The organism is Paenibacillus sp. FSL R5-0519, assembly GCF_037974275.1.
Taxonomy (GTDB): Bacteria; Bacillota; Bacilli; order Paenibacillales; family Paenibacillaceae; genus Paenibacillus.
Genome location: NZ_CP150234.1, coordinates 3,862,229 through 4,784,974, shown reverse-complemented (window position 1 = coordinate 4,784,974; position 922,746 = coordinate 3,862,229). Strand labels below are relative to the sequence as shown.

At 46.0% G+C, this 922,746-nt stretch carries 846 protein-coding genes, 4 tRNA genes, 1 other RNA gene, 3 pseudogenes and 3 riboswitches (2 of these 857 only partly in view); of the genes and pseudogenes, 692 read left to right on the top strand and 162 right to left on the bottom strand.

Going from position 1 to position 922,746, the window contains the following annotated elements; all coding sequences use genetic code 11:
- Together MKY73_RS21460 and MKY73_RS21455 are read left to right on the top strand one after the other, a co-directional pair.
- Window positions 1-45: the end of an NUDIX domain-containing protein gene (locus MKY73_RS21460; protein WP_339303359.1), read on the top strand. The gene continues 480 nt to the left of window position 1, outside the view; 45 of the gene's 525 nt are visible here — the last part of the coding sequence; the start codon falls outside the window, past its left edge; it ends in the stop codon at window positions 43-45.
- Window positions 35-703 carry a DUF3298 domain-containing protein gene (locus tag MKY73_RS21455; protein WP_339303358.1) on the top strand — a complete coding sequence of 223 codons (669 nt, stop codon included), beginning with the start codon at window positions 35-37 and terminating at the stop codon, window positions 701-703. Before MKY73_RS21460 ends, MKY73_RS21455 begins: the two co-directional genes overlap by 11 nt.
- Window positions 704-814: 111 nt before the next feature.
- On the opposite strand, the gene MKY73_RS21450 is transcribed toward MKY73_RS21455, so the two are convergent.
- Window positions 815-1,975, bottom strand: coding sequence for a glycosyltransferase family 1 protein (locus MKY73_RS21450; RefSeq protein ID WP_339303357.1), 1,161 nt, complete (start codon window positions 1,973-1,975; stop codon window positions 815-817).
- Between the two features lie 209 nt (window positions 1,976-2,184).
- Here MKY73_RS21450 and MKY73_RS21445 point away from each other — a divergent pair, with 209 nt between their 5' ends.
- The gene (locus MKY73_RS21445; protein ID WP_339303356.1) at window positions 2,185-2,754 is read left to right on the top strand and encodes a hypothetical protein; all 570 of its coding nucleotides are present in this window, start codon (window positions 2,185-2,187) and stop codon (window positions 2,752-2,754) included.
- A gap of 28 nt (window positions 2,755-2,782) precedes the next feature.
- A complete protein-coding gene (locus MKY73_RS21440) occupies window positions 2,783-3,067 on the top strand; it encodes a hypothetical protein (RefSeq protein WP_339303355.1) in 285 nt (94 codons plus the stop codon).
- Between the two features lie 79 nt (window positions 3,068-3,146).
- Here the strand turns inward: MKY73_RS21440 and MKY73_RS21435 are convergent, their stop codons facing one another.
- The gene (locus MKY73_RS21435) at window positions 3,147-3,920 is read right to left on the bottom strand and encodes a sporulation protein (protein WP_339240684.1); all 774 of its coding nucleotides are present in this window, start codon (window positions 3,918-3,920) and stop codon (window positions 3,147-3,149) included.
- A 184-nt stretch (window positions 3,921-4,104) separates the two neighbouring features.
- Here MKY73_RS21435 and MKY73_RS21430 point away from each other — a divergent pair, with 184 nt between their 5' ends.
- From MKY73_RS21430 to MKY73_RS21330, 21 genes are all read left to right on the top strand, one after another.
- Complete coding sequence (locus tag MKY73_RS21430; RefSeq protein ID WP_339303353.1) at window positions 4,105-4,545, top strand: cupin domain-containing protein; 441 nt, start codon at window positions 4,105-4,107, stop codon at window positions 4,543-4,545.
- 19 nt (window positions 4,546-4,564) lie between these two features.
- On the top strand, window positions 4,565-5,113 hold the full coding sequence (locus tag MKY73_RS21425; RefSeq protein ID WP_339303352.1) for a hypothetical protein: 549 nt from the start codon (window positions 4,565-4,567) through the stop codon (window positions 5,111-5,113).
- The gene (locus MKY73_RS21420) at window positions 5,113-5,652 is read left to right on the top strand and encodes a GNAT family N-acetyltransferase (RefSeq protein WP_339303351.1); all 540 of its coding nucleotides are present in this window, start codon (window positions 5,113-5,115) and stop codon (window positions 5,650-5,652) included. The genes MKY73_RS21425 and MKY73_RS21420 overlap by 1 nt, the downstream gene beginning before the upstream one ends.
- A 48-nt stretch (window positions 5,653-5,700) precedes the next feature.
- The gene (locus tag MKY73_RS21415; RefSeq protein WP_339303350.1) at window positions 5,701-6,225 is read left to right on the top strand and encodes a YfiT family bacillithiol transferase; all 525 of its coding nucleotides are present in this window, start codon (window positions 5,701-5,703) and stop codon (window positions 6,223-6,225) included.
- Window positions 6,226-6,260: 35 nt separating this feature from the next.
- Entirely contained in the window at window positions 6,261-6,776 is a 516-nt protein-coding gene (locus MKY73_RS21410) for a GNAT family N-acetyltransferase (protein ID WP_339303349.1), read from the top strand.
- A 30-nt stretch (window positions 6,777-6,806) separates the two neighbouring features.
- A riboswitch (ZMP/ZTP riboswitch) is annotated at window positions 6,807-6,888 on the top strand.
- Between the two features lie 156 nt (window positions 6,889-7,044).
- Window positions 7,045-7,521, top strand: a complete 477-nt coding sequence (locus tag MKY73_RS21405) for a GNAT family N-acetyltransferase (RefSeq protein ID WP_339303348.1) — start codon at window positions 7,045-7,047, stop codon at window positions 7,519-7,521.
- Window positions 7,522-7,658: 137 nt separating this feature from the next.
- Window positions 7,659-8,042, top strand: a complete 384-nt coding sequence (locus MKY73_RS21400; protein WP_339303347.1) for a VOC family protein — start codon at window positions 7,659-7,661, stop codon at window positions 8,040-8,042.
- Between the two features lie 218 nt (window positions 8,043-8,260).
- Complete coding sequence (locus MKY73_RS21395) at window positions 8,261-8,980, top strand: class I SAM-dependent methyltransferase (RefSeq protein ID WP_339303346.1); 720 nt, start codon at window positions 8,261-8,263, stop codon at window positions 8,978-8,980.
- Between the two features lie 69 nt (window positions 8,981-9,049).
- Window positions 9,050-9,775 (top strand): SDR family NAD(P)-dependent oxidoreductase, encoded by a 726-nt coding sequence (locus MKY73_RS21390; RefSeq protein ID WP_339303345.1) that lies wholly within the window; start codon window positions 9,050-9,052, stop codon window positions 9,773-9,775.
- A 25-nt stretch (window positions 9,776-9,800) separates the two neighbouring features.
- Window positions 9,801-10,490 carry a response regulator transcription factor gene (locus MKY73_RS21385; protein WP_339303344.1) on the top strand — a complete coding sequence of 230 codons (690 nt, stop codon included), beginning with the start codon at window positions 9,801-9,803 and terminating at the stop codon, window positions 10,488-10,490.
- Window positions 10,487-11,491 carry a sensor histidine kinase gene (locus MKY73_RS21380; RefSeq protein ID WP_339303343.1) on the top strand — a complete coding sequence of 335 codons (1,005 nt, stop codon included), beginning with the start codon at window positions 10,487-10,489 and terminating at the stop codon, window positions 11,489-11,491. The genes MKY73_RS21385 and MKY73_RS21380 overlap by 4 nt, the downstream gene beginning before the upstream one ends.
- 116 nt (window positions 11,492-11,607) lie before the next feature.
- A complete protein-coding gene (locus MKY73_RS21375; RefSeq protein WP_339259915.1) occupies window positions 11,608-12,363 on the top strand; it encodes an ABC transporter ATP-binding protein in 756 nt (251 codons plus the stop codon).
- A complete protein-coding gene (locus MKY73_RS21370; RefSeq protein ID WP_339303342.1) occupies window positions 12,360-14,285 on the top strand; it encodes an ABC transporter permease in 1,926 nt (641 codons plus the stop codon). Before MKY73_RS21375 ends, MKY73_RS21370 begins: the two co-directional genes overlap by 4 nt.
- A 195-nt stretch (window positions 14,286-14,480) precedes the next feature.
- Window positions 14,481-15,020 (top strand): CDP-diacylglycerol--glycerol-3-phosphate 3-phosphatidyltransferase, encoded by a 540-nt coding sequence (gene pgsA, locus MKY73_RS21365; RefSeq protein WP_339303341.1) that lies wholly within the window; start codon window positions 14,481-14,483, stop codon window positions 15,018-15,020.
- 190 nt (window positions 15,021-15,210) lie between these two features.
- Window positions 15,211-17,880: a LuxR C-terminal-related transcriptional regulator gene (locus tag MKY73_RS21360; protein ID WP_339303340.1), complete on the top strand. Its 2,670-nt coding sequence runs from the start codon at window positions 15,211-15,213 to the stop codon at window positions 17,878-17,880.
- Between the two features lie 135 nt (window positions 17,881-18,015).
- Window positions 18,016-20,088 (top strand): S-layer homology domain-containing protein, encoded by a 2,073-nt coding sequence (locus tag MKY73_RS21355; RefSeq protein ID WP_339303339.1) that lies wholly within the window; start codon window positions 18,016-18,018, stop codon window positions 20,086-20,088.
- A 156-nt stretch (window positions 20,089-20,244) separates the two neighbouring features.
- Window positions 20,245-20,670: a GNAT family N-acetyltransferase gene (locus tag MKY73_RS21350; RefSeq protein ID WP_339303338.1), complete on the top strand. Its 426-nt coding sequence runs from the start codon at window positions 20,245-20,247 to the stop codon at window positions 20,668-20,670.
- Between the two features lie 40 nt (window positions 20,671-20,710).
- A complete protein-coding gene (locus MKY73_RS21345) occupies window positions 20,711-21,145 on the top strand; it encodes a GNAT family N-acetyltransferase (RefSeq protein WP_339303337.1) in 435 nt (144 codons plus the stop codon).
- 108 nt (window positions 21,146-21,253) lie between these two features.
- Window positions 21,254-21,676, top strand: coding sequence for a hypothetical protein (locus MKY73_RS21340; RefSeq protein WP_339303336.1), 423 nt, complete (start codon window positions 21,254-21,256; stop codon window positions 21,674-21,676).
- Window positions 21,677-21,854: 178 nt separating this feature from the next.
- Window positions 21,855-23,075 carry an RtcB family protein gene (locus tag MKY73_RS21335; RefSeq protein ID WP_339303335.1) on the top strand — a complete coding sequence of 407 codons (1,221 nt, stop codon included), beginning with the start codon at window positions 21,855-21,857 and terminating at the stop codon, window positions 23,073-23,075.
- A gap of 50 nt (window positions 23,076-23,125) precedes the next feature.
- Window positions 23,126-24,304, top strand: a complete 1,179-nt coding sequence (locus MKY73_RS21330) for a DUF4272 domain-containing protein (RefSeq protein WP_339303334.1) — start codon at window positions 23,126-23,128, stop codon at window positions 24,302-24,304.
- Window positions 24,305-24,454: 150 nt separating this feature from the next.
- Here MKY73_RS21330 and MKY73_RS21325 read toward each other — a convergent pair whose 3' ends face one another.
- Window positions 24,455-25,495, bottom strand: coding sequence for a LacI family DNA-binding transcriptional regulator (locus tag MKY73_RS21325; protein ID WP_339303333.1), 1,041 nt, complete (start codon window positions 25,493-25,495; stop codon window positions 24,455-24,457).
- A gap of 528 nt (window positions 25,496-26,023) precedes the next feature.
- Here MKY73_RS21325 and MKY73_RS21320 point away from each other — a divergent pair.
- From MKY73_RS21320 to MKY73_RS21280, 9 genes are all read left to right on the top strand, one after another.
- Window positions 26,024-27,403, top strand: a complete 1,380-nt coding sequence (locus tag MKY73_RS21320) for an extracellular solute-binding protein (RefSeq protein WP_339308680.1) — start codon at window positions 26,024-26,026, stop codon at window positions 27,401-27,403.
- A gap of 125 nt (window positions 27,404-27,528) precedes the next feature.
- On the top strand, window positions 27,529-30,453 hold the full coding sequence (locus tag MKY73_RS21315) for an extracellular solute-binding protein (RefSeq protein WP_339303332.1): 2,925 nt from the start codon (window positions 27,529-27,531) through the stop codon (window positions 30,451-30,453).
- A gap of 75 nt (window positions 30,454-30,528) precedes the next feature.
- On the top strand, window positions 30,529-31,440 hold the full coding sequence (locus MKY73_RS21310) for a sugar ABC transporter permease (RefSeq protein WP_091032984.1): 912 nt from the start codon (window positions 30,529-30,531) through the stop codon (window positions 31,438-31,440).
- Window positions 31,441-31,443: 3 nt separating this feature from the next.
- Window positions 31,444-32,307, top strand: coding sequence for a carbohydrate ABC transporter permease (locus MKY73_RS21305; protein WP_017689719.1), 864 nt, complete (start codon window positions 31,444-31,446; stop codon window positions 32,305-32,307).
- Between the two features lie 11 nt (window positions 32,308-32,318).
- A complete protein-coding gene (locus MKY73_RS21300; RefSeq protein WP_339303331.1) occupies window positions 32,319-33,785 on the top strand; it encodes an NHL repeat-containing protein in 1,467 nt (488 codons plus the stop codon).
- Window positions 33,766-34,386: a YIP1 family protein gene (locus tag MKY73_RS21295; RefSeq protein WP_339303330.1), complete on the top strand. Its 621-nt coding sequence runs from the start codon at window positions 33,766-33,768 to the stop codon at window positions 34,384-34,386. Before MKY73_RS21300 ends, MKY73_RS21295 begins: the two co-directional genes overlap by 20 nt.
- Before the next feature lie 14 nt (window positions 34,387-34,400).
- Window positions 34,401-36,986 (top strand): DUF5696 domain-containing protein, encoded by a 2,586-nt coding sequence (locus MKY73_RS21290; protein WP_339303329.1) that lies wholly within the window; start codon window positions 34,401-34,403, stop codon window positions 36,984-36,986.
- Complete coding sequence (locus MKY73_RS21285; RefSeq protein ID WP_339303328.1) at window positions 36,983-37,882, top strand: sugar ABC transporter permease; 900 nt, start codon at window positions 36,983-36,985, stop codon at window positions 37,880-37,882. Before MKY73_RS21290 ends, MKY73_RS21285 begins: the two co-directional genes overlap by 4 nt.
- Window positions 37,883-37,910: 28 nt before the next feature.
- A complete protein-coding gene (locus MKY73_RS21280; RefSeq protein WP_339303327.1) occupies window positions 37,911-38,921 on the top strand; it encodes a carbohydrate ABC transporter permease in 1,011 nt (336 codons plus the stop codon).
- Window positions 38,922-39,059: 138 nt separating this feature from the next.
- Here the strand turns inward: MKY73_RS21280 and MKY73_RS21275 are convergent, their stop codons facing one another.
- Complete coding sequence (locus MKY73_RS21275) at window positions 39,060-39,326, bottom strand: hypothetical protein (RefSeq protein WP_339240728.1); 267 nt, start codon at window positions 39,324-39,326, stop codon at window positions 39,060-39,062.
- Between the two features lie 107 nt (window positions 39,327-39,433).
- On the opposite strand from MKY73_RS21275, the gene MKY73_RS21270 reads away from it, so the two are divergent.
- Window positions 39,434-39,976 (top strand): hypothetical protein, encoded by a 543-nt coding sequence (locus tag MKY73_RS21270; protein WP_339303326.1) that lies wholly within the window; start codon window positions 39,434-39,436, stop codon window positions 39,974-39,976.
- 109 nt (window positions 39,977-40,085) lie between these two features.
- Entirely contained in the window at window positions 40,086-40,694 is a 609-nt protein-coding gene (locus MKY73_RS21265; protein WP_339303325.1) for a DUF1349 domain-containing protein, read from the top strand.
- Window positions 40,695-40,721: 27 nt separating this feature from the next.
- On the opposite strand, the gene MKY73_RS21260 is transcribed toward MKY73_RS21265, so the two are convergent.
- From MKY73_RS21260 to MKY73_RS21250, 3 genes are all read right to left on the bottom strand, one after another.
- Complete coding sequence (locus MKY73_RS21260; RefSeq protein ID WP_339303324.1) at window positions 40,722-41,828, bottom strand: MFS transporter; 1,107 nt, start codon at window positions 41,826-41,828, stop codon at window positions 40,722-40,724.
- A gap of 89 nt (window positions 41,829-41,917) precedes the next feature.
- On the bottom strand, window positions 41,918-42,448 hold the full coding sequence (locus MKY73_RS21255) for a TetR/AcrR family transcriptional regulator (RefSeq protein ID WP_339303323.1): 531 nt from the start codon (window positions 42,446-42,448) through the stop codon (window positions 41,918-41,920).
- A gap of 78 nt (window positions 42,449-42,526) precedes the next feature.
- Window positions 42,527-43,297 (bottom strand): DeoR/GlpR family DNA-binding transcription regulator, encoded by a 771-nt coding sequence (locus tag MKY73_RS21250; RefSeq protein ID WP_339303322.1) that lies wholly within the window; start codon window positions 43,295-43,297, stop codon window positions 42,527-42,529.
- A 360-nt stretch (window positions 43,298-43,657) separates the two neighbouring features.
- Here MKY73_RS21250 and MKY73_RS21245 point away from each other — a divergent pair, with 360 nt between their 5' ends.
- The 4 genes from MKY73_RS21245 to MKY73_RS21230 all read left to right on the top strand — a co-directional run bounded on the left by MKY73_RS21245 (window position 43,658) and on the right by MKY73_RS21230 (window position 47,169).
- Complete coding sequence (locus MKY73_RS21245; protein WP_339303321.1) at window positions 43,658-44,623, top strand: metallophosphoesterase family protein; 966 nt, start codon at window positions 43,658-43,660, stop codon at window positions 44,621-44,623.
- Window positions 44,624-44,665: 42 nt separating this feature from the next.
- Entirely contained in the window at window positions 44,666-45,523 is an 858-nt protein-coding gene (locus MKY73_RS21240; RefSeq protein ID WP_339303320.1) for an EamA family transporter, read from the top strand.
- A gap of 309 nt (window positions 45,524-45,832) precedes the next feature.
- Entirely contained in the window at window positions 45,833-46,384 is a 552-nt protein-coding gene (locus MKY73_RS21235) for a nucleotidyltransferase family protein (protein WP_339303319.1), read from the top strand.
- Window positions 46,385-46,434: 50 nt separating this feature from the next.
- A complete protein-coding gene (locus MKY73_RS21230) occupies window positions 46,435-47,169 on the top strand; it encodes a YdcF family protein (protein ID WP_339303318.1) in 735 nt (244 codons plus the stop codon).
- Window positions 47,170-47,247: 78 nt separating this feature from the next.
- Here the strand turns inward: MKY73_RS21230 and MKY73_RS21225 are convergent, their stop codons facing one another.
- Together MKY73_RS21225 and MKY73_RS21220 are read right to left on the bottom strand one after the other, a co-directional pair.
- Window positions 47,248-48,627 (bottom strand): M56 family metallopeptidase, encoded by a 1,380-nt coding sequence (locus tag MKY73_RS21225; protein ID WP_339303316.1) that lies wholly within the window; start codon window positions 48,625-48,627, stop codon window positions 47,248-47,250.
- 9 nt (window positions 48,628-48,636) lie between these two features.
- Window positions 48,637-49,011: a BlaI/MecI/CopY family transcriptional regulator gene (locus MKY73_RS21220; RefSeq protein ID WP_339303314.1), complete on the bottom strand. Its 375-nt coding sequence runs from the start codon at window positions 49,009-49,011 to the stop codon at window positions 48,637-48,639.
- Window positions 49,012-49,178: 167 nt separating this feature from the next.
- Between MKY73_RS21220 and MKY73_RS21215 the strand changes: the two genes are divergently transcribed.
- The 17 genes from MKY73_RS21215 to MKY73_RS21135 all read left to right on the top strand — a co-directional run bounded on the left by MKY73_RS21215 (window position 49,179) and on the right by MKY73_RS21135 (window position 63,212).
- Complete coding sequence (locus MKY73_RS21215; RefSeq protein WP_339303313.1) at window positions 49,179-49,700, top strand: hypothetical protein; 522 nt, start codon at window positions 49,179-49,181, stop codon at window positions 49,698-49,700.
- 117 nt (window positions 49,701-49,817) lie between these two features.
- Entirely contained in the window at window positions 49,818-50,708 is an 891-nt protein-coding gene (locus tag MKY73_RS21210; RefSeq protein WP_339303312.1) for a TIGR01777 family oxidoreductase, read from the top strand.
- A 563-nt stretch (window positions 50,709-51,271) separates the two neighbouring features.
- Window positions 51,272-52,273 (top strand): beta-ketoacyl-ACP synthase III, encoded by a 1,002-nt coding sequence (locus MKY73_RS21205; protein ID WP_339303311.1) that lies wholly within the window; start codon window positions 51,272-51,274, stop codon window positions 52,271-52,273.
- Window positions 52,263-53,555: an ATP-grasp domain-containing protein gene (locus MKY73_RS21200; RefSeq protein WP_339303310.1), complete on the top strand. Its 1,293-nt coding sequence runs from the start codon at window positions 52,263-52,265 to the stop codon at window positions 53,553-53,555. The genes MKY73_RS21205 and MKY73_RS21200 overlap by 11 nt, the downstream gene beginning before the upstream one ends.
- Window positions 53,552-54,547 carry an SDR family NAD(P)-dependent oxidoreductase gene (locus MKY73_RS21195; protein WP_339303308.1) on the top strand — a complete coding sequence of 332 codons (996 nt, stop codon included), beginning with the start codon at window positions 53,552-53,554 and terminating at the stop codon, window positions 54,545-54,547. The genes MKY73_RS21200 and MKY73_RS21195 overlap by 4 nt, the downstream gene beginning before the upstream one ends.
- The gene (locus tag MKY73_RS21190) at window positions 54,541-55,401 is read left to right on the top strand and encodes an MBL fold metallo-hydrolase (RefSeq protein WP_339303307.1); all 861 of its coding nucleotides are present in this window, start codon (window positions 54,541-54,543) and stop codon (window positions 55,399-55,401) included. Before MKY73_RS21195 ends, MKY73_RS21190 begins: the two co-directional genes overlap by 7 nt.
- On the top strand, window positions 55,398-56,714 hold the full coding sequence (locus MKY73_RS21185) for a F390 synthetase-related protein (RefSeq protein ID WP_339303306.1): 1,317 nt from the start codon (window positions 55,398-55,400) through the stop codon (window positions 56,712-56,714). Before MKY73_RS21190 ends, MKY73_RS21185 begins: the two co-directional genes overlap by 4 nt.
- A 37-nt stretch (window positions 56,715-56,751) precedes the next feature.
- Window positions 56,752-57,693, top strand: coding sequence for an SDR family oxidoreductase (locus tag MKY73_RS21180; RefSeq protein ID WP_339303305.1), 942 nt, complete (start codon window positions 56,752-56,754; stop codon window positions 57,691-57,693).
- A 214-nt stretch (window positions 57,694-57,907) separates the two neighbouring features.
- On the top strand, window positions 57,908-58,489 hold the full coding sequence (locus MKY73_RS21175) for a DJ-1/PfpI family protein (RefSeq protein WP_339303304.1): 582 nt from the start codon (window positions 57,908-57,910) through the stop codon (window positions 58,487-58,489).
- Window positions 58,486-59,019, top strand: a complete 534-nt coding sequence (locus tag MKY73_RS21170) for a GNAT family N-acetyltransferase (protein ID WP_339303303.1) — start codon at window positions 58,486-58,488, stop codon at window positions 59,017-59,019. Before MKY73_RS21175 ends, MKY73_RS21170 begins: the two co-directional genes overlap by 4 nt.
- A gap of 40 nt (window positions 59,020-59,059) precedes the next feature.
- Window positions 59,060-59,941: a serine/threonine protein kinase gene (locus tag MKY73_RS21165; protein WP_339303302.1), complete on the top strand. Its 882-nt coding sequence runs from the start codon at window positions 59,060-59,062 to the stop codon at window positions 59,939-59,941.
- A gap of 92 nt (window positions 59,942-60,033) precedes the next feature.
- Window positions 60,034-60,405, top strand: a complete 372-nt coding sequence (locus tag MKY73_RS21160) for a hypothetical protein (protein ID WP_339303301.1) — start codon at window positions 60,034-60,036, stop codon at window positions 60,403-60,405.
- 2 nt (window positions 60,406-60,407) lie between these two features.
- Window positions 60,408-61,127 carry a GNAT family N-acetyltransferase gene (locus tag MKY73_RS21155; protein ID WP_339303300.1) on the top strand — a complete coding sequence of 240 codons (720 nt, stop codon included), beginning with the start codon at window positions 60,408-60,410 and terminating at the stop codon, window positions 61,125-61,127.
- Complete coding sequence (locus MKY73_RS21150; RefSeq protein WP_339303299.1) at window positions 61,124-61,351, top strand: hypothetical protein; 228 nt, start codon at window positions 61,124-61,126, stop codon at window positions 61,349-61,351. Before MKY73_RS21155 ends, MKY73_RS21150 begins: the two co-directional genes overlap by 4 nt.
- Entirely contained in the window at window positions 61,348-61,734 is a 387-nt protein-coding gene (locus tag MKY73_RS21145) for a hypothetical protein (protein ID WP_339303298.1), read from the top strand. Before MKY73_RS21150 ends, MKY73_RS21145 begins: the two co-directional genes overlap by 4 nt.
- A gap of 119 nt (window positions 61,735-61,853) precedes the next feature.
- Window positions 61,854-62,636, top strand: a complete 783-nt coding sequence (gene murI / locus MKY73_RS21140) for a glutamate racemase (protein ID WP_339303297.1) — start codon at window positions 61,854-61,856, stop codon at window positions 62,634-62,636.
- Between the two features lie 24 nt (window positions 62,637-62,660).
- On the top strand, window positions 62,661-63,212 hold the full coding sequence (locus tag MKY73_RS21135) for a histidine phosphatase family protein (protein WP_339303296.1): 552 nt from the start codon (window positions 62,661-62,663) through the stop codon (window positions 63,210-63,212).
- Window positions 63,213-63,281: 69 nt separating this feature from the next.
- Here MKY73_RS21135 and MKY73_RS21130 read toward each other — a convergent pair whose 3' ends face one another.
- Together MKY73_RS21130 and coaA are read right to left on the bottom strand one after the other, a co-directional pair.
- The gene (locus MKY73_RS21130; RefSeq protein WP_307538348.1) at window positions 63,282-63,644 is read right to left on the bottom strand and encodes a DUF423 domain-containing protein; all 363 of its coding nucleotides are present in this window, start codon (window positions 63,642-63,644) and stop codon (window positions 63,282-63,284) included.
- A 66-nt stretch (window positions 63,645-63,710) separates the two neighbouring features.
- Window positions 63,711-64,640, bottom strand: a complete 930-nt coding sequence (coaA, locus tag MKY73_RS21125; RefSeq protein WP_339303295.1) for a type I pantothenate kinase — start codon at window positions 64,638-64,640, stop codon at window positions 63,711-63,713.
- 195 nt (window positions 64,641-64,835) lie between these two features.
- On the opposite strand from coaA, the gene MKY73_RS21120 reads away from it, so the two are divergent.
- From MKY73_RS21120 to odhB, 7 genes are all read left to right on the top strand, one after another.
- Window positions 64,836-65,627 carry a DUF3891 family protein gene (locus tag MKY73_RS21120; RefSeq protein WP_339303294.1) on the top strand — a complete coding sequence of 264 codons (792 nt, stop codon included), beginning with the start codon at window positions 64,836-64,838 and terminating at the stop codon, window positions 65,625-65,627.
- Window positions 65,628-65,809: 182 nt separating this feature from the next.
- Window positions 65,810-66,319 (top strand): 8-oxo-dGTP diphosphatase, encoded by a 510-nt coding sequence (locus MKY73_RS21115; protein WP_339303293.1) that lies wholly within the window; start codon window positions 65,810-65,812, stop codon window positions 66,317-66,319.
- 26 nt (window positions 66,320-66,345) lie between these two features.
- The gene (locus MKY73_RS21110; protein WP_339303292.1) at window positions 66,346-66,711 is read left to right on the top strand and encodes a nuclear transport factor 2 family protein; all 366 of its coding nucleotides are present in this window, start codon (window positions 66,346-66,348) and stop codon (window positions 66,709-66,711) included.
- Between the two features lie 241 nt (window positions 66,712-66,952).
- Window positions 66,953-67,450: a GNAT family N-acetyltransferase gene (locus tag MKY73_RS21105; protein ID WP_339240779.1), complete on the top strand. Its 498-nt coding sequence runs from the start codon at window positions 66,953-66,955 to the stop codon at window positions 67,448-67,450.
- Entirely contained in the window at window positions 67,451-67,885 is a 435-nt protein-coding gene (locus MKY73_RS21100; protein ID WP_339303291.1) for an NUDIX domain-containing protein, read from the top strand.
- A 633-nt stretch (window positions 67,886-68,518) separates the two neighbouring features.
- Complete coding sequence (locus tag MKY73_RS21095; protein WP_339240783.1) at window positions 68,519-71,392, top strand: 2-oxoglutarate dehydrogenase E1 component; 2,874 nt, start codon at window positions 68,519-68,521, stop codon at window positions 71,390-71,392.
- Window positions 71,393-71,397: 5 nt separating this feature from the next.
- Window positions 71,398-72,675, top strand: a complete 1,278-nt coding sequence (gene odhB / locus MKY73_RS21090) for a 2-oxoglutarate dehydrogenase complex dihydrolipoyllysine-residue succinyltransferase (RefSeq protein WP_339303290.1) — start codon at window positions 71,398-71,400, stop codon at window positions 72,673-72,675.
- A gap of 132 nt (window positions 72,676-72,807) precedes the next feature.
- Here the strand turns inward: odhB and MKY73_RS21085 are convergent, their stop codons facing one another.
- From MKY73_RS21085 to MKY73_RS21070, 4 genes are all read right to left on the bottom strand, one after another.
- Window positions 72,808-73,788, bottom strand: coding sequence for an alpha/beta hydrolase (locus tag MKY73_RS21085; RefSeq protein WP_339303289.1), 981 nt, complete (start codon window positions 73,786-73,788; stop codon window positions 72,808-72,810).
- A gap of 41 nt (window positions 73,789-73,829) precedes the next feature.
- Window positions 73,830-74,807 (bottom strand): type I phosphomannose isomerase catalytic subunit, encoded by a 978-nt coding sequence (locus tag MKY73_RS21080; protein ID WP_339303288.1) that lies wholly within the window; start codon window positions 74,805-74,807, stop codon window positions 73,830-73,832.
- A 189-nt stretch (window positions 74,808-74,996) separates the two neighbouring features.
- On the bottom strand, window positions 74,997-75,581 hold the full coding sequence (locus MKY73_RS21075; protein ID WP_339303287.1) for a class I SAM-dependent methyltransferase: 585 nt from the start codon (window positions 75,579-75,581) through the stop codon (window positions 74,997-74,999).
- Entirely contained in the window at window positions 75,582-76,535 is a 954-nt protein-coding gene (locus tag MKY73_RS21070) for a TIGR01212 family radical SAM protein (protein WP_339303286.1), read from the bottom strand.
- A gap of 317 nt (window positions 76,536-76,852) precedes the next feature.
- On the opposite strand from MKY73_RS21070, the gene MKY73_RS21065 reads away from it, so the two are divergent.
- Complete coding sequence (locus tag MKY73_RS21065; protein ID WP_036610190.1) at window positions 76,853-77,053, top strand: hypothetical protein; 201 nt, start codon at window positions 76,853-76,855, stop codon at window positions 77,051-77,053.
- Window positions 77,054-77,205: 152 nt separating this feature from the next.
- On the top strand, window positions 77,206-77,961 hold the full coding sequence (gene trmB, locus MKY73_RS21060; RefSeq protein WP_339303285.1) for a tRNA (guanosine(46)-N7)-methyltransferase TrmB: 756 nt from the start codon (window positions 77,206-77,208) through the stop codon (window positions 77,959-77,961).
- A gap of 129 nt (window positions 77,962-78,090) precedes the next feature.
- Here trmB and MKY73_RS21055 read toward each other — a convergent pair whose 3' ends face one another.
- Window positions 78,091-80,343, bottom strand: coding sequence for a helix-turn-helix domain-containing protein (locus MKY73_RS21055; RefSeq protein WP_339303284.1), 2,253 nt, complete (start codon window positions 80,341-80,343; stop codon window positions 78,091-78,093).
- Between the two features lie 409 nt (window positions 80,344-80,752).
- Between MKY73_RS21055 and MKY73_RS21050 the strand changes: the two genes are divergently transcribed.
- The 3 genes from MKY73_RS21050 to MKY73_RS21040 all read left to right on the top strand — a co-directional run bounded on the left by MKY73_RS21050 (window position 80,753) and on the right by MKY73_RS21040 (window position 84,272).
- On the top strand, window positions 80,753-81,658 hold the full coding sequence (locus MKY73_RS21050; RefSeq protein ID WP_339303283.1) for an ABC transporter permease subunit: 906 nt from the start codon (window positions 80,753-80,755) through the stop codon (window positions 81,656-81,658).
- 30 nt (window positions 81,659-81,688) lie between these two features.
- The gene (locus tag MKY73_RS21045) at window positions 81,689-82,618 is read left to right on the top strand and encodes a carbohydrate ABC transporter permease (RefSeq protein ID WP_081745926.1); all 930 of its coding nucleotides are present in this window, start codon (window positions 81,689-81,691) and stop codon (window positions 82,616-82,618) included.
- A 106-nt stretch (window positions 82,619-82,724) separates the two neighbouring features.
- Complete coding sequence (locus MKY73_RS21040) at window positions 82,725-84,272, top strand: extracellular solute-binding protein (RefSeq protein ID WP_339240796.1); 1,548 nt, start codon at window positions 82,725-82,727, stop codon at window positions 84,270-84,272.
- Window positions 84,273-84,412: 140 nt separating this feature from the next.
- Here the strand turns inward: MKY73_RS21040 and MKY73_RS21035 are convergent, their stop codons facing one another.
- Window positions 84,413-85,564, bottom strand: a complete 1,152-nt coding sequence (locus tag MKY73_RS21035; RefSeq protein ID WP_339303282.1) for a glycosyltransferase — start codon at window positions 85,562-85,564, stop codon at window positions 84,413-84,415.
- Window positions 85,565-85,614: 50 nt separating this feature from the next.
- Window positions 85,615-86,142, bottom strand: a complete 528-nt coding sequence (locus MKY73_RS21030) for a phosphatase PAP2 family protein (protein WP_169478872.1) — start codon at window positions 86,140-86,142, stop codon at window positions 85,615-85,617.
- Window positions 86,143-86,851: 709 nt separating this feature from the next.
- Between MKY73_RS21030 and MKY73_RS21025 the strand changes: the two genes are divergently transcribed.
- The 9 genes from MKY73_RS21025 to MKY73_RS20985 all read left to right on the top strand — a co-directional run bounded on the left by MKY73_RS21025 (window position 86,852) and on the right by MKY73_RS20985 (window position 95,592).
- On the top strand, window positions 86,852-88,090 hold the full coding sequence (locus MKY73_RS21025) for a glycosyltransferase family 2 protein (RefSeq protein WP_339303281.1): 1,239 nt from the start codon (window positions 86,852-86,854) through the stop codon (window positions 88,088-88,090).
- 344 nt (window positions 88,091-88,434) lie between these two features.
- Entirely contained in the window at window positions 88,435-88,929 is a 495-nt protein-coding gene (gene infC / locus MKY73_RS21020) for a translation initiation factor IF-3 (RefSeq protein ID WP_062833422.1), read from the top strand.
- 24 nt (window positions 88,930-88,953) lie between these two features.
- Window positions 88,954-89,157, top strand: coding sequence for a 50S ribosomal protein L35 (gene rpmI, locus MKY73_RS21015; protein WP_017689665.1), 204 nt, complete (start codon window positions 88,954-88,956; stop codon window positions 89,155-89,157).
- 88 nt (window positions 89,158-89,245) lie between these two features.
- Entirely contained in the window at window positions 89,246-89,605 is a 360-nt protein-coding gene (gene rplT / locus MKY73_RS21010; RefSeq protein WP_017689664.1) for a 50S ribosomal protein L20, read from the top strand.
- Between the two features lie 582 nt (window positions 89,606-90,187).
- Window positions 90,188-91,228, top strand: coding sequence for a BMP family ABC transporter substrate-binding protein (locus MKY73_RS21005; protein WP_339303280.1), 1,041 nt, complete (start codon window positions 90,188-90,190; stop codon window positions 91,226-91,228).
- 183 nt (window positions 91,229-91,411) lie between these two features.
- On the top strand, window positions 91,412-92,950 hold the full coding sequence (locus MKY73_RS21000) for an ABC transporter ATP-binding protein (RefSeq protein WP_124115488.1): 1,539 nt from the start codon (window positions 91,412-91,414) through the stop codon (window positions 92,948-92,950).
- Window positions 92,943-94,022 carry an ABC transporter permease gene (locus MKY73_RS20995; protein ID WP_278296090.1) on the top strand — a complete coding sequence of 360 codons (1,080 nt, stop codon included), beginning with the start codon at window positions 92,943-92,945 and terminating at the stop codon, window positions 94,020-94,022. The genes MKY73_RS21000 and MKY73_RS20995 overlap by 8 nt, the downstream gene beginning before the upstream one ends.
- Window positions 94,023-94,985 (top strand): ABC transporter permease, encoded by a 963-nt coding sequence (locus tag MKY73_RS20990; protein ID WP_339303279.1) that lies wholly within the window; start codon window positions 94,023-94,025, stop codon window positions 94,983-94,985.
- 217 nt (window positions 94,986-95,202) lie between these two features.
- Window positions 95,203-95,592: a hypothetical protein gene (locus tag MKY73_RS20985; RefSeq protein WP_339260004.1), complete on the top strand. Its 390-nt coding sequence runs from the start codon at window positions 95,203-95,205 to the stop codon at window positions 95,590-95,592.
- 6 nt (window positions 95,593-95,598) lie between these two features.
- Here the strand turns inward: MKY73_RS20985 and MKY73_RS20980 are convergent, their stop codons facing one another.
- The gene (locus MKY73_RS20980) at window positions 95,599-96,045 is read right to left on the bottom strand and encodes a GNAT family N-acetyltransferase (RefSeq protein ID WP_339240811.1); all 447 of its coding nucleotides are present in this window, start codon (window positions 96,043-96,045) and stop codon (window positions 95,599-95,601) included.
- Between the two features lie 600 nt (window positions 96,046-96,645).
- On the opposite strand from MKY73_RS20980, the gene ilvB reads away from it, so the two are divergent.
- From ilvB to MKY73_RS20960, 4 genes are all read left to right on the top strand, one after another.
- A complete protein-coding gene (ilvB, locus tag MKY73_RS20975; RefSeq protein WP_339240813.1) occupies window positions 96,646-98,397 on the top strand; it encodes a biosynthetic-type acetolactate synthase large subunit in 1,752 nt (583 codons plus the stop codon).
- Complete coding sequence (gene ilvN, locus MKY73_RS20970) at window positions 98,394-98,876, top strand: acetolactate synthase small subunit (RefSeq protein WP_339240815.1); 483 nt, start codon at window positions 98,394-98,396, stop codon at window positions 98,874-98,876. Before ilvB ends, ilvN begins: the two co-directional genes overlap by 4 nt.
- Before the next feature lie 261 nt (window positions 98,877-99,137).
- Window positions 99,138-100,130, top strand: a complete 993-nt coding sequence (gene ilvC, locus MKY73_RS20965) for a ketol-acid reductoisomerase (protein ID WP_278296085.1) — start codon at window positions 99,138-99,140, stop codon at window positions 100,128-100,130.
- 139 nt (window positions 100,131-100,269) lie between these two features.
- Window positions 100,270-101,811, top strand: coding sequence for a 2-isopropylmalate synthase (locus MKY73_RS20960; protein ID WP_339303278.1), 1,542 nt, complete (start codon window positions 100,270-100,272; stop codon window positions 101,809-101,811).
- Between the two features lie 225 nt (window positions 101,812-102,036).
- On the opposite strand, the gene MKY73_RS20955 is transcribed toward MKY73_RS20960, so the two are convergent.
- Window positions 102,037-103,017 carry an aldo/keto reductase gene (locus MKY73_RS20955; protein WP_339303277.1) on the bottom strand — a complete coding sequence of 327 codons (981 nt, stop codon included), beginning with the start codon at window positions 103,015-103,017 and terminating at the stop codon, window positions 102,037-102,039.
- Between the two features lie 234 nt (window positions 103,018-103,251).
- Here MKY73_RS20955 and leuB point away from each other — a divergent pair, with 234 nt between their 5' ends.
- The 14 genes from leuB to MKY73_RS20885 all read left to right on the top strand — a co-directional run bounded on the left by leuB (window position 103,252) and on the right by MKY73_RS20885 (window position 123,964).
- Window positions 103,252-104,337 (top strand): 3-isopropylmalate dehydrogenase, encoded by a 1,086-nt coding sequence (gene leuB, locus MKY73_RS20950; protein WP_339240821.1) that lies wholly within the window; start codon window positions 103,252-103,254, stop codon window positions 104,335-104,337.
- A gap of 278 nt (window positions 104,338-104,615) precedes the next feature.
- A complete protein-coding gene (locus MKY73_RS20945; protein ID WP_091032840.1) occupies window positions 104,616-105,155 on the top strand; it encodes a peroxiredoxin in 540 nt (179 codons plus the stop codon).
- 356 nt (window positions 105,156-105,511) lie between these two features.
- On the top strand, window positions 105,512-105,928 hold the full coding sequence (locus MKY73_RS20940) for a hypothetical protein (RefSeq protein ID WP_017689649.1): 417 nt from the start codon (window positions 105,512-105,514) through the stop codon (window positions 105,926-105,928).
- A 448-nt stretch (window positions 105,929-106,376) separates the two neighbouring features.
- The gene (locus MKY73_RS20935; RefSeq protein ID WP_150364819.1) at window positions 106,377-107,483 is read left to right on the top strand and encodes a PAS domain-containing sensor histidine kinase; all 1,107 of its coding nucleotides are present in this window, start codon (window positions 106,377-106,379) and stop codon (window positions 107,481-107,483) included.
- 121 nt (window positions 107,484-107,604) lie between these two features.
- Window positions 107,605-108,570 (top strand): MoxR family ATPase, encoded by a 966-nt coding sequence (locus tag MKY73_RS20930; RefSeq protein ID WP_339303276.1) that lies wholly within the window; start codon window positions 107,605-107,607, stop codon window positions 108,568-108,570.
- Window positions 108,571-108,574: 4 nt separating this feature from the next.
- A complete protein-coding gene (locus MKY73_RS20925; RefSeq protein WP_339303275.1) occupies window positions 108,575-109,690 on the top strand; it encodes a DUF58 domain-containing protein in 1,116 nt (371 codons plus the stop codon).
- Window positions 109,687-111,000, top strand: a complete 1,314-nt coding sequence (locus MKY73_RS20920; RefSeq protein WP_339303274.1) for a DUF4129 domain-containing protein — start codon at window positions 109,687-109,689, stop codon at window positions 110,998-111,000. Before MKY73_RS20925 ends, MKY73_RS20920 begins: the two co-directional genes overlap by 4 nt.
- Before the next feature lie 83 nt (window positions 111,001-111,083).
- Window positions 111,084-112,040, top strand: coding sequence for an aldolase catalytic domain-containing protein (locus tag MKY73_RS20915; RefSeq protein ID WP_339198382.1), 957 nt, complete (start codon window positions 111,084-111,086; stop codon window positions 112,038-112,040).
- A gap of 289 nt (window positions 112,041-112,329) precedes the next feature.
- Complete coding sequence (locus MKY73_RS20910) at window positions 112,330-114,456, top strand: EAL domain-containing protein (protein ID WP_339303273.1); 2,127 nt, start codon at window positions 112,330-112,332, stop codon at window positions 114,454-114,456.
- Window positions 114,457-114,617: 161 nt separating this feature from the next.
- A tRNA-Gly gene (locus MKY73_RS20905) sits at window positions 114,618-114,688 on the top strand.
- 516 nt (window positions 114,689-115,204) lie between these two features.
- A complete protein-coding gene (gene abc-f, locus MKY73_RS20900) occupies window positions 115,205-117,097 on the top strand; it encodes an ABC-F type ribosomal protection protein (RefSeq protein ID WP_339303272.1) in 1,893 nt (630 codons plus the stop codon).
- Between the two features lie 414 nt (window positions 117,098-117,511).
- Window positions 117,512-118,546 (top strand): phenylalanine--tRNA ligase subunit alpha, encoded by a 1,035-nt coding sequence (gene pheS / locus MKY73_RS20895; RefSeq protein ID WP_047842255.1) that lies wholly within the window; start codon window positions 117,512-117,514, stop codon window positions 118,544-118,546.
- Window positions 118,547-118,630: 84 nt separating this feature from the next.
- Window positions 118,631-121,084 (top strand): phenylalanine--tRNA ligase subunit beta, encoded by a 2,454-nt coding sequence (gene pheT, locus MKY73_RS20890; RefSeq protein ID WP_339303270.1) that lies wholly within the window; start codon window positions 118,631-118,633, stop codon window positions 121,082-121,084.
- Window positions 121,085-121,222: 138 nt separating this feature from the next.
- Window positions 121,223-123,964 carry a hypothetical protein gene (locus MKY73_RS20885; RefSeq protein ID WP_339303269.1) on the top strand — a complete coding sequence of 914 codons (2,742 nt, stop codon included), beginning with the start codon at window positions 121,223-121,225 and terminating at the stop codon, window positions 123,962-123,964.
- Window positions 123,965-124,068: 104 nt separating this feature from the next.
- Here the strand turns inward: MKY73_RS20885 and MKY73_RS20880 are convergent, their stop codons facing one another.
- Both MKY73_RS20880 and MKY73_RS20875 read right to left on the bottom strand, forming a co-directional pair.
- A complete protein-coding gene (locus MKY73_RS20880) occupies window positions 124,069-124,455 on the bottom strand; it encodes a cytochrome C oxidase subunit II (RefSeq protein ID WP_339308678.1) in 387 nt (128 codons plus the stop codon).
- A 220-nt stretch (window positions 124,456-124,675) separates the two neighbouring features.
- Window positions 124,676-125,035, bottom strand: coding sequence for a phage holin family protein (locus MKY73_RS20875; RefSeq protein WP_017689637.1), 360 nt, complete (start codon window positions 125,033-125,035; stop codon window positions 124,676-124,678).
- A 187-nt stretch (window positions 125,036-125,222) separates the two neighbouring features.
- Between MKY73_RS20875 and MKY73_RS20870 the strand changes: the two genes are divergently transcribed.
- The 4 genes from MKY73_RS20870 to MKY73_RS20855 all read left to right on the top strand — a co-directional run bounded on the left by MKY73_RS20870 (window position 125,223) and on the right by MKY73_RS20855 (window position 130,112).
- Window positions 125,223-127,589 carry an endonuclease MutS2 gene (locus MKY73_RS20870; RefSeq protein WP_339303268.1) on the top strand — a complete coding sequence of 789 codons (2,367 nt, stop codon included), beginning with the start codon at window positions 125,223-125,225 and terminating at the stop codon, window positions 127,587-127,589.
- A gap of 71 nt (window positions 127,590-127,660) precedes the next feature.
- On the top strand, window positions 127,661-128,080 hold the full coding sequence (locus MKY73_RS20865) for a DUF350 domain-containing protein (RefSeq protein WP_339303267.1): 420 nt from the start codon (window positions 127,661-127,663) through the stop codon (window positions 128,078-128,080).
- Window positions 128,081-128,200: 120 nt separating this feature from the next.
- Window positions 128,201-128,767 (top strand): hypothetical protein, encoded by a 567-nt coding sequence (locus tag MKY73_RS20860; RefSeq protein ID WP_339240836.1) that lies wholly within the window; start codon window positions 128,201-128,203, stop codon window positions 128,765-128,767.
- 130 nt (window positions 128,768-128,897) lie between these two features.
- On the top strand, window positions 128,898-130,112 hold the full coding sequence (locus MKY73_RS20855; protein ID WP_339303265.1) for an MFS transporter: 1,215 nt from the start codon (window positions 128,898-128,900) through the stop codon (window positions 130,110-130,112).
- Between the two features lie 86 nt (window positions 130,113-130,198).
- Here the strand turns inward: MKY73_RS20855 and MKY73_RS20850 are convergent, their stop codons facing one another.
- Window positions 130,199-131,419 (bottom strand): FAD-dependent oxidoreductase, encoded by a 1,221-nt coding sequence (locus MKY73_RS20850; protein ID WP_339303264.1) that lies wholly within the window; start codon window positions 131,417-131,419, stop codon window positions 130,199-130,201.
- A gap of 97 nt (window positions 131,420-131,516) precedes the next feature.
- Between MKY73_RS20850 and MKY73_RS20845 the strand changes: the two genes are divergently transcribed.
- The 7 genes from MKY73_RS20845 (at window position 131,517) to MKY73_RS20815 (ending at window position 135,776) form a co-directional block, all read left to right on the top strand.
- Complete coding sequence (locus MKY73_RS20845) at window positions 131,517-131,750, top strand: hypothetical protein (protein ID WP_339303263.1); 234 nt, start codon at window positions 131,517-131,519, stop codon at window positions 131,748-131,750.
- A gap of 35 nt (window positions 131,751-131,785) precedes the next feature.
- Entirely contained in the window at window positions 131,786-132,181 is a 396-nt protein-coding gene (locus tag MKY73_RS20840) for a spore coat protein (RefSeq protein WP_339303261.1), read from the top strand.
- Window positions 132,182-132,341: 160 nt separating this feature from the next.
- Entirely contained in the window at window positions 132,342-132,842 is a 501-nt protein-coding gene (locus tag MKY73_RS20835) for an Lrp/AsnC family transcriptional regulator (protein WP_024628343.1), read from the top strand.
- A 13-nt stretch (window positions 132,843-132,855) separates the two neighbouring features.
- Window positions 132,856-134,064: an aminotransferase class I/II-fold pyridoxal phosphate-dependent enzyme gene (locus tag MKY73_RS20830; RefSeq protein WP_339260031.1), complete on the top strand. Its 1,209-nt coding sequence runs from the start codon at window positions 132,856-132,858 to the stop codon at window positions 134,062-134,064.
- 143 nt (window positions 134,065-134,207) lie between these two features.
- Window positions 134,208-134,474: an aspartyl-phosphate phosphatase Spo0E family protein gene (locus tag MKY73_RS20825; RefSeq protein ID WP_091014723.1), complete on the top strand. Its 267-nt coding sequence runs from the start codon at window positions 134,208-134,210 to the stop codon at window positions 134,472-134,474.
- 170 nt (window positions 134,475-134,644) lie between these two features.
- On the top strand, window positions 134,645-135,196 hold the full coding sequence (locus tag MKY73_RS20820; RefSeq protein WP_339303259.1) for a hypothetical protein: 552 nt from the start codon (window positions 134,645-134,647) through the stop codon (window positions 135,194-135,196).
- 37 nt (window positions 135,197-135,233) lie between these two features.
- On the top strand, window positions 135,234-135,776 hold the full coding sequence (locus MKY73_RS20815) for a bifunctional adenosylcobinamide kinase/adenosylcobinamide-phosphate guanylyltransferase (protein ID WP_339240845.1): 543 nt from the start codon (window positions 135,234-135,236) through the stop codon (window positions 135,774-135,776).
- Window positions 135,777-135,858: 82 nt separating this feature from the next.
- Here MKY73_RS20815 and MKY73_RS20810 read toward each other — a convergent pair whose 3' ends face one another.
- The gene (locus MKY73_RS20810) at window positions 135,859-136,470 is read right to left on the bottom strand and encodes a DedA family protein (protein WP_339303257.1); all 612 of its coding nucleotides are present in this window, start codon (window positions 136,468-136,470) and stop codon (window positions 135,859-135,861) included.
- 150 nt (window positions 136,471-136,620) lie between these two features.
- On the opposite strand from MKY73_RS20810, the gene MKY73_RS20805 reads away from it, so the two are divergent.
- The 8 genes from MKY73_RS20805 (at window position 136,621) to MKY73_RS20770 (ending at window position 143,967) form a co-directional block, all read left to right on the top strand.
- Window positions 136,621-137,196 carry a cob(I)yrinic acid a,c-diamide adenosyltransferase gene (locus MKY73_RS20805; protein WP_339260035.1) on the top strand — a complete coding sequence of 192 codons (576 nt, stop codon included), beginning with the start codon at window positions 136,621-136,623 and terminating at the stop codon, window positions 137,194-137,196.
- On the top strand, window positions 137,193-138,176 hold the full coding sequence (locus tag MKY73_RS20800; protein WP_339303255.1) for an RluA family pseudouridine synthase: 984 nt from the start codon (window positions 137,193-137,195) through the stop codon (window positions 138,174-138,176). Before MKY73_RS20805 ends, MKY73_RS20800 begins: the two co-directional genes overlap by 4 nt.
- A 431-nt stretch (window positions 138,177-138,607) precedes the next feature.
- The gene (locus MKY73_RS20795; protein ID WP_339303253.1) at window positions 138,608-138,973 is read left to right on the top strand and encodes an arsenate reductase family protein; all 366 of its coding nucleotides are present in this window, start codon (window positions 138,608-138,610) and stop codon (window positions 138,971-138,973) included.
- A 138-nt stretch (window positions 138,974-139,111) separates the two neighbouring features.
- Window positions 139,112-140,005, top strand: a complete 894-nt coding sequence (locus MKY73_RS20790) for a 5'-3' exonuclease H3TH domain-containing protein (RefSeq protein ID WP_339240852.1) — start codon at window positions 139,112-139,114, stop codon at window positions 140,003-140,005.
- Window positions 140,006-140,010: 5 nt separating this feature from the next.
- Window positions 140,011-141,117, top strand: coding sequence for a phosphodiester glycosidase family protein (locus MKY73_RS20785; protein WP_339303252.1), 1,107 nt, complete (start codon window positions 140,011-140,013; stop codon window positions 141,115-141,117).
- Window positions 141,118-141,147: 30 nt separating this feature from the next.
- Window positions 141,148-141,834, top strand: coding sequence for an MOSC domain-containing protein (locus MKY73_RS20780; RefSeq protein ID WP_339303251.1), 687 nt, complete (start codon window positions 141,148-141,150; stop codon window positions 141,832-141,834).
- A 76-nt stretch (window positions 141,835-141,910) separates the two neighbouring features.
- Window positions 141,911-142,789, top strand: coding sequence for an ROK family protein (locus tag MKY73_RS20775; protein ID WP_017689617.1), 879 nt, complete (start codon window positions 141,911-141,913; stop codon window positions 142,787-142,789).
- A 176-nt stretch (window positions 142,790-142,965) separates the two neighbouring features.
- A complete protein-coding gene (locus MKY73_RS20770) occupies window positions 142,966-143,967 on the top strand; it encodes an HRDC domain-containing protein (protein WP_339303250.1) in 1,002 nt (333 codons plus the stop codon).
- Between the two features lie 70 nt (window positions 143,968-144,037).
- Here MKY73_RS20770 and corA read toward each other — a convergent pair whose 3' ends face one another.
- A complete protein-coding gene (gene corA, locus MKY73_RS20765) occupies window positions 144,038-144,973 on the bottom strand; it encodes a magnesium/cobalt transporter CorA (protein WP_062833460.1) in 936 nt (311 codons plus the stop codon).
- 451 nt (window positions 144,974-145,424) lie between these two features.
- A riboswitch (SAM riboswitch) is annotated at window positions 145,425-145,548 on the top strand.
- A 234-nt stretch (window positions 145,549-145,782) separates the two neighbouring features.
- On the opposite strand from corA, the gene metA reads away from it, so the two are divergent.
- From metA to MKY73_RS20735, 6 genes are all read left to right on the top strand, one after another.
- Entirely contained in the window at window positions 145,783-146,700 is a 918-nt protein-coding gene (metA, locus tag MKY73_RS20760) for a homoserine O-succinyltransferase (protein ID WP_339260044.1), read from the top strand.
- 24 nt (window positions 146,701-146,724) lie between these two features.
- Window positions 146,725-147,912: an aminotransferase class I/II-fold pyridoxal phosphate-dependent enzyme gene (locus MKY73_RS20755; protein ID WP_339303249.1), complete on the top strand. Its 1,188-nt coding sequence runs from the start codon at window positions 146,725-146,727 to the stop codon at window positions 147,910-147,912.
- Window positions 147,909-149,081, top strand: coding sequence for an aminotransferase class I/II-fold pyridoxal phosphate-dependent enzyme (locus MKY73_RS20750; RefSeq protein ID WP_339240860.1), 1,173 nt, complete (start codon window positions 147,909-147,911; stop codon window positions 149,079-149,081). The genes MKY73_RS20755 and MKY73_RS20750 overlap by 4 nt, the downstream gene beginning before the upstream one ends.
- Before the next feature lie 241 nt (window positions 149,082-149,322).
- A complete protein-coding gene (mqnC, locus tag MKY73_RS20745) occupies window positions 149,323-150,459 on the top strand; it encodes a cyclic dehypoxanthinyl futalosine synthase (RefSeq protein ID WP_339303248.1) in 1,137 nt (378 codons plus the stop codon).
- A 228-nt stretch (window positions 150,460-150,687) separates the two neighbouring features.
- On the top strand, window positions 150,688-151,626 hold the full coding sequence (locus tag MKY73_RS20740) for an aldo/keto reductase (RefSeq protein ID WP_339303247.1): 939 nt from the start codon (window positions 150,688-150,690) through the stop codon (window positions 151,624-151,626).
- 36 nt (window positions 151,627-151,662) lie between these two features.
- The gene (locus MKY73_RS20735; protein ID WP_339308677.1) at window positions 151,663-152,676 is read left to right on the top strand and encodes a zinc-binding alcohol dehydrogenase family protein; all 1,014 of its coding nucleotides are present in this window, start codon (window positions 151,663-151,665) and stop codon (window positions 152,674-152,676) included.
- 263 nt (window positions 152,677-152,939) lie between these two features.
- On the opposite strand, the gene MKY73_RS20730 is transcribed toward MKY73_RS20735, so the two are convergent.
- From MKY73_RS20730 to MKY73_RS20715, 4 genes are all read right to left on the bottom strand, one after another.
- Window positions 152,940-153,845, bottom strand: coding sequence for a YitT family protein (locus tag MKY73_RS20730; protein WP_339303246.1), 906 nt, complete (start codon window positions 153,843-153,845; stop codon window positions 152,940-152,942).
- A 112-nt stretch (window positions 153,846-153,957) separates the two neighbouring features.
- On the bottom strand, window positions 153,958-155,196 hold the full coding sequence (locus MKY73_RS20725; RefSeq protein ID WP_339303245.1) for a cation:proton antiporter: 1,239 nt from the start codon (window positions 155,194-155,196) through the stop codon (window positions 153,958-153,960).
- Between the two features lie 4 nt (window positions 155,197-155,200).
- Window positions 155,201-155,695, bottom strand: a complete 495-nt coding sequence (locus MKY73_RS20720; RefSeq protein ID WP_091032736.1) for a cation:proton antiporter regulatory subunit — start codon at window positions 155,693-155,695, stop codon at window positions 155,201-155,203.
- Window positions 155,696-155,998: 303 nt separating this feature from the next.
- Window positions 155,999-156,403: a hypothetical protein gene (locus MKY73_RS20715; protein WP_339303244.1), complete on the bottom strand. Its 405-nt coding sequence runs from the start codon at window positions 156,401-156,403 to the stop codon at window positions 155,999-156,001.
- Window positions 156,404-156,574: 171 nt separating this feature from the next.
- On the opposite strand from MKY73_RS20715, the gene MKY73_RS20710 reads away from it, so the two are divergent.
- From MKY73_RS20710 to MKY73_RS20635, 16 genes are all read left to right on the top strand, one after another.
- A complete protein-coding gene (locus MKY73_RS20710; protein ID WP_339240871.1) occupies window positions 156,575-157,528 on the top strand; it encodes a putative sporulation protein YtxC in 954 nt (317 codons plus the stop codon).
- A gap of 414 nt (window positions 157,529-157,942) precedes the next feature.
- Window positions 157,943-159,880 carry a threonine--tRNA ligase gene (thrS, locus tag MKY73_RS20705; RefSeq protein ID WP_339303243.1) on the top strand — a complete coding sequence of 646 codons (1,938 nt, stop codon included), beginning with the start codon at window positions 157,943-157,945 and terminating at the stop codon, window positions 159,878-159,880.
- Between the two features lie 177 nt (window positions 159,881-160,057).
- A complete protein-coding gene (locus MKY73_RS20700; RefSeq protein ID WP_339303242.1) occupies window positions 160,058-160,840 on the top strand; it encodes a 3D domain-containing protein in 783 nt (260 codons plus the stop codon).
- 111 nt (window positions 160,841-160,951) lie between these two features.
- Entirely contained in the window at window positions 160,952-161,167 is a 216-nt protein-coding gene (locus tag MKY73_RS20695; RefSeq protein ID WP_339240876.1) for a hypothetical protein, read from the top strand.
- A gap of 197 nt (window positions 161,168-161,364) precedes the next feature.
- Window positions 161,365-162,393 (top strand): cell wall-active antibiotics response protein LiaF, encoded by a 1,029-nt coding sequence (liaF, locus tag MKY73_RS20690; RefSeq protein ID WP_339260054.1) that lies wholly within the window; start codon window positions 161,365-161,367, stop codon window positions 162,391-162,393.
- Between the two features lie 3 nt (window positions 162,394-162,396).
- Entirely contained in the window at window positions 162,397-163,422 is a 1,026-nt protein-coding gene (locus tag MKY73_RS20685) for a sensor histidine kinase (protein ID WP_339303241.1), read from the top strand.
- A gap of 17 nt (window positions 163,423-163,439) precedes the next feature.
- Window positions 163,440-164,102: a response regulator transcription factor gene (locus MKY73_RS20680; protein ID WP_339240881.1), complete on the top strand. Its 663-nt coding sequence runs from the start codon at window positions 163,440-163,442 to the stop codon at window positions 164,100-164,102.
- Window positions 164,103-164,250: 148 nt separating this feature from the next.
- Window positions 164,251-165,918, top strand: coding sequence for a trypsin-like peptidase domain-containing protein (locus tag MKY73_RS20675; protein WP_339240882.1), 1,668 nt, complete (start codon window positions 164,251-164,253; stop codon window positions 165,916-165,918).
- Window positions 165,919-166,092: 174 nt separating this feature from the next.
- Window positions 166,093-166,782: a response regulator transcription factor gene (locus MKY73_RS20670; protein ID WP_339240884.1), complete on the top strand. Its 690-nt coding sequence runs from the start codon at window positions 166,093-166,095 to the stop codon at window positions 166,780-166,782.
- A 1-nt stretch (window position 166,783) separates the two neighbouring features.
- Window positions 166,784-168,244, top strand: coding sequence for a HAMP domain-containing sensor histidine kinase (locus MKY73_RS20665; protein WP_339303240.1), 1,461 nt, complete (start codon window positions 166,784-166,786; stop codon window positions 168,242-168,244).
- Window positions 168,245-168,311: 67 nt separating this feature from the next.
- On the top strand, window positions 168,312-169,265 hold the full coding sequence (locus tag MKY73_RS20660) for a 4-hydroxy-3-methylbut-2-enyl diphosphate reductase (RefSeq protein ID WP_339240888.1): 954 nt from the start codon (window positions 168,312-168,314) through the stop codon (window positions 169,263-169,265).
- 283 nt (window positions 169,266-169,548) lie between these two features.
- Complete coding sequence (aroF, locus tag MKY73_RS20655) at window positions 169,549-170,613, top strand: 3-deoxy-7-phosphoheptulonate synthase (protein ID WP_339303239.1); 1,065 nt, start codon at window positions 169,549-169,551, stop codon at window positions 170,611-170,613.
- 410 nt (window positions 170,614-171,023) lie between these two features.
- Window positions 171,024-172,448, top strand: coding sequence for a type I glutamate--ammonia ligase (glnA, locus tag MKY73_RS20650; RefSeq protein ID WP_074094318.1), 1,425 nt, complete (start codon window positions 171,024-171,026; stop codon window positions 172,446-172,448).
- A 239-nt stretch (window positions 172,449-172,687) separates the two neighbouring features.
- The gene (gene serC / locus MKY73_RS20645) at window positions 172,688-173,776 is read left to right on the top strand and encodes a 3-phosphoserine/phosphohydroxythreonine transaminase (protein ID WP_339240891.1); all 1,089 of its coding nucleotides are present in this window, start codon (window positions 172,688-172,690) and stop codon (window positions 173,774-173,776) included.
- A 138-nt stretch (window positions 173,777-173,914) separates the two neighbouring features.
- Entirely contained in the window at window positions 173,915-174,382 is a 468-nt protein-coding gene (gene trmL, locus MKY73_RS20640; protein WP_339303238.1) for a tRNA (uridine(34)/cytosine(34)/5-carboxymethylaminomethyluridine(34)-2'-O)-methyltransferase TrmL, read from the top strand.
- A gap of 167 nt (window positions 174,383-174,549) precedes the next feature.
- Window positions 174,550-174,804: an AbrB/MazE/SpoVT family DNA-binding domain-containing protein gene (locus MKY73_RS20635; protein ID WP_036610032.1), complete on the top strand. Its 255-nt coding sequence runs from the start codon at window positions 174,550-174,552 to the stop codon at window positions 174,802-174,804.
- Window positions 174,805-174,903: 99 nt separating this feature from the next.
- On the opposite strand, the gene MKY73_RS20630 is transcribed toward MKY73_RS20635, so the two are convergent.
- Complete coding sequence (locus tag MKY73_RS20630; RefSeq protein WP_339303237.1) at window positions 174,904-175,821, bottom strand: serine hydrolase; 918 nt, start codon at window positions 175,819-175,821, stop codon at window positions 174,904-174,906.
- Window positions 175,822-176,293: 472 nt separating this feature from the next.
- Between MKY73_RS20630 and MKY73_RS20625 the strand changes: the two genes are divergently transcribed.
- The 6 genes from MKY73_RS20625 to MKY73_RS20600 all read left to right on the top strand — a co-directional run bounded on the left by MKY73_RS20625 (window position 176,294) and on the right by MKY73_RS20600 (window position 183,956).
- A complete protein-coding gene (locus tag MKY73_RS20625) occupies window positions 176,294-177,058 on the top strand; it encodes an alpha/beta fold hydrolase (protein WP_339303236.1) in 765 nt (254 codons plus the stop codon).
- Window positions 177,059-177,069: 11 nt separating this feature from the next.
- Entirely contained in the window at window positions 177,070-178,029 is a 960-nt protein-coding gene (locus MKY73_RS20620; protein ID WP_017689585.1) for an ABC transporter permease subunit, read from the top strand.
- A gap of 18 nt (window positions 178,030-178,047) precedes the next feature.
- Entirely contained in the window at window positions 178,048-178,950 is a 903-nt protein-coding gene (locus MKY73_RS20615) for a carbohydrate ABC transporter permease (RefSeq protein ID WP_339303235.1), read from the top strand.
- A 54-nt stretch (window positions 178,951-179,004) separates the two neighbouring features.
- On the top strand, window positions 179,005-180,600 hold the full coding sequence (locus MKY73_RS20610; protein WP_339303234.1) for an ABC transporter substrate-binding protein: 1,596 nt from the start codon (window positions 179,005-179,007) through the stop codon (window positions 180,598-180,600).
- A gap of 96 nt (window positions 180,601-180,696) precedes the next feature.
- The gene (gene bglX / locus MKY73_RS20605; protein WP_339303233.1) at window positions 180,697-182,862 is read left to right on the top strand and encodes a beta-glucosidase BglX; all 2,166 of its coding nucleotides are present in this window, start codon (window positions 180,697-180,699) and stop codon (window positions 182,860-182,862) included.
- A gap of 77 nt (window positions 182,863-182,939) precedes the next feature.
- A complete protein-coding gene (locus tag MKY73_RS20600; RefSeq protein ID WP_339303232.1) occupies window positions 182,940-183,956 on the top strand; it encodes a LacI family DNA-binding transcriptional regulator in 1,017 nt (338 codons plus the stop codon).
- Between the two features lie 338 nt (window positions 183,957-184,294).
- Here the strand turns inward: MKY73_RS20600 and MKY73_RS20595 are convergent, their stop codons facing one another.
- Window positions 184,295-185,359 (bottom strand): phosphodiester glycosidase family protein, encoded by a 1,065-nt coding sequence (locus MKY73_RS20595; protein ID WP_339240898.1) that lies wholly within the window; start codon window positions 185,357-185,359, stop codon window positions 184,295-184,297.
- On the bottom strand, window positions 185,356-185,766 hold the full coding sequence (locus MKY73_RS20590) for a hypothetical protein (protein ID WP_339240899.1): 411 nt from the start codon (window positions 185,764-185,766) through the stop codon (window positions 185,356-185,358). Before MKY73_RS20590 ends, MKY73_RS20595 begins: the two co-directional genes overlap by 4 nt.
- Before the next feature lie 439 nt (window positions 185,767-186,205).
- On the opposite strand from MKY73_RS20590, the gene MKY73_RS20585 reads away from it, so the two are divergent.
- From MKY73_RS20585 to MKY73_RS20575, 3 genes are all read left to right on the top strand, one after another.
- The gene (locus MKY73_RS20585) at window positions 186,206-186,862 is read left to right on the top strand and encodes a response regulator transcription factor (protein WP_339240900.1); all 657 of its coding nucleotides are present in this window, start codon (window positions 186,206-186,208) and stop codon (window positions 186,860-186,862) included.
- Between the two features lie 136 nt (window positions 186,863-186,998).
- Entirely contained in the window at window positions 186,999-188,222 is a 1,224-nt protein-coding gene (locus MKY73_RS20580) for a PLP-dependent aminotransferase family protein (protein WP_339303231.1), read from the top strand.
- A 188-nt stretch (window positions 188,223-188,410) separates the two neighbouring features.
- Window positions 188,411-189,037 carry an FMN-dependent NADH-azoreductase gene (locus MKY73_RS20575; RefSeq protein WP_169478771.1) on the top strand — a complete coding sequence of 209 codons (627 nt, stop codon included), beginning with the start codon at window positions 188,411-188,413 and terminating at the stop codon, window positions 189,035-189,037.
- Between the two features lie 107 nt (window positions 189,038-189,144).
- On the opposite strand, the gene MKY73_RS20570 is transcribed toward MKY73_RS20575, so the two are convergent.
- Complete coding sequence (locus MKY73_RS20570) at window positions 189,145-189,990, bottom strand: DUF2161 family putative PD-(D/E)XK-type phosphodiesterase (protein ID WP_339303230.1); 846 nt, start codon at window positions 189,988-189,990, stop codon at window positions 189,145-189,147.
- 359 nt (window positions 189,991-190,349) lie between these two features.
- Here MKY73_RS20570 and MKY73_RS20565 point away from each other — a divergent pair, with 359 nt between their 5' ends.
- The 8 genes from MKY73_RS20565 (at window position 190,350) to MKY73_RS20530 (ending at window position 201,614) form a co-directional block, all read left to right on the top strand.
- Window positions 190,350-192,245 (top strand): PrkA family serine protein kinase, encoded by a 1,896-nt coding sequence (locus tag MKY73_RS20565; RefSeq protein ID WP_339260066.1) that lies wholly within the window; start codon window positions 190,350-190,352, stop codon window positions 192,243-192,245.
- A gap of 241 nt (window positions 192,246-192,486) precedes the next feature.
- Window positions 192,487-193,494, top strand: coding sequence for a globin-coupled sensor protein (locus tag MKY73_RS20560; protein ID WP_339260068.1), 1,008 nt, complete (start codon window positions 192,487-192,489; stop codon window positions 193,492-193,494).
- Between the two features lie 129 nt (window positions 193,495-193,623).
- Window positions 193,624-194,628 (top strand): LacI family DNA-binding transcriptional regulator, encoded by a 1,005-nt coding sequence (locus MKY73_RS20555; RefSeq protein WP_339240906.1) that lies wholly within the window; start codon window positions 193,624-193,626, stop codon window positions 194,626-194,628.
- Between the two features lie 240 nt (window positions 194,629-194,868).
- On the top strand, window positions 194,869-197,691 hold the full coding sequence (locus MKY73_RS20550; RefSeq protein ID WP_339303229.1) for an endo-1,4-beta-xylanase: 2,823 nt from the start codon (window positions 194,869-194,871) through the stop codon (window positions 197,689-197,691).
- Between the two features lie 265 nt (window positions 197,692-197,956).
- Window positions 197,957-200,437 carry an EAL domain-containing protein gene (locus MKY73_RS20545; RefSeq protein WP_339303228.1) on the top strand — a complete coding sequence of 827 codons (2,481 nt, stop codon included), beginning with the start codon at window positions 197,957-197,959 and terminating at the stop codon, window positions 200,435-200,437.
- Window positions 200,438-200,686: 249 nt separating this feature from the next.
- A complete protein-coding gene (locus MKY73_RS20540; protein WP_339308806.1) occupies window positions 200,687-201,088 on the top strand; it encodes a hypothetical protein in 402 nt (133 codons plus the stop codon).
- Window positions 201,018-201,269: a restriction endonuclease gene (locus tag MKY73_RS20535; protein ID WP_339308675.1), complete on the top strand. Its 252-nt coding sequence runs from the start codon at window positions 201,018-201,020 to the stop codon at window positions 201,267-201,269. Before MKY73_RS20540 ends, MKY73_RS20535 begins: the two co-directional genes overlap by 71 nt.
- Before the next feature lie 111 nt (window positions 201,270-201,380).
- Entirely contained in the window at window positions 201,381-201,614 is a 234-nt protein-coding gene (locus tag MKY73_RS20530; RefSeq protein WP_339303227.1) for a hypothetical protein, read from the top strand.
- Between the two features lie 271 nt (window positions 201,615-201,885).
- On the opposite strand, the gene MKY73_RS20525 is transcribed toward MKY73_RS20530, so the two are convergent.
- Both MKY73_RS20525 and yhbH read right to left on the bottom strand, forming a co-directional pair.
- Window positions 201,886-203,322, bottom strand: a complete 1,437-nt coding sequence (locus MKY73_RS20525) for a SpoVR family protein (protein WP_339303226.1) — start codon at window positions 203,320-203,322, stop codon at window positions 201,886-201,888.
- The gene (yhbH, locus tag MKY73_RS20520; protein WP_036609998.1) at window positions 203,319-204,488 is read right to left on the bottom strand and encodes a sporulation protein YhbH; all 1,170 of its coding nucleotides are present in this window, start codon (window positions 204,486-204,488) and stop codon (window positions 203,319-203,321) included. Before yhbH ends, MKY73_RS20525 begins: the two co-directional genes overlap by 4 nt.
- Window positions 204,489-204,795: 307 nt before the next feature.
- Between yhbH and MKY73_RS20515 the strand changes: the two genes are divergently transcribed.
- The 9 genes from MKY73_RS20515 (at window position 204,796) to MKY73_RS20475 (ending at window position 214,803) form a co-directional block, all read left to right on the top strand.
- Window positions 204,796-206,121, top strand: coding sequence for an MFS transporter (locus tag MKY73_RS20515; RefSeq protein ID WP_339303225.1), 1,326 nt, complete (start codon window positions 204,796-204,798; stop codon window positions 206,119-206,121).
- Window positions 206,122-206,554: 433 nt separating this feature from the next.
- The gene (locus tag MKY73_RS20510) at window positions 206,555-207,823 is read left to right on the top strand and encodes a sulfotransferase (protein ID WP_339303224.1); all 1,269 of its coding nucleotides are present in this window, start codon (window positions 206,555-206,557) and stop codon (window positions 207,821-207,823) included.
- Window positions 207,820-209,751, top strand: coding sequence for an asparagine synthase-related protein (locus MKY73_RS20505; RefSeq protein ID WP_339303223.1), 1,932 nt, complete (start codon window positions 207,820-207,822; stop codon window positions 209,749-209,751). The genes MKY73_RS20510 and MKY73_RS20505 overlap by 4 nt, the downstream gene beginning before the upstream one ends.
- A gap of 29 nt (window positions 209,752-209,780) precedes the next feature.
- Window positions 209,781-209,918, top strand: a complete 138-nt coding sequence (locus tag MKY73_RS20500) for a paeninodin family lasso peptide (RefSeq protein WP_339240916.1) — start codon at window positions 209,781-209,783, stop codon at window positions 209,916-209,918.
- Between the two features lie 151 nt (window positions 209,919-210,069).
- Window positions 210,070-211,014, top strand: a complete 945-nt coding sequence (locus MKY73_RS20495) for an aldolase (protein ID WP_339240918.1) — start codon at window positions 210,070-210,072, stop codon at window positions 211,012-211,014.
- Entirely contained in the window at window positions 211,014-211,313 is a 300-nt protein-coding gene (locus MKY73_RS20490) for a lasso peptide biosynthesis PqqD family chaperone (RefSeq protein WP_339260080.1), read from the top strand. Before MKY73_RS20495 ends, MKY73_RS20490 begins: the two co-directional genes overlap by 1 nt.
- Before the next feature lie 4 nt (window positions 211,314-211,317).
- Entirely contained in the window at window positions 211,318-211,800 is a 483-nt protein-coding gene (locus tag MKY73_RS20485; protein ID WP_339261358.1) for a lasso peptide biosynthesis B2 protein, read from the top strand.
- A complete protein-coding gene (locus tag MKY73_RS20480) occupies window positions 211,790-212,986 on the top strand; it encodes a nucleotidyltransferase family protein (RefSeq protein WP_339303222.1) in 1,197 nt (398 codons plus the stop codon). The genes MKY73_RS20485 and MKY73_RS20480 overlap by 11 nt, the downstream gene beginning before the upstream one ends.
- Window positions 212,986-214,803: an ABC transporter ATP-binding protein gene (locus tag MKY73_RS20475; protein WP_339308674.1), complete on the top strand. Its 1,818-nt coding sequence runs from the start codon at window positions 212,986-212,988 to the stop codon at window positions 214,801-214,803. Before MKY73_RS20480 ends, MKY73_RS20475 begins: the two co-directional genes overlap by 1 nt.
- A gap of 114 nt (window positions 214,804-214,917) precedes the next feature.
- On the opposite strand, the gene cysC is transcribed toward MKY73_RS20475, so the two are convergent.
- Window positions 214,918-215,556: an adenylyl-sulfate kinase gene (gene cysC / locus MKY73_RS20470; protein ID WP_339303221.1), complete on the bottom strand. Its 639-nt coding sequence runs from the start codon at window positions 215,554-215,556 to the stop codon at window positions 214,918-214,920.
- 207 nt (window positions 215,557-215,763) lie between these two features.
- On the opposite strand from cysC, the gene MKY73_RS20465 reads away from it, so the two are divergent.
- Together MKY73_RS20465 and pdaA are read left to right on the top strand one after the other, a co-directional pair.
- Window positions 215,764-216,174: a hypothetical protein gene (locus MKY73_RS20465; protein ID WP_339240925.1), complete on the top strand. Its 411-nt coding sequence runs from the start codon at window positions 215,764-215,766 to the stop codon at window positions 216,172-216,174.
- Between the two features lie 96 nt (window positions 216,175-216,270).
- Window positions 216,271-217,050: a delta-lactam-biosynthetic de-N-acetylase gene (gene pdaA / locus MKY73_RS20460; protein ID WP_339303220.1), complete on the top strand. Its 780-nt coding sequence runs from the start codon at window positions 216,271-216,273 to the stop codon at window positions 217,048-217,050.
- 204 nt (window positions 217,051-217,254) lie between these two features.
- Here pdaA and MKY73_RS20455 read toward each other — a convergent pair whose 3' ends face one another.
- Together MKY73_RS20455 and MKY73_RS20450 are read right to left on the bottom strand one after the other, a co-directional pair.
- A complete protein-coding gene (locus MKY73_RS20455; protein WP_339303219.1) occupies window positions 217,255-218,103 on the bottom strand; it encodes a DegV family protein in 849 nt (282 codons plus the stop codon).
- Between the two features lie 105 nt (window positions 218,104-218,208).
- Window positions 218,209-218,679 (bottom strand): hypothetical protein, encoded by a 471-nt coding sequence (locus tag MKY73_RS20450; RefSeq protein ID WP_339303218.1) that lies wholly within the window; start codon window positions 218,677-218,679, stop codon window positions 218,209-218,211.
- Between the two features lie 330 nt (window positions 218,680-219,009).
- On the opposite strand from MKY73_RS20450, the gene MKY73_RS20445 reads away from it, so the two are divergent.
- Window positions 219,010-219,396: a DUF423 domain-containing protein gene (locus tag MKY73_RS20445; protein ID WP_091032639.1), complete on the top strand. Its 387-nt coding sequence runs from the start codon at window positions 219,010-219,012 to the stop codon at window positions 219,394-219,396.
- A 121-nt stretch (window positions 219,397-219,517) separates the two neighbouring features.
- On the opposite strand, the gene MKY73_RS20440 is transcribed toward MKY73_RS20445, so the two are convergent.
- Complete coding sequence (locus MKY73_RS20440) at window positions 219,518-220,096, bottom strand: hypothetical protein (RefSeq protein ID WP_339303217.1); 579 nt, start codon at window positions 220,094-220,096, stop codon at window positions 219,518-219,520.
- A gap of 461 nt (window positions 220,097-220,557) precedes the next feature.
- Here MKY73_RS20440 and MKY73_RS20435 point away from each other — a divergent pair, with 461 nt between their 5' ends.
- The 14 genes from MKY73_RS20435 (at window position 220,558) to MKY73_RS20370 (ending at window position 238,267) form a co-directional block, all read left to right on the top strand.
- A complete protein-coding gene (locus MKY73_RS20435; protein ID WP_339303216.1) occupies window positions 220,558-223,086 on the top strand; it encodes a hypothetical protein in 2,529 nt (842 codons plus the stop codon).
- On the top strand, window positions 223,083-223,841 hold the full coding sequence (locus MKY73_RS20430; protein WP_339303215.1) for a hypothetical protein: 759 nt from the start codon (window positions 223,083-223,085) through the stop codon (window positions 223,839-223,841). The genes MKY73_RS20435 and MKY73_RS20430 overlap by 4 nt, the downstream gene beginning before the upstream one ends.
- A gap of 194 nt (window positions 223,842-224,035) precedes the next feature.
- Complete coding sequence (locus tag MKY73_RS20425) at window positions 224,036-224,746, top strand: hypothetical protein (protein WP_339303214.1); 711 nt, start codon at window positions 224,036-224,038, stop codon at window positions 224,744-224,746.
- 20 nt (window positions 224,747-224,766) lie between these two features.
- Window positions 224,767-225,309 carry a hypothetical protein gene (locus tag MKY73_RS20420; RefSeq protein ID WP_339240935.1) on the top strand — a complete coding sequence of 181 codons (543 nt, stop codon included), beginning with the start codon at window positions 224,767-224,769 and terminating at the stop codon, window positions 225,307-225,309.
- 65 nt (window positions 225,310-225,374) lie between these two features.
- A complete protein-coding gene (locus tag MKY73_RS20415) occupies window positions 225,375-225,995 on the top strand; it encodes a hypothetical protein (protein WP_339303213.1) in 621 nt (206 codons plus the stop codon).
- A 33-nt stretch (window positions 225,996-226,028) separates the two neighbouring features.
- The gene (locus MKY73_RS20410) at window positions 226,029-226,601 is read left to right on the top strand and encodes a hypothetical protein (protein WP_339303212.1); all 573 of its coding nucleotides are present in this window, start codon (window positions 226,029-226,031) and stop codon (window positions 226,599-226,601) included.
- Between the two features lie 4 nt (window positions 226,602-226,605).
- Window positions 226,606-227,307 carry a hypothetical protein gene (locus tag MKY73_RS20405; protein ID WP_339303211.1) on the top strand — a complete coding sequence of 234 codons (702 nt, stop codon included), beginning with the start codon at window positions 226,606-226,608 and terminating at the stop codon, window positions 227,305-227,307.
- A gap of 3 nt (window positions 227,308-227,310) precedes the next feature.
- Window positions 227,311-230,778 carry a hypothetical protein gene (locus MKY73_RS20400; RefSeq protein ID WP_339303210.1) on the top strand — a complete coding sequence of 1,156 codons (3,468 nt, stop codon included), beginning with the start codon at window positions 227,311-227,313 and terminating at the stop codon, window positions 230,776-230,778.
- 64 nt (window positions 230,779-230,842) lie between these two features.
- Window positions 230,843-232,003 (top strand): hypothetical protein, encoded by a 1,161-nt coding sequence (locus tag MKY73_RS20395; RefSeq protein ID WP_339303209.1) that lies wholly within the window; start codon window positions 230,843-230,845, stop codon window positions 232,001-232,003.
- Window positions 232,004-232,062: 59 nt separating this feature from the next.
- Window positions 232,063-233,190, top strand: coding sequence for a hypothetical protein (locus MKY73_RS20390; RefSeq protein ID WP_339303208.1), 1,128 nt, complete (start codon window positions 232,063-232,065; stop codon window positions 233,188-233,190).
- Between the two features lie 483 nt (window positions 233,191-233,673).
- Window positions 233,674-235,269, top strand: a complete 1,596-nt coding sequence (locus tag MKY73_RS20385) for a hypothetical protein (protein ID WP_339303207.1) — start codon at window positions 233,674-233,676, stop codon at window positions 235,267-235,269.
- A 23-nt stretch (window positions 235,270-235,292) separates the two neighbouring features.
- Window positions 235,293-237,239 (top strand): DNRLRE domain-containing protein, encoded by a 1,947-nt coding sequence (locus tag MKY73_RS20380; RefSeq protein ID WP_339303206.1) that lies wholly within the window; start codon window positions 235,293-235,295, stop codon window positions 237,237-237,239.
- Between the two features lie 146 nt (window positions 237,240-237,385).
- The gene (locus MKY73_RS20375; RefSeq protein WP_339240945.1) at window positions 237,386-237,646 is read left to right on the top strand and encodes a hypothetical protein; all 261 of its coding nucleotides are present in this window, start codon (window positions 237,386-237,388) and stop codon (window positions 237,644-237,646) included.
- Window positions 237,647-237,964: 318 nt separating this feature from the next.
- Complete coding sequence (locus MKY73_RS20370) at window positions 237,965-238,267, top strand: DUF1805 domain-containing protein (protein ID WP_017689545.1); 303 nt, start codon at window positions 237,965-237,967, stop codon at window positions 238,265-238,267.
- 118 nt (window positions 238,268-238,385) lie between these two features.
- Here MKY73_RS20370 and mtnA read toward each other — a convergent pair whose 3' ends face one another.
- Entirely contained in the window at window positions 238,386-239,459 is a 1,074-nt protein-coding gene (gene mtnA, locus MKY73_RS20365) for an S-methyl-5-thioribose-1-phosphate isomerase (RefSeq protein WP_339303205.1), read from the bottom strand.
- Window positions 239,460-239,483: 24 nt separating this feature from the next.
- Window positions 239,484-240,701, bottom strand: a complete 1,218-nt coding sequence (gene mtnK / locus MKY73_RS20360; RefSeq protein ID WP_339303204.1) for an S-methyl-5-thioribose kinase — start codon at window positions 240,699-240,701, stop codon at window positions 239,484-239,486.
- Window positions 240,702-240,999: 298 nt separating this feature from the next.
- On the opposite strand from mtnK, the gene MKY73_RS20355 reads away from it, so the two are divergent.
- The 9 genes from MKY73_RS20355 to MKY73_RS20315 all read left to right on the top strand — a co-directional run bounded on the left by MKY73_RS20355 (window position 241,000) and on the right by MKY73_RS20315 (window position 249,033).
- Entirely contained in the window at window positions 241,000-241,461 is a 462-nt protein-coding gene (locus tag MKY73_RS20355) for a Dps family protein (RefSeq protein WP_095359041.1), read from the top strand.
- 124 nt (window positions 241,462-241,585) lie between these two features.
- Complete coding sequence (locus MKY73_RS20350; RefSeq protein ID WP_339240951.1) at window positions 241,586-242,161, top strand: DUF1802 family protein; 576 nt, start codon at window positions 241,586-241,588, stop codon at window positions 242,159-242,161.
- Between the two features lie 370 nt (window positions 242,162-242,531).
- Window positions 242,532-243,314 carry a Fe-S cluster assembly ATPase SufC gene (sufC, locus tag MKY73_RS20345; RefSeq protein WP_062833524.1) on the top strand — a complete coding sequence of 261 codons (783 nt, stop codon included), beginning with the start codon at window positions 242,532-242,534 and terminating at the stop codon, window positions 243,312-243,314.
- A 25-nt stretch (window positions 243,315-243,339) separates the two neighbouring features.
- Window positions 243,340-244,644 (top strand): Fe-S cluster assembly protein SufD, encoded by a 1,305-nt coding sequence (gene sufD / locus MKY73_RS20340; RefSeq protein ID WP_339303203.1) that lies wholly within the window; start codon window positions 243,340-243,342, stop codon window positions 244,642-244,644.
- Window positions 244,641-245,861 (top strand): cysteine desulfurase, encoded by a 1,221-nt coding sequence (locus MKY73_RS20335; RefSeq protein ID WP_339303202.1) that lies wholly within the window; start codon window positions 244,641-244,643, stop codon window positions 245,859-245,861. Before sufD ends, MKY73_RS20335 begins: the two co-directional genes overlap by 4 nt.
- On the top strand, window positions 245,851-246,282 hold the full coding sequence (gene sufU, locus MKY73_RS20330; RefSeq protein ID WP_017689537.1) for a Fe-S cluster assembly sulfur transfer protein SufU: 432 nt from the start codon (window positions 245,851-245,853) through the stop codon (window positions 246,280-246,282). The genes MKY73_RS20335 and sufU overlap by 11 nt, the downstream gene beginning before the upstream one ends.
- Before the next feature lie 20 nt (window positions 246,283-246,302).
- Window positions 246,303-247,700, top strand: coding sequence for a Fe-S cluster assembly protein SufB (sufB, locus tag MKY73_RS20325; protein WP_339240954.1), 1,398 nt, complete (start codon window positions 246,303-246,305; stop codon window positions 247,698-247,700).
- Between the two features lie 315 nt (window positions 247,701-248,015).
- On the top strand, window positions 248,016-248,726 hold the full coding sequence (locus tag MKY73_RS20320) for a M23 family metallopeptidase (RefSeq protein WP_339303201.1): 711 nt from the start codon (window positions 248,016-248,018) through the stop codon (window positions 248,724-248,726).
- Window positions 248,727-248,892: 166 nt separating this feature from the next.
- A complete protein-coding gene (locus MKY73_RS20315; RefSeq protein ID WP_017689533.1) occupies window positions 248,893-249,033 on the top strand; it encodes a hypothetical protein in 141 nt (46 codons plus the stop codon).
- 136 nt (window positions 249,034-249,169) lie between these two features.
- Here the strand turns inward: MKY73_RS20315 and MKY73_RS20310 are convergent, their stop codons facing one another.
- Complete coding sequence (locus MKY73_RS20310) at window positions 249,170-250,219, bottom strand: HD-GYP domain-containing protein (protein ID WP_339303199.1); 1,050 nt, start codon at window positions 250,217-250,219, stop codon at window positions 249,170-249,172.
- Window positions 250,220-250,344: 125 nt separating this feature from the next.
- Window positions 250,345-251,088, bottom strand: a complete 744-nt coding sequence (locus tag MKY73_RS20305; RefSeq protein WP_339303198.1) for a molybdenum cofactor biosynthesis protein MoaE — start codon at window positions 251,086-251,088, stop codon at window positions 250,345-250,347.
- A gap of 120 nt (window positions 251,089-251,208) precedes the next feature.
- Between MKY73_RS20305 and MKY73_RS20300 the strand changes: the two genes are divergently transcribed.
- The 7 genes from MKY73_RS20300 (at window position 251,209) to MKY73_RS20270 (ending at window position 257,928) form a co-directional block, all read left to right on the top strand.
- The gene (locus tag MKY73_RS20300) at window positions 251,209-252,639 is read left to right on the top strand and encodes a 5'-nucleotidase C-terminal domain-containing protein (protein WP_339303197.1); all 1,431 of its coding nucleotides are present in this window, start codon (window positions 251,209-251,211) and stop codon (window positions 252,637-252,639) included.
- A gap of 72 nt (window positions 252,640-252,711) precedes the next feature.
- On the top strand, window positions 252,712-253,833 hold the full coding sequence (locus tag MKY73_RS20295; protein WP_339260103.1) for an HD-GYP domain-containing protein: 1,122 nt from the start codon (window positions 252,712-252,714) through the stop codon (window positions 253,831-253,833).
- 220 nt (window positions 253,834-254,053) lie between these two features.
- The gene (gene yfkAB / locus MKY73_RS20290; RefSeq protein ID WP_339303196.1) at window positions 254,054-255,190 is read left to right on the top strand and encodes a radical SAM/CxCxxxxC motif protein YfkAB; all 1,137 of its coding nucleotides are present in this window, start codon (window positions 254,054-254,056) and stop codon (window positions 255,188-255,190) included.
- Between the two features lie 46 nt (window positions 255,191-255,236).
- Window positions 255,237-256,592 carry a hemolysin family protein gene (locus MKY73_RS20285; protein WP_339303195.1) on the top strand — a complete coding sequence of 452 codons (1,356 nt, stop codon included), beginning with the start codon at window positions 255,237-255,239 and terminating at the stop codon, window positions 256,590-256,592.
- 167 nt (window positions 256,593-256,759) lie between these two features.
- Window positions 256,760-256,999 carry a spore coat associated protein CotJA gene (locus MKY73_RS20280; RefSeq protein WP_091014608.1) on the top strand — a complete coding sequence of 80 codons (240 nt, stop codon included), beginning with the start codon at window positions 256,760-256,762 and terminating at the stop codon, window positions 256,997-256,999.
- Window positions 256,989-257,264 carry a spore coat protein CotJB gene (locus MKY73_RS20275; RefSeq protein WP_091014607.1) on the top strand — a complete coding sequence of 92 codons (276 nt, stop codon included), beginning with the start codon at window positions 256,989-256,991 and terminating at the stop codon, window positions 257,262-257,264. Before MKY73_RS20280 ends, MKY73_RS20275 begins: the two co-directional genes overlap by 11 nt.
- A 94-nt stretch (window positions 257,265-257,358) precedes the next feature.
- Window positions 257,359-257,928: a manganese catalase family protein gene (locus tag MKY73_RS20270; RefSeq protein ID WP_278295975.1), complete on the top strand. Its 570-nt coding sequence runs from the start codon at window positions 257,359-257,361 to the stop codon at window positions 257,926-257,928.
- A gap of 191 nt (window positions 257,929-258,119) precedes the next feature.
- Here MKY73_RS20270 and MKY73_RS20265 read toward each other — a convergent pair whose 3' ends face one another.
- From MKY73_RS20265 to MKY73_RS20245, 5 genes are all read right to left on the bottom strand, one after another.
- Complete coding sequence (locus MKY73_RS20265) at window positions 258,120-259,184, bottom strand: hypothetical protein (protein ID WP_339303194.1); 1,065 nt, start codon at window positions 259,182-259,184, stop codon at window positions 258,120-258,122.
- 302 nt (window positions 259,185-259,486) lie between these two features.
- Window positions 259,487-260,479, bottom strand: a complete 993-nt coding sequence (locus MKY73_RS20260) for a 3-oxoacyl-[acyl-carrier-protein] synthase III C-terminal domain-containing protein (RefSeq protein WP_339303193.1) — start codon at window positions 260,477-260,479, stop codon at window positions 259,487-259,489.
- A gap of 54 nt (window positions 260,480-260,533) precedes the next feature.
- Window positions 260,534-260,884 (bottom strand): hypothetical protein, encoded by a 351-nt coding sequence (locus tag MKY73_RS20255; RefSeq protein ID WP_339260110.1) that lies wholly within the window; start codon window positions 260,882-260,884, stop codon window positions 260,534-260,536.
- Between the two features lie 187 nt (window positions 260,885-261,071).
- Window positions 261,072-261,440, bottom strand: coding sequence for a carboxymuconolactone decarboxylase family protein (locus MKY73_RS20250; RefSeq protein WP_278295971.1), 369 nt, complete (start codon window positions 261,438-261,440; stop codon window positions 261,072-261,074).
- 12 nt (window positions 261,441-261,452) lie between these two features.
- Window positions 261,453-263,084: a thiamine pyrophosphate-binding protein gene (locus tag MKY73_RS20245; protein WP_339303192.1), complete on the bottom strand. Its 1,632-nt coding sequence runs from the start codon at window positions 263,082-263,084 to the stop codon at window positions 261,453-261,455.
- Between the two features lie 412 nt (window positions 263,085-263,496).
- Between MKY73_RS20245 and MKY73_RS20240 the strand changes: the two genes are divergently transcribed.
- Both MKY73_RS20240 and MKY73_RS20235 read left to right on the top strand, forming a co-directional pair.
- Complete coding sequence (locus MKY73_RS20240) at window positions 263,497-264,465, top strand: Gfo/Idh/MocA family oxidoreductase (RefSeq protein WP_339303191.1); 969 nt, start codon at window positions 263,497-263,499, stop codon at window positions 264,463-264,465.
- A gap of 110 nt (window positions 264,466-264,575) precedes the next feature.
- Window positions 264,576-265,025 carry a hypothetical protein gene (locus MKY73_RS20235; protein WP_339303190.1) on the top strand — a complete coding sequence of 150 codons (450 nt, stop codon included), beginning with the start codon at window positions 264,576-264,578 and terminating at the stop codon, window positions 265,023-265,025.
- A 153-nt stretch (window positions 265,026-265,178) separates the two neighbouring features.
- Here the strand turns inward: MKY73_RS20235 and MKY73_RS20230 are convergent, their stop codons facing one another.
- Window positions 265,179-266,897, bottom strand: a complete 1,719-nt coding sequence (locus tag MKY73_RS20230; protein ID WP_339303189.1) for a methyl-accepting chemotaxis protein — start codon at window positions 266,895-266,897, stop codon at window positions 265,179-265,181.
- 294 nt (window positions 266,898-267,191) lie between these two features.
- Between MKY73_RS20230 and MKY73_RS20225 the strand changes: the two genes are divergently transcribed.
- A complete protein-coding gene (locus MKY73_RS20225) occupies window positions 267,192-267,878 on the top strand; it encodes an HAD hydrolase-like protein (protein WP_339260119.1) in 687 nt (228 codons plus the stop codon).
- A 92-nt stretch (window positions 267,879-267,970) separates the two neighbouring features.
- Here the strand turns inward: MKY73_RS20225 and MKY73_RS20220 are convergent, their stop codons facing one another.
- The 5 genes from MKY73_RS20220 to MKY73_RS20200 are packed head-to-tail and all read right to left on the bottom strand — an operon-like array spanning window position 267,971 to window position 274,315.
- Window positions 267,971-269,149 (bottom strand): YheC/YheD family protein, encoded by a 1,179-nt coding sequence (locus MKY73_RS20220; RefSeq protein WP_339303187.1) that lies wholly within the window; start codon window positions 269,147-269,149, stop codon window positions 267,971-267,973.
- 35 nt (window positions 269,150-269,184) lie between these two features.
- Complete coding sequence (locus tag MKY73_RS20215; protein WP_339303186.1) at window positions 269,185-270,291, bottom strand: YheC/YheD family protein; 1,107 nt, start codon at window positions 270,289-270,291, stop codon at window positions 269,185-269,187.
- Window positions 270,291-271,664: a YheC/YheD family protein gene (locus MKY73_RS20210; protein ID WP_339240983.1), complete on the bottom strand. Its 1,374-nt coding sequence runs from the start codon at window positions 271,662-271,664 to the stop codon at window positions 270,291-270,293. The genes MKY73_RS20215 and MKY73_RS20210 overlap by 1 nt, the downstream gene beginning before the upstream one ends.
- A 60-nt stretch (window positions 271,665-271,724) precedes the next feature.
- Window positions 271,725-272,915 carry a YheC/YheD family protein gene (locus tag MKY73_RS20205; RefSeq protein ID WP_339303185.1) on the bottom strand — a complete coding sequence of 397 codons (1,191 nt, stop codon included), beginning with the start codon at window positions 272,913-272,915 and terminating at the stop codon, window positions 271,725-271,727.
- Between the two features lie 32 nt (window positions 272,916-272,947).
- Entirely contained in the window at window positions 272,948-274,315 is a 1,368-nt protein-coding gene (locus MKY73_RS20200; protein ID WP_339240986.1) for a YheC/YheD family protein, read from the bottom strand.
- Window positions 274,316-274,552: 237 nt separating this feature from the next.
- Between MKY73_RS20200 and MKY73_RS20195 the strand changes: the two genes are divergently transcribed.
- From MKY73_RS20195 to MKY73_RS20185, 3 genes are all read left to right on the top strand, one after another.
- Window positions 274,553-274,900 (top strand): YlbF family regulator, encoded by a 348-nt coding sequence (locus MKY73_RS20195; protein WP_036609862.1) that lies wholly within the window; start codon window positions 274,553-274,555, stop codon window positions 274,898-274,900.
- A 150-nt stretch (window positions 274,901-275,050) separates the two neighbouring features.
- Window positions 275,051-275,335 carry a hypothetical protein gene (locus tag MKY73_RS20190; protein WP_085981456.1) on the top strand — a complete coding sequence of 95 codons (285 nt, stop codon included), beginning with the start codon at window positions 275,051-275,053 and terminating at the stop codon, window positions 275,333-275,335.
- Between the two features lie 212 nt (window positions 275,336-275,547).
- Window positions 275,548-276,882, top strand: a complete 1,335-nt coding sequence (locus MKY73_RS20185; protein ID WP_339303184.1) for a DRTGG domain-containing protein — start codon at window positions 275,548-275,550, stop codon at window positions 276,880-276,882.
- Window positions 276,883-277,027: 145 nt separating this feature from the next.
- Here the strand turns inward: MKY73_RS20185 and MKY73_RS20180 are convergent, their stop codons facing one another.
- The 3 genes from MKY73_RS20180 to MKY73_RS20170 all read right to left on the bottom strand — a co-directional run bounded on the left by MKY73_RS20180 (window position 277,028) and on the right by MKY73_RS20170 (window position 278,291).
- Window positions 277,028-277,369, bottom strand: coding sequence for a YtpI family protein (locus MKY73_RS20180; RefSeq protein ID WP_339260124.1), 342 nt, complete (start codon window positions 277,367-277,369; stop codon window positions 277,028-277,030).
- 82 nt (window positions 277,370-277,451) lie between these two features.
- The gene (locus MKY73_RS20175) at window positions 277,452-277,940 is read right to left on the bottom strand and encodes a hypothetical protein (RefSeq protein WP_036609856.1); all 489 of its coding nucleotides are present in this window, start codon (window positions 277,938-277,940) and stop codon (window positions 277,452-277,454) included.
- A 21-nt stretch (window positions 277,941-277,961) separates the two neighbouring features.
- A complete protein-coding gene (locus MKY73_RS20170; protein ID WP_026081169.1) occupies window positions 277,962-278,291 on the bottom strand; it encodes a YtrH family sporulation protein in 330 nt (109 codons plus the stop codon).
- A gap of 266 nt (window positions 278,292-278,557) precedes the next feature.
- On the opposite strand from MKY73_RS20170, the gene MKY73_RS20165 reads away from it, so the two are divergent.
- From MKY73_RS20165 to MKY73_RS20130, 8 genes are all read left to right on the top strand, one after another.
- On the top strand, window positions 278,558-282,550 hold the full coding sequence (locus MKY73_RS20165; protein WP_339303183.1) for a DNA polymerase III subunit alpha: 3,993 nt from the start codon (window positions 278,558-278,560) through the stop codon (window positions 282,548-282,550).
- Between the two features lie 209 nt (window positions 282,551-282,759).
- A complete protein-coding gene (locus tag MKY73_RS20160) occupies window positions 282,760-283,251 on the top strand; it encodes a phosphatidylglycerophosphatase A (protein ID WP_339240994.1) in 492 nt (163 codons plus the stop codon).
- A gap of 284 nt (window positions 283,252-283,535) precedes the next feature.
- Window positions 283,536-283,724, top strand: a complete 189-nt coding sequence (locus MKY73_RS20155; RefSeq protein ID WP_339240996.1) for a glutamate decarboxylase — start codon at window positions 283,536-283,538, stop codon at window positions 283,722-283,724.
- Between the two features lie 406 nt (window positions 283,725-284,130).
- Window positions 284,131-285,024: an acetyl-CoA carboxylase, carboxyltransferase subunit beta gene (gene accD, locus MKY73_RS20150; protein ID WP_339240998.1), complete on the top strand. Its 894-nt coding sequence runs from the start codon at window positions 284,131-284,133 to the stop codon at window positions 285,022-285,024.
- The gene (locus tag MKY73_RS20145) at window positions 285,025-286,056 is read left to right on the top strand and encodes an acetyl-CoA carboxylase carboxyltransferase subunit alpha (RefSeq protein ID WP_339303182.1); all 1,032 of its coding nucleotides are present in this window, start codon (window positions 285,025-285,027) and stop codon (window positions 286,054-286,056) included.
- Between the two features lie 105 nt (window positions 286,057-286,161).
- Window positions 286,162-287,589, top strand: coding sequence for a pyruvate kinase (gene pyk, locus MKY73_RS20140; protein ID WP_062833547.1), 1,428 nt, complete (start codon window positions 286,162-286,164; stop codon window positions 287,587-287,589).
- A gap of 131 nt (window positions 287,590-287,720) precedes the next feature.
- The gene (locus MKY73_RS20135; RefSeq protein ID WP_339241003.1) at window positions 287,721-288,227 is read left to right on the top strand and encodes a thioesterase family protein; all 507 of its coding nucleotides are present in this window, start codon (window positions 287,721-287,723) and stop codon (window positions 288,225-288,227) included.
- 7 nt (window positions 288,228-288,234) lie between these two features.
- Entirely contained in the window at window positions 288,235-288,633 is a 399-nt protein-coding gene (locus tag MKY73_RS20130) for an FxsA family protein (RefSeq protein ID WP_076209101.1), read from the top strand.
- 102 nt (window positions 288,634-288,735) lie between these two features.
- On the opposite strand, the gene ytvI is transcribed toward MKY73_RS20130, so the two are convergent.
- Window positions 288,736-289,854 carry a sporulation integral membrane protein YtvI gene (gene ytvI / locus MKY73_RS20125; RefSeq protein ID WP_339303181.1) on the bottom strand — a complete coding sequence of 373 codons (1,119 nt, stop codon included), beginning with the start codon at window positions 289,852-289,854 and terminating at the stop codon, window positions 288,736-288,738.
- Window positions 289,855-290,385: 531 nt separating this feature from the next.
- On the opposite strand from ytvI, the gene citZ reads away from it, so the two are divergent.
- The 4 genes from citZ to MKY73_RS20105 all read left to right on the top strand — a co-directional run bounded on the left by citZ (window position 290,386) and on the right by MKY73_RS20105 (window position 294,455).
- Window positions 290,386-291,498, top strand: a complete 1,113-nt coding sequence (gene citZ / locus MKY73_RS20120; protein ID WP_339241009.1) for a citrate synthase — start codon at window positions 290,386-290,388, stop codon at window positions 291,496-291,498.
- A gap of 147 nt (window positions 291,499-291,645) precedes the next feature.
- Complete coding sequence (gene icd / locus MKY73_RS20115; RefSeq protein WP_339303180.1) at window positions 291,646-292,938, top strand: NADP-dependent isocitrate dehydrogenase; 1,293 nt, start codon at window positions 291,646-291,648, stop codon at window positions 292,936-292,938.
- Window positions 292,939-292,953: 15 nt separating this feature from the next.
- Window positions 292,954-293,895 (top strand): malate dehydrogenase, encoded by a 942-nt coding sequence (mdh, locus tag MKY73_RS20110; protein ID WP_150365727.1) that lies wholly within the window; start codon window positions 292,954-292,956, stop codon window positions 293,893-293,895.
- 134 nt (window positions 293,896-294,029) lie between these two features.
- On the top strand, window positions 294,030-294,455 hold the full coding sequence (locus MKY73_RS20105) for a hypothetical protein (RefSeq protein ID WP_124113831.1): 426 nt from the start codon (window positions 294,030-294,032) through the stop codon (window positions 294,453-294,455).
- A 254-nt stretch (window positions 294,456-294,709) separates the two neighbouring features.
- On the opposite strand, the gene MKY73_RS20100 is transcribed toward MKY73_RS20105, so the two are convergent.
- On the bottom strand, window positions 294,710-296,269 hold the full coding sequence (locus MKY73_RS20100; RefSeq protein ID WP_339303179.1) for a histidine kinase N-terminal 7TM domain-containing protein: 1,560 nt from the start codon (window positions 296,267-296,269) through the stop codon (window positions 294,710-294,712).
- Between the two features lie 407 nt (window positions 296,270-296,676).
- Between MKY73_RS20100 and MKY73_RS20095 the strand changes: the two genes are divergently transcribed.
- The 12 genes from MKY73_RS20095 to MKY73_RS20040 all read left to right on the top strand — a co-directional run bounded on the left by MKY73_RS20095 (window position 296,677) and on the right by MKY73_RS20040 (window position 309,824).
- Window positions 296,677-297,546, top strand: a complete 870-nt coding sequence (locus tag MKY73_RS20095) for an SDR family oxidoreductase (RefSeq protein WP_339303178.1) — start codon at window positions 296,677-296,679, stop codon at window positions 297,544-297,546.
- A 257-nt stretch (window positions 297,547-297,803) separates the two neighbouring features.
- Window positions 297,804-298,151, top strand: a complete 348-nt coding sequence (locus tag MKY73_RS20090; protein WP_339303177.1) for a cupin domain-containing protein — start codon at window positions 297,804-297,806, stop codon at window positions 298,149-298,151.
- A gap of 43 nt (window positions 298,152-298,194) precedes the next feature.
- Entirely contained in the window at window positions 298,195-300,015 is a 1,821-nt protein-coding gene (locus tag MKY73_RS20085) for an ATP-binding protein (RefSeq protein ID WP_339303176.1), read from the top strand.
- A 116-nt stretch (window positions 300,016-300,131) separates the two neighbouring features.
- A complete protein-coding gene (locus tag MKY73_RS20080; protein ID WP_339303175.1) occupies window positions 300,132-300,860 on the top strand; it encodes a response regulator transcription factor in 729 nt (242 codons plus the stop codon).
- Window positions 300,861-301,012: 152 nt separating this feature from the next.
- On the top strand, window positions 301,013-302,194 hold the full coding sequence (locus MKY73_RS20075; RefSeq protein WP_339303174.1) for a methyl-accepting chemotaxis protein: 1,182 nt from the start codon (window positions 301,013-301,015) through the stop codon (window positions 302,192-302,194).
- A gap of 234 nt (window positions 302,195-302,428) precedes the next feature.
- Entirely contained in the window at window positions 302,429-303,184 is a 756-nt protein-coding gene (gene pstB, locus MKY73_RS20070) for a phosphate ABC transporter ATP-binding protein PstB (RefSeq protein ID WP_339260134.1), read from the top strand.
- A 63-nt stretch (window positions 303,185-303,247) separates the two neighbouring features.
- Window positions 303,248-303,907, top strand: a complete 660-nt coding sequence (gene phoU / locus MKY73_RS20065) for a phosphate signaling complex protein PhoU (protein ID WP_339303173.1) — start codon at window positions 303,248-303,250, stop codon at window positions 303,905-303,907.
- A gap of 233 nt (window positions 303,908-304,140) precedes the next feature.
- Window positions 304,141-306,795: a DNA polymerase I gene (gene polA / locus MKY73_RS20060; RefSeq protein WP_339303172.1), complete on the top strand. Its 2,655-nt coding sequence runs from the start codon at window positions 304,141-304,143 to the stop codon at window positions 306,793-306,795.
- 117 nt (window positions 306,796-306,912) lie between these two features.
- Window positions 306,913-307,749, top strand: a complete 837-nt coding sequence (gene mutM / locus MKY73_RS20055; protein WP_339303171.1) for a DNA-formamidopyrimidine glycosylase — start codon at window positions 306,913-306,915, stop codon at window positions 307,747-307,749.
- A 90-nt stretch (window positions 307,750-307,839) separates the two neighbouring features.
- Window positions 307,840-308,658, top strand: coding sequence for an MntP/YtaF family protein (locus tag MKY73_RS20050; protein ID WP_339308673.1), 819 nt, complete (start codon window positions 307,840-307,842; stop codon window positions 308,656-308,658).
- Window positions 308,659-308,667: 9 nt separating this feature from the next.
- On the top strand, window positions 308,668-309,264 hold the full coding sequence (gene coaE, locus MKY73_RS20045; RefSeq protein WP_339303170.1) for a dephospho-CoA kinase: 597 nt from the start codon (window positions 308,668-308,670) through the stop codon (window positions 309,262-309,264).
- Window positions 309,261-309,824 carry a lytic transglycosylase domain-containing protein gene (locus MKY73_RS20040; RefSeq protein WP_315936545.1) on the top strand — a complete coding sequence of 188 codons (564 nt, stop codon included), beginning with the start codon at window positions 309,261-309,263 and terminating at the stop codon, window positions 309,822-309,824. The genes coaE and MKY73_RS20040 overlap by 4 nt, the downstream gene beginning before the upstream one ends.
- An 82-nt stretch (window positions 309,825-309,906) precedes the next feature.
- Here MKY73_RS20040 and MKY73_RS20035 read toward each other — a convergent pair whose 3' ends face one another.
- Window positions 309,907-310,128: an alpha/beta-type small acid-soluble spore protein gene (locus MKY73_RS20035; protein ID WP_017689472.1), complete on the bottom strand. Its 222-nt coding sequence runs from the start codon at window positions 310,126-310,128 to the stop codon at window positions 309,907-309,909.
- 116 nt (window positions 310,129-310,244) lie between these two features.
- Between MKY73_RS20035 and nrdR the strand changes: the two genes are divergently transcribed.
- Both nrdR and MKY73_RS20025 read left to right on the top strand, forming a co-directional pair.
- Window positions 310,245-310,712, top strand: a complete 468-nt coding sequence (nrdR, locus tag MKY73_RS20030; protein ID WP_036609807.1) for a transcriptional regulator NrdR — start codon at window positions 310,245-310,247, stop codon at window positions 310,710-310,712.
- A 185-nt stretch (window positions 310,713-310,897) separates the two neighbouring features.
- Window positions 310,898-310,970 (top strand) — tRNA-Ala (locus MKY73_RS20025).
- Between the two features lie 242 nt (window positions 310,971-311,212).
- On the opposite strand, the gene MKY73_RS20020 is transcribed toward MKY73_RS20025, so the two are convergent.
- Entirely contained in the window at window positions 311,213-314,842 is a 3,630-nt protein-coding gene (locus tag MKY73_RS20020; RefSeq protein WP_339303169.1) for an S-layer homology domain-containing protein, read from the bottom strand.
- A gap of 450 nt (window positions 314,843-315,292) precedes the next feature.
- Here MKY73_RS20020 and MKY73_RS20015 point away from each other — a divergent pair, with 450 nt between their 5' ends.
- The 4 genes from MKY73_RS20015 (at window position 315,293) to MKY73_RS20000 (ending at window position 326,525) form a co-directional block, all read left to right on the top strand.
- Window positions 315,293-323,335, top strand: a complete 8,043-nt coding sequence (locus tag MKY73_RS20015) for an immunoglobulin-like domain-containing protein (RefSeq protein ID WP_339303168.1) — start codon at window positions 315,293-315,295, stop codon at window positions 323,333-323,335.
- Window positions 323,336-323,601: 266 nt separating this feature from the next.
- Window positions 323,602-324,411 (top strand): lysophospholipase, encoded by an 810-nt coding sequence (locus MKY73_RS20010; protein WP_339308671.1) that lies wholly within the window; start codon window positions 323,602-323,604, stop codon window positions 324,409-324,411.
- A 47-nt stretch (window positions 324,412-324,458) separates the two neighbouring features.
- A complete protein-coding gene (locus MKY73_RS20005) occupies window positions 324,459-324,986 on the top strand; it encodes a MarR family winged helix-turn-helix transcriptional regulator (RefSeq protein WP_339303167.1) in 528 nt (175 codons plus the stop codon).
- Between the two features lie 189 nt (window positions 324,987-325,175).
- A complete protein-coding gene (locus MKY73_RS20000) occupies window positions 325,176-326,525 on the top strand; it encodes an FAD-binding oxidoreductase (RefSeq protein ID WP_339303166.1) in 1,350 nt (449 codons plus the stop codon).
- Between the two features lie 283 nt (window positions 326,526-326,808).
- Here MKY73_RS20000 and MKY73_RS19995 read toward each other — a convergent pair whose 3' ends face one another.
- From MKY73_RS19995 to MKY73_RS19985, 3 genes are all read right to left on the bottom strand, one after another.
- On the bottom strand, window positions 326,809-327,105 hold the full coding sequence (locus tag MKY73_RS19995) for a putative quinol monooxygenase (protein ID WP_339241040.1): 297 nt from the start codon (window positions 327,103-327,105) through the stop codon (window positions 326,809-326,811).
- A gap of 94 nt (window positions 327,106-327,199) precedes the next feature.
- Window positions 327,200-327,850 (bottom strand): nitroreductase family protein, encoded by a 651-nt coding sequence (locus MKY73_RS19990; RefSeq protein WP_339303165.1) that lies wholly within the window; start codon window positions 327,848-327,850, stop codon window positions 327,200-327,202.
- 27 nt (window positions 327,851-327,877) lie between these two features.
- Complete coding sequence (locus tag MKY73_RS19985; protein WP_253433129.1) at window positions 327,878-328,297, bottom strand: MarR family transcriptional regulator; 420 nt, start codon at window positions 328,295-328,297, stop codon at window positions 327,878-327,880.
- 590 nt (window positions 328,298-328,887) lie between these two features.
- Here MKY73_RS19985 and MKY73_RS19980 point away from each other — a divergent pair.
- From MKY73_RS19980 to MKY73_RS19970, 3 genes are all read left to right on the top strand, one after another.
- Window positions 328,888-329,124, top strand: a complete 237-nt coding sequence (locus MKY73_RS19980; protein WP_339241052.1) for a DUF896 domain-containing protein — start codon at window positions 328,888-328,890, stop codon at window positions 329,122-329,124.
- A gap of 335 nt (window positions 329,125-329,459) precedes the next feature.
- On the top strand, window positions 329,460-330,890 hold the full coding sequence (locus tag MKY73_RS19975; RefSeq protein ID WP_339303164.1) for an NAD(P)/FAD-dependent oxidoreductase: 1,431 nt from the start codon (window positions 329,460-329,462) through the stop codon (window positions 330,888-330,890).
- A 134-nt stretch (window positions 330,891-331,024) separates the two neighbouring features.
- Window positions 331,025-331,516, top strand: coding sequence for a hypothetical protein (locus MKY73_RS19970; protein WP_339241055.1), 492 nt, complete (start codon window positions 331,025-331,027; stop codon window positions 331,514-331,516).
- Between the two features lie 145 nt (window positions 331,517-331,661).
- Here MKY73_RS19970 and MKY73_RS19965 read toward each other — a convergent pair whose 3' ends face one another.
- A complete protein-coding gene (locus MKY73_RS19965) occupies window positions 331,662-332,345 on the bottom strand; it encodes a G1 family glutamic endopeptidase (RefSeq protein WP_339303163.1) in 684 nt (227 codons plus the stop codon).
- Window positions 332,346-332,534: 189 nt separating this feature from the next.
- On the opposite strand from MKY73_RS19965, the gene MKY73_RS19960 reads away from it, so the two are divergent.
- The 4 genes from MKY73_RS19960 to MKY73_RS19945 all read left to right on the top strand — a co-directional run bounded on the left by MKY73_RS19960 (window position 332,535) and on the right by MKY73_RS19945 (window position 337,245).
- Window positions 332,535-333,281 (top strand): DeoR/GlpR family DNA-binding transcription regulator, encoded by a 747-nt coding sequence (locus tag MKY73_RS19960; protein ID WP_339241062.1) that lies wholly within the window; start codon window positions 332,535-332,537, stop codon window positions 333,279-333,281.
- Window positions 333,282-333,283: 2 nt separating this feature from the next.
- The gene (pfkB, locus tag MKY73_RS19955; protein WP_339303162.1) at window positions 333,284-334,195 is read left to right on the top strand and encodes a 1-phosphofructokinase; all 912 of its coding nucleotides are present in this window, start codon (window positions 333,284-333,286) and stop codon (window positions 334,193-334,195) included.
- A 92-nt stretch (window positions 334,196-334,287) separates the two neighbouring features.
- The gene (locus MKY73_RS19950; protein WP_339303161.1) at window positions 334,288-336,255 is read left to right on the top strand and encodes a fructose-specific PTS transporter subunit EIIC; all 1,968 of its coding nucleotides are present in this window, start codon (window positions 334,288-334,290) and stop codon (window positions 336,253-336,255) included.
- Window positions 336,256-336,456: 201 nt separating this feature from the next.
- On the top strand, window positions 336,457-337,245 hold the full coding sequence (locus MKY73_RS19945) for a class I SAM-dependent methyltransferase (RefSeq protein ID WP_339303160.1): 789 nt from the start codon (window positions 336,457-336,459) through the stop codon (window positions 337,243-337,245).
- Between the two features lie 139 nt (window positions 337,246-337,384).
- Here the strand turns inward: MKY73_RS19945 and MKY73_RS19940 are convergent, their stop codons facing one another.
- From MKY73_RS19940 to MKY73_RS19930, 3 genes are all read right to left on the bottom strand, one after another.
- The gene (locus MKY73_RS19940) at window positions 337,385-338,524 is read right to left on the bottom strand and encodes a zinc-dependent alcohol dehydrogenase (RefSeq protein WP_339303158.1); all 1,140 of its coding nucleotides are present in this window, start codon (window positions 338,522-338,524) and stop codon (window positions 337,385-337,387) included.
- A gap of 78 nt (window positions 338,525-338,602) precedes the next feature.
- The gene (locus MKY73_RS19935) at window positions 338,603-339,766 is read right to left on the bottom strand and encodes an oxalate decarboxylase family bicupin (protein WP_339303157.1); all 1,164 of its coding nucleotides are present in this window, start codon (window positions 339,764-339,766) and stop codon (window positions 338,603-338,605) included.
- A 173-nt stretch (window positions 339,767-339,939) separates the two neighbouring features.
- Window positions 339,940-340,560 carry a GntR family transcriptional regulator gene (locus MKY73_RS19930; RefSeq protein ID WP_339303156.1) on the bottom strand — a complete coding sequence of 207 codons (621 nt, stop codon included), beginning with the start codon at window positions 340,558-340,560 and terminating at the stop codon, window positions 339,940-339,942.
- 201 nt (window positions 340,561-340,761) lie between these two features.
- Here MKY73_RS19930 and garR point away from each other — a divergent pair, with 201 nt between their 5' ends.
- The 3 genes from garR (at window position 340,762) to MKY73_RS19915 (ending at window position 344,588) form a co-directional block, all read left to right on the top strand.
- Window positions 340,762-341,658 (top strand): 2-hydroxy-3-oxopropionate reductase, encoded by an 897-nt coding sequence (gene garR, locus MKY73_RS19925; protein ID WP_339303155.1) that lies wholly within the window; start codon window positions 340,762-340,764, stop codon window positions 341,656-341,658.
- A gap of 54 nt (window positions 341,659-341,712) precedes the next feature.
- Window positions 341,713-343,137, top strand: a complete 1,425-nt coding sequence (locus tag MKY73_RS19920) for a four-carbon acid sugar kinase family protein (RefSeq protein WP_339303154.1) — start codon at window positions 341,713-341,715, stop codon at window positions 343,135-343,137.
- Between the two features lie 92 nt (window positions 343,138-343,229).
- Window positions 343,230-344,588: a GntP family permease gene (locus MKY73_RS19915; RefSeq protein WP_315936514.1), complete on the top strand. Its 1,359-nt coding sequence runs from the start codon at window positions 343,230-343,232 to the stop codon at window positions 344,586-344,588.
- A gap of 134 nt (window positions 344,589-344,722) precedes the next feature.
- Here MKY73_RS19915 and MKY73_RS19910 read toward each other — a convergent pair whose 3' ends face one another.
- The gene (locus MKY73_RS19910; RefSeq protein WP_339303153.1) at window positions 344,723-345,601 is read right to left on the bottom strand and encodes an SDR family NAD(P)-dependent oxidoreductase; all 879 of its coding nucleotides are present in this window, start codon (window positions 345,599-345,601) and stop codon (window positions 344,723-344,725) included.
- A 164-nt stretch (window positions 345,602-345,765) separates the two neighbouring features.
- Here MKY73_RS19910 and MKY73_RS19905 point away from each other — a divergent pair, with 164 nt between their 5' ends.
- From MKY73_RS19905 to MKY73_RS19890, 4 genes are all read left to right on the top strand, one after another.
- Window positions 345,766-346,203, top strand: coding sequence for a MerR family transcriptional regulator (locus MKY73_RS19905; RefSeq protein WP_339303152.1), 438 nt, complete (start codon window positions 345,766-345,768; stop codon window positions 346,201-346,203).
- Between the two features lie 33 nt (window positions 346,204-346,236).
- Window positions 346,237-347,139 carry a LysR family transcriptional regulator gene (locus MKY73_RS19900; RefSeq protein WP_339241083.1) on the top strand — a complete coding sequence of 301 codons (903 nt, stop codon included), beginning with the start codon at window positions 346,237-346,239 and terminating at the stop codon, window positions 347,137-347,139.
- 161 nt (window positions 347,140-347,300) lie between these two features.
- Window positions 347,301-348,044, top strand: coding sequence for a fused MFS/spermidine synthase (locus MKY73_RS19895; protein WP_339303151.1), 744 nt, complete (start codon window positions 347,301-347,303; stop codon window positions 348,042-348,044).
- Window positions 348,045-348,202: 158 nt separating this feature from the next.
- Window positions 348,203-349,819, top strand: coding sequence for a sensor domain-containing diguanylate cyclase (locus MKY73_RS19890; RefSeq protein WP_339303149.1), 1,617 nt, complete (start codon window positions 348,203-348,205; stop codon window positions 349,817-349,819).
- 46 nt (window positions 349,820-349,865) lie between these two features.
- Here the strand turns inward: MKY73_RS19890 and MKY73_RS19885 are convergent, their stop codons facing one another.
- Together MKY73_RS19885 and MKY73_RS19880 are read right to left on the bottom strand one after the other, a co-directional pair.
- Window positions 349,866-350,228 carry a helix-turn-helix domain-containing protein gene (locus MKY73_RS19885; protein WP_339241087.1) on the bottom strand — a complete coding sequence of 121 codons (363 nt, stop codon included), beginning with the start codon at window positions 350,226-350,228 and terminating at the stop codon, window positions 349,866-349,868.
- A 245-nt stretch (window positions 350,229-350,473) separates the two neighbouring features.
- Window positions 350,474-351,466 (bottom strand): Gfo/Idh/MocA family oxidoreductase, encoded by a 993-nt coding sequence (locus MKY73_RS19880; protein WP_339303148.1) that lies wholly within the window; start codon window positions 351,464-351,466, stop codon window positions 350,474-350,476.
- Between the two features lie 222 nt (window positions 351,467-351,688).
- On the opposite strand from MKY73_RS19880, the gene MKY73_RS19875 reads away from it, so the two are divergent.
- Window positions 351,689-351,773: transfer RNA gene (locus MKY73_RS19875), tRNA-Leu, on the top strand.
- Between the two features lie 101 nt (window positions 351,774-351,874).
- Here MKY73_RS19875 and MKY73_RS19870 read toward each other — a convergent pair.
- On the bottom strand, window positions 351,875-352,060 hold the full coding sequence (locus tag MKY73_RS19870) for a hypothetical protein (protein ID WP_339303147.1): 186 nt from the start codon (window positions 352,058-352,060) through the stop codon (window positions 351,875-351,877).
- A gap of 158 nt (window positions 352,061-352,218) precedes the next feature.
- Between MKY73_RS19870 and MKY73_RS19865 the strand changes: the two genes are divergently transcribed.
- Window positions 352,219-353,367 (top strand): sn-glycerol-1-phosphate dehydrogenase, encoded by a 1,149-nt coding sequence (locus tag MKY73_RS19865; RefSeq protein ID WP_339303146.1) that lies wholly within the window; start codon window positions 352,219-352,221, stop codon window positions 353,365-353,367.
- Between the two features lie 227 nt (window positions 353,368-353,594).
- Here the strand turns inward: MKY73_RS19865 and MKY73_RS19860 are convergent, their stop codons facing one another.
- Window positions 353,595-354,191 (bottom strand): helix-turn-helix transcriptional regulator, encoded by a 597-nt coding sequence (locus MKY73_RS19860; RefSeq protein ID WP_017689431.1) that lies wholly within the window; start codon window positions 354,189-354,191, stop codon window positions 353,595-353,597.
- A gap of 447 nt (window positions 354,192-354,638) precedes the next feature.
- Between MKY73_RS19860 and MKY73_RS19855 the strand changes: the two are divergent.
- The 10 genes and pseudogenes from MKY73_RS19855 to MKY73_RS19810 all read left to right on the top strand — a co-directional run.
- Window positions 354,639-355,022: pseudogene (locus MKY73_RS19855) on the top strand (phage holin family protein); the annotation flags it as partial.
- A gap of 285 nt (window positions 355,023-355,307) precedes the next feature.
- A complete protein-coding gene (locus MKY73_RS19850) occupies window positions 355,308-355,595 on the top strand; it encodes a Dabb family protein (RefSeq protein ID WP_339241097.1) in 288 nt (95 codons plus the stop codon).
- A gap of 173 nt (window positions 355,596-355,768) precedes the next feature.
- Window positions 355,769-356,230: a HepT-like ribonuclease domain-containing protein gene (locus tag MKY73_RS19845; RefSeq protein ID WP_339241099.1), complete on the top strand. Its 462-nt coding sequence runs from the start codon at window positions 355,769-355,771 to the stop codon at window positions 356,228-356,230.
- A gap of 10 nt (window positions 356,231-356,240) precedes the next feature.
- Window positions 356,241-357,155 carry a DUF4261 domain-containing protein gene (locus tag MKY73_RS19840; RefSeq protein ID WP_339303145.1) on the top strand — a complete coding sequence of 305 codons (915 nt, stop codon included), beginning with the start codon at window positions 356,241-356,243 and terminating at the stop codon, window positions 357,153-357,155.
- 187 nt (window positions 357,156-357,342) lie between these two features.
- On the top strand, window positions 357,343-357,723 hold the full coding sequence (locus tag MKY73_RS19835; RefSeq protein WP_339241104.1) for a YtxH domain-containing protein: 381 nt from the start codon (window positions 357,343-357,345) through the stop codon (window positions 357,721-357,723).
- Window positions 357,724-357,941: 218 nt separating this feature from the next.
- Window positions 357,942-358,751: a glutamate racemase gene (gene racE / locus MKY73_RS19830; RefSeq protein WP_026081161.1), complete on the top strand. Its 810-nt coding sequence runs from the start codon at window positions 357,942-357,944 to the stop codon at window positions 358,749-358,751.
- Between the two features lie 233 nt (window positions 358,752-358,984).
- Window positions 358,985-360,190, top strand: a complete 1,206-nt coding sequence (locus tag MKY73_RS19825; protein WP_339308670.1) for a M14 family metallopeptidase — start codon at window positions 358,985-358,987, stop codon at window positions 360,188-360,190.
- A gap of 197 nt (window positions 360,191-360,387) precedes the next feature.
- Window positions 360,388-360,645: a hypothetical protein gene (locus tag MKY73_RS19820; protein WP_017689423.1), complete on the top strand. Its 258-nt coding sequence runs from the start codon at window positions 360,388-360,390 to the stop codon at window positions 360,643-360,645.
- Between the two features lie 141 nt (window positions 360,646-360,786).
- Window positions 360,787-361,089 carry a heme biosynthesis protein HemY gene (locus tag MKY73_RS19815; protein WP_036670085.1) on the top strand — a complete coding sequence of 101 codons (303 nt, stop codon included), beginning with the start codon at window positions 360,787-360,789 and terminating at the stop codon, window positions 361,087-361,089.
- A gap of 21 nt (window positions 361,090-361,110) precedes the next feature.
- Window positions 361,111-361,332, top strand: coding sequence for a DUF1450 domain-containing protein (locus MKY73_RS19810; RefSeq protein WP_091032287.1), 222 nt, complete (start codon window positions 361,111-361,113; stop codon window positions 361,330-361,332).
- Between the two features lie 107 nt (window positions 361,333-361,439).
- Here the strand turns inward: MKY73_RS19810 and MKY73_RS19805 are convergent, their stop codons facing one another.
- Window positions 361,440-361,838, bottom strand: a complete 399-nt coding sequence (locus tag MKY73_RS19805; RefSeq protein ID WP_339303144.1) for a hypothetical protein — start codon at window positions 361,836-361,838, stop codon at window positions 361,440-361,442.
- A 150-nt stretch (window positions 361,839-361,988) separates the two neighbouring features.
- Between MKY73_RS19805 and MKY73_RS19800 the strand changes: the two genes are divergently transcribed.
- Together MKY73_RS19800 and MKY73_RS19795 are read left to right on the top strand one after the other, a co-directional pair.
- Window positions 361,989-362,270 carry a hypothetical protein gene (locus MKY73_RS19800; RefSeq protein WP_091017568.1) on the top strand — a complete coding sequence of 94 codons (282 nt, stop codon included), beginning with the start codon at window positions 361,989-361,991 and terminating at the stop codon, window positions 362,268-362,270.
- 174 nt (window positions 362,271-362,444) lie between these two features.
- A complete protein-coding gene (locus MKY73_RS19795) occupies window positions 362,445-363,275 on the top strand; it encodes an aldo/keto reductase (protein WP_339303143.1) in 831 nt (276 codons plus the stop codon).
- Between the two features lie 285 nt (window positions 363,276-363,560).
- Here MKY73_RS19795 and MKY73_RS19790 read toward each other — a convergent pair whose 3' ends face one another.
- The 4 genes from MKY73_RS19790 to MKY73_RS19775 all read right to left on the bottom strand — a co-directional run bounded on the left by MKY73_RS19790 (window position 363,561) and on the right by MKY73_RS19775 (window position 368,257).
- Window positions 363,561-364,295: a DsbA family oxidoreductase gene (locus tag MKY73_RS19790; protein ID WP_339303142.1), complete on the bottom strand. Its 735-nt coding sequence runs from the start codon at window positions 364,293-364,295 to the stop codon at window positions 363,561-363,563.
- An 82-nt stretch (window positions 364,296-364,377) separates the two neighbouring features.
- The gene (locus tag MKY73_RS19785; RefSeq protein ID WP_339303140.1) at window positions 364,378-364,806 is read right to left on the bottom strand and encodes a cytidine deaminase; all 429 of its coding nucleotides are present in this window, start codon (window positions 364,804-364,806) and stop codon (window positions 364,378-364,380) included.
- 81 nt (window positions 364,807-364,887) lie between these two features.
- Complete coding sequence (locus tag MKY73_RS19780; RefSeq protein WP_339303139.1) at window positions 364,888-366,888, bottom strand: LTA synthase family protein; 2,001 nt, start codon at window positions 366,886-366,888, stop codon at window positions 364,888-364,890.
- 214 nt (window positions 366,889-367,102) lie between these two features.
- Entirely contained in the window at window positions 367,103-368,257 is a 1,155-nt protein-coding gene (locus tag MKY73_RS19775) for a class I SAM-dependent RNA methyltransferase (protein WP_310336624.1), read from the bottom strand.
- A gap of 238 nt (window positions 368,258-368,495) precedes the next feature.
- On the opposite strand from MKY73_RS19775, the gene MKY73_RS19770 reads away from it, so the two are divergent.
- Window positions 368,496-369,128 carry an O-methyltransferase gene (locus MKY73_RS19770; protein WP_339303138.1) on the top strand — a complete coding sequence of 211 codons (633 nt, stop codon included), beginning with the start codon at window positions 368,496-368,498 and terminating at the stop codon, window positions 369,126-369,128.
- 242 nt (window positions 369,129-369,370) lie between these two features.
- Here MKY73_RS19770 and MKY73_RS19765 read toward each other — a convergent pair whose 3' ends face one another.
- Window positions 369,371-370,582, bottom strand: a complete 1,212-nt coding sequence (locus MKY73_RS19765; RefSeq protein ID WP_339241122.1) for an asparaginase — start codon at window positions 370,580-370,582, stop codon at window positions 369,371-369,373.
- Window positions 370,583-371,068: 486 nt separating this feature from the next.
- On the opposite strand from MKY73_RS19765, the gene MKY73_RS19760 reads away from it, so the two are divergent.
- Window positions 371,069-372,259 carry a cytochrome P450 gene (locus tag MKY73_RS19760; protein ID WP_339303137.1) on the top strand — a complete coding sequence of 397 codons (1,191 nt, stop codon included), beginning with the start codon at window positions 371,069-371,071 and terminating at the stop codon, window positions 372,257-372,259.
- A 121-nt stretch (window positions 372,260-372,380) separates the two neighbouring features.
- Here MKY73_RS19760 and MKY73_RS19755 read toward each other — a convergent pair whose 3' ends face one another.
- Window positions 372,381-373,592 carry an MFS transporter gene (locus MKY73_RS19755; protein ID WP_339260246.1) on the bottom strand — a complete coding sequence of 404 codons (1,212 nt, stop codon included), beginning with the start codon at window positions 373,590-373,592 and terminating at the stop codon, window positions 372,381-372,383.
- Window positions 373,593-373,796: 204 nt separating this feature from the next.
- On the opposite strand from MKY73_RS19755, the gene hemE reads away from it, so the two are divergent.
- The 6 genes from hemE (at window position 373,797) to MKY73_RS19725 (ending at window position 380,281) form a co-directional block, all read left to right on the top strand.
- Window positions 373,797-374,861 carry a uroporphyrinogen decarboxylase gene (hemE, locus tag MKY73_RS19750; protein WP_339303136.1) on the top strand — a complete coding sequence of 355 codons (1,065 nt, stop codon included), beginning with the start codon at window positions 373,797-373,799 and terminating at the stop codon, window positions 374,859-374,861.
- A complete protein-coding gene (gene hemH, locus MKY73_RS19745; protein WP_339303134.1) occupies window positions 374,854-375,804 on the top strand; it encodes a ferrochelatase in 951 nt (316 codons plus the stop codon). Before hemE ends, hemH begins: the two co-directional genes overlap by 8 nt.
- On the top strand, window positions 375,804-377,228 hold the full coding sequence (gene hemY, locus MKY73_RS19740; protein ID WP_339303133.1) for a protoporphyrinogen oxidase: 1,425 nt from the start codon (window positions 375,804-375,806) through the stop codon (window positions 377,226-377,228). The genes hemH and hemY overlap by 1 nt, the downstream gene beginning before the upstream one ends.
- Before the next feature lie 304 nt (window positions 377,229-377,532).
- On the top strand, window positions 377,533-378,825 hold the full coding sequence (locus tag MKY73_RS19735; RefSeq protein WP_339303132.1) for a CapA family protein: 1,293 nt from the start codon (window positions 377,533-377,535) through the stop codon (window positions 378,823-378,825).
- Between the two features lie 24 nt (window positions 378,826-378,849).
- A complete protein-coding gene (locus MKY73_RS19730) occupies window positions 378,850-379,602 on the top strand; it encodes a glycerophosphodiester phosphodiesterase family protein (protein ID WP_339303131.1) in 753 nt (250 codons plus the stop codon).
- Between the two features lie 46 nt (window positions 379,603-379,648).
- Window positions 379,649-380,281 (top strand): fumarylacetoacetate hydrolase family protein, encoded by a 633-nt coding sequence (locus tag MKY73_RS19725; RefSeq protein ID WP_339303130.1) that lies wholly within the window; start codon window positions 379,649-379,651, stop codon window positions 380,279-380,281.
- Window positions 380,282-380,405: 124 nt separating this feature from the next.
- Here the strand turns inward: MKY73_RS19725 and MKY73_RS19720 are convergent, their stop codons facing one another.
- Window positions 380,406-380,813: a hypothetical protein gene (locus tag MKY73_RS19720; protein WP_339303129.1), complete on the bottom strand. Its 408-nt coding sequence runs from the start codon at window positions 380,811-380,813 to the stop codon at window positions 380,406-380,408.
- Window positions 380,814-381,200: 387 nt separating this feature from the next.
- Between MKY73_RS19720 and MKY73_RS19715 the strand changes: the two genes are divergently transcribed.
- The 9 genes from MKY73_RS19715 to MKY73_RS19675 all read left to right on the top strand — a co-directional run bounded on the left by MKY73_RS19715 (window position 381,201) and on the right by MKY73_RS19675 (window position 390,647).
- Window positions 381,201-381,758, top strand: a complete 558-nt coding sequence (locus tag MKY73_RS19715; RefSeq protein ID WP_339303128.1) for a MarR family transcriptional regulator — start codon at window positions 381,201-381,203, stop codon at window positions 381,756-381,758.
- A 59-nt stretch (window positions 381,759-381,817) separates the two neighbouring features.
- Window positions 381,818-383,266, top strand: coding sequence for an aryl-sulfate sulfotransferase (locus tag MKY73_RS19710; RefSeq protein WP_339303127.1), 1,449 nt, complete (start codon window positions 381,818-381,820; stop codon window positions 383,264-383,266).
- An 11-nt stretch (window positions 383,267-383,277) separates the two neighbouring features.
- On the top strand, window positions 383,278-384,333 hold the full coding sequence (locus MKY73_RS19705) for an ABC transporter substrate-binding protein (RefSeq protein WP_339303125.1): 1,056 nt from the start codon (window positions 383,278-383,280) through the stop codon (window positions 384,331-384,333).
- Window positions 384,334-384,358: 25 nt separating this feature from the next.
- On the top strand, window positions 384,359-385,135 hold the full coding sequence (locus MKY73_RS19700) for an ABC transporter ATP-binding protein (protein WP_339303124.1): 777 nt from the start codon (window positions 384,359-384,361) through the stop codon (window positions 385,133-385,135).
- A 17-nt stretch (window positions 385,136-385,152) separates the two neighbouring features.
- Window positions 385,153-385,926: an ABC transporter permease gene (locus MKY73_RS19695; protein ID WP_339303123.1), complete on the top strand. Its 774-nt coding sequence runs from the start codon at window positions 385,153-385,155 to the stop codon at window positions 385,924-385,926.
- A gap of 228 nt (window positions 385,927-386,154) precedes the next feature.
- Window positions 386,155-386,964 carry a DUF92 domain-containing protein gene (locus tag MKY73_RS19690; RefSeq protein ID WP_339303122.1) on the top strand — a complete coding sequence of 270 codons (810 nt, stop codon included), beginning with the start codon at window positions 386,155-386,157 and terminating at the stop codon, window positions 386,962-386,964.
- A 12-nt stretch (window positions 386,965-386,976) separates the two neighbouring features.
- On the top strand, window positions 386,977-387,555 hold the full coding sequence (locus MKY73_RS19685) for a TetR/AcrR family transcriptional regulator (RefSeq protein ID WP_339303121.1): 579 nt from the start codon (window positions 386,977-386,979) through the stop codon (window positions 387,553-387,555).
- Window positions 387,556-387,615: 60 nt separating this feature from the next.
- On the top strand, window positions 387,616-389,547 hold the full coding sequence (locus tag MKY73_RS19680) for an ABC-F family ATP-binding cassette domain-containing protein (protein WP_339303120.1): 1,932 nt from the start codon (window positions 387,616-387,618) through the stop codon (window positions 389,545-389,547).
- A 161-nt stretch (window positions 389,548-389,708) separates the two neighbouring features.
- Entirely contained in the window at window positions 389,709-390,647 is a 939-nt protein-coding gene (locus tag MKY73_RS19675) for a hypothetical protein (protein WP_339303119.1), read from the top strand.
- 120 nt (window positions 390,648-390,767) lie between these two features.
- Here MKY73_RS19675 and MKY73_RS19670 read toward each other — a convergent pair whose 3' ends face one another.
- The 5 genes from MKY73_RS19670 to MKY73_RS19650 all read right to left on the bottom strand — a co-directional run bounded on the left by MKY73_RS19670 (window position 390,768) and on the right by MKY73_RS19650 (window position 394,863).
- Window positions 390,768-391,808 (bottom strand): M42 family metallopeptidase, encoded by a 1,041-nt coding sequence (locus MKY73_RS19670; RefSeq protein ID WP_339303118.1) that lies wholly within the window; start codon window positions 391,806-391,808, stop codon window positions 390,768-390,770.
- 112 nt (window positions 391,809-391,920) lie between these two features.
- Entirely contained in the window at window positions 391,921-392,304 is a 384-nt protein-coding gene (locus tag MKY73_RS19665; RefSeq protein ID WP_339303117.1) for a lipopolysaccharide assembly protein LapA domain-containing protein, read from the bottom strand.
- A gap of 131 nt (window positions 392,305-392,435) precedes the next feature.
- A complete protein-coding gene (gene pepF / locus MKY73_RS19660) occupies window positions 392,436-394,226 on the bottom strand; it encodes an oligoendopeptidase F (protein ID WP_339303116.1) in 1,791 nt (596 codons plus the stop codon).
- A 214-nt stretch (window positions 394,227-394,440) separates the two neighbouring features.
- Window positions 394,441-394,626 carry a hypothetical protein gene (locus MKY73_RS19655; RefSeq protein WP_047842378.1) on the bottom strand — a complete coding sequence of 62 codons (186 nt, stop codon included), beginning with the start codon at window positions 394,624-394,626 and terminating at the stop codon, window positions 394,441-394,443.
- 3 nt (window positions 394,627-394,629) lie between these two features.
- Window positions 394,630-394,863: a hypothetical protein gene (locus MKY73_RS19650; protein ID WP_017689395.1), complete on the bottom strand. Its 234-nt coding sequence runs from the start codon at window positions 394,861-394,863 to the stop codon at window positions 394,630-394,632.
- Window positions 394,864-395,025: 162 nt separating this feature from the next.
- Between MKY73_RS19650 and MKY73_RS19645 the strand changes: the two genes are divergently transcribed.
- Window positions 395,026-395,223 (top strand): cold shock domain-containing protein, encoded by a 198-nt coding sequence (locus tag MKY73_RS19645; RefSeq protein ID WP_017689394.1) that lies wholly within the window; start codon window positions 395,026-395,028, stop codon window positions 395,221-395,223.
- A 153-nt stretch (window positions 395,224-395,376) separates the two neighbouring features.
- On the opposite strand, the gene MKY73_RS19640 is transcribed toward MKY73_RS19645, so the two are convergent.
- Window positions 395,377-396,549, bottom strand: coding sequence for an MFS transporter (locus tag MKY73_RS19640; protein ID WP_339303115.1), 1,173 nt, complete (start codon window positions 396,547-396,549; stop codon window positions 395,377-395,379).
- Window positions 396,550-396,589: 40 nt separating this feature from the next.
- Window positions 396,590-397,930: a multi antimicrobial extrusion protein MatE gene (locus MKY73_RS19635; RefSeq protein WP_339303114.1), complete on the bottom strand. Its 1,341-nt coding sequence runs from the start codon at window positions 397,928-397,930 to the stop codon at window positions 396,590-396,592.
- A gap of 179 nt (window positions 397,931-398,109) precedes the next feature.
- Here MKY73_RS19635 and MKY73_RS19630 point away from each other — a divergent pair, with 179 nt between their 5' ends.
- Both MKY73_RS19630 and pfkA read left to right on the top strand, forming a co-directional pair.
- Complete coding sequence (locus MKY73_RS19630) at window positions 398,110-399,189, top strand: tetraprenyl-beta-curcumene synthase family protein (RefSeq protein ID WP_339241170.1); 1,080 nt, start codon at window positions 398,110-398,112, stop codon at window positions 399,187-399,189.
- Between the two features lie 51 nt (window positions 399,190-399,240).
- Window positions 399,241-400,212 carry a 6-phosphofructokinase gene (gene pfkA / locus MKY73_RS19625; RefSeq protein ID WP_253433325.1) on the top strand — a complete coding sequence of 324 codons (972 nt, stop codon included), beginning with the start codon at window positions 399,241-399,243 and terminating at the stop codon, window positions 400,210-400,212.
- 90 nt (window positions 400,213-400,302) lie between these two features.
- On the opposite strand, the gene MKY73_RS19620 is transcribed toward pfkA, so the two are convergent.
- The 4 genes from MKY73_RS19620 to MKY73_RS19605 form a co-directional block, all read right to left on the bottom strand.
- Window positions 400,303-401,655: an MATE family efflux transporter gene (locus tag MKY73_RS19620; RefSeq protein WP_339308668.1), complete on the bottom strand. Its 1,353-nt coding sequence runs from the start codon at window positions 401,653-401,655 to the stop codon at window positions 400,303-400,305.
- Window positions 401,656-401,859: 204 nt separating this feature from the next.
- Entirely contained in the window at window positions 401,860-403,041 is a 1,182-nt protein-coding gene (locus MKY73_RS19615) for a putative glycoside hydrolase (RefSeq protein WP_339303113.1), read from the bottom strand.
- A 161-nt stretch (window positions 403,042-403,202) separates the two neighbouring features.
- Complete coding sequence (locus MKY73_RS19610) at window positions 403,203-403,391, bottom strand: hypothetical protein (protein ID WP_029880762.1); 189 nt, start codon at window positions 403,389-403,391, stop codon at window positions 403,203-403,205.
- A gap of 173 nt (window positions 403,392-403,564) precedes the next feature.
- Entirely contained in the window at window positions 403,565-404,386 is an 822-nt protein-coding gene (locus MKY73_RS19605; protein WP_091017520.1) for a YitT family protein, read from the bottom strand.
- Between the two features lie 304 nt (window positions 404,387-404,690).
- Here MKY73_RS19605 and MKY73_RS19600 point away from each other — a divergent pair, with 304 nt between their 5' ends.
- The 4 genes from MKY73_RS19600 to MKY73_RS19585 all read left to right on the top strand — a co-directional run bounded on the left by MKY73_RS19600 (window position 404,691) and on the right by MKY73_RS19585 (window position 408,120).
- Window positions 404,691-406,277: a DEAD/DEAH box helicase gene (locus tag MKY73_RS19600; RefSeq protein WP_339303112.1), complete on the top strand. Its 1,587-nt coding sequence runs from the start codon at window positions 404,691-404,693 to the stop codon at window positions 406,275-406,277.
- Window positions 406,278-406,486: 209 nt separating this feature from the next.
- Complete coding sequence (locus MKY73_RS19595) at window positions 406,487-407,299, top strand: DUF624 domain-containing protein (RefSeq protein ID WP_339303111.1); 813 nt, start codon at window positions 406,487-406,489, stop codon at window positions 407,297-407,299.
- Window positions 407,300-407,350: 51 nt separating this feature from the next.
- Window positions 407,351-407,542: non-coding RNA, 6S RNA (gene ssrS, locus MKY73_RS19590), on the top strand.
- 185 nt (window positions 407,543-407,727) lie between these two features.
- The gene (locus MKY73_RS19585) at window positions 407,728-408,120 is read left to right on the top strand and encodes a DUF1499 domain-containing protein (RefSeq protein ID WP_017689382.1); all 393 of its coding nucleotides are present in this window, start codon (window positions 407,728-407,730) and stop codon (window positions 408,118-408,120) included.
- A 72-nt stretch (window positions 408,121-408,192) separates the two neighbouring features.
- Here MKY73_RS19585 and tpx read toward each other — a convergent pair whose 3' ends face one another.
- The gene (tpx, locus tag MKY73_RS19580) at window positions 408,193-408,711 is read right to left on the bottom strand and encodes a thiol peroxidase (RefSeq protein ID WP_036609653.1); all 519 of its coding nucleotides are present in this window, start codon (window positions 408,709-408,711) and stop codon (window positions 408,193-408,195) included.
- Between the two features lie 147 nt (window positions 408,712-408,858).
- On the opposite strand from tpx, the gene MKY73_RS19575 reads away from it, so the two are divergent.
- Entirely contained in the window at window positions 408,859-409,485 is a 627-nt protein-coding gene (locus MKY73_RS19575) for a rhomboid family intramembrane serine protease (RefSeq protein ID WP_253433339.1), read from the top strand.
- Between the two features lie 70 nt (window positions 409,486-409,555).
- Window positions 409,556-410,467 carry a LysR family transcriptional regulator gene (locus tag MKY73_RS19570; protein WP_339303110.1) on the top strand — a complete coding sequence of 304 codons (912 nt, stop codon included), beginning with the start codon at window positions 409,556-409,558 and terminating at the stop codon, window positions 410,465-410,467.
- A 36-nt stretch (window positions 410,468-410,503) separates the two neighbouring features.
- Here the strand turns inward: MKY73_RS19570 and MKY73_RS19565 are convergent, their stop codons facing one another.
- The gene (locus MKY73_RS19565; protein ID WP_339303109.1) at window positions 410,504-411,184 is read right to left on the bottom strand and encodes a zinc metallopeptidase; all 681 of its coding nucleotides are present in this window, start codon (window positions 411,182-411,184) and stop codon (window positions 410,504-410,506) included.
- A gap of 27 nt (window positions 411,185-411,211) precedes the next feature.
- A complete protein-coding gene (locus tag MKY73_RS19560; protein WP_017689377.1) occupies window positions 411,212-411,640 on the bottom strand; it encodes a MerR family transcriptional regulator in 429 nt (142 codons plus the stop codon).
- A 352-nt stretch (window positions 411,641-411,992) separates the two neighbouring features.
- Between MKY73_RS19560 and MKY73_RS19555 the strand changes: the two genes are divergently transcribed.
- From MKY73_RS19555 to MKY73_RS19545, 3 genes are read left to right on the top strand one after another with little or no spacing between them, the layout of a single operon-like run.
- Complete coding sequence (locus MKY73_RS19555) at window positions 411,993-413,393, top strand: ammonium transporter (RefSeq protein WP_339303108.1); 1,401 nt, start codon at window positions 411,993-411,995, stop codon at window positions 413,391-413,393.
- Window positions 413,394-413,431: 38 nt separating this feature from the next.
- Window positions 413,432-414,520, top strand: coding sequence for a DUF294 nucleotidyltransferase-like domain-containing protein (locus MKY73_RS19550; RefSeq protein WP_339303107.1), 1,089 nt, complete (start codon window positions 413,432-413,434; stop codon window positions 414,518-414,520).
- Window positions 414,517-415,254, top strand: a complete 738-nt coding sequence (locus MKY73_RS19545) for an exonuclease domain-containing protein (RefSeq protein WP_339303106.1) — start codon at window positions 414,517-414,519, stop codon at window positions 415,252-415,254. Before MKY73_RS19550 ends, MKY73_RS19545 begins: the two co-directional genes overlap by 4 nt.
- Here MKY73_RS19545 and MKY73_RS19540 read toward each other — a convergent pair.
- The gene (locus MKY73_RS19540; RefSeq protein WP_339303105.1) at window positions 415,240-415,731 is read right to left on the bottom strand and encodes a M67 family metallopeptidase; all 492 of its coding nucleotides are present in this window, start codon (window positions 415,729-415,731) and stop codon (window positions 415,240-415,242) included. The genes MKY73_RS19545 and MKY73_RS19540 overlap by 15 nt on opposite strands.
- 224 nt (window positions 415,732-415,955) lie before the next feature.
- Between MKY73_RS19540 and MKY73_RS19535 the strand changes: the two genes are divergently transcribed.
- Window positions 415,956-416,507 carry a TlpA disulfide reductase family protein gene (locus MKY73_RS19535; RefSeq protein ID WP_339303104.1) on the top strand — a complete coding sequence of 184 codons (552 nt, stop codon included), beginning with the start codon at window positions 415,956-415,958 and terminating at the stop codon, window positions 416,505-416,507.
- Window positions 416,508-416,585: 78 nt separating this feature from the next.
- Here the strand turns inward: MKY73_RS19535 and cimA are convergent, their stop codons facing one another.
- Window positions 416,586-418,205: a citramalate synthase gene (gene cimA / locus MKY73_RS19530; RefSeq protein WP_339303103.1), complete on the bottom strand. Its 1,620-nt coding sequence runs from the start codon at window positions 418,203-418,205 to the stop codon at window positions 416,586-416,588.
- A gap of 531 nt (window positions 418,206-418,736) precedes the next feature.
- Between cimA and MKY73_RS19525 the strand changes: the two genes are divergently transcribed.
- The 3 genes from MKY73_RS19525 (at window position 418,737) to MKY73_RS19515 (ending at window position 422,056) form a co-directional block, all read left to right on the top strand.
- A complete protein-coding gene (locus MKY73_RS19525; RefSeq protein WP_339308666.1) occupies window positions 418,737-420,038 on the top strand; it encodes a DNA polymerase IV in 1,302 nt (433 codons plus the stop codon).
- Window positions 420,039-420,155: 117 nt separating this feature from the next.
- Window positions 420,156-420,398: a ferredoxin gene (locus MKY73_RS19520; RefSeq protein WP_090924741.1), complete on the top strand. Its 243-nt coding sequence runs from the start codon at window positions 420,156-420,158 to the stop codon at window positions 420,396-420,398.
- Between the two features lie 215 nt (window positions 420,399-420,613).
- Window positions 420,614-422,056: a L,D-transpeptidase gene (locus tag MKY73_RS19515; protein ID WP_339303102.1), complete on the top strand. Its 1,443-nt coding sequence runs from the start codon at window positions 420,614-420,616 to the stop codon at window positions 422,054-422,056.
- A 43-nt stretch (window positions 422,057-422,099) separates the two neighbouring features.
- Here the strand turns inward: MKY73_RS19515 and MKY73_RS19510 are convergent, their stop codons facing one another.
- Entirely contained in the window at window positions 422,100-422,237 is a 138-nt protein-coding gene (locus MKY73_RS19510) for a hypothetical protein (RefSeq protein ID WP_339241200.1), read from the bottom strand.
- A gap of 254 nt (window positions 422,238-422,491) precedes the next feature.
- Between MKY73_RS19510 and MKY73_RS19505 the strand changes: the two genes are divergently transcribed.
- The 3 genes from MKY73_RS19505 (at window position 422,492) to MKY73_RS19495 (ending at window position 425,008) form a co-directional block, all read left to right on the top strand.
- The gene (locus MKY73_RS19505; RefSeq protein WP_339303101.1) at window positions 422,492-423,589 is read left to right on the top strand and encodes a quinone-dependent dihydroorotate dehydrogenase; all 1,098 of its coding nucleotides are present in this window, start codon (window positions 422,492-422,494) and stop codon (window positions 423,587-423,589) included.
- Window positions 423,590-423,723: 134 nt separating this feature from the next.
- The gene (locus tag MKY73_RS19500) at window positions 423,724-424,539 is read left to right on the top strand and encodes a GTP pyrophosphokinase family protein (protein WP_124113953.1); all 816 of its coding nucleotides are present in this window, start codon (window positions 423,724-423,726) and stop codon (window positions 424,537-424,539) included.
- The gene (locus MKY73_RS19495) at window positions 424,526-425,008 is read left to right on the top strand and encodes a DUF309 domain-containing protein (RefSeq protein ID WP_339241206.1); all 483 of its coding nucleotides are present in this window, start codon (window positions 424,526-424,528) and stop codon (window positions 425,006-425,008) included. The genes MKY73_RS19500 and MKY73_RS19495 overlap by 14 nt, the downstream gene beginning before the upstream one ends.
- A 217-nt stretch (window positions 425,009-425,225) precedes the next feature.
- Here MKY73_RS19495 and MKY73_RS19490 read toward each other — a convergent pair whose 3' ends face one another.
- Window positions 425,226-425,774, bottom strand: coding sequence for a thioredoxin family protein (locus tag MKY73_RS19490; RefSeq protein ID WP_339241208.1), 549 nt, complete (start codon window positions 425,772-425,774; stop codon window positions 425,226-425,228).
- Window positions 425,775-425,995: 221 nt separating this feature from the next.
- Between MKY73_RS19490 and MKY73_RS19485 the strand changes: the two genes are divergently transcribed.
- The 6 genes from MKY73_RS19485 (at window position 425,996) to MKY73_RS19460 (ending at window position 432,998) form a co-directional block, all read left to right on the top strand.
- On the top strand, window positions 425,996-427,693 hold the full coding sequence (locus tag MKY73_RS19485) for an RsmB/NOP family class I SAM-dependent RNA methyltransferase (protein WP_339303100.1): 1,698 nt from the start codon (window positions 425,996-425,998) through the stop codon (window positions 427,691-427,693).
- Entirely contained in the window at window positions 427,690-428,436 is a 747-nt protein-coding gene (locus MKY73_RS19480) for a pseudouridine synthase (protein WP_339303099.1), read from the top strand. Before MKY73_RS19485 ends, MKY73_RS19480 begins: the two co-directional genes overlap by 4 nt.
- A 422-nt stretch (window positions 428,437-428,858) precedes the next feature.
- Entirely contained in the window at window positions 428,859-429,662 is an 804-nt protein-coding gene (locus tag MKY73_RS19475; protein WP_036670159.1) for a Cof-type HAD-IIB family hydrolase, read from the top strand.
- A 97-nt stretch (window positions 429,663-429,759) separates the two neighbouring features.
- Window positions 429,760-430,800, top strand: coding sequence for a hypothetical protein (locus MKY73_RS19470; RefSeq protein ID WP_339303098.1), 1,041 nt, complete (start codon window positions 429,760-429,762; stop codon window positions 430,798-430,800).
- Between the two features lie 105 nt (window positions 430,801-430,905).
- Entirely contained in the window at window positions 430,906-431,454 is a 549-nt protein-coding gene (locus tag MKY73_RS19465; RefSeq protein WP_339241215.1) for a GNAT family N-acetyltransferase, read from the top strand.
- A 413-nt stretch (window positions 431,455-431,867) separates the two neighbouring features.
- On the top strand, window positions 431,868-432,998 hold the full coding sequence (locus tag MKY73_RS19460) for a glycosyltransferase family 4 protein (RefSeq protein WP_339303097.1): 1,131 nt from the start codon (window positions 431,868-431,870) through the stop codon (window positions 432,996-432,998).
- A 131-nt stretch (window positions 432,999-433,129) separates the two neighbouring features.
- On the opposite strand, the gene MKY73_RS19455 is transcribed toward MKY73_RS19460, so the two are convergent.
- Window positions 433,130-434,185 (bottom strand): hypothetical protein, encoded by a 1,056-nt coding sequence (locus MKY73_RS19455; protein ID WP_339303095.1) that lies wholly within the window; start codon window positions 434,183-434,185, stop codon window positions 433,130-433,132.
- Window positions 434,186-434,389: 204 nt separating this feature from the next.
- Here MKY73_RS19455 and MKY73_RS19450 point away from each other — a divergent pair, with 204 nt between their 5' ends.
- The 4 genes from MKY73_RS19450 to MKY73_RS19435 all read left to right on the top strand — a co-directional run bounded on the left by MKY73_RS19450 (window position 434,390) and on the right by MKY73_RS19435 (window position 436,207).
- A complete protein-coding gene (locus MKY73_RS19450; protein WP_124113961.1) occupies window positions 434,390-434,971 on the top strand; it encodes a xanthine phosphoribosyltransferase in 582 nt (193 codons plus the stop codon).
- A 97-nt stretch (window positions 434,972-435,068) separates the two neighbouring features.
- On the top strand, window positions 435,069-435,398 hold the full coding sequence (locus tag MKY73_RS19445; protein ID WP_036609615.1) for a hypothetical protein: 330 nt from the start codon (window positions 435,069-435,071) through the stop codon (window positions 435,396-435,398).
- A 119-nt stretch (window positions 435,399-435,517) separates the two neighbouring features.
- Window positions 435,518-435,736 (top strand): hypothetical protein, encoded by a 219-nt coding sequence (locus MKY73_RS19440; RefSeq protein ID WP_278295843.1) that lies wholly within the window; start codon window positions 435,518-435,520, stop codon window positions 435,734-435,736.
- Between the two features lie 141 nt (window positions 435,737-435,877).
- Window positions 435,878-436,207, top strand: coding sequence for a carboxymuconolactone decarboxylase family protein (locus tag MKY73_RS19435; RefSeq protein ID WP_017689352.1), 330 nt, complete (start codon window positions 435,878-435,880; stop codon window positions 436,205-436,207).
- Between the two features lie 98 nt (window positions 436,208-436,305).
- On the opposite strand, the gene MKY73_RS19430 is transcribed toward MKY73_RS19435, so the two are convergent.
- Window positions 436,306-436,770, bottom strand: coding sequence for a C40 family peptidase (locus MKY73_RS19430; protein ID WP_339241221.1), 465 nt, complete (start codon window positions 436,768-436,770; stop codon window positions 436,306-436,308).
- Window positions 436,771-436,775: 5 nt separating this feature from the next.
- A riboswitch (cyclic di-AMP (ydaO/yuaA leader) is annotated at window positions 436,776-436,907 on the bottom strand.
- A 415-nt stretch (window positions 436,908-437,322) separates the two neighbouring features.
- Here MKY73_RS19430 and pelA point away from each other — a divergent pair.
- Together pelA and MKY73_RS19420 are read left to right on the top strand one after the other, a co-directional pair.
- Window positions 437,323-438,285 carry a pectate lyase gene (pelA, locus tag MKY73_RS19425; RefSeq protein WP_339303094.1) on the top strand — a complete coding sequence of 321 codons (963 nt, stop codon included), beginning with the start codon at window positions 437,323-437,325 and terminating at the stop codon, window positions 438,283-438,285.
- A gap of 163 nt (window positions 438,286-438,448) precedes the next feature.
- Window positions 438,449-438,533, top strand: a tRNA-Leu gene (locus MKY73_RS19420).
- 91 nt (window positions 438,534-438,624) lie between these two features.
- Here MKY73_RS19420 and MKY73_RS19415 read toward each other — a convergent pair.
- A complete protein-coding gene (locus tag MKY73_RS19415; protein ID WP_339303093.1) occupies window positions 438,625-440,310 on the bottom strand; it encodes a carbohydrate-binding protein in 1,686 nt (561 codons plus the stop codon).
- A 412-nt stretch (window positions 440,311-440,722) separates the two neighbouring features.
- Between MKY73_RS19415 and MKY73_RS19410 the strand changes: the two genes are divergently transcribed.
- Window positions 440,723-441,562, top strand: coding sequence for a divergent polysaccharide deacetylase family protein (locus MKY73_RS19410; protein WP_339303092.1), 840 nt, complete (start codon window positions 440,723-440,725; stop codon window positions 441,560-441,562).
- Here MKY73_RS19410 and MKY73_RS19405 read toward each other — a convergent pair.
- Window positions 441,537-442,280 carry an N-acetylmuramoyl-L-alanine amidase gene (locus tag MKY73_RS19405; protein WP_339303091.1) on the bottom strand — a complete coding sequence of 248 codons (744 nt, stop codon included), beginning with the start codon at window positions 442,278-442,280 and terminating at the stop codon, window positions 441,537-441,539. The genes MKY73_RS19410 and MKY73_RS19405 overlap by 26 nt on opposite strands.
- Window positions 442,281-442,474: 194 nt before the next feature.
- Here MKY73_RS19405 and MKY73_RS19400 point away from each other — a divergent pair, with 194 nt between their 5' ends.
- Entirely contained in the window at window positions 442,475-442,693 is a 219-nt protein-coding gene (locus MKY73_RS19400; protein WP_339303090.1) for a YqzE family protein, read from the top strand.
- Between the two features lie 153 nt (window positions 442,694-442,846).
- Here MKY73_RS19400 and MKY73_RS19395 read toward each other — a convergent pair whose 3' ends face one another.
- The 3 genes from MKY73_RS19395 to MKY73_RS19385 form a co-directional block, all read right to left on the bottom strand.
- Complete coding sequence (locus MKY73_RS19395; RefSeq protein WP_339303089.1) at window positions 442,847-443,860, bottom strand: hypothetical protein; 1,014 nt, start codon at window positions 443,858-443,860, stop codon at window positions 442,847-442,849.
- Window positions 443,861-444,007: 147 nt separating this feature from the next.
- A complete protein-coding gene (locus tag MKY73_RS19390) occupies window positions 444,008-445,189 on the bottom strand; it encodes a YqhG family protein (RefSeq protein WP_339303088.1) in 1,182 nt (393 codons plus the stop codon).
- A gap of 3 nt (window positions 445,190-445,192) precedes the next feature.
- Window positions 445,193-446,956, bottom strand: coding sequence for an SNF2-related protein (locus MKY73_RS19385; protein ID WP_339303087.1), 1,764 nt, complete (start codon window positions 446,954-446,956; stop codon window positions 445,193-445,195).
- Window positions 446,957-447,481: 525 nt separating this feature from the next.
- On the opposite strand from MKY73_RS19385, the gene MKY73_RS19380 reads away from it, so the two are divergent.
- Window positions 447,482-450,124, top strand: coding sequence for an adenosylcobalamin-dependent ribonucleoside-diphosphate reductase (locus MKY73_RS19380; RefSeq protein WP_339303086.1), 2,643 nt, complete (start codon window positions 447,482-447,484; stop codon window positions 450,122-450,124).
- 84 nt (window positions 450,125-450,208) lie between these two features.
- Here the strand turns inward: MKY73_RS19380 and catA are convergent.
- A pseudogene (gene catA / locus MKY73_RS19375) lies at window positions 450,209-450,855 on the bottom strand (type A chloramphenicol O-acetyltransferase).
- A 230-nt stretch (window positions 450,856-451,085) separates the two neighbouring features.
- Here catA and MKY73_RS19370 point away from each other — a divergent pair.
- The 8 genes from MKY73_RS19370 to MKY73_RS19335 all read left to right on the top strand — a co-directional run bounded on the left by MKY73_RS19370 (window position 451,086) and on the right by MKY73_RS19335 (window position 463,856).
- The gene (locus MKY73_RS19370; protein WP_339303085.1) at window positions 451,086-451,646 is read left to right on the top strand and encodes a flavin reductase family protein; all 561 of its coding nucleotides are present in this window, start codon (window positions 451,086-451,088) and stop codon (window positions 451,644-451,646) included.
- Window positions 451,647-452,220: 574 nt separating this feature from the next.
- Window positions 452,221-454,305, top strand: coding sequence for an acyltransferase family protein (locus MKY73_RS19365; RefSeq protein WP_339303084.1), 2,085 nt, complete (start codon window positions 452,221-452,223; stop codon window positions 454,303-454,305).
- 256 nt (window positions 454,306-454,561) lie between these two features.
- Entirely contained in the window at window positions 454,562-455,875 is a 1,314-nt protein-coding gene (locus tag MKY73_RS19360; protein WP_339303083.1) for an extracellular solute-binding protein, read from the top strand.
- Window positions 455,876-456,022: 147 nt separating this feature from the next.
- On the top strand, window positions 456,023-456,904 hold the full coding sequence (locus MKY73_RS19355) for a sugar ABC transporter permease (RefSeq protein WP_253433433.1): 882 nt from the start codon (window positions 456,023-456,025) through the stop codon (window positions 456,902-456,904).
- A gap of 35 nt (window positions 456,905-456,939) precedes the next feature.
- Entirely contained in the window at window positions 456,940-457,794 is an 855-nt protein-coding gene (locus tag MKY73_RS19350; protein WP_253442477.1) for a carbohydrate ABC transporter permease, read from the top strand.
- A 30-nt stretch (window positions 457,795-457,824) separates the two neighbouring features.
- Complete coding sequence (locus MKY73_RS19345) at window positions 457,825-459,606, top strand: sensor histidine kinase (RefSeq protein WP_339303082.1); 1,782 nt, start codon at window positions 457,825-457,827, stop codon at window positions 459,604-459,606.
- On the top strand, window positions 459,603-461,189 hold the full coding sequence (locus MKY73_RS19340) for a helix-turn-helix domain-containing protein (protein WP_339303081.1): 1,587 nt from the start codon (window positions 459,603-459,605) through the stop codon (window positions 461,187-461,189). Before MKY73_RS19345 ends, MKY73_RS19340 begins: the two co-directional genes overlap by 4 nt.
- 90 nt (window positions 461,190-461,279) lie before the next feature.
- On the top strand, window positions 461,280-463,856 hold the full coding sequence (locus MKY73_RS19335; RefSeq protein ID WP_339303080.1) for a glycoside hydrolase family 2 protein: 2,577 nt from the start codon (window positions 461,280-461,282) through the stop codon (window positions 463,854-463,856).
- 132 nt (window positions 463,857-463,988) lie between these two features.
- Here the strand turns inward: MKY73_RS19335 and MKY73_RS19330 are convergent, their stop codons facing one another.
- Window positions 463,989-465,104 carry an FAD-dependent monooxygenase gene (locus MKY73_RS19330; protein WP_339303079.1) on the bottom strand — a complete coding sequence of 372 codons (1,116 nt, stop codon included), beginning with the start codon at window positions 465,102-465,104 and terminating at the stop codon, window positions 463,989-463,991.
- Window positions 465,105-465,374: 270 nt separating this feature from the next.
- Between MKY73_RS19330 and MKY73_RS19325 the strand changes: the two genes are divergently transcribed.
- Window positions 465,375-465,857 (top strand): MarR family transcriptional regulator, encoded by a 483-nt coding sequence (locus tag MKY73_RS19325; protein WP_339241265.1) that lies wholly within the window; start codon window positions 465,375-465,377, stop codon window positions 465,855-465,857.
- A 97-nt stretch (window positions 465,858-465,954) separates the two neighbouring features.
- On the opposite strand, the gene MKY73_RS19320 is transcribed toward MKY73_RS19325, so the two are convergent.
- Entirely contained in the window at window positions 465,955-466,254 is a 300-nt protein-coding gene (locus MKY73_RS19320) for a hypothetical protein (RefSeq protein ID WP_339241268.1), read from the bottom strand.
- Window positions 466,255-466,658: 404 nt separating this feature from the next.
- Between MKY73_RS19320 and MKY73_RS19315 the strand changes: the two genes are divergently transcribed.
- From MKY73_RS19315 to MKY73_RS19295, 5 genes are all read left to right on the top strand, one after another.
- Window positions 466,659-468,683 (top strand): Na+/H+ antiporter, encoded by a 2,025-nt coding sequence (locus tag MKY73_RS19315; protein WP_339303078.1) that lies wholly within the window; start codon window positions 466,659-466,661, stop codon window positions 468,681-468,683.
- Window positions 468,684-468,789: 106 nt separating this feature from the next.
- The gene (locus tag MKY73_RS19310) at window positions 468,790-469,731 is read left to right on the top strand and encodes an aldo/keto reductase (protein ID WP_339303077.1); all 942 of its coding nucleotides are present in this window, start codon (window positions 468,790-468,792) and stop codon (window positions 469,729-469,731) included.
- 63 nt (window positions 469,732-469,794) lie between these two features.
- Window positions 469,795-470,583 (top strand): polysaccharide deacetylase family protein, encoded by a 789-nt coding sequence (locus MKY73_RS19305; RefSeq protein WP_339303076.1) that lies wholly within the window; start codon window positions 469,795-469,797, stop codon window positions 470,581-470,583.
- 211 nt (window positions 470,584-470,794) lie between these two features.
- On the top strand, window positions 470,795-471,001 hold the full coding sequence (locus MKY73_RS19300; protein ID WP_338593705.1) for a YwbE family protein: 207 nt from the start codon (window positions 470,795-470,797) through the stop codon (window positions 470,999-471,001).
- Window positions 471,002-471,021: 20 nt separating this feature from the next.
- The gene (locus tag MKY73_RS19295) at window positions 471,022-471,603 is read left to right on the top strand and encodes a DUF4269 domain-containing protein (protein WP_339303075.1); all 582 of its coding nucleotides are present in this window, start codon (window positions 471,022-471,024) and stop codon (window positions 471,601-471,603) included.
- 224 nt (window positions 471,604-471,827) lie between these two features.
- On the opposite strand, the gene MKY73_RS19290 is transcribed toward MKY73_RS19295, so the two are convergent.
- Window positions 471,828-473,270 carry a hypothetical protein gene (locus MKY73_RS19290; protein ID WP_339303074.1) on the bottom strand — a complete coding sequence of 481 codons (1,443 nt, stop codon included), beginning with the start codon at window positions 473,268-473,270 and terminating at the stop codon, window positions 471,828-471,830.
- 376 nt (window positions 473,271-473,646) lie between these two features.
- Between MKY73_RS19290 and MKY73_RS19285 the strand changes: the two genes are divergently transcribed.
- The 20 genes from MKY73_RS19285 (at window position 473,647) to MKY73_RS19190 (ending at window position 503,052) form a co-directional block, all read left to right on the top strand.
- Window positions 473,647-475,446, top strand: a complete 1,800-nt coding sequence (locus MKY73_RS19285; protein ID WP_339260321.1) for a sensor histidine kinase — start codon at window positions 473,647-473,649, stop codon at window positions 475,444-475,446.
- Window positions 475,421-477,034 (top strand): helix-turn-helix domain-containing protein, encoded by a 1,614-nt coding sequence (locus MKY73_RS19280; protein WP_339303073.1) that lies wholly within the window; start codon window positions 475,421-475,423, stop codon window positions 477,032-477,034. The genes MKY73_RS19285 and MKY73_RS19280 overlap by 26 nt, the downstream gene beginning before the upstream one ends.
- Window positions 477,035-477,376: 342 nt before the next feature.
- Entirely contained in the window at window positions 477,377-478,363 is a 987-nt protein-coding gene (locus MKY73_RS19275) for an ABC transporter permease subunit (protein ID WP_339241286.1), read from the top strand.
- Between the two features lie 17 nt (window positions 478,364-478,380).
- Window positions 478,381-479,289 (top strand): carbohydrate ABC transporter permease, encoded by a 909-nt coding sequence (locus tag MKY73_RS19270; RefSeq protein WP_339241288.1) that lies wholly within the window; start codon window positions 478,381-478,383, stop codon window positions 479,287-479,289.
- 133 nt (window positions 479,290-479,422) lie between these two features.
- Window positions 479,423-480,955 (top strand): ABC transporter substrate-binding protein, encoded by a 1,533-nt coding sequence (locus MKY73_RS19265; protein ID WP_339303072.1) that lies wholly within the window; start codon window positions 479,423-479,425, stop codon window positions 480,953-480,955.
- A gap of 179 nt (window positions 480,956-481,134) precedes the next feature.
- A complete protein-coding gene (locus MKY73_RS19260; protein WP_339303071.1) occupies window positions 481,135-481,833 on the top strand; it encodes a hypothetical protein in 699 nt (232 codons plus the stop codon).
- Between the two features lie 297 nt (window positions 481,834-482,130).
- On the top strand, window positions 482,131-483,885 hold the full coding sequence (locus MKY73_RS19255; RefSeq protein ID WP_339303070.1) for a sensor histidine kinase: 1,755 nt from the start codon (window positions 482,131-482,133) through the stop codon (window positions 483,883-483,885).
- 72 nt (window positions 483,886-483,957) lie between these two features.
- Window positions 483,958-485,586 (top strand): response regulator, encoded by a 1,629-nt coding sequence (locus tag MKY73_RS19250; protein WP_339303069.1) that lies wholly within the window; start codon window positions 483,958-483,960, stop codon window positions 485,584-485,586.
- Between the two features lie 123 nt (window positions 485,587-485,709).
- On the top strand, window positions 485,710-487,401 hold the full coding sequence (locus MKY73_RS19245; protein WP_339303068.1) for a sugar ABC transporter: 1,692 nt from the start codon (window positions 485,710-485,712) through the stop codon (window positions 487,399-487,401).
- Between the two features lie 190 nt (window positions 487,402-487,591).
- Window positions 487,592-488,482 carry an ABC transporter permease subunit gene (locus MKY73_RS19240; RefSeq protein WP_339303067.1) on the top strand — a complete coding sequence of 297 codons (891 nt, stop codon included), beginning with the start codon at window positions 487,592-487,594 and terminating at the stop codon, window positions 488,480-488,482.
- Window positions 488,483-488,511: 29 nt separating this feature from the next.
- A complete protein-coding gene (locus MKY73_RS19235) occupies window positions 488,512-489,390 on the top strand; it encodes a carbohydrate ABC transporter permease (RefSeq protein WP_091032085.1) in 879 nt (292 codons plus the stop codon).
- A gap of 32 nt (window positions 489,391-489,422) precedes the next feature.
- The gene (locus MKY73_RS19230) at window positions 489,423-490,511 is read left to right on the top strand and encodes an arabinogalactan endo-1,4-beta-galactosidase (RefSeq protein ID WP_339303066.1); all 1,089 of its coding nucleotides are present in this window, start codon (window positions 489,423-489,425) and stop codon (window positions 490,509-490,511) included.
- A gap of 51 nt (window positions 490,512-490,562) precedes the next feature.
- A complete protein-coding gene (locus tag MKY73_RS19225; RefSeq protein WP_339303064.1) occupies window positions 490,563-492,635 on the top strand; it encodes a beta-galactosidase in 2,073 nt (690 codons plus the stop codon).
- 203 nt (window positions 492,636-492,838) lie between these two features.
- The gene (locus MKY73_RS19220; RefSeq protein ID WP_315936401.1) at window positions 492,839-494,278 is read left to right on the top strand and encodes an NAD-dependent malic enzyme; all 1,440 of its coding nucleotides are present in this window, start codon (window positions 492,839-492,841) and stop codon (window positions 494,276-494,278) included.
- 1 nt (window position 494,279) lies between these two features.
- On the top strand, window positions 494,280-494,951 hold the full coding sequence (locus MKY73_RS19215; protein WP_339303063.1) for an HD domain-containing protein: 672 nt from the start codon (window positions 494,280-494,282) through the stop codon (window positions 494,949-494,951).
- Window positions 494,952-495,248: 297 nt separating this feature from the next.
- Complete coding sequence (locus tag MKY73_RS19210) at window positions 495,249-496,316, top strand: aromatic acid exporter family protein (RefSeq protein ID WP_339241310.1); 1,068 nt, start codon at window positions 495,249-495,251, stop codon at window positions 496,314-496,316.
- 176 nt (window positions 496,317-496,492) lie between these two features.
- The gene (locus MKY73_RS19205) at window positions 496,493-496,954 is read left to right on the top strand and encodes a pyridoxamine 5'-phosphate oxidase family protein (RefSeq protein WP_339303062.1); all 462 of its coding nucleotides are present in this window, start codon (window positions 496,493-496,495) and stop codon (window positions 496,952-496,954) included.
- A 244-nt stretch (window positions 496,955-497,198) separates the two neighbouring features.
- Window positions 497,199-499,574 (top strand): RNA polymerase recycling motor HelD, encoded by a 2,376-nt coding sequence (gene helD / locus MKY73_RS19200; RefSeq protein WP_339303061.1) that lies wholly within the window; start codon window positions 497,199-497,201, stop codon window positions 499,572-499,574.
- A 312-nt stretch (window positions 499,575-499,886) separates the two neighbouring features.
- A complete protein-coding gene (locus tag MKY73_RS19195; RefSeq protein ID WP_339303059.1) occupies window positions 499,887-501,746 on the top strand; it encodes an adenine deaminase C-terminal domain-containing protein in 1,860 nt (619 codons plus the stop codon).
- A 385-nt stretch (window positions 501,747-502,131) separates the two neighbouring features.
- Entirely contained in the window at window positions 502,132-503,052 is a 921-nt protein-coding gene (locus tag MKY73_RS19190) for a hypothetical protein (RefSeq protein ID WP_339303058.1), read from the top strand.
- A gap of 63 nt (window positions 503,053-503,115) precedes the next feature.
- Here MKY73_RS19190 and MKY73_RS19185 read toward each other — a convergent pair whose 3' ends face one another.
- Entirely contained in the window at window positions 503,116-504,036 is a 921-nt protein-coding gene (locus MKY73_RS19185; RefSeq protein ID WP_339303057.1) for an AraC family transcriptional regulator, read from the bottom strand.
- 173 nt (window positions 504,037-504,209) lie between these two features.
- On the opposite strand from MKY73_RS19185, the gene yicI reads away from it, so the two are divergent.
- From yicI to MKY73_RS19165, 4 genes are all read left to right on the top strand, one after another.
- The gene (gene yicI / locus MKY73_RS19180) at window positions 504,210-506,528 is read left to right on the top strand and encodes an alpha-xylosidase (protein WP_339303056.1); all 2,319 of its coding nucleotides are present in this window, start codon (window positions 504,210-504,212) and stop codon (window positions 506,526-506,528) included.
- Between the two features lie 78 nt (window positions 506,529-506,606).
- Window positions 506,607-507,617 carry an aminoglycoside phosphotransferase family protein gene (locus MKY73_RS19175; protein ID WP_339303055.1) on the top strand — a complete coding sequence of 337 codons (1,011 nt, stop codon included), beginning with the start codon at window positions 506,607-506,609 and terminating at the stop codon, window positions 507,615-507,617.
- A 19-nt stretch (window positions 507,618-507,636) separates the two neighbouring features.
- The gene (locus tag MKY73_RS19170) at window positions 507,637-510,507 is read left to right on the top strand and encodes a glycoside hydrolase family 3 C-terminal domain-containing protein (protein WP_339303054.1); all 2,871 of its coding nucleotides are present in this window, start codon (window positions 507,637-507,639) and stop codon (window positions 510,505-510,507) included.
- Between the two features lie 159 nt (window positions 510,508-510,666).
- Window positions 510,667-511,965 (top strand): MFS transporter, encoded by a 1,299-nt coding sequence (locus tag MKY73_RS19165; protein WP_339303053.1) that lies wholly within the window; start codon window positions 510,667-510,669, stop codon window positions 511,963-511,965.
- A gap of 157 nt (window positions 511,966-512,122) precedes the next feature.
- On the opposite strand, the gene MKY73_RS19160 is transcribed toward MKY73_RS19165, so the two are convergent.
- Both MKY73_RS19160 and MKY73_RS19155 read right to left on the bottom strand, forming a co-directional pair.
- Window positions 512,123-513,463, bottom strand: a complete 1,341-nt coding sequence (locus MKY73_RS19160; RefSeq protein ID WP_339303052.1) for an MFS transporter — start codon at window positions 513,461-513,463, stop codon at window positions 512,123-512,125.
- A gap of 29 nt (window positions 513,464-513,492) precedes the next feature.
- Entirely contained in the window at window positions 513,493-513,915 is a 423-nt protein-coding gene (locus MKY73_RS19155) for a MarR family transcriptional regulator (protein WP_339303051.1), read from the bottom strand.
- A gap of 258 nt (window positions 513,916-514,173) precedes the next feature.
- Here MKY73_RS19155 and MKY73_RS19150 point away from each other — a divergent pair, with 258 nt between their 5' ends.
- The gene (locus tag MKY73_RS19150) at window positions 514,174-514,647 is read left to right on the top strand and encodes an RbsD/FucU domain-containing protein (protein ID WP_339303049.1); all 474 of its coding nucleotides are present in this window, start codon (window positions 514,174-514,176) and stop codon (window positions 514,645-514,647) included.
- 4 nt (window positions 514,648-514,651) lie between these two features.
- Here the strand turns inward: MKY73_RS19150 and MKY73_RS19145 are convergent, their stop codons facing one another.
- The 4 genes from MKY73_RS19145 to MKY73_RS19130 are packed head-to-tail and all read right to left on the bottom strand — an operon-like array spanning window position 514,652 to window position 518,622.
- Window positions 514,652-515,770: a GerAB/ArcD/ProY family transporter gene (locus tag MKY73_RS19145; RefSeq protein WP_339303048.1), complete on the bottom strand. Its 1,119-nt coding sequence runs from the start codon at window positions 515,768-515,770 to the stop codon at window positions 514,652-514,654.
- 3 nt (window positions 515,771-515,773) lie between these two features.
- On the bottom strand, window positions 515,774-515,992 hold the full coding sequence (locus tag MKY73_RS19140) for a hypothetical protein (RefSeq protein ID WP_339303047.1): 219 nt from the start codon (window positions 515,990-515,992) through the stop codon (window positions 515,774-515,776).
- Window positions 515,993-516,031: 39 nt separating this feature from the next.
- Window positions 516,032-517,180, bottom strand: coding sequence for a Ger(x)C family spore germination protein (locus tag MKY73_RS19135; protein ID WP_339303046.1), 1,149 nt, complete (start codon window positions 517,178-517,180; stop codon window positions 516,032-516,034).
- Complete coding sequence (locus tag MKY73_RS19130) at window positions 517,177-518,622, bottom strand: spore germination protein (RefSeq protein ID WP_339303045.1); 1,446 nt, start codon at window positions 518,620-518,622, stop codon at window positions 517,177-517,179. The genes MKY73_RS19135 and MKY73_RS19130 overlap by 4 nt, the downstream gene beginning before the upstream one ends.
- Window positions 518,623-518,837: 215 nt before the next feature.
- Between MKY73_RS19130 and MKY73_RS19125 the strand changes: the two genes are divergently transcribed.
- Both MKY73_RS19125 and MKY73_RS19120 read left to right on the top strand, forming a co-directional pair.
- Window positions 518,838-519,368, top strand: a complete 531-nt coding sequence (locus MKY73_RS19125; protein WP_339308664.1) for a GNAT family N-acetyltransferase — start codon at window positions 518,838-518,840, stop codon at window positions 519,366-519,368.
- Window positions 519,369-519,444: 76 nt separating this feature from the next.
- Window positions 519,445-520,065: a TraX family protein gene (locus MKY73_RS19120; protein ID WP_339303044.1), complete on the top strand. Its 621-nt coding sequence runs from the start codon at window positions 519,445-519,447 to the stop codon at window positions 520,063-520,065.
- A 116-nt stretch (window positions 520,066-520,181) separates the two neighbouring features.
- Here MKY73_RS19120 and MKY73_RS19115 read toward each other — a convergent pair whose 3' ends face one another.
- Together MKY73_RS19115 and MKY73_RS19110 are read right to left on the bottom strand one after the other, a co-directional pair.
- Window positions 520,182-523,892 (bottom strand): amino acid adenylation domain-containing protein, encoded by a 3,711-nt coding sequence (locus tag MKY73_RS19115; protein WP_339303043.1) that lies wholly within the window; start codon window positions 523,890-523,892, stop codon window positions 520,182-520,184.
- 46 nt (window positions 523,893-523,938) lie between these two features.
- The gene (locus tag MKY73_RS19110) at window positions 523,939-525,681 is read right to left on the bottom strand and encodes a methyl-accepting chemotaxis protein (RefSeq protein WP_339243008.1); all 1,743 of its coding nucleotides are present in this window, start codon (window positions 525,679-525,681) and stop codon (window positions 523,939-523,941) included.
- Window positions 525,682-526,190: 509 nt separating this feature from the next.
- Between MKY73_RS19110 and rpiA the strand changes: the two genes are divergently transcribed.
- From rpiA to MKY73_RS19040, 14 genes are all read left to right on the top strand, one after another.
- Window positions 526,191-526,862 (top strand): ribose-5-phosphate isomerase RpiA, encoded by a 672-nt coding sequence (gene rpiA / locus MKY73_RS19105; protein WP_339241340.1) that lies wholly within the window; start codon window positions 526,191-526,193, stop codon window positions 526,860-526,862.
- A 25-nt stretch (window positions 526,863-526,887) separates the two neighbouring features.
- Window positions 526,888-527,487, top strand: a complete 600-nt coding sequence (locus MKY73_RS19100; protein ID WP_339303042.1) for a GNAT family protein — start codon at window positions 526,888-526,890, stop codon at window positions 527,485-527,487.
- Window positions 527,488-527,502: 15 nt separating this feature from the next.
- A complete protein-coding gene (locus tag MKY73_RS19095; protein WP_339241344.1) occupies window positions 527,503-527,964 on the top strand; it encodes a MarR family transcriptional regulator in 462 nt (153 codons plus the stop codon).
- A 287-nt stretch (window positions 527,965-528,251) separates the two neighbouring features.
- Window positions 528,252-529,346: a cobalamin-dependent protein gene (locus MKY73_RS19090; RefSeq protein ID WP_339303041.1), complete on the top strand. Its 1,095-nt coding sequence runs from the start codon at window positions 528,252-528,254 to the stop codon at window positions 529,344-529,346.
- A 15-nt stretch (window positions 529,347-529,361) separates the two neighbouring features.
- Window positions 529,362-531,071 carry an ATP-binding protein gene (locus MKY73_RS19085; protein ID WP_339308662.1) on the top strand — a complete coding sequence of 570 codons (1,710 nt, stop codon included), beginning with the start codon at window positions 529,362-529,364 and terminating at the stop codon, window positions 531,069-531,071.
- A 36-nt stretch (window positions 531,072-531,107) separates the two neighbouring features.
- Window positions 531,108-532,070 carry an alpha/beta hydrolase gene (locus tag MKY73_RS19080; RefSeq protein WP_339303040.1) on the top strand — a complete coding sequence of 321 codons (963 nt, stop codon included), beginning with the start codon at window positions 531,108-531,110 and terminating at the stop codon, window positions 532,068-532,070.
- A gap of 58 nt (window positions 532,071-532,128) precedes the next feature.
- Entirely contained in the window at window positions 532,129-532,479 is a 351-nt protein-coding gene (locus tag MKY73_RS19075; protein ID WP_339303039.1) for a hypothetical protein, read from the top strand.
- A gap of 17 nt (window positions 532,480-532,496) precedes the next feature.
- Window positions 532,497-533,210, top strand: a complete 714-nt coding sequence (locus MKY73_RS19070; RefSeq protein WP_339303038.1) for a class I SAM-dependent methyltransferase — start codon at window positions 532,497-532,499, stop codon at window positions 533,208-533,210.
- Window positions 533,211-533,277: 67 nt separating this feature from the next.
- Window positions 533,278-534,264 (top strand): BadF/BadG/BcrA/BcrD ATPase family protein, encoded by a 987-nt coding sequence (locus tag MKY73_RS19065; RefSeq protein WP_339303037.1) that lies wholly within the window; start codon window positions 533,278-533,280, stop codon window positions 534,262-534,264.
- Between the two features lie 63 nt (window positions 534,265-534,327).
- Window positions 534,328-534,765 carry a GNAT family N-acetyltransferase gene (locus MKY73_RS19060; protein ID WP_339241456.1) on the top strand — a complete coding sequence of 146 codons (438 nt, stop codon included), beginning with the start codon at window positions 534,328-534,330 and terminating at the stop codon, window positions 534,763-534,765.
- A 215-nt stretch (window positions 534,766-534,980) separates the two neighbouring features.
- Window positions 534,981-535,439: a MarR family transcriptional regulator gene (locus MKY73_RS19055; RefSeq protein WP_339303036.1), complete on the top strand. Its 459-nt coding sequence runs from the start codon at window positions 534,981-534,983 to the stop codon at window positions 535,437-535,439.
- Complete coding sequence (locus tag MKY73_RS19050; RefSeq protein WP_339303035.1) at window positions 535,436-538,603, top strand: MMPL family transporter; 3,168 nt, start codon at window positions 535,436-535,438, stop codon at window positions 538,601-538,603. Before MKY73_RS19055 ends, MKY73_RS19050 begins: the two co-directional genes overlap by 4 nt.
- Before the next feature lie 209 nt (window positions 538,604-538,812).
- Entirely contained in the window at window positions 538,813-539,439 is a 627-nt protein-coding gene (locus MKY73_RS19045) for a GDSL-type esterase/lipase family protein (RefSeq protein WP_339303034.1), read from the top strand.
- Between the two features lie 92 nt (window positions 539,440-539,531).
- Window positions 539,532-540,593 carry a phosphotransferase gene (locus MKY73_RS19040; protein WP_339303033.1) on the top strand — a complete coding sequence of 354 codons (1,062 nt, stop codon included), beginning with the start codon at window positions 539,532-539,534 and terminating at the stop codon, window positions 540,591-540,593.
- Window positions 540,594-540,706: 113 nt separating this feature from the next.
- Here MKY73_RS19040 and MKY73_RS19035 read toward each other — a convergent pair whose 3' ends face one another.
- The 3 genes from MKY73_RS19035 to MKY73_RS19025 all read right to left on the bottom strand — a co-directional run bounded on the left by MKY73_RS19035 (window position 540,707) and on the right by MKY73_RS19025 (window position 544,404).
- Window positions 540,707-541,384, bottom strand: coding sequence for a tetratricopeptide repeat protein (locus tag MKY73_RS19035; protein ID WP_339303032.1), 678 nt, complete (start codon window positions 541,382-541,384; stop codon window positions 540,707-540,709).
- Between the two features lie 14 nt (window positions 541,385-541,398).
- A complete protein-coding gene (locus tag MKY73_RS19030; protein ID WP_339303031.1) occupies window positions 541,399-543,387 on the bottom strand; it encodes a translation factor GTPase family protein in 1,989 nt (662 codons plus the stop codon).
- A gap of 141 nt (window positions 543,388-543,528) precedes the next feature.
- Window positions 543,529-544,404 carry an AraC family transcriptional regulator gene (locus MKY73_RS19025; RefSeq protein WP_339303030.1) on the bottom strand — a complete coding sequence of 292 codons (876 nt, stop codon included), beginning with the start codon at window positions 544,402-544,404 and terminating at the stop codon, window positions 543,529-543,531.
- Between the two features lie 192 nt (window positions 544,405-544,596).
- Between MKY73_RS19025 and MKY73_RS19020 the strand changes: the two genes are divergently transcribed.
- Both MKY73_RS19020 and MKY73_RS19015 read left to right on the top strand, forming a co-directional pair.
- On the top strand, window positions 544,597-546,114 hold the full coding sequence (locus tag MKY73_RS19020; RefSeq protein ID WP_339303029.1) for a tagaturonate reductase: 1,518 nt from the start codon (window positions 544,597-544,599) through the stop codon (window positions 546,112-546,114).
- Window positions 546,111-547,625, top strand: coding sequence for an altronate dehydratase family protein (locus MKY73_RS19015; RefSeq protein ID WP_339303028.1), 1,515 nt, complete (start codon window positions 546,111-546,113; stop codon window positions 547,623-547,625). The genes MKY73_RS19020 and MKY73_RS19015 overlap by 4 nt, the downstream gene beginning before the upstream one ends.
- A 101-nt stretch (window positions 547,626-547,726) precedes the next feature.
- On the opposite strand, the gene MKY73_RS19010 is transcribed toward MKY73_RS19015, so the two are convergent.
- The 3 genes from MKY73_RS19010 to MKY73_RS19000 form a co-directional block, all read right to left on the bottom strand.
- The gene (locus MKY73_RS19010; RefSeq protein ID WP_339303027.1) at window positions 547,727-548,413 is read right to left on the bottom strand and encodes a hypothetical protein; all 687 of its coding nucleotides are present in this window, start codon (window positions 548,411-548,413) and stop codon (window positions 547,727-547,729) included.
- A 38-nt stretch (window positions 548,414-548,451) separates the two neighbouring features.
- Entirely contained in the window at window positions 548,452-549,405 is a 954-nt protein-coding gene (locus tag MKY73_RS19005) for a WYL domain-containing protein (RefSeq protein WP_339303026.1), read from the bottom strand.
- Between the two features lie 440 nt (window positions 549,406-549,845).
- A complete protein-coding gene (locus MKY73_RS19000; protein ID WP_339303025.1) occupies window positions 549,846-551,873 on the bottom strand; it encodes a beta-galactosidase in 2,028 nt (675 codons plus the stop codon).
- A 128-nt stretch (window positions 551,874-552,001) separates the two neighbouring features.
- Here MKY73_RS19000 and MKY73_RS18995 point away from each other — a divergent pair, with 128 nt between their 5' ends.
- The 16 genes from MKY73_RS18995 (at window position 552,002) to coaD (ending at window position 571,928) form a co-directional block, all read left to right on the top strand.
- Entirely contained in the window at window positions 552,002-552,835 is an 834-nt protein-coding gene (locus MKY73_RS18995; RefSeq protein WP_339303024.1) for an AraC family transcriptional regulator, read from the top strand.
- 144 nt (window positions 552,836-552,979) lie between these two features.
- Complete coding sequence (locus MKY73_RS18990) at window positions 552,980-553,768, top strand: alpha/beta hydrolase (RefSeq protein WP_339303023.1); 789 nt, start codon at window positions 552,980-552,982, stop codon at window positions 553,766-553,768.
- Between the two features lie 36 nt (window positions 553,769-553,804).
- The gene (locus MKY73_RS18985; RefSeq protein WP_339303022.1) at window positions 553,805-554,467 is read left to right on the top strand and encodes an SGNH/GDSL hydrolase family protein; all 663 of its coding nucleotides are present in this window, start codon (window positions 553,805-553,807) and stop codon (window positions 554,465-554,467) included.
- A 15-nt stretch (window positions 554,468-554,482) separates the two neighbouring features.
- Complete coding sequence (locus tag MKY73_RS18980) at window positions 554,483-555,364, top strand: SMP-30/gluconolactonase/LRE family protein (protein ID WP_339303021.1); 882 nt, start codon at window positions 554,483-554,485, stop codon at window positions 555,362-555,364.
- 427 nt (window positions 555,365-555,791) lie between these two features.
- The gene (locus tag MKY73_RS18975; protein ID WP_339308660.1) at window positions 555,792-558,845 is read left to right on the top strand and encodes a X2-like carbohydrate binding domain-containing protein; all 3,054 of its coding nucleotides are present in this window, start codon (window positions 555,792-555,794) and stop codon (window positions 558,843-558,845) included.
- A 273-nt stretch (window positions 558,846-559,118) separates the two neighbouring features.
- Window positions 559,119-560,666 carry a response regulator transcription factor gene (locus MKY73_RS18970; protein WP_339303020.1) on the top strand — a complete coding sequence of 516 codons (1,548 nt, stop codon included), beginning with the start codon at window positions 559,119-559,121 and terminating at the stop codon, window positions 560,664-560,666.
- 18 nt (window positions 560,667-560,684) lie between these two features.
- Window positions 560,685-562,454, top strand: a complete 1,770-nt coding sequence (locus MKY73_RS18965; protein ID WP_339303019.1) for a sensor histidine kinase — start codon at window positions 560,685-560,687, stop codon at window positions 562,452-562,454.
- A gap of 342 nt (window positions 562,455-562,796) precedes the next feature.
- Window positions 562,797-564,089 carry an extracellular solute-binding protein gene (locus MKY73_RS18960; protein WP_339241492.1) on the top strand — a complete coding sequence of 431 codons (1,293 nt, stop codon included), beginning with the start codon at window positions 562,797-562,799 and terminating at the stop codon, window positions 564,087-564,089.
- A 131-nt stretch (window positions 564,090-564,220) separates the two neighbouring features.
- The gene (locus tag MKY73_RS18955; RefSeq protein ID WP_278295763.1) at window positions 564,221-565,120 is read left to right on the top strand and encodes a sugar ABC transporter permease; all 900 of its coding nucleotides are present in this window, start codon (window positions 564,221-564,223) and stop codon (window positions 565,118-565,120) included.
- Window positions 565,113-565,943 (top strand): carbohydrate ABC transporter permease, encoded by an 831-nt coding sequence (locus tag MKY73_RS18950; RefSeq protein ID WP_339303018.1) that lies wholly within the window; start codon window positions 565,113-565,115, stop codon window positions 565,941-565,943. The genes MKY73_RS18955 and MKY73_RS18950 overlap by 8 nt, the downstream gene beginning before the upstream one ends.
- 159 nt (window positions 565,944-566,102) lie before the next feature.
- Complete coding sequence (locus MKY73_RS18945) at window positions 566,103-569,150, top strand: glycoside hydrolase family 2 TIM barrel-domain containing protein (protein WP_339303017.1); 3,048 nt, start codon at window positions 566,103-566,105, stop codon at window positions 569,148-569,150.
- Between the two features lie 164 nt (window positions 569,151-569,314).
- On the top strand, window positions 569,315-569,620 hold the full coding sequence (locus MKY73_RS18940; protein WP_339303016.1) for a hypothetical protein: 306 nt from the start codon (window positions 569,315-569,317) through the stop codon (window positions 569,618-569,620).
- 42 nt (window positions 569,621-569,662) lie between these two features.
- Window positions 569,663-569,944: a hypothetical protein gene (locus MKY73_RS18935; RefSeq protein ID WP_339303015.1), complete on the top strand. Its 282-nt coding sequence runs from the start codon at window positions 569,663-569,665 to the stop codon at window positions 569,942-569,944.
- Window positions 569,945-570,075: 131 nt separating this feature from the next.
- Complete coding sequence (locus MKY73_RS18930) at window positions 570,076-570,510, top strand: hypothetical protein (RefSeq protein ID WP_339303014.1); 435 nt, start codon at window positions 570,076-570,078, stop codon at window positions 570,508-570,510.
- A 301-nt stretch (window positions 570,511-570,811) separates the two neighbouring features.
- Complete coding sequence (gene rsmD, locus MKY73_RS18925; protein WP_253433670.1) at window positions 570,812-571,420, top strand: 16S rRNA (guanine(966)-N(2))-methyltransferase RsmD; 609 nt, start codon at window positions 570,812-570,814, stop codon at window positions 571,418-571,420.
- A 1-nt stretch (window position 571,421) separates the two neighbouring features.
- Window positions 571,422-571,928 carry a pantetheine-phosphate adenylyltransferase gene (coaD, locus tag MKY73_RS18920; RefSeq protein ID WP_085981453.1) on the top strand — a complete coding sequence of 169 codons (507 nt, stop codon included), beginning with the start codon at window positions 571,422-571,424 and terminating at the stop codon, window positions 571,926-571,928.
- Here the strand turns inward: coaD and MKY73_RS18915 are convergent.
- Window positions 571,906-573,243, bottom strand: coding sequence for a nucleoside recognition domain-containing protein (locus MKY73_RS18915; protein WP_339303013.1), 1,338 nt, complete (start codon window positions 573,241-573,243; stop codon window positions 571,906-571,908). The two genes, coaD and MKY73_RS18915, sit on opposite strands and share 23 nt — an antisense overlap.
- Before the next feature lie 313 nt (window positions 573,244-573,556).
- Here MKY73_RS18915 and MKY73_RS18910 point away from each other — a divergent pair, with 313 nt between their 5' ends.
- Window positions 573,557-574,597 carry a SepM family pheromone-processing serine protease gene (locus tag MKY73_RS18910; RefSeq protein ID WP_339260399.1) on the top strand — a complete coding sequence of 347 codons (1,041 nt, stop codon included), beginning with the start codon at window positions 573,557-573,559 and terminating at the stop codon, window positions 574,595-574,597.
- A gap of 290 nt (window positions 574,598-574,887) precedes the next feature.
- Here the strand turns inward: MKY73_RS18910 and MKY73_RS18905 are convergent, their stop codons facing one another.
- Both MKY73_RS18905 and hmpA read right to left on the bottom strand, forming a co-directional pair.
- Complete coding sequence (locus MKY73_RS18905) at window positions 574,888-576,120, bottom strand: nucleotidyltransferase (protein ID WP_339303012.1); 1,233 nt, start codon at window positions 576,118-576,120, stop codon at window positions 574,888-574,890.
- Window positions 576,121-576,291: 171 nt separating this feature from the next.
- Entirely contained in the window at window positions 576,292-577,527 is a 1,236-nt protein-coding gene (hmpA, locus tag MKY73_RS18900) for an NO-inducible flavohemoprotein (protein ID WP_339303011.1), read from the bottom strand.
- Window positions 577,528-577,989: 462 nt separating this feature from the next.
- Between hmpA and MKY73_RS18895 the strand changes: the two genes are divergently transcribed.
- The 21 genes from MKY73_RS18895 to MKY73_RS18795 all read left to right on the top strand — a co-directional run bounded on the left by MKY73_RS18895 (window position 577,990) and on the right by MKY73_RS18795 (window position 597,950).
- Window positions 577,990-578,496: a DUF177 domain-containing protein gene (locus MKY73_RS18895; protein ID WP_339303010.1), complete on the top strand. Its 507-nt coding sequence runs from the start codon at window positions 577,990-577,992 to the stop codon at window positions 578,494-578,496.
- Between the two features lie 65 nt (window positions 578,497-578,561).
- The gene (rpmF, locus tag MKY73_RS18890; RefSeq protein WP_017689233.1) at window positions 578,562-578,735 is read left to right on the top strand and encodes a 50S ribosomal protein L32; all 174 of its coding nucleotides are present in this window, start codon (window positions 578,562-578,564) and stop codon (window positions 578,733-578,735) included.
- 373 nt (window positions 578,736-579,108) lie between these two features.
- Window positions 579,109-579,657, top strand: coding sequence for a transcription factor FapR (gene fapR, locus MKY73_RS18885; protein ID WP_047842457.1), 549 nt, complete (start codon window positions 579,109-579,111; stop codon window positions 579,655-579,657).
- A complete protein-coding gene (plsX, locus tag MKY73_RS18880; protein WP_339241517.1) occupies window positions 579,654-580,649 on the top strand; it encodes a phosphate acyltransferase PlsX in 996 nt (331 codons plus the stop codon). The genes fapR and plsX overlap by 4 nt, the downstream gene beginning before the upstream one ends.
- Window positions 580,650-580,657: 8 nt before the next feature.
- Window positions 580,658-581,647, top strand: a complete 990-nt coding sequence (locus MKY73_RS18875) for a beta-ketoacyl-ACP synthase III (RefSeq protein ID WP_339241519.1) — start codon at window positions 580,658-580,660, stop codon at window positions 581,645-581,647.
- Window positions 581,648-581,671: 24 nt separating this feature from the next.
- Window positions 581,672-582,604, top strand: coding sequence for an ACP S-malonyltransferase (gene fabD / locus MKY73_RS18870; RefSeq protein ID WP_339303009.1), 933 nt, complete (start codon window positions 581,672-581,674; stop codon window positions 582,602-582,604).
- A 37-nt stretch (window positions 582,605-582,641) separates the two neighbouring features.
- A complete protein-coding gene (gene fabG / locus MKY73_RS18865; RefSeq protein WP_017689228.1) occupies window positions 582,642-583,391 on the top strand; it encodes a 3-oxoacyl-[acyl-carrier-protein] reductase in 750 nt (249 codons plus the stop codon).
- Between the two features lie 152 nt (window positions 583,392-583,543).
- Complete coding sequence (gene acpP / locus MKY73_RS18860; protein WP_024630176.1) at window positions 583,544-583,777, top strand: acyl carrier protein; 234 nt, start codon at window positions 583,544-583,546, stop codon at window positions 583,775-583,777.
- Between the two features lie 176 nt (window positions 583,778-583,953).
- Window positions 583,954-585,192 carry a beta-ketoacyl-ACP synthase II gene (gene fabF / locus MKY73_RS18855; protein ID WP_062833763.1) on the top strand — a complete coding sequence of 413 codons (1,239 nt, stop codon included), beginning with the start codon at window positions 583,954-583,956 and terminating at the stop codon, window positions 585,190-585,192.
- Window positions 585,193-585,205: 13 nt separating this feature from the next.
- Window positions 585,206-585,910 (top strand): ribonuclease III, encoded by a 705-nt coding sequence (gene rnc, locus MKY73_RS18850; RefSeq protein WP_091031948.1) that lies wholly within the window; start codon window positions 585,206-585,208, stop codon window positions 585,908-585,910.
- A gap of 370 nt (window positions 585,911-586,280) precedes the next feature.
- Entirely contained in the window at window positions 586,281-589,850 is a 3,570-nt protein-coding gene (smc, locus tag MKY73_RS18845) for a chromosome segregation protein SMC (RefSeq protein WP_339303008.1), read from the top strand.
- A 112-nt stretch (window positions 589,851-589,962) separates the two neighbouring features.
- Window positions 589,963-590,976, top strand: coding sequence for a signal recognition particle-docking protein FtsY (gene ftsY / locus MKY73_RS18840; RefSeq protein ID WP_339260408.1), 1,014 nt, complete (start codon window positions 589,963-589,965; stop codon window positions 590,974-590,976).
- 144 nt (window positions 590,977-591,120) lie between these two features.
- Window positions 591,121-591,768, top strand: coding sequence for a hemolysin III family protein (locus MKY73_RS18835; RefSeq protein ID WP_339303007.1), 648 nt, complete (start codon window positions 591,121-591,123; stop codon window positions 591,766-591,768).
- A 262-nt stretch (window positions 591,769-592,030) separates the two neighbouring features.
- Entirely contained in the window at window positions 592,031-592,381 is a 351-nt protein-coding gene (ylxM, locus tag MKY73_RS18830) for a YlxM family DNA-binding protein (RefSeq protein WP_339241527.1), read from the top strand.
- A gap of 69 nt (window positions 592,382-592,450) precedes the next feature.
- The gene (gene ffh / locus MKY73_RS18825; protein ID WP_253433704.1) at window positions 592,451-593,827 is read left to right on the top strand and encodes a signal recognition particle protein; all 1,377 of its coding nucleotides are present in this window, start codon (window positions 592,451-592,453) and stop codon (window positions 593,825-593,827) included.
- A 53-nt stretch (window positions 593,828-593,880) separates the two neighbouring features.
- Window positions 593,881-594,153, top strand: coding sequence for a 30S ribosomal protein S16 (gene rpsP, locus MKY73_RS18820; RefSeq protein ID WP_017689219.1), 273 nt, complete (start codon window positions 593,881-593,883; stop codon window positions 594,151-594,153).
- A 23-nt stretch (window positions 594,154-594,176) separates the two neighbouring features.
- Window positions 594,177-594,407: a KH domain-containing protein gene (locus MKY73_RS18815; RefSeq protein ID WP_024630185.1), complete on the top strand. Its 231-nt coding sequence runs from the start codon at window positions 594,177-594,179 to the stop codon at window positions 594,405-594,407.
- Between the two features lie 302 nt (window positions 594,408-594,709).
- Entirely contained in the window at window positions 594,710-595,222 is a 513-nt protein-coding gene (rimM, locus tag MKY73_RS18810; RefSeq protein WP_215075467.1) for a ribosome maturation factor RimM, read from the top strand.
- A gap of 1 nt (window position 595,223) precedes the next feature.
- Window positions 595,224-595,991 carry a tRNA (guanosine(37)-N1)-methyltransferase TrmD gene (gene trmD / locus MKY73_RS18805; RefSeq protein WP_339241534.1) on the top strand — a complete coding sequence of 256 codons (768 nt, stop codon included), beginning with the start codon at window positions 595,224-595,226 and terminating at the stop codon, window positions 595,989-595,991.
- Between the two features lie 188 nt (window positions 595,992-596,179).
- On the top strand, window positions 596,180-596,554 hold the full coding sequence (locus MKY73_RS18800) for a VOC family protein (RefSeq protein ID WP_339303006.1): 375 nt from the start codon (window positions 596,180-596,182) through the stop codon (window positions 596,552-596,554).
- A gap of 148 nt (window positions 596,555-596,702) precedes the next feature.
- Window positions 596,703-597,950 carry a hypothetical protein gene (locus MKY73_RS18795; RefSeq protein ID WP_339303005.1) on the top strand — a complete coding sequence of 416 codons (1,248 nt, stop codon included), beginning with the start codon at window positions 596,703-596,705 and terminating at the stop codon, window positions 597,948-597,950.
- 3 nt (window positions 597,951-597,953) lie between these two features.
- Here the strand turns inward: MKY73_RS18795 and MKY73_RS18790 are convergent, their stop codons facing one another.
- Complete coding sequence (locus MKY73_RS18790; RefSeq protein WP_339303004.1) at window positions 597,954-598,919, bottom strand: polysaccharide deacetylase family protein; 966 nt, start codon at window positions 598,917-598,919, stop codon at window positions 597,954-597,956.
- Between the two features lie 393 nt (window positions 598,920-599,312).
- On the opposite strand from MKY73_RS18790, the gene rplS reads away from it, so the two are divergent.
- The 10 genes from rplS (at window position 599,313) to MKY73_RS18740 (ending at window position 608,045) form a co-directional block, all read left to right on the top strand.
- The gene (gene rplS / locus MKY73_RS18785) at window positions 599,313-599,654 is read left to right on the top strand and encodes a 50S ribosomal protein L19 (protein ID WP_024630190.1); all 342 of its coding nucleotides are present in this window, start codon (window positions 599,313-599,315) and stop codon (window positions 599,652-599,654) included.
- 358 nt (window positions 599,655-600,012) lie between these two features.
- Window positions 600,013-600,633, top strand: coding sequence for a signal peptidase I (gene lepB, locus MKY73_RS18780; protein ID WP_339303003.1), 621 nt, complete (start codon window positions 600,013-600,015; stop codon window positions 600,631-600,633).
- Between the two features lie 29 nt (window positions 600,634-600,662).
- Window positions 600,663-601,526 (top strand): ribosome biogenesis GTPase YlqF, encoded by an 864-nt coding sequence (ylqF, locus tag MKY73_RS18775; protein ID WP_339303002.1) that lies wholly within the window; start codon window positions 600,663-600,665, stop codon window positions 601,524-601,526.
- A 462-nt stretch (window positions 601,527-601,988) separates the two neighbouring features.
- Entirely contained in the window at window positions 601,989-602,690 is a 702-nt protein-coding gene (locus tag MKY73_RS18770; RefSeq protein ID WP_339303001.1) for a ribonuclease HII, read from the top strand.
- 30 nt (window positions 602,691-602,720) lie between these two features.
- Window positions 602,721-604,787, top strand: a complete 2,067-nt coding sequence (locus MKY73_RS18765; protein WP_339303000.1) for a DNA ligase — start codon at window positions 602,721-602,723, stop codon at window positions 604,785-604,787.
- Window positions 604,784-605,095, top strand: coding sequence for an EscU/YscU/HrcU family type III secretion system export apparatus switch protein (locus tag MKY73_RS18760; RefSeq protein WP_253433732.1), 312 nt, complete (start codon window positions 604,784-604,786; stop codon window positions 605,093-605,095). Before MKY73_RS18765 ends, MKY73_RS18760 begins: the two co-directional genes overlap by 4 nt.
- The gene (locus MKY73_RS18755) at window positions 605,089-605,487 is read left to right on the top strand and encodes a YraN family protein (RefSeq protein ID WP_339302998.1); all 399 of its coding nucleotides are present in this window, start codon (window positions 605,089-605,091) and stop codon (window positions 605,485-605,487) included. Before MKY73_RS18760 ends, MKY73_RS18755 begins: the two co-directional genes overlap by 7 nt.
- A gap of 319 nt (window positions 605,488-605,806) precedes the next feature.
- Window positions 605,807-605,968 (top strand): paeninodin family lasso peptide, encoded by a 162-nt coding sequence (locus MKY73_RS18750; RefSeq protein ID WP_339241556.1) that lies wholly within the window; start codon window positions 605,807-605,809, stop codon window positions 605,966-605,968.
- A gap of 56 nt (window positions 605,969-606,024) precedes the next feature.
- Window positions 606,025-607,200: a carboxypeptidase-like regulatory domain-containing protein gene (locus MKY73_RS18745; protein WP_339302997.1), complete on the top strand. Its 1,176-nt coding sequence runs from the start codon at window positions 606,025-606,027 to the stop codon at window positions 607,198-607,200.
- A gap of 293 nt (window positions 607,201-607,493) precedes the next feature.
- A complete protein-coding gene (locus tag MKY73_RS18740; protein ID WP_339241560.1) occupies window positions 607,494-608,045 on the top strand; it encodes a nitroreductase in 552 nt (183 codons plus the stop codon).
- Window positions 608,046-608,228: 183 nt separating this feature from the next.
- On the opposite strand, the gene MKY73_RS18735 is transcribed toward MKY73_RS18740, so the two are convergent.
- A complete protein-coding gene (locus MKY73_RS18735) occupies window positions 608,229-609,839 on the bottom strand; it encodes a YifB family Mg chelatase-like AAA ATPase (protein WP_339302996.1) in 1,611 nt (536 codons plus the stop codon).
- A 400-nt stretch (window positions 609,840-610,239) separates the two neighbouring features.
- Here MKY73_RS18735 and MKY73_RS18730 point away from each other — a divergent pair, with 400 nt between their 5' ends.
- The 104 genes from MKY73_RS18730 (at window position 610,240) to MKY73_RS18215 (ending at window position 717,998) form a co-directional block, all read left to right on the top strand.
- The gene (locus MKY73_RS18730) at window positions 610,240-610,695 is read left to right on the top strand and encodes a MarR family transcriptional regulator (RefSeq protein WP_339260428.1); all 456 of its coding nucleotides are present in this window, start codon (window positions 610,240-610,242) and stop codon (window positions 610,693-610,695) included.
- A gap of 242 nt (window positions 610,696-610,937) precedes the next feature.
- Window positions 610,938-612,098, top strand: coding sequence for an ADP-forming succinate--CoA ligase subunit beta (gene sucC, locus MKY73_RS18725; RefSeq protein WP_339302994.1), 1,161 nt, complete (start codon window positions 610,938-610,940; stop codon window positions 612,096-612,098).
- A 63-nt stretch (window positions 612,099-612,161) separates the two neighbouring features.
- Entirely contained in the window at window positions 612,162-613,091 is a 930-nt protein-coding gene (sucD, locus tag MKY73_RS18720) for a succinate--CoA ligase subunit alpha (protein WP_036609382.1), read from the top strand.
- Window positions 613,092-613,336: 245 nt separating this feature from the next.
- On the top strand, window positions 613,337-614,467 hold the full coding sequence (gene dprA, locus MKY73_RS18715) for a DNA-processing protein DprA (protein ID WP_339302993.1): 1,131 nt from the start codon (window positions 613,337-613,339) through the stop codon (window positions 614,465-614,467).
- A gap of 116 nt (window positions 614,468-614,583) precedes the next feature.
- Window positions 614,584-616,683, top strand: a complete 2,100-nt coding sequence (gene topA / locus MKY73_RS18710) for a type I DNA topoisomerase (protein WP_339302992.1) — start codon at window positions 614,584-614,586, stop codon at window positions 616,681-616,683.
- Window positions 616,684-616,745: 62 nt separating this feature from the next.
- Complete coding sequence (trmFO, locus tag MKY73_RS18705; RefSeq protein ID WP_339302991.1) at window positions 616,746-618,083, top strand: FADH(2)-oxidizing methylenetetrahydrofolate--tRNA-(uracil(54)-C(5))-methyltransferase TrmFO; 1,338 nt, start codon at window positions 616,746-616,748, stop codon at window positions 618,081-618,083.
- A gap of 26 nt (window positions 618,084-618,109) precedes the next feature.
- Complete coding sequence (gene hslV, locus MKY73_RS18700; RefSeq protein ID WP_339302990.1) at window positions 618,110-618,652, top strand: ATP-dependent protease subunit HslV; 543 nt, start codon at window positions 618,110-618,112, stop codon at window positions 618,650-618,652.
- A 116-nt stretch (window positions 618,653-618,768) separates the two neighbouring features.
- Window positions 618,769-620,169, top strand: coding sequence for an ATP-dependent protease ATPase subunit HslU (gene hslU / locus MKY73_RS18695; protein ID WP_339302989.1), 1,401 nt, complete (start codon window positions 618,769-618,771; stop codon window positions 620,167-620,169).
- Between the two features lie 977 nt (window positions 620,170-621,146).
- Complete coding sequence (gene flgB, locus MKY73_RS18690; RefSeq protein WP_339302988.1) at window positions 621,147-621,554, top strand: flagellar basal body rod protein FlgB; 408 nt, start codon at window positions 621,147-621,149, stop codon at window positions 621,552-621,554.
- A gap of 6 nt (window positions 621,555-621,560) precedes the next feature.
- Window positions 621,561-622,010, top strand: coding sequence for a flagellar basal body rod protein FlgC (gene flgC / locus MKY73_RS18685; protein WP_339302987.1), 450 nt, complete (start codon window positions 621,561-621,563; stop codon window positions 622,008-622,010).
- Between the two features lie 58 nt (window positions 622,011-622,068).
- On the top strand, window positions 622,069-622,380 hold the full coding sequence (gene fliE / locus MKY73_RS18680) for a flagellar hook-basal body complex protein FliE (protein WP_253433762.1): 312 nt from the start codon (window positions 622,069-622,071) through the stop codon (window positions 622,378-622,380).
- Between the two features lie 137 nt (window positions 622,381-622,517).
- Window positions 622,518-624,101 (top strand): flagellar basal-body MS-ring/collar protein FliF, encoded by a 1,584-nt coding sequence (gene fliF, locus MKY73_RS18675; protein WP_339302986.1) that lies wholly within the window; start codon window positions 622,518-622,520, stop codon window positions 624,099-624,101.
- A gap of 11 nt (window positions 624,102-624,112) precedes the next feature.
- Window positions 624,113-625,129: a flagellar motor switch protein FliG gene (gene fliG / locus MKY73_RS18670; protein ID WP_047842476.1), complete on the top strand. Its 1,017-nt coding sequence runs from the start codon at window positions 624,113-624,115 to the stop codon at window positions 625,127-625,129.
- On the top strand, window positions 625,122-625,985 hold the full coding sequence (locus tag MKY73_RS18665; protein ID WP_253433768.1) for a FliH/SctL family protein: 864 nt from the start codon (window positions 625,122-625,124) through the stop codon (window positions 625,983-625,985). Before fliG ends, MKY73_RS18665 begins: the two co-directional genes overlap by 8 nt.
- Complete coding sequence (gene fliI, locus MKY73_RS18660; protein ID WP_339241579.1) at window positions 625,972-627,291, top strand: flagellar protein export ATPase FliI; 1,320 nt, start codon at window positions 625,972-625,974, stop codon at window positions 627,289-627,291. The genes MKY73_RS18665 and fliI overlap by 14 nt, the downstream gene beginning before the upstream one ends.
- A gap of 11 nt (window positions 627,292-627,302) precedes the next feature.
- Window positions 627,303-627,755 (top strand): flagellar export protein FliJ, encoded by a 453-nt coding sequence (gene fliJ, locus MKY73_RS18655; RefSeq protein ID WP_339302985.1) that lies wholly within the window; start codon window positions 627,303-627,305, stop codon window positions 627,753-627,755.
- Between the two features lie 43 nt (window positions 627,756-627,798).
- Window positions 627,799-628,740, top strand: coding sequence for a kinesin (locus MKY73_RS18650; RefSeq protein ID WP_339302984.1), 942 nt, complete (start codon window positions 627,799-627,801; stop codon window positions 628,738-628,740).
- Window positions 628,741-628,780: 40 nt separating this feature from the next.
- The gene (locus MKY73_RS18645) at window positions 628,781-630,169 is read left to right on the top strand and encodes a flagellar hook-length control protein FliK (RefSeq protein WP_339302983.1); all 1,389 of its coding nucleotides are present in this window, start codon (window positions 628,781-628,783) and stop codon (window positions 630,167-630,169) included.
- 19 nt (window positions 630,170-630,188) lie between these two features.
- Window positions 630,189-630,746: a flagellar hook capping FlgD N-terminal domain-containing protein gene (locus MKY73_RS18640; RefSeq protein WP_339260439.1), complete on the top strand. Its 558-nt coding sequence runs from the start codon at window positions 630,189-630,191 to the stop codon at window positions 630,744-630,746.
- Window positions 630,743-631,126, top strand: a complete 384-nt coding sequence (locus MKY73_RS18635; RefSeq protein ID WP_339260441.1) for a TIGR02530 family flagellar biosynthesis protein — start codon at window positions 630,743-630,745, stop codon at window positions 631,124-631,126. The genes MKY73_RS18640 and MKY73_RS18635 overlap by 4 nt, the downstream gene beginning before the upstream one ends.
- An 81-nt stretch (window positions 631,127-631,207) precedes the next feature.
- Window positions 631,208-632,026 (top strand): flagellar basal body rod protein FlgG, encoded by an 819-nt coding sequence (gene flgG, locus MKY73_RS18630; protein WP_036609361.1) that lies wholly within the window; start codon window positions 631,208-631,210, stop codon window positions 632,024-632,026.
- A 69-nt stretch (window positions 632,027-632,095) separates the two neighbouring features.
- Complete coding sequence (locus MKY73_RS18625; protein WP_076208897.1) at window positions 632,096-632,317, top strand: flagellar FlbD family protein; 222 nt, start codon at window positions 632,096-632,098, stop codon at window positions 632,315-632,317.
- Window positions 632,317-632,775, top strand: a complete 459-nt coding sequence (locus MKY73_RS18620; RefSeq protein ID WP_339241590.1) for a flagellar basal body-associated FliL family protein — start codon at window positions 632,317-632,319, stop codon at window positions 632,773-632,775. Before MKY73_RS18625 ends, MKY73_RS18620 begins: the two co-directional genes overlap by 1 nt.
- Before the next feature lie 40 nt (window positions 632,776-632,815).
- A complete protein-coding gene (fliM, locus tag MKY73_RS18615; protein ID WP_253433786.1) occupies window positions 632,816-633,814 on the top strand; it encodes a flagellar motor switch protein FliM in 999 nt (332 codons plus the stop codon).
- Entirely contained in the window at window positions 633,804-635,078 is a 1,275-nt protein-coding gene (gene fliY, locus MKY73_RS18610; RefSeq protein ID WP_339241591.1) for a flagellar motor switch phosphatase FliY, read from the top strand. The genes fliM and fliY overlap by 11 nt, the downstream gene beginning before the upstream one ends.
- Window positions 635,079-635,106: 28 nt before the next feature.
- The gene (locus tag MKY73_RS18605) at window positions 635,107-635,472 is read left to right on the top strand and encodes a response regulator (protein ID WP_017689175.1); all 366 of its coding nucleotides are present in this window, start codon (window positions 635,107-635,109) and stop codon (window positions 635,470-635,472) included.
- 11 nt (window positions 635,473-635,483) lie between these two features.
- Window positions 635,484-636,020 (top strand): flagellar biosynthetic protein FliO, encoded by a 537-nt coding sequence (locus MKY73_RS18600; RefSeq protein WP_339308659.1) that lies wholly within the window; start codon window positions 635,484-635,486, stop codon window positions 636,018-636,020.
- A complete protein-coding gene (gene fliP / locus MKY73_RS18595) occupies window positions 636,017-636,772 on the top strand; it encodes a flagellar type III secretion system pore protein FliP (RefSeq protein ID WP_315936325.1) in 756 nt (251 codons plus the stop codon). Before MKY73_RS18600 ends, fliP begins: the two co-directional genes overlap by 4 nt.
- 25 nt (window positions 636,773-636,797) lie before the next feature.
- Window positions 636,798-637,067, top strand: a complete 270-nt coding sequence (gene fliQ, locus MKY73_RS18590) for a flagellar biosynthesis protein FliQ (protein ID WP_047842485.1) — start codon at window positions 636,798-636,800, stop codon at window positions 637,065-637,067.
- Window positions 637,068-637,077: 10 nt separating this feature from the next.
- Entirely contained in the window at window positions 637,078-637,866 is a 789-nt protein-coding gene (fliR, locus tag MKY73_RS18585; RefSeq protein WP_339241596.1) for a flagellar biosynthetic protein FliR, read from the top strand.
- On the top strand, window positions 637,863-638,972 hold the full coding sequence (gene flhB / locus MKY73_RS18580; RefSeq protein WP_339241598.1) for a flagellar biosynthesis protein FlhB: 1,110 nt from the start codon (window positions 637,863-637,865) through the stop codon (window positions 638,970-638,972). Before fliR ends, flhB begins: the two co-directional genes overlap by 4 nt.
- 25 nt (window positions 638,973-638,997) lie before the next feature.
- Window positions 638,998-641,031: a flagellar biosynthesis protein FlhA gene (gene flhA / locus MKY73_RS18575; protein WP_339302982.1), complete on the top strand. Its 2,034-nt coding sequence runs from the start codon at window positions 638,998-639,000 to the stop codon at window positions 641,029-641,031.
- The gene (gene flhF / locus MKY73_RS18570; protein WP_339302981.1) at window positions 641,028-642,380 is read left to right on the top strand and encodes a flagellar biosynthesis protein FlhF; all 1,353 of its coding nucleotides are present in this window, start codon (window positions 641,028-641,030) and stop codon (window positions 642,378-642,380) included. Before flhA ends, flhF begins: the two co-directional genes overlap by 4 nt.
- A complete protein-coding gene (locus MKY73_RS18565) occupies window positions 642,377-643,264 on the top strand; it encodes a MinD/ParA family protein (RefSeq protein WP_339302980.1) in 888 nt (295 codons plus the stop codon). The genes flhF and MKY73_RS18565 overlap by 4 nt, the downstream gene beginning before the upstream one ends.
- 32 nt (window positions 643,265-643,296) lie before the next feature.
- Complete coding sequence (locus MKY73_RS18560; RefSeq protein WP_339302979.1) at window positions 643,297-644,733, top strand: chemotaxis response regulator protein-glutamate methylesterase; 1,437 nt, start codon at window positions 643,297-643,299, stop codon at window positions 644,731-644,733.
- Between the two features lie 32 nt (window positions 644,734-644,765).
- Window positions 644,766-646,838, top strand: coding sequence for a chemotaxis protein CheA (locus MKY73_RS18555; RefSeq protein WP_339302978.1), 2,073 nt, complete (start codon window positions 644,766-644,768; stop codon window positions 646,836-646,838).
- A gap of 41 nt (window positions 646,839-646,879) precedes the next feature.
- Complete coding sequence (locus MKY73_RS18550) at window positions 646,880-647,341, top strand: chemotaxis protein CheW (protein ID WP_145318865.1); 462 nt, start codon at window positions 646,880-646,882, stop codon at window positions 647,339-647,341.
- Window positions 647,342-647,351: 10 nt separating this feature from the next.
- Entirely contained in the window at window positions 647,352-647,972 is a 621-nt protein-coding gene (locus tag MKY73_RS18545; protein ID WP_338594906.1) for a chemotaxis protein CheC, read from the top strand.
- Window positions 647,965-648,462 (top strand): chemotaxis protein CheD, encoded by a 498-nt coding sequence (locus tag MKY73_RS18540; protein WP_017689162.1) that lies wholly within the window; start codon window positions 647,965-647,967, stop codon window positions 648,460-648,462. Before MKY73_RS18545 ends, MKY73_RS18540 begins: the two co-directional genes overlap by 8 nt.
- Window positions 648,463-648,466: 4 nt before the next feature.
- Window positions 648,467-648,910 carry a hypothetical protein gene (locus MKY73_RS18535; protein WP_339302977.1) on the top strand — a complete coding sequence of 148 codons (444 nt, stop codon included), beginning with the start codon at window positions 648,467-648,469 and terminating at the stop codon, window positions 648,908-648,910.
- A gap of 15 nt (window positions 648,911-648,925) precedes the next feature.
- On the top strand, window positions 648,926-649,714 hold the full coding sequence (locus MKY73_RS18530; RefSeq protein ID WP_339241613.1) for a FliA/WhiG family RNA polymerase sigma factor: 789 nt from the start codon (window positions 648,926-648,928) through the stop codon (window positions 649,712-649,714).
- Window positions 649,715-649,776: 62 nt separating this feature from the next.
- The gene (locus MKY73_RS18525) at window positions 649,777-651,186 is read left to right on the top strand and encodes a FapA family protein (RefSeq protein WP_339241614.1); all 1,410 of its coding nucleotides are present in this window, start codon (window positions 649,777-649,779) and stop codon (window positions 651,184-651,186) included.
- Between the two features lie 52 nt (window positions 651,187-651,238).
- Window positions 651,239-651,553, top strand: a complete 315-nt coding sequence (locus MKY73_RS18520; RefSeq protein WP_339302976.1) for a hypothetical protein — start codon at window positions 651,239-651,241, stop codon at window positions 651,551-651,553.
- 66 nt (window positions 651,554-651,619) lie between these two features.
- A complete protein-coding gene (locus tag MKY73_RS18515; protein WP_339302975.1) occupies window positions 651,620-652,204 on the top strand; it encodes a hypothetical protein in 585 nt (194 codons plus the stop codon).
- Window positions 652,205-652,207: 3 nt separating this feature from the next.
- Entirely contained in the window at window positions 652,208-652,834 is a 627-nt protein-coding gene (locus tag MKY73_RS18510) for a hypothetical protein (RefSeq protein WP_339302974.1), read from the top strand.
- A gap of 294 nt (window positions 652,835-653,128) precedes the next feature.
- Entirely contained in the window at window positions 653,129-653,827 is a 699-nt protein-coding gene (gene rpsB / locus MKY73_RS18505) for a 30S ribosomal protein S2 (protein ID WP_024630243.1), read from the top strand.
- 115 nt (window positions 653,828-653,942) lie between these two features.
- Window positions 653,943-654,593 (top strand): translation elongation factor Ts, encoded by a 651-nt coding sequence (gene tsf, locus MKY73_RS18500; RefSeq protein WP_124114084.1) that lies wholly within the window; start codon window positions 653,943-653,945, stop codon window positions 654,591-654,593.
- Window positions 654,594-654,827: 234 nt separating this feature from the next.
- Window positions 654,828-655,556 (top strand): UMP kinase, encoded by a 729-nt coding sequence (gene pyrH, locus MKY73_RS18495; protein WP_017689153.1) that lies wholly within the window; start codon window positions 654,828-654,830, stop codon window positions 655,554-655,556.
- Window positions 655,556-656,110: a ribosome recycling factor gene (frr, locus tag MKY73_RS18490; RefSeq protein ID WP_253433837.1), complete on the top strand. Its 555-nt coding sequence runs from the start codon at window positions 655,556-655,558 to the stop codon at window positions 656,108-656,110. Before pyrH ends, frr begins: the two co-directional genes overlap by 1 nt.
- 89 nt (window positions 656,111-656,199) lie before the next feature.
- The gene (locus tag MKY73_RS18485) at window positions 656,200-656,967 is read left to right on the top strand and encodes an isoprenyl transferase (protein WP_024630247.1); all 768 of its coding nucleotides are present in this window, start codon (window positions 656,200-656,202) and stop codon (window positions 656,965-656,967) included.
- A gap of 16 nt (window positions 656,968-656,983) precedes the next feature.
- Complete coding sequence (locus MKY73_RS18480) at window positions 656,984-657,778, top strand: phosphatidate cytidylyltransferase (RefSeq protein ID WP_339302973.1); 795 nt, start codon at window positions 656,984-656,986, stop codon at window positions 657,776-657,778.
- Window positions 657,779-657,848: 70 nt separating this feature from the next.
- Window positions 657,849-658,988, top strand: coding sequence for a 1-deoxy-D-xylulose-5-phosphate reductoisomerase (locus MKY73_RS18475; RefSeq protein WP_339302972.1), 1,140 nt, complete (start codon window positions 657,849-657,851; stop codon window positions 658,986-658,988).
- A 113-nt stretch (window positions 658,989-659,101) separates the two neighbouring features.
- Complete coding sequence (gene rseP / locus MKY73_RS18470; RefSeq protein ID WP_339302971.1) at window positions 659,102-660,373, top strand: RIP metalloprotease RseP; 1,272 nt, start codon at window positions 659,102-659,104, stop codon at window positions 660,371-660,373.
- 68 nt (window positions 660,374-660,441) lie between these two features.
- Window positions 660,442-661,896, top strand: a complete 1,455-nt coding sequence (gene proS, locus MKY73_RS18465; RefSeq protein ID WP_339241630.1) for a proline--tRNA ligase — start codon at window positions 660,442-660,444, stop codon at window positions 661,894-661,896.
- Between the two features lie 381 nt (window positions 661,897-662,277).
- The gene (locus MKY73_RS18460) at window positions 662,278-666,597 is read left to right on the top strand and encodes a PolC-type DNA polymerase III (RefSeq protein ID WP_339241633.1); all 4,320 of its coding nucleotides are present in this window, start codon (window positions 662,278-662,280) and stop codon (window positions 666,595-666,597) included.
- Window positions 666,598-666,854: 257 nt separating this feature from the next.
- Window positions 666,855-667,316: a ribosome maturation factor RimP gene (gene rimP, locus MKY73_RS18455; protein WP_062833826.1), complete on the top strand. Its 462-nt coding sequence runs from the start codon at window positions 666,855-666,857 to the stop codon at window positions 667,314-667,316.
- Window positions 667,317-667,439: 123 nt separating this feature from the next.
- On the top strand, window positions 667,440-668,537 hold the full coding sequence (gene nusA / locus MKY73_RS18450; protein ID WP_062833827.1) for a transcription termination factor NusA: 1,098 nt from the start codon (window positions 667,440-667,442) through the stop codon (window positions 668,535-668,537).
- 25 nt (window positions 668,538-668,562) lie between these two features.
- A complete protein-coding gene (locus MKY73_RS18445; protein ID WP_036609307.1) occupies window positions 668,563-668,868 on the top strand; it encodes a YlxR family protein in 306 nt (101 codons plus the stop codon).
- Window positions 668,861-669,190: a ribosomal L7Ae/L30e/S12e/Gadd45 family protein gene (locus MKY73_RS18440; RefSeq protein ID WP_017689142.1), complete on the top strand. Its 330-nt coding sequence runs from the start codon at window positions 668,861-668,863 to the stop codon at window positions 669,188-669,190. Before MKY73_RS18445 ends, MKY73_RS18440 begins: the two co-directional genes overlap by 8 nt.
- A complete protein-coding gene (infB, locus tag MKY73_RS18435; RefSeq protein WP_339302970.1) occupies window positions 669,183-671,768 on the top strand; it encodes a translation initiation factor IF-2 in 2,586 nt (861 codons plus the stop codon). The genes MKY73_RS18440 and infB overlap by 8 nt, the downstream gene beginning before the upstream one ends.
- 25 nt (window positions 671,769-671,793) lie before the next feature.
- Window positions 671,794-672,153, top strand: coding sequence for a 30S ribosome-binding factor RbfA (rbfA, locus tag MKY73_RS18430; protein ID WP_062833829.1), 360 nt, complete (start codon window positions 671,794-671,796; stop codon window positions 672,151-672,153).
- Between the two features lie 19 nt (window positions 672,154-672,172).
- Window positions 672,173-673,150: a bifunctional oligoribonuclease/PAP phosphatase NrnA gene (locus tag MKY73_RS18425; RefSeq protein WP_339302969.1), complete on the top strand. Its 978-nt coding sequence runs from the start codon at window positions 672,173-672,175 to the stop codon at window positions 673,148-673,150.
- Window positions 673,144-674,067 (top strand): tRNA pseudouridine(55) synthase TruB, encoded by a 924-nt coding sequence (gene truB / locus MKY73_RS18420; protein ID WP_339302968.1) that lies wholly within the window; start codon window positions 673,144-673,146, stop codon window positions 674,065-674,067. Before MKY73_RS18425 ends, truB begins: the two co-directional genes overlap by 7 nt.
- An 82-nt stretch (window positions 674,068-674,149) precedes the next feature.
- Entirely contained in the window at window positions 674,150-675,076 is a 927-nt protein-coding gene (locus MKY73_RS18415) for a bifunctional riboflavin kinase/FAD synthetase (protein ID WP_339243024.1), read from the top strand.
- A gap of 159 nt (window positions 675,077-675,235) precedes the next feature.
- Entirely contained in the window at window positions 675,236-675,505 is a 270-nt protein-coding gene (gene rpsO / locus MKY73_RS18410; protein ID WP_056700672.1) for a 30S ribosomal protein S15, read from the top strand.
- Window positions 675,506-675,764: 259 nt separating this feature from the next.
- A complete protein-coding gene (pnp, locus tag MKY73_RS18405; RefSeq protein WP_339302967.1) occupies window positions 675,765-677,867 on the top strand; it encodes a polyribonucleotide nucleotidyltransferase in 2,103 nt (700 codons plus the stop codon).
- Between the two features lie 175 nt (window positions 677,868-678,042).
- Entirely contained in the window at window positions 678,043-679,038 is a 996-nt protein-coding gene (locus MKY73_RS18400; protein WP_339260463.1) for a polysaccharide deacetylase family protein, read from the top strand.
- Window positions 679,039-679,137: 99 nt separating this feature from the next.
- The gene (locus tag MKY73_RS18395) at window positions 679,138-680,421 is read left to right on the top strand and encodes a pitrilysin family protein (protein ID WP_339302966.1); all 1,284 of its coding nucleotides are present in this window, start codon (window positions 679,138-679,140) and stop codon (window positions 680,419-680,421) included.
- Complete coding sequence (gene dut, locus MKY73_RS18390) at window positions 680,381-680,827, top strand: dUTP diphosphatase (RefSeq protein ID WP_339302965.1); 447 nt, start codon at window positions 680,381-680,383, stop codon at window positions 680,825-680,827. Before MKY73_RS18395 ends, dut begins: the two co-directional genes overlap by 41 nt.
- 157 nt (window positions 680,828-680,984) lie before the next feature.
- A complete protein-coding gene (dpsA, locus tag MKY73_RS18385) occupies window positions 680,985-681,884 on the top strand; it encodes a dipicolinate synthase subunit DpsA (RefSeq protein WP_339302964.1) in 900 nt (299 codons plus the stop codon).
- Complete coding sequence (locus MKY73_RS18380) at window positions 681,881-682,477, top strand: dipicolinate synthase subunit B (RefSeq protein ID WP_062833836.1); 597 nt, start codon at window positions 681,881-681,883, stop codon at window positions 682,475-682,477. Before dpsA ends, MKY73_RS18380 begins: the two co-directional genes overlap by 4 nt.
- A gap of 375 nt (window positions 682,478-682,852) precedes the next feature.
- Window positions 682,853-684,070: an aspartate kinase gene (gene dapG, locus MKY73_RS18375; RefSeq protein ID WP_253433880.1), complete on the top strand. Its 1,218-nt coding sequence runs from the start codon at window positions 682,853-682,855 to the stop codon at window positions 684,068-684,070.
- Window positions 684,071-684,117: 47 nt separating this feature from the next.
- The gene (gene dapA, locus MKY73_RS18370) at window positions 684,118-684,996 is read left to right on the top strand and encodes a 4-hydroxy-tetrahydrodipicolinate synthase (RefSeq protein ID WP_339241657.1); all 879 of its coding nucleotides are present in this window, start codon (window positions 684,118-684,120) and stop codon (window positions 684,994-684,996) included.
- Between the two features lie 475 nt (window positions 684,997-685,471).
- Window positions 685,472-687,151, top strand: coding sequence for a ribonuclease J (locus tag MKY73_RS18365; RefSeq protein WP_062833839.1), 1,680 nt, complete (start codon window positions 685,472-685,474; stop codon window positions 687,149-687,151).
- A 221-nt stretch (window positions 687,152-687,372) separates the two neighbouring features.
- Window positions 687,373-688,146, top strand: a complete 774-nt coding sequence (locus tag MKY73_RS18360; RefSeq protein ID WP_339241658.1) for an ATP-dependent Clp protease proteolytic subunit — start codon at window positions 687,373-687,375, stop codon at window positions 688,144-688,146.
- Window positions 688,143-688,373, top strand: a complete 231-nt coding sequence (locus tag MKY73_RS18355) for a YlzJ-like family protein (RefSeq protein WP_036609282.1) — start codon at window positions 688,143-688,145, stop codon at window positions 688,371-688,373. The genes MKY73_RS18360 and MKY73_RS18355 overlap by 4 nt, the downstream gene beginning before the upstream one ends.
- A gap of 90 nt (window positions 688,374-688,463) precedes the next feature.
- A complete protein-coding gene (locus MKY73_RS18350) occupies window positions 688,464-691,202 on the top strand; it encodes a DNA translocase FtsK (RefSeq protein WP_339302963.1) in 2,739 nt (912 codons plus the stop codon).
- Window positions 691,203-691,388: 186 nt separating this feature from the next.
- A complete protein-coding gene (gene sleB / locus MKY73_RS18345) occupies window positions 691,389-692,219 on the top strand; it encodes a spore cortex-lytic enzyme (RefSeq protein WP_339302962.1) in 831 nt (276 codons plus the stop codon).
- Window positions 692,220-692,345: 126 nt separating this feature from the next.
- Window positions 692,346-693,626 carry a pitrilysin family protein gene (locus tag MKY73_RS18340; RefSeq protein ID WP_339302960.1) on the top strand — a complete coding sequence of 427 codons (1,281 nt, stop codon included), beginning with the start codon at window positions 692,346-692,348 and terminating at the stop codon, window positions 693,624-693,626.
- Window positions 693,627-693,629: 3 nt separating this feature from the next.
- Window positions 693,630-694,910: a pitrilysin family protein gene (locus MKY73_RS18335; RefSeq protein WP_339302959.1), complete on the top strand. Its 1,281-nt coding sequence runs from the start codon at window positions 693,630-693,632 to the stop codon at window positions 694,908-694,910.
- 1 nt (window position 694,911) lies between these two features.
- Window positions 694,912-695,682, top strand: a complete 771-nt coding sequence (gene fabG / locus MKY73_RS18330; RefSeq protein WP_253433898.1) for a 3-oxoacyl-ACP reductase FabG — start codon at window positions 694,912-694,914, stop codon at window positions 695,680-695,682.
- Between the two features lie 163 nt (window positions 695,683-695,845).
- Window positions 695,846-696,109, top strand: a complete 264-nt coding sequence (locus MKY73_RS18325; protein WP_017689119.1) for a DUF3243 domain-containing protein — start codon at window positions 695,846-695,848, stop codon at window positions 696,107-696,109.
- A gap of 197 nt (window positions 696,110-696,306) precedes the next feature.
- On the top strand, window positions 696,307-697,074 hold the full coding sequence (locus MKY73_RS18320) for a DUF3388 domain-containing protein (protein ID WP_036609270.1): 768 nt from the start codon (window positions 696,307-696,309) through the stop codon (window positions 697,072-697,074).
- A 66-nt stretch (window positions 697,075-697,140) separates the two neighbouring features.
- Entirely contained in the window at window positions 697,141-698,190 is a 1,050-nt protein-coding gene (locus MKY73_RS18315; protein ID WP_339302957.1) for a RodZ domain-containing protein, read from the top strand.
- 73 nt (window positions 698,191-698,263) lie between these two features.
- The gene (locus MKY73_RS18310; RefSeq protein ID WP_167350848.1) at window positions 698,264-698,428 is read left to right on the top strand and encodes a hypothetical protein; all 165 of its coding nucleotides are present in this window, start codon (window positions 698,264-698,266) and stop codon (window positions 698,426-698,428) included.
- A 154-nt stretch (window positions 698,429-698,582) separates the two neighbouring features.
- Window positions 698,583-699,074, top strand: a complete 492-nt coding sequence (locus MKY73_RS18305) for a YajQ family cyclic di-GMP-binding protein (protein WP_253433904.1) — start codon at window positions 698,583-698,585, stop codon at window positions 699,072-699,074.
- A gap of 320 nt (window positions 699,075-699,394) precedes the next feature.
- On the top strand, window positions 699,395-699,982 hold the full coding sequence (gene pgsA / locus MKY73_RS18300; protein WP_062833849.1) for a CDP-diacylglycerol--glycerol-3-phosphate 3-phosphatidyltransferase: 588 nt from the start codon (window positions 699,395-699,397) through the stop codon (window positions 699,980-699,982).
- 108 nt (window positions 699,983-700,090) lie between these two features.
- Entirely contained in the window at window positions 700,091-701,347 is a 1,257-nt protein-coding gene (locus MKY73_RS18295; RefSeq protein WP_339302956.1) for a competence/damage-inducible protein A, read from the top strand.
- A gap of 243 nt (window positions 701,348-701,590) precedes the next feature.
- Window positions 701,591-702,655: a recombinase RecA gene (gene recA / locus MKY73_RS18290; protein ID WP_062833851.1), complete on the top strand. Its 1,065-nt coding sequence runs from the start codon at window positions 701,591-701,593 to the stop codon at window positions 702,653-702,655.
- A 275-nt stretch (window positions 702,656-702,930) separates the two neighbouring features.
- Window positions 702,931-703,668, top strand: coding sequence for a regulatory protein RecX (locus MKY73_RS18285; protein ID WP_339302955.1), 738 nt, complete (start codon window positions 702,931-702,933; stop codon window positions 703,666-703,668).
- Window positions 703,669-703,978: 310 nt separating this feature from the next.
- A complete protein-coding gene (rny, locus tag MKY73_RS18280; RefSeq protein WP_036670418.1) occupies window positions 703,979-705,520 on the top strand; it encodes a ribonuclease Y in 1,542 nt (513 codons plus the stop codon).
- 216 nt (window positions 705,521-705,736) lie between these two features.
- Window positions 705,737-706,531: a TIGR00282 family metallophosphoesterase gene (locus MKY73_RS18275; RefSeq protein WP_145146946.1), complete on the top strand. Its 795-nt coding sequence runs from the start codon at window positions 705,737-705,739 to the stop codon at window positions 706,529-706,531.
- Between the two features lie 117 nt (window positions 706,532-706,648).
- Complete coding sequence (locus MKY73_RS18270) at window positions 706,649-706,909, top strand: stage V sporulation protein S (protein WP_007430104.1); 261 nt, start codon at window positions 706,649-706,651, stop codon at window positions 706,907-706,909.
- A 90-nt stretch (window positions 706,910-706,999) separates the two neighbouring features.
- Window positions 707,000-707,989 carry a dipeptidase gene (locus tag MKY73_RS18265; RefSeq protein WP_339302954.1) on the top strand — a complete coding sequence of 330 codons (990 nt, stop codon included), beginning with the start codon at window positions 707,000-707,002 and terminating at the stop codon, window positions 707,987-707,989.
- 199 nt (window positions 707,990-708,188) lie between these two features.
- Window positions 708,189-708,761, top strand: a complete 573-nt coding sequence (locus MKY73_RS18260; RefSeq protein ID WP_017689107.1) for a phosphate propanoyltransferase — start codon at window positions 708,189-708,191, stop codon at window positions 708,759-708,761.
- A gap of 313 nt (window positions 708,762-709,074) precedes the next feature.
- The gene (gene miaB / locus MKY73_RS18255) at window positions 709,075-710,631 is read left to right on the top strand and encodes a tRNA (N6-isopentenyl adenosine(37)-C2)-methylthiotransferase MiaB (RefSeq protein WP_339302953.1); all 1,557 of its coding nucleotides are present in this window, start codon (window positions 709,075-709,077) and stop codon (window positions 710,629-710,631) included.
- Window positions 710,632-710,897: 266 nt separating this feature from the next.
- Window positions 710,898-711,347 (top strand): YlbF family regulator, encoded by a 450-nt coding sequence (locus tag MKY73_RS18250; protein ID WP_036609251.1) that lies wholly within the window; start codon window positions 710,898-710,900, stop codon window positions 711,345-711,347.
- 325 nt (window positions 711,348-711,672) lie between these two features.
- The gene (locus tag MKY73_RS18245) at window positions 711,673-712,077 is read left to right on the top strand and encodes a PaaI family thioesterase (RefSeq protein ID WP_339241680.1); all 405 of its coding nucleotides are present in this window, start codon (window positions 711,673-711,675) and stop codon (window positions 712,075-712,077) included.
- Between the two features lie 78 nt (window positions 712,078-712,155).
- The gene (locus tag MKY73_RS18240) at window positions 712,156-712,959 is read left to right on the top strand and encodes an NUDIX domain-containing protein (RefSeq protein WP_339241682.1); all 804 of its coding nucleotides are present in this window, start codon (window positions 712,156-712,158) and stop codon (window positions 712,957-712,959) included.
- Window positions 712,960-713,026: 67 nt separating this feature from the next.
- On the top strand, window positions 713,027-713,584 hold the full coding sequence (locus MKY73_RS18235) for an isochorismatase family cysteine hydrolase (protein ID WP_339302952.1): 558 nt from the start codon (window positions 713,027-713,029) through the stop codon (window positions 713,582-713,584).
- Window positions 713,585-713,777: 193 nt separating this feature from the next.
- Complete coding sequence (locus tag MKY73_RS18230; RefSeq protein WP_091017227.1) at window positions 713,778-715,232, top strand: nicotinate phosphoribosyltransferase; 1,455 nt, start codon at window positions 713,778-713,780, stop codon at window positions 715,230-715,232.
- A gap of 384 nt (window positions 715,233-715,616) precedes the next feature.
- Window positions 715,617-716,270 (top strand): hypothetical protein, encoded by a 654-nt coding sequence (locus MKY73_RS18225; protein ID WP_339302951.1) that lies wholly within the window; start codon window positions 715,617-715,619, stop codon window positions 716,268-716,270.
- A gap of 79 nt (window positions 716,271-716,349) precedes the next feature.
- Complete coding sequence (locus tag MKY73_RS18220) at window positions 716,350-717,369, top strand: oxidoreductase (protein WP_339302950.1); 1,020 nt, start codon at window positions 716,350-716,352, stop codon at window positions 717,367-717,369.
- Window positions 717,370-717,443: 74 nt separating this feature from the next.
- Window positions 717,444-717,998, top strand: a complete 555-nt coding sequence (locus MKY73_RS18215) for a hypothetical protein (RefSeq protein ID WP_339302949.1) — start codon at window positions 717,444-717,446, stop codon at window positions 717,996-717,998.
- Between the two features lie 68 nt (window positions 717,999-718,066).
- Here the strand turns inward: MKY73_RS18215 and MKY73_RS18210 are convergent, their stop codons facing one another.
- The gene (locus MKY73_RS18210) at window positions 718,067-718,585 is read right to left on the bottom strand and encodes a molybdenum cofactor biosynthesis protein B (RefSeq protein WP_339302948.1); all 519 of its coding nucleotides are present in this window, start codon (window positions 718,583-718,585) and stop codon (window positions 718,067-718,069) included.
- Window positions 718,586-718,756: 171 nt separating this feature from the next.
- Between MKY73_RS18210 and MKY73_RS18205 the strand changes: the two genes are divergently transcribed.
- From MKY73_RS18205 to MKY73_RS18165, 9 genes are all read left to right on the top strand, one after another.
- Complete coding sequence (locus MKY73_RS18205; RefSeq protein ID WP_339302947.1) at window positions 718,757-719,860, top strand: GTP-binding protein; 1,104 nt, start codon at window positions 718,757-718,759, stop codon at window positions 719,858-719,860.
- Window positions 719,861-719,933: 73 nt separating this feature from the next.
- Window positions 719,934-720,269, top strand: coding sequence for a four-helix bundle copper-binding protein (locus tag MKY73_RS18200; RefSeq protein WP_253433942.1), 336 nt, complete (start codon window positions 719,934-719,936; stop codon window positions 720,267-720,269).
- 123 nt (window positions 720,270-720,392) lie between these two features.
- Complete coding sequence (locus MKY73_RS18195; RefSeq protein ID WP_339302946.1) at window positions 720,393-720,527, top strand: hypothetical protein; 135 nt, start codon at window positions 720,393-720,395, stop codon at window positions 720,525-720,527.
- Window positions 720,524-720,700, top strand: a complete 177-nt coding sequence (locus MKY73_RS18190; RefSeq protein ID WP_339302945.1) for a hypothetical protein — start codon at window positions 720,524-720,526, stop codon at window positions 720,698-720,700. The genes MKY73_RS18195 and MKY73_RS18190 overlap by 4 nt, the downstream gene beginning before the upstream one ends.
- Before the next feature lie 106 nt (window positions 720,701-720,806).
- Window positions 720,807-722,537 (top strand): arginine--tRNA ligase, encoded by a 1,731-nt coding sequence (gene argS, locus MKY73_RS18185; RefSeq protein WP_339302944.1) that lies wholly within the window; start codon window positions 720,807-720,809, stop codon window positions 722,535-722,537.
- A 5-nt stretch (window positions 722,538-722,542) separates the two neighbouring features.
- Window positions 722,543-723,598 carry an ATP-binding cassette domain-containing protein gene (locus MKY73_RS18180; protein WP_339302943.1) on the top strand — a complete coding sequence of 352 codons (1,056 nt, stop codon included), beginning with the start codon at window positions 722,543-722,545 and terminating at the stop codon, window positions 723,596-723,598.
- Complete coding sequence (locus MKY73_RS18175) at window positions 723,595-724,305, top strand: hypothetical protein (protein WP_339302942.1); 711 nt, start codon at window positions 723,595-723,597, stop codon at window positions 724,303-724,305. Before MKY73_RS18180 ends, MKY73_RS18175 begins: the two co-directional genes overlap by 4 nt.
- Window positions 724,306-724,404: 99 nt before the next feature.
- A complete protein-coding gene (locus MKY73_RS18170; RefSeq protein WP_053061520.1) occupies window positions 724,405-724,950 on the top strand; it encodes a hypothetical protein in 546 nt (181 codons plus the stop codon).
- Window positions 724,947-725,573 (top strand): YdcF family protein, encoded by a 627-nt coding sequence (locus MKY73_RS18165; protein WP_339302941.1) that lies wholly within the window; start codon window positions 724,947-724,949, stop codon window positions 725,571-725,573. Before MKY73_RS18170 ends, MKY73_RS18165 begins: the two co-directional genes overlap by 4 nt.
- A 142-nt stretch (window positions 725,574-725,715) precedes the next feature.
- Here MKY73_RS18165 and MKY73_RS18160 read toward each other — a convergent pair whose 3' ends face one another.
- Both MKY73_RS18160 and MKY73_RS18155 read right to left on the bottom strand, forming a co-directional pair.
- A complete protein-coding gene (locus MKY73_RS18160) occupies window positions 725,716-727,806 on the bottom strand; it encodes an ABC transporter ATP-binding protein (protein WP_339302940.1) in 2,091 nt (696 codons plus the stop codon).
- A 12-nt stretch (window positions 727,807-727,818) separates the two neighbouring features.
- Window positions 727,819-729,564: an ABC transporter transmembrane domain-containing protein gene (locus tag MKY73_RS18155; RefSeq protein ID WP_133384354.1), complete on the bottom strand. Its 1,746-nt coding sequence runs from the start codon at window positions 729,562-729,564 to the stop codon at window positions 727,819-727,821.
- A gap of 484 nt (window positions 729,565-730,048) precedes the next feature.
- Between MKY73_RS18155 and MKY73_RS18150 the strand changes: the two genes are divergently transcribed.
- Both MKY73_RS18150 and MKY73_RS18145 read left to right on the top strand, forming a co-directional pair.
- Window positions 730,049-730,354: a HesB/YadR/YfhF family protein gene (locus tag MKY73_RS18150; protein WP_339241697.1), complete on the top strand. Its 306-nt coding sequence runs from the start codon at window positions 730,049-730,051 to the stop codon at window positions 730,352-730,354.
- A 69-nt stretch (window positions 730,355-730,423) separates the two neighbouring features.
- Window positions 730,424-730,873: an NUDIX domain-containing protein gene (locus MKY73_RS18145; protein WP_339302939.1), complete on the top strand. Its 450-nt coding sequence runs from the start codon at window positions 730,424-730,426 to the stop codon at window positions 730,871-730,873.
- Between the two features lie 93 nt (window positions 730,874-730,966).
- Here the strand turns inward: MKY73_RS18145 and MKY73_RS18140 are convergent, their stop codons facing one another.
- The 3 genes from MKY73_RS18140 to MKY73_RS18130 all read right to left on the bottom strand — a co-directional run bounded on the left by MKY73_RS18140 (window position 730,967) and on the right by MKY73_RS18130 (window position 733,067).
- Window positions 730,967-731,479, bottom strand: a complete 513-nt coding sequence (locus tag MKY73_RS18140) for an ADP-heptose synthase (protein WP_339302938.1) — start codon at window positions 731,477-731,479, stop codon at window positions 730,967-730,969.
- A 140-nt stretch (window positions 731,480-731,619) separates the two neighbouring features.
- Window positions 731,620-732,063 (bottom strand): DUF441 domain-containing protein, encoded by a 444-nt coding sequence (locus tag MKY73_RS18135; protein ID WP_339241702.1) that lies wholly within the window; start codon window positions 732,061-732,063, stop codon window positions 731,620-731,622.
- A gap of 5 nt (window positions 732,064-732,068) precedes the next feature.
- A complete protein-coding gene (locus MKY73_RS18130) occupies window positions 732,069-733,067 on the bottom strand; it encodes a YpdA family putative bacillithiol disulfide reductase (protein ID WP_339241703.1) in 999 nt (332 codons plus the stop codon).
- 178 nt (window positions 733,068-733,245) lie between these two features.
- On the opposite strand from MKY73_RS18130, the gene MKY73_RS18125 reads away from it, so the two are divergent.
- The 6 genes from MKY73_RS18125 to MKY73_RS18100 all read left to right on the top strand — a co-directional run bounded on the left by MKY73_RS18125 (window position 733,246) and on the right by MKY73_RS18100 (window position 738,743).
- The gene (locus tag MKY73_RS18125; RefSeq protein WP_339243025.1) at window positions 733,246-733,839 is read left to right on the top strand and encodes a metalloregulator ArsR/SmtB family transcription factor; all 594 of its coding nucleotides are present in this window, start codon (window positions 733,246-733,248) and stop codon (window positions 733,837-733,839) included.
- Window positions 733,840-734,261: 422 nt separating this feature from the next.
- Window positions 734,262-735,395: a ribosome small subunit-dependent GTPase A gene (rsgA, locus tag MKY73_RS18120; RefSeq protein ID WP_339302937.1), complete on the top strand. Its 1,134-nt coding sequence runs from the start codon at window positions 734,262-734,264 to the stop codon at window positions 735,393-735,395.
- A gap of 56 nt (window positions 735,396-735,451) precedes the next feature.
- Window positions 735,452-735,790, top strand: coding sequence for a L,D-transpeptidase (locus MKY73_RS18115; protein WP_339302936.1), 339 nt, complete (start codon window positions 735,452-735,454; stop codon window positions 735,788-735,790).
- A gap of 372 nt (window positions 735,791-736,162) precedes the next feature.
- Complete coding sequence (locus tag MKY73_RS18110; protein ID WP_339302935.1) at window positions 736,163-736,699, top strand: GNAT family N-acetyltransferase; 537 nt, start codon at window positions 736,163-736,165, stop codon at window positions 736,697-736,699.
- Between the two features lie 171 nt (window positions 736,700-736,870).
- On the top strand, window positions 736,871-738,346 hold the full coding sequence (locus tag MKY73_RS18105; protein ID WP_339302934.1) for an aldehyde dehydrogenase family protein: 1,476 nt from the start codon (window positions 736,871-736,873) through the stop codon (window positions 738,344-738,346).
- Window positions 738,347-738,590: 244 nt separating this feature from the next.
- On the top strand, window positions 738,591-738,743 hold the full coding sequence (locus tag MKY73_RS18100) for a hypothetical protein (RefSeq protein WP_339241709.1): 153 nt from the start codon (window positions 738,591-738,593) through the stop codon (window positions 738,741-738,743).
- A 121-nt stretch (window positions 738,744-738,864) separates the two neighbouring features.
- On the opposite strand, the gene MKY73_RS18095 is transcribed toward MKY73_RS18100, so the two are convergent.
- On the bottom strand, window positions 738,865-739,104 hold the full coding sequence (locus MKY73_RS18095) for a hypothetical protein (RefSeq protein WP_074094612.1): 240 nt from the start codon (window positions 739,102-739,104) through the stop codon (window positions 738,865-738,867).
- A gap of 422 nt (window positions 739,105-739,526) precedes the next feature.
- Here MKY73_RS18095 and MKY73_RS18090 point away from each other — a divergent pair, with 422 nt between their 5' ends.
- From MKY73_RS18090 to MKY73_RS18040, 11 genes are all read left to right on the top strand, one after another.
- A complete protein-coding gene (locus MKY73_RS18090; RefSeq protein ID WP_339241711.1) occupies window positions 739,527-739,847 on the top strand; it encodes a hypothetical protein in 321 nt (106 codons plus the stop codon).
- 52 nt (window positions 739,848-739,899) lie between these two features.
- A complete protein-coding gene (gene essC, locus MKY73_RS18085) occupies window positions 739,900-743,904 on the top strand; it encodes a type VII secretion protein EssC (RefSeq protein WP_339241713.1) in 4,005 nt (1,334 codons plus the stop codon).
- Window positions 743,905-743,920: 16 nt separating this feature from the next.
- On the top strand, window positions 743,921-744,751 hold the full coding sequence (locus MKY73_RS18080) for a hypothetical protein (protein ID WP_339241715.1): 831 nt from the start codon (window positions 743,921-743,923) through the stop codon (window positions 744,749-744,751).
- 6 nt (window positions 744,752-744,757) lie between these two features.
- Complete coding sequence (locus MKY73_RS18075) at window positions 744,758-745,306, top strand: WXG100 family type VII secretion target (RefSeq protein WP_339241716.1); 549 nt, start codon at window positions 744,758-744,760, stop codon at window positions 745,304-745,306.
- Between the two features lie 184 nt (window positions 745,307-745,490).
- Complete coding sequence (locus tag MKY73_RS18070; protein ID WP_017689071.1) at window positions 745,491-745,766, top strand: WXG100 family type VII secretion target; 276 nt, start codon at window positions 745,491-745,493, stop codon at window positions 745,764-745,766.
- Window positions 745,767-745,923: 157 nt separating this feature from the next.
- Window positions 745,924-747,999, top strand: a complete 2,076-nt coding sequence (locus tag MKY73_RS18065) for a hypothetical protein (RefSeq protein ID WP_339302933.1) — start codon at window positions 745,924-745,926, stop codon at window positions 747,997-747,999.
- 28 nt (window positions 748,000-748,027) lie between these two features.
- Entirely contained in the window at window positions 748,028-748,780 is a 753-nt protein-coding gene (locus MKY73_RS18060) for a vWA domain-containing protein (protein ID WP_076330724.1), read from the top strand.
- A 10-nt stretch (window positions 748,781-748,790) separates the two neighbouring features.
- Window positions 748,791-749,633, top strand: coding sequence for a hypothetical protein (locus MKY73_RS18055; protein WP_339302932.1), 843 nt, complete (start codon window positions 748,791-748,793; stop codon window positions 749,631-749,633).
- Between the two features lie 186 nt (window positions 749,634-749,819).
- A complete protein-coding gene (locus tag MKY73_RS18050) occupies window positions 749,820-750,626 on the top strand; it encodes an SDR family NAD(P)-dependent oxidoreductase (protein WP_339241720.1) in 807 nt (268 codons plus the stop codon).
- 153 nt (window positions 750,627-750,779) lie between these two features.
- Window positions 750,780-753,299 carry an ATP-dependent helicase HrpB gene (gene hrpB / locus MKY73_RS18045; protein ID WP_339302931.1) on the top strand — a complete coding sequence of 840 codons (2,520 nt, stop codon included), beginning with the start codon at window positions 750,780-750,782 and terminating at the stop codon, window positions 753,297-753,299.
- Between the two features lie 524 nt (window positions 753,300-753,823).
- Window positions 753,824-754,426 (top strand): general stress protein, encoded by a 603-nt coding sequence (locus MKY73_RS18040; protein WP_339241724.1) that lies wholly within the window; start codon window positions 753,824-753,826, stop codon window positions 754,424-754,426.
- A 146-nt stretch (window positions 754,427-754,572) separates the two neighbouring features.
- Here the strand turns inward: MKY73_RS18040 and MKY73_RS18035 are convergent, their stop codons facing one another.
- On the bottom strand, window positions 754,573-754,974 hold the full coding sequence (locus MKY73_RS18035; RefSeq protein WP_339302930.1) for a DUF202 domain-containing protein: 402 nt from the start codon (window positions 754,972-754,974) through the stop codon (window positions 754,573-754,575).
- A gap of 67 nt (window positions 754,975-755,041) precedes the next feature.
- On the opposite strand from MKY73_RS18035, the gene MKY73_RS18030 reads away from it, so the two are divergent.
- The 7 genes from MKY73_RS18030 to MKY73_RS18000 all read left to right on the top strand — a co-directional run bounded on the left by MKY73_RS18030 (window position 755,042) and on the right by MKY73_RS18000 (window position 761,255).
- Window positions 755,042-756,205 carry an acyltransferase gene (locus tag MKY73_RS18030; RefSeq protein ID WP_339302929.1) on the top strand — a complete coding sequence of 388 codons (1,164 nt, stop codon included), beginning with the start codon at window positions 755,042-755,044 and terminating at the stop codon, window positions 756,203-756,205.
- Window positions 756,206-756,632: 427 nt separating this feature from the next.
- Complete coding sequence (locus MKY73_RS18025) at window positions 756,633-757,007, top strand: helix-turn-helix transcriptional regulator (protein WP_036609188.1); 375 nt, start codon at window positions 756,633-756,635, stop codon at window positions 757,005-757,007.
- 2 nt (window positions 757,008-757,009) lie between these two features.
- Window positions 757,010-758,017, top strand: a complete 1,008-nt coding sequence (locus MKY73_RS18020; protein WP_339302928.1) for a Gfo/Idh/MocA family oxidoreductase — start codon at window positions 757,010-757,012, stop codon at window positions 758,015-758,017.
- A 262-nt stretch (window positions 758,018-758,279) separates the two neighbouring features.
- Window positions 758,280-758,720 (top strand): ribonuclease, encoded by a 441-nt coding sequence (locus MKY73_RS18015; RefSeq protein WP_339302927.1) that lies wholly within the window; start codon window positions 758,280-758,282, stop codon window positions 758,718-758,720.
- Between the two features lie 14 nt (window positions 758,721-758,734).
- Window positions 758,735-758,878, top strand: coding sequence for a hypothetical protein (locus MKY73_RS18010; RefSeq protein ID WP_339302926.1), 144 nt, complete (start codon window positions 758,735-758,737; stop codon window positions 758,876-758,878).
- Between the two features lie 260 nt (window positions 758,879-759,138).
- The gene (locus MKY73_RS18005) at window positions 759,139-760,428 is read left to right on the top strand and encodes an MFS transporter (protein WP_339302925.1); all 1,290 of its coding nucleotides are present in this window, start codon (window positions 759,139-759,141) and stop codon (window positions 760,426-760,428) included.
- 134 nt (window positions 760,429-760,562) lie between these two features.
- Window positions 760,563-761,255 (top strand): helix-turn-helix domain-containing protein, encoded by a 693-nt coding sequence (locus MKY73_RS18000; RefSeq protein ID WP_339302924.1) that lies wholly within the window; start codon window positions 760,563-760,565, stop codon window positions 761,253-761,255.
- Between the two features lie 220 nt (window positions 761,256-761,475).
- Here the strand turns inward: MKY73_RS18000 and MKY73_RS17995 are convergent, their stop codons facing one another.
- A complete protein-coding gene (locus MKY73_RS17995) occupies window positions 761,476-762,042 on the bottom strand; it encodes a TraR/DksA C4-type zinc finger protein (RefSeq protein ID WP_339241734.1) in 567 nt (188 codons plus the stop codon).
- Between the two features lie 200 nt (window positions 762,043-762,242).
- On the opposite strand from MKY73_RS17995, the gene MKY73_RS17990 reads away from it, so the two are divergent.
- The 37 genes and pseudogenes from MKY73_RS17990 to MKY73_RS17810 all read left to right on the top strand — a co-directional run bounded on the left by MKY73_RS17990 (window position 762,243) and on the right by MKY73_RS17810 (window position 790,391).
- Window positions 762,243-762,620, top strand: coding sequence for a DivIVA domain-containing protein (locus tag MKY73_RS17990; RefSeq protein WP_017689054.1), 378 nt, complete (start codon window positions 762,243-762,245; stop codon window positions 762,618-762,620).
- 42 nt (window positions 762,621-762,662) lie between these two features.
- A complete protein-coding gene (locus MKY73_RS17985) occupies window positions 762,663-763,097 on the top strand; it encodes an Rrf2 family transcriptional regulator (RefSeq protein ID WP_339302923.1) in 435 nt (144 codons plus the stop codon).
- A gap of 219 nt (window positions 763,098-763,316) precedes the next feature.
- Entirely contained in the window at window positions 763,317-763,817 is a 501-nt protein-coding gene (locus MKY73_RS17980; protein ID WP_339302922.1) for a metallophosphoesterase, read from the top strand.
- Window positions 763,818-764,069: 252 nt separating this feature from the next.
- Window positions 764,070-764,984 carry a sugar phosphate isomerase/epimerase family protein gene (locus MKY73_RS17975; RefSeq protein WP_339308657.1) on the top strand — a complete coding sequence of 305 codons (915 nt, stop codon included), beginning with the start codon at window positions 764,070-764,072 and terminating at the stop codon, window positions 764,982-764,984.
- Window positions 764,981-766,153, top strand: coding sequence for a Gfo/Idh/MocA family oxidoreductase (locus tag MKY73_RS17970; protein ID WP_339302921.1), 1,173 nt, complete (start codon window positions 764,981-764,983; stop codon window positions 766,151-766,153). The genes MKY73_RS17975 and MKY73_RS17970 overlap by 4 nt, the downstream gene beginning before the upstream one ends.
- A 247-nt stretch (window positions 766,154-766,400) precedes the next feature.
- The gene (locus MKY73_RS17965; protein ID WP_339302920.1) at window positions 766,401-767,498 is read left to right on the top strand and encodes a Gfo/Idh/MocA family oxidoreductase; all 1,098 of its coding nucleotides are present in this window, start codon (window positions 766,401-766,403) and stop codon (window positions 767,496-767,498) included.
- 312 nt (window positions 767,499-767,810) lie between these two features.
- The gene (locus MKY73_RS17960) at window positions 767,811-768,191 is read left to right on the top strand and encodes a VOC family protein (protein WP_339302919.1); all 381 of its coding nucleotides are present in this window, start codon (window positions 767,811-767,813) and stop codon (window positions 768,189-768,191) included.
- Window positions 768,192-768,592: 401 nt separating this feature from the next.
- Window positions 768,593-769,081 (top strand): hypothetical protein, encoded by a 489-nt coding sequence (locus MKY73_RS17955; protein WP_339302918.1) that lies wholly within the window; start codon window positions 768,593-768,595, stop codon window positions 769,079-769,081.
- Between the two features lie 252 nt (window positions 769,082-769,333).
- Window positions 769,334-769,879 (top strand): 2'-5' RNA ligase family protein, encoded by a 546-nt coding sequence (locus tag MKY73_RS17950; protein WP_339302917.1) that lies wholly within the window; start codon window positions 769,334-769,336, stop codon window positions 769,877-769,879.
- A gap of 162 nt (window positions 769,880-770,041) precedes the next feature.
- Window positions 770,042-770,623 (top strand): SAM-dependent methyltransferase, encoded by a 582-nt coding sequence (locus MKY73_RS17945; protein WP_339302916.1) that lies wholly within the window; start codon window positions 770,042-770,044, stop codon window positions 770,621-770,623.
- Between the two features lie 261 nt (window positions 770,624-770,884).
- Window positions 770,885-772,381 (top strand): serine hydrolase domain-containing protein, encoded by a 1,497-nt coding sequence (locus MKY73_RS17940; protein WP_339302915.1) that lies wholly within the window; start codon window positions 770,885-770,887, stop codon window positions 772,379-772,381.
- A gap of 290 nt (window positions 772,382-772,671) precedes the next feature.
- Complete coding sequence (locus MKY73_RS17935; protein ID WP_339302914.1) at window positions 772,672-773,169, top strand: hypothetical protein; 498 nt, start codon at window positions 772,672-772,674, stop codon at window positions 773,167-773,169.
- 158 nt (window positions 773,170-773,327) lie between these two features.
- Window positions 773,328-774,050: a prolyl oligopeptidase family serine peptidase gene (locus tag MKY73_RS17930; protein WP_339302913.1), complete on the top strand. Its 723-nt coding sequence runs from the start codon at window positions 773,328-773,330 to the stop codon at window positions 774,048-774,050.
- Between the two features lie 274 nt (window positions 774,051-774,324).
- Entirely contained in the window at window positions 774,325-774,702 is a 378-nt protein-coding gene (locus tag MKY73_RS17925; protein ID WP_339302912.1) for a hypothetical protein, read from the top strand.
- Window positions 774,703-774,906: 204 nt separating this feature from the next.
- Window positions 774,907-775,053, top strand: coding sequence for a hypothetical protein (locus MKY73_RS17920; RefSeq protein ID WP_339302911.1), 147 nt, complete (start codon window positions 774,907-774,909; stop codon window positions 775,051-775,053).
- A gap of 192 nt (window positions 775,054-775,245) precedes the next feature.
- Window positions 775,246-775,710 carry a hypothetical protein gene (locus tag MKY73_RS17915; RefSeq protein ID WP_339302910.1) on the top strand — a complete coding sequence of 155 codons (465 nt, stop codon included), beginning with the start codon at window positions 775,246-775,248 and terminating at the stop codon, window positions 775,708-775,710.
- Window positions 775,711-775,949: 239 nt separating this feature from the next.
- Window positions 775,950-776,582: a pyridoxamine 5'-phosphate oxidase family protein gene (locus tag MKY73_RS17910; RefSeq protein WP_339302909.1), complete on the top strand. Its 633-nt coding sequence runs from the start codon at window positions 775,950-775,952 to the stop codon at window positions 776,580-776,582.
- A gap of 356 nt (window positions 776,583-776,938) precedes the next feature.
- On the top strand, window positions 776,939-777,133 hold the full coding sequence (locus MKY73_RS17905; RefSeq protein ID WP_339302908.1) for a hypothetical protein: 195 nt from the start codon (window positions 776,939-776,941) through the stop codon (window positions 777,131-777,133).
- A gap of 278 nt (window positions 777,134-777,411) precedes the next feature.
- Window positions 777,412-778,029, top strand: a complete 618-nt coding sequence (locus MKY73_RS17900) for a Type 1 glutamine amidotransferase-like domain-containing protein (protein WP_339302907.1) — start codon at window positions 777,412-777,414, stop codon at window positions 778,027-778,029.
- Between the two features lie 52 nt (window positions 778,030-778,081).
- Window positions 778,082-778,849 carry a nucleotidyltransferase domain-containing protein gene (locus MKY73_RS17895; protein WP_339302906.1) on the top strand — a complete coding sequence of 256 codons (768 nt, stop codon included), beginning with the start codon at window positions 778,082-778,084 and terminating at the stop codon, window positions 778,847-778,849.
- Between the two features lie 195 nt (window positions 778,850-779,044).
- A complete protein-coding gene (locus MKY73_RS17890) occupies window positions 779,045-779,677 on the top strand; it encodes a hypothetical protein (protein ID WP_339302905.1) in 633 nt (210 codons plus the stop codon).
- Between the two features lie 67 nt (window positions 779,678-779,744).
- The gene (locus tag MKY73_RS17885) at window positions 779,745-780,272 is read left to right on the top strand and encodes an AAA family ATPase (RefSeq protein WP_339308655.1); all 528 of its coding nucleotides are present in this window, start codon (window positions 779,745-779,747) and stop codon (window positions 780,270-780,272) included.
- Window positions 780,273-780,521: 249 nt separating this feature from the next.
- The gene (locus tag MKY73_RS17880; protein ID WP_339302904.1) at window positions 780,522-781,064 is read left to right on the top strand and encodes a GrpB family protein; all 543 of its coding nucleotides are present in this window, start codon (window positions 780,522-780,524) and stop codon (window positions 781,062-781,064) included.
- A 196-nt stretch (window positions 781,065-781,260) separates the two neighbouring features.
- Window positions 781,261-782,052, top strand: coding sequence for an HAD family hydrolase (locus tag MKY73_RS17875; RefSeq protein WP_339302903.1), 792 nt, complete (start codon window positions 781,261-781,263; stop codon window positions 782,050-782,052).
- 116 nt (window positions 782,053-782,168) lie between these two features.
- Window positions 782,169-782,744 carry a dihydrofolate reductase family protein gene (locus MKY73_RS17870; protein ID WP_339302902.1) on the top strand — a complete coding sequence of 192 codons (576 nt, stop codon included), beginning with the start codon at window positions 782,169-782,171 and terminating at the stop codon, window positions 782,742-782,744.
- A 157-nt stretch (window positions 782,745-782,901) separates the two neighbouring features.
- Entirely contained in the window at window positions 782,902-783,225 is a 324-nt protein-coding gene (locus MKY73_RS17865; RefSeq protein ID WP_339302901.1) for a hypothetical protein, read from the top strand.
- Complete coding sequence (locus MKY73_RS17860) at window positions 783,213-783,497, top strand: GNAT family N-acetyltransferase (RefSeq protein WP_339302900.1); 285 nt, start codon at window positions 783,213-783,215, stop codon at window positions 783,495-783,497. Before MKY73_RS17865 ends, MKY73_RS17860 begins: the two co-directional genes overlap by 13 nt.
- Before the next feature lie 167 nt (window positions 783,498-783,664).
- Window positions 783,665-784,070, top strand: a pseudogene (locus MKY73_RS17855) (NUDIX hydrolase).
- Window positions 784,071-784,596: 526 nt separating this feature from the next.
- Window positions 784,597-784,992, top strand: a complete 396-nt coding sequence (locus MKY73_RS17850; RefSeq protein ID WP_339302899.1) for a VOC family protein — start codon at window positions 784,597-784,599, stop codon at window positions 784,990-784,992.
- A gap of 52 nt (window positions 784,993-785,044) precedes the next feature.
- Window positions 785,045-785,617 (top strand): helicase, encoded by a 573-nt coding sequence (locus tag MKY73_RS17845; RefSeq protein ID WP_339302898.1) that lies wholly within the window; start codon window positions 785,045-785,047, stop codon window positions 785,615-785,617.
- Window positions 785,618-785,638: 21 nt separating this feature from the next.
- Window positions 785,639-786,295 (top strand): DUF4367 domain-containing protein, encoded by a 657-nt coding sequence (locus tag MKY73_RS17840; protein ID WP_339302896.1) that lies wholly within the window; start codon window positions 785,639-785,641, stop codon window positions 786,293-786,295.
- A 34-nt stretch (window positions 786,296-786,329) separates the two neighbouring features.
- The gene (locus MKY73_RS17835; RefSeq protein ID WP_339302895.1) at window positions 786,330-787,055 is read left to right on the top strand and encodes a metallophosphoesterase; all 726 of its coding nucleotides are present in this window, start codon (window positions 786,330-786,332) and stop codon (window positions 787,053-787,055) included.
- Complete coding sequence (locus MKY73_RS17830) at window positions 787,055-787,537, top strand: DinB family protein (protein ID WP_339302894.1); 483 nt, start codon at window positions 787,055-787,057, stop codon at window positions 787,535-787,537. The genes MKY73_RS17835 and MKY73_RS17830 overlap by 1 nt, the downstream gene beginning before the upstream one ends.
- Window positions 787,538-787,591: 54 nt before the next feature.
- Complete coding sequence (locus MKY73_RS17825; protein ID WP_339302893.1) at window positions 787,592-788,131, top strand: AAA family ATPase; 540 nt, start codon at window positions 787,592-787,594, stop codon at window positions 788,129-788,131.
- A 113-nt stretch (window positions 788,132-788,244) separates the two neighbouring features.
- Window positions 788,245-788,724 (top strand): DinB family protein, encoded by a 480-nt coding sequence (locus tag MKY73_RS17820; RefSeq protein ID WP_339302892.1) that lies wholly within the window; start codon window positions 788,245-788,247, stop codon window positions 788,722-788,724.
- Window positions 788,725-788,807: 83 nt separating this feature from the next.
- Window positions 788,808-789,746: an acetamidase/formamidase family protein gene (locus MKY73_RS17815; RefSeq protein ID WP_339302891.1), complete on the top strand. Its 939-nt coding sequence runs from the start codon at window positions 788,808-788,810 to the stop codon at window positions 789,744-789,746.
- A 48-nt stretch (window positions 789,747-789,794) separates the two neighbouring features.
- Window positions 789,795-790,391, top strand: coding sequence for an HAD-IA family hydrolase (locus MKY73_RS17810; RefSeq protein WP_339302890.1), 597 nt, complete (start codon window positions 789,795-789,797; stop codon window positions 790,389-790,391).
- A gap of 42 nt (window positions 790,392-790,433) precedes the next feature.
- Here MKY73_RS17810 and MKY73_RS17805 read toward each other — a convergent pair whose 3' ends face one another.
- Window positions 790,434-790,883 (bottom strand): DUF1569 domain-containing protein, encoded by a 450-nt coding sequence (locus MKY73_RS17805; protein ID WP_339302889.1) that lies wholly within the window; start codon window positions 790,881-790,883, stop codon window positions 790,434-790,436.
- Window positions 790,884-790,924: 41 nt separating this feature from the next.
- Complete coding sequence (locus tag MKY73_RS17800) at window positions 790,925-791,398, bottom strand: MarR family transcriptional regulator (protein WP_339302888.1); 474 nt, start codon at window positions 791,396-791,398, stop codon at window positions 790,925-790,927.
- Window positions 791,399-791,612: 214 nt separating this feature from the next.
- Here MKY73_RS17800 and MKY73_RS17795 point away from each other — a divergent pair, with 214 nt between their 5' ends.
- The 5 genes from MKY73_RS17795 (at window position 791,613) to MKY73_RS17775 (ending at window position 795,024) form a co-directional block, all read left to right on the top strand.
- Entirely contained in the window at window positions 791,613-792,437 is an 825-nt protein-coding gene (locus MKY73_RS17795; protein WP_339302887.1) for a methyltransferase domain-containing protein, read from the top strand.
- 90 nt (window positions 792,438-792,527) lie between these two features.
- Window positions 792,528-793,460 carry a hypothetical protein gene (locus MKY73_RS17790; protein ID WP_339302886.1) on the top strand — a complete coding sequence of 311 codons (933 nt, stop codon included), beginning with the start codon at window positions 792,528-792,530 and terminating at the stop codon, window positions 793,458-793,460.
- Between the two features lie 218 nt (window positions 793,461-793,678).
- The gene (locus MKY73_RS17785) at window positions 793,679-794,092 is read left to right on the top strand and encodes a GNAT family N-acetyltransferase (RefSeq protein WP_339302885.1); all 414 of its coding nucleotides are present in this window, start codon (window positions 793,679-793,681) and stop codon (window positions 794,090-794,092) included.
- 45 nt (window positions 794,093-794,137) lie between these two features.
- Complete coding sequence (locus MKY73_RS17780; RefSeq protein ID WP_339302884.1) at window positions 794,138-794,461, top strand: hypothetical protein; 324 nt, start codon at window positions 794,138-794,140, stop codon at window positions 794,459-794,461.
- Window positions 794,462-794,499: 38 nt separating this feature from the next.
- Window positions 794,500-795,024, top strand: coding sequence for a GNAT family protein (locus tag MKY73_RS17775; protein WP_339302883.1), 525 nt, complete (start codon window positions 794,500-794,502; stop codon window positions 795,022-795,024).
- A gap of 80 nt (window positions 795,025-795,104) precedes the next feature.
- On the opposite strand, the gene MKY73_RS17770 is transcribed toward MKY73_RS17775, so the two are convergent.
- The 3 genes from MKY73_RS17770 to MKY73_RS17760 are packed head-to-tail and all read right to left on the bottom strand — an operon-like array spanning window position 795,105 to window position 799,469.
- Window positions 795,105-796,070 carry a substrate-binding domain-containing protein gene (locus MKY73_RS17770; protein WP_339302882.1) on the bottom strand — a complete coding sequence of 322 codons (966 nt, stop codon included), beginning with the start codon at window positions 796,068-796,070 and terminating at the stop codon, window positions 795,105-795,107.
- Window positions 796,063-797,661 (bottom strand): response regulator, encoded by a 1,599-nt coding sequence (locus MKY73_RS17765; RefSeq protein WP_339302881.1) that lies wholly within the window; start codon window positions 797,659-797,661, stop codon window positions 796,063-796,065. Before MKY73_RS17765 ends, MKY73_RS17770 begins: the two co-directional genes overlap by 8 nt.
- A complete protein-coding gene (locus MKY73_RS17760) occupies window positions 797,658-799,469 on the bottom strand; it encodes a sensor histidine kinase (RefSeq protein ID WP_339302880.1) in 1,812 nt (603 codons plus the stop codon). Before MKY73_RS17760 ends, MKY73_RS17765 begins: the two co-directional genes overlap by 4 nt.
- 242 nt (window positions 799,470-799,711) lie before the next feature.
- Here MKY73_RS17760 and MKY73_RS17755 point away from each other — a divergent pair, with 242 nt between their 5' ends.
- The 25 genes from MKY73_RS17755 (at window position 799,712) to MKY73_RS17635 (ending at window position 819,936) form a co-directional block, all read left to right on the top strand.
- Entirely contained in the window at window positions 799,712-800,734 is a 1,023-nt protein-coding gene (locus MKY73_RS17755; protein WP_339302879.1) for an ABC transporter substrate-binding protein, read from the top strand.
- An 85-nt stretch (window positions 800,735-800,819) separates the two neighbouring features.
- Window positions 800,820-802,331 carry a sugar ABC transporter ATP-binding protein gene (locus MKY73_RS17750; RefSeq protein ID WP_339302878.1) on the top strand — a complete coding sequence of 504 codons (1,512 nt, stop codon included), beginning with the start codon at window positions 800,820-800,822 and terminating at the stop codon, window positions 802,329-802,331.
- 4 nt (window positions 802,332-802,335) lie between these two features.
- Window positions 802,336-803,379: an ABC transporter permease gene (locus MKY73_RS17745; protein ID WP_339241842.1), complete on the top strand. Its 1,044-nt coding sequence runs from the start codon at window positions 802,336-802,338 to the stop codon at window positions 803,377-803,379.
- Window positions 803,369-804,343 carry a galactofuranose ABC transporter, permease protein YjfF gene (yjfF, locus tag MKY73_RS17740; protein ID WP_339302877.1) on the top strand — a complete coding sequence of 325 codons (975 nt, stop codon included), beginning with the start codon at window positions 803,369-803,371 and terminating at the stop codon, window positions 804,341-804,343. The genes MKY73_RS17745 and yjfF overlap by 11 nt, the downstream gene beginning before the upstream one ends.
- 112 nt (window positions 804,344-804,455) lie before the next feature.
- Window positions 804,456-805,508, top strand: a complete 1,053-nt coding sequence (locus MKY73_RS17735) for an ABC transporter substrate-binding protein (protein WP_339302876.1) — start codon at window positions 804,456-804,458, stop codon at window positions 805,506-805,508.
- 220 nt (window positions 805,509-805,728) lie between these two features.
- Complete coding sequence (locus MKY73_RS17730; protein ID WP_339302875.1) at window positions 805,729-806,793, top strand: polysaccharide deacetylase family protein; 1,065 nt, start codon at window positions 805,729-805,731, stop codon at window positions 806,791-806,793.
- Between the two features lie 187 nt (window positions 806,794-806,980).
- Entirely contained in the window at window positions 806,981-807,277 is a 297-nt protein-coding gene (locus MKY73_RS17725; protein ID WP_339302874.1) for a hypothetical protein, read from the top strand.
- A gap of 64 nt (window positions 807,278-807,341) precedes the next feature.
- Window positions 807,342-807,827 (top strand): N-acetyltransferase family protein, encoded by a 486-nt coding sequence (locus tag MKY73_RS17720; RefSeq protein WP_339308653.1) that lies wholly within the window; start codon window positions 807,342-807,344, stop codon window positions 807,825-807,827.
- Between the two features lie 12 nt (window positions 807,828-807,839).
- Window positions 807,840-808,370: an AAA family ATPase gene (locus MKY73_RS17715; RefSeq protein WP_339302873.1), complete on the top strand. Its 531-nt coding sequence runs from the start codon at window positions 807,840-807,842 to the stop codon at window positions 808,368-808,370.
- A 51-nt stretch (window positions 808,371-808,421) separates the two neighbouring features.
- Window positions 808,422-808,889, top strand: a complete 468-nt coding sequence (locus tag MKY73_RS17710) for a DUF2691 family protein (RefSeq protein ID WP_339302872.1) — start codon at window positions 808,422-808,424, stop codon at window positions 808,887-808,889.
- Window positions 808,890-809,258: 369 nt separating this feature from the next.
- Entirely contained in the window at window positions 809,259-810,137 is an 879-nt protein-coding gene (locus tag MKY73_RS17705; RefSeq protein ID WP_339302871.1) for a class I SAM-dependent methyltransferase, read from the top strand.
- A gap of 61 nt (window positions 810,138-810,198) precedes the next feature.
- Entirely contained in the window at window positions 810,199-810,408 is a 210-nt protein-coding gene (locus MKY73_RS17700) for an NIPSNAP family protein (RefSeq protein ID WP_339302870.1), read from the top strand.
- 148 nt (window positions 810,409-810,556) lie between these two features.
- Window positions 810,557-811,057, top strand: a complete 501-nt coding sequence (locus tag MKY73_RS17695) for a GNAT family N-acetyltransferase (protein ID WP_339302869.1) — start codon at window positions 810,557-810,559, stop codon at window positions 811,055-811,057.
- Between the two features lie 142 nt (window positions 811,058-811,199).
- Window positions 811,200-811,787 carry a hypothetical protein gene (locus MKY73_RS17690; RefSeq protein WP_339302867.1) on the top strand — a complete coding sequence of 196 codons (588 nt, stop codon included), beginning with the start codon at window positions 811,200-811,202 and terminating at the stop codon, window positions 811,785-811,787.
- Between the two features lie 3 nt (window positions 811,788-811,790).
- Complete coding sequence (locus MKY73_RS17685) at window positions 811,791-812,234, top strand: GNAT family N-acetyltransferase (protein WP_339302866.1); 444 nt, start codon at window positions 811,791-811,793, stop codon at window positions 812,232-812,234.
- A gap of 93 nt (window positions 812,235-812,327) precedes the next feature.
- Window positions 812,328-813,218 (top strand): serine hydrolase, encoded by an 891-nt coding sequence (locus MKY73_RS17680; RefSeq protein ID WP_339308651.1) that lies wholly within the window; start codon window positions 812,328-812,330, stop codon window positions 813,216-813,218.
- Window positions 813,219-813,247: 29 nt separating this feature from the next.
- On the top strand, window positions 813,248-813,715 hold the full coding sequence (locus MKY73_RS17675) for an NUDIX domain-containing protein (protein ID WP_339302865.1): 468 nt from the start codon (window positions 813,248-813,250) through the stop codon (window positions 813,713-813,715).
- A gap of 42 nt (window positions 813,716-813,757) precedes the next feature.
- Window positions 813,758-814,291 (top strand): GNAT family N-acetyltransferase, encoded by a 534-nt coding sequence (locus MKY73_RS17670; RefSeq protein ID WP_339302864.1) that lies wholly within the window; start codon window positions 813,758-813,760, stop codon window positions 814,289-814,291.
- On the top strand, window positions 814,288-814,926 hold the full coding sequence (locus MKY73_RS17665) for a hypothetical protein (protein ID WP_339302863.1): 639 nt from the start codon (window positions 814,288-814,290) through the stop codon (window positions 814,924-814,926). The genes MKY73_RS17670 and MKY73_RS17665 overlap by 4 nt, the downstream gene beginning before the upstream one ends.
- Before the next feature lie 49 nt (window positions 814,927-814,975).
- Window positions 814,976-816,004, top strand: a complete 1,029-nt coding sequence (locus tag MKY73_RS17660; protein WP_339302862.1) for an alpha/beta hydrolase — start codon at window positions 814,976-814,978, stop codon at window positions 816,002-816,004.
- Window positions 816,005-816,293: 289 nt separating this feature from the next.
- Complete coding sequence (locus MKY73_RS17655; RefSeq protein ID WP_339302861.1) at window positions 816,294-817,481, top strand: glycoside hydrolase family 5 protein; 1,188 nt, start codon at window positions 816,294-816,296, stop codon at window positions 817,479-817,481.
- A 205-nt stretch (window positions 817,482-817,686) separates the two neighbouring features.
- Window positions 817,687-818,226, top strand: coding sequence for a GNAT family protein (locus MKY73_RS17650; protein ID WP_339302860.1), 540 nt, complete (start codon window positions 817,687-817,689; stop codon window positions 818,224-818,226).
- 176 nt (window positions 818,227-818,402) lie between these two features.
- Window positions 818,403-818,678, top strand: coding sequence for a hypothetical protein (locus tag MKY73_RS17645; protein ID WP_339302858.1), 276 nt, complete (start codon window positions 818,403-818,405; stop codon window positions 818,676-818,678).
- Window positions 818,679-818,689: 11 nt separating this feature from the next.
- Window positions 818,690-819,490, top strand: coding sequence for a phosphotransferase (locus MKY73_RS17640; RefSeq protein WP_339302857.1), 801 nt, complete (start codon window positions 818,690-818,692; stop codon window positions 819,488-819,490).
- Between the two features lie 20 nt (window positions 819,491-819,510).
- On the top strand, window positions 819,511-819,936 hold the full coding sequence (locus MKY73_RS17635; RefSeq protein WP_339302856.1) for a DUF1801 domain-containing protein: 426 nt from the start codon (window positions 819,511-819,513) through the stop codon (window positions 819,934-819,936).
- Between the two features lie 75 nt (window positions 819,937-820,011).
- Here the strand turns inward: MKY73_RS17635 and MKY73_RS17630 are convergent, their stop codons facing one another.
- Window positions 820,012-822,288, bottom strand: coding sequence for an FAD-dependent oxidoreductase (locus MKY73_RS17630; RefSeq protein ID WP_339302855.1), 2,277 nt, complete (start codon window positions 822,286-822,288; stop codon window positions 820,012-820,014).
- Window positions 822,289-822,432: 144 nt separating this feature from the next.
- Here MKY73_RS17630 and MKY73_RS17625 point away from each other — a divergent pair, with 144 nt between their 5' ends.
- From MKY73_RS17625 to MKY73_RS17570, 12 genes are all read left to right on the top strand, one after another.
- Window positions 822,433-823,200, top strand: coding sequence for a helix-turn-helix transcriptional regulator (locus tag MKY73_RS17625; RefSeq protein WP_339302854.1), 768 nt, complete (start codon window positions 822,433-822,435; stop codon window positions 823,198-823,200).
- Window positions 823,201-823,410: 210 nt separating this feature from the next.
- Window positions 823,411-825,231 (top strand): histidine kinase, encoded by a 1,821-nt coding sequence (locus MKY73_RS17620; protein ID WP_339302853.1) that lies wholly within the window; start codon window positions 823,411-823,413, stop codon window positions 825,229-825,231.
- Window positions 825,232-825,254: 23 nt separating this feature from the next.
- Entirely contained in the window at window positions 825,255-826,106 is an 852-nt protein-coding gene (locus MKY73_RS17615) for a helix-turn-helix domain-containing protein (protein ID WP_339302852.1), read from the top strand.
- A 169-nt stretch (window positions 826,107-826,275) separates the two neighbouring features.
- On the top strand, window positions 826,276-827,592 hold the full coding sequence (locus MKY73_RS17610; RefSeq protein WP_339302851.1) for an ABC transporter substrate-binding protein: 1,317 nt from the start codon (window positions 826,276-826,278) through the stop codon (window positions 827,590-827,592).
- A gap of 210 nt (window positions 827,593-827,802) precedes the next feature.
- Window positions 827,803-828,684, top strand: coding sequence for a sugar ABC transporter permease (locus MKY73_RS17605; protein WP_339302849.1), 882 nt, complete (start codon window positions 827,803-827,805; stop codon window positions 828,682-828,684).
- Window positions 828,685-828,701: 17 nt separating this feature from the next.
- The gene (locus MKY73_RS17600; RefSeq protein ID WP_339302848.1) at window positions 828,702-829,598 is read left to right on the top strand and encodes a carbohydrate ABC transporter permease; all 897 of its coding nucleotides are present in this window, start codon (window positions 828,702-828,704) and stop codon (window positions 829,596-829,598) included.
- A gap of 196 nt (window positions 829,599-829,794) precedes the next feature.
- Window positions 829,795-830,343, top strand: coding sequence for a glutathione peroxidase (locus tag MKY73_RS17595; protein ID WP_278295594.1), 549 nt, complete (start codon window positions 829,795-829,797; stop codon window positions 830,341-830,343).
- A 79-nt stretch (window positions 830,344-830,422) separates the two neighbouring features.
- Window positions 830,423-831,271: an AraC family transcriptional regulator gene (locus tag MKY73_RS17590; protein ID WP_339308649.1), complete on the top strand. Its 849-nt coding sequence runs from the start codon at window positions 830,423-830,425 to the stop codon at window positions 831,269-831,271.
- Window positions 831,272-831,400: 129 nt separating this feature from the next.
- A complete protein-coding gene (locus MKY73_RS17585; RefSeq protein WP_339302847.1) occupies window positions 831,401-831,652 on the top strand; it encodes a hypothetical protein in 252 nt (83 codons plus the stop codon).
- A 166-nt stretch (window positions 831,653-831,818) separates the two neighbouring features.
- On the top strand, window positions 831,819-832,418 hold the full coding sequence (locus MKY73_RS17580; protein WP_339302846.1) for a nitroreductase family protein: 600 nt from the start codon (window positions 831,819-831,821) through the stop codon (window positions 832,416-832,418).
- A 215-nt stretch (window positions 832,419-832,633) separates the two neighbouring features.
- A complete protein-coding gene (locus MKY73_RS17575; RefSeq protein WP_339302845.1) occupies window positions 832,634-834,265 on the top strand; it encodes an S-layer homology domain-containing protein in 1,632 nt (543 codons plus the stop codon).
- 383 nt (window positions 834,266-834,648) lie between these two features.
- Entirely contained in the window at window positions 834,649-835,560 is a 912-nt protein-coding gene (locus MKY73_RS17570; protein WP_339302844.1) for an NAD(P)/FAD-dependent oxidoreductase, read from the top strand.
- A gap of 134 nt (window positions 835,561-835,694) precedes the next feature.
- On the opposite strand, the gene MKY73_RS17565 is transcribed toward MKY73_RS17570, so the two are convergent.
- Complete coding sequence (locus tag MKY73_RS17565; protein ID WP_339302843.1) at window positions 835,695-835,904, bottom strand: hypothetical protein; 210 nt, start codon at window positions 835,902-835,904, stop codon at window positions 835,695-835,697.
- A 255-nt stretch (window positions 835,905-836,159) separates the two neighbouring features.
- On the opposite strand from MKY73_RS17565, the gene MKY73_RS17560 reads away from it, so the two are divergent.
- The 5 genes from MKY73_RS17560 to MKY73_RS17540 all read left to right on the top strand — a co-directional run bounded on the left by MKY73_RS17560 (window position 836,160) and on the right by MKY73_RS17540 (window position 839,292).
- On the top strand, window positions 836,160-836,513 hold the full coding sequence (locus MKY73_RS17560; protein WP_339302842.1) for a DUF3243 domain-containing protein: 354 nt from the start codon (window positions 836,160-836,162) through the stop codon (window positions 836,511-836,513).
- 289 nt (window positions 836,514-836,802) lie between these two features.
- Entirely contained in the window at window positions 836,803-837,369 is a 567-nt protein-coding gene (locus MKY73_RS17555) for a hypothetical protein (RefSeq protein WP_339302841.1), read from the top strand.
- A 157-nt stretch (window positions 837,370-837,526) separates the two neighbouring features.
- Complete coding sequence (gene cyoE / locus MKY73_RS17550) at window positions 837,527-838,384, top strand: heme o synthase (protein WP_339302840.1); 858 nt, start codon at window positions 837,527-837,529, stop codon at window positions 838,382-838,384.
- 196 nt (window positions 838,385-838,580) lie between these two features.
- The gene (locus tag MKY73_RS17545; RefSeq protein ID WP_339302839.1) at window positions 838,581-839,063 is read left to right on the top strand and encodes a tetratricopeptide repeat protein; all 483 of its coding nucleotides are present in this window, start codon (window positions 838,581-838,583) and stop codon (window positions 839,061-839,063) included.
- A gap of 31 nt (window positions 839,064-839,094) precedes the next feature.
- A complete protein-coding gene (locus MKY73_RS17540) occupies window positions 839,095-839,292 on the top strand; it encodes a hypothetical protein (protein WP_339302838.1) in 198 nt (65 codons plus the stop codon).
- Between the two features lie 42 nt (window positions 839,293-839,334).
- On the opposite strand, the gene MKY73_RS17535 is transcribed toward MKY73_RS17540, so the two are convergent.
- On the bottom strand, window positions 839,335-840,210 hold the full coding sequence (locus MKY73_RS17535; protein WP_339302837.1) for a LysR family transcriptional regulator: 876 nt from the start codon (window positions 840,208-840,210) through the stop codon (window positions 839,335-839,337).
- A gap of 165 nt (window positions 840,211-840,375) precedes the next feature.
- Here MKY73_RS17535 and MKY73_RS17530 point away from each other — a divergent pair, with 165 nt between their 5' ends.
- The 4 genes from MKY73_RS17530 to MKY73_RS17515 all read left to right on the top strand — a co-directional run bounded on the left by MKY73_RS17530 (window position 840,376) and on the right by MKY73_RS17515 (window position 847,450).
- Complete coding sequence (locus tag MKY73_RS17530) at window positions 840,376-841,323, top strand: DMT family transporter (protein WP_339302836.1); 948 nt, start codon at window positions 840,376-840,378, stop codon at window positions 841,321-841,323.
- Window positions 841,324-841,510: 187 nt separating this feature from the next.
- Window positions 841,511-842,542 carry a LacI family DNA-binding transcriptional regulator gene (locus MKY73_RS17525; RefSeq protein WP_339302835.1) on the top strand — a complete coding sequence of 344 codons (1,032 nt, stop codon included), beginning with the start codon at window positions 841,511-841,513 and terminating at the stop codon, window positions 842,540-842,542.
- A gap of 245 nt (window positions 842,543-842,787) precedes the next feature.
- Window positions 842,788-845,334, top strand: a complete 2,547-nt coding sequence (locus MKY73_RS17520; protein ID WP_339302834.1) for a glycoside hydrolase family 2 protein — start codon at window positions 842,788-842,790, stop codon at window positions 845,332-845,334.
- Window positions 845,335-845,539: 205 nt separating this feature from the next.
- Window positions 845,540-847,450, top strand: coding sequence for an AraC family transcriptional regulator (locus MKY73_RS17515; protein ID WP_339302833.1), 1,911 nt, complete (start codon window positions 845,540-845,542; stop codon window positions 847,448-847,450).
- Between the two features lie 153 nt (window positions 847,451-847,603).
- Here the strand turns inward: MKY73_RS17515 and MKY73_RS17510 are convergent, their stop codons facing one another.
- Complete coding sequence (locus tag MKY73_RS17510) at window positions 847,604-849,598, bottom strand: beta-galactosidase (RefSeq protein WP_339302832.1); 1,995 nt, start codon at window positions 849,596-849,598, stop codon at window positions 847,604-847,606.
- A gap of 187 nt (window positions 849,599-849,785) precedes the next feature.
- On the opposite strand from MKY73_RS17510, the gene MKY73_RS17505 reads away from it, so the two are divergent.
- Window positions 849,786-850,631: an AraC family transcriptional regulator gene (locus MKY73_RS17505; protein ID WP_339302831.1), complete on the top strand. Its 846-nt coding sequence runs from the start codon at window positions 849,786-849,788 to the stop codon at window positions 850,629-850,631.
- Window positions 850,632-850,767: 136 nt separating this feature from the next.
- On the opposite strand, the gene MKY73_RS17500 is transcribed toward MKY73_RS17505, so the two are convergent.
- Entirely contained in the window at window positions 850,768-851,439 is a 672-nt protein-coding gene (locus tag MKY73_RS17500) for a hypothetical protein (RefSeq protein WP_339302830.1), read from the bottom strand.
- Between the two features lie 43 nt (window positions 851,440-851,482).
- Window positions 851,483-852,004, bottom strand: coding sequence for a hypothetical protein (locus tag MKY73_RS17495; RefSeq protein ID WP_339260670.1), 522 nt, complete (start codon window positions 852,002-852,004; stop codon window positions 851,483-851,485).
- A 228-nt stretch (window positions 852,005-852,232) separates the two neighbouring features.
- Between MKY73_RS17495 and MKY73_RS17490 the strand changes: the two genes are divergently transcribed.
- The 5 genes from MKY73_RS17490 (at window position 852,233) to MKY73_RS17470 (ending at window position 856,278) form a co-directional block, all read left to right on the top strand.
- Window positions 852,233-852,910: an SOS response-associated peptidase gene (locus MKY73_RS17490; protein WP_091016984.1), complete on the top strand. Its 678-nt coding sequence runs from the start codon at window positions 852,233-852,235 to the stop codon at window positions 852,908-852,910.
- Window positions 852,911-853,113: 203 nt separating this feature from the next.
- Complete coding sequence (locus MKY73_RS17485; protein ID WP_339302829.1) at window positions 853,114-854,244, top strand: NADH-dependent flavin oxidoreductase; 1,131 nt, start codon at window positions 853,114-853,116, stop codon at window positions 854,242-854,244.
- A gap of 137 nt (window positions 854,245-854,381) precedes the next feature.
- The gene (locus MKY73_RS17480) at window positions 854,382-855,149 is read left to right on the top strand and encodes a DeoR/GlpR family DNA-binding transcription regulator (protein ID WP_339302828.1); all 768 of its coding nucleotides are present in this window, start codon (window positions 854,382-854,384) and stop codon (window positions 855,147-855,149) included.
- Window positions 855,150-855,170: 21 nt separating this feature from the next.
- On the top strand, window positions 855,171-855,629 hold the full coding sequence (locus MKY73_RS17475) for an OsmC family protein (RefSeq protein WP_339302827.1): 459 nt from the start codon (window positions 855,171-855,173) through the stop codon (window positions 855,627-855,629).
- A gap of 58 nt (window positions 855,630-855,687) precedes the next feature.
- On the top strand, window positions 855,688-856,278 hold the full coding sequence (locus MKY73_RS17470; RefSeq protein ID WP_339241946.1) for a DUF2062 domain-containing protein: 591 nt from the start codon (window positions 855,688-855,690) through the stop codon (window positions 856,276-856,278).
- Here the strand turns inward: MKY73_RS17470 and MKY73_RS17465 are convergent.
- The gene (locus MKY73_RS17465; RefSeq protein WP_339302826.1) at window positions 856,256-857,185 is read right to left on the bottom strand and encodes an AEC family transporter; all 930 of its coding nucleotides are present in this window, start codon (window positions 857,183-857,185) and stop codon (window positions 856,256-856,258) included. The genes MKY73_RS17470 and MKY73_RS17465 overlap by 23 nt on opposite strands.
- 215 nt (window positions 857,186-857,400) lie before the next feature.
- On the opposite strand from MKY73_RS17465, the gene MKY73_RS17460 reads away from it, so the two are divergent.
- The 13 genes from MKY73_RS17460 (at window position 857,401) to MKY73_RS17400 (ending at window position 873,272) form a co-directional block, all read left to right on the top strand.
- Window positions 857,401-858,483 (top strand): lactonase family protein, encoded by a 1,083-nt coding sequence (locus MKY73_RS17460; RefSeq protein WP_339302825.1) that lies wholly within the window; start codon window positions 857,401-857,403, stop codon window positions 858,481-858,483.
- Between the two features lie 362 nt (window positions 858,484-858,845).
- Complete coding sequence (gene hxlA / locus MKY73_RS17455) at window positions 858,846-859,478, top strand: 3-hexulose-6-phosphate synthase (protein ID WP_036670570.1); 633 nt, start codon at window positions 858,846-858,848, stop codon at window positions 859,476-859,478.
- Between the two features lie 4 nt (window positions 859,479-859,482).
- Window positions 859,483-860,046, top strand: a complete 564-nt coding sequence (hxlB, locus tag MKY73_RS17450) for a 6-phospho-3-hexuloisomerase (RefSeq protein WP_339302824.1) — start codon at window positions 859,483-859,485, stop codon at window positions 860,044-860,046.
- 266 nt (window positions 860,047-860,312) lie between these two features.
- Window positions 860,313-860,672, top strand: a complete 360-nt coding sequence (locus MKY73_RS17445) for a helix-turn-helix domain-containing protein (protein ID WP_062833989.1) — start codon at window positions 860,313-860,315, stop codon at window positions 860,670-860,672.
- 369 nt (window positions 860,673-861,041) lie between these two features.
- Entirely contained in the window at window positions 861,042-862,844 is a 1,803-nt protein-coding gene (pepF, locus tag MKY73_RS17440) for an oligoendopeptidase F (protein ID WP_339302823.1), read from the top strand.
- A gap of 107 nt (window positions 862,845-862,951) precedes the next feature.
- Window positions 862,952-863,467, top strand: coding sequence for a DUF2500 domain-containing protein (locus MKY73_RS17435; RefSeq protein ID WP_339302822.1), 516 nt, complete (start codon window positions 862,952-862,954; stop codon window positions 863,465-863,467).
- A gap of 233 nt (window positions 863,468-863,700) precedes the next feature.
- Window positions 863,701-865,194: a rhamnulokinase family protein gene (locus MKY73_RS17430; protein WP_339302821.1), complete on the top strand. Its 1,494-nt coding sequence runs from the start codon at window positions 863,701-863,703 to the stop codon at window positions 865,192-865,194.
- A gap of 2 nt (window positions 865,195-865,196) precedes the next feature.
- Window positions 865,197-865,958 carry a DeoR/GlpR family DNA-binding transcription regulator gene (locus MKY73_RS17425; RefSeq protein WP_339302820.1) on the top strand — a complete coding sequence of 254 codons (762 nt, stop codon included), beginning with the start codon at window positions 865,197-865,199 and terminating at the stop codon, window positions 865,956-865,958.
- A 94-nt stretch (window positions 865,959-866,052) separates the two neighbouring features.
- Entirely contained in the window at window positions 866,053-866,781 is a 729-nt protein-coding gene (locus tag MKY73_RS17420; RefSeq protein WP_339302819.1) for a (Fe-S)-binding protein, read from the top strand.
- Window positions 866,778-868,298 (top strand): LutB/LldF family L-lactate oxidation iron-sulfur protein, encoded by a 1,521-nt coding sequence (locus tag MKY73_RS17415; protein ID WP_339302818.1) that lies wholly within the window; start codon window positions 866,778-866,780, stop codon window positions 868,296-868,298. Before MKY73_RS17420 ends, MKY73_RS17415 begins: the two co-directional genes overlap by 4 nt.
- The gene (locus MKY73_RS17410; protein ID WP_339302817.1) at window positions 868,288-869,013 is read left to right on the top strand and encodes an LUD domain-containing protein; all 726 of its coding nucleotides are present in this window, start codon (window positions 868,288-868,290) and stop codon (window positions 869,011-869,013) included. Before MKY73_RS17415 ends, MKY73_RS17410 begins: the two co-directional genes overlap by 11 nt.
- A gap of 213 nt (window positions 869,014-869,226) precedes the next feature.
- Window positions 869,227-869,781: a glutathione peroxidase gene (locus MKY73_RS17405; protein ID WP_339302816.1), complete on the top strand. Its 555-nt coding sequence runs from the start codon at window positions 869,227-869,229 to the stop codon at window positions 869,779-869,781.
- A 317-nt stretch (window positions 869,782-870,098) separates the two neighbouring features.
- Complete coding sequence (locus tag MKY73_RS17400; RefSeq protein ID WP_339302815.1) at window positions 870,099-873,272, top strand: bifunctional cytochrome P450/NADPH--P450 reductase; 3,174 nt, start codon at window positions 870,099-870,101, stop codon at window positions 873,270-873,272.
- Between the two features lie 199 nt (window positions 873,273-873,471).
- Here the strand turns inward: MKY73_RS17400 and MKY73_RS17395 are convergent, their stop codons facing one another.
- Window positions 873,472-873,894: a hypothetical protein gene (locus MKY73_RS17395; protein ID WP_339302813.1), complete on the bottom strand. Its 423-nt coding sequence runs from the start codon at window positions 873,892-873,894 to the stop codon at window positions 873,472-873,474.
- 124 nt (window positions 873,895-874,018) lie between these two features.
- Between MKY73_RS17395 and MKY73_RS17390 the strand changes: the two genes are divergently transcribed.
- The gene (locus tag MKY73_RS17390) at window positions 874,019-874,363 is read left to right on the top strand and encodes a hypothetical protein (RefSeq protein ID WP_289392176.1); all 345 of its coding nucleotides are present in this window, start codon (window positions 874,019-874,021) and stop codon (window positions 874,361-874,363) included.
- A 72-nt stretch (window positions 874,364-874,435) separates the two neighbouring features.
- Here the strand turns inward: MKY73_RS17390 and MKY73_RS17385 are convergent, their stop codons facing one another.
- The 7 genes from MKY73_RS17385 to MKY73_RS17355 all read right to left on the bottom strand — a co-directional run bounded on the left by MKY73_RS17385 (window position 874,436) and on the right by MKY73_RS17355 (window position 884,115).
- The gene (locus tag MKY73_RS17385; protein ID WP_339302812.1) at window positions 874,436-876,091 is read right to left on the bottom strand and encodes a hypothetical protein; all 1,656 of its coding nucleotides are present in this window, start codon (window positions 876,089-876,091) and stop codon (window positions 874,436-874,438) included.
- Window positions 876,092-876,114: 23 nt separating this feature from the next.
- A complete protein-coding gene (locus MKY73_RS17380) occupies window positions 876,115-877,443 on the bottom strand; it encodes an extracellular solute-binding protein (RefSeq protein WP_339302811.1) in 1,329 nt (442 codons plus the stop codon).
- Between the two features lie 39 nt (window positions 877,444-877,482).
- Entirely contained in the window at window positions 877,483-878,322 is an 840-nt protein-coding gene (locus MKY73_RS17375; RefSeq protein WP_339308648.1) for a carbohydrate ABC transporter permease, read from the bottom strand.
- 5 nt (window positions 878,323-878,327) lie between these two features.
- Window positions 878,328-879,242 carry a sugar ABC transporter permease gene (locus MKY73_RS17370; protein ID WP_091016954.1) on the bottom strand — a complete coding sequence of 305 codons (915 nt, stop codon included), beginning with the start codon at window positions 879,240-879,242 and terminating at the stop codon, window positions 878,328-878,330.
- Window positions 879,243-879,359: 117 nt separating this feature from the next.
- Window positions 879,360-880,919 (bottom strand): response regulator, encoded by a 1,560-nt coding sequence (locus MKY73_RS17365; protein WP_339302810.1) that lies wholly within the window; start codon window positions 880,917-880,919, stop codon window positions 879,360-879,362.
- Window positions 880,891-882,708 carry a histidine kinase gene (locus MKY73_RS17360; RefSeq protein ID WP_339302809.1) on the bottom strand — a complete coding sequence of 606 codons (1,818 nt, stop codon included), beginning with the start codon at window positions 882,706-882,708 and terminating at the stop codon, window positions 880,891-880,893. The genes MKY73_RS17365 and MKY73_RS17360 overlap by 29 nt, the downstream gene beginning before the upstream one ends.
- Window positions 882,709-882,825: 117 nt before the next feature.
- The gene (locus MKY73_RS17355; RefSeq protein ID WP_339302808.1) at window positions 882,826-884,115 is read right to left on the bottom strand and encodes a Gfo/Idh/MocA family oxidoreductase; all 1,290 of its coding nucleotides are present in this window, start codon (window positions 884,113-884,115) and stop codon (window positions 882,826-882,828) included.
- A gap of 127 nt (window positions 884,116-884,242) precedes the next feature.
- On the opposite strand from MKY73_RS17355, the gene MKY73_RS17350 reads away from it, so the two are divergent.
- From MKY73_RS17350 to infC (MKY73_RS17265), 18 genes are all read left to right on the top strand, one after another.
- Complete coding sequence (locus MKY73_RS17350) at window positions 884,243-885,124, top strand: AraC family transcriptional regulator (protein ID WP_339302807.1); 882 nt, start codon at window positions 884,243-884,245, stop codon at window positions 885,122-885,124.
- A gap of 17 nt (window positions 885,125-885,141) precedes the next feature.
- Complete coding sequence (locus MKY73_RS17345) at window positions 885,142-885,588, top strand: RidA family protein (protein WP_339302806.1); 447 nt, start codon at window positions 885,142-885,144, stop codon at window positions 885,586-885,588.
- Between the two features lie 8 nt (window positions 885,589-885,596).
- Window positions 885,597-886,187, top strand: coding sequence for a GNAT family N-acetyltransferase (locus MKY73_RS17340; protein WP_339302805.1), 591 nt, complete (start codon window positions 885,597-885,599; stop codon window positions 886,185-886,187).
- Between the two features lie 14 nt (window positions 886,188-886,201).
- Entirely contained in the window at window positions 886,202-887,020 is an 819-nt protein-coding gene (locus MKY73_RS17335) for an aminoglycoside phosphotransferase family protein (RefSeq protein WP_339302804.1), read from the top strand.
- 42 nt (window positions 887,021-887,062) lie between these two features.
- Window positions 887,063-889,285, top strand: a complete 2,223-nt coding sequence (locus tag MKY73_RS17330; protein WP_339302803.1) for a class I SAM-dependent methyltransferase — start codon at window positions 887,063-887,065, stop codon at window positions 889,283-889,285.
- Window positions 889,282-889,860, top strand: a complete 579-nt coding sequence (locus MKY73_RS17325) for a histidine phosphatase family protein (protein WP_339302802.1) — start codon at window positions 889,282-889,284, stop codon at window positions 889,858-889,860. Before MKY73_RS17330 ends, MKY73_RS17325 begins: the two co-directional genes overlap by 4 nt.
- Window positions 889,861-889,921: 61 nt before the next feature.
- Window positions 889,922-890,584, top strand: a complete 663-nt coding sequence (locus MKY73_RS17320; RefSeq protein WP_339302801.1) for a 3'-5' exonuclease — start codon at window positions 889,922-889,924, stop codon at window positions 890,582-890,584.
- Window positions 890,585-890,606: 22 nt separating this feature from the next.
- Entirely contained in the window at window positions 890,607-890,981 is a 375-nt protein-coding gene (locus MKY73_RS17315; protein WP_339302800.1) for a hypothetical protein, read from the top strand.
- A gap of 186 nt (window positions 890,982-891,167) precedes the next feature.
- On the top strand, window positions 891,168-892,166 hold the full coding sequence (locus MKY73_RS17310; protein ID WP_339302799.1) for an ABC transporter substrate-binding protein: 999 nt from the start codon (window positions 891,168-891,170) through the stop codon (window positions 892,164-892,166).
- 98 nt (window positions 892,167-892,264) lie between these two features.
- Window positions 892,265-893,935 carry a helix-turn-helix domain-containing protein gene (locus MKY73_RS17305; RefSeq protein WP_339302798.1) on the top strand — a complete coding sequence of 557 codons (1,671 nt, stop codon included), beginning with the start codon at window positions 892,265-892,267 and terminating at the stop codon, window positions 893,933-893,935.
- Window positions 893,936-894,060: 125 nt separating this feature from the next.
- Window positions 894,061-894,378 (top strand): hypothetical protein, encoded by a 318-nt coding sequence (locus tag MKY73_RS17300; protein ID WP_339302797.1) that lies wholly within the window; start codon window positions 894,061-894,063, stop codon window positions 894,376-894,378.
- A 291-nt stretch (window positions 894,379-894,669) separates the two neighbouring features.
- Window positions 894,670-897,036 (top strand): putative PEP-binding protein, encoded by a 2,367-nt coding sequence (locus MKY73_RS17295; protein ID WP_339302795.1) that lies wholly within the window; start codon window positions 894,670-894,672, stop codon window positions 897,034-897,036.
- A 116-nt stretch (window positions 897,037-897,152) separates the two neighbouring features.
- A complete protein-coding gene (locus MKY73_RS17290) occupies window positions 897,153-899,090 on the top strand; it encodes an LTA synthase family protein (protein WP_339302794.1) in 1,938 nt (645 codons plus the stop codon).
- A gap of 247 nt (window positions 899,091-899,337) precedes the next feature.
- Window positions 899,338-900,345: an LLM class flavin-dependent oxidoreductase gene (locus MKY73_RS17285; RefSeq protein WP_339302793.1), complete on the top strand. Its 1,008-nt coding sequence runs from the start codon at window positions 899,338-899,340 to the stop codon at window positions 900,343-900,345.
- A gap of 101 nt (window positions 900,346-900,446) precedes the next feature.
- Window positions 900,447-901,199 carry a metallophosphoesterase family protein gene (locus tag MKY73_RS17280; protein WP_339302792.1) on the top strand — a complete coding sequence of 251 codons (753 nt, stop codon included), beginning with the start codon at window positions 900,447-900,449 and terminating at the stop codon, window positions 901,197-901,199.
- Window positions 901,200-901,300: 101 nt separating this feature from the next.
- Complete coding sequence (locus tag MKY73_RS17275; protein WP_339302791.1) at window positions 901,301-901,624, top strand: (2Fe-2S) ferredoxin domain-containing protein; 324 nt, start codon at window positions 901,301-901,303, stop codon at window positions 901,622-901,624.
- Between the two features lie 399 nt (window positions 901,625-902,023).
- Window positions 902,024-902,956, top strand: a complete 933-nt coding sequence (locus tag MKY73_RS17270; protein WP_339302790.1) for a manganese-dependent inorganic pyrophosphatase — start codon at window positions 902,024-902,026, stop codon at window positions 902,954-902,956.
- 119 nt (window positions 902,957-903,075) lie between these two features.
- Entirely contained in the window at window positions 903,076-903,567 is a 492-nt protein-coding gene (gene infC, locus MKY73_RS17265; RefSeq protein ID WP_339242008.1) for a translation initiation factor IF-3, read from the top strand.
- A 191-nt stretch (window positions 903,568-903,758) separates the two neighbouring features.
- On the opposite strand, the gene MKY73_RS17260 is transcribed toward infC (MKY73_RS17265), so the two are convergent.
- Complete coding sequence (locus MKY73_RS17260; RefSeq protein WP_339302789.1) at window positions 903,759-904,583, bottom strand: protein-glutamine gamma-glutamyltransferase; 825 nt, start codon at window positions 904,581-904,583, stop codon at window positions 903,759-903,761.
- Between the two features lie 271 nt (window positions 904,584-904,854).
- Here MKY73_RS17260 and MKY73_RS17255 point away from each other — a divergent pair, with 271 nt between their 5' ends.
- Window positions 904,855-907,602, top strand: coding sequence for a PAS domain S-box protein (locus tag MKY73_RS17255; RefSeq protein ID WP_339302788.1), 2,748 nt, complete (start codon window positions 904,855-904,857; stop codon window positions 907,600-907,602).
- Between the two features lie 48 nt (window positions 907,603-907,650).
- Here MKY73_RS17255 and MKY73_RS17250 read toward each other — a convergent pair whose 3' ends face one another.
- Window positions 907,651-907,863, bottom strand: coding sequence for a hypothetical protein (locus MKY73_RS17250; protein WP_076249592.1), 213 nt, complete (start codon window positions 907,861-907,863; stop codon window positions 907,651-907,653).
- Window positions 907,864-907,981: 118 nt separating this feature from the next.
- Window positions 907,982-908,737, bottom strand: a complete 756-nt coding sequence (locus tag MKY73_RS17245; RefSeq protein WP_339302787.1) for a hypothetical protein — start codon at window positions 908,735-908,737, stop codon at window positions 907,982-907,984.
- A 607-nt stretch (window positions 908,738-909,344) separates the two neighbouring features.
- Here MKY73_RS17245 and MKY73_RS17240 point away from each other — a divergent pair.
- From MKY73_RS17240 to dctA, 10 genes are all read left to right on the top strand, one after another.
- Entirely contained in the window at window positions 909,345-911,039 is a 1,695-nt protein-coding gene (locus tag MKY73_RS17240; RefSeq protein ID WP_339302786.1) for a M3 family oligoendopeptidase, read from the top strand.
- Window positions 911,040-911,255: 216 nt separating this feature from the next.
- Window positions 911,256-912,407: an iron-containing alcohol dehydrogenase gene (locus MKY73_RS17235; RefSeq protein ID WP_339302785.1), complete on the top strand. Its 1,152-nt coding sequence runs from the start codon at window positions 911,256-911,258 to the stop codon at window positions 912,405-912,407.
- Window positions 912,408-912,970: 563 nt separating this feature from the next.
- Window positions 912,971-914,140 (top strand): glucose-1-phosphate adenylyltransferase, encoded by a 1,170-nt coding sequence (locus MKY73_RS17230; RefSeq protein ID WP_339308646.1) that lies wholly within the window; start codon window positions 912,971-912,973, stop codon window positions 914,138-914,140.
- A gap of 26 nt (window positions 914,141-914,166) precedes the next feature.
- Window positions 914,167-915,270, top strand: a complete 1,104-nt coding sequence (glgD, locus tag MKY73_RS17225; protein WP_339302784.1) for a glucose-1-phosphate adenylyltransferase subunit GlgD — start codon at window positions 914,167-914,169, stop codon at window positions 915,268-915,270.
- Window positions 915,271-915,631: 361 nt separating this feature from the next.
- Window positions 915,632-918,064, top strand: a complete 2,433-nt coding sequence (locus MKY73_RS17220) for a glycogen/starch/alpha-glucan phosphorylase (RefSeq protein WP_339302783.1) — start codon at window positions 915,632-915,634, stop codon at window positions 918,062-918,064.
- A gap of 276 nt (window positions 918,065-918,340) precedes the next feature.
- The gene (locus tag MKY73_RS17215) at window positions 918,341-919,210 is read left to right on the top strand and encodes an effector binding domain-containing protein (RefSeq protein ID WP_339302782.1); all 870 of its coding nucleotides are present in this window, start codon (window positions 918,341-918,343) and stop codon (window positions 919,208-919,210) included.
- 41 nt (window positions 919,211-919,251) lie between these two features.
- Complete coding sequence (locus tag MKY73_RS17210) at window positions 919,252-919,710, top strand: VanZ family protein (protein WP_339302781.1); 459 nt, start codon at window positions 919,252-919,254, stop codon at window positions 919,708-919,710.
- Between the two features lie 122 nt (window positions 919,711-919,832).
- Window positions 919,833-921,524 (top strand): alpha-glucosidase, encoded by a 1,692-nt coding sequence (locus MKY73_RS17205; protein ID WP_339302780.1) that lies wholly within the window; start codon window positions 919,833-919,835, stop codon window positions 921,522-921,524.
- Window positions 921,525-921,619: 95 nt separating this feature from the next.
- A complete protein-coding gene (locus tag MKY73_RS17200; RefSeq protein ID WP_339302779.1) occupies window positions 921,620-922,312 on the top strand; it encodes a metal-dependent hydrolase in 693 nt (230 codons plus the stop codon).
- Between the two features lie 235 nt (window positions 922,313-922,547).
- Window positions 922,548-922,746: the beginning of a C4-dicarboxylate transporter DctA gene (gene dctA, locus MKY73_RS17195; protein WP_339302778.1), read on the top strand. The gene runs 1,157 nt beyond the window's last position; 199 of the gene's 1,356 nt are visible here — the first part of the coding sequence; the start codon lies at window positions 922,548-922,550; the stop codon falls past the right edge of the window.

Sequence of the window (922,746 nt, the reverse complement as noted above, 5' to 3'; positions counted from 1 at the left end):
AAAACATTTGAGCCCAAGGGGGTTGCCAATAATATTGAAACATAGAACTGGAAGAAAAAAATGGAGATGGATTAATTACCTGTTGATCACTGTACTAATTGCTATCATTCTTCCGAGTAGTCATGTAGAGGCAGGCAGCACGATTACAGTGAAAACGAAGGTCCAATATTACAAAGGACAGCCATACATACATCTAACAGGTGGAAATAAATCTGTGACGGATAAACTGAACAAGACATTTAAACTCCACGCAGTGAAAGCAGCTCGCCTGGACAAAGAAGAAAAGCAATCAAACAAAGCTTATTTCTACACTACCATGGCCAGTGTAAAATACAATGCAAAAGAAAAGTTGTCTGTAGTATATGAAGATCATGTATACACTGGCGGAGCACATGGAATGGATGCAACAACATCATATAACTATGATTTAAGAACAGGGAAAGAACTGAAGCTAAGCGAGTATGTTAAAGATGATATTCAGATGCAGAAGGTAGAGAAATCCATCTCCAACAGTCTATTAGCCATGTATAATGCTGGAGTTTCTATTTTTGAAGAGAATATTTATGATTTTCAGCTTGATCAAACATCTGAATTCTTTTTGTATGACAAAGGGATCGTCATCCGATTCTATCCTTATGAGGTTGCACCCTACGCTAAAGGATTTGTAGATATCAAAGTCCCATACACTAAATTCAACCAATAGATACATGCAATAAAAGACATGATCCCGTTCAATAGGATCATGTCTTTTTATATCCATATCGTAATATCAATATATAATATGTCTTTAACGAATGAAGTCTTTACGACCAGATCAGGCTGTAATAATCCGATCTTTTGTTTGTCTGTTCCGATGTTCGATAGCTTCCTCATAATCCACGATCAATGTATCAAAAATATGCTCCCACGACCGCTGTTCAGCCAGCTTTCTGCCTTCCAGTCCCATCATCCTCAATTGGTCCACGTGATTTCCCCAGAGACATATCTCCCGAATCAGTGCATCAGCCTGACCTGGCTCGAACAATACTCCATTACGGTGGTGGGATACCAGATCTTTTACACCTCCGGCATTGGCCGCCACCACAGGAAGCCCTGAAGCCATCGCTTCCAGCACCACATTGCCAAATGTCTCCGTAGCGGAAGGAAACACAAACAGATCTGCCGAAGCATACATAACAGCAAGGTCTTCCCCGTGCATATAACCTGTAAAGGTGACATTTGGTGGGGAGTGCAGACGCATTTTGGGAAGAGAGGGGCCGTCACCAACGATAATCCAGTGTACACGGGACTGCATTTCCTGGGGCAACTGTTGCATCGTAGTCGTGAGCGTAGCGATACCTTTTTCCGGGGCAATGCGTCCAACGTAGAGTAAAATAAGGGGAGCGGTGATGTGGTATCGTTCACGGATATCCGAGCTGCGTTTATCAGGGGAGTACAGGTTGCAATCAATTCCGCGAGACCAGAGCTTCAGACGCTGAATGCCTTGGACTTGAAGGGTGTTTATCGTTTCCCGAGATGGGGCAAGGGTTGCATCACAGGTGCGGTGGAACCATTGGATATATTTCCAATAGAGAGGGACCATACTTTTCAACCGGTAATATTCGAGGTAACGATCAAAGTGGGTGTGGTAGGAGACAACATGTGGAAGGTGATGTTTGAGCGCATACCTCAGGCCAAGCAGCCCCATATTAAAAGGCGTGGCGATATGCAGCAGATCGGGTTGAAAGGTTTGCAGCTGCTTATGAGTGTCTGTTCTGTTGGGTAGTGCAATGCGGCATTCAGGATACAGAAAAAAAGGGATGTTGGCAACCGATCGGACTTGAGTCTCATGGCTTCCTTCAATGATGGAGTTCGGAGTAAACAGCAGATGTTCAATTCTTCTGCGGTTCAGATGGTTACTCAAGCGGTGGAGCGTGCCAGCAACACCATTGGTTTCCGGAAGATAGGTGTCTGTGAACAAGGCCAGGCGCATCATTACCCCTCCCATGACTCGTGATGCCAAGATCATAACAGTGGAACATTTTCCCGAGGTCAAGTGCACGTTAACTTGGCGATATTCCCTGTAAAATTGATAACAGGATAGACTATACTAACTACTATAAGTTCAACTTATATAATGTATTCTGCTATGATGTAATAACGTGTCGGCGTATATATAGATAGAGATACAGGAGGCAGAGAACGATGAACAAGTTACAAGAAGAACTGCAGGAGTTGTTACCACTCGATCAGCTTGAAGAGATGTCAGGTGAAGAAGTGGTGGGGAGTGTTGCCATGGACCTTTATCGGGCTGAATTCGCAACGATTCGAGAGAGTGGGCCGGAACTTCCGCAAGTATTGCGAGATATCATTCTAATCATCGATCTGGATACCGAGCTGTCCATGAACGGGATGACCGGTTTCCTTGAGAATGCCAGTGGGCAGTATCTGAGTGAGACGATAACAGCTATGGAACGGACCGGCAATGATGCAGATGCCGTGATCCTGAAGAAGATAGAGCAGATGTTGTCCGAAAGCGGCGTAACGCACGGGCAATTGCGAGATAATGTGAATGGCCTGTCTGAAGATGACATTACGACAAGCCTGCAAACGCATGGGGAACAGATTCATGAGGTATTGCAGGAGATTGAATTGGAAGCCGCGAATTTAAGCATGCAAGCAGATAACGAGGAAAGCTTCGACTTGCTGTATCAGTATGTGGATGCCAACAAAGGTCTGCTGAAAAAGGAGATGCAGCATTTCTTGTCTAATTGAATTGGGAATAGGGGGCGAAATGACAAACATGAACAAAAGATTAGCAGCTGAATCCGTTCTGGTTACCCTGTTATTCATCATCGGTTTTGCAGCTTGGAATGTTGTGCAAGGCATGATCATGACCATGAATTACGCACCTGATCTGACAAACACCGCTTCTTCCGTTACCCCATTGCAATCCAAGGTTGCCTTTGGAACTATGGTTCGATGGGATACAACATCCATGATTATGGCTGTTGCCGGGTTCATTTTGCTCGCCGCTGCATATTACGGTCTTCGATCAGGAATGCAACGCTGGACACAGCGTTCCTGAAGGTGTATCCGCAACCGTCCTTCATCAGATTTATCTGATAGAGGACGGTTTTATTTTTTCACAGACTACAGACTACAGACTAGATATGTTTGGAAATAACCTCTTCCAGTCCTTGAGCGACAGAATGTGCACCCCGTGCCAGATGCCTTTCATACAGATGCAAGCGGACAAAACTTTCATCCGTCCCCATGGCTTCGGAGAAGATTCCACTGAGCCCACGAGCGCGGCGGTCGATCTGTAATAACAGTTCGAGCGAATCGCCCATTGGATAGAACAGGACTTCCAACTCATCCAGATGTCCACGGAACTTGTTTGTTGGTACATATTCGAATTCCTGCACAAATGGCAGATTTCCGCCAAGCTTCGGCGCATAGTCGTTGGTCACTTCACGCAGCTTGAAGCCAAGAATATCGATCGCATCGAGCACAGTATTCATGTCTTTGCTAGGAACAACATGCAATCTGTCACGGTCTGATGGGTCCACCGCGCTTGAGATATCGAGCCCCGTTTCTACCCAAACTTCTGCACGATGCAGTGTAATTGGCAGGTTTTCTGGCAGGTCAAATGAAAATTCTTTCTCCAATTTGGCTCCAGGCTGTAAAGTAAAACCTTCGGTGAGCAGGTATTTGGCGATAATGGCTGTTTCTTTTACTTTGCGATCATCGTGCTCCCGTATGTAATGGGTTTTGATTGAAAGATAGATTCGATCTACGTTCTGTTCCACATCTCCACCTTCAATGTACACAACCCCTGAGATGATTCCTCCAGGCGTGACTTCTGGTGTATGCAATTCCGTATTTACTTTGGCTGCTCCAACACCTACACTGGCTAACATTTTTTTGAAAAATGACATGCGCTCAACCTCCAGATCAGATGGTTTTATTATTAAGCATACATACGACTTCGACCTTAATACGGAAGCTGGGAGAGAAGCGTTTCAAATTTTGGCAAAGATATTCGCATATTCAAACAGGAGATTCGCTTAGCCGATGTCGAATGTTAGATTAAAGGGATTTTTTGTCAGGAGATGAAGACAATTGAACACAGAATTTTCAGAACAGAAATATGGTGAGACTGGTGTCAAAACCAGCTTTGAGCAGATGGCGAACGGGGAACAGAAATATAAAATGATATCCGAGGATGGCAGTTATTATTGCAGAACCGTTGCTTCTTCCCAGGGAGCATGGCAAAACAGTCATGTACATATCAGTCTAACGGAGTTTTATGTGGTGCAATCCGGATGGATTGCTTATGCCAGTTATGGAGACGATGAGGTGTTTTCCATTCGAGTGATGCGTGAAGGGGAGCTTATTATTGTCCAACCTGGAGTGCACCACAATATATATATGTCTGCACATAGCACGATCCATACAATCAAACATGGATTGAATACATCCAGTGATTGGATGGCATCCCCTGAGTTGGATAGGTTAACTCAATCTATAGCAGAGAAAGAGCTGCTCCAGAAGTATGTTTAACCAGAAGGGAGGCAGACAGATGCGTAAAAGAACAATATTTTGGATTACGGGAATAACGATCATATTCTTGGTGACTCTGCTCATCTATAGCTATGTTATTCCAAGTGTGAATGCCAAAGATGTTGTGATGGCAGGTACCATCAGGCAGATTGATGCGAATGCAGTTGAGGTAGAGTTAGAGATAATGCGAAAAAGAGAAGACAAAGATCAACATATGGTGTATCCCGTTGTCCCGGGCTGGGGAGGGGCCACATTCACTGAAGAACTAGATGACGCGTGGTTCATGCCTTCGTCTGTTGGCACCTCCTATTTTGATCAAGTCATTCTGGAAAAGTATCTGAAGGCACAGGGGAAAATGAGGAAATCAGCTGAGAACCTGATAGGATTTGCAATCCCTGATGAGATGGGGAGTTATAAGTTGAGGTTTACGCTCAGATCCTTGGATGGAACGACTCAACCGCTTGAAAATCCCATCGTGTATTATGTTCACAACGAGCAGTTGCTGGGGAAGGATCTAAGTTGGGTTACGGCTGAAAATCTGGAGATCATTAAGGAGGATATAGAGTGATGAGCGTATATGAATCAAACGGAATCACCGTACGTTTCTTGGAAACAGAAGATGAACACCAGCTGGTGAAGTGGCTGACTGACCCGGAAGTCCTTCAATACTATGAAGGCCGTGATCGGCCGCATGATCTGGAGCAGGTAAGAGAGCATTTCTACAATCAGGATGATGATGCTACCCGTTGTATCGTTGAGTATGCAGGAAGTCCCATAGGATACATTCAGTTCTATAAGCTTGAGGAAGAAGAACGAACGGAGTATGGTTATGGAGACACGGATGAGATCATCTATGGAACGGATCAGTTCATTGGTGAGATAGATTATTGGAACAAAGGTATCGGAACATTGCTGGTGCAATCCATGCTGGCCTATCTCATTCATGAAAAACAAGCCCGTAAAGTGGTTATGGACCCTCAATCCTGGAACTTGCGAGCGATATCCTGTTATGAGAAATGTGGTTTTCAAAGGATTAAGCTATTGGAGAAACATGAGCAGCATGAAGGGCAGATGAGAGACTGCTGGCTTATGGAATATACTCCTTAGATAATTTTAAACGTTATTTTGAATCATACACACAAGGAGGAATAATGGATGGATGAACGATTTCCGATAGGACCATTTGTACACACGGGTGAAGTTACTTTGGAACAGCGGGAGAAGTGGATTCAGGACATTGCTGAGTTGCCTGAACGCGCGCGAGAAGCGGTAAAGGGACTAAGTGAAGAGCAATTAAGTCTGCCGTATCGAGAAGGTGGATGGATGCTCAAACAGGTCATTCACCACATGGCAGACAGCCATATGAACAGTATGATTCGTTTCAAGTTGGCACTGACAGAGGACACACCTACGATTCGACCTTATTATGAAGAGCGTTGGGCTGAACTGAGTGATTCAAGGGACCTGGATGTCGAATTCTCGCTTCAGATTCTGGATGCGCTCCATCGTCGTTGGGTGTTTCTGTTAAACGCGTTGGCAGATGCAGATTATGCCAAGCAATTTTATCATCCCTCATCGGAAGAAACGACAAGACTGGATTACAATTTGGGCATGTATGCTTGGCATGGCAAACACCATGTTGCCCATATCATATCGCTTCGAGATCGGTTGGGAATATAGTCTAGGAGTAATACCTTTTTAAGGAGGATTCATTAATGACTGTACATATCAGACTATTAAACGAGAACGATCCTGTCATTATATCCAAGGCGTTCCAAGAGCAGGGTTGGGGGAGATTACCTGAGCAGTATACTCATTACTTGGCTGAACAGCAGAATGGGGATCGTGTAACCTTGGTAGCCGAGTTGAACGGAGAATTTGCCGGATACGTGAATGTATTGTGGCATTCCAAATACCCTTCTTTCAGGGAACAAGGCATCCCCGAAATTAACGATTTCAATGTGCTGATCAAGTTCCAGCGCCAAGGTATTGGTTCACGGTTGATGGACCGCGCAGAGGAAGTTATTTCGGAACGAACGGATGTAGCAGGTATTGGTGTAGGTGTATTTACCGATTATGGCAAGGCGCAAGTTTTATATGCCCATCGCGGATACATACCGGACGGTCATGGTGTTCACAGACACGATCATTATATTCAGCCAGGTGAAGAAACGATTATGGACGACGATGTTGTACTTTATCTTACGAAGAAGTTAAGAGGCATACAATAAGTATGAGTGATGTATACTGGTTGTTAAATATCTGTTGTGTGTGACTGGCGTAAACGTGGAGTGAACCACGAGGAAGCACATATATTATATGCCGTACGCCTGGGCAAAGTGTTTGATCTTTTGATCAAACACTTTATTTATTATTCGGGTACCAGAGGACTGGTGGCAGTAATGAAAAAGGCGTTTGTTTTATTTGATAGAATGACAAGCATGGATTTGGCTGGATTCTATGAAGCTGTGACCTTTAAGGGGAGGAGGTGATAAAAAGATGACTATTCGCCTTTTTCAAGCGATTGATCAACCAGCAGTTCTGAAAATGATGACGGATCATCATTTTCGATTCCCTTCGTTTATACGGGAACAGTATCCTGCGCGCTGGGATTTATTTTTAAATATGATGGATGAACGGATCAGTGCTTATTATGTCATGGTTGACGAAGCAGATGTTGTCATAGGTCATGCTGGTTATATCTTTCAGCCTACGGTTAACCGATATGAAATCGTTGGCGTTGTTACGTGTAAATCACACCTTCGACAAGGTGTAGCACGTACACTAATTACTGAAATATGCATGAAAATAGCTGAGTTCGGCAATGGTGAAGTCATGCTTTACAAACTTGATCATGCAGAAAATCAAGCAGCGCTCGTATTTTATGAAAGAATGAATTTTCAAAAGGAAGGTATTGATATGAATTATTATACCTCGGGGTTCCATAGGCTGGCTCTTGTCAAAACAACGGTCTGATCAGAAACTTCCACCAGAGCAGTGTAATGCCAAAGAAAGATAATGAAAAAGCTGTCCTGCATGTTATACTCTATTGGAAGTTGAGGAATGATAAGCAGGATGTTGAGAGATTAGATGATCAGAGGAGTGAATGATGCATGTTTAGCAAAGTCGGCCAAATTATGTTGTATGTCAACAATCAGGATGAATCACTGGCATTTTGGACGGAAGTTGCAGGATTCCACATTGTGGATGAAGTAAACCTCGACGAGGGCATGAGATGGATTGAGATTGCGCCTACCCCAGATTCGCAGACGAGCATTATTCTCCATGACAAAGAGTTTGTCGAGCGGATGTCGGCGGGTGTAAATCTGGGCACACCATCATTAATGTTCTTTACCGAAAATCTGGATCAACTATATGCTGACTTGTCTGGAAAACATGTAACGGTTGGAGAGATTGTCGAGATGCCAACGGGACGTGTCTTCAACTTTGCTGATAACGAAAAAAATTACTTTGCAGTCATGGAACGGGCGAAGTAAACTGTAACTCACAACTGCTACAATTGTTAGCGATCGACATCCAAGTCGGTCGTTTTTTTGTTGGAAAAATCTTATATTTCAAAGTGGAAAAATACAAGAAAAATAGAGGATTAATGGTTAAAAATGTTATAATAAAGTGTAGCTGATTTAATGAAAATGACGAGGAATGAATGGTCTGAACTGAAGGTTCGGATGGAGGATTTAAGGAGGAATGTGTTGTGGAAAAGACCATTAAAAGTGTACAGGATCTGTATGATATGCTCGATGCAGACTTCAGATCTGCCAAGCAATTTTGGGAGCCTTTCTATGAGGATCGGAACAGACCTATACCCTTTTTCCCAAACAAACCGGATGAGAATCTGGTAGCGCATGTGAACGCAGGTTTGCTGGCAGGTGGCAAGGCACTGGAACTGGGTTGTGGTCCAGGCAGAAATGCATTGTATTTGACCCGCCAAGGATATCAGGTAGATGCTTATGATCTTTCCGAGACAGCTATTGCCTGGGCTAAGGAGAGGGCGGCAGAAGAGCAACTGGACGTACATTTTGAATGTCGCTCCGTGTTCGAACTGGCCCCGCAGCAAGAATATGATCTTGTCTACGACTCGGGTTGTCTGCATCATCTGCTACCTCATCAGCGGATTCCTTACATAGAGATGATTCACCAAGCGCTCAAGCCCGGAGGATACTTTGGGATGAGCTGTTTTGCTCCTGGTTTTGGCGGTCAAGGTGGGCCGGAGAGCGTCATGGATGATTGGCAGGTATATCAAGAGAAGTCGATGAAAGGCGGACTGGCCTTTACGGAGGAAAAGCTCCGTTATTTACTGCAAGATCCATTTGAATGCGTGGAATTACGTCCTATGAAGGCGATGGGCCAGGATGAGAATTGTTTTGGATTACCCATTTTGTGGGTGACCATGTGGAGAAAACCTGGCGTGTAGTTATAGAGTTATAAAGTCATAGGTTGAAGTTTAACCAATATTGCATTGAGCGAGAGAAGGCGGGGGAATATGGGACAGAGGTATTTTATCATTACAGGTACATCCAAAGGAATTGGGAAACAGCTCGCGGAGTTGTTGTTAGCCAGGGGAGACTGGGTCTATGGCATTTCACGCGGGCATTCGCACGAGTTGGAATCAAGCGAGGAATGGAGCGGGCGTTACCATCATGTTCAGTACGATCTAGCCGACCTGACGGGGATTGATGATATGGTTACACGTGTATTGGACGAAATCCCTTCTCAGGAAGCTGATTGTATTGGACTCATTAATAATGCAGCGATGCTGGAGCCTCTAAGACCTATCGATCAATGCAGCGCGGCAGAGATAAGTCGGAGTCTTAACATCAGTCTTGCAGCACCAATGATATTGAGTTCATTTTTTATTCAACATACCAATCACCTGTCCGCCAGACGTAAAATTGTCAATGTCTCATCAGGTTCGGCAAGTTATCCCGCGCCATCCATGGCAGTGTATGGTACATCCAAGGCAGGCTTGAACATGTTCACCCAATGCGTAGCTTTGGAGCAAACGGGCCAGCAGAACCCTGTTGAGATTATTGCTTTTGATCCGGGGATGGTTGATACGGAGTTACAGGCTGTTGCACGAGGCAAAAGTACAGAGGAGTTCGCCCTTGCAGGTATGTTCAATCAAGTATATGAAGCAGGCCAATTAAGATCGCCACGAGACGTCGCGATACAGTTGATCGAGCGGATGGATGGATGCAATCAACCTTAGAAGATCAGAAACGTGGTGAAGTCTCTTGTTTAAAATTATGCTCATTGAAGACGACGAATCATTATTCAATGAAATTAAGGAACGCTTGTCCCAATGGTCGTATGACGTGTATGGTGTGCAGGACTTTGGCAAGGTATTGCAGGAGTACAGCGTAATTCAGCCGCAACTGGTCATTATTGATATTCAGTTACCCCAATATGACGGGTTCCATTGGTGCCGGATCATTCGTTCGCACTCCAATGTGCCGATTATCTTTTTGTCCTCACGGGATCATCCTGCGGATATGGTCATGTCCATGCATTTGGGTGCAGACGATTTTATCCAGAAGCCGTTTCACTTCGATGTATTGATTGCCAAGATCCAAGCGACTTTGCGGAGGGTGTACAACTACAATACAGAGCATATTGAACTCCGGACTTGGCGCGGTGCTGCAATTGAATATGTGAAAAATACGTTGACCTGTGGGGATGAATCCGTCCTGTTAACCAAAAATGAGATGTTCATTCTTAAAGTGCTGATTGAGCACAAAAATCAGATTGTTACCCGTGAGGATCTCATCCGGAGCTTGTGGGATCATGAGCATTTCGTGAGTGACAATACACTGACGGTTAACGTGAATCGGTTACGGAAGAAGCTTGAACCCATCGGCTTGGAGCGGTACATTGAAACCAAAGTAGGTCAAGGGTACATGGCAACGGAAGAGGCAGAAGCATGATCGGAAAGTACATACGAGAAAGGGCTAGTTGGTTATGGCTACTGACAAGTATGCAGCTTATTATTTTATTGGTGGCCTACATGGACTCGTCCATTCCATTCCAATCCGTGGTGTATATCGTAGTCCTGAATGTGGTGGTCTGTCTTGTTTTTATTTGGGCGAGATACCTGAAAGAGACTCGTTTCTATAAAAAATTGAGCACATGGGATCAAACCTATGATCTGGGAGAACTCGATATCGCCGAAAGTCCATATGAGCAGATCATACATGAGGCCGTCAGTTCCCAGACAGAGCGGTATCGTAGGGAGTCGTCACATCATTTTATCGCTCTGGAACAGGAGAAGGACGAGATGTTGTCCTGGATTCATGAGGTGAAGACCCCATTGACTGCGTTGCAACTGATGATCGAGCGTTTGCCAGATGACAAGTTGCAGAGCCAAATGACATATGAATGGTTACGAATCCATCAGTTGCTGGATCAGCAGCTTCATCAGAAGCGTATTCCGTTCATGCATAATGATCTGTTCATCGAAGAGACGGAATTTGAGCCGGTATTGAATAGTGAGATTCGAGCGCTGAAATCGTGGTGCATATCCAAGGGCATTGGCTTTGATGTTTCGCTAATGGCATCCAGTGTGCTCACAGACAGCAAATGGTTAGGCTTCATCCTCCGGCAATTGTTAAGTAATGCGGTGAAATATAGCGATTCATCGGACATTCTCATTGAAAGTCGGGAACAGGATGGACACATCATACTCCTAATTCAGGATCACGGGCGAGGGATTGAGGCTCAGGATCTGCCGCGTATATTTGATAAAGGGTTTACGTCTACCCGAGGCAGGATGGACGGATCGGCGACCGGGATGGGGCTGTATCTGGTTCGTCAGGTGGTCCAAACCCTTCATATGAGCATTCATGTAGAGTCTTCTCTTGGCGAGGGCACAACCGTCACACTTACTTTTCCGCGGAAGAACGACATGGTGCATCTTGCAGGCGTGTGACAACAATGTCACATGCTTTTTGGTTTTGTTCGGTGAATCACACGATAACATTGCACATCCCGCCTATGATATAGACATGGGCATTTTGCAGAAGTTCAAAGAGGAGTGAGTGGGATATGTGGATACTGGAAGCCAAAAAAATTCATAAAGTCTATGGTAATAAACTGAATAAACAAGAAGTGCTGAAGGGGATTGATCTCGGGGTAAGCAAGGGAGAGTTTGTCGGTATTATGGGGCCATCGGGTTCGGGTAAAACGACACTGCTTAATGTACTTTCCTCCATCGATCGGGTGAGCCAGGGCACGATTGATATTGAGGGCAAGGAATTCACCGGAATGAAGGAGAAACAGCTGGCTGAGTTCCGTAAACATCATCTGGGCTTTATTTTTCAGGAATATAATCTGCTGGATACCCTTACGGTGAAGGAAAATGTATTATTGCCGCTCTCGATCACGAGCATTCCAAAACAGGAGGCACACCGGAAGTTTGAACAGATTGCCAATGAACTGGGCATCTACGAATTGAAGGACAAGTATCCATCCGAGATTTCAGGTGGGCAGAAACAGCGGACTTCAGCAGCACGAGCATTTGTCCATGAGCCAAGTATCATCTTTGCGGATGAGCCAACCGGAGCGCTCGATTCCAAGTCTGCCTCCGATCTGCTCGGCAAGTTAAGTGAGATGAACAGTACCCGAAAGGCAACCATTATTATGGTTACCCATGATCCGGTTGCCGCAAGTTATTGCAGCAGAGTGATCTTCATTCGAGACGGTCAGATCTACACCCAGCTTAATAAAGGAGACGAGTCCCGGCAATCGTTCTTCAACGATATTATTAAAACCCAGGGCGTGTTGGGTGGTGTACAGCAATGAGCTTGAATTATATCATCATCCGCAATCTAAGGAAAAACTTGAAGAATTATTATCTCTATGTATTTGCGCTTGTGTTCAGTGTGGCTCTGTATTTTTCCTTTGTGACGTTACAGTATGATCCTTCCATGGATGAGGTAGCTGCTTCAACAAAAGGTGCGGCGGCCATAGGCGCATCTTCGGTATTATTAATCGGTATTGTCGGTATTTTTCTGTTATATGCCAATACCATTTTTATTAAGCGACGCAGCAAAGAAATTGGATTATTTCAATTGATTGGACTGACGAAGGGCAGAATTTTTGGTATTTTGAGCGCGGAGAACGGTATTCTCTATTTTGGCTCCATGGCCATTGGTGTGTTGATTGGTTTTCTTGCATCCAAGCTGGTATTGATGATATTGTTCAAAATTCTCGGTGTGGATGTGATAACCAAACTGTACTTCTCTCCGATGGCACTGCTGCAAACGGTGATTGTCTTTACGATCATGTATCTGCTCATCATGCTGATGAATTACATTTTTATCAAGCGCCAGAGTATTCTCTTGCTCTTTCGGGTGTCATCCACTTCGGAGCAGCAGGTGCAGAAGATGTCGTTTGGACAGATGATTGTTGGCGTCTTGGGCATTGCCCTGATTGTGTATGGATACTTCGTGTCTGCTCGGCTGTTCAGTGGCGAGGCAATGGATATGCAGCAGTTGATGTATACGATGATCCTGATTCTGTTCTCGGTCATACTGGGGACATACCTGTTCTATAAGGGGTCGGTAAGTTTTATCTTTAATCTGGTTCGCAAAAGCAAAAACGGCTACCTTACGATTCATGAGGTGTTGTCGTTATCTTCAATCATGTTCCGCATGAAGTCCAATGCATTGCTGCTTACAATTATTACAACCGTGTCGGCGCTTGCTATTGGCATGCTGTCGCTCAGTTACATTTCCTATTATTCAGCAGACGCGCAGGCTAAGGAAAGCTTGCCGGAGGATTTCTCTTTTGCTCAGGTGGATGTGAAAAATCGTTTTGTAGCCGAGTTGGATAACAAACAGATTCCATATGTAGAGAATCACAGAGAGCCGATTTATATTGAAATTGATGCTCAAGAAGTGATGGATGAGTCTGCAATGGGGGAGCTGTTGTTCAGCAGTGTGGTGAGTGACAGCATGGTAGATAACATTGATGTGCAAGCGGGTGAAGTGGTCTTTATGGGATACGGAAATGCCATTCAGCAGTTAATTTCCATTCAGGAGAAAGGTTCAATCGTCTTGCACGGGTTGAAACATAGGCTGGCACAACAACTGATCGGAACAACCAAACAAGGCGTCCTTCCCGCGTACTATACTAGGGGCACACCTGTAGCGGTCGTGGATGAGACGGTATATCAGCAACTGAAGCAGGACATCGATCCCGAGCTGCAGAAAGCCGAGTGGGCTGACTACTATGGTGTACGTATTGTGAACGAGGGGCAGGCTGAAGATGCCTATGCCGTATATAAGGAGCAGCAGTTGGAAGCCCCAAGTTTCTCCCAGATTGAGTTTAGAAATAACCAACGTAACACGATGGGCCTAATTATGTTCATTGTTGGATTCCTCGGTTTGACGTTTTTAATTACATCAGGATGTATCCTGTACTTTAAACAAATGAATGAGAGTGAAGAGGAGAAGGGCAACTATACCATTCTGCGAAAGCTCGGATTTACGCAAGGCAATCTGTTGCGTGGCATTCAGATCAAGCAGTTGTTTAACTTCGGTATTCCACTCATCGTGGGATTGAGTCATAGTTACTTTGCCGTGAAATCAGGTTGGTTCTTCTTTGGTACAGAGCTGGCAACACCTACAGTCATTGTGATGATTGTGTATACGTTGTTATATTCGATCTTTGGTCTGTTGTCCGTGTGGTATTATAAACGGGTTATTAAGGAAGCTTTGTAGAATTGGGATCGGGCGTATGCTGATATAACAAAAATAGTTTGAGTAGAGGGCAGCTGTAATATATACAGACTGTTCTTTTTTCTTTTGTAAGTATATTACTTCATAAAAAAAGGATGATAATGGAACTGGGTCGAAATGATGATAGAGTCCATGGTTCTGATTCATGCATAACGGTGAAACGAGAGGAGATGTTCAATGAATCTGGCAAATAAAATCACATTGGCTAGAATTGCGTTGATTCCATTGTTTATGATCTGTTTCCTTAATCAGCATAGCTTGATGTTTGCACTAGTTATATTTGCAGTAGCGGCAGGTACGGATAAACTGGATGGATATGTAGCGAGAAAATATAATCAGATCACGAATCTGGGGAAGCTTCTTGATCCGCTGGCGGATAAACTGTTGATTGCGGTTGCGTTAATCCTGATGGTTCAGGAGAATATGATCAGTTCATGGATTGCTGTAATCATTATTGGGCGTGAAATAGTCATTACAGCGTTACGAATGGTAGCAACAGAGCAGGGTATCGCTCTTGCAGCCGATCGATATGGCAAGATCAAAATGGTGCTTCAGGTGGCAGCGATCATTGCAATTTTGTTGAATAATGTTCCGTTCAGTTTGCTGACTGAGGTGCGGGTTGATGTAATTCTATTGTGGCTGGCAGCAGGTGTTACGCTGTTATCGGGATTGAATTATATTGTAGTGAACTATAAGTTGCTTCAGACAGGAAAATAGAAGAGCCGATCGGATAATGGGTTGATAATTCGAATGGTACCCTGTATTCAATGTACAGGGTTTCTTTGTCGTTGTTTCTGTTCAAAAATATGTGGGGCATAGTCATGGTTCCTTGTATACTTAGAGTATCTGAATGTACATATAATGAATCGGAAAAAAGTGCACCATGGTGCTGATTCAGGAGGATCTCATGCAACAGGAACATACCGCTGGTCACCACGGGGACTGGCTTCAATTTATGATTTTAACAACCAAACTGGAACTTCCACCTTTGCCAGCGGACACAATGGACCGTCCACGGCTAAGTTTGCAACACGAAGAATTGTTCCAATCCAAAGTCACGTTGTTGACTGCCCCGGCGGGTTCAGGGAAGTCAACACTTTTAGGTAGCTGGGTGAGAAGTGCAGCTATTCATGCAGCCTGTGTCTGCCTGGATGATAAAGATCAGGATCCGCTTCAGTTTTGGCTCTACATTATTCATGCACTGGATCGAGTCATTAAGGACCTCTGCGGGGATATACTGCCACATTTTTTGCAACGGTACCCGGTAGATCCCAGGTCGGCATTGATAGTATTGCTGAACCGTGTTGCCAAGAATAATCAACATGCGCTACTCATTCTGGATGACTATCATGCAGTTACCCAGCCGGAGATTCATGAACAGATGCAGTACTTTATTGAAAATCTTCCGCTATCCATTCATCTGGTCCTGTCTAGTCGCACATATCCTCCGTTCATGCTTGAAAAGATGCGTTTGAGAGGTGAGTTGAAGCAATTTACACTTCAGGAACTGGCATTTACGCCAGAAGAGGGCATTGAATTTTGCCAAGAGATCATGCACCTGGATATTACCGGGGGAGATGCGCGTGGATGGGTACAGCAGACAGAGGGTTGGGCTGCCGGATTGAAGCTGCTCGCTTTATCTCACGCATGGGGCGGAAACGCTTCGGTCAGCCCTATGAATTCGATATCATCACCTCTGTCTCGTGAAGATTATGGAACAACTGGCGAGAGAACAATTTCGGATTACTTGCTCGAAGAGGTATTCCAGCGTCAGTCACCGCAAATGCAGCAATTTCTTCTCCGAACAGCGATTACGAGAAGAATGAACAGCAGTCTATGTCAGGTATTAAGTAATATGCAGGAAGCTCCGCAATTGTTAAGGCAACTGGAGAAGGAGCATCTTTTTCTTGTTCCACTTGATCGGGAAGCACACTGGTATCGTTATCATCATTTGTTCTCTGCATTTCTAAAGCGTGAACTGGATCGTTGTGGCACAGAACAAGTAAATGAATTACATGCTCTTGCTGCAGTTTGGTATGAGCAACAAGGGTACACGGCTGAAGCGTTGGATCATTATATCCTCGGACAGCATATGCAGGATGCAGCGAGACTGCTGGAAGAGTTGTTCGCCCATTTTATTATGGGAGAGTGGTGGACGCTCCGGCGATACTTTGATGTTGTGCCACTGGAGATCGTGAAATCACGTCCCAAATTATATATGTCTTATCTGTTCCTTGTTGCACCTGAAATGCCTTATGGACAGATGGTGAAGCAACTTGATGAACTGGAACATGTGATCCGGGTGCATCTTCAAGGGCAGCTGGAACCTGAGATTATCGGGTATTTGTTGCAAGTTATATGTGTAATGCGAGCTTATATGGCCTATCTGAACAGAGATTTGGAGGGGTTGGCTCATTATTTGGTGTCCTATATTGATCAGGGATATCCCGATGATATTGCCTTTCAGTATATGGACTATGACCGGAGAGAGAGCATGCGCCTGCGCAGCTTTCATGGTGTTAATGGCTACTTGAGGCGTGGGGAAGCCTGCTTCGGGGCGATTACGGAACGTTGGTATGCTGAACATGCCTACGTGACGTCCTATTACGGTGTTGGATATGGTGAGATTTTAATGGAACAGGATCGAATTGCAGAAGCGATAAGTTATGCGGACCGAGCGCTTGAAGTGGCTTTGCAGATCAAGGTGGCTGCGTTGCTCGTTCCTGCGTATGTACTCAAGTCCAGACTTGAACTTACACTGGGCCGACCTGAAGAAGGTTTGAAGCTGCTTCAGCAGGTATCAGGTTTATTATCTGTGAAGGACATGGAATACTGGCAACCAGTACTGGAAGCACATCAACACCGAATTTTAATTGAAATGAGTCCGGTGGAATCGTCCCATACCATCCTGATTAAGCTTGCAAACAAAGGAGATGCAGCTGTTGAGATCAGCTGTGACCAGATCTTCCGATCCATGGTTCGCATACGTGCGACGATCATCCTTGAACAGTATGATCATGCACGAGAGGAATTGAGACGAATCCGTAAACTGGCTGAAGAACGGGACTTGCTCGCTGAACAGGTAGAGTGTGCTCTGCTAGAGTCAATCATGCTGCAAAAGCAGGCATCTACAGATGCCGGTGTTATGGCGTTATCCCGTGCTCTGGTGCTGGGAGGACCCGAAGGGTATATCCGTTCATTTGTTGCTGAAGGTGAACAGATGAAGCGGCTGCTACAGGACTACCTGTCTCTGCGTCGCACGAAGGCAATACACGATGATGGTGTGAAAATGGCTTATGTGAAACAGTTATTGTCTGCTTTCGCAAGAGACAAACGGTTACGAGGCCTCTCATCTGTAAGAGAGGCGAAGCTGGATACAAAGGAAGTGGGACTCAGCCCGATGGAGCAAAAAATATTCGGTCACATCGCTGAGGGCATGACCAGCAAACAGATTGCTGCCGAGTTTGGCATTTCACCCGGAACCGTTAATACACACATTCGCCGAGTGTTCGCGAAGCTGGGTGCGAGTAGTCGTACTCATGCTGTACAGATTGCGGAGCAACGGGGATTGTTATGATGTAGTGAAACGATGTCTACTCTTTTGTAGACTATTTTCGAGTTAAGGTCTCTCCTACAATGAAGATAATCAAATAACGCTGATGAGTCCTTGCTGACACCAGAGTTATGTTCACGTGGGAGGTAACGTTAAAAGATGTCAACACGAATAACCAAACGTAAAGTTCATACGAAAAATAAGATCCGTAAGGACTCGCCTTATTGGGCAGTCCTTCTGTCTTTATCTGTCATTTCTGTTCCCGGGACAGTGCATGCAGCGACTGATGCAGTAAACATTCGGGATTTGCAGCAGGCAGCACCGTGGGCCAAGCAAGCCATTGAAAGGGCTGCCGAGCAACAGATGATTCTGGCGGACAAAGCAGGGAATTTCAACCCGAGCGCAACGTTAACAAGAGGCGACCTTGCGTATACGCTGGCTCAACTATTGGAGATGGACGTGCTGTCTTCAGTCCAGCTTCCAGATCTGTTATTCAGGGATCTGGATCATAACGCTGAGAATGGTTCCTATATTCATGCACTTCGATTGGCGGGAATTATGAATGGTTATCCCGATGGAACGTTTCGTCCAGCCGGTCTGGTAACAAGGGAAGAGCTGGCCACGACGATTATTCGGGCTCTGAAGGCTAAAGGATATGATGAACCATTAAATTTGACCAAAGAGTTGTCTTTTAAGGATACTTCCGATATTAGTAACTGGGCTTTGCCAAGTGTACAACAGGCTGTTGAATTGGGAATCTTGAAAGGGGACAATGGAAACTTTGCGCCGAAGCGTTCTACCTCCAGACAGGAAATGGCTGTGATCGCACTACGCACAACTGAAGTCATTCAAGTGCTTGATGAAGCTGCGAACCAAGGGGGTACCAATTCGGAATCCAAACCTGATGAGCCAGGAAAGGGAATTGAGGTGCAGGGTACAACTTTAGGCGGCAATAACGCAGGGAACGGTATAGGGAACGCAAACAGTAATTCCGGGGTGACACCAGGGAATGGAACTGGAAGTACGGGTGGAGAAGGTGGATCTGCGCCAACTACGCCAACGAATCCTTCCACTCCGTCCAATCCAGGTACGGGGAACAGGGCGCCACTCGTTAGTAGTGGCGGTTTGCCCGATCAGGAACTTACACTAGATCATGCCGCATTGGACTTGGATGTCTCCACGTATTTTAGTGATCCAGATGGTGATGAATTGCAATTCAGTGTCATAACCGGAGATGCAACCATTGTTTCCTCTACTGTCGTAGAAAAAGTGATTCGACTTGTTCCACAGGCTGCTGGAGAAACAACGTTGACGATCAAAGCAGCTGACGTCCAGGGTGCCAGTGTCACGGCACAACTCAACGTTAAGGTACAGGCCAATACGATAAGTCGTCAATTTCCTGATCCATATTTGGCTGGAGCTATTGCGTATTGGTTGCAAAAGAATGTGGATGATCCACTGACCAAAGATGAATTGGTGGAAGCTCTCATTCAGACCAATGGAGGATTGTATGCCAGAAATGCGGGCATTTCCGATCTGACAGGTGTCGAGATATTCAAAGGGCTGAACGTAACTGAAATCGACCTTTCCGGAAATGAAATAAGCAAAGCAGATGCCTCTGGATTTGATCGCTTGAATTGGCTTGATTTATCCGGTAATGAACTTACGCAAATTAATGTGACAGGACTGGATCAGCTGGAGTATCTGAATCTTGCGAATAATCGACTTGCTTTATTGGATGTGAGCGGACTAGACTCCTTGCAAGAACTGGATATAAACAGTAATGAGCTTGTTCATTTACCCATTGGAATTGCTGGATTGCCTGATCTGCAATACCTGGATGTGAGTAACAATCCCATAACACTGAGAGAAGAGCCTGACTTCACACTGCATCACACGTTGCTGCAACGTTTGGACAGGTATGATTTTGATGATGCGTCTCCTGTATTGGTAGAGGCACCTGCGGGTAATACCGCTTATGTTCATGGGGATGAGGTTGAGATTGACCTGTCCTTTATGTTTGAGGATGAAGATGACGTTAGATCAACTCTCACACTAGAGGCTGACTCCCCTGATCCACAACTGGCAGATGTCAGAATGATTGGACAGAAACTATACGTTACTGCACTGGGGACGAGTAGTGAGCCTATTCGGATTGAGGTGAAAGCTACCGACCCTCTGGGCAGAACTGGTGTAGGTCACGTGTACGTTGATCTGAGAGGAATAGAGTAGCGTAACTTAGAACAGCATATGTGAACTAATGCAAGTTACATCAACGTGCCTTCCTATATGGAAGGTTCGTTGTTTTTATTTTGTGTGAGATAACTTTATGTTAAAATATGCAAGAAATGAATGAGGCTGTGAGTAATGATGATAGGGGAGAAGAGGATGTCTAAAGGAAATATCAACCCAAGTACTTCAGAGGATTCAGATTATGTTCGCCAGCAACTTATTACATTTAATGCTGCACATGTGGGCGAGGAATTAAGGCATCGTTACGAGGAGTTGAATTTCAATATCAAAAATGAGACTGGCGAGATTGTTGCAGGTGTGATTAGTACACTTTGCTGGAACTGGCTGGAGGTTGATATTCTCTGGGTCGATTCTGAACAGCGGCATCGGGGATATGGTTCACAGTTGTTGCTTGAAGTTGAGCGAATTGCACGAGAGAAATCTTGTGATTTTGTCATGTTAAATACCTTTTCCTATCAAGCACCAGAATTTTACAAGAAGCACGGATACCAATTGATCACAACGATCGAGAATGCACCGACTGGACACAGTCATTATTATTTTAAGAAGGACCTCACGTAAGAGAACATACGCGAAATAGGACAAAATCAGGAGGATGACAATGGTTACCATCAAAGAAATCGGACTTGAAGACTTACCATCACTAAGCCAGCTATACAATGAGTTGATGGGAACGCCTACCAATGAGCAGCAGATGAAAAAGATGTTCCATTACATACAGCAGAATCCCCATTATCATGTGCTTGGTGCATTTTACAATGGCAAACTGGTTGGGTCTGTTATGGGGATTGAGTGTATGGATCTGGTGGGTCCATGCAAACCATTCATGGTTGTGGAGAATGTGATTGTATCGGATCAAGTGCGTAGGCAGGGCATTGGGCAGAGATTGATGCTCCAGATTGAGCGGATTGCGAAAGATCTGGGATGTGGTTACATGATTCTGGTGTCTGGCGATCAGCGCAAGGAAGCGCATATATTTTATGAGAAACTGGGTTTCAGGGATGAGAAGGTGCAGGGTTACCGGAAGCATCTTTAAATATCCAAGCGGATGATAATTTCTTACACAAGTGGAAGGATTACTTAAGGAACATGGCGAATAAGGCATAGTCTTAACAAATGAAACGAATAAGAGGGAGGCACTCTCGTGCTCAAAAAGTGGGCTAATGTTTTCATGATTCTGAGTCTGGTATTCGCCGTATGTTCCCCAACCTCCCATGCTGCCGCCAAAACGGTTAAGGTCACCGTGACGTTGGTGAGCGCAGAGCTTGTCGAGAACAACTCTGTCGGTAATGAGTGGGCCATCGGAGCAAGTGTGAATGGAAAAGATCTGGAAGAGGGTTCATCGGTCACCTTAAATCTGAAGTCTACAGGTACGTTGAAACTGGAGGCCATCGCTGAAGAACAGGACAAAATTCCCGATTACGGGAGTAAAAGTACCAACGTCAAACTATCTTCGTTCTCCAAGTCAACCAACAAGACGCTTTCTGTGGTGGTGACCGAGAACAGAGGTCGGTATTCTGGTAACACAGCGACCTGGGCGTTCAAGTTTAAGATTAGCAAGAAGTGAATAGGTACCAACCGTGTGATAAAAGGGAGCCGAGCTCTCTTTTTTTATGTGTAAATAATTGGTGATCTGAAGGATGATAACGTTTCGAGCTACGCTGATCTTTGTTAAACTAATGAAAGTATCAGATCAAAATTTAAGATGAAATATTCAAAATAATACATAGGAGGTTAACACAATCATGCGTATCGTAGATAACATTAAAGTCTGGGGGGAGCCGCTGGAGAACGCCGTAAGTCAGGCGGTGACTTGCTCGCAATATGGAGATGTCTTGGGTGTGGCTCTGATGGCCGACCACCACAAAGGTTACTCGCAACCCATCGGTGGTGTTGTCGCTTATCGGAATATGATCAGTCCGTCAGGTGTCGGATATGATATTGCCTGTGGTAACAAGGCTGTGCGCACCAACCTGATGTGGGATGATATTCGGGATCAGATTGTGACGATTATGGATGACATTAATTCGAATATATCTTTCGGCGTGGGTCGTAACAATCCAACACCCGTGGATCATGAACTGTTCGACGACGCGAGCTGGAAGCTGTTTGATACCATTGAACCAGGATTACAGCATAAGCTGAAGACGCTCGCACGCAACCAACTTGGAACCGTAGGCAGTGGCAATCATTTCGTGGATATTTTTGTAGAAGAGGCCACGGGAAAGGTGTGGATCGCGAATCACTTTGGCAGCCGCGGGTTCGGTCACAAAGTGGCGAGTGGGTTCCTTAACCTTGCCGCAGGGCGTCAGTTCAGTGGCAAAGCGCCGGGTGAATCCATGGATCAGCCACCTACATTGTTTAACCTGAACAGCGAAATGGGTGATATATATTGGGATGGAATGACTCTGGCGGGCAGATACGCTTATGCAGGACGTGATTATGTCATTGAACAGGTGCTTGGAATTCTCGGGGCAAATGCTGAATACACCGTACATAACCATCACAACTTTGCTTGGAAAGAACAGCATATGGGTGAAGAGGTCGTCGTGGTTCGCAAAGGTGCAACGCCACTGGCACCTGGGCAGCTCGGTTTTGTCGGAGGTAGTATGGGTGATATCTCGGTGATTGTGGAGGGGATCCACAGCGAAGAGAATACCGAGTCATTCCGCAGCACCGTACATGGAGCAGGGCGCACGATGAGTCGAACCCAGGCGGCTGGCAAAATGAATTACAAGCTCCGCACACGCATGGGCGGTGAGATTAGCGAAGCACAGATGCATGAGGCGATTCGCGCCTATGGCGTTGAACTGCGGGGAGCGGGCACGGACGAAAGTCCGTTTGTGTATAAGAAACTGCAAGACGTACTGAACGCACATGCGAATACGCTGAAAATCAACCATGTACTGCGTCCCGTTGGTGTCGCCATGGCCGGAGGTAATGAATTCGATCCATATAAGGATTAGTCATATATGTTCAACTGAACATTTACACGATAACGGAGAGGGTGAACTTCATGAGAAATTGTGCAATATACAGCTCTCAGTTTGACCTGGATCAGCTGTTTGAATTGATTCAATCCATTTATCCTGAGGGTACGATTAAACGCAGGGAAGACAAGACCCATATTCAAGTGACTCAGAAAAAATGGCTGAGTAAAAAAAACAAAGGTTTCAATATCATGACCAGCCAGACACATCCTGAGGAATTTACGACCATGATTCAGGGGATGCTTGGATTTTTGAGTCAGATTGAGGGGCGCAATGCTTCGCTCCAGGAAAAGGTATTGATTAAATGTTCCACACTGAACATGGTGATTGGTATTGAGACAGAAGAGGATATCTCGGAAGAATTCTTCGGCGAATTGCTGCGCTTGGCGGATGCTCTGGATGCCGTCATTTTCTGGGGAGGAGGATCTCTGCTGAATGCACATGGCCAGTTATTGCTGGACGTGAATGGAGAATCTGAAGTGGAGGATTACACGGTGACAGCGCACACCAGTTTCCTGGACGATGCTGGAACCCAGACAGAGTCTGCAATTCAACGTAAAGACCGTTCAGAGCAACGGTTGACGGAACAAGGCATTCCTTATAATGCGAACTTGCCTGCAAGGGCCGGAGAAGAGCACACCACCATTCGGAGTAAAGAGGAAGTCGCGCGCCGTGCGGTTGCCTTGTGTCTTGCCGCGCTGAAGGGAGAGTGTCTGGGAGCAGGCGAAAGCGCGGACGATACCGCAGCTCTGGTTCAGGAAGTGATCGACAAGTATGAGGCGGACTCCTTTTTCTCACCCGTAGAGAAGAGGTTTATCGACCAGCACGGAGCAGAGCAGCAGGAGATCATCGCCTTCTCTTGGGGATATGAGGCGTACCACGTGATGTTGTGGGCGCTCGGTTATGTGGAGAAATTGGGTGCACCAACGGAGTTGTGTAACGTAGGGAAGGATGTCGGTTATTTGCAACAGAAGGACAGCTTTGCCGAGTATCTCTCCGGTGCATCTCTGCGTAGCAAGAGCGAGATTCTGGATGAAGCAGATCTGATCTACCGTTATAACTGGGTGTGTGTGAATAGTCGTGTCAATGACAAAACACCTCCCGCCGGCTTGAATGGTGGAGTGGCTTATGAACGTCACCGTGCTTTGAACTGGCTGATCTGTTATCTGGATCAGGAGTGGGATGATGTGCGTACAGATACGTAGAACACAACATACAACAATGCAAATACCCCGATAGCCGCTCAAATACGGTTAAAGGGGTGTTTGGCGTGTGGTTCTGTGTGGACACAAACTTTATTTCATGCATGCTTCAATATGTGTATTCACACATATTTACCACCATATATTCTGCTTTTATCCGCTATGCCTGCCGAACTGTTCACGGATGATGACGTCAGCAAGAATCAACTTTTTCTCGACGTTGCTTTCTGGATTCGCTATGCGCCATAACATCTGATCCACCGCACGCGCACCAAGCAATTCCTTGTTCACATTGACTGTAGCCAGTAATGGGATATGGTCGTATAGATTATCAAATCCCGTGACAACGCACTGATCGGGTACACGAATCCCCATACTCTCAAGGGCTTCTATGGTATATAGCCCATAAAAGTCATTCGCACATACAAACACTTCAGGCAGATTATCCTCATGGATTACCGAAGTGAACGTCTGGCGGAACTCATCCAATGCCTGATTGCTCAGCTCGGGAATCTGACTTATTTCCATCCCATGGCCCATAAGTACAGAAGTGTATGCAATCCAGCGTTCATAGAAGCTTTGAGCATCTCCGATATTTCCAACGAACTGGAACGTTTTGAAGCCCTTGCGGAGCAAATAGAGCATGATCTCCCGCATGGATGCAAAGTTATCGGTGAATATGCTGTCACTGTGAAAAACAGGGTCCAGATGATCGACCATGACAACCGGAATACTGAGCCGCTTGATTTCAAGCAGAATCGGGGTCGAGATCGAGCCAACGGTAATGATTCCACGAATGGCATCCGGGTTGAGTAGGGTGAATAGCTGGTCTGCGGATGGTTCCGTCAAGGTTAGAATGTTAATGCCTTTTTGGTTCAGCTTGGAAGAAATCCCGTTAAAGACCGGGCCCCAGTATACGGAGTCCTGATTTTGGTATCGAACATTGGGAAACAAAATCAAGATGGTACCGCTTGAACGTGTGTTTTTCGAGTCATGTGATTCACTGTTGTGAGACAGTTCACCAGACAAGAGGCTGTTATCTTTGAAATACCCAAGTTTGCCAGCGGCCTTGAGAATGACATCCCTCGTCTGATCGCTGACTCCCGATTTTCCAGACAAAGCTCGTGACACCGCGAATTTCGACAAACCCGTAAAATGTGCAATCTCCTGAATTGTTACCTTCGTTTTCATCATACCATCCTTACACTCGTAATTCTGCCGTATTCCTTGTTTGGAGCGATATCCAACTGATTCTAGTATAGCATGATGTATTTCTCTTAATCTAATAACGGACAGAGAATTCAAAATGTTAGAGAAGCACAGCATTTCAGGATACGCGATCAACGTGAAGATAAGCACATTTTGCAGATAGAATGACGAATTTTGTCTGTAAAATTATTATTTTGTTATTATTTAAAAATAACAAAATAATAAAAGTTATATTCATGGTTTTAATAAGGTGTACTTAGGAATAAGGATTTTAGTAAGCGTAAAAATAGGGTTTGAACCATATTATCAGCATTTTATCAGAATAAATAGAAAATGTTAACAATAAAAATGTTGACGCTTACATTTTGCTGTGTTAAATTTTGTTTGTCAAAAACAAACGATAAAATAACAAATGGTGGTGGTTGTTTATTTTTGATTGGTTTCTGAGTGGGGTTAGCGATTTAGGGTGAACCATGATTGGTATACACATTCGGGGAGGTTGTTAAAAACATGATTAGAAGATGGAATGTTGTACCTCTGATGTTATTGGCCGTGATGCTTTTTGTATCCGCTTGCAGTGGCGGGGAGCCCGTGCAAACGGGGAGCGAAGCAGGGGGAACAACGAACTCAGGCAATAGCACTGAAGTCGCTGAAACAGATAACGAGGACGTAGCGGAAGAGGCTATCGTGAGTGTGCCTGATCTGGGTGGACGTGTCATCAAGGTTGCGGCCTGGTGGGATCTAAAACCGACGGGAGAGACGGCCTCCGATAAGGCCAGACTCGATAAAATTGCAGAGGTCGAGATGAAATACAACGTAAAACTGGAGTTCGTCAACGTACCTTTCGAAGAATACATGAACAAATTTACCACGTCTGCACTGGCCGGCGAACCATTCGCCGACATCGTTCAGATGGAATACAAATCCGCACTACCCGCCATCCTCAAAGGGCAACTGTTGCCCCTCTCCGAATTCACTACACCTGAGAACAACATTAACCAGGAAGCAAACCTGATTACAAAGTTTCCTGCTATTGCAGGCAATGAATATGCCTTCGACTCGCCAACCAGCATCGGACTGGGACTTCACTATAACCGAGACTTGTTCAAAAAACTGTCATTACCTGATCCACAAGAATTGTATAACCAGGGCGAATGGGATTGGGACAAATTCATGGAACTCGCCAAGCAGGCAACCAAAGATACCAATAATGACGGCAAAACAGATGTTTATGGATTTTCTGGCTGGGCCCTTGATGTCGTTCGCCATTTTACCGCTGCGAATGGTGGAACCATCGTGGATGATGCCAATAGCAAGGAAGGATTATCTGATCCGAAAACGATTGAAGCAACCGAATTCGTTAAACGCCTGTATAACGTGGAGAATGTCGTGAAGGTCAAAACCGGTGACAAAACCAACTGGGAGGAGAGCAATACCTTTAAGGATGGAGACGTAGCCCTGTTCACCGCAGCCGAATGGCAGTTGGGCGATCTCACCTTTGCTGTCGGTGTTGTACCCATTCCGAATGGACCACAGGGCAGCAAAGAGGTAACGTATGCAAACAACGCGGCATCGGCAAAATTCATTCCAAAAGGTGTGGAGGACCCTAAGATCGTCTACCAAATCTATGAAGAAACCTTCGACATCCCGCAGATCGAAGAGTATCCAGGTCAGGATTATCTGGAGAGTCGTTATACCGACGAGAAGGATATTGCCATCATTCGCGAGCACATCGCTGGAACAGGCCGTATCTTGCTGGATGATGCCTACACGGGATACCCTTTCGGGGATTTTGTGAACGATATCATCAAGGACAATGCTTCCGTCACAGCAACAGCTGAGAAATACAAAGCACAGGCGCAAGCTGCCATTGATAAACTCGGCAAACAATAACAACACTTATCACCAGCAAACGATTCAGGCAGGGGCTCGTGTCGGCAATGTTGCACGGAGCCCTTTTTTCCTGAACCACCAAATCGGCTTTGCTGGCATCAGCCTTGATGAGGAGGACTCGCAGGATGGCTGGAATTCTACAACGTAAGACATGGATATTCTCCACAGTGATCATCGTGGCGGCAGCTTGCATCATTCTATATGTAACTTCCGGCGCTGATGAGAGTGCAGACGTTCCACCTGGCAGCCTGCCTGCCATTGAAGTGGATGCGATCTTGCAGCAAACCCGGCAGAAGAAGGGATACGAACAGTATCGCTCTGGAACAGACCAGGCTTCACAGCCAAGTGTGGACATCACCATTGAAGCGGGAAATTACATAAGAGCCGAAGGTGAAGACGTCCGCAAACTCACTAATTATGAGGGAATGGATGGTGTATCTCTCCATACCGGAGAGACCGGACAAGTCGATTGGACCATTAACGTGCCGGAGACCGGGCTGTATAACCTGTCCGCAATCTATTATCCCGTTGAAGGCAAGAGCTCAGCTATTGAACGTGCATTGTACATTGACGGTGAACTTCCTTTTGCGGAAGCCGCCTATTTGCAGTTTGATCGGGTATGGGCCAATGAGAAAGATGTTGTGGAGCAGGACAATCAAGGCAATGACCTTCGTCCTAGACAAGTGGAGCAACCACGCTGGATGGAAGAAACGTTTCAGGACTCCGACGGGTACGAGCAGGCTCCATTCAAGTTTTATTTGGGAAAAGGTGAACACACCCTAACGCTAAAATCTTCGCGTGAACCCATGGTGATTCGGTCCATACGCCTTTTCAATGAGAAGACAGCCGTTCCTTACGCAGAGACTGCGGGGGCACAACAGTCGGATTCCTCCGGGCAGCCGAAGGATGTCCTTATTCGCATTGAAGGAGAAGCCGCTATTGCCAAATCTTCACCTACGTTATACCCGACGAGCGAAAGGTCAAGTTCTGCGGTATCTCCTTACAGTGCTTCCCAGGTACGCATCAATACGATTGGTGGCTTTAACTGGCGTCTGCCAGGACAATGGATTGAATGGGAAGTGGATGTGCCGGAGAGCGGAATGTATCATATCGGTTTTACCGCACAGCAGAATTTTGTCAAAGGCATCTATTCTACTCGCAAACTGACCATTGACGGTGAAGTTCCGTTCGCAGAGATGGCCCAAGCGCATTTTCGTTATCAAAGTGACTATCGCATTGACGTCATGGGTGGCAAGGAAGCATACAAGTTTCAATTGGAAAAAGGAAAACATGTGCTGCGGCTGGAGAACAGCCTGGGTGATTTTGCGCCGCTCATCCGAAATGTGGAGGACAGTCTGTACAACTTGAACTCCATGTACCGGCGCATTCTGATGATTACAGGTACCAAGCCCGATGAATTCCGGGATTATCGGGTGGAACAGCAGATTCCGAACCTGCTCGAAGTGTTCAGCGGAGAAAGTAAAAGACTCAAAGACGTAGCCGCACAGCTTCGTCTTCTATCAGGACAGTCCAGCGATCAGGAAGCACTGATCAAGACGATGGCGCAGCAACTGGACGAGATGATTGACAAGCCAAATACCATACCAAGAAGGCTTGGAGCATACAAAACCAACACAGGGGGTCTCGGCACATGGGTGCAGCAGGCACGAGAGCAGCCCCTTGAGATCGACGCATTGTACGTCACTTCCATCGACCAAGATATTCCCGGTACAGGCATGGGGCCAATCGCCAAGCTTGGTCATGAAGCGAAGATATTCTATCATTCGTTCTTCATTGATTATAACCAGATCGGCAATGTAGCTACATCGGAAGATCAGCGCACCGTAACCGTCTGGATTGGCAGCGGGCGTGACCAGGCGAATACGATGAAGGCGATGATTGACAAGACATTTACACCAGACAGTGGCATTAACGTGAACCTGAAGCTGGTCAACATGGGAACCTTGCTGCCAGCGACCTTGTCGGGCGAAGGACCCGATATTGCCATGCAGATTGGCAATGATCTGCCCGTGAATTTTGCCATGCGGAATTCGGCTGTAGATCTGACGCAATTCAGTGACTATGGCACCGTAGAGCAGGAGTTCAGGGAAAGTGCAATTGTACCGTATGCCTATGATTCAGGCGTATATGCCTTGCCGGAGACGCAGACCTTTAACATGCTGTTTTACCGTAAGGATGTTCTCGAAGAACTGGGACTTGAAGTGCCCCAGAACTGGGAGGATGTCGAGGCTCTGCTCGCGATTCTGAGCAAAAACCATATGGAATTTGGTATGCCGGTTGTAACCCAGGCCAATATGCAGGGGGTCAATATTCCACCGAACTCGCAGTATGCCACAATGCTGCTTCAGAACGGAGGCGCCTTCTATCGGAATGATGACAAGGAATCGGATCTGGATTCCCGGATCGGGATTGAGACCTTTAAGCGGTGGACAGAGTTCTATACCGATTACAAGCTGGAACGGGAATATGATTTTGCCAACCGTTTCCGGACAGGACAGATGCCTATTGGGCTAACGGATTACACCATGTACAACCAGTTGTCCGTATTTGCACCGGAGATTCGGGGATTATGGGGATTCGTTCCTGTACCGGGAACCGTTCAGACGGATGGAACCTTGAATCGGGACGTACCAGGTGGAGGCAGTGCAGTCATGATGCTGGAGGGTGCCAAGGATCAGGATGCGGCGTGGGCGTTCATGAAATGGTGGACCAGTGCACCGATTCAGGCGGAATTCGGACGGGAGATGGAAGGTCTGATGGGTGCCGCTGCTCGTTATCCAACGGCCAACATCAAGGCACTGGATTCCCTGCCGTGGCCTGCCGAGGATTACGCCAATCTGAAGGCGCAATTTGAAACGGTGAAGGGTATTCCCGAAGTACCTGGTGGTTATTTTACAGGCCGCCATCTGTTCAATGCATTTTACAAAACCGTTGTTGGCCAAGTGGAAGCCAGGGAATCCATTATGGATTATACCCAATATATTCAGGACGAGATTCGAGTGAAGCGTAATGAATTTGGTCTTCCGTAAGCAGAGGGAGGGTTAATCGTGCCACATATATCACTCCGAGACGGACAAAACAGTCCTCCTGAGAAAGCGTCAAGGATGGGCATGAAATCGTGGTGGAGCTGGAAGCTCCAGGAAATGAAGGCCAGCAAACATTCCTATGTTCTGCTTGCACCTTATATGCTGCTGTTCGTCATGTTTACCGTGATTCCGGTTGTCATCTCGATCATACTCAGCTTCACCTACTTTAATATGCTGGAATTTCCACGTTTCATTGGCTGGCAGAACTATACCCGCCTGTTTCTGGAGGATGATGTATTCCTGATTGCGATCAAGAATACGTTGCTGTTCGCCATTATTACCGGGCCAATCAGTTATATTGCCTGTTTCGTCTTCGCGTGGATCATTAATGAGTTAACACCCAAATGGAGAGCGTTCATGACGCTCATCTTCTACGCGCCCTCCATCTCGGGCAATGTGTATTTTATCTGGCTCATGATTTTCTCGGGGGATCGTTATGGTATTGCCAATGGGCTGTTGATCAAATGGGGTTTTCTGCTGGAACCGATCCAGTGGCTGAAGACGGAAGCCTACATTATGCCCATCCTCATTCTCGTGCAGTTGTGGCTGAGTCTGGGAACCGGATTTCTGGCGTTTATCGCTGGTTTGCAGACGGTGGACCGGACGTTGTACGAAGCGGGGGCGGTGGATGGGATCAAAAATCGCTGGCAGGAGCTATGGTACATTACCCTGCCTTCGATGCGCCCGCAGCTTATGTTTGGCGCAGTCATTCAGCTCACAACCTCGTTTGCCGTGGCTGATGTGTCGATTGCACTGGCCGGGTTCCCAAGCGTGAACTATGCGGCAGAGACGGTGGTCACCCACTTGATCGACTTTGGTACAACGCGGTTTGAGATGGGATACGCATCGGCGATTGCGACCGTGCTGTTCATGATCATGGTGGGCACCAACTTGCTGGTACAGAAACTGCTTCGAAGGGTGGGAGAATAGCCTATGGCTGCAATTGCAACAGGCAAAAAGCGGGTGAATCGCTCGCTATCAGGAAGCCTCTCCCTGTTTGCCCTTCTGCTCGTATTTGGTGCCTTCATGGTGCTGCCGCTGATCTATGCGATCAACAATGCATTCAAACCATTGGATGAGATTTTCACCTTTCCGCCAACGCTGTTTGTCAAAAATCCCACATTCAGCAACTTTACAGATCTGCTGAATCTGCTGAGTGACTCGTGGGTGCCGTTTTCACGCTATATATTTAACACGGTATTTATTACAGGTATTGGAATTGTAGGTCATGTGCTTCTGGCTTCCGCAGCCGCCTACCCGCTTGCGAAGCACAAGTTTCCAGGCAAAGTATTCATGTTCCAAGTGGTCGTGCTATCACTGATGTTCACACCGGCAGTTACGGCCATTCCGAACTATATGATCATGTCATGGCTCGGATGGATTGACACGTACTGGGCTGTTATTATTCCGGCATTTGCCTATTCACTTGGGTTATATCTGATGAAACAGTTCATGGAGCAGATCCCGGATGCACTGCTGGAAGCGGCCAAGATTGATGGTGCCAGTGAATACCGGATCTTCTGGTCCATTGTCATGCCCAATGTGAAGCCAGCCTGGCTTACATTGATCATTCTGCTGTTCCAGATGTTATGGGGCAGTGATGGCAATGGGTACATCTACAGCGAGCAGCTCAAGACCCTGCATTATGCAGCAGGTCAGATTATTCAGGGCGGAATATCCCGGGCAGGAGCGGGTGCTGCGGTAGCACTGATTTTGATGAGTGTGCCGATCACGCTATTTATTTTCTCTCAGAGCCGAATCATTGAGACGATGGCGAGCTCGGGCATGAAGGATTAAGGGGGAACGATATGGCACGCACAGTGAAAAGATGGCTTGTTCTCCTGGCGGCAGTATCTCTGCTGCTGGTGAATGCCGTGCCTGCGGCGGCCTCCCCGGCGCCGTATGAGAGTTATAACTACAACTACTGGAAAGAGGCTGTTCCTTCACCAGATGCCTATCTGCCCGAGCGCACCATTTCAGGCTGTGACCTCGGCATTAGTGAGTTCAAAGACCCCGGTGATGTGAACGTTTCTCCGTCCGGGTTGATCTACATTTTGGATAGTGGCAACAATCGAATTGTCGTATTGGACCCGGAATTTAAGTTGCTGCGCGTTATCGATGGATTCATGACAGAGGGCAGCAAAGAGAGCTTTAATCTTCCGGGCGGATTGTTCGTGAATGAAGAAGAACACATATATATCGCCGATACGGGCAACAGTCGAGTGGTTGTTTTGGATGGAGAAGGGATGCTGCTTCATATCATAACCAAGCCGGAGTCGGATATCCTGTCGACCCAATTCCAGTTCCAGCCCTTGAAACTGACGGTTGATCATGTAGGTCGCGTATATGTTGTGGCACAAGGGGTCTACGAAGGCATTATGCAGTTTGACGAGAGTGGGACATTTATCGGATACGTCGGTACCAACAAAGTGGAGCGGGACTACGGCGAATATATCTGGCGCATGTTATCCACCAAAGCCCAGCGCGCACAGATGGTCCTGTTTGTGCCAACAGAGTTCTCCAATGCGGATATCGACACCAAAGGATTCGTCTATGCGACCAATATTGATCCAGGTTCGAATGAACCGATCAAACGCCTTAACCCGTCTGGCGAAGATGTACTGAAGCGGTTTGGTTATTACGACGTCAAAGGCGATATCCGGTTCCGCAACAATCCCGGTCCATCCAAACTGATTGATGTGAAAGTGCTGGGCAACGGCATGTACAGTGTGCTAGATGCGACACAGAACCGGGTGTTCACGTACGACGACGAAGGTCATCTGCTCTACATATATGGCGGTAAAGGAAATCAGGTGGGCACGCTCAAAACGCCAGTTGCGATTGAGCAATCGGGTGAGCACCACTTGGTTCTGGACCGGGGGAAGAACAATCTTGTTGTCTACGAGCCAACCCGTTTTGGTTCCCGTGTGAATGAAGCGGTGGCACTCCACTATCGGGGCGAGGACACGGAGGCCGTAAATATATGGAGAGAAGTGCTGAAGCTGAATGCCAATTATGACATCGCTTATATCGGTATCGGCAAGTCCTTATTAATGGAGAAGAAAAACGAGGAGGCGCTGGGGTACTTCGAACTTGGGATGGATCGCAAGAGTTATTCTGTCGCGTTCAAGAGGCATCGGCGAGAGATGATGAAGGAACATTTTGGTACATTCCTGACCGCTGTAATTGCGCTGATTGTCATTCTGATCCTGACCCGGGTGGCGGCTAAATGGAGACGGAGGAGGCAGGTCGATCGTGAAGCAGGATTTCATTAAGTTTCCGCTGCATCTCATTTTTCACCCTATTGATGCATTCTGGGACCTCAAGTCGGATAACCGTGGTCGGCTGCTTGTTGCTTTGGCAGCACTGGTGCTCACGATTGTGATGATGATTTTGCAAAAGCAGTACGCAGGATTTCTCGTCAATTACACCGACCCTCGTACGATTAACAGCATCATTGAGATTGCCACAGTTGCGGTGCCTTTCTTTCTATGGTGTACGGCCAACTGGGCAGTAACAACCTTGATGGAAGGGGAAGGCAAGTTCAGGGAAATCGTTCTGGCAACAGGTTACTCGCTCATTCCGGTTATTCTGATCTATGCCCCAATGATCGTGATGAGCCGGTTCATGGTGCAGGAGGAGACTGCGTTTTATTATCTGTTCAATAGTATCGCGTTTTTCTGGTTTGTGTTGCTCCTGTTCATTGGCATGATGACGGTACACCAGTACACGGTGGTTAAAACGATCGTTACGATGGTGCTGACACTCATTGTGATGGGCATTATTGTATTCCTTGGCGCACTGGTCTTCAGCATGCTGCAACAGTTGTACGAATTCGGTTATAACATCTACCGCGAGTTGATTTTTCGGACCTAAAGGAGGCGGCATCCGTGAACCAAAGGCAACGAATATATACGGTGCTGGCTGGTGGTGCAGCTGTAATCATGATTGCAGCCGGGCTGCTGTATATAAACAACAGGGGCATTCCTGCCGTAGAAGCTGCGGCTTATCTGGACACAACAACCAGAGCTATGCCTGTCACGGAGGAACCGTTGAAGTTCCTTGTCGACTCTTCGCAGGGGGTGCCTGGTATGCAATTGGTCGCCGAAGATCAGGGCTTGGCTCTGTACTATAACGAGGAGACAACGGAAATTGCAGTACGTGACGGGAAAAGTGGAGAGGTCTGGTACAGCAACCCGAAAGAACGGGCTGAGGATGGTCTTGCTTCTGCGTATGAGAAAGAAGTACTGTCCTCCCAGTTGAACGTGTCTTTCCGGGATTCGATGGGCACTTTGGAGAACTTTCCAAATTTCAGTTCGAGTATAAGCAACAAACAATTCACAGTGGACCAGATCGATCAAGGGATTCGGGTCAACTATACACTTGGTGATACATCACTTGGGATTGATGCACTGCCCAAGCTGATCAGCAAGCAGCGACTCGAGGAGAAGGTGCTTTCCAAGCTGGACGCGACTGTCGCAAGATACACGTCTGCCCGTTATTATCCAACCAAGAACAATCCGGATATTCTGGAAAGGCTGGATGGACAGATTTCGAAGCAGCTTGTGCTGAACAAGATGTTGAGTGCCTTTGAGACGGCGGGTTACACGGCGGATGATCTCGCTTTTGACAATCAGGAGAACGGGGTCGAAGGTGGAGGTGAATCGGATAAGCCAAGCTTCGTCATTTCTGTGGAATACCGATTGGAGAAGGGAGCGCTTGTTGTGAGCGTGCCCCTGAGTCAGATAGAGGAAAGTGGGCAATACCGTATCCGAAGTATTGACTTGCTCGCTTATTTTGGTGCTGCGGATACGAAAGGTGAAGGCTACATGCTCGTACCTGACGGTTCGGGTAGTCTGATCCACCTGAACAACGGGAAAACCCAGGAAGAGCAGTATGTACAGCGTGTCTATGGAGCAGACCCGAATGATAATTCGCTCAGTCGTCCTCAGGTTAGTGAATCCGCGCATATGCCTGTGTTTGGTCTGAAGAACGGGGAGAATGCGTGGTTTGCAGTCATTGAAAAAGGGGACGGCATCGCCAGTATCTCCGCGGATATTGGAGGTAGACAGAACAGTTACAACCATGTGCATGCGACCTTCTCCCTGCGGGGTGAAGATGAACTGGAGATGTACACCTCGCAGAAAATGCAGGAGATCCAGCTGCTTAGCGAAGCGCCTTACCGTGGAGATGTTCAGGTTCGCTATCATTTTCTTCATGGAGAAGATGCCAGTTACTCGGGTATGGCCCGCCTGTATCAACAGAAGTTGATAAAGGAGGACGTACTGAAGCCGCTCGCAGAACAGACAGAGTTGCCGTTCTATATGGATGTACTTGGTGCAGTAGATAAAAAGGCTTCATTCCTGAGCGTGCCCTACCGCTCCACTTTAGCGATGACGACATACGAACAGGCTGCCGAAATGGCGGCGAAGTTACAGCAGGATGGTGTGAATCGCGTACACATGCGGTATCAGGGTTGGTTCGGGGGTGGCATCAGTCATCATACGCCAACCCAGGTGAAGTTGGACAGTGAAGTAGGTAACCGTTCCGAACTTCAGGCGTTGTCCGCTAAGCTGGAGCAGTCAGGTGGAGCCTTGTTCCCGGATGTGGCTTTCCAGCACATATATCACGATGATCTGCGCTTTGCTCCTTCCTCGGATGCGGCACGGTTTGTCACAAAGGAGACAGCAGAATTGTATCCATACAATCCTGCGCTTAATCGCATGGATCAGAGTAGAGATAGCTATTATCTGCTCTCCGCGGCCAAGCTTCCTTATGTGGTGAGTGAGTTTGCCGACAAATTCAATCAACTGGACCTCGGCGGATTATCCCTCCGTGATCTTGGGCAGGTTCTGACCTCGGATTATCGGGATAGTCGGGTGATTCATCGAGAGACGGCGAAGAACATTGTGAAGGAGCAGCTGGGCAAGTTGCAACAGTCCTATCCGAACCTGATGGTATCCGCAGCCAATAGTTACGCTTGGGGAAATGCACAACATGTTGTGAATGTACCCGCAGGGTCGAGTCGGTTCAATATTACCGATGAAGAGGTTCCTTTTTATGCGATGGTCATTCATGGATACTTGAACTATGCGGCAGCACCGATGAACACGTCAGGGGATCAGGATCTCCGCAAACAGTTGCTCCGTAGTCTGGAGCTAGGGGCAGCTCCGTATTTTCAATGGACCTATGAACCATCATCCAGGCTGAAGCTGACAAACTATGATTCGGCATACGCAACAGACTATGAATATTGGGTAGATGACGCGATTGCCTTGTATAAGCAGGCCAATGAAGTACTGGGAAAGCTGGGGAATGAGCAGATTCTCAGACATGAACGCATTCAGGATGGTGTGGTCCGAGTCACCTATACTGATGGTACATCCATCCTTATGAATTACAATGCGGATGCAGTAAGTGTCGATGGAACAACGATTGGCGGGATGGACTATGTGGTGGGAGGAGTGAACCGATGAGAACCATTCGATTATCGTTGAAGTCACGGAGATCGCTGCTTGGACTTGCATTTATTTCTCCGTGGCTGCTTGGTTTCATCTTCCTCTTTGTCACACCGCTCCTGCAATCCATTCGGTTCAGCCTGAGTAATCTGTCGGTTGCTCCAGGCGGATACGTTCTGGACTTCGTTGGATTGAGAAATTTCAAGGATGCGCTTCTGGTTGACGCGACGTTTAACCGGATTCTGGTCGATTCGGTAGGGGCGATGGTATTGAACGTGCCGATGATTCTGTTTTTCAGTCTATTCACGGCGACACTGCTCAATCAGAAGTTTAGAGGCAGAACGATGGCACGTGCGATTTTTTTCCTGCCGGTTATTCTGGCTTCCAGTGCAGTTGCAGCAGCGGAGTCTGCGGGATTAATCAATCTGATGGGGGATGCCAGTGCGGTGGATGCATCAGCCGATGGTGGTGCTTCGTTCAACGTGGTTTCCATTGTGCGGATGCTAGCGGATGTGGGATTGCCGATGGCCTATGTGGATTACATTGTAGAAGCCATCATGCGAATCTATGAGATTATTAGCAGCTCAGGCGTTCAGATTCTGATCTTTCTCGCCGCGCTGCAATCGGTACCGGGATCGATGTACGAGGTTGCGAAGATCGAAGGGGCAACAGCCTATGAATCGTTCTGGAAAATTACATTTCCCATGGTCAGTCCGTTAATTCTAACGAATGTCATCTATACAATCATTGATTCATTTGCCGGAAGTCCGGTCACACAGGCCATCTATCAGACGGCTTTCAAAACCCAGAACTTTGGCTTAAGCTCGGCGATGTCCTGGCTGTACACGCTGGTGATTGGCCTTGTACTGATCGTAGTGGGCTGGGTGTTATCGCGGCGCGTTCATTACAACTGACGGTTCACATTGAGGGAGGCTTCAGATTATGGCTGCATCAGGAACCGATCGCATGGTGGTAGTTCCGAAGCAGAATTACCACATGCAGCGGGTGCGAAACAAAACATCGGACCTTCTCTATTCCATATTCAGATATGCTTTGGTCATTGGTATTTCATTTATTATTTTATATCCGTTATTTCTTAAAGTGTCAGTTGCGTTCAAGGATAAGCAGGATATCTACAATCCAACGATCTATATGATTCCTCAGCACGTTACATTGGATAATATCCGGCTTTCGGCACAAGTGATGGATTACCTGCCTCTGCTGGCGAACACGTTATTGTTCGTTACCATCACAACGCTTCTGACAGCCATATCCTGTGCACTTGCCGGATACGGCTTTGCCCGGTTTTCTTTTCCAGGTAGCAATGTGCTCTTTGTACTGGTGATTCTCACCATTCTGGTGCCAACAAGCACACTCATGGTGCCGATGTATCTGCATTTCCGCAGCTTTGACTTTATGGGCATCATCCAGTTATTCACCGGAAAGAATGGCATTAATCTGCTGAATACGTATTGGCCTTCCATGATTACGGCGGCTACAGCAGGAGGGCTGAAGGCGGGGTTGTTCATCTATATTTTCCGGCAGTTCTTCAAGGGCATGCCGAAGGAGATCGAGGAGGCTGCACTGATTGACGGCGCAGGTGGATTCAAGACGTTTGCCCGCATCATGTTGCCCAATGCGATTTCACCGCTGATTACGGTCATTCTGTTCTCGTTTGTGTGGCAGTACAACGATACGTTCTACTCGGCATTATTCATGAGTGAAAGTCCACTGATCTCACTGAAGGTGGCTTCCTTGCCTGCTCAGGCGAATCAGTTGATTCCGCAACTGATGGGCTTTGGTTCGAACTCGGGCATTAAGGCCGATCCGAACTATGTGGCCATGATTGTGGATACAGGTATTTTGCTGGCGATTGCACCGCTAATTATTTTGTATCTGTTTGTGCAGCGCTATTTCGTGGAGAGCATTGAGCGCTCAGGTGTAGTGGGTTAAGGGGAGCGTTGAGTTGAGATGAAAGAAGCGCGGGTATTCGCTGTAACAATTCATGCGAATACTCACGCTTCTTTCTGGTGGCATATGTAAATGGAGCTGTCCTATGGAGAAACATTATAATCTGTTTCGGACCACAATCTAGTTTGCCGGTTGTAGCATATCTCGGATATTGGGATATAAATTCACACTGTTCGTGAATAAGATATATGATTGATTAACCGTACGGATCAGAATCCTCTCGCTTGTGCCATTAACCGGACCGATCCGAATGGCGGATGGTTCGCTGCCACCGTACGTATCATCCAGAGTGACCGATGAGATGTGTGCGATGGGGATTTCGATTTTGGAGAACTGCCAGCGGATGACCAGTTGATCTTCTATTTTTTTCACGTTAACGCCAAACATAGGTTGATCTCCTCCTGTTGTAATTCATATCATTGAAGTAATCTCGTATGTCCAGTTTATCATATTTTGGATAAAATTACCTTATTAATAATAAAGGGAGTGAAGGGTTGAACGACTGGAATGCCTATCATTATTTTGAACAAAGTCTTGGTCCTTTCAGAAATCTCTCCAGCCTGTCTGCGGATGAAGCAGAAGCAGTAACTCAGCAGATCCGTCTTCAGGGAAGGAACTTTGCCAGTCGGCGATCCGCAGATTACATGGCAATTCGCAGAACGCTTGAGCATAGAGCTTATGAGCAGTTTGTTGCCAAAGGTGGAAAGCCGCTGCAATCATATCCCCATTACCTGACGCTTGGCGCATGTGAATGGTTGTCGTCCTGGTATTCAGAACCTGATCATGTGCTCATTCCGTGGGGTGATCTTCCTGTCGATGTTGTAAGTTTTACCTACGGGGACTTGTTCCCCACGATGAGGTTTGACGATGCCAAACCCTATCGTAAGCAGATTTATACCAAAGATGAAATCATCGAAGTGATTCAAACCTATGGTTGGCCTCAGGAATGGAACCGGGAGGGCGATAAGGGTCCGGAACGTTATATTGAGGTGCAAGTGTGGGACGAGCGGTTCATCCAACCGTACACATGGGTGTAAGATAACGGGGATGCAACTTGATGCTAAGCCTACAGGATTAACCATGAGACATACCGAATACAAATAGAGAAATGAGTCAGCTTAAACTCCAACACAAAGGGTGTGCCACATGACGAATCTATTCGAACATTGTTCAGGTCAGACATTATCTGCCAACCTGGGATGGCTGAACGAGCCAGCAGATTGGTCCATTGAAGACGGCAAAGTAACGATAACCGTTTCGCCAGTCAGTGACTTTTTCATTGATCCGGGAGGTGACCCGGTGAAAGACTCAGCTCCATTTTTACATACGATAATCAAGGGAGATTTCAGCATCGTCACTCAAGTACAGGTGGACATGAAAGAACAGTATGACTCGGGCTGTCTGATGGTAATGGTGGACGATACGAATTGGGCTAAAGTCTGCTTTGAATTTTTTGAAGAACAGCCGTCCATTCTCAGTGTTGTGACCCGTGGTAACTCGGATGATGGTGTATCATCCCCTGTAGATGTCAGCAAGCCTTATCTGCGTGTAGCCCGTGCAGGCAGCAGCTTTGCTTTCCATTATTCCCAGGATGGTGAGAAGTGGAAACTGGTACGTTATTTTGGCCTTGATTGCTCCGAAGAGATCAAAGTTGGCATCGTGGCCCAATCCCCAATCGGGCAAGGGACCACAGTTACTTTTGCAGATGTACGGCTTCAGCATGGACTGACCGGAAGTGTACGCCGAGTAGAATAAAAAACGATCAGAACGTTGTTCTGTCATTTATTTCACTCGAATTAACAATCCGAACAGGCCGAGTACAGCAAAGGCCAGAAATGCCGTTGTATTGGAGAACACTTCAATCGTGTACCCTGCCATGGAGGAGCCGAGAAATTGCCCAGCACCTAATGCGAGAAAGGCGAGGCTGATGCCAATCGATACATTCGGACTGAATAATCTCGTTGCCCAAACGATAAATACACTGGTCAGGAAAATGTAGGTGCTCCCAAACATGATGGCAGAAATTATGCTGGCAGTCATGGATGGCAAAAGGATAACCCCGAGTGAAATAGCCAATAACATGAGGCCAATTCGGTAGGACCATCCAATCTGGATCCGTTCAATAATACGGCCAGCGCATCCGCCGAGGATCCCCATAACCCCCATCACAATCCAGAACAACACGGCTTCCGAATCGGAGGCCCCTTTCTCGTCCGTGAGGAAGTTTCGGGCAAAGGTCCAGTAGATTGCGGAACTAACACCTGTTAACAGACAAGCCATCAGAAGAGCAGACCCGGGTCTGGTTGGTTTCATACATGTCCAGAGCGACTTGGTACAAGGCAGTGTCTTGGTTGCCGGAATGACACGTCTGTTCCACAGCAGAACTACAACACCGATCACAGCAAACAGGATGTAGGTTAGACGCCAGTAATCTGTGAACAGCCAGTAGAGTGGACCGGATATAACAATTCCGAAGCTGGTCCCTGTATTAATCCAGCTGTTGCCTCTGGCTTGCAGATGCGGTGCAAGTTCCGCATTAACCGTGTTACCAAGTGCCGGAGAGGCCCAGCCTGTACTTAAACCGGCTAGAAATACACTAAATGCAAGAACCCATGCATTCTGAGACAGGGCAATGCCGGTTAATCCGAGCACTGCGCTGATGCCTGCCAATTGAATGACATAATGGTGCCCCTTGCGATTAATCAACAGGGGTGCCGTTAGAAGGGACAGACAGTAGGCAATATACGTGCCTGAGTTAATCGCCCCAGAGGCTGTGTCATTCAAGTGTAAGGCTTCCGAAATTTCCGGCATAAACAATCCATAACTGAATCGCCCGAATGCATAACATACAGCGATAAGTGCAATGCCTGGAAAAATAATTTTTTTCATAAAATCCACCGCCTTTTTAGATAGAACGATCATTATATTTTTACTTAAATAAAAAAGTGAGTTGAACTACTAACTCACCCGGAATAGGACTACTTGAAACTGGTTTGCGTCATATGCATCAATTCTCGGCAGACGTCATTTACATTTTCTGTCTCAGCAAGTGCCGTAGAACCCTCCAGCAGCAGGGCGAATCGTATCAGATCTCGATCACTTGCAGCAGGCGCCAATGTTTGGATTAACGTTCGCATATGTCTTTTATGTGCATTCACTGTCTGGACGATGATATGGTCTGCATGACCTCCGAATTCTTCTTTGGCGCGTAAGAACAAGCAACCTCTTGACTCGTGTTCTTTCAACCAGGTTGCATGTCCTTCAGCCAGATTGAGAAACATGGGTTGTTCTTTATTGTTTGCATATTGCCTTAACTGTTCCAAATAACGCTGTTCGCGCCGGAGGAGCACCTGAACGATAAGGTCATCCTTAGATTCAAAGTGGTTATATAACGTCATGATGGCGATTCCGGCATCTGTGATAATTCGCTTCAATCCAATGGAATGGAAGCCATGAAGATAAAATAATTCTTCAGCCACGTTCAAAAGCATTTCTTTTTTGCTGCTCATAATCAGGAATGTCCTCTCTTGAAAATAGGATAGAACGATCATTATACCTTATAAAGGTATAAAAAATGGCTCACACTGTCAAATCGTGTGAACCGTTTCAATCTCCATTTGATGTAGGGCCTCAATCCATTCTGTCGAACATTCGGAGTCTGTAATGACCATAGATACGTGATTCATGGGGGAGATCTGGGCAAACGTGGATCGACCAAATTTGGTGTGATCGGCTACCAAAATGGACTCTTCTGCTCGTTCCATCATTCTGCGGGAAACAAGTGCTTCTTCCAGCAAATAGTCTGTTACACCATCCATTAACGAAACACCGCCGGCAGAGATGAATGCTTTGTTGACTTTGAACTGACTCAGCAATTCATGTGTGACTGGCCCCGTGGAAGCTTGCACCGCTGAATTGATTTCACCTCCAGCAAAAATGATTTTACCTGCAAAACCTTCCAGCGCACAGGTGAGGATTGGAACTGAGTTGGTGATGACAGTCACCTGTGAACGATTTCTTAGTTGACGCATGATCTCCAGTGTTGTTGTGCCATTGTCCAACATCACGGTTTCACCATCTTCAATCAGAGCGGCAGCTGCTATGCCGATGCGCTGTTTCTCACTCATCTGAAGCTGCGCACGCTTTTGAAAAGGGGCTTCGATCATTCCTGAACGTACACGAACCGCACCGCCGTAGACTTTACGCAATTCGCCTTCCTTTTCCAGTCGATCCAGATCACGCCGTATGGTTTCTGTCGAAACCTGAAATAGATTTGCCAATACCTGAACCTGAACCTTTCCTTGGGTAGCCAGACGGGTAAGAATGGTGTTTTTGCGCTCTTCATACGTCAGAGACATGTGTCGTCGAACCTCCTGTATTTCGTATACATATGTATTTTACATTTATAAATGTGTATTCATGTGGATTGGTGTTGATTTATATAGTTTAAAAGGTCAAGCTGAGCTTGTCAATTTGCCAGGAGGGTTACGTTAAAATTAACTGAAACTAACTCAAACCTTTACCATTTTAAATTTGGATTGTCTCGTTATCCAAAGAACATGGAACAGATCAGTGATGATAAATTTAACGATGTATTGACAGTAATAACATGTGAAGATAAGATCATATAAAACAACAACATACCACATAAAACAACATAAAAGTAAAATGTAATGCAGACTATTTCACATGTGTTTAGTAATGAGGGGGTCAAGACAGTGAATCGACAATTGTTTTTTCGAGAAAATGGAACGTTTAAAATCGTGCAGTTTACAGATCTGCACTGGAAAGATGGTCGTCCTGAGGATATCAGGACCCGGCAGTTAATGAAAACCGTTATTGAAGCGGAACAACCCGATCTGGTTGTGTTTACAGGGGATGTGATCTATACGGGACCGGTGGATCAGGGGAAAAAGGCATGTGAGCATCCGGAGCAGGCTTTCCGTGAGGCTGTAGCGGTTGTGGAAGAGTGTGGTATTCCGTGGGCATTTGTGTACGGCAACCATGATACGGAAAATCGGATTACCCCCGCTGGATTAATGGAGGTCATTCAGGAACATGAGTACACTGTGACAAAGCCTGGTCCAAGCGAGATTGCAGGTATGAGCAATTACACGCTGGAGATTGTCGGAACGGATGGCAGTCCGGCTGCGGTGTTGTATTTCCTCGATTCAGGGAGTTATTCCACTGTTGAGTCTATTCCTGGCTATGGCTGGATTCAGCCCAATCAGATCCAGTGGCTGATGTCTGAATCCATACGCGTCCATTCCGGCCGCAGCCGCGGGAATAAGCTCCCAGCCTTGGCGTTTTTCCATATCCCGATTCCTGAATACCAGGCCATGTGGGACACGCAGATCTGTTACGGCAGCAAATATGAACCTGTGTGTTGTGCCCAAGTGAACTCGGGGCTGTTCTCTGCATTGCTGGAGATGGGTGATGTGATGGGGACTTTTTGCGGACATGATCATGTGAATGATTTTCAGGGGACTTATCACGGCATTCGTCTCTGCTACGGGCGTTCGAGTGGGCACAGTACATATGGAAGGGAAGGCATGCTGCGCGGAGGACGCATCATTCAGTTGAAGGCGGGACAACGCAGCTTTGATACATGGCTTCGTCTGGAAGACGGCTCTGTCGTGAAGGAACAGCCAGAACATCAACCTGGGAGCGCTTCAGCACAATAGATTATATAAAAGAGTGATGGAGTAGAGAGGAACGTTTTGATTATGATTTTACCTATAATGCTGGTACTGGCTTCCGGGATGGCTCATGCCGTCTGGAGCATGTTTACCAAGCGCAGTCTGAATAAAAGTGTGTTTTTGTGGTCCATTATGATGATTCCAACGATTATATTGCTTCCTTTACTCATTGTGGAATTGGCACGTGAATCCTTATCCATGGCAGCCTATGTGCTACTGATTCTGTCGATGGGCTTGCAGGCATTGTATTCTTGGCTGTTGTCTCAGACCTACGAACTCGGCGACTTATCTCAGATCTATCCGATTATGCGGGGAACGAGCACCTTATTGGTACCTCTGATCGGAGTTACTTTTCTGGGCGAAACCTTATCATTGTACGGCTGGATCGGCATTGCGTGTATGCTCGGCGGATTTACGGTGCTTAGTGGTGCCGGAAGCAGAGATGTTAATACGGGCTCGCGTGTAACGGGATTGAAGCCGGTTTTGATGGCTTTATGTGTAGGTTTATGTACAACCAGTTACGTGTTCGTGGATAAGCTGAATCTGGAACATATCTCACCCTTATCGTTACTTGAAGTGACCAACATTGGTTTTGTCGCCGGTTTAACCCCTGCGTTGCTGGCTTCTCGTCAACTGCGTCAGGAGTGGAGGGTGAATCGATCGACCATCATGCTTGGTGCATTGCTGAATCCGGGCTCGTACCTGTTGTTTCTGTTTGCTTTACAACAGGCACCGATGGCAAGACTGGGTCCCCTTCGGGAAGTAGGCACGATATTTGCCGCATTCCTCGGTATTTTGCTGCTGAAAGAACAGCAGGGGAAAAAGCGTATTCTCTGTTCCATCATTATTTTTGTCGGTATTTTGTTGATTGGGATGTGGGGCTGATGAAAGGGGTACGCCGCTGATCATTCCCAAAGGTCCGCATGAATGATGGTGTGCTCTTGACGCTTCCTATAGTCCGTTCTGTATCATGTGTCATATGATGAAAAACCTCAAATCAGATTTCTCGATGCAATCCTCTCAGGTGTACGACCTTAAGATCCATCTGTTCAGATGAAACTTAGGGTGGCCCCTGAGGGGATTTGTTCATTTTATTGCAGAAACCAAACGTGATATATTGGAAACTGGCGCAGTAAAGCAGGTAGAATAGATTGAGGGAGTGAGTAGAGCATCTGGAGTAAGGAGAGGGATCGTTTGTTGCATGAGGAGAGATTCATCCGGGCAATTACAGAGCATGAGCAATTAATGCAAGATCTGCGGCGCGTTCAGAGTCTCCATCTGCCACAATGTTACATAGGTGCAGGATATATTCGTAATTATATCTGGGATGTTCTGCATGGGTATGATCTGCGTGAACTCCATAGCGATATTGATGTTGTTTATTATGATGCGCAAGACTTGCGTGAGGCGCGAGACATACAGCTCGAACAACAGCTTCGTGAGGAGACTGGCAATGCCAAGTGGTCAGTGAAAAACCAGGCGAGAATGCATCTGCGCAATGGCACAGTTCCTTATCAATCTACTGAGGATGCTCTTCGCTATTGGCCAGAAGTCGTGACTGCCATAGGCGTACAGCTGGATGAAGAGGGCCGGGTGAACATTTGTGCCCCGCATGGTTTGCATGATCTGTATCAACTCGCGGTTCGCAAAAGCCCCTTCTTCATGGATAATGACTATTACAATCAGCGTGTCCATAGGAAGTGTTGGCAGGAACAATGGCCCAAATTAACGATAATAACAGCTTGAAATCATAGAGATACGCGGAATTACGGGTACAAGAAGGAGTGTTTACGGACTTGATAAAAAAGTTCTTACAAAAATATGGACTGATCATTGATCTCGTCCTGTTGGCATGTTTTGTAGCGTTTCTGGTCTTCTGGGGCCAACGATTTCCAGTCATGTTTTTCGGAATGATCACGGTGGCTTTTATCGTGTTAAGACGGATTGACTATCAGAAGCATGTTATTTTGAAACGGATTATCCTTACCGGATTTGGCGTGGCTGCCGTTTCTTTTGTCATTATTGAGGCGCTTGTATTCACACAACTGGGTGCGAATGATCCGGAAGAGGCGGACTACGTCATTATTCTAGGTTCAGGCATTCGGGGAACGGAATTATCGTTGACTTTGAAGCAAAGGTTAGATGCCAGTCTGGACTACATTCGCAGTCATCCTCAGACACCGGTTATTGTATCGGGTGGACAGGGACCTGGGGAATCGATTCCCGAAGCGCTCGCTATGAAAAACTATCTGGTTGAACAGGGGATTAGCCCTGAGCAAGTCATTATGGAAGATCGCTCCACAAGTACTCAGGAGAATTTGGCCTTTTCCAAAAAAATCATTCAAGAATCCGGGTTGGAGCACCCGGAGATCATGATTGTCACGAGTGACTACCATATGTTCCGCTCCAAATACATTGCAGCCAAGAACGGTTATGCAGCAGAATACGGCATATCTGCCCCGTCACCAGGATATTTGAAGCCGGTCAACATGATCCGTGAATATTTTGCTACGATCAAAACGTTTATCTAATATACAAACAGGACGAAGCGCAAGACTTATGCTTCGTCCTTTCCGTATATATGGGTGTTATTGTTCCTTAACGTTGAGTTACTTCGTTGAAGGAACAAGTACAGCTTCCGAAACCTGATCCGCAGGGAGCGCTACCATTTCAGAAGATGAGGCAGGAGAAGGAACGGTTGCGGCCTCAGAAGCCTTGTTCTCGGAAGGGACGGCTACCATCTCAGAAGATCCAGCAGGAGAGGCAGAAGAAGGAACTGTGGCTGATTCTGCAATTTCACTCTCAGAAGGTTTAACAGAAGAAGGAGCTGGTACATTTTCTGTCACTTCATCCTTAGGTAGAGCCACGAGTTCAGGCGTTACGGAAGCAGCGGGAGCAGTGACATCTTCGGAAACTCCGGCTGGATCGGGAGAAGCTACGATCTCAGCCGTTTCAGATACGGAAGGAACAGGCACAGCTTCAGTAGCCTTGGACGCTACTTGAACGGTATGGTTTGATGCCCATACTGCGGTGGATGTACTTACTCCTGTAATAAGCAATAGAGCCCCCATACTTAACATCCAGTGTTTCTTGTTCAGTTTCTTCACGTTAAACATGTTCATCAATCTCCTTTTTAATTGTTTGCCTTCACCCGATAGGGACGAACAAAATTGAGCAGGCATTTTCTTGGTTCCCGCCATCACATTTAAAATTGTCTCACCATATCGTCTTCGTTCTTCGTGGGACATCTCTTTCACCACATCTTCATCACAGGCTAATTCGCTCCAGGTATGAATGTCCCGGCGAATCATATGAATCAGGGGATTGAACCAGTGTAGGGCACTAACCCCCAAGGTCAGAGCCTTGACCCACAGATCTTGATGTTTCAGATGTACCAACTCATGATGAATGACCATCTTGATGTCCATCTTGACCGTATTTTCGGGTGGAAGATATATCGTTGGTTTAAACAAGCCGACCAGTATAGGGCTTCTTACTATTGTGCTGTGAGCAAGCGTGATATTGCTTTTGAGACCCAAAGCCTCTTTGATTAATGGTAGCTGCATAGCTGCTTCACTATCACAGAGGACTGGCATAGTTGTACGTGATAGTTCATTCAAAAATCTCCGATAACAGTACATCTGCCATGCAGAAAAACCGATGACGCCAATGCCCCATACACATAACAAGAACCAGGCTGTAGTTACAGAAATGGTTTGTGCCGAGATAAATGTCCCTGCAAGTAAGCTTGTAGATGTTGCATGCTCCATACTCGGTACGGTTGATGTAGGAGGGAATGCAAAACCCAAAAGCCATGAAAGGCCAAGAGATACCGGGAGCAGATAGAACAAGAGAGCCATTTTACCGAGTCTGTAGAGCCACTTGGTCGGAAAAACAGATACAGGTATGAGTCGCAGTGCCAACATACATATGGCAACGATACTTCCGGCCACGGTCAGACTGCACAGAATTTCAAAAAAGATGTTCATGATCTGCACCTACTTTTCCGAAAGCCATTTTTTCAGTTCTGAAATGTCATCCTCTGAAAGCTTATCACCGTCATACATGGCCGAAACCAAATTCTTGACAGAACCTTGATAAAGTCCATCAAGCACGTGCTGTGTTTCCTGTAGTTTGTAGTCTTCTGGTTGTAGAAGAGGTGTATAATCATTGATTCTTCCACGCCTCGTCACGGTAAGAGCGCCTTTATCCACCAATCTGGACAGAAAGGTAGACATGGTCTGCGCTTTCCATGCTTTCCCTTTCTCAGCGAATATGTCTAATAGCTCTGTCGAGGTGACGGGTGGATCGCATGACCATATAACGACCATTAACTCCATTTCTGTTTCGGATAATTTCTGAATCGGGTTCACTGTGAACACTCCTTCACATCGTTATGCGTCCATAACGATCGTATTACTACACTACGTAGTACGTATAAACTACTACAAGTTGTAGTGGATAGTCAAGTTATCCTGATGGATGATTGCCAAACCGTGTTATAATATAGGTCATTAATAGAAGAACGATGTAGGAGTGAATGATCATTACAGCATATCAACTACCTGCTCTCTATGAGCAGAAGCGAGTTTCAATGCACGAGATGGAAGAGATTGTACGCCTGTTGGCCCAAGCCCCGCTTCTATATGATGATGGACAGAGCATTCAGGTTCAGGATTATATGGGAGGATTGGAGGTCGAACTTGAGCATGAGGTACGTCGTGCAGTGACCCAGTTGTATGAACTGGCTGTTCAGGCTTGCCGGACCTTCGTTGATCCTTTCGCGTACGAGCAGTTCCAGGATGTGCTTGGGTTACAGGCGGAGTTATGGCAGGAGGAAGCGCTCACGCTTACGAAGTGGATGGAATGGCTGAAGCAGATCAGTGAAGGAAAGAAAACACTGCCAGAGTATAACTTTACAGCCATGCTTGGCAACTTGCCAGAAGGATTCATGATCCATGATTTTTATGATGAGCTCCGATATCAATTGGAACAAAACCCTGCAAATACCTGGGCTCTCGAAGAGCGGGATCGCTTGTACGCATCCCTAGGGGTCAATTAAATCAAACCAACGGGTCACCAGCGGTGTTTAATCTAATATCTGTATTTTGCATGTATAGAAACATTTTGATCTATTTCTTGCGAAATCTTTACCCAGTATGGGAAATGAGGGGATACCGTGAAGAAGGTAGTATTGGCTGGTGGAACGGGTTTTGTTGGACAGGATTTTGCCCAAAGGTTCAAGAAGCTGGGTTATGAGGTGTTAATCATCTCGCGTCAGCCCGGTCATATTGCCTGGGAAGATCGTGCTGGAATCATAGAGGCACTGGAAAAAGCAGAGATGTTGATTAACCTGGCAGGTAGATCGGTGAACTGCCGTTATACAGATGAGAATCGCAAAGTCATTCTGGAATCCAGAACGCGTACAACGCGTATTCTTGGGGAAGCCGTCCTGGCTTGTAAACATCCTCCCGAACTATGGATTAATTCGAGTACGGCGACCATATACAGACATGCTGAAGATCGTCCCATGACGGAAAAAGAAGGCGAGATTGGCTCTGGCTTCTCGGTCGACGTTGCCAAAGCTTGGGAACAGGCTTTCTTTGAATTCAGTTTGCCGTCTACACGTCAAATTGCACTGCGAATTGCGATTGTGCTGGGCGAGGGCGGCGTGATGGTGCCCATGACGAACCTCGTCCGTTTTGGCCTGGGAGGATCTCAAGGTGCAGGAACACAGCAATTCAGCTGGATTCATATCGAGGATCTGTTCCGCATGGTGATCTATCTGCAAGAGCATCCACATCTGAATGGTGTGTTCAATGCGTCCTCTCCGCATCCGGTTACGAATCGGGAGCTTATGACGCGTCTGAGAGAACAGATGGGTGTTCGAATTGGACTGCCTTCTCCTCGGTGGATGCTTGAACTGGGCGCGCGCTTTATTCAGACCGAGACGGAATTGGTTCTCAAAAGTCGTTGGGTCATTCCCGAGCGACTGGAGATGGAGGGCTTCACATTCACATACGGTTCACTTGATACCGCTCTTGCCGAGATTTTGAATAAGAAGAACTGACCACACCGTATAAATAATAAAACACAACAGGAAGGGCAGAGGCATCTGCCCTTTATTATGTATTTCAAGGCTTCTATCCAATGGCGTTTCGCCATTTGAGGTTTAGGACTCATTTCATTTATATATGTTCAACTAAACATTTACACGATAACGGAGAGGACAGAAATAACTTGAAGAAGCGAAGCGTGCGCCTCAAAGCTTTCTGAAAGAAAGCTGCATCGGAAGCATACGCTTTATCCCCGGATTTTCCCTTTAAAGAAGGGAATCAAAAAAATCTGGAGATAACAGCGATCGGAAAGTTGTTCTGTCATCGGAGTATCAGTGTAAATACAATTAGCTGAACTTATAGAGGTTTTTCAAAAAGTCCGCTTTTGATTACGAAGGATGCCTAGTGGCATCATCAGCATCGAATATGGAATTCAGCCGAAATGTCCGTTGCTCACGTAGTTTTCCTACGCTCCGCTACTCCATTTCTAGCTTCATCCCATCTTCTCGGTACTGAAAACCGGTCTTTTTGAATACGAACTTATTATCAGTCAGACGAACAGAAAGAGGTTGGGGAAATGCAACTTAGAAGAGTAAGGATCGCGGGAACAGGGAAGTACCTGCCTGTACAGGAAGTCACCGATGAGGAACTGGATCGCCGCTTGGGCGTGCCTGCGGGCTGGGTCAGCAAAGCAACTGGCGTAGGTGTACGGCATTATGCATCAGGTGAAGAGACTTCCTCCTTCATGGGCGCGCGGGCTGCCGAAGCTGCACTGGCGGATGCGGGATTGCAATTCGGGGATATCGACTGTCTGGTGTGCACCAGTGGCACGAAGGAACAACCGTTGCCAAGTACGGCGGTATTTATCCAGCAGGCCATGGGGCAGCAAGATTCGGGCGTCCCCGCCTTTGATATGGATGCAACCTGCCTGAGTTTCCTGAACGGACTGGATGTAATCTCCTATATGGTAGATGCCGGACGTTACCAACGAGTCCTGCTTGTAGCCACGGAGATTGCCTCGGCCGGATTGAATTGGTCTGATAAAGAAAGTGCGGCCCTGTTCGGAGATGGAGCGGCCGCCGTCATTATTGAACGTTCACCTGAAGGATCATCGTCACAGATCGTGCATGCGTCACTTCGAACTTACAGCCGAGGTGCGCGTTTCTCGGAGATTGCAGGGGGAGGCACACGGCTGCACGCTTCGAATTACAAGGCAGATGAGCCTGAGCCTTACCTGTTTCATATGGATGGACAAGCGATCTTTCGCATGGCTTCCAGACTTCTGCCGGCATTCACCAGCGATATGTTACAGGCAACCGGTAATCGGATGGAAGATTTTCAATTGGTTATTCCCCACCAGGGGAGTGCCATGGCAATGAGATTGATCCGCAAGAAGCTTGGCATTGCTGAAGATCGATTCATGGATATCACACGACACCACGGCAACACGATTGCAGCATCGATCCCGATGGGGCTGCATGAAGCGATTAGACAGCAGCGCATTCAGCGGGGAGATCGGGTGCTGATGATTGGCACGGCTGCCGGATTATCCTTGGGAGGACTCATCTTTGACTACTAGATCTGGGGAAACTGGACAGCGTACATCTGCTTCTCTCAACGTACTTCTTACAGGCGGAAGGGCTCCGGTAACGCTCGATCTGGCACGCATGCTTCATCGGGCAGGCCATCGGGTCTATGTTGCGGAGAGTGCTGTAAGGCATCTGACCAGATTATCCAGTGCAGTAGAACAGTGCGCTGTGGTCCCACCGCCCCGTCAAGACACATCTGCGTATCTGGCGGGGCTGGAACGGTTGGCACAGGATTGGCAGATCGACCTGCTGATCCCCATGTGTGAAGAAGTCTTCTATGTGGCTCAAGGGGCAGACAGACTGCGTGCTTATTGCCGTGTTCTGGTTACGACTATGGAGCAGCTGCATGATCTGCACCATAAATATCATTTTATCCAGCTTGCAAGCTCACTAGGTCTTTCGGTTCCGGAGACACGCCTGATCAACAATCGGCAGGAATGGATGGAAGCTCAGGCTGTTCTGGAAACGGTGGGAGAATGGGTATGGAAACCGGTGTATTCCCGCTTTGCCGCCAAAGTTCGCATGCCAGGACGCATGACCGATGACACTGGCGCAGGAACTGATCAGGAAGGAAAAGCAAGTGAAAACAAACGTCGATATTTACGAAACGACCCTCCGGAACATGGGCAGTTATCCTTTGCTTCGCCTTGGGTTGCACAGGCCTACATTCCTGGTCAGATGTTATGTACATACAGCGTAGCCCACGAAGGGCAACTGGTTGCGCACGCCACGTACTATAGCCGCTATCGCACGGGTAGCGTGGGAGCCAGTGTCTTTTTTGAACAGGTGGAACATGAAGGTGCCCTTGCGTGGGTAAGAACATTTGCCCAAGCAACGGAGGTTAGTGGACAGATTGGGTTTGATTTTATAGAAGGTCAGGATGGGCAACTGTACGCGATTGAGTGTAATCCCAGGGCAACGAGCGGGATTCATCTGTTTCACCCCGGAGATGACTTGGTACGTGCACTGACTGAACCGGAGACGTTGGTCAAAGAAAGAAAATGGATCACTCCCGCAGGGGGCAGCAAAGCCATGCTCATGCTTCCGATGCTGGGAAGCGGATTACAGCAAATCTTCGGCAAAGGAAAGTTCCGTGCATGGATAGCTGCTTGGCGTGGAGCGAGGGATGTGGTGTATTTAAGGCAGGATATCCAGCCTTTCTTTGAACAATTCGCGGTGGTGCTGACCGCTTGGCGTATAGCAAGATCACAGAAGATCTCGCTGACTGAAGCTTTGACTCACGACATAGAATGGAACGGTGAACAACAATGAAGAGAGCATTGGTTACAGGAGCTACGGGATGTCTGGGCAGGCACCTCGCGATACGGCTTGTAAAAGAGGGATGGGAAGTCACGGGCATGGGCCGACAATCCAAGGCTGGTACAGAACTTGAGTCGGCAGGAATCCGATTCTTAAATGGAGATATACGGGATGAGGCCGCAGTAACCGAAGCGTGTACGGGGCAGGATGTGGTATTTCACTGTGCGGCTCTGTCATCGCCATGGGGCCGATATCGTGATTTTTACAGCAGCAATGTAGAGGGGACGCAAAACCTCATAGATGGCTGCCTGCATAATGAGGTACAACGATTCATACATGTCTCGACGCCAAGTGTATATTTCAACTACATACCGCGATATGACGTACAAGAGGATGATACGTTGCCTGCCAAACCAGCCAATCATTACGCAGCCACGAAGCTTCTCGCTGAACAGGTCGTCATGGAAGGGCATGCGAAGGGACTTCCGTCGATCATGATTCGACCACGAGCGATCTTTGGTCCGTATGACCAGACCTTATTTCCCAGAATTGTCGCGGCCAATGCAAAATCAGGCGTACCCATGATCGGTGGCGGACAGGCTGTAATTGATCTGACCTGTGTGGATAATGTGGTGGACGCCCTGTTATTGTGCCGTGATGTTGATGCCACAGCACTCGGCAGAGCTTACAATATCTCCAATGGCGATCCGAGGGCGTTTAATGAGTTGGTAAGCAGCCTGTTTGGCATGCTGGATATGCCGCTGCGTCGCCTTAACATTCCTTATCGGATGGCATATGGCGTGGCAGCATTGCTCGAATGTGTTCATGGCTTTATTCCTGCGCTGGGTGAACCCGCGCTGACACGGTATACAGTCGGCTCTTTGTCCATTCCGCAGACATTGGATATTACGGATGCACGGGAGCAATTGGGATACGTCCCTCGGGTGTCCATTGAAGAGGGTTTGCAACAATTTGCAGATTGGTGGAGGGCTGAATCATGCTGACCACAACTCCGGTAGAACTATATCTGGGTGCGGCAGGTTACTGCACACATCCAGAGTTTCTGACGCTGCGCGGTGGTCAGTTGAGCCCGGTTCCTTTCCCGGCAGGATTTGCCTGCATCATTCACCCCGTACACGGACCGATCCTGCTGGATACGGGATATAGCTCCCGCTTTTTCGAGGAAACGGCTCATCTGCCCAATGCACTCTATCGTCATATTACACCGGTCGTTTATCGTGAAGAGGATAGTGCCGTTCATTTTTTGGCTGGGATTGGGCTGAAAGCTGCGGATATCCGGTATATCATCCTCTCCCATTTTCACGGTGATCACATCGCAGGTGTACGGGATTTCCCGGAGGCACAATTCATCTATCTGCCGAGAGCTTATGATGCTGTGCGCTCACTCGGTCCGATTGCGGCTGTGAAGGCAGGTTATCTGTCTGGGTTGTTGCCTGAAGATTTTGTAGCCCGATCCTTGCCTGTTACGCGTCAGTCGGAGCGGTGGACAAGAGCGGGAGAATCGTTCCCTTATGATGAGGTCTATGATATCTTTGGCGATGGCAGTCTGCTGGGGGTGGATGTATCGGGTCATGCGGAAGGCATGATGGGACTCCTGCTGCGTACAGAAGAACATGATTATTTCCTGTGTGCGGATGCAGTGTGGTCGAGTCGGGCTTTTCGTGAACAGCGCAGACCGAATATACTTGCGGGTATTATTATGTCTGATCGACAAGAATACCACCGTAACTTTGACAAGCTGGTTCAGCTGCATCAGCAGTTTCCCGACATTCGGATTGTGCCGAGTCATTGTCGAGATGTGCTGGACGCTTGGGGTACAGGAGGGCTGAAACGATGAGCAATCCCCTTCGTATTGTGATTCATTATGCGCTTGCACGTGGGCTGCGAACATGGAAAACGCGAGAACAACTGGAGCGCTGGCAAGAGCGCCGGATTATTCGGCATGTCCATCAGATCCGCGCCCGCTCTCCGTTTTACCGAAAGTGGTGGGGTGGCGTGGATGCGTCTGAATGGAGAAGCTTCCCGTTGATTGACAAATCAATCATGATGCAGCATTTCGATACACTCAACACGGTGGGCATTACCAGAGACGAAGCGATGGCTCTGGCAGGGGAAAGTGAAGAAACGCGTGACTTCAAACCCTCCATTCAGGGAGTGACCGTTGGATTGTCCTCGGGTACGTCAGGGAATCGGGGGATATTTCTGGTGAGTGATCAGGAGCAGGATGCGTGGACGGGCACGGTGCTGGCCAAGTTGCTGCCTGGCGGGCTGTGGAAACCAGCGAAGATAGCATTTTTCCTGCGGGCCAACAGTAATCTGTATGAATCGGTACAGCGCGGTAAGTTACAGTTTCAGTACTTTGATCTGCTGGAGCGTGTGGAGACTTTGGTGAGACGTTTGGAAGAGTACCAACCTACGGTGTGGGTGGCTCCCCCATCCATGCTGCGTCTGTTGGCGGATGCCTATGTGGCAGGTCAATTGACCGCTGTACCGGACAAAATCATCTCGGTTGCCGAGGTGCTGGACCCCCTGGATCGCAAGGTGCTGGAGCAGGTCTTTGGACAGACCGTTCATCAGGTTTACCAGTGTACAGAAGGGTTCCTGGGTGCGACCTGTCGTTATGGCACACTGCATCTGAATGAAGACATTGTACATATTGAAAAAGAGTACATTGATTCCGCCACCCGGCGGTTCGTGCCCATTGTTACGGACTTCTCCAGAACATCACAACCGATCATTCGGTATCGGCTGAATGATATTCTGACCGAAGCGGCGATGCCATGTGCCTGCGGATCCCTGTTTACAGCGATTGAGCGGATTGAAGGCCGCTGTGATGATACGCTTTATTTTACACAACTGCATACGGGGGTGCCGGTATCTGTCTTTCCGGATTTTGTTACCCGCGCCGTCATTGCAGCTTCGCCGGATATTGAACATTATCGTGTGGTGCAACGTGGGGACGGGACGATAGAGGTATCGCTACGACTTGGAGGAAATGCAGCACTGGGGCAAGTACAGGCGGATGTGTTGCAGGAATTGAACAAGTTGGCCGACAGGATGGATTGTACTTTGCCTGAGGTGAGATTCGTTCCGTATACGTTCAAACCAGGGGTCACCAAGCTACGCAGAGTAGAGAGACAGCTTCATTGAGCTGGTGAGAAAATATTGGGGAAGAGCAGGTGACTGAATGACACTGGTGACATACAAGATAGGAGATGGAAAGCAGCGGATGCAGACAGAGGAACATAGAATTGAAGAAAGAAAGAAAAAAAGACTATCAACATCTGGTGTACATGATGATTCCGTGGCTCTCATTACAGGCACATCCAGTGGCTTCGGTATGTTAACGGCCATTACTCTTGCCAAGCAGGGATACCTTGTTGTTGCCACCATGCGTGACCTGAATCGAAGAGAAGAGTTGGTCAGACTTGCACGAGAGGCAGGCATAACAGAACGTTTGGTGTATGAGCAGTTGGACGTTACGGATTCTGAATCGGTGCAAGCCGCTATAACCAAAGTCGTTCACGTGTATGGGCGCATCGACATACTGGTGAACAATGCAGGATTTGCAGTTGGTGGGTTCATTGAGGAAGTATCGATGGAGGATTGGCGGCGCCAGATGGATACGAATCTGTTTGGGTTAATCGCTGTGACACGTGCAGTCCTGCCTGTGATGCGTGAACAGAAGCAAGGTCTAATTGTTAACTTGTCCAGTGTCAGCGGGTTGTCTGGTTTTCCGGGTTATGCTCCTTATGCTGCCTCCAAATTCGCTGTGGAAGGATTTACGGAAAGTCTGCGGCATGAGATGTCTTCGTTCGGCGTTCGGGTGGTATTGGTTGAACCCGGCGCTTATCGTACGCCAATCTGGAATAAAGGCTTGGGTGAGATTCACCGTAGCGAGGACTCCCCGTATAAGCATAAGCTGGATGCGGTTCTTCGTTATTCCCAACATGCGAGCGAGACGGCACCTGATCCACAGGAGGTAGCTGATCTGATCGGCCGAATTGCACGGATGCGTGCACCAAAGCTCCGATATGCACTGGGTAAAGGCTCGCGTGTGCTGATCATAGGTAAAGCATTGCTACCGTGGAAGTGGCTGGAATGGATCATCGCCCGTGGACTAAAATAGAGATAAGGTACGATTCACGATTGCATAATTTCCGAAAGGGAGGGATTAGCCATCTTCGAATTCATCGTTATTATTCTGCTTCTTGCGATTGTGGTTCTGCTCTTGCGAATCAACAGCAAGCTGCCGGAACGTGATTGGGTGAAGGAAGCGATGGAACGGGATCGGAATCAGAAACTTAATCAGGATGCTCCAAATTAAAAAGCGGAGGTTGCCAATGAAAATTGCATTCGTTTTGTTTGATGGACTGACTTTCCTTGATTTTGCTGGGTTTTATGATGTGATCAATCGGTTGAATTTCTTTGAACAAACCAAAGGAACAACATGGGAAACCTGTGCAATGACAGATCAGGTCACGGATGAGTCTGGTTTAACGATGAAGGTGGATCAAGTGAAGCCTGACCTGTCGGAATATGATCTCGTGTTTGTCCCCGGGGGCATGGGAACACGTAAGCTTCGGTATGACGAGGCGTTCGTAGGTTGGTTGAAACAAGCGGAGTCTGTTCCTTTGAAGGTATCCGTGTGCACAGGCTCTCTTCTGCTGGGTGCGGCTGGATTTTTGTCTGATAAAAGAGCGACGACACATCCGTATACATATGATCTGCTTCAGCCTTATGTCGCTGAGGTGATTCAGAGCCGGATTGTGCGAGATGGAAATGTAATTACTGCCGGTGGAGTAGCCACGTCCATTGATCTGGGGATCTATGTTGTGGGACTTCTGGCAGGTGAGGAAGCGGCGGCAAATGTAAAACTTCAGATCGATTATCCGTATGAAATGCAGGGAGTGGTCGAAGAATGAACGAAAATGGAAAGCAAAAAAACTATATCTTTCGCAATATTAAGCGGGATGAAGCAGATGTATACTGGCCGTTTCGACTGGAAGCACTGAAAACACATCCTGAGGCCTTCGGGGCTTCCTTTGAATTATCCATTCAGATTCCCATGAATGAAGTGCAGGAACGCATACATAACGAGCCCGACGATTATATTCTGGGCGCATATACAACAGAAGGAACACTCGCGGGAATGATGGGTTTCAAGAGAGAATATGGCCTGAAGCTCAGGCACAAAGGCATAATCTGGGGCGTCTATGTTGCTCCGCCATATCGGGGAAACGGTCTGGCATCGCAATTGCTCCAGGAAGTCTTGGAACGGGGAAGATATCTGGAAGGCATTAAGCAAATTAATCTGAGTGTGGTAACGACGAATGAATCAGCCAGACGCTTATATGAGCGATATGGATTTGAAGTGTATGGCATTGAGCGTAACGCACTGGAAGTCCATGGTCAGGGATATGATGAGGCGCATATGAATTACTTTTATACGTAGCATTCAACATGAATGAAGATATCACAGCAGGAGGTGTCCTATGACAGATCAAGTTGAACTTGAGATCGACGGTATTTCCTTTGTCTTGAAAGAGTCTCACTCATTTGATTGGTTACGGCCCTTGGGTACGGTTTTTCGCGTATTCGATCAGCAGGATTCAGGTAATCTCTCCTTCGGTATCGTGCAAAAGGATGGAAAGAGGTTGTTCGTAAAGTATGCGGGAGCACTTACCATTCATGCGAATCATACGGGAAGTCCCCCGGAAGCCATTCGTAATCTGAAATCATCTGTTTCCGTCTATGAAGATTTGAAGCATGACACGTTGATCCGATTAACGGATCATTTTGCAACGGAGCAAGGGTATGTCTGTGTATTTGATTGGGTGGAGGGGGAGAATCTTCATAATCACTGGAAATTTCCGCCTCCGGCCAAATATGAAGATCCTCGTTCCCCCTACTATCAGTTCAGACAACTTCCGTTGAAGACAAGGATTGGCGCGATGGAGCAGATTCTTGATTTTCATATCGAAGTGGAGCGGAGAGGGTATGTGGCTGTTGATCTGTATGACGGCAGTCTGATCTATGACTTTGACAAGTACGTCATGAAAATTTGTGATATAGACTTGTATCGGAAGGGCTCTTTTACCAATACCATGGGGCGTATGTGGGGATCTTCCCGTTTCATGTCTCCAGAGGAATTCGAGCTGGGTGCACTCATAGATGCGGTTACCAATGTATTCAATATGGGAGCCATGGCATTCGCGCTACTGGGTGGGGAGAAAGACCATTCATATGATAGATGGGATGCCGGAGAGCCTTTATATCAGGTTGTGATACGTGCAGTCAGCGCAGATCGGTCCCAGCGGTATGCATCGATTGCAGAACTCGGTGAGGCATGGAAAGAAGCTGCAATGCAAAGGTAAGGAGCGCGTATACGAATTATTCGCAAATATGCAAAATCCATTCGTATGTGTGTGATAAATACCGTATAATGGAAATTATTAAGGGGGTGCAGATGATGTGCAGATATGCCATGTCAGGACCATACAAAGACATCTATGCATGCTTCAATTGTCGCAAATCATTTAAACAAGTTTCCAGATACGACCTTCGCCCTGAAGTTGTGGAACAACTCGAATATAAATGTCCACAATGTGCTGCGTCTATGGTTAGCATGGGACAGGATTTCCAGGCGCCCAAACAAAATGATAGCAAACAATGGACCAAAGTGATGATTCTGTATCGCCATGGTTATACCTTTCATAATTGTGGATGCGGGGCTGGATATGGGCCGTCAGATTTACGTGAATTACCCGATTTTCTGGATCAGCAGGAAGCAGGTAAAGGCAGTGAAGGCAAACGATTATTGCAAAGGTTAACTTCATAGTTATGGCTCCTACATCGAACCTGTCGTCTATGGAAATGTTGAAGATACAAGCGAGCACGTTATATACAATCAATGAGCAACAGCGTCTATTAAGCATTAACGAGCCGGGTGGTGGGCAGGCTCCAGCCATATTTATCGGATTGGCTTCTGCCGGTTCACTGATCTATTACCATGAGCAGTTACCGTCAGATCTGATGGATGAATTGAGTAAGGAATGCGAGCTTCCATTGGATATTCCGAAACTGATTCGAAAGGTGCAGACCTTTGAGCCAGTTAACCATGTGTGGATGGGACCAGCCTATGTCTTTCCTGAGTCATCTGACGAATGGAATCGACAGGTTCAATTGATTGGTCAGGAGCAGTGTAATTTGCTGGCAGAGCATTTCACTGAATTAACAGATCTCTTGCATGAAAAATGGCCTGTTTCGGCTTATGTTATTGGTGATTCTGCTGTGGCAGTGTGCTGCTCCGCACGGATTTCCGAACATGGGGCGGAAGCAAGTCTATACACGGCACCTGGTTATAGAGGACATGGGTATGCAGCGGAGACGGTAAAATGCTGGCAGTATCATGTCAAGGAGCATGGACGCATTCCAATCTACAGTACATCTTGGGATAATCTCGCTTCACAACAAGTTGCCCGTAAATTGGGATTAATTCAGTTCGGTGTGGATTTCAGTATCACAACTGTGGAGTTGAAGAAAGGCTGTGATGTTGGATGATCCGCACTTTCCTACAAAAGGACCTTCAGTATGTCATTGAAGCGCATATCCGAATCTATCGAAACGAGTATAATTATGATGATAGCTTTGCTGAAGCTATCACCCATGCGGTGAATTCGTTTGGTTGTTCAGGCAATCACGCGAGGGAGATGTTATGGGTTGTGGAGTTAGATCAGGCAGCTTCCGGTTGCGTTAACTCGTTGTTGAAAGGAGCGGTCCAGTGAATCGCAGAAGATGGATTCTGGGTTTGTTATCTGGATGTATTGCACTGACGGTAGCCGCATGTTCGACTCAGACGGAAGAACAAGTATTATCAGCAACCATCGAAAGCAACCTGCAGCAGATGGTTAGTGACCCTGTCCTGTTGACTAGCAGCAATCCCAATGATTATATTGCTGGTAACCCGGAGGTTTACAAGGACATCCTGCATACGGGTAAGGAAGGACTTCTTCTCCTGTTACAGCAACTCGAATCCAGTCCGGAGAACGGTCTCAAGGAATGGATCATGGCTCAGGCAAGTAGCGAAATGCTTGGAGAGCACAACCCTGTAGAGGCGTGGCATAGTGGCAAGGACTGGCTCAGGCAGTATAAAATGAACGTAGAATAATGGTTCATCATCATCCATAGTATCTGATGAGCCGGAAGTACAAACCTCACCTCCAGTCAGCATGAGCAGCATTGAGAGGTTCTTGGAACCCGAAATAATACATTATAGAGGTGAAATCCTTGAATAAGAAAATTGCTTTTTTTGATTCAGGCATCGGTGGTTTAACCGTTTTGCATAAGGCATTACAACAGTTTCCTGAAGAAAAATTCCTGTATTACGCGGATACCTTGCATGTCCCGTATGGAACCAAACCTGCGGATGAGGTGAGAGGACATATTTTTGATTGTGTGGAAGCCATCGTTCAGGAGGATGTCCGAGCAATCGTAATTGCTTGTAATACTGCAACCAGTCTGGCTGTTAAAGATCTGCGCGCCAATTACGATATCCCGATTATTGGCATGGAGCCTGCGGTGAAACCAGCTGTGGAGATGAATCGTGAGAGTGGGAAGAGAGTGCTTGTATTTGCCACTGCCCTCACCTTGAGCCAAACCAAGTATAACGAACTGGTATCACGTGTTGATGATCACCACAGTGTGGATTCCATTGCGCTGCCGGAACTTGTGGAATGGTGTGAACAGCTGGATTTTGATCCGGGCAAAATCGCGGATTACTTCCGGTTCAAGTTGGCAGATCTCGATCTTCATCGGTATGGCACAGTGGTTCTGGGCTGCACCCATTATCCATTCTATACGTCCATTCTGCGCACGGTTCTGCCAGATCATATACAGATTATTGATGGCAGTACAGGCACCGTGAACCATCTGAAGCAGCGGCTTGGACTGGTGGCTCAGCATGGAGACAGAATTGAGGAACAGGTCACTTTCCTCAGTTCAGCAGGCCGACCAGAAGAGCAGGAGAAGATGTACAGGGCACTCCAATATCTTGAGAAGAACTCCATGTAGGTTACACCATAGGAGGTGATCGCTATGCAGTCCATTTATCTTATCCGTCACGCCAAGGCCACAGGGCAGGAACCCCATGCAGAGCTTACAGATGAAGGGATCAGGCAAGCCGAAAAACTTGCAGATATCTTGGCTCATCAATCCATTACATATATTGTTTCCAGTCCGTGGAAAAGGGCTGTTCAAACGGCTATGCCGCTGGGCAGGGCAACGCTGCAACATATACATACGGATGAACGTCTCCAGGAGAGGGTACTTAGCTCTTTGGATCTGCCTAACTGGATGGATGTACTGAAACGTACATACGATGATGTGGAATGGGTGGAAGAAGGCGGGGAATCTTCCAGAAACGCGGCTGTAAGGGGGCTGGCGCTTCTGGAAGAGTTGTGGAGCAGACCTGAACAGCATGGGGCCGTGGTTACACATGGGAACTTGTTATCACTGCTTATTCGTGAGTATGAACCTTCCTTTGGCTATGAAGAGTGGGCCAAACTTTCGAACCCGGATGTGTATGTATTGGAGAAACAGCGGCCAGAAGCAGGGCAGTTCACCATTCGCAGAATCTGGACAGATTAAACAGGAAAAGAGTGCTCCAGCGATAGGATATCAGCCAGAACACTCTTTTCGTTTATTCATAGGGGATGCTTATAAGGCGGCAATCATGATCATAACCCATCCAGCCAAAAATGCGACTCCACCAAGTGGCGTAATGGCTCCCAATTTGCGAACACCCGTAACACTCAAAGCGTACAGGCTGCCAGAGAACAGGATGATGCCGGCGAACATCAGCCATCCGGCAAGCATGACGAGTGAAGAGGATTCGAGACGGTCTGCCAGCAGCCCAATCAGGATGATCCCGAGTCCGTGGATGAGGTGATATTGAACGCCGGTTTCATAGATTTTGATCATGTCAGCGGATAATTTGCGCTTGAGCGCGTGTGCGCCAAAAGCACCCAAAGCAACAGCCAGGAACATCATAATGCTGCCGAGTATAATCAGGGTTTGCAATGTGTTTTTCTCTCCTTTTAAGGGTAATTAGTTATAACATCAAGGTTTATTTTGCACGAGTGTTGTTTAAAGTTTGCGCAATTGAATCTGCCCGATGGAGTGATCGGCTTCCTTTTTCAGGATCAGTCTGGCACGCCCTTTGGTTGGCAAAATGTTTTCATGCAGATTTTTCGCATTGATATCCTGCCAGATCTGGTTGGCGGTACGCACGGTTTCCTCTTCATCAATATTGGCGAATCGTTGATGGAAAAAAGAATCCGTGTTCTGGAATGCTGTATTGCGCAGCAACTTGAAACGCTCCACGTACCAGTGTCTGATATGCTCTTCTTCCGCATCGATGTAGATGGAGAAGTCGAAGAAATCACTGACCAGCAAAGGTGTTTCCTTTTTGATCTGAAGTACATTGATACCTTCAATAATGAGGATATCCGGTTGACAGATTTGCTTCTCTTCCCCTTGAATGACATCGTAGGCGAGATGAGAGTACACCGGTGCTTTCACTTCGGGTTTGCCTGATTTTACATCGCCCATGAACTGAATCAGGGATTTGATATCATAGCTTTCCGGGAATCCCTTGCGATTCATGATGCCCTTCTCTTGCAGGACAGCGTTGGGATATAAGAAACCGTCGGTGGTGACCAGGTCAACCTTGGGTTTATTCTTGCCTCTGGCGAGCAGCGCCTGCAGCAAGCGGGCCGCTGTACTTTTGCCCACGGCAACACTTCCCCCGATTCCAATGATGTAGGGGGTGGGGAGAGCTTCTTTTTTCATAAAGGAGGCCGTCAGTCGATTCAGCTCTCGTGAAACTCTTGCATATAGGTCAATAAAGTGGGTCAGAGGCAAATATATATCTTCAACTTCTTGAATCGATACCTCTTCGTTCAATCCCTTTAACTGTTCTAATTCGGCTTCCGTCAGTGGAAGAGTGGTCTGATGTTCTTTAAGTTCAGCCCATTCCTTGCGGTTAAACTCGATGTAAGGAGAGTATAAATTCATGAGATCCCGCTTTCTGTATGTAATATAATTGTGGACACAACCTTTAGTGTACCAAATTTCAGGAAACTGACAACACCTTTACATTTGCCCATTCCATATTGCCTTTCATGCCAGTGGAGCGAAAATCAACTTATAGGAAAGTTTAACCCAATTTATGTTAAAGTCAACGTATACCATGCGGAAGGGTGACAGCAAATGATCGTATATGAGAGAGAGCATGATTTTGTTTTGACCGCACAGCATGAGCATGGATTAGTAGCCGGAGAGATGGCTTCCCACTGGAAAAGTGAATTGTTAGCCGATCCTGCGCATCGGGATGAATTGATTCTGGCGGCCAAAGAACATGACCGGGGCTGGATTGAACTGGATTCGTCTCCATTCTGGAATGATTACAGTCAATCACCGTATTCGTTTCGTGACTTTCCACTTCGTCCGCGTTTTGTATTCTACCAAAAAGGCATTGAAGAAGTTCGTCAGAACAACCTGTACGCCGGATTATTGTGCAGTCTGATGTATACGGAGCTGTTTCAGAAAAATCTGGGTGCCAATGCGCAGGATGATGAAGACATCCGGGAATACCTGAACATTGAGCGTGAACATCAGTTGAGTTGGGAGAAACAACTTGGTGGTGATGCTGAAGCGCTGAAACAGAGGCTGCAAAGCGATGTGGAAATCATGTTGTTCTGTGATCAGCTAAGTCTATTTCTCTGTATGGAGGAACCCGGAACACCTGCGGAGCGTTATGATTTTTTTGCAGAAGGTCTCAGTTGCACGTTTGATGCCTGTTCCAGACAACCGATTCAGGCAGAATGGTTATCCAATGAGAAAGTAGGCTTGTCTTTTTTCCCGTTTGATGAGGACTTTACGGTTGTTCTGCCTTATAAATCGGTGCCCAAGGCGAGTATCCGCAAATTCGGTATGCAACAGGCTTATCGCCGGGCTGAATGGAAGGAACGCCGCGTGTTGATTACGGAATTGAACCGATAACCGGAAACTCCAGGCTTGGGGAATGAGCAGCATAGAACATTACAAAACAGGCGGGCATCTGATGTACAGGGCGTCCGCCTTTCGTATGCACATATCAGGGTGGGAATAAAGCAGGAAAAGACAGGTTATTCCCAGAAATGTTAGTGTACAGCGGAGAAGAGCACATTAGCAGGAGGACAAACATGAACACCAGAATAGAGATATTAACGATGTGTATGGTATGGGACAAAATGAATGATCAGGTATTGCTAATGAATCGGCCGGATCGCAAAGGATTTCCGGGATACATCGCTCCTGGGGGGAAGGTGGACTTTCCGGAGAGCATTGTGGATGGTGCCGTGCGGGAGGTTCTGGAGGAGACGGGGTTGGCCGTCAATGAGATTACGTATAAAGGACTTGATGAGTTCTGTGATCCCGAACAAGGATTACGTTACATGGTATTCAACTATTTGGCGACTTCATTCGAGGGTCAATTATTGCAAGATCCGCCCGAAGGCGAACTGTTATGGGTGCCTATGAAGCGGGTGTCCGAGCTGCCTATGCAGGACTGGTTCGCTGAACGTCTCCCACGATTTTTCCAAAAGGGTACGTTTGAGCGGAGTGTGATCTGGGAGAAGTCATCCGGACGTACGCTGCAAGAAACATTTATGTTGTATAGCGATTCCGCTCTTGAACAGCGTGGGGTTCGATAAGATCAACGTTAAAGGGAGAGAAGATCATGGGATACCAGCATGCCCTGGAAGGATACATTGCAGCGACGAATACACATCAGTTTCATGAAGTGAGCAAATGGTTATCGCCAGATGCCGTATATTGGTTTACAGGCACGTCATGCACTACTCCAGACGAAATCCGGGCTTATTTTGAGAACGCTTGGGAAACAGTCCAGGAAGAAGTCTACAGTGCTGAAGAGGTTAAGTGGATTACGACTACCAAAGATCAGGCAGTTTGTATTTATACTTACCACTGGAAGGGGATTTATCAGGGAGAGCCGGCTTATGGAAAGGGGCGGGCAACGAATGTGTTTGTTGCTGGGCTAGACGGGGAATGGAAATTAATTCATGAGCATTTAAGCTTGGGTTAGGATAAAATTAATGCCTCACAATGTATCATCCATATCTATATATTTATATCCAAATATTATGGTATAATGAAGGTTACTATTTTTATGGGAGATGACTAGCCCAGGAGAAACAGTGTGTGTTTAATAGATTGAGTAAACTAGTTTGTTGAAGTAAGCATGATATATTTGTAGATTTGCCATACATAGGCTTCTGCAAACAGAACGAGAATGAATATTGTACGATGAAAAGGTGGAGATTGGCATGAAATTGTCGTTCCGGATTTTGGATTGGGAAGAAGAGCGACCATACGAACTTTTATTGATGGCTGATCCTTCAAAAGAAATTGTTGATGAGTACCTGAGTCGGGGTGTTTGTTTTATTGCTGAGTATGAAGGAGAGATGGTTGGAGAGTTCGTATTGCTCAAGACTCGTCCGGAGACTGCCGAGATAGTTAATATTGCCGTACAGGAAGAACTGCAGGGACAAGGTGTAGGCAAACACATGATTAAGGAAGCGATGGAAGCTGCACGCAGATTAGGCTGCCGGATTCTCGAGATTGGGACAGGCAACTCCAGCTTTCATCAATTGAAGTTATACCAACGTTGCGGTTTCCGCATTATCGGGGTTGATCGTGATTTCTTTGTGAGGCACTATGAGGAAGAAATTATAGAGGATGGTATTCGCTGTGTGGACATGATTCGTATGGCCATAGATCTGGATGCTGTTACAGAGGATGAAGACGAAAGGAAGAGTACTTAGGTGAATCGGTATACACATATTGGCGTATATGGCTTGGTCACTTGGGAGCAAAAAATCCTGTTGATTCATAAGGCACGGGGAGCATATCAGGGACAATGGGATTTACCGGGCGGAAGGCTGGAGTTTGGTGAGCATCCAGAGGCAGCTCTTCATCGTGAGATTGAAGAAGAGACGGGCCTGACCGATCTACAAGTAGTGATTTGTTCTGCGGAGTCTAAGGTTGTGGAATGGGTGCATCAAGGTGAGCCGGAAGAGCTGCACCATATCGGGATGCTGTACGATGTTGTTTTGACCGCAGCTTGTCAGCCGGATCAGATCAAAAAAGAACCCGATGGTGAAGATTCGTGGGGCGCGGATTGGTTTACACTGGAGCAGACTGCTGATCTTTCCCTAACGCCGTTTGCAGAGTATATGATTAGTAAAAGAACACCCTGATGCGCATCATCAACTATATTGTTACTCAAATTGGCTATATCCAAAGAAGCTGCTCAGATCATTCATGTCTGGGCCAGCTTTTTTAGTGGGTCTCCTGAAGAAAAAACCAATTATTTGTTGAATGTCATGTCAATTGGTTAATGTTTAACTTGACGGTTTGTTTTTGAACATAATGGACCACAATTCAATTAAGGAGGTAAAATGGGAGATCATATGCCTATTTTGTTATAATTAAGCGTTCGTTGTTCTAACCAAATTGCTCGATGAATTTTGATTCATCTAATTTATGCATCAATTGAGCTAAAAATAGGAAATGCTCCTGAGCGTAAAAGTTTATAGAATAGATATTAGAACACGGACTTCACTTGAAGAAGAGGAGAAAGTGTAACCTTCGAACGGATCAGGACAGTATTCGACATCTGTGCGACGGTATATATAATCATTGTTTTACTTTGATTTTGAAAACGCAGACAAACCTTGACGGGAGCGTCGGACTAACGTTACTACCACCAACAGCACGATTATTGGACTTCATGAAAAATTTAGCTTAAAATGTTGAACGAACGCAAATTACGGCTTAGTCAATGATTTCCGTCAAAAACTTATGACTAAATCAAGACGGAGGGAACGTCGATGACGATCGTGGAAGGCAACAAGAAGCCCTGGGAAAGTTACTATGGCCCCAATATGGGATACGTACAGGAACAATATGAATTATTTGCTCAAGACCCTGGTTCGGTTACACCGGCCTATCGTGAACTATTTGAACAATGGGGTGCACCGCCAATGTCTGGCAAGGATGCACGCACAACCTCGAATTCCGGCAACGCCCAATCGGCTTCCGGAAGCGTGGACATTCAATTATTACAGAAAGCGGTTACAGCAGGTAAGTTGGTATGGAATATCCGTACGTATGGTCATCTTGCTGCAGACATAGACCCGCTTGGAATCAGTGAAGATACTGATACATCTTTGCTGGAACCTCAGCATTTTGAATTAAACGAAGAAGATCTGAAAGCTTTGCCTGCTTCCTTGATCTGGGAAGGTGCAGATGGACAGACCGCAACCGGTTGGGATGCAATCCAACGCTTGCGTCAGATTTACACTGGACCCATGGCCTATGAATTCAGTCATGTGCACGAAGTTCAAGAACGTGAGTGGTTGAATCGCCGTGCGGAATCCCGGACTTCACCAGCTCCACTTACGCCGAAAGAACGTAAGGCTTTGCTGGAACGTTTGGTTGAAGTTGAGCAATTTGAAGACTATCTTCACAAAACATTTGTTGGACAGAAACGTTTCTCTATCGAAGGTAACGATGTGCTTGTACCGATGCTGGATGAAGCTGTTCGTATCATGGCAGAAGCCGGATCAAGCCACATTCTGATGGGTATGGCCCACCGTGGACGGTTAAACGTACTTGCCCATGTATTGGGCAAACCGTACAGCAAAATTTTCTCTGAATTCCATCATGCTCCGAACAAAGACCTGGTTCCATCGGAAGGTTCGACGGGAATCAACTACGGTTGGACGGGGGATGTCAAATATCATATGGGTGCCAACCGTTTTGTAAAAGACGGGGAAACTGTGCAGGCCCGCCTTACTCTGGCGAATAACCCGAGCCATCTGGAATACGTCAATCCGGTTGTACAGGGGTTTGCACGTGCGGCTCAGGATGACCGTCGTGACCCTGGATATCCGAAGCAGGATGTAACGAAGGCAGCTACCATTTTGATGCACGGTGATGCCGCATTCCCTGGAGAAGGGATCGTTGCGGAGACGCTTAACTTCAAAGCTCTGCCAGGATATCAGAATGGCGGAACCATCCATATTATCGTTAACAATCGTCTGGGTTTCACTACAGATAGCGGTGATTCCCGTTCAACATACTACGCAAGTGACCTTGCTAAAGGGTACGAAATTCCGATTGTACACGTGAATGCAGACAATCCGGAAGCTTGTATTGCAGCCATTCGTATGGCAGCAGAGTATCGCAATCGTTTCAAAAAGGATTTCCTGATCGACTTGATCGGTTACCGTCGTTACGGCCATAATGAAACTGATGATCCCGAAACGACTCAACCTATCGTTTATGACAAGGTGAAAAACCATCCAACGGTAAGCCACCTGTATCAGGATCTATTGAAGCAGGAATCGGTTATCGATGATGCGTCCATTACGAGCATTCGCGATGGAGTAACGAACAAATTAAAAGAAGCTTATGACCAGATGAAGAAAAATGAAGTACATGAATATTACCAACGGAAAATCAGTGAGCCGGAAGCAGTTACAATTACACCTACTGCCGTACCATTGGAGAATCTGCGCAGCATTAATGCGGACCTGCTGAAATGGCCTGAGAACTTCAATGTGTATCCGAAGCTACAGCGCATTTTGCAACGCCGGAGCACTTCCCTGAACGAAGGGGAAAAAGTGGATTGGAGCCTTGCGGAGACACTCGCATTTGCAACCATTCTCGCTGATGGCAAACCAATTCGGATTAGTGGACAGGATGCCGAGCGCGCTACATTCGCTCATCGGAATCTGGTACTGCATGATTCGGAGAACGGAGCCAAGTTCTGCCCGTTGCATCACTTGCCACAGGCAAGAGCATCCTTTGCCATCTATAACAGTCCGTTGTCTGAAGAATCCGTTGTTGGATTCGAATACGGATATAACGTATATTCACCAGATACACTGGTCATCTGGGAAGCTCAATTCGGGGATTTTGCCAACTGTGCACAGGTTATTTTTGACCAGTTTGTATCCGCAGGTCGTGCCAAGTGGTCTCAAAAATCCAGTCTGGTGATGTTGTTGCCACATGCGAATGAAGGTCAGGGACCTGAGCATACAAGTGCTCGTCTGGAACGCTTCCTTCAGTTGTGTGCAGAAGACAACATGACGGTTGCCAACTTGTCGAGTGCTTCCCAGTACTTCCACTTGTTGCGTCGTCAAGCTTCATTGACTGAAACAGAAGATGCTCGTCCACTTGTGATGATGTCACCGAAAAGTCTCATCCGGAATCCGCGTGTTGCATCACCGGCAGTGGAATTCAGTGAAGGCAAATTCGAACTTGTGCTTGAGCAAGCTGGGCTGGGTACGCAGCCGGATCGTGTGGAGCGCATTATTCTGTGCAGTGGCAAGATTGCCATTGACCTGGAAGATGCTTTTGAAAAAGACAAAGCAGATTGGTCATGGCTTCACATTATTCGAGTGGAACAGCTGTATCCGTTCCCGGCAGAAGAGATCAAACGTATCCTCGCACGTTTCAGTAATGTAAAAGAACTGGTATGGGTACAGGAAGAAAACAAAAATATGGGCGCCTGGACTTACATGGAGCCTCGTCTTCGCGAAGTTGCTCCGGAAGGCACAACCGTTAGATACGAAGGTCGCCCGGAACACGCAAGTCCTTCCAGCGGTTATCAGCTTGTGCATAGTATGGAACAGCAACAGATTATTACATCTGCGTTGAAACAAACGACGAAGAATAATATTCCACTGGGGAGGTAAGAGCTGTGAGTGAAATTAAAGTACCTGCAATGGGTGAGTCAATAACTGAGGGAACGGTATCCAGATGGATGGTTAAAGAAGGGGAAACCGTTAATCAGGGTGATGTGCTTCTTGAACTGGAAACGGATAAAGTAAATATCGAAATCAGCGCAGAAGAAAGTGGCGTGCTGGAGAAGATCATTCGTCAGGAAGGAGAGACGGTAGAGATCGGTGAAACGATCGGTACACTCTCAGCTGGCTCTGGAGGAGGAAGCGGTGCACCCGCTTCCGAACCGGCAGCGGCAGAAGAGAAAAAGGCCGCTACTCCTGCACCTGAAGCACCAACACCAACACCAACAGCACCTGTTGCTGCGGCACCGGAATCATCCGACAGCGCCAAAACGGCTTCACCGTCCGCTCGCAAGCTTGCACGTGAACGTGGTATCGAGTTGGATCAGGTTCAGAGCAAAGATCCAATTGGTCGGGTATACCAGGACGACGTGAAGAGCCATAACAATCAGGCACCTGCTCCGGCAGCTCCACCTGCCAATAAAGCTCCTGCGGCACCAAGTGCTCCGGCAGCTGGAAGTTCCACGTATACCAAACCAGTGGAGCGTCAGCGGATGTCTCGCCGTCGTGCGACCATTGCCAAGCGTCTGGTAGAGGCTCAGCAGACTGCAGCCATGTTGACTACGTTTAATGAAGTGGACATGACTGCGATTATGGATGTACGTAAACGCCGTAAGGACAAGTTCAAAGAGAAACATGAGATTAACCTCGGGTTCATGTCCTTCTTCACCAAAGCAGTTGTGGGAGCTCTGAAAAAATTCCCTACAATTAACGCAGAGATTGATGGCGAAGATGTTGTACTCAAAAAGTATTATGACATCGGCATTGCCGTATCTGCGAAGGAAGGACTGGTTGTACCGGTTGTACGTGATGCCGATCGTCTCGGCTTTGCCGAGATCGAGAAGAGTATTGCGGACCTGGCATCCAAAGCTCGTTCCAACACACTGGCGTTATCTGATCTGCAAGGTGGAACGTTCACCATCACGAATGGTGGAACATTCGGTTCCTTGTTATCTACGCCAATTCTGAATACGCCTCAAGTGGGTATTCTGGGGATGCATAAAATCCAGCTTCGTCCAGTGGCGATTGATGCAGAGCGGATGGAGAACCGTCCAATGATGTATATCGCGTTGTCTTACGATCACCGAATTATCGACGGCAGTGAAGCTGTACGTTTCCTTGTGACCGTGAAAGAACTGCTTGAAGACCCGGAATCACTGTTGATTGAAGGTTAATCCATAACGTTTGATCAAGGCTATTATTCATATCGCTTAACAAGAAACCCCTGAACTGGAGCGCAGCGTGAGCTGTACATCCGATTCAGGGGTTTCTTTTGCTATCGAAAGTATTGTATTGTTGCGGCTCTATTATATAGAGTCAGCCATTTCAGTAGGACTCACAGGACTATCGTGTGTATTCGAGCCAGGGGTATTCCGCTCTAGCCAGTCTACAACATGCTGAGCCACTTCTGATCGGTTAATCTCATGCAGCATTTCGTGGCGCCCACCCGGATACAGGCGATACTCAATATTCTCCAGATGAAGCTTCTTGTACTGGGAGACCAGATTAAGAACGCCTTTGCCATGAAGTCCAACGGGGTCCTTCTCACCCGAGAACAGATATACGGGTTTGTGTTTGGGTATGCGCTCCATATTGTGTGGAAGATGGACTTCGAGCAGCAATTTGAAGAAGTCGCGGAAAAAGCCTGCTGTACAGACTGCTCCGCACATGGGATCATCAATGAATCGCTGAACCTCTTGGGAATCCCGGGATAACCAATCAAACGGTGTCGTTGCAGGGCGGAAAGAGCGGTTAAATCCACCAAATACAATCGCATTGAGCAGCATGCTGGGATGAGTAGCCCCCTGAATGCCGCATTGCAAGAAGGCCAGCTTCTCTCCAAACCGTAGCAGACCGCGTCTACCATTCGTCCCGGATAAAATAAAGGCATGGTACTGCTCATGACCAGCGTACATGAGATGTTGTACCAAGAATGAACCCATGCTATGTCCCATTAGAAAAAGGGGCACCCCAGGGTTCTCCTTGGCGGCTACTTCGCCGAGATTAATCATATCACTTGCCATCCAGCGGAAGGCATCGACACCAGCATTGCCGAGTAGCTTGGCATTCTCCACAGTTTTGCCATGACCCCGATGGTCATTGGCATAGACCGCATAGCCATTTTCAGTAAGAACGCCTGCAAATTCGGCGTATCGGGCTGCCGTCTCGCCCATACCATGTGCAATTTGCACTACGCCTTTAACGTTGCATTCCGGATCGGGAAGCCAGCGGTACACATGAATACGGGTACCTTCACTAGCGACCAAGGTAAAGGTAGATTCCTGCATCTCGTGTAATTCCTCCTTCACAGGTTACATATAAGCTTGAGTTATGGCAGATAAGAGCGAAGAACTGTGGTATTCCCGTTCAATGTATAAGAACCCAGATTAGCTGGCAAGAGATAACATTGTCCAGCTTTCAATTCAATGCGGTCTGATGCAGCATGTGCCCACTCCAAAGTGCCTTCTCCTTCACAGACAACGAGAATCGTGAAGCTGTCAGGATTTGTGGAGAGTTCCCAACGTTCAGTTACAACCCCTTTTTCCACCACAAAATAAGGACATTCCGCAAGCTTGAGCCATTCACCAGGAGTAGCGTTATTTGTTTTCATTGTTGAAGCACCTGCGCCCTCATAGGCGGTGACATTCAATGAGTCTTCAACATGCAACTCACGGGGTTTGCCATCCAGCCCTGGACGATTGTAATCGTAGATCCGGTACGTCGTATCCGAGTTTTGCTGAATCTCGGCGACAACAACACCTGCACAGAGCGCATGTACGGTTCCCGCAGGGATAAAGAACGTATCACCAGCTTCCACAGGTACCTGACGAAGGGTATCCATTACCGTACCGTTCTCCAGTGCTTCTTTTAAGGTTGCCCGATCAACGCCCTCATTCAAGCCGTAGATGATGTGTGCGCCCGGTTTTGCATCGAGTACATACCACATTTCTGTTTTGCCAAGCTCGCCAGGAGGAAGTGCCTCATACTCGTCTGTTGGATGAACCTGAACGGACAGGTCATCGTTGCAGTCAAGCAGCTTAATCAGAAGGGGGAAACGGCCGCCTTTTTCGGAAACGCCTTTGGTTCCAAGCCATTCGGTGCCCAGTTGCTCACGAACTTCATCCAGACCCTTGCCAGCAAGTGCTCCATTTAATACCTTGGTTGTACCGTTTGGATGATCCGCAATCATCCAGCCTTCTCCGATATGTCCTTCAGGGGGCATAAGGCCGAATTGCTCCAGCGCACGACCGCCCCACACACGTTCTTTGAATTCAGGTTGGAATTGTAATGGATATGGCGTAGACATCAGTAATCTCTCCTCTAGTATATGAAGTGGTGGATCGCTTTAATCAGTCATGGGCATGGAGTCGCCATGAGCAAACAAGTGAATACGTTTGCATATGTAGATTTAGAACACAGATCGCAGGAAAAAGAAGCCTTTAATAGCTCGCCTTGCGACTGTGTCTAGTTTATTGTATTTGGTGAACAAAGGAAATTATTTTTTCTCGATGCCGATCAGAAAAGGAGAAGTCTCGCGCTGCAATTGGCGATACATTACAACCTGTGCCTGTTCTACCGGCAGGGCAGAGGCCCATTCCAACACGGCTGAGGCTTCCTGTGCGCCTCCGTCATGACCGGGGTAGAGCACAACCGTAATAATGCCGCGAGGACGTAATAAAGCGAGTGCGGCCTCAAGTGCAGCGATTGTGCTGTCAGTCTCGGTGATGATGGAAGAATCTGCACTTTCTGAAGGCAGGTACCCCAGATTGAACATGACTGCACCAACCGCACCAGGCCATGACTCAGGCACCGCTTCTGCCATTCGATCATGACTTAGTTGAAGCATGGAGATGGAGCCAAGCTTGCCTTCGTCGTTTTGTTTTCGAATCCGGGCCTGTGCAAGCGTAAGGGCTTCATTTTGAATATCGAATCCAATGACTTGACCACGTTTGCCTACTTGTTGTGCCAAAAATAGTGTGTCTGCCCCAGTACCAACCGTTGCATCTATGGCCAGATCACCTGGCTGCAGACGGGAAGCAATCCACTGATGAGCACAGCTGAGAACCGAAAGAAAGCCCATCTATGCTCGCCTCCAATACTTACCCTGCCATGAATCCCGCTCTCGCAGCTCACGATCAATGGAGTTCAATACTTCCCATTTGTTCATGGACCACATTGGTCCAATCAGCAGATCACGCGGTGCGTCGCCTGTAAGGCGGTGTACGATCATTTCTGGCGGGAGCATCTCCAATGTATCTACGATCAGCTTGATATACTCGTCTTGTTCGAGAAAACGTAAAAGACCGGCTTCGTATTGCTTTACCATTGGTGTTTTACGCATCAGATGTAACAGGTGAATCTTGATGCCCTGTACATCCATATTGGCGACTGCCCGTCCAGTGTCCAGCATCATCTCATGCGTTTCTTGAGGCAGACCATATATGATATGTGTGCACACACGTATATTTCGTTTGCGCAGTTTCTCAACCGCTTCTTCGTAACACTTCGTGTCGTGCGCCCGATTAATCAATGTTGATGTGGAATCGTGGATCGTTTGAAGCCCCATCTCAACCCACAAGTATGTGCGCTCGTTCAGTTCAGCCAAATAATCAACAACGTCATCTGGCAAACAATCCGGGCGCGTGGCGATGGACAGACCAACAACACCTGGTTGCTCTAAAATTTCTTCAAAATATTCGCGAAGCTCCTCAACCGGAGCATATGTGTTCGTATAGGCTTGGAAGTAACCAATATAATGGGCTGTAGGCCACTTGAGGTGCTGTTTATCTCGAATTGTATTAAATTGGGTGACCAGATCTTCACGTCTGCTGCCAGCAAAATCGCCTGATCCACGCGCACTGCAGAAGGTGCAGCCACCTTTGGCAATGGAACCGTCACGGTTGGGACAGGTGAATCCAGCATCCAGCATCACTTTGAAAACTTTATTGTTGAATTGATCTCGCATCTCATAATTCCAGGTATGGAATCGTTTATCTCCCCACAGGAGAGGGGACTGTAATGCAGGTGCATTCATCTTCAAGGTACTCCTTTGGCTGTCTAATTACAGTAATCATACGTGAACAAAAGAAGAAGCGCTATGCGATTTCCGTCATAGACGATGGATAGCGATTATAGGTGTCTTCATGAACTTTTATCATTGTATCAAAAAACTAAAAAAAAAGGGAACCAAAACGCAAAATAGGCCGTAAAATCAAGGTTTTCTCCTTGCTATAGTTTACACCTTATGTTATATTTAAATCAGCGTCAGACACCATCTAATGGGTACTATTCATCATAGCATTTGAATCAATGTTGACGTCATGGACCATACTATACCGTGAGGTGATATGAATGAATTCCCAAGTAAAAAACAATGAATTGAATCATGTGTCTGTTGAATTGACGGCAGAAGAAGCACTGGCTTTAACGGGTGTTCGTTTTAATGGAAATCCGAAAGTGAAAGCGGCTGCAAGACAAAAAGTTCGCGATGCTTTCGAAAAGACATTTGATTTTTCACACCAAGATAAGGTAGACTATGAACTACTAAAGTAGTTGGACCCCAATTCCAAATAAATCGAAGAGGGAATCTTTGAGATTTGCCCAAAGTGGCAGATCCGAAGATTCCCTTTTCATTGCTCTTTACAATTTGCCAGTTCTTCGGCAAAATAAGTCTGAGACAAGTATGGGACAAACGGAGGAATAAAATGCGTTTACGTGGCAGAAAAGGGATAAGAGAAAATCTGGAGCAACAAGTTGATCTTGTTGTACTGGACCCCAAGCAACATAAAGGAAAATGGTCTGAACTGTTTGGCAATAACCATCCGATCTTCGTGGAATTTGGTATGGGTAAAGGTCAATTTATCAGCCAAATGAGTTATAAATATCCGGAATTCAATTTCATCGGTATTGATATGTATGATGAACTGGTGCGTCGTGCCAGTGAGAAAGCTCGGAATGCGTGGAGCCAGGCAGATGTGGAGACACCACCGAACCTGAAGCTTGCGCTGGCAAACATTGAACAGATCGAGGAAGTTTTTGAACCGGAAGAACTGGAACGCATTTATTTGAACTTCAGCGATCCGTGGCCAAAAGCAAAGCATGCACGTCGCCGGTTGACGCACCCGCGCTTCCTGAAGAAATACACGGAATTGCTTAATGCAAAAGGACAGATTCATTTCAAAACCGATTCGGAGACGCTGTTTGATTTCTCACTCAACGCCATTGCCGACTTTGGTCTGCAAATGAAAAATCTTTCTTTGAACCTGCATCGCGATGGACTTAACGAAGAACATGTGATGACCGAGTACGAGCAGAAATTCATGGGCAAAGGCATGAACATTCACCGGGTTGAAGTGATTGTGGGTGAAGAGGCACTGCGTGAGTATCAGCAGACACGTCTGGACAAGTATAAAGTCCGCGAAGCGACAGATGAGTCTGGTGAAGGTCAGGAACAGGAATAAAATCGAAATCTAACTTAAACTCATTAAAGAAGAGCGACACATGAGGTGAATGGTTCATTCTCATAGGTCGCTCTTTTTGGCGTTAACAATTCATGTGAAGTGCTCCTAAAAATCACGTCTGGGATAATTTCAAAAGTTCTCTGAATGAAACTCTTTGCGGCGATAATCGTTCGGTGTAACACCGTTGAACTTTTTGAACATGCGATAGAAATAGGAACTGTTGGTGAATCCGGTCCTCTCGGCAATATCGGCAACGGAGTTCTCTGTCTCTACCAGCAGATGTTGAGCCTTGGCTATGCGGGTTTCATTAATCACGTCCGTTAACCCTTTCAGGGTGAGCTGTTTGTAGAGCCTGCTTACATAGATCGGTGACATGCTAAGCTCATCTGCAATAGAAGTTAGACATAGGTTAGGGTCTGCATAATCCCGCTCAATAATGCCGTTGATTTTGCGAATCAACTCTTCGTGCTTCAGTGTACGTTTCTCCTCAACTTTGGAACCAAGCTCATCAAATATACGATAGAAGTGTTCATGCACTTCACTGATGTCTTCCGCTTCTTTCACAGGCAGCATGAGTCCATCCGATACAGAATCAAGCGTGAGTTGATTATTCTTCTTAAGGGTATTTCGTACATGGTTGAGTGTCATCGTCAGATGGGATAAGGCCAGCTGGAAGACGGTGAAGGGATAAGCGGCTGTTTCACCGACGATATCTGCATAGACTTGCTTGGCTTCTTGCGTCTTGCCTGTCATTAGATGATCGACAAGCTGTCTTTCCTTACCTGCCGGGAATGCGTACTCTTTGGCGTGATAAGCCATAATGTCAGAAGTATAGATCAGACAGCCGGGTCCCATGAACAAACGATGCAGTGAAGCTTCGGCTGATCTGGTGTAGGAAGCAATACTGTCTTCCAATGAATCTTCTTCCGTGCCGATCGTACAGGAGATGGAGCATTTCAGATGGGTCATTACAGCAGCCTGCATCATGCGCAGCAGCTCTTCTATCCGGTTGTTAGCAGGTTGCTCAAGTTCCTGGTATTCCGCTTTCTCGTTGAAAATGAGTGTGATCAGATCACCGCCCATATCCACAGCTTCCGCATTATAGTGGAGATCGGCTGTCTCGGTGCAGATGTTCATCATGGCGTATTTGACAAGCTGGGTCTCATCACGATACGTTTCGCAGAATTCCGTAAAATGATCAATACGCAGCAATACGAGTCTGGAAGCACGCTGAACATCAATGGAGGAACCGTAGAACTTCATCCGTTCTTCCAACATACCTCCAGTTACTGTTTCCCGACCCTGCAAGGCCCCACGCAGAAAATCCTGCCGTAACAGATGAAGACTGCCACGTCGCTCTGCTTCCATCACACGTAAACGAACAAGCACCTTATCAATAGGGTGATATAGTTTTCGGGATACAAGGTAAGAGAGCAGCAACCCTGCGATGAGAAGTCCAACACAAAACAGAACGGTATGTGTACGCATACTCCGTATATCTGAGGTAATCAGATCATACGGTGTTATTCTCACATAACGCCAGCCCAGATCATCGGGAGCGGTATAGGTGATGAGTGATTTTTCTCCGTCGACCTTCTCGGTAAAATAAGCGGAATGCTCCGCATCCTGCATAATTGGCTTCATAAAAGCTTCACTGGAGAGATTTTTCATCAATGAACGATCACCAAAGTCGGATAATAGATCCCCATTCTCATTCACGATAAAGGTCTTGCCTGGTTGATCCACAGCATTCATGTTCGGACTGAGCCAATCATCCTTGATATTAACGATGACAGCATAGTTTAATTTCGCGTTGTCATTGATCGTGTCGTAACAGAGATAAGTGTAGCTGTTGACCTCTGTTTCTTCAGTAGAGCCGACCTGATATGTACGCGGGATGGGAACAAAAGGTTTATAGTCATGGAAGCGTTGGAGGATGCTTGTAATCCCCTGATCGTCGATCTCCGAGACGGACTGCTGCCCATTGCGCACGTTGGAACTGATAAAAAATTCATTGCTTTTAGAGTTGTATACATAGATTGATTCGATAAAGGGAAGGGACATGCGGTAGTTGTCGAGCTGCTCCATCGCCGATGTAATCTCATAGATATTTGGTTTGGAATAAAGCAGTAATGATGAGATGGTGTAGTCCTGATAAATCTGATATGACAATGATTTCGCAGTCTCCGTCATCTTGGCTACTTCACGGCTGGTTTGTGTAAGGCTGTTCATATCGGTACGATACACCTGGCGAAGAGCAATCCGATTATAGTTGACATACAAAATAGAAGAAGCCACAAGCAAGGTGGCAACGGTACTGATAATAATGCCGATCAGAATCCGTGTGAAGACCTGCTGACTGTCCTCCGAACGTTTACGCATTCTTTTTCCCCCTTGGACCTCCTGTTATGGGTGGAGAACGTAGAACTTCATATACATACGCCAGACTTCATACCTGGATGAGCAGAAGAACGAAGAGTATCTTGAATTATATATTATGTATGCGTTTACATCAACGCTGGACAGGCTGTTTTGCCTACTTTCTCTACATAAAGTTCAACTTTCGCAGGATTGTTCACCAGTTGCAGCCTATGCACGATATCAATATTTGTGAACGGATGCATGTGGATGTTTGTTCATTTCATGGTTCGTTCGTTTTGTTCATAGTTTATTTCGCAGAATCGTTCATTTTCTGAGGGGAAGCTTCAGTATCCGTGAGCGAAGGGAGCATCTACAATAAAAAGAGAGCTCCACCACGCAGCACCGCAAGAAATTCGGGAGGGATCGAGCCATGCTCAAAGAATTGAACAAAAACAAAATCATGTTTCTGATGCTGTTGCCCACGCTGATCTTTTTTCTGATTAACTCGTATTTTCCGATGGTCGGTATCTATTATGCGTTCACCCGGTATGATTTTGAAGGCAGACTGTTTGGCAGTCCATTTGTCGGTCTGGAGAATTTTAAGTTCCTATGGCAATCGGGAATGCTGCTGAAGCTCACAACCAACACTGTGGGTTACAATCTCGCCTTCATTATATTAGGAAACGGACTGGCGATCTTCTGTGCGATCATGCTTAGCGAAATCCGGGGCAGGTTATTCAAAAAAATTACGCAATCCGTCATGTTCTTGCCATACTTCATTTCGTTTGTACTATTAAGTGTAATCGCTTACAACATGTTCAACTATGAGTCGGGTTTTGTGAACACGGTGCTCAAACGTTTCGAGGCTGGACCGGTGGATATTTATAATACACCTTGGATCTGGGTGTTCCTCATCATCATTTTTTATCTATGGAAAAATCTTGGATACAGCATGGTCATCTACCTGGCCGCCATAACGGGGATCAGTGACGAGTATTATGAAGCTGCCCGAATCGACGGGGCCAACATTTTTCAGCGGATCTGGTACATCACGGTACCAATGTTGAAGCCAACCTTTGTCATCCTGCTATTGTTCTCGCTGGGCAGCATTATGAAGGGGCAGTTTGACCTGTTCTATCAACTGATCGGCAACAACGGGGTGTTGTACAACGCTACAGATATTATTGATACGTATGTGTATCGTTCACTGAAAGTAACGTTTGATATCGGGATGGCAACGGCTGCTGGTCTGTATCAGTCCTTGTTCGGATTCATTTTGATTATGACCGTCAACTATATTATCCGCAAAGTAAATGAGGACTACGCCTTGTTCTAGAAGGCCCGCAGGGCAGGAGGGAGAACGATCATGAACACGCCAATGAATACTCACACACGTACAAATACGCGTCTCAGAGATTCGGAATTTACTTTCATGTTTCAACTGATTTCCTATAGCTTCATCATCATCTTATCCATCATGTGCCTGTTGCCTTTTCTGCTGATTCTATCCGGTTCGTTTAGCAGCAACGAATCCATTGTAAGGGATGGCTATCACCTCTTTCCAACGGACTTTTCCCTGGAAGGTTACAAAATGGTGTTCAAATTCCCGACTCAGGTACTAAAGGCTTATGGGGTAACCGTTTTTACAACGGTGGTGGGGACCACGCTAGGGCTGTTTCTCATCACGATGGCCGGCTTTGTGCTCCAGCGTAAGGATTTTAAATATCGGAACACGTTCTCATTTTTTATCTACTTCACAACGTTGTTTGGTGGGGGACTTGTGCCTTGGTACATTATGCTGGCGAACTACTTCAACCTCACAGATACGTATACCGTACTGATTTTCCCAGGGTTGATGACACCGTTCCTCATTATCTTGATGAAAAACTTCATTCGTTCGGCAGTCCCGGATGAATTGATTGAGTCCGCGAAGATTGACGGAGCTAACGACTTCCGCATTTATTTCAGCATTGTGTTGAAACTGGCGATGCCTGGGATTGCTACTGTAGGTCTGTTTCTGGCATTGGGGTACTGGAATGACTGGTTTACCTCATCGCTCTTCATTAACAATCCTGATATGTACCAACTGCAATTTTATCTCTATAACACGATGAACACGATTACTTTTATTGACCAGATGGCGATTGGCACAGGGATCACGCTTAGTCAGGATGTGCCAACGGAATCAACCAAGATGGCGATGGCTATCGTTGTGACGGGACCGATTTTGTTCCTTTATCCCTTTGTACAACGTTACTTTGTCAAAGGACTTACGATTGGTGCAGTGAAAGGTTAGAACGTGAACACGCTCTGGATATCAGGCTGCTAGCATCATCTTCGGTCTGAAACATGGCGAGTCTGCGCTAACATATAAAGGTTCACCACAAAAAGGGAGGATGCGTATGCGTAACAAAACAATTCGGCACCTGTCTCTGGTACTTGCCCTGATGTTGTTCGCCGGGGTGCTTGCCGCATGTAACAATGGTTCGGGGGGATCGGCGCAAGGAAGCGAGCAAGGGGGAACATCCGAGAATAAAGGTGATAAAGTAACACTTCAATTTTACATGCTCGGGGATGCTCCGAAAGATCTGCCTGTCATTGAATCCGAGATTAATAAACTGGCTGAGGCTGATCTGAACGTCAATGTGAAATTCAACTACACCTCCTGGACCGACTGGGACCAAAAATATAAACTGCTGCTGTCTTCCGGACAGCCGATCGATCTGATCTTCACAGCGGATTGGACATTCTACCAGTCCTATGCCAAGAAGGGAGCGTTTCTGGCACTGGATGAAATGCTGCCTAAAGCAGCCCCAGCGCTTAAAGCTCATGTCCCTGATGACATGTGGGATGCTGTCAAAATCAATGACAAAATCTATACGGTTCCATCCACTTGGATTGAATATGTAACCGAGGGGATTGCGTACCGCGAGGATTTGCGCGAGAAGTACAATCTTCCGAAGCCAGAATCGCTCGAGACACTCGAAGCGTATCTGGAAGGCATTAAGGCTAACGAACCCAATATGATTCCGATCGCGGATAGCAATGCCAACCATACGCATGGTATACGTCAATTGACATCCAAGCTGGTGAATACAGCGGGTCAACTTCCATATGGATTGGATATTATGTATGACACACCTTCGACCGTGACGTCCTATTGGGGATCGGCACAACATCTGGAAGACCTGAAAACATACAAACGCTGGATGGACAAAGGATTCTTCCCGAAAAACGTACTGAATGTAAAAGATACTTCCAACTCATTGCTGCAAAATGGAAAAGCGGCTGTTGTTCTGTCCGGGGAGAACCCTAACAAATTTAATGCAGATGTTATCAAGGTGCAGTCTACGCATCCAGATTGGAAACTGGCTTATTTCCCTTACCCGAATGCAAAAGGGTTTGCACAACCTGTTCACCCGATCCACAATGGGTTTGCGATTCCACGCAGTAGTAAGAACCCGGAAAAAGCATTGGCATTTTACGAAAAGCTTGTGACAGACAAACGATATAATTGGTTGACTGAATACGGCGTGGAGGGCAAAAACTTCGAGGTAGATAATGGATACTACAAAATGGTGGGGGATGCACAAACGAACGGCTTCCCGCGTGAGGGCATGAATGGTTGGGCTTGGCGTAATCCGGAATTTATGCTCTATGATAAAACCTTTGATGATGTCCTGACCATGTTTGAGGATCTGGACAAAATCAAAAAGCCAGATATTTTTACCGGATTTGCGGAAGACTGGACTCCATATCAAGCCGAGAAAGCTGCATTGGAGCAAGTTGAGAAACAATATTTGTATCCGCTTAATGTGGGTTTGGTGGCAGACGTAGAGGCTGGGTTGAACACATTTATGGAGAAGGCAAAACAAGCGGGATTAGAAAAAATTCAGTCAGAATACACCAAGCAGTGGCAGGAGTACTTGAAATCAGCAGGCATTCAGTAAATTTGTACTTTCCTTCATACAGAAAAGGTGCCTTCAAAGCCGAAGGCACCTTTTCAATGTGGTTGCAGGTTTGTTTGAACGCACTGCTTAGAGGCGTAATTAGACAAGATTTGCGTGAAGCAGCAAATGTTCGGATAAATTCATATATGGGCCTCTTCTGCGGATGAAGGACGAACCTCCTCCAGCAGATCGAGAATACTTTGAGCGCTCTCCATTGGATGAACCTTGGCAATTTCCGCCAGATGACGTTTGCGTTTACGTACGACATCCGGATAGTGGTGCAGCAGCTTGTTCATCCATTTAACAACTACGTCAGACGAAGATATGGGTTCTCCCAACCCTCTAGCGGTAAAATAATGGACGTTTTCTTCTTCCTGACCAGGTATAGGGTTGTGAAACAACATCGGAATTCCTTTGGCTAAGCCTTCGCTGCATGTCATTCCTCCAGGTTTGGTGATCAGCAGGTCGGAGACTTCCATCAATTTGTCCACTTCATTGGTGTACCCGATAATATGAATGTTCTCTTTGCGATACATCGGGTTCTGTTCCATGCTGATCCGTGCTTTATCATTGCGACCCAGACAAAAAATAATCTGAATATCTTTATGCCACCGTGTCAGCAACGGATGGACCAGCTCGTCGCTGAGCATGCCCCAACCACCGCCCATTACCAGTACAGTGGGCATATTTTTGAGGTTGAATCTGCTTCGGATCTCTTCTCGTCCGGGATGTTCCCAGAAGTTCGGATGCACCGGAATGCCGGTGACTCGAATTTTGTCTATAGGTACGCCACGAAGCAATAGTTTGGACTTAACCTCATCTGAAGAAACCAGATAAAGGTCTACTTCACGGTTAATCCATGTTCCATGTGCATCATAGTCGGTGATGACTGTGCAAAGGGGAATCTGTGCACCCAGACGTTTCAGTCTGGCTATGACAGCACTGGGGATCGGATGGGTACAGACAATTGCATCGGGACGTAACTGGCGCACAACGCTGCGTGTATGGGTATAGAACAGCTTGTGCAATGCGAGTGTTGTCAGCCGATTCAATGATTTTTTATATTGGTGTCTGTATACGTATCCGACAAGTTTGGGTTGGTTGGTAACCGTTTTTTTGTATGCTGTTATAATAAGAGGTGCAACCTTGGGATTTAAGAAACTTCCCAGTTCCAGCACTTTCGTCTGCACATCTGACGAGAGCTTTCGCAGATTGCTGGACAGTGCATAGGCGGCTTGAGTATGACCCGTACCAAAGCCTTCAGATAATAGTAATACTCTTTTTTTCTCCACGCTTACTTCACCTGTTCCTGCTAGGTTTTTCTGAGTCTAACATATCGGCTTTAAGACCAGAATGCAACTGTTGCAAGTGCGACTAAAGTACCTATTGTGGCACCTGCCAGAACATCGGAAGGGTAGTGTAATCCCAGATAAATGCGAGAGAATCCGACAATAAGAGCCACAGGCAACAATATTAGCAATAAGATCGGATCAGTGGTCATAAATGGAACCGTGACCGAAAAAATGGCAGTTGTGTGTCCTGATGGAAACGAATGGTCCGTCAGGGGATTCCGAAATGTAATTGTATCCGGCAAGGCCAGATAAGGTCTAATGCGGGGATACAATTTTTTTGCGATGGCTACAGGAATGTGGCTGACCGCAAGAGCGATGCAAGCCTGGAGTCCTGTTGTGCTCCATGGAGCCGGAGCAAGCAGCCAGATTAACAAAGATACTGCAATAGAAGAAGTTGCTCCACCCAGATGGGTGAAATAATACAGCCAAAAATTCATAAAACGGTTATGAAGTCGGCCGTTGATCCACATAAAAACATTTCGATCATAATCTTGAAACTTTAAGAATAAACGGCTCATATTGGCCTCCTGCCAGTCAGGCCGCCTGTAATGGCGGCATTATTTCCGGTCATTTTCTGCATCCGGTTTCGTCCTGATTAATATATAACCGTTTTTCATGAACTTGAGGTTATTTCAGGTATATGTTTATCATATTTTTAAATGTTGTCCTTTTCAAGAAGAACCCATGTAAAGAACGTAAAATTCATGTTAAAGAGTGGATATATACCCATCTTAACTTTTTGACTTGGGTTAGCCAAAAAAGATACAATGATTCAACATGGCTGAAATGAGGTAAAAAAATGTGAGTTTTGGTTTAAACTTTTTGAGGTCTGTTTGCGTTATTTGTTATAGAGCCTCTGACGAAGAATAACATGCTGATGAAAAAAGCAGGGACTTTAGAAATAAAAATCAAGTAAACGGCTGAAAATAAGATATAACAGGCATGAATGCGAGGTTGTGGTATCACGAAGTGTCTATTCAGCGTTTAAAGATCACATTTCTCGTTCAGAAAGTGGAATTGGGGTTTTGACAAATGACTGAAAAGAATACAGAATCGATAAAGCAGCCAACTGATAGCAACCAAGCTTTGAAACATTGCCTGATAAATTCACGTATTACACAAAAGAACAGGGTCATATTCTGCACATTACAAAAAAATAAATTGCAGGATCAGGAAGAGAAATGCTTAAGTAAACTGGGTTTGAAAAAAAGGGGGTAACAGAGAACGATGTTGGACGCTATATTCGTCACGATGCAGGTCATTCTGGCACTGCTAGCCGTGTACCAATTCACGTTTTCGCTGTTCGGTCTGATTAAGAAAAAGAAAAAGAAACATTATCCAGCCACAAAATCATTCGCTGTACTCGTCGCAGCACACAATGAGGAACAAGTCATTGGTGCCTTGATGGAGAACTTGAAACAACTTGATTATCCGGAAGATCTGTACGATGTGTTTGTCATCTGTGACAACTGTACGGATGGAACGGCTCAGATTGTTAGAGAACATGGGTTGAATGCCTGCGTACGTACCAACGCTGATCTAAGAGGTAAAGGGTATGCCATTGAATGGATGCTTAAGTACCTGTGGAAATTGCCACGTCAGTATGACGCAGTTGTTATGTTTGACGCCGATAACCTGGTTGACCGTAACTTCTTGCTTGAGATGAATGATGACTTGAACAATGGTTCACGTGTTATCCAAGGATATATTGATACGAAAAATCCGGAGGATTCCTGGATTACTGCAGCTTACGGCGTATCTTACTGGTACATTAACCGTCTGTGGCAGTTGTCTCGTCATAACTTGAATATGGCGAATTTCCTCGGAGGAACCGGAATGTGCTTCGAAACCAACCTGTTGAAGGAAATTGGCTGGGGCGCAACAAGTCTGGTTGAGGACCTGGAGTTTACGATGCGTAGTGTTCAACGTAACGTGTATCCTGTTTTCAACTATGACGCCAAAGTATTTGATGAGAAGCCATTAACATTCAAAGCTTCAGCGAGACAACGTCTGCGCTGGATGCAAGGTCACTTTACAGTTGCACGTAGATATTTCTTCCCGCTGCTCTGGCAGTCCATTAAGGAAAGAAGCCTGGTGAAATTTGACCTTGCCATCTATGGAGCCAATGTCTATGTTGTGTTGCTTACGTTCCTGATGACGGCTGTGATGTGGGTAGACATGGCCGTATTCAATGGTCCGCACATTGCGAATATTTATGGGTACTTCCCGTTATGGGTTGGATTCGTGGCTATTGGTCTGAATATTCTGACGTTCTTGTTGTCCATGGCGCTGGAGAAGGTTACCTTTGCCAAAGTTTATCTGTATCTGATTTTGTTCCCGATTTACCTGTTGTCCTGGTACCCGATTACGTTCTACGCTTTCTTCACGCAGAACAACAAACAGTGGAGCCACACCCAACACACACGTGTTGTGCGGCTCGATGAGGTGCAGAGCAAACAAGGATAAGGAACATGCATACGAGACTTTGTCGACATTGGATATAACAAATGTATAATTCAGAAAAAAAAGTTGTGAAGATGTTGACAATGCATTTCGTGGATGTTATAGTATTCAAGTGCTTTAAAACGGATTCAAAATGAATAGCAATGGAATCACAAGTAGAAGTCCGACTTCTCACCTGATCAACACTATGTTGGCTGGTCAACGATCCCAATAATTTATGAAGTGTATACTCATGAAGAATTGTGTTGATTACAGGGATGTCGGTAGCTTGACCGGCATCCCTTTTATTTTTGTGTAACTGGATATTCAAAATGACCTGGAGGTGGACGGTTATTAGTAAAGATCACATGATTAATGATGAGATTCGGGCGAAGGAAGTACGCCTTGTCGGAGCTGAAGGAGAACAAATTGGGATCACGCCCATTCGCGAAGCACTGCAAATGGCGATTGACCTGAATTTGGATCTGGTCAATGTGGCACCACAGGCTAAACCGCCGGTGTGTCGTATTATGGACTATGGCAAATTCCGCTATGAGCAACAAAAGAAAGAAAAAGAAGCCCGTAAGAACCAGAAAATTGTTGACATTAAAGAAGTATGGTTCCGTTCCAATATTGAGGAGCACGATTATCAAACGAAGCTTCGTAATGTAGTTAAGTTTTTGAACGAAGGCGACAAAGTGAAATGTTCTGTTCGTTACCGCGGACGTGAAATTGCACATGCCGCGATTGGTCAACGGATTTTGGAGCGCGTTAAGGTAGAAGTTGCAGAACTTTGTACTATTGAACGTCAACCGAAATTGGAAGGCCGCAGTATGATCATGATCTTGGCTCCTAAAGCCTGATAACATTGGAGGAGGAAACACAAAATGCCTAAAATGAAAACACACAGCAGTTTGAAAGGACGCTTCAAAATTACCGGTTCCGGTAAAGTCCTTCGTTACAAAGCTCACAAAAACCACTTGCTTTCCCACAAATCTAAACGTGCTAAGCGCGTTCTGAACGGTAACCCAGTTATGGCTGCCGGGGATGTTAGACGTTTGAAACAAGGTTTGGCTAACTTGAAAGGCTAATTCTAATTAGTACATTCCGTATGGGGGATCGGCTACGGCCGTACACATACCACGGATACATTTATATTTATTTGGGAGGTTCTTTAATATGGCAAGAGTAAAAGGCGGTTTTGTAGTACGTCGTCGTCATAAAAAGGTTTTGAAACTGGCAAGAGGTTATTTCGGTTCCAAACACCGTATCTTTAAAACAGCTAACGAGCAAGTAATGAAATCCCTGGTATACGCATACCGTGACCGTCGCAACACGAAACGTAACTTCCGCAGACTGTGGATCGTTCGTATCAATGCAGCAGCACGTATGAATGGTTTGTCTTACAACAAACTGATCCATGGTTTGAAACTTGCTGGTGTAGACATGAACCGCAAAATGTTGGCTGATCTGGCCGTTAACGACATCAATGCGTTCAACTCTTTGGCTACTGTAGCTAAAGGCAAAATCAACGCTTAAAATTGTATGATACAAGCCGCCGTACCTATATGGCGGCTTTTTTTACGGCTTGGAAGCAATCCGAAGGTGAATCTCTGAATGAGTAGAGCGAATAGGCTATGTTCTGGCAGGGAACAATGAAAACCAGATAACCGGTGAATAACAGTCCGTGGAAATACATAGAATACGAACGGTGAAATAATACAAATGAAAACAGGTAAATTCCATTCCTCACTAAAGTTCACGATATGTTTTTGTTATATAACATCACATCGTTGTAACGTTAGTGTGTTAAAACGCTAAATTATTAAGCGTTTTCAATAAAAAAAGAACAAAAATATGTGATATTTGGTGATGAAACATCTGGATTTTAACACTGGTTGATTGTATAATCACCTCTAGTAGGCTAGTCCTAAATTTTTCTCTCCATGTCATAATGTTCGGTTTTTCGACAGATGATAGAATGCTTCAAGGGTGAGAATGCGCTTTTAATGTCGAAGAAACCATACATTCTGCATAAAAGTCATTCCTGCTATCTGTTAACCGTTCAATTGTAGGCTGGATTGGAATGAAGGATATATCATTAAGGGGGAAAAAGAGAAAATGAAAAAGATGCTCAGCTTGTCTTTGGTAATGTTGCTGGCGGTATCGGTTATGCTCGCAGGTTGCGGTAGCAAACCGAAAGAAGAAACAAATGCCGGAGGAGATACAGGTGGCACATCCACTGAAGCGAAATCCGATCTCAAAATCGGTATGGTTACTGACGTAGGTGGAGTTAATGACAAATCCTTTAACCAATCCGCTTGGGAAGCTCTGCAAGCGACTGAAACAGAAACAGGTGTAGCCGTTAAATACCTGCAAAGTAAATCCGATGAAGAGTACATTCCGAACTTGAACGAATTCGTTAAAGGCGGATATGATCTGACTTGGGGTATCGGTTTCCAATTGGCTGATGCAATCAAAACGGTTGCTGACCAAAACCCGGATTCCAAACTCGCGATTATTGACAGCGTAGTGGATTCTCCTAATGTTAAGTCAGTAACTTTCGCTGAAGAAGAAGGATCCTTCTTGGTTGGTGTTGTTGCAGGTCTGACAACAAAAACGAACAAAATTGGTTTTGTTGGCGGTATGGAAAGCCCACTGATCAAAAAGTTTGAAGTAGGATTCAGAGAAGGCGTTAAAGCAGTTAATCCTGATGCTCAATTCATTTCTAACTACACAGGTGCATTCGATAAACCTGACTTGGGTAAAGCAGCAGCAGCAACTCTTTACAATGAAGGTGTAGACATTATCTTCCACGCTTCCGGTGCTACAGGTAACGGTGTGTTCAACGAAGCAATCGCTCGTAAGAAACAAGGTCAAGATGTATGGGTTATCGGTGTAGACAAAGACCAATCACTTGAGTTTGGTGATGAGGTAACGTTGACTTCCATGATCAAAAAAGTTGACGAAGCGGTTAAACGCGTAAACCAAGAAGTTGTTGATGGTACATTTGCTGGTGGTTCTGAGAACCTGACACTGAAAGAAAACGGTGTTGGTGTTGCTGATACTTCTACTGCTAATGTATCTGCCGATGTTCTTGCTAAAGTAGATGAGTACAAAGAAAAAATCATCAGCGGCGAAATCAAAGTTCCTACTGAGTAATTTGATCTTCGTTGGAAATAAATAATCATTGAGGCCGGTCTAGACCGGCCTTATGATTGTAAGAACAGGAACATTTGATCAAGTCATTATAACAATTGTACAAGGTAACTGTGTATCAACGCTCCGGTAGGAGCTTTTCTTTCGTTTGCGGAACCACACTATATCAGTTATAAGGGTGATTACATGGGTGCAGCAACCCCCGTCGTTGAGTTAAAACAAATTACGAAGCGTTTCCCAGGCATTGTTGCCAACGACGCCATCAGCCTTCAGCTTCGTAAAGGCGAGATCCATGCGCTACTGGGCGAAAATGGCGCTGGTAAGTCAACGTTGATGAATATTGTATTTGGTCTCTATCAGCCAGATGAAGGTTCCATTGAAGTGAATGGCAAGCCTGTCATCATCGACAGTCCTAACCGAGCAATCGATCTTGGCATCGGCATGGTGCATCAGCACTTTAAGCTTGTACAGCCGTTCACGGTAACAGAGAACATTATTTTGGGATCTGAACCAACGAAGGGTCTCAATATTAACTATAAAAAAGCAGCTGCTGAAGTTCAGCGTTTGTCCGAACAGTATGGACTCAAGGTGAATCCTCATGCCAAAATTCATGATATCTCTGTCGGAATGCAGCAACGTGTGGAGATTGTAAAAACGTTGTATCGCGGTGCAGACATTCTGATTTTTGACGAGCCTACAGCCGTATTGACTCCTCAAGAGATCAAAGAACTGATGATCATCATGAAGAAACTTGTCGCTGAAGGCAAGTCCATTATTTTGATCACGCACAAACTGAAAGAGATTATGGAAATCTCCGACACGGTAACGATTATTCGTCGGGGTAAAGTCATTGATTCGGTTAAAACATCGGAAACCAATCCGAATGAACTGGCGGAGAAAATGGTGGGGCGGAATGTCACGTTCAAAGTAGACAAAAAGCCGGCTACACCAGGAGCGAATGTGCTTGAAGTCAGCAAACTAACCGCCAAGAATAAAGAAGGTATTGCAGTACTGAACCAACTTAACCTGAACGTACGAGCTGGAGAAATTGTTGGAATCGCAGGCGTGGATGGTAACGGTCAAAGTGAACTGATTGAAGCCCTTACCGGACTTCGTAAAGTCGAGAGTGGTTCGATTCTTTTGGAGGGCAAGGAACTGTCCAATCATTCTCCGCGTCATATCTCGGAGTCAGGTGTAGCCCACATTCCGGAAGATCGGCACAAACACGGACTTGTACTTGATTTTTCAGTGAGTGAAAATATCGTTCTGGAATCGTATTATAAAGCACCTTACACCCGTAAAGGGTTCCTTAACTTCGATGCCATCAAACAGCAGGCGAAGCGGCTTGTTGAGGCATTTGACGTACGTACACCAAGCATCGAGACCAAAGCTCGGTCCTTGTCCGGAGGAAACCAGCAAAAGGCCATTATCGCCCGTGAGGTAGATAAAAACCCTGAACTGCTTATCGCTGCGCAACCAACGCGTGGTTTGGACGTGGGGGCTATTGAGTTTGTGCAAAAGCAACTGATTGCCCAGCGTGATCAAGGTAAGGCTGTTCTGCTGATTTCATTTGAGCTTGATGAGATTATCAATGTATCTGACCGAATTGCTGTCATCTATGAAGGCCAGATCGTTGGCGAGGTGCTGCCGGAAGAAACCAATGATAGAGAGCTCGGCTTGATGATGGCGGGCAGCACTCAAAAGAGAGGTACTGCGCATGAATAACGTATTGAAATGGTTTACGCGAGATTCATTTATTTTGCCTGTAGTAGCTATTATTATGGGTCTTATTCTCGGTGGAGTTGTCATGCTGATTGGTGGCTACAATCCAATTGAAGCTTACGGCGCATTGTTCACCAAGGTCTTTGGAGACATGTACAACTTTGGTGAAGCAGTCCGGGAAATGACACCATTAATTATGACTGGACTTGCATTTGCTTTTGCATCACGTGCAGGGTTGTTTAACATCGGGGGAGAAGGTCAATTTCTCGTTGGTATGACCGCTGCCACATTTGTTGGTGTTAAGTTTACAGGTCTACCGATCTATCTTCATGTGCCACTGGCTTTGATTGCTGGTGCATTGTTTGGTGGTCTGTGGGCAGCTATTGCTGGTTATCTGAAAGCAGCACGTGGGGTCAATGAAGTTATCAGTAGTATCATGCTGAACTGGATTGGTCTGTATCTGGCGAACCTTATCGTACGCCAATTCTTGCTGTTGAAGGGCGAGAATCGTTCCGTGGATATCAGCGAATCGGCTTCGATTAGTCTCACTTGGTTATCTGAACTGATGGGCAACTCCCGTGTACACATGGGAACATTGATTGCCCTTGTGATGGCTGTGCTCTTTTATATCTATATGTGGAAAACAAAACAAGGTTATGAAATACGTGCGGTAGGTTACAACCCTAATGCGGCTGAATATGCCGGTATGCATGTTAACCGTAATATCGTAAAAGCAATGTTTATCAGTGGTATGCTTGCTGGTCTTGGTGGTGCATTCCAGGTTCTGGGTGTGTTCCATTACCAGACGGTAATGTCGGGTTCCCCAGGTACGGGCTTTGACGGCATAGCAGTTGCCCTGATTGGTTTGAATCATCCGTTTGGGGTGTTGTTGGGTGCAGTGTTGTTCGGTACCCTCACGTACGGATCTGCAGGTATGAGTTTTGCTGCGGATGTTCCGCCTGAGATTATTCGGATTGTGATCGGTTCGATTATCTTCTTCATTGCGGCACAAGGCATCGTGCGCTGGATACTCAAACCGTTCTATTCGAAGCGTAAGAAAGAGAAGGTGTTGTAGATGGACTTGTTGACAATTGGGCAAATTATCAATACGACGCTTGTCTTTGCTACGGCATTGATTTTTGCTTCACTCGGCGGAATCTTTTCTGAAAAATCAGGGGTGACTAACCTCGGACTTGAAGGTTTTATGGTCTTCGGTGCCTTTGCAGCTGGAATCGGGGCGCATTATGCTCAAGAAGCGGGCATGGGCGGAACGACATCGGCCTGGGTGGGGGTTTTGCTTGCGATTGTATTGGGCGTACTGGTATCGTTGATTCATGCCGTTGCGTCTATCACATTTAAGGCAGATCAGATTATCAGTGGTATTGTCATTAACTTTTTGGCAGCAGGCAGTACGTTGTACTTGGTTAAATTGTTGTTTGAAGGTTCTGGTGATTCACCGTTGGTTCAAGGCTTCAGCAAGTTTGATGTGCCGTTCTTGAAAGACATTCCTTTGCTCGGAGAAGCCTTCTTCAAGAACGTATATCCAACGACATATCTGGCCATTCTGTTCGTATTCCTGACGTATTACATTATGTTTAAAACACCATTTGGTCTGCGCCTTCGTTCCGTAGGTGAACATCCTAGTGCAGCTGATACAGTTGGTGTTAAAGTACGTCGTTATCGCTATGTTGGCGTTATGATCAGTGGTGCGCTCGCAGCCATTGGTGGTGCTGCAATCACGTTGACGACTACGGGTACATTTTCACACAATACGGTTTCCGGCCAAGGTTATATTGCCATTGCAGCCATGATCTTTGGTAAGTGGAATCCGATTGGTGCATTTGGTGCTGCTGTCTTCTTTGGATTCTCACAAGCGATTCGTAACTATGTGCAGTTGTTTGAATGGTCACAAAGTATTCCCCAGGAAATTATTTTCATGTTGCCTTACCTGCTTACCATCATCGTTCTTGTTGCAGCGGTTGGACGTTCTTCGGCTCCGTCTGCACTCGGTGAAGCGTATGACCCGGGGAAAAGGTAACAACGTGCAACATATCAGTTTTTTATTAAAAAGCATGATAAAGAGGGTCCGCCTTGTGCGGGCCTTTTTTGTTTGCTTGAGTGTTACTAAGCCACTTTTTCACGTTTAGTTTTGTTCTCGTGCAGATACCCATATTTTCAGGTAGGGACAAAGAAACAGGCGAATTCAGTGATGGACGAATACACTGTTTTGAACGATCCGAGGAGGAGGGGAAAGTATGAAACAACAAGTTACGCGTGATGAAGCGATGAAATTAATAGGCAAAAATATTGTTGCAATCAAAAAAGACGGCACTCGGGTTACGGGAAAGCTGTTGAAAGTATCCGGCAACAAACTGGTACTGAAGCGTCTGAATGGCAAAAAAGTACGTACTAAAGCGATTTTGCCATTGGTACTGTTTGATCTGCTCGCTATTGCCACACTGCCTTATGCTTATGGACCTGGTCCCGGCTTTGGTCCCGGATATGGCCCTGGCCCGAAACCGGGCCAGGGATATGGTCCAGGCTACGGACCGGGTTATGGACCAGGAGGACCTGGTGGCGGTTTTGGCCCAGGGCCTGGGTTCGGTCCTTATGGACCAGGACCACGTCCGCCAGGATTTTTCTAGGGGATTCTATAATGTTTTTTCCAATTCGTAGCAGCGGCTCATCATGATGTATCGAATCGCGCTGTACCCATTTTTTTGATAAAACTGAAGCCCTTTGGTATTGCCTTCATCCACCATCACTTTCGATCTTCGACATCCCCGGGATGCCGCAAAGCTCTCTGCCTTGAGCAGCAAAGTTTGGCCGTAACGTTTGCGTTGTTCTTTCAGGCTAACAGCCATCATATCGACATAGAGCAGTTCCCCATGCATGAGAAAATGGATGAATGCCACAGCAGCTTTATCTGGCTCCGGCGAGACAACAAAGGTCATGCCCCTGTTCATTCGCAGGGGTATTTCTTTGCGGATTTTGTTAATTTCTTTTTCACTCATGTGAGAGAGAGGCACAAGTTGAGTGTCAATCAGCTTCATGATGGCGCCATCATCCAGCTTGGATGTGCGTTGCCGAATCACCATACGGAGCCTCCTTTCAGGACCAGTCGCGCTGCTCGTATATCCTATGCCCGAAGCAAGATAAAAGGTGACTGAATGAAGCGCTGGGATTAGGGCAACCTTAAAGGTTGAAGAGGGAGGAAGAAAGGTTCTCTGAATTTTTATGCAAAACAGGTATTGACTTATCGGTTGGAGGAATCATATAATGTTCCTAACATTTAACGAGAATATTTCATCGGCTATGAAGAGGACGAAGTTTTAAGGGCTCTTTTGCTCAGAGAGTGGCTGGAATTGCTGAAACCACCACCATTATCCCTTATATACGAGCTCACCTCGGAGCTGTTTTCCTGAAAAGCACTGGATGTCACTCCTTTCGCGTATTAGGGAAAATCGTATGTCTGCGTTACAGACAACAGGTATGGGAAACGACTATGTTCGTTTGAGCTATTCGTTTTGTTATACCTGGTAAGGTCCGTTATTGCGAAATTTCGGGCAAAGTTGGGTGGTACCACGGAAGCGATAACCTTTCGTCCCTCGCAAGCATGAACTTGTTTGCAGGGATGGAAGGTTTTTTTTGTAACTTTAAATGTCAGAATGGTGTAAATTTCGAGAGGAGGATGACTGATGGGAGCTCAAATTCCAGAAGTACGGTCAACAGATGAATTACGTGAAAAATGGATGAAGCCGGAGGTCATTAGCGGATCCGAAATTCTGCTGAGAAGCTTGTTACTTGAAGGTGTTGAGTGCGTATTTGGTTACCCGGGCGGCGCAGTGTTGTACATTTACGATGCGATGTATGGTTTCGAGGATTTCAAACACGTTCTCACTCGTCACGAACAAGGAGCAATACATGCAGCTGACGGATATGCACGTGCAAGCGGCAAAGTTGGTGTCTGCATCGCTACTTCCGGACCAGGAGCAACGAATCTGGTTACGGGTATTGCAACAGCATATATGGATTCAGTACCACTCGTAGTCATTACGGGGAATGTTATTTCGAGCCTGATCGGGTCAGATGCTTTCCAGGAAGCGGACATTACCGGGATTACAATGCCAATCACGAAACACAGTTACCTGGTGAAAGATGTAAAAGATCTGTCCAGTGTAATTCATGAGGCATTCCATATTGCCAATACCGGTCGTAAAGGTCCTGTCCTGATCGACATCCCAAAAGATGTATCAGCGAACAAAACCTTGTTTGAACCGACAACTGAACCTGTTATATTGAGAGGGTACAATCCACGGACAGTACCAAACAAACTGCAGGTTGACCGTTTGGCCCAAGCCATTCAGGAAGCAGAACGTCCAATGATTCTGGCTGGTGGCGGTGTAGTGTACTCGGGTGGACATGAAGAACTGTTCGAGTTTGTTGAGAAGACAGGCATTCCAATTACAACGACTCTCCTTGGTCTGGGTGCATTCCCAAGCGGTCATGAATTATGGACGGGTATGCCAGGTATGCACGGAACGTACACTTCCAATCAGGCTATTCAAAAAGCGGATCTGCTGATTAATATCGGTGCTCGATTCGATGACCGGGTAACAGGCAAGCTGGATGGATTCGCTCCACATGCCAAGATCGTTCATATCGATATCGATCCGGCGGAGATTGGTAAAAACATTGCAACTGATATTCCAATCGTGGGTGATGTGAAGACTGTACTGGAAATAGCTAACAAAGAAGTTGGACGTGCAGAGCGTGCAGATGCATGGAGAGACCAGATCAAACAGTGGAAGCAAGAGAAACCTTACAGCTATACGGATTCAGACGAAGTGCTGAAACCCCAGTGGGTTGTTGAAATGCTGAATGATACAACCAAAGGTGAAGCGATTGTAACTACGGATGTGGGACAACATCAGATGTGGGCAGCACAATATTACAAATTTAATCAACCGCGTTCATGGGTAACTTCAGGTGGTCTCGGAACAATGGGCTTTGGATTCCCTTCTGCCATTGGTGCTCAGATGGCCAATCCGGACAGACTCGTAATCTCGATTAACGGTGATGGCGGAATGCAGATGTGTTCCCAAGAACTCGCGATCTGTGCCATTAACAATATACCTGTTAAAATTGTAATCATTAACAATCAGGTGCTCGGAATGGTCCGCCAATGGCAGGAGATCATCTATGAGAACCGCTACAGCCATATTGATCTGGCAGGAAGTCCGGATTTTGTAAAACTGGCTGAAGCATATGGCGTAAAAGGATTGCGTGCAACGAATAAAGAAGAAGCGGCACGTGCTTGGCAGGAAGCTCTGGATACACCAGGCCCAGTCGTTGTAGAATTCGTGGTACGCAAAGATGAAAATGTGTATCCGATGGTTCCGCAGGGAGCAACAATTGATCAAATGCTGATGGGGGATGCTGAGGAATGATTAGACATACGATTTCAATATTGGTTAACGATCAGCCAGGCGTCCTTCAGCGGGTATCGGGGTTGTTCGGTCGACGCGGATTTAACATTGAGAGTATTACAGTGGGTCAATCAGAAGAACCTGGACTCTCCCGGATGGTTATTGTCACCATTGGTGACGATAAAACGCTGGAGCAGATTGAGAAACAATTGTACAAAATCATCGATGTGATCAAAGTGGTTGATTTCAGCCTGAAACCGATGGTAGCCCGTGAACTTGCCCTGATCAAAGTTAAAGCAGAGCCTTCCGAGCGTCCTGAGATTCTGGGTGTGGTAGAAACATTCCGCGCATCCGTTGTAGATGTTGGTCCAGGCAGCTTGATTGTTCAGGTGGTTGGAGATACGGACAAAATTGATGCGATGATTGAATTGCTCAAACCATACGGCATTCGCGAATTGTCCCGTACAGGCATAACTGCATTGGTACGCGGCAACGCATAGGGCTATAATGAATGAAAAGGGACGACGGTGAGCTAACATATACAGTTGATCTTATGTGAAAGTGTCAGTCCCTTACTAGTTGCAATATAACATTTTAGTGATGTAACGCTTGAAAAGATAGATACATTCCCGCATTAATGGGCGGGTGTCTGAACGGATCGATCAGACCTGAGACGCTTTGGACACTCCAAGCGAGTCGGTCCCTTGAGACACCCGCTCATTAATGAAGGGTTCTTTACAATAAAAGGAGGACTTATAAACATGCCAGTAACTACTTATTATGAACAGGATGCAGAGCTTAGCGTATTGAAAGGAAAAACGATTGCGGTAATCGGTTATGGTAGCCAGGGCCACGCCCAAGCCCAAAACCTTCGTGATAGCGGATTGAACGTGGTCATCGGACTTCGTGAAGGTAAATCCTTTGACTCCGCAAAAAATGACGGATTTGAAGTTCTGTCCCCGGCTGAAGCAACAAGCCGCGCAGATGTAGTTCAAATCTTGCTTCCTGACGAAACTCAAGCGTCTGTATACAAAAACGAAATCGAACCAAACCTCAAAGAAGGCGCTGCATTGCTCTTCTCCCACGGTTTCAACGTTCATTTCGGTCAAATCGTTGCTCCAAAAAACAGTGATGTATTGCTGGTAGCTCCTAAGTCCCCTGGTCACATGGTACGTCGTACTTACGTGGAAGGTTTTGGTGTACCGGGCTTGATCGCGATCGAGCAAGATGCAACGGGTAAAGCGAAAGAAATCGGTTTGGCTTATGCTAAAGGTATCGGTTGTACACGCGCAGGGGTTATCGAAACTTCCTTCCGTGAAGAAACAGAAACTGATTTGTTCGGTGAGCAAGCTGTTCTGTGTGGTGGCGTAAGTGCATTGGTAAAAGCGGGATTCGAAACTTTGACAGAAGCGGGTTACGCTCCTGAAATGGCATACTTCGAATGTCTGCACGAACTGAAGCTGATCGTTGACATGATGTATGAAGGCGGACTTGCAAGTATGCGTGATTCCATCAGTAACACAGCTGAGTACGGTGACTATGTAACTGGACCTCGCGTTGTAACGGAAGATACGAAGAAAGCAATGAAAGAAGTGCTGACGGATATCCAACAAGGTAAATTCGCACGTGACTTCATTCTGGAGAACCAATCCGGTCGTGCATTCTTGACAGCAACTCGTCGTAACGAAGCTGAACACCCAATCGAAGTGGTTGGCGGACAATTGCGTGAGATGATGCACTGGATCAAGAAGTAAGCATTAACTTTTAGAATATGCACTTTAAGGTATTCAAGTAAACTTAAAGCTTTAACTGGGAATAGCGGCCGTGCTTATGCGTGAGCCGCTATTGCTGGTTCAGAGAAACATTATAATACAAGTACAGGAGGTGCGAAGCGTGCGTAAAATCTATGTATTTGACACAACGCTGCGTGATGGAGAGCAATCCCCGGGAGTCAATCTGAACACTCGTGAAAAGGTGGAAATTGCCCATCAGCTCGAGCGGCTTGGCATTGACCGGATGGAAGCTGGTTTCCCGGCGGCATCTCCAGGCGACCTGGCAGCTGTCAATGCAGTAGCAAAAGCGGTTAAAAATGTTACCGTAATTGGCTTGTCCCGTTCCAGAGAGCAAGACATTGATGCGGTTAAGGAAGCACTTAAAGGTGCACAGGACCCATGTATCCACGTTTTCCTGGCAACTTCACCTATTCACCGCCAACATAAATTGCGTATGGACAAAGGGCAGGTACTGGATACAGCTCGTTCCGCGATTCGTTATGCGAAGAAAACATTTTCGAAGATCGAGTTCTCACTTGAGGATGCAGGTCGTACTGAATATGATTTCCTCGTGGAAATGGTGAATATGGCTGTTGAAGAAGGCGCAGCCGTTGTGAATATTCCGGACACGGTGGGTTACCTCAGTCCATATGAATATGGAAACATTTTCAAACATCTCAAGGAGAATGTGCACGGGATTGAAAAGGTACAGCTGAGTGCCCACTGTCATAATGACCTGGGTATGGCGACGGCCAATACACTAGCAGCCATCCTCAACGGGGCCGATCAGATCGAAGGTACGATCAATGGCATTGGTGAACGTGCAGGTAACACGGCGATCGAGGAAATTGCTATGGCGCTGGAGACACGTCAGGAATTTTTCCAGGCGAAAACCTCGCTGCAGTTATCTGAAATTGCACGGACCAGTCGTTTGGTTAGCCGTTTGACAGGTATGGTTGTGCCAGGAAACAAAGCCATTGTTGGGGCGAATGCCTTTGCACATGAATCCGGCATTCACCAGGACGGCATGCTGAAGGAAAAAACAACGTACGAAATTATGACCCCAGAGTCCATCGGTTTGAAGGAAAGCAAGCTTGTACTGGGTAAACATTCCGGTCGTCATGCCTTCCGTGAGCGGTTGATCGATCTTGGCTATGAGTTGGAAGAAGAAGCATTGAATCGGGCTTTTGCCCAGTTCAAAGAACTGGCTGACAAGAAGAAAGAAGTTACTGACGAAGATCTGCTTGCCGTGATTGAAGAGAAATTGCAGGATGCACCTGAGGTGTACAAACTGGAATCGATCTTTGTTACGTACGGAGATGAATCAGTACCAACAGCCAAAGTCCGCATTGCAACGCTTGACGGGGATACGGTTGAGAAGCAGGCGGAGGGTAATGGATCGGTAGATGCGATCTACAATGCGATTGACCAAGTAAGTGGGGAAGACGTAACGTTGTCTGACTATTCGATCAAATCGGTAACACATGGCAAGGATGCATTGGGTGAAGTACATGTTGTGCTGACTCAAAATCAGGTTTCCGTACAAGGACGTGGTGTAAGCACAGATATATTGGGTGCAAGTGCACGTGCCTATGTAGACGGTCTGAATCAATTAATTGAGAAACGCAAGACATACACAAATCGTGTAAATGTGAACCTGTAGGCTCCGTTCCAGTGCAGCAATGTACGCTGACAGGAAGATGTATCTCATTTCGAATGGATATAGAAGATCGTTCGGCCTGCTATGTTCCGTTCAGTGAGGTACGTAAAGAGTCTGACTCTCCTATGGAGGGTCAGACTCTTTTGCTTTTAATATATATAATTAGGGCAGGTCCACACAGTGTAGTTTCTACGGTGACCTCGTGCATTACCATACGCTATCAAGTTATTACCACGCGTATGCATTAGGTGCATGTCCACCTGGACCTGGGAAAATCTCATCCAGACGTTTGAGCACGGCTTCATCCAAAGTCACTTCCAGACATTTGAGTGCGGTCTCAAACTGCTCCAGTGTACGCGGTCCAATAATTGGAGCGGTTACTGCGGGATTGGCTGCAACCCATGCCAAAGCCACCGTATCCTGTGGTTCACCGAGATCACGACAGAGCGCTGCGAAGTCTTCAAGTTGAGTCTGTTGCTGCTCAATTCGTCCCGCGATGCCGCCACTGCGTGTCCCTTCCAGCTTCTGCAGAGCATTACGTCCCAGTAACCCACCATCAAGCGGACTCCATGGAATGACGCCGAGGCCCAGTTCTTTGGCAGCAGGCAGCACTTCCAACTCAGGCAAACGACAGTTGAGGCTGTACTTATGCTGTTCGGAAACAAGGCCAAGGAAATGGCGGTTGTTGGCTTCGCTTTGAGCGATTGCAATCTGCCATGCAGCAAAGTTGCTTGACCCTACATAACCGATTTTACCTTGATGAACGGCATTCTCAAATGCACCCCACAGCTCATTCCATGACACAGCTGGGTCAACATGGTGCATCTGATACAGTTCGATATGATCGGTCTGCAAGCGGCGGAGGGAACCCTCCAGATGCCGTCTGATTTTATAGGCAGAGAGGCCAGCTTCGTTGTTGGGGCCATCTGTATCATCATGCATGGAGCCATAGACTTTGGTGGCCAAAACTACTTTTTCACGTCTGCCACCGCCCTGATTGAACCAGCGTCCGATAATTTCTTCGGTAAGCCCGGAATTTTCACCCCACCCGTAGATGTTAGCGGTATCAAAAAAGTTTACCCCTGCATCGAGTGCTGCGTCCATAATGCGGAAAGCTTCTTTTTCATCTGTAGCAGGCCCGAAATTCATGGTACCGAGACAGATTCGACTGACCTTGAGGCCTGATTTACCCAAATACGAATATTGCATGTTGCTTATCCCTCCTGCGTACCTGATTTGAATTCAGCTATATTTTACCCTACCGGGAGGGTCAGGAACAACTTGTGAAAGTTAATCTCTATCGGCTTATAGGTAAAATCTATTAAAGTCATAGATTGTATATCTTGGTCAAATGACCTTGGAATATGATACAAAAGAGAGAGTTAATATGAGACGTTACTTTATGAATAATTAATGAATGAAATATAAGGAGTGGACAACCCAATGGCAGACGTGAAAAAAATTGCAGTTATTGCAGGTGACGGAATCGGCCCTGAAGTCGTAGCTGAGGCTGAGAAAGTTCTTAAACGTACGGAGGAAGTATTCGGTTATCGTTTTGAGACAGAGCATGCCCTGTTTGGTGGAATCGCGATTGATGAGAAGGGTACACCTCTTCCAGAAGAAACACTGAGCGTGTGTAAAAGTGCAGATGCAGTCCTGCTTGGAGCGGTTGGCGGTCCAAAATGGGATAACAACAGCAAGGAGCTTCGCCCGGAAACAGGCCTGCTGGGTATTCGCAAAGCACTCGGATTGTTCTCCAACCTGCGTCCGGCTGTCGTATTTGATTGCTTGAAGGATGCCTCAACGTTGAAGCCGGAAGTACTTGAAGGTACAGATCTGATGGTGGTACGTGAATTGACAGGTGGTATCTACTTCGGTGAGAAGTTCAGACGTGAAAGTGCACAGGGTGAAGAGGCCGTAGATACTTGTGCATATAATGTAACAGAAGTGGAGCGAATCGTTCGTCAGGCATTCGAAATTGCGCAAGGACGTCGCAAGAAGCTGGCTTCTGTAGACAAAGCCAACGTATTGGAAACTTCCCGTCTCTGGCGTGAAGTTGTGAATCGGGTAGCACCGGATTATCCGGATGTTGAACTGGAGCATGTGTTGGTAGACAACTGTGCGATGCAATTGCTTCGTCGCCCAGCCAGCTTCGATGTTATTGTAACGGAAAACATGTTCGGAGATATCTTGAGTGATGAAGCAGCGATGCTGACGGGTTCCATCGGTATGCTTGCATCTGCATCACTGGGAGAAGGCAGCTTCGGACTCTATGAGCCGGTACACGGTTCTGCACCGGATATCGCAGGTCAAGGCCTCGCTAATCCGATTGCAACCATTCTCTCTTTGGCGTTGATGTTCCGCACAACCTTTGGTTATGCAGAAGGTGCGGATGCCATTGAAGCAGCTGTGTCGAATGTATTGAACGCAGGACACCGCACGAGTGATATTGCTGTAGACAAGAGCACAGCGATCAGCACGACCGAAATGGGCGATTTGATTGTAGCGGCTATTCAGAAACAGGCGTAATTATATGATCAAGAACATGGCAGCCCTTTGTTTCCAGTTATGGAATGTACAGAGGGCTGTTCCTTTATGATTTTTGGCACGAAAAATCCTTATTTATAATTATTATAAAAAAATAATGGTTATAATCTTGACTTTGGGAAGTCCGGATGATAACATTTTACTTGTACTTGTTATCAAGTATCAAATCATTTTAATTACAGGAAAGGCGTTCGCGTTTTTCTTGATGATGAGCAATCCATATGGATGCTTACATAATCCCAAAGGAGGAATTTTTAGTTATGGCAGAACGTTTGGTTGGTAGACCAGCACCGGATTTCGCAATGGAAACAGTATCGGGAGATGGACAAGATTTTGGTTCCGTTAAACTGTCCGATTATCGTGGCAAATGGCTTGTATTCTTCTTTTATCCTTTGGACTTCACATTTGTGTGCCCAACTGAAATTACAGCTTTGAGCGTTGCTTCCGAGCAATTCAAAGCTCTGGATACTGAAATCCTTGGCGTGAGCGTAGACTCCGTACACAGCCATAAAGCATGGATCAACACACCTGTAGACAGCAATGGTCTGGGTCAATTGAACTTCCCGCTGGCTTCCGACATCACGAAGCAAGTGGCTAAAGATTACGGCGTTCTGATCGAAGAAGAAGGCGTAGCATTGCGCGGCTTGTTCATCATCGATCCAGAAGGCGAATTGAAATATCAAGTGGTTAACCACAACGATGTAGGCCGTAGTGTTGAAGAAACACTTCGCGTACTGCAAGCACTGCAATCCGGCGGATTGTGTGCAATGAACTGGAAACCAGGCGACAACAACCTGTAAGGCCAGGTTAACTTGAACGGTTTTTGTTCAAGCCCTCATCCCGTTAGGGATTGAGGGCTTTTTGCACCCTTTTGCCAGAAGTTATCACGAAGTTAATCAAAAGTGTTTGAACAAGCAGCTAAGCGTGTTAATAATATATTAGAAGAAAGTCTTCTTTTTATTTGTTGAAAGAGGAATTGATGGCCAGTAAGGCGAATAGGGTATGGAAACCCGGTAAATATTCCGGTGCTCTGCATTTATAATCTGTACATGAATGTGATACACTGATGGAACTATTCCTTTTCGGAAGTGCTGGAAGTGTACGGGATGCATTTTAACAAAAAAATCCCGGCACGTAATAAGGAGGGTGAACAAAAATGAGTTACTGTTGTGGGGCAAGTATGGTTGGAACGAAGGGCACGCTGAAGCATTACCGCACCCAGGTTCATAATGTTCCCCTGCTGTTTTGCCCGGTGTGTCATCGGGTTGAGGTGCATTATAAAGTGGAAAACGAATATGAAATTCTCGCCGAATATGCGCATGGAGATGGTGCATCCGAGATCGACTTTCAAGATTATGTTACAGAAGATGAGGATGCGATTTTCGAAAACTGTGTAAACCGTGAGAGCGAGGATGCCATGGTCATTGTGCAGCGCCAGATTGATATGGCTCTGGATTTGCTCAGGCTCGCGAAGGAAACCAAAGACGAGAAGTGGGAAAGTGAACTTAAACGTCGATTAGCTGTGATGAGTCAGCGCAGACTGAAAATTCAGCATAATAAGACCGGACTATAGATGAATTTGGATATATCACAAATTAAAGATATTAAAAACGAAGCTGATTTGCCTAAGGGGTGAAACGGCTTCGTTTTTGTGCTGTTGTTCTGGAACTAATTCGAGGTTTTTTTTAAAATAATTTCCATTCGACACTTTCTCCGATTGACTCTCTTCTATAAACTTGTCTATGATAAAAGCAGACTTGCAAAAGAGGCGGAGCAAAAAATGTTCGTGTTTGGGAATAGGAGAAGGTCGGAATGGAACAAACGTATATGATTTTCCGGATCGAGTGTTGGTTACCGGGAATAGACCAGCTTGAGTTCCGGACATGCCATCCATATTTTCGGCTCAGCCCCCCAACGAAAGGGCACCGGTAATGAAAAATAAAATCGGCCCTTCCTGTTTCTGTGATGATATGATGTCCGAATGGCAAGTTTATCATTTACGTGAAAAGGAGGAACCTGACATGATTAGTGAATTTCAGGATACAGTGCCTCAACCAACGGATGGATTCCCGCCTGTGCATCTGGATAACAACAAGTACGAGAATGTACTGGAACATCTGGATAGCGGTATTATGTTGTTTGACAGTCACGGTGTATTGACGTTTATTAACGTTCAGATGGCAAAGTTGTTGGAACTTCCGAGAAGTCTGTTGAGCGGCTGCACCCTGATGCAAATGCTGCATCATCCGCAGATGAGCCGATTCAAGAAAAAGAAAATTTTACGTATTTATCGGGAAACCATTTTCCATCGTAAGCGCTATCATGAGTTGATCGATGAATACGGCAGGCATTGGCTGGTTACTGTAACGTACGGTGATCAGATGGATGGCGATTTTTTGTTCAGCGTCAAAGATGTATCTGATTATAAACAAATCGAACAGACCGCTTATCAAAATGACAAACTTGCGATGCTGGGGCGGATTTCAGCATCTATTGCTCATGAAATTCGTAATCCGTTGACTGCAATCCGTGGGTTCATCCAACTGCTCAGGCCCCATTTGCTGCAGCTCGGCAAAGACGAGTACGCGCGAATCATACTGACGGAGATTGATCGGGCGAACGACATCATCTACGAATTTTTGAATTCTTCCAAACCATCGGCTCCACAGAAGACCGTGATGTCTGTCGACTCTTTACTCAAAGAGGTGGTCCTGCTGACAGAAAGCGAAGGTTTGATGAAGGGATGCGAGATCGTCCTGGATGAAGGGGATGCCCCGCTGAATGTGTCCATTGATGTCAAACAGATTAAGCAGGTTATTTTGAATATGGTGAAAAATGCAATGGATGCGATCGAGGAAGTCGGTGAAGAACATACCGGTCTAATTCGAATATCTACTGCCACGGAAAACAAGTTCGTGCAGATCTCCATCGCGGATAACGGTCATGGGATGGACCATAATACGCTTGTACGTCTGTTTGATCCATTCTTCACGACCAAGGAGAGCGGAACGGGACTTGGACTGTCAGTAAGTTACCGAATCATCAAGAACCATGGAGGTACCATCTCTGTGGATAGCAAAAAAGGCGAGGGTACGCGGTTTATGATTATGTTGCCTTTGGTATTTTGAGAAGTGCGGGGAGTCAAGGAGTCGGCCATCTGCCGACTCCTTTGTTTTATGTTGCCAATTAGGGTTATAGTTAGTAATGAATGCGAATACATAAGCTCCATAACGGAAGGATGAGATGCAGATGGAAATCCAAGGAATGGAACGAATGAATCAACAATTGATGGATCACGTGGGAAAAGTAATTGTGGGAAAAGAGCATACCATAGAGCTGGTGATGACCGCGATTATAGCGTCAGGACATGTGCTGCTGGAGGATGTACCGGGTACAGGGAAAACGATGCTTGCCAAATCAGTGGCCTCTTCATTGGACTGTACCTTCCAACGGATACAGTTTACACCAGACTTGCTGCCCTCTGACTTAACAGGAATTCACTTTTTTAATCAAAAAGAAGGTGATTTTGAATTCAGACCGGGGCCCTTGTTTGCCAATCTTATACTAGCCGATGAAATTAACCGGGCTACACCGCGTACGCAATCAAGCTTGCTGGAGTGCATGGAAGAGCGCCAGATCAGTATCGACGGCTCAACGAGACAGCTGGAACGGCCATTTATCGTTATCGCCACCCAGAACCCCGTAGACAATCAGGGAACTTTTCCGCTACCTGAGGCTCAGATGGATCGTTTTATGATGAAAATTCGCATGGGTTATCCAAGCAGTGAAGAGAGTGTAGAAATTTTGAGACGTACGGTAGCCAGCCGCTCTGTCGATGATCTCACGGCAGTGATCAGTCGTGAAGAACTTTTGAAGGCGCAGGATACGTATAAAACCGTGCAAATCAACGAAGATTTGCTGCGATATATCATTCAGTTAACAGAAGCGACAAGGCAACATCCCGAGCTCTCGCTTGGCGTAAGTCCACGCGGGGCTCAGGCATTACTTAAGGCAAGTCAGGCATGGGCTGCACTGCATGGCAGAGACTTTGTTTTGCCTGATGATATTAAGGTTCTGGCGGTACCTGTGCTGGCCCACCGACTTGTATTTCGTAACCGGATCAGACAACAAGAAGGCTTGGCGGAGCGTATCATCCAGGAACTTCTGAATCAGACAGAAGTGCCTACGGAGAATCTCGCTACAAGCGGGCGTTAATCTTATGGCATTATTATGGCTTGTTCTTGTTGGAGGCATTGTCGTTGTTATACATGGTGTGTGGTTCGGACGACCTGCACTGCGAAACCTCAGGTACAGTAGACAATTCAGCAAGCTGCGTTGTTACGCTGGAGATGAACTTGAGATGGTGGAGACGATATCGAATGAGAAGCGAGTCTCCGTACCGTGGCTCAGACTTGAATCGATGATGCCCGTGTCGTTTGTATTTCGTTCCGGCTCAGGTATGGATATTAGCCAAGGCGAAATCTATCAGAACCACAAGAGTATTTTTACGTTGAAACCGTTTACTCGTATTACGCGCAAGCATCCTTTTAAATGTACTCAGCGTGGGATTTATCCATTAAATACAGCAACGATGACAGGTGGGGATCTCTTTGGCGTGTGGCGTTCCACCAAACCGATTCCTTTGCAAATGTCTATGGTCGTGTATCCTTCATTAGTGAATGCAGAGGATCTTCCTGCAATTTATCAGGTATGGCAGGGAGAAGTGGAAGTATCACGATGGATCGTTGAAGATCCTTTCTTGATTCTAGGTGTTCGGCCTTATGGCGCAGGCGACCCCATGAATCGCATTCACTGGAAAGCGAGTGCACGTACAGGTGAATTACAAGTCTACAAGCAGGGCTGGACAGCTGATCCGCAATCCTGGATTGTAGTCAATATTCAGGAATCTGCAGATATGTGGAGTGTTGTCACTCGACCCGAAAAGATTGAACGGGCACTCCGTTACGCTGCCACGGCTGCAGTGGATGCTATCGGTAGAGGGCTACCGGCAGGCTTCGCCCATAATGGTTATCATGTGGGTGGCGGCCGTGATACACTTCGGATTGAGCCAGATTATGGCACACCCCATCTGGAAAGATTATTGGAAGCTATGGCGGAGACAGAGCTGAAATGCATGGTACCCATGGAGCAATTCCTGAATGATGAAGTACGGCTGAATGAAGAAGCACAACAAATCCGCAGCTATCTGCTGATTACATCCTATGTATCTGCCGCTATGGAGCATGAGATTGCACGTCTGCATGAACAAGGACATCGTGTGACGATTCTCCCGGTAGAAGACGTAAAGGGGAATACGAAGGCGGTGAGTGCATGAGCAGCAGACAGGCAGCGACGACCAAGGGACTCATAGCGATGTTTGCCGTCTTGATGGCTGGTATATACCTATTTCCGATATTTACACTCGCTTCATTCTATGCCATGGAACATTTGCCGTATATATTATTCATCCTGGTTGTTCTCGTGGGTTGGTTGGGACAATTCATTCAGCATAAAATTCCGGGTTTTAGCGAGAAAAGTACATTTATTCGTGGAGTAACGGCACTCTTCGTAGGGTTTTTCTTCGGACTCGTTGTAGGAATGAGCCTCATTCTCCCGATGCCGGATATCATCACATTGGTACTGTGTGGAGTCATCTCGGCTTATGCAGGTCTGACCTTCCAGCCAGTCTTTCATTCTGTATTGTTATGGCGTTTGCAGATTATGGGTGTAATCAGTGCGATTGTACTTATGATTGCTTCGAATTCATTGGAATTCATGCAGCCGATACGAACCTATACCCTATGGATCTATATTGCGGGAGTGATCAGCTTTGCCTTTTGGCTGGTTGGACGATATATGCTGCAACTGGACCAGGCAATGCTCAATGATGGCAAGAGAAGATTGGTTTTACGAGATTTTGCACGTGCGAATCATCAGCGGTTCATGTGGATGTTTATTGTCATCGTCGCGATCGGTGCTTTCCCAAGTCTCGCAGCATGGCTGGGACCGCTACGTGACCGCTTGCTCGCATGGATCAGGGGATGGTTTGGCCCGATATCCGGCGAGGAGCCACGATTGCCAATGGACACTCCCGATCAGCAGCTAAATCTCCCGAATGACTGGAGAGAGCCCCCTTCCGAGCCCTCAGTCTTCTGGAACATTCTGGGGTGGGTAGTGATGTGTGCTGTAGCAGGAGCAATCCTGTGGCTGCTTCTGAGGTTGGGACGAAAAACGATAAACAGACTCATGGAACGATTCAAGGGAATGTTACAACCTGGTGAAAAGAAGGCAGAACCACGAACGGAGTATATCGATGTGAGTGAGACGCTTGATGCGCCAGCAAAAGTTCGGAAGAGTTGGTTTCGGAGAAAAGAAGTGGTACCTGCTCAGGAGACTGAACGTGTTCGGTATTACTATCGGACTTGGATCGATAGAGCTACTCATCGAGGAGTGGGAATACAGGGGACGCATACTCCGCTCGAGGCTGCACAGACCATTATTCAGAATGGTGTGAAGCTAGAAGAAGATGAGCTGTCTGCGAGACTGCCAGATGCGTATAACAGCGTGCGGTATGGAGGAAAGGCTCCAGATGCATCAGATATGGTTGAGATTGATCGAATCTGGAAATCTTATCGAAGTAAATAAGTCCGGAATCCCTTTACTTTTCTTGTCACGTTCAAGTATCATGAGAGGAATACACAAGTTGGTCAGAAAAGGAGCAGACATTAATGAAGACAAATCATTGCAAAATTGTAGATTGTACGATCCGTGATGGCGGATTGGTAAATAATTGGGACTTTAGCGTGGACTTTGTTCAACAGCTGTATGCTGGGTTGAATGAAGCTGGCGTTGATTATATGGAAATTGGATACAAAAACTCTCCGAAGTTACTGAAAGGTGCTGAGGAAGCAGGACCATGGCGTTTCCTGAATGATGATTTTTTGCGTAAAGTGATTCCTCAAAAAGGCAATACCAAACTGTCTGCACTGGTTGACGTTGGACGTGTGGACGAGAATGATATCTTGCCTCGCAGCGAGAGCATGCTGGATCTGATCCGGGTTGCCTGCTACAGCAAAGATGTAGATAAGGCGCTTGCGCTGGTTCAAACATTCCATGATCGTGGATATGAAACTACACTTAATATCATGGCACTCTCTAATGTTATGGAGAATGAGCTGCTCGAAGCATTTGAATTGATCAAAGAAAGTACTGTGGATGTTGTCTACATTGTCGATTCTTACGGTAGTCTGGATCATAATGATGTGAAATATCTGGTAGAGAAGTTCAAGACTCATTTGCCTAACAAACGTCTTGGTGTTCACACACATAATAATATGCAGCTTGCGTTTTCTAACACATTGGTTGCGGCGGAACTTGGCGTTGAGCTGCTTGATGCTTCTGTGTATGGTATGGGACGTGCGGCAGGAAACTGTCCAACCGAATTGCTGGTAGCTCATCTGAAAGGAACGAAATACAATCTGCGTCCAGTACTTGGTGTATTGGAACAGTTGATGGTTCCACTGAGAGAAAAAGAAGAATGGGGTTACATTCTGCCTTACATGATTACAGGAGCGTTGGACGAGCACCCACGTTCAGCGATGGCGATTCGCTCATCGGAAGACAAGGATAAGGTCGTTGATTTCTATGATAAATTAACAACGCCAGAAGTGAATTTTGATAAGTAATATAGTCTGATATACGGTTGCAAATTAGGAAAACATGGACTCTAACTGGAGATCCATGTTTTTTTAGTTCTTAATGCCTTGTTTTTCTCTATATTTATGAATAAATATTCCTAGGAGTGACTATTTTTTAGTTCACGTATGCAGATTTAAATGTTATTATGTACCAGATAGCATGTGTATGCATGTGAATTGAACGTTGGTTAATATGTTTTTTGTCGAATCATGTAGTAAGCTGTTGAGTTTGGTTAATGTAATTCAGGATAGGTGACCCCGGGAAGGAAAACACGGCATGAAGGTTAATCTGCAAGATCAGAGAAAAATAATTTGGGTCGCTGTTTGCGGCTTATTGTGTTTCCTCGCAAGTCAATGGTTCCGTTCCTCTTCAAGCTCTGATCTGACCATATCGGGTTACCCGGTTTTGACACTCTTGGGTGGATTCGCTGCGGCAGCGGCCTGTATCGGCATCTACAATCAAAGCTGGTTGTTTCGGACACAGAAGCTAACTCTTCGGAGAACATTATTGACAACACTCTTTTTATTGATTGGTCTGTTTGAACTGGTTCATATCGTTTCATTTGCAGAAGAGATTCCAAATGGAGCCATGATGGAATCAGAGTTCTCCTTAATGATGTCAACCATGGGATCTTTGGTGTGTTCAGTAGGTTTGCTGCTCGTATATACCCTAAATGAGAAAGAAATTGCATTACCACGAAGGTTCTTGCTCTTCAGTGGAACATTGGGTGCATTTGTTATTTTGTACATATTGGCGATTCAGGAGTGGAGCATGTTGCCAAATATGCTTGATGGGGATGTGCTTGGTGGAATCTTCACCCGGGTTCATTTTATGGTCGGGTTGCTCTATGCCATTATTGCAGTTCTTTTGTTTGTACAATGGAAAAAATCCAAAGACGGTGATGTACCAACCATTCTATGTGGCATCTTATGTTTCTTTTTTGGAGAATGTTATTTTGTTTCAGCAACGGGGGTGAATGACCTCAATCTGCTGCTGGGGTTGCTGAGTAATTGTATGGCATATTTTTTCATTCAAAAAGGACTGTATACGTCCGTAGTGGACACACCTTTCCTGCAACAGCAGGTCGCGGAGGCCAAGATGAACTATATTGCTCATCATGACGATGTAACAGGACTTCCGAATCGTCGTCGGCTTTCACAACGATTGAAAGTAATGATGGATGATGCCGTGGTCGAGGAACAGCTTGTTGGTGTACTGGTCCTGAATATTAACCGGTTCAAGACCATTAATGATTCGCTCGGACAGCAAGCAGCTAACCGTGTTTTGCGTCAGGTAGGTCAGCGACTGAAACATTCGTCACTTCCAGGAGAAGAAGTCTTTGGGCTGGGAAGAGATGAGTTTGCGTTGACAATGACAGATTTCAGTTCAACCAATACGGCGTTGCGCCGGACAAGATCCATTCTTCAACTTTTTGAAAAGCCCGTTTTGGTTGATGGCAATGAGTATCACCTTACCCTTGGAATCGGTATGGCCATTTTCCCGCATGATGGTGAGTCGCCACAGGAGATTATTCAGAATGCGGATACGGCTCTGCACAGTGCCAAGGAACAAGGAATGGAACTGAATCGTTTTGCCCATGCGATGCAGATGAAGGCACAGGAGCGTTTGCAGCTTGAGAATGATCTGCGCAAGGCGTTGGATCGAGGTCAGTTCTACCTGGTCTACCAGCCGCAGGTTAATCTGCAAAGTGGTCTAATCGTGGGTATGGAAGCATTGGTTCGTTGGCAGCATCCGCAGCGAGGCTCGGTATCTCCAGCGGAATTTATTCCTCTGGCAGAAGAAAGTGGGCTCATTGTGCCTCTTGGCGAATGGGTGCTTCGTGAAGCGTGTGCACAGAACAAACAGTGGCAGGAAGCGGGTTATCGTAAGCTGTGTGTTTCGGTGAATCTGTCGATGAGACAATTCAGGCATTCCCATTTGTTGGACAATATCAATGGCATTCTCAAGGAGACAGGACTAGAGCCCGTATGGCTTGAACTGGAGATTACAGAGAGCATGACATTTGATAAAGACCGATCCTTCGAACAGTTGCGCAAAATCAAAGAAATTGGTGTGCACATCAGTATTGATGATTTTGGAACGGGATACAGCTCGTTGCACTATCTGAAGGATCTGCCGATTGATCGGCTCAAGATTGACCGTTCATTCGTGAATGAAGTCATGGAGGACAGCAACAACGCTGCGATTGTATCTACCATCACTTCAATGGCTCATCATTTACAATTGAAAGTGACTGCCGAGGGCGTGGAGAACGAAGACCAGATGATCTTTCTTCGCAATCAGCACTGTCATGAGGCTCAGGGTTATTTCTTTAGCAAACCGATTAAAGCCGCTGAATTTGAAAAGCAGTTTTTGAGAGATGTGGATAAGCCCACAGGATAGGGAACAGCGGGGGCGCAAGGGTGCTCCTGCTTTTTTAATATTGATACGTAATGAAAAAAATGGAAAACATGACTTGCATGCTATAAAGGATCATGGTATATTATTATTTGTAAAATCACTGTTAACTTCCCAAGGAACTTAACAATTAAATCTTCATTCATGCGGGTGTAGTTCAATGGTAGAACTTTAGCCTTCCAAGCTAATAGCGTGGGTTCGATTCCCATCACCCGCTTAACGAAACAAAACCGAAGTCCTTGCGATGCAAGGGCTTTTTTTCTGTCTTAAAAGAAACTTTTGAATAAAAGCAATCATCAGAAGACTGCATGTCATCAGATTGGTGAGTAGAATGTATTTTTTCAGAAAAATTTATAACCTTTGCTTTTTTACAATGATCTGGTACAATAACGGAGAAATTGATACTACACATGAATGAGAGGTAACCATACGTCCCATGAAATAAAACACATGAATTGACCCCAGTTAACTGCAGACAGTTTTATGACGCAGTCAGCCAGAGCGGCTGAGCAATGAGGGGATTCGTGTGTCCAAATTCAGCTATGGGATCAGGTATGGAACAAGTAAGCCTTTGAGGTTTACGTGTACCCTGTGTTTGGGGTTTCTTTGTTCATGCCGTAGCTTACCTTAGATCTGTCTTTGAATGCTTGATCCAACCCTGAATTGCCAAACCGTCGGCTGATGCCAGCGGTTTTTTTGTTCAGCAAAAAGGATGCAGGAAGGATGAGGCCTCATGATGACATTGGTACGCTTACATGAAGTATCAAAAGAATGGAACGGCATTGAATTGTTTACAGGATTGAATCTGGAGATTAATGAGGGCGAGCGACTTGCCATTCTGGGTCGTAACGGATGCGGAAAGACGACGTTGTTACGTATCATTTTGGGTGAAGAGCATGGTGGTGGACGGATTGAACGTCATATTCCGCAGCAGGAATGGGGATTCATGCGCCAGCGCTCGGAGATTGAGACGGGCATGAATGTACTGGATGCGGTCCGACGTGAGAGCGGTCAGATCTATGAAGTGAAACGGAATTTGGAAGAACTGGAGCAACGTTTGAGCATTAGCACTGAAGCGGATGATGAGCTGCTTGCAGCCTATACGCAAGTCATGGAACAATATGAACAGCTTAACGGTTACATGTGGGAGACTGAGGTAGAGAAGGTACTGACACGTCTTGGACTATCCGCAGAGCATTGGAACAGACCATATCATTCTTTGAGCGGTGGACAAAAAACAAAGGCTCGCCTGGCAGGACTTCTTGTCAGCAAGCCCAAATTCCTGATCCTGGATGAACCGACGAATCATCTGGACGAGGGAAGCATGCGCTGGCTTGAAAAGTGGTTATCCTCATACGAAGGTACGCTGTTATTTGTATCTCACGATCGAACCTTTATTGATCAGGTAGCATCAGGAGTGATTGAATTCAGTGCAGATGCCCTGACCAAATACAAAGGCGGATACTCCGAATACAAGGTCCACAAAGAGCGTGAATTACGGGAACAGGAAACGATCTACCGCAGGCAGGAATTGGAGCGTAAGGCGCTGGAAGAAACGATTCGAAACTACCAGGAATGGTTCCATAAAGCGCATAATTCAGCGACCGATGTGGAGGTGAAGATCACCCAGAGCTTCTACAAGGCCAAAGCTAACAAAAATATTTCACGTTACCATGCAAAACAAAAACAGCTGGAACGTTTGGAGCGGGAACGGGTGGATAAACCTCGTGAAGCTGCAAAGTTGAACATGGAATTGCAGATGAATCCATTGGCTGCGCGACAGCTTGTTGCTTTGGATGAGGTGAGTTTTTCATATACGGGGAACGAGCCAGTGCTTCGCAACCTTCGAATCACCGTTGAACGCGGAGATCGGCTTGCCGTACGAGGTCCTAATGGAACGGGCAAGACGACACTGTTGAAGTTGATGATTGGTGAACTGGAACCTTCGCAGGGCAAGGTCACACGGCATCCACAGCTGAAAATCGGATACTTTTCACAGGAGCTGGAAGGGCTTCCCGAGAGTTTAACATTGCTGGATAGTTTGCTTACCCTCCCATCCATGACACAAAGTGCGGCACGTACCATTCTGGGATGTTTCCTGTTTTCAAGGGATGATGTGTTCAAGTGTATTGGGGATTTGAGCATGGGGGAAAAGTGCAGAGTGGCATTTTTGAGACTGTATTTTGGTGGAGCGAATCTGCTGGTGTTGGACGAACCGACGAACTATCTGGATATCGATACCCAGGAAGTCATGGAGAATGTATTAAAACAGGCTTCAGGTGCTTTGGTACTTGTATCTCATGACCGGATGCTGACGAAGACACTTGCGAATCGATTGTGCGATCTGGAAGCTGGGGGTACAGCAACGCTGTTTGAAGGAGGTGTGTCGGATTGGGAGCAGTCCAGCAAACTTCGGGAGCGTGCGCTGGAGACACGGGAATCCGATGACGAGCGGTTGCTATTGGAGATGCGCCTGTCGGAGTTGCTGTCTCCTGTGAGCACTGCTGGAAAAGACAGTCTGACACAGCACGAGCATTCGAATGAGCGAGCAGTCGAGGCCGCTGAGATTCGCGAAATCCAGCAGCGTCTGAAACAATTGAAAGATAAGGGTGCAAGCATAAATTAGAACATGGACGGCTTGCTATTTCGATCTATTTTGCATATAATTATGAACGATCATCGATGATTATATCGATATAGGTTTAACTTAAAATCAAACGTGATGATGGAGACAAGTAAGCAGTGCCTCTGGACAGGGAGGAAGCGCCGTAGATTGAGAGCGTTTCTGTAGAACAAGGCTGCCGAAATTCACTCCGAAGCGGTTCCCTGAACCTGTCTGTGTGCAGACACAGAGGCAACAGTAGGGGCAAACGGTTAACGGTCGTTATTCCGTACAAAGTGAGACAAAACCAGTTGCAGACCAGCAGGTCCGTGCAGCAATGGATGTCTAACAAGGGTGGTACCACGGTCTTTTCGTCCCTTCAGGGGAGAGAAGGCCTTTTTTTGTTGCAAAAACACCACAAAAAGGGGGCAATTACACATGAAAGAACGTTTAGAGGCATTGAAGATCGAAGCGCTGGAGCAGTTGTCTGGTGTGAATGATCCACAGACGCTCAGTGATCTGCGTGTGAAGTATTTGGGGAAAAAGGGTGCATTGACTGAGATTTTGCGCGGAATGGGTGCACTTAGTGCAGAGGAACGTCCGGTTATTGGTCAAGTAGCCAATGATGTTCGGGCTGCCATTGAGGAAGTCATCGACAGCAAGCAGGATCAGTTCCAGAAGGAAGAGACGGCGAAGCGTCTGCAATCGGAGAAAATTGATGTGACGCTGCCAGGACGTCGTGGACGTCAAGGCGGACTGCATCCACTGACGAAAGTGGTACAGGAGATCGAAGATATTTTCATCGGCATGGGATACCGCGTAGCGGAAGGTCCTGAAGTCGAGATGGATTATTACAACTTTGAAGCATTGAACTTGCCGAAGAATCACCCGGCGCGCGATATGCAGGATTCCTTCTATGTTACCGAAGACTTGTTGATGCGTACCCATACATCTCCGGTTCAAGTGCGTACCATGCAGAGCATGAAGGGCGAAGTGCCTGTCAAAGTCATCTGCCCAGGTAAAGTGTACCGCCGTGATGACGATGATGCGACGCACTCTTTCCAATTCAACCAGGTTGAAGGTTTGGTTATCAGCGAAAACATTCGTATGAGCGATCTGAAAGGAACCCTGCTGCAATTCGTGCGCGAAATGTTCGGTTCCCACACGGAGATTCGTCTGCGTCCAAGCTTCTTCCCGTTCACGGAGCCAAGTGCGGAAGTGGATGTAACCTGTGTACAATGTGGCGGCAGCGGCTGTCGGGTATGTAAGCAAACCGGCTGGCTCGAAATTTTGGGCGGCGGTATGGTTCACCCGAAAGTACTGGAAATGGGTGGCTATGATCCGGAGAAATACAGCGGTTTTGCATTCGGAATGGGCGTGGAACGTATCGCCATGCTGAAGTATGGTGTCGATGATATCCGTCACTTCTACAATAGCGATCTGACCTTCTTGAAGCAATTCGGAAGGCTGTAACTTAACAATACAATGGATCAACAAATATAGAGCAAGCGTTATGAACCGGGAATACCAATTTATAGATGAAGGAAGTGAACGTCCATGAGAGTATCGACAGATTGGCTGTCTGATTATATTTCCCTTGAAGGTGTGACGCCACAGGAATTGGCAGAGAAAATTACCCGTGCGGGTGTCGAGATTGATGTAGTGGAGAACCGCAACAAGGGCGTGAATAAAGTTGTTGTAGGTTATGTGAAGAGCAAGGAGAAACACCCGGATGCAGACAAACTGAATGTGTGTGTTATCGATGCCGGTCAGGAAGAAGATCTGCAGATCGTGTGTGGTGCGAAAAATGTGGATGCAGGTCAAAAGGTAGTCGTAGCTTTGGTTGGAGCGAAGCTCCCAGGTGGATTGGATATCAAAAAAGCCAAACTGCGCGGTGTGGTATCCCTTGGCATGATCTGTTCTGCGAAAGAGCTCGGCATGAACGATAAATTGCTCCCCAAAGATCAACAGGAAGGTATTCTTGTTCTACCGGAAACAACAGAGGTTGGCACGCCGATCAGCCAGGTTCTTGGTCTCGACGATCATGTGCTTGAACTGGACCTGACACCGAACCGCTCCGACTGTCTCAGCATGCGCGGTGCAGCCTATGAAGTGGGTGCCATCCTGGGTCGTGAAGTGAAGCTGCCGAATCCCAAAGACCAACTGGTTGAAGTGGGTGATGCAGCTGCGAATCATATCTCTGTAGAGATTAAGGCACAGGAGCAATGCAGTCACTATGCGGCTCGTTATGTAACCGGCATTAAGCTGGGTGCTTCCCCGCTCTGGATGCAAAACCGTCTGATGGCTGCAGGTGTTCGTCCAATCAACAATATCGTTGATATCACGAACTATGTCATGCTGGAATATGGTCAACCGTTACATGCATTCGATGCGGATAAGCTGGAAAAAGGCCATATTGAAGTGCGTATGGCCAACGAAGGCGAAACGATCGTTACGCTCGATGGACAGGAGCGCAAGCTGGAGCCGCACATGTTGCTCATTACGGATGGCGTGAAACCTGTAGCCATCGCTGGGGTTATGGGTGGCGAGAATTCCGAGGTATCGGAAGGTACGGTGAATCTATTGCTGGAGTCCGCCAAGTTCGACGGCGGAACCGTTCGGAAAACGTCGCGCCAACTGGGGCTGCGTTCCGAAGCAAGCATGCGTTTTGAGAAGGAAGTAGACCCGGGTGCGGTGATTACGGCTTTGGATCGTGCGGCTGAACTGATTCAGCGTTATGCTGAAGGTGAAGTGCATCAGGGAATCGTGGAAGCTGGAGCAGAAGCGGCGGAGAAACGTGTCATTCAATTGTCGCTGGACAGACTGAATCGTTATCTGGGAACCGATCTTTCTTTGCTTGAGGTGAAAACGATCTTCGCTCGCTTGCACTTTGCATGTGGTGATGCAGATCAAGGATTGCTGGATGTGGAAGTACCTACACGCAGAGGGGATATTACGCTCGATGTAGACTTGTTTGAAGAGATGGCACGCCTGTACGGATACGACAACATTCCAACCACATGGATTGAAGGACCGACAACTCCGGGGGCATATACACGCTCTCAAGCGATGCGTCGTACCATTCGTGGATTGCTCTCAGGCAGTGGCTGGCAGGAAATGATCGGTTACTCCTTTGTACACCCGGATAAAGCGACATTGTTCCCGGCATTGACACAAGGCAGTAAAGCCGTGAAACTCGCGATGCCTATGAGTGAGGACCGCAGTGTGCTTCGTACGAGTATTTTGCCGCAAATGCTGGATGCAGCGGTGTATAACATGAACCGTAAACAGGATTCACTGGCTGTATTTGAAGTGGGCAATGTGTTCTTCACCGAAGAAGATCAGTTGACCAAGCAACCACATGAGATCCCAGTACTGGGGCTGCTGCTCACCGGGAATCGTGCAAGCCAGCAGTGGAATGTTGGAGCGGAGAAAGTAGACTTCTTCGATCTGAAAGGTGCGCTTGAGCATCTGTTCGCCTATGTGGGGCTTGAACAACGTATTCGCTTGGTAGCAAACAGCCCTGAAGGATTCCATCCGGGACGTTCCGCATCGGTTTACCTGGAAGGCAAGGATGGCGGGGAAGGCACATTGATCGGTACTTTGGGTCAATTGCATCCGGAGCTGCAACAGCAGTATGATCTGAATGATGTGTACATCGCAGAAATTGCACTTGAATCGATCTATAGTGAAGCAGACGCTGATATTCGTTATCGTGAACTTCCGCGTTTCCCAGCCATGGAACGTGATATCGCGGTTGTTGTGAATGAGGATGTTGAAGCGGGAGATATGCTGCGCGCCATTCGTGAATCGGCGGGTGAGTTGTTACAAACTGTACAAGTATTCGATGTGTTCACTGGAAGTAAGCTGGGTGAAAACAAGAAGAGTGTGGCGATGGCACTGGTATACCGGAATCGTGAACGTACACTGACTGATGAGGAAGTTACTGAAGTTCATGCCCGTGTAGTGGCTCGTCTGGAAGAGCAATTCGGAGCGGAATTGCGTAAATAGGACAGAAGAACATTTTTTGAACAAAGATTAGCAGGAATTGTTTGAAGTCACATCGAATCCTTAGCATTAGAGGATCGATGTGACTTTTTTGTGATTACAGCTTAGAATCAACATACAGACTTGAAGGAGGGCACAACTGTGACTACACCTGATCGTACACGCGTCACCGTAGAGATCTACGGGACTTCCTATAAACTGGTTGGCAGCAGTGCCGACTATATGAAACAAGTAGCTAACCTGGTAGATGAGCGTATGAGCGCGATCTCCAAGCAAAATTCCCGTCTGGATACTCCGCGTATTGCGGTACTGGCGGCTGTACATATGGCTGAACAGTCTCTTCAGACACAGGAAATCCGGAATGAGCTGAAGATGCTTACTGGAGAACGTACAGAACTGAGAAACGAATTAAATCGATTGAACGCCATACAAAATGAACATCAACAAGAATTGGAACGGCGTGACCAGACTCTAGCTGAATTGCAGAAGCTGAAGCTTGAAGCAGAGCAGGCGCTGCAAAGGGCTGAGACGGACAAGCAAGCAGAAATGGACAAGTTAAACACACTGCTTGAGCAGGAACGTGCCCAGGCAACGGAGCGAGTGCAGAAATTGCAGGCCCAGGCAACGGCACAACTCAAGGAAGCAGAGGCCAAGGCGGCAACACAACTCAAGGAAGCAGAAGCGAAGGCAACGAGACAGCTGAAGGAAATGGAAGAAAAAGCGGCTAATCAGCTCAAAACTGCACAGGCACAGGCCGTTTCTCAGCTAAAAGAAGCTCAGAATCGTTCTGCCGTCGAATTGCAGCAGGCGCAGGCCAAAGCTGCGGCTCAATATAAGGAATTGCAGGATAAGGCTGCCGCTCAATTAAAAGCAGCCGAGAGTCGTGCCATTGCAGAACGTCAACAAATAGAAGCCGAAGCTGCACAACAGGTTCAGACAGCCAAGGAAGAAGCCGAGTCCGCCATTTTGTTAGAGTTGGAGCAAGCAGAGAATAACCTGAAAAAAGCTCAGGAAGAAGCGGCACTGCAATATAACGAACTTCAACAACAGATGGAGCTTCGTCTCCAGCAGGTTGAAGAAAAAGCGCTGGAACAGACTCAGGCTCTGACGGATCAAGCGAATCAGGAGCGGGCTGCCTTGCAGGAACAAGCGGAGCAGAAGCGCCTGAATCAGATAAACCAATTAAATGCAGAGTTCAAAGCATTATCCGAACAGTCGGAACTCGAATGGATGGAGAAAGAAGCAGCCCTTGAGGAACAATTGCAACAAGCCAAGGAAGCAGCGGCATCGCAGGCAACCGAAGCCGCTGCAGTGGCAGAGGCCTTGTTGCAAGATGAACGGAGCAAGCTCAAGCAGCAGCTTGAGGAACAACGTAAACAGGCGGAGACTCGACTGTTAGATGTTGAGGAGCAATTGGAAGAAGTAATGACCCAGCTCATCAGTGCGCAGGACACAGTTGCAGAGCAAGAACAGCAGCTCCAGCACGAGCGTGGTCAATTGGAAGCGTTGCGTCATGAGCATGGAGTCCGTATACAGGAGCAGGAAGTTCAGAGTCGCCGAATTACGGAACTGGAGCAACAACTGGAGCAGTTGAAAGAGGACCGGTCTCAGTTGCAGGAGCTTCTGCGTGAAACGGAGCAGGCTGCCCAGCAATCCCGTGATGCACAGCAACAATGGAAACAGAAGTATAATGAAACTGTAGAGAGAGAAACCTCTCTTACAGCGCAGCTGCGCAAACTTCAGGAGCAGCACGCACAGCTTGAACAGGAAGTCCAAAACCTTCGTGAGGCTGAAGTGAAGTCGGAAGAGGAGCAGCGCAGGTTGCATAAGGTGCTTGAACAGGCTCATGCCGCGGTGCGTACATTGCAGAATGAGATCGGCACACTTACGGAACGTGAGCAATCCTGGAAAGACCTTGCTGAACAGCGATTGGCTGAGATCGGGGACCTGGAGAACCAGATTCTCGAAGTTGCTGAACAAAATGAAACATTGGAGTCTGGTGTGCAATCCCTTCATGATGAATTGTCCGTAGTGAAGGAAGAGTCTCGTTTTAACCATGAAGAGGCTGTCCATTACCAGAAGGATGCTGAGCTCTTGGAAGAAAAACGCAAAGAGCTTGAAGTTGAGTTAAATGTTGTTCGGGAAGATCTGGACCGACTTCAGGATAATTATAAACAAATCCGTAACGATTACAGTGATGCATTACAACGGGAAGAGAGTTACAGTTCCAAGATTGATGAGTTGAGTTCAGAGAAGCAAGAGATTGTGAGAGCACTTGAAGAAGCAAGACAGTCTTCAGCAAAACTTTCCGAGCGCTACTCCGAGCAAGAGAGCCGACTGGCCCAGACCGAGGAAGAAGCGCTGGAGTGGCAGATCAAATACGAAGAACTGTCGGTCAAACAGGCTGAACTGGCATCCCGCCTAGAGCAGTTGACCAGACGTGAAGAAGAACTTCGCTCAAGCGTTGAACAAGCAGAGCAGAACGACCAAGTATGGAAACGCCGTGCGGATGAATGGGCGGCTCAGGAGCAATCCTGGCAGGAACGTTGGGCCGCGCTTGAGAATGAACTGACGGTTTGGAAGAGTGAGAGTGCTGCAAGTAGCGAGTTGCTGGAGGGACTGGAGCAAGAACGACAACAGCTGGACAAGTTACGTGCAGAAGCAACGCAAGAGAAAGAGATGATGGAAACCGAATTGCTTGAGATGGGAGAGCGTTACGAACTAGCAGCCAACCAATTACGTTTGTTACAGGTGGAACGCGAGATGGAGCAGGAGAAGGCAGAGCAACTGAACACGGAATATCGTCAGTTGCATGATGAATATAAGAAATTGCAGACGGAATATAACGAATGGATTGAATTGATTGAACAGGACCAGACCTAGCGGAATGAATGTAGCAGAACTGGCTCGTGGGCAACGTACTCTGGTACAATTTGTTATACTAAAGAAGGAGCTCCCGTCGCTGCGGGGGCTCCTTGTCTTGAAACCTATTCTTCAACAATAATTTTGGAGATCATGCTGCTGTGTCCTGAACCACAGAAGACAGAACAGGACATTTCAAACTCACCAACCTTGTCTGGGGTTATGACTTTGGAGCTATTTCTGGTATCCAGTTGAAGATTCAGCTCAGGCACAAGCATACCGTGATTTCCATTTACATTTTCATAAACAATGTTAACCGGAACGCCTTTTTTAAGATGATACTCAGGTTGATCGAATTCGTAGTTGCTTGCCTTGATGACCAGTTCTTCACTGGCTGTAACTTCAGCATCGGATCCATTGCTGCCAGATTCAGTGGACTGCTTCGTCCCTCCGCATGCGGCGAGGACCAGAATTAACATACAGGCAGCAAGCCATGTTATGCCTTTCTTCATCATGTGCCTCCTTAAGCTTGATATGGATAAAATTTGAATGATTGCTCCAGTCATCATACCGCAATATGTGGATGCCTGTACACGCTGCGTATGTCGTTTTTTTGAAAATTGTACGGGTATGTCAGAGAAGGGTACTGCCCAAATGAAATAAACCTCTTCCGGCACGGAGCCTTCAGAGGTTTAAGCGAATATTCATTGGAACGTTAAGGTGAAATGTAGATTAACTTTTGGAGCTTCGTCCTGCATCAAAAGGGGTGGATACCGGGATGAATAGATCGATAATCCCGATAACCAGCGCAGCGAGAATGGCACCGAGCAGGCTGACTTCAACATGATCTACAACATATTGACCAAGCCAAATCACCAGTGCGCTAACGATAAATCCGACAATACCGCGACCAAACGGGTTGACCCTTTTGCCGAAGATACCTTCAACAATCCAGCCGAGCAGGGCGATGACGAGAGCAAGCAGCAGGGCGCTCCAGAAGCCACCAACGGCGAATCCGGGAACGATCCAGCTAACCACCATTAATACTATTGCGGCGATGATAAATCGCACGACATGTCCCAGGAAATTCATGGTGTTTACCTCCTTTTATTCGGATTGAACTGAGCAGGGCAACTCCAAGGGGATGGAGAGGTTGCACAATCCTGACACCTGTAGTTTGTGGTGCAATGGTTTAAGTTATGTGTGGAAGGATTCGTTAAATAGCGTAAGAAAGTTTCTTTCGTTATAATACAGATATAGTTTGGAAGGAGTTGTACACTTGGACACGAAAATTTTACACACACTGGAATATCGCAAAATTTTAAATACATTGCTTAGTTTTGCCCAGACGAGCATGGGAAAAAAGAAAGCGGAGCAACTTGAACCAAGCAGTGAGCTTGAAGAAGTGAAGCGGTTGCTGCAGCAAACCGATGAAGCCTTTACATTCGATCGCTTGAAAGGCTCCCCGTCGTTCGGGGGAATTGTAGATATTACAGCTTCCATCAAACGAGCTGAAATTGGAGGCACACTTAACCCTCACGAACTTTTGGGAATATCCAACACGACCTTTGCGGCGCGGCGCTTGAAACGTCAGATTGGTACTTTGCATGAAGATGAGCCCATCGAATCTCTGTTCTATATCAGTGACCAACTGTCAGAGCAAAAAACGCTTGAGGATGCCATCAAAATCTGTATTGACGACAATGCAGAGGTTGCCGACAGTGCAAGCGTAACGTTGGCTCAGATCCGTCGTGAGCTGCGAGGTGGAGAAGCTCGTATTCGCGAAAAACTGGATTCCATGATTCGATCCTCTACTGTATCCAAGATGTTGCAGGATCAGCTCATCACCATCAGAGGAGACCGTTTTGTTATCCCGGTAAAAGCTGAATATCGTTCGTACTTTGGCGGGATTGTGCACGATCAGTCCGGTTCGGGTGCGACATTGTTCATTGAGCCGGAATCGATTGTAGCCATGAACAACAAATTACGCGAAACCCGGATTCGGGAAGAACGCGAAATAGAGATTATTTTGCAGAAATTGACGGCACTTGTCAGTGAGCAGGGTGAATGGCTGCTGTATGATGTCGACTTGCTGGGATCGCTTGATTTTATCTTCTCCAAAGCACGTCTGGCTCGTGAACTGAAAGCAACATTACCACGCATGAATGACCGCGGATTCCTCAAACTGAAGAAGGGCCGTCATCCATTGATACCGATCGAAAACGTGGTTCCAATCGACATTGAACTGGGCAATGATTACACATCCATTATCGTGACAGGTCCGAATACGGGTGGTAAGACGGTAACGCTCAAAACGATTGGATTGCTGAGCCTGATGGCGATGTCCGGTTTATTTGTTCCGGCTGAGGATGGCAGTCAGCTATGTGTATTTGATGCGATCTATGCAGACATTGGGGACGAACAGAGTATTGAGCAGAATCTGAGTACGTTCTCCAGCCATATGACGAACATCATTCGCATTCTGAAGAACATGACGCCGAAGAGTCTGGTATTGCTCGATGAACTTGGAGCAGGAACAGACCCGGCTGAAGGGTCCGCACTGGCGATCTCCATGCTGGAGCATATGCACCGGACGGGATGTCGCATGGTTGCAACCACCCACTACAGTGAACTGAAAGCATACGCATATGAGCGTAAAGGTGTCATTAATGCCAGCATGGAATTTGACATCAATACATTGAGTCCAACCTATCGCCTTCTGGTAGGTGTACCTGGACGAAGTAATGCATTTGCCATTGCAGAGCGACTGGGACTGCCAGGTTACATTCTCGACTACGCCCGTGGCGAAGTGAAGGAAGAGGATCAACGGATTGAGCACATGATTGCTTCCCTGGAAGAGAACCGTCTTACAGCTGAACAAGAGCGTGAGAAGGCGGAGAGCTTGCGCCAGGACATGGAGAAATTACGCAGTCGTCATCAGGCGGAACTGGAGAAGCTGGAACAACAGCGTGATCGCCGGATTGAAAAAGCAGAAGAAGATGCACGCAGCATTGTGGACAAGGCACGCGCGGAAGCGGAGAAGATTATAGCAGATCTTCGCCTGTTGGCTATGGAGGAAGGTGCTTCCGTGAAGGAGCACAAACTCATTGCTGCCCGCAAACAACTGGACGAGGCTGAACCGGAGAAACGCAGGAAAACGGTCAAGAAGACGGCAACAGCGCCGAAGACTCGTGCCATCGGTCCTGGTGATGAAGTGCTTGTCTACAGTTTGAATCAAAAAGGCCATGTTGTAGAGATGTCGGGCAGTAAAGACGCTATGGTACAATTGGGGATTATGAAAATGAAAGTATCCCTGGATGACTTGGAACTACAACAATCGGCTCCAGCAGCCAAACCGAAGCAAAAACCGGTAACCGGTATGAAACGCACACGTGATGACAATGTGAAAAGTGAATTGGATCTGCGTGGCACCAACCTGGAAGAAGCCCTGATGGAGACAGACCGATTCATTGATGAAGCTTTCCTTGCCAACCTGGGCCAAGTTTATATTATTCACGGTAAAGGTACTGGAATTTTACGTTCCGGTATTCAGGATTACCTGCGTAAGCATAAACATATTAAAAGTTACCGGCTGGGCAATTACGGAGAAGGCGGGAACGGTGTGACCGTCGCAGAATTGGAATAGCCGGTCCATGAATCAATGATATTCTGCGACCTTATTCATGAAGGTCACAGATGGGGAGAGGGGAACGGTGCGTGATAGAAAGCATTGACCAATTGCTGTCTCATCCTTTGGGGATGGTACTCGGTTTTTTCTCGGTAGCGATTATGGAGCTGCTTGTATTTCTGGCTTGCTTCGAACTGGTGACCAAGTATAAATGCTGGACGGAGATCAAGAAGGGCAATGTGGCGGTTGCGATGGCTACAGGAGGCAAGATCTTTGGGATCTGCAACGTACTGCGGTTCTGTATACAAGCCAAGTCTTCGGTATATGAAGCCATGACGTGGTCTTTTGTTGGGTTTGTTCTTCTGCTTACCGCCTATTTTTTGTTCGAATTCCTGACACCCGTGTTCTCCATTGATAAGGAGATCGAAGCGGATAACCGAGCTGTCGGATTGATATCCATGATTATTTCAGTCTCGCTGTCGTTTGTTATTGGCGCGAGCATTATCTAGGGGGAACGGTCATGAAGATATTGATACGGATTCTGTTTGCGGCATCGATCGTGTTTTTTGCCATCGGTGTGATCTATGTGATGAATACATGATGAGATGAAAGAGAAAGGTTGATTGAATATGGAAACAACAATATGCCCTTGGTGTCAAACGGAAATTGTATGGGATGAGGAACTTGGCCCTGAAGAGGAGTGTCCATACTGCCACAATGAATTGAAGGGATATCGAACGCTCAACATTAACATTGGTGATGAAGAGAACGATGATGCAGAGGACGACATCTATGATGTGGATGATGTAAAAGATGAGGAACAGACTACGGATCTTACAGATCTGTGGGGGGATGAAGTTGAACTCAAATTGCCGGAGCTGCGAACGTTGACCAAATATGCCGATGAGGGTAATGACCTCATTCAGTATGAACAAGGTGTTCAGAAGCAACTTGATCATCAGGAAGAAGTGCCGGAGTGCCCGAATTGCCGGGAATTCATGATTCTCGCAGGTACACAAGCTGCAACGCAGGATAATTTCATGCCAGTTGCTAACGCAGTTTCAGGCGAAGGGGCGCTATTGTCACCTCCTTTTAAGGTGCTGACCTATATATGCTCGGGATGTTTCCAAGTTCAATACAGTCTGTCTGAGGATGACCGACTGCGTCTGATTCAGAACCTGAGTGCGCAAGAGTAAGCTTCACGTAGATACGAACCACAATTTCAAAGCAATCCTGAAGATTCATCATGTTTTCCTCTTGCTTGGGGCACGTTAACCTAAGACCTACCTGTACACAGTTCACTTCAGGTGGATGAAGGAGGAGCAGATGAAGATTACTTTAGGCCGACAATCCATTCTGCTTTTGGGCGTGAATGGATTGTTTGCGTTAGCCGGAGCACTGTCGGGAACCTTTTTGAATGTGTTTCTGTGGAAAAGCCGTCCGGATTATGCCATGTTGGGATGGTTCACTATCAGCCAGCAACTGACCATTGGACTAACATTCTGGCTTGCTGGCAAATGGGTCAAGGAACACAATAAAATGAGTGCACTTCGACTAGGTACTGCGCTGTCCGGCATATTTTATATGATCGTCCTCTGGGCTGGCTCCAAAGCAGTAGACTGGATATGGCCATTGGGTATTCTATTAGGTTGTTCACTGGGGCTGTTCTGGATCGCATTTAATGTTGTGTATTTTGAAATAACGGATCGGGAAAACAGGGATCTATTCAATGGCTGGGTCGGGTTACTTGGCTCGATGACCGGAATTATAGGTCCGTGGTTCTCCGGTCTGATTATTACTCGCATGACAGACAACACAGGATATCGGCTCATCTTTACGGTATCACTTGTCATTTATGTCATAGCGGTAGTCTTCAGTTTTTTTCTGAAAAAAAGAAAGGTGAGCGGTACATACCGCTGGTCTGAACCCTGGATACAGCTATCCAAACCGAATAGTCCCTGGAGGACCTTAGCCTTGGGATTATTCGCTCAGGGCGCACGGGAAGGTGTCTTTGCCTTCCTGATTGCACTGTTGGTATATTTGGCCACAGCACAGGAGTACAAATTGGGGCAGTTTTCACTCATCACTTCAGCTGTGGCACTCGTAAGTTATTGGGCAGCCGGGAAGTGGTTCAAACCACAGTTCAGATCGAAAGGCATGTTCATCGGGGCACTCATTCTGCTCGTTGTGCTGCTTCCTCTTCTCTGGAAAGTGACCTATGGTACATTGTTAATTATGGGAATTGGGAGTGCTGTTGCGATGCCGTTGTATGTACTACCAATGATATCAGCGGGATTCGACATGATGGGCACCAGTGGCGAAAATGTGGAGAAAAGGGTTGAACTTGTCGTTTTGAGAGAATTATGCCTGATGCTTGGCAGACTATTTGGATTGGCCATATTCATTGTGACGGTCATAAATGCTCCGTCTCTACACATGTTAACCTGGCTTATTATTGTTCTTGGTGCTTCTCCACTTATCGGATGGATTTACATGCGCAAATTATTGAACCGAACGGAGGGGCAAGAGCCTGCGGCTTAGCAGGTCTCGAAATACAAACAGGGTACAGCGACAGGAAAGAGAACTTTCCGCGTCCTGCACCCTATTTGTATTGATTTGTTTTCCTGTTACACAGGAGATGGTTTGCTTGTGCGTGTGAGTGAGAACAGATCCATATCAGGGTTCTGTTTGCCGACAATGGCATCCACAATTAAGGAAGCAGCAATCATGCTGTATACGGTCCCATTACCTCCATACCCTTCTACAAAATATGAATGCGGATAATCGGGATGAGTACCAATCAGAGGGAGACCATCATTCGTATTACCAAACACGGCACCCCAGGCATAATCGACTTCAAGATCATCTAAAGGGAAGTAGGAACGTACCTCTTCCAGGAGTGTATCTCCCCGGTGTTTTGCCCGTATTTCACGTTGATCCTCCCGAGGTATTTCTTCATCCAAACCGCCTGCGATGATTCTTCCGTCGGGTGTTGTCCGCATATATAAATATGGGCGTGCTGTCTCCCAAATCATGCTGTGTTCAAACCATTCACTAAGATCAGACAATGGTTTGGTAGCAATCGCATAGGTCGTTTTCAGATAGGCTCCACGATCCTTTTTGATGTCCTGTGTCTCGTAACCGGCAGCAAATATAACCTTCTTGGCACGGATTTTACCGTTGGAAGTGTGACATAATACACCTTCTTCATCGTATTCACAGTGTATCATTTCCGTCTGGCCATAGATTCGAGCGCCACTTTTATTTGCGGATTCAAACAAGGCATGAACAAAACGATAGGGATTCACTTCTGCATCTCCCATCGTGTACAGGGCAGCGGGTTTACTGAAAGGAAAATGCTGGCTTATTTTGTCAGCATCCCATAATTCAGCTTCAAAACCATAACGTTTCAGCGTCTCATATTCTTCCTTCAGTAGAGTTACATCATCTTCGCTACTTGCAAAACAAAGACTTGTTCGAGGGATAAACCAAGGGTCTGTATCTAAACTGTCTGCAATTTGAGCAAGCTGTTTCATGGCCTCACGACATAGCTCATAAAAGCGTACGCCTGTCGCTTCACCAAAAGTATTGATACATGAGGTTAGTGTTTTGTCATTGGTATATTGTAAAAGACCTGTATTGGCAGAACTGCTGCCGTGGGCAATATCTCTCTTGTCAATGACAACGGTATTAATACCCTGCTCCGTGAGTAGTTTAGATGTCAATGCGCCCCCCATGCCTCCACCAATGATGAGGCAGTCACAAGAGATGTCTTCTTGCAGAGCAGAATAATCAAATGTTGCATTAAAAGTGGAGGGCCAAAAAGGTGTGCCATAGACCAGATCCATTAGAAACATCTCCTTTATGAATTAAATTTGTATACTTTCGTCTGACCGGGTTAACAATAATTGCGCATAAACTATATGCCGAGGAGGCCAGCGAAACATGCAGAATCATACGATGCAAGCACTGAGTCCCAAGGAATTAAACTATATTGCGGACTCGATCACCAATGAAGAACTGCTGATTAAGCAGTGTGCAGCAACAGCTTCCATCACACATAATCCACAAATTCAACACGCACTGAATCACTATGTTCGCTCACATGAACAGCATCTGAACACGCTTGTCAATGCGCTTCAGCAACATCAGTCTCTTGCACCGACACAAGCTCAGTAATTGAAGACTATTCTAACTGTATAGGAGGAGAATGCATGTATTCACAATCTTTATCATCTAATGGCTCTTTTATGCAGGAGCAAGATCTGCTGAAGTCGATTCTTGCAGATTTGAGACGAACCTCGCGCGAATATACGACTGCGACTACGGAAGCATCCTGTCCGATGACACGTCGAATGTTCACCGATTTAACAAATGATACCTTGAGATTGCAAGGAGAGCTGTTCAATCTGATGCAGCAAAACAACATGTATTCGGTGTCGGCCAAAGCACTCCGTCAAGATGTGGACAAGCAAATCCAGTCTGCACAACAGGCCCAACAGAAGTGTCAGCAATTCATTCAGGAAAAGAATACGCAGAACAGCTCATACAGCCAAGCTCCTAATGTGCCTCAGCATCAGCCGAATTACGGTAACCCTTATTACATGTAACCTTTGCAAAAGAGGTTTGAAGCACCTAACATTCGAGAACCATACCACCGCTTGCCTGAATTCAGGGCAGGCGGTCTTTTGTCTATGCATCAACGTTAAATTCATGTAATATAAGTATTAATTCATTTTCAGGAACCTGGATGACGCTGGAGGGAAAATCATGAAAGATTTGAACGATCTGCAACTAAAAGTTCTGGATCTGTTAAAGGAAGACGCGAGAAGGACTCCCGCACTGCTGTCGACGCTGCTGGGGGAGTCGGAAGACAAGATCAAAAATGCCGTGGCGCAGCTTGAACAAGACCACGTCATCGTGAAATACGCAACTGTCGTGAACTGGAGCAAAATAGATGATGAAAAAGTAACGGCCCTGATTGAGGTTCAGATCACGCCGGAGCGTGGTCGTGGCTTTGAAGGGATTGCCGAGCGCATCTATCTCTATCCTCAAGTGAAATCCGTATATCTCATGTCAGGTGCATACGATCTGCTCGTTGAAGTGGAAGGTGGCAACCTGCGTGAAGTCGCTAATTTTGTGTCGGAGAAACTATCTCCGATAGACTCTGTACTTTCAACCAAAACGAATTTTATACTTAAAAAATATAAGCAGGACGGGATTATCTTTGAAGACCATCAAGAAGACAACCGTCTCATGATCTCGCCGTAAAGGAAGATGTGTCATGATAGTGAATGAACAGACAACCGGGAACAATAAGAAAATGACAACTTATCTGGCACCCCTCGTGCAGCAGATACCTCCATCCGGAATTCGTAAATTTTTTGATCTGGTTGGAGACAACAAAGATATAATTACATTGGGTGTGGGTGAACCTGATTTTGTTACACCTTGGCATATGCGTGAAGCCTGTGTCTATTCGCTGGAAAGAGGCATGACCAGTTACACATCCAACGCAGGTATGCCGAAGTTGAGAGAAGCCATCAGTGAATATCTGGATACTCAGTTTGATACCAAATACGATCCCAAGGATGAGATTATTGTCACCGTGGGTGGCAGTGAAGCGATTGATCTGGCTTTGCGCGCGTTAATCGTACCTGGCGACGAGATTCTCATTCCTGAACCTTCCTACGTGGCTTATTCACCAATCGCTTCAATCGGTGGCGGTATACCAGTTGGGGTTGAAACCTACGCAAAAGATCAGTTCAAGTTAACGGCCGAAGCACTTGAAGCTGGCATCACACCGAAGTCGAAAGTGGTTATTCTGTGTTATCCGAGTAATCCCACTGGGGCCATCATGACGTATGAAGAGTGGCTGCCGATTGCTGAAGTGATTAAAAAGCATGATCTGATTGTAATCGCTGATGAAATCTATGCTGAATTGACGTATACACAAAAACATGTTAGCTTTGCAGCTATTCCTGACATGAAGGAGCGAACAATTCTCGTAAGCGGATTTTCGAAGGCATTTGCAATGACAGGTTGGCGGATCGGTTACATGTGTGGTCATCCTGAGCTTATTGCAGCCATGCTCAAAATCCATCAGTATACAGTAATGTGTGCACCAGCCATGGGTCAGGTTGCTGCACTTGAGGCATTGACGAACGGTTTGGGTGAGAAAGATCGGATGGTAGAATCGTATAATCAGCGTAGACGTTTAATTGTGCAGGGATTCAGGGATATTGGACTTGATTGTCATGAACCTCAGGGAGCATTCTATGCATTCCCGAGTATTCAAAAGACAGGTATGAGTTCCGACCTGTTTGCTGAGCGATTGTTAACGGAGAATAAAGTTGCTGCTGTTCCCGGCAATGTTTTTGGCCCTCAGGGTGAAGGCTTCTTGCGCTGTTCTTATGCTACTTCTGTAACCCAATTGAATGAAGCTTTGGAACGAATCGGAAACTTTGTTTACAAACTGCAAAAAGAGGGTTAATACTAAAGTAGAATCTTTTTACAAATGTGACATTGTTATCGTTGGAAAAAAATAACTTTCTTTTACAAAATAATGTGATATAATTTCAATTTGAAATAAGTTTTCATATATTTGGAAAACATTTTTCCAAGGAGGGGTTAGCTTTGTTTTGTGTTGAATATGATTTACCGACGAATCGTGGGCACGTTCTGGCAGAAGGCGATCATGGCGACCGATGGTCGGTGAAACCCGATAACGCATCTTTGCATGACATTTCCTTGGAAGATGAAATTCATATGCTTCGTCGCAAGATGGAACAGATCTTCCTCGAAGAGAAATCATTCACATCCGATATTGTAATTGAAATCAGCAGTTTGCTGGATTTAAAGATTAATGAGTATATGAAGGCTAACCCGATCAAAGCAAAATAACGTTTATGCCGGATTGAAACGTTTCATTAATCGAATTAGAGAGGGAGACCTGAGAGGGTCTTCTTTTTTTGTGTGTGCAAAGGCAGGGTGATCCCCCGATCAAACAGGTTATTTTTTTGCGTGGAACAATTGTGATATATTGGACGTAGGAGACTAAAGGGGGAACTGGAATGAAAAGATTTTGGGGGCTTACTGCGATCGTTTCTATCGTTTTTCTGCTTGCTGGTTGTGGTGGTAAAGATGATTTTTCCATTTTCATCATTGATAACCAAGGAAATCCATCTGTAATCTCAGAACAGTTACAGGCTAATCTGCAACAGAAACTGGGCGAGGAACCCAAGGTGGAAGTGATCACCAGTGCGATGTATGATGTTCAGAAAATTATGGTTGAGTATGCGGCTGGAGGACATGATATCTTCATTTTGCCTGAATCTGACATGAAACAATATGGAAGTAATGGTTCCAATATTCCGCTGGATGATACTTTTGACCCCAAGAAGTTTGAACGGGGTGTATTTGAAGGTGGAGTATTGGTAGAGAAGGGTGAAGGAGATGGAGGTTCAGATATCAAACAAGAATCACATCTTTATGGCATTCCGCTCGAAGATATGAAAATGTTTAAAGATGTAGAATATGCTGCGAGCAATCTGTTCGCTACCATTCCAGTGTCATCTTCCAATGTCGAAGAATCCAAGAAAGTGCTGAAGGCGCTGACTGAGTAAAGAAAATTCAGAATGGCTATGGAAGGAGGGAAGCGGATTGCTGATTACGGTCACAGGCGGAATAGGTAGTGGTAAAACTCGGTTTGCCCTCAAGTACGCAGCCGGGATTAGCCGGGAGGGTGTATATTTATCCACTGGTGATCATGATCCCGTTATTCCCGAATTGCCATCCGCTCATTATCGTGCCATTCATGCCGGGAACGGTCAGCATCTGACAGAGGTGATCACCCAGATTAATCGGGAATCCAATCTGTTTTTGGCGGATCAGCGAATTGTAATTGTAGACAGTCTGACCTCCTGGATGGCTACCAGTTTCAGAGCAACCGAGGATCTGAATCAGCAGCGATCAGAGACTCAGCTTTTGCTTGATGCGTTATTGTCTTATCAGGGGAAGCTGCTTGTGATTACCAATGAAATGCATGGCACATTACATCCTACCGAGGAAGAACGAATATTTACAGCGAGAATGGCTTCGGTTAACCGGATGCTGCAGATACATGCTGAAAAGATGTACATGCTGGTATCTGGTCTGGCTATCGATCTTAAGAGTCAGGGCATGCGAAATGAAGATGAACGATAGTGAGATGACTTAAACGGGTGACATAAAGAAGCCTCCTTAACCACGAATGGGTGGCGAGGAGGCTTTATTTTATCAACGTTCTTTACTTTTGCTTTTTGCTACGTCTGATCCACCAGATGATACATCCGATAACAATAATGGCTAGCATGACGTACACGATAATGGAATAGACGTCCATAAAGTGCAAAATGCTCTCCCACGATGCGCCAAGCGCAGCACCGACGGAGACAAGAATAACATTCCAGATCAATGTACCAATGGTTGTAAAGAGAAGGAATAAACCAAATTTCATATTGGACATGCCTGCCGGAATGGAGATAAGACTACGAACGAGGGGAACCATTCGGCAGAATAATACGGTCCACATGCCATATTTGTCAAACCATGCATCGACACGGTGAATATCCTCTTTTTTGATGCGTAGCACATGTCCCCAGCGTTCCACAATTTTCTCAAGGCGCTCGACGTCAATGAGCAGACCAATACCATACAGCATGACAGCACCAAGGACGGAGCCGATGGTAGCAGCGATAATAACCCCTGGAAGAGTTAGACTGGTGTAAGTGGTCATGAAACCGCCAAAGGGCAAGATGATTTCCGATGGAATCGGGGGGAATACATTCTCAAGAGCAATAATGAGTGCAATGCCTATGTAGCCGTATTGTTCCATGAAATCGGTTATCCAGTTTTGCATAATCGTCTCCCTTTGCTTTTGGTTTCCTTCGATTTGTCGTATACTCGGCAGAGCACACCAATTCTTATATACGTGTACAGCGAGAAACTGGTTTCTGAAAAAATAGCATTCCCGTATTCATTAATGATATTAACAATTGGAGGGATAACGATGGGCATATATACACGAACAGGTGACGAAGGTCAGACCTCGGTTATTGGTGGACGTGTCATCAAGGATGATGACCGAGTAGAGGCTTATGGTACGATTGATGAATTGAACTGTTTTGTCGGTCAGGCGATTAGCCTTATTGACTCGGCTCAGGGCGAATTCGACGATCTGCGTGAACATCTGCTGGAAGTGCAGCAGGAATTGTTCGATTGCGGGTCGGATCTGGCCTTCGTGAAGATTAGTGAGACCAAATATAAGGTGAGAGATGAAATGGTCACACGTCTGGAGCAATGGATTGACCAGTATGATGCAGAGAATCCGAAAGTGGAACGCTTCATTATTCCAGGTGGCAGCCAATTATCCTCTGCTTTGCACGTATGCCGTACCGTATGTCGCCGCGCTGAACGTCGCACGGTAACACTGGGACAACATACGGATATTAATCCGTCTGTACGGCGGTATCTAAACCGACTGTCTGATTATTTCTTCGTGGTTGCACGGACGGCCAACGCGAGACAACAGGTGGCCGATATTGAATATGTGCGGAGCAAAAAAGTCTTCCGCCGCAAAGAATGAGCCAATACTATTCGCCCATTGTCTACACGGTGACCGAGCAAGAAGATGGCTGGCTGCTGAAGACCGTGCTTCAGCGGCGGCTGCTTGTGTCCCGCAAGCTCTTGTCCAAAATCAAGCTGACGGAACAAGGCGTTATGCTTAATGGGGAGCGCGTATACATTAGCGTCAAGGTAGCTGCAGGTGATGTCGTTGAAGTTCGGATGGAGCAAGAGGAATCGGATGATATTTTGCCTGAACCTATCCCATTTACCGTTTTGTATGAAGATGAGCACTTACTTGTTGTAAACAAGGATGCAGGCATCATCGTTCATCCGACACATGGACATTACACAGGTACTTTGGCGAATGGAGTCGTTCATTACTGGAAATCCAAGGGTGAGCGATTCCGGTTTAGACCAATTCATCGTCTTGATCAGGAAACGTCAGGTGTGCTGGCTATAGCCAAGAACCCGTATGTGCACCAGCACGTATCTGAACAGATGATTGCAGGGACGGTAGATAAGAAATATATTGCCTTTGTACACGGCAGCCCCGTCCCGGAACAAGGGTCAGTGGATGGGCCGATTGACCGGGATCCTGAAGAGCCACACCGCCGAATTGTAACGCCTGATGGTTACGCCGCGAGAACGTTGTATACGACGTTAACACGTTGGGCAGAGGGCACCGCCAGTGCAGTAAGTCTCAAGCTGGAAAGTGGAAGAACCCACCAGATCCGGGTACATATGACGTCCATCGGTTGCCCATTGATCGGAGATCGGATGTACAAGACACTACCTGAGCATGAGATCAATGAACGGGCCATTGCTGTTCGGGAAGAACGGGATAGCTGGATCGAACGTCAAGCCTTACACGCCTGTGAATTGACGTTTGAGCATCCAATTCTACAGGAACGCATGACGTTCCAAGCCCCATTTCCATTAGATATGGCCGCGCTAGAGAATCGTTTGAATGATGAGGCAGCTCCCAGAGAAGAACTGTAGGAAGCCTGCAATGAGGCTCTTAGATTTCCTTAGATACGCCCTCTGTGTAGTAGGAGTCGTAGCTTTTTGTACGGTCCATCCTGCTAGGCCCTTTCTGCTTAAGTTTCATCGCTAGTAAGCTATTCCATTGTGAGGGGTGCTATAGTGCATCCGAACAACATGCCGTAGGCTAATCTTTATGGTTTAATGTATTGATGTTTACCCATTTCATGTTAAATATTTCAAGAATTCAAATCTCAAAAGCTTTTAAGGATATAAAAGCTGTAAGACTTTGACCCAAAAAATATAGCGAATGTGTGTTTTAATCTCATTCGCAAAAGTCAGTAAAATTACATGGCGATGGTATCGATTTGGAGCGACTTTTGGATTTGCGAAGCAAACCAAGGGAAGCGAGAAGTCGAAACCATCTCCACACAGGAGGAACGCATACCATGAGCAACTTAAAAGTATATCAATATGCCAAATGCGGCACATGCCGCAAAGCTGTAAAATGGCTTGAAGCGCAAGGACATGAGCTGGAGCTAATCCCCATTTTTGACACACCGCCATCAGAAGATGAACTAACTGATCTGATTCAGAAGAGCGGACTGGAAGTGAAAAAGTTCTTTAATACGAGCGGGGAAGTGTACAAAGAACAACAATTGAAGGACAAGCTGCCAGGCATGTCCGCTGATGAACAGATTCGTTTGTTGGCTTCCAATGGTCGGTTGATCAAACGTCCGATTGTTACGGATGGAGAAAAGGTGACAGTTGGTTTCAAGGAAGAAACGTTCGAGCAGGAATGGAATAACGCATAAGCGTGCTGAATACCAGCCTTGAATTGTTCAAAATTCAGGGCTTTTTTGGCTGAACGATGGTTGGCGGAACTATGCTATAATGATAGAATTAGTTTCGTATTTTATATGCTAGATCAGGATAGGAGAGAACAAATTCAAGTGAATCAACGTAATGAACCTACTTTGTTGCTGGTGGACGGTATGGCGGTGTTGTTCCGTGCTTTTTATGCGACATCTGCAAGCGGATATATCAGACGTACAAAGGCAGGATTGCCTACCAACGCAGTCTACGGATTTATCCGTTATTTCTGGGATGCGGTTCAGACTTTTGGGCCAAGTCATGTCGTATGTTGTTGGGATATGGGCGGTAAGACGTTCCGCGGTGAAGAATATGCAGCCTACAAAGGCAACCGGTCTGAAGCTCCGGATGACCTGATTCCCCAGTTCGCCCTGATTCGTGAAGTCATGGATAGCCTGGGTATTCCGAATATAGGTGCACAAGGATTCGAAGCTGACGATTGCATCGGGACGCTTGCGAAGTATTATACCGAAGAGACCGATATGAATGTTATGGTATTGACGGGTGACCACGACATGTTGCAACTGATTAATGATCGCACGAGTATCATTATTATGAAAAAAGGCCATGGCAACTACATGGTGTACAATCCTGAAACGCTCATGGCAGAGAAACAACTGACACCTCGTCAAGTCATTGACATGAAGGGTCTGATGGGAGATGCCAGTGACAATTATCCCGGAGTACGGGGAATTGGTGAGAAAACAGCGTTGAAGCTTGTACAGGAGTACGGCTCCATTGAAGGCATTTTGAGCAACATGGATAAATTGACGCCTTCGGTGCGTAACAAGATTGAGAATGATCTGGACATGCTTCATCTGTCCCGCAAACTGGCAGAGATTCATTGTGCTGTTCCGGTTGCCTGTGCGCTGGATATCTGTGAATTGCGTCTTGATCCGGATATGGTGATGGACAAGTTTGAACAACTTGAGATGAAGAGCCTCGGCTCTTGGATGGGAGTGGCAATAGGGTGAGCAACATGCAGAACGTACGATCAGGCAAAAAGTGGTGGGCAGGGGCTATGGCCCTCGTCCTGGCCTTGCCAATAATTCTTTCGGGAGCAGTAAGTGCGCCACAGACAGTGGATGCCAAAGCAGCAATTAGCACCAAAGTACAGAAAGTAAAAGCAGCAGGACGTAATTTTACCGTACAGACCGTTTCGATTCCGAAGGGAACACCGGTTACCGTGGGACTCGCGAAGAAGCAAGTTGGCCAGACGGCTACATTGCCATCGATTGTGAAAGCCTATGGTGCACAAGCAGCCATTAACGGAGCATTTTTCGAAGCATATAATGGAGCACCAGATCCATACGGCATGTTAATAGCAAATGGTAAGGTCATACATATTGGAAGATACGGAACATCCATCGGATTTAAGGAAGATGGCTCGGCGATCATGGATTCACTTCAGGTGAGCTTGACAGGTAAAGTAACAGATACAAAAGGCAAATCACGCAGTTGGTATGCGACATTTATTAATCGAACACCCTCTGCGAATGCAAGCATTACGATGCTGTATACACCTGAACGAGGTGCGACAGTCGGGTTCAAAGGTGGTACTGCAGTAGTCATGGAGAAAGGCATCGTGACCAAAAAAGTGCCTAACACCAATGTAGCCATTCCTAAGAATGGCTCCGTGCTGGTCTTCACAGGCAACCAAAAGTCCTCTTCAGATCGTTTCACCGTTGGCTCAACCGTAGAAATGAATTACAAATATACGAACGCAGCAGGTAAAGAGATTCCTTGGCAAGATGTGGTGACCGCTGTGGGAGCAGGTCCGCGTCTGGTGAAAGACGGCAAGGTAGCTGTAAATCCGACGAGTGAAGGCTTCAAGGATGCCAAGATTCTTAATGCTTCCGGCGCCAGAAGTGGTATCGCAATCATGGCGGACGGTTCTGTTATGCTGGCTACCGTTTCCGGAGCAACAATCAAGGAGTGGGCAGCTGTGATGCAAAAGCTTGGTGCGAAGCAGGCCATGAATCTGGATGGTGGCGCATCTTCAGGCATGTACGCCGGAGGCAAAATGCTGACCTCACCAGGTCGACTTTTAAGTAATACACTCGTATTTGGTGGCTCTGTTCGTTAAAAGAAAGTGATTATGGGAGGGATGACGCAAATGACACTCACATCTGATCGAAAGCCAGAGGAGGGTAGTACAGCTGTTCTGGCCATCAATGTAGGACTGCCGCAACCGCTCCCTGGGCAGAAGCGTGAAGTGCTGAGCGGCATTGTTAAACACCCTGTATCCGACGCGGTTTTCCTGTCATTCACTGGAATGACAGGGGATGCGCAGGCGGATCTGGTGCATCATGGAGGTCCTGACAAGGCCGTTTGTGTATACGATTACAGTCGTTATCCGGAGCTGGAACAGTTGATGGATCGCAAGCTAGACTGGGGAGCTTGTGGAGAAAATCTGACGGTTGAAGGCTGTGCCGAAGAAGTCGTTCGGATTGGTGATGTCTACGAGTTGGGCGAAGCCACAGTGCAGGTCAGTCAGCCTAGGCAACCTTGCTTCAAGCTGGGCGCGCGGTATGATTATAAGGAACTGCCTGTATATTTTCAGGAGAGTGGATATACTGGCTTTTACTTTCGTGTGCTGCAAGAAGGTGAGGTAAGACCTTCATCGACATTTCGACGGATCAGCACCGATCCAACATCAATGACCGTTCTTGAAGCCAATCGAATTATGCACCAGGGGAAAGAAAATGTCGAAGGTATCCAGGCGCTGCTGGCCATTTCTGCATTGTCAGACAGCTGGAGGCAGACGTTAATGAAACGATTGTCCAAGCTGGAGAACAAATAGCAGGATAATTATAGTGTCATTAAGTAAAGCACGAAAAATGATTTCCTTTTTAAACTAACTTGGGAGTGTGACTAACATGACGATCTTAGGCGCAATTGAAGCAGGCGGAACCAAATTTGTATGTGGTATTGGCACAGAAAACGGAGAAGTTCTGGAACGCGTAAGTTTTCCAACAACAACACCGGAAGAGACAATGGCTCAAGTGATTTCGTTTTTTGAAGGCAAAGGCATTGAAGCTCTGGGCGTAGGTTCATTTGGTCCGATTGATCCGATTGAAGGAAGCCCGACGTATGGCTATATCACAACAACACCGAAGCCACATTGGGGACAATATAACGTGATTGGCAAGCTCAAGGAGCATTTTGATGTACCGATGACATTTGATACGGATGTGAATGGTGCGGCACTTGGAGAAGCAACCTGGGGCGCTGCACAAGGTCTTGAGAGCTGTCTGTATATTACTGTGGGTACAGGTATTGGTGCAGGTGCTGTAGTTGGCGGTAAAATGGTCCATGGATTGTCACATCCAGAGATGGGACATATCATTGTACGCAGACATCCGGAGGATACATACGAAGGTTTCTGTCCGTATCATGGCGACTGTCTCGAAGGCCTTGCAGCAGGTCCAGCCATTAACAAACGTTGGGAGCAACCGGCTTATGAACTGCCTGCAGATCATAAAGCATGGGAGATTGAAGCACATTACCTGGCACATGCACTGATGAATTATGTTCTCATTCTCTCTCCACAGAAAATCGTAATGGGTGGCGGAGTAATGAAGCAGGAGCACCTGTTCCCGATGGTTCGTAGCAAACTGCAGGAGTTGCTGGCTGGATATGTTCAGCATCCCGCACTTCAATCCGAGATTGATCAGTATGTTGTTTCACCGGGACTTGGTGACAATGCGGGACTATGTGGTTCGCTGGCGCTTGCCAAACTGGCATTAAATAAGTAGATCAATAAGGGATTGACGAATTTTACCATTGTGGTATGATATGGGCAACAGCATAGTACGGTTAATGAGGAAGCACCTCTCTTGCATGGATTTTGCAGGAGAGGTGTTTTTTTGTGCTGCCTGTAGATAGTGTAGCTAACCCGTTTAGGCTGAAATGTTAAAGGGAGGGAACGGAAATGGAAGTCATTTTCATGAACAGATTGTCCAGAATGTCAGATCAGAATGCAGAGTATGCACAGCTATGGATTGGGGAAGAGGAAGATGGTTGGCAGCTGGGATGGAGTCGCTACGAGGAAGGAGATCGTGAGGACAACATCTGGTATGAAGGGACTTCTTGGGAGGAACTGCTTCATATTTACCGTCATCGGCTTGCGATACAGATGAGTGAAGGGTACCGACCGCAGTTGCAGGGGTTATTTCATGAGAATGATGATTTGAAGTTGCGCAGTTATGGTGGACAGCGGCTGCATTGTTACAGTGAGTTATACGGCAATGAACAGTTATATACGGATCTGTGCACATGGCGCAGGAAGAGAGCCGTGTCTGACCGGAAGGCACCGTATTTTATTGCAACGAATCGTCTGCTGCGTTTGATCAGTGCCTTTGTGCCACAATCGATGGATGAACTGATGCAATTGCCGGGCGTAGGAGAGAGCAAAGCGACCGACTATGGTTTGGAATGGATGGAGATTACGAACGGGTTGGAGCGTTCAACGACATTCCCGCTGGAATGGGTGTACACGGCGCTGAAGGAAGAAGAGTATGAGAACTGGTTATACAAGCAGAGAGAGCAGAAGTACAAGCAGGAACTGGATAAGTTCACCACGCGCAAGCAGGTGCTTGAAGGCATGAAGGAAGGGCATACGTTAGAAGAAATCGTTAATCGATCCGGATTATCCCGACGCGAGTTGATTGAGCTGTTAGAGGCACTTGATCTCGAAGGTTATGACACCGATTGCCTTCTTGATGTGGAGCTTGCTGTGATGCCAGAGAACGAACAAGAGGCTGTATGGAGTGCATATGAGGAGCTGGGAGATACGTTCCTGAAGCCAGTTTTACATAAGGTGTATGGAGCGGAGAAGCCCGACGGAGGAAGTCTGGAGCAGGTCTATGAAAAACTGCGCATGATTCGCATCCGCTTCCGTCGGCATGCAGAGACAGAGCGGAATGTAAGTTAGTTGCAGGGTATAGAAAAAGACGACGCGTTCCTCCAAGAGGAGCGCATCGTCTTTGTTATTTCGTACGAGTTCATACCCAGTCTTTTTTGCGGAAAATGAAGAACATGCTCAGGCCCAGTGTAACCATCAGGCCAATTACAACAAAATAGCTGTATTTCCAGTTAAGCTCGGGCATATTCGTAAAGTTCATACCGTATATACCGGTAATAACCGTCAGCGGCATGAAGACCGTGGTAATGGCGGTAAACACACGCATGATCTCATTCGCCCGGTTCGCTATACTGGATTGGTAGGCTTCTCGCAAGTTGCCCATTAGGTCGCGATAAGTCTCAAAGGTTTCCGATATTTTTACGGCATTTTCATAGATGTCACTGAAATACTTTTGCAGTTGATCATCGATGAGACGCAGATCTTTTTTGTTCAGTGTGTTAATGACCTCTTTCTGAGGTCCAAGGACTTTTTTCAGCCACAGAATCTCACTGCGCAGCCCGATGATTTCATTCAGATGTGACTTTTTGGTATGCATCAGAATGTCTTCCTCAAGCTTTTCGATTCGAGCTTCAATCCGGTCACCTACGGTGAAATAATTATCAACAATCAAGTCAACCAGCAAATACAGCAGACGATCCGGTGTACTGATTTCCTGTTCCCACAGGATTGGTTTCAGTGTGCGCAATTCGCTGACCTTTTGCTTCGTAACACTAATGATAAAATGTCTTCCGAGGAACAGGTTGACTGCACGCAGAAATATCTCTTCATCATCGAAACGGATGCTATTAATCACAATAAAATAATGGTTCTCATAAATTTCAATCTTCGGACGTTGTTCTTCGTCACTGAGACAGTCTTCCACAGCCAGATCATGCATCAAGAACAGCGGTTGAAGTACCGCCAAATCGTCTACATCTGCATCAATCCAGTAAAATCCTTCCGCTGGTGGAGTCAGCGCCTGCTGAATATCGTCCACCGGAATAAATACACCGTTGTTTACCAACCGGATTTTCATCGTTAATCTACTCCTTCTGCACCCGCCAACTCGGCGGATATTATCATTATGGGCGCAAAAAGAACAAATCAGCCGGTCGGCAGCGGAGCCTGGAGATCAGGGCTGCGTTCACTATATAATCAAACGGAAGTCACGTCCCGCTGCCGGCATGCTGATGTCAATTCTCTATGCAGTTTGTCGGAATTCGGCTGCCAGTCAGGCCTCGGGTCGCCATCCATTTAATATGTCACCTCTCACATAAGGGTTTATAACACCTTGTTTAGTATACCGCTGGTACAAGGTGCTTTCAAGCGCAAAAATGTGTCTATTTCGCGCCCTGAGGCAGTGTATGACAACGGATGAAGAACGGTTCCGATCTGGACAGCGGACAGAGAACTGCACCTTGACGTAAGGGCATTAATGTAATAAAGTAGACGGTGAACCATATTAAATTACAATCTAATACAGCGAAATCTTATCAAGAGTAGGTGGAGGGACTGGCCCGATGAAACCCGGCAACCGGCGGTATACCGCACGGTGCTAATTCTTGCAGCGACCTAGTGTCAAGTGGCACTGTTGTAACTGAGAGATGAGAGAGGCGCATATCTATTTACATATGACCTTTCTCGAAATCCGAGGAAGGTCTTTGTCATATGCCCCGACTTCTCAGCAGTGATTTTCGCTAAGGAACTTGAGGTTGTTTGTAACGTTGGATGAATGAGCAATTCAATGTTTTACAAGCTCAAGGCAGTCTGTCACTGTAATGATATGAAGACATCAAGCCAGTGGCAGCTGCATCTATCTATGCACAAGGAGGAGTTAGACTTACCATGCCAATCAAAATTCCGGATACTTTACCCGCAAAAGAAGTACTTGAAGGAGAGAATATCTTCGTCATGGATGAAACTTCTGCATACCAGCAGGATATTCGTCCACTCCGTATCGCTATATTAAACCTGATGCCGACAAAGGAAACGACCGAAACACAATTGCTTCGTCTGGTCGGAAACACGCCTATTCAGGTGGATGTTGTTCTCGTACATCCCAAATCCCATACGTCGAAGAATACGTCTCAGGAGTATTTGGATCTGTTCTATAAAACCTTCGATGAGATTGAGCACCGCCGTTTCGATGGCATGATTATTACGGGTGCCCCGGTGGAACAGATGGATTTTGAAGACGTGAACTATTGGAATGAAATCCAGGAGATCTTCGAATGGACCAAAACCAATGTGACTTCAACCCTCCACATATGTTGGGCTTCCCAAGCAGGTCTATACCATCATTTTGATGTGCCGAAAGTACCACTTGATGAAAAGTGCTTTGGTGTTTTCCCACATACGATCAATAAACCACATGTTCCATTGTTGCGTGGATTCGATGAGGTATTCAACGTTCCACATTCCCGTCATACGGAAGTGAGACGCGAAGATATTGAAAAGAATGAAAATTTAGAGATTTTGGCTGAATCCGAGGAAGCGGGTATCTTCCTGGTTGCGACCAAAGACGGCAAACAAATTTTTGCCACAGGTCATGCCGAGTACGACCCGTTCTCATTAAAGTGGGAGTATGACCGGGATGTAGCCAGAGGGTTGGATATTGCATTGCCTAGACACTATTATCCAAATAACGATCCTTCCCGTGTGCCACCGGCTACCTGGCGCGCTCATGCCAACTTATTATTCTCTAACTGGCTCAATTACTATGTGTATCAAGAAACACCTTACGATATTGGCCCGCAAATCTAATCGAGATTACAGGAGGATGCAGCAATGGAAGACAACAACAAGTTGAAAATCGAAAGCCGCTTAGCACAAATAGGGTCCATCAATGAACCGGTAACAGGCGCCATTAACTTTCCGATCTATCAATCCACTGCGTTTCGCCACCCGAAGCTAGGACAAAGCACGGGGTTTGATTATATTCGTACGACGAATCCAACCCGTAAAGTGTTGGAAGAAGCGGCTGCAGCGCTGGAGTCCGGTGATGCAGGGTTTGCCTGTAGCTCGGGTATGGCCGCCCTGCAAACGATTTTTGCCATGTTTGGTCAAGGAGATCATCTTATAGTATCGCTGGATTTGTATGGTGGGACCTATCGCCTGCTCGAACGCATTTTGTCCCGTTTCGGTGTAACCGCAAGTTATGTGGACACGAATGACCTGGCAGCACTGGAGAAGGTTCGTCAGCCAAATACCAAAGCGGTATTTATTGAGACACCAACCAATCCATTGATGATGATCACAGATGTGGAAGCCGTTGCTTCCTGGGCGAAAAAGTACAACCTGTTGACCATTGTTGACAACACGTTGTTAACTCCATTTTTCCAACGTCCGATTGAACTGGGCGCCGATATCATCATTCATAGCGCTACCAAATATCTGGGCGGACACAATGATGTGCTGGCCGGACTAATTATAACCAAGGGTGAGGCATTATCTGCAGAGATGGCTTTCCTGCATAATTCCATTGGAGCGGTATTGTCTCCAAGCGACTCCTACCAGTTGATGAAAGGCATGAAAACGCTGGCTCTTCGCATGGAGCGTCATGAATACAATGCGCTTACCATTGCCAAATACTTGCTTGAGCATCCAGCGGTGGGTGAAGTGTATCATCCAGGCCTGTCCGATCATCCGGGGTATGAGGTGCAGAATAAACAATCCACCGGTAACACAGGTATCTTCTCTTTTAAAGTGAAGGATGCACGTTACGTTGAACCATTGCTACGTCATATCAAACTGATTGCTTTTGCCGAAAGTCTCGGTGGAGTGGAATCACTCATGACCTACCCAGCGGTACAAACGCATGCGGATATTCCGCTTGAAATCCGTGATGCCGTAGGTGTCGATGACCGACTGCTCCGGTTCTCTGTAGGCATTGAACATGCGGATGATCTGATTGCAGATCTTGGCAATGCTCTGACAGCTGCACAACAGGAAGTTGAAGGAGGCGTGCACTCATGAGTGAGTCCAACAACAAGCCCAATTCTGAATTAAAATTTGATACCAAATTGCTTCATTTTGGTGATGAAATCGACAAAACAACTGGAGCCTCCAGTGTGCCAATCTATCAAGCCTCAACCTTCCATCATTTTGATATCTTCAATCCGCCTCAACATGATTACAGTCGTTCGGGTAATCCGACACGTCAGGCTCTGGAAGATTACATCACACTGCTGGAGGGCGGAGCGCGAGGATTCGCCTATTCATCGGGGATGGCTGCGATCTCCAGCGTGTTCATGATGTTCTCCGCAGGGGATCACATGATTGTAACGGAAGATGTATATGGAGGCACGTATCGGTTGCTTACTTCCATATTAAGCCGTATGCAGATTGAGACGACTTTTGTGGACATGACCAATATAGATGAAGTAAAAGCGGCGCTCAAGCCGAACACCAAGGCAGTTTATATGGAAACACCGTCCAACCCTACTCTGCGTATTACGGATATCGCTGCCGTAACTGACTGGTCGAAGGAACATGACCTGATCACGATTCTGGATAACACCTTTATGACACCGTACTATCAGCGTCCAATTGAGCTTGGTGTGGATATCGTCGTACATAGTGCTACCAAGTTCCTAGGGGGGCATAGTGATGTGCTTGCAGGCTTAGCAGTTGCTCGCACGGAATCACTTGGCGTACAACTGAAACAGTTGCAAAATGGACTTGGAACTGTACTCGGGGCACAAGAATCCTGGCTTCTGATGCGCGGGATGAAAACCTTGGGGGCTCGTATGGCTCATAGTGAACGGAGTACAGCCAGACTTGCGGCATGGCTTAATGAACGCAGTGATATTACCGCTGTCTTTTACCCTGGACTGGAGGATCATCCGGGCCGCGAGGCACATGAGCGCCAGTCAACAGGATATGGAGCTGTCGTTTCATTTGACGTCGGTTCAGGAGATCGTGCAAAAGCAGTTCTTAACCGGGTGAAGCTACCCATTGTTGCTGTAAGCCTGGGAGCTGTCGAGAGTATTCTGTCCTACCCAGCGATGATGTCTCATGCAGCAATGCCGGCTGAGGTTCGCCGGGACCGTGGCATTACAGACGGGTTGCTGCGTTTCTCGGTAGGTCTGGAAGATATCGAAGATCTGATTGTAGATTTGGAACAAGCACTTCAGGAATCCTAGCAAAAGGGAGAATCCAAATAGCCCTATGGGTATCACTTAAGTTCGGATAAATTCCATTCCATATGTAAAAATTTTTACTTATTTTTAAAGCACCTTTGCATAAGGTGCTTTTTTTCACATGTAACCTGTGTTACGATATGTGGAGTACAGAAATGCGATGTTGCCACCAGAACTTGCTTCTTTTGAACAAGTTGGGACGGATCGTTATATAATTTCTCTTCATGAGGGAGGCTTTTTTACGATGAGTACGGTAGACCGTATCTTAGATAAAGCCCTTCGGGGCGAACGTTTGGACTTGGAAGACACGATTCAGTTATTTGAATCCAATGAAGTGGACAAAATCGGGGCAGCTGCTAATGTCGTTATGAAACGCATGCACCCTGAGCCATACAGAACATTTGTAATTGGGCGTAACGTCAACTACACGAACGTGTGTGACGTGTACTGCCGTTTTTGTGCTTTCTACCGCAGACCTGGTTCAGATGAAGGTTATGTGCTTCCAGATGAAGTTATTTTCCAGAAGATTCAGGAAACGGAAGATGTGAATGGTACCGAAATTTTGATGCAAGGGGGAACGAATCCAAACTTGCCTTTCAGCTATTATACAGACCTGTTGAAAGCCATCAAGGAGCGTTTTCCGAACATCACGATGCACTCGTTCTCACCTGCTGAGATCATGAAAATGGTTGAAGTCTCCGATGGCCTTACATTGGAAGAGGTTGTTCGTGCTATACACGAAGCTGGACTGGATTCCTTGCCTGGCGGCGGCGCTGAAATTCTGGATGACCGTACACGCCGGAAAATCAGCCGTTTGAAAGGTTCATGGCGGGATTGGATGGACGTTATGCAAACGGCACACCGCATCGGCATGAACACCACGGCAACGATGGTTATCGGCCTTGGTGAATCGATGGAAGAGCGTGCATTGCACTTGCTCCGTGTACGTGAAGCTCAGGATGAATGTATTGCGAACAAATACGATTCCGAAGGTTTCCTAGCGTTCATTCCTTGGACTTTCCAACCAGACAATACCAACCTTAAGCTGGAGCGTCAGACGCCGGAAGAGTACTTGAAAACTGTAGCCATCAGCCGATTGGTGCTTGATAATATCAAGAACATTCAATCCTCTTGGGTAACCATGGGTCCTGAGATCGGTAAGAAGTCGCTTGAATTTGGATGTAATGACTTCGGCAGCACCATGATCGAAGAGAACGTTGTATCTGCTGCGGGTGCAACTTACAAAGTGAACATTGAATCCATTTTACGTTTGATTCGAGAGTCTGGTTATATTCCGGCACAACGTAACACCCGTTACGACATCTTGCGCATGTTCGATGAAGAGAATACCGTGCATGAAGATTTCGTAATGCAGAACTAATTATAATATTTGTATACCACTTCTATATATGCTGATCGTTAGATGAGTATTAATGAAGCAAGCCCGCTGACTACTCCCTCTGGAGGAACGGCGGGCTTTTTGATTTTTTCTGGAGATTGAGGTCATTAAACAGTACATGTTACGCAATTGGCGATATTTTATATTGTAATTGAACTGTTACAATGAAAAGGAACTTGTGTAGTCAGACATGTTGGAAGGGGCAAACCAATGAAGAGAAGAACACTTGGAAAGACCGAACTGGACGTTCCTGTATTAAGCTTTGGAGCATCCTCACTTGGCTCTGTATTTCGTGACATTGACCGGGAAGAGGGAATTCGCACTGTACATGCTGCTGTAGATGCCGGAATGAATTACATAGACGTTTCGCCTTATTATGGACTGACAAAGGCAGAGACGGTGTTGGGTGAGGCTATCCGCAGCTTGCCGCGCAGTTCATATATGTTATCAACCAAAGCCGGACGGTATGGGGAAAATGAGTTTGATTTTTCACGTAAGCGGATTCAGGATAGTGTACAAGAGAGCCTCAAGCGATTGCATACCGATTATATTGATATTTTGTTCCTGCATGATATTGAATTTGTGCCAGCAAAAATAATTATTGAAGAAGCTTTTCCAACGTTGCTACGTCTGAAAGAACAGGGAGTTATTCGTCATGCGGGCATTTGCGGTTTACCCTTGTCATTGTTCGAGAAGGTTCTGCCACAGATCAATGCGGATGCAATCATCTCGTATTGTCATTATTCATTGAACGATACCTCATTGTTATCTTTGTTGCCTTTGTTGGAAAAGAAAGAAATTGGACTCGTGAATGCTTCGCCTCTTTCTATGGGCTTGTTAAGCACCCGAGGTGCTCCTGCTTGGCATCCGGCAGGTGAACGGGTGAAGCAGCTCTGTCTGGAGGCTGCACAATTCTGTGCAGATCAAGGCAGTGACATTGCCAAGCTGGCCGTGCAATTTTCCACGTCGAATGAACGTATTCCAACTACACTGGTGAGCAGTGCCAACCAGCGTAATATCGTCAATAACGCAGCCTGGATCGAGGAACCGATAGATCAAGGGCTGCTGGATGAAGTGCTGCGCATATTGGCTCCATTGCGTAACGAGACGTGGTCAAGCGGGCGTCCTGAATATAATGCGGAGTTATAACAACATGACATTAGAATCATTCAAGGGGGAACAATGATGAGAGCCATTGTGTGTGAAGAAATAGATCGTCTAGAGCTGCAGGACCTGCCTCAACCGGAACGTGCAGAAGGAGAGGCGCTGGTTGCGATAAGGCGGATTGGAATCTGTGGAACAGATCTGCATGCGTACAAAGGCAATCAGCCATTCTTTACCTATCCTCGCGTGCTGGGTCATGAACTGGCGGGTGTTATTGAAGAGATCGGTCCGAACGATGCAGGGCTACGTCCAGGGGATCAGGTAAGCATTATTCCATATCTGCATTGCGGTCATTGTATTGCTTGTCGCAGTGGAAAAACCAATTGTTGTGTGTCCATGCAAGTCATGGGTGTCCATGTAGACGGAGGCATGAGAGAAAGAATCAGCGTGCCGGTCTCACATCTGCTCTCAGCAGAAGGTTTGACATTGGATGAGACCGCAATGGTAGAACCCTTAAGCATTGGAGCCCATGCGGTCAGGAGAGCGGGAATTAAGCCTGGTGAGCATGTAGTTGTGATTGGAGCTGGCCCGATTGGGCTTGGCGTCATGGCATTTGCCAAACAGGCAGGTGCCCATGTTATTGCCGTTGACCGTAACCTGGACAGGCTCGAGCTTAGCCGGACTTGGGCTGGAGCGGATGAATTGGTACAGGCCAATGAACAGGCTGTACAACAAGTGGCTGAAATTACGGGAGGCGACTATGCTACAGCGGTCTTCGACGCAACCGGTAACGTGAATTCCATGAATGAGGCCATTCAATATGTGGCGCACAGTGGTCAACTCATTTTCGTCGGACTGGTGAAAGCGGATATTACTTTCCATGATCCTGAGTTTCACAAGCGGGAGATGAGCATGCTGGGCAGCCGAAACGCAACCCGTGAAGATTTTGAACAAGTCTTGTCAACCCTGCGTCAAAAGAAATTAAGTATGAATGGTTATATCACACACCGAGTGGAGTTTGATGAGTTACCTGCTACAATCGACCAATGGCTCTTGCCAGATTCACATGTAGTCAAAGCCATCGTTGAGCTATAATAACAGAAAAAAAACGCTCTCTGACCTTGGTGGACAATACTGTCCATCCATAGGGGAAGAGAGCGTTTTTTGTATGTTGAATTAAAATTACACGATAACGAAGAGGGCAGAAAAAACCTGAAAAAGCGAAGCGTTCGCCTTTATCCGCGGATTTTTCCCTTCAGAAAAGGGAATCGAAAAAATCTGAGGATAACAGCGATTGAAAGGTTGTTCTGTCATCGTAGTGTCAGTGTAAATATCTTTGGTTCAACTTACATGAGCTATTATTTTTCCGGATTGGTCATAATGCCCGCATGCGGATCAATGTGACGCACAATGGACTTCAACCAGATCATCTCCAGCACATGTACCTCATAATAAAGTGCACCCGGGATCTGCCTGATCCATCCTTCAGCCATAGCGAGTTGTGTTGAGTCAGAAGTGGCTTCCAGCGTTCCAGGTTCACGGCGCAGCCGTTTGCGTACAGCTTTTTCAACTTGAGAGCTTTGTGTGGTCAAAATGCATACTTTGCGTTTGGAAGAGAAACCCCTGAACGCAATGTACACCATTTCATAAGCAATAAGGTAGGCGATTACGGAATACATTGCTTGGTCCCAGCCAAAGACAACACCAGCGGCTGTCAGTATCAACAAGTTAAGCAGCATGATTATTTTTTCGATAAGCATCCGTTTTCCGCTAAATACACGTTCAGGTGGACGGGAAGACGGATCACCGATTTCCAGCGTATCCAGTGTCCCACCGTACCGCACGACGAGCCCAATTCCAAGTCCGAGACATAATCCGCCAAACATGGCGGCAGCCAGCGGGTGCTCTACAAGTGGCGGCATGGGATGAAGCACAATGGCACCGATCGAAAAGACAACCAGACCCAGCACAGTAACCAGTACAAATTTCTTCTGCACAATCTTGTAGGACAGAAATATAAACGGAACATTGAATAAAAATAGGAATAATCCAATTCTCATTTCGGTCCAGTGGGCGAACAGGGAGGAAATGCCTGTTATGCCTCCAATAATGATCTTATTGGGGTGTAAGAACAATTCAAGTCCCACGGAGGCCAGAATCCCACCCATAATCACGAGCAATAGGTTTAACCAGCGGCGGGTGGACGATATTCTGGTCTTGGCGGTGGCAGGCACCGGATTAGCCGATATCAGAGGTGCTTTCATAGGTCATCCTCCTTAGTGCGGCTTTCGAGCCATTCTCCCTGGGTTAGTCACAGAAAGACCGGCGCAGAGCCGCGAAGTACGATCGTATGTCTGTTCTGCACAGACATAGGCATTACCCTTCTTTCTGCAGTACCTTTGGCTCTTCTTTCTTTTTCCGAGGATCTTTGAACTTGAATATTTTATCCAATAAACGGAAAACATGTTTGGACTCTTTGGTTAATAAGGGCCCCAGAATGGCCAGAATTAGGACATAAAGTGCGGCAAATGGTTGAATCATTGGCAGCAGTCCTCCGGCTTTACCCATGTTGGCCAAGATGATGGAAAATTCACCTCGTGACACAATGGTTAATCCAATATTGGCCGATGCTTTGGGCGATAGGCCTGCACTGCGACCGGCCATCATGCCTGCAAGGAAGTTACCGAACAATGTAATAACAACTGCAATCAGAGCTAACCATACGGCTTCGCCACCCAGAGACAACGGATCAATGGACAGTCCGAAGCTGAAGAAGAAGATGGCTCCGAAGAAGTCACGGAACGGCAGAATCAAGTGCTCAATCCGTTTCGCGTGTTCTGTTTCAGCAAGCACCAGTCCAACCAATAATGCACCGATCGCTTCGGCAACATGAATGGTCTCAGAGAAGCCGGCTACGAGGAACAAAGCTCCGAATACAACAAGAGAGAATAGCTCATTCGATCGTATTTTAAGCAACCTGTTTAGTAGCGGCGTTGCTTTGCGTCCAAGAATTATGACGATAAGCATGAATCCGAGGGCAATAAGTGCGGACATGAGCACGCCTCCGATGGAGGATGAATCACTAAGCACAAGTCCGGACAAGATCGAGATATATACAGCGAGGAATACATCTTCAAACATGATAATACCCAATATCATTTCTGTTTCCGGATTGGCTGTTCGTTTCAAATCAACGAGTACCTTGGCCACGATGGCACTGGAAGAGATGGTAGTTATACCTGCGATAATAAGTGCTTCTGCAACTGGGAAACCGGACATAAAACCGAATATTAATCCCAGCGTAAAGTTAATTCCGATATAGATCGAGCCGCCAACTGCAATAGAGCGACCCGATTTAATTAAACGACCTACCGAGAATTCAAGTCCGAGGTAGAAGAGAAGGAACAGAATACCGATCCGACCCATGAAATCAATAAATGGCTGGCTTTCAATGAAGCGGAAGTCCAGATGCCAGATTTTCATGGCATGTGGCCCAACGGCCATCCCGATCAGAATATAAAACGGAACGACCGAAAATCTTAATTTTGCTGATAAAAGGCCGGCTGCCGCAATGAGCACAAGGGCCAGACCTACTTCGAATATCAGATGATCCATCTATTTACCCCCTTCCAGTCAGGAGGAGGGATTTAAACAGTTTCTGCTGATTGCGTTCGCCAACGGCTACTACCGTGGATTCTGCACTGATAACTACCTCCGGACCTGGGCTGATGTGTTTTTTGTGATTTTTTTCTACAACGGCAATAACCGTCGCCCCAGAGTTTTGACGTACATCCAATTCACCGATGGATTTGCCGATACATCCGAAGGATGGTTCGATTTTGTACCACTCGATAATCAGGTCGTCAAACGTGACTTCAATATTTTCAAGCTGCTTTGGTTTGTAAGTTAATCCACCTACAATAGCAGCAATTTGTCGTGCTTCGTAATCGTCAAGTGTGATCATCGAGATGCTTTGATCGGGATCATCATACTCGAAGTGGTACATTTCCCGGCGACCGTCATCGTGAATAATAATGACAATTTTATCACCGCTGCTTGTTTCAATCTGAAATTTTTTGCCGATCCCCGGCAAGTCTGTTTCGCGTACATCCATGGTTGTTGCCTCCTTATAATTAGGGGCTGGCCACAGAAGACAGGCTTATTTCCCGAAAATGTATAATCTGCTGCTCTAGGGAACATCAAAAGATGCGGGTAAACAGAGCCAGAAATTCCTGACACAGCCATATGATTAGAATTTGTGAGTGTGGGTACAACAAAAATAGGTTCGTTCGTTAAGGCGATAAACATCGCTTTGTATCTAACGTGTGCAATAAGGGTTATAAGATATGCACAAGCGCACCGTCTTCAATACAGAGGTGTCTCCATGCAAAAGCAACCTGTAAATACGTCGTAACGGCTACTGAAGAGCGTTCACGTATTTTGGTGCTATAGGGGTGAGGGATACATACATACTGGTGAACTTAATAGGTAGCAGAAATAATCTGCGTTTAAACAGACAATACCACGGTTTAAAGGACAGACCCGTTGTAGGGATTCGCAGCATTAATAACAATGCGAGGACAAGAAAGACAGGCTTATTATGCGTAACCGCAATCAGCTTGGTCATGACTTGTGGATATTTGCGAATAACAGGTTTCTGCTGGATTTCGGGTATTTGCAACAGCACTTCCTTGTTGGAAGTTGCTTCAACAGACACCCCAACAGCAGATTCGGACTGCGTCGGAATAGGGAAGCACAAGGCTTGGAAAACGCACAAAATGATAATGATCGTGTAGTGGAATATTCTAGGTTGTTGTCGCATTTTGGCTTCCCTCCTTTTCCGTGAAACATACTGTTATTAAAATAATAACACATTTTTGTCTTAACTCCAAACCTCTTCATAATATACTGAGAAATCATGACACGCTTTCCATCAATCCGCTTCGTATATCCCCATCGGCCTTGCCATATACTTTGAAGAGGAAGGAAAGGAGTGATTCTTGTGGAACTGTTTGCTGTATGGACCGATGTATCGGGGCAAGAGGAAGCGGATCAATTTTATCGTTGTGTCAAGGAAAAAACCAAAGGTTTACATATAAGTAAAAGAGGATTCAGGCTTGTCTTCAAACATAATGATGGGAGAGCAGCCTGGGTGTGCAGAGGGAATGAGAATCATGAAGACTTCCAGCAATGGCTTCCCCGGATTAGTGATCTGCTCTCCCTTGGGCTCGCCGATTTCATTATGGAGACACAAGAACGTAACATGGTCGAGGATATGATTGCCAAGGCATGTTCTGTCATGGATGAGCATGAGGTGGAGAAGGTCAATCGAATCTGCATGCCACTACTATTAAATGGTGACCTGGATCAACCCGGACTCCGGGAGCGCCGTCGTACTACATTGGCTAGTGGACTACGGCAGGATTTGGAGGATGTTCACTTTTTTCACCTTGAAGGCATTATCAACTTCCGCATACGGCCATATAAACAGGAGCTTCAGGAATTAGTGGAGTATGCGCTGGATGAATTCTGGATGGATCGGCAGTATGAAGAGTTTATGGGGCTGTTAAAATATTTTGTTTTTTTTCAAGAAGCCAAAGTACCTCTGGTTCATCTTGTACACAAGGGAATGCATGAATTTCAGGTCCTGGATGCTGGACTTAATCTATTACCCGTACAAAAGGATGAACAGGTCGTTGTGGAAATGCCCGGTCTGGAACTGGAGATGGATATTGAAGATATGATTGTAAGTACTCTCATCTCGATCTCTCCTGAGAAAGTTATGCTGCATACGCGTACCCCCGATCTGCCGATCATCTCGACCATATGCCAGATCTTTGAAGACAAAGTGCAAATCTGCCATCATTGCCCGGAATGTGAAGTGCTGCGTTCAGGATTGTTGACAGGTCTTGACGCAAGTGATCTCGGCAATTATAATAACTGTTGATCCATGATTTTTTCATGTGAGCCATTGAACCAAAAGCGTTGACAAAGACAACGACCACACGCAAGATCGGTGCAGAGAGAGGAACCTTGGCTGAAATTTCCTCCGGATATCACGTATGGTTTACCCCTTTGTAGCTGCAATTTTGAAAGTGGATTTAGAACATCGCCTTTACTGGAGATTATCCGCGAGTAAGGATCTGCCGGGTCATGCCCGTTATCGTCATGCCAATGAGGGCTGTGTCTCCGAATAGGATGAATCAGCTGAATTAGGGTGGAACCACGAGTATATATCACTCGTCCCTTTGCCGGGACGGGTGTTTTTTGCGTTCCTTTGCAAAATGATTGGAATAGCATTAGATAATCAATCCTTGAACATTAGGACATGAAGGTTACATTAACAGGAGGAATGAGACAAATGGCAGTTAACATTAAATTACCGGATGGTTCGGTACGTGAGTACGCGGATGGCAGCACCATTGAGGACGTAGCGGCTTCGATTAGCAGCGGATTGCGCAAAAATGCCGTAGCCGGCAAGCTGGATGGTATCGTGGTGGACTTGTCCACAACACTTCATGAAGGAGCATTGGTGGAGATCGTAACTTTGGATTCACCAGAAGGACTAGAAGTGATGCGTCATAGTACAGCTCACTTGATGGCTCAAGCCGTGAAACGTTTATATGGTAACCAAGAAGTACGCCTCGGTATCGGCCCGGTCATTGAAGATGGATTCTACTATGATATGGACCTCGAACATGCGATCAATCCTGAAGATCTGCAAAAGATCGAGAAGGAAATGGAGCGTATTGTAAACGAGAATTTGCCAATTGTACGTAAGGAAGTTAGCCGCGAGGAAGCGATCAAAACGTTCGAAAAAGTGGGCGATCCCTACAAACTTGAGTTGATTCGTGACTTGCCAGCGGACAGCGTGATTACGATTTATGAACAAGGTGAATTCTTCGACTTGTGTCGTGGTCCTCACGTGCCATCGACTAGCAAAATCAAAGTGTTCAAATTGATGAATGTCGCGGGTGCTTACTGGCGTGGAGATAGCAAAAACAAAATGCTTCAACGTATCTATGGTACGGCTTTTGTGAAAAAAGCACAGCTGGACGAGCATTTGCACTTCCTCGAAGAGGCTCGCAAACGGGATCACCGCAAGCTGGGTAAAGAGCTCGAAATGTTCACATTCTCCCAACTGGTTGGCCAAGGTCTGCCAATCTGGTTGCCTAACGGTGCGAAGCTGCGCCGTACCCTGGAGCGTTATATTGTGGATCTGGAAGAAAGCCTTGGATACCAGCATGTATACACACCAGTTCTGGGTAACGTGGAATTGTACAAAACATCTGGACACTGGGAGCACTACCAGGAAGATATGTTCCCGAAAATGGTTATGGATAACGAGGAACTCGTTCTCCGTCCAATGAACTGTCCTCACCATATGATGGTGTACAAGTCCAGCATGCACAGCTACCGTGATCTGCCAATCCGTATTGCCGAGCTTGGCATGATGCACCGTTATGAAATGTCAGGAGCGTTGACAGGTCTGCACCGTGTACGTGCAATGACTCTGAATGACTCACACATTTTTGCACGCCCGGATCAGATTAAAGAAGAGTTCGCTCGTGTTATCGAGTTGATTCAAACCGTGTACAAGGATTTCGGTATCAACGAATATCGTTTCCGTCTGTCGTATCGCGATCCGAAGGATACCGAGAAATACTTCCAGAACGACGAGATGTGGGAGATGTCCCAACGCATGCTGCGTGAAGTTGTGGAAGAGCTTGACCTCCCATTCTATGAAGCAGAAGGTGAAGCTGCGTTCTACGGTCCGAAGCTGGATGTGCAGATCAAAACAGCATTGGGCAAAGAAGAGACATTGTCTACAGTCCAACTGGACTTCCTGTTGCCTGAGCGCTTTGAGCTTGAATATGTGGGAGATGACGGACAGAAACATCGTCCGGTCGTTATTCACCGTGGTGTAATCAGTACGATGGAACGTTTCACAGCATTCTTGCTGGAGAACTTTGCAGGAGCTTTCCCGCTGTGGTTGTCTCCGGTCCAGGCCAAAGTGATCCCGGTATCCGGAAACTTCGACGATTATGCGCGTGAAGTAGAAGCGAAGCTGAAACGTGCGGGAATCTCTGCTGAAGCTGATCTGCGGAATGAGAAGCTTGGATATAAAATCCGTGAGGCGCAGCTTGAGAAAATGCCTTATATGTTTGTTGTCGGTGAGAATGAGCGTAATGCAGAAGCAGTATCCGTGCGTAAGCGTGGAGAAGGCGATCTGGGCATGAAACCGGTCGATGAAATTATTGCACAATTGAAAGAGGAAATTGCAACACGTTTGGTGTAAATGAACCATTGATTTATGGGATAACCATTGCATAAGCTGAGCTGATTTATCTGAATAAACGCCTGAGTAACTTGGGAACTCCCTTGTTGTTCAGGCGTTTTTTCGTCGTTTTCAATTTTGAAAAGTATAGATTAATTGCTTTTTGGAAAACCTTTGCAGTGAGGGGGAGGTTGTACAATGAAAAAGCAATTCTCAATTCAAAAGAAAACGATAAGGTGTTTACTGGTTGGTTGTGTAATGTTCGCCGGAATGATGATCAGCCTGAATCAGGCAGATGCGTATACATTTGAAGAGGAAAGTGCAATACTGCATGTCGAGAGTCGGAGCAGTGAGGCTTCGATTGAGACCTCGAGCAAGCCTGATCAAGAATTTCCGGAACAGGCCGGCCATCTATACAGCGATGAAGCCCAGCTGACAACGATGGTGTACATGGCTTTACTGTGGTCACCACAACCGATGGTCATCCCAAGGCCTGAGCTTCCCGAGAAACAGGTGGCTGATCCGGCTATGCCCGTGCTGGCTCCACGTTCAGAACAGGTGCTAGGCACACAGAAGGTGACAGCAACGGGATATACGGCAGGTGTGGAGTCTACAGGAAAAGGACCCAAACATCCACAATACGGAATTACGTATTCCGGTGTCAAAGTTCGCCGTGATAAAGAAACGGTCTCCACGATTGCAGCTGATCCAAAGCTGTTTCCAATGGGCTCCATTCTATATATTCCGGGCTATGGATACGGGATTGTAGCAGATACCGGTTCGGCGATCAAAGGCAATAAAATTGATCTGTATTTCCCGACAACCAAGCAAGTGTATAAGGAGTGGGGCAAAAAGGATGTGGAGGTACAGGTGATCAGGCAAGGCGCTGGAAAGTGTACAGAAAAGATGCTCAGCGATTTGGCAGATGCGATCAATGTGTACAAATCTGTACCGGATTCTTGGTTGGACAAGGCCATTTAATTTCACATGTGAACATGAATAACAGAAGTGCTCTCTCCACATAATACTGACTGGGGACGAACCCCGCGGTGCAGCAATGCATCGTAAATATGAAGAGAGAGGTGATTCGTTGTGGCTAAAAAATCACAAGGGTATCAAACGCCGAACGAGAAGTACAATGCAGAGTTTGGAGAAGAGAATGCAGCATCTAAAGTGAAGCAATCCGCTCAAAACAAAGTTCAAGATAATTTCCAAACACCTGATGAAAAATTCAATGCCGAGTTCGGTGTAGAAAACACAGGCCAAACTGGCCAAGGTCAAGGCAAAGCATCCAAATACAAAAAATAAATGAAGATTCATTAACCCAATGATGATTCAGCACCCTGGAGCAGCAGCTCCGGGGTGTTTTACATATGCGAAGTTTTTACAAAAATATCCTTACATCTCAGTCTTGAGACCGAGATGACTTCCACCTGCCGCCGCTGTTCTCATTGCCTTGTCTGAGTTACACTGGATACATAATAAAGACGAAGGAGACATGAGCGATGAAACGATCTACGCGTGACCGCTGGTGGGTTGGCATACCTCTTATTGCTATAGGTGCGATGATCTTGTTCAGACAATTGGGATATGACATTGATGTAGGATATATTTTCAGAACATATTGGCCGTTATTTTTAATCTGGTGGGGGGCCAAGGGAATCTCCGAGATTCGTCGCAACGGGGGTTATGCTTTTATTGGACCGGTCATCGTACTGGGGATTGGTGGTTACTTTCTTGCCCGTAACCTGGGATGGATAGATTACTCCATGGGGGAGTTCATCCGTTATCTGATCCCGGTTATGCTAATTGGCGGAGGATTATTCGTACTGATTGGGCCACGACGTCGCGACCGGAAACATCATGATAAAATGCAGCCACCTCCAGCACCTGAGCAACCTTATAAACCGTTGTCTCCTGAGGATCTGGAGATGCCATCTTCGTTTGACGAACAGTTCGAGAAAACTTTTGGCAAACCTAAGCAGGAACAGAAGAACGCCTCATATGGCCCTCATTTCACAGGATCAACAGATTCATCATCACAAGAGCATCAATATAAGAAGAAATATCAATCGCATAACTCAAGTGATACTGGATATGAAAAACATTATGATGATGACTACGGTAATGGTTATGGGGATTATGGCAGTGGCAATACCATTAATAAATCAGCGTTTATTGGGGATTTGTATATGGGACAGGAAGTGTTCTCGTTGAAACCGATGAACATCTCGGCCTTTATCGGAGATACCGTAATTGATTTGACCAAAGCACAGATTCCATACGGTGAGACGAAGATTGTCATTTCTTCATTTATCGGTGATGTAAAAGTATTTGTACCAGAAGATATGGATCTGGGTGTGACGGTGACGACGAATTCATTCATTGGAGACATGTCATTGTTGAATCAGAAACGTGGCGGATTCCTGAGTAGTGCGCAGGCTGAAACTGCCCATTATCGTGAGGCAAGCAAAAAGGTGCGCATTATTGTAAGTGTGTTTATCGGAGACGTCAAAGTTAATAAGGTGGGTTAATGCATGATTCGAACAATTCTCAAGGCCAATAAGTGGGAACTGATGATGTATTTTGTGTTAACGGGTCTGATTACGCTGGGTGGATTCTATCTATTATATGGAGAGGTATTGATGGGGGCTGGCCGTCAACGGGCATGGACCTATGTTGCTGTTATTGTGCTGGCCACCGTTATCACCGGATATATCGCCGCATTACGACTTCAGCGCAAGATCGACCTGCTCGATCTTAACATGTTGAAAGTGTCCAAGGGTAATCTGGCGGTACGCATGCCTGAAGCGGATGACGCTTCGTTCGGTCGTGTCTACCAGGAGTTCAATGTCATGATGGATTCGATTGAGAAAAAGATGAGACTGCTTCAGCGTCTCGGTGAGCAGGAAGTGATTGAGAAGGAGCAGGCCTCGGAGCGCGCTGTGCTTGAAGAGCGCAAACGAATGGCAAGGGATCTCCATGACACGGTTAGCCAGCAGCTGTTTGCCATGCATATGTCGGCTTCATCCTTACCACGTCTGCTGGAGATGAATCCGGAGCATGGCGGTAAAGTGCTGGACCAGTTAATTCAGATGTCACATATTGCGCAGCGACAGATGCGAGGACTCATTGCCCAACTTCGACCGGTGGAGCTGGAAGGGCGTGATCTCGCCGCGGCACTGGATAGCTGGTTTCCTGATTATTGCCGGCAGAATGGTCTTAAAGGTGTGAAAGAGCTGGAACTGGATGGCGGAATCTCGGATGCCATTGAGCACCAGCTGTTTCTTGTTATTCAGGAGGCTGTTGCCAATGTTGTGAAACATGCAGAGGCAGGGGTGGTCAGCCTGTCCATACGGGAGAGTGAACATCAGATCAGCATGAGCATCAGCGATGACGGTCAGGGATTTTTGCATCAAGCCGAGCGTCCAGGTTCATATGGGTTATCTACCATGCGTGAACGGGCCGAGAAGCTTGGGGGGCAAGTCCAGATTATATCGAAGCCAGGAGCGGGAACGACGGTACGGGTATTGATCCCGAAATTTCCTAATGTTTCTGAATGAATTAAGGGGGAGACGGAATGAGTGGGAAAGTAAACGTAATGATTGTGGATGACCATGACATGGTACGAATGGGCTTGAAAACGTATCTGATGCTGGAACCTACTTTTCATGTGATGGGAGAAGCAGGCCATGGGCAGGATGCGCTCGATCAGTTGCGCAAATTAAATGATAATGAAATGCCCGATTTGATCCTCATGGATCTGATGATGCCGATCATGAATGGCGCAGAAGCAACACAAGCTATCATGACTGAATTTCCAGGGATGAAGATCGTGATGCTCACCAGTTTCCTGGAGGATGATCTTGTTGTGCAAGCGATTGAAGCGGGTGCTGTAAGTTATGTGCTCAAGACAGTCTCTGCTGAAGAATTGATCTATGCTCTTCAAGGAGCTTACAGAGGCATGCCTGTTATGACAGGTGATGTGTCGCAGGCATTGACTCGGGGAATCAGGCAACGTACAGCGAGAGAGAGTGAGTCTGGCTTGACTGAACGGGAAAAGGAAGTGCTGTTGCTTATTGCAGAGGGGAAGACCAACAAAGACATTGGAGAAGAATTACATATCAGTATCAAAACCGTCAAAACACATGTGAGCAACCTGCTGATGAAATGTGAGATGGACGATCGAACCCAATTGGCAATCTATGCGCATCGTCAGGGTTGGGTGAAAACGAAAGGATAAAATCCCGTTATGACGGGAAAAACAATCTATTCTTCCGTGCTTTTATCTCCTTTTTAATTGTTTTTAAGGTACGGTTAAGGTTTAAAGTACAAAATAAGGACAGTTAAAGAATATCTCTTGGGAATAAGAGATTGGGAGGTAGAGAGGCATGGACGAACGCAATTATAGATCGAACCGTCAAGACGAGGAAAACGAAACCAAACAAACGGAGAATCGCAATTCTTCCGGAACGGACGAATCCTCCTATTATTATTCTTATGGACCTTTTCAGTCCGTGAATCAGGAAGATACAGCAAACCACATGGGAAGCAATAATCAACGTGAAGAAGGAAATGTAGAGATTACAAAACCTGATCCGGTGAGACCCGTACCTACTTACTACAATAATCAATCCTCCGAGCAAGCGACAAGATCAACAGGAGGCGGTGGAAACGGCTCAGGTAATGGTGGAGATCAAGGGAATGGCGGCAAAGGCAACTGGAACTATAATAACCGCAAGCCGCGTTCATCCGTAAGATCACTGTTGTTCTCTTTTATTGCCGGCATGCTGGTCATTACCGTTCTCATGTACACAGCCGATAGAACAAACATGTTCACACCGGAGACTGCACTTACGAACACGGAAAATCAAAGCTCGGGACAGGAAGCGTCCACAAACACAGGTGGAGGCAACAATGTGACAGCATCGTTACTGCCAACAGGCAAAGAAGATGTCTCTTCCGTAGTGACGAGTACAAGTCCAGCTGTTGTCAAAATCGAAACACTCGCGAAACAGTCCTCGCGTACAGGAATGGGTCAGGGTGGATCGAACACAAGTGATCCGTTGTACCAATACTTCTTCGGTAATGGGGGCGGAACGGAAGGCAATCAAGGTCAGAGTCAGCAACAACAGCAAGGCAGTAATCAATTAGTACCCCTAGGCATTGGTTCCGGGTTCATTTTTGACAAAGAAGGATATATCCTGACGAATCAACACGTAGTTCAGGGTGCGGACGTAATTCAGGTAACTTTGGAGAACAACAGTAAACCTTATGAAGCTAAACTTCTGGGAAGCAGCTTCGATCTGGATTTAGCTGTACTGAAAATTGAGAAAAACAGTGGTGACGATGCGTTCCCTGTAGCTCCACTGGGTGACTCCAACAGCACTCAAGTCGGTGAGTGGCTTGTAGCGATCGGTAACCCTGAAGGATTCGAACATACGGTTACAGCAGGTGTGCTGAGTGCCAAAGAACGTACAATCAGCATTCCAGATGAAGAAACAGGAAAAACACGTGAGTACAGCCATTTGCTGCAAACAGATGCTTCGATTAATCCGGGTAACTCTGGTGGTCCGTTGCTGAACCTGAATGGGGAAGTTATCGGAATGAACGTTGCAGTAAGCGCAGATGCACAAGGGATTGGCTTTGCGATCCCATCGAGCGTTATCTCTGAAGCCGTTAAATATCTCAAAGAGAACAAAGAAGTTCCCAAAGAGCCAGTACCATTTATCGGTGCATCTCTGATGGCTCTCACGCCTGAAGTTGCTAAACAAATGGGAACAGACATTACCGAAGGTTCTGTCGTAGCTAGCACGATCTTCCAATCACCGGCTTACCAAGCAGATCTTCGTGCATATGACATCATCACTGGTGCTAATGGTACGCCGTATGCCACAAGTCAGGATCTGATTGATTTTATCAAGAAACAGAAAATTGGCAGTGAAGTGACATTGAACGTGGTTCGTGACGGTAAGAAAATGGATCTGAAAATAAAAATCGGCAATAAAAATGATTTTGATACTTCACAAACAACAGATACCCAACAGCAACAACCATAAATATCGGGTAAGGATCGAAAGAGCGGAAGGGTTTGAGGGCCCTTCCGCTTTTTTTGCCCTGATAAAGCAGGGGTATAAAGGACCAGTGAAGAATTTGAGACGCCTACTTGAAGATGCAGATTGTGCTTCTGCCTGTTACAATGGGATAAAACGTTAGGATAAAGGAGAAAGACCATGCGCTCAACTATTTTGATTGTGGATGATGACGAAAAAATTGTATCCATGCTCCGCCGGGGCTTGGCTTTTGAAGGATATGAGGTACAGACTGCTTCCAACGGAGCCGAAGGCCTTAGTAAACTGATGGACAAGGAGCCGGACATTGTTGTGCTGGATGTGATGATGCCGCAGATTGACGGATTTGAGGTATGTCGCAGATTGAGAGAAGCAGGCAGCAAAGTGCCTGTGCTAATGCTGACTGCCAAGGACGAGGTACAGAGCCGGGTGACCGGACTGGACACGGGAGCCGATGACTACCTTGTAAAACCTTTTGCGTTGGAAGAATTATTGGCGCGTGTCCGGGCATTGCTGCGCCGCAAGTCAGATAGCGCAAGTACGCCGGACAACCGCTTAATGTATGAAGATATCATTTTGGACAATGACTCACGTGAAGTACTCCGAGATGGGCAACGTCTGGAACTGACTGCCAAGGAATTCGAGCTGCTCAATCTATTTATGCAAAATCCAAGACGGGTACTGTCCCGTGATCTGATTATGGATAAAATCTGGGGTTATGATTACAGCGGTGAGTCTAACGTGCTTGAAGTATACATCGCCATGCTCCGACAGAAGACCGAAGAATACGGTGGCAAACGTCTAATCCAGACCATCCGGGGAGCCGGTTATATTCTGAGAGGTGACTCCTGATATGTCCATCCGGTTAAGACTAACCGCATGGTATTCTGGCATTTTGGCGGCTGTGCTTATTTTTTGGGGCGTTGTAATCTATGCCTTTGTTTATTTTAACTCCTACCAGGAAGTCGAACAGCAATTGAAGGTGAAGAGTGCCCGGATTACGGAGCAAATTGGTGTTAACCCTCTTTCGCAGTCGTTGGATCTGGACCCATTTACAGAGAGCCAGCTTCAGGAGGCTCAAATCTATATTCAGCTCTGGGATTATCAGAGTCGTTCGGGCATAATTTCCGGCAATATGAAGAAATTACAGATTCAGTTTCCGGTATTGAAATCCAATGAAATTCTTGAAAAGCGTGGCATATCGAAGATCTATGTGGATGGCACACCGTTTCTGGTGAATCAGCTACCCCTTTCTCTTCAAGGTACCAATGAAGTACGTGGAATTCTTCAGGTAGGAGCCAATGTAAGTTCACAGGAGCGCCTGCTGGAAGCGTTGCTTAATATTTTGGTTTTTGGCTGGCTTGTAGCGATGGCCCTCGCTATTACCTCAGGTCTTGTTCTGGCCCGCAAGTCGATGCGTCCGCTCGTGAATGTCATTGATGCCGCAAATCAGATTCAATCAGGAGATGACCTAAGTGTACGTATTCAATATGCGGGGCCTAAGGATGAGATCGGGCGTCTGATCGAAACGGTTAATAATATGCTTGAGCGTACAGAATTGTCATTCCGCGGTTTGGAGGAGACGAATGCTGCCCAGCGCCGCTTTGTATCCGATGCATCGCATGAACTGCGTACACCGCTGACTACCATTCGGGGGAACGTGGACTTCCTGAAAAAGCTGTGGGATCAAGAGGCAACAGACCGACCGAATCTGGATGAAGAAACGGTCAGACAGATGTCCGTCGAGGCGTTGGAAGACATGGCCGATGAAGGAAAACGCATGAGCAGGCTGATCAGTGACATGTTGTCATTGGCGAGAGCGGATACAGGGCAAAAAATTGAACTGAATCCGATCCCGCTGCAGATATTGGTACAGGAAGTCGCGCGAAGATCGCAATTCCTGGATCACCATGCGGAGTGGCGTACAGGTGATCTGTCAATTCTCAATGGTATCTATGTGAACGGTAGCAAGGACTATCTGCAACAGATGCTGTTTATTTTTATCGAAAATGCGTTTAAATACACACCTGACGGCTCTGTAACGCTGGATGCCGTATTATACAAAGGTCAGGTGGGACTACGCATCAGCGATACCGGTATTGGGATGGATCGGGACGAAGTGCCTTTCATCTTTGATCGTTTCTATCGGGCAGATGAGTCTCGTGGGGCGACACCGGGCATAGGTCTGGGACTTTCCATTGCGAAGTGGATTATTGAGGAACACCACGGATCGGTTGAGGTTGTGACCAGACGTGGAGAAGGAACCACCTTTATTATCTGGTTGCCGGTTGTCTTTGCTCCGCCTATCGAATAAAGGTATAATAGACAGGACTGCAATTACATCGGCAATGTTGCCGAGAAAGAAAGCGGGTGGCAACCAAGTGGAAGTACTACGAATTTCGCCGCGAGGATATTGTTACGGCGTTGTGGATGCGATGGTGCTCGCGCGTCAAGCGGCACGCAATCTGGATTTACCACGACCTATTTATATATTGGGTATGATTGTGCATAACCAACATGTGACGGATTCCTTTGAAGATGAAGGTATTATTACATTGGATGGTCCGAACCGAATGGATATTTTGAGCCAAGTGGAGAGTGGCACGATTATTTTTACAGCTCATGGTGTATCTCCAGAAGTGCGTAAATTGGCAAGGGATAAAGGATTGACAACAGTGGATGCAACATGCCCTGATGTCACCAAGACACATGATCTCATTCGGGAGAAGACGGCAGAGGGTTATCAGATCATCTATATCGGCAAAAAGAATCACCCTGAACCAGAAGGTGCCGTTGGCGTTGCACCAGATCTCGTTCATCTGATCGAGAAGGAAGAAGAGATCGAAGCACTGAACATACCTCCAGGCAAAATCCTTATTACGAATCAGACCACGATGAGCCAGTGGGATATCAAACACATTATGAGCCGGCTGTTGGAGAAGTTCCCTGGCGCTGAGATTCATAATGAGATTTGTCTCGCAACTCAGGTGCGTCAGGAAGCTGTTGCTGAACAGGCAGGTCAAGCAGACCTGGTTATTGTAGTGGGTGATCCTCGCAGCAATAACTCCAACCGTCTGGCACAAGTGTCGGAGGAAATCGCGGGGGTTACGGCCTACCGTGTATCGGATGTCTCCGAGATTCAGCAAGAATGGCTGAAAGGTGTCAATAAGGTGGCGGTTACTTCGGGTGCATCAACACCTACACCGATTACGAAGGAAGTCATCCTTTACTTGGAGCAGTATGAGCATGACAAGCCGGAGACGTGGGAGATTAAGCGTACCGTGAACATGAGCAAATTGCTGCCCCCAGTTAGAGAAAAAACACGTACACCTTAGTGTGAAGGCAATGTAAGTCTACGTGTATGTGAATTGCAAACGAGATGTGAATAAGAAGAATCCTGTTATGCAGAACCGAATTTGGTGCCTGTGGAGCAGGGTTCTTTTTAATATAGGATAAAGAAGGTGTACCTTGACGCAACAGGAGATCTATGATATATTCACTTTAACGGATAAAAGCTTAAAAGCGAACAAGCGTTTAAGCGCGACAGAGTTTATATATTTAATCAGACGCACGTTAGAAACTGATTGTGCTCTCATACAAGGAAGGATGGGAATTACTATGATCGTTATTGCAGGCAAAGCCACACCGGAGGAACAGATTCAGGATATCGTAGCAGTTATTGAAAAAGAAGGGCTTCAGGTGCATATCTCTCGCGGAGAGGATCGTACTATTATTGGGTTGATTGGCAAAGTTGAACCTAAAATGCAAGAGCATCTTCGCCAAATGAAAGGTGTCGAGAATGTTGTGAAAATCTCGAAGTCCTACAAATTGGCAAGTCGTGACTTCCATCCGGAAGATACGGTGATCTCCATCAAAGGTGTGGATATTGGCGGAAAAGAACTTGTCGTCATGGGTGGACCATGTGCAGTTGAATCCGCTGCGCAGATTGATGAAATTGCGGGACTTGTAAAAGCTGCAGGTGGGCAAGTTTTACGTGGGGGTGCATTTAAGCCGCGTACAGGTCCTTACAGCTTCCAGGGAACGGGCGTAGAGGGATTGATCATGATGGCGGAGGCAGGTAAGAAACATGATCTCCTGACCATTACAGAAGTCATGACACCTGAGTATGTGGGTATTTGCGCCGAGTACGCAGATATTCTGCAAGTAGGTACACGTAACATGCAGAACTTTGACCTGCTGCGCAAATTGGGCGAGTGTGGTAAACCGGTATTGTTGAAACGTGGCTTCAGTGCAACATATGATGAGTTGTTGAATGCGGCTGAATACATTCTTGCGGGTGGTAATCCAAATGTCATGCTGTGTGAACGTGGTATTCGTACGTTTGAATCTTACACACGTAATACGCTTGACCTGTCAGCGATCCCTGTTCTGCAGTCTCTGAGCCATTTGCCGGTTATTTCTGACCCGAGCCATGGTACTGGACGACGTGAACTGGTGGAGCCGATGACAAAAGCTTCCGTTGCTGCGGGTGCTAATGGCCTGATCATTGAAATGCATACTGATCCGGATAACTCCATGACAGGAGATGGTGTGCAATCCTTGTTCCCTGATCAATTCGCGAACCTGTTGCAGGATCTGGAGAAATTGGCACCAATCGTGGGTAAATCATTCAGTACAGCTAAACAACCAGCAGCATTCTTCCCGGCACGTGTAGGCGTATAATAGAATTCATAGTCAAAGTCTGGAACATCATCCGGGCATCTCATCTGGTCTCGTTTATTGCGACGGAATCAGATAGATGCTCGGTTTTTTGCATATTTTGCAGCTTTGAACGTATTTATTAATCAATAGTGATAAGAAACATTTATGATGTGAAGTTTTTTCCATGATTTAGGATAAAAAGGGGTCGCTTTACCGCATTAAACCGGTTAAATGTATATAAATTGTGTTGTTATCTGAATTTACGTTATTTATAAAATGTGAGTATAGCTAACATACTCGCAAAAAATACCTTACATAAGTATTGACGATGTCAGGTTTTAAAATTTATAATGACGACAGAAAAAAAATCGAATTTAGACATTTTCTTAGTGGGGTTGTTTAATGTTCGGAATATTTGGGAGGACGAATACATGTCGGTTGAAAACGTATTGAAATCAATTCAAGAGAACAACATCGAGTGGGTAGATTTTCGTTTTGTAGATTTAGCTGGTCGTGCACATCACATTTCCTTGCCAGCTTCGGCTGTTGATGCAGACACGTTCGTAAATGGAGTAGCTTTTGACGGTTCTTCTATCCAAGGTTTCCGCGGAATTGAAGAGTCCGATATGGTTATGATGCCAGACCCTGAAGCGACTTATGTCGATCCGTTCACTGCACACCCTACATTAAATGTTATGTGTGATATCTTCACTCCAGACGGCGAGCGTTATGAGCGTGACCCACGTAGCATCGCTGTTAAAGCAGAAGCTTATTTGCAAGAAAGCGGTGTAGGTACAGCGGCATTCTTCGCACCTGAATCCGAGTTCTTCATCTTCGACGATGTACGTTATGAGAGCGGCACGAACAGCTCTTCCTACTACGTAGATTCCGAAGAAGCTTCATGGAACACGAACCGCAAAGAAGAAGGCGGAAACTTGGGCTTCAAAGTACGCACTAAAGGTGGATATGTTCCAGTAGCACCAGTCGATACACAACAAGATATTCGTAGCGAAATGTGTCGCCTTTTGGAAGAAGCGGGTCTGTCGATTGAGCGTCATCACCATGAAGTGGCGACAGCGGGTCAAGCCGAAATCAACTTCCGTTTTGATACACTGAAGAAAACAGCAGATAACCTGCTTGCATACAAATACATCGTGCACAACACTGCACGTCAATATGGTAAAGTAGCAACATTCATGCCAAAACCATTGTTCGGTGATAATGGTAGCGGAATGCACGTTCACCAATCCATCTTTGATGGTGATTCCCCATTGTTCTATGACAAAGCGGGATATGCTAACCTGAGTGAAATGGCTCTGCACTACATCGGAGGTATCCTGTACCATGCTCCGGCACTGATCGCTTTGACTAATCCTAGTACCAACTCGTTCAAACGTCTTGTACCTGGTTACGAAGCACCAGTTAACCTGGTTTACTCCAAAGGTAACCGTTCCGCAGCAGTTCGTATTCCGGTTGCAGCTGTGACACCAAAAGGTTGTCGTATCGAGTTCCGTACACCAGACTCCACAGCTAACCCATACTTGGCATTCTCCGCAATGTTGATGGCTGGTCTGGATGGAATCAAACGCAAAATCAACCCAACTGAACTTGGATATGGTCCGCTCGACAAAAACATCTATGACCTGTCTGATGCTGATAAAGAAAATATCCGCAGTGTGCCAGCTTCCCTCGAAGAAGCACTGGATGCATTGGCAGCGGATAACGAGTTCTTGACTGAAGGCGGCGTATTCACAAAAGAATTCATTGAAAACTATATCAACCTCAAGCGCGATGAAGCGAAAGCAGTAGCGATCCGCATTCATCCGCACGAGTACAGCCTTTACTTCGACTGCTAATCGGTCGGGGTCGGAACAGAACTTGTTCCAACTTAAAGCCTCCGGGACACACTCTCGGGGGCTTTTCCTTGAATTAAACAATGTAGTGCTTTAACTTTGCAGGGTGATAAAGGAATTTGATGGCCTGAATTGAACACTTCAGTGCATATTGCTCTTGAAGCAGATAGAGAATACTGATATCATTGCGATAATATTCACCTAATATGTCAGAGTTACGGATGGAAAGGGCGGGGGATTTTGTGACAAAAAGAGCGTATAACTTTAATGCAGGACCTGCGGCGCTGCCACTAGAGGTACTGGAGCGTGCACAGGCGGAATTTGTAGATTTTCGTAATACAGGCATGTCGATTATGGAGATGTCCCACCGTGGAGCGGTGTACGAGTCTGTACATAATGAAGCTCAGGAGCGCTTGTTGTCGCTTCTAGGCAATCCAAAAGGATACAAGGTTCTCTTCTTGCAGGGCGGTGCAAGCACTCAATTCGCGATGCTGCCAATGAACCTGCTTGGAGCAGGACAGACTGCAAGTTACGTGATGACCGGCAGCTGGGCCAAGAAGGCTCTGTCTGAGGCGAAGTTGATCGGTGAGACGCATGTTGCTGCATCTTCGGAAGCAGAGAAGTTCATGAAACTGCCGGATGTTTCGAATCTGAGTTTGCCGGAACGTACGGCTTATGTGCATCTCACTTCCAACGAAACGATCGAAGGCACGCAATTCAAGTCATTCCCGGATACCGGTTCAGTACCTCTGATTGCGGATATGTCGAGTGATATTTTCTGTAAACCATTCGATCTCAATCAGTTCGGTATGATCTATGCAGGTGCACAGAAGAACCTGGGACCATCGGGAATTACGGTTGTGATTGCTCGTGAGGAACTGGTGAGTGAATCGCCTAAAACGATTCCAACCATGCTTCGTTACAGTACGCATGTAGACAACAACTCCCTATACAATACGCCGCCATCCTTCTCGGTATATATGGTAAATGAAGTATTGAAATGGATTGAAGAACAGGGCGGATTAACTGGTATTGAGCAAAAAAATACGAAAAAAGCTGAATTGCTTTACAACGCAATTGATGCTTCCGGTGATTTCTACCGTGGTTGTGTGGAACCGGAAGATCGTTCCCTGATGAATGTAACCTTCCGTCTTGCTTCGGAGGAACTGGAGAAGAAGTTCATCAAGGCATCGGAGGAAGAAGGATTCGTAGGTCTGAAGGGACATCGCAGTGTGGGTGGTCTACGTGCCTCCATTTACAATGCGGCTCCTTATGAAAGTGTTAAGGCACTGACAGACTTCATGAGCCACTTCCAGAAGACAAATGGATAATTAATATAGGTACGGTGTTATGGACCTTCGTGTCTAATCCTGTGCCTTACCAGAGCCTTCCACATTGACGTGTGGAGGGCTTTTCTTTAAGATTAGAGGGTTGTCATCAACACGAATTGAAAAGGAGATTGAACACATATGGCTTTACACATTGTTCTGGTTGAACCAGAAATTCCGGCGAACACAGGAAATATTTCACGTACTTGTGCGGCCACCGGAACCCATCTGCATCTCGTGCGTCCACTTGGATTTCGAACAGATGATGCTACATTGAAACGGGCAGGGCTGGACTACTGGCATGCCGTTCATATTGAATACCACGACTCATTTGCAGAGGTTCAGGAAAAATATCCGGAAGGTCGCTTCTTCTACGCAACTACGAAGGCAAAGAACCGATACAGTGACTTTAATTTTCAAGATGAGGATTTCCTCGTTTTCGGTAAAGAGACCAAAGGCCTCCCACCTGAATTAATTGCTGCAAATCCCGATACATGCATGAAAATGCCAATGACTGGTGATGTTAGATCCTTAAATCTCTCCAATTCGGCAGCAATTATTGTATATGAAGCGTTGCGTCAGCTCAATTTTCCGGGGTTAGAAGGATAAATTCCGGTTATAAATAACGGCTAGAATTCGGTAAAAAAACATTTTTCAAAAAAAAGGACAAAAAATGTTTATTTCCAGCAGGATTCGACAAAATCTTGGCGAATCTATAAACATAGTACAAATGTACCTAGAAATTTAGAGTAAGATAGGAGAGGTGTGCCGTAGCTATGAAGCCAGCTGGAGTAGTTCGCAAAGTTGACCAATTAGGTAGGATCGTATTGCCTAAATCTTTGCGTAAAAGGTATCAAATGAATGAGGGAGATCCTGTAGAGATCTTAGTACAAGGGGACCATATTATCCTGGAGAGATATCGTCCAAAATGTATTTTCTGCGGATCCATCGAGGAAGTCAACGAGTTCAAAGAGCGTTACATATGCGCACAATGTTTAGATGAAATGACTCAGCTTCCACAGCACGGGTAAGAAGTAACGCCATGGGGTTTATTAACCCCGTGGCGTTTTTTTGTTTACAGTATTCAGTGCATGGTTCAGTTCCGCGGAAATATAAGAAGAATATAATATTTAACGCTGGTTGCATATAGGTAAAATCTCATCCCACACGGCATTCAGGATGCCTTGCATGTTTTCTTCCTCGCTGTTAATACATATGACAGCTTCCTTCGAGGGAAGGATGATACATAACTGACCATAGGCTCCATCGGCGCGGTAAGCCTCATGGGAACACATCCAGAACTGATATCCGTAACCTTTTCCCCAATCACCATCTCCAGTCGTTTCGATCTGCCGGGACGTAGCTTGTCTGATCCAATTCGCAGGTATAAGCTGTGTGCCTTCCCAAAGGCCCTCCTGGAGCAGTAACTGTCCAAATCGACTCAGTTCCTCATTGCTTATCCAAAGTCCTGCACAGCCGAGAGTTACCCCCAGTGGAGAGGTTTCCCACTCTACATCATGAATGCCCAGAGGCTCAAATAATCGCGGAGTCAGGTAATCTTTCACGGTTTGGCCGGTGGCTGCCTGAAACATGGCTGAGATCATAAACGTATCCCCGCTGCTGTATGTAAATTGTTCTCCGGGCATCCGATCCAGAGGGAGAGACATATAATGTTTCGCCCAATCTTTCTCGGTCAAAGAAGCTCGTTCATCAGCCCAAAGAGGCGGCGAATCATGACCAGAAGACATTCGGAGCAGGTCACGTAACTTCAATTCCCGTGGAGATGGGAGCTTGTAATGTGCACTCGATACATGATTATAGGTGAAATAATCACCAAGTGTGGCATCCAGATGTAACAGACCTTCTTCAAGCGCGAGACCAACAGCCATGCATGTGAAGGATTTACTTATGGAATGTTGTACACGGCGCTGATCCCTATCCCTGTCCCAATAGGCAAGCAGATGCCCTTTTTGTAATATGCGAACGGAGAACACGTTCAATTGTTGCTCAGTAATGGTATGAATGAAATCTTTGAGTTGCTCAGACATATTAACCTCCCTAATATCAGGTGAAACCTGAGTAAAATCGGTTGGTGAAACGTTTCCGTAATTCGAATGCAAAATCAGAACTCATGTTAGTATAAACCTGGTTTGGTGTCAATTAAAGTTGTGATAACACTGACTAAAATTTCATTTTTTCGTAATAATAGTGTCTTTCGGCGCAAATTTAGACGTGAAAAAGCATTTTTTCGAGAAAATAACGCGAAATTTGTAAAAAGGTTATTGACAGGATTTACTCATCGGGCTTATGATTTATTCGAAACGATTCGAAGAAATCGCTTCCACCTTAAAAGTGTTGTAATGAAGACCAAGTGAATCAACGTTGGCTATGTTTTGAAACGATTCGAGAAAATCGTTTCGATAATCCATCGTAATACAAGGGAATCTACAACAGCCTGCAAAACAACGCCAGAGCAACGAATGAGTAAAGACAGCAGGCGATGATGAGAGGGGTTACATTATGGCACATATAACGATCGAAACTGGATCGCCAACCTTATGCATGAATACCAGCATACATGTTGTGTCCAGTGACTCCGGAGAGACTTCAGGCGGTACACTATATCTGTTGCACGGAGCAGGCGATAATGCGAGTACCTGGCAACGATTAACCACAATTGAGATGTATGCAGCGCAATATGGTTGCACCATCATTATGCCGGAAGCGAATCGAAGCTATTACAACGATATGGAATACGGCCTGAATTACTTCCACTACATCACTCAGGAGTTACCTGAAGTATGCGAGCGTCTACTCAATCTGAATCCTGATCCGGAGAAAACGTACGTCGGCGGTTTATCCATGGGCGGATATGGTGCACTGAAATGTGGACTAACTTATCCAGAGAAGTATCGCAAAATAGTGTCTCTATCCGGGGTGACGGATATTCAGACACGGCTACATGATCCCCATATGCCAGCGACCATGATCAAGGAAATGAAAGCGGTTTTTGGAGAACGTTTACAGGTAAAAGCCGATCAGGATATTTACGCACTGTCGGCCAAGCTGCTGGAACAGGGTGTTCCTTTACCGGATATCCTCAGTTGCTGTGGCGATCGTGACCCCTTCGTAGAGATGAATCGTGATTTCGCGAAATACATGCAGGGGACCGCTTTTGATTTTCGGTATGTGGAGACGCCGGGGGCTCATGAATGGAGATTTTGGGAGCACCACCTGAGAACGATGTTTGATTTTCTGTACAACGACAAGACCAAAGTAGAGTGAGGAGATGCAATGTGAAACCTGCAGCCGAAGGACCTAGCAAAAAGCTGAAGGGAAACGTGAAGGGCAATTCGCTCTGGACTGAAATCTGGAAGCACCGTATGACATACACCCTGCTTATTCCGGGGCTTGTCTGGCTAATCCTGTTTGCCTACATGCCGATGGGTGGCCTGTCTCTGGCATTCAAAGATTACAAGGCCAACCTGGGCATCTGGGGAAGTCCATGGAGCGGATTCGAGAACTTCAAATATGTTTTCCGTGATCCAACCTTTATTGATGCGGTATGGCGTACGCTGTACATCAATATTCTGAAACTGATTATTCAATTCCCGTTCCCGATCATTCTGGCGTTGTTGCTGAATGAATTGCGGATGCGCAGAGGGAAAAAATTGTTCCAAACCGTTCTTACGTTCCCTCATTTTCTGTCCTGGATCATCGTATCCGGCGTAGTCATCAATGTGCTGGCATATGACGGACTGGTAAACAGCGCGCTCGGATTACTCGGATTGCCAACGATTAATTTCCTTGGATCCGAATCTAACTTTGTACCGATGTTGCTGTTAACTGATATTTGGAAATCAAGTGGATGGGGCGCAATTATATTCTTGGCTGCCATTTCCGGTATTGACCAGGATCAGTATGAATCAGCACAGATCGACGGGGCTTCCCGTATGCAACAGATGTTCAAAATTACTTTACCGAACATCCTTCCAACCATCACAATCATGTTTATTCTTTCGGTTGGTGGATTGATGTCTTCCGGGTTTGACCAGATCTTCAACTTGGCAAATGCCGCTACCAAAAATGTATCCGAAGTACTCGATGTATATATCTATCGGATTACGTTCCAGTCATCAACCGATTTCTCATTCTCGACAGCGGTCAGCTTGTTCCGTTCCCTGGTGAATATGGCCTTGCTGCTTCTTGCTGACAGATTTGCCAAGTGGCTTGGCGGAGACGGTTTGTTCCGATAAGAGAGGAGGATAAATGAGATGAGCAAGAAAGCTAACAAAAAACCGAGAATTGGTACTGAAAAAATGACACTTCTCGATTACATTATTTTCGCCGTATTACTCGTGCTTGCCCTGATGATCCTGATTCCGTTCTGGAATGTCATCATGATCTCGTTTGCAACACAGAAAGAATATGCTGACAATCCATTTTTGATGTTCCCTAAACAATGGACATTGGATTCCTACAAGGCGTTGTTCGCTGACGGAACGATTCTGTCGGGATACAAAAATACCATTATATTGCTAGTCATCGGCTTGCCGCTCAGCTTGTTCCTGACAACAAGCATGGCATATGGCCTTAGTCGCAACAAATTCCCGTTTAAGAAATTTATCTTTTTCCTGGTACTGTTCACCATGATCTTTAATGGTGGTATCGTACCGCTGTACCTGATCATGAAATCACTTCATCTTACAGGTACGCTCTGGTCCGTTATCCTGGCGGGAAGCTTCAGTGCTTTTAACATGATTCTGATGATGAACTACTTCTACACCTTGCCTGAATCACTGATGGAATCGGCGAGACTGGATGGAGCAGGAGAGTGGAGAATTCTGTTCTCTGTCGTTCTTCCGCTGGCTACACCAATTATGGCTACAATCACGTTGTTCTACGGTGTGGCTTACTGGAACAGTTGGTACGATGCGATGATATTCCTTCGAAAAGCGGATCAGTTACCGCTCCAGAATGTACTGCGAAACATTATCGTGACATCTACGACGAATGCATCCAATGCATCCAGTGTGGATGCTGCCCAGGCGAGCAACTTCTCCATGGGTATGAAGATGGCAGCTGTATTTGTCACCATGGTACCAATTATGTGTTTCTTCCCAATGCTGCAAAAACACTTTGCCAAAGGGGTATTAACAGGGGCAATCAAGACCTGATTATACGTATAGGATTTTGCAATAAAATCTGACTAAAAAACATGGGGGTAAAACATGAAAACGAACAAAAAGTTGTCAGTAAGAGCTCTCTTTGCCATCACGCTTAGTGTAGTTATGCTGATGGTGACCGCTTGTTCCAGCCAAGGAGCTTCAGGTGGTAACGAAAAAGATGCAGAGGGAAATTACAAAGATAACCTGACCATCTCTGTAGCTAACCTGACAGAAATCAAAAACGGAAACCTGGATAATGACTTCCACAAGTTCTGGACAGACAAATTCAATGTAACATGGGACTACAACTATATCGATTGGGATTCATGGGGCGAGAAGCTTCGTCTGTGGATTAACTCTGGCGACTTGCCGGATGTAGCGGTATGGAACTATGTACATGGCGATGCCATTAACAGCATTGAACAAGGTTTGTTCTACAAATTCCCGGATGACTGGAAAGAACGCTGGCCTAACGTTGCAGCAGCTTACAATTTGACGGGTCTTGGAGACAAGCTGGAAGAATTGACAGGTGGAACATACGTCCTGCCTAGACCAATCTATTTCGAGAACAAACCAGCTGACCCACTAACGAACCAAATTGGTGTCATTGCGCTTCGTAAAGACTGGGCTGAAGCAGTTGGTTTTGAACTGAAAGATGCTTATACAACAACGGAATTGAATGAATATGCTGCGCTGGTGAAAGAAAAAGATCCAGGCAAAGTGGGTAACAAACTTGTACCTCTGTCCTACAATGCTGCTGACGCTATGACAAACATGATTATGCCTAACAGTGTACATGCCATGACCGACACACCGTTCTACAAAGGTGAAGATGGCAAGTTCCACTGGGGACCAGCAGATCCTGAAACGCTGACAGGACTTAAATTGATGCAAAAAGCGTATAAAGATGGATTGCTCAATCCTGAATTCTACACATGGAAGAACAATGAAGGTCAAAACAACTTCAAAGTAACTGGTACAGCTGCAGTAACAAGTCTGGGCGGACTGGCTTCGTACAGACAAGGTCTGGATTCCGATATGAGAAAAAATCTGGGTGTAGATAGTGATGAACTGGTACACACAGCGATCGTAGTGGGCGATGACGGGAAATACCGTAACATGGAGCAAGCCAACTTCTGGTCGGCATTGATCTTCAATCCGGACATCAGTGACGAGAAATTCGAACGGATCATGGATCTGATCGACTACTCCGCAACCAAAGAAGGACAGTTGCTCATCAACATGGGCTTTGAAGGAACGGATTGGAAATATGATGAGAACCAAGAACTCGTTAGCTTGTTGCCAGAAGGAACGGTATTGGAAGATAAATACCCGGCACGTTTCGAAGGTCTGTATCTGCTCGGTGATGACTTCAGCGTTGTAAACCCAGCAATCAAAAAGGATTACCGTGACAGAGCCGTGAAATTGTTCCAAGAAAAAGCAAAACTCGGTACAGAAGGCAACTCGCTTGCAACATACGATTGGGATGTCAACCTGTACGATTCCAAAGCGAAGAGTCAGGCTTCATTCGATTACCAGAACGAATATGCCAACCTGATCCTCAAAAACGGAGATCTGGAGGCAAACTGGAAAGAATGGGTGAACAGTAAAATGTCCCTGGTTCAACCTTATCTGGATGAGCTAAACGAGAAATTCTAGTAATCGTTCAGTCATTAATTTTGAACCCGGTGCGCGGTCTCTCCCCGAACGCAGCCGGGTTCTTTATTTCAACAACTTGTAGTGGAGGATACATGGATGAATAACGAGCAGTTGCTAGACCTGGTAAAACAGATGACGTTGGAGGAAAAAACAGCTCAGCTTCTTCAGCTGACTGCCAACTTTTATGAAGGAACGAATGTCGAAGGTCAGATCACAGGGCCGATGGAAGAGATGGGAATTACGGAGCAGTCTGTGGATGCCAGTGGGTCCATTCTGGGGCTGTCCGGTGCGCAGGCCATCATTGATGTACAGCAAGCTTATATGAAAAAAAGCCGTCTGGGCATTCCGCTCTTGTTCATGGCTGACGTCGTTCATGGATTCAAAACCATTTTCCCGATTCCACTGGCGATCGGTTGCTCATGGGATACAGAACTGGCTGAGAAAAGTGCTGAAATTGCAGCTCGTGAATCAGCTGTGTCTGGTCTGCATGTAACTTTTGCACCTATGGTGGATCTGGTTCGTGACCCGCGCTGGGGCCGTGTGATGGAAACGACAGGAGAAGATCCCTATTTGAACAGCTTGTTCGCGGCTGCATTTGTACGTGGATATCAGGGCGATAGCCTGAAAGATGAGCCAGATCGTCTTGCAGCATGTGTTAAACACTTTGCGGCGTATGGAGCGGCTGAGGGTGGTCGGGATTACAATACGGTGGACATGTCCGAGCGTAACCTGCGTGAGTACTATTTGCCAGCGTACAAAGCTGCATTGGATGTGGGTGTAGAAATGGTCATGACTTCGTTCAATACGGTTGACGGTATTCCGGCAAGTGGCAATGAGAAGTTAATGCGCGGCATTTTGCGTGACGAGTGGGGCTTCGATGGCGTGCTGATCTCGGATTGGGCTTCCATTCGCGAGATGATTGCGCATGGCGCTGCGGAAGATGATCGTGAAGCGGCATACCGTGCCATTCGCGCAGGCGTAGATATGGAGATGATGACACCTTGTTATGTACATCATTTGCCTGAGCTGATTGAGAGCGGTGAAGTGGAAGAGAAGCTCATTGATGAAGCCGTTCTGCGAATACTGCAACTGAAAGAGAAGCTGGGATTGTTCGACAATCCGCTACGTGCAGCTGATCCGGTTCGTGAACGTGAGATTGTGTTCTCCAAAGAGCACCGTCAGGTATCATATGAACTGGCAACCAAATCGGCTGTCCTGTTGAAAAATGATAACAGCGTGCTTCCGCTTCAACCTGACGCTAACGTAGCCCTTATTGGTCCTTTTGCACAGAGTCCTGATATTCTGGGCTGGTGGTCCTGTGAAGGCGTTAAGGAAGATGCAGTCAAGCTTGGAACAGCTCTGCAAGAACGCTTTACGGGTGGGAAAGTTAAGTTTGCTCAAGGTAGTGATGTTCATACGATTACAGCTGAGCAGATTGCGGAAGCCCTTCAAGTGGCAAGCAAAGCGGATCTGATTGTCCTTGCTCTGGGTGAAGACTCGGAGATGAGTGGAGAAGGTGGATCGCGCACGGATATTCGTCTGCCAGCAGCCCAATTGGAATTGGTTAAACAGCTCAAAGCAGCGGGAAAACCTATTGCCAGCGTTATTTTCAACGGGCGTCCATTGGATCTGCATGGTGTAATCGATGAATCGGATGCCGTTCTTGAAGCCTGGTTCCCAGGCAGTGAAGGCGGAGCAGCGATCGCAGATGTTCTGACAGGTGTAGTGAATCCATCTGCACGTCTGACGATGTCCTTCCCACAATCCGTAGGTCAGATTCCGGTCTATTACAACCATTTCAATACAGGTCGTCCGCTGAACCCGGAGAAGACGGAAGAACGTTATGTCTCCAAATACATGGACAGCCCGAATGAACCTCTGCTTCCGTTCGGTTATGGTCTCTCATACACTTCTTTCTCTTATGGTGATCTTGAAGTGTCAAGTAACGAGATGACTGCCGAAGAGTCCTTGAGCATCCAAGTACGGGTAACGAACACGGGTGAGCGCGCAGGTGTGGAGACCGTCCAGTTGTACATTCGGGATGTAACGGGTGAAGTCGTTCGTCCTATGCGTGAACTGAAAGGATATGTGAAGCTTGCACTGGCGCCAGGCGAGAGTGGTATAGCTACGTTTACTTTAAATGAAGAACAGCTTCGCTATCACCATTCCGATTTAAGCCATCGCAGTGATCGAGGTGAGTTCCATATTCTTGTGGGTGCAAACAGTCGGGACACGCAGAAGAAATCATTCAGACTCGTGTAATTCGGTGAATGGAAATAGTAATGTGTCAGGCCTTTCCTTATGGAAGGCCTGATGAACATAACAGGGGAGCGAAGAATGTGGTCAGTATCAAGGATATCGCCAAACAGGCGGGAGTTTCCATCTCTACGGTGTCATATGCGCTAAATGGTAGCAACAAAGTGACCGATGAGACGAGTTCCAAAATTTTGGCCATTGCCAAAGAGCTGAACTATGTTCCAAATGCCGCTGCAAGAACACTGAAGAAGAGAGAATCCAAAATTCTGGGTGTATTCTTGACCGATTTTAGAGGAGATGTGTATGGAGACTTGCTGAGTGGCATGAAAGCTGTATGCAATGCTCAAGGCTATGACCTGATCGTGTGCAGTGGTAAACAATCCCATCGCATGCTTCCAGAGAGGATGATTGATGGTGCAATCATTCTGGATCATACGTTTGCAAGTGAGGAACTGATGCAATACGCCGATCGGGGCCACAAAATCGTTGTATTGGACCGTGAGATGGATCATCCCAACATTAATCAGGTTCTGCTGGATAATAAAGCCGGGGCGACACTTGCGATGGAACATCTTATTGAGCAGGGGCATAAGAAAATCTACGTGGTGACAGGACCGGAAGGTTCATTTGACTCTGTGCAGCGATTAAAGGCTGTGAGGCAGGTTGCGGAACGTGAAGCGGATGTGGAATGGATTGAGATCACGGGAGATTTTGAAAAGAGTGGTGGAGAACAAGCCGCAGATCAGATTGTGCTGGAGTATGATGGGCCCACAGCAGTATTCTGCCTCAATGATGAGATGGCTATTGGCTTGTGTGATCGTCTGGCAGAAAGTGCACTTGGCGTTGGTCAGGAGGTCGATGTCATCGGATTCGACAATATTGAATTGAGCAAGTACGTCCAGCCGAGATTGGCAAGCATTGATTATTCCAAACGCAAGTGGGGATCACTCGCCGCTGAACAATTGATCAAAATAATTGCTGGAGAACCCGTCGATCATGAACGAATCTATGTGACATTAGTTGAGGGTGGGTCAGTGAGTGGACCTATGCCTTCTGATGCTGTTATATCCATGCAGAATGAACGGGCGGTAAGCTATTGATCCCGAATATGCGTATCCTGACTGGATTGATGCGTGGAACAAACGGCACAGCAAGAGGCAAGGCTTAGAAGAATCGAATCATTCTTTTAAGCCTTGCCTCTTGTTATTTCAAGGATGAAGCAATAGAAAAAGCCTCTCCGGAGAGAGGCTTGGCCTTTTACAAGCCTTTTGTCTTGTCATTGTTGTAGGATGAAGTGAGAATGCCTGTAATGAAGAGAGTCAATACAATTGCAATAATCCAGAATGTCAGTGAAAATGACATACCCTTCGCACCTCCTGCACAAGCTCATTTTCTTCTATTATAACCATTATAGGTAGAAAAGAAATGCTTCACCCTATTATTTGTAAAATAAAAAGTGCGTGGGCACTGGTCTTAGGCTGCCATCCGACGGGTTATTTACAACCCGATTATTCAGAATAAGCGAGGAAGATCCGCCGCCATCCAGATTATAGGCGTCGATAACCCCAAGCTTGTACAGCCGTCCTTGCAACTCTTCTAGGGTAGCACCGGAACTTCCGCCTTCATTATATCCATCAACTACAATGATCAATAATTGATCATCTTTATAATTGCCAATGACCGTACGTGGTGCTCGTTTGGGTGATACTTTCCATTTATCAGGAATTGTGGTTTTACGCCCATTCTGTAACAGCACCGGAACAAACGTAGCCCCAAACTGTGGCCGCAGGCGATCCAGTGAGTTTTTATCGAAGAACTTGCCTCCGACCAGCTTGCCGGCATCGTTAAGTCCTACAAAAAACAGATCTTTGAAACTGGCCTGAAAACCGTTCACGTATTTCCCATCCATAACCGTTGTGCTAAGTGGATAACGTTTGCCGCCACTGTCAGCAAATCCACCTGCGTTGATCCCGGCAATCGCGCCGTTACGCTTCACAGCCTGCATGGTTGTCTCAGAACGGCCAGGTTCACTGTCTAGAGCCATCTGCATAGCAGTGGGGTCTTTTAGCTTAATCTTCATGGCATAGCCCTTATAGGTGCCAGGATTCACTCTGTACAGTTCAATCGTTAGCCGGTCACTGTCTACCCGTTCAAATGGAACGCCAAGCTTGGATGTAATCCGTTTGTTGTAGATCGTTTCCGGACGATCCGCCTGAGCGGAAGCCTTCTGTACGAGTGTAGACATCGTACTTGTTGTTTTATTATAGAGCTGTGTCGTTCTTTTAATAGAAGAAGAAGTCTGGACAGCAGCCTCTTTTGCCCCGGCAAGCTCTTGGCTAATTGCTTGGGCCCGGGGTGTAATCGTATCCTCTGACAGTTCGGCAGAAATCAAACCTCCGGGTTCGAGCGGAGGACGAAGCAGCAGCAGGCATAATATCAATCCAACAAAAGGAGCGAGTGCAAGCATAAAAAAACGATTAACCTGTTTGACGGGTGTAATCATTTGAGCAGGTCCATCTTTTTCTGGAGTGTCTCCAGTTGTTTTTTGACTTCGCTCAGCTGGGTATAGAGTTTGTTGCTGTTATCCGTTTTGTCACTTGCATTATCCTTGGTGAAAGTCAGCAATTCATTGAAGGATTGAACTTGTCCCTGCAGGTCTTCTACTTCCTTAGATATCGTTGTTAGCTGATTTTCGTAGTCGGTTTTTAACGCTGTAATCTGCTGCTGATTATGGGCCTGAAGCTGGTTAATCATCTGTTGCTGGAGATGGTTACTATAATAGTAGGTTCCAACGACTCCCAGTGCAATGAGCACAATCCACATTACCAGAAACAGCTTGATTGAAGATCCGGCCTTGCCTTTGGCGCTCCGGGTGTGATGGATGTCAGAGGGCGGGGCAGATGGTTTCATATCATCACTCCTGGTCATTTATAGGTACAAAAATTTTTCCAGTCCTCATTCTATCATGCCCCTATTGATTACGCAAAAATGAAATTCTTTACTTAATAGAGTAAAAAGAGATTGCATCGGAAGGAAGTCCTAGGATACAATTTCTTATAGATGCAATAAGTAGGAACTTTGGGCAGGTTTTTCGACTTTTTTAGATAGAAATGCAGGAAATTTATACTATATTTTTACCTTTCCGGGGATGGGAAGATGGACGTCATGGTGTTTTTATAACAAAATACGGTGAAAATAGAGCTTTTTTATCGGCTGCATCCTGTGTTTTTCTATTTTTCGACATAATCCGACCTATGCTTCTTCTATACTCGGACTGTCGCATAGACGATGGCATCATCATGACAGAAGCTAGAAGCTATTTGTCCAATACATAACAGGGGGAACAACAATGAAAAAAGTATGGCAGGTGGTCATCGTAGATATCCACCCCACCAGCATGCTCGGTACAAAATTGATTTTGGAAGAGCAGCAAGATCTGACGGTACGTGGCATGACCTCGACCGGAACAGAAGGGCTCGATCTGGTGAATATGCACCAGCCTGATCTGATTCTGATGGATTATCGTCTTCCGGAGGGACCGGCCGATCAATATATTGCCCAGATGAAGAATCTGTCAGCTCACAGTCACATCATCATTCTGACGGATGAAGATAATGTGAAGCTGTTTCGTCATCTGATGAGTCTTGGTGCAAGCGGCATGTTATCCAAACAGGCTTCCCCTAGCCAGCTGATTCATCTGATCTCTGGGTTACGTGAGGGCCATGTGTCCATTCCATTGGCGTGGTTAAACAGTGCGGAGTGGGCGCAACCTGTGGAGTCTCCGACAGAATCACGTGTAATTGAATTAACAGAAACCGAAACTTTTATCATGGAAAGAATTGTTCAGGGTGTAACCTATGATAAAATAGCGAATGAGATCAACGTTAGCAGACGTTCCATTGATAATTACCTGCGTAAAATATACGTGAAGCTGGAAGTAAGCAGCAGAGCACAGGCCATTGAACGTTATGCCTTGCATGCAAGACAAGTGAAGACGGGATCCTGACGAATCGGGTTTGTTCTTCTTATTATCACAACTGGTCGGTATGCATCCGGTCATATTCGATGGCGAGCACGAATAGGTTGTAGGGCTGCGGACTGCGAGTACAGTTTCGGAATAGGGATGAAAGGGGAACGGATCGATGAAATATTTCTTTGCTTCCCGTACCAACAGGCTTTTGTCATCACCACTGAGGGATATACGTGAGATGTCTGGCAGAGATTATTTCATTTCTCTGGCAGAAGAATTGCCTGCGGAAGAGTTGTTTCCTTTCAAATTGTTGGAAGAAGCAGCGGTGTCTGTCTTTAGTTCAGGCCCCTCCGCATTGCAATATGGAGAGCCAGCAGGCTACACCCCCCTAAGAGAGTGGCTGAACAAGGACTGGAATGCACGCAAAGGCATACGAACGGTACCCGAGCAGATTCTGTTGACCACTGGTACCCAGCAGGCCATCGATCTCGTGATGCGTCTATTACTTGAGCCAGGAGATTCCGTACTGGTTGAACATCCCACATCTCCAGGCTGTCTTGAGGTTCTGGAAATGCAAGGAGCTAAGATTGTACCCGTAATGGGTGATCGGGATGGCATACTACCAGACCTTTTGGAGCATCACATGCAGCAGGTTAGACCGAAGCTGCTTTTTGCTGCACCCAGTTTCTCAAACCCGACAGGTGCTTTGTGGAGTATGGAGCGCCGGGAGGCTGTCCTTGAACTGTGCTCACGTTATGGTGTACTGCTAGTAGAAGATGATTCTTACGGTGAGCTTCATTTCGATGGCCTGGAGCCAACGGAATTCTATCGTAAATACCCTTCACTCTTTGCATTGGATACTGCAGATCAGGGTGGACATGTTCTATACATTGGTTCATTCAGCAAAACGGTAGCGCCCGCTCTTCGAACCGGATGGGCCGCGGGGCACCCGGCACTGATTCAGGCCATGGCCTCAGTTAAACGTATTGCCGATGGGCAGTCCAGCCCGATGAATCAGCGGCTGTTGTATCAATTGCTTGCCCAGTCCCCGTTTCGTTGGAGTGATCACCTGTCCATGTTGAATCGGGAGTATAAGACAAGACTCAAACTGATGCTTGAACTGTTGAAGAGACCAGGCTGGAAAGGGTGTCAATTCAACATTCCTGAGGGTGGGATGTATCTGTGGGTACAGTTGCCGGAAGGATTGGATAGTGGCGCTCTGCTTAAGGCTGCTCTGCCCAAAGGGGTATCTTTTCTGCCTGGATCGCTATGTTCTACAGGTGTACAGGATCAACGTTACATTCGATTAAATTTTAGCCATCCGGGTCGGGATGAACTGCTGCTCGGCATGAATCTGATCAGTGAAGCCATTTCCGAATTTACGGCTCGTAGCTAGAACAGATCCAAAATAGATTGTGGCAAAATTAAAATTGGTTCATGACCAAAGTGATTACGTTATTGCATCCACTAACATTTTTATATATAATATGAATTAATGAGTTGTTGGTTTCTTTATATAAGCTACAATGGTGGCCAGTTCAGAAAGAGCACTCATATATTTTATCTAACGGGGGAAAATTCAACATGTCTAATATTTTATTCGTTAAAGCAAATGACCGTCCTGCAGATCAAGCAGTCAGCGTTAAATTGTACGATGCATTCTTGAGCGCATACAAAGAGTCCCACCCAGGTGACACAGTTACTGAGTTGGATCTCTACAATACAGAATTCCCATTCTATGGTAACACTGCAATCACAGGTACGTACAAAGCAGCTAACGGTTTTGAACTGACAGCTGACGAGCAAAAAGCAGCTTCACTTGCAGCACAGCTTCAAGATCAATTCTTGGCAGCTGACAAAGTTGTATTTGCATTCCCGCTCTGGAACTTCACTGTTCCTGCACCATTGGTAAACTACATTGCTTACCTGAGCCAAGCTGGTAAAACATTCAAATACACTGCTGAAGGTCCTGTAGGACTTGCTGGCGACAAAAAAGTAGCTTTGCTTAACGCACGTGGTGGAGTGTACTCCGAAGGTCCAATGGCAGCTGCTGAAATGTCCCTGAACTTCCTGAAAACAGTTCTCGGCTTGTGGGGTATTCAAAGCCCTGAAGTGGTTATTGTTGAAGGACATAACGCTTCTGCAGATCGTGCTGAAGAGATTGTTACTGCCGGTCTGAAACTGGCTTCCGAAGTAGCAGCAAGCTTCTAATAACGATCTTCTATATGTAACACATAGAAACACCTGTTGTCTCCTCTGGAGATTACAGGTGTTTTTGCATTCTCATTTTCATATCACGTACTTGGAATGTTTCCATATCAGTTATGGCCTGTATTTTTCAAGTATTGCTCCGCGGTTTCAGCGATATGTGCAAGGTCGCCCTTATGTTCACCAGATACGGAATACGTTACATCAAGTTCATTAATGGTTCGTTCAATCATATCATTATCCTCAAGCATGTGTGCATGCTCGGTTAACGCTTGTACTCCCTTAATCGTCAGAATATATTTCCCTCGGGAGAGGCGTTCAAACCAGCCATAATAATTCTTTTGCAGAATCGCCGCGGCAGAACCTACACCCGTCTGTCTGGCGAGTGTGGCGGGAGAGGATTCTCCGTGCGTTCGCAGAGCAGATGCGACTCGTAAGGCCTTCTCACGATATGCCGTGACCAGCTGTCTGCGTGTGCTGCCTCCCGTATTATAATCACCGCTGCGTTCGTCGAATTCCTTAAGCAGACGTTTCCGCCGAACACCACTTTTGCGAGCAACCTGATTGCGGCCAGTGAGGGGAGTCTGGGCAGAAGGCTCGCATAATACATCAATTAAGGGAGGTTTGGTTTTGTAAAATGTGACCGTCAGCAGCCCCAGACCAAGCTGTCTGCATAATGCAGTCAGTTCGCTCCAGCGTTGGTTCACGGCTCCACGTTTGCTGCGATTGCGCTCGACGGCCAAATACACGAACGGGCTAAGCTTCAAGCGCTGCATGCCTTGCAACAACAGGGAGAGATTAAATGTTTTTTTCATCTCGACAATCAGTGGTTCCTCCTGATCCGATCTGACCCCTACGAGGTCACAATGTCTAACTTCCGCCTTTACGTCGAAGCCACGCTGCTCGAAGAAAGCCTTCACAGGCGAATATAATTCGGTTTCGTATTGGACTGCCATCGTTCGTGCTCCTTTCCCGAAGTAGTCAGAGTTCTGACCGCATTGTCCGTTTTCCTGAATTAGAACCCTCATTATATCATATTCGTTCTTTTTTTTCTGAACGCACAAGATGTCTGATAGAACAGGGAAAAGCCGAAATTCGAATCCGTGGATTGAAAAAAAGAGGTCAACTTATCCGAATTGCCGCATAGGTATGTAATACACTTTTCACAACAAAACAAGATGTTTGGACAGAGGGTGGCGGGACTTCACAGGACCGCAAGATTGGTATTCAAGCAGGAGCCGCAATTCTATTGATTTCTTCATACCATTCGGAATGGTTGACAATCACACTAAAGGAGCCATGGGAGGTACCAAGCATGAATATTTTTGAACGCGTTGCGGAACATCGGGCAGAGAGTGACCGTTTGACATGGAACGGAACATTTGAAGATTATATTGAACTGCTGAGAGAGGACCCGACTCCGGCAATGACGGCTCACGCCAGAGTGTATGAAATGATTGAATCGTTTGGCGTTGAAGAAGTAGGTGGACATAAGCGGTACAAGTTTTTTGAGCAGGAGATCTTTGGATTGGATCGATCCATTGAAAAGCTGGTTGAAGAATACTTTCACTCAGCAGCACGCCGCCTGGATGTACGTAAGCGGATCTTGCTGCTTATGGGTCCCGTAAGTGGAGGTAAATCGACGCTGGTGACGTTGCTGAAGCGGGGGCTTGAACAGTTCTCGCGGACAAAAAAAGGTGCTATCTATGCTATTGATGGATGCCCGATGCATGAGGAGCCACTGCATCTGATTCCATTGGAACTTCGTCCAGAAGTGGAAAAGGAAATTGGAGTCCGTATTGAAGGGAACCTTTGCCCATCTTGCCAAATGAGACTCCGTACCGAATATGGCGGTGATATCAGCAAGGTGCCTGTGGAACGGGTCATTGTTTCCGAGGATAATCGGGTGGGGATAGGAACATTCAGTCCTTCCGATCCGAAATCGCAGGATATTGCCGATCTGACGGGTAGCATCGACTTCTCCACCATTACCGAGTTTGGTTCTGAATCCGATCCACGTGCCTATCGTTTTGATGGAGAGTTGAACAAGGCGAACCGCGGATTGATGGAGTTCCAAGAGATGTTAAAATGTGATGAGAAATTTCTGTGGAATCTGTTGTCGCTTACACAGGAGGGGAATTTCAAAGCAGGACGTTTCGCCTTAATCAGTGCAGATGAGATGATTGTGGCGCACACGAATGAATCGGAGTATAAGTCTTTTATCTCCAACAAGAAGAATGAGGCACTGCAATCCCGGATGATTGTCATGCCGATTCCATACAACCTGAAAGTATCCGAGGAAGAGAAAATCTATGCCAAGCTCATTCAGCAAAGTGACATGAAGCATGTTCATATTGCACCGCATGCATTGCGGACTGCAGCCATTTTTTCCATACTTACCCGCTTGAAGGAAACGAAGAAACAAGGCATGGATCTCGTAAAAAAAATGCGGATGTATGACGGTGAAGAAGTGGAAGGTTATAAAGAAGCCGATCTGCGAGAGATGCAAAATGAGTATCTGGATGAAGGGATGTCCGGCATTGATCCGCGGTATGTCATCAACCGGATCTCCAGTGCTTTGATCAAGCAAAATCTTCAGTGCATTAACGCGTTGGACATTCTGCGGGCCATCAAGGACGGTCTGGACCAACATGCTTCCATTACGAAAGAAGAGCGGGAGCGTTATCTGAATTTTATTGCTCTTGCACGCAAGGAGTATGACGAACTGGCCAAGAAGGAAGTGCAGAAAGCATTTGTGTACTCATTCGAGGAGTCGGCGAGAACATTATTCGAGAACTATCTGGACAACATTGAAGCATTCTGCAACTGGTCCAAAATTCGTGATCCACTCACGGATGAAGAAATGGACCCGGATGAGCGTTTGATGCGTTCCATCGAGGAGCAGATCGGAATCTCCGAGAATGCAAAGAAAGCGTTCAGGGAAGAGATTCTAATCCGAATCTCGGCGTACTCCCGTAAGGAGCGCAAATTCGAGTACAGCAGCCATGACCGTCTGCGTGAAGCGATTGAGAAGAAGTTGTTTACAGATCTGAAAGACATCGTCAAGATTACAACCTCCACCAAAACACCAGATGCAACCCAATTGAAACGAATGAATGAAGTGATCAAACGCTTAATTGAAGAACATGGATATACCGCAGCCAGCGCTAATGAACTGTTACGCTATGTGGGCAGTCTGCTTAATCGCTAATCGGCAACGAACCATTCCGGATCAGGCTTCTGATGTCTGCTGTGAGGCTCCTTCACAGCAGAGTCAGGGCCTTTTTAGTTCCATAAGCATCTTATTAATCTGAAATACTGACAAATAAGGTTAATTTTACGGTGAATTAGTTCTAAAGGTGTATGTAAGTTTGGGTATTTTAGTCTATAATCAATACATATATTTACAATTTAAAGTAATGGTGTTTATTAAGGAGCTGACTGAACCAGATATGAGCAGTATTTCCGCAACAAGACAGAAGCAACTTGATTACATGGGATTAACCGCAAGAGATCTGGCACTGCTTGCCGATCATCGGCCTGTTTTTAAAAAAGTCGTGAATGAAGTGGTGGATCATTTCTACAATCATGTGGGGAATTATCCTGATCTGGTAGATCTGATTGCCCGATTCTCTACAATTGATCGTCTAAAGGAAACACAGAAGATGTACTGGTTATCGATGACGGATGGAATCGTGGACGACGCATATATTGAACAACGTATTGCGATTGGGCTTGTGCATTCCCGTATTGGCCTGTCCGAAGATTATTATCTGGGTACCTATATGGTATACCTTGATATTGCAACGAGCATATTCCAGCAGGTTATCCCTGATTCCTGGCATCTTGTCATTCAGGCGCTCAGTAAAATGTTTAATCTGGATTCACAGCTTGTCCTTGAGGCATATGAGAAGAAAGAAAAAGAAAAGTTACATCAGCTTGCCGATGATCAACAACATACTTTGCAGGCGATCACGCAAATTACCCAAGAGCTTACAGGCATGATCAGTGAACTGAATGAAAATGCGCTGGCTATCTCGAATGTGGCCAAAGAAACAGCTGCTTCTCAGGATCAGGCTCAAGTTCTGCTCACGGAGTTGACCGGGGAGATCCAGCAGATTGGAAAAATGGGTGAACTCATTCGCGAGATATCGGATCAGAGTCATCTTGTCGGACTGAATGCAGCGATTGAGGCTGCTCACGCAGGAGAGTTCGGTCGTGGCTTCGAGGTCGTCGCCAGTGAGGTGCGCAAGCTTGCAGCCAGTTCCCGGGATGCCCAAGGCAAAATTCAGTCCAATCTGGAGCAGATTATGAAAAAACTGAGCAGTGTGCAGCAAGAGTCGGATCATACGTCTCGTGGAGCACGTAGCCAAGCTTCACGCTCGGCTGAACTGGCTGTATTTGCAACAACAATGGAGAAACTGTCTCTGGATTTGAAGAATCTGGAACAACAGGAATAGACGTTAAAAGCAATAGGAACCTTCCATACCGTTTCAGGCTGTTTTAAGCTATAATGGGTAGACAAACCTGCCGATGTTATGGAAAATGCAGCCGGAGACAGGGGATTTGAAAGAGGTTGAGGTGATCAGATGGCTTCTATCCATGATGTGGCCAAGGAAGCGGGAGTATCTGTTGCAACCGTTTCCAAAGTGATAAACGATTATCCTGATGTAAGTGAAAAAACACGCAAAAAAGTCAATATAGCCATCGAATTATTGAAATATCAACCGAATGTGGTCGCACGTGGACTTGTAAAACGCCGTTCATGGACGGTAGGTGTATTGTTGACGGTCCCATTTACAAACCCTTTTGTGTCGGAATTGCTGGAAGGGATTAAGACTGCGCTGGAGAACAGTGGTTATGATCTGGTCCGGTTGTCTACACGATTCGATGATCCGACGTACTCGTTCATCAAACATTGCCGCAGTCGTAATGTGGATGGGGTGGTGGTATTCGGGGAAGGCAGAGATAACGCGAGTATTCAGGAACTGGTGGATGCAGAGATCCCAACGATGTTTATCGATACGGACCTGTTGGGCAAACGCGCCGGTTACATTACTACGGATAACGCAAACGGCATCTCCATGAGTGTCAAACATCTGTATGAGCTCGGACACCGCAAGATTGCTTATATCTCAGGGACACTCGGACCTGCCGTAGCTAATCTGCGATTGGAAGGATATCGGGAAGGACTGCGAGAATGCGGCATTCCATATTCTACGATATATCTGGAAGTTTGCGATTACTCATTCGACGGAGGAAGCAAGGCTGCCCGGCGATTGCTGGCACTTCAGGATCAACCGACGGGGATTGTCTGCGCATCAGACATGTCTGCCTTTGGGGCAATTCATGAAATTGAAAAGCATGGACTGAGTGTGCCAGAAGATATTTCTGTTGTCGGATTTGACAACACATATTATGCTGAAGTATTCAAACCGGGACTGACCACGGTGAATCAGAATATCTATTCGATTGGCATTAAGTCCATAGAATATCTGATTGCCATGATTGAGAATCCGTCTTATTCTCCACCCGTTGTGACGGAACCTTCCAATTTGGTCATCCGTCAGACGACAGCACCTTTAAAAGTGTAAAGACGTTGACACGGAGCACAGCGAACAAGCTGTGCTTTTTGTCGTTCTATATTATGGTGAAGATTTTAGAATAAGTCCTATAGTTTAACGGGTAAACAAAGTTTGCTGGCAATCGTATAATGAAAGTGCTTACAATTTCTGTTGAATAATGTCTATCCAATCCTGCCCAACGAACTTGTGAAGGGCGGACGTATGACAGAACAGAGGTTACTCTTCACAAACAACCAAGGAGGAGATCGGATGCATTTGAGAAAATGGTGGAGCTTGTGCTTGTCGGCTGTATTGATCTTCAGTTTGTTCCCGAGTGTGGGAACAGGAGGGGCACGTGCTCAAGCGGCTGCTAACGTTAAGACGGGCGATGATGAAGTGCTGTTCGAGGCTAACTTTGAAGATGGTGCGTTGGGACAATGGCGTCCACGGGCGAGTGAAAAGCTTGATATCGTAGCGCAAGGTCACGACAGCACACGCAGTCTGAGAACCTCTTCCCGTACCGAAACGTTCCATGGACCCTTAATTGAAGTAATGGACCATGTACAGAAGGGCAGCACGGTTCATATTTCGTTTTGGGCCATGTACGATGAAGGACCTGACAGTCAGGTCATTAACGGTTCACTGGAGAAAGAGTACAATAACGACGCTTCAACTCGTGAATATGCTACATTTGCCTCTGCAACCCTGAATAAAGGACAATGGAAAAAAATCGAGGCGGATGTGGTGATTCCAGGGGAAAATAGTGGCATCACCGGATTCCGGATGTATGCAGAGACACCCTGGAAGACGTCAGCGGAAGTGACGCCGGCCGATACAATTACTTTTTATGTGGATGATGTTCTGATTACCGAAGCCGAAAAAATTGAAATTGAGCCGAACATTCCGAATCTCGTGGATGTTGTGGGACAACATTATGCAATGGGAGCGGCGATCGATCAATCTGCACTGGATGCGGAAGATCCGCATTCCCAGTTGTTGACGAAACATTTTAACAGTATTACAGCCGGAAACTTTATGAAAATGGATGCGATGCAACCAACAGAAGGGCAATTTGTCTGGTCAGAGGCAGATCGTCTGGTGAACTTTGCCGAAGCCAATGACATGGAGGTCAGAGGACATACGCTGTTATGGCATAGTCAGGTGCCGGACTGGTTCTTTACCGATCCGAATGATGCTTCCAAACCTGCCACGCGGGAACAGCTGCTTGCACGGATGAAAACTCATATTCAGACCATCGTGACTCGTTACAAAGGAAAGGTTCATACATGGGATGTCGTCAATGAAGTCATCTCAGACGGAGGCGGCTTGCGGAATGGGGCCAGTAATTCCAAGTGGAAAGATATTATTGGCGATGTGGACGGCGACGGAGATGACAGTGATTACATTGAGCTGGCTTTCCGTTATGCACGTGAGGCTGACCCCGATGCTGTACTGGTGATTAATGACTATGGAATGGAGGGCAATGGAAACAAGGTGAATGATATGGTGAAGCTTGTAGAGAAGCTTCTTGCCAAAGGAACACCGATTGATGCCGTTGGATTCCAGATGCATGTGTCGATGTACGGACCGGATGTTAAGCTCATTCGTGAGGCTTTTGAGAAAGTGATCGCTCTTGGTGTGAACGTACAGGTTACAGAGCTGGACGTTTCGATCTATTCAAGTAATTCTGAACTGGAGATGCCTGTCACAGATGAATTAATGTTGCAGCAAGCTTATCGTTATCGTGAGCTGTTTGATCTGTTTGACGACCTGGGAAAGCGTGGTGTCATGGACAGTGTTACGGTCTGGGGACTTGCGGATGATGGTACATGGCTTGATAATCATCCAGTCAAAGGACGTAAAGATGCACCATTGCTGTTTGATCGTAAATTGAAGGCAAAACCGGCCTATTGGGCACTGGTGGATGCTACGACTCTCCCGATATATCGTAATGAGTGGAAAGCACTTAAGGCCAGCCCTACTTTTCCAAATCACAAAGGACAGGAAGATGTTCTATGGGGTGCTGTGAAAGGGCTTGGAATTAATCATCTGGCAGATGGTGTATCCGCAGTTACGGGTGAGGCCCGTGTAATGTGGGATGCCAAAAAGGTGAATTTACGAGTGGAAGTGAAGGACACCACACGTCGCAAAGGGGATCAGGTGCAGGTTTTCCTCGCGGAAGAAGTAAAGAGTACAGGCGCTGCCACTTCTGAAGCTGATCTAACTGCCAAGAAGAAAAATCCGCCGTCTGCAAATGGTCAATATACGTTCAAACGGGAAGGCGGTAAAGGCAAGGATAAAAATGTTTACAACGTACAGGAGACCAAAACAGGTTATGTTGTATATGCATCCCTGCCGATGTCAGCTGCTTTACTTGCCGAAGGCCAGGTCTTGTCTTTAGATTTTCGGATTACGGATGAATATGCTGCGGGCAAGACAGCTACCATCGTCTGGAATGATATTTCCAATCAACAGCCTGATAAACCAGCCAACCGGGGGAAACTGAAGCTGGGTTCTGTCTTGAAACAAACGAAGGTTACGTATGGCAAACCTGTAATTGATGCGAAAAAGGATGACGTATGGAAAAAGGCTGCATCTATTAAAACGGATGTCTGGGTCATCGGAAACTCAGGTGCAACGGCGACTGCACAGCTGTTATGGGATGAAAAATACCTGTACGTATTGGCAGATGTGAAAGATCCTCTGCGAAGCAAATTAAGTTCTAATGCACATGAGCAGGATTCTATCGAGATTTTTATTGACCAGAACAAAGATCAGACAACGTTCTATCAGGAGGATGACGCTCAGTACCGGGTTAACTTTGATAATGAGGCTTCTTTTGGAGGAAATGCACGGAAAGAAAGCTTCAAATCAGCTACACGATTAACAAGCGGAGGGTATACCGTTGAAGTGGCAATCCCACTAGATAGCGTTCGTGCTGAAGGGAACCGATGGATTGGATTCGATCTTCAAGTTAATGATGATGGCGCGGGGGATGGCAAGCGAAGCAGTGTGTCCATCTGGAGTGATTCATCAGGTAATTCTTATCAGGATACTTCCGGTTTTGGCAGTCTGTTACTGACTCGCAAATAGAATATTAAGCTGTGTATCAGGATATGAGAATGTCAGCTATTAAACCTCGTTTTTCTGGAAATAAGTGTTGATTTTAAAGGCTGGGACGTTTAGACTATATACATTCAAATAAACGGGTTCCAATGTATGACAACGGCTTCAACTGAGTCTGTGGTCACGAGTCAAATGATGCGGAGGGAGTGCCTGTCATCCAGACAGCGCACTCGCTTCTTTTTTACATTTTTGCATACATATGAGGCATTTCCCGGTTGAAAGGACAGAGTGAGTGGAGCACCTACATGGTACGTACAACTTAGAACTTGTTATTTTATCCTATATTATTGCATCGTTAGCTTCGTACGCAGCCCTTGACCTTGCAGGCCGTGTAAGTCAGGCTAGCGGGATGGCGCGGAATGTATGGCTTACCTGCGGTGCAGTCTCGATGGGGCTGGGGATCTGGTCCATGCATTTCGTAGGTATGCTGGCTTTTGTTCTGCCTACGCAAGTCTCCTATTCCACCGGTAAGGTTGTTTTATCTGTTCTACTTGCTATTGTCGCATCGGGGGTAGCCTTGAACATTGCGGGAAGACAATCGGGCGGGATTAGCAAGCTCATGATTGCTGGAGTGCTTATGACAGTCGGAATCAGCTCAATGCATTATGTGGGAATGGCAGCGATGTCGACTCCGGTTACGTATGAACCTGGCAGAGTGATGTTATCCATTCTGATTGCAGCACTTGCTTCATTTGCGGCACTATGGCTCATGTTTTTCTTCCGATATCATCAATCTAGACATACCTGGGTTTACAAGATGGGCAGCGGTCTTATTATGGGTGTTGGAATCTCTGGCATGCACTATACTGGGATGTCAGCCGCACAGTTCCATCATTCACATGCCTCGATGGCAAGTTCAGGGATGCAGATTGAACCCGGTATTCTCGCCTACCTGATCGCATCGGGCACATTTATTGCACTAGGCTTGACGTTATTCGGCATATTTATCAACCAGCGTATGTCCCAGAAGGATCGACGGATCCATGAGAACGAGCAATGGTACCAGGCCTTGTATCATAATCATTCGGATGCGATCATTTCAGTAGACAAGGAAGGCATTGTCAAAGGCATTAATGCTACGGTAACAACAATCACCGGTTATCCTGAAACAAGGGTCATGAATCGTTCCATTGATGAGATTGTTCAGCAGATCGATATAGAATGGATCAGTGAATTCGATTCGATTGATTGGGATGATCATGGGATGGAGCAGATGCATTACATGGCCAAGATGAGAGACGTGCGGGGTGAACTTCTGGACCTTAGTATTGTTGTAGTCCCTGTTGTCATTGATGGTAATCATGTGGGAAGCCACATCCTGATCAAAGACATTACGGAGGAGAAGCAAGCTCAGGAGAATATTCGTCACCAGGCTCTGCATGATCCGCTGACGGGGCTGCCCAATCGGCGCAAGCTGGATGAAGTGCTGGCTTCTACAATTCAAGATTCAGAAGAAAAAGGACATTCGTTTGCTGTTATGGTGATGGATATAGACCGATTCAAGATGATAAATGACTCTTTGGGACACTCCGTTGGAGATGTATTTCTAAGAGAAGTCAGCAACCGGATTATGAAAGCCATAGAGGCTTCTGATCCCTTGGCTATGGAGAATGTCATGCTGGCCCGCATGGGCGGTGACGAGTTCACACTCGTTGTTACCCATGATCAAGCGACAGAAGTAAGAGTGGCAGAACTTGCAAAACAGATTGTTGAAGCCATTCAGTTACCCTACCGCTTGAAGGAAAATGACTTTTACGTGACCGCCAGCATTGGAATTGCGATGTATCCCGATCATGGAGTGGGCGTCGATGCTTTGCTGAAACATGCGGACTCCGCCATGTATGAAGTGAAGAAGAACGGCAAAAATGGCTTCCAATTTTACACGGCCCAACTGGATTCGGAACTTTATGAACGCATTGAGCTGGAGGGATACCTGCGTAAAGCGTTGGAACGCGATGAGATGGTTCTGTACTATCAACCGCAGATTCGTACCGAGGATAGTCGTATGATTGGTGTCGAGGCTCTTATACGTTGGAACCATCCACTCAAAGGGCTGCTTGCACCCAATGTGTTCATCCCGCTTGCAGAAGAGACAGGTATGATCTATGAGATTGGGAAATGGACGCTGCGCGAAGCGTGCAGGCAGATGAAGCTCTGGCATGCCAGCGGTGGGCCGCTCATTCCGGTATCGGTAAACTTGTCCAGCCAGCAGTTCCATCAATCCAACTTGGTAGAACAGGTCAAGAATGCACTCTTGGAGACAGGACTGGAGGCACGTTATCTGGAGCTGGAGATTACAGAGAGCATGATGATGGATGCAACGGTATCTACAGCAATTCTGAATGAACTTAATGCACTGGGTGTCAAAATCAGCTTGGATGATTTCGGTACGGGATACAGTTCCCTGAGTTATCTGAAGAATTTCCCGATTCACAAGCTTAAGATTGATCGTTCATTCGTGACGGACATTACAGAGAGTCACAGCGATCAGGCGATTGTGGCGACCATTATATCGATGGCACAGAATCTCAAGATGGAAGTGATTGCCGAAGGCATTGAGACGAAAGGTCAACTCGATATTCTGATGCAGAATGACTGCCGGGAGATTCAGGGATATTATTTCAGTCGTCCACTGCCGGCAAGTGAAGTGGAACATGACTTTTTTGTGCCGCTGCGATTGCAGGGGACTGGTTCACCAGCGTTACCTTCCTAATTTTTTGTATGCCAAGCGGCAAGTTCCCGTGTATGTCGGGAACTTGCCGCTTTTTTGTTTTTTTATGACAGCCAGTAAATACTGTTCAATTTATATAGTGTTGTGGAAATCCAGTAAATTAAATCGGAGTATGTCAGATGAACTCCCTCCAATTCTGATAGGTGTTATCTGGTCCCATCCAGACAATAGACAAATAGATTGAAACGACAAAGCGTTGGATATGATGGAAATACAAAGGAGTGACGTTATATGACTATATTGTTCAGTATTATGCTTGTGTTCACCTGTTACCTTGTGTACAAGTATTACAAACAAAAACAAACGATAGAGGAATATCATAAAAATGCACTTGAAGCATTCTCATCCCATGAAGATATGAAGGAGACTCTTAGAATCGGATTGTATAACCGCTTTAAACGGGACCTGGAAGAGGAGAAAGAAGAAAATCCATTGTTGTTTGAACATTTTGTCGCAGAGATTATGTCATCTGTCCGAGGCGCCAACACATACGTGACGAAGAGCTCAGGAGACTTCGGCATCGATATTGAAGAACAAACCGAAGAGACTATACCTTGGTCAAGTGAAATGCTATCACGACAAGAATTTGGTCGGTTTTGGACCAATTGCAATCATTCACTCCCAAATGGTTAAGCAAGGTGCTGTAGGCGGTTATGTGGTAACAACGAGCGAATTTACGAGCAATGCCCGTAACTATGCAGAAGGGCTGGATATCGACCTGATTAATGGTACTCAGTTAGTGGAGCTGTGGATGGAGCATCTAGAGACCAAGAGTGAACGTGTTATGGTGCTGAATCCTGTTCCACAAGTGTAATCGAGAAAAAGTAATGGTCTCATGGCTGAGATGCAACATGGTTGTATGCTATAATTCAGGTGAAAGTTCTACTAAACAGTTTAGCATTATCATTGAAGGAGGTTGTGAGGGATGAATTTTAGTCTTAAAGCTCCTGATGGAACCGTCATTGAATCCTATGAGAAGGATCATAAGGAATTTATTCGTATTGCCGGTCTTGAATACGAAGTTTATAACCCGGTGGATGAGCTGGACTCCGATCCGGAGATAAAGCAAATGATTGAAGCTTCCGAGAAAGACATTAAACAAGGCAAGCTGTATTCAACAGATGACTTGATTGAGATGGTGAAGCGTGGTGAGCTATAATTGATGGTTCAATGAACCTCCACGGCAATGAACCGACTTCGCCAGATCAAAAGCGAACATTTTACAGATCAAGAAACGATGGAATACAAAATTAATCTGATTCGCCGTGTATTACATCATTTAAGCATGGTGCAATGAAACGCAATTTTAAATATTAATTATGGAATGCCAAGCGGCAAGTTCCCGTGTATATCAGGAACTTGCCGCTTTTTTGTATCTTATCTTTAATATTCTCATCATGATAAGAGCATTAATTATTTAAGTTTTAACCTCACATAAACTTGCGGTGATGCTTCTTGCCATCATACGTAAACCAGATCGGTTTATCCTCGACACGTGTCTCCACATGTACCGTGCGCCCCCAAAGGCGATACAGATAAGGCAGGGTGCGTTCCATATATTTCAGATCCAGCTCGATGCCCTCATATTGATGTTTCAGCACGAGTTCCCCTGTCCGCAGATAGTCAGCATCTTGCACGACTAAGTAAGGGGAGCCCCCGTTGACACGTGAAAATACGAGCTGATCCCGTATGTTCTCCCAGGACTTGTCGGTGATTTTCCAATCCGGCCCTTTTTTCTCAAATACGTAGAGGTCGAGATCTTCGGTCAATTGCTTGGTCATGTAATTGCGGATAAAGGAGGTGTCGGAATCGAATTCACGTACCTCGAACATTTTGGCACGACCTTGCCCTGGTTTGCGGCCCCAACGTTCCTGTTCTTCACGGGTGGGGTTATCCCAACGCCGTTCAATATCCTCGAAAATCTTCAGTCCCAGATAATACGGATTCAGACTTTGTTTGGATGGCTGCACGACGGAGGAGTTGAGCTTCGCGAATTCAATCGTATCCTCACTGTTCAGATCGAGTTCACGGATAATGCGTTGATGCCAGTAAGATGCCCAGCCTTCATTCATGATTTTGGTTTCCATCTGTGGCCAGAAATATAACATCTCTTCACGCATCATACTCATGATATCCCGCTGCCAGTCGGTCAATACTTCCGAGAATTCCTGTATAAACCACATGACATCCTTCTCCGGTTCAGGCGGAAAGTGATGAACCTGAATACCTTCGGCGGGTGTTTCTTCGGTCTGCACATCATCAAGTGACCACAGATCATCATAGCGACCTTCCGGCCGTGGTGCTTTCTCACCGCGCTGCTCCCGCATTTTCATCTCCATATAGCGTTGTTTGTCCAAATGGCGGGGTTTAATCAGCTGTGGGTCTACATGCTCCTGAATGGCAATGACAGCATCGATAAATGCTTCAACAGCTTCCGTTCCATACTCCATCTCATAATTGCTGATCCGATCGGCCGTAGCGGCCATGCTTTCGACCATATTACGGTTGGACTTGGAGAAGCGGGCATTGTTTTTGAAAAAATCGCAGTGGGCCAGGACGTGGGCTACGATCAATTTGTTCTGAATCAGGGAGTTGCCATCCAGCAGGAAGGCATAACAAGGGTTGGAATTGATGACAAGCTCATAAATTTTGCTGAGTCCAAAATCGTATTGCATTTTCATCTTATGAAAAGTTTTGCCGAAGCTCCAGTGACTGAATCGGGTCGGCATGCCATAAGCTCCAAAGGTATAAATAATATCCGATGGGCAGATTTCGTACCGCATGGGGTAATAATCCAGGCCGAATCCATTGGCAATCTCCATAATCTCGGCAATGGCGTATTCGAGGTCGCGAATCTCATCTGTCATCTAACGCTGCCTCCTTCCCTTTTCTGGAAAAAGCTGCGCAAAGCTTTGTACACTTCGCCTTTTTCTTTGATCACATAATACATGAACTGATCCATCTTGATATGGCGGTAAGCCGACATCAGTGTGCTGCTGCGGTTGTACTGATTCACTTCGCCGTACCCAAACATGTTGCTGCGTTTCATTAACTCCCCGATCAGCTTCACACACCGTTCGTTATCCGAGGTTAGATTATCCCCGTCAGAGAAGTGGAAAGGGTAGATGTTGTAGCTTGAAGGTGGATAACGACTGTCAATAATATCCAACGCCTTCATATATACAGAGGAGCAGATGGTGCCTCCGCTCTCGCCACGGGTAAAGAACTCTTCTTCAGTAACTTCCTTGGCTTCCGTATGATGGGCGAGGAAAACAATCTCGACTTTCTCATACTGACGGCGTAGAAAACGGGTCATCCAGAAGAAAAAGCTGCGCGCGCAGTATTTCTCAAACGAACCCATGGACCCGGATGTATCCATCATGGCAATAATAACGGCATTGGATTGCGGAATAATTTTGTCTTCCCATGTCTTGTAGCGGAGGTCATCTGGACTGATATGATGGATGCCCGGGGTACCGGTCGTTGCATTGCGACGCAGATTCTCCAGAATGGTACGTTTCTTGTCAATATTGGACTGCATGCCTTTTTTGCGAATATCGTTGAATACTACCGTATGTGTCTCAATCAAGTCTTTATCTTTCTGCTTCAGATCGGGTAATTCCAGCTCAGCGAAGAGCATATCTTCCAATTCCTCAATACTGACTTCGGCTTCCACAATATCATGGCCCGGCTGATCACCAGCCTTTTCGCCTTTGCCGGGTTTCTGCGAAGCAGAGGGATCACGACCGATGACGTCTCCGACCTGGCTGTCACCATCTCCTTGACCGACATGTTTTTGCTTCTGGTAGTTATACACAAAACGGTACTCATCCAGACTGCGGATTGGTACCTTGATGATTTGTTTTCCATCAGACATGATGATGTTTTCTTCCGTAATCAGATCAGGCAGATTCTGCTTGATGACATCTTTCACCTTTTGCTGATGGCGCTGTTGGTCCTGGTACCCTTTGCGGTGAAGCGACCAATCTTCCTTCGACACGACGAACGAGTAAGGCTGGTGTGAATTTGACATGTAGGCACCCCCCATTGATTACGCGGCACAGTTTGGCCTGTCGGTAATTAAGTATATTCACGGGCGAGGACGATATGTGATGAGAGTGGATATAAAATGATACAATTACACAAGTTCACCTCAGAGGTAAGGTGTGTCGTAAGAACAGAACGGCTCCATTTTTTACATAAACAGTGAACAAGTGTGATATCCTTCCTTTACAATAGGAGAAAGACATCGATCTGGCATCTGATAGAAGTTGTTTAAAAAGTCCACTTTTGATTCTCTAAACACAGACTATAGAGATGCATGAAAAGGAAGGATGTATGTGAATAAAAAGGCGATCAAGGCTTGGATTATGTATGATTGGGCCAATTCGGCATATGCGACAACTGTGCTGGCAGCAGTACTGCCTGTATTCTATGCTTCAGTTGCTGCGGCTACGCTGGATACAGATACGGCCGCATCCTACCTGGCCTATACCCATTCCATTGGCATGTTGTGCGTAGCTCTGCTAACACCGCTGCTTGGCACGCTGGCTGATTTGTCAGGACGGAAGGGCGACTTCCTGCGTATATTTGCAATCATTGGTGTCCTTGCCACATTGGGATTCAGCGCAGTCGGAGAAGGGGACTGGTTACTTGCTTCTGCCTTACTGATCATATCTACGATTGGTTTTGCAGGTGGTAATACCTTTTACGATGCCATGCTACCGGATCTGGTACCTGTGGAACGAAGAGACATGATATCTTCCAAAGGTTACGCCTATGGTTACATTGGAGGAGGTTTGCTATTTGCAGTGAACATGCTGATGATTCAGCAACCGGGATGGTTTGGGATGAGCAGTACATTGGCAGGCACAAGGCTAGCTTTTATCTCCGTATCGCTGTGGTGGCTTTTGTTCTCGATACCGATCTTTCGCCATGCTCCAAGACGGCCAGCATCACCGGATCTGCCTGGGTCGTGGAAAGGGTATGCTGCGGTGGGAGTTCGCAGACTACGGCAAACTTTTCGTCAGATGAGGCGTTTTCCCCAGTTAATCCGCATGCTGGTGGCTTTCTGGTTTTTTAATGACGGCATTAATACCATTATTCTGATGGCTACAATCTATGGAACAAGTATAGGCATAGGTACAGCCGACTTGATGCTTGCGCTACTGTTAACGCAGTTTATCGGTTTCCCTTGCACCTTGTTACTGGGAGCCTGGGCACAGCGCTGGGGAGCGAAGCGGGTATTGATCTTCAGTTTATCTGTATACATATGTATCGTAATTCTCGGTTATTTCATGACACAAGCGATTCACTTCTATATGCTCGCTGGATTGGTTGGTGTCGTGCAGGGTGTAAGTCAATCCACAGCTCGTTCCATGTTCAGCAATCTGATGCCAGCTGGCAGAACAGGTGAGTATTTTGGATTTGTGAATATTACCGGTAAATTCTCATCGATCTTCGGTCCATTTGTGTTTGGTTACGTTGGGCAAATCACAGGTTCCACACGTTGGGGAATTCTGTCCCTCATTTTCTTTTTCGTCGCCGGAATTGCAGTATTGTTAACTGTAAACGTACAGAAGGGAATGCAGGATGCTACTTTTGCAGATGAGGAAGAAGGGCGTAAGGGGAGTGTCGGAACTCTGCTGGGCAAAGTTCAAATGTAGGGTCTACTGGTTAGTTGTTGATAGGTGTCATATCCAACTTCTCGTTGGAATACTCATGGCTTCAGGCGTTGTTCTTCGCAGAACATGTCTGAAGCTTATTCGCATTTGTGCATCTTAATCAAGATGAATCAGGAGGAAGTGCTGAAACGACAGACAGCAGAATACCATGAAAGAGTAAGAATTTATGAAAAGGTGAAAATAAAAGATTGACATGATACATTTTGTATCATAGAGTAAAACTATGAATACATACTGTATCTGAGAGTTGTCGAATACAACCATGTGTTTTGTTTCATTCCCGTGTAAGATTCCGCCGGAATATTGCAAAATACTGACCAATAGCGTGCATATTACTCGTTTTGCCAAACACAAAGGTAGAGTCTGGTCTATCCCGGCTACATATTTATACTAATGAACAGAGGAGAGGCTGCCATTGATCGATGCTCAAGGTAACGGACTTGTTTTCTTACTATGTGTTCCCCGCAGTGGTAGTTCCTTATCCACCGTCATGCTGCAAAATCACAGTCGTATATTTGCCACCCAGGAAATGTGGTTTCTGATGAATCTTGTCGATTTGCCCAAGGGCGATTCACGCGCTTATGGTGGTAGCTCCATCGTTCGTCAGTTCTACAATGCCATGGTACCCGAGAATGTCTTCGAAAAGGCATGCCGAAGTTTTGCTCTCGAGATCTACAATGGATTCCTGGAGGGTAGTGGAGCAGACTTCATCGTGGATAAATCTCCACGGTACTATTACATGCTTGAATGGCTGGATCGTCTGTTCCCTCAGTCCAAGCGCATTCATCTCCAACGTAATCCTCTGGCCATAGTTGCATCATTCAAAAAGGTAAACCGCCATACAGGAGAAGGGTTCGACCTGATTCATAGTCTGCAGAGCCCCAAATTAAATATGAAATCTGCGGATCTCACACTTGGGATGCTCCGCTTGAATGATTATTTTGCCGAACCACACTCCAATGCGTATGAGTTGCAATATGAACAATTGGTTTCTAATCCTCAGGAAGAACTAGAGAAACTATGCGTATTTCTGGGAATTCGATATGAACAGGGTATGGAGCAGTATGGACAGTTTCTGGACAGTGCGAAGTCTGACATGTTTTACAGTATGGGCGTGGGTGATCCATTTCTCTCTTCGCATCAAGAGGCACATCAGGATTCTGTTAACAACTGGAAAAGCATATTGGAGCCGGGTGAAGTTGAATTGTATTGCCGTGTGATGGGGGCAGATCTGTTCCACCGGATGGGATACAGTGAACAGCTCGCAGAAGCCGAACAATGGACGGGAGTCCATTATGATGCAAGTCCTGATCAAGAGGTTATCGACCGAATCACGCATCAGTTGACAGCAGCGACCGGTTGTCACTGGCAACCGCAATACCGAATGCAGCCAGCAGATTCTGTCGTTCATGCTCCGCTTGGGACTCCTGATGACCAAGTTGTCGAAGAACCTGAAAAGACAGACCCTACACTGGCTGCACTGGTCACGATCAGACAACTGCAAGCTGCATTACGGGCGGCAGATCATCGTCTGGAACGGGGATACAGTGAGCGGGAACGTCTGAAAGTTCAGTTGGCTTCTGCTCAAAGCAAAATACAGCGTATCAAATCATGGGTACCATTTGGTCATCAGATCAGCGCCTGGGCTTCACAGCGCAAGATTCTACGGGGAGGAAAGTCATGAGCGCCATAGCGGGAATTGTTCATAACGATGGTCAACAGGCGCTATGGGAAGACAGCTGGCGCTTGTATGCAAGCCTGGGGCATGTACCTGCGGACACAACAGGAGTGTGGAAAGGCAACGAGGCTTTTCTTAGCTGTCATGCCCAATGGATTACACCGGAATCAGTGAGCGAGAAATTGCCTTTATATGATGAGGAAAGTGGCCTGACGATCACGGCAGATGCCATTCTGGATAACCGGGAACAACTGGCAGATCAATTACAGATATCCAGAGCTGAACTGGCTATGTTGGCTGATAGTGAACTGATCTTGCGAGCCTATCAGCGCTGGGGTGACGATGTAGCTGTCCGACTGCTGGGGGATTTTGTATTCGCCATATGGGATGAGCGGAATCGCAAACTGTATGCAGCCAGAGACATTACAGGCATGAGAGCTTTCTATTACCGACATGATGGTTCACGATTTGCTTTCTGCACACTCATGAATCCGTTGCTCGGGCTTGAAGGGGTACATAAAGAACTTGATGAGACCTGGCTATCTGAGTTTCTTGCCATTCCCGACATGCATGATTCAGCAGATATCAATTCGACCGTATATCGGGGGATAAGCCAACTGCCTTCTGCACATACACTTGTCTTCCGTGACGGCAGGCTGGAGCTGAAGCAATATCATCGTTGGGATGAAGTGGAACCTCTACGGCTCAAATCCGACGGCGAATATGTAGAAGCGTTCCGGGAGGTATTCGCTCAGGCAGTCGGATCACGATTGCGAACGCACAGGCAGGTGGCTGCCGCATTGAGTGGAGGACTGGACTCGGGGGCCGTGGTAGGTTTTGCTTCCGGGACACTGAGAAGTCAGGGCAAACGCCTGCATGCCTATAGTTATGTTCCCGTACCGGATTTCACTGATTATACGTCAAAAACGTTGCTGGCCGATGAGAGGCCCTTCATACGTTCCACGATTAATCACGTCGGCAATATTACGGAGAACTACCTTGATTTTGAAGGCAGAAGCCCACTTAGTGAAATAGATACGTGGCTCGACATTATGGAAATGCCCTATAAATACTTTGAAAATTCATTCTGGATTCGTGGATTCTATGAAAAAGCAAGCCAGCAAGATGCAGGCATTCTGCTCACAGGCGCACGTGGTAATTTCACCATCTCCTGGGGGCCGGCTCTGGATTATTACGCCAGTCTGCTGAAAAGTGGCCGCTGGTACCGCTGGTTCCGTGAGATGCAGCAGTACAGTGAACGGACCGGCATGCCCTTCTCCCGTATAGCCAAGATTACGGGGCGAAAGGCATATCCGGAATGGTTCAAGGCTCATTCCAAAGGAGCAAGCAAGGCCGCATCTGTACAGTTGATCCATCCTGATTTTGCGCAAAGAACGGGTGTGCTGGAACGCCTTAAATCCATTATTGTTCTGCAAGGCGGTGCACAGGCGGATGCACTCAAGGTTCGTGCCGAGAAATTCAATAACCTGGCGATTGCAAATAAAAATGGTGCTGTAGCCACAAAATGTTCTCTCCGTTATCGGGCTTGGGAACGTGACCCGACCAGTGACATCAGAGTTATTCGATTCTGTCTATCTGTACCGATTGAACAATATGTGAAGCACGGAACGGATCGTTCATTGATTCGCCGGGCGACTTCACCCGAGTTGCCCGACAAGGTCAGACTGAATCAGCGTGTACGGGGGGTACAACCGGCGGATTGGCTTCATCGCATCATTCCAAATTGGGAGGCGTTTACGGCCGAGTTGCGTGCGTTGTGTTCTGACAGCAAGGTCGCTGGCATATTAAACACGGAGCGCATCCAATCTGCCCTGGCCAATTTTCCGAGTCCGAGACCGGAGCTCGCTTCACATCCGGATCTGCGATTGATGATGCATAGTCTGATCGTGTACCGCTTTATTCGCAAATTTTGACCATGTTCACATGAAGGGAGGTGAAAACAATGCAAAACGAAAAGAAAGAATGGCAAGCTCCAGCTCTTGAAGTGTTGGAAGTTAATCAAACGATGGCCGGTACTGGCTACAGACAAATTGACTGGGTAACTGATCACGATGCGGATCTGTACGATCCAACTTCCTAAGTTGTTAAGTTATTAAGTTTAAGTTTTAACCAGCGTCATCATACTTAAAGGGCGGAAATGGAACCAATCCAGATTTCGCCTCCGCCCTTATATTGAGCAACATGAATATAAGGGCTTTTTTTACATTTAATCACGAAGGAGGCGTCGTTCATTGTTGCTTGTGCATTATGTAGCGTATGGTCTGCGCTGGTCGAGCCAAATTCGAATGCCTGAACTTCAGATTGCACCCAAGCATGCGGAGACGGATTGGGATGTCGCGGATGTACACATCGAGTCTTCAGATTTGACCCCATTGTGGGAGGACTGGGATGTAGGCAACGACAACTTTGTGGCACGAGAGGGCAGCCTTTTTTTCAAAATCGAAGATACAGGTCTGTTTCTAATAGAGCAAGGAAAGCGCATTGTCGTGTCCCCTATATCGGGTGCAGATGAGAAAAAGGTCAGATTATTCATTCTGGGCACCTGTATGGCAGTCATAATGATGCAGCGTGGCATTCTTCCATTGCATGGCAGTGCAGTGGTTATTGATGGTTGGGCTTACGCATTTGTCGGACATTCTGGAGCAGGCAAATCGACACTATCGGCTGCACTGGCATCACGCGGATATCCGCTTCTCACCGATGATGTCGTTGCACTCACCTGGGGTGCCGGGGGAAGAGCCATCGTATCGCCTGGTTATCCACAACAAAAATTGTGGCAGCCCAGTCTGGATGGTTTCGGCATGAAGGAACAGGATTATGCAACGGTTCACGCAGAGATTACGAAGTATGCGATACCTGTTCAGCACTATTTTCATGAGATGGCCGTACCACTAGGCGGAATCTTCGAACTTGCTCCACAACCGGAGGCAAACTATTCGTCCGTACAACTGGTTGAAGTGAAGGGGCTGGAACGATTGCATCTCTTATGCTCGCATACGTTCCGTGGTGGACTGGTTGCAAGACAGGGATTGGCACAGTGGCTGTTCGAGACGGCTTCAAGACTTTCAGCAAGTGTGGAGATTGGCAGATTGGTCAGAACGGGTGCTGAGTTTACAGCATTTGAGATGGTGGATCGGATTACAGATCATATACGTAAAGGAGTGCACACAGGATAATGACAGCGACTACGCCGATGAATGTGGAAGACCGGGTAACCCGGAAGGAAGGCAATCTGGTGAGTGACATGGGCAGTGAGAAAGTCATGATGAGCATTAGCTCTGGAAAATACTATAATCTCGGGAGTACCGGAGGACGAATCTGGGATCTGATCGCAGAAGAACGCACGCTGGGTGAAGTTGTAGACGTACTCGCCGCGGAGTATGAGATTGAGCCGGATGTATGTCGTGAGCAGGTAGTGCAGTTCCTGGAACATTTGTCCCGTGAAGGTCTGATCGACGTTACACGCGGAGTGTAGCATGATGTTGCGAAAAATAAAGGCTTATCTCTCGCTCCCGCGGGCGATGCGTCGACTGATATGGGAGGCCTATCTCTTCCTTGGCTGGGCGCGCATACAGAAGGCTATGCCATTCGCCAAAATCGCCCCAGGTCTGGGTACACCCATGGTTGAAACGCCGATGACAGGAATTGATCGCAGCGAGGTCATCGCTATCCGGAATATTTCCAAAGCGATTTCGCTTGCTAGTAAATATACGTTATGGGAAAGCCGCTGCCTTGTAATGGCGATTGCCGGGATGAAGATGCTTGAGCGTCGCAAGATAGAGAGTACGTTATACATGGGGACTGCGCGGAATAAGCAAGGACATATGATGGCTCATGCCTGGCTGCGAAGTGGTAAATTGATCGTGACCGGAGCTGATACTATGGACCAATATACGGTTGTCGGCGTGTTTGGCAAACGTTGTCCGGAGAAGGGATCTGGGGAGATTGTCTATGATACATGAAAGTGAACTCTATTCATCAGGGTTTCCGAAGGAACTTAAGCTGATTTTGAGCATGATTAGAGGTGATCTGACGGCTCTATCCCCTGAAGAACTCAAGGTGGGTTTACAAGGAGCGGATTGGCAGCTCTTTCTGCGGCTGGTCTATCATCACCGCTTATACTCTGTCCTTTATTTGAAAATGAAAGAATTGAACACTACGATCATTCCAGCAGATGTTATGGAGAGCTTGAGACAACAATACACGACCAATACGTTCCGCATGTTACATCTGACAGCGGAAATGGAACAGGTGTGTGGAACTTTCCGTGAACACGGCATCCGTAATATTACGCTGAAGGGGCCCGCGCTGGCTCATGATCTATATGGTGATGTATCCATGCGAACCTCCAAAGACCTGGACATTCTGATTCCGTTCGATGATGTGGAAGCAGCTGAAGGCATTCTGGCTACCCTTGGTTACGTATCCAAGGATGGGGAGCGTGCACCTACGGTTCGCAGCTGGAAATGGCGGGAACATCATATCTGTTACATCCATCCGGTCAAAAGGACTCAAGTGGAGATTCATTGGCGTTTGAACCCGGATTCGGGCAAAGAAACCGATTTTGAATTGTTGTGGAAACGGAGCCGGTTCAGTTCATACACACAGACACCTGTTCGTATGCTTGAACAAGAAGATCTCTGGGCTTATTTGGTAACCCATGGAGCACGTCATGGCTGGTTCAGACTGCGTTGGTTGCTGGATATCGATCAGATGATTCGAAGCATGCCACTCGATGTGAAAAAAGTAGAACGGCGTCTGAAAGCGGAGGGGCGTTTGTCCATTGGTTCACAGGCTCTTCACTTGGCATCAGATCTGCTGAATACGCCACTGGATACCGAGTACAGGTCCTTGATGTCCTTGAGTGATCGTACAGGCAAACGATTAGCGAGTAAAGGCGCAGAGTTCATGAATGATATGCTGGAAAGTCCGGCTGATATGAAATCGTATCCGTCGTATCTGTTTAAACTCCGAAGTACGAAACAGAAGTGGTTTTTCTTTATTGAGCGGTTATATCCAAGTACATGGGATGTGGATCAATTGCCGCTTCCGCGTTCTTTGTTTTTTCTGTACTTTCCGTTACGTCCGTTTCTCTGGTTCTGGCGGCGAATTAAAAGGTATACGGTCACGGAGAGGGGTAAAGTATGATCTCGGAATTAAAGTATTTTATGCGAAAGCTGCATCATGTCACGGGGCCCATTTTATATTGGAATCTGCTGGGGATGATCTGTATCAGTCTCATGGAAGGGATCGGGATCTACATGCTTGTTCCGATGTTGAGTCTGATCGGCATATTTGAGATGGGCTCCGCTGGGTTGAACATTCCCTGGATTGGACAAATGTTGAATCGTTTTTCTGAGAATGGCCAATTGTTACTCGTATTGTTCACCTTTGTATTGATTGTCTCCGGACAGGCCTGGATGCAGCGTCTTCAGACGATCCGTAATACTCGAATCCAGCAGCAATTTGTACGAACGCTGCGCATGGAAACCTATGGTGCCATTATTATGGCGCAGTGGTCATTTTTTCTCCAAAAACGAAAATCCGATTTTAACCATATATTAACGACTGAGCTTGCACGTGTCAGCCAAGGCACAGGCATTGTACTGCAAATGACAGCCTCCCTGATCTTTACGGGCATACAGATTGGTCTGGCTTTCTGGTTGTCTGCGAAATTGACAGCACTTGTGTTGGTGTGTGGATTGCTGCTCTTTATGGTCTTGAGAAAATTCGTCAAGCGAGCCAAACAGATCGGGGATCAGACTTCTGAATTCTCGCAAAGTTATTATAATGGCATTACAGAGCATTTTAACGGAATTAAGGATATTAAGAGCAACATGCTTGAGCGATCACACATTAATTGGTTCGAGCGTATGTGCAGACAGATTGAACGCAATGTCATTCAATTTAGCCAATTGAACAGTGGAACACAGCTGATTCATCGGATGTCTGCGGCGATCATTATTGCGGCATTCATTTATCTTTCTCTTCGTGTAATGACGGTGCCACCTGCAAGTCTACTGCTCATCATCCTTATTTTTTCCCGCTTATGGCCTAGATTTACAGCGATTCAGTCCAATCTGGAGTACATCAGCTCCATGCTGCCTGCGTTCCGTGTGGTAAGAGAAATGCAAGCTCAGACGGCGAAAAGTCGTGAGATTAGTGAAGAAGTGGCTTCAGCGGGAGAGACGGGGTCTCATGTGATTCAACCCATGGTATTTCAAGGATCGATCACATGTGAGGATGTCTGTTATCGTTATGAGGGAAGTGATACGTACTCCTTGAGGAATGTGCAGGCTTCGATTCCCGCAAGTGGCATGACCGCGATTGTGGGTAAATCTGGAGCAGGCAAGAGCACACTAATCGATCTGATTATGGGTCTTGTAAGGCCAGAGAGTGGTCGTATTCTGATTGACGGTGTTCCTCTGTCAGAAGAGCGTTTATTGAGCTGGAGAAGTTCTATCGGATATGTCTCCCAGGACCCCTTCCTGTTTCATACCAGTATTCGTGAGAATCTGCGTCTGGTTGATCCCAATGCAAGTGAAGAACAGATGTGGCAGGCTTTGCAGTTTTCCTCCTCTGCGGCTTTTGTACGGAAGCTGCCTCAGGGTCTGGATACGATTATTGGTGATCGGGGTATTCGTCTATCTGGTGGCGAACGTCAGCGATTGGTGCTTGCCCGGGCCATGCTGAGGAATCCTTCGGTATTAGTACTGGATGAAGCAACAAGTGCGCTCGATAGTGAGAATGAACAGTATATTCATGAGGCGCTGGAACGACTGAAAGGACATGTGACCATTATCGTGATTGCACACCGATTATCTACGATTCGGACAGCAGATCGTGTCATTGTGCTCGATGAAGGACGGGTGATTCAAGAGGGCGGGTACCAGCAGTTATCTACTGATCCGGTAGGGACGTTCAGTAAACTTCTTAATATGCAAGCGGGTGTTGTAGGACAGTAAGTAAGTTTTTCTGTTTATTCGTTTATCGATGGATAACCAGCAATGATATGACGTTAAAAGGCGCGCCACTCCGGGCGCGCCTTTCATGTAAGTGGGCTAGTATAATGACAATGATTAATGAACAAGTGCTGTATTGGAAGGGATCGGAAGCTGAAGAGCGCCGATCTGCTTCAAATGTTGTACAATCTCTTGCACGGCTTCCTCAATGGACGATTGCTCTGTATCGATGATGAATGAAGGAGATTTTGGTACATCATAGGGGGCCGAAATGCCTGTGAAATGCGGGATATCACCGTTGCGTGCTTTTTTGTATAGACCCTTGGGATCACGCCGCTCACATTCTTGAATTGAACAGCGCACATAGATTTCAATAAAATCATCGGGTTCAAATAACTGTCTGACCATCTCCCGATCCTGTGCATCTGGAGAGATAAAGGCTGAAAGGACAAACAACCCGGCATCTACCATTAACTTGGACACTTCGCCAATACGCCGCAAATTTTCTTGACGATCCCCTGTTGTAAAACCGAGATCACGGTTCAGTCCATGACGAACATTATCCCCGTCCAGAACATAACAGCGTACGCCTTGGTCATAGAGATATTGCTCCAGAGCAAATGCAAGGGATGACTTTCCTGCACCTGATAACCCGGTAAACCAGATGGCACGACTACGGTGCCCATGTTGCTTCTCCCGGTCTTGTCTGTTGATGTTGGATGATTGCCAGGTTATATTGCGCTCTTCCTTCGACATGTGTATCCCGCCTTTTCCCTACCATGATATGTATAATATTTTAACATATTTACAAGATTATAGCACCTTACAGATTTCTTCAAAATAAGCGTGAATCGACAAAATATCGGGTATAGATGTAGTACATACATAAGCACTATGCATATATCCAAGGAGTATTTTGCATGAAATGATGTAGAATGCTCACATCGCAGGAGGAACAAGGCCATGAACGAAAACATACAAAACATACAAGTTGGATTCAAATGCCCGGATTGCCATCAGGATGTTCGAGTGGAATTTATAGATGAACAGGTCAGCACTGTTCGTTGCAAAGGTTGTGACAGAGCATATACCCTGTTGAAGCCAACCATTGGTGATGAGATTCTTCTGGATTGGGAACAGGAGGCATTGTATCACAAGCTGAGGGCAGAACGCTCTGAACTGGATAATCACAATATGTCCGCCTTAATTATCAAAGTTATCGAGCTGCTTACATGGCGTGATCGGGGAGATGGACAGACTCGTGCCATACAGACCGTGAGGGAATGGCTTGCTTCCAGCGGCAAACCCCAGACCTTGCTTGAATTGTTCTATCAATCTCCACCACAACCTGAAAATAAACGTTTTGATCGTTGATAATTTACATACATAAGCCGTTCCTGTGGCATATTACCTGAAGGTGTTCGTGTATACAAACGACTAACCGAATTTTCAGGAACAGGAGCGGATGGAATGAAGCGAATGGTTCTATATATACTGGTGGCACTGTTATCCATCAGTATGGTAACGGCACAGACTGAAGCATCACCGGTTACCGGAGCATATCACTTTGGCTTCAAAAAGAGTCAAAACGGTCAGCTGCCCTCCATTGATCAGGAAGGCTTCAAATCGATCTTACAACATAACGATGCCATTTTCCTGGGGGATACAAAGCAAAAGGAATTGTATCTCACGTTTGATAACGGGTATGAGAATGGATTCACGCCTGCCATACTGGATGTTTTGCGTACCAAGAAGGTGCCAGCTGCTTTCTTTGTAACAGGTCATTATCTGAAAGATCAGCCTGAGTTGGTCAAACGCATGGCGGCTGAAGGTCATATCGTCGGTAATCATTCATGGAGTCATCCGGATATGACTCGTATCTCCAATGAAAAGCTTAAAGTGGAACTGGAGAAGGTCAAATCAGAGGTGAATCGTCTGACAGGTCAACAAGCGACCTTTTTACGCCCACCGCGCGGAATCTTTAACAATCGCACGCTTGCGGAGAGTCATGCTCAGGGTTATGTGAATGTGTTCTGGTCTGTCGCCTACAAAGATTGGGATACCAATGTGCAACGTGGTGCACAATATGCTCATCAAGAGGTATTGAAGCAACTCCATCCGGGCGCTGTCATTTTGCTTCACTCGGTATCCAAAGATAACACGGAAGCACTCGGCTCCATTATTGATGAGGCACGTAAGCAAGGGTATGTATTTAAAAGTCTGGATGATTTGCGAACCAAAAGTTATTGATTCACGTCACATAAAGAACAATGGACCCCATGTGGGTCATTCAAAAGTGTAGACAAATATTAAAGGGCATCCTGAGTGATTAAGCTCGGAATGCCCTTTTTGGTTATATCATATATATCGTATGCCCAGTCCAAGTAGTGGATGTAACCATATACAGATCCAGAAGAAAGGATTGGATAATACGATACGATGGTGCGTGTAATACTATAAAACAGTGTTATAGATGATTCCAATTGTTTTCGGGCCGCAGTGACTGCATATTACACACCCAGCCGTGGTTAGTTCCACCCGGGCCCCCGTCTGTTCCTGCAAAGATTTCTGCAAGTCCAACGCATCCTCTTCGGCCATGGTGTGCACAACGATCAGCAGATCTGGATCGATCTGATCCTTCTGGCTAAGTGTATTATTTAGCATTTGTTCCAGCGCTTTCTCCCGTTTACCGCGCACTTTATAGGCAGGTGCCATCTTACCATCCGTTACCCTGATGACAGGGCGAATCTTGAGCAGGCTGCCAATCAGGTTCTGCATGCCCGAACAGCGTCCGCCTTTATGTAGATACTCCAGGGTATCGATGACAAATTCGGTGCGTACATTTGGTTTCATCGCCTCAATCAGGTGTGTAATCTGAGTCAGGTTTTGTCCTTGATCGGCAGCATATACAGCTTTCATCACCATCAGCGCAATTCCTGATGAGAGATTTTGTGAGTCAATAACCGAAATTCGACCTTCGGGGAACTCGGAACTCGCTAATCGTGCATTTTGATAGGTAGAGGAAAGTTCAGAAGATAAGCTGATATATAGAATCTCATCCCCTTGATCTATGTAAGGTTGAAATGCCGTCATGAAATCAGCGGGGGAAGGTGCAGCCGTTTTAGGAAGACGCCCATCTTGGCTGACACGTTCATATAGCTGTTCAGGCTTGATCTCAGCACCATCTTTCAGTGATTCATCACCGAACACCACATATAAGGGGATAATGCCGATATCGTGCTGCTGGATCCATTCTGGAGCCAGATCACTTGTGCTGTCCGCAAAAATTTTGATTCGTGACATGTCAATCTCCTTTGAAAACAATGATTTTGGCAAAAAATATAGATTATACTTATGTGTAGACCCATTCATTTTAATTATAAGGAAACATGCCGCTGATGCAAACCGTTACATCATGTTCATGCCTACCAAAATAAGTGCAACGAATAACAGAATTATGATTCCATTTAATATGGTTCCGATTATGGCAAAAACTTTCTTTCGATTCTTGATGACAAGACCAATAATTCCGAGGATGCCACCAGCCAGATTGAGAATCAGGCCTACTAGAATAGCTAATGATGCCAGAATCACTGCTGGATGCAAGGCGATCTCTTCTGCCTGCAACGGGGTGAGAACTCCGATGGACTCGTTGATAGCCATGGCGGCAATAAAGAATATCAGAATGTAACCCAAGATCGCAACCAATCCTATGACAAAGCTAGCGATACCAGGTCCGGAATGTTTCAGTGGTACAATCGGTTGTCTCTCATGATCTGGTGGGTATGGATCATAACTGTTGTTATTGTATGGATCTGCATGGCCAGGGTTCTGATCCGTATTGTTATAACCTGAATTATAGGAATCGCGATTATCCATAATTGTAACTTGCCTCCCTTAAACATCTTATGAGTGTTATTAACCTAATTGATGAGTAATTATTAGCTTGTTCCCATCTTCACGGTACTGAAAACAATCTTTTTGAACTTGTACTTAAAATACAACGATGACATACCTGTTTACTTTTCCATAAATAACGATAAAAATCAAGGATTTACGCTTGTTTCCTACAATTTATAGGGTAAAGGTAAGGCTGTTAAGTACAAACTGACATATGATCTTGGAAGCTTCGTGCCGACTGGTAAAGGAGGAGTGGATTCGCTACAATAATAGGAGTGAAGTGCAGTTGAATTAAGGGAGAGAACTTACATGCAACGAAGATGGATGATGCTTGGAGCTGTAATGACCATGCTATCGGTGGCGATCGGCGCGTTTGGTGCTCACATGCTCAAGGATACGATTGGGCCAGCGGCCATAGCTACATATGAGACGGGTGTGCAATATCACATGATTCATGCATTGGGCTTGCTCATTATTGGCTTGACGGCTGGTCAGCTTGGGGCATCGACGAAACTAAAGTGGGCAGCACGTTTGTTGTTTATCGGGATTATCGTGTTCTCGGGTAGTTTGTATGTGCTTAGCATTTCTGGTATCAAGATTCTGGGCGCAATTACACCGATTGGTGGGGTAGCCTTCATTGCCGGATGGTTGTTATTGGCATTGGATGTGTGGCAACGAGGTAAGGATCGTTCCTGATCGGGCAAAAAGAATTGTGCAGGTGTCAATCCTGCATGAGCCATTGAATTAAAAAAGCAACTTGCGTTAGAATGTCCCGACATTCTAACGCAAGTTGCTTTTTGTTTTAATTCGATGTTAGTTACAGAAACTCATCGATTTCATTGGTACGGAACGTATATACTTGTTTTTCATCGACATGGTATATGCTCACAATACTAGTATCCCGATCAAAATTCAAAATACGGCAAGGAATGCTCTGATGTTTACCGTTCTTGTTATTGACAACAATACGGGTGAGTCGATTCTCTTTAATGAGCGTGTCAATCCACGCATCAAACGAATTTCCATCGGAAACATTGGATGTTTGGGAAGTAGTCTTTTTCTCATCAGCAGGTGTTTCTTGTTTGTTCTGTGTTTTGGCTGGAGCAGGTGAGGTAGGTGTCTGTGTTGCGCTGGACGCCTTCTGTGCTGCATTGGCTTGTGATTTTTTACGTTCATTGTGAAGTGTGACAAAAGAGTCCTTCTTGGACTGGAGTGTCACTTCAATAATTTTGCCTAGCTCTATGCCGGATTGAATCCGAAAGTCTGCAATTTGTTCCTCTTTGTTTATGAACTCCAACAGGGACTGCAGTGCCAATGCATTTGAGCGGCTCTTAATAAGTATATCGACATTAAATAAAAAGCCGATTTCCTCTTGATTGGATAAGGTTTCTTTCATTCATCCCAGCCCCGTTAAAAGATATGTCAGCTTAAAAAAACGCTTCACTCCACTATATCATTAAAAATGAAATTATCATAGTGCTAGAGAAGCGGAAATATGCCGATTCGAAATGAATCAAGACCCGGATTGCCCTTTAATTTCTCCCTATAATAGAACTAATATTCTTCTTTTTTCATCCCCTGATCATCCTGTTCACCTGCGTCAGTCGCGCGGGTCTACTCTATAATTTATTTAATCAGGACAGGAAGCAACAGGGGGAATCGGGAATGGGCAATGCATATCAGGATCGATTGAGGTACGTATATAAAGTTACATCTTCGAGAATTAGAAAGGCGGATTATAATCTCTGTCTTACCTATCAAGAAGCGTCAGTGAATGGCGAATTAGCATCTATTGGAAATCATCAGGTGTTTCGTTTTATAGATCGTATTCGAGGCTACAGGGAGAGGGAACAAGATATGGCTAGAATCAAGCTGGATATAGAGCAATTAAAGGCCATGAAAACCAATGCGGAACATAAAAGAACAATGAAGAAACTGCATGAAGAACTGAATAATCTGAAATTTGCCGAAGATTATTTGCTGGTAGTCATTGAAAATAATAAAGACTACGATCGGCTGAATTCATCGAAAGCTTTCTCCATCAACGGTAAGAAATATAAGCGGCTATTGGCGACAACAGGTGGGGCCAAAAGTTCGACGGTCATCTATGTGAGTGAGGATATTCACCCGCTTTTGGAGAAAAGATTGAATAATGGCAGAGATCCCAATAAAGAGCTGGTTCCTGCCAAACTGGAGGCATATAAGGCTCTGGCTTGTAGTACAAGCACGCCTGTATCACATCCTGAACGTGTGTTGGTTGTTCATGATTGTATAACCGAATTTGGCGCGGACATTATTCAGATTGATGATACCGAGACAGAGTACCCTCGCATTGAGCGCAGGAAAAATGAGTCTATTCAAATGAACATGAGTGACGGATTCGGTCTTATCTCTCCTGCACTTAGTGAACGATGGGCAACCGAGCTGGGGCATGCATATATCCCGAGTGGATTTTGTATTCGCAATAGCTTCTGTAAAGGAATGGTATTTACATTTGATTATCACGAATTTGCAGATCAAGTTGCAGGCAAGTATATGGTGGACGATGCCTGGGGTAACCCTGTGGATATCCGAGAAGTAGATCTGATCCTCACAACGTCGATGCTCAAACTATGGAGCTCGTATAACAGTATTGATGATTACCTGTTATGTTGCGGGTATTATGGCTACACGTTCAGCGTTACGAAAGTTACACCCGAAGAATTAGAGGATGAGCGTCATTTAAACTATCAGTTCATTCAGTCGCTTCAATTGGACGATAACGAAATTGGTGAACTTATTCGTCCCACCGTAGACTCCATTAAGAATGTACTGGGTGAAGACCATCGCAAGGCACTGTTATTTCTCAAAGGGATTCATATTCATGAGAATGACTACAGAAATAGTCCGGATGATTATATTAAAGGGCTGATGGTAGACCCGCGACTTATAGATGATCCTTTTGTGCGAAGCAAAATTCATACCTTAATACGTAAGCGAATAAATGAAGCAAAGATCGGGGTTCTGAGAGTCAAAGGCAATTTCAGCATTATATCTGGCGATCCCTATACATTGTGTCAGAGCATATTTGGCATGCCTTTAACTGGATTGCTGAGTTCAGGAGAGTTTTACTCCAGCTATTGGAATGAACGCCATGTGGACAGGGTGGCTTGCTTCAGGGCTCCAATGACTTGTCATAACAATATCAAGGTACTTCGTTTCCAAAATACAGATGAAATGCAGCATTGGTATCGCTATATGAGTACGGTCACGATCTTGAATTCATGGGATACGACGACGCATTCTCTGAATGGTGCAGATATGGATAGTGATCAAGTCTTGACTACGGATAACGCAACGATTCTTGGAGCAATTCAGGAGCTTGATGCGATTGTATGTGTGCAGAAAACTTCAGCCCAAAAAATTCCGGATGAGAAGGATCTAATCCAGGCCAACAAAGACAGCTTTGGAGATCTGATCGGTTTTACAACCAATAAAATCACCTCGATGTTCGATGTATTAGCCAATTATGAGGAGCATAGTGCAGAATATCAGGAAATGATGTACCGAATTCAATGTGGTCAGCATTATCAGCAAAATGCCATTGACCAAGCCAAAGGGATTGAATGTAAAAAGATGCCGAAACACTGGTATGATATTCGCGCTGCGGTAACGGATGAGTCAGCCTTGAAAATGGTAGCGCATAAGAAGCCTTATTTTTTCATATACAATGACCCGGAGCAGAAAAAAGAATATACCACCTATGTAGAAAAAACGAGTCAGAAGTGTTTGCAGTTATTTGGCTTGACTGTTGATGAATTGTATTCGAAGAAGGAACTATCACCGAATCAGGAACAGTTCCTGGCACAGTATGAACAGAGAATGCCTGTATCTAAAGCACCTTCCGTGATGAACCGGTTATGCCTTCAAGTGGAAGACGAGTTCAACAAGTTAAAGTTGAAACAGACCGCAAGGCCGTCTGATCATACGATATTGATGAGTACCAAAAAATACTCCCAAGCTCGTTATAAAGAGATTCAACGATTATATCAGATGCATAACGAAGAACTACGTAGCTATATGAGCAATTTGCGAAAGAGTAAGGTGAGGAAGGAAGAAAGATCAGCCCGATGGCAGTTGTTTGTTTCGCGCTTTAAGGAGCAGGCGCTGGAGATCTGTAATAATGAAGAAGATCTGTGCAATATGATTGTGGACATGTGTTATCGAAATGCCGAGAAATCGAAGCAATTTGTATGGGATGTGTCGGGAGATCAGATTATTCGCAATCTATTGCTCCGCAATGATCACATCATCCATTATCCGGTTAGAGACCCGGACGGCGATATTGAATATGCCGGGAGAACCTTTAAAATGACCCAAATGCATGTGAAGGAGCAGCGCCCTTGAAAATCATTCTGAATGAACGTCAGCATGCCGAGCAGGCCATTGCACATGGGATCATGGATAAGAAGCCAACCAAAACGTTGATTTGTTTAGCTAAATATGGGCTTGTGAAGGGGAAGAACGTCGAAGATACGTACGCGTTATTAAATCAGTTTATGACCCGATACTACCCAGACTACAATGCTGTCCAGTGGGATACATTCCTCAATCGTATCATTAAGCAGTCGCAGAAGTATATCAAGATAAGGGAGGATGCCAACAAGAGCACCCTAATCGAGATTGATCATGTACCAGTAATGCACGAAGAACTTCAAAAGATCAAACAACTCAAAAGTAAACGACTTGAGAGATTGGCCTTTGTTTTACTGGTCTATAGCAAGATCAACAATCAAATCAATAAAAATGATACGTATTGGATTAATAATCAATGGAAAGAAATCTATGGCGATACCCAAATGGCAGTAAGCAAAAAAGATCAGGGGCTATTAGTGTACAAACTTATTCAGTTAGGGTATCTCAAAGAAAGTAATCGCGTAGATTCGACTAATGTACAGGTTTTGTTCGCTGTGGAGCATGGTGAGGTTGCCTTCCAGTTAGTTCGCTTCGATGACTTTGTGTTGGAGTACTCCCGCTGGAAAGGAGAGAATATTAAAAATTGTACCGTATGCGGAAAACGGATGCTGGCAAAATCGAACCGAATGAAATACTGCAAGGAATGTAAAAAAAACGGCATTAATCCCATTAGAAAACTTCTCTAAAGCTAGACACAGCAATGCTTCGCATGGTTGTTCAAGAATTTCTTTAATGATAAGCCCCAGAGACAGGTTTCCTAGTTAGGGGGAGGTATCAACTTGGAAACTGTCTTACAAAGAAAGCTACATAACGCTTAGGTAGGTGAATTATGTCAAATGGGATAACTTTAGCACACGTAGAGTCTTTAATTAGAGAAGCAGTGAAACATAGTAGCCCAGGGCAGCCTGGGGAATCTGGCGAAATTGAACTTGCTATCAGGCGGGCACTGGATGCTGCTAGCGAAGCCATGCAGGCTGCCGGAAAAGCAAAAGAGGCTTATCAAACGACTCGACTTGTTTATCAGAGTCCAGTTGCTAATTTTGAGGAGCTAAGTATGCAGTACCCTTCTCCTGAAATAGGCTGGACGGTACAAACGTACAAGGATGGCAAACGATATCGTTACGATGGAAAGACATGGGTAGAGATTGATGTATTTGGTCAAAACCTTCAGGTGGTTAATTCCGATGTGGATGGGCTCATGAGTACAGCTGAACATCTGAAATTAAATGAGATTCCGTTGGAAGTACAGGATCGCGTTATGGTCTTTTGCAAAGAATCACGGGTGTACCCGGAAGTACTGGGAATTTTAGCCCCCTTTCCATTCGATGGCGAGATTGTACATGTAAAGGGCTATTGTGGGGTTTCTGGAGATACCGCAACTGAGATCAGAATTGAACATTCCAAGGATCTCATTCACTGGCAGGATGTGATGGGAAGTTCACTGAAGTTTGAGGCACTTCAACATCAAGATGATGGTAAGGCTACATTTGAGATGAGAAAAGTGGAGGCTGGAGATATTTTCAGAATCAACATCATCGAAGCAGGTTCAAATATACAACATCTTACGATTCAATTAACAATCAGAACATAAATCAAAGGAGATGGATTATAATGACACAACCGATTATTTCATGGATGGATGCTACACATAGTAATGAGATTAGTGCACCGTTCGACTACAAGGTTATTGATGCAGATAGCAAAAGTGATATTTTTATCTTCAATGTATGGAACAATAAGAACGGTGCTTCGGACGTATCTAAAATGGAAGATTGCACGATTACTACGCGAGATATGACTGGTGGTACTGGTGACACAGAGGCTCATGATGTAGAAGTGGTGAAGAATAACTGGTTCCACGTTCAGGTTGACTCCTTGGGGGAGACAGACCTGGAAGAAGAAAGTTCACGAATTGGCAAGGATTTCTCTAAACCCATCGGAACAACAGGCAAGACAACTAAAGACCATACAGGAACCGCTTATGCAACACCATTTGCACCCGGGCCGAAAGAAATCTTGGGCGTGAGTAATAATGGAAATCCTCAAGATGCGGCTGGTAACTATGTGACCCTATCCATTCAATGTGTAGTACCGCTGAATGCAAAAAGTGGCAAGCAACAATTCAAAAAACGTATCTCTTATCGATACGTGTAACAAAGAAAACAATCATGAGGACAGGCTATTGCAGCCTGTCCTTTTTATTTAAAGGAGGAAGTTCTGTGATTCTAGGTAATAGACAATATACGCGCTCACCTGTATCTCAAGCTTACATATGGATTGCTGATTACTATGATGGTACTTATTTAAGCGAATTTGATCTGCAGACACAACAGGCAAACAGTTTTTATACAATTAACAAGGAAAAGTTGGTCTCTTTCGGATTGATCGGGCAAGGATCTCACGTGTATCACAATGTTGCCAACGGTGTGTTTCATATTAATGCGGATCGGTACTCTGTATCTTACGTATGTGAAGAGCAAGAATACCCGCTAACGGGCAGGACCTTTCTATACAATGACATCATTCAATTCAAGAATGTTTCTTCAGATGTTAATATGAGTGGGCACTCAGGCCCTGGGAGTTCGGGGGCTTTCAATAATACGATTGAATGTTTTAACTTCGGATACAAAAAAACAATGAATTTGAATGATGTGCAGATTAACTTTCAATGTATTTGTTCCCTGCCTTTGAAAGAAACGGCCTTTCTCCAAATTAAAATTACCTCCAATCAGGACCTGCCTGGGCAATTGGTTATTCGTAAAAATGGATTTGTCATAGATCAAATCGTAGCTCCTCTGAAGGCAAATCATGCAGGGATCATAAACTGGGATGTTCGTTGAGTTGGATTTTGACATGAGATAGGTGGTGAGAGTATGGCGATTCAAGAAATTGCACTGGATATAGATCTATCGATTGGTGTTTTTCAAGATACGATAGTTGAGGATCAAAAGTTGAAATTAAGAGTGTTGAGCCAAGACGCAGACGGGAATTCAATCTATCCAGCTGAAGGATCTTGGGAGTCCACTCCCATTCGGATTCAGGATAAGATCGCTTCATTTAAAGGTGTAGCTGCAAGTGTAGACGTAATGGGTGGAGCATCATACAAAATCTACTGGAGCACATCTGAGGATGGCTTTGAGTGGGGTGCGTATGAGGAAATCATAGCAGGTGTGACTGCTCCTAGATCTCCAGCAAAGTACGCCAAGGTGAAAATTGAAATTGTTGCTGAGAAAGAATATTCGAATTTCTACATAGACGATTTCAAGGAGAAGGGGAAATACAGTAATCCTTTTATTGAAAGTGACGCGGGTTCACTAGGCTTAAAGAAGACATATCAATTGAACATGGAACGAGCATCGGATACTCCAACAGGGATGGTATTACGTCAGAAGGTTGAAAATACGAAATTTAAAAAAGTAGATCGAATCAGAGTGAGTAAGGGGTGAATTTATGGCAGTTCCAGCCACGACAGGGCAGTTGAGAGAGCGTGTGGAGGACATGGAGATTGGGGATTATATCAAATGTGGTGCAGTCAGAGGAAGTACTATCGCACTAACTACAGTATATAATTTTGGGTCTGGCGCTCCTGCGAATAGCGGAGAAATACCATTAGCCGGTTTAGGAACTACAGCAGGAGTGGGTGGAACGTTTTACTTTATTAAGGTAGACAAGGGATTACTCATTTCCGATAGAATGATTTTCAACTCTATCACATGGGATCAGCTCAACTCTAAAAATTGGATAGAAGGCGTTACATTTGAATCGGGTTCGATTCGCTCTTTAAGTGGCGGTGTATTGTATGCAGACTCAAGTGGAAATAAGTCGAACACTGATTTAGGATTTGGAGCATTTCCCGCAATCAACGAGTGGGATAAGTATCTCATTAATTTTCCTGTAGCAAAGATATTATCAGGAAAAAGTTTAGACGATGTTTTTCATCATCTAAGTAACTATAGCTGGTGCAAAGAAACACCGAATTATGGCACATGGAGAGACAAGGCTGGTAATTCGACTACAACTGCTTCCAATAATCAGCGCATTGGTAGAGGTAGCAATACCAGAGCGCAGTGGAGTGACATAAACTACTCTGCAAGTGGTGGTTCTTATGCCACTTGGGGCTTTCGTCCATTATTTGAATATAGGGAGGTGTAGTAAATGGCAGTATTAGGAGATCAATTAAATAATCCTGAAAGTGGATGGCAGAGATACGATGATACGAATGACATGATTGTTTACACAGGTACATGGTTAACAGAGACTCTTGCTGGAAACTATAACGGAAGTGCAAAGTACACATCGACCAGTGGATCAACAATGAGTTTTACTTTCTATGGAACAAAAATAAGAATTATCGGTGGCTTGTATTCAGGTAGAACGACAACAGCTCAAGTTGTTATTGATGGAATTAATCTTGGAATAATTAATGAAGATTCAACAACTTCAAGAACGAAGGCTTTAGTCTTCGAAAAAATTGACCTGTCCCAAGACAAACATGTTGTTCAAATTAAAACAGTAGACAGCAAAACGTTAATCCTTGACGCAATTGATGTAGGCGAAGACGGATATATGACTAGAAGTATTGGAGTTGTTTTAACAGCACCAGATGTGGGATGGAAAAGGTATGATGATACCGAATCATCCATCAGCTATACAGGATTCACCCAAAGAAACTATGCGGTAACGGGTGCTTACGAAGGAAAAAGCTCATATAATGCAGATGCATCTACGGTAGGAGAAGTTGTCTTCTCTTTCGTAGGGACTAAGGTAAGGATCATATCTTCATCTACCAACACAAGCAGAGCACAGAGCGTGTCTATTTCTATTGATGGCCATATCGAGACGCTTACACCTAGAACTTCTGTAATTCAAGCACAGACACTTGTATATGAAAAGATTGGTCTACCTTACGGGACGCACACTATAAAGATTTTCAATTTCAAGGGGGTCACCGCTGGAGCCGCTGGTTTCGGTCTAGATGCTATAGATATTGATTCTGATGGACACTTAGTAAGATATATTGGGTCCGAGGTAACAGTTCCAGAAATTGGTTGGAAAAGGTATGATGCGGATAGCTTAGAGCACTCCGGTACAGATTGGAAAACGGTAGAGAATACTACAGGGCGTGTATTTGAAGGCGGTTCTGTTATGTATAGTAATGTAATTGGGAATTATATAAAGTTTTCTTTTACAGGAAAGAAGCTTCGTCTTGTTGCAGAATACGGAAGCTTATATGATCCGGATGTTGAAGTTAGTATTGATGGAGTTGTTGAATATATTAATTTATCAACTACCTCCTCTTCATATCAACCTCAAAGGATAGTTCTCGAAAAAACAAATTTATCTGAAGGTAGTCATGAGGTTGTAGTCAAAAAGGTTAGTGGAACAGGAAATTTTCATATTGATGCTGTTGATGTTGATGTAAATGGATACATCGTAAGGCCCATTGGATCTCAATTGACTACACCTGACGCAGGTTGGAAAAGGTATGACAATAGTTCAGCTATGAAGTATGAAGGATTAGGTTGGGTTTCGGCTACAGGTGATCCTAATACTTATGCAGGAACAGCCCACTATATTTCACTTAATGGAGCATCGTCAAATAGCATTAAATTTAATTTTTATGGGACAAAATTGAGGATCATTGATCTGTATTGGACTAATAGAGTGGATAACGTGACCATAGAGATTGATGGAAAAGTCTCTACATGGAATCCCAACAATCCAGCAAATAAGTATCAAATATTGGTCTTTGAAGTGTCAGGTTTGGAGAAGGGTTTACATGAAGTGAAGCTTTCTACAACTAGTTTGAGTGGAACATTTTCTCTTGATGCTGTAGACATTGACCTTGATGGACGAATGTTTCATCCAGATGAAGTGACAAGCATTGCAGAACTTGAGGTTGGCAAGCGAATCAGATGTCATTACATTGCGGCTAGGAATAGTGCTGGAGTATTTAGTAAGCTTGGAGAAGAGACTTTTGATTTTATAGGTTCTTCAGGCAGTCCTATTCCAATGGGAGATTTTTATTGGATTATGGTTGAGGACTGGAATAAGAGAAAGTTTCTAGTGGCTGATAGAAACATACAGAATGCTATATCTTGGGATTCAATTAACAAGGAGGGCTATATTTTTGGGGTTGAATCAACAACTATTTTTAAGACGTATAACAAGACACCACAAATAACTTCAGCTTCAGATGTATATAGTGTAACTGGTATTGGAACTTCTTTAACCAATGAAGATCCTTGGAGAGCGTTCTCGTCAAATGGATGGTGGGGTTCCTATGCAGGTACAGGTTTAATATTAGACTGCAAGCGAAGAGTGAAGTTTGGAGAAATAAAAGTTACTGCTTACTATGGAGCGAATATGGCTTCAGTGATTGATGTATACGGAAGTGATAATAATAGCGACTTTACTCTAATAAAAAGTTGCCAAAAATCCACTTGGAGCAACTTAGAACAAGCGACATTTTATTTTGATCAACCCGCAGAATACAGATATTACAAGATAATGAAGACCACACAAACCTCGGGTAGTAATGCGGCAAGATTAAAATTTGAGTTAAGTTATTCAGAGAAAATAGACAATAATCATATTTTCAAGCTAAGACTTCTCACAGGCGGTATTAATTCTAGTGACAAAGATAACGAGTGGGATATGTACATTGTTAACTCAACACTAAATGGAAAGATCATTGCTGGCGACAACAATGTATGGAATTGGATCGGTATAGCTTCACTTTCATCTACAAGTAATACGTCTACAAATCGAGCGCAAAGAGGAAATAGCATCTCTGGCTATGGTACTGTAGCTACTACTTTAACCAATGTCACATCTGGATTCAGACCATTACTTGAAGTTGAAATTCTTCCAATGGATAGATCGTTCATTAATCACAAGGGGTCTTATAAGAAATATGTACCTATAGAATTTATTGAATCGAATGATAACGCGATTCCAGTAATGACTTCTAACATCACTCCATCAGGCATTGCTAGTGCAAGTAGCATTAACAGTACAAGTTTTGATGCATACCAAGCATTCAATGGAATACAAGATGAACGATATGGATGGGCTTCTCTGACTCCTGTAAGTTGGCTACAATATCAGTTCCCGACCAAGAAAATTATCTACAAGTATTCTCTTGCCATGAGGACTAATGGCTCCTATTACGCTACTGGTGAACCACCAAAATCATGGACATTTGAAGGAAGCAATGATGGGATTAATTGGTCTGTGTTAGATACTCAAATAAACAATGCAACACTGGTAAGAGGGTCGATAGAAGAGTATAGAATTAACAACTCAGATGTGTACACTTATTACCGTGTTAACGTGAGCGCAAATCAGGGGAATGAAACAATAACAGTAATTGCAGAGTTGAAAATGTTTGAAAAAACACCGAAAGGCGAAGTAATCGGATGGAATACAATTTCAGCAACTTTACCCTCAGAAAACACTTTTATCAATGATGGAATGGATAATCTATCTGTTTTAGATAGAAAAAACGAAAATTTTGTTCAAAATATTAATGCTGACGGATCGTTAGGTTCAGGTAAGTTATTCAAAGGAAGTATCGATTTGATAAAGTATTTCGAAATAAGTAATGTAAGCATGAAGTAGAATATAAAAGCTCTACTTCTTTTTGTTCTTTTTATAAAGATTATACTTGAAAGGAGATGTTTATATGACGAATTACAGCGATAATGTTCTTCCAGTTTTCACTTCGGCAAGCCCTGTAAATGGAGTGTCAATAACTGCTACACCCTTCGTTACCAACTTTGAAGGTTGGCGAATACTTGCTTCATCTGGAAATGGATGGTATCCCGACAACTCCGTGTCTGGAAGAGATAACGGCGTAATCGTAATTGATTTAGGGAAGCAGAGAAAGATCGGTAAATACACTATTAAAGCAGGAGGTTACTTTCCTAAATCGTGGACTATCAAGGGAAGTAACACTGGGGCATTTTCAGGAGAGGAAGAATTGTTATCTACTATGATGGATAGCAAGGTTAGTGCTCCTTCTACTATTATTGAAGTTGAATTTTTTATAGATAACCCTAAGATGTGTAGATATTATAAATTTGATATTACAAAATCTGTGACTGGAACCTTTCTTCAGATAGCTGGTCTTAAAATGATGGAGAAGTTGCCAGAGAATAAAATCTTACTTTCATCAGGTGATGGAAAATATAGATCAATTAAGGACAACGGTGTTATCTATTCAGATAAAGCGATCATCCCGATTTCTACTAATAATAATTCAAATGTTACAAGTGATTATACTTTAAGTGCGGGAAGCAGTTCAGATACGGCTTTTAGAGCAATACAAGGTGGAACAAGTGCGTGGCAAGGAACAGGATGGTTCAGAACTGTTTTTGTTAAAAAATACAAACTAGGCGCATACTCAATTCAGGCTTGGAGTGCACCCAATCAAACTCCTTTAGCTTTTAGACTTATGGGAAGCAATGACGGTGTAGTTTGGGATGAAATAAATAACCAGAGCGGTTTAATTTGGACAGCTAACGAAATTAAAATTTTCCCTATCAACGCTTCCGTTGCATATACACATTATGAATTAAGAGACATGGCATCTTTAATCACTCCCTTAACATTAAGGTCATTTCGGCTTTTTGAGTATATTGGGAAAAATATTTCAATGCTGATTACCGAAAGTGCTACTGAGGATCAGTTTATAAAATGCGGAACAGACACCATAGCATTTAATAGTGAGATTAAAAGAGTTGTAGATGTTTTGTCACATGATGTATTGTTAGGTTCAGGAAAAACCTTTGAGCACACAGTTGACATGTCAAAACGCCGAGTACATAAAATTACGCTTGGCTAATTTATGAGGAACACATCTATATGGTGTGTTCTATTTTATTTTGAAAGGAGATGCTTGAATTGGCGATTTACATCAAGCTAGAAGTTACGGGATCGCTAGGTGGAAGCTTAACTTATGAAACTTTTGATCTAATACAATTTTTTAACAATAATAACAATTTGATTTCAATGAATAACTCCAATTTAGTTTCTCATAATTATATCAATAGGGCTACAGCTACAGACACAGCAAAGTGGTTTGTTCCTAGTGATGGCTATGTACCTTATGACACTCCAAATAATAAGGGTATTATTATACTTAAATTTCCAGATGAAACGAATGGTATAAAAAAAGTTGTTGCCAAGTCGTACTCAAATAATGGCGGTGCAACAAATATTGAAGTCTTTTATTCAAGTGATAACGGAACTAACTATACCTCTGTTGGTAAAATTATATTTACATCAATAAGTCAAACAAAAGAAATTGGGACTCGCATAGGTATATATGTTAATAAATTTTTAATTTCATCAGACGGTAAGCACTGTAGCATTACAAATAAATACAAAGATAATGCTATACCTGCAATGACATCTAACACTGCTCCATCAGGTGTTGTTGATGCAAGTTCGACTTATACAACATTTTATCCTTGGAAAGCATTTGATAGAATTGTGGACCCAAATGGATGGGTTGCTGCTAGTGGAATTTTGGTGGGTTGGTTAAGCTATGAGTTTCCACAGGCCAAACTGATAACTGCATATTCCATAAAATCTGGAACAACTCCAGTCAACAGACCTCCAAAAACGTGGACATTTGAAGGATGGGATGGTACGAAATGGGTTATCCTTGACACCCGAATAAATGAGCCTAACTTTACTGTAGAAGAGTTCCGTCTCTATGAGATTAAGAATAAAGTTGGATTCAAGAAGTATAGAATTAATGTTACTGCCAACCAAGGGGCTGGAGACTTTTTGGCAATTGGTGACTTGGGTATGTATGAAGCTGAAAGGTACATATCTTTCGTGAGAAACTCGGAAGGAAGTATTATTGAACATGGGATGAGCAAAGGAATGATTATTGATTTGGAGGATGAATTCAGCGAAAGAAGGTCATTGGTTAAAGATAGTGAAAGTATCGGGTCAGAAAAAGTCTTTAAACAAAAAATCGATACTAACAAAGTACCAATAAAGAAAGTATCAATTATTTAAATCAGTTAAATGAAATTGTTCTATTTATTTTAGAAAGGAGATGGGATTATGGCAAAGCTTGTGAATATCGTACCACCTATGACATCGTATACTTCACCTTCAGGCTTAGTAAGCTATAATGGTCAAAATGGTGCATACTACGCTTATAAAGCATTTGATAGAAGTCAAGGTACATTCTACGGAACCTATCGTGTCACTAATACATGGGTTTCTTACAGGTTTCCAACCTCTGTGAAATTGGCAGGCTACTCCATGTATTGCTTGGAAAACAACTCACCGCCCCGATCTTGGGTTCTAGAAGCAAGTAATGATGCAGTTACATGGGATCTAATTGACACAAGAAATGATTATCTAGTCGCATCATGGGCAAGCAATAGAAAAGTCACTTTTAATATTGCTCCCACTAAAGCCTATCTCAACTATAGAGTTCGGGTAACAAGAAATAACACCTCTGAGGTAATCAATATCCATGAGATTGAATTCATGGATTGGGTCTATGACCATAAGTATTTGGTCCAAGACAGCTCAACTTACAGGTATTACGCAAGCGGACAATGGCAAGTCATTTCAGGTACACCCACCGAGCAGGATTATTTAAACTTTGGAATGGACGACATCTCAACTATCCCTGAATCCGCATGGTCACAACTTCAAGGTGAAGTGGAACTATGCTACTACACCGACGACCCAACCAAAACAGAAGTATCCTTCAACATTGAAACCGAACCCTTCACCCTAGCCAAAGAATGGGAAGATAAAGAAATCAAAATCATCGAATACACCGATGATCCTGCTCAAACCGAATCAACGATTACAATCGAAACCGAACCATTTACCCTCTACGACGAGTTGGGTGATAGTGTGGATGTTCTATACTACACAGATGATCCATCCAAAACTTCTGCGGAACTAAACATCACGGCTAACTACTCCCCATTGGATGAACTTGAGGGAGATTTTGACGTGGTTACGTGGACGAATGATGAAGAGGTAATTGCAGGGAATCGGGACATGATGCTGACGTATGACGCGCTACCGTTTGAACAATTAATTGTGCAACCAACAGACATAGCACTCTATGGAGATGTCAAAAAGGTTATTGCTACAAAAGTAACGGAGAACAGCCCGGAAGGTATATTAAGAATGGCTGCTTCGTTCGATTCAGGGCTCACATGGAAGACATACCGTTTCAACAAGTGGTTCAATATGGATATCAAGGATACTACGCTGTTTAAAAGAAAAGGAATGAATCTGGACACACTCAACGCGATCCCTGAAAAGGATTTAATCGATTTAACACGAATCGCCTATTACTTCGATAGCAGCAAGCATTATGAAAACAGCTATTTGCTGGACGAAATGAAGATGGTCGTTGATGCACCGCGTCATACTGTTGAATTGAGAGATATGTCATTGCAACTGTTAAACACCACAGCCACAATCGACCTGACCTTCTCTGGTAACAAACTTACAGGTGTGCTGGATGATGCAGATCAAGGCAAGGTTAAGTACCGCGTGTTGTTGAACGGTAAAACGTATTATCCGGCGGATGGCAATTTTACACGACTAGCAGCTTCTCCATTCAATATCGAACTCAATATCGACGAGAGAAATGTACATTTTGGCGTAGAGAATACGCTGAAGGTTGAATTTCAGGATTATTGGGGTGCCGTAGACTCATGGGAATCCAAGTTTATCGGATCGTATTCAGGATTAATGTTTATGGATGAGTCTGGAGACTTTCTGTCAGATACCTTTGGCGGAATTTTGAAACAACTCGATTATGGGGTGATTATTGCCGGACAGACGACGTTAACGAAGAAAGTCAGAATCAAAAACTTGCTTGGATATGCTGTGGATCATGTATACCTGGAGATGGATAAGAAATTCGAAACGGATGGTGTTGACGTCCAATTATCCAGACAGGCCGACCCGTTTCTTCCGATCGAATATCTGACCTATGGTCTGATTCAACCGGAGGATAGCATCGATTTTTATATTCGTATCGCAACAGATATTCATGCCAAGCCGAACCCGAATGGTAATTTTGAAATGAAGGTCACAGCAGACCGTGTATAGCTCTCAATACAATGAGACAGGAAGTGAGTGGAATAAATAACGGGGAGACTCTATTAGATAGTGTTATACATATTAAAAGTCCGGAAAATCGTTTTGCAGCAAAGTATATCCTGTACAATCAAGTCGATGAAGAACTGTCTTCGACCCTGATAGCTGCTACAAGAAAAGTATCTGAGATCGTCTCTACTGTATCCGTACGTGTCAGACGTTCACAGGAATTAACCAATTCACTATATGTGATGTACAAGTCGCAAGGAGATCTGAGCGCAACCATTCAAGCGGCATCCAAAGTTGATCTTGAAGGCATGCTATACGTTCGACCACATAACCGTGCACACGGCAAATACGAATTACTGGAAGCACCTCGTGTGACTGTTGACCTAAAGCCTGTTGCTGATGCAACCACACGAAGTCAAACTCACCTGCAGACGATCAACTTTGGTGATACACAGCGCATGATGATCGGCAGAGACGAGATGGAGCAATTCGAATCGTTTATACATTTCGGTGATCTGGATACTAGAATACCCGATCTGTTACATTTGGAAGAAGCCAAATTGAGGTTGTATTACACAGGAACCCTGGCACCTAGAGCACATATTGAGCTGCACCAGCCGGATACATTGTGGCGGGAGTACGGGATTACGTATGCGAACAGACCTCAGTCCATACAGCTCTTATCGTCCAGTTATATCATTGATACGACTGAACGTTATGTTGAGTTTGATATGATGGCATTACTCCAAATGTGGAGAGAAGGTATTCTTTCAAATGTTGGAATGATTATTCAGTCTAGCGGTAACACGCCGATCTATTTCAACACTCGTGAGTCTTCCAAGCCACCTGTTTTGCAGATTAAATATATTACTTCTCAGATCTATTCCATCGGTCGAACCGAAATCGGAAGTGAAGTTTTTATTTATGGTGCAGGTCGTAAGGATATAGCTTCAACGTTAGTTGTACACAGTGATATTGGGCTGGACTGGCTCAAATCTCAGTTGTACGTCCACCGCTATGAGGATCACATGCATCATGATATACCTCAAGTCATTGCGGTCAGCCGTCCGGATCTCGATGTGGACCTGACTGTAGCTAAACGTGTAGATGCGGATCTGGATTCGAACATTTCTATTGCTGAAAGTAGGACAAAAGAGAGGGAAACATGGGTTACTGTTTCTAAACCCGAGCTTCATTCGCAGTTCATTACTGCTATACGGACAACTAAGGATACAGACGGTAACCTTGCCGTTAGAACAAGTCTGCACGACGAAAGAACTGTAGAAATCGCAGTGTCTCATCCTGACTTACCTTCAGTTATTACGGTAGATAGACAAATGTCTCTGGTCAGTACGTTAACGATATCACAGCTGTTCGATGATGAACGGGATACGAGTTTAATGGTATCCATACCTGATCTTCATGCTTCATTGGAGGTCTCCAGTTATATACAAGCAAACTCAACGTTGGGTTCTTCGCTAACGGTCATGTACGACGGTGATTCGACCGTGATTTCGGAGATTATGGTTAATAAACCTGATATGAATAGTGTTCTTCAAGTCAGAGCCTTAGATCATGATGAGAGGGCAGCCAGTGTTGAGATTCCTTATTTGGAAGAACAGCCTGGGCAAGTCTATATCTCCAGACCTGATGTACTTTCGAGCATTGAGGTCAAGTATATGGATGTAATGGATGGCCACATTAGTATCAAAGAAAGAGAATACTTGGATGGATATCTTCAGGTGCGAGAGTGGAAGGATATGCAGTCTACGGTAGATGTGAGACAGATTGTGGATGTGGCTACTGAAATGACAATTTCCAAGCCTGATCTGGCCGCTTATGTCCTACCTAGAGTTAATGCAAATGAGGAGTTAGGTTCGATCACAAGTATCCGTAAACGGGATGCCAGTGATTTAGTGACCACAGTGATGGTGAAGAGTCCAGGGAATCAAGCGTATTTTTACATTTTATAAATGAGTTAACTATCAAAGAGGGCATTGGCCCTCTTTTTTTTTGCGTTTAGGATCATGTCCAACTCTAAGCATCTGTACTTTATTATGTAACAGTCCTCTTCTCGTTATGATACAATGTGTTTATCACATATTAAGGAATGAAGACCATGCGTCAAGAGGACAGTGTATTTGAACAAATTATGAAGCAGAAGAGATTGAGGACGATCAAGTCTGGAACTGATAATCTTCAAGTAGAGCCAATACATAAAAAGAAACTAGCTCAGGAGCAATTAAGTGCATTGGATATTAAGTTCAAAAATTCGGTAGCCGAATCAGTAGACCGCAGTGTACTTCATAGACGTGTACTGGGAATTAGAAGAGAGTTAACGGAGATAAGGAAATTAAAGAATGATGAGCATACGTTTTAAGGTAGGTCCACTTTGACCAGTTAAATTAACTCGTTTTCTTAACTCGAGAAGCTGATTAGATGTTATCAAACACTCCGAGATAAACTTTTAGACACTTAAAAATGATTATTATGAGAGCTGCCTCATTTCTGAGGTGGCTTTTTTAAATATTTCAAAGAAAGCATTCTTTTACATCTAAGTCTGCGAGAAGAATTACCAACAAAATATTCGAACGATAAGTACCTACATTTTCTCAAACACGGCAGGTGTCCACACGACAATCCAGAATGAGGCATACAATTATCGTGACCTGTGGAAGAGGAGGTGGATCGGGAAATTATGGTGACGATGGAGCCTATTGTAGTTGGAGAGCATGTACTGGTTGGGGTAGAAGTCAAGCTGCCCAAAACAACGTTGTTGACCATTAATACATCCAAAGGATATATCATGTGCGGAGCACTCGATGTGGGATTACTTAATGAAAAGCTCGGGGATCGCAAAATTATTGCGGCTCGGGCGGTTGGTGTGCGTACACTGGAGCAGTTGCTGCATGCACCTATGGAGTCGGTGACCACAGAAGCCGAAGCCATGGGCATTACGGTTGGCATGACGGGTGTAGAGGCTTTGTTGAAAATGATCTAATCACTAACAAAAGGGCTCCCCGTATGGGAAGCCCTTCTTTAGCATCGTAATATTGGCCTGGCACATCGTGGGCACCAACGCTATACACGACACTCTCTTCTTAAATACTTTTATTAAGTTAAGCTTCTTCCTTCGCAAACAAGGCCGCCAGGTTTTCCTTGAAAGGTGCGCGAACCACGCCTTTTTCCGTGATGATAGCTGTTACATATTCATTAGGCGTAACGTCGAACGCCGGATTGAATACTTTAACACCTTGCGGTGCGGTACGTTTGCCAAATCCTTCGGTTACTTCCTCGGCAGCACGTTCCTCAATCGGAATGAGATCTCCGGATGGAGTAGACAAGTCGATCGTCGACAATGGGCTTGCTACATAGAACGGAATATTGTGAGCCTTGGCAAGCACGGCTACGCTATAAGTTCCGATCTTGTTAGCTACGTCACCGTTCGCTGCAACACGGTCTGTTCCGACGATAACGGCTTGAATCCAACCTTTGGACATGACCATGCCTGCCATGTTATCACAGAGCAGGGTAACGTCAATGCCAGCTTGCTGTAACTCAAATGCAGTCAGGCGTGCACCCTGAAGTACAGGACGAGTCTCGTCTGCAAATACTTTCAGGTGAATACCACGTTCCTGTGCGAGATACATTGGAGCAGTTGCCGTACCATATTTTGCTGTAGCGAGTCCACCTGCATTACAGTGAGTAAGTACACCCATACCATCTTCGAACAAAGGCAGTGCATTCTCGCCGATCATGCGGCATACTTCCTCGTCTTCCTTCTGAATCAACAGAGCTTCTACTTCAAGAGCATCATTGCCCTCTTCCAGGCTTATGCCGGATTCAACGACCTCATTTGCTTTTTGCATCATACGATCCAGTGCCCAGAACAGGTTCACCGCTGTTGGACGGGAAGTAGCCAGATGAGCACATACGGATTTTACGTGATCCAGCCAGCCTTGAATAGTTGTTCCGTCGTATGATTTGGCACCCAATACGACACCAAATGCAGCAGCAATACCAATCGCTGGAGCACCGCGTACTTTCATGGAGTGGATCGATTCCCATACTTCCTCGGGTGTATAGAGTTTCAGCATAAGAATGGTTTCGGGCAATAGACGCTGGTCAAGCATTTCAAGTTTGTCCTTTTTCCAGACCAGAGAGGACAGCGGCTGATATTCAGGGGTTGTCATGGGGTGGTTCCTCCGTTCCTTATGTTAAGCCTTAGTCGTAGTAACCGCTGTAGATACAATATCCAGTACTTCACCGATGGTATTCAAGCGACGATTGTTTTTGATTAACGCTTTGCCAATGGCCAATGATTTACGCTGAGAACGTTCACGTTCAGTTGCATTTGGAATGGTATCTATATCCGCCACGTGAGCGAGTCCCACGATACGACGAACCATTTTGGTACCTGCAAAGCCGATCGAATCTCTGAACAATTGTTGCACATACAGCTCCTGGTACCCTGGCACTTTTGCCATCGGATCTACCAGATCATTAGTCCAGTGGGCACGGAAACGGGATTCGAATTCAGTCCATACATCACGAACCATATTCAGCAAAAGCGTTTCACGCTCACGCAAAGCAGTCTCATCCTGAATCCGTCCTGGCAGAGATGCGTAATTCAAGAGCAGGTTCGCAAGGACTGCCCCCACATCGAATCCCATGGGTCCGTAAAATGCAAATTCGGGATCGATGACTTTGGTCGATTCAGGTGTAACAAAAATACTGCCTGTATGCAGATCTCCATGAAGCAGTGCCTGACCATGTGTCAGGAATTTTTCCCGCAGCAGGGCCACTTCAAGGTGGAGCTCCCCATCCGTGCGAAGGGCGTCAGCTTCATCTTCAATGGAAGCATCATAATTATTTTTTTCAGCGATCCGGTAGGGTTCATCAAAGATCAGATCTTCCGTTATTTTGCATTGGTCCGGGTTAATGAATCTGCCCTGTTGTTCCTTCTTCAATTGCTGATCCATACCCAAGTCGGATGTGAAGAACAGCGTTCTCGCCATGAATTCCCCAATATGCTGTGCAAAAAGAGGATAGGAAACACCTTCGATCAGGCCTTTGCGCATGATCACATGATCACTCAGATCTTCCATAACCGTTAGCGCGAGGTCATCATCGTAATGATACACTTCGGGTACCATTCCTGGACACAGACGGTATTCTTCCTGAAGAATTTCACGCTCAATTCGGGCACGTACAAGAGAGAGTGGCCATGATTCTCCAACCACTTTCGCATAAGGAAGCGCCTGTTTGATAATGATACTTTTATCGGAGTTCTGATCCGTGATGTGGAATACCAAATTCAGATTGCCGTCGCCGATCTCGTGACAATCCAGATTTGCATCTGCCGCAAATGGACCCGGTAATGTTTTGGCCAGTTCAATTGCATCCTGGGGGGTTAAAGGGCGATATTGGGACAAAGGTGCCACCTCCATATATATGAAGAAACAGGAAAACCCACTTCTTTGCTTGGTATATGTCAGTATATCGGAAATGGCGCGGTTTTTGAACTTTTTTTTGAGACAACCCAAGTTAATTCTGATTCGAACTTCCTGTTCAAGGGTAAAAACAAATAGGCCGGACAGTTGAGAAAAACGCTGATCATGAGCCTCTCCGCTACCAAGCGGTGACACATTATTAACTCTCTGTTATGCATTGCGGGACAACCTGCTTATCAAAGCATGACAGGCTAATTTTAAATAAAAGGATGGGATTAATATGGCTACAAAAAACAAAACAGATCAAGCGAAATCGGTGGAACAAGTACTTAATCGTCAGGTAGCCAACCTGAACGTATTGTATGTCAAAATTCATAACTATCACTGGTACGTTAAAGGACCTAACTTCTTTACATTGCATGTGAAATTTGAAGAGTTCTACAACGAAGTTACCGTGCAAATGGATGAAATTGCAGAGCGTATTCTTACGCTCAAAGGTAGCCCAGCAGCTACAATGAAAGAATATTTGGAGCTTTCCTCTATCCAGGAGGCAGCTGGTGGCGAAGACGCGAAGACAATGGTGCAAAACCTGATCGAGGACTTTGCTACACTTTCGAACGAATATCAGGAAGGTATTGAAGTTGCAGAAGCAGCTGAAGATCAACCGACATCCGATATGCTGACAGGCTTCAAGGCTGACCTTGAGAAACACATGTGGATGCTTCGCTCTTTCCTGGGTTAATACAAGCAAGATTTAATCTAATACAAGTATGTTTCTTTCGTAAGCTTTCTGATCCCCGATCATGTTGTCAGAAACGCCCTGAGCGTCTATACTGCTGACAAGAACGATGGGGGAGGAACAGCTTATGTTAGAACCAACGATACCGGCTTTAAAAGAATGGGCCTCAGCAATCAAAGCACTGGAAACGGGTCGCCAAATTATGGTGATGCGCAAAGGTGGGATTGTAGAAGAAACCCGACATTTTGAGCTGAAAAGTCCGGCGTTTTACCTGTATCCGACTTATGAACATCAGCGTAAAGAACTGATTAAGTCCTCGGATCAATCCTTTGTTGAAGAATCATTGGCCGAATGGGTGCCCGAAGCTTCGACAATCCGCATTACTGCTTATGCCGAAGTAACGCAGGATCTGGAGATACGAGATCAGGAGATGCTGGATCGACTTCTTGACTTTCATATGTGGACAGCGGATTTTGCCGAAGACCGTTTGAAATGGAAACGGAAAGATCCGCTCCATGTATTGATTTTACGTGTGTACCTTTTGAAAGAACCGATGGAAATTCCCGTATTGCCTGAATATAATGGCTGTCGCTCATGGATTTCTATTCCGAATGGTCCGGTGCCGCGCGAAATGACGCCAGTGGTGGACGTTGCGGATTTTGACGAACAGGTACAGAAGATTAACGAGATGCTCAAATTGTAATATTATTAATGAAGGGGCTTGTCCATAATATGGATAAGTCCTTTTTTGGATTAGTGTGCAGCAGATATGATAAAAGCTTGATTTTCTGTGATTTTTCTCACTGTTCATCTTGGCAGAAGATGTTTTCTCATTTGATTCAATCTGGTATTTATTATAGAATCAGAAAGAATAATGTTTCCTTCAAGGAATATACACTCTTAGGAAATAGCTTGATTATCATTGAGAATCAGTTTAGAATTATTCTAAAGTGTTCTTGCTTTAAAGATTCGAGTACAAGAGAAATTCAGGGGAAGCCCTGTTCAGATATAATAGGCGCTTTTTCGTTTTCGACAGCAAACATCAATTTAATCAATGGAGGGAAACAATACACATGGCTACGAATTTCGTCATTGAAGGTCTGAAAGCGACGATCGAAGGTAAGGAAATCCTGAAAGGCATCAACCTGGAAATGAAAGGTGGAGAAATCCACGCAATCATGGGTCCGAACGGAACAGGTAAATCAACTCTGGCTTCTGCATTGATGGGCCATCCGAAATATGAAGTAACTGACGGTACAATTACACTTGATGGTGAAGATGTACTGGATATGGCAGTAGATGAGCGTGCACGTGCAGGTCTTTTCTTGGCTATGCAATATCCAAGTGAAATCGCTGGTGTTACAAACTCCGACTTCTTGCGTAGTGCAATTAACGCACGTCGTGGCGAAGGTAACGAGATCTCCCTGATCAAGTTCATTCGTCAAATGGAAGGTAAAATGAAAGAACTCGACATGAACCCTGAGTTCGCTCACCGTTACCTGAATGAAGGTTTCTCCGGTGGTGAGAAAAAACGTAACGAGATTCTGCAAATGATGCTGCTTGATCCGAAAATCGTAGTACTTGATGAAATTGACTCCGGTCTGGACATCGATGCTCTTAAAATCGTGGCAAACGGCGTAAATGCAATGAAGAGCGAAGATCGTGGTTTCTTGATCATCACTCACTATCAACGCCTGCTTAACTACATTACTCCTGACTACGTACACGTTATGATGCAAGGCCGTATCGTGAAATCCGGCGGACCTGAACTGGCACACCGTCTGGAAGCTGAAGGATATGACTGGGTTAAGGAAGAGCTGGGAATTACAGACGAAACTGTAGGTCAAGAAGCGTAAAGACAAAACGGAGGAGGATTAATTAATGACTACACAAACAATTCTTCCGGTTGAATCTGAAGCGCTTCGCGCCTTGTCGGAAAGCAACAATGAACCCGGCTGGTTGACCGAACAGCGACTCGAAGCTTTGAAGCTTGCGAGTGGGCTTGCGCTTCCTAAACTGGAAAAACAAAAAATCGAACGCTGGAATGTCAGCGAGTACGGAACATATAAAGCAAGTGAAGCTATTTCTTCTTTGACAGAAGTACCTGCTTCTATCAAAGATCTGGTTCAGGATCAAGCTGAAGGCAGTCTGGTTATCCAGCGCAATTCCGGTGCGGTATATTCTAAAGTGTCTGCTGATCTGGCGGCAAAAGGAGTTATCTTCACGGATCTGGCTACTGCGGTTCGCGAACACAGTGATTTGGTAAAACCATATCTGAACACAGCAGTGAAAGCAGATGAGCATTCCCTTGCTGCACTTCATGCGGCACTTTGGAACGGCGGGGTGTTCCTGTATGTTCCGAAGAATGTTGAAATTGAAGTGCCACTGCAAGCAGTGCTGCTTACGGATGATGCATCTGCAACGTTTGCACCTCACGTGCTCGTGGTTGCCGAAGCAAACAGCTCAGTAACTTATGTGGATAACTATGTATCCGGCGAACTGTCTGCACCTGTATTCCATAATGGTGTTGTGGAAGTATTCGCAAAATCTGGTGCTAAAGTACGTTATGCATCGGTTCATCAACTGAGTGTGAATGTAACTGATGTTTCATTCCGTCGTGCAGTCTTGGAGAATGATGCTTCGATCGAGTGGATCGTTGGTGAAATGAACAATGGCGATACAGCAAGTAACACGATGACTGTGCTTAAAGGCAATGGGTCAACTTCCGACTCCAAAGTTATCGCTGTAGGTTCCGGTTCTCAGAAAATTAACTACACCACAGAAGCTCGTCACTTCGGCAAGAATACGCCAAGTCAGATGATTACACGTGCGGTTATGCGTGAAGAAGCTTCTGCAATCATCAACGGTATCACGAAGATTGAGAAAGGCGCTACCAAAGCTGATGGACAGCAGACAGAGAAAGTGTTGATGCTGAGCCCTAAAGCACGTGGAGACGCTAACCCGATCCTTCTGATTGATGAGGATGATGTAACAGCAGGTCACGCGGCTTCTGTTGGTCAAGTCAATGCCGAGCAGATTCATTACTTGATGTCGCGCGGAATTAACCGTACGGATGCCGAACGCCTGATCATCTATGGCTTCCTGGCTCCGGTGGTGGCGGATATTCCTCTGGAAGCACTGCGCACCCAATTGCAGTCCCTGATTGAGAAGAAGCTGGGACAATGAACCTGTCCATTCGCGAGCAGTTCCCGATCCTCCACCAGGAAATCAACGGACATCCGCTCGTATATTTAGATAGTGCTGCAACTTCACAAAAGCCTCGTGCTGTGATTGAAGCGGTCAAACATTATTATGAGTATGAGAACTCCAACGTACATCGTGGTGTTCATACCCTTGGGAGCCGTGCAACGGACGCTTACGAAGGCGCACGTGAGAAGGTAGCCAAGTTTATCAATGCACGTAGTACGCAGGAGATTATCTTTACCCGCGGGACAACGACAGCCCTGAATCTGGTGGCTGCATCATATGCCCGCGCCAATTGCAAAGAAGGCGATGAAATTGTTATCACGCAAATGGAGCACCATAGTAATCTGATTCCTTGGCAGCAGGTTGCCAAGGAGACAGGTGCAACATTGAAATACATCCCGCTTCAGCCTGACGGTCATATTGAACTGGCTGATGTCGAGAAGACGATTACGAACAATACTAAAATTGTAGCAATCGCTTATGTATCCAATGTTATGGGTCTGATCCATCCTGTGAAACAAATTGCTGAAATTGCGCACCGCAATGGTGCTGTCATCGTTGTTGATGGCGCACAAAGCACACCTCATATGAAGGTGGACGTGCAGGATCTGGACTGTGATTTCTATGCATTATCCGGTCATAAAATGTGCGGACCAACCGGAATCGGTGCACTCTACGGCAAAAAGGCGCTGCTGGAGTCCATGGAGCCTATTGAGTTCGGCGGTGAAATGATTGATGATGTGGGTCTATACGAATCCAACTGGAAAGAGCTTCCTTGGAAGTTCGAAGGTGGAACCCCGATTATCGCAGGTGCGGTAGGATTGGGAGCTGCCATTGATTTCCTGGAACAGATTGGTATGGATGAGATTGCACATCATGAGAGTGTGCTGGCAGCTTATGCAACAGAACGTCTGGCCGAGATCGATGGGTTAACCATCTATGGTCCAGCGAAGCGGCATGTGGGTGTTGTTACCTTTAATCTGGGGGATGTTCATCCGCATGATGTGGCAACCGTACTGGACGCGAGTGGCGTAGCCATTCGTGCCGGACACCATTGCTGTCAACCGCTAATGCGCTGGCTTGAAGTTAGCTCAACAGCTCGTGCCAGCTTCTATCTATACAATAACGAACAAGATGTAGATCGGCTTGTCAGCGCCTTAATCCAGACAAAGGAGTACTTTGGCGATGCAACTTGATGATCTGTACAGACGTGTTATAATGGACCACTACAAAAACCCGCGTAACCGCGGAACATTTGATAATGACGCTGTCACGGTGAATTTGAACAATCCAACGTGCGGCGACCGGATTTCACTGCAAATTTTGCTGAAAGACGGAATCGTTCAGGAAGCCAAATATACGGGTGAAGGCTGCTCCATCAGCATGTCCTCTGCATCAATGATGACGGAGGCTGTCAAAGGCAAAACGATGGAACAGGCACTCGATATCGCTAACCGTTTTTCCTCACTGATGAAAGGTGAAGAAGTCGATTTCGACGATTATGAAGATCTCGAAGCCCTATCCGGTGTGAACAAGTTCCCTGCACGCATCAAATGTGCCACTCTGGCCTGGAATGCATTACGCAAAGGGATTGACGAAGAGAACAAAGTACAATAACGATAGGGAGGTAGAGCAAGATGGCTAAAAAAGCACCAGAAATGGAAGAGTATAAATATGGTTTCCGCGACGAGCACAAATCCATCTTTCAAACCGGTAAAGGTCTGACTGCAGAAGTAGTTACCGAGATTTCCCGGATTAAGAACGAACCGGAATGGATGTTGGAATTCCGTCTGAAATCCTTGAAACAATTCGAAAAGATGCCGATGCCGAAATGGGGCGGAGATCTCGACGGATTGGATTTCAACGATATTCAGTACTACGTTCGTGCTTCTGAAAAACAAGGGAAAACATGGGAAGAGGTCCCTTCTGAAATCAAGGAAACCTTTGATAAATTGGGTATCCCTGAAGCAGAGCAAAAATTCCTTGCAGGGGTATCGGCTCAGTATGAATCTGAGGTTGTATATCACAACATGCAAAAGGAATTGGAAGACCAAGGGGTAATCTTCATGGATACGGATACGGCTCTCAGAGAGCATCCGGAAATCCTGCGTGAATATTTTGCAACAGTTATTCCGCCAGCAGATAACAAATTTGCTGCATTGAACAGTGCGGTATGGTCTGGAGGAAGCTTCATCTACGTGCCTAAAGGCGTTAAATGTGAAGTGCCTCTGCAAGCCTACTTCCGGATCAACTCCGAGAATATGGGGCAATTCGAGCGTACACTTATCATTGCGGACGAAGACAGCTTTGTTCACTATGTAGAGGGCTGTACAGCTCCGATCTACAGCACAAACTCACTGCACAGTGCGGTCGTTGAGATCATCTGTAAGAAAAATGCTCGTGTTCGTTACACAACGATTCAAAACTGGGCACCAAACATCTACAACCTCGTTACGAAACGTGCGGTTGCAGAAGAAAATGCAACAATGGAATGGGTCGATGGTAACATCGGTTCCAAACTGACGATGAAATATCCTGCGGTTGTACTGAAAGGCCGTGGAGCTAAAGGTTCCGTACTCTCCATCGCTGTAGCTGGTAAAAACCAGCATCAGGATGCAGGTGCGAAAATGATCCACTTGGCTCCGGATACAACATCTACGATCGTATCCAAATCCATCAGTAAACATGGTGGTAAAGTAACGTACCGTGGTTTGGCTTCCTTTGGACGTCAAGCTGAGGGCGCGAAATCCAACATCAAGTGTGATACACTCATTCTCGATAATGAGTCCACATCAGATACAATTCCTTACAATGAAATCATGAATGATAACATCATGCTGGAGCATGAAGCTACGGTATCCAAAGTGTCCGAGGATCAGCTCTTCTACCTGATGAGCCGCGGTCTGACGGATGCAGAAGCTACACAAATGATCATCATGGGCTTCATTGAGCCATTCACGAAGGAATTGCCAATGGAATACGCCGTTGAGATGAATAGATTGATCAAATTCGAAATGGAAGGCTCTATTGGTTAATCCCATTTAAAAAGGATTATTCAGCAGATCGGGACGTTCTCGTCCTGAATCCGACCTAACTTAAATCATGTAATACTAAAAAAGATCGAGGTGAATTCCTCGGTCTTTTTTTTATACTGTTCTGTTCATTTATTGTACATAGTAATGATCAGATTCTAGTATAGAACGAAATATAAGGGAAAAGAATTTGACTAAAAAAGCATACTGCTAGACTTAACCCTAGTCTGAGCGGTGCTTATTTGTAATAAAATAAGACCAATAGCACAAGCCATTTCATAGATTTAAGCATGTAATGATAGAAAAGGATGTGAGTGTATGAGCGTTAACCCTTTCGAGGGATATCGGATTACAAGTTCATTCGGCTATCGCATTCATCCCATTCATGGTGGACAAACATTTCACCGCGGAATTGATCTCGTAACAGAGCCGTGGAATGGTCCTGTCTATGCCTTTATGGAAGGCAGGGTACGTTTTGCTTCCGAAGGAGTTACAGGCTCCGGATTCGGCGGTTATGGGCTTACAGTTGCCCTTCAAGATCATCGAGGCTACTTGCATTGTTATGGTCACCTTTCTCGCATTGCCGTAAAGGTTGGACAGTTGGTGAAGCGAGGCCAGCTGATCGGTAATCAGGGAAGCACGGGTCAGAGTACTGGTCCGCATGTACATTATGAGATTCGTAAATCAAGTACACCCTCTTACGGGTATACAGCCAGTGAAGATGGTGTGACGGAACCGGCTGCATATCTGGCGGCCGAATACGGAACTGCGACTCAGGAACAGGAGGCTCCGCCGATGTCCGCTGAGCAGAAGAGAATATTTGAAGACATGCAGAAGACGCTGGAGATTCAAGGGGAATGGATTCAGCAACAAAAGCAACTTTCCAATATGGATTGTCCCACATGGGCGCAACAAGCTTATGATTATTATCGTCCGTTTATTATGAACGACAAAGGCAGTTATGAATTTTGGAGATTACTTGTTATCATGCACCGTAAGGAAAAAGGCATCCAGGTTCATTCGGATTAGAATATATAGATCATTCGGAACGACAGGATTTATTTTTATGAATAGTTCGAATCCTCGGGGCAGAACCAGGCAGACAACCAATTGTGGAATGTTGCCACTTCGCCCGGTTCATTAGGTCGATAAACGTCATATGTTAGGGTATACCTGATGAAGAGGAGGCAATCACATGAGCGAAGTAGGATATGGCTGTGGAGGCAACGTAGGCGGAGTAGGTGGCGTTGGTGGATACAATATGTTCACTAACACGGGTGCAATCCTGGTACTGTTTATTCTGTTGGTTATCATCACAAAAGCATTCTGCGTGTAATCCAATATGATCGAATAGAAATACACAAAGGGAAGCCGATTAAGGCTTCCCTTTGGTCATAATCAACATATTAAGTTTGCTATGCCTATCTAAGCTACTTTTTGGTTCTTCGTATGCATGTTTGTACAATGAACAGTTACTGTACATAGATCTCAACGATAGCAATATCTCTTTCTTTCGCTAAATCAATAAAGGCCGTAGAGGTCTGAACGAGTGGGCGGAAGTAATCTGCAGGATTATTCATTACAATTAGTCCCGTCTGACCCGTGGAGAGCAGAACCCGTTTACCGATAAAATTAGGCAACATGTGCTTGATCAGTTCCTGCGTGGCTTCACCATTTAACTGACCGAAACTGAGGCTGTACAGTTCACACAGAACAGAGATTAGTTCCTGTTTGGTTTGATACACCCGATTGGTCGTCATGGCGCTGTAAACGTCCGCTACAGCCGTTATACGGGAATATGGGTGGATCTCTTCCCCTCGCAGTCCATGGGGATAACCACTTCCATCCTCGCGCTCATGATGCTGAAGGGCAACCGTTGCCAGAATTTCATCCTGCGTGGATTCTTTAATGATATCGTACCCATAGAATGTGTGTTTCTTCATTTCGTCAAATTCTTCCGTGGTCAATTTACCAGGTTTATGTAACATTTCAGAAGGAATCTTGGACTTGCCAATATCATGAAGATATCCTGCTTTGGCTACCGTTAGACATTCCTCGGGGTTATAACCCATCCAGCCGGCGATATAAAAAGCGAGCATTCCGACTTGCAATGAATGGTTATACGTATAATCGCTATCCCCGTCCAGCATAAGCAACAAGGAGACAACATCTTTCTGTTTTTCCAACTGTCCCGTTAGGGTAATCAAAATCTCATCGACCTGTGTCTCATCAATAAAACCCTTCTCCATCGCTTGTTGAAATAGAGATTCAGTACCTTTGATCGTATCGTTAAACAGATTAGTTAACAGACGGGTTTGATCGGAAGGTAAGGTTTGTGCATCAGAGTGTAGGTCGGATGTTGTATGTTCTACATCTGCGTAATCGATTCCATGTTGCAGCAGCTTGGACAGGTCATCTTCACTGAGGGTGGAACCTTTCATCAGGATGTGGAGACCCGAACTGTTGTATACATCATTTTTTAACAGGTCGCCAGGTTTGAGATCAGTAACATGCACTCTCACGTATAAACCACCTTTTCCTCGACTAATATCGACATATATCATTATAATAACAAGAAAAAAATGGGTTGACAACGACTTATTTACTATTAACCCACTCTGTCTAAAAAGGTGTAAAGGCTCATTGTTTAGTTCTCCATGGGGTTCCATGGTCCTAATTGATGACCCTTCCATTCTGATCCATCTTCCCAGATTTCCTTTTTCCAGATCGGAACGGTCTGTTTGAGTCTCTCTATGGCGTAGCGGCTTGCATCATAGCAATCGTTGCGATGAGGTGAGGATACGGCAATGACTACACTAATCTCTGCCACATCCACTTTGCCAATGCGGTGACTGATTGCACACAACACACCAGGCCATCGATCGGAGATTTCCACACCAATAGCCGCCATCTGAGAAAGGGCCATTGGCACATAGGCCTCATACTCCAGATGGACGGTGCGCTGTTCACCAGTCATTTCACGAGTCGTACCTACAAAAGTAAGAGCTGCCCCATGATTCGGGGTAATCACTAGCGCCGTTGTTGCTTCTACAGACAAGGTGGACTCTGTAATCAGGAATAAGCCATCTTCCGTCCGATGCTCAGGAAAAGTAGATTGATGTTCATTGGATATATCCGTACCATCGCCTCCCGAGACTGGAGGTATTAAGGCAAGTTCGTCTTCTGATCTAATTATAGTATCGGCAGGAGCGTACTGTTGGTTAACGGCCAAAAAGGATGACCTTATCTGAGAAGCTGCCTCAGGGTAAGCCAGACTCAGTTTTTCTTTTACCTCGGCAGCGGTTGGAATGCCTTCAATATATTCAAACTCCAGAAGGGATGTATTTAAGCGTTCTGCAATGCCTGCAAATAGTTGAATTGTCAATTTCATGGATATGGTCCACCTCTTTTTGGTCTCTAAACCCTTTAAATATATCATAACGACGTGGAAAATGTTATGCTTATCCATTAGAAGAATGAACGTTTATTGAAGAGCAGGGGAGGCGGTGTGATGAGCACCAGGGAGAAGCAAACGTTAACGATTCTACACACCAATGACATTCATAGCCACTTTGGCTCCATGAGCACCATCGCCGCTATGATCAATGAGGAACGTGACCAAGGTGGCAACCTCCTTGTATTGGATATCGGTGATCATATGGACCGGATGGCCGTTGAAACAGAGGGAACACTGGGTACAGCTAATGTTGATGTTATTAACCTGACGGGCTACGATGCCATTACAATCGGTAACAACGAAGGACTCACGTTTACGCCAGATCAGCTCGCGCAGTCCTACGCTGGCCTTCTGTGTCCTGTGGTATGCGGCAATGTTGTGGAGCAAAATACTGGCCTTCCGCCAGTCTGGATGAAACCTTCTCTGATTGTGGAGAAAGGTCCATTTCGCATTGGTCTGCTGGGGGCAACTGCGCCTTTCACCACGTTTTACGAACTTCTTGGGTGGGATGTCCTGGACCCTCTGGAGTCACTAAGTGCTCAAGTAGAATCGTTACGTGATGAAGTGGATGTGGTGGTTATTCTTTCACATCTGGGACTTTCCACAGATCGGAGACTGGCGGAGCAGATCACTGGAATTGATGTTATTCTCGGTGGACATACCCATCATGTTCTAGAAGAACCATTAGTCATAGGCCAGACCGTGCTGGGCGCAGCTGGGAAATTTGGACAATGGCTTGGGAAAGTGGTTCTGGAACGAACAAGCGTGGGAGAACCTCTTCAACTGGTAAGTAGCGGTTGTATGGCTGCCAAGAGTATATTACTGGATGATCAGGTCGCGCTGGCAATCGCTACGGATCGTGCGGAAGCCGAAAGGGCACTTAATCAGACGGCAGTGATAACAGACCGGGTACTGCCCATCGCGTATGACCGGGAATCGCCGCTAGCAACATTGCTTGCACAAGCTGTTCGTCATTTCACGGGGGCACAGCTATCGTTGGTAAACGCAGGTCAGCTTCTCGGAGATCTTCCAGAAGGTAATATTACAAAAGGAATGTTGCATTCCCTATGTCCATCTCCTATAAATGCTTGTACAATATGCTTGAGTGGAAGTCATATTCGTGAAGCACTTGAACAGTCCTTGCTGGACGAATTTTCAGGTAAGCCTATTGTCGGCTTTGGTTTTCGTGGTCAGATTCTAGGTACGTTGTGTATGGATGGAATGGAAGTTCAATACAATCCGCATGCGCCTGCCTATGAGAAGATCCAGACCATATCCATTAATGGGGAGCTTATGGACGAACAGTGTGAGTATATCGTTGGAACACTGGACATGTTTACGTTCAATGTCGGGTATCCTCCTCTGGCTCATGGAACCCGTACGCTCTATCATCTTCCCGAATTCATACGCGATCTGCTGGAAACGGAAATTAAACGACCAGGGGCTCTGGACGACAGCCTGCGAGCCCGGTGGCATCAAAGCTAAATTAAAGGACTTGCCTTCTGCTGAAGCGGCGGCTAGGGGTAATTACATCTACGGAGCGGGAGAGGATAGGCTGTGCGTTTAGTACATATAAACCTATTGCAGCCTGGCATGAAGCTGGGGAAACGAATTTATAGTGAAGAAGGCCTGGTATTACTTAGTGAGGATGTAGAGCTAACCAGTCGATTGATTGGGCGGCTCAAAGATCTCGGGGTTGGTTATGTGTATATTAAAGATGCTGCGACAGAGGATATCATCGTTCCGGATATGTTGCAGGAAGAGACCAAGAGGAAGGCATTGGTAGAGATCAAGCAGCAATTTCAGAGTATGTCAGGACTAAAAACCAAAAATCAGATTCCTCATTTCGGTAAAGCGCTTAGTGGTGTGATGAATGCCATTCTGGAAGACATCGGCAGTCAGAAGGAAGCCATGATTATGCTGATGGACATGAATTCCAGTGATTTTGACCTGTATAACCATTCTCTGAATGTATGTGTGTACACGTTGGTTCTTGGTGTCGCTTCGGGTTACACACGCCAGCAACTAATGGAGATTGGTCTGGGCGCCTTGTTGCATGATATCGGCAAGACACAGATTGCACCTGAGATCCTGCACAAACCCTCCAGATTGAGTGACGAGGAATTTAAAATCATTCAGCAGCACACTACATATGGACACCGTATTCTCAAAGATGAACCAGGCATACCGCTTCTATCTGCGCATTGTGCATTGCAGCACCATGAACGAATTGATGGTAGCGGATATCCATTTGGGTTGAAAGACAAAGAAATTCACGAATATGCCAAGTGGATTGCGCTTGCTGATTCCTATGATGCCATGACGACGAATCGGGTGTACAAGCAAGCCTTATTGCCGCATCAGGCTGTCGAGGTTCTGTACACTGGTTCAGGGACCCTTTACGAACAGCGGATGCTGGAGAAGTTCAGGGATTGTGTAGCCATATACCCAGTAGGTCTTTCAGTTAAGCTCAGTACGGGAGAGGTTGGGGTAGTTGCATCCATTCATTCACGTGTTCCCCAACGTCCGCTGATCCGTGTTCTAAAAGATGCGGACGGGCAGACTTTATCTTCGCCTTATGAAATTAACCTGCTGACAGCTCTGTCTGTGATGATCACAGGTGTAGAGGGTGTGGAGGATACACCATCTGCGGCCCAAAGTGAACAGGTGCAAAGCTGAACAACTAGAAAGATGATTAGCGCTCATGTCGTAATATCAGGGCCGTTTCGTGATTCGGTCCAGAGTTGCCTGAGCGTTTTTTGTCATGTAATGGACAGGGTCTACGTATGCCGGAGCATTCAAAATTGTGCTATGATAAAAGATAACTCCAAAAAGAGAAACACAAGGTATGATCTAAATAAAACTTTTTAGGTTAATAAAAGGAATAAGGTGAAGAACAATGACCATGCTAAACTCAGGATCGGTACAACCGATGCCTTTATCGCCGACCAATGATCCGTGGGATCCGATCGGCTCTCTGCGTACATATGGACGCCATGTGCTGACCAGTGTAGAAATGACTGTGACACATCTGTGTAATATGAGGTGTGAGCATTGTGCCGTGGGAGATATGCTTACGATGCGCGAAGCACCGGCTCTACCACTTCCTCTGATGCTGAAACGATTGGATGAAGTGGAGCATCTGCAGACGATTAGTCTGACGGGTGGCGAGCCAAGCTTTAGCCAGAAAACAGTGGATGAAATGATCATTCCACTGCTCAAATATGCCAAGGAACGTGGAATTCGTTCCCAGATTAATTCGAATTTGACATTGGATATGAGCCGGTATGAGCAGCTTTTACCGTATCTGGACGTTATGCATATCTCATTCAACTACCTGAATGCTGACGATTTCCATCAAGTCGGATTTGCAAATAGTGGCAGACCTGTAAAACGTGAAGTGGCGGTGAAGATGTATGAGAAAATGATTGAGAATTCCCGCAAACTGAGTGAAGCAGGCATGTTTATCTCTGCGGAGTCAATGATTAACTTCCGTACGCATGACAAGCTGGATGGTATTCATCAATTGATTCGTGAGATGGGCTGTGTTCGCCATGAAGTGCATCCGATGTATAACTCGAACTTTGCTTCGTCGTTGCCCGTGTTATCACTGGACCATATGAGAGCGGCGATTCATCGTTTGCTTGATGTGCGTGACAAGGATATGTGGATGCTCTTCGGGACATTGCCATTCTTTGCATGCAGTGCAGCTGAGCAGGATCGGGAATTGATTAACCGACTGTACAGCGAGCCCAATGTGACGGTACGTAACGATCCGGACGGACGCAACCGTGTGAACGTCAACATGTTTACAGGCAATGTGTATGTGACGGATTTTGCGGATATCCCGGCGTTTGGCAACATTCGTGATCGTAAGCTGGATGAGGTGTTCCATGAGTGGTCAGCGGAACATCCGCTCAATCAGACGGTTAACTGCCATTGTGATATCGCATCCTGTTGCGGGCCAAACCTGCTCGTAGCGGATATGTATTACAAAGGTGTGGATTTCAAATCCAGAAAGGCCATCACACGTTGATATTCCAGGTGTATTCCTGAAATAGATAGAAAAGGGGAGTTTCAACTTGGATATTCATACCGAGTTTCATCTTGGGCAGCTAGTATTTAATCTGGTCTGTGTCTTTTTGCTCGTATTTTTGAATGGCGTATTTGTTGCAGCAGAATTTTCGCTTGTGAAAGTAAGGCAGACACGCTTAACTCAATTGCAGAGTGAAGGAAACCGTATGGCTGGTTACGCATTGAAGGTGAATAGTAAACTGGATTCCTATCTATCGGCAACTCAGTTCGGGATTACGCTGACATCGCTCGGACTTGGGTGGCTGGGAGAACCGGCCATTTCGGAATTGCTCGTTGAGCCACTCATGTTTAAACTTGGTGTAGGAGATGCAGGACTTATTTCGACCGTGTCGGTCATTATTGGTTTTTGTATCATCACATTTCTGCATATTGTTCTGGGTGAGCTCGCCCCTAAATCACTTGCGATTCAAAAAACAGACGGTGTGGCATTGTTCTTATCTGCACCTTTGCTGTTGTTCTACAAAATTTTCTTTCCGTTCATCTGGGTACTGAATGTATCGGCCAATGCATTGCTACGTCTGGCAGGTATCGAACCTGCCAGTGAAGGAGAAGCTCACTCAGAAGATGAGCTTCGTATACTGATGAAGCAGAGTGCCAAAAGTGGGGTCATTGATAAGGATGAGATCAAACTGATGGATAACATCTTTGACTTTTCCGATATGCTGGCACGTGAAGTCATGCTGCCTCGTACGGATATGGATTGTTTGTATACCCACATGTCTTTGGAGGAAAATCTGGAGATTATTAATGCAACCAAACATTCCCGGTATCCTGTGGCAGTAGAAGACAAGGATGAGATTATAGGGTTTATCCATATCACAGACCTGCTGCTGGCTGACCCGGAGCAGCAACGTGATCTGGCTTCGCTTGTCCGTCCCATCTTGAACGTTCCCGAATCCATGGAGATTAGCCAGGTATTGCGGATGATGCAGAAGAAACATTCTCAGATGACCCTGGTCGTGGATGAGTATGGGGGCACAGCTGGATTGCTGACCGCGGAAGAAATTCTGGAAGAGATCGTTGGAGACTTGTATGACGAGTTTGAGGATGAGCGTCCGCATATGGAACGCACCGGCGATTCATTTTCTATTGATGGTCGATCGCTTATTGAGGAAGTTCATAAGTGGACTGGGGCCATCATTGAGGATGAGGAAGTAGATACGATTGGTGGATGGCTGTTTAAAGAGCTTGGAGGCAGTCCGGCCAAGGGGAAAATGCAGGAGCTTAATGGGTACGTTTTTGAAGTGGAAGAAGCCACTCGTTTACGAATCACCCGGGTTCGAGTGTATAAGCAATCTGTCCCTCAAAACATGAATACGGAAGAAGATCAGTCAACACACTAAATTGACCTCTGAAGGAACGCCTTATGGTGGACTTTCAGAGGTTTTTTTGATGTGTCAGTTAAAAGGGGATTAACTTGCCGACCTGAAACATATGGATATAGAGACGGAAGCAATTGTTTTAAAGGTACGTTGAGTGCATATAAACATGCAGAAAGGAGAGTTATTCTGTGAAAGATCCACAGCTTCGAGCTTATGTCCCATTTGTGGGACCGTTTGATCCTTGTCCACCCGTAAAGATTCGAACGTATCTGGTTCCTCCGCAATTATTCATTCCATTTCAACCTATGGGCTGGCCTCAGTACAGCCCGGCGGAAGCCTTAAGAATCGGAACGTTGTGGCCTGCATTATACAGCCCTTATACACCAGCGAGATCGAAAGGGAGGAAGGTGGAGTCGGATGGAGCCTGAAGTACCCAAAGCCTGTGATGCAAGGTACTACGAGCTGTTAGAGGAGCTCCAGGCACTGGACTTTGTATTAGTTGAGCTGAATCTGTATCTGGACACCCATCCGGGTGATTTTCAGAGTATTGAACAGTACAACAAATTCAGTCAGGAGCGCATGAGAGTTGCACATGAATTTCAACAATTGTATGGACCGCTGATGAACTTTGGTCATGCATTCTCCAAATATCCTTGGGAGTGGTCTCAGACACCGTGGCCATGGCAGGTGTGAAATAATCCCCTCGGGTTTCCGTGCAAAGTTGTAAAGCCGGGGACTCGGGGAACATGCCAGCAATTTCGATTTTATTCAAAAAGGAGGGCTCTGCATGTGGGTGTATGAGAAAAAATTGCAGTATCCTGTTCGGGTTAGTAAATGTGATCCTCATATGGCAAAATTGCTGGCTGAACAATATGGAGGAGCGGACGGTGAGCTGGCAGCAGCTCTGCGGTACTTGAACCAGCGGTATACCATTCCGGACAAAATAATCGGGCTGCTGAACGACATAGGCACAGAGGAATTTGCTCACCTTGAGATGATTGCCACCATGATTTACAAGTTAACAAAGGACGCGTCAGTGGAGCAACTGGAAGAAGCGGGACTTGCACCTAATTATGCTCAGCGTGATTCTGCTTTATTTTACACGAATTCCTCAGGTGTACCTTTTACTGCAGCATACATTGCTTCGAAGGGAGATCCGATCGCGGATTTGTATGAGGATATTGCAGCAGAAGAGAAAGCCCGGGCTACATATCAATGGTTAATCGATCTGACCGATGACGTAGATCTACAGGATAGTCTGAAGTTTCTGCGGGAACGGGAGATCGTGCATTCGTTAAGGTTCCGGGAAGCCGTGGAGATTCTGAAAGACGATCGGGATACGAAGAAAATCTTCTGAATATTTGATATCGATGCAGAAGTTCAGCAGTCCAATAGGGCTGCTTTTTTTGCAAATATAGTGAAAATGAATAGCTTTTTTTAAAATTTAAATTACCTGTTTTTAAAATTTTAAAAGTAGCAGTTCTCAAGATTGAACAATCTTTGGAACTGCTACTTTCTTTTAGAGCATCTTTTTCAGTTTAATAGATACTACAGTTGTATACTGACGGTTTCTTCACCAGGGCTTACATAATTAACACTTACTTTATTGGAAGGCACAGAGTGATATCCTCCGGTTTGTCCACTGCCCCAACTGCTATATATCAGATTGCTTCCTGAATAGTACCCTACAGTGATATCATGCCAGCGCACATTTTTAATGCTTGATCCTGTGGTCATGTCCTCAATTTTTTGGCCAATAGTGGTCATTCTTTTTACTCTCATGCCGGTGCCGCTTTTATCCCAGCCACTTATCCCACCTCTTACAATCGTCGTTGTTAGCTGTTCGCCAGTCGTTGTGATTCCTGATACTGCCAACGTACATTCATTGAGATTAGTCACATAAAATTTCATATAAATGTCCTGATTTGAACGATAGCGAGTGTTAGGTGCAGGCACCATGAGTCCATTTGCTAACGTTGTGGGGGCCCAATTATCAAACGCTGTGCTGTATTGTAAACCTGCATCTATCCCATTTCCGTTGGATCCCCAACCTCCCAAGTATACATAAGGAACATCCGTCGATACATTTCCTTTTACGTATGGCGCACCTGGGATGGTCACATACGTACTTAACCAGTTGTATCCATTGTTTGAGAAAACTCTTCGATAAGGACCGGAACCTCCGATTGGACTGGGTACTTCGGCAGCGGGCGAAATTTGGGTATCATCTTTAATAGCAGATGCTGAAAAATCATTCGTGGACGCCCCGGGACCAACAAGTTCTTTTCCGGATGCGCTTTGATAGATGTTATTCTCAACCAGATCATATACTTCTGTCGTCTCTTTGAGTTCCATCTTGTTAGAGTAAATAGCACCGTCTTCTGCGACATAGATGACATTTTCTCGATCTTCTTCGTCAAGCCGGGCCATCACGTCAGCAATGACTTCTCGCTCATTTCCTGTGATGGATGAATCGATGTTGACTTCAATCCTTTTTTTGAGTTCGTTGTTCATGGTGATCGTGTCCATATTACCATCCGCGAATACAAGATTGAATGGAGTTAATAACAAAGCTAAGGATAATAATGAAGTTAGCGATTTTCTTATCTTCAAACTCAAAACTCCCTCTCTCAAATGGAATGTGTGTTGAATAATTACCAATGAATTTTAACTACGTTTAATGCAGCAACTTAGGATAATGGTAGATATAGATCGTGCTTGAACATAAACATCTCCTTTTATGGATTTTAATTACTTCTATATCATAGTTTTTATGTAATAATATGTAAGTGACTATTTTCACAGTAAAAGGTAATAAATCTCAAATGAACGTTATAGGTAAGAAAATGGAGAAACAAAAAACCATCTCTAGTAGTGGTACCAGAGATGGTTTTATTAAATTTTGAAGTGTATACCTAGTATTCAACCACCATGGCAACATTTTGCCACCCGGCTCCAACGGTCCAGAACAACACTTTGTCACCACGCTGAATCTGCCCGGTTGTAACCGCTCGATGTAATGCAATGAACGGACTGCTGGTTGATGTATATCCGAACTCATCTCCGATATAGACAGCAATATCATCACCGATGCCAACGTTCTCGGATACTGCCCGAATGTTGCTGATGGATAGCTGGGAGAAGCAGGCGGCTCTGATCTCGTCTGGTCCAATCTCGTTGCGTGCCAGCAAGGTACGAATGGACTCTGAAGCGGCATCCACACAGATGGAATCATCAAAAGGGATAAATTTCACATGAAAGGCACCCGCATCTACACCCGTTTTGCCCAGCTTCGCCAAGCCCTCTGCAGGAAAAAGAGAATTGCCGTACACACAGGTATCCGTCTGATAGATGGAATCAATGAAACCGACAGCATGTTCATCCCGCTCTATAATTACCGCCGCTGCTGCATCACCGAAATTGGCGAAGTACACGGGATCATCGGGACTGGCGTGAGGAGCTACGTAATCCGAGCCAATGATTAAAGCCCGGCGAATCCGAGGATTGCCCAGCATCTGCCGGCTAACCTGTTCGAAAGCAGCAGTCATGCCTGCACAGTTCGCGTTACTGTCGATACAGATCGTGTGAGAAGCTCCGTTAATCAGGCGATGAATCATCAGGGAATTCGTAGGAAAGATGTATTCTGGCGTTTGGCTTGCATAAGCAATCAGATCAATATCTGCACCGGTGAGTCCGGTTTTTTCCAGTAGATTACTGGCTGCCTCGAAGGCCATGCTTAGTGAGTTTTCGTCATCGTTGTCAATTTTATAACGTGTATCACGACCAAGTGCCTTTAACAATCCACGAATATCTACACCTCTTGCATCAAAATGTTCAATATAAAAATCATTGTGCACCTTGGTTGCTGGGTGATAGATATCGATATCTACAATACGAATTCCGGCCATCTTCATTCTCCTCTTGAGCGGAAGGGTGAATTCACAGCTTGTCCGCCTGGTTTATTAAGTGGTAACGGTAGATATGATTTCGAGATTGTCCAGGCCAACAGACCGACCAAGTCGGGACAATTGCATTTTTAGAATCGCGTTGTTCTCGAGGGTCAACACGACTTTTTTATATTCATCTTTTTTGAACATTTGAAGGCAGCCTTCCAAAAGAGGAACAATCTCCGGAGCAGTAACATTCAACTTTTTGCAATCGATGTTCAGGTCGAACTCCTTGGTGTTAATAGGAGCGATCGTATCCTGATAGGCCGAGATGGAACGCAAACCGTCTTCTTGAGAGAAAGAACCCTCCAGTTCAATGTTTAACACCTTGTTCGGAACGTCAGTCTTAAGAATGAAATTTCCCATGCTTGATCTCTCTCCTTTAAATGAGTTAAGGCTATCCTGCTAATGGATATACAGCTCCAATTGGACCCTGCTGAAAGCTTCTAAGATGAGAGCTGATTTGAAGGATAATTTAACCATATTATAAAGGTAGGAATGTAAAAAGATCAATAAAAAAGTCGAATCGTGTATAAAAATGTAGAAAAGTGAATTACTGTATTTCGTCCAACGTGGCAAGCAAAATATTAAATGCGCTAATAATGCGCGGGGCCCCCACACATGGTGCCAGATGTAGCAATATTCCCTTGATCTGATCCACCGTCACGCCCACACTAAGAGCCATGGTGTAGTGTACTCCCAATTGTTCATACTGCCCTTGGGTAATCAATGAAGAGATAATAGCAACTTCCTTCCATTGATCCGTAATCGTGGTGCGCTGAAAAATATCCCCGTATGCCGTCCCCATAATAAATTCAGACAACTCGGGAAAATGTTCTTTGATGGGGGCAAGGGCTTTTGCACCGTACTCCCCAGAAAGTTTAGCAAAACGGTCGAGTCCCTGAGCTACATGTTCACTCATGATATGCTCCTCCTAATTCAAAGTTACGGTGCGGTGAGCCGTGGGTGGAATTTCATCCCGATCGGTCAAAAGTTCTATAACAGTTACCCGATTCAACGTCTGGGCTGTGTTCAGCGCAGATGAGAACTCAGCAAGGGTCTCAGCTTGAAACGCAACCGCACCGAGAGATTCGGCAAATTTGGCTGCATCCATAGGAACTTCATATACTGTGCCATCAATTCTGCCCGTTGTTTTTTCCATTCCCTTGAGTGCCATGTCCAGTTGTTTGTTATTAACAACAATGAAAATGACATTCAGATTGTTGCATACCGCAGTATTGATCTCCGTCCCCAGCATCATGAAACATCCGTCCCCGGTGATACATACGATAGTCTCTTCAGGGGAAGCGGCCTTTGCGCCTATCGCCATACCAATGGCGTTGCCCATGCATGCAAAGTATGCGTCAAACACAAAGCTGCCTGGTTTCTTGACTTTATATCGCTGGACCGCATGAAATCCATGGCTGCCATCATCGACAAACAGTGTATGATCGTACGGCAGCAGATCGCTCATCTCGTCCAGCACAGAAGCCAGAGACAGGAGGGGGAGATCTGGTAAAGGGATCGTGTAATCGATGGGTGGCGTAGTTCTCACAGGAGTAGGGGGGTCTTCTAGTGTACCCAGTAAATATTGCAGATTGTCCTTCAAATCACCGGTGATATGTAAGGTTTGAGCGCTCAGAATCTTGCCTACAAATGTAGGATCAGCGTCAAATTGTATGAGGTGTGCCGGGTGGTTATCAGGCTTCAGGTTGCAGATGGTCATGTCACTCAGACGTGAACCAAGTACGATATAAAGGTCACTTTGGTTCAGCATGTCGTCCGCATGTGGGAAACCACCAACACCACACGGTCCATGGTACAGGGGATGGTCCCACGCAATCGCTCCTTTTCCACCGGGAGTCGTAATGACAGGAATGTTGAACGATTCGGCTAAATGAAGTAATTCATCATGGGCTCTGGCACGAGTTACACCTTTACCAGCAATAATTAAAGGGCGGTTGGATTGTTGAATGAGAGGAAGAATACGATTCAGGTTAGATACGCTAAGCAGAGGTTCCGGTTCGGGAATGACAATTTGGCATTGAGATAATAACTCAGTCTGTACGTCAAAAGGAAGGCAGAGATGAACAGGGCCTTTATTAGGGCCGAGTGCAATGGAAAGGGCATGATTCAGCAGTGTGCCGAAGTGATCACCACGCTCAACCAGTTTGCTGAAAAGTGTAGCAGGTTTGAACATCTCGGCTAGATCAGCTAAATAGGAAGAGGAGTCCTGACACTGGGGGAGTCCCAGTTCCTGAATGGATTGATGACCCGTAATAAACAGTACGGGCAGATTGTTGGCCTTTGCATGGGCTGCAGCAGTAATCAGATTGGTTCCGCCTGGACCGGATGTGGCAAAGGCAACCCCGAGTTTACCCGTCTGTAATGCATAACCGGATGCGGCAAAACCTGAGCTGGATTCATGACGGCCTGGAATGAATTCTAATCCGTAATCCACCATCTTCAGGACAGCAGGACAGATGGACTTACCAATAATACCAAAGACATGAGTAACGCCTAGATTACGCAGAGTTTCTGCCAAATAGTCCGCAACTGTTCTCACGCGGGACACCTCGCTTCATGAAATAGGTTAATAGAACCATACGCATATTCCATTTGTTGAATGCAAGTCAATGTCTAAGGTTGTAAGAGGAAATATTCATTGTTATTAGGAAGAGTATCTTTTTTTGTGGTTTTTTGTCAACTTGTTTTTATGAGTCTAAATTCCTGATTCTTAAGTTGGTAACGCTTTAAGTGCTGCTGGATAAAGTAAAATTAACTGGTTATATATCCCTGCAACGAATTACCCAATCCATGTTTAGTTACAAATAATGTAAAAAGATGACTAACCATGATGAATTTCAGGTTCAACCAGCGACTTGAAAGCTAGCGTTTTATTTCTTTTTCGTATCAACGCATCGCATTTGCAATTCTTTGCTTTCTGCTATACTGGAAAGGAATTTGGAGGGGATAAAATGACAGTCATCAAGATGGCTCTGATTGGTCTGGGTAAAATGGGATTACATATGGTTCATCAAATCGAGAATACGAAGACGGATACCACGATTGAAATTGTTGCGGTATGTGATGCGAATGAGGAAAGTCTGGCGTCTTTTGCAGCTTCTCATCCCAAGGTTCGAACGTATACGGATTACAAGCAATTGATGAATGAACATCAGATTGACCTGTTGTATATTGCAGTTCCACCGAAATTTCATTATCCGGTTGTCATGGAAGCACTGGAGCGAAAAATTCATGTGTTCTGTGAGAAACCGCTTGCCAATAGTGTGGAAGAAGCCAAAGTGATGTTAGATGCAGCGGAGCAGGCAGGCGTTATTCATGCCATCCATTTCTCAATGCCGCATGAACCTTCCGTGCTGAAGTTGCAAGAGATGATCGATCAGCGTGCGGTGGGGGCGATTCGCAAAATAGATCTCATTCTGCAATTCCCGCAGTGGCCACGATCATGGCAACAGAATGCATGGATTACGAGCCGGGAACAGGGTGGATTTATTCTTGAAGTGGGGATTCACTGGATTCATATGATTCAAAAGGTGTTCGGTGCCATCCGGGTAGTGAGTGCTCAGGTTCAATATCCTGAGAATGGAGAATGTGAACTTGAAGTGCAGGCTGCACTGGAACTGGAAGACGGGACTCGAATTCAGCTAAACGGCATGTCTCAGTTTGCGGGAGAAGAACGAGTATCCATGGTGGTGTATGGTACGGAGGGCACGATTGCCTTGGAAAATTGGGAAGATTTGAAGACGGGCATAGTGGGCCAGCCACTTTCTCCAGTGGAAGTGCTTGAATCCGCGAGTGAATTGCCTGTACTTAAACATGTCATTGCCCGTATACAAGGCCAACCAGCCAAGATATATGATTTTAACGATGGATATCAGGCGCAGTTGGTACTTGAGGCGTTACGGAACACAGAAATAAAGTGAACTCATTTTATGATACTTTAGGATACTATAGGCACCAAGATAAGTTTTCAGAAGTGTATAGTTTCGCTCAACTACAATATAAATAATATACTTTCAAGGGAGTGAAGCAGATGGGGGCAAAAAAATGGCCTTTCTATATCATCATCCTACTCATTCTCTCAAATTTGGCTGTAACCTATATGCTCTGGAATTCGAACACTCAGTATGATCGACTTCGGGACAAAATGAATCAATCTTTCACAACGTATGCGGAGAATATTCAGGATCAATTGCGAAAAAATGCTGAACGGGGTTTGGAGGAGGAGATCTACCAGTATCAAGCGGCAGCTTCCAAATTAAATGCAGTAGCTACAGGAACAACTTATTACCATGAGCAGCCATTAATAAGTAATGTTTCTATGAATCTTGAACGATTTTTTAGAGATTACCCACGCTACCAACATAAGTTGACTGTGTCAGAGGTAGAAACTTTACAGGCGTTGTTGGCGGAGTGGATTACGAAGCCTGCAGATACAGGCACGAATAACAAGCTTAATGATTTTCTTGTTCTGCAAAAATAAAAAATAACCAGTAGTCTCGTACAAATACACCCTTAGAGTTGAGTAACGTTCACTCTGAGGGTGTTTCTATGTACATCTGAGATAGAATGGAAAAGATGATTTCTGTAAATACAGAAATCATCTTTTCTTTCGACTTAACCTTACTAGAAGAGCTTACGCAAGCTTGAATCGCTTAACCAGTTGATCAAGTGCATCAGACATTTCATTCAACTGCTTGGACGTGTCAGACATCTCCTGCAGAGAAGCAAGTTGTTCCTCCGTCATTGCAGATACTTCTTCCGTGGCTGAAGCCGTGTCTTCCACAACGGCCGATACTTCATTAATGGACTTCATCACGTCCTCACTTCCGGAAGTTAACTCCTCGACAACCGAAGATACCTCGAGAACTTCACCACTGAGGTTATGAATATGCTGAGTAATGGTTGAAAAGGCATTACCTGCATCCTCAATGGTTCGCAACCCTTCATTCACATGTAGAGTACTCTCATCAACGACCTGAGCCGTACTTTGAACACCTGCTACCACGGTTTCCAATATACTTGTAATCTCTTTCGCGGATGTTGCACTTTGATCTGCAAGATTACGGATTTCCGAGGCAACGACAGCGAAGCCACGTCCATTTTCCCCAGCGCGGGCTGCTTCGATTCCGGCGTTGAGTGCAAGCAGATTCGTTTGTCTCGCAATACCCGACATGGAGTCTGCGATGTTGATCACCTGATCAGACATCATCGAAATTTCATTAATGGCTTCCTGTACAGAGAGGAAGGATTGTTCAATGGAACTCATTTTGCCTACTGCATTATCAATGCGCTGTTGCCCATCCATGGCAATGGATTCGGTACGCACAGCACGTTCTGCAACGTCACTTGCCGAGGAGGCGACACGATTAAGCCCGGTGAGGGATTGCTGCATCGCGGCTACCATGGTTTGCGTAAGAGCAACCTGTTCATCAGCCCCTTCCGCGACACGTTCCATCGCAGTGGCAACCTCTTTTCCGGCAAGATGGCTATCGGCAACCCCTTTATCCAATCGATCCGAAGCTGTACTCAGAATCATGGCATTGCTCTGAACATCCAACATCATTTGCTGCAAACCAGCGAGCATTGTATTAGCTGCCTCTGCAAGTTCACGAGTTTCGTCTTTCATTGGCGTAGCGATTCTCAGTGTGAGGTCACCATTGGAAGAACCGATGTCATTCAATGCCTGCTTCACGGTACGGATGTTATTAACAATGGCGCGTGAGAGGACCAATGCAGTGATGAACGAGATGATGGCCACAACGACAAGTGCCCCATATAGTTCCAAGTTTAGGAGTGTATTTTTTTGCTTCAGCGCTTCTGTACGGTTTTCGGTTAACGTATGTTCATTGGTTCGAAACGTATCGAGGGCAGTGCGAATCTGGTCCATGTCTCTTTTACCTGGATCATCTGCGAAGAAATCTCGAATAGCTTGCGTATTATTGGCTTGGCGAAGGGCAATCACGGGTTCTCCAGCGACTTGGACCCAGTTCTCCATATTGGTATGTATGTCTTCCAAAAGGGCAAGTTGATCCGGATTGTCCGAAATCAAAGCAGCAAGTTCATCTCGGAGTGTACTAAGCTTCTCTTTTCCTTGGACGTAGGGATCGAGGTAATTGTCCTGACCGGTGATGATGTAACCACGTTGACCTGTTTCCATATCCACCATGTTTCTTTCGAGCTCATAGGTTAGCGCGTGTACTCTCATATCGTGATCGACCAGAAAATCCAGTTCCCGTTGAAGCTGACTTGTGCTGTTCTGAATCAGCAGGATGCAACCAGCCAGTACAGCTAGCACGAGTAAATATCCTAATCCAATCTTATAAAAAATCTTGAAGGTCTTACGCTTTTTCATGTTTGTTATTCCTCTCTATGGGGTATATGTAGTTGTCGAAAAAACTGGAAATGTGATGATTATGGGTCTTTAGATTAGGTGTCTAAAGCACTATTTTTTAGTATTATACGTAAAGAAAATTATTTTGTATATAGTTTGTTTAACTATAATATAACGTTTGGTTATTTGTGTATAAGGTTTGAGGGTGACGATGTTTTACAATCGTTGGTTTACACGTTCAAACGTTATGTTTATCATGGGAAGGGAACGATTCCAATTACATATACATATCCCAATCCGAAAGGAACATTGGACATGACTAAAGAGAAGGTATTGCTCAAACCGGAAGCGATGATTTTTGACATGGACGGAACGCTATTCCAGACGGAGACCCTGTTGTTGCCGGCTTACCAGCAACTATTTGATACATTGCGTGCCGAAGGGCACTTTGAAGGAGAAACTCCACCAGAGGAACGCATGCTGGGAAGCTTGGGCATGTTGCTCGAAGATATATGGAAAGTGGTTATGCCTGAGGCATCGGAAGCGGCACATCGCCGTGCAGACGAACTGCTGCTCCAACTGGAGATTGAGGGGCTTGATCAAGGAAGTTCCCAATTGTATCCGGGTGTAAAAGAAACGCTGCAAGCACTGAAACAACAAGGTGTGCGTCTTTTTGTCGCAAGTAATGGGCTAGAGGACTATGTGAAGGGTGTGGCATTTGCACACGAGATTATGCCTTTATTTGAAGGGGTATATAGTGCTGGCCAGTACAAGACTCCCTCCAAAATTAATCTGGTGCAGATCCTGCTTGAGAAACATCGTATTCAGGACGCCTGGATGGTAGGGGATCGCTCTTCTGATGTGGAGGCTGGTAAAATGAACGGTCAGGCGGTCATCGGCTGTGCCTACGCTGGTTTTGGCCGTGATGAGGAGCTTGCGGGCTCAGATGTGCTCATTTCTGATTTTACAGAATTGTTGCGCCTGTATGATGAAGCAGAATAAGCTAATCCTCAATTGAAAATGTCAGTCATCACATGAGAGCGCCCAACCCGAGATGAATCACGGGTTGGGCGCTCTTGTATTTTTGCTACGGATCATCTCTTCTTGCGTACCTTTTTCAATGCAGATGGTCTGTTGCTTGCAAGCCGGGTGGTCCTTATCGGTTTGGCTGGGCGACTGGGCTGATTGCGATACACCCACAAGGCGTACTCCAGCGGTTGAGTGATGGCTTTATAATAGATATCCCGCTCACCGATGCGAGCGAATACTTCACGTGCCGGCTTGGGATTCACTTCAAGCAAGTAGATGCGTCCACTCCTGTCGATCGCCAAATCCAATGCCAACTCACAGAGGTCCCCATACGTATCTTCCAGAAATGAAGCAACTTCAATGCCAAACTTCTCTGCAGTTGTGTTAATCTCTGCTCGGAGGTCGTCATCATCGATCCATTGCTTCATGAGTCGGTTCATCGCGATTGCCTGACCGCCGCCATGCAGATTGGAGGTTACGCTTTTTTCTGCACCCATGCGTCCGGCACATCCCGTAAGCTCCCATTGCCCTTCACCGTTCTTCTGAACGAGCATGCGGTAATCATGCACACGTCCATTCGGAAGCTGAAGTTGAATGCCTTTTTGTACAAGATACTTGTCTTTCATATTCCAGTGCTGGAGCAACGAGCCTAATCGTGATAAATGAACTTTACGTGGAGTGATGATACGACGTTTCTGATCCCGCCCCTGAACAAGCACTGTATTGGCCTCGCTACTTCCGCGGTCAATGCGCAGAATACCACGTCCGCCTGTTCCATTAATAGGTTTGAGGTAGACCAGAGAAGAAACTTTGAGCATCCGATTTACATCGGACATATCCTGAAATAGAGCGGTTTCCGGCAGGTGCTCTCGAAAGTTGGACTTTTGCAACAGGGTCTGGTGGATGGTCCATTTATTGCGTAGAGGTCTGTTGAGAAAGAGCAGATGGCCATACTTCTCGCGAAAAGCAAGCAGTTGCTGAAACCTGCGGTTACGCTGTATCCGGCATCGATCGAAGATCAGGTCCGGGAATGATCGCCATTCCCTGGACCAGCCTTTTCCCTCATGATAAATCATGGCTTCAATTTGTTTGCCGCCAGGGTGCACGTCGGCTGGTGTGAACACATAGATATCGAGTCCCCGCTTGCGCCCTTCAAGAATCATTCTGCGATAGATGCTTCGTTCTTCAAGAGCGCGATGTTCATTTAAGTACAACGTCATAATGCCCAGAACAGGTGAGGACACAAGCAATCACCTTCTTTTTGCAGTATTCCTGTCGATCATCGTGTGGACTGACGGGCAAGATAAGCGCTGTAGTGAAATATACGTTCCAATGACCTCCGTCTGATCTGTGGTTCATCGAACTTCATTGGTTTGGCATTGGCTTCAAAGAACCAGAGTTCCCCCAGGTCATCAATGCCCAGATCCATGGACATTTCTCCGAGTGTGTAACCCGATCCCCGTTCTACCTGCCTTGCGATCATTAATGAAGTGGATTTCACACGTTTCATCAGGGTTGTTGTCAGTTCTTCCCCAAAAAGCTCGGTCAGCAGCTTCTCAGGGTCTTCTACGGTCCCGCCGCGTGGCACATGCGTTGTAATACTGCGGGAGCCAGCAAGTCTCGCACCTACACCGGTCACACTCCACTGCCCCTTGCTGTTCTTTTGTACCAGAACACGCAGATCGAAGGGGCGTTTACGAGAGGAGGCCAGTTCTATGCCTTGTTGCATGATATAAGGCGTATGTCCGGTTTCTTTGCGAATCCGTGCCCACAACTTGGCGAGTGTAGCCGCTTTATAGGTCGTGCTTTTACGTGTGGTTTGTATTTTGAGTCGATAGGGAAGCCGTTCTTTTTCCTGAAATTTAAGCATCATGATTCCTTTACCCGCTTTGCCGCTCTCAGGTTTAAGGTACAGATAGGGATAGCTCCGTAGAACGGTACCCAGAGAAGAAGCACTTCGCATCCGCCGAGTATAAGGGATCAGTTGCTGAGTTGATTTGGACTTCTTAAGCCATTCGAACAGATCCCATTTGTTGAAAAAGAACGGGTTATACAGTTCGATTCCTGATTGCATGCATTCGTCAATTTTACGCTGAACGGAAGGTTTCCCTTCGTCTTCCCGGTTTGGAATACGATTGTACAGAACATGGGGAAGGGGGAAGGGTTGTGACACCCACTTTCCGCTTCCCTTGTTGTACGTATATCCTTTCACGGTGGGACCACCCATGTTCAGATCCCGCACAGTCACAATGTACACCACGTATCCCATGCTCTCGCCTGTCTGCAGGATATCCTGAAAATTTTGATGGTTCCCCCTGAACATACGCTGATTATCATGCATGGTCAAAACAGCAATGACAGGTTTGAAATCATCATGAAGGCTCATCAAATTTCTTCCTTCTTCCGGAACTTGCTCAAATACAGGCAGTGTTCCAGAATGTGCTCCACCGATGATTTTCCCTCCACTCGGAGTGAAGGGTGACGGAAAATGGAGCGCCCGGGTTTGGCGTTCGCTTCGAACATCCATACATGTTCCTCCTGATCAATGCCCAGATCAAAGCCAATCTCACCAATCAAATGCTGGTGCTGGGTTTCAATCGCCTGGGCCAGTGTAATAGCGACGGATTTGGCATGCTGAAGTACTTCTCCCGCACGATCGCCGAAGTTGCGACTGAGCGCCTGCTCAGGAGTCATTAGGGAGCCTCCATTCTTGATGTGTGTTGTGACACTGCCACGTCCTGCCTTTTTGGCTCCAATCCCGACAACGACCCATTGATTGTTACCGTTTTTGTGCATGTGAAAACGGAAATCAATTGGACATTCATCAATCTCAATTAGACGTATTCCCTGCTGAACAACATATCCGCGAAGCTGTTTGCCATGTCTTCCCTGAAGCATGCGCATCAGGCTGTTGAAGGACCCAAACCGAAGGAGTGCATTACCTCCTTTTTTGCGATAACGTGCGAAATATCCACGTTTGGGCGAATAAGTCAGGCGGTAAATCCCGTTCCCCAGACTTCCTGCAGTAGGCTTATAGTAGACGAACTGATGGCGTTCCAACATTTCCTTCATCTGTTCAACGGATGGATTGGTAATGGATTCAGGGATATACCGCCCTGCTACCGGTTCATTCTCCAGCAATGTGTAGATATCCGACTTGTTGAAAAAGCTCCAGTTGAAGAACGGAATTTTCCGACGAACAAATCGTTCCCGCAGTTGGTTAATGGCAGGTGAAAAATCGGAACGACGGCTTGGTAACCGATTGTAGACAACATCGGGCAGAGGTACCGTTTTGCGGGTAAAGCTTCCGTTTTCATTCAGAAAAAAACCGGATACCGTCTCATTCTGCCAATTGATATCCCGGGGAGTAAAGGCATAAATATAGGATTTTCGGCTGCCTTCACGGAGTAACTGTTTGATGAAACCCGTACGGGAACCGAAAGGATTAGTGCTCGTCGCAGGCCCATCAGAGAGTACGCCGATCAGCGGACCTAACTGAACCTCATCATTTTGCAAATTCCGGAGATAAATACTGCCCCGCTTGGGAACGTTCATCATATTGCGGATACCTGAAGCCAGATACAGATGTTTACCTGCTTTTTTGATTGGTTTGATCGTTGCAGGTACCCGGTCACGCCCGAAGCGAAGGTTCACCGTTTTTTTGCCGGACAGATTGAGGCTCTTCATTAAAGCGTTGGATACATAAACCACTTTATCTGGTTGCTTGGTGAAATGCAGATTGCAAAAGGTCAAACTCATGATTTATCCTCCTATCCTGAAAAGATCCTTGGGCTCCATGGCAAGCAGGCACTGCGGGCCTCAGCCGCCGTGAATCGGGATGGGTTTCAGGCCAGCTTTGCTGGATGTATTCGACAATTTCATTGGACGAAAGACGTCCGTGAGAACATGTTGTTGCAGCAGATAACGGGCATAGGCAAGCGGCCGGGTATAAGTCAGGATATGCATGCGTCGGTCGCCCGCTTCTGCGAATGAGGTGCGGCCAGGTTTGGAGTTGACTTCAATTAGCCAGAGTTGGCCCTCTGCATCTGCTCCGAAATCAAGCCCCAATTCGGCTAACCTGCCGAAACGGCTCTCCAGCAGGGTGGGGATTAGCGTAGCAGTCTGCCGGATGCGCTTCATCAGAGTTTCTGTACGGGTCTTTCCATATCGCTGGAGCAGATATGCGTGGGCCGGATAGGCTCTGCCCCCACCGTGAAGATTGGACGTGAGTGAACCTTCGGGTCCTTCGCGTACCATGCATCCGGTAAGCGTCCAGCGACCTTGCCCATTCTTTTGCATTAGTGCCCGAATGTCGAATGCTCTTCCCTGATGGCTAAGCTCCAGATATGGCTGCACGATCATCTTGTGCTCAGCCTGTTGTGATGTCAGCCAGGAAGATACAGCCTGAGTATGGTTGAATGTAAAGAAAAAGGGTTCATTGTGTTCGTTACGCCCCTCCGCGATCCATGTGGATGGAGTTGCTCCCCGAGACAGGCGAAAGGTATTTTTGCCATGAGTTCCGGATATTGGTTTGAAGAACAGTCCTTTGGGCCAACGATCCAGCCATGATTCCCAAGGAATATGCGATCCGATCCGGGTGGTGGGGGCAAGTTGTGACCGCAACTCAGGATCTCGGGACAACAGACGATGTACCTCCCATTTACCTGGAAGAGAAGCTGACCAATACCGGTGTTGACCTGAGCCCTTCGTTCGTATCTGTTCCTGAAGCTGCTGTCTAACGTTCCTTGGGAGGCGGCGAAGACAACGGTCCATAATAAGATCAACCGCAGGGACAGGTACCGAATTCCACTTCCCTTGATGATAGACATATCCCCTTTGAAGAGGGAGATGGGCTGCATCAACCGATATTGGAATCACAATAATCTGAAGGGCGTATCGCACACTCCCCAAGCTGAGACAACGGCAGAAAAGTTCATCCGTGAAGGGAGGTGAGCCTTCAGTTGCACGCACCAGAATGGCCAGTGTTTTGATCTGAGATGTTGGAAACATGTTGCTGCACCTCTCCTTTGTAGAATGACTTTTCAAAAACCCGCCAGATACGTGGAATATTCGAGCATGGCTTTGACGGATGGGCGGATCTTGCTCTCACTCAGTGGTGTATTATCATTCTTGGATGGTTTGGAGTTGACTTCGAGCAGCCATACGCGTCCAGTGGTATCAAGGGCCAGATCAATACCGAGTTCACCAAAATGAGCAGGGATGGCACTCTCAATCCCTTTGGCGATATCCAGTGCTGCGGTGTGCAATCCTGCATATGCGGAAGCTTTGGCCGATCCGGACAACTGCGTTTTGGCAACCGCCTCTTTGACGGTGCTGAGGCTTCCACCTCTTGCCAGATTCGATACATAGTGACTCCCGCCCGCAATTCGTGCAACTATGGAGGTTACACTCCATTTACCTGTACGGTTCTTTTGCACGAGCGCGCGGAAATCCACGGGCCTGCCACTGTTGTCAATGAGAGTCAGCCCTTGTTGGATCTGATAACGTGTTGTTTTCATTTTCCCAGCCATACTGGCATACAGTTTATCCAGAGAAGCATACGTTTGTTTCCGGGTACCCCCAACGCCAGTCGCCAGAGTCAGGAAACTTCCGTCCGTCTGACGTGAGACCCGAATGATGCCTTTGCCCAAAGAACCGCGTACGGGCTTCAGAAATACAACCGGATGCCGGTTGCACATCGTCTTGAGCATGGTGGATGTTTTGAGCAAATGGGACTCGGGAAGAACTCGTTTAAGCGTTGAAATGGACTTGAGTGCGTCAAATACTTCGTTTTTGTCCAGAAACTTTTCATTGAAGGTTTGCGTGCCGTAGAGCGATTTTACTTCTTTCATAAAATGCTGTACGCTAGGTTTGTTCTCAAGCTTGCGGGACGTTAGCCGGTTATTGACGACGTCTGCTACAGGCAGAACAGTCTTTTTCCAGCCGTCATCATACACCCAGCCTTTCATATAACCCGTTACCGCTCCAATATCCTCCGGTGTGAAAAAGGATACATAGGCGCCTTGCTTACGGCAGGCGTTCACCAGTTCTTGACAGAACATCGTGATGGAGCCAAAGGGCCGATCGGGCTGATCGGGATAATCCTGGCTAACCAGTACACTGATGTAGGGTCCAAGGCGAAGGGTACGGCTGGCTGAACGATAGGATACCCTCAGGACCGAACGCGGAACGAGACCGGTCTTGCTGGCAACTGTCTGATTGATGCGCAGTCCATCATACCTTGGAACCGGAATGACAGTGACTTCGCGACGGAAAGAGCCAAATTGCAGCTGAAGCGGCCTTCCTGAAGGGATTTTAAGCGCCTTGAGCACCCCTTCGCCCAGCATGATGACGTCGTCCTGCAGGATGCCCGAGCCGGTAACCTGAATCGTTACTTTTTTAGTGGACATCACGGATCTCCTTCCGGGCGGCAACTTGATGTCTGATCTCGAAGTTGAACGGCATCTGAACATGGCATGTGCTTCATCATATGAGGACATATAACCCTTGGTGATTGACCCATATGGATTAAATGCATTTGATTTCGAGGCAGGATATCGACGGCCTGTTTCAGACCGCCTTTGTTTGACCGCGGAGAAAAGCGTGTATTAACACGGAAGAACAAACCAATCTGAGGAGGAATAATAGTGAACATTTATGACAAAGCCAATGATTTGGCCAAAGCACTGAGAGAAAGCAGCGAGGTGGAAGAGATTACTTCCGCGATGAAGCTGATTGAAGCGGATCCAGATGCAAAAGCAATGCTGGATAACTTTCGTGATCAACAAATGGAATTGCAACAACGTATGATGAGCGGGGATATGCCAGCTCCGGATGAGATGGAGAAAATGGAGAAACTGTTTGAAGTACTGAGTCTGAATCTGAACATCCGTCGTTTGTTTGATGCAGAGCGTCGTCTCAGTGTCATCATTGAAGACGTGAACAAAATTATTGCAGACAGCCTGGGTCATCTGTACGGTGGCGCTGAAGCGTAAAAAGGTAGTTCAAAAAGTCCACTTTTGATTACGAAGGATGAACACGTACCAAAAGGTTGTCTTGTTTTTTTACCTGAACCTTTCATATTAGCCCCTTACCGTTCATAGACTAGAATATAGAGTCGATCACGAACGAAGGAGCTGTGAATGGTGAAGAGGTTGAAAAAAGCAAAACATGTAATCTATCTGCTTATCGCGTTGTCGATGCTGGTCATTGCACTGCCGCGGATTTCCTTTGCTGGAGGAATGGACTGGGTTAATATTTTTGGCATCGTATGGGTGCTATTCTCCTTATTAATCGTTGGTGCACACCTACATTTTATTCTCGGTGTAGATGAAGAGAAGAAACGTGCACTGGAAGCCGTTCGCCGGGCGAAGCTGCGGCAGTGGGAGATGAAACTGCTGGACAAGCAGGAGCGGAGCGAGTCTGTATAAGGTTCTGTAGTAGATACAACATGAGAGACCGGAATCCCTTGACTTAAGGTGTCCGGTCTTTTTTGCTACATACAGGATTAGAGGATAATTAAGCGATTAAACTCAGAGGGGGAACCTTGTCTAGGAGAATGAGATGGGAGTGGGGTTATTTTCCTGAAGGCGTGTTATAATAGGTACAGAATAGTACAGATGCATCTTCGGGGGTGGTACAGTTGGACGGACAGGAAGAGAACGTCACGAAGCATGAACAGTTACTTCAACATATTGAACAACTGAAGGTTGGCAGCAAAATATCAGTGCGTGGACTTGCACGGGAACTAAGTGTAAGTGAAGGGACAGCTTACCGTGCCGTAAAAGAGGCGGAGAACTTCGGACTGGTCGTGACCAAGGAACGAATTGGAACCGTTCGGATTGAGAAGAGACCTCGCGGCATGTCGGAACAGTTGACCTTTGCTGATGTGGTGACCATTGTAGAGGGCCATGTGCTGGGTGGTAACGAAGGTCTAGCCAAACCGCTGCACAAGTATGTGATAGGTGCGATGAAAGAACAGGCGATGGCGCGTTATATTGACGCTGGGAGTCTGTTAATTGTGGGTAACCGTGAGGATGCGCACTCGCTTGCCCTTGAACAGGGAGCAGGTGTGTTGATTACGGGTGGGTTTGGAACCAGCCGTGAAGTAAGAATTATGGCTGACGAGCTTGGGCTACCGATTATTTCATCCCGACATGATACATTCACGGTGGCTTCCATGATTAACCGTGCGATCTTTGACCGGCTGATTAAGAAAAAAATCATGCTTGTTGAGGATATCATTGGTCAGAAACCTCGCTTGCAGGTATTGAAAGTCACGAGCTCAGCCGCAGATTTTCATATGCTGGTCTCGGAGACGGGTGAACATCGCTTTCCAGTCGTGGATGAATGGAACCGGGTCATTGGCATTGTCAGTCTGAAGGATGTCAGTGAGCTGACGGCGGATCAAAGTATTGAGAAATGTGTCGTTCGCCGCCCGATTACGGCGTCGCTGCAAACCTCTCTTGCTTCCGCTGCGCAAATTATGACCTGGGAGGGCATCGATTTTCTGCCAATCGTGGATCGCAACCGCAAACTGATTGCGTCCGTCACACGCAAGGAAGTGCTTCAGGCCATGCGGGATGCACAGAAGCAGCCTCAACTGGGAGAGACGTTTGATCATCTGATCTGGAACGGGTTTGCCGAGGAACGCGGTGATCAGAATGAACTGTTATTTCACGGATTCATCATTCCTCAGATGGCAACAGATCTGGGTACGATCTCCGAAGGGGTTCTGTTGAATGTGATGACACAGGCTGGCCGGCGGGCAGCATGGGATGTTACAGGGAACGACCATGTGGTGGATAATGTGACGACTTATTTTGTAAGGCCGGTACAGATTGAGGATCAGATTCTGGTTCGACCTGTAATTCTGGAAACCAGTCGTCGAACGTGCAAAATGGACATTGTGGTTACACGTGAAGGCAGTGTGGTATGCAAAGCTGTAATGACATTGCAGTCCATTGACCACGCCTAGCAAATTGTGTTGCCTCAGGTATAGACAAAGAGAGTACTCCCTCATGGAGAAGCTTTGCCGGGTTGCGTTGTAGCGCATTCTGGCTTCGCTTAATGAAGGGAAGTACTCTCTTTTTTTGCAGACATAATTATAGCGCTTCAACAAATCATGCAGATTGTCCGGAAGTTGTACCTGATCCGTTACTGGACCGTTGTTGAATCCGCGCATAATAACTGCGGTTACGTATTCCAGCAAATACATTATACGCACCCATAATCAGAAATAGCGCTTCCACAACCACAGATAAGGTGGAACCCGTGAAGACAAACATCAGGATCAGCGCAAGAACAACAAGCATGCCACCCATCCAGATATTCATCCACGAACGGTACAGACCGGCGCTGGTAGCATCCGAGCTTCTGTGTGAACGAATGCTGTTCAACGCTGCCAAAACCATGGCAACAGCAAAGATAGCGATTAGTACATATTTGAGTACATCAATGAACACAAAGACGCAGCTCCTTTTCTGGAAAGCATTTACTGCCCTTATTGTACCATGGAGAGATGCAGACAAGGGCAGTTTTTTGCTGTTACGCAGGAACATGCATGCGAATCTGTACCCAAACTTGCAGTACGCCTTCCATGACCAGCATCGTTTTGACCTGAACGGTGTATTCCTTTTCCCTGACCGAGTATACTTTCTGATTCAGCATGATTCGCGTCATTTTGCTATACTCGTCGATGTTGAATACATCTCTTCCGCGGAGCACCTCAAGTTCGTCTCCGAGCTTCTGTAACATCACTTTCAGAGAAGCCTCGTCTGGCCCCTTATCGGACTCTTCTGCACGGACCTTGATTTCCTTGATCACGGTTTGGCGTTTACTGTATTTTTTCAGCGTTTTGATATCCTCCTCATTCTGATGCAGCTGAAGCTGCAGCTCCTGATTGTTCAGCCACAACGCATTGTAACTCAGGTGAAATACCCCATTGTAGACGACACATCCAGCAATCATTCCCAGAACAAATACAGCAGTCATTCGCATCAGCGGGCGGTAACGGGAGAATGGCGGAACTCTCATGAACGCTGTTCCTGTCTCATATTAGCTCCGGCCTCCGCCGCACACCCACTTTACCAGTTCTGTTCCCATATGTGCGCCCATAAAAGCAGAGATCAGATACAGAATTTGTTTGACCGCTGGAGACAGGTTTCCATCCAGGAAATTGCTCTCGATGACACGCATGGGATCAATGGTGCCACCCACAGCAGCTGCGAGTGCCCATATCTTTATTTTCCCGGAAATATCGAGCATCGTCTGTGTTGGAGGCTGGAGAGAAATCACCGCTCCAATACCTCCGATCATCGCGCCACCCAGCACGATTCCAAACGCAATAAAGAAATCAAGAATGGCTTTGGACAAAAATGTGCTCACTGGCAACACCCCTTTCAGACCTAGCAGCACACCTCCTGTCTTCGGTCTGTCACAGGGGGAGCGGCTTGTACTTCTATTGTATGGGCGTGCCCCCGAACGTTATGATAAAATAGAATAATAAAGTCTCCTTTTAAGAGGTAGTCACGATTTTTTAAGGTGATTCCATTTTTTTATTTATTTAATTCATATATATGAGAAAGATAGAGCGGCAAACGGATCAGAAGATCCGATGCTGTGACTATCTGCGGCGAAAGGAAGAAAAAAACATGAGTTCTTTTGTGCATTTGCACGTTCACAGCGAATACAGTTTGCTGGACGGCGCTGCGCGTATTCCGGATCTCGTGAATAAGGCTGCAGATCTCGGAATGACAACACTGGCGCTAACCGACCATGGCGTAATGTATGGTGCAATTCCTTTTTATAAAGCATGTATTGAACGGGGGATCAAGCCGATTATCGGTTGCGAGGCATACATGACAGCTGGGTCCCGCAAAGAGCGGGGAAGCCGTAAGGATCAGCCGATTCATCATTTGATTCTGCTGGCCAAAAACATGACAGGTTACCGTAATCTCATGAAATTGTGCTCGATTGGACATCTCGAAGGTTTTCATTACAAACCACGTATCGATATGGAAAGTCTGGCTGTCCATCATGAGGGAATTATCTGTCTTAGCGCGTGTCTGGGGGGCGAGGTTCCTCAGCACTTATTGCATGGACGAGAGGAAGAAGCGCGGCGTGCGGCGTTGCGTTATAAAAATATCTTTGGTGAAGACTTCTATCTGGAGCTTCAGGATCATGGGCTTTCCGAGCAAAAAAGGGTGAATCCCCAGTTGATCAAACTGGCGGCTGAACTTGAGATTCCGCTTGTAGCGACGAATGATGCCCACTATCTGTCGGAAGGGGATGCGGAGCTTCAGGATGTGCTGATCTGTATCGGAACGGGCAAGACCGTGGATGATGAGAATCGGCTCCGTATTGGAACGAATCAGCTCTATCTGAAAAGTGAAGAAGAGATGGCCCGGTTGTTTCCTCATGTACCGGAAGCTCTGGCGAATACCGTCCGCATTGCGGAATCCTGTGAGTTGAAGCTGGAGTTCGGCAAATCGATTTTGCCGGAATACAGACCACTTCCCGATGGACTCAGTCCTTCGGCATATCTGCGTCAACTGTGCGAAGAAGGCATGGAGGAGCGTTACGCGCAGTCCACACGCTGGACAGACGAGGAGCTTCGATCCGAACTTGAACAACGGCTGGCCTATGAACTGGGTGTGATCGACAGTATGGGGTTCTCGGATTATTTCCTGATTGTCTGGGACTTTATCGCCTATGCGCATAAACAAGGCATTGTTACCGGCCCAGGCCGGGGCTCGTCGGCAGGAAGTCTGGTAGCCTACACGTTGCACATCACGGATGTTGATCCGATGAAATACAACCTGCTCTTCGAACGTTTTTTGAATCCCGAGCGGATCTCCATGCCGGATATTGATATTGACTTCAGCGATGAACGGCGGGATGAGGTCATTGATTATGTCGCGCATAAATATGGCAAAGCCCATGTCGCCCAGATTATTACCTTTGGAACGATGGCTGCCCGTGCAGCCGTACGGGATGTCGGACGAGCACTGAATGTGCCTTATGGCGAAGTGGACAAGGCCGCGAAACTGATTCCAGCGCAGCTTGGCATTAACATTGAACGGGCCATGGAAGCGACACCTGAGCTGAAGGCGCTGTATGAAACCAAGCCGAAAACCCGTGAGCTGTTGGATATGGCCATGAAGGTCGAGGGCATGCCACGTCATGCTTCGACGCATGCGGCGGGGGTGGTCATCTCCCGCGATCCGCTGACCGATGCGGTGCCGCTTCAGGAGGGCAGTGAAGGGACCGCGTTAACCCAATATTCCATGGAAAACCTGGAGTCGATAGGTTTGCTTAAGATGGACTTCCTTGGTCTGCGTACCCTCTCAATCATTGAGCGGTGTGTACGCTGGATTGGGGAACATGGAGAAGTTCCGGACTTCCGTCTTATTCCCGATGATGATGCTTTGACTTACGAGATGCTTGGCCGTGGTGACACGATGGGCATATTCCAACTGGAATCTGCCGGTGTACGCCGTGTGCTGAAAGATTTGAAGCCAAGTAGTTTTGAAGATGTGATCTCGGTACTTGCCTTGTATCGTCCGGGTCCGATGGAGTTCATATCCAAATACATTCAGGGTAAGCATGGACAGATCGAAGTGGATTACCCGCACGTGGATCTGGAGCCTATTCTGAAAGATACGTACGGGATCATCGTGTATCAGGAACAAATCATGCAGATTGCCTCCCGGATGGCGGGTTTCTCGCTGGGTGAAGCAGATTTGCTTCGTAGAGCGGTTTCCAAGAAGAAACGGGAAGTGCTGGATCTGGAGCGTGGACACTTTGTACAAGGCAGTTTGAAACAAGGGTATAGCGAGGAAGAGGCAGACCTGGTCTATGATATGATCGTCAAGTTTGCCAACTATGGTTTCCCGCGTGCTCACGCCGCGGCTTATGGTGTGCTTGCATTCCAGACGGCTTATCTAAAGGCGCATTATCCTGTGCACTTTATGGCATCCATGCTGACAGCTGTGATGGGCAGTCATCGGAAAGTGGCAGAGTACGTGGTGGAATGTCGGCGTATGGATATGGAGGTGCTTCCGCCGGATGTAAATGAGAGCGGTATTCTGTTTACGCCTGTATTTATACCATCCGGCAGCGCAGGCACCGGGGATCAGAGCATTGTATCGCAGCAGACTGCGGGAGCCGATGTAGAGAGTGACACCGGAAGCGTGACCGAAGAACATACCGCGAACGGTAACGGAAGTTCCTTCAGAGAAGAACACGTTCATGAGCATGAGCAGCATTCGGGACAAGCTGAATATGGTGAAGCACCTTTGCCGGATGATCCGGGTCCTGGCTCCGAAGAGGACAGTGGTGGATATGAGTGGCAGGCATCGACAGCCATGCCTGAAGCATCCGACAACCGGAAGGAACCGGAATTGGTGAAGGCTACCTCAAAGGGTGCAATTCGCTTCGGTCTGGCTGCTGTGAAAAATGTCGGTACCCAGGCCATGGAAAGCATTATGATCGTAAGGCAGGAGAGACCGTTCGACAGTCTGCTCGATTTTTGTCGTCGTGTGGATCTGCGTGTATGTAACAAACGTGTGATTGAATCGCTGATCCAGGCCGGAGCTTTTGACACATTACCCGGACACCGGGCCCAATTGCTGGCGATGCTGGATGAGACCGTTGAAGCCGCGTTGAAATGGCGCAAAGAACGTGAGGATCTGCAGATTCAATTGTTCGACTTTGTGGAGACGCCAAACTGGGAGATTGAATACCCGGAAATTCCTCCTTATTCCTCCGGGCAGCAACTGGAGCTGGAGCGTGAGTTGTTAGGCTTGTATCTCTCCGGGCATCCGCTGGATGACTATGAAGATGTGCTTGAATCGAGTGGGGCTGACCGGATCATGGAGCTGACCGAGGCGGCAGATGACACGATGGCGGTCGCTGCGGGTATGGTTGTGTCTGTGAAGTCAATTACGACGAAACAGGGCAAGGCCATGGCGTTCATGGAGCTGGAAGACCAGATCGAACGCTGCGAAGTGGTTCTCTTTCCCGAGGTATGGCGGCGTAGCCAGCAGCATGTCGGGAAAGGTGAACTGCTCGTCGTGCGTGCCAAAGTGCAGCAGCAGGACGAAGGGTTCAAGCTGCTGGCTGAGGAAGTGGTGCCGTTGTCACCAGCGGCACTGGAGCAGCAGCTGCGCAGCCGTGACCGGCGCGGCAAGCCCGGCAGCGGCAGCTCTTCGCGCCCGGCGCCATCGGCTTCGCCGCGGCGGCCAGCGAGCGCAGGAGCCGAAGCGCAGCGCAGCAGCGCAGGCGGGGATGCTTCCGCTGCGCGCAGCAGCGGGAGCCACGGCTCGGCAGCGACGCGCAGCGATGCGGCTTCCCGGCCTGGCGGTGCCGCTGAAGCGGCCGGCAGGCCGGCGCAGAGCCGCGAACCGCGGGCGGTGGAGCAGCGGGTGTTCGTGAAGATTGCCCCGCATGCGGAGAAGCCTGAGCTTCTGGCACGTCTGAAGCAGCTGCTTCAGGAGCACCCTGGACCTGTTGCGACGGTGCTCTTCTATGAGCAGCAACAGAAGCTGCTTGCACTGAGTGATGCCTACCGAATTAAACCATCACCAACCTTGTTCTCCGATATGGAGAAGATGCTGGGTGAAGGCACGGTCAAAATTAAATGAGCGGTTATGGTTATCACGTAAGTGATCGTTCTATTCCATAATATGAAACCTGTTTGGCTAAATGCTGAACAGGTTTTTTGTGATCGTTGTATCGCGGTCCTGATTTCACCATCCGCACATTTTATGAACATTTTAACAGGTTGCTGCATACACTTGAGAACACCGAAGGACCGAGTGGTCCTCGGGGTATTGATGCGGGAGGTCGAGATATGTCATATGAAATCGTAGAAGCCATGCTGGCCCGGCGCGGGGTACAGATTGATGCAATCGCCGCAATTGTATACCGTCTGCAAAAAGGGTACCACCCCGAACTGACTTTGGACGACTGTGTTACCAGCGTGAAATCCGTTCTGCAGAAACGAGAGGTGCAATATACGCTTTATACAGGTATTGCTCTCGACGAACTTGCGGAGAAGCGACTCTTGCCCCAACCGTTACAAGCTATTATGGAAGCGGATGAATCCCTGTATGGAGTGGACGAGACTCTGGCCCTCGGCATTACTCATGTGTATGGTATGATTGGTTTAACCAGCTTTGGTTATCTGGATAAAGAAAAAATAGGTGTCATTCATGATTTGAACGAACATGCAACAGCCATTCATGTCTTTTTGGATGACCTGGTTGCAGGGGTGGCCGCTGCAGCTTCCGCCCGGATTGCACACAAAAATATTAAAGCCAAAAAATACCCCTCAGACCTTTAACCCCCTGTATTTCCATGCCTGGATGCCGTGATCAATCTAATGACTCACATGAAGGTCTCCAAGGGCGGCTGACGCTGCCCTGATACGTTTAGGGCTGCGTATGGAAGAAGTATCAATAAGAAGATTTCGTCAACCATATGAGTTATTTGTGGGGGACTAATGTCCCTCATGATCCCAAATTCTCCCCCAAGGTCCCGAACCCTTTCTTGCAGAAAAAAAGTGAGGTATGTTATCATTAGTCCAATATACGGGCTCTGAACATTAGCTTAGGGGGCGGACAAGGCATGTGGACGGTGATTTACATTGCGCCGACAGCAAAGGTTGCGGACAAGATTAAGACCAGGCTTTCGGAAGAAGGTTTTCTGGTACAGACCCGTCCCATCAGTTTATCCAAGCAGCAATTTGAGATTCGCGTCCCTTCTGGGGAATTGGAAGAGGTCCAGGAAGTGTTGAATTCCATTCTGCATTCCTGATTCGTTCGACATCGACGTGCCTTGGCAGAGGAAGAAGTACCATCGGTACATAAGGGACTAACCGCGTAAGCGGAGAGAGGAATCGACTTGCATGTATTGTATGCTGCTGTCCTTCCTTCTTTTTTTGTTAGGACTAGGACCGACCTGGTTGCTCCCGGAGACCCTACCTAGATAGATTCAAAACATCGGCGCAACAATCTTTCGGTTATTGCAGGTAATATCAATCGTGCTGACAGAAGCCGCTGATCCTTGCCCTGTACCGGCGGATTTTTTTGTTGTGAATGCTGGACAAGGCCCATGGCAGCGTGTGGGTCGTAAGCGGTTTACCGTAGCACGCGGATGAAGCTGTCACAAGCAGCGCACTGCAGGTTGCGGCCATCAAATCAACGGCTGGAGAGGTGTAGTTGTGTTCAAAGATATATTCCAGAAGAAACGGAAGTACGCTACCATACCTTCCGAGCGTGCACTTCCCGGCGAAGGCCAGGAAGTCCTAGAACGCCCAAAACGTGAAATACCTGAAGGGCTTATGAACAAGTGCAGCAAATGCGGCACCATTCAATATAGCAAGGAATTGGAGAAAAATCTGAAAGTATGTCCTGCCTGTGGTTACCATATGCGTCTTAACGCTATGGAGCGCATTGCTATGGTACTTGATGATCAAGGGTTTGTTGAGTTTGACGCTGATATGATATCAGTTGATCCGCTTGGCTTTCCTGGATATAGCAACAAATTGGAACAACAACGTCTGAAATCGGGCCTGAAGGAAGCGGTAATTACAGGGGAAGGTACCATTGAGGGCCTGCCTGTAGTTGTGGCTGTCATGAGCTTTGATTTCTTCACAGGCAGCATGGGTTCGGTTGTAGGGGAGAAAATTACCCGTGCCATTGAGCATGCAACAGAGAAGCGCTTGCCAATGATCATTTTCTCCACATCAGGTGGTGCCCGGATGCAGGAGAGTATTCTCAGCCTCATGCAAATGGCCAAGACAAGCGCAGCTTTATCCCGTTTGGATGAACAGGGTGGGCTGTACATTTCGGTTATCACGGACCCGACGACAGGTGGAGTCTCGGCAAGTTTTGCGAGTCTGGGCGATATTAATATTGCCGAACCTGGCGCTGTGTTTGGTTTTGCCGGCAGAATCGTTATTGAACAGACCATCCGTCAGAAGTTACCTGATGATTTCCAGACGGCTGAATTTAATATGCAGCACGGTCAGCTGGACATGGTTGTGCACCGGAAAGAACTCCGGGCCACTCTTGGCAAGCTTCTGGATATGCATAGTGAAAAAGGAGGGGTCTAAATGGCGGGTGAGTTGCCATATGAAGCGCCTCTGGTTGAGATGCGCAAAAAGATTGATGAACTCGTACAGTTTGGACAGGAAAAAGGGATCGACTTCACGGACGAGATTGCCCGCCTGGAAGAACGTTACCATAGACTTGAAGAAGAGATTTACACTGGCATAACGGCAGCACAGAAAATGCATCTGGCCCGGCACCAGCAGCGCCCAACGGCGCTAGATCTGATTCAATTGATATTTACGGACTTCATTGAGCTGCACGGTGATCGCATGTTCGGAGACGATCTTGCGGTTGTTGGCGGGCTTGCCAAATTGAATGGAAAGACAGTAACGGTAATCGGACAACAGCGGGGGAAAGATACGAAGGATAACATCGCCCGCTTTTTCGGCAGCGCTCATCCGGAAGGTTTCCGAAAAGGACTTCGTCTGATGAAACAAGCGAACAAATTTGGCCGTCCCATTATTACGTTTATTGATACTAAAGGGGCGTATCCGGGTAATACTGCAGAAGAGAGAGGTCAATCGGAAGCTATTGCTCGCAACCTGATGGAAATGGCGAAGCTTTCGGTTCCTGTTATAGTTGTGGTCATCGGCGAAGGTGGAAGCGGCGGTGCTCTCGCTATGGCTGTGGGTAATCGTGTGTTGATGCTGGAACATGCAATCTATTCTGCGATCTCTCCGAACGGGGCTGCTTCGATTCTCTGGAAGGATGCATCCAAGGCAGATCAAGCGGCTGAAGCGATGAAAATAACAGCCAAGGACCTTCTGGAGATGGAAGTTATTGAAGAGATCGTGCCCGAGCCACGCGGCGGTGCTCATCGGGATTATGAAGCGTCTGCTGCTTTCATCAGTGAAGCTTTGATTCGTCATCTCGACGAGATGAAGGGTTGGAGCGGGGATCAGCTGAAACAGGATCGGTATGAGAAATTCCGTAAAATTGGATCGGTCACGTTTGAACCTCAAGCATCCATTGAAGCTTCTCAAGAGCTTGTAGAAGTAGATGCTGCGAGTAATTTGTCGGGAAATGTTGAATAGTGTGACGAATTTCCTATACAAATGAGCAAAAGTATAGTAAATTTAATAGTTGGAAAAAGAAAAATAGATAAAGAGTAATACCTTTAAAATCGGAGGAAACCCAAAATGCGTAAAACGAAAATTGTATGTACCATTGGTCCATCCAGTGAATCTCTGGAGAACACCAAAAAATTGATTATGGCCGGTATGAATGTGGCCCGTCTGAACTTCTCCCACGGTGATTTCGATGAGCACGGCGGACGGATCATTGCGATTCGCCAAGCATGCGAAGAGTTGAACAAAACAGTAGCGATCTTGCTGGACACCAAAGGACCGGAAATTCGGACTGGTAAACTCGAAGTAGAACCGATCGAATTGGTTCAAGACGAGTACATCACTTTGACAACAGAAGAAATTCTTGGAACCAAAGAACGTCTTTCCATTACGTATACAGATCTTCCGAATGATGTTGAACCGGGATCTACAATTCTGATCGACGACGGTCTGATCGGACTGACTGTGGTGGAAGTGCAAGGCACCGAGATCAAATGCCGTATCGTTAACGGCGGATCGATCAAAAGCAAAAAAGGTGTTAACGTTCCGGGCGTTGCCATTTCTCTGCCGGGTATCACCGAAAAAGACGCTAACGATATCGTATTTGGTATTGAGCAAGGTGTTGATTTCATCGCGGCTTCTTTTGTACGTAAAGCGAGTGACGTACTTGAGATTCGTGAATTGCTTGAAAAACACAATGCTGGACATATCCAAATCATCTCCAAAATTGAAAACCAACAAGGTGTCGATAACCTCGATGAGATCCTTGAAGTTTCTGACGGCCTGATGGTTGCTCGTGGAGACCTGGGTGTTGAGATTCCTGCGGAAGAAGTACCATTGGTACAAAAACGCATGATCGAAAAATGTAATGTTGCAGGTAAACCGGTAATCACAGCTACACAAATGTTGGATTCCATGCAGCGTAACCCACGTCCAACACGTGCTGAAGCAAGTGACGTGGCGAATGCGATCTTTGATGGTACGGACGCAATCATGTTGTCTGGTGAGACAGCTGCGGGTAAATACCCGGTTGAATCCGTTCTGACCATGTCCCGTATTGCTGAAAAAGCAGAATCGGCTCTGCCTTACCAAGAGCTGTATCTGAAGCAACGTGTTGCTCAACAAACAACTGTTACGGAAGCAATCAGCCAATCAGTTGCCCTTTCAGCTCAAGATTTGAACGCAAAAGCGATCATCACTTCAACTGAATCAGGACACACTGCACGCATGATTTCCAAGTACCGTCCAGAATCTCCAATCATCGCTGTAACTACGGAAGACAGAACTTCCCGTCGTTTGGCTCTGGCTTGGGGTGTAACTCCTGTCAAAGGAAGACTGGTTGATTCTACGGATGCTTTGTTCGAAAACGCAATTGAAGGCGGCGTAAAATCCGGACTGGTTAAAGAAGGAGACCTGGTTGTGATCACAGCAGGTGTACCTTTGGGTCGTTCCGGTTCTACCAACCTGATTAAAGTAAGCCAAATTCCAAACAACGCTTAATAGCGTCTTGGATGGAGAAGCAACAGGAAAGAAGCAATGGGGCGTTATTGTCCCGTTGCTTTTTTTCCATCTTATTGACACTTTACAACGAGGTAACACGTATGAATGTTAGAGCGAAGGAGGCCGATCACGTGCGAGAACAGATCAATGGTAGCTGGTATGCGGCACGTCTTCGTGTACGCTATCAAGAAAGTGACCAGATGGGCGTGGTCTACCACGCGAACTATTTGAATTGGTTTGAAATCGGTCGAACTGAGATGATTCGCCAAATGGGGTATACATATCGTAAAATGGAGGAACAGGGGTTACTGCTTCCCGTAACCGGACTGGATGTGAAATATCACAAGCCTGCTCGATATGATGATGAGATTATCATTTTCACCCGTATTGCTGCATTTAGTGGTCTGCGACTGAACTATGAGTATGACATAAGACGCATGTCTGAAGAACCTGATGAGCATATGGCGATTGGAGAACGGGTATGGTCAGCTGATGAATCGCTCCCCGGAGAACGGCTGGTTACAGGTTCTACCCAGCATGTGTGGGTAAATGGAGACTGGAAGCCAGTTCGGCTGGATAAGGCAGCCTCTGAGCTATACAGCGCGCTTGAAAAGGTGTGGCTTTCGGGAAAGGGGTAATACGTCAATGCGAAAATGGATGTGGGCTTTACTCTTAATCATTCCGGTGATTGAACTATTTGGTTTTATTCTGATGAGTGACTGGATCGGAGCCGGAAAGACATTGCTTCTTATGATTCTCACGTCCTTGATTGGTATAGCAATGTTGCAGTTTGAAGGGCGAAAAGTACTTGTGGACGCCAAATCCGAGATGGAGCGTGGCAAGGTACCTGGAAGAAAAATGGTCGATGGCCTTTTTATTTTTGTCGGTGGTTTCTTGCTCTTGATTCCAGGTTTTGTAACGGATCTGATCGGGTTTACACTGATATTTCCATTAACACGTCCGGTTTATCGTCTGTTCTTCCTGGGATGGCTGGAGAAAAAAATGAAAAGTGGCAAAATTACGTTTTATCGTCGTCCGAAATGAAACACCAGTTGTTTTGCATAATGAAAAAGGCTCCGCTCAGCAGATGATTTCTGTTGAACGAAGCCTTTTTCTATTTTCCCTGCGTGCTTATAAGATGGTGTCTCATCGGACACGTCCGTTGATGATATACGTTCGGAGGTCGCGTAATACGTTAGCCCGATTGAACGCATCGAGAATCACGAGACTGACAGGGCCAATAATTAAGCCCAGAACACCGAACAACTTCAAACCCACGAACATGCCAACCAATGTGGCGAGTGGGTCGAGCCCTACACTACTTGCAAGTACCTTCGGTTCAATAATCTGACGGGCAATTAGTAAAATCAGATAGATAATACTAATGCCAATGCCCAGATACAGATCCCCGTTCATAAAAAGGTATGCAGCCCAAGGTACCATGACCAGACCAACACCAAGGTAAGGAAGCAGATCGACGAGACCGATAAATAGAGCGATGGTAAAGGCTGACTTCACTTGTAATATAAGCAGTCCAATCATGACAAATAGTGCTGTAATTGAGATCATGATTAATTGTGCTCTTACATACCCAAACAAGGCCTTTTTCAGGTCAGTCCATATATCTGATATTGGCTTGCGAATGGAGGAGGGTACCCAGCCCGATACGGTGATGCTATGCCGGGTCCAACTCTTGCTGATGAAGAATGTAGACAGCAGAACAACAATTAACACCGCGCCCATGTTGGGCAGGGAAGTCAGGAGACTCAGAACCATATTGAAAAATCCGGTGACCAGATCCGTCACGGCTGTACCTACCGTTTCTGTCGTTTTGCTAATATTGCTGTTGATGGTTTCCTGGTAATTGGGATTCTCTTTGTAAAATTCATTGATCTGCCCAATCAAACTCTGAATGGTGTCATTCTGGGTCCAGCGCACAAATGTGTCCTTGATCTCATCCACATGAAGATCAAAGCTTGTCGTAAGGGAAATGACTTCTTTTACCATGCGGGTAATCGCCGCTGACAGCACCACCGCAATGGCACCAAAATAAACGATCAATGAAAGAGTCACAGCCAGCCAGCGGGGGAACCGTGCTCGATGCTGAAGCAGTTTCACTAATGGATTCATGGCATAAGCGATGATCCAGGCAATCGCAAAAGGATACAGAAGCGGGAACAGCAAGTATATGGCAACAGCGATCAGAATGGTCGCAATGATAACCCATAAGCCGCGGAGCAGACGTTTCAGTATAATTTTATCCAAGCATCAACTCTCCTTATTTCAATTAAGCCGACCTATGTATGATCTATAAAACAGTATTAAGAATAGATGGCTATCTTAATTAATATAGAGCATTTACCACGTTTTGAAACGCTGGAAGGTTACCAGAGCTCGTTTAAGAGCTAACATTTTGAGCAATCTCCTCCGGGATTCTTTCTTTTGCCTAGAGTATGCCTTAGTATTACAGAATATAGCAATATAAAGTTCTTCATACGACAGAATTGTTTAAAAAACATTAAATGTCAACCTTGTTTTTGTAAAGGCTTTCAAAAATGCTTTATCGGTCCGATAAAGAAGTTTGATGTGCGAATGAACTCTCATCATGTTCACATAAACGACAAAATCCAGTATGATGTTATAAGTAAATACCGATTGACAGATAGGAAAACCGCTTTTTGAAATATTTGTTAATTTTAAAATGAAAATGTTTACAAAAAGAGGATAGGTGCACTTTGGCACTTATATGCACTCTGGAATGGTCCCTGATTTCGCTTATTAAAGGAGAGATGTAATATGACAGCTACCAAAGGTCTGGAAGGCATCGTTGCAACAACCTCTTCGATCAGTTCTATTGTAGACGGTGTGCTCACATACCGTGGTTACGATATCGACGATTTGGCTGAACATGCCAGCTTTGAAGAAGTTGCCTATTTGTTGTGGTTTGGTAAATTGCCAACAACGGATGAACTGAAATCCCTTCGTAAAAGCCTGAGCGATTACGCGCCGATTCCGAGCGAGTTGATTGCACAAATCCAATTGTATCCGAAAAACGTCAGTACCATGGCAGCACTTCGTTCCGCTGTCTCTGCACTTGCACTGTACGACGAGCAAGCTGATGAGATGACAACAGAAGCGAATGAGAACAAAGCGGTTAAGTTGCAAGCACAATTGCCAACGATTGTGGCAGCCATCGCCCGTATCCGTCAGGGCAAAGAACCTGTGGCTCCAAAAGAAGGCGCTTCCATCGCAGAGAACTTTTTATATATGATGACTGGTGAAGAACCATCCGAGACCGCAGTGAAAGCATTGGACCAAGCCCTTGTCCTGCATGCGGATCACGAGTTGAATGCTTCGACATTTGCAGCCCGTGTAACGGTTGCTACGCTGTCGGATATCTATTCCGGTGTAACTTCCGCCATTGGCGCACTGAAGGGACCACTGCATGGTGGTGCTAACGAAGCCGTTATGAAAATGTTGAATGAGATCGGTACGCCTGATCGTCTTGAAGCGGCAATTCAGGAAAAATTGAATAATCGTGAAAAGATCATGGGCTTTGGACATCGGGTGTACAAAAACGGTGATCCGCGTGCCAAACATCTACAGAAGATGTCCAGAGAACTTGGCGAGATGAACAATGATACGCGCCTGTACGATATGTCAGTGAAGATCGAGGAACTGGTTACAGGACAAAAAGGATTGAAGCCTAACGTAGACTTCTATTCTGCTTCTGTATATACCCAACTGGAGATCGAACAGGAATTGTTCACTCCGATCTTTGCTATCAGCCGGGTGTCTGGATGGACTGCGCATATTTTGGAACAGCTTGCGGACAATCGCATCATTCGTCCACGTGCGGAGTACACTGGCCCTACAGAACAGAAATACGTTTCTATTGAACTTCGCTAATAGCCACAAAAACAGTATAATAATATGGACGAGGTGAAGGGTTGGAAAGTAGAGGCGTTACTAGCTTAAGCTCTCAGGACCCTTCTCTCCACAAGACTAGTGGTATGATGAATACTGCATATATGAAACCTAGGAGGAATTTTAACTATGAAATTAGAAAAATTTGCTCACCCAACTGAAGGCGAAAAAATTCAAATTGATAACGGTACACTTCAAGTACCTAGCAACCCAATCATTCCATTTATCGAAGGTGACGGTACAGGCCGTGATATCTGGAAAGCTTCCAAACGTGTATTGGATGCAGCTGTTGAAAAAGCCTATGATGGCAACAAAAAAATCGCATGGTATGAAGTGTTTGCTGGACAAAAAGCATTCGATACATACGGTGAGTGGTTGCCGAATGATACATTGGAAGCCATTCGTGAGTATATCGTAGCGATCAAAGGACCATTGACTACACCAATCGGTGGCGGTATCCGTTCCCTGAACGTAGCCTTGCGTCAAGAGCTTGACCTCTACACTTGCTTGCGTCCTGTTCGTTATTTCGACGGTGTACCTTCTCCGGTTAAACGTCCTGAGCTGGTAGACATGGTTATTTTCCGTGAGAATACGGAAGATATCTATGCAGGAATCGAGTATGCTGAAGGTTCTGAAGAAGTGAAAAAAGTGATCCAGTTCCTGCAACAGGAGATGGGTGCTAACAAAATTCGTTTCCCTGAAACTTCCGGTATTGGTATCAAGCCAGTTTCTTCCGAAGGTTCAAAACGTTTGGTACGTGCAGCAATTCAATACGCAATTGGTCATAACCGTAAGAGTGTTACCTTGGTACACAAAGGTAATATCATGAAATTTACCGAAGGTGCCTTCAAAAACTGGGGATACGAAGTGGCTGAAGAAGAGTTCGCTGACAAAGTATTCACATGGGCACAATATGACATCATCAAAGATAACGAAGGTACAGATGCAGCGAATGCAGCACAAAAAGCCGCTGAAGATGCTGGTAAAATCATCGTAAAAGATGCGATTGCCGATATCGCTCTGCAACAAGTATTGACTCGTCCAGGCGAATTCGATGTGATCGCAACATTGAACCTGAACGGTGACTATCTGTCCGATGCACTTGCAGCGCAAGTTGGCGGAATTGGTATCGCTCCTGGAGCGAACATCAACTACGTAACAGGACATGCTATCTTCGAAGCAACTCACGGTACTGCACCTAAATATGCGGACAAAGATGTCGTGAACCCTGGTTCCGTTATTCTGTCCGGAGTAATGTTGCTTGAGCACTTGGGATGGCAAGAAGCAGCTAACCTGATCTACAAAGGTATGGAAACATCCATTAACAATAAAACAGTAACGTATGACTTTGCACGTCTGATGGACGGCGCTACTGAAGTAAAATGTTCTGAATTCGCGGATCAAATCATTAAAAACCTGTAAGGGGAGATGTGAATCTTGACTATTCAGCGCAAAAAAATCACAGTAGTCGGCGCCGGTTTTACCGGTGCCACGACCGCATTAATGCTTGCCCAAAAAGAACTCGGGGATGTTGTGCTGGTTGATATTCCTCAGCTGGAGAACCCGACGAAGGGGAAAGCACTCGATATGATGGAGGCAAGTCCTGTTCAAGGATTTGACAGTCATATCGTCGGTACTTCCAACTACGAAGATACTGCAGGTTCTGAGATTGTAATCATCACCGCTGGTATCGCCCGTAAACCGGGTATGAGCCGTGACGATCTGGTCAATACGAATGCGGGTATCGTGAAGTCCGTTTGTGAAAATGTGAAAAAATATTGCCCTGATTCCATCGTCATTATTCTAAGCAACCCGGTAGATGCGATGACTTATGCAGCTTATCAGACCCTTGGTTTTCCTAAAAACCGTGTTATTGGTCAGTCAGGTGTTCTGGATACAGCACGTTATTGTACCTTCATTGCGCAAGAGTTGAACGTATCTGTTGAAGATGTTCGTGGATTCGTTCTTGGTGGTCACGGAGACGATATGGTGCCTCTCGTTCGTTATTCGAGCGTGGGCGGCATTCCGATCGATACGCTGATTCCGGCTGACCGGATCGAATCCATCGTGCAGCGCACCCGTGTTGGCGGTGGTGAGATTGTGAATCTGCTTGGTAACGGCAGTGCGTATTACGCACCGGCGGCTTCACTTGTTCAGATGACCGAAGCGATTTTGAAGGACAAGAAACGTATCATTCCAGTCATCGCGTATCTTGAAGGTGAATATGGCTATCATGATCTGTTCCTCGGTGTACCAACCATTCTGGGTGGTAACGGCATTGAGAAAATATTCGAGCTTGACCTGACAACGGAAGAAAAAGCAGGCTTGGATAAATCTGCTGATTCGGTTCGTAACGTCATTTCAGTAGTAAACCTGTAAGTTTGAGAACTTTTTGAACAGAAGCTAAAAGAAAACCTCCGGGTTACCGGAGGTTTTCTTTTCTTTGGATAAGATCCCCAGTATAATGGGATGTGATGTATAGCACACCGAAAATGTTGAGGAGGATGAAAATTTTGACAATGATTATGTATCTGCTCCATATTATTGGAGCACTGGCGATGGGATTTTATTTGATTCTGCCATTCGTGGTCGGTAAAATCCGTACTTTGAATGCTGCAGCACAAGAGGGAGCATTTGCATCGCTGCGTTCTTTGAACAAAGTCGCGCAGTATGGACTTGTAATCCAACTTCTAACAGGTGGTTACCTGATGACAAAAGGTGAGTATTCTCATGTCTGGATGGCTGTTGTTGTTGTCCTTCTCTTGGCCATTGCTGCTATTGGAGGAATTATGGGCAAACCGCTACGACTCGCTGCAGAAGGTGTGAAAAACAAGCGTGATGTAGGTCCTGAGCAAAGCAAGATCCGTATGTTCAGTACACTTCTGGCTGTATTCTTGCTTATCATGGTGTATCTGATGGTGAATAATCAGGTCATCTAAGTGCGTTGCGAACGGTTAATCTATCCTACAATGATGTATTAGTCTCCATTGCTTAAGCGTTTGCAAACGTAATTAGGACAAGCCGAATGGGATGTAAGATAGCGTTACGGGAAACAAATGAAAAATAGACAGCCACATCGGCTGTCTATTTTTGTTATTACCAAGTTGAATCAGCATTCCTTGTTTTATTTGAGTTGGTACTACACCAGTCTTTACCACACATATCATCGTCCATCAGACACGGTCTACATGGGTTAGGTTGCACTCACAGCATATGCACATACTGCATTTCGACCATTCCGCTTGGACTCATACAGCGCAGTATCAGCATCACGTAACAAGGATTCAAGCGAATCAATGCCTCCATTGTATTGGGAGATACCAAAGCTTGAGGTCAGCGTAATAGGATTTCCCTTAACATCTAGGGGGGAATTCAACAAGGCAACTCTCAGTTGCTCCGCGAGTTCTTCAGCTTCTTGAAGAGAGGTATCCGGAAGGGCGATAACGAATTCTTCTCCTCCATAACGGGCGAACAACATCTCAGGGCTCAAATATCGATTACATACAGAGACTACATGGATAATGGCCTGATCGCCTACATCATGTCCATAGGTATCATTGATGCGTTTAAAATAATCGATATCAAATAATATAAATGAAACAGGCTGCTGATTAAGACGAGCTTCGCTTAACATCTCCCGTCCTTTATGCAAAAAATGAGTGCGATTATAGATTTTGGTCAGACCATCGAAATAAGCCAGTTGTTTTAACTGTTCTTGCAAGAAACGTTGTTCTGTTATATCAATGAGCATAATGAGGCTACCCACGATCTGTGCATCCTTGTTATACACATAAGATGTTCTGACCTGATAACAGACGGTTTCACCTGCTAACTGCCAGTACAGATCCGTTTGCAATCCTTCCTTCTCGTATTGAACGGGAAAAGTCTCACCGGCAAGAGTAAGCCATATCTCATCCAAGGGTTGTCCAATCATGGTCAGGTTAAGCTCTGGCAGCATGTCACGAAGTGATCGATTGTAATCTACCAGACGATTGGAACTATCCAGTACAATAACTCCTTCGCGCATGCTCTCGAAAATACTGTCTTTAGCAATCGGCACGATGGTCAGGAGACGAGAGGATAGAATGGCCCAGATATACATCGCAGATGTAATACACATGAGAACCGGCACGGGGTCCATCCCACCAGGTGTCAAGCCAAGCAAATACAGAAAAGCTGCGACCATAGGAATAATCTGTGAAGTAATCAGTGTAAGTAATTGTCGACGGTACATCTTCTTGGTGTGTTTCCATTGACCGATCAGAATGAGGCAGGCACACAACAGACATGAGAACGTGAATGCGCCGTGTACAACATACCATTGACCTACTGCGATATCCATCAGAGGTACGGGACTATCTTCTCTCAGCCATACTTTCTTATAAAAAAGATGATGAAAATCATTGGTTGCTACCATACATAGTGTAATGGAAGGGATTACAAACAATGCGGCAGTGACCTTTTTGGATAACGTTTTTCCTGTATATTTTATCATCAACATGAGGCCAAGAGATGCGGAGAAGGGCATGCCTATATACTCCACGGTGGTCCAAAACTTCATCTGCTCCAGTGTGTTGCTGGCCAGCTCAATCGCATAACCAAACGTGTATATGGAGAGTGCTGCTGTGTAGAGGATGAATATTTTGGAGCTGGGGATCTCGGATCTTCTGAAATAGGTATATAAACACAAAAAGACATTCAGCACGGCTGAAGTGGCTACGAGTGTTATATATGAATTAATATGCGATTCCATTGTCAGGTCTCCATGTTAGATTAGGATGATTAAACCAGTAAAAATGATAGCTAAAGCACATCTGTATACTGTACATTGTACCTCAGCCCAAGCAGCATAGGAATACACTTTGTATCATGAAACAGTCTAATTTCGAATAAATTTCGAATTCTGGCAAAACAGGCTTTGAAGCAAATCGGTTGTTTGATCTCCAAAGAGCGTGGTAAATAACGAATAGAAGGTAGGACGCTGATTGAGACAGCACGCCGAGCCTCGAGTTGCTTTTCATCACAGAAGAATAATCTGGACTATTCATGCCATCCTACAGAATGAGACTTTTTCAGAGAACGAAAGACAAGGAAGGTTACAGCTAAAGTCCGTGTCTTCTGTAATCCAAACATGTTCACATTTTGAGAGGAGAATGTTAGATGTCAACCACACCACAAAACGAAAAAACAATGCCAGCACAGCATCAGGATCAACGACCTGGAATCGAGTCGGAGATGCATCCTAGACCCGAATTTGAAAAGCCTGAATACAGGGCAGCAGGTAAACTGACGGGAAAGGTAGCGCTCATTACAGGGGGTGACAGTGGGATCGGACGGGCTGTAGCTGTTACATACGCCAAGGAAGGCGCAGATGTCGCCATTGTATATCTGAACGAGCACGAAGATGCCAAGGAAACGAAGCGCCAAGTGGAACAAGAAGGACGCAAGTGTATCTTGATAGCTGGAGATATTGGTGATGATGCCTTTGCGAAGAAGTCGGTTCAGCAGACGGTGGATGAACTGGGTAAACTGGACATTGTCGTGAATAACGCTGCGGAACAGCACCCACAGCAGAATCTGGAGGATATTACACCAGAGCAACTGGAGCGAACATTCCGTACCAATATCTTCGGTATGTTCTATGTGACGCAGGCAGCTTTGCCACATCTGAAGAAAGGCAGTACGATTATTAACACCACATCCATCACAGCTTATCGCGGCAGCCCGACCTTGCTTGATTATTCATCTACCAAAGGAGCAATCACTTCGTTCACTCGTTCTCTGTCGATGAATGTGATTGAGAAGGGAATTCGTGTCAATGCCGTTGCACCAGGGCCGATCTGGACACCGCTCATTCCATCCACCTTTGACGAGAAAAAAGTAAGTGAGTTTGGCGCAACCCAGCCGATGAAACGTCCAGGGCAACCGGATGAACTGGCTCCCGCATATGTGTATCTGGCTTCGGATGATTCATCGTATGTGAGTGGACAGGTAATGCATGTAAATGGCGGTGAAGTGGTAAACGGGTAATGCTTTAAGATGATTCGATTCGGAATCAGTATAGGATTGATTATATACAGAGACGTATCGCATTCAGCATGGCTGAGCGGTGCGTCTTTTTTATATCAGGGAATTGTGCAAGTCTAAGATGCGGTTTAGCAGCTGTTTACAAAAGTCTGCATCTGCGTTGATACATATATGATATGGTACGAATAGCTTTGCTGACTGGAATCTCTCTAATCTGTGATATGATAGATCGAGCAATTATACTTGGAGGGATAAGTCATATGAAAATGAGCAAACAGAATGCAGCGCATTATATATGGGGTGCACAGTGCGATGGCTGGCACCTTGTTCAAAACGATAAATTGAGCATCATTCATGAGCGAATGCCTGCAGGAACGGCTGAAACACGACATGTTCATTCAGTAAGCCGTCAGTTTTTTTTCATCCTCAGCGGTGAAGCATATATGGAACTTAATGGTGAGATATTCGTGCTGGAAACCCATGAAGGAATAGAGATTGCACCCGGAATGCCGCATCAAATGATGAATCGTAGCAACGAAGAAGTGGAGTTTCTCGTTATTTCCAATCCCGGCACCCGTGGTGACCGAATTGAACTGGATTCAATATAGAGCCAATTATTAGATGTTAATCTGATCATAAAGGAAGAGATAGATGAGACCGTTCCGAATTCGCCTTGCCATCATTATGATGGTGCTGATTGGTATATCCGTCATTGTAGCTGGATATACAATGGGCAGAGTGTTTAAAACTACGCACATAACCGCATTGGAGCAAACCATGGTGCGGGAGATTAATTTGCTCAAAGCCACGTTTCCCTTCCATGATGCAAGTGATCCAACCTCGGAAGCCACACGAAAGTACTATTCAGATCGGGCGCTGGAACTGGATCGTCTCACGGATTCCCGGGTGACCTTCATCAATAAAGACGGCACGGTCATTGGAGATTCCGAGAGTAATCCGGCAGCGATGGATAATCACTTGAACCGGGAAGAAATCCTGGGTGCGGTAGGGGATGGATACGGGCAGTCCATTCGGTACAGTGAAACACTGGGACAGGACATGCTGTATGTAGCACTACCCGTCAATTCGGATCAAAGTGACATGATTGAAATGCCCAGCGGCAAATTTGATGGCTACATCCGCCTTTCAATGAGTCTGCATGCGGTTGATCAGGGTCTTCAGCGTGGTTGGATGATTATGTTTGCTGCACTTGGACTGCTGTTCTTAATTGTCGCATTTGTCAGTTATCGGGTTGCACGCGGACTAACCTCCCCGATTGAGCATATTACAAAAGTGGCTCATCGAATCACCAAGCTGGAATACGATGCGAGAGTTGATGTAACGCGTAGAGATGAGATCGGACAGCTAGGGCTTGCGATCAACGGAATGGCAGACAGCTTGCAGTCCCAGCTGAAGACGATTCGTGACAATGAAGCTTTGCTACAGAGCGTCCTCGCGAACATGACCGGAGGCATTGTCATGATCGATGCGGGGCAATCCATTGCATTGGTTAATCGGGAAGCAGAGCGTATGCTCGGTATTCAGGCAGGAAAAGTTACGGGTAAGCCTTATACTGAATTGAAAAGACACTACGAATTAACACGTACCATTGAAGAGAGTGTTGCACTGAAAGATCGGATGCACGAAGAAGTGAGTGTGTTCAACCCGGAGGAAAAACTGATCCGTATTGATGGAGTACCGATGTCAGAAGATGATGGCGGGTATCGGGGTATGTTGTTCCTGTTGCAGGACGTGACGGCGATTCGCCGCTTGGAGTCGATGCGCAGTGAGTTTGTCGCGAATGTCTCACATGAGCTTAAGACACCTGTTGCTGCGGTCAAGGGCTTTGCCGAAACGTTGCTCAGTGGCGGGGTACAGGATAAGGAGACGGAGCGTTCATTCCTGAAAATCATCTATGATGAAGGAGATCGACTTAACCGATTGATTGGGGATATTCTGGAGTTATCCAAAATTGAATCCAAACGCGCGCCTTTGCAATGCTCACCTGTTCATGTACACTCTTTCTTCGAAATGGTGCTGGGCACCCTGTCCAAGGTGGCGGAGAAAAAGCAGATTCGTCTGGAAATGCATGTTCCGGAGGAACTGTACATTGAAGCAGATGAGGACAAGATGAAGCAGATCTTCATCAATCTGTTATCCAACGGAATCAACTATACCCCGGATGGCGGACGAGTGAAGTTACAGGTGACAATGGATAACGACGATGAAGTGGTCTTTGCGGTGTCGGATACTGGCATTGGCATACCGAAAAAAGATCTGCCGCGGATCTTCGAACGATTCTATCGCGTTGATAAAGGCAGATCCCGTAATTCAGGGGGCACGGGCCTTGGACTTTCCATCGTGAAACATCTGGTGGAATTGCATCATGGCAAATTGTCTGTTGAGAGTGAGCTGGGCATGGGGACAACGTTCCGTGTGATCCTTCCATTCATTCAGGATGAAGAGATCTAGACATGAAGTAGGAAAATGTAAAAAGGTTGTTTTGTTTTACACCGCGTTAACAATTTAGTGCTATGATAGAAAAAGTGTTGTGGCAACAGACAACCTATGAAGAGAGAAGGGGTATCATGGCACAGCGTTTGCTAGTTATTGAGGATGAACCTACATTATCGAGATTACTCACGTATAACCTGACACAGGAAGGTTATGACGTTACGGCAGAGGATCACGGATCTGCAGGATATGATCGGGCCTTGTCTCAGGAATTTGATCTCATTTTGCTTGATCTGATGCTTCCGGGCATGAATGGTCTGGACATTCTGAATAAGTTAAGAATACAGGGGGTAACTACACCTGTTATCATTCTGACCGCAAAGAACGGTGAAGCCGAGGTAGTACAGGGATTGAAATCGGGTGCCGATGATTATATTACCAAACCATTTGGTGTATCTGAGTTATTAGCCCGAGTGGATGCCGTATTAAGACGTTATTCCAATGGTGAAGACTTACCACAGCCTGATGACAAGGATGGTTCACGAATTATTCTGGGAGAGCTTGAGATTTATCCTCTGAAATATGAAGTGACACTGGGTGGACAATCCATCAGTCTGCGTCCGAAAGAATTCGAAGTTCTTTTATATTTGGCCAAAAAGCCGGGTGTGGTTCTGACAAGGGATGATCTGATGAACGCGGTGTGGGGCTTCGATTATATCGGAGGTCAACGAACAGTGGACGTACACGTCAGCTCATTACGCAAAAAGCTGGAGCTGGACCCAGAATCGGTTCACATTGATTCCATTCGTGGTGTAGGATATAAATTGGTTGTGAAAAGAAAAACTCCCCATCATTCAAGTTAGCAATGATCGGGGAGTTTTATTTTACATTCGTTTAACATAAAGGAGGATGTTCCTTTACGTAGAGGGAGTAGCATGGACTTATCTGGGTGATACTTTATACCTACATAATCTATCTTAAGACGGAGCTAGTACGTAAAGGAGATTGCGCATTTATGCCCATGTTGCTCGAAGTGAAACCTGACCAGCCTCATGTTGTTTTACATAACGAAGAATTAACGACACCCGAACAACAGCATCATGAAGTAACGGTGGTTGCTGAAGAACCTGTAATCCGTCTGCAAGACTATTACCGCCAGGTTCCTGTCGCCGGAGTCCACACGACCTGTGGAGAAGCAGCGACGATGATGAATCAGGGTCAGGAGCACCCTTGCATTGTATTATGTGATGAGCAGATGAAACCTACTGGATTGTTAATGCGAGAGACGTTATATCGGATGTTAAACGGCCGTTTTGCCGCAGATCTATTCTATCGTAAGCCGGTCACACAAGTCGTGAACACATCGCCGGTTATTGCAGATATTCATATGGAAGCGACCACAATTATCGATATCGCACTTGGACGGGATGAACAACATTTCTACGATTGTCTACTCGTTACGGATCAGGATCGACTGCTGGGTGTGCTGACGATGCGTGATGTGATGTCGATCTCCCGCAGATTGCAACAAGCGTCTTCGGAAGAACGTGTTCGTACGGTATCCGAGAGCAGGCAGGAGATATCGAGAATTAATGAAGCAGTTACCAAGCTGGTTCATGCAGCGAATCAGACCGTTCATGAGGCCCGGGAGATCATGGCATTGTCCAAGCAGGGAGAAGAGAGTTTGAAGCATGTCGATGCTTCCTATAACCGGGTACATCAGCACATGGAGAGTCAAGGACAACATGCGGACCACATGTTGAATTCGATCAAAACAGGCTCAGGCATGGCACATTCCATTCGATCCTTGGCAGATCAGAGTGGGCTCCTTGCCCTGAATGCTTCCATCGAAGCAGCACATGCCGGTGAATATGGACGAGGTTTTCAGATTGTTGCAGGCGAGATTCGAGCGTTGGCGAAACAGACCCGTGAGGTTGCGGGGAACATGTCTTCATTGCTAGAGAATATTGGTGGATTGACCCTTCAGACTGTTGAACTGGTTAAGGCAAGCGGAGCGGAGATTGACGACAGTTCGGTGCATGTCACCGCAGGGGGAGCAACGTTCCGACAACTGAACAGTGCGGTGAGAGATTTGTCTCGTATAGCAGAGGAGATTGCCATGGAAGGCGGAAAAGCTGGAGAAGTCGCAGAGCACATTCGTACAAAGCTGGATGAGATGGTTTTGAATAGTGAGTAAAATATAAGGCAATCCATAAGGCTAAGGCAGGCATCAGGAATCAGATTGATCTATTACGCAGATCATGAAGGTTAAGGATGTCTTTTTACATTCCGTTAACATGAAAGTGATACGGTTTTTACAATGAGAGGGTAGGATATTAAAGATGGCCGAGCAGCGATGAACAATTATCAGCATCGGTCTCAACGTAAAGGGAGTTTTCGTGTCCCTGCAGCGAAGGAGAAGTGAACATCCATGAAGGACCTCATTCACATTGATAAACTTAATTTATATTATGATACGCATCACGCGCTTAAAAATATATCGATGGATCTGCCGGAAAAAACGGTTACTGCGTTCATCGGGCCGTCAGGTTGTGGTAAATCGACATTGCTTCGCACATTGAACCGGATGAATGACATGATTCCGGGTGTTCGTGTGGAAGGACAGGTTATGCTGAATGGCTCCGATATCTACAGTAATGAGATTGAAGTGGAGACACTGCGCAAACGGGTCGGCATGGTGTTTCAACAACCGAATCCGTTCCCCAAATCCATTTACGATAACGTCGCTTATGGACCACGCTTGCATGGGGTAACCCAGAAGGCTGAACTGGATCGGTTGGTGGAACAGAGTCTTGTCCATGCTGCCCTGTGGGATGAAGTGAAGGATGTATTGAAAAAGTCTGCACTGAGTCTGTCTGGCGGACAACAGCAGCGTCTCTGTATTGCACGGGCGCTGGCTGTCCAACCTGACGTTTTGCTGATGGATGAAGCAACATCGGCACTCGACCCGATCTCCACGTTGAAAATTGAGGAGCTGGTGAAGGAATTGCATCACAAGTACACCATCGTTATGGTTACCCACAATATGCACCAGGCGGCACGGGTATCTGGACGCACGGTATTTTTCCTGAATGGTGAAGTGGTGGAGGCAGCTGATACGGAGACGTTATTCTCCACACCGCAAGATTCCCGAACCGAGGATTATATCTCTGGAAGGTTCGGTTAAGCGAGCTGAGTTGGAATGATCCCGGCATAACCGGAGACGATGGATAAGGAGGACATGAAATCTATGATTCGCAGAAAAGAATTCGATCAGGAGCTTGAAGAGCTGCGTACCTTGCTGAGGCAAATGGGTGAACATGTAGGAGCAGCACTGGATGGGGCTATTGAGAGTTTACAAACGATGAACGCGGAGAAAGCTCAGGTCATCATCAAGAATGATGCGAATCTGAATGCCCTTGAAGACAAAATTATGGAGCTTGGCTCCAAACTGATCATTACACAACAGCCGGTGGCGAAGGACCTCAGACGTATTATCGTGGCTTTCAAAATCTCCAGTGATCTGGAGCGTATGGGAGATCTTGCTCTCGACGTGGCGAAGGTGACACTCCGGATGGATGGACAGAAGCTGATTAAACCTCTGGTGGATATCCCGCAGATGGCAGAAATCGTGAAATCCATGATTGATGAATCCATCGAATCTTTCCTGAAAGAAAACACGGATCTGGCCTACAAAATGGCTCAGACGGACGATCAGGTCGATCAACTGTACAGCCACATGATCAGTGATCTCTACACGTTAATGACAGAGCATCCGAATCAGGCTTCTCAGGCTATGCTGCTGATGATGGTCGGACGTTACATTGAACGTATTGGAGATCATGCGACCAACATTGGTGAGAGCACGGTATACCTGGTGACAGGTAAACGCCCGGATCTGAATCAATAGAAGAGTATTGCTTTGGAATTGGGGAATCAGTGCTGATTAAGTAATGCAATCATATGAATGGAAAAGGACTTTCTCTCAGGTAGGCTGTGTACAGTTGCCTGTGGAGAAGGTTCTTTTTTACGATTAAAATGAAGTGAAAAGAGGCTATTCTTTTTGATGTGACAGGTGGGTATGGTATCATGAGAATAGATGTAATTTGAAGAGGTTGACCATATAATACGCGAGGTGCTGGAATGGACAAGTTTATTCTCATAGATGGAAATAGCATTATTTACAGGGCGTTTTTTGCAATGCCGCCTCTGACCAACTCGAAAGGTCTGCATACCAATGCCGTATATGGCTTCACCACGATGCTGCTGAGACTGCTTGAAGAGCATAAACCTACACATGTGATGGTCGCATTTGATGCAGGCAAAGTTACGTTCCGACACGAAGGATATCAGGAATACAAGGGTGGTCGGGAGAAAACACCACCAGAGTTGTCAGAGCAATTCCCATTGCTCAAAGAACTGCTGAAAGGACTTGGCATTGCCCAGTTTGAGCTGGCAGGATTTGAAGCGGATGACATCATTGGGACGTTAACCAAACGCGCAGATGAAGCGGGCAGACAGGTGCTTGTTGTATCGGGTGACAAAGATATGCTGCAGCTTGCCTCTGAACATGTACATATCGGACTGACACGTAAAGGGGTAACCGATATTGAACTGTATGATCCTGCTCAGATTAAGGAGCGTTATGGTCTGACGCCGCTGCAAATCATTGATCTCAAAGGTCTGATGGGCGATGCGTCTGATAATATTCCGGGTATTCCCGGAGTCGGAGAGAAAACAGCACTGAAGCTTTTGCACCAGTTCGGATCGGTGGAGGATGTGCTGAATGGTACAAGTGAACTGAAAGGCAAGATGAAGGAAAAGATCGAGGCCCATGCCGAAGATGCCCGGATGAGCAAGCAACTCGCGACAATTCACCGGGAAGTTCCGCTTGAGCAGACGTGGGAGGATATGCAATTCGGCGGTTTAAAAGAAGAACAGGCTGGCCCTGCACTGGCCAAGCTGGAATTCAAATCCTTGCTCGAACGTCTGTCGTTCAGCGGCAGCCTGGCTTCTGAACAGGAAGCGGTCCCTGCTGCCGAGGTAGAGTCCTCCATTGCAACAGAGGACAACATAGGCGAGCTGTTTAGTTCCCTGGGTTCCATTGATGTCCTCCACGTGGAGACACATGGGGATAACCCGCACCAAGCAAAATTGATTGGACTTGCTGTAGGTTCCGCTGGAACCTATACGTTCATATCTCCCGAATTGCTTCATTCCGATGCTGCTGCTTCAGTGCGGGAATGGCTTGGTAATTCAGAACAACCGAAGCGCGGGTATGATCTTCATCGTGTAGACCTGGCTCTACATGCGCATGGAATTGAATTTGCTGGCGCATCATTCGATGTACAGCTGGCTGCCTATTTGCTTGATCCAACGGAATCCAACCAGACAATTAGTGGACTCACAACCAAGTATGGTCTGCCATCACTCGTGGAGGATGACACGGTTATGGGCAAAGGGGCCAAGTATAAGGTGCCGGAAGCAGAGATCCTGGGCGATTTCCTTTGCCGGAAAGCTGCTGCTGTGGCAGCGATTATTCCTCTCCAGGAACAGGCGCTGGAGGGCGATGAGATGAACTCACTTTTCCATGAGCTGGAGATGCCGTTGTCGCGTATTCTGGCAGATATGGAGAAGCAGGGTATTAAGGCTAATACAGCCGATTTGCAGGCACTGGGAAGCGAGTTCGAAGAGCATATCAGCAGACTTATGGCTGAGATTTACAAGTTGTCAGGGACAGAATTCAATCTGAATTCGCCGAAGCAACTGGGGGAGATTTTGTTCGACAGACTGGGCTTGCCGGTCGTGAAGAAAACAAAAACAGGCTACTCCACAGATGCTGAAGTATTGGAGAAATTAGCGCCTTATAATGATGTGGTTAAGCATATCCTGCAATATCGTCAGCTTGCCAAGCTGCAATCTACTTATGTGGAAGGACTGCTCAAAGAGATCTCCGATCGAGATGGCAAGGTGCATACGTATTATCGTCAGACCATTGCTGCAACGGGACGACTTAGCAGTCAATTCCCGAACTTGCAGAACATTCCGATCCGGATGGAAGAAGGTCGCAAAATCCGGAAGGTATTTGTTCCTTCCGAGCCTGGATGGTCCATTTTGGCAGCAGACTATTCCCAGATTGAACTGCGTGTTCTGGCACATATTTCGGACGATGAGCGCTTGAAGGAAGCATTTGTTAATGATATGGATATTCATACGAAGACTGCTTCGGATGTATTTGGCGTGAAACCTGAGGATGTGGATGGGGATATGCGTCGTTCCGCCAAGGCAGTTAACTTTGGTATCGTATATGGAATAAGTGATTATGGCTTATCACAGAACCTGCACATTACTCGTAAAGAGGCAGCGCAGTTTATTGATCAGTATTTTGAAGTATTCCAGGGTGTGCGCCGATATATGGATGACATTGTGAAAGAAGCTCGCCAGGATGGTTACGTTAAAACGTTGCTTGAGCGACGTCGTTACCTGCCAGAGATTAATGCCAGCAACTTCAATCTGCGCTCCTTCGCAGAACGTACGGCGATGAATACACCTATTCAGGGAACTGCGGCAGATATCATCAAGCTGGCCATGGTACAGATGGATGAAGCGCTACGGGAACGCAAGTTGAAGAGCCGTATGTTGCTTCAGGTGCACGATGAACTTGTGTTCGAAGTGCCTGCCGATGAATTGGAACTGATGAAAGAACTCGTGCCTTCGGTCATGGAAAAAGCATTGGAACTGTCAGTTCCGCTGAAAGCTGAAGTCAGCTTTGGGGATAACTGGTACGAAGCGAAATAATCAAGTAGCGCGCGGTTTTTCCGGTATTTTACAATCGGGCCTTCCATGTTAGAGATATAAGAAAAGGGTCCCGCTGAGCGCCATCTTCCGTTATAATATAGGGGAGGTGAGAACATCATGCCGGAATTACCGGAAGTCGAAACAGTCAGAAGAACATTGAATCAACTTATTGTGGGCAAAACGATTGATCATGTGACCGTTAGCTTGCCGCGGATTATTCAGCGGCCGGACGACATAGATGCATTTGCAATGGAACTCGCGGGACATACCGTAATTGGTGTGGAGAGACGCGGCAAGTTTTTGCGTATTTTGCTGGACGGGCTGGTGCTCGTCTCCCATCTGCGGATGGAAGGAAGGTACGGCGTGTACGAGCAGCATGAAGATGTGGAGAAGCATACACATGTAATCTTCCATTTTAATGATGGTACGGAATTGCGTTATAAGGATGTACGCCAGTTCGGTACGATGCATCTGTTTAATACAGGTGAGGAACTGATATCGAAACCTTTGCTGAAGCTGGGATTGGAGCCGCTTGATCCCGCCTTTACGGTAACCGCATTCCGTGAGGCGGTGGGCAAGCGAACAACCAAAATTAAAGCTGTGTTGTTAAATCAGGCATATGTGGTGGGTATCGGGAATATTTATGTGGACGAGGCTCTATTTCGCGCCGGCATCCATCCTGAGACCATCGCCAAAACTCTGACCGAGGCGCAGTTAACGGTGCTTCATGAAGCGATTGTGGCTACGTTGCAAGATGCAGTGAATGCAGGGGGTTCATCCATCAAATCCTATGTGAACGGACAGGGTGAGATGGGCATGTTCCAGCATCAACTGAAAATCTATGGACGCAAATCGGAGCCTTGTGCAACATGTGGTACGTTAATTGAAAAAACGGTGGTTGGTGGCCGTGGTACGCATTTTTGTCCGAACTGTCAGCCGCTGAACTTGAACTGAATGAACGAAATGATGAAATCATAGCACCCTTGGATTCCTCCCTCCATATACTGATATGGCAGAAATAAGCGGGCGTATACCCATACTGGCATCTTCAGTTGGCACGAGTACCGCACAGAGGAGGAGTCCGGGGTGCTGCATCATTTTATTTCATTGCTGGCGCTTGCTTTGGCGCTTAGTTTAGATGGTTTTGGAGTCGGGATTACATATGGGTTACGGAGGACGAAGATTCCCCTGTTATCTATCGCTGTTATTTCGATCTGTTCGGGATTGGTTATTGCCTTGTCGATGCAAGTTGGTGTGCTGTTGTCCCATGTCGTGTCACCGGATATCGCTTCCATTGTGGGCGCCGTTATATTGATAGGTATTGGTGCATGGTCACTGTTGCAACTTATTCGAAAGCAAGGAAAAGAACAGCTGGAAACAGGTAACGGAACGGATGAGGGAACAGAAGAAACAAAGGTTAATGCGATGGGAAATGTACAAGTGACGCTGCCGGATTCCAAGGGCAGGAATCAGGTACTTGCACTGGATCTGGAGCAATCGGCTTCGGGTGGTTCTCTCGAAAGAATGGTATTTACACTGGAGCTCCGCAAGCTGGGGGTCGTCATTCAGATCCTTCGCAGCCCTTCCAAGGCGGATATGGATAACTCGGGAAGTATATCTGCTCAGGAAGCGATGTGGCTGGGGATTGCCCTGTCTCTGGATGCGTTTGGAGCAGGCCTGGGAGCGGCACTTTTGGGATTCCCCACGCTCTGGACGGCACTCATTATTGCCCTGTTTAGTGGGGCGTTTCTGTCACTCGGCATGAAGGTTGGACTACGATTCTCAGCCCTGCGCTGGATGCGAAGACTATCTGTATTGCCAGCACTATTGTTAATGATTATGGGAATAATGAAGCTGTTATGAGGTGAAACGATGAATATAGGCTTAACCGGCGGGATCGCGACAGGCAAAAGCAGTGTTTCCGCCTATCTCGCCAGTAAGGGAGCGTTGCTCATCGATGCAGACGTTATTGCCCGGGAAGTTATGATGCCCGGGCATCCCGTGTTGGCCGCCGCTGTTAAGCGGTTTGGACAAGCCATACTGAACGAAGATGGAACACTGGATCGGAAAAAGCTTGGAAGTATTGTTTTCCAACAACCAGAGGAACGAAAGGCATTGGAGGCTATCACACATCCGGCGATCCGTAAAGAGATGCGTGAACGGGCTGCTGCATATGCGTTGCAACATCCGGATAAACTTGTGGTATCTGATATTCCATTGCTCTACGAGTCGGGTCTGGAAGACGGTTTTGAGGAAGTCATGGTTGTCTATGTACCGAGAGCGGTTCAACGAGATCGCTTGATGAGTCGGGATGGAATGACTGCAGCGCAGGCTGAGGCACGGATGGATGTACAGATGGATATTGAACGCAAAAAGCAGTTGGCTGACATTGTCATCAATAACAGCGGTTTATGGACTGAGACGGAGCAGCAAATTGACTCATATCTACAGCGTAAGGGTTTGTTATGAGAATATTGCGCAAGAAACGAGTACTGCTGTTGATGTTTGTGTCCTTTGTATTGGTGTTATTTCTGAATACAAACTGGATGGCATGGTTCTATCCGATTCATTATAAGGAAGAGATTCGTGCCCAATCTCAGAGCTATGAGGTTGATCCGTTTCTGATTGCTTCCATTATCAAAGTGGAGACCAATTTCAAGACAAGCAAGGAATCCAAACGAGGTGCCATTGGACTCATGCAGCTGATGCCGGACACGGCCAACTGGATATTGGAACAAGCCAAAATTCCCGACACTTCACTGGAGGAATTGAAGCACGAGCCTGAACGAAATATTCAGTTAGGCACATGGTATCTGCGCAATCTGTCCGATCAATTTGGTGGCAATGAAGCGGTGATGATCGCTGCTTATAATGCGGGTCCAGGCAAAGTGAATAGTTGGCTCAGAGATGGTGTATGGGATGGTTCATTCGATACGGTGAAGGATATTCCGTTTGGTGAGACGCGTCACTATGTACAAAGGGTCATTTACTATTATAATCAGTATGTAAAGATCTATAATACGTTCTAAGTATATAAGTAGAAGCACAGAGCAGGCCGGTTGTTCACCGGCCGCTCCATGCTCCTCTGTGTAGCGTATTACGATGCAGATATTATTGGTATTGACCTGCCAATTGCTGTTCTGCAATTGTTACCAGACGCTTCGTGATGTATCCACCGATCGAACCGTTCTCGTAAGAAGTCATGTTACCTTGGTATCCGTCTTGTGGGATGCTGATTCCGAGTTCTTGAGCAACTTCATATTTCATTTGCTCGAGTGCTGCGGAAGCTTTAGTTACCACCAGGTTGTTGGAGTTACCGTTGCTTTGTGCCATTGCTGTTCACCTCCTCGTGAGTTGGTAAAAGTATTATGTCTCGGCAATGCATTTTTCATTACAAAATCAAGACAGGGAATATGTGGTAAAAAGTAAAACGTGGGAAGTGATCTGATTTGAAGTGTCCTTATTGCGGTTATATGGGTACCAAAGTGCTTGATTCGCGTCCGGCCAACGAAGCGAAATCCATTCGCCGTCGCCGGGAGTGTGAGCAGTGTGCCCGAAGATTCACAACGTTTGAGATGATTGAAGAAACTCCATTGATTGTCATTAAGAAAGATGGCAGCCGGGAAGAGTTTAGCCGGGACAAGATTCTTCGCGGGCTTATTCGTGCCTGTGAGAAACGTCCAGTCTCCGTTGAGACGCTGGAGATGATGGTATCTGAAGTGGAGAAATCGCTGCGTAATACAGCTGATGCTGAAGTGGAGAGTCGCCAGATTGGTGAGCTATTGATGGAACAGTTGTTTCCAGTCGATGAAGTGGCATATGTCCGTTTTGCCTCGGTATATCGCCAGTTCAAAGATATCAATATGTTCATGAAAGAACTGAAATCCCTGTTGTCCAAAGACGATCTGGAGGATTAGTGAAGTGGGAAAGGGAGAAGAGCAGTCTGGAGTTCCAGTCCATGTGTGCCCGTGAAATCGGTTGTTCTTCTCCAATCACTTTGGATCTTGAAAAAGTGATTGACAGCGAAAGCTGGATTTTATATGATATAGGAGTCGCCTGTGGAACGTTAGCAGTGTTGGACAAGTTATCTATTTCATATCCTGGGGCCTTAGCTCAGCTGGGAGAGCGCATCGCTGGCAGCGATGAGGTCAGGGGTTCGATCCCCCTAGGCTCCATAGTTAAGAACGCCATCACATTATTGTGATGGCGTTTTTTATGTGGTGAAATACATCAGAACATGTAATGAAGTAGAAGGAATTGGGGACGAGCCAGGGGACGTATATTCTAGATACCAAAAATCGAGGGTTTATAAAGTCCTGACCGGAGAGTTGTCAAAAAAATACAGTTTGAAAACAAGAGACCCCTCCAGCTGGATATTGTCCAACCGGGAGGGGTCTCCTTAATTCTGTATGCGCTTTCACTTAGCCAGATATTCAACGAACCTTACAAAGATCGTGGCTACTTCGGCGCGGGTGGCGGTGGCTTTGGGAGCAAAAAAGTTGCCCGGTTTGCCTAATACAATGCCGTTGCCTTGCAGCGCCTGAACGGCCTCCAACGCCCAGGAGCTGATCTCACTCTGGTCCGTGAAGGGTTTAGAGTAGCTTTCAGGTATCTCATAGCTCTTGTACTGCATGTAATTATAAAGTATCACCAGCAGCTGCTCGCGCGTTAACGGCGAATTGGGGTCAAACAGGTCTACGTTTGTACCGTTGACTATGCTTTTTTCGGCCGCCCACTCGGCTGCCGCGGTGTACCATTGTCCGTCCGTCACGTCATTAAAGCGGGAACTCGTGTAGCTGGAGAGGTTTACGTTCTCAAGATTGGCCAGTACCTGCACGAACATTGCACGCGTCATTGCGCTGCCCGGTGAGAACATTGTGGACGTCGTGCCGTTGAAAAGATCGTATGTGTAGGCGAAATTTATATCGTTGTAGAACCAGTCTTCCATGTTGGCATCCCTGAACGGGTTGCCCGATATCACGAGGAAGCCCAGTGGGGTGGCATCATCTAACACCAGCTCCGTACCCTCACGGATGTTCAGCGACAAGCCGTTGTCTAAGCTGACTTTTGCGCCGCTCAGTCCTACTACAACCGCGCCGCTACTCCGTATCTTCGATCCGTCAAGGATTTGCACTTGATTGCCGTTTGGCAGGTTCACATGCGCATCTTTGCCGACTACTGTGATCGTACCGTCGCTCGCGATCGTCGAGCCGCCCGAAATGGTCACTGTGCTGTTGCTACTAGGGAGGTTCACTTCGGCGATCTTGTCCGCCGGAATGGTTACCTTACCTTTTGAGTCTATCGTTGTGCCTTCAGGTACCTTAATCTCTATCCCGCCCTTGGTCGTAATCGTGCCGCCGGCGGGTAGGGTGGTGTTGCCGTCTTTGTCTGTGATTGCGGGCTTATCCTTCGGTGTATTCACTGTGTAGATCAACTTCGACATTCCAGCGTCAGTCCCGGTGTTCGTATTGTTGGTGTTGTGTGTATTACTACTGTTGCTTGTATTACTGGTGTTGCCCGTATTGCCTGTAGTGCCACCAGAACCAGGTACGGTAGGAGTCGTCGTCTTCGTCGGCATCGCCGTTACACTGATCTCCGCGCCGTCTCCCTTCGCGTTCACCGCAACGATCTTGAAGTTGTAATTTTGGCCGTTTGTTAGGTTATTGAAGGTATATTTGGTCTCCGTCGCATCCAATGTGACTGGCGTTACGTTGTTATACCATACCTTGTAGCCCAAAATCGCACTGCCACCATTGTCAGCAGGAGCAGTCCAGCTCAATGTGACCTGTCCGTCACCCGCTGTCGCTTTGAAGCTGCTAGGCGCACCGGGCACGACCTGTTTTCTTTGCGCGAACATCCAATCAAAGACATCTGTGTAGTCGTTGTTCCAAGCCGGCAAGTTAGAGGACTGCGCTGTGGGAGCTATTGTCCAAGTTCCCATAGTGATCTCGTTGTAAAGAACAGCCGCTTCAACTTCATGCGCTATATAATCAGCCAGAACAGGTGTGTTGGTAGGATTCGGCCTCAGATTCGGCTGATCAAATTGATTGTAGGGCCACGTAAGTACCTCATTACTCTCAAAGCGGGAAGCTCTCGCGTTAATCATTTTTGGCATATTGTTATTGATGTAGTTATTGAGGTTAGACTGGTAGCTTCCAACATTATGAGCATTTAAAAACATCCAATAGGCCAGGGTGTTGTGAGCATCATTGGCGTTAGCATTCGGTGAACCGCTTACCGGGGCCATAGGTGCGGCAGCAGCGAAGAAGCCGGGATAGCTGTTAACTAAGTTGTTGGTATACTGGCCGCCCCAGGAGAAGCCTGCTGCGTAAACCCGGTTAGGGTCTACTTCGCCGCTGGCAATCAGGGCGTCTATGACCTTCTTAACATTCTCTGTGGAGGGAACAGATACGCCATTATAGGAAATATTCAGTATATGGCTGGCGTACTTATCGGGATTTTGCTCCATCTTTTTCATTAGAGCGACCGAGCCGTTGGCCGATTTCATGGCCGCTTTTTGGTCTGTCGCAGCGTTTGTGCCGCCGCGTGACATGCCGTGGGTATAAACATACAGCGGCAATCCTTTCATCACGTTACCGTCTTCACCCTTGTGAAGGTAAAGCGAACGATTGACCGAATTGTCCGTGAATGTTGTAAATTTATCAAGGATTGGATTCACAACTTTTTCCTGTTCAAAAACCACATTGTGAAGCGGATTCCCTTCTGTCAGTACGATCTCACCCTTTTGGGTAATGTTGTAAACCTGCTTTGTCGAGTTGCTGCTACCATCCAGCGTTGTACTGCCGCCGCTCTCTGAATAAAACTCAGACTCAACAACGATGTAACGACCGCTCGTCAGTCCGTCTTGATAATCTGGTGAATGGCTAATCGGCCCGACATAGCCGCGTACCTTTGGCTCGTCATTAGCGTATACCCTTGTGATTTTGCGTGGTCCTTCAAAGGTCACTGCTTCGCCGTTCAGGGTCGTGTTCCTAGCCGATAAGGCAAACAAGTCCGGATTAAGCGCGGAGCCTAACGCCGACTTCCCCTCGCCTAAATCAATGATAACAGCCGTTGTGTACTCGCCACTTGCGAAGTTGTCATTCCATACGATAAAGGGAAGTATCCCCGCGTCCGGATCGTTTTTGAAAGTCACATGAATGGCATGATCAGCCTCAATATTCGTAAAGGTATAAGTGCCAGCAGATAGAGTCACGGTCTGGCCGTCTACTGTTACGGTATCCACAATTTTGCCGTAATCGGGGGCAAACATAATTTCTTTGTTAGAGCCCCCACCTACTCTCAGAACATCCCCGGGTGGGTTCGACAGGATTGAGCCGCCTGGTCCCGCAGTGGCGATAATTGATAATCTGGTGTCTAATTCATTGGCTGGGATGAGCTGCAGGCTGTCTGTAAATGAATCAGAGCTGGTGTAAGCTGCATCTGGAACTCCAAAAGAGGAAACGACTTCATAGCGGTCAGCTCCCTTTTCCGTCGAGTTATTGATGTAAACCTCAAAGGTAAGTTTTCCCTCCTCAAAGGTCAAATTTCTTTTTGGTATTCTCATTTCCACAATATATCCGGTTTCCGTGATCTGGGTCCATGCAGCCCTGCCTGGAGCGGCCTGCCCTGAAAACACACCCGTCGAGCTGACCCGCCATTGGTTAGAGCCGCTGGTTCCGGTACCCACATAAAACTCCAGGCTGTCATACCGGTGATCTGCGCCAGCTCCCTGATATAGATTACTGTCATTCACAACTACGCGGGCATACAGGTAGTCATGATCCCAAAGGATTCTGGCTGTACCCATGGCATGGGGTCTGGGATCGGTGGGTACCGTGCTTTTGTTGATGTGATGCTCCATGGTTTGGCCCCAAAGTGGGTCGTTTGCCCCGAGTTCGGGAGTTCCAAAAATGGCGGTGGGTGTTTCATTCGCTTCTGCGTTCTCGATGTTGTCAGTGGCGGCAGCATAGCTGGTAGGCATTAGCGACGCTACCATGACCAAGCAGCAGAGGAAGGCGAGCATTCTGCTAAATCGTTTTGGCATAAATGAAAATCCTCCTTATTTTTTTGATCCGGTTCGCCCACGACTTACCGGCATCTTATTCGGGCACGTTGTCAATATGACAAGCGTCCAACTATATATATTAAGTCTATCAGGAGTTAAATCCTTTAATTTACACATAAACCATACGTATACATCCAGAACGGCAGAGATGCCGTTTTATTGTTTTGATAATCTTGTACCCATCTGTACATGTAGATTACTTCATATGAATGGTGTCGCAGTTTGCATTCATTTCAAATTGCAATAAAAAAATCCACCTTATGAACAAGAAACTACATTGAATTGGAAGGGGGGAAGACGTAATATGAGGAGAAATGTAAGCGCATTCATACCAGGGTGTTTCTTTAGCTCCTTGAGCGAGGTGGTCTTGTTTTAAAGGTGAAATAAGGTTTACGTGCTTTTGAATATTAAACGAGGGGGAAGAATGCTATGCGAAAGCGGATTTCAATCATAACGTTAGCTTTACTTTTGACCTTCAATAACTGTTTGAGTTTTGTTCTGCCATTTAACAATCAAGCTTCAGCGGACCCCGTAACACCAACGATGTTGGCACATTATCCACTGCTTGAGGATGTACAGGATACATCCGGTAATGGCAAACATGGAACGGCTGTAGGCAACATTACGTATGCCGATGGTCTTACTTTACCTGGAGGAACAGATAGTACTACGAACTACGTGCAGCTTCCTACTGGATTGTTTGATCATCAAGAAAATACAACGATTTCTGTATGGATCAAAAATAACACGGGGAGCGGGAACTACTCCGCATTATTCTACGGTACGCCAGCAGCTGAAAATAAATTACCAACGAACTATTGGCTGTTTAATCCATCGAACCCAAGTGGTGATTTCAAGTCCGTATTTACGGATCGCAATAATGTGGACCAGCCTTGGACAACTGAGATAGGAGTATCAGGCGCTTCTACCTCACAATATCAAGGTCAATGGGTTCACTATACGACGGTCATCACAGAACGCTCTATTACAGGTTACATTAACGGTGTAAGCATAGGCACGGCCGCCAAAGAGAAAACAACAGCCAGCTTTGGTACGGATTTGCAAGCTTACATCGGTCGCTCCAATTATTCAGGGGATGCTACTTTTGCGGGCAGCTTTCAAGATTTGAGAATTTACGGAGAGGCACTAAATAATGAAGATATCGCGGCAGTATATGAACAATCATTTAATGAAAAGCAAGTACAACAAGGCAAAATAGAGCTATCGTTAGGTGATATATCTGCCGTGACAGAATCTCTTGAACTTCCCTCTACCAATAAGTATGGCGCATGGATATCGTGGACTTCCAGTGATGAGAGTGCGGTTAGTGCAACTGGGGAAGTGACCTTACGAGAAATGGAGCAACAAGTGACGTTAACTGCAACCATTTCTTTAGGTGGAAGCCAGACAACGAAGGAGTTCGTGGTTACCTTACTATCTAAAGGTGCTAATGTGGAGCAGATTGCCGTTAAGGAAGTTTCGCTTAATGAAGCTGCACTTCGTTTGTCCATTGGGGACAGCGAGACATTAGTGGCTACAATCTCACCTTCAAATGCAACCAATACAAGAGTCGTCTGGACATCCAGTGACTCCAGTGTAGCGGTTGTCAATTCAACGGGTAGAGTTACAGCGGTTAGTGAGGGTAATGCCACAATTACGGTACAGACTGAAGATGGAGAGTTTACAGCTACATCAGCCGTTACCGTTAAGGGAAAATCACTCAAAGATGATCTGCTCCTTCATTACGACATGAAAACTACTGCGGAAGCAGACGGTCAACTCGTACTGAAGGATGTTGCCAACAAGCAAGTTACATTCGACGGTGTATTTAAAAATCCAAACAATGGACAATTCATTTCAAATAGTGAAGTTGGCTTTATCTCCTTCAATGGCGGGAGCTCTACATCGAATAGTGGATATGTTGAGATTCCCAAGGGCTCCAATGGATTGGATCTATTACAAGGTCTTAATGAGATTACCGTATCTTCCATCGTGAACTGGACGAATGATGGTACGAATCGCTGGATCTTCGGTTTGGGTACGGTGTTAACACCGGAAACGAACAAATATTTCTTCGTAACTCCACGTCACGGTAGTGGATCAGGCAATATGATTGCTACAGGTATCTCCAAAAATGGCTGGCCGAACGAAGCATTAGTTACAGGTGGCGCAAACTCCAACCTGATCGGTGGACAGTGGAAGCATGTAACGGTGTCCTTCTCTGAAGCTAGCAACAGGATCACATTATTCGTTGATGGAGTTAAGGTTGCTTCAGGTAATACGAAGGGACTAAAGCTGTCAGATATTATTAATCCGGATGCTACATTCTCTGGTTTTATCGGTAAGTCCATCTTCTCGAACGATCCATATCTTCAAGGTAGCATGGCTGATTTCCGAGTATATGATCGTGCGTTGACAGAGCAGGAAATGGGCGAGTTATATCAACAAGAAGCAGCAACTCACATCTCCCAAATACGCCAGCTTACTGTTGATGATGCAGCGAATCAACTTGACATCGGTCATTACTTAGACGGGGCAGATCAGAGTGCTGAGCAGATAACGAAAGACCTTACCTTACCGACGAGTGGTAAAAACGGCGTGAACATCACGTGGAGTTCTAGTCATCCTACGGTCATTTCTGACAGTGGTACTGTACAACGTCCTGCTGTTGAAGCAGGTAATGTTCAGGCAGAGCTTACGGCTACTTTAACGTATCAAGGCGTATCTAGAGCGGCTGTATTCCCGGTTACGATCTTGAAGCAATTCGATGATCAGCAGAAGGTTGATCTGGACGCTGAACAATTAGAGATCTACAACGCGGACAATGTTAAAGGGAACTTACGTCTTGTCACTACAGGTGAACAAGGCTCCACCATTACATGGACATCCAGCAGGCCGGCGGTTGTTAAAGGAACGGCTGAAGCGGCCGGTAACGCTACACAATTAGGCTGGGTGAGCCGTCAAACTACGGATATACCCGTTACCCTAATCGCTACGATTACGAATGGTACAGCTTCTAAAGAGTTAACGTTTAACGTTACAATTAAAAAAGCAGCTGCGCCAGTAAAGCCTGATGCGTACTTCTTTGCGTACTTTACAGGTGAATATGAGGGCGGTGAAGAGATCTCCTTCGCTACAGCCGAAGATCCATTGTTCTGGAAAGCGCTGAATAATGGAAAGTCGATCCTGCAATCGAATATGGGGGAAAAGGGACTTCGTGATCCATTCGTTATTCGGTCAGCAGAAGGTGATAAGTTCTATATGCTGGCAACCGATTTGAAAATGGGCGAAAGTACCGATTTCGATCAGGCTCAGATTACGGGCAGTCATTACATGATGGTTTGGGAGTCAGAGGATCTCGTGAACTGGAGCGAGCAGCGAATGATCAAAGTGGCTCCTAAAACGGGAGGAAATACGTGGGCGCCAGAAGCGATCTATGATCCGGTAACTGGAGAGTATATTGTATTCTGGGCATCATCGATGAAAAACACAGAGACATATGGTGATTATAACGGAAGACCTGAAGGTCAGTACAATGTGATGTACTACGCGACAACACGAGATTTCTACACCTTTTCTGAGCCCAAGGTCATGATTGATGAGTCACTTCCGACCATTGATACGACGTTTATTGAGCAGAATAATATGTTGTACCGATTCACCAAATCAGAAGTGAATACGAAAGTGTATGTGGAGAAGGCACCAACGTTCTATTATGACAAGGACGGTATTGCAGCAAATGGCCTTCAATACGAGGCTGTTCCGGGTACACGTGATAACAAACTCGGCTTGATCGGAAAAAATGGAAACAACGAAGGACAAACGATATTTAAGGATATTCATGAGGACAAATGGTATCTGTTTCTTGATTCATGGCCATATCATGTACGATATACAACAGATTTGGACAGTAGCACGCAATATATAAACAATGTGTTAAGTAGTGATCAATATGCACTTCCGCCGGGACCACGACATGGGACGGTAATTCCAATTTCACGTGCGGAGTATGATGCTTTACAAGAGAAGTATGCATGGAAAGGTCCAGCACCATCAGCAGACCCGGTTGTACATTACTCATTTGATGCAAATACAGTGAATGGTACAACGTTGAATGACATTTCTGGTAATGGCCATCACGCAACACTCGTAGGTGGAGCAACGATTAATGAAGAGGATCGTATCGGTAAAACGGGTGCTTCGCTAGAGCTTAATGGGTCAACAGGATATGTGAAGCTGCCAGATCACTTGATTCAATCCTTGAATCTGGAGAAGGCTACGTTCTCTACATGGGTTCAAATGGATAAAAATCAAGCCAATCAAAGAATATTTGATTTTGCTTCCGAAACAGGCAGACAGGTTAACCGCAATACGATGTACTTGAGTACACAAGGGGATACAGGTAGTCTGGAGTTCGCTGTCGTAACCCCTTTTACAGAGAAATTTAGCAATGACAGCACGAAACTAGGATCAGATTATAAATATGCAGTGAGAAATGCCGGACTTATACCAACGAAGGCTTGGCAGCATGTTGCCATTACAATGGATGAATTTGATGCCGTATTGTATGTGAATGGTCAAGAGGTTAAACGCAGCTCGACATTTAACGTGGAGCCGAGAATGTTACTGGAAACAACGATGAATTATATTGGTAAATCGAGAAACAGCTCTCATAGTCTATTTGATGGTAAATTGGATGATTTCCGTATCTATAATCGTGCATTATCCGTTGAAGAAATTGCAACTTTGGCTAATGAAGACGTTACTCCTCCAGTAGAGCAGCCATCTGGGGCAGAGCTCATTCTTCACTACGATATGAATGATATCGATGGTGCGACGGTTATTGACCAAACGGGAAACTTCAACGGAAAATGGACGAATCCATCTAAAGCAGAATGGATTCGTACACAAGATGCGGGTGTACTAAGCTTTACTGGTGGCACAACTAACTCTTATGTAGAGCTACCACAAGGAATACTTGATGGATTAACGGATATGACCGTTTCATCCATTGTGAACTGGAGCGGTAAAAATGCTGCGGAGTGGTTATATGCATTAGGAAGACCAAACAGTAATACGCACTATACGTATTTCACACCACGTTATAACGCTAACGGTCTGGCTCGTTTAGGTATCGCGACGAATGCCTGGAATAATGAGTCTTCAACTTCGACCACGGGTTTAAAGAACAATGAATGGAAAGTCGTTACAACTGTTGTTTCAGGCACGGATGGTACACTAACGCTTTATATTGATGGTGTTGCTGTTGCTTCAGGCTCAACAAATGGAATGACGCTGGAACAAATAAAAAATACTTCAGGCAGTAGTGGAACCATCGGTAAGTCATTCTATCCAGCTGATCCATACTTTGGCGGGTTGATTGCAGACTTCCAAATCTATGATGGTGCGATGACAGCAGCAGATATTGCATCACTGAAGGCTCGTGCAGATCAGAAGATTGCTTCGATGAAGGGCATGTTTGTATCGGCTGCGAAAGAGAAATTAACGATGGATGATCTTCTTGCCTCGAATACATCCAAAGATGCCATTATAAGCAATGTCACATTGCCAACATCAGGCGCTTATGGCACAACAATAAGCTGGACTTCAGATAAGGAGAATGTCATCTCAACTACAGGTGCCGTAACCAGACCAGCTAACGCAACGGGTGATCAAGTTGTAACGTTAACAGCAGTATTTACAGATGGTACAGAGACCGTTAACAAAACTTTTCAGTTGACGGTTAAGGCATTGCCGAACGATGTCACTTCTGTAGATGAAGCAAAAGCAGCACTAGTCGTTCATAACATTGGTGATGTTAGAGGTCATCTCTCATTACCGAAATCTGGACTATATGGAACAACCATTACTTGGGCTTCTGCTCAACCAAACGTCGTTTCAGTGACGGGTGAAGTACAACGTCCGGCGTACGGTAGTGGAGATATAGACGTGAAGCTTACAGCTACGATTACATTAAATTCAGCATCCGCTACAAAGGAATTTATGGCGAAGGTGAAAGAACGGCCTGCTGATGAAAAATATGCGGGATACTTCTTCACATATTTCACTGGAGAAGGTAGCTCAACTGGCGAGCAAGTTCACTTTGCACTAAGTAACGGCAATGATGCGTTGAACTGGCGAGAATTAAATAATGGTAACCCTGTATTGACCTCTACCTTAGGGGAGAAGGGAGTACGTGATCCATTCATTATTCGTTCGCCTGAAGGTGACAAGTTCTACATGATCGCTACCGATCTGAAAATTAACGGTAATGGTAACTGGGGCAGAGCACAGACATGGGGCAGTCGTTCCATTATGGTGTGGGAATCGAATGATCTGGTCAACTGGACAGATCAACGCATGGTAGAGGTTGCACCGGAAGAAGCGGGTAATACCTGGGCACCAGAAATTATGTACGACAAGACAACGGGTGAATATATCGTATTTTGGGCATCAAGAATGTTTGAAGATGCATCCCATACAGGCAGTGCATATCAAAAAATGATGTATAGCAAGACAAGAGATTTCTATACGTTTACGGAACCGCAAGTTTATTTGGATTATGGATATTCCATCATTGACACAACAATGATTGAGCATGAAGGAAAAGTGTATCGTTTTACGAAGGATGAGCAAGACAACGGAGCTTCTGCTCCATTTGGCAAGATGATCTTCCAAGAGGTTGGTAACTCGATCCTGGATCCAGCCTTCAGGATGATTAATCAAGGTGTGGGTAACATGAAATGGGTTGAGGGTCCAACGATCTTCAAATCAAATACCGATGAAAAATGGTATTTATTCGTAGATGAGTTTGGTGGAAGAGGTTATATCCCGTTCGAGACAACCAACCTTGCATCAGGTGAGTGGACATTATCTTCTAACTTCAACTTACCCGCCAGTCCGCGTCACGGAACGGTCATTCCCATTACACAACGTGAGTATGATGCACTTAGTGGGAAGAACGTACCCGTTAGTGGAATTAGCCTGGACCAAACGACGTTGTCTATCGTAGAAGGTCAATCAGGACAATTGACAGCTACCGTATTACCAGCTAATGCAACGAAAAAAGCAGTAACATGGCGCTCCAGTAATCCAGCTGTAGCCACTGTAAGTGCAACGGGTCGAGTAACTGCGGTGGCACCTGGAACAGCAACCATTACAGTAACTACAGTCGATGGCGGTTTATCCTCCAGCGCTACGGTAATGGTAACACCATTGGTTGATGGAACACCACAAGCACCAAGCAGCGGTGATGGAAGTGGTGGCGGTAATATACCTGCACCTTCAGTACCGCAAGCTACAGGTGGAAGTGAGCCAGTGGTGATGGACAACGGACAAATAACCATTAAGCCAGTCGTAAATGAGAGCGGTACTTCTGAAGTGAAGTTAAGTGCAGATACGGTGAAGCGTGCGCTTGATCAAACGACAGGCGGTAAGCTACGGGTGCGAGTTGAAGGTGATCAAAGCTGGAACGGGCTAACGATTGAGTTAGCAGTAGATGCGCGCTTAACAAGTGGATCTTCTACGGTAGATCGCATCGAGATCAGCACAGGCTCTGCAGTCGTAACCGTGGCAACCGAACTGCTCGGAACAGGGACAAGTGCGGGCAAAACGTTAGGATTGTCGATTAAGAAAATAACAGCTAATCAATTGTCAGCTAGTGCACAAGCTCAGCTGAACGGTGAAGTCGTATACGATATCGAGTTAACGATTGATGGTAAGAAACTTACAGCGTTTGATGGCAGAGATGATCTCGTGATTGCATTGCCATACACCCTAAAAGCTGCCGAAAATCCAAACAATGTCATCGTATACGATGTGAAGGACAACGGAGAGCTACGTGTGGTGACGAATGGTAAATATAATGCAGTGACAGGAAAAGTAGAGTTCAAGCCAACGTATGCAAGCAAGTATACGGTAGCGTATGTTGCAACGAGCTTTAAGGATGTGACCCAAGACTGGGCGAAGGACGCGGTCTCGGGATTGGGAGCAAGAGGCATTGTGAAGGGTGTAGGCGACGGCAAGTTTAATCCGAAGGGTCAAGTGACCAGAGCAGAATTCATCACCATGCTGATGAATATGTTGGAGTTATCGGATGAGAGCTCAACGACAGGTTTTAGTGATGTGAAGCAAGGAGAATGGTACCATGGAAACATCGCAACTGCACAGAAGCTGGGGATTGTGAACGGAAAGCCAGATGGAAGATTCGGAGTTCATGAGAACATTACCCGAGAAGATATGGCGGTTATGGTATACAAGGCGATCCAAATGAAGCAACTAGCGTTAGCAGGTGGTGAAGCTACTGCTTTCAGGGATGAAGCAAACATCGCAAACTACGCGAAGCAAGCGGTAGAGGCAATACAGGGAGCAGGTATAATCAACGGTGTAGGTAACGATGAGTTTGCACCGAAGAAAAATGCGAGCCGTGCAGAAGCAGCAGTGATGATCTATAATGTGTTGGGTTTGATGTAGGCACGTGCTCATAAGATCTTGGCATTACAAAGTCAGGAACGTTACCACTTCTTGTGGTAGCGTTTTTGGCGTACCATTTCGATCTTCTCCCTTTTGAAAGCGCTTTTAAATTAATGTAGACAAGAGAACATTGCAGATGATATATTGTTTCTGTAAGAAACAATATTATTTTTGTTGAGAACTATATTATACGTGTCCTTGTGAAGGGCGGAAGAATGATCTCTCGGAGCTCAAGCTTGGACACTACAAAAAAGGACGGGGATATGATGACTAAAATCGAGACAACAATTCAATCCTTTGACGGTACACAGCTTTATTTCAGCAAGGATACAGTGGAAAATGCCAAAGCCGCTGTCGTTATTGTGCACGGATTAGCGGAACATACCGGTCGCTATGATTATGTGACAGAGAAGCTGAGTCAGCGCGGGTTTAACGTATATCGATTCGATCATCGCGGTCATGCCAGATCGGAAGGACAGCGTACGTTCTACAGTGATTTTCACCAGATCATAGAGGATGTCAACGTTGTGGTGGAGACTGCTTTGCAAGAAAGCGGCAATCTTCCGCTGTTTGTTATCGGACATAGTATGGGCGGCTTCGCAACATCGTCTTTTGGAACGAAATATCCAGGCAAGGTTAAAGGTATCGTGTTATCCGGAGCGCTCACTCGTTACAATACAAAAGTTGCCGGAGAACTGCCAATGGATCTGCCTACAGGCACGTATTTCCCGAATGAGCTAGGCAGCGGCGTATGTAGTGATCCCGCAGTTGTATCTGCTTACGCGAATGATCCACTAGTTGAAAAGCAAATCTCTGTAGATTTGTTTAACAGTCTGGGGTATGGCATAACATGGCTGAAGGAGAACGCTGAGCAGTTTATAGATCCCGTACTTGTTCTGCATGGGGCGAATGACGGGCTGGTTAGCGAAAAGGATTCTCGTGATTTTTACGGAGATATCGCTTCAACCGATAAAACACTCAAAATTTATGCTCATCTGATGCATGAGATATTTAATGAACCAACCCGTGATGACGTTATTGAAGAAGCAATCACATGGATTGAAAAACGGATCTGATTTCAGTAGAGTAAGAGAGAGAATCTGAATGATGAAAGGGATTATCCATGAAATTAGATTGGATGGGCGACCATCGGAAACTGATTGAAAAAATTATCAAATACGGCAATGCGTACTCGAACACCTATAAGTTGCAGCGAAGTTATGGTACGGATATGATGTTCTCGGCTTCACAGATTCAGACGCTGGAATACATCCTGGAAGCCGAGGATAAGGAAGAGAAGATGACGGAAATGGCTGCGCGCCTGGGCGTAAGCCGCAGTACATTTTCCAAGAATGTGAAGAATCTGACCGAAAAAGGACTGCTCGAGAAATTCCATCTAAGCGGTAACCGCAAAGATATTTACGTCAAACCTTCGGCAAAAGGGCGCGAGGTATATGGCAAGTATACCGAATTTGTGCGAGAGCTTTGCTTTGATGAGATTTTCAAGTATGCCGATCAGATTTCAGATGCCGACAAACAAAACTTTATTCGCATTATGGATATGTTCGCCGATGTACTCGTCTGGTATGGTGAAAAGGAACAAGAAGCACGTAAATTAATCAGAATTGATTCGGATTCGGGCAGCGACTAGTTTCGAGATAAAAGGGATTTTCCTCAAGGCTGTTCTGTGGCCGGAAAGGAAAATTCCTTTTTGCTTGCTTTGAAACACGAACCTTGAAATTAAGGCACTAGCCCATTCCCTCCGCGAATGTCCGTCATACAGTATAAGGTGCTCTCGTGAACTGCTGTATGACAAATGTTGAATAGGGAGATGGATAGATTGAAATCAAAAACAAAACTGACCGGACGAGTGATCTTCAGAGGTGATCCAGGATATGAGGCCGCCCGAAAAAACTGGGACCCGCATACGGACAGATTTCCTAAAGTATTTGTTTTTGCTCAGAAAACAAAAGATGTCTCCAATGCCATCCGATGGGCTCGTGAGAATGATGTGCCGATCCGGCCGCGAAGTGGCAGACACGCGCTTGAAGTGAACCTGTCACAGGTGAATGGCGGTATCGTGATTGACGTGAGTGATCTGAATTCGATCAAGCTTGATAAAAAAAATGGAACCGTCGTTGTAGGAACAGGCAACCGGGTAGGAAGAATTGCGAATACACTCGCCAAGCAAGGATTCATCGCTCCTTTTGGTGACAGTCCTACAGTTGGAATCGGTGGGATTACGTTAGGCGGGGGAATTGGACCTCTCCAGCGTACCATAGGTCTCATCAGTGATAACCTGCTTGAAGTGGAAATGGTGGATGCCAACGGAAAAGTCATTCGGGCGAATAAAAATCATAATGCAGATCTCTTTTGGGCCTCCCGGGGAGGGGGCGGTGGTAACTTCGGAGTGTACACCCGCTACAAGTTCAAAGTGCGCCGGGCTCCAGCGAAAGCGACAGTATTTAAAATCACCTGGCCATGGGCTCAATTCGAAAAGGTGCTCAAAGTATGGCAGCGGTGGGCTCCCTCTGTTGATACGAGATTGGGCAGCGAGTTGTCCATCGGACCGAAAAAAGGTGGTAACGTTATGATGGAGGGACTGTTCCTAGGCTCTAAAACAGAGGCCCTCCGATTATTGCAGCCAATGACTAGTGTCGGCACACCGACGAGCTCCACGGTTCGTTTGTTGCCTTACCCGGAAGTTGTGAAGTTCTTATTGCAGCCTGACCCGATTCAAACGCAAAGGTTCAGTAACCAGTTCTCCTCCGGTTTCGGAAGAAAACCATTTCCTGATAAGGCCATCAAATCGATGCGTGCATTTTTGGAGAACTTGGAAGAGGGGCCAGGCGGGTTCTATTTCCTCAACTGGGGCGGAGCAGTAAGTCGCAAATCACCTCGATCAACCGCCTTCTTCTGGCGTAAAGAGAAGTTCTATGTGGAATGGACCAGTACGTGGCTCAAACCTTCCCATGCCGCTAAAAATATTGCACTCGCTCGTAATACTCGCAAGAAATTGCAACCATACATTGTGGGTTCTTATATCAACGTTCCAGACCAAGGAATCAAAAATTCCGGTCCAGTGTACTATGGAGCCAACTATGCCAGACTGCGGAGAGTCAAAGCCAAGTATGATCCGAAAAATGTGTTTAACAATCCGCAAAGCATCACGCCTGCTCGGAGAGCGTAATCCATATTTACTTGTTCACTGTCTAATTAATGAGTGAATAAACACGCCTTAATGGGCGTGTTTTTGGTATGTAAAATATAAATGCCAGAACAAGGAATGAAATCAACCTGTGAACAAGCATGGACAAGCGTGAACGACGGTCAATGGAAAGATATACGACGCACACTCAGGATATCACGACCGTGAATACTTTTTTCACCGAACAACGAAAAAACTGCCCTCGGTCATATGACCAAGAGCAGTTTCTTCACATGCCAACTAGGCATGTCAGTTGTTGGAGCAATTAAACGTTAACTTTTTCTCCAGCAAATACTTCCACGTTCATTGGTGCGGCCATAAAAGCTGCTGCTTGTTGAACAAAAGCCTGGAAATGTGAGCTTGTGTTGTGGGAAGCTGTAGCAGCTTCATCTTTCCACAGTTCAATCATCGTGTATTGTTGTTCGTGTTCTGTACTTTTTGTCAGATCATAGCTGATGTTACCTTCTTCTTGACGTGTAGCCGTGATCAGTTCTTTAGCTGCAGCCAGAAATGCTTGTTCTTGAGCCGCTTGAATTTGCAGATGTGCGTGAATGATAATCATAATAGTTAACCCTCCAGAGTGTGTTTGAGATTTGTTAGTGATATAAACCTATTGAAGCAAATAATCATGACTTACAGGGAAACAGCCCCTGATATTATGCCCAAGTTGTGATGGTTTCTACTGGCAGACGATAGGAAGGATGACCTTCTTTCGCTGATTTACCAATAGAGATCAACATAACGGGTTGATAACGCTCTTTGTCCATACCGAATACTTCTGCAATTTGATCTTTCTCATAACCACCAATTGGGTTGGTGTCATAACCATGAGCACGTGCTGCAAGCATCAATTGCATGGAAGCAAGGCCGGCATCGATCAGGTTAACGTCGCGAAGATCGGAAGCAGGCATATTATCATAGTAAGGTTTAACAAATTGAACTTGTGCATCTTTAACTTCTTGCGGCATGAAACCATGCTCTACAGCTTTGCTGAAGATCTCTTCCAAATATTCAGCATTATTCATGTCAATAAATACACCAATAACAGCTGCGGAAGTCATCACTTGGTTTTGATTGAATTTCGCAAGTGGTGCGAGTTTTTCTTTGCCTTCAGCTGTGTCTACAACGAGGAAGCGCCATGGTTGCATATTAACGGAAGAAGGAGCGCGTGAAGCCTCTGCAAGAATTTCTGTCATTTCTTCACGGCTGATTTTCACTTCAGGATCGTAAAGCTTAACAGAACGGCGGCCGTAGGTAATTTCGTTAAAATCATTTGTTTTTTGGAATTTGCTTTGAATCGTACTCATGGTTAAATCTCTCCTCTATATATGGGTTTAAAAGTTATTTTGCATACGTTCCAGAAAATCGGCGAGAGCCTGAACTTCATCTTCACTGAAATCCTGCAAAATCTGATTGATGAAATTCGTCTTCTCGGCTTTATAACCTTCAATCTGCTTTCGACCGTGGTCCGTGAGACGAACAAAAGTTACCCGATTATCTTCGGGGTTTTTGCGTCTTGTTACCATCAGGTCTGCCTCAAGCTGCTTCAAGTGGCGTGTAATCGCAGCACTATCAATGTTAATGATTTTCTGCAGCATGGACTGGTTGATCTCATCGACCTGATCCAGTTCATGGAGAATCTCAAAGCGTGAGGAACTGATACCTGTGCAACGTTCGAACTTGGGACTGATTTTGTTGCCCAACACGTTCAGCAGGTTGATGATCTGTTCTTCTTTGGAAACAATACGTGTCATGACTAGACCTCCCGGGTGAATCTGAATCATGAACAACGGCGTATGTTAACCAATAAATGATGTTCCAGTATACAATGCCATTGCCTAATGATTATTTGTATGCTCTCGATCATTGATGTATCAATAGTTGATGCCTCAATCATTGATGGCTCAATTAATATATCATGCCTTTTATGATTTTGCAACTGGTTATGAAGAAAAGAAGATTATACCTGGATTATCCCGGTGCAGAAGCATAGTGGTCTCTATAGGATGTCCATCTATATGAGTTTATATCGACTGGGTTATCGTGACACTACTGACACTGCGGGAAGTGCTGGGAAGCGGTACAGTTACTTTGGCGGTAGAAGTGGCATTGAATGCTGGAGATGTAATTGGACTGTTCTAATGCCGCAAACGGGCTAACGATTACGTTGAACCTGGGTAGCGGCGCAAAAAAAAAAAATAGTATTTTTTGGTCTGTACATGAGATCACCTAATAACTTTCCAACGGATTGTGCCTATAGACAAATTCGTAAACTTGTAATAAGTTAGTTTGAAGATATTCGAAATATCTTTTGGAAAGTGAACTAAGAAGTGAGGTGAATTTCATGATTCCTATTCTGGGACGAATTAACGAATTAAGTCGAAAACAACGCAGCGTTGGTTTGACCAAAGAAGAACAAAGCGAGCAGCACGAGCTTAGAAAACAATATTTGCAGGCTATTCGAGGTCAGGTACTGACAACCATGCTGGCAGTATCCGTTGTGGACCCACTGGGTCATGATGTGACCCCTGAGAAATTAACCAATGAAAAATTGCAGCGCCGTGAACAGGCCGGCCAATAGCATTCTTTTAATAAGACAGACCAAGGGTACATCTTGGTCTGTCTTTTTTTGTTTTTTTCGAACCTTGAGTCTAAAGGAAACACACCAAAGAGGAAGGTACCATCCTGTTAGGTATTTCGTGCGGATTTACAAGCATGTTAGTTATTTTTAGTTTTGATGACAATAAAGCTTCCGTCAACTTCAATTCATTTTCGATAACCCCTATAATAACACTATTATATTTCAAGAATACAAGGGAAGAGAACCATTTTCCGTGTATTAACTGACAACAAACTGACATCAAAATGATTGAAAAAGACTATTTCATATATGTATCTCGAAAGGGTTGATGAATCATGAGCCTGGAAGCTTTGAATGAGCGTGTGAAAAATGATCTGGATTATTTGTCATTTGGCGGTACGAATTGGGTGCGTCCTAGAGAACATGCAGATGGTCATGTCTATGATGTTGTCATTGTGGGCGGGGGCCAGAGTGGATTAGGGGCGGCATTTGGACTTCTTCGAGAACGGATCTCCAATATTGTCATCATTGATGAGAATCCCTCAGGGCTTGAAGGGCCTTGGGAGACTTATGCGCGTATGGTAACTTTGCGTACTCCCAAGCATCTGACTTCCATCGATCTGGGTATCCCCTCGTTAACCTTTCGTTCATGGTGGGAAGCACAGGTTGGACGGGAAGGTTGGGAAGAGGTAGACAAGATCCCGCGTGGAGAATGGATGAATTATTTGCGCTGGTATCGGGAAGTGCTGAATCTGCCTGTGCTTAATGAGGTGAAGTTGACACTTGTTGAGCCAATACAGGACGGAATACATCGACTTCATGTGAATAAAGCAGGAACTCAGATGGATGTCATACTTGCTCGTAAAGTCGTGTTTGCTACGGGTATACAAGGTGGCGGAGAGTGGCATGTGCCATCCATGATTGCGGATAGATTACCTCGGGAGCTGTATGCCCATACGTCTGAAGCGATTAATTTTGATCGGTTAAAAGGTAAAAGGGTTGCTGTGCTTGGCGGCGGCGCTTCTGCTTTTGATAATGCGAGCTATGCTCTTGCCACGGGTGTGGCGGAAGCTCATGTATTTGTACGACGGGAACAGCTGCCTTGTGTTAATCCCATTCGTCAGATGGAGCAATCCGGGATGATCGAGCGATACCACGCTCTTCCGATTGCCGATAAATATGAAGTGATCTCTCATTTCTTCAAATTCAATCAACCACCCACCAACGATACGTTTAATCGCGCGGCAGCCTGGCCTGGATTCGAACTGCATTTGAACTCGCCTTGGCTGAATGTCGAAGCGACGGAGCAGGGTGCGGTTGTGCATACGGCACAAGGAGCATATACGTTTGATTTTCTAATTATTAGCACAGGTCTGCTGAGTGATCCGGCACTTCGTCCTGAACTGAGGCTCGTGGAGCCATACATTGCGCGCTGGAAAGACCGTTATCAAGCTCCGTCAGAGCATCACAATGAATTACTGGATGCACATCCTTACTTGAGTTCGGGGTTTGCGATGACTAGCAGGAGTGAACAAGGTGAGAAGCAGTTACATGGACTGTTTATATTCAATTACTCTGCACTTGCCAGCTGTGGTCTGTCGGCATCGGCCATTTCCGGGACCAAGAGTGCCGTGCCGAAACTGGTCTCTGCCATAGCGGATCAATTGTTCCTCGATGATCGGGAGGTTATTTTGCAACAATTCTATGCTTATGAAGAAAAGGAATTTACGGCTACATGGGTGAAAACGGGTGCACTCGCTGAGTAAACGCACCTCATAAGATAGCGAACGTGTGGCATCTGATGCTGCACGTTTTTTGGTTTTTCACATGATGAAGGTTACACTTGCCTTTAAATTGTTGTAAAATGTCGGTTGGAACATGTTAAAGGCAGGGATAATAGATGAATGAAATAAAAATGAACTATGAACAGTTTAGAGCCCATTTGAAAAAAGCGTCTCGCAAACGGAATGTACCTTTGATTAAAATAGTTGCATTTCAAGAGAAATACATGAAGATTGAAGAAGTGCAATTTTACGATGTGGAACAAAATCATATGAGTGTTCAGGCCTGCAATACGTTGTGGTTGCATCTGGAGAATAAATCTTTCCGTAATATGGTGTCCCAACATTTGCAGTTCTATAGAGATATGAAGAACCTGGGTCGGCATTCCTTTGAGAATCTGATCAAAGAACTATATGATACGTCTGTTCCTGTGCTGCTCGATTACAATCCCGCTGATTATTACACCTCGGGACAGCTCGCTGAGATTCTGGTCATGGACGAGGAGAAGCTGATTGAACAATTAGAGATGGGCCGCTTCAAGGGGGCGTTTATTAATGAGGATGGCAAATGGCTTAAACCCAAACCGGATGCCATGCTTGTAGAGTCTTGAACGTCATGAGATTCCATGCACAGCAAAATCCTGCAAACGCCGCGCATAAAGCGCTGGAGGCTGCAGGATTTTTGATGGAAATACGAAGATTATGGATATCACTCTAAAAACATGAAATAAGAAACTCCGTTCGATCATTAAATACTCAAGTGTCGCGACGTACCGTGAATCCGTCTTTGCAACGATTAGGATTGCCAGGGATGGAGACCATCCTCCGTCCTTGAATCATAATTCCCTTTTGACAGGTACGAAAAGCAGGAGACTTTCCGTTCAGGCGACATTTGTTGAAGGTTACAGGGGTAAGCCGAGCCATGGAGGCGATAGAGCTTCCAACAGTGGGAGCTTCAACAATCCATTCCGCAGAGGCTTGTGGACCTAAATAACACTGAATGGTGCGGAAGGTCCAGCCTAACGTTAGATTAGAGAGCGTAATGCACCAGGTTTTGGGCGTTAATTTGGCGATGACTGCTCGAATGTGATGACCAGGGGAAACGGGATGTGGAATAATGGTTTCTGCGTTAGGCAGGATCTCCCACCAGGCATAATAGCTGGCCTTGCCTTGAACCCAGTCATGACCTGTTCCGGTCTGAATCAGACTGCTGTTTTTGAAGCCATCAATCCCAATCCATGCGGATGAATACGAGTTACCTTTGCTAGGTAGAACACAGGGAACTGTCCATTCTGCTGAGATGCGGCGGTATTGGTGTGGTGTTCCTGTACATGCATAACCGCTCCAGTTGGATGAGACCCATCCAAAACGCGAAGACAAATCTTTCTTTTTCTGATGCAGGGAACAGGGTTTTCGCCGTTTGTGTGGACGATCTGTCATCAGGTCACCACCTTCTATAAAATCGGGACTAGATTATCAGATGCGTGTTTGAGGATTGGGGAAATGGACAACTGGACAAGAAAATGAGTCGAATGATGCAATTTTTTGAAGGTTTTTAAATTATTTTGAATGAAAATGGTTGTTTTTTGAGGAGATTATGATACTATAGAAGCAGTTGGAGGAATGAAGATGCTGACTGAAGAACGATATGCTGCAATTATAGAGCGCTTACATGCACAGGGGATTGTGAAATTGCAGGAGCTTGTTGATGTGTTAGGTGCTTCTGAATCAACGATTAGGCGTGACTTGATTGATCTGGAGAGTCGTCAGATGCTCAAACGCATCCATGGCGGTGCCGCACTGGTGAACGAAAAAACGCTTGAACCGGGCATGGAAGAGAAAACGTTCAAAAACATTCAACAAAAAACAACGATTGCTCGCTTGGCTGCAATGGAGATCGCAAATGGCGAATGCATATATCTGGATGCAGGAACGACAACATTAGCCATGATTCCCTTCATTGAAGCGAAGGACGTAACGGTGGTTACCAACGGACTTTCACATGTTGAAGCTTTGGTAAGCAAGCGTATTCGCAGTTACTTGCTTGGAGGTATGATGAAAATTCATACGAAAGCGGTCATTGGCAGTATCGCATTACAGAACATGGATAACTTCCGTTTTGATAAATGTTTTCTTGGAAGCAACGGCGTTGACCCTGAAATGGGGTATACAACACCCGATCCGGAGGAAGCCTTGATTAAAAGGCGTGCACATCAATTGTCGGGAAAATCTTATGTGCTGGCTGATTCCAGCAAAATAGGGGAAATTACTTTTGCCAAATTGTTTGATTTGGAGGAGGCTGATTTGATTACCGAGCAGATGCCAGAACACTGGCGGCCTGGAATCGCCCAGAAAACTAAAATAATTGAGGGATAACGATGATATATACAATAACACTTAACCCGTCCATTGATTACATTGTGGAAGTTGATGAGCTGAAGCTTGGTGGATTGAATCGAATGAATCGGGATTTGAAGCTGCCTGGAGGCAAAGGCATTAATGTCTCTCGCATACTGAATCAACTTGGAGCAGATAACACGGCCATTGGTTTCCTTGGTGGATTCACAGGGCGTTTCATTAATGACAAGTTGCAAGAAGATCACATCCGGACAGACTTTGTCACAATTGCAGACGATACGCGTATTAACATCAAGCTGAAGCACGGAGAAGAGACAGAGATTAATGGACTTGGACCTGAAATAAGCGGAGAAGAAGCAGAGCAGCTGCTTCACAAATTGTCTTCCTTGGAAAAAGGAGATATTGTCATTCTCTCCGGAAGCGTACCACCTGCTCTTGGAACGGATTTTTATGATCGTCTCATTAAAGTCTGCAAGCAAACGGGTGCGGAATTCGTGATTGATACAACTGGCCCTGCGTTAATGGAAGCTCTTGAACATGCACCATTGCTGGTGAAGCCGAATCATCATGAACTAGCCGAACTGTTCGGTGTAACCATTGAGACTCGCGAGGAACTGGTTTTATACGGGCGTAAGTTGCTTGAAGCCGGAGCCAAACATGTATTGATCTCCATGGCGGGCGAGGGTGCACTATTCATTACCAAAGCAGAAGTCCATCATGCGAGTGTGCCAAAAGGTACTGTGAAAAACTCGGTGGGTGCCGGTGACTCCATGATTGGTGGATTCGTAGGTACCTATGTACAGAGCGGCGATCTGCTGGAAGCTTTCCGCACAGGGGTTGCATCTGGAAGCGCGACTGCTTTCTCGGATGATCTAGCAACACGTGAATTGATTGATGAATTACGCAATCAAGTAACTATTACGACGATCTAGTCTAACGAAGATATAAAAGTTTCTAATTTGTAATTGTAATGTATTGAGGCCTGCCCATAGCAGGCCGATAGAACCTAAGGGAGTGTACCAAGATGAGAATAACAGACTTGATGATCCAGGAAACGATGATCATGGACCTGCAAGCCACAACGAAAGATGAGGCTATTGATGAACTGATTGCAAGCCTGAACCGAAGCGGACGTATTAATGATCCGGTCCTGTTCAAGGAAATGATCTATAAAAGAGAAGCTGAATCCAGCACGGGGATCGGTGGCGGAATTGCGATGCCACACGCCAAAACAACAGCAGTGAATGAACCAACGGTTGTATTTGCCAAGAGTAGAAAAGGCCTTGATTTTGAAGCGTTGGATGATCAGCCAGCTCATGTGTTCTTTATGATTGCAGCTCCAGAAGGCGCAGGTAATACCCATCTGCGTACCCTTGCCGCTCTTTCCAGGTTGTTGATTGATAGCGATTTCATCTCACAGTTGATGAGTACAGATACACCCGCCGAAGTCAGTGCATTGTTTGATGCCAAACAGGCGGAAGCAGCAGAAAAAGAAGCGGCCAAAGAGAAAGCAAAAGCTGAAAAAGCAGCAAATGCCGCATCCGGCACTACTAGTGGTCAGCCACAGAATACCTCTGGTGTGATCGTGGGTAACGCAAACTCGGAAGATTTTGTTGTTGCGGTTACAGCCTGTCCGACAGGTATAGCGCATACGTTCATGGCTGAAGATGCACTTAAAAAGAAAGCTCAGGAAATGGGCATTAACATTCGCGTAGAAACAAACGGCTCCGAAGGAGCACAGAATGTGCTGACGGCTGATGAGATTGCCCGCGCCAAAGGGGTTATCGTTGCCGCAGACAAAAATGTAGAGATGGCACGTTTCGATGGTAAACCGGTATTACAAAGACCGGTGAGCGATGGAATTCGCAAATCCGAAGAGTTGATCCGCAAAGCTGTTAACGGTGATGCACCGATCTATCACAGTCAAGGCGGAGGTACCAAGGAAGAGGGAGCAAGCACTGGCAAGATCAGTGTAGGTAGCAAAATCTATAAAGATCTGATGAATGGTATCTCTCATATGCTGCCGTTTGTTGTAGGTGGCGGTATCCTTCTCGCAATCTCCTTCTTGTTCGAGCAGATTGCTAGTCCTGATAATCCAATTGTGCAACTGCTTCAAACGATCGGTGGCGGAACAGGTGCATTCCACTTCCTAATTCCGGTCCTTGCCGGATTTATCGCGATGAGTATTGGTGATCGTCCAGCCCTGATGCCTGGTATGGTCGGTGGATTGATGGCGGTTAACTCGAACGCAGGTTTCCTTGGTGGTCTGGCTGCCGGTTTCCTGGCGGGTTATGTAGTCATTGGTCTTCGTAAGGCTTTGAAAGGTTTGCCAAAAGCAATTGATGGATTGAAACCAATCTTGCTGTATCCGGTATTCGGTTTGCTGATCGTAGGTGCAATCAGCTTCTACGTTTTCGATCCAATCTTTGGTTCCCTGAACACATGGCTTGTAGATGCACTTGGTAATCTGGGAACTGGAAATAAAGTATTGCTTGGGCTGTTGCTTGGTGGCATGATGGCGATCGATATGGGCGGACCGTTCAACAAAGCGGCATATACGTTCGCGATTGGGGTATTCACATCCAGTGGTAACACAGACGGTGCATGGATGGCAGCGGTTATGGCAGGTGGTATGGCGCCTCCTCTGGCAATTGCCCTGGCAACGACGTTCTTCAAATCCAAATTTACGGAGCAAGAACGCAAATCGGGCTTGACCAACTATGTTCTTGGATTGTCTTTCATTACGGAAGGTGCAATTCCATTTGCAGCAGCTGATCCACTTCGTGTATTGACATCATGCATCATTGGTTCTGCTGTTGCGGGCGGACTGACACAATTGTGGAGTATTAATGTACCCGCTCCGCACGGCGGCATCTTTGTTGCTGCACTGGCGAACCACGCAATATTGTTCCTGCTTGCCGTTGCCATTGGTGCAGTGATCTCCGGTCTGATTCTGGGCTTGTGGAAGAAATCACCAACGCTTGTGAAGTAAGGAATATTAGAAACATCTCCTGGGTGGATTTCACCTGGGGGATGTTTTTTTGTTCAACTTTTTCATCAGACAACGGAAAGTTGCCTCTGAATTTGTGTTTGTGTAAAATGCTTATTTAGCATTCATATGAATATATGGTAAAATAGAAATATATAATGAAACGGTGTTTCGACTAATGAAACTTACGCAGGAGGAATTCGAATGTCTGATGTAATCAAGAGTCAGGTGCAGAAGCAGTTTGCGAAAAATGCAGGAAAATACGTGACGAGTGCGGGACATGCCACAGGTGCAGATCTCGAGTTGCTCGTGGCTTCATCTCAAGCTACTCCAGATATGAACGTGTTGGATATCGCCACTGGAGGAGGACATGTCGCCAACGCTTTGGCTCCTCTTGTTCAGCGTGTGACTGCCCTGGATTTAACGAAGGAGATGCTGCAGGCAGCTGAACAGTTTATCCTGGGGAATGGACACGATAATGTAGATTTTGTAGCCGGGGATGCGGAGAAGCTACCATTCGATGATGATGTCTTTGACCTTGTGACCTGCCGAATCGCGGCTCACCATTTCCCGGACGTTTCTTCGTTTGTTCACGAGGCGTTGCGAGTCATGAAGCCTGGTGGAAGGTTGTTATTGATTGACAACGTGGCACCTGAACGTGATGAGAATGACCAGTTTTACAATGAAGTAGAGAAGTGCCGAGATGCAAGCCATGTTCGAGCATGGCGCAAGACGGAATGGATTCATATGCTGGAGGATGCGGGCTTCCGAATGGAAGCGATGGTTTCTTTCCAGAAGCGCTTTAAATTTGAAGAGTGGTGTAATCGTGCAGCACTGCCGGAACAGGAGAGGGGTGTACTTGAAGCAAGCATGTTAAGCGCACCATCCATCATCAGGAAATTTTTTGATTTTGAAGTGACAACGAACGGGAAGCTCGACAGCTTCCAAGGAGAAAGTGTATATATTCAAGCGACTAAGCCAACTCATGTCTGATTCGATAGAGCAGACCATTAAGTTAGCAGGTTATGAACGACTAAAAGGGCGGATATTAATCAACAAAAACAAGCAGAGTACCTTGAGGAGGTAGATCTGCTTGTTTTTTTGGCATATTTATAATCATCAAAGCGACAGTTCAGGGTTTTAGTATAACCTTGGTACATTCGTCTTCATGATCGTTGAAAATGCGATACGCATCGCTTGCATTCTCCAGTGGAATCCGATGGGAGATAATCTCGGTTGGATCAAATTCACCAGCTGTGATTTTACGGAATAACTCAGGCATGTAATGTATAACAGGGGCTTGTCCCATTTTGAGATTGATATTACGTTCAAACAGATTGCCTAATGGAAACATGTTGTAGGAAGAACCATATACACCTGTAAGTTGAAGTGTACCGAATTTGCGGATCGCTTTCATGCCGATTTCAATCGCACTCAGGGAACCGCCATGCAATTTCAGCTTCTGTCCAATTTCCTCCAGCGTGCTTTTTTTGCCATCCATACCTACACAGTCGATGACAACATCGGTTCCACCTTGTGTAATCTCGCGAATGTGTTCACCCATATCATCGTAATCTTCGAAATTAAAGATCTCTGCGTCATTCAAACGTTTGGCTTTCTCCAGTCGATAGGGCAGGCGATCTACAGCAATAACACGTTTGGCACCTTTCATCCAGGCGAACTTCTGCGTCATCAGCCCAATGGGGCCACTTCCGAGTACAGTGACTGTATCACCCGGTTTAACCCCGGCGTTCTCTACACTCCAGTAAGCGGTTGGAAGAACATCGGACAGGAACAATAAAGCTTCATCCTCCAGTTCACAGGATTCCGGAATCACAAACGGAGTGAAGTTCCCATAGGGAACACGTAATAACTCTGCCTGACCTCCAGGGTGGTTGCCGTAGCGCTCAGTAAATCCAAAATAACCACCTGTATGAATATCTGGATTTCCATTGGAATGATCACACTGGCTCTCCATGTCATGATTGCAATAGAAGCATTCACCACAAGCGATGTTAAAAGGCAGGACCACTCGGTCCCCCTTCTTCACACGTGTCACTTCCGGACCTACTTCTTCTACAATGCCCATCGGTTCATGACCGATAACATAATCTTTGGCAGCAGGCAGAGCTCCCTGATAAATATGCAAATCGGATCCACATATGGCTGTGGAAGTAATACGAACGATAATATCATCCTTCTGTTGCAGTACAGGATCTTCAACCTCTTTGACTTGAATGTCCTTTATTCCCTGAAACGTAACGGCTCTCATCTTCATATTCCTCCTTGTATAGTGGGATTCTCTGACAATTACCCTTTTTTAGCACAAATGATAGAGGTGAATACTAAATTAAACGACAGGCCATTTCACTTTACGCAAGGCATCGAGCAACTCAGGCGGTGCATTCAGATTGTCACGGACCAGATCCCGAGGGGTTAACGCCATCCATTGATTCAGTGACACATCCTCAAATCGATCACTTCGGAATATTTCCAAAAACCATAAAGTGTCTGTACCGGTATTCTGTATATAGTGTCCCATTGCGACAGGAACATATCCGACATCTCCAGCCCGATAATCAAATGTTCGAGCAATGCCATTGCCTCCAAAGACGGTCATTCTTCCTTGTCCTGTCAGATAATATTGCCATTCATCTGCATTAGGATGCCAGTGCAGTTCACGCATGGCGCCAGGCCGGATCTCAACAAGTGCGGCTGCAACGGTAGTTGAGATGGGGAAGTTGGTGGAGTCGACAATCCGGACGCTTCCGCCAGGTGTAATGAGTGGTTCCTGGGCCAGCAATCGGTGTTTGAAAGTAAGAGGAACGGTACCGTATGGGGATTGAACTTCCTGGCTCTCGATGGAACCTGGGACAGTATCTTGGAAAATGTACACCTGTTCCTTCGGCATCGACTGAAAAGCGGATTCGGGCACGCCGAAATTGACAGACAATACCTCTGGTGGCGTATGGGCAAACCAATCGGATATGGATAACGTATTCAAATCGGAGAAGGACCCGTCATCAAACACGAGCAGAAATTCACAACCATCCTCCAGTCCTTGAATGGAATGGGGCAGACCTTTTGGGAAAAACCAGAGATCGCCCGGCCCAACATCTGCAATAAAATTACGTCCGTTCTGATCCACCGAGGTGATTCTCGCTGTTCCCCAGATCATATAGGCCCATTCGGATTGCTGGTGCCAATGGAGTTCTCGTACACCGCCGGGTGTCAGGCTCATGTTCACACCAGCCAGTGTCGTGGCAACAGGAAGATCCCGTACGGTAATTTCACGTGACCACCCCCCATGATTCAATTGCATATGGGTATCGGAAAAAGACATTCTCAGATTGGGCAATAACCCGTTATCGGTAGCTGGAGGTACCAGCATATCGGGGTTCTGTATATCTCTCATGACATCTCTGGGTCCCAGATCAGGTCCTCCAGCGCCATCACTGCGAATGGGTTGCGGGATAAGCATTGGTTTCTCATTTGGTTGTTGTCCTTTGGTCATTAAGTAATCCCTCCAGATTCAGTAACATGTTACACGCGACATTGTATCGTTATGTTTACACCTATGAATCAGGGCCTGGATAATATGAAGGACAAACGACAAAAAAAGACGTGACCGTATGCGGTCACGTCTTTATACGTAATTTGAGATAGTCGAACAATCCATAAATCCGGTTATCGAATCAGATGAAGGCAGAATTCCAGATCGGATTGTAGGTGCTCTTTCATCAGCCGTTCGGCCGTCAGGCCGTCATGTGCCTTGATCGCTTCGCAAATCTGATGATGCTCTTCAATGAGGAAGGGGCGCTGATAATATACAACCGTCTGACGGAATAGATAAATGACGGATTGCATTTTGTCGAACAGATCAATCATCAATGCATTATTACTCGCACGCATGATGATTTCGTGAAACTCTTTATTGGCTTCCATGATCTCCTCCTTGCTTCCCGTATGTCCCACTTGCACACAATGCTCAAGAGCTGTCACTTCCTGTGCAGACAAGAACGCAGCAGCGCATTGTGCCGCATGTCCCTCCAGTAACTTTCGTAATTCAAACGTATTTCTCAGATCCGTTTCGGTAAGCTTGACGACCCGTTTGTTCACGACTAATCCTTCCTGTTCCAAGCGGCGGATGGATTCTCGGATCGGGGTTCGGCTTACATTCAGATCGGTCGCCAGCTTCTCTTCCACAAGTTTGGTTCCGGGGGAAAGGGTGCCTTGCAAAATCATGTCCCGCAGCACTTCATAGGCCTGCTGATAGGCTGGGCGGGACTTGTCCGTAGTTGGTTGCATTGTATTTCACCTCTACCTTTACTTTAGCGAAAATGAGGGCAATAAACAACCAGATAAAAAACCGAATTTTAATTTTAGGATACATAAATAATAAAATTGTATACAAAAATTAAAATGTTGTGTACAATAACGAATGTAAACAGCGATGATAGCGATTACAGAGAGTGAAAAGCGAAGAATTTAGGCTGGAGGGATTGCAAGATGAAGAAACGAATTGGATTTATTGGACTCGGTATTATGGGACGTCCTATGTCATTGAACCTGATCCGGGCGGGATATGATGTAAGCGTATACGATATTAATCAAACGGCTGTGATGTCATTGGCTGATGCGGGAGCGCGAGGAGCGGCATCTCCAAAAGAGGTCGCTGAGCATAGTGATGTCATCTTCACGATGCTGCCCAATTCGGAGCATGTCCGCAGCGTTATCACAAGTGAACAAGGTGTGCTGGCAGGAGCCAATACGGGAAGTATCATTATCGATATGAGCTCCATCTCGCCGGTCGTTTCCAAAGAGCTGGCTCTGCTTGTATCCCAATCAGGGTTGTATATGCTGGATGCGCCCGTTAGTGGTGGGGAACCCAAAGCAATAGACGGCACACTTGCCATTATGGTTGGTGGCAATGAAAAGATATTTGAATCTGTGAAAGAGATACTGCAAGTGGTAGGACAGGATGTAACACGAGTGGGGGATAATGGTTCCGGTGCAACCGCCAAGCTGGCGAATCAGATTATCGTGAACCTGAATATTGCCGCCATGTCCGAAGCGCTTGTATTTGCAGCGAAGGCTGGTATCGATGTGGAGAAGATGTATCAGGCGATCCGCAGTGGGCTCGCCGGAAGTGCGGTACTGGATGCAAAAGTACCACTCATTCTGGATCGTAACTTTGTCGCTGGGGGTCGGATTGATATTAACCTCAAAGACATGACCAACGTGATGGAAACGGCGCATGATATCGGAGTTCCTTTACCGCTCAGCAGTCAGTTGCTGGAGATCTTCCATGCGCTGAAGATTGATGGGAAAGCCGCAGATGACCATGGCGGAATTGTACAGTATTTTGAGAAACTCGCAGGTGTAGAAGTGAGTCGAACCCAATAAAGAATTTAAAAAAGAAAAATAATTTTAATAGATATAGATATGAGGTGGAGAGGCATGACCTATCAAACGTTATCGGATATCCCGGCAGCTCTTCGGACGGACAACTCTTCTGAAGGATTGAGAGGACAGATTAAACAGTTGCAGGATGCGAGGGCTCGCAAAATTATCGTGTTGGATGATGACCCAACCGGTGTACAGACGGTTCATGATATTGATGTGTTGACACAGTGGGACAAGCCGCTGTTGCGGGAGGCGTTTCGATCCGCCGAATCGTTATTCTATATTTTGACCAATACACGAGGGCTGGATGCAACTACAGCGGAACGTATTAATCGGGAGATTGCCCGCAATGTGCAAGAGGTTGCGGCAGGGGAAGGAACGGGTTTCACCTTTGTGAGTCGTAGTGACTCCATGCTGCGTGGGTATTACCCACTGGAGACGGATGTACTGGCCGAAGAAGTGGCCCGGGTCAGCGGACACGCATATGACGGTCAACTGATCATTCCGGCATTCTTTGAGGCAGGGAGGGTTACGATCGGCAACACGCATTATATGGTCGAAGGTGAACAGTTGATTCCAGTTCATGAGACGGAATTTGCCAAGGATAAAGTATTCGGATATGAGCATGGTGACCTGCCATCATGGGTCGAGGAGAAGACTTCAGGCCGTATTCGGGCTAATCGTTGCCTTACCATTTCATTGGAGGAGATTCAACAAGGTACCGAGGTGGTCAAAGCAATTTTGCTGAAAGCCGAAGGCAATGTACCGATTATTGTGAATGCGCTCTCTTATGCAGACATGGATGTACTTTCTCTGGCTTTGCTGCAAGCGGAGGATGAGGGAAAAGCTTTTATTTTCCGGACGGCGGCCTCCTTTGTCAAATCATATGCGGGCATCTCGGATCAGGCATTTCTGCCTAAAGAACAGCTGATCGCAAGTGGTCAGGAACAACATGGCGGTATTGTTGTTGTCGGTTCCTATGTACAGAAGACGACACGTCAACTGAAACAACTGCTTACGTTTCCGGGCATCATAAGTCTGGAGATCGATGTGGAGCGTGTATTAACTTCGGATGGATATACCGAGGAGATTCGACGAGTTATTGGGGAAGCGAACAGGCAGCTTGCGGAGGGGAACAATGTTGTTGTATACAGCAGCCGTAAGCTCATCACAGTGGAAGGACATGAGGGCAATTTCAAGATCAGTCAGACGGTATCGTCAGCTTTGGTCGAGATTGTGCAATCCCTTGAAGTTGTGCCAAAGTTCATTATTGCCAAAGGTGGCATTACATCCAGTGATGTGGCAACAAAAGGTCTGGCCATACGCAAAGCAAGGGTGCTTGGTCAGGTGGCTGCGGGTATTCCGGTATGGTTGACAGGGGAAGAAGCCAAATTTAATGGTATCCCATATATCGTGTTTCCGGGAAATGTTGGCGGGGAAAAAGCCCTTCTGGAAACGGTTGAAAAGATCGAAGCTTAAGCTTATTACGAAGACACGTAGTGTTCAGGTCGTTTGGACCAGAGCAATACCGCGTGCTGACACAACATAACAACTTGGGGGAGGCTATTCGGATGTATTCCGTATTCGGTCTTAGTCATGATGCAAGTCTGCTGCTCTACGCACTGATATCTATTCTTGGTTTGATTTTGTTGATTGCCAAATTTAAAATGAATCCGTTTGTTGCCCTGATTGTGGGTGCAGTCTTTATGGGATTGATCTCGGGTATGCCGTTCACGGATATCGTGAAGTCTTATCAGGAAGGTGTTGCAAGCGTTCTCGGATTTATCGCGATTGTTCTGGGACTTGGAACGATGCTTGGTAAACTTATGGCCGAGTCTGGTGGTGCTGAAAGAATAGCCCAGACACTCGTACGTGTCTTCGGGGAGAAGAACGTACACTGGGCGATGATGGTTGTTGCGCTGATCTGTGGTATTCCGGTATTTATCCAGGTCGGGATCGTGCTGCTCTTCCCGCTGGTGTTTGTTATTGCCAAACATACAGGGACATCACTCATCAAAATCGGACTCTCACTTGTTGCGGGTCTTGCTGTGGTGCATAGTCTGATTCCACCTCACCCGGCGGCAATGCTTGCTGTAGGAATCTTCAATGCGGATATCGGTAAAACGATCTTCCTGGCGCTGATTGTATCTCTTCCAGCCGCAGCAATTGCAGGTCCGCTCTATGGAACATGGATTTCCAAGCGAATCAAAGTTGAGACCTCAAGTGAGCTGATGGAACAGTTCACCGAGACCAAAGATCGGGAATTGCCTGGTTTCGGTATCACGCTCTTTACGATTTTGCTTCCGGTCATCCTGATGTTGCTGGCAACGATTGTAGATCTGATGCTGCCAGAGACGAACGCGTTCCGTCAGGTTGTTGATTTCATCGGTAGTCCAATTATTGCACTGCTGCTGGCTTTGCTCTTTGCCTTCTACTCCTTTGGCTATGCACGTGGTTTCAGCAAACAGCAGATATTGAAATATACAAATGATTGCCTCGGTCCAGTGGCTTCCATCATCTTGTTGATTGGTGCGGGGGGTGGATTCAACCGCATCCTGACAGCCAGTGGTGTAGGTGATGCGATCGCAGGCTTTGCCCAAAGTGCGCATCTGTCGCCACTCGTGCTAGCCTTTGTCATTGCTGGCTTGATTCGTGCAGCGGTGGGTTCAGCTACGGTGGCGATGACAACCGCGGCAGGTATTGTGGCTCCAATCGCCATGACGATGCCTGGTGTAAGCCCTGAGTTGCTCGTACTTGCAACGGGAGCGGGTTCGATTATTTTGTCCCATGTGAATGATTCGGGGTTCTGGATTGTCAAAGAGTATCTGAATCTGTCTGTGCCGCAGACACTCAAGACATGGACGGTCATGGAGACGATTCTCGGATTTGCCGCCTTTGGCATGGTCTTATTATTGAGTGTATTTATCTAACCGGACAAACTTCATATGGTTTTGCGACAATGAAAAGATACTCATAATACCCATAAAACTCATAATGCGATAAACCTAGAAACACGCCACTTTGGCGTGTTTTTGTTATATTTAGTACCCACGATCTATCATGGTTATGATGGGGTGGATGCGGGTTTTCCAGACTGCATTTTACGAAAACGCTGCTCATAGATTTCGTGTACACGATGGAGAACGGCAGGACCCTGCTCTGTGAAACGAAGCGCTGCCGCTTTATTTTTCACCAGAAATGTACCGGATTCATGTCTGGTGGGTGATAGAGCCGCACTGTAGAGCAATGAAGCGCCATGACTTGGATGGGGAAAGAACCATTTCATAATGGGTTTGATATAGAAGGGCAGACCGGATGTTTTGTTACCCCGTAGCGTATTATTTCCACCGGGATCTACGCTTAGCAGTTGTATGCCATCCGCCTTGGCAGATTTGGCAACCTCGCGTGTCCACAGAGATAAGCCGAGCTTAGAAATGGCATAGGGACCAAACAGCTTTTTGAATTCAGCTGGACGTTCCAGGATGTTTAGATCAAATTGTTTGACCATTTTGAACGCGGTGGTGGAAGTATTAATGACTGTCTTCATCTGTCCTTTGTGCAAAAGCTCAATTAATTCCATGTAAATGATATAAGGGATTACCGTCTGAAGTTCGAAGTGTAGTTCATGCCCCTGATCAGAGAAACGAAGCTCGGAGGCGCTCCCCCCGGCATTGTTAAACAAGACATCAATCGAATCGGTATCAGATTTGATCTGAACCAGTGCAGTTCTCAGGCTATCGTAGTTGGTCAGATTGGCCTGAACCCAACGAAGCTTGCCTGAACGTAAGGCGTTCTGAATATCGGTATCCTCGGCTGGGAAAGCCGACCGGTTGAGACCGATTACCTGCCATCCTTCATCCAATAACTTGCGTGTCAGTTCAAGACCAATTCCTGACGTTGAGCCTGTGATGAGAGCGGTGTGAAGCTGATTTTGGTTATTCATATATACCTCCAGAAGAATGGGATTACAGAGCGAATCTGTATGCTGCGCTCATTCTATAACTTGGAGTCGACTCCAAGTCAAGAGGGGGTTGGGATGGATCATGCTTGACTTGGAGTCAACTCCAAGTTGTAATATGGAGAGAAATGAATGTGGAGGAGGCCCATATGTTGAGCGACCATGTCATGTTCTCCATCAAAGAAACGTCAGAGCAGGCCGGATTATCGGAAGATACCATTCGTTATTATGAGAAGATCGGGCTGATTCCCCGGGCTGAACGCAAGCCTAATCGCCATCGGGTGTACCGCTCGGAGGACATCCATACGATGAAGTTGATCACTTGCCTCAAAAAAACAGGAATGTCTCTGGAGGAAATGAAGCCCTATTTGCATATGTCCATAGACTCGGATCTGGCAGATTTCCCGGAGGAGCGGGAAAGGCTGGTGAATTATCGAAGCAAAGTTGAAGCACAGATTGCTTCGCTACAGCAGGTCGTTGATTTTATCGATGAGAAGTTGGATAAACGAAGTATGTTTCCTGATGAGTGCCCTATTACCGGGGAAAACCAGATGTCTGTTTTTGAGAAAAAGAACATATTCGTTTGACGGACAATTGATATTGAAAAGAGGAAATCTGCCTTGACTCTACAACAATTAAAATATGTAATTGAAGTGGCCACACGCGGCTCGATGAATGAAGCAGCCAAACGCCTGTTTATCTCACAACCCAGCCTGTCGAATGCCATTCGGGATCTGGAGCAGGAGTTACGAATCACCATTTTTGAACGTACCAATAAGGGGATATCTCTGTCCAAAGAGGGCGTTGAATTTCTAAGTTACGCACGTCAGGTGGTAGAACAGGCTGAACTGTTGGAGAATCGGTATCTGAACGCCAAGCCATCTCCGCAGCATTTCTCCGTATCGACACAACATTATGCGTTTGCGGTGAATGCCTTTGTTCGTCTGGTACAGCAATATGGTCAGGATGAATATGAGTTGGCGCTTCGGGAGACAAAGACCTACGAGATTATTCAGGATGTGAAAAGCCTGCGTAGTGAGATTGGCATCCTGTATTTGAATGAATTCAATGCCAAAGTGATTAACAAATTGTTAAAAGATGCAGGTCTGGTCTTCACAAGCTTGTTCACAGCCAAGCCCCATATCTTTATCAGTGTGAAGAACCCGCTTGCGAAGCAGGATTCGGTTGCGATTGAGCAGCTGCAAGATTATCCGTATCTGTCATTTGACCAGGGAGAGTACAATTCCTTTCATTTTTCCGAAGAGATCCTGAGTACGTTATCTCACCCCAAGAGCATACAGGTCAATGACCGCGCAACATTATTTAACCTGTTGATTGGTTTGAATGGTTATACGATCTCTACGGGTGTGCTTAGCGCTGATCTGAACGGAAACGAGATTATTCCTGTACCGCTGGAATGTGAGGAAACCATTAATGTGGGCTGGATAAGTCATAAGAGTACTTCTCTCTCTAATCTGGGCGTGGAATATGTCCGGGCTTTGCATGAGGCTATAGGGTCTTAATGATGTTGGGAGGTTCGTCAAAAATCCGTTTCCGTACAATCGGGAGCGGTTTTTTTTGTTCTGCTGCGATCACTCAAGTAGAGGGTGGTATGTTGTCATCTCGTGTAATAGAATGAAGGTATATGTCGAATAGGTGTGAGAGCACGAAGGGAGAACGGTTAGTGAGAGTTCTGTATCGAAATAAAAGTGAACAGCATGAGCTGACGGTATATGATACCAAAAAGCTATATGGAGAGAAGGGGCGATTTCGTGTATTGGAGTTCTCCAATGCAGCTGTGCAGGGCGCAATGGATCTGGATGAGCCTGCCCGGATGGTGTTAGAGTATCCAAGAGCGATGGTACATCTAATGGAACAGAATCATCCTGATTTTGAGAAGGTATTTGTGGTCGGACATGGTATTGGCACATTGCCAACCTACTTGTCTGATTGTCAGGTAAAGGTGGCTGAGCTGGACGCAGAGGTCGCTGAGCTGAGCCGAACTTTTTTTGGATATGAAGGAAGTCCTGTACTCATTGGGGATGGTCGTGAATTATTAGGGCAGGAGCCTTCAGGGATATATGATTATATTATTGTTGATGCGTTTACGGCAACGGGTACACCCGAGCATTTGATATCCAGTGATTTTTTTGACTTGGTCAAGGACAAGCTGGACAAGAAAGGTGCTGTGCTCCTTAATGTGTTCGGTCATGTTGGCAATGACCGGCTTGTGAGTGCGATCTATACGACACTTCAGGCACACTTTGCTTATACACGTGCATTTGCATTGCCCACAGAAACAGCGGATGAAGTTCAAAATCGTATTTTAATGGGCAGTCATCATGCGATCGAATTTCAGATTCCCCACATGGCGGGGTTCGTTGAGCAGGAGCCGGAAGAAGGATATATCATCGTTGATCCAGACTGAACCTGAACAGTGATTCTTCCAGGGAAAGTAAATGTCATTAAATCGTCAATCTTACGATGTAATTGTTAAGATTTCTCAAACTCTTTATTTGATCTTAACAACTTTCGTATAAGATAGAGGGAATATGCTTTTTCATGAAAATCCGGGGGAAGTAAATAATGATTGCACAGATCAAAAGATCCAAATTACGAAGAAAAATAAAAAACATCAAGAAAATCAGCCTTACGGCTTTACTCGGTGGGCTGGTCACCATATCCGTCTTAATGACATTGACCCTCATGGTCATCTCATCTTATACATCTCAGAAACAGTCACTCATTGATAACACCCTAACGCTAAACTATGCAAGCGCTGTGCAAATGAGCCAAACCCTGGATTCGCTTTTTAATTCCATGCAGGAGAGCTTGAAATTTGCAGCCCAATATTTCCCTGATATGGATCAAACCAATGCTAAAGAATTGAATTCCACATTGGATTTGGTTCGCAATAGCAGTAATTTTTTTAATTCCGTTGCTTTGGTAGATAAAGCAGGAGTAGTCAGGTCTACCTCACCTTACTCGCAGGCTAGCGTAGGTAACCATGTTAGTTCAGATGCAGCAAAAGAAGCGATTAAATCGAGAGCTTCCTATATCTCCGAAGCGTACCAGACACCCCGAACCAAACGCAGAATTGTATTTGTCAGTGAACCGATCTTTGATTCGGCAGGTGCGTACCAAGGAACGATTGGTGGAAATATCTTTTTGCAGGAAAATAATATTTTGAGTCTGTCTTTTGGCAGTCAGCTCAAGACAAGCAATGGTTCCTACTTTTTTATTGTGGATAAGAAGGGCACGTTGTTATTTCACCCAAACACTAACCGCATTGGGGAAAATGTCAGTAAAAATGAAGTGGTACAGAAGCTGCTCGTAAATGAGAACGGTAAAGAACAATACAAGAACCTTGCAGGTGTGGATTCACTTGCCGGTTATTACAAAGTTCCGTCAACAGACTGGGGCGTCGTCATCGTGTCTCCAACCCAAACGGTGTACGATCAATTGAATCATCATATCCGTATGTTGTTACTGTACACTTCTGTGCCTTTCCTGATTCTGACTCTAATTGTACTTCGGGTGGCACGTAAGCTGGCCAGTCCGTTTGTGTTGCTCGCTGATTTGGTGAATCAAGTCGATAAGGGAGAAGTGGATCTGCCGGTGATGAAGCCTCATTGGAACAGGGAGGCTGACCTTCTCACACGTACCGTTGTTGGCGCGTTGGCGAACTTTAGGAAACAGACGAACCAGCTTGTCTATGATGCCAGAACAGATGTTTTAACAGGTATGAACAATCGCAGAACCTTCGAAGAAGTCATTCAGGAATGGATTCAGGATGAAGCACCATTCTCCATAATTGTTCTGGATATTGACCGCTTCAAGTCCATTAATGATACATTCGGGCATCATGCTGGGGATGAAGTACTGAAACACATTGCCAACATCATTCAATTGTCTGTTCGCACGGAAGATGTCTGTGCTCGTTTTGGTGGAGAGGAATTTGTAATCTTGTTAAGGAATTCCGAGTCTAACGTGGCTTTTGAGATTGCTGAACGTATCCGAATAACGGTCGAAGAAAGCATATTGCCTATTGATCGTTCCGTAACCATCTCGGCTGGTATTGCTGAATATCCGAAGCACTCCACAACATCCACAGAACTGTTTCACTTGGCCGATAATGCATTGTATCAAGCGAAGGAAGAGGGGCGTAATCGTACGGTTACGATCCAGACGGTTATCAAATAAATAAAGAAGCTGTTCCCTAAGAACAAGGGACAGCTTCTTTTGTTTTCTATACCTCTTGTGAGGATCTGGCCAGCACCTCATTGGTATACGTTTCACCCCAATCTCGCATGCTGAAGATAATTGGTCGTAACGTTTCACCAAATGCTGTGAGCGAGTACTCCACTTTTGGTGGGATTTGGGGGTAGATTTCACGATGAACAATTCCGCTGCTTTCCAACTCTCGAAGTTGTAGGGTGAGCATACGCTGGGTGATATCAGGAAACAATTTGCGAAGCTCATTGAATCTTAGAGGACCAGAGAATAAGTGATACAAAATGGCACCTTTCCATTTGCCTCCAATCACACTAAGAGTAACTTCCACGGAACAGCCGTATGGCGTTGGACATGGCTTGGTTGCATCTTTTTTCATTGTTAGTGCACCTCCACTTTACGGTGATAATCTATGGTATCCATTTGGGTGATTACATTACATATCGTACGTATAGTTCATGAAAGAGCATATCACTTATGATGCAGATTATAAACCCTAATCCTAGGCGCAGGCAGATGTGATGATGTCTGTAAGAAAAAAGAGCCCCCGTTTCGTCTTGCGAAACATGGAGGCTCAATAAATGGGATGAATGTATTAATGTTAATATAGCGAGCATATGTACGCTACTTCAGTGATGATAGAATGGAGTCACATAGAGCCATCGTTGCAATATTATCCTTGGCGCTGGAATGTGGGACTGTCTGGTTCTGGCAGCACGTGATGAAGTGCGCCATCTCACCAACGAAACCGCGTAGATAAAGGTCGCGATAAGCTCCTGACATGGGAGATCCGGAAGGGGTATATACGGTATCTTGCTCCTCGAGAGATTTCCAGGGAAGGCTTGTCGAGCTTCGGGATTGATGAACAGTAAGAGTGTTGATCTCTTCAGCTGACGCAAATCCGTGATCGAAGGTGACGAGTACACTTTCACTCTCCCGTGACCAGGCACTCATGCCGGTAAAATAAGCACTGCCTACCACGTTATTTTCGAATACAAGGGAAATGCTTTGATTAATGTGCTCCCCATCCTTCACGGTTGTACCTGTAACACGTATAGCTTCTCCGAATAAGTAGCGCATCAGATCGATCATATGAATGGCAGCGAGTTTGATGAATTGCTCCTCATCCTTGCAAAACGGGGTGCTGTCTACAGCGAATTTCATCTGAAACGAACGCACTTTACCTAGCGATCCACCATTAATGAGTTCTTTTAACTTCAAGTAGACCGGAGCATAACGCTTCATAAAACCAACCATGACAACGACGCCAGCCTGCTCGGCAGCTTCGGCTACAGTGGAGGCTTCCGCAGCGTTCCATCCAAGCGGCTTGTCCACGTATACATTTTTGCCAGCCTGAATGCATTCAAGGACAAGAGCAGTCTGATCCATAGGCTGGGCGACCACAACGACTCCATGACAAGTTTCCTGCTGTAACATAAGCTGAGCGTTATCATACGCTTTGCCATTGCTGCCAAATCTCAGCAGAGCTGCTTCAGATCGTTCCATACTGCGAGTGGCAATGGCCTGGATCTGCGCTCCGCTTTCAACGACAGAAGGATATATATTCGTGGATGCATGAAACCCGGCACCGATAAAGCACAGATGGGTTGTTTTCATAATGATATCTCTCCTTCAATGTATCATTCGTATTGGTGGTTTGTTTGCTTGATAATACGATAGGGTGTTTGACGTTGATAAAAAAGGACATATGTCCTTTTTCTGAATGGATAAAAAGAAGTTGCATTATTATTTTGGAGCATGTATACTCTGAATTACGGTAAAACAAGGAATTGCTTCACCGGAACGCTTTTCATCCATGGATGAGGAGATACATAATATGCGGTCGTGGCGGAATTGGCAGACGCGCACGGTTCAGGTCCGTGTGGGCTAACCCCCCGTGGAGGTTCGAGTCCTCTCGACCGCATCAAACCAAAGAAAGGTTCGCGAGTTGCTTTAGAGCAATTCACGAACCTTTCTTTTATTTTTACAACAACATTGTGAATTCGGTATTTCGCTGTCGGCACTCTAATGCTGACGTTGCCGCAAGATGACTGCCATAATGAGTCCGGTGATAGCTCCAGCTACTCCAAACAGTGTAACACTGGCAATAACCTCAACGGACTGGAGACGAAACAAAAAAGCGATACCGCTGCCAAAGGTGGTTCCAGCGAGAAATCCGAGCGAAATTCCTAATTCGTTGGTTAATTTCATTAATTCACCTACTTGGACATGTGAGATATGGATTTGCAAATATGGGGAACAGGAAGTAAAGTGTGATCAGGAAAATCATCACATTTTATTTCCTTTTTTATCTTGCGGTTTTAACCCGTTAATTATGCATGATATCTCATATGGGAGGGTAAGAGCGAATGAATATGAACGAACGAATTGCAGCGTGGAATGAGGAAGCACAGCAGTGCGCTTGTGGTCATCAACACCGAGTGGTAGATATGCTTATTCATCTGGAAGCCGGGGCCATTCAGAGGTTACCTGGTTATTTGTCTGAACAAGGGTACCGCCATGTGACGGTTGTTTATGATCGACATACGTTTCGTGCTGCCGGATCTGATGTGCTGAACAGTGTTCGGGAATCGGGAATGCGTGTGGATGAGATCGCTCTGCAGGAGAATCGTACGGGTGATGTTATTGCGGATGAAGCAGCTATTGTGCAGGTCATGTTGGGTGTGAAATTGGAAAGCCAGGCTGTCATTGCGGTGGGCTCAGGTACCATTCATGATCTGGTGCGATTTGTATGTTCCAAAATGAACAAGCCCTTTCTGTCGATACCGACAGCGGCTTCAGTGGATGGGTTTACCTCTGCAGGTGCGCCCTTAATTGTAAGCGGCATCAAACAGACATTTCAGGCTGTTCCGCCCGAGGCCATCTTTGCGGATATGAATATCCTGGAGCAAGCTCCCCAAGAGATGACGGCTGCTGGATTCGGAGATATGCTTGGTAAATATACTTCACTTGCAGACTGGATTGTTTCTCGTGATCTGGGAGGAGAACCGTTCTGTCCGGTCGCTTATCGGATGACAGAAGAAGCGCTGAATTCCTGCATAGATCATGTACAAGCTATTGCGGAGGGGCGAGCAGAGGGAGTAGCTGCATTAATGGATGCATTAATCGTTTCTGGCATCTCCATGCTGATCATTGACCATTCCCGTCCGGCATCCGGAGGTGAGCATCATCTGTCCCACATCATGGAGATGGATCTGATGCAAGCGGGAGAAAGGCCGGTTCTGCATGGCGCCAAAGTTGGTGTAGCTTGTGCATTGCTTACGGTGAAATATAAAGAACTCGCACAGACATCGGATGAACCAGTATTTGCGATATATAACCAATTACCGGAGGCTGCTCAGCTCATCGCATGGTTGGAGCAAGCAGGTGGACCTGTGAATACTGAACAACTTGGTGTAACCCCGGAGATGGTGGAACATGCGTTTACCACAGCGCATACGCTTCGTCCTCGATATACCGGATTGAAATATATCAATGAAGTGTTAAAAACGAGGTAAGGGTGACTTTTAAGGAAGTTTGGTCTCCAAGATTACGTAAACGTAGCTTCTGGAGCGCTATATTGGCTTTGGTTGGCATTAGAAGGCAGAGAAGGGGGATTGCCTAACATTGTTGACGGAAGAGCCAGGAGGCTGCTTCAAGGTCGGGAGAGAAGAGGGTTATGTTTCATTTTAAAAAGGCTCTGGCCTCCTAGAAGGAGATCAGAGCCTTTTGGCTGTTCGCTTATTTAGTTGTTGCGACGATCTTTCAAGATGACATCTGCGAACAAAATAGTTTTCGGGATGCGGAAAAATTGTTCCGCTTGTTCTTGAAACGCAGCGGAAGGCAGTGTTCCCTGATGCAGCCATTTGCGGAAAGTGCCGGGATGAACCCCGATCCAGTGGCTGACATCTGTCACCGACAAATCATGGACCATACACAAGCCTGTCAAAATACGGTTACTAACCGGAGAACGGGTCACCGTACGCTTCATGAAGCGAGATGACTCGGGTTGACATATGACAGGGCTATTACGCACAACTTCCTCATTAAAGAGAATGTGGCGGGGATAGCCGAGTAATTGGCATGTCTTGTCCAAATTGGTACTGCCGGGTATCCGTCCTTCATATACCCACGCACTGACACTGCGTGAAGAGATGGAAAGGTCTTCGGCGAGCTGCGACAATTTGATATCATTGGCCATCAGCACGGCAAGAAGAACACGATTACGGATTTGACAGCGTGTCGGTTTTCGGAATCGTTTAACACGGACGCCTTTTCCCAAGTATTTACGGTTGATCAGAGACCACGCCTGGATGGAATGTTGTTCTGGTTGATTAGGCATATTTCCTCCGATTTTTTTTAACCAAATACTACAATAAACAACGGGGTACTTTCAAGTGCCGGGTTTACCTGTTTCAAATGCGTCAATGCGTCAATTCGTGATAAAGAGGGAACTACGAACTAGACCATACGCAATTCACATCCTAGTATATTCCTAGATTACAATGTTTCACTAAAAATGAAGGGACAAAATGAGCAGGATTAAAGATAATATAGTTCTAATTACTTATTATTAGGTCTGAAGAACTTTTATCTATTTTTTGTTGATATGATGCGGTTTATTTCCCTGAATTCCCCAAAAATTATTGAATGTGCTTCAACGCATCCGGTAGAAGGTGTGCACAAATCTGAAAGATAAATCCGCAAGTTCAGCATGACAGGTGACCTGTCAAATCTCTTACTTTTACATATATTGTAGGGTACTCAAGTAAAGGGAGAGGTGAGGAACGTGAATCTGTCTGTGAATACCTTTGCTGCCATCTCGGGAGCGATAGTTACGTTTGCTTTTGGTGGATGGGATCAATTGCTGAGCCTGCTCGCGGTCGCGATGGCTGTGGATTATGTCACAGGTTTGGCAGCTGCGGTGAGAAGTGGTACGGGGTTGAATAGCAACATTGGTTTCTGGGGGCTTGCTCGCAAAGGGCTCATGCTGACCGTTGTCTTGCTTGCTCACCGAATTGACCTGATCATGGGAACCGATATTATCAAGGGAGGAGCTATTTATTTCTACCTCGTCAATGAACTGATCTCGATAACTGAAAACTATGCGAGAATCGGCCTTCCATTGCCCGGAAAGCTCAGACAGGCTATAGCAGTGTTGAAGAAACAGGAAGATCAGGAGTATTTGCCGGATCGGGAATGGTCAATTCCACAAAGCGAGGATAGTCTCCAACAGCAGGCTGAAACAGGACAAACTTCGCAGGATGAATCCGCGAAACAGGTAGAAGATGGTTCCCGAGAAAAATCCGAACCAAAAAGAGATGGTTCGGGTTAGTTTTTCTTTTCAAGAGAACGTTTCCAAGTATCCTTTCGTAATAGAGAACGTTATGATATATTTTGGATACATGAAAAATCATTCATTTCTACTATTATTATATTAAACGAGGTGCTTGCTCAGATGATTAAACATATTGTCCTGTTCAAAATGAAAGATCGCTCAACAGAAAGTATTGAAGCTGCTGCCCAGGTACTCCGTAATCTGGAGGGTAAGATTGATGTTCTGGTTTCACTTGAAATCGGGATTGATGTGCTTCGCTCGGAGAGATCGTTCGACATTTCACTCACGGCGGAGTTTGCGTCACTGGAGGATCTTCAGGCGTATCAGGTACATCCGCTTCATCAGGAAGTTATCAAGTACATGAATGAAGTCAGAGAACAGTCGATTGCAGTGGACTACGAGATCTGATCTGTTATTCAAACTACGTTGAGATAAAGGGGACTCTGCATGAGCGATTTAAGAGACGTTATGGAATTTCTATATATTTTTGTTGTGTTTCTAATCGCTTGTCCTGTGATGATATTCTGGCTTAAGCGAAGAGGGAAACGGAACCGATAACTCACTGAACGGGAAGTGAACGAATGTATTATGTGAACAGAGAACAGATTGCCCGCCGGCTTGCTGCTGTACCGGAAGTAGCCGAAGGGCTTCGCCGCGCAGCACAGGCTTGGGATGGCAGTCTCATGCTGGGGATGGTTCAGGAGCGGTGTCTTCATCTGGCGATCGAGATTGTTACCGATGTGGGAAGTTATCTGATTGACGGCTTCATCATGAGAGATGCGAGCAGCTATGATGATATTATTCAGATTAATTATGAAGAAAAGGTTTTTGACAATTCGACCTATGAGATCTTGCGTCAGCTTGTGACGTTACGCAAACCACTGGTGCAGGATTATTACAGTTGGGAGCGATCTGAGCTCCATCCGCTTAGCATAGAGTTGCCGAACATACTTGAACATTTTACTACACAGGTTAGCGCATACGTGGAAACAGAACTTGGTCCTTTCAATGCGGCACAAGCCGAGGGACAGCGTAAGGAATGAGGGAAATCGCATGACAAATGAATCAAAAGAATTCAATGAAGTAAATACTGAAAGTAAAGAACCGAATGAAACGCCTTCCGGATTCCATCCGGTGTATATGGTTGAGCTCCTGTTCCGGGAACGTCCGGAGGTAGATCGCCTGCGATTGCAGGAAGCGATGATTCGTCATACAGGACAAGTTCGACTGGATGTGAAACAAGGAACTGGAGAGCAAGAGCATGAGATGTTAGTCTTCTACCATCTGGACCATAAGGTATCTTTTCAGGAAGGGGCTATCCCTGCTCAGACCTGTATGCTTCCAGTGAATGAAATCGCAGATCGTGCACGCTTTGGCGGAGCTGTGCAACAAGCATGGCATTGGCCGGAAGTGGGACAAGTTGTCAAAGCTTCGCGTTATTCCATCCGGATACATGATATGTTCACGGCTGCCATGCCTCGTAAACAGCGTTTGGAGCTGTTCCAGAAAACTGTACTGGCAATTATGGAGAGTTTGACCTGTGATGCGCTGTATTGGTATGGCAGTGATAAGCTGGTTGAACCGGAAGCTTATACGCAAGCTCAGGAACGTGAGGAACATCTGTATGCAGCTATGAACGTTCGGATGTATCAGGCTGGAGGTACGGAGGAACAGCGCGGGTTGGTCATGGATACCGTAGGATTGTCTGCGCTGGGTGTACCTGATGTACAGTGTCACTTCGTTGGTCTTGATCCAGATACGGTGGCACAGACCTTACTGGGTGCAGCGTATTACATATTTGATCAGGGAGATGTCCTGCAAGATGGACAGACGCTGGGTTCTTCAGGTGGACGTCGCTGGCGTTGTGAACATCAGGCGGCATTAATTGCACCAGGACGATATGTCATTGATTTGGACCCGGGTGATGAGCATGCGGCGGCTGATCTCGAGCCGGCTCGTCAGAATTGAGTTTAAATCCAAGACATTCTGCAGCCATTCAAAAAGGGCGTTCGGATTATTTTTAACATCTGGAGTGTCAAGTCAAGCCTGTGCTGCTTATAATGCATCAACAGAGTAGGCATTCGCCCGGATGGCTGAGCGACAGATCGTTGCTTCTGATCCGGTACTTAAACCATAGTAAAGGGAGAGATGTGACGTGAAGGATTCTAACAAAAGTTTGTTGTGGGGAGCTCTTATTGGCTCCGTGGTAGGTTCTGTAACAGCGTTATTGCTGGCGCCGAAATCGGGTCGTGAACTTCGTCAGGATATTACAGAAGGTGCTCGTCAGGTATCGGAGAAAGGTCAGGAACTGGCTGGAATCGTGGGGGAACAAAGTTCACAGATCGTATCCAAGGTTAAAGAGACCGCAGATGTCGTGATTCAGGATATTCAATCCTGGCGAAATTGCGGCGAAGGAAAAGAAATTCGTATATCGGCAGCCATTGTAGATACCGCCGATATCGATAAAACAGTTGATGAATCCGGCAATGACATCGTAGCGAAGCTTCCTGCGGATGAGTCCAAGGACGACAACTAAGCAAGCTTGAGATAAGCAGGCTTTCCTCTATTTAGAGGAGAGCCTGCTTTGTTGCGTGTCCACACATAGAAGACGTGGCGCGGATTTAATTTGAACGCCGCGATGAAATCGGGTAAGATGTAGGTACCTTTTTGCCGGAATGTTCATACGGTAGGAAGAAAGCTTTGGAAAACAAATGTTTTGAGAACCAATTCAATGAAGAAGGAAGCGGTGTGTTCGTGCAGCAAGCAATCGCTATATTAGACTCCGGTGTGGGGGGATTGACCGTCGCCAAGGAAGTGATGCGTCAGCTCCCGCGGGAAAAGATCATTTATTTTGGGGATACTGCCCGGACACCGTACGGACCCCGTTCGTCCGAACAAGTAAAACAATTTACGGAACAAATCGTTGATTTCTTGATCCAGTTCGATCCGAAGGTTATCGTTATCGCCTGTAACACAGCAACAGCGGCCGCGTTGGAGTATATCCGTTCCAAGGTGAATATGCCCGTCATTGGTGTTATACATCCGGGTGCGCGGGCAGCAATCACAGCGACACGTACAGGACGTATTGGTGTGATTGGTACCACGGGTACCATAGGTAGTGGGGCTTATACATCGGCACTTAAACAGTTGTCCCCCTATATTGATGTGGTAAGTCAGGCTTGTCCGGCGCTGGTGCCGTTGGTGGAACAAGGTGAATTTCGTTCCGAGCATACGACACATACGGTGGAGCAATCATTAGGCGAGATCAAACAGCAGCCAATAGATTGTCTTATTCTGGGTTGTACGCATTATCCCTTTCTCATGGACACCATTCAGGAAGTTATGGGACAGGAAGTGAAGTTAATCAGTTCGGCAGATGAAACGGCACGTGAAATCAGTACGATTTTATATGATAAACGAAAGCTGGCCAGTGGGGATGAGACTCCGGTGCATCAGTTTTTCTGCACTGGCGACCCTCGCATGTTCCAGAATATCACCCGTCGCTGGTTGGGAGAGCAGATCTCCAAGACTCCTGTTGTCTGGCAGGTTACGCAATTATCATAGTTATACTCAAAATATGCATGAATCAGACTTTTAATTAATGTATTTGTTAATGAATGATCCCGGAACTGTGAAGTTTCGGGATTTTTTGTCATGATTATGCATCAACAGGTGATGAACATGATTCATGTCACATGACGGACAACCCGGCCTGCATACATATGTTACATAGACGAATTTGGTGAGAACCGGACAGGAGACCTGTCTTTTCCTGTGGAAAGGAGAGCAACATGGAACTGCAATGGATTATCGTACAGCGGGGAGATACACTGCCGCGAATTGCGTCAGCATACCATATGACGAGGGAGTTACTTGCTGCACTGAACCCGGAAGCGGCCGCCCAGCCTTACTTGCTGGCAGGTCAGATGCTGCGTGTTGTGCCCGGGACAGGTCGCAGATACGCTGTACCGCCTGGAGAACGTGTCGGGGAGATTGCAGGGAGATTTGGTCTGGAGGAAGAAGCGTTGCGTCAGGCCAATCCCGAAATCACCAATATTACCGACTGGGTTGGTCGCTGTATTCATATTCCGGCTTCGAATGGAAAAACTATTGTAAAGATTCAGGGAGAGTATGGTTATCGAGAATTAATCAAGGATATAGATAAGCTGGCGAAACGATACCCGTTTATCGAAATGGGGTCCATTGGAACAAGTGTCATGGGGAAGTCGCTGCCTTATTTACGAATTGGGCAAGGGCCGAGACATATCCATGTTAACGCTTCTGTTCATGCTAATGAGTGGCTGACATCAGCAGTTCTGATGAAGTTTATCGAAGAGTATGCCGAGGCGTACAGTACACAGGGGACATGGCATCAATACCAGACGGAACGCTGGATGCAAGAGACGACACTCTGGGCAGTGCCAATGGTTAATCCGGACGGGGTCGAATTGGTTCAGGAAGGTGTAGTCAATCACCACCCACATGCACAGCAGTTGTTAGCCTGGAATGCCGGCAGATCAAATTTCACCCATTGGAAGGCCAACATCAGAGGTGTGGATCTGAATGATCAATTTCCCGCCCATTGGGATGAAGAGGCAGCGAGAAGAGGTGTTACTTCACCTGGGCCTAGGGATTATGCAGGGACAGCGCCATTGACCGAACCGGAGGCACAGGCGCTTGCCCAGTGGACGCAGCAACACACATTCGATGCGGTTGTATCCCTGCATAGTCAGGGACAGGAGATCTATTGGAACTACCGTGATCTGGAACCCAGAGAGAGTGCTCCGCTGTCGCGTAGACTCGCCAAAGCTTCGGGTTACAAAGCGGTGAAGCTCGGTGGCAGTGATGCCGGATACAAAGACTGGTTTATTCAAGCTTTTGGTAAGCCGGGCTTCACGGTGGAAGTTGGGTTGGGTGTTAATCCGCTTCCCGTTGAACAGTTTGACGATATCTGTATCGAAGTGGGAATGTTGCTGGCTGAACTGTTATCTAATGGACAGTGAGGCAAGACCCTGAATGATGATGGTGTGAAACTTAACGGTAGATCATTCGTATAACAGGAACGGACGCTATGAGCGACGTTCCGTTTTTATTATTTTTTTTATTGTGGCTTATTATGACATACGTTCTGGATGGTTTTCGAACGGGTAATTATGGATGTGCCGTTTGGCGATATATATTATTATACGGAGGGATTCGCATGAAGTGGAGAAGACTGCTGTCATTCAAACGATGGACACAAGTTTTCAAAAGGCTCCCCCGGCTGCTCCGGGCTCCGCAGATTCCTTTGGGAGAAAAGCTGTTATTTATTATTCCGGCCCTGTTGTACTGGGTGCTTCCTGACGTAATGCCGTTTATGCCCATCGATGATATCGGGGTTACTTTGATTCTGATGAATTGGTTTGTGAGCCGGGCAGAACGTAAATATCCTGTGCTTCAGGAGGGTGCACCTTCTTAATATGCAGCTCATGAATCATTTTAACATTGAATTCGCATCAATGTTATTGCGAAGAGCGGTAACTTTCTTTACAATAGATGCTGTAGTTTAAGAATGCTGAAATTGTTGAAACCTGCAATTACAATATAGGAGATGAAGAGAATGAACTGCAAAATTACGCGTAATGCTGCTAAAGTACTGAAGCTTGAATTGGACAAGCCGGAGAACGAAGGAAAAAAACTGCGCGTTGTCATCACACATGCACATGGTGACCATGCTCACTACGGGCTTGATCTCGACACACCAAAAGAAAATGATACAGTTGTATCTACCGATAAAGAGATTGATGTTATTCTTGCGAATGACCAGCCTCTGTTGAACGGTGTTAAAATCGACTATCTCTACTTCCCTGAAGAGGGATTCGTTATTACGAATCCGTCCCAAGGCAATCACGGCGACCACTAAGGGCGCGAAGAAGGGGAACTCATGGCTAACGATATCCGCGTATGCGAAAAGTGTAATCATGTCAGGCTGAAATCGATTGTGCCCAAGTTGCAAAAAATGGCTCCAGACACGGAGATCAAGATTGGGTGCAAATCCTATTGCGGTCCTTGTGCGAAACGTGCGTTTGTTTTTATCAATGGTCGGTATATCAGTGCGCCGACTGAAGAAGAAGTGCTCGTCAAAGTTGCAAAGTTCGTCAAGTAATAGGATGTGATATAACAAGGTGAGTGAATGAAAAGTTCACACATCAGAAAGGAGGGGCTACCAGCCTCTCCTTTTTTGCGTTTGGGTAGTAGTGAACAAAAGTTGTGTTAGAATACAGTGTCCTTAATCATTTCATAAATTTTGAAGGTATCTTCTCTAATTTCAATAGCAATGACCGTATTATCCTTTTTCAGAAAATGTACATGTCCCATTCGTTCTTCCTCCAATTCGTCCCAGCCTGTATCCGCTAATTTCTGAAAATAATCCAGTGGCGGGTATAGTCCTTGCTCTCCTCCAATATGTTTCAATTCATACATCACGCCTTCTTTAATGTTTCGATTGCCTGAATCAGTTATGATTCTAATGAGCTTCGCATTGCTTGGAACCGGGATATCGGGGTTAATGGATGATTCTGTATATCCTTCTATCTCGTATGCTGCTGGAGCACAGCCTTGTACGCAAATGAGCAGAGGTAACATGCAGAGTGTCAGTACTATTCTCTTCAAATGAATTCCTCCCGATTCAGCATGATTACCTAATAAACGTAGTGGAATCGATTAAAGTTACGATAAAAATACAAAAGAAGAATAAGGAAGGCGTGTGTTATCCATCCTAAAGGGGTAACAGGAACATGATAATCCCAAGGAGGAATACTCATGCCGAAGCGTTATGATTCCAGTTTGCAAGCCGATACCACCGTATCTCAGGCGCAAAATGCGGTGAACAAGCTTCATTATGCTGTATCTCAGGCCCTGTCACACCCGACAGCACAAACCATAGTACAGGCGGAACGTCGTCTGGCACATACGGAGCAGGCAATGCGTCAAGCAGAGCTTTCGCTCGGAGGACAAGGCGTTGAGTTAGCAGAAGAGATGTTCATCGAGGAGAAGAGAAGATTGAATTCAATCCAGAGTCAGCACGGTCAAGGGAATTTATAACGTTCCTGTCACATCAGAACCCGCAGGGCAGCAATGCTTTGCGGGTTTGTTATATCTTTTGCAACGACTCTAGATCCTTGGGTTTACTCCGACAGTATGTTGAATAGTCGCTTAAAATTCTGTGAGAAGGTTAATAGAACGAGAGCAGGCAAAATTCCATACGGGAGGTACAGAATGACAAAACATATTACGGATTGTACGATTCTGAACAACGGAGTAACGATGCCATGGCTAGGATTTGGAACATATAAAGCAAAAGGTAAGGAAGTGCAACAGGCGGTTGAGACCGCTTTAGAAGTTGGATATCGGAGCATTGATACCGCGTCCATCTATGGCGATGAAGAAGAAGTGGGACAAGCTATTGCAAGCAGTGGTGTTGCCCGTAACGAACTGTTTGTGACGACCAAGCTCTGGAACGAGGATCAGGGATTTGATTCAACGTTGAGAGCATTTGAAGCGAGTCAGAAGGCACTTGGACTGAATGTGATTGATCTTTACTTAATTCACTGGCCTGGCAGAGACCAGTATAAGGAGACGTGGAGAGCGTTCGAACGTCTATATAGCGAAGGAAGCATTCGTGCGATTGGTGTGAGTAATTTCCAAGTACATCATTTGAAAGATATCATAGATGAAGGCTGCACGGTGCCAGCAGTGAATCAGGTGGAGTTGCATCCGGGGTTGATCCAGCAGGAACTTCAGGATTTCTGCGGGGCGCAGGGAATTCAGTTGGAGGCTTGGAGTCCGATCATGAAAGGCAAGCTGAATCAAGAGTCCACCCTCAAAGCACTGGCCCAGAAATATGGGAAAACGCCAGCACAGATCATTCTGCGCTGGGACATTCAGAATCAGATTGTGACGATTCCGAAGTCAGTTACCCCGGAACGTATTCGTGAGAATGCGGACATCTTTGACTTTGAATTGACACCCGATGAGTTGAAACAGATTGATGCGCTGGACTCGGATAAGCGGACGGGTCCACATCCGGATCAACTGTTTTGGGATTGAGTAGGTAGTCGCTAATTGAATATAATTGTTTGATGATAAGTTAGTGGAGGTTCCGGTTACGGAATCATTCTTTCGATCGCTGTTGTCTCCAAATTTTTTTGATTCCTCGTTTCAGAGGATAAAATTTGAAGACAAAGGCGAACGCTTCGCTTCTTCAGAATCGATTCCGTCCCCCCACAGTAACTGTTCATCAAACACAAGTATATACAATGAGCTTGAGTGGTGTGTAGCATATAAAAAAAGCAGCAGGATCAGGGGATACTCCCTGATCCTGCTGCTTTTGTGTTATTTATTCGAATCGGATGGTGGAACTGCGCAGCCGTCATCTGTGCAGACGCCGTTGCCGTCTGTTTCTGCTGTGTTGGATTCAACCATGGTGAATGGGGAACGCTCGTCCCATGCTTTCTGAATGGCATCCAGGAACACCTCGTCCGGCTGAGCGCCTGACACGGCGAACTTGCGGTCAAATACGAAGAACGGTACGCCGCGGATGCCCAGTTGCTCGCCTTCCGCTTGGTCAGCACGGACATTGTCGGTGAATTGATCACCGGACAGCACTGCCGTAGCTGCATCTCGATCCAAGCCAACTTCCTCTGCCAACTGAGCCAACACTTCAGGGTCGCCAGAGTGTTTACCTTCAATAAACACAGCTTGGAATATGCGCTCACTCAGTTCAAGCGCTTTGCCTTGTGTATCCGCCCAGTGTGTCAACCGGTGTGCGGAGAAGGAGTTCGTAGGGATCATGGCATCAATATTGTATTCCAGTCCTGCCGTGCGAGCATTGGCATTCATTTGAGCATTCATGCCTTTGGCCTGTTCCACGCTAATGTTATATTTGGATGCCAGATATTCCGTATTGGTTTTGCCTGGGTTCAATGCAGCATTTGGATCAAGCTCGAAGCTTTTGAATTGCAGCTTCACTTCATCACGATGTGGAAACTGTTGCAATACATTCTCCAGGCGGCGTTTGCCGATATAACAGAATGGGCACAGGAAATCTGACCATATCTCAATATTCATGATGTTAAAACCTCCATTATCCTTTTAGTTGAAACTAATATAGTTACAATTATAAAGCCACTTTCTATAATTCGCAAGAAGATTACGATTTATCCCGAAATGCCTTGGTCCAATGATAAGGCTGGATCTCATCCAGTCTCTTGAAGATCAGTTGACCTTCAGGGTCGTATACAGCAGTTTTAACTTCTTCACCCCAATAAAACAATCGTTCCTGACAGACGCCGCAAGGTGTGAGGACCTTGAATTCTGAATGCTCGTCATTACGAGCGATACAGAGGGAGTGGGTGACGCGTTCGTTCAATTTGTGGGCCTCCAGATAAGCTCCTGTTTCCATACACAGATGCGTGGCATCGTTGATGACCTCCGGAGCTACACTAATTAGCAGGGAACCTGCTTCGGTATAGACAGCGCCCGCACCGCCCCATCCCTGAGGATAACGTTGCTTCACAAAGTTGGCAGCTGCATCGAATAATTGCTGTTCAATATGGAGTGGTTCAGTATGTGATGTCATGTAATTAAAATTCCCCTTTTTGCAATCCAATTCACTTCATTTTGTGTATTTGTTTAGCTGAGCTTGTCATTACGATAAGGCTTATTGCGATGTTACTGCTGAACTGTCTTCCTCTCGAAAGCGCTGAATTAAATCGTAGGTAATTACGGTATCAGAGACATGCAATCGCTTGACTGCTTCATCATGAGCGGGACGGCAAGCGTTAATATCTGTTTTGTCACGTGTGGACAGGTCATAACAAGCGCCGTTCTCGTAGATATAATCATCCGATGGAATATAGAATACAGAACCATCCGAGACTGCGCCATTACGCAGCACAACCGTACGTGCAGACCCGTCATATACGTCGTTACCCATATGATAATAGGACTGGTCAGGCACGCCGAGCAGATGCAGCACGGATGGCGTGATGTCCAGTTGTCCCGAAGGTTCGTCGATGGTTCCGGCAGCTGCTCCATCCGGTAAATGCACCAGCAGGGGAACCTCGTTCATGATCTGTGCCATATCCAGGTCGTTCAACGAGCGTCCGAGAAACTGCTCGTATTGCGATTGTTCTTTGATTGAGTTGTCATGGTCCCCGTAAAACATAAAAATGGTATTTTCCCATAGTCCTCGACTTTTCAGATCCTCCACCATCTTGCCCAGTGCCGAATCCACGTAATGTACGGATTGCAGATAATCACCAAACATGGTTCCCTGAAACTCGCCTACATCCAGTTGTTGTTTCTCTTTCGGCAATGCATACGGATGGTGACTGCTGAGTGTAATGAGGAACGAATAGAACGGTTCGGTAACCTCACTGCTCATTTTCTCAACGGATTGACGGAAAAAGGATTCATCAGACAGGGACCAGCCAAGCGGGTCATCCTGTGCAAAATCATTTTTACTATAAAACTTGTCATACTTCATGTTCTGATACATTGTATACCGATTCCAGAAGCCGCTCTCATAAGCGTGAAATACGTTGGTGCTATACCCGTTATCCTTCAGAATGGAAGGGAGGGAGTCATACGTATGGTCTGCATACCGTACAAAGGCTGAACCGACCGGAAGTGGATGTAGGGAAATATTTGCCCCAAAATCGGCATCTGATGTTCTGCCCTGACCGGTCTGGTGGTAAAAGTGACTGTAATACTGACTTTCTTTCATCAGTTCATTAAAATGGGGCGTGATCTCCTGACCGCCAATGCTCTGGCCAATCATGAAGTTCATAAAAGCCTCACCCTGTACAATGATGACGTTGCTGTCTTTATATTTGCCGAACAAAGCATCATTTTGCGGAGCGTTTTGCTGCCTTTCAGTGAAGAACGCCTTCGCCTGTTCAACATCAGCGGGTTCAGCCTCTGGCCCGGAACCGATGTGGTCTTTGGTATAGTTGTAAAGATCATAACCGTGAAAAGCGAGAAGTCCGGTCACATTGTACATGGATACATTCCACCAGTTGTTATCGAACAGGCCCTTGGCCCATGTTTTGCTGTAAAAATAAATCGGGCCAACGGCGAGTCCCAGCCCTAGCACAAGGGCAATGCTGCCAGCAGTGAGTCGGCGGCGCATCTGCCCCTTGCGATCGTTGAACGAATAACTTCCAAAACCTTGAACCGATGCACTGGAGTGCTTTGAACGGTAATGTCTGCTGAAAAGAACAATCGCTGCGAAAGGTATGACGACAAGCCAATCGGCAAAAAACCAGAAATCACTTGGGAAGATCAATGTAGCGATGCTGTCCCCCAATGCGTCAACCTGTCTGGCTTGCAACAATACCGGGATGGTCAAGAAATCCTGGAAATAGCGATAATACACCATATCGGCGTAGATGAGTGCGGTAAGCAGCAGGTTAAGCACGACCAAAGATACGATCATGCCTCTGCGAGGCAGCCACCAGGTCCAGAAGGACAGGAGGAGCAATGATCCAATGGCAATAACTTTATCCAGCAGTCCCATCGTAATGTTATAGGCGTGCAGATTGTGATGAAGCCACATGAGTTTGAGCAGCATGAACACAAGAAAAATAAGATATAACGTTAGTGGATGATTCAGAAGCCCGCGTGGCATGGAGCTGCGCGTAGGCCGAGTGACAACCATAATCTATGTCCCCTTTGTTTTTGTTGTTTTGTAATCGGAATGTAAAATAGGGCTCCATCCATTATAGCGTGACCTCATGGGTTTTCAACTACGCCTCTGGTAGAATCCATTCCTGGTCGATTAAAGGTGGATGAAGGAGAATTCAGATGACCAGGAAAGCGCACAAAAAAGCGCCCCGGCCATGAGTGGCTAGAGCACTTTATAGTTGGAACAATTATGAAGATTGTGGTGTTTTATTTCTTGGAGGTAGTGGGCCCAAGTACTGATAGTACTGGGTTTCGATTCGTCCGTTGAACAACTTGCGACGCTTGTCTGCCTTATGACCGAAATATTCTTCAAAGGCTTTGGTTGACGTAATTGCAAAGAAGGACCATGTTGGCATGTCGAGATAACTGCGCCCTAAAGAGCGGAGTAACTTCTGAACTTCTTTTTCTTCACTTAAACGTTCACCATATGGAGGGTTGGTGATGATAACACCATATTCGCCTTGTGGTCTTGCGCGATGAGCGGGCAGAACACTGACTTCAATGTCTTTGGCGAAACCTGCGCTTTTGATAGCAGCCTGAGCTACTTCAATCGCTTCCGGATCGATGTCACTACCTGAAATCTGTAACGGGACATCGTCTCGCACAGCATCGAATGCTTCTTCGCGCGCCTGTTCCCACAATTCTTCAGGAATGACAGCCCAGTCCTCAGAGTTGAAGGTCCGACGGAGTCCTGGTGCAATGTTCCAGCCAATCATGGCGGCTTCGATCAGCATTGTGCCTGATCCGCAGCATGGATCATAGAAGGGACGGGATACATTCCAGCGACTGAGCTGAATCAGAGCTGCTGCAAGTGTTTCTTTGAGTGGCGCTTCGGTGACGAGTTTACGATAACCCCGTTTGTGCAAGCCTGGTCCGGTCGTATCCAATGTAAGCAAGGCGCGATCATTCAGCAAAATAACTTCAATCACATAACGAGACCCATCTTCGGGGAACCACTCTGTATCATAGGTCAACTTCAGTTTCTCTACGATTGCTTTCTTCACAATCCCTTGTGATGCAGGCACACTGCTAAGTTGGGATTTTTGAGAGCGACCTTCTACAGGGAATTCGCCGTCGGCTGGAATCCACTCTTCCCAAGGGAGTGCTTTGGTGCCTTCAAACAATTCGTCAAATGTCGTGGCAGGGAATTCACCCATTTTCACCAATACGCGGTCCGAACTTCTCAGCCACAGATTACAACGGCAAATATCAATATAATCTCCTGTGAAGAAAACCCGGCCGTTGTCGATCGTAACATCTTCATACCCCAGTTGCTTCAGTTCCCGGGCGACAACGGCCTCGAGTCCCATCGCCGAGGTTGCAATCAATTGCAATTGAGCCATGTGATTCATTTCAACTCCATTTCAAGCTGGAGAAGGAACTTCCTTCTCTCTGCTGTATAGTGACGGTACGGCCTTGCCGCTTTCCGTGAAAAAACTTACAATGAGAAATGCGGTGAACGTATGCATTCCTCTTTCGAGGTCATGTGTCAGTCAACCGCCTGTGTTGATAACAAACATTTATTATAGAACATTGGCATCCATATGGAAAGCAGTCCAAGTGTCCAAGGAGGATTTAGTGGTGAATCTGACCCCTGATGAATATGTGAATCAATTATTTCAAGAAGACGAACTTTTACTGAAAGTGAAAGAGGCCATCCGTTCGAACGGCATGCCCGAAGTTTCCGTTGCTGCGGCGTATGGACGTCTGCTCACGTTTCTAGCCAAGACATCCAAAGCGGAAGCTGCGCTCGAAATCGGTGTGCTGGGCGGTTACAGCGGGATCTGCATTGCACGCGGATTGCGTGAGAGTGGAACCCTGACTTCGCTGGAACTGAAAGAGGATTATGCGGCAATGGCGCGTGGTCATCTGGAAGAAGGCGGTTTTGGCGAAAAGGTGGAATATCGCATTGGCCCGGCGGCAGACAGCCTGGAGCAATTGGAGCAGGAAGGTCGCACATTCGATTTCTTCTTTATTGACGCAGATAAAGAGAATTATCCGGTATATCTTGATTATGCCATTAAGCTGGCCCGGCCAGGTGCTGTCATTGTAGGTGATAATTGTTTCCTGCGTGGTCGTACGCTGAATCCGGACAAGCAGGGTCCAGCAGTGCTTGCTGTTCGTCGCTTCAATGAACAGATGGCAAGTGATCCGCGTCTGGTGACGACGATGTTGCCCGATTACGATGGGCTGGTACTTGCTTGGGTGAAGTAAAGTGGATATTTCCTAAAGATAAAACTCCGATGGAACACGATCTCACGCTTGTATGTTGTGAGGGGGATCGTGATCGGAGTTTTTTAGCCGTTTTTAATATTGGCCGTGTATATTCTGCTCATTGCAATTCTGGTTTTCTTGATTTTTTTTGAGTATACACAAAGAAGAGACGACACACCTTGAATCACAGGGAGTATCGTCTCTTTCTTTGTATTTACAGATATTGTTGTAGTAATTCTTTCTTATACTTCAGGTGTTCCGTACGTTTCGAACCATTTTTTGATGGTGTCAAAATCATCACTGAAGGACAAGCCCAGCATCAATAATACACGAGCTTGTTGTGGACTCAGGTTGTCGCCTGCAATAATGCCTTTGCCGCCGCCGTATACACTTCCCGAACCCGTCCGAGTGGTGGTCACGAAAATGACACCTTCTTCGATGGCTTTGGTACGCGCTTGTCCCATCGCTCTGGAGATGCCCCCGGCTCCGGTACCGGAAGTCACGATTCCTTTGGCGCCGCTATTCACGAAACCTTCGATCGCTCCGCCTCCAGCTTCTTGATACGAGATCGCAATTTCAACCTTGGCGAGATCTGCCTTTGTGATTTTACTTAGATCAAATACGGGCTTCGCTGTGCCTTCAGGTTTCAACGCACGTGCAGGAGCACGGTAGATTCGAATGTTTTCTTCATCAATATATCCTACAGCGCCGAGCATTGGGGTTTCAAACGTATCTGTCCGATAATCATTGGTCTTGGTTACACCACGAGCAAGCTGGATTGTGTCATTCAACATGAGTACAGTGCCGAATGAAGTGGTACGACCACTGCCTGCAAGCTTGATGGCGTTGTACAGATTGGCTTGAGCGTCAGAACCGATGACAGTCCATGGACGCATGGAGCCTGTGATCACGACCGGTTTGTCACTCTGAACCGTCATATCAAGGAAATAGGCGATTTCCTCCATGGTGTCTGTACCTGTAGTAACGACAACACTGTCATACATTGCAAGAGCTTTATCTACTGTCTGCGACAAGTCATAGAGGTCGGCCATACTATAGGAACCCGAACCTGAGTTTCCAAATTGGAGTGTGCTAACATCAGCAATCTTCTGTTTATCCGGTAAGGCGTCTACCATCTCTCCAATGGGAAGTGTACCTGCCTTGTAATTCTGGAAGCTGGTGGCATCTTCGGATTGTCCGGCAATCGTTCCGCCCGTTCCGATTACCAGTACATTAGGAAGTGCAGATTGTTTGGAAGAGTCCGGTATTGCAGGGATGGATGTATTGCGAGCCGGCGTAGTGGTTGCTGTTTGAACAGCGCCTGTTGTGCCTTTCACCTCTACCGTAGCTGCGTGTGCAGCGTAGGTACCAATGGGTGACAACGAGATGGTTAGTGCTGTTAAAGCTGCGGTGCTCCATACGGCCCAGGGACGAAGATTGGATGTTTTACTCATGAATAGCACTCTCCTTCAAGTAAGTGTGATGTTAAGTTTGTTAAGAAGAATATGTATACCATTTCAAATCGATTGTATTTCATGTTAAGTAATATGACAATCATAGATACAGGCAGAGTAATCGGTTACATTCATAGATAATGAGAGTAAAATGATTGTTTATAAGCAATTATGAAAGATTATTCATTTTGGTTGAGAGAGGAAATAGCCGAGTTTAGTAGTTTTGAAGAAGTTAAACCCCTTTTTATGTTAATTAACATTACATAATGAGTCTTTTGTCCTGATAAAACGGAATATTGCGATAAAAGAATGTCGAATCGGGACGTATATCAGCAGTGGGTAACAGAAGGAGAGGGTGATAGCAGCACATATTAGGTAATGGGGCTCAATTACGGTCTAAAGATTGGTTTCGTTATAGAGTTATGTTTATAATAGGGATGATCAGCATATGTAAATAAATATATAATATTGATTGGAGGAGAAACGATGAAACAGGCACCGAGAAAGTATGCGAATTACATTCCGATTCGGGAACTGGAGACTTTGGAAGAGAGGTTATCTCCCTTCAAGGTGTATGCAGAACTTCGTGATAACACTCCAGTCCGATATGATGAGCATCGAGAATGTTGGGATGTTTTTGGTTATGAAGATGTGAAGTACGTATTGAAAAACCCGAAACTGTTCTCTTCTGCACGTGATCGTGCCAATACGAGCATGTTGACGACAGACCCTCCCAAACACAAACAGCTGCGTGATCTGGTGAACCAGGCGTTTACACCCAAGGCGATTGAAGCGTTGGCTCCGCGTATTCAGGAAATCACGAATGAGTTAATTGCACCGCACCTGTCAGAAGGATACATGGAACTTATTGATGACCTTGCAACACCATTACCCGTCATTGTGATTGCAGAATTAATCGGAGTCCCTGCGGCGGATCGTCAAAAGTTCAAAGACTGGTCTGATGTATTGGTGAAAGGTGCACGTGATGATAGTGAAGAGGCCTTTCAGGAGTTACTGGAGGAGAAGAAAAGAAATATGCAGGAGCTGCATATCTATTTTACTGGCATTATGGAAGAGCGTCGGTTGCAGCCAGAGGATGATCTGATCTCGTTATTGCTGGCTGCGGAGATTGAGGGTCAGAAGTTGACTGCAGATGAGGTGGTGGGCTTCTGCATCCTCTTGCTTGCGGCCGGTAATGAAACAACCACCAACCTGATTACCAATGCGGTACGTATCCTATCTGAACAACCTGAGCTACAGCAGGAATTGCGCCAACATCCTGAACGGATTACTTCTGCGATAGAAGAGACGCTGCGATATTATCCGCCAATTGTCGCGATTGGGCGGGTCGCCAAGGAAACTGTAGAGTTGAATGGTCAGACGATTCAAGCTGGAGAGCAGGTGATTTCCTGGGTTGGAGCTGCTAATCGGGACAGTGCCCAATTTGAACACCCGGAAGATTTCATCTCTGATCGCAAGCCGAACAGACATATGGGATTTGGTTTTGGCATTCATTTTTGTCTGGGTGCACCACTCGCTCGTTTGGAGGCAAAGGTCGTTCTTCATACATTGCTTCAGCACATGGAGCATATTCAGCTTGTGCCAGGAACAGCCCTGGAACCGATACAAAGTGCCTTTGTTTTTGGTGTGAAGCACTATCCAATACACTTCAATTGAATTAATAAATAGATAAAGAATGGCACATGAATGACAAAAGCCGCTCTCAGGCCAATTAGGCGCTGGAAGCGGCTTTTTCAATGGAACAGTAAGATGAACTAGTTAAGAAATAGATGGGTAATCAGGATTTCTGAATAGAAGCAGGTTTGTTATACAATTTGAATCTGACCCAAACCATATTAAGCAGCAGCAGTCCGCCGGAGACGATAAACAGACCTTCGATTCCGATGAATCCTGCCATGAAACCTCCAATGATCGCTCCAAGCATGTTGCCTAACGCAAGGGTGCTCGTATTAAAACTGAATGCACGGCTAATCATGCTATCTGCTGTATAGGAACGGATCAAGGCATTGACGCTCGGAAGCAGGCCACCCATGAACACACCCATCATAAATCGGACAAGAATGAGCTGCCACACGGTCTGAACAAATGCCTGCGGAATAAGCATGAGTCCTGTTCCGATGAGGGAGAACGTCAGCACCTTGTGAGGACCTATCCGGTCACTCAGCTTCCCGAGAACAGGAGACATGGCCATATTGGATAGTCCCGTAACTGCACCGACAAGTCCCGCCCAGAAGGCCACATTTACATCCGAAGCATGCAATTTTTGCACATACAGCGGCAAGAGTGACATGGGGCTAATCATCGCAAACTGCAGCAGGAACGTCACAGCAAACAGTGCCGGAAGTTGAGGTGACTTGTTTAATTCCTTCAGACCGGACAATACGGATTGTGCCGGCAGTTTGGCTGCTTCTTGACGGTCGAATTTCTCTCTCACCAGGAACATGGCGAGCATGGAAGCAACAAAGATTAGTCCACCTGTAATGTAGAAAATAGGCCGGAAGCCTACTGCATCAGCCAGCAAGCCGCCAATGAGTGGACCCAGGATTGTACCGGCAACTTGCCCGGACTGACTGATTCCCATGGCGAAACCCATGCGGTCTTTCGGAGTGGTACCCGATATCAGCGCAACAGCTGCTGGGTTAAAACCGGAGATTGTACCGTTAAGCAAACGCAATAAGAGAAGCTGCCAGGGGTTCTGTGCCAGACCCATAAGGGCAATTACGATGGCCATCCCGAATCCCGAACGAAGCAGCATAACTTTACGACCATACTTGTCCGACAACTTGCCCCACAGCGGTTGAAACAAAAATGAGGTGAGGAAATTGGCTGCAAAAATAAATCCCGCCCAAATGCCAATTTCATGTTCGCCAACAACGCCAAGATCTCTCGCGAGATACAGGGACAAAAATGGGGTAATCATGGTCATGCCCGAATTGACCAAAAATTGTCCGAACCAAAGCACAATGAGGTTTACTTTCCACGTTTTCAAAGTGCTTTCACTTCCTTTCAAAGATATTTCTGTAATTCTCTAAAAAAATCGATTCTTTCATTATAACACAATTGGCATATGGGGGATGAGTGTAAGGAATGTCATAGTATTGTCACGTAGAACGCATCCGCATGTGGTTGTTACAGCTGTTTAAAAAGGGCATAATGGTAATTATGAGTCCAAAAACTATTGGAGGCTTCTTACATGAGCTATAATGATCGACTGATTCGGGCAAGTTTCAAACAACAGGTAGACCGCGTCCCGGTATGGTACATGCGTCAAGCCGGACGTTACGATCCTGAATATCGCAAGATTAAAGAAAAGTACTCCTTGTTAGAAATCTGCAAACAACCCGATCTGGCGGCTGAAGTTACACTCATGCCGGTACGCAAACTGGGTGTAGATGCGGCTATTTTGTATTCCGATATTATGAATCCGGTTGCCTCATTGGGCATTGATTTTGACATTGTTAAAAATATTGGACCGGTAATCGATAATCCTATTCGTTCAGCGGCAGATGTGGATCGACTGCGCCCCATCGACGTAGAAGGAGATCTGTCACATATTCTGGAGACTATTCGAATTCTGGATAAGGAGCTTGACGTACCTCTGATTACGTTTGCGGGCGCACCTTTCACGATTGCGAGTTATCTGATCGAAGGCCGACCTTCGAAAGGTTATATTCGTACCAAAACGATGATGTACAGCGAGCCTGAGGTGTGGCATAAGCTGATGCAGAAGCTTGGTGATATGGTTATTACATATGTCCGTGCGCATATTGCGAATGGCGGCAAGGCATTCCAGTTGTTTGACAGTTGGGTTGGAGCACTTTCTCCCAAAGACTTCAGAACATATGTGTTGCCTACGATTACCCGTATCTTTACCGAATTATCGGATTTGAATGTACCGAAAATTTATTTCCCTGGTGTCGCTTCGGGCGAATTGTTGCCAGCGCTGCATAATCTGCAAGCCAATGTAATTGGATTGGACTGGAGAGTATCGATTTCGGAAGGGCGTAAACGACTTGGCGGCAAATTTGCCGTACAAGGCAATCTGGACCCTTATTTGCTGACTGCACCGATGGAATTGATTAAGGAACAAGCCAAATTGATTATCGACGAAGGGATCAAGGAGCCGGGGTATATTTTCAATCTGGGGCACGGACTATTTCCTGAAGCCTCCCTTGATAAGCTCAGAGAATTAACGGCTTATATTCATGAGTATTCTGCCGAAGCATTAAAGACAGGGGTGACGATTACTAATGACTAATACTGTAGGTGTACTGGTGATGTCGTATGGCACACCAGAAAATATGGAAAGTGTTAAAGCGTATTACACACATATCCGCAGAGGACGTCCGCCTGAACCGGAGCAACTGAAGGAATTGACGGATCGATATGAAGCCATTGTTGGCGGTGTATTCCCGCTTCGGGAGAACACGGACAATCAGGTCAAGGCTCTTCAGGAGACTTTAAACCGCGATGAGCGTGGCGCTGATGTGGAATTCCGTTGTTATCAAGGACTGAAGCATGCCTATCCGTTTATTGAGGACGGCGTGGAACAGATGGCGAAGGATGGAATTCAGACTGCAATTGGGATTGTACTGGCTCCTCATTTCTCCACAATGAGTGTGGGCAGTTATATCAAACGTGCGCGTGAAAAGGCAGAAGAGCTGGGCGTCCATATGTCCTTTATTGAGAGTTATCATCTGCATCCGAAATTAATTCAGGCGCTGTCCACGCGTGTAAGTGCCAAGTTGGATGCGTTTGAGGAAGCTGGAGCAAAACGCGGGGACGTGAAGGTATTGTTCAGTGCTCACAGCCTGCCGGCACGTATTGTGGAGATGGGGGATCCGTACCCGCAACAACTGCTGGAAACTTCGGAAGTGATTGCCTCACGTGTAGGAATAACCAATTGGCAATTTACGTGGCAAAGTGCCGGACGAACAGCTGAGCCTTGGCTCGGACCGGACATTCTGGATACGTTACAGGAACTTTCGCGTGAACAGGTAGAGGATGTACTTGTGGCACCAATCGGGTTCGTCTCGGATCATCTCGAAGTACTCTATGATCTCGATATTGAGGCCAAATCGATTGCCAAAGAAATCGATATGCGCCTGATGCGTATTGATTCTCTTAATAGCGATCCTCTATACATGGAGACGTTAAGCGACGTTATTATAAGCCAATGGCAGCAAGGGTCGGATGAGTAATGGGTGATAAGAAACGCCGTGTTGTTGTCGTCGGCGGTGGCCTCACCGGCCTCAGCGCGGCATTTTATATCCGCAAGCATTACCGGGAAGCGGGCGTTGAACCTGTGATTACTCTGGTCGAGAAAAGCTCGTCCATGGGGGGCATGATTGAGACACTGCACCGGGATGGATTTGTGATTGAAAAAGGGCCGGATTCCTTCCTCGCTCGCAAAACAGCAATGATTGATTTGGCTAAAGAATTGGAGATTGATCATGAGCTGGTCAGTCAGAATCCGGAGTCGAAGAAAACGTATATCATGCAGCGTGGCAAGCTTCATCCTATGCCAGCAGGACTTGTTCTCGGTATTCCTACAGAATTAAGACCGTTCCTGAGAAGTGGGCTTGTCTCTCCGGCAGGCAAACTGCGGGCGTTGATGGATTTTGTCATCCCGCCTCGTCGTACAACAGAGGATGAATCGCTCGGTTATATGATTGAACGCCGTCTTGGAGCTGAAGTGCTGGAGAACTTGACCGAACCACTGCTCGCGGGAATCTATGCAGGTGATATGCGGAGATTAAGCCTTCAGGCTACCTTCCCGCAGTTCGGCGAAGTAGAGCGCGATTACGGCAGCTTGATCCGGGGCATGATGACAGGTCGCAAACCGGCTGAGACACATACCGGAACCAAAAGGAGCGCTTTTCTGAACTTTCGTCAGGGACTGCAGAGCCTCGTTCATGCACTTGTCCATGAGTTGCAGGATGTGGATCAACGTCTGAACACCGCTGTGAAGTCACTGCAACGTCTTGATGGAACGCAGACCAGATACCATGTTGAGCTGGAAAATGGTGAAATGCTTGAAGCTGATGATGTAGTGGTTACTGTGCCGACATATGTCGCGTCAGATCTGTTGAAGCCTCACGTGGACACAGCGGCACTGGATGCGATTAACTATGTATCTGTGGCCAATGTAGTGCTCGCTTTTGAGAAAAAAGAGGTGGAGCATGTATTCGACGGATCGGGTTTCCTTGTTCCGCGGAAAGAGGGTCGGAACATTACGGCTTGCACGTGGACATCGACGAAATGGCTGCATACCAGCCCGGACGATAAAGTACTGCTCCGCTGTTATGTCGGTCGCTCGGGTGACGAACAGAACGTAGAGCTTCCAGACGAAGCGTTGACGGATCTGGTTCTCAAAGATTTGAGAGAGACGATGGGTATCGAAGCGGTGCCGATCTTCTCAGAAATTACAAGACTTCGTAAATCCATGCCTCAGTATCCGGTGGGACACCTCCAACAGATTGCCTCCCTGCGTGAGGAACTTGGCAGCAAGTTACCGGGTGTGTACATTGCAGGTGCAGGTTATGAGGGCGTAGGCTTGCCGGATTGCATCAAACAAGCGAAGGAAATGTCTATTTTGGCAACACAGGCGCTTGTAGCAGATTAAGTACAGCAAGAGAGCTGTCTCACCGTAGAATTATCTACTGGAGAGATGGCTTTTTTCATATGAAGATCTGGAAGCTAAGCGAGTTAACCCCCTTTCAATAGATGCAGTTCCAAGGAAAGATGGAAATCCAGAATATGCCTGATATAATGGTATGTATGGCTGTGAAGAAGAGGAGTTGCTTATGTATCCCCCAAGATCAGATCGAAGTGTAGAGAGAAAAAAAAGAAAGCGCACCCGTGATAGAATCATCTGGACAATTAATCTTTTATTGATCATGACAATTGGTCTGGTGGGCATTTTTTATGTGATTAACACACGTCAGCAACAGGCAGACCAGCCTGTAAAGCAGGAAATTGTTGATCAGGATCAGCCTTCCATTGGAGACGATGCCAAAGGCGGGGATCAAGTAAGTTCTCCAGACTCGGAGGAGTCTGATGAGACTCCGGAAGAAGACGCCGAAGCAACGAATGATGAAACAACAGCAGATGCAGGTAATTCATCCGGCGTAGCGAAACCTGATACTTCAGGCAATACCACTAATGGGAAAGCCGAATCCGGAACGAAAAAACCTGCTACAGATTCGACGCCGTCCCCCACCAAGGGAAATGCAGGTGTGGATACCGAGTCAGGGGCATCGCAACCTTCCAATTCAGCGAAGGATGTCACCATTAATTTTGTCGGCGATATTCAATTTTCGGGCAAAGTTGCTGAACTGCTGGATAAGAACGGTTATGATTATCCCTTTGCTAAACTCGGCAGATTATTCAAGGATGATGATCTTACCATCGGCAACTTGGAGACACCGATAACCCTGGGAGGTACGGGGGCAGCAGACAAAACATATGTATACAAATCTTCGCCCAAAGCATTGGCGGCAATGGCCTCTGCGGGTTTTGATGCTGTCAATTTGGCTAACAATCATATTCTGGATCAGGGTGTTGAGGGTTTGGTAGATACGTTAACCTATCTCAAGGAATATGGTATTGCTCACACCGGGGCTGGCATGAACAGGGATGAAGCGTATGCACCAGCGTATCTGGAACGCAAAGGTATGAAGATTGCATTGCTTGGGTTCTCCCGCGTTGTACCGGAAACGAGTTGGAAGGCTGAGGGCAATCGGGCTGGCGTGGCTGAAGCCTATGATTCCACAGGAGCGGTCAAAGCGATCCAGGAGGCCCGTAAGAAGGCTGATCTGGTAATCGTGGTTGCGCACTGGGGCGAGGAACGTGTAAGTACTCCGAACAGTGACCAGACCCGATTGGCTCATGAGTTTGTGGATGCTGGCGCAGATCTGGTCATAGGTGGTCATCCTCATGTGTTGCAAGGGTTGGAGTATTATAAGGGGAAATGGATTGCATACAGTACGGGAAATTTTATTTTCTCCAGATCAACCACCGAAGAGACATGGAAAACAGCGGTATTTCAGGCACGTTGTACTCCTGATGCAGCTTGCAGCATGAAAGTCATCCCTTATGAAGCGGCGCTTGGTCAGGCCATTCCAATGATTGATGAGGCAAACAAACTGCTGCTGCAACAGATGGCAAAGCTCTCGCCAGGCATTCGATATGATGGAAATGGAGTCGCTTCGCCTAATTAATAACCTTTTTGAGGAGGGAATCGAATGAACAACCTTTGTGTAGCGCACCGTGGATTTTCTTCTATTGCACCAGAGAATACGATGGCTGCGTTTATAATGGCCATGGAACGGCCTGAAGTTCAGTGGATGGAGCTGGATGTGCAGTTGTCGCGTGATGGTGTACCAGTAATCATTCATGATTTTACAGTGGATCGCACCACGAATGGCAAGGGTCTGGTTCGGGAAACCGATTGGGCTGATCTGCAACGTTTGGATGCTGGAGCATGGAAAAACAAGTCTTACAAAGGCGAACGGATTCCGGCGCTGAGTGAATTGTTAGATCGCTCGTGCGGCAGAGTACGTCTTAACATTGAACTGAAAACGCAGGGAGACATGTACCCGGGTCTGCCTGCGGCTGTTATACATGAAGTGAGAAAAAGACATATGCAAAATGATGTGGTGATCACCTCATTTGAACCAGCCGCTCTGATCGAAGTGAAGAAGCTTGCACCGGAGATCCAGACGGGGCTGATTATCGATGCACGACCAGGTGATCTGTTAACTGCCCTGCAGCAGATGAATTGTACATTTCTCTCCATTGGATACACCAATGTAGACAAATCCTTAATGAACGAGATGCGGAGTGCAGGTATTCGGGTGATGGCCTGGACAGTAGATGACAAGACCATTATGAAGAAACTGGCCGCAGTTGATCCAGAGCTCATGTTATGTACAAACCGTCCTGACGTATGGGAGCTGGCATTTCAGGAGACGAGCAGCCGATTCTTCAGACCGTAATTACCCTAAAAGCACTATTGAATCCAATAAAGGTGGTAATATACCCATGTTGACTAATATTCGCAATGTATACTGTGTAGGACGCAATTATAAACTTCACGCGGAAGAATTGGGTAACGCGGTTCCGGATGAACCAATGATCTTTATGAAACCTTCTCATGCAGTCGTGCCCCTGAGTGGTCAAACGCTTGAATTGCCTGCTACCAAGGGTGAAGTTCACTATGAAGCTGAGCTGGTCGTGCAGATGGGCCGGGCTTATGAGCCAGGTATGGCGGTAGATGAGCTGGTGGATGCGTATGCGTTTGGTATTGATTTTACGTTACGTGACGTACAGTCTGTGATTAAGAAAAAGGGCCACCCTTGGACAGCGGCCAAAGGATTCAAAAATTCGGCTCCGGTTACTGCATTTCAGGCGTTCCCGGGGGCGGCAGCACTGCTGGAGAAAGACTTTACGTTGTCTAAAAACGGTGAGGAAGTTCAGCGTGGTAACATTCGTAACATGATCTTTAGCTTACAGGATATTGTGGATTATGTAGGTCACCATTACGGGCTGGGGCCGGGAGATGTCATTTTCACAGGAACACCGGAAGGTGTTGGACCAACACAAGCAGGAGATGTGCTCGAACTGGCATGGGACGGCGAATCCTTGGGTGCATGCACGATTGGGGCAGCGCAATAAGGATTATCAGACCTGCTTGAGAAGTAGAGATGTTATAAGGTACAAGAAAGGGGCGTGCATACGCTCCTTTTTGTTATGTTATTCATGACAATTTCATATTTTCATCGTACAGGTAGGTTGTTAATTACGTCAGATTATAAGCTGTATTTGCGCTCTGCTTAACCAACGCCTCCAGTTCAGCTTGTTGTGCAGCGTGTTGCTTCGAGCTGATACTTCCACTTGCGAGTCGCTCATCCAATTGCTCTCTGAGCTGTCTTACTTGAATAGCAATCACCTCATCCAAATTCCCCCTGTTTTCTTCCGTAATCGTTCTCAGCGACTTACCGTTGTAGAGCTTCTGATACAGATCCTCTTCTGAAGACTGATTAAGAGCGCTGAGCAGTTCGTCACTACTTCCCTCACCAGGATCCAGGTCAACGATGGACCATTTGGCAGTAGGTATGGGGGAGACGGCAGATTGGCCCCATGCTGTTCCGGCGAAGGACATGGTGACAAACATGGTGCCTATAATAATGACTCGTTTCATATTCATATGCATATTCCTCATTTCTGTAGTAGAGTACGAACGAACTGATTCGTAGCTTGTCATAGATGTATTGGTTGATATATCGATCTGAGAATAGTGTAAACGGGAAACCTGAAGTGAAACTTAAAACAGGATAAGTAATTTAGCCCGACAGAGAACGACCTTAAAAGAAGCTCACTAACATAATTCACACTTGACAGGTTGGGTTAGTTGGTTATATGATAATCTCAATTATTTTAATACTTATTAAATGAACAGTGAAATAATTTGAATTGAAAATATATCGAGCTGATTGGACCACCAAAGGCTCCCGGGACTACTCCACTATGGAATGTCCACGGGGGCCTTTTTTCGTGTGCTATTGAGGTTTCAGATGATCAAGGAGGTTACGCATTGAGTGATAGAGACTGGGAAGCGTTGGAGCGGACGGATTGGTTATTTCGCAAAATGGTCAGACGATTCGTCAAGGAGCGGGATCGCATATCTGTAGAAGGCATCAGCCTGCCGGGCATGCTTATCCTGCACAAGATCATTCGTGAGGGAGAACAGCGGCTTGGAGATCTGGCAGAACAGTTGGACTTCACATCGGGTGCCATTACAGCTCTGACCGATAAGTTGGAGAAAAAGGGACTCACCATCCGCAGACGAAAGGAAGACGATCGCCGGACGGTTTTACTGGACATCACATCCAGCGGGCGGGAGATGTATGCGAGAAACAGCAACATCGGTGCCCGATGTATCACGCTTCTGTTCGAGGGTTTTACGGCGGAGGAACTGGAGCAGCAAAGTCAATTCTACGAGCGGGTAGTAGCGAATCTGGAGGGATTCTCGGACACAGTGCTCGAATTGGCGGAGAGCAATGGGATACAAGAACATGATCGCTCCTCCACAAGTAACTTTGAGCAGAAGCAGCGGAACAATACCGGGAAGAGTAACTATCTCAGTTATTGAGATTGGATCACAGTAATGACATTTGATATACCACAAACATTCTAGGGGAGAGATGATCAATGGGACACTCAACCATATATCCAACTGGAGCGACGTTATACAATCCGGACAAGGCTTGGGGCGGTTATACCGTCTATCAGGCAGGCGAAGAAGGCGTAGTATTGATTGATATGAATGGCAAGGAGGTTCACCTGTGGAAAGGGTTGTTAGGATTCCCGGCCAAAATATTGCCTGGAGGTTACGTGCTGGGCAGCACAGGTCGTAGAGATCCGAAGTTCGGCATTCAGGATAATGTTGATCTGGTTCAGGTAGATTGGGACGGTAACATTGTATGGAAATACAATAGCTACGAACATATTGAAGATCCGGGGTATGAGCCACTATGGTATGCCCGCCAGCATCATGATTATCAGCGTGAGGGTAATCCGGTAGGTTACTATGCACCTGGGCTTGCACCGAAGACGAAGAGTGGCAAAACACTTATCCTGGCTCACAAAAATGTGAATAACCCGCAAATTTCAGATAAGCCATTGCTTGATGACGCCATTATTGAAGTGGATTGGGAGGGGAAGATAGTTTGGGAATGGCTGCCTAACGAGCACTTTGAAGAATTAGGTTTTGATGAAGCTGCTCGAAATGTTCTGTTCCGTGATCCGAATACACGTTCTTTTGGTCATTTGGGTGGTGGTGTCGGTGACTGGTTACATATTAATTCTGCTTCTTATGTTGGACCCAACCGCTTCTATGAAGACGGAGACGAACGGTTCCACCCTGACAATATTATCTGGGATGCCAGAGAGGCCAATATAATCGCAATTACAGACAGGCAGAGCGGAAAAATCGTATGGAGATTGGGCCCCGACTATACTTCAACTGAAGCGAAGCATATTGGCACAATTATCGGGCAGCATCACGCACATATCATTCCTCAGGGCCTTCCTGGAGAAGGGAACTTGCTTGTATTCGACAATGGTGGCTGGGCAGGTTACGGCCTTCCGAATCCGGCTTCCCCATTTGGATTAAAACATGCGATTCGGGATCACTCGCGTGTGTTGGAGATTAACCCGGTCACCCTGGAGATTGTCTGGCAGTACACATCGGCAGAAGCTGGATTTTCCGTCCCAACGGATTCCTATAAATTTTATAGTCCATACATCAGTTCCGCTCAGCGTTTGCCTAACGGTAATACCCTGATAACCGAAGGTTCCAATGGCAGGTTGTTCGAAGTGACAGCCGAGCATGAGTTGGTCTGGGAATATGTCTCCCCTTACACGGATCGGCGAAATACCAATATGGTCTATCGCTCGTATCGAGTTCCTTATCAGTGGGTTCCACAGTTGGAGAAGCCGCAGGAAGTTCCCATTGAAGCCATTGATGTCTCCACCTATAGGGTGCCGGGAGCAGCACCCAAAGGTTCTGTATCCATTGTGAGTGTGGAGACAACTCTTCCATTTGTGGAGGGAGCAGCCTGTGTGGCAACGTCGGATGAAGGCAAATTGGGCGATTAGGCGTCAAGATCATGAGTAGATTGAATGGGGTGTATATTGTGAGAAAACCATCCATAATTACCGGCGTGTTAATAGCATTCCTGGCTACGGCACTCCTATTATCTGGATGCAGTTCAAGCGCAGCAGGGTCCGGAACCAAAGACGCTTCGGGTAAACATGCCGAGAATGTAAAAATTCGAATCGCAGATACCAGTACCAACCCAACGTTCAGGGTAGCCATTGCCAAAGGGTTCTTTGAAAAAAGGGGCATTGATGCAGAGAGTATTACGTTTGGCTCACCGGCTGAGGGTGTAAATGCACTATTTATCAAACAGGTGGATATTGCGTATGGGGCAGATTTTCCCGTATTGAATGCATTGGCTAAAGGAGAATATTCAGTCATCGCTTCGGCTGGTCAGGCTACGGATGAAGCGGCAGCTGCCTGGAAGCTGTATGCAAGGAAGGAAATTCAGAGCGGAGCGGATTTGAAGGGCAAGAAAGTAAGTTTCATTCGAGGCACATTTATTCCGTATCTATGGGATGAATATCTGAAAGATCAGGGATTAGCGTTGGGTGATGTGACGCAAATTGGTCAGGGGGCTTTTGATGAGTCCTACATCGCACTGAAACAGGGAGACCTTGATGCCGCCTGGGTGATAGGCTCTGCGTTAACTGATAAATTCGATGCACTCGAAGGGGTCCATCAACTGACGGATATGTCCCAGACCCCGATACGCCTTGGTATGGGGCTCGTATCCAGTAATGAATTCATCCAGGCAAACCCCGAAAAGATAAGTGACTTTCTCGCGGCACTTGATGAGGCATCCGCGTATGCCCAAGCGCATCCTGAAGAAGTTGCGGATCTGATGTATCAAGAGACCAAACAGCCTAAAGATACCACGTTGAAAGACCTTCCGATCAATCCATGGGAAGTTGGATTTACGCAGGCCGCTTATGACAGTTTGGCAGGTCAGAAGCAATATATGGTGGATACCGGAATCATTGAACAAGATTTTGATCTCGACACCAAACTCAATCTGACCTCTCTCCAGCAGGCTCTGCCGAAAAAAGTGACATATAGCAAATAATTCATTCAAATGGGAGGTGTTCGTGATGTCCTTACCTGCAACTCAGCATACCATTCATATCGAACAGCTTCGGAAAACGTATCATGCTCCAACCAATGGGGATGTGCATTATATCATCAAGGATGTTGATTTGGTTATCAAGGGAGGAGAGTTTTTCGTCCTGCTTGGTCCAAGTGGGTGTGGGAAGTCAACGCTGCTGAACATGATCGCGGGTTTTATTTCCAAGTCGGGTGGACAGCTCAAGGTAGACAACAAGGAGATTGACAGACCGGGCAGGGATCGGGCGATGGTATTCCAGCAGGCGGATTCCTCTCTTTTTCCATGGCTAACCGTGAGAGAGAATGTGGAATTTGGACTCCGAATGTCCAAGGTACCTAAGGCACAACGACGTGAGATCTCTGATCGATACATCCAGCTTGTTGGACTAAGTGCTCATGAGGGGAAATTTCCAAAAGAACTCTCGGGGGGCATGAAGCAGCGGGTTCAATTGGCCCGTGTACTTGCGAATGACTCGGCGATCTTGCTGATGGATGAGCCATTCGGTGCGCTGGACGCGATGACGCGTCGAACGATGCAGAAGGAACTGGTGAATATCTGGAAAGAAACTCATAAGACCGTTATCTTTGTCACCCACGATATTCAGGAGGCGTTATTGCTTGGTGAGCGCATAGGTATTATGTCTGTAGGTCCGTCTTCGAATATAACGGATATTTACCACAACACGTTACCTTACCCGAGGAACATTGCCTCCTCTGAGTTCAATACCCTGTATGACCGAATTCAAGGCCACTTTGAAGAATAACTGAGGTGATATGAGAGATGAAATGGTTGGAAAAAAAATCGGTGTCTATCCCGCTCCTGTGGGTAACAGTCATCCTGATCTGGCAGCTTGGAGCCCTCATCTATGGGCCTGACGTAATCCCTGGCCCTTGGGATACGATTCTGGGAGCGCGTGAACTGATTGCGGACGGTACCCTGATGCAGTATATCGGAATCAGCTTCACGCGTGTCCTGGCAGGCTGGGTACTCGGAAGCATCATTGCTATTCCGGTAGGGTTGATTATTGGCAAAGTTCATCTCATCCGGCTGTTCGCGGAACCCTTCCTTAACTTTATACGCTTTATCCCGCCGATCGCCTTTATTACCTTATTCTTGGTGTGGTTCGGTATTGGTGAGCAATCCAAGATTGCACTCATCATGTACGCAACCTTCTTCATTGTTGTGTTAAACACCTTAACGGGTGTGCTCTCCGTTGAAGAAGACAAAATCCGGTCGGCACGCAGTATGGGAGCCAATGAACGGCAGATTCTGCTGCATGTGATTGTTCCGGCGACAACCCCGTATATTTTCACAGGTGTGCGCCTTGCAATGGGAACTTCCTATATGGCTATCATTGGTGCGGAGATGATTGCCGCAAATGAGGGAGTGGGTTACCTGATCTGGAATTCCAGACTCTTTTTCCGTACGGATTGGATCTTTGTCGGACTGATTTCCCTGGGTTTTATGGGATTCCTGACGGATCGATTGTTCAACTGGTTTGGTCGCAGGGTACTTTACCGATATGGGGTCATTGGCGGAGCAAAACGAGTCTGAATGAGAACATAAGAATACGCAATTCCAGACGTTACTTGAGAAGGGGATTCATCTTGTTGTAACGTTTGGTCAATAACCTGTTTTGGCACTTCTACACGAGGCCAAAACAGGTTTTTTGTGTGCTGGCCTCAGGAGTTTCGGCATTGGCATCAAACCGTGGTATAATTGAATTTCAAAAATACAATAAACGTCATGCTGGCTTTACATACGCTGCATGCAGGAGACATTATGGATTGGATTATTGGCGCCGTATGCGCTTCTATGGTGGCAGGTGCTGCCTATGCAAAAAAGTCGCTAACCCTGTCTGGCTGCCTGGCAGCCATCATGATGGGAACGATATATTACGGAGCGGGTAACCTGTTCTGGTTTGGCACGTTATTGTTGTTCTTTATGACTTCAACGTTGCTCTCCAGGTTCCGTAAAGATCGGAAGCAGGAGCTGGAGAAATCCTATGCCAAGTCAGGAAACCGGGACGCCGGGCAAGTGATGGCTAATGGTGGGATGGGCATGTTCCTATGTCTGGGATACTGGATATTTCCACATCCGGCATGGGTGTATGCTTTCATTGGTGTAATGGCTACCGTTACATCGGATACATGGGCAACCGAACTCGGAAGTCTCAGTCGCAAGCCGCCGCGCTCTGTTCTCACATGGAAGGTGCTTACGCCAGGTGCTTCAGGAGGTGTCTCACTTCTCGGCACCGTGGCTGCAGCCTTAGGTGGGGCTCTGATCGGAGTGGGAGCCTTCTTGTTTTCATGGATCGCCGGGATCGAAGGGCTTGGTCTGTTTAGTTGGACTTTTGTCGGCTTTGTAGGCGGGTTGGCAGGTGCTTTTGCCGATTCCTATCTGGGCGCAACGGTGCAAAAGATGTATCGATGCACTGTGTGTGGCCGTGAAGTTGAGGTACATGAACATTGCGGGCATCCAACGGTTCGGGCTCGTGGCTGGGCATGGATGAGTAACGACCTGGTGAACGTGCTTAGCTCGGTTATCGGAGGATGCGTGGCGATAGCTTTAGGTAACATTTTGGCTTTGTAAGGGGGAGTACATTTGAGCACGATACAGGGAGACAAATCGGAGGCTATTTTGGATGCGGCCTATGGTATTTTTGGCTCGAAAGGTTTTTATGAGACCAAAATGTCTGATATTGCAGACGAAGCCGGCATCGCAAAAGGCACCATTTATTTATATTTCAAAAGCAAGGAACAATTATTTATCGCAGTATCCAAGCGGGACTGTAACAGCTTTATCAGTCGTCTTGAATATGCTTTGAACTCTCATGAGAACACAGGTGATAAACTTGGAGCAATAGCCAAGACCCACCTTACGTATTATTATGAGCGCCGCAATCATACCAAACTCTTTTTTATGGCACCCAATAATGATCCGGATCTGATGAAATTCATGAAGGCATTCATGAACCAATACATGAGCATGGTACGTGAGGTACTGGAGAGCGCAAGTGTACCTGAGCCTGTATTGCTCGCTGAAGCCTATATTGGAATTCTGGACCGGCTGAAGATGGATATCATGTTAAATCCGGAGTTCAATGAGGAACATCTGAACAAACGAATTGCCTTTGCAGCAGCATTGTTTCTGGACGGTTGCCGTTCTTTTTTGCAAGTTTAAAGTGAGTTCACGGATGTACGTAATATTGAATTTTATTTTACAGAGAAGTGGGTACAAGCAATGAACATAATGACGGTAGAGCAAATTACAAAAAGTTATGGCGAAAAAATATTGTTCAAGGATGCTTCATTTGGCATGGCTGATCAGGACAAGATTGGTGTCGTTGGGGTAAATGGTACCGGTAAATCCACGTTTTTGCGTGTGATATCAGGTATGGAACCTGCAGATGCGGGACAGATCTCCATCGGTAATGACGTACGCATTCAGTTCCTAGCGCAGAATCCGGACTTCAATCCGGATAATACGGTACTGCAACAAGTATTCGAAGGTGACAGCATGGAAATGAAAACCGTGCGCGAATATACGGAAACGATGGAATTATTGGAGCTGAATTCCTCCGATCCAGCGTTGCAAGAGCGATTATTACGTTTGAATCAGCAAATGGAGCAGCTTCAGCTCTGGCAGATGGAGAGTGAAGCGAAGAGTATCTTGTCCAAACTGGGTATTCGTCAATTCGATGCACTGATGGGCACGTTGTCTGGTGGACAACGCAAAAGGGTAGCACTCGCTGCCGCTCTGATTCACCCGTGCGAACTGCTCATTCTGGATGAACCGACGAACCATATTGATAATGATTCGGTCGTATGGCTCGAGCAGTACTTGCAGAAGCGTCGCGGCGCACTGCTTATGATTACGCATGATCGGTATTTCCTGGATCGTGTGGCCAATGTCATGCTGGAATTGGATCATGGTCGTTTGTTCCGGTATGAAGCCAACTATACACGCTTTCTGGAACTGAAGGCAGAGCGTGAAGAGCGGGAAGCTTCTTCCGAACAGAAGCGTAAAAACTTGCTTCGGACGGAGCTCGCATGGATTCGTCGTGGTGCCAAGGCACGGACGACGAAACAAAAAGCGAGAATTGATCGTTTCGAACAACTCAAAGACCAACAAGGAGTCCAGCGCTCCGGTTCATTGGAAGTATCGGTTGGCTCCACTCGTCTAGGTAAAAAGATTCTGGAGATCGAGCATCTTTCCAAATCCGTCGGTGGCCGCACACTGATTGAAGATCTGAGTTATATTGCCGTACCTGGAGATCGGGTAGGGATTGTCGGACCGAATGGTAGTGGTAAGTCTACGCTGTTACAGATGATATCTGGCAAATTGGAACCCGATGCAGGCGTGGTTGACGTCGGTCCTACGGTCAATCTGGGCTATTTCACCCAGGAGCATCAGGAGATGGATGAATCTCTTCGTGTCATTGAGTACATCAAGGAAGTGGCCGAGAATGTGAAAACAGCCGATGGCTCTCTGATCACAGCATCCCAGATGCTGGAGCGGTTCCTGTTTACCCCGGCATCCCAGTGGACGCCAATCTCCCGCCTCTCTGGTGGAGAGAAACGTCGTCTGTATCTGCTGCGTGTTCTGATGGCTGCGCCGAATGTATTGCTGCTGGATGAGCCGACGAATGACCTGGACATCCAGACACTCGCTGTACTGGAAGACTATCTGGACGATTTTCCAGGTGTTGTCTTTGTGGTATCCCATGATCGCTATTTCCTTGATCGTACGGTGGATAAAGTGCTGTCTTTTGAGGGCAACGGTGCTGTACGTGTACATGTCGGCGACTACAGTGAGTATGCGGAATGGATGCTGAAAAATGCACCTGGAGCTACGCAAGAGAGTGACCCAGGATCAACGAAGGTGAAGCAGTCATCGGAGAAAACAACTCCCGCTGTGTCAGCAGCTAAACCCAAGTTGAAATTCAGCTTCAAGGAGCAACGTGAATACGATCAGATTGATGAAAATATTGAGAAGGCTGAAGCCAATCTTGTCCGGATTAATAAAGAGATGGAAGAGTCATTTAGTGATTCTGCCCGTCTGCAGGAGTTGATGGCGGAGCAGGTTGAGGCTGAACGTCATCTGGACGAATTGATGGAACGCTGGACCATTCTGAATGAACTTGCAGAGCAGATTGAACAGAGCAAGTCTTAATTTATAGTTAAACATCGCCCTTTCTTCTAGAGTGACTTGATGTCGCTTTGGAGGAGAGGGCTATTTTTTATTTGTGAATTTCGCATGAAAGTGAAACGTTCAGTATATTCATTACGTTGTATAAGTAAAGAATTCCATAGAAGGGAGAGAACACCATACTTATGTATAAAGAGATCAATGAACAGTTGGCGGTACTCAAGGAAAAGGGGAGAATTTACGAGAAATGGACCAAGCGTCTGGAGAAACTTCAAACGGAAGAAACCGAATGGGAAGCAAAGGTAAAACGTCGTCAGGAGCATCTCCAGAAGGAGCAGAAAGATGTTGATCGACTGAACAGTATGACATTGGCAGCATTTTTCTATCAGCTGATTGGCAAGAAGACGGAGCGGCTGGAGAAGGAAGAACTCGAACTGATGGAAAGCAAGGCTGCATACGATACCGCTTGTCGCATGTTACAAGACGTACAGGAGCAACGAATTCATGTGGAGCAGGAGTTGGAGGGCGGGCGGCAGTATCAATACTGGCAAAGCGATTACAACGCTCTGTGGGGGAAGAAGGAAGGTCGTCTGCTGGACCAGGATGCTGAATTGCAACACATGGCTGAAAATCGGGAACATCTGGCGAGTGAACTTCAGGAACTGGACGAAGCTTTCCGGGAAGGGGAATACCTGATCTATGCCCTTGAACGTGCCGAGAAGGCTTTGGCTTCGGCAGGTAATTGGGGCATATATGACATGATGGGTGGTGGGGTAATCTCCACACATATCAAGCGGGGACGTATGGATGACGCTCAGGTCGCCATTATGGATGCAGGAAAGCGTCTACGACGTTTTCAAAAGGAATTGGAGGATGTAGAGATGGCAGTACATGCGGATCTGCATCTGGGAGGTCTGCTTTCTTTCGCAGACTATTTCTTTGATAACCTCTTTGTGGACTGGATGGTTCAGGACAAAATTCGTAAAGCCGAACGTCAGGTGAAAGATGGACTGAGTGCGGTTCGTCAGACCATGCATGTGTTAAGCAATGAAATGCGTGACCACAGGGCAGAGTTAGAGCGTTTGGAGCATAAATATCATGCCTATGTGGAACAGGCAGATTAAGAGATAGGACAGCAAAGGACACTTCCGATCGCACCGAATGGTTGTGCTTGGAAGTGTCCTTTTGCTTAAACGTACATATGGATGTTATTCACGATTTTTTCGTAGATGGATGATTCTGTTTTACTTCTTTGTAATGTAGGCAGCGAGCAAGCGTGCCGTATTCAAGACAGCATCCTTATGTGTGCGCTCCATGGAATGAGATGCGTGAACACCCGGACCGATCAGTGCTGCTCGAATGTTGTTTCCTCCGCGTAATGCTGCACTGCCATCGGAGCCATATTGGGGATAAATGTCGACGACATAATCCAACCCATCTTGTTTGGCCAGTTCAATGAGACGACTGGTCATATCGTAGTCATACGGGCCTGAAGAATCTTTGGCACATATGGAAACGTCAGTCTCTTTGCAACTGAGATCGTCACCCATGGCTCCCATATCTACTGCGATCATTTCACTGATTTCCGCAGGGATATACGATGCGCCGTGTCCGACTTCTTCGTAGTTAGAGATGAGCAGAGAGACGTTATGTAATGGTTTCCAGCCTTCGCGGTGTGCAGACTCAAGGATGCCAAATAGGGCAGCTACGCTGGCTTTGTCGTCCAGATGCCGTGATTTAATATAACCGCTTGGGGTAATGACTGCGCGAGCATCAAAGGAGATAAAGTCACCAACAGCGATCCCGAGTTTCAACACATCTTCCTTGGAGGAGACAACTTCATCAATTCGCACTTCCATATGGCTCTCGGTCCGTTCAAAGGTACGTGCATCTGGATATACATGTACAGACGGGTGAAGGGAGAGAATGGTGCCTGTGTATGTCTTTCCGTCCCGAGTATGTATGCTGCAATATTCGTTTTCGATACTTTGCATGGAAAATCCACCGACAGAAGTCAATTTCAAGGTGCCGTAGGATGTAATGGAGCGTACCATAGCCCCTAGCGTATCCACATGGGCACTCAGAGCAATCGTCTTGGATGAATCCTGCCCTGGCAAAGTAAGCACGGCACCTCCCTTGTTATTGAGCTCACAAGTGATGCCCAGTGATTGAGCTTCTTGGCTAATCATCTCGATAATATGATGGGTGTAGCCGCTTGGACTTGGTGTATCCAGCAATTTTTTCAGAAAAGATAGAACGTAAGATTCATCAATGGTATAACTCATTGTGTAATTTCCTCCTTGAAACGTGGGTATGGTATGAAACAAAATACAGCCTGTCTGGGGGAGTGAATGTGATACTACCATTCCTGACTCGCCAGCAGGCTGATTCTGTTGGTTACAATGTCCCCGTAGGGTTTCCTTTGCGCTGACTCTGGATCGAATCATTGTCCAATAGGCTGTCTTGTTCAGTTGAATCAAGCGAATCCATCGATTTGAAAGAATCAAACGAAGAGTTGCTTGTTGCCGCCGAACTTTCCAATTCAGATACACGCAATTTCAACTGCTTGTTCTCGCGTTGCAGTCGGTATTGGCGATAGATGCCATATGAACCTACAATAATTCCACCGATCAGGGTGCAACCGAGAATCAGCAAAATCAGCGGGATTTGAACGGTGTTAAACAACAGGTTAACTTGTACGGAATCTACATTAATAACCGCAAAGATTCCTGTGAGCAGTGCAAAAACAAGACCTGCTATGAGCGCCCATTGCATTTTCATGGTGTTGCCTCCTTGTTGAACAATTGAGAACTAGTATGCATTTACCCATATTCGGGTATATTGCATCTTGCATTGATTGTAAAATCCCTTGCCCAACGGGCAAGGGATGCAGGTCACATGGAACGTTAACCTTACTTGGTTAGTTCCTCCATCTGTTCAATCAATTCCTTGAACACACTCATGGCTTCACGAATTGGCTGTGGTGTAGACATATCCACGCCTGCCTTTTTCAGAATGTTAATGGAGTAGTCACTGCCCCCGCTCTTCAGGAAACCGAGATAACGGTCAACAGCCGGCTGGCCCTCTTCCAGGATTTGCTTGGAGAAGCTGGTCGCTGCGGAGAAGCCAGTAGCATATTTATATACGTAAAAGCTGTTATAGAAGTGGGGAATACGAGCCCATTCCATCTCAATATCTTTGTCAACAACCATGTCCTTACCATGATATTTAACGTTCAGATCATAATAGATCTCGGATAACAATTGTGGTGTTAATGCTTCACCTTGTTCCGCGCGTTCGTGAATGATTTTCTCAAATTCAGCAAACATGGTCTGACGGAATACCGTTGTACGGAATTGGTCTGCGTAATAAGTTAACAGATACAATTTTTCCTTTGGATCTGTTGATTTGTTAAGCAGATAATCCATCAATAACGCTTCGTTGGTTGTGGATGCAACCTCAGCTAGGAAGATGGTGTACTGGGCATCACGATACGGAAGTGCTGTATCCGAGTAATGTGAATGCAGAGCGTGACCCATTTCATGAGCAAGGGTGAACATGCTGTTCAGGTTATCTTTGTGATTCAACAAGACATACGGGTGAGTGCCGTACGCGCCCCAGGCATATGCGCCTGAGCGTTTATTTTCATTCTCGTATATATCGATCCAGCGGTTATCATATCCAGTCTGCAATGCATCTGCATAGTCCTTGCCCAGTGGTTTCAGACCTTCTTTGACCGTTTGTTTGGCTTCCTCATAGGTAATATCCATTTTGTACTCGTCTACGAGTGGAGCGAACAGGTCGTACATATGCAATTGATCCACACCCAGTAACTTTTTGCGCAGGTCCATATAACGATGCAATAATGGAAGGCTCTCGTGAATCGTGTCTACCAGATTCGTATACACATCCGTTGGGATGTTGTCTCCATATAAGGACATATCCATCACGGAAGGGTACTTCCGAACATTAGCATAGAACATATTTTTGGTTACATTTGCATTCAAGGCAGCCGCAATCGTGTTCTTCTGTTTGGCATAGGTTTCATATACCGCTTTGAAGGCACGTTCGCGAACTTCACGATTAGGATTCTCAAGGAACTGAATGTAGCTGCCATGTGTCAGTTCAACTTCGTTACCATGTTCATCCTTGATTCTTGGAAACTTGAGATCGGCGTTATTCAGCATGCTGAAGATGGTCTGTGGTGCTTGTGAAAGGTTGCCTACCTGTGCAAGCAAAGCCTCTTCGGCTTGGCTAAGGACATGCGCTTTTTCCCGTTTCATCTCTTCAAGAGTAAACGTATAAGCAGAGAGTTTTTCGTTGGCGATAAACGCGTCCAACTGATCATCCGGAAGGGAGAGAATCTCTGGAGTGACAAAAGAGAGTGCTTCACCAACCCGTACGCCTAATTTCTGGGCTTTTTGGGACAGGTTTTGATATGTAGGATTAGCTGTGTCTTCATCTTGATGCATACGTGCGTATACAAAAAGGCGTTCTATTTTGAGGCTGATCTCATCTTCGAACTCGAAGCAAGATTTGAGTACATCAGGTTGACCCAGTTTACCTTGAAATTCGGAGGCCTTCTTGGTCAAAGACGATACTTCTTCATATTCCTGATCCCAGGCTTTCTGATCGGCAAATAAATCTTCCAGTTTCCAGCTATGCTCAGCCGGCACCTCGGAACGTTTCAATAATTGACTCATGGAAATCCTCCTTTGATAATCTGATGAATGGTTGGACGAAGCTGCCTTCGTCTCGCTTGCCTGTGCGGAGAGAGACGAAGGAATCAGACTAAGTACCAGTATAACAGATAGCGATTTCTGGTATTTCAATGGCCTTCCTCCTTACAATACGAATAATCTCGTATAGTATGACCTTAGGCACGCTGAAATATTTGAGTATCACGGTTCTTTGTGATTAGGTTCCCATGTTATACAGAAAATAAACGATCAGGAAAAAGGCGAAACAAATGAGCAGGGTAGCAATAAGCGCCATTCCACGTCTTAGTCGATCCGGGATAGAATTGCGTCCCAGAATAAGCACAATACCAAGGGAGAAGGCAAGGATAATAAAAATGACGACATTGCTTGAGTCAAGCTGCATGGGTTAGACCCCTTTGAAGGCAGCCATCAATTGACGCCATTCATCCTCACGGTTTTCAAAATCTGCTTTTGGGAAACGGCGTTCAGCCCAGTGCATTAAGGCAGGACGACTAAGGAAAGTATGGCATTCTTCGCCCCACTCTTCCGAAATTTCTCGCAGTACGAGATATTTGCCTTGAACTTCTACGGTCATCATATTCCACTTGTCTGTTTTGTATATTTCATGTTTTTTTATCATAGGTAGTCTCCAAACTAACGGTTTTGGTAAAATGATACCGTACCCTACGATTCAAAGCAAATTTTTTCGACATTTATGGAAAGATAAATTGCAAAATGGAAGCCCATACAGTATAATGAGGATATTCGCCATAGATGGCGATATTTTTAGGAGGTTTTTCATTTGAAAGGTACAGTTAAATGGTTTAACGCAGAAAAAGGCTATGGCTTTATTTCAGTTGAAGGCGGCGAGGACGTATTCGTACATTTCTCCGCAATCCAAGGAGACGGCTTCAAAACATTGGAAGAAGGTCAAGCGGTAGAATTCGAAATTACTGATGGAAACCGTGGTCCTCAAGCAGCTAACGTAAACAAACTGTAAGAATTTATCCGGTCAACGGACTTCTTATACATGATAAATTTGTAGCTGAATATTAAGAACCCAAGCACAGTCCCCCAAGGGAGGCTGTGCTTTTTTTGATTCTCAATTTACGATGTAAATCACGGTTGAAGATAGTGCACGTGTCTTGTGTGTTCAAGACACACGATTGGTCATGCTGGACCATAACTTTAATCCGAAACCGATCAGTGCAGCCAGAGAGAACGCCATAGCGGTCAGATAGAAGGTTTGTCTGCCCGCGTGTTCCAGCAACAGTCCACCCAACGTTCCACTAAGCAGTCCCGAAGCACTAGACCAGACAATGGTGAACAAAGCCATACCCGTAGCCCTGTAACCGTCCGGAACCAGACGAATGATATAACGGACTGCCGTAACGTAGAAAATACCGAAGGTCACACTGTGCATCGTCTGAATGGCAACGACAGCTGCTGGTGTATCGGATATGGACATCAGAAGCAAACGAACTGTGTACATCAGCGCAGCAAAAGCAATGAGCGGCAGTTCCTTATAACGGTTTCCATACTTGCTGAGCAGCAGAAATATGGGAATCTCACTTACAGAAGAGATCAGCAAAGACCAACCGATCAGCCCTTCACTGGCACCCAGCTCTTTCAGCGTGATGGTAAGAAAAGCTTCGTTCATCCGATGTCCCATGGCAAGCAAAAATACACAGCCAAAAAAGGTGAGAACCTCTCTGCGTTTCAAAATAGACCATAGCCCCGATAGATCCATTTTGCTACTACTTCCCGAAGGTTGATCCTTCAATTGAAAACTGATTAACAGTGTAGTGGCAGCAAGACCAACGCAAACCCAGATCGTCCAGGCTGGACCAAAAGATCCAAGGAAATACCCGATACTTAATGCAAAGAAGGCATATCCGATCGATCCGAAGACTCGAATGGAAGTGAAATTTCGACCGTACTTGCTGGCCGTTGTAATCGCCATCGTATCCGAGAGTGGATAGACCGGATAATAGAAAAAGTAAAACAGGGTGACAAGTACAAATACCTGACCGAAGGTTGTTGCATTGGCGAGCATGACTCCTGTAATCAATTGACCACCAAGCAGAATGATCATCACTTTGCGTACTGTTTGGTAACGGTCGCTGGCCATGCTCCAGAACATATTGGAGAACACGGAGATGAGAGGACCAATGCCGTAGAGATAACCAATCTCAGCCCGACTGAAGCCAAGATGACTGAAGTAAAGCTGGAAGTAGGAAACCACTAGAACGGTGGAACCGAAAATGGTGAACATGAGAGCCCGCAGCCAGTTCTGATCCGGGCGGGCGTTATGACCTAATTTCATGATGAGAGACTCCAATCCTGATAACAGTTCAATAATTTTATTACCCTTTTAGGGAGGATGATTTACCAGTAGGTGGTGTGGACATTGTAGGTTCCTGCTGTGTACGCCGGATGACAAGCCAGACAATAATAAGTTCGGCTAGCAGGCCAAGGGATTGGGCTACAGCGCCAATCATGCCGTTCCATGCAGGGAAAATACTAACAAGTATAAGCAGAACGATTACCGTGCAGATTGCATTCGCCGTTTGCGAACGAAACATCGTTTTTGTCTGACCGCGAAGCAGAATGATGCCATTGCTGAAATCCAGAAAAGGGAAGATCAGCGGAAATAACACGAACGCACGCAGTGTCCACAGGCTTTGTTTCAACAGTTCGCCCTGAACGCTCATGACATTTTCGAGTACCCATGGTCCCAAGGGGGTATAGGCAATCGACACCATCATTGCAAACGGAATAAATCCGGTGACAAGTGCAAATTTTCGTACCAGTTTGGCGTCCACAAGGTAGAAATTGAGCACGATCTGATGAATGTATGTAAAGAAGCTTAGCATCAACTGCATCAGACTGCTTGCTATGGCAAACGATGAAATGGCCAGTGCAATCCCGGTCGTTTTGCCAAGTACGATGTTAATGACGGGGCCTATAAACAGGGCTACAAAGCTGGATAGCAGCAGCGGTTTATAAAAGCGAAACACGTCTCCCCTGCTCTCGACGGGATGATCCTCAAGTTTGGCTGGCATTTGGCGCTTGATGCTGTTTCCCTCCAAAAAGCTGACCAACGCTTCAATCATCATGCCCGCAGCAAAAATGATAGCGCCTACACGTCCACTGTCAATGCTGTCTGTGTAGATAAAATACAGGGATAGGCCGTACATGCCGGCTAAACGGAATATCATGCCGATGGTTAACCACTTGGTTCGGTTATTCGTAATGATGATCCCCTGATAGATGTTGCGGATCACTGAGAAGATACTCACATACATGAGAATTTCATATACGTCGATGACTTTGTTCAGCAGATCAGGACTTACACCAAACAGATATTTGAACACCCCGGTACCCACGGGAGAATAAACGATCAGAAAACCAATAAGAAGTACACAGGCAAGAAATATTTTGGTCACAAACGTGAGGGCCTGAAAGGATAGGCGATCGCGAACCAGTGCGGAACAGGTTTGCCGCAGCAGGGTGGAGGGGCGTTCCGTGAGGGTTAACAAGCTACCGGCGATGGCATAGCTGGCAATCACCGTCTCGGGATGAGCGGAACGTGCTAATGTACTGTTTATAATGACGTGAGAAATGGTGACGAGAGAGGCGGAAATGCCAAGTGGCACAAAAAAAGAAAATAACCGTCTCCACGAAAGTGATTCACTTGACGACATGTCAACGACTCCTTTGATGGATGAAATATGCCTAGTATATCACAAAGCTTTGAGCGCGGATGCGATTTTTTGTGCGGAATATGCGGCAGATCATTTGTACAATTAAGGGGATCATATTATAATAGGAATGGTTAAAAATCGCTCTAATACGTATTCAACCAAGTGGAGGCACATTTATTTTGAGCCAATCAAATCGAAAACGTCATCAATATCCGCGTGGACCGCTGGCATTGATGAGAGGGGTGTACAAATACACCATTCCGGAAACACGGAAGGCATTGAATGGATGGCGTGCTCAGGCTGAGGCAATTCCGAATGAGGAATTGCGTACGCAGGCACTTGCCAGTCTAAAGGATAAACAGTTTCATTGTGAAGGCGGAACCGTCTACGCATTAGCTGATTTGCCCAACAGACACATTCTGATTCCGCTGATCGTTTCATATCAGACTATTAGTGATTATTTGGACAATCTGTGCGACCGCAGCACATCGATGGACCCGGATGACTTTCGTCTTCTCCATCAATCTATGCTTGATGCGGTAGATCCCGAAGCCATTCCCGTCAATTATTATGCCCTCCGTGAGGAGCAGGATGACGGTGGATATCTGCGGAATCTGGTGACCACATGTCAGGAACTGACCCGTCAGTTACCAGGCTATGCGTCCGCCAAGCCCCAAATTCAGGATCTGGCAGGCCTATACACGGACCTGCAGGTATATAAGCATATCAAGCCGGAACTGAGAGAAACGGCACTGCTCGAATGGTGGTCGAAGCATCGTCATCGTACACCTCAGTTTCGTTGGAACGAATTTGCTGCTGCGACTGGCTCTACACTGGGCGTTTTCATGCTGTTTCTGGCTGCGAGTGACGATCAGTTGACTGAAGAGCAAGCGGCCTCGATCCACACGGCCTATTTCCCACATGTATGCGCATTGCACATTATGCTCGATTATTTAATTGATCAGGATGAGGACCGCATCGGGGGAGATCTCAACTTCTGCAACTATTATGAGAATGTAGAGACCATGCTGGACAGAATTGCTTTTATTGTGGAGATGGCACGCAGCGATGTGCAGAAGATCCCGGGAAGCTCCTTTCACCGGATGATCATCGAAGGACTGATTGCCATTTACCTGTCTGATCCCAAAGTCAGCGAACAGCAGGAAGTTCGCGTCGTATCCAAACGTCTGATGAAGAATAGTCCGATGACGAGAATATTTTTCTTCATTTTCAGTCGCTGGATACGGAAAAATATGTAAGTCAGGTGTAATTGCGGAGCCTGAAGTGAAACTAGAGGAGGAAGAAACATCATGACAGCAGTAAAGAAAATCGCAGTGTTAACGAGCGGTGGTGATTCACAGGGGATGAACGCGGCCGTTCGTGCGGTTGTTCGCAGCGGACTGTTTCACGGTCTCGAAGTATATGGAGTTCAACGTGGATACCAAGGTCTCTTGAATAATGACATTTTCCCAATGGATTTGCGGAGTGTAGGGGATATCATCCAACGTGGGGGAACGGTTCTTCAATCGGCACGTTGCAAGGAGTTCTACACAGCTGAAGGCCAGCAAAAAGGTGCGGACATTCTGCGTGCACGTGGCATTGACGGTCTGGTTGTTATCGGTGGAGACGGTTCCTACAACGGAGCAAACAAACTGAGCAAACTGGGCATTAACACAATGGGTCTGCCAGGAACAATTGATAATGATATTTCATTCACCGACTATACGATCGGATTTGATACAGCTGTAAGCATAGTAGTTGACGCAGTAAACAAATTGCGTGATACGATGTCTTCACACGAACGTTCTTCCATCGTTGAGGTTATGGGTCGTCACTGTGGGGATATTGCTCTGCATGCCGGACTTGCTTCGGGTGCTGAAACCATTCTTGTGCCGGAAGTTCCGTTTGACATGGACGAAGTGGCAGATCGGATGAAAGCTAACTTTGCACATGGTAAACGTCACAGTATTATCATCGTTGCAGAAGGCGTGGGCAAGGGTGAGGATGTGGCGAAAGAACTGATGGAACGTTGCCCGACATATGAGCCGCGTGTAACCGTTCTGGGTCATATTCAGCGTGGGGGTACGCCAACACCTTTCGACCGTAACCTGGCGAGCCGTCTGGGCGACTTCGCTGTTCGTAGTCTGATCGCAGGTGAGACAGACAAAGGTTGTGGCATTATCAAGGGTGAACTTACCCTGACGGATATTGATAAAGTCGTTAACACGAAAAAAGATTTTGATATGGAGACTTACGAGCTTGCACAACGTTTGTCCCAATAATTCGATTCATAAGCAAAGAGCACAATCCCGCATGAACGAGGATTGTGCTCTTTTTGTTGTTTTACGTTTTTACGGAAGTGAATATTAATGTTACGCCTTGCGCAGTGCGGCATGTTTTTGTATCCGAAAGAGTCTCCAGAGAAGCGCTGTTGCTCCTACAGCAAGGCCGGCAATGAGCCCGATCCAGTATCCAAAGGCACCGAGAGAAGTATATGTAGCCGTTAGATAACCAACAGGCAAGCCAATAATCCAATAAGCTATGAACGTAATGATTAGTGCCGGATTCACATCTTTGTAGCCACGCAATGCTCCCTGGGTCGGTGTTGCAATGGCATCCGAGATCTGAAAGAAAATGGCGTAAATGAGGAAATGTTGCGTAAGTGCAATGACCTCTCGATCGTTTGAGTACACACCTGCAATCTGTTCACCGAACACAATCAACACGATGGCTGTCAGCAGGGAGAGTCCGATGGCTCCACCAATGCCGAGCAGACTGTACTGTTTGGCATCTTTCAGACGCCCTGCACCTGCCTCAAAACCTACAAGGATCGTAAGAGCCATACATATGCTCACAGGCAGCATGTAGAGCGTAGAAGCGAAGTTCAGAGCCGCCTGATGGGCAGCGATCGTTGTGGTATCAAATCGGCTCATCATTAAAGTCACCGCAGCGAAGATGGACGTTTCGAAAAAAGTCGCGAATCCAATCGGAACCCCGATCTTGAGTAACTCTTTCCATTTGGCCAGGGATACGCGGGTCCACTGACGGAAAATACTGTATTGGGCGAAAGGCTCCATCCGATGGACAAAAAATAGACTAATGAGAAAGATGAGCCAGTACGTACAAGCTGTAGCGACTCCAGCACCAACGCCGCCCAATTGAGGAAAGCCCCAGCGGCCGAATATCAGCAGGTAATTCAGCAAGATATTAACGGGCAGCGAGACCAGTGTAATGAACATTGTCGTTCGCGTCTGGCCCAGTGCATCCATGAAGCTGCGCAGCACGGTATATCCGAAGAGCGGGATAATGCCAAAAGCGAGTGCACACAGAAAATAAAAGGCCACTTGAGCAACGTGGGGTTCCAGAGGCATTCCGTTCAGTATAGGGCCAAGTAACAAGGCCCCGGCTCCAATAACGACTAGACTGACAGCAATGCCAAGATACAACGCCTGTATGACGTTATATCCGATCTGATCATTACGTTTGGAACCTAACAGATGAGATACAACGGGGGTTATGCCAATTAGAATGCCGCTTAGTCCAGTTTGAACTGGCATCCACAGACTTGTGCCAATCGCAACACCTGCAAGGTCGGCCGGGGAAAACTTGCCTGACATATTCGTATCGAAGAACGACATGGCAGAGAGGGCGATTTGAGTGGTGAAGATGGGCAAAAATATAATCAGGAATTGCTTCACTTTTTGTGAAAAACTTGTTGTGTTCATGTTCACTGGCAGTGCCTCGCTATTCTAAAGTGATGTCATCCAAGTGTCATATCTGGACAGCTATTCATTGTAGTGGATTTTGTTCGATTTGAATAGGGACAGAAGCAGAAGAGAGGCACAATCGAGAAAGGCAAGCATAAAAAACCTCGTTCCGCCTGAAGCGGAGCGAGGTTGGATGAATACAAAGATATGCAAAAGTGCGGATTACTCATATTGTACACCGGATGTATAACGATTGGACGCATTCCAGAGCAGATATTCATGCACATCCATGTCTTTCATCGCTCTAATCTGGTCTTCCACTTGTTTCTTGCCATACTTGATATAATGCCCACTTCCGAGCCAACTTGCCGTGAAGTCCTGAATCCACGGACGAATGACGGGTTTGAGCTCTTTGGTAGGGTCCAGTTTCTTGTGTGTGTCTTCCATGGAGCCCTTGATGGTGGTGTAAGGATCTTTGTCAGGGTCCTTCACTCCATACCATCCCGTTGAATAGTGACTAGGGTATACCATGGGTGAGATGACGTCCACATTTTCGGATATTTTCACAAAATCTTGTCCAATGCCTTCAGCTGCAGGTACAGAAGCGGCATAACCGAAAATATCAACCGAGACACGAACACCTAACGGTGCGAGCTCCTTGCGTGCATATTGCACGAATTCAGCTACAACATCGACCCGTGACTTGTCGGACTTGGTATATTTCAGTATGTCGGCCCGAGTTTCGAAACCTTCCGGGAAACGAACGTAGTCGAATTGAATTTCTTTGAATCCAAGTTTGGCCGCTTCCTTTGCAATCTCGATATTATAGTCCCACACTTCCTTGCTGTACGGATTCACGAAGCTGTCGCCTTTGCCATTGGCCCATACGGATCCATCCTTATTTCGGAAGGAAAGCTCTGGATTCTTCTTGGCAAGAATCGTATCTTTGAATACAACGACACGTGCGATCGGGTAGACATCGTGTTTTTGCAGCCGTTTCATCAAGGCATCGATATCTCGAATAAAGGGTTGGGATTTGCCCATTTTCTGTAGCGCTTTGTTTTCTGTGGGATAAGTTATGTATCCGAGATCGTCTTTGATATCAATGACCATGGCATTCAGTTCGGTACTGTCTGTCAGTTCCAGCAATTCTTTCATACGTGCGCCGCCAGCGCTGTAGGCTGTGACGTAAATACCTTTGACCACAGGTGCGTCAGGTTGAGGATCCATTTTGGCAGGTGGGTTATCGGCATCAATAACGACCTGATCTTTTTGAGATTGGATGATTGCGGTGTTAAAACTGTTGGTTAACGATTGGAACTGGGGATTTCCCTGATCCGCTGCTGCGGGGGTACCACCAAAGCTTCCAAAGGCCATAGCCAATAAAGCCAAAAACATGTTCATTCATGTCCACTCCCTTATGTGCATTCCATATATGAATTATACATTAAAGCCTCCGGGCTTTTAACCATATTAAGCAAGTAATGAAACACATGGAAAAAATGAAAACCGCTTCCTGCAAAGGAAATCCCCTGCAAAAAGCGGCGTGATCAATCTGAAAAAAATTATTGAATGTAAATCTCATTTTGATGCTCACAAATACTGTACTGAATGATTTCCATTGCGTCTCCCTGTTCCAGGATGCCCAGCCCATCCCGGAGGACAATCAGTGAGTCGAGTTCATTCGGTTTCAAGAAAGGGAGCATTTCCGGGCACCATCTGTTGACAATTTCAAACAGTTTTACCGTTTCCATATCCACATTAATCACCCTTTCCTACTCGAATTCCAAAATGGTAAGTCATTCGGTGCATTCGGGAAAGCATATGGCCTGTGAAATTGAAGGGTTGAACCTGCTATACAACATATTTAGGAGCCGTACACCGTTATTATACCACAATGTTGTGAATTGTTAACCGTACAGGTGTCTTAACTTCTGCGAAATGAGCCCATAACACCAACCGTTTCCACTATGTTAACAAAAGCATTTGGATCGGTATCCTTGATAATTCGTTTAATTTCAACCAGCTCGTAGCGGGTGGTAACGGTCATGAGCATGTCCTTTTCAATATCCGTGTATGCTCCCTGAGTCTTAATTTTGGTAACTCCACGAGGCCGAACAAGTAATTTTTTTAACATGGCTTCGGTTTCGTTTGTGATAATATACAGGGTTACCTTGACATGACTGATATGGATCAGATCAAGCACCTTGCCCGTGATGTAAATGGATACCATGGAGGCCAAGGCTGTATTCCAATTGTCACTCAGGTATCCTGCAAGCATAATAATCGAACCGTTCATGCCGGCCATCACTGTACCAATCGGAAAGTCTCGTTTACGTGTGAAAATGGACCCAACAATATCGAGTCCTCCTGTGGAGCCGCCGACGCGGAAGGAAACGCCAGTGCCCATTCCAATGAGTACACCGCCAAATACAGAACTAAGCAAAGGGTCTGTAGCCACAGCAAAAACAGGCAGAAGCGCAATGAACCAAGAAGTGGCTGCTACCGAGAGAATACTTAATGTAATGAAACGACGTCCAAGAATAAACCAACCTGCAATGAGCAGGGGAATGTTAAGAACAAAATACATTATACTAAGATTCAACGTTGTAAAATAACCCAGAAGCATTGAAATACCGGACACCCCGCCGCTTAAAAGCTGATGGGGGACCAAGAACCAGTTAAAGCCGCAAGCAATAGCTGCGGCACCCAAAATGATCACTAAAGAGTGCCAAATTATTTTGGGCAATTTAATCACCTCATTTATATTTAAAACCAGATTGCTGGTAATCTTGAATTGTTTTGTGATATAATGATTTGTGGATATTCTTGAGTAGGAAACTTTTCCCAAATGGAACGATAAAATTTGAAATGTTTCAAACACATGTATGTAGTTTTAGTCTTATGTTGGGGGCCCATTCATGGAATTATAATCATTGATGAAAATAATTTGCCCAGTTGGGATACCCTATAAATATTAACGCTACTTAAGAATACAGACAACAAAGTGGATTGTCCACCATGTCCACCATATAAAAGGAGTATGAATAATTTTGACAAATTTAAATTTCACAGATTTCAATCTTGAACCGCTGGTGCTGCAAGCCATCACTGAGCTCGGGTTTGAAGAAGCAACACCAATCCAATCCAAATCAATTCCTTTGGCGCTTGAAGGAAGAGACTTGATTGGTCAAGCACAAACGGGTACTGGTAAAACAGCTGCATTCGGTATTCCATTGATCAGCAAAATCACCAAAAGTGACGAAAAAATCCGCGCCCTCATTATGGCACCTACACGTGAACTTGCAATCCAAGTTGCTGAAGAGATCGAAAAACTCACTCGCTTCAAAGGTCTGCGCTCCCTGCCAATCTATGGCGGACAAGATATCGTTCGTCAGATTCGCGCATTGAAAAGAAAACCACAAATTATCATTGGTACACCTGGACGTCTCCTTGACCACATCAACCGCAAAACAATCAAACTTGATGATGTACAAACTGTTGTATTGGATGAAGCAGATGAAATGCTCGATATGGGTTTCATGGAGGATATTCAGTCTATCCTGAAACAAGTACCAGACGAGCGTCAAACGATGCTGTTCTCAGCAACAATGCCTCCTAACATTCAAAAATTGGCTCAACAATTCTTGAACAACCCTGAACACGTATCTGTAATTCCTAAACAAGTAAGTGCACCATTGATCGACCAAGCTTACATTGAAGTTCCTGAGCGTCAAAAATTCGAAGCACTTAGCCGTTTGCTGGATATGGAATCTCCTGAACTGGCGATCGTATTCGGACGTACCAAACGTCGTGTTGATGAATTGGCTGAAGCTCTGCAAAAACGTGGATATTCTGCTGATGGTCTCCATGGTGACCTTTCCCAGAATCAACGTGATACAGTAATGCGTAAGTTCCGTGACGGCAGCATTGATGTACTCGTTGCAACAGACGTAGCTGCACGTGGTCTCGATGTATCCGGCGTAACTCACGTTGTGAACTTTGACCTTCCGCAAGATCCGGAGAGCTATGTTCACCGTATCGGTCGTACAGGTCGTGCGGGTAAAGAGGGTGCTGCTTGGTCCTTCGTTACACCGCGTGAGATTGATCACTTGCACTTCATTGAGCGTGTAACACGTCACCGTATTCCGCGTAAACCACTGCCAACAATGGCAGAAGCTGTTGAAGGAAAACAACGTTTGACAGCAGAACGCTTGCTGGAAATCGTACAATCGGGCGAATTGAACGAATACAAAGGTATCGCGATTCAAATGCTTGAGCAATATGATTCTGTTCAACTGTTGTCGGCTGCTCTGAAGCTCCTGACAGGTGACAAAAAAGATGCTCAAGTTGACCTGACTCCTGAAGATCCAATCCGTGCGAAGCGTCGCAAACCGGATGTTCGCTCTGGCGGACGTAAACCATCTGGCTATAGCGGTAACCGCAGCAGCGGCAGTGGTGGTGGTTACAACCGTGATCGCAACAGCAGTGGCGGCGGACGTGGTGGCTACAACCGTGATCGTAACAGCGGCAGCAGCACTGGTGGCGGAAGCAGAGAAGGTGGTTACAACCGTGACCGCAAACCTCGTCCAAGCTCCAACGAAGGACGTCGTCCAGCAAAAGATTCCTCTTTCGAGTAATATAAATGTGTGAACTTGAAATGGAGCAGGCAACTGCTCCATTTTTTTTATTTTTAGATGGCTATTTTCTTTTTTTTCTGATTATGCAAAGCACTGGTCAAAGGCGGAGCTGATCTCTTTTCGGGAAGTACTGGCTTTTCCTATCTATAATAAGGTATATTAATATTAGACTTCAGGTAATACGCAAGGCTGCGGAGGAGGAGAAATGTTTGGAATTTAAAGGAGCTATGGGTGGGATCTACCGGCTTACAGAGTGGATTACGAGACTGGCCGCAACCAATCTGTTGTGGGCTATTTGTTCGTCTCCGTTCTTGTTTTTCTTGATTATGAAACTGCTCGTTATGCAGCAGAACCTCGCCAACGAATCATTGCAAATGAACTGGGCTATAGCCATTGTGGCACCGCTTACACTATTCCCGGCGACGTCGGCGCTGTTTACGGTTGTTCGTAAATGGAATATGGGAGATACGGATGTGCCGATCTTCCGTACGTTCTTTGTAGGTTACAAAGAAAACTACAAACAAAGTTTAATCGGGGGCATTTTTTACACATTGTTGTTCGCGATCATGTATCTGGATTATACGGTGTACATGACCCAGTTCCGCAACATGCAGCTCGTGGGAATCATCATGCTTGTGCTGCTTCTCTTGTTATTTGTATCACTCTTTAACTTTTTCTCAATGGTTGTACATTATCACATGTCCATTGGACTCATTATCAAAAATGCAGTACTGTTAACGCTGATCAGACCATTCCGTGTATTTTCCACATTGCTGGGAAGCGGACTACTGTTCTACATTGGTTTCCGTTATCCGGTCTTGTTCGTCTTCTTCATTATCAGCATCATTGCCTGGTTCGCGTTCTTTAACTTCTACGCAACCTTCAACAAAATGCAGGAGCAGATGGAAAAGATGCAGTTGAAGAAGGAAGAAGAGGAAGCTGCTGCGCTGGCTGAACAATCAGCAGAGAATGGTGAAACATCTGAGTCATCAGACGACAAAAACATTACATTGCAAAAATAAAACATGATGAATCGCCATTTACTTTTTACACAGTTAGGGATATAATAATTGTACATCCTGCGATGTACGTTTCGGTTATTCGTTGTTTTGAACCAATGATGATGTCTTCGGGAGATCAACACAGAATGTTGCTGAAAAGCCCTGTCTATACGACATGGGGACTTCAAAAAGCATTTTTGCGGTCACCCACCTGCCAAGCAGGTTCATAAGACAATGTAGCCGGACGGCATAGGCGGGTTCCTAAATTTTCATGTACAGCACCCTGACTTTCCCTCTTCTTCTGAAGGAATCTCAGGGTGTTTTTAAGTTGTGATGATTGTTTTTGATTGGTTTTGTGATAAATATGATGCTTACCCTTTTGTTACTACTTGAACAATGTTACACTTAGATACATAAATGGAACGGTTACAATCAAAGGAGGAAGGGTCTTGACCTTAAAGAGAACGCTCGTCGGTATCATCCGCAGCATGGAGGGGACCAGCGATCGAGCCAAGGATCCCAAATTAAAAACACGGTATTATAACTTATCTAAAGACAGAGCTTGGGAAGAGGTTTCTTCAACACTCAAAAAAATTCCGGGTTATAAAGTGCTGCACGAAGTGCCTTCTGTTGGAGAAGTTATACTGGAGAAGCGGACTACCTTTGGACGGACGATGGATATTACAGTTTCCATTATCTCGGTAAGTCCTGTTCGCAGTGCGGTGGATATGTATTCAGCTTCACGTGGTTCGCTTGGAGATTTGGGTTCCAATTATCGCACGATTATGAATTTATTTTCTGTTCTGGATAAGAAGCTAAGCAAGTATAAAGCGAATGATTGAAATAGATGATAAATAACAAAAAGCGAGTGAAGGTTAACCTTCCTCGCTTTTGTTCTGAACGTGTGGTAACTTCTACAGCAAAGCTTTTACAGCAGCAATGGCTTGTTCGAAGTTAGGGGAGTCTGTCATTTCAGGCAAATACTCCACATATGTAATCCGGTCTTCGGCATCCAAAACAAAAATGGAGCGCATGTCGAGTTGGAATTCTTTGATCAGAACGCCATAGTCTTCACCGAAAGAACGTGTTTTGTAGTCTGACAATGTAACTACGCGGTCTACACCAGCTGCTCCACACCAACGTGCTTGAGCGAACGGAAGGTCAACGCTTACTGTCAAGACAACAACATTGTCTCCGAGTTCTCCGGCTTCAACGTTGAAACGACGAGTTTGCGCATCGCATACGCCAGTATCCAGTGAAGGAACAACGCTGATTAATTTAATTTTGCCTGCGAAGTCTTTCAGGGAAGCATCTTCAACCAGGTTTTTGCTCAGGGTAAAATCAGGTGCTTGATCGCCCACTTTCAGTTCGGGTCCGATCAATGTAATAGGGTTGCCTTTGAATGTGGCTGCGCCTGTACGTTCTTGTGTCATAATAATGTTCCTCCTTATAAATTGGTGATCCGTGCCAAAATCCATTATAATCTTTTATGAAAGGCATTGTCCAATTCGGACATGTACCATTACGATGGATCAGAGATTAAGTCCGATCTGAACAGGGTGGAGTGAAAGAAGAAATTTATGATATTTATTCGCTATGAGAACTGGAAAGGTTATCTGAAGTATTTCCCTTTGACGTCGATTTTTTTAATTGCCAATGTTGTGATGTTTATTGTGTTAACGGTGAACGGTGGCTCAACGAACAATATGGTGCTGCTGAAATTCGGGGCACTTACGAATCATGAACTGTTCGCACAGGAGTGGTGGCGTTACATTACATCGATCTTTCTGCATGCGGGCTTCAGTCATTTATTGTTTAACAGCTTTGCGTTAATTGTATTCGCACCACCAATGGAACGTTTGCTCGGGTCGGTAAGGTATGGTGTATTGTATCTGGGTGGTGGTGTATTGGGTAATATCCTTGCTGTTGCATGGTACAACTCGATTGGAAGTATCACCATCTCCGTAGGTGCTTCTGGAGCGATCTATGCCGTCTATGGTGCATTCCTGTATGTAGCGCTGTTCCAGCGAACGATGATGGACGAGGCTTCGCGCAAAACGATGTACACGCTGCTTTTGTTCGGGATCATATTCTCTTTCGCGATGTCGGGCATCAATTGGATGGCGCACCTCGGAGGATTGTTGGGTGGATTCTTTATTTACGGACTGTTGATCAGGTTGTGGAAACCTCGCAGCTTAAAGCGGTAGTCAGAACGTTCTCAAGATGGAATGCAGTCCAGGATAAGTAGGGTATAACAGATTGGAGCGATCAGGACGAGTGGAATTAAGACAGTTGCATTACTTTTTGAAAGTGGCACAGAAGGAACATGTAACACAGGCTGCTGAAGAGCTGCATGTGGCACAGTCGGCGGTGAGTCGTCAGATTCATCAGCTGGAAGAAGAACTGGGCGTGGACCTTTTTATGCAAAAGGGGCGAAACCTGCAGTTGACTGCAGTAGGACAGCTTTTTTGCAAACGAATTGAAGGTATATTAAAAGATTTGGACAAAGCAGTCGGGGAAGTTCATGAGTTTCTTGACCCGGAGCATGGGGAGATCCGCATTGGATTCCCGCATAGCCTGGGGATTCATCTCATTCCTTCCGTTGTAGCTGCTTTTCGTCAGCGCTACCCTAACGTGAAATTCAGATTCAAGCAGGGGATGTTCCCTACATTGATTCGTGACGTGTTATCGGGAGAGGTAGACTTGGCATTCATTTCTCCTTTTCCAGAGAAGCATGATCAAGTGTCTGGTGATATTGTACTCACGGAAGAATTACATGCCATCCTTCCTCCGAATCACCCGTTAGCTGGTGAAGAGACCATTGCGCTTGAACAACTCAAGGATGATAAATTTGTATTGTTTAGCAAAGGTTATTCTCTTCGTCCTATTGTGTGGCATGCCTGTCTGGAAGCTGGTTTTACACCCAAAATTGCTTTTGAAGGGGAAGAGACCGACACGATCCGCGGATTGGTCGCTGCGGGCATGGGGGTCAGCCTCCTGCCTGAGATGGCGCTATTCCAGACAAACCCGTTGCAACCGGCACATGTCGCCATTTCCCATCCAAAAGTAACACGGACCATTGGGTTAATTCATCGTGCAGATGACAAGTTGCCGCTGGTTGCCCAGTCCTTTCGTTCATTTTTGCTTCATTATTTTGGTTTACAACAGAACAATACCCCATCCGATTAACGGTGGGGTATTGTTTGTGTTGTATGAGCTATGCAATTAATCGCGGCTGTTGAAGATTCCAATGTAACGAATCAACTCAAGCAGTGAGATCAACGCTGCAGCGACGTAAGTCAAGGCTGCGGCGTTCAGGACTTTTGCAACACCTTTTTCTTCTTCGTTACGGATGTACCCTTCAGATACCATAATTTCTCTAGCGCGGTTACTCGCATTGAACTCAACCGGTAACGTGATGAGTTGGAATGCTACAGTTACAGAGAAGAAGATGATACCGATCCCTACAAGGTTCATGGCATTGAAGAGGAATCCTGCAATCAGCAGGAATGGAGCTAATCCGGATGCAAAATTCACAATGGGGAAGATCCGGTGACGCAGTGCCAGCATCGGGTAACTTTCTTTATGCTGAATGGCATGACCAACTTCATGGCAGGCTACCGAAACAGCTGAGATTGAGTTTTCATAATATACTGGTTCTGATAACCGTACAACCCGATTGATGGGATCGTAGTGGTCAGAAAGTGTGCCGCGTACAGGTTCAATGGGAACATCATGCAGCCCGTTAGCATCCAGCATGTGGCGAGCGGCATCGTAACCAGTCATTCCATTCTGGTTCGGGACCTCCGACCAACGTCTAAACGTACCTTTAACGCGAAATTGCGCCCATAAAGAGAGCAAAAAGGCGATAATAATCAATACGAACATACCGTTATTAAAACTCATATTCATTCCTCCGCTTTCTGAAATAAGCTACATCATGGTGTTCTCAAGCAAGATTTTAAGTGCCTCCATTGTACCGGCACTTTTGGTGAGAAGGCCTGCCATCATTTTGCGTGCTTGTACAGGTTTCATCTCTCCAAGTAGCGGTTTGAGTTCGTTAACCTCTCGCTCAAGTTGTTGTACATGAAGCTCTAATGTTGTCAATTTGCTGGCAACTTGTTCTTCTGTACTAACCAGACGCCACTTCTCAAGAGATTGCTTAATCTCGTCGAGACTATACTTCTCTTGTTTCATCTGTACAATACGTTCAAGCCTCGTTAAAGTTTCATTACTATAGAGACGATAATTTTTTTGTGTGCGTTCTTCGGGAGCGATCAGTCCAAGCTTTGTGTAATAATCAATCGTCCGTTCACTAACACCAGCGGTCTTGGCGAGTTCGCCAATCCGAAAAAGTTTCATATCCCCAATGATATTCACCTCGCTTGCAAGTTCAAATGTAGGGAATTGTAGTTTCCAGTTGCGAATTTCTATACTACGCCCAATTTTTCTTACTAATAAGTATGATACATGATCTTTAACCGTACAGTCAAACGTTATGCTTTGGCGATCAGGATACCGCATTTCTATATCTATGTACTCATAGAATGTGATTATGTACTTAAGTGCAAGAAAAAGACGTATGACTTTATTCCCAGAAATAATTTTCAGTTTTGATGAAAATACTCTTGTCAACTTTCCTCTCTTCTGCTTATAATGACATTAAGAGTTTCACGTTATGTGAAGAAACTTAACATAAGAGGGAGTGGGGTATATGAGAAAGAAATGGTTGGTTTCCATGTTAGTAATGCTTACTTTGTTCGCTTTTCCGGTCAGCGCATTTGCGGCTGCGGAGGGTCCAACTAACATTGAACTTCAAAGCGGTTTGAACTCAGCCTTTACGTTTTTGGCTGTTGTACTCGTGTTCTTGATGCAAGGGGGATTTGCTTTACTCGAAGCGGGTTCAACACGGATGAAGAATGCAGGACACATTGCAGGTAAGACCATCCTGACATTAGGGATTTCCGTTATTGCCTTCTGGGGATTGGGTTTTGGTCTAGGCTTCGGTAATGGTAATGGATTTTTTGGAACTACCGGATTCTTCCTAAGTGGAGACAGTATGGCTGCTTCCTTCGAATCACTGGCTTTCTCCGATGTTCCACTGACTATCAAATTTGTATTCCACCTCGCCTTTGCGGCGGTATCTCTGGCCATTGCCTGCGGTGGTATGGCTGAACGTGCAAAGATGAGCGTATATATCGTGTTTGGTACATTGTATACCATTATTATGTATCCGGTTGTTGCTCACTGGGTATGGGGCGGCGGCTGGTTGGCTGAGCTGGGTATGCAAGACTTTGCAGGATCGACGGTTGTTCACTTAACGGGTGCGACTGCAGCGTTGGTAGCTACCATCTTGTTGAAACCACGTATTGGTAAATATAACAAAGACGGCAAACCTAACATCATTCCAGGTCATAACCAAGTGTATTCCGTACTCGGGGTTATCATCCTCTGGATCGGTTGGTTTGGATTCAACCCAGGTAGTACGTTATCTGCCATGGGGGATGGATTCTTCGGTTATGTTGCATTGACTACTAACGTAGCTGCAGCGGCAGGTGGTGTTGCTGCGCTGTTAATCTCGTGGGCAGTACTTGGTAAGTCAGATATTCCTAGCATGTTAAACGGTGTGCTTGCGGCACTCGTTGCGATTACAGGAGCATGTGCATTCGTTGAGCCTTGGGCAGCGCTGGTTATCGGTGCTTTGGCGGGTGTCATCACATTCTTCACAGCACAGTACTTCGATCGTAAAGGAATTGACGATCCAATCTACGCTTTCTCCGTACATGGTATTGCGGGTATGTGGGGTGCGATCTCCACAGGTTTGTTCGCTACTCCTGAACTTGCCGAGAATGCGGGTGTAGGTCAAGCGGGTCTGTTCTATGGCGGTGGCTTCCACCAATTGGGGGTACAACTTCTAGGTCTGGCGGGTGCTTTTGCCTTCGTACTGGTAATGTCCTTCATTATTCTGGGTGGAATGAAAGCGATCATGGGCATCCGTGTCACTGAAGAAGAAGAAACAATGGGTCTGGATATCAGTGAGCACGGTACTTACGGATACCCTGAACAAATGAAAAGCGTAGATTCAAAATCCAATGGTGGTACGTTCAGCTCCTGAGTTGGATAATGCTGAAACATGCATCAAGGAGGCTGGACATGATGGAACCCATCTCGTTTACAAACTATTCCTGGTCTTATCAGGGAATCGATGGTGCGGTGTCTGTTCCAGAACTGCGCCAGGCACGTGTGATATTACAGAATGAGCTCCAGGATTTGTTGTCCGCTTCCTTGTCGCCAATCGAGTGGTACCAAACGGTAAATGAACTGCATGACCGGATTGCACGGAAAGCAGTAGAGTTATGCATTCAGGGGATGGTTGAGGAAGGCTTAGGCCAACCTCCCGTCCCCTATGCCTTTATCGTATTTGGCAGTTCTGGCAGGGAAGAAGCAACGTTATGGAGTGATCAGGACAATGGCATGATTATTAGCGATATCCCACATGAGGGTAAAGGGGCATACTTTGCCGAGCTTGGACAGCGAATCACGGATATGTTGGAAGGGCTTGGTTACGCCAAGTGCGAAGGCAAAGTCATGTGCTCAGAGTCACTCTGGAGAAAAACGCTGGCATCATGGAAGCAACAATTGGCAGAGTGGAGTTCAGATCTGAATTGGGAGCCTGTTCGTAATCTGATCATCGCTTCAGATATGCGTTTTGTTGCGGGGCAGCAAAGTCTGGCAGAGGAATGGATCACAAGTTTTTATGAACAGTTCAGACTTGTTCCCGAACTTTCGGATGCAGTTCTTCGCAATACGGTTAAACATAAAGCTACATTAAATGTACTTGGACGTGTGGTCACAGAACGATTTGGTGAACATGCAGGTGGATTTGATGTCAAGTATGGTTTGTACATCCCACTTGTGAACAGTGCCCGTTATTTGGCTTTGCAGCATGGGATCAAGGAGTCATCTACGTTAAAAAGAATGGAGAGACTGACTTCGCTTGAAGCTGTTCCGTTTACACTACTGGACGCATGTCAGCGGGCCTTTATAGCCGCTTTGAAGTTTCGCCGAAGTACGCCGGTTGTTATCCAAGGGGGGCTGCAACATAGCAGCGGGTTCCTGGATGAGAAACAGATGAAACAAAAACAGATTCATTATGAGCTCAGGGATACGCTCGGGTTGGTACGACGAGTGCATCGTGCTTTGCAAAGACAGTTGCGTTTTGCAGAAAGGAGACGTCCATGAGAGAGCCGGCAAGGGGCAATACAGGATTCTGGAATTCGCTGCGTCAGGGAGGGGTTCCTTCCGCCATCGCTTCCATTATGGGAGCCCCTACGGCGCAACACATGGCGTTTATCCGCTCGATGATGAGAGAACAGCGCAGACCTGAGGTTCTGCATACGCCTCTAAACGAGTTGGACGCAGTTGTATTTGATCTGGAAACGACGGGTTTTTCACCCCAGCATGGGGATGAGATTATCTCATTTGGTGCGGTCCGTATACATGGTGGTGTGGTAGTGGAAGGAGAACAGTTCTATACGGTGGTGCAGTCCAAAACTGCGGTCCCGGAACATATTACTGAACTTACAGGTATTACACAGGAGATGACACTGAACGCGCCAACTTTGTTGGAGGGATTGCATGATTTCATGTCTTTTGTAGGTGGAAATGTTCTGATCGCACACGCAAGTGCGCATGATCGCGCCTTTCTGAATGCTGCGCTGTGGCGGACTTCAAAAGTAAGACTGACACATCGTTTAATTGATACGATGATGTTGGCCCGCTGGCTTGAACCAAGCAGGCCGGGGTATGGTCTCGATGAATTGCTGGAATCCAGAGGCATTCCGATCTATGGGCGTCACCATGCACTGGAAGATTCGAAAATGACTGCACAGTTATGGTCCTGTTATCTGGAGGACATGATACGTAAAAATGTGGAGACCTTGGGTGATTTGTATACCCAGCTAAGTCACGCGTAATGGGACGGGAAGCAGAGTGTATGAAGGCGCAACGCGGTGAGCCTGATCCTGCAATTCCTTCGAGGATACAATCTGATAACCGTTCAGATGCATATGAGATCGCAATCCGCCTGTTAGGTCGGGTGAGCCGATGAGGTACATCTGAAGCAAACCTGCGAAGGCCGGAAGAGCTTGCATGTCCTCTACGGAAGGAACAGGCCTAGTCTGCGGATGAGAATGGAAGATGCCAATGAGCTTGGGTTCGGAGAATACACACCGAATCCATTCGGCATTGTCCAGAGCAAAATGGTGCAGCGGGTCAGGTGCTACGTTACGAATGGGCTGAAACCGACTGATTCGTATACCGCCCGCTGCGGTTTCACCCAGCATAACCCCGCAGGCTTCTTGCGGCAGCGAAAGGAACATGTGCTCACACATCTCTTGTTCTACAGAAGAAGGGATGTAGAATGTGTTCTGCTGTCCGTGAAGTGCTGCCATTTGTATTCACCCCTCTCTCTTTGGCTCCTGCTTAGGCAGGAGTCCTTTTTCATTTTATTTTCTGTGATGTGGATTGTAAAATTTTAAAGGAAAAGGGTACAATATTAAAGAGAACGTATGTGAATCATGTTCTGGTGAACTGTAATAGAGCTTGGTAAACATTTAGCATGACAGAAATACGGTTTCAGTTTCAACAGGCTAATTATACAAAAGGGTGGCGGGTTATGAAACGAAACAAATACATACTCCTCGGTGTTATCTTGCTTGTTAGTATTACAATGGCCCGGAATACAGAAGGCGGGATTGCCGCCGTCTTTAAGCAGGATGAACCCATGCCTACGGAGACGGGGCCACGTGCGGGTCTTCTGGCACCTGCGTTTTCTCTGACGGCAATGGATGGGAAAACGTACAGTGTGGGCGGCGCCAAAGACAAGGCCACTTTTGTCAGCTTCTGGGCATCGTGGTGTGATCCGTGTAAACAGGAGGCTCCCGAGCTGAACAAAATGGCTGAGAAATATAAGGATAAGCTTGATCTCTATGGCGTTAATGTAACATCCTACGATAAGCTGAAAGATGCCAAAGCTTTTGTGGATGAATACCAACTGAAGTTCCCTATTCCCTTGGACGAGAAGGGAACCGTGTATGCTCAATATAACGGAGTGGCTTTTCCAACGAATGTTCTGATTGACTCCAGAGGAGTTATACAGGAGATTGTTCTGGGCATATTGCCCGAGAAAGAGTTGGAACGTAAGATTAAAGAGTTAGTTGCAAATTAATTTTCTGCAAAGAAAGAAGCCTTTGCATCCATGAATCATGGGTACAGAGGCTTCTTTTTATTTTCCGGGAAATACACTTTAATGATTACTCAGCCCGTGAGCAGGAATAGGGAGTGTGCCCGGCTCATCCTGCAATTTTTCTTGAAGCAGCGCATAGCGGAAACTATGCACGAGAGCTTCCCAACTGGCTTCAATGACGTTCTCGGATACACCAACCGTGTTCCACGTGTTTTCCGTATTTTTGGATTCGATCAAAACACGAACTTTGGCAGCAGTGGCATCCTTCTCATCCAGTACACGTACTTTGTAGTCCGAGAGATGCATGTTGGCAAGTGAAGGGAAGTATTGCACCAGTGCTTTCCGGAGCGCATTATCGAGTGCGTTAACCGGACCATTACCTTCAGCAGCGGTATAGACACTAGTTCCAGCTACATTAAGTTTGACAAAAGCTTCAGAGACTACGGATTTGCCCGCCGTTTTCTCCACAAGCATTTTGAATGATTCGAAAGTGAACAATTCTTTCATGTCACCGTTCGCTTCACGAATTAACAATTCGAGCGAGGCGTCAGCGCCTTCGAACTGATAACCCTGATGCTCCAGGTCTTTGATTTTCTCAATAATCTGACGTGAATTGGCACTGCTTGGATCGAATTCAAGCCCCAGTTCCTGCGCTTTCGATACAATATTACTCTGTCCGGCAAGTTCCGATACCAACACACGTTGCTTGTTACCGACAAGTTCAGGCACGATGTGTTCATACGTACGCGAATCCCGCAGGATGGCAGAGACGTGGATTCCACCTTTGTGAGCAAAAGCTGCATTGCCGACATATGGCTGATTAATCGGCATATTTACATTGGCAATCTCGCTAACATAACGAGCCACGTTGGTAAGCTGTCTCATGGACTCCTCAGTAACACATTCATAGCCAAGCTTCAGTTGCAGGTTCGGGATAATGGATGCGAGATTGGCGTTACCGCAACGCTCTCCATAACCGTTCATCGTTCCTTGAACCTGACGGGCTCCGGCTTGTACAGCGCTTAGTGTGTTGGCCACAGCCAGTTCACAGTCATTATGTGTATGGATGCCGAGATGTGCATGAGGCAGGCTTCTATGCAGTGTTGATACGATCTCGTACACCTCGTTTGGCATGGTCCCGCCGTTGGTATCACACATGACGAGCCAGTCCGCTCCAGCCTCGTGAGCCTTGGTCAAGACAGCTTGAGCATACTCTGGGTTATGTTTGAATCCGTCAAAGAAGTGTTCTGCATCAAAGATGACTTCCATACCGTTCTGTTTCAGATAGGCGATGGAATCATAGATCATGGACAAGTTCTCTTCCAGCGTGGTTTGCAAAGCGGTATGCACGTGGAAGTCCCAGGATTTACCGACTAAGGTTGCAGCTTGGGCGCCAGATTCGATCATGCGTTTCAGGTTAGCGTCTTCACTAGCAATGCTGCCTTTACGGCGTGTACTGCCAAAAGCAACGACCTTTGCATTCAGGTTTAATTCCTTGACTCTTTTGAAAAACTCAATGTCCTTGGTATTGCTGCCGGGAATTCCGCCTTCAATATAATGGACACCCAGGTCATCAAGCTTCTTGGCAATTTTGAGTTTGTCGTCTGCCGATAAGCTGACACCCTCCCCTTGTGTGCCGTCACGTAAAGTCGTATCGAAGATGGAAATGGCCTTTGACATGAAGATCCTCCTTTGAGATAAAGCGCTCTTTAAAAGTTTGAATTATTAGTTGGGAAAATCGGTTAAGGACGTTAGTAGATAAATCCTTCGATTCGGCAACGCTACACTGTGTTAAACTGGAAGCGTTGATTTGTCCTAAAGTCGTCAATTTGTATAATTAATTATTATAGCACCATTATAACCAAATGCTACATAGAATTCGCAGTTTCATGTAACAATTAACGGATTTTAGAGCAAAAAGAAGGGAGTTAATCATAATCCGGATGTATGTTATAATTTATTATTGAGTTTTAATTGGAATATATGGAAGAAAAGGAGGGTTGAATTTGAGTTTTGTATGGGAAAATACAGTTATTGCCCTGATCACTTTGATATTTTTTGTGAGTGTAGGCTGGTTGGTTATTCGATCTCTGATCAGATCTCGGAGAAAATAAAAGCCCACGACTGAATTTACATAACGGGTTTGATATACTATAGAAGAAAGTAATTTAGTTTTCATTAATTAGTGTACATGAAAGGGCGGGGGTCATGATGTCTTCAGACGGCAATCCTCCAGCGAATGTGGATCAATATTACCCTACAGCCGGACGGGTGATTCTGCATGTGGATATGAATGCTTTCTACTGCTCTGTACATGAAGCGGAAGAACCGGATCTATATAGAGGAAAAGCAACGGCAGTTGCGGGTAGTAGTGAACTGCGCAAGGGTGTAATTGTAACCTGCTCATATACCGCTCGTAACCGAGGGATCTCAACAGGTATGGTTGTACACCAAGCCATGAAAAAGTGCCCTGACCTCATTGTGATTCGTCCCGATTTTCATCTATACCGTCAATATTCAAGAGCGTTCATGCAGATTGCATATAGTTATACGCCTCAACTTGAGGCAACATCCATTGATGAGTGTTATCTTGATATTACAGGCTCAAGGCAATTCGGGAATCCAATGGAGATTGCGGAGAGCATTCAGCGTAGAATCAAGGATGAATTGGGACTGCCTTGTTCCATTGGTATTGCACCCAACAAATTATTGGCGAAAATGGCTTCGGATCTGAAAAAACCGAACGGTATCTCCATTTTGCGCATGAGGGACGTACCCCGGATTCTTTGGCACAGGCCATGTAACGAAATGTTTGGCATTGGCAAAAAAACGGCTGAGAAGTTGAAAAAAATAGGCATTGAAACCATTGGTCAATTGGCCAAGTCGGATGAGAACATGTTGACCGAACTATTTGGAGTCAATGGAGCCTGGCTCAAAAACTCTGCAAATGGCATTAACCATTCCGCGGTTCACGCAGAACGGGAAGCCAATAAGTCCATTGGGCATACGACAACTCTGCCGGCGGATGTATCGGATATGAATGAGATTCATCGGGTATTCCTCAATATAAGTGACCAGGTCGCCAGAAGATTGCGTAAGCACGAAATGTTCAGCCAGGGTATTCAGATTACGATCCGGACACCCGATATGAAGACGATCACCCGATCACGTCTAATGGAAGTTCCTACGGAGGATGCAGTGGTCATTTACCGTGAGGCATGTCAATTATTTGAGAAGCATTGGGGAAGTGGCAAGCCTGTACGTATGCTGGGTGTGACACTTCAAAACCTGATTCCAAGAGAGGAATCCGCTGTGCAGATGGACTTGTTCGAATATGAGCAGATGCCCAAAAAGGACAATCTGATTCGGATTATGGATCAGTTACGTGATAAATTTGGTGAGAATGCTGTTGTGACTGCAGGCATGCTTGGAGACGATCCTTCCGTACTGCTTCGTAATCATAAAGTGCGGGGGACTTCCCTGCAAAAAGATAACTTGCAAAGTCTTGATTAAATAGGGGATAATAGAGACTTATGGTTGCAAAATGATTTGTAATTATTCTTACTTTGGTTTAATATGTTTCTAGATAAAAACACTGTACGTTTCGAATTATAGGAGGAGAGAATGTAAATGAGTAAATATACTTGGGTTGAAAAAGACACATGCATCGCTTGTGGCGCTTGCGGAGCAACGGCTCCAGACATCTACGATTACGATGATGAAGGTTTGGCAGAAGTTATCTTTGACGGCGACGCTAACAAAGGGATCAAAGCGATTCCAGACGACTTGTTTGACGATATGCAGGATGCATGCGACGGCTGCCCTACAGATTCAATCAAAGTAGCGGACGAGCCTTTCAATAAAGAGGGCTAATTTCTTACTTGCTCACAGAGCACTTTCTGTTGTCTTACGACAAGGGAAGGTGCTTTTTTTGTTTTCGTCTATCTGTATTTATCTGATCCGTGGATCAAGGACGAACATTGTCGAAATGCCTTTTTCCCACCGGGTACTCAAGTCCTATGGATTCAACGACTGTTTATGCCGATATATAAGGATATACGGAAAAAGGCGAAATAGTGGAGGATCGGATGCAAAATACTCATCTAAGAACATATGTCAAGAAACATCCAGACAATAAAATGGCCTGGTATTTGCTTGGAAAGGAGTACTTGGGCGAAGGACAGGAGGCCAAAGCCAACTATTGCTTTCAGCAAGCGGGCGAGGTCTACGAGGCATTTGAGCGCAGTAAAGCTCCTGCCGACATCTGGGTAGACTATCAGGAGAAACTGGTGGAGATGTCGGAGCAAAAGGAGAAAAAACAACGTAGACGCAAAATGTGGCTTACGTTATTCATGCTGCTTGTGTTGGCTGGTCTGCCACCTGCGGACGCTCCAGGTTTCAGTCGCGAAGCAGCCGATGCACTGTCAGCAGCACTGGAATCCCCGGGTGACGTCGCAGAGCCTGTAGAGGCGGATAAACAGGCTGTAAGTACAGCCGCGCCACCAAGTAATGTGTTCACCGCTGCGGCATTTGGCGGAGGGAGTCAGGGCGAGGCTGCGCTTGCAGCTGCGTGGTCCGGATCTGGACCAAAAGTAGAGACTTCGGCTGTATTGGGAATGCAAACCTCGGAGGATTGGTCTTTGTGGAAGCGGAATATGCCTGTGAAATACATTGTGCAGACGAATACAAGCGGGAAACTAACTGCACAGAGTTATGATGCCAAGCAGTGTAACTGTGAACCTCCAGAAGTCACGCCGAAGATCAAAAAGATGGCTATGGCGTGGACCGCGAAGCAGGAAGCCGCTGCATCATTATCAAGTGCAATTGTTGCCTATCGCAAAAAAAATGACGCTTGGCCCAAGAGTGTAACGCAAATGGCTCAGCCATTTCCAAATAATATTCTCGGAGAGACGGCGCCAGGCATGACCGAGATGTTTCCGAAGCTGCTAGCCTTGCATCAAGGAAAGGCACAGCAAGGAAAGAGTGAAGCCAGTGGAGCAGAGAACAGTTCGACGACTTCGAACTCGTCTCAAGGCCAGAATGCCGCTTTTGCGGATACGCTGGGAGGAAAACCTTTTTTGCAGGAACCGCTTGAGATTGTCATTGATAAGGATATACATAAACTTGCATTAATCAGTGGGGATACGATTGTTCGGATGTATGATGTGGGGCTTGGCGGTGATCGAACACCGGAAGGTTCATTTGTCATTACGGATAAAGTGGTGAATCCGAATGGACGTTCGAATGGTGAGTTTGGAAGCAGGGGGATGCAGCTCTCCAACACGAATTATGCTATCCATGGGACCAACGAGCCAGACAGTATCGGACTGGATGAGTCCCTTGGATGTGTGAGAATGCGTACAGGAGATGTAGAAGAGTTGTTTGCTCTTGCTCCGCAAGGTACTCCGGTACGCATTGGAGAAGATCTACTGCCAGATCTGACACTTGTTCCAGAAGCAAAGCAGCGTTATCAGCATACGCTTGTTCCAAAGCAAGATAACCCGAACAAAACGTATCACTGGCTGAATTGATCTGTTGGGATATGTAGAATCAGACGGGGTTAGCCTGAATCATCTACATATTGGCAATAATGATAAGAGCACCAATAATGATGATCAAGCCGCCTACACATGCTGCAGTCCATGCAATGGCTTTGCGATTCACTTCTTCTTTCTTTTGCTGTAATGCAGGTGGTTTACGTTTGGGAGCCATGAGTTATTCCTCCTTATTGGAATAGAACTGGTGTAGAGTAACCATGCTCTCATTGTAAAGAATTCAACTCGTCATTACCAGTGGACGGGTGGATTTCTTGTGAGCATTTTGCATGATTCGATTTGTGGTGTCTATGCGTAAACTACTTTCCTTTTTAATAAGAAACAGATAGACTTGTGTGTAGAGTGTTTTTTTACATATGAAAAGGCGGAAAACGGCTTATTGGCGTACCGGACCAGAACGGAGTGAGTGATTTGTTATACAGAAGTCTTGCTAAACCTTTGTTGTTCAAAATGGACCCTGAACAGGCCCATCATCTGATTATTGGCGGCCTTAGTGGCGTGGGTAGCATCCGTCCGGTTCCTTCCGGACTGCGAGTGATGTACGGCGTTCGTGAAACGTCTGATCTGGCTGTTGACATGTTTGGGTGTCATTTCCCTACACCTGTTGGTCTGGCTGCGGGTCTGGACAAAAACGGACAGGCCGTAACGGGCTTTTCTTCCATCGGATTTGGATTCATGGAAGTGGGAACCGTGACACCACTTTCACAACCAGGTAACGACCAACCACGGCTGTTCCGTTTGCCGCCAGATGAGGCTTTGGTGAACCGAATGGGCTTCAACAATCTTGGTGCGGAAGCCATGGCAGGTGAATTGGCACGTCTGCAGGATCGGCGTATTCCAGTAGCGGTTAACATTGGCAAAAATAAGGCAACGTCGAATGAGGAAGCTCACCTGGACTATTCGAAGTGCATTCAGGCACTATACGATTATGCTGATCTATTCGTGGTTAATATCAGTTCACCAAATACACCGGATTTGCGTAATCTGCAACATGGGAATGAATTGAAGGAACTGCTCGCTGCGGTTATGAACGAGATGAACGTGCAGCATGCAAGGGCAGGTGGACCGACCAAATCCGTTCTGGTGAAGATCGCACCGGATGTGAATGAACAGGAACTTGAATACATGGTTCGCACGATTGCAGACAGTGGTGTTGCTGGCATTATTGCAACGAACACAACCATCAGTCGTACAGGACTTTCCCACCAACATGCGAAGGAAACGGGTGGTCTGAGCGGTAAACCTCTGCGTGAACGTTCAACGGAGATTATTCGCCAGATCTATCGTCAGACCGAAGGCAAACTTCCTATCATTGGTTCAGGTGGCATTTTCACAAGTGAGGATGCATACGAGAAAATTAAAGCCGGAGCAAGCCTGGTCGAGATATATACCGCATTGATCTATGAAGGACCTGAGGTGAATCGGCGCATTCATGCCGGACTGCGTGAGTTACTGCGCAAGGATGGTTATCGTCATATCTCTGAAGCGGTTGGTGCAGAGCATCGTTAAGAAGGATTGTGATTCCCCGGTATGAAAATATAGAAGCATGGAAGAGCGTAATATGGTTCGGGACTCTTCCCCCCAGCAAACATCATGTATAATGGAATAGAACAGGGGACGCTATAGAGACAGGAGGCATAAGCATGGACGGTAGAGACTGGGGTACATTTTTACTTCCTTATGAACAAGCGGTAGAGGAATTAAAAGTCAAGTTTAAGACAATGCGGGCGGAGCTGAAAAAACGGGAAGAGTATGCCCCGATTGAATTCGTTACCGGTCGTGTCAAAAAAATATCCAGTATTCTGGAGAAATCCAGACGACTGAATGTGTCGCTTGATGACGTGGAGACAGGCATTGAGGATATTGCAGGTATCCGTATCATGTGCCAATTCGTAGATGATATCCGTCGGGTTGCCGAATACATTCGCGGTCGCAAGGATCTCACGGTACTTATTGAGAAGGATTATATTACGAATTTCAAAGAGAGCGGCTATCGCAGCTTCCATATGATTATTGAATATCCCGTTCAGACGGCTCTGGGACAAAAGATCGTTTTGGCCGAGATTCAGATCCGGACACTTGCCATGAATTTCTGGGCTACCATTGAACATTCTCTGAGTTACAAATTTCGGGAGAGCTTACCGGATGACATGCGAGCCAGGTTGAAAAAAACAGCGGAGGCCGCTTTTGTACTGGATAATGAGATGTCTGCCATTCGTCTACAGATTTTGGAGGCACAGAAGGCATTTGAGGATGATTCCAATATTGTGTCAAGAACATTGAATATCATTCATCAATTATACTTCTACCACCTTGTCAGTGAAGCGATTGAAGCACAGAAGCGTTTTAACGATTACTGGGAACGACATGATATGGAAGGGCTCAAAGATTTGCTGGATGACGTGAAAACACTTCTGAACAACGCCAGAAAGGGCGAAAACCCGGATGAGCATCTATGAGCCACTGTACATTGATTACTTAATCTACTTCAATCGGGATCAGGATTATTTCGAGTGTCATGAGGTGCTGGAAGAATTGTGGCTTGAACGGAACCGGGATTCTCTCTATAAAGGATTGCTGCAGATTGCGGTTGGTTTATACCACTTCAGGAATGGCAATCTCCGCGGAGGAACGATGATGTTACAGAGTTCACTTGACCTTCTGGAACCTTATCCTGATACGATTCTGGGCATTGACCTTGGGGCTTTGGTACGGGATGTACAGGAAATCGTGAAGGAACTGTCCCAATCAGATGATCAGTCTGTGTCCTACAGGGATTTGTCCATACGAATTGTTGATGAGGTCTTGGAACAAGAGATATCTAGAAGATCACTTGAGCTAAAACCTAATATTCCGCAACGCCGGAGTCCTACCAGAGGGCGTATATACGAAGAGAAGATGAAGGCGATGAAGCAGGGTGAAAGTTGAGTTGTAATCAGCGTTAACATTCATACGAGCATCTCATGGATATGAAATTCCATGGTTATGAAACACCCCGATTATTCCTGTGAAGGGAACAATCGGGGTGTTTTTGAATGTTGCGTCATATTCAGATAATTGCAGGTGGCACAGCCTGTCCTTCAACAGAACAGTGTCTGATGATCGAAGTGCCTGCTCTTCGATACTGTGGAAACGTATCTATCCGTTAGCTTGCCGAAGGAGTGGCATTGCCTTTATATTTTTCGAAAAATTGTTTGTAATCGTCTAACGTGTAGCCTTGATCACTGCCATTCTCTTGCAGTCCGCCAACCATACGGTCTTTCTCGACACCAGCTTCATAATAGACGAGTGTAGGCGTGAACTCGATGTTGTAATCGGTCCATCCTGCTTCGAATTCGCGCAGATTGAACTGCGGAAGCTCAATACCTTCACTGTCAACCAGTGGCATCAACTGAGGTGTTGTGGCACGGCAGTGCGAGCAGTCGGAAGCGAAGAAATAAACAAAGAAGCTGTCTTTGTTATCAATCTTTGCTTTGAGATCCGCGGGAAGAATGATTTGTTGGTAATTGGGATCGCTAAGTAGCTCCCGTGTCGCTGGATTAAGCTTGGAAGCAGCGATGCCATAAGCATTTTCCACTGAATCCATCTGTTTCTTGGATTGTTGGTCTACAACAACCAGTGCAGCAATCATAACGACTAAAATACCCAGGAAAATAAGGATCGCAGCACTTTTCTTTTTCTTCTTGGATTTCATCGGACATCCCCCATCGATCATATCGAAATATAGTGTGGGCAAAAATATAGGTTGGGATAATATGCATAAACACCCGGATTTTTGCTCAGGAATCAATCTACTTGCCATTATACTACATTACACGCTGTAGTGGAATAGATACGATATGATAGGAAAGCAAAGCTTGGATATGATAAAATAAAACGATATTGCAATCTTACCAAGACAGGATGAGTGGGAATATGGGTGTAAAGTTACCTTTGATATTTGCTGAGCGAATGAAAAGTTTGCTGGGTGATGAGTTTGAACAATTTATGAAATCGTATGAACAGTCTCCCCATGCGGGACTGAGAGTGAATACGTTAAAAATATCGATGGAACAGTTCGATGAGATTGCTCCGTTTGATCTAAGACCTATTCCTTGGTGTGAGACAGGATTCTATGTACCTCATGGTGTTAAACCGGGGCTGCATCCTTATTATCATGCAGGCCTGTATTATATACAGGAACCAAGTGCTATGGCACCCGTTGAATTATTGCAGGTGAAGCCTGGTGATCGTGTGCTTGATCTGTGTGCTGCTCCGGGAGGGAAAACGACACAAATTGCTGCAAAGCTGCAAGGCAAGGGTGTGCTTGTCACAAACGATATCCATGCTGAACGCACCAAAGCGCTGGCCAAGAACGTGGAGTTGTACGGGGTGCGGAACGCCGTTGTTTTGAATGAGTCACCCGAGCGGATCGCAAATGCATTTCCTCATTATTTTGACAAAGTATTAATTGATGCGCCTTGTTCAGGTGAAGGCATGTTCCGCAAGGATGAAGACATGGTGAAATCGTGGGAACATCATTCGGTGGAAAAATGTGTACTCATGCAGCGCGATATCCTTGAGATTGCGGCACGATTGCTGGCTCCGGGAGGTACGATTGTATATTCAACCTGTACCTTTGCGGCGGAGGAAAATGAAGCGATGATTGCGGAGTTTCTGAATGTAAACCGTGATTTCGTTGTAAAGGACATTCCTGAAGAGACAGGATTCGCTCCAGGGCGTCCGGAATGGGTGCGTCAGATGATGCCTGAGAAGGCTGATGAGACCAAAGATGTGCTGGAACAAACGCGTGGTACCGCAAGATTGTGGCCTCACCTTTTGGAAGGGGAAGGACATTATGTTGCTGTATTACAGCATCGTGCAGAGCAAGGACTCGAAACAGATCAACCAGGAGTAGTTCAAGAAGGAGCAATGGAGTATGGACAGGTCGAGGATGTGTCCAGGATTGAAGTAGAGGGGAACAAAGATCACTCTATTGCTGCTTCTTCAATTGCTATAACCAAGGCTGATCGTAAGAAGGAACGTTTGCTGCGAATCGAATCCAGAGCGTCCCATGACAGACAGGCTGGTGGCGGCAAGAATCTGGGCAGACCGGGCAAAAAAGGGAAAGATCACGGTGGACGTAAATCGGAACGGGGTCAGGGACGCGGAGTTGATCCGGCAAGTATGGACCCGATTGCGATCTATACTTCGTTTATGAAAGAACAATTGGAGATGGATCTAACTGGAGAAACGGTATGTTACGGAGATCGTGTGTATCAATCATCGGTAGGTGCAGCAAGGTTGGAGGGACTGAAAGTCATTCGCCCAGGCTGGTTTATGGGCACAATCAAGAATGGCCGATTTGTTCCTTCCCACCCGCTTGCGTGTGCTCTGAATGCATCTGAGGCACGGCGAAGCGTGAATCTGTCATCGGCTAATGGCGAAGCCGTGAGGTATCTCAAGGGTGAAACGTTGAATATCGAAGAAGAACGAGTGGTGCTCAAGGCGGATACAGTCGCCAAAGGGTATGTTCTTGTGTGTGTAGATGGTTATGCCGCTGGCTGGGGAAAATGGCTGGATGGTGTATTGAAGAATGAATATCCGGCAGGCTGGAGGTGGACATCGGTATGAGTGGAAAAGGCAAACAAACGCTTCGTCTGGACAAAATATTAAGTCATATGGGTGTAGGAACACGAAGTGAACTCAAAAAGATGGTGAAGCAAGGCAGAATCCGTGTGGACGGCAAAGCGGTGAAAGACAGTGGTGTACAGGTGAATCCCGAGGTTAACGTCATTGAAGCTGATGGCGAGCGGATTGTGTATCGGGAAATGATCTATCTGATGCTGCATAAACCTCCGGGTGTTGTGTCTGCTACCGAGGACAACAGAGATAAGACGGTGTTGGACTTGCTCCGCAAAGAGGATCGGGTCTTCAATCCGTTTCCTGTGGGACGACTGGATAAGGATACGGAGGGACTGCTCATTCTTACGAATGACGGTCCACTTGCCCATGATCTGTTATCTCCACGCAAACATGTACCCAAAACCTACGAAGCCCGTGTATTGGGAAATGTGGATGATGCGGATGTGCAGCGTTTCAAAGCGGGCATTCAATTGGATGACGGATACGAGACGTTGCCTGCTGAGCTAACTATACTTGGTTATGAAGAGACGGAAGAAGGCAGGATCTCGTCGATCTCGCTTATTATTCACGAGGGGAAATTTCATCAGGTGAAACGTATGTTTCAGGCGGTGGGCAAGCGAGTGATCTATCTGAAACGCGTGGCGATGGGTGAGCTTGAATTAACTTCCGATCTAGCCATCGGAAGCTATCGTGAACTAACCGCAGACGAGTTAAACCTTCTGCGGAAGTAAAGCTCCCGTCCTGCGCGAAGTGAAGCAGGGAGTTGTGGAGGGGAGCGAAGCCCCGATACGACCGCCGAAGGCGAGAAAGCTCCCGACCTTCACGAAGTGAAGCAGGGAGTTGTGGAGGGGGGCGAAGCCCCGATACGAACGCCGAAGGCGAGAAAGCTCCCGTTCTTCACGAAGTGAAGCAGGGAGCCGGGCAGAAAGCGAAGCCCTGCCCGAAATGGTCCCGGTTAAGCTTGGGCGGGATCGCCGCTGAAAAGCGGTGTTTCCGGCAACAAGCGTTCCTACGCCAACCGTTACATAGCAAGACCCGACCTACCACCGATGAGCAAGACGGGAGTCCAGAGGGCAGAGCTCTCTGGGGCCCTCCCTCGGAAGGGAGGGTTTGGGTGGGTGCGACTACTTAATAGATGAGGAATGAAGCCAGAATGACGTATAAACTAATTGCACTAGATGTAGATGGAACACTGCTGAATGACCATCATGAACTAACCGAATGGACTCAGGAGACCTTGATCCAAGCTTCCCGTCAGGGAGCAGAGATCGTTCTGTGTTCAGGTAGAGGTCCTGCCAATACGATTCCTTTCATGGAGCAGATGGGACTGGATGGATATGTGATTACACATAATGGCGCCGTAACGGCGCAAGTGGATACTCGTGAGGTGGTTCATCATTTTGCATTGGATGGACAAGGACTGGAGCCGATCATATCCTACTGTCGAACCAATGGGGTCCATTTTGACATCAATACGGCATTTGGTCTGTATGTGGATCAACCAGAAGGTCTGGGATTGCAGGTGCGTGAGATGTATTACAACTTTATGGCAGAGCCACTGAAATTACCCAAGTGGGTTGACATGACAGAACCGCTGGCCAAGTTCACTGCATTTGGACCGATTGAACAGATGGATGCAGTGCTCCAGGAGTGGTCTACTTGGAATCTGCCTTATTATATGACACGGAGTGGTGATTTTTTTATTGACCTGATGCATCCCGAAGCGTCCAAAGGTGCTGCGCTTAAAAGGCTTGCCGAATCCAAGGGAATCATGCCTTCGGAGATCATGGCGATTGGCAACTACTTCAATGATATTACGATGCTGACTTTTGCGGGCAAAGGCATTGCCATGGATAACTCACCGGACGAGGTGAAAGCTGCCGCGGACGAGGTTACGCTCTCCAATAACGAGCAGGGAGTAGCGCACGCAATCCAAAAATATGTGTTATCGGTTTAATCTTGTATTTTATACGTAAAATGCACGCTTTCCTCATAATCTACCGTCCTCAGGGGCATCCTAAGAGAATAACGTTAGGAATCGAGGAGGACACGTGATGAAATATGATGTGGAATTGGTTGCAGACTTGCGTACATCAGGTGGAGAAGTGCAGGACGTGATGATCAATGGTCAATATGCAGGCTCACTTTTTCTCGTGTACAGAGAAGGAGACCGTTTATCAGGTAGTCTTCAGATCGAGCAGGAGTCTCTGCCAGATGACACAGAGCAACTTATTGTGGATAAAGTGCATACCTATGTCCGATCTCTTGTAGATGCGTTGGAAGCTGCATATTATGAAGTGCTGGTTAGTTGTGGCTCATTGCACTCGGTTCTGCATAAGCCTGAGTCAGATACGATGTGGCCGTCTGAGGATATGAATCATCACGATGGCAGCTATGACGATATAGACAGCAGTGAAAGCAAGGTAATTCCTGTTGCACAATCCGAATCGTTTACATATGAAGATCGGGATCAGGTTCTGGAGATGGAAATGGTAAGCGCAGGACGCAGCATATCCACCTATATATTCAATGATGTCGAAGGACAGGAGCTTGCAGAAGCTTCTCTAAAACAATATGGCGCTGATGTCCAAGGTGAAATACACTGGTATGACGAGCCGGAAGAGAATCAATTGGAAGCCGCAGCAGAGTTGCTGGTCAGAGAGCTGGATGAGGACATCATCGATACGATTACGATCCGCATGTGGCATCAGGGGAATGAACTCGAGACGTTAGAGTGGATACATCGCGATTTCTCCGAGGAATTTGAGGATATGGATGAATCCGATCAGGATGAGCTTGAAGCTGCTGAAGAAGCATGTTATGTCATGCTGAAACGTAAGGACCGGGAGTTCCGGGTGTATGAGCTGTTTCTTCAGGAACGAGGTGGGTTGCCTGTCGGAACAGCAACAATAGACACCTCTCAATCCGATCTGACGGGATACATTGATTACGAGGTTCCTGGAACCAGTGTGCAGCGAAAGAGCCTGGTCGAAGTATTGATGCAGGAGTTGGACAAGGAGATGGAGTTTGATACCCTTCATCTTACGATGTTGTATCGAAATCAGATTATTGATGAAGCCAGAATAGATGGGTAAAAGGCAACTGCCTTTTACCTTTTTTTGTTCTCATTTTGACGAAAAATTCATTTCCCGGTATAGTACCATTAGTTTAATAGAGCTCAGGAAGCGGAGGAGAACAATATGCACTCATTCAGGATCAGTAGCGAATATATTAACGATGGTTTTCAAGCGGTTCAGGCGAAACCCGAAGATACGGAGGATGTGATGTCGCTGTTGGTGGAGACAGCCGAATGGTTACAGGGCCAAGGTTCTACCCAATGGAACGCTTTGCTTCAAGGTGAAGATTCACATGATACGGCAGGGGCAATTCGGCGCGGGGATGTGTTTGTATTTAAAAAAGGAGCGGACGTAGCGGGAATGGTCATCCTTATGGTTCAGCCAAGCCCGTGGGATATTCACCTCTGGGGTTCAAAAGCTTACGCCGAGGATGGCGCAATCTATCTGCATCGGCTGGCGATCCGAAGAAAATATGCCCAAAGCGGTCTGGGACGAGCAATATTGGAATGGTCCAGCAGCGGCATACACTTTGAAGGCAAACATACGGTTCGTTTGGATTGTGGAGCCGACAACGCAACGTTAAACGCCTTTTACGCGCGAAACGGGTATACTTTTTTGGGAGAGACTGATGGTTACAGTACATATGAGAAGCCGGTTGAGCTCCTGAGCTGAGCATGATGACTGTCCTCTGATTTTAATTATAATGTTTATCAAATATATATTGATGACAACTGCAAGTGGTTGACTGCTGGTTTGGTTTAAAGCTTTTGCTTCTGAGCGTCGTGTTTCATGAATATGTTGTATATACGAGTGATAACGAAAGCTTATCAAGTTCTGCTTAAATCGAGTGGTTTGAATAGCAAGATTTTGCTGTGTCTATCGTAATATAGATGTTCCGGCTGTCCTATGTCATAATGGATAACAGAGCCGTATCAGAGAAAACAAATGAATGAATGAATGTGCATGCAATATAGGATGGGCAATTGAGAGGGATTCTCATTTTGTATCTTTACTGAACATATGTTCTGGTATATCATGAATGAAGATGTATGGAAAGAACGTAAGTGGAAAGGGGGAAACTAACAGTGAAATTGCTGCAGGCGCTTTTCTTTCCTCCGGAGCAGCCCGGAGGTGTATCCTCTATGATTCCGTATATGCAAGAGAGATTTACAACCCCAAGGTGGGAAATGGATCTGTTCTCGTTGCCGAAGCGGATTCGCAACAAGGGCAGGGAGGAAGTTCATTTCGAAACGTTTGACTGGACTGAATATCAGGATAGTCCTGTTGTCCAAAAATATATTCAAACCTATCGTGACTATCTATGGTGGACCAAGTTGCGTATTCAGAAGCCCTATGATCTGATTCATGCTCACCACCCCATTGCCGGACTTGCGATGAAAACGGTCTTCCCGGATACACCTCTCATTCAGACGATTCACTCCAGTTATGAACGAGAATTAATCCTTAATGGACGCATTGAAACGAACGGACCGGAGCATCGATTCCTGCTTGCAATATATGGTGAGCTGGAACATCAGGCAGAGCGTCTCTTGACGGTGTCAGACTCGTTCCGTCGTTATCTGGCTCCCTACGTGAAGGAACCTGATGTCATCGGTGTGATTCCCAATGGATTTGATGAGAAGCGCTTTAAGCCGATTCCTCATGATAATGCGATACCACAGCTGGTGACGGTATGTCGGCTTGTTCCGGCGAAAGGATTGGATATTCTTTTCAAAGCCTGTGCGGAACTGAAGGGCCGAGGTCATGATTATGTGTTACATATTATTGGAGATGGACCGATTCGTCCTGATCTGGAAGAATTGGCGCAGCGATTAGGGATCTATAATGAGACTATTTTCTATGGTTACACACTGCACCCTGAGGAATTCATGCCATTCTTTGATATTTTTGTACTTCCTTCACGAGCAGAGGCATTTGGTTCCGTTTTCGCTGAAGCGGCGCTGAGTTGTCTTGCCCTTGTGGGTACGGATGTAGGTGGAATACCCGAACAGATCGAGAATGGTAGCAATGGGTTGCTTGTACCGGCAGAAGATCCTTCTGCACTGGCTGAAGCGCTTGAAAAGGTGATGCTTGATCCGGCATATCGTTATGAACTTGCCCGTTCAGCGTGTGAAAAAGCCAAAACACATTACTCGCTCGGCAGATCAGTCAATGAGCTGAAGAAGATGTATCTACAGTTTCCCAGCAAGACCTAAAAGAGATAACAAAAAGTGCGAGCCGCTGTGCTAAACAGCGGCTTTTTTTCATGCAAAAGGTGTGTGCATGAGTGATGAATTGTGGTTATGAAGCAAACGTATGCACATATTCATGAAGTACATAAGCATGTTTATATATTTTTGCGTCCACGAAAAGCGCCCCAGCGGTTTAATACCAATTTGGCTGCCCAGAACAGTGCCATACTTCCGAAGATAGGGTAAAGGATAGATAGCAGAGAACTGAATCCAAACTGACTGAGTGAGTAACAGAGCAGCATAATGGTTAATGTAATGAAACGGGGATGAACGCGTATATGTTGTCTGAGTTGCAAGGTCATGCCATAGATATCGGCAACAAACGTACTGAATATTTCCATGAAAATAAGAGATACATATACAGATTGTACTGCCCATCCAAGTTGAAAGGCAATGCTGCCCATCGGAATTTCGAATTGGATGATGCCGGGCATCTGTGCCGACATGGCAAAATGGGCTGCCATTAGCATGAAACCTACGCCAATTCCACCCAATACTCCGCCCCACTTCAGCACATTCCGACTACGAATCTGGTTCCCTACAGGCACCAGAACAGCTTGAGCTAACGCCAGATTAAATGAAGTGTACAACAGTGGAGACAGCCATACTTGAATAGGATTTGAGTCTGTCGTCAGTGTGATGAATCGGGAAGCTCCCGGATGATGGATGGTACTTGTGATCATAAGCAGAGATAACAGGAGCATCATAGGCACGACAATGCTATTCATTTGAAGGATAGCTTGGATGCCCCGACCGAGAAGCAGATATGTCCCTACAAGTGTGACGATTAGACCGGTCTGATAATGCAAACCGAGATGTTCGACAAAAACGGAACCTGCTCCGGCAAGCATGACACTGTTCACGCCAATGAGAATGAGAAGGGTCACCCAAGTGATCCATTTGCCCGCCTTGTGGCCGAATAAATGTTTGTTCAGATCCTCATAAGAGCGGGATCCGGTATCGTGGGCGATCAGCATCATTTTGGTACCTAACCAGACAAAGAGCATGGTGGATAAGCCTATGGTGACGGTGGCCCATTTGCCATACTGGGTAAAAAACTGCAAAATTTCCTGCCCTGTAGCGAAGCCGGCTCCGACAACCGTTCCGATGTATGTAAATGCGATCTGCAGCACCCGAAATGCCTGTTTCATGTGTTTCCCCTCTCAGGACCCTGTATAGTTTGGACATGCGGGTACCATGGTACAAGGTATGCTTGACCCACGAAAGTCATGACAATCGATCATGAGCTTTGGCTTGAATCTCGTCTGAAGGACAGCGTCCAGGCAATTTCGCTTGAACTTATAGATAGATATATGATACTTTTACCTCATAGGATAGGCTTGGGAGGTCAAATCATGGAATTATTGAAACAACGAATTTTACAAGAGGGTGTTGTGATCTCGGATCAAGTATTGAAGCTGGATGGTCTGTTGAACCACCAGATTGATCCTGCATTAACGATGGAGATGGGGCGTGAGTTCGCTGCCCGTTTTCGTGAAAGTGGAGTGACCCGTGTAATCACGGTAGAATCCTCGGGGATTCCGGTAGCGTTTGCCGCGGCCTATGAACTTGGGGTGCCACTTGTATTCGCCCGTCGCAAAAAAACACTTCTAGCTGATCCTGATGCTTACTGTGAACGCGTACCGTCCTTTACCAAAGGAATTGTAACTGACATTATGGTATCTCGCGAGTTCATTCATGAGAATGACCGTATTTTGTTCATTGATGATATTATTGCCAATGGAGATGCCGCTCGTGGCGTCATCAAAATCATTGAGCGTTCCGGTGCGGAACTCGTCGGATTCGGCGTTGTGGTAGAGAAATGTTTCCAGGCAGGGGCACGAACGATTCGTGAACAGGGGATTCCGGTGGAAGCCTTGGTACGCATTCGTTCCCTGAACGATGGGACGGTACAATTTGACGATAACGAAATGTGACATTTTAAAGGAATAGGGCCTATTTTTTGAACTATGCCTTTGCATGGCCGCTAATTTCATTTATAATGGGGTTATGTTAGGGAGAGGAGGCAACACCATGGGGAACCAACCGGCAACAGAACAATTCTTTAATGATAAGCTGGCGGAATCGAAAGTTCATTTTGAACGTGCCCTGGATTGTAAACATACGGAATTCGATGACCTTTATCCCTATATGATTGAACATCCTCAATTTTTCTGGTACAAACGCTATGTTGCCTGGTCAGAATTACTGACGATTGTAGGCTTATGCGAAGAGTTGTCCTTCTCTTGGAAAGAACAATTTACACCGCATCAAGTGGAGTACCTTGAAGAACGTGTGATGTCCGCCAAAGTGCTTGATTTTTGGTTCGAGAAGAACGACAGCAAAGAGCACGCGCAGCGGTAACTTTCAGTCGGGACAACATTTCGAATGACATGACAGTCCAATACAGTCACGTGAGACCTAAATGACTTTTCATTTAGGTCTCTTTTTGTAAATAAATTTGGAATATAGGAGCCATGAACATGATTAGTGATACAGAATTGGACGCCCTGCGTCTGTCAGGTGAGAAAGTCAGAGTAGTACGGGACGAGCTGGAATCGAACGATGTAACCGGGATTGTCGTTGCCTGGGATGGCGAGCAGGTACTTATCCGTCGTCAGAATCGACGTGTCGTCAAGTTGGATCGTGGTTACCGCTATCAGTTATTCAGCGAACCCCGGCAAAGTCCACTTGGTGAGTAACAACGATCATTATGTCAGAAGTATGAGCGTACAAATGTTTGGATTTACCATGATTTCTTGGCATAATTGACTCACTCGGGAGAGAAGATAGGTACAGTGAAGAAATTCTGTAACTATAGCCGAGAGGGTGTGCTGCAAGACATGACATTGATGAATGATAAAGTTCATGCCTACAAGGATCAGATTGGAGCATTAAGTGATGTGCTGCCAGGTGTGGTGAAGTCGTATCATGAGTTTACCGGAGAATGCTTCCAACCTGGGGTGATTGATGCGAAGACCAAACAGCTCATCGCGCTTGGTATTGGCTTGTTCGCCAACAATGAGGTATGTACCTTCTATCATGTAGAAGAAGCACGTGCCAAGGGCGCTACAGATCAGGAGATTATGGAGACCGTTGCTGTTGCCGGAGCTGTAGGAGGCGGACATGCCCTGTCTCAGGGCGCGATGCGAGTGCAGAAGGCGCTGCATTAAGTGCAGATGGAGGTAGTCCAAGGACTGTCCTCCTAAAGAGGAAATCAAACAAAAGAGGAGGTTCCGGTTGATCCGGAGCCTCCTCTTTGATATTATACCTACATTTTCCCTAACATTTTATCGTACATAAACTGTCCAGTTACCCGACGTGCTGTTACGTAACGATCATTGAAATAAGGATTGCTCATTTTGGTGATGCTTACCCCTTTGCTGCTGGATGCATGTGCAAATTGTCCGCCGCCGATATAAACACCTGTATGTGAAATGCCTTTGCCTGTTGTGTTAAAGAACACCAGATCACCTGTCCGAACATTGCTCTTGGCTACTGGAGTACCTGCTTTGGCTTGCTGTTGCGAAGTACGTGGCAATTCAATGCTGTATTTATTGAAAATATATCTCATAAACCCGGAACAGTCGAACCCTGCCAGAGTCGTGCCACCCCACTTGTAAGGAATACCTGTCATGTTGTTCACTACGGAGTTAATACTGCTTGCCTCTGTGCTTGTTGCCCCGGATGTAAATAGTACAGCCGCTCCAAAAATGGAGATAATCAGTTTTTTCAAAATCAATGTTCTCCCTTCGATGCCTACGGAGTTAGCTAAGGGTTCGGTAGAAGGTTCCCTATATTTCCTATGTATAAGAATAATTCACCCAAAATGGTTCCCCCGTTTTCAAACCTGAAACTCGGCAATGAATAATTAAGTTTTTGTAACTATTTGAAACTATATTGCATAAATGCGTAATTGTCAAACCCTTTTAAACCCCTTCGTAATACCTCAATGTTAGCGGAATTAACGATTTTATATGAAAGAAGGCGTCAAGTTTGGGTATCATTGATGACAAAAACGTCATTATTGATTCGTTTGAGACGAAATTGGATAAATAATTAAGTTTGTCATGAGTTAAAAGAACTATCCGTTATGTTGAATTTGAGAGATTATATTCATTAAGTTGCATATATTGACAAAAATCGATTTATTGCATATTATCTGATTATCCAATCCACATATTGGATGAAAATAGATTTTATTGTGGTATACATTCAAATTAAGGAGGTTTAAGACTGGCATTATAGGTAAGGTAGAATTGTGAATTTTATTAAATGACATGGGAGAGTGTTACATTTGAAAGCGAAGAAAATTGTTACTTTTGTCCTGGCATGCACCATGGTGTTCTCAACAGTTGGAATGGCAGTTCTTCCTGTAGGGACGGTATCTGCTGCTGATGCATCCGGTACAACAGCGAGTATTTCAGATATTTTGAAGAACCAACTGCCGGATGGAGGTTGGAGAAAAGATTATAAACAAACAAGTGGAGAGTGGGCGAAGTCCACGATTGACAACAAGGCTACATATTCAGAAATTAGAAGATTGGCGAAGGAATTTAAAAAGACAAATGATCCACGCTACTCCACAGCTGCAATCAAAGGAATCAACTTTTTAATCAGTATGCAGTATTCAAACGGCGGATGGCCACAAGTCTACCAAAGCTCTGGATATCACAAGCATATTACCTACAATGACGATGCAATGATTAATGTAATGATCATGCTCGATGAAGTAGCAACACGCAAAGGTGATTTTTCATTTATCGACAGTACACTTGCTAATCGGAGTAAAAATTCAGTTGCCAAAGGTGTGGAGGCGATTCTGAATACACAAGTCGTCTCAGGGGGGAAGCTTACAGCATGGGGACAACAACATGATTCCAGTTCCCTTAAACCAGCGAGCGCAAGAATCTACGAAGTACCATCGCTGACAGCTGGAGAGAGTGTAACGATTGTTAAATTTCTGAAAACGAGGCCTGCTACCGCTAAAATTACCGCATCCATTAAAGGAGCAGAGGACTGGTTTAACAAGGTGAAAATTACGGGTTACAGATATGAAAGGGCAAATGGTGATAGCAAGATTATCGCTGATTCCAAAGCAGCACCGATCTGGGCACGCTTCTATGAAATAGGAACGGATAGACCCATTTTCATTGGACGAGACGGGGTAGTTAAATACAAATTAAGTGACATTGATAAAGAAAGAAGAGGCGGTTATGCATGGTATGGCAATTGGCCTTCCAAGCTGTAGTATGACTCCTTTTTGATAAACCAAATGATTAGTTGAAGGTAAAGCCCGAATGGACAAGCATGTCTGGTTCGGGCTTTCATGTTATTATTTTCAGTATTGACATGATAGATTCGGCATGATATATTATTTCTTGTCGCCGAGATTAATCACGGAGATACAATATGCGGTCGTGGCGGAATTGGCAGACGCGCACGGTTCAGGTCCGTGTGGGCTAACCCCCCGTGGAGGTTCGAGTCCTCTCGACCGCATCGAATTAAAAGACTCCTCAAGCTAACGCATGAGGAGTCTTTTTTGTTTGCATTTTTTGATATTAGCCTAACATCAACCATACGGAATGTTTTATTGTGCTGCGGTAACATTAATGCTGTCAATATTCGGTCCTTCCGTTCCCGTTGTAACGATTCGAAGGGTATTTACACCTGAATTCATAGGAACTTGAATGGTTTTCTCACCCCAGGTGGACCAGCTTCCTGTTGCAGTGAAGGGTTCATTGCTGAGTACTTTGGTGCCATTCACGTAGATGTCCAGATTGCGAGTACCACTCTCCTGGGCGTAACGGAACTTTACGTTTTTGGTACCTGTAATCGTATTGTTGATGTTATTCCATTGAATGGCTGAGCCTGTATACGCGTTAAAGTTCACATATCCTGATCCTGTATATCCCGGGTAAAGTGTTTCGATCACTGCATCAGTCAACGTTGTTCCCGTCTCAGCTTCATATGTGGTGCCAGTGCCTACATTACCGCCTCCATTGCCACCAGTGAGATCAGCAACAAATGTAGTTACACTCTGTGCAGGAAGCTGGGCTGTGAATGCGCCATTGGAAACATTAATAGGTGCAAGACTTGCCAGATTGCGACTGCTGTCCGTCACATACGAAGATACAGTGGAGGCATTGCCATTCTGCAACACAAACCGCTGGCTTGTGGCCGAAGTTCCACGGTTAATTGCCACGACGACAACTTTGTTATCACCTTTGTATGCAGAAACAAATGTGTTCGTATCCGGATTTTTCGTTGCATCGACTCGCAGGTAGCCAGGACGTACAAATTTGGAGAAATGGGCCATATTATATCCGCGTTTGCTTATGGTACCGTCCTCTTTCATCGGACCATACTGTCTGCGGATGTACCACCACACATAGGCCTGAAAATCACCTTCTACCATGGCATTGTGCATGTGATAGGAAACTTCGAGTGCTTCAGGCCAGCGGTCTGCTGAATTGTTGTCACTGTTCGGAACATATACCTCAGTCATCCACAGTTCTTTACCGGCTCCTTTTTGCTTGAAGAGAGGATAGGCAAAGTTCGAAATCTGGGTTCCATACGTATGTGCTCCCAGAATGTCCATGTTGGCAAGTGCCTGCGGATCATTCAGGATTGGATCGGATATGTTCTTTAGGTATTGGAAGGATTCAGGCGCCATGACTCTGGTACCTTGAATGGAACCTGCATTTTCTTTCATGAATCGAAGGATCTCTTGTGGAGTCCACCAGGTCCAGTCGTGAGCATAGTCCGGTTCATTTTGCACAGAAATGGCATACAGATCTACACCGTTATTTTTCATGTAGGTTACAAAGTCGTTCAGATGCTGCGCATATGCGGCATATTTGTCGTATTTCAAACGTTTGGCATTGGTATCTCCATTACGGTTGAACGTTTCCACCATGCTGCTCGGAGGATTCCATGGGGAGGCAAATACGATAGCCCCCTTCTCAATAGCCCGTTTGGCTGTGGCAACTTCACGATACCAGTTATTCGAATCTGGATCGACGTAGATCCTCAGAATTGAAAAGCCTAACTGATTCTGGTCATTACCAAAAGCCGTTTCTCGTTGAGCGGGAGTCAGATCACCAATCCAGGCAGGAAGGTTAATGCCTCCAAAGCCCTTGATCAGTTGTTTTTCCGAGGACAAATTAATATTGGCATCACTTGCCGCCGAAACTTGTGTCGGGGTTAACATCAGGGGTAGTGCTGTTAAACAAGCCAATACAACATTGATCGTTTTTTTGAATTTAAATTTCACTACTTTCATCCTCCTCGATAAAGGTAAATGGTTACATAGAGAAACCGTGACCAGGGAAATAAGAAGAGCTGATAGTCTGGCATTTATTTTATGTAAACCCTTTCAAAACCCCCTTCCAAAAGTATAGGAAAGAAATGAAACACATTAACTTCTTTCATTTGTTGATTCTACTAAATAATTGCCAAACTGAAAACCTGACAAATTACAGTATTTTTTCTAATTAATCTCTATTTTGCATCTGTTTAATGACAGTTCTTGTCTGAAAGTAAAGGTGAGAACGGGGATTAAGGCGATGTTCGCTTGAAATACAGGTCTCCAGTGGTGGGGATGTTGTTATTAAGGAAGGCTTTGGCTTACATATTACTCCCTTCATTATCAAACAATGAGATCACAGAACTTACGGGGAGGGAACATGATGAAGGAAAAGAGAAAGCATTATCGATTCATTGCAGGTTGCATGGCATTGTTAATTGTGATTCACGGAGCCATATTGGCAGGAGGTCCTACAGCGGCAGCTTCAGAGTCCACATCAAATCATAAACGATTAGCGATTATCATCGATGATGTTGGTAACGACATGAAAGGTACCCCAGAGATCCTGGCAATGCCAATTAAACTAACCGTAGCAGTCATGCCTTTTTTGCAAACAACGAAGAAAGATGCGATCGCTGCACATGAAAAGGGGATGGATGTGATTGTGCACATGCCCATGGAACCCAAGAAAGGAAGACCTGAGTGGCTGGGCCCGGGTGCAATCACATCCAATCTGACAGATGAAGAAGTCCGCTCACGCGTGGAAAAAGCGATTGATGATGTGCCCTACGCAATAGGCATGAACAATCATATGGGTTCCAAAATTACGTCGGACAAACGCATCATGTCCATTGTGCTCGATGTATGCAAGGAGCGGGGCCTTTTCTTTGTAGACAGCCGTACGAACTTTCGCTCCGTGGTGGGGGAACTGGCCATATCCAAAAACATGCCACCTGTAGGTAATGACATTTTCCTGGATGATCAGAACTCCAAGCAACACATCCGCAAGCAAATGGATCTGGCAGCTCGTCGTGCAATCGACAAGGAGATCTGTGTTGTTATTGGTCATGTCGGACATAGCGGGATGAACACATCAGCTGTAGTTCGTGAATCCGTTTCCCGTCTGCAGGGTCAGGTTGAGTTTGTAGGTATTGGCGATCTTGTGCGCGAAGTGTGGAACTGGCACGCTACGCCTACACTACCGACAGATAATAAATAATGCCGCTCGCAATAGACTCTGCGATTCGTTTTTGCTCTGCGGGGTCACTCATTCTGGCCCGGTCTTCGGCATTGCTCAAAAATCCGGTTTCGACGATGACCGCAGGTTGCTTCACGTAATTCAATAAATAAAAGGGCTTGCCCCACACGACCCCGTGCTTCGTTCCGAACAATTGGTTCATGGCGTCCTGGATGGATTGGGCTAACAGATAGCTTCTGCCTTCCTTCTGGTGCAATACCACGGGGCCGTGTGCAGACGATCGGGGACTCCAGTTCGCATGGATGCTGACCACGATATCCGTACTTACTTCTTCGCTAAGGCTCTTACGTTGGGCAAGATCTCTGGTATGACGCGAGCGGCTGTTCAGCCAGCGGTTGTCGTCACTAAGGGCGTAATCACCAAGTCGATTGATGATAACGGCATAACCCTTGCTGCGAAGCAGGAGATAGACTTTTTGGCTAATGGCGAGGTTGATATCTTTTTCCAGCACACCCTGGGCTGACGTACCGCCGTCAATACCGCCATGGCCTACATCGAGCAGGATAACCGGTGCTGCAAAGGCATGATGACTTGAGTGATAAGCATCTCCATCGGTCACAGGCAGCATGGACGGACTGTTCTGGGACGGGGCTGCTTTCCCATAAGCGACATGGGGCAGCATGGGGATGCAATAGAAGCTGATTAACAAGGCTACCGAAGCGGTCAGCAGCTTATACATGGGATACACACTCCTTCATGAAATAGGTATCGGATGCAGATTAATGACTGTCTGGATACCTTTGGCATTAGACTGTGCATTCTGAGGTTTTTCATACCCTTTTCAATAAAAAAATGTTTAACCAGTACACATCTTGCACACAATAGAACTATCGTAAGCTCCGCGAATGTGCAGGAGCGAAGGAGGCAGATGTTATGGCCAAAAGTGATGAATTGGTAAAATACATTACGCAGCGGGTTGTTCATTATATCGATACGCCGAAGGATGAGCGGAAAGACCGCGCCAAAAGGAAAGAGCCGTGGGCGATGAAATGGTTTGGTATGATTCCCTTCGCTGTATCCCTGTGGGTGGGGAAAAAGGAAAAGGAATTGGATACACCGTCTCATAAACGAAGTTCTTCAGGAAAAGGATAACTGTAACACACCTATTTCACTCAGTGAGCTTAAGACACGCCTTGCTGAGAAACCAAAAGACGCAATCCCTTTACTGCATGGGAAGGCGTCTTATTTTTTGTAGATATTTAATTGTTCTAAAGTTATTAAATGATCTGTGGAGTTAGCTGACAGTTAAGGCTTCAAGATGTAAAACTGACCGTCTTGTTGTAATGTTCTCAAAGGCACAAAGCGTTGAATGGATGTTTTTCCACCAAGCGCTATATATAGAATGGACTCTGCTTCATGATCTGCATGCCACAGCTGATAACCGCTTACGGGTAGAGGACCACCGTATACGACGTTGCGATCCTCTGCTGAGAAAACAATTTCTTGATCCTCCCCGTGTTGTATCACCTCTCGTGCCCGATTGGCAGCAATAGGCTTGGATGTCATCCACAACAGATTGTCAGCCGGATTGAAGACGGGGCGCAAATGAATTGGATCGACTGTGCCCGATGAAGCTATGGATAACTTAGTTATGATCTCAGAAACCTGTTTGGAACCAGCCTCCAACAGCTTCAGCAACTCGGACGGTAATACATCACCATTCGTAGCATCAATATAAAGAGCAGGATGGTTGGGTTGTTCCACTTTCCAATAAGCCAGCAGGGGAAGAGCATAACCACAATGAAGCTCTCCTCCGCCAGCAAGTAACGCCTCAAGATTCACATGTTGTCGATCCAAGGCTTGTCCGAGAAGTTCATTGTTATATGGTGACTGCTCTCCTTGACCATATTCACTAAGTATCAGATGTCCCTGTTCTGTGGCGGTAATAATCATATATCCCATTGGTTTCCCATCCAATGCAGCTTGCACCAGCCAGCTATGTGTACCAGGGCCGAGAGGATAGAAGTCCAGGTCGGCGTTCTTCCAATCAGCTTCCGTGTTAGCCGTACCAAGTGCAGCAGCTTGTTGCTCTGCAAATCGTTGTACAGCAGCGGGAGCTAGCTTGTCATTCTGGGAAGCATGATGTTCTGGACTATATTCTGTGGATGATACGAGAGATCGTGAAGATGTTGTTTGTTCTTCAGCATTGGCTATCGACCAAAAGGAGAATAGGGCAAGACAACTGAGCAAGCCCAAGGAGATACAGACTGTTTTCCGAGCGTTGTTCCAACACATATGGAAGAATTGTTTCAAATTCACACCTACTTTTCATTTATCCGTTACCTGAGCCGGTCCTAATTTCATTCTAGGGGACGGGTTATGCAAAGGTTGCCGCAACCTGTCGGGCAGCTGATCATGAATAAACACTACTTTTGCCAGCATTTGCAGGAAAAGTAGTGTCTTCGTCTATCTTAAGTGAAACATGCCGCTGCTAATCGCAGTCACTTTCACTTTGGGTTCATATTGCCAGATCATCTCGGTCCGGCGTGTCTCATACTGCAGTTTCATAGATTCGCGATCGATAACCGCCTGTTTGGCTTTCTCTTCTTCAGCGTCTGTCTCGGTTTCGATCGGCACAACGGCCTCTGCGGCCAGTTCCATATCTGTTCCAATGGGTTTAGCGTTAGTTATATCCAGAACTTTTTTCAGAGCTACAGATGACGTGCGGTTAGAATGGACACTCTCCACGCCTGAGGCTGTGTTACCCGGGGGTTCTACTTCAGGTGTATCTTCCCGGAGTACTGCTTCGTAATAGGTATCCAACACGTCCAGCTCCAGATCAAGTCGCTCTTGGGCTTTCTCAGCCCAGCTATAATCGAGTTCCAGCAAGCGGTTCGTCAAATGAGATTCGAGAGCAGCGCCGGCATCGGATAACGATACTTTGGCTGTCTGTACATGCATGTTCTCCGCGAGCCTTGGACTGAGATCACGTCGATTCAGCTTGGTTCCGAACTTCTCTATAATTTCACCCGAGCGAAGGGAGATGCCGAGAAAATGCAATTCTTCCCGTTTCAAATCACAGGCGAACTCTACCTTGAAACAGACACCGAGCCAAGGTTCATATACGGCTGGCGCTGTAGCGCGCAATTGCCGTTTGGCAGCCTGTTCGAACAGATTCACGAAGGCACCCCCTTCACGGGCTGCGCCAAAAATCTGTTGGAGCCTGCGACTGCCGTACACCACTTCTTCACGCAATATCCTTCCTGGTCCCAGTAGTGGCATGGATGGAGTAATGCCGAAATAACGGCCCAGAATGGTTTCTTTCGGTGGCTCGCCTTGAGGGCTGCCGTTGGTTGCGCCATTCGTTTGAGCAGTGTCAGGTGATGATTGCGCTGTTTTGGCTTCGGCTGCTTCAATGGCCTGCTGATAACTGTCAGGATCGAATATGAATGTAAAGGACATTGTCTCAGCGGGTGCTCCGGTTCGCTCCACGAACCCCCAATAATAGGGGCGATTGGTCAACGCTTTGTCTGCCTCAGGCGAAAGTTTAACAGTAACATGGGCAGGCGAACGCTCCATAATCTTACAATCGAGTGCTTCCAGATAGGTGAGAACATATGCCTGCACTTCATGGGGAGTCATGGTCATGGGTCAGCTACCTCCTTTGCGAAGATCTAACAGCCCGGAGACGGCAGGGCCTTCATCGGCAACCTCGCGCTGAATGGAGTTCAGTGATTGCCCAAGTGAATCCATTTTACGGCGAATATCTTCATCATTTTGTGATTCCAACATGATTTTGTACAGGCTTTTCTCAATGGACTCCTTCTTCTCCAGCCGTTCCAGAATGACGTCCAGCCCGCCAATCACCATCTCAAACATATTGATTTTCTCATGCAGCAGGTTCAGGATATGTTCCTCAATGGTTCCGGAAGTGGATAGGTTGAAAATGTTCACATCATTTTGCTGTCCCAGCCGGTGTACCCGCCCGATTCGCTGCTCTACCCGCATAGGGTTCCAAGGCAGATCAAAGTTGATCATATGGTGGCAGAATTGCAGATTAATGCCCTCGCCACCCGCTTCGGTTGCAATCATGGCCTGCACACGTCCGCGGAAGAGATCCATCATCCAGTCTTTTTTGCCTCGATTCATGCCGCCCCGATAGGGTACAGCCGTAAGCCCATTGTTGCGGAAATAGTTCAGCAGATACTCTTGCGTGGCCCGGTATTCGGTGAAGATAATGACTTTTTCATTCATGTTGCGAATCAGTTCCATCGTTTTCTCGGCTTTGGTATTTTCCTTGATCGCTTTAATATGAGCAACGAGTTCCCAAATTTTGTCCCGAAGGGGCGAGTCCAGCGGAAGTTTCTTCGACAGGTTAACCAGCGTCACGAATACAGCATCCCGACTGCTGCACACTTCCCGCTGCAATGTAACAAGGGAGAGCATGCTGCTCAGGTTGCCGCCAGCTTCCTGGTACTGATCCTTAACAAAGGACGTCACCCCATCATAAAGTGCTTGTTCTTCGGGCGATAGTTGCAGATTCACGTTGGAGACGTTCCGTTTGGTAAATTGAACGGGGCCTTCGCCGCGGCGGTTACGAATCATCACTTTGGATAACTCGTTCTTAAGCTGTTCCTGATTTTTCGGAACCCGTTTGTCTACGACAAAGTTCGCCGCAAAGTCACCCTGACGCCCCAACTGACCGGGCTTCAGCAGGTTAATCAGATTGAACAGCTCACTCATATCGTTCTGCACAGGTGTAGCTGTGAGCAGCAGACAGTACTTTTTGCGCAATTTCAGCATGAATTGATAGTTGGTTGTTTTCTTGTTTTTGAGTTTATGAGCCTCATCAATAATAATCATGTCGTAATCAGTGTTCAGCAGCATATCTTTATGCGGGTCACGTTTGGCTGTATCCATGGAAGCAACGACTACTTCATTCTGCCAGGAATAGGCCTTTTTCTGGGCAATGGCAGGAATACCGAATTTCGAATTCAGCTCCCGTACCCATTGCAGCACAAGAGAAGCCGGTACGAGAATGAGTACCTTGGATACGAGACCCCGAACCATATATTCTTTCAGAATGAGACCGGCTTCAATGGTTTTGCCAAGACCCACCTCATCGGCGAGAATGGCCCGGCCTGACATTTCAAATAATACTCTGCGTGCAGTGTCCATCTGGTGAGGAAGTGGAGTAAGGCCTTGTAGATGCTTCAAACACTGGATCTCGTCAAAATTGGGAATCAGATTGGTCTCTTCGGCTTGAATGCCCAGTTGAAAGAGTCGGTAATCTCCCCAAGGGCCTCCTTTATCCAGTCGTGATTCCAACTGATTGATCCAGCTTCGATCGAATTCCAGTGGAACGGGCAGCTCGGCTACAGGTTGACTCGTGTGGTGCGGGTTTTTCCGGTTCATGATGCTTCCTCCCCTGCCATACGTGATGACGTTTTATTCGTAGGTAATAGTATGGACGAATGAGAGTGAGTTCATAACTATATAAGTTGAACTACATTTTATTTGCACAAACACTACGATGACAGAACAACCTTCCAATCGCTGTTATCCCCAGATTTCTTTGATTCCCTTTTCTGAAGGGGAAATCAGGGGATAAAGGCGAACGCTCCGCTTTTTCAGGTTTTTTCTGTCCTCTCCGTTGAGGTGCAAATGATTAGTTTAACTTATATTGAACCCAGAAATTTAGTAAAGGCACATGTTTTTTCTGTCCCAAAAAATTCACAGATATCGTATTCATGCGTATGAGGGTGTGTGAAGAAGCTTGTCAGAGTATGGGGAGTCTATGCAGATAGACTATGATAAAAGTCGTATGGAAAATCAATATATAGTGTAATATACTGGTTTTTTATCACTATATGTGGTGTTTCATCATATTTTACTCTTATATTAAAAATGGAGCGTTAATCGGGGAGGTTGAACGTAGCGATGAAATCAAACCAACGATCGTACCAATTAGAAGGACTTAGCGAGAAAATATTTCTGGACCGATACGCCTGGAAGGACGCTGATTCGAATCATGCCAAGGTCGGAGATGTGGTATTGGTATTAACAAAGGATGATCCCAAGTTCCCAACCAAGGAAGTGGGCGAAATCATAGAACGTCAGGGTCAGCTCGTACAAGTAAGGATTCGAAGCGGAGAGATCATCGAGACCAGTGTGGAGAAACTGACACTCAACATCGAAAAAACACCGGAAGAGATGTGGAGTCGACTTGCCAAAGCCATGGCCTCTGTTGAATCTAAAGCAGATCAGCGGGCAATGTGGGAGTCCAAGTTCCGCTCCGTGTTGGAGGATTGGAAGTTAGTACCCGGAGGGCGTATTGCTGCAGGAGCGGGGGCAAGCGATGAGCTGACACTCTTTAATTGTTATGTCATTCCGTCTCCGCAGGACAGTCGGGGTGGCATCATGAAAACCTTGACCGAGATGACGGAGATTATGGCACGTGGGGGAGGTGTAGGCATTAATTTGTCTTCTTTGCGTCCTCGCCGAGCGGTGGTGAAAGGTGTCAACGGATCATCCAGCGGTTCCGTATCGTGGGGCGGATTGTTCAGTTATACGACAGGACTGATTGAACAGGGCGGAAGCCGCCGGGGTGCGCTCATGCTGATGATGAATGACTGGCATCCAGATGTGCTTGATTTTATTACCGTGAAACAAACGATGGGTCAGGTGACCAATGCCAATCTGTCTGTATGTGTGAGCAACGCATTCATGGAGGCTGTCAAGCAGGACGGAGATTGGGATTTGGTTTTCCCCGATACGAATGATCCAGACTATGACACGGAGTGGAACGGGGATATGCAGCAATGGAAAGCCGCAGGTCATGCGGTGGTACACTATCGTACACTGAAGGCGCGCGAAATCTGGCATACTATTATTGAATCAGCCTGGAAATCGGCAGAGCCTGGTGTAGTATTCATGGAGTACTATAACCAGATGTCCAACAGCTGGTATTTTAACCCGATTATCTGTACTAATCCTTGCGCGGAACAAGGCCTGCCTGGCTGGGGTGTATGCAATCTGTCAGCGATCAATCTGTCCAAATTCTATGATGAAACGAATGATGATGTGGCATGGGATGAACTGGCGGAAACCACTCGCATCTCGGCTAGATTTTTGGATAATGTCATCGATGCAACACCATATCATTTTGAGGAAAATAGATTGAATCAGCAGCGTGAACGCCGGGTTGGGCTTGGCACAATGGGACTGGCAGAGCTGATGATTAAGCTGCGTATAAGGTACGGCAGTCCTGAATCCCTTGAATTTCTGGATAAACTGTATGGATTCATGGCGAAGGAGGCCTATCTGGCATCGGCAGAGATTGCAGCAGAGAAGGGAGCTTTCCCGGCTTTCGAAGCTGAACCGTATTTACAGAGTGGATTCATGAAAAATATGGTTGCGAGGTACCCTGAAGTGGGAGAGGCCATTCGCAAACAGGGCATTCGAAATGTCACGCTGATCACCCAGGCGCCAACGGGAAGTACAGGTACGATGGTAGGCACATCCACGGGTATTGAGCCGTATTTCGCCTTCAAGTATTTCCGTCAAAGCCGTCTGGGTTATGATGAACAGTTCGTACCGATTGCGCAAGAGTGGCTGGATGAACATCCGGGTGAAGCTTTACCAGACTATTATGTGACGGCGATGGATCTGTCGGCTGAGAATCACATCCGGGTGCAGGCTGCGATTCAGCAATGGGTGGATAGTTCCATCTCGAAGACGGCCAACTGTCCGGCTGATTTTACGGTGGAGGATACGGCTGAGCTGTATGAACTGGCCTTCGACCTTGGCTGTAAGGGAGTAACGATATATCGAGACGGCAGTAGGGATGTGCAGGTGTTGTCCACTTCGAAGAAGGAAGAGACCCAGGAGACCGAAGATCAGAACACGGCGGAAGCAAAAGAGAAGACGGACGTATCTGCAATAGATAACCCGAATAATGTAGGAGGGCAGGCAGGTGTTGCGTCTTTCAGTAGTGAGATTGATGATGAAATCCATTCTTCCGATCAAACCTCTTCCTCTGCCACAGTGCTGGATAAGCAATATCGAAGCCGCCCTCAGGTACTTCGCGGTGCAACATACAAAATTAATACGCCATTCGGAATGGCTTACATTACAATTAATGATCTGGAGGGAACGCCAGGTGAAATCTTCCTGAACGTGGGCAAAGCGGGATCGGACGTGTTCGCTATGGCTGAGGCCCTCGGTCGGGTATGCTCACTGTTTCTTCGATACGGAGATCACGGGCACAAGGTGGAACTGTTGATCAAACATCTCAAGGGAATTGGTGGTTCGGGTGCGATTGGCTTTGGAGCCAACCGGGTGGAATCGATTGCTGATGCCGTCGCCAAAGCATTGGAAAGTCATGTACAGAGCAATGTGCAGGCGAATGAAACTGATGCATTGAAAGAACAGAACCAAGTGAAGAGCGCATATCCACAAGTGGAGAATCAAAAAAACTTTATCGAATCAAGAGATTTATGCCCTTCTTGTGGTTCAGCATCCCTGATGAATGTGGAAGGATGCAAAACATGCAGTCAATGTGGGTATAGCAAGTGCAATTAAATAGCATTTGAAAAAAAAGAGAAAAAGAAAAGGCGTTCCATGACTCCACCAAGAGTCAGGAATGCCTTTTCTTCATTTAGCTAACTAACACCATTTATGACTACGATCTGCCAATGACTGCAATTCGTTGAATAGAACCCCAGCGTGATAGCCGTCGCACACGGCATGGTGTAACTGAATAGATAAGGGAAGATAAACTTTATCGTTTGTTTGAACATATTTTCCCATCGTGAAAATAGGCAACAAGAAGGTTCCCTCATTGTAAATATTCAGATTAAATCCCGTAAAGTTCACCCAGGGAATACTTGAAACGGGAAATGTATTTGGTGGTTCATTGGGTTGGCAACCAATTGTTTATGATCTTTGTAATTCTTCATATCGTCCAGATAACGAATGTGGAACGTCTCAAAATCTTCATGGAATGTCGTCCAGATCGTCGAGAATCGTTTGTCGTCCTCATGAAAAATCGTATAGCTCGGAGACATCTCGTCCCAGTAGCCTAATCTCCCCTCGACGTCGAAACAAGTTCGAAATTCTTGATGTGTATTGACGACCGTAGAGATCATATGAATAAGAGCTGGGTAGAACTTCATGCCTTTAAGTTTCATTTGAGCAATCAATAGAGTGATATCCAGATTAGCAGTCATGCTGTAGGTACATCTGACCTGATTCAAGTAGTGGTCAAAGTAAGGCTTTCGATCCCACTGATCTAACACGATTGGATTAAACATAAAGTTAAAACCTCCTAAATTATAATAATGCCTTCATTTAGGAGGTATATTTGACTGATTTGACCATATCCTATCACATTCCCGGTATCGTATTTTGAGACATTGATCCCTCTCAGTATAACATAATAATGAATGTGTGCTTATGCGTAATCCTCCGCAAAGCGCTTTTTCAACCTGCTGCATTACTTTATAATGAAAGTGTATGTATAACGAAGAAGAGAGGGGATTAGATGCGTCAGCCGATAGAAGAACCCAAATTTTATTCTTATCCTGGAATGGTAGCGGTGGTAACTTCACGTCATGAGGGAGTCCAGAATGTGATGGCGTCCGGATGGCATACATACATCGGATCATCTCCAGGTGTATATGGCATCTCCCTTCGTAAGGAAACATACTCCTATGAACTCATTGAGAAGAGTGGCGTATTCGGAGTTCATTTCCTACCAGGTCATCGATCAGAGTGGATTCAAGCTGCAGGAACGTTTAGTGGAAGAGATACAGATAAATTTACAAGATTCGGCATTCCGTATGAGGAAGGAATGAAGGTAAGTGTACCCATTTTGACGGACGCTTATTTTGCTTATGAATGCAAAGTTATGGATATTACAACATATGGTGACCATGAATGGATTGCAGGTGAGGTGTTGCAGCGATATCAGGATCCGAAGTACTTTCTGGAGAATGGAATGGTTGATCTGGAGAAGTTGCAAATCCCAATGTACACAGGGCGCTCCACATACCGAATCTTGGATGCAAGGACAGAAGAAAAGAATCACCCGTTCTACCTCTAGGGTCCTAGGCAAGAAGAAGCAATTATGAGCAAAACTTTCAATCCGGTCTGACATAGGTTTATAATGGATAGTGGCTGCTGAGCAAGTCGGCAGCCTTTTGTTATGAATATAATTGTTTCAATGAACGGTTGCGTGGGTATGCTGGTTTGCGCAAGCGGACAGGTAATTTTAGCCACTCGATGAAAAGTACTATATTTAACGACAAAATTAGAGTATGATTTTACAGCTATATGAGCTGGCAGGAAAGGTTACATCGGTTTAATCGTTTGTAACTATTCCTGTAAAGTATGAGGCTTATTTCGGGCGTATAATGCTAAACGTGAACTTACGAATCCATATAAAGAATATTGTAATGATTAAAACTTAATGGACCGGCAACACGTCTTCCTTAAGACTGTATAATTCACCAAGAATGTAGCATCATCGGAACGTGCTTCAAACAGAGGCTTTTCTTATGTTGTAAATGAAAGATGGAAGGTGCAATACGTATGTTAATGACAACCAGAACGATCAGGAGTTCCATTATGCCCCCAACACCGATGTTGTTGACTCACAGTAACAAGGAGGGGCATGCATGTCACAATTGCCTAATAACAAGCGACATATGAACGGACTGGATGGCTTGCGAGCCATCGCTGTACTTGCGGTAATCGCGTATCATCTCAATTTGGATTTTATTCCGGGTGGATTGCTCGGTGTAGGTATATTCTTTGTTCTCTCTGGATATTTAATTACAGATATTCTCGTGTCACAGTGGCAGGAACATGGACGCATTTCACTCGGTGATTTTTGGGTAAGACGGGTAAGGCGCTTGCTTCCAGGCATGCTGACCATGACAGCTGTGGTAATGATCTGGTTGGCCTGTACAGACCCATCCCGGCTCGCTGCGCTTCGTGGTGATATCGTTTCGGGTGTATTATACATAAGCAATTGGTGGTATATCTTTCACAACGTTTCCTATTTCGAAAGTTTTGGCCCTCCATCACCGTTTGGACATTTCTGGTCACTGGCTGTGGAAGAGCAATTTTATCTCATATGGCCTCTTCTGCTGATCGCAGCAATCGTCGTGTTCAAAAGAAAGGGATGGCTGGTCGTCTTCATTGTCGTCGCAGCTGAGTTGTCTGCTGGCGCAATGGCCATCATGTATAATCCGGATCTGGACCCAAGCCGTGTATATTATGGAACAGACACGCGGGCATTCGCACTGCTTGCTGGTGCCGCTCTTGCCGTGGTGTGGCCTAGTCGCAAGCTCTCGAACTCTCTGCCTGGCATGAATCGGCTTGTACTCGATATATCGGGACTAGCTGCACTCGCTTTATTAATCTACATGATGTTGAACAGCAGTGAATATGATGCGTTTCTGTATCAAGGAGGAATGGTGCTTCAGGCTGTGGCAACAACGTTGCTGGTAGCGGTATTGGCTCATCCATCGTCATTCCTGGCACGGTTCATTGGAGCAAAGCCATTACGCTGGATTGGAGAGCGATCCTACGGATTATATCTATGGCATTATCCAGTTATTATTTTAACCAATCCCGCGGTGGATACGGGAGGAGCGCATCCTGTACGAATCATTTTACAAGTTGCTGTAACGGTTGTACTGGCTTCATTATCTCTTAAATATATTGAAAATCCGATTCGCTACAACGGATTCCGTGATTCCTGGTCCCGATTATGGGGAAGAGGGCGGTCATCGATCGGTATACGTAATGTGTGGTGGAAGCGGACAGGTCTGTTGATGACGATTCTGCTGTTGTCCTATACGGTATCCCAGATGATGGTCTCACATGCAGCGAATTCCGACTCCCATTCCGTATCGATGTCGACCACATTGAATGGAGAGAATTCTGTAGCGGAGGAACAGGGACAGAATGTTTTGCCGGCTAATACAGCGACATCGGGCTCAGGTCAAAAGAACGATGCGCATAGCCATAAACCGGAAGCAGGAACGAAAGATAATCCGGAGAACAATGAAAAACCGACAGGAGAGACGGCGCCAGACTCGAAACCTGGGGACCAGGACAATTTAACGAGTGGTGGCAAAGACGGTCAGTCTGAAGATAAGCCAGCTGATGAATCCGTGGCTAACGAGAGTGATGCTCCGGACGGAGCTGAAGCGAACCCATCCGATGGAACGGATGATGCACCTGATTCATCTGAGGAACATGAAGAAACGGCTCCTCCTGCCCAGGATGGCAAAATTCATTATACCGTCATTGGAGATTCCGTGATTTTGGATGCAAAACCATATCTGGAGCAAAGTATAGCGGGAGTGTACGTGGATGGACATGTTGGCCGTCAAATGTGGCAGGCTGGCGATGTATTGGAAGGGCTGAAGCGAAACAACCAAATGGGCGGCAAGGTGGTGCTGGAGCTCGGGACGAATGGTTCCTTTAACTCCAAAAACCTGAATGCGGTGCTTGATTATCTGAAGGATGAGGATCAGGTATATCTGGTTACTGTGCGTGTACCTCGTCCGTGGGAACGAACGGTAAACAGGGCGTTGAATGAAGCAGCGTCCAACTACAGTAATGTCTCGCTGATTGACTGGAACAGTGCAAGTGAAGGACACGACGAATATTTTGAAAAAGACGGTGTACATCTCACTACGCAAGGGTCAGAAGCTTTTGCAGAACTGGTGAAGAACAGTATTCAATAATACGCAATCCATATTCAATACGATTTAGCACTTATTCATTATTATAACCTAGGTTTAAGCTGCCGATGGCTGCAACAAGAAAGAGCTCTCATTGTGAGGGCTCTTTCTTGTTGTTATGAGCAATAAGTCAGCAATGTAAGTTCCGAAAAGGGGAACCGATATTTTTCACCCCTGCATCCGTGGATCGTCACCTTACGGTATGATAACGTTACCATTTACAATAAGTGTAATCAAATCGCCGAGGGGGAATATAGAGATGTTGAAAAAATGGCTTTCGGGTGTTCTGGCAATAACGTTGTTCTCCATTATTCTAGCTGGCTGTGCTGGCGGAGATACTTCAGAAGGAGGCAGCGGCAATGACAAAGTAACCGTCACACTCTGGCACAACTGGACTGGACAGGATGCAAAAGCGGTTGCTATGCGCCAAATTATTGAAGATTTTCGCGCGGCACATCCAGATATTGAAGTCGTGGATGAAGGCCTGCCTACAGATGGTCTCAAAACCCGGCTGCGCACGGTGGCAGCTGCTAACGAGATGCCAGACCTGTTTGTGATGTGGCCGGATGCCATGACTAAGGAATTTGTAAAAGGGGATCTGTTACAACCCATTAACACAGAGCTGGATGCGAAGCCGGAGTGGAAAGACAATTTCATCCCGAATGCATTGGACGGATACACCGTGGACGGGAATATCTACTCCGTGCCCATGAATCTGGCGCCAAGTTCCTTCATCTATTACAATGAAGCTCTTTTCAAACAGTACAACGTGAAAGTGCCTGAGACTTGGGCGGAACTGGAACAAGCGATTGCTACGTTTAATCAAAATAAAGTCATTCCCATGGCGCTTGGCAACAAGGCGAACTGGGTAGCACAATCGACCATATTCAGTACCCTGGCTGACCGGATCACCGGCACAGACTGGTTCCTGAAAGCGACAGCACAAGATGGTGCAAGCTTTACCGATCCACCATTTATTGAAGCCCTGAACAAAATGCAGGAGCTCGGCAACAGCAAGGCGTTCCAGGATGGATTCAACAGTATCGATGAGACACAGATGATGCAGCTTTATTTCCAAGGTAAGGCAGCAATGGTCATGAACGGCGGATGGGCCTTGGCCAATCTGGTGAACAATGCACCTGAAGAGGTATTGAACAACACGCATATTACGATTCTCCCTCCAGTGGACGGAGGTAAGGGTGAACCAAGAACCACATCCGGTGTTGTAGGAACCGGGTTGGGTGTAAGCAAAAAGCTGAGCGGTGCACAAAAAGAGGCGGCGATGGAGCTGTTCTACGCACTGGCAGGACCAGATGGTCAGAAGGCCACATTGGATAGCAGCACATTGGTGAGTTACAAGATTGATCTGGACAAAACCAAGGCGCATCCATTGTTCGTTGAATTATATGATTTGATGCAGGAAGTGAAGATTACGCCGGTTTACGATTCCAAGCTGGGATCGGCAACGGTTGAGGTTATTAATAATGCGTTGCAAGAATTGCTCATGGGTGGTAAGGCTGAAGATATTGCAGCCAAAATTCAGGCGGCTCAAGCCAATGCAGTTAGTCAGTAATTATGGGTCAAACTAGATAGCGATTACGATGGTACAGCCAGACAATAAAGACTCAATGAACTCATCTCATCGCGTATTAGCTGGTTATTCGACAAAACCCCTTCCCGGCAGGGGAGGGGTCTTTAAGTATGGAAGGGAAGTGAACAGATGAACGCACTGCGCAGTCGGCGTTTTATTATGCTGGGGCTGGCCCCGGCAGTCATCATTTATGCATTGTTTGTATTTGTACCGGTCGTATGGTCGGCGTACTACGGTTTCTTCAACTGGTCCGGCATCGGCGCATCCAAATATATTGGTATGGATAATTACGTAGAGATCTGGCATGATCCTGTATTTTGGCGGGCACTGAAAAATAACGTTATTTTTGTGTTGGCATCCGTATTTGGACAAATTCCGTTAGCACTGATGCTCGCGGTCATATTACACAAAAGCAATCCGTTACAGCGGTTCCTGCGATCAGCCGTATTTCTGCCGATGGTACTGTCCACTGTAGTGATCGGTATGATCTGGCAGTATATCTATCATCCGCAGATCGGGATATTGAACTTTTTGCTGGACGCATTGGGTCTGGAGAGTTGGAAGCTGCAATGGCTTTCCGATGACAAGATTGCGATCTTTTCCTTAGTGCCGCCGCTGCTCTGGAGCTTTGTGGGGTTGTATTTGATTATCTTCATCTCCGCATTGCAGAATATTCCAGGCGAGATTCATGATGCTGCCAAAATAGACGGTGCTTCAGGCATCCGTAAGCTGGTATCCGTCTCTTTGCCCATGATCTGGGGAACGGTTCAGGTTGCGATCATTCTATGTATCTCGGGGAGTCTGAAATCCTTCGATCTGGTCTACATCATGACCAAGGGTGGTCCGGCACATGCAACAGAACTGCTTGCAACGTATATGTACAATTCGACCTTTACAACATACCGTTATGGTTTTGGTAGTGCGATCTCAACAACCATCGTACTGATCTCCCTGCTGCTGATCGGAACAAGCCAGTGGGTGACCAGTCGCAAACGAAAAGAGAATCAATAGAGAGGAGGGCTATCATGCGTGCGACACCTGTATCCATGCCATCACCACGAAGCGGCTCAGGCCATCCGATTCGCCGCCTCCGCAGCGGAATTGTTTGGACGCTGCTAACGGTCTATGGTATTTTAACATTGTATCCGTTCTACTGGCTCGTGATTAGTGCGTTCAAAACGAATGAAGATTTTTATAGCAGGCCCTTTGGTCTGCCGGAAAACTGGAATGTTGCCAATTTCAGCAATGCATGGGAAAGCTCCAGGCTGGGGACTGCTTTTGGCAATTCACTCATTGTATCCGTCGGATCACTTATTCTGACGCTGTTTATTGCAGCGCTATCTTCATTCATTCTGGCCCGTTTCCAGTTTCGCTGGAAAGGGTTAATCATGACCTTCTTTGTTGTAGGTATGCTTATTCCGATCCATAGTACACTTGTCCCTTTATTTATTTTAATGAAACAGATGTCCTTGCTAAATACGTACTGGGCATTAATATTACCTTATACGGCTTTTGCATTACCTACAGCTATTTTCGTGCTTACTGCTTATCTGACAAGTGTTCCACGTGATATTGAAGAGGCGGCTTTTATTGATGGAACAGGGCTTTGGGGGCTATTTACCCGAATCATGCTGCCCATGTCCGTACCTGCGTTGTCTACGGTTACAATCCTGAGTTTCCTGCATGCGTGGAATGACTTTTCATTTGCGCTTGTATTCATCAACAAGACCGGATTGAAAACGTTACCGCTGGCCATTGCGAACTTTGCGGACGGGTATCAAACCGATTACGGGTTAACACTTGCTGCCATGACCCTGTCGGTCATTCCAACCATTATCTTGTATCTCGTATTCCAGGAACAGGTTATGAAAGGCATGACAGCCGGAGCTGTCAAAGGATAAGCGAAAGCGCATCCAGAGGAGGAGAAACGTTTGGCACGCTGGCTCACATCTTCGTTACAAAGGAAGCTATCCGTTGTGGTGACAGCTTCAATGATTGTGCCATTGCTGGCTTTGGGTCTGTTCGCCTTTCTAATCTCTTCCCGCATCACGGAGCAAAAAACAAAACTGTCCGGCATGGATACGCTGAAACAAGTCGAAGCGAATCTTCGTTATATGCTGCAGGATGCGGAGAACCTGTCCATTTTCCTGATTGGAGAACGGGATATCCAGCACTATCTTAGCCAAAATGAGGACCATGAACTTGACCGTGTGGATATCCTGGGCAGGATGACCAATTTGGCTGCTTCCAAAAAATATATCGCCAACATCGCCATATACCCTGGACGTTTTGATGCCACATTGTCGACCGCTACCTGGTATGAATCCAATGAATCCAACCTGACGTATCCCTCTGTTCCAAGTGGTGAAGCAGTCAAACAATGGACCGGGGTATACCCGGTGCAGAATTACGCGGGTATACAAAATGTGATCACATTGGTTCGGCCGATTCGCAGTATTCATGATTATCGACCCATCGGCTGGTTGGCCATTAGTCTGGATGAGAAGGCCATATCCAAGGAATGGGCAGCTCTGGGATTAGGCAGAGGGGAGGGCAGACTTGAACTCATTGGCAGTTCTGGAGAGATTCTGTCTTCCATGGACAAATCCCGGCTTGGACTTAAGCTGGAGGCGGTCGAACCAGGGGTTACAACGTTAATTCAGGATGGTGGTAGCGGAACCACCACGTATGGCAGTGGTGAGGATAAACGGACGCTGCTCTATTATCCGGAAGAATTGACGGGTTGGACATTGGTTGGAACTGTACCCTATGACCAGTACAAGTCCGAGAATCGCTATATCCTTATTCTGACCGGGTGCGCTGTTGCCATGTCAGCTGCGATCAGTGCAGGCTTGGTCTGGTTTACTGTGCGACGTGTGACGAGGCCGCTGCGGGTGCTTACGCGACATCTGTCCCGGATTGATCCGGAACGGCCTCTTCCGCTGTTTCGGTCTGAAAGCGATGACGAGATTGGCAGGCTTGGGGAGAGTTACAATCTGCTCGGTGCACATATTCAGTTATTGAAAGAAGAGGTTATCCGAGGTGAAGCTCGCAAAAAAGAAGCTGATCTTCGGGTACTTCAGGCGCAGATTAATCCGCACTTCCTGTATAACACGCTCTCTTCGATTCACTGGATTGCCTTGATGTCTGAAGAGAAGAGGATCGCAGATATGGTTGAGGGCTTGAGTGATTTTCTGCGAATCAGCTTAAACAATGGTCAGGATTACTGTCCTGTGGAACAAGAGATTGCTCATATTCGCCATTATGTGCGTGTGCAATCCATTCGTTTCCCTGATCAATTCGTACTGCATTACATTGTAGATCCAGCACTTGAGAAGCGAATGATGCTGAAGTTGTTGCTGCAACCGCTCGTTGAGAACGCCATGATTCATGGCATTCAGCCCAAAGCAGGCGTGGGTACCATCACCATCATGATTCGCAAGGATCCAGATATTGAACAGATGAATGTGCTGGTACTGGATGATGGTGTCGGCATGGAACCGGACAGGCTGGAGCAATTAAGGATAAGCATTAGGGAATGGAAGGGAAAACAGCCGGAAAAACAGCTAAACCAAGGCGGTTATGGGCTCTCCAATGTGAATGAGAGGCTGCTGCTCCATTATGGGGCGGATGCACAGCTTGAAGTAGACAGCAGGGTTGGGGGAGGTACCCGGATTTCGTTTTCCATTCCAATCTTGGAGGGTTCGCGATGAGATTATTAATTGTTGATGATGAAGTGATCATCCGTACAGGACTTGCCAGCGTTATCGCATGGCATGAACTGGGAATTGAACTTCTTCAACCTGCTGCCTCGGCAGAGGAGGCGTTAACACGTATGGCTGAGGAACGTCCGCATATCCTGATGACGGATATTCGGATGACAGGCAGATCAGGGCTGGAACTGGCAGAAGAGGGCTTGCGATTGCTACCTGAGCTGGAGGTTATTATTTTGTCCGGATACGATGACTTTTCTTATGCGCAGCAGGCGATTCGCCAAGGGGTTACAGATTACTTGCTCAAAACGAGCAAACCGGAAGAGATCATCAAGACGGTATTACAGGCCAAACAGCGAATCACGGAACGTTGGGAAGAGAAGTCCAGAGAGGGACAGCTGATGCGTGAGAACCGGGAGCGGTTATTTGCCGGGTGGATCATTGATGGTGACACCGCTTCGGGTCAGTTCCCTTCATTTCTGCGATCTGATGCTGGACTTGAGGCGGTGGTTGATGGCTTTGATGCTGAACAGATTCTCAGACAAGTTATTGTTCTTCGAGCGGAGGGTTGGGATCGATCCTCGGATGCGCTCTTACGATTCGCGGTGCAGAATACCCTTGAGGATATGTTGCCGGGTGCCATTGCTCATGTGGAGAAACAGCACATTATTTGTGTAGTTTCTTGGCCGCCTGTGGATCGGGAATATGCGTTCAGGCTGGAGAGTGCATTACGTCGGGTGGAGCAATTACTGAAGTGCACTCTGCGCGGAGCGGTAGGTCTGCCCGTGCGTGGATATGCAGATCTGCATGATAGTTACAGAACGGCTTCAGCCGCATTCCGATATCGGGGTTTGATGAATGATAAAGTATGGCATTATGAGCATGTTCAGGATCGCCAAGGTGGCAAAACTGTACTTACGCACGAAGAGGAGACCACACTTGGCACATTACTGCTGGATAATGATTCAGTCACGTTAACAACATGGACGCGAGAGCTCGTGGCTAATCTGATTGCAGAACCGGAGGTCACGCCAGAATCGTTCAGTGCTTGTCTGCACTCAGCAGTCATTGCAGGTCATCGCTGGCTTACTCGTACCATGCGAGCCACAGGACGTGAAGAAACCGCAAGACTCGAACCCTGGATGCCGGAACCCGATGCCGAACCTGTAGATCTGGGGGATATGTTGTTCCAGCATCTGTATGGTCTGATGCATATCTATCATAGCCGAATGGGTCAGGGACAGGCAGCCCATGTGCAAAAGGCTATTGGTTATATTGAATCATCACTGGTACAGGACATTAATCTGCAGCAGGTAGCTGGACATGTTCATCTGCATCCGGGTCACCTGAGTGAACTTTTTAAAAAAGAAATGGGTGTGACCTTTGGAGATTTTGTCACCGATATGCGTATCCGAAGAGCGATGGATATGCTCGCGGTGTCTCCAGCGAAGGTCAGTGAAGTCGCTGCTATCAGCGGCTACGAAGACGTGAAATATTTTAGCAGGCTGTTCAAAAAACATACCGGCAAGACCCCGAGTGAATATCGCGAAGAGGCGTTATCGTTCAAACCTTCGGGAAGTTAGAAATGAGCAGACCAGGCAGCATGTCTTGCATTTCTGCAAACGTTTTCGATAGGGTATTACTCAGGGTTATTGGAGAGTGAGGGTGTATTAATGAAGATCCATAGTTCAAGTCAGGATTTATCGGGACGATGGAAAATACAGCATTTTGAAGTTGGAGAGAAACGGGCAATGGATGTGGCAGCTGCTGCGCTGGATGACCGTTTTTGGATCGGGGCAGAAGTGCCTGGGGATGTACATGCTGCACTGATTGAGCGCAGTATCATTGATCCGCCCTATTACGGTCATAATGATGCCAAAAGTCGCTGGATTGAGCAAAAGGAATGGTGGTACCGTACAACCTTCAATCTGGTGAGAGATGCGGAGACGGAAGAGCACTTTGAACTGGTGTTTGAAGGATTGGATACGTTTGCAACGGTATATGTGAATGGCCATGAAGTTGGAAAAACGGCGAATATGTTGATGTCACATACGTTTAACGTAACATCTCTGGTACGCAGCGGCTGGAATGCGATTGCTGTTAAGTTTGATCCGCTTCACCTGCATCACCGGGACAAAGAAACCTTCGACTGGTCCTCGTATACGAAGGAACGGCCATGGCTGCGCAAAGCAGCGATGAACTTTGGCTGGGACTGGGGACCACGCACGGTGACGGTGGGAATCTGGGGTGCCGTACGGCTGGAAAAACGAACAATAGCCAAGTTGGAAAGTGTGTATGCTCGAACGGAATCAGTCAGTACAGAGCATGCTGTGTTACACGTCACGGCAGATGTGAAGTCCGTCTTGTCTTTCCGCAGCAGACAGAAGCGTGAGCAGACTGTGGTTGCGTCCTGTAATGTTCGCCTGCTGGACCGCAACGGACACGAGGTAGCAGGTGCCAATGAACTGCCTGTAGAAGGTGGTAAGGCAGATACCACGTTGAACGTCACGTCACCTCAGTTATGGTGGACTCATGATCTGGGTGAGCCGTATCTGTATACGTTAGAGGTTACATTGTGTGCTGACGGCATCGAGGTGGATCGTTACAGCGAACCTTATGGGTTACGAACGATTGAGCTGGCTCTTCACAATGAACAGGGTGAAGATGCATTTACATTTATTCTGAACGGAGTCAAAGTATATGCCAAGGGTGCCAACTGGATTCCGGCTGATCATCTGATTGGTGCCATCCCGAGCTCCCGGTATCGTGAGCTTGTCGAGCTGTCGGTAGAAGGACATATGAACATGCTGCGCGTCTGGGCCGGTGGCATCTATGAGAAGGATGTCTTCTACGATGAGTGTGACCGGCAAGGGGTGTTGGTGTGGCAGGATTTTGCATTTGCGAATGCGTTGTTCCCGGATTTCAATCGTGATTTCATGGATAATGTCCGGCAAGAGGTAGAAAACAATGTCATCCGTCTGCGTAACCGTGCCTCGCTTGCCATCTGGTGTGGCAATAACGAGATTGACTGGCTTTATGACATGAAGTCTGCAAGTGGGGATATTACCAGTCCGTTCTACGGCGAACTTATCTATCATGAACTGATCCCTGAAGTGCTGGATCGCTTGGATCTGTCCCGTCCGTACTGGCCTTCTTCTCCGTTTGGGGATAGCAATGGTCAGGATGCGAATGATCCCGATGTCGGGGATCGTCACAACTGGCAGGTATGGCATGGCTCGGTCTATCCAAGGAAGCATGGAGAGCCGCCGCTGCTGGACTACAGTATTGAAGGTGTGACGTTCAAGAATTACAAAAACGATCATGCGTTGTTCAGCAGTGAATTTGGTATGCATGCCTCGGCCAATCGTTACACTCTGGAGAAAAATATGCCCGCAGGGCAGTTTTACTGGGGCAGTCCAGAGATGGCCTATCGTAACAAGGATACCAATCACCAAAAAGGTATTTTGCTGATGGAAGGTTACACAGGCATCCCGCAAAATATAGAGGAATACATGAACTATTCCATGCTGACTCAAGCGGAAGGATTGCGCTATGGCATTGAACATTTCCGGCGCATTAATCACCGTAACAGCGGTGCGCTCGTGTGGCAACTGAATGATAGCTGGCCAGGAACAAGCTGGTCCATGATTGATTATGAACTGCTGCCGAAGGCATCCTTTTATTATGGGAAAATATTCTTTCATCCTGTTCTGTTGTCACTGGAGCATGAGCCGGGGGAGCCGCTTGCGTTGTGGGTTGTGAACGATACAAGTGAAGTCTTGAAAGGCGAACTTCTCTTCAATGTCTACACGTTGAATGGAGAGAAGTTCTATTCCAGCATACATGCTGTTGAAGTAACATCTCAATCTGCATTGTATATTGCCGAATTAACTGAAGCAGAGGTGCTGCAGGGCAGACGTGCGGAGGAAGTCATGGTTGAGCTGGTATCCGAAGGGTTTGCGGCGCCGATCAATCGGTACTTCTTGCGTGATCCTAAGGATGTGGCATTGCCGGAATCTCAATTGAGTGTACATGTGAATGAAGAGGAACAGTCTGTAACGGTTACGGCGAGTGGAGCAATTGCACGATTGGTGAAGTTGGAGCTCCCTCTTGGGCGTGTGCGATTCAGTGACAATTATTTTGATCTGCTCCCGGGCGAGAGCCGGACGGTAAGACTTCGTCATCCGGAGCGATCGTCTTTGCCACTGGCGGAACTTCGAGTCAGTGCCATGAACGGCAGAGAAGGATAAAATAATAATAATAGACTTCGACTTCGATTCTAGTTCGAGGTTCTAAGGTGGTAATCCTGATCAGGGATGCCACCTTTTTTGATTTTGCAGCAAGTGAATTCATGTATTCGTGTAAGGTGATCTTATCGGGTTTTAAAGAAAAGATTCATAGCGCTGCTGAAAAGAAGATTCCATCTCCACTTGTCGTGCAAGCTGCTGTTGAACCTTCGCTCCGCGATTCGTCTGAAGTTCCTGAAGTTGTGCAGTGGAACTGAATTGGTCTGTGGCCATCTGAACAAGTAATTCGGAGAGCACATCCGCATCTTCGAGCGCAGCATTAAGTCCGAACGCACCGGTTGGGGTCATGGTATGAGCGGCATCACCGATGAGTACAACATTGTCTTGTGCCCACGACTGGCAATAGCTGCTTTCGACAGATAACAGGACAAAATCACTCCAGCTCTGAATGTTGGCAGCTACAGAATCAGACAGGCAAGGAAAGGCAGAGACAAGTTTGTCTACAAAAGGAGCAATCGGCTGCTCTCGAAGCTTGGCGTATGCTCCCTCGGGGATGTTCCATCCAATCTGAACATAACCGCCAAACTGTGAGAACAGTGCGAGCTGTTGACCATCCATGCTGGCCATCCGAACAGCCGGTTCCCAACCTATCGGTGCCGGAATGCGCGCCCATAGCAGATCATATCCGTGCTTGCGAATCTCGGGGGTCAAGCCGGAATGTTTGCGTACAGCAGAGTATCTGCCATCAGCACCAACAATAACAGATGCTTCGATCGAAGCGGGCGCGCCGTTCTGGCGAATGTTAATACCAACGATCTGGCCTTTCTTGTCTCGCAGCAAACCGGTCATTATGGTATTGAAGAGTACTTGTTCGTTTGAACTGTGCTGCTCAGCGTGCGACACGATGGCTTCCAGGAGATGATCTTGCGGTACATGAATACCCACATGAGATTCTTCATTACCCGGGGAAACGGTATGAATAATGTGTCCGTTCTCCCAGTACTGTATCTGTTCCAATGGCAGTGCTCCGCGTTCCTGAATGAGTGAATATAAACCATGTTTATTTAAAATCGCTTCTCCGTCGACATTAAGCAGCTCCCCGCGAAACGACTTGTGCAGGTGGGGCTGCCGCTCTATGAGCAGCGTGGAGATCCCTTTTTGATTCAGTAAATAAGCAAGTAAGGCACCGCCCGGCCCAGCGCCCACGATGCAAACATCTGTTTTTAATGGTGATTGTAAGTTCTGATTCATGTGCATAAGTCCCTTGCAGTATAATGGTGACTTTTGTTTACTTTATAACAACAAATTTATTAAAATCATTAAGTAACTAAAAGTAACTTTGAAGATATAGGTTATTATAAACAAACCCGTTGCCATAATGCAATAGGTGCAACCCAAAATAGAACACAAGTCTTTCGGTAGAGTATAAGGTGTCCAATACAAGCGTATTTTTCACAAACATCATAGTGTAAATATGTTACAATATAAGGTAGGTTATGATGAAAGGCAGGAGGAACGTTTATGAGCCCGGATACGGAGCGAAACTCTCAATTGGCAAATGTAGATCAATTGTTGGAGGCCTTCTTCAGATATAAAAATAAAGTATTGGATCAGCAGCAGAAGACCGAAACCAACTGTAAACTGAATCCGACAAAAAGTCATATATTGGGCATGATTTTACGTGAACAACGCTGTATGGCGGTTGATGTGGCGAGACAACTCAGCTTGTCTTCCGGTGCAACCACGATTGTACTGAATCAACTGGAAACGGAAGGCTTGATCCAGCGGGTGCGCAGTGAAGAAGATCGTAGAATTGTTTGGCTGTCCTTAACGGATGAAGGGGCGCAGCTTGCGAAGACACTTAATGCGAATCGTGGCCGAATGACGTGGGAATTGTTGCAAGCACTTTCCGAAGAGGAGCAACAGCAGATGTTCGGCATGTTGAAGAAAATTGAACTGAAACTGCTGGAGAACATGAAGTCGTTTGAGCAGATCCATCGATAATGCATATATGACTTGTTCTTTTGAAGACGTCAGTCCTCATGAGTTCGTCCCTTTTTGCGGGGGGATGAGCCTTGAAGACTGGCGTTTTTGAGTTTGTTCACAAATGAAAGCGAACCACATGATCCGTCAATCCTTCCTGAATCAACACTTCTTTTTGTTTCCTGCCCATCAGGTCAAAGTGGGGAAATGGCTGCCGCTGATGAATATATCGCGGGTCCAACCCGTGATCGTTACACCAACACTCGAGACGTTCCAGATCTGAACAGCCAACTTTGGTGACACTGGTGATGCCGGGGAATCGGTTGTCAATCCAGAAATGAGTGAGGTACGCAATCTCACCACGAGCGACTTGTTCCTTCCACGCAGCCAACTCTTGTCGTTTAATTCCAAATGCCATAGATGCAAGTTCCTTTCCAAACGGGTATTGTCCTGAGCATATTGTAACATCTTATATACAGAATCCCTCAGAATTCTTTAATCTAAATAAGTTGAACTAAAGATTATTTACACTGACACTACGATGACAGAATAACCTTCCAATCGCTGTTATCCCCAGATTTTTTGATTCCCTTTTCCAATGGGGAAAATCCGGGGATAAAGGCGACCGCTTCGCTTTTTCAGGTTTTTTCTGTCCTCTCCGTTATCGTGTAAATGATTAGTTCAACCTAAATAGACTAGTTTGTGACCGTGTGAATGGGTATATGAATATGACAACATTTTTATAACAAAGTCTGGATTATGTTAAAATAAACCTATGTAACAAAGGTTTCACCACTTCTATAGCGGAAAGGGATTGTCATCATGGAAATATTTATAGCCGTACTTGTTTTACTGGTACTGATCGGTTTATCGAACATCCTCAACCGGTTTGTACCTTTTATTCCAGTTCCGCTCATTCAAATCGTGCTCGGTGTAGCCATAGCTCTGCTTCCTGCCGGGGTACACTTGCCGTTGAATCCGGAATTGTTCTTTGTACTTTTCATCGCACCTTTGTTATACAACGATGGGAAGCGAACACCAAGGAATGAATTATGGAATCTCCGTGCACCTATCCTTCTGCTTGCGCTAGGGCTTGTATTCGTGACGGTGGTTGTGGCGGGATATGCCATTCATTGGCTGATTCCTACGATTCCGTTACCCGCGGCTTTTGCTCTTGCAGCCATATTGTCCCCGACAGATGCAGTGGCCGTTGGTGCTATGGCAGGACGAGTACATTTGCCTAAAAGCATACATAGGCTTCTTGAAGGTGAAGCATTAATGAATGATGCATCCGGCTTGGTCGCCTTCAAATTCGCCATTGCAGCCACGGTCACAGGTGTGTTTTCCCTGGCACAGGCAACCTTTAGTTTTATTCTGATTGCCATTGGCGGACTTCTCGTCGGTGCATTGTTATCTTTTCTATTAATCCGGCTCGGGATGTGGATTCGCAGACTGGGCATGGAAGATGTAACAATTCACATGCTGTTGCAAATACTGACGCCATTTATCATCTATCTGGTAAGTGAAGAAATTGGGGTATCAGGTATTCTTGCGGTAGTGGCAGGCGGTATTATCCACGCCATTGAGCGTGACCGCGCTGAATCGGTTCAGCTGAAAATGCAGGTGGTATCTGCCAGCACATGGTCAGTCATTTTATTTATACTAAATGGTCTGGTGTTTGTAATTCTGGGTGTACAGGTCCCGGATGTTTTAAGTACTATTTTCGAAAATGTTTCGTTTAATAATCTGCAAGTGCTGGGGTATGTGGGCTTGATCTCGGTGCTACTGCTGGTTCTGCGCTTTCTCTGGATCTATCTGTTCTGGCAAGGGAATGAGTGGCTGCGTACCAAATCCTCTATAGGCAGGCCCAAATTCAAGGATATCACGATTATTTCCCTATCTGGGGTACGTGGGGCTGTCACATTGGCGGGTGCCTTCTCCATTCCTTATGTGCTTCAGGATGGTTCACCTTTCCCTGAACGGGATCTGATTATTTTCCTGGCGGCAGGGGTTATCCTTTTCTCCCTGATTGCGGCGAGTGTGTTTCTTCCGGTTTTGGCTAAGAACGCTGGGGGATCCACGGAAGAAACACCACAGAAGTCCGAGCGAAAAGCACATGACATTATGCTGAATGCCGCAATACGGGCTGTCAAATCCGAAATGAATGATGAAAACAAAGCTGCAGCACTCGCGGTCGTCTCCGATCTGTCCAAATATATCAGGCAGGCCGCAGGTCAGCTTACCGCGGATAAACGCAAATATATCCAGAAACAGGAAACAGCTATTAACCTGATTGCCACCCGTGCGGAGCGCAAAGAAATCGAAGCGATGCTGGATGAAAATGCAATTGCTTCCGATGCTGCTTTCAAATGTGACAGTTGGCTGGATCGCAAGGAAATGATGTTGGCCAATCGTGCAAACACTCAGATGATGACCTCAATCAATGAGATCGGGCGTATGCTGGGTCATCTATTCACCAATCGATCCCAGAAGCCGAGTCAACCCTTCATGCTAGAAAATGCAGAACTTTTCCGTCAGGTGAAGTTACGCACCTCTGAAGCGGCAATTAAGGCCATTCGTGCCCATATGAACGATGGGAATCGAATCGTAGCTTTGTCAGTCATCGCCAAATATGAACGTGTCATTGCCAAACTGCGAACCTGGGACCAAGGGAAAACGGAAGATCCGTTTAATCAGGAGAAGCTTGAATTGCAGATGGTGGCGATTCAGGAACAGCGCAATACAGTGCAACAATTGTATGAGAACGGTGAGATTAATCGTGATGTGGCTGCCAAGCTGCGCCGGTTTATTAATGATGTGGAAGCAACTGCGTTGAAAAATACGTAATCCGATAAATCCGATATTTTAAATAAGTTAAACGGTCTGATATACTATGGGACAAGAAAATGAATCACTATCCATTATATATCGATCAGTAAGGGAGAGATGAGACATGGCAGAACAGCAAATACGATTGGGCAAGACGGATCTGATCGTGAACCCCATTGGATTGGGGGCGAATGCAGTAGGCGGACATAATATCTATCCAGGCATGCTGAATGATGAGACAGGCAAGGAAGTGGTTCGAACCGCCTTGAAACAAGGGATTAACTTTCTGGATACGGCATATATCTATGGACCTGAGCATTCCGAGCGATTGATCGGCGAAGTATTGAAGGAAACCGGTCAGCGTCAGAATACGATCATTGCAACCAAGGCAGCCCATACATTTGTAGATGGCAAGGTTGTTATTGATAACTCACCTGCTTTTCTGAAGACATCCGTGGATGAGGCGTTGAAACGTCTGCAAACGGATTACATTGACCTGTTCTACATCCACTTCCCGGATGAACATACGCCTAAGGATGAAGCGGTAGATGCGTTAAAACAATTAAAAGACGCTGGCAAAATCCGTGCCATTGGCGTATCTAATTTCTCCATTGATCAGTTACGTGAAGCCAACAAAGACGGGCATGTAGACGTATTACAATCTGAATATAATCTGTTCAAAAGAGAAGCGGAGAAAGAGCTGTTGCCGTATACGGCTGAGCATCATATATCTTTTGTTCCCTATTTCCCACTGGCAGCGGGACTTCTAGGCGGTAAATATAATCGCAATACCACATTCCAAGATGGACGGGCAAAGAACCCGCTGTTCACAGGTGATGCTTTCATTCAAAATTTGGATAAAGTTGAGCAACTGCGCAGCATAGCACAATCCAAGGATGTTGAGGTTGCTCATCTGGTTCTGGCCTGGTACCTGACGCAGCCATCGATTGATGCACTGATTCCAGGTGCCAAGAGACCGGAGCAGGTCATTAACAATCTGCAAACATTGAATGTGGAATTAACTGCTGAAGAAATTGCTGTCGTGGATCAGATCTTTCGTTCATGAGTTCGGGTGAATCGGGAAATGCTAACAGGGAGTTTACGTATGAAGACAAAGTGAGGACACAACATGAACCTGAAGGCAGCCCGAGTCATCGGAATGTTCACGCTAATTATTTTGCTGGGTAGCAGTTCTATCTATGCGAAGCCTGTGCAAAAGAACCGGCAGTATTACGAGGAACGAGGAGAGATCGTGTGGGAAGTTCCCACACAGGATAAACTCATCGCCCTGACCTTTGATGATGGACCAGATCCGGTTCAGACTCCGCAGATTCTGGCATTGCTTCAGCAATATCAAGCCAAAGGAACCTTTTTCGTACTGGGCAAATGGGCAGAAAAATTTCCTGAACTGATTAAGCAGGAACAGCTCGAAGGACATGAAATCGCCAATCATACGTATGCGCACACGTATGCAGTCCGATCGACACGTGCGGACAAGTACATGAAGGATATGAACGCAGCGGAAAGTTCCATCATTGATGCGGGAGCGGAGCGTCCCCTGTTGTTCAGGCCACCGGGCGGCTATTATAATGACATGGTCATTCAGGCGGCCAAACAAAAAGGGTATACCATTGTACTCTGGTCCTGGCATCAGGATACACGGGACTGGGCTTCTCCAGGTGTATCGGCTATCGTTAAAAAAGTACTGAATAACGCACGTAATGGGGATATTGTACTCTTCCATGATAAGGTGGAAGGCAAGTCCCATACGGTAGCTGCTCTCAAAACGATCCTGCCGAAGTTACAGCAGCAGGGATATCGATTCGTGACGGTGTCTGAGCTGCTTGCTGTGAAGGCACGTGAAGCTGCGAAGGATGGGGCTGCACCTTCTTCTTCGTTGAAGCATGTGAAGCCCTAGAGATTGCAATTCAATTAGAAACCGCAGGCCTCGGGATATAGAGACCTGCGGTTTCTTTATATTGATCTCCATATGAAACATGAATCCAGGAGTGGGAGGTGTTGTCGTCTCCCTTTTGTTTTGAAACCAAAACGTCTACAATAGATGGAGCTTTGTATGAAGAGCTACTTGAACCATGATATGAATGATGACATAGAGGAGAGTGAACATGATGAATGGACAGCAACGAATAAATATTAAACCGGGTCTTGAAGTGGACATTGTATTGAAGCAGGACCAAGCTACAGGTAAGCTGACACGTGGCATTGTAAAGGATCTGTTAACCAAGTCCCCTACACATCCACACGGAATCAAAGTACGACTGACGAGTGGCCAAGTGGGACGGGTGAAACAGGTTATTACCGGAGGTTCGAATTAACTGTGGCCCAAGGCGGGGAGATGAACACTGCCGCAGAGGTCATGGCACATCTGGCTTCGGGTAATGCACGTCAGCAGGACGCATATCATGTGTTACAGAGCAGTGGATTGCTAGATATATTAGCTGACTATCACCCATATCCAGCAGGAACGGTACCGATTGATATTGATATTCCGGGCAGTGATCTGGATTTGCTGTGTTATGCAGAAGATCTGAATGTGTTTGAAGCCGAGATATACAATCGAATCGGAGCCGTTGCTGAGTTTCAATGTGTTCGTGGTGGGGATCTTCCAGGCCAACGTCCTTATGTGACTTGTCATTTGCAAGTGGGACATTGGCCAGTGGAGATTTTTGCCCAATCCGTGCCAGTTAACAGGCAGAATGCATACCTACATATGATCGTGGAGTGGAGATTGTTACAACTGTGGGGAGACGCGGGTCATCGTGAGATCCGCAGACTGAAACAGACAGGGTGGAAGACGGAGCCTGCTTTTGCTTCAGTACTTGGATTACAGGGAGATCCATATGTGGAAATGCTGCACCTGGCCGAGATGAAACGTGAAGATCTCTGGAACTGGGCGCGTTCACGCACGTTTTTTTAAAATGTCTATTTGAGATGAACTAATCATTTACACGATAACGGAGAGGACAGAAAAAACCTGAAAAAGCGAAGCGGTCGCCTAAAAGCTTTCTGAAAGAAAGCTACATCGGAAGCATATGCTTATTACCGGATTTTCCCTTGATAAAGGGGATCAAAAAAAATCTGGGAATAACAGCGATTGGAAGGTGTTTCTGTCATCGTAGTGTCAGTGTAAATAACCTTTGGTCAGATCAGAAAGATAGCTACAATTGTCGTTACTGTGAGTCCCAGCACGACAGGCTTCAGGTTGCGTCTTGCAAGTTCAAAAGGGCTGACTCCGCAGATTGCAGCAGCAGGGATCAATGCCCATGGAATCAAGGTTCCACCACCTACCCATATGGCTGCGACCTGACCTAGTGCGGTCAGTACAGATGCGGAATCTGTGGAACCTGCGAACATGGACGCAATCGAGCCAACCAGAGAAATACCCGAGAACCCCGAACCATCCATTCCGGTCACTGCTCCGGTCACCGTCATTGTAATTGCGCCCACGGTTCCATTCAGTGGTACCAGTCCAGCAAGTGCGACCCCGAGATCATTCACGATCCCGTGAGAACCTTCAGGAAGAGGGTTGCTGAACAACTCCGTAATTGCAGCATCTCCCAGATAAAAAAACGCAGCTATGGGAATAACCGGTCCAAATACTTTGAAACCAAACTGAAATCCTTCTATTAAATAATTCGTTGTTTCCTCTGGTCCGGCATGACGATGTGCGGCAAGGGTGACAGCGATTAGTATGACCACAGCGGTTCCACCAATCAGAGCGGTTGCATCGCCGCCTTGCAACTTCAATACAAACATCAGAATCACATCAACTGCGAATAACAGAGGGATAAGTAGTGCAAAAGCTTTTTGCAGACGGGGTGACATCACTTGACGTTGAGCAGGCTGATTAGCGGGTAGGGTGGTAGGCACAGTCTCTGATGAGGAAGACGGTTCCGTACTTACGGGACCCGATATGGCATCTGGGGAATGAACAGGTGAGCCTGATCTCATCTCTTTGCGCAGCATCCAGAAGGCAGTAAGGGTAGATACGGTTCCCATGACAATAACCAAAGGGATGCTGGCCGTCATGACGGAAGTAACGGGCAGACCGGCTGCATCAGCTGTGAGTTTGGGAGCCCCCTGAATAATGTAATCTCCTGACAGTGCAATCCCGTGTCCAAACAGGTTCATGGCAATGGCAGCCCCAATCGGAGGAAGACCTACACGCACGGCTACAGGAAGCAGTACTGCACCGACAAGTGCTACGGCCGGGGATGGCCAGAAAAATAGCGATACGACCATCATAATCAAACCGATCCCCCAATATGCGACCTGAGGAGAACGGATAAACCGGGTGACAGGTGTCACCATGACCTCATTAATACCGGTTCTGATCAGAACACGGCTCATCGCCACAATAATCGAGATGATAAAGATCGTACTTATCAATTCTTTTGTTGCGTAGATAAAACTGCTGAAGATCCCGGCAACTGAGCCGCTTAAGGTTTCGGTTGCCAGAAGTCCAATGGTCATAATACCCGCGACACAGATGATCGTGGTATCCCTGCGCCGGATCATTACGGCGATAATCAAGACGATATATGCCAGATAGACATAATGTAATGCAGTGAGTTGAATATTCATCGAACGGCCTCCCTACATCCTGGTGAATAACCCGAGGAGTGATATATCGTATGCATGTCAAGACCGGGCGTTCGTGGAGTCCGGGGCTTGCTACATCATTTATTTTTAGGGAGAAGCTTCAGAGTAATAATGAAGGATTTTTTTTACAACTGGAGAATTTATTACAACATGAAGCTGATTACTATTGAAATTGGAGCGGATGAAAGTCACCAGAATTGACATATGAAGGTCACGGGAACCCATAGACAATGGCAAGCAGGGGTGATTACAATAAACATGCCATCATAAGGAAGAAAATAGAAAAATGATGTTGAATCAAAAAAAGTGTGTGTTCAAAAGCAGACTTCTTGAACTACCTCCAAAAGGGCGGGAATCCATGAACTTGATCCGTTCACTTCGTTTTAAATTTATTGTGGGTCTTACATTGATCATGCTGCCACTATTCATGTTGCTTTATTACAACAACGTCTACGCCATGAAAGTTGTCCGTGACAAAGTATCCCTCACCAATATGAGCCATCTCGCCAAGAGTGTGGAGCAGAATGAACGTGTATTACAGGAGACGAATCGGTATTTATATAGTCTGGGCGAGCGGGACCCGGATATTATCTCTCTGTTTTTTCTGAAATATGGTAGCGGCGATTATATTATTGCCAAGCAACGAATTATGAACAAATTCATGACAGATATCGGTTTTTATAATCTAATCGATTCTTTTTTTCTATATGATGCCGTGAATGATGATCTGCTGCTCGCCACTTCAGGCAATTATGATGTCAAAAAGTCGGTTGTGCAGGAGAGTATGCCTGTCCAGATGCAGCAATTGGAAGGGGATATCCAGAAGCCGGAATGGAGCATCGTGCGTGGCGGTACGTGGAATGCACTGGTCAAAACGGTGCGAATCAACCAGCAATTCTATGCAGGTGCACTTGTCGATATGAATGCATTGAATCACACACAACCATTCACTGAATCCGGGGATCGGAGTGGCGCAGTCATTGTTGGAACAGACGGTGGCGCATTATCTGATTCCACTTTGACTACTGCACAGATTCAGCTTGCTGCAGCGCATCTTCCTGGCCTGAAAGATCCGTATCAGGTAATCTCCGAAGTTGTGAACAAGGGAGAAGCACGCCAATATCTGATGTTGGGTATTGCCTCGGCGATGTCCCAGATGAATTATATCGTGCTGCTGCCTGAGGAAGACATGATGCGTAACCTCCCGTTTTTCCAGCAGATCATTCGTCTGCTCCCCATCGGTGCGGCAGTAATCCTGGTTACTGCACTGATCTTTTTGCGGCATCTGTTATTCCGCCCGATGAATGCGTTGATTCGAGGCATGAGAAGGGTGAGCCGGGGAGATCTCGATGTGAAGCTGGACCCGCCATCTTCTTCGGAACTTGAATTTATGACACGAAGTTTCAATCAGATGACCAGTGAGATCAGGCATCTGAAGATTGATGTGTATGAGGAACAACTGCGAACGCGGGAGGCAGAGTTTAAACAATTACAGATGCAAATTAATCCTCACTTTTACCTGAATTCACTCAATATTATTCATAGTCTGGCTTCCTTGCAAAAGCATGAGTTGGTGCAGCAGATGGCTGGTCATCTGGCTGATTATTTTAGATTCAGTCTGCGCGCAGGCAAACGTGTCATTCGTCTGGATGAAGAGCTGGAGCACATTCGTCATTACTTGGAAATTCAAAAGCTGAGGTTTCCAAGCAGATTCGATTTTGAACTGGATGTCGAACCGAATCTGGAGCATTATGTGATTCCTCCATTAACCATTCAGCCCTTTGTGGAGAATGCCATTATTCATGGATTTCAGCGCCGGACGCAAGCCTTCGTCATTCGGATCGTGGCACGTTTCGGTACGAACTCATCCGGTCAGGTCGATGGCACGGTGCTTCAATTGATGATTGCAGATAATGGCGTCGGATTTGATAAGGAGTTATTGGAGCGTCTGCAACATGGACAATACACTGAGGACCCGAGTGGACAGCATATCGGAATATGGAACGTGGCTCATCGGCTTTTAGTGAAGTATGGTGATCAAGCCAGTTTGCAGTTTGGAAATGGTGCGGATCATGGCGCCAAAGTCATCATTGATTTGCCCGCACAGACCGAAGAGGAAGAAGGGGGAGCCCATGCGGAACCTGTTGATCGTGGATGATGAAGTGTATGCATTACAAGCGATGGTGGAAGGTGTTAACTGGCAAGCAGCAGGCGTTGAGCAGGTATTCAGTGCTTGTGATGCCGAAGAGGCAAGAGAAATCTTAAGAGCAAATGCTATTGATATTATGATCTGTGATATCGAGATGCCTGGTGAAACAGGACTTGACCTGCAAAGCTGGGTGTTAAAACATGATCCAGGCATACTGACCATTTTCCTGACAGGGCATGCTTTATTCGATTATGCTCAGACAGCCATCAAGCTAAATAGCTTTGATTATGTGTTGAAGCCGGCTCCAGCGGATCAATTGATTAAGGTAGTAACCCAGGCGGTGGAGAAGATCAAGGATGGAGAGCAGCGTACCCGTACCAACGAAGTTTATGAGACCGTATACAAACGCTGGAAGACCCATAAACCGCTACTAACAGAACGCTTCTGGAAAGATGCCATCTCTCAGCGCATCACCTTAACCAAACAACGGTTGCAAGAGCTCGCAGAATTGTATGGTGCCGAGATTGATCCGCAGGCTCGTGTGTTACCCATTGTGATCTCGGTAGAGGAGTGGCTGCGTGAGTTTGACCTGCGCGACGAGGAGGTGCTGGAATATGCGCTCCGTAATGCAGCCAGGGAGATCCTGCTTGGCAACAAGCCGGGTGAGGTGTTTCAGGATCAAAGTGGATTGAATATTGTACTCGCTTACGAGCAAGACGGCATCATCCCGAGTGCGAGCGAAGTGGCACAACGTTGTCAGGGGTATATCCAGGATTGTGGTACGTATTTCTACTGCCGCTTGTCCTGTTATGTTGGTGTCCCGGTTGCTGTAACTGAACTGCAAGGCATGTTAAATGAACTGATGGATATGGAACGGCGCAATATTAAGGAGCTTGAAGAAGTTTTTGTCTATGATGAGCGTGGAAGAGATCAGGAAGATCGCTTTTTGCCTATTCCATGGTTTTCGGAATTATCCATTCTTTTTGAGACAGGGAAAGTAGGGGATTTGCGAGAACGTGTGGATGAAATTTTTGAATTGCTTGCTGCCCAGGAGGGATTGTCTCCTGAAATGCTGCATCTCTACTACCATGCCATGCTGCATGTGGTCTATCCACTGCTTCATCAGAAGAACGTGTCAATACGCAGTCTGTATCCGGGTGAACGGGAGCCGGAAGAGAGTGTGGTGACAAGATCGCTACCGCAGTTGAAGCAGTGGACGTCGGATCTGATTGATCGTGTTATCCCGGTGTTGTACCCGGACGATCATAGTCCTATGACCATTGTGGATCAGTTGTGCGTTTATATTGAAACCCATATTGGTGAAGAACTTATGCGAGAGGAACTTGCAGCTTTTGCCGGATTCAATCCCGCTTATCTATCCCGTCTGTTTCGGAAAGAGAAGGGCATGTCCCTATCTGAGTTTATCCTGCAGGGCAGAGTAGCTAAAGCGAAAACGTTGTTGTCCCAGTCCACCGTCAAGGTAACGGACATCGCTGGCAAGGTGGGGTATTATAATTACTCGCATTTCACCAAAATGTTCAAAAAGTGCACGGGGATCACACCACAGGAGTTTCGTAAACAGTCACGTACCGTATAGTCCAGGGCGCAGCATGCTGCGTCTTTTGTTTTTTTTGGTACTAGGACGTGTCATAAAACTCGCTGAAGTGCATCTTTTACCGCCTTTTCGCCCCCTCCTGCGTCACTTTCCCTTGACGTGCCCCGGCACGCCTGCGGAAAACTTCCTTGCTTGGAACGAAAACTCGGCAAAATCTGCTTCCTTCGGAGTTTTCAGACACATCCTAAAGTCATAATTTGATAAGTCAACAGGTCACCACAGCAGATAGAGGTCTTACTTTCCCCGCCGTATACTTGAACCACAGGAGCCGCAACGGAGCTTCATCCTGAGGAAGAATTCAAGAGGAGTGAGGGAGAACAAGTTATGAAGACACAACCCCAGGCGGGTAAGGGAGTACGGATATCGGAAATACCGGGAGAAACAGTCCGAAAGCGCAAGTCTGTGTGGCACAATCTTGGCAAATTCAAGGTGCTGTATCTCATGTTCTTGCCAGGTGTCCTGTTTCTGCTGGTGAACAACTATATGCCGATGTTCGGCGTTCTGATCGCATTCAAAAATGTAAACTATGCTGATGGTATTTGGGGAAGCCCGTGGAGTGGATGGGACAATTTCAAATATTTGTTCTCAACCAGTGATGCGTGGGAAATTACCCGAAATACACTCGCGTATAACACCGTGTTTATTGCACTGAATCTCTTTGTAGGTGTCGGGCTTGCTATTCTGCTCAATGAAGTGAAAAACAAGGCAATGTCCAAGTTATATCAATCACTTATGTTATTGCCGTATTTCCTGTCCATGATTGTGGTCAGTTATCTGGTACTGGCTTTCCTGGGCAAGGATTCAGGGTTCATGAACTCCACAATTCTGCAGATGTTCGGCGGTCAGCCGATCGACTGGTATTCCGAGCCGAAGTATTGGCCGTATATTTTGCCACTGGTGAACACATGGAAGAATATTGGATATTATGCCGTCATCTATCTGGCAGCTGTTGTGGGTATCGATGAAGAATACTATGAAGCAGCTGTGCTCGATGGAGCAACCAAGTGGCATCAGATCCGCTTCATCACCATTCCGTTCCTCATACCACTAATCGTCATTATGACGTTATTGCAGATTGGCCGTATATTCTATGCGGACTTCAGCCTGTTCTACCAGGTTCCATTGGAGTCGGGAGCACTGTTCCCTGTAACAAATGTACTGGATACTTATGTATATCGTACGTTCCTTATCGGTGGAGATATCGGAATGTCATCAGCAGCCGGTCTATATCAAGCCATCGTCGGATTTGTGCTGGTTCTTGTATCTAATACCATTGTAAGACGAATAGATAAAGATAATGCATTATTTTGAGAGGAGGCAGGTCAGCTGTGAAATCACATGATCCACTAGCCGTATCGAAGCGTTCCGCATCCGTTATTCATGCGATGTTTCTATTCTATGCCGTTGCCTGTATTGTGCCGATCCTGCTTGTCTTCGCCATCTCATTTTCGGACGAGACAACCGTAATTGCCAATGGATATAAGCTTATTCCAGAGAAGTTCAGCCTGACGGCTTATGAGTTTCTGTTCAGAGATATGGATCAGATCCTTCACTCGTATGGTATATCTTTTATTGTTACCGTTGTAGGAACTATAACAAGTGTTGCGCTGACCGCATTGTATGCGTATCCGCTCTCGCGAAGAGATCTGCCTTACCGGGGCTGGTTCGCCTTTTTCATCTTCTTCACAATGCTGTTCAATGGAGGTCTGGTACCTTGGTATCTGGTCTATGTCAATGTATTGGATCTGAAAAACTCCATATTGGCACTCATACTGCCGCTACTGCTATCCCCATTCTTTGTACTGGTTATGCGTACATTCTTCGCGAACTCCATTCCGGTGTCCATTCTGGAATCCGCTCGGATTGATGGTGCAGGAGAATTGAGAACGTTTGCACGTATCGTACTACCGCTCTCTCTTCCCGTTATGGCAACCGTCGCGTTGTTCAGTACACTGAATTACTGGAATGACTGGTACCTTAGCATGATTTTTATATCAGATAACCGGACGATCAGCCTTCAGTACCTTATGTATCGAACGCTGCTCGATATTCAATATTTAACAACCAACTCCAACGTCTCTTCACAGATTTCGTCCCAGGGTGGCTTGCTGAATCTGCCTAACAAAACGCTGCAAATGGCGATGGCTGTGGTCGGTATTGGTCCAATTGTACTGGCATATCCGTTCTTCCAGCGTTATTTCATCAAAGGTCTTACGGTTGGCGCTGTGAAGGGATAACTCTGAACCGGTTAGCAGAGAGGGCAAGGTAAATGAAGATGGACTGAAAGGGCATATACAGAAGTAGTTACAGGTTTATTTGTGAATTGGGGAAATCGGTTGTATGGTTCAACACATGACAGGAGGGGTTCAATTGGTTAGATCATTAAAGGTATGGTCACGCATGATGGCAACAGTTATGGCGCTGAGCCTGGTGCTGGCAGCTTGCTCATCAGACAAGGGTGGAACAACAACACCTGGTGCAGAAGGCGGAGGAGCAAGCGAGGGTGGGGGTAAACCATACGAAGTGACACTGTTTTATCCAGGGACACCACAGAAGGATGTCGCTCTGGTGGAAGCCGAGATTAACAAAAAGATGGAGCCGAAGATTGGAGCCACGCTTAAGATCAATGCGATTGACTGGGGGCAATGGGATAATAAGCTGAATCTCATGATCTCCTCCGGTGAAAAATCAGACATTATCTTCACTGCAGCTTGGCAGAACTACACGGTGAATGTAGCGAAAGGTGCATTCTTGCCATTGAATGATCTGCTTGATACCTATGGTCAGGATATCAAGAAAAACCTGGACCCTGCCTTTCTGGAAGGCTCCCAGGTAGACGGCGTGAATTACGGCGTTCCTACGAATAAGGAACTCGCTGCCACACGTGGTGTGTTGGTTCGTAAAGATCTGGCCGATAAATATAAGCTGGACCTGACAGCTGTAAAGACATGGGCTGATCTGGAGCCACTGCTCAAAACAATCAAGGAAAACGAACCAGGCATTACACCGTTCTATATGTCTAACACCAATGGTAACGGGCTGTTGGAGAATCTGGATTGGGATTATCTCGGTGATGCTTCCGTACCTGGGGTGATCTCCAAAACAGCAGGCGGAACAACGGTGCTGAATGAAGTGGAGACGCCTGAATTCAAGGAAGCAGCTGAACTCGCCCGCAAGTGGTATCAAGCAGGATATATCAACAGTGATGCGGCTACGTCCAATGTGTTCCCGAAAGACCAGGCGAAGGCTGGAAAAGCGTTTCTCTGGACAGACGGCATGAAGCCAGGCAAGGATAAAGAAGAAGAAGGGTATGTGGGTTTCCCACTGACTCAGATTGAGATGACACAGCCGACAATCACGACAGGTGATGCATCTGGAGCAATGCTTGCAATCTCCCGTTCTTCCGAGCAACCGGAGAAAGCGATGCAGGTCATTAACCTGCTGCATTCCGACAAGGAAATTAACAACTTGCTGAACTTCGGAATTGAAGGCACCCACTATGTGAAAAAAGACGGACAGGATAATATCATTACTCTCCCTGAAGGCGTAGATGCCAACAGTCGTACCTACAATCCAGGTGCCCAGTGGCAGCTTGGTAACCAGTTCCTGAACTTCCTCTGGGATAATGAAGACCCACAAAAGTGGGAAAAGTTCAAAGAATTTAACGCCAAAGGTGTGAAGTCCCCAGCACTGGGCTTTACATTCAACAGTCAATCGGTCAAAAATGAAATTGCTGCAGTCAACAACGTGAACAAACAGTTCAAGCCGGGCATGACATCGGGCGCCGTTGATCCAAATGAAATGATTCCGAAATATCTGGAAAAATTGAAAGCAGCGGGAATTGATAAAATTATTGCAGCCAAACAGGAACAACTCGATGCATTCCTTGCCAAAAGTAAATAAAATGATCATCAGTTATGATAAGAGACTTGTATCCTACAAGCTCTTGTCGGTGACAAATCAAAAGGACGTTTTCGGTGAACAACCGAAGACGTTCTTTTATTGTTATTTTTTGACTTGGATTGTTAATCATAATTAGGAAAAATATGATATAATCAGGTGGTTGATTAGGGGGTGTTTGTGTGTCGAGGACCAGACTTGTGTTCTCCGGGGCTTTATTGCTAATTGCGATCATCTTTACATTTAACCATCATCTTGGCTTTTCTGTTGGAGATACAATACTGTCAGCAATAGGTATATCACCGTATACTACATCTTACTTAAGCGGTGTACATATCACACTTTTCCTCGGATTGGGGATCTTCGCCTGTGGCTATTATCTTACTCGCAAAGAGATTGGTCGGTCGTTTCCGGGACTTGCGAAAGGGTTGTGGATTGTTGTTCTCGCTCTTGTTCTCAGTTACTCGTATATGACGGATAAATTCATGTATATAGCCAAGTGGGAGGCTAAAGGCATAGATGCGGTATCCTATCTACAGAATGCAAGCTCGTGTACCTTTAACGTACTGAAAACGGGTGAGACCCGAGCAACCTGCGACCTGACACTCAAAAATTACGGCAGAGATCCCGTATCCGCTGTGTTATTGCCTGATCTCGCACGCAGTTATAAGTTTAAGGACGATCCACTATTGGAAGCCTTGCGGTCTGTACAATTAAGGCCAGTACATATCGAGATTGAACCCCATGGAACGTTTACAGGGGAATTGGAGTTTTATGGGAAAGCGGAATCCCCACTGTACGTCAGCGGGAAACTCATGGATATTGTACTCGATGTAGGTGTGGATGGAGCGAATACGGTGTTTGATTACGATATGCCATAGTTGATATTTTTATAGAAAATAAGAATAATTACATAAACAGATGTGGAATAAGGTTAATCTAGATAGAACGTTCAAAGAGATATACTAAATCAGATTGAGAGCTGGCCCATGGCTGGCTCTTTTTGTGCGTGGAAGTTGCAATTAGTGCTGAAATATTGGTTTTATCTCCTTCCCCCTTCAATTGGTAACGCTTACGCTAGATAATGAATTGGTTTGTCTCAAAAAAATAGTTTGTCTTTACCGCTTACATCATTACAATTAATGTCACGACAAATTAAGACAAGGTGAGATGAAAAGATGTCATATCGGACAAACCTGTTTTCCAAAATGGTCATTCTTATTCTGATTATGCTGATTCCTGTAGTGCTTCTGTACTGGTACTCCAATCACAAAACAACAGCTGTTCTCAGAGATGAGTTGAATCGATCGAATAGTAACCAGCTTGAGTTTTTCCAAAATCAAGTGAACACGCACATCGAACTGTTATCCTCATGGCCGAATCTGCTCATACATGATCCGGATATTGCCAGCTTCCGGCGAATCTATGCGGATAGTAACTACTTTGACCTGGATGCGATCAATCTGGTCAAACGTATTCAGAATAAGCTAAGTATTCAGGAAAGCTCATCCAATTGGGCCACGAAGTTATATCTGTACTCTCCTTCGCTGGGCAGGGTCGTCTCCGAAAGGGATGCACGTTCTTACGATAAACAAGCGCTAAGGGAAAATATCAGTTCCGGCTGGGATGTACGCAAAATTCAGGATGGGGAAGATGATCGGTTTATGTTTAGCTGGATTACGGTATCTCCGTACGGTATTAAAGACCCGGCTAATAATGCGGAAACGATTATTAAACTGGAGTTTGATAGTGACAACATTCGGGATATGCTCGACAAATTCAAGGACGATGGCAGACATGATCCGTTCTACTTCCGGGAAGAGTCGGGGGTTATCTATAATCGGACTTCAGATCGTTCATTAACGAATCAGTTGATGGAAGAACTGTCGGCCCATGAACTTCAGGACGTTGATAATCGTACAGTAGTGATCGGGAACGAGCCCTACATGGTCAATACCGTGAAATCCAGCACAACAGGCTGGTATTTGGTGGATTACATGCCCCTGTCAGATATTCTAAAGCCTATTCATCAATCAAACATGCTCTTCTATTCTTCCATGATTTGTTTATTGTTGATGAGTTTTGGCGTGGCCTACTTGTTATATGTCCAGGTGCAGGTACCAGTGAAACAACTTATTCGCGGTTTCCAACGGTTGAAGCAGGAAGATTATTCGGTGAGGATTAAGCCGAAGGGCCGCAATGAATTCAGTTTCCTGTCTGAACGGTTCAACTTGATGGTGGAGCAGATCCAGCAGTTATTTGAACACGTTTACCTGGAACAGATTCATGTGCGTGAAGCTCGGTTGAAGCAGCTGCAATCGCAGATTAACCCGCACTTCTTCTATAATTGTTTCTCCTTCATTACGAGTATGGCGAAGCTGAAGCGTATGGACGCCGTCGTAGCAATGTCGCATAACCTTTCCCGATATTATCGGTATACGACAAGGCAGGAGCGGGATGTAGTGCCGTTGACAGAGGAAATTGAATTTGTCAGCTGTTATCTGGAGATCCAGCGGATGCGTATGGACCGAATTCATTACAAGCTTGATCTGTCTGATGAGATGTTAAGAGAGGAAGTACCGCCACTGATTGTACAACCACTGGTGGAGAATGCGGTGATTCATGGTATCGAAGCGGACGCGGAAGCCGGAGAAATAAGAGTATCCGGGGAAAAACAGGGCGGTGTCATGGTTCTTGTGGTTGAAGATGATGGGCAAGGCATGACACAGGAGGCACGTATGGCGCTTCTGAATAAGCTTAGGGGAACAATGGATCAGGAGATGGGCTGTGGCCTGTGGAATGTGAATCAGAGACTGCAGCTTCGATATGGGGAGCAGGCAGGGCTTGATATAACGGAATCGGAACTTGGCGGATTACGGGTTACACTGTCGTGGCCTGCTGAACGGGAATTGCTTTTGGAGAACGAAGGATGAGCCTCTGAGATGTCTGGAGCATGATGAATTATTGAATGAATTGCAGAATGAACGAGATAGGGAGTGACTTGCTTGATAGATATACTGCTAGTAGATGATGAAACGTATGTAACAGAAAGTCTGGAACTTACGATCCCCTGGGGAGAGCTTGGAGTAACGACTGTGCTTCGTGCCGCTTCGGGTAAAGAAGCGCTGGAGATTATGGAGGAAAATGCAGTGGATATCGTGGTAACCGATATTCGCATGCCTGGCATGTCGGGACTCGATCTCATTGCAGAGGTAAGCAAACGCTGGTCTCATATCCGCTGTATCTTGCTGACCGGTCACAGTGACTTTGATTACGCCAAGAAAGCCATTCAATTGCAGGCAACGGATTATATCCTGAAACCTGTAAATGATGATGAATTCATGAGCTCTGTGTCCGCAGCCATCACATCTCTTCGCGATGAATGGGATGAATTCGACAAATATCACCGGCTTTTATACAGTCGGAAGTCTGACTATAAAATTTTACGGGAAAATCTGATGCATGATCTGTTGCTGGGACGTGAGATCACGGGGCGGGCACTTCGCGAACAACTGCAACAATATGAGATTCATATTGACCCGGAACAATTGGCTGTGATGATGCTGATTCGTCTCACAGGACGCTTCTCATCAATGGATCAGCAATCTCTGGATCTGATGGATTTTGCGGTAGGTAATATTGCAGAGGAAGTGCTCGGAGAGCAATTCAACGTGTGGTTTGGTCGCGGACCTCATGAGTGTCTGGTTATGTTTTTGCAGAATCAGGGACAGATCGAAGCTCCGCAGATGGACTTGGAGACGTTGAGAACCTCAGCTGAAACTTTCCGTGAGCATGTCATTCGATATCTACAGGGGGATCTGTCCATGGTCGTTACACCATCATTTCCCTTTAACGAATTGACAGCAGCTTATCGAAAAAGCCTGGGTTCCCTTGTCCTTTCGGGACCGGAAGAACACAAGATTATATATATGGACATGGATCAGGCACTCGGCAAAAGATCGGAGAATGATGCGACCCAGGCGCTCGAAGAGTTGTACAGACCGCCTGTACTTCCGCAATTGCTTGAGACCAAGCAATGGGAAGCGGCGGCGCGTAAGTTGAACACGGTCTTTGACGCGGCAGAACAGGTACGATTATCCCGAGAACATGTGTATGAGATGTATCTGTCGGTAACCAATGCATTCATGTATATTGCCCATAAACAGGGCCATCTGGTGCATGAGATTGATCATGCGGGATTCGATCTGCTCCTTGCCCATCAGTTGATTCAATCACCCGAGAAGCTGCGGCGTTGGGCCACCGAGATGCTGGCGAAGCTTCAGGAAGAGTTGTCCGATCAGGAAGGTGTGCAGAGCCGCAGACATGTGATCAAGCAGGTTCAGGAGCTGGTGACAAGTGATACGGGACAGGATCTGTCGGTGAAGATGATTGCGGACAAGGTATATTTGCACCCGGTATACCTATCAAAAATCTACAAGGCAGAGACAGGGGAAGGTCTCGGGGACTACATGATTCGTATGCGCATGGAGCGTGCTCTGTATCTGCTTAAGAATAGCAACAAAAAAATATACGAGATTACGAGTGAACTTGGCTATCAGAATCCGCAATATTTCAGCAAAATGTTCAAAAAACATTATGGTATGACACCCAATGAATTTCGGGATCAGGCATAATTACAACAACATTCCAGAATATAGGTTGGCAAAGGTGCAGAAATCTTGATTTCGTATCATAGGCTCAAAGGCCTGGTCAGCCTATAATGAAAGGGTAACCAAAACGATTTGAGGGGGAACAACATGAGAGCGCAATCAACGAAAAAGAGATTCTTGACGCTTCTCGCTACAACGCTAAGTCTAACTGTCGTTCTTGCAGGATGTTCAGGAGGCAGTGGAGGCGGAGATAGTGCAACACCAGGTACATCTGGAACCCAGAACGAATACAAAGAAAAGTATGATCCGGAAGTAACCATTACAACAGCATGGGGAATCGATCCTGAGCTGAAGTTTAAAAATGGTGAATCCATGGAAAATAACGTGGCTACCAAGTGGGCCAAGGAAAAATTCGGGATTAATATCAGCGCGCTCTGGTCTGTAACAGACACCAACAGTGCGTTTGCAACCAAGCTTCGTCTGGCTATGTCCTCCGGACAGGAAATGCCGGATATCGTGACGATCGGGAGTGCTGACAATCTCGTCGCTCAAGACTTAATCGACTCTGGCATGTACGAAGAAGTCGGTCCACTGTTCGACAAATATGCTTCAGACACATGGAAAAAAGCGATGGAGCAAGATCCTAACGTCTGGAACCAATATAGTCGTGATGGCAAAAGAATGGGTATCCCTGTTCTGGACTACGCATACAACAATGATTACTTGCTCTGGATTCGCCAGGATTGGCTGGACAAGTTGAATCTGAAAGCTCCAAAAACAATCGATGAGCTGGAAACCGTTATGGAAGCATTCAAAAACAATAACCCGGACGGCTTGGCTCCTGAAAAAGTCACTCCGCTCAGCGTTGGTTTCAAAACATCCATGAACACATGGATGGGAGATGTATCCTGGATCTTTGGTGCATATGGCACCTTGCCTCAACAATGGAATCTGGATGCGGATGGCAAGTTGGAGTATGGCTCCATCAATCCAGGCATGAAGCAAGGTCTGACCAAATTGAGCGAATGGCTCAAAAAAGGATATATCCCGCAGGAAGCAGCGCTATGGGATGAGAACAAAACAGCAGAGCCAGCAGTTGCAGGAACGGCAGGTATTATTCCAGGACCTTACTGGATGAGTGGATGGCCACTTCTCGATACAGTGAAAAATGTACCGAGTGCGGTATGGAAACCGATTGAAATTCCTACCGGTCCTGAAGGAAAAGCGATGCGTCACGGAACACAGTTCGTTAATGGTGTTACATTGATCAAAAAAGATATGGCACACCCAGAAGCATTCTTTACGTACCAGAACTACCTGTTCGACAATTATGCAGATCCGGCACCAGGCAGCCCTTATGATAACGGTCTTTTTGCAGGCTATGACTACCAATTGGATGCAAATGGAAAACAAATGCCGATTGACCAGATCGAAGGCGGATACGTAAACGTAGTACGTTATTTGCTTGTTCGCGACGGTGCTCGTATTCCAGATGCCCAGATGAAAGCACTTCTGAACTTGGCGGATGGCAAAGAGCCTGAAACGAAGCTTGAGAAAGATGTTGCTGTCAATTACGGTAAGGAAACTCCTGCCGCAGCGAAAGTGTTGCTGAGCCAAGAAGAAATTTCCTTCAAGAACATGTTCACAGGTCCAACAACGCAGACGATGAAATCCAAATTGGATTATTTGAACAAAATCGAGAATCAAGCATTTAACGAAATTATCTATGGCAAAAATCCGGCTGATGCGTTTGATACATTTGTACAAACGTGGAAATCCGGTGGTGGAGATCAAATCACACAAGAGGTCAATGCGTGGTATGACGGTGTGAAAAAATAGTGTTAAGCAGCGCCCAGACGGTTAACGTCTGGGTGTTTTTTTATGTTTATTCAGGCTGAGGCAAAGTGGTTGAATTTGTGCCATTTATATTGCTTTTATGTGCTGTTTGGACCCTGTAAAAGGTTGATATAATCGCATTATAAGCCACTCAGGGAGTACTTGAGTAGGAAGAAATACAGGGGGAGCAATCATGAGAACTTTGAAACGTACTTGGCCATTCCACGTAATGCTGCTGCCAGCGATCGTCTTTCTGATCATCTTCAGTTATGTGCCTATGGGCGGGATCATTATGGCATTCCAGAACTACAAGCCATGGCTTGGAATTAGCGGTTCTGAATGGGTCGGGCTGGACAACTTTAGATATTTGTTTGAACGTGAAGACAGCTTACAGGTTATCTGGAACACATTGATTATTGCTGTGCTTAAACTGATTTTCAATTTATTTGTTCCATTTGTTTTTGCCATTCTTTTGAATGAGGTTCGCAAGATGGCTATACAGCGAACGATTCAAACGCTTGTCTATTTACCTCACTTCTTGTCCTGGGTCATTCTGGGCGGGATTTTGATAGATCTGTTGTCAACAGGCGGCTTGGTTAACCGGGTTCTGGGGACCTTTGGACTCGGGCCGTACTTCTTCTTGGGAGACAACAGCTGGTTCCGATCTACGGTCATTCTGACAGATGTGTGGAAGGAATTTGGCTATAACATGATTGTTTTTCTGGCTGCCCTTGCCGGAATTAATCCAGCATTGTACGAAGCAGCGGAGATTGACGGAGCAGGACGCTGGAAACAGACACTGCACATTACCATTCCTTCGCTTGTACCGATGCTGATGGTTGTGGGAACACTGGCACTTGGTAACGTTCTGAATGCCGGATTTGACCAGATTTTCAACCTGTACAACCCGCTCGTATATCAAACGGGTGACATCATAGATACCTTCGTATATCGTTCTGCAATGCAAAACGGTGAGATGGGCTTCGCAACAGCGATCGGATTATTCAAATCGGTCATTAGCATGATCCTGATTCTTGTATCTTACAGCTTAGCCAAAAAATACGCTGGATACCGCATATTCTAATCGAATGAACAGAGAAAGAAGGGACCACGATGTATCATAAATCCTTGCCTTATCGCGTGTTTAATATAGTCAATACCTGCTTTCTGATTCTGATTGCCATCATGTGTATCATACCGATGGTTCACGTACTCGCAGTATCCTTTAGTACAAAGGCTGCTGCCGATGCAAATCTGGTCAATCTCTGGCCCGTAGGATTCTCCCTTGAGGCATACAAAAAGACGATGAACAATCCAATTTTCTTGAACTCGCTCTGGATCTCACTTCTACGTACAGTGATCGGTACAGCTATCACCTTGCTGATTACGTTCCTGGCGGCGTATCCGTTGTCCAAAGAGAATAGTGAGTTCAAAGGCAGAACGATTTACTCCTGGATTTTCGTATTCAGCATGATTTTCAACGGGGGATTGGTGCCATTCTACATGGTTATCCAGAAGATCGGATTGATGGATTCCTTCTGGGTACTGGTACTGCCGGGGGCGGTTAACACCTTCCTTGTCATCCTGATGCTGAACTTCTTCCGCGGTATTCCAAAAGAGCTGGAGGAAGCGGCGCTGATGGATGGAGCTAACCACTTCAGAACATTGTTCAGTATCTTCCTTCCCATTTCGATGCCGTCCATTGCAACCATTGCATTGTTCAGTATGGTGTTCCACTGGAATTCCTGGTTTGATGGATTGCTCTACATGAATAACGCGAAGGATTACCCACTTGCTACCTTTATGCAAACGGTCATTATTGGACGTGATATGAGTAGCATGAGCATGAATCCAAAAGAAATGGAAGCTCTCTCTCAAACGACGGTAAGAGCAGCTCAGATCTTCATCGGAAGTGCACCAATCTTGATTGTGTATCCTTTCCTGCAACGTTTCTTTGTCAAAGGTATGACGTTGGGCTCAGTTAAAGGCTGAGCCTGTACCCCAAATTAATGGAGGTTGATACAGTGAGCAATTTGACGGAAAAGACATTCGTTCTGGGAATGGATGTGTCTTTTATGGATGAGATCGAACAGCATGGCGGGAGTTACAGTGATGTGGATGGCAAGGAACAAGACTTGCTGTCCATCCTGAAGTTCAATGACACGAACGCGATACGACTTCGAATCTGGAATGATCCTGTTGGTGGGTTCTGCAATCTGGAGCGGACGGTGGAGATAGCCAAACGGATCAAGAAACAGGGCTTGAAATTTTTGCTTGATTTCCATTACTCTGATCGCTGGGCTGATCCAGCCAACCAATGGAAGCCAAAAGCATGGGAGAATCTGTCCTATGAAGAGCTGCAACGTGCGGTATGCATGTATACGGCTGATGTTCTGAGAACGTTGAAGGAACACGATGCGCTTCCAGACATGGTGCAGGTCGGTAACGAGATTACGCCAGGCATGTTATGGGATGAGGGGCGTGTCGGTGGAGAAGAGCATGATACGGATGAACAGTGGGAGCGTTTTGCAGGCCTTGTAAAGTACGGAATTGCTGCAGTCAAATCCGTTGACCCGGATATACAGATCATGATACATATTGATCGTGGTGGAGATAACGCCGAGAGCCGCAAGTTTTATGATCGCTTTGAAGCGCTGGGTGTGGAGTTCGATATCATTGGTCTCTCGTATTACCCTTGGTGGCATGGCACGCTTGATGCGTTACGTGATAATCTTCATGATCTGGCTGAGCGTTATGGCAAGCCGATCAATGTCGTTGAAACCGCTTATCCATGGACGCTGGAGCAGCCGGAAGGCATTGAATGGATTTTGAATCAGGAAGAATTGTTGTTGCCAGGGTACCCTGCAAGTGTAGAGGGACAGACCCGATATCTGAAGGATCTGTTGCAGATTATTCGCGAAGTTCCTGGTGGTTTGGGGCACGGATTCTATTATTGGGAACCTGCCTGGATACCGAGTAAAGAAGAATGGTCCGTCGGACATCCGAATAACTGGGGCAACCTCACCATGTTTGATTTTAAAGGTCGGAAGTTGGAATCGTTTACAGCACTCGCTACTATTACAGAAGAATCTGATGTTGTGACATACGTGTAATATCGTTGTATTCAATAAAAATTGTAATTCAAAAGCAAGGGAGATGTCCTTATGACATACAAATATGCACCTGTAAGTTCCAAAGCCCCATACATGTTGCATGGCGCAGACTATAACCCGGAGCAATGGCTCCGCTACCCTGAAGTTCTGGAAGAAGATATTCGCTTGATGAAGCTTGCCAAGTGTAACGTGATGTCCATTGGTATCTTCTCATGGGTATCCCTTGAGCCGGAAGAGGGCGTATACACATTTGAATGGCTGGATCAGGTGTTGGATCGTTTTGCAGCAAACGGTATCTATGCGTTCCTGGCTACACCAAGTGGTGCCAGACCTGCCTGGATGTCCGCAAAGTACCCGGAAGTGCTCCGCGTATCCGAGAATCGTGTCCGGAATCTGCATGGTTTCCGTCACAACCATTGTTATACTTCCCCGGTATATCGTGAGAAGGTTACTGCGATCAATACAAGGCTGGCAGAACGTTATTCGGATCATCCGGCTGTAATCGGCTGGCATATCTCGAACGAGTTCGGCGGAGACTGTCATTGTGATTATTGCCAGGAAGCGTTCCGTGGTTGGGTTCAGAAGAAGTATCAAACCCTTGATGAACTGAACCATTCGTGGTGGACCACATTCTGGAGCCATACGGTTACAGACTGGAGTCAAGTGGAATCTCCAGCTCCACACGGTGAGACACAGGTACATGCGATGAATCTGGATTGGCGCCGTTTCGTTACGGATCAGACAGCTGATTTTATTGTGCATGAAACGAAACCATTGAAAGCTAAGAATCCCGATCTGCCAGTCACAACCAACCTGATGGAATTCTATGGCGGTCTGAACTATTGGAAGTTCGCCGATATTCTGGATTTCCTCTCTTGGGACAGTTATCCGACTTGGCATGACGCAGATGACGACGCGAAACAGGCGTCCCGTATCGCCATGATGCATGACATCGTTCGTTCCATCAAAGGCGGTCAGCCGTTCTTGCTGATGGAGAGTACGCCAAGTTCGACGAATTGGCAAGACGTCAGCAAGCTGAAAAAACCGGGCATGCATCTGCTTTCTTCTCTCCAGGCTGTAGCACACGGTTCTGATAGTGTTCAGTACTTCCAGTGGAGAAAGAGTCGTGGGTCCAGTGAGAAACTTCATGGTGCGGTGGTAGACCACGTAGGAACGGAACACACACGTGTATTTCAAGATGTCACCGACGTAGGAACGGCGCTTGAAGGCATGGAAGCCATTGTAGGAACAGCGGTTCCAGCAGAAGTTGCAATCATATTCGATTGGGAAAACCGCTGGGCTGTTAATGATTCACAGGGTCCGCGCAATATCGGTGTGAAGTATGAACAGACCGTGGAGGAGCATTACGAAGCATTTTGGAAAAAAGGAGTCGCTGTAGACGTTATCGATATGGATGCAGATCTGTCCAAGTACAAGCTGCTGATTGCTCCAATGCTCTATCTGGTACGTGAAGGTGTTGGCGAACGCATTGAGAAGTTTGTAGAACAAGGCGGTACGTTTGTAGCCACTTACTGGTCTGGTATTGTAAACGAAAATGATCTGTGTTTCCTGGGTGGATTCCCAGGCCCACTGCGTAAGACACTTGGCATCTGGTCCGAGGAAATTGACGGATTGCATGATCGTGATCTGAACGGAATTATCCCCGAGCAGGGTAACGAGCTTCAGCTCAATACGGCGTATGATGCCATTGAACTATGTGATCTGATTCATCTGGAAGGCGCGCAGTCTCTGGCTACGTACCGTTCTGACTTCTATGCCGGACGCCCGGCATTGACGGTTAACCAGTTGGGTTCAGGAAAAGCATATTACGTAGCGACACGTCTGAAAGCACCATTCTATGATGATTTCTACGCAAAACTAATTGCTGACCTTAACATTGAGCGTGGACTTGAAACAGAGCTGCCTGCCGGAACAACGGCACATACGCGTACAGATGGTACAGCTGATTATGTGTTTGTGCAGAACTACACACCAGATGAGAAGCGGGTTGAATTGGACGGACAGTCCTACACGGATCTGCTCAGTGGTGATGCTGTGGAATCAAGTCTTAGCTTGAATCCATATGACATTTGTGTCCTGCGCAGACCGGCTGACCGGAAATAATAGGTTCATCCTTACTTTATAAAGATTTAAGATACTAAAAAAGTGCCCTGAACGCCTGACATTGGTGTTTAGGGCATCTTTTTATTTTAAGTATTTGGCTGTTGAACCACTTTTTCTGGACAAGATAAAGGATAAACGTGTCCGCGCAGCGAAGACAAACAGGTAACTTGTAACTCAAGACTTTCAGTCTGGGAGGAATGGAAATGAATCAAAGAAATCTGGATGGTAACAGCATTATTATTCGACTGGAAATGACAACGAAGGATATCAAGTTTGGCGAAGTGGCTTCGGCCATCTCGGAAGCTGGGGGAGACATCATTGCCATCGACGTGATTTCTACCAATCAGGATGTAAGCGTTCGCGACTTGACAGTCGCCGTTACAGATGCACAAGATAACAGTAAAATTATAGAAGGGGTGCGCCAGCTTAAAGGTGTGTCCATTATTAACGTATCAGATCGGACGTTCCTGCTTCATCTGGGCGGTAAGATCGAAGTAACACCAAAAACACCGATTCACAACCGGGAAGATCTGTCACGTGTGTACACTCCGGATGTGGCTCGTGTATGTTCAGCCATTTCAGAAGAGCCTGGCAAAGCCTTCTCTTTAACAATTAAACGGAATACCGTGGCCGTCATATCGGATGGCAGTGCCGTGCTTGGACTTGGTAATATCGGTCCTCGTGCAGCGATGCCTGTCATGGAAGGTAAAGCAATGTTATTCAAACAATTTGCAGGTGTGGATGCCTTCCCAATCTGCCTGGACACACAGGACACCGAGGAAATCATACGTACTGTGAAAGCGATATCACCTGGCTTTGGCGGCATTAATCTGGAGGATATCTCATCACCTCGCTGTTTCGAGATTGAACGTCGTCTGAATGAAGAATTGGATATTCCGGTATTTCATGATGACCAGCATGGCACAGCAGTTGTGTTATATGCCGGTCTGATCAATGCGCTCAAACTGGTTGGCAAGTCCATTGAAGATGTGAAAATCGTGGTCTGTGGTATTGGTGCAGCAGGTGTAGCATGCAGCAACATATTATTGTCTGCGGGAGCCAGCCGGCTTATAGGTGTCGATCGTGAGGGGGCAATTGTACGGACACAAACTTATGAGAATGAAGTCTGGAGTGATTATGCAGCTCGTACAAACCCCGAACTGGAGACTGGCTCTTTGCGTGATGTTATTCGCGGAGCCGATGTGTTCATTGGCCTGTCCCGCGGCAATCTGTTGACTCGCGAAGATGTGCAGACCATGGCAGAAGATCCAATCGTGTTTGCAATGGCAAATCCGGTACCTGAGATTATGCCTGCCTTGGTGGAAGACATTGTAGCGGTAATGGCAACGGGACGATCCGATTATCCGAATCAGATCAACAACGTGTTATGTTTCCCAGGCATCTTCAGGGCAGTTCTGGATTGCCGTGCCACCGAAATTAACGAAGAAATGAAGCTGGCAGCTGCTCAAGCGATTGCCTCAGCCATTACGGACGAAGAACGTACACGTTATTATATTATTCCGAGTGTGTTCAATGATAAAGTGGTCAAATCGATGCGCAGTCGCGTAATTGAAGCCGCTGTTAAAACGGGTGTCGCACGACGTATTCCTCGTGAACAGGCCCGTGAAGGCGGGGAATCGTAAGATGTCAGAAATAGATGGAATAACAGCAGGAGAGGCTGTTCTGCAAGCCGCCCGATCTTTTGTTCAAGGTGATTCATCCAAGCATAGTGATGGTCATGACTGGCCACACATCGAACGGGTGACTGCACTTGCGGTCGAACTTGCTCATCGTATGGGTGCAGATCCATATGTCTGCGAACTGGCGGCATTATTACATGATGTACCGGATGAAAAGCTGAATGAGAGCTTGGAAGCCGGAATGGCGAAATTGAATGAATGGCTGGATACCCAGCCTCTTGACCCGGATATACGTAATAAGGTTGTGGGTATTATTAGCACCATCTCATATGCGGGAGGCCAGCGTCCTGCGGTCAATTCGCTTGAAGCACAGGTTGTGCAGGATGCGGATCGTCTGGATGCGCTGGGTGCGATTGGGATCGCACGCACCTTTGCCTTTTCAGGAGCGAGAGGACGCGAAATGTATGATCCGTCCCTTCCCCCACGGGAGCAGATGACCCGTGAGGAATATCGCAACGGGCGCAGCACAACGATTAATCATTTTTACGAAAAGCTGTTCAAGCTCAAGGATCTGATGAATACCACTTATGGCAAGGAGCTGGCCAAGCAGCGTCATGATTATATGGTGCAGTTCGTGGATCAGTTCAAAAGAGAGTGGGCGGGCACAGACCGTTAGGCAGGCATCATAAGCATGAGTATTCCTTAGAGATAATATAAACTTAGGCGAATCTTCGAATTGGTGAAAATCCATTTTGAGGATTTGCTTCTTTTTAGGTTAATAATGTGTATTAACATACATAAATGAATCCATTTCATAGTACCTCTGACTTATGACATGGCAACGGAAGGTCTTCCATGGTACAATAAATCGTTCTCCTGAATGTATTCAGGCAAAAAAAGAAATATGGGGTAATAATGAACATGATTATCAAATGTAAAATTTCAGGTTCGGTAAAGAGGAGGGGTCACCACCATGTCATTTGGTGCTCGTGTACTTAAGACGGGAATTGCGGTCACGCTTGCCTTGTACCTTAGCAGCCTGTTTTTGAACCCGCAATCTCCCGTGCCTGCCGCAATCGCAGCTATATTCGCGATGCAGCCTTCCATCTATCGCTCCTGGAAATACTTTCTGGATCAGCTGCAAACGACCACACTTGGAGCTATTGTGGCCCTGGTTGGCGGCATGGTATTGTCCAATGAGCCAATCGCTGTTGGATTAATTATTGTACTTGTCATCATGATTTGTCTTAAATTGAATATGGGTGAGACGGTTGGATTGACACTGGTCACGGTTGTATCCATTATGGAAGCTTCGGGTGACTGGCATTTTGCACTCAATCGTTTTCTGTTGACACTGGTTGGTATTGTATCGGCGTTTCTCATCAACATTACGGTATTTCCTCCGAAACCGAAGATTCAGTTCGTGAAGCAGATCCAGAGTGTGTTCAGCGGTATGTCGTTGCTTCTGCGAACCTCAATCTCGGATGAAATCAAGGAAGTTGTATTCCGGGAGGAGAAAAGCAACCTGGGCGGTTCCATTAAGTCTTTGTCTGACAAGTATAACTTGTTCGAAGAGGAACAGAAAAAGATGAAACGTTCGAAATTCAGCGAAACCCGGCAGATGGTAGTCTACAAGCAAATGCTGCTGAGTCTGCAAAAAGGCTATGAGGTGCTGGATTCGGTTGAACGTCACTATTTCCAGGCACCACGGTCAACAGCGATGGATCAGTTTTTTGATTCTCATCTGGAACTTGTGATTAAATTCCATGAGCATGCATTGCTCAAGTTCGAGGATAAGCTGAAACCGAACGGAGAAGAGGCCGCACAGTTTGTATTGGACAATGACCGTTTCATGGAGCAGGCGATCACCCAGTTTGATATCGACAAGGAAGGCATGTTACGACTGTCGATCGTGGCTGCTGCGATTTATGATTACGGATATCAGTTGGAACGTCTGAATCGACTTGCCGAGCATGTGCATAGCTCCAGTGAAGACAAAGAATCACAGGACAAAATTTTAAATTGGCTTAAGTGGCCTTAGGCATGATTCGAAATCAAAATTAGACTTTTTGAACAACCTCTAAGTGCGAATTGCGTATCTGCTTCGTGATCAGATACAATGGAACTACAACATTGCCCGGACAATCGTGTCCGGGTTGTTTTGTCGTACATACAGCTGAATGGCATGAATGAAATTTAACGAACTGAGGGATAGACATGATTATAGAGGAATTGGACGCTGAACTAATGAAGTGGTTGAGTGGGACGAATCTGGAGCATAAACAACATGAAGCGATGCAACTGCTGACCGTATCCGAGGATCAGTGGCCGCATCAGGCGATGATTAGTATGGGGGAAGTGATTGCGATAAGTCCCCGTCAGCTTAGACTTGCTCTGTGGCAAGGTACACAGACCAGTATGAACATGTGCAAAACAGGCAAGGCTACCTTGATTGCGGTTCAAGGACAACGATTGCTGCATATTCGTATGAAAGTAGAGTTGTTGCCTGAGATTAAGGGGGCTGTTCATCCGAGAGATCGTTTTGAAGCACAGGTGCTCCAGGTACGTATGGATCATGCGCCATATGCGGAGATTACTTCAGGAATAACCTTTCAATTAAAAGATGAACTTGGAGCAATTACACGTTGGCAAGAGACGATTGAGGAATTACAGAAGTAGGCATAAACAGTTTGATCAGTTGAGGACCCAGTGATTGGGTAATAATGAAGATGAAAACAACAAAAAACGCCTCCGCTTGCATCGGGACGTTGTCACTGGTACAATAAAAAATGGTTTTCAGAAAATTAGAACTAATTAACATATAATTAAAATGTTTACTTTCTAATAATTATACCATTGCCTTTTCGGGCTTGTCAAATGGGATTTTGAGGACACAATCCGGGGAAAGAGGGGCTATTAACATATGAGTACAGAGCAGCAATGGAGCGAAGAGCAGCAACGGGTCAACATGGTGACCGATCAGATTGAACGCAAGATCACAACGTTAGAAGATGAAGTCGGTTCCTTCCGTGATGAAGTGGTTGGCATGAGAAAAGATTTCTGGGACGAAGTTACGATGAACTTCAGTGAAGCGGATGATGTCGGGGAGACTTCAACCAGCATGCGGCAGCAGTCACAGGTATTGTCCGATCGGGAGCGCAGTCATCTCAACACAGCGGCGGCGTTGGATAAAATGAAACGACTGCATCATTCACCGTACTTTGGCCGGATCGATTTCAAGGAAGATGGATACCCGAATGCGGAACGCATCTATCTGGGGATTGCATCGTTATTAGACGAGAAAGAGGAATCCTTTCTCGTATACGACTGGCGTGCACCGATCTCCAACCTCTATTATGACGGAGCACCGGGCCCGATTAAGTATCATACACCAAGCGGGGAGATCAGCGGTGATATAGAAATGAAGCGGCAGTTTGTCATTCGGGACGGACGTATTCGCTTCATGTTTGACACGGGAGTTACGATTGGTGATGAGTTGTTACAGGCTGTGCTTAGTCGAACTTCGGATGCACAGATGAAGAGTATTGTAGCGACTATTCAGAAGGAGCAGAACCGGATTATTCGTAATGACCGGACACGTATGCTCATTGTGCAAGGCGCAGCCGGCAGTGGCAAAACATCCGCCGCGCTCCAGCGTGTGGCCTATCTTCTCTATAAGTATCGCGAGCATCTGCAAGCGGATCAGATGGTTCTTTTTTCACCAAACCCGATGTTCAACAGTTATGTCTCCACGGTACTGCCTGAGCTTGGGGAGGAAAACATGCTGCAAACGACCTTCCAGGAGTATCTGGAGCGCCGTTTGGGTCGTGAATATCAATTGGAAGATCCGTTTATTCAGCTCGAATATGTACTTACGGGAACAGAAGATCCCGATTATGATGTTCGCATGTCCAGCATTCGGTTCAAATCCTCGGAATCTTTCCTGAAAGTCATTACGCGTTATAAGGAGAGCATGCTGTCAGGTGGCATGAAATTCAAGCCGGTTCGCTTCCAGGGCCGAGCAATTGTTACGTCAGAGGCTATGGCTGAGAAATTCTACAGTTTCGAGTCATCCGTTAAGCTGGTGAGCCGACTGGAGATGTTGCGGGACTGGATGCTGAAAGAACTGTCTGCCTTTGGTAAAGGTGAACTGGATGCGCCTTGGGTCGATCAGCAGCTTGATCTGATGGAGCCGGAGGATCTGCAACGTGCATACCAACGGTTAAAGCGTAAGCAAAAAGGAAAGACCCATACGTTTAATGACTTCGAGCAAGAAAGAGAAATTCTGGCACGTATGGTGGTCAGTGACCGACTCAAGCCGTTACGGAAATGGATCAAGTCATTGCGGTTCGTCGATATAAGACAATTATATGCACATCTGTTCAACGATGAGGGTCAGATGGTACGACTGCTTGGTGACGAAGCGCTACCTGCTCAATGGGATGAAATCTGTAAGATGACTTTACGCAGATTGAAGCTTCAGGAACTGGCATATGAAGATATTACGCCATACTTGTATCTGCGTGAGTTGATGCTAGGATTCCATATTAACTCCAATATCCGTCATGTCATTATTGATGAAGCCCAGGATTATTCTGCGTTTCAGTTGGCATTTATGAAGAGGTTGTTCCCGCGTGCGAAAATAACAGCACTCGGTGACTTTAATCAGGCAATCTATGCCCACTCCTCCGTGCTTAGTGGAACTGGACCTTTGACTAATCTGTACGGTCCAGACAATACGGAAGTGATTGAGCTGACCAGGAGCTATCGATCTACCCGGGAGATCGTGGAGTTTACCCGTGGCATGGTGCCTGGTGGGGAAGAGATCATTCCATTTAACCGTAGCGGCGAGAAGCCTAAAGTTATCGTTTCTTCTGATGCCGAGCGGCATATGAACGTTATCACGACAGACCTTCAGCACTTGATCAAAGAAGGGTATGAATCAGTCGCAGTTATCTGCAAGACCGCCGAAGAGAGTAGAGACGTACATGCTGCATTGAGTAAGGTGCTTCCCACAGCACCGAAGTTAATTAAGAAAACGACGCTGGCTTTTGAACAGGGTGTTCATGTCATTCCTGCGTATCTGGCCAAAGGAGTGGAATTTGATGCTGTCTTGATCTATGATGGCTCTGCGGAGCAGTACGCCCATGAGCATGAACGCAAATTGTTCTACACGGCTTGTACGCGAGCGATGCATCTGCTGCACGTTTACTGCGTGGGCAGACCGAGTCCTTTCATTACCTCGCAGTCGGAAGAATGGTATGATCTTGGCAAGGTGTCTGCTGCGCAAGTGGACTGACATATCAGATTCATGTGCATGAAGAAGGCTTCCGTTCAGTGGAACGGGAGTCTTTCTGTATATGATACATATATCGGGAAGAAGCTAACTTCACGAAGGACTTATACATGATGAGATTCCAGCCATATAGGTGATCGTATGGAATGAAAATACCTAACGTGATCTCGTAAGGATTGGGTCCCGTGGATAAATATGACTTCATAATTTGTATTGAGGCACAATGGATGTGATTTTTCTTTACACATGAGGTCTGGACTCATATAATCGTAACAATATATTTTTTTTGGGTCGTTTATTAAAGGAGGCAATAATATGAACAAATCATCTTTTGAACGGCCGCTTATGGCCGATTGTGTACCGGATCTGGTCGCTACAGCCCGGGGAGATATGCCAGCGACTTTGGTGATACGGGGAGGCACACTCGTAAACGTGATATCAGGTGAGATTTTGCCTGAGATGTCCATAGCTGTACAAGGAGCTCGAATCGCTTATGTTGGTAAAGATGTAAGCCACACGATCGGAGAACATACCCGGATTATTGAAGCGAACGGCAAATATATCGCTCCTGGATTACTGGATGGACACTGCCATATTGAAAGTACTCAGATGAAAGTAACCGAGTTTGCGAGAGCGGTCTTGCCTTCAGGCACAACGGGAGGTTTCTTTGACCCGCATGAGATCTCCAACGTGCTTGGTCTCAAAGGTCTGAGACTGATGCTGGATGAAGCGCGGACCACACCGATGGCTGCTTATATGCAGGTGGCTTCCTGTGTGCCTTCCACCCATCCGGGACTGGAGACAACAGGTGCTTATATCGGGCCTGAAGAGGTGGCTGAGGCTCTTTCCTGGGGGCCGGACATGATTGGTCTTGGGGAAGTGATGAACTTCCCTGGCGTCGTTTACGGGGACGAAACGATGATTGGTGAGATCCAGGCGACCCTCCGGGCTGGCAAAGTGGCAGATGGTCACTTCACCTGGGCAGCAGATGACTGGCGTTTGCCGGCGTACGCAGCGAGTGGAGTTACGGGGGATCATGAATGTGTGACCAAGGAAGATGTGGTCGAACGTCTGCGACTCGGGATGTACGCGAAGATGCGCCAAGGTTCAGCGTGGCATGATGTGGCGGAGACGATCAAAGCCTGTACGGAGCTTGGACTGGATACACGCCGGATGATGCTGGTAACCGATGACCGAAGCTCTGAATCCCTGCTCAAAGAAGGACATATGGACTTTGTGGTTCGTTTGGCAATCTCCCAAGGTGTGAAGCCGGTGACGGCTTTCCAGATGGCAACCATTAACACAGCTGAGCGCTTCGGTGTTGCGCGCGACATTGGTGCGGTTATTCCGGGCAATATAGCCGATATTATTCTGCTGGACGGCCGGTTGGCGGATGTACGTGTGGTCATGACGATTGCTGCCGGGCAAGTCGTGGCCGAGAACGGGAAAATGACGGCGGTCTGGGACAGCTTCACATATCCGGAGGAAGCGCTGAATACGGTGAAGTTGGAAGCTAATATTCAGCCAGAAGATCTGGAGCTTGCTGCACCGATTACAGAGGGTACAATTGGTGCCAAAATCATTCATGTGACAGAGAACCATGTGGATACGAAGGAGAAACACCTGCCTGTCACCGTAGAGAACGGCAAGGTTGTGGTTTCAACTTCAGGGGAAGTGTGCAAAATTGCGGTCTTGGAGCGTCACAAACAAACCGGGAATCGGGCGGTAGCGCTTGTTGGAGGCATCGGCTTCACTTCACCTGCAGCGATTGCGATGACGGTTGCTCATGATAGTCACAATCTGTTGATTATAGGGAATGATGATGCTCTGATGGCCGAAGCCGGTAACCGGGTCATTCGCATGCAAGGTGGGGTAGCCGTGGTAACGGCAGCAGGGGTGACCGAATTCCCGCTGCGGATTGCAGGTTTAATGTCAACTGAGTCTTTCGAAGTCGTTGCAGCCCAATCGGCAGCAATCAGTGAAGCTTTACAGTCCGCAGGATGTACGTTGAATAATGCGTTCATGACGCTTTCGTTGCTTGCGCTTGTAGTGATTCCGGAATTACGTTTGTCCGACAAGGGGCTTGTGCGGATCTCGGCAGAAGGTATTGAACTGGTTTCCCTTTTCGATGAAGTGGTTGACAGTACACCGGCAGTTCCATCGGGTAATGAATGAATAGATTTATCGAATAGAGCTCGATAAATGGATATACATGAAAAGCCGCCTTAGGGCGGTTTTTTTGTGCTTTTTGGGAGAAAACGCTTTCTAGGTCTTCTGGATCTTGGTGTGCATATGGCAATAATGACTGAAGTCGCGCTGAAATAGGGGTCAATTTAGAAAATAGTGAATAATTGTGACTTTTGAACTATACATACAGAACTACGAATTCCCGAAATATAATTATATGATTCTTTCGTCGTAAGTCTTAAAGATGATATTGCATATAGAAGCAATTCGATTTCGTCGTACCTAATAAGGCTCCATTAAATGTATATGAAACGACACAATTTCATCCAGATTTGCACGTCAGAGCTGATAACTTCAGAGGGAGTGTACAAATATGAAAAACAAAAAGGGGTACCGTTTTATCTTGTTACTGTGTTGTTTGATTCTGTGCGCGAGTACAGCCTGTTCTTCCAAAGCCATTGCGGATGGTTCAGTCGACAGTTATGCCACGATTCATGGAAAACTTGATACACCCGTGCGAGCGACATGGGTGTGGGATACCACCCAGATCCGAAGTAATCCTCAAGAGGTATTAAATTACGCCACAGCCAACAAGATCAATACGATCTATCTGCAGATGAACCGGGATATAAAACATCCTGAATATAAAAGTTTTATTCGCCAAGCGAGAGCCAAAAACATTGCGGTTGACGTGATGGATGGAAGATCGGCCTGGGGATTGACGGAGAGTCGGGAGCAGATTGCATCTTTCCTGGACTGGATTGAGGCTTATCAAGCGCAGGCATTACCCAATGAGAAATTTGCTGGTATTCATCTGGATATCGAGCCACATGTGCACCCGCAATGGAAAATCAATCAGGCCAGTGTGATTACCCAGTGGCAAGGAAATGTGGAGTACATTGTTGAGCGAGCATCACGGATGAAGATGCCCGTAGCGGCTGATCTGCCTTTCTGGCTCGATAACTACAAAATTCCAGGTTCAACGATGGCCGTAAGCAGCTGGATGATTCGCAAGTTTGATTCCATCACCATTATGGCTTACCGTGATACAGCTGCTGCAATCTATAGTGTAGCGAAGGATGAACTTGCAGAAGCGGCTCTGCTTGGCAAGACCATCTCCATAGCCGTGGAAACAAAGCAAAGTAAAGAAGGCGAATTCATTACTTTTTATGAGGAAGGATCTGCTTATATGGAAGCACAATTGAAGTTGGTCGAAAAAATGGCTTCAGTACATGCGTCCTTTAACGGTTTCTCCGTACATGAATACACTTCATGGAAGACATTGAAAAAGTGAGACACGAATGAATAAAGAAGGTGCTTGCAGCTGAATAGCTGTGGGCACCTTCTTCTTCTTCTTTTATACCTGAACCAAGGCAGATTCCATAGCTACGTTCTCATAGAACATTTTGCGATACTGGGATGGCGTAGTGGATTTATGTTTTTTAAACGTAGTAATGAAGTAGCTTAGATGCTCAAAACCCACATCCATGGCGATATCAACAATTTTGTGATCCGTATTCTCAAGCTGGACGCAGGCCTGTTGAACGCGGTAATAATTAATGTAGTCAACCGGGGTTTTCTGCACCATCTGTTTGAAGAAACGGCAGAAGTGCCCTTCGCTCATATTGGCTTCATCGGCCAGTTCTTTCAGCTTCAATGGTTCAGGATAACGCTTGTGGATATACCCGAGCACGGATTTCAGGCGCTCTACCTTGTCATGGCTCCCTGTAGCTACGGTGCCTTTGAGCGGAACAGGTTTCATATGTTCGAACATTCGGGCAAATATGAGATACAGGTATGCTTTCGTTGACATTTCACACGTTTCTGTTCGGGAAGCATGGTCGGCAAATATGCGCTTCAGGTGATCCAGAATTTCTTGTCCCCAATCCTCATCTGCTTTGATATGAAAAGGGGGAACTACGGTTTTGCGCACCAGTGGACCGATGAATTTCTCCTGTACCGTATCGAAGGTACGACTGCCAAGCAGCTCGGGATTAAATACAATGGAAGAGAATACACAGGGAACATCACCCTTCAGATAACCTGCATGAATCTCACCTCGATTGATAAAAATGGCTTCTCCAGCTTGAACCTCAATGGTGTTCATATCAATCTGAAAGACCGCACAGCCCTGAGTAACCATGGTGAACTCCATTTCATCATGCCAGTGGCAATCCAGAATGCTGTCGCCGTTCAGTTGTTGTATATCCGGGTATACACTGACTGGATACATGGCATTCCCGTGGATTCGGTCTTCCCGTAATCGTTCACGTTCCATATCAGATTCTCCTTTTTGTATCATTATTAATGTAATCGTTTCCATAGAATGGTGCTGATGTTCAAGAATCGGATGGTTATTATCAAAATCGTGATATATTTGGTCAAAATAAGAGAAGAAATTCGTCATTAATATCAATATTATTATAATATAACCAAAGGGGGAAAGAAAACATGAAATTTACTGATGGATTCTGGATGACTCGTGAAGGGTATCAGATTCAAAACCCGACTGACATTCGTGATATTGTACAAAAAGAAAATTCCTTGACCGTATATGCGGCAACTAAATATATTCGTAGCAAAGGCGACACGCTGAACGGTACATTGCTGAAAGCAACGTACAGCTCACCTATGCCTAACGTTATTCGAGTAACGTTGAATCACCATAAAGGCGGAGTGAAAAAAGGCCCTGTATTTGAGCTAAATACGCAAGATGCAAACGTTGACATCTCCAAAAATGAACAAGGGGCTGTTCTGAAAAGCGGCAATCTGGAAGTTCAAATCGATAAAACAAATGGTTGGGACGTCAGCTTCCTGTATGGAGGAAAACGCATTACTGGTAGCGGTCAACGAGCGGCTGGTTATATTACAGGTCCGAGCAAGGAAGCGTACTTCCGCGAGCAGCTTGATCTTGGCATTGGTGAATACGTTTACGGACTCGGTGAGCGCTTCACACCGTTTGTTAAAAATGGTCAAATCGTAGATACCTGGAATGAAGATGGCGGTACAAGCAGTGAGCAGTCCTATAAAAACATTCCTTTCTATCTGTCCAATAAAGGTTATGGCGTATTTGTAAACCATCCGGAACGCGTATCGTATGAGATTGCATCTGAGAACGTATCTAAAGTACAGTTCAGTGTAGAAGGGGAGACGTTGGAGTACTTCATTATCGGCGGTGACAATCCAAAGGATGTACTGGATAATTATACGAAACTAACAGGTAAACCAGCGCTGCCACCCGCATGGACATTTGGTCTGTGGCTGACCACATCATTTACAACAGATTATGATGAAGCAACCGTTAACCATTTCGTAGATGGCATGGCTGAACGTGATCTTCCGCTGTCCGTATTCCACTTTGACTGCTTCTGGATGAAGGAATACCAATGGTCTGATTTTGTATGGGATGAAGCGATGTTCCCGGATCCGGAAGGCATGCTTGCACGTCTGAAAGAAAAGGGTCTCAAAATCTGTGCTTGGATCAATCCGTATATTGCAGAGAAATCCTACTTGTTCGATGAAGGTATGGAGAACGGTTATCTGGTCAAAACAGCCGATGGCAGCGTATGGCAATGGGATATGTGGCAAGCAGGCATGGCTCTGGTGGATTTCACGAATCCGGATGCTGTGAATTGGTATAAGAGCAAGCTGGAAGTCCTGTTGGATCAAGGTGTAGATTCCTTCAAGACCGACTTTGGTGAAAGAATTCCGACAGATGTCGTGTACTTCGATGGTTCTGATCCGGTTAAAATGCACAACTATTATACACAGCTCTACAACAAAGCTGTATTTGAATTGCTCGAAGAGAAGATTGGCAAAAACGAAGCTGCCCTGTTTGCACGCTCTGCAACAGCAGGTGGTCAACAGTTCCCTGTTCACTGGGGCGGTGACTGCTCTTCCACATATGAATCGATGGCTGAATCTCTTCGTGGCGGCCTGTCGCTTGGCCTTTCCGGTTTCGGATTCTGGAGCCATGATATCAGCGGCTTCGAAAGCACAGCGAGCCCGGATGTATACAAACGCTGGGTACAATTCGGACTTTTATCTTCACACAGCCGCCTGCATGGCAGCACTTCATATCGTGTACCTTGGTTGTTTGACGAGGAATCCGTGGACGTTGTTCGTGACTTTACCAAGCTCAAAATCAGCCTGATGCCGTACCTGTACAATTCTGCGGTGGAGTCAACGGTAAAAGGTATTCCGATGATGCGTGCTATGTTGCTCGATTTCCCGGAGGACCCAACAACATATAGCCTGGATACGCAATACATGTTTGGTGATTCAATTCTCGTGGCTCCAATCTTCAACAAGGAAGGCGATGTGCGTTACTACCTGCCTGAAGGAACTTGGACGAACTATCTGACAGGAGCGAAAGTACAAGGTGGACGCTGGATCAGTGAAAACCATGACTTCAAAACACTGCCTATGATGGTTAAGCCAAACAGCCTGATCGCTGTCGGTGCTGTAGATCACAAACCGGATTATGACTTTGCGAATGATGTGTCCCTGCACTTGTTCGAACTGGCTGACGGTCAAACGGCTCAAGCGGTTGTTGTGAACCAGGCTGCTGAACAGGAACTGACAGTTAACGTTACACGTAATGGATCAGTGCTGGATGTTCGTGCTGAAGGCGCGGGCAAACCATGGAACTTGGTGCTTCGCGGTATCGAGAGTGTATCGAGCGTTGAAGGTGGTTCACAAGTGTCTGGTGCCAATGGTGTTGTCGTTACGGCAGCTGCAGGCTCTACCTCGCTTACAATCCAACTGTAAAGTGCTATAGTAGATAGATGAAAGGGCGGTGCCGCAAGGCGCCGTCTGTTTGTCTACAATGATAGGAGATTGAATGAAATGAGTATGATGAATTCTGGTTTACACTGTACGATATCGGCTGAGATGCTGCATCAATTGGTAGAGAATACTTTTGGAAGCGATACCAAAGTGAAGGGATTTGCACTCCTGCAAGGAGGGCTTTTCAATACAACCTATCGGATTCAACTTGATCATGCATCCCATACGGATGTGATTTTACGTTTGGCTCCTGAGCGGGGAGAGATGGCGGCCGGTGCTGCGAGTGATCCCCTTTTTTCGTTCGAACGTACGATGATGGCAGCTGAACCGATTGTGTATGAATACTACCGTAAGGCAGGCATTCCTGCTCCAAACATTATCGCCTGTGATGATAGTGGATCCATCATTCCAAGAACGTACATGTTTATGACGTTTATTCCCAGTAAGCAATTAGATCACGCATCGATTTCAGGCATGGACAAAGAGCGATTGTATCATCAGCTTGGCGCGTATACCGCCATCATGCATCAGATCGAGGGTGCATCGTTTGGCTGGCCACAAGGAGATGGGACGATTAAAGGCTCGAATCAATGGTCCGAGGTGCTGCACTCTTTAGCAGAAGAAACGGCACTTAAAGCGGCACAAGCCGATTATATGCTAGGTGTGGGGGAAGAGATTGCAGCTATATTCATGAAAAATAAAGACTTATTTGATCAGGTGACCCGTCCGGTACTGGTTCATAATGACCTGTGGGAAGCGAATGTGCTTGTTCATGAGGAAAAGGGTGAGCTACACATTGCGGCCATCATTGATGGAGATCGTTCCATGTTTGCCGACAGGGAGTATGAAGCCATATTGTCGACAGAATCGGCGGCTTTTCATGAAGGATATGATCATCCACTGGACCCGTCCCCAGAAGGACAGGCACGGCGACTTGCGTACCGAATACTGTCTTCATATTTTAATGCTTACGTTCATGAACATCAGGTCAATCAACCTGAAGATGGTCAGAAGTATCGCCAGCGTACGCTGGATTTACTGGAGCAATGGAAGCAACTTGCATATCACTAATTCGCAGGGGGAATGAAGGATGAAGGAGTATCATCAATACCCGATGTGGGATACATCACGGTCACTTGAGGAACGGTTGGATGACCTGATTGCACGATTAACAACGGAAGAGAAGATCAGACTGATACCTACTCGCGAAGCGGCTGTACCAAGACTGGGCATTCCAGCCTACAACGTTGGGGGCGAAGCTGCTCACGGGGTTGCATGGAAAGGAGAGGCAACGGTATTTCCGCAACCGCTCGGTCTATCAAGTACCTGGAATACGAGACTCATGCGAGAGATTGGTTCAGTCATTGGCGATGAGGCGAGGGCATACCATCACCGTAATCCAGAAGTTCATGGGTTAACCTTGTGGGCACCGACGGTTGACCTTGAACGTGACCCACGCTGGGGCAGAACGGAAGAGGGATATGGCGAGGACCCGACCCTTACGGGTGAAATGTCGGCAGCTCTCGTCAAAGGTATGCAGGGAAATGATCCTTTTTATCTGAAAATGGTCGCGACATTGAAACACTTTTTTGCCAATAATAATGAGAAAGATCGGCTGAATTGTTCATCCAGCATCGATCCGCGAAATCTGCGGGAATATTATTTAAAAGCCTTTGAGACACCATTTGTGGAAGGCGGTGCCTTGTCCATGATGACAGCTTACAATTCCATCAACGGTACACCTGCCATTGAGAGTCCATATGTGAATGATGTGGTTAAGGGTGAGTGGGCGATGCCAGGTTTTATTGTATGTGATGGGGGGGATCTGTCTCAGACGGTGAACTATCATGGTTATCACACCAGTCATGCCGAATCCGCAGCAGGTGCGTTGAAGGCAGGGGTAGATTGTCTTACGGATGAGGTTGATCTAGTCGTATCTGCTCTGGAAGATGCGCTTGAGCAGGAGCTGTTGGAGATAGCTGATTTGGACCGAGCGATTCGTAACATCTTTGGTGTACGGATGCGTCTCGGACAACTGGATCAATCCGGACGCAACCCCTATGCGTCTATACCTGAGTCGGTACTATGTGCACCGGAGCACGCCAAACTCAGTTATCGTGCTGCTGCCGAATCCATTGTTTTACTGCAAAATGATGGATTACTTCCCTTGAAGCCGGAAGCATTACAGAAAATCAGTGTCATTGGACCACTTGCCGATGTGGTCTATACCGATTGGTACAGTGGCACGCTGCCTTATCGTGTATCCGTCCTCGATGGACTGCGTAATCGGTTACCCCAAACTGACGTAACGTATACAGATGGAAATGACCGTATTCAGTTGAAGACAGCAGACGGACAGGTTATTTCCTTGGGAGCGGAAGGTATTCTCGTCGCCGTACCGGAGGACAGTGCACCTACAGTAGCCGAGTTTGTACATCAGGATTGGGGCTCGGGAAGTCATACGCTGAGAAGTGTGAACAATCATCGATACGTTAGTTTGACCGAGCAAGGCGTCTATCAGGCAAACGCACCAGAGATTGGCGGCTGGTTTGTAAAGGAAGTTGTTCAATTCGAAACCCAGTCGGACGGCAGCAACATCTTGCGGACGTGGAACAGTATTCCCGTTGGAATGAGCGAACATCAGGGACATTCTGCTTTATCGCCAGTGTCACCACAGGCAGAACCAGCGGTTTTTGAGATCGACATTGTGGCACGTGGAATAGAACAAGCCGTAAAAGCAGCACGTGACAGTCAGGCTTCGGTCGTTGTTGTTGGCAACAGCCCGTACATCAATGGCAAAGAAGAAATCGACCGCCCGAGTCTGCTGCTTCCGCCGAATCAGGTCGAACTTGTCAAAGCCGTGTGTGAAGCGAATCCCAGTACGGTGGTTGTCATTATGGGCAGTTATCCATTTGCCTTGCAGGAGTTGAAAGGTATTGCCCGGGCAATTGTATATATGACACATGCAGGTCAGGAATTGGGTAATGCGCTTGCAGATGTGCTGTTAGGTCATTATGCCCCGGCAGGCAGACTGAACATGACATGGTATGAAGATGAATCCCAGCTTCCTGACATCATGGATTATGACATTATTCAGAATGGCATGACCTATATGTATCATCAAGGACCGATCCAATATGCATTTGGTCATGGCCTGACCTATTCGGAGTTTGAATACGAGGCGATTCGTGTAAGTCGTAGTGCCCCGGTGGAAGATACCAACACAGATCATTTGAAGATTGAAGTGGAGATACACAATATAGGTGAAGTTGACAGTGATGAAGTCGTGCAGATCTATGGATCTTCATATACCTCGCGAGTGAAGCGTGCTCAGAAGCAACTGCTTGCTTTCCGTCGTATCCATGTGAAGGCAGGGACGCGTGTCACGATAGATTTCGAGGTTCATGTTCAGAAACTGGCGCTATGGGATGTTACCCGAGATCGATACTGCCTGGAGACAGCGACCTGGGCCATCCTGGCAGGGCGTTCTTCCGCCGATATTCGCCAGTCGGCAGATATTCAGATTGAAGGTGAGACGATTCCTGATCGTCCGCTGCACATGCTTACCTTTGCCGAGAATTACGATGCTTGTAGAGGTGTTATGTTGGATGAATGTCTGGAAGGACGTTCGGCAGTTCGGGCAATCACTCGGGAAGAACCTTTGTATCGCGATGGTCAGTCATCCTGGATCGCTTTCAACCATAACGCTGTTCAGGACATACAAGGATTTGAAGCCAGAGTGGCAGCTTATGGGGAAGAGGGCAGACTGGAGATTCGTTCCGGAGGACTGGAGGGCGAACTGCTCGGTGTGTGTGTGGTTTCTGGACCCGTAGGCAGTGTGAATGGGAAAGATATCAAGTGGACAACGGTCCAGTGTTCGCTTGAGGCGTCACATCAGGTGAATAAGCTGTATATTATTTTCAAAGGTGGAGCAGCGTTACGCCACTTTAGATTGGTGTAGTTCTAGAAATTATGAGCCAAATAAGCTGTCATGCACTGATATGTGCAGGCAGCTTATTTGTGTGAAAAAGCGGTAACATCCAGCATGTTCTGAATAATCAACCTCCGAAACAACCACAATAATGCTGTTGTGTGTAGAATCTGTAAAGGTGGTTGTGGTATGAACGATAAAAAGTGGGACCTCGTCGCACTTGCTTCCATCCCTTTAATTATGACCTTGGGTAACTCCATGCTTATACCGATCCTGCCACAGATTGAACGTGAGTTGAAGGTATCTGCATTTAAGGTCAGTATGCTCATTACAGTCTACGCTGTAGTTGCCATCCTGCTTATTCCTCTTGCAGGGTATTTGTCTGATCGTTTTGGCAGAAAAGCAGTCATTATTCCGAGTCTCATCATTGCAGCCGTTGGGGGAGCTGTAGCTGGTGTGGCTGCATGGATGTTAAGCGGAAATATAGCCTACTGGACCATATTAGGTGGCAGGTTATTGCAGGGGGTCGGAGCAGCGGGGGCATTCCCGATTGTGATTCCTTTGGTTGGGGACATGTTCAATGATGAAGATCAGGTATCTAAAAGCCTGGGAATCATTGAAACTTCGAATACATTTGGTAAAGTGTTAAGTCCAATTCTGGGAGCAGCACTGGCTGTTTGGTTATGGTACCTACCTTTTATGGCTATTCCCGTACTCTGTGTTCTGTCGCTGATTCTGGTTATATTCTTGGTGAAAACACCAAAGAAAAAAGAAAAACCGCCCACCTTTACAGAATTTGTGGCTTCCATTAAGGATGTACTAAAAGAAAAAGGACGCTGGTTGTACGCCTTGTTTGCGATCGGTGGAATTTGTATGTTTATTCTTTTTGGTGTGCTTTATTATCTATCCGAGACATTGGAGAGCGAGTTCGCCATGAAGGGCATTGTTAAAGGTCTCGTACTTGCCATTCCGCTAGCTGCACTGTGTCTTTTTTCCTTTTGCGCAGGGAAGTGGATTGGAAAGAGCAAACCTCGCATGAAGTGGCTTGGTTTCACAGGACTTATTCTTGTAACCGTTTCGCTGGGTGTTATTGGCGTTTTCGATAATATCTACGTAGTCGTGGGTCTATTCACATTGGGAAGTGCGGGAATAGGGGCAACCTTACCATGTCTGGATGCTCTAATTACAGAAGGTGTGGACAAGAAGCAGCGAGGTACGATTACGGCTTTGTTCAGTAGTATGCGATTCATCGGTGTATCACTCGGCCCACCTGTTGTTTCTTTGCTCATTGGCAAACAACATTTTTTGCTTTTTGGTGTGCTTGCTGCTTCTGCAGCTGTAGGAGGACTACTTACTTTATTCGCAGTTAAGCCGGATAAAGGAGACCAACCTACTTCAGGAAGCGGACAGAAACAGGAACGGCACATCGATCGAATTGAGACAAGTAGTGGTTATGCCCCCGTAAGGAGCAAGAAAAGTCCACTTTAAATTGAAGGTCCTGTATGCTACGTTCATTTCCAGGCTGTCTTAAGTCGATTTAATATTAAGATCTGTTCCAATAAAAAAACGCGTTTACGTCTAAGAAAGCGGGTGATTTGCTTTCTCGGTGTAAACGCGTTTTTATGTTCAGAATGATTGTAACCAATCAGTCGTGTTTGCTTTTATCTGACTGGCTAGTTTCGGTATGGATGGCTCCAGATGAATCCTTGTTCTGATCTTGAGGTGAATCCGTTGCAGGGATATGAGTATGAGTGAGCAGAGCATGAGCTTCTATGGAGAAGCTGCCGCTTCGTTTTCCCTGAATCAGATATATAAGCAAGAACAGAATCATAAACATCACGGAATATCGGTACATGTCGGTATAACTCGTTATGGCCGCAATGGCACCAAGAAGAAGCGCACCAGTCGCAATACCCAGATCCAGCGAGTTCAAAAACATGCCATTAGCCATGCCGCGTTGAGAAGGAGATACGACTTGAATCATCCAGGTCTGCAGGGACGACTGCATGGAACCATAGCCTATCCCGTATAAAAAGGCAGCAATGAAAAGGACTGACATGGAGGATGCATATGAGAGTAAAATGAGTCCGGCAGCAATGAAGATTGCTCCTGGAATCAGCAGTGCTTTTGGACCCTTATTGTCATAGATTCGTCCTGCAAAGGGTCTAACCAATAACACGGCGAGTGCATTAAACAAAAAGAACAGCGCAGGATTAGCCAGATTGGCTTCCTTGCCATACAAGACGATGAATCCGACGAGCCCACCATAGGTGATGGATAACAGGCAATTCAGCACACTGGGCAGAATCAGCTTGCGATTGAACGGTGTCTTTTGTTTTGGGTTGGATCCTGAAGCACTTGTAGTAGCTTGTGGAATGATACGTTCACTGCTATTCTTTCTAGCGGCTTTTTTACGGGTCAGCGTGTAACTAAGTGGATAGATTACAGCGAGAACACCAGCAGTACATAACATCAGGGTTACAAATCCGGCACCCTGGAGCAGGGTCACCCCTATGATGGGTCCCATAGACATAGCCAGACTAGTCGATAGGCCAAAGTAACCCATACCTTCACCCATTCGTTTGACGGGCACAATGTCCGAGGCCATCGTTGGAAAAGCGGTACTGCTCATACCGAACCCGATACCAAATAACATTCTCAGCAATAAAAGCACGGCTATGCCCGCAGCAAAATAATAGCCGAGCGTTGCCAGCAGGGCTACGGAGAGTCCGATATAGATCATGGCGTTACGAAGACCCTTCTCCAGTGCTTTCGCGGAGTAGAGACGGGCTGCAATGGCACTTAGTGCAAACAGACAGGTGAAGAGGCTGACCTCAAATGCATTAGCGTGAAATCGCTCCTGAACGTAAGACGGAAGTGGTGAGACGATCATGTGCAGTTGTAGAAATAACAAAAAGTTGCACAGCATGAGCAAAATAAAATCGGTGGTCCATAGCCTAACTTGTTGTGTAGATTGTTCTTTCATGATGATGTATTCCCCCTGAGTTGTGATTCTTACAAGTTGCGATTAATGAGGGAAAGAGTATGTTTAAATGCTTCCATCTGGTCTTCGGATATACCTTCTGCAAGTTCTTTATTCATTTCTCTTTCGATCGGAACGAGGATATCGATTAACGCTTTGCCTTCCTTGGTGAGGTATAACAGATAGGCTCTGCGATCGTGTTCACTGGTCCGGCGTTCTACCCAACCTTTTTTCTCAAGCAGATCAATAATCCGGGCAGTGGTGGGTTGGTCTTTGAAGACACGTGAAGCCAGTTCTTTCTGATTCACACCTTCCCCCCGGTCAACATTAAACAGCACAGAAAATTGCTCTGTTGTAATATCATAAGGTTTGAATCGCATTGCGAGTAGGGCTACCGCTTTACGATGCGTGAAACCCAACATGAATCCGACAGACTGCTCCAGTGTGTAGTCCATATAATTAACGAGACCTCGCTTTCCATCATAAAAAGTTCTGAATTAATTAATTGTTATAACAACTATATGTGAAACAAGTATTTTTGTCAAAATGAAATATTCCATATCAGTCAAGCCTGAACACTATGCATGGATTAAAAAATACTGTTAGAATGGTAATGAAATCGCTTCAATTCAATGCAAGTTCATCGTGCTTTTGAAGAATGGAGAAAACCAATTCCTCTAACCGATGTTGGAGAAGACCAAGGAGAGCTGTGTGTGCTGAAGAATATCCCTGCAATAATTCCTCCAGAGTTGCTCAAAATCATGTCTGAAATGGGGCATGGGGACGAGCTGGTGCTGGCTGACGGCAATTTCCCGGCAGCGAGTCATGCCAAGCGACTGGTGCGCTGTGATGCACTGGGAGTTGTCGAACTATTGGAAGCCATCCTGCAATTATACCCACTGGATACCTATGCTGAGCGTCCCGCTGCTGTCATGCAGGTTGTAAAAGGAGATCAGGTGGTACCGATCATATGGGAAGACTACCGCCGTTTAATTGAAGAATATGAAGGCATCACGGATGCATTGGATTATGAAGAGCGATTTGATTTTTATAAACGTGCTTCGAATGCCTATGTGATTGTTGCAACGGGTGAGCGTGCACAATATGCCAATCTGATTCTGAAGAAAGGCGTCATTTTCCCTGATGCTGATCCTGGTCAGCAACAACAGAACGCTGAATCAAACTGAATATTTATGGCGACGGAGCAGCAGATGCTTTGGTCGCCTTTTTATTTTTTCCATTGCGCATCCAGTATACCAGAACGTACAGGATCGGCATGGATTCAACAAGTACAGTGTAAATTGGAATTGCGTACGAACGAATGGCCAGCTCGTACGACGTAGCGTCTTTGGCATATTGAAGCACAATGGCGGCAGCCGTTCCTCCAATCAGATACACTACAGATTTTTGTTGCCTAACCCCACTCAATTTGGAAAGACAGACGGAAGCTACGTACAATAGAAATGAGCTGCGAGTGAACATCGTTGTTGACCATATCGCAATCAGAACAGGATCAAGGTTATCCAGGAAATCTCCGTATCGAGCAAATCGGACCATCTCAAGCAAAGGGTAGCGGAGACTAGCGGCAACATATGGGCCAAAATTCATCAATGTGAACATCCAGAATATAATGATAAATACAACAACGGTGCTGCCGGCGAATAACATGCTTTTCAACATAGAACGCCTAAAAGCAACGACTGGTGCGAGAAAAAGGAACAACATCCATTCGGAGAACCATGGCATGGTAGACAGAGACCCCATCATGATCTCACCCAGATCATGATGGGTTGCCATCGCAAGCAGAATTCCGGGATTGCCCCCGCCTCCAACCGCTGGAATAAGTAAGGTGGACGTAAACAGCTGCACCAGAAAAATACCTTCTGCCATAAATACAATGGTAACCAATCCTGAACGCGCAGTCAGGCAGATGCACAGTAGAGTAAGGGTGGATGTTAACCAAATCGGAGTTTGTGGCAGATACATCGATTGCAGGAAGATAATGAAATTTTCCACATCAATGGATAACAGGTAGATACACAACAGTACAATTAATCCGATATAAAAGCGATGCACAACCTTGCCCACAATATCCTCTCCATAGGAGATCCAGGGTTGATCAGGATTAATGGAACCCAAACGGTATGTAAAGAACAGAAAAATCAGACTAATTAAAAAACCGCCGATGGTGGACAGCCATCCCTGATAGCCGCTCATTTTGAACAAACGTTGCAGGAGGAAGGCAACAGGTTCGGAATACAGGTAAACAAACATGAAACGGTAAGCCTGTCCGGCAGTCAGATGGTTCATTGGTTAATCTCCTTCCTTATGAATCATAGGATCAGCCCAGCCGAAGACCCATTGAATGATATCATTGGGATTAGGCCATGCTGACCAGCTTACTGCGAGCGTGTTCCATACGAGAAACAGACCAAGCAGGATAAAATAGGCAAGTCTGATTGCTTTTTTGCTGGTTTTTACTGATGACCAGTCCAGTAAATACAGTCCTGCAAATACGATAACGGCTATCACGTATGTAACCTCCTTGAAAGAAAGGAATTCCCGTGCAAGCTAGAAGCTTGACTCCGAGCCGACAAATTGAATGTTGATATTCGTCTTGACGGTAAATTGCAGATCATTTTTCACATAGTTGACCCAAGTGGGCCGGAGCTTCTTCCATACTTGCGGGTGTCTCCATTCCAGTCGGTATCCGAGCCTGAGTATATCTGCACCTTGATGTTTTGCGGTTTGCAGGGCACGGGTAAGATGAGCATTCACTTTGTCATTAGCGGCTTGTTCAATATCCTTTGTACCGACAATGTCTTTGGCTTTAAGGACGGGAATAACCGAGTTCAACTCGGCTTTACCCGTCAAGTTAATGATGAAATGGGGTTCACCATTCTGAAGTTTTGCCTGAATATCAGAGCGCATGTCATACAATGTCATGCTTGCTTTTTGTTTTTTGGTTCTAACCGAGAGGGTCAGTGAATCCAGATTCTCCCCTGCCCACGCAACAGCACGTGCCTCATCGGCTGAGAGTGTCCCGACCATGTGCATCTGTCTGAATATGGTTCCTCCGATCTGGCTGACCCACTTTTTGGATTCGCCTTCTTCACTGACCATGGCCGTTTTTTTGCTGCCTAACATCGATGTGGCGAATCCCTGATTCATTTTATCTGCTGTAAATATGCTTAACATCTGTGTTTTCAAGAGATTTTCCTCTGTGGAAAATTCCCTTAACACATCACTCGGTGTTTCCTCAAATACCGGAGTCAGATCCGAAATATCCTTGGCTCTGCCACTAGTAACCATTACGTAGCTGCTCAGGTGGAACAGAGGCTGGCGTGCAATCCATTCCATCGTATCTTCAATGCCTTCACGTGCGTATGCTTGTCCAAACACAATCACCCGCGTATGACCCCATGAGATTTTACGGGTTAGGTCAGTCTGGATTCTCTCCATGGCGTCTGCAATGGTTGGTGCTGTCGCAGAAACGGCTGCATAAGGTTCTTTGCCTGATCCTCCCCCTTCGGGCGAAAGACGATTGGGGAGCGGCATGCTCAGTGTAACTTCGATCTCTCCCTGGGTTGCCGCTTTATCCACGTACATGGCGGTGATGAAGGTACGCTCGTTAATCTCAACTTTGGACCAGCACCCGGTGCATAATAGACAGCAGATTAGAATGACGGCAAGGTATAGAGGAGGCTTTTGAAACATCATGGTGTATCCTGCCTCCTTACATTATCGGTCGTATAGGCTTTCGTTCGTTTTTTCATCATGAACCAGGGTACCCGAATAAACGTATCCTTGAAATCACGCAGTACGAGTGGGGCAAAAGGCTGCATGTATGGAACACCAAATGAACGCATGCTGACCATATACCAGTACAAGAGGTAGATTGAAATGACGACACCGAACAGGCCCAGTGTTCCACCCATTAGCAGTACAGGAAAGCGCAGAAGCCGAAAGGCCAATCCCAACTCGAAATGCGGAATAATAAAGGCCGCAATGCCTGTAATGGATACAACAATAACCAATGGAGCAGAGACGATACCTGCCTGCACAGCTGCTTGTCCTATGACAATGCCGCCAATGATAGAAACCGTCTGCCCTAGTGGCTTGGGAATCCGTATGCCGGCTTCACGTAATCCCTCGAAGGTGATCTCCATGATGAGGGCTTCAATTAATGCCGGAAAAGGAATGTTCTCTCTTGCGGATGCAATGGTGATGAGCAGATTGGTGGGAATAATCTCGGGATGAAATGTAGTGACCGCTACGTATACGGAAGGCAACAGGAAAGCAATGACGGCGAACAGCAAACGGATCATTCGAATAAATGAAGCGGAATGGAACCGCTGGTAATAGTCCTCGGACGATTGCATCAAAGAGAAGAATGTAACTGGAATGAGCAGCGAGAAGGGTGTTCCATCCTGCATGACCCCGATTCGGCCTTCTACCAGTGCTGCGGCAACAGTATCCGGTCTTTCGGTATATTGATATTGTGGAAAAGGAGAGAGTGGGTGATCTTCCAAAAATTCTGAAAGATAACTGACACCAAGGCTGCTGTCCATATCAATCTCACCCAGACTGGTTAAGACATTTTCCAAAATGTCAGGTTTGCATAAGCCTTGAATATATATGACAAATACTTCGGTTTTGGTATATTTTCCGATGGTGAATTTGATCATTTTGAAATCGGGATGTTTAATTTTGTGTCGCAATAGAGACATATTTACATTGATATCTTCGATAAACGCTTCCTGTGGGCCAACGACGACGACTTCATTTGTTGATTCAGGTACGGAGCGCTTCTGATAATTCTGGATTGAAAAAATGATCATGCCAGACATGCCTTCGACATGGAGTGCTGCATTACCGGTTACGATATCATCTACCAACGTATCAGCTGAATCCCTGTACTGGTTTTCGAGTGAAAAAAACGTTCCACTCACGACTTGTGTAATAAAATCGGGACCAACTTCATTCCGTGCAGCCTCTTCAAGCAAAGGCTTCACAATAGCTTCTCTCATAATCTGTGTATCGACAATGGATTGGATATAGAGCAGGGTACAGTGTAAAGGTCCAATCTGAAGCGGCTGGTAGATCATGTCTGCCACGCCGATCAGGCGTGATTGCACCTGTAGAAGAATGCTTTCTTTCATAAGTTTCTTCCTCCCAATCAAAGAATAGTCCAGTCTCTGTCAGTTATGAGTGATACTATAGTGTGCAACGCTTCGACTGAAATATACTCCGAAGGATGAATATTCGATATCTCCAGAGAATTGCCCAAAGATACTACAAACTTTGATGCAGATGATGAATGGGGAAAAGGGAAGGCTTGTTTTACAATATTAAGAGATATACCAACGATGAGACATTGGTCTCCATCCCAAGGGAGTTGAGTGGAGTGAAACATCAAATTAGACAAGCGGGTCTTCCAGATTGCAATGAAGTGGGTCGATTATTCAATGAGTACAGGATGTTCTACAACCAAAAGGCTGACATTGAGGCAGCACGTCAGTATATTAAAGAACGAATGGAACGCCATGAATCGGTGATTTTGGTAGCAGAAACCGATGTGGAGAGTGATCAAGGGAAAGGTGACTGTAATGGTATGCCAAGTTCGCATGGCTTGAGTTGTACCGGATTTGTTCAGCTGTATCCCAGTTTCAGTTCGGTATCGATGGGGCCAATCTGGGTGCTTAATGATCTATTTGTGCATCCGGATTTTCGTCAGAAAGGCATTGCAAGAAAACTGCTGCAAGCAGCCAAGCAATTGGCATCTGAGCGTAGAATTCTTCGTATATCACTCTCTACTGAGTTAAGTAACACGCAAGCGCAAGCTTTATATGAATCCGAAGGATATGCACAGGATACCAAATTCATGTATTATGAAATTAATGTATAAGAGGGTGCTCAAAAAAGACGCATGATATAAATGAATGGCAGACCCGTAATAGGGAACGAGGGAGGGGAGTCGCAACATGATGCAGTGGATTGCCATGATCACGATGTTAATTGATCATATAGGGGCTGTCTTTTTTCCACATATTATAGAGTTGAGAATTATAGGTCGTATCGCTTTTCCAATCTATGCTTTTGCAGTGTATATCGGTTATAAACATACACGAGATGTACAAAAATACATATGGCGTCTGTTCTGGATTGCGATAATATCACAAGTGCCATTCATGGCTGCGTTTAATCATTATTCTCTGAACGTGGTCTGGACATTGTGGTCTGCCCTGTTGGTACTATTCGTTATCGACAAACTGCCATCCCGTCTGCTGGGTATTCCAATCGTCATTGGGGCAGGTTGGTTCATGGAAATTAGCCAAATGGATTACGGAATGTACGGGTTGTTATTGGTTCTGTTATTCCGTTATTTCCAAGGTCCTGTGCTTGTTATGGCACATGTTGTGTTGAATGCACTATATCTTCTGCTGCATCATAGCTCTGTGCAAATGTATAGCGTGTTGGCCACCGCTGGTATTGCTGTTGCTCAGTATTACCAAGCAGGATTCCGGATGAAGGGGCCACGTTGGGTCTGGCGCTATTTCTATCCAGCTCACCTCGCCGTCATTGCAATCATTCGCTGGATATAAAAGAATGGTCCAAAAATGCAAAGTGAAGAAGCCATATTATCGTCTGTGAATGACGATAATATGGCTTCTCTTTGTGTGACCATATTTTATTAATAAATGCTGATGGTAGAGTGAACTTACTCCATTGCTGTAGAAGTGCCATACTGGCGCCGAATTGCGGCGGGGAAATACCCAATCTGAACAGCGTAGTCTAACATGACGGAGATGAATCGATCATCTGTTTTTGCACATGAGATTCCGGCAGGTTCCACATAAGCCGTTGTGACAGGGCAAGCATAGACATAAGCTGAATCCTTCGCTCCGTCGCCTTCAAGCTGTGCAATAGCCAACTGAAGAGCTTCCGGCTCCTTGCTGATGCTGGCATCGAACAGCCAACGGGTGTACTCGGCAAAAGGAAGTGTCTCGACATTGTAACCAGCCCGATTCACAGAACGGATCAGCTCATCATAGCGGATCGGCTCCGGATTACAGATGTGGAACACACGGCCGGCTGTATCCTGACGTAGGGCCAGATGAACAATGGCTTCACTTGCATAGTTGATCGGTGTGAAATCAACCATCCAGTCAGCCGCAGGCGCTTTGCCAAGCAATAACATGGCTTTGATCATGCGATAGAAGGCATTACTATCAATATTGGACTGGAAGCGTCCAGTTTCCGAATGGCAAGTTAGATTACCTGCACGATAAATGCTGACAGGTACACCTTCCTCGGCCGCCATCATGAGTACTTTCTCGGCTTCAAGCTTGCTGTCCGAATACAGGTTGTCCACATGCAAGTCAGCCGGGAACCGATCATATTGCAGGGAGGATTCCCATTGTCCGCTGAGTGCGAGATCTTCCGGAATGCCCATCGTGGATACATGGTGGAAGGAGGCCCCAGGTTTGCTACGAATTAGATCCAGCAAGGCGACCGTTCCTTCCACGTTTGTTTTGGCGAACTGATCGGCATCTCCAAAATGACGTACGTCTGCTGCACAGTGGATGACACGATCAATTCGTTCATGGACATAAGCCGTTTGTTCAGTCGAAAGACCGAGATTAGGTTGTTCGAGATCCCCTTCAATAATCTCCACGCGGGAAGATAGTTGATCAGTCAGTTGTTTGCCGAAATATCCTTCCAGCACGTTAGTCAAACGTTCCATTGCAGTTATTCCATTGGATGGCCGACGGACCAGCGTGTAGATTCGTGTACTGGAATTCAGAATTAACTGTTGAAGCACATGAGAACCCAGATAACCGGTGGCTCCGGTCAGTAACACATGCTCAGGTTCACGAATGAGCGGATACCCCAACTGGGACGTTAGTTCCACAGGGTGTTCGGATAATTGTGTGATCATGTCATCCGTCACCGCCGAATGCGTTACTTCTGCTGTACTTTGAGACAGTACTTCCACGCGACGAGCAAGAGCACGGACTGTTTTCTCGGCAAAGAAGTCGGCAATTTTCAGCTGCGGGTAATGTGGCTTCAGAATGACGAGTACATGAATGACCCGGAGTGAATCACCACCGATATTGAAGAAGCTATCTTCGACACCGAAGTCGTCGTGTTGAAGAATTTCTTTCCATGCATCCAGGATAATGGATTCCGTCTCTGTCTCCGGCAGAACCCGGTCAGGGCGGTCTTCATGTCGTTCCACATGAGGCAGGGATGCCATCGCTTTGCGATTGATTTTTCCAGTCGGTGCAATCGGCATTTCATCCAACTGACAGATCCACTTCGGTACAAAATAAGAAGGAAGTTTCGCGGTCAGTGCTGCCTTGATGTCCGAAACAGAAAGGGTACTGCCATCTTTTGATGTAAAATACCCAACCAGCATATTCTGTCCATCCGATTCTTTCTTTGGAATGACCGCAACGTTCTGAATCTGATTAAGCCGTGCAAAGTGATCTTCAATCTCGCCGATCTCAATGCGGTGACCGCGAATTTTAAGCTGCGAGTCACTGCGACCAACATATTCCAGTAACCCGGTATCCAGCAATTTGGCAATATCGCCAGACTTGTAGATTTTTTCACCTATTGCAAAAGGGTTCTCAATGAATGCTTGCTTTGTACGTTCTGGCTGATTCAGATAACCTTTGGCCAGTGCAGGGGTAGCGATATATACTTCACCAGGTACACCAGCAGGACAGAGCTGTTGTTCTTCATTCACAATGTAGACTTTGTAGTTATGAATCGGTTTACCAATGGGGATGTTCACCACATGTTCTGGAACCTGCTCACTGATGCGGTGAGTGGCTGTAGCTACTGTACATTCGGTAGGTCCGTACACATTAACAATATCAATCTGGTTTCCAAATTTACGCTGGAAGGCACGAACCTGTTCACCATAGAGCGCTTCTCCGGCTACAGTAATGATTCTGACTTTGGCCAGCTTGTGGAAACCTTCATCGGATAAATAGGAAGCAAGCTGATTGAAGAAAATCGTAGGCAGGATCGTAATGATCGTTGTTCCTGTCCGTTCAATTGCACTTGCGAATTCTTCAACAGATACACGTTCTTCCGCAGACAACAGATATAATTCTGCTCCATAGAACAAGGCGCCAACGGTATCCCACACGGATGCATCGAAGCTGTATGTAGCAAACTGGGTTAATACATCACCTGGTTGAATGTCACAATCACGTTGAACCACACTGCCAAGATTGGTTACACCCCGGTGGGCAATCAGCGCCCCTTTGGGCTTACCGGTCGACCCTGACGTGTAGATAATATACGCAAGATCATCTGGTTGAATATCCAGATTGGGGTTGCTTGCTGCAAATCCGGCTAGACGACCATCCACAGAGAGAATCTGACGGACCGTAGCTATACTGGAGAACAAGCTGGAAGCTTGTGCAAAAGAGGCTTCCGTTGTCAGCACGAATGAAGACGCCGTATCTTCCACAATATAACTGTTACGTTCTGTTGGATGCTCAGGGTCAATTGGAACATATGCACCCCCTGCCTTCAGAATACCCAGCAGGGAGATGATGGTCTCCAGACTTCGATCCATAAAGATACTGACGAATTCACCTTTCTGCAATCCATTGGATAACAGAACGCGTGCAACCTGATTCGCTCGTTCATTCAATTCTCTGTACGTATAACTTTGGGATGGTGATGTTATCGCGGGCGAATCCGGATATGCTGCTGCTGTTGCTTCGAACCAGCCATGGACCGTCTGATTCTCTGGTTCGAGCACGGAAGTATCATTCATCTCCCGGTATAACAATCGATCTGAGGCGGAAAGAATATCCACCGTACCGATCGCTTTCTCACCGTCACGAACGAGGGCGAGTAGAAGAGTCTGATAATATTCTGCATATCTCAGCACGGTAGACTCTTTTAACAGTGAACTATCATAGAACAGATCAAGGATGAGCATGTTCCGATCATCATCTCGAACATTCCAATTTAATATTTGTGGTGCTTGAGGCAACTGTACGCTATTCAGCATGAACAACGTTTCAGGGTATCCACCGTTTTGCAACGTGTATTCAATCTTGAGCTGCTCTGAAACCTGATGACATAGTTGGTTGAAGGTCAATTTACCCTGAATCTGTAAAGAAAGATAGGAAGCTGCCTGATCGGGGGCAAGTATACCTATGGCAAGTTCCTGTTCAGCTGACAATCGGTATAACAAGGCTGCATAAGCTGAGAGGAGTACCGGGTACACCATCTGTTCTCCAAACTTCTGTTTAAGATCACGGCTCAGAGAATCATGTAATGTGATTTGAGCAGACTGATAAGAGAATGATTGTTGACGTCGCCCAAAATCCAGTGGAATCTGCAGAACGGGCAAGCTAGATTCCATGGAATGGCTAGAAGATGGTTGGTTTTCAATCACTTCAGTTATTCCTCCTTGGTTCAAACCGAATGTTTGTGGATTTGAATTATTGTTTGCTTACATTGAAATGAGAGATTAGTTCTTGGAGTTCCTCAGACATGCTGTTAAGGCGTGTGGAGGAGTCTACCAGTGTGATCAAAGATGCTTTTTGCTCATCAACAGATGAGGAAATTTGTTCACTGCTGTTTGCAGTCTTGCTTACGCTTGAAGACAAGTCCTCTGCTGTAGCGGTCATTTCTTCAGTACCCGCAGAGATTTCTTCCGTCGCGCTTGATACTTCCTGAATCTGATTAGATACTTTTTTCGCTGCTTCTAAAATGTCTTCGAACAGTTGACCTGTTTGATCGGCTACGCTGAGCCCTGTATCTACTTCTGACGTACCTTGTTCCATAGCACGTACAGCTTGTTTGATTCCAGCTTGAATCTCCTGGATCAATACGCCAACCTGGCTGGTCGCTTGTTCAGACTGCTCAGCAAGTTTGCGTACTTCACCTGCAACAACTGCAAATCCTCTTCCTTCTTCACCAACACGTGCTGCTTCAATGGAGGCATTCAGGGCAAGCAAGTTTGTTTGGCTGGAGATTCCCGAGATAATATTGAGAATATCGCCAATTTCCTGTGAACGACTCTCCAGAACCTCAATGGCAGAAGCAGTATTCTTAACCGATTCGGTAATCAGGTTCATCTGTTCGGATACTTGACGGACAACGCTGTTACCTTGTTGTGAGCGACGTTCCATTTCATAGGCTTCATCCGCTACACTAGCGGAGCTGGTGGCAATTGTCTGGATTACAGTAGCCATCTCGGACATGGCACGTGCACTATCTCGGGTTGCCTGTTCCTGTGAACGAATGTTGGAAGTGATTTGAGTTACGTTGTTATTGATAGAATCTGCATTGTCACTGTTGCGTTCGGAAACTTCATATAGCTCTTTGGCAGACTGATTAACTTCTTGTGATGTGATTTGCACTTTAACGATAGTATCGTTGATTTTGCGAACCATGGTGTTGAACTTCTCATTAACGAGTCCCAGATCGTCTTTGCCTGTCGGAATGTTGACATTCAAATTACCCCGACTGACGTCATCAATTCCTTTGATCAAATGACGGATAGGGGAAAGGGTGTTTTTAACCACAAGGTATTGGATAATCAGGAATAACAGCAAGAAAGCTACAAGGATGATAATTCCGTTTTTTAGCAAGGAGTTAAGTCCTGCGGGTACGGCTGATGCATCTGCATCAATGGCAAAATATGAGAAAATCTTACCGTTACTGTCTTTGATCGGATATGCAATGGTTGTCCAAGTTCCGAAATCATCGGAATAGAATGTGGTGAATGTAGGGCGGTCCGTATTAAGCATTTCTTTGAGTGCGTTGGCTACAACGACCGGCTGCTCATACATGTCACCGATATTTACGTTCTCACTTTGAAAAGCCTCTCTTAGGTTGGTCGGCATCGCTACAAGGGAAGTTAATCTCTTGTTATCGCCACCGAGCTCAACACCGAAGATGTAGGCTTGTGCAATGTTAGGATAATATTCTTGCATTTCATCAAAATACGCTCGTAATTTTGTTTGTGCTGCTCCATCATAGCTGCCTTCCGCAATAGCAGCTTGTACCTCGGCAGGATTGATATCTTCAGCCCATTTTTTGGTGATTTGTTCCACCTGTCCATGCAGTTGATCAACAAGAACTGTTTTTTGAAAATAGTAACTGCTTGCGATAAGTGCTACCCCGATGATAATGATATTGGTAAATGAGAGTAACAAATTTTTGGAGAAAAACGACATGCTTTTCCAACTTAATGATTTCACTAAATTCCACTCCTGATCTTCTTTAAATTAAGAAACTTTAGGTTGCTTTGGTACAGTGAACTAGATCATTCCGGGATCCCCTCCAAAGGAAATTTATGCGACCATGGTCTTGGTTTATCAGTCGCTTTCGTAGAGACTTATGTACCGTATGAACCATAGGTGTCTAATTATTAAAACACATCTATAATTAATATGTCGTATAAAATGTCGTTAAATTGAATAGTATCGTTAAAATTTTTTTAATATTTTACGTATTTATGGACATATCAGATGGTTTATAGGTATTTAGAACTGTTTATTTTAAAATTTCCCATTTTTTAGCTTCATTCTGTATTCTATAACATGGTGGGTAAAAAAACATCCTTCAACAAAACAAAAATAAGATGGCAAAGATGCAACAGAAGGCACGGATATACATCGGAAGCGGTTTTATCTATAATAACTACATATGCATTTCTCAAATTATGAGCAGCGGGGGTTTATAGATGAATCTTAAACAGATAGCAGCAGAGCGTGCGGCGGAATATGTTGAAGATGGAATGAAGGTTGGATTGGGTACAGGTTCAACCGCTTATTATGCCATCTGCCGAATCGGTGAGCGGGTACGTGATGGATTGAACATTCAAGCGGTTGCCACTTCAGAGGCTTCGGACAAGCTTGCCCGTGAATGGGGGATTCCTATCATTCCATTTGACCAGATTGGACGTCTGGATCTGACCATTGATGGCGCTGATGAAGTAGATCCCGAATTTAACCTGATCAAAGGGGGAGGCGGGGCTCTTTTGCGTGAGAAAATCGTGGCGGCCAATAGTGACAAATTGATTATTGTAGCGGATGGCAGCAAGGCCGTGCAAAAGTTGGGTAAATTCCCGCTTCCGGTTGAAGTTGTTCCATTTGCTTCGGAGTGGACCTTCCAGGCCCTCGAAAAATTGGGGTGTCAACCACAGTGGCGGATGGATGGACAGCAACGTTATCTGACAGACAACGGAAACCTGATAGCGGATTGTCATATGGAAGCGATTGATCACGCCGCGAGCCTTAATGTTCAATTGAACATGTTACCAGGTGTTGTTGATAACGGACTTTTTGTGGATATGGCGAGCACAGTCATTCTTGCCCAAGCGGACGGCAGTATAGAAGAGCTCCATCGTTCTTAATATGGAAGAGGGTGCGTTACATCTCATGACAGAACTACCCATCGTGGATGGTGAACTTGTTCTCCGGTGTGTGGAGAAAAAGGATCTGAAAGAACTCTATGAATTGATCTACTGTGATGACGCACCTGAATGGAAGCAATGGGATGCACCTTATTACCCACTTAAACACGAAAGTTATGAAAGTTTCGAACAAGGTATGCTCAAACGATTGGACGTTGATGCAAGTGATTCCAAACCGGTATCGATCCGTATCATTGAATCCGACAGACAAATTGTGGGCACGATCAGCTATTATATAGAAGATGAGTTATCCATGTGGCTGGAAATGGGGATTGTAATATACAGATCTGCCCAATGGGGACGCGGGGTTGGTACACGTTCACTTGTCATGTGGTCAAGTCATTTGTTCGAACATCTTCCTTTGGTTCGCGTTGGACTGACTACTTGGTCTGGTGATGAACGAATGATGCGTGCGGCCGTAAAAGCCGGATTACAGGTGGAAGGGCGAATGCGGAAGTGTCGTATCGTTCGTGGGGAGTACTATGATTCAATTCGTATGGGAATGCTCCGTGAGGAGTGGGAGCAGAAGCTGGCTTCTCATACGAGCCGAAATGTAAACAACTGATGGAGGATTATTGAAATGCTGAACACGGAGGACAACCGGGAACTGTCTTTACAATTATTCGTGGTTCTTGTTCGGGCCTACAATTCTGTGACCTCACGTTCCAATCGGGACATCCAGAGTCACGGACTGAATACGACAGAATTTGGTGTGCTTGATTTGTTATATCATAAGGGACCGCAGGCATTGCAAAAGATTGGTGAAAAAGTGCTAATGTCCAGTGGTAATATTACGTATGTTGTAGATAAGTTGCAAAATAAAAATCTGCTGTTTCGTCGACCATCCAAGGAAGATCGGCGTGTCATTTACGCTGAGTTAACCGATGAAGGAAGAGAATTGTTCACACAGATATTTCCTCAACACCATCAGGTCATCATCGATGCTTTGGAAGGACTTGATCCTTCCGAGAAAGTGGATGCGATTCGGATGTTGAAGAAGCTGGGACTGGCGGCAGAAGGGAAAACTGACTTGCGTTCATAACGCAGGTCAGTTTTTTTGTGGAACCAAAAGTAAAGGCTTATACTGGCTGACTGGCTTGCAAGGCCCTCCATAATATAGGAAGATTGTTCTATACATGCATGGCGTAAAATACATGATCATCAAAAATTCATGTATAATGGAACAGAACTTTTTAGAGCGGAATGGATGGATTGGTTGGATCAAATAGAAGAACCTATCCCGATTACAAGTTAGCTAACATTGATCTCATTCTGGATAAGTCACGAATGATGATGGAGATGTGATGCGGGTAGAGGAGGGGTGCATCTATGAGTTATCAAGAAGCAGGAGAACGTTTACTCCAGGAATCGGGAAACTTAGCTGATAAAATAACGGAGAAACAGTACCTTAGACAGCCCGATTTACTTGAGCGATTTGGTGAGAACGGAAAAATGCGAACCAAACAGGATTCTCAGTATAGCTTGAACTATTTGGCAGAAAGTGCGCTCTTACAGAGTCCGGGCCTGTTTACTCATTATATTGCCTGGCTGAAAGTTCTACTTGAAGGTTACAAGGTATCACAAGAAGACTTGGCGATTAATCTCAACCTGATTAAAGAGGCATTGGAAGAAGAATTTGACCATCCGTCAAAGGCACTTCTGCTCGATTATCTGGAGATGGGAATATATAGAACAACACAAATGGAGTCACAGGCGGGTTATATTAACGAATCCATGCCATATGGAGATGCTGCGCAATCGTACTTGCAGTGTTTACTTGAGAATAAACGGAAAGAAGCCTTCGAGATCATTGAAGCTCAGTTAGAAGCTGGGGTGACGATTCGTGATATTTATCGATATATTTTTCAGCCTACCCAATATGAAGTCGGACGATTGTGGCAGAATCATCAGATCAGTGTGGGGCAAGAGCACTTTTGTACGGCTGCGACCCAATCATTCATCTCACGTCTCTATTCTCGCTGGTTGACTCATGCGGGTCAGGGTAAAAGGCTGGTTGCCACCTGTGTAGGCAGTGAACAACATGAGATCGGACTGCGTATGCTCACAGATGTGTTCGAGATGGAAGGCTGGGATACGCACTATCTGGGAGCCAATGTTCCTAATGGAAGTGTAGTCGAGGCTATAGAGCGCCATCAGGGTGATGTTGTTGCGATTTCAGTTACGATGACGTATCACCTTCATCTGGCCAAAGAATTGATTCAACTGATTCGTCATCATCCGGCAACGGCACATGTGAAGATTATGGTCGGGGGATATCCTTTTAACATTGATCAGGATTTGTGGAAAACGATAGGAGCCGACGGTTATGCTCCGGGAGCCGATGAGGCAGTTGCAGTTGCAGAACAATTATTGGCTCAGCCAGCTACATGCAATCATCTGGATATGGATATGGTTAGGGATTAGGAGAGGGATGATGTGATGTCTACTGAGAACGGAGAGATACAGAGGCTGCGCAGAACGATTGAGCAGTTATCGGATCAGATGATTCGGAGCAAAGAGCAAGAGGAACGGATACTCGCGGAGTTCTCGGATATGAATAATGAACTGGTAACACTCCAGCGTCTGCTTGCGAAGAACAATAATAGTCTTGAAGCTGCACGTCAGCAAGCAGTAGATGCAGGGGAATCCAAAAACGCATTTATTGCAGGCATCAGTCATGATTTTCGCACGCCATTAAATGGCATATTGGGGATGGCTGAGATGCTTAAGCTGTCCCCCTTGTCTGAAGAACAGGAGACTTCGGTTTCCGTTATACAGGATGCTGCCAAACTGCTACTTAAGTTGATTCAGGATCTTCTGGATCTATCCAAACTTGAGGCGGGTCAGATGCGGCTTGAACGGGGAGAAGTGGATCTGCAAGAGACGATAAATTATATTGTTCGTTTGCTTGAACCCCAAGTCAGAAAGAACGGCAATCGGTTATCAATAGACTGTGACCCCGGCATCTCCAATCTTCTTGAAGGGGATTCAACGAGGATTACGCAGATATTGATCAATCTCATTCAAAATGCGAACAAATTCACATCAGAAGGCTCTGTACAGATACGAGTCACTCTTAGTAAGGATGATGTGAACAAGCAAATCATTCGATTTGAAGTTGAAGATACAGGGATTGGTATTTCGGAGGAAGATCAGACCCAGTTATTTCAACCCTATGTGCAGACAGAACGAGGACGCTCGAGAGAGTATGAAGGGACAGGGCTTGGATTATCCATTTGCAGATCACTCGTTATTCTAATGGAAGGTGAGATTGGAGTAGAGAGTCAGGAGGGTGAAGGATCAACATTCTGGTTCGAACTTGCACTTGGCAAAAAACACGTTAATCAGGCCGTGAATGAGTCTACTACTCCCACTCCAGAGTATCAGAGGGAGGCTATGCATGATGAAACTGCTTCTGTATCCGTATTACTAGCCGATGATAATGTCATCAACCGGCAGCTTGTTATGCTGCAGCTCAAAAAGCTGGGAATAACCCAAGTGGATTCTGTAGTGAATGGGGAAGAGGCCGTTGCAGCTTTTCACAGCAAAAAATACAGTTTGATTCTCATGGATTATATGATGCCATTAATGGACGGTTTGGAAGCAACACGCCAAATCCGCTCCTTAGAAATGGATGAAATGCGCCATACCACACCAATCATTGCAATGACAGGTAATGTTATGCAGGGAGAGAAAGACAAGTGTATGGAAGCCGGGATGAACGACTTTATTGGCAAACCCTTCACACTGGAAGTACTGAGTAAGATGATCCAGAAGTGGCAGCAATCCTCCGAAGCGACAGAGGTACTGAATATGAGCATCGTGCATGAGATTGCGGAATTAAACACCGATGGTGATCGCACACTCCTTGGCATGTTGTTGGACATGTATCGTACCGAAACACCTGGCAAAATTGAGGTGCTGCGCAGAAATATTGTGTCTGGCGACCATGTTGCTGCTACTGAAATAGCCCATGATCTGAAATCAGGGAGTCTGAGTCTGGGGATTCGTTATTTATCAACTTTGTTTGCCCAGATAGAGCAGTTCGCGAAGGAAGGTCAATCACGGAAAGCAGAACCTTTGCTGGATGCTTTGTTACCTGCCTACCAAGCCGCCTGTGCGTCACTGCAACGAGTAAGTAAAGATTGATGATATCTCAATAAGGAAAGAGGGTAGGACCCGTTCATGATATTCTACGTACTTGCAGTAATGGTACTGATCCTTCTTGCTCTTTTGTGGACAGGTGGACTTTATTTTTTCAAAACCGCCATTCGTCGTACGCCAAAAACGTTTTTGGTGGATAATCCGAATCTGATGCCTGAGCCGGACAATGAAATCATCAGCAGTGCTTCTGACCTGAAGTGGCTGGATGCTCAGCCTACAGAAGAGGTAATTCTTCAATCGTATGATGGATTACAACTGCATGGTACATGGCTTAGTTCCAATAAGGGGTCAGATCAGACCGTGATTCTGGCACATGGTTATTCGGGGAAAGGCAGAGAAATGGCTGGTTTTGCCCGATTTTATGCGGAAAAGCATGGGTATAACGTGTTAATGCCGGATGATCGGGGTCATGGCCGGAGCGAAGGTGACATCATCGGTTTTGGCTGGTTAGATCGTAAGGATTATGTACAGTGGAGCAACTGGGTGCTTGAAAAAGTGGGTACAAAAGGGGAAATCATATTGCACGGCATATCCATGGGAGGAGCAACCGTACTGATGACAGGTGGTGAAGCCCTGCCGACTCAGGTTAAAGCGATTGTGTCTGATTGTGCATATACATCTGTGGAAGAAGAACTGACGTTCCAGTTAAAGCAACTATACAAGTTGCCTGCATTTCCGTTCATACCTGTCACAAGTTTGATCTCCCGGTGGAAAGCAGGGTATTCCTTCAAAGAGGCTTCTGCTCTCAAGCAACTTGCCAAAGTTAACGTTCCCGTGCTGTTCATTCATGGGGAGGCGGATACGTTTGTACCAACGGAAATGGTGTACAGGCTGTACGAAGCTTGCCCAACCAAAAAGGAATTGCTGACTGTCCCCCGTGCGGGTCATGGCACAGCGTTTCAAGTTGATCGCACCGGATATGAGGCTGCACTGGAATCCTTTATGAAGAACCATCTGTCGCATCCAGTATCTGTAATCCATTGATTTCTTATATTGTATTATGGGTATTCATGGATAGGACAGATGTGGAAGGAGGCGGAAGATGGCACGCACGCAAAGGAAATGTTCTTACTGCCATGAAGGAATGGCAGAAGATGAGTTTAAGTGCAAATCTTGCGGTAATCTGGTTGCCACAAAAACGGCAATGCCTGAACAACCTTATATGACTGAATATGAAGAATCGGTATTGGATCGTTATTCCATCGTTTTGCTTGTACTGATTACACTTTTTCTCGCTCCGGTGGCTATTTCCATAGGTGGAGTCATGTTGTTTAACGACAGTTCATACAAGAGAGATACGGGTAAATTACTTGTAACGGCTGGATTGGTCATCATGGTCATTTTTTCAATCCTTTTATTCGCTGGTACTGGGACATTGACGTTTAATTTCTAAACTATGGGGGTGTCTTAATGGGAAATGAACAATTTGAGGCTGCACGAAAAGCAGAGGCAGGTTATCATTCCAACTTCTATGAGAATAATGAATTATTCGCCTCTGGCACTTGGATGTCCAGGCCAATGCCTATGGTGATGGATATGCTGGAACGTATCCTCGCTCACAAGGAGGAACTGCGTGTCCTTGATCTGGGATGCGGAGTAGGAAGGCATACGATACCCATTGCACAGCGTCTTGCACAGACGAACAGTGAAGTCATCGGTGTGGATTTGCTGGACGAGGCTATAGATGGACTTCGCAAGTATGCGAAAGAATATAATGTAGATCATCTCGTGCAAGCTGTAAAAGCAGACGTTGAGCATTATGCCATCGAGAAGGATCGTTTTGACTTTATAGCTGCTTGTTCTTGTCTGGAACATGTATCGAATAAACAAGCATTCAAGGAAGCGCTAGAGCGGTTACAAGCAGGAACTCGAACAGGCGGCATTCATTGTATTACGATGAGTACCAATGTGGAGGAGAAAGAAATGAACTCAGGCCGTGAGATTGAGCCGTTAATTGAGCTGAACCTGCCAACAGCCGAGGCTATTGCTATACTCGAGGAGGCTTATAAAGGCTGGAATATTCTGCTTCAAGAACATGTCACACAGACGATTGAAGAGGATAAGTATGATGAACCGACACAATTTCGTTGTGAACTGCTACGTTTCGCTGTGCAAAAGCAATAAATTCCCTGCCGGGACCTGATTAAAGCCCCGGCACTCTTATTGTTCAGTTGGGAGGGAGAAGTTAGGGATGAATACATACGTAATTGGGATGGATGGAGGAGGGAGCCACACCCGTGTGGCTGTCGCCGATCAGAACGGAAGGTTGTTATCCTATGTGCAAAAGGGAGGTTGCAATCGTTATCACGATATCCATGCCGAGCAACATGTGTTGGAAGGTATCGCTGAGGCCATAACACAGGCTGGACTCAAGCCAGATCAGATCGGCTCTATTCAGGCAGGGATGGCAGGTCTGAATAAGCCTGAAGATACGCTTTGGGCCGAAGCCTTAATTGCCCGAACCGGGATTACCGGCAGAATCAGTGCAGTAAACGATACACATATCGCCCATACAGCGGCCTTCAACGGTGAACCAGGTATTGTCGCTATTGGAGGAACAGGATCTCTGATCCTTGGCAGAACCGAACAGGGAGCTTGGCTTCGCAATGATCAGTTCGGTCATTATGCGCCGACAGCAGCACGTTTTCTGGCTTACGACACGGTTCATTCCATACTGGCTGGACGTTATGAGTTGCAGGATCAAGAATGGGTTGAGCAGGTTTTAACGTATTGGCAGGTAAGCTCTGTTTCGGAGCTAGCAGCACTGGGAGTGTCTGGTTTTGCTGATAATCAGCAGGCTATTAATCGGAGATTTGGCCAAATGGCACCTCTGGTGACCGAAGCTGCAGTCCGGAATATTCCCCTCGCGGTTAGGGTGTGTGACTCTGCTGCCGATACAGCTGTTGTCGGCATCCTCATGCTGGCATCCTGTTTCGATCAGCCAACAGTGTCCATGGCGATGACTGGAAGCTGTCTGAGTTCACCATATATGGTCAGGGCCGTTCAGAAAGGACTTGATGCTGCTTACAGGCCTGATGGGAAAAGAATTCAGTACATAACCAGTAACTTGTTGGCAGTTGGAGGCGCACTGTTGGATGCTTATCATTTGGCGCAGATTAACGTTTCTGATAACATCTCGACTGTGCTTCAATCGGAACTGAATCGTTATACGACTTGAACTTTGCGAGGCTAACGACTACAATACGGTAACGGAAACAAGCAAGGTATAGGAGGAATAAGGGTGTTAATTAATTTGAAATCACGCATAGAAGAGCCGGTAGTACAGGAGCTGTTATCTTACTCGGTCTTTCCTGATCCGGATCATCTGAAACGTGCGTTGAAACAATATGTAGAGAATGACGAACTGTATCTGGCAGGATACGAAGCAGAGGAGCAATTGATCGGTCTGATCGGTTATGAGCATACAGGCTCCAGCGAGATTACCATCCACCATATTGCCGTTCTGCCGGAGAACCGCCTCAAAAATTATGGTCGCGGCATGATTTCACAGCTGCTGGAGAAATATAATCCTGACACTTTGATTGCAGAGACGGATCTGGAGGCCCTGGAGTTTTACCGGAATACGGGATTCATCGTATATAGTCTGGGCGAGCTTTATCCAGGTGTGGAGCGGTTCCGTTGTGTACTTGAAAAAGAGGAAGATACAGACGAAGAATAACGCAGAAGTGTTCTACTACTTTATAAAATAAATAGAGCATACGCATTACAGGATGTTGGATTTGGCAATTAGCTGAGTCGGACGTCCTGTTTTTTTATTGTTCTCATCAAAAAAAGCAGGAGTAAAGTATTGCTTTTTAATATAGTTTCATTATAGAATAGTTTCACAGGAGAATAGTTCGTTAAGTGAACTATATTGCGAAAGGAGAATGATGAATGAACATACCGGATGCTGGAAGTTTGGTTAATCGCTATTTGGATGCTTCTTTCCTGGTAACCAAACGGTTTGATACCCAGATACGTGAACGTGTAGGGCAGATTTTGACGATGGATCAGTTCTGTTCCCTTCGACTTATTAATGAGAAGCAGACTTGTACGCCCTCTGATCTGGCAGAACTATTATGCATAGGCAAGAGCAGTATTACTGCTCTGGTCAACAAACTGGTGGATCGTGATCTGGTCGATCGTGCAGGGGATGAACGTGACCGCAGGGTCGTATATTTAACTCTGACGGACAACGGGCGACAGGTATACAGGGAGACAGAACAGGAAATACAGCAGATTCTGGAGCCGTATCTGGTTCATTTTACACCGGAAGAGGTTCGGATTTTCATTGAATCTTTTGAGAAGCTGGCAGCTTTGCTAACGCATGAAGGAGGACAGGAGAACGAATGAGAGCGATACTGAAAGCAAGATGGTGGTTAATGGGGCTATGGGTTGTTGTAGCTGCCGTATTGATGTTTACCGCCCCTAACATGAGTGAATTAATCCGGGAGAAGGGACAGTTTTCGGTTCCTGAAGGGTATTCTTCCACCCAGGCTGCAAAGATTTTGAATGAAGCTGCGGCACAAAAAGGGGAACAGCAGGGCAGCCAAATTGCTCTTGTATTTTATAATCCCGATGGTCTGGGTACCACGGGGAAACAAGAGGCAGAGAAGGCTGTTAAACAATTGGAGGCCGACAAAGAGAAGCTGGGCATTCTGTCCATTCTGGAACCTTTCTCTCAGCCTGAATTGTCCGAGAAGATGATCTCGGCTGATGGCAAAACGATATTAACGTCGCTATCTATTGATCAGGGAGATCGTACAGTCAAGGAAATGCGGGAAGACCTGAATGAAGCATTGAAGTCCGTCAATGTTGAGCACTACATAACCGGTAAAGGTCTGATTGACGAGGATACCATTGAAAGTTCCCAAGAGGGGCTCAAGAAGTCGGAATATATTACCGTTGTCTTTATTTTACTCATTCTGTTCCTGGTGTTCCGTTCGTTTGTAGCTCCGTTTGTACCGCTACTGACGGTGGGGATCAGTTACATTGTATCGCAACAGATTGTTGCATTCCTCGTGGATGGAGTCGACTTCCCGATATCAACGTTTACACAGATCTTTATGGTCGCCGTTATGTTTGGGATTGGTACGGATTATTGCATCCTGTTAATCAGTCGGTTCAAGGAAGAACTGGCTCATCATGAAAATACGTGGGACGCCATCATTGCTACCTATCGTACTGCGGGTAAAACGGTACTCTTCTCAGCACTGGCCGTGCTGGTTGGATTCATTGCGATCGGCTTTGCCCAGTTTATGTTGTATCGTTCTGCAGTTGCCGTAGCTGTGGGTATTGCCGTAATGATGCTCGCCTTGGTGACGATCGTTCCCTTCTTCATGGCGGTATTGGGCAAGAAGTTATTCTGGCCGTCGAAGGGTTCGCTTGAACATGCGGAGAGCAAGATCTATGGTGTAGCTGGCCGCTTCTCACTGAAACGTCCATGGGCTGCGCTGCTCATCGTTGCAGCTGTCTGTGTGCCTTTATTGGCAACCTACGATGGCAAACTGTCGTTCAACAGTCTCGATGAGATTGGTGAGAAATATGATTCCGTAAAAGCATTCAACATTATCTCCGACAGCTTCGGTCCGGGTGAATCCCTGCCAGGTCAGATCGTCATCCAGAACGATGAAGCGATGGATAATGCGAAGTATATGGCCGTAGCCGAGAAAATTAGTCGGGAAGTAGAGAAAGTGGCCGGCGTCTCTGGTGTCCGCAGTATGACACGACCTACGGGTGATGAGATCAAAGATTTTGAAGTTACACAGCAAGTGGGAACATTATCGGATGGACTGGGTGAAGGCAAGACGGGTCTGGATAAAATCCGTGATGGTCTGAGTGAAGCCAGCAGTCAGCTAAGTAAAAATGAACCCCAATTAAAAGAAGCTGCTGATGGGGCAGGAAAACTTACCCAAGGCACCTCGCAGTTGCAATCGGGTATCACGCAACTCAGTGAGGGACTTGGGCAGATTGAAAAAGGTATTCGAGATGGTTCCGCAGGTGCGGGGGAATTAAAAGCCGGGCTTCAGCAAGCCAAAACGAGTGCAGATCAACTTGCGCAGGCGAATAATCAGTTACTTGAAGCTTATCGTCAGGCGGGAGCTGGTGTCGCTGCACTGGGGGAAGGAACTCGTGAACTGGAGCAACAACTAAGTGGGGTCTCAACAGCTTTGACCAGTCTCTCCGAATCCTTCACAGCACTTGAAGAGCGATATCCTGAATTACAGCAAGATGCTGATTACCAGCGTATCAAAGGTACGATTGGTGAAACAGGTTCTGGTACAGCGCAGCTCGCTCAAGGTTTGGGTCAGATTCAGACCAAGCTGGGAGAAGCCGCTGCTGGAATTAATCAGGCCAATGAAGGTTTTGCCTCCGCAGCAGCCGGACAGAAGGCTCTTGCTGATGGTCTGGGCCAAATTGTAACGGGAATCAGTCAGTTGCAATCCGGTCTTAAACAGGCTGCTGATGGTCAGGGGAAAGTCATTAGTGAGATTCCTTCCATTCAGGATGGACTTGGCCAGCTTCAGGGTGGTCAGGAGAAAATTCAGCAAGGCTTCTCGGATCTGAGTGGTCAGCTGACACAACTGACAGATGGACTGAACCAAAGTGTCGATGGCATCAAACAGGTATCCGGGGGACTGGATTCAGCACAGGACTATCTGACACAATTGCAAAATTCACCAGATTCCGATCTGGCAGGCTGGTACGTTCCGGAAGAAGCACTGAGCAACAAAGACTTCAAACAGGTATTTGATACGTATCTGTCCAAAGATCGAAAAACGATGACAATTGACGTTATTTTCGCCGAGAATCCATACGGCACAGAAGCCATTGATCGTGTTCCTGATATTGAAGCAGCTGTACATCGCGCAGTACAAGGCAGTACGCTTGAAAAAGCAGACATCGCCATAGGCGGAGTTACCAGTACGTTTGCAGATCTGCAAGAGATCTCAAACAACGACTATACACGTACTGTAATGCTGATGCTGGCGGGCACATTCATTATTCTGGTCGTGCTGCTTCGCTCGGTCATTATGCCATTGTATCTGATCGTTTCCTTATTACTGGCTTATTTTACATCGATGGCGTTAACCGAAGTGGTGTTTGTTAATATTCTCGGATTCGCAGGCATCAGCTGGGTTACTCCGTTCTTCGGATTTGTTATGCTGATTGCACTCGGTGTGGATTATAGCATCTTCCTGATGGACCGTTTCAATGAGAACAAAGGCATGAAAGTACAGGATGCCATGTTGTACGCGATGAAAAACATGGGAACCGTTATTCTATCTGCAGCGGTCATTCTGAGCGGAACTTTTGCTGCGATGTATCCATCCGGTGTTCTCTCGATGATGCAGATTGCTACAGTCGTTCTGAGCGGGCTGATCTTGTACTCTCTGCTGTTCCTGCCATTCTTCGTTCCAGTGATGGTGAAGATGTTTGGCCGGGCGAACTGGTGGCCATTCCCTAACAAGGAACAGGCGGATTCCGTTGAGTCGGATCGGACCATAGGCATGTAATATAATGCATTGCAATGAATGGATTAGGCTCTGCCGTGTTATGCGGCAGGGCTTTTTCTTTTTTACCTCTACAGAAGAACAAGGGTCTTGTACAGCAAAAGAAAGGTGCTTGCCTAAGGACACCATCCCGCGCCTTGTCTTGCCTCTCATCATAAGATATAGAGCAGTTCATTATTGTTCAGGAATTCACAGCAGAGAGGGGCGACGGGATGGTATATCGATATGTGGCTATGGGAGATTCATTAACGGTCGGTACAGGAGCGTTGCTGGGCACCGGCTTTGTTCCTTTATATCGGCGAATGGCAGAAATGAATGTTCGTACATTTGTATCCATGGAAAATATGGGCGTAAATGGACTGACGTCTGGGGGGATGTTGCAGATGATTTCTTCGCATCCCCGCGTACGGCAATCGCTGAGTGAAGCGGATATCATTACATTATCCATTGGCGGGAATGATCTGATTCGTACCTTTAAATCAAGTGGCGGCATACCCAATGCCAGTAAAATGACACAGGTGCTTGGAGAAACCCGCAGTAATGTATCCCAGATCATGAGGCACATTCGGCAGTTAAAGGGCAATAGTGAGTATATGGTCCGATCTATCGGATTGTACAACCCGTATCCACAAGCGACGGAAGCAGCCTACTGGGTGCGGCAATATAATTCATTTTTGAATGGAGCGGGATCGGGCAACTATGCGTGTGCTCAGGTTTATGACAAGTTCGAAGGTCGTGAGCGTGAGCTGTTGTTCTGGGACAGAGTGCATCCCAATGCGAGAGGCTATCGTGTTATTGCAGAGCAGCTTAATCGAACCGGATATTATCCGTTCTCTTGATCACATTGGAACAGAACTAGACCGAGCGATGGACTTCCTTTAAGATAAATAAAAGACCGTTCCATTTTGAGAGATAAAGGGGTTAATTTTTGGTGCAAAATATCGAATCCGGTTCCCTCCATCATTCAGAGCAGCAACGTATATCCGAAGTGTTGGCCTCCTATGGTTTCACATCGGACTGGATAGGTGAGCGTGGAAAAGGTGGGATGAATAACTCTACCTACATGCTCCATATAGACGGGACGAGTTACGTAATGAGACAATATGAAACACATAATGATCCGATGAAAATCACCTTTGAACACGAGGTGTTGGAAGCCCTCCAACGTTCGAACTTTAAGCTTGATACACCTTCGCCTGTAAGGCGGTTATCTGGCGAGGGGGATACCTTTCTTCCTGTAAAAGATCCCCTCACAGGTCATACCAAAATTGCGACGCTGTTTCATTATCGGGAAGGTGTCAATCCCATCTGGCATAAGCCAGACCAATTATATGGACTCGGTAAAGCGGCGGGGGCCCTGTCTTCTGTTATGGCAACGCTGGATATACCACTTGAACCTGTGTATCCACCGTACTATCGAATTCAGGACGCATATCCGCTCTGTTCACCAGAACGATTATTACAACTATGCGCATCGCCGCCAGAGTCATTGGTCGCATGTGCGCATGAGCTGAAGCAACTGAGGGATACGCTGCCAGATCTGTTTGAAGCCCTATGGGGAATGGAACAGTTGCCGCATCAATTGGTCCATGGGGACGTGAATGCCTCGAATGTTTTGTCAGATCAGCAGGATGGTGAAATCTGTGCCATTTTGGATTTTGAATTTGCGACATGGGATTTGCGGGTCATGGAGCTGGCTGTTCCGATGTCTGATCTTCTTACCATGGACAAGAGTGAAGATTGGATGTGGCAGGCACAAGAGGGACTGATCAGGGGATTTCGGGAACAGGTCAGCCTTGAACCGGAAGAGTTGTTAGCCATTCCTCGATTAATTCTGCTGCGCAGTCTGGATGTGGTCATGCATTTCATCAGTCGGATGTTCGAGGGCACAGATGAGCCGGAAGTGGCTGTGGATCAGATTAGGAAGCTCAAACAGCGGATGGACTGGATGCGTCTGAATGAAGAACGCCTGCGTGAGATTTTGGTATATTAATATCATTGTTATGAAAAAAGTGCACTGTTTCTGCTCATACGAGGGCAGAGATCAGTGCACTTTTATTAGTTAGAAGAGTGATATCTGAAGATTACATCGGATAACGGATGACACTACAATCCACGTTTGCGGAACCAACTGCGGACAGCCCAGCGGCGCTCCTGACGTTTCTTGTATTTGGGCAACGAACGATATACGTTCAACGATTGCTCGTAAGCCTGCTTCGCATCTGCATTACGTCCAAGGGAACGATGGACCGAGCCGAGCAGATAATACGCTTCACTGGAAGAGGAATGAATCTCCTGGAATTGATGTACATAATCCAGCGCTTTATCCTCATGTGTATCTTTGAAGGCACCGGCAAGGGTTAAGTACGGGCGTCCGTACTTGACTCTGGGGTTGATCTCAAGGGCTTTTAAAATGTGACGTTCTCCCGTTTCGATGTTGCCCAGGTGAAGCTCAGTGGTTCCCAGTGCCTCCCAATACTCGGCGGATTGTTCGTATGGGCGCTCCAGTTCAAGCAATAAGGCATGTGCCTCAGTGTAACGTTTGCGCTCAATTAACAGGCGAGCCAGTTCCAGCTTGGAAGACACTTCATTGGGACTCATGGCAAGCTGTTGGCGAAGCCGGGAGATGTTACGCATACGCTTGAGAGGTCTGGTGAAGCTTGGGAACACCCCAACGTATCGACGATCCAGAAAATACAGGATAACGAGCAAAATGAGGATGGCAATGAACGGATTACCTACAATCCGCCATAGAAGGCCAAAGATGAGAAATTTAATAAGCACAGGTTCAACTCCAATTATGATGTAATCGCATTACGTACACTTAAAATATATTTCGATTGGTCCAACGGATTAACTCCTCTGCGTTTGCGAGCAGGGTTCACATCCGCAGGACAATCCTGGTATCCGGCAAATGAAGTGGTAAGCACTCCGCGGCCGCCAGTCTCGGAACGCAGCTTCACCGGATAATCCATTGACGTTGCAAGAGGCATAAGTCCTTCAATAATACAGCGTCCACTACCGATGACAGGGGCTTCGAAGGTTGCCCGCATATGTACCAGATCGCTAAGGGCCTTACCGCCATATTCCTCCTGGACCGTTAGTCGGAACTGAAGAAGGGGTTCCAGCAACGTGGTACCTGTTCTAGCCAATCCATCCATGATTCCCATAGGCGTGGCTACGACAAAATCCAGCGGATGGGTATGCCAGACATGATGTTCTCCCTCCACCAGCGTGATACGCAGGTCAGTTACTTCCCAACCGAGCATACCTTGAGACAAGGCTTCGGGAATCCGCCGTTCAACTTCATTCTGATAACGTAACAGCAGATCATCGGTCCTTACGGTTGAGGCATAGATCAGACCGCTACCGCGTGGCAAAGGTTCAATCCTGAAGCGCAGGATGGCCCAGCAGGGCTTGGGCATCGTATAAGCGATGTAACCTTCCCCGGCTGCACGAGGCGTTTCCTTATAGATAACGGATGGTGGATCGAACACAACATCCAAACCGAAACGGCTCCGTAACAGGCTGGATAAAATCTCAAGCTGAATGGTTCCCATGACCTTGAGATGCAGCTCTCGTTCCTCCGGCAACCATTGCAGGTCAAGTAAGGGGTCTTCATCCGTCAACTCTTGCAATGCTGCGACAAGATCGGGATACAGCGCCGGGTTCTTGCCATGCACTTGTACGGTCAACAAAGGCATAGCCATCTGTGGCAAAGGAGGCACACCCTCGGGACTGCCAATAATGTCCCCTACATGTGTATCACTCAGTCCGAACAGTGCCGCAATCTGCCCTGCGTGAACGCTACCTGTATCGGCCCATTTCCGTCCATCCATACGGCGAATCTGCGTCACTTTCTCTTCAAGTTCCCGCGTCGAATTATGAATGGTATCCCGGTTGTGGAGACTGCCGCCATACATGCGAACGTAGGCCGTGCGTCCCATCGTGCGGTCACGTTCAATCTTGAACACAACACCCGATACGGGGGAATCCACAGGTTGTGCAGGTGGAGGCAGAAATGCAAGGACCGTGTCCAGCAATGCCGTGACACCGATTCCTTTGCCGGAGGCACCATAACACACAGGGAACATCTCACCCTGATGCACATACCGCAAGAAGGCTTCATTCAGATCCCTTTGGGATAATGGAGTCTCATGAATGTAGGCTTCCATGACTTCTGGGTCCAGTTCAGCGAGTATCTCGACCAGACCTGGGATGGATGGTGTGAGATCTGACAGCGTATCCTGATTATCATTCCATAGGGAGTTGATGCCATGAAATGTATCTTCTTGGAATTGATACGTTTGGATTTCGCATGCGAAAGGGGACAGGGTGGAACGAATCTGTTCCATGACTGCTGGGGCAGATGCGCCAATCCGATCCATTTTATTAATATAAATGATGGTTGGGATGCGGAGTGAACGAAGGGCATGCCAGATGGCCTCACTCTGGGCTTGAATTCCTTCTACTGCTGACAGAATGAGTATAGCGCCGTCCATCACCCGAAGTGCTCGCTCGACTTCCGAGCTGAAATCAATATGTCCAGGTGTATCAATGAGGTCAATGATGGTGTTCTTCCAGATCAGAGAGGTCATGGCTGCCTGAACGGATATGCCACGTTCCTTTTCAATGTCCAGTGAGTCTGTGGCGGTTGTTCCTTCATCTACACGTCCCGGACTGCGGACGACACCACTCTCATATAACATATGCTCAGTGGTGGTTGTTTTCCCCGCATCCACATGGGCGAAGATGCCAATATTCCTGCGATTCAATTCGTTTAACATGGACTGCCAAGCTCCTCTGACAACGGAATGCAATATTTCCGACAAGTAATAATCCAGATTATCATACCACATCTACCATATGGAAGAATATGTGGATATATATGATTAAAGCGGGAGAACTACGTCCAGGCCGGTTTTAGTTTAACGTGAGCTGTTCATGGCTCTGCGGTAAGCTGCGGGAGTTGTACCAGTCAATTTTTTGAATTGACGATAAAAGTGAGGCAGACTGTCGAACCCGCAAGCATCAGCAACGGCTGCCATCGTCTCATCGCCCTGCACCAGATGTTCTTTCGCCATAATAACTCTTCGGGCTAATGCGTAATCCGTTAGAGTCATGCCCGTGTATCGTTTGAAGGCACGACTGAAGTGGGCTGGTGATACCGCAGCATACTGAGCCAGTTCATTCAGGGATAGGCCATTTCGAAGGTTATCGTCAATATGAGAGATCGTAGAAGAGAGCCATGAGGGTCCCGCAGCGGATTTCCCCGGGTTCGCAGGTCCCGCAGCTTCCAGACGTTCCAGAAAAATGAGCAACAGTTGTAGCCTCAACAGGGCCGCATGTGCGCTTAGATGATGACCGAGCTGAAGTTCGGTCTGTATATCATCAATAAGGGCTGCTACCTGTGATTGCTCTTGTGTACTCAGATGTCTCTTATACACTCGTTGTCTGCGACAACGTTCAAACAGGCTTAACATAGAAGAAGCAGCGCCTCCAGCGGTCGAGGCCAGCAATCCCGGGCTGAAGAACAATGCGGAAGATGTGACAGGATTGCCTGCATCCGGCAAGGCTCGATGAACTGTGCTGCCCGGAATAATGAACAGATCTCCTTCCTGCATACTTTCAAGTCCTGTATCAATAAAGATGCTTCCCTGACCCCGATATACATAGATAATTTCATGCCAGTCATGAAGATGATCCGGCAATTCATTCTGGGGAGATTTGGTGTCGCTGTACACCAGGCGGAACGGGATACCGGATTCTGCCTGAATAGTTGTACGAACAGGTGAACGTTCCATAAAGACTCCTTTCCAGACGATCGTCTTCAACGAGATGTTATACCTGGTCATGAGAGAGTATATTTACCGCAATATAAGCAATTTAATTTCCTTTTATTGATGATACAATGAATTTAAAGCGTTTACAATAAAAGGGTGCAGAGCCTTCGAACTGCATTCCGACAGTACAAATAATCGATGAGGTGAGTGTCCATGTCGGCAAGCACGAAACGGCCAGGGTTGAAGCTGAATTTACTGGGGAGCGACGGTCAGCGCAAGTGCAAGGAGATTATGGAGCGCCCCGTGAAGATTTTGCAGATCGGAGAAGGTAATTTCTTGCGGGGATTTGCAGACTGGATGCTTCATGAGAGTGCCAGACAAGGCAAATTCCATGGAAGTGTAGCTGTTACCCAACCACGACCGGGAGGCAAGGCCAAGCTGGAACAGATTCGCGATCAGGATGGATTATATACAATGATTACGAGAGGTCTGTCTCAAGGGAAGCCGGTTGAGCGGACAGAGTTGATCTCCATTTTCTCACAGTGTATCAATCCGTATGAGGAATGGGATGCCTTTCTGAACTTGGCGGAACTGCCTTCACTTGAGTTCGTTATTTCCAATACAACTGAATCAGGATTGAAATATTCGTATGCCGACTATATCGAGGGTGAACCGGTTCAATCCTTTCCGGGGAAATTAACGGTGTTTCTGCATCGGCGATATTTGAAATTTGATGGTGACCCATCCAGAGGTTTGATTCATCTGCCATGTGAGCTGCTTGAAGGCAATGGGAATGTGCTGCGCAGTTGTGTCCTCCAGCATAGTGAGGATTATGGGTATTCAGATGGTTTTCGTTCATGGATCGAGAATCATAATCATTTCCTGAACAATCTGGTAGATCGAATTGTGACAGGTGCGCCGACCCGGGAGGAAGCTGATTCCTTGACGAATCGCTGGGGGTATGAGGATCAGTTGATTAATACGGCAGAGCCATATCATTTCTGGGCTATTCAGGGTGATGAATCATTGGACAAAAAACTTCCTCTTAAGCAGGCAGGTCTCAATGTACATTGGGTGAAAGATCTGAAGCCTTTCCAGATACGCAAGGTTCGTATTTTGAATGGGGCACATACCTTAATGTCATCCCTCGGCATTCTGCAAGGCAAGCAGCATGTGAGAGAAACGATGGAAGATCCGCATTTTGGCTCATGGATCAGGGAAGCTGTGCATCAGGAGATCGTTCCTGCCCTGGATATGCCCGATCATCAGCTGGACCAATATGCGGAAGAAGTCTTCGAACGCTTCCTTAACCCGTACATTGATCACAAATTGCAAGATATTGCATTGAATACGATCGGAAAATTCAAGGTTCGTGTGCTGCCTACACTGTTGTCTTACGAGCAAAATCAGGGAAGTTGGCCAGTACGTTTAATTGAAGGATTTGCTGGATTATTATGTCTCTATCGTCCTGTGAATACGCCAGAGGGTTACAAGGCACAACGACTGAATGGGGATGACATTCTGCTGCGGGATGACCCCGATGTGCTGGATGCTTTGGCCGCACACTGGGACGGTTATGACACGCTCAACAGGGATCAGAAGCAACTGGACAACCGGGTAGCGGCTGTGTTGTCGGATACTCTGATCTGGGGCGAAAATCTGGATGCAAGAGAAGGGCTGCGTGCAGCACTTGTTCGTGAAATCGGTTTGTTGGAAGGTGAAGCGAAATGAACACAACAAGTACAATCAATGATTGGATTGCCATTCAACCACAGGATGACGTCATTATAGCGCTTCGTGATTATGCCAAAGGAGAACAGATTACACTGCCAGACGGAGTTTCTTTTAATTTGCTGGATGACGTGCCCAAAGGGCATAAGATTGCTGTTCATACGCTGGCACCGGGTGATGATGTGATGAAGTATGGTTTCTCCATCGGGATTGCGAAAGAGCAGATTAGGCAGGGAAGCTGGATTCATAGTCACAACCTGAAGACGGGTCTGCACGGATTACTTGAATATGAGTACCAACCGGGAGTCCAGATTCAGACGGACATGCCTCCGGAACATCTGCGCTCATTCGATGGATATCTGCGTCCCAATGGTGAAGCAGGTATCCGTAATGAAATCTGGATTGTGAACACGGTTGGATGTATCAATAAAGTGTGTGAAGCTTTGGCACGTATGGGTCAGTCCCAGTTTGGAAGCCGGGTAGATGGTGTATTTCACTTTCCACATCCATTCGGGTGCTCACAGCTTGGCGATGATCTGAAGTATACACAACAGTTGCTGGCCTCTTTGGTGGAGCATCCGAATGCTGGAGGTGTGCTGGTCATCGGGCTGGGCTGTGAGAACAATCAGGTCGATGAATTCCGTGAGTGTATCTCTCCGGAATACCGAGGCAAAGTACGGTTTCTCAAAGCGCAGGAAACGGATGACGAGCTTGAGGAAGGACTTCGACTGATGGAAGAACTTGTGGAGATCGCCGAACATGAACAACGGCAGCCGCTTCCGCTCAGTAAACTCAAGATTGGTTTGAAGTGTGGTGGTTCGGATGGTTTATCCGGCATTACAGCCAATCCGCTGGTCGGTGCGGTTGCTGATATGTTGGTTGCTGCCGGGGGGACGGCTATTCTGACGGAAGTTCCAGAGATGTTTGGTGCGGAGACGATCTTGATGAATCGTGCTGCCAATGAGCAGGTATTTCACGATTTGGTGGACCTCGTGAACGGCTTCAAGCAATATTTTGTGAACCATGGCCAGAATATCTATGAGAATCCTTCACCTGGTAATAAGGCAGGTGGCATTACCACACTCGAGGAAAAGTCACTTGGATGTACACAAAAGGGAGGGCGTTCTTCAGTCGTTGACGTTCTGCGCTATGGCAAACGTGTAACTCAAACCGGTCTGAACATTGTAGAAGCACCGGGTAATGATCTGGTGTCTGTCACGGCACTGTCTGCAGCAGGTGCACATATCGTGCTCTTCACAACAGGACGGGGCACTCCATTCGGAGGCCCGGTACCTACCGTCAAGATTGCGACTCAATCCGATCTTGCGAATCGAAAAAAACACTGGATCGACTTCAACGCAGGCCAACTGTTGGAGGGGCAGACGATGGATGAGGTCAAAGTACAGCTGTTCAGCCAACTGATTGACATTGCTTCAGGGCGGTCTCAAACACTCAGTGAGCAGCATGGATTCCGAGAGATTGCCATATTCAAGGATGGCGTGATTCTCTAAATCCATTCTGGATCGAGGGGATTATCGTCTGAGATGCATATAAGGTAAACCACACAGCCAATTCCGGTTGAAATTACTACGACAACCGGGATTGGCTTCATTTAGATTCCACGGATGCCCATTGCTTTGGTAATGCTTGATAATGCGGCGGAAGATGCGTGTTGCTGCAGTTGTGTAACCAGCAGTTCACGTGCTTCTTCTACGCTGCCTTCAAATGGTGTAATGCCATGACGTTGCATCCAGTGATCTGCGGTCTCATATGCGGAGCTGTTCCATGCGACTTTGCCTTCAGCAAGCCCCTCTTTTTCTTTGGTTCCACTGATCACAATGGCAGCACAGCCCTGAAGGTCCAGTAGCCCGCGATCAAATGCTTTTTTATCCTCTTTTGCCCCGAAACCGGCTTGTGATCGCAAGGCACGTCCATCGATACCTTCCTGATCTGCAATTAACGTATGGAGTTTGAACGCTTCACGGGAGAGCACCCCTGCTTCATATTGCTCCTGGGTGGTTCTGGAGTCGGAAAGCAGTCGGTGGACCCAAGGGAAGTATTCACGCGAGACAAGAAGCGCTTTCTTTTTGACGAATTTTCCATATGCAGCAATGCCTTCTTCAGCCAGGCGTGAACGCCATAACCAGGGATCGCGTTCATCATCCTTGTGCCAATGTTCTTTGGGAGTTAGCGACGATAGAGAAGGGTATTCGGCGAATAGTGGTGCCAAAGGCAGCAAGCCTATAGACTGGATACGTTGTACTGCTTCTTCGTATGTTATAACGGGTTCATATGTCATGATATCAGCAGGCTCCTTTGAAAAGTATGATGAAGCGATTATTGGGTTGAAGCAATATATCTTCGGCTCACTTCCTCGGCATGCTGACGAATCTCGCTCCGGAGTTTGAGGGGCTCGATCACTTCAGCCTCACGTCCCAATCGGTAAAAAAACCGTACGGCCCAGTCCCATTCTCCTGGTGGGCAGAGAAATGACAATTCCCAGAGATCTGGGGCAATTTCAATCATTTTTTCACCGATATGCTCGTCCTGTTCGGCTTCAACCATACCTCGATAACTCAGTTGTACTCTAACCAGAGTTGGCGGTTGTTCGGGAGGGATCGGCTTGTTGCGCTGTTGCTCTGCCTGTTCCCTTAACGCCTGTTCATCCTGTGGCTCAATCGCCTTGACATCCATTATTCGATCGATCCGGAACAGACGCTGTTCACCATGTTCGATCGAATATGCTTCACAATACCAGAAGCCGGAGGAAGCATATACCCGTGTGGGACAGATATGCAGCCATCGCATACGTGATACGGAGCGGTACAGCACACTTAACCATCCTTGTTCAGGTATACAAGCCAGCAATGGATCGAGGTGATGAAGGATGTAATTGCGATCTGGAATGTGATGATGCAGTTGTTTGAGCATGGGATCAATTCGGGCCATGATATCATCCGGAATAATGGCTTTAACTTTGTTCATCAGAGTCCAGCGTTTCTCATGAAAGGGCGTGTCAGCGTAGCGACTCAGACCCTCAAGCGCGAATATGAGCGTCGCTGCCTCTACCGGGTCCAGTTGTAATGGGGGCAATACATAACCTTCCATTAAACTAAAACCACCTCCCGGACCCGAGATTGCAATAATGGGCACATTCATCTCGGAGAGGGACTGAATATCCCGGAGGATTGTACGACGGGAAACTTCGAATTTCTCGCCTAATGAGTGTGCCGTTTCGTGACCATGCTGTAATGCCATTACGATGGCAGCAAGCCGATTTGTTCTGTTCATGTCAGCCACTCCGTTTCGATCTTTGCGCCGCCGGAAAGTGATGTCGTAGTTATACTTACTATTGTAACAACGAATAAGTGACATCATGAGTGTCACCAATATTTCAGCTGTTCATCATTTTATGATAGATCAGCAGCAGGGTTTACAAGCAAGTTCCGGCAGGCATTGTTAAAATGTATGTATCGTCCAATTCGCTTTGCAATATGATATTTCCTTCTATTAATTAAACCACTGATCATGCCAAAAACCCGTATCCGGTGTGAACGGATACGGGAAGTAGCAGCTTATAGATTACAGAAGAGGATAAAGGTATGAAATTTATACCAATATCCTTGCTGAACACAATAACAAGCACAAAAGGAATAAATATGTGACACTTTGTATCACGGGTATTTCTGCCACATGATGTGCTTCCAATGATTCGAATGAAGCGAAATTACTTATTTCATTTCGAGCAATTGCACCCCGCGGGCCTCAATCTCAACATTTCCCGACAGTTCGCGTTGGGTGAGCAGATCATGAGCCTGGGCTGTACCGAGATCATAGGATTGCGTGGTTGCGTTATGGTTCATGACAAACAGGTAAGGTTTGCCGTCTTTGGTACGTGCGCTCACTTCAACACCTTCCGGTGTCTCAAGCAAGGACTCTACATTCTTGGCTGCTGCAAGCTGTCCCAGCAAACCATCCAGGAATTGTTCATCCGGGTCGGATGCAACGTACCAGGCTTCACCTTGGCCAAAGGTATTCCGTGTCACCACAGGCATGCCTTTATAAAAGTCGTCTCCATACTCCGCGATGACTTCGGCTCCTTCACTGTGCAGCAGGTCACACAGCATGCCGCAGCCATATTCTCCTTTGAGATTGCCGTAGGCTTCTTTGAGAACAATGCGGTTCTTTTGCTCAGGCAGCAGGGCATCAATCTCCTCCACCCAGATACCGAGCAGTTTACGGAGTTCTCCCGGATATCCACCTGTGGTTACGAGATCGCTCTCATTCACAATGCCACTGAAGAAGGTCGTCAGGAACGTTCCACCTGCTTCAACATACTTCTCCAGTTTGGCGGCAAACCCTGGTTTAACCATGTAAAGGACAGGGGCAAGGACAATGTCGTATTTGCTCATATCCGTATCCACACTGATGATATCTACTTGTATGTTGCGGCGGAAAAAGGCTGCGTAATATTTATGGATCTGATCCACATAGTTCAGGGCAACTGTAGGTCCGCTTGATTTTTCAATGGCCCACCAGTTATCCCAGTCGAACACAATCGCTACTTTGGATTCAACAGACGCATCCAGCGTGGTGTCACCGAGGATCTGCAATTCCTTGCCGAGCTCAGCGACTTCGCGGAATACACGTGTATTCTCGTGTCCAGCATGTTCGATAACTGCACCATGATACTTCTCACAGGCACCGATGGAGCGGCGAAGCTGGAAGAACATGATGGTATCGGCCCCGTGCGCAACAGATTGATAACTCCACAGACGCATGACACCTGGACGTTTCAGTGAATTATACGGCTGCCAGTTCTGTTGACTTGGTGTTTGTTCCATAAGCATGAACGGTTGACCATCCTTCAATCCGCGCATAAGGTCATGAGCCATAGCCGTGAAGCTGACAGGTGTTGCGAGACCGGGATAGCTGTCCCAGGAGACGATATCCATATGTTTTGCCCATTTGAAATAGTCCAATTGCTTGAAGAAGCCCATCAGATTGGTCGTCACAACGGAGTCCGGAATGTGTTTTTTGATCGCATCGTATTCCAACAGATAACAATCCAGCATGCTGTCGGAGTTAAAGCGAGAGTAGTCCAGCGAGATTCCCTGGAATGTTGAATTGTTGTTCCCCCAATGTTCGCTCAGGTTGCTTGGAAGTACAATCTCGTCCCAATCGTAGAAGGTATGCCCCCAGAAATTCGTGTTCCATGCTTGGTTGACCCGTTCCAGAGTCTGATAGCGTTCCTTCAGATACACGCGGAATGCTTTCTCACAGTTATCACAGTAACAATCACCGCCATATTCATTGGAGATGTGCCATACGAGAACTGCGGGGTGATCCTTGTATCGTTCGGCCAGTTTATCTGCAATCTTCTCAGCGTATTTGCGATAGGTTGGGCTGTTGGGACAGGAATTATGTCGCCCGCCGAATTTGCGTTTGCGTCCGTCAGCATCTACACGAAGCACGTCTGGATATTTCTTTGCCATCCAGGCCGGATGGGCAGCCGTACTCGTTGCAAGGCATATATAGACACCATTCTCATATAGACGATTAATCAGTTGGTCGAGTTCTTCAAAACGGTAAGTAACTTCATCAGGCTGAATCAATGCCCATGAGAATACGTTGATCGTGGCAATATCAATGCCTGCCAATTGGAACATGCGCAGGTCTTCAAGGTGGGTTTCGTGATCCCACTGTTCCGGGTTATAATCGCCGCCGTAGAACATTTTGGGTAGTTTGCTGCTAATCAATGTGTTCACCTCTTGTATAAGAATAATCCTATACTATATGATACATATGACTTTTAAAATATAATAAAAGTAATGACTCATATAAGAATACGGAAGTCTAATTCAGCGTATACCCAAGGAGGCATCCCATGTTAATCTCACCCAGACATCAACGATATTTCATGACATCACGTGATCAGCCGCTGCCTCTTTATATTGAGAGCCTGGGTTATAACGGCAATCAGGAGAAGGTGTCCAGACCTGCGGGGTATCCCTGTTATCACTGGCTTCAGACCGTGAAGGGAGCCGGAGAATTCAAGTTTGCCGGGTCCATGGTCATACTGGGGGAAGCATCCGGTATTTTGCTGCCTCCGAATGAACCGCATGAATATGTGCGCGCTCAGGGGGAATGGGAGACACTATACATTACATTTGGCGGTTCGCAGTGTCCGGCAATCATGGAGTCACTTGGTCTGGGTGAAGCGGCATTCCATCAGTGGGAGAAGGGCAGCCCATTTAACAATTACGGCCAGGAGGTACTGGAGTCAATCAGCAGTGATCAAGATTTGTCGGGACTCGAAGCTTCAGCGGATATATACCGATTTCTGATTATGCTCAAAAAACATGGTATGACGGGCAATCGTCATTCCATCTCACATGCCGTGGAGAGATTGGCCCCGCTCATTGCATTCATGGAGCAGCATTATGGGAATCCCGAGATTGGGCTTGAACATATGGCTGCCGTTACGGGGATCTCATCCAGGCATTTGAACACCTTGTTCAAACAGTCTTTTGGCATGACAGCCTATAGTTATTTCATTCTGCTGCGTATTCGCAAAGCTAAGGAAATCATGACAGGTGATACTGCCCTGACGATTAAGGAAACTGCAATTCGGGTTGGGTTTCGGGATTCAAGCCATTTTGTTGCTACTTTTCGCAGGATTGAGGGAGTGACTCCCGAGCAGTTCCGTAATTTGTACTAACTTGTACTCAAATGATTAAAAAGTGATGCCAGGAAGGTATTGATGCATGAGGGTCATTGCCGTTATGATGGTATCGATTCCTGAGATTCGAAAACGTTTAAACGGACACTTAGTATCCGTTCTACTTGGAGAGGATGATTGAAGATGACAACCACGATACCCTTATGGGATCATACTGCACCTTATGCAGCGCAGGGTCATGAAGACGACATGCCACATTTGATTCCATTTATTCAGCCCGGTTCCGAGAGCGCTGTCATTGTATGCCCTGGTGGTGGCTATGGATTTTTGGCTGATCATGAAGGTGCTCCAATAGCCGAATTGCTGAACCGTGCAGGTATCAGTGCATTTGTCCTGAAATATCGGGTGGCACCTCACCAGCATCCAGCACCGATAACAGATGGTCAGCGTGCCATACGTTATGTTCGTGCGCATGCCGAGCAGTACGGCATCAATCCTGCCAAGATTGCAGTACTTGGTTTCTCCGCAGGCGGACATCTTGCAGCAACACTGGGAACGCTGTATGACGAGGGACAAAACGATCATGAGGACCCGATTGAGCGCCAGAGTTCACGTCCGGACCGGGTTATTCTCTGTTATCCGGTCATTACGATGGAGTCCTATGGACATGCCGGTTCCCGTGAAAATTTGCTTGGGTCTGACGCGTCTGCCGAGCAGATTAAAGCTTTCAGCGCGGAGCAGCAGGTGAGAGCGGATGCTCCTGAAGCGTTCATCTGGCACACCAGCGATGATCAGGCAGTACCTGTAGAGAATAGCTTGCGTTATGCACTGGCATTGGGTGCGCATGGCATTCCTTATGACTTGCATGTTTTTGAAAAGGGCTCACATGGACTTGGATTGGCTGAGGACAACCCCGCCGTTCGGGTATGGTCGGATCTATGCTTGACGTGGCTTAAGAACCAAGGCTGGTAATTATATTAGCGCTTTAGAGCGAAGGAGTAAATGACAATGAAATTGCAGAAAAATGATAAGCTTCTGTTTATCGGAGATTCGATCACGGACTGTGGTCGGGAACATCCCGTAGGCGAAGGAAGTTCAGGTCTGGGCCATGGTTATGTAGCGCAAGTCTATGCCCTATTGCGATCCATCTATCCGGAATTGATGTTGCGTGTCCAGAATGTGGGTAATAGTGGGAATACGATTCGTGATCTGAAACAGCGCTGGGATCGTGATGTGCTGAACCTTAAACCGGATTGGCTCACAATCATGATCGGTATTAACGATGTATGGCGTCAGTTTGATAACCCACTCTCAACAGACTCCCATGTGTTTCTTGAAGAATACGAATCCACATTGCGTGAACTGGTGGCTTCGGTTCGTCCCAACTTAAAAGGACTGGTATTGATGACGCCTTATTACCTTGAGGCCAATCCGGAAGATCCGATGCGGGCCACGATGGATATCTACGGAGAAGCGGTACGCAGGGTTGCCAGCGAGTATGATGCGGTGTATGTGGATACACAGGCTGCATTTGCTCCATTTTGGGATCATTTCTATACGTCTGTGCTGACTTATGACCGGGTACATCCGGATGCAACGGGCCATATGGTACTGTCCAAAGCATTTTTGGATGCCATCGGATTCGAATGGTCGGGCGGCGTCAAATCTTAAAAAGGACGTGATGGCATGAGCAATGTAACTATTGCAGTACAAACCCCCGCATTGCTGGGGGAAGGGCCGAGCTGGGATGCGGAGAACAATCGATTATTGTGGGTAGATATTGAAAGTTTCAAGGTGCATGTGTATGATCCGGCTACAGGTCAGGATCAAGCTTATGATGTGGGTGAACATGTCGGCGCGGTTGTTCCGTATCGGGGTGACGAAGTTGTGGTTGCATTACGCAGTGGGTTTCATACGTTTCACCTGATTACGGGTGAGCTGCATGCCATTGAGGACCCCGAACAAGATAAGGATACCAATCGGTTTAATGATGGCAAGTGTGATGCGAAGGGCCGTTTCTGGGCAGGCACGATGAGCATGAATAATGAAAGCAAAGCCGGATCATTGTATTGTTTGGAGGAAGGACAACCTGTTCGCACGATGGTACAAGGTGTATCTACATCCAACGGTCTGGGTTGGAGTCCGGATCGGAAGACCATGTATTATATTGATACTCCTACACGTTCGATTGACCGGTTTGATTTTGATCTGACAGCAGGTACGATACAGAATCGGACAAGTGTCATTCATATACCGGAGGAATTCGGGTTTCCGGATGGCATGACGGTTGATGGTGAGGGCATGCTGTGGGTTGCGCATTGGGGCGGAGGAAGAATCACTCGCTGGAACCCGGATACATCAGAACTGTTGCAACAGATTGATATACCGGCAGATCAGGTAACCTCCTGCTGTTTTGGTGGACCGGATCTCGAAGAACTTTACATTACAACAGCACGTATAGGGATTAAGGAAGAACGTCTGAAAGAGACGCCGGATGCGGGTTCACTGTTTGTCGTCAGACCGGGAGTTAAAGGTCAGGAGACTCATGCCTATGGTAGCTCGAAATAAACAGGTGCCAATCATGTAGTGAACTTCTGTCTGGTCGGTCAGGTAAGAAATGATTCATTTGGTACTCTTATATAAATATAACATGTTGAAAGGTGCTGTTCTAACAGCATCTTTTTTTATTGCATAGACAAGTTTAAACACTAGAAAAAATTTTACAAAAAACGATTTCGACAGAGGGGTTTTAAAATTTCCATCGAATGTTATTTATTGAAAGTATTATCCATATAACCGTGAATCAAGAATAATTATGTAAGCGCTTAACAATAAGACTGGAGGGAGGTGAGGCTTCTTGTATCAAGGGATGCATTGATTCGTCTGGCACGCCATCATCAGCACGATGAGACAGCGGGAATAGACCAAAATGCAGTAACAAAGTTAAAGAGGAGGATAAGTTGATATGAGAACGTTTATGGGGAAATTACGAATCATGAGTCTGACGGTTGCTGTAGTAACTGCTTCGCTGGGAGGACTTGCTGGAACTACATCGGCGGCGCCGAGTGAAGCCTATGAGTGGAAAAATGTGGTGACAGGTGCAGGAGGCGGGTTTGTACCGGGTATTATTTTCAACGAATCTGAAAAGGATCTGATCTATGCCCGTACGGATATAGGGGGAGCCTATCGCTGGAATGCGGCTGACGAGAGCTGGATACCCTTAACGGATTTTGTTGGCTGGGATGACTGGAACAAGAATGGTGTGGACGCACTGGCTACGGACCCGGTTGATCCGGATCGCGTGTATATGGCAGTTGGGACGTATACGAACTCGTGGGACCAAAATAATGGTTCCATCTTGCGTTCTACGGATCGGGGAGATACCTGGCAGACCACAACACTTCCGTTCAAAGTGGGCGGTAACATGCCAGGACGTTCGATGGGCGAACGCCTGAGCGTGGACCCGAATGATAACCGTATCCTGTATTTCGGTGCACGAAGTGGTCATGGATTATGGAAAAGTACCGATTACGGTGTGACCTGGAACGAAGTCACAAGCTTCCCGAATCCGGGGAATTATGTGCAAGACCCATCGAATGAGTATACCAGTGACATCGTAGGTCTGGCATGGATTACATTTGACAAAACAACAGGTTCGGCAGGGCAGGCAACCCAGACAATCTATGTGGGTGTTGCGGATAAAGCTCAAAGTGTATATCGCAGCACGAATGGCGGCCTGACCTGGTCAGCTGTTGCCAGTCAACCTACAGGGTATATCCCGCATCATGGTGTGCTTGATTCAGACGGCAGCCTCTATATTACGTACAGCGATGGTGTTGGACCCTATGATGGGACAAAAGGTGACGTTTGGAAACTGAACACCTCAACAGGTGTCTGGACCAACATCAGCCCTGTTCCAAGCAGCAGCACGGATAATTACTTTGGATATGGCGGATTGGCTGTCGATGCCCAGAATCCCGGTACATTGATGGTTGCGACATTGAATTCCTGGTGGCCGGATGCCACGTTGTTCCGCAGTACAGATGGGGGAGCGACATGGACACGCATATGGGAATTTGATGGATATCCGAACCGGAAGTTACGGTATACACAGGATATTTCGGCAGCACCATGGCTCACATTTGGCACCAATCCTGCCCCACCCGAAACAACTCCAAAATTGGGCTGGATGATCGGTGATCTGGAGATTGATCCGTTTGATTCCGATCGCATGATGTATGGAACGGGTGCTACGATCTATGGAACGAAGAACCTGACAGACTGGGATGATGATGAAAAAATAAATATTTCAGTGATGGCCAAAGGTGTTGAAGAGATTGCCGTACTGGATCTGATCAGCCCGCCAAATGGTGCACATTTGGTAAGCGGATTGGGGGATGTCTCCGGATTCCGTCATAACGATCTGGACCAGGCGCCAGCGACCATATTTACGAGTCCGAACTATCCTTCCACAGAAAGTCTGGATTTTGCAGAGTTAAGTCCAAATACGATGGTTCGCGTAGGGAAAGCAGATTATGCCGCCGATCCAAATGCAAAATCCATTGGTTTGTCCAGTGATGGAGGCACTACGTGGTATAAAGCGAATGCAGAACCTGCCGGCACAACCGGAGGGGGGACTGTAGCCATCTCTGCAGATGGTAACCGACTGGTATGGAGCACGTCAGACAAAGGTGTACATTACTCGACTGGTGGCAATTCCTGGACGGCAAGTACGGGGATACCTGCACAGGCGAAAGTGGTTTCAGATCGTGTCAACCCTAACAAATTCTATGGATTCGCAGCGGGCAAAATCTATGTGAGTTTGAATGGTGGCGCTACCTTCACGGCATCATCTGCGACCGGACTTCCAGTGGAAGGAAATGCCGATCTGGATGCCGTTCCAGGTGTTGAAGGTGAACTATGGTTTGCAGGTGGTAGTGAGGAAGAAGGTCCTTACGGATTATGGCATTCCACGGATTCAGGAGCGACATTCACGAAGCTTGCCAATGTAGAGGAAGCAGACAGTATCGGATTTGGTAAAGCGGCCCCTGGGCAGAACGTTGTTGCGTTATATACGGTTGCACAGATCGATGGAACACGTGGATTCTTCCGCTCCGATGACGGTGGAGCCCATTGGGTTCGTATCAACGATGATCAGCATCAGTATGCTCGTGTAACCACAATTACAGGTGATCCACGTTTGTATGGAAGAGTATATCTCGGAACGAATGGCCGCGGAATTTTGTATGCTGACCGTGTTGGAGGTAACAATGGCGGAGGAGACGGCGGGGGGACAACACCAGTAACCAACGCTGCGATTACACCAGTTACAGCCGAATTTGATCGCAAAGCCGGTAATCAGGTTGATATTCCAGTCACGTTAACGTTGAACGGCAATACACTTGTATCCATTCGTAACGGGAATGCAACGCTGGTTTCAGGTACAGATTACACGTTGACAGGTAATGAGGTCGTTTTGAGTAAAAACTATCTGGCTTCACTGCCCAATGGCGCAGCGGCACTAACCTTTCAATTCAGCGCAGGTGCTCATGCGACCTTGAATCTGCTCATTAAAGACACGGCAGCTGCACCAGCGGGAACGATACGCATTGAGATGTATAATAGCAATACATCGGCAACGGGCAGTTCCATTAGCCCCAAATTCAAACTGACGAATACAGGTACTACAGCGTTGAATCTGTCTGATGTAAAAATCAGATACTACTACACGATAAACGGAGAACAGCCTCAGAACTTTTTCGCTGACTGGGCGACTGCTGGCAGTTCGAATGTAACAGGCACATTCAGTGCAATCAGTCCGGTACGGACAGGTGCTGACCACGTGCTTGAGATCGGCTTCACAGCTTCGGCTGGAACGCTGAATGCAGGGCAAAGCACGGAAATTCATACTCGCATCTCCAAGAGCAATTGGACCAACTATACACAAACGGATGATTACTCCTTCGCAGCAAGTCAGACTTCCTTTGCCGAATGGTCCAAAGTCACCGGTTATATCGCTGGAAGTCTGCAGTGGGGAATTGAACCGTAAGTGAGTGATTTAACGAAATAAGGATTGAAAATAGGGAGTCCTGCTTTGCCAATTGATCGAATGGCGAGTCAGGGCTTCTTATTTTGTCGAAATATAGTGTAAACTATAGATAGTTACCATTGAATATAAGATCGTTTTAGGATATAAAAAGATGTACAATCAATTTAAATTTAATGTAACCGCTAACACTGGAAAGTGTTTATAACCGATATATAATAAGTTGGTATAGCCTGTACAGATATAGAGGAAAGATTAGACAAGGGGGTCGCGATCATGAACCGGTTGTGCAAGGTGCTGATTGTTGACGATGAGTTTCTGGTAAGGCAGGGCATAAAGCATCATATGAACTGGGAAGCAGAAGGATTTATCATTGTGGGTGAAGCTTCCAACGGTGAAGAAGGATTACAGCAGGTGAGCCTGTTAAAACCGGATATTGTGATTACCGACATTGTCATGCCTGTCATGGATGGTGAAATGTTTGTCCGTACACTAAAAGCCAATAATCCGCAGATTGAAGTTATTGTACTTAGCAGTTTCAGTGAGTTCGAATATGTACGATCTACGCTTCAGCACGGAGCAGCAGATTATATACTGAAACCGAAGCTGGACACGAATGAATTATTGCAGGTTCTTCAACGCACAGCGGGTAAAATTCCGGAGCTGCAGTTTGAGCCGTCGCACGATGGCTGGAGACTTGGACAGCTGATGGAGAAGATGTTATCCGGATTTACATTGGATGAAGATAGTGAAATGACGATGATACGAGATACCTTTCCCCACAAATCCTTTCGTTTACTTGTGTATGGACCGATGGATGCTGGAGGGAATCGACTGAAGTTGGATCAGGAACAGATGGAGTCCAGGCTCCGCAGTGATCTGCCTGAAGTGGAATGTGCTATGGTTCCCGCAGAAGGTACATTACCTGTGATGCTTCTTAATGTCGATCCCGCGAGAGATGGCTGGTTGGTTGAACGGATTAGACAGTTGGCAAGTGAAAAAGCTACAGGAGAAGGCGGTCCTGGTTGGGTACTTAGTGAAAGCTTTACTTCATTTGAACAGATGGGTGTTGTCTATCGCGAACGCCTGATTAAACTGATGGAGTATCGCTTCTATTATAAGGATCGACCCATTCTGGTGTATGGTGAACTGCCTCCACTGCATCCCGCTGGTTATCAGTTTAATGTGAATATGTTCTTACAGCATGTGAAGCGTAACCGGGTCGAAACGGCAAGAGAGTATTTACAGGAACATGCGGCAACCCTTGGACGGGATTATATTGCCGATGTGTTTGAGATCAAATCATTTCTCGGTAACTTGATCTTCAATGTGACCATTACCCTCGCGGATATGGATGTTCAGTCTTCCGGGCTGGAAGAGAGCAAATATACGTATTTCAAAAATGTGGACGGGGCTTCGAGTCTGGACGAAGTCATGACTGTACTTGATCAGTTTATGACGGAAGTTCAGGAGTGCACCGCCGGTGCAGGTGGAAAACGAAGTGACCCGAATATGAAGATGCTGCTGGATTATATGCATGAGCATTTTGACCAGCCACTTGGACTTGCTGAAGTAGCCAAGCACTTTCATTTCAATCCATCGTATTTATCCAGTTATTTCTCATCTCACAAAAAAGAAGGATTTAATGAATATCTGAATAAAATTCGGATTGAAAAAGCCGAGGAACTGCTGCGATCCGATGATGTAACGATCTCTGAAATTAGCAGTATGGTAGGCTATTCCGATCATAGTTATTTTTGCAAAGTGTTCAAAAAATTCACCGGACTATCACCAAGCCGATACCGGCGCAAATTCTGGGCATAAAGTCAGAAGGATAAGATCATGAAGAAATGGATGAACAGATTATCTCGTCTCGGTTTATTTCCCAAGTTGTTTCTAGTTATGGTCATCAGTATTGTTCTCGTCTCTGTACTCATCTTATGGACGACCATTCATATGTCTACCAATCTGTTTACCGAGACGTTCAGTATCACAAACTCCAAAGTGCTTAATCAGATCAAGACCAATTTTGAGTCTTTTAATGAATCGATTGCTGCGGTTACCAATAATGTAACTCAAAGTGGTGCCATTCGGGGATTTCTGTCTGAGGGGGATGCAGACTCAGTCTCAACGGCCAAATCTTTCTATAATATGCGTGAAACCATGAACCGGGTTCAAACCATTATCGAGTCATATGAAGTGGGGATTACCATTGTGGGTGTGAACGGACGAAGTTTTTCCACCAATCCGGCTTACATTAAGAAGACAGGAGATGAATTGAAGCAAGAGCCTATTACTAAAGAAGCGCTCGAGTCGCCGAGTCGGCTAATCTTTGACTATTACCGTGGTGATACCAGTGAAGGCGAACTGCAGATGATTTCTGCAACAAAGGCATTGACGGATCGAACAAGAAGTCATATATACGGGACACTTTATGTCACGATGAGAGAAGTGGAGTTCCAACAGTTCTATTCCAGTTTCACGAGTCGGGGGAATGATGTGGTCATTATGAACGAAAAGGGCGAAATCATATCTTCAAACCGTATGGACTGGATCGGAACAATTCAGCCGGAGCTACTCACATATGCTAAGGATTTGAGTGGGGACGCTTCGAAAAGTATTAATGCTCGTGTCATGGGGCAGGAGAGCATTGTTCTATCCGAGTATTTACCCTTTTATCGGTTTTACCTGATTAATGTGGTGGATAAAGATATGGCGATGGGGCAGCTCATTGACATGAAGACGGTTGCGTTGATCTGTACAGCGATCGTTATCGGTGCGCTTGTTCTGGTGTTTCTGATTACCAGCCAGATCACCAAATCACTGCGCAGACTGGTGAAGCAGATGTCTAATATCACGAAAAGTGATCTGGATAACTACATACCGGTTAGTGGCAGTTACGAGAGTCGGCAACTGGGCCATGCGTACAACTACATGCTTGATGAATTGCATGATTATGTGGATCAATTAGTACAGACACAGCATGAACAACGAAACGCAGAGCTTGCGGCATTACAGAGTCAGATTAATCCTCATTTCTTGTACAATACACTTGCATCTGTCAAAGTTCTGGTGCAACAAGGCAACAAGGACAGGGCAGCGGAGACCATTAATGCATTAATTGGATTGCTGCAAAATACGATCAGTGATGTGAGTCAGACGGTTACAGTGGAGCAAGAAGTTGAGAATTTGAAAAATTATGTCTTCATTAATCACGTTAGATACGGTGGCCGGATTAAAGCTGCTTTCTACGTTGCTCCGGATTGTACGCACTATCATGTACCGAAACTGGTGATCCAACCGTTTATTGAAAATGCATTTTTCCATGGATTCATCAAGAAAGAGACGGGTACGATTCATGTCATGGTTTCCAGAACAGGAGAATCACTTATCTGTGAGATTATGGATAATGGCGATGGTATTGATGGGCTTGTCATGGGAGAAACGTTGCCCAATCCGAAAAATAATCGTCAACTTTTCAGCGGCATCGGTATTCGGAATGTACATGACCGTATTGAGTTATTATACGGATCGCCTTATGGTGTCACCATTATGAGTACCGTTGGGGAAGGAACCAGGGTCACCGTTACACTGCCTTTAATCACAAGTTGAATCGCAGCCTATTTCAATTGAATACAATCAAAATCAAGATCCCTCGTGGCTGTATTTCTGCAGAAACGAGGGATTTTGGTGTGTCAGAGTTGCAATGAAAACACATATTTGTACGATTTCAAGATCAAGATAATACAAAATCAAAAGAAATTACAAAAAACCAAATTTAATGCAAACGGTTTCTGTAAAGGTTTTCATTGTGGTAATAAGATGACAAATCCGCACAAAATTATTACTAACGAATGGAGATATGGGAATGATAAGATGAATACATCGAAAGCAACCGCTTTCAGAAAACGCAAACAAATTACACACAAAGAGGTCGAAGGGGAGTTGAACGTTTTGAAAAAAATGTGGGTATTGATGCTCGTTACAGTACTGCTGTTGTCCGCATGTTCATCCGGTGGTGGAGGTAATTCTGCCAGTGGTGGAGATGAAAAAACAAACGAAATTACGATCTGGGCTTGGGACAAAGCATTTAATGTCGCTGCTCTTGAACAAGCAAAAGAAATTTATCAAAAAGAAAATCCTGATTTGAAGATCAACATCATTGAGAATGCTCAAGATGCGATTATCCAGAAGCTGAACACAGGATTGAACTCTGGAACAAGCAGCGGTCTTCCAAACATTGTATTGATTGAAGACTATCGTGCACAAAGCTTCCTGAGTGCGTATCCGGATGCGTTCAAAGATTTGTCTTCTACAATTAAAGCTTCCGATTTTGCAGATTACAAAATTGGACCAACTTCTTATGAGGGCAAACAATATGGAGTTCCATTTGACTCCGGCGTAGCAGGTCTGTACTACAGAACGGATTTGTTGGAACAAGCGGGCTACAAGTCTGCTGACCTGCAAGACATCACTTGGGATGATTACATCCAAATCGGTAAAGATGTAAAAGCAAAAACAGGTAAAGAGCTGCTGTCTCTTGACCCGAATGACCTTGGAATCATTCGCATGATGATCCAAACAGCAGGCAAATGGTACACTGCAGAAGATGGCAAGACACCTGACATCAGCAGTAACCCTGCATTGAAAGAAGCTTTTGAAACGTACAAAAAAATGATGGATGCCAACATTGTTAAATTGCACTCTGACTGGAGTCAATTCGTTGCCAACGCCAATAACGGTAGCGTAGCAACAATTCCTACAGGTAACTGGTTCTCACCATCTGTACGTCAAGAAGCATCCCAATCCGGTAAATGGGCTGTAGCTCCAATGCCGAAAATGGCTGGTCAATCTAACTCTGTACATGCATCCAACTTGGGCGGTAGCTCCTGGTATGTGATGAACAATGTACCTGGTGCAGATCAAGCAGCTGACTTCATGGCTAAAACATTTGGTTCTGACAAACAATTGTACCAAGACTTGTTGACAAACATTGGTGCGATCGGTACCTACAAACCAGCTACTGATGGTGATGCGTACAACAAGCCAGATGAATTCTTCAGCGGTCAAAAAATCTTCAGTGATTTCGCAAATTGGACCAAAGAAATTCCAAATGTAAACTATGGTAGCAACACATATGCAATCGAAGACATTCTGGTTGTTGAAATGCAAGCGTACCTGAATGGTAAATCAATTGATGAAGTTTTGGCTGAAGCACAAAAACAAGCTGAAGCACAATTAAACTAAGATACCCAAGGTAACTTATAGAACCCTAAGTAACTCGGAGCCATCTCCCTTGTCTGGCGCAAGTCGAACCGGACAAGGCGAGAGGCTCTGTGGGTTCTATCCATGTTCCGTGGAGAGAGAGGAGCCATACTGTGAAAGCCATAAATACAGGAGACAGTCTCCAAAAGAAAAATAATTTGACTGGATGGGCTTTTGTTTTGCTGGCTGTTATCGGAATTGTAGCATTTTACTTCTATCCGATGATTCAAGCGCTGCTCTTATCATTCAAGTCTGGCAAAGGGGCTAATCTTGAATTTTCGGGCCTTGCGAACTACAAAAGATTGTTAGTTGATACCACGTTCCGCACAGCATTATCGAACACATTCATCTACTTGATCATTCAAGTGCCAGTAATGATTATTCTCGGTTTGTTTATTTCCGTATTGCTGAATGACAGCACACTGCGGTTCCGGAGCTTTTTCCGTACAGCGATTTTCTTGCCTTGTGTAACTTCATTGGTAGCATACTCTGTTGTATTCAAATATTTGTTCGCACCAGATGGAATGGTGAATCAATTCCTGATGGGTCTGCACATAATTGGCGACCCAATCCAATGGATCACAGACCCGTTCTGGGCTAAAATTACGATCATAATCGCCGTTACTTGGCGTTGGACCGGATATAACATGATTTTCTATCTGTCATCCCTGCAAAATATCGATCAATCGATCTATGAAGCTGCAAGAATTGACGGAGCGAATGCTTTTACACAATTCTTCAAAATCACAGTACCGTTGCTCAAACCGATTATCCTCTTCACGTCGATCACATCAACGATTGGTACATTGCAAATCTTCGATGAGATCATGAATATAACCAAAGGTGGTCCAGGTAACGCGACCATGTCGATCTCACAGTACATCTACAACCTTTCGTTTAAATATTCACCGGACTTCGGTTATGCAGCAACCGTTTCGTATTCCATCGTAATCTTGATTATTGTATTGTCCATCATCCAGTTTAAAGTGGCAGGTGATAATAAAAATGGCTAAAGCTAAAGCAAAACGGATTTTCACTTATGTGTTCCTATCCATCGTCGCCTTTGTATCCATTTTCCCTTTCTTCTGGATGCTGGTCAGTTCAACAAATGCATCTGTCGATGTAACCAAAGGCAGATTGTTACCAGGTTCAGCTTTCATTGATAACTTCAACAAACTGCTTGATTCCACAAATCTCGTGCAGGCTCTCGGGAACTCGGCTATTATCTCGGTGCTCTCGACTCTTCTGGCCCTGTTGATTGGTTCCATGGCAGGTTATGGTTTCGAGGTATTTCGCACGAAGTCCCGTGATATTGTGTTTAATATCCTGTTGTTATCCATGATGATCCCGTTTGCAGCAATCATGGTACCACTGTATCGGATGTTTGCAACAATATCGGGGGTTGCACCAGGAATCGGTATCAACACGATGGGAGCAGTTATCCTTCCGACTATTGCAACAGCGTTCCTGATCTTCTTCTTCCGTCAGAACACCAAAATGTTCCCGAAAGATTTGCTGGAAGCTGGACGTATTGACGGTTTGAGCGAACTCGGGATCTTCCTGAAGATCTATATGCCAACGATGAAAACAACTTATGCAGCGGCAGCAATCATTACATTTATGAGTAGCTGGAACAACTATCTGTGGCCACTCATTGTATTGCAAACGCCTGACCAACAAACGATTCCACTGTTGATCTCGAATCTGGGTGCTGGGTATGCGCCGGATTATGGGGTAATCATGACAGCAATCGTTATTGCAACACTACCTACAGCAATCGTATTCTTCATCATGCAGAAACATTTTGTTGCAGGTATGGTTGGTTCCGTGAAATAAGCATAACCGCATAATGCGTCCGTATCGGACGAGTGCAGGAAAGAGAAGAGGACGCCTGTCAGGCGTACCTCTGTCTTTTTTGTATTTTGTATGAATGCAAATGGAAATCCACATGAACCTATAAGCCAAACTATACCGTTTTAAAGGGAGAGAGAGCCGATGAAAGCAACAAAGGCAGATATCAACTGGTTGGGAGACGTAAGTGTATTTGAGGTGAACCGTCTTCATGCCTATTCCGATCACCGTTATTACCAAACGATGGACGAGGCAGTAGGTTCAGGCGCGATGTCCATGCGTTATGACCTGAATGGTACGTGGAAATTCAACTATGCCATTCGTCCAGACAGCCGTCCTGAATTTTTCTATACATCCGATTTTCCCAGTGAGGGCTGGGATGACATTGAAGTTCCGGGACATATCCAGTTACAAGGATACGGACAGATTCAATACGTAAACACACAATACCCTTGGGATGGCCTGAATGAAATTCGTCCACCGGCATTGCCACAGGATAAAAACCCTGTTGGAAGTTATATTCGCATGTTCCACCTGCCGACGGGTTGGGAGTCAAATCCGGTTTATATTTCTTTCCAAGGTGTAGAGTCTGCATTCTATGTATGGCTTAACGGACAATTCGTAGGATACGGGGAGGACAGCTTTACGCCGTCTGACTTTGATCTGACGCCATTCCTTCAGGATGGTGAGAACAAACTGGCGGTCGAAGTGTATCAACGCAGCACAGGCAGCTGGCTGGAAGACCAGGATTTCTGGCGTTTCTCCGGTATTTTCAGAGATGTGTATCTGTATACGGTCCCTGCTGCACACGTACGTGATGTTCATGTTCGCACAGATCTGGACAAGTCCTATACGAACGGTACATTGCAACTCGATTTGAAACTGGAAGGAAAAGCGGTTGCTGGAGCACGTGTAGAGGCTGAACTTCGTGATCGTGAAGGCAATACCGTAAAAACGTTTGAATCCAAGGTTAACGATGGTCAAGTAAGTCTTCGTGAAGACATTGGTACAGTGAACCTGTGGAGCGCAGAGATTCCATACTTGTATCGCCTCTATATTCGTGTATATGATGCTGCGGGTACACTGGTTGAGGTTGTTCCTCAAGCTGTTGGTTTCCGTACATTTGAAATGATTGACAAAGTCATGCACATTAATGGTAAACGTATTGTATTCAAAGGTGTGAATCGCCATGAGTTCAACCCGCGTCGTGGACGTGCGGTTACGAAGGAAGACATGCTGTGGGATGTTCGTACCATCAAGCAAAACAATATGAATGCCGTACGTACGTCACACTATCCTAACCAAAGTCTGTGGTATGAGCTGTGTGATGAATATGGACTCTATGTTATCGACGAGATGAATCTGGAGACACACGGATCTTGGCAGAAGCTTGGCGCCGTTGAGCCTTCTTGGGTTATTCCAGGTGACAAACCGGAATGGCATGATATCGTTATGGATCGCGCTGTATCCATGGTGGAGCGTGACAAAAACCATCCGTCCATTCTGATCTGGTCTTGTGGTAATGAATCCCATGGCGGTGAAGTCATCTATAAAGTATCCCAATACTTCAAATCAGCTGATCCAACCCGTCTGGTACATTACGAAGGTGTATTCCATGATCGCCGTTTCGATGAGACAAGTGATATGGAGAGCCGCATGTATGCCAAACCGGCGGACATTGAAGAATTCCTGAATGCCAACCCGATCAAACCTTATATCAGCTGTGAGTACATGCACGCCATGGGTAACTCTATTGGTGGTATGCACAAATATACGGAATTGGAAGACAAATACCCGATGTATCAAGGTGGATTCATCTGGGATTACATCGACCAATCCATTTATAAAAAAGATCGTTATGGCAAAGAGTTCCTCGCCTATGGCGGAGATTTCGGTGATCGTCCATCAGACTATTCGTTCTGTGGCAACGGTATCGTTCATGCTGATCGTAAAGTAACTGCGAAAATGCAGGAGGTCAAATTTCTCTATCAGAACATTAAGCTGTTCCCGGATCGTGAAGGCGTCAAAATCGTGAATGGCAACCTGTTCGCAGATACATCTGCACTGGAGCTGGTATACAGCCTGGAGCGTGAGGGGCATGAAGTGCTGCGTGGAACATTGGAAGTGAACGTGGATGCCCAAAGCGAGACGGTAGTGAAACTTCCGCTGGGTGCAGAATCCCTCGCGGGCGGCGAGTACGCTGTGAACACTGCATTTGTGTTAAAAGAAGCAACACTGTGGGCTGACAAAGGCGAAGAAGTGGCATTTGGACAGTTTATTTTCACACAGGATCAGGTAAATGATGCAGCACAGACGGACCTGAACCTTGTAAGTGATGTACAAGTGGTTGAAGGTGACGTTAACATCGGTGTTCTTGCTGGCAAGACGCACGCGCTGTTCTCCAAACAGTTCGGGACACTGGTTTCCCTGAAATTGTCCGGCCGTGAGACGATTGCTGTACCACCTGCACCGCTCTTCTGGCGTGCTATGACGGATAATGACAAAGGTATGGCCATGGGCTTCGAACTGGGTGCCTGGTATGCTGCGAGCCTGATGCCACGTTCTGTGGAGTGGAAAGCGGAACAGAAACCGGATCAATACCGGATCGAGTTCACGTATAAGCTTAACATTTCGGATGATGTACAAGTGAAAGTGGTGTATACCGTTCATGCAGATGGAAGTGTACGTGTGCATAATACGTATAAAGGTACAGCCGGATTGCCGAACCTGCCAATTCATGCATTGTCCTTCAGAACATCACCTGACTTCGAAAACGTGGAATGGCTCGCGATGGGACCCGAAGAAAACTATGCAGACCGTGCATTCGGCGCACGTCTATGCATCCATGGCAGCAAGGTAGCTGATACTGTAGCTCCATATCTGGTACCACAGGAGTCGGGCAACCGTACCGGCGTACGTTGGGCCAAACTGACAGACAACGCGGGCCGTGGCTTCAAAATTGAGGCATCTGGTACACCGGTTGAACTGAATGTTTCACCATATACGGCATTTGAGCTGGAGAACGCACAACATGCGTATGAATTGCCACCTGTGCACTATACGGTCGTGACTGTTGCGGGTAAACAAATGGGTGTCGGCGGTGATGATAGCTGGGGTGCCCCGGTTCATCCGGAATACCTGATCCCTTCGGACGGCGAACTGACATTTGAATTCGTCATTCGTGCGCTGTAAGCACCAGTATAGTACAGCAAAAAATGTGTTAAATAAGAACAGAGGTCTTCGTTTGTCGAAGGCCTCTGTTTTGTTATGTCAATGTGCAGCTCGAGAGGCGTATGAAACCGTTCTCGTTCCGATCTCGTAATGTACAAGACAAGAAACATAAGAGGGGGTTCAAGATGGGTAGAAAAGCAAAGACAGGTATATGGGTGACGGTGTTGGTCTTTCTGGGCATCATTGTTGGATGTTTATTATGGTATTTCAATACGGCTTCGGGTGAACGTGCACTCAAAACGATGAGGTCCAACAATTCGGGCGGTCTGGAGAGGGTCGTTAAAGTGTACAGCAATAATGGTGAATTGATTCAGACCTATGATGGCAAAATCGACGTGGAAGATACGGAATATGGCAACAAAGTGTTATTCGATCTCAATGGGAAACGTGTTGTGATCTACAATGCAACGATTGTTGTTGAAGAGAAGTAAAGCAAAATTAAGGAAATGAGATAAGGATCGGGTGAGATTTTTATGATGGATATGTACCTCGTGATTACTGTTGCAATTTTGGGAATGTTCCTGTTCTATAGCTTGATCGCTTATTTCTTGATTCGTTTCATTTCAAGAAAAGCATTTAAGCTTACGTTAACCAAATATGAAATGATGGAGATTATGACTTGGCTCGCCGTGCTGTTTATTACCTTCATGATGATTAAAAATGGTTCAATAAATCTTCTCTTGCCGGTTGTAGTACTTATCATTCCATTGATCAATTTGCGGCGGTCCAATCGGAAACATAGAGAGCTGAATTAGTATAGCTTGCTAAGTTGGGGAGATAAACAAGAAGGATAAACATTAGGAAAGATTGACGGAGTTTACACCACAAGTCAGCCTTTTTTTAGTTTCATTACGAATGTTGAAAATGAATAAGGAGGAGATTAGTGATGCTTCTGGGCCGATCAACTGACACTTCAGGTTTAACGCAAGTTGCCAATCTTTCGGATGAGTTGCAGCCTGTTTTTGATCAAGCAAAAAGCAAATATCAGATAGTTGATATTGAACTATTCTTTGTTTTCAGGTGTCTGCCTGAGGAATACCAGAGAAGGTCCACGGTCAGACATGTGAAGAAGGAGAATGTCATCTATTTTGATCTGGTGGTCAGCGAGGATCGGTATAAGACATTAAGCAAAAGCAAACAACGGTATGTGTTAAGCCATGAGTTTTATGCGTTTTTGAGTGAAAAGATCCAGAAATACAGGATTGAACATCTAAACACAAATGAATTTATCGCAGATATGGGCATGTGGCTACGGGAGATTGGATGGTTACAGACGGAAGAGGAAGCCGACATAAGTGAACTTCAAGAAAAATATAACTAACAAAATAAATGAAAACATAAACAACAAAAAGAAGCCCTCTTTCGAGAGCTTCTTTTTCATGGGAGAGGAGAAACCGGACGAAGAGCTTATGGGGAAACGTAAGTCTTCTCCGCGGTTGTCTACGACACTTGTGATGTCGATAATTATAGAATCACCCGATTGTTTCCTTTTTATACATATGCGTCAACAATTCGTCAACAATTTTCCAAGGCATATGAAGACCGGACATTTTTCAAACTGAACCCGAGTGTGGTAGGATAGCTTTATCATTAAACTTACATAGAGAAAAGGTGACTCGTCAGTGAGAGTGGTATCTGGGAGTGCGAAAGGCAGGCCGCTGAAGGCTGTTCCTGGCACAGGCACGCGACCGACCACCGACAAGGTGAAGGAAGCGCTATTTAGCATGGTTGGTCCTTATTTTGAGGGCGGTACAGCATTGGATCTGTTTGCAGGCAGTGGGGGTCTCGGTATTGAGGCACTGAGCCGCGGCATGGACAAGGCTGTTTTTGTTGATTTGGAATCAAAAAGTATTGAAGTCATCCGCATGAATCTGAAGGCGACCAAGCTGGAGGACCAGGCGGCCGTATATCGTAATGATGCAGGTCGTGCATTGAAGGCACTCGCTAAGCGAGGCACAACGTTTGATCTGGTGTTTCTCGACCCGCCATATCGTATGAAGAACGGGCACGAGTTGATGCTGACCATGCACGAACTGGAACTTCTGGAACCGGAAGCAACCATCGTGCTTGAATATGAATCCAAACATGATTACCCTGAGCAATTCGGCCCGTTTGAACAAACGCGCAAGGCTTTGTATGGGGAGACGGCAGTATCCATCTATTATTATGCGCCTGAAGCATTGGAAGATGGAGAATCCATTACACCGAAAGAGGAGGCTCCTCATGACTGAAATGATACATCGACAGGAACGGATTGCCGTATATCCTGGAAGTTTTGATCCCGTAACGATGGGGCATCTGGATATTATCGCCAGAGCGTCGAAGCAATTTGATCGCGTCATTGTGGCTGTGTTGAACAATATGAGCAAAAATCCGCTGTTTACGGTGGAGGAACGCAAAGAACTGATCACGGAAGTAACCCGCCATCTACCCAATGTGGAGGTGGACAGTTTCCGCGATCTGACAGCCAATTATGTCCGGCAAAAGGAAGCGCAGGTCATCGTTCGTGGTATACGCTCGGTAACTGATTTTGAATACGAGTTGCAGTTGGCATCGACCAACAGCAAGTTGAATCCAGATGCGGAAACGATATTTATGATGACCAATCCGAAATATTCCTATTTAAGTTCCAGCATCGTCAAAGAAATCGCTCATTATCATGGAGATGTTACAGATCTTGTATCACCTGAGGTGGAAGCAGCGCTCCGTCAGAAAATCAGCGAGAAAACCGGCGGTTAAACCAGAAGGTAAGACCCGACAGACTGATCATGACTGCAAGAAGTAACGCAAGACCCATGCATGCAGCAGGGAAGACGCTCCAAATGGTGTTGATCGAGTATGTGTTACCCGGACTAGGTATCCATAGCCAACCGAATGGTGTCGAGAGGTCCTGCACTGTATTGATCTGTGATGTGGTCCAGGCTTCTGTGCTATAACGGCTGAAAGGCATCCACAGGAACAGACTGATGAAAAAGGCGAATAATCCATGAATCAGACGAACTCCGGCAAAGTACAACATGGATTTGCTGCTTGGACCAGTGATTTTCAGGACGGCAGAGACTTGCAGATGGGAGCATAAACCACCCCATCCCAGAACGGCTGCAAGTAGAGGTATGAGCAGGGCGGGTGCAAGTGTAGTCTGACTCAAATGATAGGTGCCCAGGTGAAGCTCAAAGAAGGCTGGCCACAGCGCAGCAGAGGACCCGGGAGTCAGATAAAGGGAGACCAATCGGATAAACACGGCAAAACCGATCATGTATCCTCCAGTCATCATCAAGGTCTGCACAGCTTGGGATACGGTGTCACCGAGCAGTTTGCCAAACCCTCTTCCATCACGACTATGGGCTTCCCTCGCTGCAATCATCAGTTCAGACCATATACGGCGTCGTTTGTATGTAGAGTGGTGGGGTGCAGATGAGCGACTTATGGAATTTGCAGGACTTGCAGGCTGAGAATCCAGAGAGCTGTTATCTGCTTGCGCAGCTGTCAAGCCAGCCCGGTTTGTCTGGTTACCCGGTGCAGGCAGGAGACGCGTGGCCAGAATGGTGGCGATCCAGCCGCTAACCCAGTGGACCACGAGTAGAAAATATCCGGCCGCCGGCTGGTGGAGAAAAGCAGCACCAACGACCAGTATGATCATCATTGGATTGGCAAAATGAGATGCCGCCGCAAGGACAACCGCCTGCTTGGCGGTAATTTGTCTATCCTGAAATAAACGGGATACTGCATCTGCTCCTGCGGGAAATCCGCCGCACATGCCAACGGCAATCGCCAGACCTGCATTGCCTGGAAGTCTGAACCATCGTTGCATTAACGGTCCGAGCAAGGCGCCGATTGCATGGGTGAAGCCAAACGCAGTGAGCATTTGGGATAACATGAGGAACGGCAGCATGGCAGGGAAGATAATTTTCCACCATATATCCAGACCTTGAATAGAGGCATCAAACGCTTCTTTGGGGGAAGAAACTACTGCAATGACCAACATTAAAGCGCCGGTACTTAGTATTATCGTTCGTAACGGGCCAGAATCTCTAACCTCGCTCTGTAATGTCATCGTTTCACCTCATATCAGATAACGCCAATTCGGCATTTGAATCGTTATGGACGGCCGAATGACGCCCAAAGGGCGGTTCGGCCTTGACCGGACAGGCTATTGTATACAGCGGCCTATCCGGCCTGTACCATTGTATGCACAGGGACCAGAGTGTTAGACTTGAAAAAAATGATGAAACAAGATGAGCTGAATATCTGCATTACACAGAGCGAGTATCTACCGGAGAATGGCAGTATTCACAAGGTGGAATTACGATCGCTGATTAGTGTAAAGTTTAGCTTATATAGAGATACAAAGAACGGAGGCTCATGCGATGAATCGGATTCGGAAATCTGGCGGATTCAGAGCTTCGATCTTTGTGATCGTGGTGGCTCTGGTCGTCTATGTTGCCGTGTACATGCCAACGCCGTATATCATATATATGCCTGGCAGTGCAGATGAAGTAAAACCAATGGTAACGGTTAAAGGTGGGGACCAGGAAGAACGCGGTGTGTTCATGATGACGACCGTGTCGGCAACATATGCCAATGTGTTTTTGCTAGGAACCTCTCTGTTCAATCAAAATGCTCAAGTGGATAAAAAGGAGGACCGACTCCGCGGTAAAAGCGAAGCGGAGTACTCTGCCGAACAGGTGTGGTTCATGAGTGACTCACAATCCTCTGCAATGGAGGCTGCATATGAACAGGCAGGTGTGGCTTACTCTATTGTGCCTGAACATATCTTTGTATTTGGACTGTCCGAAGATCCAAAACCCGATGGAGACATTGCTCCGGGCGATATTATTCTGGGAGTGAACGGAACAGCTACGCCGGATAATACGGTGCTTTCGGCCCAGTTAAAAGATAAAAAGGTTGGAGATACCGTCGAAATGCAACTGGAACGTGGCGGAGAGACCATTAGCCGGGATGTGAAACTGATTCAGGTAAAAGACAATAAAACGGGAGAGACCCGCCCGGGACTCGGCGTAATGATTGGTGCGGTTCAGAAGGTGAAACCTGAAGATCCGGACAAACAGATTTCCTTTACAGATACTCAGGTTGGTGGTCCGTCTGCCGGCTTGATGTTTACGTTGGAGATCTATAACCAGCTAACACCTGGAGATCTGACCAAAGGGCATCGAATTGCCGGTACAGGTACCATTACCAAGGACGGTGTGGTGGGTGCCATTGGTGGTGTAGTGCACAAGATTGTAGCTGCTGACCGGAAAGAAGCGGAGATCTTCTTTGTGCCGAAGGATAACTATAAGGAAGCAGCAGCCAAGGCTGAACAGATCGGCACCAAAATGAAACTTGTGCCTGTGAGCACGGTGGATGATGCGCTGGCGTATCTGAAAACCTTATCCGTGAAATCCTAGGATTATGATCGGGCGTGAAGAGATGGAGCCCAGTTGAAACGAATGGATAAAGTTCGGACGAAATCGGACTGAATGGATTACAGGGAATGAAGTGTGATCGAGAGATCTGAGAAGGTCAACAGATTCAAAGGATTACAATGAGAGAATCCCCTTGTTGCGATGAGCCTGAGCGGCGCGCAGCAAGGGGATTTTTAAGTTGTATAGTTTAGTTTTCAGTAGTCGTTATGAATGATCTGTTGATGATGGAATAAAAACTCCATAGTAGATGAAGTCTTATAATCAAAAGTGGATTACAGTCTCACAGGAGACTCATAGTAGTCACTAAACATCCTGCGTGTGTCCTTATGCTCGCAAGCGAGCCCATAAGCAACCTGGGCTTGGATATCCAGTTCAAGTTGATTGTGCGTGAACGTCGAAGGTTTCAGCACTACAGGCAGCAAAGCAGTCTTCTTCATTTGTTTAAGCAGGCTCTGCCCTTGAGTATTGAATCCGAGGACTCGTAGATATCCGGGTCCGGCAGCCAATTGCTCTGGTGAACACTCGGCTTTGGTGTGATTCAGGAGCAGGTGGGCGAGCATACGCTGGAGCTTTGTGCGTGTGTATCGTTTGGTCTTCAGTGCATTCAGGAGTGCTTCGACTGAAGGCTCCGGTAGCTGAGCAAGTGTGCGAATCAGCCGATGCTCCAAGCCTTCCGTGACTTCGGCGATGCGTTCCAGCTCGGAGGCACGGCGTGTGGCCGCGAGGTGAAACAGCGGCTGTGCAAAGCGCTCCCAGTGTATGGGAGCGCGGCCTTCCTGCCATTCGCGATGCAGAATGGCAAGAGTGGCCGCCGGCACGTAAGGCGCGGCGGCGCTGGGCCCGTCCGCCATCAGCAGGCGGCGGACGGCTGTTGCACTGGCGATCGCCCCCGGGCCGGGCGTCGCCTCATGATACGCGGCACCGGTACGCGCCGCCGTAAAGGGCTTGATCGCGCTGCCAAGTCGTTGCAGCGCGATCAGGTAGTGCAGCCCAAGCGAATTGTTGGGCTGCTCCAGCAGTGCAGCGGCGTCGCGAACATCGACGCCGCCGGGCGCCAGTGCCGCCGCCACGCCTGCGTACGCGGCGGGGTAGCTGGCGCCTTCCCGCAGGCGGCGCGCGATGTCCTCGCGCATCCCTGCGGGCTCCACAGCCAGCACGCGCGCAATGCGCTGCAGGCTGTCCAGGTCGCCGGACTCGCTGCCAAAGCAGAGCGAGTCCACAACGCCGGTGCGGTCCAGCAAGGACACCGCACCGAAGGCAAACCATTCCGCCGGCTGTACAGCATACGCCACCGGCAGTTCAATTACCAGATCGGCGCCTGCATGCAGCGCCATCTCGGTGCGCGCCCTTTTACCCACGATGGCGGGTTCGCCGCGTTGGAGGAAAGGGCCGCTCATGACCGCAACAACGGCGTCTGCGCCGCTTAGCCGCCGAGCTTCCTGCAAATGATAGACATGCCCATTGTGCAAGGGATTATATTCAACAATGACGCCTACGGCTCTCATGATTAAACGTACTCCTTTCGATTGGATAACCGAGTATGTATAACATCCATTCCATCATAGGGGATGTCATGTATTAGATCAAATCATGCACCCATTCAGACAAGAAAAAGCACAAATCCGACATCAATGGATGTCAGACTGTGCCAATCAATCTCCACAATCTCAGAACAGTTAGACACTTTCCGGCGCGGGAATGAGACTTGCTTTCGGCCCAAAAAATTCATAATGAATGTGGTCGGCTGGAACATCAAGCGCCTGCAGCTCCGTATACACTGAACGCATGAACGAAACGGGTCCGCACAGATAATAGGTGGCATCCAGTTCATCAATCACTTGGCGAAGCCAGATTGCATCCATATAACCTTCCTTATGAAAAAACTCATTTTCACGATCAGAAGTAGCAGGTTGAGTGTAACAATAATAGGCTTTAACGCTTTGATAACGTTCGGCCAGATTGTTCACATGATCACGGAACGCGTGAGATTGACCATCCGGATTTGCATGCAAAAATGTAATTTTGCGGTTTTTGTCCAAGTTAACCAGTGTATTTAACATGCTGATCATGGGGGTTAGACCAACGCCACCGCTCAAGAGAACAATATGGCGTTTATCGTCTCTATCCAGCGTAAAGTCACCAGCAGGAGCGGATAGCTCCACCAGACTACCCTCTTCAATGTGATCGTGGAGATACGTGGATATGACTCCATCAGGACGTTCTAATCCACCCAGCTCGCGTTTAACGGAAATGCGGTAGTAGGGTTTACCCGGTATATCTGAAAGGCTATACTGACGAATCTGTGTAAATGACTGTGCCTCCGGTTTGATTTTGATGCTGATGTATTGTCCTGGTTCATAGCTGGCAATTGGTTTACCATCATCTGGGACGAGGTAAAAGGATGTGATGACTTCACTTTCCTGCACTTTCTTGGCAACCTTGAAGGTGCGAAATCCTTCCCAGCCACCTGTTTGGTTCTCTGCTTCCGCATACATGTCCTGTTCGATCCCGATAAAGGCATCTGCAATGACATTGTAGGCTTCGCCCCACGCCGTAATGATCTCATCCGTTGCCGCGCCTCCAAGCACATCTTTGATCGCTTGTAACAGATAGGTGCCCACAATCGCATATTGCTCGGGAACGATACCCAGACTGCGATGTTTATGGGCAACTTGCCGGACGGCAGGCAGGATGGAGGACAGATTATCGATATGCAGGGCGGCGGTGTATACCATATTGGCGAGGGCGGCTTGCTGTCGTCCCTGTTTCTGATTTGCGTGATTGAAAAGATTCAGTAGTTCCGGATGAGCTGCGAACATCGTTTCGTAAAAATGGCGTGTGATCGCTTCACCGTGAACTTCAAGTACGGGTACTGTAGATTTAATGACTCTAATAGTGTGTTCACTTAACATACATTTTCCCTCCCGATATAATATGAGATAGTTGAATAATAAATTGTTATGGAGCTGATTGTGCTTCGGTTTATAGCAAGTATAGGTACGTGCCGAGAGGGTCTGTGTGACATAGATCACACTAAACGTTAACGAAATGTGACCGCGGTTTGCAAGAAACTACAACTAAAATGACGACTTGTAGTTTATCTTGAAGTGAGTCTATAATAGACCAGATGGAGTAAACGGTTCTGAGCCATTCGTTTTAAAATAGGGTGTAAAGTTAAAAGTGTTGACAAACGTCTTGAAAAATCGGTATAATGATTTTTGTTTGTTAAGTCAATTTCATAATACTTTTAACGATGAATCGTCAGAATACATACAGTCAGGATTTATTGCTTTACAAGAGCAGGCTTGACCTGTATAACTGTCGTGATACGTTTGACATGAATTATGAAATTGGTTTCGTTTGGAGTGATGGAAATGTTAATGCCATTTCGCAAAGTGGCTACCAGTGATGGCCCCCTGGAGTTTAACGAACAGTGGGATATCAAGGAACTGGTTTCTAACCGACAAGATATCACAGCCGTTACCCCCCTGACTGCGGATTTATCTGCAGAATTCAGAGAAGGTGACGTTGTGGATGTTCATGGCAAGCTGACCGTAGGAGTGGACATGTTGTGCTCCCGTTGTCTTAAGCCGATCAATGAACATTTTCATATTGATTTTCATGAGCAATTCAAGCAGGGAAAACAGCCAGAGGAATTACATGAAGACGACGATACGCTCTATGTGGATGGGGATAGCGTTGATCTGAAAGGTTATGCCGAGGAAGCTTTTCTGCTGGATCTTCCGTTTATACCGCTATGCAGCGATACATGCAAAGGGTTATGCCCCAAGTGTGGCCATGAGCTGAACGAAGGTGACTGCGGTTGTGATAACCAGGTTATCGATCCGCGGCTTGCAGGGCTCAAGGATTTTTTTAAATGAGCATGATTGAAAATCGAACGTAACAACTACCTGCAAAGGTTGATTTTGATAAGGAGGTGGGAATAATGGCAGTACCTCAACGGAGAACGTCCAAGACGCGTCGCGACAAACGTCGCACTCACTTTAAATTGGCTGTACCGGGCATGGTGAAATGTGAACAATGTGGCGAACTTAAACTTAGTCACCACGTGTGCAAAGTGTGCGGAACGTACAAAGCAAGAGAGATCATCTCTCAATAATAGTTGGACATTAAGTAGCACTTCATTTCGATGAGGTGCTACTTTTTTTCGATTAGATAGTGTAGGTAGAGGGAGTTAACAAGCATGAAATCTTTGCTCCACAAGGGTGAATTGTTTTTGTTCAGCCAGCCTTTCTTTTTGACACGGGATGAGATATACTATAGTTTAGTACCAGGTTCTAAGATTTGACGTTACATATATGATGAACCATAATCCGTTTGAGAACGACCCTGGTGACCAGGGATGCATCTATAGAAGCAACACGAAAGAATGGTTGAACTGGCCGGATGGGACGGTTCCGTAAACGATACAGCGGGGGGTGTCAGGCATCGAACGTGTACCGAAGAGACAGAGGCAACAGCAGTTAACCAAAATGATAGAAGAGAACCCGTTTGTGACGGATCAGGAACTTACGCGCCAATTGAAGGTGAGTATTCAGACGATTCGTCTTGACAGACTGGAACTTGGAATACCCGAACTTCGGGAGCGGATGAAACTGATGGCAGAGCTCTCGTATGATCAGGTGCGCTCGCTGCCCCTGCATGAGATTATCGGTGATATTGTGGATCTGCAGCTGGACAAAAGCGGGATTTCCCTGTTTGAGATTAAGGAAGAGCATGTGTTTTCCAGAACAGGGATTGCACGTGGGCACTACGTCTTTGCACAGGCCAACTCCTTGGCTGTAGCCATTATTAATGACGAGATCGCATTGACTGCATCAGCAGACATTCGCTTTGTCCGTTCGGTTCATTTGGGAGAGAAATGTATTGCAAAGGCTTATGTGAGATCGATTCCGGGTCAAAAGGGCAAAGCCAAAGTGGAAGTATTCACTTATGTAGGTGAAGAAATGGTGTTTCAAGGCAACTTTGTAATCTACCATTCAGGTGGAGAAGACAGCGGAGAAGGAGGTCATTTGGAATGAAAATCGTCATTGATGCCATGGGAGGCGACAATGCACCTGCATCAACGGTAGAAGGTGCGATCGCCGCAGCCACGGAATGGGCGGATACACAGATCGTCCTGATCGGCGATGAAGCCAAGCTGGAGCCTCTTTTGAGTCAGTCAGGTGTGAGACCTGCCAATCTTACGGTCCGGCATGCTTCCGAAGTTATTGGTTCGGATGATGAACCCGTAAAAGCAGTACGTCGCAAGAAGGATGCCTCCATGGTGGTTGCAGGCCGTATGCTGAAAGAGGGCGAAGCGGACGCGATGATCTCGGCAGGCAATACCGGAGCGCTGATGACAGCAGGTTTGCTTGTTGTAGGTCGAATGGAAGGCATTGAACGTCCGGCGCTTGCGCCCATGATTCCAACGATTGATGATGTAGGTGTACTTGCGCTGGATCTCGGAGCGAATATGGATGCTAAACCGGAGCATCTTGCGCAATATGGCCTGATGGGCAGCTTGTATCGGCAAAAAGTACAGGGCATAGCGTCCCCACGAGTGGGTTTGCTCAATGTAGGAACAGAGCCAGGCAAGGGAAATGAGTTAACCAAACATGCATATCCTTTACTGGAACAACTCCCCATTCGTTTTGTCGGTAATGTTGAGGCGCGTGATGTGCTGACTGGTGCTTGTGATGTGCTTGTATGCGACGGTTTTGCAGGAAATATACTGCTGAAGTCGCTGGAAGGCACAGCAGGTGCCATTTTCGCCTTGCTTAAGGAGCAATTCTCATCTTCTCTTAAAAGTAAACTAGCTGCAGCTGTATTGATGCCTGAGTTGCGTGGGCTGAAACGAAAGCTGGATTATACGGAGCATGGCGGAGCGCCGCTCCTCGGTTTGAGCAGACTGGTTGTAAAAAGTCATGGATCTGCTGATGGCAATGCCATCAAAAATGCTGTGCGCCAAGCTCGGATTGCAGTGCAGAATCAGCTGGTAGAGAGCATATCTAAGGAAATTAGCGGGAAGTGAGTGACGACATGAATAATTTGCGCCCAGTAGGGGTTATTGGTACAGGGAAATATGTGCCTGAGAAAATTTTGACGAATAGCGATCTGGAGAAAATGGTCGATACCAATGACGAATGGATCGTCAGTCGTACAGGAATAAAAGAGCGTCACATTGCTGCACCCGAGCAGGCAACTTCTGATCTGGCATATGAAGCAGCTCTTAAAGCACTTGAATCTGCTGGCATGACAGGCAGTGATCTGGATCTGATTATTGTTGCAACCATTACCCCGGATTCTTCGTTCCCATCAACAGCCTGCATCTTGCAGGACAAATTGGGTGCAAAAGGTGCGGCGGCATTTGATCTGTCGGCAGCTTGTTCCGGATTTGTATATGGGTTGGCAAGTGCTACCAGCTTCATCCAAAGCGGCATGTACAACAACGCACTTGTTATTGGAGCTGACTGTTTGTCTCGTATTACGGATTATACAGACCGTAACACATGTGTCCTCTTTGGGGACGGGGCAGGCGCGGTAGTCGTTGGTGAAGTTCCAGAAGGTCGCGGATTCAAAGCATTTGATCTCGGTGCCGAAGGTGCTGGCGGTAGTCTTCTTCAGATGGAAGGCGGCGGTTCCCGTCTGCCTGCTTCCGCAGAGACCGTTGAAAATAAAAAGCATTATATCTACATGAATGGTCGTGAAGTGTTCAAGTTTGCAGTCCGTGTCATGGGTACGGCTACCATTGAGGTATTACGCAAGGCTGGTATGGAGCGTACGGATGTGGATCTGTTTGTTCCGCACCAAGCGAATATTCGGATTATCCAATCTGCGATGCAACGACTGGAACTTCCTGAAGAAAAGGTTGTAGTCAACGTGGATAAGTATGCCAATACATCGGCTGCTTCCATTCCGCTTGCTTTGGTAGAAGCCGCAGAGGAAGGTCGCATGAAAGCCGGAGATACCGTTCTGATGGTTGGATTCGGTGGCGGTTTGACATGGGGAGCATCGGTACTCGTTTGGTAAATAGACATCTGGGAGATGAATGAGATGGGTAAAATAGCATTTGTATTTCCCGGACAGGGATCACAGGCTGTAGGCATGGCTAAGGACGCGTATGAGTCCGTGCCTGCGGCAACTGAAATTTTTCGCACAGCAGATGAAACATTGGGTTTCTCGCTGAGCAACCTTGTATTTGAAGGACCAGAGACTGAGTTGAAACAGACATCAAATACACAACCGGCTCTGTTGACAGCAAGTATTGCCTTGCTTGAAGCTTTCAAAGAAAAAGGAATTCAGCCAGACTATATGGCTGGACACAGTCTGGGAGAATACAGTGCACTGGTGGCAGCGGGCGTTCTTTCGTTTGCTGACGCTGTGAGCACTGTGCGGGCGCGAGGTCAGTATATGGAACAGGCAGTACCGGGTGGACAAGGAGCGATGGCTGCTGTGCTTGGTGCGGATCGGGAAGCGCTGGGGGTGCTTTGCCGTGACGTATCTGAAACTGGTCATGCGGTTGAACTTGCCAACATGAATTGTCCGGGACAAATCGTCATCTCTGGTGTGAAGGAAGGCGTAGCTGCTGTCGCGGAACGAGTGAAAGAAGCAGGCGGTAAACGCGCCATTGCTTTGGAAGTAAGCGGACCGTTCCACTCTTCACTGATGAAGGGTGCGGCTGAGAAGCTGGAAGAGAAACTGAAAACCGTTACGTTCTCACCGGCAGCGGTCCCTGTAGTCGCTAATGTGACTGCAAGACCTGCAGAGGATGGGCAGGTTCGGGATTTGTTGACAGCTCAGGTCTATTCTCCTGTATTATGGGAAGACAGTGTGACATGGCTGATTGAGCAAGGCGTGGATACGTTCATCGAGATTGGATCTGGCAGTGTATTGACCGGTTTGATTAAAAAAACAGATAAAACCGTAAAACTGTACAATGTGAACAGTCTTGAAACGCTCGAAGCAACGGCAAGTGCGTTGAAGTGATTAGCAGGGATTAGATTTGGGGAAAGGAGGAATGATTATGTCTAAACCATTAGAAGGTAAAAATGCACTCGTTACCGGGGCATCCCGGGGCATTGGACGCAGTATTGCATTGGCACTGGCTGAAGCTGGAGCGAACGTAGCCGTGAATTATGCGGGTAGCCAAGCGGCAGCTGAGGAAGTGGCGGAAGCGATTCGTGCCAAAGGAGTCAAGGCGATTACACTTCAAGCCAATGTGGGCCTGATGGATGAAGCTGAACAAATGGTCAAAGCTACACTTGAAGCTTGGGGCAATGTTGATATTCTGGTGAACAATGCCGGTATTACCCGTGATAATCTGATCATGCGTATGAAAGAGGAAGAATTCGATCAGGTTATTGAAACCAATCTCAAAGGTGTGTTTAACTGCCTTAAGGCGGTTACACGTCCAATGATGAAACAACGGTCGGGAAGAATTATCAATATCTCCTCGGTTGTAGGTGTGCTCGGTAATGCTGGACAAGCGAACTATGTTGCTGCGAAGGCAGGAGTTATTGGCCTGACAAAGGCATCTGCTCGTGAACTGGCTTCACGTGGAATCACAGTCAACTGTGTTGCACCAGGTTTCATTGAGACGGATATGACAAAAGAGTTGTCCCAAGAGCTGGTGGACGGTATGCTAAGTGGTATTCCGTTGTCCCGTTTGGGTCAGCCGGATGAAATTGCCGGTGTAGTCACTTTCCTGGCTTCACAGGCTTCATCTTATATGACAGGGCAGACGCTGCATGTCGATGGTGGCATGTACATGTAATTCTTCCCGGACTTGAACAATAGTCGGGGAACAGGCGCTGGACGATCCGAAATGCCGGAAAAAGGCCGGGTTCCCCGGCCGGGAGCCGCATATGTCTTCTATGGCATTTTGCCTGCGATTCTCGTATAATACCAAAGAAGGAGGTGAACCGGATGTCTGATGTATTGGAGCGTGTAAAACGCATCGTCGTCGACCGCTTGGGCGCAGACGAAGCTGAAGTTACACTTGAAGCATCTTTCAAAGAAGATTTGGGTGCTGATTCTTTGGATGTAGTGGAATTGGTCATGGAATTGGAAGATGAATTTGATTTGGAAATCTCTGATGAAGATGCAGAAAAAATCACGACCGTAGGTGAAGTTGTAAACTACATACAATCTCATACCTAAAGTCATTTTAGTCCCGCACATGTTTTCGAACAGGCGGGACTTCTCATCATTCATTGGTTTTTCTCATTCCGCAAGCAACTCTACTCAAGCAGGCTTATCTTCGTTGAATAGATGTCTGTTTGCGGATATTCCCACAAAATACTTGCGTAATGCAGTCGATATAGAGGTGACTCGGTTTGAAACAAAGAGTAGTAATTACCGGAATGGGCGTAATGACATCGCTCGGAAAAGATTTGGAAACGTTCTGGGGCAGTTTAATGGCAGGAAAGTCCGGAATCTCTCAGATTGAGGCGTTTGATGTTAGTGAATACACGACACAGATTGCAGCTGAGATCAAGGATTTCAACCCGGAAGAATATATGGATCGCAAGGATGCTCGCAAAATGGACCGTTTTGTACAGTTCGCTGTAGCAGCCGGCTTCAAAGCCGTTGAAGACAGTGGTCTGAAAATTAACGAGAATATTGATGCAGAGCGTTTCGGTGTATCCATCGGATCAGGTATTGGTGGATTGGGTACGTGGGAGGACCAACATAATGCATTGTTGCAAAAAGGTCCAAAACGGGTAAGCCCATTCTTTATTCCCATGATGATCTCCAACATGGCTTCAGGCCAAATGTCCATCTCTCTTGGTGCCAAAGGTCCCAACATTAACGTGGTTACCGCTTGTGCAACAGGTACACACTCCATCGGAGATTCCTTCAAGTTGATTGCCAATGGTGATGCAGATGCCATGATCTGTGGTGGTGCGGAAGCAACAATCAGACCAACGGGTCTTGCAGGGTTCTGTGCTATGCGCGCAATGTCTACACGTAATGATGATCCTGCGAAGTCAAGCCGTCCTTTTGATACAGAACGTGATGGTTTTGTTATGGGCGAAGGCGCTGGTGTTCTGATTCTGGAATCCCTGGAGCATGCTCAAAAACGTGGTGCACGCATCTATGGTGAAGTGATCGGTTACGGTCTGACAGGCGATGCACATCACATGACAGAACCAGATCCGGATGGAGCAGCACGTTGCATGAAGATGGCACTTCGCAATGCGGGTATTGAGCCTGAAGAAGTGGATTACATTAATGCACACGGAACCTCAACTCCTGTAGGTGACAGATCTGAAACGCTTGCGATCAAAAAGGCGTTTGGTGATCATGCGTACAAGCTCGCAGTGAGTTCCACGAAATCCATGACGGGCCACATGCTTGGTGCTGCTGGTGGTGTAGAAGCGGTTATCTGCGGATTGTCACTGACACATCAGACATTGGCACCAACGATCAACCTGGAAAATCAGGACCCGGAATGTGATCTGGATTATGTTCCAAATGTTCCACGTCAAACTAAAGTCAATATTGCCATGTCCAATTCATTTGGATTCGGCGGTCACAATGCCACCATTATTCTCAAAAAATTTGAAGCATAAGGGGCTAGTTCGTTTGAGTGAAGATCTGAAGCAGTTACAACATAAACTTCAAATCAAATTTGACAACAGGCAGCTTTTAAAACAAGCGTTTACCCATGCTTCTTATGTAAACGAACACCGGTTCAGTCAGCATCAGGACAACGAGCGTCTGGAGTTTCTGGGCGATGCCGTGCTGGAACTGACTGTATCGGAATACTTGTATCATTTGTATCCTAACCGTCCGGAAGGCGAATTAACTAAGCTGCGGGCATCCATTGTCTGTGAGCCTTCCCTCGTCAAATTTGCTGAAGCGTTGGGTTTTGGTCAGTATGTACTTCTTGGTAAAGGTGAGGAACTAACGGGAGGACGGACACGGCCGGCTCTGCTGGCGGATGTGTTTGAATCTTTCATTGGTGCATTGTATCTGGATCAGGGGCTTGCGCCTGTCCGGGCATTTCTCGACCAGCATGTCTTTCCATTAATCGTGTTGGGCAGCAAGCTGCAAATGAGTGATTACAAAACGGAACTGCAGGAACTGACTCAGCATCACAATATGGGAGCTTTGGAATACCGTATCGTTGAGGAACGGGGACCTGCCCATGAACGTGAGTTTGTCTCGGAGGTCCATATGGGTCAAGAACGGCTTGGCAGAGGTACAGGGCGTTCCAAAAAGGAAGCGGAACAACAGGCTGCATCTGCAGCACTTGATCGACTGAAGCTTCCGGAAGCCGGAGCTTAACCGATAGCGCATAGACAAACGAAGAGCAAAGAGCAGCCCGCGGGTCCGCCCCGGCGGAAGTAATCGGCCGGACTGCTTTTTGCTCTTTTTTTTGTAAAGAGGTTCAGGGGAGTTAGCCTGATCGTTAACTAAATAAGTGAACTCTATTTTACACAAAACGAAGAGTGCAGAACCAATCTGAAGAAGCAAAGCGTGCGCATTTATCAACGGATTTTTCCCTTGGATAAGGGAATCAAGAAAATCTGGGGATAAGGGCGATCGGAGGATGGTACTGCAATCGAAGTAGTCATGTGTAATAGCAATGGTTCAATTTATTTAGGCGCTGGAATGCAATACTTGAAATTTGCAAGAGGAGGTGACGAGAAACCCTATGTTTTTAAAACGGATTGAATTGGGTGGATTCAAGTCATTCGCCGACAAAACGGAGATGGAATTCGTTCGTGGCATTACGGCTGTTGTAGGTCCGAACGGAAGTGGCAAGAGTAATATATCGGACGGAATCCGTTGGGTTCTGGGGGAACAAAGTGCCAAATCGCTGCGTGGTGGCAAGATGGAAGATATCATTTTTGCAGGTAGTGATGCACGGAAGGCTGTTAATTTTGGTGAAGTGTCGCTAACTCTCGATAACGAGGATCACGCACTTGCACTGGATTTCGGTGAAGTGACGGTGACTCGTCGTGTACATCGCAGCGGAGATAGTGAATATTTTATTAATAAACAATCTTGTCGCTTGAAGGATATTACGGAGTTGTTTATGGATACTGGCATTGGTAAAGAAGCCTACTCGATCATTGGACAGGGACGAATTGAAGAGATTCTGAGTACCCGTTCAGAGGATCGCAGGGGCATCTTTGAAGAGGCATCAGGTATCGTTAAATATAAATCCCGTAAGCGGGATGCTACGCGCAAACTGGATGAGACAGAGCAGAATTTACTGCGTATTCATGATCTGGTGACCGAACTGGAGGATCAGATTGGACCCTTGAAGGAACAATCGGAGAAAGCGATCCATTATAAAGAACTTCGTTCGCAGCTCAAATCACAGGAAATTTCCATGTATGTGTACCAGATCGAACAGATTCATGCATCTTGGAGTAAGGCCAACGAAAGGCTGCAATCGCTAAAACAGGAAGAGGTTGGACTGGCGGCGATTGTCTCTACGCATGATGCCAAGCTGGAAAATGATCGGAATGCGCTGCGTATCCTGGAAACAGAGACAGAGCAACTGCAATCCGCCTTATTGCAATTCAGTGAAGCGACGGAGAAAAGTGAAGGCCTTGGAGAACTGCTCAGGGAGCGCTCGCACCATCTGCAAACGAATCAGGAGCAACTCAAAGTAACGCTTGCCGCCAGTGAAGAGAGACATCGCGAACGGGAAACCGAGCTGATTGCACTGCGTGAGAAGTTTGGCAAGCTTGAGCATGAACTGAATGATGTGAGAAATCAGTTGTCGCAGGAAGAAGCCAAACTCATCGGTGTCACAGGCGGTATTAGCCAGCAGCAAGAGGAAAGCCTCAAAGGCAACTTGCTGGAACTGATGAATCAGATGGCTCAGACACGAAATGAAATTCGTTATGTGGATCAGCAGAAAGAAACGCTGGAGCGCAGAATGAATCGCGCGGCTGAGGAATCAGGCAAGTGGGAAGAACAGAAAGAGACACTGGAAAGTCGCAAAGCGGACATTGAGAAAAAAGTTGTTCGTTTGGGCAAAGAAATCAGTGATCTACGTGGTGGTTATATTACGGAAAGTGAACGACTCCAATCACTGCAGAAGCTGCTCGAAGAAAGTCGGGGCACGGTCCGTAAATGGGAACAAAAGCGTGAAGCTCAAGTTTCCCGCCGCGATACAATGAAAGAGATGCAGGATGATTTTGACGGATTCATGCTGGGTGTCAAGGAGGTACTCAAGGCTTCGCGTAAAGGTACGCTGAGCGGTGTTCATGGAGCTGTGGCTGAACTCGTTAAAGTTCCCGAGAAGATCGAACTTGCGGTAGAAACAGCAATGGGAGCCTCCTTGCAGCATGTGGTCATGGAAAATGAATCAGTTTCCAGACAGGCGATTGCTTTCCTGAAGCAGCGCCAGTTGGGACGTGCAACGTTCCTGCCTCTCGATGTCATTCGTCCTCGTGCCATTGGAGCGGCTGAACGTTCCATGATCGAAGGTATGGAAGGTTTTGTGGGGGTCGGTGCTGATCTTGTACAATTCGAATCCAAGTATGCTTCGATCATTGGCAGCCTACTGGGTAATGTTATTATTGCCGAAACGCTGGAGGTGGCCAATAAAATTGCGGCTCGCTGCCAGTATCGTTTCCGGGTCGTGACGCTTGAAGGCGATGTGGTTAATGCGGGTGGTTCCATGACAGGTGGTAGCCAGCACAAGAAAAATGTGAGTCTGCTCAGTCGTAAACGGCAGCTGGACCAGCTCGATCAGGATATTTTGGATACCGAAAATCAAATTGTGAAACTGCATCGCAGTGTGGATGATGTAAAAGTTCAACTGGAGCAGTGTCAGGACAAACTGGATGAACTTCGCCAGTCTGGTGACGATACCCGAAATGCAGAACAGCAGGCTTCGATGGAAATGAAGCAGGTAGAGCATGAGCTTCGCCACGTGCTTGAACAGGTTGCCGTTGCCGGGCAGGAGAAGAGCGGATTCACCGAAGAGATCAAAGAGCTGGATACGGCTCGTATCGTCGCTGTGAAGAAGCTGGAGCAGCTTGAAGACGAAGAAAAAGCGACTCATCGTGCCATTCATGCAGCCGAGTTTGCTCGGAAAGCCAATGAATCCGCGAAGGAAGAATTGCAGAGCCAACTCACCGAGTTGAAAGTACGGGAAGGCAAGCTCGATCAGGAGCGTTTCTCCAATGGGGAACAATTGCGACGTCTGGAGCGGGAAGTGGAGTCGCTGGTCAAAGATCTTCGTCAGAATCGCACCTTGTTAGCTTCGATGGAAGCAGATCTCAAGAAAACACAGACAGAGAGTGTTAAGCAGATTGAAGATCTGAACCAGTACAAGCTGAAAAAAGCGGAAGCTTCCCAAGAACTGGACTTCAAACGTGCTGCCCGAAGTGAGTTGTCGAAAAAGCTTGAGCTTGCGGAGAGCGAAACGAAGGAACAGCGCACGCAGTTGAAAGCTGTGGAAGAGCAGATGCGACAGACCGAAATTTCCGTGAACCGGTTGGATGTTGAGCTGGAAAATATACTGCGAAAGCTGACGGACGAATACGAACTGGGTTATGAACTGGCCAAAGAGCGTTATCCGGTGCCGGAAGATGTAGAGCATACACAGGCAGAGGTACAGAAGCTGAAGCGCAGTATATCCGCCCTGGGTGATGTTAACCTGGGAGCGATTGAAGAGTTCCAGCGCGTCAATGAGCGATACGAGTTCCTGAGTGAACAGAAGAATGACCTGGTGGAAGCCAAAACAACGTTGTATCAGGTTATTCGGGAAATGGAAGACGAGATGGCGAAGCGATTCAAGATTACATTTGATGCAATCCGCCGTGAGTTCGGTACCGTCTTTACCAAGTTGTTTGGCGGGGGACGTGCTGACCTTGTTCTGATGGACCCGGAGCGCTTGCTTGAAACGGGAATAGATATTGTGGCTCAGCCACCAGGCAAGAAACTGCAAAACCTGCAACTGTTATCCGGTGGGGAGCGGGCTTTGACGGCAATGGCTTTGTTATTTGCCATTCTGCACGTCAAACCTGTACCATTCTGCGTGCTGGATGAAGTAGAGGCAGCGCTGGACGAAGCTAACGTGGTCCGTTTTGCCCAGTATTTGCGTGAATTCTCCGAACAGACACAGTTCATCGTTGTAACCCATCGTAAAGGTACGATGGAAGAGGCTGATGTGCTGTATGGTGTTACGATGGAAGAGGGCGGAGTATCCAAGCTCGTTTCGGTTAAACTGGAAGATGAGGAAGCGGTAATTGCCTGATCGGTCCAAGGCTGTGGGACAAATGAACTCATTATCATTATTAAATATTAAAATTCATTTAGATTGAGCATTATTGCATAGCGCTAGATTATGTACACGATGGAGGGGCTTTATGAGTTTTTTTAAAAAGCTGAGAGACAGCATTGCAAACAAAACAGAGTCAGTCACCAAACAGTTCAAGGATGGATTGGAAAAGACACGTAAAGGGCTAGTGGAGAAAGTCTCGGATCTCGTGATCCGCCGCAAAAAAATCGATGAAGAGTTCTATGAAGAACTTGAAGAGATTTTGATCGGAGCAGACGTAGGCGTGAATACGGTCATGAATCTGATCGAAGACCTGCGCGCTGAGGTGAAAAAACGCAAAATTGAGGATGCGGCTGAGCTGCAGCCTGTATTGTCTGAGAAACTGACGGATCTTCTTCGTGGTGAACAGAATAACGAGCTGAAAATGAACCCGGACGGCATTACTGTCATTTTGTTTGTTGGTGTTAACGGTGTTGGTAAAACAACGACAATTGGCAAGCTGGCGCATCGATTTAAACAGCAAGGTAAAAAAGTGATCATGGCCGCTGGAGATACGTTCCGTGCCGGAGCCATCGAACAGCTGGAAGTATGGGGACAACGTGCCGGTGTCGATGTGATCAAACAGCAATCCGGTTCTGACCCGGCAGCGGTTATGTATGATGCGGTGCAGGCAGCAAAACAACGGGGTGCCGATGTTCTCCTCTGTGATACAGCAGGTCGTCTGCAGAACAAATCTAACCTGATGGACGAGCTTAACAAAATCTATCGTGTCATCCAACGTGAAATTCCGGATGCTCCGCATGAAGTGCTGATGGTTTTGGATGCGACCACAGGTCAAAATGCCTTGAATCAGGCTAAACTTTTCGGTGAGAAAAGCGGCGTAACCGGCCTCGTACTAACGAAACTGGATGGAACAGCCAAAGGCGGGATCGTTGTAGCAATTCGTCAGGAGCTGGATTTGCCAGTGAAGCTTGTGGGACTGGGTGAAAAGATCGATGATCTGCAACAATTTGATTCAGAGCAGTTCGTTCATGCCTTGTTCGCCGGATTGATCCAAGAGCAACCAGCTGAAAGTGCTGAAGAAGAGGAAACGAACTCGTAGAACCATGTTAATTAAGATAAATTCATAGCATTAAGCGTAATTGCCAGTGATAGACGTGATAAGTGTCACGTGTAATGTCACTGGCAATACGTGTATAATGGGAATAAAGCAGGCAATGCTAAAGGGCTGGAAAGGACGGTTGAAATGGCCAATACTCATACCTATTCTCGCCGTGAAGAAGTCGCCAATGCGGTGACACATGGAATCGGCGCTGCACTCAGTGTGGCTGCACTGGTGATATTGATTGTATTTTCTAGTATAAAAGGAACGGCTTGGCATGTGGTCAGTTTCACGATCTATGGGATCACCATGTTGCTGCTCTATACAAGTTCTACTCTCGTGCACGCATGGAAAGATGGAAAAGTGAAAGATTTATTTGAGATTTTCGACCATTCTTCCATTTATTTGTTTATTGCGGGATCATACACTCCGCTGTTGTTTATTGCTCTTCGCGGTACACTTGGATGGACTCTGTTCGGCATAATCTGGGGAATCGCATTATTCGGCGTGATCTTTAAGGCGTTTTTTACAAAAAGGTTTCTGTTCATGTCCACGATTTTCTATGTTGCGATGGGCTGGCTCATCGTAATTGCCTGGCAACCGCTGATGGCTGCCATACCTACAGGCGGAATTGTGTTGCTGGTTGCTGGAGGCCTGATGTATACACTGGGTACGCTCTTTTATGTGTGGCGTGGATTTCCTTACCATCATGCGATATGGCATCTCTTTGTACTGGCAGGCAGCATTCTTCATTTCTTTATGGTACTGTTGTACCTGACACCACTTCGCTAGAACGCCATAAACGGATGCATCTCCACGGACTGAGAAGCGTTCGTTTTTCTTTTACATAGAGGTGATCTCGTACAGGTAAAGATAGGATGTGCTTGTCGTGAAATAAGGTATATATCACCTGTTAAACATCGAAATAACATATCATCAAAGCTGTTTTTATTGTGACAAGTATTTTTGCTTGACAACCTGATTTGTTTTAGGTATTATTAGGAACGTTGCAAGAGTGTAAAGTGTTTTTCCTTGACGAAGGGAGTGCCCCGATGTGAGTCAAGAAAACCGGCTTGAGAAGACAAACCGGATTAACTTGCTGTTTGCTTTTTATGAATTGTTACTTACCGAGAAACAGCAGACATTTCTAAAGTATTACTTTCATGACGATTTTTCACTTGGTGAAATTGCAGCCGAGTTTGAGATCAGCCGCCAGGCGGTATACGAGCATATCAAGCGTGCCGAACAAGTGCTGGAAAACTACGAAAGCAAGCTGGGCTTGTTGGAAAAGCATGAACGGCGTAATCGCAATCTTGAAGATTTGCAAAATGCATTGGAACGCGCAGGCGTCTCCATTGATGACAACAAACAAATACACGATATCGTTGCTCAGCTTAGCGAATGAGGAGATTATAACGGCTCAGTGGAACGTATCGGTCTTAAAAACAGTAATAAAGCTTAAGGAGGTGGGATCATGGCATTTGAAGGATTAACGACCCGATTACAGAATGTGTTCAGCAAGCTGCGCGGCAAAGGCAAGGTGTCTGATGAAGATGTAGCCGAGGCTATGCGCGAGGTACGTCTGGCATTGCTCGAAGCGGATGTAAACTTCAAAGTGGTCAAGGAATTCATCGCCAAGGTGAAAGAGAAGGCTGTTGGCAAAGAAGTGATGGAGAGCTTCACGCCAGGAATGGTCATCATCGACATCGTTAACAAGGAACTGACGGATTTGATGGGTGGAAGCCAGGCCAAACTGGCTAAAGCGAACAAACCGCCTACGGTGCTGATGATGGTTGGTTTGCAGGGTGCTGGTAAAACAACCACATCGGGTAAACTGGCTAAAATGCTGCAAAAGCAAAACAGCAGACCATTGCTTGTTGCAGGAGATATTTATCGTCCGGCAGCGATCAAACAGTTGCAAGTACTTGGCGAGCAGATCAAAGCGCCGGTATTCACACTGGGTGATCAGACAAGCCCTGTGGAGATCGCACGTCAAGGTCTTCAACACGCCAAAGATAATGGTAATGACTATGTTATTATCGATACAGCTGGACGTCTGCATGTTGATGAAGAGCTGATGGAAGAACTTCGCCAGATTCACAGCGTAGTGAATCCGGATGAAGTACTGCTTGTGGTGGACAGCATGACAGGTCAGGATGCGGTTAACGTAGCAGAACACTTTAACCAGCAGCTTAATCTGACCGGGGTTGTCCTGACGAAGCTGGATGGCGATACTCGCGGTGGTGCTGCACTTTCTGTCAAAGCCGTTACGGGGTGCCCAATCAAGTTTGCTTCCCTTGGAGAGAAACTTGACGCTTTGGAGCCGTTCCACCCGGAACGTATGGCTTCACGGATTCTCGGTATGGGAGATATGTTATCTCTGATAGAGAAAGCACAATTAAACATTGATACCGATAAGGCCAAGGAAATGGAACGGAAGATGCGTAATGCAGAATTCACGTTTGAAGATTTCCTGGAACAGATGGATCAAGTGAAAAAGCTGGGACCAATCGATCAGATCATGGATATGATTCCCGGCATGGGCAAGATGAAACAAGCCAAGGACCTGAAGGTTGATGATAAACAGATGGGCCGGATCGAAGCGATCGTATACTCAATGACGACCGAGGAGAAACGCAACCCGGACTTGATCAACCATAGCCGTCGGAAGCGTATTGCTACCGGAAGCGGAACATCTCTGGCTGAAGTAAATCGTCTGATCAAGCAGTTTGATGAGATGCGCCGCATGATGAAACAGTTCTCGGATATGATGGGACCTAAAGGCGGTAAAAACAAAGCGATGAAGCAGCTTAAAGGTATGGGCAAAGGAATGAAGTTTCCTTTCCGTTGATTTAAGCGAAGCTGGATCATATACAGATTTCATTGAAGGAGGTGAATTTTCAAATGGCAGTTCGTATTCGTCTGAAACGTATGGGTGCTCACAAAGCTCCTTTCTACCGCGTAGTGGTATCGGATTCCCGTTCCCCACGTGACGGTCGTTTTATCGAGGAGATCGGTTACTACAACCCGGTTGAACAACCGGCTGTTGTTAAGATCGATGAAGATAAAGCATTGGCATGGCTTCAAAACGGTGCACAAGCATCTGACACTGTCCGCAACTTGCTTAGCAAAGCGGGCGTGATGAAGAAGTTCCACGAGTCTAAATTATCTAAATAAAGTGCTGATTCGGAGGGTCATCTATGGAAGAATTAGTAAGCATAATTGCTAAGGCTTTAGTCGATCATCCGGAAGATGTGGCGGTTCGGACGGTTGAGAAAGACCGGCTTGTCGTTTATGAGTTAACCGTTCATCCTGACGATGTCGGGAAGGTAATTGGTAAACAGGGACGAATCGCAAAATCACTTCGTACGGTCGTCACATCAGCAGCAGTTAAGATGGATAAACGGGTTACCGTTGATATCATATCTTAAAGATATACGAAAGGGGGTTAGGATGCATGTCCTAGCCCCTTTTCGTGCATGCTGAAACTTAATATGTTAGATTAGATATTGAATTAAAATATTTTTGGGTATGAGTGACTTCGGAGCAGTGTAGGGGACGGAATCGATTCTGGAGAAGCGGTAGCGTTCGCCTTTATCACCTCATTTTCACCTTTTAAATTCAGTTCGAAAAATGAGGGAGTAACAGCGATCGAAAGAACGAACCGTCAACGGAACGATCGTACGAGAGTCGAAGTAACTGTTTAATTTGATTTAATTTCGTAGGAGGAAATATGGCAGAGTTTATGAATGTAGGTAAAATCGTTAATACGCATGGAATTCGCGGTGAGGTGAGAATCATGCCTTTAACCGATTTCCCGGAAGTACGTTTCGCGAAAAATGCGGAGTTGTTTTTCTTTACACCAGATAACCATCCAGTGATGGTTAATGTGGAATCTGCACGTTTGCATAAAAATATGTATATTCTTCGGTTGAAAGAATATGGCAATATTAATGAAGTAGAGAAGTTTAAAGGCGGTATGGCCAAAGTATTAAAAGAGAACCTGGCTGAGTTGGAGGAAGGCGAATATTACTTCCATCAAATCGTTGGCTGCTCTGTCATCACCGAAGAGGGTGAAACGCTCGGAACCATCTCTGAAATCCTGACTCCTGGTGCGAATGATGTATGGGTTGTCAAAACGCCGGCTGGCAAAGAAGTACTGATTCCTGTTATTGATGATGTCGTGCTTGATGTGGACATCGAACAGAAGCAAGTGAAGATTCACCTGATGGAAGGGCTGCTGTAACATGAAAGTGGATGTATTAACGCTATTCCCTGAAATGTTTGACGGTGTGTTCGGAGCAAGCATTCTGGGCAAAGCTCAAACGAAGGGACTGGTATCCCTCGGTGCAACCAACTTCCGTAATTATGCGACCAATAAACACAATACAGTAGATGATGCTCCTTATGGCGGGGGTGGGGGGATGGTGCTAAAACCAGATCCGATCTTTGCTGCTGTGGAAGATGTTCTGGAACAACGCGGAGAAGCTGCGGCAACGATGAAACCTCCACGTATCATTCTAATGTGTCCGCAAGGTGAGACATTTACACAAAAAAAAGCAGAAGAACTTGTTCAGGAAGATCATCTGATTTTTATATGCGGACACTATGAAGGTTACGATGAGCGAATTCGCGAATTTCTCGTGACGGATGAACTATCCATTGGGGATTACGTACTCACGGGTGGGGAGCTACCTGCGATGGTTGCGATTGACAGCATCGTACGTCTGATCCCAGGTGTGCTTGGAAATGAGACAAGCGCCGTAACGGATTCATTCAGTACTGGACTCCTGGAATATCCGCACTACACACGGCCACCCGAATTCAGGGGCATGAAAGTACCGGATATGTTATTGTCTGGGCATCATCTGAATATTGAGGCGTGGCGCAGGGAACAGTCGTTGCTTCGTACGTTAGAGCGCAGACCGGAGATGTTGGAAACGGCTGATTTGACGGACAAAGAGCGAATTTGGTTGAAAAAGATACGCTCAAACCGTAAAAATAATACAGAGTAAATAGACGTATCATAATCTATATGCACGTTAATATAATTTTCGCCATTCCAAAAGGTCGACCTTGATACCAAAGGTTGGCTTTTTTTGTATATAGAAAAGAAGCTGGATTTTGATTGGTTTATTTTATAAAATGGAAGTACATTTATTGAAACTGTGTTTCATTAAGTGAAACTAAAGGTGGTGTATGAATGACGTATAGAATTATTGGTCTAGATCATATTCAGCTCGCAGCACCGGAAGGTTGTGAATCGGAAGCACGTCATTTTTTCAATGAAGTATTGGGATGGACAGAGATTCCTAAACCTGAAATTCTAAGAAAACGGGGTGGTGTATGGTTCGAGTGTGGCAGACATCAAGTACATATTGGAATACAAAAAGATTTCGTTCCAGCAACAAAAGCTCATCCAGCATTTCATGTACAGCATTTGGATCAGCTGCGTAATCATTTGATTGATAATCATATTCATATTGTCGATGACGAAGCAAGGGAAGAGGAGGGGGTAAGGCGTTTTTATATAAATGACCCTTTTGGCAATCGTCTTGAGTTCTTGGAATGGGTTTAAATCATTCGTTAAAAAATCCTTCATGTTGACCTGGACAGTTTTGCAACTTTGAACTTTTTTGCATAAGTACTAGACAGGGTTGTAAAAGAAAGGAATTTTCTATATGGTGAACTCAGTTGGAGCTGAATCACAACTGAGGAGGAAGGTTATGAATCACCAACCCTATGAAATTGCTAAAATAGATATTAGCCAAGCCGGAGAACGCTGCAAAATGCTCTTGGGAGATCTGAATGGAGATGGCAGCCTTGAGATGGTGTTGGTACAGGCAGATGGGGGCATAGATGATCGGTATGTTCCGCATCAGGTATGCTGTTTGACTGCATTTGATCTGGAAGGAACTTTAATGTGGCAGGTAGGAACTGCTGATCCCCATGCAGGTGGGCCGGGCTCAGACTACCCTGCACAGATCGCAGATTGGGATGGTGATGGGCATAATGAAGTACTATGTGTTATGAACAAACAATTTCTCGTGTTAGATGGCCGGACCGGAGAGATCAAAGAAACACGTGATCTGCCAGGTGATGAAGCGCATGACTGCATTATTCTTGCCAACCTGACTGGTAACCAATCCAAAATGGACATTATACTGAAAGACCGCTATAAGACGTTATGGGCACTTGACCATGATTTTAATTTGTTATGGAAGCATGAGGGGAATCCGGGACATTTTCCGTGGGTGTTTGATATTGATGGAGATGGAAAGGATGAAGTGATGGCCGGATATGACATGCTGGAACATGATGGGACGGTATTATGGTCTTGTGAGAACTTGGATGATCATGCCGACTGTATATGGTTTGGAGACATTGATGGTGATGGGGAAGTTGAGGTTGTTATCGGTGGCAGTGTCACGGTTATGATGGACCGTTATGGCAATGAGAAATGGCGTTATGAAGATTCGATTGAATCACAGCATATTGCGCTGGGCCATTTTATTGCTGAAATGGAAGGTTTACAGATTGCAGGTCTGGACCGGATCGTCCGGGGCGATGAGCGTGGTAAGGATGGAATGTTCATGCTGAACAATGATGGGCAAGAAATATGGAAAGAAAATCGTACAACTCGTGGCTGGTTAACTATTATAGAGCCTGTAAGTAACTGGGATGAGGGTGGACTCGATTATATTTTGGCTTATCGTCGAGGTGGTGATGTCTTGCCTTCTTTGGTAGATGGAAATATGAAAACGGTTACCGAATTTCCGAAAGAGGGATATGCGGTACATGCAGATCTGGTTCAGAGTGGACTGGAACAGATCATCATCTATGACGCACAAGAAGCGGTGGTTTACGCCAGCTCTCCGATGACATTATCACTAACCGATGCAAAAAGAGCCAAGCCACAGCTCAAAAGGCTGTATAGCTCGACTCTGTATCCGGGCGGTGAAGTTAAACTCTAGGTTTTACCGGTCATTCTCCGATGCGGGTAATTCATTCTGCGGACTGGATTCGGGTTGAAGCAAGGTCGCCAAATCAGTACCTGTCGTGACCGTCAAGCGAGGTAGCTTCATGGGATCATCTCCTGGATGCACAAATCCAGACTTTACAGTAAAGGCCATGCGATATCCATGCTGCTGTAACTTGTAAATCATCTGTGTACTGGTATACCCAAAAGGATAGGCCAGATAAGGTGTGTCTATTCCGGTTTGCTTCATTTGCTGGATATCCTCATCCAGAAGACGGGTGTCCAGACCGACAGGGACGCTGTTACCACAACGCATAAATCCCTTATGATGCAGATTATAGGTATGGCTGTTGAATTCAAATACATCAGTTGCCGCCTGCATCTCGGGTTTGGAGATGAAACTGTCAATGGCGGGGCGAGATTCTGAAGGTTGTTCTTGAATTTTACTACCAATGACAAACAATGAAGCATGGAAATTATATTTTTGAAGCACAGGGTAAGCTAACGTATAATTGTTCTGATATCCATCATCAAAGGTAATTACAATGGACTTCTTTGGCAGGGAGAGCTTCCCGTTTACATACTGTTCAAGCTGATCCAATGTAATCGTGTGGTAGCCTTCGTCGTGCAGGTATTTCATGTTTTGCTTGAAATCTTCCAGACTAATGATGGATTTGTTATCTATCTGGTGATCGTTCAGTTCGGGCTCTATGTAATGATACATGAGTACAGGAACTTCTGTAGCCGTACCTGTTTCTATCTTGAAGGTGGAACGATCCAGTGCATTTTGACGGGTGTAGTCAGTGTGTGACAGCTGGAACGCTTTGCGTTTAACGATGTCCCAGGAGGTACAGGCTTTGTGTGACATGGCATTTGTAGGATGGGTTACGGCATAGGCATACAGTGTAATGGAGCATATGAGCATGGCTAGTACAGAAAGCGTGATCTTTTTCCAATATTTCATGAGTCTTAGAGTTCTCCTTTAAAGTGGTCATTAAGTTATATCATAGACGATATTTCAATAGGGGAAGTTACAGTATTTTTTCCTATATCAGGTTGACTTGCAGATGAGAGCGTGGAGAAAGAGGAGACGGCATATCTGAAGCCCTAGCTAGTTGTAAAAATTAAAATGGTTCAACGTTCTGCTGTCCATGACTATGCTTTAGGGGAATGATAGGGAGTTCCAGTGTTGCTGATGGCTCCATAGGCATTTTGTTTAATTTCTCTTGTGTTTTGATATGCTGCGTGATACAATAAGTCTGTTATGTGGAATACGGCGGTCCTCTATGGATAATGAAGGAGACAAGGTGATCTCTGGAAGAAGTATGAACGCCTGTACGGAAGGAGGGAGTCATAGATGAATATCGTTCAAGCGATTACACAAGAACAACTTCGTAAGGATATTCCGAGTTTTCGTCCTGGTGACACTTTGAAAGTGCACGTTAAGGTAATCGAGGGAACTCGTGAGCGTATCCAATTGTTCGAAGGTGTTGTGATTAAACGCCGTGGTGGTGGAATCAGTGAGACTTTTACAGTTCGTAAAATTTCTTACGGTGTAGGTGTGGAAAGAGCTTTCCCGCTTCATTCCCCAAAAATCGATAGAATCGAAGTGGCTCGCCGTGGTAAAGTGCGTCGTGCGAAGCTTTATTATCTTCGTGAACTACGCGGTAAAGCAGCGAGAATTAAAGAAATTCGTTAATATAACGGATACCGGGAAGGGCTTGGAGACAAGCCCTTTTCGTTTTTGTCCGGGAAAAGTTGAACCGGAGGTACACTTCCGAGTAAAATGGTATGGCAACACATGCGTGGGATAGTCCGGGAGGCTTGTAAAATCAGTTATCGAAGTGCGTGTTCGAAAAGACCGGTTTTCAGTACCGACTTTTTGAACAACCTCTGAAGACATTTGAATTGTGGATTAAATGTATTGTAATGCTTGGTGTAAGATTACATAACTGATGTGAATGTTTTGTATCCATCCCTAGAGTTATTGGAACGATACAAAATGCTGGATGTGTGTACTGCTATAATCATGTACTGTGAAGAGAGGAAGATCTTGAATGGAACAAGAAGTTCAACAGGACCAGGGCAATCCTGCCGAAGAGAAAAACAGTCGATCCAAAAAAGCCAAAAATGAAATTGTTGAATGGCTCAAAGCCATTGTTATTGCATTAGTTCTCGTCATTCTGATTCGGTGGTTGCTCTTCAAACCGTTTGTTGTGGATGGACCGTCCATGCAGCCGAACTTCGAAACGGGCGAACGTGTAATCGTCAACGAAATCTTATATGATATCCGAGAACCGAAGCGCGGGGAAGTTATCGTCTTCCACGTACCATCCGAAGGCCGAGATTTCATTAAACGTGTTATTGCTGTAGAAGGTGATACGGTTGAGGTTCACGGTGATACAGTAACGGTTAACGGCAAAAAGGTTGATGAAACGTATATTCAAGGAGCCATTGATGCAGCTGAAGCGAATGGTGGAACCTATAACGTGAAGGATTTCCCGAATGAGCAGTTCCCTGATGGCAAAGTGCCTGCAGGTCATGTGTTTGTTATGGGAGACAACCGTCCGAATAGTACAGACAGCCGTATGATCGGTTATGTTTCATTAGAAGATATTATTGGTCGTGCAGATGTTATTTTCTGGCCGATCGGGGAAATTAAGTGGATTAACCACTGAAATTGAAGTAATAATGAGGTGAAGACAAGGTGACGATACAATGGTTTCCAGGTCATATGACTCGAGCCAGACGCCAGATTCAGGATAAGTTAAAGCTCATCGACGTGGTCATCGAACTATTGGATGCCCGTCTGCCTGTCTCTAGCCGTAATCCGATGATTGACGAAATATTGCTGGATAAACCCCGGATGATTTTGTTAAACAAAGCGGATTTGGCAGATGCTAAAGTGACGCAAGAGTGGATTGAATATTTCAAAAAAGAAGGAATTACCGCCTTTCCTGTGGATGCCTCAACAGGCACCAATGTGAAAGAGATTCCGGTACAGGCGAAGCTTCTTCTGAAAGAAAAAATTGATCGTCAACTGGCCAAAGGAATTAACCCTCGTGCGGTTCGCGGATTGATTGTGGGCATTCCAAATGTGGGGAAATCAACATTGATTAACCGACTGGCTGGACGGAGTATTGCGTTGACAGGAGATCGTCCTGGTGTGACGAAGGGGCAACAGTGGATTAAGGTAGGCAAAGAAATGGAGTTATTGGATACTCCGGGTATTCTTTGGCCCAAGTTCGAAGATCAGAATGTAGGTTATCGTCTTGCCGTTACGGGTGCAATCAAAGAGGAAATTCTGAATGCAGAGGATATCGCCTTTTTTGGAATCAGTTACCTGATGCGTTATTACTGGGACGCTCTGGAAGAGAGATACGGACTTCAGGAGTTCTCCAAGGATGCAGATGATTCAGACAGTGTTATTGCGATTATGGAACAAGTCGGCCGTATACGTGGTTGTGTTGTAAGCGGTGGACGTATTGACTTGGAAAAGGCATCGCGAGCATTTCTGCGTGAATTGCGAGCGGGTAAAATGGGACGGTTCTCTATGGAAGCCCCCTATTAAAAAAATGGACTCTACACGATGAAGAATATTATCTTGATCTGTTCATTTCATATATCCAAGTGCCGAAAGAAGCGGCCGTGACCGGATTACCGGGAACGGTCTTTTTTTGTGTATAAAACGCGAAATTGGAGCTGGACTTACGTCCAAAACGATAAAAATGGAAGAGGATTGAAGAAAAGTACGCTTTCTGGAATTGGCTGACCCATATATCAGGTGCATCTAAATCGTGCTATGATGAATGGTGGTGCAATTTAGATTAGACGAGGTCTGATATATTCAATTTAAACCATCAAATACCGATAAATGAAGACATCACTATCTTTATTATTGTAAACCTCAATGAAAAGTTTTGCTGAGATGATAGGTTGTACAGAACAAAGACAGAGGATCTACGTCTATATTATAAAAAAAGTTGTAAGTGATACGCATGCTGAAGAAGCGTGGGTAGAGGAGATGAGTATTATGGTTGAAAAGAATGAAGAGATCGGGTTCAATTTACTGGATTCCCCGATTGGAACTAAGAAGAAAAAAGAAGCCAGTGAACCGCGGGATCTGTTGCTCTACGAACGAGAGTATTGGGACAGTGGATTTGAACGGATTGCTGGTATTGATGAGGTAGGTCGGGGATGTTTGTTTGGGGATGTTGTCGCAGCGGCGGTTATTTTACCCAAGGACCTCATTCTGGAAGGTGTGAATGACTCCAAGAAATTGACGGAGAAAAAACGTGATGCACTATATGACGTTATTATGGAAAAGGCACTGGCGGTAGGTATCGGGTACGCGGATGCAGAGACGATTGATCGGCTAAACATCAAGCAGGCTGCGAGACTTGCGATGAAACGGGCTGTTGAAGCGTTGGGAGAAACGCCTGATTATATGCTGGTGGATGCCGAGAAGGTGGATGTGAATGTACCTCAACTGTCCATTATTAAAGGGGATGCCAATAGTCAATCGATTGCAGCGGCATCTATCATCGCCAAGGTAACGCGAGATCGACTCTGTAAGGAAGAATGGGATACGTTATATCCGGAATATGGTCTGTCGATACATAAAGGATACGCAACAAAAGTTCATCGGGAGCAAATTATGGCTTTGGGGGCAACCCCGATGCATCGCCGCAGTTTTCTGGGCAATCTGCTTGGTGAGCAGCAATCGTTGTTTTAATACAGGCTTGAAGGAAGGAGGGGGAGAGATTTGAATATCGGTTCCGTGATCAAGGGATTATTGGGAGACAGCAAGCCAGGGAATGCCAAGCCGCTTGAATTAAAGGAAGGTCAGGTGGTTCGTGGCTCCGTGGTAAGTGTATCCGATGATGGAGGGGATGCGGTTCTACAGATTCAAGGTGTGCAGGTGCGCGCCAAATTGGAGACTCCACTCCGTCCGGGTGAGACCACATTGCTCCAAGTACAGCCACCAGGTGAAAATGGCATTACGGTCATGAAGCCAATGTCGGGTACACTTGCTGAGCTGCCACAAGCTTCGCTCAACAACCTGCTACAGGATGTAGGGCTACCGGATACAAAAGGGAACCGGGAACTGTTGCTTGCCATGCAGCGTAGCGGTTTGCCGCTCACGAAGGATAATGTGGCTATGGTTCAGAATATGATGAATGCCAAACCCGCACAGGTCCCTGTGGAAGAATGGGTGCAGGCGACGGGGATTGCTTTTCAGCGTGGTCTTCCGGTTACGGCCGAAACGGTAAAAGGATTACACCAAACGGTGTTTGGTCCCCCTCTTCACCAGTTATTAAGCGGGTTGGCTGATCAGTTGGAAACGATGCTGACTCAAGCTACAGGTAAACCGGTACTGACTGGGGAACAATCTGCTACGCTGAAGCCAGCAGCCATGGCTGGTGCACCTGTATTGCTGAATGTACCGCAGTTGGAAGAAGGGTTGGCTTCATCAGGCAATGGTCGTCAGGTAACAGGGACTGGAACTGGAGCACCTGTTCTGTCGACGCAGCAAGGTCAAGGGGCGTTGGCAGGAGCTACATCCATGGCGGATGATGGGGCAGGGGCTGCTGTGAAAGGAAACATACAGACGGCTGGAGGCACAGGAAGTGCTGAAGCTGCGGCGAAGGCCGTTGCCAGCAACGTTGAATTGGCTGGCAAAGGTGGTGCGAGTATTCCGTCTGGAACCGGAATACCTGGAGAGAGCCCGCGAGGGACTGACGCAGGTGAAATGGGTGGTAGCCGTGGTAGCCGCCCGGGTAGACCAGGGGCGGCAGCTGAATCTATGGCTGGCCGTGCAAGTGCGGGCCAGCCTGAAGCAGGCGCGGCCGGTCGGACTGACGGCCGCGCTGAAACGCCTGCTGCTGCGGGGACACCGTCCGCAGCAGGCCAGGCGGCGCCAGCAGCGCCTACGGCAGCGCAGCTGGCGCCCAAGCTGCTGGCGCTGCTGGACGCCTTGCGCAGCGCGTCCACTGCCGCACCGGCACAGCCTGGTGCGGCAGCACAGGCCGCCCCTGCATCGCAGGGCGGCCAGGCGGCTGCGGCTGCCGTAGGCGTGCCGCAACCAACGCCAGCCGGCGCTGATGCGCCGCCGGCTGGCGGTAGTGCCGCAGCACCTGCGGGAGCTGCGGCGGTGCACGCGCCTGTCACCCACGAGGGGGACCCGTGGGTGGGGCGCGTGCTGAAGCTGCTCGGTGCGGAGCACGAGCAGCAGGCCGTTCACGGCGCGGCAGCGCAGCAGCGCGTGGGGGATGCGGCGAGTCCGGCGAATGCGGACACGCTGAAGGGCTTGCTGCTGCAGCTTGCCAGCAGCGAAGGTGCACCGGCGGCGCTTAAGGATGCCGCCGGACAGGCCGTGCAATATCTGACAGGTCAGCAGTTATTGCTGACGACAGATCGCAGTGCTACATTTGCACAGATGCACTGGTTTATTCCGATCACTGGACCGGACGGGGAAGAAACGGCATCTGTTCAGATTCAGTCCCGTCGTGGACCACGTGGAGAGCTGGATGCGTCCAACTGCCGTCTATGGTTCGATCTGGACATGAAAAGTCTTGGGCCAACGCTGGTAGATGTACATGTGGTTAACAACATTGTCAGCTTACGTGTATTAAATGATCGCGAAGGAATGGGACCGCTTCTGGAGAGCGGACGAGAGGTAATCCATCAGGCGTTGGACAAGCTGGGTTATCAACTGCTGACTTTCAAGTCAGAACCGTGGCCTGTGGGCCAGGAACCGGGTGCAGAACGAAAAATGAAGGCCTCGGACTATAGTCCTGAACGATACAAAGGGGTGGACTTGAAAGTATGAAAGACGAGTCGTCACAACCGGACCTGCTCTCCAAAAAGGCGGTTGCCCTAAAATATGTCCCTGGAGAGAGCGAAGCGCCTGTTGTTGTGGCCAAGGGGCGCGGGAAAGTGGCAGAAGCTATATTAGATAAAGCCAGAGAAAACGGCGTCGCTGTTCAGGAGGATGCAGCACTTGTGGAGGTGCTCTCCAAGTTGGATCTGGATGAACAGATTCCAGCTGAACTGTATCAACTGGTCGCGGAAGTACTAACGTATGTCTACCGTGCAGATCGAATAGCTTCAGGACGTGAGGAAAACGAGTCATGGTAGAACATAGATCAGGCAAGGAGCCGGGACTGAAGCTTACACGACAGCAGAAGGGTCGATTAGGTGAAGAGGCTGCCTGTCAATGGTTGCGAGAGAACGATTATCGGATCATTAGACAGAACTGGCGTTGCCGTAGCGGTGAGATTGACATCATTGCTTCCTACGAGGGCCTGATTGTTTTTGTAGAAGTAAGGAGCAGAAGTGGAGCCGCTCAGTACGGTACACCTCAGGAATCGGTTGATATGCGTAAAATGCAGCAGGTGCGCTCAACCGCATCCGTTTATTTGCAAATGACGGGAGAGACGGAACATCAGATCCGTTTCGATGTAATTGCCGTAATGCTTGATCAAGCAGGAGAGACGATCTCTGTGAATCATATTGTTAATGCTTTTTAAGCATGTTACGTAAAATCAATGCTGTAACTTAAGATACGTAATGTATCATTTTGATATGGAAGTTCGTTCCTTTCAAAGTACAAGTTTAATTATGTCTTATTTTTGCATTCGTGGAAGTCTTGAAATCAGTTAACATACTAAAGCCGTAGTTCCTCGACATGCAGGAACTGTGGCTTTTTTTATTTTACAATGAAATGATAAAACAGAGGAGACAAACACTGGTAATAAAATCATTGTATTTTCTAAAAATATAGATACAAAATGTATCATTTGTTATAAACTAAAAAAGTTGAAATTTAAAGAGAGGTTGGTGGGATGTATGAAAGAGCTTCAGAATACGTCGAACAACACAGGAAAACGAGTATGGGAGTGTCCTCGGATGGAAGTGCTGGATATCAGCGAGACCATGAACGGTGGGCAAGGCATTTGGCAATATGTTTGGGACGGGGAGTTCTGGAAGCTTGAGCTTTTAGAAAGTTAAAAGAGGTTAGAGAGAAACGTTAGATTCATAAATATATAGTGAGGTGTAGTGAGAAGATGAAGACAAGTATCAAATGGATAATTCGACTAAGTACACTATCTTTATGTTTCATTTTGTTTGGAATCATGTATTCTGGCGTTTCTTATGCAGCTGATCCGTCTACACAGGCAAAGGTATCAGGTAAAGTTACGGATCCTGAAGGATTTCCTATCCAGGATGCAACAATTAAGTATTCTCTTAGATACCAAGGGGAAAATACTGAAAAAAGCGTGAAGACAGATGCCACTGGAAGTTATTCCATCCTGGAGTCTGTTCAGGATTATACGGAAATCAGTTTTATAATTGAAGCAGAAGGATATGTGACAGACAGGCATCGTAATACCTACTATTTGTCAGAAGGGGAACAGATTTTGGTTGATTTTGAGCTTTACGAACCTTCTACGATTGTAGGAACTGTAACCGATCAAACAGGCAGGCCGATTCCAGATGCCCTGGTCAAAGTAACAGGGGCGTCGGATCGCCCGGTTAAAACGAATGGGCAAGGCCGGTATGCCGTTACTGGGCTTGATTTCGACTATAATCCGAACATTGCAATCTGGGTAGATTCTGCGGATTATATGCTTTATGAACAGGATCGTTTGAATGTTCAGGCTGGAAAAACCTTAATCGTAGATGTTGTTTTGACAGAAGCAGCACACGTCCGCGGAAAAGTAGTAGATGAGGAGGGCAATCCAGTCACTAGAGCTAAAGTGAATGCTGGAGTCTCGGCAATAACGGATGCTCAAGGCAACTATTTTATAAAACGCGTGCCAACAGGCGCCAGAACAATAACGGGGGAAGCATCAGGATACTTAAAATCTAGCCTTAACGTTACCCTTGTACAAGGGGATCATAATACGTTTAATATCGTACTTAAGAAAGATGCAGATGTTACTCCCCCAGTAACCAAGTACAGATTAGTTCCAATTACAGACACCGTAAATGGGAAGACATACATCAAAGGATTTACGTTTAGGCTCCAGGCAACGGACGAAGTCAAAGGATCAGGTGTAAAAACAACGCAATATCGAATTAATGGAGGAGCATGGAAGAACTATGAAGGGCCTGTCAAATTTTTTGCTCCCGAGGTCAAGGTGGTAGAGTATTACAGTACTGATGCTGCTGGTAACCAGGAGAAGTACAACAAAATGGATTTTGTTAAAGGTACTTTTGAAGGAGCAGGTCCATATTGATTCGAGCATTGACGTGATCTTAATTTCCTGACGATGCAAAATGGCTGGTTCAAATAGACGGCTCTGACTTGATGATCGCCATTAGTGGATCAGGATTCGGAGTCGTCTTTTTCATTCTTGGGCCTGTAGTCATAGTTTTCGGAGCCATCCCTTTGAATCTCCTGAACAGAAGGGTGTATAATCAAGGATGTAATCTGGAGTTATAATCTTTTGATTAGTCATAAACGAGTTATACAAGACCGTAAGCCTTTGTTACGGTTACAAGTGATATTATAATCAGGGAGGTACGGCCGATGAGTAAAGTTACAAAAACAAGTAATGTAGTCAGAGAAGCGATTCAAAATCGTCGCACGGTAAAAAAATTTAAAAAAGAAGCTGTTCCTACACAGCAAATTATAGAATTGCTGGACACTGCAGTCTGGGCTCCTAACCATAAACTGCGTGAACCTTGGAGATTCCTGTTATTTACTGGGAATGGGCGGAAGAAACTGGCTGAGGCCATTGACGCAGAAATGGGAGAAGACAATAAATTTTCAGCGAATATTATGCAAGTTCCATCGGTTATGCTTGTTGTTCTGGAGGAAGATCCAAGACAGAATATCTGGGACGAAGACTTCGCTGCGGTAAGTGCATTGGTTCAGAACTTTATGCTTGCAGCCTGGAGTGAAGATATTGGTACATTCTGGGTGACCAAGCCATTCCTTTACGCTCCCAAATTCCGCAAACCTCTCGGCATAGAGGCGGGTGAGAAGATTATAGGCATGGTTTACATGGGATACCCCGATGTTATTCCTTCTGCCAAAGAACGTACACCTGCGAAGGACAAACTGACTCTTTTTGAGTGATGAAAAATTGACGTACAAGTACCTCTCCTCAAAAGAGAGCCACTTGTACGTTTTTTTGTTGTGATGACATATCCCTATATTAAAAATTCAATGATATATTCGTCTTGACCATGCTATTCAGCCTACAGGTTGATGATATCGGGTTAAGATTTTTGGTGAACTTGTTCTTCCTTCGTATACTTCTCAAAATAAATTAAGATCCAATTGACGATACTGTATGGCTTCAGCCACATGAGCTGTCACAATTTCACCATCATGGTCAAGATCAGCAATGGTCTGTGCCATCTTGATAATCCGATCGTGTGCACGCATGCTCAGGTTCAAGGTTTGCAGCGTTTGCTCTAACAGCTGCTCTGCCTCATGGGGGAGATGGATCGTTCGTCGCAAAAGTGTGCCCGAGAGCTGGCTATTCCAGCGAACCGAACTTTGGGCATAACGGGTCGCCTGAATGTGATGAGCATGGATGACTTTTGCCTGCATTTCTTCAGAGGAAGGGGAAGCAGCAGACTTGCGCCACTCGCCTGGTGGAGGAACCTCAACCTGAAGATCAATACGGTCCAGCAATGGCCCAGAAATTTTGGCCCGATACGCCGCAACACGAGCGGGACTGCATATACAGCGCTGCTCCTCCGAATGAGCAGACAAATATCCACAGGGGCAGGGATTCATGGAACATGCGAGCATGAACTGGGCTGGGAAGGTGAATGCTGCCCGCGCCCGGCTAATCGTCACTGTGCGATCCTCTAACGGCTGCCTTAATACCTCCAGCACTTGACGCTGGAACTCAGGCAATTCATCCAGAAAAAGTATGCCCCGGTGTGCAAGGCTAACTTCACCCGGTTTTGGGATACCACCGCCTCCAATCAGACCAGAGGTGGATATCGTGTGGTGAGGGGAGCGAAAAGGTCTGTCTGCAATCAGGCCTTGAGGCGCTTCTTTTAACTTGCCAGCGGCACTTAATACTTTGGTTACTTCTAAGGCTTCATCTTCTGACAGTGGTGGAAGGATGGTAGGCAAACGTTTAATTAACATCGTTTTGCCCGTGCCTGGTGGTCCAACGAGCAGTATATTATGCATGCCGGCTGCAGCAATCATAAGCGCGCGTTTGACATGATGCTGTCCCAGAACATCACTATAGTTATCTGCAAATGATGGTATTTGACTCGCATTTCTATCCGCCTTCTTGTAAGTTTTATCTGTTATAGGAGCAACGAGGTGAGCATAGTTTTTCAACACAATGGGTCCTGAATTTGAATGATGTGGTGTTCCCACTGAACTAGTTGATTGGTCTGGGTTTTCCGGAGCTATATCCTGCAAATGCCGAATGCCATACACCTGGATACCTCGAATCAGTGACGCTTCCTCCACGTTATCATAAGGAAGGAGTATGGACGTAAAGCCTTGTCTTTTGGCGAGATCCACCATGGATAAAATGCCGGGTACGGATCTGATCGAACCGTCCAATGCCAGTTCGCCAACCACGAGTGTCCGTTCCTGGGGAGGAAGTACAAGCTGGCCGCTTGTCATAAGTAAACCAATAGCAATGGCTAGATCAAAGGAAGATCCTTCCTTGCGCAGATCGGCAGGGGCCAGATTGATTGTGATCCGCTGTAAAGGATACTGATATCCGCAGTTTTTAATCGCTGCACGAACACGTTCAACAGCCTCACGAATGGCTGAATCCGGTAAGCCGATGATGGAGGTCTGTGGCAGACCATTGGATAAATCGGTTTCCACCTCAATCAGAACGCCATCGATTCCGTACAAACACGCACTGTGTAATTTTCCGTACATGACAAAGAAACACCTCACTCGATTCTTGACTCCGCATAACACGGGCCAGTCTACGAATTAAGGTGCTTCCTCAGCTTCTATTAAGCATTTTATATAAAAGGAATCATGGAGTCAACCTGTCATTATCATAGCTGTAAACATCATTCCTGATCCCTGAATTTTAATTTTGGAAGGAAATCATTCAATAGTTTTGGCGAAAATGACCTAAGTATAAAATGTCATTAATGGTTATCAAATATTTAGATTTTATATTTTACACAATCTAATTTAACATAATTAAATTGAATAGTAAAATCATTTGTGCTCAATTATTCTGTTTTTTTTCTAATTTGTGATAAGATAGATTTATAGTTCCTTTCTATAAGGAATAGAATGCACAATAGGCAGGTGAGAAAGACATATGCAGACTGACAGTTTGAAGCTGGATAACCAATTATGCTTTGCCATATATGCTTGTTCACGTGAGATTACGAAGATGTACCAACCTTATTTGGAGGTACTTGGCGTAACATACTCCCAGTATCTGGTCTTGATGGTATTGTGGGAACGTGAAGAATGTACGGTTAAGGAGATCGGGGAGGCGCTCTATCTCGATTCGGGAACATTGACACCACTTCTCAAACGGTTGCAGTCAGCAGGACTTATTAATCGCGAACGCTCGGCTCAGGATGAACGAAAAGTGTTAATTACACTAACAGACTCCGGCCGTGAGTTGCGGAACAAGGCATTGTCCATACCTGCAGCCATTCAGGGAGACGCGTGTTTGAACAGTACAGAGTTTGAAGCTTTATTGGGTCAGTTCAAAGGGTTGCTGGAAAAAGTTCACGAAACCAACACGAACGCAGCCAAAAAATAAAATGTAGTTTTACATCAAGGAAACCTTAGCTTATAGCTAAGGTTTTTCCATATATACCCAAGCATTCACAATATGGGATCATACCCATATCAAAATACTGTCTATTAACCATTAATTTTTTAAGGAAAGCGTTTTAAAAACGTGTTACAATGAATTGGGTTTAAGTGAAAATAGTCAACATTTGTCTTTTGTTAGTCTACCAACCCGCCTTGTTGCAGTCATGTTGATAGGAGGATTCGAGAATGAATATCCATGAATATCAAGGAAAAGAAGTACTGAAACAGTATGGAGTTACCGTTCCAAACGGAAAGGTTGCTTATACAGTCGATGAAGCGGTTGCGGCCGCAGAGGCACTGGGCAGTCCGGTGACTGTTGTTAAAGCGCAAATTCACGCAGGTGGCCGGGGTAAAGCCGGCGGCGTAAAAGTGGCGAAGAGTACGGATGAAGTTCGTGCCTATGCTTCCGAAATTCTGGGTAAAGTATTGGTAACACACCAAACTGGACCAGAAGGCAAAGAAGTGAAACGTCTTCTGATTGAAGAAGGATGCGATATCCTCAAAGAGTATTATGTGGGTGTTGTTGTGGACCGTGCCACAGGCCGTGTAGTTATGATGGCTTCCGAAGAAGGCGGTACTGAGATTGAAGAAGTAGCTGAAGCTACACCTGAGAAAATTTTCAAAGAAATTATTGACCCTGCCATTGGATTGCAAGTGTTCCAGGCGCGTAAACTGGCTTACAGCATTAAGATTCCGAATGAATTGGTGAACAAAGCCGTTAAGTTCATGCTCGCGCTGTACACTGCATTTGTCGAAAAAGATTGCTCTATTGCCGAGATCAATCCTCTCGTTGTTACCGGAGATGGAAACGTTATCGCTCTAGATGCAAAATTAAACTTTGACTCCAACGCCTTGTTCCGTCACAAAGACATTATGGAACTGCGTGATCTGGATGAAGAGGATGAAAAAGAAATCGAAGCTTCCAAATACGACCTCAGCTACATAGCACTTGATGGCAACATCGGCTGTATGGTCAATGGTGCGGGACTTGCGATGGCAACGATGGACATTATCAAATACTACGGTGGAGACCCGGCCAACTTCCTTGACGTTGGGGGCGGTGCTACAACGGAGAAGGTGACAGAAGCATTCAAAATCATCTTGTCCGATGCCAAAGTAGCTGGGATCTTTGTTAACATTTTCGGTGGCATCATGCGCTGTGATGTTATCGCCAATGGTGTTGTTGAAGCCGCGAAGCAGCTTGGCCTGACCAAACCGCTGGTTGTTCGTCTTGAAGGAACTAACGTGGAGCTTGGCAAACGTATTTTGGGTGAATCTGGCCTGAATATCGTTCCTGCTGATTCCATGGCCGATGGTGCACAGAAAATTGTTGCCCTCGTAAAATAAGTTCATTCCTTAGTACCGGAGCTGTCCGGGAATTGAAAAATAACCGTAAGGATGTGAAGCAACGTGAGTATTTTGATCGATAAAAATACAAAAGTCATTACGCAAGGCATTACGGGTTCAACGGGAATGTTCCACACGAAGGGCGCATTGGACTACGGAACCCAGATGGTAGGCGGAGTTACACCGGGTAAAGGCGGAACTAATGTTGATATCACGCTGGAAGACGGAACAGTAGCCAGTCTGCCGGTGTTCAACACGGTGCAGGAAGCGAAGGAAGCTACAGGCGCAACAGCGAGCGTCATTTACGTTCCTCCTGCATTTGCAGCAGATTCTATTATGGAAGCTGTTGACGCAGAGCTGGACCTCGTAATCTGTATTACAGAAGGTATTCCGGTTCTTGACATGATCAAGGTTGACCGCTTCATGGAAGGTAAAAATACCGTCCTGATCGGACCGAACTGTCCAGGTGTCATTACACCAGGCGAATGTAAAATCGGTATCATGCCTGGTTATATCCATATGGCAGGGCACGTGGGCGTTGTTTCCCGTAGTGGAACACTTACCTATGAAGCCGTTCATCAACTGACGACGCGTGGCATTGGACAATCTTCTGCTGTAGGAATCGGGGGAGACCCTGTAAAAGGCTCCGAGTTCATTGATATCCTCAAACGGTTCAATGAAGATCCACAGACTCATGCGGTCATCATGATTGGTGAGATTGGTGGTACAGCTGAAGAAGATGCTGCTGATTGGGTTCGTGAAAACATGACCAAACCGGTTGTGGGCTTTATCGGTGGCGTAACAGCGCCTCCAGGCAAACGTATGGGCCATGCTGGCGCTATTATCTCTGGTGGTAAAGGTACAGCCAAAGAGAAGATTGCCAAGCTGGAATCGTGCGGTATCAAAGTAGCCCCAACACCTGCTGAGATGGGCTCGACTTTGGTGAGTGTACTTGAAGAGCGCGGTATTTTGAATTTGTGCACGACACATTAATTCCTTTTCGTTATAATAGAAGAAACGGCTCAGAAATGATGTATTTTTGGTAAGCCGACTATTATGGATACGGAAAAGGTAAGCAACCTTTTGTCCTTAAACAGGGCGAAGGGTTGCTTTTTTGCGTTTTTTTACGGGAAAAAGGAAGTGAAGTTACTTCTTATCTACGTAAACGCTTGCAATCCGTGACCACATCACACACAATATGAGGGAAGATTCTCTTCCCGATCTGGGAGGTTTATGGTATGGAAGAACGATGGATCTTGTTTGGTTTGCATGAGATGGAAGGGATCGGCAAGAAAACAATCTCGAAACTAGTTCAGGGACAACATGAATTGTCCGATCTCTTGAATTATGAGGAAGGAGATTGGGCTGCGGCTGGCTTGCGTAAAGATCAGGCTGCCCGTTTGGCTAGTCAATTTAACCATAACTGGATTGAGTGTAGAAGAGAACACGTTTACAATCAGGGAATAGAGGTTATTACTTATCTGGATCAGAATTATCCCATATTAATGAAGGAAACCGTTCAGCCTCCTTGGGTAATGTATGGTCGAGGAGATGTTAGTTTGTTACATACCCCTTCGATGGCAATGGTGGGAACTCGTATGCCGACCGTATATGGGCGCAAAGTTGGTGAGAAGCTGGCAGAACAATTATGCAATGCAGGACTAACGATCGTAAGCGGACTTGCCCGTGGTATTGATAGCGCATGTCATGATGCAGTATTACGTGCTAAGGGCAAAACGATTGCAGTATTCGGAACAGGGATTGATCATATATACCCGCCTGAAAATACGAGCCTTGCCGAGCGAATTGCGGAGACGGGTCTGCTTTTGTCAGAATATCCACCGGGTACGAGAGCACGTCAGGGACTATTTCCGGAACGGAATCGCATCATAGCCGGACTGACCTTGGGAACATTGGTTGTTGAGGCTGACATTCGCAGTGGTTCACTTATCACAGCAGATGCTGCCCTTGAAGCAGGAAGGGATGTATTTGCAGTGCCTGGACCTATCACCTCACCGAAAAGTAGGGGAGCACATAATCTAATCCGTCAAGGGGCCAAATTGGTTACTTGTGCAGCAGATATATTGGAAGAGTATCGTTTGGGCTTGCCAAATGCAGATCAACTTCCTTACAATAGAGGACGTTCGACTGAAACAACGGAGCCTTCCAGGCAGGGGATATTCACTGAGGTTAAGGTCTCTCCCGATGAACAACGTGTGATTTATCTGTTGGAACAGGAGGAGCAATCCCTTGATCAATTGGTTGAACAGCTAGGTTGGGATTTTGGACATTTGCATTCAGTTCTGTTATCTTTAATCATAAAAAAGCAGATTAGCCAATTACCAGGCACGAAATATGCGAGGGTATGATGATGCTGCAACCTAAGCAGCGTGTGGAAATATATAATTAGCTGAAGTTATTACCTATGCATAAGCATACAGAAACAGTTACATGACAGTTTCATGACTGAGAGGAGGATGAACCTATGGCGGATGCACTCGTAATCGTGGAGTCGCCCTCAAAGGCGAAGACGATAGGCAAATATTTAGGCAGCAAGTTCATCGTGAAAGCTTCGATGGGACATGTTCGCGATTTGCCAAAGAGTCAGATCGGCGTTGAGGTGGAGAATGATTTTAATCCGAAATATATTACGATCCGCGGCAAAGGTTCAATTTTGAAAGAACTGAAGGATGCACGAAAGAAAGTGAAAAAAGTGTATCTCGCAGCTGACCCGGATCGCGAAGGTGAAGCTATTGCATGGCACTTGGCCCATGCTCTCGAATTGGACGATACGGCAGATTGCCGTGTAGTATTTAATGAAATTACTAAACAGGCTGTGAAAGATGCGTTCAAAACGCCGCGGAAAATCAATATGGATTTGGTGAACGCGCAGCAGGCAAGACGTATTCTGGATCGGCTTGTTGGATATAAAATTAGTCCATTGTTATGGAAAAAAGTTAAAAAAGGCTTATCTGCAGGCCGGGTTCAGTCCGTAGCTGTCAAAATCATTTTAGATCGTGAAAATGAAATTGATGATTTTGAACCGGAAGAATACTGGAGCATTACCGCTAAACTGACAGCAGACGGCAATCCGTTTGAAGCTAAGTTTCATAAGCTGAACGGGGCCAAAACAGAACTGGGTAGTGAAGCGGAAGTGCAAGCGATCTTGAAACAGATCGAAGGTGCAGACTTTACGATCAAGGAAGTGAAAGAGAAAGAACGCAGTCGTAACCCTTCCGCTCCGTTTACGACGAGTTCTTTGCAACAGGAAGCAGCTCGTAAATTGAATTTCAGAGCTTCCAAGACGATGTCGGTCGCCCAACAACTATATGAAGGTGTAGACCTTGGAAAAGAAGGCACAGTAGGTCTCATCACGTATATGCGTACGGACTCCACACGAATTGCGGCATCTGCACAAGAAGAAGCCAAAGAATATATCGTTGGGAAGTACGGGGAGTCATTTGCGCCTGAGACACCACGGAATTATTCCAAAAAAGCTACTAATGCTCAAGATGCGCATGAAGCAATACGTCCAACTTCAATTTTGCGTGATCCCGATTCAATCAAGTCATTCATGAGTCGCGATCAGTTCCGACTGTACAAACTAGTTTGGGAACGTTTTGTGGCGAGCCAGATGTCTTCCGCCATTTTGGATACACTTTCTGTAGATATTGCTGCGGGAGACACGATTTTCCGTGCAGCAGGTTCGAAGGTGCGGTTCCAGGGCTTCATGAAGGTATATGTTGAAGGAAACGATGATGGTACAACTGATGAAGATCGACTGCTGCCTCCGCTGAAAAGTGGAGATGTGCTGGAGAAGCAGGAAATTGAGCCAAAACAGCATTTTACACAACCGCCACCCCGATATACGGAGGCAAGGTTGGTTAAAACGCTTGAGGAATTGGGTATAGGGCGTCCGAGTACATATGCGCCAACACTGGAGACCATTCAGAAGCGCGGATATGTTGCGATAGAGGAAAAGAAATTCATGCCGACCGAGCTGGGTGAACTGGTCATTGAGCAGATGGAAGAGTTCTTCCCGGAAATTCTGAATGTTGAATTTACCGCAAACATGGAAGGTGACCTTGACCATGTGGAAGAAGGTTCGGAGGATTGGGTTAAAGTACTCGCAGAATTCTACGAATCTTTTGAAAAACGGCTTGAGTTTGCGGAAGAAGAAATGAAAGAAATCGAGATTGAAGATGAAGTATCGGATGAGATCTGTGAGAAGTGCGGCAAACCGCTCGTTTATAAGCTTGGACGTTTTGGCAAGTTTCTCGCGTGCTCCGGCTTCCCTGAATGTCGGAATACCAAACCGATTATTAAGGACATCGGTGTAACTTGTCCGAAATGTAAGGAAGGTCATGTTGTTGAGCGTCGTAGTAAAAAGGGACGTATTTTCTACGGATGTGACAAGTATCCTGAATGTGATTTTGTCTCATGGGACAGACCTTCAGCCAAACCATGTCCAAGTTGTGGGTCGTTAATGATTGAAAAGCGGAACAAAAAGGGAGCACGATTGCAGTGTACTTCATGTGATCATCAGGAGCCGGTGGATGAACCGGATGACGAATCAGCGGATTAGCATATATGTGAATCAAATCAATTATAGTGAAATATGAAATTGCTTTATGGGGGTAAATGATTTTGACGAATGAACAACAAGTAACCGTTATTGGTGCCGGGCTGGCAGGAACAGAAGCGGCCTGGCAGATTGCAAGTCGCGGCGTACGCGTAAAATTATACGAGATGAGACCTGTGGTGAAAACGCCAGCTCATCATACGGATAAATTTGCAGAACTGGTATGCAGCAATTCGCTGCGTGCGAATGGTTTGAGTAATGCAGTGGGTGTATTAAAAGAAGAAATGAGAATGCTCAATTCTCTCGTATTGTCAGCAGCAGACAAACATGCGGTTCCCGCAGGTGGAGCACTTGCTGTAGACCGGGATGGATTTTCAGGCGAGATTACATCCACGTTGCACCAGCATCCGCTCATCGAAGTGGTGAATGAGGAACTAACTTCTCTGCCGGAAGATGGCATCGTTGTTGTTGCAACAGGGCCGCTGACTTCACCTGCATTGTCTGAGCAAATTAAGGCACTAATGGGGGAAGAGTATTTCTACTTCTATGATGCAGCTGCACCAATCATTGAAAAAGATTCAATTGATATGAACAAAGTCTATCTGGCTTCCCGTTATGATAAGGGTGAAGCAGCATATCTGAACTGTCCGATGACAGAAGAAGAGTTTGATGTCTTCTATGAAGCTCTCATTAATGCTGAAGTTGCTCAATTGAAAGAGTTCGAAAAAGAAATCTATTTTGAAGGCTGTATGCCAATCGAAGTGATGATGAAACGCGGAAAACAGACGGCTCTGTTTGGTCCTATGAAACCGGTAGGTCTGGTTAACCCGCATACAGGAGAGTTACCACATGCGGTTGTTCAGCTTAGACAGGACAATGCAGCTGGAACCCTGTATAACCTGGTGGGCTTCCAGACGCATCTGAAATGGGGAGAACAAAAACGTGTCTTCTCGCTTATTCCGGGACTTGAAAATGCAGAGTTTGTCCGTTATGGTGTAATGCACCGTAATACATTTATTAATTCTCCTAAACTTCTTCTTCCGACATACCAGTTTAAAGAGCGTCCAAACCTGTTCTTTGCAGGTCAGATGACCGGTGTAGAAGGATATGTGGAATCTGCTGCATCAGGGCTTATTGCCGGCATGAACGCAGCCAAAGCAGCGCTTGGGCAGGAACTGGTGGTATTGCCGGTAGAAACAACACTTGGCAGTATGGCTCAGTATATTACAACTGCTGACTTCAAGCACTTCCAACCCATGAATGCAAACTTTGGTTTGTTGCCGAAGCTTGAAACGAAAATCCGTAACAAAAAGGAAAAAAATGAAGCTCTTGCACAGCGTGCACTGGATGGTATCACTAGTTTTGCTGCGGCAGAAGGTCTAACTGTTCCGGAACGCGTATAAATTATTCGTGGGAGGAGGCTGATATCATGGATATGTCATTTCATGCTACAACGATCTGTGCTGTTCGTCATAATGGTAAGGCAGCAATCGCCGGAGATGGTCAGGTGACCATGGGCCAAAGTGTTGTGATGAAAAATACAGCCAAGAAGGTAAGACGTTTGTACCGTGGACAGGTTGTTGCTGGCTTTGCTGGTTCTGTGGCGGATGCGATCACCTTGTTTGAGAAATTCGAAGGTAAGCTGGAGGAGCATCATGGTAACTTGCAGCGTGCTGCTGTGGAGCTTGCCAAGGATTGGCGTCAGGATCGGATCTTGCGTAAGCTTGAGGCATTGTTGATTGTAATGGACACATCGGGTATGTTGCTCATTTCAGGCGGTGGAGAGATTATTGAACCCGATGATGACGTTATTGCTATCGGATCAGGTGGAAACTTTGCCTTATCTGCTGCACGAGCGTTGAAACGTCACGCTGTGAACCTGGAAGCAAAAGACATTGCGCGTGAATCGCTTCAGATTGCCTCGGAGCTATGTGTATATACCAACAGTAATATTATTGTAGAAGAGCTATAAGCCAAAGAAATCTCCCGTAGTGGAGCATGATTACGTAATCTGCTCCAGGACGTCTAGGGGATTCTTTGTCCTTATTAGGTAAAATTAATTCAACATACTGGTAGGAGGGAAGCAATATGAATACTCAAGCGCTAACACCGAGACAGATTGTTGCAGAGCTTGACAAGTATATTGTAGGTCAAAAGAAAGCTAAAAAATCGGTAGCTGTAGCCCTTCGTAATCGTTATCGGCGGAGCCTTTTGCCTGAGCACACTCAGGACGATATTGTACCTAAAAATATCCTGATGATTGGACCTACCGGTGTGGGGAAAACGGAAATCGCCCGTCGCCTTGCTAAACTGGTAGGTGCACCATTTGTGAAAGTGGAAGCTACCAAGTTCACGGAAGTAGGTTATGTTGGTCGTGACGTTGAATCCATGGTGCGTGATCTAATTGAGACATCCCTGCGCATGGTGAAACTGGAGCGGACTGAAAAAGTGAAGGACAAAGCTGAAGAAGCTGCCAATGAACGAATTGTACATATTTTGGCTCCTTCACAATCCAAGTCGAAGAATCAGCGCAATCCTTTTGAGATGATCTTTGGTAATAATGGGAACAACGCTCAGGAACAGGATGATCCAGCACCCGATACTGGGATTGCGGAGCGTCGGCGTAAGATCAAGTTTGATCTGTTATCTGGCAAGTTGGAGGATGACATCATTGAAATTGATGTCGAAGACACTGCACCTAACATGATGGACATGTTTGCTGGTCAAGGTAATGATCAGATGGGTATGAACATGCAAGAGATGTTTGGCAGCTTGTTGCCTCGTCGTACGAAAAAACGTAAGCTCGCTATCAAAGAAGCACGTAAAGTGCTGATCCAGGAAGAAGCAGGGAAATTGATCGACATGGATGATGTTACCCAGGAATCCATTCGCCGGGCGGAGCAGACAGGTATCATATTCATTGATGAAATCGACAAGGTTGCCAGTCAAGGACGCGGTAGCGGACCTGATGTATCCCGGGAAGGGGTTCAACGGGACATTCTTCCTATTGTGGAAGGTTCTACTGTGATGACGAAATACGGCCCTGTTAAAACGGACTATATTCTGTTTATGGCAGCTGGTGCATTTCACGTTGCCAAGCCCTCTGATCTGATTCCTGAGCTTCAGGGGCGCTTCCCGATCCGCGTGGAACTAAGCAGTCTAACATTGGAGGAGTTTGTATCCATTCTGACTGAACCTCAAAATGCACTGACCAAGCAGTATGTTGATCTGCTGCGCACCGAAAATATTGAGATTGAATTCTCGGATGAAGCGATTCGCGAGATTGCCAAATTGGCTGAATCCGTGAACCAAAATACAGAAAATATAGGTGCTCGTCGATTGCATACGATTCTTGAAAAGCTTTTGGAGGATTTATCCTTTGAGGCACCCGAGCTTACACTGGAACGTATGGTGATCACTCCGGAGTATGTCCGGGAGAAATTGAATGATATTGCGCTTGATCGTGATTTAAGTCAGTATATCCTGTGACAAGGGTTTAACAATGAAATGTTAAAATGATGCTATATATGAACGGTATGCACGAGAGTAGAGTACATTTGCGAGATCGACAAAGGGTAGCAATCCTTTAACGAATCACAAGAGTCTCTTACTGTAGGCATATCGTTTATTTTTATTTCCATCTAAAGGATTTGAGTGTTACAACCGATAAAAGAGGTGGGGTTGTTAAGGGATCGACAAAACCTAGGACTTGTGCCGCATGTATACGGAATTAAAACCTATCGGAGTGGTCGTTATTCCTCGTATCTGTATCCAATGATTACCATTAAAAGAATTTTACTTATTCCAAGTCTGGTTATCGGTTTAGTCGATAGATTGGTAAATGTTGCGTAAATGCGCAAAATGATGAATTATAGAAAACTGTGAAGTTACAATTTATTTTCTTGAGATTAAAATATATAGACTCTGCTTAATTGTTAAGAAAGTGTTGTGTGGGAAAGTCGAGTTTTCTTAATTGTTGAAACATAACTTGTCAATTGATTAAGATACAGCTTTGTATGCATACCTATGATAATGCACGTAAACCCTTAGTATAACGGCAAAAAATTCTAACATTAACAACGATGAAATATTCGGAAATATACATAATAACGAGCGTTATACGCTCTTGTAGGGACTTGAAAGTATTTTTTTATTTTAAGAATGTTTAAGGACAATAAGGAAGAGTATTAACAGACTTTTGTTTTGGGACTGAACATTTACGAAAAAATTCATAATTTGCAGAAAATACACAAAAAGCCCTGTCTTTCAGAAAAGATAGGGCTTTTTTCTTATTGTAATAAATCCCAAACTCGAAGAAACTTATGTTATACGACAACATCAGAGTTAATTCTACTTAAGTCCTAGAAAACCGTGTAAAGACGAATGTTTTTGTCGAAAAAACATAAGAATTTTCAAGGGGAAATATTCAATGTTTTTCCATAACTTCTAAAGAGAGGAGGGGGATTGTGAATCTTTTAAATGATATCAGCTTTAAAAGATTGCAGGGTGCACTCGATGCGTCCAATATCAGACAACGAACGATTGCTGACAACATCGCGAATGCCGATACCCCGTATTTCAAGCGCTCAGACGTTTCTTTTGAAGAAATGTTGCAAGGGCAAATGAATGGAGATATGCCTGTTCTTAAAGGTAAAGTAACTGATGCAAGGCATTTTGTCATAGGTCCTTCCTCTTCCGTACCAACGCCAGTAGTTAATATGGACCAGTCAACATCCATGAATAACAACCAGAATAATGTCGATATCGACAGAGAAATGAGTCTTCTGGCGGAGAATCAGTTGCGTTATAACGCTTATATTCAGCAAGTGAGTGAACAAATCAAAATCATGCGTGTTGGCGTGGAAGGGAGATAACCTAAATTGAACATTAGTAATAGCTTTAGTATTAGCAGCTCAGCATTGACGGCCCAACGGTTGCGAATGGACGTTATATCTTCTAACATTGCCAACGCAGAGACGACGCGCGCGAGCGTATCCAATGGTGAAGCGGTTCCTTACAAACGCAAAATGGTCGTACTTGAGCCGAATAAAACGTCATTCGGTGCGATGCTGCAAAACCAGATGAGAGGTAGCGGCTCAGGAGATGGTGTTAGAGTAACCGAGATTCGAGAGGATCAGTCACCATTGAAGCCTGTGTATGATCCTACTCATCCAGATGCCAACGCTGAAGGATATGTATTTATGCCTAATGTGGATATTGCAAAAGAAATGGTCGACATGATCTCTGCTTCGCGTTCCTATGAAGCAAACGTGACAGCACTGAACTCAACCAAAGCGATGATCTCCAAAGCTTTGGAGATTGGAAGATAATTTACTTCGGAATAAAAATAAGAAAGATACAAACCAGGGATGAAGGGGAGGGACATTAATGATTCAGAACAACATGTTTAGCACACAAGGTATACAACCGCTACAGATGAAGAATGCAACCGAAAGTAAGCCTTCTACACCAGCCGAAACCATTCAGAGCTTCGGTACATACTTACAGAATGCATTAGGGTCCGTCGCCGCACAAGAGACTCAATCGCATGAAATGTCGAATCAATTTTTGGTTGGCAAAGCGAATGTGGATCAGGTGATGATTGCTTCAGAGCAGGCCTTGTTAAGTCTACAACTCACAACTCAAGTCCGAAACAAAGTGGTCGAAGCATACCAGGAAGTTATGCGAACGCAATTATAAGATAACCTACTTGCGCTTCGATAATAGCGCTGATCATTACAACAAAGCAGCTGCGATGCTGCTCCTGATCCTCAACCTGTGGAACGGCTAAGGTTGAGTAAGGACAGACTAAGCAAAGTTTCGGATGGGGTGACAGAGTGAATGAGAGAATTGCCCAGTACAGGGATAAGGCATCCCAGTATTGGAATAGTTTTAGCAAAAAGCAAAAAGTATTATTTATATCCACCTTCCTGTTTCTGATTTTGGCTGCAGTTGTACTCACGATGCAATTGTCCAAGACCGAATATGAAGTTGCTTTTACAGACTTGAATGCAAGTGATTCAGCGGGCGTTATCAGTTATCTCGATTCATCTAGCATTCCATACAAATTAAGTTCAGATGGCAAGACCATATCCGTACCAAGTACAAGTGTTGCAATTGCAAAAGTGAATGTCGGATCTCAAGGGATCATTCAGAATGGTTCGTTAGGGTATAAGTCATTCGAGGAGTCATCATCCCCGATCGGGATGACGGATAAAGAGTTTGATGTAAAATACAACAACGCTATAAACGGAGAAGTTGAACAGTTACTTCAGCGGATGCAAGGCATACAGGATGCTAAAGTACTGGTGAATATGCCGAAAGATAACATTTTTGCCGGTTTAGAAGAACAGGACAAGGCATCAGCATCGGTAGCTCTCCAATTTAAACCGGGGTATCACCCAAATCAGGCAGCAGTAGATGGCTACTTTAACTTGGTTAAGACTGCAATTCCTAATCTGCCTATTGAGAACATCACCATTACAAACACAGATGAAGCGGAATTGATTCCAACTGCCCGTGGTGGCAGTGGCGGGTTGTCTTCCGAAGTTCAAGAAAACATGGCTTTACAGAAAAAGTTTGAAAACGATGTCCGCAATAACGTAAAGCAATTTCTTTCCCAGATTGTAGGCGAAGACAAAGTTAATGTTTTGGTAGCTTCCAAGCTTAATTTTGATAAAGAAACACGCAAAGAAAATCTGGTCACACCTGTTGATGTAGAGAATATGAAAGGCATCGAGATCAGTGTGCAGGAGATTCAAAAGAGCTATACCGGGGCCAGCAACCCAACAGGTGGTGTTGCTGGCACAGGACAAGAGGAAGTTCCTGGTTATCCATCATCTGATGCAACAGGTAACTCCACCTCAGAAGAATCATCAAGTACTATCAACTATGATGTTAATCGAATCGCCAAGGATATTATTTCCAGTCCGTATACTGTAAAAGATTTAACCATTAACGTTGCAGTTGAACCACCGGATGGCCAAACAGAATTACAGGGACCGGTTCAAGACGCGATTGAGAACATTCTGGTTAACATTGTGCGCGCTTCATTGGCAGACTCAGGCACTGTAATAAGTGACGCTGATCTGACAAAGAAAGTCTCAGTCATGTCACAAGGGTTCCAGGCTGCATCAACAGCAAATTCAGGCTTCCAGTTGTCCCCAGCCATGATGTGGGGCGGAGGCGCACTCATAGCGGCATTGATCGCAGCGGTTGTTATTTTGTTAGTACGCCGTCGCCGCAAACAAAACGAAGTCGAAGAAGAAGAGATTCCTCTTCCAATAGCAACAGAGTTCCCGTCCATTACGCTGGACAGTGTAACGAACGAAAGTCAGGTGCGCAAACAATTGGAGAGTTTGGCCAAGAAAAAGCCAGACGAATTCGTCAATCTGCTGCGTACATGGCTGGCTGACGAATAGAGGTGAACGCATTGGCGAAGGCAAGCAGTCAAGGTTTGACTGGCAGACAAAAAGCAGCAATTTTGTTGATTACATTAGGTCCGGAAGTATCGGCTCAGATCTTCAAACATCTGCGTGACGAGGAGATTGAGCAATTAACGTTGGAGATTGCCAACGTTCGCAAGGTTGATTCTTCCGAAAAGGACATGATTATGGCCGAGTTTCACCAGATCTGTCTGGCGCAGGAATATATCTCTCAGGGCGGTATCAACTATGCGAGAGAAATTTTGGAGAAAGCTCTGGGTTCATCAAAAGCACTTGAAGTCATTAACCGTTTGACAGCTACACTGCAAGTCAGACCGTTTGACTTTGCACGCAAAGCGGATCCGAATCAAATTTTGAACTTTATTCAGAATGAAAGTCCGCAAACGATTGCGCTGGTTCTCTCTTATCTTCAGTTCGAACAGGCTGCAGCGATTCTATCATCTTTGCCACAAGAGAAGCAGGCAGATGTCGCTCGCCGGGTGGCGGTTATGGATAGTACTTCGCCAGAAGTTATCTCTCAAGTGGAACGGGTTCTGGAACAGAAGTTATCTTCTACTGTAACGCAGGATTACACCAATGCAGGTGGTATTGAATCGATCGTTCAAATTCTGAATGGAGTCGATCGTGGTACAGAGCGTACCATTTTGGACTCACTTGAGATTCAGGATCCGGAGCTTGCTGAGGAAATCAAAAAACGCATGTTTGTATTCGAAGATATCGTCAATGTGGATGATCGTTCTATCCAGCGTATTATTCGGGATATTGACAACGCTGATCTGCAACTCGCACTCAAGGTGGCAAGCGAAGAAGTTCGGGATGCGGTGTTCCGGAACATGTCGAAGCGGATGTCCGAAACATTCAAAGAAGAGATGGAGTTCATGGGTCCTGTGCGATTGCGTGATGTTGAGGAAGCTCAGACACGCATTGTAGGCACGATACGCAGATTGGAAGAAGCCGGTGAGATCATTATCGCACGCGGTGGAGGAGATGATATCATTGTCTAATTTGATTAAATCTTTCCAGTATGTTCCCGTTGATGACCACAAAAAACTTGAAAATCATCATCATTATGGTGGTGACGAAGAGTCTGAGACGGAATTATCCGGTGATCGTGCTGAAGGTTCTGAAGCAGAGACGCTTCAAGCACGCGTGGACGAAGAAACACAACGTCTTACCGCAGAAATGCTGGAAGATGCCAAGGAGTTTGCAGAAAAGCAAGTACGTGAAGCTTCAGAAGAGGCAGAGCGCATGCTTCAAGAAGCCCGTGAACAGATCGACAGCTGGTGGCAGGAACAACGACAACAGGATGAACATCTGACCGAAGCGCTTCGTTCACAAGGTTTCCAACAGGGTTTTGAAGAAGGGAAAGTACAAGCTGAAGTAGATCTCCAGGTGCAGATCGATAAGATGATGATTGAAGCTCAGGAAGTGCTCAAGGAAGCTTATGTAGCTAAAGATCAGATCATTCAGGAAGCCGAACCGTTCCTTGTGGATCTCGCTTGCGGGATTGCTGAGAAAGTCATTGATAAGCAACTTACCATTGAACCTGATCATACATTGGAATTGATTCGTCAGAGTTTGTCACGTAAACGGGAGCAGGGGTTAATCACGCTTTGTGTGGCACCCGATCAGTTTACATTTGTACAGGCAGCTCGTGAAGAATTGTCTCTGTCTATTGATTCTCAGGCAGAACTGCAGATTTTGCCTGATTCAACCGTCAAAGATAAGGGATGTGTTATCCGTTCTTCGTTCGGAAGTGTAGATGCGAGAATAGATACACAGCTTGCTGAGATTAAAAAAGAACTGGTCCGCATAGCACTTGAGGATGAGGAGCGAAGAAATCAACATGAAGGTTCTTAGTTCACAGCGATATATGGAACATTTGAAGCAATTCGATCCTGTTCGTATTAACGGCAAAGTTACTCAGGTCATTGGTCTCATGGTGGAGTCAGAAGGGCCAGATGCAAGTATTGGTGACGTATGTTATATCTATCCTGGTAAATCGGCCAAGCCTCTTCAAGCCGAAGTCGTTGGGTTTCGGGATAACAAAGTGTTGCTTATGCCGCTGGGTGAACTTCAATCCATTGGTCCTGGTTGCGATGTAGTAGGTACGGGCAAGCCATTGGGCGTTCAGGTAGGTTCCGAATTGCTCGGTAAAGTATTGGACGGACTTGGACAACCGCTGGACGGCTCACTCCTTCCATCAAGAATGCCAATGTACTCCACCTCCAATACTCCGGTCAATCCAATGGATCGTCCACGTGTACTTGAAACGATGGGTGTTGGTGTAAGAGCTATCGATGGATTGCTGACCGTAGGTAAGGGACAGCGTGTGGGCATTTTTGCTGGTTCCGGTGTTGGTAAGAGTACATTGATGGGCATGATTGCTCGTAATACAGCAGCGGATGTTAACGTCATCGCGCTTGTGGGTGAGCGTGGACGTGAGGTGCGCGACTTTATTGAACGGGATCTGGGTCCGGAAGGACTGGAACGCTCCGTAGTCATTGTTGCAACTTCAGATCAGCCTGCTCTGATTCGGATTAAGGGAGCAGTTATTGCGACCACGATTGCAGAGTATTTCCGAGATCGTGGAATGAACGTGATGCTCATGATGGATTCGGTCACTCGATATGCGATGGCACAAAGGGAAGTTGGTCTGGCCGTAGGTGAACCTCCGGCAATGAGAGGATATACGCCATCGGTTTTTGCAAGTTTGCCCAAACTGCTTGAACGAGCGGGTACAGGACCTACAGGCTCGATTACAGCCTTTTATACGGTGCTGGTTGATGGTGATGACATGAATGAACCGATTGCGGATGCGGTAAGGGGTATTCTGGATGGCCACATTGTGTTAAATCGATCCATTGCGAATAAAGGACATTTTCCAGCGATTGATGTTCTAGCCAGCATAAGTCGTGTTATGAAGGATATTGCTCCGGAAGAGCAGTTGGAAGCTGTTAATAATATGAAACGTTTGATGGCTGTGTACAAAGAATCGGAAGATTTGATCAATATTGGGGCTTACCAGCGGGGATCCAATGCAGCCATAGATGAATCGATAGACCAGATTGATAGTATATGGAACTTTACCAAACAGAAAGTCGACGAGAAAGTCACCTTAAGTGAAGTACAAGAACGTTTGATTCTTGAATTTGCAAGGAGATGAATGGGTAAACGATGAAATTTCGATATCATTTCCAGAAAGTTGTTGACCTGAAGAGTAATGAAAAAACACAGGCAGAATGGATGTTATCCACAGCGATCGGTAAACTTCAGACGGAGGAAGAACATCTGATACAACTTCTTAATGACAGAAGTAATCTGGTCGCCATTATCCAATCTGCTACGAAAAATACAGCGTCTGTGAACAGTCTGCAGGAAATGCAGCGTTATGTACATCACCTTGACGAGTGCATTTCACGCAAAAGCAGTGATGTTAAACATGCTCAGGTCAATGTGCAGCGGAATCAGACATTTCTCAACGGTAAGATGATTGACGAAAAAGTATGGCTTGGAGCGAGAGACAAGGCAAAAATCAAATTTCAGCAGGAGATGCTCCTCCGGGAACAGAACGATCTGGACGAGATGGCTACTGTACGCTTCGCTGCCAAAGCCGGACGCGCGAATTGATGTGAGCCGGAAGCGAAGTTGTCTCGTGAAGGAGGAATGAACGATGGCTGTTAAAGATGATAGCGACATGGAAAAAGAGTCGGGAGGCGGTTGGGAAAAGTTTCTCATGATTTCAATCCCGATTGTATTCACCGTAGTTTTGCTAGGTGTATTACTTACCCTATTTAATGTAGATATTCGTAATAACTTGTTTGAATTCGCCAACAAAATACCGGTAGTCAAGGAATGGGTACCTGATCCTGTACTGGATCCGGAGAAAGAAAAGCTGGAGAAGAGTGAGCAGCAGGTTGAAAGTGCTGAAGCCACAATCGAAAAGCTGAAGTCCCAGGTGACGGCTAAAGAAACAGAGCTCAAAGCAGCACAGGCAGCGACAACCACCGAAGCGAAGAAAGCAACGGAGCTTCAGAAAAAGTTGGATGATGCGGAAAAAGCGGCTGAAACGGCTGTAACAGCAACGCCTGAAACGGAATCCGATTATCAAAAGCAAATAAAAGATTTGGCTAAAATGTATGCTGATATGAGCCCGAGCAAAGCTGCACCGATCCTGCAAAATATGACGAATGAAGAAATGGTTTTGTTATTGAATGCCATGCAATCATCTGCTCGGACCAAGGTGCTTGAAAAGATGGATCCGAAAACAGCAGCCGATGTGACCATGATGATGAAGGATGCCAAACCGTCCGGCGATCTGGCACTGGATGCACTGCAATCCCGATTGAAGAAGGAAACCGCAGCAACTTCAACTGCATCCACAACGACAAGCAAAAACCTGGATAAAAATCAGCTTAGTCAAACATTTGCTTCGATGTCTGCTTCAAGTGGTGCCAAGTTATTATTGGAAACATACAAGTTAAGTCCTGATAAAACATTGACCATCCTGAATTCGGTAGATGATGCAACACGCTCTCAATTGCTTGAGAACATGTCTTCGGAGGACTCGGTTGAAACTGCAAAAATTTTGAACAGATTAATGGGCAACAAGTAGATCTCATTACACTGAACTAACCGAGAGGAGGTGAAAATAAATGTCGATTGTATATCAAATGGCATCCACAGCATCTGCAAAAGCAACAGGAACAGGTCAGGCGACTGGAGCACAATCGAAAGGTTCAGCTGCAGGGGCTAACGGTGAATTTCTCCAAACTCTTGCACAATCGTTATCTGGAGGAAACACAGAAGGTGATAGTTCAAGCGCTGCTGGAAGTTTAACTGCTAATCCGCTGATGTTTTCCTTTGCTGCGAGTGAAGAAGGGGAAGCGACATCAATCACGGATATACTGAATTCGTTGTTCACGGACTTGGATTCACTTGATGAAGCTTTGGAAAATGATCCAGCTCTACTTGCAGGTTTACAAACTCTGATTCAACAGATGTATACACAATTAAGTAGTCCTTCAGGTTCTAATGCGGAAGGCTCCGACGAGCTTTCGAACGGAGCGGAAAGCATAAATACAGTACCTGCAATTGAACTGTCTCAACATCCGGCAGCAGTACGTTTTGTTCTGCAGGATATGCTTACACAATTAGTAGCCGGAATGAATGATCCTGAGAGTAACGTTGCGAAGAACGCTCCGGAATTCAAGCAACTACTACAATCTCTGCAGGGGCAGCTTCAAGAGGCTGGAGTGGATACTAGCCATAACAAAGGATGGACTCAACTGAAATCCATACTGGAAACATTGACTGCAGTTAAGGATCAGACTGCACAAGTCGCTCCAAGTACTTCACTTCAAGCACCCAAACAGGATTCGGTCGTACCTCAGGTTCTTGTTGCGGCAGTGGCAAACACTGGAAGCCAGGTAAAAGATGAGACGGAGACGACATCTGCTTCGAATGCAGGTGGAGAAGTCGAACACTCAACGATCATTACTGCGGGAGAACTGTCCTTGCGTTCATCAGGTACAACAGCAGGGAAACCGGCTGAACCTGTAATGCAAACATCACAGTTTGCCAAAGAAATGACACAGTTTGTAGTCAACAAGCTGGATATTGTGCAGCAAAAAGGATTTTCCGAGGCGACTATCTCACTGCGGCCTGAGCACCTAGGGAAGTTGGATGTTCAAATCACCTTGCAGAATGGGCAGTTGGTTGCACGGTTTATGACTGAACATACGATGGCCAAAGATATGCTTGAACAGCAAATGACACAGCTGCGTTCTTCACTTCAAGCCCAGGGAATTCAAGTGGAACGACTTGAGGTTACCCAGAACAGTTCAATCGGATCACAGATGTACCAGGACGGAGGCCGTCAGCCGGGAAGTAATTCTCAGCAACAACGCCGTTCGCGTGAGCGTGAGGAACAATCGGATGAGGCTATAGCTACAGCAGGAATTCAGGAAGAATTGCGTAACTGGCGTAGCGAACAAGTCGATGGCAATGAATTACAAAGAGATACGTTTAGTGCAGAGGCTTAAACAGAAATGAGGTGAGCAAATGGCTAACGAAATTGTTTCAATGAATAATACCTGGCCGAATTATTCGGCAGCCAATAAAGCAACCACAAGTGCTGCAACAAAAGAATTGGGTAAAGATCAGTTTCTAAAAATCCTGATTACCCAGCTGCAAAATCAAGATCCTATGCAGCCGATGGAGGATAAGGAATTTATCGCTCAAATGGCACAGTTCAGTTCCGTGGAGCAACTGGTCAATATTTCTACACAGCTTAAAACATTGAACCAGTCACTTGGTGCTGTATCCGGCATGATTGGCATGGAGGTAAGTTGGCTTTCTTCTAATAAAGATGACAACGGAACTCTTCGTCAGGGTATTGTGGATTCCATCATTGTAAGAGATGGTGTTCAATACGCAAAAGTGGGCAACGACGAGATTAAGCTGGATGAGATCATTCAGGTGAATTATCCAAAACAGGCAGAAGAGAGTCAAACTCCGGTACAGAACGTTCAAGGCGTAGCCCCTGAAACGAACGAGAGTCAGGAAGTTGAATCATCCGCTGAACCGGGTGATACGGAAGATAGCGGGAAAACGATATGAGTGATCGCATAACGGTTGGACAATTATATGCAGGCCCGATTACACCGAATATGCTTCAAAGACCCAAAACGGGAGAATCATCGGCTGTCCCGGAAAAACCCTTTGCCAAGGTGCTGGAAGACAATCTTCTGAAATTGAGCAATCATGCTGCCAAACGATTGGAACAGCGAGGTATTGAGCTCAAGACCGAGCAAATGGAACAGATTGGTTCTGCGTTGGACAAAGCTGCTGCCAAAGGAGCTAAAGAGTCATTGATTTTAATGCAGGATATGGCTTTTATCGTCAATGTCAAAAATCGTACTGTGGTTACAGCTATGGATAGTGAAAGCATGAAGGATAATGTGTTCACTCAGATTGATAGTGCCGTAATCATTTCTTGACCGGCTGGCCCTTCTCGGGAGCCGGAATGCCGCTGACCGACTGATGCGGTAACCAAATGAAGACTGGGAGGATTTTTAAAAATGTTGAAATCAATGTACTCAGGCGTTTCCGGGATGCGGGGTTTTCAAACAAAACTCGACGTAATTGGTAACAATATTGCGAACGTAAACACGGTTGGCTTCAAAGGCAGTCGGGTTATGTTCAAAGATATTATGAGCCAAACGACCGCGGGGGTAACTGCCCCGACTGATGCTCCCTCTGGTGGTGTCAATGCAAAACAAATCGGTTTAGGTGTATCGGTAGGATCTATAGATACACTGCATCTCGCAGGAAGTCCTATGACTACAAACAATCCGACGGACTTGCGTATTAACGGAGATGGCTTTTTCCTTGTCTCCTTGGGTGGAGATCAGGAAATTCCTTACTTGACACGTGCAGGGGATTTCCATGTTGATGCTGCTCGAAATCTCGTAACTTCAGATGGTTTGTTCGTCTTAAGTAGTGAGGGAGAGCCTATTACAATTGGGGATGATGTTGTTTCGTTCACCATCGGTCAGAACGGTATGATTAACCAGACTATGGCTGATGGAACAATTGAAGGTGATACTCAGATTGGAATAGGGAAGGTAGTTAACCCAGAAGGATTGGAAAAAATAGGCGGAAACCTATATCGTATGACAGCTAACGCTAATCCTGACGGTACTCTTGACCCATTGACAGCAAACAGTGCTGAGGACGGAACAGGAGCGATCATTGCTGGACAGCTCGAAATGTCAAACGTGGATCTGACTGGTGAATTTACTGAGATGATCGTAGCTCAGCGTGGATTCCAGGCCAACTCCCGGATCATTACAACGTCGGATGAAATACTTCAGGAAGTTGTTAACCTGAAACGTTAATAGCTGATTCATGAATTTTTTAAAATGTGGGGGAGCGTGCTCCTCCCACTCTGATCAAGGGGGCTTAGCATGATTTCGGTTACGCGGTTAAATGGTTCTCCCATGTGGTTAAATGCGCTGATGGTTGAAATAGTGGAAGAGACGCCTGATACGTATATTACTCTGGTAACTGGAAAGAGACTGATTGTGCTTGAAAAAGCCGATGACGTTATTTCCAAGATTAAAGATTACAACCGTGAAATCGGGGTTCAGGCAGCCACTATTAAAGTGCAGCAAACGGAGGAATCCTGATGAAAAAAATGATGCCCTGGCTTGCAACCATGTTGCTTGCAATAACACTCATTGTGGTGGTTGTGTTTGTATTTATGCAAGGACAGAACGGGAATAAGGACGACACACATACGGCAGCAGCTTCAGAAAAGAAGATGACTGCGGATGAGATTGTAGAGGTTTCCTCTGAGCTTGGAGAAATTAAAACCAACTTGGCTGATACGGATCATGTTGTAGTTGTCAGCTTCTCATTCAAGTTGTCAGACAAAACAGCCAAAGAAGATTTTGAGAAAATAAAAGAAATTACAGTGAAGCCTATTATCATTCAGACGTTTGCGGATACAAAGTCTGAGGAGCTGGCTACAGCGAAGGGTCGAGTACAATTTAATGAGAGATTGACGGGACTAATTAATGAAGCTTTACCTGAAGGTAAGTTGAGCAGCACCAGTTTTTCAGCTTTTGTAATGGCGCCAATGTAAATGAACAGAACACGCTGTAGACCTGTAAGGGGGTGAGAACATGGTGGATGTATTATCACAAAATGAGATTGACGCCCTATTAGCAGCCCTTTCTTCTGGTGAGATGGATGCGGAAGAATTGAAGAAGGAAGAAACTCAGAAGAAAATCAGATCGTACGATTTTAAGCGGGCAGTGCGTTTTTCCAAAGACCATATCAGAAGCTTGACTCGTATTCATGAAAACTTTGCACGCTTTCTCACCACTTATTTTTCAGCCCAACTGCGGACGTTCGTTCAAATCAATGTCGTTCAGGTCGAACAGTTGCCTTATGATGAGTTTATCCGTTCTATTCCTAAGATGACGATATTGAACATTTTTGAAGCGGAGCCACTACAGGGACGAATGGTGATGGAAGTCCATCCGAACGTGGGATATGCGATGTTGGATCGCCTGCTTGGTGGAACCGGGAGCGCTCCGACAAAGATTGCATCGATGACGGAGATTGAAACGACCATCATGGAGCGAATATTCAGCCGTGCATTTGAAAGTTTGCAGGAAGCATGGAAGACCGTGTTGGATATTTCTCCAAGGATGGAAGCGCTCGAGACGAATCCTCAATTTATGCAAATTGTATCTCCCAATGAAACGATTGCTCTGATCTCGCTCAGTACCAAAATTGGTGACACGACAGGCATGATCAATCTATGTATACCGCATGTCGTTCTTGAACCTATTATGTCACGGTTGTCCACCCATCAGTGGTTTGTTTCGGAGAAGAAAACCAGAGCTCCGGAAGAATATGATGCTTTAAGAGAGCGTGTGAACAAAGCCAAATTACCCATCGTTGCGGAATTGGGAGAATCCAGAATTTCAATTGCAGAATTTCTGGGTCTGTCCGTTGGTGATGTCATTACGTTGAACAAACCAGTGGATGAGGGACTTTCCATTAAAGTGGGTGACAAACTGAAATACATGGGCAGTCCGGGGACAATCAAGGACCGTGTGGCTGTGCAAATAGACGAGATTGTCACCGAAGGAGTTGAAGAATTTGACGAGTAAGGATTATTTATCCCAAGAAGAAATCGATGCTTTGCTCAGGCAATCGGAGTCGATAAACAGCTCGGAGCCCGCTGAAAAGACGGTTGATGATTTTTTGACCGAGCTGGAGCAGGATGCCTTGGGGGAGATTGGTAACATTACATTTGGTAGCGCGGCAACAGCCTTATCCACGCTATTGGGCCTCAAAGTAGATATTACAACACCTAAAGTTTCTATTATTAGTCGAACGCAGTTTGAAGAAGCCTTTCCCAAGCCGCATGTTGCCGTTCATGTGAATTACGTGGATGGATTTGAAGGCATTAACTCGCTTGTTATCAAGAAGAGAGATGCTCAAGTCATCGCTGATTTGATGCTGGGTGGCGAAGGAAATCCGGTCGATGAAGAACTGAACGAAATCCATATTAGTGCAGTACAGGAAGCAATGAACCAGATGATGGGTTCATCTGCAACTTCAATGTCCACGATTTTTAATCGTTTTGTGAATATTTCTCCTCCGGGAATCGATATTCTCAACTTGGAGAGTGGAGAAGGTGTAAGTAATCTCCCGGCAGATGAGACTCTTATCCAAGTTTCATTTCGTTTGTTAATCGGGGATCTGATTGATTCCAATCTGATGCAGTTGCTTCCAGTGCATTTTGCCAAAAACATGGTAGATATGTTGATTGGAGGTGCTCAGGAGTCAACTGCCAGCGCACCAGTGGCATCAACACCTGAACCTGCACCAGCACCCGTACCCGCAACGCCACCACCAGTGGCTGAGCAGCCGCCCGTTCAACACCAGCAGCCCCCACAGGCTCCTCAGCAGCCTGTTCAGGACTATAACGGATATGGACAGACTCCGATGGGGATGCCGCAAGGAATGCCGCCACAGCAGCCGTATGGCATGCCACCGCAGCAACCTTACGGTGCACCTCAACATTATGGTGGAATGCCAAATAGGAATGTTAACGTACAACCAGTTCAATTCGCCAATTTACAAAATGGGGCGTATGGTCAGGTAGACGAAAACAATTTGAATTTATTGATGGACATTCCCCTTAAAGTCACCGTAGAATTAGGAAGGACCCAGAAGCAAATTAAAGATATTTTGGAACTGTCACAGGGTTCGATTGTCGAACTGGATAAGTTAGCCGGGGAACCTGTCGATATTTTGGTGAATAACAAACTGATCGCCAAGGGAGAAGTTGTCGTTATCGACGAAAACTTTGGTGTTCGTGTTATAGATATCGTTAGCCAATGGGACCGAATTCAGAAATTACAATAAGCACAATTTAGGGAGGACTTGAATCAAGATGGCAAACCGAATTTTAGTCGTAGACGACGCTGCATTTATGAGAATGATGATCCGGGACATTTTGTCCAAAAATGGATATGAGGTTGTTGGTGAGGCACAGGATGGTTCACAAGCCATTGAGAAATTTAAAGAGCTTCGTCCGGATCTGATCACAATGGATATTACGATGCCTGAGATGGATGGCATTGCAGCTTTGAAAGAAATCAAGAAGATTGATGCTAACGCTAAAGTGATTATGTGCTCTGCCATGGGTCAACAAGCAATGGTAATCGACGCTATTCAAGCAGGTGCCAAAGACTTTATCGTTAAACCGTTCCAATCTGATCGGGTTATCGAAGCGATTAGCAAGACACTGGGCGTTTAAGAGACATGATGATGGCTCAGGGTGATATACCAGGAGGAGCTGGCGCGGGAACCAATTATTATTTACAGCTTGTATGGGTGATTGTTGTCCTGGCCGTCATCCTGGCCCTTATTTTCTATCTGATCCGGTTCTTAAACAAACGGAATCAGCAGTGGTTACGTCATGGCACGATTCGTACCCTGGGCGGGGTTGGACTGGGGCAAAACAAGTCGCTGCAAATTATGGAAATTGGTGGCGTTGTATATCTGCTTGGTGTAGGTGAAGACATCCAGTTGATAGACAAGGTTTCGGACCTGGAAGAGGCGCAAAGAATCATTGATTCCTTCGAACGGGATGCTGCTTCACAACAAGGGAATCTCTCACCTCTCATTGCCAAGCTCACAAAACGTTTCCGTAGAGAAGAACCGCCGAGGGAAATGGAACTAGAGGACACAACTTCTTTTCACGAAATGTTTGAATCCAAACTTCGGCAGATGCCTAACCGTAAAGAGAAGATGGAAAAGCTCCTGGATAAAGACAATACTACAGATCGGTCGAGGGATTCATGAAGAAAAAGATTTGGTTAGCGTGTTGTTTATTAGGACTTATCAGTCTGGCATCTGTAACGGTTGCCTTTGCCGAACCTATTCCGAATATTGATATTCAGATTGGGAACGGAGATGGAGGGACACCAAGCACGAGTTCACTGTCCATTATACTGTTAATTACGGTGCTTAGTATTGCTCCGGCCATGCTTGTGCTGATGACCAGTTTTACTCGGATTGTGATTGTACTAGGTTTTGTACGTACATCTTTGGGGACACAACAAATGCCACCCAATCAGGTGCTGGTCGGTTTGGCGCTATTTCTGACACTTTTCATTATGTCGCCAACGTTGTCTTCCATAAATCAGGTAGCGCTTCAGCCCTATCTCCAGGGAGATCTTACCCAAACCGAGGCACTTGAAAAAGCAGCGGATCCGATAAAGAAATTTATGTTTAGTCACACCAGAGAAAAAGATCTTCTGCTGTTTATGAAGTACAATCAGACTGAACAACCCAAGACTTATCAGGATATCCCAATTACTGTTATGGTGCCGGCATATGTAATCAGTGAGTTGAAGACAGCATTCCAGATGGGATTTATGATTTTTATTCCGTTTCTGGTTATAGACATTGTTGTTGCGAGTACACTCATGGCAATGGGCATGATGATGCTTCCGCCGGTCATGATCTCATTACCTTTCAAAATACTGCTCTTTGTCCTTGTGGACGGATGGTATCTGGTTGTCAAGTCACTGTTACTGAGTTTTAACACTTGATCCGGAAAGTTAAAGGAGGACGGTCATGACTTCGGAATTTATTATCGGTCTGGCCGGGAAAGCGGTATACACGTCATTGCTGGCCAGTGCACCCATGCTTATACTAGCTCTGGTTGTAGGACTTGCAATCAGTATTTTTCAAGCGACAACCCAAATTCAGGAACAAACATTAGCTTTCGTGCCAAAGATTGTTGCCGTACTTTTGGCGGTACTTTTGTTTGGACCTTGGATTTTGAATATCTTGGTCGATTTTACGTTTAACATTCTCGATAATCTATACAGATACATAGGGTAGGCTTTAGCAGATGGAGACATTATTGCAAAGTTTCCCTGTCGCTCTGCTTATGTTTTGTCGAATCACATCATTTTTTGTAACTGCGCCGGTTTTTTCGGCTCGAAATGTACCAGCTTCAGTTAAAATTGGACTCTCTGCTTTTGTCACATTGACCGTATATATGACATATGGCATAAACCAGACAGTACCCACGGATCTGAGTTATATTTTGCTCATCATCAGAGAGATTCTAATAGGTTTGCTTTTGGGATTTGTTGCGTATCTATTGATGACAGCTGTACAGACAGCAGGTGCTTTTATTGATATACAAATTGGTTTTGGTATTGCGAACGTATATGATCCAATGACAGGTGCTTCAGCACCGCTTACAGGTAACTTCAAATATGCATTCGCAGTGCTTTTATTCTTAACCATGAATGGACATCATTATCTCCTGGATGCCCTTGTATACAGTTATCGCTGGATCCCGTTGTCGAATGTATTTTTCATAAGGCTGGCCGATGGAAGTATTGCTGAATTTTTGATTCGTACGCTAGGTGAATCGTTTATGCTTGCGTTTCAGATGGCTGCACCTATGGTAGTTGCGTTGTTTTTAACGGATGTAGGATTAGGATTTTTGGCAAAAACAGCTCCTCAATTTAATGTGTTTGCTGTCGGAATGCCGCTTAAAGTGCTCGTCGGGCTTGCTATTTTGCTTTTGCTGGTTCCCAGCTTCGCCTTTGTATTTGGTCAATTGTTCGAAGTGATGTTCAGATCCATGGAAAAATTGCTTGGGACCATTGGGCAAAGGCCGGGATGAGTGAAACGGAGGACAAGATTCGAATGAAACTTCAACTCGACCTCCAGTTGTTTTCAGGGGAAAAGACGGAGAAAGCTACCCCAAAAAAGAGACAGGATACACGTAAAAAGGGACAGGTTGTCAAAAGCATGGAGATATCAGGTGCCTCGATTCTCCTGTTTACCTTTTTAATCATGATGGTTTTCAGTGATTTTTACAAGGAGCGTACGGTTCGACTCTTCACGGATATCTTCATCAATCGGTTGAGCATGGAAGTCACTGATGAAAATGTAATGTCGCTTATGATGCGATACGGTATAGAAGTGATGTTGTTGCTTGCTCCTGTTCTGCTTGGTGTAGCATTAGTTGCTCTGATCGTTAACTACATGCAGGTAGGTTTTCTACTTGTAGGTGAAGGTTTAAAGCCGAAGCTGGAGAAGTTGAATCCGATTAAGGGATTCAAAAATATTTTTTCTCTTCGTTCGTTGGTCGAATTTGCTAAATCCATTTTGAAGATGACCATCATTGGTTATCTTGTGTATAGCACAATCACAAGTTACCAGTCCGATATTGCTTCACTTTCTCATTTTTCAATGGATGCCATTTTACATTTTGCTGCTTCAATTACTTTAAGTCTTGGAGTCAAGATTGCGGTAGCTCTGTTGGTACTTGCGATCTTTGATTACATGTATCAGAAATATGATCATGAGAAGAAGATCCGTATGTCCAAGCAGGACATTAAGGATGAGTACAAAAAAATGGAGGGTGACCCGCTGATCAAAGGTAAAATCCGGGAACGTCAGCGTCGTATGGCTATGCAGCGTATGATGCAGGAAGTACCGAATGCGGATGTAATCATTACGAACCCAACTCACTTTGCGGTTGCATTAAAGTATGAAGGTTCCGAGATGGAGGCACCACAGATTATTGCCAAAGGTCAGGATTATGTTGCCTTGCGAATCAAGGAAATTGCCAAAGAAAACGGTGTTATTACGATGGAAAACAAGCCGTTAGCACGGGCGTTGTTCCAGAGAGCCGAGATTGGTGACGCCATACCGGCCGATTTGTTCCAAGCGGTAGCCGAAGTGCTAGCTTATGTATATAAACTAAAGGGCAGAACGAAATAAAAGGGGATCGGAGGCCGTACATTCATTGAAAATTAAAGATATAGCTGTCCTTGCGGGTATCATTGGCATTGTGTTGATGATGATTCTCCCGATCCCGCCCTGGCTGTTGGACTTGCTACTCGTCGTCAATATTTCAATTGCACTGATGATACTCCTTGTTGCCATGAACAGCAAAGAAGCATTGCAGTTTTCTATTTTTCCGGCTTTGCTGCTGATCACTACACTATTCCGACTGGCACTGAACATTTCCACAACCAAGTTGATCCTTGGTAATGGTGATGCAGGAGCTGTAGTTGCTACCTTTGGTAGCTGGATTGCTGGAGGGCAAATTGCAATTGGATTTATCGTGTTTTTGATCCTCGTTGTCGTTCAGTTTATCGTTATTACCAAGGGTTCTGAGCGCGTGGCTGAAGTTGCTGCTCGATTCACTCTCGATGCGATGCCTGGTAAACAAATGAGTATTGATGCGGATCTGAATGCAGGTCTGATCAACGAGCAACAAGCTCGTGAGCGTCGTTCCAAGATTGAACGTGAAGCCGATTTCTATGGAGCGATGGATGGAGCAAGTAAATTTGTAAAAGGTGACGCAATTGCAAGTATTATCATCCTCCTGATCAATCTTATCGGTGGATTTATTATCGGTATGACTGTACATGGGATGGCTTTCGCAGATGCAATGTCAACGTACTCTGTATTGACTATTGGAGATGGATTGGTAAGCCAAATCCCTGCTCTGCTTATTTCCACAGCAGCAGGACTTATTGTCACCAGAGCGTCATCAGAAGGAAACTTGGCAGATGATATTACGGGGCAACTGTTTACATATCCAATACTTATTTATATCGTAGCTTTCGTTATTGCCATGCTCGGTTTCTTTACGCCAATTCATGTTATTACTACGCTTCCGTTGGCAGGTGTGTTGGCATATGCCGCGTGGCGCATGCAGAATAATTTGAACTTGAAACAGGAAGCGGAAGAACAGTTGGAAGAAGAACAGCAGATTGAAGAGGTCAGAAGTCCTGAAAGTGTAATTAACCTGCTTCAGGTGGACCCTATTGAGTTTGAATTTGGTTATGGTTTAATCCCGCTTGCTGATAATCAGCAGGGTGGGGACTTGTTGGATCGGATCATTATGATTCGGAGGCAGTGTGCTCTTGAACTGGGGTTGGTTGTTCCGGTTATACGGATTCGAGATAATATCCAGCTCAGACCCAATGAGTATGTGATCAAAATCAAGGGTAATGTGGTAGGTGGCGGAGAGCTGTTGTTGAATCACTACCTTGCCATGAGTCCAGGTTATGATGAGGAGTCAGTGACAGGTATTGAAACGACAGAGCCTGCTTTTGGACTTCCGGCACTATGGATTGATGAAGTAACCAAAGACAGAGCGGAACTTGCAGGATATACGGTCGTAGACCCGCCTTCCGTTGTCGCTACACATCTGACGGAATTGATCAAAAAGCATGCACATGAGTTACTTGGAAGACAAGAAACGAAAGCCCTTGTGGATAATCTCAGAGAGAACTATTCTGCCCTGGTGGATGAACTGATTCCTTCACTGCTTTCTATTGGTGATGTGCAGAAAGTACTTGCCAAGTTATTGCGTGAGAAAATATCCATTCGTGATATGGTTACCATCTTCGAGACACTAGCTGACTATGGTACATATACGAAGGACCCTGATGTGTTAACTGAGTACGTCAGACAATCCCTCTCACGTCAGATTACTCAGCAATTCTCACAGAAAGGTGAGACACTTCGGGTGATCACCGTTGGACCTGGTCTCGAGAAGAAAATTGCTGAAAGTGTGCAACAATCGGATCAAGGTAGCTATCTTGCGCTAGATCCTGTTTCTACACAAAGTGTGTATCAGAAGCTGAGTGAACAAGTGAACCGTTTGATTCAATCAGGTCAACAACCTGTTGTATTAACTTCTCCAACCATTCGGATGTATCTGCGTCAGGTTATTGAACGTACTATGCAGGACATTCCTGTGCTTTCCTACAGCGAATTGGAGCCGAATGTTGAAATTCAAAGTATCGGGGTGGTGAACTTATGAGAGTAAAACAATACGTTGTTGAGACCATGCCCGAAGCTATGCTTCAAATTCGCAAAGACCTGGGAAGTGATGCCGTCATTCTGTCCACCAAAGAGATTAAGGTGGGCGGGGTGATGGGAATGTTTCGCAAAAAACGGATCGAAGTTGTAGCTGCAGTGGATAAGGAAGAAAACAAGCAAACGACAAAGCCCGTACAAAATCAATTCACACCTGTACCTCGTGCATTTGTACCTGAGGCTTATCGGCAAACAGCACGTTCGTTTGTTGCGGCTTCTGATGAGTCAGCGACAACGAATACAGCTGATCAAAGTGTACAGGAACAATCTGCGGCCGCGTCGTCTGTGTTTGAATCGCGTAATATCAGTTCAGACATAGACAGCGGTTCAGGTTCTTCGAGCACGGATCATAAACCGCGACCGCAAGGGGCGGATTTTTCGGGTTCAACAACTGCGACGAAGCCAACAGGATCAGACCTGCAGCAGGATAAGTTGATGACTGAATTGCAGGATCTTAAACAGATGGTGACCAGGCTTTCTAAGCAAGGTACTTCCGCCGACCCTCTGACAGAGGAACTGCAACCGATCCGAGAACGTCTGACAGAACAAGATGTTTGGCCAGAAGTATGGGAAGCCTGGTTCGATTCAATTCAAGCAAGATTGTCTGAGGATGAATTGAAGAAACAGGATGTAGAACAAGCGGTAAAGCTTGAGGTCATGCACTTTTTGGAGCAGCGTATTGAAGAAGGCATCCTTCCTACCACTCGAATCGTCTATGTTGCTGGACCAACAGGTGTAGGAAAAACAACGACAATCGCAAAATTGGCTGCTGAGCAAATGTTCAAAAAACATCGTAAAGTTGGATTCATTACATCAGATACGTATCGGATCTCGGCGGTAGAACAGCTTAGAACATATGCATCTATACTGAATGTTCCACTTGAGGTGGTGCAATCGCCCGGGGATACACAACGTGCCATTTCTCGACTAGAGAATTGTGACTTGATTTTTATGGATACAGCAGGTAGAAACTACAGAAATGAATTGCTTGTTTCGGAACTGCAAAGTTTGCTTGCTCCGGTAGAGAATAGCGAAACCTTTCTGGTCATGAGTATGACTTCCAAAAGCGCTGATATGGTTCAGATTACGGAACATTTCAGTAAATATGGCCTGGATAAGGTGATTTTCACCAAAATGGATGAGACTGGGAGTTGCGGTCCGCTATTTAATTTGTTACACCGTTTTCCACTCAAGCTCGCATATGTGGCTAATGGACAAAATGTTCCGGACGATTTGTTGAAGCCGAATGCAGATTCGTTGTCTAAACAGTTGCTGGGAGAAGGGTCACAATGAAGGATCAGGCAGCAGCACTTCGAAGTATGATCTCCACGCGATTGGAATTGGAAGGCATTCAGCGAGATACTCGATCCTCGAAAATCATTACTGTGGCGAGTGGTAAGGGAGGTGTTGGGAAATCCAATTTCACACTGAACTTTGCCTTGGTACTGCAGGCTTTGGGGAAAAAGGTACTTGTGTTTGATGCCGATATTGGAATGGCTAATATTGATGTTCTTATGGGTACGTCTTCTTCCTATAATCTTTATCACCTGTTATACCGACAAAAATCTATAAGGGAGATCATACAACTGGGTGCCAGCGGCTTGCCTTACATTGCTGGTGGATCAGGCATGAAAGAGTTATTCTCATTGTCTGATCGTGATCTGGAGTTCTTCGCCAGTCAAGTGGAGGATATTGCCCAGGAAATGGATTATGTCATCTTCGACACTGGGGCAGGACTCTCCAGGGAGAATATGAAGTTCATCGGTGCTGCCGATGAATGCCTGATTATAACCACACCTGAACCGACTTCAATAACCGATGCTTATGCTTTAGTCAAAGTTATGCACGGCCAGGAAAATGCTACGCCCTTTCGGATGATCGTTAATCGGGTGGAGGACGAACGAGAAGCGGAACGGGTGGCAGATAAAATAGCTGGAGTGGCAAGGCGGTTTTTGCAGACGGATATTCCGCTGCTTGGGTATATTTCGGAAGACGCCCAGGTAGTCAAGGCGGTTAAAAGGCAAATGCCCTATAGTCTGGCTTATCCCAATGCCAAAGCCTCCAAAGATATAGAGAAACTTGCTCTTCGTTATCTGGCTGTACCTGCAACTCCGGGATCCGGAACCTTGACAGGAATCAGGGGATTTATGAATAAGTGGCTTAAACGGACAACATGATTTCTGAAAAAAGGAAACAGGGGTGACACAACATGGCGGTCTATCAAGTATTGGTTGTCGATGATTCCGCTTTTATGCGTAAGATTGTTACGGATTTGATCCAAGCGGATCCGGAATTCAAGGTCACGGCAACGGCATCAAACGGTAGAGAAGCGATTCAAAAATCATTGGAATTGAAACCCGATATTATTACAATGGACGTTGAGATGCCCGAAATGAATGGGTTGGATGCATTAAAATCAATTATGAAGGAATCCTTCGTTCCTGTGATTATGCTCTCAGGTATCAATGAACAAGGCATGAAAGAAACCATTATGGCGCTTGAAGCCGGAGCATTCGACTTCATTCGGAAACCATCTATTTCACATGACCAGGATATTGCTCAAGTCGGTAAGGCCTTGGTTGAGCGCATGCGTGCTGCGATGAATGAGATCAAGCGAAAAGCTGATCGTGAGTTATCGTTGAAAAATAGAGAGATTTCGCGAGCAACAGTTGTCCCTTCAGCTCAGCAGGTAGACAAAGAAATGCCAGGCAAAGATCGAGTAGAGCCTGCGAAAAAAATAATTGAACCTGCGAAGACGAGTCAACGCTCTCTTCAAGAGCGGACTGACGTCTTTCAGGCCAAATCCAAGAAACCTATTGAGCCATTATCACCTTCGAAACCAGGCCGCTCGGAGAAAAAAACGGAACCTTTGCCGAAAGCAGAGCGGACTTTGGAGACGAATGTAGAGAGAGTAGTGAAGTCAGCTAATCCAGTGCAGACTCCGAAGGAAGTTCGGCTACCTAATGCAGCTAGACTGGCAGCTGATCAAATAGCAGCAGCCTCTGCAAAAACCAAGGATGTAATCAAGCCAAATCCTGTCCCTAAAGGTGCAGGGGGACCGGAAGGAACATTCAACAAGCTTGTGGCAATAGGTTGTTCCACGGGGGGACCGAGGGCTCTCAAGACATTGCTCGAGCAGTTGCCTGCTGATTTGCCTGCACCGGTCATTATTGTGCAGCATATGCCGCCCAATTTCACACGTTCTTTGGCTCAACGATTGAATACATTCAGTCCACTGCATGTGGTTGAAGCTGAAGAAGGCATGGTCCTGAAAAAAGGTACCGCCTATATAGCACCCGGCGGATTCCATGTGAAAGTTAACAAAACAGCAGACGGGAAGTTTATCGTGAAGTTGACTGAAGATCAACCAGTGAATGGACATAGACCTTCAGTGGATACGATGTTTGAGTCACTTCTGCCGTTTACATCTTTACAAAGGCATCTTGTTTTGCTGACAGGAATGGGAAGTGATGGAGCACGTATGATGAAGAAATTATACGAAGCTGGAGTTACATCAACCTTTGCCGAGAATGAAGAAACATGTGTTGTATATGGTATGCCGCGTTCTGCTGTAGAGCTGCAATGCGTTCGTCATCTTTTGCCACTGCAGGAGATTGCGTCTAAACTTGTTCAAGCAGTGAAATAACGGAGTGTAACTCACGGAGGAGGTGCCTCACAATGGACATGAACCAATATTTATCCATGTTTATTGATGAGTCTAATGATCATCTGCAATCGCTTAACGAAAACATGCTTCAACTTGAAGGCAATCCAGAAGATCTGGGTATAGTTCAGGTTATATTCCGCTCTGCTCATACCTTAAAGGGTATGGCAGCAACCATGGGCTTTGAAGATTTGGCATCACTGACACATAAAATGGAAAATGTGTTGGATCTGGTTCGTAATGAGAAGTTAAAAATGCAGGATTACATTTTTGACACCATGTTTAAGAGTCTCGACGCTTTGGAAACGATGGTTCAGGATATTACCGAAGGTGGACAAGGTAAAGCTGATGTTTCGTCAATCGTTGCTTCGCTTCAGGCCATTGAAAACGGTGAAATGACAAATGGAGATGCATCTGCTACGGAAACAAAAAAGCCAGCTGACGCTTCAATTGCTTCGGCTGTGGAGCTGGATGAATTCCAATATTCGGTGCTGGATCAGTCGATTGCCGAAGGTCATCGTGTGTTCTATGTGGATGTACTCGTTAGCGAGCATAGCCAGTTAAAAGGTGTACGGGCTTACATGGTCTTTGATATGCTGGAACGTTCAGGTGAAGTCGTAAAGGCTTACCCTTCCGTTCAGGATATTGAGCAAGAGAAGTTTGAGCGCAGTTTCTCGTTGTATTACATAACAACTAAAGAGGCGCACGAACTGGAAGAAGGCATCATGAGTATCTCTGAAATTGAAAGTGCAAAGCTGATTCAACTGGATCAGGAGACTCTTCAGCAGATGGCTAATCAGGTAGCAGCTACAGTTGAAGCGCCACCCGCACCAACAGCTGTAGCTGAAGTTGCTTCGCCGGATAACAATTCTGCACCTGCAGAAGAATCCAAAACGGCACCAGCCAAAACTGCTGCGCCGAAGCAAGCTGCTGCACCTTCACGTACCATTCGTGTGGATATTGAACGTCTCGACGTATTGATGAACCTGTTCAGTGAATTGTTGATTGACCGTTCACGTCTGGAGCAATTGGCCAGTGAGACAGGTAACAATGATTTATCCGATACAGTTGCACATTTAAGTCGAGTTAGCACAGATTTGCAAAATATTGTACTGAAATTGCGGATGGTACCGGTAGATACCGTATTTAACCGATTCCCGCGTATGATCCGTGATCTGGCCAAGACACTTGACAAAAAAATCGATTTGGTTATTACGGGTGCTGAGACCGAATTGGACCGTACGGTAATTGATGAGATTGGTGATCCGCTTGTGCATTTACTGCGTAACGCGGTTGACCATGGTGTGGAATCCATTGCAGAGCGTGTAGCTGCAGGTAAACCAGAGATGGGTACAGTAAACCTGCGTGCTTTCCACAGTGGAAATCACGTGTTTATTGAAATCGAAGATGATGGTAAAGGTATCTATCGCGACAAGCTTTTGAAAACCGCGATCAAACGTGGTGTTGTAACTGAAGAACAAGGTGCCAAGATGAGTGATGATGAAGTGAATCAACTGTTGTTCGCACCTGGTTTCAGTACTGCGGATATTATCTCGGATATCTCTGGCCGGGGCGTTGGCTTGGATGTAGTAAAATCGAAGATCACTTCGCTTGGTGGTAATGTAACGATTCATTCAACTCCAGGCAAAGGTACTAACTTCTCTGTTCAGCTTCCGTTGACTCTATCCATTATCGCGGCAATGCTGGTACGACTTGGTTCTGAGAAATACGCTGTTCCGTTATCCTCCATTGTAGAGACGGCCATTGTACAACGGGAACAAGTTCGTAATATTCACGGCAATAAAATGATTACGTTCCGTGAGTCGCTGATTCCGTACTTGTCCTTGAGCGAAGTTTTCTCCGTACCCGACTTCAATGACGCTGATGAGCAGGAAACAGAAATTGTCGTGATTCGCAAAGGTGACCGTCTTGCAGCCGTAGCTGTTGAAGAATTCATTGGACAAAGTGAGATTGTTCTCAAATCAATGGGAACCTATCTTCCTGCTATTGAAGGAATCTCTGGAGCAACCATTCTCGGAGATGGACAAGTAGCCCTGATTCTTGATCCTAATGCATTTATTAAATAAGCATAGAGCGAAGTCTTACATTTAATAGGGAGGTTTTTTACATGGAAGAAGAGTTGAAAGTCATCGTCTTTAAATTGGGTTCCGAAGAGTATGGTATTGAGGTAGATAAAGTTCAGACGATTGAGCGCATGATGCCAATTACCCGTGTTCCCAAGACACTTTCCTTTGTAAAAGGAGTAATCAATCTACGCGGCGTTGTTATTCCGGTCATTGATCTGCGCGGTCGTTTCTCCCTTCCGGAATCAGAATACACGGATCAGACTCGTATTGTTATCGTAGGTGTTGACGACATGCAAGTTGGCTTCATCGTAGATTCTGCTAATGATGTTATTGATATCAAGAGCAGTGCGATCGATAGTCCACCAGAAGTGGTTGGCGGCGTTAAAGCGAGATACCTGCGAGGTGTTGCTAAATTGGAAGATTCACGCCTGTTGATTATGCTTAACTTGAACGAAGTATTAAATAAAAGCGAGATTGTACAGCTGGAAAGTGTTGAGGGCTAGTACCGTGGAGATGTTCAACCGATTTGAGGTATTCCAGATGGATGTGCTCAAAGAGGTCGGTAACATTGGAGCAGGCAACGCCGCAACGGCGTTGTCTCAACTCCTCAACAGACCGATTGACATGGGTGTACCTAAAGTACAAATGCTCCCTTTTGAAGAAGTTGCCGAAAAAGTGGGCGGAGATGAACGCATCGTTGTTACCGTTTTTCTTCGTGTGGAAGGGGAAGCACCGGGAAATCTTTTCTTTATGATGACACCAGAGGCTGCTAAAATGTTGTTGAATAGACTCGCCGGGTTTGATTTGAAAGAAGGACTTGCTTTTACAGATATGGAGCAATCAGCGCTTTCCGAGATTGGAAATATATTGGCTGGATCCTATCTTTCTTCTTTGGCAGATTTCACGAAATTGTCCATGTATCCAACCGTTCCTGGACTTGCCATCGACATGGCGGGTGCCATTCTAAGCTATGGTTTGTTGCAGTTTGGCGAGATGGGTGACGCTGCATTGCTGATTGACACATCTTTCTTTGAAGGTGAAGATCAGGTTGAGGGTCAGTTTTTCCTCATTCCGGACCCACCATCCTTTGCAAAGATATTTGAATCGCTAGGGGTGCCACTGAGCCATGATTGAGGACAAAAGCGTCGTTAAAGTCGGTATGGCGGATCTAAACATCGCTCATCTTCCCGGTGTAATCCGCACGACTGGCTTGGGTTCGTGTGTGGGATTAACAATGTATGACCCACATTTGAAGCTGGCTGGAATGGCGCATGTCATGCTTCCTACTTCAGAGATCGCACGCGAAGGGAAACTGAACACTGCGAAATATGCGGATACGGCGTTGCCTGAGCTTTTGGAAAAGATGATAAAACTAGGCGCTTCTCACTCACGTATTGTGTCTAAAATGGCCGGAGGCTCTCAGATGTTTGCCTTTGCCGGGGCTGGAGATACCATGCGCATTGGACCACGTAATGCAGATTCTTGTCGAGAGTGGCTTCAAAAACTCAATATCCCTCTTCTTGCAGAAGATACCGGTGGAAATTATGGACGAACAATTGAAATGGATTGTGAAACTGGACTTTTGACTATTCGAAGTGTACAAATGGGTGTAAAGGAATTATAAGACTATGATAGGAAACTACCGCATTAATCTTGGAGCAGGCATCGTTGGGTTTATTATTACTTTTTTTGTAGCATACAGCAGCAATGTGTTGATGACCAGTTTAATTCGCGGATTGATCGGATTCGTAGCCTGGTTTATCCTTGCATACGGTTTACGCTGGGGATTGGGATTGCTGCTGAACCCTCAGGTCGAGGGGAATGGATATGGTTATGATTCACCAAATGCTCAAGATCAAAGAGGTTCACAGGTGGACATTAAAATCGAAGACGATGGACAAGAGCTGAATGATTTGCTCAAGAGTGGACAGAACGCTTCATCTGGGGACGATCTTCCGCCATCTGAGACGAAAGCTCCAACGGGATTCGCTCCTTTGGATCCGCCTAAACTTGTCCGGACCAAGGATCCGGAGGAATTGGCGCAGGCCGTTCGTCACCTGACAGACAAATAAGGAGGGTGAAAGCAATTGAACGAGCGTAAAGCTTCACATTTGAACCATTCTGATCTGTGGGAAAAGTGGAAAGAACATGGAGATCTTGAAGCCAAGAAAGCTTTGATTGAAAAGTATCTTCACATTGTAAATTATGTATCCGGTCGACTGGCTGTTGGTTTGCCCAAAAATGTTCCCAAGGATGACTTGGAGAGTAACGGCGTTATGGGGTTAATCGATGCTTTGGAGAAATTCGACTATGAACGTGGTTTGCAATTTGAAACGTATGCATCATGGAGAGTCCGCGGAGCCATTCTTGACGGTCTGCGTCAAGGTGATTGGGTTCCGCGTTCTGTTCGAGAGAAGGCCAAGCGTATTGAAGACGCCTACCAACAGCTGGAACAAAGCTATCTGAGGTCCGTTAGTGATGAGGAAATGAGTCAGTATCTGGACGTGTCTACCAAAGATTTTCAACATATGCTGCAGGAAGTGGCAGTCATGTCACTTTGCTCGCTGGAGGACCCCATTCGTGAAGAAGAGTCTGAGACTCGTCTGTCTTTGATGGTGGATGAAAAAGCTAAAAATCCGGATTATAAAGTGAATGAATTTTATTTGAAGGAAGCTTTGGTGCAAGGGCTTGACAAATTGACGGTAAAAGAGAGAACGGTTGTATCACTCTTGTATTACGAAGATCTTTCTCTTAGTGAAATTGCGGAAGTCATGTCTCTTTCTCCGTCTCGTATATCTCAGTTACATTCCAAGGCAATATTACGACTACGCGGCACATTGGACAAACAGAAAGATTTGTTGATGCGTAAAGATTAATAGAGATAAGTAATATAATTGGAGTTTGGGGAGTGGAAAGTCAAAAAGGGGGAAGAACTGCAGTGACACAGCGGACTGCTTTGGAACAATGTTTAAACATTGTTTTATCGGACGACAAATGCATAGCCTACCTTGAATTTTCCAAAGAGGAAGAGGGCTTTGCCTGCACGATCGATGAACTCGAACAATTCGTGGCGAACAAGGGCATCAAACAAGGTGTATTGCGGGAGGCATTACTACTTTTTGTGAGTAACCCTGAAACCTATTTAAAAGATAAATATAAGATTGCCGAAGGGATCGCTCCTATCCAGGGAACAGATGGATTCATCAAAATTCTGGTTGGGATGGACGATACAAACGAACGACGACCGCTTGAATCGGAAGATGGAACCGTCGATTACAAAGAAGTGACCCGGTTAAACAATGTCCGTAGTGGTCAGATCATTGCAGAGCGAATCGCTCCTTGCGAGGGCATACCAGGCAGGGCAGTAACGGGTGAGGAGATTCCTTATCGTCCGGGAAAAGAAGCTCGGTTTAAAGTTGGAAAAAACGTTGTGATTAACCCGGATGGTTCTGCAATGTATGCTGCACTGGATGGGCTGGTTACCAAAACGGACGGTAACAAACTGAATGTGTTCCCGGTCTATGAAGTCAATGGTGACGTTGACTACAATAACGGTAATATCGACTTTGTAGGCACGGTTGTCATACGCGGCAATGTACTTACCGGATTTAAAGTAAAAGCAGCAGGTGACATTCGTGTCGTCGGAGGTGTCGAAGGAGCGGAACTGGAAGCAGGCGGCTCAATCGAGATTACCGGTGGTATTATTGGGTATAACAAAGGACTTGTACAAGCAGGCCATAATGTTAAATGTACGTTTATTCAAGAAGGCAACGTGGATGCTGGTGAAGATGTTCTGGTTTCCCAGAGCATAATGCATTCCAATATTCGTGCTGGCCATGGTGTCATCTGTGCAGGAACTAAAGGTCTAATCGTTGGTGGTTCAATTCAGGCAGGTCAGAATGTATCAGCTCGTGTTGTAGGTAACAGTATGTCGACGGTCACTTCCATTGAAGTGGGTGTTCTGCCAAGGCTGCGTAACGAACTGAATGATCTGCGCAAGGAAGCCAGAGAACAGATGGACTCCTTGGACAAAACGAAGAAGGCTCTGACTTTGCTAGACCAGTTAGCTGCCGCTGGACAATTAAGTCCGGATAAGATGTCGATGCGAATCAAGCTGAATGCTACGCAGAAATCTGCTCTTCGGATTAGCGAAGAAACGAAAATGCGTATCTTTGAAATTGAAAAGGCACTTGAAGATACAAGTAAGGCTCGTGTTGATATTCTGAAGATGATTTATGGAGGCTCTAAAATAGTTATCGGCAGATACACGAAATTTATTAAAGATCCAGTGAGTCGAATTTCATTTTATTATCATGATGGCGATATTACGATGGTTCCATACGTTTAAGTACAGCATTCAGGCACAGGAAGAAATCCATTCGAAACCGTGAGGTGAGCGTATGAGTTTCAAAGCAGTGGAGTTGCAGATTGCGGTACCACGAACAAGCGAAGCGGGACGTTATCAAAGTGAAGCCCAACAGCGACCGATTACGGATCAGAATCTTCTGGCAGAGCAAACGACGAAGGAAGCCAATGAAGCAAGGCAACGAAGTGAAGCAATGGACGAAACTTCACAGACTTCGGTGCGTGATGGTCATACCAATGATGGGAATCAGCAGAGTGGTTCCGATGGACAGCATTCTGCTGAGGCTCAAGAAACTGTCAAACCTGCAGAACACCCGTACAAAGGAAAACATATAGATCTGTCTTTATAATTAATGGTTGTTATAGACAATGCAGTCTTGCGCACCGATGGTTGAATCAGAAGGAGAGAACCCAATTTGTCACCATGGATCATTATTGTCATATTAGGGGCCTGCGCCATCGCCTACGCTTATATTATGCCTCGGAAAAACAAGGCGCAAGAGCCTGGGCATCAACTGGTGCAGGAGATGGAATCTACGCTTGAACACTACATGACCGAGATTGAAAATGATAATGATGCCCTTATTCAACGTGTGGCTGAAATGAAGGGTGAAGCGACAGCAGCCGATCAACGTATGCAATTGCAACTTCAGGAATTACAGCAACGGTTGGATCAGCTGGAACAGAGCAAAAAGAACGAACTTGTCGCATCGCCTGTTCTACACTCAGGTCATGTACCCGTACAAGCTTCCGAAGGTTTGCAAGCACAAGCGCTCGTGAAAAGTGTACAAGCAGAGGCGGCCCAGCAGGCGTTAGATTCAGACCCACAGAACGGCAATGTCGAAACTTTGCCTGGGCGTGAATCAATTAAAGATCGATATGCAGAACTCTTTAATTTACATGCTGAGGGCAAGTCGATGGATGCCATATCCAAGCAGACAGGTATTCAGCGTGGTGAGGTACAGTTAATACTGCAATTGGCAGAACGGGAGGAAGGCTAAGTCATGGACAAGCGATCCTTATGGATTGGTCTGGGGAGCGGCATGATTATAGGGGCAGTTTTGCTTCAACTGGCTACAGTTGGACAAAATGCATTAGCAGATAGTAATCTGGCCCCCGAGCAGACTGCCAATATGACCAAAGAACAGCTTGAAACAGCGGCAAAAAGCCTGGATATGAAGTTGGTCGGTTCTGAAGAGGAGCTATACACAGAAGCAGAGTGGGTGGCGAAGAAAAAGCAGGAGAGCAGTGAGTTGCAGGGGAATACAGCAACACCGCCTGAGACAGTAACCTCTACGGATACACCTACAGAGCCTGAGAAGCCACAAGAGCCTGCGGCAAATGAAGTTGAAGGACAGAAAGAGATAACCGAGCCGAAGACAACAGAACCTGTAACGCCGAGCAATCCGAAAGGCTCAACAGTATCATTTAAGGTACGTTCAGGCAATAGTCTGGCGATCGTTGCAGCAAATCTAAAAAACGCGGGAATCGTAGATGATGCTCAAGCGTTTATAAAAGCTGGCAAAGCTGAGCGAATCAACACCAAAATTCAAGTGGGTACTTATGCGCTTGAAAAAGGCGAAAGTTTTAAATCCATTATCGCAAAAATTACGAAAGAACCGTCAAACTGAGCATGCTCGGACAGGACGGTTTTTGCTTATTAAACGATGCAATTTCAAAACTGAACAATAATTTAGTGTTGAGTTACATATCAAGGGTTAAAATGATTCGATACTAGCAAAAAGTAAAAATAGAATTAGCTTCAAATACTGTTGCATCAGACCTCCAGTTGTGCTATATTAAATAACGGTGTTAAAACACACGCATGTGCTAATTTTGTTGAGGGTGCTTTCCTTATGGAGAGTCTTGGCGAAAAATGATGCCGGCGGAGGACACAATAAAACCATATTAGGAGGTGTGTGAAGATGGCAGTAATCTCCATGAAGCAGCTTCTCGAAGCTGGGGTACACTTCGGTCACCAAACTCGTCGTTGGAACCCAAAAATGGATCGTTATATCTTCACTGAAAGAAACGGAATTTATATCATCGACTTGCAAAAGACGGTGAAAAAAGTCGAAGAGGCTTACAACTTCGTTAAAGGAATCGCAGGAGAGAATGGTACAATTCTTTTCGTGGGTACTAAGAAACAAGCTCAAGATTCTGTTAAAGAAGAAGCTGAACGCGCTGGTCAATTTTACATCAACCAACGTTGGTTGGGCGGTACCCTGACTAACTTCTCAACTATTCAAAAACGTATTGATCGTTTGAAACAGTTGGAAGCTTGGGAAGAAGATGGTACATTCGCTGTATTGCCTAAAAAAGAAGTTATCTTGCTTCGCAAAGAAAAAGATCGTCTGGAGAAATTCTTGGGCGGTATTAAAAATATGAAAGGCCTGCCAAGCGCCCTGTTCATCATCGATCCACGCAAAGAGCGTATCGCTGTTGCGGAAGCTCGCAAATTGGGTATCCCAATTGTAGGTATCGTTGATACTAACTGCGATCCGGATGAGATCGATTATGTTATCCCAGGTAATGACGACGCGATTCGCGCTGTTAAATTGCTGACAGGTAAAATGGCTGATGCTGTAATCGAAGCTAACCAAGGCGAAGAAACTTCCGCTTAATAGATTCGAACATATGTTATAAACTAAATGAAAAGGGTGGTTGGCAGGTGGATAACCTCTCACTGCCCTTTTTTTAGAGTGTACGTACAATACTTAATTTTGGAGGGGATTTATAATGGCAGTTAATGCGAGTGCAGTAAAAGAACTTCGCGAAAGAACGGGCGCAGGTATGCTCGATTGTAAAAAAGCACTGGAAGAAGCAAACGGTGATGTAACGAAAGCAGCTGAATTGTTGCGTGAGAAAGGTCTTTCCGCAGCAGCGAGCAAAGCTGGCCGTGCAGCAACAGAAGGTGTTGTTGAATCTTACATCCACGCTGGTGGACGTATTGGTGTATTGGTTGAAGTTAACTGTGAAACAGACTTCGTTGGTAAAACGGATCAATTTAAGGATTTCGTTAAAGATGTAGCTATGCAAATTGCTGCAGCTAATCCTAAATTCGTTACACGTGAAGAAGTTCCTGCAGATGAGCTGGAAAAAGAAAAAGAAATTCTGAAAGCTCAAGCTCTTAACGAAGGCAAACCAGAGAAAATCATTGAAAAAATGGTTGAAGGTCGTATTGGTAAATACTACGAAGAGTACTGCCTGATGGAACAAACATTCGTTAAAGATCCAGACAAAACGATCTCCCAATTGCTGAACGAAAAAATCAGCCAAATTGGTGAAAATATCTCCATCCGTCGTTTCGTTCGTTACGAACTGGGTGAAGGTCTTGAGAAAAAAGTAGACAACTTCGTTGAAGAAGTAATGTCCCAAGTAAACAAATAAGACGGTTTCTTTAACCGGCGAGCAGGATTGATTTTCGAAGATATAAGAATGATGATAAAACTTCGAAGCGTAAACTCCCTTATATCTCAGGAAAACAGTGCCTTACCGGTTAAACGTTTTTCCTAAAAGAGCGGAACACAACTGTGTTCCTTTCTTTTTAAGCAGGAGGCCATGCGCGAGAAGTTTTGTTGGTTGAACACCAAGCGTGTTCAATTCAAAGTGGAGGGTGAATAATTGGAACAGCCAGTATTTAAACGTGTTGTCTTAAAGGTCAGCGGAGAGTCTCTTTCCGGTCAAAACGGCTACGGTATTGATGCAGATACGATCTCGTCGATTGCCCAACAGGTAAAAGAGGTTGTTGCACTTGGTGTACAGGTTGCTATTGTATGTGGCGGGGGAAACATCTGGCGCGGAATTGCAGGTAGCGAAAATGGCATCGATCGTGCAACTGCCGATTATATGGGAATGCTGGCGACAGTAATGAACTCGTTGGCACTGCAGGATGCTTTGGAACAGATTGAAGTACCTACGCGTGTACAAACATCTATTGCAATGCAACAAATTGCAGAACCTTATATTCGTCGTAGAGCCATTCGCCATCTGGAGAAAGGCCGGGTCGTTATTTTTGCAGCAGGTACAGGTAACCCGTTCTTTTCCACGGATACAACAGCAGCACTGCGCGCAGCGGAGATTGAAGCAGAAGTTATCTTGATGGCCAAAAATAAAGTTGATGGTGTATACTCAGCAGATCCGTTTAAAGATAGTACAGCTGTGAAGTTTGATCAGTTGACTTACATGGATATTCTTAACAAAGACCTTGGTGTAATGGATTCAACGGCATCCTCGCTTTGTAAGGACAACAACATCCCGTTGATTGTATTTGCCATTACGGAACAAGGTAACATCAAACGTGTTGTTCTGGGCGAACGTATCGGAACAATCGTTAAAGGGAGTGTAGATTAATGCCACAAGCGGTTAAACAACATGCCGAAGAGCGTATGGAAAAAGCAATTCAAGCATTGCGTCGTGACCTGGCTACTTTGCGTGCAGGCCGCGCAACTCCAGCTCTTCTGGACCGAATTCAGGTAGAGTATTATGGAGCGATGACACCACTGAATCAACTCGCTAATATCAGTACTCCGGATTCTCGTACACTGATGATTCAGCCTTGGGACAAATCTTCCATGGGTGAAATCGAGCGTGCCATCATGAAATCCGATCTGGGTCTTACTCCAGCCAACGATGGTAACATGATCCGTTTGTCTATTCCGGCATTGACGGAAGAACGTAGAGCGGAACTTGTGAAGCTGACGAAGAAGTTCGGTGAAGAAGGTAAAGTAGCGATTCGTAACATTCGCCGTGATGCGAATGATGATATCAAGAAAATGGAAAAGTCCGATATTTCCGAGGATGAATCACGGAGACATCAGGAAGATATCCAAAAATCGACCGACAAGTTTATTGCTGAAGTCGATAAGGTACTCGCTGCCAAAGAAAAAGAAATCATGGAAGTGTAAGACAAGCGCAGCCCCTCCAATACGGTGGGGTTTTGTCTCTTTTTCCAAGCTTCAGATGAAGAAACTTCAGGGATTTTGGAGGAACAGGAATGATCAAACGGGTTCGGTCGTGGTGGAATGGGGCTGACAAGCAGGAAACGCTGACTATATCCGAGGACAATATCCCGCAGCACGTCGCCATCATCATGGACGGCAATGGACGATGGGCCAAACGTTTGGGACTCCCGCGTATAGCTGGGCACCAAAATGGCATGAAGGCGGTCAAACGTGCGACCATCGCGGCGGATGAACTGGGCATCAAATATCTGACGATGTACGCTTTTTCGACAGAAAACTGGACGCGTCCAAAAGAAGAAGTGGATTTTCTGATGCGACTTCCGCAAGAATTTCTGGCCATAGAGCTGGATGAACTTATAGAAAAAAATGTGCGCATTCGCATGATGGGCCAAGAGGAACATTTACCTTCTCATACCATCAATGCCTTGCGGGAAGCCATTCGTCTTACGGAACATAATACAGGTCTCGTTTTGAACTTTGCAATGAACTATGGAAGTCGTCGTGAAATGACGGACTGTGTTAAACAGATTGCTCTGCAAGTAAAATCGGGGGAACTATCTGCAGAGGACATAACACCCGAACTCATTGACAGGCATATGCTGACGGGTGATATGCCTGATCCGGATCTGCTGATCCGGACGAGCGGAGAGCTTAGATTAAGCAACTTTATGCTTTGGCAGCTTGCATATAGTGAATTATGGTTTACGGATATATACTGGCCCGAATTTGGCAAAAAGCATTTGCTTGAAGCAGTAGCCGAATATCAGCGCAGAACAAGGCGTTACGGCGGTTTGAAATAGATGGAGGATGAAGCCGTTGAAACAGCGATTAACGACAGGAATCATAGCAGGTGTGTTGTTTTTAGGTTTTTGCATGCTGGGCGGACCCTGGTACCATGGTTTGGTATTGCTTATGGCTCTCATCGGTTATTATGAATTTGTTAAAATGACCGGGGTGAAGCCTTTTTCAGGTGTGGCCCTGATTGGATATGCTGGTGTTTTTGCCATTGTGTTTCCTTGGGAAATGCTTTGGGAGGCCAGACCGCTATCCTTATTTCAGGTCATCTGGATTGTAATGCTTGTACTGATGACCGCTTCGGTTGTTACCAAAAATAAGGTGCCCGTAAATATAGTGGCCATGCTTTTCCTTGGCGTGTTGTATATAGGAATCGGTTTCTATTACATTGCAGAATCCAGACATCTGCATCATGGGTTGTTCTGGACGTTTCTGTTGCTGGGCTCCATATGGGCCAGTGATGCAGGAGCTTACTTTGTAGGGAAACTCATTGGTAGAAACAAGCTGTGGCCTTCCATCAGTCCAAACAAAACCGTGGAGGGTGCATTGGGTGGCATCGTAATTGCAATTGTTACGTCTATTATTTTTGCATTAGTGTCAGATGGTTTGCTTTCCTGGCAGAGAGCAATTGTGATTGGGATTGCCTGTGCAGTTGTAGGTCAGATGGGTGACTTGATCCAGTCTGCTTACAAACGTGTATATAATATCAAGGATTCAGGTAATCTTCTCCCAGGGCATGGAGGCATTCTTGATCGGTGCGACAGCTGGATTGTTGTTTTTCCATTCGTACATATACTAATGCTACTGCCCTATTAAAGAAGAACATAAGTCTGAGATAACAGCATTGTTCGCCGTAGGCATTGGATAATTAAAGATGAGGTGCAGCATGAAAAAAATTGCGATTCTCGGCTCTACCGGTTCCATTGGAACCCAGACACTGGATGTAGTTGACATGCATCCTGAACTCTTTCAAGTGGAGGGACTGGCTGCCGGAGGCAATACAGACCTGCTGATTGAACAAACCAAACGTTACCGACCGAAGAAGGTATCGGTGGGGTCCAAGGAATTGGCGGATAAGGTTGCTCCACATTTGCCTGCAGGAACGCAACTGTTTTATGGCACAGAAGGACTTGTAGAAGTGGCGGCAGGAACTGATGCGCATATGGTTGTAACAGCAGTGGTGGGAAGTGTTGGATTGGAGTCGACACTTGCAGCCATAGATGCAGGTAAACAGATCGGACTGGCCAACAAGGAGACATTGGTTACGGCAGGGCATATTGTTACTACAAGAGCGACTGCCAAAGGAGTCTCTTTACTACCCATCGATAGTGAGCACTCTGCGATTTTCCAATGCTTGAATGGTGAAAACAGAGAACGCTTGACAGGTATCACGCTCACTGCTTCAGGCGGATCATTCCGTGATCTTACCCGTGAACAGTTGAAGAGTGTGACTATAGAGGATGCGCTTAAACATCCGAATTGGTCAATGGGTTCCAAAATTACGATAGACTCGGCAACCATGGTAAACAAGGGACTTGAAGTGATTGAAGCACATTGGTTATTTGGTCTTCAATATGATCAGATTAATGTATTGCTCCATCCAGAGAGTGTGATTCATTCTTATGTGGAATTGGATGACACCAGCATCATCGCCCAACTGGGGAATCCTGATATGCGAGTTCCAATTCAATATGCATTGACTTACCCTGACCGTCTGCCATCGCCAGCACAGCGTCTGTCTCTTGCTCAAGTTGGGAAATTACATTTCCGCGAGATGGATATGGAGCGGTTCCCATGTTTAAGAATGGCATATGAGTGTGGTAAAATGGGAGGAACCGCAACAACGGCGTTTAATGCAGCCAACGAGGTTGCCGTAGCCCGTTTCTTGCGTAAAGAGATATCATTCCTTAAAATAGAAGATATTATTGCTTCTGTGCTGGAAGCACACCACAATGTGGACAAGCCTGATCTGCAGGAAATCGCCCGTTGTGATCAGGAGAGCCGTAAGCTTGCGTCCAGTCTGTAATCTCTTTTTTCATAACAAATTGGAAGAAGTGATTCTCTTGTGCGGCATCATAGAATAATGATAATCTAGAGGGACAGACTGCGGTATGTGCCGTGAAGGAGGATGGATAGGGATTGGAAACCATACAAGTGGTATTTCTAACGGTGCTCATGTTCTTTGTCATCGTGACGGTTCATGAATGGGGGCATTACTATTTTGCCAAACGCGCCGGTATTCTTGTACGGGAATTTGCGATCGGTTTTGGTCCCAAATTGTTCTCATATAAAAGAAACGAAACCCAGTTTACATTGCGTTTGTTGCCTTTTGGTGGATATGCACGGATGGCAGGGGAAGATCCGGAACTGGTAGAGATCCAAGAAGGACAGACCATTGCGGTAAGATCAGCGGATGACCAGGTGAAGATGATCTATCTGGACCAGCTGGATAACCGTAAAAATGTAATACGTGGTGAAGTCATCTCCATTGACATGGAAAATGCCCTGAAGCTTCAACTTGATGTAGATGGTGAAATTCAGGAATACCGAATACATCCCCAAGCGATGTTGGTAAGTCGGGGTAAACAAACGCAGATTGCACCGAAAGATCGTCAATTCGGAAGCAAAACGGTTGGACAGCGTGCGTTGGCTATTTTTGCTGGCCCGCTGATGAACTTTATTTTGGCCTTTGTGCTGTTCGCTGTATATGCGCAAATGGCAGGAGTTCCGGTGGAGAATCCTAAAAATCTCCAAATTGGCGAAGTGCTTGAAGGTGGGGCAGCTGATCAGGCGAACCTGCAAAAGGGCGATATTATCGAGACGATTAATGGTACTGCTATTGGTACAGATTCACAAAAAATGGTGTCGATGATTGCCGACTCCAAAGACAAGCCGATGGAATGGACGCTGCGCCGGGGTTCGGATACGTTTAATATAACGATTACTCCACGTGCTGTAGAGGGACAAGAAGGCGGTAAAGTGGGGATCGTACCTACGCTACCAACCCGATCTGTTGGATTTGCAGAGACATTTAAAGTCTCAGGTGTGGCCATGGTTGATACAACCAAAGTGATATTTGAAGGTTTTAAACATCTGATCAATCAATTCAACATGGATGATATTGGTGGTCCGGTTCGTACATTTGAAGTAACAGGGCAAATTGCTAAGCAAGGGATTGAGCAGTTAACGAGATGGGCAGCGATTTTGAGTCTGTATCTTGGGATATTTAACCTGCTACCAATACCTGCACTGGACGGCAGCCGCCTGGTATTTTTGGGAATTGAAGCGCTGCGCGGCAGACCAGTTGATCCCAATCGTGAAGGTATGGTACATTTCATCGGATTTGCGATGTTGTTCGTCTTGATGCTGGCAGTAACGTATAATGATATATTACGTTTAATTAACGGATAATTACGTTTGGACTATGCTCTGAACTTTTCTTTCAGAGTGTAGTCGTTATGGGAGGACGCTGGAGTCTTATGTCAAAGGAAAATGATAAACAGTTCGTGACCGAAATCACACCACAGGGTGAGGATTTCTCACGCTGGTATATTGATGTTATCAAAAAAGCTGATCTCATGGACTATGCACCCGTACGCGGTTGTATTGTGTTCAAACCAGACGGGTTTGAAATCTGGGAACATATTAAGGATGAGTTGGATCGTCGTTTCCGGGAAACGGGTCATCGCAATGCGTATTTCCCAATGTTCATTCCTGAGAGCTTCTTTCAAAAGGAAAAAGAACACGTGGAAGGGTTTAACCCTGAATTACCATGGGTTACGGAAGCTGGGGGAGAGAAGCTGGAAGAACGTCTGGCAATCCGCCCTACATCCGAAACGATTATTGGTCACATGTATTCCAAGTGGATTCAGTCGTATCGGGATCTTCCGGTACTGATCAACCAATGGGCTAACGTAGTCCGTTGGGAAAAAAGAACATTGCCTTTCCTTCGTACAAGTGAGTTCCTGTGGCAGGAAGGTCATACTGCGCATGAGACCGAAGAAGAAGCACGCGAAGAAACGATGAAAATGCTTGAGATTTATCGTGAAGTCGTTGAGGAGTATTTGGCTATTCCTGTAATTGTCGGTCAAAAAACCAAATCCGAGAAGTTTGCGGGTGCGGTGGATACGTACTCAATCGAAGCCATGATGAAGGATGGACGGGCTGTACAAGCAGGTACATCTCACTACATGGGTACGAACTTTGCAAAAGCATTTGAAATTCAGTATCTTAGCCGGAACAATGTGCTGGAGCTGGCTTACACTACTTCATGGGGAGTAAGCACACGTTTGATCGGTGCGTTAATTATGGTTCACGGAGATGACCGTGGTCTCGTACTTCCTCCTAAAGTTGCGCCAACTCAAGTGGTCATGATTCCAATTGGACCTCCAAAAACGCGTGATGCTGTGGTTGGGCGTGCAGATGAGTTGTTCAGTGAGTTGAAAAAAGCTGGAGTCCGTGTGAAAATGGATGATCGCAGCGATGTTCGCCCAGGTTGGAAGTTCAATGAATACGAGATGCGCGGTGTCCCAATTCGTCTGGAGATTGGTCCACGTGATATGGAAAATGGCGTTTGTGTGCTCGTATCACGGATCACAGGTGAGAAGAAAGTGGTAGAACAAGCAAACCTGGTAGAAGAAATCCAATCTATGCTGACACAGATCCAGGTTGATATGTTAGAGCGTGCTCGCACATTTATGTCGGATAACTTCTACTCCGTGGATACACTCGATGAGATGAAAGAACTGATGGAAAATAAACGCGGGTTTACACTGGCTGGATGGTGCGGTTCAGAAGCTTGCGAAGATAAAGTAAGAGAAGTCACTGGTGCAACAAGCCGGAACATTCCTTTCCAGCCTGCGGAAGAAAAGCATACGTGCCTGGCATGTGGTGAAAAGGCAGAACATACGGTTGTGTTTGCAAGAGCGTATTAAGTTAGGATAACCTGACTATATATATTGAACTATACATTTACATGAGAACGTAGAGACCAGAAATAACCTGAAGAAGCGGAGCTAAAAGCTTTCTGAAAGAAAGCTGCATCGGAAGCATACGCTGTGCCTTTATCTCCGGATTTTCCCCTTTGTAAAAGGGAATCAAAAAATCTGGGGATAACAGTGATCGGAAGGTTGTTCTGTTACCGGAGTTGTAAGTGTGAATATCTCTTTGTTCAATTTAGATAATGTCACATACGGACTGTAAGAGTAATGAATGGGAGCTTCTGTCGGATAAAATGAGTCGGTGCGAGTTCGGATCGGTGACATTTTTGAATGCAGGGGCTTTTCATGCTTTAAGGGGGTACAAGGAGGAACACGATGAGCGGATTTGATGAGAAGAGAAAACGGTTTGAGTTGTTGATGAAACAGGCAGAGCTTCCGTCTGGTCTGTTAGATCCCTATTTTTTGGATGGATGGATTGAACAAGTAGAGACCAATCGAACTAATCGGGAATGGAATATTCTGATTGCGAAGGATACATTGGTACCGGCTCCAATCTATCGCACATTTTGTCTGCATATTCAAGAGAAGATGAATCATATCGCCAAAATTTCATTTGGCTTTAAATATACGGACAAGGTACAGAATGGCGATATTGTTAGTGAATATTGGAATTTGTTTCGGGAGTGGGTTACACGTGAGATTCCATCCGTGAATGGTTGGATGAACCGGACTACGTTTGAATGTGAAGCAGATCTCCTGCAACTGACGATGAGTGATGCAACGTCAATGGAATTGGCTCGTAAGAAACAGATTGATCAGGCCATTAAGACGTTCTATGAAAAATATTTTCATCTACCGCTCCGCATCAAGATGCAAGTAGGCGAAGTGGGAAGCAATAAAGAGGCTATGGAACAGTTCCAGGCCCAAAAACGGGTTGAGGAACTTGAGGTCATCGAAAAGATGATGAGTGAAGTGGATACAGAAATCCCGGTGGATGAGGAGCAGGGGGATCTGCGTTTGCAGATGGGTTACGATATCAAGGAGCCAGCAGTGCCTATGCAGGAAATCCAGGATGAAGAGAAAAAGGTTACGCTTCAAGGTACGGTGTTTGGTCTGGATCGCAAAGAACTGCGAAACGGCAATACGTTGTTTACCTTCTATCTGACTGACTTCACGGACTCCATGCAAATGAAGATGTTTGCCAAAACAAAAGAGGATGTTAAAATTCTCAGTTTGCTTGCTAATGGTAAATGGGTAAAAGTGCGTGGTCGTGTAGAGTATGACCGGTTTATGCAAATTCCTGAACTTGCAATGATTCCATCGGATCTGATTGAAGTCAAAGCACCTCCGTCTCGCAAAGACAATGCACCAGAGAAACGGGTGGAGTTCCATCTGCACTCTACGATGAGTACCATGGATGCTGTAACTTCAATTGACAAATACGTGAAAATGGCAGCAGAGTGGGGTCATAAGGCCATTGCTGTCAGTGATCATGGCGGGGTGCAGGTATATCCTGAGGCTTCCAAGGCTGCTAAGAAAAATGGAATAAAAATGATCTACGGCCTTGAGGCTAATGTCGTGAATGACTCTGTCGCAGTTGTAATGGCTCCGCAGCCTTTGGATCTGCAAACCGCGACATACATCGTATTTGATATCGAGACCACAGGTCTTTCGGTAACGCAGAACAAAATTATTGAGATTGCTGCCGTGAAGATGCAAGATGGCAAAGAAATCGACCGATTTGCGACTTTTGTCAATCCGCATGAGCGTATTCCATACAACATTCAGCAATTGACGAATATTAATGATGACATGGTAAAAGACGCACCTGAACTTGAGCCTGTTATTCGTGATTTTGTGCAGTTTGCGGGAGATGGTGTACTTGTTGCCCATAATGCACGTTTTGATATGGGCTTTATCCAAGCTTCCCTGAAGCAAATTGGACTGCCGGAGCTTCCTAACCCGGTCCTTGATACGTTGGAACTGGCGCGATTGTTATTTCCGAAAAATAAAAACCACCGTCTGAATACGATGGCGGATAAATATAAGGTTGGACTCGAAAGCCATCACCGTGCCATTGATGATACGGTTGCACTCGCGGGTATCCTGATTGGACTGCTAAATGATGCTGCACAGATGAAAGGTTTAACGAGGCTCGATCGTTTGAATGATTATGTGGGTGTCGATTTGTCGAATACAAGACCTTTTCATTGTGGAATCTATGCACTGAATGATATCGGTAAGAAAAATCTATATAAGCTGGTCTCTCTCTCTCATACGGAACATTTCAAGCGTGTACCTTGCATTCCCAAATCAAAACTGATTAATTTGCGTGAAGGCCTTGTTGTGATATCGGGCTGTGAAAAAGGGGAGTTTTTCGAAGCGGTACTTAACAAATCACTTGAAGAAGCGGAAGAGATCGCCGAGTTCTATGACATACTGGAGATCCAACCACTTACCATGTATATGCATTTGGTGGATAAAGGTCTGGTGGCTACACCTGAAGAGATCAAAACAGCGATCCGTAAAGTCATCGATATAGGTGCAAAGCTTAACAAACCGGTCATAGCCACAGGTAATGTGCATTATCTGGAGCCTCGTGACAAGTTATATCGGGATATCACCATTCACGGAATTACAGGATTTAGTCCACTGAAAGATCAACGTAAACCGGATGCACATTTTAGAACGACAGAGGAAATGCTGGAAGAGTTCCAGTTCCTCGGTCAGGACAAAGCATACGAGGTTGTTGTTACTAATACGGTGGAGTTGTCTGACCGATTTGAGGAAATTAAGTTATTCCCGGACAAACTCTTTACTCCGATTCTGGAGGGTGCGGACGAAGAAATTCGTAATACCTGCTATAACACTGCCAAGTCCATCTATGGCGAAGAATTACCAGAAGTAATCGTGGCACGACTGGAGAAAGAACTCATTCCAATTATTAAATATGGTTTTTCTGCCAACTATCTGATCTCGGAACGCTTGGTTAAAAAATCGAATCAGGATGGTTATCTCGTAGGTTCGCGGGGATCGGTAGGCTCCTCTGTCGTTGCTACATTCCTGGGGATATCCGAGGTTAATCCGCTGCCAGCTCATTATATCTGTGTGAATTCAGAATGCAAATACAGCGAGTGGTTCCTGGACGGCAGTGTTCGGAGTGGATTTGACCTTCCAGAGAAAGAATGTCCGAATTGTGGTGGTACGCTTAAAGGAGAAGGCCAGGATATTCCGTTTGAGACTTTCCTTGGCTTCAAAGGAGATAAAGTTCCCGATATTGACTTGAACTTCTCTGGTGATTATCAGCCTCATGCTCATAACTATACGAAAGTACTGTTTAGTGAGAAGAGTGTTTTCCGTGCCGGAACCATTGGTACGGTGGCTGAGAAAACAGCATTTGGTTTTGCCAAAAAATATGAGGAAGAACATCACAAGAAATGGCGCGGAGCTGAATTGAATCGATTGGCTTCGGGATGTACAGGGGTAAAACGGAGCACTGGACAACACCCCGGCGGTATTGTGGTGGTTCCTGATTACATCGAGGTCGAAGACGTTACACCTGTTCAATTTCCGGCTGATGACGTTAATGCAGAGTGGAAAACGACACATTTTGATTATCATGCTTTTGAAGAAAACTTGCTTAAACTTGATATTCTGGGACACGATGATCCGACGATGATGCGGATGTTGCAGGATTTGACAGGGGTCGATCCAACGACCATTCCCATGAATGATCCCAAAGTCATGAGCATGTTTAACTCCACCGAAGCGCTGGGAGTTACACCGGAACAGCTTCGGTCGCCAGTTGCGACATTTGGTGTGCCGGAGATGGGAACGAAGTTTGTACGTCAGATGCTTGTTGAATCCCAGCCGACATCTTTTGCCGATTTACTGCAAATCTCCGGATTGTCACATGGTACAGGGGTATGGCTTGGAAACGCTCAGGATCTGATTAAGAACGGAACGTGCAACATTAAGACCGTAATCGGTTGTCGGGATGACATCATGTTATTCCTGATCTATAAAACGGGAATGGACGCCAGTCTGGCCTTTAAAATCACGGAGAGCGTTCGTAAGGGGCGGGGACTACCACAGGAATGGATTGACGAGATGAAGAATTGTAAAGTGCCTCAATGGTACATTGATTCGTGTCTCAAAATCCAGTACATGTTCCCGAAGGCTCACGCGGCCGCTTATGTTATTTCAGCAGTACGTACGGCGTTCTTCAAGCTATATCATCCGATTGAATATTACGCAACCTACTTTACCGTGCGGGCGGATGAGATTGATATCGAACTGATGTGTCAGGGATATGATGCGATCTATCGAAAAATAACGGAAATTGAGCAATTGGGTTTCCAGGCACCTCCAAAAGAGAAAAACATGTTGCCTGTCCTGGAAATGGGTCTGGAAATGACAGCACGCGGATTCTCGTTGAAATCCATTGACTTATACCGTTCGGAAGCAACGAAGTTCATCGTTGACGGAAATTCATTAATCCCTCCATTTTCGGCGCTGGCAGGAATCGGGGATAATGCTGCTCGTAATATTGCTGCAGCTAGAGATCATGGTGAGTTTCTGTCGGTTGAGGACTTCCAGCAGAAGTCGAAAGCAAGTAAGACCATTGTTGAACTGCTGTCGAATATGGGATGTTTCCGCGGCTTGCCAGAGAGCAATCAGCTTTCTCTTTTCTAGGCCTGAATTTGGATCTTAAAATGGTGATTGATGGGGGCAACGTAATTTTTCCTTCATTAGTAAGTAAAGCGCCTGAATCATCGCTTACTTGTCACTATTACCAGACTATGTTATAATTTTTGAAGTGAACGAGATAGTACGAATTTCTAAAGAGTGGGGAAACCCACTCTTTAGTCTTTGGTATACAAGAATCTTGGGTATTGAATAATCTGCCAGTGCTTTTTTGCTGGTGTAACCTAAGTTGGAGGTTATTGGTTTTGAGCACAACGAACATTAAATCTACCGTGGAAGAAATGATCCAACCCTACTTGAACGAACAAGGCTTCGAGCTGGTTGACATCGAATACGTCAAAGAAGGCAGCAACTGGTTTTTACGGGTGTATGTCGACAAAGAGGGTGGCATCGACATCGACGATTGCGTCTTGATCAGCGAAAAGCTGAGCGCCAAGCTGGATGAGAACGATCCGATTCCAACCATCTATTTCCTTGAAGTGTCTTCTCCCGGTGCGGAGCGTCCACTGAAAAAACCTGAGGACGTTACCAAAGCTGTAGGCAAAAATGTTTTTGTTACAACCTACGAGCCGGTGAACGGATTGAAGGAATTTGAAGGCAAGCTGCTTTCCTTTGATGACGGGGAACTCGTGATTGAAGCGGGCAAAAAACAGCATGCCATTTCTTATGATAAGGTTGCCAGTGCGCGCCTAGCTATTTTGTTTTAAGTGCCTTGTTCACTTTATTAATGAAAAAGACACATCTCACGATAACGGCAAGGTGCTCATGAGTTCAGAGCCTTTCGCCGTTTTACGTATGAGATGCCATGTTTGAAAGGGGGATCAACATTCATGAGTATGGATTTTATTGAAGCAATGAATGAATTGGAACGGGAAAAAGGGATCAGCAAGGATGTGCTGTTTGAAGCGATCGAGGCTGCACTAATTTCCAGCTACAAGCGGAATTTCAACACGGCCCAGAATGTGCGTGTTGACATGAACCGTAATACGGGAGTTATACGGGTGTATGCCCGCAAATTGATCGTGGAAGAAGTCCTGGATTCACGTACCGAAATTTCATTGCCTGCTGCACGAGAAATCAACCCACACTTCCAGCTGGAAGATATTGCGGAGATTGAAGTTACGCCGCGTGATTTCGGACGTATCGCCGCACAGACTGCCAAACAGGTAGTGACCCAGCGGATTCGTGAAGCCGAACGCGGCCTGATCTACAACGCTTTCGTAGATAAGGAAGAAGATATCGTTACGGGAGTGGTGCAGCGTCAGGATTTGCGCAATATCTACATCGATCTGGGCAAAATCGAAGCGGCTTTACCGCTAACCGAATTGATGCCGAACGAGAAGTTTGTTCATGGTGACCGTATTAAGGCGTATATCACCAAGGTCGAGAATACGACCAAAGGGCCGCAAATCATCTTGTCCCGTACCCATCCGGGTCTCTTGAAACGTCTCTTTGAACTGGAAGTGCCTGAGATCTTTGACGGTGTAGTTGAAATTCGCTCCGTCGCTCGCGAAGCAGGGTTCCGCTCCAAGATTGCCGTACATTCCCGCAACGAGGAAGTTGATCCAGTTGGATCTTGTGTAGGTCCTAAGGGAATGCGCGTGCAGACCATTGTGGGTGAGCTGCGCGGTGAAAAAATCGACATCGTTCGTTTCTCCGATCAGGTAGACGAATATGTTGCCAATGCACTGAGTCCTTCCAAAGTGTTGGAAGTTCATGTATTTGAGGAAGAAAAGATGGCTCGGGTTATCGTTCCGGACTATCAACTGTCGCTCGCAATTGGTATCAAAGGCCAAAATGCCAGATTGGCAGCCAAATTAACTGGCTGGAAAATCGACATTAAGAGCGAGAGCCAGGCGGAACAGGAATTCGGCAGAGAAAAAGATTCTTCTTCTGAAATGCATCAGGATTCCGTCTCCGTCGACTAAAGTAAAGTACGGGGGGCGCTGACGTATGAAACCAAAAAAAGTGCCGCTGCGCAAATGTGTGGCATGCCAGGAAATGATGCCCAAAAAGCAGCTGATTCGCATCGTTAAAACGCCAGAGGATGAAGTGCTGATCGATTTGACTGGCAAAAAATCCGGACGTGGTGCCTATTTATGCGGCAAAGAGTCCTGTTTTAAGCTCGCACTCAAAAACCGGGCTTTGGATCGGGCGTTAAAAGGCAAAGTCTCACCTGAAATTTACGAGCAACTAGCAGCTGACTTCATCGCGGTTGAGGATGAATTCATAGCAGCACAGGAGCGTGAACATGACTAATATTAAAACGCTGTCTTATCTGGGACTCTCTATGCGTGCAGGTAAACTTGTAACAGGTGAAGAAATTGTACTTAAAGCGATCCGTTCTTCCGAAGCTAAAATGGTTATTGTTGCGGGTGACGCCTCAGCCAATACACAAAAGAAATTTCGCGATAAATGCGGAACTTATAAGGTTCCTCTGTTGATCGGATTTGACCGGGATAGTCTGGGTTCAAGTATCGGTAAAGACACGCGTGTTGTTCTTGCAGTAACGGATCGAGGGTTTGCAAAAATGATCTCCAAGCAAGTCGGTATAATGTCGGAGGTGGAGTATATTGAGTAAACAGGAAAACAAGGATAAATTGCGAGTTTATGAATATGCGAAGTCCCTTAATATGAGTAGTAAAGAAATTATAACCATTCTTAAAAAGCTGGAAATTCCCGTAAACAATCATATGAGTGTCATGGAGAATGGTTCAGTCGGTAAGGTGGAACAATTTTTTAAAGATATAAAATCCACTGCTGCTTCCAAAAAAGGCAACGAAGCAAAACCAGTTGCTACTTCGGCAGTACGCAGTGACAAACCAGTGGACAGCAACAAGCCGGCCGGCGGAGTGAACACGCCGAATAGCAGTAACACATCCGGTAGTCCCGTACAAACAAAAATACAACAGGAAAAGCAGGTAGGTATGAACAATAGACCAAATTCCAACAATAACAATGGCACCCAAAGACCCAGCGGCCAAGACAGCCGCAACAGAACGAACTCTTCCCAAGGCTCAAGCCAAGGAGGACAATCAACTAACCGTCCAAGACCGGCTCAAGGTGGACAAAGCAGTACTGCATCCCGTCCGCAAGGAACGGGTCAGCGTCCAAGTAACAGCGGTGGCGGTCAAGTAAGAACTTCAGGACCAAACAGCGGCGGTAATACAGGTACTGGCGGCAACCGTAGCGGTGGCCAAGGTCAGAGCCAAGGACAAGGCCAACGCAGAAGTGGCCCAGGTGGTACTACTGGCAACAATAACAACAGTGGCAACCGTTCAAACAGCGGTGGCGGTGGACGTCGTTATGATGACAATCGTGGTGGCAACTATCGTGGTAACCGTGGTGGCAAGAACAATCGCAACAGAAATCAACAACAGTACCAGCAACGTGAGAAAATTGATAACACACCTAAGAAAATCATCGTTCGTGGTGATATGACTGTCGGTGAAACAGCGAAGTTGCTCCATAAGGATGCTTCCGAAGTTATCAAAAAACTCATCGCGATGGGTGTTATGGCAACAATCAACCAAGAACTTGATATCGAAACAATTCTGCTGCTTTCTGGAGAGTTCGGTGTCGAAGTTGAAGTGAAGATTGTGCTCGAAGATGACCGTTTCGAAACACTGGAAGAGAATGATGATCCTGCAGATTTGCAGTCTCGTCCTCCAGTAGTAACCATCATGGGACACGTTGACCACGGTAAAACGACATTGCTTGACGCCATTCGTTCAACGAATGTAACAGGCGGCGAAGCAGGCGGAATCACGCAACACATCGGTGCGTATCAAGTTGAAATCAACAACAAGAAAATTACGTTCCTGGATACTCCGGGTCACGAAGCGTTTACAGCGATGCGTGCGCGTGGAGCACAGGTTACGGATATTACAATTATTGTTGTCGCTGCGGATGACGGTGTTATGCCACAAACGGTTGAGGCCATTAACCATGCCAAAGCTGCTGGGCTTCCAATTATCGTAGCTGTCAATAAAATCGATAAACCGGGTGCTGATCCGGATAAAGTAAAACAAGAATTGACTAACTACGAACTCGTTCCGGAAGAATGGGGCGGAGATACCATCTTTGTTAACGTGTCTGCGAAACAAAGAATGGGTCTGGAAGGTCTGCTTGAAATGATTCTGCTCGTTGCAGAAGTGAACGAATACAAAGCGAACCCGGACAAACGTGCCCGTGGTACAGTGATCGAAGCCGAGCTGGATAAAGGACGTGGCCCAGTTGCCCGTATCCTCGTACAGCACGGTACATTGAAAGTCGGAGATGCTTTCGTAGCAGGTAACTGCTTCGGTCGTGTCCGTGCGATGGTCAATGATAAAGGTCGTCGTCTGAAAGAAGCTGGACCTTCAACACCTGTCGAAATCACAGGTTTGACAGAAGTTCCAGGTGCTGGAGATCCATTCATGGTGTTTGAAGATGAGCGCAAGGCGCGTTCCATCGCTGACAAACGTGCGATTACGCAACGTGAATCCGATCTGGGGACACATACTCGCGTAACGTTGGATGATCTGTTCCAACACATCAAAGATGGCGAGATCAAAGATCTGAACGTTATCATCAAAGGTGACGTACAAGGTTCGGTTGAAGCATTGAAAGGTTCCCTTGCGAAGATCGAAGTTGAAGGTGTTCGCGTGAAAATCATTCATAGCGGCGCTGGTGCAATCACTGAGTCCGACATCATTTTGGCTGCAGCATCCAATGCCATCGTGATTGGTTTCAACGTTCGTCCTGATAACCAGGCGAAAGCAACTGCAGATCAAGAGCAAGTAGACATCCGTCTGCATCGCGTAATCTACAGTGTTATCGAAGAAATTGAACAAGCGATGAAAGGAATGCTTGATCCGATCTACAAAGAAAAAGTTATCGGTCATGCTGAGGTTCGTAGCACGTTCTCCATCAGTAAAGTGGGTACCATCGCTGGTTGTATGGTTACCTCAGGTAAAATTACGCGTTCTGCGGAAGCGCGCCTGATTCGTGACGGCATCGTCCTTTACGAAGGTAAGCTGGATTCCCTGAAACGTTATAAAGATGATGCCAAAGAAGTAGCCCAAGGCTATGAGTGCGGTATCACACTGGATAAATATAATGATCTCAAAGAGGGCGACGTTATCGAAGCCTTCATTATGGAGACAGTACAACGATAAGCAAGGAAGCATGAGGTGAACAACAATGGCTAAGATTCGTACAGGTAGAGTGGGCGAGCAGATCAAGAAAGAATTGAGTCTGCTCATCCAGTCTGAACTGAAAGATCCACGTATCGGCTTTATTACGGTAACGGGGGTCGAAGTGACAGGAGACTTGTCGCAAGCCAAAGTTTATCTGAGTGTCTTCGGTGAACAGGAACAAAAAGATAACTCGCTCAAAGCACTGGCAAAAGCAAATGGATTTTTGCGTTCCGAGCTGGGCAAACGTATCCGGTTTCGTCATGTTCCCGAGTTGATATTCAAGATTGACGAATCCATCGCTTATGGTAGCCGAATTGAGAAGCTGCTTGGCGATATTGGTTCCGACAAGAATGAATCCCAGTAACAGAATAGAGGAGACGGCAATGCACACTTATGAACAGGCGCTCCAGGCCGGAAAGCAATTTCTGCTGGAGCATGATGATTACCTGGTCGTGTCGCATGTACAGCCGGACGGTGACGCAGTCAGCTCGACGGTAACGGTGGGCTGGCTGCTGTCATGTCTGGGTAAGACATTCACGATGATTAATGAAGGCGATATCCCGCATCGCATGCAATTTTTGTGGGAAGCAGGCAACATTGTGAACATGGCCGAACAACCACCGCAGCGAAAATATAAAGCTGTTATCTGTGTGGATTGTGCAGACTTTGCCAGAGTAGGGTTGACGCGTCATTATTTCGAAGAAGATGCTGTTATTTTGAATATCGATCATCACCCTACGAATGACGGTTATGGTACAGTCAACATCATTAAGTCAGATGCTGCTGCAACGGCTGAAATTTTATTCGATTTTCTGAACCTTTTCCAAGTAACATGGGATAAAGATGTTGCGACAGCAGTTTATACAGGATTGCTTACGGATACAGGTGGTTTCCGCTATGCCAACACCAGTCCAAATGTAATGACAACGGCCTCCAGACTGCTTGAACATGGCGTGGATGGACCCTATCTCGCCCAGACCTTGTTGGAGCAGGTGACTCTTCCACAAGTTCGGATTTTGCATCAAGCACTTTCAAGCTTGCAGATGACAGATGATGGAAAGATAGCCTGGGTTGTTATTACACCTGATGATATGGTAGCTTGCGGAGCGGCTAATGAAGATCTTGAAGGGGTAGTAAACTATCCGCGCAACATCCAAGGCGTGGAAGTGGGTATCTTTTTCAAAGTCATCAATGAGAACGCCGTCAAGGTTTCTCTGCGTTCGGCTGGCAAGATTGATGTTGCTGCATTAGCACAGACCTTTGGCGGAGGAGGGCATGTGCTCGCAGCCGGATGTCGTCTCGAAGGCAGTCTTGATGAAATTGTCGCAAAAGTATTGAAGCAGGTGAATGCACAATGGTAAAGCCATTTGAAGGTGTACTTCCGGTGTATAAACCGGCGGGATTTACTTCTCATGATGTTGTAGCCAAAATGCGCCGCATTCTCAAGATGAAGCGCATTGGTCATACGGGCACACTGGACCCACAAGTTACAGGCGTCCTGCCACTCTGTCTTGGACGGGCGACACGTGTGGTGGAATACATGCAGGAGCTTCCGAAGGAATATCTGGCTACGCTTAGATTGGGACTGTCTACTGACACAGAGGACATGACAGGGGAAGTCATTGAGCGTGCTGAAACACCGGTGGAAGTCACACAGGATCAGGTTCAACAGGTGCTTGAGCAGTTTCTGGGCACGATCTCTCAGGTACCTCCCATGTATTCTGCGGTAAAGGTAGACGGCAAACGTCTTTATGAGCTTGCTCGTGAAGGGAAGACGGTAGAGCGTAAGAGCCGTGAGGTCACAATCTATGAGCTTGAGCTTACAGGGATTGAAACTCAAGGCGATACGACCGATATATCTTTCCGCGCCTTGTGTTCGAAAGGTACCTACATACGTACATTGTGTGTAGACATCGGTCGACAACTCGGATATCCATCAACCATGGTTCGATTGGAACGTACAATATCGGCAGGTATCTCTGCAGATCATTGTCTTCGTATTGAAGAAGTGGAACAACGTATGGCTGATGGGACTTTAGCGGATGCACTGATTCCTGTTGACAAGGCTATTGACTCGATTCCGGCCCACAAGGTTGGAGAAGAACAGGCCAAAGGAGCACTTCAAGGCCAGAAGCTGTCTGCACGTCTTCTGGAACCGCCTGTAGAGCAACCTGGTTTGTTGCGGTTGTATGCTCAGGATGATACGTTTCTGGGGATATTTGAACGGGATGAACTAAAACCAACGGTGAGGGCAGTTAAAGTCTTTTTGCCGGAATAAAGAGGTATCGGGCTTAGAGTTGTGATGATGCTCAAGCTTGGCCTATCTAGTGAAATGCAGGTGAATGATTGTGAAAACCGTAATGCTAACCTATCCGCAGACGTTACATTCGACTGAGCTGGGCGCACTTCCCCAAGTGCTTGCAATTGGTCAATTCGACGGACTGCATCTCGGACATGCAAGTGTCATATTATCAGCTGTCCGCATTGCACGGGAAACGGGCATGCAGGCAGCGGTCATGACCTTTCATCCACATCCGAAGGAAGTTATGCGCAAAGGCGATTACGAGGGTTATCTAACTCCCTTGAGAGATAAAGAAGACATCTTAGCAGGAATGGGCGTTGATGTACTTTATGTGGTGGAGTTCAATGAAGAGTTCTCACGGTTGACTCCACAGCAATTTGTACACGACCTGTTGATTCCTCTTCAAACACGAACAGCGGTTGTGGGTTTTGACTTCCGTTTTGGTCATAAGGGGGCAGGGGACGAACAGCTTCTTCGTACGTTGGGAGAAGGAGAGATGACGGTGGAAACCGTTCCTCCTTTCTTGTTAAATGGTGAAAAAGTGAGCAGTTCTCTCATTCGTGGCCTGTTGAAGCGTGGGGAGATGGATGAGGCCAGTCAGTGGCTTGGCAGACCTTACAGCATCAGAGGAACCGTCATTCACGGGGAGAAGCGTGGACGAACGATTGGATTTCCCACAGCCAACCTTGAACTCACGGATCATTACGTTACTCCATCGAAGGGTGTTTATGCTGTTCGTGTGCAGTATGGCGAACAGGAACTGCATGGCGTAATGAATCTCGGTGTGAAACCTACGTTTCACGAAAGCGGGATGAAACCTACGTTTGAAGTTCACCTGCTTGATTTTGACGGACACTTATATGACCAGGAACTAAAGGTTGAGCTCGTTCACTATATTCGTGCTGAACGAAAGTTCGACTCTATTGATGCATTGATTAGTCAGATTCGTGAAGATGCATTAACCGCCGGTCGCCTGTTATCTTAAAGGTTCTGGATTAAATGCATGTTTACATTTACTTTGACTAGGCAATTATGATATACTGTACTACGTTGTCGATTGAGACAACATTAACCTTGGCTTGGTTGCTTGCTCTCACCGGCGGTGACGAGGCTAATGGCGATTATATTGAAGGAGGTGAACAGGATGGCATTGACTCAAGAACGTAAACAACAACTGATCGACGAGCACAAAACTCACGAGTCCGATACAGGATCTCCAGAGGTGCAAGTTGCTATCCTTACGGAAAACATCAGAAGTTTGACAGACCACTTGCGTACGCATAAGAAAGACCACCACTCACGTCGTGGACTTTTGAAAATGGTAGGTCAACGTCGTAAGCTTTTGGCTTACGTGAAAAACAAAGATGTTAAACGTTATAGCGCACTGATCGAAAAACTCGGATTGCGTCGTTAATTATCGTACATGTTTTCAAAACCAACCTGGCTGTTATCCGTCATTCTTTTGTCTAAAAGGACAAGCGGAACTTACAGCCGGGTTGTTTTGTAGATGAACATGTTGCCATATATTTGTAGATGGGGCTCCGTGAGGGGCTTTTGTTGTGCAGGTTAGCATGTTGAAAGATCCATACATAGCTAATGAATGCAGGACAAGCAGGAAATACTGTGAATATGCAGAATCCATTGAATTAGGAACGAATAAAAGGAGGGGTTTCATGGAACAGCGTGTTGAAATGCAGCTTGGTGGAAGAAAGCTTACGCTTGAGACTGGGCGTTTGGCCAAGCAGGCTAATGCTGCCGTTAAGGTAACATACGGAGATACCGTTGTATTGTGTACCGTGACAGCATCAAGTGAGCCGAAAGATCTGGACTTTTTCCCATTAACGGTGAACTATGAAGAAAGATTGTACGCCGTAGGTAAAATCCCGGGTGGATTTATTAAACGTGAAGGCAGACCGAGTGAGAAAGCAATTCTTTCAAGCCGTCTGACAGACCGTCCAATTCGTCCATTGTTCCCGGAAGGCTTCCGGAATGATGTACAAGTTCTGAATATTGTTATGAGTGTGGATCAGGATTGCGAACCGCAAATCGCTGCAATGATTGGTACATCAGCAGCATTGAGCATTTCGGATGTTCCATTCAGCGGACCGATTGGTGGCGTAAAAGTTGGACGCATTGATGGCGAGTTTATCATTAACCCAACGATTGCACAGCTTGAAATCAGTGAACTTGAACTGGTGGTTGCAGGAACGAAGGATGCCATCATGATGGTTGAGGCTGAAGCAAACGAATTGCCTGAAGAAGTGATGCTCGAAGCAATCATGTTCGGACATGACGAGATCAAAAACATTGTTGCGGTAATCGAACAACTCGTGCAAGTTGCCGGTAAGGAAAAAATGGCTGTTAAGTTGCATGCCGTTAATGCTGAAGTCAACAGCAGTGTGCGTGATTTCGCAAGTGCTCGTCTGGTTGAAGCTGTTAAAATTGCCGAGAAGCATGCTCGTCAAGATGCAATCGATGTAGTGAATGACGAAACGGTTGCTCACTTTGAAGAGAAATATATTGAAAGTCCTGAATTGCTTAAAGACGTGAAGGAAGTTCTGCACGATATCGTTAAAGAAGAAGTGCGCCGTCTGATTACGCATGATAAAGTTCGTCCAGATGGACGTGGACTTGCTGAGATTCGTCCAATCGAATGTGATACTTCCCTGCTGCCACGTACGCACGGTTCAGGTTTGTTCACACGTGGTCAAACGCAAGCACTTAGCATCTGTACACTTGGTGCACTTGGCGATGTTCAAATTTTGGACGGAATTAGCCTTGAAGAAACGAAACGTTTCATGCATCATTATAACTTCCCACCATTCAGCGTAGGTGAAGCTCGTCCATTGCGTGCTCCAGGCCGTCGCGAAATCGGACATGGTGCTCTGGGTGAGCGTGCGCTTTCCAAAGTAATCCCTTCCGAAACAGACTTCCCATACACGATTCGTCTGGTATCAGAAGTTCTGGAATCCAACGGTTCAACTTCCCAGGCAAGTATCTGTGCCAGCACACTAGCTATGATGGATGCAGGTGTACCAATCAAAGCTCCAGTTGCGGGTGTAGCTATGGGTCTGATCAAAGACGGAGATCATGTATCCATTCTGAGTGATATTCAAGGTATGGAAGATCACCTCGGCGACATGGACTTCAAAGTAGCCGGAACACCTGAAGGTGTAACTGCGATTCAAATGGACATCAAAATTGATGGAATTGATCGTCAAATTTTGTCTGAAGCATTGGCTCAAGCCAAAGAAGGTCGTTTGCACATCTTGAGCAAAATGACTGAAGTGATGAATACACCACGTGAGCAGTTATCACAATATGCGCCTAAAATTACAACGATGCATATCAATCCAGACAAAATCCGTGATGTTATTGGTGCAGGTGGTAAAATTATCAATAAAATCATCGAAGAAACCGGTGTTAAAATTGATATTGAACAGGATGGACGTGTCTTTATCGCTTCTTCCAACCAGGAGATGAATGATAAAGCTAAAGCGATTATCGAAGGTATTGTACGCGAAGTATTGGTCGGCGAGATTTATGTCGGTAAAGTAAAACGCGTTGAGAAATTCGGTGCATTCGTTGAAGTACTTCCAAACAAAGAAGGTCTGGTGCACATCTCACAACTGTCAACAGAACGTGTTGCCAAAGTGGAAGATGTTGTAGCCATCGGTGATTCCATTACGGTAAAAGTAACGGAAATTGACCCACAAGGTCGAATCAACTTGTCCCGTAAAGCGGTTTTGACTGCTGAAGCTCCGGCTCAATCCTAGGATACCGAAGCAACAGGTTATAAATGGATAGATTGAATGAAGAGACAGAATGTGAATTTCTGGCTCTTTTTTTAACGTTTAAATACGAAAAACAAGGATGAAACCATGGCTTAGTATTCATATTCCTGCCCTTGTCCTCATATGATGGGGACAAAGACGGCGGGAGGATGGAGCTGTGGGAAACCAATCCAAAAAGCTGGCGGCTGTTCTGGCAGGTGTGACTGCGGTCATGTTGATCGGACAAGTTGGCAGTGTACGTACATACATTACGGAGATCCGTGATGGGCCAGGTACGCAAAATGCTTTTGACATGTTCAAGGAAGCAACGGGAGAAGATGCGCTGTTGTCGGCGATTCGGGATAAAGCGGCTGAGACAAAAATTGCTCCGGTAAATGCCAGGGTAGATCGGGTATGGAAAGCGATTCCTGGCTATAATGGCATGGAGATTGATGTGGAAGCGACATACCGTAAGGCACTGAGTGGAACGTTGAATACCAAAATTGCTTATATCTACCGTCAGATTGAACCGGCGATTCAGCTTAAAGATTTGGGTGCACATCCGATCTATCGGGGAAATGCGAACAAACCGATGGTTTCTTTTATGATTAATGTCGCGTGGGGGAACGAATATATCATACCGATGCTGGATACGCTCGATGCAGAGAAAGTGAAAGCCACTTTTTTTCTGGATGGAAGTTGGTTAAGCAAAAACGTTGAACTGGCCAAGGAAATTCAGAAACGAGGGCATGAGCTGTCCAATCATGCGTATTCTCACCCGAATATGAGTCGATTGAGCGCAGAACGAGCCAAGCTGGAAATTAGTAAAACGCAGGATCTGCTCCATAAAACACTGGGGGTAGAGAATCGCTGGTTTGCTCCGCCTTCAGGTGACTTTAATCAGAAGACCGTTGATATTGCTTCTTCCATGGGATTGCAGACCGTGTTATGGACAGTAGATACTGTAGATTGGCGTAAACCAAGCCCGGATGCCGTTGTTGCCAAAATTGCGAAAAATACCGAGGCAGGCACGTTAATTCTAATGCACCCTACAGCTGCTTCTTCGGGAGCTTTAAAGGGTATGATTCAATCCATTCGGGCCAAAGGTCTCGTGCTCGGAACGGTAAGTGAGACGTTGTCTTCGGAACGTGTAAACACGTCTGCGGTTGAGTGAACGTTGTTTTTTTGTTAATATCAAAAAGTTGGAACCAAATGTCGATTTCAATTTCAAGGTTGAGATCAAGGCAATTATAGAGATGTAGGAGGGCCAACCATGAAAAAAATTCAGCTGGGCAATGGCCTCAGAGTTGTCATGGAACAGATACCGACCTGCCGTTCTGTGTCTTTCGGAATATGGGTCAAGACAGGTTCGCGTAATGAGCAACCTGCAAGTAACGGAGTATCACATTTTATTGAACACATGTTATTCAAGGGAACAGATCGTTATGATGCCAAGGCGATTGCGGAACAGTTCGATGCGATTGGTGGTAACGTGAATGCGTTCACTTCCAAAGAATACACGTGTTATTATGCAAAAGTGTTGGATGAACATTTACCGATTGCCGTTGATGTGTTATCTGATATGTTTTTCCGTTCCAAAATGGATGATGGTGAATTGATCAAGGAGAAAAACGTCATCCTGGAAGAAATCTCAATGTATGAAGATACGCCTGATGATATGGTTCATGATCTGATGGCCTTGGCCGCTTATGGTGAGCATCCGCTCGCATACCCTATCCTGGGTACGGAAGAACGTCTCAAAGCGATGGATTCTAGCCATCTGCGTGCATATATGAAGGAGCACTACACGATTGAGAACACGGTCATTAGTGTTGCGGGTAATATTGACGACAGTGTAATTGATCTGATGGAGAAGCATTTTGGTGCTTTTGATGTCAATGGAGTAACAGAAGCAGTGACGATGCCGGCGTTCCAAAGCGGACAGCTCTTCCACAAAAAGAAAACGGAACAGAATCATATCTGTATCTCGTTCCCAGGCTGTAAAATCGGAGATCCGCTTCAATTCGCTATGGTTGTTCTGAATAACGCTATTGGTGGAGGCATGAGCTCCAGACTATTCCAGGAAATACGCGAGAAACGGGGACTTGCATACTCTGTGTATTCCTATCATAGTTCTCATGCGGACAGCGGACTGTTCACGATATACGCGGGTACAGCACCGAAACAGACAAAAGAAGTGCTCGACCTCACCAAAGAGGTTCTGGGCGACCTGGCTGTAAACGGCTTGTCCGAAGATGAACTTCGTAAAGGAAAAGAACAGCTGAAGGGAAGCCTGATTCTCAGCTTGGAAAGCACAGGCAGTCGCATGAATCGTCTGGGTAAAAACGAGCTGATGCTGGGCAGACACCATACGCTGGATGAGATGATCACCAAAATTGAGCAAGTGACCATGGACGATATTAACGCGGTGCTTGATCTGATGTTTGCTGAGCCTTTTGCACTTGCCATGGTTGGCGCTTCAGATAAGACGATCGCTGGATTGAGAAGGGATGATTTTGTTGCATTACGTTCAAATACAGAAACTGCCGGGCAATGAAGATATTAAGCTGCCACAAAAAATGTCGGAACTGGCATCCGGCTTTGATGTCGTAGCTGCAATTCAGGAAGATGTTGTATTGCAGCCGGGGCAGCGTACGCTGATTCCAACCGGACTTGCGATGGCAATGCCAGCTGGATTGGAAGCACAGATTCGTCCTCGGAGCGGACTGGCTTTCAAACATGGAATTACCTGCCTCAACACACCGGGTACCATTGATGCGGACTATCGCGGAGAAGTCAAAGTACTGTTGATCAATCTGGGTCAGGAACCGTTCACGATTGTACGGGGAGAGCGCATCGCACAGATCGTCTTCCAGACCGTGCCTGCGGTTGAATTGACGGAAGTGACGGAACTTTCAGAAACGGTACGCGGTGAAGGTGGATTTGGTCATACCGGGAAATAAACAGCGTAAATATACCCATTCTACAGAGTCGTCCCTGACAGGGGCGGCTCTTTTTTACATTTGAGAAACGGACGGTTGAATACAATTATTGTTTTCACCCCGCTGTGGGCCCCTGCATACGATAAGGCATACATGTGGTGAAAGGAGTGACGTCCCGATGCTGACCGGAGTCCGGATTGTAGTCCTGGGCGGAGATGCGCGGCAGCTTGAAGTCATTCAAAAGTGCGCAGAGCTGGATGCAACGGTAAGTGTGGTGGGTTTCGATAAAATAGAGCGTTCCATTCCGGGGATTGAGCATCAGGAACTGGAGGACGAAGTATTTGCTTCCGCAGATGTACTGGTACTGCCTGTTGTCGGTTGCGATGACCAGGGAAAAGTGAGTACTTCATTTAGTGACACGCCGATCTATTTGAAAAAGGAACATATTGCAGCATTACCGGAGCATTGTATTGTGTTCACAGGTATGGCTAAGCCATTTTTGCGCGAACTTTGTCTTGAAAATGGGCTGCGACTTGTTGAAGTACTTGATCGTGATGATATTGCACTGTACAACTCCATTCCAACAGCTGAGGGAGCCATCGCCATAGCAATTCGGGAGACGGACTTCACAATCCATGGTTCGGAATGTATTGTGCTTGGCCTTGGTCGAACAGGATTCACAATGGCCAAAACACTGCAGGGACTTGGAGCAAATGTACGGGTGGGAATCAGGCGGGAAGAGGATGCTGCCCGCGCTACAATAATGGGCTGGAAGCCTTTCATGACAACGGATTTGGCCGCTCAAACCGGGGAAGTTGACTTGCTTTTTAATACGATACCGACTATGATAATCACAGCACAAATCCTGTCCAGAATGCCGCAAAAGGCTGTTATTATCGACCTTGCATCCGCTCCTGGCGGCTGTGATTTCAGGTATGCAGACAAACGCGGTATCAAAGCGCTACTTGCGCCTGGCCTCCCCGGCATTGTTGCTCCCAAAACGGCTGGCGGCATTATTGCCGACGCGTTGATCCGTTTGCTTTTGGAAGAACAGAACGCACGGGAGGTTAAATCATGAACTGGCAGGGAAAAACGGTAGGTTATGCAATTACGGGTTCTCATTGTACGTTTGAAGAGGTTATGCCGGTTATTAGCCGCTTCGTGGCTGAAGGTGCCAACGTCATTCCGATTATTTCGAATTCGGTGCTGACGACCGATACACGCTTCGGTACGGCGCAAAATTGGCAAAAACAGTTGAAAGATATAACAGGTAATGATATCATTTCTACAATTGTTGAAGCGGAGCCATTAGGGCCTTCCAAGCTGCTTGATGTGCTGGTGATTGCTCCATGCACAGGGAATACAACAAGCAAGCTGGCTAATGCGATGACCGACAGTCCAGTGCTGATGGCAGCCAAAGCGCAGATGCGCAATCAGCGTCCGCTTGTACTTGCCATTTCCACGAATGACGGTCTGGGCTTGAATGCTGCGAATATCGCCAAATTGCTCGTGGCCAAATACTTGTATTTTGTGCCATTTGGGCAGGACGATCCAGTGAAGAAACCAAACTCGTTAGTCGCCAAAATGGAATTGATTCCAGAGGCTTGCTGGAGTGCCCTTGAGGGCAAACAGTTGCAGCCGATGATTGTGGAGCGTTCTTCACAAGCTTAAGAGATCAATGATTCGGTGACAACGTTTATGCGCTTGGAGAAATGAAGGGTTTGAGAGACAAAGAAAATCATGGGGGACGATATGCTGGATTGAACAGCTACTTGTGTCCACGTTCCTGTCTATAAGGCATTCCTGCTTGCGGGCAGTAAAGGTTAAGCAAGCGGGAGAGGTCTATTGTGAATGTATGCGTCATGATCTCGATAACAACCGCCACCTTTGAGTTGTGATTGTCTAAGACAATTACAAAAAACAAAGAGTGGCATGGAATGCCGTATAAAATGCTGAAATTATCGCATCAGAACGCTCCCTAGAGTGATCCATTTGTTGATTTGACCCGTGTCCAGTCTTCTTGCGTACACAAATGGAGGAATAAAGATGCGTATCATGGTACAGAAATTCGGAGGCACGTCTCTCTCCACTGTTCAGGCGAGAGAGCATGTGCTCCGTCACGTTAAACGTGAACTTGAGGCAGGATTGAGTCTAGTCATTGTTGTGTCTGCGATGGGACGCCGAGGCGAGCCATATGCGACCGATACGTTGCTGGACTGGGCTGCACAGAACGGAAACGCACTATCCGCACGCGAAAAGGATTTACTGCTGTGCTGTGGTGAAATCATATCGGCGACGACTTTGAGCAGTTTACTCGAACATGAAGGCATTCCAACTACAGTGCTGACCGGTGCACAAGCAGGTTTTGTGACGGACGACAATTTCGGGAATGCCCGGATATTGGATGTCCGTCCTGTTCGTGTGTTGGAGCAGCTGCAGCTCGGTCGTGTCGTTATTGTAACCGGATTCCAGGGGCAGACGGAGAACGGAGACTTCACGACATTGGGTCGTGGGGGAAGTGATACGTCTGCTACAGCGCTTGGTGCAGCATTACGTGCTGAAATGGTGGATATCTACACCGATGTGAACGGGATACTCACAGCCGATCCACGAATTGTTGAGGATGCGCGTCCGCTGACTGTTGTGAGTTATGCCGAGATCTGTAATATGGCCCACCACGGGGCCAAGGTCATCCATCCACGTGCGGTCGAGATTGCCATGCAATCCCAGATTCCAGTGCGGGTAAGATCTACTTTTGCAGACACGGAAGGAACGCTAGTCACGCATCCGGAAGGATTTCGGGATGTGCAGACAGGCATTGTTGACCGTTATGTAACAGGTATCGCCTACGTGAGCAATGTCACGCAAATTACGGTGGATGTACCTGGTGGTGCAGATCGGCTGCAACTAAAAGTGTTCAAAACCATGGCTGAGAATTCGATCAGCGTTGATTTTATTAATGTTACCCCCTCGGGAGTTGTCTATACGGTTTTTGACAGTGATTCCGAGAAAGCCATACAAGTATTGCAGGAGATAGGTCTCAAGCCACAAAGCCTGTCCGGTTGTGCCAAAGTGTCCGTCATCGGCGGAGGAATTAATGGTGTACCCGGAATTATGGCTCGAATCGTCGAGTCCTTGACACTGGCTGACATTCAGATCCTGCAATCGGCAGATTCGAATACAACAATCTGGGTACTCGTAAAAAAAGAAGATATGGTTCAGGCCCTGAGGGCACTTCACGCCTCATTCGAACTTCATTTGTAAATAACTGAAGTTAGAGGAGCCAAACCTGTTTTGAAGGAGGAATCGAATTGGACTTTGGAAGATTGATTACAGCAATGGTCACTCCGTTCAATGAACAAGGAGAGATTCATTGGGAGGAAACGGCACGTCTAATCGACTATCTGATTGTAGATCAAAAGTCGGAGACGCTCGTAGTTTCCGGAACAACAGGGGAGTCTCCAACACTTAGTGATACTGAGAAAGTTCAATTATTCGAATTTGCAGTGAAACATGCAGCCGGCCGGTGCAAAATTATAGCCGGAACGGGAAGCAATAACACGGCACATTCCATCCATTTGACACAGGAAGCTGAACGTGCCGGAGTGGATGGCATATTGTTGGTTGTTCCGTATTACAACAAACCAAGCCAAGAAGGCTTGTTCAGACATTTTGAAGCGATTGCTGGCTCTACCAAGCTGCCAATTATGCTGTACAACGTGCCTGGGCGTACAGTAACCAGCCTGTCAGCAGCAACAACGCTTCGTCTTGCAGAGATCCCGAATATCGTCGCTACGAAGGAATGTGCGTCTACGGAGCAGGTTACGCTGATTGCAGCAAGTGCTCCAGAACATTTCAGAGTCTATTCCGGTGACGATGCTTCAGGCTTGCCGGCGATTGCGGTTGGAGCACATGGAATTGTCAGCGTGGCGAGTCATGTCGTAGGGGCAGAAATGAAGAAAATGATTGACGCCTTCTATGGCGGTGCACCTCTTCAGGCCGCTCAGATTCATCAACAGCTGTTCCCTGTGTTTAAGGGCCTGTTCGAGTGTCCACAGCCTCTACCGAACCCGGTAGCGGTAAAATATGCGCTGACATTGCGTGGTTTGAACGTTGGCTCTGTACGTTTGCCTCTTATTCCGCCAACGGAAGAGGAGCAGGTGTACATCAAAGGTCTGCTTAATTTGTAATCGTTTTGGTTGTATATGGAACTGTTTTATTAATCATGGGAATATCTTCAGATCAGCAAAAGAACCGCTCCTCTTCGTAGAGGCAGCGGTTCTTTTTTTACGAATAATGTGAGGTTTCTTTTCTGCAGCTACAGGGAAACCTACAGGTTAACGAGAGAGTGACTTGTTTTTTTTGTTTTTAATCATGTATAATGATGTCAAGTGACTGGGTGCGGTATTTTTTTGAAATTGAAAGCGACATCGTTTCGTGGTGTAGCTTTGCGGTGAAAAAGGAAGGAACGGCTAAGAGGAAATTTCAACTCCAACTTGTTGGTAAAAGGGAATAACTTCGAAGAACTTCTTCCAAATATCGTGAATAAAGGTGTTCTTTTGCATTCATCCCAATAGATGGGCATGTGATGTATGGACTACTTTTCTTAACTTACAATAAATAATAAGGTACGACGTCCAACTACCATAGGAGGTTTAGATTCATTTGTCTAAGAAAAATAATAACGATAAACTGATGATTTTTGCTTTGGGCGGCGTAGGCGAGATTGGTAAAAACATGTACGTCATCCAATACGCCAACGACATTGTAGTCGTAGATGCTGGTCTGAAATTCCCTGAAGAAGATATGCTTGGTATTGATATTGTCATCCCTGACATTTCTTACCTGACTGAGAACCGTGACAAAGTAAGAGGAATTATTCTTACTCACGGACATGAGGATCACATTGGTGGTCTGCCATATGTTCTCAAACATCTGAATGTTCCTGTATACGGAACAAGACTTACGCTTGGACTTGTAGAGAACAAGTTGAAAGAAGCGAACTTGCTGGGTGAAACAAAACGTATTCTGATTGATGCGGATTCCGAGATTCAACTTGGAACTGCATTGAAAGCTTCGTTCTTCGCTACTAATCATAGTATTCCGGATTCTGTTGGTGTATGTGTCGAAACACCGGAAGGTGCAGTTGTTCACACAGGTGACTTCAAATTCGACCACACGCCAGTCAATGGTCAATATGCAGATCTTCAGCGTATGGCACAGATCGGAACAAATGGCGTGCTTGCGCTGTTGTCTGACAGTACGAACGCTGAGAAACCTGGATTCACACCATCGGAGAAAAATGTGGGTATCGTTCTGGAAGATATCTTCCGTAAAGCAAGTCAACGTGTTGTCGTAGCGACATTTGCTTCCAACGTACACCGTATCCAACAGGTGATCAATGCAGCAGAAGTGACTGGACGTAAAGTTGCAGTTATTGGACGCAGCATGGTGAATGTGGTGGGTATTGCTTCTGAACTGGGTTACCTTGAGATTCCGGATGGCATGATCATTGAACCTGAAGAAGTAGGCAAGATGGCTGCAGATCGTGTCGTGATTCTCTGCACAGGAAGTCAAGGAGAGCCAATGTCAGCACTGACACGTATGGCTCGTTCCACGCACCGTAAAGTGGACATCCTGCCAGGCGACACTGTCATTATCGCAGCAACACCGGTTCCAGGTAACGAAAAATATGTAGGCCGTACGATTGATGAACTGTTCCGTCTGGGCGCTAACGTGCATTACAGCGGTGCTAACAGTGGTGTTCACGTATCTGGTCACGGTAGCCAGGAAGAGTTGAAACTGATGCTCAACCTGATGAAACCGAAATTCTTCTTGCCGATTCACGGTGAATTCCGTATGCAGCGTCGCCACGCGGTTCTTGCTGAATCTGTAGGCGTTGAACCGGAAAACATTTTCATCACGGACATCGGTGAAGTGATTGAAATTCAAGGTGGAGCAGCACGTAGAGCAGGTAAAGTCACTGCAGGTAACGTATTGATTGACGGCTTGGGTGTAGGCGATGTGGGTAACATTGTACTGCGTGACCGCAAATTGTTGTCACAAGATGGTATCCTTGTTGTCGTGGTAACACTAAGCAAACAGGATGGAAAAATTGTTTCCGGTCCTGACATCATCTCTCGTGGATTTGTGTATGTACGTGAATCGGAAGGACTTCTTGATGAGGCCAACCGGATCGTTAGCAGCACATTGCAGAAGTTGATGAGTGAGAACGTTAACGAGTGGGCTTCACTCAAAACAAATGTTAAAGATGCTTTGGGACGCTTCCTGTATGAGCAAACTCGTCGTAGACCGATGATTTTGCCAATCATTATGGAAGTTTAAAATAGGCTAAACAAAAACATATATTCAGGCACACAGTCGCCCCTTCTCTACGAGTAATATTGGACGGTTCCTCGTAGAGAAGGGGCTTTTTTTGCGTTTTTCAGGATGATCCGCAATATGGTCAATATGTAAGCAATTTGGATGTAGCGGGTATAAGGCGGCTGGAAAAATCCCCATACTAAGGAATACATTAAATGTTTCTGGAGAAGGGGATTAATGAAATGAATGAACGTATGAATGGCAAGCAGGCGTCAAAATCCAATCAACCGGAAGTTGAAGCGCCAGAGATTCCGATTCAAGAGGACAAGAACATCTCGCCCGTGACAGAGACGATTCAGCAATTCGGGCAGACACAGTCGCCGGCAGGTGAATCAAATATTTTCTGTATGACCATTATTGGACAGGTCGAAGGGCATCTAATTTTGCCGCCACAAAATAAAACAACAAAGTATGAGCATATCATTCCACAGCTGGTGGCTGCAGAGCAGAATCAGCGTATTGAAGGTATACTGATCATTTTGAACACGGTAGGTGGAGATGTAGAGGCCGGTCTGGCCATTGCAGAGATGATTGCTTCTCTAAGCAAACCTACGGTCACTGTGGTCATTGGAGGCGGACATAGCATTGGAGTGCCGATTGCTGTAGCTTCAACGTATTCCCTGATTGCCGGAAGTGCAACGATGACAATCCATCCCATACGGATGAACGGCCTTGTCATAGGTGTACCTCAGACGTTTGAGTATATGGAGAAAATGCAGGAGCGGGTTGTACGGTTCGTGACTTCTCATTCGAATATCTCGGAAGAGATGTTCAAAGAACTGATGTTTAAGACCGGTGAGTTGAACCGGGACATCGGCACAGCTGTAGGAAGCGCGGATGCAGTGAAATATGGATTGATGGATGCAGTAGGCGGAATTGGGCAAGCCATTGCTCAGTTAAATCAGCTTATAGGAGACAAGAGACAGACGCTGCAAGCGGGAGGTTATACCCAATGACGTTATATACAGTGATGCCCCCTGAACAACTCTGGTCAGGAATGTGGAAAGAGGGCGAAGATACAAGAGAAATTAAGATGAATGGTTTATTAATGCAGGTGAGGCCTGTAAATGACAATGAAGCCGTTATTGTACGTTTGCTGGATTGTCCACTCGAAGCCTATCTCAATCCTGCTAATATGCCCGGTTCGACCATTCCGCTTTCGGGTAACTTGGGATCAGCATAACGCGACGAATTCAGACAAATTGAGCAGAAAAAGAACATATGTACGGATTATATTTGTATGGTATAATATTCTTCTGGGGGTGACCTGATTTTGGCCAGAAGAAAAAAGAGGAAAAAAAAGGGCGCTGGTTTTAGTGGCGTTTTAAAATATGAAATTTACGGAATTGTGCTTATTACCCTTGCTGTCATAGCATTATCGGGTGAAGCCACCGTTGGACGTTCGCTTTCCAAGATGTTCGGACTGATGCTTGGTAAGTTTTATTTTGCGATTCCGCTTGTTGGTATTTATTATGGTCTCATGGTGATGATTCACCGGAAATGGCCGAGTGGCTGGACCACACGCAAAACAGGACTGGTATTGCTGGTCTTTGCCTTAACCCTGATGAGTACCGTCTCGGCAATGCACCAGAAGCTCATTCCGGTTGGTGCGCTTGAGCCTGGTGCTGTGATTACACAGGTACATAATGATATGCAAACCGAGTTGTTAACCCCTGTTACACCAGGGGAGAGAGACTCCATGCTTAACAAGGATATCAGCGGTGGTTATCTCGGAGCTGGGCAATTCGCTCTTTTCCTGTGGCTGTTCGGCAGTCTGGGTGCGAGACTCATCATGATTGTCATGTTTGTCATCAGTTTTATGTTGATTACGAGTCTATCTTATGTGGATCTGATTCGAATATTCCGTACAAAGATTTGGGATGCCGGGAGTTCGATGTACAAGAAGCTGGAGTCGAGGCCCTCTGTGCGTTCTGCTTCAGCGTCTGATGCTAGGAAAAAAGGTAATGCTCGTAAAGTGGTACCTGTTCCTGTTGAAGATGATGAAGACGAGTATGAGGATGAATTAGAGGAACAGCATTTGCCAAAACGAAAAGCCCCAATATTCTTCCAACTATTCGGAAAATGGGGAGCTAATCGAGAGCAAGAGACATCAGGACGTGAAATGGATGAGGTCGATTCAGTTGAAACAGAACAGATTGTATACCGCGCCGAGCAAGATCACAATGTAGAGACGTGGCAGGATGCAACCGAAGACGTAGCGAACAAATCAGCTTCATCACATGTTCCGGTTCAGGCCAAACCTAACTCAGCGCCGATCATTCGAGACTTTTTTGAGCATGTCAGAGCCGAAGATGCAAGCATTGAAGATGATTTGGACGATGCTTATCCTTTCCCTGATAATCTCGCTGATCCAAACGTAGTTCAACAGGGCGAACATGACATTAAAATAACGGATGAACTTGTAGAGACAGAGTGGTCAGCATCCGGTGCAGGTATGGACGAGCTGAGTGCTGAGGATGGGCTTCAGAGTGGAGAAGAAGTGCCTAATGATGCAATGTTGGGAGCAGATACTCCAACTCCTGAAGGGCAGGACACACAACCAGTGAAACCACCACCCCCTCCTCCGAAGCCGTACAAGCTGCCATCCTTCCGTCTTCTTGCCAAGCCTAACAATGCGGGTAAGGCAGGCGACCAGAAGGATTATATGCAGACAGCGCGTAAGCTGGAAGCTACACTGGAAAGCTTCGGTGTTCGTGCCAAAGTACTTGAAGTGGTTCGGGGTCCTGCTGTTACAAGATATGAAATTCAGCCTGATATCGGTGTCAAGGTCAGCAGAATTGTCAGTCTGACTGATGACATTGCGTTGGCTCTGGCTGCAAAAGATATTCGGATGGAAGCGCCGATTCCCGGGAAGTCCGCTATAGGTATCGAGGTTCCTAATGGCGAGGTGTCGGTTGTAACGATGCGTGAAGTAATGGAGACGGCAACATTCCAGGATGCAGAATCCAAAGTGACCATTGCATTTGGCCGGGACATCTCCGGACAGACAATCATTGGTAACTTGGCTCGCATGCCCCATTTGCTGGTCGCGGGTGCGACAGGTTCCGGTAAGTCTGTGTGTATTAACGGAATTATTACCAGCATATTGTACAAAGCCAAGCCGGATGAAGTGAAGTTCCTGATGGTCGATCCCAAGATGGTTGAGTTGAACGTATATAACGGCATTCCTCATCTGATGGCGCCAGTTGTAACTGATCCTAAACGAGCGTCACTTGCTCTCAAAAAGATTGTGGTCGAGATGGAGAAACGATATGAACTGTTCTCCAAATCAGGTACACGTAACGTCGAGGGTTACAACAATCTGATGAAAGACAATCCTGCGGCTGTTCTGCCTTATATTGTTGTCATTGTGGATGAGCTTGCAGATCTCATGATGGTTGCAGCCGGAGATGTTGAGGATGCCATTGCGCGACTCGCTCAGATGGCTCGTGCAGCCGGAATCCATCTGATTATTGCCACACAACGTCCGTCTGTTGACGTTATTACCGGGGTAATCAAGGCCAACATTCCATCGAGAATTGCCTTCGGTGTATCTTCACAAGTGGATTCCCGAACGATTCTGGATATGGGTGGGGCTGAGAAGCTGTTGGGTCGTGGAGACATGTTGTTCATGCCTATGGGTGCATCCAAACCGGTTCGTGTACAAGGTGCCTTTATGAGCGATGAAGAAGTCGAGAATATTGTAAACTATGTACGTGGTCAAGGTGAAGCGCAGTATGATGAGTCCATAGTACCTGAAGTGGATGATTCCATTCAGGCGGCAGATGAAGTACAGGATGAGTTATATGAGCAAGCGGTACAGATTATTTTGGAGGCAAAACAAGCGTCAGTCTCTCTGTTGCAACGTCGTATGCGGGTTGGTTACACACGTGCAGCGCGTTTAATTGACTCCATGGAAGCCCGGGGGGTCATCGGTCCTTACGAGGGTAGCAAACCACGGGAAGTGCTGGTATCACTTGAACAGTATCAACAGAATAAAATAAGCTCATAGTGACTTGGAGCATCGGTCGTTTAAGCCCTCAACCTATTGGTTGGGGGCTTTTTGTATGCTCTGCAGACTGAAGTTTTGCCATCTACTCCAAAGATCGGATGATTTGGTGCATAGGAAACAAGCAGGCTTGTCATAATAACCTTAGCGATTCTGTTAATCCCACAAGAGAAAGGTAGAGCACAGTCGATGCGAAAAATGAACCTATGGCTTTTCACTGCTATTTTGCTGATATCCGCATTGGGAATCCGTTATTTGCTTCCTGGGAATACAGCACCGGAAAGTTCAGCCGAGCGTACACCGCAGGTAGAAGAAAAGGTCTTGCCTACGTTTAGCAGCAATACAGTGAAATATGGAAGTTACGGTCAGGATGTATATGAGCTTCAGGGACGTCTGAAGTATCTGGGATTTTACAATGGTAAAATCGACAGTAATTTTGGCAGCAGCACATTGAAATCCGTCAAATGGTTTCAATCCGAGTTTGGCATGAAGGCAGATGGGGTGGTTGGAGCTGAAACCAAGCTTAAGCTGTACAATGCGTCAACCAAATGGTCGCCAACAGAACCACCGCTTCACAAGGAATCCTCAGGTGGGGGTGGAGGGAGCAACAACAACACGGCAGATAAAGAGCAAGACAATATGGGATCTGCCAATGCACTCGGTCTCTCCGAGAATGAACTCAAGATTATGGCTAACGCCGTATATGGTGAAGCCCGGGGTGAACCGTTTGAAGGTCAAGTCGCAGTAGCGGCAGTTATTCTGAATCGCGTAAAATCCCCAAGCTTTCCGAGTACACCCTCAGGGGTAATTTTTCAACCCGGTGCATTTACAGCTGTAGCGGACGGACAGATCTATCTAGAACCAAACGCACAAGCCAAGAAGGCAGTTGAGCAGGCCCTGAATGGCTGGGACCCATCCGGTGGTTGTCTCTATTATTTTAATCCCAAGACAGCAACATCCAAATGGATCTGGACCCGTCCACAGGTGAAAACAATCGGGCAGCATATTTTTTGTATGTGATGATGTTGGAAGCAACCAGAAGGCGTGACTTCGGTTGCTTCTTGCCTTTTGAATGGGTTAAAATGGTTGTTACATTTAGCGTAATACGATTGCATGACAAATGACGCCGTAAAGGGGTTTTGACATTTGAATACATCAGGATTCGAACGAGGCAGCAAGAGAGAGTTTCGTATACATGTGCTTCCGACTAAACGTTTCAAAACGTTTGCTATATCGCTATATGCAGGCGTTCCCTTACGAGAAGATACAGTAACCAAAGTAGCGCTGACACCTTTTGTACTACGACGCGGGACGGAGTCCTATCCGGAAACAACGCAATTTCGTGAACAGCTGGAGCATCTGTATGGAGCAGGTTTTGGTTTTGACGTCTATAAACGCGGGGATTATCAGATAGTACAGTTTCGGATGGATACCATTAATGACTCCTTTGTTGGAGGCGATGAGCAGCTGCTGGATCGGTCATTTGCCTTCCTGGGAGAGGTTCTTACCCGACCTGCACAGGAGAATGGACATTTCAGGACGTCGTATGTACAAGCAGAGCGAGAGACGGTGCGGAAAAAGCTGGAGTCCATCGTAAATGATAAAATGCGGTACGCCGCTGAACGCAGTATCGAGGAAATGTGCAAGAACGAGCCGTACCGTCTTCACCCCCTGGGTGAGCGAAAGGATCTGCCCGGGATTGAGCCTGACACACTGACTGCGTCTTACCAGGAGTGGCTGCAACAGGCGAGTATGGATCTTTATGTGGTAGGGGATACGACACTGAAAGAGGTTGAGAACCTTGTTCAGCGTCATTTCAATGTAGATCGAACCTCCTCCTCCGATTACCAGGCACAGGCGGCAGTTCGAGGAGATAAGGAAGTAGAGACCGTTGTTGAGCGACTGAATGTGAGTCAGGGAAAACTCAATATGGGACTCCGTACATCGATTACTTATGGAGATCCTCAGTATGCAGCGGCACTCATGTACAACGGGATTCTCGGTGGGTATCCTCATTCCAAACTGTTTGTTAATGTTCGTGAAAAAGAAAGCCTGGCGTATTACGCTTCTTCGCGATATGACGGACATAAGGGCATTGCCACGATTCAATCCGGAATTGAAATCCCTAATTATGAGAAGGCTGTCACCATCATCAAGCAGCAGCTGGAGGAAATGAAAAGCGGTACAATCAGTGATCTGGAAATGTCCCAGACCAAAGCAATGATCCGTAACCTGCTTAAGGAGATGCAGGATTCTGCTTTTGAGATGATCGCTTATGATTTCAATCGACAGTTGTCTGGCAAAGAGAGAACGGCTGAAGAACTGCTAGCTCAGGTAGAACATATTAGCAAGGAAGATGTTCGTGAGGCGGCAGAACAGTTCCGTCTGGATACGATTTATTTCTTGCGGGACGAGAAGGAGGAATAGTCGGTGGAGAGCATTCGGTATGAACATTTGCAGGAGACACTATATTACGAAGTAATGGATAACGGACTGCATGTCTATATTTTGCCTAAACCGGGATTCCAGAAAACGTATGCTACGTTTGCAACCAAGTATGGATCGGTGGATAATCATTTTCAGGTTGAGGGACAGGAAGCAGTCAAGGTTCCGGATGGAATTGCCCATTTTCTGGAGCACAAAATGTTTGAAGAACCCACAGGCGATATTTTTGCAACATTTGCGTCTCACGGTGCCTCAGCTAACGCATTTACGAGCTTCGATCAGACGGTTTATTTGTTTTCAGCGACCGAAGATGTGAATGAAAATATACAAACATTAGTTGACTTTGTGCAAAATCCTTACTTCACGGATCAAAATGTGGAAAAGGAAAAAGGCATTATTGGGCAGGAAATTGACATGTATGCTGACAATCCGGATTGGCGTGTTTATTTTGGATTGATCGAAGCCATGTATCAGAAACATCCGGTGCATATCGATATTGCCGGAACGGTGGAATCCATCCGTACGATTACGAAAGAGTTGTTGTATGAGTGCTATAACACCTTCTATCACCCGAGTAATATGCTCTTGTTTGTGGTAGGTGGTGTAGATCCACAGGAAGTCATTGATATGGTTCGTTTGAACCAGGAAAAGAAGGATTATAAGCCACAGGGGAGTATCGAGCGTTTCTTCGAACCGGAGCCAGAGCAAGTAGGGGAAGCTAGGCGGGAATCGAAACTGGCTGTTTCACTGCCCAAATGTCTGTTTGGATTCAAAGAGACGGACGTTGGGCTCACCGGAGAAAAATTGTTACGGCGGGATATGACAACGCAGCTGATGATGGATCTTTTATTTGGATCAAGTACACGATTATTCCAGAAGCTCTACGATGAAGATCTAATCTCGGACAGTTTTGGACATGAGTATAACAGTTCGCCGCAATACGCGTTTTCAGCCATTGGTGGGGATACGAAAGACCCGGATCAACTGCTGGCGCGTATACGTGAAGAAGTGGATGCCATTGTAGAAAAGGGGTTCGAATCCACGGATTTTGAACGTGCACGCAAAAAGAAAATAGGCGGATATTTGCGTATGCTCAATTCTCCGGAGAACATTGCGCATGAATTTACACGTCAGCAATTCCGTGGCGGTGATTTCTTCAATATGCTTCCGCTCTATGAATCGATTACACTGGAAGATGTCAATCTCAGACTGAGAGAGCATATTCGCTGGGATCAACTGGCTGTATCGCTAGTCGTGAGTCCTTGATATGGAGAGGGGAACAGGACAATTGAAGGCAATTGGGGAAATGACTGTACTGGTGACTGGAGCAAGCGGTGGCATCGGAGCCGCTATCGCAGAACGTTTCGCCAGAGTGGGAATGAATGTTGTTATACACTATATGAAATCGCATGAGGCAGCGAATGAAGCTGCCAGACGGTGCATGGAACAGGGCAGTGGGAGAATCATGACGGTGTCTGCGGATCTTCGCAGCCGGGAACAGATTGAACGTATGCGTGAGAAGCTGGAGTCACACAATCTCATGCCAGATATCCTCGTGAACAATGCAGGAATCTCGCACTATGGGATGTTGTCTGATGTTACAGAGGAGATCTGGGATGAAGTGATGGCCATTAATCTCAAAGGCACGTTTATGTGTACACAGGAAATGATGCCTCACATGATCTCCCAAAGGTATGGTCGAATCATTAATGTATCGTCGATCTGGGGGCTGTCTGGTGCCTCTTGCGAGGTGCTGTACTCCACAACCAAGGGCGGGGTGAATGCATTCACCAAGGCACTTGCAAAAGAACTCGCACCTTCCGGAGTAACCGTAAATGCTGTGGCTCCTGGCGCCGTTCAGACATCCATGTTGAACCATCTGGATCAGAGTGAATTGAAAATGCTGGAAGAGGAAATTCCGGCAGGAAGACTTGCTCAACCTGATGAAATCTCATCACTGGTTTATTTTCTGGCCCTCCCTGAATCGGGGTATATCAATGGGCAGATTATTAGTCCAAATGGCGGTTGGTTAACGTAAGCAGCAAGTAAACTTGAGCGGCTATGAACGAAACAAGTGAAGGTTGGCCAAGAAGCATCCGTCTTCCGGATTATTTTCAAAATGCTCGTATATAAAATGCTTCGAAAGCACATATTACAACTGTTGATTTTAAATCTCATGCGTCATCTAAGGAGGATTTATCATGTCAACAGAAAAAACAGTGCTCTCCAGCTTTGACACATGGAAGAAGTTCCTGGGTGACCGCGTACTGCAAGCAGAGAAGATGGGGATGAGTGAAGAAACCATCAACAAACTTGCGTATGAAATCGGCGACTTCCTTGATGAGAAAGTCGATCCGGCGAACCATTCCAACCGGGCATTGAAAGAGTTATGGGATGTCGGCGATGCAGATGAGCGTCGTACGATCGCGTGCCTGATGGTCAAATTGGCCAAACAAAACGCATAAGATTACAGATGAAGAGCTCCCGCAAGGGGGCTTTTCTCTAATGATTACAAACGGATTACAGAGCTGTTCTTGTAATTCATTTTCATTTTATATATCATTAACGTGACCCATTTTTAGAAGATGTCTCAGTTTGCTGTCCAGTGGACACGTTCTGTTGCTGTCGAATAATGTGGAATAATGCATTACGGGGTGTTGAAATGGAATCTAAACAATGGTACATGGAATATAAAATACATAAGAACAGACCCGGTTTGTTAGGCGATATTGCCTCTATGCTGGGGATGCTTGAAGTGAATATATTGACCATTAACGGTGTGGAAGGCAAAACGAGAGGTATGCTGCTTGAATCGGATGATGATGAGAAAATCCGTTTGCTTGGTGAAATGCTTGGCAAAGTCAACAGCATCACCGTATCGGCCTTGCGTCAACCTAAATTGGTGGATATTTTGGCTGTGCGTCATGGCAGATATATTGACCGTGACTCGGATGATCGCAAGACATTTCGTTTCACACGAGATGAACTTGGGTTACTTGTGGACTTTTTGGGTGAAGTATTTAAGAGGGAAGGCAATCAGGTCATCGGTTTGCGCGGAATGCCTCGTGTTGGTAAAACGGAGTCCATTATTGCGGGCAGCGTATGTGCGATGAAGCGATGGACTTTTGTTTCCTCGACACTTCTTCGTCAGACGATAAGAAGTCAAATGTCCGAAGACGAATTGAACCCGAACAATGTTTTCATCATTGATGGAATTGTAAGTACGATTCGTTCCAGTGAGCGGCATTACAATTTGTTGCAGGATATTATGTCGATGCCAAGTACAAAGGTTATCGAACATCCGGATATTTTTGTGCAGGAATCCGAATATGATTTTAATGATTTTGATATTATTATTGAATTGCGCAATATTCCAAATGAAGAAATTATTTATGATACGTTTACGGCAAGCTATACCGACGAACTGTAAGGCTCCGTACGGAATCATGGAATAGATTAGCAACAACTCATGAGATAAACATAAGGAGGAGATGGCATGTCTGAACTGGGTCAGCAGTTAAGAGAGGCCCGGCTGCAAAAAGGGATGAGTCTTGACGATGTACAGGAAATGACAAAAATTCGCAAAAGGTATCTGGAGGCCATAGAAGCAGGAGACTATAAAGTGCTGCCGGGTAGCTTCTATGTGCGTGCTTTCATTAAAACCTATGCGGAGACCGTTGGACTGAACCCTGATGAGCTGCTGGAGGGACACAAAAAAGACGTACCGGCAGAAGAGGCGGAAGCAACGATGGAACCGGTAATACAGAAGCGTTCCAGCCGTCCGGTTGAGCGTAGTAATCGATGGATGTCTGTCGCACTGATGTGGACATTCCCTGTTTTGATCGTAGTACTGTTGTATGTATACGTGGTGTATAACAATGGTGATGAAACGGATAATCAAGGACTTGATTCTGTCAAAATTACAGACAGTCAACAACGGCCTGAAGATAAACCGGATCAGCCTGCCGACAACGGACAGGCATCTAATCCGCCTGCAACAGACTCAGGCACTGATGGTAAGGGTGAAGGCGACGCTGGCGGTAACGGTGGCGGAACAGACACGGAAGGACAGACGGATGGTCAAACTGATGGCCAAACAGACGGTCAGACGGGAGAAAATCAGGAAGAACCGACAGATAATTCATCGTCTGCTGTAACGGTTGCAGAAGATGGGAAGTCAGGCAATATTACAAACTTCAAAGTTAACGGAAGTGCAGGCAAACCTGTAACGGTTACGATCAAAGCCACAGGTCATAGCTGGCTGGAAGTATACAAGGGCGAGAACTCCAGCGGAGAGAAGTTGGAGTATGGTAACACGGCCGAAGGCGACAGCTATACCTTTGAGCTGGATAGTGCAGGCATGTACATTAAGTCCGGTTACGCTGCAGCGACCACGATTGAGGTTGGCGGGCAAGTTGTAACGGATGGCAAGGCAACCAATCGGATCCGTTTGAAGCTTGGTGAAGACACTGGCAATACTGCTACTTCCACAGGTGCTGAAAATGGTTCAACGGACAGTACAGAGGGTACCACTGGTAGCGAATAACCCGGTCAACTGCAGGAGACAATAACTGTGTCTTAACTTGCAGTTAACTTTTGGTGAAGTGAGGTGGATGGCTGTGACAGTCAGCTGGATCGTAACGGGTTTAGGGATCATTGTCAGCCTCCTGGGTTATTATCTGACTCCAAGTGCTTGGGGTTACGGAATATTGGGGTTTGGACTTGCACATGTGCTTTTGGGTGTGCTCGATATGTTCAGACAGCCCAACCGCAGCCGCTATTAGTTGGAAGCTGGACCAGCAAGCATTTTTGGCAGCCACTTCAGGTGGAAGCCAAAAATGCTTTTTTCTTGGTATAGAACAGCTTGAAATTAGACTTTTGCTTGAGGTATCCTCTATAATGTTACAGAACATATGATTAACTGAAAGGGTGACTGTTTTGAGTTCAGAAAATTCATTTGATATCGTGTCCAAAATGGACTTGCAGGAACTGACAAATGCCGTTACACAAACCGAGAAGGAAATTGGCACTCGTTATGACTTCAAGGGCAGCAAGAGCAGCCTGAAACTGGATAAGGATGCGTTAACAATCGTATCTGATGATGAGACCAAACTTAAGGCTGTCATTGACGTACTTCAATCCAAAATGGCGAAGCGTGGTCTACCATTGAAAAACATTGATTACGCAAAGGTAGAGCCAGCATCTTCTGGTACTGTCCGCCAGCGCTTGAATTTCAAACAGGGGATTGATCAGGACATCGCCAAAAAAATCAATATTCTGATTCGGGATTCCAAGTTGAAAGTGAAGAGTCAGATTCAGGGAGACCAGCTACGGGTAACGGGTAAGAGTAAAAATGATTTGCAAGCAGTCATGCAGCTGTTAAATGGTGCCAACCTGCCTCTGGATTTGCAATATACAAATTTCAAGTAATAAGACCTTCTTGTAGCAGAAGTGTTTTTTGACATGGTATTAGGCGTATATTATACTAAGTGTGCATTGCTGGCAGTCATGCATCAAGTCCAGTCCTCATCGTTTGCTGACTTTGTGAAAAGCAGTACATCTTCTGGAAGTCACCGGAACGTTTAAAGCGGTTTTGCTTTTGAGCGGTTGACTTTATTTTTTGCGTTTCTACATAATGGGATCATGTTAATATGGATTGACATTGAAACTGTACATTTCATGTTCCGGATGATGATAACGGGATTATGATGATTGTTTGGAGTAATGGAGGATATGAGGGAGGGCGTCTTGTGAATTTACCCAACCGGATTACGCTTGCACGAATTTGCTTAATCCCTTTTTTGATGGTGTTCCTGCTCGTGGATTTTCCATTTTATCCAGAGCCGTTGCAGCTTGGAAGCTTTTCGCTTCCGTATAATCAACTGATTGCTGCTGTTATTTTTATCATCGCCGCAAGCACAGATGGAATCGACGGATACCTTGCGCGGAAAAATAACATGGTTACCAATCTGGGAAAACTGCTTGATCCGCTCGCAGACAAGCTGTTGGTTACTGCAGTTTTGATCTCGCTCGTGGAGATGGGCAAGCTGGATTCCTGGATTGCAGTGGTTATTATTAGTCGTGAATTTGCAGTTACCGGCTTGCGCCAAATCGCATTGCTGGATGGTTCGGTTGTTGCTGCGAGTGCCTGGGGCAAGCTGAAGACGGTAGTGCAGATTGTGGCAATTGTGTTGTTGCTGTTGAACAATTTCCCGTTCTCATACACGGGTATTCACGTCGATATTATCGCAGTATGGGCAGCAGCGCTTATTACTATCTGGTCGGGTATCGATTACTTTATCAAAAACAAAAACCTGCTTCATTTAACAAAAGCTTAATAGTTGGTTCTAAAAATGGGTAATCATGAAGGAAGCATTGGGTCAGGGGCAATAGGAAATTATCCTATTGCCCTTTGATCACTCACCACATGTACAGGAGGATGCTCAATGAAGGCAGAAATCATTGCAGTTGGCACAGAGCTACTGCTTGGACAAATCGTCAATACCAATGCCAGATACCTATCCCGTGAATTGGCTGCGATGGGGATCGATGTATATTTCCAAACGGTGGTTGGGGATAACCTGAACCGACTTAGTGAAGCTATTCGCATTGCGCAGGGCCGTGCTGACGTTATTTTATTTTCCGGTGGCATCGGACCCACTCAAGATGATCTGACCAAGGATGCGCTCGCAGCTGTTCTTAACCGAAAACTGCATACGGATCGAATGGCGATGGATAAAATTGAGAGCTTTTTCAGAGATCGTAATGTGGACATGACAGAGAATAACCGACGTCAGGCCATTGTTATTGAGGGTGGGACACCTCTGGCCAATGAAACGGGTCTTGCGGCAGGAAATGCGATTTCTGATAATGATAAACATTATGTTGTGATGCCTGGACCACCTAAAGAGCTAATTCCAATGTTTGAACAGGAAGTCAAGCCTTGGCTGTTCCAACATGTGCTTACAGAAGAAATGCCGATCTATTCCCGAATGCTCAAATTCGCAGGTATCGGTGAATCTGCTCTGGAGGATCGACTGCTGGATCTGATTGACGCGCAGACAGACCCTACAATTGCCCCTTACGCGAGCGAAGGCGAAGTTACGGTACGTGTCTCCACTAAGGCTGCGAGTGAAGGAGAGGCGAAGCTGAAGCTGGATGCGATGGAGGTTCAGATTCGGGAGCGTTTGACAGAACATCTCTACGCGAACGAGGATGTGCCTATAGAGTACACAATTGTAACCATGATGTCTGACATGGGGCTGACGCTTAGCGCAGCTGAGAGCTGTACAGGAGGTCTTGTCATGCAAAGTCTGACTTCTGTACCGGGAAGTGCCTCAATGCTTAAAGGTGGAATTGTTTGTTACTCCAATGAGATTAAGGAAAAGCTGCTGAATGTGCCTCATGATTATCTGGAAGGTGAAGATGCACCTGGGGCGGTAAGTCCTGAGGTTGCAAAAGTGCTTGCTGAGCAGATCCGCATGATTGGCGATGCTGATTTTGGCTTGGCTGTTACCGGTGTAGCTGGACCGGGATATTCGGAACGCAAGCCACCCGGACTTGTCTTCATCGCTCTGGCTGAACGTGGAAAAGAGACGGAAATTCATGAGCTGCGTATTAATGGTAATCGCGAGACTGTCCGCATTCGCTCAGCCAAAGCGATTCTCTATCGCCTATGGCAAAAACTTGTGGCGATGGATTGATCAGTTAATAGCTTCGATTGCATTTGAAGCTCTAAAGAAGTATAATTAAGGAAGACGGAAGAACCGTAGAATTAGGCTTTACAGCCTTGTTTACGGTTCTTTTTTCTGTTTAATGGAAAGTTTCTTTGAGGAAGAGGCGCCTCGGCCTTTACAAAAAAAACGAATGTATGTTCGAAAAAAAGCTTGGCAAACGTGTTAAAACAAGGTATCATTATCTTATAAACAGTAAAGGGTGTGAGCTTATTGTCAGACCGTCGTGCCGCGCTTGATATGGCGCTCCGTCAAATAGAGAAGCAATTTGGTAAAGGATCCATCATGAAACTGGGTGAGTCCACTCATATGAATGTGGAAATTATTCCCAGTGGTTCCTTGGCTTTGGATATTGCATTAGGAACAGGCGGCTTGCCTAAAGGCCGTATTGTTGAAATATATGGACCTGAATCTTCAGGTAAAACAACTGTCGCATTGCATGCGATTGCTGAAGTACAACGTGTTGGTGGACAAGCAGCCTTTATCGATGCCGAGCATGCTCTTGATCCTCAATATGCAAGCAAATTGGGCGTTAACATTGACGAATTGCTTCTATCTCAGCCAGATACGGGTGAGCAAGGGCTGGAAATTGCAGAAGCTCTTGTACGCAGTGGTGCAGTAGATATCGTCGTTATTGACTCTGTAGCTGCATTGGTTCCAAAAGCAGAGATTGAAGGCGAAATGGGTGATTCACACGTTGGTTTGCAAGCGCGTTTGATGTCTCAGGCGTTGCGTAAACTGTCTGGTGCAATCAGCAAATCCAAAACAATCGCAATCTTTATCAACCAACTTCGTGAGAAAGTTGGCGTTATGTTTGGTAACCCGGAAACAACACCTGGTGGTCGTGCTCTGAAGTTTTATTCTACGGTACGTCTGGATGTACGTCGTATTGAGAGTATCAAATCAGGCAATGACATGATTGGTAACCGTACTCGTATTAAAGTTGTGAAAAACAAAGTGGCACCTCCGTTTAAACAAGCGGAAGTGGATATCATGTATGGCGAGGGTATTTCGAGAGAAGGCAGTATCATTGATATTGGTACTGAGCTGGATATCGTTAATAAAAGTGGTGCTTGGTACTCTTACGAAGGTGAGCGTTTAGGACAAGGCCGTGAGAACGCGAAGCAGTTCATGAAAGAGCATAAAGATATTGCTGAAATCATTGAACAAAAAATTCGGGTAGCTAGTAACTTGACTACCGCAGTTCCTGCGCCAACGAGTGAAGAGCAACAAAAAGAAGCAGAAGAAGAACAAGAATTGTTTGAAATCAACGAGTAATCTCTCTCAAAGCCTCCCTTGCTGGAGGCCCTGAGGGTGTTTCCCACTGGGCTCCATAAACTTATCTGATTGAGCTTGGATCAATCTGGATAAGTGGATTGTAGTGGGATTGCTCTTGCTGTCCAACAGCCCCTGTCCCAATGGACAGGGGCTGTTGGCACGCTACTGTGGAGATAAAGGCCGGGCTGAGTTCCCGGCCTTTTGTATTAGCATTCTTTATGTGAAGATGTGCTTGACGTAGTCAGAATGAACATGATGTGAAAGGGGAGACCTGAATGGATCAACATGACGAGGATTTATATGAAGAAGCAGAACAGGATGGCCTATCCCAATTTCCGGACAACGAAGAACTTATAATTACGCGTGTAGAACGGACAAAGCACAGGCAAGCTCGTTATCGAATCACTTTTGGCATCCACTCCATAACGGTTCTTGAAGATGTAATGATTAAATACAGGATGACTCAAGGCAATTCGTTTATGAAGAAGGATCTGGAAGAAATCATTGTAGCTGACGAAAGGCAGCGGACGTATACACAATCTCTACGTTTTTTGGAGCATAAGCCGCGTACACGACATGAGTTAAGTCAGAAACTTCGTCAAAAAGAGTTTGCTGCCCCTTTAATTGAAGAGACGCTGGATCGACTTGAGCGCGAGAATTTGGTGGATGATGACCTATTTGCGAAGGAATGGACAAGACAGCGTATGGAGGGCAAGCGGAAGGGAAAACTGTGGATAAGGCAAGAGCTCCGTCAAAAGGGTATTGCCAATGATCTTATTGTTGAAGCGCTGGAAGGTGTCAGTGCGGATGCGGAATTTGAGACTGCATTGAGTGCCGGACGAAAAAAATGGAATCAGGTCAAAGGGGACGTCAAAGAGAAGAAAAATAAAACGCTTCCCTTCTTAATGAGACGTGGTTTTTCAATGGATATGGTGCGCCGGGTCGTGAATTGTTTAATTGAAGAAGATGAGGCTGAAGACGCCGAAGATGACGAAGCGTTGTTATGGGATTAGCAGACTAGAGTCTCTATACTGCATTCTCTTGACAATTTCTTTCGTCAAATACTAAAATGGAAATGAGTCTGTAAGAAATGGACAACCCTTTTTCCTTCCAAAAAAGCGGTTTCGGTTTCTTAAGATTTATACCATTCTTAATTATGGGTTCGCTGGAAACAGTGAATAGTACGTGGAAACATGTACATGTGAAATGAAAATCGGCGGGGGATCGCCGTGAGTATTCGTTATTCCCAAAAATATGTAAGGTTTGAAAACTGCAAATTGACCCAAGGAATGCCTTGGAGGAACCAACGAGGAGGTGAACAGTATGGAAATTGCAATCACGATCGCTCTCGTTGCAGCCGCGCTATTCATTGGGTTCGGAGTAGGATATTTTATTCGCAAATCTCTTGCAGAGGCTAAAATCTCTAGTGCGGAACAAGCTGCCGTACAAATCGTGGAGAACGCGAAGAAAGAGGCAGAAGCACTGAAGAAAGAAACAGTGTTGGAAGCGAAGGATGAAATCCATCGCATTCGCGCTGAAGCTGAAAAAGACACTCGTGAACGTCGGAATGAAATTCAACGACAAGAAAGACGATTGTTGCAAAAAGAAGAGTCGCTGGATAAAAAATTGGAATCACTCGAACGTAAAGAAGAGCAAGTGGCTAACAAAGAGAAACGAATTGATGAGACTCAGCAGCAGATCGAAATGATCTACAAAAACCAGGTGACAGAGTTGGAACGTATATCCAACCTCACTATGGAAGACGCACGCAGTATCATACTGTCCAACGTAGAACAGGAAGTTCGTCATGAGACGGCTCAAATGATCAAGGACATTGAACAACAAGCGAAGGAAGAAGCGGACAAAAAGTCCCGCGAGATTATTACACTCGCCATCCAACGTTGTGCGGCTGACCACGTAGCGGAAACAACGGTATCTGTTGTTACCCTGCCGAATGAAGAAATGAAAGGCCGGATTATCGGTCGTGAAGGACGTAACATCCGTGCGCTTGAAACCCTTACAGGGATTGACCTCATTATCGATGATACGCCAGAAGCTGTTATTCTGTCGGGCTTTGACCCGATTCGCCGTGAGATTGCCCGTACTGCCCTGGAGAAACTGGTGGCTGACGGACGTATTCACCCGGCACGGATTGAAGAGATGGTTGAGAAATCCCGCAAAGAAGTGGATGAGCGCATCCGTGAATACGGTGAGCAAGCTACCTTTGAAGTGGGCGTGCATGGTCTGCATCCGGATCTGATCAAAATTTTGGGCCGGTTGAAGTTCCGTACAAGTTATGGTCAGAACGTCTTGAAACATTCGATGGAAGTCGCTTATCTGGCTGGATTGATGGCTGGCGAACTCGGAGAAGACGTAACTCTGGCAAGACGTGCAGGTCTATTGCATGACATCGGTAAAGCGCTGGATCACGAAGTGGAAGGATCACACGTCGAAATTGGCGTGGAACTGGCGAAGAAATACAAAGAACATCCGGTTGTAATCAACAGTATCGCGTCCCATCACGGAGATTGCGAAGCGACTTCGGTCATTGCCATGTTGGTTGGTGCAGCAGATGCACTCTCCGCAGCAAGACCAGGCGCACGCCGCGAAACGCTGGAAACGTATATCAAACGACTGGAGAAGCTGGAAGAGATTTCGGAATCCTTCGAAGGTGTCGAGAAATCGTACGCCATTCAGGCCGGACGCGAAGTTCGTGTTATGGTACAGCCTGAGAAGATCGATGATGCTGAAGCCTTCCGTCTCGCCCGTGACATCACGAAGATGATTGAGAATGAACTCGACTATCCGGGTCACATCAAAGTCACCGTCATTCGGGAAACCCGTGCGGTTGAATACGCAAAATAGAGCAATACGGAAAAGTGGCCGCAGTAATGGGCCACTTTTCCTTTTGATAGCCCCTTAAAGTGTGCGGCCAAAAAAGAGGCTAGGCTTATTCGGCTGAATTCCATATTCGTCAAAGGCTTTTTGTATAAATACACATCTTGGAACAAGAGATAGAGTCCTGCAAAGGTTCAACATTCGAAAAAGAGAACTTTGCAGGAATTGAGGAGGCAGTAATCAGTGAAAGTTTTGTTTATTGGTGACATTGTAGGCAACGTGGGACGTAAGGCATTAAAGGAAAATTTACCGTACCTGAAATCGAAGTATAAGCCACATGTGGTGATTGTGAATGGTGAAAATGCGGCAGCAGGTCGCGGCATTACCGGGGCAATTGCAAATGAGTTTTTCAACTGGGGTGTACATGGTATTACACTTGGTAATCATACTTGGGACAATAAGGATATTTTTGATTTTATAGATGATGAGCCTCGCATGATTCGTCCAGCGAACTTTCCACCAGGCACACCAGGACGAGGATACACGGTTGTCAAAGGCGAAGGGAAAGAGCTGGCCATTGTCAATCTGCAAGGAAGAACGTTCCTGCCTGCTCTGGATTGCCCGTTCCGTGTAGCTGATGAGATTGTTGATGAGCTGCGTCAGGACTATAAATGTATTCTGGTTGATATGCATGCTGAAGCGACGTCAGAGAAAATTGCCATGGGCTGGCATCTGGATGGACGTGCGTCTCTCGTTGTAGGTACACATACACATGTACAGAGTAACGATGATCGGATTTTGCCTGGAGGAACGGCATACTTGACGGATGCGGGCATGGTAGGGCCGCGTGACGGCATATTGGGCATGGAGCGTGAGGCCGTGCTGCGCAAGTTCTACACCCAGCTCCCGGTACGTTTCGTTGTGGATGATGGCAAATGGCATTTCCATGGTGTGTTTGTTGAAATTGATGAAGCTACAGGTGCGGCAACACGCATCGAAAAAATTCGTCTGATGGAGGACGAGTGGCGCATGGAATAGGGGTATTGTCCCATTTTGCAGGGAAACCCGTCTAAAAAGAAGGAATTTTTTTGCCTCCCGCGAATAACATCTAGTAAGTGGAAACAAACTTTCAACATTCCCAGGGAGGTACTTACCATGGATGTATTAAAAGTTTCAGCAAAGTCCAATCCTAATTCTGTAGCCGGCGCTCTTGCAGGGGTTCTTCGTGAACGTGGAAATGCTGAACTGCAGGCAATTGGAGCGGGAGCACTGAACCAAGCCATTAAAGCGGTAGCGATAGCCCGGGGATTTGTAGCACCAAGCGGAGTTGACCTGATTTGTATTCCAGCTTTTACAGACATTGTGATCGACGGCGAGGACCGAACGGCCATTAAGCTGATTGTGGAGCCCAGATAATACATGCAGTATGCATTGAACCTGTTTACGATGGATGTAGACAGGTTTTTTTGCGTTTTCTTTGCAATAAAATATTGAGGAGGGTTTAAGATGTCCATGTCTGATTGGCGTGTAGCCGATTTTCACTGTGATGCACTGAGCAAAATTTTGATGCAGCCTGCTCTTTCTTTTGAAGATGCTCCAGAACTGGATGTGAATTTGCAACGCTTGAAAGAGGGGAAGGTAGGGTTGCAGGCGTTCGCCATCTATTTACCCGAAGTACTTGGCAGAGGCAAGTTTGAACATGTGATGGGGCAGTTGGAGATTTATCGTAGTCGTGTAGAGAGAAGTCAGGGGCGGCCTGGCGGCACACAGACGTTGTTATGGCGTGAACAGGTGGCTCAGGTGGGGCAAACAGAGGGTCCGTGGGGATTAATCACACTGGAGGGTGTGGATGGTCTGGAGGGCAACCTGTTCTATCTGGAGTTATGTTATCAGATGGGCGTTCGAATTATTGGACTAACGTGGAATTATGCCAATTGGGCGGCTGATGGAGTCATGGAGAAGCGTGGGGCGGGTCTGACCGAGAAAGGGAAAGAACTGGTGCGCCAGTGTAATGAAATCGGAATGCTGTTGGATGTGTCGCATCTGACGGAGAAAGGGTTCTGGGAACTGGCTGACTTGAGTAAGCGTCCTTTTATCGCCTCCCACTCCAACAGCTATAGCGTATGTCCCCATGTGCGCAATCTGAAAGATGATCAGATCCAGGCCATCATTGCCCGGGAAGGGCGGATCGGACTGACGTTTGTACCCTGGTTTGTTAAACAGGAGGGGGAAGTGCTTATCGAAGACTTGCTGCCTCATATCGAGCAGATCTGTTCTCAGGGCGGACAGAACCATCTTATGATGGGGTCTGATTTTGACGGAATCTCAACGTATATTCAGAGACTTGAACACTCGGGGCACTATCCAAGACTGACGGAAATCCTGCTCAAACATTATGATGAACATTTAGTGCGCGGCTGGTTGTGGGGGAATGCAATGAGTTATCTGAGGGAACACTTGCCAGAGGGAAATCCAAAAATAAAGGGGCTTACGTGAAATAGTAAAGTGGTGTGTGGGACAGAATGGGTTGAATAAAGCTTGTTTTCCAAATAAAGGAGGGGAATGATGGTGAAATAAGTGTATTTCATGAATTTTCACCAGTTCGTTTTCATTTCACTCCAAAAAGGGGTATAATACCATTGGATTGTTAAGAGCCTGAGTACGGGCCATAGATAAACAAGGAGTGAAATTTACAATGAGTAAAACAGTACCTGTGGGCGTATCTGCCCGTCATATTCATGTATCCCAAGAGCACGTTGAAATTTTGTTTGGCAAAGGTTATGAACTGACTGAATTTAAACCTCTGTCCCAGCCTGGCCAATACGCTGCTAACGAAACGGTAGCGGTCATTGGTTCGAAAGGACAGTTTGATAAAGTGCGTATCCTTGGACCTGTTCGTCCTGAAACGCAACTGGAGATCTCCATGACAGATTCATTTGCGATTGGTGTTAAAGCACCTGTTCGTGAATCCGGAAGCATTGAAGGTACACCAGGAATCACGATTAAAGGTCCTGCTGGCGAAGTAACGATCGATAAAGGTGTCATCGTAGCTGCTCGTCACATTCACTTCCATACTTCGGATGCTGCTAAATGGGGTATCGAGGACAAACAAATGCTGAAAGTTCGCCTCGGCGGAGATCGCGGTCTGGTACTGGAAAATGTACTGGCTCGTGTATCTGATTCTTTCGCACTGGACATGCATATTGATACGGATGAGGCTAACGCTGCTGGCGCTCGTAATGGCGACACTGCTGAAATCATCGATTAATACCATGGAATAGCTTCAGCAGCCTATTAGGGCAGCCTGAATAACGTATAAACCTGAGCACAGCCATTAAGGGGCGGTTAATTCCAGCCCTGTTGGCAAAGCTCAGGTTTTTCTGTTTTCTAAGTGTTCATTAGAGCATGGCATGTCTCGGATTAGCCGAAGGGACGTGCGGTTTGCATGTGGAACTACAGCCCAATTCATGCTATAATTTGCTGTAATGCTCTTTTAATGTTCCCGGCAAGAAATTCACTGTGGAACAGGGATGAATGAACGATTTTTTATTAATTGAGGCTGTAAGGAGTGACCGAAGGAAATGGCTAAAGACTCAAAAAAGGATTACTCCCAATATTTTGATTTCTCCGATGCCAAAGTAATTTCGCAAGATGAATTCAGCAAAAAGATAAGAATCCGGGGTCGTGAGATTAACATCAAATCGGAACCTAATCATCGTCAGGAGAAACAGCGGGGCAAGGAAGACGTTCAGGTGTTATACGAAAATGCCGTTCCCGATGAACTGAAAAACATAGGGAATGGCAAACACTATATTGTATATACGTATGGATGTCAGATGAACGAGCATGACTCAGAGACCATCAAAGGACTTCTTGAATCAATGGGATATCAGGCTACAGAGGATCGCAAAGAAGCTGATATTATCCTGCTCAATACATGTGCCATACGAGAAAATGCGGAAGATAAAGTATTTGGTGAGCTTGGTCACCTGAAAACGCTAAAACTTGAACGTCCGGGATTGTTACTTGGCGTATGCGGGTGTATGTCCCAAGAGGAAGGCGTCGTCAACCGAATCATGCAGAAGCATGGCTTTGTGGATATGATCTTTGGTACACATAATGTGCATCGACTGCCACATCTAATCCAGGAAGCGCTGTTCAGCAAAGAAATGGTTGTTGAGGTGTGGTCCAAGGAAGGCGACATTATCGAGAACCTGCCGAAAAAACGTGAGGGTATGCGCGGCTGGGTGAACATTATGTATGGTTGCGACAAGTTCTGTACATATTGCATCGTCCCGTTTACGAGGGGCAAAGAACGCAGCCGCCGTCCTGAAGATGTCATTGCCGAAGTTAGGGATTTGGCACGACAAGGCTTTAAGGAGATCACTCTGCTTGGTCAAAATGTGAATGCGTACGGCAAGGACTTCACCGACCTGAAGTACAGCTTTGGGGACTTGATGGATGCCATTCGTCAAATTGATATTCCGCGAGTGCGGTTTACAACCAGTCACCCACGTGACTTCGATGACCACTTAATTGAAGTGCTGGCCAAGGGCGGAAATCTCGTAGAGCACATTCATCTACCAGTGCAATCTGGCAGTTCGGAAGTACTTAAACGTATGAGCCGCAAGTATAGCCGGGAACACTATCTGAAACTGGCTGACAAAATTAAGAAGGCCATCCCGAATGTTGTGTTGACAACGGATATTATTGTTGGTTTTCCGGGGGAAACGGAAGAACAGTTTGAAGATACACTTTCCCTTGTCCGTGAAGTAGGGTATGATTTTGCCTATACCTTTATTTATTCCCCACGGGAAGGTACACCGGCTGCGGTGATTGAAGACAACGTACCGATGGAAGTGAAGAAGGAACGTTTGAAGCGCTTGAACGAAACGATCAACGTATATAGCCATCGAAGCAATGAAGAACAACGTGGCAAAATCGTTGAAGTGCTCGTTGAAGGTGAGAGCAAGCGGAATTCCGAAGTTCTGGCAGGACGTACGCGCAGCAACAAGCTGGTGCATTTTGAAGGACCCAAAGAGTTGATCGGTACTTTCGTACAAGTGGAAATCACCGATCCGATGACTTTTTATATTCGGGGCAACCTGCTCTCTGAGCCGGTAGCTGCCAATCAGTAATACACACACCAATAAGATGAATATTTTTTTGCACTTAGCGGGGTTGCGGCCAAGCGTAGCGAAGGTGACGGAATCGATTCTGCAGAAGCAAAGCGTTCGCCTTTGTCACCGAATTTTAAACCTTTGAACAATGTAATCAAGAAAATTCGGAGACAACAGCGATCAAAAGAACGATCCGACACCGCAGCGGTCACTCAGCAGTCAACTGAGCTTAGTGCAACATCCAGTATTCATCTTATATCATCTCATAGAATGGAGCGATTTCAGTGGCGCAGGAAGAAGTGCAGTACAACCATTACGGAATGCCTACCTACGATACGCGCAATCTGGTCATACGCGACGACATTATGGGAAAAGCCAAAGAATTGGCTGATATGCTCGGAACGAGTGAGGAAGTTAGACAGTTCCAACAGGCTGAAACCAAAATTCGTGATCATGAGCGCATCCAGCAGTTGATCGCAACGATCAAGAAGAAACAAAAAGAAATCGTTGCTTTTGAGAGCTTCAAAAATGTGGAGATGGTCAGCAAAATTGAACAGGAAATTGAAGATCTGCAAAGCGAACTGGACAGTATTCCATTGGTTACGGAATTCCAGCAGAGCCAGAGCGACATCAACTACTTGCTTCAACTCGTGATCTCTGTAATCCGGGATACGGTCTCCGAGAAAGTAAACGTGGAGGCTGGAACGGATTCACCTCCGACCAGTTGCGGTTAAATGACGGAAGGGTGCGGACGCTGTCCGCGCCCTTTTTGACGATTATAAAATTATAAGTTTTCAGCGGAGCTGAAGGATTCGATAATCGCAAGAAAAGCAACTGCTAAACCAGGAATGTGGCATCATCGATAAGGCTTCGATCAGAAGCTTTTCTTATATTGCATAACTCTTAACGTGAAGTGGCTGTCGCCAAGTACTCGGAATATCATTCCAAGCAAAGCTCCACGTTGTGGGGTTATTTTGTGTGGCGCGCTGATTTTCAAATGTTAAAGGCACATGACATCAAGAGAGCATGATACGCACAGTGAAAAAGGAGAAATGAATAATGAGCATTTTGGACAAAATGGTAGAAGACGGAGCCGAACGATTCTGGGGATTTCTCGGATGTCGATATATTAAAGGAGATGGCAAAGAAGTACAGATCGCGTTGACAGCAGGCGAACATCATACCAACTCCATGGGGATTATTCATGGGGGTGTATTAACTTCACTGATGGATCAGGCGATGGGGATGGTTGCAACAGCAGCAATGGAAGTAGATGGCTGTGTGACAACCAATCTGAATGTACATTTTCTCGCACCCATGAAACAAGGGGAATTAACGGTGACGGCTACAGTGTTACATCAAGCTGGACGCAGTGTTACGACTCAATCAGAGGTTCGTGATGCATCTGGCACGTTGGGATGCATGGCTACGGCTACCTTCCGTATAGCACGTCCGAGAACGTAAAGTATGAATCCCGCTGTTGACAAAAAATATTATTATGTCATAATGAAATTATCAAAATGAAAATAGTCGGTGGTGCCCATGAACGAAAACTACGAACACTTCAATTCAGAGAGCGACGAACAAGCAGCACGTGCTTATAGTTCCAAGAAATATCGTACCCCCGATGGAGTTCCTGCGGATATCGTTATGTTCACCTTGACCAAGCGGGAGCGCAAGACGGTGACCAAGACACTTCCCATTCGGGAATTGAAAGTGATGCTGATTAAACGCAAAGGCTGGCCTTTTGCAGGTAGATGGGCATTACCCGGTGGTTTTTGTCAGGAGAATGAATCCATTTACGGTGCAGCCAAGCGTGAGCTGATGGAAGAGACAGGTGTAGACGGTGGACATCTGGAGTACTTGAATGTATACAGTCAGCCGGGTCGTGACCCGAGGGGCTGGATTATATCTCACGCATTTTTCGCGCTAGTAGAGGAATGGATGCTGGATCAACGTCAAGCAGCAGATGATGCTGAGGACGTTGGATTGTTCACGATTCAGGAGGCGCTGCAAGAACTGGAACTTGCCTTTGATCACAGAACAATCATTGAAGATGCATATCGACGCATTCAACAGCAGATGCTGGAGACGACGATTGCTCGTCAGTTCCTGCCACGTGATTTTACATTAAGTGAATTATATCAGGTTATTCAAAGTGTAGTACCGGATTTTGAAGAACCAAACTTCATTCGCAAGATTACGTCTACCCGCAGTCGCAAAGGCATTGTGGAAGAAGTACGGGATGAAGAGGGGAACTTGGTGAGTTCCAACCAGTACTCGCAGCGTCCGGCGCAGCTATATCGTTTTACAGAACTCGTGCCACGCCTTTCCATCTACACGTAAAAAGGTGCAGATGTGTCCATTGGGTTGAATCAGGATCAACTATTTCTGAGCTAAGGGAGTGTTGACGATGAAAGCACTGATTGTGATTGATTTTACGAATGATTTTGTGACAGGTTCTTTACCTGTAGGTCAGCCGGCGGTAGAGATCGAAGAGACGATTGCAGCTGTAACCGAGGCTTATTGTAATAACAAACATGAGGTAATCATGGCCGTGGACCTGCACGAAGAAAATGATCCGTATCACCCGGAGACGGTACTTTTCCCACCTCACAACATCAGAGATACAGCGGGGAGACAGTTATATGGCCGTCTTGCCCAAGTGATGGAAGAACGGAAAAACGATATTCGGTGGATGGATAAGACGAGATATAGTGCATTCTGTGGAACCGATCTGGAACTCAGACTGCGTGCACGTGGCATTACGGATATTGCACTCATAGGGGTATGCACGGATATTTGCATATTGCATACCGCAGTGGACGCTTACAATAAAGGATTTCATATTACGGTATATGAAGATGCTGTTGCCAGCTTTAATCCGGCAGGACATGAATGGGCGCTAGGACATTTCCGTTCCAGCCTGAGTGCTTCGGTGGTTAAGGCGAGTGAGACAGTCCTTGCGTAATTTAATCGATAATTCTGTTTGGTTCTGCCTGTTAAGAACCGGATGAATGTGGTGAATGGTGTATAGAGTTTTACGGGAGACTTGTTTGTTTAATGCGGATGAACAGAATCATGAAGAATGAGTCTCCATATGTTAACCCGTGTCCTCAATTGAAATCTGGGGGCACGAGCGGAAGTCAGAGAGGATGAGACAAATGCAGACAACTAGCCTGGCTTTACATACGGATAAATATCAGATCAATATGATGTACGCCCATTGGGTGAATGGTACGCACAAGCGGAAGGCGGTATTTGAAGCCTATTTCCGTAAGCTTCCTTTTGGCAACGGATATGCGGTATTTGCCGGATTGGAACGGATTGTGAACTACATCAGCCAGCTTCGGTTTACGATGGACGACATCAAATTTTTATCCAAACAAGAGGAAAATTACGATCCGGTCTTTCTGGAAGAGTTGCTCCAGTTTTCATTTCAGGGCACGATTCATTCCATGAAGGAGGGAGCAATTGTTTTCCCTGACGAACCGCTCATTCGGGTAGAAGGCTCCATTATGGAGACACAATTGGTGGAGACGGCAATACTTAACTTCATGAATTATCAGACGTTGATTGCAACCAAGGCTTCGCGGATCAAACAGGTAGCCCAACAGGATACGTTGCTCGAATTCGGTACACGGCGTGCACAGGAAGCGGATGCGGCCATCTGGGGCGCACGTGCTTCGTATGTAGCAGGCTTCCATGCAACCTCCAACATGCTGGCCGGAGAGCGCTTCGGAATCCCAACAGCAGGTACACACGCCCATTCCTGGGTACAGAGCTTTATGAGTGAACAGGAGGCGTTTGATGTGTACGCCAAAGTGTTGCCTGATCAGGTTACATTATTGGTGGATACCTTTGACACATTGAACAGTGGAGTACCTCACGCCATCAAGACAGCCAAGAAGTTAGAGAGCCAAGGCAAAAAGATGAATGCGATTCGTCTGGACAGCGGTGACCTTGCGTACTTGTCCATTCAGGCACGTCAGATGCTGGATGAGGCTGGCCTGGATTATGTGAAAATTGTAGCATCCAATGATTTGGATGAAAACACGATTTTCAACCTGAAGGCACAAGGAGCACGAATTGATACATGGGGTGTCGGCACACAGCTGATTACCGCTTCTGACCAGCCATCTTTGGGTGGAGTGTACAAATTGGTAGAACGTGAAGTGGACGGTGCCATGCTGCCTACGATCAAAATATCGGCCAATCCTGAAAAGGTGTCCACTCCAGGTAAAAAGGAAGTGTTCCGGATCATTGATCCGAAACATGGCAAAGCGATTGCGGATTATATCTGCTATCCAGATGAAGAGCAGCCGCTCCAAGGCGGACCGCTCAAGCTATTCAACCCGCTGCACCCTTACCTGAAAAAAACCGTTACCCGCTACGAAGCGGTCAATATGCTGGAGCCGATCTTTGTGAACGGACGCAAAGTGTATGAGCTGCCTAATCTGGATGAGATTCGGGCGTATCACCGGGAACAGATGAATCTGTTCTGGCCAGAATACCAACGGAAGCTTAACCCGGAGATCTACCGTGTGAACATTAGCCCTGCGGCATGGAATATGAAGCAGAAGCTTATTGCGGAACATGTGAAATCCACAGAAGAATGATCTAAACTCAAGAATGACAATGAGGCATAACCAGATAAGAATACTGGCTTATGCCTTTTTGATGATCATGGAATGTACACGTGTTTAGCGAAGCTTGAACGATTCGATGCTTACAAAAAAATCTCAGCTAAACGTGGTCTGTCTTCAGAAAGTATGTCGATAGACATTTTTTATATGATCCGATTGTCATGGACCCGTATGTAAGAAATCTCATGGACAGACTGCCAAGGTAGCAGGCTATACTGGAAATGGTCATGCGCAATTCAAGAGGTTGTGGGGGAAAAGCAGTCATTATTTCTCGGGAAAGCGCAGGAGACGCCAAATTCTGCAACGATTGATTCAATCCCACAGCTGTAGGGGATGAAAGTAAGAGGAGGTGCAGACATGCGATGGATATTAGGACTGGTCTGGATCGCTTTTATTGCCTATGCATTGTTGTTGGCACCGGGGCAGTCACCTGGAAGTGATCCAATATTCAAAGAACTGATCACCATGCAAAGCAAAGAGCCTTGGTTACTTACTGTGTTTTCGTGGTTAGGTATTTTCCCGGCAGTGTATGCTTGTATGCTGTTAAGAACATCTGTGAAAGAACGAGGTGGCCGTGTACCGGCTTGGCCTTTTGTCTTGTTTTCTTTTGGATTAGGTGCGTTTGCGCTGCTTCCCTATTATGCTTGGTCATCATCCGCGAATAGAGCTTCGGGTTACGCAAGCTTGCATTTTGGTCGTCTGCGGGAGTCGGGAATTGCACGGGTAGCGGCCCACAAGCTGACGCATGTAGTCCTTCTGCTCTTAACGCTGGGGACAGCGTTTTATGCCATGACGCAAGGTCATCCGGATGTATATGTGGAGGCGTTCAAGCAATCATCCTTTGTACATATTATGACGATTGATTTTGTACTGTTGACCTTGCTTTCCGTGATTGCAATATACAGGGATGCCAAAGGCAGTCGACGTTCACCAGCTTGGGCCGCGGCAGGCATTATCCCTATTGTGGGTCCGCTAATCTATCTGTTGACGCTCAGGAGAGACAGAGCTTGATGATTAAGTTAAGCCTGAATGCGAACAATTCATGTGCTTAATGGAAAAAATTTAAAATCCGAAAAAGGAGTGGCGATCGATGAAAAACCATTTTAACGCATATGTTGTTCGTAAAGAAGAGCAGGGCGGAGTGAAAGCGGGTATAGAGCAACTGAAGAAGGAAGATCTTCCGAATGGAGATGTAACGGTACAGGTGCAATATTCCAGTGTCAATTATAAAGACGGACTTGCGACTCTTGAGAAGGGTGGCGTCGTTCGTGAATACCCGATGGTACCGGGAATCGATCTGGCCGGAACGGTAGAAGAGTCCGTGAGTGGACGTTTTGCACCAGGAGATCGGATAATCAGTACAGGGTTCGAACCTGGCGTATCTCATTACGGAGGGTACAGCGAGTATGCTCGTCTGCGCAGTGAATGGCTGGTGCCTCTTCCACCGGGTCTCAGTGAGAAAGAAGCCATGGCGATTGGAACGGCAGGATTTACGGCTGCACTTTCGGTAGATGCGCTGTTACAGGCTGGAGTGAAAGCGGAGATGGGCAAGATTCTGGTTACGGGTGCAACGGGTGGCGTTGGAAGTATGGCAGTTGCGATTCTGGCGAAACTTGGCTTCCAAGTAACAGCCAGCACAGGCAAGAAGGATCAGGAGGAGTCATTGCTCCGGAACTTGGGAGCTTCGGAGGTTATTACTCGTGAAGAAGCTGATGCTCCAGCTAAAGGAGCCATGGGGAAACAGCTATGGGCGGGTGTTGTTGATCCAACAGGAGGACCTGCTCTCGCGGAGCGATTGAAACAGATTCAATACGGAGGTGCGGTAGCGGTATCCGGGTTAACAGGCGGCACAGCTTTTGAATCTACGGTACTCCCGTTTATTTTGCGTGGTATCCAGCTTATTGGTATAGACTCTGTATTTTGCCCAATGGAACGTCGGGAACGGCTGTGGGAACTGCTTGGGGGAGAATGGAAACCGGAGCGCGCGCTGGAACTGGGAATCCGGGAAATTTCGCTAGACCAGTTGCCGCATACGCTTGAGACGATACTCCAAGGTGGTGCAGTAGGCCGGACTGTGGTCAATACAATATCAGATCTGCCATCTGCATAAGTTTCCAAGTCCTAAGACATGCTAATTCTACCTGATTGGGTCACAGTACATGTGGCTGGAAAGGAAGGATTGGCATGTGTTTTGGTAGAAAAGGCCGAAGTCTGGTTGGAAGGACAATGAAGTCGTTGCTTATAGGTGGTGTGTTGATCACAAGTGTCTGGTCCCTGGTGGCTTGTTCGGCATCATCCATTGAGCAGGAGCGGAAGGTCTACACCCGCGAAGCGACAGATGAAGGAAATATGCGTGCACAGAGTCAAGGACACGGATTAAACGGTGAATTGGTGAGTGAGATCAGTAAGAGTTTTGAAGCCAAAGGCATCCAGCTGATGAATAATATGTTTGAAGAAGATGGCCATGGTGGGATCTCTTATATGTATTTGTTGAATGGAAGTAGCAGACACATTGTGAAAGTTCATATTTTTAGTGATGCAGCAACCCGGGCTGCCAGCATGAAACAAATGTATAGTGAGAATCGTGATGAGGCTGTCTTGGAGAATGCGCTTGGCCGAACAACGATTCGCAGCAAAGGATACGTCTCACTCGTGTATACAGCTTCGGGTGGGGAAAAGGACAAGTATGAACAGGATGTTATGCAGGTGTTCCAACATGTGCTGGGGCAACTAAAGTAAGTAAAGGGAGGTATCCTTAGGACCTTACCGTACAGCTGAAAATAAACCTGAAAAACCCGTCTGATCTTTCAGACGGGTTTATATATTTCACGCATGACATGCCGCAATTCGGGCAAAATGAGTTTTTCCATGGCCAATTTGACGGCACCTCTGGAACCCGGCATGGAGAATACCGCAGTGCGTCCAATCGTACCAGCGACGGCTCTGCTCAGGATGGCAGCTGAACCGATATCTTCGGTGTAACTGAGAAATCGGAAGATTTCACCGAAACCTGGAAGTTCCTTGTCGAGCAATGAGGATACCGCTTCGTAGGTCGTATCTCGGGGGGCAATTCCTGTTCCGCCGCTAAGCAGCACGGCTTCAATATCATCACGAACAGCTGCATCCTGCAGGATGCTTCGAATGTTCTCCGTTTCATCTGGTGTAATGATGTATTCAACAATCTGATACCCTGCTTCATTCAGAAGCTGGTGCATGAGCTGGCCACTGGTGTCCGTGTCTTTGGTGCGCGTGTCTGACACTGTAACAATCATGCACGATACCGTGGTCGGCGCTTCCTGGCGATGTTGTTCCACTGAATTAGTCATGAAACTTCCTCCTTCAATCAACATGTCCTCATAGCATAGACCATCCGTTAGCATCAGGCAATGTACTGGGGAAGAATTGAACATGATTGCATAACGAATGCGGGATGGTGTACACTCGCTAGATACAGATAGATCAGGTTACAAGAAGGACAATCAGAGAGGTGTATACGCATGAATGAAACAATTTTAAAAGAACAATCCATACCTGTATATATACTGTCAGGTTTTTTGGGGAGTGGCAAAACAACACTGCTTGTTCAGTTGATCGAACATTGGCAACAACAGGGTTTGCGTCCCGCAGTGGTTATGAATGAGTTAGGCGAAGTCAATCTGGATGGTCAGATTGTGGATTCCACCGTTCCCATGACAGAGATGTTAGGTGGGTGTATCTGTTGTACCGTACGTGGTGACTTGGGATTGCAACTTGCCGATCTCGTTCAGGAGGAATCACCGGATGTGATCGTTATTGAAGCAACCGGTGCGGCGAATCCAATGGAGATTCTGGATGCGGTAACGGAGACCTCGCTCTACATGCGACTGGAACTGAAAAGTCTCATCACGGTTGTGGATGCAGCACATCTATCTGGTCTGTATCAGGAGCAGAAGGGGCAGACCTTTAAACTGATGCAGGAGCAGATTCGCTGCGCGTCTGTGCTTCTCTTGAACAAAACGGATCGGGTGAGTGCGCAGGAGCTGAAGGATCTGGAACAGCTCTTGGCAAAATGGAATGGCTTCGCACCTGTAATCCCTACAGTCAAATGTGAGGTGGACATGGATCTGTTGCTTCGCAGTGGGGCAGACGTGCATGTGCATGATTCAACTTCTGAAGCAGATAAGCCGGCTCACCATGAGCACACGGAAACCTGTGGTACACATGGCTGTAATCATGGACATGAACATCAGACGGTTCAAGGAGATGCTACGAATAATGACGCATCCTATAGCCATGTTCATGACCACAGTCACGAGCATGCTGCTCCTCATGCCTCACACGAACATGTCATGGTATACACTCATTATTTCAGTAAACCGGTGAACAGCGAGGCGTTTGAACAATTTGTATCCGCATTGCCACGTGATGTGTATCGAGCAAAAGGCATTTTATCATTTAGTGACACGGCGAGCCGCTTCTGGTTCCAGTATGCCTACCGTGAATCGGATTACATGAAGATCACACCTCAGGGAAATGTCCCTAATGTTGCTGTGTTTATAGGTGAACATTTTGACCAAACTGTCATTCGTGACCAATTACTGGAATTGGAAGCGATAAAGTAAGTTAGATGATTCAATATTCCTCCCAACTGGGTATTAAGAAGCATAGCAAACTTTGCCTGGGAGGTAACTTTAAATGACACAACAACAATATCAACAATGTATCGATGCTTGCCTGGAGTGCATGAATGCTTGCAACGTATGTTACATATCGAGTCTGAAAGAATATGATCTGGCGATGCTGCGTGATTGTATCCGTTTGAATCGGGAATGTGCGGAGATCTGCAGTTTTGCTGCACAAGCGATGACACGTGGAAGTGATTTCATTGCTGAAATATGCGAATTGTGTGTGAAAGCTTGTGAAGCTTGCGCCGCAGAGTGTGGCAAACACAACCACGATCACTGCCAAGCATGTGCAGAGGCTTGCCGCAGATGTGCAGAAGCTTGCCGGTTAATGGCAGCAGTAGCGTAATTACTATATCACTGGAACATATAAATAAAACCGATAATGACCTTGGTCCCCTAAGGGAAGGTAGTGAAACACAGGCATCTGAGACGATATGCCTATGTGTTGCCTTTCAGTAGGGGATTTTTAATGCAGGTTGCCAAGTCTAAACGTGGTATGTATAATGATGGGAATGAATTGAAACGAAGAATATCCATGATCGGGAGAGTAGCCAGACCCATACATGACAGCGAGCCGGGAGAGGTGGAAGCCGGTATGACATGACCTGTGTGAACCGCACCCGTGAGATGGTTATCCGAAAAGATGTACGTATCCCGATTGGGGATAGGCCAGATCTGTCTGAGGGTAACTCGGCTTGCGACCGTTATACGCATCGAGCGGAACAGGTTCTACAGGTATGCATGTTGATGCATATGAAGAGCAGCCTGTTCACTTAGAGTGGTACCGCGGGAACTGTTAAGTCAGCTCTCGTCTCTTATGTAGAGACGGGAGCTTTTTTGTGTTTAATTTCAGCCACTAATGAATGGATAAGGAGTGTTTGACATGTTGATGAAGCAGGCTGCGGCCGATATTGCGCCTTTAACGGGATTGACTGAAGAAGAAGTTATGAGATTACTGGAGGTTCCACCACAAGCGGAGATGGGGGATGCAGCATTCCCTTGTTTTGCATTGGCGAAGTCATTAAAAAAAGCACCGGCAGTCATTGCGATCGAGCTCGCAACGGGATTGCAGGCATCTGGAATTGAAGCGACTCCGGCCGGGCCGTATGTAAATATCCGCTTTAATCGGGAGGAGCTCGCGCCGAATCTGCTAAAAGAACTGGGAGATGCCGCATTCGGTAAGCTTCAGCTTGGTCAGGGTTCGCGTGTCGTGATTGATATGTCTTCTCCTAACATCGCGAAACCCTTTGGTATCGGACATTTGCGTTCTACTGTCATTGGTGCAGCACTGTATCGGTTGTATAACGAAGCGGGTTATACCTCTGTAAGTGTGAATCATCTGGGAGACTGGGGAACCCAGTTTGGCAAGCAGATCGCAGCGTACAAACGGTGGGGCAATGAAGAAGCTTTGCAGGCAGACCCGATCCGTACGTCCCTGGAACTGTATGTGCGCTTTCACGATGAGGCGGAGAGCGATCCTTCTCTGGAGATTGAGGCACGGGACTGGTTCCGCAAGCTGGAGCAAGGGGATGAAGAAGCACAGCGGTTATGGGCGTTCTTTGTGGAAGTCAGCATGAAGGAATTCAACAGGATGTATAAACGTCTGAATGTCCAGTTCGACCATACGTTGGGGGAGAGCTTTTACAATGACAAGATGGGCGCGGTGGTTGAAGAACTCAAGGCGAAAGGTTTACTTGAAGAAAGTGATGGAGCACTCGTGGTACGTCTGGAGGACGAGAACATGCCCCCTTGCCTGATTATCAAAAAAGACGGAACCACCATCTATCCTACACGGGACTTGGCTACGGCGGTGTATCGTCATGAGGTGATGAAGGCAGATCGCTTGTTATACGTGGTCGGAGGCGAGCAGAAGCTGCATTTCCGGCAGGTATTTGCGGTCCTTTCCCGGATGGGGCATGAATGGTCTGCGAAATGTGAACATATCCCGTTTGGATTAATGCGTTTTGAGGGACGGAAAATGTCTACACGTCGCGGTAAAGTGGTTTTCTTGCAGGAAGTGTTGGATGAGGCAGTCGCTCGTGCCTTGCAGATTATTCAGGAGAAAAACCCGAATCTGGAGAACCCTCAGAAGGTAGCCGAGGCTGTTGGTGTAGGTGCTATTATCTTCGGTGATCTCCGCAATAATCGGTTAAACGATGTGGACTTCTCCCTGGAAGATGCGGTGAGTTTTGAAGGAGAGACCGGACCTTATGTGCAATATACCCATGCCCGGATTCAAAGTGTGCTTGCCAAGGCAGAAGAGGCGATACGTGTAGAAAATGAAAACCATCTGACTAACCCCAGCTTTGCGGATGGTGAGAATGAAACAGTGACCAGTTCATCCGGTATCGGAGATACCGCTTGGGCATTGCTGAAACTGCTCGGTGAATATCCCGAATATCTGGTAAAAGCAATTCATCGGAATGAGCCTTCGGTCATTGCGAAATATACAATAGATGTCGCTCAAGCGTTCAACCGCTTCTATCACGCCGAACGGATTGCGGATGCACCATCTGATGTAAGATCCTTCCGGGTTGCATTGGCCAAACGGACTGCCGAACGCCTCGCGTACAGTTTACATTTGCTAGGTGTGCAAGCTCCAGAACGGATGTGATCCCAATGACATGGAGTACACGTGGTCTTTTCAGGAAGTCGAATCAAGCTTCACCAGACTCATCAGTCCGAGGTATGTTGCTTCAACAAGTGAGCAAACGATTAGGTCATGCTCAGGTACTGGATCAAATTAATCTGGAAGTAAAACAGGGCGAATGCGCTGTGATTGTTGGCAGAAATGGCTCGGGCAAAAGCACATTGCTTCGTATGATGGCGGGTATTCTGTTACCTGACAAAGGATCGATTCATCGCACATTGAATGGTTCTGCAAAGTATGCAGTAGATGGCCTGCCACGTGTACCCTTTACATCTAGGGAGTACTTGTGGGAGATGGGACGGATTCGGGGCATTCGCCCCGAAGAACTACGTGGGCGGATAAGAGAACTTAGCGAACTTTTATATCTGGATACCGCGATCGATCTGAAGTTACTCCTATTGTCCAAGGGCACATTGCAAAAAGTAAATTTGATTCAGGCCCTGTTAGCTGGACCGGGTGGTCTTTTGTTGCTGGATGAACCGTTATCAGGCTTGGATATTCCAGCGCAAGAGGCAGTCGTATCCCTATTGGGGGAATGGAAGGATGAAGGGACATGCATTGTTACAGCTTGTCATGAACCCTTGCTTATTGAACGTTTGGCGAACCAGGTAATTGTATTGAAGAAAGGCAGTGTGCTCCGCTACTGGAATCGTGAGGATATACTGCAAGCTGGCGAACCGGTTGTATGTATTCAAAGTCTGGCTCCTGCTGGAGAGGATCTGGCTAACGATCCATCCATTTCACATCAACCGGGAGTGTTGTCTTTAGATCGTGATACAAGCTTGGGGAACGCAAAATCTTGGTTGTGGGATTGGAAAGTGGTTCAACAATCCACAGATGATGTTCTCCGAATGATTCTGGCTTCCAGAGGTTCGGTAGTGTCTGTACAACAGGAGGAAAGTCAATTACATATGGAAAGTCTGCTGGAAGGACAACATCCAGCTGTACATGCGAGTCGTGGAGGTGTCACAGAATCTGTGGACTTAAGCTCTTCCATGGATGGTGCGGGGGGGAAAGCCGAATGATCTATCTGACCCGATATTTGTTAAGGCATCACATTCGCTCACAGAAATATTTTGCACCCGTTATCTTTTATATCATCGCCATGTTGCTGATCTATTCCTACAAACCCAACCCAATTGCGGACAGTTACAGTGTCACGGCTATGTTGTTATTTCTGGCAGCAGCTTGGCATGGAGTCATGGTAATGAATACCGAACCCGCGAAGCAGTTTCAATTACTGGTCCTTCATGCAGGAAGCAGGCGTAAGGTTGTAACAAGTCAACTCATCTGTGCCTGGATTATGCAATTCATGCTCATCGCAATTACTGTGCTATATCCCGTGTTCGCTGGAATGTTTGAAAGACAACCTACAGGTGAGGAGTGGATGATGACCTGGTTAGGACATCTGGGATTATCTATGCTGGGATTGGGCATCAGTGTATTCTTTCAAAAATCGTACATTCCCTTGCTTAGTCGCAGTATGCCTGCCCTCATTATTGTATTATTACTATCGTTTATCCAAGGTTCGTTGAGTGAACGTTTGCCTGAATCGTTAGAATGGCTTGGCCGCATACTTCCACCAGCCTTTTATCTGATTCGTGAGATGATGTTATTTGATGAATCAATGATAGACTCGTTTGTTTCGGTTATTCTTTGGACTGTGCTCTACGCAATGGGGTTACTGATTATCCATGTGTGGCTGTCCGGAAGAAGAGATCTGCGGGGTTAGAAGACGCGCTTCCTGATAACTTGAATGTTGCTCTTGGTTTGGTTAGGATAGAGGGACATGGAATGGATAACATCGTACGGTTGAAGGAGGCGCTCGCATATGCAAAATACAGATATCCAGAATGGTGACATGCTGGACAGCGAACACTCCAGGGAATTGTTTGCCTATTACGGATTGGCCGTGTACTACGGGCAGGCGCTTGAACAGCAGCTGGTCAATCTGATTTTATTAATGAAAATGTCTCAGGGCAAAGCCGTGTCTGAAGAGGATCTGGAAGATCTGTACGAACGAAAGATGAGCAGTTCACTGGGGCAGCTCATTCACGAAGTACGTCATCATTTTACATTCTCTGAAGAAGAGACTCGCCAGTTGAATGAATTATGGCAGCAACGTAACCGTATCGTACATCATTATTTCAAGGAACGCATTCATGAGACATTCAGTCCGGAAGGACGTTCACGCATGATTAAGGAATTGGAGGATTTCAAAGACCGTGCACAGGAGTTGGAGATCCGTCTTCAGCAATATACGGGTGCCTGGATTGCAGAGCTTGGTCTGGATGCGGAATCCGCAGCAGCTCTGCAAACGCTGGAGCGTATGCATACCGAGAGTATGCAAGCAAGGGCTTTGGAAGAGGATGAATGACAAGTAAACGGATAACGAAACGCTGGATATTAATGACGGTTCTGGCTGTAGTATTGATGGGAATCCTGTGGACTGTGGTTACGGCAGTACGAATATCTGCATATACGGATGAGGATTCGTCCAGGATATCGGACGCAGCCATCATTCTGGGTGCAGCCGTGGAGGGGGATAACCCCTCACCTGTATTTCGTGAACGTATCGAACACGGGATTAAATTATACCGTCAGGGTACAGTTCGTAATTTGCTTTTCACAGGTGGATCAAGTGGTGATGGAGAACACACGGAAGCTGAAGTGGGTCAGAGGTATGCCATTGCACATGGAGTAGATCCTGCGGACATTCGCATAGAGACCACATCCAGAATAACCGAGGAGAATCTAGTCCTTTCCATTCCAATTGGTGAACAGGCCGGTTATCACACCTATACAATTGTGAGTGATCCGCTGCATATGAAACGGGCCATGAAGCTGGCTGTCGGGCTGGGCATGGATGCCGTACCCTCTCCGACACGAACAACGGCTTATCGAACCTGGCGCAGCAAGTTTCCTTTTCTCGCAAGAGAGACCGTAATGTACATGGGATATACGATCAAAGGGTGGATAGACAATCCGCAGCAGCAGTGAGAGCTGCACGCGGATTGTTTTTGTCTGGGGGAAATAAGCAGTAAAGGAACATGGCTCCTGATGAAACTAAAAAAACCGATCTACACCGCAATCCCCTAAGGTAGCTGTGTAGATCGGTTTTTGTGTTGCCTGTTTTACTATATTATGCATTTCCTCCTGCAAAGGAGGCTGATGTTCGAACGGTCTCGCCCGACGGATTCTCCACCGTTGCGATCGCTGCTGCTTGCGCACCTTGCTGAAGCTGATACATCTTATAATAGCGGCCTTTAAGCTCCATCAGTTCATCATGTGCACCCTGTTCAACGATTCGCCCACGATGCAGAACCAGAATCTGATCTGCGGAACGAATGGTGGAGAGACGGTGAGCAATGATGAAGGTGGTACGTCCTTTTTTGAGGACTTCGAGTGCGTTCTGAATGAGAGCTTCCGTTTCCGTATCAATATTGGCAGTTGCTTCATCCAGAATGAGGATGGCCGGATCAAAGGCCAGCGCACGAGCGAAGGAGATTAACTGACGCTGACCAGCAGACAATGTGCTTCCTTTCTCGATGACAGGTTCGTCAAAGCCTTGAGGCAAATGAGCCAGTATACGCTCAGCGCCTACATCACGCAGTGCCTGTTCAATGCGTTCACGAGAGATCTTCTCATCGCCAAGACTGACGTTGGAAGCAATGGTGCCTGTGAACAGATACGGGTCCTGAAGTACAATCCCCATATGCTCGCGAATCCACTGTTTAGGCAGATCCTTAACATTCTGACCATCAATCGTGATCTTGCCTTTTTGCGGATCATAGAACCGGAATAACAGGTTGATGATTGAGCTCTTACCCGAACCGGTGTGACCGACCAGAGCCACCGTCTGACCTTGTGATGCTTTGAACGAGATATTGTTAAGTACGAAGTCCTTTTTATAGGCAAAGGATACATCGTCGAAGACAACATTCCCCTTGTATCTTGGCATGGAGCCATCGGTTACGGCTTCTCCCTTTTCATCCATCAGCTCAAAGACGCGACCAGCGGATACGAGGGAGGAGTCCAGGTTGGCGAGCTGATTCACCATGCCGGTAATTGGCTGGAACAAGCGGCCCAGGACATCAACGAAGGCATACAGAACACCCAGGGAGATAATACTTGTGCCATCCAACACGCTGGAACCGAAGTACCACAGGACCACTGCAAAGGCAATATTCCGTAATACGTTAACCAGGTTGTGTGAGGTGAAGGCATTCAGGTTGAGCATTTTGTTCTGGTGTTTCATATAGTCATCATTCAGATCTTCGAATTCCTGCTTGGTTTGTTTCTGATGGCGGAATACGCGGATAATGGACATCCCCTGAATGGACTCGTTAATGATCGCATTGATCTCACTCAGTCGTGACCGAATGATCGTGTTGTAGCGAGTGGCGAATTTACGATAGAGCACAATCCATGTAATGAGCATCGGCACCACGAATAATGAGATCAGACCCAGACGAACATCGAGCAGGAAAAGTGCGACATACACACCTGTAATCGTGATGATTCCTGAGAAAAAGTTCGAAAGAACGGCAACGAACAGATCCTTGACGGCTTCTGTATCGTTTGTGACCCGAGATACAACTTTACCTGCGGGCAGGTTATCAAAAAAGTGCACCGGCAATCGCTGAATGTGGGCATACACATCGTTGCGCAGTCTTTGAATGACCTTGTTGGCCGAGGACTGCAGCCAGAATGTTTTACCAAACTCCATAATGACCGAGATCACGAGGAAGATCATGTAGTACACAATTAATTGATAGATGCTGGGCATCTCCGGTTTGTAAAAAGCAAACAGTTCACCGGCGGACAGGGGGGCTGCCGCATATTGGCCTGTTACTTCACCTGCGCGTGTAACCGTGAGGATTCCATCCGCATATGTGCGGTCTCCGTCAGGGGCATTGACCGGTTCGTTTACAAAATAAAAACTTTTGCCGGCCTGTAATACCCGCACTTCGGAACCTTTGTTTTCATCCGGTTCGAACAAGCCTTCGCGTTTGTAGTTCTTACCGTTGTAGACTGCGGCTTCATCTGAAGCTGTGGTCTCATAGAAAGGCTGCTCAATCGCGAGCAAGTGATTGTCGATCATGGATTTGGCGATGAACGGCCCGGCAAGCTCGGCCGCAACACCAATGGTAAGCATAATTAATGCAGCGATAAATGTTCCTTTGGCTTTCAAGGCGTAATCGAGCAGCCTTTTGCCTGTATTAGACTTCAATGTATTGACCTCCTACGTGGACAGATTGGACTCGACCTGTTGCCGTTCATACTGTTCACGGTACCAGCCGTTCATGGCTAACAGTTCCTGGTGAGTGCCTTCTTCCGTAATTTTTCCGTGCTCCAGTACGATGATTCGGTCAGCATGTTCAATAGCAGACAGGCGATGTGTCGAGATCAGCGTGGTTTTACCCGAGCGTTTGTTGCGAATATTTTCAATGATTTTGGCTTCAGTACGTGCATCGACGGCAGACAAGGCATCATCGAGGATCAGAATGTCAGGATTAGCAATAAAGGCACGCGCCAGCGATACCCGCTGTTTCTGTCCACCGGACAACGAGATTCCTTTTTCACCAACGAGTGTATCCAGTCCATCGGATAAGGTCCCCAGATCCCCGTCAAAAGCGGCGGTACGAATGGCTTCCATGATGACTTCATCACTGGCTCCAGGTTTACCGAATTGAATGTTTTGACGAACGGATTTGGAGAACAGAACCTGTTCCTGTGGTACGTACCCGATCCAACTATGCAAGTCATCTTTGGCGATCTCCTGAATCGGATGACCCGAGATGCTTAATGTGCCCGAACCGGCAGGGTATTCATGAAGCAGTTGTTTGAGCAGAGTAGACTTACCACTACCCGTACGACCCACAACACCCAAGGTTTGACCCCGTCGCAGCGAAAAGCTGATATGACTGAGATTGTCGACAGTGGAACTGGGATAACGGAATGTAACATCTTGCATCGCAATTTCTTCCGGATTCGTCACGTGAGCAGGTTGCTCCACATCCTGTACAGCAGGTTCTACCGATAATGTCTCGTTGACCCGATCAAGTGAAGCGCTACCGCGCTGCATCAGGTTAATCAATTCGCCGATGGCGAACATAGGCCAGATCATCATACCCAGGTACATATTGAATGATACGAGATCACCCAGAGTAATTTCATTATGGAATACAAGATATATGCCGTAGGCCAGTGCAATCACATAACTGAGTCCAACGAAGAGCCGGATGGTGGGTTCGAATAGGGCATCCATTCTGGCAACAGCGAGGTTTTTGCGATACACATCTTCGGTCACATCGGCGAACCGTTTCTCGTCCAGACGTTCCTGCACATAGGCACGCACGACACGGATACCGGCGATGGATTCCAGCACCTGGTCATTCATATCTCCGAATGCATCCTGTGCGAGGGTGTAACGTTGATGTACAGCTTTACCATAGATCATCATGGCAATGGCGATAAAAGGTAATGGCAGGATTGCCGCCAGGGTCAGTTTCCAACTTACCAGAAAACCCATAGCGAACAGTACAGTGGCCAGAAAGGCTGTAGAGTCTGTTAAGGTCAGCATGCCGAAGCCTGCAGTAGTGGCAATGGAACGAAGATCATTGGTGGCCCGAGCCATCAGATCTCCCGTTCTGTTTTTCTCAAAAAAGGGAGGAGTCATCCGCAGCAAGTGGTCCATAAAGCGCGAACGAAGCAGCCGCTCCACCAGGTTGGCACCACCAAACAGTTTGTGCATCCAAACGTATGTAACCAGATAGATAATGATGACCGTTCCTAGAATAAGCAAGATATAACGCGTAAGTGAGGTGCCGGTAATGGAACCGCGCACAATCTCGTCGATGGCATTGCCAAGAAGACGAGGAGGCAGCAGTTCGGCAATGCCCACCAGAATAAGCAAGATGACACCGGTTAGGTATCGTTTGCGTTCCAGCCGGAAGAACCAGGCCAGGTTTTTAAGTACAGAGAACAAGTGTTATCCCTTCCTTTCGATGTCCGAAAAATGCAGATTCCGTTCATGTATGCCGAAATGTACCCACAAAAAAAGACATACCGCACGCAGGCGGTATGTCTTCATATCATCATACGGCAGCATGGCTCCGAGAACAGAGCCGCCACCATATATAAGTTCGATTGTGAGTAAACATCACAGAGGTTCTAATGAAAGACCGCCTGTAATGCCGACTTATGAACGGAATAATGATTTCGGGTGTGCTCCGGTATTTAATTGTGTGCTGAATTGACCTATCATATCTTTGTTAAACACCGTAATCACCCTTTCTTTTTTGGAAATAAATACAATGTAGACCTCGTATGTTTGCATCTTAACACCGGCTTTTACAATCTGTCAAACATTTTTCACAATTTATTTTGTCTTTATGGGAGCACTCGGGTTTGTATTCAAGTCCCTGTAGAGATATGATGGAACATATATATACAGAAGGAGCTGACACCAAATGAGTACCATACATGTATCCGATCAAGCTGCTCGCTGGTACAAGGAAGAACTGAATTTGAGCGAGGGAGACAGCATTCGATTTTTTGCCCGTTATAGCTCAGGCGGAGGTCTTCACCCTGGATTTTCGCTAGGTATTGCTGTGGAAAAACCAAGACATCCTGCCGATCAAACCGAAGTATCGGGAATTCAATTCTTTATGGAAGATCACGATTATTGGTATCTGAAAGGGCACCAACTGCATGTGGATATCGTTGATGAAGGTCAGGATATCGAATATCGTTACACTGAAATATCTAATCCTTGAAGTATTCTGCTAGGCAATAAATGAATCACAGGTCGCCACCGGCTTCCGAATAGGAGGAGGGGATAAGCAGTGAATCTGCCAGCACGAGATTTGGCCCAGTATATCGCAAAACGCTCTCATATTGTTGTAAAAGCGGCGGTGCGGGCTGAGAACGAACAAGGTGAATTACTGCTGATTCAGCATGCGGAGCACGGTCAATGGCGGTTGCCAGCTTGTGAGATGCGCCCTGGGGAAGCCATAGAAGATGCTGCGCATCGGGAGTTATGGGAAGAGACAGGTTGGACCGTTGATACCATGACACTGGAAGGTCTGTATTCAGGGCCTGATCTTTGGTCTCTGCATTCGAGCGGAGATGAAGAGTATTATGTCATTGCCTTGTTCCGGACAGTGATCATTCAGGATGATCTTGTGGAGTCGCGTGTAAATAGTGACGCGGGTCTTAAGTTTTACGCACAGGAGTCGTTACCACCTCTGAATGAGATTAGCCGAATTCTGTTAGCGCGGGATAATGTAGAATAAAATAAGTTGACGCAAAAATGACCTTGGCATCCACGTAAAATGGGTGACAAGGTCATTTTTTTGAAAATCGGATTCACGTGCTTTAATCATGAATTACACCTGATCCAGTGATTCATCATCCATTGCAAAATCAAAGTCATCGATATCAAATACCTGTACAGGTGATTCAGACTCAATGATGCGTGCGATCAATTCAACCTGATCGGTGAGAATCGGGATACTCAGGCGCTGAGATGTCAGCAGCAATTCTGTCTCAATGGGATCGAAATACTCCCCGTACTGTGCCGTATCTATTGCGTTGATAATGGCAATGGATACTTGGTCACCAAATAAAATGGAGGGGCTTTTGGCCCATGGAACAAGTAACGCACGCTCTATTTTTTTCTTATTCAGTGGTTCCTCGAAATAAGAAATCATTTCATTGATTTTGGATTTCACATGCTGATCATCTGCAGGGTTATCCATCATGGGATCAGGACTGGTCTGGAATTCATATAGCTCAAGGATGGTGGTATAAGGAACAATATATTCAACAGGCGCGGGCGGCGCTAGCAATTGACCGTAAATGGCCACCATCACGGCTTCTGTAATAAACTGACGTGACATGGTTCCTTAATCCTCCTGCGCCATTAATAGTTGAAAAGTGAACTCGTGTACATCATTTGCCTGAATAGAAGTATATCACACAACGGTAGGAAATACAGCCAATCTGCAGAGCATGTCAGGTCACAACGATCACAACCGAATCAGGATTTGCCCAGTAGCAGTGACAGTATTCCTGCAGCAATCAATGGACCCACAGGTACACCCTTGAATAGGGCAACCCCAAGTACCGTTCCGATTAACAGCCCTGCAACGACAGTTGGCTGTGTACTCATCAGCGTAGCGCCGCGTCCTCCTAGATATGCCACCAGTAATCCTACACCAATGGCGAGCAGTGACTTCCAGTGCAGGAAAGACTCCCCGATCGTCTGAAGACTCATCTTGCCACTGGCAAGAGGTGCCATCACGCCAATGGTCAGAATGATGATGCCCAGTGTAAGTCCGTATTTTTCAAGCCATGGAAATGCCTGATTCAGGTTCAGGACTCGTAGCAACAACAGAAATACCATCGCTACGGTCACAGGTGTGTTGCTGCTGATAATCCCGAGAGCCGCAAATACAAGTAGCAGCAGGGAAGTCATATCCATGGTTTTCATTTCCCTTCAGTCTGTCCACGTTGTTTGCTAACGATATGTTCCGCAATGTACCGTCCATGCCAGCGCCCGGATTCAATAAAGACTTCATTGGCATTACGCCCCGAAGCGATGACTCCGCCCACATATACACCAGGTACGCTGCTTTCCATCGTTTGTTCATCATATAGAGGTTTATCCATATCATCAGACATCTCCACACCTACCGACGTGAGTAGTTGACGATCTGGACGGAAACCGGTCATTGCCAGTACGAAGTCATTATCCAGTTCCCGAGTGGAACCATCCGTGTGTATCAGACGAATTGAATCATCGAGTATTTCATTCACGCGTGATTCCAGGTGCAGTGTGATATGACCTTTTGTCACCATGCTCTCGAACAGCGGGCGTACCCATGGTTTAATGTGCTGGGACAAACCACTGCCGCGATACACCATATCAATATGTGCTCCGACCCGAACCAGTTCCATGGCCGCGTCCACGGCTGAGTTGCTTCCGCCAATAATGGCGACACGTGTACGGGTATAAGGGTGGGCTTCCCGGAAGTAGTGGGTTACCTTATCTTTATCTTCTCCAGGGATGCCCAGATAGTTAGGATGGTCAAAATAACCGGTAGCTACAACGACATTGCGTCCAACATGAACGATGGCTTCCCCGCGGCGATTGAGCGTATGTACCTCAAACGTACCATCATCCTTGCGTTTGATTTCACGGGCTTCTTCATAGTTATGAACACGCAGACCAAAATGTTCGGCTACCCTGCGATAATAGGCAAGTGCTTCATAACGAAACGGCTTATCATTAGGTGTGCTGAACGGAACGTTTCCGATCTCAAGCAGCGGCGCTGTGCTGAAAAACTGCATATGGGTTGGATACAGATAAATAGATTGAACGATATTGTATTTCTCAACGATCACAGCGGACAGTCCCAGCCGTTCACATTCAATGGCAGCAGATAGGCCGCATGGGCCTCCACCGATAATAATGACATCTTCCATGTTCTTAATCCTCCTTATTTCAAGCAATATAATCCTACCGTAAAAAGCGAGCTAATGCCAGTTCAAGAGAGAGTTAAACTCAGACAAGCTTACTTGAATCTAAAGGGGTTGACGTGGAGAGAGGAAAAGACTAATATCAAATTAGATATTTATCTAATTGAAAGTGAGATGAAAGATGATGCAGCTGGAGAAAATTGTGGCTTATCATAAAGCGTTGGCTGACCCGACCCGGCTTCGCATGCTGCTGTTGTTGGCACAGGGTGAACTGCACGGACAGGCACTTGCCGAGCGGCTGAATCTGTCACAGCCAACCGTGACACATCATGCATCCAAGCTGAGAGAGGCGGCGCTGATTAAGGAACGACGGGAGAAAAATACAGTGTACTTCACACTGAATCCTTCGTTTATCCGCGAGAATGCGCAGGCTTCGGTTGACTTTATCTTTAAGCGAGAGGAGGTTACGGATATGAGTGATGTGAACGAAACACTGAAAGCGTCAGTCATGAGAAATTTTTTCTCCAAAGATGGACGACTGCGTCAGATTCCCGCTCAATACAAGAAAAAGCTGATTGTACTTGGTCATCTGGTCGAGCAGCTTGAGTTCGGTCGGAAGTATACCGAGAAAGAAATGAATACATTTATACAGAAGTATCATGAAGATTTCGCTACCATTCGGCGGGAATTTATCATGCATCAGTTCATGTATCGGGAAGAGGGGATCTATGAACTGAATCCGAAAGAAATGTGGACGCGCTGGGATCAGGTCAAATAGAGTAGGCTGGAAAAAAAGTTTGGGCTTGACAAATGCAAAGCCCAGTGTGTAACATAATGGATAATTCTACAAGGGAGGCGATTGTTTATGACAAACTTAAATGCAGTATACGTTAATTTGAATATGAACAGCGTCTCCGGAACGGATCAAAGCATGTAATTTTGCGTTAGTTGGATAGCAGTATCCATTGTAACGTGGAGTATGTCATGCTCAGATGAAGCCACGGGTGACGCACCCGTGGCTTTTTGGTTTGCCGATAAAAGGGTGTTCCTGAATTGAATATAGCGGATGGTTAAGTAGGATATCCGGTATATCTACGAGAAGGGATGATCTTTAATTCGTCTAACTGATTATTTCCGCGGGTGTATTTCTACTCGTGGTTTTTTGTTTTGATCTGAACCGGAGATGATTGTTCACTGGTCTTGAACGAAGTAAACAAACTTATTTTGGGAGGAATTTTTATTTTAGATAACCATATTGAAAAGTACGGCTGGTCTGCAAAGTGGCAGGAACTGTGGCAAGTGACAGGAATGGAAGAGCAGGAGAGAAAGCCAGCCAGAATTATCGCAGACCATGGACACCTGCAACGTTTGATTACAGAAGAGGGCGAACGCTGGGGAAGAATATCGGGCCGAATGCGTCATGATAGTCTGGAAACGAGTGTGGTACCGGCGGTTGGAGATTGGGTGGCGATTACAGGCCAGGCAGGTGAAGAAGCAATTATTCATCATCTGGTGCCACGTCAGAGCAGGGTATCGAGACAGGCGGCAGGTCCAGTGACCAAAGAACAATTAATCGCCGCAAACGTGGATACACTGTTAATCGTGGCTGCACTTAATCATGATTTCAACCTTAGACGACTCGAAAGATACGTGATGATGGCTTGGAATGGTGGCGTAAGGCCAGTCATTGTCTTGAGCAAAAGTGATCTGTGCAACAATGTGGAAGAACAGATCCGAAATGTAGAAGGAATCGCTCCAGGTGTTGAAGTGCTTGCGATATCTGCAGTGGAGGACCAAGGCAAATCGTTACTGGAACGATATTTGCAGCCAGGGTTGACTGTTGCGCTCACAGGATCTTCGGGCAGTGGCAAGTCTACGCTGGTGAACTGGATGATGGGTGAGGATGTGCAACTTACACAGTCCGTTCGTGAAGGCGACAGCCGAGGGAGACATACCACAACACACCGGGAGATGTTTGTACTTCCACAGGGAGCCGTATTAATCGATACTCCAGGGATGCGTGAGCTTAACCTATGGGATGAGGGGAATGATGGGCTGTCGCATGCATTTGGAGAAATTGAAGAACTTGCGGCAACGTGCAGATTCCTGGACTGCAGTCATACACGGGAAGCAGGATGTGCAGTGAAAGAGGCCATACAGGATGGTTCATTAGATGAAAAAAGACTGAATAATTATCTGAAAATGCAGAAGGAATTGCAATATCAGCAACGCAAGGAAGAAGTGGCATCCAGAAAGCGTACCGCTTCCAGCAAACCGGCCACTAGTCGCAAACCCAAGCACTCCCGCAGTGTGAAAGAGTGGGAGGAAGTCTGAAATCAGGCGGGCATCATCTGCTACCTTGCATAAGATAGGTCAGGAGGGATGTCATTATGCCAGATTACAGGATTATTGTAGATCTGTCTGACCACATGTTATATCTTCTTGATGGCAATCAGGTGGTTAAGGGCTATCCCGTAGCCACAGGCAAGATGCTCACGCAGACTCCAAACGGGGAGTTCACGATTATTAACAAGCAATCCAATCCAGGAGGGCCATTTGGCGTGTTGTGGATGGGGCTGTCCGCTCCCCATTATGGCATACACGGAACCAATGAACCCTGGTCCATTGGCAAATCCGTCTCCCACGGTTGTATACGCATGTACAACTCGGATGTACTGGATCTGTCGTCCAAGGTTTCTGTAGGCACTAGAGTAACGATCCGGCCTTAGGGCCGGATTTTACTTTAGAAGAGGTAGTTCAAAAAGTCCACTTTTGATTACGAATCATGCCTAGCGGCATCATCAGCATCAAATATGAAATTCAGCCGAAATAAGCGGGTGGCTTTCGAAGTATGTTTCCTGAGGAAACATTGTGGTTGCTCACGTAGCTCTATCTACGCTCCGCTACTCCATCTCTAGCTTCATTCCATCTTCTTGGTACTTAAAACCAGACTTTTTGAACACGTATTATAAGGTTAAGATAGACAGTTACCAAATAAGTTCTTACAACCAGAACTGAAGTGGATGAATTTGGAATTATAGAAAGATGAACATATAATATGGTAAAGCTATGGCAGTTATGAGAGAAAGCGAGTGATAGCGATGTTAATCCGGCCGGCGCGCGAAGGGGATGCGCAAGGAATAGCCCATGTACATACAGAGAGTTGGAAAACAACGTATCGAGGAATTGTGCCCGACGATTTTTTGGATCATTTGACTATAGAATCAAGATTGTCGCAGTGGGAGAGGACCATTCGTTCTGGCGAAAAAGATCAGATCTTGGTGGTAGCTGAACAGGATCATGGGAACATTGTCGGATTTGCTTGTGGGGGTAAGGAGCGTGAAGGCAAATTACCTTATGATGGAGAGTTGTACGCTATATATTTGCTGAAGGAAGTGCAACAAACGGGGATAGGTCGGCAACTGGCGACACATGTCGTTAATCATCTGCAGTCCTTCAATATGAAACGTTTGATCATATGGGCTTTGGAACGTAATTCAGCTTGTCGCTTCTATGAGAAGATGGGAGGCACTCCCGTCCACACACAGTCTATCCGTATTGGTGGTCAAGATCTGATTGAGGTTGGCTACGGATGGGAAGAATTGAGCCTCTTTGGAGAGAAGATCCTGCCCGATTGAGGAAAGAGGTACAGATGGGGACAGAATACTCGGGTTGTATTGTTTCCTTAAACTTAAAGAATGGAATAGCTAATTCAGGTCTGCACGTTTGCGTAATTCTGAACAAGGTTAATGATGTATTACACCGTTGTGCAGGTGTGACATTCAATTTTGATCAGGAGGCGTATTCACATGACTTTAATGGAAACCGAACATAAAACATGGACGAAACAATATATTAATGGCGAATGGGTAGATGGCTCCGGTGAGAAAACAATGGAGAATATCAACCCTTATACGGGAGAAGTCATTGCCACATGGCGCTCTTCCAATAAAGAAGACATAGATAAGGCGTATGAGTCTGCTCATAAAAATTCGATTGAGTGGGCGAAGTCATTACCTGCTGTGAAAGAAGAGGTACTGCGGAAAGTTTCATCTCTGATGGCAGAGCGAAAAGAGGAGATCATTCAACTCTTGATCACAGAATCCGGGAGTACCCGAATCAAATCAGAGGCGGAGTTTGCAGCGGCTAAACGCATTGTGGATGAAGCGGCATCTTTTCCTTATCGCATGAAGGGTGAGATTATTCCGTCCAATACCGCTGGCAAAGAGAACCGCGTGGTTCGAGAGCCGAAGGGAGTGATCGGTGTTATCGGACCGTGGAATTTCCCTTTGCATCTGTGCCTTCGATCCGTAGCTCCAGCGATTGCTCTTGGGAATGGTGTGGTGATCAAACCGGCATCCGATACTCCGATTACGGCAGGTTGGCTCATTGCCGATTTGTTTGAACAAGCCGGTCTGCCTGAAGGCGTGCTGAATGTCGTTGCCGGAAGTGGTAGCGAAATCGGGGATTATTTTGTTGCACATCCAGTTCCAAAAGTAATTTCATTCACAGGTTCCACGGAAGTTGGACAGGGGATCGGTAAACTGGCGGGCGAACATTTAAAAGAAACGGCACTGGAACTAGGCGGCAACAACGCCATGGTTGTGCTGGAGGATGCGGACATTGAACGTGCTGCCGAAGCCGCGGTCTTTGGCAAGTTTCTGCATCAGGGACAGATCTGTATGGCTTTGAATCGGTTCATTGTGCATGCTGATATTTACGACCAATTCGTAGATTCATTTGTTGCCAAAACGAAGAATGTGCAGGCAGGTGATCCTGCGGATGCCAAAACACTCGTGGGTCCTCTCATTCGGGAAAAAGAGGTAACACGATTGCTGGAGCTTGTGAACAAAGCCAAGGACGAAGGCGCACGGTTATTGCTCGGGGGGACCAGTAAAGGCAGTGTACTGTCTCCTACTGTACTTGCTGATGTTAAACCTGAACAAGATATCGTACAGCAGGAATTATTTGGCCCCGTGGCAGTGATCATGAAGGCTCAAGATGAGCAGGAAGCTGTACGTTTGGCGAATGATACTCCTTATGGACTTAGTGGGTCCGTATTCACCCAAGATCTGAATCGAGGATATCAGGTTGCCCAGCGCATTGAATCGGGTATGGTGCATGTAAATGATCAGTCTGTGAACGATGAAGCGCATGTGATGTTTGGCGGTGAAAAAGCTTCAGGGATTGGACGTTTCGGTGGGGATTGGGCTATTGAGAAGTTTACACGTACTCGCTGGATCAGCATTCAGCACCAATATCGGGAATATCCGGGAGTAAATTAAGTCGAAAAAGGTTGAAATGGCAGAGATATTTATGAATGATTAGAATGGGTGCAAAAAGATCGACAAATCATGCGGAAGTCCGTATCCAGCTTGGTGGGACGGGCTTTTTGCACAATTTTACACCGGGGCAAAATACGGCATAATATAAGAGTGGAAAAGCTGTTTGGCTCTGACGCTATCTGGTTATTTATGGATACACGGAAGAATCGATCCGTAAATCCAATGGCAAAGGGGCTTTAAATTCATGTCCATTGACCGCTTTATTCTGAGGAAACTGAATACCTGTCAGGAAGAACATACACGTGCCAATTTGGTTCGGCTGTTTGTCATTCGTATTCGTAAAGCCGAGATTGCGGAAGAGCATGATGCCGCCTATGTCCTTAGCAAAGTGCACTGAGTGATGGCTGATCATAACTGCAATCCGCTGTTAACGTGTATACACCTCAAAAAGGAAGCTTGTCTATAACGACAGCTTCCTTTTTCATGTCTTGTCATAAATGTGGCTTGGTAGACTCCTTTTAATATAATGATAAAGCAAGGGAGTCGTTTTCACTTCGACTGTGGAGAATCGCTTCTCCATTAACAATCTCAATACTAATTAAAGAATGCAGACATTTTTGAATGGCACGTTTACCGTTGCTAATTTTATGCTCAAGAGCACTGCTAAGCAATCTTAATGTCTTCTGCATAGGCTGTTTGTTTTCTTGATTAAAGTATACAGGGATTGATTTGTTTTGAAAGGTTATTAGGGTTCTCACTTGAAATCACCTCACGGTTGTTATTTCATACAGGTAATATTAAATTCCAATGCTTAAAATTACCTTAAAATCAGCTTATGAAAACATAAAGGTGGGTAATGTTTGAAAAGTGTTCACAATTCAATTGTGAGCGAAGGAATAAAAGTCCCGAAAAACAAAACCTAATTACCATTTAAATGGAATAGAAAATGAAAAGTTTCGTATCCTCGCAATATTCAAAAGCATAACTGCCACGAAAGTTCTGAGTCAAATGTACGATATTTTAATATATACGTGGGTCATATGTAACAAAATTACAGGTGGCACATTGCAAACAGGGTGTTTATGTAAGAAAATAGGGTTGATATAACGATTCATTCTCTTTTTTTTGATTTAATCTGACATTAGGACAATTTACATATGAGACCATGGGAGGGATTCGGATGATTCTAACCGTATATTCCGGCCGCGAGGAAGGAGAATGGTTCGACATCGATGTTCCGGATGAATGTACCATTGAACATTTGAAGACATTACTTGGCGTTCGCATTTTCGGACAGGCACCGGGAGACGGCATTCAGTACATCCTTGAAGCGAAGTTTCCGGAGGGGCTGTGGTTCTCTCCGCAGAACGCACAGCAGTTAATGGAAACAGGGCTGCGGCAAGGCAGTTGCGTACGTGTCCAGCGGGCTTTTTCAACGACTTCGGAAGAAGCGCCTGTATATGGAAGACGTTCATTATTTCAAAAGGACAGCAACGAATAGGGCTTTTGAACGTATACATTCTATTGAACGAACTAAAGGAGGTCTTCTCTTCGTGAATGTGTTATATCAGCGTTCTCCAAGAATGACACCGGTTCTCAAGGAAGAAGGACTCGAAATACTCAGGCCTCCAACAGAACCGAGCAAACCCACGTTTTCCATGATATCCATTATTGTGCCGATCATGATGACCATGGTCAGCATTGGTTTCTACGTATATATCAATATGACCGGCAAAATGGGCAACAGCAATTATATGATGTTTCAGATGATGACGGTCATGATGATGCTTACTTCTTACACCATTCCATTCTTCGTGTATTTGAGCAACAAGAAATCATATCGCAAAAAATTGGAAGAACGAAAAACAATGTATCTTGCCCAACTGGACAAACACCGGGAAGAACTGAAAGAAGCTCAGGCGGAGCAAGTGAAGAGCCTGTATGAAATTCATGGGGATCCGGGTGTGTGTCTTCAAGTGGTGAAGAACCGGAACAGTTCCTTGTGGGAGCGTTCACCAGAGGATGATGATTTCCTTCAGGTGCGCATTGGTACGGGAGAGATTCCATTCCGTATCAAACTTCAGGTTCCACGGATTGATGGTTATGAGAAGGATGAGCTAATTGAAGCCGCCCATGAACTTGCGGGTGAATTCCAGACGGTACCGGATGCTTCCATTACATTGCCTTTGTTCCAATCGAAGGTTATGGGACTGGTCGGTGATCGGGAGGAAGTACTTGCTTCCCTGCGAGTCATCATCTCACAACTGACGGTACGTCACTCCCCGGATGAACTGAAGCTTGCTGCTTTCTATGAAGAAAAGGACAGCAAGGAATGGGATTGGCTTCGCTGGATGCCCCATATCTGGGATGAAGACCAGGGACAACGCTATATGGCCGACAGGCACAGCGGTGCGCATCAATTGGCGGACAGCTTGTTTTCCGTGTTGAACCGGCGCCGCAACAATAAGGAAGACCGCTACAAGAAAAGCATACAAACGCCGTGTTACGTTGTGATTCTCTCCGATACGCAATTAATTGAAGAGGAACCGTTGCTTCCACTGCTACTGGAATCGGCTCAGGACATCGATGTATGCACCATCATACTGGCTAATCGCAAGGAGTCTCTACCAATGCATTGTCAGTTGATTATGGATGCCTCCAAAGGCAAAGGGGTGTATATCAAAAAAACGGAAGATGCGGATGTTATTCAACAAACGTACAAGCCTGATGTGATCTCGAAGGAGATGGCAGAGGCGCTTTCCCGTTATATGTCACCGATCCGGTTAAAACGGTCATCTGCATCAGATATCCCGCAAGTGCTTCCGTTATTCGATATGCTGAGCACATCACGCGTGGAAGATCTGGATGTGGTATCCAGATGGGGGCAGACGAGATATCCTGACACGCTGCCCGTACCAATGGGTGTACGAGCTGGCGGCAAAAAAATAGCGATAAACCTGCATGACAAAATTGAACGTCAGGGTCATGGTCCCCATGGTCTGATTGCAGGTACAACCGGTTCAGGGAAAAGTGAAGTCATCCAGTCCATCGTAGCTTCACTGGCTGCTGAATTCCATCCGCATGATCTGGCCTTCATGCTGATTGACTATAAAGGTGGCGGTATGTCCAATACATTTGTTGATCTACCTCATGTGGTAGGCACAATCACCAATCTGGATGGAAATCTGATCGAGCGGGCGAATATCTCACTTCGTGCCGAACTGGTCAGAAGGCAAAAAATATTAAATGATGCGGGAAATCTCCAGCACATTGATGAATACTATAAAATTCTGCGTTCCAGACATGAGCAACCGCTCCCGCATCTTGTCATTATCATTGATGAGTTTGCTCAATTGAAACGGGACCAGCCGGAGTTCATGGATGAACTGATTAGTATCGCGGCCATTGGCCGAACACTTGGGGTTCATCTAATTCTGGCAACCCAGAAGCCGGCCGGTGTTGTGGACGATAAAATATGGAGTAATTCGCGCTTCCGGATCTGCCTTCGCGTACAGAGTGAGGGAGATAGCAGGGACATGATCAAGATTCCAAATGCTGCCTGGATTACGAAGCCTGGTCGTGGATATTTCCAGGTGGGTAGTGATGAAGTATTTGAAGAAATGCAATTCGCCTGGAGTGGTGCACCGTATAACCAACAGGAGGATTCAACGACGGTACTGCCTGTCATGGAAGTACGCCTAAACGGTAAGCGGGAGCCCCTGTTAACGGGAGAACGCAGAGCCGTTCTCAAAGGTGAAGATGTTCCGAAACAGCTTCAGGTATTTATTGATTATGTTGCTCAGTCTGCAGCGGATGCGGGCATCCGTCGGTTGCCAGGACCATGGTTGCCACCTTTACCAGAAACACTGGAATGGGAAGGTCTTCAGGACTGGCAGGAAGAAGAGAATCGGGATCTGCTGCTTGATGGTGGGGCAAGTGGTCTGAAACCCCTGGTTGGTTTGCTGGATGATCTCCCCAATCAGCGCCAACAACCGCTCGCATTGCCTGTGGATCAAGGCCATCTGGTCGTTTACGGCATGCCGGGACTGGGAAAAACAACATTTGTTCAGACCTTGCTTATGTCTCTGGCCCGTTCTCACAGAACTGAGCCTTGGCATGGTTACATTATCGATATGGGCCGCATGATGAAGGACTTTGCAGGACTACCACAGATCGGTGGCGTGATGATGGCAGAGGAGGAAGACCGGATCAAACGGTTATTCCGTTATATCCTCAAGCTGTCAGCACAACGCAAAGATATCATCTCGGAGGCGGGTGTTAAAACGATCTCGGCCTACCGACGGACAGCTCATGCGGCTGTCCCGCAGGTTGTGGTGGTTATCGACGGTTATCTTTCATTCCGCAATGCCTATCCGGAAGAAAATGAACTTCTGGAGACGATCCTGCGTGAAGGCGGAAGTCTGGGTATCACCTTTGTGCTTACTGCGAATCGGGTAACAGATGTATTTGAGAAATTCAGAAGCAATATTCCCAATGCGGTTTCATTTGAATTATCTGATCCAAGTGATTATTATTATGCCGTGGGAAGACCTTCCAAAGCACCAAGCCAACTTCCGCCAGGAAGAGGTCTGGTCAAAGGGCAAGTGCCTCCGTTGATGTTCCAGGCGGCATTACCTTCTTCCGGGGCAGATGAGGGCAAACGTTCATCGGCATTGCGCCGCACGATCGCTGAGATTCGCCAAGGCTGGACAGGGGAAGAAGCACCTCAGATTGCTCCGCTTCCAGAAGAGATCAAACTCAAGGATCTGCTCATTCAGATAGGATCATATGGTCAGGCATGGGATACATCATCTGTAACTGTCCCTGTAGGACTGCTTACGGATGATCTTGAACCATTCCAGCTTAATCTGCGTGAAGGTCCACATTTCATGGTGACGAGTCCGATGGAAGGCGGAAAAACGACATTTTTGTTGACATGGATGTTATCACTGGCTTATCATGCTTCTCCGGAAGATGTACAAATATACACAGTAGATATGCGTTATGGCGCAGGTGGGCTGGGGGAAATCAGCAGTTTGCCCCATGTCCGTGGACATGTATCGCGAGAAGAACAGCTTGCACCTGTGATTCAACAGTTGTACGATGAAGTTCTGAAAAGAGGCGAGATTTCCGGTGGACCGGAACTTGTGCTTGTTATCGATGATGCGGACACCTTGTCCAAACAGCTAAACGATTTTAATGTAAAAGATCAATTGGGAGCGATTGTTCGTCAAGGAAGGGATCGTGGTGTACACGTGATTCTGTCCGGGGTTCCGGCAGACTTCCCGACTTTCGGTTCGGATTGGGTAACGGATGTGAAGGCTTCCCAGAGTGGAATGCTGTTCGGGACTTTAGACCCTAACGATCTCTCGTTCTTCCGTATACCTTATTCGGAATCCGGAGGTAGTTCAGGTGGGCTGAAGGTACTGCCTCCAGGTCAAGGTTATTATGTAAAACGTAAATATTCCAGGGTTAAAGGTGCAGTTCCATGTGATGACAGCTGGAAAATGACCGATTGGATTTCTGAAATTCGTGACCGATGGCATGTTGTAGTTTGAGGGGAGGTGGCTCATAATGTTGACGGTTCATGATTCTAAGCAAAAGGTAGTCACGTTGCAAACAAAAGAACTTTTTTTCCTGGCGGGTATTCTCGGTTCAGACCGACTGCTTGGTGTGGAAGATCCGTTTCGCGGCTATATGGCGGAGGATATCGCGATGGAGTGGGAGCGTGTGAAAACCTCCCTGCTTGACAAAGGATATCTGATTCGGGATCAGGATACCGATGAGCTGATCATGACACCGACCGTTTTCTCCAGGGTAGCCATTGCCGGATTGTCCGACAGAGCTTGTTGGATTCGATACACGATCAACGGCAAGTCGTATGAAAGTTATATACATTGCACGGATGAGCGGGTCGTTGAAGTTTCCCGTGTTGACGACGTACCGGACTCGTTCCGGCTTAGCGATCTGGGAAGTGTTCGTGAAGCCATTGATGTTCTGATAGAGCGGATGAAATGGAGCGGCCATTCTCCAGCGGAGAAACCGGCACTAATGTGCTCCAAGAAAAAATTTTATGATGTCATGAATGAGCTTGAGAACAGCGGGGTACAGACCGTAGCAGATGAACTCGCACAGGAGACAAGTGATCCTGAGGGCTCACTTGCGCTGGCACGCTGTCTGGTGGGTAAGGAGTCAGATGGGGAGCTTCGTTTGCTCGTATGGAATGAAGACGGGTGGAAGTCGCAGTCTGCAGCATTTGCTGCAAGTGCGGTATCCAATTGGTTGTTCCGGATGAGCACTGCGGCTTCAGATGATTGGCTAGTTGCAGCACTGACGACTAGAGAACAGTTTCACGAGATGCTGCTGGACTGGCTCAAACAGCCTGCAGGGGAAGAGGAAAGGTGATGGTAAATGCGCATTCGTGTGGAACCGGATGTGCTTCGGGCACTGAGCAAGCAGATTCAGTATGCAGCGGAGCAAATACAGCAAAAGATGACAGTGTTGGATCAGGCGATTCATTCGCTGGAGTGGGAGGTTGAATCCCGCGCAGCGGTGATGAGTGAATGGAATCACAGTAAACGACTGGGCGAGGATGCGCTTCGTCGATTAATGGACTTAAGCGTACAGCTGGGACGCAAAGCATTGTTATTCCAGCAGGCAGACATGGAGTATCGTTCCGTGCTGAGTCATGTGAACACAGCCTATGGTAATGCGGTCAATATGCTGAATGTTCTTCAGAACAATCGTACAGGAGAAATCATGCCTGCACATTCTGCAACTGTAGCTGTAGTATCCGATCCCCTTTCCGCAATGGCTGCCGTATATCGTGTACAGGATGCCGCACCGCCTGATGGCTCACCTGCTACATTGGTTCAGGCCATGCAGCCTGAGCCGGTAGCATGGAGATTCACAGATCCTTCCTTTCGGGGAAGAAGAGGGACCGAGCCTGTGGTTTCCTGAACAGGGTAGATAAAAGTAACAGCAGGAAGTGAATTTTTTTGTAAATAGGCTGTTAGGAGAAGTTTCAAAGGCTGAAAATGGGGTAAATAGGATTAGGTCCTTCGACTTTTGTTCGATCGATCCTGGTATAGTACAATTTGAACAAGTCAAAATTTAATTGCACAAACCAAGGAGGAATTTACCAATGGCAGGACGTATTTTAGTTACCCCAGAGCAGCTTGATCAGGTTTCCAACCAATTTAAACAAAGCGGTGAGCAAAGTCAGCAAATCGTATCTACATTGACTCAATCCATCACAAGCATGGAAGGACAATGGGAAGGTATGACCAAGCAACGCTTCTTCCAGGAGTTCCAAGAAGCTAGCAAACAAATGCAATCATTCGTTCAAACGCTGAACAGCATCAGCGCTGAACTTACAGCTATTGCTAACAAATTCCGTACAGCTGACCAAGCTCGTTAATCTGCTTACATAGATCGGGCCGATTTGAAGTCTGAATTCGTCCTGAATCATTAGCGGGTAGCAAGCTGAAGATGTACAACTACAGCAAAAACCGGGCGTTGTCACAACACCCGGTTTTTGCTGCAACTATGACACTAGGACAGAGAGAGGGATAAGCATGTCTTTTCAACCGAATCCCGGGGATGAAGTGGTGATTAACGACATTGCCTATACGATTGGGCAACATCCGGCTGCGCCGGGTCTAGCTTATGCCCAAGCTGGAAGGCAGGGGATTGTTTATCAGTTGATACCCCGAAATGGTTCCCTTCATGGGGCCAAAGCACTAAAAGTATTTTTTCCTAAATTCCGTATTCCAGCTATGGTATATCAGTCTGAGCATATGGAGTCTTATAGTGAACTGCCAGGTTTGCAAGTATGCAAGCGTGATGTGCTCACTCCGGAAAGAAACGGAGCGCTCATTGGAAAACATCCCGATCTGTTATACGCGGTGTTGATGCCATGGGTGCAAGGTCAGACCTGGTTCGATGTGATCAGTGATCAGAGACAGTTGACGGCTGAGGAGAGCCTGAAGCTGGCCAGAGCGCTTGCTGGGACGGGTTCGGCCATGGAACAACGTGGACTGGCTCATTGCGATATGTCCGCTCCCAATGTAATGATTCCGTTTTTTTCCGAAGTGGAGAACCTGGGGAAGACGTCTGCGGTAGAACTTGTGGATGTCGAGCAGATGTACGGTTCCAAGATGGATCGTCCGGATGCCCTGCTTGCCGGGTCACCCGGTTATGCAGCCCATCGCACAGTGCACAGCGGTTTGTGGAGTTCATATGCTGACCGATTTGCCGGAGCTGTTATCATTGCTGAAATGTTAAGCTGGTCGGACCCTGTGATTGTAGAGAAAGCGTGGGGCGAAAGTTATTTTGACCAGCATGAAATGCAGACGGTGAGTGAACGGTATTATGCGATGCGGGAGTCCCTTGAGAAGCGTTGGGGTTCCAAACTGTCCGATCTGTTTATTCGAGCTTGGGAAAGTCACGATCTGAGCAGTTGTCCAACGTTTGGTGAGTGGTATGTTGCATTGGCTGCGGTAGACGTGGATCAGGCTAATGCGGCGGCTGCTGCATCGTCGGAAGAAGAGGCTGGCAATCTGTCCGAAGCGGATGGGAATCTGAAGGAGAGCTCAGAACCGGTAAGTGAACCTGTGAATATGCAAGAGGGGGACATTCCCCAAACGCCGCACTCTCCCGATCAGGAAGCGATTGTGAACCGTCTGTTCTTACAGGCAAGATCCTTGGAGGATGAAGATAAACCAGCTGCTGCACTGGAAGTGTATCGTTCGCTGTATCATTTCATTCCTCATAACAGCGCGATGCAGATGGAAGTGGAGGCTGCAATCAAGGAACTGGACGCCAAGCTTAATCCAAAAGAAGACACAGACAAGCCTGTACCTGTTCCATTCTACCGATCCAAAAAGTTCATGATTTCTTCCGCTGTGCTTATTGTATTGCTGGCAGGTGGTGTTCCAACGGTCAAAATATTGGCCGATCAGGCAGAAGTGAAGCAGAAAGAACAGCAGGAAGCTACACGACTGGCAGAGGTCAAGGCTGCGGAAGAGGCTGAAGCTGCAAAGGCAGCTGCGGTCAAGCAGCAGGAAGAGCAGGAGAAGCAAAAGGCCGCAGAAGCTGCAAAACTGGATGCTGAGGAAAAGAAAAAGCTCGCTGAAGCCAAACAGAAGGAAGCAGAAGCGAAGAAAAAAGAAGAAGAACGCAAGGCATTACAGGCCAAGTACGACAAACAGGCGAAATATGAGGCCTATCTGGTGAAGCAGGAACAGCAGAAGAAAGAAGCTGCCAAGAGAGCACAGCAGGAGAAGTACGATAAACAGGCAAAATATGAAGCTTATCTGGTCTGGAAAAAAGAGAATGATGCCAAGCTTGCAAGACAGGAAGCGGAGCGTAAAGCGGCAGCTGAAGCTAAACGTCAACAGGAGATTGCTCAGAAAGCCGCACTCAAGAAAAAGCGTGCCGAGAATGTGGTCACGTTGATTGCTCATTACAATAAAACGTATAACGCACAAAAAGGCAGAAAAATTGAAAATGCCGAAGCGTATGCCCGTGATTTTAAAAATCTATACAATACCGATGCTGCTTATTTCAAAGGAGTTGGCAAAGTGGCCGCTCGAATGAGTGCCATTAACAAATTCCTGAGCAACACCAGTTATACGTTGCCTAACTTATAAAGTAATTGACGGAGGTGACTCATCCTAGATGAACTACACAATTCAAGCATCACAGCGTACACCTGCACTCATTATCTATTTAATTGATATTAGCGCCTCCATGAACATGGTTCTGGAAAATCGTCGGCGGATTGACGTCGTCTATGATGCCTTATCTCTCGCGATACGCCAAATGGTATTTCGGTCCACCAAGGGAAATCGTCTGACACCTCGCTATCGCATAGCCATATTGGCTTACAGCGATGATGTATATGACTTGTTGAACGGCATCAAAGGAATCGACGAGATCGCTGCAGTTGGATCTTTGCCTGACCTGACCCCGAAACGGTTCTCGGACTCGGCAAAGGCTTTTCTGCAGGCGGAAAAGATTCTCCAGGCCGAAATTCCGAATATGCAGGATTGTCCTGCTCCACTTGTGTGCCACATGACCGATGGGGTAGCCACAGGTGAAGATCCCGAGCCCATTGCGAAAAGAATCATGGGCATGAGTGTACCTGATGGCAATGTGCTGGTGGAGAATATTTTTATATCCGATCATCTGCTGGAAGGGCCGATTGCTGAACCTAGAAGATGGAAGGGGATCTCTTCCGAAACAAATCTACAGGATGAGCATGGAGAGAAGCTGCGGAATATGTCTTCCGTTCTGCCCGAAAGTTATCGGGAAATGCTTGTTGAAGCTGATTATTTGCTTGCACCCGGTGCACTCATGATGTTGCCAGGTACATGTGCAGAATTGGTATCGATTGGATTCCAGATGTCCGCTGCTACGCCTGTGAGATAGGAGGGGAATCATGAGAGCAATGCGTTTGGCAACATTGTCTGCTGGAGATAAGGGGGGCCATGCCGAGCAGCGGCATGGCAACTTTCGCTATGTGAGTGTACAGACGGGAGAACAGCCACTAACCCGCTATCAGGGCACATTTAAGTGCAGATATGGTTATGGAAGAGCGGCTGAGACGGTACATCAGGGAGATACCGGACAGGACTTTGCTGCGGTGCGTATGAAAGGAAATATCTGTAATTTTGTACTATGTGATGGGGTAGGCATGAGTTATCTGGGAGATTTTGCAGCGCGTTTTCTGGGGAATGCCTTGCTGGATTGGCTGGAAACGACGCAATACCCGACGAAAGAGGGCGTTGAGCGACTTCTTCATGATCTGACTCTTCCCGCATCCGAGCAGCTGGAGAAATTACAGCCGCTGGAAAGCTCTCCTTTGTTGCTGCGTGAAGTGTTGATGGAAAAGCGAAGTCGAGGCAGCCAGGCCATGTATGTGTGTGGACGGATTGAGCGTACAGGAGGCGGTCGCAAAAGTCGGGTGTGGCTTGCTTGGCAAGGAGATTCCCGTATTCGCCTGTGGCGGAATGGCCAGGAAGATTCTGAATTATTTCAGACTCACTGCAAGACCAATGAGCGTTGGTCTACACTTGAAGGCCCTGTTGGTGGTAAGCCGCACATCTACGAGACCAAAGGGTCCGCCAACGATTCACTGCGTCTTCAGTTATATACGGATGGATTAAACGACTTGGATGCGATTCAGGCCTATGTACCCGATGAACACATTCAGGTACTTCTGGATGCTACACATACCGGCGGTCTTGAAGATGATGCTGCTTTCATTGAGCTGGAATGGTGAGCGCCGGATATCAAATTGTGCATTGATCCGAATGATGCTGTGACTTTGTTGAAGTCCAAACGTGAAAAAACTTGTTGGTGTTGATTTAAAAGACACTCTTTTTGGGTAATCTTGTGAAGAATTGGCTAATGATAGCTTCAACGTACATTCTTACATAATTGCTAAAATGAAGGAGTGGAATGGATAATGACACAACATAACGGCAAGTCACGGTTTCAAGGCAAGGTTGCGATTATTACCGGAGCAGGTTCCGGTATTGGGAAGGCGACTGCGGTCAAGCTGGCAAAAGAGGGTGCACATGTTGCATTGTTTGATCTGGTGAATGATCGGATCTCGGAAACGGAAGCAGAGATTAATGCGCAGCACCCGGGTGCGGCAAGAGCATTTGATGTTGACATCTCTGACCCGGCACGTGTGGAAAAGGCTGTGCTGGAAACCGTTGAGTTATTCGGCGGTTTGGATATTGTTTTTGCCAATGCGGGCATTAATGGTGTATCAGCACCTATTGAGGAAATTTCGGTTGAAGATTGGCAGCAAATTATCACAACCAACTTGAACGGTACATTTTTCACCGTAAAATATGCTTTGCCTCACGTGAAGAAACGGGGTGGCGGCAGCATTATCATTACAAGTTCGATTAACGGCAATCAACGCTTCTCAAGCTTTGGCATGTCGGCGTACAGCACATCCAAGGCAGGACAGGTTGCTTTTGCAAAGATGGCAGCGCTTGAGCTGGCGAAGTTCAAGATACGTGTGAACGTGATCTGCCCAGGAGCGATTGCGACGAATATTGATCAAAGTACGGTCAAAACGGATGATCTGCAACAGATCATTATCCCGATGGAGTTCCCGGAAGGACAGCAGCCGCTTGCGGACGGACCGGGTCAGCCGGAACATGTTGCCGATCTGGTAAGTTTCCTTGCATCGTCCGAATCCAGACATATTACCGGAGCAGAGATCGTCATTGATGGTGCCGAGTCATTGCTCAGCTAAGTGAGCATACGGGATAAATTTCATTTTTACTAAGGCGTGTCTTAGGGTGTGTATGCGATAGTCGTTCCTCTGGAACGGCTTTTTTTGTTATAATGCTAACATTCGAATAGAGACACTGGAAAGCAGTAGGGTACATTCATTAGGAGCGATTATATGCATATAGAGTTACCGATACAAGAGGTTATTCCGGAGTTAAGACAATTATTTCGGGATCAAGATACAGGGGTGTTAATTGCAGAGCCCGGAGCGGGAAAAACAACGGTTGTACCGCTGGCTTTGCTGGAGGAGCCATGGGTTACAGGACGGAAAATCATCATGCTGGAACCCCGAAGACTCGCCGCGCGTTCGGCTGCATCGAGACTGGCAGCTACGCTTGGGGAAAAAGCGGGGCAAACCGTAGGATATCGTGTGCGCATGGATACCCGGGTGAGCCAAGGGACACGTATCGAAGTTGTGACGGAAGGGGTATTGACCCGAATGTTGCAGCAGGACCAGGGTCTGGAGGATACGGCCATGATTATATTCGATGAATTCCATGAGCGTCACTTACATGGAGATTTGGGTTTGGCTCTGGCACTGGAATCCCGAGCGATGTTACGTCCGGATCTGAAATTGCTGGTCATGTCGGCTACTCTAGATCCAGATCCTGTCTGTGCATTACTGGGCGAAGGTACAAGATCGATTCATTGTCCGGGACGTACGTTTCCGGTGGATACACGATATGTGCCAAGACCGGCATCCATGCCACTGGAACAGTTCACAGCTCAGACGGTCAAGAGGGCACTAGCCGAACAGGAGGGGGATGTGCTTGTTTTCCTTCCTGGCGCAAAAGAGATACATCGTACAGAACGGGAGCTATCGAATGCTTCTCTGCCTGCACATGTGAACGTGCATTCCCTTTACGGCAGCATGCCCGTGGAACAACAGGATGAGGCCATACGCCCGGCGGCTGAGGGCACGCGTAAAGTTGTACTGTCCACCTCCATTGCGGAATCCAGCCTTACCCTCGCTGGAGTGAAGATTGTGGTGGATGCAGGGCTGAGCAGAGCATCGGCATTCTCGCCGCGCACGGGTATGAGCCGGCTTGTCACCCTGCCGGTATCCAAGGCGTCAGCCGACCAACGGCGGGGTCGTGCGGGGCGAATTGCCCCGGGGGTGTGTTACCGGCTATGGAGCGAGGAGGTTCATGGGGGGCTGCCTGAGGCAGCTCGCCCGGAGATCACCTCCGCGGATCTTGCGCCGCTGGCGCTGGAGCTTGCCGTCTGGGGTGTCCAGTCCCCAGCAGAGCTGCAATGGCTGGACACCCCGCCTGACGCCGCCTACGGCCAGGCACAGGCGCTGCTGCGCCAGCTGGGCGGCCTGGATGACGCAGGCCGCATCACGCCCTTCGGGCGGCGGATGAACACGCTCGGCGTGCATCCGCGACTGGCCAGCATGCTGCTCCGCGCGGCGGAGCTTGGGCTGGCCAGCTACGCCAGCATGCTGGCGGCACTGCTGCAGGAGCCTGCCGGCCTCCGCAGCAGTGGCAGTGCAGGCGCGGGCACGGACCTTCGCCCGTGCGTAGAGGCGCTGCTGACTGCGGACAGCAGCGCCATGCCGCAAGCGGCAGCGGCTGCCCTAGACGGCGCGGCCGTGCGGCGCATGCTCCAGGAGAGCCGCCAGCTGCGCTCGGCGCTCGGCCCGGCGGCCGATCCGGTGCGGCCGGATGAGGACAGCTGCGGATTGCTGCTGTCCTTCGCCTATCCGGACCGGATCGGGCAACGCCGGGAGGACGGCCGCTATCTGCTGAGCAGCGGCCGCGGCGTACGGCTCGCAGCGACAGAATCGCTGAGCCGTTCAGCGTATCTGGTCGCAGCCGAAGCAGACGACCAGGGCGCAGATGCGCGCATCCTGCTGGCTGCGCCGTTGCAGGAGCAGACATTGTTGCAGGCAGCTCAGCACCTGCTGCACGATGAAGTGCAAGTGGCCTGGGATTCCAATACCCGCAGCGTGCGAGCGCATAAGAGACTTCGTATTGGAGCCCTTGTGATGAAAGAGAGCAGTATTGCACAGCCACCCGAAGATCAGGTACTGGAAGCACTGTTGGCCGGAATACGGATGGAAGGGCTGGATTGTCTGCCATGGACCAAAACGTCCAGACAACTTGCGGACAGGCTGCGGTTCCTGCATCTCCATCTACCTGAGTGGCCCGACCTGATCGAAGATGATCTGACCGAAGAGTTGGCTGAGCATCTTACACCTTATCTGACAGGCATGCGATCAGCAGCCGACCTCAAGAGATTGTCGATGCAAGATGTATTGCTTGGTGGTCTGAGCTGGGGGCAACGACAACAACTGGACGATGAAGCCCCGACGCATATACAGGTACCCAGTGGATCGCGTATTCCCGTGGACTACAGCCGTCCCGAGGCTCCTGCTCTGGCGGTGAGATTACAGGAGATGTTTGGACAACAGGAGACACCGCGTATAGCTGGTGGGCGAGTCCCAGTGACCATTCATTTGTTATCGCCGGCTCAGCGACCTGTACAGGTCACACGAGATTTGGCCAATTTCTGGCGTGAGACCTACTTTGACGTCAAAAAAGATCTGAAAGGTCGATATCCGAAGCACTACTGGCCGGATAATCCACTTGAAGCGGTTGCTACTAATCGGGCCAAACCACGGGGGAAATAGATAAATGATTTCGTTTTTTTCAGATATCGATTACACGTGTCTGGAGCAGAACGTGTGAAGCGGAAGCGCTAACGAACCTGTGACGTCTTATTTAGCGATTTGAAGCGCCCGTAGCAATCTAAGGAATCTGAAACGCGTTATATTCGAATAACTAGCCATTTACTATGGGTTTGTCAGGTGATTTTGGTAAATAACGTGTCTCATGTTTCTTACACAATAGAATGAGGACGCAATTGCAAAATAAGACGTCCTCGGTTCCAAAGAAATCGTCTGGATCATTCACCAGGATCAGCCAGCCTGTACTTCAAGACGTTCTGGACGCCGACGTCCTTCCACGTAAGAGTATGCCTGACAACGTATCACATGTCTGGGTTTGAATGCCCACCCTGATGACGCATGAAACGGAATGAACCTCAACAAATCATTGCTATTCACACATACGATATTGCCTTGCAAGCGTTTGAAAGAAAATAAGGCGGGTAATAACATAGCGAACCACTCAATCAGATGAGGAGGGATTCATTATGCAAAAGAAAATCGTAGGTGTGTTTAATACAGAACGTGAAGCATCGCAGGCTATCGAGGGTCTGAAAGCACAAGGATTTACTTCAGACGAAATCTCCGTTGTTACTCAGGATCGGGATGAACTGAAGGCGATTCGGGAAGAGACAGGTACAAAAGCCCCTGAAGGCGTGGCTGCGGGTGCAGCAACAGGTGGTGTACTTGGTGGCGTAGCCGGTCTGCTCGCAGGTATCGGTGCACTGGCCATACCCGGCATAGGACCCATTCTGGCCGCAGGCCCTATCGCAGCAGCATTTACCGGTGCAGCTGTGGGTGCAGGAGCTGGAGGACTGGTGGGTGGCCTGGTAGGTCTTGGTATCCCGGAAGAGGATGCTAAACAGTATGAGGAGTATGTACAAAACGGCAAAATTCTGCTTCTCGTAGACTCCACGGATCGAGACACGGATGTGTACGATGTGTTTAGCAGCAACAGCCAACTTAATCGGGACAGAGCTCAAGTTCATGGTACAGAAGTACCTGCTGAACGTCCAGATCTGGATATGGAAGAACGCAGATTGGATGCCCAGAGCAAGGCCGCTCGATTGGGTAACAATACATTCTTGTAATCTTCCGGCTGAGCTGATACCTATGCAAAATGGAATGAAATAGATGATCCACAAGATGGTCATTAGCCGGTTTCCTTAAGGGAAGCCGGCTTTTGTCCCTGTGTTGCATGTTTGAGTCAATAATGGCGGTTGGTGTTTTTACCCAGTCAAGCAGGGAATAACAATACATATAACAGTACAGCCAAAGCGAGTCCTATGACCAGTAACATCAATGTGAGAAACCGAATTAAGCCGGTTGATGCCTCAAACGTCTGCTCATTAATTTGAGTTCGCTTCCGATGATAGGCTACTGCCGAATACAGAATGATGGATATACCGCCAATCAGAGATGTGATACCTGTAATAATTGCGGCAATATGTGCTAGTCGATCATACGCCGAGGAGTTGAAGCCAAATCCGGCTGCAAGAAAGCCGATGCCTGCCATGGCAATACCCGTGCGTACCCAGGCCAGAAAAGTTCGCTCGTTAGCCAGGTGCTGTTGGACATATTTGGAATCAATGGTGGTTATGTCTGTGTCTGTTCTAGAAATGTGAATCACCCCGCTCATTAAGATATACGGCTTCATTGTACTTTGTTTTTATTGTAAAACCAAGCAAGAAAGGACGGCTGAATGTATGCCTCGCAAAGAACGAATTACAGAAATAGAGAGCTTGCGGGGAATCGCCTTTGGAGCGGTGGTTCTCCAGCATTCCATTGCACATTACTCTTTGGTCCCGGAAACGAGACTGGAGGATGGCGTGTTGCTGGCCATACTGCTGATGCTCTCCAAATTTGCAGTTCCTTTATTCATATTCATAACAGGTATGGTGCTTTTTTATAACACGGGAGACAAGCTGCATTATGGCAAGTTTATGAGAAAAAGAGTAAATGACGTTATCGTGCCTTACCTGATCTGGTCACTCATTTACTTTACACTTGCACCACGAGGCTGGACCGGTTTCGGATGGAATGATATCCCTGATCTAGGGTTGAAGCTGATTACGGGCAAAACGACTTCACACTTCTGGTACATCATTATGCTGATCCAGTTTTATCTGTTATTTCCGCTCTTCTTGCGTGCAATTCGTTATGTATATAACCGATATGAGGCCAAGGGACGCATGATCGCATTATTGACTTCGGGTGTGGTGTATCTTGTGCTTGCGGATCAATTAAGAAACATCGCCAAGTTCATGGAACGACTGAATATCCCGGTACTGACAGATGCTTTTACAACGTATGCAGATCGCAATTTCCTCTATTTCTTTATTTATTTTGTGCTTGGTGCAGCAGCGGGGTTATCCGTTCAGCACTGGAATGAATGGATTTATCGATTGCGCTGGATATACTGGACTGTGTTTATTGTTCTGGGTCTTCGGTTTACTTATTTATTAATGCTGGAGTTTCAAAAGCCGGAGGGCATCAAAATTACGTTTTACACGGTCAGCCTGATCCGCCCTGATATGGCACTCTTTCTGATTGCGTCCATTATGGTCATGTACCAGCTAGCCGGGAAACTGCACAACCTTAGGGCTACACGATTGCTAGGTTGGATTGGTGGTGTATCGTATGGCGGTTATCTGATGCATATGTTGATGCTGCGGTATAGCTATATTCCAGATGAATTGTTCTATGTTGCCATGGACTGGAACCCTGTCGTTCGCATGATCATTACTTGGTTGCTCGCTCTTGCATTATCCTGTGTACTGACATGGCTCATCTCTCGCGTAAGCTGGGGGAAATGGATTGTGGGAACTGGCCAAAATCTGTCCACAATAAATGAATCTATCAACATGTGAAAAATTCTCAACAGATTTGCAGCAGTACAGGATTGTACAGGGTATATGCCGGTACAGAAATACAGAACTCAGTAATATAGGTAACAGAGAACCCATCAATGCAGGCTACACAGGATTCATGTATGCAGGATAAAGGATTCAGTAGTAGCAGCCTTTGCTCAGTCTTATGATTAAAATTCGATTGAACGAATCGCTAAGTTCCTGAAATGAAACAAACTTTTGAGTGTGAATTAAAATTTCAATACATGAAAAATTCATAATAGAAAACCTTTTTCCGTGCTCCCACATGTCATTCCATATTCTCACGATTTCTTGCTCGTCCTCTATGAAGATGGATAAAGGGGAGGTAAAGCGGAGAAAGATGGCAGAACCCGAACATAAGTTTTATAATACTAGATAAATAGGTTCTGACAGGAGGGAAATGAACGTGGCCTTTATGATTGCACAGCGGGCATTTATCAAGCTGTATCTAATTACGATGGTTGAACAGCACAGGGGATATGGTTACGAGATGCTGGAGGCGATGAAGCAGGAGTTCAAAGACTACGGTTATGTTCCACCCCAGAGCGAGGTATATCGGGCACTGCATGAACTGGTACAGCAGGGGGTATTTTATCGCACGAAGAAGCTGAAGGGCAATGATCCGAAGGTCGATTTTCAGGAAATCGTTCTATATCATTTCACGGATGATGGTGCGGAGAAAGCTGAGTTATACAAGAAACAGGTCAAAACGGATCTGGATCGTTGTCTCGGCATGTTACACAAGGCAGAAGAGGACAATTACGGTACGAAAGGAAGATGAGCATGAACAGACAGTTACAGTGGGGGGTACTCGGTACGTCAACCATTGCCAAAAATGCAGTCATTCCGGCGATCCAGCAGTCCGAACGCGGTGAGGTGTTGGCGATTGCCAGCCGCAGCAAAGAAAAGGCGGAATCCCTTGCCGAAGAACTCGACATTGCCAGATCGTATGGCAGTTATGAAGAGCTCATCGCAGATCCGGATATCGAAGCCGTCTATATTCCTTTGCCTAACCATATGCACAAAGAATGGACCATCAAAGCGGCACAGGCTGGCAAACACGTGTTGTGTGAGAAACCAGCTGCCCTGAATGCAGATGAATCGGCAGAAATGATTGAAGCGTGTGAGCAACATGGCGTTCTTTTTGCAGAAGCGATTATGTATCGATATCATCCCAAGCACAGACGTGTGCAAGAGATTATAGCCAGTGGAGAGATTGGTATCGTCAGAGCCATTCATGGCAACTTTACCTGTAATACCGCTGATGACAAGGAAAATGTAAGGTTCAAAAGAGAGATGGGTGGCGGATCCTTATTCGATCTCGGCGTATATCCGATCTCTGCAGCCCGGATGTATCTGGGACAGGAACCGGAAGCGGTGACGGTGCACGCTCTATTCTCGGACGAACATGATGGCGTCGATATGATGGCGTCGGGACTGGTAGAATTTCCGAATTCGGTCGCTTTAACTTTTGACTGTGGCATGTGGGCTTCAGGACGAGCGGAGATGGAGATTCTCGGGACGGAGGGGCGGATTGAACTGCCCAAAGTATTTGGCTGGGAGAACAGTGATATTCCACCTCAGATTATCATTCATACCGATTCGGTCAGCCGTGAGGAACGTGTATCGGTATCGAATTCCTATGTGCTTCAGGTGGAGACGTTTGCAACGGCTGTGCTTGAAGGAGCAGCCCTACCTTTCAGTCCGGAAAATACCATTCAAAACATGCGGGTAATTGATGCGTGCCTGGAATCGGCTCGGACTCGTCAACGTGTTCAACTGATCGATTAGGTCAGGTCCGTTTAAATATATCAGAACGTGAAGGCTCCATCTTCAGGGATGAGAGTCTTTTTATGTCACAAAATGTTATAATTATAATATTTTACAATTTAAACGTTCGAATTTGATATTTCTACCAAATTGATGTGATATAAATAGTCATGAGATGACTTGTTTACTATAATCTAGCAGAACGTGCAACTAGACAGTTACCGTTTGCAGTACGCATATCGAGACAATGTTCATCTACTTTGAAGGTTTGGGAGGACGGATTATGAAAAAGTTGTTATCGACCGCTTTACTGGCATTCTTGTTAACGTTTGTTTTCTTCACAGGTTCACAGTTCACCCCAGCCCCACAGCAGAAAGCATCTGCTGCAACATGTACCATCATCAATACGTTTACCGGTGTGGCCAACTATTTGAGTGCAAACGGAACGTTGCCATGTAACTTTATTACCAAATCACAGGCCACAGGACTAGGATGGGTAGCGTCACAAGGCAACTTGGCTATAGTGGCTCCTGGGAAAAGCATCGGCGGAGATGTATTCGGTAATCGGGAGGGGCTACTGCCTTCGGCCAGCGGACGTACATGGCGCGAAGCGGATATTAACTATACATCCGGCTTCCGTAATTCCGATCGGATTGTGTACTCCAATGATGGACTCATCTACAAAACGACAGATCACTATGCATCTTTTACACGCATGAAATAGAGGAAGGAGCAGTCATGAACACCGTGATTCTGGATGGAGGAAGGGCCAACTACCGAATCAGCGAGGAACGCATGGAGTATGAAGCAGGACAGCTGTGCGATCTGATGATGGAGGTACAGGCGGAACAGTCTGGATTTATATTGCGTGTTGAGAAGTAGCAGAAAATAAAGGAAGTTTAGATACATTCATTCCAGCCGAGCAGACCACATGTGGTCTGTTTTTTTGTGTTGTAGCAGATTGTTCAAAAAGGTTGCTCATAAAGCCCTTGTGTTGATTACGATTGATCTGAAAGCAGAGCGAGAGTTTACTTTGCTCACCTAACGTTAAAATTATTTTCACGGAGGTATTGATTTATGCATAACTTACGTTAAAATAAAATTAACATGAAAAATATTTTAACGTTGAGGGAGTGGAATTCATGAACGATAACACAGCAGTTGGCAAACAAGGTATGGGTGAGTTAATACGAATCAGACCGTATATGCAGTTTATGCTTAGTAAAGTAGTATCCAGATTTGGTGATTCCATTGATTCGATTGCATATAGCTGGATGGTGTACATTCTGACCGGTTCAAAAGTGCTGATGGGGACATTGCTGGCGGTGAATTTTTTGCCGAGTATCTTTCTGGGTCTGTTCGCCGGGGCTTTGGTAGATCGCATGTCTCTCAAAAGAGTAATCGTGATTACGAATACCGGTCGCGGGTTGTTCGTAGGAATTACAGCTTTGTTGTTTGGATTGGGCCAACTTGAAGTCTGGCATCTGTTTGTAATAACCATTCTGAATTCTTTGCTGGAATGCTTCACTGTTCCTGCAGAAGTGTCCAGTGTTCCCAGATTGCTTCCCAAATCGATGTTGCTCTCGGGTAATGCCATGTCCTCTTCCGCAACCAGAGTGGCTGAACTTGCAGGACTTGCATTGGCTGGTGCGCTAATTGCCACAATAGGTATTGCCTGGACGATCCTGATTGATGCGGGGTTGTTTGCGCTAAGTGCATTAATAATGAGCCGAGTGGGCTATCCTCAAGGTTCATCATCCGCTAACAATGAAGATAAATCATTATCTGAAAAGGATTCTGTTCCATCCAATAAACGTAGTATATTCTCCGAAATGGCGGAAGCTTTTCATTTTCTCCGTAAACATACCTTATTGTTAATCGTTTCCTTCCTGTTTGCATTCGTTAATTTCTGTCTGATGCCATTCAATGTTCTCCGTACACCCTATGTGATTGAAACGTTGCACGCTGGCGCTTGGGGATTAAGTCTGCTTAGTGGGCTGATGGTGGGAGGCATGCTGTTAAGTGGTGTGTGGTTGACCCAAAAAGGGGCACATTATCGTAAAAGTGTGCTGGTGATCAGCGGTATTGTCATGCTGGGTCTCAGTTATGCCATGACGGCACTACCCGCCTATATGACTTCCTTCCAATTGCCTGTTGCGGCTGCCTTTTGTCTTCTGATGGGGATGGGGATTCCACTGGCTACGACCCCTCTAGGTACCTATCTAATGGAAGTTACTCCTTCGGAGATGCTAGGCAGAGTGTATGCTCTTCAGAGTATGCTCGTCGTGAGTGTCGCACCACTTGGGAGTCTGGTTTCGGGAGCACTTGCAGATTGGATGAGCATGCCTGTTCTGTTTATCGTCTTTGGGATTATGCTTGCCATGTCCGCAGGTATGCTGTTATTTAGCAAAAGCTTTCGGAGTGCGATGTGAAGGATATTTAGAAAGAACCTGATCTGATTATGTGATAACATGTCATCGCCGGCTTGCTTTGACCGAAGTCCTGACGCAGCGGTATAATAGAGATATCGATGGACAATAGGTACCCCGGAAATGAGGATACAGGAATGGAGCACAAGGTTCTTTCAACCATTGAAGAAATTAAGATCTACTCCGATCCGTATCGGATACAGATTATGAATATGTTTAACAGGCAGGGCAGACCATCTACTGTCAAAGAAATCGCCGACCAGATGGGTGAGGTGCCAGCCAAAGTTCATTATCATGTAAAAAAGCTGGAGAAAATTGGTCTGCTGACGATCGTTTCCACGCGTGAGATTAATGGCATTATCGCAAAATACTACGAACCATTCTCCGGAGAAATCCATCTTCGTCATGAAGATGAAGACAATGAGAGCTCACCACTGAAACAGGTGTTTCGGTCTGAAACACTCAAATTATTAAATGAGATGTTCGAACAGAGTCGTCAGCGATTCATGCATCAGGCGGAAAACGAAGATCGGATGTTTCTCTCGGACATGACGCTGTATGCAACTCGTGAGGAAGTAGAGGAGTTATATAAAAACATCATAAAACTCTGTGAACCCTATACAACGAAAGAGAATCAACAAGGGGAACAAGAGGTCTTTCAATTATTTTCTGCCCTCTCTAAACCTATAATGCAGACACCTGCTTCCAAGACAGATGCTAAACAGAATAAGAAATCTGCGTCGGGTAAGGGTAAATCAACTTCGAAAACGTCTCGCTCTATTGCTAAGAGGCAGAAATCTGCATCGTCTGATCTTGAATCAGAAGAATAAACAGACGGTATGCATGAGTTCAATGTTGGTTATACCTCGAAGAACAAGTAAGCCTTATGTGCCAGACATGTTGGAGATAACAAGAAAAAGCCGCCATAGGCGGCTTTTTATCGCATGATACGAGGTACGAGGGAGAAACGGTCGTGTGTTGTGTATTGTATTGAATTCATTACAACATTAATTTCATGAAGACGCATAACCGTTTCAGTTCTCTATCATGTTACATGTTCTCATCATAGTCTTTTACATCACGTTTGGCAGCGGTTGCGGGTGAATTGGAAGTACCGTATTCTTCGACCGCTTCCCAAGCATCTGCGTTGTCGAACTTGCCGGCGTTCTGCTGTCTTCCTTCGCCAGCACCACTCGGAGGCATGGTCATGACTTCTTCTTCAACGGGCCGATCGTTGCTGATCTCCCGGTTAGGCGTGTCATCAATACAGTAAGCGGTATATGGGATAGCTTCAAGGCGTTCAAAAGGAATATCTTCTCCGCACGTTACACAGGTGCCGTATGTACCTTGTTCCATACGTTCCAATGCATCGTTCACTTGATTGAATTCGTCTGTTAATGTATCGTCGATCGCCAGATCACGGCTGCGTTCAAATGTTTCCGTACCGGCATCTGCCGGGTGATTATCATAGGAGGACAGCTCACCTGTTGAATCTTTCAGCGACTGGGCCGGAGCACCGTCTTCCATGCTGGATTCAAAATGGCGCTGCAAGTTTTCGCGTTGCTCTAAAAGGGCTTTTTTCAATTCTTGACGTTGATCTTGGGTTAATGTACTCATAACAACATGCTCCTTTCCCGTTGTGGGGTGTAGAGAGTCTTTACCCGAATTGCATGAAAAGCAATCATTTTCGTGAGGAATAGGGCCGTAGCGTTTTATATCTGACGAATTATGTGTTATAAAAAATAGAGAGAGAAAATGCCGCATGTTCTTCACTGGATAAAGGAACCACGGCTTGGCTTATAATGGAGGTTGTCAATATGGATGAACATATGAAACGAAGATTGGATAAACAAAGACAATTGTTTAAACAATTGGGAGTACAGCTTGATGCGTTATCTATTCATGAAAAACAATTTAATTATAAACTTCGTGGTTATGATCCGGATGAGGTAGATGCTTATCTCGACTTGGTCATCAAAGATTACGAACGTTTTTATGCCAATATTGCAGATCTGATGGACAAATGGCAAGAACAGCAGTTAACGATCCGTGATCTTAAGTCGTCCGCGAAACCGGTGGAAGATCCGACCAAGATTGATCGCAAACAGCTGGATGATATTGTGAAACAACTGGAATACAGTGTGCGGCAGCTCAAGATCAGAGCACGTCCGGAAAAGGATCTGTTCTCTGAATAACGTCAGCATGACTAGGATTATATTAAATAAAGGTGGTTAATCATGAGTACTCATTTTTCGGTCAGTGTGCATTGTTTGTTGTTATTGTCACTCAGCGCGCCTGAACGAATCACGTCTGCACACATTGCAGGTAGCGTGAATACCAACCCTGTCGTCGTCAGACGTATTCTGGGCGGGCTGAAAAAGGCGGGACTAGTGAACTCCTCTCCTGGAACAAGAGGTTTTTATCTGGCGAAGCCATCAAGTGAAATTACATTAGACATGATCTATCAGGCTGCCAAGGACGAAGGTCCATTATTTCCGATTCACGGCAACTGTAACCCGGATTGTGAAGTGGGCTTGCATATTGACAGCCTGCTGACCAATCTGTATCAGATTGCCGAGGAGAAGGTAGAGCAGTTCTTTGCATCCATTACACTTGAAGATATGGAACGTTCCAGTTCTCAGATGTTAGCTGTCCCATCGCAGACAGAGTAGATTGTAATTAGGACTTAAAGTACAAGTTCAAAAAGGGTGGTTTTCAGTACCGAGAAGATGGAATGAAGCTAGAAATGGAGTAGCGGAGCGTAGGAAACTACGTGAGGAACGGACGTTTCGGCTGAATTCCATATTCGATGCTGATGATGCCATTAGACATTTTTTGTAATCAAAAGCGGACTTTTTGAACAACCTCTTAAAGGAAAGGTGGGTTGTGATATGAAAAAAATTGTAGTCATTTCTGATACGCATTGTTCACGTAAATCACAGAAGTTACCTGCCAGACTCGTTGATGTACTTGCGAGTGCCGATCTCATTCTTCATGCGGGTGACTGGTCGGATTGGAGCGTATACCCATTGCTTAGCGAGTATGCGCCTGTTGAAGGGGTAGCTGGTAATACGGACCCGTCCGAAATCGCTGAAAAACTGGGGTATTCCCGTATTATTGAAGTGGAAGGACTTCGTCTGGGTCTTGTGCATGGTCATCTCGGGTCAAAGGGTACGGAGCAGAATGCCATTCATACCTTTGCAGGCCAGCATGTGGATGCTGTGATCTACGGACACTCACACATCCCGGTGATGCATACCGTAGACAACACACTGGTATTTAATCCGGGGTCGCCTACGGATAAACGTTTTCAAAAACAATACTCATTTGGAATCATGACAATAGAACAGGGTAAAATACAGGCTGAACACGTGTTCTTTGATCGGGATTAGAGAGAGATGATTTCATCCTATATATAGTTATGGTACAAGGCATCTTTGAACAGAAGTGAATTCTGTTTCAGGGATGTCTTTTTGATATGCGATCACATCATTCTCTTAGAAGTTATCTCTGAATGGGGAATGTGCTCTGTTCGTTATCTGTCATTCATCTGTTGCTGTTTTCCCCTATGGTGACGTTCAGTGGAGTGATACAATGCCCTTACGACATTAAATGAATACGTTTACATAAGGAGATGGAGCATGATGAAACTGTCTGTATTCACTGTGGCTACCCCTGATCTGAATGCAGAAGAATTGGCATCGGCTGCGGCAGCTGCGGGGATTGATGGAATAGAGTGGCGTTTCCGCGGAATTCCTGAAGATGCGATATCCGAGGAGCCTTCTTACTGGAGAAATAATCGATGCTCGGTAGATCCAAGCCGCTGGCAGGAACAGGTTCCTGTTTTTCGTGAAGCGGCGGCAGGGCAAGGCAGGAAATCCATTGCACTTGTCCCGTATTTGAACTGTGGAGATCTGTCTGCCGCCGAGCAGGCGTTTCAGGCTGCGGCCGGGTTGGGAGCATCCATGATGCGTGTGGGTGTTCCTGGATATGATCGCAAGACCCGTTATCCTGAGTTGTATCGTCAAGCCGTTGATTACTTGAGTGAAGTACAGGATTTGGCCAAACAGTACAACATCAAGGCAATTGTAGAGACGCATCATCAGACGATTGCACCGACGGCATCGCTGGCCTATCGGCTTGTGCAATCGTTTGATCCGCAGCATGTGGGTGTGTTGTACGATCCAGGCAACATGGTGCATGAAGGCTATGAGAATCATCGGATGGGGCTTGAGCTGCTAGGTCCGTATCTCGCTCATGTGCATGTGAAGAATGCCGGGTGGTTTGAACCCGAAGTTAAGGATACACAAAAGGATAATGTGACTGAGAAGAATAGCGGATTGGCTCTGAATACAGCATGGAAATGTCAATGGACCCCCCTGACTGAAGGCATGGTCGATTGGGTACAGATGGTGCGGGATCTTCGTGCCGTCGGGTATGACGGATATTACGGAATTGAAGACTTTAGTGGGGCCTTGGAATCCAAGGCGATGTTACAGCATTTTGCAGACGTATTTGCCGAAATTGAGCGTCGTGTGGACGAGGAGGAGCAGTCATGAGTATCGTACGAGTAGCGGTTATTGGTATAGGTAACATGGGGGCAGCACATGCCAGAACGTTGGTGGCTGGAGAAGTACCTGGTGCAGAACTGGTCGCTGTATGTGATGTAAGAAAAGAGATGGAGAGCTGGGTATCGAGTCATCTGCCGGCTACGGTCACCTATTGGCAGGATGCAGAACAGATGATGGCTTCGGGTACGATTGATGCGGTCATTATTGCAACGCCGCACTATGACCACCCGGAACAGGCCATTCAGGCTTTCCAGCATGGCTTGCATGTGATGATCGAGAAGCCGGCCGGTGTGTATACAAAACAGGTGCGCAAGATGAATGAAGCGGCCGCAGCCAGCGGTAAAGTCTTTTCCATGATGTACAACCAGCGGACCAACCCACTCTACATTAAACTAAGAGATTTGATCGCTTCGGGGGAACTCGGTGAGGTACGGCGTACCAACTGGATTATTACGAACTGGTACCGATCCCAGAGTTACTATGATTCCGGCGGCTGGCGGGCAACTTGGGCAGGCGAAGGTGGAGGTGTGCTGATTAATCAGGACCCGCATCAACTGGATCTGTGGCAGTGGACCATCGGCATGATGCCGGTAAGAATGCGTGCGTTCTGTTCATTTGGCAAGTATCGGAACATTGAAGTGGAAGATGATGTAACCGCTTATGTGGAGTACGAAAATGGCGCAACGGGGGTCTTTGTAACGACTACGGGCGAAGCACCGGGTACGAACCGATTTGAGGTCAACGGAGACCGAGGTAAAATCGTGATCGAAGACGGAAAACTTACGTTCTGGCGACTTCGGGAATCTGAGCCTGAATTCAATCAGCGGTTTACCGGAGGTTTTGGACAGCCAGAATGCTGGAAATGTGAGATTCCGATTACGGGTGTGGAAACGGGGCACCCTGGTCTGATTCGTAACTGGGTGGATGCGATTCGTACAGGCGCCCCCCTTATTGCTCCCGGTGAGGATGGGATTCACGGATTAACATTGTCGAATGCGATGTTGTTGTCTACCTGGACGGATAACTGGGTGGATCTGCCGATCAATGAGGATTTGTTCTATGAGCATTTGCAAGAACGTATTGCTGGTTCAACGACGAAGAAAGAAAAGGCATTGAGTGGCAGTCAACCTGCTGATCTGAGTCAGACGTTTAAATGAAGACGATTTGTTATATAAGTTGAACTAATCATTTACACGTAACGGAGAGGACAGAAAAAACCTGGAAAAGCGAAGCGTTCGCCTTTATCCCCGGATTTCCCCTTTGGAAAAGAGAATCAAAAAATCTGGGGATAACAGCGATTGGAAGGTTATTCTGTCATCGTAGTGTCTGTGTAAAATAATCTCTAGTTCAGCTTATATAGACGAGTTCATTGTAATCAACATTTTATAATAAGGATGGGATGACATGGCTAAAGACGGGATGTTCTATGCACCGAAAAGTATCACAAAAGAGGTCGTATGTGGTCCGGGTGAGTTCACCATTGCTGCTGTTGCGCTGGATCATGGACACATCTACGGCATGGTTGGGGGATTGTTGGAGGCTGGGGCTACACTCAAGTGGGTATATGATCCAGACCCGGCGAAGGTAGAGGCATTCCGGAAGCAGTTCCCGCAGGCTCAAGCCGCCGCATCTGAGGCAGAAGTGCTTTCCGATGATGAGGTGTTACTGGTGGCGAGTGCAGCCATCACTTCAGATCGTGCGCCGCTTGGCATGAGAGTTCTGGCCGCAGGCAAGGATTATTTTACAGACAAAGCCCCATTTACCACGTTGGAGCAGTTAAAGCTTGCACGAGAAGAAGTGAAGCGAACAGGCAAAAAGTACATGGTATATTACAGTGAGCGACTGCATGTAGAAAGTGCGATCTATGCGGGGCAGCTCATTGAACAAGGGGCAATCGGCAAAGTAGTGCAAGTTATGGGTACAGGCCCGCATCGCCTGAATGCCGGAGGAAGACCCGACTGGTTCTTCAAGCATGAGCAGTATGGCGGCATTCTCTGCGATATCGGGAGTCACCAGATCGAACAATTCCTGACGTTTGCATCATGCACGGACGCTGAGGTAGGGTTCAGTCGTGTGCATAACTTCAATCACCCGCAGTTCCCGGAACTGGAAGACTTCGGCGAAGCTTCGCTGATTGGTGATAACGGTGCTTCCGGTTACTTCCGAGTGGACTGGTTCACACCGGATGGTCTGGGCACATGGGGCGATGGGCGTACCGTTATTCTGGGAACGGACGGTTATATCGAGCTGCGGAAGTATATCGACATCGCAAGGGAATCTCAGGGGGATCAGGTGTACTTGGTCAATCATGAAGGGGAGTACCGCTACAATGTAAAAGGCAAAGTCGGTTATCCGTTCTTCGGTCAGCTCATTCGCGATTGTCTGGATCGCACCGAGACAGCCATGACGCAGGAACATGCCTTCAAAGCGGCAGAACTCTGCCTGATTGCACAGCATAAAGCGATGAGCGAGCGCGTGGTGTGGAGTAGTGGAACGAAGTAAAGGTTTTAGGTTAAGGTAGGAAAGGGAGCAAAGTCAGATCACTGAAGACTATCGGTAATTCTTCTATTGTTGAGTAAGGAAAGAGCAGCCCAAATGTTAATCTGCATCCAAAATGTTAGTCTTTTCTAACGAATGGAGCGGTTTTGACTGGGGCTGCTTTCCTGTTTTTATGATTTCGCATATGGATTATTATGGGTTATATTGTATGTAGTTCGGATTTTCGTTAAGGAGAGGTATTTACGAAGTTCGTAGATATGATTTTAGGCGAAACCACCAGAAGACGAAGCGTCTAAATCAAAGGAGATGATTTAATTGAGCAAAAGTCCAATCACCAATCAGATCGGTGCCATCTTTTTACATGTATCAGATATGGAAAGATCTATTCAATGGTACAACGATTTACTAGGATTGCCTGTTCACTCATCAGGTCATGAAGGTACAATCTATAGTTTAGATATGATCGGTGGATCAGCATTGCTTTTAGACAGCAATATGAAGAATATTGAAAACAAAAACAATAAAACTCAATTTTTCTTTGATACAAAAAACTTGGTTGAATCTTATAATTTTATTAAAGAGAAAGGAATAGAAATCGTTACAGAAATTGAAGTGCATGAGGCTATTTCATTTTTCACATTTAAAGATCTTGATGGAAATATCCTAATGATATGTGAAGATAAGAGGAATTTATAGAAAGAAAATAATATTTTTAAAGACATGATTAAAGAATTCTCGAGGGCTACTCAAAGTGGAATTGCCTACGCTTCGGGCCATTCGAGCCTCGGTCCGGCAGAAGTAAGATTTGGATTCGGGGATGCAATTGGCAGTAGCAGGGAAGTGAATTCAGCTGGACACATCCAACTCCCTAACCGCATCGCGGCCGCCCTTCGGGCTTAAGGGAGTTGGACGTCGTGAACACAGGAACGTTATATGAAAGGTGCGCTAGCTAATATTAAGGGAGGATCAAGGATGTTTAACTTTTTTTTGGTAAGAAATCGAAAGAAACAAAGATCTCACTAGAAAACCAAATAGAGGTTCTCAAAGATTTTGGTATATCTTTCACAACTGCTGATGATGATGGTGTTGTTAAAGAGTTGTTGTATCATTTTGATCGAGAAACTTACGAAGACGATCCCTATTCTCTCTTACTTTCGATGATCGGTTCAGATCTTATTGACGAAAATGACAATGAAGTTAGATTGTCGAAGGATGTTTGGAGCTTTGATACCGAATGCGTTGAGAACGAAGAGATTTATTCGACAATCATTAATGAACTCGTAAGCTTAACTCGTGGTAAGTTGCAAATACAACAGGTAAACAGCCATGTAGATTTTGATAATGAAGATGCTAAAGTATCGTTTATTTTAGATGATCAGAAATATGAATGGGAAATACATTTTGAAGATGATTGGATTGACTTTAATTTGCTGAGGAAGATTGGGGAACTAGCTATCAGAAATGACAAGGAAAATTACTTTATTCATTTTAATGATGGTCAGAATCTTACAATACTATATACAAGTAAAGTCAAACACAAATTAATTAATGATTTAATAAAAGATCGATTTTCTAAGTTAGCGTAGTCTAGGAAGGCATCCACATCATAAGAAGAAAAATAGTGAAAGTATATTCGTGAAGTGATTCCGTCGTATAACATAATATTCAAGCAACGGCTCCTTTGGAGCCTTGATCTGCTGATGGATTTCGGAGAGGCATTTCAGCGGACAATCCCTCTGGGGTTCGTGAATACAGGAACGTTAGATGAAATCATTGCAAATGTAAAAACTCTTATTAATATTTATTAAATACATACAGTAGAAAGTAGGGATTTAATTTTGTATGGAGTAGTCCTTCATTTTGATTTAGAAACAGAACGAATCATAAAAACGCTTTGGAAGAAATTAAGCGATAGCGGTATATCTAACTATGCTTATGAGATTGAGAATAGAAAACCACATATAACACTAGCGGATTATTCAGAGCTAAAGGTATCTGAGTATAAAGGTTTGTTTGATTGTTATTATAAATCGGTTCCAAGAATGTATCTTAGCTACAATACATTAGGAACTTTTATGAACAGCGGAGCTTTGTTTTTATCTCCGAATCCGACAAAGGAACTTATAGACTTTCACTCTAATTATCATAACCACTTCATGAAATATAATGCTTTTTCCAATCTGATGTATCACCCTGAAAGATGGATACCCCATTGTACGATTGCCAACCACTTAGACGATCAAAAACTTTTAGAAGCATTACATTTCACTACAAAAAGATTAGAGAGTATGCAAACTGAAGTACAAGAAATATCATTGATCAAAATTATATACCAGAATAATAAAAGAGTGATTGAAACTGTAATTAGTAAGGCACTTATATAAGATCTTTGTAAGTTAATCGGCGAAGACAATGACATCATCTAACATATTATTCACCCTGCGGGCATACGCCCTTGGTCCAGCATAATCCGAACACCAGACATGCGTCGGGTCGTGAATACAGAAATATTAGGCGAAACCACTCTAAAGCAAAGGAATAATAAAATGATAAAAATGAGTGAAAATGAATGTTCAAAGCCTCTTAAAATCATAATAGGAGCATCTTCACAAGCCTACCCAGACTGGATTCAAACTCAAGAAGAAGAATTGAATCTACTGGATCGAGCTGATTGGGAAGAAAGCTTTAAGTCGAAAAAGATTAGAACCATCCTTGCAGAACATGTATGGGAGCATTTGTCTTACGAAGAAGGCGTGGAAGCAGCAAAGATTTGTTATGATTTTCTTGAACCAGAAGGATATATTCGATGTGCAGTTCCGGATGCTTTTTTTAGGAATGAAGAGTACCAGAATATTGTTCAAATCGGTGGACCCGGTCCAAAAGAACATCCAGCTGCAGGTCACAAGATCGTACATAATTACAAGACGATTACAAGCATGTTTGAAGAGGCCGGGTTCAAGATTAAATTACTGGAATACTGTGACGAAAGTGGAGAGCTTCATTTTAATGACTGGAATCCTGAAGATGGTTTTATTTATAGATCTTTTCAATTTGATCACCGAAACAAGAATGATAAATTGGGATTCGTCTCACTGATAGTGGATGCAGTCAAAGAAGTGTCGGAGTAATTCGAAGAAGAAATTGACATCACATAACATAATATTCACGCTACGGGCATCCATCCTTGATCCAGCATTCGCCGGATACTTGACATGCGTCGAGTCATGAATACGGGAACGTTATCGGAAATCAGCCCAAAGAATTAAATGGCTTTAAGAACTATGTTTTTCTAAGCCATAACGGCACAAAGTAGGTTTTATGAATGGTTCTTAATTATATAGTTTGGTTAATTATTATTTTTTAGAAGACTTACAATAGGGAGAACCACATTGAAGAATATACTAAGTAAAACAGGCACATTAACAGTATGTGTCATCCTACTTATCGCAATCATTACCACTATAGCGTGTTGGGATGAACTTGGGAGTTTGGTAAGGACAGGGAATTATGATAGTACGGATAATATGGTAGAAACCATAATGGCCAAATCAGCGACTCCAGGGGTGGCTATGGTAGTATCAGAGCGGGGCAAGACAGAATATAAGAGTTACGGATATGCAGATGTTAATAATCAAAAGAGGGTAACTGAAGAGTCATTATTTGAGTTGGGATCGACTACAAAGGCATTTACGGCTTTGGGCGTTATTTTATTAGAAAATGAGGGCTACTTATCTCTTTCAGATTCTATTACAGATTATATTCCATCGTTTGAGCCAACCATTAAGGGTGAGAAAGTTAATATTACGATTCATCAGTTGTTAGCTCATACAAGCGGAATTCCACCGTGGAGTATTCGGTTAATTCCTGAAGGTACCAAGGAGGATATGCTTGAAAAAACGATACATAATGTGTCAGACATTGCATTAGATGCGTATCCTGGGACAGCTTATAATTATGCTACAGTTAATTATGATATTTTAGCGATGATTATTGAAAAAGTTACAGGCAAACGTTATCAGGATTACATGACTGAAAACATACTGATTCCTTTAGGAATGACTGATAGTTATTTTTCAACAGGTCAGGAAAAGGAAACTGATAAACTTACCAAAGGATATCGTGTGTTTTTTGGAAAAAGCGTAGAATATGATGCCCCTAGATATTATGGGAATATCGCTGCAGGATATTTGGTAACGAATTCAAAAGATTTAGAATGCTGGATTAATGCACAAATGGGGATAGGGGATATACCAGATAATTTATTGAAAGCGATACAAGAATCTCATCAAGTCGACATCAAAACGGCGGGATACGAACATGAAAATCAATACTATTCATTCGGATGGAGTATTCATACGAAAAATAGAGTTGTTAGTCATAATGGATCTAATCCTAATTACTCCTCACAGGTTCTTATTGATTTAGAAAAGCAGCAGGCCATATTTGTTCTGGCTAATCTGAATTCATCTGCACCATCGCTAATTGCTAATAACATATATGAGAATATGAATGGAAATCACATGAATAAATTTAATTATGATGACGTGTATCTATTAATTGATTTGATATTTTCATTCTTAGTAATAATAGCCGTCGTTATCTTATCTGTCCAAGTAATTAAACTCTTTAGAGGAATGGAACTAAATATTAGAGATGAAAAGACAAGATTCAGAAAAATGAAAGGAAGTAGTATCGCACTAATCTTAAGCATTATGCTTTTGCTATTGGTAATGATCTTGCCTTATCTATTAGTCAATAATTATTTAATGATAAAGGTGTGGATGTCGTATTCAATGTTTATTTGGATGGGGCTTACTTCTATCAATTGTATTTTATCGATAATAATTAATATTAAAAAAATGGGGATTATTAGAAGTGGTTTATAAAAAACTAGAGGTGAAATGTGAAAAATCACATGCAATTGTTTGTCTGATCTTGATTTCTCAAATCTTCAAAGAAGAGAAAGGTATATTTCGAAGAAGGTGCTGTCATCCGATAACACAGAATTCCTACTGCGGGCATTCCCCTTGAACGTTAAGAAGGCTTTCTAATGAGTTTATCCAAGCGATACATTCAACCAGCTAAGTCTGACGACACGTTTCCTTCGGTCACTTAAGCTGATTGAACGTCAGGAATGTCAAACGTTAGACGAAATAAACTGTGAAAGGACATATATATGATAACAATCTCATGTACCAAGAAGCTATTTGAGACTAGTTCTTTTATCGAAGAACAAGACAACGAATTAGAGGAAGAACTCTACAAGTGGCATGCTAATGTATTTCGAATGGCAAGAAAGAATAATTTAATTATCATGAATAATAAGACGAGGTATTGCTTTATTTTGTTTGGAATAAGGAAGGAACACTATAAGAACTTTAAAGAGATATTTCTCAATGCACTGATAGAAAATTTAAGGGCAGAAGGAATCGCTGAACCCTTAATTAACAACTATATCAGTAAGGCTAACAGCATGAAGTTCATCAAAACATACGATAGAAGCGTCGTTGGATCAATGATAGACATGGTTAAAATGACTGAATTCATGATTGAAGACTATTTACCCCTACAAGAAATGAATATCATCGAATTGAATAAAATGAACAACGCTACTCCCTTGGTAAAGCTGAAGAAATTCCCGAATCAATTCATGAGGGAAGCTCTTAGTATGTGAGCCCACAGTTTACTTCGTCTAACATAAAATTCACGCTGCGGGCATAAGCCCCAGGCCCGGCATAGGCCGGACACCCAGCATACGCTGGGTCGTGAATACAGGAAAGTTATACGCATTTATTGCAAATTCATAACATGATAAAACACAATGGAGAACATATGAATAATTTTATTGAAAGCAGCATTGCCGGGATTCCTTGCATACAGATCAATTCTAGAATTGAATCCAAAGGTGTTATCTTACTGTATCATGGCTGGGTTTCAAACATTAATGATTACGTGTTCTTTGGATCTCTGATTTCTAGTTGGGGTTATACGGTGATTATTCCTGAGATCCCTCATCATGGAGCCAGAGGGAAACTTAATTATTTCGATCCGTTAGATTTACAACAACATTATTGGAGTGTAGTTGTTCAAGCAGTTAATGAAGCACGGGAAATCATTTCTGAATTGAAAGATAATATAGTTGGGGTTATAGGGAATTCAGCAGGTGGGTTTATCGCTGGAGGTATTTTTGCGAATAACGTAGATATTAAATCTGGAATTGTAATAAACGGTTCTTGTGCTTGGGAGAGATTTGAAGAACACATATGTGAACTAGAAAGAAGAGAGCCTTGGACTTCAATAGAAAGGGATTCGATCAGGAGGCTTGATCCGATTTTCTCAATAGAATGCATACGGGGTAGATCAATACTTATATTACATGGAACAGATGATACTACAATACCGATAAATAGCCAGAGATACTTCATGCAAATAATTAGAGAAGAAGGATTAACAAATTCAGTAAAGTATGTTGAGTACTCTAAGGTCAATCATCATATTACACTAAGTATGTTAGAAGAGACTAACCGCTGGTTATTAGAACAAAGTAAAATCTGAGTGGCTTTAATGAAGGCAGAACCCCTTATAACACCATATCCACGCATCGGGCCTGATGGCCTTCGGTCCGTTGGAAGCGATCGACGGGGAATTAGATCCAGCTGACACATCCGCACGGACTAAGTGCATCTCGCCCGCCCACTTCGGGGTCTTAAGTCGGTGGAACATCGTGAATACAGGAACGTTACAAGTAATACTCTTAAGTCAAAACCGTAGAAATTAAAGAACAAGTATAAAGAAGAAAGATAATAAAACTTAATTGAAGGTGATAATTATGAAAGAATGGGACTACAGTAAGCCTTGGTTCCATGGTTCTCCAATGCTCTTAGATGAACTACTAGTCGGAAGCAGAATAACTCAGGATCGAGAGTTAGCAAGAATCTTTTCACACAAACCTTCAATTGTTGGTTTTGATGAGAATGGCACAAGACTTCATAATGGTAAGTTATATGGATACATTTACATTCTTGATGAAGAAATTACAAGTGAGGATGTATACCCACATCCAGCAACTACAATGAATCTTGGTGAAGAATGGCTCATCAAAAGAGGATTAAAAGTACGAAAGATAGATGAAACAGAAACAAGAGCGGAAGAACAACTTTCAGAGGAAGAGGAGGTAGATTTATTGGATAAGCTAAAAAACAGATAGCGAATAGTTTGTTCGTAGAAGAAGCTGCTGTGTAAAAATATGTTCACGCATCGTTCCATCCGGCTCTGCTCTCGGTCCGGCAGGGGCATTTCACCTCGGGGAAGTGGGGACAGCCGGACAACCCTGCACGAGCTAAGGCGCTCTTTCTAATTATAGAGTTAATTCAATTGCAACGTTCTGTTGCTAGAGGAGGAATTGATCAACGTGCTAATTTTGATCCTGCTTATAATTATTGTTATCGGAATAGCAATTATAGAAGGGAGATTAAAAAAGAAACTTGAAAATGATGAAAGAATTATTGAAAAATTAGATGTGTTAATTAAGGAAGTGAGAGATATCCGTAAAGAATAGAGAAATAAAAATCACAGTACATTCATAGAATGTCGCACTTACTTCTCGGTCCCAAGAGGCATATCGGAGAAAGTTGATTAAGGCGCATTAAATCAGCTAAGTCTAACTGATCCGTTCCCTACGGTAAGCTGCTTGAAAGTCAGGAATACAACAACGTTAGATGAAATTACCAGAGTAAAGTGATGTGAACCCATGAAAAGGATTCGAATAGACAAATGGATAATTGAATATGATTTTAATAAAACTAAAGAGTTCTATAAATCTTATCATTTAATTACTGAGGGTTGTGATTGTTTAAATTGTAAGAATTTTGTTGAGGCGATTCCATTCTTTCCGAAGGATGTTGTAACCTTTTTTAATAGTTTAGGAATAGATCCAAGAAAAGAAGGAGAAGTATCTGAGTACTGTGAGAATTCAGATGGAACCCATTTATATGGTGGGTTCTTTCATATAGTTGGTAGATTGATTAGTGGACCTGATGTATGGAACGAAAATGATGAATCAGGAACAATAACTTCATTAGACAAAGATTTATATAAAATCGATAACTTCAGATTTGGATTTACGAATGAGATAAATATAGTGTGTGATGGATTTCCAGAGCCAATATTACAAATTGAATTCGAAGGGATCGTTCCGTGGGTAATTTCGGAGTAGTCTGGTAACTTAATCTAGCATTATTTCCGCGCATCGTTGCCTGGCGGCTCCTCGGTCCGCCCGAAGGATATAAGCAGAGGAGCTGAATCAGGCGGACACATCCGCACCGACTAACCGCATCGCGGCCGCTCCCGTTGGTCACTTAAGTCGGTGGGTCGACATGAATACAGGAACGTTATCTGAAAACTGTTCAATAATTATTTAATATTATTTAAAACAATAAGAACTGAGGATACCATATGAACAATCCCTTTAAAGAAATCTTGACTTCAGAAGATGAAATTAGAGATCTCCTAGGTTATCCAAGTGAACTTGTAAAGAAGAAAGTTATAAAGTATTTAGATATCCATTGTCGAAACTTCATTTCTTTGTCACCCTTATTATTTTTAGCTACATCGGATGAGCAAGGATTTTGCGATGTATCTCCACGAGGAGATGCACCTGGATCAGTGATAGTTATAGATGAGAAGCATTTAGTTATTCCAGAAAGACCAGGTAATCGTAGAATTGATTCACTAAGAAATATCTTATCGAATTCAAGAGTAGGTATTATATTTATCATCCCCGGACTAGAAGAAACGCTGAGGATTAATGGACAAGCTTTTGTGATTAAAGATGAAAAAATTCTAGATCTGATGAAAGCTAAAGGTAAAAAACCGACCTTAGGAATTGGAGTAAAAGTTGAAGAATGCTTTATTCATTGTGCAAAAGCATTTAAGCGGTCTGGGGTATGGGAAAGCAAGTCTTGGCCAGAAGGGGATACACTACCGTTAATTCCAACAATACTATCAGATCATGTGAATTCAACTGAATTTACAATAGAAGTAATCAGGAAAGGACTACAAGAAAGTTACGAGAAGAGACTTTATTAAGGAATATTTGTTTATAATTTCAAAGAAGGCACCGTCATTTTATAACATCGTATTGACGCTGTCTGTCCTTGCCCTTGATCCGGCATTCGCCGGATCCTGAATACAGGAACGTCATATACAATACTGGAGATCTAAGTTCCACTTGAGGATGAATGTGAATGTATTAGGAGGGAAGGTCTAGAAATGAAGAAATTCAAGAGGCAGCAAATGACTATAAAGAAAAATAACAGTTTTGTAGAGTAAAATGAAATGAGAATGTAGATGTGTATCAAAGAAGTCGGGGTCAGGTGAACAGTACTGCGAACCTAACCACGTCGCGGTTGGCACTAGAAGCTACCTTAAGGTTCGCGGGCTCGTTGAATAAAGAACGAATGTTATCTGAAACGGATGAAAAGACAAATTTATTTATCTGGGGTGGTTCGGTGAAGTACACACACTTAAAAGATCTGATTCATGCTGATTTAGTTGACTATAAAGAAGTAGAAGGTATGAAGCTATTTTATGTTTTAGAATCCATAGAAAATCAAATGAACAAAATTATTCTAAATTAATTGATGTTGAAGGTGGCTCATTGATTAATCAAGAGGAGGAAAGATTTCGCTAGAGATGAATATGAAGAGTTTGGAGGGGAGATATTCAGAACTTTCAAAAGATCCAGATATGTAGATTACATTAAATTAGCGACATTTGCATCAGATGAATACCCAGGTCCATATAAACATTATGGAGTTGCTGGATTAAATCATATTGTTAACATTATATCCTCTGATGTACCTTACATAAGAATATAATCAGTATGATAAACTAATAGTTAAGGACGGGGATTTCTATGAGTAGATTGTTACTAACCTCTTGTGGTTTTTATACTGAAGATATTAAAAAACAATTTCTGGAGTTGATTGATGGAGAAATTTCTCAATTAAAGGTCTCAATTATTACAACAGCATCCCCTTCAAAAGAAACGAATAGATATGCACAAAGAGCATTTCAAGAGTTTAAGGACATGGGATTTCAGCATATCCATTTTGTAGATATTGAATTTGATGATCCCCAAATCCTCTTACATAGAGATATTATATATATCAATGGTGGAAATCCATATACATTATTGTACTACGCTAAGAAAAGTGGTGCTGATGAAATTATCAGAACATTGGCCGCACAGAATGTAATTATCGTTGGAGTAAGTGCAGGAACGCTATTATTGGGGCCGAATATTAACATAGTGGAGTTCTTTACCCCGCAGATGAACACAATGAATTTAACGGATTTTAAGGCATTAGGAGTAACTGACAAGCTTATTTTTCCTCACTATGATCGAGAGAATATATTTAAAGATAGTACTAATAAAACAATTGAAGAGAGAATAGTAGAATTTGAAGCCAATGAGAACTGTAAGGTGACAAGGCTTAAAGATGAAGAATATATATCAATCTTAATAAAATAAGAACATTCAATATAAGTAGCTCGAAGAAGCCTATTGTTTAGGAGGAGTCTATATGATATTAGAAAAAGTTATCAATAGAATTGCAATACAAAGTGAATATAAGGATTTGGTTGATAAGTATGTGGATCATATCCTTAACGAATTCAAAGATAAGATTCATAGCATTTATATGTGTGGCTCGATTCCCAAAGGAACAGCTAAACCTTTTAAGTCAGATGCAGACTTTACTATTGTATGTGCAAATCCCGAAGATATTGATTACGAAAGATTGTCAAATATCAAAGACAGGCTGTTGGAAGAATATCCATTCGTCACTAAGATAGATACGATCATTTGCTCGATTGATGATGTATTAAGTAGACCGAACGATTGGGGTTTTTGGATTAAGATCATCTGTGTTTGCATACATGGGGAGGACATTGGTGAAAAAGTACCCCCGATCATAATTTCTCCAGAATTCATTGTAGACTTGAATACAGAGACCAAGGAAGAAGTAGATCGTGTACGTCGTTCACTTTCTACTGCTAGTGATCACTCAATGAAAACTAGATATATTAAAGGTTACTCTAAGAGATTAATTCGTGCATTATACTCTTTGGTTTTAGAAGATACAGGGGTATGGGAAGATGAAATCATTAAGATGAAGGATGCCATAATAAACTATTGCTCGATTGACGGCGCTTTAGTTGAGTATCTGTATGCTTGTTACTTGGATAGCGATGTATCTGTTGAAGAGTTTCTGGAAATTGCAGATGAAGTATATGATTATTTTGAGAACGCCTTAAATAAAATGGCTGCTTCCAGAACTTCCTCTGGCTAAAAACATATTGACGATACTGGTCACGATGAGAGGCGATTTCGTCGTATAATATAGTATTCAAGCAGCGGCTCCCAACGGAGCCTTGGTCTGCTACACCTATTTTTTGGAAGCGCTTCATCAAACCCGTTCAACTAATGTTGAACGTTATGATTACAGGAACCTTAGGTAAAATAATGGTTATGAGAGGAGAATTAAATGCATATTAGAGGTGTAATTCTTGAAGGGTATTCCAATGCCGGGAAGACATCAGTCTTAAAAGCAATTAAACGATATCAATCACAAGAAGATTCAGCGGAACGGAGCGTAGTTATTCTTGGAGAACATTATTCTCAAATTTTGAACAATAAACATGGAGAATATGTGAGTCTAACGCGAGAAGAGCACATTGCGTTACTTAAAGAGCGTGTTGAAATGCTAAAGAAACTTAACGATTGGGCAATTCAACTAGGTCCTGCATCTAGAGGATCAAGGGGACTATTTTATGTTCTGGAGAGGTTTCACTTAAATCATCGAGCTGCATTTGCAGATTCGGATGTGGATGAGATAAATAAAATAGAAGAACAGCTTGAGTCTTTAAACGCCAGGTGTATTTTGCTTACAATCTCGCCCGAAGTTGTAGAAGAAAGAATTAAAAGCAGACAACCCGAAGAATGGATCTATAAAACAGAAGAAGAAGTAAGATCGTCGGTAAGTGAATTATTAAAAACCCAAAATGTATTAAGACATCAAGCTCAAATTTCAAGAGTGCCAACAATCGAAATCAATACAGACGGTAAGGATTGGGATGAGTATGTAAAGGTAATTATGGAGAGCAACGACTTCGCTTAACCGGATGTCCCAGCTCAGTCAAATACACGATGTAAAACTAACCAGAAGGAGTGATCATTTGATTATTATGATTAATGGTTCATTTGGATCCGGCAAAACCTCGACTTCTCAAAAGCTGCAGCCTCTAATACCTAATAGCATGATTTATGATCCTGAAGAAATTGGATATATGTTGAGAAAGATCATATCAGAAGAGATCTACTTGGAAGAAGAACGAACGGATGATTTTCAGGATATAGCACTATGGAGAATACTTGTAGTACAGACAGCTCAAGAATTAATGAACAGGTATAAGAAACATCTTATTGTTCCAATGACCATTTATAAGTCCGAAAATTTCAATTACATATTAAATGGATTTAGAAGTATCGATCGAGATACTTTTCATTTTTGCCTCTTAGCATCTGAAGAGACAATCAAAAAACGAATTGAAAAACGTGGAGACAAATTTGATTTTTGGTATCAGAAGCAAACAAACGCAGGTGTACTTGCATTCAAAGATATCAAATTTCAAGAACATATTGACACAGATAATAAAGAAACAGAAGAAGTTGTAAGCATAATTTTAAGAAAGATTTCAAAAATCAATTTGTAAGTAATCAACGAAATGACTGACTCCACATAACAACATGTTCATTCATCGGGCTACCATCGGTCCGGCAGAAGTTATGGGTGGATTCAAAGAGAAAAATCAAAATCAATATGAGGTGCGTAATGGATCGTACGATTATTCAAGCCTCTCTAGTTCATGAATACAACAACGTTATCTTAAACCTCTCGGGTCCAAAGGAACATTATCGTGAACATTCGTAAATACTTTATTTTTTGCGGGGGGATCTCAAGGATGCGTATAAAGTCAATAATTATTGAAGAATACAACAATGAATGGCCTGAAGTGTTTTTTGATCTGAAATCTATCTTAGAACATAAACTCGGGGATCTAGTACTCAGAATCGAGCACGTTGGTAGTACTGCAGTACCTGGACTAGCGGCAAAACCTATTTTAGATATTGATGTAGTAATTGATTCTATGGCTTTGCTCCCAGATGTAATTCAAGGATTAGAAAGTTTAGGTTACGATCATGAAGGAAATTTAAGCGTTGAGAACAGAGAAGCTTTTGTAAGGAAAGATGCAAATGTTCCCTATAGTATAGTGAAAATACAGAAACCTGAACATCATCTATATGTTTGTAATAAAGAGAGCAAAGAGTTATTAAGACATATTTCATTCAGAGATGCATTAATTAGCAATTCCGAATTTGTAGTCGAATATGCCAATCTAAAAAAAGAACTTGCTATTAAATATAGAGAAAATCGTCAGTCTTATACGGCTGGGAAGACCGAATTTGTAAATAAAGTACTAAATGAATGTGGAAAGAATTTGTAGGTAGTTCATGGGTCATGGGTATAAAAAACACTTTGCATTTGCCCTGGAACATATATAAGAAGTTCAAAGAAATCGGTATAAGGCGATACATTCAACGGGCTAAGTCTATCGATCTATTTTAAGCCGCTTGACGCTTAAACCTCAGGCATGCACAAACATTAGATGAAAACCCGATGAATTATGAGGAGGCGTTTCATTGAAGTATTCTACAGTTGTCTTAGATTTGGATGGTACATTTTTAAATTCTAAAAATCAAGTCTCTGAAAGAAACTTTGAAGCCGTACTGTCCTGTTATCAGAGCGGGATGAGAATAATCTTTGCAACAGCACGCCCTCCTAGAGCTGTAAAGTTTTTTCTTCCTAAAGAGTTGTTGGATATTGGAGCGTTTGTGTATTATAACGGAGCACAAACAATATGTAATAAATCCATGACCGAATTTTATGAATCAATTCCATCTGATTTAACTTCCGAAATCATCGATTATTGCTTACATCATTATCCGCAACTCGATCTGACAATGGAAGTAAAAGATGAATGGTTTGGCTTACGCCAATATGACTATACTACCACAATGAATGCAAGGTCTAACCCAATAGTTAAATCATTGAGAGAATTAAAACAATATGAAGCTACGAAGATATTGCTCTCAGGCAAACACCAGATTCCAGGACTTATTTCTAAGTTTGGACAGCAAGTTAATATACTGATTACGGATAAAAATCAATTGATTCAAATAATGCCACTTCAAGCATCGAAAGAGTTAGCAATTACTAGACTTTGCAATATATACAATGAAGAACTGGATTCATTGATTGTATTTGGTGATGATCACAATGATGTAGGATTGTTCAAGTCAGCTGCATATTCAATAGCAATGGGGAATGCAGTAGTTGAATTGAAAGATATTGCAGATGAAATAACAGAAACTAATGATAACGATGGAGTAGCAAAAATCTTAGAAGGATTGTGTGGAAAACAGAAACTCTAGGTCTCATCATCTAACATAACATTCGCACTATGTTAGATGAAATCAGTACAAGAATAAATAAAACATGGTATCTTGTAGTCAATACATTCCATCATATTAAAAAAGGAGAATTGAAAATGAGAAAACTCGTTTTATTTCTGCACGCTTCACTTGATGGGTTTGTAGAAGGGCCGAACGGTGAAATGGACATTGGCTGGGTTTCCTACGATGCTGATTTGGAGAAACACGCGCAAGAAGTTTTGAGTACTGCTGACACTGTCCTTTGGGGACGTGGAACTTATCAGATGATGCATAGTTACTGGCCATCCGTGTCTTCAGACCCATCAGCTTCACCGTATGAACGGAATCATGCCGAATGGATCGAAAAGACAGCCAAAATCGTATTTTCCACAACACTGGAGAAAGTGGAATGGAACAATTCCAGACTGGTGAAAGAAGATGTCGAAGAAGAGATTAGGAACCTCAAACAGCAGCCAGGCAAGGATATGGTTATCCTCGGCAGTCCCAGGTTTGCACACCACGTGATGGGTCTTGATCTAATCGATGAGTACAAAATCACAGTGTCTCCTGTCCTGATCGGTAGCGGGTTGCCATTGTTTCAAGGACTCCAAGAGAAGACCAATCTTAAACTTATTGAAAATAAAACCTTCAAGTCGGGAGCTATTGGTCTCTGCTACCAGCCGGTTAGATGACTAGCCTCGTGAAGTAGTTTGGATCACCAAATCAGTCGACGGGGCTTACTACAAACCGATAGTTATAAATGCAGCCTTTCGCATAACGTTGTGCATTCACAACGTTATGCGAAAGGCCAAGAAACGTATCAACCATGAAAATCAAAGGACGAAAGTAATGAATAAGAAGACATATCTTGTAAATATATCTTATCTAATTGACTTAACTGACGATGAATATAAAGAAATCGATGGGGATTTGACTCCTGTACTAGAGAACGAAATTACAATAAGGAAAGATCTGAAATTACAATGGGAGAGTAGTTCCTCTGTGTATCTCGATCCAGAAGTAATGAATTGCGGAAGGTGTGCAAAATGTAATTCATGGGCAACTGATAGAGAAAAACCAAATCATATGGACGAACTTAATAATGGAGCAGTTATTGAAGGGCAATTACTTTGTGATGAGTGTTTGCCAGAGGAGCATCGATGGGCTTTTTAAATCATGGATTTTATCCTCATTCGAGGAATGAGACGGAGTCCTTTTTTAGAACAATGGTTGAAGGTAAGTCGAGTAATAGAAGTTTTATTATAGCGTTTAGAGAATCACTCGAATATTTAGGTCAAATAGATCTATATAGGATAGATTGGAAGAATCGATTTGCATATTTGGCTATCGTTATAGGGAAAAAAGATCAATTGGGAAAAGGTTATGGTAGTGTAGCAATAAAAGTACTACAGAAATTTGTCTTCGAGGAATTCAAACTTAAATAGGTTAGAGCTTGAGGTATACGAATATAACGAGAGAGCATATAAAAGTTATGTTAAATGTGGGTTTAAGGAAGAAGGGAGATCTAGAAATAAGATATATAAGAAAGGTAAATATTGGGATGTTATTTGTATGAGTATTTTAAAAGATGAATTTGATAGGAGGAATTAGAATGAAATTTATCGTGTCTGCAAGTGTAATCATTCTCAATGAACATAATGAGATTTTACTCATGAAAGGTCGAAGAGGCTGGGAAGGAAATGCCTCAAGGTTGTGTTGAAGAAGGATAGACTATTAGGTAGGCAGCAGTTCGCGAAGTGAAAGAGGAGACAGGGATTGACATTGAATTAATTAAATTTTGTGGGTTGTATCAGAACATAACGCGCGGCGTATGCAACAATATATTTACTGGAAAACCGATTGGTGGAGCTTTAACTACTAGTGATGAAAGTGAAGAGGTGGGTTACTTTACTTTAGAAGAAGCTCAGCAAATGATAACATGGGGAAATTTCTATGACAGAATTCAAAATGCATTAGATGAGAAAAGCCATCCATTTTTGATTGAATTTTCAGAATAAGGGCATCCCTCAGAACAATAAATTTACGCTACTTCCTCGGTCCGAAGATAAGACCTCAATAACTTGGAGAGAAAACTACTCCTCATGACACTCCATAAGCTCTGCATTATGATAGATTCCACCTTAAAGTCGCTTCTATCTTGGTTGATGATGTTCTAGACAAACACCATTCGACCCAAGATCGGGGCACTTTTTTTTGCTTTTTACACTTCGCAAATGGAACATTGTGGGTTATATTGGATATGATTTGGTTCTATAGTAGAGAAATGGAGAGGTGGTCAACTTTGGGTTGAAAATGTACGCTTGCCGATAGGACACGTTGAACCGAGTCTTAAATTCTCTAATGAGGCCCGAAATCCACAAGATCTCTGAAAACTCCGAACAGAAATGTTAGATACAATTGCACTGGATATTGCGATTCAAAGATTTGTATGGCATGGTCAGCATTATATTGATCAAATTAAATCTTGTATAACATCGTAAGGGTGGTAGGGTCTTATGCACATCTCAATTGTGGAGGTAACATATGGGGAATGGAAAGATTCTGGGCATAGCATATAATGTGATTCCAGTGAAAGATTTAGAAGTGTCAGCCGCCTGGTTTGTAAAACATTTTGGATTTAACATTCGCCACCAGCGCGAAGGATATTTGAGTTTATTTCGGGGGAATCGACCAATTTTGGACTTGATCCAAAGCGATAATGAAACACGAGCGACATTTGAAGTGCATCAGAAAAAGAGATGGGTCATTACATTTTTCACCGACGACATTGGTTCTTTACATAACTATTTAACATCAGAGAATGTGAAAGTAGGGGCTATTAGTGATGAGGGACACTATGGGAAGTTTTTTGTGTTAGAAGATCTGGACGGTAACTTATTTGATGTGTGGGAACACCATGATTGTGAATTGAATTTTTAATGAGGAACTTTGGTCAGCTGCTATCATTTACCTAAGGATTAGGAGGATACGAATGTTGATTGAAGACGAGAAAATATATCCTGACTGTTCAGTTGAAATAAGAACTGTAGACATTGGTGGCTTAACAAAGCCACAGCTTATTCAGAAACTGGACCAACACTCTATTTTATTGAATAAATATGGAGAACAGTTGTTAAATGATGAGAGATTTGTAGTTTCCGGTACAAAGCAAAGCTTGCAAACGGTTGAGTTGACTGTCAGACAACTTGGATTTTCGGATGGTGCTACGACTTTTCAGCTCTTTCGAAGAGCAAATGAACTTGGATTGGAATGTTGTCCGGTTGAGTTAGGACCTTATCTAAGACTGCAATATTTGGACCAGCCCGAGTTATGTTCTACCAATATTTCAGAAGGCAACAAAGCTCCGTCCGGCTCCATCACCATAGCATCTGAAGCCCTTACGGAGGATATTGATTTTCCAAAAGGTTTTTATCTCAGACGAATAAACGACGAGTTGTGGTTAAGAGGGTACCTTGCGGACCATTTGCATATTTGGAGTCCTCATGATCGCTTTATCTTCTGCAGGGCTCAGCTTCTTTTCCATGAAGATCGAAAGGTACTTTGAAAAAAAAGGAGTGAAAGACCAATGGAGATTAAAAACAAAAGCGGAGATGTTCTTGGAAAAATTCAGATTGAATCCTTACGCAATAATAATGCGATCGACCGGATCGTCATTGATTTAAAACCTGGTGAGGGGAAGGCGATCTATACCGCAGATGCTATAGAGAACCAATTCACGCAACAGACCAATTATGCAGCCATTCCATGGGAAGACGGTTTGGAACAATTGCAAAGACATTATTCCCCATGGCAGCCAAAATTTCCGATTGATTCTGGTATAGATGCCATTCGTGTATTTTATGGATTTGATAATTTAACTCCACAAGAAATCGATGAAATGATTGAAGAAAGCAACAGATCAGGCGGAAATGTAGTGATACGAGACCTGAAGCCCAATAAGAAGGTTGTGGGCATCAGCATAACGTATCAAGAATATGGTGGGTATACACTTAACATTTTCGGGACAACGAAGAGCCGGATCGCATTGCCTGATCATGGTGGAACTACGGTTAAACAAACAGCTATACGTGGCGTCCAAGCATTTTATATTTTCGATAACGAAACTTCCCAATTAATATGGATCGAAGAGGATGTGCATGGGAAGGCGCTACAATATGAGATCAATGGCAGAAATATGTCAGAAGATCTTGTGATGAAGATTGCGAAATCAATGAACGGATAAATTTTGTATTAAAGCTGCTCTAAAAGGAGTTTATATGAATCGGACGATAATGGTTAGCGATATTCATGGCTGCATTAATGAGTTTGAACAATTATTACATGGTGTCAATTATAATCCCACAAATGATCAATTGATTCTGCTTGGAGACTACGTAGATCGGGGACCCAATAGCAAAGAGGTTGTTAATAAGGTGATTAAATTAGTGCATGAACATCATGCGATCGCATTAAGAGGTAATCACGATCAACGATTCGTTGATTTTATAATTGAGGGAAGTTCATTAATTAAAGCCAAGTTTATTGAACATGGAGGGCTTCAAACACTTCAGAGCTATTGTAATATTGAAGGCGCAATTTCTGATGAAATGTTGGACCAAGCAAGAGAGGCAATAAAAATGGATTACGGTCATCATATTGATTTTTTGAGTAAATTACCTTTTTACCATGAAGATGAAGCTCATATTTACGTTCATGCGGGATTAAACCCAGATTACTTGGAATGGAGGAAACAACCTGAGCTTGATTTTATGTATATCAAAGATAAATTTATTGATCATACGTTCACAAATCTACACCAAAAGATCATCTTTGGACATACAAGGACAATAGACATTCATGAAACTTCGGATGTTTGGTTTGGTGGAGATAAAATAGCCATTGATGGTGGATGTGCCTATGGAATGCAATTAAATGCTTTAATTCACGAAAATGGTTCTTACACAACTGCTGATTCAAAGTTTAATCTGAATGAGGTGAAGTGATGAGTTACAAAGCGATTCTCATAGACCAAATGAACGCCTGTTATCATGACAAGAGCTGGTTTATTCCGCTTCATGATATGTTGACAGACCTCAATGCGGCGGAGGCCGCTTATTCAAAGAATGAGGAGCAGCACTCCATTTGGGCGATCGTCAGTCATCTTATTTTCTGGAATGAGAGGTGGCTTGAGAGATATATTGCCGAACAGGTCGATGGGCTGCATTCAGTGAATAATGAGGATACATTTGACATAGATCCGTCTAACCTGAACGATGTGGAGTGGCGCAAGACATTACATAGACTGAAAACCGTCTTTGGTGATTGGAACAGGGCACTCGAAGATAGCGAAGAACAGAAACTGACCCGTGAAATACCTTCCTATTTTAACGCGCCATGGTGGGGAGTTGTATCGAATCTATGTATTCATAATGCCTATCATATTGGCCAGATCATGCTGCTCAAAAAATCCATGAAACACACGTAATACACGCTGTATTACATTTATAAAATTATACTTAAGCAAAGGAAGATGACTATCATGGAAAAAGGCAAAATTATATTTTTGAACGGTTTAACCAGCTCTGGTAAAACTTCAATTGTAGAGGCGATGCAATCATACGATGATCCGTTTTTCTATGTTGTCGCTAATGATCTTTTTGAAAATACGATCGGTGATAAACATCTTCAGACGGATTACTGGAAGTATCTGAGTGAAGCGATTGTAATGATGTATCATACAGCAAAAGTATTCTCAGACCATGGCAAGCATGTTCTGATCGATGGCATACTTGTGGAAAGACCGGAGCTCGCGCCGCATTATGAACAAGTCAAACAGATATTTGAAGGCTATCCACTGGATATTGTGGAGTTATATTGCCCCCTCGACATCTGCCGTCAGCGGAACATCGAACGTGGGGATCGCAGAGAAGAGCAATCGGATGAGCAGCATCAAATCATGGCCCAAAACATCAACTATAGCTACTCCATTGATACAAGTATGAACACACCGGAAGAATGTGCAGAGAAGATTATTGCAGCGCTGTTCAAGCCCCATCATGAACCATTGAAAAATATGTGAAGATGATATTACGAAGCTGGACATTCATGAGCATGGTGTTCCAGCTTGCTGTCTATCTGGAGAACATATAGAGTAGTGAATCATTTCAAAAAGAAAGAAGGGTAAATGTACTCATGACTAAAGATATTGAACATTTGCTTCAAACCTTTGAAGAGTGGGCGTTATTTGTCAGAACGTTGACTCATCTCGATGAGAAGACCTGGAATTCAAGCATGGAAGAAGGGAAATGGACGATAAAATCAATCGTAAGTCATATCATGTTATGGGATCGATATTTTTACAAAGAAGCGATTGAGAAGATTGCTCTGAAGCAGGCAGTTACCTCGAAACATATGAATTTTGAAGAGTTTAATCGCAAGGCTATTGAGTATGGTAACCGCACAGAGACGTCCGAAATCGTAAATAAGGCTATCACGTACCGTTATAAAATTATGAATGACATTCGAGGGTTATCGGAGGAACAGCTTCATCAGACGTATTTGGATGCAGAGGGTAACGTATTTTATATTCCCCAATATCTTAAAGATTTTATATGGCATGACCAGCATCATATGGAACCGTTGAAAAAGTATCTTACCAGCCTTGAAGCGTAAAGGATTTAGCAAGCGGTGGGCGCCATGGAATACAGCATGTGGCGTGCGCTGAATATAATATGTATCCCAAACCAGGGAGGGACATGATGACCATTTATAAGATTGAATTAACTCAGGGAAATCTAATCGGTTCATTTACCGATGAGGTAACCCCCATGTTGAGCGTGAAATCTGGGGATTCCATTCGTTTTCAGACACTGGATGCGGGCTGGGGAACGGGTGTGAGTTATGCGGAACGCATGAAACCTTTTGATCGACAAGGTGAAAAAGATGGAGGGCATGCATTAATAGGTCCGATCTATATCGATGATGCCAAGCAAGGACAGACGTTGGAGATTGTTTTCAATGAGATTGTACCCGGTCAATACGGGTTTACTTCCGCCGGCGGATATCCGAACTGGCAGAACCAGAAATTACATCTAACAGAGGTTGAAGAACTGTCGCTGAATTGGACACTTGATCGCCACACGATGAGTGGAACCTGTGAAATAAACGGGAAACTCTTCACGGTATCTCTCTCGCCTTTTATGGGTGTAGTGGGCATGCCGCCAGAGTCAGGTGGAATTCATACGACTTGGCCGCCTCGCTATTGTGGAGGAAACATCGACTGCAAGGAACTGGTGCAGGGAAGTAAATTATATTTACCTATCCCCGTAGACGGAGGTTATCTCGCGATTGGTGACGGTCATGCACGGCAGGGAGATGGTGAAGTCAGCTGTCAGGCCATTGAATGTGCAATGGAGGTTGTGGATATCACGATCAACTTGATTGATGATATGATTTTGACCAACCCTCGTGCATATACGCCATCCGGCTGGCTTACCTTCGGTTTTCATGAAGATCTGAATGAGGCTACGGTTCAAGCATTAGACGGGATGCTCCATCTGATGGGTGAGTTGTACGGATTAGAACGAGTGGAAGCGATTGCAATTGGGAGCGCGGTAATTGACCTGCGTATCACGCAAATTGTGAATGGCGTGAAGGGTGTGCATGCTGTCCTTCCACATGATGCTTTTAAGTAACTTAAGGTCTGTTATAAGTAGTATTAGATGAACTTGGAGGTCGATAAAATGAAAGGCAGACCACAGATCGTTTTAGATATCGCAGGGGTTTTGTTAAGTAATATGTCATTGACGTGCTGGAGAGATATGATTCGGGAAACCAACCTATCGGCAGAATCCCTGAAAGTACATTTTACAGGAATCAAGCGACAACTCTGGACAGGAATAATGCGAGAAGAAGAGTTCTGGCATTCTTTGAATGAGGCGTATCCCGAATTATCAATAAGCCGAGCGAAGGAGATCTTGTATAGCTCAATTGTTCCTTTACCAACGGCTCAATACCTTGAGCGATGGAGTGAGCTTGCCGATATCCATCTGCTCAGCAATCATTGTAAGGAGTGGATTGAGCCGAATCTTAGCCGTTTAAGCTCATTTACCAAAAGTATAACCATCTCTAATCAAGTGGGTTTATGCAAACCTGAGATTGAGATATACCAACGGGTCGAAACCTTCCTGGTAGCTGGAGAAGAGGTTCTATTTATAGATGATCAAGAGAAAAATTTACATTCTGCTAAGCTACTCGGTTGGGAGACTTTACTGGCCGACGAAGAAGGAGATTGGGTTAATGAAGTTGAGTCATTGCTAAGGAAGTTCATCAATGCATAACAAGTATAATCCATAAGTTCTAAAAAAATGTTCGTTTACGAATCACACTCCAAATTGCTTTAGATGATGATCTAAATGTTTATAGATGCCTATACCCCATTGCTCAGGTGTTAATCTTCCGAAAAAAGGATGGGGGTGAGAGGAGCATTTTCTTGGACCAAGACTTTGGAAAGTTGTAATCTTTTGTTTCAGTTTCTCTTTCTCTACGATAAACTCTCTGTTGTCTTCTATAATAATTGTTGGGATGGTCGACATATTATGCGGTAATGGCTTTTCGTTATAAAACATCGGTTTGGCGAACCTTCCAACGAGCCTCCCTAGCAATCCTCTAGGTGGAAAAGCATTCCCCATGGGAATGTCTTGAAATGCCGAGCAGTGTGCCAGCATTTGAGGGACCTGCATGTTTCCCCATTGAGGCTTGGAATTTGCACTGAGTCTATCAATACGCTCTACGATTTCCACAGCATGCGTTTTATTGAAAATACTTTTCATATGAACACCCCATTCATTGTTTTGGATTAGATTAAGCATTTCTAATCATTCGCCTTATTGCTAAACTGTGTAATTTCCTTTTCTAAAATTTTTCCGACTTGGCCGAGAGCATTCGTTATCTCTAATAATTGCTTCGGATCAAGGTGAGCCATAATATACTGATTCCATTCATCGTACTGTGTATAGATCGCTTCCAGCACTTCTTCTCCTTTCGCCGTTAATTCAAGCAACTTGGTTCGTCGGTCTGTCGGATGGTCTTTGTACATAGTGAGCCCTTCATCGGTTAATACATCTGCAATGCGCTGTACACTTTGGCGGGCTAGCCCCATATCACGGGCGATTTTGGCTACTGTCGGTGTACCATGTCCAATGCGACCCAATACCTGCCATCGGGCACTGCTCTGATGGAGTGGACGTGTAACGATGTCCCCCGAACGCATCAATAACCCATGAATCTGAAAGATGTAGAGGGAAAACTTGCTTAGCGGATCTTCTATATTTTGGTTGTATTTCATATGTTTATCTTAATTCATTGACAGTATACTGTCAATATTTCCGAAACGGGGTGGCTGTTCGGTTAATGGCATTGTTGGAGGACATCTTGAAATCGGTTGCGGGATGGGACAAGCCACAGGGGAACAATTGAATCATAAGGATACTTTTTACTAGGGGAGAAAAAAGTCTAAGGGTATATGTTTTATTATTCTACTTAAGAACAGGAGAGAATATATGAGTGATCCGCGTTCAACATACAGTATCCAAACGGCAGTTTTAAGTTTACAAGAGGAATTAGCGAGGTTAAAGATACAAGCGGTAATGGGATGGCCCAAAGAGTTCCGAAATCTGGAATGGTATGGTTTGAAAAATGGAATGCGTGTATTGGAGGTCGGAAGCGGACCAGGTTACATTACAGAGCAATTATTAAACAGTTTGCCTGACAGCGAGCTTACCTCGCTTGAGATTGATAGTTCACTGCAAGCACAGGCCAGAGAGCGGCTGAAAGATATTCCTTCCAAGCGATTGCAATTTGTAGAGTCTTCCATCTACCAGATGGATCTGCCTGATGATTCTTTTGATTTTGTCGTAGCAAGACTGATCTTTCTTCACTTGAACAATCCTGACGAAGCTGCACGAGAGATATATCGTGTACTGAAGCCTGGCGGTCGTCTTGCCATTATTGATGTGGATGACGGCGTTTTTGGAGCAGTGAATCCTGATGTTCCTGCTTTGCATACGGTATTAATGAAAATATCGGACTATGTGGCACAACACGGCGGTAATCGCATCATTGGCAGAAGTCTGCCGCGTCTCCTTTCTGAGAACGGATACATCGATGTTGACATTGATTCTGTCCTTCAACATAGTGATCTGTTAGGCATAGAAGGGTTTAAGCAGCAGTTTAATCTTAATCGTTTTGTACATTTTGCGGAAAAAGGTGTGATCAGTTCGGAGGAATTTGCTCAGATGCAACAAGCCTCTGATGCGATAAATCATTCGCCGGAAGCCTATGCCATGATGAATTTCATTACAGCTTGCGGCACGAAGCCCCTGTAAGAGTTGTGTACGTTTGAAATAAGCTTTACTTGCTCGGTGCTCGGACACTGTCTATGACAGACTATGCTTCCTAAGAGACGGAGGATGGGAATGAATATCGCTCAAGCTTTCCAGGAAACTGTAGTGCAAGGAGATCATCAAGGTATGATTGATTTGCTGAAAAAATATGAACAATCCAGCAGGCTATCTGTCAATGAACGAGGTTGGGTGTATTGGAATGTTTCAGATGGTTATGCCTTGTTAAGAGAGCCGGAACTGCTTTATGCAAATCACCGGGAATTCTTCGAATGGGGGAAAGAAAACCTCGCCCCCGAGCAGCTACACTGGATCGTTTCGGATTCGACACAAGCGTTGTCATTATCTCTGGGGAACTACTTTGATCATTGGATGGATTGGTATCAATATGCTTGTGATTATGCCCCGAAGTTGGATACCAACCGAGGTGTTCGATTCGAGAGCCATCGGGCTTTGGGTGGTTCGCTTTGGGTTTTGGAGAGGTACAGTGAAATGGACAGTGTGCTTGAAAATATGAACCAACTCATACAAGAAGATGTGACATGGTCAAATACTCTTTTTGCCCGAATTACATATAACAAACAGCGCCTGACTAGGCTTTATCATGCTGGGGATGTTGTCGGAGTTCAAGCTCTTGTGAACGAAACGATGGATTCGATTGATGACATCAATGTTGAAGCACTGCCCATTTCAAGAAAAGACGAAGTGGTAGGTAGCTGGGAGGATATTAATGTCTCTAGAAATTCGCAGAGAGATATCAACATTGCGTTGAACAATCTGGCCTGTATTTTAACGGATATTGAAAGGTATGAGGAAAGTATGAAATTGTTTATGCAGATACAGGAACGTGGTCACCACATGAATTCATATGGTTTTTCCAAATGGATATATTCGATATGGAAGACAAGAGGGACTGAGGCAGTTAAAGATGCATTAGCAGTTAATGCCTCTTATGAAATAGCTGATCTTGTAAAACATACTCCTGAACTATTAGAGATCAAAGGTTAGCATAAGGTGATTGGAGTTGCCAGAGGTTTGCACAACAACGTGAAAGGAGTGATGTCATATGAGAAACAATACGAATCTGAGTAGAAGAAATAAAGTTGCAAGAGGTGTTTTGGTCTAGCGCAGAGGATCCAAGGAAGGGTTCAAGGGATTCCTCTGTGTATTTTTCACGAGGAGGAATTTCAAACTATGATTCATTTAAAAGGTGTGTCAGTGGATAATTGTATGCATGTACCCAACTGAATGTAACTGAAGAACAGAAAAAAAGTTTTCCTGCACCGATTGTATATTGGATTGCTGAATCCAAGGTAATGGAAGACTTTCAGCCCAGGGCCATTTATTTTGATTCGGATCTGGTTGGTTTTGCTGTCTACTCGGATCAGCCGGATCATGAGGATAACTTCTGGCTTCTTGCTCTAATGGTTGATAAAAAATATCAGGGCAGAGGTTATGGAAGAGAAGCCCTTAGGAAGTTGATTGATCTAATGCAAGAATCGCTGAGTTGCAAACGCATCATGATTGGACACAGGCCGGAAAATGGTATCGCAGGAAATCTGTATGAATCACTTGGTTTTCAGAGAGTAAGTGAAGGGCTGATTGATGGCGAAGTTGTTCGGCTTCTAAGATGCAAGTAGTGCCAAAACACACGCAATTTGGATTGTAAAGGAGGTAGCTTGTCTTTGAAGCATATACACATTATTTTCTCATTACTCTTTATCATGTTAGGCATTGTGATTATTACGATCTCAAAAATAATTGAAGAGGTGATTCCCAAACTAGGGTATGCAGCATTCCAGTCAGCAGCAGCTGGCAGTTATGATTCGAGTGCTTATCAAGTGAATTTTGAACTGAATTATTGGATGGGCGCGATATGCATTTTGGGTGGAGTTATCTGTTTATTAGCTAGAATGAATTGGGTTCAGAACTCCATCCGTGAAATGAATATAAGAAACAAAGCGTTTGATGAAACTCATCATTATGATGACACAAGAGAACTGAAATAAGTTATGATATGACATAAAAAAAGAAAGGGCAGATCAACATGATTACATTCCAATACTTTGAACCGGAAGATTTTGATCAACTAATCGAATGGAGTGGGGATGAAGCATTCCTGCTCCAGTGGGCTGGGCCAGGCTTTCAATATCCACTTTCCAAGGAACAGTTATCAGATTATTTGCATGGTGCGAATGATAAAAACACTTCAAATAAGTTCATTTATAAAGTGATGGATGAATCGACCCAGGAGATTGTAGGCCATATTGCTCTCGGCGGTATCGATCGATATAATCGTTCAGGGCGTATCGGTAAGGTGCTTCTTGGCAAGCCATATCAGGGTAAAGGCTATGGAAAGCAAATGATCGATGAGGCACTTCGAATTGGATTTGAAGAGGAGAAGTTACACCGGATCAGTCTGGGCGTATTTGATTTTAATGTCTCAGCCATCCGATGTTATGAAAAAGCGGGCTTTGTACAAGAGGGACTTATTCGTGATGCAAGAAGATATGAAGATACCTTCTGGAATCTGATCGAGATGAGCATATTAGAGGACGAATGGAAGAAATAGCTTCTCAAAAGGACTCATGACGAAAATTTAAATGGGGGATGTTCGCTTGTCATCTGAATGACAGGCAGACATCCCCTTGATTATTTACTTCCTTTCTGATTGATTACAATGATCCCCGTATCAATAAATTCCTGCACGGGCAAACCGTCGCTAGCAAGTAACAAGGTCTCCATCATTTTGGCACCCCAGACTCCCTCATTCTGTGAAATAACGGCAGACAATTGACCGTTGAGCAACCCGTTTTCACTGGTCGGGCTGTCTCCGAACGCGATCAAATGCCGGTTAAGGCCTTTCGCTTTCCAGATCAGGGTAGAGGCAGAGACGGAAACAAAATCGAGTCCGATAATCGCGTTGAAGTGAGGGTGAGCTTGAATCATGTTCTCCATATCGGACATGGCGCGATCTTCATTCCCTTGATGATAACGAACCTCCAAGATTTCGATGTCTGTTTCACTGCGGATGTAGTCGATGAATCCATTAAGTCGCTGCTGCAAACCTTGCATCTCCTGCAAACCATTCTCGACAAGAATCATGCCTTGATTATGCAGAAGTTCTGTAGTCGTCATCGCGAACTGCTGGCCAGTGCGATAGTTATCAGCGCCTACATAAGCGATTCGATGACTGGATGGAACATCCGACTCGAATGTAATGACAGGAATACCCGCAGCTTGGGCTGCATCAATAACGGGTGTAAGTGCAGCAGCATCCACAGGAGATATAGCTATTCCGTCCACATGCTGCTTGATCATATTCTCCATGATACGAATCTGTTGTTCAGTATTGGCTTCATCAGGTGCGTTTACAATTAATGTGATATTGTGTTTGCCTGCATACTCCGTTGCATCCTTCGTGATCATCTCATAGGTTGGATAGGTCATTGGATAAATAATACCGAAAGTTTTACTCGCGGCAGATTTCTCAACAGGTGAAGTTGCAGGAAGTGATGCGGCCATTTGCTGTGGGCGAATGTGTGCCGAACCGGATGAAATGATCATCGGGAACAGCAGTATGAGTGTAAGTAAAAGTGCAAATTTAATTTTACTCATACATCGGCTCTTTTCTCATATCAGATGGTCTGGCCTGCGATTCCTCGGTCCCTTGCGTTCGGTATTCTCTTGGTGTAAAACCTGTTGTTTTCTTGAATATATTAGAAAAATAGTGAGAATCGTTGTAACCGACTTTGTAAGCAATCTCAAAGGTTTTGTTGCTGCTCGTTTTTAGCAGCTCCTTGGCTTTACCGATTCGAATCCGGGTTAGATACTCCGTTATCGTTTGACCCGTTTCCTGACTGAAAATCTTGCTTAGATGACTTGGACTGATTCTGACGTGTGCAGAAATCATCTTCAGCGAGACTTGTTCGTTACTGTATTCCTGGGAGACATAGGCTTTTACCTGATCGATGACATCACTGTATTTTCCGGAGCAGGCTGCTCTTCTCTGCCATAACAGGTTAAGCAGGGAACATAGATATTGGGTGCAATCCTCCCAGCACGTAATTTTCCGGATCGTCTGCTGCAGGGAAGTGATATTCTCATCCGAATGGTCACTCATGCGGAACAGCTGATTCGCAAGCCGAAACGACTCGAGCGTAAGATCATTCAACAGATAGAAGCCATACGATGAGGACTTCCAGTCGAAGGACTGTAATGGAGCGGCAAACTCCTGCACAAAAGGGTCACGCAGATTAGGGCTACCGATTTTGAGAAATTCAAGAAACGAATTCCTGTCGAGAAATAGAGTCGTTTGCTCATCCAGGTTAATTTCAGTTAGAGTAGCTCTGTTCTGAAGGGTAAGCCGGGTAATATATTTATCCTCCTCCGCTTCCAGATACGAGACATGAATGCCTTGCAGCCGCTCTTGTTGACTGCCAATACCCAGAATAATATTACATTTGAACATATGCTCCAGCTGCATACGAACCCTCCCACGAAGCTGCTCCAGATATGCGGATATGTTCTCAGCGTCATTATACTTGAGCAGAAGCACGATCTCCGTCCGGCTTCGAATATAAGGAAGAAGTTCTACGTGGGGATCACGAGTATCCTCCAGTACGGGAATCAGCTTCCTCATCATGGATTCCGAATCCGGGGAATCCTCTGTTAATCGAACGTCGATAATGACAATGGTGTAATACCTGGCTGAGAGAGGAAGTGCGAGTTGTTTGGCTGATTCAATCGCATCGGTTGTACCGATGAGTCCCCCACACAGATCGGCTAGCAGTTTTTCTTTGGTGATCGTTCGGCTTGTCATGCGCTGTTGTTCTTCATCCATTTGTTTGCTGACCTTATGAAGCATCTGGATTAGCTCTGCTGCGCTAATGGGCTTTAGACAGTACTCAGTTACACCGAGTCGGATGGCCTCCTGGGCATAGCTGAATTCATCATGACCGCTCATGATAATGATTTTGATATCAGGTTGCTGATTGCGAACGATGGAGGTCAGTTCCAGTCCGTTCATAAATGGCATTTTAATATCCGTAATCAGAATATCCGGTGCCCATTCATGAATTAAAGGTAATGCAAGCTCGCCGTCGGGTGCATCCCCGCAATAGCGAAAACCTTCCTTTTCCCAATCAATGCAGCTCCGTATATTCTCCCGAATCCCAATTTCGTCATCCACAATCATGACCTTTTTCAACGGTTAACCTCCTTGCTTTTGGGGATACGAATCATAAATGTGCTTCCTTCCATATACGTACTGTCCATTTCAATGCCATAAGCTGGTCCGAAATAGAGCCGAATCCGGTGATGCACATTGAGCAGACCGAATCCGCCTTCCTGCTCGTCATCTTGGGGGGAACGAGAACCTGCCGGTTTCTCCAGCTCTTCACGTAATTGAGCCAATCGATCCGCAGACATGCCGATTCCGTTGTCTTGTACGGTGAGAATGATGCTATTTTCCTCAATATATCCGTGGATGGATATACGCCCTTGACCGCGTTTGTTTTTGATCCCATGGTAGAGCGCGTTTTCAACTAGGGGCTGCAAGGTCATTTTCAGAATGGGATAATCCTGAAGCTCACGGTCAACGCTGATCTCGTAGGTGAGAATATCGTGATACCTCATCTGTTGAATGACCAAGTAACTCCGCGCATGCTCAAGCTCGGTTTGAATGGATACCCAGTCGAATCCTTTGTTCAGGCTCAAACGAAAGAACTTCGAGAGGGCCTGCACGAGTTTGATTACATTTTCTTTTTTCTCTGCTTCAGCCATCCATAGAATGGATTCCAACGTGTTATAGAGAAAGTGAGGGTTGATCTGAGCTTGCAGCGTACGTAGTTCAGCTATTTTCACCTGTTCATTCTCTCGAATACTCTTTTCGATTAATGTTTTGAGCTTATCCAGCATCACATTGAAGCTTTTGCCCAGATCAGCAATTTCGTCTGAGCCGTGTGGTGTGACTTTGGCCTCCAAGTAACCGTTTGCAGCTTTACGCATCTTGTTCATCAGAATCCGGATGGGAAGAATCAGTCGATTATTCAGGAAAAAATATAATGATATTGCAAAGAAGGCGCTTAACAAAACCGTGATGATGATCAATTGGCGAATGCTATTGGCCTCTGCAATGATTTCCTGATAAGGGGCTACCCCGATCATTTTCCATCCGGTCTGTTTGGAGGTGCTGTATACAACGAATTGCGGCTTGGAGCCTGCGGACAGGATAAAGCTGTCATGTTGCAAATGTAAGGGGATTGATCGGATCTGATCCATCATGCTTATGGATGCCGGGGTGGCATCCGGTCTGAAAAGAGTATTTCCGTGTTGATCACTGATGTAGAAAAAACCTGAATCCTTAATGGGGGTGCTCGTCAAAAAATCATCAATAAACGAATCATTCAAATCAATTACGATAAATCCGATGACCTCATGCGTGATTCGTTCCTTGACGGTAGTTATAATTGAAAGCGCATTCTGTTTAGGGTAAGCAAATCCATCCAGCCTGTTATATTCGGCATAGGCTGCAGAATGAGGGATGCGCAGAATGGCATCCGGATACTGTATCAGATACTTGAAGTACGGGTTACGTAGCGGATTCCGTTCCAGCTTGAACACGCCTTTTCGTTCACTTATGCCTTTTCCATAGAAATTCACAAATGAGATATTAAGTACCTTGTCATACTTGTAAGTTTCCCGATATAGATTGTAGGTCTGAAGGATGGCTTTGGCTTCCGGGTAGGACTCCGATTGAGAATAAAGGTATTGAAGCACTTGTGGATTCTTGCCCAGTTCGAGCAACCGTTCCGTATCCTCAAACAAGATATCAATGTTCCTGGCAAGCTGGTCGGCAACCAATTGTGTCGAGGCCTTGTTATGATTGGATACAACCGTATAGGATTTGTGGTAAGAAATCAATCCAACCACGATCAGTGGTACTGAACTGAGGATGATAAACATGCTGAGTAATTTAAGCCTTAGGCTTGAAGCAATCCACTGAATGAGTTTCAACGTATTCCACTCCATCTGAAGGGATTGAAAATGTACCATTAGTATAACATGATTTTTAGATATTTAAGAGAATCGCTAAATACTACACCATTAAACAAAGAAATTACACATTTTGGATCTCTGTTTTTGAAATTGCTAAATTATTACATTAAAAAAACAAGATACTCCATATAAGCTCGAAATGAAAGCGTTCTATAATGTGATCACACCACAAGGTGAAATGAAAAAGGGAGGATCACAACATGCGAACCAAAAAAAAGTGGGGACTTGCCATAACATTGGCTATGGTGATGTTGGTTAGCACGGCATGCAGCAGTACCAATGGAGGAGCAGGCTCCGATAATGAAACTTCAACAAATGGCAGTGGGGGTACACCTGCCAGCGCCAAAACAATTACGCTCGGTTTTTCGCAGGTTGGTGCGGAGAGTGGCTGGCGTTCGGCGAATACCAAGTCGATTCAGGAGTCAGCCAAAGAAGCAGGCTATGATTTGAAGTTTTCAGATGCGCAGCAGAAGCAGGAAAATCAGATTAAAGCTTTGCGATCCTTCATCCAGCAGAAGGTGACGGTGATTGCTTTTTCTCCTGTTGTGGAATCCGGTTGGGATACCGTATTGAAGGAAGCGAAGGATGCAGGCATTCCCGTAATTTTGACGGACCGTGCTGTGGATTCCCCGGATAAAACCCTCTACAAAACCTTTATTGGCTCCGACTTCGTAGAAGAAGGACGCAAAGCAGGTCAGTGGCTTAATGACCAATATAAGGACACACAAGACGAGATCAATATCGTAGAATTGCAGGGCACAACTGGGTCCGCACCAGCGAATGACCGTCAAGAGGGCTTTATGGAATTGATTGCTTCCAATCCAAAGCTTAAAGTGATCGCTTCACAATCGGGAGACTTTACACGTGCCAAAGGCAAAGAAGTCATGCAAGCTTTCCTCAAAGCACATAAAAAAATCGATGTTCTCTACGCGCATAATGACGATATGGCACTTGGTGCAATTCAGGCCATTGAAGCGGCAGGACTGAAACCAGGCGTAGATATCACTATTATCTCGGTTGATGCCGTGAAAGATGGGATGCAGGCTGCTGCTGATGGCAAAATCAACTTTATCGTGGAATGTAATCCGTTGTTAGGACCTCAATTAATGGAAGCGGTTCAAGCGGTAGTGGACGGGAAAGACATCGAACCCCGAATCGTGACAGATGAGACAACGTTCACATCGGAGCAAGCCAAAGAAGCATTGCCAACACGCGAATATTAAAATCAGATTCGTATAACACCGAAAAGTCATTTTTCGACCAGGCTGTCGCTAAATGACTTTTTTCCATAACAAAGGAGAGGGTTATATGGCCGAGCAAGCGCCCATTTTGCAAATGACAGGTATCACCAAACAATTTCCCGGCGTTAAAGCGCTGTCCAGCGTCAGCTTTCGCTTGTTTCCGGGCGAGATTCATGCCTTGATGGGTGAGAACGGAGCTGGAAAGTCGACACTTATTAAAGTTCTGACGGGCGTTTATTCCATTGATGAGGGAACGGTAACGATGGGTCATCGCGAACTTTCCATTTCCGGTCCGCTCGAAGCACAGAAGGCGGGAATCAGTACCGTTTACCAGGAGGTTAATCTCTGCCCGAACTTAACAGTTGCTGAGAATATTTTTATCGGGCGGGAACCGATGCGGTTTGGCAAAATCAATTGGAAGCAAATGAACCAAGATGCGGAGAACCTGCTGCGAGACAGATTACATCTGTCCATCGATGTTAAGGCGCCTTTACAGAATTACTCAGTCGCGATTCAACAACTGATTGCGATTGCAAGAGCACTCAGCATCTCAGCCAAGGTGCTAATACTGGATGAGCCTACATCCAGTTTGGACAAAAACGAAGTTCAGCAACTGTTTCGAATTATGCACAAATTAAAGAGTGAAGGTCTCGCCATTCTTTTTGTTACTCATTTTCTAGATCAGGTATACGAAATGTCGGATCGTCTAACGGTGCTCCGTAATGGGGAATTGGAAGGAGAGTACATAGCCGCAGAACTTCCACGCATGGAACTGGTGCTCAAGATGATCGGCAAGGAGCTTGAAGTGTTAGAGGAGCTTCCGAAGGAAACGGATGCTGCCCAGGCGGAGTCGGGCGAACTGTTAATTACCGCCAAGGGGCTTGGACGGAAAGGCGCAATTGAGCCGTTCGATCTGGATATTCGTAAGGGAGAAGTCATGGGCTTGGCCGGATTATTGGGGTCTGGTCGGACCGAGATCGCTCGCCTCTTCTTTGGTGCAGATCGATCGGACGAAGGCAAGCTGCTTGTTGTGGATACAGGAAGCATGGTCAAATCGCCACGTCATGCGATTGATCAGAATATTGCCTTTTGCTCCGAGAATCGTAAAACCGAAGGCATCATCGATGATTTGACCATCCGGGAGAACATTATTCTGGCTTTACAGGCGACACGCGGCTGGTCCAAACCGATCTCACGCAAGAAGCAGGATGAGATTGCCGAAAAGTACATCAACCTGTTAAATATCCATCCCAAAAATCCGGAGCATTTAATTAAAAATCTGAGCGGCGGTAATCAGCAAAAGGTGTTGCTTGCCCGGTGGCTGCTGATGAACCCGGATCTGTTGATTCTCGATGAACCTACGCGTGGCATTGATATTGGTGCAAAGACTGAAATACAGAAGCTGGTGCTCTCTCTGTCGAAGCAGGGCATGGCCGTGCTGTTCATTTCTTCTGAGTTGGAAGAAGTGATTCGTGTCAGCCAACGGATTGCCGTACTTCGGGACCGCAAAAAAGTGAAAGAACTCAGCGGGGAACAGATCCATCAGCAGCAAATTATGAAAGCAATGGCAGGAGGTTAAAGAGATGGCGGGCAAGATGCGTAAACATCATTTGTTTTGGCCGTTATGTATGCTTGGTTTACTTTTAATCTTTAATTTGCTGTACTCTCCGGATTTCTTCTCCCTTGTCATGCGTGAAGGAAATCTGTATGGCAGCTTGATTGATATTCTCAACTTTGGAGCGCCTTTGATTCTGGTATCCATCGGCATGACACTGGTCATCGCGACCGGAGGCATCGATTTGTCCGTGGGCTCCATTGTCGCGATCTCCGGTGCCGTGGCTTGTATGAGCATCAGCAGAGGAGTAGACCAGAGTTCCTTGGGGCTTGTACTGGGTGCGCTTGGATTATCAATGGGGCTTTCCCTGATCTTGGGTGTATGGAACGGGGCGCTTGTTTCGGTTGCCCGAATTCAGCCCATTATTGCGACGCTTATTCTAATGGTGGCCGGACGTGGGATTGCACAATTGATTACGAGTGGACAGATTATTACGGTATCCAATGCCAACTACGCCTATATCGGGGCCGGTTCGCTTGCAGCATTGCCCTTTTCCATCTTCATCGTATTAACTGTCCTGATTGTGGCCACTCTGTTGACGAGAAAAACGGCACTGGGACTGTTTATCGAATCGGTCGGAAGTAACGCGAGCGCGAGCCGACTGGCAGGTATTCGTTCCAAAACGGTTATTCTCACAGTTTATGTGTTCTGTGGTCTGTGTGCCGGTATTGCCGGGCTTATTCTCAGCTCGAATGTATCCAGTGCGGATGGAAATAACGCGGGTCTGTGGTATGAACTCGATGCCATTCTTGCGGTAGTCATCGGGGGTACTTCGCTCAATGGAGGACGTTTCTATCTCATGGGTACCGTCGTTGGAGCGTTGATTATTCAAACTTTAACAACAACGATCTATATGATTGGCGTTCCGCCAGAAGTTACGTTGGTTGTTAAAGCTTTTGTTGTATTAGCCGTATGTTTGATTCAATCTGATTCCTTCCGCAATTCCATGGTGATCCGTTGGAAAAAACGGAAATATCCAGCCGAACAGGGGGTTAACCGCCATGTTTCTTAATCGTAAGTATCTCCCGGTCTTTGTCACTTTCGGCTTGCTGGCCGTGATGTTTGCCATAGGGTCTTTCAGGTACACGGGATTCTTCTCCACACAGGTGCTGCTTAATCTTCTCATTGATAACGCCTTTCTGATTATCACGGCAATTGGCATGACCTTTGTCATTGTATCGGGGGGAATCGACTTGTCGGTTGGTTCAGTCATAGCGCTGACAACCATTATTAGCGCAAGTCTGGTGGAGAAGCAGGGCTGGTCACCTGCCATCGTTATACCGTTGGTGCTTGTGATGGGTGCATTGTTTGGCACAGTTATGGGGGCGATCATCCACTATTTTAAAATTCAGCCCTTCATTGTGACGCTGGCCGGTATGTTTTTGGCGCGGGGGCTGTGTTATGTCATCAGTCTCGACACCATTACGATTACGAATCCATTTTATACACAGGTAGCACAGGCGAAAATATCCCTGCCAGGGGGCAACTTTGTCTCCATTAATGTGATTATTGCTCTGGTCATTCTACTGCTGGCAATTTATCTGGCACATTATACCCGGTTCGGGCGCAATGTTTACGCCATTGGCGGAAGCGAACAATCCGCACTGCTCATGGGACTGCCGGTTGCACGTACCAAAATCATGGTGTACACGTTCAGTGGTTTGTGCTCCGCGCTTGCCGGTGTCGTTCTCACCTTCTATATGTTATCGGGTTATGGATTACACGCCATGGGTCTAGAACTCGATACCATCGCGGCTGTTGTCATCGGAGGTACCCTGTTAACAGGTGGTGTGGGGTACGTGGCGGGAACCTTTATTGGTGTATTGATCCAGGGAGCTATCCAAACTATAATTAGCTTCGAAGGCACGCTCAGCTCGTGGTGGACCAAGATTGTGATTGGCCTAATGCTGTTTGTTTTTATTTTGTTCCAACGACTGCTTAGCGGGCGGCGAGTATCCTCGAAATCACTGCATTAAGTGGATCGAATGAAATGATATGATATTGGACGCAAATACCGAACAATGAAATGACCATATGTGCTCTGCATCGGTGGCTGCGGAAACTAACATGGAGATGGGGGATGCGTGAATGAGAAGACATGTGAACGGGTTGTGCTTGTTCATACTACTGCTGCTTGTCGGCTGTACAACACCTGAGTCTGAATCTGTGCCTCCGCCCATCTCGTCTAACAACTTGGAAACTCTCCCATCTGTTGAGGAATGGATGGAATCAGCGGTAGCAAGGGATACCTCTACAAAACCAATTGTCTTGGGTTTTTCACAACTGGGGAGAGAGAGTGCCTGGCGTCTGGCCAACTCCATGTCTATTCGTACTGCTGCGGCTGAATCGGGAATTTCCCTTGTGATAAAAAATGCAGAACAGTCTCAGACGAAACAGTTCGAGGCGGTTCGGTCGTTCATCAGGCAAAAGGTCGACGTCATTGCCATTGCACCAGTCGTGGAATCGGGCTGGGATGGTATCCTTCAGGAGGCCAAGGATGCAGGCATACCGGTGATCATCGTAGACCGATCAGTTAATGTGAAAGACACTTCACTTTTTGTGACAACGATTGGATCGGACTTTTATGAGGAAGGTGTGAAGGCAGGGAAGTACATTCAGGATCGGATGCGAAATCATCCGGGTTCGATACGAATTGCCGAACTGCAAGGCACAAGTGGTTCTACGCCTTCCATCCAGCGTGGCGAGGGATTTAGAAGCATTTTGGACACCAGAGCAGATGTCATTTTCACACAAAGTGCTCCCGCTGATTTTACGGAGGATAATGGTAAACAAGTGATGAAAGATTTCCTTCAGGTTCCGGAAGAAGAAAGGCCGCAGGTTCTTTTTGCCCATAATGATGAAATGGCTTTTGGCGCCATTCAAGCGATCGAAGAAGCTGGGCTGAAGCCGGGAGAGGACATCATCATTGTCTCCGTGGACGGCTCTCGCAAAGCACTTGAAATTCTGGCCAGTGGGAAGATCAACGCTGTGGTGGAATGTAACCCGTTGCTTGGCCCTCAGCTTATGCAGGCTACTAAAGAAATCATTGCAGGACGAACACTACCGAAGCGTATGGCGCCCCCGGAGGACATTTTTACACAGGAGAGTGCCAGTAGGGAGATGTACAACAGGCGATTCTAGCGATTGTGAAAAAATAGAACATTTTGGATAAAATTCAATTTACTTTAAATACAGGTATCGTTTATACTGAATTCACCTTGAACAAAAAGTGCTTATCTGAGAGAAAGTATGCAGAGAACTACATATATTTGAAAGCGCTTTTTTTGAGAGGTGGAAGTTCGATAAAGAGAGGGAGTGTAGAAGGTATTATACTGTAAATATAATATGAGGAGGTAATTTGATGTTCAAAGTAAAGCTGGCAAAGGTGGTAATGTCTCTCGCGGTTTTCGGTACCTTGTTTTCTATTCCGGCGGTGCCCGACGTTCGTGCAGCAGATGCAAGTTGTCCAAATGGTTATGTAGGTCTAACGTTTGATGATGGTCCATCCGGGAATACAACAAACATGCTTAACGCGTTGAAGCAGGCGGGTTTACGGGCGACGATGTTCAATGTTGGACAAAACGCGCAAAACAATCAATCTCTGGTTGCTGCTCAGGTGGCAGCTGGCATGTGGATTGGCAATCATTCCTACACTCATCCGAATATGACGACATTAAGCAGCGCTCAGATGTCGTCAGAGATTACACGGACACAGCAGACGATCCAGTCCATTACCGGAAGTTCACCTAAACTGTTCAGACCTCCTTATGGTGCGACCAATGCAACCTTGAAATCCGTTGTGAGCCAAAATGGCCTGACTGAAGTGCTGTGGAACGTAGATTCCCAAGACTGGAATGGCGCCAGTGCAAACCAGATTGTAGCGGCTGTGAACACCATGAAAAGTGGTGATGTCATTCTAATGCATGATCAGTACCAGACAACACTTCAGGCCATTCCGCAGATTGCACAAAATCTGAAGAATCGCGGCCTTTGCTCCGGCATGATCTCACCGGCGACAGGTCGGGCAGTCGCGCCTGATGGAGGCACCACCAATCCTCCAGGTACTTCAACAAAAGTGGAAGCTGAGAATATGACCAAAGGTGGTCAGTACACCGGGAATATAAGCTCTCCTTTCAATGGAGTAGTGCTGTACGCTAACAATGATTTGGTTAAATACACGCAGTATTTTGCAACGGGCACTCACAATTTTTCACTTCGTGGGGCTTCAAACAATGCCAATATGGCTAGAGTGGATTTGAAGATTGGCGGACAGACCAAGGGAACCTTTTACTTCGGAGGAAACAACCCTGCGGTGTATACGCTTAATAATGTTACTCATGGCACAGGAAACCAAGAGATTCAGCTGGTTGTAACCGCAGATGACGGGACATGGGACGTGTACATTGATTACTTGGAAATAAACTAATTATCGCAGGGTTAATTGAAAAATGTACAGAGATGAAATCCCATTGGAAGCCCAATGGGATTTCATCGTGTTTTTGGACATTTTGTAATACAAAAGTGGAAGGAAAACATTTATAATGGATGAAATGTGGACAGGGAAAATTTGGTGTGTATTGAAACCATTTGTTTATTAGGAGTGGATTGATCCAATGATCATTATGATTAACGGCGCGTTTGGTTCGGGGAACGAGGAAAACTTTCAGTACATCTATAGCGGGTTGAGAGAGATTGATCAGGACATTCATCATTTTTGCCTAACGGCTACAGAAGAGACGATATATCATCGTTTGGCGAAACGAGGAGATGAATATGGAGGCTGGCAGTATCAACAAGCGCCCAAGTGTGTTGAAGCTTTCAAGGATGAACAATTTCAAACCTACATTGTTACCGATCATCTGGAGACCAGTGAAATCATAGAACTCATATTGAAGAAGGTCCTAAAATAAAATGCGAAGTTGTATGGGAAGATCTGTATAACGAACAGAAGAGGATGGATGGTAATTGACGACAGTGACTTTTGAAGAGGTAACCGAACAGCATCTTCCTGAAATTAGAGTGATTTATAACTATTATGTAAGGAATACAACAATTTCGTTTCATACGGAGGAATTAGATCTTAATCAGATTAAATCCTCTGTGATGAACCAGGATGCGCGGTATAAAACTTACGTAATTTTTGAAAAAAATCAAATGGTAGGCTATGTTCTGATCACCCAATATAAGAGTAAACAGGCTTATGACATCTGCGGAGAAGTCACTATATATTTGAAGCCCGATATTTTGGGAAAAGGCTTGGGCAAACAAGCCCTTCGTTATATTGAGAAGGTTGCAAAAGAACAAGGCTTCCATACCCTAATTGCGACGATTTGTATGGAGAATACAAGAAGTAAATCATTATTCGAGAGAAATGGTTATGAACAATGTGCTCTGTTCAAAGAGATCGGATATAAGTTTGATAGAAAACTGGATATTGGAAGTTTCCAAAAGATATTGTAAGGAGAATACAGAATGAGTAATAACCTATATATAATATCTGGCCCCCCTGGAGTAGGGAAATCTACAACTTCCAAGCTGCTGGTGCAGACTTTAGATAAAAGTGCATACATTTCTGGAGATGCGGTTAGTCACTTGCCGGTCAAAGGACGAGGTAAACCTTGGCTTGATAAAGATACAAATGACTTAACGTGGAAAAATATATCCAGTCTAGTGAAAAATTTATTGGACTATAACTACGATGTAGTTTTGGACTATGTAGTTTTTCCAGAAGACATTAATAGATTAATAGCAGATTTGGAAGCCTGTAATGTTCTCATAATCTATGTTGTATTGATGGTGGATCATCAAACCATTATTCATAGAGACTGTCTAAGGGCAGAAGAACATCAAATGAAAGAAAGAAGTGTGCTTCTGCTGGATGAGTTTGAAAATCATCTGAATTTGAGCGCAGATAACAAACTGTACACTCATTATTTTACAGAAGATCAACTACCTGAAATAATAAATGAAATTATAAATAATGAGAAGTATCGGGTGAGATAACAGCGCTTTTTACTAGGCTGCAAATTGTAAAAATGATAAGAGGGTGAATCATTGAACAGAGGAATACGTTTTAGAATACCAAATGCCTATGGTTGCTTTCTTGGGGAGATTTTAAAACCAATAGGAGTATCTAATTTCGATTGGTTTATTGGTGGAGAAGAATCCTATTTCATTGAGGACGATACATTAGGGGATGATCTTTTTCCGGATATGATTATGGGTATGAATGGAGAAGAATTACAAAAGATTATTGATAACAACGAGTATTATTTAATATTTGCGAATTTAAAAGCATTTCCAAAAGGTGCAAAAATCACAGATGTAATCACCTATGAAGATTATATGTTGAGTGACTGTCAGCTGGTTCTTCTTGTAGTGGATAGTATCTACGTCACGGTTTATTGTAAAGACCAGGAAAAAATCGAGGAAATATATAATCATATAAATAGTCAGGGATTTAAATCTCTGGAATATGTAACGGATGAGAATGATATGAGGACAACACTATCGGTCTGGTGATAAAGGCTTTTGGAATTAAGTGCTAAGGTTTGATAGACCGTCCTCTGCTGTCGCAAGTAACACTTAAGTAATTTGTCTAACGAACCTGACACGTCTTGTTCGGGGATTTGAGAAGCTCTCCGAAAGCTAAGGAATCTGAGACACGTTATATCCGTCTAAATAGCCTTTTGTAGCGTTTTTGTCAGGTGATTTTGGGAAATAAGATGTCTCATGTTCCTTACAATTCTCAAAGAGGACTTGAAGGCTCAGTAAGATGTCCTGTGTTCCTTAGAAAATTGCTTGAACTTGAAGACACACTCTAATCATTTTCCTCAATGATATTTGACTGTTTATGAATACGATTACATCTTATGAAGGAGGAATCTCACCTTGTCTGATTACTATTGGGATGACCAAATTGAATATCTGAGAAATACGCGGTGGCTTTACTATAACGATGATTATCTTGAGTTTTTGGTTCAACGTGTATGGAAGATTGAAAAGTCAGTAGATCTTATCGACTATGGATGTGGTTATGGCTATCTCGGATTGAAACTGCTTCCTTTATTACCCGAAGGATCAACCTATACCGGATTAGACAAGGGTGAGGAATTGATTAAGCAGGCCAAAGAGATTTTTTCAAAGACCTCTTATCGAACGACTTTTATAGTAGATGACATTGAAACGGTGCAAGTGAAACGTCAATACGATATTGCGATAAGTCATGCCTTCTTATTACATATGACAGAGCCTATCACCGTTCTTCAGAAGATGATCGACAGTATAGTACATGAGGGTAGAATGATATGCTTTGAACCTCATTGGATGGCTAATATGTCAAACTATGAATTACATGGACTTGATCAATCCAATATTATCCAGTTAGGTATTCTCCAAAAATTATTCGAGGAGGATATCAAACGGAATGGTAAAGATGGAAATATCGGTATGAAGCTTCCAATCCTGCTTAGCCAACTTGGGTTGAGAAATGTAGAATGCCGGGTGAGTGACAAGGTTAACTTCTTAGATCAAAACATGCCAGGTTCAGATAAGCAAAAACTTTTTCACGCATTAAAGGAAGAAGGGCTGGGACAAAAAAACAATGCCAGGCATGAAGTTGTTACTCAATTGGTTGAAAGAGGACTTCATTCAGACGAAGCGAATAGACAATATGAAGCAGAGGATGTGTTTGCTAGGGAGTTTAATGAGAGCTCATGGTTAACCTACGCTCCGAACATGAAAATTACATCGGGAATCGTGACGAGATAGGCCTATTGCTTTCATTACTCATAAGGAGGCACAGATGATGATATATAGGAGAAAAACCTATATGATTGCGACTTCTTTTGTAGAAGAGTTTAATGCCCTATTTAATGATATTTTACTGCCATCCCAATTGAAATACGGATCAAGACTTATTGGAAGATGGCATACACCCATAGATGATGAAACCAGTGAAATTTTTGCGATGTGGGAATACGATACCCTTGAACAATACGAAGTGATTGAGAAAAATATAAAATCAGAACAGAACACGTAAAGCGAGTTCAAGCTCGTTTTGATCAGATCGGAAGACATCGGTATAAAGAAATATTTCGAGAAGAAATTAGGCAAGCATTTTTCACAATCACAGTAGATCGCGAACAAACGATTTTGAAGTGAAAAAATGAAGAAGGAGATGAGAGAAGATGGAGACAGAAAGACTTATATTTCGGAAATATACCAAAAATGATTTTGATTTACTTTTTGAGATGACACGTGAGCAAAATATGATGAAATTTATAAGACATGGAGGACCCTGGACGAAGGAAGAAACGATGCAAAGCCTGGAAAAGTTCATCAACTGGAATAAAAACGATAAGGGGCTGTTTCTTGCATTCAATAAAGAGGATCACAAGTGCATTGGAACCTCTGGACTGATTCCGCAGCTCATTGAAGGCACGGACGAGCTTGAAGTTGGTTACTGGGTAATGGAGCAATACTGGGGAATGGGTTACGGATATGAACAAGCTAAAGCATGGAAGGAATATGGCATGGGTCACTTGAAACAGAGACGGTTGATATCGTTGATTCAACATGGCAATGTGGGTTCTATGAAAGTCGCGCAAAAAAATGGCATGAAACACGAGAAGGACGTAGACATCATAGGAAAAAAAGTAGCGGTGTACTCGATTGAGGTGAATGGATGATGACTGCATTTCCAGAATTAGAAACCAAAAGATTGCTGTTAAGAGAGATTAAACAGAGTGATTCCCAAGACATTTTTCATATTTTTTCTAATGAACGATTCCAAAATGGTCACATCTATGCATTGTTGAAGAAAGATTATGTATGAGAATTCGAATTATTGGATCTTGTGGTAGTGGGAAATCAACATTAGCCAAAGAATTGTCTGATCAATACGGCATTCCTTCTTACGAATTAGACAATCTCATATGGGACAGAAGCGCCGAAAATCTGAGATATCCTGAACATGTTAGAGATGATTTGATGCAATCTATTGCCCGTTCAGAGGCTTGGATCATGGAAGGAGTACAGTACAAAGATTGGACTTTACCATCCATACAAGAAGCAGATTTAATTTTTGTATTAAACCCAAATGTGTTCATTAGAGATTATCGGATTATAAAGAGGTTTGTATTGTCGAGAACGGGCTTGCGACCGTGGAATTACAAGCAGTCATTCAAGGACTTATGCAAGATGATTGTGAAGTGGAATCATCAATATAATATAGATGCAGCGATAGATGTAATTAACGAAAATAACAAGACAGCAATGATCACTAAGAATAAAAAACAAGTTATACAGTTGATTGAACATCATTTGGAAGTAGTTAGTGATCTACAGGTTGGCAATAAGGTGAAAAATTCTAATCGTGCAAAGAATACATGTGATGATTTTCTAAATGAGGTGACTTAAACATTGAATAACATCAATCATGAGGGTAAATTACAAATCGTATTTGGTGATCATGAAGAAGACTACAAAACCGTTTGTAATAACTTATATAACTATAATGTCTCTGAAACAAATGGGTTATTAAACAAGCCTGGACAAACTATAAATCTTTTTTTACGCGACGAGACAGGTAAGGCAGTGGGTGGGATCTTCTGTGCTACATATTGTGAAACATTATATATTGATAATTTTTGGATAGATGTGGAACACAGAAAGAAAGGATATGGAAGATCTTTAATCATGCAAGCAGAAAGCATGGCTTCTGAATTAGGATGTAAGCTTGCACACACAAGCACATTTTCATATCAATCTCCTGAATTCTACCAAAAAATGGGCTATAACGTGTTTGGAATGATTGATGAATATCCTAATGGAATCATTCAATATTTTATGAAGAAAAGATTATAGGACGAGGTTCTAACATCGAATTGGACTTATCGAAAGATGAATTGTATGAAGAAACAAAAGGATGATTGAAAGTATGATAGCTGCAAGGGAGGTATCTTTATCACTGAATTTAATGATCTTGAAAGAGAGATAAAACGAAATAAAGCGGAGAGCTGCATTGTATACGAAGAAAACTCAATTCAATATGAATATTATCGAAATCGAAAAACGAAAGAAAAACAACATAAAGTGAATTCAATTACAAAAAGTGTGCTCTCCGCATTGATGGGAATCGCTATAGAACAAGGCTACATTGAGCATGAGGATATTCCAATTGTAAATTATTTTAACGATCTGGATGATAGCAAAAAGGGGATTACGATTAAGCATCTGTTGACGATGTCTTCTGGCATGCACTATCCGGGGAATGAAGCGATGATTCCATCTAGGAATTGGACGAAATTTGTTCTTGAACAACCTGTTGAATTCGAACCTGGAATCCAAATGAAATATAGTTGCGGGAGTTCGCATATACTTAGCGCCATATTACAGAAGGCGACTGGTATGAACACAGCTGAATTTGCTAAAAAGCACTTATTTGCAGCTCTGGGTATTAACGATTTTCATTGGTATCAGGATACACAAGGCATTGCCATAGGCGGCTTTGGTTTGCGAATGAAGATCGAAGATATGTTGAAGTTTGGGGTGTTATACGCTCAGAATGGGGAGTGGAATTCGAAACAACTCATCTCTGCTGACTGGATTGCTAGAAGTGTAAGTCCTTCTCTTACTTCAAACACCTTATATAGCTACCACTGGCGCATAATGAAAAGCATCGAGGAAGAAGAAGCTGAAAATAAAACGTTTTATGCTATGGGTATGGGTGGTGGACGAGGGCAGTATATCTTTGTTAACCAAAAGCGAGGATTGGTTGCGGTGTTCACAACAATTATATCTGATGATAGCTTGTTACCGCTTCAGTGGTTTAACCAATATATTATTTGAAAGAGTAGTCGTGTAATTGGAGGGATACCATGAGTCAATGGTTTGATCTGGATGAACTTGATCCAGAGTTAATTAAATTTGCAGTGATAATCGCTAAATATAACCATAAATTCATCATTATCAAAAATAGGAAAAGAGGAGGTTGGGAGATCCCAGGAGGCAACAAAGAAATTGGAGAAACCATTTTACATACGGCGAGTCGAGAACTCTATGAAGAGACAGGTGCAGTGCATTTTGAATTGACACCTTATGGCGTATATGAATGGAATGGGAGCTTTGGTATGGTCTCTTATGCTGAGGTTATATTGCTCGGTAGCTTACCCTATTCGGAAATTGATGAGATATTGCTTGTGGATGTATTACCTGAAGGCATGAATTTTGGAGATATGTTTTATCATTTCTTGGATAGATGGGATGGACTTGATAACCATGAGTTAGAAAAGTACACCATCCAAATAAATCATTTGAATGAATTGCCTGTAATTAAAATAAGCTGATTTAAGCTGTAGGAACTGAAACTAAAGGAGAATGCAACGACCATGATAACATATAGGACTTTGACCCTTGAAGATGTCAACCAGTTGGGGGATATAGACCGTTCGGAACATATTGATCTCATCTATGAAATGAGAGAGAACGAATTGGTAGAGCTAAAACAAAATCATGAGTGCTCCAACTGGGATGAGAAGCTTTTGGAGGAAATTCAAAATCGATACGTCTCCGAATTAGAACAAGGTGGCATGGCATATGGCGCATTTGCTGAGGAGCGGTTAATTGGATTTGGAGTGCTGGCACATCAACTTAGAGGAAGTGAGCAAAATCAATTACAAGTTGACTTGATGTATGTCTCACGCGACTACAGAAGACAAGGCGTTGGAAAACGTATTCTAAACCAATTAGGTGAAGAGGCTAAGAAACGTGGGGCACAGTATCTGTACATCTCCTCCACAGAAACGAGATCAGCGGTATCCTTTTACAGAAGCCAGGGCAGCCAGATTACTAGTGAAATGGATCAGGAACTTTATGACAAAGAGCCGAAAGATATACACATGATAAAGGAGCTGGGCACATGACAACAACAGTAGGCATACTTGGCACGATTCATAATCCAGAACTCAGAGAGCGATATCATTGTTCGCTTTCTCTCTACAAGAGTGTGATAACTGAGTTTAAGCCAGATCTCATTTGTGGTGAAGTTCATCCACAGAGTTGGTTGAGATATCAGAAGGACAAACATGATAGAGGATACTGGGGAGAACCGGCAAGCGAGTTTTGGGATATGGTATTTCCTTTGTGCGAAGAGCAGGACATTCCATTTGTGCCTATTGATTGGTTTGAATTGGATGTGTGGAATGCATTTGATCCATTTAACGGTTATTCGAGTGAGGAGCGCAAAGAACTCGAACAGCGGGATGATGACTGGTTTGCGGAACAAATGGACACGTATCGGTTTGGGGGAATTCCTTTTAATTCAAAGGAGTTCGATTGTATAACCAAACAAAAATATGCATGGTTAGGGCAGATTAACCCGAAGGCACAGAACTTTCGCTGGGTTGTCCGTAATCAGATTATGGTTCAGAGAGTCAAAAATACAATTGAAGCTCATCCAGGGAAACGAATCCTCTGTATCATCGGAGCCGATCATAATTACATTTTTCAAGAAGAACTAATGAACGAATCTATTGAATTGTTGTATCCGCTACGCTAGAGAAAGAGTCAGTATAAATAGGTTTAAACCCGTAATTAAGGAGCATTATATGTGCAAAAAAATCCGTAAAACACTTAAGTACAGCTTATCGAGTATCATTTTAATGATTATAGTTGCTTTGATATTTCCCACATGGACACCCCAAATTAAAGGGGAGAACAGCATCAGCATGTTAGAGCGGATCGAAATCAACGGTGCAGGTCACGAGGTCATGATCAGGGGAGTTGACCGGAGTAATCCTATCCTGATTTTTGTGCATGGGGGGCCGGGATGCTCGGAGATTCCTTACGTTAGGAAGTATCAGAAGGAGCTTGAGCAACACTTCACTGTAGTCCATTATGATCAACGTGGGAGCGGAAAGTCCTATCACTTTTTTGAGGATTATTCGAATCTGACAACAGATGTATTAGTAGATGATTTGTTAGCGTTAAGTGATGTTGTATCTAAGGAGTTAAATCAAGAAAAGGTTATATTAATCGGTCATTCATTTGGTACATACATCGGGATGAAAGCTGCGGCTAAGGCGCCTGCTCAGTTTCACGCGTATATTGGCATTGGACAAATGGCAGATACGCTTCAGAGCGAACGGGAGAGCATGGAGTACACGTTGGAACAAGCGAAACAAGCCGGTAATGAAGCGGATGTTGAAAAATTGGAGTTAATTCGTGGGTCGATTGAGCAAGGAAATGATCTTACACCTAGAATTCTTTTGCAAAAGTACGGCGGCGCTGCCAGACTTATCAATGAGAATAGAGATTATATCTCAGGATTCCTTTTGAATCCCGAATACAATGGATTGGATATGATTCGCTTTTATTCAGGGATTTTCAGTTCGCAAGACATCTTACTGAGGGAAGTATTTGATCAAAATTTACCCGATATTGTGGATCATCTGGATATTCCTATTTATTTTGTGATGGGTAAATATGATTATATGACCACTTCGAATGCAGCACGTGATTATTTCGAAGTACTCGATGCACCGATCAAAGATTTCGTTGTATTTAACGAATCGGCGCATTACCCACAGTTTGAAGAGAAAGATAAATTCTTAAATTGGTTAATTGAGCTATTTTAAGATGCATGGAGAGCAGCAAGATCATATTATAATGGTTGATTTTGATCAAGAACATATTCAAGCAATTAAATAAAACGATTAGATGGATTATTTTGTAGTAAATCGTCAAAAAAGAGAAATAAATATATATATTTATTTTCCATATATGTGTTATTATGTTGGTGGAAGACGAAAATTTCATTTGTTTGATCGATAGGGAAGGAGGCGCGAATTCTCGAATCATTCAATCTGAATCAATAGATTAACTGCACTGCTTGTTAAAAATAATAGAATAAGCGGAGGTATGGTTATGTTCAAAAAATGGAAGAAATTCAGCATCAGCAGCTTGGCGCTTGTGTTAGTGGCTGCCGTGGCCTTTACCGGATGGAGCCCAAAAGCATCAGCAGCAGACGCTTCGCAAGTGGTGGCTGAGATGGGTGCAGGTTGGAATCTGGGCAATCAGCTGGAAGCAGCGATAAATGGCACACCGAGTGAGACAGCTTGGGGTAATCCTACGGTGACTCCGGCGCTGATCCAAAAAGTGAAAGCTGCGGGCTTCAAGTCGATTCGTATTCCCATCTCCTATTTGAATAACATTGGAAGCGCTCCCAATTATACAATTAATGCCGCATGGCTGAATCGAATTCAACAAGTCGTAGATTATGCCTACAATGAAGGTATGTATGTCATCATCAATATTCATGGCGATGGGTACAATTCCGTCCAGGGTGGATGGCTGCTCGTTAATGGTGGCAATCAGACTGCCATTAAGGAAAAGTATAAAAAGGTATGGCAACAGATTGCGACCAAGTTTAGCAACTACAATGATCGTCTTATTTTCGAATCCATGAACGAAGTGTTCGATGGCAACTATGGTAATCCGAATTCGGCGTATTACGCTAATCTGAACGCCTACAATCAAATTTTTGTGGACACGGTAAGGCAGACCGGAGGCAACAATAATGCCAGATGGTTGCTGATTCCGGGCTGGAATACCAATATTGACTTCACCGTTGGTAATTATGGCTTTGTGCTCCCGACAGATAATTTCAGATCCTCGGCCATTCCTAGTTCGCAGAAAAGAATTATGATTTCGGCACACTATTACTCTCCATGGGATTTCGCTGGTGAGGAAAACGGTAATATCACGCAGTGGGGTGCAACGGCTACGAATCCTGCGAAGAAGTCTACTTGGGGACAAGAGGATTACTTGGAATCGCAGTTCAAGTCCATGTACGATAAATTTGTCACTCAGGGCTATCCTGTAGTGATTGGTGAATTCGGTTCAATTGACAAAACATCGTACGATTCAACCAACAATGTATATCGTGCAGCATATGCCAAAGCAGTTACAGCAAAAGCCAAGAAATACAAAATGGTTCCGGTTTATTGGGACAACGGGCATAACGGTCAACATGGATTCGCCTTGTTTAACCGTCAGAATAATACCGTGACGCAACAAAACATCATTAATGCGATCATGCAAGGTATGCAATAATAGACCAACTAGCTTAATCCATGCAAGCAAACGGCGTGTTCCTGAAAATGGGACATGCCGTTTTTTTGTTGCGGGAGGTGATATCCACAATATTTCCCAATGCATTTTACATAAGCCATATACAGAATTCATCAAATCCCACAATACCTTTTATATACTTAATTTGCTCGATATAGCGAACTAAAAGGACTAGGTGGTAGACACAATGTTAAAAAAGCGTGATTTGCAGGAATGCCATTCACTGTACAGCTTAATGATGGACCCCGCAGTTTCTCCTTACGTTCGTTATCTATGTCAATCGTATGAAGAATATCTATTCCTCACGAAACAATTGATAGCCGAAGAAGAGCAAAAGACAGTGATTTCCCGAACGATTTTAAATGAAACAGGGCAGCCGATTGGAACCATAGATCTATATCACATTGAGCATCAAACCGGTTTTTTAGCCACATGGATTGGATCACCGTTTTTTGGAAATGGGTATAGCCAAAGAGCCAAATCAGTCTTCTTTGTTGAATTGTTTATGGAACATGGGATTGAAACGGTATTTATGAAGATACGCAAGCAAAATATAAGATCCAGAAAAGCCGTACAAAAACTGCCTTATGTGAAATTAGCGAATGATGTGTATCCAGATGTATATCAACGGATTAATATGAATGAACAGATGTATGATCTGTATCATGTGGAACGGGCAGCCTTTTTCGAAAATAGTATGGATTTGCACCAAGTGGTAGCCACGTAACTTATTCAGAGAGCGTCAACAGCGGCGTCAGAGATGACGGCGCTATTTGCTATGATGAGATTGAAAAAAAGAACATATTTGGACATAAATGCAGGAATATGGAATAGAGAATCGAAAGTCACATAAGTAGATAAAGCGTATGCAGTATTGTGTGCGGTTAATGTAGGAGGCGTAATATGAACAATATCAACAAGATTTTGGGTGTAATTCTCATGCTTGGCAGTGTGTTTATTTCGACAATGGAGCGAATCTCAATACGCGTATCTGTCGCTATTGTAGAAGCAGGATATGCTTCAGGAGGGACTAACGTACCCCAATTCGCTCAGATTAACGAGCATCCAACAGGTTTACTCGTATACTTCATGTTCTTCGTTGGATTCATACTATTGGTCGCGGGATTCCCGGGGAGTTATAAGAAAAATCGTAATCATGGGCATAGCAAGGAGATTTAGCTTGGGGAGGGATGAAAGTGGCCAAACAGGAGGAAGTGTTATCGGGAGGTAATGTGAATCAGGTCGTCCGAATAGGTGAGACGGTTCGCCGGCATGCGAAACCAAATCCATATGTGCATGAATTGCTTTTACATCTCGAAAAAGTTGGTTGTGATCATGCCCCTCGATTTCTGGGAATAGATGAACAGGGGCGAGAAATCCTTTCTTACCTCGAAGGCATCGTTCCAGGCAATGATTATCCTGATCTAGAAGAGTATATGTGGTCAGACGAATCTTTGATTGAAGTCGCGAGACTGTTGAGAAGTTATCATGATGCGACCGTTGGATTTACAACAACATCAGTATCGACGAACAGATATCCAGGCATAACAGAAGATGAAGTTGTATGTCATAACGATTTTGCGCCGTATAATGTGGTGTATAAGGACGGCCGTCCTCAAGGCATTATTGATTTTGATATGGTGGGTCCGGGTCCGCGAATGTGGGATATCGCCTATGCCTTGTATACATCCGTTCCACTCGCAGAATTTTCACCAGAGATGGATGGAACAGGTGTAATGCCATACGCTAGCGAGGTGCATGGATCTATTCGAAAGAACCGGATTGCATTATTTATGACTACATACGGTCTGAGTGTTCCAGCAGATTTGAAGGAGTGGGTCGTATCCCGTATCCGTTTTATGTGTAAAACACTGACTGATCGTGCAGCTGATGGAGATGTTGCTTTTATGAAGATGGTCCAAGAGGGTCATCTGACCCACTACGAGAAAGAAGTCATTTTTCTCGAAAAGCATTTTGATGACTGGACTTAAATTAGGGAGTGAATTCCACAATGTACAAACCAAAAACAACTGTAACAGACCAGTGTGTCATTGCATTTATTGAACAGATCGAACCTCCGCGAAAAAGGGGGGATGCCTATCAATTATTGGATATCTTCACGGAGACAACAGGTTACGAAGCAAAAATGTGGGGGCCGAGTATTATTGGATTCGGTACATACCATTACAAGTATGATTCAGGTCACGAAGGCGATGCACCACTGGTGGGTTTTTCACCACGAAAAGCAAAAATTAGTTTATATTTTGCCACAGGTGATAACAGAAGAGCGGATCTGTTAAAGGACTTTGGAAAACATACGACGGGCAAAGCTTGTGTCCATATTAACAGAGTAGCAGACATTAAAGTAGATGTTTTAAAAGCGTTAATCGTACAGTCTGTCCAGTTTTTAAAAGAAACCTATCCTAAGTTGAAATAGACCTTTTTAAAGGCATTGGAATAACCCCCTGGAATTCATAAGAATACCAGGGGGTTAGTTTAATGTGTTTTGCGTTTAGCTCTTGCCTGTCAACGTTGACTCCCCATAGGCCCGAATCTCGATCAACTCTGCATACTTGCTGCCATTGGTGGTATCAATGTTTACCCTAAGCGCTTGTGTATGCACAGCTGTATCCAGACGATGAATGACTTTCCTTTTGCGGTTCTCCGCTGCACTTACGATCTCAATCCACTCCCCAGACCGACTCAATACCTCCACCCGATAATCACGTACAAGTTCAGGCATGACACGGAATGTTGTCTGATGGTGATGCAGATTAACCAGATCCTCGTTCACATCATCATTAAAGGTCAAGTGCAGTTCAGCCAAGGCTTGAGGCTCTTCCCATGTGAGTTGCACCCATTCCGGCTTGCCAGACTGCATCGGCTGGGACATCCACTGCTGTGGCCCGCCGTAAGGGCGATGGTAACCGTTGACTGTGTTTTCTGGTAAATAGGCCGTCGTCTCAGAAAGGGTACGACAGCAGAATGGCTGACGCGCCAACCCCTGCATGGACCATAATACAACGGGCTGATCCGTGGCATGATCCTCCAGATTTTTGGACACATGGTTCTCTTCTGTTCGGAAGAAAATCAGCACCCCGCTGTGTGCCTCCGTGGAATGGTAGAGGGTGGCGTCTTCATTCGCCCGGATAATAATAAATGCATTCTGCGGTTCTTCCGGTTGCCATTCAAGCGGAAGCTTCACCCACTGCCTGGTTCCCGTTGCAACATTAACGGTTGCCGTAACTTGTAACGTATGGGGGACGTAATTCTCCTTACGCCCCGTATCCCACAGCTCTACCGTCAGCACGGTATCGCTGGATGCATCCAGCAGCAGCTCAAGGCCGCTGAGCATTGGCTGCACGGGCAGCAGCAGGGCAACATCCGCACCCAGCGGGTACGTCTCCCCAGGCTGCTCAAGAGCAATGCCCGTCAGCGTGCTGGAGGCTGAAGCCTTGGCACGCCGGGCCAGATCCAGCTCATCGTGGCTGCGCGCCCCGATGATGGAAGCGTCCTGCCGCAGCAACGTCTGCTGCAGCGCCGCTAGATGCCGCGCGTGCAGCTCGCGCGGCGACACCCCCATGGCCGCGCAGAGCGCTGCGCCCGTACCCGCGGCTTCGCCGATGACCGCGCATGTGGCCATGACGCGCGTTGTGCCGAAGGCGACATGTGATGCGCTGATGTCGCGTCCGGCCATGAGCATATTCCGCACATTCGCGGAATACAGCGAGCGGAACGGCACGTGATACACGCCATCGGCATGCATATGCTTCGAGCCGCTCGCTTCGGCATACATGCCCTGCGGGGGATGCAGGTCGATGGACCAGCCGCCAAAAGCTACGGCATCCGGGAACTCCTGCTGGCTGATAATATCGTTCTGGGTGAGCACATAGTCACCCGTGAAGCGGCGGTACTCCCTTTTGCCAGGAAGAGAACCGATCCACTCCAGCGTCATATGATCGGCATCGAATTTCCCGGAGTTCTTGATGTAGTCCCAGATCCCGTAGATCACGGACCACAGCTCATCACGGATCAACTCATTGTTGTGTACGGTATCATGTTCACCGCCCCATTCAATCCACCAGTAATGACAACCGGAATCCCCGCTGCGAATGACCCGGCGAATTGGAATACTCGTCTTCGTGATATCTTTGGCAAAAGAAGGCGGGATATAACGGACGGGTGCACCGGTATCCTTGGTATAAAAGAGCAGTGTACTGCCCAGCGTGATCTGATCGGCAACCTCTGGTGCCCATTCTTCACCATATTCGCTGCGGGCTTCCCGGCCGAGCGCAAACTTGGCACCTGCCAGAAAACCAACCAGTCCATCGCCTGTACAGTCCAGATAGATCTGACTCTCAAATCGGATTTTGCGCTCAGAGCCCATCATCCACCCGGTAACAGAGGTGATCATACGTTCTTCGCCATCCCCTGTGGCCTCAACTTCATGGACATCCGTGTTCAGATACAGGCTGATGTTGGATTCAGCTCGGACGGCTTCCAGAATGACCAAGTCCCAGAGATAAGGATTGCCCTCCGGATTACGATATTGATTCTCTACAAATAGTTCCCCCATGATGCCTGTCTCGCGGGCATAACGGTTAATCCCGTGGGCGGTAGCGCCGCAGACCCATACGCGTACTTCGCTACTGGAATTGCCGCCAAGTACGGGGCGATTCTGTATCAGTGCGACCTGTTGGCCCAGCCGGGCAGCAGATATCGCAGCACATACGCCCGCAAGCCCGCCTCCGATGACGGTGATATCCGGTTTAACGAGTTCGTGCTTCATACAAACACCTCTCTCATGAATATGGATGACCCTAAGCTTAGATTTCATATCTATAATTTCATAATAGTTCTATATATTTACTTTTCAAATACACTATATTATCATCGAGCATATACTTTATTTCATAACAAAGGCAGGTGTGTCATGGACCTCCTTAACCACATCTACTGGAAGAGGAAAGCTGCATTTGCGCTCGCAGAAGATATCTACGACGCTTGGGTGGTTTTTGCCGTTGAAGAGGGAGTATTCCGTTACGAGATTGATGGACTGACAGGAGAGGCGGGGTTTGCTGATCTGGTGTTGTGCCCACCCCACGTTGCTTTTCACAGAGAGACGGTAACCCCGCTGACGTTTCACTATATGCAGTTCTCTTGTAACACCACAGAGGGGGAGAACCTTCTGCCGCCAATTGGAAAATCTTTAATTAATGATACAAAGCGTCTGGCTTCAACATATGCCTACCTTCGTCAGGCGAGTGAGGACAACGATGAGGCTTCAACAGGATGGAAAACCCATCTGATGATGGATTTGTGGCGGCTATATCAATGGGAGCGCAGACAGAGTGGGCTAATGGAAACGAAGTTCACGGAGGATGCTCTGATGGCTGAAGCGGCAGTGTTGTTGGAAGAGTGGGCAGGAGAGGCAGTTAGCCTGAGGACGTTGGCCGAACACCTGGCATTGAGTCCAGTCCAGCTCACCCGAAGGTTCCGGGAGGCCTTTCAAGAGACACCCTCCGATTATCTGAAAGCGATTCGTCTCAAAAAGGCAAAAGCCTTACTGGCAGATAGCCGTCTGACCCTTACGCAGATCGCAGAGAGATGTGGATATGAGAACGGATTTTATCTGAGCCGTGTATTTTCGTCCACCATAGGAATCAGCCCCTCGGAGTACCGGAGACGACATCAAGTGTGAGATGAGGGTTCCAATGAACCAACCAACCAACCAACCAACCAACCAACCATCGATTCATTCGTTTCTTTCACCAATAGAACATATCTGTGCATTTCACTTGGATACAAGCAACGAATATCACATATCCATGCAAATCATTCGACTCCGGCTGTAAATGGCAGGCAGGTGCTATAATGGTGTCATTAATTACAGGGGAGCGAGCACATAAGAATGAAGAAGCCAAACTGGAAGCGTTGGTTGCCACAGCGGCTCAGATACCGTCTGTTTGGTGCGTTTATGGTGTTGATTCTCTTGCCGTTCAGTGCATTAAATGTCTACAATTATCAGCAGATTGAATCCCTGGTTGAGCAGAAAATCAGTGAACAGAGCCATGAGCAGCTGGTGCAGATGTACCGCTCTTTGGAGGACCAGATGAGCATTGCGTTCAAAACTCTCATTTTTCTGGAGCAGGATTCTGCGGTAAGAAGTGTGCTAACTTCCCCGGACAGTCGTACGCCCCTGGAGAACAAGTCACTGGTGGAAGAAAAATTCAAGATGATTAACAACAGTTTCTTTCTGTATAATCCCTCGGTGTACTTCACCCTGCTGGATTTTTATGATAGCGTTTACACTTCGTATTTGCCAAAAACAGCACTGGCTTATGGCCCTTATCTGGAGCAATTCAGCGAACGTCTTGGAGAAATATCCATTCCAAAAGGGGGTAAAGACTCGCACCCGCTTCAACCGGAAGAACTTTTCTATCGCTGGGATGCCCGGGATACCAATCCTGTGCTCAGGGAGTTATCCTCCAGCCCGTATCTGTTGTCGCTGTATGCCTATATGAAAGATAGCGGTGGGAAACGGTACGGATTGGCTCGGATCAGCATTGATTACTCGTACTGGTTCCAAACGATGTTGAAAGATTCACAAACTAATCAGGAGTATTATCTTATTACAGGAAGTGGAGAGACCATAGCCAGATCATCCAAAACAGCGGCGCTGTCCCCGGAAGTTACACGTGAAATAGCTCTGCATCCGGCACAGGCTTATCTGACTGACCCAGCCTCGGATACGCTGATTAACTACGTGTACATTGAATCACTGGACTGGTATATGGTGAATCGCATTCCGCTGTCCATTCTGTTTACAGAGATATCTGAGCTTAAACAGCGCTACTTTCTGACCTTTTTTGGCTTCACAGGCGCATTTGTAGTGATGGCCTTTATGATCTCGGCTACATTTACGCGCCCCTTGTCGCACTTACAGAATAAGATGAGAGAGGTTGTCCGCAAAAACCTCAAGATTCGTATTCCCGAAGGCCGCAGCCGTGGGGAAGTACTGGAACTGACACGTACCTTCAATACGATGCTGGATGATGCCAATCAGATGATTAACAGACTTAAGGCAGAAGAACGCCAGAAGGAAGCGGTACATTTTCACATGCTCCTCGCTCAGATGAATCCGCACTTTCTCCTGAATACATTGAATACAATGAAATGGAGTGCGATACGCAGCGGGAATGAGGAGATCTCCGAGATGTGTGTTTCCTTGGGCAAACTACTGGAGGTCAGCCTGAATTCACAGGTCGAATTGGTATACCTGAAGGACGAGATTGAACTGGTTCAAGCCTACCTTCATATCCAGCGGATTCGTTACCGCGATAGCTTTGAGGTGACTTGTGACTTTGACGACAAGCTGGAGTATGCGCTGGTACCCAAGCTGAGCTTGCAGCCCCTTGTGGAGAATGCCATTCATCATGGTGTGGGACCAATGGAGCAACTTGGACAGATCCGCATCGGGATATATAGGCAAGACACAGGAATGCTGATGCTGGAGGTAGCAGACAACGGAATTGGTATGGAGGAATCCCGGCGTCAGCAGACAACCCGCACGCGTCCGGGGATTGGTCTGTCCAACCTCAGGGAACGATTGCGATTACTGTTCAAAGGCCAAAGTGAACTTGAAGTGATCGATACCAAGCCGGGGACGTTGGTCAGGTTCAGCATTCCTTTTTTATTGTCGACGCCTTACGTACAGAAGCGATCAGACTAGCGCACTGGAGAGGGGAATCTGGCATGTGGAAGGTATTACTTGTAGAGGATGAGGTATTTGTACGAGAGTCGGTGCGAGAGATTATTTCCTGGGAAGAGTTGGGCTTCACGGTCATCGGAGAATCCGGTAATGGAACCGAAGCGCTGGCCATGATCATACAGGATGCACCTGATCTTGTACTGACCGATATTGTCATGCCGGGTATGGATGGTCTGGAATTACTCAAACAGACACGTCAGGCCGGGTTAAAAACCAAGTTTGTGATGCTCACCTGTATGGGGGAGTTCGAGTATGTACGCCGTGCAATGGAGTACGGGGCTTCGAATTATATTCTGAAGCTGTCGATGAGTGTGAATTCGTTGCGTGATACACTCCGTAAGGTAAGTGCGGAGCTGGGAGCCTCAGCTGAAGCCCGGACAGAGACAACGCATCATGAAGAGCCATCATCCACAACACTTCTAACATCTACGCCTGCATCGACTGATTCTCTAACCGTCTCTTCCGCGCCGCCGTCTGCAATCGATCTTCCATTTACACCTGTTCGTGAGCCCGTTGTGAAGCATCCGGAGATTAGCAAAATAATTGAGTATATTGGACAGCATTACGATCAGGACATTACCGTCAAATCCATGTCGCGGTACGTGATGATGGGGGAGAATTATGTCAGTGCTTTGTTCAAAAAGAAAACTGGCCATACCCTGATTCATTATCTGCATGGGGTACGGATGGAGAAAGCGGCGGAATACTTGCGTGAGACAGACCTTCCCGTACAGGAAATTGGTTACCGGGTAGGGTTCGGAAGCGATAATTATTTTATCAAAATATTCAAACGTTGGACCGGTTGCACGCCAAGCCAGTACCGCCACCGCTCGTGACTGACAGGATGAGTAGAAGGAATATGTGTACCCGAGTGTTTAGACAAGGAAGGGTAAATCCGTATTTTTGTTCCATTCGAATCATGGATATGTATCTTATGAACCCAGCAAGGTCCCTGCTACGATGTAACGGAAGGTACACTTCAATTCAGGGAGGTCATGTGACCAGATGAGAATCAAAAAAGGATTAACAGGGTTCATCGTTGGTGCGCTGATGCTGGGCTTGCTTGCCGGCTGTGTTGGTAAGAATGAGACGAACGGTGGAGATAACGAGGGTGGAGCATCAGCAGGAAAAGTGAAGCTTACCATGTGGGGCGCAGTGCCGCCGGAGAATGGTCCGCAGGAAGTTGTGGATACCTGGAATGCAGAGCATCCTGACATTCAGGTGGAATATGTGCGGTTTGTGAATGACGACGACGGTAATTTGAAGCTGGATACGGCACTGTCCACCGGTCAGAACGTTGACCTATATGTCAATTACACCCTGACGAATCTCGATAAACGCATTAAGGGCGGGACGGCATTGGATCTCGGTGAGTTCAAGGACTACAACATTGACGAGAAAATGGGAGAAGACGCGGCTTCGTGGAAAGTAGACGGTAAATATTACGGTATGCCAACCAAGAAAAATGCGGCCTTTTTCGCCTTAAATATGAAAGCGCTTGATCAAGCGGGATTGAGCGTACCCACAGCCTGGACTTGGGATGAAGCCCGAGAATATGCACTTAAGCTGAAGAATGTCGGTTTCAAGTACGGTTTGGTACAGCATACCGCTTCCTATGTGGACCCGCTCGATTCTGTACTGGTCAAGAACGGTTATGTTAAGGCGGACGGAACTTCCAATCTCGACGATCCGCTTGTTACCAAATGGCTGGAGACTTTGAATGGAATGATGAAGGAGGATGCAACCACACCTCCACTCGGCGAACAGCTGACTTCCAAAATGCCGGTGGAGAACATGTTCCTTGGTGGTGAGTCCGCCATGATTAACATTGGGGAGTGGCTGATTCGCACGTCGAATAACATGACAGAGTTCCCTCGGGATTGGAAAATCGCCTTTGCTCCGGTACCGAGACTGGTTGCACAGGAAGCAGATATGGTGAAGAGTGGAGGGCTTGGTGACTTTATCGCGATCAATTCCAAGTCGAAAAATAAAGAAGCTGCATGGGAGTTCCTGAAATGGTACGCCGATGGGGGAATGATGCCGATGGCTGCTGGTGGACGTTTGCCTTCCTCGAATGCGGTCGATCAACAGACGGCTATTGATCATCTGCTTGGCGATTATGCCGATTCTTATGATAAAGAGTCACTGGAATTCGTGTTGTACGGTGATAAGACACCTACGTTTGTCCGCAGTATTGCACAGGAAGTGGTCGATCTGCGTGCACAGGAGTATGAAAAGTTCTTCCTTGGTAACCAGACTGCTGAAGTTACGGTACAGAACATGGTCAAACGCCATAATGACTGGCTGAAGCAGAATCAATAGAAGGCAAAAGCAATGAGTCCGTAGGCCGTCCCCAATGGGGCGGTTTTTTTTCTATATAAGTAATAGAACAATTCCATGTTATTTCATCTCGAAGGTCACTGCCAAAATACATAGTTCTGTGATACCAGGAAAGAGGTTATGTTCCTTAAAAGTGAAAGGACATCTTGTTATGCTTAATTCCAGAACAGATGTTAAGGAGTGGGGGAGCGTATGCATAAATCCTGGATGAAACGGCAGAGCAGGCTCGGGTATTTGTTTATTGGGCCCAATATGATTGGCGTGCTGTTGTTTTTTATTATACCGGCTGTCTATTCATTCTATCTCATGTTCACCGATTACAAATTCATGAGCCCGGAGACACATTTTGTGGGGCTGGACAATATCCGCCGTATGTTGAATGATGATCTGTTTGGGGTAGCGCTGCGAAATACATTTGTATTTTTGTTGGCGGTTCCAGTATCGATGGGGTTGGCATTTATCGTGGCGGTGGCGCTGAACAAGTCGGTGTACTGGCAAAAAACACTGCGTGCCCTCTATTTCATGCCCTATATCACTAGCGGCGTTGCGATCGCCTTTGTCTGGATGCTGCTGTTCCAGCCAACGTCGGGACCGATTAACGGTTTTTTGCGGGGGATCGGTATTACAAATCCACCTGGCTGGTTATCGACAACTGAATGGTCCATGTATGCAATTGATATCATCTGGATCTGGTTCATGCTGGGGTACAACATGATTATTTATCTGGCAGCTTTGCAGGAAATCCCGGAGGAATTGGTTGAGGCTGCACGCATTGATGGAGCCCGCCCCTGGCAGACGATACGCCAAGTGATCTGGCCACTTGTAAGCCCGACTACCTTTTTGCTGCTGATTACAGGGCTGATTATGACGATCAAAAACTTTGGCATTATTCAGGCGATTACTCAGGGTGGGCCGGGAAACAGTACAACTGTGCTGTCGCTCTTTATCTACCAGAATGCCTTCCGCTATTACGAGATGGGATACGCTGCTGCCATTAGCTGGGCGCTCTTTGCCATCATCATGATCTTCACTGTGTTGCAGTGGCTGGGTCAGAAACGTTGGGTTCACTATTAAGGAGGGAAGGGATCGTTATGGAGAAATCAATTGCCGCAAACGCGAAGCCCACAGCTCCGCATGCACCTAAAGGTAAATTCCGCATGGAGTCCTTAACCCAGATTCGAAGAATCATACTGACACTTCTGATGTCCGGGTTTGCTTTGCTGATGATTATGCCGTTCATCTGGATGATTAGCACGTCGTTCAAATCTCCTGCGGACGTATTCACCTATCCCATCCAATGGATACCCTCCAGCCTGAACTGGGAGCATCACATTAAAGTCTGGAGCGGAGCGGATACCTTTGCCACATATTATCTGAACTCGTTGAAAATATCACTAATTAGCACGATTGGAGCTGTGTTTCTCTCGGCGTTTGCAGCTTATGGCTTCGCAAGAATTCAATTCAAAGGACGGGAGACACTGTTCCTCATCTATCTCTCCATGATGATGGTGCCGCCGCAAGTGCTCTTTGTGCCCAAGTTTCTGATGTTTGAATGGGCAGGCATATATAATACGCATTGGGCTTTGATTTTGCCAGGAATGTTCACGATCTTTGGGGTGTTTATGCTGCGACAGTTCTTCCTGTCGGTGCCTTCAGAGATCTCGGAAGCGGCGTTCATCGACGGTGCCGGTCACCTGCGCATATTCTTCAGGCTGATTCTGCCTCTGGCAAAGCCGGCGCTGGCCACCCTGGCAATTATCGATTTTTCCTGGCACTGGAACGACTATGAGAATGCACTCGTGTTCCTGATCGACAAAGACCTGTACACCGTGCCGCTTGGACTGCAGAACTTTATTCTGGAGAACAATGTCGACTACAACGGCATGATGGCCGCTGCCACGGCAGGTATTATTCCGATGATTATCGTCTTTCTGGTGGGCCAGCATTATATCATTCAGGGCGTGGCCGGAAGTGCCGTGAAGGGCTGAAGCTGTTACCAATGTTCAATGTGTTTTCGTAATATAACCCTTTTGCTGAACGAAGTGATCTTCGCGGCAGAAGGGTTTTCTGTTGAAAGGGAGAATAAAGATCTTTCCGCAATACAATAGTTCAAACTTCGTATATAATTAACAATGAACTATGATGCTGAATGACTACATAACTATCGCGAGGTGCACTAGACTTATGCCAACCATCTACGACTTTACCGTAACCAGAACCAGTGGAGAGCGTTTCCCACTCTATCAATATGAAGGAAAACCTGTGCTCATCGTAAACACGGCAAGTAAATGTAAATATACGCACCAGTTTGATGACATGCAGAAGCTGTATGATCAGTACAAGGATCAAGGACTTCAGATTATTGGTTTCCCATGCAACCAGTTTGCAGAGCAAGAGCCTGGAAGCAGTTCGGAAGCAGAATCCTTCTGCCAGATTAACTATGGTGTGAAATTTCCGATGTTCTCCAAATTGGACGTGAATGGAGAAGCGGCGCACCCGCTCTACGACTTTTTGAAAAGATCAGGGCCTTTTGCTGGTTTTGATGAAACAGATATACAGGCCAAACTATTGAAATTGATGGTGGCTGATAAAGCACCAGAATGGTTACATGGCGATGCGATCAAATGGAATTTCACAAAATTCCTGATTGATGCAGAGGGCCATGTGGTCAGACGTTTCGAACCTATAGACTCCATTGACGAGATTCAAGAGAGTATTAAGCAGCTTCTATAATTTCACTTTCATATATCCTACAGGGACATGACACGAATCGTTCCCTCTTCCGAACAGGAGGTGCATGAATGTGCCGAGCATGATGCAATTTAGTGCTTCACTGGAGTATAGTTACCGTTCCACAAATACATTTGATCCGGGTAAGTCGGATGGATTCCATTCACATCCCCATTATGAGATTTATTATTTCCATGAGGGAGAATGTACGTATATCATTGGAGACCGGGTATACAATCTGGAGCCGGGTGATCTGGTGTTGATGCATGGTTTGACTCTTCATCGACCACATCCGAAGCCTGGCAGTGCCTATGAGCGAAGTACATTGCATTTTGATCCGTCTGCCATTCGCAGCAGTCTGCATCCGGACCGTCTGGTTGAGGTTTTGAGACCATTCGAAGAACTCCGAAATTGCCGGGTCAATCTGACGGGAGATAGTCGCTCCGAATTTGAAACTTTATTGCATGATCTCCACCGTCTGTCTCAAAGTGAGAGTACGTTCAGGCAGGAGCGAATGAATGTCAGACTGTGTGATCTGTTATATTTTGTTGCGGGGATCTGCCAGGGCGATGTTGAAGAACAACTTCCTTCATCGGAGAAGGAGCGGCATGTTCAGCATATTATTCGTTATGTGGATACCCATTATATGAAGGATATTGGTCTGGATGATTTGGCACTGGAATTACATCTCTCCAAGCCATATCTGGCCGGCATGTTTAAGGAAATGACAGGTTTGACTATATTCAAATACCTGTATGACCGTCGCATTAATCAGGCCAAGCTTTTGTTTCAGTTCCAACCGGAGATCACCGTGACAGAAGCAAGCCGCTTGTCCGGCTTCAAACGCCTTTCACATTTTAGTCGGATGTTCAAACAAAGTGTGGGATGTTCGCCGGATCTGTATCGTACCCAATTGCATCGCCAATCATAGTCCTCTGTGAGCTGACCAGCTTGTATGGTTGGCTTTTTTTGTTGATTTTCGAGCAATGTCTTTCGTTGTGTTTAGAGGGCGTGCATAAAAGGTAAAGAAAGGTAATGAACCCAGAGGAGGCGATTATGAATGAAACAGCGCACACCGGATCAGAATAACAGCGATACCCGACAGGATCAAACCCGTGACAATCCCGAACAATATAAGACAGAGCATGAAAGTCTGCTTGACCAATATGAAGAAGAACAAACTGTAGATCCAATTCCGATGGAAGATCTGAATATGGAGGCTCAAGAAGAGAAGAATAAGGATCAGACGAAAAGCAACTCATCTACCGAAGAGAAATATCGGGCGGATTATCGCAAAAAGGCGAGCGAGTGAAGGTTAATCTGATGGCTGATTTGAAATACTGATTTGATCAAAAAAAGTGTCGTTTATTGTCGAAAGTATATTTAGTGAAAATAAAATAGTTTGTTGACTAATGTATGTTACTATATTATAGTTACTATGTTGGCGAATGAATAAAAAATTTGGGAGGCGAATAAGAATGACTACTTTTTTTGATGCGTTGAAAAACAGAAGATCTTATTACGGAATTAGCAAGGAATCTACAATTTCGGATGCTAAAATCCAGGAAATCGTAGAAGAAGCGGTGAAATATACACCAACTGCATTTAACTCTCAAACATCCCGTGCCGTTGTATTGCTCGGTGAACAACATGATAAATTGTGGAATCATACAGAAGAAATTTTGCGTGAAGTGGTAGGCAATGAAGAAGCCTTCAAATCCACAGCAGAGAAAATGACTGGATTCCGCAGCGGATATGGTACGGTTCTCTTCTTTGAAGATAACAATGTGATTGCACAGCTTCAACAAAATTTTGCAGCTTATGCAGATAACTTCCCGATTTGGGCGAACCAATCCAATGGTATGTTGCAATTGGTAATCTGGACGGCTCTGGAACAAGAAGGTCTGGGTGCATCTTTGCAGCACTACAATCCGTTGATTGACGAAAAAGTGAAGCAAGAATGGAACATTCCTGAGAACTGGAGATTGGTTGCACAGATGCCATTTGGTAAACCAACGGCAGCACCGGGTGAGAAAGAATTCCAACCGATTGAAGAGCGCGTAAAAGTACACAAGTAAATCAATTTCATAATACCTTTAGCTGCTTCAATCAAGGCTAGATATAGATCAAAACGTTTCAATTTGTCTGTATCTAGTTACGTAAATTCATTTTAATGAGTTATGAAATTGATTTAAGTAAGCTTCGCATTTCCCAACATTTAACCACATACGGCCTCGCTTCAATTTGATACGATGATAGTTGATCGTATTCCAATGAAGTGAGGCTTTTTGATGTGAATAATAGATTAAAAGACATGACGAATCAACGTGTGTGGAAGATAGTTTTATGTGGGTTATTAACACTTGGGTCGATGGCTGGGTGCAGTTCTGGCGTTCAGGCTGCAGCCGTGAAGCAACAGTTTCAGGATACCCGTACGAGTTATGCCAAGGATGCCATTACACATTTGGTGAACAAAGGCATTGCTGCCGGTACGTCAGAGACTACATTTGAACCGAAGAAAGCCGTCACTCGTGCAGAATTTGCGACGTTTGCGGTGAGATTGCTAGGTTTGAAGCCCGTTAAAAATAATATCAATCCTTATCAGGATATCAGCATAAATGCCTGGTATTACGGCAATGTTGCTGCCATGACGAATCTTTTCATTCTGGAGGGAAAGGGTCAGGGAACATTCCAGCCTAATGCGTCCATTACGCGCGAAGAAGCGGCTGCTCTGCTTGTTCGGATGTTAAAACAACAACCCGTAGAGACGTCACTTTTATCTTCAACGTATTTCGACGCAGCGGATATCTCGGACTGGGCACGTCCTTATGTGCAGACGGCGTATCAACTTGGATTGATGCGGGGAAGTGGAGGCGTGTTCCGACCGCATGATCAAGTAACGCGCGAAGAAGCTGCGGTCATGCTTGATGCGATCTTACAAAAGAAAACATGGTCTGAACAGTTACAACGTGGAGATGAACTCGGCGTTCAGTTGGGCTGGCAATATAATTCCACTACCGCTGAATTCAAGAAGCAGGTGGAACAGTCTGAAGTGAATACGCTCGTCCCACGCTGGTTTTTCCTGAATAGCAGTATGAAAGTAACGGATCACACGGACCCTGCATTGATCTCCTGGGCATCCGCCACAAACAGGCAGTTATGGCCATTGCTTGGGAATCGTTCTGATTCGGCACTTACCCATCAGATGTTATCCAGCTCAACGAACCGAGCGGCAGTGATCTCACAGGTAGCGGCTTATGTCAAAACCTATAAACTGGACGGCATTAATGTGGACTTTGAGAATGTTGATCCTGCGGATCGTGAAGGGTTGACGGCATTTGTCACCTCCTTGACGGCTACGTTGCACGCACTGGGTGCAGTGGTGTCTGTGGATGTATCACCAGACCTGGGTACAGATTGGACGGAGGCATTTGATTATGCCAAACTGGGCGCTGTATCGGATTATATGGTGCTGATGGGATACGAGGAACACTGGAACGGTGATCCGATAGCTGGATCCGTGGCGTCTCTTCCATGGGTGGAAAAGGCACTGGATACTATGCTCTCCGAGGTGGTACGTGCCAAAACCATTTTGGCCCTTCCGTTGTACACACGAGACTGGTCCTCAGTGAACCCGGCAACCAGTTCTTGGGACATTACATTGTCAGAACAGGGAACGCGCGCGCATGCTATAGGATCTGTAAGACGATGGGATGCAAGTCTGGTTCAATATGTGATTGGGTACAACAGCAACGGAATGCCAAGATATATATGGGCAGAGGACAGTCGTTCGTTATCAGCCAAAGTGTTGATGAGTGAACAACGTCAGATTGCCGGTCTGGCTTACTGGTATATGGGCGGCGAAACAGCCGATGTATGGAACGCCATTTCGAATGCTTCGCGATTTGAATCATATAACTTCTGACCATTATGAATTGCATAGACTCAAACGAACCGTGATACAGGCGGATGGTTTGGGTCTGTTTGTTTTGGTATAAGATAAGCAATATAAGGAATCGTTTAGGCTTGGCTGAACGGTTTAATGTATATAAGGACAAAATATAGATATATTGAACTAAACATTTACACAAAACGGAGAGGACAGAATGAAGCTGAAGAAGCGAAGCGTGCGCCTAAAGCTTTCTAAAAGAAAGCTGCATCGAAAGCATACGCTTATCACCGGATTTAACCTTTGTAAAAGATAAAAAAAATCTGGGGATAACAGCGATCGGAAGGTTGTTCTGTCATCGGAGTAACCAGTGTAAATACCTGTTAGTTCAATATATATAGTTCAGGAGGAGAAGGAGCATGCGAGAGGTTGATTGCATAATTGTAGGTGGAGGGCTCGCAGGGCTTCAGGCAGCTATTCAGCTTGGGCGTTATTCAGCTCATCAGGTGTTGGTCATCGACGCGGGAGAAGGCAGATCAACCCTGTGTCGGACGTACCATAATATCCTGGGTTTCCCCGATGGGATATCCGGTGAAGAGCTCAGAGCCCGAGGCAGGATGCAGGCAGAGCGGACAGGTGTATCTTTTGAGAAAGATCGTATTGTGCAAGCAGGCCGTCATGGAGAGAAGATTCAATTGTTAGGTACATCCGGCGTTGAATATAGGAGCAAAACGGTGTTATTGGCAACGGGGCTATCGGATCGAGTTCCGGATATTCCGGGATTAACCCCGACCCTTGGCCGAACAGTCTATGTCTGCCCCGATTGTGATGGTTATGAGATTCAGGATCAACGTACGGTGCTATTGGGGTCTGGTGAAGCAGGTGCCCATATGGCGATGATCTTAATTCAGCGTACAAATGATCTGTTATATATCAATCATGAGCAGACCGCCATATCTGCAGAGCTTCATCGCAGCATGAAAGAGGCGGGCGTTCGTTATCTGGAAGCGGCTGTTCAGGAAGTGCAACAGATTGAGGATGGTCATATCACTGGTGTTCTGACCGAAGATGGACAGATCTTTGAGTCTGAGCGAGGCTTTATCGCATTTGGAGGCAATCGGGTGCACTATGAATTGGCAGAGCAGCTTGGAGCCGTGATCGCAGATAATAAACATGTGGAAGCAGATTCGCGCAGCTTGCAGGCAGCGACGAATGTGTGGATCGCCGGGGACCTGGGACTGCACGCAGAACAAGCAACCGTTGCGATGGGTGAGGGTTCCATTGCCGCGATCTGGATTCATAAGGCGTTACAGCAGATGGCAAACGATTAAATGTGGATTTCATTATCAAAATAAAATTTCAGTTTGAACAATTAGAATATCATTTTTCCATAAACCCAAAAGACCTCCCAAGCCATGAATAGGCGGGAGGTCTTTTGGGTTAACTTCATCTGGAAAAAGGACAATCATTTATCCGATGAATCTGTTGACTTGGAAGAAGCCTTCTCGTCCTTCGATTCATGGGAGAAATCCTTCCGAATGTTGTCCACGATATCGCCAACCACACCTTCGATCATGTCGGTTGGTCCGGGATTATGTTTGTCTGGATGGATAACGGTATTCACGCCTGGTTCAAGTTCATCGTTTGTTTTCTCATGTTTCGCTTTATCACGCATGGGAAATCCCTCCTGGCTCGATATTATATAAGGTGTAAGGTGTTCTTTAACATATCCAAACACCGTTACACATATGTAAACGATTAACCGCTGTAGTTCTTTTGAAACGCGTACTTGCTCTTATCATAGAAGATATATACAAAAGTGAACGTGCTGATTAAACTTCTGCAATACGTTTATATTATAGATAACCAGTTGATTATAGAGTCTAAAGGTTAAAACCAATAAACAACTAATATACAGGAGGTTATTCAGATGAATGAACAAAATCATGTAATCCATAAAGATGGTCAGGTTTCAACGGACAAGGTGCACAATGCAATCGAAAAGATTGCACCGGAAGAGAGAGAACAGATTTTACAGAACTTTGATGCATTCAAAGAATATCTGGGTAAACGAATTGCGATGGGCGAGTCTATCGGATTAAGTGAAGAACAGATGGCTAAAATTGCCCAGAAAGTAGCTGACCATCTGGCTGCGAACGAAGAGCCTCGTAACCGTGAAGAAAAGTTGCTTCAGGAACTCTGGAATGTCGGCAAGGAAGATGAACGTCACATGCTGGCTCATATGCTCGTTCGTTTGGCGCAAGACTCCACAACCAATCATTAAGATTAATATACATGCTTCAGCATATTCATGAACAAACATAAGAATCTTGTACTAGTCAAGAACCCCTGAATGACGAGACTTCAGGGGTTCTTATCTTTTTCGGAAACGGCAGACAGGAGTAATGACGTTCATTGTAACTATTTTTAATCTGGCTGATACTTTTATATTCGCTGTTCCAAGTATGATAGGAAAAGAGAGAATGTTGGAATTAATAGATCACTTGGGCGTTTGGTAAGGAAGACTTCCGGTTAAGGAATAGTAACGTTCATATTAAGGAGAGATGTTACCTATGAAGGACGCGGCAAAACAATGGAAACTACGAATGATCGGTGCAGTTGTTGCTTTACTTGGCATGATTGTGCTGACTACATATTTGCTTACCCCTGCGAATGCTCAAGAAAGTGCAGATGCCCAACAGCCTTCTGACAAAGAAGCACAGGTTGCGAACTCCGAGATGTTTACAGCCTATGTTGAAGGTATGCACATGGAAAACGGCAAATTGTTTATGACAGTGGACAAGATTGGCTGGTATCAGGGTGAAGAAGCTGATGCGATTTTTGCACAGCGCAATCCGGAAGCGGGTATAGATGGTGCTCCAGATGGTTACTATATTGTCAATGATAGCAAAGAGCAGGAACAGGTTGAGGTTAGTGCCAATGCTGAAGTGTTGATGCAGTTGTATGATCGAGACGGTACGATGCAGGGCGCAGACATTCAATGGAATGAACCTGTGACATTATCCAAGTTCGAATCGTTGTATGAGAATACCCGTATTCTTGACCTGTCCGTATTCCCATATCATCTGACGGTGCAGGACGGAAAAGTGACTAAAATTGTACAGCAGTACATCCCATAAAATGAGAAAAAATTCATCATTCAAGCATTCCTCCGGTTCATTGGAACGGTGAGGGATGCTTTTTGGTTATGACAAATTCATGAAAGCGATTGTAATTAATGGTAGGTACATGTATCATTATTGGAATGGCGTTTTTACATAGTTCAGGAGGAGCCTCATGCTTAAAGACATGATTGCATTAACTAAACCCGGACTTCTAAGGCTAAATGTGTTTGCGGTGGCTGTAGGGTTCTGGGTAGCTTCAAAATGGGATATTAACTGGTTATCTCTGCTTATGGTCGTGATCGGATCAACCTTGGTTATTGCTTCAGCTTGTGTTATCAACAATTATTGGGATCGTGAATTGGACCAGAAGATGGAGCGCACCAAAAAAAGGATGGATTACATTAACCATCTGAAGCCAGGGTTTGTACTTGGCTATGGCATTATCCTTGGTGTTGTGGGACTAGCAGTACTGTATCTCTTGGTGAATCCGTTATCAGGCTGGATGGCACTGCTGGGGTGGTTCGCGTACATCGTGATATACACGATGTGGTTGAAACGCAGTTCAACGTGGAGTACGTCGCTTGGTGGAATTGCGGGAGCGATGCCGCCTGTCATTGGTTATACGTCTGTAACCAATGAAATTGATGCGGGAGCCTGGTTACTGTTTGCGCTGTTGTTCCTCTGGCAACCACCACATTTCTGGTCATTGGGTATTCGCCGGGTAGAGGAGTATCGTGCTGCGGGGTTCCCCTTGTTGCCTGTCGTTAAAGGGGTGAAACGCACCAAGTTTCAGATGATTCCTTATGTTTTTCTGCTGCTTCCTGCTGTGTTCCTGTTGTATTACTACGACTATGTTGGTCTGGTATTTCTGATTGTATCTCTGCTCGGTGGACTGATCTGGTTCGTGCATACACTTAGCGGACTGAAGACACAGGATAACGAGAAGTGGGCAAAAGTAAACTTTCTGATCTCGGTGAACTATCTCATGCTTGTATTTATTGTGATGGTCGCGAATACGACATGGTCTTAATTAGACGATGAACAGATCATTTTCAGAGAGATTTCAGCTTAAACTAGCTGGCTGCATCGAATGAAAAAGCACACTATGGAATAGAGTTTGGACAACCTTCAGTTGTTGAAACATATTCTTAAGTGTGCTTTTTTGGTATAATAAAACAATTGAATCATATAAGTGGAATTTATAATGCAAGATGGGAAGTGACAGCATGAGTAATTTGGAACAGGCCGTGCGATGGAGAGAAGAAGGCAAGGTGCAGGAAGCGATTGAACTACTGCAAGAAATAACAATGCAGGAACCCGAGAATGCGAATGTCTGGTACCAACTGGCTTGGGCACATGATTCGCTTGGATTGGAGCGGAAAGCTGTCCCGCATTATGAGAAGGCACTGAGTCTTGGGCTTTCTGGTGAGGATAGAGCGGGTGCAATACTCGGACTAGGCAGTACATACAGAACGCTTGGACAATACGAGCAGGCAAAGGCTTGGTTTGAAAAAGGGCTGCAAGAATTCCCGGCGTACCGGGAATTTGAGGTATTCTATGCGATGGTGCTCTACAATCTGGGTGAACATGCAGAAGCGATGCAAAGATTGCTCGTGCAACTTGCAGATACATCTAGTGATAAGAGAATCAATGACTATAACCGAGCAATCCGTTATTACGCAGATCAGCTGGATCGGGTGTGGGAATAGATCGAATACGCAGAGAAGGAGATGGATGAATATGAACTCCAATCAAGATCTGAAACAGGTACATGAAAGGTTAGATCAAATTGAGCAGAAGCTGGATAACCTGGAAGGTAGCCAGCATAACAAACGCTCAGCTGGCGTACGCTTCCTGAGTGGCTTTGGCATCACGATTGTGGTGATATTTGTACTGCTACTAATCCTCGGTGTTATTCAATTTGTGAGTAATGGATAGAAGCAATTGATTATTACGACAAAGACCGTGAGTTCTCCAAAGTTACATAGCCGAGCTAAGCCACTCCTGCACTTCTTCAATGAAACGCCGCGTAGCTGGTGATAGATTGCCCAAAGCGGGGCAGGCCATGCCGATCGTGCGGTACGGATCTCCTGCGAGCGGCACGAGTGCGAGCGCATCAGTATGATTTTGAAGTACCATTTCCGGTAGCAAGCTGATACCAAGACCATTACGGACCATCGCCATGATGGCTTGATCTTCTGCCACTTCATAGACAACATTGAGTTTGGCTGCATGCTGCCGGATCAGTCGTTCAATCTCGTTATCCCCACCCCACTTGGGTAGAATAAAGGGTTGCTCCAGCAGAATATCAAATGAAACAGACTCTTCTGAGGCGAGAGGATGATCGAGAGGCAGGATGCACATCATCCTGTCTTTTTGTAATGGGATCGTCTCAAAAGGTGATGAATCGCCAAGGGACAGGAATCCGAGGTCGATGGCACCTCCAGCCAGCCAACCCTCAATCTCAGCATAATCGCCCTCCCACAGCTTGATCTCAATTCCTGGATGACGCAGACGAAATTGTTTCAGGATGCCTGGCAACCATTGCGTGGAGACACTTGCGAAGGTGCCGATCCGCACGGTACCAATCTCGGCGCCGCGAATGAGGGATATCTCCTGGTTCATCAGTTCCGTCCAGCGCAGAATCTCACGTGTATATCCCAGAATGCGTTCACCTTCAGCGGTAACCCGTACACCGGAGCGGCCGCGATGGAGCAGTGAAAAACCACATTCAGTCTCGAGACTTGCGATGGCATGGCTGACTGCGGATTGGGTGACATTCAGCGCTTCTGCCGCTTTGGTGAGACTGCCATATTCCACGACGGTATTCAATATTTCATATTTGATGAGTGACATGAATAGCTCAGTTCCTTCCCATTTTAAATACATGAGTTTATTTCATATAATACATTATAAATATTCATTTTTCTAATGCAAAGAGATCGTTTATACTTGCCAAGGCGAGTTAGTTTGACGCACGATCACACAGCTCAGAATACATAGAATGAAGGTAGAAGCAAGATGAATGGTGTACAGGTTAATCAAGGTCAGGCAACAAGAAGAGCGGACATACAGATGCTGCTCGCAACGGTCATCTGGGGATCATCCTATCTGTTTATGAAATCGGGACTGGAGTCCATGCAAGAATTGAATCTGGTCGCATTTCGTTTTGGCATTGCCTTTATTGCGGCAGGACTTCTTTTTCATCGGCGGTTGTTTAACATGGATCGCAGAACACTTGTGGCAGGCGCTATTATGGGTACAGCTTTATTCGCTGCATTTGTATTCATCACCTATGGTGTGCAACGAACAACGACATCCCAAGCGGGATTCCTCATAAGTTTGGCCGTTATTTTTGTACCGATCCTGACGACGATCCAGCATCGTCGTATGCCGGATAAACGATTGACGCTTAGTATCCTGGTTGCCGTTACCGGGCTTGGCTTGCTGACGCTTCAACATCAGCTTAGTCTGCACACGGGAGATATTCTCTGCATACTAGCAGCACTTGTGTATGCCATCTACATAATGATTGCTGGCAAGTACACACCGAAGCATGATCCGTTAACGTTGGGAACCGTCCAATTGGGCGTTGCAGCAATGTGGGGAATTGCAGCTACATTCATGCTGGAGACGCCACGTATGCCCGATACGGCTGAATCCTGGGCGGCGATTCTCGGCTTAGGTGTATTATGTAGTGGCTTGGGGTATATTTTGCAGACGCTCGCACAACGTCATGCTTCACCGACAAGAACAAGTCTGATTTTTTCACTCGAACCACTGTTCGCAGCGGCCTTTGCATTTACCTTTCAAGGAGAATCGTTAACGTTGCAAGGATATGCAGGAGCAGCGCTGATGTTGGTCGGTGTTCTGATCACAGAGATCAAACTTCCACAGCCTATCTTCTGGCGCCGAAAACGCCCGGTTTTACAGTCGGAACTCGGCGATCAGGGAGCACCAGGCATATAATTAAGGGACAAGGTTCTTTCTTCATCTTTTACAGAAGGTGGGGAGAGGGCTTTTTTTGGTTATGTCGTTCACGTTGCGTAAGAGATAATTGGTGACCTAACAAAAAACAGAATAACATAACCTTGTTTTGTTGATTTTTGTTTTTTATGCTACACTGAATGAAAATTAGGAAAAACGGGTGAGTAGTATGGCCAAAAGAGTAACGATGCAGCAAATTGCGGATGCTGCGGGGGTGTCCAAATTTGCAGTCTCCCGTGCGCTGACGGGCAAGCCTGGTGTGAGTGAACATACACGCGAGATGATCGTCAGAACAGCGGGTCAGCTCGGGTATTTCAGAACTGAACCGAAGCGTTATGCGCTGGAGACACAGATGTCATTGGAGATGAAGCCAGAAGCGAAGCGGCAAGGCACCATATTGATTTTGTTTCCTAACATTCGTTCTCAGAATCGATCCTCCTTGTACTGGGGGCCTGTGTTTGACGGCATTTCTGAGAGGTTGAATGAGAAGGGAATGGATATTTTAACACTGACGGAACCCTCTTCAGATCGAATGTTCTCGGTTCTTAATCCCGAAGCAATCAGTGGAGTCATTACCGTGGGCACCATCTCGACATCGGTATTGCTGGAAATTTACAGACTGCGTATTCCACTGGTCATGGTAGATCATGAAGACCCCGCCGTATACGCAGACTCGGTTTTTACGGACAATATGAAATGTATGAAAGAACTCGTTCTCATGCTTGTTGGAAAGGGGTACAGAAGGTTCCAGTTTGCCGGGCAACTGCCCGATGCGGCAAGTTTTCGAGAACGCTGGCTTGGATATCGTACGGTGCTGGAAGAGAAGCAGGTGGCAGGGGAACAGCAAGAAGGTTTGCTGGGCGCGGAGTACGAACAGATTCGGGGCTCCATTGCCGAAATGAAGCTGGAGGACATCCCTGAAGTCATTGTGTGTGCGAATGATCATACGGCTGTTATCGTGCTTGAGGCACTCCGAAGCCGAGGCATTCAGGTTCCTGAACGCTGTGCCGTGACCGGGTTTGACAATACGCAGACAGATGAACCCATCCTTGCTTCAGTGCATATCAACAAAGAGAATCTGGGCACCAGAGCGGTAGATCAGCTGTTGTGGCGGATTCAGCATCGGGACGAACCTTATGAACGCAAGTTGATCTATTCGGAATTAATTATTCGAGATGAATATAACGCCAGTTTAGAGTGATATGGTAGGACGTATTGAGTCATTGTAAAAACAAGCATCCAGGTAAATAAGTTAAGTGAAGAGACATGGAGCATTAGAGCTTTATGTCTTTTTGACATACAGTAATGGTTTAACAAATTAAGTTACAAAACAGATTGACTAGGAGATGCATATCGTGTTAATTTTGTTTTGTAAGTTATTCGTTTTTATACTAACAAAACCTAACAAAATATTGGTTAACAACTCTAACAACAATGGAGGCTGTCATGAGCACAATACAATCACATGTTTTTCAGAATTGGACGTTCAAGGCTTGCGAAGATCAAGAATGGATGCCGGCTCAGGTGCCCGGCTGTGTGCATACAGATTTGCTGAAGCTGGGCAAGATTCCAGATCCTTTTTATGGAACAAACGAGAAGGAAGTACAGTGGATTGATAAGATAGATTGGGAATATCAGACGGAATTTGACGTGGCCGAAGCGTTGTTCTCCCAGGAACATCTGGAACTGGTGTTTGATGGCCTGGATACATATGCGGATGTGTATGTGAATGAGGTGCATGTGTTGTCCGCAGATAATATGTTCCGAGTATGGAAGGCAGATGTAAAAGCTGTATTAAAGGAGAACGGCAATAACCTTCGAATACGCTTTCGGTCGCCGATTCAGGAAGACCTGCCGAAGCTGGAGAAGCTCGGATATGCGTTGCCTGCATCCAATGATCAGTCCGATGTTGGCGGACTTGGCGATAAGAGAGTAAGTATTTTTGCCCGTAAAGCGCCGTATCACTATGGTTGGGACTGGGGTCCGCGTTTTGTAACGAGTGGGATCTGGCGTGAAGCACGCCTTGAAGGTTGGACACAGGTACGAATCAATGATGTGTATATCCAGCAAAACGAAGTAAGCGCTACCTCAGCTTCATTAACTGCTGTTGTGGAAGTCGAGACATCACAAGCGGTAGATACGATTATTCGTATCGGCGCAGATGGACAGAGATGGGAAAGATCCGTATCGCTACAACCCGGAACTCAGACTGTGGAGATTCCAATCTCCATTGATGAACCGAAACTGTGGTGGAGCCGTGGGCTTGGTGATCCGCATCTGTATACTTTCCTTGCCGAAGTGCTTCAAGGAGAGCGAGCTGTTGCTGAATCTACAGTGAAGACTGGGCTTCGATCCATTCGGCTGGTACGTGACAAAGATGAAGCGGGAGCCTCCTTTTACTTTGAATTAAACGGCGTTGCAGTCTTTGCCAAAGGGGCAAACCATATTCCGAATGATAGTTTCATCACCGAAATTACCCGTGAACGTTATCGTCATGAGATCGTATCCGCAGCCGAGTCCAATATGAACATGCTTCGTGTGTGGGGTGGCGGGATCTATGAGCAAGATGACTTCTATGAACTGTGTGATGAATACGGCATTTTGGTATGGCAAGACTTCATGTTTGCATGCAGCATGTACCCGGGAGACGAAGCGTTCCTGAACAGTGTGAGACATGAGGCGATTGATAATGTGAAACGTCTGCGCAACCATCCAAGTATTGCACTCTGGTGTGGGAACAACGAGATTGATTCGGCTTGGGCTCACTATGTTGAGAATGGTGGCTGGGGCTGGAAAAAGGAATTTACTGCCGAGCAGCGTGAACGCATCTGGGCGGATTACGAAGCCATCTTCCATGATCTGCTGCCAGAAGTGGTTGAAGCGTATGCTCCAGGTGTGGATTACTGGCCTTCTTCACCCCTTGTATCCCTGACAGGGGATGAGAAGCAGCATGCGCACCCGTCCACAGCTGAAGGTGATATTCACTATTGGGGTGTATGGCACAATGTAGAACCGTTCGAAAACTACAACGTGCATGTGGGTCGTTTCATGAGCGAATACGGATTTCAGTCGTTCCCGGAGTACAAATCAGTCCGCACGTACGCGGAAGAAGAGGATCTGGCTCTGGAATCGGAAGTCATGCTCGCCCATCAGAAGAATGGGGCAGGCAATCGTCTGATCAAACAATACATGGATATGTACATGCATGAATCGAAGGATTTTCCATCGTTCCTGTATATGAGTCAGGTACTTCAAGCGGAAGCGATGAAGACCGCGATTGAGGCGCATCGTCGCCGTAAACCATTCTGTATGGGCACACTTTACTGGCAGATGAATGACTGTTGGCCGGTGGCTTCATGGGCAGGTATGGACTATCTTGGTCGTTGGAAAGCATTGCAATATTATGCGAAACGCAGCTTCAGCGATGTGTTGGTATCCGTAGATGGAACCAAGGAAGATACGACAGATATATATATCATCTCGGATCTACTTGAGCCAGTGAAGGGTCAATTGCAGGTTAGACTGATTGGATTCGATGGCACGGTGTATCGTGAAGAAAATCATGAAGTAACAGTGGCTTCGAACTCGGGTCAGCAGGTGTTATCCCTAAGCCAGGCTGAATGGCTGGAAGGACATGATGCAGCAACAACGTTGCTGCGGATTGATCTGAAGCAGAATGACGCAGCGGACATTGTGCAGGAGCATTACTTTGCACCATCCAAAGATCTTGCGTTGAAGCCTGCACACATTAAAGTAACTGAAGTTTCGGATGAGGCTGGTGCCCATCTGGTGCTGGAAAGTGATGTGCTTGCCAAACAGGTATGGATCGCTTCAGAAGCGGAAGGTGTATTCTCGGACAACTTCTTCGATCTCATTCCTGGCATCCCGGTGAAGGTGCAGTTTACTTCCAGAGAAGGGCTGCAATCTGCCGATGCGGCTTCCAATACAGGACTCATTCAGGTTCGTTCCATGGCTGACTTTATCAAACGATAATCAGGCTTAACATCAGGGCGGTTGAGATCTCTCATAAGAGGGATTTCGACCGTTTTTATTTTTGCGGCATCCACCAAAAACGGAGGTAGGCTTCAAAGATGATGCCATCATTGCTATAATTGATAATCATTATCAATTAATAAGTGGGTTTGTAGTCACAATGTGATGAATTGTACATGATCGGCACTTAGGAAAGGGAGTCTATATGGGAATTCAGAATGACATCAAGCTGTGGGATCAGGTACAGGTTCGCGTGCTTGATGTGCGTCTTATATCACTGGAAACCAACGAGTTCATACGTAATTATGTGTTACCGACCAGTACATTTGTGTATGTTCAAGGCAGGGGGCAGGTGTGGCTGGATGAAGAGGTATGGACCACAAGCCAGTTCTTGCTGCTGCACGGAGGAAAAGGAAGGCGTCTGACCCTTGAAGCGACCGGGGTGACAGAGGTGCATCTGATTTTATACAAATCCACGCTGCCATCCAACGTGCTGGTGGAGTACCGAATGATGCTGAACCAGCGCAATCCGTTCGAAGAGTCCTGGGCGACAGCCCCGGATCATGCACTTGAGCTGCGCGAGCTGGTGCGGAATATACATGAATGCTGGTCAGAGCAGGAGCAAGTGGGCAAAATTCAGGTCAAAGTGTACTTCTTTCAACTGGTACAGATTGCATTGTTACAGCGGAGTCGCATGTTTAACGAAGTTCAGCAACCTTCGCTTACCGATCAGGTTTTGCGATATATCAAAGCTCATTATCGGGAATCGATCTCGCTTGATTCGCTTGCCCAGTCCTTGAGTTACAGTCCGCAATATGTATCACGCAAATTCAAGGAGCAGACGGGATGTACACCGACAGAATATGTGATTCGGTTACGAATGGGTGAGGCAAGGAGTTTGCTTGCATCCACGGAAGCTTCATTACAGGAGATTGCTGCGTATGTGGGTTATATGGACCCGTTCTATTTCAATCGCATTTTCAAAAAAGAGACCGGCATTACACCGGGACAATATCGGTTGAAGCAGCAGGAGCATTCGAAATCAGTTTCAAAAAGTGCATTATATGCAACAAATGAATCCATTGTAACGGGCCGGGAGGAACGTTATCCTTTAATTGATGATGATAATCATTATCAATATATTGGAGATGAGGAAATCCATATGTTTAACCATTTCAAATCAGCGATTATGTCGCTTGCGCTTGTACTCACATTGAGTGCTTGTGGAACAGCCCAGCAGGGGGCAGAAACATCCGAGGTCGCGGCTGAACCCGAACAACCGGCAGTAGTAGAAACCAAAATGGTCAAAACGACCTTTGGTGAGGTGGAGATCCCTGCACATCCAGAGCGAGTGGCGGCTATCGATTATCTGGGAACTGTGCTTGCTCTTGGTGTCAAACCGATCGGTGGGGGGCAATTTCTGATGAACAGTCCCTATCTGGAAGGTCACATGGATGGTCTTGCAACGATAGGGGATTCCGTTGAACAATTGATGGAGCTGGAACCGGATCTCATTATTACATTGAATCCCGACAAGGCCGCGTATGAGAAATACAGCAAGATTGCACCAACGGTTTCGATTGCATCCATCACTTTCCCCACACTGAAGGACGAAGTGAACTATTTCGGTGAAGTCCTGGGCAAAGAAGCGGAAGCAGAGAAATGGCTGGCTGATTTCGATGAGGAGATTGCCAAAATCAAGCAGGAGGTCCAGAACGTTGTCCCAGCTGGCGTTACATTCTCCGTGATGCAGGAATATGATCGCCAAGTTTTCATTTTTGGCAATCAGTCAGGCCGGGGAGGACGTAATATCTATGAATTGCTTGGTTTGCAGGCACCAAAGAACATTCCATCCGAGTTGATGCAGGGCGCCTATCATGAATTTTCGATAGAATTGCTCTCCAAATACGCGGGAGATTACATTGTTCTGACAAGCAACTCTCAGCTGAAAGACCTTCAGGCAGATCCGGTCTGGGGTTCATTGCCTGCTGTCAAAAATGGAAGAGTGTACATATGGACAGAAGAACAATCCTGGTTCCGTGACCCCATCGCCTTGCTGAAACAGACACAGGATCTGGCTGAATGGATTATTGGACTTCATACAACGTCTAAATAAGGAACGGTCGTCCTGCCCGCAGTTAAAGGCCCGAGTGCAACGCAAATGCACAGCGGGCCTTTTTCGTTTCATGAAACCATGTATTTTTAATTCATGATGCTTATTGTTTGGAATCATGAAATCATGAAATCATGAAATCATGGAATCTTTGAATTATTGAATTTCCAGGATCTCGATCGCATAACCGTCCAGCTCGAGATGAGGTCCTTTCGGTTTCCCATCCAGTGCACTGGTATATGAAGCATGGAGTTCAATGGAGGCAGGTTCGGGGCTCAGATTCAGAATAAAACGGAACGTTCCATTCGGACCCGAGCGGGTGGTCACCTGTACGCCATGTGACAAAGTCTGAATTCCGGAAAGGTCACAGCCTTCTGCGATGCTTCGCAATAACTGGCTCAAGTACGCTTCTTCCGGCTGGGTTGCCACATAGTAGACCTCACCTTTACCCCAGTGATTCCGGGTGACAGCGGCACTTTCGGCATAAAATTGATCGGCATACACAGCGACCGGCTGTGCCGTGTCCAGTTCCAGTACATCCACCCATTGGGAAGCGTTATATAGACGGCCTTGTTCGTCACGAATCTGAACGGTATCCCCGCCAACAGGATCATACTCCGTAACCCGCACACCACTACAGTCAGATAACAGACCTGGGAGCGGTGCCATGACACAGACGTTATTGTCGTTCTTGACACCCGTGCGATGGGTTAAGACCAAGATGCCTCCGGCTGCTGCAAAGGATTGCAGACATTCTGCTGTAGTCTCATCCAGCAGGTACAGATGCGGAGCAATGATGATTTTATAGCCATCCAGTGGCTCCGAAGGGTGTATAACATCCGTACTGAGGCCCAATTTGGTCAATGCGCGATGCCAGACCTTCATATTTTCGTAGTATTCCATTCCTTCGGCTTGCGGCTGAATCCGAAGGGCGTTCAATTGATCATGCGAATGCAGAATCGCGACTTTATTATGCAATGTTGAACCCTGTAGACGTTCACTGAGTTTGTTCACTTCGGTGCATAGTTGTTGAAATTCCTTAAAACGTCGCCCCGGAACATTGCTGTGATCAATCAGCCCATGCCAGAACTGCTCCGCTCCCACAGCTGCACTCCGCCAGCGGAAATGCACAACCGCATCGGCTCCACGAGCAATCGTCTGCCAAGCGTAAGCACGCAGGAAGCCGGGCTGCGGTGTACGCCACATCGGGAACCAGCATCCCGGAGGGCCGCTCAGCTGCTCCATGATCCAGAAGTTGCGGCGTTTAATGCCGCGTGTCAGATCCAAAGAGAGCGCGCCGCTGTATGGCGCGGTATCTGTTTTGTTCGGTGAAGGGTTCGGATAATAATCAAAAGAAGCGAAGTCCAGCTCCTGACTGATTTTATACTGATCCTCCCTTTGCGGATAACTGTGAAAATTATGGGTGACAAAATGCGCAGGACAATTGCGACGAATAATCTCGACCTGAATATGTTGAAATTCCACAATGGAATCCGATTGAAAACGGGAGTAGTCCAGCAGGAATGAAGGGTTCTGGAACGAGGAGCCTCCATACGGCGGCGTAACCTGTTCCCAATCGCTATATTCACCACTCCAGACGACAGTCCCCCAAGCTTGGTTTAGCTGATCCAGACTGTGGTAGCGAACACGAACCCATTCACGAAAAGCTTCGGCACAAGCGTCGCACTGACAATCCGTGAAGCTGAATTCGTTATCGGTCTGCCAGCCGATGATTGCCGCATGTTCAGCATAGCGCTCAGTCAGTTTTTGCACAATTCTTGCACTGTATGTTCGCATACTGGGACTGTTATAACAGCGATGACCCCGAATGCCTTCGTGATATGGTTGACCATTTGGAAGCAAAGGCAGGACATCAGGACATTTTTCCGTAAGCCAGCGTGGGGGTGTCATGGTTGGTGTACCAATTACAATTTGCAGTCCATGACGATGTAAGGTATCAATCGCTTGATCAAGCCATGCCCATTCAAATTGTCCATCAGTGGGTTCCATTCGGCTCCAGGCGAACTCACCCACACGCACAATGCGCACTCCGCTGTCAGCCATTAAACGGGCATCCTGTTCCCACAGGGAAGGGTCCCAATGTTCTGGATAATAATCCACGCCCATTTGCACGGGAAGGTATGTATTCATATTGTTGTTCTCCTTTAGTATAAGCATCATGATCTTGTGAATTTTGTACGAGTCTATTTCATTGTATACTGGATAATAACAAGGGAATATAACAACATGTTGCTACAGGATATCATGATCTTGCTATTCAGTATCTCCATATCCTATACGTAAACAGGGGGTTGAACATATACGAACACATTGGTTTATGCCTGAGCCGGGATTCGCCGGGTACACTTGTTATCCGCTGGCCTATGGAAGATATCTCGATCCAGAGCATGGGGAGCATCGTCCAGACGGGATACGGGAATACAATCTGCATCTGATTTTCAGTGGACAGGGATATGTCAGATCAGAACAGGGAAACGTGCGGTTGGTGGCTGGTCAAGGTTTCCTATATGCACCAGGACAAGCTCAACATTACTATGCTGATCCCTCGGATCCTTGGGACGTCAGATGGATTCATCTACAAGCCTATGATCTGGAGCGATTGCTGGACCTCCGCAGTCCAGACAAGGTTTGGCTGTTTTCATTTTCGGGATTCGAACGTTTCGAGACGTTGCATGAACAATTATGTCAGCTAGGCAGAACTTATGAGAGTGTTCATGAACCCCGATTGTCTGCTGTCCTGTACGAGTTACTGGCAGAACTTACGAGAAATTCGGAGTCGCTGGCGGGGACTTCTATACTGAGTCATCAGGATACGATTCGTTCAACGGCCGATTACATCCGTCGTCATTGTACGCAGCCGCTCAGTCTTGCCGACATGGCAAATACCGCGGGATACAGTGTGTATTATTTTAATCGCATGTTCAAAAGCATCATGGGGGTTCCCCCGGGCCGATATCTGCTGGATTGCCGTATGCTGTCGGCGAAGAAAAGTCTGGCCGATTCAGATCTGACAGTGAAGCAGATTGCTTCCCAATGCGGATTCACGCACAGCAGTTACTTTATTCGTATGTTCCGGACTTACATTGGAATGACGCCGCAGCAATTCAGGCTGCTCTATAGCTCAGGTAGTGGAGAGGCAGACGCCATATCAGCAGAGGACTGAATCCACATTAAACTCAAAAACCGTGCTGCCCAGTATGCTGAGCGGCACGGTTCTCTTATGCTTATGTATGACTGAACAGTAGAGGGGATTAGCTGCCTGACGCAGATGAAATAGCGTTGTGTTTGCCGTATAAGAGTTATTGGTTCTTCTGTTCGTTTTGGATTTCTTGCAAATCCTCCAGTTGTAGTGTGAGGTTATTCTCGGGGTTTGCGCTCACAATAACTTCGGACTGTGATTGTTGCTGCCCTGGATGATTCGACTTGGCGGCAGGCTTGATCACGTAGAGACTCTGAACGGAGTTAAGCAGACTGGCAGGTGTGTCTTCATACGTTTCGAGGAAAAGCACATAGTCTTTGGTGGGGATCAGCTTGAGATTGTCATCATTAATAATCTCGGTGTTGCCTACTTGTCCGCCAAGTTGCTTCACTTCAAGTTTTTCCCCAGCCGTGTAACTTCCCTTATAGGATTCAGCGACCTGAATGGTGTGGATCGTATAGATTTTGTCAAAAGAAGACGGATCTCCTCCCGGGGTTGATGCGGGATTTAACTCGTTATCATTGGCAGCATCGGTAACCTGTGCGATATCGTTCAAAGCTTCCACACGCGTCTCAATTACACTACCTTTTACAATGGTATTTGCTCTCGCGGACAGGTCGCCAATACTGGAATAACTCGGGTAATCTTCAGAAGAAATAATGGTTATGGGCGCATCGGATGGGGACGCAGCAGGTGTAACAGAAGAACATCCAACAGCAGATAGCATGAAAATGGAAGAGAGAAGCAGTGTTAATACTCGATTTTTGTTCATGGACAGGAATCCTCCTTGGATTTTGGGATGAGATCGTAATGGATTAGTACTTGGATCTTACGTTATTGATATCAAAAGTCTGAGGTTTGGTCATGGAATTGCGGTTGCGGGAGTATGACATAATGGAAGGGCTTGTTGTTGTTGGGTTGTCACCGAGCCAGATGGAGTGACCGAGTTCGTGGACGAATACGCTTTGAATGAAATTGGATAAGTTGGTCGCGTCAGGGGTGATGGTGGATGCATTGAGTTCGATGCGGAAGCTTACGACTTGACTGCCGGATACAGAGGCGTAGTTGACACCATACGCTGTGTTATTGAAGTTTCCTACGGTGATGGTATTAGGGGAATTACTTGTTTTGGTGAATTGAACTTTGGCACCAGCATTGTTCCAGTTCGCAAGGGAAGCGTCCATAGGGGTCTGCCATGCGGAGGTGTAGTTATACGTGCGAATGGGGATGGTGGTGCTGGGATAACCGTAGGTCAGAAAGGTCGCTGCATAGATGGTACTGCCGAACATCGCAATTGCCGAGAACAACATGATGCTCATCAAAAACTTCCTTTTCATACTAAAAACCTCCAATAAATGTATTTTAATCTCTATTATAGTAACAAGGAATAGTTAGATTGAAATGAGTCCGAGGTCATTGTTTTTGTCGTGAAAAACATGAAATAACGCTTGTTCAGACCCGAGTGGTGTCAAAATAAGTCATTTTCTGTTCAATATGCATGCATAATTTCCCTGAAGTTACAAACAATACATCCAACTTCTCACAGGGAAAGGTAGTGCTTGAATATGTGCAACCGTTTTTCATTGGCAGCCGATTTGGACGAAGTCAGAGATCATTTCAAGATTCAGCGAGTGATGTATTATTACAAAAACCGATACAATATCAGCCCAACCCAGCATACGCCGATTATTTTACATCAGGATGGCGAGCGTGTATTGGATGAGTTTCGGTGGGGGTTCATACCATTTTGGGGTCGTGATGCCGTTAACGCGAATCTCATGACGGTGCATGAGAATCCTTCCTATTACAAACTGGTAGAGACCAAGCGCTGCGTCATTCCCTGCAATGGATTATATTACTGGCGGCAAGAGGGCAAGAAAAGTTATGCAGTTCGTGTTGTCATGCCAGATCGCGGTCTGTTCGGCATTGCTGGGTTATACGAGGTGTGGAGAGATACACGTAAAGAGCCGCTTCGTACCTGCACGATGCTTATGACAGGTGCGAACATGGTTACACGCGAGTTTGGCAGTAAAATGCCGGCGATCCTCTCCGAAGAAGAGATCAATACTTGGCTTGACCCGGCGAATACACGGGTGACTCAATTGTTACCGCTATTGAAATCGTATAATAGTACAGAGATGAATCTGTATCCAGTCACCCCAATGGTCGCCAACGATGAACACGACTGTTACGAGTGCGTAGAAGAGATGGATCAGAAGCTGGCTTACGTTCGGAGTTTCTGAACATCCATTGGATAGAGTGAAGGACTTGGGATAGAATGAAGAAGATGAATGGGCTGAGAGTCTGGAGACACTCTGCTCTTTTTTCTTTCTGAAAATGAAAAGTTGCAATTGCAGTCAAACGTAACTATAATCATTACAGTAAGTGAACGCATATATTCATATATCTATTAAAAGAGATATTTATAATCAGGAGGGAACCACGAATGAATCCAAAGTTTAACCAGATGTTTGAACAAGTTTCACTGCCGACTGGTATTACACTGAAAAACCGTATCGTGCTCGCTCCCATGACTCATATGTCCTCGAATGCGGATGGTACCATATCCGACGCTGAACTCGCCTATTATGCACGACGCACCGGTGGGGCTGGCATGTCGATTACGGCTGTAGGGCATGTAACCGAGTATGGCATTGGTTTCCCCGCTCAATTTGGTGTCTATGATGATCGCTTCATTCCTGGTCTGAAGAAACTGGCTGAAACCATGAAACAACAGGGCTCGGTTGCCGTATTGCAAATTTTCCATGCGGGCCGTCTGACGCCTGAACAAGCTGTACCTGCGGGTCAAGTAGTTGCTCCTAGTGCGGTTGCGAGTGAGCGTCCAGGTTCGCCTGAACCAAGAGAATTGACGGATGCCGAGATTACTTCCATTATCAAAGACTTTGGTGAAGCGACACGTCGTGCAATTGAAGCTGGCTTTGATGGTGTTGAGATTCACGGTGCGAACGGTTATCTGATCCAGCAATTCTTCTCCCCTCATTCCAACCGACGTGAAGACCGCTTTGGCGGAAGTGTGGAGAAACGTCTGACATTCCCGCTTGCTGTCGTGGATGAGATTCAGAAAGTGGTTGCCGAACATACCAAACTGCCGTTCATCATTGGTTACCGTTTCTCCCCGGAAGAACCGGAAACACCGGGACTTACAATGGAAGATACGTATGCACTGGTGGATGCATTAAAAGATAAAAATCTCGACTACCTGCACGTTTCCCTGAACGAATTCTGGTCCAAGCCAAGACGCGGCGAAGCCGATACACGTTCAAGAATGGAATTCATCCTGGATCGAGTGAACGGCAAATTGCCTGTGATTGGCGTAGGTGCGATTCATACGGCTGATGAGGCTGCTGAGGCCCTTCAAACGGGAGTACCTTTGCTTGCCATTGGACGTGAACTGATTATTGAACCGGATTGGGTCGAGAAAATCGAGAGCGGACGTGAAGGAGATATTGCAACGATTTTGACGAAATCGGATCAGGAACGTCTGGTTATCCCTGACGGGTTGTGGAATGCAATCATCCACACACCGGGTTGGTTCCCTATGGCAGAAGATAAATAATATACACTTCACAACTGGAATGGAGGGGGCGAAAGCTCCCTCCTTTTGCACATGATCCAAATTCTCCTTGTCATCGCACTGTGGTATGATGGATGGACAGGATCAACTGGATAATCAACGGTTTGGAGTGAAGGAATATGCTCGTAGCTGAACGGTATGAGAAAATAGTGGAATGGGTGGATACGCAGGGCAGCATGCGTGTAACCGAACTTAGTGAGCGCTGCGGGGTGACGGAAGAGACGATACGTCGTGATCTGGACAAGCTCGAACAGGCGGGCAGGCTCAGAAGGTCCCATGGCGGGGCGGTCAGCGTAAAATACAAGGAAGAGTTACAGTCGGAGATTCCTTACCCAGAACGGGCTGTAGCCCATGCAGAAGAGAAGCGCAGAATTGCAAGCGAAGCGGTGAACATGGTGGAATCCGGCGACCGGATCGCCCTGGATGCAAGTACAACGGCTTGGTACATGGCGGCAGGATTGCCTAATATTCCACTGACGGTATTAACTAATTCGATTAAAGTGGCCGCAGAGCTGAGTAACAAGGAGCAGATTCGTGTGATTGCCACAGGTGGGCAGTTGGCTTCGAAGTCACTGTCTTTTGTAGGACCGCTGGCGGAACGTTCGCTTGATGCGTATCATGTCGATAAAGTGTTTTTGTCTTGTAAAGGGGTGCATCTGACTAAAGGCATTAGTGAATCGAATGAATTACAGGCCTTGGTGAAGCAGAAAATGATCCAGATTGCAGATGAAGTCATATTACTTGCCGATTCCAGCAAATTTAATATACAGGCATTTACCAGAGTCGCTGAGATAAGCAGTGTGGCGAAAGTGATTACAGATCAGGGTGTAGATGAAGAGCATGTTAGCGCATTGATCGAGCAAAATATTACGTGTATACGTGTGTAAATCAGAAAGGAATGAAATGTCATGAAACATCCTTTTCATCTGAAAGCGGTATGGAATGGTGGACGTAATAGTGAGGGAACCATCGATGCGGGTGGATTAAAAACGGTCATATCGATTCCACAGGAGATGGGCGGACCCGGTACAGGGACCAACCCGGACGAAATGCTGCTGGGTGCAGCTTCCACCTGTTACCTGATCACACTGGCTGCAATGCTGGAGCGTTCGGATATTACGCCGGATGAATTGACGCTTGAATCGGAAGCAACCGTAGATGTTACGAATAACGTATTTACGTACGAACGGATCGTACATAGACCCCGGATTGTACTCAGCCAGGATGCTTCAGAGGCGGATATGACCAAGGCTGAGCGCTTAGCGCACAAGGCTGAATCATCCTGCATGATCTCCCGAGCAGTGGCAGGTAATGTCCAGATGGAGACACAACCGGTCATTGTTACTACAGGAGCTAACGCGGTGTGATATACTGAAGAATAGACGATTCAAGTTGTCATTTGTGTAAAATAAGGAGTCATTCGGTATGAACACACAGAAGCGCAAGACCAACCGCTGGGTACGTTTAACACGTGCTATGAAACTGAATTTTCTCAAATTGTTACGTGCTCCCGGAGGTGCCCATAAAGTATCCACCGGATTTGCCATAGGGTTCGGATTGGAATTGATCGTGATCTCGACCGCTTCCCTGATCTATCTCATATTTTATCCAATTGTACGACTGTCTGGCGGTTCGATGCCCGCAGCGATTGTTGGTAATGTGATTGGTAAACTTACGTTTTTACCTATTATACTGATGCCGCTCGCCAAACAGATTGGTTCATGGATTTTGCCTGCCCACAGTATGGGACAGGGACTGGTACATGAGAGTGCCTTCATGGAGCTGTTTCGTGGAAATTGGTCGGCCGTGAGCGAATTGTTGCTTGGTGGGCTGGATATTCTGGCAGGTATGTCCGTGTTCGGTGTCATTTTGGGTGTAATTTCGTACTTTGTCGTGAAATTTTTCTACGTCAGAGCGCTCAACCGGCGTTATGAACGCCGGCTGGAGAAACGCCGACAAGCGGATATCGCTTCGGTATCCCCTCCAGTGTTAATCAGGAAGCCATCACAATCATAATGGGCAGCATGAACATGGATGCAGCAGTTGTCCACAGAATACAGCGGGATACAAACTGCGGGGAAGCATTGAACTGTTCAGCCAAAATAACGGCGTTCACTGCGGTGGGCATGGATGCGAGGATCAGCAGCACACTGAACAACGTACCCTCGACCTGAAGCACGATAAGAATCAGCCAGGAGAGGATCGGCGCAGCTGCGAGACGCACCACAAGTCCGGTCCAGAAGGCTCGGCGTACATTGGGCAACCAAGGCACCGTTGCCCCTTTGGGTCTGAGCATCTGTGCTCCCAGAATGGCGAGAACGACAGGAGAATAGCCCGCAGCCAGCATGGCAATCCCTCCATCCAGTGCTTCAGGCAGGCTCAGATTGGACGCACGCAGCGCAATGGCGATGCCAGCAGCATAGATGGATGGCATGCGGAAAACGGACAGAATCGCATTTTTTACCGTGAATTCGGATCTCGCGGCAAAAAAGATACCTACCGTATTAACAATGATCATCTGTCCAATAACGTAGACGGAAGCCTTGTCCAGTCCGAGCTGACCAAAGGCAAGCAGTACAAGCGGGAGCCCGTAATTCACGCAGTTCGTAAATGTGGAGACAAGGGTGAGACCCGCTTTTTCGCTTGCACCCAGACGGAAAATCCGGCTTAACAGCTCGGCGAGTGCCCACAGGGCAATCAGATTGATGAGGGAGAACCAGAATGTGCTGGTTACGTCCGTCCAGGTGATCTCTGCATGCAGCAATGTATTGAAGATGAGCGCAGGGCTCAAAATATAAAGGGAAAAGGTCGAGAGCGACCGGGTATCCCAATTCTTAAAGCGTTTTAACAGAATACCTCCGATCACGGGAAGTGATATCGGCAGGAATACATGGTATAACGTGAGTATGAATGAATGAAGCAATGCAGTTCAGTCCCTTCCGGATGAAAAACCTATTTTATCATAGCAGAAGATGAACCTCATATACATGGATTTCAGGATGATCATGTTGTAGTAATCGCCTTGCTTAACTGAGGATTTCCCTGATGCGCAGCGTCAGCGGATTGCTATTTTGATATGGCAGATTTATTATAGAAGAGGTGCAACAAGATTACATACACATAGAGGAGGAAACTGTAATGAGTGAATCAAAACGCTTGCTCGTACTTGCTGGCTCTTATGCCGAAGCGGAAAATGAGGGCATTTACGCATATGAATTGAATGAGGATACAGGCAGCTTGTCCAAGCTTGATGGCATTGCTGGCGTGAAAAACCCAACGTTTGTCAACGTGGATGCTGAAGCAAACAAACTGTACGCGATTGGTGAAACAGCGTCAGCTGAAGGCAACAAAATGTCTGAAGCTGTAGCTCTGAGCATTGATCCTTCTACAGGAAAATTAACTTTGCTGAACCGGAATGACTCCATTTCAGCTCCACCATGTCATATCCAGCGTGATCCTTCCGGCAAATACTTGATTCTTTCCAGCTACCACGGTGGTCTGGTAGGTCTGCAAGCCTTGACGGATAACGGTGAAGTTGGAGCGCTTCTGGATGAGAAGAAACATGAAGGCCAGGGTGCGCATCCTGAGCGTCAGGACAAGCCACACGTGCACTCCGCATTCTTCAGCCCGGATGGCAAATACATGATGGTACAGGATCTGGGTGCGGACAAAATCGCGATCTATTCCATCGACGCAGACAAGAATGAACTTGTGCTGCACAGTGAAACCAAAACACATGCGGGAGCAGGCCCACGTCACTTGGCGTTCCACCCGAATGGTCAATTCGCTTATGTGATCAACGAAGTGGATTCTTCGATTACTTCGTTCCAATATGATGCAGCAGCGGGTACGTTGACTGAATTGTCTACTGTATCCACATTGCCTGATGGATATGATGGCAAAGAGAATACAACAGCAGAAATCACCGTTTCCAATGATGGACGTTATGTATATGGTTCTAACCGTGGACATGACAGCATCGTTGTATTTGCAGTAGATGCAGACAAAGGTCATCTGACTCTGGTTGAGCATGTATCTGCTGAAGGAGAGCATCCGCGTCATTTTGCTCTGACACCTAACGGCAAATTGCTGATCGCAGCCAACCGTGATACCAACAACCTCGTGACATTCACGGTGGATCAGGAGAGCGGCCGTCTGAAATACACAGGTCACAGCACAGGTGTATCCAAGCCGGTATGCGTGAAACCTGTATATCTTTAAAATGATAAATTTCTAAACCAGCCGTGGCTGGATTGAAATGATAATGCCCTGCCATGTGGCGGGGTCTTTTATATTAAACACCTAAGATGATTAGGTTGCTGTTCTGCTGTAACTGGATTAAAACAGACGATTAATTCTATCACATGATTCACCTAACAACGAATAATTATCAATAGTTTCGCCCAAGTAACTACCCCACTTCAAAGTGCGTACTTCCTGAATGGATAGTCAGGGTCTACAATGAGTGGGTAGCCAAAACAAACCCTGCATGCATCTCTACAGACAAATTGGTGCAGGCTAAATATCTAATTATTATTTTTACAGGAACGGCTCATATTTGAACAACAAAGGAGAAATAAATGATGAAATTGCAATTGGCACTCGACTTGGTAAACATCCCTGAAGGTATCGCACTGGTTAAAGAGGTTGAACAATATATTGATATCGTTGAGATTGGTACACCAATCGTTATTAATGAAGGTTTGCACGCGGTAAAAGCGATGAAAGAAGCATTCCCTAATCTGCAAGTTCTTGCAGACCTTAAAATCATGGACGCTGGTGGTTATGAAATCATGAAAGCTGCTGAGGCTGGTGCGGATCTGATCACTGTGCTTGGGGCAACCAATGATAGTACGATTAAAGGTGCAGTAGCAGAAGCGAAGAAACAAAACAAACAAGTTCTTGTAGACATGATCAACGTGCCTAATCTTGAACAACGTGCTCGTGAAATTGATGCGCTTGGCGTAGATTACATCTGTGTACACACAGGTTATGACCTGCAAGCTGAAGGACAAAGCCCGTTCGAAGATTTGCAAACGATCAAAGCTGCTGTGAAAAATGCTAAAACGGCTGTCGCTGGTGGAATCAAGCTGGAAACATTGCCAGAAGTAATCAAAGCACAACCGGATCTGGTTATTGTAGGTGGCGGTATCACAGGACAAGCAGACAAAGCAGCAGTTGCAGCTGAAATGCAACGTCTTGTTAAACAAGGGTAAGCAGATGAGCAAAACACAATATGCAGCGGATATCTTGAAGGAGCTGGAACGCACGTTAAGCCAGATCGATGATGCAGAGATGCAAGCGATGGCTGAACATATTCTGGCTGCAGAACAGATTTTTGTAGCAGGAGCAGGCCGGTCAGGATTAATGGGAAAGGCTTTTGCCATGAGACTGATGCAGATGGGGCTTCGTGTATATGTGGTGGGCGAGACCGTTACACCCGGGATCAGCTCGAAGGACTTCCTCTTGCTGTGCTCTGGCTCAGGAGAGACAGGCAGTCTCGTAGCGATGGCTCAGAAGGCTAGTCAGGCGGGCGCACTTGTTGGATTGATTACGATCAAGCCAGAATCCACAATTGGGAAATTGGCAACTACGGTAGTGCGTCTCCCGGCTTCAGCCAAAGAGGACACAGCGACTTCCGGAGCGGAAGTAACCATCCAGCCAATGGGCTCGCTGTTTGAACAGGGACTGTTAATCGGCATGGATGCTCTGATCCTTACGATGATGGAAATGAAGGGTATGACCGGAGCGGATATGTTTGGCCGCCACGCCAACCTGGAATAGTAAATAGATGGAAGACCGGAATCCTTTGATTATGAAGGGTTCTGGTCTTTTCTGCGATGCATAGGCATTCATTTGTTTAGATTTATCCGTAATTTTCACTTAAACTTTGCATCCCGACCAGGCTGTAGTAGAATTAATAGATAGCTGTATCGAATGAATGTACTTATTACATCATGCATGGAGCGGAAAGCTTACCTTATGTGAAGTATTCCCGTGATATGCGTAATATACGCGATATAAGAGTGAAGATGAGGGGGCTCGGAGCCATGGCAGCCGAAGTCAAGGAACGGATTAATCTGAAAGAAATCAACTGTGAGAAGGAATTGACCCTTGCGGTGATCGGTGGCAAATGGAAATTGATTATATTGTGGCATTTGGGTCTGGAAGGCACCAAACGTTTCAGTGAACTGAAACGCCTAATCCCTCATATTACCCAGAAGATGCTGACCAACCAGCTGCGTGAGCTGGAGGAAGATAAATTGATTGAGCGTAAGGTCTATGCAGAGGTTCCGCCTCGGGTGGAATATACGTTGACAGATCACGGTCAGAGCCTGATGCCTGTGCTGCACGCAATGTATAACTGGGGTAAAAATTACGGTGAAAATGTAATCTGGAAAGAAAGCTAAATAGTTATATTTTGAACAAACCGCTGGTTAAATGGATTTTTCCATAACCAGCGGTTTTTAGTTACTTTTAAATTTTGGTCAGTGGATCAATAGTTTACTCCAAACGCAGTGGGCAGAAATAGCTTTTAAGAAGCGGAGCGTTCGCCTTTATCACCAGATTTTCACCTTTATAAAATTGAATCAAAAAATTAGGGGATAACAGCGATCGGAAGGTTGTTCTGTCATCGGAGTGGTAAGTGTGAATAATCTTTAGTCCAATCTATACTCCCCTGAACCAAAAGTCTCATTATTTGCAGATGTCATGTATACATAAACCGATTATGATACGATGAGATATATTGGAAAATGCAAGGAGGATGACAACTAAAGATGGAAAAAATACGTACACGTGCTGAGGTAGATCAGGAAACCACATGGGATCTGAGAGATTTGTTTGTAACCGATGTAGAGTGGGAGCAGGAACTTCGATCACTTCCTGAGGCTGCTGCCCAGATCGAAACGTTCAAAGGACGTCTGGGCGAAGGCGCTGAACAATTGCTGGCTTGTCTGGATGCTCGTGAAGCTTTGCAGGAACGCATCGGCAAGACGGCTTCTTATGCCCGCTTGAAGCAGTCAGAGGACAGCACCAATCCGGTGAACATAGAGAATTCAGCTAAAGCAGGAGATATCCTATCGAATCTGTCGTCATCCTTGTCTTTTGTTAATTCGGAGATCGTTGAACTTCCGGATGGAACGGTAGAGCGTTATATCCAAGAACTTCCGGGATTGGAGCCGTATGCGCGCAGTTTGGAGCGTTTGATTCGGGAAAAAGCACATCGGCTTACGCCAGAGACCGAGAAGGTACTCGCTTCACTCGGAGAGGTACTGGATTCGCCATACCGTATCTATCTGCGCGGTAAACTGGCAGACATGACGTTTGACGATGCTCTCGATGGAGAGGACAATAATCGTCCACTGTCCTGGTCATTCTATGAAAATAATTATGAGATGTCGTCCGATACCAAGCTGCGCCGTTCTGCTTATGCTGCATTCAGCTCAACATTGAATGATTACAAAAATACGTTCGCAGAAGGTTATGCAACCGAGGTGAAGAAACAAGTTGTGTTATCCAGGCTGCGGGGTTATGACGATGTTACAGATATGCTTCTTAGCCCACAGCAAGTGAGCAAAGAGATGTACAATAATATTCTGGATATTATCCAGCAGGAACTCGCACCACATATGCGCAGACTGGCGGCTCTCAAGAAACGTGAGCTGGGTCTGGACAAGCTGATGTTCTGTGATCTGAAGGCCCCGCTTGATCCTGAATTTAGTCCTGCCATTACATATGATGAGGCGTGCACACTCATTCGAGAAGCGCTTGATGTGCTTGGGCCGGAGTATGGCGAGATCGTAGAGCGCGCATTTCGCGATCGCTGGGTGGATTACGCAGATAATGCAGGCAAATCCACAGGGGCATTTTGCTCTTCTATATATGGTTCGCACTCCTATATCTTAATTTCTTGGGCGAACAATATGCGCGGAGCATTTACACTTGCCCATGAAGTGGGACATGCAGGCCACTTCATGCTTGCGGGACGTTACCAACGGCTCACGAATACAAGGCCATCACTGTATTTCATTGAGGCACCATCGACCATGAATGAAATGCTGCTGGCAGATCATCTATTGAAACGTTCCGATAATCCGAGAATGCGTCGTTGGGTCATTTTGCAACTGCTGAACACGTATTACCATAACTTCGTTACACATCTGCTGGAAGGTGAATTGCAGCGCAGGGTGTATGCACGCGCAACTAATGATGAGCCCATTACGGCGAAGACGTTAAGTCAGCTCAAAGGAGACATCCTTTCCGAATTCTGGGGACCTGATCTGGTAATTGATGAAGGGGCCAAGCTCACGTGGATGAGACAACCTCATTATTATATGGGTCTATATCCATATACCTATGCGGCAGGTTTGACCGCTTCCACAGCGGCAGCACAGCAGATTCGGGAAGAAGGGCAGCCTGCGGTAGATCGCTGGCTCGAAGCACTCAAAGCTGGTGGAAGTCTCACTCCGCAGGAGTTAATGAAGCTTGCAGGTGTCGATATGTCCGGACCCGAGCCGATTCGCTCTGCAGTTGCTTATGTCGGCAGTCTGGTCGACGAACTTGAACGTCTGTATTCCTGATCTGGTTCATATAGTATACGGACAAGGCAGAACGGGCTGTCTGTATGCACCGCCCTCCTTGCGTGGGGCGGTGCATCTTATTTTGCAAGGGGAAAGGACGATGATGAATGGCGTTAACGAGCGTGTCCTCATCGATGGGCCAATTAAGCGTGGACGGCTTTGGTGTGTTTGACGACATGAGTGGAGTACCGGGTTTTGAAGGCAATCAGGGTGGTTTCTTTTCGGGATTGAATGAGTTTGGTGCCATGGGTGCGTTTGTTTCCATTTTTATTGGTGCCGTATTTCTTATTGTTGCGGGTGTGATTGTATATGCCATCATTTCAGGGGTACGCACGTGGTCCTCGAATAACGCTGCGGCCTTGTTAACCCTGCATTCAGCGGTGGTGGCGAAACGAACGGAAGTCTCAGGTGGTAGCGGGGATAGCAGTGCGACGACCCGGTATTATGTTACATTTGAATTCGACAATGGCGAGCGCATTGAACTGATTGTTGGTGGAAACCATTATGGCATGTTGGCTGAACATGATCGAGGGATGCTGACGTATCAGGGGACACGATTCAAGCATTTTGAGAGAGATGTGCAGCCCCAGTCGGGCGTTAACAAAGGCCAGTTTTATACGTGAAAATAGAAATACGGCTCCTCCTACTTGGGAGAGAGTCGTTTTTGGTATGCCCAAAAGAAAGAAAAATCGAAGGGTATTCAAACGCTTACAATGGTGATATACTCGTAAAATAAAGTAAAACAGTATTAAACAAAAACAAACAAACAATAAATACAGAATAAAGTACAGAGTGCGGACTGAATCAAGAGATATCGTATGGAAATAGAATTGGCTCGAAAGGTTGGTGAAGCGCGGTGAGTGTTCTGGCTTATGATTTGGGGGCTGGCAGCGGGAGAGCGCTACTGGGGCATCTGAATGATCATGGGATCGAAACAAGCGAAATTCATCGGTTCAAGAATGAACCCGTGAAGGTTGGCGTGCGGATGCACTGGGATATTCTGCGATTGCATCATGAATTGTTGCAAGGGCTTACTCTTGTGAAACAGCAGGGAGAAAAGCCGGAGAGCCTGGGGATCGATTCCTGGGGCGTTGATTTTGGTTTGCTTGGCAGTAATGGTGAGCTGCTGGGTAACCCGTATCATTACCGTGATACACAGTTTAACGGCATGATGGATCAGGTACGCCAAGAGTTGAGCTCTCAGCGAATCTTTGAACGTACAGGGATTCAGTTTCTTAGCTTTAATACCCTGTATCAGTTGGCAACCCTTCAACGTAGCGGTTCTCCGCTTCTTCATGAAGCAGAGCGGTTTCTCATGATTCCGGATTTGCTTCGATACTTTCTGACGGGAGAAGCCGTGAATGAGTTCACCAATGCTACGACAACACAATTGTATAATCCCTCACAGGGTCAATGGGACGGTGAGTTGCTGAAGCATATTCGCATTTCGGAGAAACTCTTCGGTGAAGCGGTGATGCCAGGCACCCGTGTTGGACAGTTGCGCAGCAGCATCTGTAACGACCTTGGTCTTTCTTCTATCCCTGTGATCGCCGTTGCGGAGCATGATACGGGTTCAGCCGTTGTGGCTGTTCCTGCAACGGAACGTTCATTTGCTTACCTGAGCTGTGGAACCTGGTCCCTGATGGGTACCGAGATAGATCATCCTGCGATCAGTACCGAGAGTCTGGCATTGAACTTCACGAATGAAGGCGGGGCGGGCGGAACATTCCGTCTGCTCAAGAACATTATGGGTCTGTGGATTTTGCAGGAAAGCATGCGGGAGTGGGAGCGTCAGGGGCAGGAAATTAGCTACAGTGCGTTATTGGCAAAGGCGGAGCAGGCACCTCCATTTGCCAGTTTATTTGATCCGGATGATGAACTGTTCATGCCAGCAGGAGATATGACAACCCGAATACGCCAGTATTGCCATGATACAGGGCAAGTGATACCAGAGGATCAGGGGGCTATTGCCCGGGCAATTCTGGAGAGTCTTGCATTGAAGTATAGAAGAGTTCTGGGATGGACGGAACAATTATCGGGACAGTCGTTCAACGGATTGCATATGGTCGGTGGAGGTATCCAAAACCGCCTGTTATGTCAGTGGACTGCGAATTCCATTGGCAAGCCGGTATGGGCGGGTCCGGCAGAGGGAAGTGCTATCGGGAATATGGTTGTGCAATGGATGGCGAGCGGAGCGTTTAAGGATATCTGGGAAGCTCGCAAGGCCATTCGTGATTCATTTACTGTAACTGCGTATGAGCCGCAGGACAGATCAATCTGGGAAGAGGCTTACGGCAGATTTTTGCGTGTGACGGCTTCATCCACTTCACAAGCGGGGAGTGAGATGTAAACATGTTGGCAGCCGAGCGGTATGACCGGATTGTGGAGATGGTGAATGTTAAGGGCAGTATGCGTGTATCGGAGCTTAGTGAACGCTGCCGGGTGACGGAGGAAACCATCCGGCGAGATCTGGATCGTTTGGAACAGGCAGGACGACTGCGTCGCTCTCACGGTGGTGCCGTGAGTGTGAAGGAAGATCAGCCCGAGATCCCTTATCGGATCAGGGAGACAACCCATACGGAAGAGAAGAAACGGATTGCACAAGCGGCTCTGGCGATGATTAATCCGGGTGATCGCATTCTGTTGGATGCCAGCACAACGGCAGGTTATATGGCAGCAAACATGCCTGATTTTCCGCTGACCGTCTTGACTAATTCCATTCAGGTAGCGACTGAACTTAGCAGTCGTGACAAGGTTGAGGTCATCTCAACGGGAGGCCAGTTGGCATCTCGCTCGTTATCTTTTGTAGGGCCACTCGCGGAGCGTTCTCTGGAGACGTATCATGTGGACAAATTGTTTTTGTCCTGCAAAGGCGTACATCTTGAAGGCGGCGGAATCAGTGAATCCAATGAACTTCAGGCAAGGCTGAAGCAAAGAATGGTTGGCATATCCGATCAGATCATCTTACTTGCCGATGCCAGTAAATTTGGTGTCCGTGCTTTTGCTCGGGTATCCGGATTAGATGCAGTCCATACGATCGTTACCGATCAGCCATTGGAGGCTGAACAGACAGACCGTTTGAGAGGATACGACATCGAGATTATCACAGTTTAAACAGCGATCGGAAGGTTATTCTGTCATCGGAGTGTTCATTAATATTCTTAGTCAATTCATCTACTTACTAATCAGTTAATAGGAGCGTGTACTTATGAAGGTCTCCTTATTCATTACCTGCCTCAGCGATGCCATCTATCCCCGAGTGGGGGAGGCCATGGTCAGATTGCTCGCCGCTCATGGCGTTCGGTTGGATTTTCCGCCGGTTCAGACCTGCTGCGGTCAGCCTTCCTACAATAGCGGGTACTGGGATGAGACTCGGGTAGCGGCCAAGACGATTCTTGAAGCATTTGACGACAGTGATTTTGTAATCTGTCCATCCGGATCGTGCACATATATGATTCATCATTATCCCGAACTGTTCGCGGATGAACCGGTGTGGTTGGAGAAGGCCAAGCGATTGGAAGCCAAAGCTTATGAATTCACTCAATTCCTCGTTCAGGTACTCGGGATAACCGATCTGGGCGCACATTTTCCACACAAAGTAACCTATCATCCATCCTGCCACGGTAGTCGTCTGTTGGGTGTAAAAGATGAGCCGATGGCATTACTATCCCAAGTAAAGGGACTGGAATTGGTTCCCCTGCCGTTTGCTGAGGATTGCTGCGGGTTCGGGGGAACGTTTGCCATCAAAATGTCCGATATTTCAGGAGCGATGGTGACGGAGAAGGTTGATCATGTCAAAGAGACCCAAGCCGAAGTACTGGTGGGGCTGGACATGGCCTGTCTGATGAATATCGCAGGTAATCTGCGTTATCGGAATGAACCGGTGCGTGTGATGCATCTGGCGGAACTACTGTATGAGGGGGTGCAAACAGGATGAGTCAACCGGGAGTTATGGATACGACGGTCAAAGAACGTGCCGGGCTGGCCTTGAATGATGATTTTCTGCGTAAAGCGGTCAAATTCACGACAGAACGATTGCGTAACGGGAAGAAGTCCGCCTCAGAAGAACATGGAAACTGGGATGAATGGCGAGAACGTGGACGTCAGATTCGTCTGCATACCATTGCGCACCTGGATTATTATCTGAATGAATTTGTGAATAACGCCCGTGCGAACGGGGTTCATATTCATTTTGCAGATACATCGGTGGAAGCAGCGGCGATTGCACTCGATATTGCGGCTCACAAGCAGGCGTCTACGGTGGTAAAATCCAAATCGATGGTGTCGGAGGAAGTACATCTGAATCATGTACTGGAGTCAGCTGGCATTGAAGCGATTGAGACTGATCTGGGTGAATACATTATTCAGTTAGCAGGCGAAGCCCCCTCTCATATTGTCATTCCAGCCATCCATAAGAACCGCTATCAGATTGCAGAGTTGTTATCGAAGGAAGCTGGTGAAATTCTGGAGCCGGATACGACGGTACTCGCCGGGTTTGTTCGCAAAAAGCTGCGCGAGAAATTCCTTGAGGCGGATATCGGCATGACGGGCTGTAATTTTGCGATTGCAGAGACAGGTTCCATGGTTTTGTTCGAAAATGAAGGTAATGCCCGTATGGTATCCACTGTTCCCAAAACGCAGATTACACTGATGGGCATGGAGCGGATCATCCCGTCGTGGACGGATCTGGAGGTCATGGCAACCTTGTTGCCACGCTCTGCAACAGGTCAGAAACTGACGATGTATATGTCAGGCATCACAGGTCCTCGCCGTACAGCGGATGCGGATGGACCGGATGAAATGCACATTATTATCGTGGATAACGGTCGATCCCTTCAACTCGGTGATCCCGAGTTTCAAGAACTGCTGAATTGTATACGCTGTGGTGCTTGTTTAAATGCTTGCCCGGTATATCGTCATATTGGGGGCCATGCCTATGGTGGAACCTATAGCGGACCGATTGGAGCGGTATTGACACCTGCACTCAATGGCAACATTGATGAATGGAATGATATTGCGGGTGCTTCGAGTCTGTGTGGAGCCTGTTATGAAGCATGTCCAGTTAAAATTCCGCTACATGATATGCTTGTTTATCTACGCAGGCGTAAAGTGGAAGACGGTCATGGCAACAAAATGGAGAGCATGGGCATGAAGGGCTTTGCTGCCGTTGTTTCCAATTCCAAACGCTTCAGTGCGGCCATACGTCTGGGACAGATCGGGCAGAAGGCAGTTGTGCGCAACAACGGCATTTCTCTCAGGCTAGGTCCACTTAAAGGCTGGAACAATTATCGGGTTGCGCCAAGTCTCGCCAAGAAATCCTTCCGGCAACAATGGAACAAGCTGGATCAGGAACTGAACGAGAAGCAACAAGCCATGGATTCTTCCGTTCGCAGCCGTATGGAGCAGATTATTCGTGAACGAGAAGAAGGGGAGGGGAAGAAGCATGGTCACTGAACATCAGCAATGGCTTGCACAATTGGAGAAGAAGTCCATTGAGAAACAGGAGCAGTTCATGAATGACATTGCTTCGAAATTGAGAAGACCAAGGCAACGCCAAGCGCCTACCCAACCCTTTCGGGGAGCACCCGACTTTTGGACGGAAATGGAATGGGATGAAGAGAAGCGTATTCAAGCATTTACGGATAACTTTGTAAGTGTAGGCGCACACATTGCCCGGGTTAAGAACATGGAAGAAGTATCTCAATTCATTGCTAACAAATCTCATGAACTGAGTGCCAGATATATCATTCGTCAGAATGAACAGGCGCTAAAAGATCTCGGATTGGAAGAACAGTTACCGGAGGTACAGATCTCCGTCTGGAATAGTCAAGCGGATGAGAACTGGAAGGCTCGGGCAGCTGAGGCCGATATTGGTGTGGTCATGGCGGATTATGCAACTGCATACACAGGCTCGGTTACTGTACTTTCTTCACCGGAAAAAGGTCGTTCCGTCAGTCTGCTGCCTACGGTACTTATCATCATTATTCCAGTAGATCAGCTGTACACCAGACTGGGTGAAACGCTTGATCGATTTGACGAGGTGGGAAGAGAGAATCTCCCTGCAGGTATCCACTTTATTTCAGGCCCAAGCCGATCGTCCGATATTGAAAATGATCTGACCATTGGCGTACACGGACCAGGTATTGTATATGGTTTGATTATGGGTTAACGGTGAGTTGAACGTGATGGCACAACATGATTTGGAAGACTGTCCAAGATGTAGCACGTGGCTGCTGAGGACAGTTTTTTTGTTGAATTTTTATAGTTAAAAGCTATCAATCATATACTTATTATATATTTCACCTATTAATAGGGTGGGTGTATAATTCTTCTCAAGAGAGAATTCATGTGAGATATGAGAGAGAAAGAGGAGGCGTTGTGAATGAGTATATTTTCTTATCAGGTTCCGTTTATGGATGGCCACGCGGGTGATTTGTCTGCTTTTAAAGGGAAAGTGCTGCTTATTGTGAATACAGCAAGTCGGTGTAACTACTCCCGGCAATTCAGTGAACTTCAGCAGATGTATAAGAAATATCGTGAACAGGGGCTGGAGATTCTGGCATTCCCATGTAACCAGTTTAACGAGAAAGAACCTGGCAGTAGCGCTGAGGTAGCCCAGTATTGCAGGCGTGAATTTCAGGTATCCTTTCCGATCTTGGAGAAGGTTGAGATCATTGGGCAATCGATGCATCCTTTATTCCATTACCTGACTGAAAAAGCGCCGTTTCAAGGCTATGATCTGGATACCCAAGAAGGACAGTGGATGGATACTTTTGTGAAAGAGAAGCATCCCGAATTGTATCAAGGGAACGGGATCAAATGGAATTTCACCAAATTCCTGATTGACCGCAGTGGGAACGTCCATGGCCGTTATGAAACGACAGTGGCTCCATTGGAGATAGAGCCGGCGATCCAGATTCTGTTGAAGAATTCCTAGTTATAATGTAATTCCTGTCCTGAGGTCCTATGACTTTGGGACGGTTGAAGATTGGAACTGGAAATGTTAGGGTAAAAGGAGATAACGAGTGCATCCATTTTTTTTCATCAAAAATGACCAATATACCGTTTCGGTCAGTCAGTTCTTTTTTTGGTTTAACAGTTATCTGGATGAAATATCAAATTGTGCAAAAAATAACTTGAATCTGATGATTTAACGTGAAGTGTGATCCGATGGTGAATTGCAATTCCGTATGGAATCAAGTCATTATTTTTTAGTTGTCAAAACTCTTAACTTGGAAAGAAGGAGTGAGCGTCATGCCACCAATTTCAGTGCCCCAACCGAAAACATTTGGCCCGCTGGGCAATTTGCCGCAATTGAACTTTGAAGAGCCGGTGCAATCCCTGGTGAAACTGGCTGAAGAATACGGACCGATCTTTCGTATGGAGTATCCCGGACGAAGTGAATTGTATATTTCAGGTCACGAACTGGTCGCCGAGGTAACGGATGAATCCAAGTTTGACAAACGTGTATGGGCACCCCTTGCCAAGGTTCGTGCTTTTGCAGGAGATGGACTATTCACGAGTTGGACCGAGGAGCCGAATTGGAAAAAAGCTCATAACGTACTGCTGCCAAGTTTCAGTCAACGTGCCATGCAGGGATATCACAACAAAATGATTGATCTGGCTGTACAGCTGGTTCAGAAATGGTCACGATTGAATCCGGATGAGACGGTTAACGTTCCGGATGATATGACACGTCTTACACTTGATACGATTGGACTCTGTGGGTTCAACTATCGGTTTAACAGCTTTTACCGGGAAGAACCACATCCATTCATTACAAGCATGGTTCGTGCACTGGACGAATCCATGAGTTCATTGCAGCGACTGCGTCTGCAAGACAAGCTGATGATCACCAAAAAGAAACAGTTTGAACAGGACATCCGTTCCATGTTCTCTTTGGTGGATCACATTATTGCCGAGCGCAAAGAGAAACCGCAGGAAGGCGCGGACGATCTATTGTCCCACATGCTCAGCGGCAAGGACCCGGAAACGGGAGAAACACTGGATGATGAGAACATCCGTTATCAGATTATTACGTTCCTGATTGCTGGACATGAGACCACAAGTGGTCTATTATCCTTCGCCGTCTATTATCTGATGAAGAACCCGGATACACTGGCTAAGGCCCAAGCAGAAGTGGATCAGATTCTGAAAGATCCGGTTCCAACGTACAACCAGGTTCGCAATCTGAAGTACGTTCGCATGGTTTTGAACGAAGCCTTGCGGTTATGGCCGACGGCCCCGGCATTTTCCCTGTATGCCAAAGAGGACACGGTACTTGCGGGTCAATATCCTTTGCAAAAAGGCGACAGTGTCAGTGTACTGATTCCCAAGCTGCATCGCGACCGCGAAGCATGGGGAGATGACGTAGAGGATTTCCGCCCGGAACGGTTCGAAGATCCGAGCAAAGTGCCGCATGATGCCTACAAACCTTTCGGTAATGGTCAAAGGGCCTGCATTGGTCAGCAGTTTGCACTTCAGGAAGCAACGCTGGTGCTGGGCATGGTGCTCAAGCATTTTGACTTCATCGATCATTCCGATTATCAATTAAAGGTGAAAGAAACGCTGACGCTCAAACCGGATAACTTCACCATTCGGGTACGGGCGCGCGGAGGCCAGCCCGTCATGGCCGTTCCAGGTGTAGCGGTCGAAGAACCGAAGCCAGTTGCCAAAAGAACTGAACCGGATGCTGCGAATGCTCACCACACACCGATGCTTGTTCTATACGGTTCCAATCTGGGGACGGCGGAAGGCATAGCACGTGAGATTGCCGATACCGCTAGATACCAGGGTTTCCGGAGTGAGGTCGCTGCGCTTGATGATCGTGTTGGCCAACTGCCGAAGGATGGGGTCGTCATTATTGTCAGTGCATCCTATAACGGTCAGCCGCCAAGTAATGCGAAGATGTTTGTCGAGTGGATTGAACACGCGGATGCCAATGAATTCAAAGGGGTGCGTTTCGCCGTTCTTGGATGCGGTGACCACAACTGGGCCAGTACCTATCAGCGTATTCCGCGTCTAATCGATGAACAGTTATCTTCCAGAGGAGCAGAGCGGTTATCACCGCTGGGTGAGTCCGATGCAAGCGGAGATTTTGAGAAACAGGTGGGAGATTGGACGGAGCAATTATGGCCGGATCTTGCACGAACAATGGGACTGAAACTGAACACAAGTTCCAATAGCGAACGCAGCTCACTATCTGTACAGTTTGTCAGTGGGCTCGCCGTAACACCGCTTGCGGATACGTATGATGCCCATGTGGCAGAAGTGCTCGAGAACAGAGAGCTTCACGACGCGGGCAGTGAACGGAGTACACGTCACCTCGAGATCAAATTGCCTGAAGGCATCACCTACAAGGAAGGGGATCATCTGGGCATTCTGCCACAAAATCCACCGGAACTTGTAGAACGAGTCCTTCGTCGATACGGGTTTACCGGTACGGAGCATCTGGTTCTAGATGCATCTGGACGGAGTGCCGCACATCTGCCGCTGCATCAACCGGTTAACCTGTATGACCTGCTTAGCCACAGCGTTGAGCTCCAAGAAGCCGCAACTCGTGCTCAGCTCAGAGAAATGGCAGCATACACGGTATGTCCACCGCATAAGAAGGAGCTTGAAGCGCTGCTTGATGAATCTGTGTATATAGATGAAGTTCGGAATAAACGGATCTCCATGCTGGATTATCTGGTGAAATATGAGGCATGTGAACTGCCGTTCGAGCGCTTCCTTGAATTACTGCCTTCACTGAAAGCCAGATATTATTCGATCTCCAGTTCACCGCGTGTTCTGCCCGATCAAGCGAGTATTACGGTGAGTGTGGTGCGTGCTCCGGCATGGAGTGGACAGGGAGAATATAAAGGCATTGCGTCCAACTATCTGGCTAACCTGAAACCGGGTGACGAGATCGTCATATTCACGCGGACACCGGAATCCGGTTTCCAACTGCCGGAAGATACACAGGTTCCCGTCATCATGGTAGGGCCGGGTACAGGCGTTGCCCCATTCCGTGGTTTTATACAAGCAAGACATGTGTTGAAGGAACAAGGTCAAGAGCTTGGCGAAGCACATCTGTACTTTGGATGTCGGAATCCCGAGCATGATTATCTATACAAAAATGAATTGGAAGCAGCCCAGCAAGAAGGACTTGTCGAGCTTCATACGGCGTTCTCCCGAGTGAACGGGGAAGAGAAATGTTATGTACAGCATCTGATGAGAGACGATGCCCGGCATCTGATTCCTTTACTTGAAAAGGGTGCGCATCTGTATATCTGCGGTGATGGCAGCAAGATGGCACCTGATGTGGAAGCTACACTCCAGCAGGCATACGCTGAAATTCATGGCAAATCCGCGCAGGAAGCAGCAGATTGGCTTGATCAGCTTCAGCAGGAAGGTCGTTATGCCAAGGATGTATGGACAGGCATCTGATGTACACATGTGAAGGATCAGTTTGATCCGTAACTGGCTGAGCGGTGAGATACAGAAGCAGTTCTGTGCTCACCGCTTTTTGACATAAAATGATTCTTCAGCAGAGAAGTGGTTGCATGGGTTATAATGAAATATTGGAAGGGAGCACTGGTATGCAGACATTCTGGAACCATTGTATGGCTTGCGAAAAGAACCAGCTTTACTTCCGACTACAAGGCCGTTTAAGTTTTTTTCTTCCGGTAGTTGGCCGATAGATCGACTCGACGCTGGAGAGAGGGAATAGAATACGGGAAGGGACTCTGCCTGTTCCCTGGAGTTCAAGATAATCCAGTCCTACGCCCACCAGTCTAATATTGTTAAATGCATTCCAGGAAGGGAAAGTCGTACGGATTCCGACTCTGACGCCTCGCCGTGTACGAGGAATATCGAATACCCGAATGGAATTCAGACTAAGTGGAATGAATATTTGACGGTTTACTTTGATAAACTGCCTTGGGTAGACACGACGAATACGTCCCGGTTCCAACCCGGAGAGTGGTGTATTCAGTTCTGCAAGGTGCCCCTGGAGTTCTGCCAGACGCTGCTGAAGTGTTTTTCCAGTATGGAGATGCTGCCAGCTCATAAGAATTCCTCCGTTCGCCATTTGTACCTAGTATATGAAGGCACGGGGTAGGAAGGTGTACGTTTGATAGCCCATGTTCGTTACGGCTAACGGGGTTTCATTTTATAATAGAGGAGTGATTTAATTGATCGTAGAGATGTATAAAGACCTCATTCAGGATGAGCGTGGCAATTATTATCTGGCAGTACAGATGGATGGTAATGAGCTTACGCTCGTTAATGCATTCGTTGAAGCGGCATTCACACCTGAACTGATCTACAATGAAGAGTTCCGTGCCAAGCATAAGGAGATGGAAGGCGGGTTTGTAGGCAAAATTGCGATGGACCTGTTAAGGCATGATGTGGTCATGGGGATGAAGCAAATCGACCGCAAACTGTTAAACCTGTCGGATGTGGAACAGCAGTTCACGGTAAATTATATTGATACGATTGAATTTTATCGTCACCCGGCGTGGAACCGGAAGGTGTAGAAATAAAGAAATACAAGAGCGCAAGTGCAGGGCAGTATGCCTCCGCAACTTGCGCTTTTTGCATAACAACAATTAACGATACGCAGGATGGATGATGCCAATATCGCGCTCGGTTCTGAACCCTCCGTCAACGTAACGCTGCATTTCATTTCCTTTGATCCGAATTGGGATGCATTCTCCTTGGTAGAAAAGCTCTCCCTCGACGGTGCGAACGGTCATTCCGATGACGGCTTCCAGATGTCCACTACAGTCGGTTACAAGGCGAATTCCTGACGGGCCGTCCAGATGAACATTGCCCTCCTTATATACGGTCATGCGATCCGGGGTGTTCACCAATTCATATCCTATTCCACAGACCTTACGGCTATAAGCCGTGTTGCCAGATACGACCTCACCATGATCCATATCGATGGGGAGCAGCCCGGTAAACCAGAGCTGATTCGATCCAACAGGCATAATTCCGCATAATCGCTCGACATAATCAAGGAGACAGAGGATGGAAGGTGAGTATGTCTCGGTGAAACCTTGTTCTCCGGTCCATGGGCTGAGTACCTGACCAAAACGCTTATCTTTGGACAGAGCAGACAAGATAGGCTGCATAACCCAAGTTAGCTCCACATATCGATGATGATACTCAAATGCGTGTGGTGCCCGGATTAGACTCAGAAAATTGGATGCGCCTCCCCAGCTGTTATAGGAGGAAAACGGATCGAATCGGGGATCATCCATTGAGATCGATGTAAACGGGTATTTAGCGAAAAACTTGCTTGTATTCAACAGGTACCGCCGTAGTAGGTTATCGAACAATTCACGGTTGCCCACCTCGCAGGCCATCACGCGGAGCAGCACATCGGATTGCACTCTGACGAATTCGTCATTGCGATCCCGATCATAGAAGAACATATCCTGTTCGTCGTAACAATAACGAAAGAGACTTTCCAGGCTGGACTCGGCTTTGGCTTTCCAATCCGTTCCCGACTCCCCCAGCTCCTCAGCTATGCGGGATAGATACATGCGCTGACAATAAATATTAGCAGTCAGATCCGGTGCCAGAAAGGGCAGAATCGGAGAATCCGGGTGGTAGGCAGAAGCATCATTCATATAAGGTGTATCCGGAACATGCCAGAATCGGGGGGATAAGTCATGTCCGGTGTCAAACGTACTGAAGGCCTCTACACAGCCGGTTCCTCGTGTATTACGGTTTCGTGCAATCCATTCATCGTAACGAACCATAGCCTTGTACATGGTATTCAGGAAAAGTGACTGCTTGCCATGATTGTCATGAAGCTGATAGTGGTTCCACACACTGCGTGCCAGTGGAGTGACCAACTGAATTTGCCGGAAAGAAGGCCCGGTTGCCGTGAGTTTATACGGAAGCAATCCATCATCTCTTTGCTGCTCGGCTAATGCGAGGTACGTTGTTTCGGATACGGAAGGCAGCAGGCGAGACAGCAGCTCCGCATTGATGGTACCTGTGCTCTCTAACCAACATCCCAGATAGATGCCGCCTTCTTGTAAAATGGGATTGCTGTCTCCCATGGGCAGGATGCAAGCAAGCAATTTTTGCACTGCTGCATAATACGTAGCTTCCATTCGTCCGCCCGATGCTGCAAACCGGACACCCGACGCATGCCATTCCTGTAATAACTGCTGATCTTCCGGTTTAACAGGCTGGACTTGATCCATGATCGACATGTTGCGTAGACGATTCAGTATCTCTTCTGTCATATGTTCCTCCTCACAGCTTCTGCTTATTGATTCGACTCAAAGATGCGAACGGTCCCGTTATAGAAGTCGGAGACAGCCTGCTCCACACTTTTTCGTCCAAATCCGATCTCCTGATTCGTCGTCTGAGCTAATTTGGAGAACTCTGCAAATCCCGGCGGGTTGTAGCTTACGTCAAAAGGTTCAGTCTTCGTAGCTTCTGAGACAAGATTTGTATAGTTATAGACAATCTCTTCCACAGGGCCTGCACCTTCCTGAAGAAGAGTACGATTGGCTTCCGTAACAGGCACGCCGCGGTCATTACCGAGGATTTTGGCTGCTTCCGGATCATGAATCCAGAAGTCCATTAACATTGCCACTTCCTTCGGATGTTTGGTACTCGCGTAACCTGATAATCCCTGACTGGATTCAAATACAACGCCCGTTCCTTTAGGGCCTCGTGGTACAGGGAGCAAGACCAGAGGATCTTCCGTCAAACTCTGGAATGCAGCGAGCTGGTTGGAAGGCAGGAGTGTCATGGCTGCTTTGCCTGTGATCAACAGGGATTTACTGGTATCATCATGCGGGTTGGAAACCTGCAATTCCGGTGTGACTACACCGCCGGATGCCGAAGTCTTCTCCCAATACTGGAACCATTCCAGAATGTCTTCTTTGGCGAATCCGAGTGTACCGTTTTTCATGTCATATAGTTGTTTACCCCTTTGTTTGAGAAAAATATCCATCCCGTCGACGGTGAAATTATAGGTTCCATAGAAGCCGTCCCCGAGTTTGTCGGATAACGCCTTGCTGATGGTGGCATAGTCCGCCCAGTCCCAATCCGAAGCTGGCAAAGGCACGCCGGCTTTCTCAAAGAGTGCCTTGTTAACAACAATTCCCCGTGCGTTCGCACCGGCAGAGATATGTTGCAACTTCCCGTCGAGACGTCCGTATTCGATCATCGTTTCATCCATACCGTCGAGATTCAGTTCGTTGCCAACATATGGGTCCAGGTTAAGCAGGACATCTTTTTGGGCATAATCAACGACATTTCCACCGAGGAAAAAGATATCCGGTGCTGTGCCTGATGCCAATTGGGTATTCAGCTTGTCGAAATATCCAGAGGAGGGTGCAAATTCACCTGAAATTTTAATATCTGGATGTTTTGCATGAAAGATCTTCAGGGCTTCATTCGTAATGTCTGCCCGTTTCTGGTCACCCCACCACATGATGCGAAGTTCGACCTGTCCGCCCTCAGTAGTTCCAGTGTTATTACCATCGCCTGTATTATTAGTAGCACCTGTATGGTCTGTTCCAGAGCAAGCTGTTACGAATAACAAAAGTGAAGTGATTATACCGATCATGAAACGTTTGAACATGGTGAATCCCCCTGACTATGGATAATGAGAAACGTGTTGTTACTTCAGACCTGTTGTCGCAATGCCTTCAAGGAAATATCGCTGAAACAGTAAAAAGATGATGGTCACGGGAAGCAGTGACAGGGTAGACATGGCGAGCAATGCGCCCCAATCGGATTGTCCTGAGGGGTCAAAGAGAGACCGGATGCCCAGCTGCACGGTGAACAGATCAATTTTGCTCAGATAGATCATCTGGCTGAAAAAGTCATCCCAGCTCCACAGGAAGGTGAAGATCGCTGTTGTAATCAGTGCCGGAACGAGCAGAGGCACTACGATTCTGAAAAAAATCTGTGATTGCCCGCAACCGTCAATGGTTGCACTCTCGTCCAGCTCCCGCGGTATACCGCGTATGAATTGAACCATGAGCAAGATGAAGAAGGAATCCTGCGCGAGCCACTTGGGCAGAATCAGCGGGAAATACGTATTAATCCATTGGAGCTCATTATAGAGAATGTACTGGGGCACCAGAGTAACATGGTAAGGCAACATAATTGTAATCAACATCATGCTGAACCACAGGCCTTTGAATCTGAACTTCAATCTGGAGAAAGCAAAGGCTGCAAGGGAACAGGAGATCACATTACCCAGCACACTCATGACCGAGATCAGCACGGAGTTACTGAAGAAACGGCCAAAGGAGATGCCCTGCAGACCTTTCCAGCCATTAATATAGTGCTCCAGCGTGAAGCTGGTTGGGAAAAGACTGCCACTGGTGAAAATGAGATGGTTCGGTTTAAACGAACTGAGAATTAACCATATTACAGGATATAACATCAGCAGACCGAAAAGTATAATGGCGGCATGCCTCCCGGCCTGAACCAGTTGTCGTTTGATTGGCATATGCATTACCTACCCTCCTGATTATCCCCGTAGAACACCCAAAATCGGGATGTAACAAAGACGATTGCGGTGAATACGCCGATAATGACCAACATGATCCAAGCCAGAGCCGAAGCATAACCCATATCAAAGAACGAGAAACCTTTCAGATACAGGTACAAGGTATAGAACATTGTTGCGTCGAGTGGACCCCCGCGGCCATCTCCGATCACGTAAGCGGGTGTAAACGCTTGGAATGAATTGATCATGCTCATGATCAGGTTAAAAAAGATAACGGGGGAGAGCATGGGCAGGGTGATTCCGAAAAATTGACGTATCTTTCCCGCTCCATCGACATCGGAAGCTTCATACAAGTCTGCCGGGATCTGTTTCAGACCCGCAAGAAAGATGACCATGGCAGACCCAAATTGCCACACGGATAGCGTGATGATGGTATAAACCACATAATCCGGATGTGCAATCCAGGACGGACCAGAGATGCCAAACCAGCTTAGAAACTGGTTGACCAGTCCGTTCCCCTCAAAGAGTTGACGCCAGACGATTGCGATTGCGACGCTACCGCCCAAGAGGGAAGGGATGTAATATACGGTCCGGTAGATGCCGAGGGCTCGAATTCCTTTGTTCAACGCCATTGCTACCAGTAGAGCAAAGGCAAGCCTTAGAGGAACGGATAAAAAGACATAATAAAATGTCAGCCCGAGGGACCTGCGAAAGGTATCGTCCTCGGTAAAGATGTGAACATAGTTGCTAAGTCCAGTCCAAGTTGGTGATGACAGCAGATTGAATTTGGTCATGGATAAGTATAGGGACGCAATCATCGGTCCCAGTGTCAGACAGAAGAGTCCGATCAGCCAGGGCAGAAGAAACAAGTAGGCTGTGGTATTCTGCTGACCGTATAAGGGCTTGGTCTGTTTTTTCATCATGTGCCTCCCTTCTGAATCGATAAGATTTCATGATTAACCACTGTGAATCCGCTTACAACATGCGTCGTTCTCTGGGTAACCACATCATACCGGGGAAGGGGAGAAGCTTGAATCTTATTTCTTCGGATCATGATTATCGATTTTTTCGGAATGCTGCAACCGATAGTCTGAAGGACTCATGTTGAACATTCTTTTGAATTTCGAACTGAAATAACTTGGCGAACTGAAACCTGTCAGTTCAGTAATATCCCATACCGTTAATTGAGTATCCTTCAGCAGTTGCAAAGCATGTTTCATCCGAACACCCGTCACATATTGAACGAAAGAGGTACCTGCCCCTTCCTTAAACAATTCGGAGAAATAGGTAGGGTAATAGTTGAATCGTTCAGCGAGTAACGTCAACGTGAGCTCCTGCATGTAGTTCTCTTCGATATATCGCTTGGCTAACTCTATAACCGTCCCATCCCCATTTTCCGAAGGAAGTTGTCGACCCAGGAAGTCTTGAGCCCATTGCATTAATAAGCGTTCTGCTTGATCTGGCGTCTTAAGCCACAGTATCCATTCGGGGGCCATAGGATAATCCATCAACAGTGAAATTTGAAAAATAGTTCTTGTCATTCGGGAAGGAGAGAGCTGGAATGCCACGTGAATCTCCTTGTGGATGATACTGCGGAAGGAGTCCAGTTCTCCACGAATGAGGCAACGATGCAGCGTGCGTGTCGTTTCTTCAGGCAGTAATGGACTATAGTCTGTTCCAGCCTGAGGGTTCAGCCCGCTGACAGCCCGTTCAGCTGAATTCCATGCCAAAAGGGAATGGATATAACCTTCTTTCCAGTGCTCAAGTCCGGATACAGAAAGTCCCATCCCAATCTTGAGTTCCATGGAAAAAACGGATGCCGTGTGTTCCGTGAGCTGTTGGATGAATTCATGCTGCATACCATCTTGTACCATGAAATGCATGATGCCTGCGTGTGCCGAATCATGAAATACCTGGACATTGTCTGAATCAGACTGGGCGATTTCATAACATACCATCTCGAAAGGAAGATGCATCTGCTCGGGTAATCGATCTTTTCGAATATACGGCTTGTCCGAGTGACTTATACTGGCGGTGATGAAACAGACCTTCTGATCCTGCCATGATTCGAGATGGAACAGTCGGAGTCGTTCTGGCATGGAGGAAGGCGGTAGGCGATTACCTTTGACGAGATCAAGAAGGAAACGTTCCTTCATTTCCCGGTAATACTGAGAGAGTCGCCATTGCAGCAATTCGGAGTCGCCTCGAATTTTACGTTGTTCATCCAGATCCGCTTTGATTTTGCCTAATGTGGCTTTCAATTCATCCCGGGTTACTGGCTTCAGTAAATAATCCATCACCTGGCTGCGGACCCCCGCTCTGGCATATTGAAAATCTTCATAACCCGTGATAATGATAATCTGAATGGAAGGGTTATAACTGCGGCAGACATCCAATAGTCTGATGCCATCCATGACAGGCATATTCATATCGGTAATCAGCAAGTCAAAATGTTCAGATTGTAAAAGTTCATCCGCTTCGATCCCGTTAGACGCTTCCCCTGTTATGACAAAGCCCATGCCGTGCCAATCGACTTTCAATTTTAATCCTTCGCGAACTTCGATCTCGTCATCTGCGATTAATACGTTGTACATCATATTCCTCCTGTACGGGTAGAGTCAGTTCAATACATGCACCACTGCTCTCATCGTTCTTCATATGAACCGTGAACAAGGCACCATAATGCAGACGGCAACGAGCAATCACATTGCCCAGTCCAATATGCCAGCCTTCATTAAGCAATATGGATTCCAATGAGGGGGAAGCATCAGGGTGATGCATTTTATGGATTATCTCTGCTGGAATACCCGGTCCGTTGTCGGAAACGCGGATATGTAGACGATCATCTAGCCGATTGATTCGAATCTGAACCTGAGCTGTTGTCTGATGCTGGAAGCTGTATTTCACTGCATTTTCAATAAGTGGCTGTAGTATAAACTTGATGATGACCAAGGCGTTCAGTGTGCCTTCCTTTGTTATCGAAATGTTGAGCTTATGACCGAAACGAGTCTGTAAGACGGAGATATAACGCTGCACATAATCCAGTTCTTCGGTTAGGGGAACAAGATCGTCATTGGTGTTAATGGAAAAGCGCATCATTTTACCCAAATCCTCAATGACCTGAACCGTATCTTCTGTTCTACGCTGAATGGCAAGACTGCTTACCAGCTCCAAGGTATTGAACATAAAATGTGGATTAATCTGTATGAGAAGTGCTTTATACTCTGCTTGCTGGCGAAGCAGCTTCAGCTCGAATTCATTCTGGATATGCTGCCGCAGCTGACTGATCATGTAACTGAAGGTAAAGATGACATAACTGATCTCACTCTTTACATTTTTATCTGGAGGCAGAAGTGAATCCGCCTGGTCAAAAGCACCTCGTTGAACCTGTCTCATCGCCAGCACCAGTCTGGTCAAAGGTTTGGTTACGCCGTGGGATAACCAGGCGGCCGCCAAGAGGGAGACCAGAATTAGGACCATTGTCACCACCACAATCGTGCTTTGGAGCTTATGGAGCGAGAGATACATTTCCTTTTCAGGTGCCAGACCTGCCAACATCCAGCCGGTACGGCCCAGTTTCTTGAATACAAGGATGTCTCGCTGTCCTTCCTGGTTAGTGAGGTATGCCACACCAGATTTGAGCGGGCTGTTTCGAAATCGATCGATCTCTGCGGTAGCTACAGCACCTAACGTGTCTACCTGCTGTGACAGAATGGGATTTCCTTGCTCGCCCAGTAGAAAAATAGTGCTATTCTCCGCCAGATGGATGCGCCGGAGCGGCTCCAGAAAGTAGGATTCACTGACATTCACCTTCATGACATTCTGCGCTGTAGCATGATGAAAGGTGCCAATAGGCATCAGCAGACTGACCACCGGATTGCCATGATCTCTGACACGTTCATGCTGATCGGTGTGTGCAGGTAACCAGCGTTCCCCCAATGTATAGAAATTCGTGTACCAGGATTCTTGTACAAAGACAGGATCGTACGCTACCTGATTCTCGCTGCCAATTCGCAGTCCATTCCGTCGATAGATGGATACATCCGAGATACTGGTGTAACTGTTGGTTGCCTGAGTGAGGAAACGGCTCATCGCGAGGTTGGCCAGCATCTTTTCTCCTTCCGGAAGGTCAGGATCACCGATTGCGTTATCCCAGTTCTTGCCCATATCACTATTGAAAACAAGTGAGGCAACATCATAGATCTGCATCTGCACCATGTCTACGTATGAACCGTATTCCTCCATTTTCTCAAGAGCAGAGGATTCGATATAAGAGCGAATGACCGTGCGTGATTCCTTGAAGAGCAGGTAGGAGAGTGTGCCAAAAGCGAGGACAAACAGGACAACGATAAAGGCAATCAGGCGGTTTTTTAAAGAGAAGAACATGGATTTCCTCCTTCTACCGAGTCGACTTGAGCGCAGAGTAATTATAAAAATATAAAAAAGACTGCGTGATATGCGCAGCCTTTAAAAAATTAATAATGTAGTGAAGACCTGGGAGACTTAGAAACGAACCAGATTGTTGACGTTGACAGGCAAACCCGTGGCGATGGCGCGATTGGCCGCAATGCCCGTCAGAATGGATCTGGCACCGTCCACATGATTAGCTGCGCGATGGAACGGATCTTCTACAGGCTCTCCGAACAGATCATTCAGCAGCACTGGGTCACCACCGCCGTGTCCACCTGCTTTTTCCTCCACTTCAACCTCATATGGCGCACCGAACATCGGAAGGACTCGCAACGTTTTACCAATCAGAGCACCTTCCTTACTTTTGTCACCTAATGAATTGACATAGGATTGCTCCACAATGTTCATCTCAATCCGGCCTTTGGTGCCGTTAATGGCAATACGGTAACCTTCCCATGGCTGATAGGCAACGAGGGAGTACGTCAGAATGGCTTTGCTCCGATACTTCACAAGCACACCCATCGTATCCTCAATGTTAATGCCATCCCCAAATACACTCTGATCCCGCTGATAACCATCTTCTGATTCGGCATCCAGATACATGGACTTCATATGTGCGTCCGAATCCAAATGCAGTGCAAAAGGATCATCCTTTGCGATCGGGTTGCCAGTTGCTCGATTGTAGAACTGCGTTACACCGCGTTCTTCTGCGTTTTCTCTGCCGTAATACATCAGATCACCAAATGCAAACACGGTCTCCGGTTGCGAGCCGATCCAAAAATTCACCAAATCGAAGTGATGAGTGGATTTGTGCACGAGCAGTCCGCCGCTGTTACGCTTGTCCCGATGCCAACGGCGGAAATAATCTGCCCCGTGGCGGGTATTCAGCAGCCATTCAAAGTGAACGGACGTGACTTTCCCGATGGTATCATCCAGAATAAGTTCCCGAATCTTCGTATGGTGCGGCGCATAACGGTAGTTAAAGGTAACTCTGACGTTCTGGCCAGTGCGCTTGACGGCATCCAGGATGTCCTGGCATTTCTCCTCATCGATCGTCATTGGTTTCTCGGTGACAACGTCACAACCCAGTTCCATCGCGCGAATGATGTACTTGTGATGGGTACGGTCAACGCTGGTTACGATGACATAGTCAGGCTTCTCATTCTCAATCATCTGATCAAACTGATCCGCAGGATAGGTGGGTACCTCGGGATAATCGTACTTTTCCTTCAGCAGTTGATTCGCGTAGTTCATGCGGACTTGATTTATATCACAAAAGCCGACAAGCTCGGAAGTGTCCCTGTAATCCCGGGTTAATGCACCATAAAAGAATTCCGCACGGCCGCCGGTTCCGACTAATACATAACGTTTCTTGTTACTCATGTCTATCGCCTCCTTGAATATAGCTCTAGACTATAACAAGGGAGTACTTCTTTCGCCGCATTTTATGCGTAACCGCTTTCAAATGCCGCATATTTTGCTATAATTTATGGAAAGGAGAGAGGCCGACATGACAGAACCTTTCAGTGCAGATTTTCATGATCCCACGGATTTACTACATATTGAATATGATCGTCGCATTGGATATTTCTCGATGACGGATGACCACCTGCATGACCATTATGAGTTGTATTACCTGTTGTCTGGCGAGCGTATCTATTTCATCAAGGATCGGACCTACCGGGTAAAGGCTGGTGACCTGGTATTTGTTGACCGCAATACGGTTCATAAAACCTTGGAGAGCGGCATGCCCGACCATGAACGCATGGTGCTGTATTTGAAGCCTGAGCTTTTTGCAGCCATGGCTATTTCAGCGGAGTTAGTCGGAGCCTTGAAGGAGCCCTTCTGCTGGGAGATCCCTATTGTAAGGTTTCCTTCACAGGTCACGGAGGTTTTGGAGCGCATGGTGAGCGAAATGGTCGATGAGATGCTTCGTCCTCAACCGGGAAGCAATCTGTTACTTCGTCACCGGGCTATTGAATTGTTGCTTCATGCCCATCGTAATCAGCATCTGGGCAGGTTATGCTCCGATGATCGTGAGCCGGTTCTTCATCCCAAGACACAGGCTGTTGTTCGTTACCTGAATGAAAACTATCAGAAGCCACTGACACTACCGGAGGTGGCGGGGATGTTTCGCATTAGTCCGCATTATCTGAGTCGATTGTTCAAACAAACAACGGGCTTTACCTTCAGTGATTATCTGAATCTGTTACGGGTAAAGGAAGCACAGCGTTTGCTGCGGGAAAGTGAGGAATCCATTACGGATATCGCCTGGCTTGCAGGATTCAGTAACTTCTCTCATTTTGGCAAGATGTTTAAGCGAACCGTACAGGTATCACCAAGAGTTTACAGGCAGGAAAACAAAGAATCGGGTTCCGTGAGGACCTTATGAGAGGGAGCGAGTATACGATGATTGAAGCGAGATTAAATGAACTGGGGATCACTTTGCCACAGGCCAGTGCCCCTGCGGCGAAATATGCCAATGCCGTTATTGTTAATGGCATCATGTATGTATCCGGGAAAGGACCTGATACCTCGGAACGTGGCAAACTGGGATCAGACTTCACAACTGAGCAGGGATATGATTTTGCCCGGAATGCCGGACTGGAGGTGCTCGCTGTCGTTCGAGATGTGCTGGGTTCACTGGATCGGGTAAAGAGAGTCGTTAAAGTACAGGGTTTTATCAATGCGTCCGCTTCGTACCAGGAACATCATAAAGTGCTGAATGGATTCTCCGATCTGATGATGGAGGTATTCGGGGATCAGGGTGTACATGCTCGTTCGGTATTTGGTGCCGTATCTGTGAGGGATAATTTGCCCTTGATCATTGATTCCATATTTCAAGTAGAGGAGTAGATCTAACCATGACAGAATCGTCTTCATTTAATCCAATTATGCTAACGATTCCCGAGAGCTTCCAAACGGAACGCCTCACGATTCGTGCCCCGCAGTGGGGGGACGGTGCGGCAGTTAATGAAGCGGTCCGTGAAAGTGCGGAGCAGCTGCGATTGTGGTTACCTTTTGCGGAGAAGATCCCGTCATTGGAAGAGTCCGAGATGACTGTTCGCAGAGCAAGACTGAAATATCTGGAACGTACCGACCTGATGCTTCATCTGCGAGACAGACACACGGATGAATTGGTAGGCAGCAGCGGATTACATCGCATCGACTGGAATGCACGTTGTTTCGAGATTGGTTACTGGATTCGAACTTCACGAGCTGGTGAAGGGTTGATGACGGAAACGGTGAAAGGCATTGAGCAATTTGCCATTACGCATCTGGAGGCGAACCGTCTGGAAATCCGCTGTGATGCGCGTAATGTGCGAAGTGCCAAAGTAGCTGAAAGGGCGGGTTATACGCTCGAAGGCACACTACGCAAGATGCGGCGGAATAGTACAGGTACGCTGGTCGATTATATGGTTTTCTCTAAAGTCAGAGGAATTGAGTTCGAGTAAAAGGGCGGGTAGATATGGAGCGAATTGGTCAGGGAAGAACTGCGGAAATCTATGCGTATTCGAACGAGCATATTATGAAGTTATATCGAATGGATTTTCCACTCGAAGCGGTCCAAAATGAATTTAGAATAAGTGAGTTGGCGTACAAGAAAGGACTACCCGTCCCACAAGCAATATCCTTAATAGAACATACTACGCCGCGTGCGGGCATTGTCTTTGAACGACTTCAGGGGAATACCCTGTTATCCCTTATCATTCAGCAACCTGAATTACTGGAGCAGTTGGCGTTCATGATGGCTGACTGTCATTACAGGCTTCATTGTGAGCGAGATGATGAAGGAACACTGCCCTCACAGAAGCAGATTCTATCCAGTGCAATTCACAATGTTCGGTTATTATCAGAGGGTGATCAAGCGCGAATCCTCTCATACTTAACAATATTGCCTGATCAACAGCAAATCTGTCATGGCGATTTTCACCCCGATAATGTTATGCTCAGTGATGATGGCGATCAATACTGGGTTATCGATTGGATGACTGGTATGTCAGGAGATCCTGCGGGTGATGCGGCTCGAAGCTGGGTAATATTAATGAGCAGCACTTTGCCGGAGAATACAGAGCCTGCTGTACGAATGGGGTTTGAAACGGCTCGTGAGTCGCTGGTTGAATATTACATGCATCATTATATGCAACTGTCCGGGATTACACGTGAATCAATCGAATCCTGGATGCTTCCCGTTGCTGCCGCGCGTCTTGATGAGGATCTGCCCGTTCAAGAGGTGGAACATCTGCTTAAGTTGGTTCAGGAACGACTTCGTCTGTTGGACGACTAACGATATAATATATAAGGGTAGAGAACGAGAGGGGACGAATTCATGCTGCAATCATTAATGGCCATACAATCATACAAGTCAGGTAACACGCCGGAAGCCCAGCAGCCATGGCTGCAACTGCTGGCAGCAGCAGAGAAACCCCATATTAACCTCGAACGCATTCATTCCATCGCGGAACTTGAGGGAACGAATCCGGTGCTGGATTACACCGAGCGTACACTGCGTGTGCTGGAGAAGCTTCAGGTTTCTTTTTGGGTGCGAGAAATTCTGGAGGAGGTTCTAATCTGGTCAGAGACAGCGAAGGCCGGATCACGTGAGCAGCGGCGTGTATGGCAGAAGCAGGGCGTTAATCTGTTTGTGCACAATGTGGGGTCCGCTCAGTTATATGAACTATACATAGGGGCAAACCACTTGGATAATGACATCAGTAAGAGCGGGGGAACGAGTATAAATCAACCTGGTTCTCTGAGCGATGCCTTAAGTAAGAACGCAGATATAAGCAAGCATGCTGTGTTGACTTCACACACACCAAGGCATGAGGTTATTCGTACTCTAATTGCTACGCATGGACTTATTGGTCAATACATACGCGGCGAGATTCCATTTGCCGAGAATGCTCCGCTGCACGACTTGATCGCCAAAGGATGGCTTACTACAGAAGAACTGCACACCGTACTGTTGGCATTAAATGAGTGCATTATTGCAGGCGTTGATCCAGCGTTATGGGTTCAGGTTCGGGCTGAGGTACAGCGAATTGTAGGCTGGATTATTGCTGGACCGGATCATGAGGACTGGAGCGTGAAGGAACGGTTATCCCGATTAAGAAGTTCATCCATCCGGCAGGGAGAAGCTATGGATACGGCTTATGCCAAACTTCAGACGGAACTGGATGTGGAACAGATACTGGCTCCGTTGGCCCATCGTACGCTGTGGTATGTAGAGTCGGCCATGCAGGATTTTTCGTTGCAGGAGATGGTAAAAGTGTTCCTGTTGACGCTTCGCAGCGAGAGTATGACTCCAACATCCATCGAGAAACAGTCTGATATAGTCCGCCATATCAGCTTCGAACCATTGATGAATACGATGTATTACGACTACAAAGGGGTCAAGAAGCTCAATATTTACAAGAAACGAATGATTGAAAAATATTTGGAACAATACACGTGGGAACAGATTGCGGCAGGGGAGCAGATCGTCTATCCCCATCTAACCCATCGCATGGAGCGTCATGTGGATCTGCCGGATACATTATTCGTGACCTTCGAATTTTCCCCCGCTGCCGAGAAGCTGATCGCATTCTGTATTGAAGCGGAAAAGTCGCCGTTATACGAGAAGGCTGTATTGCTGTTATTTGACCTGTTCGGATTGCGGCGGGATGCCTATGACCGGTTCCACAACGAAGAAACGTATTTATCCGATATGAACAGCTCCGGTGATTATAAAAAAGTACTGCTCGACTATATCGTCGGTAAACGGGTACTTGATATCGGTCCAGGTGGAGGGATTCTGCTGGATTTGATTGAGCAGGAAAAACCGGAAGTGGAGCCGATCGGTATCGATATCTCAGCCAATGTTATTGAAGCGCTGGAGCGCAAAAAGCAGCGCGAGGGACATCGCTGGCAAGTGATGAAGGGCGATGCCCTGCAACTGGAGCAATATGTGCAGCCGGGCACCGTGGATACGGTTATTTTCTCATCCATTCTGCATGAGTTATATTCATATATTGAACTGGACGGTCGAAGATTTAATTCCGATACGGTTGTAGCAGCGCTGAGAAGTTCATTCCGTGTACTGTCACCTGGAGGAAGAATTCTGATTCGAGATGGCATCATGAGTGAACCGGAGGCACAAATGCGCCGGATTCGTTTCCTGGAACCGGATGGGATGCGCTGGCTGGAGCGGTATGCAGAGGATTTTCAGGGACGTGCAATTCAATATGATCGGATCTCCGACAATGAGGTCGTATTGCCGATCAACGATGCGATGGAATTTCTCTACACCTATACGTGGGGGGAAGAGGCATATGTACATGAGATTCAGGAGCAATTCGGTATATTTACGCCGACAGCCTATGAGAATTGTATTCTAGAAGCGTTGGGTGAACAAGCCGAGATTATTACATTCCGACATTTTCTTCAGGAGGGTTATACGGAAGCACTTGGAGAACGAATTATGTTCATGAAGGAAGATGGTTCCCCTGCGCCTTTGCCAGACAGTACCTGCCTGATTGTCATTGAGAAGAAGAAGGGATTAGCGGACGCATGATGAGCGAGGCCAGTACGTTTTTGTATTTTGTTAGACATGCGGAGTCGCGGTATGTTGCAGGACAAGAGCGCGAGCGTGGGCTGACAGAACAAGGACATCAAGATGCAGAGACGGTTGCCAGTCTGCTCCAAGGGGAGCAGATTCAACTGTTCTATTCCAGCCCTTACAGGCGAGCGGTGGATACAATTCAGATTCTGGCAGATCGGTCAGGTGGAATTGTGGTGACAGAGGAAGATCTGCGTGAACGCCAGTTGTCGAGTTCGGATGTGAAGCATGATAATTTTCGTGAAGCCAAGCAGCGGTTGTACCGTGATCCTACGTATGCGTATCCTGGTGGAGAGTCTGGTGAACAGGCACGCTCAAGGGCGGTAGCGGTGATCGATAGAATTCTGGATAAACATGCGGGTCACAAGGTAGTCATCGGAACCCATGGAGATGTAATGACACTTATTTTACAACATTATGATTCTTCCTACGGTTATGACTTCTGGGAAAGTACTACGATGCCGGATATCTATAAGTTGCAGTTTGACGGAACGCACAAGTTGGTCCAGGTAACACGATTGTGGGAGTGACAGGTTAATATATGAGAAATGCTTTAACCGTGATGAGAGTAGAGAGGTGTGAGTTGAACGGATGAAAATGACGCTGTTACCTGATACATACTTTATTGAAAATCTAAGCGTATCCCCATTACAGGACAGAATGTACTGTATATTTGATCTCGAAGGTACGGGCATTAATCCTGTGGTGGAGAGTGTGACACAATTTGGTGCGATGCATTACCAAAGAGGTCAACAATGTAATACAACATTTTCTTCGCTTACACGGGCGAACAAACCTATACCAGAAGCTGTGGCGAAATTAACAGGCATTTCGAATGAGGATATGGTAGAGGCTCCGTCGTTTGTAGAAGCATTTCAGTCCTTTCAGGAATTCATTGGTGATAGCGTTCTTGTGACACAAGCCGGATACGAATATGATCTGCCCATCTTGAAGCGACATTGTGATGAGTATGGTCTCCCGATGTTCACTAATCTGGTATTGGATACAAAAGCGATGTTCACGTACATTCATCCTGAGATTAACGAGGTCATCTCGACGGATTTTCTGATTCGATATTACGATCTGAATACAGATGGAGTTCACAGGCACAATGCTCTGGCAGACTGTGGTGTGATCGCTGGTATCTTTGAATGTATCCTTAGTGAATACGAGGAACTTCAATTGAATCATTTTACAGCCGATCCCAAGCGCATGATGAAGCGTTTTGTTATACCTGAGATGTATCTGACATGATGAAGAACTGGAGGGGAGATCGATGAGCAGAACAGATGTGGAGAAGCTGCTGTCGGAACTTAACGAAGGACCGATTCTGACTCAGCAGACATTCGAAGGATTGGATGTGGAGGTTTATCTGGATGACAGGGATGCCTCAACGTTTGCTGACGAGTGGATGCAATCCTTTGAACGATGGGCTCAAGCTACTGCTGTGGCTGAAGAAGAGGTGCTGCGCGCATGTAGGGAACAGGCGTTCAAACAAACGTTAGCTCTCACTGGAGAACCTGAGTTAGCGGGGTATGTGAGTGATGATCTGGGTTTAATTGGCGCTGCACTGTTACAGGATATGGTGAATGATATCTTTGTGAACAAGCTGCTGGAAAGTTATCGTCAAGGTAGGTTACCCCTGCGATAAGCGGGGGTAGAGCCATGTTGGCTATTCTCGTTTGTATAAAAAAATAGCATCAAATGTACATTGTGAGTCGGTTGAAGCATGAGTTACAATTCACCTAAGCAATAGATGAGAATGATAATCATTATACGTTATGTGTATATCATTCTCACGATTATATCAACAGATCATATAGGGGTGAAGGGTATCATGGTAGGTTTTATTAAAGGTATAAAAGGGTGGACGATCACATTACTGCTCATGGGTCTGCTGATTTCGGGATGTAGTACAAATACCGCTACCAATGCGGAACAGACTCCTGCCACTGAAAGTGCAGCTTCTGGAGAAAATACTACTGAAACCGAGACAGCGCCTGCGACACGAGTTGTACAGGATGAATTTGGAGATGTCACGATTCCCGTTCAGCCACAGCGGATTGCTGGAATATATGTGGAAGATTATCTGAAGGCGCTCGATATTACACCTGTCGTGCAGTGGTATAACCCGATGTGGGGTGTTCAGGATTATTTAAAACTGGATGTTCCCCAATTTGACACTACAGGCAGTATTGAAGCTTTGTTAGAATATGATCCGGATCTGATCATTGTGGATGGTGCAGCGGATGCGGAGAAATATGAGATGTACACCAAGGTGGCACCGACGTATCGTTTGCCTGAGAGCGTACTACAGGATTCCAATCAAATTCTGAAAACCATTGCCGATGTTGTGGGTAAACCGGACAAGGGTGAAGAAGTTGCTGCGGCATTTGAGGCCAAAATTGCAGATGCCAAATCGAAACTGAAGGAAGCGGTCGGGGACGAGAGCGTCGCAGTGGTCCGGTTGAATGTTAACGATGACACACTGGCTCTGTTCGGTGTGAAAAATCGATTGACCGGATTTATTTATTCAGAGCTTGGACTAACACCTCATCCTCTGGTTAGTAAGATGGAAGAATATCAGGAAATTTTATCTGAGGAGGCCATTCCACAGCTTGATGCAGATCATTTAATTATTTTCCCTTCCAATGGAGAATGGTCATCTCCCGAGAATAAGGAAGCTTTGAAGGTGCTTGATAGCAAGTTGTGGCAATCCCTTCCTGCGGTTAAAAACAATCAGGTGTACATCATGGAAAGATCACATTGGCAATCAGGTGCAATTACAGCGAATTCGATGAAAATTGATGATCTCTTGGAAAAGATGACTCCATAGTATAAACCCATAAGAAAGAAAGTTCTTCAGCGAGGGTTGAAGAGCTTTCTTTTTTCGTATACACTATTCTAAATGATAATAATTCTCAGTTAAGGACGATGAACATGTACCCCAAGATAATACAATGGATTCCCAAACCCTGGTTATGCTCACTTCAGCATATGGAATACATAGATCACAATAAATCTCATATCGATAAACGTTTGTTATATAGAATGTCATCCTCACACTCCATTTTCGTTGTAACGTCTGGGAAGGGCTCGATAGTTTGCTCACATCGGGAATCTCATTTGGAAAAAGGAATGATTATGTTTGTTCCATCGGGAACATCCGTTAAAATAGAAAGTTCGCCTTGGACAGAAAATGAATTGGAATACTATAAGCTTGATCTGATGGTGGCTGAGTTGGAAGAAGAGACTTCGAACGCTTTGTCTAGAAGAAACACGGAGGAGCAGCATCAACTTTCCAAAATTCCAGATTCTCCGACATTATTACCTCTTATGCAACTCAGTTACAGTCCGTGGAGTTCCTGTCTGGAAGCCTTGGAACAAATACTGCGTCAACATGTCACTCGCGATTGGCTGGAGCAATGGGAGGTACAGCTTCGTTTTCAAGAGTGGTTCCGTGCCTTGCTTCGCCAAAGTGATCCCGAAACAGAAGCACTAGATGAGCGTGCGCGTCTTCAAAGTTCAATTCGTTATATTGGCGACCACTATGATCAGACGATAACCGTGGATGAGCTCGCGGCAGATATTGGTCTTACCAGAGCCAGCTACACTCGGCAATTTAAAAGGATTACAGGCAAGCTTCCGCTTGATTATGTGAACGCAGTTCGGCTGGAGCGCTCGAAGCAACTATTGCAGCTGACGGATGATCGCATACATGAAATTGCACAAAATGTGGGATTTAGCAGCGAGTATTATTTTGGCCGCCGTTTCAAGCAATATGCTGGTATTTCACCTGGGTTATATCGCCGTCATCACCGTCAAGAGGTTCGTGTCTTTGCTCCGTATCTGGAAGACTTTGTGTTGGCCCTGGGCATAAAGCCTGTTTTGCAATATTCGCATCACTCCTGGGGCAGACAGCATTATTTGGGATTGGATGATGTGCCCGAATTCGATGTAAGCCAGCAGGATGCTCAATTCAGTGCGGGTATTGTACCTGACTTTATCATGCTGAACAAGGGATATGATCGATGGAATCTGGACCGCTTTGAGCAAGTAGCACCTACGTTTTACGTAGATCATCTGGGAGAGGATTGGCGTTCCATTCTTAGATCAACAGCCGATGTGTTGGGAAAGGTGAATCGAGTTCAAGATGTAATTGGTGCGTATGAGGACAAAGCATTGGAAGCTAAAGGACGTTTAACACGTTATATGCGTGGTCAAACGGTGGCGTTTTTGCGTATATCTGCGTCGGATATTACTCTCTATGGGAATCAGCAAGGTTACGTGGGCCCTGTAATTTATCAGGATCTTGGACTGACTCCGCATTCCCGTGTGCAGCAATGGACAAGACATGAGCGCAGGATTTCCATTGGATTGGAGCAGTTAAGCCAACTTGATGCGGATCACTTGTTAATTACTTTTGATACTGGGGATTCTGCTGAACCAGGAGTTGAGCGCGAACTGCTCGACCGGTATGAATGGAAACGTCTGCCTGCGGTGAGGAACGGTAATGTGTATGAAGTGGATTTCATGTCATGGATGAACTACGGTGTGATATCCCATGGGAAAAAGATTGAGGATATATTGCGGTTTATGGCTTAAGGAATGGGAACTAAAACGACAAACAAGCTGGTTTCAAGTTAAACTCGAAGAAAAATGAAAAAAATATTCTACTATTCGGATTTACTGTATGATATAGGAAAAATGAATAGGAGAATAGACATCACATGCAGAAAAAAATCTGGGCATCACTTTTAGTAGTAGCTGTTATCGGAATGGTTCCTGTTACAGAGATACCAAGGAGTTCGGTTGCCGAATCGCATGAAATCTTGCCTGAAGATCTTCCAGAAAGCTTAAGATATGATTCCAAACATCCAGATGTAATCTATGTGAAGGATTGTGGGGTCTACGAGAAAGTGGATTCGAGTTTAGTAGATTACGGCGATGAAGAAGTTGTGTTCGATGATTTACAAAAGGTAACAGATAAAACAAATGTAATTGTTGCTTATGAAGCAACTTACGTCAAAAAAGGTGAATGGGGATAAAACATATGACGTTTGGGGTAAGTGAATACTAAAAAATGGGAAGCTCCTTCAGCTCAGGCTGGAGGGGGTTCTTTTTGTTTAGCATGATAAATGAACCAATACAACTACTCAAAAGGCTTGATTCATCTCATTTTAGTGTAGCGTTTACAAAAAAACAGAATAACGAGCACAAAATGCAAAAGCGAATGTCCTTGACTGAAAGATTACGACATACCATTAGAGTGAAGGCTGATCTGTAACGCAGGATGAAGTCTTCAAGCATAGCCATGAATGGCGGATGGGAGAGCTGTAATGACAAAACGGGTAATTCTGTTGGAAGAAGGTACGGCAGAGATGAAGGGGCTAATGGGTAGTATAGGGGCTGATCTTGCGGAGCTAAAGCATGCAGGTTGGTCTGTCCCGGCCGGATTTGTAGTCACAACGGAATGCTGTCGCGAGTTCTGTACCCGTCTTGGACATCTTTCCGGTGAAGGAGAGGAAGAGATTGTGAACGCGATCCGGCACCTGGAACAGCAAACCGGGAAATTCTTCGGACATTCGGAGAATCCGCTTCTGCTCGCGGTACGTACTGATCGGGATCAATCATCAGAGGCTGCCATACATCCATTGTTAAGTGTGGGTCTAAACGATGTCACTGTGGAAGGACTCGCACGTCATACCGGTAATCGGTTGTATGCACTCCAATGTTACCTTCATTACTTAAAGGAATATGGACAGTTAATACATGGAATTCCGTCTGAATTTTTCACAGAAATATCGAGCAACGTTAAGGACGGGGATGAAGCGGAGCTTGAATTAATCATTACCGAATTTAAATATTTAATTGAAGCGAAGGGTCGCAGCCCTTTTCCACAGGATGTCCAACTTCAATTCAATGAAGCTGTACGTGCGGTATATCATTCACAGCGTGTTCAAGCATCCAGATCTCAGAATGAGATCATGCGTAAACCTACTTACTTTTCTTCGGAGCCAGGTGCTCCTGTTCTTATACAGACCATGATGCATGGGAAATGTGGAGACTCAAGCGGGACCGGGACAATATATACGCGTAACCCACTTACAGGAGAGAAGGGCATTATTGGACAGTATGTTTCAACGGGAAACACCGATCAAACGGATCACGGTTTGGAGCGGCTAAGAGATGACCAATCTGAGCTTTATACACGTTTGTTGGAGATAGGCAGCCAGTTGGAGACGCGTGAGGGAGAAGTGCAGGAGATTACCTTTGTAGTTGATTCCGGCGCGTTGTATGTTGTGTACACCCAGCCCGCTCGATTATCTTCTACAGCCTTACTGAGAAGTGCTGTGGATTTTGTCCATAAAGGACTCATTACCAGGGAGGAAGCACTGTTGCGTATCCAACCTGGGCATATCACGGAAGTGCTGAAGCATTATACAGATTCGGGCAGAGAAGAGAGCATTGGAAATCTTCCCACACAGATCCAGCTAGGAACGAATGATGAGCATGCAGCCTCTGAGAATAACTCAGCTTCACCTTCTTCATCCGATCTGCAACTGCTGCTCGAATGGGCTAATGAAGTGAAAGAGTTGACGATACTTTCCAATGCGGATCGACCGCAGGATGCCATAACAGCACGGAAACTGGGGGCGGAGGGAATCGGGTTGTGCAGGACGGAGCACATGCTGTTGTCACCTGAGCGGCTACCTTTTGTACAGAAAATGATTCTGGCTGATAGTGAATCCGAGCGCAGGAGAGGGTTGGAGCGTCTGTTACCGATGCAACAGTCTGATTTTGAACAGATATTTGAAGCGATGGATGGATACCCGGTAACGATACGTTTGCTCGATTCGCCGCTGCATGAATTGCTACCGGATCTGGGCGTGTTGGAGAAACGACGTGAATGGTTACAAGCCGAGGAGCCGCAGAAGCAAGAAGACCCCCAGAGTGAACTGGAGGAACTGGAGCGCGTCATTCGCAGAGTCAGTGAATTGCACGAACACAATCCGGCACTTGGGCAACAGTCTTGTCGTCTGAGTACCGTGTTCCCTGAAATTATGGATATGCAACTTGAAGCAATATTCCGTGCAGCAGTGAAAGGCATCCGTCAAGGCTGGTGGGTACGCCCCGAGATTATGATCCCGCAGATCGGTCATGTGCATGAACTTCAGGTGATGAGAGATTTGGTGGATCATGTGGCTGACCAAGTGCTAGGTGAGGAGAGACGGCATTGTCACTATAGAGTTGGGGCGATGATCGTTGCTCCGAGAACGGCGCTGACGGCGACTCACATTGCTCGCCATGCAGACTTTTTCACATTTGGCACGGATGAGCTGACAGAGATGACGTTTGGATATAGTCGCCATGAAGCCGAGAAGCGATTCCTTCAACGTGATACGGATTCTCGTATAGTAACGAATAATCCTTTTGATGTGCTCGATATTGAAGGAGTCGGGCAACTGATTGAGATGGCTGTAGTCCAAGGTCGAATTCGAAAACCTCATCTGAAAACCGGGATCTGCGGAGAGAATGTGGTTGATCTGGAGTCGATTACCTTCTGCCACCGGATTGGTTTGGATTACGTAAGCTGTTTGCCTGAACAGATCCCATATGCACGAATTGCAGCTGCACAAGCAGCCATTAAGGGACAGAGAGAGGTTACGAACACACAGAATGCAGATATATCCACCATTGCGTAAACACGCAGCCTGTCTTGCACGGAACTTCCATGGAATAGCAAACAGAAAACTGTTATACTGAAATATGCGTTTTGTAAAGGGAACGTAAAATTTCAGGGTAAGGGTTGAAAGCGACCATGTATAATTCCAAAAATGAACGAACTTCATCACGGACTTTATTCGCCGTGTTATTCATTCTTATGTTGTTGAAGCTGTCACTGTTGAGGTATTTCTTTTTCCAGGGTCTGTCCGGCATCGGTCTGTTGACTGACGCATTAGGAGCATTAACGTTGGTATGCATACTGGATCTGATTGTGCCCAAAGGCTGGAAGCGGACCGTTTATGGGGGATTCAATATTTTGTTTTCTCTGCTTCTGTTCGCGGCAACGCTGTATAACGTTCATTTCAGTTCGGTACCCACATATACCGTGTTAAGTGAGTTAGGTCAGGTTGCGCAAGTGCGGGGCAGTATCGGACCTCTGGTACGACCGGAGCACTTTCTGTTTTTTGCAGACATCGTATTGGCACTGCCAATATGGTTGATTATGCGCAGACGTGCAGGTGGGCGTAACCGCAGCAGTTACCGCGATAGCGGTCTGACGTTCGGCAGAGTTCGCAGACGTTACTGGGGAAAACTCGGTGTTGCGCTTACCGCTGCATTCTGCATCGTGTTGTCTGGCAGTTTTATTGTCAAAGGTGAAACGATTGATAACGAACTGGTTCGCGCCGAAAATCTCGGTTTTCTGAACTACCAGGTCTCATCTGCCATTATGACAAGCAAAGAGAATGAGGCCATTGCGAATGGCAACATTAACGAAACGATTGCCAAGATCAATGACTTGGTTAGCAAGTATCCATATCAGGATAAACCGAGTGACGGCTCAGCCGTGAAGGCCAAATATTTTGGTCAGGCCAAAGGCAGTAATCTGATTGTACTGCAACTGGAGTCCTTTCAGAATTTTCCGATTAATGCTTCTTTGGACGGTCAGGAATTAACGCCGGTATTGAATGATCTGGCAAAAGAAAGCTATTATTTCTCTCATTTCTTCCAACAGATCGGACAGGGAAACACATCAGACGCTGAGTTTATGTCGAACACGTCTATCTATCCAACCGGCGTTGTTCCCATGTCGGCAGGGTATAGTGACCGCGAATTACCGAGTCTTCCCAAGTTATTGGGAAAAGAGGGATATGAGTCCGAGACGTACCATGTCAATGACGTTACCTTCTGGAACCGGAACAAGATGTATCCGGCCCTCGGATTCACTCGTTACTTCGACAAGCCTAGCTTCGAGAATGACAGATTTAATGACTTTGGACCATCGGATGAAGAGTTGTACCGTGTAGGTGTGGAAAAAATGACTGCGCATCAGGCTGCAAACCAGCCATTCTATGCTCAGTTCATTACGGCATCAAGCCACTCGCCGTTTACGGTTCCCGCCGATCGTGCACGAATCACGATTCCAGCGACGATCACGAACAAACTGCTTCACGACTATCTGCAGTCGATTAACTATACGGACTATGCCATTGGTCAACTCATTAATGAGTTGAAGGCCAACGGATTATGGGATAACACAACCCTAGTGCTTTACGGAGACCACTTCGGTCTGCCTGCTGACGAAGAGATTACACAACAGATTCAGGCTAATCTCGGTGTCCCTTATGACGGTAAAGTAAGTCGATTCAACATTCCGTTAATGATTCACACACCGAAACAGAGCAAAGGGCAAGTGATTGAGCAGCCTGGCGGTCAGCTGGATATGTTGCCAACAATCATGAATCTGATGGGTGTTTCGCTCCAGGACGAGAAGTTCACTGCCTTCGGACATGATCTGCTCAACATGGATCATAATGCCTTCGGTATACGGTATTACTTGCCGACGGGGTCATTCGTCAACAATGACATCATGTTTATTCCGGGTGCAGGGTTTGATGATGGAACAGCCTACTCACTCAAAACGTATGAGCCGATAACGGATTTGGAACCCTATCGTGCCGACTATGAACATGTGCTCAGCCTGATGAAACTGTCTGACGAGTATGTGAAGTTGTTACCGAAACGTGCGCCATAACTGAGTTTTTCTGAAAGAGATTAGATCTCAACGCTACATCCAAACGTCACCAGTTCAAAACTGGTGGCGTTTTTTGCATGTTTCTTGCACAAGTGTGGTAATAAAAGAGGATAACTAAAGTTTGAAACTGTAATAATTAATGTTACAATGGAACAAGCAAGAATGAAGTGAGCAATAGCGTGTAACATCCGCAAGAACTCATATTCACAGAAATTAAGAACCTAACAGATGAGAGGATTGAATATATATGAAACTGAGTGTACTTGAACATGGACATATCAATGAAGGCCGTAGTGTGCAGGATACGCTGCAGGAAACGGTGAAACTCGCGCAACATGCGGATCAATTGGGATATTCCCGCTTCTGGATGTCGGAGCATCACGGTAGTGGTGCACTGTCTTTCTCCAGTCCTGAAGTGATGATTGCACACGTGGCTGCACATACGGATCACATTCGGGTAGGTTCCGGTGGCGTCATGTTACCTCATTATAGTGCCTATAAGGTTGCAGAGAATTTCCGTCTGTTGGAAGCGTTGCATCCGGGGCGGATTGACCTTGGAATTGGCAGAGCACCAGGCGGAATGCCGATTGCCAGCAGAGCGCTGAACGAAGGCAAATCATCGAATGTACAATTCTTCCCACAGCAGATTGCGGATCTGGGCGGATACTTCCATGAGCAATTGCCTGAGGATCATCGGTTTGCGTCTCTGGTAGCCGGACCATCGGTTCCAACGGTACCCGAAGTGTGGTTGCTGGGTTCCAGCTCCGAAGGTGCGAGGATTGCAGCTGCGCATGGGACGTCGTATGCGTTTGCCCAATTCTTCGGAACACCAGGCGGCGAAGAAGCAATGAAACATTACCGTAGACATTTCAAGCCGTCCATCCTGAATGACAAACCCCATTCCATGATTGCTGTCTCGGCGTTCTGTGCAGAGACAGAGGAAGAAGCGGCTGAACTGGCTCGCAGCAATGAACTATTCTTCCTGCGACTCGGACGGGGACTTGAACAGAGTTCCTTCCCATCCCTGGAGACGGTGAACAACTACCCATTCACAGCGATGGAGATGGAACAGATCCGTCAACGTCGTTCTTTTTCCATCGTGGGTACACCGGATCAGGTGAGAGACAAAATTACCGCTATGGCTGAACGTCATGAAGCGGATGAAGTCATTATCGCGTCAGCGATCCATTCGTTCGAAGCACGTCTACGCTCATTCGGCTTGATTGCAGAAGCCTTTGGACTCAAGCAGGACTAATAATCAGCAAGCGGGAATAACTACTCTGAACAGACCGGAATTTTGCTCTTGCAAGGTTCCGGTTATACTCTTGCTTGATCAGGGAGAGGGGAGAGATTCATATGCGCAGATGTGTCATTAGTGATATTCATGGCTGTTACGATGAAATGAATGCATTGCTTAAGCTTGCAGATTATAATCCTTTGCAAGATGAGTTGATTTTGCTGGGTGATTATGTGGATCGCGGTCCAAACAGCAAACAGGTCATCGAACAGATTATGCAGCTTCAGCAACGGCACAATATTATAGTGATTAAAGGCAATCACGATGCCATGATGGTCAAGGCGCTGACCCAGGATGTTGAGCAATATGATCAGCATTGGATTCGTAATGGTGGATTAAACACGATGGCGAGTTATCTGGATCTGGAGCTTACATATGATGAGCAACAGATCGATTGGGAAGCTTATGCTGAAGCTAAACAGTGGATACGTACACATTATGAACATCATCTTCGGTTTCTCGATCAGCTTCCGCTGGTGTACGAGATACCGGGTTATATTTTTGTGCATGCCGGGATCAACCCGGATATCGAAGATTGGAGAAACCAGTCCGAGCGGGACTTCATTTGGATTCGGGAATCATTCTATTCCAGACCAACGACGATTAGAGAGACGGTCGTATTTGGACACACACCCGTGAAGCATTTGCATGATGAGTCAGGCATTTGGTTTGACCCGAGTGGAGACAAAATTGGCATTGATGGTGGCTGTGCCTATGGAGCACAATTGAACCTGCTGGAGATTAGCGAGGATGGCAGTCTACAGACCTTTTTTGTACGGCAAGGGCAGAGCGTGGAAGAGCCCGAGATTTAATATTTTCGTTGCGTATCAGGAATTCATATGCTAATTTATAAGGTTGTACTATGGAATAAATAGGATACATATCATATCGACTTGAGGGGAATGAACCAAGTTTGGCTATCTATAATCTGGATCAACTGCAACATCACATATTACTCTGTAATGGTGGAACATGCATGCGTAACGATGGGGAAGAAGTAACTCAGGCGGTACGGGACGAGATTGTTAAACAGCAGGCGGGAGGATTCATCCATACGACTCGTACCAAATGTAATGGTCAGTGTGACAACGCATGCGTGTCGATTGTGTATCCACAGGGTGACTGGTATGGTCAAATGACACCGGATTCAGGCAGAGCGCTGGTACAGGCCTTGTGTGAAGGGGAGAAATTGGAGAAACACCTGATTGCTAATGTGGCCAAGACCTCTGTAAATTAGAATTACAGAGAGGATATTATTTTTTTCTAAGATGACTTACCTGAGAATGATTTGCAATTAATTCGCTGTAACGGGATTGGAATTAAGCCTTATAAGCGCTATAATCAGTAGGGTATGATTAAAATATGACATGTATTATTCTATATAAGTTCAACTAAACGTTTTACACGAGAACGGAGAGGACAGAAAAAAGCTGGAGAAGCGGAGCGTTCGCCTAAAAGCTTTCTGAAAGAAAGCTGCATCGGAAGCGTATGCTTATCACCGGATTTTACCTTTAAAAAGGGAATCAAAAAATCTGGGGATAACAGCGATCGGAAGGTTATTCTGTCATCGGAGTGGCAAGTGTAAACATTCTTTGGTTAAACTTATATAAATGAGAATTGACGGAGGGCTATAAATATGGAAAAAGCGTTAATCTTCGGTCACAAAAATCCCGACACGGATACGATCTGTTCGGCAATCGCCTATGCGGATCTCAAAACAAAATTGGGTCAGGACGTTGAAGCTGTTCGTCTCGGCGAAGTCAATGGTGAAACCCAGTTTGCACTGGATCATTTCAAAATTGAGGCACCGCGCCTGATTAAAACAGCTGCAAATGAAGTAAACAAGGTTATTCTGGTTGACCACAACGAGCGTCAGCAAAGCATAAGCGATATTGAGGAAGTGACTGTCGTGGAAGTTATCGACCACCACCGTATTGCTAACTTTGAGACAAGCGGACCTCTGTATTTCCGTGCAGAACCTGTAGGTTGTACTGCAACTATTTTGAATAAAATGTACAAAGAAAACGGCATCGAAGTGAGTGCGCCGATTGCTGGTCTGATGCTGTCTGCAATCATTTCTGATTCCTTGTTGTTCAAATCCCCGACTTGCACAGAGCAGGATGTAGCCGCTGCGCGTGAACTGGCTGCCATTGCTGGCGTAGATGCAGACAGCTATGGTCTGGACATGCTGAAAGCCGGCGCGGATCTGAGCCAAAAAACAATTGCTGAGCTGATTTCCCTGGATGCCAAAGAATTCGTAATGGGTCAAGCCAAAGTGGAAATTGCACAGGTTAACGCTGTAGATGTGAATGATGTTCTCGTGAAGCAACCTGAGCTTGAAGCAGCCATTGAAGCGATCATTTCCAGCAAAGGTCTCGACCTGTTCGTATTTGTCGTAACAGACATTCTGAACAACGATTCTGTAGCTCTGGCATATGGCGCATCTACCAAAGCTGTGGAGAAAGCCTACAATGTGACACTGTCTGATAGCAAAGCGCTCTTGAAAGGCGTAGTATCACGCAAATCACAGATTGTACCGGTTCTGACGGAAGCATTCAACACGCTATAAATCGGACAGATTGGCGTATTCATATGCTGATAGGTATTACAAATAATAGCAACGACATCCTAGCCTGCTCTGATCGGTACATGATCAGGACAGGCTTTTGATGTGGAGGAGGAAGAATCATGATCAAAAATGAAAAAATCAAAGCAGCCGAAGTACAGCTTACCGGATTGAATGGTGAAGATCTGGGCGTGATGCCCACAAAGGAAGCCCTTCTACTTGCGAAGCAGCATAAAGTAGATCTGGTGTGCTTGTCCTTGATGACCAGTCCGCCGCCATGCAAGCTGATCGGTGCAGGAGCAGCCAAAGCGGAAGCGCAGCAGGCGAAGAAAAAAGCGAGTAAATCCCCTGATAAACGTAAAGTAAAAGAAATTCGTTTGAACCTTGCAATGGAGGATCATGACCGGGATACCAAGCAGTCTCAGGCGGAACGCATCCTGAAGAAGGGTGATTCGGTAAAACTCGTCATCCAGGTGCATGGAGCCAAAGAGGGAGCTGCTGGAAAGGAATGGGCAGAGCAACTGAGCAAATCGCTGGCTGAATTCGGTAGTAAAACGACGGGTGTTCAGGTAAGTGGTAAACAGGTTGTCGTGCAACTGGACCCCCATGCGTAGATTGCCTAAACTGTCGGAAGTGACCATGCTTGTAATATAGAGCTAAGCAGGTATGAATCGAGTAATTTCTTATCGATATGAGGAAAGCCCAATGAGATGGCAGGTTAACTGCTGCTTTCACTGGGCTTGTTTCTCATCATTCGGATGCAGATCTAAGTCAGTTTAAAGCGCAAGTTAGCTCCGTCCAGTAGTCAGCTGCGTAAATAACGACTGCCCCCAAGACGTACATATAACTGTCCGGGTAATACAGGTGTAGAAGCAGCGGCAACATTATTCGGGTTGTTCTTGGCGAATCGAGATAAATAAAAGAAGTCCGGATAAATAACCATATCCATTAAGTAAGCGGAGACCCGGCTACCTGGAACGCGGAACTGATTCAGGGTACGTATTATTTCTCCGCCGCTTGCAATGCCAATCCCGTGGCCATAATACCAGTCCTCGCGCAGCATAATCGTATTCTCTCCCTGCCATTCGGGGGTTTCGGGAGAAACATCCGGATTTTTGAAATACAGTACATCTCCTGGAAGCGCGGTTTCACTACCATTTTTTTCGATCAATCGCAGGTCGCTGTCATAATGCCAGTCAAAGAGCAGCAGATTTCGAAACAGCGAATTAAAAGCATCTTCACGAATGCTTCCCAGCACGCCACCATACAGCACAATGACAGTAGCTGTTGCACATTCAAAGGCATACAAGTGACCATTCCTCCAAATATCCCGGATGCCGTCAGCGGGTGTTACGTTCGGTTTAAGCTCGAATCCACCCTCTGCATTCCGATTCCAGAAGGCAGGATTACATCTGGATTTTTCAAAGGATGCAAAATTCACCCCGCTTCGATCCAGTCCTTCTGCTGCATTCACGAGCGAGCCTCTCAAGTCCCATTCAAATTGAAGATGATCCATGGATTGGTAAACATATCTCGTTGGACGAATCTGAAGTTGCTGCAACCAATACCATTCAAAATCAGACCATTCCGAGCGGTTCAGCTGGGCGGGTTGATTTGCCACAATGATCATAATCCATAACCTCCATTCCTGTTTGAATATTCAACATTGTATTATCAGTAGAGCACGGGTATTGTGTAGTATATGACGCGATGTGTTCGAATTGGTATGTACATATTGAATGTCCCCGGCATCCAAGCTCAAAAATGCATTTCATAAGGACATTTTGTCTGATCTCGTTTATAAATCATGGCATTTGGGGTAGTACTCTATAGATGAAGTTATGTTCAGGTGGATCTATTCATACGGAATACATTCAGATTCTCATAAAGGAGGACATGTAATGTCGAAATCCATTACAGAGAACCGATCTCTGTTCGAACAATTGTATACGCACGCACCAATCGGCATTGCTGTCGCATCGCATGTAAATGGAAAGTGGTTGCAGCTTAATCCTGCATTTTGCGAGATGCTTGCATATAGTGAAGAAGAACTGCTCGATACTGCGGTCGTACATATGATCTACGAAGAAGATCTGCACATGGAGGAATTCCGCAGCAAGTTCTGGGAAATGACCCATAAAACAAGTGAGATGTACGAGACGGAGGTTCGCCTGAAACGCAAGGACGGTTCGTTATTATGGGCAACCATTAGAGCTTGCATCGTACGGGATGAAACGAGTGGTGAACCTTTGTATCTGCTCGTACAAGCTGCTGATATTACAAAACAAAAAGATGCAGAGGAAATCCTTATTGTGCAACGTAAGCAATTGGAAGAGAGCAGTCGCATCTCGCGGCTGCTGGCAGAGTCTTCACTGGACCTGATTGCAATACATGATGTTGATTCCAGTCGTACATTTAAATATGTTTCGAATGCATGCAAGAGCATGCTCGGCTATGAGTTGGAAGAAGTGATAGGTAAGCCGGGAACATTCGTCATCTGTCCGGAGGATGTGCCTTTGGTTGAAGCGTATATGGAAGAGCAGAGAAGGGGTCTGGCTCCCAAACGGCTCAGTTATCGTCTGCAACATAAGGACGGATCTACGGTGTGGGCAGATACCATTACACATTATGTCTATGACAGTGCAGGTGAATTGTTAGAACTCGTTGCTGTAACCCGGGATATCACAGCCAGCCAGCAACAACAGTTAAGCATGCAGGAGTACAGATCATTATTTGACTGTAATCCCCTGGGAGTGGCTTCTCTTGATCTGGAAGGCAATCTGCTGAAAGCCAATGTGGGTCAGGAACAATTGACGGGACACAGCAAGGAGGAGCTGCTGAGCCGACCTTTTGATCACCTCATTGATCCTTTGGATCTGGAGAAGACACGATATCATTTTGAGGAAACGGTGAAGGGCACGGCACAGAGCTATGAGATAGGCTTGATTCACAAAAATGGACAGCGAATTGAAACCAATGTGATTAATGTTCCTATTATACTTGAGGATAAAGTTGTAGGTGTCTATGGGATTACCAGTGACATTACAGAGTCCAAACGTTATGTCGAGGAAATCGAGAATCTTAGTTATGAACGCGCATTGATTTTGAATGGCATATCTGAAGGTGTGATTGGACTGGACCTGGAAGGGAATCTGAACTTTGCTAATCCGGCCGCTGCGGAGATCATGAACTTCTGTCCAAGTGAAATGAACGGCAAACCCCTTGAACAGATGATGATTCAGATGCAGAGCGAAGGTATCCCTTACCCATCCAAGGATACACCAATTCTACAGGCTGTTCGTGAGGGACGAGGTCTGCCGCGTACCGAATCCGTTTTTTGGAGACAGGATGGGTCCAGTTTCCTGGCGGAGTTTCAATTGAAGCCAATCATGGATCAGGGTAGAACCCGCGGGGCAGTTTTGGTTTTCCGTGATATGACATCTGTGAAGGACATCATACGTGCCAAGGAAGCAGCAGAGCATGCAGACCGAGCGAAGTCCGAATTTCTCGCTATCATGAGTCATGAGCTACGAACACCGTTGAATGGCATTATGGGCATGGCCCACCTATTAATGGAAACCGAGCTGGATGATGAACAGAAAGGCTTTGCAGAAATCATGATAGATAGCGGCGAATCCCTATTGTACATTTTGAATGAAATCCTGGATTTCAGCAAAATCGAAGCAGGCAAAATGGATCTTGAGCACGCACCTGTAGATATTAAGGCAATGCTGGGTGGAGTGATTGAACTGTTTGCGCTGAAGGCCTCAGAGAAAAATATTGAGCTCTTTTGTGAAGTGTCGGATCGCATTCCTGAGCGAATTCGAGGGGATGAGACACGAATCCGGCAGATTTTGATTAATCTGGTGGGTAACGCTGTTAAATTCACAGAGCAGGGTCGTATTCAGGTGAGCGTTGGTGCTGATTTTTCAGATGAGCATGGTCGGGACAATCTGATGTTGACCTTTAAAGTAAGAGATACAGGGATCGGTATTCCAACAGAAAAGCAGCATCAGTTGTTCCAATCCTTCTCACAGCTTGATCCGGCCATCAATCGCAAGTTTGGCGGGACAGGACTGGGGCTTGCGATCAGCAAGAAACTGGTGGAATTAATGGGTGGAGCGATTGGCGTACAGAGTGAGATCGGTGAGGGAGCAGAGTTCCAGTTCACCCTCGTAGTGGAGCGCTGGCAAGAAGAAAGTAGTGACCCGATCGAAATTACTGAGAATGAAGAACTGCAATTGGATCGAGCCAGTCTTGCTCATGACCTCAAAATATTGATTGCTGAAGATCAAGCGGTCAACAGCCACCTGTTGGAGGAGATGCTGCGCAAGTTTGGCGGAGTATGTGATATCGTTGAGAACGGGGCACAGGCCGTTGATTCATTGAACAAGGTTCAATATGACCTGGTGTTCATGGATATTCAAATGCCCGTTATGGATGGGATTGAAGCGACCTGTCGAATCAGACAGAGCCATCCAGAAATACCGGTTATTGCAGCGATAACTGCTTTTGCAGGTGCGAGTGACCGCGAGGAGTGCTTGAAATGCGGGATGCAGGATTTTATTAGCAAACCGTTCCATTCCACGGAAATCAGCCGCGTATTAAATACATGGGTCCCATATATTCGCTCTCAAAGGGTAACGTAACAGAAAATAACCTGTGCCTTGAATTCAAGGTACAGGTTATTCTGTCATTTATGACCAGCCTCCGATTAACCCGGAGAGGGTTACGCATTCGTCATCTTCCAAATCTGCAATCAGAGTGAGTTCTTCGTTGTCTTGTGGATCAACGGAGAATAATTCACGGCGTCCGTCCTCATGTACAATGATGACTAACTGCTGGCCGCCCTTTGTATCAAACTGGTACTTAACTCCAATACCAGGTAGTGGGCATTCGCGGATATTCATGAAACCTGTCACCTCTTTAGCTTTGCTTAATTAAAAATTAACCGTTCACACAGTACGGATGTATTCTACTATCCATAACACCGTTTGGCAAGTCACAAATAAAATTGGTGTGAAGGAATTAATTTTTTCCGCGATGTGATCCTGCACTAAGTCTCTGTCTGGCCCGTTTGCGACGAACCAAAAACCAAATGAGCAGAGCGACGATGAGTAATAGGCCAATGACTGCAACGATGATGATGTTCCGAATGTTGGGGACCTGTACAGTCAGATCCAGTTTATTCATCTGGAGGGGGGAAACGTGCCAAATGAGCGTTTTTCCGCCATCCTCCACCTGATCCGCATTGGAATCGGCTGCCTTGATGGGCAAAGACAACTTGAAGTCAAAGTTAACATCTTTTAACAAGAGGTTCTTCAGAAAGCCAGGCACCTTGTTAATCTGATTTTTGATCTCACCATCCGGCATGGATTCCATGAGGTCGGCTTCTGCTGTAATGTGCATCTTGGAAGTGAAGAAGCCGGGAGAAGTTGATTGTTCAACTTTGATCCCTTGTGGTAACTTGGACGTATCAAAGCTGGTTGTATTGCTTTTTTCATAATGGGTAGTCGCTGTGAGTTGCTTCTGATCTCCCTGTTCGGTAACCTCTGCCTGGAAGTTATTTCGATTCAATGCACCTGCGATCAGAGGCATGAGATTGTCTTGTCCAATCTTTCCAAGAGCGGAGTTCTTTACGTTGAGATTGAGATCCAGATCCGTTGATCCATCCATATTCACCGTTAGATGGGCTTCTCCATCCGCACAGGCGGATAAAATAGATAACATAAGGACTAGTAGAACAGTAAGCGTTAGCTGACGTAAGGGGATGCGAGTCGACATGTCTTTCAACCTTTCTGCGTAAAAATCCAAATTCCATTTCATAGAAGTATAGTATACACCGTAAACATGGCGGATGAAACTTTGAACCCTGCAGTGAGGTACGTATGATTTAGTGCCCTATGGGAAATAATCAATATGTTAAAATTGAAGATTTCGTATTTTTGTCAATGTTCGGACAATTCAAACGGTGTTTCACCGTGTACACTAGTAGTAGTGTGATGAATATACGGAAGCAGGGAGGTTACATTCATGACATATATCATTATTATGGCCGTTATTATGGTCGTGGGCATGGTCGGAATGGGCTGGTTCTATCAGATTATGGATAAAGACCAAAGCTAGTATTTTTTAAATGTGAAAAGAAGAGAGACAACCTATAAGCTGGCTTCGCTAATGCGAGGCGGGCTTATTTGTGTTTGAAAGTTTTTTGAAGAAATGACCTTACATTAGCACGTAATATATGTAGTCAACAATGTTGTACAAATTTGACCGATGGACAAATATTTTTCGTAAAGATGGGATTTTTTAGCTGCTCTTTTGTATAATAGGGGTTAGTTTAACTCGGGATACTCTCGAGATTCTGCCAAACAGGAAAGGGTGTACATAAATGAAATTTAGTGAGTATACGTATACACGTCCGAATCTGGAACACATCAAGACATCTTTCCGTGAGCTGTTGAGCGGTTTTGAAGCTTCGACAACGGTTGAGGAACAGAGTGGATTCATGGATCAGATTAATGCGCTGCGCAGTGACTTTGAGACGCAAGCCCAACTGGTCTACATCCGTCATTCCATTGACACCAATGATGAGTTTTACAAAGCGGAGAACGAATTTCTGGATGAAAATGCACCCATTGTGCAGGAATATATTACGGATTTTTACCGTGCACTGGTTAATTCGAAATTCCGCAATGAATTGGAGCAAAAATGGGGTTCACAGCTGTTCCAACTGGCGGATCTTTCATTGAAAACATTCAGCCCGGAAATCATTGAAGAACTCCAGAAGGAGAACAAACTTTCCACAGAATACAATCAGTTGATCGCATCAGCCAAAATTCCTTTCGAAGGTGAAGAGCGCACGTTGCCACAGCTTCATCCATTTGAACTGTCCACGGATCGCTCCATGCGGGAGCGTGCTTCGGAAGCCAGATACACGTTCATGGCTGAGCATGAGGCTGAATTCGATCGTATTTACGATGAACTGGTTAAAGTACGTACACAGATTGCGAAGAAACTTGGATATCCAAGCTATGTGGAACTCGGCTATGATCGCATGAACCGTACGGATTATAACGCAGAGATGGTAGCCAACTTCCGGGCACAAGTTCGCGATTATATTGTACCTGTAGCGACCAAGCTCAGAGAGCGCCAGCGTAATCGGATTGATGTGGATACACTGTATTATTACGATCAGGGCTTCAGCTTCAAGACAGGTAACCCGACACCTAAGGGTGATGCGGAATGGATTATTGAGAATGGTAAAAAAATGTACGCTGAATTATCGCCAGAGACGGATGCATTTTTCCAGATGATGACCGACAACGAACTTATGGATCTGGTCAGCAAAAAAGGTAAACAAGGCGGCGGATATTGTACGTTCCTGAACGATTACAAGGTGCCGTTTATCTTCTCCAACTTCAATGGTACATCCGGTGATATCGATGTATTGACACATGAAGCAGGTCATGCTTTCCAGGTGTATGAGAGCCGTGATTTTGCAGTGCCTGAATACAACTGGCCGACATATGAATCGGCTGAGATTCATTCCATGAGTATGGAGTTCTTCACATGGCCTTGGATGCAATTGTTCTTCAAGGAAGATACGGACAAATACAAGTTTGACCACCTGTCTTCCGGTCTGTTGTTCATTCCGTATGGTGTAGCTGTGGATGAATTCCAGCATTTTGTATATGCGAATCCGGATGCGACACCAACGGAGCGTAAGCAGGCATGGCGCAACATTGAGAAGACCTATCTGCCACACATCAATTACAAAGATAATGCTTATCTGGAGCATGGTGGTTTCTGGCATAAGCAGGGTCACATTTTCTCATCGCCGTTCTATTACATTGACTATACGTTGGCACAGATCTGTGCATTCCAGTTCTGGAAACGCAGCAACGAAGATATGAAGTCCGCATGGGCCGATTACCTGACATTGTGCAAAGCGGGAGGAAGCTTGTCCTTCACAGGATTGGTTGAACTGGCTGGATTGAACTCACCATTTGAGGACGGTTGTGTTTCCTCCGTAATTGGAGATATTGAGGCATGGCTTGACGGTGTGAACGATAAGGCGCTGTAAGCCTTCGTAAGGTATACGTAGTGGATATAGCTTTAAGATTTATAGGCAAGACGGCTTGGATACCTTCGGGTTTCTGGGTCGTCTTTTTTCATTACGGGTAAAAATCAACCTCAGTGTAACATTTATCGTGTCCATTGTGATTTATTTCACTATATCTGAAAACGGATTCAGTTACAATGGAGATAGTAAATCAGGGGTTACAGGAGGCTGGTTCAGATGGCAACACATGCATATTATGTTCCGCCCGTGAACTTGATGGGTAGAGGTTGTTTACAGGAAGCAGGTCAGATGATAGAACAGATGGGTATCTGCAAAGCACTGGTCGTGAGTGATCGTCAATTGATAACTTCAGGCGTTGCAGAGCAGGTACTGTCTATATTAAGAAAATCAGGGTTAGACTATGTCGTATATGATGAGGTTCAGCCTAATCCAACTTGTCAGAATGTACATGATGGACTTCAAGTATTCCAGGATCATGGCTGTGACGCCATTATATCAATAGGTGGAGGTTCACCGCAGGATGCTGCCAAAGGTATTGGCATTGTAGCTACCAACGGTGGGCATATCCGTGAATATGAAGGATTGCATCAATCGAAACATAAGTCCGTGCCACTTGTAGCTTTTAACACCACGGCTGGCACATCGAGTGAGGTGACAATGAACTACGTGATTACAGATGAGGAACGTAAAGTAAAGATGGTAATGGTGGACCGTAATAGTCTGGTCTCCCTGTCGGTTAATGATCCGGAGTTGATGCTCAGCAAGCCAGCAAGCCTCACAGCGGCTACGGGAATGGATGCCTTAACCCATGCCGTGGAAGCAATGGTTACGCCTGGTGGATTTACAGTGACAAGTGCGACAGCTGCAGCAGCTGTTGAACTGATCTTTGAATATTTGCCAAGAGCCGTGAGGGACGGCAGTGATCTGGAAGCGCGGGAACATATGACGTACGCATGTTTCCTTGGCGGGATTGCTTTTAACAATGCGGGTCTGGGTTATGTGCACGCGATGGCGCATCAACTGGGTGGTGTATACGATCTGCCGCATGGTGTGTGTAACGCCATGCTACTCCCCTACGTAGAGGAGTTGAATGCCAAACATGTTCCCGGTAAATTCCGTCATATTGCCAAGGCCATTGGTATGGATGTGAAGGGTAGAAGTGATGAGGAGTGTTCCGATTACGTTATTGGGGCCATACGTCAGCTATCGAAGGAAGTTGGTATCCCTGAGAAACTGTCTGAACTGGGTGTGAAAGATCCGGATGTGGAATTGCTTGCCGATAACGCGATGAAAGATGCCTGTGCACCAGGCAATCCCTATCAACCCTCCAAGGCTGAAGTGATGGAGCTATTCCGCAAAATTATATAGACTTTTTCAGAAACGGATACATCAAAGTACGATCCTATTGATCTTGAGGATCACGGATTATCCAATTCAAAATAATAGACAAAATGAGCCGGGATCGAAAGTCGGCTTTTTTGTCGTGTAAACTCGACATTTTTACTTATTTTTCCACTTAATAATTGCACAAAAACTAAAGGATTTTGCTTCTCTATTATCGAATACAATATAAATAACAGCGGCACGAGATAGGTTAATCTGAGCCTTAACTTGATGTCGATGTTTTCCAGTAAGATTCCCCAGTCCGTTTCGTGTTTAATGTTAAATAGGAGTAGTCTATTTCATTGTCACGAGCTACACCTTAAGTTCTGCAGCTAACATTCACCTCTGTAAGGCAGTCAAGGCAATTCTACACCGCATCATCTCTATCTCAGGCTTCACAATCAAACAAGTTCAACTGCAATATGGCTCATCTGGTTACACATCTGTACAGCATGCTCCTAATCATGACAACAGTGTCCACACAACAGAATATCGATTATGGGCTCTGAAATGAATCAGAACGAATGCACGTGAAGGAGGCTGTAATGATGGCGAAAAAAGAAGTTGTAGCGATGCTGCTTGCCGGAGGGCAAGGGAAGAGGTTAAAAGGATTAACGAAATCACTGGCTAAGCCGGCAGTATATTTTGGTGGTACGTACCGAATTATTGATTTTCCGCTAAGTAACTGCTCTAACTCGGGTATTGATACAGTGGGCGTATTAACTCAATATGAACCACTTGTCCTGCACTCCTATATTGGTATCGGCAGTGACTGGGATCTGGACCGTAAAAATGGCGGAGTATACGTACTTCCTCCCCATGAACGTGAAGACGGAAGCAGTTGGTACCGTGGTACAGCAGATGCCATCTTCCGTAACCTGAACTTTATTGAACAATTCGATCCTGAGCATGTGCTCATTCTGTCAGGGGATCATATCTATAAGATGGACTACGAAAAAATGCTCCAGTATCACAAAGATAAAGATGCGGATTGCACCATTTCGGTCATTGATGTCTCATTGGAAGAAGCCAGCCGGTTCGGAGTGCTGAACACCAACGATGACTATAGCATCTATGAATTTGAAGAAAAACCTCCTGAACCCAAGAGCACACTCGCTTCCATGGGTATCTATCTCTTCAAGTGGGATGTACTGAAACGTTTCCTGATCCAGGATGAACAACAGGCATCCACCTCCTATGATTTTGGTAAAGATATTATTCCTTTGTTGCTTGAAAACGAAAAATCCCTATATGCATACCCATTCGAAGGTTACTGGAAAGACGTAGGTACCATTCGCAGTCTGTGGGAATCCAATATGGACCTGTTGGACGAAGACACACCGTTTAATCTGAATGATCCGGACTGGCGTATCTTTACACGTAATCCGAACCAACCTGCCCAATACATTTCGCCTTCGGCGAAGGTCCGCAATTGTATTATTAGTGAAGGCAGTATTGTACACGGCGAGGTCAACCATTCCGTCCTCTTCTACGGGGTAGACGTTGGGGAGAACAGTGCTGTTATCGATTCGGTCATCATGCCAAGAGTGAAAATCGGGCAAAATGTGCGCATTTACCGAGCTATTGTCGCAGAAGGATTGGTTATTCCCGATGGAACACAGATTTCGCCTGCACCGGAAGATGAGAGTGATATATTGCTCGTGGATCAGGAAGAACTGGAACGTCAGCTTCGCCAAGGAATAACCAGCAAGGCCTAATTGAAGTCAAAAGGACGGTGCATGCGATGAAACAATTGATTGGAGTTATTAACCTTGACCATGAACTTGAGGAATTGAAGGAATTGACGTACTTTCGCTGCGGAGCCGCGGTGCCTTATGCCGGGCGTTACCGTCTGATCGATTTTGTTCTATCCAATATGATGAATGCAGGAATTGAGAGTATTGGTGTATTTGTTAGACGAAAATATCGCTCGTTGATGGACCATCTCGGTGACGGCAAACCTTGGGATTTGGATCGCAAGCATGGGGGCATGTTCATTTTGCCACCAGACTGGAACGATCCAACAGACACATCACAGGGGGACTTGCAGCATTTCCATAACAATTTGGACTTTTTCCATAGAGGTGCAGGGCAATATGTTGTGCATGCGGGTAGTCGCCATGTGACCAAAGCAGACCTCCAGGATGTCTACAGGTATCACATCAGCAAAGGAGCGGACGTTACACTGGTCTGCAAAAAAGTGGATCAACTGCTTCCTGAGCATGACGCCTGTGTCAAAGTTGACCATGACGGGGACGGTAATGTGGTGGACATTCACCAAAGCGCTAATCACCCGAATATATATACAGAAATTTTCATCATGGAAAAAGAATTGTTCTTGCGCCAGGTGCAGCGTTGTATTGATCATGGCGAGAGCCATTTCTTCCGTGATGTGATTCAAAAAAATCCGGATGGATTGAATATCGCTGCATATGCATATGATGGCTATCACGCAGTCATCAATTCCATTGACAGTTATTATCGTAACAGTATGGATCTGTTGAATACGGGGCAATATGAACAACTGTTTAAGGAAGATCCCGTTCAGACCAAAATTAAATATGAAGCCCCTGCCAAATACCTGGATACCGCCGATGTTAAACATTCACTCCTTGCCAATGGCTGCATCGTAGGTGGGGAGGTGGAGGACAGCATTCTTTTCCGTGGTGTACAGGTGGCCAAAGGTGCCAAAATCAAAGGTTCCATCATCATGCAGAAATGTTACATTGGTGAAGGTACGGTTCTTGAGAACGTTATTCTCGATAAAGACGTGAAGCTGACAGGAGGACAGACGCTGATCGGTGCCCCGTCGAATCCATACATTTTAGCAAAAAGTACTATTATCTAATTCCCGTACGTAACCGATATCTTCTATAAATATATATAAAATAAAAATCCTGTAGGATGGATTTAAGGTTCATACATTTTTGACGTATCGGGGTGCCACTTAAAAAGCTCCTTCATACGTGCAAACGTAGTGGAGGGGACGAAATCGATTCTGAAGAAGCGAAGCGGTCGCCTTTATCCCCGGATTTTTCCTTTTATAAAAAGGAATCAAAAAAATCTGGGGATAACAGCGATCATAAGAACGATTCGTCCCCGGAACGGGCTTTCAGTCGAAAGTGTAGCATTTATAGCTTTGACACTCACGCGCAAAATTTGTATGAACCGCCACCATCCTACAGGATTTCCCCGGGAGGAACCTACTTTTGTTTGACAACAAAGAAACGTTCAAGAGTATCTTTACACGGAATCTGGTCAGCAAATTGGGCAAACCGATTGAAGAAGCAACACAGGAAGACGTATACCACGTGCTGGGAAGTATGATCCGTGAATATGCAGGCCAGGATTGGGCAGCGTCGAATCAGGGGTTTAAGCAGCGCCAGGATAAACAGGTGTATTACTTCTCGCTGGAATTCCTGATTGGACGTCTGCTCGGCAACAATCTGCTGAATGTGAATGAATTGGAATTGGTCCGTGATAGTCTGGCTGAGCTCGGCTTCTCCTTGGAAGAGGTAGAAGAGCAAGAGGCAGATGCAGGACTGGGTAACGGAGGTCTGGGACGACTCGCTGCCTGTTTCCTGGATTCACTCGCTTCCCTCGGATATGCAGGACATGGCTGCGGCATTCGTTACAAATATGGGTTGTTTGAACAAAAAATCATCAATGGCAATCAGGTAGAGCTGCCTGACAATTGGCTGGATAAAGGCAACGAATGGGAAGTGCGCCGCCCAGACAAAAAGGTGGAAGTCCAGTTCTGGGGCCGCGTTGAAACTCACGAGCAGGATGGACATTATCAGTTTGTTACCAAAGATGCCGAATCGGTTGTAGCCATCCCCTATGACGTGCCTGTCATTGGTTATGGTCAAACGCATGTCAACACATTGCGCCTATGGAGTGCCGAGCCGAAGCGCGAAACTTCACTCGATACCCCTTCGAACTACTACGGCTATCTGGATTATAGCCGTTCGGTGGAATCGATCTCGGAATTCCTGTATCCCGATGATTCCCAGTACGAAGGAAAGCTGTTGCGTTTGAAGCAGCAATATTTCATGTGTTCAGCAGGCGTGCAGAGTGCGTTGCGTACGTTCAACAAACTGGAGCTGCCGTATGATCGTTTGCCAGATAAAGTGGCCTTCCACATTAACGACACGCATCCAACCCTGGTTATTCCAGAACTGATGCGCATCCTGATTGATGTGAAGGGTTATGGCTGGGATGAAGCATGGGATATCACAACGCGTACTGTATCGTATACCAATCATACAACACTGAGTGAGGCGCTTGAAAAATGGCCTGTAGCCATGATCAGCAAGCTGCTGCCGCGGATCTACATGATCATTGAAGAGATCAACAAACGCTTCTGTGGTATGCTGCTGGAGCGGTATCCAGGAGATCAGGACCGCATAGGGCATCTCGCGATTATTGCAAACGATCAGGTACGGATGGCGCATCTGGCCATTGTAGGCAGTCATAGCGTGAATGGTGTTGCCGCATTGCATACCGAGATTTTGAAAGAGCGCGAGATGGCGCCGTTCTATGCGCTGTATCCAGAGCGTTTCAATAACAAAACCAATGGTATTACGCATCGTCGCTGGTTGATGCATGCCAATCCCAAACTGTCGGATCTGATTACAGATACGATCGGGAACGAATGGATAACAGAGCCGGGCAAGCTGGACCAACTGGCAGGTTTTGCGGATAATACATCTTTCCAGGAGCAATTCCATTCGATTAAACGGGATAACAAAGAGCGACTTGCAGCGTATATTCTGGATCATACCGGTACAACAGTGAATCCGGACTCCATTTTTGATGTGCAAGTGAAGAGATTGCATGGGTACAAACGGCAGCTGTTGAACATTCTGCATGTCATGCATCTGTATAACAGGCTGAAGAATGATGCTTCGTTTGATATGGTGCCGCGTACGTTCATCTTTGGAGCCAAGGCAGCGCCGAGTTATTATTTTGCCAAGAAAATTATCAAGCTGATCAACACCGTGGCTGACACGGTGAATCGGGATGCGGCTGTAAATGATCGCCTGAAGGTATTTTTCCTCGAAAACTATTCGGTTTCTCTTGCAGAGAAGATCATTCCTGCTGCGGATGTTAGTGAGCAGATCTCAACCGCAGGCAAGGAAGCTTCCGGTACGGGCAACATGAAGTTTATGATGAACGGCGCTTTGACGATTGGTACGATGGATGGAGCCAACGTGGAGATGGCAGAGCAGGTCGGAGAAGAGAATATGTTTATCTATGGTCTGCGCGCTGACGAAGTGCTTGAGTATTACCGTTCCGGCAGCTATCGTCCAAATGAGATTGTGCAGCATGATGAACGTATTCGCGAGGTTGTGGAGCAATTGGTGCATCCAGGTGCATTCTGTTATCGTGACGGGGAGTTTTGGGATATCTATGACTCCTTGTTAGCTCATGGTGACGAATATTTTGTATTGCGTGATTTTGCTGCTTATGCAGATGCGCATGCTGCCATTGACCAAGCGTATCGGGATATTCCGGGATGGACTCGGAAAGCGATATTAAATACGGCGCATTCCGGTATATTCTCCAGTGACCGCACCATTAGTGAGTATGCCACAGATATCTGGGGTATTCATCCCGTGTCGGGGAACTGGAAAGGTTGAGCATAGATTTCTAGACAAATAGGTCCCCTTGTTCACAAGAGTGATCTCTACTGGTTAATCAATCAGAGTAGGGGCATCTTCTTGTAGAACAAGGGGATTTTGGCTTAAAGTGAATCATAGTGACACTTGAAAATGAAGTGAAGTGCAATTCACTTGTCTATTCACGTATCTTTTATCATATAAGTTCGCACACAAAATCAAAAAAGTGAACTGGATCTCAGTCATACTACATAAGAAATCGTTTGATATTTTGAATTAGATAGGGGAGCCGTCACTATGGATCATTACACACGAATTCAGCTTGCGATTGAGTATCTGGAGCAGCATTTGCAGGATGATTTTAATATCAGAGAGACGTCTGCTGCTGCGAGCTTTTCGGCGTTTCATTTTCAGCGTTTATTCCAGGCGATCACCGGATTCACGGTACTGGAATATGTGCGCAGACGAAGATTAACGGAAGCTGCTGGGATGCTGCGGGGCACATCGGAAGGCATATTGGACATTGCGATGAACTTCGGCTATCAATCTCAGGAGGCATTTACCCGTGCATTTTCAGCCTACTTTGGAATGACACCCGCGAAGCTGCGCAAGCTGGAAGCGGATCAGATGTCTCTTTTGAAGATGCAACGGAGCATTGATTTTAACGATTATCGAACTCGGCTTGATGGAACTTTTCACTTGAACACACCCCGTCTGGTCACACGGGAACCGAACTGGATTATCGGCTATGAATACAAGACAAACTTGAATGACAATCACCATTACACTGAAATACCCGGATTTTATCATGATTTTGGCATGGAACAGAGATTTATGCTGATCCCAGAGAGGACACGCCCTGATATGGCTTATGGTGTGGCCAGTCATTTTGAAGAGGATGGAGCATTTTCTTTTATTGTGGGTGAAGAAAGCAGTGGAGCATCTCAGGTACTTGAACCCGGTTTTATCTCGATTGAAATCCCGGGCGGCTTGTATGCAGAGTTCACCGTGGAAGGCTCCGGGCAGGATATTCGGAAAATGATCTATGGCAGTTGGCTGCCGCAGTCGAACTATGAACGGAGGGAAGGACCCGACTTTGAAGTGACGGATGTCTGGAAATCAACTCCTGAACAATTGGACATGAAGATCTATATCCCGTTAAAATAGACCTACCGCTTTGCGGAAAACAAGGTCGGAGGATAGAATGAATGAACGAAAAGTCATGGCTCCACTCCAAGTTTATGCTCGTAATTGTTGGTTGCATGGCAGTGCTATACATACTCATTATGGGCAATTTATTGTTTGTCAGTGGACGAACGCAAGGCTTGTATTATCAGTATAATCTCGTCCCCTTTGAGACCATTCGGCCCCTTCTATTGGAGAGGGAGAGGTACCATACCGATGCCTGGGTCAAGAATTTGTTCGGCAATATCGTATTGTTCATTCCACTGGGCATCTGGATTCCGTGGTTGTTTCGGAGGTGCCGTTCGTTCCTGACTTTTACATCCACAGTGGTTTTGCTTCTGCTTGGTGTTGAAGTCACACAATTGATTACACGTGTAGGTTCGTTCGATGTGGATGACATTATTCTGAACACGATCGGTGCCTGGATCGGATACGCCGGATTTAAGTTAATCTTATATTCACGAAGAAGGACTCGGAATTGAACCGCAGATCGCGGTCCATGACCGGGTCTTTTTGCATAAGAACCCTTTCAAATGTTTACGAGGGAATCATTTCGGATAAAACATATTAACGGCTTAATATATTGTACAAAGATGAGAGCGAGGTGGGCGATATCGTTTGGTGGAAAGAGAGTGTGGTATACCAGATTTACCCGAACAGCTTCAACGATTCGGACGGAGATGGGTATGGCGACTTGCAGGGGATCTGTGAGAAGCTCGATTATTTGGAGAATTTGGGCGTGGATGTGATCTGGCTCTGTCCCATCTACGATTCACCGGGACATGATAACGGATACGATATACGTGATTATTACGCCATTCTGCGCAGATATGGCACGATGGAGGATTTTGATCGACTATTAGCAGAGGCACATAAGCGTGGTCTCAAGATCATGATGGATCTGGTGTTAAATCATACGTCGGATGAACATGCCTGGTTTGCCGAATCGCGGTCATCAACGATGAATCCGAAGCGGGATTATTATATTTGGCGTTCAGGCAAAAATGGCCAGGTGCCGAATAATTGGGAATCCTATTTTGGAGGTTCAGTGTGGAAGCATGATGCCGAGACGAATGAGTATTATCTTCATCTGTACTCGGAACAGCAACCCGACCTCAACTGGAACAATGAACAGATGGCCGAAGAGATGTATGAGATGGTTCATTGGTGGCTGGAAAAAGGGGTAGACGGATTCCGTTTCGATGCAGTGGCGCATATCGCCAAGGCAGAGGGGCTGCCAAGTGCCCACAATCCGGACAATCTGCCAGTGGTTCCGGCATATCAGCTCTTTTCCAACCTGGAACAAGTCCATTCGATTCTGAAAAAGCTGAATAACATGATCCTGAAACCATACGGACCTATGACGGTTGGCGAGACTTCTGGACTTGGGCCTGAGCAAGCGCTGGCTTATGTGGGGACTGATCGTGATGAACTTAATATGGTATTCCAGTTTGAGCATATGTTCATCGATGCCAAATCTTCCGGAATTGGAAAGTGGAACTACAAGGAATGGAAATTGACCGATCTCAAAGAAATCATGAGCCGATGGCAAACGGTTTTGCATGGCAGAGGCTGGAACGCCAATTATATGGGCAATCATGATCAGCCACGCCCGGTCTCCCGTTTTGGTGATGACGGTAAATATCGAGTGCGTTCTGCTCAGATGCTGGCCACTTGGATGCTTACACTTGAAGGAACACCTTATATCTATCAGGGAGAAGAGATCGGCATGACCAATGTCGCTTTTCCGAATATCGAGCAATACCGGGATATTGAGACGAAAAATTATTATAATCATTACATTGGTCAAGGTAAGTCGAAGCATGAAGTCATGAAGGCGATTTGGCTGAAGAGTCGTGATAATGCCCGTACGCCAATGCAATGGGATGATACGGAACACGCTGGATTTACCCAAGGTCAGCCCTGGATACAGGTGAATGATAATTATCCTGAGATTAACGTAGCTGATGCCGAAAGTGATCCACAATCCATTTTGCATTATTACAGAAAGCTGATTGCACTTCGCAAACAACATAAAGTGCTGATCTATGGCGCGTATGAACTACTGCTGCCGGATGATCCGGATATCTATGCCTATATACGAACGCTGGATGATGAGCAGATGTTGGTCATTTTGAATTTCCGTGGGCATGAGCCTGAGATGGAGTGGCCTGAAGGGTGGAGTGCTGAGAAAGCAAAACTGATCATCAGCAATGTCAGCAGACGTTATTCTACCGATGAAGGTGCCATTCAGCTTCAACCATATGAAGCAAGGGTATATCGTAGGAAGCAGTGAGACGGAAGTTATCCATTTTTGCGTTGGTGAAGAGCTATGATTTATAATCAATAGTGGTTTCAAAATAATAAAAACTATGTCGGGAGGAATCCGAGTTGTTGAATATTACGTACCATGGTCACTCCAGTGTACAGCTGGGCACAGAAGAAAAGTCTCTGATCATTGATCCCTTCCTGCGTGGCAACGAGCTTGCCGTCACGAAGCCTGAAGATATCAAGACCGATGTTGTATTGCTGACACATGCACATATGGATCACATCCTCGATGCTGAACCTATCGCCAAAGCGAATAACGCCAAAGTTGTGGCTATTGTGGAATTGGCTACATATATGTCCTGGAAAGGCCTGGATACACTCGGCATGAATATGGGCGGAACGGTGGATCTTGGCTTTGCTCAAGCCAAAATGATTCAGGCGTTCCATACTTCCGGGATTGTGCTGGAAGAAGAACAACGCATTATGTATGCAGGTTTGCCTGCTGGATATATCATTAATATTGGTGGTAAAACGATTTTGCATGCAGGAGACACGAGTCTCTTCGGGGATATGAAAATGATTGGTGATCGTCATGACATTGATGTAGCTTTCTTGCCGATCGGTGGACATTTCACCATGGGACCTGAGGATGCGCTGCAAGCGGCCGAATGGTTCAATGCCAAACTGACGATTCCGGTTCATTATGATACATTCCCGGTGATTCGTCAGGATGCGGAACACTTCGTGCAACAGCTGGCTGCAAAAGGGTTGGAAGGGCGTGTGTTGGCCCCGGGAGATTCTCTTACCCTGTAAACCACATTTAACCCCTGTTCAATAATAATTGTATTTTTGGATAAAGACGAATATCACGTCAAGATAACTGACGCGATATTCGTCTTTTTTCGGTTGGTTCAATTTTCACCGATAGAGTTGGTACAAATGACAAAAACATTGAAATTTCATTGTTGAACTCTGGTTTAGAATGATATAAAAAGTTACACGGAAACCAAACGGAAATCCGAATTGACCGCAAACAGGGGGAGCGTTCATGTCATTTGTGAAATCATTATTTTTTCAAATTATTGTCGCGGTAATCATCGGGATTGGCGTAGGCATCCTGTGGCCGGATCTGGGCAGCTTGCTGCAACCGCTCGGAACAGGTTTCATCAAATTGATCAAAATGATCATCGCACCATTGATATTCATGGTGATTGTCACAGGCATTGCCAAGATCGGTGATCTGAAGT

Bases quoted from the DNA above. Each gene is read 5' to 3' on its own strand.
- MKY73_RS21450 (WP_339303357.1), bottom strand. From the start codon at position 1,975: ATGATGCGCCTGGCCTTGTTCACAGACACCTATCTTCCGGAAACCAAT.
- MKY73_RS21445 (WP_339303356.1), top strand. From the start codon at position 2,185: ATGAACAAGTTACAAGAAGAACTGCAGGAGTTGTTACCACTCGATCAG.
- MKY73_RS21440 (WP_339303355.1), top strand. From the start codon at position 2,783: ATGAACAAAAGATTAGCAGCTGAATCCGTTCTGGTTACCCTGTTATTC.
- MKY73_RS21435 (WP_339240684.1), bottom strand. From the start codon at position 3,920: ATGTCATTTTTCAAAAAAATGTTAGCCAGTGTAGGTGTTGGAGCAGCC.
- MKY73_RS21425 (WP_339303352.1), top strand. From the start codon at position 4,565: ATGCGTAAAAGAACAATATTTTGGATTACGGGAATAACGATCATATTC.
- MKY73_RS21420 (WP_339303351.1), top strand. From the start codon at position 5,113: ATGAGCGTATATGAATCAAACGGAATCACCGTACGTTTCTTGGAAACA.
- MKY73_RS21415 (WP_339303350.1), top strand. From the start codon at position 5,701: ATGGATGAACGATTTCCGATAGGACCATTTGTACACACGGGTGAAGTT.
- MKY73_RS21410 (WP_339303349.1), top strand. From the start codon at position 6,261: ATGACTGTACATATCAGACTATTAAACGAGAACGATCCTGTCATTATA.
- MKY73_RS21405 (WP_339303348.1), top strand. From the start codon at position 7,045: ATGACTATTCGCCTTTTTCAAGCGATTGATCAACCAGCAGTTCTGAAA.
- MKY73_RS21400 (WP_339303347.1), top strand. From the start codon at position 7,659: ATGTTTAGCAAAGTCGGCCAAATTATGTTGTATGTCAACAATCAGGAT.
- MKY73_RS21390 (WP_339303345.1), top strand. From the start codon at position 9,050: ATGGGACAGAGGTATTTTATCATTACAGGTACATCCAAAGGAATTGGG.
- MKY73_RS21380 (WP_339303343.1), top strand. From the start codon at position 10,487: ATGATCGGAAAGTACATACGAGAAAGGGCTAGTTGGTTATGGCTACTG.
- MKY73_RS21375 (WP_339259915.1), top strand. From the start codon at position 11,608: ATGTGGATACTGGAAGCCAAAAAAATTCATAAAGTCTATGGTAATAAA.
- MKY73_RS21370 (WP_339303342.1), top strand. From the start codon at position 12,360: ATGAGCTTGAATTATATCATCATCCGCAATCTAAGGAAAAACTTGAAG.
- pgsA (WP_339303341.1), top strand. From the start codon at position 14,481: ATGAATCTGGCAAATAAAATCACATTGGCTAGAATTGCGTTGATTCCA.
- MKY73_RS21360 (WP_339303340.1), top strand. From the start codon at position 15,211: ATGCAACAGGAACATACCGCTGGTCACCACGGGGACTGGCTTCAATTT.
- MKY73_RS21355 (WP_339303339.1), top strand. From the start codon at position 18,016: ATGTCAACACGAATAACCAAACGTAAAGTTCATACGAAAAATAAGATC.
- MKY73_RS21350 (WP_339303338.1), top strand. From the start codon at position 20,245: ATGTCTAAAGGAAATATCAACCCAAGTACTTCAGAGGATTCAGATTAT.
- MKY73_RS21345 (WP_339303337.1), top strand. From the start codon at position 20,711: ATGGTTACCATCAAAGAAATCGGACTTGAAGACTTACCATCACTAAGC.
- MKY73_RS21335 (WP_339303335.1), top strand. From the start codon at position 21,855: ATGCGTATCGTAGATAACATTAAAGTCTGGGGGGAGCCGCTGGAGAAC.
- MKY73_RS21330 (WP_339303334.1), top strand. From the start codon at position 23,126: ATGAGAAATTGTGCAATATACAGCTCTCAGTTTGACCTGGATCAGCTG.
- MKY73_RS21325 (WP_339303333.1), bottom strand. From the start codon at position 25,495: ATGATGAAAACGAAGGTAACAATTCAGGAGATTGCACATTTTACGGGT.
- MKY73_RS21315 (WP_339303332.1), top strand. From the start codon at position 27,529: ATGGCTGGAATTCTACAACGTAAGACATGGATATTCTCCACAGTGATC.
- MKY73_RS21310 (WP_091032984.1), top strand. From the start codon at position 30,529: ATGGGCATGAAATCGTGGTGGAGCTGGAAGCTCCAGGAAATGAAGGCC.
- MKY73_RS21305 (WP_017689719.1), top strand. From the start codon at position 31,444: ATGGCTGCAATTGCAACAGGCAAAAAGCGGGTGAATCGCTCGCTATCA.
- MKY73_RS21300 (WP_339303331.1), top strand. From the start codon at position 32,319: ATGGCACGCACAGTGAAAAGATGGCTTGTTCTCCTGGCGGCAGTATCT.
- MKY73_RS21285 (WP_339303328.1), top strand. From the start codon at position 36,983: ATGAGAACCATTCGATTATCGTTGAAGTCACGGAGATCGCTGCTTGGA.
- MKY73_RS21280 (WP_339303327.1), top strand. From the start codon at position 37,911: ATGGCTGCATCAGGAACCGATCGCATGGTGGTAGTTCCGAAGCAGAAT.
- MKY73_RS21275 (WP_339240728.1), bottom strand. From the start codon at position 39,326: ATGTTTGGCGTTAACGTGAAAAAAATAGAAGATCAACTGGTCATCCGC.
- MKY73_RS21265 (WP_339303325.1), top strand. From the start codon at position 40,086: ATGACGAATCTATTCGAACATTGTTCAGGTCAGACATTATCTGCCAAC.
- MKY73_RS21260 (WP_339303324.1), bottom strand. From the start codon at position 41,828: ATGAAAAAAATTATTTTTCCAGGCATTGCACTTATCGCTGTATGTTAT.
- MKY73_RS21255 (WP_339303323.1), bottom strand. From the start codon at position 42,448: ATGAGCAGCAAAAAAGAAATGCTTTTGAACGTGGCTGAAGAATTATTT.
- MKY73_RS21250 (WP_339303322.1), bottom strand. From the start codon at position 43,297: ATGTCTCTGACGTATGAAGAGCGCAAAAACACCATTCTTACCCGTCTG.
- MKY73_RS21240 (WP_339303320.1), top strand. From the start codon at position 44,666: ATGATTTTACCTATAATGCTGGTACTGGCTTCCGGGATGGCTCATGCC.
- MKY73_RS21225 (WP_339303316.1), bottom strand. From the start codon at position 48,627: ATGAACATCTTTTTTGAAATTCTGTGCAGTCTGACCGTGGCCGGAAGT.
- MKY73_RS21215 (WP_339303313.1), top strand. From the start codon at position 49,179: ATGATCATTACAGCATATCAACTACCTGCTCTCTATGAGCAGAAGCGA.
- MKY73_RS21205 (WP_339303311.1), top strand. From the start codon at position 51,272: ATGCAACTTAGAAGAGTAAGGATCGCGGGAACAGGGAAGTACCTGCCT.
- MKY73_RS21195 (WP_339303308.1), top strand. From the start codon at position 53,552: ATGAAGAGAGCATTGGTTACAGGAGCTACGGGATGTCTGGGCAGGCAC.
- MKY73_RS21190 (WP_339303307.1), top strand. From the start codon at position 54,541: ATGCTGACCACAACTCCGGTAGAACTATATCTGGGTGCGGCAGGTTAC.
- MKY73_RS21185 (WP_339303306.1), top strand. From the start codon at position 55,398: ATGAGCAATCCCCTTCGTATTGTGATTCATTATGCGCTTGCACGTGGG.
- MKY73_RS21180 (WP_339303305.1), top strand. From the start codon at position 56,752: ATGACACTGGTGACATACAAGATAGGAGATGGAAAGCAGCGGATGCAG.
- MKY73_RS21175 (WP_339303304.1), top strand. From the start codon at position 57,908: ATGAAAATTGCATTCGTTTTGTTTGATGGACTGACTTTCCTTGATTTT.
- MKY73_RS21170 (WP_339303303.1), top strand. From the start codon at position 58,486: ATGAACGAAAATGGAAAGCAAAAAAACTATATCTTTCGCAATATTAAG.
- MKY73_RS21165 (WP_339303302.1), top strand. From the start codon at position 59,060: ATGACAGATCAAGTTGAACTTGAGATCGACGGTATTTCCTTTGTCTTG.
- MKY73_RS21160 (WP_339303301.1), top strand. From the start codon at position 60,034: ATGATGTGCAGATATGCCATGTCAGGACCATACAAAGACATCTATGCA.
- MKY73_RS21155 (WP_339303300.1), top strand. From the start codon at position 60,408: ATGGCTCCTACATCGAACCTGTCGTCTATGGAAATGTTGAAGATACAA.
- MKY73_RS21150 (WP_339303299.1), top strand. From the start codon at position 61,124: ATGATCCGCACTTTCCTACAAAAGGACCTTCAGTATGTCATTGAAGCG.
- MKY73_RS21135 (WP_339303296.1), top strand. From the start codon at position 62,661: ATGCAGTCCATTTATCTTATCCGTCACGCCAAGGCCACAGGGCAGGAA.
- coaA (WP_339303295.1), bottom strand. From the start codon at position 64,640: ATGAATTTATACTCTCCTTACATCGAGTTTAACCGCAAGGAATGGGCT.
- MKY73_RS21120 (WP_339303294.1), top strand. From the start codon at position 64,836: ATGATCGTATATGAGAGAGAGCATGATTTTGTTTTGACCGCACAGCAT.
- MKY73_RS21115 (WP_339303293.1), top strand. From the start codon at position 65,810: ATGAACACCAGAATAGAGATATTAACGATGTGTATGGTATGGGACAAA.
- MKY73_RS21110 (WP_339303292.1), top strand. From the start codon at position 66,346: ATGGGATACCAGCATGCCCTGGAAGGATACATTGCAGCGACGAATACA.
- MKY73_RS21105 (WP_339240779.1), top strand. From the start codon at position 66,953: ATGAAATTGTCGTTCCGGATTTTGGATTGGGAAGAAGAGCGACCATAC.
- MKY73_RS21095 (WP_339240783.1), top strand. From the start codon at position 68,519: ATGACGATCGTGGAAGGCAACAAGAAGCCCTGGGAAAGTTACTATGGC.
- MKY73_RS21085 (WP_339303289.1), bottom strand. From the start codon at position 73,788: ATGCAGGAATCTACCTTTACCTTGGTCGCTAGTGAAGGTACCCGTATT.
- MKY73_RS21080 (WP_339303288.1), bottom strand. From the start codon at position 74,807: ATGTCTACGCCATATCCATTACAATTCCAACCTGAATTCAAAGAACGT.
- MKY73_RS21075 (WP_339303287.1), bottom strand. From the start codon at position 75,581: ATGGGCTTTCTTTCGGTTCTCAGCTGTGCTCATCAGTGGATTGCTTCC.
- MKY73_RS21070 (WP_339303286.1), bottom strand. From the start codon at position 76,535: ATGAATGCACCTGCATTACAGTCCCCTCTCCTGTGGGGAGATAAACGA.
- MKY73_RS21065 (WP_036610190.1), top strand. From the start codon at position 76,853: ATGAATTCCCAAGTAAAAAACAATGAATTGAATCATGTGTCTGTTGAA.
- trmB (WP_339303285.1), top strand. From the start codon at position 77,206: ATGCGTTTACGTGGCAGAAAAGGGATAAGAGAAAATCTGGAGCAACAA.
- MKY73_RS21055 (WP_339303284.1), bottom strand. From the start codon at position 80,343: ATGCGTAAACGTTCGGAGGACAGTCAGCAGGTCTTCACACGGATTCTG.
- MKY73_RS21050 (WP_339303283.1), top strand. From the start codon at position 80,753: ATGCTCAAAGAATTGAACAAAAACAAAATCATGTTTCTGATGCTGTTG.
- MKY73_RS21045 (WP_081745926.1), top strand. From the start codon at position 81,689: ATGAACACGCCAATGAATACTCACACACGTACAAATACGCGTCTCAGA.
- MKY73_RS21040 (WP_339240796.1), top strand. From the start codon at position 82,725: ATGCGTAACAAAACAATTCGGCACCTGTCTCTGGTACTTGCCCTGATG.
- MKY73_RS21030 (WP_169478872.1), bottom strand. From the start codon at position 86,142: ATGAGCCGTTTATTCTTAAAGTTTCAAGATTATGATCGAAATGTTTTT.
- MKY73_RS21025 (WP_339303281.1), top strand. From the start codon at position 86,852: ATGTTGGACGCTATATTCGTCACGATGCAGGTCATTCTGGCACTGCTA.
- infC (WP_062833422.1), top strand. From the start codon at position 88,435: ATGATTAATGATGAGATTCGGGCGAAGGAAGTACGCCTTGTCGGAGCT.
- rpmI (WP_017689665.1), top strand. From the start codon at position 88,954: ATGCCTAAAATGAAAACACACAGCAGTTTGAAAGGACGCTTCAAAATT.
- rplT (WP_017689664.1), top strand. From the start codon at position 89,246: ATGGCAAGAGTAAAAGGCGGTTTTGTAGTACGTCGTCGTCATAAAAAG.
- MKY73_RS21005 (WP_339303280.1), top strand. From the start codon at position 90,188: ATGAAAAAGATGCTCAGCTTGTCTTTGGTAATGTTGCTGGCGGTATCG.
- MKY73_RS21000 (WP_124115488.1), top strand. From the start codon at position 91,412: ATGGGTGCAGCAACCCCCGTCGTTGAGTTAAAACAAATTACGAAGCGT.
- MKY73_RS20995 (WP_278296090.1), top strand. From the start codon at position 92,943: ATGAATAACGTATTGAAATGGTTTACGCGAGATTCATTTATTTTGCCT.
- MKY73_RS20990 (WP_339303279.1), top strand. From the start codon at position 94,023: ATGGACTTGTTGACAATTGGGCAAATTATCAATACGACGCTTGTCTTT.
- MKY73_RS20985 (WP_339260004.1), top strand. From the start codon at position 95,203: ATGAAACAACAAGTTACGCGTGATGAAGCGATGAAATTAATAGGCAAA.
- MKY73_RS20980 (WP_339240811.1), bottom strand. From the start codon at position 96,045: ATGGTGATTCGGCAACGCACATCCAAGCTGGATGATGGCGCCATCATG.
- ilvB (WP_339240813.1), top strand. From the start codon at position 96,646: ATGGGAGCTCAAATTCCAGAAGTACGGTCAACAGATGAATTACGTGAA.
- ilvN (WP_339240815.1), top strand. From the start codon at position 98,394: ATGATTAGACATACGATTTCAATATTGGTTAACGATCAGCCAGGCGTC.
- ilvC (WP_278296085.1), top strand. From the start codon at position 99,138: ATGCCAGTAACTACTTATTATGAACAGGATGCAGAGCTTAGCGTATTG.
- MKY73_RS20955 (WP_339303277.1), bottom strand. From the start codon at position 103,017: ATGCAATATTCGTATTTGGGTAAATCAGGCCTCAAGGTCAGTCGAATC.
- leuB (WP_339240821.1), top strand. From the start codon at position 103,252: ATGGCAGACGTGAAAAAAATTGCAGTTATTGCAGGTGACGGAATCGGC.
- MKY73_RS20945 (WP_091032840.1), top strand. From the start codon at position 104,616: ATGGCAGAACGTTTGGTTGGTAGACCAGCACCGGATTTCGCAATGGAA.
- MKY73_RS20940 (WP_017689649.1), top strand. From the start codon at position 105,512: ATGAGTTACTGTTGTGGGGCAAGTATGGTTGGAACGAAGGGCACGCTG.
- MKY73_RS20935 (WP_150364819.1), top strand. From the start codon at position 106,377: ATGATTAGTGAATTTCAGGATACAGTGCCTCAACCAACGGATGGATTC.
- MKY73_RS20930 (WP_339303276.1), top strand. From the start codon at position 107,605: ATGGAAATCCAAGGAATGGAACGAATGAATCAACAATTGATGGATCAC.
- MKY73_RS20925 (WP_339303275.1), top strand. From the start codon at position 108,575: ATGGCATTATTATGGCTTGTTCTTGTTGGAGGCATTGTCGTTGTTATA.
- MKY73_RS20920 (WP_339303274.1), top strand. From the start codon at position 109,687: ATGAGCAGCAGACAGGCAGCGACGACCAAGGGACTCATAGCGATGTTT.
- MKY73_RS20915 (WP_339198382.1), top strand. From the start codon at position 111,084: ATGAAGACAAATCATTGCAAAATTGTAGATTGTACGATCCGTGATGGC.
- MKY73_RS20910 (WP_339303273.1), top strand. From the start codon at position 112,330: ATGAAGGTTAATCTGCAAGATCAGAGAAAAATAATTTGGGTCGCTGTT.
- abc-f (WP_339303272.1), top strand. From the start codon at position 115,205: ATGATGACATTGGTACGCTTACATGAAGTATCAAAAGAATGGAACGGC.
- pheS (WP_047842255.1), top strand. From the start codon at position 117,512: ATGAAAGAACGTTTAGAGGCATTGAAGATCGAAGCGCTGGAGCAGTTG.
- pheT (WP_339303270.1), top strand. From the start codon at position 118,631: ATGAGAGTATCGACAGATTGGCTGTCTGATTATATTTCCCTTGAAGGT.
- MKY73_RS20880 (WP_339308678.1), bottom strand. From the start codon at position 124,455: ATGAAGAAAGGCATAACATGGCTTGCTGCCTGTATGTTAATTCTGGTC.
- MKY73_RS20875 (WP_017689637.1), bottom strand. From the start codon at position 125,035: ATGAATTTCCTGGGACATGTCGTGCGATTTATCATCGCCGCAATAGTA.
- MKY73_RS20860 (WP_339240836.1), top strand. From the start codon at position 128,201: ATGGAAACAACAATATGCCCTTGGTGTCAAACGGAAATTGTATGGGAT.
- MKY73_RS20855 (WP_339303265.1), top strand. From the start codon at position 128,898: ATGAAGATTACTTTAGGCCGACAATCCATTCTGCTTTTGGGCGTGAAT.
- MKY73_RS20850 (WP_339303264.1), bottom strand. From the start codon at position 131,419: ATGGATCTGGTCTATGGCACACCTTTTTGGCCCTCCACTTTTAATGCA.
- MKY73_RS20845 (WP_339303263.1), top strand. From the start codon at position 131,517: ATGCAGAATCATACGATGCAAGCACTGAGTCCCAAGGAATTAAACTAT.
- MKY73_RS20840 (WP_339303261.1), top strand. From the start codon at position 131,786: ATGTATTCACAATCTTTATCATCTAATGGCTCTTTTATGCAGGAGCAA.
- MKY73_RS20835 (WP_024628343.1), top strand. From the start codon at position 132,342: ATGAAAGATTTGAACGATCTGCAACTAAAAGTTCTGGATCTGTTAAAG.
- MKY73_RS20830 (WP_339260031.1), top strand. From the start codon at position 132,856: ATGATAGTGAATGAACAGACAACCGGGAACAATAAGAAAATGACAACT.
- MKY73_RS20820 (WP_339303259.1), top strand. From the start codon at position 134,645: ATGAAAAGATTTTGGGGGCTTACTGCGATCGTTTCTATCGTTTTTCTG.
- MKY73_RS20810 (WP_339303257.1), bottom strand. From the start codon at position 136,470: ATGCAAAACTGGATAACCGATTTCATGGAACAATACGGCTACATAGGC.
- MKY73_RS20805 (WP_339260035.1), top strand. From the start codon at position 136,621: ATGGGCATATATACACGAACAGGTGACGAAGGTCAGACCTCGGTTATT.
- MKY73_RS20800 (WP_339303255.1), top strand. From the start codon at position 137,193: ATGAGCCAATACTATTCGCCCATTGTCTACACGGTGACCGAGCAAGAA.
- MKY73_RS20795 (WP_339303253.1), top strand. From the start codon at position 138,608: ATGAGCAACTTAAAAGTATATCAATATGCCAAATGCGGCACATGCCGC.
- MKY73_RS20785 (WP_339303252.1), top strand. From the start codon at position 140,011: ATGCAGAACGTACGATCAGGCAAAAAGTGGTGGGCAGGGGCTATGGCC.
- MKY73_RS20780 (WP_339303251.1), top strand. From the start codon at position 141,148: ATGACACTCACATCTGATCGAAAGCCAGAGGAGGGTAGTACAGCTGTT.
- MKY73_RS20775 (WP_017689617.1), top strand. From the start codon at position 141,911: ATGACGATCTTAGGCGCAATTGAAGCAGGCGGAACCAAATTTGTATGT.
- MKY73_RS20770 (WP_339303250.1), top strand. From the start codon at position 142,966: ATGGAAGTCATTTTCATGAACAGATTGTCCAGAATGTCAGATCAGAAT.
- corA (WP_062833460.1), bottom strand. From the start codon at position 144,973: ATGAAAATCCGGTTGGTAAACAACGGTGTATTTATTCCGGTGGACGAT.
- metA (WP_339260044.1), top strand. From the start codon at position 145,783: ATGCCAATCAAAATTCCGGATACTTTACCCGCAAAAGAAGTACTTGAA.
- MKY73_RS20755 (WP_339303249.1), top strand. From the start codon at position 146,725: ATGGAAGACAACAACAAGTTGAAAATCGAAAGCCGCTTAGCACAAATA.
- MKY73_RS20750 (WP_339240860.1), top strand. From the start codon at position 147,909: ATGAGTGAGTCCAACAACAAGCCCAATTCTGAATTAAAATTTGATACC.
- mqnC (WP_339303248.1), top strand. From the start codon at position 149,323: ATGAGTACGGTAGACCGTATCTTAGATAAAGCCCTTCGGGGCGAACGT.
- MKY73_RS20740 (WP_339303247.1), top strand. From the start codon at position 150,688: ATGAAGAGAAGAACACTTGGAAAGACCGAACTGGACGTTCCTGTATTA.
- MKY73_RS20735 (WP_339308677.1), top strand. From the start codon at position 151,663: ATGAGAGCCATTGTGTGTGAAGAAATAGATCGTCTAGAGCTGCAGGAC.
- MKY73_RS20730 (WP_339303246.1), bottom strand. From the start codon at position 153,845: ATGAAAGCACCTCTGATATCGGCTAATCCGGTGCCTGCCACCGCCAAG.
- MKY73_RS20725 (WP_339303245.1), bottom strand. From the start codon at position 155,196: ATGGATCATCTGATATTCGAAGTAGGTCTGGCCCTTGTGCTCATTGCG.
- MKY73_RS20720 (WP_091032736.1), bottom strand. From the start codon at position 155,695: ATGGATGTACGCGAAACAGACTTGCCGGGGATCGGCAAAAAATTTCAG.
- MKY73_RS20715 (WP_339303244.1), bottom strand. From the start codon at position 156,403: ATGCGACAACAACCTAGAATATTCCACTACACGATCATTATCATTTTG.
- thrS (WP_339303243.1), top strand. From the start codon at position 157,943: ATGGCAGTTAACATTAAATTACCGGATGGTTCGGTACGTGAGTACGCG.
- MKY73_RS20700 (WP_339303242.1), top strand. From the start codon at position 160,058: ATGAAAAAGCAATTCTCAATTCAAAAGAAAACGATAAGGTGTTTACTG.
- liaF (WP_339260054.1), top strand. From the start codon at position 161,365: ATGAAACGATCTACGCGTGACCGCTGGTGGGTTGGCATACCTCTTATT.
- MKY73_RS20685 (WP_339303241.1), top strand. From the start codon at position 162,397: ATGATTCGAACAATTCTCAAGGCCAATAAGTGGGAACTGATGATGTAT.
- MKY73_RS20680 (WP_339240881.1), top strand. From the start codon at position 163,440: ATGAGTGGGAAAGTAAACGTAATGATTGTGGATGACCATGACATGGTA.
- MKY73_RS20675 (WP_339240882.1), top strand. From the start codon at position 164,251: ATGGACGAACGCAATTATAGATCGAACCGTCAAGACGAGGAAAACGAA.
- MKY73_RS20670 (WP_339240884.1), top strand. From the start codon at position 166,093: ATGCGCTCAACTATTTTGATTGTGGATGATGACGAAAAAATTGTATCC.
- MKY73_RS20665 (WP_339303240.1), top strand. From the start codon at position 166,784: ATGTCCATCCGGTTAAGACTAACCGCATGGTATTCTGGCATTTTGGCG.
- aroF (WP_339303239.1), top strand. From the start codon at position 169,549: ATGATCGTTATTGCAGGCAAAGCCACACCGGAGGAACAGATTCAGGAT.
- glnA (WP_074094318.1), top strand. From the start codon at position 171,024: ATGTCGGTTGAAAACGTATTGAAATCAATTCAAGAGAACAACATCGAG.
- trmL (WP_339303238.1), top strand. From the start codon at position 173,915: ATGGCTTTACACATTGTTCTGGTTGAACCAGAAATTCCGGCGAACACA.
- MKY73_RS20635 (WP_036610032.1), top strand. From the start codon at position 174,550: ATGAAGCCAGCTGGAGTAGTTCGCAAAGTTGACCAATTAGGTAGGATC.
- MKY73_RS20630 (WP_339303237.1), bottom strand. From the start codon at position 175,821: ATGTCTGAGCAACTCAAAGATTTCATTCATACCATTACTGAGCAACAA.
- MKY73_RS20625 (WP_339303236.1), top strand. From the start codon at position 176,294: ATGGCACATATAACGATCGAAACTGGATCGCCAACCTTATGCATGAAT.
- MKY73_RS20615 (WP_339303235.1), top strand. From the start codon at position 178,048: ATGAGCAAGAAAGCTAACAAAAAACCGAGAATTGGTACTGAAAAAATG.
- MKY73_RS20610 (WP_339303234.1), top strand. From the start codon at position 179,005: ATGAAAACGAACAAAAAGTTGTCAGTAAGAGCTCTCTTTGCCATCACG.
- bglX (WP_339303233.1), top strand. From the start codon at position 180,697: ATGAATAACGAGCAGTTGCTAGACCTGGTAAAACAGATGACGTTGGAG.
- MKY73_RS20595 (WP_339240898.1), bottom strand. From the start codon at position 185,359: ATGATTACACCCGTCAAACAGGTTAATCGTTTTTTTATGCTTGCACTC.
- MKY73_RS20590 (WP_339240899.1), bottom strand. From the start codon at position 185,766: ATGAAACCATCTGCCCCGCCCTCTGACATCCATCACACCCGGAGCGCC.
- MKY73_RS20585 (WP_339240900.1), top strand. From the start codon at position 186,206: ATGAAAAAAGTATGGCAGGTGGTCATCGTAGATATCCACCCCACCAGC.
- MKY73_RS20580 (WP_339303231.1), top strand. From the start codon at position 186,999: ATGAAATATTTCTTTGCTTCCCGTACCAACAGGCTTTTGTCATCACCA.
- MKY73_RS20575 (WP_169478771.1), top strand. From the start codon at position 188,411: ATGTCTAATATTTTATTCGTTAAAGCAAATGACCGTCCTGCAGATCAA.
- MKY73_RS20570 (WP_339303230.1), bottom strand. From the start codon at position 189,990: ATGGCAGTCCAATACGAAACCGAATTATATTCGCCTGTGAAGGCTTTC.
- MKY73_RS20565 (WP_339260066.1), top strand. From the start codon at position 190,350: ATGAATATTTTTGAACGCGTTGCGGAACATCGGGCAGAGAGTGACCGT.
- MKY73_RS20560 (WP_339260068.1), top strand. From the start codon at position 192,487: ATGAGCAGTATTTCCGCAACAAGACAGAAGCAACTTGATTACATGGGA.
- MKY73_RS20555 (WP_339240906.1), top strand. From the start codon at position 193,624: ATGGCTTCTATCCATGATGTGGCCAAGGAAGCGGGAGTATCTGTTGCA.
- MKY73_RS20550 (WP_339303229.1), top strand. From the start codon at position 194,869: ATGCATTTGAGAAAATGGTGGAGCTTGTGCTTGTCGGCTGTATTGATC.
- MKY73_RS20540 (WP_339308806.1), top strand. From the start codon at position 200,687: ATGACTATATTGTTCAGTATTATGCTTGTGTTCACCTGTTACCTTGTG.
- MKY73_RS20530 (WP_339303227.1), top strand. From the start codon at position 201,381: ATGAATTTTAGTCTTAAAGCTCCTGATGGAACCGTCATTGAATCCTAT.
- MKY73_RS20525 (WP_339303226.1), bottom strand. From the start codon at position 203,322: ATGACAGATGAGATTCGCGACCTCGAATACGCCATTGCCGAGATTATG.
- yhbH (WP_036609998.1), bottom strand. From the start codon at position 204,488: ATGTCAAATTCACACCAGCCTTACTCGTTCGTCGTGTCGAAGGAAGAT.
- MKY73_RS20505 (WP_339303223.1), top strand. From the start codon at position 207,820: ATGAGCGCCATAGCGGGAATTGTTCATAACGATGGTCAACAGGCGCTA.
- MKY73_RS20500 (WP_339240916.1), top strand. From the start codon at position 209,781: ATGCAAAACGAAAAGAAAGAATGGCAAGCTCCAGCTCTTGAAGTGTTG.
- MKY73_RS20490 (WP_339260080.1), top strand. From the start codon at position 211,014: ATGACAGCGACTACGCCGATGAATGTGGAAGACCGGGTAACCCGGAAG.
- MKY73_RS20485 (WP_339261358.1), top strand. From the start codon at position 211,318: ATGTTGCGAAAAATAAAGGCTTATCTCTCGCTCCCGCGGGCGATGCGT.
- MKY73_RS20480 (WP_339303222.1), top strand. From the start codon at position 211,790: ATGATACATGAAAGTGAACTCTATTCATCAGGGTTTCCGAAGGAACTT.
- cysC (WP_339303221.1), bottom strand. From the start codon at position 215,556: ATGTCGAAGGAAGAGCGCAATATAACCTGGCAATCATCCAACATCAAC.
- MKY73_RS20465 (WP_339240925.1), top strand. From the start codon at position 215,764: ATGAACGAAAACATACAAAACATACAAGTTGGATTCAAATGCCCGGAT.
- pdaA (WP_339303220.1), top strand. From the start codon at position 216,271: ATGAAGCGAATGGTTCTATATATACTGGTGGCACTGTTATCCATCAGT.
- MKY73_RS20455 (WP_339303219.1), bottom strand. From the start codon at position 218,103: ATGTCACGAATCAAAATTTTTGCGGACAGCACAAGTGATCTGGCTCCA.
- MKY73_RS20450 (WP_339303218.1), bottom strand. From the start codon at position 218,679: ATGGATAATCGCGATTCCTATAATTCAGGTTATAACAATACGGATCAG.
- MKY73_RS20445 (WP_091032639.1), top strand. From the start codon at position 219,010: ATGCAACGAAGATGGATGATGCTTGGAGCTGTAATGACCATGCTATCG.
- MKY73_RS20440 (WP_339303217.1), bottom strand. From the start codon at position 220,096: ATGAAAGAAACCTTATCCAATCAAGAGGAAATCGGCTTTTTATTTAAT.
- MKY73_RS20435 (WP_339303216.1), top strand. From the start codon at position 220,558: ATGGCTAGAATCAAGCTGGATATAGAGCAATTAAAGGCCATGAAAACC.
- MKY73_RS20420 (WP_339240935.1), top strand. From the start codon at position 224,767: ATGACACAACCGATTATTTCATGGATGGATGCTACACATAGTAATGAG.
- MKY73_RS20410 (WP_339303212.1), top strand. From the start codon at position 226,029: ATGGCGATTCAAGAAATTGCACTGGATATAGATCTATCGATTGGTGTT.
- MKY73_RS20405 (WP_339303211.1), top strand. From the start codon at position 226,606: ATGGCAGTTCCAGCCACGACAGGGCAGTTGAGAGAGCGTGTGGAGGAC.
- MKY73_RS20400 (WP_339303210.1), top strand. From the start codon at position 227,311: ATGGCAGTATTAGGAGATCAATTAAATAATCCTGAAAGTGGATGGCAG.
- MKY73_RS20395 (WP_339303209.1), top strand. From the start codon at position 230,843: ATGACGAATTACAGCGATAATGTTCTTCCAGTTTTCACTTCGGCAAGC.
- MKY73_RS20385 (WP_339303207.1), top strand. From the start codon at position 233,674: ATGGATTGGGTCTATGACCATAAGTATTTGGTCCAAGACAGCTCAACT.
- MKY73_RS20375 (WP_339240945.1), top strand. From the start codon at position 237,386: ATGCGTCAAGAGGACAGTGTATTTGAACAAATTATGAAGCAGAAGAGA.
- MKY73_RS20370 (WP_017689545.1), top strand. From the start codon at position 237,965: ATGGTGACGATGGAGCCTATTGTAGTTGGAGAGCATGTACTGGTTGGG.
- mtnA (WP_339303205.1), bottom strand. From the start codon at position 239,459: ATGACAACCCCTGAATATCAGCCGCTGTCCTCTCTGGTCTGGAAAAAG.
- MKY73_RS20355 (WP_095359041.1), top strand. From the start codon at position 241,000: ATGGCTACAAAAAACAAAACAGATCAAGCGAAATCGGTGGAACAAGTA.
- MKY73_RS20350 (WP_339240951.1), top strand. From the start codon at position 241,586: ATGTTAGAACCAACGATACCGGCTTTAAAAGAATGGGCCTCAGCAATC.
- sufC (WP_062833524.1), top strand. From the start codon at position 242,532: ATGGCTACGAATTTCGTCATTGAAGGTCTGAAAGCGACGATCGAAGGT.
- sufD (WP_339303203.1), top strand. From the start codon at position 243,340: ATGACTACACAAACAATTCTTCCGGTTGAATCTGAAGCGCTTCGCGCC.
- MKY73_RS20335 (WP_339303202.1), top strand. From the start codon at position 244,641: ATGAACCTGTCCATTCGCGAGCAGTTCCCGATCCTCCACCAGGAAATC.
- sufU (WP_017689537.1), top strand. From the start codon at position 245,851: ATGCAACTTGATGATCTGTACAGACGTGTTATAATGGACCACTACAAA.
- sufB (WP_339240954.1), top strand. From the start codon at position 246,303: ATGGCTAAAAAAGCACCAGAAATGGAAGAGTATAAATATGGTTTCCGC.
- MKY73_RS20320 (WP_339303201.1), top strand. From the start codon at position 248,016: ATGAGCGTTAACCCTTTCGAGGGATATCGGATTACAAGTTCATTCGGC.
- MKY73_RS20315 (WP_017689533.1), top strand. From the start codon at position 248,893: ATGAGCGAAGTAGGATATGGCTGTGGAGGCAACGTAGGCGGAGTAGGT.
- MKY73_RS20305 (WP_339303198.1), bottom strand. From the start codon at position 251,088: ATGAAATTGACAATTCAACTATTTGCAGGCATTGCAGAACGCTTAAAT.
- MKY73_RS20300 (WP_339303197.1), top strand. From the start codon at position 251,209: ATGAGCACCAGGGAGAAGCAAACGTTAACGATTCTACACACCAATGAC.
- yfkAB (WP_339303196.1), top strand. From the start codon at position 254,054: ATGACCATGCTAAACTCAGGATCGGTACAACCGATGCCTTTATCGCCG.
- MKY73_RS20275 (WP_091014607.1), top strand. From the start codon at position 256,989: ATGGAGCCTGAAGTACCCAAAGCCTGTGATGCAAGGTACTACGAGCTG.
- MKY73_RS20270 (WP_278295975.1), top strand. From the start codon at position 257,359: ATGTGGGTGTATGAGAAAAAATTGCAGTATCCTGTTCGGGTTAGTAAA.
- MKY73_RS20260 (WP_339303193.1), bottom strand. From the start codon at position 260,479: ATGGCCGGAATTCGTATTGTAGATATCGATATCTATCACCCAGCAACC.
- MKY73_RS20255 (WP_339260110.1), bottom strand. From the start codon at position 260,884: ATGGGAAATTTCATTCTTAAGACTGACGTTCCGAACAAGGTGTTAAAC.
- MKY73_RS20250 (WP_278295971.1), bottom strand. From the start codon at position 261,440: ATGAGTGAACATGTAGCTCAGGGACTCGACCGTTTTGCTAAACTTTCT.
- MKY73_RS20240 (WP_339303191.1), top strand. From the start codon at position 263,497: ATGACAGTCATCAAGATGGCTCTGATTGGTCTGGGTAAAATGGGATTA.
- MKY73_RS20235 (WP_339303190.1), top strand. From the start codon at position 264,576: ATGGGGGCAAAAAAATGGCCTTTCTATATCATCATCCTACTCATTCTC.
- MKY73_RS20230 (WP_339303189.1), bottom strand. From the start codon at position 266,897: ATGAAAAAGCGTAAGACCTTCAAGATTTTTTATAAGATTGGATTAGGA.
- MKY73_RS20225 (WP_339260119.1), top strand. From the start codon at position 267,192: ATGACTAAAGAGAAGGTATTGCTCAAACCGGAAGCGATGATTTTTGAC.
- MKY73_RS20215 (WP_339303186.1), bottom strand. From the start codon at position 270,291: ATGAGCCTTCATGATGATTTCAAACCTGTCATTGCTGTTTTGACCATG.
- MKY73_RS20210 (WP_339240983.1), bottom strand. From the start codon at position 271,664: ATGAGTTTGACCTTTTGCAATCTGCATTTCACCAAGCAACCAGATAAA.
- MKY73_RS20205 (WP_339303185.1), bottom strand. From the start codon at position 272,915: ATGTTTCCAACATCTCAGATCAAAACACTGGCCATTCTGGTGCGTGCA.
- MKY73_RS20200 (WP_339240986.1), bottom strand. From the start codon at position 274,315: ATGTCCACTAAAAAAGTAACGATTCAGGTTACCGGCTCGGGCATCCTG.
- MKY73_RS20175 (WP_036609856.1), bottom strand. From the start codon at position 277,940: ATGAGAGTTCCGCCATTCTCCCGTTACCGCCCGCTGATGCGAATGACT.
- MKY73_RS20165 (WP_339303183.1), top strand. From the start codon at position 278,558: ATGAGTTCTTTTGTGCATTTGCACGTTCACAGCGAATACAGTTTGCTG.
- MKY73_RS20160 (WP_339240994.1), top strand. From the start codon at position 282,760: ATGTCATATGAAATCGTAGAAGCCATGCTGGCCCGGCGCGGGGTACAG.
- MKY73_RS20155 (WP_339240996.1), top strand. From the start codon at position 283,536: ATGTGGACGGTGATTTACATTGCGCCGACAGCAAAGGTTGCGGACAAG.
- MKY73_RS20145 (WP_339303182.1), top strand. From the start codon at position 285,025: ATGGCGGGTGAGTTGCCATATGAAGCGCCTCTGGTTGAGATGCGCAAA.
- pyk (WP_062833547.1), top strand. From the start codon at position 286,162: ATGCGTAAAACGAAAATTGTATGTACCATTGGTCCATCCAGTGAATCT.
- MKY73_RS20130 (WP_076209101.1), top strand. From the start codon at position 288,235: ATGCGAAAATGGATGTGGGCTTTACTCTTAATCATTCCGGTGATTGAA.
- citZ (WP_339241009.1), top strand. From the start codon at position 290,386: ATGACAGCTACCAAAGGTCTGGAAGGCATCGTTGCAACAACCTCTTCG.
- icd (WP_339303180.1), top strand. From the start codon at position 291,646: ATGAAATTAGAAAAATTTGCTCACCCAACTGAAGGCGAAAAAATTCAA.
- MKY73_RS20100 (WP_339303179.1), bottom strand. From the start codon at position 296,269: ATGGAATCGCATATTAATTCATATATAACACTCGTAGCCACTTCAGCC.
- MKY73_RS20095 (WP_339303178.1), top strand. From the start codon at position 296,677: ATGTCAACCACACCACAAAACGAAAAAACAATGCCAGCACAGCATCAG.
- MKY73_RS20090 (WP_339303177.1), top strand. From the start codon at position 297,804: ATGAAAATGAGCAAACAGAATGCAGCGCATTATATATGGGGTGCACAG.
- MKY73_RS20085 (WP_339303176.1), top strand. From the start codon at position 298,195: ATGAGACCGTTCCGAATTCGCCTTGCCATCATTATGATGGTGCTGATT.
- MKY73_RS20080 (WP_339303175.1), top strand. From the start codon at position 300,132: ATGGCACAGCGTTTGCTAGTTATTGAGGATGAACCTACATTATCGAGA.
- MKY73_RS20075 (WP_339303174.1), top strand. From the start codon at position 301,013: ATGCCCATGTTGCTCGAAGTGAAACCTGACCAGCCTCATGTTGTTTTA.
- pstB (WP_339260134.1), top strand. From the start codon at position 302,429: ATGAAGGACCTCATTCACATTGATAAACTTAATTTATATTATGATACG.
- phoU (WP_339303173.1), top strand. From the start codon at position 303,248: ATGATTCGCAGAAAAGAATTCGATCAGGAGCTTGAAGAGCTGCGTACC.
- polA (WP_339303172.1), top strand. From the start codon at position 304,141: ATGGACAAGTTTATTCTCATAGATGGAAATAGCATTATTTACAGGGCG.
- mutM (WP_339303171.1), top strand. From the start codon at position 306,913: ATGCCGGAATTACCGGAAGTCGAAACAGTCAGAAGAACATTGAATCAA.
- coaE (WP_339303170.1), top strand. From the start codon at position 308,668: ATGAATATAGGCTTAACCGGCGGGATCGCGACAGGCAAAAGCAGTGTT.
- MKY73_RS20040 (WP_315936545.1), top strand. From the start codon at position 309,261: ATGAGAATATTGCGCAAGAAACGAGTACTGCTGTTGATGTTTGTGTCC.
- MKY73_RS20035 (WP_017689472.1), bottom strand. From the start codon at position 310,128: ATGGCACAAAGCAACGGTAACTCCAACAACCTGGTGGTAACTAAAGCT.
- MKY73_RS20020 (WP_339303169.1), bottom strand. From the start codon at position 314,842: ATGCCAAAACGATTTAGCAGAATGCTCGCCTTCCTCTGCTGCTTGGTC.
- MKY73_RS20015 (WP_339303168.1), top strand. From the start codon at position 315,293: ATGCGAAAGCGGATTTCAATCATAACGTTAGCTTTACTTTTGACCTTC.
- MKY73_RS20010 (WP_339308671.1), top strand. From the start codon at position 323,602: ATGACTAAAATCGAGACAACAATTCAATCCTTTGACGGTACACAGCTT.
- MKY73_RS20005 (WP_339303167.1), top strand. From the start codon at position 324,459: ATGAAATTAGATTGGATGGGCGACCATCGGAAACTGATTGAAAAAATT.
- MKY73_RS19995 (WP_339241040.1), bottom strand. From the start codon at position 327,105: ATGATTATCATTCACGCACATCTGCAAATTCAAGCGGCTCAAGAACAA.
- MKY73_RS19990 (WP_339303165.1), bottom strand. From the start codon at position 327,850: ATGAGTACGATTCAAAGCAAATTCCAAAAAACAAATGATTTTAACGAA.
- MKY73_RS19985 (WP_253433129.1), bottom strand. From the start codon at position 328,297: ATGACACGTATTGTTTCCAAAGAAGAACAGATCATCAACCTGCTGAAC.
- MKY73_RS19980 (WP_339241052.1), top strand. From the start codon at position 328,888: ATGATTCCTATTCTGGGACGAATTAACGAATTAAGTCGAAAACAACGC.
- MKY73_RS19975 (WP_339303164.1), top strand. From the start codon at position 329,460: ATGAGCCTGGAAGCTTTGAATGAGCGTGTGAAAAATGATCTGGATTAT.
- MKY73_RS19970 (WP_339241055.1), top strand. From the start codon at position 331,025: ATGAATGAAATAAAAATGAACTATGAACAGTTTAGAGCCCATTTGAAA.
- MKY73_RS19965 (WP_339303163.1), bottom strand. From the start codon at position 332,345: ATGACAGATCGTCCACACAAACGGCGAAAACCCTGTTCCCTGCATCAG.
- MKY73_RS19960 (WP_339241062.1), top strand. From the start codon at position 332,535: ATGCTGACTGAAGAACGATATGCTGCAATTATAGAGCGCTTACATGCA.
- pfkB (WP_339303162.1), top strand. From the start codon at position 333,284: ATGATATATACAATAACACTTAACCCGTCCATTGATTACATTGTGGAA.
- MKY73_RS19950 (WP_339303161.1), top strand. From the start codon at position 334,288: ATGAGAATAACAGACTTGATGATCCAGGAAACGATGATCATGGACCTG.
- MKY73_RS19945 (WP_339303160.1), top strand. From the start codon at position 336,457: ATGTCTGATGTAATCAAGAGTCAGGTGCAGAAGCAGTTTGCGAAAAAT.
- MKY73_RS19940 (WP_339303158.1), bottom strand. From the start codon at position 338,524: ATGAGAGCCGTTACGTTTCAGGGAATAAAGGACATTCAAGTCAAAGAG.
- MKY73_RS19935 (WP_339303157.1), bottom strand. From the start codon at position 339,766: ATGACCAAAGGACAACAACCAAATGAGAAACCAATGCTTATCCCGCAA.
- MKY73_RS19930 (WP_339303156.1), bottom strand. From the start codon at position 340,560: ATGCAACCAACTACGGACAAGTCCCGCCCAGCCTATCAGCAGGCCTAT.
- garR (WP_339303155.1), top strand. From the start codon at position 340,762: ATGAAGAAACGAATTGGATTTATTGGACTCGGTATTATGGGACGTCCT.
- MKY73_RS19920 (WP_339303154.1), top strand. From the start codon at position 341,713: ATGACCTATCAAACGTTATCGGATATCCCGGCAGCTCTTCGGACGGAC.
- MKY73_RS19915 (WP_315936514.1), top strand. From the start codon at position 343,230: ATGTATTCCGTATTCGGTCTTAGTCATGATGCAAGTCTGCTGCTCTAC.
- MKY73_RS19910 (WP_339303153.1), bottom strand. From the start codon at position 345,601: ATGAATAACCAAAATCAGCTTCACACCGCTCTCATCACAGGCTCAACG.
- MKY73_RS19905 (WP_339303152.1), top strand. From the start codon at position 345,766: ATGTTGAGCGACCATGTCATGTTCTCCATCAAAGAAACGTCAGAGCAG.
- MKY73_RS19890 (WP_339303149.1), top strand. From the start codon at position 348,203: ATGATTGCACAGATCAAAAGATCCAAATTACGAAGAAAAATAAAAAAC.
- MKY73_RS19885 (WP_339241087.1), bottom strand. From the start codon at position 350,228: ATGAAAAAAGATGCAACCAAGCCATGTCCAACGCCATACGGCTGTTCC.
- MKY73_RS19880 (WP_339303148.1), bottom strand. From the start codon at position 351,466: ATGAAAACAACCCATCTGTGCTTTATCGGTGCCGGGTTTCATGCATCC.
- MKY73_RS19870 (WP_339303147.1), bottom strand. From the start codon at position 352,060: ATGAAATTAACCAACGAATTAGGAATTTCGCTCGGATTTCTCGCTGGA.
- MKY73_RS19865 (WP_339303146.1), top strand. From the start codon at position 352,219: ATGAATATGAACGAACGAATTGCAGCGTGGAATGAGGAAGCACAGCAG.
- MKY73_RS19860 (WP_017689431.1), bottom strand. From the start codon at position 354,191: ATGCCTAATCAACCAGAACAACATTCCATCCAGGCGTGGTCTCTGATC.
- MKY73_RS19850 (WP_339241097.1), top strand. From the start codon at position 355,308: ATGATTAAACATATTGTCCTGTTCAAAATGAAAGATCGCTCAACAGAA.
- MKY73_RS19845 (WP_339241099.1), top strand. From the start codon at position 355,769: ATGTATTATGTGAACAGAGAACAGATTGCCCGCCGGCTTGCTGCTGTA.
- MKY73_RS19840 (WP_339303145.1), top strand. From the start codon at position 356,241: ATGACAAATGAATCAAAAGAATTCAATGAAGTAAATACTGAAAGTAAA.
- MKY73_RS19820 (WP_017689423.1), top strand. From the start codon at position 360,388: ATGAAGTGGAGAAGACTGCTGTCATTCAAACGATGGACACAAGTTTTC.
- MKY73_RS19815 (WP_036670085.1), top strand. From the start codon at position 360,787: ATGAACTGCAAAATTACGCGTAATGCTGCTAAAGTACTGAAGCTTGAA.
- MKY73_RS19810 (WP_091032287.1), top strand. From the start codon at position 361,111: ATGGCTAACGATATCCGCGTATGCGAAAAGTGTAATCATGTCAGGCTG.
- MKY73_RS19800 (WP_091017568.1), top strand. From the start codon at position 361,989: ATGCCGAAGCGTTATGATTCCAGTTTGCAAGCCGATACCACCGTATCT.
- MKY73_RS19795 (WP_339303143.1), top strand. From the start codon at position 362,445: ATGACAAAACATATTACGGATTGTACGATTCTGAACAACGGAGTAACG.
- MKY73_RS19790 (WP_339303142.1), bottom strand. From the start codon at position 364,295: ATGAATATTGAGATATGGTCAGATTTCCTGTGCCCATTCTGTTATATC.
- MKY73_RS19785 (WP_339303140.1), bottom strand. From the start codon at position 364,806: ATGACATCACATACTGAACCACTCCATATTGAACAGCAATTATTCGAT.
- MKY73_RS19780 (WP_339303139.1), bottom strand. From the start codon at position 366,888: ATGGTTGTCACTCGGCCTACGCGCAGCTCCATGCCACGCGGGCTTCTG.
- MKY73_RS19775 (WP_310336624.1), bottom strand. From the start codon at position 368,257: ATGGCTCAATTGCAATTGATTGCAACCTCGGCGATGGGACTCGAGGCC.
- MKY73_RS19765 (WP_339241122.1), bottom strand. From the start codon at position 370,582: ATGAGTAAAACATCCAATCTTCGTCCCTGGGCCGTATGGAGCACCGCA.
- MKY73_RS19760 (WP_339303137.1), top strand. From the start codon at position 371,069: ATGAAACAGGCACCGAGAAAGTATGCGAATTACATTCCGATTCGGGAA.
- hemE (WP_339303136.1), top strand. From the start codon at position 373,797: ATGAGCTATAATGATCGACTGATTCGGGCAAGTTTCAAACAACAGGTA.
- hemH (WP_339303134.1), top strand. From the start codon at position 374,854: ATGACTAATACTGTAGGTGTACTGGTGATGTCGTATGGCACACCAGAA.
- hemY (WP_339303133.1), top strand. From the start codon at position 375,804: ATGGGTGATAAGAAACGCCGTGTTGTTGTCGTCGGCGGTGGCCTCACC.
- MKY73_RS19730 (WP_339303131.1), top strand. From the start codon at position 378,850: ATGAACAACCTTTGTGTAGCGCACCGTGGATTTTCTTCTATTGCACCA.
- MKY73_RS19725 (WP_339303130.1), top strand. From the start codon at position 379,649: ATGTTGACTAATATTCGCAATGTATACTGTGTAGGACGCAATTATAAA.
- MKY73_RS19720 (WP_339303129.1), bottom strand. From the start codon at position 380,813: ATGAATATGAAACGAGTCATTATTATAGGCACCATGTTTGTCACCATG.
- MKY73_RS19710 (WP_339303127.1), top strand. From the start codon at position 381,818: ATGGGACACTCAACCATATATCCAACTGGAGCGACGTTATACAATCCG.
- MKY73_RS19705 (WP_339303125.1), top strand. From the start codon at position 383,278: ATGAGTAGATTGAATGGGGTGTATATTGTGAGAAAACCATCCATAATT.
- MKY73_RS19700 (WP_339303124.1), top strand. From the start codon at position 384,359: ATGTCCTTACCTGCAACTCAGCATACCATTCATATCGAACAGCTTCGG.
- MKY73_RS19695 (WP_339303123.1), top strand. From the start codon at position 385,153: ATGAAATGGTTGGAAAAAAAATCGGTGTCTATCCCGCTCCTGTGGGTA.
- MKY73_RS19690 (WP_339303122.1), top strand. From the start codon at position 386,155: ATGGATTGGATTATTGGCGCCGTATGCGCTTCTATGGTGGCAGGTGCT.
- MKY73_RS19680 (WP_339303120.1), top strand. From the start codon at position 387,616: ATGAACATAATGACGGTAGAGCAAATTACAAAAAGTTATGGCGAAAAA.
- MKY73_RS19675 (WP_339303119.1), top strand. From the start codon at position 389,709: ATGTATAAAGAGATCAATGAACAGTTGGCGGTACTCAAGGAAAAGGGG.
- MKY73_RS19670 (WP_339303118.1), bottom strand. From the start codon at position 391,808: ATGAGTTATACCATTGATGAATCTTACGTTCTATCTTTTCTGAAAAAA.
- MKY73_RS19665 (WP_339303117.1), bottom strand. From the start codon at position 392,304: ATGAAAATGCAATGGGCGCTCATAGCAGGTCTTGTTTTTGCACTGCTC.
- pepF (WP_339303116.1), bottom strand. From the start codon at position 394,226: ATGAGTCAATTATTGAAACGTTCCGAGGTGCCGGCTGAGCATAGCTGG.
- MKY73_RS19655 (WP_047842378.1), bottom strand. From the start codon at position 394,626: ATGCAGCTTGACTCAAGCAATGTCGTCATTTTTATTATCCTTGCCTTC.
- MKY73_RS19650 (WP_017689395.1), bottom strand. From the start codon at position 394,863: ATGATAAAAAAACATGAAATATACAAAACAGACAAGTGGAATATGATG.
- MKY73_RS19640 (WP_339303115.1), bottom strand. From the start codon at position 396,549: ATGAAATTAGGTCATAACGCCCGCCCGGATCAGAACTGGCTGCGGGCT.
- MKY73_RS19635 (WP_339303114.1), bottom strand. From the start codon at position 397,930: ATGTCGTCAAGTGAATCACTTTCGTGGAGACGGTTATTTTCTTTTTTT.
- pfkA (WP_253433325.1), top strand. From the start codon at position 399,241: ATGACAGCAGTAAAGAAAATCGCAGTGTTAACGAGCGGTGGTGATTCA.
- MKY73_RS19620 (WP_339308668.1), bottom strand. From the start codon at position 401,655: ATGAACACAACAAGTTTTTCACAAAAAGTGAAGCAATTCCTGATTATA.
- MKY73_RS19615 (WP_339303113.1), bottom strand. From the start codon at position 403,041: ATGAACATGTTTTTGGCTTTATTGGCTATGGCCTTTGGAAGCTTTGGT.
- MKY73_RS19610 (WP_029880762.1), bottom strand. From the start codon at position 403,391: ATGGAAACGGTAAAACTGTTTGAAATTGTCAACAGATGGTGCCCGGAA.
- tpx (WP_036609653.1), bottom strand. From the start codon at position 408,711: ATGACACAAGAACGTACAGGCGCAGCCACATTCAAAGGCAACCCTATT.
- MKY73_RS19575 (WP_253433339.1), top strand. From the start codon at position 408,859: ATGATATTTATTCGCTATGAGAACTGGAAAGGTTATCTGAAGTATTTC.
- MKY73_RS19565 (WP_339303109.1), bottom strand. From the start codon at position 411,184: ATGAGTTTTAATAACGGTATGTTCGTATTGATTATTATCGCCTTTTTG.
- MKY73_RS19560 (WP_017689377.1), bottom strand. From the start codon at position 411,640: ATGAAACTTTTTCGGATTGGCGAACTCGCCAAGACCGCTGGTGTTAGT.
- MKY73_RS19555 (WP_339303108.1), top strand. From the start codon at position 411,993: ATGAGAAAGAAATGGTTGGTTTCCATGTTAGTAATGCTTACTTTGTTC.
- MKY73_RS19550 (WP_339303107.1), top strand. From the start codon at position 413,432: ATGATGGAACCCATCTCGTTTACAAACTATTCCTGGTCTTATCAGGGA.
- MKY73_RS19545 (WP_339303106.1), top strand. From the start codon at position 414,517: ATGAGAGAGCCGGCAAGGGGCAATACAGGATTCTGGAATTCGCTGCGT.
- MKY73_RS19540 (WP_339303105.1), bottom strand. From the start codon at position 415,731: ATGGCAGCACTTCACGGACAGCAGAACACATTCTACATCCCTTCTTCT.
- MKY73_RS19535 (WP_339303104.1), top strand. From the start codon at position 415,956: ATGAAACGAAACAAATACATACTCCTCGGTGTTATCTTGCTTGTTAGT.
- cimA (WP_339303103.1), bottom strand. From the start codon at position 418,205: ATGTCAAAGGCCATTTCCATCTTCGATACGACTTTACGTGACGGCACA.
- MKY73_RS19525 (WP_339308666.1), top strand. From the start codon at position 418,737: ATGTCTTCAGACGGCAATCCTCCAGCGAATGTGGATCAATATTACCCT.
- MKY73_RS19520 (WP_090924741.1), top strand. From the start codon at position 420,156: ATGAGTAAATATACTTGGGTTGAAAAAGACACATGCATCGCTTGTGGC.
- MKY73_RS19515 (WP_339303102.1), top strand. From the start codon at position 420,614: ATGCAAAATACTCATCTAAGAACATATGTCAAGAAACATCCAGACAAT.
- MKY73_RS19510 (WP_339241200.1), bottom strand. From the start codon at position 422,237: ATGGCTCCCAAACGTAAACCACCTGCATTACAGCAAAAGAAAGAAGAA.
- MKY73_RS19500 (WP_124113953.1), top strand. From the start codon at position 423,724: ATGGACGGTAGAGACTGGGGTACATTTTTACTTCCTTATGAACAAGCG.
- MKY73_RS19495 (WP_339241206.1), top strand. From the start codon at position 424,526: ATGAGCATCTATGAGCCACTGTACATTGATTACTTAATCTACTTCAAT.
- MKY73_RS19490 (WP_339241208.1), bottom strand. From the start codon at position 425,774: ATGAAATCCAAGAAGAAAAAGAAAAGTGCTGCGATCCTTATTTTCCTG.
- MKY73_RS19485 (WP_339303100.1), top strand. From the start codon at position 425,996: ATGGGTGTAAAGTTACCTTTGATATTTGCTGAGCGAATGAAAAGTTTG.
- MKY73_RS19480 (WP_339303099.1), top strand. From the start codon at position 427,690: ATGAGTGGAAAAGGCAAACAAACGCTTCGTCTGGACAAAATATTAAGT.
- MKY73_RS19475 (WP_036670159.1), top strand. From the start codon at position 428,859: ATGACGTATAAACTAATTGCACTAGATGTAGATGGAACACTGCTGAAT.
- MKY73_RS19470 (WP_339303098.1), top strand. From the start codon at position 429,760: ATGAAATATGATGTGGAATTGGTTGCAGACTTGCGTACATCAGGTGGA.
- MKY73_RS19465 (WP_339241215.1), top strand. From the start codon at position 430,906: ATGCACTCATTCAGGATCAGTAGCGAATATATTAACGATGGTTTTCAA.
- MKY73_RS19455 (WP_339303095.1), bottom strand. From the start codon at position 434,185: ATGAAACAGGCATTTCGGGTGCTGCAGATCGCATTTACATACATCGGA.
- MKY73_RS19450 (WP_124113961.1), top strand. From the start codon at position 434,390: ATGGAATTATTGAAACAACGAATTTTACAAGAGGGTGTTGTGATCTCG.
- MKY73_RS19445 (WP_036609615.1), top strand. From the start codon at position 435,069: ATGGGGAACCAACCGGCAACAGAACAATTCTTTAATGATAAGCTGGCG.
- MKY73_RS19440 (WP_278295843.1), top strand. From the start codon at position 435,518: ATGATTAGTGATACAGAATTGGACGCCCTGCGTCTGTCAGGTGAGAAA.
- MKY73_RS19435 (WP_017689352.1), top strand. From the start codon at position 435,878: ATGACATTGATGAATGATAAAGTTCATGCCTACAAGGATCAGATTGGA.
- MKY73_RS19410 (WP_339303092.1), top strand. From the start codon at position 440,723: ATGATGAAGGAAAAGAGAAAGCATTATCGATTCATTGCAGGTTGCATG.
- MKY73_RS19405 (WP_339303091.1), bottom strand. From the start codon at position 442,280: ATGTATAAGCTGCTGACCGCTTCGGTAGCCTTGTTAATCAGCTTCTAT.
- MKY73_RS19400 (WP_339303090.1), top strand. From the start codon at position 442,475: ATGGCCAAAAGTGATGAATTGGTAAAATACATTACGCAGCGGGTTGTT.
- MKY73_RS19390 (WP_339303088.1), bottom strand. From the start codon at position 445,189: ATGACCATGACTCCCCATGAAGTGCAGGCATATGTTCTCACCTATCTG.
- MKY73_RS19385 (WP_339303087.1), bottom strand. From the start codon at position 446,956: ATGAACCGGAAAAACCCGCACCACACGAGTCAACCTGTAGCCGAGCTG.
- MKY73_RS19380 (WP_339303086.1), top strand. From the start codon at position 447,482: ATGAAATCAAACCAACGATCGTACCAATTAGAAGGACTTAGCGAGAAA.
- MKY73_RS19370 (WP_339303085.1), top strand. From the start codon at position 451,086: ATGCGTCAGCCGATAGAAGAACCCAAATTTTATTCTTATCCTGGAATG.
- MKY73_RS19365 (WP_339303084.1), top strand. From the start codon at position 452,221: ATGTCACAATTGCCTAATAACAAGCGACATATGAACGGACTGGATGGC.
- MKY73_RS19360 (WP_339303083.1), top strand. From the start codon at position 454,562: ATGTTGAAAAAATGGCTTTCGGGTGTTCTGGCAATAACGTTGTTCTCC.
- MKY73_RS19355 (WP_253433433.1), top strand. From the start codon at position 456,023: ATGAACGCACTGCGCAGTCGGCGTTTTATTATGCTGGGGCTGGCCCCG.
- MKY73_RS19350 (WP_253442477.1), top strand. From the start codon at position 456,940: ATGCCATCACCACGAAGCGGCTCAGGCCATCCGATTCGCCGCCTCCGC.
- MKY73_RS19340 (WP_339303081.1), top strand. From the start codon at position 459,603: ATGAGATTATTAATTGTTGATGATGAAGTGATCATCCGTACAGGACTT.
- MKY73_RS19335 (WP_339303080.1), top strand. From the start codon at position 461,280: ATGAAGATCCATAGTTCAAGTCAGGATTTATCGGGACGATGGAAAATA.
- MKY73_RS19330 (WP_339303079.1), bottom strand. From the start codon at position 465,104: ATGAATCAGAACTTACAATCACCATTAAAAACAGATGTTTGCATCGTG.
- MKY73_RS19325 (WP_339241265.1), top strand. From the start codon at position 465,375: ATGAGCCCGGATACGGAGCGAAACTCTCAATTGGCAAATGTAGATCAA.
- MKY73_RS19320 (WP_339241268.1), bottom strand. From the start codon at position 466,254: ATGGCATTTGGAATTAAACGACAAGAGTTGGCTGCGTGGAAGGAACAA.
- MKY73_RS19315 (WP_339303078.1), top strand. From the start codon at position 466,659: ATGGAAATATTTATAGCCGTACTTGTTTTACTGGTACTGATCGGTTTA.
- MKY73_RS19310 (WP_339303077.1), top strand. From the start codon at position 468,790: ATGGCAGAACAGCAAATACGATTGGGCAAGACGGATCTGATCGTGAAC.
- MKY73_RS19305 (WP_339303076.1), top strand. From the start codon at position 469,795: ATGAACCTGAAGGCAGCCCGAGTCATCGGAATGTTCACGCTAATTATT.
- MKY73_RS19300 (WP_338593705.1), top strand. From the start codon at position 470,795: ATGAATGGACAGCAACGAATAAATATTAAACCGGGTCTTGAAGTGGAC.
- MKY73_RS19295 (WP_339303075.1), top strand. From the start codon at position 471,022: ATGAACACTGCCGCAGAGGTCATGGCACATCTGGCTTCGGGTAATGCA.
- MKY73_RS19290 (WP_339303074.1), bottom strand. From the start codon at position 473,270: ATGAATATTCAACTCACTGCATTACATTATGTCTATCTGGCATATATC.
- MKY73_RS19285 (WP_339260321.1), top strand. From the start codon at position 473,647: ATGAACTTGATCCGTTCACTTCGTTTTAAATTTATTGTGGGTCTTACA.
- MKY73_RS19280 (WP_339303073.1), top strand. From the start codon at position 475,421: ATGCGGAACCTGTTGATCGTGGATGATGAAGTGTATGCATTACAAGCG.
- MKY73_RS19275 (WP_339241286.1), top strand. From the start codon at position 477,377: ATGAAGACACAACCCCAGGCGGGTAAGGGAGTACGGATATCGGAAATA.
- MKY73_RS19255 (WP_339303070.1), top strand. From the start codon at position 482,131: ATGTCATATCGGACAAACCTGTTTTCCAAAATGGTCATTCTTATTCTG.
- MKY73_RS19245 (WP_339303068.1), top strand. From the start codon at position 485,710: ATGAGAGCGCAATCAACGAAAAAGAGATTCTTGACGCTTCTCGCTACA.
- MKY73_RS19240 (WP_339303067.1), top strand. From the start codon at position 487,592: ATGAGAACTTTGAAACGTACTTGGCCATTCCACGTAATGCTGCTGCCA.
- MKY73_RS19235 (WP_091032085.1), top strand. From the start codon at position 488,512: ATGTATCATAAATCCTTGCCTTATCGCGTGTTTAATATAGTCAATACC.
- MKY73_RS19225 (WP_339303064.1), top strand. From the start codon at position 490,563: ATGACATACAAATATGCACCTGTAAGTTCCAAAGCCCCATACATGTTG.
- MKY73_RS19220 (WP_315936401.1), top strand. From the start codon at position 492,839: ATGAATCAAAGAAATCTGGATGGTAACAGCATTATTATTCGACTGGAA.
- MKY73_RS19215 (WP_339303063.1), top strand. From the start codon at position 494,280: ATGTCAGAAATAGATGGAATAACAGCAGGAGAGGCTGTTCTGCAAGCC.
- MKY73_RS19210 (WP_339241310.1), top strand. From the start codon at position 495,249: ATGTCATTTGGTGCTCGTGTACTTAAGACGGGAATTGCGGTCACGCTT.
- MKY73_RS19205 (WP_339303062.1), top strand. From the start codon at position 496,493: ATGATTATAGAGGAATTGGACGCTGAACTAATGAAGTGGTTGAGTGGG.
- helD (WP_339303061.1), top strand. From the start codon at position 497,199: ATGAGTACAGAGCAGCAATGGAGCGAAGAGCAGCAACGGGTCAACATG.
- MKY73_RS19195 (WP_339303059.1), top strand. From the start codon at position 499,887: ATGAACAAATCATCTTTTGAACGGCCGCTTATGGCCGATTGTGTACCG.
- MKY73_RS19190 (WP_339303058.1), top strand. From the start codon at position 502,132: ATGAAAAACAAAAAGGGGTACCGTTTTATCTTGTTACTGTGTTGTTTG.
- MKY73_RS19185 (WP_339303057.1), bottom strand. From the start codon at position 504,036: ATGGAACGTGAACGATTACGGGAAGACCGAATCCACGGGAATGCCATG.
- yicI (WP_339303056.1), top strand. From the start codon at position 504,210: ATGAAATTTACTGATGGATTCTGGATGACTCGTGAAGGGTATCAGATT.
- MKY73_RS19175 (WP_339303055.1), top strand. From the start codon at position 506,607: ATGAGTATGATGAATTCTGGTTTACACTGTACGATATCGGCTGAGATG.
- MKY73_RS19170 (WP_339303054.1), top strand. From the start codon at position 507,637: ATGAAGGAGTATCATCAATACCCGATGTGGGATACATCACGGTCACTT.
- MKY73_RS19165 (WP_339303053.1), top strand. From the start codon at position 510,667: ATGAACGATAAAAAGTGGGACCTCGTCGCACTTGCTTCCATCCCTTTA.
- MKY73_RS19160 (WP_339303052.1), bottom strand. From the start codon at position 513,463: ATGAAAGAACAATCTACACAACAAGTTAGGCTATGGACCACCGATTTT.
- MKY73_RS19155 (WP_339303051.1), bottom strand. From the start codon at position 513,915: ATGGACTACACACTGGAGCAGTCTGTCGGATTCATGTTGGGTTTCACG.
- MKY73_RS19145 (WP_339303048.1), bottom strand. From the start codon at position 515,770: ATGAACCATCTGACTGCCGGACAGGCTTACCGTTTCATGTTTGTTTAC.
- MKY73_RS19135 (WP_339303046.1), bottom strand. From the start codon at position 517,180: ATGATGTTTCAAAAGCCTCCTCTATACCTTGCCGTCATTCTAATCTGC.
- MKY73_RS19130 (WP_339303045.1), bottom strand. From the start codon at position 518,622: ATGAAAGAAAGCATTCTTCTACAGGTGCAATCACGCCTGATCGGCGTG.
- MKY73_RS19120 (WP_339303044.1), top strand. From the start codon at position 519,445: ATGATGCAGTGGATTGCCATGATCACGATGTTAATTGATCATATAGGG.
- MKY73_RS19110 (WP_339243008.1), bottom strand. From the start codon at position 525,681: ATGTCGTTTTTCTCCAAAAATTTGTTACTCTCATTTACCAATATCATT.
- rpiA (WP_339241340.1), top strand. From the start codon at position 526,191: ATGAATCTTAAACAGATAGCAGCAGAGCGTGCGGCGGAATATGTTGAA.
- MKY73_RS19100 (WP_339303042.1), top strand. From the start codon at position 526,888: ATGACAGAACTACCCATCGTGGATGGTGAACTTGTTCTCCGGTGTGTG.
- MKY73_RS19095 (WP_339241344.1), top strand. From the start codon at position 527,503: ATGCTGAACACGGAGGACAACCGGGAACTGTCTTTACAATTATTCGTG.
- MKY73_RS19090 (WP_339303041.1), top strand. From the start codon at position 528,252: ATGAGTTATCAAGAAGCAGGAGAACGTTTACTCCAGGAATCGGGAAAC.
- MKY73_RS19085 (WP_339308662.1), top strand. From the start codon at position 529,362: ATGTCTACTGAGAACGGAGAGATACAGAGGCTGCGCAGAACGATTGAG.
- MKY73_RS19080 (WP_339303040.1), top strand. From the start codon at position 531,108: ATGATATTCTACGTACTTGCAGTAATGGTACTGATCCTTCTTGCTCTT.
- MKY73_RS19075 (WP_339303039.1), top strand. From the start codon at position 532,129: ATGGCACGCACGCAAAGGAAATGTTCTTACTGCCATGAAGGAATGGCA.
- MKY73_RS19070 (WP_339303038.1), top strand. From the start codon at position 532,497: ATGGGAAATGAACAATTTGAGGCTGCACGAAAAGCAGAGGCAGGTTAT.
- MKY73_RS19065 (WP_339303037.1), top strand. From the start codon at position 533,278: ATGAATACATACGTAATTGGGATGGATGGAGGAGGGAGCCACACCCGT.
- MKY73_RS19055 (WP_339303036.1), top strand. From the start codon at position 534,981: ATGAACATACCGGATGCTGGAAGTTTGGTTAATCGCTATTTGGATGCT.
- MKY73_RS19050 (WP_339303035.1), top strand. From the start codon at position 535,436: ATGAGAGCGATACTGAAAGCAAGATGGTGGTTAATGGGGCTATGGGTT.
- MKY73_RS19045 (WP_339303034.1), top strand. From the start codon at position 538,813: ATGGTATATCGATATGTGGCTATGGGAGATTCATTAACGGTCGGTACA.
- MKY73_RS19030 (WP_339303031.1), bottom strand. From the start codon at position 543,387: ATGTTAAACGAATTGAATCGCAGGAATATTGGCATCTTCGCCCATGTG.
- MKY73_RS19025 (WP_339303030.1), bottom strand. From the start codon at position 544,404: ATGGAACGTTCACCTGTTCGTACAACTATTCAGGCAGAATCCGGTATC.
- MKY73_RS19020 (WP_339303029.1), top strand. From the start codon at position 544,597: ATGTCGGCAAGCACGAAACGGCCAGGGTTGAAGCTGAATTTACTGGGG.
- MKY73_RS19015 (WP_339303028.1), top strand. From the start codon at position 546,111: ATGAACACAACAAGTACAATCAATGATTGGATTGCCATTCAACCACAG.
- MKY73_RS19010 (WP_339303027.1), bottom strand. From the start codon at position 548,413: ATGACATATGAACCCGTTATAACATACGAAGAAGCAGTACAACGTATC.
- MKY73_RS19005 (WP_339303026.1), bottom strand. From the start codon at position 549,405: ATGAACAGAACAAATCGGCTTGCTGCCATCGTAATGGCATTACAGCAT.
- MKY73_RS18995 (WP_339303024.1), top strand. From the start codon at position 552,002: ATGTTAATCTCACCCAGACATCAACGATATTTCATGACATCACGTGAT.
- MKY73_RS18990 (WP_339303023.1), top strand. From the start codon at position 552,980: ATGACAACCACGATACCCTTATGGGATCATACTGCACCTTATGCAGCG.
- MKY73_RS18985 (WP_339303022.1), top strand. From the start codon at position 553,805: ATGAAATTGCAGAAAAATGATAAGCTTCTGTTTATCGGAGATTCGATC.
- MKY73_RS18980 (WP_339303021.1), top strand. From the start codon at position 554,483: ATGAGCAATGTAACTATTGCAGTACAAACCCCCGCATTGCTGGGGGAA.
- MKY73_RS18975 (WP_339308660.1), top strand. From the start codon at position 555,792: ATGAGTCTGACGGTTGCTGTAGTAACTGCTTCGCTGGGAGGACTTGCT.
- MKY73_RS18970 (WP_339303020.1), top strand. From the start codon at position 559,119: ATGAACCGGTTGTGCAAGGTGCTGATTGTTGACGATGAGTTTCTGGTA.
- MKY73_RS18965 (WP_339303019.1), top strand. From the start codon at position 560,685: ATGAAGAAATGGATGAACAGATTATCTCGTCTCGGTTTATTTCCCAAG.
- MKY73_RS18950 (WP_339303018.1), top strand. From the start codon at position 565,113: ATGGCTAAAGCTAAAGCAAAACGGATTTTCACTTATGTGTTCCTATCC.
- MKY73_RS18945 (WP_339303017.1), top strand. From the start codon at position 566,103: ATGAAAGCAACAAAGGCAGATATCAACTGGTTGGGAGACGTAAGTGTA.
- MKY73_RS18940 (WP_339303016.1), top strand. From the start codon at position 569,315: ATGGGTAGAAAAGCAAAGACAGGTATATGGGTGACGGTGTTGGTCTTT.
- MKY73_RS18935 (WP_339303015.1), top strand. From the start codon at position 569,663: ATGATGGATATGTACCTCGTGATTACTGTTGCAATTTTGGGAATGTTC.
- MKY73_RS18930 (WP_339303014.1), top strand. From the start codon at position 570,076: ATGCTTCTGGGCCGATCAACTGACACTTCAGGTTTAACGCAAGTTGCC.
- coaD (WP_085981453.1), top strand. From the start codon at position 571,422: ATGATACATCGACAGGAACGGATTGCCGTATATCCTGGAAGTTTTGAT.
- MKY73_RS18915 (WP_339303013.1), bottom strand. From the start codon at position 573,243: ATGACATTACAGAGCGAGGTTAGAGATTCTGGCCCGTTACGAACGATA.
- MKY73_RS18910 (WP_339260399.1), top strand. From the start codon at position 573,557: ATGAATCGGATTCGGAAATCTGGCGGATTCAGAGCTTCGATCTTTGTG.
- MKY73_RS18905 (WP_339303012.1), bottom strand. From the start codon at position 576,120: ATGAGAGCCGTAGGCGTCATTGTTGAATATAATCCCTTGCACAATGGG.
- hmpA (WP_339303011.1), bottom strand. From the start codon at position 577,527: ATGTTAAGTGAACACACTATTAGAGTCATTAAATCTACAGTACCCGTA.
- MKY73_RS18895 (WP_339303010.1), top strand. From the start codon at position 577,990: ATGTTAATGCCATTTCGCAAAGTGGCTACCAGTGATGGCCCCCTGGAG.
- rpmF (WP_017689233.1), top strand. From the start codon at position 578,562: ATGGCAGTACCTCAACGGAGAACGTCCAAGACGCGTCGCGACAAACGT.
- fapR (WP_047842457.1), top strand. From the start codon at position 579,109: ATGATAGAAGAGAACCCGTTTGTGACGGATCAGGAACTTACGCGCCAA.
- plsX (WP_339241517.1), top strand. From the start codon at position 579,654: ATGAAAATCGTCATTGATGCCATGGGAGGCGACAATGCACCTGCATCA.
- MKY73_RS18875 (WP_339241519.1), top strand. From the start codon at position 580,658: ATGAATAATTTGCGCCCAGTAGGGGTTATTGGTACAGGGAAATATGTG.
- fabD (WP_339303009.1), top strand. From the start codon at position 581,672: ATGGGTAAAATAGCATTTGTATTTCCCGGACAGGGATCACAGGCTGTA.
- fabG (WP_017689228.1), top strand. From the start codon at position 582,642: ATGTCTAAACCATTAGAAGGTAAAAATGCACTCGTTACCGGGGCATCC.
- acpP (WP_024630176.1), top strand. From the start codon at position 583,544: ATGTCTGATGTATTGGAGCGTGTAAAACGCATCGTCGTCGACCGCTTG.
- smc (WP_339303008.1), top strand. From the start codon at position 586,281: ATGTTTTTAAAACGGATTGAATTGGGTGGATTCAAGTCATTCGCCGAC.
- ftsY (WP_339260408.1), top strand. From the start codon at position 589,963: ATGAGTTTTTTTAAAAAGCTGAGAGACAGCATTGCAAACAAAACAGAG.
- MKY73_RS18835 (WP_339303007.1), top strand. From the start codon at position 591,121: ATGGCCAATACTCATACCTATTCTCGCCGTGAAGAAGTCGCCAATGCG.
- ffh (WP_253433704.1), top strand. From the start codon at position 592,451: ATGGCATTTGAAGGATTAACGACCCGATTACAGAATGTGTTCAGCAAG.
- rpsP (WP_017689219.1), top strand. From the start codon at position 593,881: ATGGCAGTTCGTATTCGTCTGAAACGTATGGGTGCTCACAAAGCTCCT.
- MKY73_RS18815 (WP_024630185.1), top strand. From the start codon at position 594,177: ATGGAAGAATTAGTAAGCATAATTGCTAAGGCTTTAGTCGATCATCCG.
- rimM (WP_215075467.1), top strand. From the start codon at position 594,710: ATGGCAGAGTTTATGAATGTAGGTAAAATCGTTAATACGCATGGAATT.
- trmD (WP_339241534.1), top strand. From the start codon at position 595,224: ATGAAAGTGGATGTATTAACGCTATTCCCTGAAATGTTTGACGGTGTG.
- MKY73_RS18800 (WP_339303006.1), top strand. From the start codon at position 596,180: ATGACGTATAGAATTATTGGTCTAGATCATATTCAGCTCGCAGCACCG.
- MKY73_RS18795 (WP_339303005.1), top strand. From the start codon at position 596,703: ATGAATCACCAACCCTATGAAATTGCTAAAATAGATATTAGCCAAGCC.
- MKY73_RS18790 (WP_339303004.1), bottom strand. From the start codon at position 598,919: ATGAAATATTGGAAAAAGATCACGCTTTCTGTACTAGCCATGCTCATA.
- rplS (WP_024630190.1), top strand. From the start codon at position 599,313: ATGAATATCGTTCAAGCGATTACACAAGAACAACTTCGTAAGGATATT.
- lepB (WP_339303003.1), top strand. From the start codon at position 600,013: ATGGAACAAGAAGTTCAACAGGACCAGGGCAATCCTGCCGAAGAGAAA.
- MKY73_RS18770 (WP_339303001.1), top strand. From the start codon at position 601,989: ATGGTTGAAAAGAATGAAGAGATCGGGTTCAATTTACTGGATTCCCCG.
- MKY73_RS18760 (WP_253433732.1), top strand. From the start codon at position 604,784: ATGAAAGACGAGTCGTCACAACCGGACCTGCTCTCCAAAAAGGCGGTT.
- MKY73_RS18755 (WP_339302998.1), top strand. From the start codon at position 605,089: ATGGTAGAACATAGATCAGGCAAGGAGCCGGGACTGAAGCTTACACGA.
- MKY73_RS18750 (WP_339241556.1), top strand. From the start codon at position 605,807: ATGAAAGAGCTTCAGAATACGTCGAACAACACAGGAAAACGAGTATGG.
- MKY73_RS18745 (WP_339302997.1), top strand. From the start codon at position 606,025: ATGAAGACAAGTATCAAATGGATAATTCGACTAAGTACACTATCTTTA.
- MKY73_RS18740 (WP_339241560.1), top strand. From the start codon at position 607,494: ATGAGTAAAGTTACAAAAACAAGTAATGTAGTCAGAGAAGCGATTCAA.
- MKY73_RS18735 (WP_339302996.1), bottom strand. From the start codon at position 609,839: ATGTACGGAAAATTACACAGTGCGTGTTTGTACGGAATCGATGGCGTT.
- MKY73_RS18730 (WP_339260428.1), top strand. From the start codon at position 610,240: ATGCAGACTGACAGTTTGAAGCTGGATAACCAATTATGCTTTGCCATA.
- sucC (WP_339302994.1), top strand. From the start codon at position 610,938: ATGAATATCCATGAATATCAAGGAAAAGAAGTACTGAAACAGTATGGA.
- dprA (WP_339302993.1), top strand. From the start codon at position 613,337: ATGGAAGAACGATGGATCTTGTTTGGTTTGCATGAGATGGAAGGGATC.
- topA (WP_339302992.1), top strand. From the start codon at position 614,584: ATGGCGGATGCACTCGTAATCGTGGAGTCGCCCTCAAAGGCGAAGACG.
- hslV (WP_339302990.1), top strand. From the start codon at position 618,110: ATGGATATGTCATTTCATGCTACAACGATCTGTGCTGTTCGTCATAAT.
- hslU (WP_339302989.1), top strand. From the start codon at position 618,769: ATGAATACTCAAGCGCTAACACCGAGACAGATTGTTGCAGAGCTTGAC.
- fliE (WP_253433762.1), top strand. From the start codon at position 622,069: ATGATTCAGAACAACATGTTTAGCACACAAGGTATACAACCGCTACAG.
- fliI (WP_339241579.1), top strand. From the start codon at position 625,972: ATGAAGGTTCTTAGTTCACAGCGATATATGGAACATTTGAAGCAATTC.
- fliJ (WP_339302985.1), top strand. From the start codon at position 627,303: ATGAAATTTCGATATCATTTCCAGAAAGTTGTTGACCTGAAGAGTAAT.
- MKY73_RS18650 (WP_339302984.1), top strand. From the start codon at position 627,799: ATGGCTGTTAAAGATGATAGCGACATGGAAAAAGAGTCGGGAGGCGGT.
- MKY73_RS18645 (WP_339302983.1), top strand. From the start codon at position 628,781: ATGTCGATTGTATATCAAATGGCATCCACAGCATCTGCAAAAGCAACA.
- MKY73_RS18640 (WP_339260439.1), top strand. From the start codon at position 630,189: ATGGCTAACGAAATTGTTTCAATGAATAATACCTGGCCGAATTATTCG.
- MKY73_RS18635 (WP_339260441.1), top strand. From the start codon at position 630,743: ATGAGTGATCGCATAACGGTTGGACAATTATATGCAGGCCCGATTACA.
- flgG (WP_036609361.1), top strand. From the start codon at position 631,208: ATGTTGAAATCAATGTACTCAGGCGTTTCCGGGATGCGGGGTTTTCAA.
- MKY73_RS18625 (WP_076208897.1), top strand. From the start codon at position 632,096: ATGATTTCGGTTACGCGGTTAAATGGTTCTCCCATGTGGTTAAATGCG.
- MKY73_RS18620 (WP_339241590.1), top strand. From the start codon at position 632,317: ATGAAAAAAATGATGCCCTGGCTTGCAACCATGTTGCTTGCAATAACA.
- fliM (WP_253433786.1), top strand. From the start codon at position 632,816: ATGGTGGATGTATTATCACAAAATGAGATTGACGCCCTATTAGCAGCC.
- MKY73_RS18605 (WP_017689175.1), top strand. From the start codon at position 635,107: ATGGCAAACCGAATTTTAGTCGTAGACGACGCTGCATTTATGAGAATG.
- MKY73_RS18600 (WP_339308659.1), top strand. From the start codon at position 635,484: ATGGCTCAGGGTGATATACCAGGAGGAGCTGGCGCGGGAACCAATTAT.
- fliP (WP_315936325.1), top strand. From the start codon at position 636,017: ATGAAGAAAAAGATTTGGTTAGCGTGTTGTTTATTAGGACTTATCAGT.
- fliQ (WP_047842485.1), top strand. From the start codon at position 636,798: ATGACTTCGGAATTTATTATCGGTCTGGCCGGGAAAGCGGTATACACG.
- fliR (WP_339241596.1), top strand. From the start codon at position 637,078: ATGGAGACATTATTGCAAAGTTTCCCTGTCGCTCTGCTTATGTTTTGT.
- flhB (WP_339241598.1), top strand. From the start codon at position 637,863: ATGAGTGAAACGGAGGACAAGATTCGAATGAAACTTCAACTCGACCTC.
- flhF (WP_339302981.1), top strand. From the start codon at position 641,028: ATGAGAGTAAAACAATACGTTGTTGAGACCATGCCCGAAGCTATGCTT.
- MKY73_RS18565 (WP_339302980.1), top strand. From the start codon at position 642,377: ATGAAGGATCAGGCAGCAGCACTTCGAAGTATGATCTCCACGCGATTG.
- MKY73_RS18560 (WP_339302979.1), top strand. From the start codon at position 643,297: ATGGCGGTCTATCAAGTATTGGTTGTCGATGATTCCGCTTTTATGCGT.
- MKY73_RS18555 (WP_339302978.1), top strand. From the start codon at position 644,766: ATGGACATGAACCAATATTTATCCATGTTTATTGATGAGTCTAATGAT.
- MKY73_RS18550 (WP_145318865.1), top strand. From the start codon at position 646,880: ATGGAAGAAGAGTTGAAAGTCATCGTCTTTAAATTGGGTTCCGAAGAG.
- MKY73_RS18545 (WP_338594906.1), top strand. From the start codon at position 647,352: ATGTTCAACCGATTTGAGGTATTCCAGATGGATGTGCTCAAAGAGGTC.
- MKY73_RS18540 (WP_017689162.1), top strand. From the start codon at position 647,965: ATGATTGAGGACAAAAGCGTCGTTAAAGTCGGTATGGCGGATCTAAAC.
- MKY73_RS18535 (WP_339302977.1), top strand. From the start codon at position 648,467: ATGATAGGAAACTACCGCATTAATCTTGGAGCAGGCATCGTTGGGTTT.
- MKY73_RS18520 (WP_339302976.1), top strand. From the start codon at position 651,239: ATGAGTTTCAAAGCAGTGGAGTTGCAGATTGCGGTACCACGAACAAGC.
- MKY73_RS18510 (WP_339302974.1), top strand. From the start codon at position 652,208: ATGGACAAGCGATCCTTATGGATTGGTCTGGGGAGCGGCATGATTATA.
- rpsB (WP_024630243.1), top strand. From the start codon at position 653,129: ATGGCAGTAATCTCCATGAAGCAGCTTCTCGAAGCTGGGGTACACTTC.
- tsf (WP_124114084.1), top strand. From the start codon at position 653,943: ATGGCAGTTAATGCGAGTGCAGTAAAAGAACTTCGCGAAAGAACGGGC.
- frr (WP_253433837.1), top strand. From the start codon at position 655,556: ATGCCACAAGCGGTTAAACAACATGCCGAAGAGCGTATGGAAAAAGCA.
- MKY73_RS18485 (WP_024630247.1), top strand. From the start codon at position 656,200: ATGATCAAACGGGTTCGGTCGTGGTGGAATGGGGCTGACAAGCAGGAA.
- MKY73_RS18475 (WP_339302972.1), top strand. From the start codon at position 657,849: ATGAAAAAAATTGCGATTCTCGGCTCTACCGGTTCCATTGGAACCCAG.
- proS (WP_339241630.1), top strand. From the start codon at position 660,442: ATGTCAAAGGAAAATGATAAACAGTTCGTGACCGAAATCACACCACAG.
- MKY73_RS18460 (WP_339241633.1), top strand. From the start codon at position 662,278: ATGAGCGGATTTGATGAGAAGAGAAAACGGTTTGAGTTGTTGATGAAA.
- nusA (WP_062833827.1), top strand. From the start codon at position 667,440: ATGAGTATGGATTTTATTGAAGCAATGAATGAATTGGAACGGGAAAAA.
- MKY73_RS18445 (WP_036609307.1), top strand. From the start codon at position 668,563: ATGAAACCAAAAAAAGTGCCGCTGCGCAAATGTGTGGCATGCCAGGAA.
- MKY73_RS18440 (WP_017689142.1), top strand. From the start codon at position 668,861: ATGACTAATATTAAAACGCTGTCTTATCTGGGACTCTCTATGCGTGCA.
- rbfA (WP_062833829.1), top strand. From the start codon at position 671,794: ATGGCTAAGATTCGTACAGGTAGAGTGGGCGAGCAGATCAAGAAAGAA.
- MKY73_RS18425 (WP_339302969.1), top strand. From the start codon at position 672,173: ATGCACACTTATGAACAGGCGCTCCAGGCCGGAAAGCAATTTCTGCTG.
- truB (WP_339302968.1), top strand. From the start codon at position 673,144: ATGGTAAAGCCATTTGAAGGTGTACTTCCGGTGTATAAACCGGCGGGA.
- MKY73_RS18415 (WP_339243024.1), top strand. From the start codon at position 674,150: ATGCTAACCTATCCGCAGACGTTACATTCGACTGAGCTGGGCGCACTT.
- rpsO (WP_056700672.1), top strand. From the start codon at position 675,236: ATGGCATTGACTCAAGAACGTAAACAACAACTGATCGACGAGCACAAA.
- pnp (WP_339302967.1), top strand. From the start codon at position 675,765: ATGGAACAGCGTGTTGAAATGCAGCTTGGTGGAAGAAAGCTTACGCTT.
- MKY73_RS18395 (WP_339302966.1), top strand. From the start codon at position 679,138: ATGAAAAAAATTCAGCTGGGCAATGGCCTCAGAGTTGTCATGGAACAG.
- dpsA (WP_339302964.1), top strand. From the start codon at position 680,985: ATGCTGACCGGAGTCCGGATTGTAGTCCTGGGCGGAGATGCGCGGCAG.
- MKY73_RS18380 (WP_062833836.1), top strand. From the start codon at position 681,881: ATGAACTGGCAGGGAAAAACGGTAGGTTATGCAATTACGGGTTCTCAT.
- dapG (WP_253433880.1), top strand. From the start codon at position 682,853: ATGCGTATCATGGTACAGAAATTCGGAGGCACGTCTCTCTCCACTGTT.
- MKY73_RS18360 (WP_339241658.1), top strand. From the start codon at position 687,373: ATGAATGAACGTATGAATGGCAAGCAGGCGTCAAAATCCAATCAACCG.
- MKY73_RS18355 (WP_036609282.1), top strand. From the start codon at position 688,143: ATGACGTTATATACAGTGATGCCCCCTGAACAACTCTGGTCAGGAATG.
- sleB (WP_339302962.1), top strand. From the start codon at position 691,389: ATGCGAAAAATGAACCTATGGCTTTTCACTGCTATTTTGCTGATATCC.
- fabG (WP_253433898.1), top strand. From the start codon at position 694,912: ATGGAGAGGGGAACAGGACAATTGAAGGCAATTGGGGAAATGACTGTA.
- MKY73_RS18325 (WP_017689119.1), top strand. From the start codon at position 695,846: ATGTCAACAGAAAAAACAGTGCTCTCCAGCTTTGACACATGGAAGAAG.
- MKY73_RS18320 (WP_036609270.1), top strand. From the start codon at position 696,307: ATGGAATCTAAACAATGGTACATGGAATATAAAATACATAAGAACAGA.
- MKY73_RS18315 (WP_339302957.1), top strand. From the start codon at position 697,141: ATGTCTGAACTGGGTCAGCAGTTAAGAGAGGCCCGGCTGCAAAAAGGG.
- MKY73_RS18295 (WP_339302956.1), top strand. From the start codon at position 700,091: ATGAAGGCAGAAATCATTGCAGTTGGCACAGAGCTACTGCTTGGACAA.
- MKY73_RS18285 (WP_339302955.1), top strand. From the start codon at position 702,931: ATGGATCAACATGACGAGGATTTATATGAAGAAGCAGAACAGGATGGC.
- rny (WP_036670418.1), top strand. From the start codon at position 703,979: ATGGAAATTGCAATCACGATCGCTCTCGTTGCAGCCGCGCTATTCATT.
- MKY73_RS18270 (WP_007430104.1), top strand. From the start codon at position 706,649: ATGGATGTATTAAAAGTTTCAGCAAAGTCCAATCCTAATTCTGTAGCC.
- MKY73_RS18265 (WP_339302954.1), top strand. From the start codon at position 707,000: ATGTCCATGTCTGATTGGCGTGTAGCCGATTTTCACTGTGATGCACTG.
- MKY73_RS18260 (WP_017689107.1), top strand. From the start codon at position 708,189: ATGAGTAAAACAGTACCTGTGGGCGTATCTGCCCGTCATATTCATGTA.
- miaB (WP_339302953.1), top strand. From the start codon at position 709,075: ATGGCTAAAGACTCAAAAAAGGATTACTCCCAATATTTTGATTTCTCC.
- MKY73_RS18245 (WP_339241680.1), top strand. From the start codon at position 711,673: ATGAGCATTTTGGACAAAATGGTAGAAGACGGAGCCGAACGATTCTGG.
- MKY73_RS18240 (WP_339241682.1), top strand. From the start codon at position 712,156: ATGAACGAAAACTACGAACACTTCAATTCAGAGAGCGACGAACAAGCA.
- MKY73_RS18235 (WP_339302952.1), top strand. From the start codon at position 713,027: ATGAAAGCACTGATTGTGATTGATTTTACGAATGATTTTGTGACAGGT.
- MKY73_RS18230 (WP_091017227.1), top strand. From the start codon at position 713,778: ATGCAGACAACTAGCCTGGCTTTACATACGGATAAATATCAGATCAAT.
- MKY73_RS18225 (WP_339302951.1), top strand. From the start codon at position 715,617: ATGCGATGGATATTAGGACTGGTCTGGATCGCTTTTATTGCCTATGCA.
- MKY73_RS18220 (WP_339302950.1), top strand. From the start codon at position 716,350: ATGAAAAACCATTTTAACGCATATGTTGTTCGTAAAGAAGAGCAGGGC.
- MKY73_RS18215 (WP_339302949.1), top strand. From the start codon at position 717,444: ATGTGTTTTGGTAGAAAAGGCCGAAGTCTGGTTGGAAGGACAATGAAG.
- MKY73_RS18210 (WP_339302948.1), bottom strand. From the start codon at position 718,585: ATGACTAATTCAGTGGAACAACATCGCCAGGAAGCGCCGACCACGGTA.
- MKY73_RS18205 (WP_339302947.1), top strand. From the start codon at position 718,757: ATGAATGAAACAATTTTAAAAGAACAATCCATACCTGTATATATACTG.
- MKY73_RS18200 (WP_253433942.1), top strand. From the start codon at position 719,934: ATGACACAACAACAATATCAACAATGTATCGATGCTTGCCTGGAGTGC.
- MKY73_RS18195 (WP_339302946.1), top strand. From the start codon at position 720,393: ATGCAGGTTGCCAAGTCTAAACGTGGTATGTATAATGATGGGAATGAA.
- MKY73_RS18190 (WP_339302945.1), top strand. From the start codon at position 720,524: ATGACCTGTGTGAACCGCACCCGTGAGATGGTTATCCGAAAAGATGTA.
- argS (WP_339302944.1), top strand. From the start codon at position 720,807: ATGTTGATGAAGCAGGCTGCGGCCGATATTGCGCCTTTAACGGGATTG.
- MKY73_RS18180 (WP_339302943.1), top strand. From the start codon at position 722,543: ATGACATGGAGTACACGTGGTCTTTTCAGGAAGTCGAATCAAGCTTCA.
- MKY73_RS18175 (WP_339302942.1), top strand. From the start codon at position 723,595: ATGATCTATCTGACCCGATATTTGTTAAGGCATCACATTCGCTCACAG.
- MKY73_RS18170 (WP_053061520.1), top strand. From the start codon at position 724,405: ATGCAAAATACAGATATCCAGAATGGTGACATGCTGGACAGCGAACAC.
- MKY73_RS18165 (WP_339302941.1), top strand. From the start codon at position 724,947: ATGACAAGTAAACGGATAACGAAACGCTGGATATTAATGACGGTTCTG.
- MKY73_RS18150 (WP_339241697.1), top strand. From the start codon at position 730,049: ATGAGTACCATACATGTATCCGATCAAGCTGCTCGCTGGTACAAGGAA.
- MKY73_RS18140 (WP_339302938.1), bottom strand. From the start codon at position 731,479: ATGTCACGTCAGTTTATTACAGAAGCCGTGATGGTGGCCATTTACGGT.
- MKY73_RS18135 (WP_339241702.1), bottom strand. From the start codon at position 732,063: ATGGATATGACTTCCCTGCTGCTACTTGTATTTGCGGCTCTCGGGATT.
- MKY73_RS18130 (WP_339241703.1), bottom strand. From the start codon at position 733,067: ATGGAAGATGTCATTATTATCGGTGGAGGCCCATGCGGCCTATCTGCT.
- MKY73_RS18125 (WP_339243025.1), top strand. From the start codon at position 733,246: ATGCAGCTGGAGAAAATTGTGGCTTATCATAAAGCGTTGGCTGACCCG.
- MKY73_RS18115 (WP_339302936.1), top strand. From the start codon at position 735,452: ATGCCAGATTACAGGATTATTGTAGATCTGTCTGACCACATGTTATAT.
- MKY73_RS18110 (WP_339302935.1), top strand. From the start codon at position 736,163: ATGTTAATCCGGCCGGCGCGCGAAGGGGATGCGCAAGGAATAGCCCAT.
- MKY73_RS18105 (WP_339302934.1), top strand. From the start codon at position 736,871: ATGACTTTAATGGAAACCGAACATAAAACATGGACGAAACAATATATT.
- MKY73_RS18100 (WP_339241709.1), top strand. From the start codon at position 738,591: ATGTCCATTGACCGCTTTATTCTGAGGAAACTGAATACCTGTCAGGAA.
- MKY73_RS18090 (WP_339241711.1), top strand. From the start codon at position 739,527: ATGATTCTAACCGTATATTCCGGCCGCGAGGAAGGAGAATGGTTCGAC.
- MKY73_RS18080 (WP_339241715.1), top strand. From the start codon at position 743,921: ATGTTGACGGTTCATGATTCTAAGCAAAAGGTAGTCACGTTGCAAACA.
- MKY73_RS18075 (WP_339241716.1), top strand. From the start codon at position 744,758: ATGCGCATTCGTGTGGAACCGGATGTGCTTCGGGCACTGAGCAAGCAG.
- MKY73_RS18070 (WP_017689071.1), top strand. From the start codon at position 745,491: ATGGCAGGACGTATTTTAGTTACCCCAGAGCAGCTTGATCAGGTTTCC.
- MKY73_RS18065 (WP_339302933.1), top strand. From the start codon at position 745,924: ATGTCTTTTCAACCGAATCCCGGGGATGAAGTGGTGATTAACGACATT.
- MKY73_RS18060 (WP_076330724.1), top strand. From the start codon at position 748,028: ATGAACTACACAATTCAAGCATCACAGCGTACACCTGCACTCATTATC.
- MKY73_RS18055 (WP_339302932.1), top strand. From the start codon at position 748,791: ATGAGAGCAATGCGTTTGGCAACATTGTCTGCTGGAGATAAGGGGGGC.
- MKY73_RS18050 (WP_339241720.1), top strand. From the start codon at position 749,820: ATGACACAACATAACGGCAAGTCACGGTTTCAAGGCAAGGTTGCGATT.
- hrpB (WP_339302931.1), top strand. From the start codon at position 750,780: ATGCATATAGAGTTACCGATACAAGAGGTTATTCCGGAGTTAAGACAA.
- MKY73_RS18040 (WP_339241724.1), top strand. From the start codon at position 753,824: ATGCAAAAGAAAATCGTAGGTGTGTTTAATACAGAACGTGAAGCATCG.
- MKY73_RS18035 (WP_339302930.1), bottom strand. From the start codon at position 754,974: ATGAGCGGGGTGATTCACATTTCTAGAACAGACACAGACATAACCACC.
- MKY73_RS18030 (WP_339302929.1), top strand. From the start codon at position 755,042: ATGCCTCGCAAAGAACGAATTACAGAAATAGAGAGCTTGCGGGGAATC.
- MKY73_RS18020 (WP_339302928.1), top strand. From the start codon at position 757,010: ATGAACAGACAGTTACAGTGGGGGGTACTCGGTACGTCAACCATTGCC.
- MKY73_RS18015 (WP_339302927.1), top strand. From the start codon at position 758,280: ATGAAAAAGTTGTTATCGACCGCTTTACTGGCATTCTTGTTAACGTTT.
- MKY73_RS18010 (WP_339302926.1), top strand. From the start codon at position 758,735: ATGAACACCGTGATTCTGGATGGAGGAAGGGCCAACTACCGAATCAGC.
- MKY73_RS18005 (WP_339302925.1), top strand. From the start codon at position 759,139: ATGAACGATAACACAGCAGTTGGCAAACAAGGTATGGGTGAGTTAATA.
- MKY73_RS18000 (WP_339302924.1), top strand. From the start codon at position 760,563: ATGGAGCACAAGGTTCTTTCAACCATTGAAGAAATTAAGATCTACTCC.
- MKY73_RS17995 (WP_339241734.1), bottom strand. From the start codon at position 762,042: ATGAGTACATTAACCCAAGATCAACGTCAAGAATTGAAAAAAGCCCTT.
- MKY73_RS17990 (WP_017689054.1), top strand. From the start codon at position 762,243: ATGGATGAACATATGAAACGAAGATTGGATAAACAAAGACAATTGTTT.
- MKY73_RS17985 (WP_339302923.1), top strand. From the start codon at position 762,663: ATGAGTACTCATTTTTCGGTCAGTGTGCATTGTTTGTTGTTATTGTCA.
- MKY73_RS17980 (WP_339302922.1), top strand. From the start codon at position 763,317: ATGAAAAAAATTGTAGTCATTTCTGATACGCATTGTTCACGTAAATCA.
- MKY73_RS17975 (WP_339308657.1), top strand. From the start codon at position 764,070: ATGAAACTGTCTGTATTCACTGTGGCTACCCCTGATCTGAATGCAGAA.
- MKY73_RS17970 (WP_339302921.1), top strand. From the start codon at position 764,981: ATGAGTATCGTACGAGTAGCGGTTATTGGTATAGGTAACATGGGGGCA.
- MKY73_RS17965 (WP_339302920.1), top strand. From the start codon at position 766,401: ATGGCTAAAGACGGGATGTTCTATGCACCGAAAAGTATCACAAAAGAG.
- MKY73_RS17945 (WP_339302916.1), top strand. From the start codon at position 770,042: ATGATAAAAATGAGTGAAAATGAATGTTCAAAGCCTCTTAAAATCATA.
- MKY73_RS17935 (WP_339302914.1), top strand. From the start codon at position 772,672: ATGATAACAATCTCATGTACCAAGAAGCTATTTGAGACTAGTTCTTTT.
- MKY73_RS17930 (WP_339302913.1), top strand. From the start codon at position 773,328: ATGAATAATTTTATTGAAAGCAGCATTGCCGGGATTCCTTGCATACAG.
- MKY73_RS17925 (WP_339302912.1), top strand. From the start codon at position 774,325: ATGAAAGAATGGGACTACAGTAAGCCTTGGTTCCATGGTTCTCCAATG.
- MKY73_RS17915 (WP_339302910.1), top strand. From the start codon at position 775,246: ATGAAAAGGATTCGAATAGACAAATGGATAATTGAATATGATTTTAAT.
- MKY73_RS17910 (WP_339302909.1), top strand. From the start codon at position 775,950: ATGAACAATCCCTTTAAAGAAATCTTGACTTCAGAAGATGAAATTAGA.
- MKY73_RS17900 (WP_339302907.1), top strand. From the start codon at position 777,412: ATGAGTAGATTGTTACTAACCTCTTGTGGTTTTTATACTGAAGATATT.
- MKY73_RS17895 (WP_339302906.1), top strand. From the start codon at position 778,082: ATGATATTAGAAAAAGTTATCAATAGAATTGCAATACAAAGTGAATAT.
- MKY73_RS17890 (WP_339302905.1), top strand. From the start codon at position 779,045: ATGCATATTAGAGGTGTAATTCTTGAAGGGTATTCCAATGCCGGGAAG.
- MKY73_RS17885 (WP_339308655.1), top strand. From the start codon at position 779,745: ATGATTAATGGTTCATTTGGATCCGGCAAAACCTCGACTTCTCAAAAG.
- MKY73_RS17880 (WP_339302904.1), top strand. From the start codon at position 780,522: ATGCGTATAAAGTCAATAATTATTGAAGAATACAACAATGAATGGCCT.
- MKY73_RS17870 (WP_339302902.1), top strand. From the start codon at position 782,169: ATGAGAAAACTCGTTTTATTTCTGCACGCTTCACTTGATGGGTTTGTA.
- MKY73_RS17865 (WP_339302901.1), top strand. From the start codon at position 782,902: ATGAATAAGAAGACATATCTTGTAAATATATCTTATCTAATTGACTTA.
- MKY73_RS17860 (WP_339302900.1), top strand. From the start codon at position 783,213: ATGGGCTTTTTAAATCATGGATTTTATCCTCATTCGAGGAATGAGACG.
- MKY73_RS17850 (WP_339302899.1), top strand. From the start codon at position 784,597: ATGGGGAATGGAAAGATTCTGGGCATAGCATATAATGTGATTCCAGTG.
- MKY73_RS17845 (WP_339302898.1), top strand. From the start codon at position 785,045: ATGTTGATTGAAGACGAGAAAATATATCCTGACTGTTCAGTTGAAATA.
- MKY73_RS17840 (WP_339302896.1), top strand. From the start codon at position 785,639: ATGGAGATTAAAAACAAAAGCGGAGATGTTCTTGGAAAAATTCAGATT.
- MKY73_RS17835 (WP_339302895.1), top strand. From the start codon at position 786,330: ATGAATCGGACGATAATGGTTAGCGATATTCATGGCTGCATTAATGAG.
- MKY73_RS17830 (WP_339302894.1), top strand. From the start codon at position 787,055: ATGAGTTACAAAGCGATTCTCATAGACCAAATGAACGCCTGTTATCAT.
- MKY73_RS17825 (WP_339302893.1), top strand. From the start codon at position 787,592: ATGGAAAAAGGCAAAATTATATTTTTGAACGGTTTAACCAGCTCTGGT.
- MKY73_RS17820 (WP_339302892.1), top strand. From the start codon at position 788,245: ATGACTAAAGATATTGAACATTTGCTTCAAACCTTTGAAGAGTGGGCG.
- MKY73_RS17815 (WP_339302891.1), top strand. From the start codon at position 788,808: ATGATGACCATTTATAAGATTGAATTAACTCAGGGAAATCTAATCGGT.
- MKY73_RS17810 (WP_339302890.1), top strand. From the start codon at position 789,795: ATGAAAGGCAGACCACAGATCGTTTTAGATATCGCAGGGGTTTTGTTA.
- MKY73_RS17805 (WP_339302889.1), bottom strand. From the start codon at position 790,883: ATGAAAAGTATTTTCAATAAAACGCATGCTGTGGAAATCGTAGAGCGT.
- MKY73_RS17800 (WP_339302888.1), bottom strand. From the start codon at position 791,398: ATGAAATACAACCAAAATATAGAAGATCCGCTAAGCAAGTTTTCCCTC.
- MKY73_RS17795 (WP_339302887.1), top strand. From the start codon at position 791,613: ATGAGTGATCCGCGTTCAACATACAGTATCCAAACGGCAGTTTTAAGT.
- MKY73_RS17790 (WP_339302886.1), top strand. From the start codon at position 792,528: ATGAATATCGCTCAAGCTTTCCAGGAAACTGTAGTGCAAGGAGATCAT.
- MKY73_RS17775 (WP_339302883.1), top strand. From the start codon at position 794,500: ATGATTACATTCCAATACTTTGAACCGGAAGATTTTGATCAACTAATC.
- MKY73_RS17770 (WP_339302882.1), bottom strand. From the start codon at position 796,070: ATGAGTAAAATTAAATTTGCACTTTTACTTACACTCATACTGCTGTTC.
- MKY73_RS17755 (WP_339302879.1), top strand. From the start codon at position 799,712: ATGCGAACCAAAAAAAAGTGGGGACTTGCCATAACATTGGCTATGGTG.
- MKY73_RS17750 (WP_339302878.1), top strand. From the start codon at position 800,820: ATGGCCGAGCAAGCGCCCATTTTGCAAATGACAGGTATCACCAAACAA.
- MKY73_RS17745 (WP_339241842.1), top strand. From the start codon at position 802,336: ATGGCGGGCAAGATGCGTAAACATCATTTGTTTTGGCCGTTATGTATG.
- yjfF (WP_339302877.1), top strand. From the start codon at position 803,369: ATGTTTCTTAATCGTAAGTATCTCCCGGTCTTTGTCACTTTCGGCTTG.
- MKY73_RS17735 (WP_339302876.1), top strand. From the start codon at position 804,456: ATGAGAAGACATGTGAACGGGTTGTGCTTGTTCATACTACTGCTGCTT.
- MKY73_RS17730 (WP_339302875.1), top strand. From the start codon at position 805,729: ATGTTCAAAGTAAAGCTGGCAAAGGTGGTAATGTCTCTCGCGGTTTTC.
- MKY73_RS17725 (WP_339302874.1), top strand. From the start codon at position 806,981: ATGATCATTATGATTAACGGCGCGTTTGGTTCGGGGAACGAGGAAAAC.
- MKY73_RS17715 (WP_339302873.1), top strand. From the start codon at position 807,840: ATGAGTAATAACCTATATATAATATCTGGCCCCCCTGGAGTAGGGAAA.
- MKY73_RS17700 (WP_339302870.1), top strand. From the start codon at position 810,199: ATGATTGCGACTTCTTTTGTAGAAGAGTTTAATGCCCTATTTAATGAT.
- MKY73_RS17695 (WP_339302869.1), top strand. From the start codon at position 810,557: ATGGAGACAGAAAGACTTATATTTCGGAAATATACCAAAAATGATTTT.
- MKY73_RS17690 (WP_339302867.1), top strand. From the start codon at position 811,200: ATGAGAATTCGAATTATTGGATCTTGTGGTAGTGGGAAATCAACATTA.
- MKY73_RS17675 (WP_339302865.1), top strand. From the start codon at position 813,248: ATGAGTCAATGGTTTGATCTGGATGAACTTGATCCAGAGTTAATTAAA.
- MKY73_RS17670 (WP_339302864.1), top strand. From the start codon at position 813,758: ATGATAACATATAGGACTTTGACCCTTGAAGATGTCAACCAGTTGGGG.
- MKY73_RS17665 (WP_339302863.1), top strand. From the start codon at position 814,288: ATGACAACAACAGTAGGCATACTTGGCACGATTCATAATCCAGAACTC.
- MKY73_RS17660 (WP_339302862.1), top strand. From the start codon at position 814,976: ATGTGCAAAAAAATCCGTAAAACACTTAAGTACAGCTTATCGAGTATC.
- MKY73_RS17655 (WP_339302861.1), top strand. From the start codon at position 816,294: ATGTTCAAAAAATGGAAGAAATTCAGCATCAGCAGCTTGGCGCTTGTG.
- MKY73_RS17650 (WP_339302860.1), top strand. From the start codon at position 817,687: ATGTTAAAAAAGCGTGATTTGCAGGAATGCCATTCACTGTACAGCTTA.
- MKY73_RS17645 (WP_339302858.1), top strand. From the start codon at position 818,403: ATGAACAATATCAACAAGATTTTGGGTGTAATTCTCATGCTTGGCAGT.
- MKY73_RS17640 (WP_339302857.1), top strand. From the start codon at position 818,690: ATGAAAGTGGCCAAACAGGAGGAAGTGTTATCGGGAGGTAATGTGAAT.
- MKY73_RS17635 (WP_339302856.1), top strand. From the start codon at position 819,511: ATGTACAAACCAAAAACAACTGTAACAGACCAGTGTGTCATTGCATTT.
- MKY73_RS17630 (WP_339302855.1), bottom strand. From the start codon at position 822,288: ATGAAGCACGAACTCGTTAAACCGGATATCACCGTCATCGGAGGCGGG.
- MKY73_RS17625 (WP_339302854.1), top strand. From the start codon at position 822,433: ATGGACCTCCTTAACCACATCTACTGGAAGAGGAAAGCTGCATTTGCG.
- MKY73_RS17620 (WP_339302853.1), top strand. From the start codon at position 823,411: ATGAAGAAGCCAAACTGGAAGCGTTGGTTGCCACAGCGGCTCAGATAC.
- MKY73_RS17615 (WP_339302852.1), top strand. From the start codon at position 825,255: ATGTGGAAGGTATTACTTGTAGAGGATGAGGTATTTGTACGAGAGTCG.
- MKY73_RS17610 (WP_339302851.1), top strand. From the start codon at position 826,276: ATGAGAATCAAAAAAGGATTAACAGGGTTCATCGTTGGTGCGCTGATG.
- MKY73_RS17605 (WP_339302849.1), top strand. From the start codon at position 827,803: ATGCATAAATCCTGGATGAAACGGCAGAGCAGGCTCGGGTATTTGTTT.
- MKY73_RS17600 (WP_339302848.1), top strand. From the start codon at position 828,702: ATGGAGAAATCAATTGCCGCAAACGCGAAGCCCACAGCTCCGCATGCA.
- MKY73_RS17595 (WP_278295594.1), top strand. From the start codon at position 829,795: ATGCCAACCATCTACGACTTTACCGTAACCAGAACCAGTGGAGAGCGT.
- MKY73_RS17590 (WP_339308649.1), top strand. From the start codon at position 830,423: ATGATGCAATTTAGTGCTTCACTGGAGTATAGTTACCGTTCCACAAAT.
- MKY73_RS17585 (WP_339302847.1), top strand. From the start codon at position 831,401: ATGAAACAGCGCACACCGGATCAGAATAACAGCGATACCCGACAGGAT.
- MKY73_RS17580 (WP_339302846.1), top strand. From the start codon at position 831,819: ATGACTACTTTTTTTGATGCGTTGAAAAACAGAAGATCTTATTACGGA.
- MKY73_RS17570 (WP_339302844.1), top strand. From the start codon at position 834,649: ATGCGAGAGGTTGATTGCATAATTGTAGGTGGAGGGCTCGCAGGGCTT.
- MKY73_RS17565 (WP_339302843.1), bottom strand. From the start codon at position 835,904: ATGCGTGATAAAGCGAAACATGAGAAAACAAACGATGAACTTGAACCA.
- MKY73_RS17560 (WP_339302842.1), top strand. From the start codon at position 836,160: ATGAATGAACAAAATCATGTAATCCATAAAGATGGTCAGGTTTCAACG.
- MKY73_RS17555 (WP_339302841.1), top strand. From the start codon at position 836,803: ATGAAGGACGCGGCAAAACAATGGAAACTACGAATGATCGGTGCAGTT.
- cyoE (WP_339302840.1), top strand. From the start codon at position 837,527: ATGCTTAAAGACATGATTGCATTAACTAAACCCGGACTTCTAAGGCTA.
- MKY73_RS17545 (WP_339302839.1), top strand. From the start codon at position 838,581: ATGAGTAATTTGGAACAGGCCGTGCGATGGAGAGAAGAAGGCAAGGTG.
- MKY73_RS17540 (WP_339302838.1), top strand. From the start codon at position 839,095: ATGAACTCCAATCAAGATCTGAAACAGGTACATGAAAGGTTAGATCAA.
- MKY73_RS17535 (WP_339302837.1), bottom strand. From the start codon at position 840,210: ATGTCACTCATCAAATATGAAATATTGAATACCGTCGTGGAATATGGC.
- MKY73_RS17530 (WP_339302836.1), top strand. From the start codon at position 840,376: ATGAATGGTGTACAGGTTAATCAAGGTCAGGCAACAAGAAGAGCGGAC.
- MKY73_RS17525 (WP_339302835.1), top strand. From the start codon at position 841,511: ATGGCCAAAAGAGTAACGATGCAGCAAATTGCGGATGCTGCGGGGGTG.
- MKY73_RS17520 (WP_339302834.1), top strand. From the start codon at position 842,788: ATGAGCACAATACAATCACATGTTTTTCAGAATTGGACGTTCAAGGCT.
- MKY73_RS17515 (WP_339302833.1), top strand. From the start codon at position 845,540: ATGGGAATTCAGAATGACATCAAGCTGTGGGATCAGGTACAGGTTCGC.
- MKY73_RS17510 (WP_339302832.1), bottom strand. From the start codon at position 849,598: ATGAATACATACCTTCCCGTGCAAATGGGCGTGGATTATTATCCAGAA.
- MKY73_RS17505 (WP_339302831.1), top strand. From the start codon at position 849,786: ATGCCTGAGCCGGGATTCGCCGGGTACACTTGTTATCCGCTGGCCTAT.
- MKY73_RS17500 (WP_339302830.1), bottom strand. From the start codon at position 851,439: ATGAACAAAAATCGAGTATTAACACTGCTTCTCTCTTCCATTTTCATG.
- MKY73_RS17495 (WP_339260670.1), bottom strand. From the start codon at position 852,004: ATGAAAAGGAAGTTTTTGATGAGCATCATGTTGTTCTCGGCAATTGCG.
- MKY73_RS17490 (WP_091016984.1), top strand. From the start codon at position 852,233: ATGTGCAACCGTTTTTCATTGGCAGCCGATTTGGACGAAGTCAGAGAT.
- MKY73_RS17485 (WP_339302829.1), top strand. From the start codon at position 853,114: ATGAATCCAAAGTTTAACCAGATGTTTGAACAAGTTTCACTGCCGACT.
- MKY73_RS17480 (WP_339302828.1), top strand. From the start codon at position 854,382: ATGCTCGTAGCTGAACGGTATGAGAAAATAGTGGAATGGGTGGATACG.
- MKY73_RS17475 (WP_339302827.1), top strand. From the start codon at position 855,171: ATGAAACATCCTTTTCATCTGAAAGCGGTATGGAATGGTGGACGTAAT.
- MKY73_RS17470 (WP_339241946.1), top strand. From the start codon at position 855,688: ATGAACACACAGAAGCGCAAGACCAACCGCTGGGTACGTTTAACACGT.
- MKY73_RS17460 (WP_339302825.1), top strand. From the start codon at position 857,401: ATGAGTGAATCAAAACGCTTGCTCGTACTTGCTGGCTCTTATGCCGAA.
- hxlA (WP_036670570.1), top strand. From the start codon at position 858,846: ATGAAATTGCAATTGGCACTCGACTTGGTAAACATCCCTGAAGGTATC.
- hxlB (WP_339302824.1), top strand. From the start codon at position 859,483: ATGAGCAAAACACAATATGCAGCGGATATCTTGAAGGAGCTGGAACGC.
- MKY73_RS17445 (WP_062833989.1), top strand. From the start codon at position 860,313: ATGGCAGCCGAAGTCAAGGAACGGATTAATCTGAAAGAAATCAACTGT.
- pepF (WP_339302823.1), top strand. From the start codon at position 861,042: ATGGAAAAAATACGTACACGTGCTGAGGTAGATCAGGAAACCACATGG.
- MKY73_RS17435 (WP_339302822.1), top strand. From the start codon at position 862,952: ATGGCGTTAACGAGCGTGTCCTCATCGATGGGCCAATTAAGCGTGGAC.
- MKY73_RS17425 (WP_339302820.1), top strand. From the start codon at position 865,197: ATGTTGGCAGCCGAGCGGTATGACCGGATTGTGGAGATGGTGAATGTT.
- MKY73_RS17420 (WP_339302819.1), top strand. From the start codon at position 866,053: ATGAAGGTCTCCTTATTCATTACCTGCCTCAGCGATGCCATCTATCCC.
- MKY73_RS17415 (WP_339302818.1), top strand. From the start codon at position 866,778: ATGAGTCAACCGGGAGTTATGGATACGACGGTCAAAGAACGTGCCGGG.
- MKY73_RS17410 (WP_339302817.1), top strand. From the start codon at position 868,288: ATGGTCACTGAACATCAGCAATGGCTTGCACAATTGGAGAAGAAGTCC.
- MKY73_RS17405 (WP_339302816.1), top strand. From the start codon at position 869,227: ATGAGTATATTTTCTTATCAGGTTCCGTTTATGGATGGCCACGCGGGT.
- MKY73_RS17400 (WP_339302815.1), top strand. From the start codon at position 870,099: ATGCCACCAATTTCAGTGCCCCAACCGAAAACATTTGGCCCGCTGGGC.
- MKY73_RS17395 (WP_339302813.1), bottom strand. From the start codon at position 873,894: ATGAGCTGGCAGCATCTCCATACTGGAAAAACACTTCAGCAGCGTCTG.
- MKY73_RS17385 (WP_339302812.1), bottom strand. From the start codon at position 876,091: ATGACAGAAGAGATACTGAATCGTCTACGCAACATGTCGATCATGGAT.
- MKY73_RS17380 (WP_339302811.1), bottom strand. From the start codon at position 877,443: ATGTTCAAACGTTTCATGATCGGTATAATCACTTCACTTTTGTTATTC.
- MKY73_RS17375 (WP_339308648.1), bottom strand. From the start codon at position 878,322: ATGCCAATCAAACGACAACTGGTTCAGGCCGGGAGGCATGCCGCCATT.
- MKY73_RS17370 (WP_091016954.1), bottom strand. From the start codon at position 879,242: ATGAAAAAACAGACCAAGCCCTTATACGGTCAGCAGAATACCACAGCC.
- MKY73_RS17365 (WP_339302810.1), bottom strand. From the start codon at position 880,919: ATGATGTACAACGTATTAATCGCAGATGACGAGATCGAAGTTCGCGAA.
- MKY73_RS17360 (WP_339302809.1), bottom strand. From the start codon at position 882,708: ATGTTCTTCTCTTTAAAAAACCGCCTGATTGCCTTTATCGTTGTCCTG.
- MKY73_RS17355 (WP_339302808.1), bottom strand. From the start codon at position 884,115: ATGAGTAACAAGAAACGTTATGTATTAGTCGGAACCGGCGGCCGTGCG.
- MKY73_RS17350 (WP_339302807.1), top strand. From the start codon at position 884,243: ATGACAGAACCTTTCAGTGCAGATTTTCATGATCCCACGGATTTACTA.
- MKY73_RS17345 (WP_339302806.1), top strand. From the start codon at position 885,142: ATGATTGAAGCGAGATTAAATGAACTGGGGATCACTTTGCCACAGGCC.
- MKY73_RS17340 (WP_339302805.1), top strand. From the start codon at position 885,597: ATGACAGAATCGTCTTCATTTAATCCAATTATGCTAACGATTCCCGAG.
- MKY73_RS17335 (WP_339302804.1), top strand. From the start codon at position 886,202: ATGGAGCGAATTGGTCAGGGAAGAACTGCGGAAATCTATGCGTATTCG.
- MKY73_RS17330 (WP_339302803.1), top strand. From the start codon at position 887,063: ATGCTGCAATCATTAATGGCCATACAATCATACAAGTCAGGTAACACG.
- MKY73_RS17325 (WP_339302802.1), top strand. From the start codon at position 889,282: ATGATGAGCGAGGCCAGTACGTTTTTGTATTTTGTTAGACATGCGGAG.
- MKY73_RS17320 (WP_339302801.1), top strand. From the start codon at position 889,922: ATGAAAATGACGCTGTTACCTGATACATACTTTATTGAAAATCTAAGC.
- MKY73_RS17315 (WP_339302800.1), top strand. From the start codon at position 890,607: ATGAGCAGAACAGATGTGGAGAAGCTGCTGTCGGAACTTAACGAAGGA.
- MKY73_RS17310 (WP_339302799.1), top strand. From the start codon at position 891,168: ATGGTAGGTTTTATTAAAGGTATAAAAGGGTGGACGATCACATTACTG.
- MKY73_RS17305 (WP_339302798.1), top strand. From the start codon at position 892,265: ATGAACATGTACCCCAAGATAATACAATGGATTCCCAAACCCTGGTTA.
- MKY73_RS17300 (WP_339302797.1), top strand. From the start codon at position 894,061: ATGCAGAAAAAAATCTGGGCATCACTTTTAGTAGTAGCTGTTATCGGA.
- MKY73_RS17295 (WP_339302795.1), top strand. From the start codon at position 894,670: ATGACAAAACGGGTAATTCTGTTGGAAGAAGGTACGGCAGAGATGAAG.
- MKY73_RS17290 (WP_339302794.1), top strand. From the start codon at position 897,153: ATGTATAATTCCAAAAATGAACGAACTTCATCACGGACTTTATTCGCC.
- MKY73_RS17285 (WP_339302793.1), top strand. From the start codon at position 899,338: ATGAAACTGAGTGTACTTGAACATGGACATATCAATGAAGGCCGTAGT.
- MKY73_RS17280 (WP_339302792.1), top strand. From the start codon at position 900,447: ATGCGCAGATGTGTCATTAGTGATATTCATGGCTGTTACGATGAAATG.
- MKY73_RS17270 (WP_339302790.1), top strand. From the start codon at position 902,024: ATGGAAAAAGCGTTAATCTTCGGTCACAAAAATCCCGACACGGATACG.
- infC (WP_339242008.1), top strand. From the start codon at position 903,076: ATGATCAAAAATGAAAAAATCAAAGCAGCCGAAGTACAGCTTACCGGA.
- MKY73_RS17260 (WP_339302789.1), bottom strand. From the start codon at position 904,583: ATGATCATTGTGGCAAATCAACCCGCCCAGCTGAACCGCTCGGAATGG.
- MKY73_RS17255 (WP_339302788.1), top strand. From the start codon at position 904,855: ATGTCGAAATCCATTACAGAGAACCGATCTCTGTTCGAACAATTGTAT.
- MKY73_RS17250 (WP_076249592.1), bottom strand. From the start codon at position 907,863: ATGAATATCCGCGAATGCCCACTACCTGGTATTGGAGTTAAGTACCAG.
- MKY73_RS17245 (WP_339302787.1), bottom strand. From the start codon at position 908,737: ATGTCGACTCGCATCCCCTTACGTCAGCTAACGCTTACTGTTCTACTA.
- MKY73_RS17240 (WP_339302786.1), top strand. From the start codon at position 909,345: ATGAAATTTAGTGAGTATACGTATACACGTCCGAATCTGGAACACATC.
- MKY73_RS17235 (WP_339302785.1), top strand. From the start codon at position 911,256: ATGGCAACACATGCATATTATGTTCCGCCCGTGAACTTGATGGGTAGA.
- MKY73_RS17230 (WP_339308646.1), top strand. From the start codon at position 912,971: ATGGCGAAAAAAGAAGTTGTAGCGATGCTGCTTGCCGGAGGGCAAGGG.
- glgD (WP_339302784.1), top strand. From the start codon at position 914,167: ATGAAACAATTGATTGGAGTTATTAACCTTGACCATGAACTTGAGGAA.
- MKY73_RS17215 (WP_339302782.1), top strand. From the start codon at position 918,341: ATGGATCATTACACACGAATTCAGCTTGCGATTGAGTATCTGGAGCAG.
- MKY73_RS17210 (WP_339302781.1), top strand. From the start codon at position 919,252: ATGAACGAAAAGTCATGGCTCCACTCCAAGTTTATGCTCGTAATTGTT.